Raw genomic sequence first — 922746 nt, forward strand, 5'->3', positions numbered from 1 at the left:
GTGCCGCACAACCTGATGATGGGCCTGGTGTGGCTGGCGCGGCCGAGCACGATCAATCCGTGGATTCGTCGCCATCTGCACCTCAATCACCACAAGGTCTCCGGCACTGAAACCGACATGGAAGAACGCGCGATCACCAACGGCGAGCCGTGGGGCTTTGCGCGCTTGCTGATGGTCGGTGACAACGTGATGTCGGCGTTTATCCGCATGCTGCGGGCCAAGACCTGGGCGCACAAGTTCAGCATCATCAAGCGCACGCTGAAGGTCTACGCGCCGCTGGCGCTGGTGCATTGGGGCGCGTGGTATGTGTTTCTCGGTTTTCATGCGGCCAACGGCATCGCCTATCTGCTGGGCTCGCCAATCGAGTGGTCGGCGACGACGTTATCGGTGATGCAGGTGATCGATATCGCCGCTGTAGTGATCATCGGCCCGAACGTATTGCGCACGTTTTGCCTGCACTTCATCAGCTCGAACATGCATTACTACGGCGATGTTGAACTGGGTAATGTGCTGCAGCAGTGTCAGGTATTGAACCCTTGGTGGCTGTGGCCATTGCAGGCGTTCTGCTTCAACTTTGGCAGCAGTCACGGGATTCATCATTTTGTCGTGAAGGAGCCGTTTTACATTCGCCAGATGACCGTGCCGGTGGCGCATAAGGTGATGCGTGAGATGGGGGTGCGGTTCAATGATTTCGGCACGTTTGGGCGGGCGAACCGGTTTGTTCGTCGGGATGAAGTTGCGGTGTCTGGTGAGGCGGTGGAGGCCTGACAAGCTGCCCCTCACCCTAGCCCTCTCCCGGAGGGAGAGGGGACTGATCGGGGGATATTGAAGAGTTACGCCGACGTGAAATAGCTTTGTCGAATCCATAATCGACCCGATTTTTCAGGTCGATGTTTAACGAAAGACACCTCGGTCAGCCCCCTCTCCCTCCGGGAGAGGACTGGGGTGAGGGTGTTCTTGATCTCCCCTTCAATCCGGCTGAAACGGCGACTCACTCAAAATCACCCCAGTCTCCTCGACATACTGCTGCCAATGCCCAATCAACGCGCTGAGCTTCTCCGGCCGACTCACCGCCAGATCATGAATTTCCCCCGGATCATTGCTCAAATCATACAGCTGCCACGTCGCCGGCCCCACCGGGCCAGGAATCCACACCGCTTTCCACGACCCCTGCCGAATCGCCCGGCGCCCGAACAACTCCCAACCCGTCACCGTGTGCTCGTCATGCACCTGCGCAGTCTCACCCGACAAAAAACCCAGCCACGATTTGCCACGCAACGGCGCCACCGGTTTGCCGTGCCAGAGCTTGCCCGGATGACGCACACCGGCCAGATCGAGAATGGTCGGCGTGATGTCCATCACCGTGCCGAAACCATGGCTGATCTGCCCTTTGATCGCCAGTTGCGGATAGTGCAACAGCGCCGGCACGCGAATCCCGCCTTCGGTGGTAAACGCCTTGAACAACCGCGATGGCGCGGTCGCCACTTGCGCCCAGTTCGGCCCGTACCAGACGTAGGAATTGGCCCGGCCAATGTTGTCGAGGCTGTTGTCGTAATGCTGGCTGAGGTACGTCACCAGTTCCGGGCCGAACTTGGGGAACGCTTCCAGCAGCGCGCCTTCGGCACCGTTGTCGGACATGAACAGGATGAACGTATTGTCGAGTTGCCCTTGCTGACGCAGGTAATCGACGACCCGGCCAATGTTCCAGTCCATGCGCTCGACCATTGCCGCGTAGACCTCCATGGCCCGCGCGGAAATCTGTTTTTGTTCCTCGCTTAATGCGTCCCACTGCTGGGTCAACTGAATCAATGGATGCGGCTCGACGTCCGGTTCAATCAGGCCGAGAGCTTTGAGTTTTTCCAGTCGCTCCAGGCGCAACACTTCAGGGCCAGCGTCATAGCGGCCACGGTATTTCTCGACGATCTCGGCCGGTGCCTGCAACGGCCAGTGTGGCGCGGAGAACGGCAGATAGGCGAAGAACGGCCGGGTCTGGTCACGATCTTTGAGGTACTGCAATAACTTGTCGCCGAAGGCGTCGGAGGAATAGAAGTCCTTGGGCAGTTCGTCGAGAAACGTGTCGTCCTCGATGTACAGCGCCGGAGTGGATTTCAACAGACCGGGCGTTTTTTCATCGTAGGTCGGCTCGAAACCGTAATGGTTGGCCGCGCCGGGCAACAGCGAAAACGAACGCTCGAAACCCCGCGCATGTGGCGCCAGTTCAGCCTTCAAACCCAAGTGCCATTTGCCGCTCATCAACGTTTGATAACCGGCCTCGCGCAGCAACTCCGGCAGCGCCACCACGCGATCGTTGAGATAGCCCTCATAACCAGGTTTACCGATGAGTTCCGGGGTCAGCGTTTCCGCCATGGTGCCGATGCCGGCGATGTGGTGGTCGGTGCCGGTCAGCAACATCGAGCGGGTTGGCGAGCAGGTCGGCGCGGTATGAAAATCGGTCAAACGCAAGCCATTGTTGGCCAGGGCTTCAAGGTGCGGCGTGGCGATTTCGCCGCCGAACGCACCGATGTCGGAGAAGCCTAAATCGTCGGCCAGAATCACCAGAAAATTGGGACGTTGCGGCATCGCAAAACTCCTGTTCAGCAGGCAATGAACGTCAGCGGCAGATCGCGGATCTGTACCGGTACGCTCGGTTGGTAATGGTCGTCACTGGTCAGCTCGTGCAGCAGCTCTTCACGCAACTGATGGAAGTCGAAACTGCTGCGCTGGCGCGGATGGGGCAGGGCGATGTCGACCACTTGCTTGATCCGCCCCGGACGCGGCTCCATCACCACCACGCGGTCGGCGAGGAAGATCGCTTCTTCGACGTCATGGGTGACGAGGATCGTGGTGATTTTTGCGCGGTCGCGGATCGCCAGCAGCTCGTCCTGCATCTGCTGACGGGTGAGTGCATCGAGCGCGCCGAAGGGTTCGTCGAGCAGCAGAATTCTGGGGCTGGCAACCAGGCCGCGAGCAATCGCCACGCGCTGGGCCATGCCGCCAGAGAGCTGGTGCGGGTAGGCACGGGTGAAGTCGCGCAGGCCGACCAGATCGATGAAATCGTTGATCCGCTGTTGCTTCTGCGCAGCGCTCAGCGGCTCGTTGACCAAGCCCAGGCCGATGTTGTCGGCGACGGTCAGCCACGGAAACAAACGGTGCTCCTGAAAGACGATGCCGCGCTCGCCGCCGATGCCACTGACGGCTTTTCCATCCACTGTGATCTGCCCGCGAAATTGCGTGTCGAGACCGACCAGCAAGCGCAGCAAGGTAGATTTACCGCAGCCGCTGGAACCGACAATCGCGACAAACTCGCCCTCGGCAATGTCCAGATTGAATTCGCGAATCGCCTCCAGTTCGAAACCGTCGACGTCGAAGGATTTGCCTACATGTTTGAAGCTGACAATCGGTGCGTTCATGCGTGTCTCCAGCGGGTCGCGCGAATTTCCAGGCGTTGGCCAATGAGGTTGAGCAGGGCGCCGGTGATGCCGACGAAGAGCATGCCGGCCATGATCAGGTCCATGCGCAGCAGTTGTTGTGCGCCGATCATCTGGCTGCCGATGCCGCCGTTGGACGGCATGAAATATTCAGCGCCGATGGTGCCGAGCCAGGCGTAGATCAGGCTCAGTCTGATGCCTGCGAAAATTCCCGGCGCGGCGCCCGGCAGCACCAGCCGACGCAGGCGTTGGCCGAGGCTCAGACGCAACACTTGAGCGGCTTCGTTGAGTTGTGACGAGAGGTTGGCGACGCTGCGCTGCGTGGCGATAAACAGCGGAAAGAAGGCGGCGAGGGCGACGAACACCCACTTGGCCAATTCGCCGAGACCGAACCACGCGGTGAGCAGCGGCACCCAGGCGAAGATGGCGATCTGACGGAGGGCGGCGAGGGTCGGGCCGAGCAGGCGTTCACTGATGTTCGACAAACCCAGCAGCAGACCCAAGGCAAATCCGAAACCGCCGCCGAGCAACAGGCCACCGAGCGTGCGGCCGAGACTGAGCGCCATGCCGCTAATCAACGTGCCGTCGAGCACGCCATCGAATGCCGTGCTCAAAACGGCTAATGGGCTGACCAGAATATTGGTGTCGACCCACTGTTGGTCACTTGCCAATTGCCACAGCGCTAACAAGCCCAGCGGCAATAGCCACGGCTGCAGACGCTGCCAGCCTTCATAACGCGGGCCGCGACGAATTTCGGCAGTGGCGGGGTGCGGCCAGTGCACCAGTTTCTTGTCCAGCAGGCCGATGCCGCGATCCATCGCCACACCGATCAAACCGATGACTACGATGCACACGAACACGATGTCGAGCATGAATAGCTGCCGCGCCCAGACCATCAGATAACCGATGCCTTCGCTGGAGGCCAGCAGTTCGACTGCTAGCAATGAGGTCCACCCGGCGGCCAATGCCAGACGTACGCCAGCCATGAACGCGGGAAGGGCGGCGGGCAACACCAGGCGTCGAATCAAAAGGTGCGGTGGCAAGCGTAAAACAGCGGCAGCTTCGCGCAGTTTTGGTTGTGCATCTCTTACGCCGACCAGTGTGTGCAGGGTTACCGGAACCACGATGGCTTTGATCAGCACCACCAGTTTCAGCACTTCGCCGATGCCGAAGAACACCATGAACAAGGGAATCCACGCCAGCGTCGGTATTTGTGAAAGTCCGGCGAAGGTCGGGAAGATCAAGCGTTCAAGACGACGACTGAATCCCAGTGCTGCGCCGAGCAATGCACCCGCAGAAACCCCCGCGAGCAGTCCCCAGAACAAACGTTGCAGACTGATCCACAAGTGGCCCCATAACTCGCCCTGCGACAACTCGACAGCGCTGTTCCACACCAGTGACGGCGCGGGCAGGATCTGTTCGCTCATCCATTCGTTGCGGGCGGCCAGCCACCACAGGGCGAACAGGCTGAGCGGCAGCAGCCACGGCAACAGGCGTTGGTTCAGGCTTGGCCATGTACGCCGACTCTTCAGCGGCGGAGCGGGGAGTGGAAGACTGAGCAATGATTGGCGGGCCATGGGTGACCTCCGTTGTCGGGTTGGCTCAAGATCAAGATCAAAAGATCGCAGCCTTCGGCAGCTCCTACGGGGGAATGCGTCCTTGAATTGACCCCTGTAGGAGCTGCCGAAGGCTGCGATCTCTTGCGGTATTAACTAAGAGCTAATGGTTATAAATAATCGTTAATAAGTTGTTTTTAGAGATAAGCAGCGCCATTTAAGGCCTCCAGCCCACACGCATCCAATGCATTCGAAGAATATTTTCGATGCTGTTAATGCATACGCCGCTGCAAGCCCCGTTAATGCTCGCTTAGCGTTAAAAGCTATAAAAATGTGCATTTATAGTATTTAAGCGAAGGTATTCATTCGGCCTACTTTCGGCTCCTCAACGCCCGTCGTGATCAAGGAGCTGCACCCATGAACCTCCCCTTCAAACGTGTTTTCAGTCTGTTTGCCGTTCCTGCTCTGGCGGGCCTGTTGGCGTTCACCGCGCATGCCGACGAACTCAAGGAAATCAGAATCGCCGTGCCCGACCTGAGTGCCGGCACCCAGCACAGCGGCGGCGGCGTGGTCGACGTGTTGCGCGATCAGCAGATTTTCGAAAAAGCCTTCGCCGAGCAGGGCATCAAGATTCAGTGGAGTTTCTTCAAAGGTGCCGGGCCGGTGATCAACGAGGCATTTGCCAATGGTCAGGTTGATCTGGCGTATCTGGGCGATCTGGCGGCAATCATCGGCAAGTCCAATGGTCTGGATACACGTTTGCTCAGCGCCAGTGCGCGTGGCGTGAAGCAGTATCTGGGGGTGGTGCCGGGTTCTGGGATCAAAACTTTGCAGGATCTCAAGGGCAAGCGCGTGGCGATCTTCCGTGGCACCGCCACGCAGTTGTCGTTTGATGCGGCGCTGGCCAGTCAGGGCCTGAGCGAGAAGGATCTGAAAGTCATCAATCTGGATTTCAATGCAGCGGTCGCGGCGTTGGCAGCCAGGCAGATCGATGCGTCCTGGGGCAGTTCCGGGTTGACCGCATTGCAGGCCAAGGGCCTGGCCGAGTTGCCGCTGAACACCAAGGATCTCGGTGGCGCAGGCAGCGTGCAGTCGGTACTGGTCGGCACGGGCAAGTTTGTCGACGCGCACCCGGAAGCGGTGGCGAAATTGCTCAAGGCACAGCAGCAGGCGGTGGAGTGGCTGACCGAGGACAGCAACAAGGCGGCTTACGTGCAACTGGTCTCGGGTCTGGCCAGTTATCCACCGGTGATCCTGACGCAGGATCTGCAGGATCAGAAATTGAGCGAAGTGTTTCCGTCGACGCTGGATCCGGTGTTCCTCGGCAGCTTGCAGGACAAAGTGGATCTGGCGGCGCAGCAGAAGCTGATTCGCAAGCCGTTCAAGGTCAACGATTGGGTGGCGCCTGAGTTGGCGGCGGCCAAACTCTGAATCTTTAGCGTTTGACCCGGTGCCATCGCGAGCAGGCTCACTCCTACATTTGGAATGCGTTCCCCTGTAGGAGTGAGCCTGCTCGCGATAGCGTCCTAAACAGCGACGCTGACGTCTTGCCGGTCCACCGCGACCAACGTCTCGATCAGCGCCCGCGCCGCCGGCGACAGCCGAAACCCGGTGCGACTGACGATCCCGCAGCGAGCATTCATGCTCTCCAGGTTCTGCGGCAGATTGCGCCAGTGCAGCAACACCAGCGAACCCTTGGCAATGTCCTCGACAAACGCCTCTTCCGTGCCCACGCCAATCGCATTCGATTGCAGCACCACTTTCACCAGCGCCGGAAAGTGCTCGGTCTCGATGGTCGGGGAAAAGTCGATGCGTCCACTGAGGTTCGCCAGCAATTTACGGATGCCCGGCGGGATCAGCGTGGTCGCCAGCGGGTAGTCGAACATGTCGTTGGTCGACAGGCTTTCCTTGGTCAATAACGGATGCCCCGGCCGGCAGAAAAACACCCCGCGTTTGGGTGTCAGTGCCTGGGTCTGAAAGTTCGGATCGGACTCGAAATGGCGGATGTCGGCAATGAAGAATTCGATCTCTTCACGGCTCAACGCGCGGCTGAGTTTTTCCCAGTTATCCACCTGAAAACAGGTGCGCACTTTCGGGTGCGCGTTGATGAATTGCGCCACCGCATCCGGCACCAGTTTCACTGCTGGCGCCGGGCCGCAACCGAAGTGCACCTCGCCGGCGTCGAGCTTGGTCATCTGCGTCACTTCAGCACTGAGCAGCGCCGCGCCTTGCACCAGGCTCAAGGCGTGTTGCAGCACCACCTGACCCTCGGGCGTGGGGCGCAGGTCCTTGTTGCCGCGATCCACCAGCACGCAGCCGAATTCCTGTTCCAGCCCTTGAATACTGCGGCTGAACGCCGGTTGAGTGATGCCCATCGCATCCGCCGCGCGGACAAAACTGCGGTGTTCGTTGAGGGCGATGAAGTAACGCAACTGGCGAAGATCCATATGCTTTTCCGGCATCCTAAAAATAGCTCGAAGGCATTTGCGACGAGGGTTGCTAGAGGTTTTAAATGCAAGCTCTTATTCCGTCAACGAAGCATGTGAATATCTATTAGATGTAAATGGAATATAGATAGAGCGTTGTTTCGCTGCCGTCCAACCGTAAGCAGTCGATGAGGGTCTACCCATGAGCAATGCCGCACTCGCAGTAAAACCCGCTGTCCACGCGCTGGAAATTCATCCGGTGGCCGGTCGTATCGGCGCCGAGATTCGTGGCGTGCATTTGTCCGGTGAGCTGGACGCCGACACGATCGAAGCCATTCAACAAGCGTTGGTGCAATACAAAGTCGTGTTCTTCCGTGAGCAGACCCAGCTTGATGATCAGCGTCAGGAAGCCTTCGCCCATTTGCTCGGCGAACCCGTGGCGCACCCGACCGTCCCGTCCCGTGAGGGCACCCGTTATCTGCTCGAACTGGACGGCGCTGAAGGCCAGCGCGCCAACTCCTGGCACACCGACGTAACCTTCGTCGACGCCTACCCGAAAGCCTCGATCCTGCGCTCGGTGGTAGCCCCGGCCTTCGGTGGCGACACGCTGTGGGCCAACACCGCGACGGCGTACAACGGCTTGCCGACCGAGCTGCGTGAACTGGCCGACAAACTGGTCGCCGTGCACAGCAACGAATACGACTACGCCAGCGCCAAGCCGGACGTCTCGTCGGAGAAGCTTGAGCGCTATCGCAAGGTCTTCACCTCCACCGTTTACGAGACTGAGCACCCGGTCGTGCGCGTGCACCCGATCAGCGGCGAGAAGAGTTTGCTGCTGGGGCATTTTGTCAAACGTATCAAGGGGTATTCACAGGCGGATTCGGCGCATCTGTTCGGGCTGTTGCAGAGCCATGTGATCCGCCAGGAAAACACCGTGCGCTGGCGCTGGAAGGCGGGTGATGTGGCGATCTGGGACAACCGCTCGACGCAGCATTATGCGATTGATGATTACGGCACTCAGGATCGGGTGGTGCGGCGGGTGACGCTCAAGGGTGAAGTGCCGGTGGGGGCGAATGGGCAACGCAGTCAAACCATCAAAGGTCGTGACTGAAGATCAAGAGCCCCTCACCCCAGCCCTCTCCCGGAGGGAGAGGGAGCCGACCGAGTTGTTTTGGGTTATGCGTGGACCTGAAAGATCTTTATCGATTATGGATTCGGTGAAGCACGATCAGGTCGGTGTACCTCTGAAATATCCCCCATTCAGTCCCCTCTCCCTCCGGGAGAGGGTTAGGGTGAGGGGCACTTCCCGCTACCAAACCCCAATCTGCACAACCTTCTCGGTCTCCGGCTCACCATAACGAAACCGCTGCCCCCGCAAATCAATCTCCTGATGACTAATGGTCGTGCGCCGCTTCAACCCCCGCACCCATTCAAACAAATACCCCGCATGCTCATCGCGAACCGTCGCGAATTCCGGGTCATCACCCAAGTCGCGCAACTCCTGCGGATCATTCAGCAGATCAAACAACTGCGGTCGAAAACCGTCGTACGCCAGGTATTTCCAGCGCTCGCTACGCACCATGGTCATGCGGCAACGATCAATCGGCTGGCCCAGACGCTCCCGCGCCGGCGCCTGGAAGGCATAGTCGTATTCGCTGATTGCATAACGCCGCCAATCTGGGTTTTCACCGTGCAGTAGCGGGATCAACGAGCGCCCTTCAAGCCGATGCTCTGCCCCCGGCAATCCCAACGCTTGAAGAAACGTCGGTAGGGCGTCGATGGTTTCCGCCAGTCGATCATCTACCGTTCCGCGAGTGACATCTGCTGCCGCCCGAGGGTCGCGCACGATCAACGGCACCCCCACCGCCTGCTCCAGCAAAAACTCCTTCTCACCGAGCCAGTGATCGCCCAAAAAGTCGCCGTGATCGCTGGTGAACACGATCAGCGTGTCATCCCATCGACCATTGCTCTGCAGAAAATCGAACAGCCGTCCGAGTTGATCGTCCACCTGCTTGATCAGGCCCATGTACGTAGGGATTACAGTCAATCGTACTGAGTCGCGGGAAAAGTTGAGGCTTTCCTCATGCTGACGAAAGGCAGTGTATACGGGGTGTTTGCTGGCTTCGGAGGGCGTCGCGCGGATCGCTTCGAGAATCGATTTCGTACTGTACAAGGCGTGGTACGGCGCCGGTACGATGTAGGGCCAGTGCGGTTTGATATAGGAAAGGTGTAAACACCACGATTTCTCGCCTTGCTCGGTGATGAAGTCGATGGCTCGATTTGTAGTGTAGACAGTCTCTGAGTGTTGCTCGGGAATTCGTGCTGGCAAATTCGCATGACGCATTTGCCAGCCGCTGAGGATTTCACCGTTGGCGCCTTCGGCGGCGTTGGCCCAGTCGTGCCAAGGGTTTTTGCCGTCGAAGCCGTGTTCACGCAGGTAATGGGTATAGGGCGCGGATTCGCGTTTGTCGTCGAACAGCGGGTCGTCGGGGTAGATGCCGTCGTGGCGCATGTACGGTTCGAAGCCGACTTCGTTGAGGATTTCGGCCTGTTCGCTTTCGGGATTGATCGCCAGGCGTTGCAAGGCATCGATATTCGCCGTCGCGTGGGTCTTGCCGACCAGGGCGGTGCGGATGCCGTGCGGGCGCAGGTAATCGCCGAGGGTCAGTTCTTCCAGCGGCAACGGCACGGCGTTCCACGCCACTTGATGGCTGCTGACGTAGCGCCCGGTGTAGGCCGACATCCGTGACGGGCCGCAGATCGTGCCTTGGGTGTAAGCGCGGCTGAAACGTACACCGGCGGCGGCCAGGCGATCGATGTTCGGTGTGTGCAGATGTGGGTGGCCGTAGCAGGACAGGTAATCGCGGCGCAGTTGATCGCACATGATGTACAGCACGTTGCGCACGGGGTTTGGCGAGTTGGACATGGGTTCACCGGTCAGAGAGACAGGTGGGGTTTTTCGCTTTCAGTGGGGGTGTTCGGCAAGTGCATTTGGGGAATGGGTTTTATGCAGGAAATGCATCGGTGCCTGCACTGGCCCTTTCGCGAGCAAGCTCGCTCCCACATTTAGACTGCGTTCCCTGTGGGAGCGAGCTTGCTCGCGAAGAGCTCCGATCAGACGGCGAGATTCTGCAGCGAACAAACCTCCTCATCCTGCTGATCAATCGCTTTGATCTGCTCAATCATCGCCTCGGCCAACGGCGACAACCGATATCCGGCGCGACTGACAATCCCATAGCGGGTGTACAGCTCCTCAAGATCATCGGCCAACCCTTCGATGCGCAAACACACCAACTCACCCTTGGCCTGGTGCAACGCATCCGAATACGCCCCGACAATCCCGATCGCATCCGAGCGCAGCACCACACTCAGCAGACTCGAGCTGTTTTCACATTCCACATTCGGGGTGAAATCCGGGCGCCCACTGAGATCGACAATGACTTTGCGCAAGTTCGGCGGACGAATGCTCACAGCCAGTGGATAGCTCATCAATTGCTCGGCGCTGACCTTATCGAAAGCCTCCAGCGGATGCTCGGCACGGCAACAGAAATGCCATTTACGCGGCCGCAAGCGGTGCGTCAGATAATCCGGATCCGCCTCGAAGTAGCGTGTGTCCGCGACAAAGAACTCGAACTCCTCGCCCATCAGTCGCTTGCTCAGGCTCTGCCAGTCATCGACCTGAAACTGCACCCGCGCTTTCGGGTAGCGCCCGATAAAACTGCCGATGGCGCGAGGGATCAAACCCGCCGCTGGCGCCGGCCCACAACCGAAGCGTAATTCTCCCGCCTCCAGCCCATTGAACTGACTGATCTCGTTGGCCATCTGCTGCGCACCACTGACCAGTCGCCGTGCGTGCTCCAGCAGGACTTGGCCCTGTTTGGTCGGCGGCAATTCCTTGCGTCCACGATCGACCAACTGACAGCCAACGCTGTGTTCGAGTGCCTGAATGCTGCGGCTGAATGCCGACTGCGACAGGTTCACCGCCTGCGCGCCGGCGACGAAGCTGCGTTGTTCAGCCAGGGCGATGAAGTGACGAAGTTGACGCAAGTCGATATGCATTTTTCACATAAAAAATATCCGGGAAATGCATTGGATATGCATTAGGTCGACTCCTTATAAAGGCAATCTCTTATGCAGTAAATATTTGTAAAACCATAAATAAATAACTTAAAAGAATATGCAGCGCTGATGATGTCTGTGTGTTTTTTGACCAGGAGCCGCGCCATGAGTCCGTTGAACCTTGCGTCACCCTTAACGCCACGACGGCTCAAACGCCTGCCTCTGGCCCTGTTGCTGGCCGGGAGCGCGAGCTGGACTCACGGCTACGCCGCGGAAGCAGAAACCCCGGCGCCAGTGCCGACCGGCAAGCCTGCCGCCAACAGTTCACAACTGGAAACCGTGACCGTCACCACCCGTCGCCGCGAAGAAAGTTCGCAAGATGTACCAACGCCAATGAGTGTGGTCAGCGGTCAGAATCTGGAGACGCAACGGGTCTACCGGATTCAGGATTTGCAGCAATTGGTGCCTAGCGTCAACGTCGCCTACATGCATGCGCGGCAGTCCAGCGTGTCGATCCGTGGCCTTGGCAACAACCCTGCGAGCGATGGTCTGGAAGGCAGCGTCGGCCTGTACATCGACAACGTCTACTTGGGTCGCCCGGGGATGGCGGTGTTTGACTTGATGGACATCGAACAGCTCGAAGTCCTGCGCGGTCCGCAAGGCACGTTGTTCGGCAAAAACACCACCGCCGGGGTGATCAACATCAGCACCCGCGCGCCAACCTTCACCCCTGAGCGCAGCATCGAAACCTCGGTCGGCGAGGACGGTTATTTCCAGACCAAGGGCACGATTTCCGGCCCGCTCAACGATCAACTGGCCGGGCGTTTTTCGGCCTATCGCACGCGTAGCGACGGCGACATCAAAAACGAATACGACGGCCATGATTTGAATGGCGGCTCGCGCGAGGGCTTCCGCGCGCAACTGCTGTTCAAGCCCAACGAAGATTTCAATCTGCGCTGGATCGGTGACTACAACGAAGAAGATTCCAGCGCCGGCACCCGCGTGCTGTACAACACCGGGCCGACCATCAACGGCGTCAACCTGTACCAGGCGCGCGCCAATGCGGCTGGCGCAACACTGGTCAACGGCTCGCACCGCAAGGTCAATCTGGACAACGACCAGCATGTCACCGTGCATCAGGGCGGCACGTCGGTGGAAGCCAACTGGACGTTGCCGAGCGACTTCACGCTGACCTCGATCAGCTCCTATCGCTTCTGGAATTTCACCCCGCGCAACGACGACGGCCTCAACGTGCCCGCGAGCTACAACGCCGGGGTCTCGGTGGAGGACAAACAGTACTCGCAGGAATTTCGCCTGGCCTCGCCCAAGGGTGAGTTCTTCGATTACGTGGTCGGTGCCTATTACTTCGGCTCGGATCTGGACAACAAATCCTTCGCCTATTACGGCCCCCAGGCCGATATCTGGAATGGCACGCCGGCCGGCGCACTGGCCAACGTCACCAGCGTCGGCAACGGCCATATCAAGACCGACAGCTTTGCGCTGTTCGCCCAAGGCACCTGGCACCTTACCGAGCGGCTGGATTTCACCGCCGGGGTACGTGGCACTTATGAAGAGAAATCCGCCTGGGTCACCCGGGATGCGCCGATTGGCGGCGCTGCCGTAACGGGCGCGGCGGCCACGGCGCGACGTGGTCGTGCCGGCGCCTACGATTCCGGCGATCTGAATCAGTACAGCTCCAGTCCGTCCGGGCTGCTCAACCTCAGCTATCGCATCACCGATGATGTGCTCGGCTACGCCACGTTATCCCACGGTGAGAAATCCGGCGGGGTCAACCTCGCCGTCGGTTCCGCTCCGGTGGCCGGCGCCGATTCGCTGCTGATCGGTACCGAGCGCGCCAACAACGCCGAGCTCGGCTTCAAGAGCACGCTGTGGGACCACCGTCTGCAACTCAACGCCAACGTCTTCTGGACGCAGGTCAACGCTTACCAGACCAATGCCTACGACGCGGAAAATCGCGTGCAGTACCTGACCAACGCCGGCTCCGTGCGGTCGCGCGGGGTCGAGTTCGAAAGCACGGTGATCCCGTTGCGCGGCCTGACCCTGAACATCAACGGCTCCTACAACGACGTCAGCTACCTCTCGTACAAAGATGCCCCGTGCCCGCCGGAAGTCAGTCAGGCACCGGGTGCCCCAGCCTCCTGCGACCTCAGCGGCCACCAAGTGGTCGGCGCCTCGAAATGGATCGGCAACGCCAACGGCGAATACAAATGGAATCTGGATAACGGCTTCGAACCCTACGTCACCGCCAGCTACGCATTCCGTTCGAAAGCCGTCGGTACGGTCGAAGATTCCGACTACGGCCAGATCCCGAGTTACGCCGTGGTCAACTTCTCCACCGGCCTGCGCGGCGATTTCAATCAGGGCCAGTGGGACGTGTCGCTGTGGCTGAAAAACGCCTTCGACAAAACCTACTACACGACCCTGTGGACGGGCGGCAACGGCGGCTATGAAGGCCTGCTCGGCACTCCTCGCACCCTCGGCGTCACCGGTCGCTACGACTTCTGATTCGTCACTCAAGGAGCTGCATCATGTTGCGTATCAAAACCGCTTTTCCGGTGTTGCTGTCCGGCGCAGTGCTCAGTGCCGGCGCCTTCGCCGCACCAAGTGTTTACCCGACCGGCGTGACCCGTTACGACCCGAACAAGGCGTTCAACCAGTACGTGATTTTCAGCGGCGCCGACAAACAGACACACCTGATCGACATGAACGGTAACGAGGTGAAAACCTGGCCGCAGGCGGGTTTCCCGTCGGCGATCATCGATCCGAAACTGGTTGGCGGTGAGCGCGGCCATGTGCTGCTGCAATTGAGTGAAAAGGATCCCGGCAAACTCGGCTCAGCCGGCAATGGTCTGGGCAATCAGAGCGTCGGCGAGCTGGACTGGAATGGAAAAGTCGTCTGGCAGTGGGGCGACAAGGCGCCCGGTGGCGCAGCGCAACAACACCATGATCAGCGCCGTTTGAGCAACGGCAACACCGTGGTGCTGGCGAACAAGGTGCACAAGGTCAAAGGCTTCAAAGTGCCCGAGGTGATCGACGATGCGATCTATGAAGTCAGTCCTGAAGGCGCGGTGAAATGGCAGTGGCTGGCCTCGGAGCATCTGAATGAATTTGGCTTCACCGCCGAGCAATTGAAACTGGTGCGCGCCAGTGAAAATCCGGACTACCTGCACATCAACAACCTCAGTCTGGTGGGGCCGAACAAGTGGTTCGATGCCGGTGACAAGCGCTTCAATCCGGACAACCTGTTGATTGATTCACGCAACGCCAACTTCATCGCGATCATCGACAAGAGCAGCGGCAAAGTGGTCTGGCGTCTTGGCCCGAATCTGCCGCTGATCAACCCGAAAACCGCGCAGAAACTGCTGCGTCCGGTGGATCAGTTTGTCGGCCAGCATGACGCGCACATCATTCCGGCCGGATTGCCTGGAGCCGGTAACTTGCTGGTGTTCGACAACCAGGGTTCGGCGGGTTATCCCAATGTCACCCTTGGGCTGATTTCCGGTTCGCGGGTATTGGAAATCGACCCGGTGAAAAATGAAATCGTCTGGCAGTACAGCGCGGCGAATTCGAAGCAGCCGGGGTGGGCTTTCTACAGTTCGTTTATCAGCAGCGCGCGGCGTTTGCCCAATGGAAACACGCTGATCGACGAAGGCATGAACGGGCGGTTTTTCCAGGTGACGGCCAACGGTGAAAACGTCTGGGAATACGTCAGCCCGTATTTCGGCAAGGCACCGGGCAGCGATGCGATCAGCAACTGGGTGTATCGGGCGCTGCCTGTGAGTTATGACTGGGTACCAACGGGCACGCCGCGCTCGGAGACTGCGGTCAATGCACCGGTTGTCGGCGTGCAACAAACTAACGCCAGTCGTTAGTTTTATTGGAATTAATGTTCAATCAAACGGCGATAAGTTATGAGCGAGTTGAATGGTGCTTATTGCAATTTCGTTAGTTCGAGGCGTGGACAATAATTGAATGTGCAACCATCCTGACTGTCGTGAGTTTCCAGGAGGAAACTTGCTCTCATCGGAAGACACTTATCCCAACGATAAAGGAAATCGAATCATGTCGAGCATTAATGGCACTTATGTGAACGCTAACGCTGGCGCCAAGCTGACGATTACCGATGGCAACGACGCCAACGGTACATTCAGCGGCACGTTTAGCCAGGGCGGCGTTAACTATGACGTCAGCTACGGGCATTACCATTTCCAGAACAGCACCGGACAACCTACCACCATTACGTTTGTCGGTCTGAATGGTAATAGCGGGTTTCAAGCATGGTCATTGTTTTCTCCCGATCACAATTACGCGAAAGTTCGCGCGGCCGGTTCCCGTACTAACTTTGACGGTGAAGTAGTGACCCTGGCAGGGGAATTCGTCAAGCAGTAACAGTGGCTAAAGAAGCCGCCACGCCTTTATCGGGCGTGGCGGCTTTTTTATAACCCTCGAGAAAGTCGCCGCTACGATACCGGCGATCAGTTAATTGCCCGTAATTAATACACAGGTTTGCGCTTTGCAGCCTTTTGCGTGACTAAGCGTCACAAACTTGATCGCCGCCTCGGGTGTCGATGTAGCGACTGTCACAGCTGACTCTTTGTAGTCCTTGGTCTGAATACGTTCGCCCGGCAACACAACTTTGCGCCACTCGTTTTGAAATACATAAAGGGGGAAGCTGGTTTTGTTGCTGATCTCCAGTTGCGCAGGCAGCGTGATCTTCGTCGCGGCCGAGGCCACCGATAAGGGCGCCAGTAGTAGCGCCATGTAAATCATTGTCCGTTTGGTTAATTGCATCATTACTCTTCCTGAGTCGATTGAACATGCGCTGATGATCTAATGCGTCCACGACTAATCGCGCAACTTGATTGTTGTAAGCAGGAATGTAGGGCTGCCCCATACCTTCAGCGAATACTTTTAATGCTTGAAAAGCATGGCGTTTTTGGCGCTGGGCTACGGCCCTTGATTGGCGTGGCTTTGCGAGAAATGATCAATTTTAATATAGCCAAATGGTCTATATATAACTTGAAAGGTTACTTTCGGAGATAAGCTTCAAGCCCAATGATTCACCCAACGATCCACCGTGGGGGATTCAACAAAACGGTTGATCGGCAGTTTTTGTAGAGAACGCAAAAAGACCGCAGGGAGTGAATCAATGGGCAATGTCCAGACCGCCGCCAGCGCAGAGGAATTGCTGTGGCGGCAGACGCCGGGTGGCGAATTGGTCGATCTCGGCCGGCCGCATCGTGTGCCGTTGGGGCAGTTGCGTTTGCAGCGTGCGCCCAAGGGAATTCTGAGTCGGCGCGAAACTATTCTGCTCGGCGTGCTCGCATTGGTGGTGCACGGCGCGGTGATCTACTGGATCAGCCAGAAGCCGACGCCAGTGCTGCCGATCGTGCCACCGGAAATTCCGCCGATGACCATCGAGTTCTCGCGCCCGGCACCACCAGCGCCACCGGTAGTCGAGCCGCCGCCACCTGCGCCAGTGGTTGAACCACCACCGCCAGTGGAAGACGAATTGGCGGTAAAACCACCGCCGCCAAAACCGGTTCTGAAACCCAAGCCGGTGGTTAAACAGGCACCCAAGCCAGCGCCGAAAGCCGTCGAGCAACCACCGGCGCCGCCACAACCGGCAGCCCCGGTTGCGGCGCCAGCGCCACCTGCACCTCCCGCGCCGGCACCGGTAACCCCGGCCTCGGCAAATGCCGCGTACCTGAAAAACCCGGCACCGGAATATCCGTCGCTGGCTCAGCGTCGCGGTTGGGAAGGCACGGTGTTGCTGCGCGTGCATGTGCTTGCCAGCGGTAAACCGGGTGAGATCCAGATAGCCAAAAGCAGTGGCCGGCAACAGCTCGACGACGCAGCGCTGAACGCCGTGAAGCGTTGGAGTTTTGTCCCGGCCAAGCAGGGTGATGTCGCCCAGGACGGCTGGGTCAGCGTGCCCATCGATTTCAAGATTCATTAAACCGAAACCAAATTCGCGCGAAATGTTTACACGAGGGAATACATCATGACGTTACTGGCATCTCCACTGGAATCCATCGAAAGCGCGGTGATCTGGCTGCTGGTGGTTTTTTCCGTCGCCACCTGGGGCCTGGCATTGCTCAAGGCTGTGCAGTTCGGACGTCTGAAGGCACAGGACCGGCGTTTTCATAAACGTTTCTGGGCGGCGTCGAGTCTGGATTCCGCCGCTGAATTGAGCGAGACCCAACCCGGCGCTGCGGCGCGGGTGGCACAAGCCGGTTACGCGGCGATTCAGGTAGGCGAGGCGCCACAGGCCAATGATTTGAGCCAGGCGATCAACCATCAGGATCGACTGGAGCGCGCCCTGCGTCAGCAGATTGTCCGCGAACGCCGCTCGCTGGAAACAGGCTTGGCAGTAGTCGCCAGTATTGGCAGCACCTCGCCGTTCATTGGTTTGTTCGGCACGGTGTGGGGAATCATGGAAGCGTTGAAAGGCATCAGCGCGGCCGGTTCGGCGAGCCTGGAAACGGTGGCCGGGCCGATCGGTGCGGCACTGGTCGCCACGGGTGTGGGGATCGCCGTCGCGGTGCCAGCGGTGCTGGTTTACAACTACTTTTTGCGTCGGTTGAAACTGACGGCGGCGGATCTGGATGACTTCGCCCACGACTTCTACAGCCTGGCGCAGAAGAGTGCGTTCCGCGTGTTGATCCATCCGACCGCGCACAAGATCGCCGCAACCGGCAACTCGGCAAAAGTGAAGGAGGCGTCCTGATATGGCCTTCTCCACGCAAGACAGTGATGAGGTACTCAGCGAGATCAACGTGACGCCGCTGGTGGACGTGATGCTGGTGCTGCTGGTGGTGTTTATCGTCACCGCGCCGCTGCTGACCAACGCGATCCCGATCAACCTGCCGAAGACCGAAGCGGTGGCGCCGGTCGAGCAGAAGGATCCGCTGGTGGTGAGCATCGACGGCGCGGGCAAACTGTTTATCAACAAGGATGAGATTCAAGCGGACTTGCTGGAATTCAACCTCAAGTCGGCCAAGGCCAAGGACCCGGAAGTGCGCGTGCAATTGCAGGCCGATGACGGGGTGAACTACGGCGAAGTGGCACGGGCCATGGCTTCGATTGAACGGGCGGGGATTACCAAGTTGTCGGTGATTACTGCGCGGTAACAGATTTCATGTTTTTCCGGGGCCGTCTCCTTGGCAGGGTGCGGCCCTTTTTTTATTTCTGGCAGGGAGAAAAGCCCCTCACCCTAGCCCTCTCCCGGAGGGAGAGGGGACTGACCGCGTTGTTTGGCCGCTATACGCCGACCTGAAATACCCAGTCGAACTCCGGATTTGAAAGGCCAGGTGATCGGCTCCCTTCCCCCTCGCCCCCTTGGGGGAGAGGGCTGGGGTGAGGGGGAAAAGATTTCAAGCCATGCACACATCTCATATTCAATTCAGGTCTTAATAAATAGCTTCTTATTCCTTAACGAATATAAATCCCCTCCCTATACTCGTTCAGGAACAGACACGACGCAGGAGAGCTCCCCATGCGCAACGAATCAATCCGCTACCTGATTGTGCCGGGCTGGCAAGGATCGCCAGAAGATCATTGGCAAAGCCACTGGCAGAACAGCCTGCCGAACAGTGCGCGGGTCGAGCAGGCCGACTGGCTGACGCCGCGTCGAGAAGACTGGGTCGCGGCACTGGCCGAGGCGATTGCTGCCGACAGCACGCCCGTCATCCTTATCGCGCACAGCCTCGGCTGCGTTACCGTTGCCCACTGGGCAGCCACTGCGCCGCTGCAATACCTGCGTCAGGTCCGCGGGGCCTTGCTGGTTGCGCCAGCGGATGTCGAACGCCCGGCCTGCGCCCCGGCACTGCGCAACTTCGCACCGATTCCGACCGATCTGCTGCCATTTCCAAGCCAGGTGGTCAGCTCCGACAACGATGCTGCCGTGAGTGCGTCGCGCGCGCTGGAGCTGGCGCGCAACTGGGGCGCCGAGGCGGGGATTCTCGCCGGTGCCGGACACATCAACGTCAAGTCCGGGCATCAGCGCTGGGAGCAGGGTTTTGCTTATCTCTATCGCCTGCAAAACCGCATGGAACACCACGCCCGCCGCCGCGCCTGATTTTTATTTCTTTCAACGCCCCCGTCTGCCGGCGGTTTTGGGCGGGAGTCTGCCATGAGTTTTGAAACATTCGGTCAGCCATTGCTGACCTTTCCCGACGCTGAAAAAAGCCCCCTGAGCATTCGTGCCAAAGCGCTGGTTTTTGTCGACCCGCGCTCGCGTCAGTTGCGCGAGGAGTTGGAGCTATTAGCCCCGCGTGCGATTTCAGTATTGATTCGCGGTGAGACGGGGACAGGTAAAGAATTGCTCGCCCGGCACATCCATCGCGCCAGTGATCGCAGCGGCTTATTCGTCTCGGTCAATTGCGGCGCCATCAGCCCCACTTACGCCGATGCCGAACTGTTCGGCTATGCCGCTGGCACCTACAGCGGTTCGGCCAGCAGTCGCGCCGGATGGTTCGGTTCGGCCAATGGCGGCACCTTGTACCTTGATGAAATCGGCGATTTGCCGCTGCCGATCCAGATCAAATTGCTGGCGGCTTTGGAGAACCACGAAGTCACCCGGGTTGGTGCGCCGCAGCCTAGTCCAGTGGATGTGCGCCTGGTGGCGGCGACCAGCATCGATCTGGCGCAAGCGGTGGACGCCGGCAAATTTCATGAGCGGCTCTATCACTACCTGAGCGATGGGCAACTGGAATTGCCCGCCTTGCGCGCGCGCATCGGCGACATTCTTTCGCTGGCCGAGTATTTCCTCGGCATTTACAGCCAGCGCCTCGACTTGCCCGTGCCGCTGATCAGCGAAGCGGCGCAGCACGTGCTCGAACAACACAGTTGGCCGGGCAACACCCGCGAGCTGGAAAATGTCATTCACTTTGCCTTGCTGGTGAGTACCGGCGACGAGATTCTGCCGGAGCACCTGAATCTGCCCGAGGTGTCTGGCCCGCAGCTTCAGATCGAGCGGCTGGTTGCACAAATCAACATCGGCGGCAGCGTCGATGAGCGTAAGGCCTTGAAAGATTTGCTGATTCGTTTGAGTGAGACGTTGTAACCGTTTCGTTCAACATGAACAAAATGGAATATGAAGCTGAATAAACGTTATTGTCCGGGAATAAAAAATCACGGTATTGTCCGACCCACGCCAGCGATATCACTTCACTGGCACACGTATTAATGCCGTCGTCGATGACGACCGTGATTTTCGATAAGGACACTGCATGAAAAAGGTTCTGTTGTTTACCGCATTGGCGGCTGCTCTGACTGCTTCCCTGGCCAATGCCGGCGAGAAACTGGTGGTTGCCGCGACCCCGGTGCCGCACGCTGAAATCCTTGAGCTGATCAAACCGACCCTGGCCAAAGAAGGCGTGGATCTGGAAATCAAAGTCTTCACCGACTACGTTCAGCCGAACGTACAGGTTGGCGAAAAGCGTCTGGACGCTAACTACTTCCAGACCCTGCCGTACCTGAACAGCTTCAACCAGGGCAAATACAAGGACGACAAGTCCAAGTACCTGGTGACTGTGCAGGGCGTGCACGTTGAACCGTTCGGTGGCTACTCGAGCAAATACAAGACCCTGGCTGAACTGCCGGACGGCGCGACCATCGCCATCCCGAACGAAGGCAGCAACAGCGGCCGTGCGCTGATCCTGCTGCAGAAGGCTGGCCTGATCGAACTGAAAGATCCGAAAAACGCGCTGGCCACGCCGAAAGACATCGCCAAGAACCCGCACAATTTCAAGTTCAAGGAACTGGAATCGGCCCTGCTGCCACGCGTTCTGAAGGAAGTTGATCTGGACATGATCAACACCAACTACGCGCTGGAAGCCAAGTTGAATCCGACCAAGGATGCGCTGGTGATCGAAGGCGCTGACTCGCCATACGTGAACTTCCTGGTGGCCCGTGAGGACAACAAGAACAGCGACGCGATCCAGAAACTGGCCAAAGCCCTGACCAGCCCGGAAGTCAAAGCGTTCATCGAGAAGAAGTACAACGGTGCGGTACTGCCGGCGTTCTGATCTGACGCTTGAGTGAACCCCTTCAAGGTGTGAAAACGCCGATGACCAGTGATGGGCATCGGCGTTTTTGTGTGTGCGTTGAAAAAGCCCCTCACCCTAACCCTCCCGAAACGTCGGACCGCCCAGAGGGAGAGGGCTGGGGTGAGGGGCTTTTGACTTACGCTGCAGCCTTCAACGCCCGCCTCAACGCCACCAACAATTTCACAATCTCTTGCGGATCCAGTCGCTGCGGCACTTTTACGTCCATGTTTTCTTCCTTGTTATGGGGTTGGCCGGGAGAGTCTGGCCAAAAGCTGTTCATCCTTGGAGGGCTTTCGTGAAAAAAAGATCCGTCCTACAGCGCAAAGGAAAATAGCCTTCTTATTCCTTCCCGGCAAACCCACAGGATAGTTTTTTGGGTGATATCAATATGCTTTAACGGTATTTAAATTCTTGTTTTTATACCTATAAAGTCGGTGCTTGCGGGACAGCCATCCGCTGTCCACGGACTGCACCACCGTCGCTTACCGAGCGGCGTCCAGGACGTTTCATGACTTTCGATTACGCATTTATCCTCAGCACCCTGCCGGCGTTTCTCAAAGCCGTGGGCGTGACGCTGCAGGTCGGATTCATCGCCATTGGCACCTCGTTGCTGGTGGCGCTGCTCAACGCGACGATTCTGGTGTTCCGCACGCCGTACCTGCAAAAACTGGTGGGCCTGTACGTGGAACTGGCGCGCAACACGCCGCTGCTGATCCAGTTGTTTTTCGTCTACTTCGCCTTGCCGGCAGTGGGGATTCAGGTGTCCGGTTTCACTGCCGCGATCATCACCATGACCTTCCTCGGCGGCGCCTATCTCACCGAAGTGCTGCGTGCGGGCGTCGATGCGGTGCCGCAGGCGCAACTGGAATCGGGGCGCTCCATCGGTCTGTCCCACGGCCAATTGTTGCGTTACGTGATCCTGCCGCAAGCGGGGATCCTCAGCTTGCCATCGCTATTCGCCAATTTCATTTTCCTGCTCAAGGAAACCACCGTGGTCTCGGCGGTGGCGGTGCCGGAAATTCTCTACACCACCAAGAGCTACATCGCGCTCTATTACAAAACCTACGAAATGCTCGCCGTGCTGACGCTGATCTGCGTGCTGCTGTTTTTGCCGCTGTCGCTATTGCTCAGCCGTCTGGAAAGGAGGCTCCAGCATGGCCAGTTCGGGTCTTGAACTGCTCTGGGTGTCGTTGCCGCAATTGGCCAAGGGCGCCGGACAAACCTTGTCGATCTCGTTTCTGAGCATCGCCATCAGCACCGTCGGTGGCGTGCTCTACGGTGTGTTGCGCACGTTGAACGTGACGTGGCTCAACGCGATTTTGCGGGTGTATCTGGAGCTGTTCCGGGCGATTCCGGTACTGGTCTGGTTGTACCTGCTGTTCTTCGGTCTGCCGATTTTCTTCGGCCTGAGCATTCCCAGCTTTTGGTGCGCGGTGCTGGTGCTGTCGCTGTGGGGCGCCAGCGAGGTCGGCGAGGTGGCGCGCGGCGCATTGCATTCGTTGCCACGCGGGCAGCGTGAAGCGGGGCTGTCGATAGGTCTGAACGCCGCGCAACTCTACGGCTACGTGCTGCTGCCGCAAGCACTGAAACGCATGACGCCGCCGACCATCAACGTCTACACACGGATCATCAAGACCAGCTCGCTGGCGGTGCTGATCGGTGTGGTCGACGTGATCAAGGTCGGCCAGCAGATCATCGAGCGCACTTACGAATCGGTGCTGATCTACGGCGCGCTGTTTCTGTTTTTCTTTTTCATCTGCTACCCGCTCTCGGCCGCCTCGCGCGTGCTGGAGCGGCGCTGGACGCAAGCATGAGCGCATTGATCGAGTTTCACGGCTTCAACAAATTCTATGGTGAGCAGCAGGTGCTTAACGGCATCGATCTGCAGGTGCAGAGCGGCGAAGTGATCGTCATCCTCGGCCCCAGCGGCTGCGGCAAAAGCACTTTGCTGCGTTGCCTCAATGGTCTGGAAGAGGCCCACAGCGGCAGCCTGAAGTTTCTCGGCCGAGAGCTGCTGGACAAGGTCACTGACTGGCGCGACATCCGCCAGCAGATCGGCATGGTCTTTCAGAGTTATCACCTGTTCCCGCACATGAACGTGCTCGACAATCTGCTGCTTGGGCCGCTGAAGGTGCAAAAACGTCAGCGCCGCGAAGCGCAGCAACAAGCCGAAGCGTTGCTCGAACGCGTGGGGCTGGCGGACAAGCGTGACGCCTTCCCGCGTCAGCTCTCCGGTGGTCAGCAGCAACGTATCGCCATCGTCCGTTCGCTATGCATGAATCCACGGGTGATGCTCTTCGATGAAGTCACCGCCGCCCTCGACCCGGAGATGGTCAAGGAAGTTTTGCAGGTCATTCAGGGCCTCGCTCGTGAGGGCATGACCCTGTTGATCGTCACCCATGAAATGGCCTTCGCCCGCGCGGTGGCCGACCGCATCGTGTTCATGGATGCCGGGCGCATCCTTGAACAGAACCCGCCCGAGATTTTCTTTACGAACCCGCAAACCGCACGCGCGCAGCAGTTTCTGGAGAAGTTCTCCTTCGTGGCAACACTGCCAAAAACGAATCCGACAAAGGAACTGGAACTGTTATGAAAACTGCCGCTTTTTTACTGCCCCTGCTCAGCCTAGTCTTGCTCGCCGGTTGCAGCAAAACCGAAGAACCGCCGAAGCCGAAAGTCGCCAGCGAAAGCACTGCGCCGGCTGGTTACCTGGACAAGATCAAGGCTCGCGACAAACTGATCGTCGGCGTCTTTACCGACAAGCCACCGTTCGGCTTTGTCGATGAAGCGGGGCGCTACGTCGGCTTCGATACTGATATCGGCCGCCGTTTCGCCAAGGATCTGCTCGGCGATGAAAACAAGGTCGAGTTCGTTGCCGTCGAGCCGGCGAGCCGTATTCCGTTCCTGCAAAGCGACAAGGTCGATCTGATCCTCGCCAACATGACCGTGACGCCTGAGCGCAAGGAAGCGGTGGAATTTACCAATCCGAATCTCAAGGTTGCGGTGCAGGCGCTGGTACCGCAAAGCAGCTCGGTGAAAAACCTCGATGATCTGGCGACGCGCACCACCATCGTCACCACGGGCACGACTGCCGATATCTGGCTGACCAAGAATCACCCGAACTGGAAGCTGCTGAAGTTCGAGAAAAATTCCGAGTCGCTGCAAGCCTTGGCCAATGGTCGTGGTGATGCCTATGCGCAGGACAATCTGGTGCTGTTCAGCTGGGCCAAGCAGAACCCGGGCTATCGCGTGCTCGATGAAAAGCTGGGGGCTGAAGCGCCAATTGCGCCGGCGGTGAAGAAGGGCAATATCGAGTTGCGTGACTGGGTGAATACCGAGCTGACGAAGTTGGGTGAAGAGAAGTATCTGCTCAAGCTGTACGACCAATACGTGCGTAAAGAACTGAGCGATGACACCAGGCCTGAGAGCGTGATTGTCGAGGGTGGCAAGTGGCAGGGGTGATTGTCTGTTGAGTCGGTGGTGAGGCCTGCCCCTCACCCCAGCCCTCTCCCGAGGGAGAGGGAGCCGATCCTCATGCCTTTCAAAACTTGAGTTCAGCTCAGGAATTTCACGTCGGCGTAGTTCGAAAGAACAACTCGGTCAGTCCCCTCTCCCTCGGGGAGAGGGTTAGGGTGAGGGGCTTTTGGCTGAAACGCTCAATCCGGCCAATGCCACGCCGGTTCATCCAGCACCCGCTGCCCGACAATCCCGGTCTGCCCCAGTGTCTTCTCCAGCACAATGCAATTGCACTCCGGGTCTTCCTGCAACGCTGAAATCAACCGCCGCGCATGCGACACCACCCACACCTGACACTGCTCAGACGCACGAATGATCAAGCGCGCCAACGCCGGCAACAGATCCGGGTGCAGACTGGTTTCCGGTTCGTTCAGTACCATCAATGACGGTGGCCGTGGCGTCAGTAATGCCGCGACCAGCAGCAGATAGCGCAGCGTCCCGTCCGACAACTCCGCCGCCGATAACGGCCGCAACAAGCCTTCCTGATAAAACTCGATGGCAAACCGTCCACCGGCCTGCGCTTCGATATGCACCCGCGCGCCAGGAAACGCATCGGTAATCGCCGCACGCATCGCATCCCCATCACCAATCTCGATGATGGTCTGCAACGCCGCCGCCAGATCCCGACCGTCGTGATGCAGCACCGGCGTGCGCGTGCCCAGTTGCGGTTGGCGCACCGGTGCATCGGCATCGCTGCGAAAGTGATCGTAAAAGCGCCAGCGGCGAATGAACTCGCGCATCTGAAACACTTCCGGCGAGCTGCGCAGGCTGCCGACCTGATCGAACAGGCTGTCAAAGTTCGGCGTGTGTTGCGCCAGCACATCCCATTTTCGTTCGGTGCGTGCGCGGATCATCGGGCCGTCGCGATCGACCAGCAGGCTGGCGGGGCGGTAAAGCGCGCCGGCCCAGATGCATTCGCGCTTGATCTGCGGGTCGAGGCTGAAGCGCGAAGGGATTGGTCGCGAATGCTCGGGCAGCATGAAGTGACCGTTGGAATCGGGCAGCCCGAGGCTGATCGAATAACTGAAATCTTCCCCAGCGAACCCCAGGCGCAGTCGCTTCACCCCCTGGCGCACCGTCGACTGAATGGGCACTTCGCCGTTGCGCATACGTCGACTGATGGTTTCCGGCCCGGCCCAGAAGGTCGACTCCAGTCCGCCTTCACGGGCCAGCGCATTGACTACGCCACCCTGTGCGGTTTCCGCCAACAGGCGCAAGGCCCGGTAGAGGTTGGACTTGCCGCTGCCGTTGGGGCCGGTGATCAAGTTCAGTCGGCCGAGCGGGATCACCAATTTATTGATCGAGCGGTAATTGGCCACTGCCAGAGTGTTGAGCATGGAATTCCTTCTCTTGAGGCGCCCATTGTAGGAGCTGCCGAAGGCTCCTACAGGGAAATGTTGTGATCGCGCAGGCGAAGGCGGAACCCTGTTCTAAGCTCACAGTCGTATCGTCACTTGCACGTTCGTACACAGGAAGGAGTCTGCATGGCGAGTACCGGTTTGAAAACAGCGGTCGTGCTGAGTCTGCTCACCTTGGTGACCGCTTGCGGCGAGAAAAAAGCCCCCGCTGAGTACCTGCCACGGGTTTTTGTACAAGAGGTCAAGCCCACGGATTACGCGGCTGCGGTGACATTGACCGGGGACGTGCAGGCGCGCGTGCAGACTGAACTGTCGTTCCGCGTCGGCGGCAAGATCATCCAGCGCATGGTCGACGTCGGCGATCGCGTCACCGCCAAACAAGTGCTGGCCAAACTCGACCCCAAGGATTTGCAGACCAACGTCGATTCGGCTCAAGCCCAGGTGGTCGCTGAACAAGCCCGGGTGAAACAGAGCGCCGCGGCGTTCGTGCGCCAGCAAAAACTCCTGCCCAAGGGCTACACCAGCCAGAGCGAGTACGATTCCGCCCAAGCCGCGTTGCGCAGCAGCCAAAGCGCCTTGAGCGCGGCGCAGGCGCAATTGGCCAACGCCAAGGACCAGCTCAGCTACACCGCGTTGATTGCCGATGCGCCGGGCGTGATTACCGAGCGTCAGGCCGAAGTCGGCCAGGTTGTGCAGGCCACGGCGCCGATTTTTTCGCTGGCCCGCGACGGCGACCGTGACGCGGTGTTCAACGTCTACGAATCGCTGCTGGCCGAGCGTCCTGCGGATCCGTCGATTGTCGTCAGCCTGCTCGATAACCCTGCCATCAAAACCACCGGCACGGTGCGTGAAATCACCCCGGCGGTGTCGGCGCAGTCCGGCACGGTGCAAGTCAAAGTCAGCCTCGACAGCTTGCCACAAGGGATGCAGCTGGGCTCGGTGGTCAGCGCCACCGCTAAGGGGAGCGGCAAGTCGGCAGTCGAATTGCCATGGTCAGCGCTGACCAAAAACATCAGTGATCCGGCGGTGTGGATGGTCGACGATAAAGGTGAGGCGCAGTTGCACAACGTGACCGTCGGCCGCTACCTGATTGGCAAGGTCATCATCAGCGAAGGCCTCAAGGGCGGGGAAAAAGTCATTGTCGCCGGTGGGCAGTTGTTGCATCCCGGCATGAAAGTCGAAATCGCTGAAAACACCTACAAGGATCTGCAACCGGGAGCACAGCCATGAAGCGTCTGGGGCTGTTGTCCGTGGGTGTGTTGCTGGCGGCCTGCTCGAAAAGCGAGCCACCTCCGGAGCCGGTACGTCCGGTGTTATCGGTCAAGGTTCAAACGTTGAGCGAGGAAAGCCTGGGGCGTTTCGCCGGCAGCATCCAGGCGCGTTATGAAAGCAACACCGGTTTCCGCGTCGGTGGCCGCATCGCCAGCCGCAACGTCGATGTCGGAACCGAAGTGCAAAAGGGCACGCTGCTCGCCACCCTCGATCCGTCTGATCAGCAGAACCAATTGCGTTCGGCCGAGGGCGACCTGGCCAGGGTTCAGGCGCAACTGATCAATGCCCAGGCCAATGCCCGCCGTCAGCAGGCGCTGTTCGATCGTGGCGTCGGGGCGCAGGCACAACTGGACATCGCCACCACGGACTTGAAAACCACCCAGGCCTCGCTGGACCAGGCACGGGCGGCGGTCAATCAAAGCAAGGATCAGCTCGGCTACACCGAACTGCGTTCCGATCATAAAGCCGTGGTCACCGCCTGGAACGCCGAAGCCGGGCAAGTGGTGACGGCGGGCCAGCAGGTCGTGACCCTGGCGCAACCGGACATCAAGGAAGCGGTGATTGATCTGCCGGACACCCTGGTCGATCAGATTCCTTCCGACGTGGTGTTTCTGGTGGCCGGGCAACTCGACCCGAGCATCAACACCACGGCAACCCTTCGCGAGATCGAACCGCAGGCGCAAAGCGCCACGCGTACTCGTCGCGCACGCCTGACGCTGGCCGAGACACCAGACGGTTTCCGCCTCGGCACGGCGATCAGCGTGACCCTCAGTTCGGCAATCAAACCGCGCATCGAATTGCCGGCTACCGCTTTGCAGGAGGTCGACGGCAAACCACGGATCTGGGTCATCGACACCCAGAGCAAAACCGTCAGCCCCCGCGACGTCAGCGTGATCAGCCGCACCGACAGCAGCGTAGTGCTCGCGGGCGGCGTGAAGAACGGCGAGCGCGTGGTCAGCGCCGGCGTCAACAGCCTCAAATCCGGACAATCGGTAAAACTTGACGAGGACAGTCAATGAAAGGCTCTTTCAACCTCTCCGAATGGGCCCTCAAGCATCAGTCATTCGTCTGGTACCTGATGTTCGTCGCGTTGCTGATGGGCGTGTTCTCGTACTTCAATCTGGGCCGCGAAGAAGACCCGTCGTTCACCATCAAGACCATGGTGATCCAGACCAAATGGCCGGGCGCGACCCAGGAAGAAACCCTTGCGCAGGTCACCGACCGCATCGAGAAAAAACTCGAAGAACTCGATTCTCTCGACTACGTGAAAAGCTACACGCGCCCCGGCGAATCGACGGTGTACGTGTACCTGCGCGACACCACCAGCGCCAAGGACATCCCGGAAATCTGGTACCAGGTGCGCAAGAAGATCGACGACATTCGCGGGCAGTTCCCCCAAGGTATTCAAGGGCCCGGGTTCAACGACGAGTTCGGTGATGTGTTCGGCTCGGTCTACGCCTTCACCGCCGACGGCCTGACCATGCGCCAGTTGCGCGATTACGTAGAGCAGGCGCGGGCCGAGATCCGCAATGTACCGGGGCTGGGCAAGATCGAAATGATCGGCCAGCAGGACGAAGTGATTTATCTGAACTTCTCTACCCGCAAACTGGCGGCGTTGGGTATCGATCAGCGTCAGGTTGTGCAGAGCCTGCAATCGCAGAACGCCGTAACTCCGGCCGGTGTGATCGAGGCCGGCCCTGAGCGGATTTCCGTGCGCACTTCGGGGCAGTTCGCCTCGGAAAAAGATCTCGCCGAGGTCAATCTCAAGCTCAACGACCGTTTCTATCGTTTGGCTGACATCGCCGACATCACTCGCGGTTACACCGATCCGGCTACCCCGGAATTCCGCTTCGACGGCAAACCGGCCATCGGTCTGGCGATCGCCATGCAGAAGGGCGGCAACGTTCAGGAGTTCGGCAAGGCGTTGCACCAGCGCATCGATGAACTGACCGCAGACTTGCCGGTTGGCGTGGGTGTGCACACCGTGTCCGATCAGGCGGTGGTGGTGGAAGAAGCGGTCGGTGGCTTTACCAGTGCCCTGTTCGAGGCGGTGATCATCGTGCTGGTGGTCAGCTTCATCAGCCTCGGCGTGCGCGCCGGCCTGGTGGTGGCGTGCTCGATCCCGCTGGTGCTGGCGATGGTCTTTGTGTTCATGGAATACAGCGGCATCACCATGCAGCGGATTTCCCTCGGCGCACTGATCATCGCCCTCGGCCTGTTGGTCGACGATGCGATGATCACCGTGGAAATGATGGTCACGCGCCTGGAAATGGGCGAGACCCGCGAGCAGGCCGCGACGTTCGCCTACACCTCGACGGCGTTCCCGATGCTCACCGGTACGCTGGTGACCGTCGCGGGTTTTGTGCCCATCGGCCTCAATGCCAGCTCCGCCGGTGAGTACACCTTCACCCTGTTCGCGGTGATCGCCGTGGCGATGCTGGTGTCGTGGGTGGTGGCGGTGTTCTTCGCCCCGGTGATCGGCGTGCACATTCTCAGCGCCAACGTGAAACCCCATGAAGCCGAGCCGGGCCGCGTCGGGCGTGCGTTCAATGGCGGTCTGTTGTGGGCGATGCGCAATCGCTGGTGGGCCATCGGCATTACTGTGCTGCTGTTTGTGCTGGCGGTTTTTTGCATGCGTTTTGTGCAGAACCAGTTCTTCCCGTCCTCGGATCGTCCGGAAATTCTCGTCGATCTCAACCTGCCGCAAAACGCCTCGATCGACGAAACACGCAAGGCCGTCGACAAGCTCGAAGCGACGCTCAAAGGCGACCCGGACATCGTGCGCTGGAGTACCTACATCGGTCAGGGCGCGATCCGTTTCTACCTGCCGCTCGACCAGCAATTGCAAAACCCGTACTACGCACAACTGGTGATCGTCAGCAAAGACTTCGAGGCCCGTGAGGCACTGAGTCAGCGTCTGCGCGAGCGCTTGCACAAGGACTTCGTCGGCATCGGCAGTTACGTCCAGGCGCTGGAAATGGGCCCGCCGGTGGGGCGGCCGATCCAGTACCGGGTCAGTGGCAAGGACATCGATCAGGTGCGCAAGCACGCCATCGATCTGGCCACCGAACTGGACAAGAACTCGCACATCGGCGAGATCATCTACGACTGGAACGAGCCGGGCAAAGTCCTGCGCATCGACATCGCCCAGGACAAGGCGCGCCAGCTCGGGCTGTCGTCCGAAGACGTGGCGAACCTGATGAACAGCATCGTCAGCGGCGCGCCTCTGACCCAGGTCAACGACGACATCTACCTGATCAATGTGGTCGGCCGGGCGGTGAATTCGGAGCGCGGTACGCCGGAAACCCTGCAGAATCTGCAAATTGTTACGCCCAACGGCACATCAATACCGTTATTGGCGTTCGCCACTGTGCGCTATGAACTGGAACAGCCGCTGGTGTGGCGTCGCGACCGCTTGCCGACCATCACCATCAAGGCCTCGGTGCGCGACGAGATCCAGCCGACCGACCTGGTGAAACTGCTCAAGCCGTCGATTGATGCCTTCGCTGACAAACTGCCAGTGGGCTACAAGGTCGCGACCGGCGGTACGGTCGAGGAAAGCGGCAAGGCCCAGGGACCGATCGCCAAGGTCTTGCCGTTGATGCTGTTTTTGATGGCGACCTTCCTGATGATCCAGTTGCACAGCGTGCAGAAGATGTTCCTCGTCGCGAGTGTTGCGCCGCTGGGACTGATTGGCGTGGTGCTGGCGCTGGTGCCGACCGGCACGCCGATGGGCTTCGTGGCGATTCTGGGGATTCTCGCGCTGATCGGCATCATCATCCGTAACTCGGTGATTCTGGTGACGCAGATCGATGAGTTCGAGCGCAAGGGTTACGCGCCGTGGGATGCGGTGGTCGAAGCGACCGAGCATCGGCGCCGGCCGATCCTGCTGACCGCGGCGGCGGCGAGCATGGGCATGATCCCCATCGCCCGGGAAGTGTTCTGGGGGCCGATGGCGTACGCGATGATTGGCGGGATCGTGGTGGCGACGTTGCTGACGTTGCTGTTCCTGCCGGCGCTTTATGTGGCCTGGTACAAGATCCGCGAGCCGAAGAAGGACGCTTCGTCATCGACCCACTGAGTGCGTTTGTTACACCTTTGGGAAAGGTCTGACTTACAACTGTGATGCCTTGCGTTACCGTCCTTCCTCCATTTGGAGGAGGGACGCCTGATGTCGACTGTCACTTGCTGGTTGCGCCAACTGCTGTTAGTGGCCGGCCTGTGCCTGTCGCCCTCATCGCTGGCCGAAACGCTGCTGCAAAACCCGCTGTGGCGCGTACAGCTCGACCCCGCGACCCTCGCCGTGCGAGTCACCCCGGCCAACGGCGCGACTGTGCAGGCATCGACGGGTGTCGCCGCGCACAGGATCAGCAACCTGGTGCAACGTGACAATCGTGTCGACTGGCAATGGGACGATGGCGCCTGGTCACTCAGCGTTGATCTCGATCAACGCGACCTGAACTTCTCGATCACCGCACGCGCCCCGGCTGAACTTGAGTTCTTGCGCCAGCCCGGCAATGCCATGGGCAAGGGCCTGATCTGGCCCTTGGCCGAGGGCCATTATGTGCCGCGCGGCGATCCGGTGTGGCAGGCGTTTCTGGTGAGTCAAGGGGTACTCAATGCCACTCAGGATATGAGTCTGCCGATCTGGGGCGTCGAGCATGAGGGATTCAGCCTCAGCTGGTTGCTGAGCAACCCCTACAACAATCAACTGCTGTTCAGCGCTGAGGGCGATGCGCTCGCGTTGTCGGTGCGGCATCAATTCACCTCACTCAAGCCGTCGACAGCGCTGACGTTCAGCCTGTTTCTGGGTGACGCCGAGCCGCTGGCCGGCGCCAAGCGCTACCGACAATGGCTGATCGACACTGGTCGTCACGAAAGCCTGAGCAGCAAGCTTGAGAAAACACCGACATCGCGAAAGCTGTTGGGCGCCAGTCATGTCTACCTGTGGGGTAACGATCTGCTGGGGCAAAAGGATGTGCGTAACTGGCCGGCGTTGCTTGGCAAGTTGCGCGGCCAGACTGACCTTGCCGGTGCGTTGCGCGGCGGCATGGATGGTGAAGCCTTGCAACTGCTCGCCACGCAGACCGTGCTCAATCGTTATCAGCAAAGCATTCTGCTGCGTAGCCTCAATCGGGCGCTGAACTCTCAGGCGCGCAAAACCTGGCAAGCCCGCGCGGTGCCGGACATGCAAGCACTGGTCAACGGTTACGCTGCCCTGCGTGGCCAACTGGCCCGCGAATTCGCCGGTGCCGTGACAGCCAGTCCCGAGCAATGGGGCAGCACCCTGTCGCTGGATACCATTGAGCAATTGCAAAACGCCGGGCTGTCGCGCTTGTGGCTGGGTCTTGGCGAGGGCTGGGAGGGCGGGCTCTGGCATCCCGAGGCGGTTCGAGCAGGCGTGCAGGCCGGGTATCTGCTGGCACCGTATGATTCTTACGAGACGGCGCTGAGTCGGGATGAGAACCCGGACTGGACCACCGCGCATTTGGGTGACACGGCTTACCGCGAGTGCGCCATCGTGCTGGAAAATCGCACGCTGAAAAGCGGCTTTCAGCAATCAGGTCACTACACCGACCCACGTTGCGTGCGCCCTTTGCTGGAGAAACGAGTCAAAGCGGTCAGCGTCGCCGCCGGTTTCAACAGCTGGTTTCTCGACGCCTACGCCACAGGCATGGTGTTCGACAGCTACCGTGCGGATGCCCCAATGACACAGGCACAGAACGCCGAAGGCAATGTCCAGGCGTCGCGCTGGATCAATGAAGTGCTGCAATTGCCCAGCGGCTCAGAAGACGGCAATGCAACGACGGCCCAAGGCGTACTGTTCGCTCATGGCATGCAGACACCGGTGATCGGTTGGGGTGATGCCGACATGAGTAAAAACCCGGACTCGGAATACTTTGTCGGCAAGTGGTTTCCGCCGGAGCAACCGGCCGTGTTCTTCAAATCCGTGCCAATAAAGGAACCGTTGCGGCGCATTCACTTTGACCCGGCCAGCCGTTTGCCGCTGTATCAAGCGGTGTTCCACGGCTCGCTCATCACCACCCATCACTGGTTGTTCGACAGCCTTAAATTGAGCAACGCAAGGGTGGAAAACGAACTGACGCAATTGCTTTACAACGTGCCGCCGCTGTACCACCTGAGTGCGGCGACGCTGGCGCAGCGACTGCCGCTGATGGCTCGTCAGGATGCATTTTTCCGTCCGCTGCATGAGCGCCTGGCGACGCAGGCACTCATCAGCTTCCATTGGCTGAGCGAAGACCGACGGGTGCAGCAGACTACGTTCGAAGACGGCACTCGGCTGCTGGCCAACTTCGATCCAGCCCCGCGTGAAGTGGACGGTCGGACCCTGCCCGGCGAGAGCATCACGCTGCTGCTGCCGGAAGGTACCGTCAGCCACTACCGGGTGCAGGCAACTCCCTGACTCAGCCTTTGCGCCAGACGCTGGCCAACCACGGCTGCTGCTCGCGCGGCAGGCCTGCGGGACGAAAGTAGTGTTCCAGTTCGACGAATCCGGCGCGGGCAAGCAGCCCGCGCCATGCCTCCAGATCGTGATACGAGCCATAGCGCGGTCCGTTCCAGCCCTCACGGTTATCCCCACGCGGGTTAGAGCTGAACAGCACACCGCCCGGTTTCAAGGTATCGCGCAGCTGTTGCAAAACCCGTGGCAATTCCTGCAATGGCACATGAAACAGCACCGCATTGGCGAAGATTCCGTCGAAGCGTTCGGCGGGTAAATCAAGCTTGAGGAAATCCTGGCACCACACTTCACAGCCACTGTCCTCACGGGCCATCCGTGCAAACTCGGGTGAGCCGTCGAGACCAACCGCGACGTGCCCCATGCGTGTAAACGTCTGCAGATCCCGTCCCGGTCCACAGCCAAAATCAAGAATCGCCAACGGCGCTACGCCCTGGATGTGCCGCAACAGCGCCTCGATGTTCTGGCTGACATCGTGATCGCGGGTGCCCTCACGGAAGTCTTCGGCCACTGCGTTGTAGTGGCCAAGGGTGGTGGCGGTGATCTGTTCGAGGTCGGTCGGGGTCTGCTTCATGGTCGGTTCGTGGTGGCAAGGACGATGGGCAGACTATAAGCGCTTTCGTGCTTTAAAAGATCGCAGCCTGCGAGCCTTGGATCTTCATTCTCCAGAAAGCACAAAACCCCGGCGTCCGTGCAATACATATGTACCGCACGCAGTAGCGCGCTCCGGGATGTAATGACGCCTGCGCGATAGACCACTGTCGCGATGTCTGCCCTGTTTTTTATCGGGGGGGAATCACTCAGGAAAAGGATGTTCATGAGCATTGTTCGCAAACCTGGCGCTAGCTCGCCAACCAGCCGCAACCCGGTGAACGCCACACCACCGCGGAAAAGATCCGGCAGTTCGCCGTCCGGCGACGGGACTCCCGTGAAGATTTATCGCTTTGATACGGATCCAGCGAGCCTGGAGGCGGGGGCACATTCCCCCGCCGTTACGATTACGCCGTTGCACTCTGCCCAGATCCGGCCCGTGTCTACGCAGGTCAAAACCCTTGAGCGCTACAGCTTGCGCGCGCCAGCCAACTTGCCTGCCGCCAATGCGCAAGGCCTGCGCGTGTACAAGAACCGAAAATATGTCGATATCGCACCCGGCGAGATCGTCCTGGTCAGGGAAACCGGTACAGCCGGTGAGTATCGGGCATCGCTGGTCTCTGAATCGGCGGCGTTGGGCCCGGCGTTGTTTCTTGATCCACGCAGCAAGATCTGGACACTCGAACGGCCTCAACCGTTGACCGGTCCAGGCAAAGTGATTGACATCGACATCGATGAGCTCATTGGCGAGGTCAGAAGGGAACATGCGCAAAAAACCGGGTTCATACCGGTAGCGATGACTCGTTTGAGTACACGGCGGCACAGAAGGGCGCGCTGGTCGCCCGCGGCTTGAAGCAGTTCTCGCCAGAACAGGTGGCGATCATTCGTTCAGAACTGAAAGCGGTTGAAAACATCTTCGCTGATGCCCGCCACGCCATTGGCCTGAAATACCGGGATGCGGATGCCGTTTACGAAAGTTTCTTCGGCACCGGGCACCTCGACGTTGCGCAACGATTCTCTGATTCGGTCGCGCGCGGCCTGGCGGTTTCCAGGGAATACCAGGGGGTTTGGGGCGGCGAAAAATTCCTCGGCGTCGATGCGCACAGCAATAGCGCGGCGTGGATGTACAAAAGCGATTTCCACGGCCGGCTGTTCATCAATCGCAAGTACATGCAGCGCGGTACGTTGAGCCTGTCGTTGGGCCATGAAATGTTGCACACCAACAGAATCGACCGGTTCCAGGCCATCGGGCCCAACGCCGCAGACTATTTCTATCTGGACGGCCGACTGGGTCGTTTGCTGGTCTGGGATTCGCTAGCCGTGTACGACGTTCCCGAGCGCGGCGTCTCCGAGGCAATCATGCGTGGCGGTTTGACGGTCGACTATCTGAACGCGTTTTCAGACGACCACGATGCGTTCCTGTTCGCTGTCAGTGATTACCTGGGTATCGGCGACGATCTGGAACTTCAGGCGGCGGTTGACGCGTTCAACGCCAGTCCGCCGTTGCGTGCGCAGTTGGCGGTGAACAACGCTGACAGCCTGATTTGTGCGGCAAAAGCTCTGCAAGTGCTGCATCAAAACAAAAGCGAATATTCATGGCTGGACAGCCTGATTGAAGATTAAACCGGCGCTCCTTCAATTCAGCTGTTTTGAGTGTGCACCTGTTAGTTCTTACAGTATCGGAACACCGCCAAAGCGCTCATTCTTCACCGAAGGTGAAAAAGGACGCTTGTGACCATGAATGTTCATCACGACGCCGCCACGCCGACACTGTCGGTCATTGATCCACGTTCGCTGATGATCCGCAGCGTCGGCTATTGCCGGCATCCTGACCTGCCCGACATCGATCCGCGCATTACCCGACAAGTGTTCGATGCGGCGGGACGTCAGATAGCGGCGTGGGATCCGCGATTGTGGGGAACGGCGCCGAAGCCGAACCTGGCCACCACGTACGGATTGAGCGGGCAGGCGCTACTGACGGACAGCGTCGATGCTGGTTGGCAGCTGAGTCTGCCGGATCAGGCTGGCTCGTCGTGCTGTTCGTGGGATGCTCGAGGCAGCGTATGTCATCGCGAGCACGACGACCTGCAGCGCCCGATTGTTGTGACGGAGCAAGCACGTGGCGAACAGCCTTATGTGATTGAGCGATTGACCTACGCCAGTGCTGGCGATGCCTTCGCCCAGCACAATCAGTGCGGTCGCCTGATCCGCCATGACGACCCGGCGGGGACCCGGCTCATCAACGACTATGGTCTGGCCGGTGCCGAGCTGGTGGAATCGCGGCGCCTGCTGAGGAATCTCGATCTGCCCGACTGGCCCAGCGACCCTGAACACCGTGATGTGTTTCTGGAGGAGCAGTCCTACGTCACCCGCTACGCTTTCTATCCGACGGGCGAACTCCAGCACCAGACCGATGCCATGGGCAATGTCCAGACCCGTCAATACAACGTGGCGGGCGAACTTTCCGCGACATGGCTTCGCCCGACCGGTGAAGGCAAACAACCCAAATGCCTGGTCAGTGATATCCGTTACAACGCGCACGAGCAGATTGAACATGAGACCGCCGGTAACGGAGTCATGACCCGCGCAGAGTACAGCCCTGAAGATGGCCGCCTGCTTAAGCTCAGCGCAGCCGTCGGCGAACAGACACCCTTGCAGAATTTGCACTACGTCTACGACCCGGTGGGCAATATCGTTAGCCTCGAAGACAAAACCCAGGTCGTGACTTACTTCAATCAGCAGCGCATCGAACCGGTCAGCCGCTATCGCTATGACAGCCTGCATCAACTGGTCGAAACCAAGGGCTGGGAAGTCAGCCAGCCGAGCCATGGCCCGGCGTTACCGGAATTGCTGCCAACCCCACTGGATCCTAATCAGCGGCGCAATTACACCCAGACATTTGATTACGACGCGGCGGGCAATTTGATCTCCCGTCACCACAGCGGTGCGCCGGGTTTTTCGATGTTTACCTCTGCTTACAGCAATCGAAGTCTGGCGCAACGCGACGATGGTTCTTTGCCCGGAGAGACCGATATCGTTAACGGATTCGATGCCTGCGGTAATCAGTTGGAGCTGTTGCGCGGGCAGGGCTTGAGGTGGGATGTGCGCAACCAACTCAGTCAGGCCACACTGGTTTCCCGTCAAGCCATGTCTGACGACAACGAGTGCTACCAATACGACCGCTTGGGTCATCGCTTGCGGAAACTGTCCTTTAGTCGTGCCTCGGGCCGGGCAATGATCCGCGAAGTTCGCTATCTCCCCGGTCTGGAGTTGCGATTACAGATTGATGGCGAAGTGCACCATGTCATCAGCATCGAAGCGGGACGCAGCGCTGTCCAGATGCTGCATTGGCCGAATGGGGCTCACGCTGATCAATGGCGTTACAGCTATGGCGAGCTTCTCGATTCCAGCATGTTGGAACTGGATGCTGAAGCCGGTGTGATCACGCAAGAGCATTATTACCCTTTCGGAGGCACTGCGTGCTGGGCGGGCAAGAGCGTATGGGTGGCGAAATACAAAACTGTGCGCTATTCAGGCAAGGAGCGAGATGCGACAGGTTTGTATTACTTCGGTTTTCGTTATTACGCGCCTTGGCTTCAGCGTTGGATAAACCCTGACCCGACGTGGGATGGACCGAATGCGTATCAAATGCTTGGGAACAATCCGGTGAATTCGGTTGACCCTGATGGTCTGAGTAAGAGCGATGCCCAGAGTCGATGGCGATCGGCATACGCAGCGGTAGTAGCGTCACAAGATGGGGTGCGGGTTCGTACTGTCGCGCCGGGAATAATCGCTGTCGACATTCAAGGCCGGAATGAGCTGCTGAACCGCATGGGAATGGGGCTGACTCGCCCCGTGAGAGGGGACAGAAAGCTTTCGTATCTGTCGATCGCCTCCTCACTGCGGGGAAAAGTTGCAGGTGCGGAGCAAGGTATCCGCCTGAATACAGTGTCTGGGGAAGCGATCAAGGCACAGGCAGGTCTTAACAATGCTGGTGCTGTCGCCTACATAAACGGCGGCTTTTTCAACATCGCCAATCTGGGCAATAAACACGTCTCGCCGTTTGCGCCGATCGGTCCCAGCGTGATTGGTGGCACGGAACAAGTCTATGCACCTGTGCCATCTGACTATAAAAAATATTACACGTCGATTTCGATGAGAGACGGCTCGAAAATCCAGTCTGGACCTGTGTTATCGAACAACGGGCAACCTGCTTTCCCGCAAAGTTGGCTAGGTCTGACTAAATTTTTGTTTGATCCCAAAAACAATCAACCGGGCAAGCTGGGCCATGCAGGTGCACCCAATAGTCGCTCCGGTATCAGTCTGCCTGGAACATCCGGGCCTGGGCAGCGTACCCGTTTGGCACTGGGCTTGAGCGATGGGCGAAGCGAGAAAGCTACGGGTTACACCATGCCTGAGTGGTCTCTTGTAATGGCCAGGCTCGATGGAATGAACAGTGGTGGGGGGAGGGCGGTGAATCTTGATGGCGGATATTCAGCTGGAATTGGAGTTGTCGGCGCAAATGGTCAATCGCTCATGAGGCGACCAGAAGAGGCCGAACCGAGATCCATCGCTAACTTTATTGCCTACTATGAAAAGCCTCCGACACGCAGCTTTTTCAAGAAATTGTTTTCATGACTTTGCAGATGGAATTTCGATCCTGACTTGCTGATTGCCGATATTCCCTGCACTGACGACAAAATACTATGGCCTGTGGCGCCGGGATGGCACCTGTTAGTTCTTACAGTATCGGAACACCGCCAAAGCGCTCATTCTTCACCGAAGGTGAAAAAGGATGCTTGTGACCATGAATGTTCATCACGACGCCGCCACGCCGACACTGTCGGTCATTGATCCACGTTCGCTGATGATCCGCAGCGTCGGCTATTGCCGGCATCCGGACTCGCCCGACATCGACCCGCGCATTACCCGGCAAGTGTTCGATGCGGCGGGACGTCAGATAGCGGCGTGGGATCCGCGGTTGTGGGGAACGGCGCCGAAGCCGAACCTGGCCACCACGTACGGATTGAGCGGGCAGGCATTGCTGACGGACAGCGTCGATGCTGGTTGGCAGCTGAGTCTGCCGGATCAGGCTGGCTCGTCGTGCTGTTCGTGGGATGCTCGAGGCAGCGTATGTCATCGCGAGCACGACGACCTGCAGCGCCCGATTGTTGTGACGGAGCAAGCACGTGGCGAACAGCCTTATGTGGTTGAGCGATTGACCTACGCCAGTGCTGGCGATGCCTTCGCCCAGCACAATCAGTGCGGTCGCCTGATCCGCCATGACGACCCGGCGGGGACCCGGCTCCTCAACGACTATGGTCTGGCCGGTGCCGAGCTGGTGGAATCGCGGCGCCTGCTGACGAATCTTGATCTGCCCGACTGGCCCAGCGACCCTGAACACCGTGATGTGTTTCTGGAGGAGCAGTCCTACGTCACTCGCTACGCTTTCTATCCGACGGGCGAACTCCAGCACCAGACCGATGCCATGGGCAATGTCCAGACCCGTCAATACAACGTGGCGGGCGAACTTTCCGCGACATGGCTTCGCCCGACCGGTGAAGGCAAACTACCCAAATGCCTGGTCAGTGATATCCGTTACAACGCGCACGAACAGATTGAGCGTGAAACTGCCGGTAATGGTGTTATCACCCAAGCGCAATACAGCCGTGATGACGGTCGGCTGCTCAGACTGGTCGCCAGTGTTGGCGCGCAAACTCCTTTGCAAGATTTAAATTACGTCTACGACCCGGTGGGCAATATCGTTAGCCTCGAAGACAAAACCCAGGTCGTGACTTACTTCAATCAGCAGTGCATCGAACCGGTCAGCCGCTATCGCTATGACAGCCTGCATCAACTGGTCGAAACCAAGGGCTGGGAAGTCAGCCAGCCGAGCCATGGCCCGGCGTTACCGGAATTGCTGCCAACCCCACTGGATCCTAATCAGCGGCGCAATTACACCCAGACATTTGATTACGACGCGGCGGGCAATTTGATCTCCCGTCACCACAGCGGTGCGCCGGGTTTTTCGATGTTTACCTCTGCTTACAGCAATCGAAGTCTGGCCCAGCGCGACGATGGTTCTCTACCGGGAGAACCGCAGATTTCGGAAGGGTTTGATCTCGCTGGCAATCAGTTGGAATTGCAGCGCGGACAGGCCATGAGCTGGGATGTGCGCAATCAATTGAGACGAGTGACGCTGGTGCAACGCCAGGACGAGCCGAATGACCACGAAGGTTATGTTTACGATCGACCCGGCCATCGGTTGCGTAAAACACGCCTCAGCCAGACATCCGGGCAAACCCTGAAATCAGAAGTGCGTTATCTGCCGGGTCTTGAGGTGCATCGCGAAGCGAACGGAAAAGAGCGGCATGTGATCAGTGTCGAAGCCGGGCGTAATCAGGTGCGAATGCTGCATTGGCCTGATGGCGCTGAAAGCGATCAACTGCGTTACAGCCTGAGTGATCATCTCGGTTCCAGCACTCTGGAGTTGGACGATGGCGCGGGAGTTTTGAGTCAGGAGCACTATTACCCGTTTGGTGGCACGGCGTGCTGGGCGGCTAAAAGTGCGTTGCTGGCGAAGTACAAAACTATCCGTTATTCGCTCAAGGAGAGGGATGCGAGCGGGCTTTATTACTATGGGCATAGGTATTGCGCCGTATGGTTACAACGGTGGATTAGCCCGGATCCGGCAGGAGTTGTGGATGGAATAAATATTTATTTGTTTGTTGGGAATCAACCGGTAATCAACTCTGATCCCGATGGTAGGAAACGAAATAAAAATATTGCCAGGGGTCCCATTGCTGCAGATCCTATAATTCATGAATTCTACGAAGATAACGTGAAAAATCTTAAAGAATGGGCTGATATTGGGCCAGATCTAGAGATAGTTCATACGCTTAGGCTGAATGATCCTTACTTTCCAAAGCCGAGTGCTTTGTTGACTGAAAGCGCAGATAAGCTTTTTTCATCATGGGATGCGATTAGTACATCTCTGATAGATTTGAGAGATCGTGATACTAAGATGGTAAATAAAATTGTACCTGAAGCGTCCGCAGGAAATGGGGCGCGAGGTTACGAAAAAGTTGAGAGTTTTTCGGCTTCAAAAAAAATCACTCGTGGAGAGATTGCGTTTGTATTAAATGTCGCCCCTTCTAACATCATTGGGACTTCACCGGTTGATGCTTTTTTTCCTAACCATATTGGTGCTGGGGGAGAAACCATAGAGGAGAAGGGAATGCTCGCCAAAGCTGTTTTTTCCGGTCAACTGACTGTGCCTGATGCTAGAAAAGGAGTGACCAGTCACTATAAAATCGATACACCAACCAACTTGGTGCGGGATCAGAAAAAGATTGGTGATAAACGTCCTTACAACGAAGTAATTGTTGTGGGGAAAGGAGGTGTTTCCGTTCACCAATCTATGCCTGCCTCTCAAAACATTACTGTTAAAGAAATCGTAGTGCTGCCGTTGGACGAGCTGCGCTTAGTCAACGGTAAACCTATACTTCCAGAGTACTTACAAAATGCAGTGGATAGTATCCGTCTCGCCAATCCGGGATTGAATGTTTCTATTCGTTGATTACATGCGGGGATATATATCCATTACGAACTGCTGCATGAGAGTTTGTCACGATAGCAAGCGGGTCAAATCAACGGCGAGATGGCGAGGAGTCTGATTTTCCTCTAAGCCATCAACCTCTACGCCACAAAGCGTTGTGGCTCGCGAAATCCTCAACGCTTGTTCAACCCCCGCGCCAACCGATCCCCACCGAGCTGAATCACCGCCACCAACGCCACCAGCAACACAATCACCGTCAGCATGATCTGGCTGTCAAAGCGCTGATAGCCGTAGCGATAGGCGATGTCGCCGAGACCGCCCGCACCAATCGCGCCGGCCATCGCCGACGAATTGATCATGGTCACCAACGTGATAGTGAACCCGCCGACAATCCCCGGCAGCGCCTCCGGCAACAACACATGCCAGACAATGTGCCAACGCCGGCAACCCATCGCCTGCGCCGCCTCGATCAAGCCATGATCAACCTCGCGCAAACTCACTTCAGCAATCCGTGCAAAGAACGGCGTGGCGGCAATCGTCAGCGGCACGACGGCAGCCCAGACACCGTAGGTGGTGCCGACAATCAAACGGGTAAACGGAATCAGCGCGACCATCAGAATCAGAAACGGGATCGAGCGAAACAGGTTCACGAACGCGCCCAAGGCGCGATTGAGTATCGGCGCTTCATAGATCCCGCCCTTGTCGCTGGTGACCAGAATCACCGCCATGGGAATCCCCGCCAGCAGGGCGATCAGCGACGACACACCGACCATCAGGAAGGTGTCGATAAAGCCTTGCAGCAAGCGATCAAGCCACATAACCCAATACCTCCACTCGTTGCGCCCATGGTGCGGCGCGCTCGCGTAATTGTTCGGCGCTGAACGCTGAACCGCTGATGGCCAACAACAGTTGCCCGAGCGCATGCCCCTGAATCCGCTCAACGCCGCCCTGAAGCAACTTCACCCGGCCGCCGAGCGCTGTGAACAGCGCGGCCAGATCCGGTTCATCACTGGCGCTGCCGGTAAACTGCAGACGCAACACCACAGCAGCGTCGGAGGCGGTGGGCTGCGTTTGCAAACGACTCTGCAGCTCTTCCGGCAACGCGTGTTGCAGCGGTGCGAGCAAGGTCTGGCTGACTTCGTGCTGCGGATTGCCGAACACTTCCCAGACCGGGCCTTGCTCGACAACCCGCCCGTGCTCAAGCACGACAACGCGGTCGCAGATTTCGCGGATCACCGCCATCTCGTGCGTGATCAGGACGATGGTCAGGCCCAGGCGTTTATTGATCTCGCGCAGCAGGCCGAGGATCGACTGCGTGGTCTCCGGGTCGAGCGCCGAAGTGGCCTCGTCGCAGAGCAAGATATCCGGGTCATGCACCAACGCGCGGGCGATACCGACACGCTGTTTCTGCCCACCGGAAAGCTGCGCCGGATAAGCCTTGTGCTTTTCTTGCAGGCCGACCAGTTCGAGCAGTTCGCGCACCTTTTTCTCGCGTTGTTGTTTCGGCACACCCGCGACTTTCAGCGGCAGTTCGACGTTCTGCCAAACGGTCTTGGCCGACATCAGATTGAAGTGCTGAAAGATCATGCCGATGCGCCGGCGCAGGGCGACAAGACGGTCTTCATCGAACTCGCCGATGTCGACCTGATCGATCAGCACTCGCCCCGAGGTCGGTTGTTCCAGACGATTGATCGTACGGATCAGCGATGACTTGCCAGCGCCGCTGCGACCAATGATGCCGAACACTTCGCCGCGCTGGATCGCCAGATCAATGCCCTGCAATGCCGCGACCGGGCCTTGGCGACCGTTGTAGGTTTTGCCCAGACCGATGAAGCGTACGTGGGCGCGATTCAACTCAGGGTGAAGCTCGGTTTTTTCAGCATTGTGTGGCTCTGGAATCTCCAGTCGCCGTTGGATCGCGGCCGTCATGCTCAGCTTTCCCAACCGGCTTGATACAGCTTGCCGTGGGCCTTATCCAGTGCCGCGCGAACCACCGGCGAGTGCTGGTAGATGTCGACGAATTTGATCAGGCGCGGATCGGTTTTGCTCTTCGGCTGGATAACAAACTGGATCACGTATTCCTTGTGGTCGAGGCCGTCGAACAGCAGCGCCGAACCGGCATCGAAGGTCTTCGCCAGACGAATGTAGGCCGGGTAGCCCTGGACCAGATCAGCGTCGTCATAGGCGCGCACCAATTGCACGGCTTCGACCTGCAGAATCTTGATCTTTTTCGGGTTGGCGACAATGTCATCTTCGGTGGCTTTGTAGCCGACGCCCGGCTTCAGCGTGATCAAACCGGCCTTGGCCAACAGTTGCAGACCGCGACCGCTGTTGATCGGGTCGTTGGCGATGGCAACGCTGGCGCCTTCGGGCAGTTCATCGAAGCTTTTGTATTTTTTCGAATAGAGGCCGACGTTGTTGATGATCCCCGGCGCGAATGGCACCAGATCAAAACCCGAAGCGGCCTTGGCGTTTTCGAGGAACGGGATGTGCTGGAAGTAGTTCACGTCGATGTCGCCAGCGGCGAGGCTGACGTTCGGCGCGATCCAGTCAGTGAACTCAACCAGCTCGACTTTCAGGCCTTGTTTAGAGGCCTCTTCAACGGCAGCTTCCAGCGGGATGGCGAAGGCGGCGGTGGTGCCGATTTTCAACGGTGCGTCGGCGGCGAAAACGGCCGAGCTGAACAGGCCGAGGGCCAGGGCCAGTGCTTTGACTGGGTGGGACAGGGTTTTCTGGGTCATGATGGGTTTTTCCAGTCAGTGCATGAAATTTGTGGTGTTTGTTATGGCCTCATCGCGAGCAGGCTCACTCCTACATTTGGAATGCGTTCCCCTGTAGGAGTGAGCCTGCTCGCGATGCTTTTAGCGGCGAAACGCGGAGCCTGTGTGTTGCTCGGGCAATTGCGCCGCACCGTGAAACAGCTTCTCGCGCAAGCTGCCGGTGTCGTACGCGGTCTTGTACGACCCGCGCCGCTGCAGCTCCGGAATCACCAGGTCAATGAAATCGACGTAGCTTTCCGGCGTAACGATCCGGGTCAGGTTGAAACCGTCCAGACCGGTCTCGGCAACCCACGATTCCAGCTCATCCGCCACTTGCTCAGCCGAGCCGACCACGGTGATGTAGCGACCACCGAGGGCGTGCTGGTCGAGCAATTTGCGCCGGGTCCAGTCGTTGTTCTGCAGGTTTTTCGTCGCCGACTGAATGGCGTTGCTCTTCACGTACTGGATCGGTTCGTCGATCTCGTACTGGGAAAAATCGATGCCAGTCGACGCCGAGAAATGCGCTACACCGGCCTCGGCGCTGGCGTAACTCAGGTACTCGGCGTGTTTGGCCCATGCCGCCTCTTCGGTCGCGCCGACAATCACGTTCAGGCCCATGAACACCTTGATGTCCTCAGGATTACGCCCCGCTTCAACAGCGCTGGCGCGGACCTTGTCGACCTGAACTTTGGTCGACGGTTTGTTCTGACCGCTGATGAATACGCACTCGGCGTGACGCCCGGCAAACAACAAACCGCGATCGGAGCTGCCGGCCTGAAACAGCACAGGCGTGCGCTGCGGTGACGGCTCGCAGAGGTGATAACCCTCGACCTGATAGAACTCGCCCTTGTGCTCGACCTTGTGCACTTTCTCCGGGTTGGCGTAGATACGTTGCTCGCGGTCGTTGAGCACCGCGCCGTTTTCCCAACTGCCTTCCCAGAGTTTGTAGAGCACTTCCAGGTATTCGTCGGCCTGATCGTAACGACGGTCATGCTCGACCTGTTCGCGCAGGCCCATGGCCTTGGCCGCGCTGTCCAGATAACCGGTGACGATGTTCCAGCCGACGCGGCCACGGCTCAAATGATCGAGCGTCGACATGCGCCGGGCGAACAGATAGGGCGGCTCATAAGTGAGATTTGCGGTCAGACCGAAACCGAGATTTCTGGTCACGGCAGCCATGGCTGAAACCAGCAGCAGCGGATCGTTGACCGGCAACTGGATCGACTCTTTCAGCGGCACGTCGACCGAGTTCTGATAGACGTCATACACGCCGACGATGTCGGCGATGAACAGCCCGTCGAAGAGTCCGCGTTCCAGCAACTGCGCCAGTTCAGTCCAGTATTCGATGGTGTTGTAGCGCGTCGAGGTGTCGCGCGGATGCGTCCACAGGCCATGGTTGATATGGCCGATGCAGTTCATGTTGAACGCGTTGAGCAGGATCTTCTTTTTTGCCGCGCTCATCAGATCGTCCCTCGCAACGGAGGGTTTTCATCGTTGAGATAGTAGTTGCCCACCGCGTGATACTTCCAGCGCACCGGGTCGTGCAGGGTGTGTACGCGAGCGTTGCGCCAGTGACGGTCGAGGCCGTGTTCGATCAGCGTGGCTTGGCTGCCGGCCAGTTCGAACAGTGTGCTGCCGGCGGCGAGGGAAATTTCGGTGCTGATCGCGCGGGCCTCGGCGACGGCAATCGAGGCCGCCGCAACCGTGTCAGCGTTGGTTTCAGTCTGCGCGGCATCCAGGAATTCGCCGGCCCGTTCAAGCAAGGCCTCGGTGGCATGCAGGCGGATACTCAAGTGGCCGAAGCTTTTCAGTGTCAGTGGATCTTCGGTGGCTTTGTCGTTGCCGGAATCGATCCACGGGCGCGTCTTGCTGCGCACAAAGTGCAGGGCATCTTCGTAGGCGGCGCGGGCGATGCCGGTGTCGATGGCGGCGTGAAGGATCTGCGCCAACGGGCCGACAGTGGTCGGGCGTTCGAAGGCACTTTGAAACGGCAGCACGTCTTCAGCCGCAACGTACACGTCTTCGAACACCACCGAACCGCTGCCGGTGGTGCGCTGACCGAAGCCGCTCCAGTCGTCGATCACCGTCAGGCCTTTGCTGTCACGCGGGACAAAGGCCAGTTGCTGCACACCGTTTTCATCCACCACAGAAGTAGGGATGCGCTGTGCGTAAATCGCGCCGGTCGCATAGAACTTGCGGCCGTTGATGCGATAGCCGTCACCGTCGCGCTTGAGACTGGTGACGCGGTCGTGAGCGGTTTTGGTGCCCAGTTCCGCCAGGGCATTGCCGAAGCGCTGGCCGGCGAGAACCTCGGCGTACAGCCGTCGTTTTTGCGCGTGGCTGCCGTTCACCCGCAGCACTTCCAGCGCGTAGAAATGGTTCTGCGGAATCTGCCCGAGCGAGCCGTCAGCCTGAGCGATCAGCGCAATGACTTTGGCCAGAGTTACGTTGGAGACGCCAGCGCCGCCGTATTCCTTGGGCACGCTGATGCCCCATAGACCGGAGCGGGAAAATACATCGAGTTCCGGCAGTGGCAGGCGGCGTTCGCGGTCACGGACGGCGCTGTCGCGTTTGAAATCTTCGGCCAGGTCGCTGGCGACGATCAGGGCTTGCTCATCGCTGGTGATGACCGCGACGTGATGGGAAAAAGTCATAGGTTTCTCCAGAGGTCTGGTCAGATCCAGGAATGGCGAGCCGGTAAAGTGCCGTTGAGGCGATAGGCGCCGACCGCGTGATATTTCCAGCGCACCGGGTCGTGCAACGTGTGCACGCGGGCGTTGCGCCAGTGACGGTCGAGATTGAATTCGGCGAGGGTCGCGCGGCTGCCGGCCAATTCGAAAAGCTTTTCGCTGGCGAGCAGTGAGATCTCGGTGGTGAGCACTTTTGCTTCGGCCACGGCGATCGAAGCGCGGGCGGCGGACTCGGCAGTGAGCGGCGCGGCGTGCACTTGATCGAGAACCTGCCCGGCCTTGCGCAGCAGCGCTTCGGCGGCGTGCAGTTCGATTTTCAGTTTGCCGATATCGGCGATCACATAGAGGTCATCGCTGGCGCGATCAACCTTGGCGTCGATCCACGGCCGTGCGCGGGTTTTGACGAACTCGATGGCGTCATCAATGGCGCCACGGGCGATGCCGGCGTCGATCGCGGCTTGAATCAGCTGCGACACCGCGCCTTGGGTGTTCGGGGTTTCGTTGATCTTCCAGTTGTCGACCACCAGGCTCGATTCGACACGCACGTTGTTCAGCAGAATCGTACCGCTGGCGGTGGTGCGCTGACCGAAGCCCGACCAGTCATCAACAATGCGCAACCCCGGCGTGCCGCGACGGACGAAGGCCAGCACTTGTTTGCCGTCATCGTTGAGTGCCTTGACCGCGACCCAGTGCGCAAATAGCGCTCCGGTGGAATAGAACTTCTGGCCGTTGATCACGTAATCGTCGCCGTCGGCGGTGATCCGCGCTTTCAGTTCCAGGGTGTTTTTGGTGCCGCGTTCCGGGCCGGCATTGCCGATGCGCCAACCTTCCAGAACGCTCTGGAACAGCTGTTGTTTCTGCGCTTCGGTGGCGCTGCCGAGCACCAGATTGATGATGCCGAACTGGTTCTGCGGGATCTGTCCCAGTGCCGGGTCTGCCGCAGAAATGATTGCGAAAACTTCGGCCAATGTAACGAACGACACCTGCGGGCCGCCGTATTCGCGCGGGATGGCAATGCTGCCCAGACCGCTGCGGGTGAACTGTTCGATTTCCGACCACGGCAGCTTGCGCTGGCGGTCGCGCTTGGCGGCCTGCACGCGGGCGGCTTGCGCCAGCTCATGGGCGGCCTTGATGGCTTGGGCGTCGTTGCGCAACACCTGCGCGGGCAACAACAACGGGGCGATGTCCAGATCCGACTGGACGTTTGCGTCTGCCAGACTGGACATCAGTGCCGCTCCTTGGCTGCACGCAATGCCCTGGCGATCTGCACTGGGGTGATTGTGTTCCGGACCATACTACCTACCTCACATCTCATGAAAAACGCCGCAAAGTGCGGCGAATGAAAGAATGTCCGGTGGTCCGGTTCATATACCCTAAGCGTGTATAAAAATTAAATAAACTAACTTTTAGGAATATGTATAGAAGGGGTGATGGTCGGGTTGGTTAAGAATTTTCAGGTGAGGGGGCTGAACCCCCGCCACCACCAAAGCGCATCAGGCCTTGCGCGATTCGGCCACATTGAGTTCCTGCCTCAGAGGGACTTTCAGATAAGGATTTACACAGCCGATCTTCAATGTGCGGGGCGGTGCCCAACGTGAGTTATTGCCGACTCGGTCAATCACGCAATAAGTCACGTCCAGCCGCAGATCCTCACCCGCTTCGACAATCACCGCTGGCGGTACCCAGACCTGAATCGGCAAGCCGATATCTGCGGCAGTGACTGGCGCCAGATCCATGCGCACATCACCCCAGCGCAAGGTAATGGCGTCGTCCTCAGCCATGTTCAGGTATGGCTCGATAGTCAGAGGGACGCCACGTTTGATCTGGTTCGGATTCACGCCCTGGCGGCGAATGGCGTCGGGAATGGTCACGGGGGCCAGTTGCTGGTTTTCGTCTGCGCTCAGTGCCGAGGGCTGACCGCCGGGGCAGTCCAGTTTGACCTGAACCCGCGTCGCCGCCGATAACGCCGGCCCCTGCCCCACCTGCATCACCCGGTAGTGGACGCGCGCCGTGCCGCTGGCGATGAAACTCTCCGGCACCCGCAGGCTGACGGCCATGCCGACGTCCTCGGACGTCAGCACCCTGGAAGCGACGTAGCATTTGTTCCAGAACAGCTCAATGAGGTCGCCGCTATCCATATCGGGATAGGGCGACACATCGACCAACAAATGTGCGGCGGCAGTCAGATTGATGCCGGTTTTTTGCGCTGGCGCCAGGGTCGGTGCTGCCAGTTCGGGGGTATGCGAAGTGCGGGTCATCGATTTCTCTCCTTGAAGCCTTGCAACGAAGTCCGTTTCTGGAAGAACAAAAGACGTGAATAAACTGGCAATAAAGCTTTGAACTTTTATTCAGGTTGGATTCGGGTTTGGTGAACTAAGTGGTGCCGGTTGCCGACTAGATAAGAGTGCGCGGGATAAGCTGTCAATAGACGATATTAGTTAATTCATGAATTACGAATTAATCAGAAGTTTCCTACGTCGCTATGACGTCTTGCCTAGTCCTACAAGTGAAATAAGCCACAGTGCCTCGGGCGTTTTGCCGGTTTTTACGCAAGATTCATTCGAGCATGGTCAGGTCAGTCGGAGAGGAAGACAGGCGGGTATTATCTGTTGCAGAACATATATATGTAGCGCTTCTGATAATTTTTGTTTGGGCAGGGGTATTGGTTGATGCTGAAGTTATATAGGGGTAACTTCCGTCCGTGGAAGTTTTTGATGATGCAATGAAAGTTCTCAGGCGTGATTCAGAAACTTGCTGAGAAACTGTTTAGTGCGTTCTTCTTTCGGATTGGCAAACAATGCCTTGGCGTCGCCTTGTTCGACGATCACACCTTTGTCAAAGAACACTACACGGTTGGCCACATCGCGAGCAAAACCCATTTCGTGGGTGACAATCACCATGGTGCGTTTCTCTTCCGCCAAGCCACGAATGGTTGCCAGCACTTCACCGACCAGTTCCGGGTCGAGGGCCGAAGTCGGCTCGTCGAACAGGATCACTTCCGGTTCCATCGCCAGCGCTCGGGCAATCGCTACGCGCTGTTGCTGACCTCCGGACAGGCGACGCGGATAGGCGTCTTCCTTACCGGCAAGACCGACCTTGGCCAGCAGCTTCTTGCCCAGGCCAACAGCCTCGTCGCGCGGCATCTTCTTGACCACGATCGGGCCTTCGATGACGTTTTCCAAAGCAGTGCGATGGGGGAACAGATTGAAGTTCTGGAACACGAAGCCCACATGCTGGCGCAGATTGCGCACCAGGCTTTGCTGCTGGTTCAGCGGGCGACTGGTATCGATTTCGATATCGCCGACCTTGATCCGGCCGCTGGTGGGTTGTTCAAGGAAATTCAGGCAACGCAGGAACGTCGTTTTCCCCGAGCCGCTGGGGCCGATAATCGCGACCACCTCGCCTTCCTTGACCTCGAGGTCGATACCGTTGAGCACGACTTGACCCTTGAATTGCTTGGTCAGTTTTTCCACGACAATCATCAGGTCAGGACTCCTGGTCATGCCGATTGACCCGCTCTTCCAACTTGTTCTGGAAGTGCGAAAGCACTGTGGCCAGAATCCAGTAGATCAGCGCGGCGGCAAGATACATGGTGAAGACTTCGAAAGTCCGGGCGGTAATCAACTGCGCCTGACGGAACAGTTCCGGCACTTGAATGGTGGCTGCCAGAGCAGTGTCTTTGACCAGCGAAATGAAGCTATTGCCCAGCGGCGGCAATGCCGTGCGCATCGCTTGCGGCAGGATGGCCCGGCGCAAGGTCTGCGCGCGGGTCATGCCAATGCTCGCAGCCGCTTCCCACTGACCACGCTCGATCGAACCGATCGCGGCGCGCAGAATTTCACAGGCGTACGCGGCCATGTTCAGCGAGAAGCCGATCAGCGCTGCTGGCAGCGGGTCCAGTTCGAGACCCAATTGCGGCAAGCCGTAATAGATCACGAACAGTTGCACCAGTAGCGGCGTGCCGCGAAAGAACGACACGTAGATGCGTGCCAGCCAACTGACCGATCTGAAGCGCGACAGGCGCATCAATGCCAGGCCAAAGCCCAGCAGCAGGCCGAAAAACATGCCGCCGAGGCTGAGGACTACCGTGTAATACGCGCCCTTGAGCAGGAAGGGCGCAGAGTCCAGTGCGAGTTGGAAAGCTTCTTCCATTATTGAGTGACGTCAGCGTTGAAGTACTTCTCGGACAGCTTCTTCAGGGTGCCGTCGGCACGCAGTTCGTCGAGGGCCTTGTTCAGCGCGGCCAGCAGTTCAGGCTCGCCTTTGCGCAGGGCGATACCGGCTTCCTGACGGGAGAAGGCTTCACCGGCGGCGACGGTTTTCGGCGCTTTCTTGGCGTATTCCAGGGCGGCCAGACGGTCGATCAGGATGGCGTCGGTGCGGCCGTTGTTCAGGTCGGCGAACTTGGTCGGATCATCGTCGTAGGTGCGCACGTCGGCACCCGGCACGTTGGCGCGGACCCATTGTTCGTAGTTGGTGCCCAGGCCTACACCGACTTTCTTGCCGGACAGGTCGGCGGCGGTCTTGATGTTCAGCGCGGCTTCCTTGCTCTTCAGCACCAGCGCCTGAATCCCGGAAACGGTGTACGGCTCGGAGAAGTCATACTTCTTCTTGCGCTCTTCGGAGATGGTCACCTGGTTGACGACAACGTCCAGACGCTTGGATTCCAGCGCGGCGAGGATACCGTCCCACTTGGTTGGCTGAACCTTGGCTTTGACGCCGAGTTTTTGTGCCAGGGCTTCGGAAAGCTCGACTTCGAAACCGGACAGTTTGCCGTCGGCATCGACGAAGCTGAACGGTGGATAAGTGCCTTCCAGGCCGACGTTGATAACGCCTTTGTCCTTGATCTGTTGCAGCTGCTCACCGGCCACTGCCTGGCCGATCAGACCGGCGCTCAGCGCCAGGCCCAGCGAACCCACCAGCAGATTGCGACGTAGTGCGGAAAAATTCATGACAAGCCCCTGTGTTTTCTTATGGAAGACGCTTAAGGAAAGTTGGCGAATGGGTGATTCGGACGACAGCGCTATCCTGCCTTAAAGCAGCTTATGCGTCTCTCGCGAAATTCGCCTGCGGCGAGACTATAAGGTGTCTCCGTTAGACTTGAAAATACTTAATATTGAAAATGATATTCTTTATTGGAATATGAAGCGTCTGTGGAAAAAGATCGCAGCCTGCGGCAGTTCCTACAGGTAATCCCGTGTAGGAGCTGCCGCAGGCTGCGATCTTTTGATCTTGCTCTTACAAAAAATCCCTATAGGCAAACAACGCCGGCGCGCCGCCGGTGTGCAAGAAAATGATCGGCCCCTCATCAAAACGCTGACGCCCGATCCCGTCCAGCAATCCCGCCATCGCCTTGCCGGTATAAACCGGATCCAGCAACACTGCTTCCTGACTCGCCAGCAGCTTCACCGCCGCCAACGTCCCGGCATTCGGCTCGCCATAACGCGGGCCAAAGTATTCGTCCCACAACTCGACCTTGAAACTGGCCGGCAGTTCGGCGCCGAGCAGCTCTGCCGTGCGTTCCGCAAGTCCTTGAACCTTCGGCCGCTGATCTTCTTCACTGCGCGAAACGGTCACGCCAATCACCGGTAGTTGCGGCAGCACTTCGCTCAACGCCAATGCCAGACCGCTGTGAGTGCCGGCACTGCCTGAGGCCAACACTACCGCGGCGAAATTCAGGCCGGTGTCCTTGATCTGTTCGGCGAGCTCCAGACCGGCGCGCACATAACCCAACGCACCGAGCGCATTCGAGCCACCGATTGGCACCAGATACGGCTTCTTGCCGTTGCTGCGCAAACGTACGGCGAGGGCCGCGAGTTGTTCGTCGGCGTTGTCGAGGTTGTCGACCAGTTCGACTTTGGTATCGAACAGATCCAGCAGCAGGCGGTTGCCGTTGCCGGTGTAATTGCTGTCGTCAGTGCCCAGCGGATTTTCCAGCAACGCCACACAGCCGAGACCGAGTTTGGCGGCGAGTGCGGCGGTTTGACGAACGTGGTTCGATTGCAGAGCACCGGCGGTAACTAGCGTATCGGCGCCTTGCGCGAGAGCGTCAGCGGCGAGGTATTCGAGCTTGCGCAGCTTGTTGCCACCCATGGCCAGCGGCGTCAGATCATCACGTTTGATGTACACCTCGCGGCCGAGCCAGGCGGACAGTCGTTCGAGTTTTTCCAGCGGCGTCGGGTGCCCGAGCAGGTCGAGGCGGTTAAAGCGGTCCAGCTGTTGTTTGATCATGAGTCCGTACTGGCGGAGGAAGATGGAAGGACTATAGGCACGTGCTTTTACCCGGGCAACCGTGAATCGCTTATAGCCAAATGAACTGAGCCCAGCACTATCGGTTCTTAATTCGCCCTCGCGAGCATGCCGTAAAGTAGGCGCCGTTGACGCGGCCAGACAGTCCGGCCGCCCGTGAGGAGTCTTTACCGTGAGCGAGCGTTCCAGCCATTGGCAATTGCAGACCATCGTCAGTCAACTGCGCAGCGCGCGGGATCAGTGGCGGGCACAGAACGGCCGGGCATCCGGCGAGCAGGGTGGTCGCGAGTTGCCGTCGCGGGCAGCGATGGCGGAGATTCTTGAAGCGCTGTGTGGTGCGCTGTTCCCGATGCGTCTGGGGCCGGTGGATCTGCGTGAAGAGAGTGAGGATTTTTACGTCGGTCACACCCTGGATGTGGCGCTGAATGCGTTGTTGGCGCAGACCCGCCTGGAGCTGCGTTACGTCGCCCGCCACAGTGCGCAGGCTGACACCGAAGTCGAGGCCCGCGCGATTCAGATCGTGCAGGATTTTGCCCTCGCATTGCCGGGCTTGCGTACGCTGCTCGACACCGATGTGCTGGCGGCCTATCACGGTGATCCGGCAGCGCGCAGTGTCGATGAAGTGCTGCTGTGCTATCCGGGGATTCTGGCGGTGATTCACCATCGCCTGGCGCACCATTTGTATCGCGCCGGGTTGCCGTTGCTGGCGCGGATCAGCGCGGAAATCGCCCATTCGGCGACCGGTATCGATATCCATCCGGGTGCGCAGATCGGCCGTAGTTTCTTTATCGACCACGGCACGGGCGTGGTGATCGGTGAGACCGCGATCATTGGCGAGCGCGTGCGGATTTATCAGGCGGTGACGTTGGGCGCCAAGCGCTTCCCTGCGGATGAAGACGGCCAGTTGCAGAAGGGCCATCCGCGCCATCCGATCGTTGAGGATGATGTGGTGATTTATGCCGGGGCGACGATTCTCGGGCGGATTACCATTGGCAAAGGTTCGACTATTGGCGGCAATGTGTGGCTGACGCGCAGCGTGCCGGCGGGGTGCAATTTGACCCAGGCGAATTTGCAGCATGATGACGGGACGCAGAAGTAGGGCTTTAAAAGCTGACTCTCACCCCAGCCCTCTCCCGGAGGGAGAGGGGGCCGACCGAAGTGTCTTGCGTCATACATCGACCTGAAACACCGAGTCGATTCTGGATTCGGTACAGATGCATCACGTCGGCGTATCTCTCAAATATTCCCCAATCAGCCCCTCTCACTTTGGGAGAGGCAGCCGACCGAAGTGTCTTGCGTTATACATCGACCTGAAATACCGAGTCGATTCTGGATTCGGTACAGCAGGATCACGTCGGCGTATCTCCCCAATATCCCCCCAATCAGTCCCCTCTCCCTTTGGGAGAGGGTTAGGGTGAGGGGCTATTGAACGAATACCCTCAAACCCGCGTCATACCCATCCTTGAGCTAGCGTAGGAAAACTACCGCCTAGCCGTACGATTAGTCCTTACCACCCCATCCATGTTTAACTTGAACGTTCATTCAAGTTAAACCGGTGGTTCGCTGCCCGCTCACAACAGGAGGCTTGCCTTTGCTGAGTCCGATCATTTCAGCCACGTTTCAACCCCTCGAGGTGCACGTTTCATGAGTGCATCGTCCACCCCCGCCAGCGGTCTGGTACGCATGAATCCGCCGGTGTTCTACTTCGCCGCGACGGTCATTCTGCTGTTTGGTCTCGTCGTCATCGCCATGCCTGAACAGGCCGGCGCCTGGCTGCTGGAAGCGCAAAACTGGGCGGCCAACACGGTCGGCTGGTACTACATGCTCGCGATGACGCTGTATCTGGTCTTCGTGGTGGTCACCGCCTTATCTGGCTACGGCAAGATAAAACTCGGTGCCGACCACGACGAACCCGAATTCAGTTACCTGTCCTGGGCCGGCATGCTGTTCGCCGCCGGGATCAGCATCACGCTGTTTTTCTTCTGCGTCTCTGAGCCGCTGACCCACATGCTGCAGCCGCCGCAAGGCGAGGCCGGCACGGCGGACGCGGCGCGTCAGGCGATGCAGATTCTGTTTCTGCATTGGGGTCTGCATGGCTGGGGCGTGTTCGCCTTTGTCGGCATGGCGCTGGCCTACTTCGCCTACCGCCACAACCTGCCGCTGGCGCTGCGCTCGGCGCTGTATCCGCTGATCGGCAAACGCATCAACGGCCCGATCGGTTACGCGGTGGATGGCTTCGGCATCATCGCCACGGTGTTTGGTCTGGGTGCCGACATGGGCTTCGGCGTGCTGCACCTCAATTCGGGTCTCGACTACCTGTTCGGCATCGCTCACACCCAGTGGATTCAGGTCGGCCTGATCACGCTGATGATGGGCGCGGCGATTATCGTGGCTGTCTCCGGCGTCGACAAAGGCGTGCGGGTGATGTCCGACATCAACATGCTGCTGGCCTGCGCGCTGCTGCTGTTCGTGTTGTTCGCCGGGCCCACCCAGCACCTGCTCAACACCTTGATCCAGAACATCGGCGACTACCTCGGTGCCTTGCCGATGAAGAGCTTCGACCTCTACGCCTACGACAAGCCAAGCGACTGGCTCGGCGGCTGGACGGTGTTTTACTGGGCCTGGTGGATTGCATGGTCGCCGTTCGTGGGCCTGTTCATCGCCCGGATTTCCCGTGGCCGCACCATCCGTGAATTCGTCTTCGGCGTGCTGTTGATTCCGCTCGGTTTTACCCTCGCGTGGATGTCGATCTTCGGCAACAGTGCCATCGACCAGGTCCTCAACCACGGTATGAGCGCGCTGGGCATGTCGGCGCTCGACAACCCGTCGATGAGTATTTACCTGCTGCTGGAAACCTACCCGTGGAGCAAAACCGTCATCGCCGTGACGGTGTTTATCAGCTTCGTGTTCTTCGTCACCTCTGCCGATTCCGGCACTGTGGTGCTCTCGACGCTGTCGGCCAAGGGCGGTAGTCCGGACGAAGACGGGCCGAAATGGCTGCGGGTGTTCTGGGGCGCGATGACCGCGCTGATCACCAGCGCGCTGCTGTTCTCCGGCAGTATCGATGCGCTGAAGTCAGCGGTGGTGCTGACCTCGTTGCCGTTCTCGCTGATTCTGCTGCTGATGATGTGGGGCCTGCACAAGGCGTTCTATCTGGAGTCGCAGAAGCAGATCGCGCAGTTGCATTCGCTGGCACCGGTCTCCGGTTCGCGGCGTGGCACGGGGGGCTGGCGACAGCGTCTGAGTCAGGCTGTGCACTTCCCGTCACGTGACGAGGTGTACCGCTTCATGGACACCACGGTGCGCCCGGCGATTGAAGAAGTGACGGCGGTGTTCGTCGAGAAAGGCCTGAACGTGGTCACCCAGCCGGATCCGGCAAATGACAGCGTCAGCCTCGAAATCGGCCATGGTGATGCGCATCCGTTCATCTATCAGGTGCAGATGCGCGGCTACTTCACGCCGTCGTTCGCGCGTGGCGGGATGGGCTCGAAGCAGCTCAACAATCGTCGCTACTATCGAGCTGAAGTGCACCTGAGCGAGGGCAGTCAGGACTACGATCTGGTCGGCTACACCAAAGAGCAGATCATCAACGACATCCTCGACCAGTACGAACGCCACATGCAGTTCCTGCATCTGGTGCGTTGATCGGGAGCTGAGCGTCGGGACATTTTTATGACTCGGCGCTCAGTACCATGAACAACACCATCGCCGCCATCGGCACGCCGAATACCGCACTGCCAATCGCTATTTCCGAACCTGGCGGCTGGCCCGCATGCACCACGCCCACCGCGCCATTAATCACCGTCAATGCCAGCCACAGGGCGGCGAAGCCGTAGGCCATGGTCTGGCGACTGAAGCCGATGCGCTCGCCGATGTAGAGCATCAGCGCGAGCAGGACCAGGCCGAAGAAGATAATGATGGCGGTGTGCATGGCGGGTTCTGCCTGGTGGAGGTGCATTGCCTGAAGGATCGCTTTCGCGAGCAGGCTCGCTCCCACAATGGATCTCGGCTGGACATAAATTTCATGTACACAGGAAATCCCTGTGGGAGCGAGCCTGCTCGCGAAAGGGCCACCTCGGTGTTCTTTAGAGCATAGCCAGTCCCGCCACATCTCTATTGGACATATTTTGCGACCCTTACAGAGAGTTTGGCCGGCGACGTGTTTTTCTTGCTGGCCCAAGCCTGCCGTTGATCTGCCCCATAACCGAGAGATTGTTCAGTGAGCTAATATTTATCTGAGTGTGTATCGTGTGTATCAAAGGCTCCTGCGCCCTCTAGAGTAAATGGCTCTAGCTGTCGAACAGGGCAAAGGAAATGCGCAGTCGGGAAATGATCAGGATGATCGAAGACGATGGTTGGTATCTCGTGGCGGTGAAAGGCAGCCATCACCAATACAAGCATCCGCACAAGCCAGGAAGGGTGACGATCAAGCACCCTGATTCGGATCTGCCCAAGGGCACGATCAACAGCATTTTGAAACAGGCGGGCTTGAAATGAGGCCCGTTATTGGAAACGAAGGCCGTTTTATGGGCCTGTCAGAGGAAGGATTCACTCATATGAAATTCCCGGTCGTTCTGCACAAGGATGCCGACTCAGACTACGGAGTGATCATCCCGGATGTCCCGGGTTGTTTCTCCGCAGGCACTACGGTCGCTGAGGCGTTTGAAAATACTCAGGAGGCATTGGCGCTTCACTATGAGGGGTTGGTCGCCGACAGCGCGCCGTTACCGCAAGTGCGGGACATTGATGCTCATCTCGATAACCCGGATTACGCGGGAGGGATCTGGGGCGTGGTCGATTTTGATATCACCCCGTATTTCGGCAAGTCAGTGCGTTTTAACGCCACGCTGCCGGAGCAGTTGCTTGAGCGTATTGACCAGACAGTCCGCCGTGACCAGCGCTATCGATCCCGTTCCGGATTTCTCGCGGCGGCCGCCTTGCGCGAACTGTCGGTATAGCGAAGTCAGGTACTTTCCCGTTCGATGACTTGGCACTGCAGCAGGTTCAGACGTTGCACTTCGTCGCTCGGCAACACGCCAAGGCTTTCCAGCACGCGTGTTGCGGCGAGTACACCGATCTCCAGCGCCGGTGGTTTGATGGTGCTCAGGCTGGGCAGGAGCATCTCGGCGAACGGGTAATCGCCGAAGCCGAGAACGGCGCAGTCTTCGGGGATTTTCAAACCGGCGCGTTGCCCGGCCAGCAGGCCACCGGCGGCGAGGTTGTCGTTGGCGAAGATGATCGCGTCGGGGCGCGGTGAGGTGTTCATCAAGGCGTCCATCGCCTGTTTGCCGGCCTCGAATGGTGCGCGGTCAGCGTCGGGGGCGAAGACCCAAGGCTCTAATCCAGATTCGCGCAGAGTCGCCGCGTAACCGTCGCGTCGCTCCAGTGCGCTGAGGTCTCCCGGCGTACTGTTCTGCACGAAGACGATACGTTGGTAACCTTTTCCGAGTAGATATCGGGCGGCCGTCACGCCCACTTCAATATGCGAAAAACCGATCTGCATCGGCTCACGCTCCGGCTGGTAATCCCACGTCTCGATCACCGGAACATCCGCCTCGGCGATCATCTTTTCCGTGCCCGCACTGTGAAAGTGACTGGTCAGCACCAGCGCCGCTGGCGACCAGCCGAGAAACGCACGCACGGCGTTTTCTTCTTGTTCAGTGCTGAAGTAACTCGACGCCAGCAACAGCTGATAGCCATAACGACTGAGCGTATCGCTGAAGCCTTGAATGGTATTGGCGAAGATCGGACCGGAGATGTTCGGGATCACCATGCCGACGATCTTTCCCCGCGCCGATGCCAGCCCGCCGGCCACCAGATTCGGCACGTAACCCAACTCCGCCACCACCGCCGCAATCCGTTCGCGGCGCTCGGGCGAAACCTGTTCGGGCTGATTGAAATAGCGTGACACGGTAATCGCCGAAACCCCGGCCTCACGCGCTACGGCATTCAGGGTCACACGTCCGGCGCCACGACGTTTGCGCGGTTTTTCTTCGCTCAAGGCTCGATCCTTCTTAAAAACCAAATCGCATATAAAAGTAATTTTTCAGTATTGGACGCTCTATGTGCGGCTTGCCAATACTGTCGATGGTAGCGCTAACAAAGCGCGCTGTCTGCTACTCGCTCGAGCGAATGCCCAAGACACCGATTCAGGCGCTGTCGTCGCAGAACGGCAGCGGTTAAGGGCCAATTTCGAGCGGGCAAACATGCACAACATTCCTGGGGCGACACACAAACTGGCGCAGTCGATTCGCGCCGCCGGCTGGTTATTCACGGGGTTGGCGGCGCTGCCGTTGCCCAACGCATTCGCTGCCGAGAGCAGTGATCAGGAGTCGACACTCAAATCCGTGACCGTCACTGCCACGCGCCGCGAAGAGTCGCTGCAAAAAGTGCCGGTCGCGGTGTCCGTCATCGATGGCGAACAGCTTGAGCGCGACAACCGCAACGGCGTGGCCAGTATCGTGCAGCAAGTGCCGTCGCTGAATTTCCGTACCGGCGCTTCGAACAAGGACACCTCGTTGTTCGTGCGCGGCGTCGGCACGATTTCCACCTCGCCGGGCGTCGAGCCGACCGTGGCGACGGTGATCGATGGCGTGGTGTATGCGCGGCCGGGTCAGTCCACGCTCGATCTGCTGGATCTGGAACGCGTCGAAGTATTGCGCGGCCCGCAAGGCACGTTGTTTGGCAAAAACGCATCGGCCGGCGTGCTCAACATCACCAGCAAGGCGCCGACCGCCGAAACCCACGGTTACATCGATCAGTCGTATTACAGCGGCAACGAAAGCCGCACCCGTTTCGGCATCGGCGGCAGCCTGATTCCAGAGACGTTGAAAGGCTCGATCAGCACGCTGTTCGGCACCTACGACGGCAATGTCGACAACAAACACAACGGTCAGGAGGTCAACGGCTACAACCATCGCGGCGTGCGCGGCAAACTCGAGTTCACCCCGAATGACGACGTCACTTTTACGCTGATCGCCGACTACATGCAGTCCCACGACGACGGCCCCAACGGTGTCGTCAGCAAGTCGCTGACCCCGGCCTTCGCCAACGCGCTAAGCCCGGTCAATGCGACCAGCCACAACCGTGACATCAACACCGACACCCGTTCACACGTCGAGGACATCAACAAAGGTTTGTCCGGCCAGCTCGACTGGCAGTTGGGCGATTACACCCTGACGTCGATTACCGCGTGGCGCGGCTGGGACAATACTCAGTATCAGGATGGCGACCGTCTCGGCACCGTGACCGCAGCGTTTCCCGGCACGGCGGACAAGGGCGATCTGGCCTTCGATCAATATTCGCAAGAGCTGCGTTTGGCCTCGCCGAAGGGTGAATTCCTCGAGTACGTCGGCGGCCTGTTCTACATGCACGGTAAGGACGACGAGACCTATCAGCGCACGCTGACAACGACCACGCGCAGTGACCGTGGCGTCGCCAATTACAGCACCACCAGCGACAGTTACGCCGTGTTCGGCGAGAGCACGCTGAACTTCACCTCCGACTTTCGCGGCATCGCCGGCCTGCGCTACACCCACGATGATCTCGAATACGATCACCGCCGCGTCTCGACTTCGGCGACCACCGTCAGCGGCATCCAACCGGCCACCAGCAGTTCCGGTTCGGTGGACGAAGACGGTTGGTCCGGGCGCCTCGGTGTGCAATACGATTTGAGCGATGCGGTCACCACTTACCTGACCTACTCGCGCGGCTATAAAGGGCCGGCCTACAACGTGTTCTTCAATATGCAGCCGCGCGATACCGAAGCGCTCAAGCCGGAGACCTCGAACACCTGGGAAGCCGGGATCAAAGCCACGTCCTGGAACAATCGCCTGACCACCAACCTCGCGGTGTTCCACAGCGAGTACGACAACTATCAGGCGAACTTCTTCGACACCGTCGCCGGCCAAGTGGTGACGCGATTGATCAACGCCGGCAGCGTCAGCACCGAAGGCGTCGAGCTCGATTACGCCCTGCAGGCCACCCAACAATTGAAACTGTCCGGCGCGCTGGCCTACACCCGCGCACGCATCGACGAGTTCGCCTGCCCGGCGGGCGCGGCGGCATCGTGCAACGTCAACGGCAAACCGCTGCCGTTCAGCCCGGACTGGAAAAGCTACGTGCGCGCCGACTACACGATCCCGCTGGATAACGGTCTGGATATCGAACTCGGCACCGACTACAGCTGGCAGAGCGAAGTGCAGTACGACATCAGCCAGAACGCCGACACCAAGCAGGGCGCCTACGGTCTATGGAACGCCAGTGTTGCGCTGGCCGATTACAGCAATGGCTGGCGCGTCGCGCTGCTGGGCAAGAACCTCACCGACAAGTCTTACTCGCCGTTGCTTGCCAGCGGTGGCAACTACATCTATCGCGCTGTGCCACGGGACGACGAGCGCTACTTTGGCGTGCAACTGCGCAAGGATTTCTGAGATGAGCAGACAGTTGAAACTCGGCGCGTTCCTTATGGCCACCGGGCACCACGTGGCGGCGTGGCGTCATCCTGATGTGCCGGCCAATGCGGGTCTGGATTTCGCCCATTACAAGCGGCTGGCGCAGATTGCCGAGGCGGCGAAGTTCGATGCGTTGTTTGTTGCTGACAGTGTTGCCGCGCCGACCCAGGACATCGCCAGTCGCATGGCGCGCTCCGATCACTTTGAACCGCTGACGTTGCTCTCGGCACTGAGTGCAGTGACCGAGCACATCGGCCTGATCGCCACGGCGACCACCAGTTACAACGAGCCGTATCACGTGGCGCGCAAATTCGCTTCGCTTGATCATCTTTCGGGAGGGCGAGCGGGGTGGAATCTGGTGACCTCAGACAACGCTGCCGAAGCGCTGAATTTCGGACGCGACGAACATATCGGCCATGCCGAACGCTACGGCCGAGCCCGCGAGTTTCATCAGGTGGTGACCAGGCTTTGGGACAGCTGGGAGGATGATGCCTTCATTCGCGACAAGGCCAGCGGGGCGTATTACGACCCTGCGAAACTGCACGTGCTGGATCACGTCGGTGAGCACTTCCGGGTCAAAGGCCCGCTGAACGTCGCGCGTTCACCGCAGGGGCAACCGGTGATTGTTCAGGCCGGATCTTCCGAAACCGGGCGCGAATTGGCAGCGCAGACGGCTGAAGTGGTGTTCACCGCGCAGACCTCGCTGGCCAATGCCCAGGCGTTCTACGCCGATCTCAAAGGGCGCTTGCCGAAATACGGGCGCAGCGCCGAATCGCTGAAAATCATGCCCGGGGTTTTTGTTGTGGTCGGCGGTACCGAAGCCGAGGCGCAGGCAAAATGTGAAACGTTTCAGCAATTAGTCGAACCCGAGGTTGGCGTCGCCTTGCTTGGGCGTATGCTGGGCAACTTCGATTTGTCGAAGTACCCGCTGGACGGTCCGTTGCCTGAGTTGCCGCTGACGGAAAGCGGCCAGCAGAGCCGGCAGAAATTGCTCACTGAGTTGGCGGGGCGGGAGAACCTTAGCCTTGCCGAACTGGGTCGCAAGATTGCTGGCGGACGCGGGCATTACAGCCTGGTCGGTACGCCGGAGCAGATCGCTGATCGCTTGCAGGAATGGTTCGAACAGGGCGCGGCGGACGGCTTCAACGTGCTGGTGCCGCACCTGCCAGGCGGGCTTGAAGACTTCGCCAATGGCGTGGTCCCGGAACTGCAACGGCGTGGGCTGTTCAGAACGGAGTATGAGGGCCGGACGTTGCGCGAGAACCTTGGCCTGGCCCGACCCGGCAATCGATTTGTGTAACACCCTTCGCGAGCAAGTTCGCTTCCACAGGGAAAGCATTCCAATGGTGGGAGCGAGCTTGCTCGCGAAGCAGTCGACACCCCATTCAAGACAGACAAGAGAGGATTCGATGACTTACACCGCTGCCGAAAACCGCTATGACTCCATCCCTTACCGCCGCGTCGGGCGCAGCGGTCTGGTGTTGCCGGCGCTGTCGTTGGGCCTGTGGCACAACTTCGGCGACAGCACGCCGATCGACACCCAACGCGCCTTGCTGCGCACTGCGTTCGACCTGGGCATCAACCACTTCGACCTGGCCAACAACTACGGCCCGCCGTACGGCAGCGCCGAGATCAATTTTGGTCGTCTGCTGCGCGAAGACTTCAAGCAGTACCGCGACGAGCTGATCATCTCCAGCAAGGCCGGTTGGGACATGTGGCCCGGCCCTTACGGTCAGGGCGGCGGCTCGCGCAAATACGTGCTGGCCAGCCTCGACCAGAGCCTGCAACGCCTGGGTCTGGACTATGTGGATATCTTCTATTCGCACCGCTTCGACCCGGACACCCCGCTGGAAGAAACCGCCAGTGCCCTCGCCACCGCCGTGCAGCAGGGCAAGGCGTTGTACATCGGCATCTCGTCGTATTCCGGGGTGAAAACCCGTGAGATGGCGGCGCTGCTCAAAGAGTGGAAAGTGCCGCTGCTGATTCATCAGCCGGCCTACAACTTGCTCAATCGTTGGGTGGAAAAAGACCTGCTCGATACCACCGATGAACTCGGTACTGGCGTGATCGCTTTCACGCCGCTGGCGCAAGGTCTGCTCACCGACAAATACCTCAACGGCGTGCCGGCGGATGCGCGGGTCAATCGTCCGGGCGGTGGTTCGTTGCAGGCTTCGCACTTGTCCGAGGCCAACATCGCTCACGTGCGCGCGCTGAACGAGATTGCCAAGCGTCGCGGTCAGAGCCTGGCGCAACTGGCGCTGGCGTGGACGCTGCGGGATCCACGGGTGACTTCTGCGCTGATTGGTGCGAGCCGACCGGAGCAGATTATCGAGAACGTCGGGGCGTTGAAGAATTTGAGTTTCAGTGCTGAAGAGCTGGCGGAGATTGACCGGTTTGCCCAGGAGGGCGGGATCAATCTTTGGGAGAAGCCTTCGACGGCGGAGTAAGTCACCCTCACCCCAGCCCTCTCCCAGAGGGAGAGGGAGCCGACCGAGGTGTCTGTAGCCATACATCGACCTGAAAAACCGAGTCGATTATGGATTCAGCAAAGCACATTCAGGTCGGCGAATATCTACAGCATCCCCCAATCAGTCCCCTCTCCCTCCGGGAGAGGGTTAGGGTGAGGGGCTTTTGCTGTTCAAGGCTCAACGAAAAAACGGCACATCCCCCAACACCGTCGCCCGTTGCATCACCCGCCGCGCCGGGCGGTAATCATCCACTGCGTAATGCTGTGTCACGCGGTTATCCCAGAACGCAATATCGTCCTGCTGCCAGCGCCAGCGAATGGTGAATTCCGGCCGCGTTGCATGGGCGAACAGAAACTTCAGAATCGCCTCGCTCTCGGTTTCCGACAGCTCATTGATCTTCGAGGTGAAGCCTTCATTGACGAACAACGAGCGCCGCCCGCTGACCGGATGCGTACGAATCACCGGGTGCGACAGCGGTGGATTCTTGCGTCGTGCCTCTTCCCACTGTGCCAACGCTTCAGGCGTGTTGCCATAGCGCTCCAGCGGAAACGAGCGAGTGAAATCGTGAGTCGCGGTCAGGCCTTCAAGCAAACCTTTCAGCGGCGCCGACAGCGCTTCATACGCGGCAATGCCGCTGGCCCACAACGTGTCGCCACCGAACTCCGGCAGCAACTTGGCGCTGAGCACCGCGCCCATCGCCGGGGTTGGCAGGAAGGTCACGTCGGTGTGCCAGATCGCGTTGTCGCGCACGTCGGTGACGGCGGTGTCGAGGATCAGCACTTCCGGTTGTTCCGGTACGTTCGGGTAGATCGGGTGAATGTGCAGGTCACCAAAGTACGCAGCGAAACGCGCCTGTTGCGGTGGCTCGATTGGCTGATTGCGGAAGAATAAAACCTGATATTTGAGCAGCGCCTGCTCGATCGCGTCGCGGTGTTCCAGGCTCAGCGGCTGGCTGATGTCGACGCCGCTGATCTGTGCGCCCAGGGCTGAGCTTAATGGGGTGATGTTCAGGTTGCTCATGGTCTTTCTCTTAAATTCCGGATAACCACCTCCCTGTAGGAGCTGCCGCAGGCTGCGATCTTTTGATCTTGATCTTTTTAAAAACAAGATCAAAAGATCGCAGCCTGCGGCAGCTCCTACACGGGGATTCAAAAACGGGATGTGTCAGTGGGCCTGGCCGTGCCACGGCACCAGTTTGCGCTGCAGGGCGCGCAGGCCCATTTCCATGGCGAAGGCGATCAGCGCGATGACCAGAATCCCCAGCACCACCACGTCGGTGACGAGGAACTGCGCGGCCGACTGCACCATAAAGCCCAAGCCGCTGGTGGCCGCGATCAATTCCGCCGCAACCAATGTCGACCAACCCACCCCCAGACCAATGCGCACGCCGGTGAGAATGTCCGGCAGGGCGCTCGGCAAAATCACATGACGAATCAGCTGCACGCGAGTCGCACCCAACGACTGCGCGGCACGCAATTTCGCTGGATCAACTGTGCGCACGCCGGTAGCCGTGGCGATGGCAATCGGCGCGAAAATCGCCAGATAGATCAGCAGCACTTTCGACAACTCACCGATGCCGCACCAGATCACGATCAGCGGCAGATAGGCCAGCGGTGGGATAGGGCGGTAGAACTCGATCAGTGGATCGAGCACGCCGCGGGCAATGCGATTGGCGCCGATGGCAATGCCCACGGGCACGGCAGTCAGAATCGCGAAACCGAGGCCCAGACCGATGCGGCTCAGGCTTGCACCGAGGTGCTGCCACAACGTTGAATCCATGTACCCAGTGGTCGCCAGCAACCAGCCCTTTTGCAGCACGGCGGACGGTGGCGGCAGGAACAGCGGTTCGATCATTCCGGTGGCGGTGACTGCCCACCAGATCGCCAACAATGCAACCAAGGTCAGCAGGCTGATCCAGCGCGTGCTGAGGCTACGGCGCACGGGTATCGCCGCCGAAGCGCTGACCGGTTTTACCGCAGCCGAGGAAACGTCGTAACTGCTCATGCGCGCTCCTGCCGTTGCCCGGCGCTGCGTTGCGAGAACACTTTGCTCAGCACGTGTTCGCGGGTTTCGATAAAACTCGGATCGGATTTGATCGCGCGGGCGGACTCGCCAGCGGCGTAACGCTGACCGAAATCCAGCTGCAGGCGCTCAACGATCTGCCCCGGATTCGGCGCGAGCAGAATCAGGTCAGTGGCGAGGAACACCGCTTCTTCAATGTCGTGGGTAATCAGGAAAACCGGCTTGGCCGTGCGCTGCCAGACTTGCAGCAACAGCTCCTGCATCTGTTCGCGGGTGAACGCATCGAGGGCGCCGAAGGGTTCGTCCATCAGCAATACGCGTGGGTCAGCGGCGAGGGCGCGGGCGAGGCCGACGCGTTGTTTCTGGCCACCGGAGAGTTGCCAGATACGGCGGCTTTCGAAACCGGAAAGGTCAACCAACGCGAGCATTTCACGGGCGATTTTTTCGCGTTTGTCCCTGGCGACACCGGCCAGTTCGAGACCGAACGCGACGTTGGCCAACACATCCTGCCAGGGCAACAAAGCGTCGTCCTGGAACACCACGCCACGTTCGGCGCTCGGGCCTTTGACCGGCACGCCGTCGAGGGTGATGCGCCCGGCGCTCGGTTCGACGAAACCGGCAATCAGGTTCAACAGCGAGGTCTTGCCACTGCCAGACGGGCCGAGGGCAACCAGCAATTGCTGAGGCCCCAGGGTCAGAGAAATATCCGCCAGCACCGGTGTCGGGCTGCCCGGGTACTGTGCGCTGATGCGCTCCAGCTGTAGCAAGGCCATCGCAGTTAACTCCCGATCAATTGGTGATGTATTTGGCGCTGACGTACGGCGCGTAGTCCGGCAGAACGGCTTCGACCTTGCCTTGCTCCTTGAGGAACGCGGCGGTGTCGGTGATGGCTTTGGTGGTCGGCGCGCCGAGGCTGACGACCTGGTCAGCCGCCAGCGGGTAAACGTTGCCTTGCAGCAGCAACGGAATATCGCTGGCCTTGGCGCCGGAGAGTTTCACCAGTTTGTCGACGTTGGATTGGTCGGCGAGCCAGGCCTTCGGGTCTTTGCGGTAATCGGCGTAGGCGTCGAGGGTGACTTTGGCGAATGCAGTGACGATTTCCGGGTGCTTCTCGGCAAAGTCTTTACGCACGATCCACGCATCGAAGGTTGGCGCGCCAAACTTGGCCAGCTCGCCGGAGGTGATCAGCACTTTGCCGTTTTCCTTGGCCACACCGAGGGCCGGATCCCACACGTAGGTGGCGTCGATGTCACCGCGTTTCCATGCGGCGATGATCGCCGGTGGCGCGAGGTTGAGCACGGTGACTTTCGACGGGTCGATGTTCCAGTGCTTCAGCGCCGCGAGCAGGCTGTAGTGTCCGGTGGACACGAATGGCACGGCGATTTTCTTGCCGACCAGATCTTGCGGGGTCTTGATGCCGGAACCGTCACGGGCGACCAGTGCTTCAGCGGCGCCGATCTGGGTGGCGATGAGGAACGTTTCGACCGGGACTTTGCGCGTGATCGCGGCGGTCAGTGGGCTCGAGCCGAGATAGCCGATCTGCACGTCACCGGAGGCGATGGCGGCGATGATGTCGGCGCCGTTGTCGAACTTGCGCCAGGCGATATCGGCTTTGGTGGCTTTTTCGTAAGCGCCGTCGGCCTGGGCGACTTTCGCCGGGTCAACAGTAGTTTGGTAGGCGACGGTGAGGTCGGCGGCCTGAGCCAGAAAACTCGCGGCAGCCAGAGAGGCTGCGGCGAGCAGGCGAAGCGGGAAATTCAGTTTCATTGAAGAGCTCCATATCAGGCGACCGAGCGTCGGCGTGAAAGGAGACTAAATGATCTAAGAATCGGTAAATAAATAACTTTTTAGAATGAGCTTATGAGCGGAAAAATCTAAGCGGGAGATGTGTTCGAGAAAAGTTGTGTCATTGAGATCCAGCCCCTCACCCCAGCCCTCTCCCAATGGGAGAGGGGGAAAGGGAGCAGATCGGGGGCTTTTCAAATCCTGAGTTCGACTTGGTCGTTCAGGTCGGTGTAGCTCGAACTGACAACACGGTCAGTCCCCTCTCCCTCTGGGAGAGGGTTAGGGTGAGGGGCTCTTCAGTTACTGATCGCCAAAATACTCGCCTGATACGACCCGACAAACACATCAAAATCCCCAACCTCGTTCTGCTCCAGCTCAGCCTGCGCGGCCAGCGAAGTACGCGCCAGCTCCTCAAACTTCGCCTGCTCATCCGCCGCCAGTGGCTCGCTACGGAAGAACTCGGCATGTGCCTGACTCTGACGCAGGGAGAACTGCGCAAAGCTTTCCTTGTGTTCAGCCATCGCCGCCAACACCTGCGCGGAAGGCGTCAGGGACGGATCGCTGACCTTGGCCAGTTGCGCATCCAGCGCCTTGCTGTGCGCATCGCCGCCATGGCTCTGATCCAGCAACGCCGCCAGCGGGGCGATTTGTTCCAGCAGTTCGGCCGCCCATGCCTTCATCTCGACCGGTTGACCGTCACGCTGCAATTGCAGGCCCGGACGACGGCCTTCCTTGACCACGCTGAGAAAGTTCGAGGTGGCGTTGCCGCACGAGGTGTTGGTCAGCAGCGGGCTGTCGTTCAGCGCGCAATACAGCAGGAACGCATCGAGGAACCGCGACTCGGTGAGGTCGATGCCCATCGGCAGGAACGGGTTGATGTCCAGGCAACGCACTTCGACGTACTGAATGCCACGGGCCACCAGCGCCTGAATCGGCCGCTCGCCGGTGTAGGTCACGCGTTTCGGGCGGATGTTGGAGTAATACTCGTTTTCGATCTGCAGGATGTTGGTGTTGAGTTGCACCCACTCGCCATCCTGGTGCGTGCCGACTTCAACGTACGGTGCGTAAGGCGTGGCCACGGCTTTGCGCAGGCTGTCGGTGTAGCTCGCCAGATCGTTGTAGCACGGCGTCAGACCGGCCTGGGCGTTGCTCTGGTAACCGAGGTCGCTCATGCGCAGGCTGGTCGCGTACGGCAGATACAGGGTGTCCGGGTCGAGTTGTTCCAGTTGATGCGATCGACCGCGCAGGAAACCGGCGTCCAGCGCTGGTGAGGCACCGAACAGGTACATCAGCAGCCAGCTGTAGCGACGGAAATTACGGATCAGCGCGATGTAGGAAAACGACTGGAAGTCGCGGTCAGTGCCGACAAAACCTTCGGTTTCGCGCAGCAGTGGCCAGAGCTGTTCCGGCAGGGAGAAGTTGTAGTGAATCCCGGCAATGCACTGCATGGTCTTGCCATAGCGCAGGGCCAGGCCCTTGCGGTAGACGTACTTGAGCTGACCGATGTTGGAGGTGCCGTAGTAGGCGATCGGGATGTCTTCCTCGGCCGGCAACGGGCACGGCATCGATGGACTCCACAGGTACTCGGTGCCGAGCTTGCTGTAGGCAAAGCGGTGAATCTTGTCCAGGCTCGCCAGTGTGTCGGCTGGATCCGGCAGGGCGGGCGTGATGAATTCCAGCAGCGACTCGGAGTAGTCGGTGGTGATCTGTTCGTTGGTCAGCGCGGAACCCAAGGCTTCGGGGTGCGGCGTTTGCGCCAGGCGACCTTCGCTGGTCACGCGCAGGCATTCACGTTCGATACCGTGCAGGCACTGCTCGAGCAGAGAGAGGTTAGCGCGCTCGCCGAGCAGAGCCAGGCGGCGGTTGAGAAGTTCGCTCAATTTGGATTCCTTCACGCGTCAGTCGCCCCAATATGGGGGTGGGCAGGACGGTCTACAAGGGTGAAGTTGAAACTGGCGTTTTCGCCTGGTTTTTCGGGCCTGTAAGCCCCCATTGAATCGCCAACTTCATTCCCTGAATCTGGCGGATGCACGCGAACTGTGGGAGCGAGCTTGCTCGCGAAGGCGGAGTGTCAGGCGGCTTGAGGCTGACTGAAACGCCCTCTTCGCGAGCAAGCTCGCTCCCACAGAAAAGCTCGACGCTGCGATCACAGCGCCGAAATTAACTCAAATTGATGACCACAAGCTACAGGACAGCGAAGGTGCCTTGCGCTTTTGCGACCAGTTTGTCGCCCTGCATCACGTCGGCTTCGACCACCAACGTGCGCCGGCCCGGGTGAATCACCCGGGCCGTGCACAGCACCTCACCGTCGGAAACGGCGCGGATATAGTTGATCTTGCACTCGATGGTCGCGCTCTGCTGATCGAAGCCGTGGGTGCTGGAACAGGCCAGCCCCATGGCGATATCGACCAGACTGAACAGCGCGCCACCGTGCAATTTGCCGCCGCGATTGCGCAGTTCCGGTTCCAGCACCAGGGCGACTTGCGCCACCCCGGTTTCCAGGCTGTGCAGGCGGCAGCCCAACAGCTTGAAAAACGCGCTCTCGACGAGCCCGGCCGGAATCTCCATCAGCGTTTCTTCAACTGCTTGGCGTTGGCGAACAGCGAGGCCATCGCGTTGTTCACTGGCGCGGCGGTCGCGGTTTCCTTGCGTGGCGCATTGTTCGAAGGCTGGCGCTGCGCCGAGCCCGGACGCGAGCCACGGGCACCGTCGATCTTCTCGCCCGGGGTGTCGCCCATGCGCATCGACAGGCCGACGCGTTTGCGTGGAATGTCGACTTCCATGACTTTCACCTTGACCACGTCACCGGCCTTTACCGCTTCGCGCGGATCCTTGATGAACTTCTCCGACAGCGCCGAGATGTGCACCAGACCGTCCTGATGCACGCCGATATCGACGAATGCGCCGAACGCGGTCACGTTGGTGACCACGCCTTCGAGGATCATCCCCAGTTGCAGGTCTTTCAGATCTTCGACGCCTTCCTGGAACTCGGCGGTCTTGAACTCAGGGCGCGGGTCGCGGCCCGGTTTTTCCAGTTCCTGGATGATGTCGGTCACAGTCGGCAGGCCGAAGGTCTCGTCGGTGAATTTCTTCGGATCCAGACGCTTGAGGAAGCTTGCATCACCGATCAGCGAACGGATATCACGGTCGGTTTCAGCGGCAATACGCTGCACCAGCGGATAGGCTTCCGGGTGAACCGCCGACGAATCCAGCGGATTGTCGCCGTTCATCACGCGCAAGAAACCGGCCGCCTGTTCGAAGGTTTTTTCGCCCAGACGCGCGACTTTCTTCAGCGCTGCACGGGTTTTGAACGCGCCGTGCTCGTCGCGGTGCGCGACGATGTTTTGTGCCAGCGTGGCGTTGAGGCCGGAGATCCGTGCCAGCAGCGCCACCGAAGCAGTGTTCACGTCCACGCCTACGGCGTTCACGCAGTCCTCGACCACAGCGTCCAGACCACGCGCCAGTTTCAGCTGCGAAACGTCGTGCTGGTACTGGCCGACACCGATGGATTTCGGATCGATTTTCACCAGTTCAGCCAGTGGATCCTGCAAGCGGCGGGCGATCGATACCGCGCCCCGGATCGACACGTCGAGATCCGGAAATTCCTTGGCCGCCAGTTCCGACGCCGAGTACACCGATGCACCGGCCTCGGACACCATGACCTTGGTCATTTTCATCGCTGGGTATTTTTTGATCAGCTCGATCGCCAGTTTGTCGGTTTCGCGGCTGGCGGTGCCATTGCCGATGGCGATCAGGTCAACCGAGTGCTTGGCGCACAGGGCGGCCAGGATGGCGATGGTCTGATCCCACTTGTTGTGCGGCACGTGCGGATAGACCGTGGCGTGATCAAGCAGCTTGCCGGTGGAGTCGACCACGGCAACCTTGCAACCGGTACGCAGGCCCGGGTCGAGGCCCAGAGTAGCGCGCGGGCCGGCCGGGGCGGCCAGCAGCAGGTCGTGCAGGTTGTGGGCGAACACGTTGATCGCCTCGGTTTCGGCGCCGTCACGCAGTTCGCCGAGCAGGTCGGTTTCCAGGTGCGTGTAGAGCTTGACCTTCCACGTCCAGCGCACCACTTCGCCGAGCCATTTGTCGGCCGGGCGATTCTGGTTCTGGATGTTGAATTGCTGGCCGATCATGCCTTCGCACGGGTGCATGGTGCCCGGCAGCTCGTCGCCGACTTTCAGCGCGGAGCTGAGGATGCCTTCGTTGCGGCCACGGAAAATCGCCAGCGCGCGGTGCGACGGCATGCTTTTCAGTGGTTCGTCGTGTTCGAAGTAGTCGCGGAACTTGGCGCCTTCCTCTTCCTTGCCGGCGATGACGCGGGCACTGAGGGTCGCTTCCTGTTTCAGGTAGTTGCGCAGTTTTTCCAGCAGGCTGGCGTCTTCGGCGAAACGCTCCATGAGGATGTATTTCGCGCCTTCGAGCGCAGCCTTCACGTCGGCCACGCCTTTTTCGGCGTCAACGAAGCGCGCGGCTTCGGTTTCCGGGGCCAGGTTCGGGTCGTTGAACAGGCCGTCGGCCAGGTCGCCGAGGCCGGCTTCCAGGGCGATCTGGCCCTTGGTGCGGCGCTTCTGCTTGTACGGCAGGTACAAGTCTTCGAGGCGGGTCTTGGTGTCGGCGAGTTTGATGTCGCGCTCGAGGGCAGGGGTGAGTTTGCCTTGCTCTTCGATGCTGGCGAGGATGCTGATGCGCCGTTCGTCGAGTTCTCGCAGGTAGCGCAGACGCTCTTCCAGATGACGCAACTGGGTGTCATCGAGGCTGCCGGTGACTTCTTTCCGGTAACGGGCGATGAAGGGAACGGTAGAGCCTTCATCGAGTAGCGCGACGGCCGCTTCGACCTGTTGTGGGCGTACGCCGAGTTCCTCGGCAATGCGGCTGTTGATGCTGTCCATAAAACCACCTGACATAGTGTGAAATCAGGCTCTCAGGCACGCAAATAAAGGCCCGGAGTCTGGTTGAGCGGCTAGAAAATTGCCGCTGCCTGGGTCAAAAGGCAGCCCATTGACCCGTGAAATCGAACAATTACTGCGCTAGGCAGGAAAAAAAGCCTGCCACCTGCGGTAACGATTCAGACGTTGCCTGGCACAAAACGCCGCGCATTATAACCAGCGTTCTGTCATTCGGGGGCGTCGCAGTCTGTAGGCATAAACCCCGGTTTTCTGGCAGTGAAGGAAAAATCTGCTAACAATGCACACGGTGCGTATAACGGCAGCTACGCCATAATGCGCGCCGAGCTAAAAGGAGCATCCAATGAGCAGCACTGCACAAACTGCTGAAGGCGAAAAAATTCTCATCGTTGACGACGATCCGGGCCTAAGCAGCCTGCTGGAACGTTTTTTCGTCAGCAAGGGCTACCGCGCCCGTACCGTACCGAACACCGAGCAGATGGATCGTCTGCTGTCGCGTGAAGTCTTCAATCTGGTCGTCCTCGACCTGATGTTGCCTGGCGAAGACGGTCTGACCGCGTGCCGCCGTCTGCGGGCCGCGAACAACCAGATCCCGATTATCATGCTCACCGCCAAGGGCGATGAGATGAGCCGTATCAAGGGGCTGGAACTGGGCGCCGACGATTATCTGGCCAAGCCGTTCAACCCGGACGAGCTGATGGCCCGGGTCAAAGCTGTACTGCGTCGTCAGGCCGCACCGGTACCCGGCGCGCCGGGCAGCGAAGACGAAAACGTCACCTTCGGTGATTACGTGTTGTCGCTGGCCACCCGCGAACTGAAACGCGGCGACGAAGTGCACATGCTCACCACCGGTGAGTTTGCGGTACTCAAGGCCCTGGTGATGAACGCGCGTCAGCCGCTGACCCGCGACAAACTGATGAACCTGGCCCGTGGCCGCGAGTGGGATGCCCTCGAGCGTTCCATCGACGTGCAGATTTCCCGTCTGCGCCGCATGATCGAGCCTGATCCATCGAAGCCGCGCTATATACAGACTGTCTGGGGTGTGGGCTACGTGTTCGTTCCCGATGGTGCCGCCACCAAGTGATCGGTGATTTGTAGGAGCGGGTCTGCAGGGTTTGGTCAAACGGCCGTGCCCGCAGACTCGCAATCCGCAATATGCGAGCATTGCTCGCTCCTGCAAGTGTGTAGCGGTTATAGATGAAGACCCCCGTCTGGTTCCCCCAAAGCTTTTTCTCCCGCACCCTTTGGCTGGTGCTTATCGTCGTGCTGTTTTCCAAGGCGCTGACCCTGGTTTATCTGTTGATGAACGAGGACGTGCTGGTGGATCGCCAATACAGCCATGGCGTCGCCCTGACGCTGCGTGCCTATTGGGCTGCCGACGAAGAAAACCGCGCGAAGATCGCTGATGCCGCGACTCTGATCCGGGTGGTCGGCGCCGGTGTGCCGGAAGGCGAACAGCACTGGCCGTACAGCGAAATCTACCAACGGCAAATGCAGGCGGAACTCGGTGCCGACACTGAAGTGCGTTTGCGCATGCACTCGCCGCCGGCGTTGTGGGTGCGTGCGCCGAGTCTCGGTGATGGTTGGCTGAAGGTGCCGTTGTATCCGCACCCGTTGCGTGGCCAGAAAATCTGGAACGTGCTCGGCTGGTTCCTCGCCATCGGTTTGCTGTCGACGGCATCTGCATGGATTTTCGTCAGCCAGCTCAACCAACCCTTGAAGCGTCTGGTCTATGCCGCCCGGCAACTCGGTCAGGGTCGCAGTGTGCGTCTGCCGATCAGCGATACGCCGAGCGAGATGACCGAGGTGTATCGCGCCTTCAACCAGATGGCTGAAGACGTCGAGCAGGCCGGGCGCGAGCGCGAGTTGATGCTGGCCGGCGTGTCCCATGACTTGCGTACACCGTTGACGCGGCTGCGGCTGTCGCTGGAGCTGATGGGCGATCGCAATGACTTGACCGATGACATGGTCCGCGACATCGAAGACATGGACGCGATTCTCGACCAGTTCCTCGCGTTCATCCGCGACGGTCGCGACGAGTCGGTGGAGGAGGTGGATCTGACCGATCTGGTGCGCGAAGTGGCGGCGCCGTACAACCAGAATGAAGAGAAGGTGCGTTTGCGTCTGGAGCCGATTCAGCCGTTTCCGCTGCGTCGGGTGTCGATGAAACGCTTGCTCAACAACCTGATCGGCAACGCCTTGAACCATGCCGGCGGTAGCGTGGAAGTCGCCGCTTACGTGTCCGGTGACGTCAGTGCGCCGTATGTGGTGCTGAGCGTGATGGACCGTGGTGCGGGGATTGATCCTTCGGAGCTGGAGGCGATCTTCAACCCGTTTACCCGAGGCGATCGTGCACGGGGCGGGAAGGGCACGGGCCTGGGTTTGGCGATTGTGAAGCGGATTGCTTCTATGCATGGCGGCAATGTTGAATTGCGTAACCGGTCTGGAGGGGGGCTGGAAGCGCGGGTGCGGTTGCCGTTGGGGCTAATGTTGCCTAGGGACGCTGTGTAGATCAAAAGCCCCTCACCCCAACCCTCTCCCGGAGGGAGAGGGGGCAGACCGAGGTGCCTTGCGTCATACATCGGCCTGAAAGACTGGGGCGATTGTGGATTCGGCACAGCAGGATCAGGTCGGCGTATCTTTTATGCATCCCCCAATCAGTCCCCTCTCCCTCCGGGAGAGGGTTAGGGTGAGGGGCTTCTGCTCTTAGCTCTAGCCCTTGCCTTTGGTCCGGGTCATATTCGGCCCGCCATTCTTCTCAAGATGCTCAATGATGATCCCCGCCACATTCTTGCCGGTAGTGGTCTCGATCCCTTCCAGCCCCGGCGACGAGTTCACTTCCATCACCAGCGGCCCGTGATTGGAGCGCAGGATATCCACACCTGCCACCGCCAGGCCCATGACCTTGGCCGCACGCAACGCAGTCATGCGTTCCTCCGGAGTGATCTTGATCAGGCTGGCACTGCCGCCGCGATGCAGATTGGAACGGAACTCACCCGGTTTGGCCTGACGCTTCATTGCCGCGATGACTTTGTCACCGACCACGAAGCAACGAATATCCGCACCGCCCGCTTCCTTGATGTACTCCTGAACCATGATGTTCTGCTTCAGGCCCATGAACGCCTCGATCACCGACTCTGCCGCCGTGGCGGTTTCGCACAGCACCACGCCGATACCTTGCGTGCCCTCCAGCACTTTGATCACCAATGGCGCACCGTTGACCATGTCGATCAAATCGGGAATGTCATCCGGCGAGTGCGCAAAACCAGTCACCGGCAAACCAATACCGCGACGCGACAACAATTGCAGCGAACGCAGCTTGTCCCGTGAACGGGCGATGGCCACCGATTCGTTGAGCGGGAATACCCCCATCATTTCGAACTGACGCAACACCGCGCAGCCGTAGAACGTCACCGACGCGCCGATCCGTGGAATCACCGCGTCAAAGCCTTCCAGCGGTTTGCCGCGATAGTGAATCTGCGGCTTGTGGCTGGCGATGTTCATGTAGGCGCGCAAGGTGTCGATCACTACCATTTCATGCCCGCGCTCGGTTCCGGCTTCGACCAGACGGCGGGTGGAATACAGACGCGGGTTCCGCGACAGCACAGCGATCTTCATGCAACACCTGTGGAGGAGGTAGATACCGGGAACACCGGCTTGTCTTGTACATACTTGATGCCCGGATTGACGACCAGATGGCCATCGATCAGGGCTTTGGAACCGAGCAACAGGCGATAGCGCATGGATTTGCGGCAGGCGAGGGTGAACTCGATCGGCCAGACCCGATCACCCAAGGCCAGAGTAGTGCTGATCACATAGCGCTCCTGGGCATGGCCGTTGGAGCTTTTGATGGTTTTGCGCGTCACCAGTGGCGCTTCGCAGCGGCGGTGACGCAACTGCACCACCGTGCCCAGGTGCGCGGTGAAACGCACCCACTTTTCACCGTCACGTTCGAACGGCTCGATGTCGGTGGCGTGCAGGCTGGAGGTGCTGGCGCCGGTGTCGATTTTCGCTCGCAGGCCTGCGACTCCCAGATCAGGGAGCGCCACCCACTCGCGCAGACCGACAACGGTCAAATGATCAAATGTCTTCAATAGAAAAAACCAACGATTAACGCGTCCAGGCCTCAGGTGAAACCTGGGCCAACGCTTTGAATGCAGGTTTGGCGAACCAGTAGCCCTGCATCAGAAAAATTCCACAATCCGCCAGGAAATCCCGTTCACCGGCGCTCTCGATGCCTTCGGCAATGACTGTAACGTCCAACTCCGCACAGATTGTGACAGTCCCCCGGACGATCGCCTGACGAACACGGTCTTGATCGACATCGCGGATCAGCGCCATGTCGAGTTTGATCAGGTCCGGTTGGAAATCAGCCAGCAGATTGAGCCCCGAATAACCGGCACCGAAATCATCGATAGCGGTCTTGAAGCCGAATTCGCGGTATTCACGCAGAATATTGGTCAAATGGCGATAGTTATCTACGTGCTCGCTTTCCAGGGTTTCGAAAATCAGTCGGTCAATCGGGAAATGGTGTTTTTTTGCCGCCTCGAGCGTACTGCGAATGCACAGCTCTGGACGATAGACCGCGTTGGGCATGAAGTTGATCGACAAGTGTGTCTGCATATTTAGATTGGCCGCGCCTTCGATGGCGCGGGTCCGGCAGAGCTGGTCGAAACGGTAGCGGTTGTCTTCTGTAACCTGATCCAACACAGTCAGTGCGCCTTCACCGCGCACCCCACGGACCAGCGCTTCATGGGCGAAAACCGACTGGTTGCGCAGATCGACGATAGGTTGGTAGGCAAAGTCAAAATCGAAGCCCAACGGTTCACTGTGCTGGCAGCCCTGGCAACCGGTGTGGTTCGAGGTTAATGAAGACGGAAATTTAGTCACTCGATCACTCCATGCCGACGCGCCGGCCAAGATCACAGTCTATCTGGAGGGCCGAGTTCTTGCGCCCGCCAGAAACGGTAGTACAGTTCCGACTACTGGCCGAACGAGGAATTCAAATGGCACAAAAAAGCGAAGAGGACGACAAGGTCCGTCTCGACAAGTGGTTGTGGGCTGCGCGTTTTTACAAAACCCGTGCCTTGGCCAAAGCGGCGATCGAAAGCGGCAAGGTGCATTGTCGCGGTGAACGCTGCAAGCCTGGCAAAGAGCCACGCATCGGTGATGAGTTCGAGATTCGTACCGGGTTTGAAGTGCGTACGGTGAAGGTCGAGGCGTTGTCGATTGTGCGGCGTGGTGCCCCGGAGGCGCAGACGTTGTATGCGGAGACCGAGGCGAGTATTGCCAAGCGTGAAGCGGCTGCGGCGATGCGCAAGGCGGGTGCGTTGGGCGTGAGCACCGACGGCAAGCCGAGCAAGAAGCAGCGGCGGGATTTGTTCAAGTTTCGGGGTAGCAGTAACGACGAATAATCGCGTTATTGGTGCTGGCCTCTTCGCGAGCAGGCTCACTCCCACAGGAGATTGCATTTCAATCTGGGAGCGAGCCTGCTCGCGAATCGAGGGCGCAGCCCTCGCCGAAGACAGCTCGGTATCAGGCGCTACGCACCACACTCATCCGCGACACCAGCGGCAACTTGCCCAGCAGCGCGAATATCGGCGCTGTCACCTTCAACCAGAAGTTCGAGGCGTGATACGCAAACGGCGTGTAATAACCCCAGCCCAAGGCCCACACCGCCAGCAGCAGACCGCCGATGTAATCGTCCTGACCCCAATGCGCACCGGCCACCAGTCGCGGCAGCATGAACAACAGCGCCAGACCCCAGATCGTCAGGAACTGGCCGACAGTACGACTGAACACGCCCATAAATAGCGCCCAAATCAGCAATACCGATGCATGATCCCCCGGGAAACTCTGGCCAGAACGATCCTTCAGCTCCCAGGTTTTCTCCAGGTGCGGGAAGTAATCGCTGATGTGTACCGCGCCTTCCAGCACCATCGACGGGCTGCTGTGTTGCCAGTCCATGTGATCGGCGAACTTGGAAAACACCGCGCGGATCACCACCATCAACAGCAGGATCGAGAAAAAACCGAAGAATGCGCGACGCACATCAATCGCCTTGAACACCCAGTCGCCCTTGATCAGCAGCGTCAGCAGGATCAGTCCGACAACGATGTCGAATGGGCGCAGACTTGCAATTGCCCAGATGTGGAGCCATATCGGGTTGCTGGCCAGCGGTGCATTGAGCGAGCGGAACAGCCACTCGTCGAAAATCACACACAGCGAGTTGCCCGTAGGCCATAACCAGAAAGCCAGTAGCGCCAACGGCACTACGTTGCACAGAACCAGCCGGCCGAGGTTCCACCTTGATTGGAACAAACCCGGATTGTTCATAAAATGCCTCCCATGGCAGAGCAGTCGGCACCAAAAAGAGTGCCAAGAAGCGCAAATTTTCACGTCTTGTAACCATTTTGTCACCACATTCAGATACCCAAAATTATGACCGACCTAGCGGATACCGATTTCACCCAACGTTTCATCTTCGATGACAGCGACACGCGCGGCGAACTGGTTGCGCTTGAACGCAGCTACGCCGAGGTTCTCGCCAAGCACCCGTACCCGGAGCCGGTGGCGCAACTGCTGGGCGAATTGATGGCGGCCGCCTCGTTGCTCGTGGGCACGCTGAAGTTCGATGGCTTGCTGATTCTGCAGGCGCGTTCCGAAGGGCCGATCCCGCTGCTGATGATCGAATGTTCCAGCGAGCGCGAGATCCGAGGCCTGGCGCGTTACAACGCCGAGCAGATCGCGCCGGATGCGACCCTTGCCGACCTGATGCCGGGCGGTGACCTGACCCTGACCGTCGACCCGACTGTCGGTCAGCGCTACCAGGGCATTGTCGATCTCGACGGCGAAACCCTGTCGGAATGCTTCACCAACTATTTCGTCATGTCGCAACAGGTCGGCACGCGCTTCAAGCTGTTCGCCGATGGCCGTCGTGCCCGCGGGATGCTGCTGCAGCAACTGCCGGCCGACCGCCTGAAAGACGAAGAAGAGCGCGCCGCCAGCTGGCAGCACCTCACCGCACTGGTGAGCACGCTGACCGCCGATGAGTTGTTGAGCCTGGACAACGAAACCGTGTTGCATCGCCTCTACCATGAAGAGCAGGTGCGCCTGTTTGATGTGCAGAACCTGCGTTTCCGTTGCACTTGCTCACGCGAGCGTTCGGGCAACGCGCTGGTCAGTCTGGGTCTGGAAGATGCGCAGGCACTGGTGGCCGAACAAGGTGGCAAAGTCGAGATCGATTGCCAGTTCTGCAACGAGCGTTATGAGTTCGACGCCGCCGATATTGCTCAATTGTTCGCTGGCGCAGGCGTCGACACGCCGTCAGATACCCGGCACTAAAACGGTTCAGCGCAGGTAAATTCACTGCGTAACGACGGAATTTCGCCGTTACGACGGGAGGACCCTACTCTTTTTGGGCTTTTCTGGCATAATCCGGCCCACTTTTTTCGCGGTAGTAGTGCACGACTTTCTACTACAAAACGTTTGGAGCACACTCGGCCACTGGCCGACGGGGAACCTCATGACGCAAGCCAATAACGCCGTGTACACCGATCTGAGTGTTGATGATCTGGTAAAAGAAGCCCTGAACCGCGGTGAGGGCGAGCTTGCCGATACCGGCGCTCTGGTTGTTCGCACTGGTCACCGCACCGGTCGTTCGCCTGTTGACCGTTTCATCGTTGAAGAGCCTTCCACCCAGGCCGCTATCGCCTGGGGCCCGATCAACCGCAAGTTCCCGGCCGACAAGTTCGACGCGCTGTGGGCTCGTGTAGAAGCATTCAACAACGCGCAAGAGCACTTTGTGTCCCACGTGCATGTAGGCGCGGCGGAAGATCACTACCTGGCCGTGAAAATGACCACCCAGACTGCCTGGCAGAATCTGTTCGGTCGTTGCCTGTTCATCAACCCGGCCCAGTACAACCCGGCCGGTCGTGAAGAGTGGCAAGTGCTCAACGTGGCCAACTTCGAGTGCGTGCCTGAGCGTGACGGCACCAACTCCGACGGTTGCGTGATCCTCAACTTCGCACAGAAGAAAGTGTTGATCGCCGGCATGCGTTACGCCGGTGAGATGAAGAAAGCCATGTTCTCCGTGCAGAACTTCCTGCTGCCGGCCGCTGACGTGCTGCCAATGCACTGCGCTGCCAACATCGGCGAAGAAGGCGACGTGACCCTGTTCTTCGGTCTGTCGGGCACCGGTAAAACCACCCTGTCGGCCGACGAAAGCCGTTACCTGATCGGTGACGACGAACACGGCTGGGGCGAAGGCGTGGTGTTCAACATCGAAGGCGGTTGCTATGCCAAGTGCATCGACCTCTCCGAGAAAAACGAGCCGGTTATCTGGAAAGCCATCAAGCACGGCGCAGTACTGGAAAACGTCGTCATTGACGACGCCAAGCACGCCGACTACGCCGATGTCAGCCTGACCCAGAACAGCCGCGCCGCGTACCCGCTGGAGCACGTTGCCAAGCGTTCCGAGCACAACCTCGGTGGCGAGCCAAACGCGGTGATCTTCCTGACTTGCGACCTGACCGGCGTCCTGCCGCCAGTGTCGATCCTCAACGAAGAACAAGCGGCCTACCACTTCCTGTCCGGCTACACCGCACTGGTGGGCTCGACTGAAATGGGTTCGGGCAGCGGCATCAAGTCGACCTTCTCCACCTGCTTCGGCGCACCGTTCTTCCCGCGCCCGGCTGGCGAATACGCAGAACTGCTGATCAAGCGCATCCGCGGCTTCGGCTCCAAGGTTTATCTGGTCAACACCGGCTGGACCGGCGGCGGCTACGGCGTCGGCAAACGCTTCAACATCCCGACCACCCGCGCAGTGATCGCCGCGATCCAGAGCGGCGCACTGATCGGTGCTGCCACCGAACACCTCGACACCATCAACCTCGACGTGCCACTGGCCGTACCGGGCGTTGAAACCAACCTGCTCAACCCACGCAACACCTGGGCTGACAAGGCTGCGTACGACGAGGCTGCGAAAGCACTGGCCGGTCTGTTCATCGAGAACTTCAAGAAGTTCGAAGTGAGCGATGCGATCAAGGCTGCTGGGCCGAAGTTGTAAGATCTGTCGTGAATGAAGAAGCCGCCCTTTAGGGCGGCTTTTTTTTGGGTGATTAGAAGATACGAAAAGCAGGCGCCATCCTTTCCTGCTCACTTCTGGACATCCCAAGCGCATTAGCGATCTCCGGCCAAAGACGGATCACGTCTTGAATGCGCTCAATGATGTCTGCTGAATCCTCACGGCTAACCCGAAAATAACCAGCGACTTCCCTCGCCAGCTCTAAGTCCAACGCGTTGTCAGAATCAGTGATGTTCAGCTTCAACCCATCCGCATGTGCCACCGGATTCATGTCGTAGGCTGCCGACAATCGCCATCCCCGACCAGGATCCAGAATAAAACCGTGGTTTCGCAGGTGGTCGTCGGTGTTGGAGACCAGGATGTTGAAGACGATTCGTGACCAGAGTTCACGGAGGTCGGTGTTGGGTTCCGAGCCGTGTTCCATGATCACTTCCGCCAACTCTAAATAGCTGGCGCCGGTTGAGGCGTCGTCGCCGTCGACGCGGTTGGTCATGGTCATGGCTGATGCGAAGTGATGTCGGCCGCCGCGCGCGGTTCGGTCGAAACGCTTCACCAGGAAGCAGTGGTGATCGCTTGCGTAGCGTCGGGCCATGCCGGTCGCAACACGCAGACCACAGTTGACCGCCAAAGCGTTTACTACAAATTCCCAACCACCAACATCGTAGTCATCCCTCGTACTTGGGAATTTGGCGATCCACAGTTGGCCGAACTCGTCGACGACGCTGGCTTTCGGTCTGGCGCCGCCCAGCGAGCCGCCCGGTGCGATGAGCATTCTTAGCCATTCGCGGCCATCGATGGCTGTGTTGTCTCTATCGTTTTCCAAGGCGAGACTTGCTTGCTCCAAGGCGCGTAGCTCGACAAAGGGTGGGGCGGCAACGCCGTCGCGGTCGTCGAGGAAGTTGCCTTCGTCATTGAGTTTGTAGCGAAGGGCGCCGACACGGAACAGGTCGTGCACGCCAAGCAGGTAATCGGATTCGAACAACTTGCTGTTGCTGGGAAGCAAGCCGTCGCGAATGTCCCTTTCCAAGCGGCGTTTCATCAGCAGTTGGCCCCAACGATCGGGGCTTGAGTCTGCAAAGACGCCAAAGCGGCTCTGATGTTCGCCGGGGAATTGGCGGCCTTCGAAGGGGCCGATGCGCGGGTCTAGAGTTATGGAACTCAACTCGGGATCGGCCAACGCCTTAGGGTCGTACTCAAATTCGAACACGTTGGTGTTGCGTGTTTTTCTTGCGTGTAGAAATCCGAGGCGTCTGGCGCCTTTCAAGGATTCCCAGTCTGCATAAACAGCAATCAGCGTCATTCTTCACCTGTTGGGGGGCCGGCCTTTTTCTTCTTGTTCAAAAGGCTGGAGAGTGAGTGTGTGTTGAATGGGAAGTCAGCCGGAATTTTCGTGGTAGTGGCGGCATCGATAACGTTTGAAGTCCCGGCGTGTTCAGATGCGCCCTTTTTTGCCGCACTGACTGCTCGTACTCGCTGGGGCTTTTTCGCTGCGGATCGTGTTGCAGGCATTAACTGCGCATCCTGCAATTGGCGACCCATTTCATCGGCTGCAGCCAGTTTGTTCAGGTCCTTTTCCAGCCCCAGCACTTGCATGACCGACAAGTAGGCCCCGATGGTTACGCCTGAGCCTCCGGACTCCAGATGGCGCAAGGTTGTCAGCGACATGCCTGATCTTTCGGCGACCTGCTTGGCCGTCAATTTGCGGCGTAGGCGAGCCAGCTTCAGTCGTTCACCAAGGTCGACCAAAAGTCGAGCAGTAGAGGGCAAGAGCGGCGCTGTTTTCTTGGCCATGTGGCAGTATTCCTTCATTTTTTAACCTTAACTGCCAGAATAATAGCACTTAAGATGAAGGATGCTGTCTGCCGTAAGACCCGTGAAAAACGAAGTTAAGTGGCATTATTCCATCTGTTTTCGGTTCATATAGCTAGAATACGGCCACTTGAACGTTAGCGCTTCCTCTAGTCAGCCCGGTTTTTGCCGGTACTTTTCGAGAACCTGCATACGTGAGGAAAGTGGCTTTTCAGCATCGGCAGGGGTGGTTTCAAAACCTTCAATGCGTAGGCTGGCCAAATAGTTTGATCGGCGAACCTTGTCGTAATGGGCCTGCTTTTGCTGAAACGTCAAAACGCTCGTATCAGCATTCGAGTCTGAATCGCGATGCTTTTTGCGTAAGATCTCGTCCATTTCGATAACGCTTTCCATCAGCTCATCAAAGAATTTGCTCATGGTTGCTCCCATGTTTGATTACCGTTTTTTTGATCGCTCTCACAGAGTGCATAAGAGCGATACGATCACTCGATTTCAGGCTGGAGCTTTCCAGTTGAGCATCCGCTGCTGTGCGACTTGCAGCAGGTCACAGCCATCCTGCGTCAGCAGATAGAGGGCGTGGGTGATGTGGGGGATGTCTTCGACGTCGGCCTGTCTGAAGTTGAGGCAGTAGAGGGTGCGTAGCAGGTCGCTTGAAGCGCGCAGGCGCTGGACGGCGCATTCGAGGATGTCTTGCGGGTTGGCGGCTGTATCGATGAGCAGAGGCTTGGAGTCGGTGAGGTTGGATTCGAGTGGGCGGTAGCGATCGGTGGTGAATTGATTCCATGTCTTCATTATTTTTGCCTCGTTTTTGCGTCATGAGAATCCGCACCCACCGTGACCAAGCGATAGGTGGCGGACTGCGTTCGGGTTGGTCAACCGATGAGGCATTCACAACCGGCACACCCGAAGGTGTCCCGAACACAGCCGCCATAAAGCGTGCTGACACAAAAAAGCGCCAGCAGCATACAACGACTGTGAATGCGCATCTAATACGGGTGACCAAGCCCGAGCCGCTGATTTGGCAGCGACAGTCACGACTATAGAGACGAGCTACACGACGGCGATAGAAGACAAGGAGTCTGTCCTTGTAGGAACAGGACGTAGATTCAATAGGTCATTGCTGACAATCCTTCAGACGTCTTAAACGAGCGCGTTTATCTGCCATCAGTTTCCTGCTTACTTCATCGGAAATGCTTGGCCGAGGATCATCAATGCTGGCTTGGACCTGCCTGATGAACCATACCTCGTAGGTTTCCTCGTCGCTAGCCTGCTCCGATTCATCGCTCGTACTGTTCATCGTTCTATTTCCTTCTTGGTTAAAAACCTATCGGTCGCCGCTCCGCCTCAACCAATAACCCGATACGCCGCCATATCCAGCACACTCGTCGTTAGCCCCGTCGCAGGCGCGTAGATCGTGCCTTTCACCGCCGAAAACGGCACGCCTTTGCTGCCCAGCGAAACATAGCGCTCACCTTTATCCAGTTCGGTGAAGTAGGTGTAGGAAATGCTGTGCATCCGCTTGTAGCGCGCTTCGTCGGCGACGATGGCGCCTGTCAGGCGCAGGAGGTCGGCTTCGCTCAGGTTCAGGGTTTTGTTCAGTTGTACGCCCCAGCGCTTGAGGCAGGTTTCGGCGAGGTGGCGGACGATACGGCCAGGCTCGACCAGCGTTTTCAGGTCGCCGCTGTTGGTGGGTACGCCGCCGGCGGCAGTGGCGTTGCCGGCCATGGTCGCGTGGCGGCCGGCCATCGGGTAGACGCAGGTTTTAGTGCCGGTGGCGGTTTGTGGAATGACGCAGCTGAACCCTTTGGAGCGTTCATCGCGGGCATAGAAGGCGACATACTCTTTGACGTTGGCGCCGAGTTTGACGCGTTGATCCTGGAAGTTGCCGATTCCCGGGACTGGATCAAGGGCGAATATGTTCACCGGGATATTGTTAAGTTGAGGATCATTTAACATCGCATTGGCCAGCATATGGCAACTTATCCCGCCGCGACTCCAGCCCACCAGATTGACTTGAGTGGGAATAACTCCATCCTTGCGAAACGTCTTGATGATCTGCTCCTGCAACTTCTGTTGGGTCACACTACGATCGCCATAGTTGTATTTACGCCAGAACCACGAACCTTCGACCTTTACGTCTTCAATAGGAATGCCGGCGGCTTTAAGGCGGTTGTATTCGGCCTCGGTGAGTTGTACGCGCTGCCAGTCGCATTTGCCTTTGATAACATTGACGGCGTGTTGCACGTTTTCTTCCCAGCCTTTGCCGAACAACGTGCCGGTCAGGCCATACTCCTTGGTCTTGGTGAACAGGTCGTCGGCTTGCAGGTTGCCGCTGCCGGGCCCGTCGACGACGATCCATTCGGCGAACTCGCGGCCGGTATGGTTGGAAGCCAGTGTGGAAACCAATTCACCGTCCCAGAAGTTTTCATGGGTAGTGTCAAACTTGTTGGAGCCGGTGCCGCAAAAAAATATAGTCAGAACTGTCATGGTGTTGCTCTCGTTAAGTTGTAAGAGCGAACAAGTTAGTGTTGGTGGTGTGTATAAATAAAGCCCGGTGGTGTTTCCGCGTTTGTAGTGCAGATTAGTTGTATGTTGTTTGTGGTGGTTTCTGTTTGGCAACTTCAAGTAAGTCGCAACCATCCTGTACCAGTAAATAAAGCGCGTTAACGATGTTGGGGATATCTTTCACGTCAGCTTGTTTGAAACATAGGCAATAGAGCGTTTCCAGCAAATCTCCGGCCGCGCGTAAACGCTGATCGGCGGCATTGATCAGGTCAGTCTGGCTGGAGTGGCTGTCGATAAGCAGCACCGGGTTTTCGCTGTAGCAGGTCTTGAGTGGGCGATAGCGGTTGATCATGGTGAGGCATGTCCTGTTCGAAGGCGCTGGAGGCGGGCCGGCAGAGTGTTTGCAGCCGCGCCGGCCACTATAGAAGGGCGTTTCTCTGTGGGACAAGACAGCCGCAATGGACAGTATTCGTAGGGGTTTTTCCGTGTTTTGAGGAAATGCCCTACGTGTTTTCGCAGCTTTTTCAGGCCAAAACCCTTAGGCGTAATAATTCCTACGTGATTGTCAGGCGATTCGCGGTAAACCGCTGTATCGTGCGCGCCAGAATCTGTAGGGCGTTTCCAGACGTCTGACACGCGCTTAAAGGGAATTAGGTATGCACTGGCTACGAATGGCCGCGATTTTACTGCTAGGTCTGAGCACTTGCCGTTTAACGATGGCCTCAGACGTTGGCAATGCGTGGGTGCTGGATCGCCTCGATCGCACCGATTGGCCGGAGGCACTCATCAGTCAGGCGAGCATGGACACGGCGTCGCGCGGTGAAGTGTTGATGTTCGCCAAAGCCCTGTTGGCCAGTGAAGCGCTGGATGAAGAGGGGCTTGAGCAGCGACTCGGTGTGCCCCACGTGCAGTTGAAGTCTATTCGCCATGTACGTGACGGTCTCTGGGAGGGGTTGTTGAGCACCTATCGCAACGCCAGTCAGAACTGTGATGAGCAACCGTTCTGCCCGCGTGTGCGCAGCGTCGCTGATCTGCGTCAGTTGGCGGCGGCATTCACCGGCGACATCAGCCCGGCCCATGCGCTGTGGGCGAGCAAGAGCCAAGGTGTGCATGAGCAGATGCTGAATGAGCAACTGCGGGTGGCGGTGTTGCGGCCCTGAACCTCTGGTTTTGTGTTGGTCTGACCGGCCTCTTCGCGAGCAAGCTCGCTCCCACAGGGGCCGTGGCGTTCAAGTAATCGCTGTATCATTCCGAATCGATTTGGCCCCGACCTTTTCTCGACTCGCTGCGATCGCCCGCTAGGCTGTTGGCATGGCAGCAGTCAATGGAGTGACAGCGAATGCACAACACCCTGGAACAGGTTTTTGGTTTTCCACAGTTTCGACCCGGACAAGAGACTGCGATCAGCGCGGTGCTGGCCGGGCGCTCGGCGGCGGCGATTTTCCCCACCGGTTCCGGCAAGTCGATTTGCTATCAATTGCCAGCGCTGATGCTGCCGCACCTGACGTTGGTGGTCTCGCCGTTGTTGGCGCTGATGCAGGATCAGTTGGCCTTTTTGCAGCGACACGGTATCTCGGCTGGCAGCATCGATTCGGCGCAAAGCCGCGATGACGCCAATGATGTGATGGCCCGCGCCCGCTCGGGTGAACTGAAAATACTGATGATCTCGGTGGAGCGCTTGAAGAACGAGCGCTTCCGCAACTTTCTGCAGCAGGTGCCGATCTCGCTGCTGGTGGTGGACGAGGCGCATTGCATCTCGGAATGGGGCCACAACTTTCGCCCCGACTACCTCAAGCTGCCGGACTACCAGCGCCAGTTCAACATCCCGCAGACCTTGCTGCTGACGGCGACGGCAACGCCGAAAGTCATCGCTGACATGCAGGCCAAATTCGCGATTGCTGCTGACGATGTGGTCACTACCGGTTTCTACCGGCCCAATCTCAATCTGCTGGTGGAGCCTGTGCGCGGTCAGGACAAGCGTCGGCGTCTGGTGGAGTGGATGAGCGAGCGTGCCGGACAGCCGAGCATCGTCTACGTGACCCTGCAGAAAACCGCCGAACACATCGCCGAACACCTTGAGCGCAACGGCATCCAGGCCGAGGCGTATCACGCCGGTTTAGCCCACGACAAACGCGAGGCGATCCAGAAGCGCTTTATGGCTGGGCAGTCCAATTGCATCGTTGCGACGATCGCTTTCGGCATGGGCATCGACAAGAGCGACATCCGCAATGTCGTGCACTTCGACCTGCCCAAATCCATCGAAAACTACAGTCAGGAAATCGGCCGCGCCGGGCGTGACGGGCAGCCGTCGGACTGCCTGGTATTGGCCAATCGCGACAGCCTCAACGTGCTGGAAAACTTCGTTTACGGTGATACCCCGGAGCGCGATGGCATTCGCTATGTGCTCGACGAACTGAAGGCCTCGGTACCGGAAGGACAGTGGGAGTTTCTGCTCGGGCCATTGGCGGACCAGAGCAATATTCGCTCACTTCCGCTGAAGACATTGCTGGTGCAACTGGAGCTGCGCGGTTTGATTGCGCCGCGCTACGCCTACTACGCCGAATACCGTTTCAAATACCTGCTGGAGCCCGAAGCACTGCTTGAGCGTTTCGACGGTGAGCGCAGGGATTTCGTCGCCGCAATCATTCAGACTTCGGCGCGCGCGCGCACCTGGGCCACGGTGAATTTCGAGGCGATGTATTCGCAGTATTCCGCCGAGCGCAATCGGGTGGTTAAGGCGCTGGATTATTTTCAGGAGAAGGGCTGGGTCGAGCTGGAAAGCAAACAGATGACCGAGGTCTACAGCCTTCTGAACAGCGACTTTGACAGCGATGTCCTGAGCGCTGAGCTGCATGAATATTTCACCCGGCATGAGCAGGCCGAAGTGGCGCGAATTCACGCGATGCTTGAAGTCTTCGCCACCGAACGCTGCCTGGGTTATCGCCTGGCGGAGTATTTCGGTGATCACAATGCGCCCGAGCGATGTGGGCATTGTTCGGTGTGTCACGGCCAGGTTGCGCGGTTGCCGCCACCACCGGAGTTGCCAGCGCTTGTGGATAAAAACTTTGCGGCGTTGTGTGGCGATTTTATCCACAAGCATGAGCAGCACACCGGGGTCCTGCCGACGGCGGAGCGGCTGACAAGGTTTCTGTGCGGGATCAGCGTGCCATTGTTCACCAAACTCAAGGCTCGGGCGATTCCCGGGTTTGCGGCACTGGAAGAGTATCCCTATGCCGAAGTCCGGAACTGGGCTGACGATCATTTGCTCGATTAAACATAAATCCTGTGGGAGTCAGGGCGCCTGCATCCATCCGCTGAATGTCGATCATCACGGTAATAAACTTCAAAAACCGTCGTTGGCTGACTATGGTGAGTCCAGTCTTTGGATCGCCAACAAGAGAACAACATGAGCCAGACATCGTTCGATATTCAGCAGGCCGCCGTAATCGGCGCGGGCACCATGGGCCGTGGCATTGTCATGTGCCTGGCCAATGCCGGCGTGAGCGTGCAGTGGGTGGATAACAATCCACAGATGCTTGAACAGGCACTCGCCACCGTCGCCCAGACTTATGCACACAACGTTCGCCAGGGGCGGATTGATCAGGCCGAGGCGGATGCACGTATCGCTCGGGTCAGTGCGGCGGCGGATTATGCGGCGATTCGCAATGTCGATCTGGTGATCGAGGCGGTGTACGAAAATCTTGAGCTGAAGCAGAAGATTTTTCGTGAGCTGGATGGCTTGCTCAAGCCTGAGGCACTGTTGGCGAGCAATACCTCGGCGCTGGATATCGATGCGATCGCTGCGGCGACCAGACGTCCTGAGCAAGTGCTCGGCCTGCATTTCTTCAGCCCGGCGCACATCATGAAGCTGCTGGAAATTGTTCGTGGTGCGCAGACTTCGCCGGCCGCGCTGGAGGCGGCGCTGACGCTAGGCAAGCGCATGGGCAAGGTCAGTGTGGTGTCGGGCAACTGCCACGGTTTTATTGGCAATCGCATGCTGCATCCGTATGTGCTGGAGGCGCGCAAGATGTTGCTCGAAGGCACTTATCCACAACAGGTCGACGCGGCGCTGCAAGGCTTTGGTTTTGCCATGGGACCGTTTCGCATGTACGACGTGGTCGGCATCGATCTGGAGTGGCGTGCACGCGAGCTGGCCGGCAAGGGCCAGGATGCGCCGCAGGTTCAGGTGGATAACCGCTTGTGCGAGATGGGGCGGTTTGGCCAGAAGTCCGGCAACGGTTATTACCATTACGAGCCGGGCAGTCGTCAGGCGGAACACGATCCTGAGGTCGATGCGCTGGTATTGCAGGTCAGCGAGGGGCTGGGCTTTCAACGTCGCGAGATTGGTCCTGAGGAGATTCTGGAGCGCTGCCTGTTAGCGTTGGTCAATGAAGGCGCGAAGATTTTGCAGGAAGGCATTGCCGAGTCGGCGCACGACATCGATCTGGTGTATCTGAATGGCTACGGATTCCCGGCGGACAAGGGCGGGCCGATGGCGTGGGCGGATCAGCAAGGGCTGGCGGATATTCATCAGCGCTTGCTGGCGCTGGAGACGCGGCAGGGCGATCAGTGGAAACCGGCGCGGTTGATTGGTGAGTTGGCGGCGCAAGGGAAGGGGTTTGCTCAAATGTGATGTCGCCGCCAGAATCGATCCCCCTCACCCCAGCCCTCTCCCCCAAAGGGGGCGAGGGGGAAAGGGAGCCGATCTGCGTGGCTTTCAACATGTAAGTTCGACTCGACAGTTCAGGTCGGTGTATTCCGAGAAAACACCTCGGTCAGTCCCCTCTCCCTCTGGGAGAGGGCTAGGGTGAGGGCAAGCGGCCTCACTGAAAAACAGGAGAACCAGCCCAACCATGTCCACCCCTCAACGCGCCGACTACCCGCACTTCCAGCCCATCACCACACGCTGGCACGACAACGACGCCTACGGTCACGTCAACAACGTCACCTACTACAGCTTCTTCGACACGGCGGTGAACACCTACCTGATACAGGTCGGTGGTCTGGATATCCATGACGGTGAGGTGGTGGGTTTTGTGGTCAGTTCGGCGTGCGATTATTTCGCATCGATTGCGTTCCCGGACTTGATCGAGATCGGTCTGCGGGTCGGCAAGTTGGGCAACAGTTCGGTGCAATATGAACTGGCGGTGTTCAAGGTCGGCGAAAGTGAAGCGTATGCGGCGGGGCGCTTCGTTCACGTATTCGTCGATCGGGCGAGCAATCAGCCGGTGCCGATCCCTGCCCGCTTGCGCGAGGCGCTCGAGCGTCTGGTGGTTTGAGAAAGGCAAAAAAAATCGCAGCCCTCGGGCTGCGATTTTTATTCAAGCATTCGCCTTAACGATGGCGATAGTACTTGTGATGCTTGCGGTGGCCGTAGGCATGGCCGCGACCACGGTGGTCGTCGCGGTAGTAGCGACGATCATCATGACGACGGTCGTAGCGACGATCGTCGTCATCGCTCTTGTTGCCCATGTAGTTGCCCAGCGCGCCACCGGCGCCGCCACCTGCTGCGGAGCCGATCAGGCTGCCGGTGGTGCCGCCCATGCTGCGGCCGACTACGTTACCGCCGGCTGCGCCCAGCGCACCACCGATGGCGGCTTCGCCACGGCTGCGTTTGTCGGCGCCGACCGCACTACCACCCGCGCCGCCCAAGGCCGCGCCGATGGTGGAACCTGTATTGCCGCCTAAGGACTGACCGACGACCGAGCCAAGAACCCCGCCCAATGCGCCGCCCACACCTGCTTCGGTGGTGCCGCCTGCGGAAGCAAAACCACTGACCAGGCCAAGGGACAACAAGAGAATCGAGGAGAACTTCATAGATGAGCCTCAAAGGGATGACGGCGCCGATCCTGAGGCTGTGTAACAAGCGTGACAATCGAAATCCGACGAATAACACGACTTGTATACAATTTTGCAAGTTGCTGTTTTTTCACCGGAACTTAACCGTTTTTCGCCGGTCTTTAGCTACTTCGGACAGGCCGCTTTTGTGAAAAAGCGGCCTTTTTTGTGGGCGTTGGAAAAGCGTTCGAGCTTAGAAAGGTATTGTCTGAACCGACGCCTTCGCGAGCAAGCTCGCTCCCACATTTGAACTGCATTCCAATGTGGGAGCGAGCTTGCTCGCGAAGGGGTCAGTCAGTCACGGCATCAAGCAGACTTGGCCATGATCAACCCGGTCTCACTCGCCGCTTCCAGCCGAATCGCAATGAACTTCGACGTCGGCGTATGGCTGCCATCCCCGGTGCTTTCCAGCGGCACCAGCGGATTCACTTCCGGGTAATACGCCGCCGCTTGTCCCGCCGGAATATCAAACGCCAGCAGCGTGAAGCCCTTCACGCGACGCTCGCGACCATCGTCCCATATCGAAACAATGTCGGCCTTCTGCCCCGGACGGAAGCCCAGACGAATGATGTCTGCCTCGTTGGCAAACAACACATCACGCTGGCCCTTGACCCCGCGATAACGGTCGTCGAGACCATAAATCGTCGTGTTGTACTGATCGTGGGAGCGCATCGATTGCAGGATCAGGTCTGGCAGTTGCCCGGTGGCGCGGGTGCGCTCGTGCACCAGATCTTTCGGCAGCATGTTCGCGCGGAAGTTGGCCCGGCCCGACGGCGTATTCCACTTGCGCGCGCCAGCGCTGTTGCCGAGGTAGAAACCGCCCGGGTTTTTGATCTTCTCGTTGAATTCCTTGAAGTTGGGAATGGTGTCGGCGATCAGGTCGCGTATGCGCCCGTAATCGGCCACCAGCCAGTTCCAGTCCACCGGTTTGCTGCCCAGCGTGGCGGCAGCGATGCCGGCGATGATCGACGGCTCCGAACGCATCTGGTTCGACAGCGGCTGCAACTGACCGTTGGAAGCGTGAACCATGCTGAACGAGTCTTCCACGGTGACCGCTTGCGGGCCTTCGGTCTGGATGTCGATGTCGGTCCGACCGAGGCACGGCAGGATCAGTGCGTCTTTACCGTGAGCCAGGTGGCTGCGGTTGAGCTTGGTGCTGATCTGCACGGTCAGGTCGCAATTGCTCAGTGCGGCGAAGGTACGCGGGCTATCCGGCGTGGCTTGGGCGAAGTTGCCGCCCAGACCGATGAAGACCTTGGCGCGACCCTCAGCCATTGCGTGGATCGCTTCAACCACGTTGTGGCCGTTGTGGCGCGGCACCTTGAACTGGAAGCGTCGTTCCAGCGAATCGAGGAACGCCACCGGCGGACGCTCGTTGATGCCCATCGTGCGGTCGCCCTGCACGTTACTGTGGCCGCGCACCGGGCACAGGCCGGCGCCAAGTTTGCCGATGTTGCCGCGCAGCAGCATCAGGTTGGCGATTTCCTGAATGGTCGGCACCGAATGGCGATGCTGGGTGATGCCCATCGCCCAGCACATGATCACGTTCTTGCCCTTGGCGTACATGCGCGCAGCCTGCTCGATTTCTACGAGGGTCAGGCCGGATTGCTCGACGATCTGTTCCCACGGCGTGTCATCGACCACACCGAGATATTCCAGCACGTTGGCGCTGTGGGCGTTGAGGAAGTCATGGTCGAACACCGCAGGCGTGCCAGCTTTCTGTGCGTCTCGCTCCCATTGCAGAAGGAACTTGGCCATGCCGCGCAGCAACGCCATGTCGCCGCCGAGTGCCGGGCGGAAATACGCAGTGTTGGTCGGTTTGTCACCGTTGGTGAGCATTTCAATCGGGTGTTGCGGGTGCTGGAAACGTTCCAGGCCACGCTCTTTCAACGGGTTGATGCACACCACTTGCGCGCCGCGTTTCACCGCTTCACGCAGCGGTTCGAGCATACGCGGGTGGTTGGTGCCGGGGTTCTGGCCCCAGACAAAAATCGCGTCGGCGTGTTCGAAATCGTCGAAGGTCACGGTGCCTTTGCCGACGCCGACACTCTGCGCCAAGGCGACGCCGCTGGCCTCGTGGCACATGTTCGAGCAGTCAGGGAAGTTGTTGGTGCCATAAGCGCGCACGAACAGCTGATACAGGTACGCCGCCTCGTTGCTGGCGCGACCCGAGGTGTAGAACTCGGCCAGATCCGGGCTCGGCAGACTTTGCAGGTGCTTGGCGATCAGCGTGTAGGCGTCGTCCCAGCTGATCGGCTTGTAGCGATCGGTTTCGGCGTCGTAGACCATTGGCTCGGTCAGGCGGCCCTGGTACTCGAGCCAGTAATCACTCTGCTCCAGCAGCGAAGTGACGCTGTGTTTAGCGAAGAACTTGGCGTCCACACGACGCTTGGTCGCTTCCCAGTTCACCGCTTTCGCGCCGTTCTCGCAGAACTTGACCATGCCGCTTTCCGGCGAATCACCCCAGGCGCAACCCGGGCAGTCGAAGCCACCGTTCTGGTTGGTCTTGAGCATCATGCGCAGGTTTTTCAGCGCGTTGTCGCTGGTCAACCAGGCCTGGGCCACACTGATCAGGGCACCCCAGCCGCCGGCGGCGCCTTTGTAAGGCTTGTAGCGCGGGACAGGTTTCTGGTCGGCTTGATGATGTTGGCTCACGCTTGATTCTCCATCGCAGGGCTATACACCCGCGGCGCACTTTTCTGCGGCAGGTGGATGAGATTGAGGTTGTGTCGACGGGCCCACTGCACGGCAAGGCCCGTGGGTGCGGACAGGCTGACCAGGGTCTGGATGCCGGCGCGCAAGACTTTCTGGATCAATTCGAGGCTGCAACGGCTGGTGACAATTGCCAGTCCGCCTTCTGTGGATATCTTTTGCCGGATCAGTCCGCCGATCAGTTTGTCGAGGGCGTTGTGCCGGCCAATGTCTTCGCGACCGAGCAGCAATTCACCGCTGGCGTTCATGAACACCGCCGCATGCACCGCGCCGCAAAACTGACCCAACGGCTGGAATGCACCGATGCGCTGGCGCAGACCATCGAGCCACTCAATCGGCGGCAATGGCGCACCGGGCAACACCTTCAGATCGGGTAGTGCTTGCTCGACCGCTTCAACGCCGCACAATCCGCAACCGCTGGTGCCAGCCATTTGCCGGCGCTGCTGCTTGAGGTTCCAGAACGCACGGTTGGCAATGGTCACTTGCGCGTATTGCGCGGAGCCGGCACCGGTCAGTTGCAGGTCATAAATGTCGGTCGCGTCCTCGATGATGCCGCTGCCGAGGCTGAAGCCGACGATGAAGTCTTCCAGGTCGGTCGGTGTCACCAGCATCACTGCCTGACTGATGCCGTTATAGGCGATCGCCAACGCGACTTCCTCGGCCAGCGCAGTGCTGGCCGATTCTTCGCGGGGTAAATCGCTGTAACTGTAGGTCTGGCTGGCGGCAGGCGCGGGCGTTTCAAGTGCAGGCGCCGCGCAGGCTGGGCGCTTGGCGTTCATGGCATCACCGACGGTTTGATCAACGTTAAGACTAGGCGCGGCAAGTTGTCGCGTCTAATCGCTAGTGTCGATCTATCGATAGATGCCGTCGATCAAGAAGCCGTTGGCGATTTCTGATACAGCGCGAAACAGGCCTCGGCCAGCGCTGAACGCGGGGCGCCACGGCGCATGATCAAGCCAAGCGGGGCGAGGGTCCGGGCGTTTTCGATGGGTTGCAGGCGCAGGTGATCGGTGAGTTTTTCCAGCCCGCCGTCCAGCGGCATGATCGCGCAGCAAAAACCGCCGTGCACGGCTTGTAACAATTGATGGACGGCGTCGGTTTGCAGCAACGGTTGCGGGGTCAGACCACGGCTGTGGAAGTTGTGGTCGATGGACTGACGGAAATGCATGCCGCTGGTGAGCATGCCCAGCGGCAGTTCGATCAGCGATTGCCAGCTCAAGGGTGCGTCGCCGAAGGTGAAGGTGCGCTGGTCGTAGAGCAGGCCCATGCGGGTTTCGCTGAAGGCCAGGGATTCGAAGCGTTCGTTATCCAGACGATCAAGATAGGACACACCGAGGTCGATGCGGTTGTTCGCCAGATGTTCGAGGATCTGCTCGGAACTCAGCGCCGACATTTCAAATCGCAGGTTCGGGTGTGCAGTGTGCAGGCTTTGCATCAACGGCAGCGGATCGAAACTCGACAGTGGAACCACCCCTAGGCGCAACGTACCGATGAGGTTGCCACGACAGGCCGCCGCCTCCGCGTGCAAGCCGTCATAAGCCGCCATCACCAAACGTGCCCACGCCAGCACCCGCTCGCCCGGTGCGGTGAAGCCTTCGAAGCGCTGGCCACGGTTGACCAGCGGCAGGTCGAGTTCTTCTTCGAGGCTGCGCAGGCGCATCGACAGGGTTGGCTGGGTGATGTGGCAACGCGCGGCGGCCTGGCCGAAGTGGCGGGTTTCGTCGAGGGCGATGAGGAATTTCAGCTGCTTGATGTCCATCTTCGCTCCGGGCGCTGGCAGGGGTTGGCGATTCTACCGCTTGCGCGGTGGCAGGGTCATTGGTCGGCTTGGAACCGGGTTTGTCTGTCGTGGTCTAGGCTTGGACGTCTGGAACCCAAATCAAGGAGTGTGCGCTATGAGTCTTTTGAGCTTTGTGAAAGAAGCCGGTGAGAAGCTGATCGATCTGCTGACCCCGGGCAACGCCAATGCCAGTGAGCAGTTGAAGGAACACATCAGCAAGGTCGGTCTGGGCAATCCGAATGTGCAGGCGACGGTGGATGGCGACAAAGTGACCGTCACCGGTGAAGTTGCGAGTCAGGAAGAGAAAGAGAAGATTTTGCTGGCGGTGGGCAATATTGCTGGGGTTGGCAGCGTTGATGATCAGATTACGGTGAGTGGCCCGGTTGTCACTGCCGCACAATTTGTCGTGGTCAAGTCGGGTGACACCCTCAGCGCGATTTCTCTGCGTGTGTACGGGGATGCCAACAAGTATCAGAAAATTTTCGATGCCAACAAACCGATGCTCAAGGATGTGAACAAAATCTATCCGGGGCAGACACTGCGTATTCCTGAGTAACACAAAACACCTGTAGGAGCTGCCGCAGGCTGCGATCTTTTGATTTTGATTTTTCCAAACAAGATCAAAAGATCGCAGCCTTCGGCAGCTCCTACAAAGATCAAAGTCCTGCAATCAAATCCCGATAATCCTCAACCGCCGCAAACTCTGCCGTGTCCTTCGGCCCCTTGCGACTGTCCGGCTCTTTCACCGCCAACAAATGCGCCACACCAAAATCCCGCGCACTGCGCAGAATCGGCAAGGTATCGTCGATAAACAGGCTACGCGCCGGATCAAAACCTATATCTGCCTGCAAGGCATCCCAGAACTGCGGGTTCTCTTTGGGGAAACCGTAATCATGCGAGCTGATCAGCCGCTCGAAATATGGCGCCAGCTCAATCCGTTCCAGCTTCAGCGACAGTGAGTCGCGGTGCGCGTTGGTGATCATGATCACCCGTTTGCCGGCGCGTTTGATCGCCGCCAGAAAGGTATCGGCATCCGGGCGCAGGGCGATCAGGTGCGCAGTTTCGAGCTTCAAATCACGCACCGATAACTTCAGTTCGGCACTCCAGAAATCCAGGCAATACCACTGCAACTGGCCGGCATGGCGTTCGAACAGCGGCTGCAATTCCATCTCGGCCATGGCCCGGCTGACCCCGTGCAGTTCGGCGTAGCGCTGGGGCAGATGTTCCAGCCAGAAGTGATTGTCGAAGTGCAGATCCAGCAACGTGCCGTCCATGTCGAGCAGAACGGTATCGATGTCGGACCACGGTAATGAAGGCATGGCAACGTCTCGAAACGGTAGAAAGATATCCGACATAAACAATCGGGAAAGCCGCGTTATAGTAGCGCGTTCACGCCAAGGAGCTTTGCATGCGCCAGAAACCCACCGTACTTGCCCGCGAGATCGTCGCCACCAGTCGTCTGTTTTGCGTCGAAGAACTCAAGCTGCGCTTTTCCAACGGCGTGGAACGCACTTATGAGCGTCTGGTTGGCAAAGGTGCGGGCTACGGCGCGGTGATGATTGTGGCGATGCTGGATGCCGAACACGCGGTGTTGGTCGAAGAATATTGCGGCGGTGTTGACGAATATGAACTGTCCTTGCCTAAAGGTTTGATCGAACCGGGCGAAGATGTATTGGCGGCTGCAGAGCGTGAGCTCAAGGAGGAGGCCGGTTTTGGTGCGCGGCAACTTGAACATCTGACCGAGCTGTCGTTGTCTCCCGGTTACATGAGCCAGAAGATTCAGGTTGTCCTGGCCACCGATTTGTACGAGGAGCGTCTGGAAGGCGATGAGCCTGAACCGATGCGCGTCGATAAGGTGAACCTGCGCGAATTGTCGTCGCTGGCGCTCAATCCTCAATTTTCCGAAGGACGCGCGCTGGCGGCACTTTATTTGGCCCGCGATCTGCTGACCCAACGAGGGTTCTTTGTGTCATGAGTGAGATGTCGATGAAATTTCCCCACCCGCTGATGGCGCCCGTGGTTGAGCTGGCATTGCAGGCCGGCGAGGCGATTTTGCCGTTCTGGCGCGCTGGCGTTGAAGTGACGGCCAAATCCGATGATTCGCCGGTGACGGCGGCAGATCTGGCCGCGCACCACCTGATTCTCGCCGGGCTGACGGCGCTGGATCCGAGCATTCCGGTGTTGTCGGAAGAAGACGCCAACATCGCGCAGAGCGTGCGCGCAGGCTGGCAGCGCTGGTGGCTGGTGGATCCGCTGGATGGCACCAAGGAGTTCATCAGCGGCAGCGAAGAGTTCACTGTGAATATTGCGCTGATCGAAAACGGTCGCGTGGTGTTTGGCGTGGTGTCGATGCCGACCAATGGTCGTTATTACGTCGGAGGTGCCGGGCTTGGTGCCTGGCGCTGCGACGAGGACGGCACGCCGGTTGCGATTCAGGTGCGTGATGTGCCGGGGCCGGGCGAGGCGTTTACCGTGGTCGCCAGCCGTCGTCATTCGAGTCCCGAGCAGGAGCGCTTGCTGGCGGGATTGAGTGCGAGCCTGGGCGAGTTGCAATTGGCGAATATTGGCAGCTCGCTGAAATTTTGCCTGGTGGCGGAAGGCGCGGCGGATTGCTATCCGCGACTGGCGCCGACTTCGCAGTGGGACACGGCGGCGGCGCAGGGCGTGCTGGAAGGTGCGGGCGGTGAGGTGTTGGATCTGCGCGGAGAAGCGTTCTGTTATCCGGCGCGGGAATCGCTGCGCAATGAGTTCTTTTTGGCGCTGCCGGCGAAGGCGGCGTGGCGGGAGAGGTTATTGGAGTTGGCCCGGGGTTAAGGGGGCTGACCGGCCATCGCCCTCACCCCAGCCCTCTCCCCCAGGAGAGGGAGCCGACCGCAGGATATTTGAGAGCAACGCCGACCTGGTCGAACTTTGCTGAATCCATAATCGCTGCGATCTTACAGGTCGATGTATAACGCAAGACACCTCGGTCAGTCCCCTCTCCCTCGGGGAGAGGGTTAGGGTGAGGGGCTTTTGATCTTCAGCGGTGCAAAACGTACTGCCCGGTAAAAGTCACCGCATCCTCAACACTGCCCGCGTTGACGATGCGCGTATTCAACGTCAACCGCGCCCGCCCATAACGCCGATACATCGCCAGAAACTTCTTCCACACCGCTGAATCCGGCGCCGGGCAAATCGCCACGGCATCTCCAGTGACCGGCAGCGGATAACTGATCTGCCCTTCCTGAATCACAATGTGCCCGTCGGCGATGCCTTCTTCCTTCAAACGCAAATGCAACCAGCCCCAACCGGCCAGCACCGCGCCGCAGTAAAGGCTGCCGCCGAACATGGTGCTTTTGTGATTGACGTTCGGCTCGAGTGGCAAATGCAGACTCAACTGCTGTTCATGCCAGTCGAGCACTTTGAGGCCCATGTCCCGTGTCAGCGGGATGTCGTGATGCAGGACCGACTCCAGATAGCGAGTGTCTGTGCTCATTCGTTCTCGTCCCCATGGCTGCTGTCGCCGAAGTTGAGGCCATGCTTGCGCAACTTGTCATGCAGAGTCTTGCGCGGAATACCCAAGGCTTCGGCGAGGCTGCGCACCGAACTGTGGGAGCGCGCCAGTTCGGCCGCGATCAATGACTTCTCGAAGTTTTCTACTTGCTCGCTGAGCCCGCCATTGATGACCTCGACCATGGTGCTGCCATTGCCTTCGGCGCCAGCGTTATCCAGCGCCAGTTCCAGGCCGAGGGCGAATCGTTCGGCGGCATTCTGCAGTTCGCGCACGTTGCCCGGCCAAGTGTGGCGCAGCAGCAAGGCGCGCTGTGACGGTTGCAGTTCGTGGGGTGGCAGACCGTGGCGGGCGCTGGCTTCATCGGCGTAATGCTGGAACAGCACCAGCGCATCTTCACCACGTTCGCGCAGCGGCGGAATGCGCAGTGGCGCAACGTTGAGGCGGTAGTACAAGTCGGCGCGGAAGCGGCCCTGATCGGCAGCCTGACGCAGGTCTTCCTTGGTCGCGGCGATCACGCGGATGTCCAGCGGGATCAGTTGATTGCCGCCCAAGCGTTCGACGACGCGTTCCTGCAACATGCGCAGCAGTTTCACCTGTACATCCATGCTCATGCTCTCGATTTCATCGAGGAACAGCGTGCCGCCATTGGCGAATTCGAATTTGCCGATCCGGCGTTTTTGCGCACCGGTGAACGCGCCGGGTTCGTGGCCGAACAGTTCGCTTTCCACCACGGATTCGGCCAGTGCACCGGCATTGATCGCCACGAACGGGCCGCTACGGCGGCTCGATAGGTCGTGCAGCGCTCGGGCTACGACTTCTTTGCCAGCGCCGGTTTCGCCGAGGATCAGCACATCAGCCTTGGTCGCTGCCAGCGCACCGATCTGTTCACGCAGGCGCAGCATCGGTGTCGAATGGCCGACCAGCCGCGCACTCAATTCATTGCGGTCGCTGAGGGCCAGGCGCAGGCTGCGGTTGTCCAATACCAAGCGGCGCAGGGCGAGGGCGCGACGTACGCTGTCGAGCAGTGCGTCGCTGGCGAAAGGCTTTTCAAGAAAGTCATAAGCACCGGCACGCATCGCTTGCACCGCCAGCGGCACATCGCCGTGGCCGGTGATCAGCAGCACGGGTAACTCCGGATCCTGCGCGTGCAATTCGCTGAGCAATTCCAGTCCGTCCATGCCCGGCATGCGGATGTCGCTGACCACCACGCCGGGCCAGTCACGCTCAAGCTGCGCCGCCAGCCCCTTGGCTTCGGACAGTGGCAGAATTTTCAGACCGGCCAGATCCAGGGTCTGGCCGAGGGCCTGACGCAGGTGCGGATCGTCGTCGATCAACACCACCTGAATGCGATTGTCGATGGTCATGCACTTCGATCCTCGGACGGTTGCAGGCTGACCCCGGGCGCACCGGCGCGCAGTCGCAGGGTAATCAAGGCGCCACCTTGCTTGTGGTTGGCAAACGACAGTTCACCGCCGAAGGCGCGCATCAGGGTTTCACAGATTGCCAGCCCCAGGCCGAGGCCCTGAGTGCGGGTCTTGGTGGTGTAAAAGGGCTCGCTGGCGCGGCCGAGGGCTTCCATGCAAAAGCCCGGGCCGTTGTCGCGAATGTACAGATTGACGCCCTCGGCGGTGGATTCGGCACTCAGCCACAGTTTGCGCGGCGGGCCTTTCTCGGTGAGGGCGTCGAGGGCGTTGGCGAGCAGGTTGCCGAGTACTTGGCGCAGGCGGGTCTCCCCGGCCTCGACCCACAGCGTGGCGGCCGGCAGATCGCGGATCAGCTCGACTTCCATACTGCGACGCCGTTTGGCTAGCAGCGCCAAGGCATCGTCGAGCGCCGGTTGCAGGGCAACACTTTCCGGCGCGTGGCGGTCACGGCGGGCGAAGGCGCGCAGGTGGGCAATGATCGAGGCCATGCGCCCGGTCAGTTCGCTGATCAGTTTGAGGTTGCCGCGTGCGTCGTCGGTGCGCTGATGGTCGAGCAGCACCTCGGCGTTTTCCGCGTAGCTGCGGATCGCCGCCAGCGGCTGATTGAGTTCGTGGCTGATGCTCGCTGACATGGTCCCCAGCGCCGACAACTTACCGGCCTGGACCAGATCGTCCTGGGCGCGCACCAGTTCCTGCTGGGCTTGCTCACGCTCCAGAACTTCCTCCTTCAGGCGCCGGTTGAGGCCTTCGAGGTCGCTGGTGCGTTCCGCCACGCGACCTTCCAGTTCACGGCGTGCCTTGGCTTCGAACGCAATGCGTTCGAGATAGTGGCGGCGGCGCTGCATCATCAGACCGAGCAACAGCATCACCACCAGCAGTGTGGCGCCGCCGATCGCAACCACGGTGCGCACCGGACGGTCGATCAGCGTGCGCGGCGCGAGGATACTTACACTCCAGCCGGTTTCGGCGATGTCGTGGGTCTGGATCAGCCACGCGCTGGGGCTGAGGTTCAATGGACGCGGCTCGCGGGTCGGGTAGGGCTGTATGGCGGTGATCGCTGAGCGTTCGCCTTCGCTCAAGTTACGGGTCGAGCGAAAGCGCCATTCCGGTCGCGAGGTAAGGATGACCACGCCGTTGTGGTCGGTGACCAACAGTTGTTCCGGGGTTTTGCCCCACAGACTTTCGGTGTGGTCGAGATCGACCTTGATCACCAGCACGCCGATGATTTTTTCGCCGTTACGCACGGCGGCGGCGAAGAAATAACCGCGCTTGGCCGACGTGGTGCCGAGGCCGAAGAAGCGCCCGAGACGTCCGGCCATGGCTTCGCTGAAGTACGGGCGGAACGAGAAGTTGCGGCCGACAAAGCTGTCGTGCTTGTCCCAGTTCGACGCCGCCAGCGTCTGGCCGCTGGTGTCCATCAGGTACATGACTTCGGCACCGGTCTGCGCGGCGATGTTCTTCAGCAGGCGATTGGCATTGCCTTGGGTGACGCCGTCGTCCGGTGCGCCGAGTACCGCACGCAGCGCCGGCAGGTCGCCAAGGATTTGCGGCAGCACTTCATAGCGGTGCAGGGTGCCCAGCAGGTTGGCGACGTACAGGTCGAGGGTCTGGCGGTTCTGTCCGGCCAGTTCGCTGCGGTAATAGCGCTCGGCGAGATGCTCCAGCGGCCACAGCAGCGGCGCCAGACACAGGGCCAACAGGGCGAGGCTACGCCAGCGGGGTCTGCGGGGGAGGGTTGGTTTCATGAGCCAAATGCGCCTGTAGGGACAGACGCATTATGCCCGGCCTCAGGCGAAGACGTCAGCGTCCTTGAGCAGCGCTGCGGCTTGATCCTTGGCGGACAGCTTCGGGGCTTCGTCCAGCTGCCAGTCGATGCCCAGAGCGGGGTCATCCCAGCGAATGCTGCGCTCGGACGATGGATCGTAGTAGTCGGTGGTCTTGTAGAGGAATTCGGCGAACTCGCTCAGCACCACGAAACCATGGGCGAAACCTTCCGGCACCCACAGTTGACGATGATTTTCGGCCGACAGACGCACCGCTACGGATTTGCCGAAATGCGGCGAGCTGCGGCGAATGTCCACGGCCACGTCCAGCACTTCACCGACGGTCACACGGACCAGTTTGCCCTGGGTGTTTTGCAGTTGGTAATGCAGGCCACGCAACACGCCTTTTTGCGAGCGCGAGTGGTTGTCCTGAACGAATTGCGTGTCCAGACCGGTGGCATCCTGGAACGCCTTGGCGTTGAAACTCTCGTAGAAAAAACCGCGCTCGTCACCAAACACCTTCGGTTCGATGATCAGGACACCGGGCAGGTCGGTGGTGATTACATTCATGGGGATTTCCATAGGCAGGTGTGAATGGCCGACATTCTTGCGCAAAGTGCCGAAGGGTGCGAGTGCTGGAAGACAAATAGCCCGGATGCCTTTACGCGGTTGGGGGTTGCGGATACAGCGCAGCAATGGCGATATAGACACCTAATAAAATTTCAGGGGTCGTTTCATGCCGCTCGCCACGTTGATTCATCGCGCCAGTTTGCCCAGCCCGCAGGTATCTGCCGAGCAGGCCCGGCAATGGCTGGCGGAACACTACGGACTCAGCGGCACGTTGCAGCCCCTTGGCAGCCAGCAGGATCTGAATTTTCGCGTCGACAGCCCACGCGGGCGGTTCGTGCTGAAAATCTGTCGAGGCGATTACGCCTTGGTGGAGCTGCAAGCCCAGCATGCGGGCCTCAAGTATCTGGCCGAGCACTCGGCGGTGACGGTGCCGCGGGTGATCGCGGCCAATAACGGCGAAGATCTGTTGTCACTGGCGGTCGGCAGCGAAGCCGTCCATGTGCGGCTGCTGGATTACATTGAGGGTCAGCCGCTTACGCATCTCGATCACTTGGGGCGCGACGTGGTGGCGGGGTTTGGCCGGCTCTGCGGCGAGATGGATCTGGCGCTGGCCGGGTTCGACCATCCGGGCCTTGAGCGCACGTTGCAGTGGGATGCCCGCCACGCCAGTGCACTGATCAGCCATCTGCTGCCAGTGATCAAGGATGAGCAGCAACGCGCAGTGATTGCCGATGCGGCCGAACAGGCCGAGCACCGTTTGCAGCCGTTGCAGGGCAAGCTGCCGGTGCAGGCGATTCACATGGACATCACCGATGACAACGCCGTCTGGGCGCGCGATGCCCAGCGGCACTGGCAGTTGCAGGGGGTGATCGACTTTGGCGATCTGGTGCGCACCTGGCGCATCACTGATCTGTCGGTGACTTGTGCGGCATTGTTGCATCACGCCGGTGGTGATCCGTTTGTCATTCTGCCGGCAGTGCAGGCTTACCACGCGGTCAACCCGCTGCAACACGAAGAGCTGCAAGCGCTGTGGCCATTGATTGTCGCGCGCGCGGCGGTGCTGGTGCTCAGTGGCGAACAACAGGTCAGCATCGATCCTGCGAATACTTACAGCCGCGACAACCTCAGCCATGAGTGGGAAATTTTTCGGGTGGCAACTTCGGTGCCCTTGGCGCTGATGGAAGCAGCGATCCTCACGGCGGTCGGCCACGCCTTGCCGGCGATCGACAGCGCAGGTTTTGCGCCCTTGCTGCCCGGTCTGGTCGGGCGTGAATTTGCCCTGATCGATCTCGGTGTCCTGAGTCCGCATTTCGAGGCCGGCAACTGGGAGCAGGCAGGTATCGATCAACACCTGTTGAACGAAGCGGCGGCGGCCCACGGTTTGGCGGCGAGCCGTTATGGTCAGTACCGTTTGTCGCGCACTCGTCCCGACAGTGCCGTTGAACCGGACACCTTCCCGCTGCACGTGGAATTGCGCGTGCCCGATAGTACCGCTGTGGAGGCGCCTTTTGCTGGCGTCGTGCATCAGGCAGCTGACAGTGTGCTGCAACTGGATGGCCCGCAACTCAGCGTGCGGCTGTGGGGCGTGACACCTTCGCTGCACAGCGGCGCGGCGCTGGTCAAAGGTCAGGTGTTCGGAGCGGTGAGCGGCCCGTTACGGGTGCAGTTGTGCCGTGGCGCGCAGCTTGATGCACCGTTGTTTTGCACCCCGGCGCATGCACCGGCATGGCAGGCGCTGTGTCCTTCGCCGGCCGCATTGTTGGGTCTGGCCTGCGATGCCGAGCCGGAGCTGGACGCGAAAACCCTGCTCGAGCGCCGCGATGCCAGTTTCGCCCGAACCCAGAAACACTACTACGTCGATCCGCCGCGCATCGAACGTGGCTGGCGCAATCATCTGATCGATATGCAGGGCCGTTCCTATCTGGACATGCTCAACAACGTGGCGGTGCTCGGTCATGGTCACCCGCGCATGGCCGCTGTCGCCGCCCGTCAATGGTCGCTACTGAACACCAATTCGCGCTTCAATTATGCGGCGGTCGCCGAATTCTCCGAGCGTTTGCTGAAGCTGGCGCCAGAGGGTATGGATCGGGTATTTCTGGTCAACAGCGGCAGCGAGGCCAATGACCTGGCGATTCGTCTGGCGTGGGCCTACAGCGGCGGGCGCGACATGATCAGCGTGCTTGAGGCCTATCACGGCTGGACGGTCGGTGCCGATGCGGTATCGACTTCAATCGCCGACAACCCGAAAGCGTTGGAAAGCCGCCCGGACTGGGTGCATCCGGTACCTGCGCCAAACACTTATCGCGGGGAGTTCCGCGGTCTCGACTCGGCGCCGGATTACGTGCGCAGCGTTGAGCATCACCTGGCAAAACTTGCCGAACAGAAGCGCCAACTGGCCGGGTTTATCTGCGAGCCGGTGTATGGCAACGCCGGCGGTATCTCGCTGCCGCCGGGATATCTCCAGCAGGTATACGCGCTGGTGCGCGCGCAGGGCGGTGTGTGCATCGCCGACGAAGTGCAGGTCGGTTACGGGCGCATGGGGCACTTCTTCTGGGGCTTTGAAGAGCAGGGCGTGGTGCCGGACATCATTTGCATGGCCAAGGGCATGGGCAACGGTCAACCGCTGGGTGCGGTCATCACGCGACGGGAAATTGCCGAGGCGCTGGAGGCCGAGGGCTATTTCTTCTCGTCGGCGGGCGGCAGTCCGGTCAGTTGCCAGATCGGCATGGCGGTGCTCGATGTCATGGAAGAAGAAAAACTCTGGGAGAACGCGCAACTGGTCGGTGGCCACTTCAAGGCGCGGCTTGAAGCGTTGATCGATAAACATCCGCTGGTGGGTGCGGTGCACGGTTCCGGGTTCTATCTGGGGCTTGAGCTGATTCGTAATCGCGAGACGCTGGAGCCGGCGACCGAGGAGACCGCGCTGCTGTGCGATCGCTTGCGTGAATTGGGGATTTTCATGCAGCCGACCGGTGATGATCTGAACATTCTCAAGATCAAACCGCCGATGGTGACGTCGCGCCAGAGTGTGGATTTCTTCGTCGAGATGCTCGACCGAGTCCTCAGCGAGGGTCTGTAAAACGAAGCCAATCCCCTGTGGGAGCGAGCTTGCTCGCGAAAGCGGTGTGTCAGTCACCCTGGGCAGTTACTGATACACCGCATTCGCGAGCAAGCTCGCTCCCACATTTTGTCTTGAGTTGGTAATTCGATTTGTATCGGCTTTTATTGAATTTATTTAGACGAAAGGCATTTAATCAGCTTCTAAAGCCGATATTTATCGGCTATAAAGTCGCCATTGCTCCGGCATGGTGATCTCATGTCCGGTGCGCGCGTTTTTCCTTCGGTCGAATTGTCGACCGTCAAGGCACTTGCCCGGAGATGATTCATGAGTCGTATCGTTACCGTTGCCGCCACTCAGATGGCCTGTTCGTGGGATCTGCAAGCCAACCTCGAAATCGCTGAAAGACTGGTGCGCGAAGCCGCCGCCAAAGGCGCACAGATCATCCTGATTCAGGAGCTGTTCGAGGCGCCGTACTTCTGCCAGAAGCCAAACCCGGATTACCTGCAACTGGCGACGACGGTGGAAGAAAACGTCGCGATCAAACATTTCCAGAAAATCGCCAAAGAGCTGCAAGTGGTACTGCCGATCAGCTTCTACGAACTGGCCGGCCGCGCGCGTTTCAACAGCATCGCGATCATCGATGCTGACGGCAGCAACCTCGGGATTTATCGTAAAAGCCACATCCCGGATGGCCCGGGCTACCACGAGAAGTATTACTTCAACCCGGGCGACACCGGTTTCAAAGTGTGGAACACCCGCTACGCAAAAATCGGCGTGGGCATTTGCTGGGATCAGTGGTTCCCGGAAGCCGCACGCAGCATGGCGTTGCAAGGCGCGGAAATTCTGTTTTACCCAACCGCTATCGGCAGCGAGCCGCACGACAAGACCATCTCCTCGCGCGACCACTGGCAGCGCGTACAACAGGGCCACGCCGGCGCCAACCTGATGCCGCTGATTGCCAGCAACCGCATCGGCAACGAAGAACAGGACGGCTACGACATTACGTTCTACGGCTCGTCGTTCATCGCCAACCAGTTCGGCGAAAAAGTGCAGGAGCTGAATAAAACCGAAGAAGGTATTCTTGTGCACACTTTCAACCTCGACGAGCTCGAACACATTCGTAGCGCGTGGGGTTCATTCCGTGACCGCCGTCCGAACCTGTACGGTGCGTTGAAAACCCTCGACGGTTCCCTGGAGTCCTGATCCCGATGACCACTTTGAAAAGTACCCCGCGCGCCGACGGCTTTCACATGCCGGCCGAGTGGGCGCCACAGACGCAAACCTGGATGATCTGGCCCGAGCGCCCGGACAACTGGCGTCTGGGCGGCAAACCGGCGCAAGCCGCTCATGCGGCAGTGGCCAAGGCTATCGCGCGTTTTGAACCGGTAACCGTGGCCGTGTCCGCCGGCCAGTACGAAAACGCCCGCGCACGCCTCGACTTGCCGAATATCCGCGTGGTCGAGATGTCCAGCGATGACGCCTGGGTACGCGACAGTGGCCCGACCTTCGTCATCAACAACAGCGGCGAAGTCCGCGGTGTGAACTGGGACTTCAACGCCTGGGGCGGCTTCGACGGCGGCCTGTACTCGCCGTGGAATCGCGACTCGCAGGTCGGCGGCAAGATCCTCGAAATCGAACGCAGCCCGCGTTATCGCACTGAAGGTTTTGTGCTCGAAGGCGGTTCGATTCACGTCGACGGCGAAGGCACGCTGATCACCACTGAAGAGTGCCTGCTCAACCGCAACCGCAATCCACATCTGGGCCGCGAAGAGATTGAAGCGGTACTCAGCGCCAATCTGTCTGTGGATAAAATCATCTGGCTGCCGGACGGTCTGTTCAACGACGAAACCGACGGCCATGTGGATAACTTCTGCTGCTACGTGCGTCCGGGCGAAGTGCTGCTGGCGTGGACCGACGACCCGCAGGATCCGAACTACCCGCGCTGCCAGGCCGCGATGAAAGTCCTGCAAAGCAGCACCGACGCCAAAGGTCGCCCGTTCACGGTGCACAAAATGCCGATTCCGGGACCGCTGTACGCGACCGAAGAAGAGTGCGCCGGTGTCGATCCGGTGGACGGCACGCAGGAGCGCAATCCGTCCGTGCGCCTGGCTGGTTCCTACGTGAACTTCCTGATCGTCAACGGCGGCATCATCGCGCCGAGCTTCGACGATCCGATGGACGCCCCGGCAAAAGAGATTCTGCAGAAGCTGTTCCCGCAGCACGAAGTGGTGATGGTGCCGGGCCGTGAACTGTTACTGGGTGGCGGTAATATCCACTGCCTTACCCAACAGCAACCCGCGCCGCACAAAGAGTGAGTTGAGTCGTAACAGCTTGAGTTGATTAACAAATCGGCCGAGCAATGATTAGCTCGCTATGCATGCACAGAAGCCCGCAGCCCGGTTGGACTGCGGGCTTCTTTGTATCCGCTTGTCGACAACAGCGAAACATTGGCATAGCTCTTGTATTCATCACCCGTGCACTAGGGAGGGGGGAGAACTTCAACAGTTCTGTCATAAACCTTGGATAACGTAGCCGCTCATGAACGGGGAGAGAGCGCTGAAATGAACGCCGAAGTGAACGTAGTCAGCGAGCGGACGTTGCATCCCATGGCCGTTAACGGCGAATCGCTCCAGATTGTCGCGCACTGGTTGAAGTCCAATGGAACGCGTCAGATCAGGCAACCTGATCCGCGCCGGATGATGATCGAGCGTTACCCCGCTGACCTGTTCAGCGAGGCCGAACTGGACGCGTTGTGGGCTGTGATGGAAGGATAAGAACAACAACAGGGATTGGTCAAAGCGCTGCCGGGATGGCGGCGCTTTTTTATGCCCGACTGTTTTGTGAATACCCATTAAATGTGGGAGCGAGCTTGCTCGCGAAAGCGTCCGGTCAGTCAGCATCGTCGTTAAATGACCCACCGCATTCGCGAGCAAGCTCGCTCCCACAGGGATTTGTGTGAAATCAGAAACTGTAGGTGCCGGTCATCACAACGCTACGTGGCGCACCCGGTTGAATCTGATACTGGCTGGTCGCCGATGCGTAATACTCGCGATCGGTGATGTTGTTCAGCGCCCCGCGCAAATCCCAATCCTTGAAGCGGTAACCGACCAGTGCATCCCAGCGGCCATAACCCGGCAACACGGTGGTGTTGGCGTTATCGGCATAGCGCTGACCCACCAGGGTCAGACCGGTTTCACCGTACCAGCCCATTTCCGGTTTCCAGGTCAGGAACAGGCTGCCGTTGTGCTTGGCGACGTTGTTGATGCGTTTGCCTTCCAGGCCGTTGTTGTCCTTCTCGATCTTCGCGTCCTGCATACCAACGCCACCGCGCATGTACCAGTTGCCGACGAGGTTACCTGTGGCCGTCAACTCAATCCCGCGCGAACGTTGCAGACCGGACATCACCGTCAGGGTCGGGTCGTTTGGATCGGTGGTGCGGCGGTTGTAGAGTTCCAGGTCATAGATCGCCAGCGTGGTGCTCAAACGGTCATCGAACCAGTCACTCTTCACGCCGATTTCTTTCTGCTTCGTCAGCTCGGGACTGAGGTCGTTGGTGTTACCGGCCGCGCCCGGGGTGATGCCGATCAAGCCGCCGCCCACTGGTGAAAACGTCTTCGACCACGAGGCGTAGAACGAATGGTTCTGCAACGGCGTCCAGACCAGGCCGACGCGCGGGCTGGTGCTGTGGCTGTCGCGGTCTTCGGAGATGTTACGCAGCTTGTTGGTCGACTCGATATCGAAGGTGTCGTAGCGCAGGCCACCCAGCAGTTGCCATTGATCGTTCAGACGCAACTGATCCTGCACGTACACCGCACGACTTTCGACTTCTGTATGGCTACTGCTGGAAACCTGCATGCTGCCGGTGTGGCGCAGATCGCGGTTCGGGTTGTACAAGTCGAGCGACGGCACCGGCTGCGCGCCGGGCGTTCTGCCAGTGGCGGCGTTGTACAGCGTCGGATCGCGGCGCTGGCTGCCGATCTCGATGCCGGTCAGCAGACGATGTTCAAGGCCGAAGGTATCGAATCCGCCCTCGAGTTCAACGTTGTTATAGACGTTGCGGGTGGTCAGGTCCTGCTGCCAGTGCTGGCGCGTGACTTTGTTGGTCGCCGGCGTGTAACCGGTGAGGTAGGTGTTGTCGAAGTCGCTGTCGAGCTTGAACACGCCGAGGGTCTGGCGCAGTTGCCAGTTGTCGTTGATTTCGTAAGTGAGTTTCGAGCGCAGCGATTGCGACTTGTCATCGATGAAGTCGTGGTCGTTGCCATAGGTCGTGTCGCGACCGACATCCGCCGGGCGTCCGTTGACGCCGGGGATGCCACGATCCGGGGTGCGGTTGTAGCGGCTGTATTCGTATTGCACCAACCAATTCAGGTCCGGCGTCAGTTGCCAGCTCATCGACGGCGCGAACAATTGGCGATTGCCGCTGACACCGTCGCGGAAGCTGTCTTCGTCCATGTTGCCCATGTTCAGGCGCAGGCTGATGTTTTCGCTCGGGTCGCTGCTGAGGTCAGCGTAAAGGCTGCGCAAATCTTCGCTGCCAGCCTGAGCTTCGATGGTCGAGCGGCGGCCGAACTCCGGCGTTTTGCTCACGCGATTGACGATCCCGCCCTGACTGCCGCGACCATACAACACGGCGGCCGGGCCTTTGAGCACTTCGACGCGCTCGATGTTGTGCAGGTCGCGCTTGTACTGGCTGTCGTCGCGGATGCCGTCCAGATAGAAGTCGTTGCTGGCATCGAAGCCGCGGATGCGCAGGCTGTCGAAACGGGTGTCTGCGCTGCTGCTGACGTTGGGCATGCCGCTCAAGGCGTCGGCGATGTCATTGGTGCCGTAGTTGGCGACGTTCGAGGTCTTGATCGAATCAATGGCCTGCGGCACATAACGCACCGGCGTCGAAGTGCGGGTTGCGGTGTTGCTGAGCTTCACTCGCGGGTCATCGGCTTGCGCTTCGGCGCTGATCGCGGTGGCGGGTAATTCGGTCGCAGAGTAAGCAAAACCGCTGGACAGAAAAGCAGAAAGCCCAAGGGTGACGGGCGTGAGACGGAACGGGGCAGGCATTGAACAGCGCTTCCGAAAGGGTGGAGGAATTCGAACGCGCGAATGGTAATGCTTTGCATTTACTTCCGTTAATTATTCCTTATAAGTTCCCTTGCCTCATTGTTTCAATTTGTGTCCCGGTCGACACAATCTGACCGGTCGGCCAATTCGACCGATTCATGAAACAGACTGAAAGCCATTCCAGCGTTTTTCCGCATGAATGCGGGGACTAATCTGCCGCCATCAATTTTTTCCCGGAGTTTTCCGATGATTCTTCATTACGTCTACGACCCGCTGTGTGGCTGGTGTTATGGCGCCAAGCCGCTGGTTGAGGCCGCGCAACAGGTGCTGCCAGTGATTGCCCATGCCGGAGGAATGATGAGTGGCGCCAATCGCCAGCGTGTTTCCCCGCAATTGCGCGATTACGTCATGCCCCACGACCGACGCATTGCCGAGTACACCGGTCAACCGTTTGGCGAGGCGTATTTCGACGGTTTACTGCGCGATCACTCAGCCGTCTTCGATTCAACGCCACCGATTACGGCGGTCATGGCGGCCGAAGCCATAGACCGAGGCGGTTTGCGCATGCTGGGGCGGTTGCAGACCGCGCACTATGTGGAAGGGCGACGCATTGCCGATTCAGCCGTGCTGTTGGAATTGGCGATGCAGATCGGCTATGCGCAGGAAGATTTCCACATTGCGTTTGAGTCCGTTGATAGCGAGGGGCATATAAAAGCCAGTCGCCAGTTTTTGGCTCAATTGGGCGGCCAGGGTTTTCCAACGATTGCTCTGGAGCAGAACGGCACATTCCAATTGATCGACATCAGTCCCTGGCTGGGCAAGCCGCAGGCATTTGCCGACTGGTTGAAACAGGCAATCGTCCTTGATGAGCCAGGCGAAGTCTCTGCACTGTGTGCGATCGACGGCTGTGCGTGAGACGCACTGGATTCACTGGCTGTGTGCATTTCCCAGCAAGCAGTCAGCGCAAAATTTACGTTTCTTAGACGTTTTTTGCCTATTTAAAGACGATTCTTGAAATTGACACATTGTTCGGGGCGCGGCTACGATTCGGCCCAACGCCTGTGGCCAACCGCCATGACTCAAAACAAGGAGCAGGCCCGCCATCACATTATCGTGGGCGGGCCTTTTTGTTTCGGGGTGAATAAAAGAGTGCAAAAGCGCCGTTTCCGCCGTTCGACACAGCGCGTTTCAACCCGTAATAAGGAAAACAAAATGTTGAACAAGCGAATCAGTCTGATCGCACTGGGGATGTTGAGTGCTACTCAGGCCATGGCTAACGACCAGGCCGAGTCCAAGGGTTTTGTAGAAGACAGCAGCCTCAAAGTGCTGCTGCGCAATGCCTACATCAATCGTGATTACAAAGACGGCAACAAAGACAAGGCCGAGTGGGGCCAAGCGGCCATCGGTACGTTCTCGTCCGGCTTCACCCAAGGCACCGTGGGTGTCGGTGTCGACGCTTTCGGTCTGTACGCACTGCGTCTGGACGGCGGCAAGGGCCGTAGCGGCGCCGGTGGTATCGATTTCTTCAAGCAGGAAAATGACGGTCGCGCGAACCATGACATAGCGAAGGGCGGTGCAGCGGTGAAGTTCCGCTTCTCCAACACCGTGTTGACCTACGGCGACCAGATGCCGGCCCTGCCGGTGCTGAGCTACGACAATGTGCGTCTGCTGCCGGAAAGCTACACCGGTACCCTGATCACTTCCAAGGAGATCAAAGGCCTGGAACTGAACGCCGGTCGTTTCACCGCCGAATCGCGCAAGAGCGACGAAGGCCGTGACAGCGGCGGTCTGAAGTCGATCAACGTGTTGGGCGGTAGCTACCAGTTCACTGAAAACTTCAAAGGTGCGTTGTACGCTTCCGACGTCGAAGACGTATTGAAGAAACAATACGTGAACGCCAACTACGTGTTGCCGTTCAACAAGGACCAGTCCCTGACACTGGACTTCAACGGTTACCGCACCAAGCTGGACAACTCTTATGTCCGCGAAAACGGTGTTACCGGCGACGACAACAAGATCTGGAGCCTGGCCGCAACCTTCGCTACCGGCCCGCACTCGTTCACCGTGGCGCACCAGCGTTCCACCGGCGACAGCAACCTGGGTTACGCCTACGGCGGTTACCAGAAAGATCAAGGTCGCGTCGGTGACGGTGGTAACTCCATCTACCTGGCCAACTCCTACTGGTCCGACTTCAACGCTGAAGACGAACGTAGCTGGCAATTGGGCTACGGCCTCGACTTCGGCGCATTCGGCGTACCGGGCCTGAGCTACAACTTCGCTTACGTGCGTGGCGACAACATCACCACTTCCACCAGCGAAGGCGGTACCGAGCGCGAGATCTTCAACCAGTTCAAATACGTCGTGCAGTCTGGCCCGGCCAAAGACCTGAGCGTGAAATTGCGCAGCTCGATCCTGCGTGTTTCGCAGAAATCCAGCGAGTACAACGTCAGCGGTAACGAACTGCGCGTATTCGTGGATTACCCGATCAACATCTTCTGATGCCTGATCAAGTGTAAGAAACATGAGAAAAACCCCGACTGGTTCGGGGTTTTTTTTGACGATTTTTCGATGAAAACCGGAAAAAACCGGTGTTTTTGTCATGTAAAAGTTGTTTTTGAGGCGCTGCAAACGCCGTTTCAAGCAGGGCTTTAAATGCCTGAAATTCTTTCTCATGGACGCAAATTCTCCACCTAATAGATTAGGCCGCTCAACGCAGCGGAGAATTTGGTAATGATCGTTTTGAACAGAGAAGTGGGCGAATCGCTACGGCGCGACAAATATGTCAACGTCCAGGGTGGTGACTTCAATCTCTACGGTCATTTTGCCGACTTCGTCAGACTGACCAAAAGTTGGGAAAACATGGAGCCTGACAGTTACTACGGTCAGGCCGAAGCCGGCATGCGTTACCGTCGTTACAGCGACTTTGAGTACAACCCCAAGACTCGCGAGCTCAAGCAACTCGAGCATCGCGCGTACGTGCAGTCGAAAGAGAACAACGCCTATGTTGGCGGCCTGGTACGACATTTCCAGGACTTCTCCGATGAAGTGATTACTTCACCGGTGATGCGCAGCCTGATCGACACCGATTTCGAAGTGTACAAAAGCGTACTGCCGGAAGAGCTACACGATGAAATCTGGCAGTGCCAGATTCATCAGATCCGCATCGAGATCAAACCCGGCAAACAACTGGAAATCACCCCTGAAGGCATTCACTGCGACGGCTATCCGTTCAGCGGTGTGCACTTCTGGGGCCGCAACAACGTCGAGGGCGCGGAGAGTCGTCTGTACGACATCCACGAGCATCAACTGGCGTCGACCACCTACGAGGAAATTCTCGATACCACCTACTTCCTCGATCGCGACATGCGTCACTACGTGACCCCGGCCCGCAACACGCACACGCATGCGATGGCTTACCGGCAGATTCTGGCGATCTCCTTCTCGCGGCCCGGGACCGCTTTCGACATTGTTCGCTAATCAGATCACCCCAATCGACGGCGTCGAGTGTTCGACGCCGGTGGTGCTGCGACGCGCCACGGCCAAGGATGCGCAACGCATGGAGCGTTTCTTCCGTCAGTTCGACGAAGTGTCCTTCTGCGAATGGCAGGACGCCAAGTGCCTGCGCGGCGTGCTGATCCAGAAAACCACCACGGCCTATCTCGCCTTCGACGTCGCCGGCGAAATCGTCGGCGCGGTGCTCGGTGGCATGCTCGGCAGCCGCGGCACGATCAATCATCTGGCCGTCAGCCCGTGCTATCGCAGCCAGGGTGTCGGTCAACGACTGGTTGAAGCCGCGTCGTCCGACATGAAGCGCGTCGGCGTGTTACGGATGTTTCTGTTCGTTGACGATGCTAACCTCGCGGGCAAGCGATTCTGGACTGCCCAGGGTTTTTGCGAACCCCACGGCGAACGGACATTTGAGAGGGATCTATGAATGAAACGTCCGGCAGTGCGCCGCTGATGGCTGCCCATCAGCCGTCGCGCACGTTTGCCGAAGCCAGCCCGGTGGTCGCTGGGTATTTCACGGTGTCATTCGTGTTCGGGCTGATGGCCGTCAACGCCGGGTTACCGATGTGGTTGCCGGTAGCGATGTGCTTGTTCGTGTATGCCGGCGCTTCGCAATTCGCCGCACTGGCGCTGATCTCCAGCGGTGCATCGCTGACGACCATTGTGCTGACCACGTTCCTGATCAACGCGCGCCACATGTTGATGTCGGTGTACATGGCCAAGGCCCTGCGCGCACTCGGCTTGAGTCGCATGGAACGTTGGGCTTACGCCGGTGGCCTGACCGATGAATCCTTTGCGTTCCACAGCGTCAAACTCGGCACTGGCGCGCCGGTCAACGTGCGCTATCTGATCGGTTTCAACCTGTTCTGCCACACCTCGTGGGTGCTCGGTGGATTGTTGGGTGCAGTCTGCGCGCAATACGCGGCGCACCTGATCAAATATCAGCTCGACTACGCACTGACGGCGATGATGCTCTACGTGCTGGTGTCGCTGTGCAATACGCGCAACAAACTCATCGCCGCCGGGGCTGCGGTGCTGTGCATGGGCGCGTTGAGTCTGGTTGGCAGCTCGCCGTTCAATGTGTTTATCGCCACGTTTGTGGGCTGCGGAGTGGGTGTATGCCTGACCAAACGTTCCTGATTCTGGTAGTCGCGCTGATGATGGCGGTGACCTTTCTGCCGCGCGCCCTGCCGCTGCAAGTGAATACCGAGCACTGGCCGCCGTTTATCGCGCGGGCGCTGGAATACCTGCCGGTGGCGATCGTCGCTGCGATCAGCCTGACTCCCTTGTTGATCAAGGATCAGCACATACAGCTCGATCGCCCGGAATTCTATGCCGCGATTCCGACGTTGTTATGTGCGTATTTCAGCAAAAACCTCTTTCTCAGTGTGGCGGTTGGGACGGCTGCGTACATTGCGCTCGGCTCGTTCATGTAGCGGTAGGTCGACGACGTCACTCAAGGCCTGGCTGGACAACTCCGGATTGTTCACCGCCAGGCGCACTTCAAGGAAATCCTCGAAACCGGGGAAAATCGTCAGGCCGTTCTTCTGCGCAGCCTCGCGCGAGACCATGCCGACCGCGTCCATCTGCGTGATCAACGACAACGTCAACGTTTCACTGCACGAATAAACCATGCGCTGACCGTTCTCGTGATTGCCCAGTCCGGCGTCGAGAAAACGCAAAAAGCTGTGGGAATACGGACAATCTTCCGCAGGACGCACCTGAAACTTATTGCCCAGCAACGTCAGCGGATCGTTCTCCTGACCGCAGTGCGCACCGACCACTTGCACCTGCACATCGGGCAGGACGATGCTCGGCAAACCCGGCCGTTGCGGGCCGATCAGCACCGCAAGGTCAAAGTCTTCGTTCTTCAGCTTGCTGAGGTTTTCCATCGACTCGGCGTAGCTGAACTCCATCTGATAATCGGGAAATACCTCAATCAGGCGTCCGATCATTCGCCGGTTGAAGTCAGGCGACAGGGTGTTGTTCAACGCAACCTTCAACGTGCGCTGGCCCGGCACTTTCAGTGCCTCGACCTTCTCTTCCATCTGTCGCGTGGCAATCAGCACTTTGTCCATATACGGCGTCAGCTCAGTGCCTTGCGGCGTCAGCGTCAGTCCTTTGTTGGAACGTCGAAACAAGCGGAAACCGAACTGCTCTTCGACCTTGTTCAACTGCGCGGCCAACGCCTGCACAGTCAGGCACGAATGCTCGGCTGCGGCCGACAACGAGCCGGTCTGCACGATGCGCATGAGGTTGCGTAAGGTTCTGCTATCCATGGGTAATGCCCTCTGAAGTGGGCTGGGTATTGTTGTTTACGAGACTGCCGGTCAGGCGCCATATGCTGGCTATATTCCTGTACCTGAGCATAGTTGTCGCGGGTTTAGTAGCGAATCGATGTCTCCGCCGATGGCTGGAGGCTGACACAGGATCGGGGTTTTTGGTGACGTGGGGGTGATGGGGGTCAAAATAAGTGCGTGGTTTTGGTGCGTGGGAGGGGGGTTTGGCGAAGATTTATGTCGAAATTCTTATTCGCTTATGTATTAAAGATTAGTTTTTATCCGTATCTGTACTAGGCTCATATTCAGGTTCCTAATCAAGGAGGCGGCCACATGACCACCTCACCGCAGGCTGTAACCCCTCGCGAACAGCGCTACGCCCCCGAAGCCGGTCGCGTAGCGCTGAAGTTCTTCTTCAACCTCATGGAACGTTGGGGTTGCAGCGCCGAGCAGCAACGCACGCTGCTGGGCGGCGTCGGCAACACCACTTTCTACAAATACAAACACCTGCCGAACATACGTCTGCCTAACGACACCCTTGAGCGCATCTCCTACCTGATGGGTATTCACAAGGCGCTGAGTATCATCTTCAGTAATAACCGCGAGCGTGCCTACACGTGGGTTAATAGTCCGAACACGGCAGCGCCATTCAATGGCCGAACGGCGCTGGATTACATGCTGGCCGGACGCGTGGTCGATATCGCCGATGTGCGCCGCTACCTCGATGGGGTGCGCGGTTGAAGGCGCCCGATTTGGTTGATGTGCAATGGCCGCGAGCCTATCGGATCGTCAACAGCAGCTTCCCGCCGATTGCGTTGTTCGAAGACGTGCTCGATCCCGAAGACCTGGAAGTTGCCTACGCGCTGGAAGCGCTGACCAACGATCGCCTGATCGAACAGGCTGGGGTTCTCGCCCGAGTGCGTCCCGAAGATCGACTTTCCGGTCCCGGCTCGACTCCGGTGATGGCTGCGTTTACCCACATCGGCAAACGCAGTCGTTTCTGCGATGGCACCTTCGGCGTTTACTACGCCGCGAGCAGCCAGGCGGCTGCCATCGCTGAGACCTGTTATCACCAGGAACGATTTCTTGCGGCGACTCAGGAAGCGGATCTTGAGTTGACCATGCGCACTTACGTCAATCGGGTGGTTAAACCGCTGCACGACATTCGTCACGATCACCCCGAGCTGCACAATCCGGATCCCGAGGCTTATGGGCCGTCTCAGCTATTCGCCCGTCAACTGCGCGAAACCGAGTCGTGGGGACTGCTCTACAACAGCGTCCGCCTGCCGGGCCACGAATGTGTCGCCGCGTTTAGACCTCCAGCGGTATCCATTCCGAAGCAGGGCAAGCATTTGCGGTATGTGTGGAGTGCGAGTCAGCAGAAGATTTCGTTTGTGCTTGAGATCAGTCAGGTCTGAAACGCAAAAAGCCCTCGCATCGGCGAGGGCTTCACGTGGCTGATTACATCAACGGCTTGTCCGACGGCGCATCCATCACTTTCACGACATCATCGATCAACGCCTTGCTCAACTCCTGCAGATACTGCGAGGCATAAGCGTGAAGGTCAGGATCGCGCGCGACTGAAGAATCCGCAGTGAGTAGTCGAGAGATGTGAAGCAAGTGTGAGGCGTGGGAAAGGGCGGCGATTACCGGCACACCACGATTGGTGCGGAACATCGCTTGATTGGATTGAAAGGAAAAGTGGGTGAGGCCGAGGGTTTTCAGATCTTGAGAGTTGGTCATTTCGCTTCACCTGCCTTTCGAGAAGGGCGGCGTGAAGTGACCGGGGGTACTGACGGATCAATGGCATTCATTTGTGAACTCCCTGTATCAAATGAGAGCTGCCATTTCGTTCTCAGGCGAAAAGGTGGCAGCTATGCGCAGGCTGAGAAACCGGAGATACAGGAACCCGGCAGACCCGAAGGTCTCCCACGCACAGCCGCCATTACACGTGAATGCGGACACAAAAAACGCCGGCAATCGTGGGGGGTTGGGGCGCTGTTGCGCCTGTATCTTACGCGGGTTCTCAGGCCCGGTCGCTGAATTGGCAGCGACGAACTGAACGGTAGCTTGAGGGAGAGCCGATGCACAATCGTGGCCAGTAGTGGCTTTGCCTGGCTTCTCGTTACAACAAATTTCTCAGGGTTTAGCGGCATGCGTTTTGTCGGTCACGACTTGTCCTTAACCTTTTCTAAGCAACAAAACGAGGAGATCAGCGATGGTCGATGAACTGGAGCAATTCCAGCAGGACTTGCTGGAGTCTGTACGTCAGATGAAGTCCGGTGAGGCTGTGTGCGTAACCCACGTACCGTTTTCTGCGGCGGAAGAACCGAGCGTCGAAGCGCCAAGCGATATTGGATTGGGAAGCCTGATTTCCATTGAGTCCGCCAGTTAAGGACACTGAGAAAAGTTGCTTAACCTATTACACCTTTTTATGGGCACGCCATAATTATTGCCAGTTCATAATTTGGCATAAAAGCGGAAACCCGGGCATTTTGCGCAAAAGCCGTGCTTTGTGGGAGAAGGGCGTCTGGCGATTAGATCGACGTGTGCGGAGGAGGTGCGCTATTTCTACTGAATCTGAAATGCAGCTAAAAATTTAAACACCCAGAAACAACAAAGGCCCGCATTTCTGCGAGCCTTCGTTTTGTATGGTGCCGGCACCAGACAGACGGTATGTTCCTGTGAAGCCAAGATTTCCGGACGTCTGGATTTCGGTGGAAAATTCGATGTACCCCAACTAGTAACTATAAATAAATCAGCTTGTTGTGGCGTTCGGTGGAATCGAAGCGGGGATTGTTGAGATGTAGCGCATTTTTGGTCTGCACATAAAATGTCCGGAGGAGCTCCAAGCATGATTTAACTCGAGAGTTTAAGTGCTGCCCATTATTCCCATGGGCAACGGCCAAAATCCGAAAAATAGCCGTGATAACCTCGCGACTGGCTCTATATTTTCCAAAGCCCATCGCCTTGTCGCTGCCATCGCGCAGCCTCACCGAAGCAAAACTACAGTAATACCAGCTGTCGATTAATTTGCGTAGGTTGGCGGGCTGTGTGGATGGGTTAGTGAGGCTTAGCCAACTTCAATCGACACCAGATGTTAGTTCCCTTCCGCGGGAAGGAGTTTCTTTCGCGGAAGGGAGCTTGCTCCTTTGGGATTGAGTCATAGAAGATTTAGAATTCGTTAACAGACTCAGTAACAGAGTTTAAATTTGTAGCTCAATCATTGTGCCGCACATGCAAGACTGAGTTTGTATTTTAAAGGTGAGCGGTGTAATTGAGCCGGGTCTGTCATCGCATATCTAACTAGTGTTTCGTTACCAAATAGCTCCCAGTCATGTTTGGAACGTCGGTCTATTATGACTTTGCTATCATTGGAAAGTGCTTCAAATAAATGTTTAGAATCGGAATCAATAAGTGCTAACCTCTCGCTGAGGGCGTAAATCCATAGATTTGTTTGATGTGCTTTTAAGTATTTTGAACAGTTGATCTCTTGTCCAAATGGCTGGCGAACCACGCGCGCGCAGGCATCAAATGCTTTCCTCAAGTATTCACTGATTTTCTTTTGCGTGGAGCTGTCTAAGTACTCAAACATCAGTACCAATTCGTCTGAGAACGCTCCTTCAGCGGGAACTCGGAAGCTGAGATGCTGACCTTCGAGTGCGTTATTCCAGTTTCTTACTAGTTCATTAGTCCAAGCGAGTGCTACCTGCTGGATAGATATTTTGTTTTTTTGAATCATTTCCAGTAGCAAGCTTTCCAAAATCCACGTTGTTGAGTGGTGTAAGTCTCCGCAGTTATCTCTGAGTAGGTCCAGTAGTTTGCTGAAGAAATCACTTGTTATATTGTCAGGGCTGGATTCTGTTATCTTTTCTATGATGAGTTCTTGGAACTCAGAGCTATAGTGATTGCCTTCGTTTAGTAGCCAGTATAATGAGAAAGTTTTTTTGTCTCCGTAGAGGTTATGTGGGCGTTCGATAATATTTATATCGCCACCCTTACGCAGATGACTATCCAAAATGGATAGACCTATCCAGTTTGCTGCGCAGATCTTGCTACCTAACAACGATAGCAGTTGCTCTTCGTTGTGGTGAAATTGGAGGGTGAATTGTGCCCAGCGCAATACGCATGTCAGCAGCGCTAACCTCCTTGTGTCGTTCTTTTCAGGGTGCTTTGCTATGCGGTCGAACCACTTTATAAGTTCGGAAGGGTTTCTAAGCCATAGAATTTTTATAGCATAGAAATCGCCCCACGCGACTTCAGGGAGGGAATCGAAGAAAAGTCTACTGGGGTCTTGGCGAGAAGTAAGTAAACTGAAAAAGTTTTCTGCGAGATAGTGCTCAATCTCGATTGCCCTACCTCTATGTGGAGGCGGAGTAGCATCGCTCCGTCCTGGTTCAAGATAGGCTATTAATTGTTCCGAAATTTTTTGAGGGATAGGAGGTTGTTCATTTTCATAAATTTGACCGGCTTGGCTGTTTGCCAAGAAGTATCCGATAGAGTTCCACGCTGAGTCAAAGTCTTCTAGTGGTAGACCATCAGTCCAAAACTTTGACGGCAGACTTGAAAAGTGTTTTTTATCCAACCCTTCGTCGTTTAATAATTCTCTGGCTATAAGCTTGTCTTGTAGGTTGTCTCCGTGTAGGCCCGCTAGTTCGGGAAGATCGAACCACCATGCCATTACGTCTCCGGAACGAAGTGAATCATAGGGTGTCAAGTACCGCAGTTCAGCAGTTTTAACTTGTTTTGACTGCTGAGTGGTTGAATCATAAAGTATAGTGGCTTTGTCAGGGCTTGTATCTACATGGAGAGAGCTCTGAATGATATTGTCCAAGTAGTTGAATGTGTCGGGTAGTACGTCGAGCGGAATGGGTGTAATAAGTAAAGGGTGGTTTTCGTTGGCGCGCTGAATCGAGTTGGATAGATGAAAGCCCGCAATAGGTTCACCAGTTTGTGAACGTATCAAAATCATCCTGTCATGCAGTTTTTCTGATGGAAGACTGAGTACTCGTAATCTGATACTTCCGAAATTGTCTGACCATAACTTACATTGTTGAATCATTACCTTCAATCGAGTTGGTCTTGTCTTGTCTTGAAGGATTTTTTTTCTTTTGCTTTGGCTTAAAAATGCCTCGCTACCTTTGTTGGCAGGACGCAGCAAATTCTTAGCTCTTTTAGCAAAAGCAGGTCGGGGCGGTTTCGGAAGATTTCCTGTGATGACTAAGTAATCTCCAGCATTGGAACCGAGCGTATTTAGAAGATCTATCCCCACATCTTCCATAAAGGGGTCGATCCAAGCAATTTGCGTATTTGGGAAAAGATCAAATATTTTTCGTAGCCATTCAGCTAAATCAAGTCGACTAACAACTCTATCTGATAATTTTGGAAAAAAGCGACCTTGCGACTTCTTGGGTATGCATCCAGAGATCGTATTCTCAGCAGAATGATTTATATCTACCCAAAGATCGGTATTGCTATCACCAATTTTCGAATGGGATTTCGCGCTGCTTCGGTTGATCTGTGTAGCTTGGGAAACCCGTCCGAGTTCTTGGATGGGAACCTGCTTAGAGAGCCAGTCTGTATTGATTTTTACACGCAAATTCTCAACGACATTCATAGTTAAATTCATCTGCCGGAAATAGTGGCCTCCAATATTAATGCACGGATAAATCTCTGAAGAATCTTCAGTTTCAGCATGCACCTCGAGAGTGTAGGCCGTAGCGATTCGATGCTTGAATTCGCTTATGTAAAATATTTCGGTATGTGGGTATTCACACTCTTTTTTTATAGTTGAGCTATGAGTGCTAAGCAGACAGTTATCGCTCCAAGCCCGGATAGTAATCACCAGTCTGCATGGGGTATAAGTTAAGCGTTCACTAAGAGTGAAGGTAGTAATGTCGCCCTTTGTTTGGAAAACGTATTTTTTTGATTCGTTTCGAGTCAGACTAGGAGCGACTATGAGCTCCAAGTCGCCAAGGCGCCATGTGTCTAATGTAGAAAAATCCATCCCTGTATCGGATTTCAGTGCTTCGCAGGCCAACTTTGCAATTAATCTACTGTTTTTGTCTCTGATGTCAAATAAGCTGCTTTTTCGACTTGAAGATATTGCTGCGCTATTTACGCTGGCAAGTGATGTAGGGCTTAACCTTTTGACGAAGCTCCGGAAATAATCTCTTCCGGGTAGATGCATCACTGGCCGGACAATAAAATCTAGACCAAAACTAAATGACGAGATTCTTTTGTGTAGTCTTGCATCCATTTTAAGTTCATGCTTGCTACTCAAGCCTCCCAGAGTCATGCCGTTACCGATATCAGCAAGCAGTGCTCTCATATTTGAAGCAGAGGTGTAAAGATTTACAGGTAATACACCAACAGAAACATCATCATTGATAGGGCTAAATTCGTCGAGATTAGCTGCTGCCCACTTGTCTGATTTGAAGGTTCCTGAAGTAACTCTTCCATACAGAAATTGATTATCAATGTTGGTTTTTGTCTTTATTCGAAGAATCCAAATCTGTAAGGTGCATGCACTTTCGTTATCTCCAATAATGGAATCCAATCGTTTGTCGGTAAGAAGATTCTCGTATCCTTGAATCATTTATAAGTTCCGTGATGGCTGTGTTAGTGAGAAATCTCAATAGTGGCAGATAGTAACATCGCTATGCGATTATGATGTCATTTTGCCTCATTGGCTCCGCCTAGGATTCGATAATCAGGTGACTTGAAGATATGTGATCCATGATCCCGTCTGCCGCGAATTGGAAACCAAGGTTGTCGTGGCATCTCTGGTTAGCTGCCCCACGACAGCAACGCCTCAAAGACCGAGCCCCCATCACACCTCCAAGCGCCGAGTGACATATCGAGCCGTGAGCTCGTAGTAATGCTGTGTGCCCTCAACGCGCTGTTTCAGGCGGTGCGTCAGAAACCACTTCAGATGCTTCCGCTTCCCGCCCTAAGGCGTCTCCCGCTGGCACCGCTCTGCGATTGCAGCATGGATAACCTGCGCCTGCCGCGAATGCCGCTGCCGCGTCGCATGCGACCCATCGGGAAAAGGGGACGGATTTATTTCCTCGATCAAAAAATGGGGGGCCGTGCGCAGGAGTGCTAGGTTTGAACACAACATTTCCCCAACCGGTAATGCTTCAGTGTTGAACCGATACCCATCCTAAGGAACCCCGTAATGGACCTACACAACGAGTTCGAAAACAGCAAATTCTTCCACCACGCCCGTATCGATCGACGCGCCGCCGATGCCTTGGTGGGACTGGCCGCGGGGATTACGGCGGACGGTGTCGTGAACACCAACGAAGCGGTTTTCCTAAAGCAATGGTTGGAAAACAACCTCGCCCATCTAAATGACCCGGTGATCAATCTGTTGTATTCGCGTCTGGCGTCCATGCTTCAGGACGATGCTCTGGACCCGGACGAGTCTCTTGAGCTGCTTAACATCCTGCGTAGCTTTTCTGGCCTGGGCATTGAGAGATCGAAGGTCGGCGAAGCTGTTGCCATTACTCCCACGGACCTTCCCTTCAATTCCCCAGCCCCTGACTTGGTGTGGGATGGCCGAATGTTTGTATTTACAGGCGTCATGGCCTTTGGGCCACGCAAAGATTGCCAGGCATTGGTCGAGGAGCGTGGCGGTTTGATTGGTGGTGGGGTGAGTAAGAAGGTGCATTACCTGGTGGTCGGCAGCGTGGGTAATGAGCAGTGGCGCCACAGCACCTACGGAACGAAGATCATGAAGGCAGTGGAACTGCGAGAGGCGGGTGCTTCGATTGCTATTGTGGGTGAGGATCACTGGCAAAAGATGTTGTTTGGTTGAGCGGGTCCAGGAAAAGGCTGCCGATTGTCCTGACTGGAAGATTGTCGGTGGGTTTGATGGCCTCATCGCGATCAAGCTCGCTCCCACTGGTTTTTCAGGGTGTGGAGGAAAGTGAACACCCCAGAAACAACAAAGCCCTCGCATTTCTGCGAGGGCTTCGTTTTGTATGGTGCGGCACCAGACGAACGGTAGTAGTAGGCGGGGCTAGGTTTTCTGCGGGTCTGGAATTCGGTGGAAAAATTTGGTGTACCCCTAATAGTAACTATAAATAAATCGGCTCGTCATGGCGGTCAGTGGAATCGAAGCCGGCATTTAAAAAGTGTCCTTTGCATTGTCGACTTGTAAGATTTTTTTTGAATTCGTGTCGCTAAATTAAAGCGCGTTGCGCTGACACCAAGTCCAATATTATAGTATTTAGAGAAATTTTAGAAAGATGGCTCGACACCCACTCGTCTCAGTAGCTCACATTGAATTTCTACTGCGGACAATCGTCGTTTTCCTGCGTCAGTTTTAACGTAAACTTCTTGACTCCCCGTTGCGAATAGCAGGGTACGGCGAATTGCTGGGATTCTCACCTCGACAAGATATAGGCCGTCAATAATTTTCATACCGTCACTTACGGGATGCAATTCTATTTGATAAGCAGTCGGTGCTATCGCTGGCGCAATTTTATGGAGCTTCTCTGTGACGACTCGCCGAAGCTCATCACATTCTCGCTCTGACAAAGACACACCAATAATAGATAAGTCTTCGTCACGAACACCCCAATATATTGAGCCATTTTGCGAAACTCCAGCATTCATGAACGCTACTGCATATTGATCGACAAGTGATTTTATTGACCCAATTGGATTATTTCCTTTTATCTCCTTCAGTTCGCAAATGCGACTCTCTTGGTCCGGGAATTTAGCTCCTTTTATCCACGCTGGAGTTTGCCTCCGTCTGCGCCCAGTGCTTTGTGGCGCGAAGAGACGGTTGTTGTAAGCCGCCAACGCATCTGACCTCCTCTCAGGTTGAAAAATTTCGATGGATGTGCCATTTACGAAAAAGTCTTCCCGGTTAGTGAAAATAATTACTTGGGAAAGTTTTGCTATTTCGTTTAGAACCTCAACTGCAAAGCCCCGAGTTGGCTGATCCCAATGCATCCCGAGGCCATCTATCAAAAGCGGCAGACTTGATTTTGTCTTTTTCCGTATAGCTAGCTCTCGCACAACGAGAGCTAAGTCGTGCTCACCTCGTGACCCGATATATTGATTGGATGACCAGTTGTTACGCATCTGTAACCACCGCTCGTGATACTTGATACCTTCCGGTAACTCGCTTTCGATTACTTTCAGATCGTCATTTATCAGGTCGTGCGATTCGCCTCCTTCCGCTAGAACCAGGCGCGCCCCGTAAGGGTCACTCATTGTAGCTAAGATTTGAATCGCCAATGGACATGGCTCCTGTGAAACGGAGACCGTCCCAGGCGAGTTCTCTGTGACATAAAGCGTCGCCATCTCAGTAAAAAAACTTTCCATCAGTGTGACTGATACCTCTGACGGTCCAGTGGCACCTTCGCGAATCTGGACAGCAGGCCGCCCCACGATCGCAGCAATTATGGCACCACAAAGCTGAGTCTTCCCGGTTGCGTTGGCCCCCACTATCATGTTGATGGCAGCCCCCGAAAATTCGAAATCTGCCTTGGAAAATGGACCAAAGTTTCTAAGCGAGACGTGTTTTACATACATATCTGATCCTTTAAGCTCGTAGTTCGGCTTGCAGACGTTCGTTTTCACCCAGCTTGGGCCGGTTGTTGACTCTCGCCTAGTCGTTGAGCTGCCAAGATTTTCCTAAGCGAGTCGTGAGCAAGTGCATGGTCAGCAGATAGTCATAGCACGTCGATCCAGCGTGGTGGCGCACGTAGTGATTTAGAAACCATACAAAATGCTTTCGCTGCCAGCCACATGGCTATCTCGGTTCCAGCGATCACCGATTACCGCTGGAATTGTCTTTGCCTGGTAGGTGACGCTGGTGCATGGAATGCGACCCGGTCAAAACACCTGCCTGGAACGGCTCCATATCGAATGGCTTGCTCATGCGCGAAATGGGGTGTCTGCGCGCAGTGGTGCTAGCTTTGAACACCTGCTTGCTAATGCTTCGGTAGAGCTAATACCCACCCCAAGGAAAATACGTAATGGATCTACACCAGACGAACGGTATCTAGGGCGGAGCTAGGTTTTCTGCGGGACTGGAATCCGATGGAAAATTTGGCATACCCCAATCCGTAACCATAAATGAATCAGCTAGTTATGGACTGAAGCGGAATCGAACTCGGGAGTTCCTTTCTTGTGATTGGGGTCCTTGACTCCTATCTCGAACGCAGCTTCACAAGCTCAGGGTATGCGCATGTTGTTGGGCCGAGTTGAACCCTTACGGTAGACAGGTGTAATGGCATAATGATAACTTTTCAGCTCTACCGGTGAGCTAATCAGTAGGCGGTGCTTTGTGGCTGGAGCCGAATAAGGTGCAGATCATCTAGTAAAAGTTTCAGCTTACTGGTCAGTATTATTGTTCACATATCGGAGTCATCAAAAGATATGTAACTGGTCGATGGAATGTGCTAGCTAAGTTGAGAAAGATATTTCAGCTGAGAAGGGACTCGTAGATACTTCATGAATAGTACTGAAGATTTTTACTCAACAAAGCCCCGCGAACAAGTAGGTAGAGATACCTTCTTAAGGTATAGGGCTCAGATACTAGCTGCCGCACTAGCCGCCTTAGAGATTTTGGAAGGCGGCGAAGTTGATAGAGTTTTTTGCGATTACCATGACGATTTCGTGATTGGAAAGAAGGTCTCTGGTAAACAGCAATACGAGTTTTTTCAAGTTAAAACTCGCGCTAAAACCAGTAAGAACTGGACGCTTAACGAAGTATTTGGACTTAAAACCCAAAAAAATGCGAGCCACTCCGCAGAAAATGTGAAGGCTAGTTTCGCCGGAAAATTATTGCAGCATACGGTAACTTTTCCGGACGTGTGTGCAAGAATTGTATTTATGACTAATGCTCACCTGGATGAAACTCTCGAGGCAATGTCTGTAAGCCTAGAGCGTAATGATGTTGCCAATAAATATTTGAAATTTATTGTCGATAATTTTAATGACTGCTTCGTGTTGACCGAGCCAAAACTTTCAGAGACCCAAATACTTGAGAAGCTTTCTAAGCTTAGATTTGAGTCCGACGTTTCGTTTATAAAAGATAAAAACAATAGCTTCGAGTCCGATGCTCGGACCAAGATATATCAATTTAGTGAAATCGATCTGGAGTTTAATGAGGCAAGGCAGATACTTGTAAATCTGTTGGAGTTGATGTCGAAAAAAACTGCAGGGGTGATTTCTGTTTTTGATGAGTCCTCTATTAATAGTAAGGCAAGCGTTGATATAAATGACTTGCTTGATTTATTAAGTATATCTAGAGAGGCGTATCATTCTCTGATTCAAGGAGGTGATGCTAGAGCAATTAAATCGGCGTCAGTAATCCAGCGCACGATGTTTGCTTCTGGGGCTAGCAACGAGGAGATTGAATATTCGTCGAGATGTAAAACTGAGTGGGATGTTTGGCTTCGAGATAATAGAAATAAGCTTTCCGATTTTGATCTCCTTTCTATAGCTTCGAAAGTTGACACGTTACTTGCCGATACACTTAATGGCACCAAATCTTTTAGGTTAGGTGCGCTGCATCCAAAACTGAAGCAGTTGATGGTGGATCTGGATAGTTTGGGGTTGGCATACGACTTAACACCACCACTTTTGTTCGGTGGATTTATTTCTGCCCTGGTTAGGTGTAAATCATGAACTATGACGAATTCTTTGAAAGTGTAACCAGGCGCGAAATTTCAATTGCGGTTTTAGAAAAAGATATTCAAAAAAACTACCAGCTAAGTAATGAGGCATTATTTCAGTTGCCTCTCATCTCAATGATCGTACTTCTATTGGCTAAGGACCGGCGTAAGCCAATTGTGACTGAAATTGGGCAGATGGTGGGAGAGTCCATCGAAGCCTCATTAGTCGGGTTCAAAGGGTCTTCTAATCATTTAGGTTGGTCTGCAATTTTAAGGATACGGACGGTAAAAGCCATTAGCTTTCTAGAACGATCCGGCATGATTGAAATTCGAAAAAGCGATAATAGAATGCTAGCCACAACCCTAGGACAAAAGGTCATTGATAGAGCTTTGTCTAATGATGATGATTTATCCTATAACCTTTCGTTGATTCAACGATCTTATAGAAATATCTGTGTGAATAAGCAGATGGACCTGGAGCTTGTATGAGGCTTATCAGACTTCAAATTTTCCCGAAGGGCGATAATGGATGGAGCTCAGAGCCGTTGGTATTTGGCCAAGATGTCACTCAACTCTTCGGCCCTAATGGCTGTGGTAAATCACCGCTAATCAAGTCTATAGTTTTTTGTCTCGGCTATCCAAGTAAATTTCGAGATGACATTCTCGAGAACTGCCTGTGTGCTGAGTTGGAATTTGAAGTTAATGATATTAATTATGTTGCTCGTCGTAATTTTAAATCGGGGTTAGATGTTGTTCTAACCGATTTTGCAGGAGTTAAGCGCGAATTTTCAAATGAGCTTGACTACTCGAAATATCTTTTTGAGTTGTTAGGGCTTGATATACATACATTGGTCTCTAGCGATGAGAAAAAGGCGGCGCAGGCGTACTTTTCTGCTTTGCTCCCTATCTATTATTTAGATCAAGAGGAAGGGTATCGTAAGTATTATAGCCCTAGCACTTCCTTTATAAAGGATCAGCTTTCGGAGTCGATTCGGATTGTTTTGGGCGTGGCGCCGAAGAACGCATTTGATGCGAAAAAGAAACTGATTGACGCTAAGCGTGAACTCGAACAGCGCGATAAGCAAGTATATGCACTAAAAAAAGAATATGAGTCAGCCAAAGATGTTTACGGATCTATGGATCCAGTAGGGATAGATGTGGAACTCAAGTCTTTGTACCAGAGGCTTGAACAGCTGAAAAGTGGTACGGCAGATAAAACTGCCTCTACAGACGCTATTGATGAACTCATTGGATCGAATAACGAAACTATCCGATCTTTAGATCGGGAGTTAGGGGACATCTCAAAGCGCGACCGTAGCTTTCAAAGAATTCATGCAGAGATTCAAACCGAAATCAATACATTGAGCCTGAATGAAGAAGCGAAAAGAGTTTTTTCTTCTTTTGAGGAGATATGTAACTCTCCAGGCTGTCAATTGTTTTCATTCAGCTCAGACTCCTATGGTAAGAATTTACTTTATTTAAAGGACCAGTTAAAGGATCTGGAGCGCAATGTTGAGATTGGGCGTGGGAGGAGTGAACAATTAAGTCTTCGTCGGGGTGAGTTGGTAGCTCAAACTCAAAGCCTTACTGAACGACGAAATTCCTTGGTTAATACTTCAGATATTAAAGCTCTGGTTGAAGCGATTACTCAAATTACATCAAGGATATTTGGTCTAGAGCAGGATAAAAAGTCTTTAGATTCGATCGAAGATATTTCGGCTCGCTATGTTAGAGCTTTATCAGCTCAAGATGAAGCTATTAATCGAAGGGAAGAACTAGAAAAAACTGGGCAAGGTAATCCTCTCATCATTAGATTTAGAAGTGTACTGAGAGAGAATATGCTTAAGTGGATGGATATCCTCGATACAAATAATGTTTCTAGCGAAATAAAGTTTGAGGGGGATTTCGTGCCAATTTTAGGCAGCGAGAGATTAGCTCAGTTAGGTGGGAGTACTAGGCTCCGTGTGATTCTTGCTTATCATGCCGCGCTTCTTGAGTGCTTTGAGTTTTTTAAAAGAAAGAAGGTGTCGTTTATTATATTCGATACCCCAAAACAACATGAGATGCATGGCGTCGATCTGGGGCGCTATGTTGATGCGCTTAAAGTATTTTCACGCGCGACAGGTGTTCAGATTATTATATCCGGAACTGAATATCATTATATTGGAGATGCTAGGGATAAAGATTGGGAGCCTAAATTTCCTGGCTCTAAGCAAAAGATGTTCTTGAAGCGAGGTCGATTATAAAAGTGTTGTTTATGCGCTGCGGGAGCGTTGGCTTTTGTGGGTTTATAGCGTGTAATAGTCGCCTCAATAATTTTATTGGTGAACGATGATAAGTTTAAAGTCTCCCACTAGTTATAATGATCTTCTGGAACAGTTGAATAAGATAACATTCTGCAGTAGTTTTATTTTTTTCGTATTTATGAGTTTGTTTGGATATTTGCCAGTTATAAAGATAAGTCCTGACTTGCTTCCTGCAACGGAAGACCAAGGTGTTTTATTGAAGTGGGTGGTTTCTTTTGGTCTGGTCCCAATCACATTGGCATCAATTGCTTTCCTGGCAAGTTTTTCCTTAGAAGCCCATAATATTTTAGCAAAAATTCTGGGTCTAAGATTATATTGGGATCGCGCTATTACAAAAAAGGCACTGCGCTACTCTCAGGTAGAAAGAAAAGCCACGCGTGATTTAGTGAAAAGCTTCATGCGCGACATGTATTATAAGGAGGTGGCTTTAATAAATCAGCACTATGTTCAGTTGTTTTGGCGCTATACGTTGTCTTTTTGGGCGATATTCGAACATTTCTTTGTCGTATTGCTGACTATAGTTTATTTGTTGGTTTTTAATAATGATAAAGTTGATGGGGCGCTTTTTTTCTATCTGTTAGGCTTGCTGCTGCTTCTGCTTTTCCATCTGTTTTTTATTACGCTTAAAAAATCATATTCTCAGGTTGATCAAATAGATAAATTGAAATTGTCTCAGTATTTTCGCGGGGTTAAATAGTGTATGAGATATTTGATTGAAGGCGAGATAATTAGATCAGAAAACGCTGCTAAATCGTACAAGCAAAAATCCAAGTTCGTTAGCAACTACCTGAGAGCGCGACCTAGCAGTAATAGAGTAATGGATTTTGGTTGTGGGAAACTTCGATATTCAGATGAAATTGTTTCGATAAGTAAACAAGTCGTTTTCTTGGATTCTGATTTGCAGCTTTCACGTAGTCAGATGGTGAGAGGGATATCTACTAGCGTAGCTGAATACGTATCAACGCACTACGCCCATGCGCAGATTTTATCCTTTGAGAGTGCAGTGGCTCAAGGCGTTCATAGTTGTTTTGATTTTATAAATTGTTCAAATGTGCTATCCGCAATCCCTTGTGTTGACTATTTGCGGAGCGCATTATGCATTATTTATTCTGCCTTACAGGGAGGAGGTGAAGCTCTTTTTGTTAATCAATTTAGGTGTTCGTCGTTTTCTAAATTTGAATCCGGGCGTCGTCATATGTATGGCTATATTTATAAAGCGCGCTTGGGTTACACTTATTATGGCGTCATGACGAACGATGTGGTTGTGGATCTTCTCGTGCCATTAGGTTTCGAAGTTGTAAACGTTTGGTCGGAAGAGGACGTAGGCTTTGTGCTCGTGCGGCGGCCACATACAGTGATTGCATGATGACTAGAGTTTTATTTTATGATTTGGTCGCGATGAACGAACCAAGACTTCCCGAGTCTTTTCGCTATTAACTGTGTGGTTAGCAAATAGTAATAATTAGTTGCTTCCGAACGTTCTTCTCTTTTAGCAGTTAGGAACCAAACTAAATGCTTTTTCTGCCAGCACCATGGGTTATCTTGCTGCCAGCGCTTAGTGATTGCGTCCTGCATTACCTTTGCTTGGCGAAGGTGACGCTGGCGCGTGGTATTTGAACCGGTCAACACGCCTATTAAGAACAGCTCGATATCGAATGGCTTGCTCATGCTCGACTACCAATGTAAGCCGACACCACGCCGATACGGCCGTGTCCCAGCTCATAGCTGATTTTCACTCGGGCATCCTTATCAAGGTGTTGGTCGAGCTGGCAGCAACGGCCACCGTTGATAGGTGCGGGATGATGGGTGATTTGTTCATAGCGTTCGCATGCATAGGCCGCGCGCAACTCGTGGAAACCTTTGAGACTGTACTGATGGAGGATGTCCCGTGCAGGACGGACGATTCCCCGTTGGAAATCGAGGTAGCTTTCGTTTGGTGCAAGCAGGTTGTGGCTACCGTCGGGCGAGACATGATGGGCGAATGCCAGTGCACCGCGGATGTGATCGTTCACCGTGATCCAGCGAGGTGCCGACGCACCTGCGCGGCCACCTTTGGTGCCATTCTGGATGTTGATCTTGCCGTAGTGTTCGGCCTCACGTTTTAAACGCGGTAGGTCCGCCAAAATGGCCTCGCGTAAGCGCATGCCGGTGGCTCTCGCTAACTGAGCGATGGCCGCCGCGCGCAGCATTTTGTGTTCGCAGAGCGCGTCGACGATCTGCTTCACGTGTTCGGGGTCTTGGCCTTGCGGCACCGAGCAGCGAACACTGGTGCGCCGCATTCCCAGCGCCTTGCTCGGCGGCACTTTCACATACTGATCACCGCGAAGCGCAGCCATAGTCCGGTTAACGCTGGATAATCGATTTTGCGCAGTGGTGATGGCGAGCTCACCTTGTTCAACGTGGTGACGCAGATGTTCGGCATAGTCACGCAGGGTCTGTCGATTAATTTGCCGGGCATCGTTAAACCCCGGCCCATCCTCCGAGCGACACCAGCGCACAAACGCCTGCCAGCGATCACTGTGTGCTTTGACGGTCCCGTAATGTCCACCGCCAAACAGATCTTTCAATGCCTGTGGCCCGGCATAGCTCAACTGCCGACCATAGCCAAAATTGCGTCCATCTCGCCTGCCCACTAGTGCCATGATCGAACTCCTCTCGAAGCCAAAATTTTTAAAATTTCCCCCACGTCATCCCGCCAAGAATGTTGAGTGTTATCTGGGATCAAGGCCCCTGCGACCTGTGAGGGTTGTCCACTAACGCGGGACTGACGGCTCTTTACGACCGGGAGCTTGGGCATCTCATGATCTGGCCTCCTGAGCACTTCCGAGGTAGTGGGCGGGTGGAGGCTGTACTGGCTGACGAGACCGGCGCCGCGAGATCCTGAGTCGGGTGAAGGCAGGGATGCGATGACCGGGGCATACCTGACTGTCAGTCAGGTGCAGTCCATTCCGTGGGTTGCGGCACCATCATCTGCATCGCTGTTGCTGGTGACTTCGGTGTTTGTCACGCCGATTGTCGCGAGGGGAAATGCCGCAAAGCCCTGTACGAGTTGGGCTGCAGCAGCGGTAGGAGCGCCCGTCTCTTTCCGGGAGAAAGAGACAGGCGCAGGTTGGCGCATGGGAATGGCCAAGCCGATAGGTTGCTGTAGGGCAGCTATGAAAGAGGATGAGTTGCCGCAGTGGGCACACTGGTAAAAGTAGGCATCCATCACATCGCTGTGACCGTGCGAGCCGCCGGACGCTAATCGCACTTTGGGAGAACCACCACGGTGTGGCGTAGCCTTAAAGGTTCTGGCTACCTGGGTTGCTGTCGACGACAGCGCTTTGCCCGATCTTTTCTACGTCTGTGGATAGTTCGTCATCTTGATGGAGGAGTGACGTTCGCCCCGAACTGGCTCACTTGCATGATTGCGTTAACTGCACGGCAGAAATGCCGTACTGAATCAAAATCAGCCTGCAGCCTAACTCCCCTCAATCAAAGCCCGCTCTTCCAGCCATATCTCTTGAACAAACTGATCTGTAATCGCGTAAATCCCATGCCCGCGTCGCATGATGATGTTCTCGGCAACCAGCGCAATCACCACCGGTTGAATCTCTTCGACCCGCACCTCTCGCCCGACTGACTTTGAATACTCAGCCGCTGCGTCAGTGGAGAAAATTCCGCGAGCATCGCCTTCTGTAAAGGCGATCTTGTTGAAAACGGCTTGAGCCAGACTACCCAGTTGCTCGACTTTTTCCAGTTCGATGCTCGCCGCGGCCGAGCGTAATGTGCTTGCGATTACTGGTAGGAAAACATCGGGCTCGCCCTCTTGCTGCAAGAGTTGGCGTAGAGCCTTCAGCATTTCTTCAGGTCGATTGCCCAAAGTGTCGAACGCTTCGATTGCAGCTTCGAGGGACGGTAATTTGTCCTGCTTCACGGTCATTGCGAGTCGGTTGAGCAGGAATTCAACGTAATCGCCTTTCAGCAATGGATAGGCTGCTGACGTGGCTCCGGAAAAGGCGTGGTTGCGTTTGGCGGTCAGTTCGCTGACTTGCGCTCTGTGCGAACCTGTTCCGATAAATAGAAAGTATCCCGGCGTTTTCGGACGAGGGTTGATTGCATCGCGGGCGGCTTTGAGTGCCAGGAGCAGCTGATTGCCGTCGTCTGAGGAAATGGCGTGCTGCACCTCGTCAATGATCAACACCAGATCAGTCCTGGCTTGATCTACGACTTCGGTGAGTGCTTGCGCCAGTGTTGGACCGTCGACGTTGCCAATGCTGTCGAGTTTGAAGCCGAACTTGAATCCAGCGGCGCCGATTTCAACATTGCTGACTCGCTTGAATGTTTCCAAGGCAGAGGAGCCCGGCGTTTGCAGATCTTTCAGGGTTTCCCGGATGGCGTTGTGCACAAGCGTTGCCGGGTTGGCCAGAGTGTCACTCCATAAGTCGACGTAGATGACCAAAGCTCCTGCTTCTTCCAAGGCTGGGATAAGGTCATTTCTCAGGAAAGTCGTTTTACCTGTGCGACGCAGGCCAGATAGAAATAGACCTGAGCGCAGACCTTCGTCGAGCACACCTGGATTGAGAAGCTGATTAGCCATTGACTCGGCCAGTTCTGGGCGCTGAAAAATGCTGCTCATACGATTACACCTTTTTATGTGTACACCATAATTATTGCTATTTCATAATTTAGCATAAAGATGGAAATGTGAACCGTTGGTTCAAAGTCCGCGCTTTCGAAGTGTGTAAGAGGAAGTGTGGCTAATCGCGCGAAGTGCGAGGGGAGAAGCTATTTTCACCGAGGGTAAAACTGCCAGGAATATAAACACCCCAGAAACAACAAAGCCCCTGCATTTCTGCAGGGGCTTCGTTTTGTATGGTGCCGGCACCAGGAGTCGAACCCGGGACCTACTGATTACAAGTCAGTTGCTCTACCAACTGAGCTATACCGGCGTTGTGGGCGACGATTATAGCGATTGGGAAGATCCTGTAAACCCCTGAATTCGAACTATTTTTGCATCGCGGCAAATTAAGCCCTGCGCAGTGCGCAACGTAGGCTTTGCGCCTGACGCACGATAGGGCTGTTTGGCAGAGCGCACATTGAGTTTCGGCTTTCTCGAGCGCCGCAATTATTCGTTCGGTGGGCCTATTATTCGGCGGTTATGTCGTTTTGATTGGCAGCTTATGCACAACTGAGAGGCACGAAGTCGGACTCAGGCGAGGATTTGTGAACCTATTCTCATTTTGTTCGCAAATCCCTGTTTTACAGGTTTTTTATTCATATGAACAAAAAATGACCAATGCTGTTAAGGCCTCGAAACAGGCGCAGATATTGGATCCATGCGAAAACCATCAACAGAGTTATCCACAGGCTGTGATGTTTTAAACGCGTTCGGCCATTAGCAGCAAATTACGCGGAGTCAGCGGGGTGTCGCAGAAGGTGCCTAGGCGGACGGTGTAGCCCTGTTCTTCAAGGAAAAGCGCTCGATCCAGATTCAGCCAAAGCTCGAGCGGCCGTCGGAACAATCCGCGAAGTAATTCCAGATTGCGAACTTCGGCCAACCGCTGCCAACCAGCTGCTTCGAGTGCGGGCCAATCTGGCGAGCCGATTGTGGATAACTCTTTGAGCACAGCCAGATCACGACAGTAATCAGCGAACGGCTTTTCCAGCCAGGCGCTGGTCAGGGAGGGTGTTGGCAAGTATTCGTCGACGCCGCGCACTTGCCGTTGCAGTAGGTCAAAGGCCAAACGACGGGCCATTGAGGTGTCGCGCTGGCGTCGGACTCGTGCACCGGCGGTGACGGTTTCGCTCATCGGCAGCGCCAGATCCTCCAACGAGAGTTGTAGGAGCGATCGCGATCCGGCGCGGGACAATGCCTGATATTCGCTGCGTTCGATGCGGTTGTAGCAGCAGGGTGCGATCGCCATTTGCTGGCAACCGGCAGCGCTGGCCAGTTGCATCAGACGTACATGCAAATCGCCGCAGGCGTGGAGAGCGACGGGCGTATGAGTTGCGCTCAATACGGCAGAGGCGTTCGCCGCCATTACGTCCTGTTCCACGTGCAAAGCATGGAGGTGATGACGCTGACTCAAGGCCTGACCGCTGGCGACCAATAGCGGATCAAATTCAACGCAAGTCAGTTGCTGCCCCGAACCCAACAAGCGCCGACCCAAGTGCCCCTTACCCGAGCACCAGTCCAGCCAATGCGTCGGCTGCGAGGCGAAGGACAAACGACTGGCAAACGCTTCAATCTGCTGCCACTTGCGTCCCGGCACATCGACATTCAGTCGATGGCCCGCAGCTTCCAATGGATGCCCCGGCAACTCACCAACAGCGCTCAGCTCAGCCGATAACGCCGCCAATGAAGCGAACGGCTCCGGCGCATCAGCAAGATCAGCAGGTTGATTGTGAGCACTTTCCGCGTCTTCCAGCGAGCGCCCGCGTAGCCACAAGGCCAACTCCGGGTAGGACGCTTCCCAGGCAAGCGAAAGATGAGTGAACGGTCGAGGTTTCCACAGCGCCTGATGCTCAATCAAAAAAGCATCCAGCGCCGTGAAGCGGGCGAGTAAGTCCTCGCCCGTCAGCACGTGGGAAGGTTCAACGCCCTTGGCAGGCATCGACGCGCAGCCAGCGCTCCAGCAGCTTGAAGCCGCGTACCAGCACGTAAGCCATCAGCAGATAGAACACGCCCGCCGCGAAGAAGATTTCCACCGGCAGATAGGTGCGCGCGATGATCGTGCGTGCCATGCCGGTCAGTTCCAGCAGAGTCACGGTGCTGGCCAGCGCACTGGCCTTGAGCATCAGGATCACTTCGTTGCTGTAGGCCGGCAGGCCGATGCGCGCCGCACGCGGGAGGATGATGTAGAACATCGCTTTCGGCTTGGACATGCCCAAGGCCCGCGCCGCTTCGATCTCACCCGGCGGAATCGCCTGAATTGCCCCGCGCAGAATCTCGGCGATGTACGCCGCCGTGTGCAGTGTCATGGTCACCGTGGCACACCAGAACGGATCGCGCAGATAAGGCCACAACGCGCTTTCACGCACCGCATCGAACTGCGCCAGGCCGTAATAAACCAGGAACAGCTGAACCAGCAACGGCGTGCCACGGAAAAAGAAGATGTAGGCGTAAGGCAGCGAACGCACGTACCACAGCTTCGAAGAACGGGCGATGCCCAGCGGAATCGCCAGCAGCAGACCGGCGATTACCGCGATGGCGACCAGTTCCAGCGTGAGGGTCGCGCCCTGCGCCAGTTTCGGCAGCCATTTGATAATGACTTCCCAGTTCATTAAGCGCTCCTCGCAAAGCCGCGAGCGGCGCGTTTTTCCAGGAAGTGCATGCCGGTCATCGCCAGCACGGTCAGGCCCAGGTACATGATCGCGGCGACCATATAGAAGGTGAATGGTTGTTTCGACACGGTCACGCCGATTTGCGCGTGACGCATGATTTCTTCCAGACCGATCACCGAGACCAGCGCGGTGTCTTTCATCAGGATCATGAACAGATTGCCCAGACCGGGCAGGGCGATACGCCACATCTGCGGCATGATCAACCGGGTGAAGATCCGCCATTTCGACAGGCCCAGGGCCTGGCCGGCCTCACGGTGGCCTTTGGGAATGGCGAGGATCGCACCACGGAACACTTCCGTGGCGTAGGCGCCGAAGCACAGGCCCAGGGCGATCACACCGGCGGCGAAAGCGTTGAGTTGCAGGTCGGGGTTGCCGAAAAACTCCCCGAGGGCGCGCATCAGGTTGACCGTACCGAAGTAGATCAACAGCACCCAGAGCAATTCCGGGACGCCACGCACGAGGGTCGAATAAGTGCCGCCAAGCCATTGCAGCGGCTTGTACGGGGAAGTCTTGGCCAAGGCACCGAGCAGGCCGAGCACCAGTCCCAGACACAGGGCGGTGAGAGCCAGTTGGACGGTCATCAGCGCGCCGGCAGCGAGGGCCGGGCCGAATCCGTAGAGGTCGATAATCATGGGTTTCTGTTCAAATTGCGGCAGGCAAAGTCGGGAGCCGGCGCCGTTCAATCACGGCGCCAGTCCCACAGGTCAGGATCAGTAGATGCTGAACGGGAAGTACTTGTCGTTGATCTTCTTGTAGGTACCGTCGGCGACGATTTCCTTCAGCGCGGCGTTGAGTTTCTCACGCAGGGGATCGCCTTTACGCACCGCGATGCCAATCTTGTCGCTTTCTACGACCGGGTCGCCTTTGAACTCGTAGTTCTTGCCCGCGTCGCTTTTCAGCCAGTCATAGTTGGCGTACTTGTCGGCGAGAATCGCGTCGACGCGACCGGACGTCAGGTCGAGGTAAGCGTTTTCCTGGGTGTCGTAGAGGCTGACCTTGATGTCATCGGCGTAGGTGTCTTCCAGCCAGGTGCCGGCCAGTGTTGCACGCTGGGTACCGATGGTCTTGCCTTTGAGCGAGTCCTTGTCGGTTTTGAAGTCGACGTTTTTCGGTGCGATGAACTGCAGCTTGTTCGAGTAGTACGGGTCGGTGAAGTCCACCGCGCCCTTGCGCTCTTCGGTGATCGACAGCGAGGAGATCAGGAAGTCGAACTTCTTCGCGTTCAGGGCCGGAATGATGCCGTCCCAGTCGGAAGTGACCACGGTGCACTCGACTTTCATCTTCGCGCACAGAGCGTCGCCGATGTCTTTGTCGAAGCCGACCACATTGCCGCTGGCGTCTTTGTTGTTGAACGGCGGGTAAGCCGCTTCGATGCCCATCTTCAGGGTTTCAGCCATGGCACCGGCGCTGAACGCGAGGGTGACAGCGGCGGCCAGGAAGACCTTCTTGAAATTCTGCATGCATGTTGCTCCGTTAGCGGTTGCTGGACATGAATTGTTTGCAGCGCGCCGAAAGCGGGTTTTCGAACACCTGCTGAGGCGATCCTTGCTCTTCTATAAGGCCTTGGTGAAGGAACACCACTTCGCTGGAGACTTGACGGGCGAAACCCATTTCGTGGGTCACAAGCAGCATGGTGCGGCCTTCTTCGGCCAGTGCGCGGATGACACTAAGTACTTCCTGAACCATTTCCGGGTCAAGCGCCGAGGTGGGCTCGTCGAACAGGATCACCTTCGGTTGCATCGCCAGCGTGCGGGCGATTGCTGCGCGCTGTTGCTGACCACCGGACAATTGCGCCGGATAGGCGTGGCGCTTGTCGGCGATGCCGACCTTGGCCAGCAGCGCTTCGGCGACTTCGATCGCCTCCGCTTTGCTCTGGCCGAGCACGCGACGCGGGGCCTCGATGATGTTGTCGAGGATGCTCATGTGCGGCCACAGATTAAAGTTTTGAAACACAAAACCAATCTCGGAGCGCAGGCGGTTGATCTGTTTGCCGTCGGCGGCAACCAGTTCGCCATTTTTGGCGGCCTTGAGCTTGAGTTCTTCACCGGCCACCAGAATCTGGCCCTGGTGCGGGTTTTCCAGCAGGTTGATGCAACGCAGGAACGTGGACTTGCCGGAACCGGAGGAACCGAGGATCGAGATCACATCGCCGTCGCGGGCGGTCAGCGAGATGCCTTTGAGCACCTCAAGCTGTCCGTAGCGTTTGTGCAAGTTGCGGATTTCAAGCGCGGGCGTGGCCTCAGCCATGTGCGTTCCTCATATATGTTGCGCTCCTGCTGTTGGATGGCCTTCCTGGCGAGGCGGCCAAGCTAGCATAGCGTTTCAATGGCAGCCAACAGCGCTGCGAGCGGTTAACGGGTGGCATGTGGCAGGTTGTCGCATCGGCGCAGCAGACTGTCGCCCCATCAACAACCGAACGGGTGTTTGATCGTGCAAACCCGTGGGTGTCGCGTAAAAAAAGGCGCGATGTTGCCAGCTTTGGCGGGGTGTTGGAAGCGCTATCCGGCCGAACGTTCCTGATTCGCCCTTTTATTGTGCATCCCACACTTTTTCAGTGTGTTTCTGGTGCGCGAATTCGTCCTGAAAGTGAGTCGCAGGGTAACGCTCTGGCGAATCGCCATTAATCTCAAGGACTTGCGATGACTGTCCGGTCGCGCGCAAAGCCCCGAGCCAGAAGACTTTGAAACATTTTGGCGCATTTATTGCGTGCAGAATCCGGAACGCCCTGTTGGTTTCTTTTTACGAGAAAGAACACGCCAGACAGGACGGACTGAATCGCTTTCCTCGCAAAGGTAGTTTCGATGAGCAGTACCCCAAGCTCCAATGGCCTCGAACAGGGGCTCAAACCGCGTCATGTGACCATGTTGTCGATCGCCGGTGTAATCGGCGCCGGTCTGTTCGTTGGCTCCGGCCACGCCATCGCTGCCGCCGGCCCTGCCGTGCTGCTGGCTTATGCCGCCGCCGGTACCCTGGTGGTGTTGGTGATGCGCATGCTCGGCGAAATGGCTGTTGCCTCGCCGGACACCGGTTCGTTCTCGACTTACGCCGACCGGGCCATTGGGCACTGGGCCGGTTTCACCATCGGTTGGCTGTACTGGTGGTTCTGGGTCCTGGTGATTCCACTGGAAGCCAACGCCGCCGCAACCATCCTGCACGCATGGTTCCCTGATGTCGGCATCTGGGCGTTCGCGCTGGTCATCACCCTGTTGTTGACTGTCACCAACCTGTTCAGCGTAAAGAATTACGGCGAGTTCGAATTCTGGTTTGCCCTGATCAAAGTGCTGGCGATCATCGGCTTCATCATCCTCGGTCTGGCGGCGATCTTCGGCTTCCTGCCGAACAGTCAGGTCAGCGGTGTTTCGCACCTGTTCGACAGCGGCGGCTTCCTGCCAAACGGCATGGGTGCGGTGCTTGGCGCGATCCTGACCACCATGTTCTCCTTCATGGGTACCGAGATCGTGACCATCGCGGCTGCGGAATCGAAGAACCCGGGCAAGCAGATCTCCAAGGCCACCAACTCGGTGATCTGGCGGATCGGCTTGTTCTACCTCGTATCGATCTTCATCGTTGTGGCCTTGGTGCCTTGGAACGATCCAACGCTGGCCAACCTCGGTTCCTACCAGACCGTGCTTGAGCGCATGGGCATCCCGAACGCCAAGATGATCGTCGACATCGTGGTTCTGGTCGCCGTGACCAGCTGCCTGAACTCGGCGCTGTACACCTCGTCGCGCATGCTCTTCTCCCTCGGCAAGCGTGGCGATGCACCGGCCATGGCGACTCGGGTGAACAAAAGCGGCACGCCTTACTGGGCGGTGATGCTGTCCACCGGCGCAGCGTTCCTCTGCACCTTCGCCAACTACGTAGCCCCGGCCGCAGTGTTCGAATTCCTGCTGGCCAGTTCCGGCGCGATCGCCCTGCTGGTGTACCTGGTGATCGCCTTCTCGCAACTGCGTATGCGCAAACAGCGCATGGCACGCGGCGAGAAAATCGTCTTCAGCATGTGGCTGTTCCCGGGCCTGACCTACGCGGTGATCATCTTCATCGTCGCGGCCCTGACCATCATGTTGTTCCAGGAAGCGCACCGCGTTGAGATCCTCGCGACTGGCCTGCTGAGTCTGATGGTGGTGGCAACCGGTTTGCTGGTGGCACGCCGTCGCAAGCTGGAAAAACGTGGCGCGGTGGTGTTGAACTGACCTGCAACGCGTAATGCAAAACGGCCGCTGTCAGTGATGACGAGCGGCCGTTTTTGTTTGTGAGCGATGTTTATTCGCTCTTGTCTTCCTGTGCTTCCACCGACTTGCCATAAGCATCCAGCGCCACCCCGAAATCGGTGATGAACTGCGGTTCGCTCAGCCAGGCCTGGGCCTCTTCGATCGTTGCGCCTTCGGCCCACATGCGGTAGTCGATCAACATGTCGGCGGCCAGGTGGGTGGCGGCCATGCCTTCGTTGTCGGCGTTTTCCATGTCCAGCAGCTCTGGATGGTCAACGATGACGAACGCCAGTTCGCGCAGCAGGGTCAGCAGCATTTCGTTGCGGCTGACGGCTTCGGCGTCGCGCATTTTGCTGAACATCGCCAGGGTGTATTCCGGGATCGGCTCGGCGAGGTGGTCGAGGTCTTCGTCCTGTTCCAGCGGCTTGCGGCCGACCATACGGATTTGCTTGGCTTTGGCCTTGGCGCGTTTGGCGCGTTTCTGTTGCTTGTTCAGGGATGCCATGGGAACTCAGTTCTTCTGTTGGGTTTGCGCGGCGATCGCGTCGGACGCCGCCACATAGTCGGCCTGGAAGGCCGGGGATTCGATCCATGCCAGCGCGCCGGCCTCGTCGGTTTCCTGCGACCACTGGCGGTACTCGATCAGTGCGGCGAGGATGAAATCCATCGCGCCTTCTTCGCCTTCCTGCTCGTAGACCAGTTCCAGCAGCGGGTCTTCGAGGAATGCACTGCACAGCGCTTGCTGGCTGATCTTCTCGGCGTCGATCATTTTCTTGAACAGTTCGGTCAGGTCCACCGATTCGAAGTCGATGCGGTCGTCGTTCGGGTCCAGTTCGACCGGCGCTTCGGCGCGTTTGGTGCGGTTCTGCTTGGCCTTGGCTTTGGCCCGGGTGGCGCGTTTTTGCTGCTTGTTGGCGGAGGCCATGATGTGTTCCGTCGTGCGTTGAGAGGGGCTCAGCTGCGCGGGACTAGCCGCCCGGGGGTATCAGTGGCCAGTGCGCCGGTTTGCAGCCAGGTCAGAGCGATGGGCCATAGTGTGGCTTGGTATGCGCTGCGAAAAAAGGCGAAATGTCCGACTTGTTGTTCTCCGATGTCCTGAGGCTCGATGCGCAGGTGGGTTTTTCCAGCGTTGCTGAAGTAGTCGAGCAGGCGTTCGATGGCTGGAATCGTGCCGTAGGGATCGTCGCTGATGCTGATGGCCAAGGTCTGCGCACGGACATTGGCGAAGGGCAATTTTGCATTTTTTGCCAACATCCTGCGGCCACTGGGACGCCGTTCATAATGGGCGGCAGGCGTGCTCCAGTCGCGCACTACACCGGCCGGCGTATCTTCCAGCCAGCCAAGACGTTTGCCCGGGAAGTAACCGCAGACCAGCGTCAGCAGTGGCATCAAAACATGCCATTTACCGAACATTCGCCAGCGCTGTTCGGGCGCGTAATCGCGCCAGTAGGCGAACTGCGCACCGACGGTGACCAGCCGTCGGATAACCTGACCCGACTCACCGAGGCCAGCGGCGCAGCCACCAAAACTGTGGCCGACCACATCGATCGGCTGACCGGGAAACTCCCGTTGTGCGCGTTTGAGCATCGCTTCGAAATCCTGCGAGCCCCAATCTGTCCACGAGGCCTCAAGGCCTTTCATTGAGTCGGGTCTGGATTCGCCGATGCCACGGTAGTCGAAGATGATTACGTCGAAACCATTGGCGAACAGATAGGCCGCGAAACGCGAGTAATGGCGACAGCGCACTGACGTGGCGGCGTTGATGATCACCACCGGGCGCTGAAGGTCGGGCAGGGCATGACGCCAGGTGAAACCGCCAAGGACAGAACCGTCGGCGGCTGTTTCCTTGAAGGGTTCACTTTGTAACTTGGCAGCCAATCGCAGCTTGCGCTGCACAGCTGGCAATGGAGGCGTGTCCTGAAAACTCATGGCGCTTGACCTTCGCGGGTTGCTGCCCACAATAGTCTCAGCGCATCCAGCGGACAATCCGCAGCGTTTATTCAGTGGACTCGGTGAGCAAGCGTTCCTCGATCAATGCTTGCTCTCTTTGCAGCTCCGCTCGCAGTTCTTCCACACTTGGCAGCACCGTTTTATAGCTGCTGGCAAACAGTTGCTCACTGCCTTTGAGTATTGAGTAGCGCGCGACGGCCTCGTTGTCCTGTGAGCACAGAATGATCCCGACAGTGGGTTTGTCGCCTTCACTGCGTTTGAGTTCGTCGTACATGCGCACGTACATGTCCATCTGTCCGACATCACGCGCACTGAGCTGGCCGCGTTTGAGATCAATGATCACGAAGCATTTGAGCAGGTAGTTGTAAAACACCAGATCGATGTACAGATCCGAGCCACCGGCGCTGATGCGTTGTTGCCGAGCGACAAAGGAAAACCCTTTGCCCAGTTCAAGCAGAAAGCTCTGCAGGTGATCGATGAGCGCTTGCTCAAGTCCGGTATCGTTGACCTTGCCCGGCGATGGCAGGCCGAGAAACTCGAGAATGACGGGGTCGCGAATGAACTCGCGTGGATTGCAGTTCAGGGCAGCGATGTTGTGCCGTGCCTGACGAATCAGTTCGCCCAGATCACCCAGCAACGAATCGATTTTCGGGTCTTGCAGGTCAGCAGGTTTCAGCTGGCTCATCGAATTTTCCGCATCATTGAAAACAGAAGAGCCAGCATGCCGAGAACCGCTTGCAAAGGATGTCGGCCGAGCCTGCGAAGCCAGCAGGAAGATGGGATGCGTGTTACAGGAAGTTGCTGGCCAGGGACGCCTTTGCGGGCTTTAGTCTGTAGTCCATTTCGTACACATCCCAAGTTCGAATCATTCTGAAACGTGACCCTCCCGCACTGAATCCAATACAGGGTAACGATTGGGTTCTGCCAGAGCCCGGGAGTCGCCATCATGAAACGTGTCCTTTCCTGCCTGCTGCCTGTCGTCGCGGTTGCTGCATTGTTATTTGCCGCGACCGCGCAAGCCGCCAGTCTTGAGCCTGTCGACAGCGCGGGCGTGCAAGTTCAACAGCAGCAACAAAACGGTATCAGCTATCTGGCCGGCGGGGTCGGCGAGGATGAAGCAAAAGCCATCCAGCAAACCGTCGGCTACAACCTGCACATGACCTTTTCGGTGGGCATGCAGAACGAGTACACCTCCGACGTCGATGTGACGATTGAAAATGCTGCAGGACAAACCCTGCTGGCCCTCAACCAGACCGGTCCGTTGCTGTACGTAAAATTGCCGACCGGCAAATACACCGTGGTTGCCACACGTAAGGGAGAGGTGCGGCGCGATGTGACCGATGTTGCAAACGGTACTGCGCGCAATCTGGTGTTTCACTGGAGCGACAGCGATTAATCACGGGTGCAGGCGCGGAGGGCGCGGTTGATTGTGCGTACAATCGCGGCCCTCACGCTTTACGGTCAGAAGGATGTTGGAATTGAAAGGGATTTTGCGTTTTGGCTCCGTGGCGAGCCTTGTTGCGCTGTTGGCCGGTTGTGGAACGATGACGGGGCGCTTGAGTGGCGCCTCGCCAGAGCCTTACTACAAGGGTGTCGACGGTAATTTACGCCTGATTGGCGTGAGGGATGACGACGGCAAGCCAACAGCGGTCATCTGTTATGTCACGATCGTTTGCCCTTTGATTACTGCCGTATCGCTACCGGTAGATGCCGCCGTGGATACCGTTCTGTTGCCCATCGACTACGTCAATACGCTCTGAAACCGCTCACCTGATTATCGTCGTATGCGCTTGCCTTTGGGCTTCTCCACCGGCTCGTGCACTTTGCGATAAATCCACAGGCCGAACACCCCGGCAGCCAGCAGAAACACGGTGCCTATGCTTTGCGAGACAAACTCGATCCAGAACCGTCGTGGTTGCACAGCCAGGTAATAGGTGTGCTTCGGGCCGCGGTTGGTGGTGGTGATGGCGCCGCTGATCCAGCTGTCGATCAGTATGTAGATCGATGCACAGAGGGCGAAGGCAATCAGTACGCCTACGAGCACGGTCAGCCAAAAGGTTGTCCGGCTCTGGCGATACGGCGGCGGATGGGGTAGGGGAATGCGGGTTCTTTTCTGATTCATGGAGTGTGACTGCAAAGGTCCTTTTGCGCTCAGGAAACGGCGGTCTCTTGATGTTGCTCTGTCAGGTTTTGCCGCCCATCCGAGGGGCGCCCGGCGAGGTGTGCGCATTCGGCAATCACCTTGAGGATCTCGATTACTCCCGGAGTCAACGCAGTGCCAAGGCAGATGCGCACACCTGTGGTTGCATGCCCGTCGGCGAAGAAGATGCCGTTGCCGGCCACGTGGCAGCCGCGTTCGCTGGCTAATTCCTGCAATGCCGACATGTCGGTGTGCAGCGGCAGTTCAATCCAGTGGATGAACCCTCCACGCGGCGGCACGTACACGGTGCCCGCAGGGAAATCCGTACGCACCAGCGCTTCGACAAAACTGGCCAGCGAAGACAGTTGCGAGCGGAGTCTGGCGCAGTGCTCATCCATGTAGCCGCGTCCGATAAATTCGTTGAGGACATTTTGCGCAAGACTTGAAACCGCCAGATTGCGCGAAAACATCTGCGCCAGAATGGCATTGCGGTACTTGCCAGCCAGACACCAGCCGACGCGATAACCCGGCGCGATGGTCTTGGAGAACGACGAGCAGTAAATCGTCTGCCCGCTGGTGTCGTAGCTCTTGATGGCGCGGGGGCGATCGCCTTCCGGCACCAGGTCGAAGAAGATGTCGTCCTCGATAATCGGCACGTCCGCTTCGCGCGCGATCTGTGACAGCCGTGCGCGAGTCTCGTCGGGCATGATGAAGCCTCGTGGGTTCTGCAGGGTCGGGTTGAGAAAGATCACCGCGACCTTTTTCAGCTTCAACGCTTCTTCGAGGTGATCGACATCGAGACCGAGTTTGCCGTGCGTGCGGATGGGCAAGGCGCGCATGCCCAGACGTTCGATGGTCTGCAGGATGCCGTAATAAGTCGGCGTTTCGATGGCGACCGTAGCGCCTTTCGATGCGACGGCTTCAAGTGCCAGCTCCAGAGCAATGGTGTCGCCCGACGTCACCAGAATATCGTCCGGCCCGCAGACCACGCCGCGGGTCAGCATCAGCCCGGCGATGCGTCGTCGCAGTGCCGGCAGACCGGGCGGTGCGACCAGTCCGGTCAGCGAGTTGTCAGCCTTGCCAGCCAATACCGACAGGCACTTGTTGAGCAGCACGTTGGGTGTGAGATCGCTGTGCAACACCGCTGAATTCAATGACGCGGTGGTACGCGAGGCTGCTTGGGAGAGCATCGCGACCACCGCATGATTGACGTTGACGGTGACACTGGAGAAGTCAAAACTCCTGGCGGGTTTTGCTTGTCCGGAGGCTGAGACGAAGTAGCCGATGCGCGGTTTGGTCGAAACGTAAGCATCGGCTTCCAGATCCGCCAACGCGCGCTGAACGGTGGTGATGCTGGTTTCAAACATTCGCGCCAGCGTACGGATCGAGGGCAGTTTCGCTTCGGCTGCCCATTCACCGCTGTCGATCTGACGAATAATCCAGTCCTTGACTATCCGCCAGCGCTTGTCCGGTAGATCAAACCTGTCCATAAGTTCTCTGTGATGTCTCGAAACAATTCAGAGAAAGTAGAGCAAAACGATCCCCGTTGCAGCAACTATGACGATGTTGAGCGCAACCAGACCGAAGGCGAATCGGATCAGGTTGTTTTCTTCATGCCGATTGGCGCCCGCCAACCCGGTGATCAGCGACAGGATCGATAGCGACCCCAGCGCGCCATGCCCGGCGGCACTGTTGACCATCGCGGCCAGCCAGGCACCGTGTTCGCTGCTCAGCGCGGCGATGGACGGCATGACGAGGGTGTTGCCGCCGACGTTGGAACCGGTGACGTAACCGGCAAGCCCCGCCAGCACTGCGATGGTTGGCGCCAGGGAGATCCCCGACAACGATTGCAGCGTGCGCTGCGCTTCGACGAGGAAACCGGCGTTGACCATCACCTGCGACAGCAGCAGGAACAGGAAAATTGTCGTGACCGGAAATTTCGCCCGGTTGAACAGCGCTCGCCACGGGAAACCTGCGGCAGCGCGTTGCCTGATTGCCATCAATAGCGTAACGATCAGCAGCGCCAGCCCCGGGGAGGCCAATGGCTTCCACGAAACATGCTCGCCTTTGATGATCCACAGCGCATCCCAGCCCGACAGGACGAACAGCCCGCGCGACGCAACGATTACCCCCAGCAAGGCCAGATAAGGCCAGGCTGCGTTCGGCCAGCGCACCAGTTTTTTCCGTTGTGTGTAAGAAATCCCCAAGCCGACGCAAGCTACCGCCAGACCGGCCAGCACACCGGAGACTTCCGGGCCGATCCACAGGTTGACTGCAAACAGCACCGCGACGAACAGCGCCGTCACCACGATCAGTCCAAGCCACGGCGATACCTTGCGGATGCCACCCTGCCACAGAGCAATCGCCGCCAGGCAGAAGAACACTGGCGCACTGATCAGCGCCGAATGGCTGCCAAGGGTTTGCGCCGGCAAGTGCGCCAACAGCGCGCCGATCACGGTGGCCAGACCCAGTGTGCCCCACGGCATGATGACCATCCCGGCGAGGGCGATTTTCATCCCCGACTGGCGGGTGAACAGTCCCATCAGCAATGGCACGGTTGCGATCAGCGAAACGCCGAACCCCGTCATCGCTTCAAGCAGCGGTGCGAGGCCCAGCACGATGAAAATGACTTGCGCCGGCGGTGTCCAGCCGAGCTCCTTGACCCAGGCGCCGATGGCCTGCGGCGCACCACCTCGCTCGACCAGGATGACGAAGGCCAGCCCCGGGACGATCACGCACGCAGTGCTGAGAAACAGGATGGTGGTGTCCTGAAAGATGGCCGTGCTGATTGCCGCTGACACAGGCCCGGCTGCGCCCAAGGCCCACAGCACGAGCACCAGCACTACGCCGGCCAGTGCGGCTTGCACCGGCGGCCGGCGGACAATCAGGATCAACGCGATCACCAGCGCGATCGGTGACATTTGCAACAAGAGAGAACTCATACCCGGTTTTCCTTAACTTAATCGTGAGTCTGCCCGCTGTACTCGGTCGCCCGCATGGACGCCCGCTCACAAAAAGTCTGATACCACTCGGTCAGGCGTGCTTGAGCGGAAAAGTCCGAGAGTTGGCGAAAGGCGATCCAGTCGAGCGCGGTCGCCAGGGCAATGTGGCCGAGGGTGATCGGGCCATTGAGGTCGACGTGCTCTTCGATGAAGCGGTAAGCCTCCTTGAGTTTGAACGCCTGACCGTCGGCGTAGGCCGGATAGCGCAAGGCCTCGGGGCGGCGCTCGACTTCCCAGCGCAGCTTGATGCCGACATCGCACATGCCCTGCGCCAATGCTTGCAGGCGTAGCGCCTTGTAGCGCTCAGGGCCGTTTGCCGGGATGAGTTTCGGCCCGTCGCTCAGGTCGTCGAGGTATTCACAGATCACGATGGAATCGAACAGCGCCGTGGCGTCAGGCAGGATCAGCACCGGCACTTTGCCCAACGGGTTGGCCTTGTAGATGGTCTCGTTTGGCGATGTCGGGCTGGTCTCGTGGTGGATCACTTCCAGGCTCGACGCGATGCCGAGTTCGTGAGCCAGCACCAGCACCTTGCGGGCGTAGGGTGAATGCGTCTGGTAGAAAAGCTTCATGCTGAAGTCCCTGTCTCAAGGATGGCAGTGGCTGCTCGATGGGCGTCCATGAACAGCCGCGAAGGCGCGCCCGCCGAGGTGACGTAGTGGTTGTAGTAGCAAGAACCTTCGGCGAGCGGGCCGAGTACCCAAATGTTGCGCACCGGTTCACCTGTACTCGACTTGGGGTGGCACGCGGCATCGACGTCGATGCCGTCAATGCCTGGCTCATCGGTTCGCGGGCGGATAAGGCCCAGCCGCGCCAGATCACGCACCGGCGCGCAGTCGCTGTTGCTCACGCCGCTGCTCTGGACATAACCGGCGACTCGTTTGAAGTCGTTGATCGCAGGGCGCGAGCCGGGCTTGAGGAATGTCAGCAGGCCGGCGTCACACAGGGCGAGCAGGTCGGCGTGGCGCTCCTTTTGCGGGCCCGCAACGAGGCGGTTGATCGCCTTGTGCCAACGGCCATAGAACTGCCGATGCGACGCGTCGGTCAGCCCGTCGAAATCGACGGCCTCACGCAGGCGATCACGCAGATCGCGCCAGACTTCGATAGCGGCTTTGATCGCCGATTCTCCGCGCCCCAGTCGCGACTCGTGCAAATCGGCTTCGAGGGTGTCGTAGATCCAGGCGTGATAGTTGTAAGGCAATACTTCGTCGGGCAGTGCGTGGCAGATCAGCGCCTGTGGGTCGATCACACTGCCAGTCGCTTCGTAATCGCGCAGCAACGCTTCACAGGCGGCAACACCGGGTTCGCCAGCAACGCTGACGGCCCTGAGTCGCTCCAGCACCTGCTCTGGCGCTGATGGGCTATGCACGACGGCGATGGCCGCCGCACGCATCTCCAGCAGCATCAGCGGCAGGATGTCCTGTTCGAAGTCCAACTGTCGGTTGTGGCTGCTGGCCCGCAGGGATTCGATGCGCGCACTCGTCAGCAGTACGGCGCGATGGCGCGGGCATTCAATCAGGCCGTTGGGTCGGGTGCGAAACGGCAGCCCGTCCCGCGACTGGATAAAGATCACCGGCTCCTGGCCCGAAGGCTGATAGGCGTGACTGCCGTCGGCCATGCGTTTGTAGCGACCGCCCCTGCCGGAGGTCAGCGCCGCCAGGGTATCCATCGCACCCAGCCCGAGCCCTTCGACCAGCACGGTTTCGCCGGGCTCGATGGTGGCGAGGCTGCCGGGCAGCGGATAGACATCATCAACGCGGTTGCGATCCGCAAGGCGCAGGCGACCGGTATGGCCGACCGTCAGAATCAGCCGATCCACGGTGACCGCAGACCCCGAAGCGGTCTGCAGCAGGTATTGCTGACCGGCGTTGCTCTCGACCGCGGTGACGGCCTGCTGATGCAGGTTCACGTTCACCCAGTGCGGCGCCGTCGCGAGGATTTGCGCGAAGGCGTCGGCCAGATAGGCGCCGAGCAAATGGCGCGGCAGGAAGTCCTGCGGCTCGACGTCACGGCCGTCGGCGGCGAGCAGTCCGCTGTCGGCGTCGACCTTGATGCGCTGCTCGCGGCACCAGGTCAGGAAATCCGAGCCCGGCCGTTCCCGTGCATCCGTCAGATTTCCGAATGCCGCTGCGTCGGGGAAAACACCGAGCTGGCCAGCGACGGTGTTGAGCAGCAGATAGTCCGGTTGATCCGGCCAATGCGCGCCGCTTCCGAGCACATTCGGATCGAAAATATCGATGACGACTGGCTGCTCGGGGCGCGTTTCAGCAAGGCTCAGCAGGCGTTCGAAAATCGACAGCCCGCGCGAGCCGCAGCCCACCAGGCCGATGTGCAGAGGCGCGCTCACCATCTGCGCTCCTCCCCGAAGAAGGAGGGGATGGCGACCGCCGAACCGTCCTTGACCGCGATGTCGTGGATCATCCGGCCAATCGCCAGGTCGAGGATGCCCATGCCGAACGGCGAATAGATCAGCGGCTTGTCCGTGGCGATGTGCAGGTCGCCGCGAATCAATTGCCCGACGGTGCCGGTAACGAAATCACGATGACCGTACTTTTGCTCGGCCAGATGCGGCGAGGTATTGGCTTTCAGGCAATGGGTCACGTCGTCGAAGTAGTTGTAACTTTCTTCGATGATCTCTGCGCCGATATCCCGCAGCGAGATGTTCAGCACGATCTGCCCCGGGCGAAACGTGCCTTTGCCCTTGACGTAAGGTTCGCCGGCGCTTGTGGCGAACACCACGATGTCGGCGCTCAGCGCCTCTTCCAGCGACAACAGCTGTACATCCGGCACCCCGAGTTGCTTGCCGAACGCCGACAGCGCTTGTGCTGATTCTGCATTGAGGTCGTGAATGCCCACGCTGTCGAACGACCAGTCGTCGGCGATGAACGTCTCAAGGATGTTCCGCGAAATCACCCCGCCGCCAATGATCGAGAGTGTTGCCGCGCTTTTGCTTTGGCCATTCAGCCACCAGGCACCGAGCACCGCCGACGCTGCAGTGCGCACGGCACTGATCAGCGCGCCTTCAAGCAGTGCGTAGGGGTAGCCGGTGTCCGGATCGTTGAGGATCAGCACCGCCGAAGCACGTGGGATGCCCGACTTGATGTTGTCGGGATAGCTGGCAATCCACTTGATCCCGGAGACGGACTGATCGCCCTCGCTGTCGACGATCGCCGCCGGCAAGGCAATGATCCGGTTCGCCGGTTGCGCCGGAAAACGCAGGAAGTAGCTATCCGGGTTAACGGTTTCGCCGCGCTCGTGGGTCAGGTAGGTCTGGGCGACCATGTCGATGGTTTCGTGACGCAGCCCGTTGAGGATGTCCTTGACGACAGCGCCAGGGATGACATGGAACGGTTGAATCGGGTTCTGTGTGGTCATGGGGATTACGCCGAGAGTGCCAGAGCGATTTCTGGGAAGAGGGGGTGCAAAGCGTTTGCGCCGATCCGCTGGGTGACCCAGTCGTCGGAGTAGATGGTTTCGAGGTAGCGCTCACCCATGTCGGGGGAGATCGCCACGACGACATCGTCGGGACGGATGTGCGGCGCCCATTGCTGGATGCCCGCCAGGACCGTGCCGGTGGAGCCACCGAAAAGCAGGCCGTAGCGTTGCGCCAGCCAGCGGCAGACCTTGATCGTCTGTTCCTCGGCGATCGATACGAAGTCGTGAATCCCCGACGGCTCGAAGATCTCCGGCAGACGGCTGGTACCCAGCCCCGGGATATGCCGCGTACCGCCCGGCAGACCGAAGGTCACCGAGCCGAGCGTATCGACGGCAATCACTTTGGTGTGCGGATGGTGTTCGGCGAAGTAGTTCTTGCAGCCCATCAAAGTACCTGTGGTACCGGCGCCGACGAACAAGTAGTCCACGTGTGGAAACTTATGGGCGATGGACTTCGCGGTCGCTTGATAGTGAGCGAGGGGGTTGGTCGGGTTTTTGTATTGATTGAGCCAGATGTAGTCGGAGTTCTCTGCGACCAGTTGCTCGATCAAACGGATACGCGAATTCAGGTAGCCGCCGTTTTCGTCACGCTGATCGACCATGATCATTTCGGCACCCAGTGCCTGCATGAGTTTTCTGTTCGGCGCAGAAATGTTCGGGTCGATCACACAGACAAACCTGTAACCCTTGGCGGCGCAGACCATGGCCAGCGCGACCCCCAGATTCCCCGAGGAAGACTCGACCAGACGAGTCTTATGGTGAATCCGGCCCTGGTTTTCCAGGTCCGTGATCAGGGCGTGTGCGGTCTTGAGCTTGATTGATCCGGCAGGATTCAGTCCTTCGATTTTCAACTGGATCGTTGCGCTGCACAGATCGCCAATCTGCACATAACTGTCTTCATTGATAAGTTGCTTGATCATACGTAGTCCGTTTCGCTCTTTTGCCGGGCGCACAGGGGCGCCAGCATTCATCCTGGAATGTTTGAAAAGCAGTAAATGCAGTTCGCCTGTTAGGTTTGTTTTTAGATTTTTTAGCTGGACAGGAAGTGACCTTGCGGTGGACGCCGATCTATTCAAAAAATCAGGTTTTGCGCTCTGAGGGCTTGAGGAGCCCAGAGTGTTGCGGGGCGTAAAGTAGAGCCATTCATTGGCTCGCCAAGGCTTGGAGGAATACTGGCGAATTTTCCTACACGGGGAGAGATACAGATTTCGGGAATTTTTCAGTACAGGTGGGTATGAGGTGTATCGAGAGGAGGGCGTTGCGGGGCGGAGAGAGAGGCGTGATCAAATCGCAGGCATAAAAAAACCCTGAATCTTGCGATTCAGGGTTTTCGGTATTTGGTGCCCAGAGACGGAATCGAACCGCCGACACGGGGATTTTCAATCCCCTGCTCTACCGACTGAGCTATCTGGGCAACGGGGCGCATTAAAAGGGTTTTTCGGATTTACGTCAACGACTTTTTTAAAATTTCTTAAATTAATTCCGTCGCTTACGATCCGACCCCCGATTTTGCAGGGTTTACTCAGCAGGCGGAACGTAGCCTTCGGCCTTGGCGTATTCCTCGCCGGAGAAGTACTTGTCCATTTCGCCCTGAAGATATTTGCGGTCTTCGGCGTTCATCATGTTCAGACGCTTTTCGTTGATCAGCAAGGTTTGGTGTTTCTGCCAGTCAGCCCAGGCCTTGGCCGAGACGTGGTCAAAAATATCCTGACCTTTGGCGCCCGGGAAAGGAGCGCGGTCCAGCGCGGGCAGTTCTTCTTTGTACTTGCGGCACATTACGGTGCGGGTCATGGCGACTCTCCTGCATTCAAGACGGCGGCCGCGCGTTCGAGCAAGGTTTTGACCGGGGCGGCGAGGCCCAGGCGCGGCGGGGTGGCGAGGTTATACCAGAGCCAGTCGGCCTCGGCCACGTGATGGGCGGCCTCCTGCACCTGAACCAGCCAGGGTTCGATGGACAGCTGGAAATGGCTGAACGTGTGGACGAGGCTTGGCAGCGCCTGCTGCTCGCCCATGGTCAGCGAGTGCTGATCGGCGAGATGTTGCAGGTCGTCGAGGTCGTCGAGTTCCGGCAGGCTCCACAAACCGCCCCACAAACCGCTCGAGGGACGACGGTAAAGCAGAATCGCACCATCGCCGTTCGCCAGCATTGGCATCAGCGTGCGCTTCTGCGGGATGGCTTTGCGCGGCTTGGGAATCGGGTAGCGGGTTTCCAGGCCGAGCATGTGCGCCTCGCAGCCGCGCTCCAGTGGACACAGCAGGCAGCTCGGCTTGCTGCGCGTGCAGAGTGTTGCGCCAAGGTCCATCATCGCCTGGGTGTAGGCGTTGACCCGATCGTGCGGCGTAAAGCGCTCAGCGTTGGCCCAAAGCTGTTTGGCGACCTTCGGCTCGCCGGGATAGCCCTCTTGCGCGGTAAAACGTGCCAGCACGCGCTTGACGTTGCCATCAAGGATCGGTGCGCGCAGGCCCATGCTGATGCTGGCGATAGCGCCGGCAGTGGACAGACCAATGCCCGGCAGGTCGGTAAGCTTTTCAACGTCACGCGGAAATTCGCCGCCGTACTGGCTGACGACGATCTTCGCGGTCTTCTGCAAGTTGCGCGCGCGGGTGTAGTAACCCAGGCCCGTCCACAGGTGCAGCACTTCGTCTTCCGGCGCCTCGGCCAGCGCTTCGACCGTCGGCAACGCGGCCATGAAACGGTCGAAGTAATTGAGCACGGTGCTGACCTGGGTTTGCTGCAACATGATCTCCGACACCCACACCCGATACGGGTTGATGTCCTGCTGCCAAGGCAGATCGTGGCGGCCGTGGCGGTCGAACCAATCCAGCACCGCTGTGGAAAATTGCTCCGTTCTCATCGCTTGAACAGCCCCTTCAATGCGTTTTTCAGTTCCGGGCTGACCTTGTCTCCGAGTTTCTCGTCGATCTTCTCACTGAGCTTGTCGCCGGCCAGTTTGGTCGCGACCTGACCGAGGCGATCGTTGTCGACGCGGCAGGCCTTGGCGCCCAGTTCCAGAGGGCCGCGGCAGCGCAGCGGCCATTCGACACCGACGAATTTTTCGCCGACCTGACACGCCGGATCCGGCATGGCGCTGGTGTCGCCCTCGACGATGATGCCGACGCGATAGTCCATGCCGAGCACACGCAGGTCGATATCGCCGTCACCGTTGACGGTCATGCCGGGGATGCGCACCTTCAGATCCGGGTTGCTGGCGACGCCGTTGCGGAAGGTCAGGTTGCCCTTGAGTTCCTGGAACGGTGTGTCCTTGCCGCGTGGCTCGCCGCTGAGGGTTTTGCGGTTGAGCGTGGCGATGCCTTTGCACAATTGCTGTTCAAGGTTGGCGTTGAGCAGCACGCCGTTGTTGATCACGAAACTGGCGTTGCCGTTAAGCGTATCGATCAGCGCCTGCTGACTGTTGCCGCTGCCGGTGACATTGCTGGTGAGGGTTACGAGGCCTTTGACCGGCGGGTTCTTGCCTTGGCTTTCGAGGATTTTTTCTACCGGCACGCGATTGAGCCTGGTCTGCAGGTTCAGCACAGGCGCGCTCGGGCGAACATCGAGGGTGCCATTGGCGGCGAAACCGCCGTTGTACAACTCGCCGCTGAGGTTGGTCAGGGTCAGCAGGCCGCCCTGGCCGGTGGCTTTCAGTGCGGCGTTCTGGATCGGCAGTTTGTCGAGGGTCAGTTGGCCAAAGGTCAGATCGGCATCGACGTCGAGTTTGGCCAGGCGTTCAACCGGCAACAGGCGCTCGGTACTCCAGGCGGTTTTGCTTGGTTTGTCCGGCAGTGGCGTGGAGCCAGCGCCGGCCATGGCATCGGCTTCAGTGCTGGCAACTTCGGCCTGGCGCGTTTGCGTGGCGCTGTTGGCTTGCGCCGATTTCGGCGGCAGGTAGCGGTCGACGTTGAACGTGTCAGCCTTGAGGATTGCCCGCAGCGATTGCTTGGCGAAATCCTCGACGGCGATGCGGCCGCTGAAGCTGCTGTCGTCGAGTTTCAGGTTGATATTGTCGAACGCGATGCTGGTTGGCGTGGCTGCCACGCGGCTGACCAGCTCGACTTTGCTCAGGCTGCCTTCGGCCATGGCCGGAAGTTTCTGGCCAACGCTGTCGACGAATTTCACCAGATCGAACTGGGCAATGGAGAGGCCGCCAGTGATCTGCGGAGTCTTGTCGAGGTCGTTGGCTTTCAGCTCGCCCAAGGCGCGCAACTGGTTGGCGGAAATCTTGATGCCGGTCCATTCGGCGACGTTCGCGGCTTTATCCAGCGATAACTGGCCCTGAGCTGCGAAGGTCATGGTTTTGCCTTGCAACGGATCACCGGCCAGTTCGCCGGACAGCTTCATGTCTTCGAACCTGTAGCGTTGCAGTGCGCGCTCGATGCGCAGCTCGCCAGTAAGCTCGGTACGCACGCGCAGGACGGGCTGGTTGGTGCCGAGGAATGCCGTGGCTTTCACCGGAATATTCGTCGAATCGTGTACCGGGCCGGTGCTCAGCTGGATGCTTTCGGCGCTGAATTGCTTGCCTGTCAGCTCGTCGCTGTATTCAACGCGGGCGTTGTTGACGGTCAGGCTGTCGATGTCGAGGCGGATCGGCTGTGGCGGTTTTTCGGGTTGGGCAGGGGCCTCTGCAGTGGCTGTGCTGGCAGGCGCCGGACTGCCGGCAGGTGCGGCGGCTGTCGGCACCTTGCCGATGTCTTCCCAGTTACCGTGGCCGTTCTTGTCGCGTTTCAGGCGCAGGTTCAGGCCTTCAACGCGCACATCGCTCATTTGCACTTCGCGGCGCAACAGCGGTAGCACGCGCACGGACAGGCCGAGCATCTGCAGATCGGCATACGGTTCGGTCGGATTGATCAGGGTGGCGACGCTGGCCTCGTGCAGTTCCAGGCCAAGCCACGGGAACAGGCTCCAGCCGATGTCGCCATTGAGCGTCAGCTCGATGTGGGCCTTGTCGCGGGCTATCTGGCGAATCTCGTCTTTGTAGTCGTTGGGATCGAAGAGGTGGGTCAGGGCAAAACCTGCCGCCACGATGATCAGCAACAGCCCGAGAAGTACCAGACCCAGGATTTTGCCGAACGCTTTCATGGGCGAGTCCTTGTAGTTAGTCGAATTCGTAATTTAGCCGGGGAGTATAGCGCTGCAACCGCCCGGTTCGCTGTGACGTCATGTTGCCGGGACGTCCAGCGGTATCTGCAACCTGGCGGCGAGTGCTTGAGCCTCGGGATGTTCCGCAGGGGCCAGCAGGCGCAGTTCGGCCCCCGCTTGCGACGCCATTTTCTGCGCTTGGTTCACCAGTCTCTCGGCGACCCCTCGGCGACGGGTAACTTTTCGTACGCATAAATGGGACAAGTACCAGACGCCTTGATGCCTTTGCAGAATGCCGGCACCCAGCAAGCGGTCGTTGAAGCGGCCAGCAATAAAAGAGCCGTCCGCGAGGGCGCCTTCGATCAGGGCAGTCTCACCGGAAAACGGTGCGAACAGCCATTCTGGGGCATCGCGATAGATCTTCTGCAAATCCTGCTGATCCTGATAACTGGCGTCTTTCAGGGCTTGGACAATGATCGGCATAGCGCTTTCCTGAGTGGTACGAGAACAGATGACATAAAAAAGGTGATATCAGTTTGGTTTTTCTGTCACGTGCAAATGGTAACCTTCGCCCGTTCGTCCGTCCTTCTGCGACTTAACGTCGCGCCTTCAAGGAGCTTCACCCAAAAAAACGGTCATGCCTGCGTGCATAAAGACCGGGGGTGAACAGTGGCTGGCGAACCATACTAATAATTGGGGGATACACAATGAGCACGAGCATCACGGCGGACGGCCTCAAAGCCGATCAGCCCGCGTTCCTGTCCAAGGAACGCATCATCGCCAAACCCGGTTTCAACCGTTGGCTAGTCCCACCGGCCGCTCTGGCCATCCACCTGTGCATCGGCATGGCCTACGGCTTCTCGGTGTTCTGGTTGCCGCTGTCCAAGGCGCTGGGCGTTACCGCCCCGGTGGCTTGCGCGCCGGACATGAGCTTCATCGCACAGGTATTTTCGTCGAACTGCGACTGGCCGATCTCCATGCTCGGCTGGATCTACACGCTGTTCTTCATCTTCCTCGGCTGCTCGGCAGCGATCTGGGGTGGCTGGCTGGAACACGCCGGGCCACGCAAGGCCGGCGTTGTATCGGCCTTGTGCTGGTGCGGCGGTCTGCTGATTTCGGCGCTGGGTATTTATACCCACCAGATCTGGCTGATGTGGATCGGCTCCGGCGTGATCGGTGGTATCGGTCTGGGTCTGGGCTATATCTCGCCAGTGTCGACCCTGATCAAGTGGTTCCCGGACAAGCGCGGCATGGCGACCGGCATGGCGATCATGGGCTTCGGTGGCGGCGCGATGGTCGGTGCACCGCTGGCAACCGCACTGATGAGCCACTTCGCTTCGGCTGAAGGTGTCGGCGTGTGGCAGAGCTTCGTGGCCATGGCCGCGATCTACTTCGTGTTCATGATCGGCGGTGCTCTGGCTTACCGCGTGCCGCCAACCGGCTGGAAACCGGAAGGCTGGACCGCTCCGGCGAAAAAGGCTTCCAACTCGATGATCACTCATCGCCATGTGCACGTGAATGTGGCGTGGAAAACTCCACAATTCCGTCTGGTCTGGCTGGTGCTGTGTCTGAACGTGTCCGCCGGTATCGGCATCCTCGGCATGGCTTCGCCACTGCTGCAGGAAGTGTTCGGCGGCAAGCTGCTGGGTGTTGATGTGCCGTTTGGTCAGCTCGATGCCGGGCAACTGGCTTCGATCGCGGCGATTGCTGCCGGTTTCACCGGTCTGCTCAGCCTGTTCAACATCGGTGGTCGCTTCTTCTGGGCCTCGTTCTCGGACTACCTGGGCCGCAAAAACACCTACTTCGTGTTCTTCGCCCTGGGTTTCGCCCTGTACGCACTGATCCCGAACATGGGCCATCTGGGCAACGTTGCGCTGTTCGTGGCGGCGTTCTGCATCATTTTGTCGATGTACGGCGGCGGTTTTGCCACTGTTCCGGCGTATCTGGCTGACCTGTTCGGTACGCAGATGGTTGGTGCGATCCACGGTCGTCTGCTGACTGCCTGGGCTGCCGCTGGCGTGCTGGGTCCGGTGTTGGTGAACTACCTGCGTGAATATCAGCTGAGCATCGGCGTTGAACGCGCTGCCGCTTACGACATCACCCTGTACATCCTTGCAGGTCTCTTGGTGCTGGGCTTCCTGTGCAACCTGCTGGTGCGCCCGGTGGCCGACAAGTACTTCATGACCGACGCGGAACTGGCTGCCGAACAGGCGCTGGGCCACGACAAAGGTGCTGATGCCAGCACGGTTCTGGAGTGGAAAGCCGCGCCGGGCAGCAAGCCGCTGGCAATCGCTGCCTGGCTGGTGGTGGGTATTCCGTTGGCGTGGGGTGTGTGGGTGACCTTGCAGAAGACGGCGGTACTGTTTCATTAAGTAATGGGTAAAACGCTGTACCCCTGTGGGAGCGAGCCTGCTCGCGAAGACGGACTGTCAGTCGACATCAGTGTTGGCTGACCCACCGCATTCGCGAGCAAGCTCGCTCCCACAGTTGTTTTTGGTGTGCCTGTAATGGCTTGTATGGACATGTCTACCCGCGACAGCCGGGCGTTCTATCCGTCAGCCATCTCACCTCTCGTGTTTCTGTTTGCGCCCCGCGTGCCTATAATGGCTGCCTTTTTCGCCCAATGATTTTGCGGAGCTGGTGATGGCCGAACGTAAGGCTTCTGTCGAGCGCGACACTCTGGAAACCCAGATCAAAGCCTCGATCAACCTTGATGGCACCGGAAAGGCCCGATTTGATATCGGTGTTCCTTTTCTTGAGCACATGCTGGATCAGATTGCCCGTCACGGGTTGATCGACCTGGATATTGAATGCAAGGGCGATCTGCATATCGACGACCACCATACGGTGGAAGACGTCGGTATCACCCTCGGCCAGGCATTTGCCAAAGCCATTGGCGACAAAAAAGGCATCCGTCGTTACGGTCATGCCTACGTGCCGCTCGATGAAGCGCTGTCGCGCGTAGTGATCGATTTCTCCGGTCGCCCAGGCCTGCAGATGCACGTGCCGTACACCCGCGCTACCGTCGGTGGCTTCGACGTTGACCTGTTCCAGGAATTCTTCCAGGGCTTCGTCAACCACGCGCTGGTCAGCCTGCACATCGACAACCTGCGTGGCACCAACACTCACCACCAGATCGAAACCGTGTTCAAGGCTTTCGGCCGCGCGCTGCGCATGGCCGTCGAGCTGGATGAGCGCATGGCCGGGCAAATGCCATCGACCAAAGGCGTTCTGTAATGCAGACGGTGGCAGTTATCGATTACGGCATGGGCAACCTGCACTCGGTGGCCAAGGCCCTCGAGCACGTCGGTGCCGGCAAGGTGTTGATCACCAGCGATGCTGCGGTGATTCGCGAAGCTGACCGCGTGGTGTTTCCCGGTGTTGGCGCGATTCGCGATTGCATGGCGGAGATCCGTCGCCTCGGTTTCGACTCGCTGGTGCGTGAAGTCAGTCAGGATCGTCCGTTTCTCGGCATCTGTGTCGGCATGCAAGCCTTGCTCGACAGCAGCGAAGAGAACGACGGCGTCGACTGCATCGGCCTGTTTCCGGGCGCGGTGAAGTTCTTCGGCAAAGACCTGCATGAAGACGGCGAACACTTGAAAGTCCCGCACATGGGCTGGAACGAAGTGAAGCAGAAGGTCAGCCACCCGCTGTGGCATGACATTCCAGACATGGCGCGTTTCTACTTCGTGCACAGCTACTACATCGCCGCCGCCAATGCGCGGCAAGTGGTGGGTGGTGGCCATTACGGCGTCGATTTCGCTGCGGCGCTGGCCGATGGTTCGCGTTTCGCCGTGCAGTTCCACCCGGAGAAAAGCCATACCCATGGCCTGCAATTGCTGCAGAACTTCGCCGCGTGGGACGGTCGCTGGTAAATGGCTGCCAAGAAGTCCAAACCGCCGATCCTGACCCTCACTCCCGAACAGGAGAACGAGGCCAATCGCAAGATTCAGCGGTTCATGGAGGACCGTTTCGAGCTCGATCTGGGATCGTTCGAAGCGGGAGAAATTCTTGAGCTGTTTACCCGCGAAATTGCTCCGCACTATTACAACAGGGCGATTTTCGATGTGCAGACCCACCTCAAAGAGCGGTTTGAAAGCATCGAAAGCGACCTGTGGGCGCTCGAGAAAAACTGATTTCCGAGCCAAGCTGAACATTCAAATTTGAAGGTTTGCCAGATGCTGATTATTCCCGCTATCGATCTTAAAGACGGTGCCTGCGTACGTCTGCGCCAGGGCCGCATGGAAGATTCCACAGTGTTCTCCGATGACCCGGTGAGCATGGCTGCCAAGTGGGTGGAGGGTGGTTGCCGCCGTCTGCATCTGGTCGATCTGAACGGCGCGTTCGAAGGCCAGCCGGTCAATGGCGAAGTGGTCACCGCAATCGCCAAACGCTACCCGACCCTGCCGATCCAGATCGGTGGCGGCATCCGTTCGCTGGAAACCATCGAACACTATGTCAAGGCTGGCGTGAGCTACGTGATCATCGGCACCAAAGCCGTGAAAGATCCGGCGTTCGTCGCTGAAGCCTGCCGTGCGTTCCCGGGCAAGATCATCGTCGGCCTCGATGCCAAAGACGGTTTCGTCGCCACCGATGGCTGGGCTGAAATCAGCACCGTACAGGTCATCGATCTGGCCAAGCAGTTTGAAGCCGACGGCGTGTCCTCGATCGTTTATACCGACATCGCCAAAGACGGCATGATGCAGGGCTGCAACGTACCGTTCACCGCTGCGCTGGCCGCTGCTACCAAGATTCCGGTGATCGCTTCCGGCGGTATCCACAATCTGGGTGACATCAAGTCGCTGCTCGACGCCAAGGCGCCAGGCATCATCGGCGCCATCACTGGCCGGGCGATCTACGAAGGCACCCTCGACGTCGCCGAAGCGCAAGCTTTCTGCGATTCGTACCAAGGCTGAGGACTGACCATGGCGCTGGCCAAACGCATCATCCCTTGCCTGGACGTGGACAACGGCCGGGTCGTCAAAGGTGTGAAGTTCGAGAACATCCGCGACGCCGGTGACCCGGTGGAAATTGCCCGTCGTTATGACGAGCAGGGTGCCGACGAGATTACTTTTCTCGACATCACCGCCAGCGTCGATGGCCGCGACACCACGTTGCATACCGTCGAGCGCATGGCCAGCCAGGTGTTCATCCCGCTGACCGTCGGCGGTGGCGTGCGTACCGTGCAGGACATCCGCAACCTGCTGAATGCCGGCGCGGACAAGGTGTCGATCAACACCGCTGCCGTGTTCAACCCGGAGTTCGTCGGTGAAGCGGCGCAGCATTTCGGCTCGCAGTGCATTGTCGTCGCCATCGACGCGAAGAAGGTTTCCGGCCCGGGCGAAATCCCGCGCTGGGAAATCTTCACCCACGGCGGGCGCAAGCCAACCGGCCTCGACGCGGTCGAGTGGGCGAAAAAAATGGAAGGCCTCGGCGCTGGCGAGATCCTGCTGACCAGCATGGATCAGGACGGCATGAAAAATGGTTTCGACCTCGGCGTGACCCGTGCGATCAGCGATGCGCTGGGGATTCCGGTAATTGCTTCCGGTGGCGTCGGCAACTTGCAGCACCTGGCTGACGGCATTCTCGAAGGTCACGCCAGTGCAGTATTGGCGGCGAGTATTTTCCACTTCGGCGAATACACCGTGCAGGAAGCCAAGGCCTATATGGCCAAACGCGGCATCGTGATGCGTTAAGCGTCAAATTCCATACAGGCCAGTGGACACCATGGCGCACCCAAGGCACTCTTGGGCACGCCATGGATTTCGGTAGCCCGACATGATCAAACGCCTGCTTCTTGTTCTCGCCAGTGTTTCTTTGTTGCTGGTCAACACGGCTCGTGCCGAGGACAGTCCCGACACCGATCTGGTGCTCCTTACCGAAAACTTCCCGCCGTACAACATGGCGAAGAACGGCAAGAATTTCGCCCAGGGCGAGAACATCAACGGTATCGCAACCGATATCGTGCGTGAGATGTTCCGGCGCTCCGGCCTCACTTACAGTCTGACTCTGCGCTTTCCCTGGGAGCGGGTGTACAAACTGGCGCTGGAAAATCCCGGCTACGGTGCTTTCGTGATGGCACGCCTGCCTGATCGCGAGAAACTCTTCAAATGGGTCGGCCCGATCGGCCCCGACGACTGGATCCTGTTGGCCAAGGCCGACAGCAAGATCACCCTCGAAACCCTCAATGATGCGCGCAAATACAAAATCGGTGCCTACAAGGGCGATGCGATTGCCGAAACGCTGACCAAGCAGGGCTTGAAGCCCGTGGTTGTGCTGCGCGATCAGGACAATGCGAAAAAGTTGGTCAATGGTCAGATCGACCTGTGGGCCACGGGGGATCCTGCCGGGCGCTATCTGGCGCGGCAGGATGGTGTGACGGGGCTCAAGACCGTGCTGCGCTTCAATAGCGCCGAACTGTATCTGGCTCTCAACAAAGACATTTCTGACGAAGTTGTCGCCAGGTTGCAGGCGGCATTGGATCAGATGCGCAAGGACGGCGTTGTCGACGAGATCATGGGGCGTTATCTGTAGCCGTTGGCAATTCTGTCGGCGCTGGCGTTTGCGTGATGGCGTCATCCGCTACAGAAGTGTCTATCGCGTCCGCGGCTTGCGGCTCTTCCTCAGGCAGGATCGGCTCATCCGGTACCGGCAATGTGTAGGCGCTGAAGTGCAAACTGTTGGCGTCGGTGTAACTGACAGCGCCGGTAACATGCGTACCGTCTGCGCGTAGCAGCGTGTATTGACTTTGCATCAGGTAGACCGCCATCGAGCTGTTTTTGGCCATGACCGCGGCGATTTCAATCGGCGTTGAGTTGAGCCAGTCGTTTGAGTGGACTTCGCATTGGGTGAACTCATTGTTCAAGCGCGCCGAAAACAGGAAAGGCCGGGACACATTACTCTTCCATTGCGCGCCGAACTCGATCGAGGTGCGGTTGGTGAATGCGCGCAGACCTTCGCTGCTCTGTGCCCGGGGTGCGGTCCAGCGCATCGTCCTGTTTTGGTTTTCCCCGTTGTAGCGATGGCATACGAGCTGATACTGATCCGTGCGTTGCAGAAGATAGAAAGGTGACTGGCGCAGTTGTTCGCGTCTGGAAAACTGCGGGTCTTTTACCGCGAACCAGGGAAGTCTGGCGGTGTGCGTTGATATCTCGGGTATTTGCGAAGACGGCGAAACTGCACTGTCAAGAATCGGCGCGCCGGGACGGGGATTGATCTGCAGCGGGATCTCAATGCGCAGTGAGTAAAGGAGGAAGGCAGCGGGCCTGGAATGACTGTTCCAGCCGACAAAGGTGCCGGGTGCCAGATGAATCACATTCGACGGGGCTGAGGGTGGAACGACACTCCAGGTGCTGACACTTTGTCGGGCACCGCTGCCCTTGTCGTTCCACACCGGTTCACTGACGCCTGATGCGATGACAAGGTCGGCGCGGACACAGCGAACCGCGTTGAGTGATGGTTTTTCGTAGCCGTCGGAGCATACAGAGCCCAGTGCCACGTAACCTTCGGGTGGAACGGGTCGCCAGATCGCCCCGTCCTTCCTGGATCCCGCCCCGGTATCCTTCCAGATCAGCTCGTAGTCGTTTGGGCGACTCAGCGCTTTGCCTTTGCCAGGATCGGCACTGGGTGTTCCTGCTTCGCAAACCACGGCCACCACATGTCGCTCGGTAATGTTGTTGTGGTGATCAATGGCCACGTCGCCCAATGGAAAATAGCCGGGAAGCACATCGGCGGCAGGAGTGGGGCGCCAGAAGGCGGCCGGTTTTGCCCGCGATCCGCTGGTGTCCCAGACGCGGAGAAACTCCGTGGTGAAGTTGATCAGCAGATTGTCGTGTCGAATGGCATCCGTTTGCCCGATCGGCGAAACGCTATCGTCATGAGTAGTCATGGTAGTTCCTGATAGTTGAAAGGCGACTCGGGGGAGTCGCGACCTGTTGCAGGTCTTACTATCCGGGGCTGGGCCCGATGGCTGGCGGTAACTATGTATCTACAGTCGTGACAACCTGTTACCGGTACACGCCATCTTTGCCATGGCCAGCCATGGCGCGATTGCTGCGCACGCTGATCATCTGTTTGATGTCGATCCACTCGATACCCTGGGCCTTCAGTCTGGGCAGTTCTCGCTCCAGCACCGCCAGCGTCTGTGGATAGGGATGGCCGATCATGACGGCCGAGCCCTGTTTGCGGGCCAGACTGATCGCCGTCTGCAACTGAGTGAAGATTGCGGCCTCAGTGCGCTCGTCATCGAGAAATACATCCCGCGAAACGCTCGCCAGATCGATTTTCTGTGCCTGCTGTGCCGCCACGGTTTGCGCGCTGGTGCGGCTGTCGACGAAAAACTTGTGCCGGCGCTGCAACTCGCCCATCAACCACGCCATCGCCACTGGCTGCGCCGTCATGCGGCTGCCCATGTGATTATTGATGCCAGCCGTGTACGGGACCATTTTGAACGCGGCGTTGAGGCGTTTCTCCAGCTCTTCGATTGGCAAATCCGGGTGCCAGGCATAAGGCCCGGTGGCCGGATCCATCGGCATGTGCAGGATGACGATCTTGCCGGCGCGATGGGCTTCGCGGGCGAACTCGGTGGCGTGCGGGGTATCAGGCATGATCGCCGTGGTCACCGGGCCGGGCAGGGCCAGCACACGGCGATCCCGGGGCAGGTTCTGCCCCAGGTCGTCGATGATCAGTGTCAGGTAGGCTTTGTGCGGTGTCGGGCTGACGGGCTCTGCGTGAGCAGCACCCGCCAGACAGCACAACAGAACGAAGACGAAACGCAGAGACATCCTCAACGGCCGGACGTGATGCTCAGCCCTTTGAGCAGGCTCAGGGCCTGGGCCAGTTGGTAGTCGTCGTCCTGCGGCATGGCTTTAGGCTTGGCGCCCGAGCCGGTCGGTTTGTCCGCGCCGCCGTTGCCGTTGCCCAAGTGACCTTGCAGGTCGGCTTCCTTGAAGTAATCGCCATCGGCTTCGTTGGTGATCTTGGCCTTGCGCACTTCGATGTCCGGAACGATGCCCTGGGCCTGAATCGAACGACCATTCGGCGTGAAGTACAGCGCGGTAGTGATCTTCAGCGCACGGTCGTTGTTCAGCGGCAGCACGGTCTGTACCGAGCCTTTGCCGAAACTGGTGGTGCCCATGACCACCGCGCGTTTCTGATCCTGCAGGGCGCCGGCGACGATTTCCGAAGCCGAGGCGCTGCCACCGTTGATCAACACCACCATTGGCACTGCTTCGCTTTCGTCTTTGCCGGTGGCCGAGAAGCGCAGTTCGGAGTTGGCGATGCGGCCTTTGGTGTAGACGATCAGGCCTTTGGTGATGAAGTGGTCGACCACTTCTACCGCCGCCTGCAACACGCCGCCCGGGTTGTTGCGCAGGTCGAGGATGATGCCGTTGAGCTTCTTGCCGTTGTCCTTGCGCAGCTTGGCCAGCGCCTTGGAAACCTCTTCGCCGGTCTTGACCTGGAACTGGGTGATGCGGATGTATGCATAGCCGGTTTCCAGCAACTGCGCCTTGACGCTCTTCACCTGGATCACCGCGCGGGCCAGGGTCACGTCGAACGGCGTGCCGCCATCGCGGACCAGGGTCAGGGTGATTTTCTGGCCGATCTTGCCGCGCATCTTGTCGACGGCTTCGGTCATGGTCTGGCCGCGCGTTGGCGCACCGTTGATCTTGACGATGAAGTCGCCGGCCTGAATGCCGGCTTTCGACGCCGGGGTGTCATCGATCGGCGAGACCACTTTGATGAAGCCGTCTTCGGCGCCGACTTCGATGCCCAGACCACCGAACTCACCGCTGGTGCTTTCCTGCAGCTCGGTGAAATCTTCAGGACCGAGGTAGGCCGAGTGCGGATCGAGGTTGCTGAGCATGCCCTTGATCGCGTTTTCGAGCAGGGTCTTGTCGTCCACCGGCTCGACGTAAGCGGCTTTGATCCGGTCCATGACCTCGGCAAAGGTGCGCAACTCTTCCAGCGGCAACGGCGCCTTGGAGGTCGCGGCAGTGCCTGCCGGAGCGACGGCCGGGGCCGGTTGCGCGGCGAACGCCAGAGGCGCGCCGATCACCAGGGCGATCGTCAGGGCCAGCGAGGTAAGGCGGGACAAATGCAGCATGTCGAACGAACTCCTAATGTAGGTGACTCAACGCCTATCCTTGCGCGCGGCACCATTGCGCCGGATCACTCGGGTGACCCTGCTGACGAATTGCGAAATACAGCGCTGATGTGTCCTGGCCGCCACTGTTACCGACAGTGGAGATGGACTCACCGGCTTTTACCACGTCACCGGCAGACTTGAGCAGCGTCTGGTTGTGACCGTAAAGACTCAGAAAACCGTTGCCGTGATCGAGGATCACCAGCAACCCGGCGCCGCGCAGCCAGTCGGCGAACACTACGCGCCCCCCGTGTACGGCATGCACCTGGCTGCCGGCAGAGGCGCTGATCATCACGCCGTCCCACTTGGTGCGGGCGTCGTCGCCACGGCTTTCGCCGAAGCGTGCCAGCAGTCGACCATCAACCGGCCAAGGAAGTTTTCCCCGGGTTGCAGCAAAAGGACCACCGAAGGTCTCGCCGCTGCTGGAGACCAGTGCGCCGGGAGTCGATCTGGCGGGTTTTCGTGGGGCGTCGCTGTTTTCAGCCTGCGCCTCACGCAAACGCTTTTTTTCCGCTTCCTGCTGGGCGATCAGCGCTTTCTGCCGCGCCTCTTCTGCCTCACGGGCCTGGCGGGCCAGGGTTTCTTCAATGGTTTTAAGGACTTTAGACAGATCTGCCTGATCCTGCTCACGCGCGGCGAGTTTCTGATCGCGAGCCTTCACGTCATCGTTGAGCTTGGCGAGGACTTGCTGGCGTTCCTTGCGAACATTTTCCAGTTCGTCGCGCTGAGTATCGAGGCTGCTTTTCTGTACCAGCAATTGCGCCTGCTGGGCGGCGATGTCTTTTTCGACATTGGCCAGTTGGCGCAGGGTTTCGTTGAAGTTCTTCAACTGCTCCAGGCGGGCCTGGCTCAGGTAATCGTAATAGGTGAGGGTGCGGGCGAATTTCTCGGGATTCTGCTGGTTGAGCAGCAGCTTGAGGTATTCCTGCCGACCGTTCTGATAGGCCGCTCGGGCCTGAATGGCGATCAGTCGCTGCTGTTCAGTGCGCGCGCTCTGGAGTTTTTTTTTCTCTGCATCGAGTCGCTGCAGCTCGGATTCGCTTTTCTGCAGTTCTTTCTGCAGCGCATCGACCTGCTTCTGCAGCTTGCCCAGCTCGGTTTCAGTGCCCTTGAGCTCTTTCTGTACGCCGGATTTTTCTTCCTGGACTTTGCTCAGCAGCTTTTTCAGCTCGGCAATGTCCTGACGCGTGGCGTCCAACTGCTGTTGGGTTTGCGCGCGCTCGTCAGCGAAGGCCGGTTGGAGCAGGCAGGTCAGAGCAAGGGCGATCAGGACGCGAAGCATAGGGGCGGGCGGCACCAGGGTAAGGGACGGCCTAGTATGCCCGCCCGAGGCTGCAAAAAAAACGCCCAATTGGGGCTGTGTGATAACTGGCCTGAAAAACTCTGCAAACCAATGTAGGAGTGAGCCTGCTCGCGAAAGCGGTGTGTCAGGCGACATTGATATCGACTGATCCATCGTATTCGCGAGCAAGCTCGCTCCCACAGGGTTTTGTGGAGTTTGATCGGGCGGATTACACCAGGATAGACGTACCGGTCATTTCCGCCGGTTTTTCCAGACCCAGCAGTTTCAGCATGGTCGGTGCCACGTCCGCCAGCACGCCGCCTTCACGGACCTTGAGGTCACGCTTGCCGACGTAAATGAACGGCACCGGCTCAGTGGTATGCGCGGTGTGTGCCTGACCGGTGGATTCATCGGCCATTTGTTCGACGTTGCCGTGGTCAGCGGTGATGAGCGCTTCGCCGCCAACCTTCTCCAGAGCTTCGACAATGCGCCCGACGCAGGTATCAAGGCATTCCACAGCCTTCACGGCCGCGTCGAACACGCCGCTGTGGCCAACCATGTCGCCGTTGGCGTAGTTGACCACGATCACGTCGTAACGCTGGTTTTCGATGGCCTCGACAATGCGGTCGGTGACCTCAGGCGCGCTCATTTCCGGCTGCAAGTCATAAGTGGCGACTTTCGGCGACGGGATCAGAATGCGCTCTTCACCCGGGAACGGTTCTTCGCGGCCGCCGGAGAAGAAGAAGGTCACGTGCGCATATTTCTCGGTTTCAGCGATGCGCAGCTGGGTTTTGCCGTTTTTCGCCAGATAGTCACCGAGGACGTTCTCCAGGCTGCCCGCCGCGAACGCCGACGGTGCAGGAATGCTCGCTGCGTATTGGGTCAGCATGACGAAACCGGCCAGTTTCGGCTGGCGTGCGCGCTCGAAGTCGTTGAAATCGTCTTCGACGAACACGCGGGTCAGCTCGCGGGCACGGTCGGCGCGGAAGTTCATGAACACTACGGCGTCGCCGTCTTCGACTTTTACCGGCTCACCGATGGACGTGGCTTTGACGAATTCGTCGCTCTCGCCACGGGCATAAGCGGCTTCAAGGCCTTCCTGCGCCGTGGCAGCGTTGAATTCGCTGTTGCCATCGACGATCAGGTTGTAGGCCTGGGCGACGCGATCCCAGCGGTTGTCACGGTCCATGGCGAAGTAACGGCCGATGATGCTGGCGATGCGGCCCTTGCCCAGCGCCTGGAAGGTCGCATCGAGCAGTTCGATCGACGAGGCGGCGCTTTTCGGCGGGGTGTCGCGGCCGTCCAGGAAAGCGTGCAGGTAGATTTTTTCAGCGCCGCGCTTGAAGGCCAGTTCGGCCATGGCGATCAGGTGATCCTGGTGGCTGTGCACGCCGCCATCGGACAGCAGACCCATGAAGTGCACGGCTTTACCGGCGGCCACGGCTTTATCCACAGCGGCGCAGATGGTCGGGTTCTCGAAGAACTCACCGTCGCGGATCGACTTGGTCACGCGCGTGAAGTCCTGATACACCACGCGGCCGGCGCCAAGATTCATGTGGCCGACTTCGGAGTTGCCCATCTGGCCGTCCGGCAGGCCGACGTCCATGCCGCTGCCCGAGATCAAGCCGTTCGGCACCGTGGCCCAGAGGCGATCTAGAACAGGCTTCTTCGCCGCGAAAACGGCGTTGGATTCGGGGCTGTCGCTGTGACCGAAGCCGTCGAGAATCATCAGGACCAAAGGTTTAGGCGTAGTCGTCATGGAATCCACTCGTGGCTAATAAAGAAGAGGGCGATGGAAAAGGGAGTTGGAGTTTAAAGCTAAGTTCCGACCGCGTCACCGCCGGACGGGGTTTGGCCGACCATAGTGGCTGTGTATACTGGCCGACATTTTAACGCCCTGGAACCTCCTTCGATGGTTGCTCACCTGATTGAATTTGCCACTAACCACTACATTCTTGTCGGTATCTTCGTCGTACTGCTGGCTCTGCTGCTGGCGCACACGATGCAGGGCGGCGGTAAAAGCCTGAGCACCGGCGAGCTGACCGCGCTGGTCAACAAAGACGCAGGCGTGGTGGTGGACATCCGTCCGGCCAAGGATTTCGCTGCCGGCCATATCGTTGGCGCGGTGAACATTCCCCAGGACAAACTGGCTGCGCGCGTCGCTGAGCTGGAAAAGCACAAGGCCAAGACCATTATTCTGGTCGACGCCCTGGGTCAGACCGCCGGCACCCACGCCCGCGAACTGATGAAATCCGGCTTCACCGCCGCCAAGCTGTCCGGCGGGATTTCCAGCTGGAAAGGCGACAACCTGCCGTTGGTGAAGTGATATGAGCGAAGTCATCGTCTACTCCAGCGATTACTGCCCTTATTGCTCGCGAGCCAAGTACCTGCTCGAGAACAAAGGCGTGGCCTTCAAAGAGATCAAGGTCGATGGCAAGCCGCAGGTGCGCGCTGAAATGACCCAGAAAGCCGGGCGTACGTCCGTGCCGCAGATCTGGATCGGCGACAAGCACATCGGCGGTTGTGACGATTTGTATGCCCTGGAGCGCGCCGGCAAGCTCGACGCGCTGCTCAAGGCCTGAACGGCTGCACCTACGTACAGCACTCCCTAAAAGACCCAAGATCGATAAGGATCTGAGATGACTGACCAACAGAACACTGCAGCCAGCGAAGAAGAAACCGCACCGCAATTCTCCTTGCAGCGCATCTACGTACGCGACCTGTCCTTCGAAGCCCCGAAAAGCCCGGCGATCTTCCGCCAGCAGTGGGACCCGGCGGTCGGCCTGGATCTGAACACTCGCCAGAAAGCGCTGGAAGGTGATTTCTACGAAGTCGTGCTGACCCTGTCCGTCACCGTGAAAAACGGTGAAGAAGTTGCCTTCATCGCTGAAGTGCAGCAGGCCGGTATCTTCCTGATCAAGAACCTCGACGCGGCTTCGATGAGCCACACCCTGGGTGCGTTCTGCCCGAACATCCTGTTCCCTTACGCGCGCGAAACCCTGGACAGCCTGGTGACCCGCGGTTCTTTCCCGGCGCTGATGCTGGCTCCGGTGAACTTCGACGCTCTGTACGCGCAAGAATTGCAGCGCATGCAGGAAAGCGGCGAGACGCCAACCGTTCAGTAAGACGGTTCAGCAACACCCCATGTGGGAGCGAGCCTGCTCGCGAAGAGGGCGTGTCAGATGACAGATTTGTCGACTGATACACCGCTTTCGCGAGCAGGCTCGCTCCCACATTTGTTTTATGGTGTTATTTGAAGTCGTTCTGACGCCAGGCTTCGTACACAGCGACCGCCACGGTGTTGGACAGGTTCAGGCTGCGGCAGCCTTCACGCATCGGCAGGCGCAGGCGCTGTTCCGGCGGCAGCGCGTCGAGCACTTCCGGCGGCAGGCCACGGCTTTCCGGGCCGAAGATGAACGCATCGCCAGGCACAAACGCGGCATCATGAAACGGCCGTGAGCCCTTGGTGGTGAATGCAAACAACCGCGGGTTACCCAGGCTTTCCAGGCAACTGGCCAGGTCCGCGTGACGTTGCAGCGTGGCATATTCGTGGTAATCGAGACCGGCACGGCGCAAGCGCTTGTCGTCCATCTCGAAGCCCAGCGGTTCGATCAAATGCAGGTGGCAGCCGCTGTTGGCGCACAGCCTGATAACGTTGCCGGTATTCGGCGGAATTTCTGGTTGGAAAAGGATGACGTGAAACATGCACGGCTCCGAAGGTAAAGATGAGCGGCATTCTACGCCGCCTGTGGACAACCGTTCGAAACTATTCCCGCGGGTGATCGGTTCGCTGGCGATTGTCGGATTGATGATTGGCTTGATGATCGGCCGCCTGACCACGCCGGATCCGACTGTGTTGCAGCAAGTCGAAGTGACGGAACAAGGGCTGGTGGTGTGGTTCAACAATGAGCCCAAGCTGCACGGCGAGATCATCGATGGCACCGTGGCGCTGCTGTTTCAGGCTGAAGGCCCGGCGCAGAAGGGCCAGCTCAAGCTCAACGGCAAAGACGTCAACTGGCGTACGCGCAAAAGTGACGGCGGATTGCTGTTGACGATACTGGCAGCGCGGCCGCTACAGGGCGAGTGGGCAGGCAGCGAGGTCGACGATCGCTGGCGACTGGAGATTCGTTTGCAAGCGAACTGATCGCAAATCTGCCGTCTCTTTCGTTTCTCCTACTTTTGCTGACGTTGTTTCCCACTGCGCCAGTCTGCCTTTCCTCTCTCCTTCAGCACCTGTGCACGCTATCGTGCGCTCCTCTTTCAAATCGGCAGGATGCCGAAACCTGCGTCTCTTGCGCGAAAGCCAGGGACGAGCATTTCAAGGATGAAAAAACATGCCAGTAAAACCACCGCGCGGAAGCGGTACCCATGTGGATGTACCAACCAGCCCGACGCGCTCAACAGCTGAGGATATTTCGCTCCCCGGCCCATCGGGACTCAGAGGCTTCGATTCCGGTAGTTCTTTGAATAGTTCACCGCTGCGGGCCGGGACCTCTGACTCTTCTAGTGTTGAAGCTCCACACCCGTCGCCGGTCGTCGTAGTGCATGCGACTCCTGTTGCCGCCCGTTCCCCGGCACCGCTGCCATCGGTGGACCGTTACGTAACCGTCGCGCTGGCGACACTTGCGCAAGCCAATAGCCAGGGTCTGCGTGTGCTCAAACAGCGCACCTACGCTGAATTGTCCGATGGCCGCATTGTACTTGTCGGGGTTGACCCGGAAACTGGGCTCTTTCGCGCCAGATTGCCCAGTGAGTTGTCGCCCTCCGGCCCGGTACTGCTGCGTGATACTGACAGCGGCTTCTGGAGCGTACGTGAGGTCTCGAGTTCAACCACTCGAGTGCAGGTCAGAAAATACCTTCCCGAGGCAACTGATCAACACGCGGATGACTTTATCTCGCGCTTTGGGGACAGCGACGCAGCTGAAGCAGAACTCAAACGGATTGAGCTTGGGTATTCTCAATTGGATCGCGAAATCAGCGCTTGGGAAGCCCTCTACAAAGACAAAAACAGAAATAGTCACCAGCAGCGATTGGCGATCGGGGCCAAGGTGCGTGATCTGTACAAATGGCAAGGCGAGCCATCGGAAAAAGTCTATCGCGATGGTCAGTTCGTTGGCTTCGATTTGAATCTGCACGTGGGCAATAGAACAGACCAGTTGCCCGTCGACTTTCTTTCCTTGACGCGGCTCGACTCCATCGTTTCTCTTCGCCTTGAAGGGCAAATAGAAATAATCGGCAATCTGCTGTTGAGTTTTCCTCATGTCGAAATTTTAAAAATTCATCGGTACGGCGTCTCCCGTTTACCTGCCGGAATCGAGACGCTCACCCATCTGCGAGCCCTGCACGTAGAAGGGATGACATTTTCTGCAAATGATGTCGACCTGCTTGGCAGGCTGACCCGGCTGCAGGAACTGGCCATCTCTCACAGTACTCTGGCCTTCCCGTTTTCAGTACGCGGTATGACTGAATTGAGGAAACTCAGTCTCACTTCGGCAAAACTGACTGAGCTGCCTGTCGGACTTTCGCAAGCGGACGGCCCGACCCGCCTGGAAGTGCTTGACCTGTCCGGGAACCATCAATTGGGTGTCGCGCCCTCAGTGTCAGGGATGTCCGAACTACGGGTGCTGGACCTATCGTTTACGGGGATAAGGCAATTGCCGGCAGGGCTTGGTACCGATAATGGTCCGTTGCGACTTGAGGAATTGACGCTCTCCTACAACTCGCTTGGCGAGGCTCCCTCTCTCGAAGGAATGGCAGCGTTACAGGTGGTCAACTTGCACAATAATCGAATAAGCAGGTTCCCGGAGGGGATCACTTCTGATGTTCCAAAACGCATTTTGGGTCTGCAGGAGAACAGAATTCAGGTAATCCCCGAAACCATTGAACTCAGAGACGGGATCCGTCTTGAACGTAATCCGATTACCGACCCCGCATCTTTACGGCGACTGGTCGCGGCACGCCGACAAACAGGGGCTGATATCTGGTTGGGAGATATTGAGATTGATCTGGGAGTCAATCGTTGGCTGCATGATGTTCCACAGGCGCAACACCAGGAAAAGGGTGCCGTTTGGAGTTCATTAGAAATGAACCAGACAAACTCTTTGCTGATGGCAAGAATCGAAAGTTTATCGCGCACGCCAGAATTCAGGGTTGAGCGTCAGATTTTGCAGCGTCGAGTCTGGAGTTTTCTGGAACACATGCAACAGGCCAGCCCAGGTGAACAAGGGCGGTTGCTTGCTATTGCGAGAACTGAAACCAGTCCCGGAAAAATGCTGGATAAGCTGGAGGATGAAATAAGCAAATCTGACCCGACCTGGCAAAACCAGCCTTCGCATCATTTGCCAAAGCGACCTCGACTCGAATGATTCGATGCCGGGTGCGATGTAAAAGCGGGAATCCCTGACCTGCCTGTATCAGGGTTCCCAAAACGGGGGGACTTCGCTAGCAGCGTCGGTCCGGTGTAAAGAGGGAACCCCCGGCCTGCCTGTACCAAGGATCCCAAAACGGTGGGCGCATCGCGTTGCGGTGTGCGCCCGGTATAAAGAGGGGAATCCCCGGCCTGCCTGTACCAAGGTCCCCGAAACGGGTGGTGAATCGAATCACCTGTAAGAGGTATTGCAGGGGGCGTGCCAGGTTTTAATCTGCTGAAACAAAAAAGCTGATCAGAGACATCAAAGCCCCGTAATTCGGGGCTTTCATGTTCTTGGACAGTGGGTTTTTTGGTTTTTTCAGGAAGGAGTGTGGCGATGCAGCTGTGCGCGATCGCGGGTCATTGTGCATTGATGCGGTGCACGGGGGGCCCTCACCTCTAACCCTCTCCCAGAGGGAGAGGGGACTGACCGAGTTGCCTGGTCAAATTACGCCGACCTGAGATACCGAGCCGAACTCAAGCCTCGAAGTCACCTGAAATCGGCTCCCTTTCCCCTCTCCCCCTTGGGGAGAGGGCTGGGGTGAGGGGGATCGATCCTGAGTACACAACCATCCTCAAGCGAACAAGGTTTTAACCCTCATCCCCTTCATCATCATCCCCACCATCAACCTTCATCCCCAATTCCTTGATCTTGCGCGTCAGGGTATTACGCCCCCAACCCAGCAACACCGCTGCATCACGCCGGCGCCCGGCGGTGTGCTTCAGCGCTGTCTCGATCATGATCCGTTCAAATGCCGGCACTGCGCTGTCGAGCAAACTCGACTGGCCGCGCGCCAAGGCCTGATCGGCCCACTGACGCAGCGCCTGCTCCCAGTTGGTCACCGGTGCCGAGTCCTGCGGCAGGTTCAGGAGTTCTGGCGGCAGGTCGCTGATGTGCACCTCGCGTCCGGACGCCATCACGGTGATCCAGCGGCAAGTGTTCTCCAACTGCCGCACGTTGCCGCCCCACGGCAGGTTCTTCAGGTATTCCTCGGTCTCGCTTTTCAGCAGTTTTGGCTCGACAGCCAGTTCCTGCGCGGCGCGGCTGAGGAAGTGCTTGGCCAGGGTCGGGATGTCTTCACGACGGTCCGACAGGCGTGGGATGTGGATGCGGATTACGTTGAGGCGGTGGAACAAGTCCTCACGGAATTTTCCGGCGTGCACCAGGGTTTCCAGATTCTGGTGGGTCGCGGCGATGATCCGCACATCGACCTTGACCGGCACGTGCCCGCCGACGCGGTAGAACTCGCCATCCGCCAGAACGCGCAGCAAGCGGGTTTGCGTATCCGCCGGCATGTCGCCGATTTCATCGAGGAACAGTGTGCCGCCGTCAGCCTGTTCAAAGCGGCCGCGACGCAGGTTCGCCGCGCCGGTGAACGCGCCTTTCTCATGGCCGAACAGCTCGGACTCCATCAGATCTTTTGGGATTGCCGCCATGTTCAGCGCGATGAACGGCGAGGCCGCGCGCGGGCTGTGCCGGTGCAATGCGTGGGCGACCAGTTCTTTACCGGTACCGGATTCGCCGTTGATCAGCACGGTGATGTTGGAGTGGCTCAAGCGGCCGATGGCGCGAAACACTTCCTGCATCGCCGGCGCTTCGCCGATGATTTCCGGGGTGCGGGTCAGCGCCGGTACGACTTCCAGGCCTTGCTGCTCTTGCGCGTGCTGATTCGCGCGTTTGACCAGCGACACCGCTTCATCGACGTCAAACGGCTTGGGCAGGTATTCGAACGCGCCGCCCTGATACGAGGCGACAGCGCTGTCCAGATCGGAGTGAGCGGTCATGATGATGACCGGCAGCCGTGGGTGTTGCTCGCGAATTCGCGCCAGCAGATCCAGCCCACTGGCACCCGGCATGCGGATGTCGGAAATGATCACGTCGGGCTGCTGACGGGCCAGGCGACTCATCACGCCATCAGCGCTGTCGAAGCTCTGGGTGGTCATGCCTTCCTGCTGCAGCGCCTTTTCCAGCACCCAACGGATAGAACGGTCGTCATCGACGATCCACACGGTTTCACTACGGCTCATGTCGATGTGGCTCCTTGTTCCAGTGGCAGAAAGATCGAGAAGGTGGTGTGGCCTGGATGGCTGTCACACTCGATCAGGCCCTGGTGCTGGCTGATGATGTTCTGAGTAATGGCCAGGCCGAGTCCGGTACCGTCCGGACGTCCGCTGACCATCGGAAAGAAAATGGTTTCCTGAAGTTCCGCCGGGATCCCCGGGCCGTTGTCGATGATTTCGATCTTGGTCACCAGGCGATGGCGGACATGGCCAATGGTGAACTGGCGCATGGTCCGGCTGCGCAGGCTGATACGGCCAAGGCGCAGCTCGTTCTGGCTGCTGATTGCCTGCATCGCGTTGCGCACGATGTTCAATACCGCCTGAATCATTTGTTCGCGGTCGATCAATACGTCGGGAATGCTCGGGTCGTAATCGCGCACCAAGGTGATGCAGCCCTGGCTTTCGGCTTCGACCAGTTGGCAGACACGCTCCAGCACTTCGTGGACGTTGCACATGGCCAGCGACGGCAACTTGTTCGAGCCGAGCATGCGGTCGACCAGATTGCGCAGGCGATCGGCCTCTTCAATGATCACATTGGTGTAATCGCGCAGGCTGTCTTCCGGCAGTTCACGGGCCAGCAATTGCGCGGCGCCGCGGATGCCGCCGAGGGGGTTCTTGATCTCGTGGGCGAGGCCGCGTACCAGCATCTTGCTGGTTTCCTGCTTGGACAGCTGCGCTTCTTCCTTGGTGATCCGCAGCAAGCGGTCACGCGGATGGACTTCCAGCAGGAGCATGGTCGCGCCGTTGCTGAGGATCGGCGTCACCGCGTAATCCACGGTCAACGTCTGGCCGGTGAGGGCGGTGAGCATCGCTTCACGTTTGGTAAACGGGTGCGCCTGCTCTACCGCTTGGCGCAACGAATTCAGCGCTTCAGTGGATTCAGTGAACAGCTCGCTGATGAACTGCCCATGGCTGCGCTGCCCGCTGATGGCGAGCAGCATCTCCGCCGCCGGGTTCATGTACTCAAGGCGCAATTCGGCGTCGAGCAGGATGGTGGCGGTGGTCAGGTTGTCGAGCAGCAAACGGTGGATTGCGTCGCTAATGGTCATCGGAGCCTCTTTTGGGGGCGGAGCGTGCGCAACAAGCAAGCGTCGGTATCGGGAAAATGCAAAAACCAAACCAAGGCTCCGAAAAGAAGCGCTTAACCCGTGAAACAGGCGTTTTACGCTCGTTTGCGTGGCACAGGGCCAGCTCTCGCGGGTAGTTTCGAACCAAAATGGGTTGGAATGTGAGTACGGTGCAGGCTAATGCACCAATATAGTGCGCAAAGCTGAATGGCGTTAGAAGAAACGCAGGAAGGGGTTTTTCGGCTCGGGCGGTTTGTCTTTCATCGGGCATTCCGGACGGACGCCGTAATCGTCGGTGGTGCACGGTTTGACCTGGCGTTTCTGTGCGAGGGAGATGCGCAGCATGTGGAAAGGCTGGTTGGCAGTGCGTTCCACCGTCCGCCCTTCGGCATCGAGGATTTCCACCGAAAGGTTGTGGCTGCCACGATCAATGTTATTTAGCGGGAAGACCGGGCTCAGTCCCGGTTCGCCGGTGGCTTGGCCATCCAGCAGCAGTCTGTAACGATGACCTTTTTGCAGGCCCGGTTCGCTGGTGACGCTGACGATGATTTCGCCGGCGCTGCTGCGAATGGTTGCATCGGGTTCGGGCACCAGAATGCGCAGCATGTCGTAGTGGAACAGCGGTTGTTCCGCGGATTTTTTCGCGGTGGTGATCGGCGCGGCGGCGGCGGGGTTGGCGGACATGCGATTGCTGGTGGCGACCGGCACTCGCTTGGCGTTGCCGCGCGGTTGGTCGGTATAGACGCGATTGCCTTGCGCGTCGGTATAAGTGAAGACCTCGGCTGAGGCTTGCAGCGACATCAGCGCCGACAGGAGGAACAACCACGCGCGGATCATGGCTTGTGCACTCGCTGCACGCTGAGGGCGACTGGCGGGCTTTGCTGGATGATCGTCTGCCCGTCGATCACTTGCACGGCGAGACGATGTTCGCCGCGATCCACGTTCACCAGTTGCAGGATCGGCACGTTGCTCGGCTGACCGTAGGGTTCATCGTCCAATACCAGTCTTAATTGATGCGGTGGCCGCAGGCGCGGTTTGATCAGCACGTTGACGGTGAACGTGCCGTTATTGGCGCGCAGGGCTTCTTCGGTGGGCAGGCCGGCGAGTTCCAGAATCTCATAGGCATCATTGCGTGCCGGCTGGCGATTGTCAGATTCGGGTGCGGCTGGTGCGTTGGGTGTTTGCGGCTCGACGCGATTGAGCGGCGGCAACTCCACCGGCTGCGCCTTTACGCCGTCCGGCGAGTGATCGCTGTAGACAGTGTTGCCGTTGGCATCGGTGTACTTATAGATCTGCGCGGCAGCGGGCAGGGCGATCAGCAGCAGAATGTAGAGAAAGGTGCGACCCATGACATCGACCGGGATTGAAAACGATGGGGTGCAGCATAGGCCAGACGCGGCGGTTGGCCCAACTCGGTAAGCATCTGGCAACGCCCTCACCCTAACCCTCTCCCAGAGGGAGAGGGGATTGACCGGGTTGCTCTCACAAATTTCACCGACCTGAAATTGCCATGTGAACTCAGGTTCTGAAAAGCATGGAGATCAGTTCCCTCTCCCTCTGGGCGGTCCGACGTTTCGGGAGGGCTAGGGTGAGGGTTTTTTTTGATCTGCAATAAAAAAGGCCTCCCGAAGGAGGCCTCTTTCACTCACGCCGCGTAGCGCAGCGCTACCGGATCAGCAGCTGTAGTACAGCTCATATTCCAGTGGGTGTACGAAGGTACGAACCTTGATTTCTTCTTCGGATTTCAGCGCGATGTAAGCGTCGATGAAGTCGTCGGAGAACACGCCGCCCTTGGTCAGGAACGCACGGCCTTTATCCAGCTCTTCCAGAGCTTCTTTCAGGCTGCCGCAAACTTGCGGGATCTCTTTCGCCTCTTCAGGCGGCAGGTCGTACAGGTTTTTGTCGGCAGCGTCGCCTGGGTGGATCTTGTTCTGGATACCGTCCAGGCCGGCCATCAGCAGTGCTGCGAAAGCCAGGTACGGGTTGGCAGCCGGATCCGGGAAACGCGCTTCGATACGACGGCCACGTGGGCTGTTGACGTAAGGAATACGGATCGACGCGGAACGGTTGCGAGCCGAGTAGGCCAGCATCACCGGCGCTTCGAAACCTGGCACCAGACGCTTGTAGGAGTTGGTGGCCGGGTTGGTGAAGCCGTTCAGAGCCTTACCGTGCTTGATGATACCGCCGATGAAGTACAGAGCGGTTTCGGACAGGCCGGCATAGCCTTCGCCAGCGAAGGTGTTCTTGCCATCTTTGGCGATGGACATGTGCACGTGCATACCCGAACCGTTGTCACCGTACAGTGGCTTCGGCATGAAGGTAGCGGTGCGGCCGTAGGCGTCAGCCACGTTGTGGACAACGTATTTCAGCGTCTGAACTTCGTCAGCTTTTTTCACCAGGGTGTTGAACTTGACACCGATTTCGTTCTGACCGGCAGTTGCCACTTCGTGGTGGTGAACTTCAACGGTCTGGCCCATTTCTTCCAGTGCGTTGCACATGGCAGTACGGATTTCGTGATCGTGGTCGAACGGCGGAACCGGGAAGTAACCACCTTTGATACCTGGACGGTGGCCTTTGTTGCCGCCTTCGATGTCCTGGTCGGACATCCACGAACCTTGTTCGGAGTAGATCTTGAACATCGAACCGGAGATGTCTGACTTGAACTTCACTTCGTCGAAGATGAAGAACTCAGGCTCTGGACCGGCGAAGACGGTGTCACCGATACCGGTGGTCTTCAGGTATTCCTCGGCACGGTGAGCAATGGCGCGCGGGTCGCGATCGTAGCCTTGCATGGTCGACGGTTCGATGATGTCGCACACCAGGATCAGGGTGGCGTCTTCGGTGAACGGGTCGAGCACGGCAGTTTCGTCGTCCGGCAGCAGGATCATGTCGGAGGCTTCAATGCCTTTCCAGCCAGCGATGGAGGAACCGTCGAACATCTTGCCGACTTCGAAGAAGTCGTCTTCCAGCGCATCGCGAGCCGGCATGGTCACGTGGTGCTGAGTGCCTTTGGTGTCCGTGAAGCGCAGATCAATCCACTTGACGTCATGATCTTTGATGAGTTGAACCGACTTCGACATAGTGTCCTCCGGGTGAATTAGGGCTGGTAGTGGATGCCCTTAATAGTGGTGATGCCGGCGCGAATACTCTGCCAAGGCAACCTGCCTCACAAGGGAGCAAATTGCATGCCAGTGCCCCAGCATGGGTTTTTTGCCCCAAATTCACGCTTATTAAGGTGCAAAGCGTCTTAAAGCAGAAAATATCGCCCTTTAATGTAGCGTCATAATCTGCAAATGACCTGTTTTGGTGCATGGAAAACCTTCTGCACATTAACTGGTTAAACCTTGAGCAATTTCCGCTATAATCCGCGCCCCCCTTTTTCGGCTGGCCGTTCGCGCGCTGTTTTCATGAAACTAATCGTAAAAGTCTTCCCCGAGATCACCATCAAAAGCCGACCTGTCCGGACGAAATTCATCCGCCAGTTGGCCAAGAACATCCGCACCGTGCTCCGCGACTTGGACCCGGCCGTGGTGGTGAACGGTGTGTGGGACAATCTCGAGCTGGAAACCCGCATTACCGACGCCAAAGCCTTGAAAGAGATGGGTGAGCGCCTGACCTGCATGCCGGGCATCGCGCACTTTCTGCAGATCGACGAGTACCCGCTGGGCGACTTCGACGACATCACCGAGAAGTGCAAACAGCACTACGGCGCTGCACTGGCCGGGAAGATTTTCTCGGTGCGTTGCAAGCGTGCCGGCAAGCACACCTTCAGCTCGATGGACGTTGAAAAATACGTTGGCAGCAAGCTGCGTCGTGAGTGCGGTGCCGCCGGTATCGACCTGAAAGCGCCGGAAATCGAAGTCCGTATCGAAGTTCGCGACAAACGGTTGTTTGTGATCCACAGCCAGCACAACGGCATCGGCGGCTATCCGCTGGGTGCGTTGGAGCAGACGCTGGTATTGATGTCCGGCGGCTTTGACTCGACCGTTGCGGCCTACCAGATCATTCGTCGCGGCCTGATGACGCACTTCTGCTTCTTCAATCTCGGCGGTCGTGCCCACGAACTGGGCGTGATGGAAGTCGCGCATTTCATCTGGAAGAAGTACGGCAGCTCGCAACGCGTGCTATTTGTCAGTGTTCCGTTCGAAGAAGTGTTGGGCGAAATTCTCGGCAAAGTCGATAACAGTCATATGGGCGTCGTATTGAAGCGTATGATGTTGCGCGCGGCGTCCAACATCGCAGACCGCCTGCAGATCGAGGCGCTGGTCACTGGCGAGGCGATCTCCCAGGTTTCGAGCCAGACCCTGCCGAACCTGTCGGTGATCGATTGTGTGACCGACAAGCTGGTCCTGCGTCCGCTGATCGTGGCGCACAAGCAGGACATCATCGACACGGCCAACGAGATTGGCACCGCCGATTTCGCCCGGCACATGCCGGAGTACTGTGGGGTCATTTCGGTCAATCCGAAGACTGCCGCCAAACGCGGTCGCGTTGAGCACGAAGAGAAAGAATTCGACATGGCGGTGCTCGAGCGTGCGCTCGAAAACGCCAAACTGGTGCCGATCGATCGGGTGATCGACGAATTGGGCCAGGACGTACAGATTGAAGAAGTCAGCGAAGCACTGGCCGGCCAGATCGTGATCGACATCCGTCACCCGGATGCCGCCGAGGATGAGCCGCTGGAACTCGCTGGCGTAGAAGTACAGACGATGCCGTTCTACGCAGTGAACGCTCGTTTCAAGGAGCTGGATCCGACTCGCCAGTACCTGCTGTATTGCGACAAAGGCGTGATGAGTCGCCTGCATGCTCACCATTTGCTCAGTGAGGGGCATGCCAATGTGCGCGTTTATCGACCGAGCTAAGTGCCCGGGGCTGTTTGCCTGTGGCCTGCGTCACCGGCCCCCCGACACCGCCGTCAAGCTGTAACGGCCATGCCGGACACTACTGCTAATCGCTGCCAAGACTTGTCAGCAAACCGAATCCTCTGATCGAGATACACAAGTGATCGAAAATCTACGCAACATCGCCATCATTGCCCACGTTGACCATGGTAAAACCACCCTGGTAGACAAACTCCTGCGTCAATCCGGCACTCTGGAGCGCAACGAGCTCAACGACGAGCGCGTGATGGACTCCAACGACCAGGAAAAAGAGCGCGGTATTACCATTCTGGCGAAAAACACCGCCATCAACTGGAACGGCTACCACATCAACATCGTGGACACCCCGGGCCACGCCGACTTCGGCGGCGAAGTTGAACGCGTAATGTCGATGGTTGACTCCGTTCTGCTGCTGGTTGACGCTCAAGACGGCCCTATGCCGCAAACCCGTTTCGTGACCAAGAAGGCTTTCGAAGCCGGCCTGCGTCCAATCGTGGTGATCAACAAGGTTGACCGTCCAGGCGCGCGTCCGGACTGGGTTCTGGACCAGATCTTCGACCTGTTCGACAACCTCGGTGCTACCGAAGAACAACTGGACTTCCAGGTTGTTTACGCCTCGGCCCTGAACGGCATTGCCGGTCTGGATCACACCGCCATGGCGGAAGACATGACCCCGCTGTACCAAGCGGTAGTCGACCACGTTCCGCCTCCGGCTGTTGACCGTGACGGCGCGTTCCAGATGCAGATCTCTGCTCTGGACTACAACAGCTTCCTGGGTGTTATCGGCGTTGGCCGTATCGCTCGTGGCCGCGTCAAGCCGAACACCCCGGTTGTGGCGATCGGTGCCGACGGCAAGCGCCGTAACGGCCGTATCCTGAAACTGATGGGTCACCACGGTCTGCACCGCATCGACGTTGAAGAAGCTGCAGCAGGCGATATCGTTTGCATCAGCGGTATGGACTCGCTGTTCATCTCCGACACCCTGTGCCACCCGGACACTGTCGAGGCGATGAAGCCTCTGACCGTTGACGAGCCAACCGTTTCGATGACCTTCCAGGTAAACGACTCGCCATTCTGCGGTAAAGAAGGCAAGTTCGTGACGTCCCGTAACATCAAGGACCGTCTGGACAAAGAGCTGCTGTACAACGTTGCACTGCGCGTTGAAGAAGGCGACACCGCTGACAAGTTCAAGGTTTCCGGCCGTGGTGAGCTGCACCTCTCGGTACTGATCGAAACCATGCGTCGCGAAGGCTTCGAGCTGGCCCTGGGCCGTCCTGAAGTGATCATTCGTGAAGTTGACGGCGTCAAGCAAGAACCGTTTGAAAACGTCACCATCGACATCCCTGAAGAAGCACAGGGCAAGGTCATGGAAGAGATGGGTCTGCGCAAAGGCGACCTGAGCAACATGGTGCCGGATGGCAAGGGCCGTGTTCGTCTGGAATACAACATCCCTGCTCGCGGTCTGATCGGTTTCCGTAACCAGTTCCTGACCCTGACCAACGGTGCTGGCATCCTGACCTCGATCTTCGATCGTTACGACACCGTCAAGTCGGGCCACATGTCCGGCCGTCAGAACGGCGTTCTGGTTTCGGTTGAAACCGGCAAGGCTCTGACCTACTCGCTGGAAACCCTGCAGGCTCGTGGCAAGCTGTTCGTAGAACACGGCCAGGAGATCTACAACGGTCAAATCGTTGGTCAGAACAGCCGCGACAACGACCTGGGTGTGAACCCAACCAAAGGCAAGAAGCTCGACAACATGCGTGCTTCGGGTAAAGACGAAACCATCGCTCTGGTTCCACCAGTGAAGTTCACTCTGGAACAGGCTCTGGAATACATCCAGGAAGACGAGCTGTGCGAAGTCACTCCTAAGTCCATCCGTCTTCGCAAGAAGATCCTGGACGAAAGCGAGCGTACCCGCGCTGCCAAGAAAGCCAAGAACTGAGTCATTAGTTCAGGCTGAATGAAAACGCCCCCGGTCGCGAGACCGGGGGCGTTTTTGTTTGTCTGGGGGGAAATGTGGATTGAGTCTTGAAGATCAAGAGCCCCTCACCCTAGCCCTCTCCCAGAGGGAGAGGGGACCGAATGGGGATATTCATGAGATGCATCGACTTGAAAGAATTCTGCTGAATCCATAATCGATTTGGTGGGGCTGTACCGAATCTATAATCGACTATATTTTTCAGGTCGATGTCAGGCGCAAGACACCTCGGTCGGCCCCCTCTCCCTCCGGGAGAGGGCTGGGCGGGCGGCGTTCCGATGAGGGTCAGCTTTTAGAACTTCTCGATAGCGCGGAAATTCTGCACGCGCTCAACTTCCTTCGGCTTATACGCGCAATACCCCGGGCGCGGCCCGATCTTCGGGTGATTGCGGCAGGTATCCGGGCGCTTGTCATAAATGGTGCACAGGCGGCTCTTACGATCCAGGTAGTAGCAATCGTTGTTGCTCATGCGCTGCAGGGTGAAGATGCCGGACTTCTGGTTGAAGCGCTCGACCAGGCCTTCCTTCTGCAAACGCTTGGCGATGTTCTTTGGCGGATCGCCCAGTTCGAACTCGTCGACCACACCGATGCGCACCAGATCCTTGATCTTCACCTCAACCGGCAGCGTGCAGCAGCTGGACACGCAGGAACCGCACATCGGGGCTGAGTATTTTGCCCACGTATCGAGACGATCGATCTCGGCGGCGGCAATCAGGTTGGGCTTCATCATCGGGAGTTACCAGGCGTGTGTGCATCAGGGCGCGCGATCATACCGGGACTGGTGGATTTTTGAACAACCTTTCGCCAGATTTTTTCTGCGTACAGGCACATTGCCGGACAATTCGGCACGGCCCCTGCATTCATTAGCTCATCCGCCAAGGTAATGCCGGGCCATCTCACCGTCTCAGGAAATACTGCCGAACCAGAGCCTCGACCGTCGGTCAGACCGTCTAGGCTCAGACAATTCCCCGCTCGCTCGAGGTCCCATTGATGACTCAAGAACCACTAGTTCGCGAAGCAGAGGTGGCCGCATTCCGCGACGCCGTCCTGACCAAACTCACCTACGCGGTGGGCAAAGACCCCGATCACGCCTTCGACCATGACTGGTTCGAAGCCATCGCGTTGGCTGCGCGTGATCACATGGTCGAACACTGGATGGACCACACCCGGCAGATCTACCGCAAAGGCCAGAAACGGGTGTATTACCTCTCGCTGGAATTTCTTATCGGCCGTTTGCTCTACGACAGCCTGAGCAACCTAGGCCTGCTCGATGTCGCCCGTGAGGCGCTGACCGAACTCGGCGTTGATCTGGAGCGCATTCGCTTGCTGGAGCCCGACGCGGCGCTGGGCAACGGCGGCCTCGGTCGTCTGGCGGCGTGCTTCATGGAAAGCATGTCGACCCTCGGCATCGCTGGCCACGGTTACGGCATTCGTTATGAACACGGTTTGTTCCGCCAGGCCATTGTCGACGGCTGGCAGCAGGAGCAGACCGAGCACTGGCTGGATTTCGGCAACCCGTGGGAGTTTGAACGGCCGGAAGTCGTCTACTCCATCGGCTTCGGCGGCAGCGTTGAAACCGTCACCGACGTTTCCGGCAAATCCAAACAGGTCTGGTCACCGGCGGAAACCGTCCGCGCGATTGCTTACGACACGCCGGTGGTCGGCTGGCGCGGGGCGAGCGTCAACACCTTGCGCCTGTGGCGTGCCCGCGCCATGGAAGATTTGCACCTGGAACGCTTCAACGCCGGTGACCACTTGGGCGCCGTCGCCGAGGTTGCTCGCGCCGAAAGTATCTCCCGCGTGCTTTACCCGGCGGACAGTACCGAAGCAGGGCAAGAGCTGCGCCTGCGTCAGGAATACTTCTTCGTCGCCGCCTCGTTGCAGGATCTGCTGCGTCGCCATCGCAACATGCACACCTCGGTACTGACCCTGGGCGATCACGCGGCGATCCAGCTCAACGACACCCACCCTTCGATTGCCGTTGCCGAACTGATGCGCCAACTGGTCGACGTCTACGACGTCGCGTGGGACGCGGCGTGGCAAGTCACCGTCGACACGCTGTCGTACACCAATCACACGCTGCTGCCGGAAGCACTGGAAACCTGGCCGGTGGGCTTGATGGAACGCATGCTGCCACGGCACATGCAGATCATTTACCTGATCAACGCTCAGCACATCGACTCGCTGCGCGCCAAAGGCATTCACGATTTCGACGTGTTGCGCGCGGTGTCGCTGATCGAAGAAGACAACGGTCGCCGGGTGCGCATGGGCAACCTCGCGTTCCTCGGTTCGCACAGCGTCAACGGCGTGTCTGGCTTGCACACTCAACTGATGCGCAAAACCGTGTTTGCTGAGCTGCACAAGCTCTATCCGGAGCGGATCAACAACAAAACCAACGGCATTACCTTCCGCCGCTGGTTGTATCAGGCCAACTCTGAACTGACTTCGATGCTGGTTGATGCGCTGGGGCCGGATTTGCTGGATAACCCGGAAGAGCGACTGCTCGATCTCGAGCCTTTCGCCGAGAAAACCGCGTTCCGCAAAGCCTTCGCCGAGCAACGCCTGCACAGCAAAAAGGCTTTGGCCTATCTGATTCACGAACGGCTGGGTATCGCGGTCAACCCGGCGGCCATGTTTGATGTGCAGGTCAAACGGATTCACGAATACAAACGCCAGTTGCTCAACCTTATGCACACCGTGGCGCTGTATCAGGCGATTCGCGCTGAGCCGGAAGTCGACTGGGTGCCGCGGGTGAAAATCTTCGCCGGCAAAGCAGCGGCGAGTTATCACCAGGCCAAACTGATCATCAAGCTGACCAACGATATCGCTCGGGTGGTGAACAACGATCCGACCGTGCGCGGCTTGTTGAAAGTGGTGTTTCTGCCCAACTACAACGTCAGCCTCGCGGAGAGCATCATTCCGGCGGCGGACTTGTCCGAGCAGATTTCCACTGCCGGGTTCGAGGCGTCGGGCACCAGTAACATGAAGTTCGGCCTCAACGGCGCACTGACCATCGGCACGCTGGACGGCGCCAACGTCGAGATGTGCGAGCGTATCGGTGCCGAACACATGTTTATCTTCGGTCTCAGCGCACAACAGGTTGAAGCGCGTAAACAGAATCATGAGTTCAGCGCCTTGCCAGACATCGCCGCGTCCCATCGTTTGAACGACGTGCTGCAAGCGATTCGCAGCGGGGTGTTCTCGCCGGATGACACTTCGCGCTACACCGGGCTGATCGATTCGCTGGTGGATTACGACCGCTTCCTGGTCTGCGCCGACTTTGACTCTTATTGGGAAGCGCAGAAACGCGTTGAAGAGCATTGGCACGACAGTAACAACTGGTGGCGTTCGGCGGTGCTGAACACGGCGCGGATGGGCTGGTTCTCCTCGGACCGGACGATTCGCGAGTACGCCACGGATATCTGGAAAGCGTTGGAGTAACTTTCCGCCACAAATGTGCGTAAGGCCCAACGTTTGTTGGGCCGGATCGATATACTGAGCGCCGGTTACCGGCTGCTCCAGTCACCACCGATCCAATGTGGGAGCGAGCCTGCTCGCGAAGCGGTTGTCTTGTTAAACAGAAATGTTGGCTGACAAACCGCTTTCGCGAGCAGGCTCGCTCCCACAGGGTTTGTGCCTAGACTGAAGCAATCGCCGGACTCGCCCCGTCTTGGGGCCGCTTAGGGATATCGACCATGCAATGGATGTTCATGTTGATCGGGCTGGTGCTCGGCTGGCTGCTCGACGAGTCGTTCAGTGATGCGCTGTTGGGCGCGCTGCTGGGGCTGGTGATCGGGCAGACGATCCGCATCGCGCGGCTTGGCTCGCAGACGATGGAGCAGCAACGTCAACTTGAGCAGGCGAAGGTCGCTTTGCAGGGCGTCGAACAGCGCCTGTTTCTGCTCGAAGGTGCACCGGTTCGTTCCGCGTCGCCGCCGACCGCGGCACCAGTGACCGAGCCCGTCGCAGAACCGGTCAAAGCCGCCGAAGAAGCCCCGGCCCCCGAACTGGTCTGGGAGCTGCCGCTCGAACTCGAACCGATTTCCGTCGCTGCCGGTGAAACCAGTCAACCGCTGCCTGCTGATGTCTGGCGCCTCGACGCCGTTACGTCCGAGCCGCAAAAACCTGCTGAACCCCGTGGCCCGAACCTCATCGAACGCGGCATCAGCGCCGCGCGTAACTGGCTGTTTGGTGGCAACACCGTACTGCGGGTCGGCGTGGTGTTGCTCTTCTTCGGTCTCGCATTCCTGCTGCGCTACGCCACCGAAGGCATGGTCGTGCCGATCGAGTTGCGTTACGCCGGTGTCGCGGCGGCCGCGTTGGGCTTGCTCGCGCTGGGCTGGTGGCTACGCCGGCGCAACAGCAATTACGCGTTGATGCTGCAAGGCACCGGGATCGCGGTGCTGTACCTGACGGTGTTTGCGGCGATGCGTCTGCATCCGTTGCTAGATCCGTCCGCCGCGTTGGGATTGCTGGTCGCGGTGACGGTGTTCTCGGCGATTCTGGCGATCACTCAGGATGCTTTAGGGCTGGCAGCTGCGGCGGCATTGGGTGGTTTCGCCGCGCCGATTCTGACCTCGACCGGCGCCGGCAACCACGTCGCACTGTTCAGTTATTTCGCGCTGCTCAACGCCGGCATTCTTGCCATCGCCTGGTTCAAGGCCTGGCGTCTGCTTAACCTGATCGGCTTCGTCGGCACCTTCGGCATCGGCTTCGCCTGGGGCCTGCGTTCGTACGCGCCGGAGCTGTTGTGGAGCACCGAACCGTTCCTGATTCTGTTCTTCCTGATGTACCTCGCCATCGGCCTGCTGTTCGCCCGCCGCAAATTGCTGGACATGCCCGATGCACCGGCGGAGGGCGATCGCGAGGCGCTGCTGCACTGGTCGGCGCGCAAAGGCGATTATGTCGACGGGACGATGCTGTTCGGCCCGCCGATCATTGGCTTTGGTTTGCAGTTTGCGCTGGTGCAGCATCTGGAGTTTGCTGCGGCGTTCAGTGCGCTGGCGTTGGGCATGATCTACATGGCGCTGGCCAAGGTATTGATGGGCGGACGCGCGGTGCTGCTGGGCGAAACCTGTCTGGCGCTCGGGGTGATTTTCGCCAGTCTGGCGATTCCGTTGGGGCTGGATGCGCGCTGGACCTCGGCGGCATGGGCAGTGGAAGGCGCGGGGATTTTCTGGCTCGGTTTGCGCCAGCATCGACCGTTCGCCCGGGCCTTTGCCTTGCTCCTGCAACTGGGGTCGGCGTTGGCGTTTCTCAGTCAGTTGCGCGTCGGCGAGAGCAGTCTGCTTGACGGTGCACCGTTGGGCGCGTTGATGCTCGGCATTGCGTTGCTGTTCAGTTTCTATCAATTGCGCAAGGCCACGCCGGAACAAGCCTCGCCTTGGGAGCGTCAAGGTTTGCCGGTGTTGGCGTCTCTGGGCCTGACCTTCCTCTATCTGCTGGCGCCGCTGTTCTTCTTTACGCAAGGCACGGCGATCAGTTGGGCGCTGGCCGGTCTGGTGACGTTGTTTGTCGGTCTGCGGATTCAATCGCGCACCTTCCTGTTCACCGCGTTTGCCGTGCAGTTGCTCGGCGGTGCGTTGTTCCTGTTGCGTCTGCAAGGCGCGGGCGAGGATTCGGCAGCGGTGTTCAGCGCCGGCTGGAGTGGCTTGCTCAGTGCTTCGCTGATCGGCCTGGCGTTGATCGCCGGCATGCTGTTGGCGGCCCGTGATGAAATGGTGCGCGGTGATGTACGTCTGCTGCGCGGATTGTCGGTGGTGCTGTTGGCCGGTCTGGTGCTGATCAATCTGGCGGTTCTGTTTGTCCTGCCATGGCAGACCGCGAGCGCGGTGTGGGCGGCCAGTGGTTTGCTGATTATCTGGCTGAGCCTGTACCTCAAGCAGCGCGTGAGTTTTGTTTTCGGTTTGTTGTTGCAAGTGATCGGTGGCGCGGCGTTTTTGCTGGCCGGTCCGGAGTTGCTCGGGCCACTGTCCAGCGAAGGTTTGAAACCGCTGGCCCATGGCGGATTCTGGACGCCGCTGGTGCTGGGGCTGGCGGCGATGATCGGTGCGTGGCGCCTGCAAATGGGCAATCACGCCTCGGCATTCGATGCATTGAGCTTGCAGCGCTTGTCCGAAGTGTTGCTGGTGTGGGGCGCCGGTTGGTGGGCGTTGGCGTGGGTCAGTGAAGTGCTGCGCTTTGCTGCGCCGAATCTGCAAGGCACGCTGTTGCTAATGGTCGCCGCCGTCAGCGTGTCGTTGTGGACGCTGTTGTCGCTGCGGTTGAAATGGCCGGCGCTGGGCTTGCTCTGCACCTTGCTGATTCCGGCGGCGGGTCTGGTGTTGCTCGCTGCCTGGCATCCGCGTTATCACCCAGCGGCCCATTTCGGCTGGCTGGCGTGGACGGCAGTATTCGCCGTGCATTTCTTCAGCCTGCGTCGCTTGGCACCGATGCTGCCGGCGCGCGCTTTGAGCACGGCGCATGTACTGGGCTGTTGGTTGCTGATTGGCGTGCTGGCGCTAGAGTTGCGTTATGGCCTGCTGCTGTTGTCCGAGCAATACAACGCCTGGCGCTGGCTGGGCTGGGCGATTCTGCCGAGCGTTTATCTGTTGCTGGCAGCGGCCCCGCGCTCTTGGCCGTGGCCGGTCGCAGCGTTTGCCCGCGAGTACCGCTTGTACGCTGCCGCGCCGTTGGCGGTGTTGATGCTGGCGTGGTTCTGGCTGGCCAATGGTGTCAGCGATGGTAATGCCGAGCCACTTCCTTACGTGCCGCTGCTCAATCCATTAGAGCTGGGTTTGTTGTTCGCATTGTTCGGCGTCTATGTGTGGTCGCGCAGTGCGATTTCGCAGTTGTCGATCCGGCAGGACTACGCCGATTACGGCACGCAATTGATCGCCGGGGTTTCGCTGTTCGCCTTCTGCACCGCGTTGGTCACCCGCGCGGCGCACCATTGGGCCGGCATCCCGTTCGAGCTGGATACGTTGCTCGGCTCAATGCTGGTGCAGGCCGGTTTGTCGATCGTCTGGACGCTGATGGCGCTCGGGCTGATGATCGGCGGGCATCTGCGTCATCGTCGCGAAGTGTGGCTGATCGGCGCGGCATTGATTGCGCTGGTGGTGGCCAAACTGATTTTTGTCGAACTGAGCAACCGTGGTGGCCTCGCCCGGATCGTCTCGTTTATTGGCGTCGGCGTGTTGCTGCTGGTGGTCGGTTATTTCGCGCCGCTGCCGCCCAAACGCATTGAAGCTGAGCCGGCGGCGGACAAACCGGCCCCGGATACCGAAGGAGTTTCATCTTGAGTCGCATGCGAAATCTGGGTTGGTTGGCGTTGGGTGTGGTGATGGTGGCCGGCGCTCAGGAAAAGCCGACGGACTTCGCCACGCAGGTGCCGTTGTCGGTCAGTGGCAACGGCCCGTGGTATCGCCTCGAATTGCCGTTGAGCGTGCAATTGCAGGCACGCCAGACTGATCTCAGTGATCTGCGTGTGTTCAACGCCGCCGGCGAACCGCAGGCTTACGCCTTGGCCCGCGAATCGGCACAGACCCGCGACGACGGGCAGTTACACGAGGTGAAATGGTTTCCGCTGTACAACGCCGCTGACGCCAGCGAACGCGCGCCGAATGTGCGTGTGCAAGCGACCACCAACGGCACGCTGGTCGAAGTGCAACCGTCCAGCCAGTTGGAGGCGGGCGAAGAAGTGCTGCGCGGTTGGCTGTTGGACGCGAGTGCGATCAAGGCGCCGTTGCAGCAATTGATCCTCGACTGGACCAGCGAGCGCGACGGTTTTCAGCGCTTCAGCATCGAGGCCAGTGACGACCTGCAACATTGGCAAGCGTGGGGCGAAGGGCAGGTGGCACGACTGACTTTTTCCGATGAGCGCATCGAGCAGCATGAGGTGACGTTGCCGGGGCAGTCGGCGCGTTATGTGCGGTTGCTGTGGGAGTCGCCGAATTCGGCGCCGATCCTGACGGCAGCACAATTGAAAAGCAGTGATCCGCGCAATGTGCCTCTGCCGTTGGTCTGGTCGCAGGCATTGGCCGGCAGCAGCACCAAGGCCGGTGAATACACTTGGCAACTGCCGATGGGGCTGAATGTCGAGCGGGTGCAGGTCGAGCTGAAGCAGCCGAACAGCTTGGCGCCAGTGACGCTGGCAGGGCGCCGTGAAAGCAGTTTGCCGTGGCAGACGCTGAGCAGCGGTTTGCTCTATCGCCTGACCCAGAATAATCAGGACGTGCAGCAGAACGAATTGCAGCTCTACGGGCAGACCGTGCAGCAGTTGAAGCTGACGGTGGATGAGCGCGGCGGCGGTCTGGGTGAGCAGGCGCCGAGTCTGAAATATGCGTTGCGGGCGACGCAGGTGATATTCCTCGCGCGCGGCGAGGGGCCTTACAGCCTTGCGCTGGGTAATCCGAGTGTGAGGACGGCGAATCTGCCGTTGGCGACGCTGATTCCGGATTTCAAACCGGAGAAGCTGGCGGCGTTGGGTAAGGCGTCGGTGCAGGGTGACGTGGTGGCTACGCAGACTTCTACGGCGACCACGGTGGCGGTGGCTGAGACCAATTGGAAGAAGATCGGCTTGTGGGCGGTGTTGTTGCTGAGTGTGGTGTTCCTTGGGGCGATGGCGTTCAGCTTGTTGCGCAAGCCTCCAACCAACACTTGAGAATGGCTGGCGCCGCGCGCCATTCGCGAGCAGGCTCGCTCCCACAGTGGATCTTCAGTGGACGCCAATTCAGCGGTCACTCCTATTCCCTGTGGGAGCGAGCCTGCTCGCGAAAGCGGTGTGTCAGCCAGTACAATTCCGAACTGATCAATTAACCCCCAGCCACACCCGTCCGATTTCGGACTACGCTAAACCCGCTACCTGAACTCTCCACCCACATTCACGTCTCATGCAGGCAATTACACCCCAACGCACGTTACCGGGCGTCTTCGCTCGCTACGTTTTCAGACTCCCTGTAAACTGCGCGGGTTTTTAGCCCCCCATTCCACCGGAGCCGTCCATGTCCCGCGTTACCCTGAGTCGCTATTTGATTGAGCAGACCCGCAGCAATAACACTCCTGCCGATCTGCGTTTCCTGATCGAAGTGGTGGCGCGTGCTTGCAAAGAAATCAGCCACGCCGTGTCCAAAGGCGCCCTGGGTGGTGTTCTGGGCAGCATGGGCACTGAAAACGTCCAAGGCGAAGTGCAGAAGAAGCTCGACGTGATCTCCAACGAAATCCTGCTCGAAGCCAACGAATGGGGCGGTCACCTGGCCGGCATGGCGTCCGAAGAAATGGACAATGCCTACCAGATCCCGGGCAAATACCCGAAGGGCGCGTACCTGCTGGTATTCGACCCACTGGACGGTTCGTCGAACATCGACATCAACGCCCCGGTCGGCACCATCTTCTCGGTACTGCGTTGCCCGAACGAATACCTGAGCCAGAACGAGCCGCTGAACGAGAAAGCGTTCCTGCAGCCAGGCACTCAGCAAGTTGCCGCCGGTTACGCGATCTACGGTCCGCAGACCATGCTGGTACTGACCTTGGGCGACGGCGTCAAAGGCTTCACTCTCGACCGCGAAATGGGCAGCTTCGTGCTGACTCACGAGGACATCACCATTCCTGAATCGACCCAGGAATTCGCCATCAACATGTCCAACCAGCGTCACTGGGAAGCCCCGGTACAGCGCTACGTTGGCGAATTGCTGGCCGGTGAAGAAGGTCCGCTGAAAAAGAACTACAACATGCGCTGGGTTGCAGCGATGGTTGCCGACGTACACCGCATCCTGACCCGTGGCGGTCTGTTCATGTACCCGCGCGACAGCCGTGAGCCATCCAAGCCAGGCAAACTGCGTCTGATGTACGAAGCCAACCCGATGTCGTTCCTCGTGGAACAAGCGGGCGGCGCGTCCACCGACGGTCACCAGCGCATTCTCGACATTCAGCCAGAAGGCCTGCACCAGCGCGTAGCGGTGTTCCTCGGCTCGAAAGAAGAAGTCGCCCGCGCGACGGCCTACCACAAGGAATAAATCATGACCGCGCCTTGGCAGCCGTTGCTCGATTGGTGGTTCGGACAGGCCGAATCCCCTGACGAGATATCGGCTGACAAGGGCAAGTTGTGGTTCGGTAAGCGAGACAGCCAAGACCTCGAAGCGCGTGAGCGTTTCGGGGTCTTTGTCGATCAGGCCCTGGCCGGCGAATTGACCGAGTGGACGCAACGTCCCGAAGGTTGGCTGGCGCTGGTGTTACTGCTTGATCAACTGCCGCGAATGATCTTTCGTGACACCCCAAAGGCGTTTTCCGGCGATCTACGCGCGCAGAAACTGGTTGCCCAAGGCATTGCCGCGGATTTTGATCGGCAGTTGAAGCCGATTCAGCGTGTGTTCATTTATCTGGTGTTCGAACACTGCGAAAACCTCGCGGTGCAGAATGAGGCCGTTTCCAGGTTTATAGAACTGGTGGCTGAACAGCCGGAAGCGCAGCGGGCGGTGTTTGCCGACAATCTGGATTATGCCGAGCGGCATCAGAAAGTGATTGCGCGGTTTGGCCGCTTTCCGCATCGCAATGCGGTGTTGGGGCGGGAGTCTACGGCTGAGGAGTTGGTGTTTCTTTCTGGGCCTGGCTCGCGGTTTTAAGGGCTTGCCCTCACCCTAGCCCTCTCCCGGAGGGAGAGGGGACTGACCGAGGTGGATGTTGGAGGTACATCGACTTGAGAGACCTGAGTCGAACTCAGGTTTTGAAAGGCTTGAAGATCTGCTCCCTTTCCCCCTCGCCCCCCCTGGGGGAGAGGGCTGGGGTGAGGGGGTAAAGCCCTTGATCTTAAATGCGGAAACTACCCACCAACTGCTTCAACCGCGCCGCCTGCTGCTCCAGATCCGCGCACGCCCGCAACGTCGCCTGCAAGTTCTCCACACCTTCCTGGTTCAGCGTGTTGATCTCGTTGATATCGACATTGAGCGACTCGACCACCGCCGTCTGCTCTTCAGTCGCCGTCGCTACCGACTGGTTCATCCCGTCGATCTCGCCAATGCGCTGAGTCACGCTGCCCAACCGTTCGCCGGCCTGGTTGGCGATGCCGACGCTGCTTTCGCTCTCACGCTGGCTCTCGGTCATGATGTTGACCGCCTGGCGTGCGCCGACTTGCAGCTCTTCGATCATCTTCTGCACTTGCTGCGCCGAATCCTGAGTGCGGTGCGCCAAGTTGCGCACTTCGTCCGCGACCACCGCGAAACCACGACCGGCTTCACCGGCGCGCGCCGCTTCGATTGCGGCGTTGAGCGCGAGCAGGTTGGTTTGCTGGGAAATGCTGGTGATCACTTCGAGAATCTGGCCGATGTTCACCGTGTTGCTGTTCAGGGTTTCGATGTTGCCGCAGGAATCGCTGATCTTCGCCGACAGCTGCTGCATGGCCTGGATGGTTTTATCCACCACCTGCTGACCGTCGACCGCAAGGCTGCGCGCATCGCTGGAATGCTGCGAGGCGAGGGCGGCGTTCTGGGCGATTTCCTGTGCGGCGGCGCCGAGTTGGTTGATCGCCGCGGCCACGCTGTTGGTACGCGAGGCTTGCTGATCGGAGTTGTACATCGACGAGTTCGATGCCGCGACCACGCGCAGGGCGACTTCGTTGACCTGGCCGGTGGCCGAGGACACTTCGCGGATCGAGGTGTGGATACGCTCGACGAAACGGTTGAACGAGGTGCCCAGTGCGCCGAACTCGTCGTTGCCGTGGATCACCAGACGTTTGGTCAGGTCGCCTTCACCTTCGGCGATGTCGTGCATCGCGCGGCCCATGGTCAGCAGCGGCTGCATCAGCACGCGGATGAGCATGCCGAGCAGGGCGATGATGATCACCACGGCAATGACCATGGCGATCAGCGCCGAGGTGCGGAACTCGCTGAGCATCGAGAACGCGGTGTCTTTATCGAGCACCAGTGCCACGTACCAGTCAGCCGACGGCACGCCGTTGATGTGGGTGAAGGAGATCAGTTGGGTCTTGCCGTTGAACTCGACTTCTTTCAGGCCCGGGCTGACTTTAGGTGCGCCGTTCGGATAGGCCTCGGCGAGGGTCTTGAGCACCAGTTTGCTGTCCGGGTGAATCAGGATCTTGCCCTCGCTGCTGACGATGAACGCGTGGCCGTGGCCGCCGAAGTTCAGCGAATTGATGATCGCGCTGACGCTGGTCAGGTCGATGTCGGCACCGGCGACGCCGAGCATCTGCCCTTGGCGCTGTACTGGTGTGGCAACGGTGATCACCAGTTTGCCCGACGACGCGGCGATGTACGGTTCGGTGACGATGGTCTGCTGCGCGCTGTTCGCCGCTTTGTACCAACCACGGGCGCGCGGATCGTAATCCGGGGCGCGGTTGCCGGCCGGCACCGAGAACATCACGCCGTCAGCGCCGCCGAAATAGCTGAGCTGGAAATTGCCGGTGTAGGCGGGCAGGTCGATGATGCGTTTCAGACTGGCCGGAGCGTTGCCGTCGACCGCGACTTGCTGCGACAGCGATTGCAGCAATTGAATGCGGCTTTCCAGCCAGGTCTGGATGTTGCTGGTGGTCAGACTGCCCAGTTCCTGCATCGAGGCTTCGGTGCTCGTGCTCAGGGCTTCGCGCTGTCGATAGTCGTTGAAGAAAATGAAACAGGCGAACGCAACGGCCACCACAAGGGCGGCAGCCAACAAAATCTTGTGGCTGAATTTCATGTTTCTGGTCATCGAATGAACTACCGCGAAGGGGCTGGTCAAGAAAGGGCGGCAATTTGCCACACTCGGGGGCTTTGCGCTGCTCTTATTTCGACCGCGATGCGCCAAAGATTAGGCGTCTTTGGCGAAATGCGACGAAATGCTCAATAGCCCTACAAAGTGTCTGATTTATCGGCAAATGCCAGACGGGCGGGCTAATAAATAGCCATTCCCCCACGGAACCAGATGAGGGTTTTCTCTTCTAAGCTTCTGGTTGGCACCATGCCATCCCCCCCTCGTTCCAGGAGTTACACCATGTCGCTGCGATCTATCGCCCTTCTGACGTTTTGCGTGCTGCTGGCCGCATGCAGCAAGGTCAATCAGGAAAACTATTCGAAGCTCTCGGCCGGCATGGCCAAGGCCGAAGTCGAGACCCTGCTGGGCAAACCGACTGATTGCTCGGGCGCGCTCGGTATGTCCAGTTGCACCTGGGGCGACAAGAACAGCTTTATCAGCGTGCAGTACGCCGGTGACAAAGTGCTGATGTTTTCCGGCCAAGGCCTGAAGTAAACCGGGGCTTCGCGCCCACGGAGAAGAAAAATGAAGCGGTTATTGCTGATCCTTTTTGCCGGCCTGGTACTGGCCGGCTGCGCCACTTCCGGCGTAGACCCGTTGGCGCCGAAAACCGTCAACAGCGTCAATCTCAAGCGCTATCAAGGTACCTGGTACGAGCTGGCGCGCTTGCCGATGTACTTCCAGCGCAATTGCGCGCAATCCGAAGCCCATTACACCCTCAAGCCTGACGGCAATGTCGCGGTGCTCAATCGCTGCCTGACTCCGCAATGGCAGTGGGAAGAGGCCAAGGGCACGGCTTATCCACAGGTGCCTGGCAAGACCGACAAGCTTTGGGTCGAATTCGATACCTGGTTTTCACGCCTGATTCCGGGTGTGGCGAAAGGCGAATACTGGGTGTTGTACGTCAGCGATGACTACAAGACCGCCATCGTCGGCGACCCGAGTCGCAAGTACATGTGGTTGCTTTCACGCACACCGACCGTCAACGGGGTGGTGCGCGAAGAGCTGCTGAGCAAGGCGCGTCAGCAGGGCTATGACACCACACGTTTGATCTGGCGGGCGTCGGATCGGCAGATGGCCAAGACCTCGAACTAAAGAACACCGCCAACCCCCTGTAGGAGTGAGCCTGCTCGCGATAGCGTTGTGTCAGAGCACAAATAAGTGACTGACACACTGCTATCGCGAGCAGGCTCACTCCTACATGTGGTTATGCGTCAGCCGAGGAGGTCGCGCAGGACTTGGGTAAAGGCGCGAGCACTGTCCTCTTCCCCTGCATGCCGGCCATCACGCACAACCCACTGGCCATTGACCAGCACATCGCGCACTTGGCGATCGCCACCGGCAAACAACCAGCGATTCAAAATCCCGTCACCCGTGGCCGTCGCCAGATACGGATCGTTGCCATCGAGCACAATCCAGTCCGCACGCTTGCCCACTTCCAGCGCCCCGATCGGCTGCCCCAGCGCCTGCGCACCGCCATCCAGCGCCGCGTCAAACAGCGTGCGCCCGACCATCGGCTGATCCGCACCGTACAAACGGTTACGCCGCTGATCGCGCAGACGCTGGCCGTATTCCAGCCAACGCAATTCCTCCACCACGCTGAGCGACACATGGCTGTCGGAACCGATGCCCATGCGCCCACCCTGAGCGAGGAAATCCACCGCCGGAAAAATTCCGTCACCCAGATTCGCTTCAGTGGTCAGGCACAGCCCGGCGATGGCGCGACTCTTGGCCATCAAAGTGACTTCTTCCGGGTTGGCGTGGGTGGCATGCACCAGGCACCAGCGCTGATCAACTTCGGCATTTTCGTACAGCCATTGCAATGGCCGACGACCACTCCAGCTCAGGCAGTCATCGACTTCCTTCTGCTGCTCAGCGATGTGGATGTGCACCGGGCATTGCTTGTCGCTTGCCGCCAATACGTCACTGATCTGCTGCGGCGTCACCGCACGCAACGAGTGGAAGCACAGGCCCAGCGATTGCGCCTTTTGCTGCGCCAACATTGGCTGCAGGCGCGATTGCAGATTCAGGTAATTTTCGGTGCTGTTGATGAAGCGGCGCTGGCCGTCATTCGGGGTCTGTCCGCCAAAACCGGAGTGGCTGTAGAGCACCGGCAGCAGGGTCAGACCGATGCCGCTTTCACTCGCGGCTTGACTGATGCGCAACGCCAGCTCAGCCGGATCGGCATAAGGCTGACCATTGCTGTCATGGTGTACGTAATGAAATTCAGCGACGGAGGTATAACCGGCCTTGAGCATTTCGATGTACAGCTGACGGGCAATCACGCCGAGTTGATCCGGGCTGATTTTTCCGACGAGCCGATACATCAAATCGCGCCAGGTCCAGAAACTGTCATTCGGATTGCCGGCCACTTCGGCCAGTCCAGCCATCGCTCGCTGGAAGGCATGGGAGTGCAGATTCGGCATGCCCGGTAGCAGCGGGCCGCTCAGCCGTTCGGCGCCATCTGCGGTGGAATCGGCCTGGATTTGGGTCAGCAGGCCTTCGGCGCTGACCTCAAGACGTACATTGTTGGCCCATCCGTTAGGCAGCAGCGCGCGTTCGGCAAAGAAGGCGGACATGGTTCAGCACCCCATCGTGTGTTATTTGTATATACATATACAGACGTTTGCCTGCCCGGTAAACTCCGGCAAGCTAGCCACTTTCATCCAATGAACAGGGATCAACCGTGCCGACTCCGCCTCCAGTCTCCCCGTTGGCCGCGAACATGGGCGACAGTCCGGCGCCCTTGTACGCCCGCGTCAAACAGATGATCACCCAGCAGATCGATAGCGGAAACTGGCCGCCGCACTACCGCGTGCCGTCCGAGAGCGAGCTGGTCAATCAACTCGGTTTCAGCCGCATGACCATCAACCGAGCGCTGCGCGAAATGACCGCCGACGGTCTGTTGGTGCGCATGCAAGGCGTCGGCACCTTTGTCGCCGAACCAAAGAGTCAGTCCGCGTTATTCGAAGTGCATAACATCGCCGACGAAATCGCTTCCCGTGGCCACCGCCACACCTGCCAGGTGATCACCCTCGAAGAAGAGGCCGCCGGTTCCGAGCGCGCCTTGGCGTTGGACATGCGCGAAGGGCAGAAGGTGTTCCACTCGCTGATCGTGCATTACGAAAACGACATACCGGTGCAAATCGAAGACCGTTTCGTCAACGCGCTGGTCGCGCCGGAATACCTCAAGCAGGATTTCACTCTGCAAACGCCTTACGCCTATCTCAATCAGGTCGCGCCGCTGACCGAGGGCGAACACGTGGTTGAAGCGATCCTCGCTGAGTCTTCCGAATGCAAATTGCTGCAGATTGAAAAAGGCGAGCCGTGCCTGCTGATTCGTCGCCGCACGTGGTCGGGGCGTCAGCCGGTGACCGCTGCACGTTTGATTCACCCAGGTTCTCGTCATCGTCTGGAAGGGCGGTTCCATAAATGAGTGCACTTAAGGTTTTACGCGCCGAGGGTTACCCGCGCATGCCGTGGAAAAACGGCGGCGGCAGCACTGAAGAAATCACCCGTGATGCCGGTGCAGGGCTGGACGGTTTTGGCTGGCGCCTGTCGATTGCCGATATCGCCGAGTCGGGCGGTTTTTCGACGTTCGCCGGTTACCAGCGGGTGATTACGGTATTGCAGGGTGATGGCATGACCCTGTGCGTTGATGGCGACGACACTCGACCGTTGTTACCGCTCGACCCGTTTGCCTTTGGCGGGGAAAGCCAGGTGTCTTGCACTTTGCTCGGTGGCGCGATTCGCGATTTCAACCTGATCTATGCGCCGCAGCGTTACAGCGCGCGGTTGCAGTGGCTGGACGGTGAGCAGCGGTTCTTCAGCTCGGCGGGGACGGTGTTGGTGTTCAGTGTCAGTGAGTTGCTGGAAGTCCGGATCGGTGACAGTGTTTCGCAGTTGGGGCGACATGATTGCCTGCAACTGGACGGCAACAGCGGTCTGGCCGAAGTCTCCACCAATGCGGGTTGCTGCGTCATTGAACTGACTGGACGCTGATTCAGAAATCTTAAAAGATCGCAGCCTTCGGCAGCTCCTACAGGGTGTACATCAAACCCAGTGTAGGAGCTGCCGAAGGCTGCGATCTTTTGCTTTTGGGGTGTTCCCAACCCACGCACCAACTTGTTACCGAACGCCCCAGCGTGGCGCAAAACCACGCTCATGTAACGAAGCCCCGCCTCCCTAAATCATCCCCAAGAAAAATTTCATCCACGCCTGAACCCTTGATTCAGGCGCTCTCCAGCCTTGCCAGCTATTTTTCTCAAACGATCCTCCAACAAGTTGGCCGCTTGATTGCATATGCTTGTATGTACAAGTAAAGACGTATGCGTATGAGTCGCTCGAGACTCTCCGCAGCGTCCACTGATTCGCTTGTCGCGCAGCGAAGCGCACAGGCTGCTTGCCCACTGCCAGGGTTGGTTTGAATTGATCGCTGAGGAGTCTTTTTCGTGACTGACAATAAGCCTACAAAGTTTCGCAACGTTGAGATCCGCGCTGCCCGCGGCAACAAGCTGACCGCCAAGAGCTGGCTGACCGAAGCGCCGCTGCGCATGCTGATGAACAACCTCGACCCGGAAGTCGCCGAGAACCCGAAAGAGCTGGTGGTTTACGGTGGTATCGGTCGCGCCGCGCGTAACTGGGAGTGCTACGACAAGATCGTCGAAAGCCTGACCAAACTGAACGACGACGAGACCCTGCTGGTGCAATCCGGCAAGCCGGTCGGCGTGTTCAAGACTCACAGCAATGCCCCGCGTGTACTGATCGCCAACTCCAACCTGGTGCCACACTGGGCGAGCTGGGAGCACTTCAACGAACTCGACGCCAAAGGCCTGGCCATGTACGGCCAGATGACCGCCGGCAGCTGGATCTACATCGGCAGCCAGGGCATCGTGCAAGGCACCTACGAAACCTTCGTTGAAGCCGGTCGCCAGCACTACAACGACAACCTCACCGGCAAGTGGGTCCTCACCGCCGGTCTGGGCGGCATGGGTGGTGCGCAACCGCTGGCGGCAACCCTTGCTGGCGCCTGCTCGCTGAACATCGAATGCCAACAAGTCAGCATCGATTTCCGCCTGAAAAGCCGTTACGTCGACGAGCAGGCCAAAGACCTCGACGACGCTCTGGCGCGCATCGACAAATACACCAAAGAAGGTAAAGCGATCTCCATCGCGCTGCTGGGTAACGCCGCAGAAATCCTCCCGGAACTGGTCAAGCGCGGCGTACGCCCGGACATGGTCACCGACCAGACCAGCGCCCACGACCCGCTCAATGGTTACCTGCCCGCCGGCTGGACCTGGGACGAATACCGCGCCCGCGCCAAGACCGAGCCCGCCGCTGTAATCAAAGCCGCCAAGCAGTCAATGGCCGTGCACGTCAAAGCCATGCTGGAATTCCAGAAGCAAGGCATTCCGACCTTCGACTACGGCAACAACATCCGTCAGATGGCGCAGGAAGAAGGCGTCGAAAACGCGTTCGACTTCCCGGGTTTCGTACCGGCTTACATCCGTCCGCTGTTCTGCCGTGGCATCGGCCCGTTCCGTTGGGCGGCGCTGTCGGGTGATCCGCAAGACATCTACAAAACCGACGCCAAGGTCAAAGAGCTGATCCCGGACGACGCGCACCTGCACAACTGGCTGGACATGGCCCGCGAGCGCATCAGCTTCCAGGGTCTGCCGGCACGTATCTGCTGGGTCGGCCTGGGTCTGCGCGCCAAGCTCGGTCTGGCCTTCAACGAGATGGTGCGTAGCGGTGAGCTGTCGGCGCCGATCGTGATCGGTCGCGACCATCTCGACTCCGGCTCGGTCGCTAGCCCGAACCGTGAAACCGAATCGATGCAGGACGGTTCCGACGCTGTGTCCGACTGGCCACTGCTCAACGCTCTGCTGAACACCGCAAGCGGCGCGACCTGGGTTTCCCTGCACCACGGTGGCGGCGTCGGCATGGGCTTCTCGCAGCACTCGGGCATGGTGATTGTCTGCGACGGTACGGACGAAGCGGCCGAGCGTATTGCGCGCGTCCTGCACAACGACCCGGCCACCGGCGTTATGCGCCACGCCGATGCCGGTTACCAGATCGCCATCGACTGCGCCAAGGAACAGGGCCTGAACCTGCCGATGATTACCGGCGGCAAGTAACACGCTTTGGCTTTATGTGGGAGCGAGCTTGCTCGCGAAAGCAATCTGTCAGCCAGCACAGATGTTGAATGTACTGGCCAATTCGCGAGCAAGCTCGCTCCCACAGAAAAGCAGCCCTACCGAAGCTCAGTGAACAATTAAAACAATCCACAGAGGTTGAATCATGGCTGTCAACACCGATCGTGCAAGCAACAAACCGTTGATCGAAAAGCGTTCGATCGACTACATCCCGGAAGCGGAAAGACACGGTCGTCTGTTTAGCCAATTCACCTTGTGGATGGGTGCGAATCTGCAAATCACCGCAATCGTCACCGGGGCGTTGGCCGTGGTGCTCGGCGGTGATGTGTTCTGGTCGTTGATCGGTCTGTTGATCGGTCAATTGCTCGGCGGTGGCGTGATGGCGCTGCATGCGGCCCAAGGGCCGAAGCTCGGCCTGCCGCAGATGATCTCCAGTCGCGTGCAGTTTGGCGTGTATGGCGCGGCGATTCCGATCGTCTTGGTGTGCCTGATGTACCTGGGCTTCACCGCAACGGGCACCGTGCTTTCCGGCCAGGCGCTGGGCCAGTTGTTTGGCGTCAGCGACAGTGTCGGCATCCTGATTTTTGCCAGCGTCATTGTGCTGGTCACGGTGCTCGGTTATCGGGTGATCCACTGGATCGGCCGTGTCGCCAGCGTCATTGGCGTGATCGCTTTCGTCTTCCTGTTCTGGCGGCTGATGAGCCAGACCGACGTCGGCGCACTCCTGCAAATCCGTCATTTCAGCTGGAGCAGTTTCCTCCTCGCGGTGTCGCTCGCGGCCTCCTGGCAGATCGCGTTCGGCCCTTACGTGGCTGACTATTCCCGTTACCTGCCGAGCAACACCTCGGCGGTCAAAACCTTCTTCGCCGCCGGTGCAGGCTCTGTCGTCGGCGCACAAGTGGCGATGATCCTCGGCGTGTTCGCCGCCGCTTCAGCCAACGGCCAGTTCGCCGGTCATGAAGTGGCTTACATCGTCGGTCTGGGCGGCACCGGTGCGACCGCCGCGCTGCTGTACTTCAGCATCGCGTTCGGCAAAGTGACCATCTCGACACTGAACTCCTACGGCAGCTTCATGTGCATCGCGACCATCATCAGTGGTTTCAAAGGTCACCTGACCGTAACGCGCATGCAACGTCTGGTGTTCGTGCTGGTCATCGTTGGCACGGCGACCTTGATCGCGCTGCTCGGCCAGCACTCGTTCCTCGGTGCGTTCAAGTCTTTCATCCTGTTCCTGCTCGCCTTCTTCACCCCGTGGAGCGCGATCAATCTGGTGGATTACTACTGCATCACCCGCGAGCGTTATGACGTGCCGGCACTGGCCGATCCGAACGGTCGCTACGGTCGCTGGAACCTGCTCGGCATCAGCGTCTATGTGTTTGGTGTGCTGGTGCAGCTGCCGTTCATCTCCACCAAGTTCTATACCGGCCCGCTGGTGGCCGCCCTCGGTGATGTGGATATTTCCTGGATCATCGGCCTCGTGCTGCCGGCCGTCGTTTACTACGTGTGCGCGAAAAAATGGCACAGCGCAGTGCCCGATCAACTGATTCTGCCGGTCGAGCAGAACAGCGTTGTACAACCTAAAACAAGCGGGGCCGGTCGCGCTGCGGCGCAGGCCTGATTTGGACGTGGACAGGGCTGGATGCCTCTTGACTGCCGTAAGCCAATTCATGATTAGGAGCGTCACAACAATGAAATCGAACAAGACCCTGCTGACCACATTGCTGTCCATGGGCCTGCTGGCCAGTGCCGGTGCGACCCAAGCCGCTGGCTGGTGCGAATCGGGCAAGCCGGTGAAATTCGCCGGCCTGAACTGGGAAAGCGGCATGCTGCTGACCGACGTCCTGCAAGTGGTGCTGGAGAAAGGTTACGACTGCAAGACCGACAGCCTGCCGGGCAACTCCATCACCATGGAGAACGCCCTGAGCAGCAACGATATTCAAGTGTTCGCCGAAGAGTGGGTCGGCCGCAGCGAGGTCTGGAACAAGGCCGAGAAGGCCGGCAAGGTCGTCGGTGTCGGCGCTCCGGTCGTCGGCGCGGTGGAAGGCTGGTACGTGCCGCGTTACGTGATCGAAGGCGACGCCAAACGCAAGCTGGAACCGAAAGCCCCGGACCTGAAAAACATCGCTGATCTGGGCAAATACGCCGCGGTGTTCAAGGACGCCGAAGAACCGTCCAAGGGCCGTTTCTACAACTGCCCGGCCGGCTGGACCTGCGAGCTGGATAACAGCGAAATGCTGAAAAGCTACGGTTTGGAAAGCAGCTACACCAACTTCCGTCCGGGCACCGGCCCGGCGCTGGATGCGGCGGTGCTGTCGAGCTACAAGCGTGGCGAGCCGATCCTGTTCTACTACTGGTCGCCAACCCCGCTGATGGGCCAGGTGGATCTGGTCAAACTCGAAGAAAAACCGGGCGTCGACAAGACCGTAAGCATCAAGGTCGGCCTGTCGAAAACCTTCCACGACGAAGCCCCGGAACTGGTCGCCGTGCTGGAAAAGGTCAACTTGCCGATCGATCTGCTGAACCAGAATCTGGGCCGCATGGCGAAGGAACGTATCGAGTCGCCAAAACTGGCGAAAATCTTCCTCAAGGAACATCCTGAAGTCTGGCATGCGTGGGTCAGTGCAGACGCAGCCAAGAAAATCGACGCGGCGCTGTAGGTCGATACCTCCCGGTCAACCGTGAGGCTGGCCGGGAGATATGCCGTAATCGCTTGATTGAGATTTCTGATTGAGAGCCGCTTATGTTTCCCGAAAGCTTTACCTTTTCCATCGCCGACTGGGTCAACGGTTGGGTCGATTCGCTGGTCACCAACTACGGTGATGTGTTCCGCCATATCTCCGATACGCTGCTGTGGGCCATCGTCAACCTTGAAGGCCTGCTGCGCGCAGCGCCGTGGTGGCTGATGCTGGCGATCGTCGGTGTGGTTGCCTGGCACGCCACGCGCAAAGTCGTGACCACCGCTGTCATCGTCGGTCTGCTGTTCCTCGTCGGCGCCGTTGGCCTGTGGGACAAGCTCATGCAGACGCTGGCGCTGATGATGGTCGCGACGATCATTTCGGTGCTGATCGGCATTCCGCTGGGGATTCTCTCGGCGCGCAGCAATCGCCTGCGTTCAGTGCTGATGCCGCTGCTCGACATCATGCAGACCATGCCAAGTTTCGTGTACCTGATCCCGGTGCTGATGCTGTTCGGTCTGGGCAAGGTGCCGGCTATTTTCGCCACGGTGATTTACGCCGCGCCACCGCTGATTCGCCTCACTGATCTGGGCATTCGCCAGGTTGACGGCGAAGTGATGGAAGCCATTAACGCATTCGGCGCCAACCGCTGGCAGCAACTGTTCGGTGTGCAACTGCCGCTGGCCCTGCCGAGCATCATGGCCGGGATCAACCAGACCACCATGATGGCCCTGTCGATGGTGGTGATCGCCTCGATGATCGGCGCGCGCGGTCTGGGTGAAGATGTGTTGGTGGGGATTCAGACCCTCAACGTCGGGCGTGGCCTTGAGGCCGGTCTGGCGATCGTGATTCTCGCAGTGGTCATCGACCGCATTACTCAGGCGTACGGTCGGCCACGGCATGAGGTGAGCAAATGAGCGACGCAACCGTGAGCAAGATCGAAGTCAAAAACGTCTTCAAGATTTTCGGCAACCGCGCCAAGGATGCATTGGCCATGGTCGGCCAGGGCAAGACCAAGGATCAGGTGCTGAGCGAAACCGGTTGTGTGGTCGGCGTCAACGACCTGTCGTTGAGCATCGGCACCGGCGAAATCTTCGTGATCATGGGCCTGTCCGGCTCGGGCAAATCAACCTTGGTGCGTCACTTCAATCGGCTGATCGACCCGACCAGCGGCGCGATCCTCGTCGATGGCGTCGACATCCTGCAATACGACATGGACGCCCTGCGCGAATTTCGCCGGCACAAGATCAGCATGGTGTTCCAGAGCTTCGGCCTGCTGCCGCACAAGAGCGTGCTCGACAACGTCGCCTACGGCCTGAAAGTCCGTGGCGAGAGCAAGCAAATGTGCTCGGAACGCGCGCTGCACTGGATCAACACCGTGGGCCTCAAAGGCTACGAAAACAAATACCCGCACCAGCTCTCCGGCGGCATGCGTCAGCGCGTCGGTCTGGCTCGGGCCTTGGCGGCGGACACCGACATCATCCTCATGGATGAGGCGTTCAGTGCGCTGGATCCGCTGATTCGTGCGGAGATGCAGGACCAGTTGCTGGAGCTGCAAAAGACGTTGCACAAGACCATCGTCTTCATCACCCATGACCTCGACGAGGCGGTGCGTATCGGCAACCGCATTGCGATTCTCAAGGATGGCCGTCTGATTCAGGTCGGTACACCGCGCGAGATTCTGCATTCGCCGGCGGATGAGTATGTTGACCGGTTCGTGCAGCGGCGGGCGGCGGTGGTTTAACAGACTTGCGGTGAGGCTGCCGGCCCCTTCGCGAGCAAGCTCGCTCCCACATTGGAATGCGGTCTCCTGTGGGAGCGAGCTTGCTCGCGAAGACGGCGGCACAGCTGTATCAATGTTCGGATGAGGTTAATGATGTCCCAGGCTGAAAAAATCGTTATCACAGGCAGCCCCCTGCGTTGGCAGGACGTGGTCGCCGTCGCTCGTCACGGCGCGCAACTTGAGCTGTCCAGCGACACCTGGGCGCGTATCGAAAACGCTCAAAGCATCGTTCAGCGCATCGTCGAAAGCGGTGAGCGCGCCTATGGCGTCAACACCGGCCTGGGCGGTTTGTCCAACGTTTCCCTAAAAGACGAACAGCTCAGCCAGCTCTCGCGCAACACCTTGCTTAGCCACGCCTGCGGCGTCGGCCCGGTACTCGCCGACGAGCAGACCCGCGCGATCATCTGCGCGGCGATTCACAACTACAGCCACGGCAAATCCGGGATCCACCGCCGCGTGGTTGAAGGCCTGCTGGCGCTGCTCAATCGCGGCATCACCCCGCAGGTTCCGTCGCAAGGCTCGGTCGGTTACCTGACCCACATGGCGCACATCGGCATCGCGTTGCTCGGCGTCGGTAATGTCCGCTATCGCGGGCAGATCACCTCGGCGCAACAGGCGCTGGCCGAAGAAGGCCTGCAACCAGTGCAACTCGGCGCAAAAGACGGCTTGTGCCTGGTCAACGGAACGCCATGCATGACCGGCCTCAGCTGTCTGGCGATTGCCGATGCGACGCGATTGGTGCAATGGGCCGACGTCATCGGCGCCATGAGTTTCGAAGCCCAGCGCGGCCAAATCGATGCGTTCGACGCTGAGATCATCGCGCTGAAACCGCACCCGGGCATGCAGCAGGTCGGCATCAATCTGCGCGCCTTGCTCGATGGCAGTGAAGTGATTGCGTCGAGCAAAGGCATTCGCACTCAGGATGCGCTGAGCATTCGTTCGATTCCGCAGGTACACGGTGCCGCGCGTGATCAACTCGACCACGCGATCAAACAGGTCGAAGGCGAACTCAACGGCTGCACTGATAACCCGCTCCTGCTGGGCACGCCGGACAATTTCCGGGTGATGTCGCAAGCCAACCCGCACGGCCAATCGGTGGCGATGGCGGCGGATCTGCTGGCGATTGCCATGGCCGAAATCGGCTCGATTGCCGAGCGTCGCCTCGATCGTCTGGTCAACCCGCACGTCAGTGGTTTGCCGGCGTTTCTGGTGGCCAATCCGGGGGTGAACTCCGGGATGATGATCGTCCAATACGTCGCCGCGTCGCTGTGTGCGGAAAACCGCCAATTGGCGCAACCGGCGGTGCTCGACAACTACATCACCTCGGGCCTGCAGGAAGATCACTTGAGCATGGGCACCAATGCCGCGCTGAAACTGCATCGCGCGCTGGAAAACTGTACGCAGATCCTCGCGATTGAATATCTGCTGGCGGCGCAGGCGTTTGAATTCCTCAAGGAACAAGGCTTTGGCGTGGGCACTGACCGCGCTTGGCGACTGCTGCGCGAAACGGTCCCGGCCTACGATCAGGATCGCTGGCTGGCGCCGGATATCGCTGCCGCTGCGAGCGTTCTGAAAAAACCGAATTCGCTGCACAACGTTCTATCGAATTTGCACTGAAAAACTACCCTGCCAGCGTGCCAAGGCGCCGGATGCCCACAAGGCTGAAAGCGACGGATAACGGAATGCTCCGGAGCGAATGGCAAGTTAATAACAAACTCTCAAAAGGAGCATTTAAATGACTGCGCTGAACCTGATTCCCGGCCAACTGAGCCTGGCCCAACTGCGTGACGTCTACCAGAACCCGGTCAAGCTGACTCTCGACAACAGCGCCTCGGCACAGATCGAAGCCAGTGTCGCCTGCGTCGAGCAGATCCTCGCCGAGAACCGCACCGCGTACGGCATCAACACCGGTTTCGGCCTGCTGGCCTCGACCCGCATCGCCAGCGAAGACCTCGAGAACCTGCAGCGCTCGCTGGTGCTGTCTCACGCTGCCGGCGTTGGCGTGCCGATCAGCGATGAACTGGTGCGTCTGGTCATGGTGCTCAAGGTCAACAGCCTCAGCCGTGGTTTCTCCGGTATTCGCCGCGTGGTGATTGATGCGCTGATTGCGCTGATCAATGCCGAGGTCTATCCGCACATTCCGCTGAAAGGTTCGGTGGGCGCGTCGGGCGACCTGGCGCCGTTGGCGCATATGTCGCTGGTGCTGCTGGGCGAGGGCAAGGCACGCTACAAGGGTGAGTGGATGGAAGCCACTGAAGCGCTGAAAGTCGCCGGCCTGATGCCGCTGACTTTAGCGGCTAAAGAAGGTCTGGCGCTGCTCAACGGTACTCAGGTTTCCACCGCGTTTGCCCTGCGCGGTCTGTTTGAAGGTGAAGACTTGTTCGCTGGCGCGCTGGCGCTGGGTGGTCTGACGGTTGAAGCGGTCTTGGGTTCGCGTTCGCCGTTCGATGCACGCATCCACGCCGCTCGTGGCCAGAAAGGTCAGATCGACGCCGCTGCTGCTTACCGCGATCTGCTTGGTGAGCGCAGCGAAGTCTCCGATTCGCACCAGAACTGCGAGAAAGTGCAGGATCCGTACTCGCTGCGCTGCCAGCCGCAAGTCATGGGCGCTTGCCTGACGCAGTTCCGTCAGGCCGCTGAGGTCTTGGCCGTTGAAGCCAACGCCGTTTCCGACAACCCGCTGGTCTTCGCTGCTGAAGGCGATGTGATTTCCGGCGGTAACTTCCACGCCGAACCGGTGGCCATGGCCGCTGACAACATGGCATTGGCCATCGCTGAAATCGGCTCGCTGAGCGAACGCCGTATTTCGCTGATGATGGACAAGCACATGTCGCAACTGCCGCCGTTCCTTGTCGCCAACGGTGGTGTGAACTCTGGCTTCATGATTGCTCAAGTGACGGCAGCGGCACTGGCCAGCGAAAACAAGGCCTTGTCGCATCCGCATTCGGTGGACAGCCTGCCGACCTCGGCCAACCAGGAAGACCACGTGTCGATGGCACCTGCTGCGGGTAAGCGTTTGTGGGAAATGGCCGAGAACACTCGCGGGATTCTGGCGGTGGAATGGTTGGCGGCGGTGCAGGGTCTGGATCTGCGTAACGGTCTGAAGACTTCGGCGAAACTGGAGCAGGCGCGGGCGATTTTGCGTAAGGAAGTGCCGTTCTATGAGAAGGACCGCTTCTTTGCACCGGACATCAATGCGGCGACTGAGTTGTTGGCTTCGCGGTGTTTGACTGAGCTGGTTCCGGCGAAGCTTTTGCCTAGTTTGTAAGTGGGCTTTCAGGGGGAGCTTTGTTGTCAGTGAAATCGATCCCCCTCACCCCAGCCCTCTCCCTCAGGGGGGAGAGGGGGAAGGGAGCCGATCTTCGTGGTTTTCAAAGCCTGAGTTCGGCTCAAGATTTCCAGGTCGATGTACCTCGACAGAGCAACCCGGTCAGTCCTGCTGCTTCCTGGCGAGAGCAGAGAGCCGATCTTCATGGTTTTCAGAACCTGAGTTCGGCTCAAGACTTTCAGGTCGGTGTACCTCGACAGAACAACCCGGTCAGTCCCCTCTCCCTCCGGGAGAGGGCTAGGGTGAGGGGCTTTTCAGGGCCACCCACCAAACCAACCCAAACGGAGGCCAACAGTGAAAACCCTCTGGCAACACTGCCACGTCGCAACCATGGCGCAGGGCGTCTACTCGATTATCGAAGATGCGGCCATCGTGACGTCCGGTGCGCTCATCGAGTGGATCGGCCCGCGTAATCAACTGCCATCCGGCGAATACCCGGCGGTCAATGACCTGCAAGGCGCGTGGGTCACCCCCGGCCTGATCGACTGCCACACCCACACGGTGTTCGGCGGCAACCGCAGTGGCGAGTTCGAAAAACGCCTGCAAGGTGTCAGCTACGCGGAGATCGCAGCCTCCGGCGGCGGCATCGCCAGCACCGTGCGCGCGACGCGCGAAGCCACTGAAGACGAGCTGTTCGCCAGCGCCGCGAAACGCCTGAAAAGCCTGATGCGCGACGGCGTGACCACGGTCGAAATGAAATCCGGCTACGGCCTCGATCTGGCCAACGAGCGCAAAATCCTTCGCGTCATTCGTCGCCTGGAAAAAGAGCTGCCGATCAGCGTGCGCAGCACCTGCCTCGCGGCCCACGCGTTGCCACCGGAGTACAAAGATCGCGCCGACGATTACATCGAGCTGATCTGCGCAGAAATGCTGCCCGCTCTGGCTGCCGAAGGTCTGGTCGATGCCGTGGATGCCTTCTGCGAATATCTGGCGTTCTCGCCAGAACAGGTCGAGCGCGTCTTCATTGCTGCACAAAAACTCGGTTTGCCGGTGAAGCTTCACGCTGAACAACTGTCGTCGCTGCACGGCTCCAGCCTCGCCGCGCGCTACAAGGCGCTGTCTGCGGATCACCTGGAATTCATGGACGAAGCCGACGCCATCGCCATGGCCGAAGCCGACACCGTCGCGGTGCTGCTGCCGGGCGCGTTCTACTTCCTGCGCGAGACCCAGCTGCCGCCGATGGACGCTCTGCGCAAGCACAAGGTGAAGATCGCCATCGCCAGCGACCTCAACCCTGGCACCTCGCCGGCGCTGTCGTTGCGGCTGATGTTGAACATGGCCTGCACCTGTTTCCGCATGACCCCGGAAGAAGCCCTGGCCGGTGCGACGATTCATGCCGCGCAAGCGCTGGGCATGGCCGCCACCCACGGCTCGCTGGAAGTCGGCAAGGTTGCGGATTTCGTTGCCTGGCATATCGATCGTCCGGCGGATCTGGCCTATTGGCTGGGTGGCGATCTGGACAAACGCGTCGTGCGTCACGGCGTCGAATCAAGTCTGTAGGAGAGCGGTTGTGGATAAGGTTCTGAGCTTCAAACAAGGTCGCGTGCCGCTGCTGATCAGCATGCCGCATGCCGGGGTGCGCCTGACCCCGACAGTAGAGGCTGGGTTGATCGCGGACGCGAAAAGCCTGCCGGACACTGACTGGCACATCCCGCAGCTGTACGACTTCGCCGAAGAGTTAGGTGCGAGCACTTTGGCTGCCGAGTACTCGCGGTTCGTCATCGATCTGAATCGTCCTTCCGACGACAAACCGCTGTACGCAGGGGCGACCACCGGACTGTACCCGGCGACGTTGTTCGATGGCATTCCGTTGTTCAGGGACGGGCTCGAGCCGTCGAAAGAAGAGCGCGCGACTTACCTTGAGCAGATCTGGACACCATATCACCGCACACTTCAAGAAGAGCTGGCACGACTGAAAGCCGAGTTCGGTTACGCGCTGCTGTTCGATGCGCATTCGATCCGCTCGATCATCCCGCATCTTTTTGACGGCAAACTGCCGGACTTCAACCTCGGCACCTTCAATGGCGCCAGTTGCGATCCACAACTGGCCGCGCAACTGGAAGCGATCTGCGCGTGCCACGCTGATTACAGTCACGTGCTCAACGGCCGCTTCAAGGGCGGCCACATCACCCGCCATTACGGCAACCCGACCGAGAACATCCATGCGGTGCAACTGGAGTTGTGCCAGAGCACCTACATGGAAGAGTTCGAACCGTTCCGCTACCGCCCCGACCTGGCCGAGCCAACGCGGGTGGTACTAAAGGAATTGCTGCAGGGCTATCTGGCCTGGGGCGAAAAACACTACCGCAAATAATCATGCAGTCCCCTGTGGGAGCGAGCTTGCTCGCGAAGGCGTCGTGTCAGTCGACATCAAATTCGACTGATCCGCCGCTTTCGCGAGCAAGCTCGCTCCCACAAGGTTTTGTATGCAGCAGAAAAATTGCGACAGTGCACAGGCATGCTCATTGACGTAAATCGGGTTTATGATGCCCAACGGCAGAATAATAGAAGTCCCCCCAGGGATGACCTCGACCCCTTACGGAGCGCGCAATGCAGACTTTGTTTCCGCAGATCAAACCTCACGCCCGGCACGATCTGGCTGTCGATGACACCCATACGCTGTATGTCGACGAAAGCGGTTCACCGGAGGGTTTGCCGGTTGTGTTCATCCACGGCGGTCCCGGCGCCGGTTGCGACGCGCAGAGCCGTCGCTATTTCGATCCGAACCTCTATCGCATTGTCACCTTCGACCAGCGCGGCTGCGGTCGCTCCACCCCGCACGCCAGCCTCGAGAACAACACGACGTGGGATCTGGTCGCTGACCTTGAGCGCATCCGCAAACACCTGGGCATCGACAAATGGGTGCTGTTTGGCGGCTCGTGGGGTTCGACCCTGGCGCTGGCCTACGCGCAAACCCACCCTGAGCGCGTTCACGGCCTGATCCTGCGTGGGATCTTTCTCTGCCGTCCGCAGGAAATCGAGTGGTTCTATCAGGCCGGTGCCAGCCGTCTGTTCCCCGATTACTGGCAGGACTACATCGCGCCGATCCCGCTGGACGAGCGTGATGACTTGCTCAGCGCTTTCCACAAACGTCTGACCGGCAACGACCAGATTGCGCAGATGCATGCGGCCAAAGCCTGGTCGACCTGGGAAGGGCGCACTGCAACCCTGCGGCCGAACCCGCTGGTGGTCGATCGCTTCTCCGAGCCACAGCGCGCGCTGTCGATTGCGCGGATCGAATGTCATTACTTCACCAACAACGCCTTCCTTGAGCCGAACCAGCTGATTCGCGACATGGGCAAGATCGCCCATCTGCCGGGGGTGATCATTCACGGTCGCTATGACGTGATCTGCCCGCTCGACAATGCGTGGGAATTGCACCAGGCCTGGCCGAACAGCGAACTGCAGGTGATTCGCGATGCTGGCCATGCTGCTTCCGAGCCGGGCATCACCGATGCGCTGGTGCGCGCCGCGGGCAACATGGCCCGGCGCCTGCTCGATCTGCCGCCCGAAGAAGCATGAAGGGGCTTTTACAGCGCGTTCGCGGTGCGCGGGTTGAAGTGGCAGGCGAAGTCGTCGGCGCGGTAGATCACGGTTTGCTGGTGCTGGTGGCGGTCGAACCCGACGACACGCGTACCAGCGCCGACAAACTTCTGCATAAGCTGCTTAACTATCGGGTATTCAGTGATGCGGAGGGCAAGATGAACTTGTCCCTCGCCGATGTCGGCGGTGGGTTGCTGCTGGTCTCTCAGTTCACCCTGGCTGCCGACACCAAAAGCGGGTTGCGCCCGAGCTTTTCGACGGCAGCGCCTCCCGCGTTGGGCGAGGAATTGTTCGACTATCTATTAAGCAGTGCGAAACAGGTGCATGGCACTGTGGCATCAGGTAGATTCGGCGCCGATATGCAGGTGCATTTGGTCAACGATGGCCCGGTTACCTTTTTGTTACAGACCTGAAAGCGCTTGAAACACCTTTTTGGGAAATTTCGACCGTTTTTAGGGTGTTTTCGCGATAAATACTTTGTTACCCCTGATGCGTTGTCATGCGGGCTACTAGATAATCGCGCGCACTGGGATCAGCGTTCGCTGATCCATTTTCACTTAGGTAGAGACTTGTCCGGATCCGATTGGGGAATCATTTTGCCCCAGCGGAGTCGGAACAATGCTCGCCAACCTGGCATATAGATAGCTGGCCGTTGGTTTTTTGATCTGTTTTCGGCGAGGGTTGCTCGTGATTGTTAGTCCCTGTAATGCAGCAAAAATGTCTGCCAAACGCATGCGAAGTGCCCTGGTAGCGGGTTCGGCGCTCCTGTGCCTGCTCAGCGCCGGCCAGCTTTGGGCGTTCAATCTTGACGATGTATCGGCGAAGGCTAAAGAACTGGCCGGGCAGAAGTTCGAAGCCCCGCGCAGCAACCTGCCGAACGAATTCCGCGACATGAAGTTCGCGGATTATCAGAAAATCCGCTTCCTCACCGAAAAGGCTGAGTGGGCTGATCAGAAGACCCCGTTCAAACTGTCCTTCTATCACCAGGGTATGCACTTCGATACACCGGTGAAAATCAACGAAATCACGGCGAACACCGTCGAAGAGATCAAATACGATCCGACGCGCTTCGATTTCGGCGACCTGAAATTCGATCCGAAAGCCACCGAACAACTGGGTTATGCCGGTTTCCGTGTGCTTTACCCGATCAACAAGGCCGACAAGCAAGACGAAATCATGACCATGCTCGGCGCGAGTTACTTCCGCGTTGTCGGCAAGGGCCACACCTACGGCCTCTCGGCGCGTGGTCTGGCGATTGATACCGCGCTGCCGTCGGGCGAAGAATTCCCGCGTTTCCGCGAATTCTGGATTCAACAGCCGAAGCCAGGTGACAAGCACCTGGTGATCTTCGCCCTGCTGGATTCGCCGCGCGCTACCGGTGCCTACCGTCTGATCCTGCGTCCGGGCAGCGACACCATTGTCGACGTCAAGGCGCAGATGTTCCTGCGTGACAAGGTCGGCAAACTGGGCATCGCGCCGCTGACCAGCATGTTCCTGTTCGGCGCCAACCAGCCGTCGAAAGTCCTCAACTACCGTCGTGAACTGCACGACTCCAGCGGTCTGTCGATCCATGCCGGCAACGGCGAGTGGATCTGGCGCCCGTTGAACAACCCGAAACACCTGGCCGTGAGCAACTTCAGCGTCGAGAACCCGCGTGGTTTCGGTCTGCTGCAACGTGGCCGCGACTTCAGCCATTACGAAGACCTCGACGACCGCTACGACAAGCGCCCAAGCGCCTGGATCGAGCCGAAGGGCGAGTGGGGCAAAGGCACCGTTGATCTGGTAGAAATTCCGACCGCCGACGAAACCAACGACAACATCGTTGCGTTCTGGAGCCCGGAAAAAATGCCGGAGCCGGGCCAGCCACTGGACTTCGCTTACCGCATGCACTGGACCATGGACGAAGCGGCGATTCATGCGCCGGACAGCGCCTGGGTATCGCAGACTCTGCGTTCGACCGGTGACGTCAAGCAATCGAACCTGATCCGTCAGCCGGACGGCAGCGTTGCCTATCTGGTCGACTTCGAAGGTCCATCGCTGGCGGCACTGACTCCGGATGCCGACGTGCGCAGTCAGGTCAGCGTCGGCGACAACGCCGAGCTGGTTGAAAACAGCGTGCGCTACAACCCGGAAACCAAGGGCTGGCGCTTGACCCTGCGGATGAAAATCAAGGACGCGAGCAAGTCGACCGAGATGCGTGCCGCCCTGGTTCAGCCAGTCGTGACCGCTGATCTGGCGAAATCGGTGCCGGCGTCCAACTCCTCCGTCGCCAAGGCCGACAAGGTTGCCGCCAAGCAGCAAGAGAAAATCGACAAGGAAGCCAAGGCAGCCGAGGCCAAACAGGCCGACGCCAAGCCGGCAGCAGATGCCAAGGACAAGGCCAACAAAGACGCCAAGCAGCCAGTTGCTGCCGACGCGGCCCCAGCCACACCGGAATCGGCACCGACTGAAGAAGTCCTGACCGAGACCTGGAGCTATCAGTTGCCTGCCGATGAGTAACTCTCAAGTACAGCCAGAGACTCTCTCCGAGTATCTGGCGCATCTGCCGATGACCGACGAGCAGCGCGCGGAACTCGCGGGCTGCCAGTCGTTCAGCGAGCTGCATCAACGCCTGTCGTCCTCGACGTTCGACGCCCCTGCCGAAGCCGCCCAGGCTTCGGTGGGCAAGCGCCTGGTCCTGAGCACTGCCGAAGAACTTGAAGACGCGGAAATGCTGGTGCTCGACGCCAGCGGTCGCGTCAGCATGAAGGCGACGCCGCCGATCCGTCGAACCAAAGTCGTGCCGGAGCCATGGCGCACCAATATTCTGGTGCGTGGCTGGCGCCGTATGACCGGTCGCACCAACCCGCCGCAACCGCCGAAAGACGAAAACGTCTTGCCGGCCGCGCGCTGGCGCACCGTCGGTTCGATCCGTCGCTACATTCTGTTGCTGCTGATGCTCGGCCAGACCATCGTTGCCGGCTGGTACATGAAAGGCATCATGCCGTACCAGGGCTGGTCGTTCGTCGATCTGGAAGAAGTCCTGCATCAACCGCTGCTGCAAACCGCCACGCAAGTGCTGCCGTATGCGCTGCAAACCAGCATTCTGATTCTGTTCGGGATTCTGTTCTGCTGGGTTTCTGCCGGTTTCTGGACGGCGCTGATGGGCTTCCTCGAGTTGCTCACCGGTCACGATAAATACCGTATCTCCGGCAAAAGCGCCGGCAACGAGCCGATTGCCAAGGACGCGCGTACCGCGCTGGTAATGCCGATCTGCAACGAAGACGTGCCGCGCGTATTCGCCGGTTTGCGGGCAACGTTCGAATCGGTCGCCGCCACTGGTGATCTGGATCGTTTCGACTTCTTCGTCCTCAGCGACAGTAACGACACCGATATCTGCGTCGCCGAACAGCAGGCCTGGCTGGACGTCTGCCGTGAAGCCAAAGGTTTCGGCAAGATCTTCTACCGTCGCCGTCGCCGTCGTGTGAAGCGCAAGAGCGGCAACCTCGACGACTTCTGCCGTCGTTGGGGCGGTGACTATAAGTACATGGTTGTCCTCGACGCCGACTCAGTAATGAGTGGCGAGTGCCTGACCAGTCTGGTGCGCTTGATGGAAGCCACGCCGGACGCCGGGATCATCCAGACCGCGCCGCGTGCGTCGGGCATGGATACCCTGTATGCGCGCATGCAGCAGTTTGCGACCCGTGTATACGGCCCGCTGTTTACCGCCGGTCTGCACTTCTGGCAGTTGGGTGAATCCCACTACTGGGGTCACAACGCGATCATCCGCATGAAGCCGTTTATCGACCACTGCGCCCTGGCGCCGTTGCCGGGTAAAGGTGCCTTCTCAGGTGCGATCCTGTCCCACGACTTCGTTGAAGCCGCGTTGATGCGCCGTGCCGGTTGGGGCGTGTGGATTGCCTACGACTTGCCGGGCAGCTACGAAGAACTGCCGCCGAACCTGCTCGACGAACTCAAGCGTGACCGTCGCTGGTGCCACGGCAACCTGATGAACTTCCGTCTGTTCCTGGTCAAAGGCATGCACCCGGTGCACCGCGCGGTGTTTCTCACCGGCGTGATGTCCTACCTGTCGGCACCGTTGTGGTTCTTCTTTCTGGTGCTGTCGACCGCGCTGCTGGCGGTGAACACGCTGATGGAGCCGCAGTACTTCCTCGAACCGCGTCAGCTCTATCCGTTGTGGCCACAATGGCACCCGGACAAGGCGATTGCGCTGTTCTCGACGACCATCGTGCTGCTGTTCCTGCCGAAACTGCTCAGCATCATCCTGATCTGGGCCAAGGGCGCGAAAGAGTTCGGCGGCAAGTTCAAGGTGACCCTGTCGATGCTGCTGGAGATGCTGTTCTCCATGCTGCTGGCGCCGGTGCGGATGATTTTCCACACCCGTTTCGTCCTCGCCGCGTTCCTCGGCTGGGCCGCGACCTGGAACTCGCCGCAACGTGACGACGACTCGACGCCTTGGAGCGAAGCGGTCAAACGCCACGGCCCGCAGACCCTGCTGGGCTTCTGCTGGGCGCTGCTGGTGATCTGGCTGAACCCGAGCTTCCTCTGGTGGCTGGTGCCGATCGTCGGTTCGCTGATGCTGTCGATCCCGGTGTCGGTGATCTCCAGCCGTGTCGGTCTGGGCCTGAAGTCCCGTGACGAGAGCCTGTTCCTCATCCCTGAGGAATACAATCCGCCACAGGCGCTGCTGGCGACCGATCAGTACACTCACGAAAATCGTTACCACGCCCTCAACGACGGCTTCGTCCGCGCGGTGGTCGATCCACAGCAGAACGCTTTGGCGTGCTCGCTGGCGACTTCGCGTCACGGCCAGGCCGAGCCGATCGAGTGGCTGCGTCAGGAACGTGTGCGTCACGCGATCAAGGTTGGCCCGGCCGGGCTGAATAACCATGATCGCCTGCAATTGCTTAGCGACCCTGTGGCGCTGGCGCGTCTGCATGAGCAGGTCTGGGCCGAAGGTCATGCCGAGTGGCTGGATGCCTGGCGCGCTTCGGTGAAAGCCGATCCGCATGCGCCGTTGCTGCCGCTGCGACCGGTGAGTTTGCAGGCGCAACCGGCCTGATGAAGAAACCCCGCGATGTTGCGGGGTTTTTTTTGGCCTGCTGAAAAGCCCCTCACCCTAGCCCTCTCCCAAAGGGAGAGGGGACTGATTGGGGGATGCTTCAAAGGTACGCCGACCTGATCCTGCTGTATTGAATCCATAATCGACTGGATCTTTCAGGTCGATGTCGAGCGCAAGACAACCCGGTCGGCTCCCTCTCCCTCGGGGAGAGGGCTGGGCGGGCGGCGTTCCGATGAGGGTCAGCTCTTGATTGTTAAACAAATCGTCCATTAAACCTTGTGCAAAAAAACGAGTGCGTTAGCATCCGTCCCCGAATTGGCGCACCCGGGCTTTTTTGCCTGCCTCTGTTGGTTTTCGCGCCGCACACGCAATGGTTTTGGGGACTTGAAGATGAAGAAGTATCTGTCGATGCTGCTGGTCGGCGTCACGGCACTGGTTGCAGTCAATGCGGCGCAGGCTGGCGCAATCGATGACGCGGTCAAGCGCGGCACGTTGAAAGTCGGTATGGATCCGACCTACATGCCGTTCGAAATGACCAACAAGCGCGGCGAAATCATCGGCTTCGAAGTCGACATCCTCAAAGCCATGTCCAAGGCCATGGGCGTCAAGCTGGAACTGGTTTCCACCGGTTACGACGGCATCATCCCGGCGCTGATGACCGACAAGTTCGACATGATCGGCAGCGGCATGACCCTGACTCAGGAGCGCAACCTGCGCCTGAACTTCAGCGAACCGTTCATCATCGTCGGCCAGACCCTGCTGATTCGCAAGGAGCTGGAAGGCACCATCAAGTCCTACAAAGACCTGAACACCGCCGACTACCGCATCACCTCCAAGCTCGGAACCACCGGCGAGATGGTCGCCAAGAAGCTGATCTCCAAAGCCAAGTACCACGGCTACGACAACGAGCAGGAAGCCGTGCTCGACGTGGTCAACGGCAAGGCTGACGCCTTCATCTACGACGCCCCGTACAACGTTGTTGCGGTGACCAAGGTCGGTGCCGGCAAACTGGTGTTCCTCGACAAGCCGTTCACCTACGAGCCTTTGGCGTTTGGTCTGAAGAAGGGTGATTACGACAGCCTCAACTTCATCAATAACTTCCTGCACCAGATCCACGAAGACGGCACCTACGATCGCATCCATGACAAGTGGTTCAAGAGCACCGAGTGGCTCAAGGACATGGAATAAGCCCGGTCAGATAGACCGAGTCGCCCCATTCGTGAGCAAGCTCGCTCCCACATTGGAATGCATTCTCCTGTGGGAGCGAGCTTGCTCGCGAAGGGGCCCTCCAGAGCAACACAAAATCCGGAACCTGCAATGAAACATAAAAAAGCCCAATGGCCCTGGCACGTCCTCACCGTGCTGGTGCTGGTCGGCCTGGCCGGCGCGTTGTATTACGCGACGTCGCTGATGTCCTACGAATGGCGCTGGAACCGCGTGCCGCAGTACTTCGCCTATCAGGCCGAAGAAAACCAGCGTGCCACCGACATCTCCACTGTCACCGAACTTGTGCGCAAGGGCAGCAGCGCGCAAGTCACCCTGCGCAATGACGCCGGTGACGAGCAGCACCTGACCGTCGACGAAAACAGCCTGCAATTCGCTCAGGGCGACGATGTGGCCGAAGGCGACGTCGTGGGCGTCACTCGGCATTGGGCGGCAGGACCGCTGTTGTGGGGCCTTTGGACAACGCTTTGGCTGTCAGTCGTTTCCGGTGTCTTGGGTTTGCTGATCGGTCTGGTCACCGGCCTCTGCCGTCTGTCCAGCAACCCGACCCTGCGCGACCTGTCGACAATCTATGTCGAACTGGTGCGCGGCACGCCGCTGCTGGTGCAGATCTTCATTTTCTACTTCTTCATCGGCACGGTGATGAACCTGTCCCGCGAGTTCGCCGGGATCGCCGCGCTGTCGCTGTTCACTGGCGCCTACGTGGCGGAGATCATCCGTTCCGGCGTGCAATCGATTGCCCGTGGCCAGAACGAAGCGGCGCGTTCGCTCGGTCTGAGCGCGGGTCAGTCGATGCGCCATGTGGTGTTGCCGCAAGCGCTGAAGCGCGTGCTGCCACCGCTGGCCGGGCAGTTCATCAGTCTGGTCAAGGACACTTCGCTGGTGTCGGTGATTGCCATCACCGAGCTGCTGAAAAGCGGCCGTGAAGTCATCACCACCTCGTTCTCGCCGTTCGAGATCCTGTTCTGCGTCGCCGGTCTGTACCTGTTGATCAACCTGCCGCTGTCGAAAATCGCCAGCCGGCTTGAGCGGAGGCTCGCGCAAAGTGATTGAAGTCCGCGATCTGGTAAAAGTCTTCGACACCCGTGGGCAAGTGGTACGCGCGGTGGATAACGTCAGCACCACGGTAGCCAAGGGCGAAGTGCTGGTGGTGATCGGCCCGTCGGGTTCCGGCAAGTCGACCTTCCTGCGCTGCCTCAATGGCCTGGAAGAATTCGATTCCGGCTCGGTGAGCATCGACGGCCTGCAACTGGCCGACCCGAAAACCGACGTCAACGCCTACCGCCGCGAAGTCGGCATGGTCTTTCAGCATTTCAACCTGTTCCCGCACATGACCGTGCTGGAAAACCTCTGTCTGGCGCAGAAAGTCGTGCGCAAGCGCGGCAAGAAAGAGCGCGAAGCCAAGGCGATGGAATTGCTGCAAAAGGTCGGTATCGCACAGAAGGCCAACGAGTTTCCGTCACGCCTTTCCGGCGGACAACAGCAACGGGTGGCGATTGCCCGGGCACTGGCGATGGAGCCGAAGGTGATGTTGTTCGATGAGCCGACCTCGGCGCTCGACCCGGAGATGGTCGGAGAGGTGTTGGACGTGATGAAAAACCTGGCCGTGGAAGGCATGACCATGGTCTGTGTCACCCACGAAATGGGCTTCGCCCGGGAAGTGGCGGATCGGGTGTTGTTCTTCGATCACGGCAAGTTGCTGGAGGATGCCGCGCCGGCGGAGTTCTTTGATGCACCGAAGGATCCGCGCGCCCAGGCCTTCTTACGTCAGGTTCTGTAATTTCAGCGCCTGTCAGTAAGCCTTCGCGAGCAAGCTCGCTCCCACAGTGAATGGGTCGAATACAACCTTTGTGATCGACACGAATCCTGTGGGAGCGAGCTTGCTCGCGAAGGCATCACCTCAAACCTTGAACCGCCCCACCAGCATCTGCAGATGCGTGCCCAGCCGCGCCAGCTCAACACTGGAAGCCGCCGTCTCTTCACTCGCCGCCGATGTCTGATCGGACACATCCCGCACATTCAGCACGCTACGGTTGATCTCTTCAGCCACCGCGCTCTGCTGCTCGGCCGCTGCCGCAATCTGTTGGTTCATCGCTTGAATCGCCGACACGGTGCGCGTAATGCTTTCCAGCGAACCACCGGCACGACGGGTCAGCTCGACGCTGCTGTCGGTCAGGGTGCGGCTGTTGTCCATGATCGTCGCCACTTGCTGGGTGCCGTTTTGCAGGCCGACGATCAGCTCTTCGATCTCTTCGGTGGATTTTTGCGTGCGCTGGGCGAGGCTGCGCACTTCGTCGGCAACCACGGCAAACCCACGCCCGGCCTCACCGGCACGCGCAGCCTCGATGGCGGCGTTGAGGGCCAGCAGGTTGGTTTGCTGAGCGACCGACTTGATCACGTCGAGGACGCTGCCGATCTTGTCGCTTTCACGCTTGAGTTCGCCCATGGCTTCGGTGGAGTGACCGACTTCAACGGCCAGACGCTCGATCTGTGCGATCGCTTCGCCGACGACTTTGTCGCCTTCGCGGGCCTGTTGGTCAGCGGCGACGGCGGCTTCGGAAGCTTCCTCGGCGTTGCGCGCGACTTCCTGCACGGTGGCGGCCATTTCGTTCATGGCCGTGGCGACCTGATCGGTCTCGATTTTCTGATTGTTGACCCCGGCGCTGGTCTGCTCGGTCACGGCGGAGAGTTCTTCGGCGGCGCTGGCGATCTGGGTGACGCCATCGCTTATTCCGCCGACCAGTTCGCGCAGGCCCTGGGTCATGCTCTGCATCGAGCGCTGCAATTGACCGAGTTCGTCGCGACGCAGGGAGACCAGGTTGTGCGTCAGGTCACCGGCAGCGACGCGCTCGGCGACTTTCAGGGTCTGGTTCAGCGGGATGATGATCTGGCGAGTGATCGCCCAAGCGGCCAGCAGGCCGAACGCAACGGCCAGCAGGGTGGCGATGATCAGCATGTTCTTGGCGTGCGCGGCATCGGTGTCACGCACCACGGTTTGCGATTCAGTGAGCTTCTTGCTGACGTCGATGAGGATGTCACCCTGAGTCGACATGCGCGCGGCGGCCTTGGCGTTGTTGACCTGCGAGTCGCGGAACTGCGCAACCGCTGCGCGATAGGCTTTGATCGAGTCCGTGGCTTGTTTCAGGTTGGCAATGTGCTGTTCCGGCAGTTTTGCCGGCAGGCTGTCGAGGTTTTTCAGGGCGTTGTCGATGGCGTCGAGGGCCGGTTGCTCGGCTTCGGCCTTGCCGCTGTAGGTGTAGCCGCGCACCTGATAACGCGCTTGCTGCAAGAGTTTGCTCAGCTCGATCACGCTGTTGAATTGCGCGACGCTGTCACCCGCCAGCATGGATTTTTCCACTTCGGCGACTTTCGCCACGGCATTGTCGGCACTGGCGCCGAGTTTGCTGCGGGCATCCTCGCGCTGCACGGTGGCTTGGGTCATGTCGGCAAAAGCGCGTTTGTATTCGGCAACGGCGGCCAGTTGTTGATCGACCATCGCCGCGTCGGACGGCTGTTCAATCAGGCTGCGTGCGGTTTGCAGGCCGCTGTCGAGTTTGTTCAGCAGATCGGTGACCGCGCCCGGGCCTTGTTCGCCACGGCGTGCTTCGTAGTCCAGACGTGCCAGGCGCAGGTCCTTGGTCAGCTCATTAAGGCTGGAGATAAAGCCGAGTTTGTCACCGCGGCTGATGATGCCGCTCATGCCGGTCCAGCCGGTGAAGGTGATCAACAGTGTCAGCAACAGCACCAGGCCGAAACCGATGCCCAGCTTGCGTTTGACGCTGACGTTTCCAAGATTCTCGGCTAACCAACGGTACATGCGACGACTCCCCGACCACTAATTGGACTTATGGAGAGGGTATCGGCCGAATGATGGCGATCTGTAACACCATTTATCCGGTGCGCAGAATCAGAAGAGCCGGGCGAGGAGGGCGGTGACGGCGGTTTCGACGCGCAGGATGCGCTCGCCCAGTTGCACCGGTTGCAGGCCGGACTTGGCCAGCAGATCGATTTCGTAGGGGATCCAGCCGCCTTCAGGGCCGATGGCCAACGTCACTGGTTCGCTGAGCGCGCGTGGGCACGGTGGATAGTTACCGGGATGGCCGACCAGACCGAGGGTGCCTTCGGTAATCGCCGGCAGCCGATCCTCAACAAACGGCTTGAAGCGCTTCTCGATGATGATTTCCGGCAGCACGGTATCGCGGGCCTGTTCGAGGCCGAGGATCAAATTGTCGCGAATCGCCTCAGGCTCAAGAAACGGCGTTTGCCAGAAGCTCTTCTCGACCCGATAGCTGTTGACCAGAATCACCTTCGACACGCCCATGGTCGCCACGGTCTGAAACACCCGGCGGAGCATTTTCGGGCGGGGCAGCGCCAATACCAGGGTCAACGGCAGCTTTGCCGGGGGCGGCTGATCGATGCAGACGCGCAATTCGGCTTCACCCGCTTCGAGGCGCAGCAACTCAGCGGAACCCATCAGCCCGTTGATGCGGCCGACGCGCAGGTTGTCACCGACTTCCGAACGGTGAACTTCCTGCATATGGGTCAGGCGTCGATCACGCAGCACTACGCGGTCGACCGCAATGAAATCGGCCTCTTCGAGCAACAGCAGGTTCATGCCTGGGTCGCTGGCGGCTGGTCGTTGTGGTCGTCGGCCGGGTTCTCGTCCGGGCGTTCGCGCTTGCTGATCAAACCACCGAACAGAATGCCGATTTCAAACAGCATCCACATCGGCACGGCCAGCAGGGTCTGCGAGAAGATGTCCGGCGGCGTCAGGATCATGCCGACCACGAAGCAGCCGATGATCACGTACGGGCGGATCTTCTTCAGGTATTTGACGTCGACCACGCCGATCCATACCAGCAGCACCACGGCCACCGGGATCTCGAACGCCACGCCGAAGGCGAAGAACAGCGTCATGACGAAATCGAGGTAACTGGCGATGTCGGTCATCATTTCCACGCCGGCCGGGGTGGCTGCGGCGAAGAACTTGAAGATCAGCGGGAACACGAAGTAATAGGCGAACGCCATGCCGGTGTAGAACAGCAGAATGCTCGACACCAGCAGTGGCACCGCGATGCGTTTCTCATGTTTGTACAGACCCGGTGCGATAAAGCCCCAGATCTGATGCAGGATCACCGGGATCGCGAGGAACAGCGAAACCATCATCGTCAGCTTCAGCGGCGTCAGGAACGGCGACGACACGTCGGTGGCGATCATCGTCGCGCCGACCGGCAGGTACTGGCGCAGCGGCGTCGAGACGAAGGTGTAAATCTGCTGGGTGAACGCAAACAGCCCGGCGAAGATGATGAAGATCGCCGCCACACAACGCAGCAGGCGGGTGCGCAACTCGGTGAGGTGCGAAACCAGCGGCATGTGCTGGTCGTTTTCGGGGAGATCGCTCATGGGGCTCGCGGCGGCAAAGTGGTGTCGTGAGGCGCGGGTGTGATCGGCGCGGCAGTCGGAGCTACATGTTCAACTGAAGTGTCAGCAGCGGGCACTGGTTCTGTCGGCGCTACAACGGCAGCAGGTGCAGGTGCAACGGGCGTGGTTGGCGCATGAATCGTCTGCTCGCCCACATGCTCAACCGGTGTCGGCTCTTGCTGAACCGGGCTGAAAATCTTCCGCGCCTCTTGCTCCAGCGACAGAATGTGCTCGTTGTGCAGTTGCCGACGGATCTCGTCGGCGCCGATTTCACGCTCAACTTCCTGTTTGATCGCGTTGAAGCTGCGCTTCAGCCGTCCGACCCACAGGCCAGCGGTGCGTGCAGCGCCCGGCAAACGCTCGGGGCCCAGCACCAGCAGGGCGACGAGGCCGACGAGCAGCAGTTCAGAGAAGCTGATACCAAACATTAGTCAGTGCTCACACGTCTTTGCGGATCGGCTCTTCGACTTTCTGCGCCTGCACGTCGATGGTGTGCGGCGGATTGGCCTGAGCGGTGGCTTGCGGCTGTACCGGTGGCACTGGCTGCGCAGGCGTCACGGTTGGATCAGCGGCCGGCTTTTCATCGTCGTTCATGGCTTTGCGGAAGCCTTTGATCGACTCGCCTACGTCGGTGCCGAGGTTTTTCAGTTTCTTGGTGCCGAACACCAGCACCACGACAACCAGAATGACGATCCAGTGTTTCCAGTCAAAAATGCCCATGTTGCTGTTCCTCTCTAAAAATTGTTCAGGCGGACGGACGCGAGGCTTTCTCGACGTGTCCGGACAGGCCGAAGCGACGATCCAGTTCATCCAGCACAGCCTGTGGATGCTGCCCCAGTTGGGCAAGCATGACCATGCTGTGGAACCACAGGTCGGCGGTCTCGTAGATCACGTCGCTGCAGTCGCCGCTGATCGCGGCGTCCTTGGCGGCAATAATGGTTTCGACCGACTCTTCGCCGACTTTCTCCAGAATCTTGTTCAAACCCTTGTGATACAGACTAGCCACATAAGAGCTATCGGCGGCTGCGCCTTTGCGCTCTTCAAGTACCTGAGCGAGGCGGGTCAGGGTGTCACTCATGGGAGGATGTGTCATCAGTCATTTCCTGAGCTGCGCCGGAGCCTGATTTTGTGCAGGGCAAGGCGCGAGGAGTGTGGTTTGGCATTTCAAATAAACGACGAGTAACGCAGCCCTGCACAAAATCAGGCCCGGCCCTTCGGGTTGTCGGCTGAAAGCGCGCCATGCTGCGTTGCAGTCCTTGGGAAGGAAAAGACATTCCCAGCGGCCTGCGCCTTGCCTGGCGCGCTTTCAGCCGGCAACGCAGCTCAGTAAATGACTGATGACACATCCTATTGTCCTGCGGAATAGATAGCGTGCGGGTCTTTCAGGACCGGGTCGACTGTCTTCCAGTCGCCGTTTTCGAAGACACGGTAGAAGCAGCTTTGACGGCCGGTATGGCAAGCGATGTCGCCGATCTGTTCAATCATCAGGATGATCACGTCGGCGTCACAGTCCAGACGCATTTCATGCAAGGTCTGTACATGGCCGGACTCTTCGCCCTTGCGCCACAGCTTGCCACGGGAACGTGACCAGTAGATTGCACGGTTTTCCGCAGCGGTCAGTTCGAGCGCTTCGCGGTTCATCCAGGCCATCATCAGCACGCGTCCGGTCTTGTGATCCTGGGCAATCGCTGGCACCAGGCCATCAGCGTCCCACTTGATCTCGTCCAACCAGTTTTTCATCTTCGACTCCGACAGCGAACCCACACTTCAATAGTCGGGTTCAGGCGTTGAAACAGTGTGCCAGCCGATCACGAAACTGGCTATCGGCGAACGACCAGATACAAGCCGACTGCCACCATGATTCCCGCCGGCCAATGCCCCAATTCGTGCAATGGGCCACCGATGGAGAGGATCACCCCGCCGGCCAGATGCGCGCAACCGAGCAGGCGCAGGAACCAGTCATCCTTGCGTTTGTGCCATGGCGGTGGCGGGTCGTAGGCGTGTGGTTGCGACATGCGTTCGAGCAGATCACGAGCCATATTCGCCAGATGCGGCAGTTGTTCAAACTGGCTCTGCACGTTGCCGAGCAAGGCTTTCGGGCTGACGCGCTCGCGCATCCAGCGTTCGAGGAATGGCTGCGCGGTGTTCCACAGATCCAGATCCGGGTACAGCTGACGGCCGAGGCCTTCGATGTTCAGCAGGGTCTTTTGCAGCAGCACCAGTTGCGGCTGCACTTCCATGTTGAAGCGTCGCGCGGTCTGGAACAGGCGCATCAGCACCTGGCCAAATGAAATATCTTTTAACGGTTTTTCGAAGATCGGTTCGCACACGGTGCGGATCGCCGCTTCGAATTCGTTGAGTTTGGTTTCCGCCGGCACCCAACCCGAATCGATGTGCAATTGCGCCACGCGGCGATAATCACGCTTGAAGAAGGCGAACAGGTTGCGCGCCAGATAATCCTGGTCTTCCGGGGTCAGGCTGCCGACGATGCCGCAGTCGATCGCAATGTACTGCGGGCTCCACGGATTGACGGTGCTGACGAAGATGTTGCCGGGATGCATGTCGGCATGGAAGAAACTGTCGCGGAACACCTGAGTGAAGAAGATCTCCACACCGCGTTCGGCGAGCATTTTCATGTCGGTGCGCTGATCGGCGAGAGTCGCCAGATCGGTCACCTGAATGCCGTAGATGCGTTCCATCACCAGCACTTTCGGCCGGCACCAGTCCCAATAGACTTGCGGCACGTAGAGCAGCGGCGAGCCTTCGAAGTTGCGCTTCAACTGGCTGGCGTTGGCCGCTTCGCGCAGCAGATCCAATTCGTCGTAGATGGTTTTTTCGTAGTCCTGGACCACATCGACCGGGTGCAGCAGACGCGCGTCGGCCGAGAGTTTTTCGGCGGCGCGGGCGAGGATGAACAGCCACGCCAGATCCTGCGCGATGATCGGCTTCAGGCCCGGGCGGATCACTTTGACTACGACTTCCTCGCCGGTTTTCAGCTGCGCGGCATGCACTTGCGCCACCGAGGCCGAGGCGAGCGGTTCGACGTCGAAACGGCTGAACACGTCGCTGATCTTCTTGCCCAGCTGTTCTTCGATCAGCTTGATCGACAGCTGCGAATCGAACGGCGGCACACGGTCCTGCAACAGCATCAGCTCATCGGCGATGTCTTCCGGCAGCAGGTCGCGGCGGGTCGAAAGAATTTGCCCGAACTTGATGAAAATCGGCCCGAGATCCTGCAACGCCAGGCGCAAACGCGCACCCCGACTCAGATCCAGCGGCTTGCGCGGGAACCAGCGCCACGGCAGCACATAGCGCAGCGCCAGGAGAAACCACGGCAACGGCAGATCGAACAGCAGGTCATCGAGGCGGTAGCGGATCACGACGCGCTGGATGCGCAACAGACGGCGGACGGCAAGCAGCTTCATGCGTTATCGCTTGGGTCGAGGGATCGGGAAAGGCGCTCGAAACGCGCCTCGAGACGTTCCAGATCAAGTTTGATCCGGTCCAGTTCGCTGAACCGTGCTTCGGCTTCGCGTTGCCCGACGAGGGTGCGCGATTCTTCGGCGAGGTATTCGGCGAGATTCTGGTTAAGGCTGGCAAATCCTTGTTGATACCAGCGTGCGCGGCTGCGCAGGTGACCGCCAATCAGTTGCGTGGCGACAGGTCCCAGCCAGCGCGAGAGTTCGTACTCCCAGTCCAGCTCAAGGTCCTGCAGGACACCGGCCAGTTCCAGCAGCACGCCGCTGTCGCCATCGAGTTCGACTTCCGGGGCGTGCAGCACCGCGGTCTTGTCTTTGCTCACGGCCAGTTTGATCAGGCTCGACGCCGGCGCACGCAGGGTGCAGTCGACACCGGTTTCCCAGTGCGAGGCCAGCATCAGACCTTCGTCGCTCGGCAGGATGAACAATTGCAGCGCCGGGCTGCGGCAGTCGACGGCAATCACCTTGCCGGTCAAATGCGCCAGCCGCGGCAGCGCCGTGCTGTCGAGACGCAGCACCCGGTTGAGGCCGAGTTCAACGCTGGCGAGCAGCCCGGTGAGCAACATCAGGGCTTGATGCCACGGTGCAGGGCGACGATGCCTGCGGTCATGTTGTGATAGGTCACGCGGTCAAAACCGGCGTCGACCATCATCGACTTCAGGGTTTCCTGATTCGGGTGCATGCGGATCGATTCGGCCAGATAGCGATAGCTTTCCGAGTCGTTGGTGATCAGCTTGCCCATCAGCGGCATAAAGGCGAACGAGTAGGCGTCATAGGCTTTCGACATCAGCGCATTGGTCGGCTTGGAGAATTCCAGCACCAACAGACGACCGCCAGGCTTGAGCACGCGCAGCATCGATCGCAGGGCGTCTTCCTTGTGCGTAACGTTGCGCAGGCCGAAAGCGATGGTCACGCAGTCGAAGTGATTGTCCGGGAACGGCAGTTTTTCCGCGTCCGCCTGCACGAATTCGACGTTGCCGGCGACACCCAGATCGAGCAAACGATCACGGCCGACCTTGAGCATCGATTCGTTGATGTCGGCCAGTACCACCTGACCAGTAGGGCCGACCAGATGTGAGAATTTTTTGGTCAGGTCACCGGTACCGCCGGCGATGTCCAGCACGCGGTTACCGCTGCGCACGCCCGACAGTTCGATCGCGAAACGCTTCCACAGCCGGTGCATGCCGCCCGACAGAAGGTCGTTCATCAGGTCGTACTTGGCGGCTACCGAGTGGAAAACCTCAGCGACTTTTTCCGCTTTCTGGCTTTCCGGAACGTTTTTGAAGCCGAAGTGAGTGGTGGGTTCGGCATCGCTGCCTTTGCGCTGATCAGTCATATCGCTGTCACCAAAAGAGAATGCGCGACATTCTAATCCCCAAGCCATGCTTTGTCTTGGAATGGCTAAAGGTAAGATGGGCAACCTTCGGGACGATTTGCCGCAGCGGCGGTCAAGATTTACCGACACATCTTTTTCGCCCCATTCAAAAAGCAGGAGTCAATCAATGGCCAAAATCACTGTTGAGCGTGCCCACAATCTGGGCAAGGAAGCCGCCCGCGAGAAGGCCGACAAGCTGGCGCAGAAACTTTCCGAGCAATATGGCCTGGAGCCGCAATGGGCCGGCGACACCCTGAACCTCAAACGCTCGGGCGTGAAAGGCGCAGTGCATGTGGCGGACGATTCGATCAAGGTCGACGTGGAACTGGGCATCATGATGTCGGCCATGAGCGGCATGATCAAAGCCGAGATCGAGAAGGCGCTCGACAAAGCTCTGGTCTGAAACACGATCCCCTGTAGGAGTGAGCCTGCTCGCGATAGCGCTCGGTCAGTCGACATCATTTTTGACTGATACACCGCCATCGCGAGCAGGCTCGCTCCCACATTTGTTTTGTGTACGGCCTGAGGTTTATGTCAGTTGTTAGGGTGCCGTTTCTAATTTATCTCCTTACTTTGTGCCTGAGCCCGACACTTTCCCGGGCAGTTCCTCAAACCTTCTGCGCGTGAGGTGCACCATGGCCAAAGTAATTTTGAAGAAAAAAATCGACGCTTCGACAACTGCTCTGAGCGACGTCAAATCCTATGCCCGCAAGATCTGGCTGGCAGGCCTGGGTGCCTACGCCAAGGTCGGTCAGGAGGGCAGTGAATACTTTCAAGAGTTGATCAAGGCTGGTCAAACTGTTGAAAAGAAAGGCAAAAAAGCCGTCACCGAAAAACTCGAAGCGGCCAACGCCGAGATCGACGACGCCAAGAGCGAAGTGAGTTCTTTCAAAGGTCGTGTCGAAGTTCAACTCGACAAGGTCGAGAAGGCATTCGACTCCCGCGTAGCAAGCGCCTTGAATCGTATCGGCATTCCGTCTAAACATGACGTTGAGACACTCTCTGCTAAGCTCGATGAGCTGACGGCATTGCTCGAACGCGTCGCGCGTAAATCTTAAGGAGAACGGGATGGCTGGTAAAAAGAACACCGATAAAGAAGGCAGCTCGTGGATCGGGAAAGTCGAAGACTACTCCCGCAAAATCTGGCTGGCTGGTTTAGGCGTGTACTCGAAGATCGACACTGACGGCAGCAAGCTCTTCGATACATTGGTCAAAGACGGCGAGAAAGCCGAGAAGCTCACCAAGTCCGCAGTCGGCAAAAAAGTCGATGCCGCCAAGGACTCCGCTTCTTCGGCCAAGTCGCGCATCAGCGGCGTGAAAGATCGCGCACTGGGCAAATGGGACGAGCTGGAAGGGGCTTTCGACAAGCGCCTGAACAGCGCGATCTCGCGCCTCGGTGTACCGAGCCGCAATGAGGTCAAGGCACTCAACAGCAAGGTCGACACACTGACCAAACAGATCGAAAAACTCACCGGTCTGAAGGCTCAACCTGTGACGGCGAAAACCGCTGCGGCAAAACCGGCAGCGAAAACTGCGGCGGCCAAACCAGCGGCAAAATCCGCTGCCAAGCCTCTGGCAAAAGCGGCGGCTAAACCTGCTGCAAAAGCCGCGGCCAAGCCTGCAGCAAAAACCGCAGCGGCCAAGCCAGCTGCTAAAGCTGCAGCCAAACCGGTTGCTGCCAAAGCCGCCGCCAAACCGGCAGCAAAACCTGCGGCCAAAACTGCAGCGAAACCAGCCGCCAAGCCAGCCGCGAAAACCGCTGCCGCCAAACCGGCTGCCAAGCCAGCAGCCAAACCGGCTGCGGCGAAAAAACCGGCAGTGAAAAAACCGGCCGCGCCGAAAGCCGCAGCGCCGAAGCCAGCAGCACCTGCTGCCGCCAAGCCGGCCACCCCGGCAGCTCCGGTGAGCGCGTCGAACTCCGCCGCGGCACCGACTCCGGTGGCTACCCCGACTGCTGCATCGACGCCGTCGACGCCAACCAGTCAGTCCTGATTCTTCAGGGCAAAACAAAACGCCCGGCCTGTGAAGGTCGGGCGTTTTTGTATCTGAATTCCAACAGCCCCTCACCCTAGCCCTCTCCCAGAGGGAGAGGGGACCGAACGAGGTGTCTCACGCTATACGCCGACCTGAAAGACCTTATCGATTATGGATTCGGTAATGCACTATCAGGTCGGCGTAATTTCCGAATATCCCCCATTCAGTTCCCTCTCCCTCCGGGAGAGGGCTAGGGTGAGGGGCTTTTGATTCAGTCATGGTCTTCAAGATACTGAAGAGCCATCCGCTCCGTGGCGACCTTCACCGGCGGCAACAAATGCGGCGCCACCAGCATCATGATCTGGTAGACGACTAATCGAACTTCCCCTTCACGATCAAGAATCCGCTGATAATCCAGCGAAAACAGCAACGTCATGGTGATCTGCTCCACCAACTGCCCCAACGCCTGCGTATTACTGACCAATTGCCCTGCCGCCTTCAACCGCGCCAGCAACGACGCCAGCGTACGCTTCAGCGCATTGAGCAAATGTCGAATGCCCTTGGCCAGTTTTGGCAGTCGTCCGGCCAGGTTCGACAGGTCCTGGAACAAAAAACGATATTGCGCCAGCCGCTCCACAATCAAATGCAAAAACAGCCAGTAATCCTCCGGTGCCAACTCCACATCCGACGGTGGATCGAGCAGTGGCGCCAGTTCATTCTGGAAGCGTTCGAACAACCCGAGAATCAGCGGTTCCTTGCCGTGGAAGTGGTAGTAGAGGTTGCCGGGGCTGATGCCCATTTCATTGGCCACCTCCATGGTGGAGACGTTCGGCTCGCCCTTTTCGTTGAACAGTTGCAAAGCACATTCGAGAATCCGGTCGCGGGTTTTCATCCAGTCTTCTTAGAAAAGTTCGGTTAAGCGTCAGCGCACACGCACGTAAGTACCGGGCGCGGCCTCCATCGGTGGATAGTTCGGATTGCCGAGGGTAAACGAGGTTTCGTGCTGGGCGCCGGAGCGTTGCTGAATCCATTCCAGCCACTGCGGCCACCAACTGCCGTCGACGTGTTTGCCGTCGTAGTACCAGGCACGCGGGTCGCTGCTCATCTTGGCGTTCTCGACGTAGGCAGCTTTCGGGTTGCTCGGCGGGTTGAGGATGCTCTGCACATGGCCGCTGTTGGACAGTACGAAACGCCGCTCGCCACCGAGTAGCAGGGTCGAGCGATACACCGCATCCCACGGCGTGATGTGGTCATTCATGCCGGCGACGCTGAAGCTGTCGACAGTGACTTTCTGCAGATCGATCGGCGTGCCGCAGACCTCCAGCCCGCCCGGATGGGTCAGTGGGTTGTGCTTGAAGAAGTCCAGCAAGTCACCGTGGAACGCCGCCGGCAGACGCGTGTTGTCGTTGTTCCAGTAGAGAATGTCGAAGGCCGGCGGCTCTTTGCCCAACAGGTAGTTGTTGACGAAGTAGCTCCAGATCAAATCGTTGGGGCGCATCCAGGCGAAGATCCTGGCCATGTCGCGACCGTCGAGCACGCCTTTCTGATAGGAACGACGCTTGGCCGCTTCGAGGGTTTGCTCATCGGCGAACAGAGTGGCTGAGGTTTCGATTTCACTGTCGAGCAGGCTGACCAGATAGGTCGCGCTGGAGACGCGGCGCAGCTGCCGCTTGGCCTGCAAATGGCCTTGCAGGGCGGCGATGGTCAGCCCGCCGGCGCAGGCGCCCATCAGGTTGACCTCGCGGGCGCCGGTGATCGCCCGGCAGATGTTCATCGCTTCTTCCACCGCCTCAACGTAGGTCGACAGGCCCCATTCGCGATGGCGCACATCGGGATTGCGCCAACTGATCATGAAGGTCTGCAAACCGTTTTTCAGCGCGTACTGGACGAAGCTGTTCTGCGGGCTGAGGTCGAAAATGTAGTACTTGTTGATTTGCGGCGGCACCACCAGCAGCGGTTTGGCGTACTGCTTTTCGCTCATCGGTTTGTACTGGATCAGCTCCAGCATCTCGTTGCGAAACACCACCGAACCGGTGGTGGTGGCGACGGTCTTGCCGACCTCGAAAGCCTGTTTGGTCACCTGGCGCGGCAGGCCGTCGTTGTGCAGCAAGTCATCGAATAAATGGCTGAGGCCGCGCACCAGACTGTGTCCACCGGAGTTGAACAGCTCCTTGACCGCCAGCGGATTGAGCAGGGTGTTGGAGGGCGCCACGGCGTCGTTGAGCAGGGTGAAGGCGAAGTGCGCACGAGCGCGATCGTCCGGGCTCATGTTGCTTTCATCGATCCAGCTTTTGACCTGTTTCTGCCAGGCCAGATAAGCCTGCAGGCTGCGCCGGTAGAACGGATTGAGGCTCCACGCCGGATCAGCGAAACGGCTGTCGTTCGGGTTGGTTGGGTGCAGGGTCTCGCCGAGCAATACGCGGCCCAATTGGCCGCCGAGTTTCAAGGCATGCTTCGCACTGTGGATCGGGTTGCGCAGACCGTGGGCGGCGACACTGCGCAAGGTCGAAATCAAATCCCGCCCACGCAGGCCGGTGATCGCACTTTGTGCATTGATGAACACGGCGGGGCTGGGCACTACGCCCGTCGCTGGTTTGTCGCGCATGACTCAACACTCCTTCGTCTTCAGGCCAAAAACACACTCACCGAACCAGAACACCATAGACGCTGTTACGGGTTACTGCCTGCGCGGCATCCTGCCGCGCACTCTTTGCTAAAGGCCTGCATAAAGCCTGCCGCCGGGGTTAACCGCCGAGCGGTGTCGGATGCGGGTGCATCACCGCGCGCTGCCGTTCCTCCTGGAGGAATTTCATGATGATCGGCGCCACCGCTTCGGCGCGGGTAATCAGGAACAGATGACCGTCGTCGATGATGTGCAGTTGGGCGTTGGGAATACGCCAGGCGAGCATGCGCATGTTGATCAGCGGGATCAGCGGATCGTCGTCACCGGCCAGTACCAGCGTCGGCTGATGGATCTTGTGCAGCCAATGAATGCTGGTCCAGCCGAGGCCGGCGAACAGTTGCCAGTAGTAACCGAGCTTGCCTGCCGAACGCACTTTCGCGGCGTGGCTGGCGGCCAGGGTCGGGTCGCGACGGAACGAGCCACCGTAGATCAGCGGGGCGATGCGGATCACATGGGAAGGCTGGATGTAGCGCCGCGGACTGGCCATCATCCACAGCACTTTCGGCTTGCCCGGCACCATCACGGCACCGGCCGCGGTCGCCGCCAGCACCAGTTTCTTGCAGCGCTCGGGGTAGTCGTAAGCGAACTGCTGCGCCAGTGCGCCACCCCACGACACGCCGATGACGTTGACCTGCCCGTAGTCGAGGTAATCGAGCATCCGCGAGGTCAGCTTGGCCAGACCGGGAAAGCGATATGGCCGATTAGGCGTGGACGAGCCGCCGACACCGGGCACGTCGAAGGCGATCACTTCGAGATCCGGGTCCAGCGCCGCGACAAACGGAAACACCAGCTCCAGGTTGGCGCCGATGCCGTTGAAAATCAGCAAGGGCGTCAAGTGAGGCTTGCCGGGGCGCACCGCCGTACGGATGGTTTGACCATCCAGATCGACGGTACGGAATATGAACGGTTGCGGCATGCTTCAGGCCCTGTGGATGGAGTCTGTTTCTCAAATTTATAACTGTGGGAGCGAGCTTGCTCGCGAATGCGATCAATCATTCAACATTGATGGTGACTGACACGACGCTTTCGCGAGCAAGCTCGCTCCCACAGGTTTTACCGCTCGTGAACGTAAGTGCCCGGCGATGCTTCACCGGCCGGATACGTCTTGTTGCCCAGTTTCAGCGGGGCCTTCTTCAGATTGCCCGAGCGCTCGGCCTGCCACGCTTGCCAGTACAGCCACCAGGAATCGGTGTGCTTGGTCGAGTTTTCTTGCCACTCATCGGCATTGGCCGCCATTTCTTCGCCAGTCATGTAACGCGATTTCGGGTTGCCCGGCGGGTTCAGAATGCTCTGGATGTGCCCGCTGCTCGACAGCACGAATTCGACTTTGCCGCCGAACAACTGCGCCGACTTGTAGCATGACTTCCACGGTGTGATGTGGTCGTTGGTGCCGGCCAGCGAGAAGATGTCGGCCGTGACCTGCTTGAGGTCGATCGCTGTGCCGCACACTTCCAGTGCATTCGGGCGGATCAGTGGGTTGTTTTTGAACATCTCGATCAGGTCGCCGTGGAACGCCGCCGGCAACCGCGTGGTGTCATTGTTCCAGAACAGAATGTCGAACACCGGCGGCTCGTTGCCGAGCAGGTAGTTGTTGACCCAGTAGTTCCAGATCAGATCGTTCGGGCGCATCCACGCAAAGACCTTGGCCATGTCTTTGCCTTCGAGCACGCCGGCCTGGTACGAGTGGCGCTTGGCGGTCTCCAGGGTCTGCTCGTCGACGAACAGCGCGACGTCGCTGTCCAGCGTCGTGTCGAGCACGCTGACCAGCAGCGTGAGGGCATTGACCTTCTTCTCGCCGATCGCCGCGTAGTGGCCGAGCAGGGCGGTGCAGGTGATGCCGCCGGAGCAGGCGCCGAGCATGTTCACGTCTTTGCTGCCGGTGATCGCGGTGACCACGTCGACTGCTTCTTTCAGCGCATCGATATACGTCGACAGGCCCCACTCACGCTGGGCCTTGGTCGGATTGCGCCAGCTGACGATGAACGTCTGCACGTTATTGCGCAGGCAGAAGCGCGCCAGACTTTTGTCCGGACTCAAATCGAATACGTAGAACTTGTTGATCTGCGGTGGCACCACCAGCAATGGACGCTCGTGGACTTGCTCGGTGATCGGCTTGTACTGGATCAGCTCCAGCACGTCGTTGCGAAACACCACCGCGCCTTCGGTCACGCCGAGGCTTTTGCCGACTTCGAACGCGCCCATGTTGACCTGGCTCGGCATGCCGCCGTTATGCACCAGATCCTTGGCCAGATGCGAGAGGCCGTCGAGCAGGCTCTTGCCGCCGGTTTCGAAAAAGCGTTTCACCGCCGCCGGATTGGCCGCCGTGTTGGTCGGGGCCATGGCTTCGGTCATCAGGTTGATGACGAAGTGGCCGCGCGCGATGTCCTTGGGTGACAGGCTGCTGTCGTCGATCCAGGCGTGGAGTTCCTTGCGCCACGCCAGGTAAGTTTGCAGATAACGTTTGTAGAGCGGGTTCTGGCTCCACGCAGGATCGGCGAAGCGACGGTCATCGCCAGCCGGTTGCAGTTCGGATTTGCCAAACAACACGTTCTTCAGTTCGAGGCCGAAATGGGTGACGTGCTTGACGCTATGAATCGGTTGTCTGATGGCCTGTTTCAGCACCATACGAGCAGAGGCCAGCAGATCCTTTCCGCGTAGCCCAACGACGGGATTAAGCCCCAGGGTGTTTTCCGAGGCTTGGTACTTCAGGTCATCGTTATTCTTGTTACTCATCTACGACGCTCCATTGTCCTGAGACGAGTACCCGGTTTTCTGCTGTGCAGTTCCACAGCCAATGCCAGGTACTACTGCTCGGGTGACCGTTAATTCTGCATAGCTGCTTTACAGTCGTAGAGCACTGCAGGGAACTTGCCAGCTCCATTGGTTACCCGAGTTTAATTTTTTTCGCAAGCAGGCCGATCCTCGGCCATACAGCGGAGCATTCAAACAGATGAATTTAGAAAATGCCCTCTAATGAGCGCAAGGCTCGGACTAGAGCATCAGCTTGACGATGGACTCGTTCGGATCGCGGGTTTTTCCGGCTGCTTTGAGCTCGGCCAGATAATCGGCCCAGAGTGCATCATAACGTCGCCCCAGCTCGTAGAGATAATCCCAGGTGAACAAGCCGCTGTCGTGACCGTCATCAAAGGTCAGTTTCAGTGCGTAGTGACCGGCCGGTTCCAGTTTGCTCAGACCGACGTTGAGCTTGCCGAATTGCAGGATCGGTTTGCCGTGGCCCTGGACCTCGGCGGAGGGGGAATGCACGCGCAGGAATTCGGCGGGCAGGGTGTATTCCTCGCCGGACGCGTAGGTGAGCGTCAGGGTTTTCGAGGCCTTGTGCAGTTTGATGTCGGTGGGGATTTGAGTCATGGGCTGGCGTCCGATGTGTGGGCGACCCTTGAGCAAATGTGGGAGCGAGCTTGCTCGCGAAAGCGGTGTGTCAGACAACACTGATGTCGACTGACACGGCCTCTTCGCGAGCAAGCTCGCTCCCACAGGGTCCGCTACTGCTGTAAGTATGGCTTACAGGATATAACGGGACAGGTCTTCGTTCTGCGCCAATTCGCCGAGGTGGCTGTTGACGTATTCGGCGTCGATCAGAATCGGCTTCTCATCGTGGGAGCTGGCCAGATCGCCGGCGCTGAACGACACCTCTTCGAGCAGACGCTCCAGCAGCGTGTGCAAGCGACGGGCACCGATGTTCTCGGTCTTCTCGTTGACCTGCCAGGCGATCTCCGCCAGACGCTTGATGCCTTCGGGCTGGAACTGGATGTTCAGGCCTTCGGTTTTCAGCAGCGCGCAGTATTGCTCGGTGAGCGAGGCATGCGGTTCGCTGAGGATGCGTTCGAAGTCCGACGGGCTCAGCGCTTTGAGTTCAACGCGGATCGGCAGGCGACCTTGCAACTCAGGCACCAGATCGCTCGGCTTGCTCAGGTGGAACGCACCGGACGCGATGAACAGGATGTGGTCAGTCTTGACCATGCCCAGTTTGGTGTTGACGGTGCAGCCTTCGATAAGCGGCAGCAGGTCGCGCTGTACGCCTTCACGGGACACATCCGCGCCACCGACGTTACCGCGCTTGGCGACTTTGTCGATTTCGTCGATGAACACGATGCCGTGCTGTTCAACGGCTTCCAGCGCCTTGGCCTTCAGCTCTTCTTCGTTGACCAGACGCCCGGCTTCTTCGTCGCGCACCAGCTTCAGCGCTTCTTTGACCTTGAGCTTGCGCGCCTTCTTCTTGCCCTTGCCCATGTTGGCGAACAGCGACTGCAACTGGTTGGTCATCTCTTCCATGCCGGGCGGCGTGGCGATTTCGATGCCGGCAACTTCAGCGACTTCGATCTCGATTTCCTTGTCGTCCAGCTGACCTTCGCGCAGGCGCTTGCGGAACAGCTGACGGGTGTTGGAATCGCTGCTCGGCGCTTCTTCATTGCTGAAGCCCATGCGGGCCGGCGGCAGCAGTGCGTCGAGGATACGATCCTCGGCAGCGTCTTCGGCGCGATGGCGAACACGGGTCATTTCCTGCTCACGGAGCATCTTGATCGCGGCGTCGGCCAGATCACGGATGATCGATTCGACGTCACGACCAACGTAGCCGACTTCGGTGAACTTGGTCGCTTCGACCTTGATGAACGGCGCGTTGGCCAGTTTCGCCAGACGACGGGCGATCTCGGTTTTACCGACACCGGTCGGGCCGATCATCAGGATGTTCTTCGGGGTCACTTCAACGCGCAGCTCTTCAGGCAGCTGCATGCGGCGCCAGCGGTTGCGCAGGGCAATCGCGACGGCGCGCTTGGCATCGTCCTGGCCGATGATGTGGCGGTTGAGTTCGTGGACGATTTCGCGGGGAGTCATGGACATAATAATTGACGGTCCTCAAGCAGAAACAAGCCGTGGCACAGGGCCGCGTCAGGCTTATTCAGCGAGATCCTGCTCCTCAATGGTCTGAGTGTGGTTGGTGAATACACAGATGTCGCCGGCGATGCCAAGGGCGGTTTCGACGATTTCGCGGGCCGACAGGTCGGTCTTTTTCAGCAGGGCGCTGGCCGCAGCCTGAGCATAGCCGCCGCCGGAACCCATGGCGATCAGGCCGTCTTCGGGTTCGACCACGTCACCGTTGCCGGTGATGATCAGCGAAGCATCTTTGTTGGCGACCGCGAGCATCGCTTCGAGGCGGCTCAGGGAGCGGTCGGTGCGCCATTCTTTGGCGAGTTCGACAGCGGCGCGCACCAGGTGGCCCTGATGTTTTTCAAGTTGGCCTTCGAAACGTTCGAAGAGGGTAAAGGCGTCGGCGGTGGCACCGGCAAAACCGGCGATGACCTGGCCGTGGTACAGGCGACGGACTTTTTTCGCGTTGCCTTTCATCACGGTATTGCCGAGAGAAACCTGGCCGTCGCCGCCCATGACGACTTTGCCGTGACGGCGGACTGAAACGATGGTGGTCAAGGGAAGAGTCTCCACACAGCGGGGCGAAAGTGCCTTATGCCCATTCATATGGGGGTGCTGGAGAGGATTTCAACCGGGGAGGGTGCGGAGGGACGAACGGCGCAGGGCAGATCAGAATTTTGTGGTGCTGGTTATGACGCCTTCGCGAGCAAGCTCGCTCCCACAGGATTAGCGCATATCCTGTGGGAGCGAGCCTGCTCGCGAAGAACGATGACGCGGTGCTACTGACGAAATCAGCGGCTCTGGCGTTGTTGTAACAACAGATTGCTGAAGCCTGCGCCAGCCAGTTGTTTCTGCGCAGTAGTCAGCTGTTCGCGGTTGCTGAACGGGCCGACCAAAACGCGATACCAGGTTTCATCCTTCACCGTGCCGGACTCAACCGCCACCGCCTGACCGAGCAGAATGATCTGCGCGCGGACTTTATCGGCATCGGTTTCCTTGCGGAACGAGCCGGCCTGGAGGAAGAACTTGGTCACCGGCGCCGCTTTGCTCACTGGTGGCGCTGGCGGCGGGGTAATCCCGGCCAGGGCTGCCTGCGCGCGCGCGGTGTCGATCTTCGCCGCTTCCGCCGGGGTCACCGGCGTGGTCGGGATGGCCGGCACTTGCGGCGTCGGCAAGGTCTTCTCCGGCACGGCGTCCGGCGGCACGATCACTTCCGATTCCGGCAACAGGGTGTAGAAGTCGTACTTCGGCTTCACCGGTTGCGTCGGGCTCGGCGGGGTCTTGTTGGCCTCGGCGATCTTCGACGCTTTCTGCTGTTGCGCCTGCTCGACCTTCTCACGCTTGACCGTGTCGCTGCCCTTGCCCGGCTCCAGCTTCATCAGAAACACGATGAACGCGCCGACCGTGAGGCCGATGGCCATCCACAGCCAGCCCGGAATCGGTTGCTTCGCAGGAGCTTGGTAACGGCTGGCGCCACGCTTGGGTGCAGGTTTTTTCTTGGCAGCCAACTTACATACGCTCCAGAGTTTCCAGACCCAACAGCTCCAGGCCTTGCTTGAGGGTGCGACCGGTCAGCGCGGCCAGGCGCAGACGGCTCTGCATCTGGGCCGGGGTCTCGGCGGCGAGGATCGGGCAGTTCTCGTAGAAGCTGGAGAACAGGCCGGCAACGTCGTACAGGTAAGTGCAGAGAATGTGCGGCGTGCCTTTGTCGGACACGTTGTTCAGCACTTCGCCGAACTGCGCCAGTTTTGCCGCCAGCTCTTGTTCGTGCGCCGCTTCCAGGACGATCTGGCCATCGACTTCGCTGAAGTCCTTGCCCAGTTTGCGGAACACACCGGCGACGCGGGTGTAGGCGTACAGCAGGTACGGCGCGGTATTGCCTTCGAAGTTCAGCATCAGGTCGAAGTTGAAGCTGTAGTCGCTGGTGCGGTGCTTCGACAGGTCGGCGTACTTCACCGCGCCGATGCCGACGACTTTGGCGATGTTGCGCAGTTCGTCTTCGGCCAGCTCCGGGTTCTTCTCTTTCACCAGGCTGTAGGCGCGTTCCTGCGCTTCGGTCAGCAGATCGATCAGCTTCACGGTGCCGCCGTCACGGGTCTTGAACGGACGGCCGTCGGCACCGTTCATGGTGCCGAAGCCCATGTGTTCCATTTCCATCGGATGGGTGACGAAACCGGCCTTGCGCGCTACGGCGAACACTTGCTGGAAGTGCAGGGCCTGACGCTGATCGACGAAGTACAGCGCGCGATCGGCTTTCAGTTTGCCGCTGCGGTAGCGCACGGCGGCCAAGTCAGTGGTGGCGTACAGGTAACCGCCGTCAGCCTTGACGATGATCACCGGCAGCGGGTCGCCGTCGGCGTTCTTGAACTCGTCGAGGAACACGCATTGGGCGCCGTTGCTCTCGACCAGCATGCCAGCGGCTTTCAGATCGTTGACCACGTTGATCAGGTCGTCGTTGTAGGCGCTTTCGCCCATCACGTCGGCCATGGTCAGTTTGACGTTGAGCAGTTCGTAGATCTTCTGGCAGTGCGACAGCGAGATGTCCTTGAACTTGGTCCACAGCGCCAGGCACTCGGCATCGCCGGCCTGCAGCTTGACCACCAGACCACGGGCGCGGTCGGCGAATTCTGCGGATTCGTCGAAACGCTGCTTGGCGGCGCGGTAGAAGTTTTCCAGGTCAGACAGCTCGTCGCTGGTGATCGGGTTTTCCTGCAGATACGCCATCAGCATGCCGAACTGGGTGCCCCAGTCGCCGACGTGGTTCTGACGGATCACTTCGTCGCCGAGGAATTCAAGAACACGGGCCACGCCGTCGCCGATGATCGTCGAGCGCAAGTGGCCGACGTGCATCTCTTTGGCCAGGTTCGGTGCCGACAGGTCGACCACGGTGCGCTGCGCCGGGCCTGCCTTGCGTACGCCAACATGGGCATCAGCCAATGCAGCGTCGAGACGCGAGGCCAGCGCCTGAGTGTTCTGGAAGAAGTTGATGAAGCCCGGGCCGGCGATTTCGGCCTTGGTGACGTTCTCGTCAGCCGGCAGCGCGGCGATGATTTTTTCCGCCAGATCGCGTGGCTTCATGCCCGCAGGCTTGGCCAGCATCATGGCGATGTTGCTGGCGAAGTCGCCGTGCGTCTTGTCGCGGGCGTTCTCCACCTGGATCGCCGGCGTCAGGCCTTCAGGCAACACACCTTCGTTGACGAGTTGGGTGAGGGCTTGTTGGATCAGCTGGCGAATGGTGTCTTTCATGGTCTTCTCTTTCGACCGCAAGCGCGGCGGGCGCATCGATGCGCGGGTGGAAAAACTGGGCATTATCCGTTGCGAAGACGGGCTTGCCAACCTTAGCAGGCAGGATGTGGATGTGCGGTGACAAATAGATCACTTTCGCGAACGAGGTCGGTGCAATCCCTGTAGGAGCGAGCCTGCTCGCGACGGCGATCTTTCTATCAATACAAATCTACAGGGTCGACATCCAGCGACCAACGCACCGCCCGCCCACTCGGCATTTGCTCAAGCACCAGCAACCAGCTCGCCAGCAACCGGTGCAACGGCGCCCGCGCTGTCGCCTGCAACAACAACTGTGCGCGATAACGCCCGGCGCGCCGCTCCATGGGCGCCGGCACCGGCCCGAGCAATTCAATCCCGCTCAGACTCTGCTCGGCCAGCAAGCGTTCGGCCTCGCTGCACGCCTCATCAAGAAAACCTTCCGCCTGCCCCGGCTTGTGCGCTTCGGCACGCAACAGCGCCAGATGCGCAAACGGCGGCAGTCCGGCGGCCCGGCGCTCGCTCAAGGCCTGCTCGGCAAAGGCGAAATAGCCTTGTTCGGTGAGTTGCACCAATAAAGGATGGTCGGCGAGGTGGGTCTGGATAATCACCTTGCCCGGTTCTTCGGCTCGCCCGGCGCGCCCGGCCACCTGCACGATCAACTGCGCCATGCGCTCGCTGGCGCGGAAGTCACCGGAGAACAAGCCGCCGTCAGCATCGAGGATCGACACCAGCGTCACCCGTGGAAAGTGGTGCCCTTTGGCCAACATTTGCGTGCCGACCAGAATGCACGGCTGGCCCTTCTGGATCGTCGCGAACAGTTGATTCATCGCGTCTTTGCGTGACGTGCTGTCGCGGTCGACGCGCAGCACCGGATAATCGGGGAACAGGATTGCCAATCGCTCTTCGGCGCGCTCGGTGCCAGCACCCACGGGCCGCAAATCAACCTTGTTGCACTTCGGACATTGGCGCGGCGTGCGCTCGACGTAGCCACAATGGTGGCAGCGCAATTCGCCGTAACGCTGGTGCACGGTCATCCGCGCATCGCAACGTGAACACTCGGACATCCAGCCGCAGTCGTGGCAGAGCAACGTTGGCGCAAAGCCGCGACGGTTGAGGAACACCAACACCTGTTGCCCATTCGCCAGCGTCTGACCGATGGCTTGCTGCATCGGCCCGGAAATCCCACTGTCCAGTGGACGGCTTTTCACATCCAGACGCAGGAAGCGCGGCTGCTTGGCGCCGCCCGCGCGTTCATTCAGGCGTAGCAAGCCATAGCGACCGGTGTAGGCGTTGTGCAGGCTTTCCAGCGATGGCGTGGCGGAGCCGAGCACGATCGGGATGTTTTCCTGCCGCGCGCGCACCAGCGCCAGATCACGGGCGTGGTAACGCAGCCCTTCCTGCTGTTTATAAGAGCCGTCGTGCTCTTCATCGATGATGATCAGCCCGGGGTTCTTCATCGGCGTGAACAGCGCCGAGCGGGTGCCGATAATAATGTCGGCCTCGCCATCGCGCGCTGCGAGCCAGGCGTCGAGGCGCTCGCGGTCATTGACCGCCGAGTGCAGCAGGGCGATCCGCGCGTTGAAGCGTTGCTCGAAGCGCGCCAGGGTCTGCGGGCCGAGGTTGATCTCCGGGATCAGTACCAAGGCCTGCTTGCCGGCTTCGAGGGTTTCGCGGATCAGTTGCAAATAGACTTCGGTCTTGCCGCTGCCGGTGACCCCGGCCAGCAGGAACGCATGATAACTGTCGAAACCGGCGCGGATCGCTTCGTACGCGGCGCGTTGTTCGGTGTTCAGCGGCAATTCCGGTTGCGCCAGCCAGTGTTCGTGACGCGCGCCCGGTGCGTGGCGGCGGATCTCGACTTGCACCAGACCTTTGGCCAGCAGCAGATCGAGACTGTCTTTGCTCAACATCAGTTTGCTCAGCAACTGATGGGCGACGCCGTGCGGGTGCTGGGCCAGCGTCGCGAGTGCTTCACGCTGGCGCGGCGCGCGGGCGATGCGTGGATCTTCAAGGCTGGCGCCGGGGACGGCGGACCAGAAACGCTCTTGCCGGGCTTCGGCCAGTTCGCCTTGGCGCAACAGCACCGGCAACGCCCAGCTCAGGGTGTCGCCGAGGCTGTGCTGATAATACTGCGACGTCCACAGGCAGAGCTTGAACAGCGCTGGCGGCAGCGGCGGCGTCGCATCGAGCAAGGCCAGCGCCGGTTTGAGTTTCTCCACCGGCACTTCGCTGGTGTCGGTGACCTCGACCAGAATCCCGATCATCTCGCGCCGACCGAACGGTACCCGCAGGCGCATGCCCGGCTGCAATTGTTCACGCAGCACGCCGGCCGGGGCTCGATAGTCGAACAGGCGGCGCAAGGGTGAAGGCAGGGCTAGGCGCAGAATGGCGTCGGGCACGCGGGGGGATCTCGATAAACGCAAAATAAGGGCTGAGCGCAGATCAATTGTGGGAGCGAGCTTGCTCGCGAAGGCGGTGTATCAGGCGCTTGAACATTGACTGACACAACGCATTCGCGAGCAAGCTCGCTCCCACAGAGGAATGCGTTCAAGGTCGGGAGCCTAGCAGACGGTCGGTCTCGGTGACAGCTTGCGTGTTTGAAAAGGTCTGGTAGAATCCGCGGCCTAATTACGTGCGGTATTCAACAATAGTGTTGGGTGGCGGCACGCTAGCTGAGGAAGACACCATGAAAGCTGATATCCACCCGAATTACCCAGTCATCGCTGTTACCTGCAGCTGTGGCAACAAGTTCGAAACTCGTTCGACTTTCGGCAAAGCTCTGCCAATCGACGTTTGCAACGAATGCCACCCGTTCTACACCGGTAAGCAGAAGACTCTGGACACTGGCGGCCGCGTTCAGCGCTTCGCAGACCGTTTCGGTGCTTTCGGCAAGAAACCTGCTGCTGCAGAGTAAGGTTGAAGGGCCCGGTGGGCTTTTCCTCGTTGCTGAAAAAGGCGTCCCTCGCGGGCGCCTTTTTTGTGTCCGCGATTTGGCTAACCGGCGTGCAGGCCTTCTGCCCGGCGCCTGCGGGACTGGCCAGCGTCACGGTACAGCGTGTGGTCGATGGCGACACGCTGCGTCTGAGCGATGGTCGCAGCGTGCGGATGATCGGTCTCAACACGCCTGAGCTGGGCAAGCAGGGTCGCAGCGACGAACCGTTTGCCGTAGCGGCACGCAAACGCCTGCAAGCGCTGGTCGATGCCAGTGGCGGACGCGTCGGTTTGCTGCCTGGCAAGCAGGCAAAAGACCATTACGGGCGTACGCTCGCGCATATTTACAGCGCCAGCGGCGCCAATCTCGAAGCGCAAATGCTCGCCGATGGCCTCGGTTTCCAGGTCGCGGTCGCGCCGAATGTCGATCTTGTTGCCTGCCAGCAGGCCGCCGAACGCAGTGCGCGAAAGGCCGGGCTGGGCCTCTGGCGGCAATCGCCTGTACTGAAAGCGGAGCAGATCCAGCGCTCGGGTTTCGCCGTGATCAGTGGGCGTGTGAGCAAGGTTCAGCGCAATCGTGGCGGAATCTGGATCGAGTTGCAGGATGCGCTTGTATTGCGCGTTGCACCCAATCTGGTCGGACAATTCGACAATGTCCGTTTGCAAGCGCTGAAAGGCAAGCAGATCGAGGCTCGCGGCTGGATCGTTGATCGTTCGCGGCGCGGCGGATTGCAATCCGGTCAGTCACGCTGGCTACTTCCGCTGACGGATCCTTCAATGTTGCAAACGCCGCGCTGAAGAAAAATTGTAGACATTTTTTCTGTCGATTGTGAACAGTCAAGCCCTTGTGCGCCGTGGCTCTTGGCCCAAAGTCGTAGGGCAGGGCGCTTGACAGGGGTGACTGCTCAGTCTTGTGGGGACTTTGCGAGGCGCGTATCCTCGCTGACCAGTCTGTCCAACAGTAAAAAGCGGAATGCCAAAATGTCTGATCTGAAAACTGCCGCTCTCGAATATCATGCCAATCCTCGTCCAGGGAAGCTGAGTGTCGAGCTCACCAAGGCCACTGCTACCGCTCGCGACTTGTCGCTGGCCTACAGCCCCGGCGTAGCTGAACCAGTGCGTGAGATCGCTCGCGATCCTGAACTGGCCTACAAATACACCGGCAAGGGCAACCTGGTTGCAGTCATTTCCGATGGCACCGCGATTCTCGGCCTGGGCAACCTCGGCCCATTGGCTTCCAAGCCAGTGATGGAAGGTAAAGGCGTACTGTTCAAGCGCTTCGCCGGCATCGACGTTTTCGACATCGAAGTCGACTCCGAAAGCCCGCAAGCCTTCATCGACACCGTAAAACGCATCTCCATCACCTTCGGTGGCATCAACCTGGAAGACATCAAGGCGCCTGAGTGCTTTGAGATCGAACGTGCTCTGATCGAGCAGTGCGACATTCCGGTGTTCCACGATGACCAGCACGGCACCGCGATCGTGACCGCTGCGGGCATGATCAACGCCTTGGAAATCGCTGGCAAAACCCTGCCGGACGCCAAGATTGTTTGCCTGGGCGCTGGCGCTGCGGCCATCTCCTGCATGAAATTGCTGGTGAGCATGGGCGCTCGCATCGAAAACATCTTCATGGTTGACCGTACCGGCGTGATCCACTCCGGCCGTGACGACCTGAACCAGTACAAAGCGGTATTCGCTCACGCTACCGACAAGCGCAGCCTGGCTGACGCACTGGCAGGCGCTGACGTGTTCGTCGGTCTGTCCGGCCCGAACCTGCTGAGCGCTGAAGGCCTGCTGTCGATGGCACCGAACCCGATCGTGTTCGCCTGCTCGAACCCGGACCCGGAAATCTCCCCGGAACTGGCGCACGCTACCCGTAGCGACGTGATCATGGCCACCGGCCGTTCCGACTACCCGAACCAGGTCAACAACGTACTGGGCTTCCCGTTCATCTTCCGTGGTGCTCTGGACGTTCGCGCCAAGCGCATCAACGAAGAGATGAAAGTGGCTGCCGCCAACGCCCTGCGTGAACTGGCCAAGCTGCCTGTTCCTCAGGACGTTTGTGACGCTTACGGTGGTGCTCCGCTGGAATTCGGTCGTGAGTACATCATTCCGAAGCCAATGGACAAGCGCCTGATCACCCTGATCTCCGACGCTGTGGCCAAAGCCGCAATCGAGACCGGTGTGGCGACCCTGCCGTATCCGAAGAACTACCCGCTGAAAAGCGTGGATGACGTGTTCAACGGCTAAGTCGTTGTAGCGCTTCAAACAGAAGCCCCGGCTCGTGAGAGTCGGGGCTTTTTTGTTTTTGGGAATTTTCAGGATCGCATTTCATATCAACAAGGGCCCTCACCCTAACCCTCTCCCAGGGGGAGAGGGGACTGATTGGGGGATGCTGGAGAGTGACGCCGACCTGAAAGTGTTGTGTTGAATCTATAGGCGCTGATGCGCTTTCAGGTCGACGTATCTCGCGAATTTCCCACGGTCAGTCCCCTCTCCCTCCGGGAGAGGGTTAGGGTGAGGGTGGCTCTTGATCCTCAGGCAATAAAAAGCCCCGCACTTCACGCGAAGGCGGGGCTTTTCATTGTCAGCGGATCAGAACAAATCGATCGGCGCCTGCTCATCCGCCGGCAGTGGGCTGCCCGGTGCGGTGCCGTTGCCCAGTTCATTCACCGACGGCGGCGTGTCTTCAGACTTGAACAGTTCGAAGTACGCGCCCGGCGTGCTCGGCGTCGCCGCACGGCCACTGACCGGATCCACGCGCAGACTCAGCAAGCCTTCCGGCTCAGGCTGCACGTGCGGCGGCTTGTCCTTCAGCGCAGCCGACATGTAATTCATCCAGATCGGCAGCGCCACAGTACCGCCGAATTCACGGCGACCGAGGCTTTCCGGCTGGTCGAAGCCAGTCCACACCGTGGTCACGTAATCGGCGTTGTACCCGGAGAACCACGCATCTTTCGATTCGTTGGTGGTACCGGTTTTACCGGCGATATCGCTGCGGCCCATGGCCAATGCGCGACGGCCGGTGCCGAGCTTGATCACGTCCTGCAACATGCTGTTGAGGATGTAAGTGGTACGGCCATCGACAATGCGCTCGGCCACGGCTGGCGCTTGCGGTACGGCAGCGTTGCCCGGCGCTTCACCCGGAACCGGCGCGGCATTGACCGTGAACGACTCAGTGCTCGGCGCAGCGATACCGTCCGTCGCCGAACCACCCTGAGGCACGGTTGGCGGGTTGGCAACGAACAACGTGTCGCCGTTGCGGCTTTCGATCTTGTCGATGATGTACGGGGTGATCTTGTAACCGCCGTTGGCGAACGTGCTCCAACCGGTGGCAATCTCCATCGGCGTCAGCGTTGCGGTACCCAGCGCCAGCGAGAGGTTTGGCGGCAGGTCCTGCTTGTTGAAACCAAAGCGAGTGATGTAGTCGATGGTCTTGCCTACGCCCATCGCTTGCAGCAAGCGGATCGATACGAGGTTACGCGACTTGTACAGCGCCTCACGCAAGCGGATCGGGCCGAGGAAGGTATTGGTGTCGTTCTTCGGGCGCCAGACCTTGTCCAGGTATTCGTCGACGAACACGATCGGTGCGTCGTTGACCAACGTGGCCGCGGTGTAGCCGCTATCCAGCGCAGCACTGTAGACGAACGGCTTGAAGCTCGAACCCGGCTGACGCTTGGCCTGCATCGCGCGGTTGTAGTTGCTTTGCTCAAAGGCGAAACCGCCGACCAGCGAGCGAATCGCACCGTTCTGCGGATCCAGCGACACCAGCGCACCTTGCGCCTGCGGAATCTGGCTGAACTTCAACGAATTGTCTTTTTGGCGCTGTACGCGAACCAGATCGCCGACCTGCGCGACATCCGACGGCTGGCGCGGGTTGGCGCCCATGCTGTTGGTGTTGAGAAATGGGCGCGCCCATTTCATGGTGTCCCAGGCGACGTGTTCTTCACCGGTGCGGGTCAGCACTTGCAGGCCGTTCTTGTCGACCTGAGTGACGATGGCCGGCTCAAGGCTGCTGATAGTGCGTTGTTTGGTCAGTTCGCTGGCCCAGGCTTCGCGGGTCTTGCCCGGCAGGCGCGACTCGGGGCCACGGTAGCCGTGGCGCTGGTCGTAGGTCATCAAACCTTCGTGCAGCGCGGTGTTGGCCATTTCCTGCAGGTTGCTCGGCACCGTGGTGGTGACGCGGAAACCTTCGGTGTAAGCATCGCTGCCATAACGGCCGACCATTTCGGCACGGGCCATTTCGGCAATGTACGGCGCGTTCACTTCCGGGGTCGGCACGTGATAGCTGGCGTTCAGCGGTTCGTTGATCGCGGCGGTGTAATCCGCTTCGGTGATCTTGCCGAGCTTGTACATGCGCCCGAGGATCCAGTCGCGACGTTCTTTACTGCGCGCCGGGTTGGCCAACGGGTTGAAGCGCGACGGCGCTTTCGGCAGGCCTGCGATCATCGCCATCTGCGCCAGGCTGACATCGCGGATCGACTTGCCGTAATACACCTGCGCCGCCGCTTCGATACCGTAAGCGCGGTTGCCCAGATAGATCTTGTTCACGTACAGCTCAAGGATTTCGTCCTTGGTCAACTGCCGCTCGATCTGCAGGGCCAAGAGAATTTCGGTGGTTTTGCGCGAGAAGCTGCGTTCGCTGGTCAGGAAGAAGTTCTTCGCCACCTGCATGGTGATGGTGCTGCCGCCAGACTGAATGTGTCCGCTTTTTACCAGTTGCGTCGCGGCGCGCATCAGGCTGCTCGGGTCGACGCCATAGTGGTTGGCGAAATTGTCGTCTTCAGCACTTAGTAACGCATTAATGAAATTGGGGGGAATGTCGGCGAAACGGATCGGTGTGCGGCGCATTTCGCCAAATTCTGCGATCAACTTGTTGTCGCTGGAGTAGACCCGCAACGGAATCTGCAACTGAATGCTTCGCAGAGCCTCCACAGACGGCAAACCCGGACTAAGGTAAAGAAACGCGCCGCTGAGACCTAAAAGCAGTCCGCAGAAAACGGCGACGATGGACCAACCGAAAAATTTCAGCAGACGAATCAAGGCGTTTGGACATCCAGGGCAAAGAATGAATTTGGCGACGGGGCTCCGGCTACACACAGAACCATCCGCGCTTGCAGTAAAAAGCAGAAAAAAACGCTGGGCATTATAAGCACTTTTCTGTTGGGGGCGTCATTTGCGCTTCTGTCAAGACGGGGTGAAGGAACGCAATGCGTATTACAGAGTCCGTAACTCACGGAAAGTCATAGGGAATTGGTAGTGCTGGGACTCTTCAATAAAAAAGCCAATACGTTACTGGGGATCGACATCAGCTCCACGTCAGTGAAGCTGCTGGAACTGAGCCGTCAGGGTGATCGCTACCGGGTCGAGGCGTACGCGGTAGAGCCGTTGCCGGTCAACGCCGTGGTCGAAAAGAACATTGCCGAACTTGAAGGCGTCGGTCAGGCCCTGAGCCGTGTGCTGGTCAAGGCGCGCACCGGGCTCAAGAGCGTGGCGGTCGCGGTGGCCGGTTCCGCCGTGATAACCAAAGTCATCGAAATGGACGCCGGGCTGTCCGACGACGAACTGGAAAACCAGCTCAAGATCGAAGCGGACCAATACATTCCCTATCCGCTGGACGAAGTCGCTATCGATTTCGAAGTCCAGGGCTTATCACCGCGCAACCCCGAGCGGGTGAACGTGTTGCTCGCCGCCTGTCGCAAGGAAAACGTCGAAGTCCGTGAAGCGGCGCTGGCTCTCGCCGGGCTGACCGCGCGGGTAGTCGATGTCGAGGCCTATGCACTGGAGCGCTCGTTCGGCTTGCTCGCAACGCAACTGGCGGCCTCTCAGGAGCGTCTGACCGTGGCGGTGGTCGACATCGGCGCGACCATGACCACCCTCAGCGTCCTGCACAACGGCAAGATCATCTACACCCGCGAGCAATTGTTCGGCGGTCGGCAATTGACCGAGGAAATCCAGCGTCGTTATGGCCTGACCCTCGAGCAGGCAGGGTTGGCGAAAAAGCAGGGCGGTCTGCCCGACGATTACATCAGCGAGGTCTTGCAGCCGTTTCGTGAGGCGCTGGTGCAGCAGGTCTCACGTTCATTGCAGTTCTTCTTCGCTTCCGGGCAATACAACGCCGTCGACCACATTCTGCTGGCTGGCGGCACGGCGTCGGTACCCGGGCTGGATAGGCTGATCGAGCAGCGCCTGAACACGCCGACGCAAGTGGCCAACCCGTTTGCCAACATGGCCTTGAGCAGCAAGGTCAACGCTGGCGCGCTGGCCAGCGATGCGCCGGCGCTGATGATCGCCTGTGGGCTCGCGCTCAGGAGTTTCGACTGATGGCGCGGATCAACCTCCTGCCCTGGCGCGAAGAGCGCCGCGAAGAACGGCGCAAACGCTTCCTGCTGGCCTTGATCGGCGTGGTGGTCGGCTCGGTCGGCGCAGTGCTGATTGCCGATCAGGTCATCAGTGCGGCCATCGAGCGGCAAGTGGCGCGCAACGACTACATCGGCAAGCAGATCGCTGTGGTCGACGAACGGATCAAACAGATCAGCGATCTCAAGGCGCGCCGTCAGCAACTGGTCGAACGCATGCGCATCATCCAGGACTTGCAGGGCAACCGGCAGATCAGCGGGCGGATCTTCGATCAACTGGCACGCACGCTGCCGGACGGAGTGTATTTCACCGACGTGAAGATGGTTGGCAAGACTCTGTCTATCAGTGGCGCCGCAGAATCGAACAACCGGGTCTCCGAGCTGATGCGCAATCTGGATGCCTCCGACTGGTTCGACGCGCCGAGCCTCAATGAGGTGAAAGCGACGACCGCAGGTCAAGTGGATCAGGCCAACACGTTTGAGCTGACCGTGCGGCAGACCCAGCCACGCACCGTGGAGGACGAGCAATGAAGCCGTCCGAATGGCTGGAAAGTCTGCGCGACATCGATTTCAACGACCTCGATACGAGCAATATCGGCTCGTGGCCAGCGGCAGTCAAAGCCATCGCCGGGGCGCTGTTGATGGTGCTGGTATTGGCGCTCGGCTATAACTTTTTTATCAGTGATGTGGAGAGCCAACTGGAGGCCAAGCGCGAAGAAGAGGCCACGCTCAAGGAGCAGTTCGCCAGCAAGGCGCGTCTTTCAGCCAACCTTGAGCTGTACACCCAACAAATGAAGGAGATGGAAAACACCTTCGGCGTGTTGCTGCGACAATTGCCCAGTGATACCGAAGTGCCGGGCCTGCTCGAAGACATCACCCGCACCGGTCTGGGCAGCGGCCTGGAGTTCGAAGAGATCAAACTGCTGCCGGAGGTCACCCAGCAGTTTTATATCGAACTGCCGATCCAGATCACCGTCACCGGCGCCTATCACGACCTTGCTACCTTCGTCAGTGGCGTGGCGGGGCTCCCGCGCATCGTTACCTTGCATGACTTCGAACTCGCTCCTGCCGATAAAGAGGGTGGGCCGAAGCTGCGCATGAGCATCCTTGCCAAGACCTATCGCTATAACGACAAGGGGCTGCAGAAATGACCCCGATTCGTTACATCGCGTTGTCGATGACGCTGCTTGCGTTGAACGGTTGTGGTGGCAGCGATGACTTCAGCGATCTCGACGCTTACATGAACGAAGTGCGCCTGCGCCCGGCGGGCAAGATTGAACCAACCCCGACATTTCGGTCTTACCCAACATTCACTTACAGCGCTGCCAACCTGCGCAGTCCGTTCTCGCGCCAGGTGCGCGTCGATCTGGCTGGGCAGAAACATGGCTCGCGCAACGTCAAACCGGACCCCAACCGGGTCAAGCAATACCTCGAAGGTTTCAACATCGAGCAGTTCGAGATGGTCGGCACGATCTCCAATGTTTCCGGCTCCTTTGCGTTGTTGCGCGGTGCTGGCGGCGTACATCGGTTAAAGGTCGGCGATTACCTGGGGCGCAACGACGGTCGCATTGTCGCGATCAGCGCAACACAGGTCGACGTGGTCGAAATCGTGCCGGACGGCCAGGGCGCCTGGCTGGAGCGCCCGCGCACCATTCCTTTGAAAGAGCACTCATAGTGGAAGTCGAACAATGAACAGGATTTTCTCCACCCTCGGTTTTTCGCTATGGATAGCGCTGATGTCGCCGATGGTATTCGCGGCCAATCTGAAGACGCTCGACGTGGCGGCGTTGCCGGGTGATCGCGTCGAGCTGAAGTTGTCGTTCGACGGCCCACCGCCACAGCCCAAGGGCTACACCACCGAATCGCCGGCGCGGATCGCCCTGGATTTGCCCGGTGTTGCCAGCCAGTTGGCCAGCAAGAACCTTGATCTGGGCAGCGGCAATGCACGCACCGCCACGGTAGTCGAAGCCAAGGACCGCACGCGGCTGATCGTCAGCCTCACGCAACTGGCGCCTTACAACACGCGGGTCGAGGGCAACAATCTGTTCGTGGTGGTCGGGCAGGGCGCGCCGGCGGCGGCGCCGAGAGTCGCAGCCGTTACACCACGCGCTGCGGTAGCGGCTGCGGCACCGGCCAAGGCCTTTGTGCCGAAAAACCGGACCATTCGCGGCGTGGATTTCCAGCGGGGTACGGCAGGTGAGGGCAACGTGGTCATCGACCTGTCCGACCCGACCATCGCTCCGGATATCCAGGAACATGACGGCAAGATCATCCTCAGCTTTACCCGCACGCAGTTACCAGACAAGTTGCGGGTACGCCTCGACGTCAAGGATTTTGCTACTCCGGTGCAGTTCGTCAATGCCGGGGTGAGCGGTGATCGCACGGTTATTACTGTCGAACCCAGCGGCACCTACGAGTACTCCACCTTCCAGACCGACAACAAACTAACCGTCAGCATCCGCCCGATGACGGTCGATGACCTGCAGAAACGTAATGCCGACCGTCAGGCGTACGTCGGTGAAAAGCTCTCGCTGAACTTCCAGGACATTGATGTGCGCTCGGTGCTGCAACTGATTGCTGACTTCACCAACCTCAACCTGGTCGCCAGCGACACGGTGCAGGGCGGCATCACCTTACGCCTGCAGAACGTGCCGTGGGATCAGGCGCTGGATCTGGTGCTGAAAACCAAAGGTCTGGATAAACGCAAGATCGGCAACGTGCTGCTGGTGGCTCCCGCCGATGAAATCGCTGCCCGCGAGCGTCAGGAACTGGAATCGCAGAAACAGATCGCCGAACTGGCGCCGTTGCGCCGCGAACTGTTGCAAGTGAATTACGCCAAGGCTGCGGACATCGCCAAGTTGTTCCAGTCGGTGACCAGTGCCGAGGCTAAAATCGACGAGCGTGGCTCGATCACCGTCGATGAGCGGACCAATAACATCATTGCCTACCAGACTCAGGATCGCCTCGACGAACTGCGGCGGATCGTGGCGCAGCTGGATATTCCGGTGCGTCAGGTAATGATCGAGGCGCGCATCGTCGAGGCCAACGTCGATTACGACAAAAGTCTGGGCGTGCGCTGGGGCGGCTCGATCCAGAACAAGGGCAACTGGAACACTTCAGGCGTGAGCAACGGCACATCGACCACCATCGGCACGCCGGGCAGCACCAGCACCAACTCGCCGTTCGTCGACATGGGTACCGTGGGCAACACTTCCGGGATCGGTATCGCCTTCATCACCGACAACGTGTTGCTCGATCTTGAGCTGACGGCAATGGAGAAAACCGGCAACGGTGAAATCGTTTCGCAGCCCAAGGTCGTTACCTCGGATAAGGAAACCGCGAAAATCCTCAAGGGCACCGAGATTCCGTATCAGGAAGCCAGTTCCAGCGGCGCGACATCGGTGTCGTTCAAGGAGGCCTCGCTGTCATTGGAAGTCACCCCGCAGATTACCCCAGACAACCGCATCATCATGGAGGTCAAGGTCACCAAGGACGAACCGGATTACCTGAACAAAGTGCAGGATGTGCCGCCGATCAAGAAAAACGAGGTCAACGCCAAAGTGCTGGTCAACGACGGCGAAACCATCGTGATTGGCGGTGTTTTCTCAAATACTCAAAGCAAGGTTGTAGATAAGGTGCCATTTCTTGGCGATGTGCCGTATCTTGGCCGCCTTTTCCGGCGTGATGTGGTTTCGGAGAAAAAATCCGAGCTGCTGGTATTTCTCACACCACGTATCATGAATAACCAGGCGATTGCTGTGAGTCGTTGATTCTGTGCGAAATTTGATTCTTGTAGGACCGATGGGTGCTGGTAAAAGCACCATCGGCCGGTTACTGGCCAAAGAGCTGCGCCTGCCGTTCAAAGATTCCGACAAGGAAATTGAGCTGCGCACGGGCGCCAATATCCCGTGGATCTTCGACAAGGAAGGCGAACCCGGCTTTCGTGACCGTGAGCAGGCGATGATCGCCGAGCTGTGCGCGTTCGATGGCGTGGTGTTGGCGACCGGCGGTGGCGCCGTGATGCGTGATGCCAATCGCAAGGCCCTGCATGAGGGCGGGCGAGTGGTGTACCTGCACGCCTCCGTCGAACAGCAGGTCGGACGCACATCGCGCGACCGCAATCGACCGTTGCTGCGCACGGCCAATCCGGAAAAAACCCTGCGCGACCTGCTGGCTATTCGTGATCCGCTCTATCGGGAAATCGCCGATCTGGTGGTAGAAACCGACGAACGGCCGCCCCGCATGGTCGTGCTCGACATTCTTGATCGTCTGGCGCAGCTTCCACCCCGTTAAAGCATCGTTCGAAATGCGCTATCCTCGGCGTCCTGTCACAGCCCGTCGAGGTTGTGGCGGATGGCGTGCGAGCGGCGTCATACCCGCTATAGGCCGCAGATAACCAATAATTCAGGGCAGGACGCCTGCTTCCATCTTCACTGTGGGGACACATGCAGACACTCAAGGTCGATCTAGGCGAGCGCAGCTACCCGATTCATATTGGCGAAGGTTTGTTGGATCAGCCCGAACTGCTGGCTCCGCACATCCATGGGCGGCAGGTGGCAATCATCTCCAACGAGACCGTTGCGCCGCTCTATCTCGAACGTCTGACCCGCAGCCTGACGCAGTTCTCAGTGATCTCGGTGGTGTTGCCGGACGGCGAAGCCTTCAAGAACTGGGAAACTCTGCAACTGATCTTCGACGGTCTGCTGACTGCACGTCACGACCGCCGTACCACTGTGATCGCCTTGGGCGGCGGTGTGATCGGCGACATGGCCGGTTTCGCTGCTGCCTGTTACCAGCGCGGCGTCGACTTCATCCAGATTCCTACCACCCTTCTGTCTCAGGTCGATTCTTCGGTGGGCGGCAAGACCGGTATCAACCATCCTCTGGGCAAAAACATGGTTGGCGCGTTCTACCAGCCGAACGTGGTGCTGATTGATACGGCGTCCCTGAAAACCCTGCCAGAGCGCGAGCTGTCTGCCGGCTTGGCGGAAGTTATCAAGTACGGCCTGATCTGCGATGAGCCGTTCCTGACCTGGCTTGAAGACAACGTCTATGCCCTGCGTGCGCTGGATCAGAAAGCCCTGACTTACGCCATCGAGCGCTCCTGCGCAGCCAAGGCTGCGGTAGTGGGTGCCGATGAGAAAGAAACCGGCGTACGCGCCACGCTCAACCTCGGTCACACCTTCGGCCACGCCATCGAGACCCACATGGGCTATGGTGTCTGGTTGCACGGGGAAGCGGTCGCCGCTGGCACGGTGATGGCGCTGGAAATGTCTGCCCGTCTGGGCTGGATCAGTGACGCGGAGCGTGATCGCGGCATTCGGCTGTTCCAGCGAGCCGGTCTGCCGGTGGTGCCGCCGACGGAAATGACCGAAGCCGATTTTCTTCAACACATGGCAATCGACAAAAAAGTGATCGACGGTCGTCTGCGCCTGGTGCTGCTGCGCCGGATGGGCGAAGCGGTAGTGACCGACGATTATCCGCATGAGGTTCTACAGGCCACGCTGGGAGCGGATTACCGCGCCCTGGCTCAGCTTAAAGGTTAATAAGATTCCGATGACTAGTTTGCATGCCGACGAGGCGTTCCTCGGCCACTTCCAGTTAAGTCATGACCCGTTCGCGCCGCGCGTGCCGGGCTTCAAATTCTTCCCGGCCCAGCGCAAGCCGGTGCTGGGTCAATTGCATCATCTGGCGCGCTACAGCCAATTGCTACTTGTGGTCACCGGTCCGCAAGGCAGCGGCAAAACCTTGCTGCGTCAGGCGCTGGTCGCCAGCACCAACAAGCAGTCGGTACAAAGCGTGGTGGTTTCCGCGCGTGGCGCCGGCGATGCTGCTGGCGTGCTGCGCCAGGTTGCGCAGGCACTGAACGTCGCTCAGGCCGAAGTTGGCGCGATTCTCGATCAAGTGGTGCAACTCGCACTGACCGGTCAGGAAGTCTATCTGCTGGTGGATGACGCCGAGCAGCTCGATGAATCCGCCCTCGAAGCGCTGATGGCGCTGGGTGCCGGCGCACCGGAAGGTCGCCCGCATGTGTTCCTGTTCGGTGAGTCGTCGCTGATCGCTCAACTCGAGGCTTTGCACCTCGAGGAAGAACGTTTCCACGTCATCGAATTGCAGCCGTACACCGAAGAAGAGACCCGCGAGTATCTCGACCAACGGCTCGAAGGTGCCGGCCGGGGTGTCGAACTTTTCACCGCGGATCAGATCTCTGATATTCACGAAAGTGCCGAGGGTTGGCCGGGCAATATCAACCAGGTCGCTCGCGATGCTCTGATCGAAGTCATGATTGCCAGCCGCTCAGCGGTCAAGCGTCCAAGTATGGGGTTCAACATGCCGAAGAAACACGTATTGGCGATTTCCGCCGTCGTTGTGGTCGCGGTCGCCGCCGCCTGGTTGATGCCGGGTCGCAACAAGGCGCCAACCACCGGCGCTCCTGCCAATGAGCAGGCACAGTTGCCATTGGGACAGGGTGCCAATGGCGGTGCACCGAACGTCGAATTCGCCGGTAATACGCAGCCGATGCCGCTGCCGTTGGTCGGCAACTCTCAACCGGTCATGCGCGGCCCGTTGGCTGAAGCCGCTGGCGGTATCACCGAGGGCGACGACGGTGTGCCTCTGGAAGGCTCCAGCGCCACACCGCCAACCGTGACCACTTCGGCGCCACCCGCAGGTGTTCCGGCAGGTCCTGCGCCGACACCGGTGCCAGTTCCGGCGGCCAAACCGACTCCTGCGCCAACCCAAGTCGCCACCGCCAAGCCTGCTCCGGCAGCGCCAGCGGCGAAACCGGCTCCTGCACCAGCCAAACCTGTTGCTGCGGCCAAACCGGCCGAGAAGCCGGTTACCGTCGCCAAAGCGGCCGGTGGCAGCTGGTACGCCGGTCAGCCAACCAGCAACTACGTGGTGCAGATCCTCGGCACCAGTTCGGAAACGGCCGCGCAAAGCTTCGTCAAGGAGCAGGGCGGCGAGTACCGGTATTTCAAGAAAGTTCTCAACGGCAAGCCTCTCTACGTGATCACCTACGGCAACTTCGCCAATCGTGATGCAGCCGTTTCTGCCATCAAGGCCTTGCCAGCGAAGGTTCAGGCTGGTAAACCTTGGCCTCGCACTGTCGCCAGCGTCCAACAGGAACTGGCAACAACTCGCTGAAGATTCGGCGGCCTTACCCAGGCCGCCTCTCCAAGCACCTCAAAATTTCTACGAGTGCGCGCCGCCCTTACGGGCCGCGTGCCTTGTGGTGTCTGCGTCACAGTAGTCTTTGAGTCGTTGCGGTCAAAATTAAAAAAGTTTTGACTAGCACAGCAGATCGCTTTAAACCTTTCACAAATGCGACATGTATTTGCGACATTTCGTCGTCAAATTTGTGAGCCTCTGTGTCGCTGTGTACAATGACCACCCTTTTGCCCCCGCCAAGCCGGCGTACGTTCGGCGCAGGATGCAAGTGGTTGAATTGAAAAGAAATTTGCCTCGAAAAGAGGCAGCCTGGTGAGAAAGTGTCTATGAAAGCAGGTCTGTACCAACCAGATGAATTCAAGGATAACTGCGGTTTCGGCCTGATAGCCCATATGCAGGGCGAGCCCAGTCATACCCTTTTGCAAACGGCCATCGAGGCCCTGACCTGCATGACCCACCGCGGTGGGATTAATGCCGACGGCAAGACCGGTGACGGTTGCGGTCTGCTGATTCAAAAGCCTGATGCGTTCCTGCGCGCGATTGCCCAGGAAACCTTCAGCGTCGAATTGCCCAAGCAATATGCCGTGGGCATGGTCTTCTTCAACCAGGATCCGGCCAAAGCCGAAGCCGCTCGCGAGAACATGAACCGCGAGATCCTCGCTGAAGGCCTGCAGTTGATTGGCTGGCGCAAGGTGCCAATCGACACCAGCGTCCTCGGCCGCCTGGCCCTTGAACGCCTGCCGCAGATCGAGCAGGTGTACATCGGCGGCGAAGGCCTGAGCGATCAGGACATGGCGGTGAAGCTGTTCAGCGCGCGTCGTCGTTCGTCGGTGGCCAACGCCGTCGACTCCGACCACTACATCTGCAGCTTTTCGCACAAGACCATCATCTATAAAGGCCTGATGATGCCGGCTGATCTGGCCGCGTTTTATCCAGACCTGAGCGACGAGCGCCTGCAAACCGCAATCTGCGTGTTCCACCAGCGCTTCTCCACCAACACCCTGCCGAAATGGCCGCTGGCTCAGCCATTCCGCTTCCTCGCCCACAACGGCGAGATCAACACCATCACCGGTAACCGTAACTGGGCGCAGGCCCGTCGGACCAAGTTCAGCAACGATCTGATGGATCTGGAAGAACTCGGCCCGCTGGTCAACCGTGTCGGTTCCGACTCGTCGAGCATGGACAACATGCTGGAGTTGATGGTCACCGGTGGCATCGACCTGTTCCGTGGCGTGCGGATGATCATTCCGCCAGCGTGGCAGAACGTCGAAACCATGGACCCGGATCTGCGTGCGTTCTACGAGTACAACTCGATGCACATGGAACCGTGGGACGGTCCGGCTGGCGTGGTCATGACCGATGGTCGTTACGCAGTGTGCCTGCTCGACCGTAACGGTCTGCGTCCGGCGCGCTGGGTCACCACCACCAACGGTTTCATCACCCTCGCCTCGGAAATCGGCGTGTGGGACTACAAGCCTGAAGACGTGATTGCCAAGGGCCGTGTCGGCCCTGGCCAGATCTTCGCGGTGGACACCGAAACCGGACAGATCCTCGACACCGACGCGATCGACAACCGTCTGAAGTCCCGTCATCCGTACAAGCAATGGCTGCGCAAGAACGCCCTGCGCATTCAGGCGACCATGGAAGACAACGACCACGGTTCGGCGTTTTACGACGTCGATCAGCTCAAGCAATACATGAAGATGTATCAGGTCACGTTCGAAGAGCGCGATCAGGTCCTGCGTCCGCTCGGCGAGCAAGGCTACGAAGCCGTGGGCTCGATGGGCGACGACACGCCGATGGCCGTGCTGTCGCAGCGCGTGCGTACGCCGTACGACTATTTCCGTCAGCAGTTCGCGCAGGTCACCAACCCGCCGATCGATCCGCTGCGTGAAGCGATCGTGATGTCGCTGGAAATCTGCCTCGGTGCCGAGCGCAACATTTTCCAGGAGTCGCCGGAACACGCTTCGCGCGTGATCCTCAGCTCGCCGGTCATTTCCCCGGCCAAGTGGCGCTCGCTGATGAACCTCGACCGCCCGGGTTTCGAACGGGCGATCATCGACCTCAACTACGACGAAAGCGTCGGCCTCGAAGCGGCAATCCGCAACGTTGCCGATCAGGCTGAAGAAGCCGTGCGCGCCGGTCGGACCCAGATCGTCCTGAGCGACCGCCATATCGCTCCGGGCAAACTGCCGATCCACGCTTCGCTGGCGACCGGTGCCGTGCACCACCGCCTGACCGAAAAAGGCCTGCGTTGCGATTCCAACATCCTCGTTGAAACCGCGACCGCCCGTGACCCGCATCACTTCGCCGTGCTCATCGGTTTCGGCGCCTCGGCGGTCTATCCGTTCCTGGCTTACGAAGTGCTGGGCGACCTGATCCGCACTGGTGAAGTGCTGGGCGACCTCTACGAGGTGTTCAAGAACTACCGCAAAGGCATCACCAAAGGCCTGCTGAAGATCCTGTCGAAGATGGGTATCTCGACCATCGCCTCCTACCGCGGAGCACAATTGTTCGAAGCGATCGGCCTGTCCGAAGAAGTCTGCGACCTGAGCTTCCGTGGTGTGCCGAGCCGCATCAAGGGTGCGCGCTTTGTCGACATCGAAGCCGAGCAGAAAGCACTGGCTACCGAAGCCTGGAGTCCGCGCAAGCCGATCCAGCAGGGCGGTCTGCTGAAGTTCGTCCACGGTGGCGAATATCACGCCTACAACCCGGATGTGGTCAACACTCTGCAAGCTGCTGTGCAGCAGGGCGACTACGCCAAGTTCAAGGAATACACCTCGCTGGTGGACAACCGTCCGGTGTCGATGATCCGCGACCTGTTCAAGGTCAAGACCCTCGATACGCCGCTGGACATCAGTGAAATCGAGCCGCTGGAATCGGTGCTCAAGCGCTTCGACTCCGCCGGTATCTCGCTGGGCGCCTTGTCGCCGGAAGCTCACGAAGCCCTGGCCGAAGCCATGAACCGCCTTGGCGCGCGTTCCAACTCCGGCGAAGGTGGTGAAGATCCGGCGCGTTACGGCACCATCAAGAGCTCGAAAATCAAGCAGGTTGCGACTGGCCGTTTCGGGGTAACCCCGGAATACCTGGTCAACGCCGAAGTGCTGCAGATCAAGGTTGCGCAAGGCGCGAAGCCAGGCGAGGGCGGGCAACTGCCGGGCGGTAAGGTCAACGGGCTGATCGCCAAACTGCGTTACGCAGTGCCGGGCGTAACCCTGATTTCGCCGCCGCCGCACCACGACATCTACTCGATCGAAGACTTGTCGCAGTTGATCTTCGACCTGAAGCAGGTCAACCCCAAGGCACTGGTTTCGGTGAAGCTGGTGGCTGAAGCAGGCGTCGGCACCATCGCCGCCGGTGTGGCCAAGGCCTACGCGGACTTGATCACCATCTCCGGCTACGACGGTGGCACCGGTGCTTCGCCGCTGACCTCGATCAAATACGCCGGCGCACCGTGGGAACTCGGCCTCGCCGAAACCCACCAGACCCTGCGCGGCAACGACCTGCGCGGCAAAGTCCGGGTGCAGACCGACGGCGGCCTGAAAACTGGCCTCGACGTGATCAAGGCTGCAATTCTTGGCGCCGAAAGCTTCGGTTTCGGTACTGCGCCAATGATCGCGCTGGGCTGCAAATACCTGCGTATCTGCCACCTGAACAACTGCGCCACTGGCGTTGCGACGCAGAACGAGAAGCTGCGCAAGGATCACTACATCGGTACCGTCGACATGGTGGTGAATTTCTTCACCTACGTCGCCGAAGAAACCCGTGAGTGGCTGGCCAAACTCGGCGTGCGCTCCCTCGAAGAGCTGATCGGTCGTACCGATCTGCTGGAAATCCTCGAAGGCCAGACCGCCAAGCAAAATCACCTCGATCTGACGCCGCTGTTGGGCAGCGATCACATCCCGGCGGACAAACCGCAGTTCTGTGGCGTTGAGCGCAACCCGCCGTTCGACCAGGGCCTGCTGGCCGAGAAAATGGTCGAGATGGCCTCGTCGGCGATCAACGACATGAGCGGCGCCGAGTTCGACCTGGATATCTGTAACTGCGACCGTTCGATCGGCGCGCGGATCTCTGGCGAAATCGCCCGCAAGCACGGCAACCAGGGGATGGCGAAAGCGCCGATCACCTTCCGCTTCAAGGGCACTGCCGGGCAGAGCTTCGGCGTGTGGAACGCCGGCGGTCTGAACATGTACCTCGAAGGCGACGCCAACGACTACGTCGGCAAAGGCATGACCGGTGGCAAGCTGACCATCGTGCCGCCGAAGGGCAGCGTTTACAAAACTCAGGAAAGCGCCATCATCGGCAACACCTGCCTGTACGGCGCTACTGGCGGCAAGTTGTTCGCCGCCGGCACCGCAGGCGAGCGTTTCGCCGTGCGCAACTCCGGTGCCCACACGGTTGTGGAAGGCACTGGCGATCACTGCTGTGAGTACATGACCGGTGGTTTTGTCTGCGTTCTGGGCAAGACCGGTTACAACTTCGGCTCTGGCATGACCGGTGGTTTCGCCTACGTGCTCGATCAGGACAACACCTTCGTTGACCGGGTCAACCACGAACTGGTGGAAATCCAGCGGATCAGCGGCGAGGCGATGGAAGCCTATCGCAGCCACCTGCAAAACGTGCTGAACGAGTACGTCGCGGAAACCGACAGCGAGTGGGGTCGTGAACTCGCCGAAAACCTCGATGACTACCTGCGCCGTTTCTGGCTGGTCAAGCCGAAGGCTGCCAACCTGAAATCGTTGCTTTCCAGCACTCGTGCCAACCCGCAGTGATATGCGCCTGAAGAGTTTGATGAGGTTTTAACAATGGCTGAACGTCTGAATAACGACTTCCAGTTCATCGATGTCGGGCGCAAAGATCCGAAGAAGAAACTGTTGCGTCAACGCAAGAAAGAGTTCGTCGAAATCTACGAACCGTTCAAACCCCAGCAGTCGGCCGATCAGGCCCACCGCTGCCTGGGTTGCGGCAACCCGTATTGCGAATGGAAGTGCCCGGTGCACAACTTCATTCCCAACTGGCTGAAGCTGGTGGCCGAGGGCAACATCCTCCAGGCTGCCGAGCTGTCGCACCAGACCAACACCCTGCCGGAAGTCTGCGGCCGGGTCTGTCCACAGGATCGTCTGTGCGAGGGTGCCTGCACCCTTAACGACGGTTTCGGCGCGGTGACCATCGGTTCGGTCGAGAAGTACATCACCGATACCGCGTTCGCCATGGGCTGGCGCCCGGACATGTCCAAGGTCAAACCGACCGGCAAACGTGTTGCGATCATCGGCGCAGGCCCGGCGGGTCTGGGTTGTGCCGACGTGTTGGTACGCGGCGGCGTGACCCCGGTGGTGTTCGACAAAAACCCGGAAATCGGTGGTTTGCTGACCTTCGGCATCCCCGAGTTCAAGCTGGAAAAGACCGTGCTGAGCAATCGTCGCGAAGTTTTCACCGGCATGGGCATCGAGTTCCGTTTGAACACCGAAGTCGGCAAAGACGTGACCATGGAACAACTGCTCGGCGAATACGATGCGGTGTTCATGGGCATGGGCACCTACACCTACATGAAGGGCGGTTTTGCCGGTGAGGATCTGCCGGGCGTTTATGACGCGCTGGACTTCCTGATTGCCAACGTCAATCGCAACCTGGGCTTTGAAAAGTCGCCGGAAGATTTCGTCGACATGAAAGGCAAAAAGGTTGTGGTACTCGGCGGCGGCGACACGGCGATGGACTGCAACCGCACGTCGATCCGTCAGGGCGCCAAGTCGGTGACCTGCGCTTATCGTCGTGACGAAGCGAACATGCCCGGCTCGCGCAAAGAGGTGAAGAACGCCAAGGAAGAAGGCGTGAAATTCTTCTACAACCGCCAGCCGATCGCCATCGTCGGTGAAGACAAGGTCGAAGGCGTGAAAGTGGTCGAGACCCGTCTCGGCGAGCCGGACGCCCGTGGCCGTCGCAGCCCTGAACCGATCCCGGGTTCCGAAGAGATCATCCCGGCCGACGCTGTGGTCATCGCTTTCGGCTTCCGCCCGAGCCCGGCGCCGTGGTTCGAACAGTTCGAAATCCAGACTGACAGCCAGGGCCGCGTCGTTGCGCCTGAGCAAGGTCAGTACAAGCACCAGACCAGCAACCCGAAAATCTTTGCCGGTGGCGACATGGTGCGCGGTTCCGACCTGGTGGTGACGGCGATCTTCGAAGGCCGTAATGCGGCTGAAGGGATCCTCGATTACCTGGGCGTCTAATCCCGGCTCCTGAGCCAAAGCAACACCCCTGTGGGAGCGAGCTTGCTCGCGAAAGCGGTCTATCAGCCAACTGCAATGTTGGATGTGCCGGCCCTTTCGCGAGCAAGCTCGCTCCCACAGTTGTTTCTCTGTGTTGCTGATGGCGTATTTCCAGCGCAATAAATTGACCCGATAGACAAAAGGCTGACCTGCATCCGTGCCTTTTGCGTCGCGCTCTGAGAAAATGCCCGCACTTTTTTTCCGGATGCCGACATGACTGCCCTGAAGAACGACCGTTTCCTCCGCGCCCTGCTCAAGCAACCCGTTGACGTCACCCCGGTGTGGATGATGCGCCAGGCCGGCCGCTACCTGCCGGAATACCGCGCCAGCCGCGCCCAGGCCGGTGATTTCATGAGCCTGTGCATGAATCCGGAATTCGCCTGCGAAGTCACGATGCAACCGCTCGACCGCTATCCACAACTGGACGCGGCGATCCTGTTTTCCGACATCCTCACCATCCCCGATGCCATGGGCCAGGGCCTGTACTTCGAGACCGGTGAAGGTCCGCGCTTCAAAAAAGTCGTCAGCACCCTCGCCGATATCGAAGCCCTGCCGATCCCTGATCCGCACAAAGACCTCGGCTACGTGATGGATGCGGTCAGCACCATCCGTCGCGAGCTCAACGGGCGTGTACCGTTGATCGGTTTCTCCGGCAGCCCGTGGACCCTGGCGACCTACATGGTCGAAGGCGGCTCGTCGAAAGACTTCCGCAAGACCAAAGCGATGCTCTACGACAACCCGCAAGCCATGCACCTGTTGCTGGATAAACTGGCGCAGTCGGTGACCTCGTACCTCAACGGCCAGATCATGGCCGGCGCGCAAGCGGTGCAGATCTTCGACACCTGGGGCGGCAACCTGTCGGCGGCGGCGTATCAGGAGTTTTCGCTGGCCTACATGAAGAAAATCGTCAGCGGCCTGATTCGTGAACACGACGGTCGTAAAGTACCGGTGATCCTTTTCACCAAGAACGGCGGTCTGTGGCTGGAAAGCATCGCTGACGCTGGCGCTGACGCACTGGGTCTGGACTGGACCTGCGACATCGGCAACGCCCGCGCCCGTGTTGGCGACAAGGTTGCCCTGCAAGGCAACATGGACCCAACCGTGCTCTACGCCAAACCGGAAGCAATCCGCACTGAAGTCGGGCGTATTCTGGCCAGCTACGGCAAGGGCAGTGGGCACGTGTTCAACCTTGGCCATGGCATCACGCCTGAGGTTGATCCGGAGCACGCCGGTGCGTTCCTGCGTGCGGTGCATGAATTGTCGGCGCAGTATCACGAGTGATCGCCACACCATAAAAAACGCCCGGCATATGCCGGGCGTTTTTGTTTGAAGGATTCAATGTCAGACACAGATCCACTGTGGGAGCGAGCTTGCTCGCGAAAGCATTGGGTCAGTTGATGCAAATGTTGCTGATCCATCGCCTTCGCGAGCAAGCTCGCTCCCACATTGGGTTTTGTGTCAGGCTTTTACGCCACCGAGAGGCGGCAACTTCGCCAGCTTCAACGCCACCAACAGCGCGATCAGCAACAGCGCACCAATAAACAACCCAATCCCGTTCCACCCGCCAAGATGCCAGAACACCCCGCCCGCCGTCCCGGCAATGCTCGACCCGGCGTAATAGCTGAACAGATACAACGACGACGCCTGCCCCTTGGCCTTGGTCGCGCGACGGCCGATCCAGCTACTCGCCACCGAATGCGCGCCGAAGAAGCCAAAGGTGAAAATCAACATGCCGACAATCACCAACAGCAACGGCGTAAACATCGTCAACGCAAGTCCCGCAAACATCAGCGCAATGGTCGCCCACAGCACTTTGCGTCGCCCCAGCTTATCCGCCAGCGAGCCAATCTTCGCCGAGCTGTAGATCCCCGACAGATACACCACCGACAGCAAGCCCACGAACACCTGATCAAGGTTGTACGGTGCCGCCAACAGGCGATAACCGATGTAGTTGAACAGCGTGACAAACGCGCCCATCAACAGGAACGCTTCAAGAAACAGCAACGGCAGACCGGCATCGCGAAAGTGCATGGTGAAACCGTCGAGCAGGCTGCGCGGGTGCAGTGAGCGTGAGCGGAAGTTGCGCGATTCGGGGAGGATCTTCCAGAACACCGCTGCGGCAATCATCGCCAGACCACCGATCACCAGCATCGCCGTGTGCCAGCTGACGAAGTCGATCAACACGCCGGTGATCAAGCGCCCGCTCATCCCGCCAATCGCGTTGCCGCCGATGTACAAACCCATCGCCAGACCGATGTGTTGCGGATGGATCTCTTCGCTCAGATAAGTCATGGCTACCGCTGCCAGACCGCTCAGCGACAATCCGATCAGCGCACGCATGATCAGCACGCCTTCCCAACTCGGCATCATTGCACTGGCCATGGTGCACAGCGCCGCTGCGAACAGCGCAGTCACCATCACCGGTTTGCGCCCGACCCGATCGGAAATCGGCCCGGTGATCAGCAGGCCGATGGCGAGCATGCCGGTGGCCACCGAGAGGATCAGGCTGCTTTGCGCCGCGTTGATTCCGTACTCATGGGACAACAGCGGCATCATCGGCTGCACGCAGTAGAGCAGGGCAAACGTCGCGAAGCCGCCGCTAAACAGTGCCAGCACCGTGCGCATGAACATCGGCGTGCCTTTTTCGATGTAGATCTCTTGTAGCTCGGCGACGACATCGTCCGCCGCAGCAGGCGGGACTTCATGGGCAAGGGGCGCGACAGCAGTTTTCACTTCAGACCTCGGAGGGCACGGCCAGGCAGGCGATGAAAAAATCATATAGCTGGCTAATGTTTCTATCCAATATATTGTTCGACCTGTTTGATAGCTTTAACGACCTAATGGGGTTTCCATGGAATTGCGTCATCTGCGCTACTTCATCGCCGTCGCCGAAGAACTGCATTTTGGCCGCGCCGCACAGGTGCTGGGTATCTCGCAGCCGCCGCTGAGCCAGCAGATTCAGGCGCTGGAGCAAGAGGTTGGCGCGCGGTTGTTCGAGCGCACCAATCGTCGGGTCGAGTTGAGTGAGGCGGGGCGATTGTTTCTGGAGGAGGCGCGGCTGGTGCTGGCGCAGGTCGATAAAGCGGCGGATGTCGCCCGGCGAGCGCAACTCGGGGAGTTGGGGGAATTGAAGATTGGTTTCACCTCTTCAGCGCCGTTCAACTCAACCATTCCCCAAGCGATCTTTGCCTTTCGCCAGCGTTTTCCGGCGGTGCACCTCAACCTGCGTGAGATGAGCAGCACGCAAGTCGCCGAGGGCCTGGTGGATGAGTCGATCGAGGTTGGCATCATGCGCCCGCTGGGTTTGCCTGATTCGCTGAGTGTTGTCGAGTTGATGCGCGAGCCGCTGGTCGCCGTGCTCGGTTCCAAGCATCCATTGGCACAGGGCAGTGAAGAAGGGCTGTTCCTCTCGGCGCTGGCGCTTGAGCCGTTCGTGTTCTTTCCGCGCAGTTACGGCAGCGGGCTGTATGCGCAATTGCTGAGTCTGGCGCGTGATGCCGGGTTCAGCCCGCACTTCGCCCAAGAGGCGGGGGAAGCGATGACCATCATCGGTCTGGTCGCAGCGGGGTTGGGGGTTTCGGTGCTGCCGGCGTCTTATCAGCGGATGCGCATCGACGGCGTGGTTTATCGACCGTTGCTCGATCCGGAAGCGGTGTCTGCGGTGTGGCTGGTGCAGCGCAAGGATCAGAAATCGCCGATGGCCAAGGCGTTTGTCGACCTGCTTACGCGCAAGGTCGAGTCCGCTTAAAAGATCGCAGCCTTCGGCAACTCCTACAGGGAAACGCGAATTCCATTGTAGGAGCTGCCGAAGGCTGCGATCTTTTGATCTTGCCGTTAGGGCAACCGCACCAAATCCCCCTTCAACGCCACCCGCGTGACAAATATCCCCGCCCGGCACTCGTACGTATTCAAATCCTTGCGCACATGCTGGTCGTAGTAACTGACGATATTGACCACTGCATTCGCCCCGACCCGCTTGGCATCGGCCTGCAGCTTGATCAGATTCGACTGCAACACCCACTCGCAGGAGTTGTGGTCACTCTTGTTGAAGCCATTGGTCTTCAAATCACTGACCACCCCTCGGCGCAGCAACTGCTGCGTGCCCTGCGGCCCATTGCCGAGCAGATAGAACTTCACACTGCCATCCAGCCGCCCGGCGCGAATCGCATCCGACAGCACGGTTTCGAAGGGCATGTACATCAGATTGGTGGCATGGCTGGCGCTCGGGAGCAGGCTGAAGAGCGTGGCGGCGATCAGGGCTTTCACTTGCATGGTCATCTCCTTGACGGTGAAAGAGAACCGCGAGTGCTCGACCGACCGGGCCCGCCGTTCTGACAGGCGTATTGATGGCCTGCATGAGCGAGTGTAGATGCTGTGTGGCGAGTGTTCTGCTTGTGGAGCCGTGTTCACCACATTTGCGGTTACGAACTGTTTTAGCGAGTGTTTGTTTTCTTGCGCAGAATCGATTTCTTTAAGTGAGTGCCATGGATGCCACTTCGATACCAGCCCAAGGAAGGTAGTGTTCTGATCTGCGACTTCAGAGGTTATGAAGTACCTGAGATGGTCAAGGTCAGACCCGTTGTTGTGATACGCAAACACAGAACCAACAGTATGTTGGTGACGGTCGTGCCGCTGAGTACCACTGCGCCGGATTGCTTACTTGATCACCATTACGAACTCTCCAGCCATCTTCAAGGCGCCAGCCCGATCTGTTGGGCGAAGTGCGATATGGTGGCCACTGTCAGCCTTTCCCGACTGGACCGGATCAAAAGCAGAGATCGTGAAGGAAAGCGTGTCTATCTGATCTCACACCTTGAAACAGAAGAGTTCTACGCCGTTAAAGCCGCAGTCAGGCGGGCGCTTGGGCTGTAATGGCAACAGAAGTGGCGCAGTGAGGCTAAACGCCAGCCGTTGTCCGGATTGATGATTCGGGCAATACTGCGAGCGTTCCCGCAAGGGGCTTGTGAGACTCTGAGGATCCTGGGTGACCAGCCATCGCAGAGCCAGACAGGTAATCGGCGATGACAAGCCAACCTGTTTGTGAAAGGGCGCCGAATGGCGCCCTTTGTCGTTTCTACAATCCCATCAATCCACGTGCGCCAAATCTCCGCGCAACGCCACGCTCGACACCACCAGCCCGGCACGGCACTGGAATTTCTCGGTGTCTTTGTACAGGTCGCGCTGGTCGACGCTGGCGATGTTGATTACCGCGTTGGCGTCGGCTTTTTTTGCGGCGTTCTGCAGAGTCGCGAGCGCCGATTGCAGGGCCCAGAAGCAGGCGTCTTCGTCGGATTTGTTCGAGCCGTTGGTTTTGCGGCTGCTGCTCACGGTGTCGAGTTTGCGCACTTGCTTGGGCAGGGTTTCGCCGGCCAGGTAGAACTTCACGCTGCCGTCGAGCAGGCCGGCGTCTGTGGCGCGTTTGACGCCTTCACGGAAGCTCAGGTAAGTCGGCTCGTCGGCGCCCTGTTTGATGATGCCGAGGTCGTTGACGGCTTCGATGTCCGGGTTGATCGACAGCTCTTTGAGCACGTTGTCGCGCAGGCGGTTGACCCAGCGGTTGTAGTTGCCATGGATCTTGCCGTCCTTGGCGTCGAGGCCGTAGCTGCTGCGGTAGTCGATTTCGAACGAGGTCGGGGTGAACGGGATGTCGACTTCGGCGTGATGACGACCGCGCACGGTGATCGCCGCTTTGATCATGCCCGGGCGTACCGATTGCACGACCCATTGACGGTCGTTGAGCGCAGTGACGATGGCGCGGCTCATTTGTGACTGGGTAAAGCCGAGGTTCGGCGAGAACTCTTCCTTGGCGTTGTAAACCGGTTTGCTGGTGCAACCGCCGAGCACAAAAGCCAGTGCCAACAGAGCGGCGATGCGGTGAAACTGAGTCATTCCCTTCACTCCAAAGGTGTTGCGGTCAGTGCCAGCGGCGGAAAATCAACGAGGTGTTGACGCCACCAAAAGCGAAATTGTTGTTCATCACGTAGTCGTGATGCATCTGGCGGAATTCACCGCGCAGGTAATCGAGTTTGCCGCAGTGCGGATCGACCTCGTCGAGGTTGAACGTGTGCACGTACAGGTCGCGATTCATCATCTCGATGCTGAACCACGACTCCAGCGCGCCGCAGGCGCCGAGGGTGTGGCCGAGGAAACTCTTCTGCGAACTGATCGGCATGCGCTCGCCGAACAAACTGCTGGTTGCCAGTGTTTCGGCAATGTCGCCCTGTTCTGTAGCCGTGCCGTGACCATTTACATAACCGATGGCATCCGGCGTCAGGCCGGCGTCTTCCAGCGCCAGTTCCATTGCACGGCGCATGGTCACTTGTTCCGGGCGCGTGGTGTGCTGGCCGTCGGCGTTGCTGCCGAAACCGACGATCTCGGCGTGGATGTGCGCACCGCGGGCGAGGGCGTGCTCCAGCTCTTCAAGGACCAGCATGCCGCCACCTTCACCGATCACCAGACCATCGCGGCCCTTGTCGTACGGGCGTGGACTGGTCTGTGGCGCATCGTTTTTCAGGCTGGTGGCGTAGAGCGCATCGAAGACCATGGCCTCGGTCGGGCACAGCTCTTCGGCGCCGCCGGCGAGCATCAGCGGCAGGCGGCCGAACTTGATTGCTTCGTAGGCGTAACCGATGCCCTGACTGCCGCTGGTGCAGGCGCTGGACGTCGGGATCAAACGACCGGTCAGGCCAAAAAAGATGCTGATGTTGGCGGCAGTGGTGTGCGGCATCATCCGTACGTAGGAGTTGGCGTTGAGGCCTTCGGCCACCGAGTTGAGCAGCATGTTGCCGAACGCTTTGATCTCGTCGGTGCTACCGGTGGACGAACCGCAAGCGACGCCCATGCGCCCGTCCTTGATCGACTCGTCACCGAGTAAACCGGCGTCAGCCAGGGCGTTTTCTGCCGCCCGAACCGCCAGCCGCGATACCCGGCCCATGCTGCGCAGTTGCTTGCGCGTCCAGTGCGCAGGCACTGCAAAGTCATCGATCGGCCCGGCCAGGCGCGTATTGAGTTCGCTGAAGCGATCCCACTCGTCCATCCGGCGAATGCCGCTGCGGTTGGCCGCGAAATTGCCGGCGATGGTCTCCCAGTCGCTGCCCAGCGAAGTGATGCCGGCCATGCCGGTGACGACGACGCGCTTCATCAGCACAAGCCTCCGTTGACCGCCAGGACCTGGCGGGTGATGTACGAGGCTTCCGCCGACATCAGGAAATTCACCGCACTGGCGACCTCTTCCGGGGTGCCCATGCGTTGCGCGGGGATCATTTTCATCAATTCTTCCACCGGCACGTTTTCGTCGAGCATTGCCGTGTCGATCAGGCCCGGCGCGACGCAGTTAACGGTGATTTTGCGCTTGCCCAGCTCGATCGCCAACGCCTTTGCCGCACCGATCACCCCGGCCTTGGAGGCGCTGTAGTTGACCTGGCCACGGTTGCCGATCAGCCCCGACACCGACGTGATGCAGACAATGCGACCAGCGGCGCGGCGGCGGATCATCGGCATCATCACCGGATGCAGCACGTTGTAGAAGCCGTCGAGGTTGGTGCGCAACACCACGTCCCAATCGTCGTCGCTCAATGCCGGAAAGGCACCGTCGCGGGTCAGCCCGGCGTTCAGCACTACGCCGTAATAGGCGCCATGGATTTCGACGTCGGTTTCCAGAATGGTTTTGCAGGTTTCGCGGTCGGCGACGTCGAATTGCAGGATGCGCGCCTTGCGGCCCAGCGCTTCGACTTCAGCCTGAACGGCTTGTGCTTCGGCCATGCCGCTGCGGCAATGCAGGACGATATCGTGCCCTGCCTGCGCCAGACGCAAGGCAATGGCGCGGCCGATGCCACGGCTGGAGCCGGTGACCAGTACGGATTCAGTCATCGTTCGACTCCTGTGTCTGTTGCAGATATTGAGTAACCTGGGGCGGGCGGAACACGTTCAGCCGCGCGCTGGCATGGATGCCGGCGCCGTGGATATGACATTCGAAGACGCCCATGCCGTTGTCGTCTTCCAGCGAGCGCAGACCATGGATGGTCAGTTCGCTGCCGGCGGGAAACGCTTCGACGTTGCACTCGAACTTGCGCGTACCGAGCAGAAAGCCCAGCTCCACTGGATTGCCTTTCTGCCGCGCATGGCAACCGGCAAATGCGGCGACGCTCTGCGCCATCAGTTCGACGCCGACCCAGGCGGGCAGGCTGCCGTCGGGCAGGTTGAACAGACCATCAGGCTGGACCGTGAGCCGGGTGAAAATCTGCTCCTCGTCAAAGCTGAGGATGCTGTCGATCAGAATCATGTCGCCCGCATGGGGCAGCAGTTCGGCGAGCGGCCAATCAGTCATGGGACGTCTCCAATAATCAGGCTGACGTTGTTGCCGCCGAAGGCAAACGAGTTGCTCATCAGGTAGCGGGGTGCAATGGACGTCAGACGCTCGCTCGCGGTCACCCACTTCAGCGGTGGCAGCGCGGGATCGGCCTTAGCGTCCCAGACGTGCGGCGGCAAGGCGTGATCGGGGTTGTCGGCGCTCAGGCTCAGCCAGCAGAACGCCGCTTCCAGAGCACCGGCTGCGCCAAGGGTGTGGCCGGTCATTGGTTTGGTCGACGAGCAAGCCACCCCGTCGGGGAACAGCGTGGCAACCGCCAGACTTTCCATGGCGTCGTTGTGCTGGGTGGCGGTGCCGTGCAGGTTCAGGTAGTTGATCTGCGCTGCTTGCAGATGTGCGCGGCTCAAGGCTTTTTGCATCGCTTGCAGAGCGCCGCGCCCGGTCGGTTCAGGGGCGGAAATGTGATGCGCGTCGGAACTGGCGCCGGCGCCCAGCAGGGCAATGGCCGGCCCGTTGCCTTGTCGCTTGCTCATCACGAACAGCACTGCCGCTTCGCCGATGTTGATGCCACTGCGGTTGGCCGAAAACGGATTGCAGCGCTCATCGGATATGGCTTCCAGTGACGAGAAACCGTTGAGGGTCAACTTGCACAGGCTGTCGACGCCGCCACACAACACTGCGTCGCACAGGCCCAGATCGAGTAGACGCTGAGCGCTCATCAAGGCGCGGGCGCTGGAGGTGCACGCCGTGGAAATCACATAGGCCGGGCCGCTCAGTTGCAGCCAGTCGGCGAGAAAATTCGCCGGCGCGCCGAGTTCCTGTTGCCGATAATCGTATTCCGCCGGGAACTGCTGCTCGCGAATGTAGTGCGCCAGACCACGGCTGGCCTCGTCGATGCCGGAAGTGCTGGTGCCGAGTACCACACCGATGCGCTCGCGGCCGAAGGTCTGGATCGCTTGATCGATGTCATCGCGAATCTGCAACGCCGCTTCCAGCAGCAGTTGATTGTTGCGGCTGCGCTGATCGGCGAGTTCTGCCGGGATCGGCGCCAGTTCGCCCTGGACGGCGGCCACCGGCAACTCACGTTCCGCCACCCAGCCGGACTCGCGGCGCATGCCCGAGCAGTCGCCGGCGAACAGGTTGCGCGCAACTTCGGACTTGTTGCGACCCAGTGCGCAGATCACGCCGAGGGCATTCAGGTAAGCGGTCATGGCGTCGGTTCACCCAACGGAGAAACGCGATAGTGCGGGCCTTGAGGCAGGTTCAATTCGAAGCTCAACGGTTGTGCATAACGGATATCCCAGCGCGCCGGCAGGGAGCGTTGCTGGCCCTGTTGCTGCGCGGCGGGGTAATTGCGCAGCAGCTCGCCGGACGGGGTCAGGGCGAACAGCAGTGCGGCGAACAGTTCCCGGGCCTCCGGGTTCGGTGGCAGCAGACCATCGGCTTGCCAGTGGCCGTCGATCAGTTGCTGGCGCGCCTGAGGGATGCCCAGCGGATCCATCATCGACCAGCGGATGCCGGAACCTTCGCGCTGGATCACCAGCAGCCAGTCCTGACGTTGTTCGGCTTGATTGCGTTCGATGTGCAATTGCAGCGGCAGCGGCAGTGTCGGATTGCCCGCCGGCAACGGCGCCTGGCTCGCGCAGGCACTTAACACCACCATTACGCCGATCAACAACAGTCGTAGCGCCGAGGTCACTGTGGGAGCGAGCTTGCTCGCGAATGCGGTCTCACATTCAACAGTTCTGGTGACTGATACACCGCTTTCGCGAGCAAGCTCGCTCCCACAGGTTATAGGTAGCATCAGGAAACCTCTGCCAGCGGTTTACGTGCGACGACGTTGACCAACGTCTCTTCGCGCTCGCCAAACGGTTTCGGTTTGCGTAAGCCAAACCGCTCCAGCAACCCAAAATCCTTTGACCGGCTCCACCACAGATACGGGTAGGAAACATTCTGCTCGCCAAACTCAAACCCCTGCCCGCGAATCATCTGCAGATACTGCGCCGCACTCTTCTGCACATGCATCGGATGGCGGAACAGCCAGCGAATCACCCACGTATCAATGTAAGCCTCGGTGGACTCGGCGAACAGCAGATAGCCGCCCGGCTTCAACACCCGATAAAACTCGGCCAGCGCCTTTTCCTGCTCGACCAGATGATGAAAAGTCTGGTGACAGAACAGCAGATCAACACTGGCGTCCGCCACATTGAGCGTCGCGCAATCACTGCCGATCAGTTCCACGTGCAGGCCCAGACGCGCCGCTTCTGCGCCGCTCAATTCAAGGCTGTGCGGGTCGGCATCGACGCCGATCAAGCGCTGTGGCGCAAAGGTCTGGCGCAGATGGCCGAACGACTTGCCCTGTCCGCAACCGGCGTCCAGCAGCACCGGGTTTTCCGGCAGAGTGTCACTGAACAGTCCGTGCAGGTCATTGATCGCCACGCGCAATACATGGTGCTGCCAGGTGTGGCTGCGCAGGAACCAGAAACCGAAACGGGTTTCCTCGACGTAGCTGTCGCTCAAGTAGTTCATGTGGCGTCCTTTGCACAGAGTTCGGAAATCATCTTCAAGCGACGGCGCGCTTCGCTGACGAACGGGTTGCGTTCGTCCCAGGCGTAACCGGCGAGGATCGAGCAGATCATCCGGCGAATTTCCGCCTGGCTGTCTTCATAGAAAATCACGTCCTGAAAGGTGCCGGCGTACCAGCCCTCGACGTAGCAGCGGAAGGTGTCGACGCCGCGCTTGAGCGGTTCGGCGAACTCGCTTTGCCAGTCGACGGTTTCGCCCTGCAACTGACGGTGCAGCACGGCGGCGGCCATGCTCGCCGAGCGCATGGCGATGGTCACGCCGGAGGAGAACACCGGGTCAAGAAATTCCGCCGCGTTGCCGAGCAAGGCAAAACCAGGCCCATGCAGGGTTTTCACATTGGCCGCGTAGCCGCCGAGGGTGCGCGCCGGCGTGTCCCATACAGCGTTGTTCAGCACGCCGGCAAGGCTCGGGGTTTCGGCGATGAAACCGCGCAGGCAGGCATCCAGATCGCTGTCGCGATCCTTGAAATGTTCTTCAGCGGCGACCACGCCCACTGAACAGCGACCGTTGCTGAACGGGATCGTCCAGAACCAGATATCGCGGTGCTCTGGATGAGTGGTGACGAGAATTTTTTCGCGGTCGAATGCCGGGTTGTCGATGTGATCTTCGACGTGGGTGAATACCGCCTGACGCACCGGGAAATTCGACGGTGCTTCCAGGTCCAGCAGTCGCGATAACACGCGACCGTAGCCGCTGGCATCGAGGACGAAATCCGCTTCGACGCGGTACTTGCTGCCGTCTTCGCGGCGCACATCCAGCTGCGGTTTCGTCCGCTCGAAATCGACGCTGACGATGGCATCGCCGTAGCGGATTTCCGCGCCTTGCAACGCCGCTTGATCGGCCAGCAGTTTGTCGAAGTCGGCACGCTGCACCTGGAACGTGGTCGGCTTGCCGCCGGTAAAGGTGTCTGCGAAATCGAAGGCGCTGTAACGCTCGCCCCAGGCGAATGCGGCGCCGGTCTTGCGCTGGAAGCCGGCGGCGTTGACGGCGTCGAGCATGCCGGCCTCTTCGACGAAATCCAGGCAATGACTGAGCAGGCTTTCGCCGATGGAAAAGCGTGGGAAGTGCTGGCGCTCGATCACCAGCACATCGTGGCCCTTGCGCTTGAGCAGCGCAGCGGCGATGGCGCCGGACGGGCCAGCGCCGATGATCACGACCTGACGGGATTCCATTTCAACGATTGGCACGTGAACTCCGGGGCAGGTGGGATTTGATATCCAGCGGTGTGCGATGCAGGCCGATCAGGGCCGGTAGCAGCGTCGCGATCAGGCCCATCAGCATCAGCGCGAAGTACAGCGCCGGGGTGATGAGCTGTTGTTGCAGGAGCAGATTGAGAAAGACGATTTCGCTCAGGCCACGAATGTTCAGCAGCACACTTTCGCGCCAGCGGCTGGCGCCCTCGAACGAGGCGCCGGCCCAGCCGAGGCCGAGCCAGTTGCCGAGCAGTTTACTGGCAATCGGCAACAGCAGCAGTGCCGCCCATTGCGCCGCGCCGAGGCTGGCGAGGGCGCTGTGTACATCGATCTGCACAATGCCGAAGGTGAGGATCAGCGGAATCGCCAGCCACGTTTGCAAACGGCTAATCCAGCGCGCCGGCAATGGCAACACCAGCGGTACTTTCAGCACGGCCATGCACAGCAGATAACCGATGCCGAAGATCAGCGCGTTGAGTTTGTAATGCTCGGCCATTACCAGCAGCGCAAAGAACCCTAGGCTGTAGGTCAGCGGTCGGCGCACACGCAACAGATGCAGCAACAGCGGTACACACGCGAGGCCCAGCGGCAGCAACAGACTGCTCAAATGCAGACTGCCCTGGGCGAGGCCGAACAGCGTCCAGCAGGTCAGGTCAATGAGGATCGCGGTCTGCACCAACCGACGAGTGGCAGCGGGCGGGTAATCGATGTGCCGCAGATACAGGTACAACACCGGGATCGCGGTAATCGCGAACACCAGGCCGATGGCCAGCGAGTTGAGCCACGGTTGCGTCGGCAGTAGCCAATACGCGGCGGCAAGGCCACAGGCGAACGGCACGGCAAAACTCGGTACGGCGATTTTCACGCTCTGCCGATCGAGTTTCAGATCGATCACGTCACTGAGAATGTGCCCGAGCAGCAGGGCAAAACTCAGGCTGTAGAGGTTTTTCAGCCAGTCTGGCGCGATCAGTTCGGCACCGCTGAGCTGCCAGCCCGGTTCGATCCAGAAGTACATCAGCAGCGGCAGACCGAAGCTCGCCAGCAGCAACTGGCTGACAATCGGGATCAGGCCAAAGCGGCGGCCGACGCGGGTGGCCACGGCAAACAACGCCAGCGCCATGAGCCAGAAGGCGACGACCATCACGCTGCCGGCTCCGCGACTGTGGCGGCATGCTCGTGGCGTCCGGCCCACGGAGCGAGGATGAAGCTGAACGCCAGACCGAGGCTCACCGACAGGCCGAAGTTGCTCACCGCCGGGGTGCTGGAAACCGCCAGCAAACCAAACGACAACCACGTCGTCACAGCGGCCAGCAAGGTGCCAAGCAGGCTCACCGCCGCACCGCCAACCTGTTCACGCATAAGAATCGCGTAATCGACGCTGATTGCCGTGACCAGTAGCAGGCCGAACAGGCTGAACAGGGTCAGCGGCTGACCGAGCCAGCCGAGACTGGCGAGACTGCACAGCGCGGCGAGCAACGGCAGGGCAACGATACGCAGCGCCCCGCCGAGACCGAACGGCAACATCAGCACCAGCACGATCAATGCGCAGGAAGCGAGTTTCAGTTCAGCAGCGCTGATTTGCGTGGCGGCAAAAACTTCATTCAATTCGCCAAGACGATCGACCAGCATCACCCCCGGTAAATCCAGCGCCTGCACGCGCAACAGCGCCGGGTTGTTCAAACCTTGCAGGCTGGTCATCGCCGCCACGCCGTCTTCGGTCGGGCCGAGCCAGAGTGTGCGATACGGCTCGCCAAGTGGACCGGCCAATGCCGCGTCGATGTCTTCGGCGGGCACGGTCTGCAGCTGTTGCAGTTCGCTTTGCAGCGCCGCGAGCGGCACGCCGAGTTCGAGCAGTGGCTGCCAGTATTGCGGCAGTTTGTTCAGCGCCTCGCGCACCTGTTCTTGCTGGTTCGGCGGGCTGACCAATTGATCGAGGGCCAGATAACCTTGCAGCTTGTCGAGGTTGACCAGTTGCTGCAGACGCTCGCTCAGCGCGGCCTGACGCTCGAGCAGTTGCTGCTGATTGTCGGCGCGCACGAGGAAAAACTGGCTGGTGGGCTGATAGCCGGTGATGCGTGCGATGGCCTGCGCTTCGTCGGTCAGATGTTGCGGTGCGCCGACCCATTGGCGGATGTCATTCTTGCTTTGCAGCTGCACCAGGCCGCCCACGCAGAAGGCGATCAGCAGCGCCAGCAACACTGGCGTGCGTACCCGTTCGAGGAGTTTTTCGCGCAGGTTGACCATGCGCTCGGCCAGCTGCAGCGGCCATTGCGCGGGGCGCAGTTCGACGTTTTTCAGCAGCGCCGGCAACAGGCACACCGCCGACAGATAAGCACCGAGCAGGCCGGCGGCAGAGAACACGGCGATTTGCGTCAGTGCCGGGAACGGCGTCCACGCCAGCGCCAGATAACCGATGGCGCTGGTGATCAGACTCAGGGTCAGTCCGGACAGCGTCAAACGCAACGCCGGCCAGCTGCGCCACGGCTTCAGGCTCCAGCTCTTCGACAAATAGTGCAGCGGGTAATCCACGGCCACGCCGATCAGGCTGGAACCGAGCACCAGCGTCATCACATGCATATGGCCGAACAGCGCCACACACGCCACCGCCCCGAACAACATGCCGACCAGCACCGGCACGAACGCCAGCAACACCCGCCAGCGACGGAAAGCGAGCAACAGCAGCAACAGAATGCCGACAGTGGCGCCGCCGCCAACCCAGGTCATTTCACGAGTCGCTTGCTGCTGACCGTTGGCCGCGTACAGCAAACCGCTGGCAGCCAGCAGTTGCACGTCGGATTTCGCGGCCTGCTCGCGGCTGTGTTGCAGCAGTGCGGCGACTTGCAGCGGCAAGTTCATGTCGAAGGCGTTGCCGGTGGTGCGCGCCCGCAGCAGCACCCAGCTCTTGCCGTCGGCATCGGCAATCAACGCGCCGCTGCCGATGTCCAGTTGCACCGAACCGTGCTGCGGCTGGCTGTTCTGGATGCGCCCGGTCAGGCCGAGCCAGTCGTCCTGACTCGGCACCAGGCTGAAACCGCTGAACGGGTCGAACAAGGCTTGCACGCGTTGCTGAATGAACGCGTCGGGGTGTTCGATCAGCAGTTGCCGATCATCCGCCGAGAGCATTGCCAGCCGCCCTTGCAGCAATTGCGTGCGCAGCGCTGGCAGGTCTGCTTGCAGGTTCCACTGCACCTTTTCGAACAATCCGCTGGCTTGCCATTGCTCGCCCAGGGTCTGCGCCATGGCGACTGCTTGCTGGCGATCGGGGTGACCGACCAGCACCAGCATTTCGCGGTTGAGCGGCTCCTGCATGCGCTGCTCGGCGCGCTGTTCGAGGGCGTCGGGGTGGGTGCCGGGCACCAGCTCCATCAGGTTCGCCGACAACGGCGCACCGTCACGCCACTGCCAACCGGCCAGCGCGACGACCGCCAGCAGCAGGATCAGAAACAGCCAGGGCAGCCTGCGTTCACTCGGCAAAGTCATGTTGCTCCGCGTTGCTCAACGGTTGGCCAGCAGTGCTGTCCTGCATGCGCAGCACGGTGCTGTCGCCCTGGGTTTCCAGCAGTTCGATGGTCTGTACCAGCGTGCCACCGTCGATATTGATCTGCTTGAACACTTGCTTGAGCAGCAGCGAGCGCGGGGTCAGGGTGAGTTTCCACTGCTGCGCGTCGCCGCTCAGGGTCAGTTCGAAATCCCGTTGCAGGCCACTGCTGTCCCCTTGCAAAACGGCAAGGAACAAGCGGTTCTGCTCGGCGCCGGCGCTCTTGTTCGGCAACAACTGCCAGCCATTGCCGTCACGCCGGGCGATGCCCTTGGCGGTGATGCGGTAGTCCTGTTGCAGCGGCGTTTTCAGCAGCCAGAGCAGGCCGTGGTTTTTCGCGAGAACGAAACTGCCCTTGCTGATCAGCGGCTGCGGCAAGGCGCGCAGGTGTTTTTCCTGGATGAACTGGCCGTGGATCACGTCCGGTTTCGCCAGTTGTTCGCTGAGCTGTTGCAGGTCGAAGGCGTTGGCCAGTGCTGACAGCGTCAGCAGCGCCAACACGCTCAGGCTTTTAACCAAAACATTCATCGCAGCATCCTTTCCACGGCATCGGTAAAGACTTTCGGCGAAGCCAGTTGCATCTCGCGGCTGCTCACTTCAACGGCGACCTGCACCGAGCTGGCGCGGGTCAGGCGCTCGCCGCTGTGCAGGTCGGTGATCAGGTAATTGATCTTCAGCCGGTTTTCCCACTCGACCAGACTGGCGCGCACATTCAGGCGCTGACCGAACACCGCGCCGCGCACATAGCGCAGTTGCAGGTCGATGATCGGCCAGGCGAACCCTGACTCGACCATGTGCGTGTAGTTGTGGCCGATCTTGTCCAGCAGCGCGCAACGCGCCACTTCGAGGTATTTGACGTAATGCCCGTGCCAGACCACGTGCATGGTGTCGACGTCGAAAAACGGCACGAGGATTTCAGTGTCGGCGTGAAGCACTCCGGCGCTACGCATGCAGCCTCCAGTGTTGTGCGGCGATGCGTTGCAGGCACAGGCGCAATTCGCCTTCCAGGGCGCGGTCTTCGATGACCGGCGGGAAGTCCTTGGCCAGTTCTGCGTGCATCGCCGCTAACGATGGCGGCAGCGGTCGGGCGTCTTCGGCCTGCGCGCGCAGCCATACGCCTTGATTGGCGGCGAGCAGGGTGGCGGCGGCGACCTGTTCGGTCAGCTCCAGCACACGGATCGCATCGCGAGCGGCGATGGTGCCCATGCTCACTTTGTCTTGGTTATGGCACTCGGTGGAACGCGAGAACACGCTGGCCGGCATGGTGTTTTTCAGCGCTTCGGCGGTCCAGGCGCTGGTGCCGATCTGCACGGCTTTGAAACCGTGGTTGATCATGGCGCGATCCGCCGGAGCACCGGAGAGGTTGCTCGGCAGACCGTGGTTGTAACGTTCGTCGACCAGCAAGGCGAGCTGGCGATCCAACAGGTCGGCGACGTTGGCCACCAGGTTTTTCAGGCTGTCCATGGCGAACGCGATGTGGCCGCCGTAGAAGTGTCCGCCGTGCAGCACGCGCTCGGCTTCGGCGTCGATGATCGGGTTGTCGTTGGCGCTGTTCAGTTCGGTTTCGATGAACGAGCGCAGCCAGTTCAGGCTGTCGGCCAATACGCCAAGCACATGTGGGGCGCAACGCAGCGAATAGCGATCCTGCAAGCGATGCAGCGGCGCGGTCGGTGCGTCGATCGCCAGATCCTTGCGCAGCCATGCGGCGACCTGCATTTGCCCCGGGTGCGGTTTGGCGGCAAACAGGCGCTCGTCGAAGTGCTCCGGATTGCCTTGCAGCGCCACCACGTTGAGCGCGGTGATGCGCGTGGCCAGTTGCAGCAGGTAGTCGGCGCGGGCGAAAGCGAGGCAGGCGAGACCGGTCATCACGGCGGTGCCGTTCATCAGCGCCAGCGCTTCTTTCGGGCGCAGCACCAGTGGCGCCCAGCCGAGTTCGCGATGCACATCGGCGGACTGGCGACGTTCACCTCGGAACATCACTTCGCGCTCGCCGGAGAGTGTCGCGGCGACGTAGGACAGTGGCGTCAGATCGCCGCTGGCGCCCACCGAACCTTCTTCAGGAATCAGTGGCAGGATGTCGTATTCGAGAAAGGCGTGCAGACGCTCCAGCAGTTCCACGCGCACCCCGGAGACGCCGTGGCACAGCGACTGCAACCGCGCCGCGAGCACCGCGCGTGTGGCTTGGGCATCGAGCAGTTTGCCCAGTCCGCAGCCGTGGAACGTGTAGAGGTGACGCGGCAACGCTTCGACGTGATGCAACGGCACCGCAACCACGCAGGAGTCGCCGTAACCGGTAGTCACGCCGTAGATCACGCCTTCCTTGTCCAGCAGCGAATCGAGAAACCGCGCACCTTTGGCGATGCGCTCGCGATAGTCGGCGTCGCTCTGCAACTGCACGGGCGCCTGACGGTTGGCCAGGGCCAGCACGTCTTCGATGCGCAAAGGGCGTTCGCCGAAGGTTACCGGCTCATGGGTTGGCGTGGTCATCGGTCTTCCAGAAAGGGTAAAAGTTGAACCATTGTTGCGGCGCTTCGAGGCAATAGTGACTCAGGCGCTGCGCATAGCGGGTGGCCCACTGATGAATGACCTGCTCGCGCTCGCTGCGCTTCCACACCACGGCGTCGGCGAAGGGTTCGAGGGTCAGACGATAGTGGCCGTCCGGTTGCTTGAGGCACATCAACAGATTGACCGGGCATTTCAGCAGACCGGCGAGCAGCCACGGGCCTTGCGGGAATGGCGCCGGGTGGCCGAGAAAGTCTACGGTGACACTGCGCCCGCCGTGCAGCGGCACGCGGTCGCCGGCAATCGCCAGCCACTCGCCGCGCTCCAGGCGTTCGTGCAGTTGCAGCATGATCACCGGGTCCAGTTCGCTGACCTGAATCAGGCGCAGATTGGTCGCTCCAGCCTCGCCCAGCAAACGGTTGAATTGCTCGGCGTGCTTGGTGTGTACCAGCACGTTCATGGTGACCTTTTCGCCGATCTCCGCCAGTGCGCGACAGACTTCTAGATTGCCCAGGTGCGCGCCGACCAGCAGTTGCCCGCGACTGCCGCGCAATTGATTGCGCAACAGCGCCGGGTCGATGATTTCGATTTGCTCGATACGCAGCTTGCCGTTCCACACGTCGAGCTTGTCGAGCATCGAATCGGCGAACGCCATGAACTGACCGAACACCCGCCAATGAGTAGGACGCAACGCATCGCGCTGACTCCATGCGGCCAGGCGTTGCTGGTATTGCCAGGTACTGCGCCGTGCGGTGCGGCCAAACAGGAAAAAGTACAGGACGATGCCGTACAGCAATGGACTGAGCAGGCGCCGGCCCAGAACCTTGGCGGCGAATGCGGTGAACTTCATCAGCAGGAAACTGCCGCGCTCTTCACGGTCAGCCCAATGCTTCTTGTCGGCCTCGCCAGTCATGCGCGCCACCGCCGCCAGAGGATCACCGGGAAGCGCAGCAACATGCCAAGAAACAGCCGCGTGTGCATGCTGGAAATCAGTGCGTTGTCGTGGAACAGACGAAAGTGCGACACGCCGTCCAGCGGGTAATGCACGCTGGTTTGCAGCCAGCGCATCGGCTGATTGCGCCACGACAGGCGCACAAGAATGTCCGAGTCGAAATCCATGCGTTTGCCGACTTTCGCCGAGTCGATCACCGCCAGCGTCGGGGCCAGTGGATAGACGCGAAACCCGCACATCGAATCGCGGATCTGCAGCGACAGCGTGTTGACCCAGACCATCACGTGGGTCAGGTAGCGCGCGTACAAACGGCCTTTCGGCACGCTCTCGTCGAACAGCGGATAACCGCAGATCATCGCCTCTGGATGGGCGCGGGACTCATCGACGAAACGGGCGACATCGTGCAAATCGTGCTGACCGTCGGCATCGACCTGCAGCGCATGGCTGAAACCCAACAGCGAGGCTTCGCGCAAACCGGTCATCACCGCACCGCCCTTGCCCTGATTGGCGGTGAGGCGCACCAGGTGCACGTTGTCGCGTTCCGCCAAACTGTCGAGCACCTTGGCGCAGGACCGGGTGCTGGCGTCATCCACCAGAATGCACGGCAGATTTTGCGCGAGCAGAGCATCGACCACAGTACCGATGGCAGTTTCGTGGTTATAAACCGGGATCACTGCACAAGGATTATGCATACCGGTAATTCCTGTGGGAGCGAGCCTGCTCGCGATTGAGTGCGCAGCACTCACCAAGGTCAATCATGCTCTACACCCAAAAGAATCCGCCCACTGGAGCAGGTCGCCGTGTCATTGCGATAAGCGAAATACAACTTGCTGCGCTCCGGATCAAAGCGCAGATGCAGCTGAATTTCATCCCCCGGGCGCACCAGTTGCTGGAACTTCAGCACTTCCATCCCGGCAAACGGGCCGGTCAGATTGAGCAATTGGCGACCCAGGTTCAGTGCCCATTCCACCTGCACCACGCCGGGCAATACCGGGGCCTTAGGGAAGTGACCACTGAAATAAGCCAGATCCGGTGGCACGCTCAGTTGCAGACTCCATTCGCCCTCGGTCTCGAGCTGCGACAGCACTTGCGGCGCTTTCGGGCGCGGGGCAATCAGCAAGGCTTCGACATCGGCCTGCGGCAGCTTGCCTTGGCTATTCAACGGCAATTGCCGCACCAGTCGCCAGCGTCGGGGCAGCGCCAGGGCTTCGCAGTGTTGGCGCAAATGCTGGCGCAGGGTTTCGGTCAGACTGCGGCGGCCGTGCTCACGCAAGGCAAACAGGCCCGACTCGCTGAGGACCAACAGAGCACCCAGTGAGGCGCGGTTTTCCTGCACTACGCCGAGACGTGCTTCGGCGATCCAGTCATGGGTCACCAGCGCTTGTTCGAGCATGGGCAGAGAAATGCGTTTTTCTTCGAGTTTGACGATCCGGTCCAGCCGCCCCAACAGTTCAAAACGACCATCGGCGGCGATGCGTGCTGCATCAGCGGTGTGCTCGACGTGTCCGGCAGGCAGGTAAGTTGAAGCGATCAGTAGCGCGCCGTCGCTGTCCTGGCTCAGTTCGACACCGGCGAACGGTTGCCACAGATGTTCGCCCTGACGCCAGGCGATACCGCCGGTTTCCGAGCTGCCGAGGATTTCCGTTGGCCATTGCTGCAAGCGTTGCTGCAGGCACTGTGCGGCTTCAAGCGGCAACGCGCCACCGGAGGAAAATACTCGGCGCACGGCGCTGAGGGCCGGCCAGTCGAGGTTGTCGCCCATACGCTTGAGCAACGCCGGGCTGGCAACCCAGGCGAAGGCCGGATACTCGCGGCTGGCACGCTGCAAGTCCTCGGGAAACGCCAGCTGCTTGCGCACAAACGGGCGCCCGGCGCACAGCGGCCACAGCACGCGAAAGAGCAAGCCGTAGATATGCTGGGTGGCAACGCTGCCGATGATGCAGGCTTCGCCAAGGTCCGCGCCCCACAGTTGCTCCAGCGCTTCGACTTCGTTGGCCAGTTGGCACAGGGATTTGTCGATGCGCTTGGGCTCGCCGCTGGAGCCGGACGTGCACAGGCTCAGACGGCACTGGTCGAGATCCAGTTCGGCGCCGGGCAGCGGCGGTTGCTGAAAGTCGTTCAGTTGCGCGTCATCGGCTTGATCCGTCAGCCACAGATCGACCTCAGCGGACCAGCGCTGGCGGGTTTGTGGCTGCAGATCCGCAGGCAGCAGAACACTGACGCCAGCGCGCCATGCGCCCAGCAAAGCGATGGCCAGTTCGGCGGCATCTTCCAGATGCACAGCCAGGCGCTTCACGCCCTGCGCTTGCAGACCGGCGGCAACGCTCAGCGCCTGTTCGCACAGTTGCACGTGTTCGAGGGCCGGTGCGTGGCTGATCGCCCGCGCCGGCACAGGCTTGAGCAACAGCTGCTCAAGTTTTATCCAGTTCATGTACGGCCTCTTACCCGTTGTCGTATCAGCCATTCAATGGCAAACATCAGGCCGATCAATCCGTAGGAAATCAGGCCGGTGTACAACATCCACCAATTCAGCGGCGCCCACAGGGTCAGTAGGGCGGCGCATAAACCGTTGCAGAAGAAAAACACGCTCCAGGCCACGGTGACCTTTCGCGTGTAGCGAACCGCGATGTCCGGCAGCTGTGGCTCACGCAATCGCGCGAGGCGCTCGACCATCGGCGGCCCGAATTTCAGGCTAAGGCTGAACAGCACCAGCATGAAGCCGCTGATCAGCACCGGATACCAGCGCAGCAACAGCGGGCTGTCGAACAGCGCCAGCAGCAAGCAGAACACAATGGCCACGCCAGCCATCCACAGGCTGCCGGGTTTACGTTCACCGGTCAGCGCTCGCGCCAGCCACAGGCTGCCCAGCAGCAGACCGAACTGCCACGGGGCAAAATGCTCCATGCCGAAATACACCGCAAAGGGGTACAGCAGACCGGCCAGCAGCAGACCGAGGCCGATCAGCCGGCTCATGCGGCCGGTTGAACCAGACGGTAGACCGCCTCGACCACGTCGCCGACAGTGCGCACCGATTTGAATTCTTCGGCGGCGATTTTCTTGCCGGTCTGGCGTTTGATGTGATCGATCAGATCGACGGCGTCGATGCTGTCGATTTCCAGATCCTGATACAGATTGGATTCCAGGCTCACACGGGCCGGATCCAGTTCGAACAGTTCGACCAAGGCATCGCGCAGGGTGTTGAAAATATCGTCACGAGTTTGCATGGTCCGGTCTCAAGCTGCCTGTTTTGCCGTGACGAACGCCGCAAGGCTCGCCACGTTGGTGAAATGGTTACGGGTGTCTTTGGCGTCGGCGTCGATCTTGATGCCGTATTTTTTCTGGATCGCCAGACCCAGTTCCAGCGCGTCGACGGAATCCAGACCCAGGCCTTCGCCGAACAGCGTCTGCTCGTCGCCGATGTCGTCGACACTGATGTCTTCGAGGCCGAGGGCATCGATGATCAGCAGTTTGATATCACGATTCAGATCGCTCATCTTCGGCGAGCTCCTTAATAAAGTAGGTGTGCAAATAGTCGTTGAGCTTGCGCGAGGCTTGCGGGGCTGGCCCCTGCGCAGCGAAAGTCTGTGGGTCTATATCGGCGCCGACGCGAAAACTGAAGTGCACGCGGCGATTGGGGATTCGATACCAGGGCTCGGCCTTCGTCAGCGTGGTCGGGCTGACCTTGATGATCACCGGCGTGAGGATTTTCGCACCGCGCAGGGCAATCGCTGCGGCGCCCCGATGAAAGGCCGGCGCCTGACCAGGCTGGGTGCGCGTACCTTCCGGGAAAATGATCAGGGTCTGGCCGTTTTGCAGGGACTGGGCAGCGGCATCGAGCATGTCCATGCTGCCGTCGTTGCTGATGTATTCGGTGCTGCGCAGCGGGCCACGGGTGAAGGGGTTTTCCCACAGGGTTTTCTTCACAACGCAATTGGCTTGGCGCACCAGCCCGATCAGGAACACTACGTCGATCAACGACGGGTGGTTGGCGATGATCATCTGCCCGGAGCGGCCAAGACGTTCGGCCCCTTGAATGTCATACGTCAGCACGCCGGTACGGGCCATGAAGCGCACGAAAAACCAGAACAGCCGACTGACGGTCTGCCGCGCGCGCTGCCGATGTTTCAGCGCATCACCCGGCAGGCATCCGAGTAGCGGAAACACCAGTACGCGCAGGCACAGTCCACCCAGCCCGAACAGGGCGAAGCTTGCAGCGGTGGCCAGCAAGCGCCAGTAATAGGCGTCGCGGTTTTTCTCGGTCACGGGTTGCGTTGCCAGGTCCATACACGATTTTTCCAGGCATGTTGGCAATGGGGTTGCTGGCCGAGCAGGGCACGCAGCAAGTTGAGCGCGTGCGGCCAGTGCGCTTTTGACCGTGTTTCTGTGGTGCTGTTCAGGGTCAGCCGCCAGTCGGTACCAGGGGTGAGCAAAAGGCCGAGTGCGTAGGGAAACGGCACGTCGTCGATCCACGCTGAATAGGCTTCGGGCGGTTGTTCTTCGGTGATCACCAGGAGCACCGCCGGGGCGCCCTCATTGAGCAGGGCTGCGGCTTCGAGCATGCCGTGTTCGAGGCCGTCGCCGGCAGCGGCGAGGGCAGTCATTTCGCTGGTCTCGCCGCGCATGATCGACCACAGGCCGATAATCGCGTTGTGCACTGACAAACTGAACTGCGTCGGCGACAGGGGCTGTTCGTTGGCCAGATCGGTGAGGATCTCGTAGGTACGCGGGGTTTCACCGTGGCGCGAGACAAACACCAGCGGCAGATTGTCCCTTCCGTCGGCCAGGGGCCAGCCAACACTGAATGCCATACGTGCCAGTCGACTTAGACGGCGGCGCTGCATGGCCGGCAAAAACGACACATCGGGCGCGGCATCACTGCTCTGGAGCACGACCGGTTGTCGGCTCCAGGCCTGCCAGGCGTCCACGCTGTCGAGCCCGGGAGCCCAAGCGCGCCACTGGGCGATGTTGAAGTTGATCACGGACATTCATCCCGCCCCTGCGGGCTTTTGTTGACGCGTTGAGTGGCCAGAGCCGCAGCAGGCGTGACGTGGCGCTTGGCGCCGGGTGGCGCGCATTATCCCGGTGCGACGAGTGTGTAGCAAATGCTGGTTACCTTTTGCGCAACGAAATGTACCGAGTGGTTCGCGGAAAAACTGTCACTTGGCCATTATCCAGATTGTCAGCGGCTTGTCTGTCGGCAATCTCAGCGATCAATGGCCGTTATTGCGCTATCTGTCCGCGGATATTTGCACCTGACTCTGTAGTCCATGTCCTTGAAGGTGGCAAAGCGAGGCTGCGCGCATCTACACTCGGTCATTCTTTGATACACGGAGGTTTTGGTCATGCGGCGCGTGGTGTTCAATCAGAAAGGTGGCGTAGGCAAGTCGAGCATTGCCTGCAATCTGGCGGCGGTCAGCGCCAGCGAGGGTTATCGCACGTTGTTGGTGGACCTCGATGCTCAGGCCAACTCCACTCAGTATCTGACCGGGCTGACCGGTGACGACATCCCGATGGGCATTGCCGACTTCTTCAAGCAGACCCTGTCCTCGGGGCCGTTCTCCAAGAAGAATCAGGCGGACATCTACGAAACCCCGTTCGACAACCTGCACATCATCACCGCCACCGCCGAGCTTGCCGACTTGCAGCCCAAGCTCGAGGCCAAGCACAAGATCAACAAGCTACGGAAGTTACTCGATGAGTTGTCCGAGGATTACGACCGGATCTACCTCGATACCCCGCCAGCCTTGAATTTCTATGCAGTATCGGCGCTGATTGCCGCTGATCGGGTGCTGATTCCCTTCGACTGCGACAGCTTCTCCCGTCAGGCCCTGTACGGACTGATCGCGGAAATCGAAGAATTAAAGGATGACCATAACGAAGGCCTGGAAGTCGAAGGCATCGTGGTCAATCAGTTCCAGGCCCGGGCGAGCCTGCCGCAGCAGATTCTCGATGAGTTGATTGCCGAAGGCTTGCCGGTACTGCCGGTGTACCTGAGCAGTTCAGTGCGCATGCGCGAATCGCACCAGGCCAGCATGCCGCTGATCCACCTCGACCCGCGGCACAAGCTGACCCAGCAGTTCGTCGAACTGCATAATCTGCTCGAAGATCACTGATCTCTTGAGCTATCCATGAACCCCTGTGGGAGCGAGCTTGCTCGCGAATGCGTCAGTTCAGTCGACATCTTCGTTAACTGATCCACCGCTTTCGCGAGCAAGCTCGCTCCCACACTGGGTTCTGGGTGGGTCAGATACCCTGGCTACGCAGCCACGCCATCAACTGCGGCAACGGAAACGCGCCACTCTGCCGCGCCACTTCCTTTCCGTTCTTGAACAGAATCAGACTCGGAATCGAGCGAATCCCCAACTGCGCCGACAACTGCTGATTGGCCTCGCTATCGAGCTTGGCCAAGCGGCACTTGCCGGCCAGCTGCGCCGCCGCCTGCTCGAACACCGGCGCAAACGACTTGCACGGCCCGCACCACTCCGCCCAGACATCCACCAATAGCGGCAGATCGCCCTTGATCTGGCTGGCGTAATCGCCTTGCTTGAGTTCGAAGGGTTTGCTCAGCAATACGGCGGATTTGCAGCGGCCGCACTTGGGCTGATCCGCAAGGCGCTCGGCGGGGATGCGGTTGAGGCCGTTGCAGGAGGGGCAGGGGATGAGGAGTGGGTTGGTCATATTCGGCTCGTTGGCGTTCAGCGTTTCGTACGACTTATCTGGAGCCGTACGAACTGTTTATCAAGATGAGGCGTTGGCACTCAGGAAGAACAACTGATCTCCAAATGCTTGCCCCACTCCGGCGGCCGCTCGGCATAAGCCTCCATTCCCGGCTGCTCCTCAAACGGTTTGCTCAACACCGCGTGCAGCCGGCGTACTTCTGAGTAATCCCCTTGCTCAGCCGCATCGATGGCTTTTTGCGCCAGGTAATTGCGCAGGATGTACAGCGGATTGACCGCGTGCATGCGGATGCGACGCTGTTCCTGATCGGTGTCACCACCGCGGGCAACCCGGGCGACGTAGCGTTCGCCCCAAGCGTCGAAGCCTTTGATGTCGACGAAATCGTCGCGCAAACGGGCGACGGCCTGCTCGGCTGATTCTTCGCCAAGTCGGCGGAAGAACAGGGTGTAATCGACGCCGCTGTTCTGCATCAGTTGCAGCAGGTCTTCAAGCAGCTTCTGGTCATCGTCCTCGGCCGTGGTGAAGCCGAGGCGGCGGCGCATCAAGTCGAGGTAGTGCGCCTGGAACAATGGCAGGTACAAGCCGAGAGTTTCGCGCAGGGCTTCGACGCTGATGAACGGCGTCAGTGCCTGCGCCAGCGCGCTGAGGTTCCACTGGCCGACCGGCACCTGATTGCTGAACGAGTAACGGCCCTGATCATCCGAGTGGTTACAGATGAAGTTGGCGTCGAAGTCATCGAGGAAGGCGAACGGGCCGAAGTCGAAGGTGATGCCAAGGATCGACATGTTGTCGGTGTTCATAACACCGTGGCAAAAGCCGTAGGCCTGCCACTTGGCGATCAGTTCGGCGTTGCGTTCGACGATTTCGTGGAACATCGCCAGATACGGTTCCGGCTGTTCCAGACATTCGGGGAAATGCATCGCCAGCACGTGCTCGCCGAGCTGCTTTTGCTGCTCGGGGCGTTTGGTGTAGTAGAAATATTCGAAGTGACCGAAGCGGATGTGGCTCGGCGCCAGACGCAGCACCATCGCCGCGCGCTCCTGCTTTTCGCGCCAGACCGGGGTGTCGGAGCCGATCACGCACGCCGCGCGCGACGAAGGGATGTTCAGCGCGTAGAGCGCCTCGGAAGCAAGAAACTCACGGATCGACGAACGGAGTACCGCACGGCCGTCACCCATGCGCGAAAACGGCGTTTGCCCGGCACCCTTGAGGTGCAGATCCCAATGCTCGCCGGCAGTGTTGTAGACCTCCCCGAGCAGCAGCCCGCGACCATCGCCGAGTTGCGGCGTGTAACCGCCGAACTGATGCCCGGAATAGACCATCGCCCGCGGCTCGGCATCGGCCCACAGCTTGTGGCCGCCAAACAGTTCGGCAAATTCGTTGGTTTCGGCGGTCGCCGGGTCGAGATCCAGCAAGGCCAGCGCCGCCGGGCTCGCCACGACCAGACGCGGATTGTCGATCGGCTCGGGCAGCACGTGGGCGGAGAACGCGTCGCCCAGGCGGGCGAAGCGATTGTCGAAGGTCAGTTCGTCGAGGGCTTTCAAGGGCCGGCTCCAGCAGAATGTCCGAGCATTCTGCTGGGATCAGACCGGTTAGTCGAGTTTGGCCGGCGGCGGCTCTTGCAGTGGTTTCTGATCGTCGGCGATCGGCACGATGGTTTTCGTTTCCGGTTCGATCGGCACCATCTTGTATTCCTGACCGTGGAGGTTCTTCAGGTAAACCTCCATCTGGCGGAACGAGATGTTGATGTGCTGCTTCTTGAACTCGCGGTTGATGAAGCGGTTGACCTCATCGAGCACCGGGTTACGGTCACCGAGGTCGCGCACGTGCATGCGCAATTCGTGGTCGAGGGTGCTTTCGCCGAAATTGAGGAAGTACACGTGCGGCTCGGGTTCCTTGAGTACGCGCGGGTTCTCGCGGGCAGCCTTGAGCAGCAGTTCCTTGACCAGATCCAGATCCGAACCGTAATCCACACCCAGTTTCAGCGTGACGCGGGTGATGGTGTCGGTCAGCGACCAGTTGATCAGTTGCCCGGTGATGAAGGTCTTGTTCGGGACAATGATGTCCTTGCGATCGAAGTCGGTGATGGTCGTGGCGCGGATGCGGATCTTGCTCACCGTGCCCGAAAGGTTGCCGATGGTAATGGTGTCACCGATCCGTACCGGGCGTTCGAACAGAATCATGATGCCGGAGATGAAGTTGGCAAAGATCTCCTGCATGCCGAAACCGAGACCGACCGACAGCGCCGCCACCAGCCATTGCAACTTGTCCCAGCTGACGCCGAGGGTCGACAGGGTCGAGACGAAGCCGACACCGGCGATCACGTACGACAGCAACGTGGTGGTCGCGTAGGCACTGCCCTGCGCCAGATTGAGCTTGGACAGCACGAACACTTCCAGCAAGCCTGGCAAGTTGCGCGCGAGGGCGAAAGTGATGCCGATGATGATTATTGCGCCGAGCATGTCGCCGATGCTGATTGGCACCATGCTCATGTTGGCGCCGGTGCCGCTGGTGTATTCGTAGAGGGTGATGTTGTCGAGGTACGAGAACACCGAAATCAGGTCTGACCAGACCCAGTACAGCGCGGCGATGAAGCCGCCGAGCAGGGCCAGACGGATCAGGCGCAAGGACTGTTCGTTGACCTTTTCGATGTCCAGGGTCGGCTCTTCGATCACCGCTTCGCCGTCGCCAGCCTCTTTCGCTGCCTGACGTTTAGCCAGGGCGCGCTGGTAGGCCAGACGTCGCGCGGCAACGCTCAGGCCACGGACGAAAGTCGCTTCGATCACCAGCCAGAACATCAGCAGGTAGAGGGTGTTGATCAGTCGGTCGCTGAGTTTCAGCGCGGTGTAGTAGTAGCCAAAGCATACCGCGACAAACAGCGCGATCGGCAGCAGGGTGAACATCACCCCGACGGCCTTGCGGAACAGCGAGGCGTTTTCGTGGGCCGGGCTGCTGATCAGCAAGCGACTGAGCAGCCAGGCCATCAACGCGTAGCAGGTCAGCACCACTGGCATGCCGAGGACGTCGTCGGCGAGCGCCGCCGGTTGTAATTCGGCGACCGCCACCACGGCCACCAGTGCCATGACCACCAGCCCGAGCCGGCGTACCCAGCCCTGAAGGAATTCGACCTGGGGCTTTTCCCAGCGAAAGTGCAATTCGGCCACACCGCCGGGCGCGAGGATTCGATAGGCGGTGTAGAACACCAGCCACGCCTGACCCATCTGCAGGAGCGCTGCGCCCATGTTGGCGTTCTGGCCGCGCGCGTCGATTTGCAAGGCCAGCCCGCACAAGGCGAGGCCCAGCGCCACCGGCATCGCCAGCAGAATATTGATCAGGATGGCCTGCGGTGTGTGCCACTGGCTGTCGCGTTTGAAATGGCCGATGTCCTGGTGAACCTTGTTCAGGCGACCGTAGAGACTTTTGCGGCGCCACAGCAGTGCACCGATCAGCAATGCCAGAGGCAGAAACAGCAAGGGTCGCTGGGTCAGGCCGTCGGTCAGCTCGCTCAGGCTGGAAGCCCACGGCAGTGTGTCGACCTGACGTTTCAGACGCTCCGGTACACCCCGCATCCACTCCAGATCCAGCGGCTTGTTGCTGGGAATCCAGAACATTTGCTCATCGAGGGTCGCACGCAGGCTCTGCGCGGTGCTCAGCAGTTGTTTCTGGTTGAGTTGCAGGGTGATCGATTCGTTGAGCATCGAGCTCAGTTCGCGGTTCAGGCGCTCCAGCAGATCGACGCGGGTGTTGGCCAGATCCAGCAGGCTTTTGCGCAACTGCGGGGTGACTTGTTCCGGCGGCTGGGTGGCCAGCAGAGTGTCGACATAGGACGCCGGATTGCTCAACAGTTCACGCTGCTGGCTGACATCGAACTGATACAGGCGAATGTCGGCGATCTGATCCGCCAGATCACGGTCGACCTTGAGTCGTGGCAGGGCTTGTTTCTGTTTGTAGAGAATCTTCGACAGCAGCAGACTGCCCTTGAGCACGTTGATCTGCTCATCGAGGGCCGCATCGCTCTGGGTCAGGGAGTCGAGTTGCTGCTTGGTCTGCAGGTTCTGCTGGGTGACTTCGTTGAGGCGGTCGGTGCTTTTGAGCAGATAGTCGGAGAGCTTGAGGTTGGCTGCGCTCTCAGTGGCAAGCAAGCTGCTGCTGCCGGCCTTTTGCGCCTCGATCGATTGCTGGGTGACGGTTTCCTGCGACTGCGCCAGACGCTTCTGATTGATCAGCGTCTGCAGTTCCTGAATCTCTCGGTCGAGTCGATCGGATTTCTCCGAGAGAAGATCATGCTGGGCGTTGCCCAGATCCTGCAATTGGCTGTTGCCGGCCAACTCCTGACGGCGCAGAGGGATCAGCGCGTTCAGTGCTGCCAGCTCCGCGTTCAGCTGATCGCGTTGCTCGTTGCTGACAGTCTTGCCGGCGTCCTTGCCGGACTTGAGGATGTTGTTGATCTGCTGGATGCGCGTCTGGCTGGCGGAAATTTCCGCTTGGGCGCGCTCGGGACGGGTCTGGGCAGTGATGATCAGACTGTTGGCGTCGGCCAGCGCTTTCTGCAGATCGCTTTGCTGGGTCGAGCGATCCGTCAGGATCTGCTCCAGCTGTTGGATCGACTCCTTGGGAAAACGCTGCGCCACCGGCACTATCGCCGTGGCCTTGAGGCGCGTCAGTTCGCGAGTGTTTTCGATCGTCTGCTTCGGCGCCGTGGCCAGCTGCTGTTTGAGGTCGATCAGCTTTTGTGCGTAATCACGCTGATTGTTCAGCTGAGTCAGCGTGCTCTGCAAGGTGGTTTGCAGGGCCTTTTTATCGGCATCCGGCAGTTTGCTGTCGGCGAGTTTGTCGAGACTGGCCTGCACGGCGTCGCTGGACGGCGGTTCGGCGGCGTACAGCGGGCCGACAGTAAGACTCAGGCCCAGCAGGGCCGCGGCGAAAAAGGAGCGCAGGGTAGGCATAGAGACCGGTCAAGCAAGTGAGAGTGGACGCAGTTTAGAGGAAGAGTCCGGGACCCGGGCGACTTCCTTCGGGGAATCTGACGCCCACTTTGCCGATCTTGTTCCCGTCCATGACCGCAACCGTCCAGTGGGTGTTGTTCCACTCCACCTGGTCACCGACGATGGGCGCGCCGCCGACTTTCTGCGCGATGAAGGCACCCAGGGTCATGTCCGGATCGATGCCCTCGGCCGGCAGACCATAGAGCGCTGCAACCGCTTTAAGCTGGGCATCTCCTTCGAGTACAAAATCGCCGAAGAAACGCAGATCGAGGCCACGTTGCGGCGCCTGGCTAAACAGTTTTCCGAGGGCGCCGAGGTTGTGTTCATGGCCGATAACACACAGTAAATCATCGACTTCCAGCACCGTACTACCCGACGGATGGAGCAGTTGCTGACCACGAAACAGTGCCGCGATGCGCGTGCCTTCAGGCATTTTCAGCTCACGCAGGGGCGAACCGATGCACCATTTCTCCGCGCCGAGCTTGTAAACGAACAGCTCCCACTCGCTGGTGACGTGGACTTCCAGAGCCGCCCGGGAAATCGGTGCGGGTTCTGGCGGCACCGTCACTTTCAATAGCTTGGCCACCCACGGCAGGCTCGTGCCCTGCACCAGCAGCGACACCAGCACGATAAAGAACGCGAGATTGAAGTACAGCTGTGCATTTGGCAGCCCGGCCATCAGCGGGAATACCGCAAGAATGATCGGTACCGCACCGCGCAGGCCAACCCAGGAAATAAAGGCTTTTTCGCGGCCATGGAACGCTTTGAACGGCAGCAGGCCGACCATCACCGACAGTGGCCGCGCAAACAGAATCATCCACAGCGCCAGACCGAGAGCGGGCAGGGCGATCGGCAGCAAATCATGTGGCGTTACCAGCAGACCCAGCACCAGGAACATGCCGATCTGCGCCAGCCATGCCATGCCGTCGAGCATGTGCAGAATGCCGTGGCGACTGCGCACCGGGCGGTTACCGATGACCAGACCGCACAGATAAACGGCGAGGAAGCCGCTGCCGTGCAAGGCGTTGGTCAGGGCGAACACCACCAGACCGCCGGCAATCACCAGAATCGGATACAGCCCGGCAGCAAGGTTTATGCGATTGACCAGTTGCAACATCAGCCAGCCGCCGCCGAGGCCGATCACGCCGCCGATGCCGAACTCGCGGATCAGGTGGGTCAACAGGCTCCAGTGCAGGCCGGTCTGGCCGCTGGCGAGCATGTCGATCAGGGTTACAGTGAGAAACACCGCCATCGGGTCGTTGCTGCCGGATTCGATTTCCAGGCTGGCGGTGACCCGTTCGTTCAGGCCTTTGCCGCCGAGCAGCGAGAACACCGCCGCGGCGTCGGTTGAGCCAACGATGGCGCCGATCAACAGACCTTGAATCAGATTGAGGTCGAACAACCAGGCGGCGGCCATGCCGGTCAGCCCGGTGGTGATCAACACCCCGACCGTGGCCAGCGACAACGCCGGCCACAAGGCCACGCGGAAACTCGACACCCGCGTACGCAGGCCGCCGTCGAGGAGGATCACCGCCAGCGCAAGGTTGCCGACCAGATAGGCCGTCGGGTAGTTATCGAAAATGATCCCGCCGCCATCGACCCCGGCGGCCATGCCGACCGCAAGAATAATGACCAGAATCGGAATGCCGAGACGGGAAGAAAGCGAACTGACAAGAATGCTTGCGCCTACCAGCAACGCGCCGATCAAGAACAGGCTGTTGATGGTCGTCGCATTCAAAGGCAGTACTCCAGAAGCGTAAAGACGGGCACAAACTGACCATGCAGTCTGCGTGCCAGCGATTCTAACCTGTTGAAATGTGATGCTGTCAAAAAGGTTTTTCAGTGTGGCATCAGGTTTTGTGTTCGGCGGGCGATTGCTGCCCTCACCCTGGCCCTCTCCCGGAGGGAGAGGGGACTGATTGAGGTGTTTGGGCGAGGTACATCGACCTGAAATATCGCGCCGAACTGAGAATCTGAAAGACCCCCGATCTGCTCCCTTTCCCCCTCTCCCTCTGGGAGAGGGCTGGGGTGAGGGCGCTTTTGATCTTGATCTTGATCTACAGAATTACAGGCTAAACCGCCCAACCATGTTGTTCAGGTCCAGCGCCAACCGCGACAGTTCATTGCTCGCCGCACTCGTCTGATTCGCCCCAGTCGCCGATTGCACTGACAGGTCGCGGATGTTCACCAGGTTGCGATCCACTTCCCGCGCCACTTGCGCCTGTTCTTCGGCGGCGCTGGCGATCACCAGATTGCGCTCGTTGATCTCGACGATGGCGGTGTTGATGGTGTCCAGCGACATGCCGGCACCACGGGCGATGTTCAGGGTCGACTCGGCGCGCTCGGTGCTGTTGCGCATCGAATCCACGGCGTGTTCGGTACCGCTCTGAATGCTGCCGATCATCCGCTCGATTTCGCTGGTCGACTGCTGTGTGCGGTGCGCGAGGGCACGTACTTCATCGGCCACTACCGCAAAACCACGACCGGCCTCACCGGCACGCGCTGCTTCAATTGCCGCGTTCAGCGCCAGCAGGTTGGTTTGATCAGCCAGGCCACGAATCACATCCAGCACCTTGCCGATGTCACGGGATTCATTGGCCAGATCACCGATCAACGACGCAGTGCTCTGCACATCGGCGCTCATGCGTTCGATGGCGCTCACGGTTTCTTGCACCAGGTCCCGACCGTCGCCGGCGGAGGTGGTGGCGTTTTTCGAGGCTTCCGAAGTGCTCACGGCGTTGCGTGCGACTTCTTCCACAGCGCTGGTCATCTCATTGACGGCGGTGGCCGCTTGTTCGATTTCGTTGTTCTGCTGAGTCAGGCCACGGGCGCTTTCGTCGGTGACGCTGTTCAGTTCTTCAGCCGCCGAAGCCAACTGAGTCGCCGAGCCGGAAATACGCTGCAGGGTGTCACGCAGCTTCGATTGCATCTTGGCCATGGCCGCGAGCAGACGGCCTGCCTCGTCTTCACCGTCAACGTGGATCGGCTGGGTCAGGTTGCCTTCGGCGATGGTTTCCGCAGCTTCCAATGCTTTGGAGATCGGCTTGGTAATGCTCACGGTCAGCAGCCAGGCGAAGAGGAACGTCAGGCCAGTGGCGATCACCAACAACGTGACCACAAGGTTGAAAGACATCGAAAACTGCTCGCTTGCGCCTTTATCCGTGTCGGCGATTTGCTGGGTGTTGATCTCCAACAGCCGCGCCAGGGCGGTGTTCACCGCTTCCGAGTTGCTCAGCAAGTCCGAGTTGAGCATCTGCCGCAGTTCATCGATCTGATTGTTGCGCGACAGGGTTTTCATCCGGTCTTCAAGCTGGCGGTACTGCGCGAGCAACTGCACGTATTGATCGTAAGCCGCACGTTCTTGCGGGCCGTCGATCAACGGTTCGTAGGCGCGCTGGGCGTCGGCGATCTGCTTGTTGCGCAGCGCGAACAGCTCGACAGTCTTTTGTTGAACGTCCGGTTCACGATTGATCAGCAACCGATACGACAAAACGCGCAGGCGCAGGGTCAGTTGGGTGAATTCGTCGAGGGCCTTGATCGAAGGCACGCTGGCGGTGGCGATGTCTTCGCCTGCTGCGCGGATTTTGCTCATCTGATTCAGCGCGAACACACCGAGAATCAGCATCAGGCCGCCGATCAGGGCGAAGCCGGTAAACGCCCGTGGGGCGATATTCATATTGCGAAGGGACATGGGGCGGATACCAAGAGAGGGCCGCTTCCATGCGGGCTGAGACTGCGATATGGATGACTTATCGGTCATACGACTAAAGTCTTGAGGCAGTGTGCGTATTTGTCGCAGAAGGGCTTGGGCGACGAAGTGCAGGAACCAGATCGACAGATCACAGTCTTTAAAACTCGCGAGAACGGTCCGCCACCAGGAAAATCAAGGCTTTGCGCCGGTTAAACCCTGGCATCCGTGGTGACTTTTCTTTATCGTACGCGCCCTTTGAAAAACGCTTGGAAGATCAAAATGTTGGAAGCATCCCTCAGCCAATTGGAACAGCTCGTCAGCGACCTGGTGCAACAGAACCAGAGCCTTGCGCAAACCAACCAGACCCTGTCCACGGAACTGGCCCAGGCCAAGGATGAAAACGAAAGCCTGCAACTGAACCTGATGGAGCAGGAAGAGAAGCACGGCGCCACCGCTGCACGCATTCAGGCACTGGTTGATCGCGTCAACGCCGGTCCTGTCAGCGCATGAACCACCACACAGCAGGGGTAAAAGTCGTCTCCATTCTCGGGGAGGACTATTCGATCAAGGCACCGGCCGGGGAAGAACAGACCCTGCTGGACGCGGCCATGATGCTCAAGGCTGCGCTGGATGACACCAAGCGCAAATACCCGACATTGATCGGTGACCGCTTGCTGGTGCTGGCGGCGATGAATCTGTGCTCGCAGCAGATCGAAATGAAGAAGCAACACCAGGAAGAACTCGACCGTTACCAAGAGCAAGTCAGCGCCACGGTCGACACTATCGCCAAGACCATCAACCAGGGTTGATGGAGCTGCGCACAACCAAAGAATAGATTGTCGACTGGGTTGTATACAATCGGCACGGCTGTTGCATTGTTTCGGCCACTTATTCTTTGGGGGTGCTCCATGCAGTTGTGGCGACGCAGTATTCAATGGCAGCTGATTCTCAGCATGGGCACGGCCCTGCTGGTCAGCATCCTGATCGTGGTTGGCATTTATACCCTGGTGGTCAACCGCCTCGCCCAGAGCTATCTGGTCGAACAAGCACTGCCGTCGAGCATTGAAGCGACGCGCAATGATATCGAACGCATCCTCGTGCAACCGCTGACGGCGGCCAAGGATATTGCCAGCAACACGATGGTCCGCGACTGGCTCGCCTCGGGCGAAGACAGCAGCAAAACAGCGGGCTTCGCGCAGTATCTGGAAGGCATCCGCGCCGAACATAAAGCCTTTACCGCTTTGATCATCGGCACCGAATCCAATCACTACATCACCGAAAAAGGTCTGGACCGCACCCTCAGTCGTTCCAAACCGGCTGACGCGTGGTTCTATTCCTTCCTCGACAGCAATCAGCCGCGCACCCTTAATATCGACAACGACGGGGCGACCGGAGAACTGGCGCTGTTCATCGATTTGAAGGTCGAGCAGGCCGGCAAAGTGGTCGGCGTAGCCGGGCTTGGTTTGAGCATGAAGGAGCTGTCTGAGCTGATTCACAACTTCAGTTTTGGCGAGCGCGGCAGGGTCTATCTCGTGCGTTCCGATGGTTTGATTCAAGTGCATCCCGAGGCGCAATTCAGCGGTAAGCGCACCCTGGCGGAGCAGATTGGCGCCTCCGCTGCTCAAGCCGTCATGGGCCAGAAAACGGCGATCAGCAGCAGCTTCCAGAGGGATGGCGAAGACTTCCTCGCCTTCAGCCTGCCTCTGCGTGATCTGGGCTGGACATTGGTGGCCGAAGTGCCGCAGTCGCAGATCTACGCCGAAGCCCGTAAAGCAATGTGGATGAGCGGCGGTATCGGTCTGGCCGTGGCGCTGGTGTGCCTCGCCTTGGTGGTGTGGCTGGCGCAAGGGCTGGTGCGGCCGATCCGCCAGGTAACAGCGGCGCTGGTAGCAATCGGTAGCGGTGGTGGAGATTTGACCCACCGGTTAGATTCCAGCCGTGCCGATGAGTTGGGCGACCTCGCTCGCGGCTTCAACCGTTTCCTCGACAGCCAGCGCGGGATGATTGGTGAAGTGCTGACCACCAGCGAGCGTCTGCGTACGGCTGTGGGGCAAGTGGCGAAGGTGGTGGAGAACACCGCTGAGCGTTCTGGTCGTCAGCAGGAAATGACCGACATGGTTGCGACGGCGGTTCACGAGATGGGCCTGACCGTGCAGGAAATTGCGCAGAACGCCGGCAACGCGGCACTGGCCTCGCAGACCGCGCGGGATGAAGCGATGCAGGCACGGGAAGTGGTCGGTGGCTCGATCAAGCATATTGAAAGCATGTCGGATGAGATTGGCGTAGCGGCGGGTGCGGTCGGTGAGCTGGCGCATCAAGTCGCGTCGATTGATTCGGTGCTGGCGGTGATTCGTGGCGTGTCCGAGCAGACCAACCTGCTGGCACTTAATGCCGCCATCGAAGCGGCGCGGGCCGGGGATATGGGGCGCGGGTTTGCCGTGGTGGCGGATGAAGTGCGCACCCTGGCACGACGCACGCAGGCCTCCACCGATGAAATCCAGCAGATGATCGGCAGCCTCAAACAAGGCGCGGAAAACGCCGTGTCGTCGATGCGCACCGGGCAAGCAGCAACGGGCACCGGGGTTGAGTCGAGCCAGCGTACCGGGGCGTCGTTGACGGCGATTACCGGGCAGGTCGAGCGCATCAGTGATATGAACCATCAGGTGGCGACGGCGACCGAAGAGCAGTCGGCGGTGACGGAAGAGATCAACCGCAATGTGCAGGGCATTTCTGATCTGGCGCGGGCGACGGCGGGGGAGGTTCGGGCCTGTCGTGAAGACTGCCAGATGCTGCAGAAACTGGCGGATGATCTGGCGCGGCAGATGGGTGGGTTCAAGCTGAGCTGAGTGTTCAATCAGAAAAGCCCCTCACCCTAACCCTCTCCCAGAGGGAGAGGGGACTGACCGTGGAAAATTCAGGAGGAACGCCGACCTGAAAGTACTGTACTGAATCCGTAGTCGATGCGGTTTTTCAGGTCGATGTATAGCGCCAGACACCTCGGTCGGCCCCCTCTCCCCCCGGGAGAGGGTTGGGGTGAGGGTAGGTTTTCAGAACCACGCATCCTGCATCGCCAGACACGTATCATCCCGCGCCTCCAGCAACGCCAGTTCATGGTGGCAACCCGGCACTTCCCACGTCAGGAAATACCGCGCGGCCTGCAACTTGCCGTTATAGAAGTCGGCATCCGCTGAATTCCCTTTGGCCAACCCTTCCTCGGCACGAATCGCCTGTTCCAGCCAGCGCCAGCCAATCACCGTGTGCCCGAACACCTTCAGGTACAACGCCGAATTCGCCAGGCTGCTGTTGACCTTGCCCTGTGCCAGATCGGTCAGCAGGCCGATGGTCACCGTTTGCAGGCGCGCCACCAGTTTTTCCAGCGGTTCACGCAGTGCGGTCAGCGATTCGTACGCTGTAGCGCGTTCAGCGGTGTTGGCGATCAGACGAATCAGTTGCTTGAGCCCCGCGCCACCATTCTGCGCCAGTTTGCGCCCGAGCAAGTCCAGCGACTGAATGCCGTGGGTGCCTTCGTGGATCGGGTTCAAGCGGTTATCGCGGTAGTACTGCTCCACCGGGTATTCACGGGTGTAGCCGTGGCCGCCAAGAATCTGGATCGCCAGTTCGTTGGCCTTCAGGCAGAACTCCGACGGCCAGGATTTGACGATCGGCGTCAGCAGATCCAGCAATTCATGCGCCTGTTTACGCTCGGCTTCGTTCTCAAGGGTCGTGGTGTCATCGAACAAACGCGCTGCGTAAAGGCCAAGGTCAAATGCACCTTCAACGTAGGACTTCTGCGTCAACAGCATGCGTCGTACGTCCGCGTGCTGAATGATCGCCACCGGTGCAGTCGTCGGATCCTTGCTGTCCGGCACCCGCCCTTGTGGACGTTCGCGGGCATACTCCAGCGAATACAAATAACCGGCGTATCCAAGCATCACCGCACCCATGCCGACGCCGATCCGTGCCTCGTTCATCATCTGAAACATGTAGCTCAGACCGCGATGCGCCTCGCCCACCAGATAGCCGACGCATTCCCCGTTATCGCCGAAGTTCAGCGCCGTGGAGGTGGTGCCGCGCCAGCCCATCTTGTGGAACAGCCCGGCCAGCAGCACGTCATTGCGCTGGTCGAGACTGCCATCATCGTTGACCAGAAACTTCGGCACGATAAACAGCGAAATGCCTTTAACGCCCGCCGGTGCGTCCGGCAGTTTGGCCAGGACCATGTGCACGATGTTTTCCGAGAGCGGGTGATCGCCGCCGGAAATGAAGATCTTGTTGCCCTTCAGGCGATAAGTGCCGTCGGACGCCGGCTCGGCACGTGTACGAATATCCGACAGCGATGAACCGGCATGCGGCTCGGTCAGCGCCATCGTGCCGAAGAAACGCCCGTCGATCATCGGCTGCAGAAAGCGCTGTTTCTGCTCGTCGGTGCCAAAGCTCTCAATCAGATTCGCCGCGCCCATGGTCAGGAACGGGTAGGACGTCGAAGCCGCGTTGGCCGACTGGAAATGCGCGAAACAGGCTTGCGACAGCAATGTAGGCAGTTGCATGCCACCGGCGTCGAAACTTCTCGCAGCGTTGAGGAATCCGGCCTCAAGGAAGGCATCCACCGCCGGTTTCACTTCAGGAATCAGAATCGCCTGACCGTCTTCGTAGCGCGGTTCGTTCTCGTCGCCCTTGCGGTTGTGCGGTGCAAAGTATTTCTCGGCGATGTTGCGCGCGGTGCCGATGGCGGCGTCGAAGGTCTCGCGGTTGTGCTCGGCAAAGCGCTCACGCTGGGTCAGGCCCTCGGCATCAAGGACTTCATACAGCTCGAAAGCCAGATTGCGGGAACTGAGCAGCGTCTCGGACATGGCGGCTTACCTGAAATTGGGTTGGGCCGAGTCTAAGGCGGGGGAATAGAGGCTGGATAGGATGATTGATCGCGGTGATGTTAGAGCCGAGCACCAACTTAACAAACACCCAAAAACAACTGTGGGAGCGAGCTTGCTCGCGAAGAGGTCGGCACATTCAACAGATGAGTTGACTGGCAAACCGCTTTCGCGAGCAAGCTCGCTCCCACAGGGATTGTTGCTATGCCGGGCACCTATGCAGGTGCCCGGTTTATCAGTATTAGCCGATTGTCATCAAGCTGGCATTACCACCCGCCGCCGCAGTGTTAACGCTCAACGCCCGCTCGATCACCAGTCGTTCCAGCGCAATGTTGGTCTCGCCCTGGGACAGGCCCTGGACCCCAACGATCGCGCCGGCACGCTTGGCAATCTGCTGGCAAACGCCGCGCAACTGGTCGGAATGACCGTGATGCAGAACCGCATCGAACACCACCTCATCCTTGTTCCAGTCAGAAACCAGCTTGATCCGTGCCTGAATCTCCTTCGGCAGGCGTGCGAACAAGGCCTTGCTGATGTCGGACTCCGGCCATACGGCCGAACCGCCTACAGCCAATACCGCAGCCAGTTGCGTCAGCAGATCACCTTCAACCTCGGCCAGGCACAGCACGTGCTCGCGCGGCAGAATGGCGTAGCTGTTTTTCTCACCGGTCGGGCCGGCCAGAACGCGAGTGATGCCGCTCTGCGATTGCGCAGCGTACTGCACGCACAGTGTGCTCAGGTCGGCGTACTTGTTGCTTTCAGCCCAGGCTTTCAAGGCGTTCAGCGGTTTGCTCATGGCGTCGCGCAAACGAACGTCCGGGGCCATGGCAGCATCACCGCGAGCGAAGGATTGTTCGATGGCGTCGGTAGGACGGGTCGCCAGCAAACGGTACAGATACAGCGGGCCACCGGCTTTCGGGCCTGTGCCCGACAGGCCTTCGCCGCCGAACGGCTGCACGCCAACCACGGCACCCACGATGTTGCGGTTGACGTAGACGTTACCGGCGTTGACGTTGTCGATCACCTTGGCGATGGTCTCGTCGATGCGCGTGTGTACGCCCAGTGTCAGGCCATAACCGGAAGCGTTGATCTGAGCGATCAGTTGATCGATTTCTTTACGCTTGTAGCGCACCACGTGCAGCACCGGGCCGAAGATCTCGCGTTGCAGCTCGTCAAAGCTTTCCAGCTCGATCAGGGTCGGCATGACGAAGGTGCCGCGTTTGACCTCTTCGGTGTCGGCAATCGCCACCTGGTACACGTTGCGACCTTTGTCGCGCATGCCCTGGATGTGCTTGTCGATGCCAGCCTTGGCTTCGGCGTCGATCACCGGGCCGATGTCCACGGACAAGCGCTCAGGGTTGCCGAGACGGCTTTCGGCCATGGCACCTTTGAGCATTTCGATGACGCGATCGGCGGAATCTTCCTGCAGGCACAGGACCCGCAGCGCCGAGCAACGCTGACCGGCGCTGTCGAAGGCCGAGGACACCACGTCGATCACGACTTGTTCGGTCAGTGCCGAGGAGTCGACGATCATCGCGTTCTGGCCACCGGTTTCAGCGATCAGCGGAATCGGACGGCCCTGGCTGTCGAGACGGCCAGCAATATTACGTTGCAGCAGACGCGCGACTTCGGTGGAACCGGTGAACATCACGCCTTTGACGCGCTCATCGCCAACCAGGCCGGCGCCAACGGTTTCACCGCGACCCGGCAGCAGTTGCAGCACGCCTTCCGGAATCCCGGCTTCGAGCAGCAAGCGCACGGCTTGTGCGGCAACCAGCGGCGTTTGTTCGGCAGGCTTGGCCAGTACCGGGTTACCGGCAGCCAATGCGGCAGCGACTTGACCGCTGAAGATCGCCAGCGGGAAGTTCCACGGGCTGATGCACACCACTGGACCCAATGGGCGGTGGGCGTCGTTGCTGAAATCGTTGCGCGCCTGCACTGCGTAATAACGCAGGAAGTCGACGGCTTCGCGAACTTCGGCGATGGCGTTGGCGAAAGTCTTGCCGGCTTCACGCGCCAACAGGCCCATCAGCGGCTGGATCTCGCCTTCCATCAAGTCGGCGGCACGTTCCAGAATCGCCGCACGTTCGGCCGGCGGGGTAGCCTGCCAGATCGGCGCGGCGTTCAGCGCGCATTGAATGGCGTTGTCGACGTCTTCGACGGTGGCTTCCTGAACATGGCCGACCACATCGCGGTGATCCGCCGGGTTCAGCACCGGTGCCGGAGCTTCGGTGCTGGAGGCGCAACCGAGCATCGGCGCGGCTTTCCAGTCGGTGTGCGCGGTGGCCAGCAAAGCGCAGGACAGCGAAGCCAGACGATGTTCGTTGGCCATGTCGATGCCGCTGGAGTTGGCGCGCTCAGCACCGTAAAGATCACGCGGCAGCGGGATGCGCGGGTGCGGCAGGCCGAAACCACCTTCCACGGTCGCCATCTGCTCGATCTGCGCCACCGGATCGGCCACCAGTTCCTGAATCGAAATCGACTGGTCGGCGATTCGGTTGACGAACGAGGTGTTTGCACCGTTTTCCAGCAAGCGACGTACGAGGTAGGCGAGCAGGGTTTCGTGAGTACCGACCGGCGCGTACACGCGGCACGGACGGTTCAGCTTGCCTTCGGAAACTTTGCCAACAACTTGTTCGTAAAGCGGTTCGCCCATGCCGTGCAGGCACTGGAATTCGTACTGGCCCGGGTAATAGTTCTGACCGGCAATGTGGTAAATCGCCGACAGGGTGTGGGCGTTGTGCGTGGCGAACTGCGGGTAGATGACTTCCGGCACCGACAGCAGTTTGCGTGCGCAGGCGATGTAGGAAACGTCGGTGTACACCTTGCGGGTGTAGACCGGATAGCCTTCCAGGCCTTCGACCTGGGCACGCTTGATTTCGCTGTCCCAGTACGCGCCTTTCACCAGACGGATCATCAAGCGATGACGGCTGCGACGGGCCAGATCGATCACATAGTCGATCACGTACGGGCAACGCTTCTGGTAAGCCTGGATGACGAAACCGATGCCGTTCCAGCCGGTCAGTTGCGGCTCGAAGCACAGACGCTCGAGCAGATCCAGCGACAGTTCGAGACGGTCGGCTTCTTCAGCGTCGATGTTCAGGCCGATGTCGTATTGCTTGGCCAGCAGGGTCAGAGACAGCAGGCGCGGGTACAGCTCGTCCATCACACGCTCGTACTGCGCACGGCTGTAACGCGGGTGCAGTGCCGACAGTTTGATCGAGATGCCCGGGCCTTCATAAATCCCACGACCGTGGGACGCTTTGCCGATCGAGTGAATGGCTTGTTCGTACGACGCCAGGTACTTCTGCGCATCGTGTTCGGTCAGCGCCGCTTCACCGAGCATGTCGTAGGAATAACGGAAGCCCTTGGCTTCGAACTTGCTCGCGTTGGCCAGTGCTTCAGCGATGGTTTCGCCGGTGACGAATTGCTCGCCCATCAGGCGCATGGCCATGTCGACGCCCTTGCGGATCATCGGCTCGCCGCTCTTGCCGATGATGCGGCTCAGCGACGACGTCAGGCCGGCTTCGTTGTGCGTCGAGACCAGTTTGCCGGTCAGCAGCAGGCCCCAAGTGGCCGCGTTGACAAACAGCGACGGGCTGTTGCCCAGGTGCGGGTGCCAGTTACCGGTGCTGATCTTGTCGCGGATCAGTGCATCGCGAGTGCCTTTGTCCGGGATACGCAGCAGTGCTTCGGCCAGGCACATCAGCGCTACGCCTTCCTGTGAAGACAGGGAGAATTCCTGCAGCAGACCCTGAACAATGCCTGCACGACCGCCGGCACTTTTCTGGTTACGCAGTTTTTCCGCGATGGAGGCGGCGAGTTTGTTGGTGGCTTCAGCCATGGCGACCGGCAGGCGAGCCTGCTCGATCAGCATCGGCACCACTTCCGGCTCAGGGCGACGGTAAGCGGCGGTGATCGAAGCGCGCAGAACGGATTGCGGCAGGATGCTTTCGGCGAATTCGAGGAAGCATTGGTGGGCGTGATCGGAGTGCACTTCGCCCGCCTCATCGGCGTCCTTGGCGGTCAAACCGTTCAGCTCAGTCAGGGTTGCACCACCCTCGAGTTTCTCCAGGTAATTGAAAATTGCCTGCTTGATCAGCCAGTGCGGTGTGCGATCAATCGAGGTTGCGGCGGCCTTCAGGCGTTCGCGGGTCGGGTCATCGAGTTTGACCCCAAGGGTGGTGGTAGCCATATTTTTATCCTCATGGTTGCCACAGTTGCGTGGCATCAGCTGGCGGCAAGATTAGCCGTGCGCCGAAAGAGGTGCAACCGGGTGCAACCCTTTTTTTGTCGGAATAATAGGCAACTCGTCAGGAATTATTTTCTGGTACGGAAGTGCTGCTCCCGCTTGGTGCTTTTGCTTCTAGCAAAGGGCCATGACTGCCACAAAAGGGAGCAAAAACGGGGTGGTCGTCGATAAATCCGATTGGGTGCAACTAATTCTCACGAAACTGGTTGCACCTTATTTGATTTGTTGCATAGCATTCGCGCCCAAGGTGCAACCGGGAATAACCCGGTGTACCGGCTGATGGCTTTCCTGGGGAAACATCAGTCCTAAATGCGCGGGATCCCGGATCGTCTGCCAAACGTCGTCGTTTGCGTGCGGTTCACCACCGCCGCTACATAAAAACAAAGCCAGGGCGTAACTCAATGAGCGTAAGCAATCCAACCCTGATCACGTTCGTGATCTACATCGCAGCAATGGTGCTGATCGGCTTGATGGCCTATCGCTCCACCAACAACCTTTCTGACTATATTCTCGGTGGTCGCAGCCTCGGCAGCGTCGTCACCGCGCTGTCTGCCGGTGCGTCCGACATGAGCGGCTGGTTGTTGATGGGCCTGCCGGGTGCCATCTACATGTCCGGTCTGTCCGAAAGCTGGATCGCCATCGGTCTGATCATCGGTGCCTACCTGAACTGGCTGTTCGTTGCCGGCCGTCTGCGCGTGCAGACCGAGCACAACGGCGATGCCCTGACCCTGCCGGACTACTTCGCCAGCCGTTTTGAAGACAAAAGCGGCCTGCTGCGGATCATTTCGGCGATCGTGATTCTGGTGTTCTTCACCATTTACTGCGCTTCCGGCATTGTGGCCGGTGCCCGTCTGTTCGAAAGCACCTTCGGCATGTCTTACGAGACCGCGCTGTGGGCCGGTGCTGCGGCGACAATTGCCTACACCTTTATCGGTGGCTTCCTGGCCGTGAGCTGGACCGACACCGTACAAGCCACGCTGATGATTTTCGCGCTGATCCTTACGCCGATCATCGTCCTGCTGGCCACCGGCGGCGTCGACACCACGTTCCTGGCGATCGAAGCACAAGATCCAAGCAACTTCGACATGCTCAAAGGCACTACCTTCATCGGCATCATCTCGCTGATGGGCTGGGGTTTGGGCTACTTCGGTCAGCCGCACATCCTCGCGCGTTTCATGGCCGCGGATTCGGTGAAGTCGATCGCCAAGGCTCGTCGCATTTCCATGACCTGGATGATCCTGTGCCTGGGCGGCACCGTGGCCGTGGGCTTCTTCGGTATCGCTTACTTCTCGGCGCACCCGGAAGTGGCCGGTCCCGTGACCGAGAACCACGAGCGCGTGTTCATCGAACTGGCGAAAATCCTCTTCAACCCTTGGATTGCCGGTGTGCTGCTGTCGGCCATCCTGGCTGCGGTGATGAGCACCCTGAGCTGCCAGTTGCTGGTGTGCTCGAGCGCCCTGACCGAAGACTTCTACAAAACCTTCCTGCGTAAATCCGCTTCCCAGGTTGAACTGGTGTGGGTCGGCCGCGCGATGGTGCTGCTGGTCGCCCTGATCGCGATCGGTCTGGCCGCCAACCCGGAAAACCGCGTACTGGGTCTGGTGTCCTACGCTTGGGCCGGTTTCGGTGCCGCGTTCGGTCCGGTTGTGCTGATCTCGGTGGTCTGGAAAGGCATGACCCGCGACGGCGCACTGGCCGGTATCCTGGTCGGCGCGATCACCGTGGTGGTCTGGAAGCATTTCGAACTGCTGGGTCTGTACGAAATCATCCCGGGCTTCATCTTCGCCAGCCTGGCCATCTACATTGTCAGCAAGCTCGGTTCGCCGACTGCTGGCATGGTGCAGCGCTTCGAAGCGGCGGAAAAAGATTTCCACCTGAACAAGTAATGCCCTGAGCTCCGGCTCACCCGAAAACGGCCCGTTTCCTACAGGAGACGGGCCGTTTTTTTGTGCCTGTGATTTCTTGTCGACGCTGAAGATCCCATGTGGGAGCGAGCTTGCTCGCGAAGGCGTCGTGCCAGTCGATGGAGATTCTGGCTGATAGGCCGCTTTCGCGAGCAAGCTCGCTCCCACATGGGATGTAGGCACTCTCGAAGGATTTGTCTGTAGTTGCATGCGCCAACTTTTGCAGGGGTTTTCAGCAATGAAAGTAGGGCAAATCTGATTTTCCCGTCACCCACTCATCACCCCTTGCCCCTCATGCAGAATCGCCCGCCCTTCATTTTGCAGAGAGACATCGGATGTTCGCGCCTGCCAATCAACCGCGTTTCACGTTGACCCTCGAAGGCGCCCAGCATGACCTCAAGGTCCTTGAGTTCACGGGCAAGGAAGCCATCAGCGAACCTTTTCGCTTCGAGCTGGAAATGGTCAGTGAGCGACCGGATCTGGATCTTGAGAGCCTGCTGCACTGTCAGGCGTTTCTGAGCTTTGATGCGGACGGTTCCGGCGTTCACGGTCAGATTTATCAGGTCGGGCAGGGTGATTCCGGGAAACGTCTGACGCGCTATCACCTGAGCCTCGTCCCACGTCTGACGTATCTGGGACACCGCATCAATCAGCGGATTTTCCAGCATCAGAGCGTGCCGCAAATTGTTGCGCAGGTGCTTAAGGATCACGCGATCCTTCGGGATGCTTTCGAGTTTCGGTTAGGCAGCGAATACCCGGTTCGTGAGTATTGCGTGCAGTATGCCGAAAGCGATCTGGCGTTCATCCAGCGCCTGTGTGCCGAGGTCGGCATTCATTACCACTTTCAGCACAGCCTCGACGCGCACGTACTGGTGTTCGGTGATGATCAGACGGTGTTTCCAAAACTGGCCACGCCGACCCTTTATCTGCCGGGCAGTGGCATGTCTGCAGGAGCCCCGGCGATTCAGCGTTTCAACGTGCGCGTGGAAACCCGCACCAGCGTGGTGACCCGGCGCGATTACAACTTTGAAAAACCGCGGCTGCATTTGCAAAGCCGTATCGACGGCGAGCAGCGCCCAGTGCTGGAGGACTATCATTTCCCTGGCCAATTCAATGATCGGGACACCGGCAAGCATCTCGCTCAGCGGGCACTTGAGCGGCATGTCGCCGATTTCCGTCAGGCCGAGGGCATCAGCGATGAATCCGCGTTGGTTTGCGGACATTTCCTGCAACTGAGTGAACATCCGCGCCACGACTGGAATGACCTGTGGCTGCTGACCGCCGTTGAACACCATGGCCGCCAGCCGCAAGTGCTGGAGGAATCGGTGACCAGCGATGGCGAAGCTTTCCAGGGTTACCGTAATACCTTTCTCGCGACGCCGTGGGACGTGTTCTTCCGCCCGGCGCTGGGGCCGGAGAAGCCGCGCATGCTCGGCTATCAACCGGCGGTTGTAACCGGGCCGAAAGATACGGAAATCCACTGCGACGAGTATGGCCGGGTCAAGGTGCAACTGGCCTGGGATCGCGACGGTGAATTGAACGAGCATTCCAGTTGTTGGCTGCGCGTTGCCAGCGGTTGGGCCCATGACCGTTACGGCAGTGTGTTGATTCCGCGAGTCGGCATGGAGGTGCTGGTCGGTTTCATCGATGCCGACGCCGACAAACCTTTGGTCGTGGGCTGCCTGCCCAACGCCGCGACGCCGATTCCGCTGGATCTGCCGGCGGACAAGACTCGTAGCATTTTCCGCAGTCAGAGCAGCCCCGGCGGTGGCGGCTACAACGAACTGCGCATCGAGGATAAGAAAGGCGCTGAGGAAATCTATCTGCGCGCCCAGCGTAACTGGACGCAGCATGTATTGAACGATCAACAGGTGCAGGTTGATAACCAGCGCAGCATCGTCGTCACCGGCACCGCGCGGCATGAGTTGAAGGCTGATGAACAGCGCATCACCCACGGCCAGCGACAGACCGAAGTGAAGCAGGACGATCATCTGAGCGTGATCGGCGACCGTCATGTTCGCGTGAGCAATCAGGCGATCAGCGCCAGTGGGCAATTCCACGTCAGCGCCGGTCAGCAAGTGGTCATCGACGGCGGCGCGAGTGCGACGATTCAGGCTGGCGGACAGTGGATCAACATCGGCCCCGGCGGGATTTTCAGCAGCGTACCGATTGTCGTGGGCGGCGCGCCGATGGCGGCGATGAGTGCCGCGCCGGTTGTACCGGGATTGCCGGAGAAACTCGCCGCCGCGCCGGCTGCCATACTGACGGCTGCACAAATCATGAGCTTCAAGGGTGACGCGCCATTCTGCGAAGAGTGTGAACGTTGTAAGGATGGTCTCTGTGCAGCCTGATTTTCTTTTGCCTGCCGAATGGTTGGCGCGTGAACCGTTGAAAACTTCCGAGCAGTTGTTTGCGGTTTTCAGTAATGCCAATGAGGCAAAACCGCCTGCCGCTTGGCGAGAAACGGCGAGCCCGATCTGGGCCGAGACGATTTATGCCGGGTGGGATGCGGTGATGCCTTGCGTGGGAATTGTCGCCGCCGACAGTGAGTTTCTGCATTGGGTCACCACCACCGAGTCGCGGGATTGGGGTTGGCTGGCGGTGTCTTCGGCGAGCCTTGAAGAGGTGGTGGCGCACTTTCGCAGCCTGACCCAAGTGCTGATGCCGGGCGGCAAAACGGTGTTTTTTCGTTTTTGGGACGGGCGGTTTCTGTTGCCGATTCTTCAGGTCGATGAGGTGGATGCGGCACAACTGTTTCCGCTGATCGGGCGTTGTTTGATCAATGGGCAGGCGCTGGATATCGGTGGCAGGGCGCTGGTATCGGGGCGGGTATTCCCGTGGTGGCAGGTGCCGGAGTCGGTGCTGGCGCAGCAGGGCAATGATGTTCGAACGGCCAATGCGTTGCAGTGGTTGAGCGAAGAACATCCGACCCTTTTCGAGGCGTTTTCCGAGGCGGTTTTGCGTTGCAAGGTGAGGCGGTTTTTTCAGGTTTCAATGTCGGAAGATTCGTCGCAATCGGCGTTGCTGGCGTTTTTGCTGGCAGAGTCGGAGTGAGTTTTCGGGGCGAAGGTCTCGGACGATTCCTTCGAGTTGCGGCGGTTTTCATGAACTGGTGGGCGGTGGGTTGCAGGGATAGTCTTTTCGTTGTCACTGCGAGAGCGGTGGCAGGGTGTAGGAACCCTTGGAATTTACCGTGCACCAGCCCTGTTGTCTGATTGCGGCACCTAACGTGTGTCCGTGACGTCTTTAGCGGCGGCTGTGCGCGGGAACGCTTCGGCGTAGCTGAGTTTTTGGCTGGTTCCTCAGTTTCCTACTCTCGCGTACGGCTGCCACCCAAACCTGTAGGAAGGTCATTGGTAGCCTCATTTAATCAGTTGAGGTGCAAAATATGACAACGCTTGAACCGGCTCCACCCTACGAAAAGATCATCCCCCATCCCGACAACCGCTTCATGGCTCTCACCGGCAATTGCAGTGACATGCCGACCCTGTTCATCGACACCCACGTACCCCTCGACATCCTTATGGACGCCGCCAACCATCGCCTGCGCGCCGTGATCCAGGTGCTGGAAAACATGTGCATGCGCGGCTCGGTCGAATGCGACTCCGTCATCCTCAGCGACTTCGCCCAGCTCTGCGTGATTCCTTTGCGCGACGGCTGTGATGTGCTCGATGTCATCGGCAGGCGCCTGCGCAGCATGCCCTAAAAGCAAAGCCCCTCACCCTAACCCTCTCCCAGAGGGAGAGGGGACTGACCGAGGTGTCTGGGTGATGTACACCGACTTGCGACTTCAGTGGTGAACTTGGCTTGGCCAAGCCTGGATGGTGGTGTTCTTTCGGGGGACTGACCGAGGTGTCTGGGTAATGTGCGCCGACTTGCGACTTCAGTGGTGAACTTGGCTTGGCCAAGCTTGGATATGCGTTGTTGTTTCGGGGGGGACTGGCTGAGGTGTATGGGGGATGCACGCCAACTTGCGACTTCCCCGCTGATCTTCGCTTGGCCAAGCCTGAGATCACGCTGATCTTTCAGGTCGATGTAACTCGCAAGATCACCACCGTCAGTCCCCTCTCCCTCCGGGAGAGGGCTAGGGTGAGGGCAGGCTTTTGTCCGCTCGGCTGTGAACCCCTGACTTGCCGCCCGGTAAAAGGTAAACTTTGCGCCCTTCGCAGGAGCAGCCATGAATTATCGTCACGCCTTCCATGCCGGCAATCACGCCGATGTGTTCAAACACCTGACCTTGACCCGCCTCATCGCCCTGATGTCGCGCAAGGAGCAGCCGTTTGCCTATCTCGACACGCACGCCGGCATCGGTCTGTATGACTTGCAGGGCGATCAGGCCAACCGTACCGGTGAATATCTGGAAGGCATCGCGCGCTTGTGGGATCAGCCGGATCTGCCGGCGCTGACCGCCGACTACATGAAGGTGCTGCACGAGATGAACCCGGACGGCCAGTTGCGCTACTACCCGGGTTCGCCGGAGCTGGCGCGGCGCCTGACCCGCCCGCAGGATCGGGTGATGCTCAACGAGAAGCACCCGGAAGACGGCGTGCTGCTCAAGGACAACATGGCTGGCGATCGTCGGGTCAAGGTTCATCTCGGCGAAGGCTGGCACGTCGCGCGGGCGATGTTGCCGGTGCAGGAGAAGCGCGCGGTGATGTTGATTGATCCGCCGTTCGAGCAGCTCGATGAGATGCAGCGTTGCGCGGCGTCATTGAAAGAGGCGATTGGTCGTATGCGCCAAACCGTGGCGGCGATCTGGTATCCAGTGAAGGACCAGCGTGCGTTGCGCCGTTTCTATCAGGATCTGGCTGGCACCGGTGCGCCGAAATTGCTGCGTGTGGAGCTGCTGGTGCATCCGCTGGACACACCGAACAGCCTGAACGGTTCGGGCATGGCGATTGCCAATCCGCCGTGGGGGTTGGAAGAGGAGTTGCGTGAGCTGCTGCCGTGGTTGTCGAAGAAACTTGGGCAGACACAGGGCGGGTGGCAGATGGATTGGTTGATTGCCGAGAGCTGATCAACGGCAAGATCAAAAGATCGCAGCCTGCGGCAGCTCCTACACGGTTCGGCGTCGTCCACCAATGTGCGGACGATCACTGATCTCCTTTAGGAGCTGCCGCAGGCTGCGATCTTTTGCTTTCAGGATTTAATTACCCGCCAGGCTCGCTGGCATGCACACGCCGGTGCCGCCAATCCCGCAATAGCCTTCAGGATTCTTCGCCAGATATTGCTGGTGATACGTCTCGGCGAAGTACACGGTCGGCGCCTGTTCGATCTCGGTGCTGATTTCCCCCAGACCCGCTTTCGACAGCTCGGCCTGATAGGTCGCTTTGCTTTTCAGCGCAGCATCCAGATGCTCAGGCGAGGTCGCGTAGATCACCGAGCGGTACTGCGTGCCGATGTCGTTGCCCTGGCGCATGCCCTGCGTCGGGTTGTGCAATTCCCAGAACATCGCCAGCAGCTCTTCGTAGCTGACTTTGGCCTTGTCATACACCACCAGTACCACTTCAGCGTGGCCGGTCAGGCCCGAGCAGACTTCTTCGTAGGTCGGGTTCGGCGTGAAACCGCCGGCATAACCGACGACGGTGCTGACCACGCCTTCACGCTGCCAGAAGCGGCGCTCGGCGCCCCAGAAGCAGCCCAGACCGAAGATCGCAAAGTCGACGTCCTGGAAAAACGGGCCAAGCAGCGGGGTTTCTTCAAACACGAAGTGCTTTTCAGGCAGGGTCATCGCGGTTTCGCGGCCGGGCAGAGCTTGTTCTTTAGTCGGGAGCACGTTTTTGTTCACCAGAATTTCCGAGCGCAGAACCATGATCGTTCCTCTCAGTCAGGTTGGATGTAAAAAGTCAGACCGCCAGTGTGCCCAATGATGCCCGATTTCGCACTATTGAAATGTGGGAGCGAGCTTGCTCGCGAAAGCGCTGTAGCATTCAACATTTGCAGTGACTGACCCACCGCTTTCGCGAGCAAGCTCGCTCCCACAGGGGGAATTCATCCATAGGGGGAGTTTGCGGTGTTTTTAGAGGCAGAGCGGGCCGCGAGGGTAGCGTTTCAGCGCTTGGATGAGTTCTGCGCCCGGGATCGGCCGGTCGAACAGGTAGCCTTGGCCGACGTCACAACGGTGGCGACGCAGGAACGCCAGTTGTTCGGCGGTCTCGATGCCTTCCGCCACGACCTTGAGTTTCAGGTTGTGCGCCATGGCGATCACCGCTGAGGTGATTTCCATGTCGTCCTGGTTGTCGGGGATTTCATGGATGAAGCTGCGATCGATCTTGATGATGTCGATCGGGAATTTCTTCAAATAGCTCAGCGACGAATAACCGGTGCCGAAGTCGTCCATGGCCAGCGTCAGCCCGAGGCGCTTGAGTTGGTCGAGCTGCAAGTGCGTGTCTTCAGTGGCTTCCAGCAGCAGGCCTTCGGTCAGCTCCAGCTCGAGCAGATTCGCCGGCAGCGCTTCTTCCTTGAGGATGTTGGCGATGGAGGCGACCAGATCCGGGTCGGAGAACTGTTTCGGCGACAGGTTGATCGCCACTTGCAGATTGCCCATCCCGGCAGCGGTCAGCGCTTTGCTCATGCGGCAGGCCTGACGGGCGATCCACTTGCCGATCGGAATGATCAGGCCGGTTTCTTCGGCGACGCTGATGAACTGGTCCGGGCGGATCATCCCGCGTTCCGGGTGATTCCAGCGCAGCAGCGCTTCCATGCCCAGCAGGCGACCGCTGCGCAGGCACAGCTTGGGCTGGTAGAACACGTCCAGTTCGTTCTGGGTCAGCGCGCGGCGCAGGTTGTTCTCGACGAACAGTTTGTAACTGGCCTCGGCGTTCAGCGCCTCGGTGAAGACTTGCACCTGATGTTTGCCGTTGGCCTTGGCCTTGTGCAGCGCCAGACCGGCGTTACGCATCAGCGTTTGCGGGTCGCGGCCGTGCAACGGCGCGCAGGCCAGGCCCACGGAGCCGGTGACGCTGATCAACTGGTTGTCGACGAACATCGGTTTGTCGAGGGTCGCCAGCAACTGGTTGGCGATCTGCTGGCCGGCGGCAAGGTCGGTGTCGTCGAGCAATACCGCAAATTCGTTACTGGCGAACCGCGCGAGGCTGCCGCTTGGGCTCAGGCTATTACGCAGACGCCGAGCAAGGCTGATCAGCAGTTTGTCGCCAGTCTGGTGACCGAGGCTGTCGTTGATCCGCTTGAAGTTGTCGATGTCCACCAGCAACAGGCTGATCGGCGTATCGCTATCGCGGGCGAAGCGTTCGTCCAGATTGCGGATAAACGCCGGGCGATTGCCGAGGTTGGTCAGGTTGTCGGTGTAGGCCAGACGTTCGATGCGCTGCTGCGCCAGTTTGGTCTGGGTGATGTCTTCGTAGATGCCGATGTAGTGCGTCAGTTCGCGGTTGTCACCGTACACCTTGGAGATCGACAGCTGGCCCCAGTACGGTTCGAGGTTCTTGCGCCGGCTCTTGAATTCGCCCTGCCAGCTGTTGCTTTTGGCCAGCGCCGAGGGAGCGTCGAACAGCAGCTCGCTGAGGTTTTCCAGCGCCGGCAGCTCGGACAGGCGCTGGCCGTGGACTTCTTCGGTGGTGTACTGGGTGATCGCGGTGAAGCTCGGGTTGACGTACTCGACCACGCCGTCGCAATTGACCAGCAAAAACGCGTTGGCGCTTTGCTCGACCGCACGCTGGAACAGGTGCAGGGCGCTGGTGGCGGTGCGGCGGTTGTGGTTGTTGATGACTTGCGCGAACTGGTCGGCGAGCTCGCCGGCAAAGGCGATTTCATCGGATTGCCAGGCGCGGGTGACACCGGTCTGCTCCAGGCACAACACGCCGACCACCTGGCCATCGACACGAATGCTGGCGTCGAGCATGGCGTTGACGTCGCGCGGGCGCAGGGCTTCGGCCATCTCGCGGGTGCGCGGGTCGCGCATCGCGTTGTGTGCATCGATGGCGCGGCTACTGTGCAGCGCTTCCATGTAGTCGGGGAAGCTGCTGATGTCGATCACGTCCGGGAGGATGTATTCCTGGGGCGCGCGGTGGTACGCGGAGATCGGTACCAGTTGCTGACCTTCGAGGTTCCACAGGCTGGCGCAGTCGATTTCATAGATATCGCAGGCGCAACGAGTGATCAGTTCAGCGGCTTCCTGCAGCGAGTTGTGCGTGCTGTAACGCTGACGTGCGAGCAGCAGAATCAGGTCCTGCTGGGCGCGCACGCGTTCCAGGTGCAGCAGTTGTTCCTGCTGGGCGCGTTGATTGAGTTCAAGGGCGATTTGCAGGCGCGAATTCTGCGTTTCGAGGTCGACGGAGGGCGGCAGCGGCACTTCATCGAAGACGTGATCGACCGCCAGCAGATAGCCGCGCAGCAGATGACGGTTGTGTTGTTTGTAGGCTTCGCCCAGCTCCAGGATGTTCAGCGCACCGGCCGCGGTGTGCAGGGTATAGCGCACCAGATAATGCGGGCTGACGGTCAGTTGTTGCTGGATCGCGTCGTGCAGTTGATAGCGCGCTTCGGGTTCCATCAGGCTGGCGTAGGGTGAGCCGACCAGCGCACAGAGTTCGACGGCCGGCTGGCCGAACTGGCGTTCGCAGTTGGGATCAAGAAACAGCATGGCCCAGCTGGCTTCATTCAAGCGCTCGAAACGCAGCATGCCGAGCCGCGAGGGCACAGGCAACTGCGTCACTACCTCGGCCGCCATACGGCTGGCGGCATCGGGTTGGCTCTTCATGAAGGGAACTCGCTTGGAAATATGCTGAACGCGCTGGGCTCGCGCCCTCTTTACTGTTGCCTGCGGCAAGGTTGCATCATTGCGGCACCGACTGACAAGAGACATGAAGGCCAAGTGCTATAAGAATATGTCGGCTGCACTGAACATTTCTCCAGCGTGCGGCAGAAAGTAATGCTGTTGAATGGAAAAAACGCCGTTCCAGAGCGGTTTGTGCCCCGAAACGGCGCCCCTTCACCGGTTATTCAGCGCAAGGGAATGGCGATCGATTGCAGGCGTTTGCCATCGCGGTCGTGGTAATTGACCTGAATCTGCCCAGCCTCGACCACCAGGTGGGCGAAATTGTCTTCACTGACCACCGTGCTGGTCAGCTCATGCTTGTAGTCACCCGCCGCCGTGCGCACCAGCGGATGATCGAGAATGAACGTGGACGCTTTGGCATACGGCAGCAGTTTGCTGTTGCACAGCGGTGAGGACACCACCGTATGGACTTCAAAGTCGGGGTCTTCGCTGTGGGTCAAACGAGCAGTCAGCGAGCCATGCACGTCCCCGGAGATGAACACGACATTCCTGATCTGTCGGGTGCGGATGGTTTCCAGCAGACGCAGACGCTGCTCGGGGAAGGCTTTCCAGGCATCATCGCCGTGGAGTTTGCGATCCGGATAGAACATCACGCTGGTGACTACGAACTTGACCCGCGCAGTGCTGTTGCTCAGCCATTTGAGCAAGGCTTGTTCCTGTGCCTCGTCGAGGATCCGTCGATCATCGGCTGACAAGTTGCGCCGGGTGCGACTGTCAGTGACAAACCATTCGATATCGCCGTCGCTGAATTGATACCAGTAATGCTCAAGTGTCGAGTGATCTATTTCACCGTTAGTGGTCAACGGATGTACCGGGCTATGACTGGCTTGATACAACTCATAAGCGGCCATGGCGTTGCGATATAAAGCGCCGTCGGACTTGCTGGCATTGGCGGGCCAGTTATCTTCGATTTCGTGATCGTCGAGAATCATGTAAGTCGAAGTGCCGGACATCAGTCGTTTAATATTCGGCTGGGAAAAAGCCGCGCGATACTTGCTTAGGATATCTTTATATTCGCGATCCGGTGCTAGCAGATTCAAATCGTCGACGTAAATTTGATCGCCGGTCATCAATACCGCGCTGATCGGTGGTTGTATGCCTTCGATCAGCTGATTGATGGACGCAAAGATCCGGTCGCCCAGTTGCGGCAGGGAGGCGATGCCGGCAGTCATGCGCAGGTAGCGGCAGGAGCCGACGATATAGGCTCTGGGTTGCAGGGCTTTGCTGGATCGGGTGCGCAGGCGATAGATCTCGCGCGGCCATTGCAACGGCAACTCGGCAACGCTGTCCGGGGTATGCACCGGGTTCATCGGGCTGAACCAGCCGGCCTGAAATTCATATTCTGTGTCGGCACTCAAGTTGTTGAGGGCGAACACATGTGACATGTCACGTAATTCGCTCAGATGCGCGAAGTTACCGTTGGACCATTGTTGTGTACCGTAAGCGCGATAACGCACTCCGGCAAATACCCTTGAACTGTTCTGCCGGTCGCCACGCATGAAGATGCGAGCATGATGAGTTGTAACGTGGCCGACAATCGGGCCGATAGTTGGTTTTAACATGTCGAATCCATTCGAATTAACTTGAGTTAACAGGGTTCTACTAAATTTTATTAGTTGAATTGGCTGCGCCTAGGTTAGTTGCGTATCGAAGAAAAAAGATCAGTGCCAAGCCGACCAGAGTTGTGGCCGATATCAGCGCAACGTGTGGGAAAAAGAAGAGAAGGGTGTTTTCTTCAGGCAAAAAAAAGCCCCGCCAAACTGACGGGGTTGAGGTACGAGCGTGTGGCGCTCGAAAGGGTGCAGCAATCGGCCCTCCGTTGCCGGAGGGCCGATCGAGTTACAGCAGGATAGTGCGAATGTCCGCCAGCAGGCTGCCCAGACGCTGGGTGAAGCGTGCGGCAGCGGCGCCGTTGATCACACGGTGATCGTAGGACAGCGACAGTGGCAGCATCAGTTTCGGCTGGAAGGCTTTGCCGTCCCAGACTGGCTGGATGGTTGCCTTGGAAACACCGAGGATCGCCACTTCCGGCGCGTTGACGATCGGCGTGAAGCCGGTGCCGCCAATGTGGCCGAGGCTGGAAATGGTGAAGCACGCGCCTTGCATGTCGTCAGCGGTGAGCTTCTTGTCGCGGGCTTTGGCGGCCAGCGCAGCGGCTTCGGCTGCCAGTTGCAGCAGGCTCTTCTGGTCGACGTTCTTGATGACCGGTACCAGCAGGCCATCCGGGGTGTCGACGGCGAAGCCGATGTTCACGTACTTTTTGCGGATGATCGCTTTGCCGCTTGGCGCCAGCGAACTGTTGAAGTCCGGCAGCTCCTTGAGCATGTGCGCGCACGACTTGAGCAGCAGCGGCAGGATGGTCAGCTTGACGCCAGCCTTCTCTGCAACGGCTTTCTGTGCAACGCGGAAGGCTTCCAGCTCGGTGATATCAGCCGAATCGAACTGAGTCACGTGCGGGATGTTCAGCCAGCTGCGGTGCAGGCTCGACGCGCCGATCTGCATCAGGCGAGTCATCGGCACTTCTTCGATTTCACCGAAACGGCTGAAATCGACGACCGGAATCGGCGGGATGCCTGCGCCACCGGTTGCGCCAGCAGCAGCGGCCGGTGCTTCCTTGGCCTTCTGCATCATCGCTTTGACGTAAACCTGCACGTCTTCTTTCAAGATACGACCGTGCGGGCCGCTGGCGCCGACAGCGTTCAGCTCGACGCCGAACTCACGGGCCAGTTGACGCACCGCTGGGCCGGCGTGAACTTTCGCGCCCGGCTTGGCCGGTGCGGCGGCTGGAGCGGCAGCAGGTGCAGCGGCAGCCGGAGCAGCAGCGGCAGGTGCCGGAGCGCTCGGAGCAGCAGCGGCGGCAGCTGGAGCCGGGGCAGCAGCAGGTGCCGCGCCTTTGACTTTCAGCTTCAGAATCAGGTCGCCGGTACCGACTTCGTCATCCAGCTTGATGGAAACACTTTCCACCACGCCAGCGGCAGGCGATGGAATTTCCATGCTCGCCTTGTCGGATTCCAGAGTGATCAGCGACTGGTCGGCTTCAACGCTGTCGCCAGCCTTGACCAACACTTCGATGATCTTGGCTTTGCCAGCCGAACCGATGTCCGGAACGTGGATGTCCTGAACGCTGTCAGCCACCGGTGCTGCTGGCGCGGCTGCTGGAGCAGGCGCAGCGGCAGCGGCCGGAGCAGCAGCCTGAGCCGGAGCGGCAGCAGCAGGGGCCGCAGCACCCGCCACTTCCAGATCCAGAATCAGGTCGCCGGTGCCGACTTCGTCGTTGAGCTTGACGCTGATGGCCTTGACCACGCCAGCGGCAGGCGACGGGATTTCCATGCTCGCCTTGTCGGATTCCAGAGTGATCAAAGATTGATCAGCTTCGACGGTGTCGCCGACCTTGACCTGAATCTCGATGATCTGCGCTTTGCCCGACGAGCCGATGTCCGGCACGTGCACTTGCTGAACCGAAGCGGCAGCAGGGGCAGCGGCCGGTGCAGCGGCAGCAGGAGCGGCAGCCGGTTTGGCTTCAGCTTTTGCAGCCGGCGCAGCGGCTGGAGCAGGGGCCGCTTCAGCGGCGCCCTCGACTTCCAGCTCAAGCAGTTCGTCGCCTTCTTTCAGACGGTCGCCCAGCTTCACTTTCAGGCTTTTGATGACGCCGGCTTTCGGGGCCGGCACTTCCATGCTGGCCTTGTCCGATTCCAGGGTCAGGATGCTCTGGTCGGCTTCGATACGGTCGCCGACCTTCACAAACAGTTCAATTACTTCACCTTCACCGCTGCCGATGTCAGGTACGCGAATGAGTTCGCTCACAAAATGTCTCCTCAGCAGTCCAGTGGGTTGCGTTTTTCCGGGTCGATGCCGAACTTGACGATGGCCTCAGCCACCACCTTAGGTTCGATATCACCACGGTCAGCCAGTGCTTCCAGGGCTGCCAACACCACGAAATGACGGTCGACTTCGAAGAAATGACGCAGTTTCTTGCGGCTGTCGCTGCGGCCGAAACCGTCGGTGCCGAGGACTTTGAATTCCTTGGACGGTACCCACTGACGGATCTGCTCGGCGAACAGTTTCATGTAGTCGGTAGAGGCGATGACCGGACCTTTACGGCCGTTCAGGCACTCTTCGACGTAGCTCAGCTTAGGCTTCTGGCCCGGCTTCAGACGGTTGCTGCGCTCGACAGCGAGGCCGTCGCGACGCAGTTCGTTGAAGCTGGTAACGCTCCACACGTCAGCGCCAACGTTGAACTCTTCACGCAGAATCTTCGCCGCTTCACGGACTTCACGCAGGATGGTGCCGGAACCCATCAGCTGGACGTGGTGCGCCGCATCGCGGGTGTCTTCTTCGAGCAGGTACATGCCTTTCTTGATGCCTTCTTCGGCACCGGCCGGCATGGCTGGCTGCTGGTACGACTCGTTCATCACGGTGATGTAGTAGAAGATGTCCTGTTGCTCTTCGGTCATCTTCTTCATGCCGTCCTGAATGATCACCGCCAGCTCGTAGCCGTAGGTTGGATCGTAGGTGCGGCAGTTCGGGATGGTCGCGGCCAACAGGTGGCTGTGACCGTCTTCGTGTTGCAGACCTTCACCGTTCAGGGTGGTACGACCGGCGGTGCCGCCGATCAGGAAACCACGGGTACGGCTGTCGCCAGCGGCCCAGGCCAGGTCGCCAATACGCTGGAAGCCGAACATCGAGTAGAAGATGTAGAACGGCAGCATCGGCTGGTTGTGGCTGGAGTACGAAGTACCGGCGGCAATGAAGGAGCTCATGGCGCCTGCTTCGTTGATGCCTTCTTCAAGGATCTGACCTTTCTGGTCTTCCTTGTAGAACATCACCTGGTCTTTATCGACTGGCTCGTAGAGCTGGCCGACGGACGAGTAGATGCCGAGCTGACGGAACATGCCTTCCATACCGAAGGTACGGGCTTCGTCCGGGATGATCGGAACGATGCGCGGGCCGATTTCCTTGTCCTTGACCAGTTGCGCGAGGATCCGCACGAAGGCCATGGTGGTGGAAATTTCACGGTCGCCCGAACCATCGAGGATGGCTTTGAGGGTGTCCAGATCCGGCGTCGGTACGCTGAAGCTCTGCGCGCGGCGCTGTGGTACGAAGCCGCCCAGTGCAGTGCGGCGCTCGCTCAGGTAGCGGGCTTCGGCGCTGTTTGGCTCTGGCTTGAAGAACGGCAGGTTCTCCAGCTCTTCGTCTTTTACCGGAATGTCGAAACGATCGCGGAACAACTTCAGGCTGTCGACGTCGACTTTCTTGGTGTTGTGCGCAGTGTTTTTCGCTTCGCCGGCACCGGTGCCATAACCCTTGATGGTCTTGGCCAGGATGACGGTTGGTTGTTCTTTGTGGTTGACCGCTTCGTGGTACGCCGCATAGACCTTGTACGGGTCGTGGCCGCCACGGTTGAGTTTCCAGATCTCGTCGTCGGACAGATCAGCAACCATCGCCTTGAGTTCTGGCGTGTTGAAGAAGTGTTCACGGACGAACGCGCCGTCTTTGGCTTTGTAGTTCTGGTACTCGCCGTCGATGACTTCGTCCATGCGACGTTGCAGGATGCCGTCGACGTCTTTGGCCAGCAGTGGGTCCCAGAAACGGCCCCAGATGACTTTGGTCACGTTCCACTGAGCACCGCGGAACACGCCTTCGAGTTCCTGGATGATCTTGCCGTTGCCGCGAACCGGGCCGTCGAGGCGCTGCAGGTTGCAGTTGATGACGAAGATCAGGTTGTCCAGCTTCTCGCGGCCGGCCAGGGAGATCGCGCCCAGGGATTCCGGCTCGTCGCACTCGCCGTCGCCCAGGAAGCACCAGACTTTCTGTTTGCCCGGCTGGATGAAACCGCGGTGCTCCAGGTATTTCATGAAGCGTGCCTGGTAGATCGCCTGGATCGGGCCCAGACCCATGGATACAGTCGGGAACTGCCAGAAGTCAGGCATCAGCCAAGGGTGCGGGTAGGACGACAGGCCCTGACCGTCGACTTCCTGGCGGAAGTTGTTCATCTGGTCTTCGGTGATGCGGCCTTCCATGAACGCACGGGCGTAAACGCCTGGCGAGGTGTGGCCCTGGAAGTAGATCAGGTCGCCGCCGTGTTCGTCGGTCGGGGCCTGGAAGAAGTAGTTGAAGCCGATGTCATACAGGGTCGCACTGGAAGCGAAGCTGGAGATGTGACCACCCAGGTCAGAATCTTTCAGGTTCGTACGCATTACCATGGCCATCGCGTTCCAGCGTACCAGCGAGCGAATGCGGCGTTCCATGAACAGGTCGCCAGGCATGCGTGCTTCGTGGGTTACCGGGATGGTGTTGCGGTAAGGCGTAGTGATGGCGTAAGGGAGCTGCGAGCCGCTGCGGGTCGCGAGTTCGCCCATACGGGTCATCAGATAGTGAGCACGGTCTTCGCCTTCTTTGTCGAGAACCGATTCCAGGGCGTCCAGCCATTCCTGGGTTTCGACGGGATCGAGGTCTTGCATGGCTTGCTCCAGGGCGGAAAGGCTTCCAGAATCGGTTGCCTGAGTTTGCGACTGGCCTTGTGGGCAGACGATTTAAAATTCTTGGATTGCCGATAGGTTGTTCCGGCGGCGTGTAGTTTTACTACAAATCTTCCGGCATTTCAGCCTTTCGAATGTATAGACGAGTAGTAAAACTACAGAAGAATGGCTTGTGGCCTCCGGCTGCGTTGTGAGAATAATCGTTAAGGTTGGTCTTTTACCATCCGAAAAAGGTGAAACTTTGATGTTCGCTGCCAAAGAGAAAGAAATTTCAGCTATTTCTAACTTTTGTTCGACAGTCCTCCGGGTAGCGGGTTTTCACCAATCACTACAAGCGGCCATTTACACGCCGATCAAGGATAGACCATGACCCTGCCCGTGCTTGCCGAACTGCCCGCCATTCTCCTGCCGTTGGTCACTCGATCCGAGCAGTCGTTCCGTACGGCCGTCGCCGCGCTGGAAGACGATCACGGCCTGGCGAACTGGACGCCAGAGCGCTGGGCGCAGTTCGCCCGCGTCACCGCCGCCAGCGAATTCGTCATTGAACAGAGCGTTCGTGACCCTTTGATGTTGCTCACGCTGGTGCAGTCCGGCGAACTCGACCGGGCCTTCGCGCCGGGTGAATTGTGTGCGCAGATTGCTGCGGCAGTGAACGCCGCGCAAACCGAAGATGAACTCGGCCGCGCCTTGCGCCGCCAGCGCGCTCGCCATCAAGTGCGGATCATCTGGCGCGATCTCACCCGTCAGGCCGATCTGGTGCAGACCTGCCGCGATCTCTCGGACATGGCCGACGCCACCATCGACCAGGCTTATCAATGGTTGTACAGCCGCCATTGCGAACAATTCGGTACGCCGACCGGCCGCCGCAGCGGTGAGCCGCAGCAAATGGTCATCCTCGGCATGGGCAAACTCGGCGCGGTCGAGCTGAACCTGTCTTCAGATATCGATCTGATCTTCGCCTACCCCGAGGGCGGCGAAACCGTCGGTGTGAAACGCGCGCTGGATAATCAGGAATTCTTCATTCGTCTCGGTCAGCGCCTGATCAAGGCGCTGGACCCGATGACCGTCGACGGCTTTGTATTCCGTGTCGACATGCGCTTGCGCCCGTACGGTTCGTCCGGCGCGCTGGTGCTGAGCTTCAATGCGCTGGAGCAGTATTACCAGGATCAGGGTCGCGACTGGGAACGCTACGCGATGATCAAGGCGCGGGTGGTGGCCGGCGATCAGGTTGCGGGTGCGCAGTTGCTCGATATGCTGCGGCCGTTCGTTTATCGGCGTTATCTGGATTTCTCGGCGATCGAAGCGCTGCGCACCATGAAGCAGTTGATCCAGCAGGAAGTGCGGCGCAAGGGCATGGCCGACAACATCAAGCTGGGCTCCGGTGGCATCCGTGAGGTCGAGTTTATTGCTCAGGCCTTTCAGTTGATCCACGGTGGCCGCGACTTGAGCCTGCAGCAGCGTCCTCTATTAAAGGTGTTGAGCACGCTGGAGGGGCAGGGTTATCTACCGCCGGCGGTGATCAGCGAGTTGCGCGAGGGCTACGAATTTCTGCGTTACACCGAACACGCGATTCAGGCGATCGCCGACCGCCAGACCCAAATGTTGCCGGACGGTGCGCAGGATCAGGCGCGTATTGCCTTCATGCTCGGTTTCGCCGACTGGGACGCCTTCCACGAAAAACTGATGTTCTGGCGCGGGCGCGTGGCTTGGCACTTCGCGCAGGTAATTGCTGATCCCGACGAAGATGAAGGCGCCGAAAATGAAGTGGTGGTCGGCGGTGAATGGCTGCCGTTGTGGGAAGAGGCGCAGGACGAAGAGGCGGCGTGCCGTCAGTTGGAGGAGGGCGGTTTTGCCGATGCGAGCAAAGCCCTGAAAGCACTGGCCGGGTTGCGCGGCAGCCCGCAATTGCGCGCGATGCAGCGTCTGGGGCGTGAGCGTCTCGATGCCTTTATTCCGCGTCTGCTCGCCCAGGCTGTGGAGCACAACAATCCCGATCTGGTGCTCGAGCGGGTACTGCCGCTGGTTGAAGCGGTCGCCCGGCGTTCGGCGTATCTGGTCTTGCTGACGGAAAATCCCGGCGCCCTGCGACGCTTGCTGACGCTGTGTGCGGCGAGCCCGTGGATCGCTGAGCAGATCACACGCTTCCCGCTGCTGCTCGACGAATTGCTTAACGAAGGTCGTCTGTTCAAGCCGCCGCTGGCGCCGGAACTGGCCGCCGAATTGCGCGAACGCCTGACGCGGATTCCCGAAGACGACCTCGAACAACAAATGGAAGCCCTGCGCCATTTCAAACTGGCGCACCGTTTGCGCGTCGCCGCCTCGGAAATCGCCGGCAGCCTGCCGCTGATGAAAGTCAGCGATTACCTGACCTGGCTGGCCGAGGCGATTCTCGAGCAAGTGCTGGCTCTGGCCTGGCGCCAGACCGTGGCCAAGTACGGCACGCCGCTGCGCACCGACGGCACCTTGTGCGATCCCGGCTTCATCATTGTTGGTTACGGAAAAGTCGGCGGTCTCGAACTGGGACATGGTTCGGACCTGGATCTGGTGTTTATCCACGACGGCGATCCGCAGGCGGAAACCGATGGGCCGAAGTCGATCGATGGCGCGCAGTTCTTCACCCGACTGGGGCAACGGATCATTCACCTGCTGACGGCGCAGACCAACTCCGGCCAGCTCTATGAAGTGGACATGCGTCTGCGGCCATCGGGTGCTTCGGGGTTGCTGGTCAGCTCGCTGGGGGCGTTTGCCCGCTATCAGGAAAATGAAGCCTGGACGTGGGAGCATCAGGCTTTGGTGCGGGCGCGGGTGCTGGTCGGCAGTCAGGATGTCGGCCAGGCGTTCGATAAGGTTCGCGCGCAGGTTTTGGGCAAGGCGCGTGATCTGGCGAAGTTGCAACAGGAAGTCAGCGAGATGCGCGCGAAGATGCGCGATAACCTCGGCACCAAGAGCACCGCAGCCGGTACAGCGGCAAATGCCTTCGACGCCACGGCGCCGTTCGACCTCAAGCAGGACGCCGGTGGTATCGTCGATATTGAATTTATGGTGCAATACGCGGCTCTGGCGTGGTCGCAAAGCCACCCGCCACTGCTGCGCTGGACCGATAACATCCGCATTCTGGAAGAGTTGGAACACGAAGGGCTGATGCCGGCCGAAGATGCCAGCCTGTTGCGCGAGGCCTACAAAGCCTACCGCTCCGCCGCCCACCGGCAGGCCTTGCAGAAGGACGCCGGGGTGATACCAGGTGACCAGTTTGCCGACGAACGCCGGCAGGTTTTGCGGATCTGGAAAGAGATGGGGCTAAGCTGAAAGCGGTTTGTGCAGCACCCAATACCCTGTGGGAGCGAGCTTGCTCGCGAAGACGGAGTGTCAGACGACACCGATGTCGGATGTGACGGCCCCTTCGCGAGCAAGCTCGCTCCCACAGGGGATCTACAGTGTCTGTAGATCTGAAGCAGGACGAACAAACAATGTGGGAGCGAGCCTGCTCGCGATAGCGGAGTGACAGTCGACAGTCATGTTGAAGGTAATGACCCATCGCCAGCAGTGCCGTTCCCTCAGTGATTATCGAGGCGGGGAGGCGTAAATGCCTCCCCGGTTCGTTTATGGAAACCACATGAATATTCTGATCGTTGGGCCCAGTTGGGTCGGTGACATGGTGATGGCGCAGACACTGTTTCAGTGTCTCAAACAGCGCCACCCGCAGTGCGAAATCGACGTGCTGGCCCCCGAGTGGAGCCGGCCGATCCTTGAGCGCATGCCCGAAGTGCGCCAGGCCTTGAGCTTCCCGCTCGGCCACGGCGCGCTGGAGTTGGCGACGCGTCGGCGCATCGGTAAGTCCCTGCGTGGTCAGTACGACCAGGCGATCCTGCTGCCGAACTCGCTGAAATCGGCGCTGGTGCCGTTTTTCGCCGGCATCCCGAAACGCACCGGCTGGCGCGGCGAATTCCGCTACGGCTTGCTCAACGACGTGCGCATCCTCGACAAAGAACGCTATCCGCTGATGATCGAGCGTTTCATGGCGTTGGCCTATGAAGCGAACGCCGAGCTGCCGAAACCGTATCCACGTCCGAGCCTGCAAATCGACCCGGTGACCCGCGAAGCGGCGCTGGCCAAGTTCGGTCTGAGCCTCGATCGCCCGGTGTTGGCCCTGTGCCCCGGCGCCGAGTTCGGCGAGTCCAAGCGCTGGCCGTCCGAGCACTACGCCAAAGTCGCCGAGGCGCGTATCCGCGAAGGCTGGCAGGTGTGGCTGTTCGGCTCGAAAAACGATCACGCCGTCGGCGAAGATATCCGCGCACGTTTGATCCCGGGCCTGCGTGAAGAGTCGGTCAACCTCAGCGGCGGTACCTCGTTGGCCGAGGCCATCGACCTGATGTCCTGCGCCGACTCGGTGGTGTCCAACGACTCCGGCCTGATGCACGTTGCCGCTGCGCTGAACCGTCCATTGGTCGCCGTCTACGGCTCGACCTCGCCGGGTTTCACTCCGCCGTTGGCCGAGCACGTTGAAGTCGTCCGTCTGGGTCTCGATTGCAGTCCGTGCTTCGACCGTACCTGCCGTTTCGGCCATTACAACTGCCTGCGCCAGCTGATGCCGGACGCGGTCAACGATGCCTTGCATAAATTGCAGGGCTCCGTGGTCGAGGTTCATTAAGTTGCGGGTACTGCTGATCAAGACTTCATCGCTGGGCGACGTGATTCATGCGTTGCCGGCGCTGACCGATGCCGCCCGGGCCATTCCCGGGATCAAGTTCGACTGGGTCGTGGAAGAAGGCTTTGCCGAGATTCCGACCTGGCACCCGGCCGTTGGCAAAGTGATTCCGGTGGCGATCCGCCGCTGGCGCAAGAACATCTGGAAGACCATCACCAGCGGTGAGTGGAAACGCTTCAAGCAAAGCGTGCGCGCGAACAAATACGATTTGGTGATCGACGCCCAAGGCCTGCTGAAAAGCGCCTGGCTGACCCGTTACGTCAAAGCGCCGGTGGCGGGCCTTGATAAAGGTTCGGCCCGCGAACCGATGGCGTCGCGGTTCTACGATCGCAAGTTGGCCGTGGCCCGTGGTCAGCACGCTGTCGAGCGTGTGCGGCAGTTGTTCGCCATCGCCCTCGGTTACGACTTGCCCAAAGGTTTGGGCGACTACGGCCTCAACGTCGAGCGCTTGGTCGAGCTGCCGCGCAAAAACGCCTTTGTGGTGTTTCTGCACGGCACCACCTGGGACACCAAACACTGGCCGGAAAGCTACTGGCGCGAACTGACCGAACGCGTCGGCTACCTCGGCGTCGGCGTCAAACTGCCGTGGGGCAACCCGCAGGAAAAGGCTCGTGCCGAACGCATCGCTGCCGGTTTCAAGCACGCCGAAGTGCTGCCAAAGCTGAATCTGGCCGGCGTCGGTAAAGTCCTCGCCGGCGCGCAAGCGTGCGTCGCGGTGGACACCGGTCTCGGCCATTTGGCCGCTGCGCTGGACGTGCCGACCATCTCGTTGTTCGGCCCGACCAACCCGGGCCTGACCGGCGCTTACGGAAAATTGCAGATTCATCTGGCCAGCGATTTCCCGTGCGCGCCATGCCTGCAAAAGAAATGTACCTATCAACCGACCGCGCAGGATGCCCGTCAGTTTGACCTGAAGCGTGAGCAGCCTTTGTGTTTCACGCGTCTGAACCCCGAGCGTGTCGCCAGCCGACTGAGCACGTTGTTAATGGCTGAGGAGCTGCGCTGATGCAATTGGCATTCGTCCTGTACAAATATTTCCCGTTCGGTGGCTTGCAGCGCGACTTCATGCGCATTGCCCTCGAATGCCAGAAGCGCGGTCACCAGATTCGCGTCTACACGCTGATCTGGGAAGGCGACGTGCCGCCCGGTTTCGAGGTGCTGGTAGCGCCGGTCAAGGCGTTCTTCAATCACCGCCGCAACGAAAAACTCAGTGCGTGGATGGAAGCGGATCTGGCCAAGCGTCCGGTTGACCGCCTGATCGGCTTCAACAAGATGCCCGGTCTGGACGTTTATTACGCCGCCGACGGCTGCTTCGAAGACAAGGCGCAGAACCTGCGTAATTCGCTGTACCGCCGCTGGGGCCGTTATCGCCACTTTGCCGAGTACGAGCGCGCGGTGTTCGCCAAAGACGCGAAGACCGAAGTGCTGATGATTTCCGAAGTGCAGCAGCCGCTGTTCATCAAGCATTACGACACGCCGCTCGAGCGCTTCCATCTGCTGCCACCGGGCATTGCCCAGGATCGTCGACGTCCGGCGGATGCTGATGAAATCCGCGCCGGTTTCCGCGCTGAATTCAATCTCAAGGATGACGAACTGCTGTTGGTGCAGATCGGCTCCGGCTTCAAGACCAAAGGCGTTGATCGCAGCCTGAAAGCGCTGGCGGGATTGCCTGCCGAGCTGAAGAAACGCACTCGATTGTTTGTAATCGGCCAGGATGACCCCAAATTATTCCAGATGCAGAGCGCGACGCTGGGCTTGGGCGATAACGTGACGTTCCTCAAGGGGCGCAGCGATATCCCGCGTTTTCTGCTTGGCGCCGATCTGTTGATCCACCCGGCGTACAACGAAAACACCGGTACCGTGTTACTTGAGGCGCTGGTCGCCGGCTTGCCGGTGCTGGTCAGCGCGGTCTGCGGTTACGCCCATTACATCGCCGAGGCCGACGCCGGGCGAGTGCTGGACGAGCCGTTCGATCAGGCGCAACTGACGCGATACCTGACTGAAATGTTGCATGACGACGCTGCACGCGCGGCCTGGAGCCGCAATGGTCTGGCCTTCGCCGAGACGGCCGACCTTTACAGCATGCCGCAGCACGCGGCCGATGTGATTCTGGCGGAGCACGCTTAATGAAGTTGATGCTGGCTGAACCGTTCAAAAGCCTTTGGGCCGGGCGCGATCCGTTCGCCGAAGTCGAAGGCTTGCAGGGCGAGGTATACCGCGAGCTGGAAGCACGCCGGACACTGCGCACGGAAGTCGACGGCAACGGCTTTTTCGTCAAGATCCACCGCGGCATCGGCTGGGGCGAAATCTTCAAAAACCTGCTGACTGCCAAGCTGCCGGTACTCGGCGCAGGCCAGGAGTGGACAGCCATCCAGCGTCTGCAGGAAGTCGGCGTGCCGACCATGACCGCTGTTGCCTACGGTGAGAAGGGCAGCAACCCGGCGGATCAGCACTCGTTTATCGTCACCGAAGAACTGGCGCCGACCATCAGCCTTGAAGACTTCAGTATCGACTGGATCAAGCAGCCGCCGGAGCCAAAACTCAAGCGCGCGCTGATCGCTGAAGTCGCGCGCATGACCGGCATGATGCACCGCGCTGGCGTCAATCACCGCGACTGCTACATCTGCCACTTCCTGTTGCACACCGATAAACCGGTGACGCCGGAAGATTTCAAACTCTCGGTGATCGACCTGCACCGCGCCCAGACCCGAGCGAAGATCACTCAGCGCTGGCGCAACAAAGATCTGGCGGCGCTGTATTTCTCCGCGCTCGACATCGGCCTGACCCGCCGCGACAAACTGCGTTTCCTCAAAGGCTATTTCCAGCAACCGCTGCGCCAGATTCTGGCTGAAGAAGCGCCGCTGTTGAGCTGGCTGGAAGGCAAGGCGAACAAACTCTATGCGCGTAAACAGCGCTACGGGGATGCGCTCTGATGGCGGGTTGGACGCTTGAGCCGCAATACAGCGAGCTCGCCGAAGACTTTGGCAGCCTCGAAGCCGTGTTTGCGTTGCAAGGTGAACGCCTGACCCGTGACCCGCTGTCGGAAGTCATCCGCGTGCAGCGCAATGGCGTCAACTATTACGTCAAGCGCTATGTCGGTGCCGGTAAAGGCTTGCGTCGTTACCTCGGCAAGCCACGGGTGAAGATGGAATGGCAGAACCTCAAGCGCTTCGCCAAGTGGGGCATTCCCACCGCTGAAGTGGTCGCCTGGGGCCTGGAGCGACGTGGCGCGGCGTATGATCGCGGCGCCATGATCACGCGCGAATTGCCCAACACCGAAGACCTTTCGGCGCTTGCCGAGCGCAAGGATCCGAAGCTCAAGGATGGCGCCTGGGTCGACGCTGTCAGCCGGCAACTGGCCGGTTATACCCGGACGATGCATGATCACCGATTTACCCATAACGATCTGAAATGGCGCAACCTGTTGATCGATGAGCAGGCGCGGATATTTCTGATCGATTGCCCTAACGGCGAGTTCTGGCGCGGCTTCTGGCTCAAGTATCGGATCACCAAGGATCTGGCCTGTCTCGATAAACTCGCCAAATACCACCTGTCCAATACCCAACGCCTGCGCTTCTATAAGCAATACCGCCAGTGCGATCGGCTTGATAGCGCCGACAAGAAACGGATTCGGCACGTGGTGAGATTTTTCGAGGGACGCGAATGACTGATTTTCTCGCTGCTGAAGACCGCGCGCTGCTTGAGCGCCACGGGCTGGGCACTTTTGATGCGCTATGGTCGAAACAACTTGAGGCTGTGGACGAACCCAATACCGCCCGTGGCGGTTGGAGCAGTGTCTTCCGTCTGGACCTGGAGGGGCAGGGTTATTACCTCAAGCGCCAGAGCAACTACCTGACACGCACCTTGCACGCGCCTTTCGGCGAGCCCAGTTTTGCCCGCGAGTTTCGTAACATCAGTCGTTATCGCAAACTCGGTATTCCAGCACTGCAGGCGGCGTTTTTCGGTGAGCGCAAGGTCGACGGCGAAGTTCGCGCGATCCTGCTAACCCGCGCGCTGGACGGCTGGAGCGATCTGGAGTCGCTCTTGCAGCGTTGGGCGCAGCTCAGTACCGCAGAGCATTCGGCGATCCTCAAGGCCTGCGGATTGCTGGCGCGACATCTGCACGGTGTGCGTCAGGTGCACGGCTGCTTCTATCCCAAGCATATTTTTCTGCGGGCTACCGGTGACGGGTATCAGGCGCAATTGATCGACCTGGAAAAAACCCGGCCTCTGTTGTTCGGCATGCGCGACCGGATCAAGGATCTGGAGCCGCTGCAACGCCGCGCGCCGGAATGGAACGAAGCGCAACTGCGTGAGTTACTGGCGGCTTATCTCGATCAGTCGACCGATAGCACGTTGCTCGACAGCTGGCTCGGCCGGCTGACCGCGCGCCGCAGTCACAAGGAGACGCGCTGATGCAATTGTCCGAGCTGGCCGCTGTCGGGCGAGCCCCGCAACTGCCGCTGACGGTGACTCTGGCTGATGCCGCTGGCAGTGCGGATCTGCAATTGCTGAGTCTGCTGCGAGTCCTGCCGGGGCAGCGTTACGTTGGCGCCGGTGTCTGGCGCGGGCGTCCGGTGCTGGCCAAATTGCTGGTGGGCGCTAAGGCTGCCCGACATTTCCAGCGCGAGCTGGAAGGCGTGCGCTTGTTGGCCGCGCAAGGCATGACGACACCGTTACTGCTGGCCGATGGTTTGAAAAATGGCCAAGGTGGCTGGCTGCTGTTCGATTTCCTTGAGGGTGCCGAAAGCCTCGGCGATGCCTGGGGGAAAGTCGAGTCGCTACCGGTATTGGCCGACGAGCAATCGGCGGTGTTGGCCGAGGCGCTGGGCGCCATTGCACAGTTGCACGGCAAGGGGCTTTGGCAGGAAGACCTGCATCTGGACAATCTGCTGCGTCACGGCGGCCAGTTGTACTTGATTGACGGTGCCGGTATTTGTGCCGAGACCGCCGGCCAGCCGCTATCGCGACAAAAAGTCCTGGAAAACCTCGGAGTGTTTTTCGCCCAGTTACCCAAGGCGCTGGAGCCGTTCACTGAAGAGCTGCTGGTGTATTACCTGTTGAGCAACAGCGAACACGCGTTGCCGCTGGAAGCCTTGCAGAAACAGATCGACAAAGTGCGTCGCTGGCGTTTGAAAGACTTCCTGATCAAGGTCGGTCGCGAGTGCACGCTGTTCAGTGTGCAGCGTGGAGCGTTCGCTCTGCGCGCGATCCGTCGCGAAGAAGAATCAGCCATGCTGCCGGTACTGGAGCAAGCCGATGCGTTGCTCGATCAGGGCCATCTGTACAAGACCGGTGGTGCGGCGAGCGTCGGCAAGGTTCAGGCCGGTGCGCGCACGCTGGTGATCAAGCGCTACAACATCAAGGGTTTTGCGCATTGGCTCAAGCGTTTCTGGCGGCCGAGTCGGGCGTGGCATTCGTGGCGCGAAGGCAATCGCCTGGCGTTCCTCGGGATCGCCACGCCCAAGCCGCTGGCGGTACTGGAAAAGCGCTTCTTGTGGCTGCGCAGTCGTGCGTATCTGGTGACTGAGTTCCTGTCGGGGCCGGATATCATCGAGCGCTTTGCGCCGTATGTTGAAAATGGCCAGGCACCGGAAGCGGAGCTGCAGGCGCTGGATCAGTTGTTCGCCAGATTGATTGACGAGCGCATCAGCCACGGCGACTTCAAGGGGCATAATCTGTTCTGGCAGCAGGATCGCTGGGCGCTGATCGATCTTGACTCGATGTGTCAGCATGGATCGGTCGGCAGTTTCGCGCCGGCCTATGCCCGTGACCGTGCGCGATTCATGCGCAACTGGCCGGAAAGCAGCGCACTGTACAAGGTCATAGATCAGCGTTTGCCCAAAGAGATCTCCAGCGCGGTCTGAGTCAAACCACTACAGCAGTAGAGGACAAGATTCAGCGACTTGTCCTACAGCTTCTCCAGAAGTCATGAACTGTGCCCCGTTCAGCCCCGATGCTAATTTGCCCAACGACCTTGGAGGGCAAATATTGATCATTAAAAAAGCTGCAATGTTGGCTGCAATTTCCTGGCTTTTAGTTGGCTGCGGCAGTGTTCTGACCGTACTGCAGGACGATGCCGATGTCGCTCGGGACATGCGCAAGCAGAAAACCTACTGCCAATCCATCCCTCATATTTACAGTGGTCTGGCCTTCGACTTCTGCGTATTGAACGCGCCTCCTGATCCCAGCGGATTTCTTGTGCCATTCGTGCTGCTGGACCTGCCATTGTCCGCTGTATTCGATACAGTAGCGCTGCCCTATACGGTTTATCGTCAGGTCACCGACGGTAACCTTGGTATTTACTGGCGCAAGGGCGGTTATTGAGGCACAGGGCAAGGTTTCTCCGAACCATTCACCCTGGGGCAATCGCGCAGGGTAATTCCCCACTCGTTTACGCTATAATCCCGCCCTTTAGCTGTCACTCGCCGTGTGCGAGGGCACATCAATATTCAAGGCGCATCGCGCCTGCACGCAGACTAAAGAGGCTAGACCCCTGTGGCATTGACGATTCTTGGCCTGTCCGGCGCCCTTAGCCATGACCCTTCAGCAGCCTTGTACATCGACGGCAAGCTGGTGGCGGCGGCTGAAGAAGAGCGTTTCGTACGTGATAAGCATGCAAAGAACCGCATGCCCTACGAATCGGCGAAGTTCTGTCTTGAACAGGCCGGCATCAAGCCGTCCGATGTTGACGTGGTTGCGATTCCATTTGCTCCGATCAGTCTGTTCGGCAAGGCGCGCTGGCACTACGCCAAGCGTTACTGGTACGCGCCGGATCGAGCCCTTGATGCGATCCTGATGGGTAACCGTCGCTACAAGCGCTATCGCAACAAGATCGTCTGGTGCCTGGAGCAATTGGGTTTCGATCCGAAAAAGATCAAGATCGAGCCGGTCGAGCACCACTTGGCTCACGCCTCCAGCGCCTACCACTGCTCCGGTTTCAAAGAGAAAACCGCGATCCTCGGCATCGACGGCAAGGGCGAGTACGCCACGACCTTTTTCGGCTACGGCGAAAACGGCAAGATCCACAAGATCAAGGAATTCTTCGATCCGGACTCTCTCGGCGGCCTGTACGGTGCGATCACCGAATTCCTCGGTTTCGAGATGCTCGACGGTGAGTTCAAGGTCATGGGCATGGCGCCGTACGGCGACGCCAGCAAGTACGACTTCTCGCGTCTGGCCTCGTTCGAGAACGGTGAGCTGGTGATCAACACCGACTACGCCAACGTCATCGGCCTGCGTCGCTACAAAGAGAAGGGCAAAGGCTTCTACTTCTCGCCGAAGCTGATCGAATGGCTGGGCCCGAAACGCGAAGGCGATATCGCTGACGAGCCGTACATCCACTACGCCGCGAGCATGCAAGCGCTGTTCGAGAAACTGGCGTTGCAGATGATCGACCACTACCTGGGCGATGTGCTCAAGGAAACCGGCAAGCTGGCATTCGCCGGTGGCTGTGCGTTGAACGTCAAACTGAACCAGAAAATCATCGCCCGCGACGACATCAAAGAGCTGTTCGTGCAACCGGCATCCGGCGATGCCGGCACTGCGGTCGGCGCCGCTGCCTACGTGTCGCACGCTCGTGGCGTGCCGGTCGAGAAGATGGAGCACGTCTACCTCGGCCCGTCGTACAGCAACGAAGACGTGATCGCCGCCTGCGCCCGTCACGAGAACAAGCCGGCCTGGCGCAAGCTCGACAACATGCCGGAGCAGATCGCCAAGATCATGGTCGATGGCAACCCGGTGGCCTGGTTCCAGGGGCGCATGGAGTTCGGCCCGCGTGCATTGGGTGGTCGTTCGATCATCGGTTGCCCGAGCGTGGCCGGCGTAGCTGACCGGATCAACCACCAGATCAAGTTCCGCGAGCGCTGGAGGCCTTTCTGCCCGTCGATGCTCGACACCGTCGCGCCGCAAATGATCAAGATCGATCACCCGGCACCGTTCATGACCTTCACCTTCGAAGTGGCTGATGAGTGGAAGACCCGCGTGCCGGAAGTTGTCCACGAAGATGGCACCTCTCGCGCCCAGGTGCTCAAGCGCGAATACAACCCGCGCTACTACGACATGATGAAAGCGCTGGAAAATCTGACCGGTAATGGTGTGTCGCTGAACACCTCGCTCAACCGTCGTGGCGAACCGATGATCTGCTCGCCGACCGACGCGCTGAACATGTTTTTCGGCTCGGATCTGGAATACCTGATCATGGAAGATATTCTGGTCGTAAAAGAGGGTGTAAAAGGATACGAACTTGACTGAAACACTGATCAGCGTCGTCATCCCGGTTTACAACTATGCGCGAACCCTGCCCCGTGCAGTGGAGTCGGTGTTGGCGCAGTTGGATGAGGCGACGGCCGATCTGCTGGTCATCGACGATGGGTCGACGGACGAGACGCCTGAGGTAGTGGAGACGCTTCTGCTCAAGCATGGCGGGCGTTTTCGTGCGTTACGTAAAAGCAATGGCGGTTTGTCTACCGTGCGCAATCGGGGGCTGGAGGAGACGACCGGGCGGTTTCTGGTTTTCCTCGATTCCGATGACGAAATGGCGCCCGGCGCGCTGGCTGCGCTTTCACAGCATATTGTCAGCAACCCGCAAAGCCGGATGGTCATTGGCGCCCACTGGTCGGTGTTTGCCGACGGCAGGCGCAGCTTGCAGTCCGTCAAGCCCTTGCCGTTGACGGCCCGGCAATGTTTGCAGGGCTACCTGCTGGACAAGACCGTATCGATATCCAACGGCGCCTGCGCGATGCATCGAGACGTGTTCCAGCCCGGTAATTATCCTGAGCACTTGCGCAACGTCGAGGATCTGCCGGTGTTTGCCCAAGTGCTGGCCCGCTTCCCTTGCAGCGTTCTGGACAAGCCTCTGGCGCTAATCTACAAACACGCCGACAGCATGCGTCATGATTTGCGCCAGAGCCTTGCTGCGGGTACGGAGCAGGTCGTGAGTGAGGTGTTTTCCAGTCAACGCATGCCTCAAGAGATGCACGACCTGCGTCAGGCATTTCTCGCGCAGCGCTGCCTGTCCCTTTTTCGCGACTGTTACTCCCACGGCGAATACGATCTGGCCAAGGGCTTTTATTTTCAGGCGTTGCGTGCAGACTGGCGCACGTTTTCGCGTTGGTCGTACACTCGCAAGGCTTTGCGGCTGCTGTTTCGGTAGATGGTTCCAGATGAACAGGCGCGTAATTTGTAACGCGTGTCGATGAGGTGACTGGGTGAAAGGTACGGGCAGTAAAGTGGCAACTCGAGTCTCCAGAATCATCGACGAATACCCGGTCTGGCTGGCATTTTCTGGCAGTGTCCTGCTCTCGCTGATTGCGGTCCTGGGGACTGCGACAGTCGGGCGCGATGCGGCGCTGTACATTGATATTGCGCAGCAGGTTACCGAGCAAGGGCCCAATGTGGCCTGGGCAGCTTTCGATTGGCCATGGTTCTCCTTTCTGTTGGCCGGTACGCATGCCTTCCTGCGTTTACCTCTGGAGCTGAGTGCCTATCTCTGGTGTGGGCTGTTCTTTGCCGGCACCAGCGCGCTGATGGTGGACTGCGTCCGTCAGCGTTCTCCCCACGTCACCCGTTGGGCTTGCCTGGTGGTGCTGGCAATGCCGGCGGTCAATGCCTTTCGCAACGACATCATCCGTGAATGCGGTTTCTGGTTTTTCTGCACGCTGACGCTGTGGCTTGCGTTGCGCTGGCAGGCTCGGGGCGGCTGGCTGCGTGCTGCATTGATTCATCTGGCAATTGTCGCGGCGGCCTTGTTCCGACTTGAGGCCTTGTTGCTGGTGCCAGCGTTGGCATTGTGGCAACTGCCCAATCTGTGGTCGTCGGCCAGGCGCGTGCAATTCTTTCAGTACTCACTGTTGCCGGTTCTGGGGCTACTGGCCGTCTCGGTGTCAGGTGTGCTCCTGTCCGCCCGCGTAATGCTTTATCTGGACATGATCGCACCTCATGGTGTGCTGTCTTCGTTTCAGATGTTGTGCGACCAGTTTGCCAATTCGCTCATCAACAAGTATTCCCAGGACGAGGCCGGGCGGATCATTTTCTTCGGCATTCTGGCGACCATGACCATCAGTTTCGTGAAGTTGATGGGGCCTTTCGCCGTTCCGTTCGTTCTGCGTCGCAACTGGGGCGTGTTGGGCATTTACTGGCGTGACTATCGCCCCTTCGCCTGGGCGGCGTTGCTGTATCTGGTGGTGCTGGTGCTGTTTTTCATCAAGCAACAGTTCATGAATACGCGCTACCTGAGCTTTTTGAATCTGTTGTTCGTACCAGTGCTGGCGATGGGGCTGGCGGCGTTTGTTCGCGAGTTTCCGCGTTTGGGCAAGTGGCTGGTCATCGTCGGCTTGCTGGTGATGCTGTCTAACGTCATTTCCTCCGGTGCCGGCAAAACCCACTACGTCGAGGCGGGTCGTTGGGTGTCCACCCATGTCGAACCGGGCGCGCCGACTTATTTCGAGGACGGGCGGATCAGCTATTACGCCGGTCGCGGCTACGTGATGCCAGTCCTGACCCAGGAAGAGGCCATGTCGGCGGCTCATGCCGGCGACTACCGCTATTTCGTCATCGAGGCGAAAGGGGAGGAGCCGTGGCTGAATGAGTGGCTGGTTGCGCACCAGTTGCGCATCATCGAGCACTTCGCCAACCGAAAAGGCGCCACGGTGGTAGTCATCGGCCGCTAGGGTCAGCCCAGCAACGGGCGCAGGCGCGAGATCAGGGGTGCCTGCCGGTTGCTCGGCAGCGCTTGCCGGTAACCTTCAATAAACGTATCGCCGGCGTCCTGGCCAAGCAACCATTGCCGGTCTTCCTTGTAGCGCAGCAAGTGGGCGAAATTGCGCAGGCGTTTACTGTCGCTGAGTGCGCGCTTCTGGCAGCGCAGGTCGGCGATATCGATCAGGCCCAGGTGGTTGTCGGGCGTCAGCACGACGTTGCCAAAGTGCAGTGACCGGAAGTACACCCCTTTTTCGTGCAACTGCGCGAAATATGCACCCAGTTGAAATCTCAGGGAATCGCTCTCTTCGCTGGTGCCTTGTAACTGGCGCACGGTATTGCCCGCCAGTGGGCTGTAATACACGCCGTCGCGCTCAATGCTCGGGATACGGTACACCGCAATCACTTCGGGGCAGAGGATGCCGCGTTGTTCGAGGGCCCGGGTGTTGTCGGCAAAGCGTTGCGCATACGGGTAGAACAGTGCCGAACTGAGCAAGCGTTTGCGCCGGAACAGCTTGAGCATGCGTCCATCGGCCAATCTGAGCACCTTGTCGCCGGAGCCGTCGGCTTCCAGTACGTGTGCACCGGCGCGCAGTGCCTCGTAAGTGCTGTGATCAATCGATTGCATATCGGGCTCCCCATCATTAGCGGGGTATCTTAACCGACTTGGTCAAGGGCTGGCTTGAAGTCATGTTTATCGGGGGAAAAACGCGTGTGATATCATCCCCGCCTCACTGAATTGTGCGGATCACCATGAGCAGTCCTGAACCGAAAGCCCAGTCAACGCTGGCGATCTATTTCCGCCTTTTGGCTTACGTGCGGCCTTATGCCGGTCTCTTCCTTCTCAGCATCGTCGGGTTTCTGATCTTCGCATCGACTCAACCGATGCTCGCTTACATCCTCAAGTACTTTGTCGACGGTCTGGCCAATCCTGAGGCCAGCCTGTTCCCGGGCAACCCTTATCTGGGCAAATTGCAGCTGCTCGAAACCGTGCCGCTGATGATTGTCCTCATTGCGCTGTTACAGGGCGTGGGTTCGTACCTTGGCAACTTCTTCCTGGCCCGGGTTTCCCTGGGGCTGGTGCACGATCTGCGGGTCGTGCTGTTCAACAAGTTACTGGAGTTGCCCAACCGGTTCTTTGACAAAAACAACTCGGGCCACCTGATTTCGCGGATCACCTTCAACGTGACGATGGTCACCGGCGCGGCGACAGACGCGATCAAGGTAGTCATTCGTGAAGGCATGACCGTGATTTTCCTGTTCTGCACCCTGTTGTGGATGAACTGGAAACTCACACTGGTGATGGTGGCCATCCTCCCGGTGATCGGCATCATGGTGAACAGCACCAGCCGCAAATTCCGCAAACAAAGCAAAAAGATCCAGGTGTCGATGGGCAACGTCACGCACGTCGCCTCCGAGACCATTCATGGTTACCGCGTCGTACGCAGCTTCGGTGGCGAGCACTATGAAAAGACGCGTTTTCGCGAGGCCAGCCAGAGCAACACTGACAAGCAACTGACGATGACCAAGACCGGTGCGGTCTACACGCCGATGCTGCAACTGGTGACCTACAGTGCCATGGCCGTGGTCATGTTCCTGGTGCTCTACCTTCGCGGCGATGCGTCTCCGGGTGATCTGGTTGCCTACATCACCATGGCCGGTTTGTTGCCAAAACCTATTCGTCAGCTCTCGGAGGTCAGCTCGACCATCCAGAAGGGTGTGGCCGGTGCCGAAAGTATTTTCGAGCAACTGGATGAGCCGGCTGAAGTGGATCAGGGCACGGTCGAGCATGATCGCCTTGAGGGCCGCCTGGAAGTGCGTAACCTCAGCTTTCAGTACCCGGACACCGACAAACAGGTGCTCGACGACATCAGTTTTGTGGTCGAACCCGGACAAATGGTTGCGCTGGTCGGACGCTCGGGCAGTGGCAAGTCGACGCTTGCCGGTCTTATTCCGCGCTTCTATCAGCATGAGCAGGGCGAGATTCTGCTCGATGGCGTCCGTGTGCAGGACTTTACCTTGCACAGCCTGCGTCGCCAGATCGCTCTGGTGACCCAGCAGGTCACGCTGTTCAACGATACGGTGACCAACAACATCGCTTACGGCGATCTGGCCGGCGCGCCGTTCGATGAGGTCAAGCGAGCCGCCAGCGAGGCCTATGCCGACGAGTTCATCGCCAAGATGCCACAAGGCTACGAAACCCTGGTCGGCGAAAACGGCGTATTGCTCTCCGGCGGTCAACGCCAGCGCATTGCTATCGCCCGGGCCCTGCTCAAGGATGCTCCGCTGCTGATTCTCGACGAGGCCACTTCGGCCCTCGATACCGAATCGGAGCGGCACATTCAGGCGGCACTGGATCATGTGGTGCAGAACCGCACGACCCTGGTGATCGCCCACCGCTTGAGCACTATCGAGAAAGCCGACCTGATTCTGGTCATGGATGAAGGCCGGATTGTCGAGCGCGGCACCCACTCGCAGCTGCTGGAGCAGAACGGCTATTACTCCCGTCTGCACGCCAAAGAGTTTGAAGAGGGGGACGAGCCTCTGCCGGCCCACGCGACCAACGTATGCTGACGGTGTTTCGCAGCTTTCGTGAACGTGGCTGGACCGAAATCGACCAGGTTGCCTATGCTCGGGCCTGGCAGCGTTTCGGTGGCAGCTTCGCAACGCATCCTGACGTGGTCGAACGACTGTCGACGTTCGTAGGTATCGAACTGCGTTATCTGGGCTGGATCGTTGACGGTGATGTCGTGGCGGCCATTCCTTGCTGGGGGCGTCATGTCGCCTTGTCCAAGGAAGTGCTCAAGCGTGAGGGCAAGCGTGGCTTGCTGGACATGGGCAATGCGGAAATCATCCTGCCGATTGCTGCCGAAGTCGTCGTCCCCGTGCGCCAGCGCATGGCTTATGTATCCCAGCTCAATGCCGAGCAGATCAGCACGTTGACGCCACAGCCCGAAGGCCTGGCTCTGGCCCGGCTGCCAGAAGAATATTCGAAGAAGTTCCGCTACAACCAGCGTCGCGAGCAGCGTCTGCTGGAAGAGGCGGGCGGATCGCTGGTGCCGATGTCCGACTTCACGCCACAGGAACAGGCCGCCGCGTACGGCGATCTGTTTCAGCGCCGCTGGGGCTTCGAGGTGCCGGGCAAGGCCGGGCTGGTTGAGGTCTTTACCTTGCTGCGCGAGTTCATGACCGGTTCCGTGGCGATGCTCGATTCGGCACCGGTGGCCATTCAGGTGCTATACCGCGTCGAGGCCCCGCAATGGGTTTCGCTGGAGTACATCAACGGTGGCGTCGACCCGCAGAGCCGCGAGTTCAGTCCCGGCAGTGTGCTGAGTTTCGTCAACACCCAAGAGGCCTGGGCGCACGCGCAAGCGCTGGGCAAGCCTCTGCGCTATTCATTCGGTCGTGCCGACCGTGAGTACAAGGATCGCTGGTGCCACACGGTGCCGGTCTACAAGGTCTGAATTCATGAGTGCTCGCAAGCAACAGCTGCTCAAAGCCCATCGACGCAACAAGCGTCTGTTCCTGATCGCCTTTGTGCTGGCGCTGTTGCTGATTGGCGTGCTGATTGCCTGGTGGCTGGTGCCGCTGTTGCTGGTGCTGGCCTGGGTCGCTCACGAGGCCTGGTTCGCCGATCATTTGTTCTACCGGCCTGGCGACGACTATCAATACAACTTCCCGGCGCAAACCGCGCGGCAGACCGTGAGCCTTGAGGGCGGCATAGTACGCCTGAGCGAGCCGCTGGCGCAGGGCGAGACGCTGGTGCTCGAGCTTGAAGTGAGGTCCACTTGGCTGGGTCGTTGGTTCGATCCCCACGTTGAGGTGGGCGATGATCGCCAGGACCTCGAGCGTGGCGTCAGGGGCCGGCGTTTCATTAATCTGTCCGGGCAGGGCAATGCGTTGACGCAAGGTGCTCTGGCACTGCGTGGTCGATATTGCACGCCAGCGGCGACGGGGGTGCTGTGGGTCATGGCCAACCCTGACTACAGCCGCCAGCGGGTGATGGTCATCGCTCCCCATGCAGATGATGCCGAACTCGCTGCCTTTGGCCTGTACAGCCGGTGCGAAGAGGTCAGCATCGTCACCTTGACCCAAGGCGAGATCGAGGCTGAAGACTTGCAGCGTCTGGGCCTTGATCAAGCCGCAGCCGCACGCTTGAAGGGGCGTTTGCGCAGTTGGGACAGTCTGGTGATCCCGCTGTGGGGAGGTGTGCCTGCCGAGCGCTGCGTGCAATTGGGTTATTACTGCCTGCAACTGCCCTCGATGGCCGCAGAGCCTGCCCGGGCATTCGGTTCCCGTGAGTCGCAGGACAGCGACGTGCGCAGTGTACGCCAGCACAATCCATTGGCCCTTCCTGCCGATGTCGATGGGCAACCGAGCTGGCAAAATCTGCTGGGCGACCTGACGGCACTGATTGAGCACTTTCGTCCGGAAGTGGTCGTCACACCGCATCCTGAACTTGATCCCCATAGCGATCACGTGGCCTCCACTCAAGCGCTGCTTGAGGCTATCGAGCTGAGCAACTGGAAGCCTGCAACCCTACTGATGTACGCCAATCACCTGCACGACAACGATCGCTGGCCGATGGGCCCTGCCGGTGCCGGTATCGCATTGCCGCCCGCCATCGAACCGCTGCCGGCCGACCGGCTGTGGAGCCCGCTGTTGTCAGCGGACGTGCAGCTGGACAAAGCCATGGCGCTGGCCATGGAGCATGATTTGCAGGGCGGGCAGGTGTTCAAGCGGCAATTGCGCCGCTGGATCCAGCAGGGGCTGGCTGGCCGTCGCTGGCCTGAAACAGGCAGTAACGAGTTTTTCCGCAAAGCGGTCCGGCGTCATGAATTGTTCTGGGTGCGCGACCTTTCAGATTGAGGCGGACGGCGCTTTACCCTGTGTTAATATCGCGCCCCTGTTCATTTTGTATGTGGGTTGCTCCATGAAGTTGTCCATGCCGCGTTTCGATCAAGCCCCGGTCTTGGTAGTCGGCGATGTCATGCTCGACCGTTACTGGCATGGCGGAACCTCACGGATTTCCCCTGAGGCGCCGGTGCCGGTCGTTAAGGTCGAGCAGATCGAAGATCGTCCGGGCGGTGCCGCGAACGTTGCCTTGAACATTGCCGCGCTGGGTGCGCCGGCGTCGCTGGTCGGTGTGACCGGCGACGACGAAGCCGCCGACAGCCTGAGCAACAGTCTCAAAGGCGCGGGCGTGCGCGCTCTGTTCCAGCGCATCGCGCACCAGCCAACCATCGTCAAGCTGCGGGTCATGAGCCGGCACCAGCAACTGCTGCGTATCGACTTTGAAGAGCCGTTCGCCACGGACGCCCTGGCCCTCGGTTCGCAGGTCGACGACCTGCTCGAAGGCATCAAGGTGCTGGTGCTATCCGATTACGGCAAAGGCGCCCTGAAAAACCATCAGGCGTTGATCCAGGCTGCCCGCGCGAAGAACATTCCGGTGCTGGCTGACCCTAAAGGCAAGGATTTTTCGATCTATCGTGGCGCCAGCCTGATCACGCCGAACCTCAGCGAATTCGAAGCCATCGTCGGCGGTTGCGTCGATGAGCACGAACTCGTCAGCAAGGGTGCGACGTTGATGCACGACCTCGAACTCGGCGCGCTGCTGGTAACGCGTGGCGAGCACGGCATGACCCTGCTGCGCCCGGACCAACCGGCGCTGCACCTGCCGGCCCGTGCCCGTGAAGTGTTCGACGTCACCGGTGCCGGTGACACCGTGATCTCTACCCTGGCCGCAGCGATTGCCGCCGGTGAAGACCTGCCCCACGCCGTTGCGCTGGCCAACCTGGCAGCAGGCATCGTGGTTGGCAAACTCGGTACAGCCGCCATCAGTGCCCCGGAACTGCGTCGCGCCATCCAGCGTGAAGAAGGTTCCGAGCGTGGTGTTCTGGGGCTGGAGCAATTGTTGCTCGCCGTGGCCGATGCTCGCGCGCACAACGAGAAGATTGTATTCACCAACGGCTGCTTCGACATTCTGCATGCCGGGCATGTGACCTACCTGGAACAGGCGCGGGCACAGGGCGACCGCCTGATTGTCGCAGTCAACGATGATGCTTCGGTAAGCCGTCTTAAAGGCCCGGGCCGTCCGATCAACAGCGTCGACCGGCGCATGGCCGTTCTCGCCGGCCTCGGCGCGGTGGACTGGGTGATCAGTTTCCCTGAGGGCACCCCGGAAAACCTGCTGCGCGAGGTCAAGCCGGACGTGCTGGTCAAGGGCGGCGATTACGGCATCGATCAGGTGGTCGGCGCAGATATCGTCACGGCTTATGGCGGCACCGTGAAGGTCTTGGGGCTTGTGGAAAACAGCTCGACAACTGCGATTGTCGAGAAGATCCGCAGTCGTTGATCAGATGAACTTTTACCGTTGTGTACTGCGTGTGAACGGATTTTGCCTTGGGGATTTTACCGTTTCCGTTGATGTAGGCAGCTTTGAATCCGATGCGCTTGCCTGCCTACGTCGCGTGGTCAATTAACCTATGAAAGTCATGCTCCTGGTGATGGACGAGCAGCGGGTCATTCTCGACCGGCTCTACGACATCGTGCAGCAGAACTGTGATGAGTGTTTCATCTATCGTTTGAGCAAAAAACAGCAGTTGAATCTGGGGTCGTTTCTGGCCTCGGTCGATTACCAGACCTTCGATCGCGTGGTGATTTTCTCCCGGGTCAAACGCCTGGCCACGCAACTGCAGGTGCTCAAATGCATCCCCGGGCTGGTCTTCCTCGAACACGACGCCTACCAGAACTACATGCCAGCGAGTAAATACCGCGGCGCGTATTCACGGCTCTACCGTCGTCTGCCGAGTTGCCGGGCGCTGGTGTCCGGTGCCGTGGTCGCGCGCAAGATGCTCGCTGAAGGCATCGATACGGTGTTTGTCTCCAAAGGTTATGACGAGCAGATGCTGCACAACACCGGCGTCGAGCGGGACATTCCCATCGGTTTTCTTGGCAGCTTGAAAAGCACCGAATATGCCGAGCGCAAAGCCATGCTCGAGTCGCTCTCGCAGCGAACCGGGATGCTGGTGACCCGTACCAAGTCGGGTGCGGAATACTTGCAGACGCTCAATCGCATCAGGATTTTCGTCAGCGCCGACATCGGCATGAACGAGTTCATGATCAAGAACTATGAGGCCATGGCCTGCGGCTGTGTGCTGCTGGCCTGGAGTCAGGGCGAAGAAGACCGCTTGCTCGGCTTTGAAGACATGCACAACACCGTGTTCTATCGCAGCGCAGACGAGGCGGTGGAAAAGATCAAGCTGCTGCAAAGCGATCCGGAACTGGCAGAGCGCATTGCCCGCAACGGCCAGGAGTTCGCGCAAAGCTGCTATTCCTTTGCCCGTGTCGGTCAGGCACTGGCCACGGAAATCCAGCGTGAGATGCGCCCATGGCAGCCGCCCTCGGCGTTCACGCGATTCTGGGTGAAGTTGCGTTACGGGATGAAGGTGCCGGTCTGAATGAAGGACGAACACATGGCGCTGGATGCGCTGCCCGGTGGTGATCAGTCCGTACCGGGGGCGTTACCGACAGAACTTCTCGACTGTCTGAGCCGTGCGCCTCGGGTGGTGCTGATTGCCAACAACCCGGCCATCACCGCGGCGGACTTTCAGGCGTTGAACATTGGCGTCGATGACGTCGTCGTCAGCTTCAATACCTGCATCAAAGCGGCGCTGCTCAACAAGCAGAGCGTCAATGTCTTTGTGCATGGCTACAACGCGCCGGACGCGTATTTTTTTGGTCTGCCTTACGCGCCGCCGGTACAGCAGATGTTCGAACAGGCGAGCGAACGTTGTTTCAGCATGCTGGTGGGCTGCGCCGCACCGATGTGTCCACTGCCACGCGTGGCCATGTACTGGGATCGCATTCCACTGCCGCCACTGTGGAACTACCCGGTCGACCGCCCGGGCGGCAAGCGCTACGTTGGGCCTTCTACCGGTTTCAACACGCTGGTGCTGTTTGACTGGTTGCGCGCTCATGCCGGTTATACCTATCAGCTCATGACCCTGGGCTTTTCCAACGAAGCAGGAAAACTGTGGGGCGGCCATGCCTGGGACTATGAGCGTGACTGGCTGCAGAAGTCGGACATCATTGTGGTGCCGCTGCAAACCCGTCGCTGGTGGCAAAAGCTGTTTCGGCCAAAGTAAGCGATATCGTCTATCCGGTTGCCAGCAGGCCCGAACTACTTTCAAAAGGTGCTGTTGAGTGTTGAAAATTGCCGTGGCTTTTTTCGGGATCCCGAGAAATTCGCCGATCTGTTTCCCCTCCATCGAGCAGAATGTGCTGGCGCAGTTGCCTGCAGGCAGCGACGTAAAGTGCTTCTACCATCTGTACAAGATCGATGAGGTGCAGAACTCGCGATCCGGTGAGAAAGGCGAACTGAAGGCGGACAACTACCAGCCATTCGAATCGATGACCGGCACACTCACCTCGACCGAGGGCGTGCTGGAGCGCTGGGATTTCGAACAGGTCAAAGCACAGGGCGATACCTGGGCAGATGACTTTGCGTCATTGCGCAATTTGATCTTTCAGCTCAACTCATTGCATACCGTGACCAGCATGATCGAGCCGTTCAATCCGGATTTCGTTGTGTTCGTGCGCCCGGACAATTTCTTTCACAGCGCATTGCCTGCCTATGTCTTCGCTCACCCCGAGGCTCGCAAGCACAACGCTTATATTCCTGACTGGCAATGGTGGGGCGGTTTGAACGACCGTTTTGCCGTGTGCGGGCGCGACACGTATGTCGCGTACGGCAAGCGCATCGAATGTATTTTCGATTTCTGCAAGGCAACAGGCCGAAAGCTGCATTCCGAACGCTTGCTTAAATATGCCCTGCAGCAGGTCGATGCCAAAATCTGCACGCTGCCGACGCAGGCATCGCGGGTGCGCATTACCGGTGCATTTGCCGAAGAATCGTTCTCGCCCAAGCGTGGCATGGGCAAGCGCGAAAACCGCTACTTTCATTTCTTCGCCGGGTTGCGCACCTGGTGGGACCGTCGCCGCTAAACCGTTATTTACCGGTTTTCTTGCCCAGACCGACCAGTCGCAGCGCCTTGATACTCAGTTGCTTGAGTCCCTGACGCGGGGCTTTCGCCGGTTGCAGGCCCTGCTGCACCAACCAGTCCTTCCAGCGAATCCGCTCTTCGCGCACAACCCAGCCGGTTTGTGTGGCAAAACTCTCGGCCAGATAAAGACCCCGGGTGCTCGCCGGTACCAGTTTGTCGCGCTTGAGCGTGTACAACTCTGCCAATGGCGCGCCGTCCTTGAGGGGCATCAAGTACAGGTCGGGCCGTTTGCGGTCGAGTCGGGCCACCAGTTGATCACCCTCCAGGCGTTCGTCGACGTGGAACAGGCTCAGGGACTTGGCTTCCTTGGGCACATCCAGACGCAAGTCGTAGATCAATTGCAGCGATGCGGTCGGCAGATGCACGTAGGCCCGTGGGCGTTCGAGCAATTGCAGATTGGCGCTACGTATCGGTCGCGCTGAGCCGGACAGCGGGGTCAGGCGAAACGGCAGCGCTTCGCGATAATGCAGTGCAGCGGAGTAGGGCGCCGGCAGCCAGGTGTCGTTGAAACGTCCGCCGAGCCAGCCTTCCGGTGTTTCCAGCAAACACTCTTCGGCAATTTCCTGAATGGCCGTGTGTAGCGGAATATTCAGTTCATGCGCCGGCACGTAACCGGAAATCAATTTGAGCACGACATCGCCACGATCCTGACGGCGCTGGCGCACCAGCACCCAATAGTCGCGATTCTGCCAATGCAGGGTCAGGCGTACCGAAACGCCGAGGTTGGCCAGTTCCAGCGAGAAGCGCTCGGCATCGGCCACGCTCACCGGTTTGCGCCGCTGCAAGGTCTGCGTGAAGTTCAGCGGCATGCCGACGCTCTGATAGGTCAGGCCTTCGGGGGTTGCTTCGACAAACAGCGGCAGGGTCTTGAAGTTGCTCGGGTTCTTTCGGATGAGCGTGCGCGGCATATCGGCTCCTGCTTAAGGCCGCGAAGCGGCGTCAGTGACCACGAAGGACTTGGGCAACGGTCGCTACGTTGTGGGCGAGGTGCAGCGGATTGATCGTCCCGACAATAGCACTGGCCACTCCAGGTTGCGCGAATAGCAGTTCGAAGCTGGCGCGTACCGGATCCACGCCCGGACTCAGGCAAACATGACCGCTGGCCAAGGCTTTTTTTACCAGAATGGCTTTGCCGTGGGCAGCAGCATAGTCAATGACCGCCTTCTCGCTTTGTTCGTTCAGATTGTAGGTGACCATCGCGCAGTCGCCTTGCTCCAGTGCCTTGAGGCCACCTTCGACGGTTTTGCCGGAGAAGCCGAAGCCGCGAATCTTGCCTTCGGCCTTGAGTGCGGCGAGTGTCGCGTAAACCTCCTGGTGCTCGAGGATCGCCATGTCGTTGCCGTCGGAATGCACCAGCACCAGGTCGATAAAATCGGTTTCAAGACGTTGCAGGCTGCGTTCCACCGACATCCGCGTGTGCGCCGCGCTGAAGTCGTGGCGCGAAAGGCCATCGGTAAACTCTTCGCCGACTTTGCTGACGATTACCCAGTCTTGACGCTGGCCGCGTAGCAGCGGGCCGAGGCGTTCTTCGCTGCAACCGTAGGCCGGGGCGGTGTCGATCAGGTTGATGCCCAATTCCCGCGCCTGACGCAGCAGCATCCGCGCTTCGTCATCACCGGGAATCTGGAAACCGTTGGGGTATTTCACCCCTTGATCGCGGCCAAGTTTGACCGTGCCCAGGCCCAGTGGCGAAACCGTCAGGCCGGTGCTGCCCAGTGGGCGGTGGAAGTCGTGCAGAGTCGCAAGGCTCATGGCAGCAATTGCTCCCAGGCGGGAACGCCCATCGGTGGTTTCGGCAGGGCCGGCAATGGTTCGGTGGCTTGTGGCTGGATGCCGTCGCGCTCAAGAGACGCGATCACGCGATCAGCGAAGTCCGGCGCCAGCGCCAGTTTGGTCGGCCAGCCGACCAGCAAGCGGCCCTGTTCGGCAAGGAAGGCGTTGTCCGGGCGCGTCAGCCCGGTTTGCAGCGGCTCGGCACGGTCAACCCGCAGGGTCGCCCATTGCGTGGTGCTGAGGTCGATCCACGGCAACAACTGGGCGATTTCTTTCTGCGCGGTGGCGATCTGCTCGGTGGGCTCGCGATGCACACCTTCGCTCTCGGCGATGTCGCCGCCCATGTACCAGACCCACTGGCCGTCAGCGGCCGGATGTGTGGTCACGGTGATGCGCGGTTTGGTGCCGCCACCCAGGCAGTGCGCGTACAGCGGTTTCAGGCCCGGGCCTTTGGCAATGATCATGTGCAGTGGGCGGCGTTGCATGGCCGGCTGGCTCAAGCCGAGGTCTTCGAGCAGTTGAGCCGTGCCGGCACCGGCACTGAGGACAATGCGTTGCGCGCGGATCTCGCGGCCGTCGACTTTCAAACCGACCAGCACGCCCGCTTCCAGCAGCGGCTCAATGGTTTGCCCGGCGAGCAGGCCATCGCCGGCCAGATCGGCGAGACGCTGGACCAGGCTCGGCACGTCAACAACGAGTTCGGCGAGACGGTAAACCTTGCCCTTGAAGCGCTTGTCTTGCAGGGCCGGCGGCAGTTGCTCGCCCTTGACCTGATCGACCCGGCCACGCACGGCTTTACTGGCGAAGAAACTGGTGAGGTTGCCGGCGAGGGTGCCCGGTGACCACAGGTAATGGGCTTCGGAGAGCAAGCGCACGCCGGACAGATCCAGCTCGCCATTGCCGGCCAGCGCTTCACGCCAGCGCCGCGGCATGTCGGCGATGGCTTCCGAAGCGCCGGTCAGGGCACCGTGCAGCGCGTATTTGGCGCCGCCGTGGATGATGCCTTGGGACTTCACCGTCTGCCCGCCGCCGAGGCTGGCGCTTTCCACCAGCACGGTCGAAAACCCCTGACGGCGCAGACGCGCATTCAGCCAGAGGCCGGCGACACCAGCGCCGACAATCAGAACGTCGGTGGAAATAACGGATGGCATGCAGCGACCTCAGTGTTCAAGACGAGGGCGCAGTATACAGACTCGGGAAAGGGGCGGATTTGTCGATGATCAACAGGGCCAAATACGAAACCGAATGTGGGAGCGAGCTTGCTCGCGAAAGCGGTGTGTCAGACAACACTGATGTCGACTGACACGACCTCTTCGCGAGCAAGCTCGCTCCCACAGTGATTGTGGTTGGATTTTAGTGGCCGGCGGTTTTCGAGAACAGTTGAATCACCACCACGCCCAGCACGATCAACGCCATCCCCAGCATCGCCGGAATATCCAGTTTCTGACCGTAGATAAACAGCGCCGCGACGCTGACCATCACAATGCCCATTCCCGCCCAGACCGCATAGGCAACGCCGACCGGTACGGTACGCACCACCAGCGTCAGCATCCAGAACGCAATCGCGTAGCCGACGATGACCAGCACCAGTGGCAGCGGCGTGCTGAAGCCTTTGACGGCTTTCATCGACACGGTGGCGATCACTTCGGCGCAGATGGCAATGGCCAGGTAGGCGTAGGCGTTCATGATTCAAATCCTCAATGTGAAACGTTGCTTGCTGAGGCGGCATTCTAGTGATTCGCCAGATGGGGTAAAGTCATTACCTATCTGCTACAGAGATAGGTTGGTGAATCAACATGCAATGGAATCTCGATCAACTTCGGGTGTTTGTCGATGTGGCCGAACACCGCTCGTTTTCCGCCGTGTCACGCCAGCAGCGCAAAGCGCAGTCGGCGATCAGTACCGCGATTGCCATGCTCGAAGATGATTTGGGCGTCAGCCTGTTCGAGCGTAGCAGCGGCCGTCAGCCAACGCTCACCGAGGCGGGCGAAGCGCTGTTGGAAGAGGCACGTGAAGTCCTGCGCCAATGCGAGCGTCTGAATGGTCGGGCGATGGCGATGATGCGCGGTCAGGAAGCCCAATTGCGCGTAGCCCAGGATGAGGCGATGCCGTATCAGGCACTGGTGGAGAGTTTCGGCGAGTTGGCCGAGCAGTTTCCCAGCCTTGAAGTGCAACTGACCAGCGCCGCTCAAGGTGAGGTTGCGCACAAACTGGTGGAGCGCCGTGCCGACCTCGGCCTGTTGTTCTATCACGATGAAATCCCCGAAGCATTGGAGCGCCGCGTGCTCGGCAGCGTCGAAATGGTCACGGTCAGCGGGATCAATCATCCGTTGGCGAAGCAGTCTTACGTGACCTGCCAGCAACTGGCGCAGCACCGGCAGTTGCTGATGTCGACGCAAACCAGTGTCTATCCCGGCAACGAACCGGCCAGCCCGCAGGTGTGGCGCGCGGACAGTTTCTACGTGATGTCCGAATGGCTGGTGCGCGATCTCGGCTGGGCCTGGTTGCCGCGTCATGTGGTGCAGTACTCGGCGTATCAAGGTTTGATGGTTGAACTGGACAGCGAATGGACGCCACCGGCGCTGGTGGTTGAACTGGTCTGGCGCCGCGACGAACCGCTCGGCCCGGCCGCGCGCTGGCTGGCGGAACGTTTTGCCGTGCACTTGCGGGCGATCGGCGACAAAAGTCGATAAACTCCGCCGCCATGAATAGAACTCTCTACACCGCGCTGTTTTACCTGGGGCTGCCATTGGTGGCGATTCGGCTATGGCTGCGTGCGCGCAAGGCGCCGGCGTATGCCAAACGGATTGGCGAACGTTTCTCCTACAGCATGCCGACGCTGCAACCCGGCGGCATCTGGGTGCACGCAGTGTCGGTGGGCGAAAGCATTGCCGCCGCGCCGATGATTCGCGCTTTGCTGCAACGTTATCCACAACTGCCGATCACCGTGACCTGCATGACCCCGACCGGTTCGGAGCGGATTCAGGCGCTGTTCGCTAACGAGCCGCGCATCCAGCATTGCTATCTGCCGTATGACTTGCCGTGTGCGGCGGCGCGGTTTCTTGATCGCGTACAGCCAAAGCTTGCGGTGATCATGGAGACCGAACTGTGGCCTAACCACATTCATCAGTGTGCCAAGCGTGGAATCCCGGTGGCGCTGGCCAATGGGCGCTTGTCCGAGCGCTCGGCACGCGGCTATGGCCGCTTCAGCAAGCTGACCGCGCCGATGCTCGCCGAGATGAGTTTCTTCGCAATCCAGACCGAAGCCGAAGCCCAGCGTTTCCGCGATCTGGGTGCGCGCCCGGAAACGGTCGAGGTCACCGGTTCGATCAAATTCGACCTGACCATCGACCCGCAGTTGCTGCAGCGCGCAGCCGAACTGCGCGGCCAATGGCAGGCGCTGGAGCGTCCGGTGTGGATCGCCGCGAGCACTCACGAAGGCGAGGACGAAGTGGTGCTCAATGCCCATCGTCGCCTGTTGGCCAGTCACCCGGATGCGTTGCTGATTCTGGTGCCACGTCACCCGGAACGCTTCAATTCAGTGTTCGAACTGTGCCAGCGCGAAGGCTTTACCACAGTGCGGCGCTCGACCGGCGCCAATGTCGATGCGCAGACGAGCGTACTGCTCGGCGACACCATGGGTGAGTTGCTGTTTCTCTATGCCTTGGCGGACAGCGCGTTCGTTGGCGGCAGCCTGGTGGCGAACGGCGGGCACAATCTGCTGGAGCCGGCAGCCTTGGCCAAGCCAGTGATCAGTGGCCCGCACCTGTTCAACTTCCTCGATATCGCCGCGCAATTGCGTGGAGCCGGGGCGTTGGCGGAGGTGGATGATGCCGAAGGGCTGGCGGTGGAAGTTCAGCGCTTGTTCGAATTGCCGCGTGATGCGCAGCGCATGGCCGACGCTGGGCTGGCGGTGATGCGGCGCAATCAGGGTGCGTTGCAGCGCTTGCTGGATGGTTTGGGCAGACTGATCAAGTAAGCAAAAAGATCGCAGTCTTCGGCAGCTCCTTGGAATACGTTTCCTGTAGGCGCTGCCGAAGGCTGCGATCTTTTGTTTTTAAGGCTAAGGCCGGGCCTTGAGCTGCGCCTCGGCAGCCTTGGCCAGATCCGGCGGGAGGAAATCCTTGTCCGGGTTGTAGTCAGCCTTTAGATACCGCCGCAGATCTTCCAGGTCACCCGGATTCAGCGTCCCCGCCGCCTGCTTCAGACGCAGGTTGTCGAGGATGTAGTCGTAGCGCGTGTTGTTGTAGTTGCGCACCGAGGTGTACAGCTGACGCTGCGCATCGAGCACGTCAACGATGTTGCGCGTACCGACCTGATAACCGATTTCCGTGGCTTCCACCGCACTCTGGTTGGAAATGATCGACTGACGACGCGCCTGCACCTGCTCGACGTCGGTGTTCACCGCGCGATGCAGGTTGCGAGTGTTTTCGACGATTTGCCGACGCAGGGATTCGCGCTGTTGTTCACTTTGATCCAGTTGCGCATACGACTGACGCACTTGCGAACTGGTCAGCCCGCCACTGTAGATCGGAATGTTCAGTTGCAGACCGACTGTGCTTTGTTCGACGTTGCCACCGTAGGGCGCACCGAACGAGTTCGGGTTGGCGAAACCGAGGGCGTCGTTGTCGCCTTTCTCGTATTTCGCTACCGCGTCGAGGGTCGGCAAGTGGCCGGCCTTGCGTTGCTTGAGCGTTTGCTCGGCAGAGCTGACCGCGTAGTTGCTGGCGAGCAGATTGAGGTTCTGCCGCGCCGCCGTGTCGACCCAGGATTTCGCATCGTTCGGCGCTGGCGGCAGGATCGGCAACGTATGGACGATGCCCTGAATCGAGTTGTACTGGCGGTTGGTCAGGGTGATCAGCGCTTCAAAGGCATCATCAACCTGACGCTGGGCGACAATCCGGTTGGCCCGCGCGGTGTCATAACTGGCTTGCGATTGCAGCACATCGGTCTTGTCCGAGAGGCCCACGTCGAAACGCTCGTTGGACTGATCGAGCTGGCGCTTGAACGCGGCTTCTTCAGCCTTGGTCGAGGCCAGGTTGTCCTGACTGCGCAGCACGTTGAAATAGCTTTCGGCCGATTGCAGGATCAGGTTTTGCTCGGTCGCCGACAGTTGCAGCGCAGCCTGTTCGTTGACGTCCTTGGCCGCCTGGTACTGGAACCAGCGATCGGCGCGGAACAACGGTTGGGCGAGGGTCGCCTGATACGAGTGAGCGCTGCGATTGGCAATGGCCGAAGGCTGATCGATCGAGGTACGCACGTTGGCGGTTTCGGCGCCGCCGGACAGGTTCGGCAGCAACCCGGCGCGGGCCTGCGGCACCACTTCTTTCTGCGCACCGTACTGGGCGCGGGCGGCGGCCAGATCGGCGTTGTTGTCGACCGCTTCCTGATAGACGCTGACCAGATCGGTTTTGGTCGACAAGGGCGCTTCTGCTGCCCAGGCCATTGCGTTGGACGCACAAGACACGGCCAGAGCCAGTGAGAGTTTGCGCAGCATGAGGCGATCCCTAGCATTAATATTATGGAAGTAATCCGGACGCCAAAGGTAAGGCGCAGGCCCCGCAGCGTCAAGGCGTGGCGGGGCAAAGCGAGTGTAGTTGCGCAAACCGATCACAACAATCGGCCCAACCTGTGTATTTGCGCCATTCATCATGGTGTTTGCTGCGGTGTTGGCGTTCTTTGCCGGTTGTGTCTAGACTGGCCGGGTTCTTGTCGGGGTGCCTTGCTATGAGGCTGAGATCGAATAATTTCGGATCCCGTTGAACCTGATCAGGTTAGCGCCTGCGTAGGGAACAAGATTTCTCGTCACCCGGCGAGTCCTCTTGTGCTTCGTCCGGGAAATTGTTCGACAATCGAACGCTCGACGACGATGCACAGCACCGGTCCTGGTGCGTCCGTGCCTTTCAGGTTCTGCTCCGACAATCCACTGCCTGGATGCTGTCTGGAGAGCCCGTGATGACTACAAAATCAAAAAACGCGATCAACCTGAGTGACTCGGCCAAGGTCGACGAGCAATCGGTCAAGCCGTTCACCCGTTCGCAAAAAGTCTACGTTCAGGGCTCGCGCCCGGACATCCTCGTGCCGATGCGCGAAATCACCCTCGATGTGACGCCGACCGACTTCGGCGGCGAAATCAACGCGCCGGTCACCGTCTACGACACCTCGGGCCCGTACACCGATCCGAACGTGGTCATCGACGTGCGCAAAGGCCTGGCCGATGTGCGTTCGGCGTGGATCGACGACCGTGGCGACACCGAGCGTCTGGCGGGCCTGAGTTCCAACTTCGGCCGCGAACGCCTTGCCGACCCGGAATTGACCAAACTGCGCTTTGCCCACGTCAACAACCCGCGCCGCGCCAAGGCTGGCGCCAACGTCACGCAAATGCACTATGCGCGTCAGGGCATCATCACGCCCGAGATGGAATTCGTCGCCATCCGCGAAAACATGAAGCTCGAGGTGGCCCGCGCCGCCGGCCTGCTCGATCAGCAACACCCGGGCCACAGCTTCGGCGCCAGCGTGCCGAAAATCATCACCCCTGAATTCGTCCGTGAAGAGATAGCCCGTGGCCGCGCAATCATTCCGGCCAACATCAACCACACCGAACTGGAACCGATGATCATCGGCCGGAACTTCCTGGTGAAGATCAACGGCAACATCGGCAACAGTGCTCTGGGCTCGTCCATCGAAGAAGAAGTGGCGAAACTGACCTGGGGTATTCGCTGGGGCGCGGACAACATCATGGACTTGTCCACCGGCAAGCACATTCACGAAACCCGCGAGTGGATCATCCGTAACTCGCCAGTGCCGATCGGCACGGTGCCGATCTATCAGGCGCTGGAAAAAGTCGGCGGCGCGGCCGAAGACCTGACCTGGGAGCTGTTCCGCGACACGCTGATCGAGCAGGCCGAGCAGGGCGTCGACTATTTCACCATTCACGCCGGCGTGCTGCTGCGTTACGTGCCGCTGACCGCCAAACGCGTGACCGGTATCGTGTCCCGTGGCGGTTCGATCATGGCCAAGTGGTGCCTGGCGCATCACAAGGAAAACTTCGCCTACACGCATTTCGAAGAAATCTGCGAAATCATGAAAGCCTATGACGTCAGCTTCTCGCTGGGTGATGGCTTGCGTCCGGGGTCGATTGCCGACGCCAACGATGCCGCCCAATTTGGTGAACTGGAAACCCTCGGCGAACTGACCAAGATTGCCTGGAAGCACGACGTGCAAACCATGATCGAAGGTCCGGGCCACGTGCCGATGCAGTTGATCAAAGAAAACATGGACAAGCAGCTGGAGTGCTGCGACGAGGCGCCGTTCTACACCCTCGGCCCGCTGACCACCGACATCGCGCCGGGCTACGACCACATCACCTCCGGTATCGGTGCGGCGATGATCGGCTGGTTCGGTTGCGCGATGCTTTGCTACGTGACGCCGAAGGAACACTTGGGCCTGCCGAACAAGGATGACGTGAAGACCGGGATCATCACCTACAAGATCGCCGCGCATGCGGCGGACTTGGCCAAAGGGCATCCGGGCGCACAGATTCGCGACAACGCCTTGAGCAAGGCGCGTTTCGAATTCCGTTGGGAAGACCAGTTCAACCTCGGTCTGGATCCGGACACCGCCCGTTCGTACCACGATGAAACCTTGCCGAAGGACTCGGCGAAGGTCGCGCACTTCTGTTCGATGTGCGGGCCGAAATTCTGCTCGATGAAGATCACTCAGGAAGTCCGCGAATACGCGGCCAACCAGCGGATCGACGCGGTCGACGTGGACGTCGCCCAAGGCCTGGCGGAACAGGCCGAGCGGTTCAAGAAGGAAGGCAGTCAGCTGTACAAAAAGGTTTGATCTGACCTGACATTGATGGTGCCTGTGATGGACCCTTCGCGAGCAAGCTCGCTCCCACATTGGAATGCATTTCAACTGTGGGAGCGAGCTTGCTCGCGAAGGCGTCAGAACAGACACCTGAGATTTCAATGAAAAAAATACTCCTCCGAGATAACACCCTTGAGCATTCAACCCAGCACCTATTCTCCCGATCTCGCCGTGCCCGCCGACAAGCGTGTATTCGGCGGTCGTGATCTGTTTTCCCTGTGGTTCTCCCTCGGCATCGGCCTGATGGTCCTGCAGGCCGGTGCATTGCTCGCGCCTGGCCTGGGCCTGTCCGGTTCGCTGCTGGCGATTTTCCTCGGCACGCTGGTGGGCGTGCTGCTGCTGGCCGCTGTCGGCGTGATCGGCAGTGACACCGGCCTGTCGTCGATGGCCGCGCTGAAACTCAGCCTCGGCAGCAAAGGCGCGAGCCTGCCGGCGCTGCTTAATCTGCTGCAACTGATCGGTTGGGGTTCGTTCGAAATCATCGTCATGCGCGATGCCGCCAGCCTGCTCGGCACCCGTGCGTTCAGTGAAGCTTCGCTGTGGTCGAACCCGATGTTGTGGACGCTGTTTTTCGGTGCGTTGGCGACGTTGCTCGCCGTTAGCGGACCGCTGACTTTCGTCCGGCAGATCCTGCGCAAGTGGGGCATCTGGCTGTTGCTGGCGGCGTGCCTCTGGCTGACCTGGAACCTGTTTGCCAAAGCCGATCTGGCCGATCTTTGGTCGCGCGCCGGTGACGGTTCGATGCCGTTTGCCGTGGGCTTCGACATTGCGATTGCGATGCCGCTGTCGTGGCTGCCGCTGATCGCCGACTACTCGCGTTTCGGCAAGCGGGCGAAGAATGTTTTCGGCGGTACTGCGGTCGGTTTCTTCATCGGCAACTTCTGGCTGATGAGCCTCGGCGTCGCCTACACACTGGCCTTCGCGCCGAGCGGTGAAGTCAATGCGCTGTTGCTCGCACTGGCTGGTGCCGGTCTGGGCATTCCGCTGCTGCTGATTCTGCTCGATGAGTCGGAAAACGCCTTCGCCGATATTCACTCGGCGGCGGTGTCCAGCGGGATTCTGTTGCGCCTGAAAGTCGAGCATCTGGCCTTGGCCATCGGCGTGATCTGCACGCTGATCGCACTACTGGCGCCGTTGGCGCAGTACCAGAATTTCCTGCTGCTGATCGGCTCGGTGTTTGCACCGCTGTTTGGTGTGGTGCTGGTCGATCACTTCATCCTGCGCAAGCGCAGTGCTCAGGTCGCGTCGGCCGCATTGCGCTGGCCGGCGTTGTTGGCGTGGCTGGGTGGCGTGAGCACCTACCACTTGCTGGCAAATCTGTATCCGGATGTCGGCGCAACCCTGCCGGCGCTGGTGCTGGCAGGGCTGTTGCAGCTAGTGCTCGGTCGGGCTTTCAGTTACGGCCGGGAAACAGCTCGGGCTTGAGAATGCCGTTCAGACGCGGGTAAGGAATCTTCAGTTCGACGTGGCCCAGCGCGTAAGGCGCAATGGTGCTCACGTCGTACTTGAGGATCACGCCGCCATAGGTCAGCGCCACGTTCGGGGTTTTCACGAACGGCCAGCTCTTCACAAAGTCCGCTTCCTGATCGAGCTTGGTGCTGATCAACCAGCTGTTGTGCGCGACCTGCGCCGCTTTCCAGAACGCCTCTTCCTGACCCGGCATCAGCATGTCGGACAGGTTCAGCACTTTGTGCTGCTGGCGCGAATAGTTGATGAAACCGCGACCCGGAGTGCCATGGGCGCCGCCAGTGTCGAGGTAGCTCGACACTTCAATGATCACCAAGCCGTCATGCTGCTCGCGTACTTTCGCTTGCAGGTAGCTGCTGTTGCGTGGGCCGGCACTGGCCAGGAACTGCTCACGATAGGCCGCCAGGGTCGGCGCCACCGGGGCGTTTTTCTCGGTGCGGGTCATTTGCAGCAGGCGTTTTTCGATGATGCCGTCCAGCGCAGGTTCGGCCGGGAAGCGCAGAGTGTCGATGTTCACCAGCGGGCAATCCGGGTTGGAACAGCCCGGTTTCAGTTGTTCCGATGCATCGCGGGTGGTTTCCAGCGGCGTACGGTAATTGGGCTGGAACAGGCTGGCGCACGCGCCCAGAGTCAGGGCGATGGCGGCCACGGAGGCAATTTTGAAAAGCGACATGGGCGTCCTTTCGAAAGCAGGGGAAGGCAAAAAGTTACCGCTTCGACTCTCAACGAAGCAGTCAGTTCGCCACTAAGCTAATTAGAGTGGGTTTCGCCTCCACCGTCCATCCCGCTGACGGTAAAGGGGCTGCATCAAACGGTGCGGGCGCGTTAGGATGGCGCGAAGTCGAGGTTGCCAGTAACAAGCGGCAACTCGTAATGGATCTGCAGTAAAGAGGATGCTCATGACTGATTTTGCCAACGCCATTCCGACCATCGTCGATATCGTGCGGCGCGAAAAATGCTACGAAGGCTTTTACAAGCTTGACCGTGTGCATCTGCGCCATGAATTGTTCGCCGGTGGCATGAGTCGCGAGATCAACCGTGAAGTCTTTGTGCGTCACGATGCCGTTTGCGTGCTGCCCTACGATCCGCAGCGCGATGAAGTTGTACTGATCGAGCAGTTTCGCGTCGGTGCCATGGGCAAGACCGACAACCCGTGGCTGGTCGAACTGGTCGCTGGTCTGATCGATAAGGATGAACAACCGGAAGAAGTTGCTCACCGCGAGGCGCAGGAGGAAGCTGGGCTGGACATCAAGGCCCTGTGGCCGATGACCAAGTATTTCCCGTCGCCGGGCGGCAGCAACGAGTTCGTGCATTTATATCTGGGGCGTTGCAGCACTGACGGCGTTGGCGGCCTGCACGGCCTGGAAGAAGAGGCAGAAGATATCCGCGTCACGGTCTGGGCCTTTGAAGATGCCTTGCAGGCCGTCCGTGACGGACGCATTGCCAATGCGGCGAGCATCATCGCTTTGCAGTGGCTGGCGCTGAACCGCGCCGAAGTGAGGGGGTTATGGTCGTAAACAAGCTGCGCGATCGTTATCGAGTCGACCTCGTGGGGCTGCAAGCCGCCTGCGAGGCCAACTACGCGCGCCTGATGCGACTGCTGCCGGACATGCGTAACGAGCCTGAGGCGCGGCGCATCGCCGTGACCCAAGGCGAGCAGATGCTCGGCGTGCTGGCCCTTGAAGTGCTGCAAACCTGCCCGTACACCACCACTTTGCAGGTGCGTCAGGAGCACAGCCTGCCATGGCTGCCGGTGCCGCAACTGGAAGTGCAGGTCTATCACGACGCGCGCATGGCCGAAGTGGTCAGCGCCGAACATGCACGACGCTTTCGCGGCATCTATCCTTACCCGAACGCCGCCATGCATCAGCCGGATGAAAAAGCTCAGCTCAATCTGTTCCTGGGGGAATGGCTGAGTCATTGCCTGGCGTTGGGGCACGAGTACGAAGTCGTACGCTAGTTGTGAACTGCGTCCGGTTCGCCGGTTTCCTCTTTCAGTCATCCCCCAGCATAATTGCGGCACTTGATCGATTCCGTGCTTTTGCCTTGGGAGAACGCCTTGCCGAGCGTATCCACGTTGACTACCGCCGATCCGGCGTTGCTGGTGCAGTTGTCCGACAGCCATTTGTTCGCTGAAGCGGACGGCGCGCTGCTGGGCATGAACACCCGCGAGAGTCTGCAAAAGGTCATCGAGCTGGTGCTGGGGCAGCAGCCGCAGATCGACCTGATTCTGGCCACGGGTGATATCTCGCAGGACGGCACGCTGGAGTCGTATCAGCAGTTTCGCAAGATGAGCGCGCAGATCGCTGCGCCGGCGCGCTGGATTCCCGGCAATCACGACGAACCGATGATCATGGCCCAGGCCGCCGTGCAGAGCACGCTGCTGGAGCCTGTGGTGGATATCGGCAACTGGCGGGTGACGATGCTCGATTCGGCGGTGCCGGGTTCGGTACCGGGGTATTTGCAGGACGATCAGCTGCAACTGCTGGCCCGTTCGTTGAGCGAAGCGCCGGAACGCCACCACCTGGTGTGCTTCCACCATCACCCGGTATCGATCGGTTGCGCATGGATGGAGCCGATAGGCTTGCGCAATCCCGAGGCGTTTTTCGAGGTGCTGGATCGTTTTCCACAGGCTCGTGCGGTGTTGTGGGGGCATGTGCATCAGGAGATTGATCGTGAGCGCAATGGCGTGCGGTTGATGGCTTCGCCTTCGACGTGCATTCAGTTTGAGCCGGGGAGTGAAGACTTCAAGGTGGGGGAGCAGGCGCCTGGGTATCGGTGGTTGCGGTTGTTGCCGGATGGGCGGTTGGAAACCGGCGTGGAGCGCGTCACCGATTTTGCTTTTACCGTTGATTACGGTTCCGAAGGTTACTGATTTTCGATCAAGAGCCCCTCATCGGAACGCCGCCCGCCCAGCCCTCTCCCGGAGGGAGAGGGGGCCGACCGAGGTGTCTGGCGTCATCCATCGACCTGAAAGAGTGTGTCGATTATGGATTCGGTGAAGAACTTTCAGGTCGGCGTACTTCTGAAATATCCCCCAATCAGTCCCCTCTCCCTCCGGGAGAGGGCTAGGGTGAGGGCCGCCCCTGCTGAATGACCAATTTCTCGAAACCACCCCCAATCCGCTCTTCTCTCCCTGTAAACTCCGCAAACCCAAACCGACACCCAGGGAGCTCAAATGTCCGGTTCGATCCTCTATATCCACGGTTTCAACAGCGCCCCGGCCTCGAAAAAGGCCTGTCAGTTGGTAACGGTGATGGAGCAGCTGGGTTTGAGCGACAAACTGCGTGTTCCGGCCCTGCACCATCACCCGCGTGAAGCCATCGGTCAGTTGGAGCAGGCAATCGCCGAGCTGGACAGCCCGCTGCTGGTGGGAAGCTCACTCGGCGGCTACTATGCGACTCACCTGGCCGAGCGCCATGGCCTGAAAGCCCTGCTGGTCAACCCGGCGGTCAGCCCGCACCGGATGTTCGACGGCTATCTGGGCACGCAGAAAAACCTGTATACCGATGAAACCTGGGAATTGACCCACGACCACGTCACCGCTCTGGCCGAGCTGGAAGTGCCGGCGCCTCAGGATGCCCAGCGCTATCAGGTATGGTTGCAGACCGGCGATGAAACACTGGATTATCGCCTCGCCCAACAGTATTACCGCGCCTGTGCCTTGCGCATTCAGGCCGGCGGCGACCACAGTTTCCAGGGTTTTGCCGGGCAATTGCCGGCGTTGCTGAGTTTTGCCGGCATTGGCGCCGATGTGTATCAGGCAATCGATTTCACCGCACTGTGAAGTCTTGCCCCTATTTCATGAATGACTGACGACGAGACCCTATGGCCACTCCCAGCGCTAGCTCTTATAACGCCGACGCCATCGAAGTCCTCTCGGGCCTCGACCCGGTGCGCAAACGCCCCGGCATGTACACCGACACCAGTCGGCCGAACCACCTCGCCCAGGAAGTCATCGACAACAGTGTCGACGAAGCCTTGGCTGGCCACGCCAAATCGGTGCAGGTCATCCTGCACGCCGATCACTCGCTGGAAGTCAGCGATGACGGCCGTGGCATGCCGGTCGACATCCACCCGGAAGAGGGCGTGTCGGGCGTCGAACTGATCCTCACCAAACTCCACGCGGGCGGCAAGTTTTCCAACAAGAACTATCAGTTCTCCGGCGGTTTGCACGGTGTGGGTATTTCCGTGGTCAACGCCTTGTCGACCGAAGTGCGCGTCCGCGTCAAGCGTGACGGCAACGAATACCAGATGACTTTCGCTGATGGCTACAAGGCCACCGAGCTGGAAATCATCAGCACCGTCGGCAAGCGCAACACCGGCACCAGCGTGTACTTCGCGCCGGATCCGAAATACTTCGATTCACCGAAATTCTCCATCAGCCGCCTCAAGCACGTGCTCAAGGCCAAGGCTGTGTTGTGCCCGGGCCTGCTGGTCAGCTTCGAAGACAAAGGCACCGGCGAGAAAGTCGAGTGGCATTACGAAGACGGCCTGCGCTCCTATCTGGTCGATGCCGTCAGCGAATTCGAACGCCTGCCGAACGAGCCGTTCTGCGGCGCTTTCGCCGGTAACAAAGAAGCGGTCGACTGGGCGTTGCTGTGGCTGCCGGAAGGTGGCGACGCGGTGCAGGAAAGCTACGTCAACCTGATCCCGACAGCGCAGGGCGGCACCCACGTCAACGGTTTGCGTCAGGGCCTGCTCGACGCGATGCGCGAATTCTGTGAATTCCGCAGCCTGCTGCCGCGCGGCGTGAAGCTGGCGCCGGAAGACGTCTGGGAGCGCATTGCTTTCGTTCTGTCGATGAAAATGCAGGAGCCGCAATTCTCCGGCCAGACCAAAGAGCGTCTGTCGTCCCGTGAAGCGGCCGCATTCGTTTCTGGTGTGGTCAAGGACGCCTTCAGCCTGTGGCTCAACGCCAACCCGGAAACCGGTCTGGCCCTGGCCGAACTGGCGATCAACAACGCCGGCCGTCGTCTCAAGGCGAGCAAGAAAGTCGAACGTAAACGCGTGACCCAGGGCCCAGCGCTGCCGGGCAAACTGGCGGACTGCGCCGGGCAGGACCCGATGCGTTCCGAGCTGTTCCTGGTCGAGGGTGATTCCGCCGGTGGCTCCGCCAAACAAGCGCGGGACAAGGAATTCCAGGCGATCCTGCCCTTGCGCGGCAAGATCCTCAACACCTGGGAAGTCGACGGCAGTGAAGTACTCGCCAGTCAGGAAGTGCACAACATCGCCGTGGCCATCGGTGTCGATCCGGGCGCGGCGGACATGAGCCAGCTGCGTTACGGCAAGATCTGCATCCTCGCCGACGCCGACTCCGACGGTCTGCACATTGCCACGCTGCTGTGCGCGTTGTTCGTCCAGCACTTCCGCCCGCTGGTGGATGCCGGTCACGTCTACGTTGCCATGCCGCCGCTGTACCGTATCGACCTCGGCAAAGAGATCTACTACGCCCTCGACGAAGCCGAGCGTGACGGCATTCTCGATCGTCTGGTCGCCGAGAAGAAACGCGGCAAACCACAGGTCACCCGATTCAAAGGTCTGGGTGAAATGAACCCGCCGCAACTGCGTGAAACCACCATGGACCCGAACACTCGGCGTCTGGTGCAACTGACGCTGGGCGAAGACTTCGCCGAAACCTCGGAAATGATGGACATGCTGCTGGCGAAAAAACGCGCCGGTGACCGCAAGACCTGGCTCGAATCCAAAGGCAACCTCGCCGAGGTGCTGGCCTGATGCGGTTTGGCTGGGCCTTCGCGGGTGCCTTGCTACTGAGTGCAATGACTGTGTCGGCCGAGCCGTTACAGGAATTGCGCCTGCTCTCCGAGCATCCGGTCGACGGCATGCGCGGCGGCAACCTGTCGGGGCTGGCACTGTGCGGCAACGAGCTGTGGACGGTGTCTGATCGCGATGACGATCAGATCTACCGTCTCAACACCCGCGACCAGGTGTGGCAGGCCGAAACCGTGCACATCGATGTGCCACAGGTGCCGGACAGTGGTTTGCCGTGGGGTTTGAGTTCGCGCACGTGGGCGGCGTCGTTCATCCGTGGCGGTGATCTGGATTTCGAAGGCATCACCTGCGACAGCGCTGGCAATCGTTACATTGTCAGCGAGGCCCATGCGGCCGTGTTGCAGGTGCCGCCACAAGGCCCGGCGTCGTGGCTGAAAATCTCGCCGATGCTGGTGAAAGAAGCCCGGGCCAGTGGCATGTTGCTGCACTTCAACGCGCTGTTCGAAGGTTTGGCGATCAATCCGGCGGGCGATCAGCTGTGGCTGGCGGCGGAGCGTGAGCGCCGTGGCTTGCTGAAGATCAAGCGTCAGCAAACGGTCTGGGATTGCGAAGGTGCCTGTGTGCTGCTCAGTGAAGCCGGGGTCGAGATGCAGCCGCCGCAGTTTCCCAAGGCGCGCGCCGTGACTCGCGACTTTGCTGATCTTTCGCTGTTCAACGGCAAGTTGTTCACCCTTGAGCGCAACGCCTTTCAGATTTGTCGTCGTGATGCCGTGACGGCGAAGGTCGAACAATGCTGGTCGTACGCCGAAGATGCCTTGCAGCCACAGCGCCTTTATTCACAGGCCTATGGCCTGGCGGAAGCGCTTATCGTGGACGCGCAAGGTGCATGGATTGGCCTGGACAACAACGATGGCGTGCGTGCCGACGGCGAGAAACGCCCGATCGTCTGGCGCTTTGCCGCACCTGACGGTGGCTGGAGCGCCAAACCATGAGCCAGCAACCGCCGGGCAAGCGCGCCGGTCGGGTGTTGATGATTCTGGCGTGGTGCGCGGCGCTGTTTCTGGCGACGCGGTTCTTTGGCCAGTGGGAACAGCGCCAGCAGAATCCGAACGTGGTGGTCAGTTCGGAGCAGGGCGAAGGTTTTATCGAAGTGAAGCTGGCCGGCAATGCCCAAGGGCATTTTGTCGCCAGCGGTCAGATCAACGGTGAGCCGGTCGAGTTCATGCTCGACACTGGTGCGACCGATGTGGCGATCCCGGCGGATCTGGCCAAGCGTTTGAAGCTGGAAGAAGGTTTCGGTGTGACCCTGAGCACGGCCAACGGCCTGAGCCAGGGCTATCGGACCAAAATCAACCGCCTGCAATTGGGCGACATCGTGCTGCGCGACGTCCGCGCACTGGTGGCGCCGGGGCTGCATGGCGATCAGGTGCTGCTTGGCATGAGCGCCCTGAACAAACTTGAATTTACTCAGCGCGGTGGCACCATGCTGCTGCGCCAGACAACGAACCGATGAGGCCTGCATGAGCAACCCCCTTGATCTCAGCCTGGACGGTGTAGAACGCCGCTCGTTGGCCGACTTCACCGAAAGTGCCTACCTCAACTACTCCATGTACGTGATCATGGACCGTGCCCTGCCGCATATCGGCGACGGCCTGAAACCGGTACAGCGGCGTATCGTCTACGCCATGAGCGAGTTGGGCCTGGACGCCGATTCCAAGCACAAGAAATCGGCGCGTACCGTCGGTGACGTGCTCGGTAAGTTCCACCCGCACGGTGACTCGGCGTGCTACGAAGCGATGGTGCTGATGGCCCAGCCGTTCAGCTATCGCTACACGCTGGTCGATGGCCAGGGTAACTGGGGGGCGCCGGACGATCCGAAGTCCTTCGCGGCCATGCGTTACACCGAAGCACGCTTGTCGCGGTATTCCGAAGTGCTGCTCAGCGAACTGGGCCAGGGCACTGCCGACTGGGGCCCGAACTTCGACGGCACCTTGCAGGAGCCGCTGGTGCTGCCGGCGCGCCTGCCGAACATCCTGCTCAACGGCACCACCGGTATCGCCGTGGGCATGGCCACCGACGTGCCGCCGCACAACCTGCGTGAAGTCGCGACCGCGTGCGTGCGTCTGCTCGATGAGCCGAAAGCCACGGTCGAGCAGCTCTGCGAACACATTCAAGGCCCGGACTATCCGACCGAAGCGGAAATCATCACGCCGCGCGCCGACCTGCTGAAAATGTACGAAACCGGCAAGGGCTCGGTGCGCATGCGCGCCGTGTACCACGTCGAGGACGGCGACATCATCGTCACCGCGCTGCCGCACCAGGTTTCCGGTGCCAAGGTACTGGAGCAGATCGCCGCGCTGATGCAGGCGAAACCGTCGAAAGCCCCGCAGATCGCTGACCTGCGCGACGAATCCGACCACGAAAACCCGTGCCGCATCGTGATCATTCCGGTCAACAGTCGCGTCGATCACGAAGCGCTGATGCAGCACCTGTTCGCCAGCACCGAGCTGGAGTCGACCTACCGGGTCAACGTCAACATCATCGGTCTGGACGGCAAGCCACAGCTGAAAAACCTCCGCGCCTTGCTGGTCGAATGGCTGGAATTCCGCGTACTGACCGTGCGCCGCCGCCTGCAATTCCGCCTCGACAAGGTCGAGCGTCGCCTGCACCTGTTGGACGGTTTGTTGATCGCCTACCTCAATCTGGATGAAGTGATCCACATCATTCGTACCGAGGAACACCCGAAAGCCAAGCTGATCGAGCGTTTCGCCCTCAGCGAGATTCAGGCCGACTACATCCTCGACACCCGTCTGCGTCAATTGGCGCGACTGGAAGAGATGAAGCTGCGCGACGAGCAGGACGAACTGCTCAAGGAACAAGCCAAGCTGCAAGCGCTGCTGGGCAGCGAAGCCAAGTTGAAGAAGCTGGTGCGTACCGAGCTGATCAAAGACGCCGAAACCTATGGCGACGACCGCCGTTCGCCAATCGTCGAGCGCACCGAAGCCAAAGCGTTGACCGAACACGATCTGCTGCCGAACGAGAAAGTCACCGTTGTGCTGTCGGAAAAAGGCTGGATCCGTTCCGCCAAAGGTCACGACATCGACGCCACCGGCCTGTCTTACAAGGCCGGCGACGGCTTCAAGACCTCGGCGGCAGGGCGCTCCAACCAGTCTGCCGTGGTGATCGACTCCACCGGTCGCAGCTATTCGGTTGCTGCGCATACGCTGCCGTCGGCACGTGGCCAGGGCGAACCGTTGACCGGTCGTCTGACACCGCCGCCGGGTGCCTCGTTCGAATGTGTGCTGATGCCGGAAGACGATGCGTTGTATGTGATTGCTTCCGACGCCGGATATGGTTTCGTGGTGAAAGGCGAAGACCTGCAAGCCAAGAACAAGGCCGGTAAAGCCCTGTTGAGCCTGCCGAACAACGCCAAAGTGATTGCGCCGCGGCCGGTAGCGGATCGTGAGCACAACTGGCTGGCCTCGGTCACGACCGAAGGTCGCCTGCTGATCTTCAAAATCAGCGATCTGCCACAATTAGGTAAGGGCAAGGGCAACAAGATCATCGGTATTTCCGGTGAGCGTGTGGCCAGTCGCGAAGAATATGTCACGGACATCGCCGTGCTTCCGGAAGGCGCCACGTTGGTGTTGCAGGCCGGAAAACGCACGCTGTCGCTGAAGGCCGACGACCTCGAACACTACAAAGGTGAGCGTGGACGTCGCGGGAATAAACTCCCGAGGGGCTTTCAGCGGGTTGATGCGCTGCTCGTCGAAAACCTCAATTAGGCGTCCTAGAGGCGTCGATCCACGATTTAACGCGTAGATCGACGCTTTGGCGCTGGAGTCGGAACGCATATTCACGGATGATATGGCCTTTCCAAGCGCCGGCGTGGCCGAGCGTTCTTCATATTTATTGAGTATTTTCACTGTGGTCAGCCTTGTGGCGGCCACCTGGACGGGATGATGACTGCTCTGCGCCCCCTTATTTTCCTGCTCGCCGGCGTTCTTGGCCTGGCGGGTTGCAGCGTTCACCAGCCGGTGTCGCTGTATCAACTGGACAGCGGAAGTCCGGTTCAGCCTGCGCAAAGCGCAGGCATGGCGGTTTTATTGGGCCCGGTAGTCGTAGCCGACTACCTGCAACGTGAAACCCTGCTGCAACGTCAACCCGATGGCAGCCTGCAGGCAGCGACCGACGGTCGTTGGGCTGGCAGCCTTTCGTCGGATATCGATCAGTTGTTGATGCGTCAGGTGGCGGGCCATCTGGATAGCCAACGTGTGGTGCTGGCACCGGCCACGACCGGGTTTACTCCGGATGTGCAGGTGTTACTGACCATCACGCGTCTGGACTCTGGTCAGAAACAACCGGCGATCCTCGATGCCCAGTGGCGCTTGATCGACCGTCGTGGTCAGGTGCGCGATAACCGCATCGTGCATCTGCAAGAGCTGCACGCCGGCAGTACGGCTTCGCAGGTTCAGGCCCAGGGCATTTTGCTGCAGCGTCTGGCCGAGCAATTGTCAGTGGCGCTGAAACCGTTGGCCAATCAGCCTCCGGTGGCTGAAGCACCGCGTAAGTCGGCACCAAAACCGGCCGCGCCGGCGGCGGAAGCCGAGAAGCAGCCGAAGATTCCGATGGCCTCGCCGATTCGGACGGATATGGAAGTGTTCCGCTTCTAAGCTGGATCGAGTCAGAACAGAGCCCGCCTTGTGCGGGCTTTGTTGTGTCTGGGGGCTAGAGGATCAAAAGCCCCTCACCCTCACCCTCTCCCGGAGGGAGAGGGGACCGATTGGGGGATATTGCAGAGTTACGCCGACCTGATCGTCCTGCTGTGAATCCATAATCGACTCGATTTGTCAGGTCGATGTATAGCGTCAGACACCTCGGTCAGTCCCCTCTCCCTTTGGGAGAGGGCTAGGGTGAGGGGGAAAGTGCAGGCAACAAAAAAGCCCGCAGACAATCACTCGTCTGCGGGCTTCCGTGTTTCAGGCCTTAGGCTTACGCCCGGCGCTCATGCATCCGCGCCAGTTGCCGTTCCAGCATCGACGGATAAGGCTCCATCAACCGCTCCACGCAGCAAGCACCCTCAGGACTGGCGATAGGCCGGATCCGTGCACGCTGGCGGATCAGCGCATCGTCACTGATCTTGCGCTCAACCAGCAGCAGGTTGCGGCTGTGCTGCGACAGGGCCAGTGCATCCTGCGCCGAATCGGTCAGCAGCAGATCAATCTGGCTCAGACCGAACAACTCATCGCCCAAGGTCAGGCCCAATTGCAATTGCAGGGTGATGCCGCTGTCCGCGACTTCAATCTGCAACTGATGACCCAGCGCCCGCAACAGTTCGCCGCAGCAGATCGCATTGGTCAGGTAGTCATCGCCACTGTCTTCGGTGTGGAACAGCATCAGCGTGCTGCCGTCGTTGAGGGTTTCGATTTCACCCTGATACAGCGAAGCAGCCTGATCGAGGCAGTCACGATAACGCTCCTGCAACTCCTCCAGACGTGCACGTGGCAAGCGGCGCAGTTGCTCCTGTGAACCCAGTTGCACGGCCAGCACGGCGGTGTGCTGCGGCACGCTTGGCGACGGCTGACGAACGACGGGTTGCGGCGCGCCATTGAGCGACTCGTCGCGCAGGTCGGCGAATGCGTCATCGTCATCATCGTCTTCGACGGTACTGACCAGATGTCGCGGTGCAGGCTTCTGTGCCGCCATCGGACGGGTTTCGTCGAAACTTGGATCACGCAAGTTGCGCACCTCGAATTCCGGTTCGTCCTCTTCGTCCTCGAACTCAGGCTCCGGTTCCGGCGCAGGCTCCGGCGCGTAGTTGGCGTGCAGCTGACGCGCCAGATCGCCGATTTCATCCTGACGATCGATGCCCGGCGTGTGCTCGTCAATCCGGCGCAGCCACACGCGCAATTGCAGCAACGGCGTCGACAGATAGCGGCCCATGCGCAGGCTCAAGGCCAGCGACAGCGCCAACAGAATCGCACTGAGAATGCCCATGCTTTGCAGGCTGATGGTCATCGGCTGCTGGAACTGATCCATGTCCAGGCTGATGCGCAGTTGCCCGGCGGTCACGTCCTGGAAAGTGATCTTGCTCTCGTACATGCCTTCGGCTTCGCCCAACAGGCTGTGCTTGGGCCGCTGACCGGATTCGGCGAGGATGCGGTTATCCACGCTGTAGATCGCCGCGTGGGCCACCAGTTTGTTTTTGGTCAGGTTGTTGAGCAGCACGTTGAGGCTGAGGATGTCGTTGGACACCAACAGCTCCGTGGCGGACGTGGCGGTCTGCGTGGTCAGGCTTTCACCCAGCGCATCGGCCTGCTCGTGCATGGCCTGCTTGAATTGCAAGCCCATTACCCCGGCATAAATCACCAGGGCCAGAGCGACCAGGATCACGTTATGGCTGGCAATGCGCAATGCAATCGGTACACGGCGATGACGCAGTGCACGGAAGATCAGCAGGAAGAAGTTATCGGTTTTAACTGGCGTGGGCCGGTTCACTGAGCTCGGCTCTTTTGTCCGTGAAGTTGACGCGCAGTATAGCGACAGGCCCTAGACCGGCAAAGCGCTCGCGGTGCCCGATGGTCACTGAAATTGGGTAGAATGCGGTTTTTTTCCAGTTGCGGGGGTGCGCGTTGCGCGAAATCGTCCTGATTAACATCACGGGAGTCGACCGTCCGGGTCTGACTGCGGCCATTACCGGCGTTCTGGCACAAGGTGGTGTGAACATTCTCGACATCGGTCAGGCGGTGATCCACGACACCCTGTCGTTCGGCATCCTGGTTGAAATTCCCGATTCCGAGCAAGGCAAATCGGTGCTCAAGGACATCCTGTTCAAGGGCTACGAGCTCGACCAGCAGGTGCGCTTCACCCCGGTGTCCGAAGAGGATTACCAGCAATGGGTGGGCAATCAGGGCAAAAAGCGCCACATCGTCACCCTGCTGACCCGCAAGGTAACTGCCGGCCAATTGCAGGCGGTCAGTTCGATCACGGCTAAATACGGTTTGAATATCGACCATATCGACCGTCTGTCGGGTCGTATGCCGCTGGACACGCCGGCCGACAAAGGCAAGGGCTGTATCGAGTTTTCCGTGCGTGGCGAAGCGGCTGATCCGCAGGCGCTGCGAGCCGAATTTCTTAGCGTGGCCCAAGAGCTGAATGTCGACATCGCCTTCCAGGAAGATTCGCTGTTCCGTCGCAACCGTCGTCTGGCGGTGTTCGACATGGATTCGACCTTGATCGAAGCCGAGGTCATCGACGAACTGGCCAAGGCTGCCGGGGTCGGCGAACAAGTCTCCGAAATCACTGAGCGGGCCATGGCCGGCGAACTGGATTTCCGCGCCAGCTTCAAAGAACGTCTGGCCTTGCTCAAAGGTCTGGATGTCAGCGTGCTGGATTCGATCGGTGCTTCGCTGCGTCTGACCGAGGGCGCGGAAACGCTGTTCGCCGAGCTCAAGCGTCTGGGCTACAAGACCGCGATCCTCTCCGGTGGCTTCACCTATTTCGCCAAGCAATTGCAGGCCAAGCTCGGCATCGACTACGTGTTCGCCAACGAACTGGAAGTGGTCGACGGCAAGTGCACCGGCGTGGCGATCGAGCCGATTGTCGATGCGCAGCGCAAGGCTGATTTGCTGAAAGAGCTGGCACACAAGGAGGGTTTGCGTCTGGAGCAGACCATCGCGGTCGGCGACGGCGCGAATGACCTGCCAATGCTGGCGATTGCCGGTTTGGGTGTGGCATTCCGTGCCAAGCCGTTGGTGAAGCAGTCGGCGAAGCAGGCGATTTCCACCCTAGGGCTGGATGGCGTGTTGTATCTGCTGGGTTTCCGGGATCGTGACGGGCAGCTCTGAGATCTCTATCGCCTGACTTGGCTTCTTCGCGAGCAGGCTCGCTCCCACATTTGAAATGCATTCAACTGTGGGAGCGAGCCTCGGTCTATAGCGACTTCCACAACGAATCAAAATCTTCCTCGCTCCCGCCATGTTGCGCGGCCTCCAGCGAGCGGTAAGCAAACTGATTGAAGCTGTGCGTACTTGCCACTCGCCGATCCAGCCCGGCGCGGTGTTCTTCGCCTTGGGTATTGATCATCACCTTGCTGCCTTCCTGAAATGGCAAACGCGGTGCCAGCAAGGTCGCGGGCAGATCGATCGCACTGATTTCCGGTAACAGTAATCCGCGCAAATACTGGCTGTGATCGTCCCGCGAGCGCACCAGTTGCAGCCCACAAGGCTGTGCATGCGGGGCCACCAGTTCGATGCCCATTTGCGTGCCGCCACCGCGTACCTGACGGATCCAGCGGATCACCGCAATGCTCCAGCCCAGACTGACACTGTCGTGTATTCCGAGCATTTCTCCGGCCTGCAGTTCGGCGGGCACTTCCTCTGGCCATGCCAGGCAATAGCCGCCGGGGCTGTGGTTGATCACCGGCAGGGTATGGGTCGGGTAATGGGGTGTGCTGTCGGTGCCGCTTTCGTCCTCGAGCAAATGGTCGTACTGGATTTCCTCGTAAGGCAAAAACTGCTCGGCATTACTCTGCGGGGCTGCGTCGAAAGCCTGACTCCAACTGTCCTTTTCACCTTTGATGACGGCACTGCTGAAATTCGCCGAGCGCGCCCCGGGAAGCTTGAGCAGCTCGCTGAAACTGCGCTCACCGCCGAGGTAGAAGTGCAGGGCGCTCATGCCCACGCACACGGTCAGATTGCCTTGGCCAACGGTGCGCTGAAAACTGCGTTCAGCCGCTTGCCCCCAGGTTGCGTGCAAGTGTTGCAGGGTATCGAAGCTCAACCCGGTCGGCACGGGCAGCGGCGTCGAACTGCCCTGATGCAGCAAGTGCGCTTCGATGGCATTCACCAGCGGTTGTGGATCGAAACCGAGCAACCCGGGTTGTTGCTCGCTGCGAAACATGCTGCGGTAGCGTGGGCCGGCATCCAGTTCTGCACTGATCGCCAGCAGACCGGCGTCCGGGCTTGCCGGATGCAGCTTGAGCAGTGCGCTCCACGGTTCCAGCACTTCGGCGAGCCGGGCGATCTGGTTCTGCCGCAATTGATTGCAGCGGGCACTGCCCAGCAAGAGTGCGCAGATGTACGTCTGTTCCAGGCTCAACTCTGTCGTCAGGCTGGCCAGATCGTCGTGCACGCGGCGGTGTTGCAGTTGTAGTTCAGCGGCGCTGCGATACAGCTGATGCAGTTCGAACCACAGATGCTCCGGCGGCGAGCTATACAGTTGAGTGGCCCGAAGCAACTGCCCTTTGAGTGCATGGGCCGCCCGTTGCAGGGCGGTGCTGACCAATGCCGCGCGATCCTTGCTGTACTTCGGCGCAATCCGCAACACGATCTGTTTGTAGCCGACGGCCAGATGGCTTTGTAATGCCTGACAGAGATTGCTGATCTTGCGCGAACGTTCATCCAGCATGATCGCCTGATGCAAGAAGTGTCGCTCCAGGTGCTGGCAGACGAAATACACTTCGGGGCGTAGCAGCTCCAGCAGGTTGAGGCGGTTGTCGCTGGGCGTGAGCAGTTGGTTGAGTTCGCCCATGGCTTGATAAAGCAGGCGGGCGGTTTCGCCGATGTTGGCTTTGGGCAGGCCGGCGATCCAGCGCTTGAGGTCGCGCGGGGTGGCTTCGCAAAACGACAGGCGGGTTTGCGTCGGGGTCGGGGCGCTCAGGGAGGCTTGGGGGCGAGACTCACTCATGCCGTGACGGGCTCCGGCGGCGAAATGGGCAATGCCCCAAACTCTAGCAGCTGTGGTCTGTTTCGTCGGATGGCGTCAGGCTTTTTGACCGCTGGTCTGCTGGCCGGATGCCATTCCCCAAGCCCTACTAGTCTCTCAGGCGTGCGATCGGAAACGCACGGTTGCACGGCCTGCCGTCAACCTCGGGCAGGTCTCCCGAAACTTCAAGGAGATGAGGTTCATGTCTAAATATGCAGTGGCAAATCAATGGGGTGGCAGTTCGGCGCCGTGGCATCCGGGTGGAACTTGGGTGTTGGGTGGGCGGGACAACCAGAATGTCGTCGCTATCGACATCAAGTCGCACGATGACGGCAAAACGTTCACCGGCACCATGACCTATGCCGGGGAAGGTCCCATTGGCTTCAAAGCGCAACGCACCGGTCAGAACCAGTACAACGTCGAGAATCAGTGGGGTGGCAATGATGCCCCATGGCATCCGGGCGGCAAGTGGGTGATTGGCGGCCGGGACAATCAGAACGTTATCGCGTTGAGCGTCACGTCCAGTGACGGAGGGAAAAACCTCAGTGGCACCAATACCTATGTCAACGAAGGCCCGATCGGCTTCCGTGGGCAGATAGAGTAACGGCACCACCGAGTCGTATCCGCCCTTTCGCAGACGTGCGAACGGGCGGATCAGTGGCTCACAGCATTCAGGCGTTTGGCAGCGCCAGGCCCTGGCCCATCTGCACTGGCGAACCCGCCGCCAGTTCTTCAGCCCATTTAACCTGATCCGGCCCGAACAGCACGATCGCGGTCGAACCCAGTTTGAAGCGGCCCAGTTCGGCACCTTTTTCCAGATGGATCGGCGCACGCGCGGCTTCATCGTAGCGGAAGGTTTTCAGTTCACGCTTCGGCGGCGTGACCAGACCGGCCCACACGGTTTCAATCGAAGCGACGATCATCGCGCCGACCAGCACCACCGCCATCGGGCCGCGCTCGGTGTCGAAAATGCACGCTACACGCTCGTTACGGGCGAACAGCTCCGGGACGTTTTCAGCGGTGGTCTGATTCACCGAGAAGATCCGGCCCGGGATGTAGACCATCTCGCGCAGGGTGCCTGCCAGCGGCATGTGCACGCGGTGGTAGTCCTTCGGCGACAGGTAAATAGTGGCGAAGTCGCCGCCCATGAACGGTGCTGCGTTGGCCGCATCACCGCCGAGCAGTTCCAGCACGCTGAAGCTGTGCCCCTTGGCCTGGAACACGCGACCGTGTTCGATCGGGCCAAGTTGGCTGACTGCGCCGTCGGCCGGGCTGAGGATCGCGCCCGGAGTCTGGTCCAGTGGCCGCGCGCCGTCTTTCAGGGCGCGGGTGAAGAAGGCGTTGAAGTGCTCGTAAGCAGTCAGGTCTTCGACCAGCGCTTGCGACATGTCCACCTGGTAGCGCTTGGCGAACCACTGGGTGAAGGCATTCTTGAACCAGCGCACGCGGCACTCGGCAATGCAGCCGGCCAGACGCGACAGCAGGTGATGAGGCAGCAGGTACTGGCTGAGGATAAACAGACGCTCTTTCATTAGTTGTCCTTAAAAACCTTAAATCTCGACAGGCGTGTCAGGGTGGTTGCCCCATTCGCCCCAGGAACCGGCGTAGCCCTTGACCCGCGGATAACCGAGGGACTTGGCCACCAGATAAGTGAAGCCCGACCGGTGATGGGTCTGGCAGTGGGTAATGATTTCTTTGTCCTTGGTGATCCCGAGATCTTCGAGGATCTGCGGCATGTCTGTGCGAATACGCAGCTGACGGGCCTTGTCCATGCCGGCAGTCCATTCGAAATTGACCGCGCCGGGGATGTGCCCGGCCTTGGCCGCCAGCACTTTCTCGCCGGAATACTCCAGCGGCCCGCGCGCATCCCAGATCGCCAGATCGGCAGCGCCGAGACGGCTTTGCAGGTATTCGCGTGTGGCGGTTGGCGCTTCGTGCAAGGTCAGCGCCAGCGAACCGCCGACAGCGGGCGGCACCTGAATCGACATCGGCATGCCTTCTGCCAGCCACGCCGGCAGACCACCGTCTATATAGTGGTACTGGTCGTGACCGATGACGTCGAGCAGCCAGATGAAGCGCCCGGCCCAGCCGCCGCCTTCGTCGTCATAGACCACGTAGACCGCTTCTTTGCGATGGCCCAGTTCACCGAACAACGCCTCCAGATCAGCTTTCACCGGCAGCAGGCCCGGCGCCGGCGGCTGGCCGAGCTGGGTGCGTTTCGGGTCGACAAAACGTGCGCCGGGGAGATGACCTTCGGTGTAGCGGGCAGCGCTGGTCAGATCCACCAGAATCAGTTCAGGGGAATCGAGACGCGGGAGCAGGTCGCTCGGCTCGATGACGAGCGGCAAGCCAGAGAAGTCAGACATGTGAGGTCTCCAGAGCACAAAGGGGAGGATTGTAGCGCAGCCTCATCGGCCACGGCTGCTAAAGCTGTGCAGGGCCTTTTCGATGCACTGCGCGGTTTTGCCAAAGGCTTGCACGGTGATGTCGGCGAACGGCCCGCCGCCCTGATCGGCGACGACGATCATGATCACCCGGCCATTGTTGACCAGAGAGCGCAGGAATAGATGCTCGCCACGAAACAGCGTGCGCAGGCTCGGCGGCAGCAGAGCGGAGAACTGTGCATTGTTGTCCGGAGTGATGCGCACCTGCGCTTGTTGCGCGAGCAAGCGTTGCAGCACGCTACTTTGGCTGACGGCAAACGTCAGCGCAGCGGCTTCTTTTGGCAAACCATAGGTTTGCTGCACGCGCAGACTGGATTGGGTGCGGTCGGCCATCAGGATCATCACCCGGCGCATGCCGCTGGCGGCCAGGGCATCGCGCGCGGCGACGGTCAGGCTCATCGCATTGGTGAAGCGACTCGGTTCGGCCAGCAGTTCGGCACATTGCTTGCGCCATTGGCCCAGGTCTTCAGCTGAGGGCGCGGCGGCCGGCAACATCCCGGCCGGCAAGCGCAGCGTGCCCCACGGCCACAGCAGCGAAACCGCCGGGTGCCACAGGTCAGGCATCGCGTGATGACGCGCGCTGTTGGCGGCTTGCTGGTGCAACTGCTGTTGCACCTCATCCATGGAAATCTGCAGATAAAGGCTGGTCAGGTACTGCCAGCGCTCGCTGTGCGGACTGTCCCACGCCTGTTGCGCCGACAGCGCCAGACCATTGGCCAGCAGCACGGTGTTGGCTGGCTGGTTAAGCCAACGGCGCAGCGTCGGGTCATCGTCGAGGCGATTCTGCTGGCGCAACGGATGTTCGCTGTCACGGGCAATGCGCAGCACTTTGACCAGTTCGCGTTGCTCACTCAGCAGCAGTTTATAGCCTTGCTGCACCCAGATCGGCAGGTGCCAGGCCTGCACCAGCGCTTCTGCGATTTTCAGCAGGCGCACGCCAAACAATTGCTTCTCGACCACCCGGGCCGACTCGCCCTTGTGGATAACCCGCAATTCCCACTCTTCAAGCATTTGCGGATAGGTCAGCGCCAATGGCCACAGCGGCGACAAAAACAGCAGGCTGCCCCAATGAATGTCCTGCCACAGCCGCGCCAGGCGACTGGCGAAAAAACCGTTGGCCTGTTGCGTCGCATGCTGGCTGATCATCTGCAACTGGCGCAGGGCCTTGGGAATTTGCATCTGCGGCTCGGCGGGCAACCGCGCCAGCAGTTCTTCTGTACGGGCAAGGCCGAGGCGATTGATCGCCACTTCAAGATTTTCCGCCGGCGCGGCCATGGTGCCGTGGGTGTGACGATTGGCCTCACGGATGATGCTCAAGGCCAGTGCCGGGCTGTCCTGCATCAGGTCGGCGATGTCGCGTAGCGAGCTGCGATTGTCGCGAATCGCCCGACACACCTTGTCGTGAGACTCTTGCGGCACGGGCAGCCGGACGCCATCGAGCAACTTTACCCAGCCGTCGAGGGTGGTCGGTTTTGCGTGTGGGACGTTCGTTTCATTAGCCATGTCTGGAGGGGATCTTCACTGACTGTAGACGCGCCCGGCATGGGCTAAATTGGCTTTTCGCCTGAACTGGCTATAGTCTGGCGCAGTTTTGCCGATAAGTAGAAGAAGAGATTTTTTAACTTCCGAATATGACCTTGAACCCGACTTAAGTAAGTACTTTCTACCTATGGCTAAAATTATCGGCATCATCGTCGTATTCGCGAGCGTGCTCGGCGGATACGTGCTCTCCCACGGCAAGATTGCCGCCCTGATCCAGCCTTTCGAGGTGTTGATCATCGGTGGTGCTGCACTCGGTGCATTCCTGCAGGCCAACCCTGGCTACATGACCATGCACGTGCTCAAGAAGTCCCTGAGCATGTTCAGTTCGCGCTTCAGCCACACTTTCTACCTGGAAGTGCTCGGCCTGATCTACGAGATCCTCAACAAGAGCCGCCGCGAAGGCATGATGGCCATCGAAGGCGACATCGAAGATGCTGCTGCGAGCCCGATCTTCGCCAAGTACCCGGCGGTGCTCAAAGACGAACGCATGACCGCGTTCATCTGCGATTATCTGCGCATCATGTCGTCCGGCAACATGGCCCCGCATGAGTTGGAAGGCCTATTCGACATGGAGTTGTACAGCCTCAAGGAAGACCTTGAGCACCCATCGCATGCGGTGAACGGCATCGCCGACGCCATGCCGGGCTTCGGTATCGTCGCGGCGGTACTCGGTATCGTGGTGACCATGGCCTCGCTGGGTGAAGGCGATCAGAAGTCCATCGGTCTGCACGTGGGTGCGGCACTTGTGGGTACCTTCTTCGGTATTCTCGCGGCGTACGGTTTCTTCGGCCCGTTGGCGCATTCCCTGGCCCACGATGCCAAGGAAGAACTGAACGTCTATGAAGCCATCAAGGCTTCGTTGGTGGCTTCGGCTTCCGGCATGCCGCCATCGTTGGCAGTCGAGTTTGGTCGCAAGGTGCTGTACCCGGCCCACCGTCCAAGCTTTGCCGAGCTGGAACAAGCCGTTCGCGGTCGCTAAGTCATGGAAAATAATCAGCCGATTATCATCAAGCGCGTCAAGCGCATAGCCGGCGGGCATCACGGCGGGGCGTGGAAAATCGCCTTCGCCGACTTCGCCACGGCGATGATGGCGTTCTTCCTGGTGTTGTGGCTGCTGTCCACCGCGACGCCTGAGCAGAAGATCGCCATCGCCGGTTACTTCAAAGACCCGGTCGGCTTTTCCGAAAGCGGCACGCCGTACATCATCGACCTGGGTGGCACGCCGACCCTGGCCCCGGAAAATACCCTCAACCCGGAAGTGAAATCGCAACCGCAGCCTGACAAGGTCACGGTCGACACCGAGCAGGTTGAAGGCATGGCCGAGCAGGTCGAGAAAGAGCGTCTGGAACTGCTCCTGCAAGAACTGCAGAACAAGGTCGACGAGAACCCGCAACTGCAGAAGTTCAAGGACCAGATCCTCTTCGAGATCACGCCGAACGGCTTGCGCATCCAGATCATGGACGCCGAGAACCGGCCGATGTTCGATTCGGGTTCTGCACGCCTGAAGCCGTACTTCGAAGACATCCTGCTGGCCATGGCCGACACCATCAAAGCGGTGCCGAACAAGATCAGCATCAGCGGCCACACCGACGCCAAGCCGTACACCGGCACCGGCGATTTCGGTAACTGGGAACTGTCGGCCAATCGCGCCAACGCCGCGCGTCGTGCCTTGATCGCCGGCAGCTATCCGGATGCGCAAGTGGCGCGGGTGGTGGGTTATGCCTCGTCGGCGCTGTTCGACAAGGAAAACCCGTTCAACCCGGTCAACCGCCGCATCGATATCGTGGTGCTGACCAAAAAGGCCCAGGCCGCCATCGAAGGTTCGCAAGGTGCCGATCCGGCGAAACCGGCAGACGAAAGCCAGAACGGTAACGCTCCGGCGACACCGGTTGATCCGAACGCCTTGCCTGCGGATCAGCAACCGGTGCCGGCACACGAGCTGCGCGAACGGCTGAACCTGTTCGACGATGCCGCGCCGAAACCGGCGGAGCCGGGCAGTGCGGCGCCAGCGCCGGCTCCTGCGCCGAAGCAGTAAGAGACGAAAAAGCCGACAGTGATGTCGGCTTTTTTGTGGCTGTCGGTATGGTTTTTGTGGGGGACTTGAGATCCATCCCCCCTCACCCCAGCCCTCTCCCCAAGGGGTAGAGGGGGAAGGGAGCCGATCTTCATGTTGTTCAGAATCCAGGTTCGGATCGATATTTCAGGTCGGCGTACCTCGCACATTTACCACGGTCAGTCCCCTCTCCCTCCGGGCGGTCCGAAGTTTCGGGAGGGCTAGGGTGAGGGGCTCCAAAGGTAAACCTCCGATCAAAACCCCCGCCGAATCCTGCTCTTCAATTGATCATGAAACTGCTCGGCATTCTTCTTGTAAGTCCCCTTCAGCGACTCACTCATCGAATCCAGCATCACCGACCGCTTGTTCGTCACCTCCTCACGATACGCATCGATAAAAAAATTCAGATCTTTATCCGTGCTCAACTTCGGCCACTTGTCCAGATACAACGGCAATTCCGCCGGCCCGGTCTTGAACGAACAGATTCTTCGATTGCTGATAGTCGCCTCACCAATTTCGAACGGCACCCACCACGACAACGCGGTCTTCTCCGATACCACCGCCAGCAAGTGCGTGCACTCGGTGATGTTGCGGGTGATGACGCCGGTGATGTCATCGGTGGTTTGCGATTCAGGATCCAGCACATCGAGGTAGGTCTTGATGTTGGCCTGGATCAGGCGGCTGTTGATGGCGATTGCGTGGGCGCGGTCCATGTGGCGGTAGCTGATGAAGACGGGCATCAGAAGTGTCCTTTGAGGGCGAGTTCGCGGTAGTAGGCGCCGAGGGCGGTGAGGCGGCAGCCGGTGGAGTGGATGGCGGCGTAATACATGTGCTCGGCGTCTACCGGTTCGATCAGGCTGTGGCGATTGCACATTTGCAGTTGTTTGAAGATGTCGCCGTGATCGGCATCGAACGAGGGCTCTGTGGGCTCGTAACTTGGATCGAGCCTGAACACGAAGCTGGGATCGGAAAACCAGTCTTTGAGTTTGCGCAGGGTTTCCTCGGGAATGAGCGGTGCGACTTCACGCAGCGGTACAAACTGCGAAACATTGGTCTTGAATACCGGACGCTGCTCCCAAGCGCCCAGCGCATTGTCGACAAACGAGTAAACGCTACCTGGCGTGACCTTGCCGAGGACGTTGGCAGCGCCCCCGTGCAGCGCTTGCAGCAGCAGGTCGGTGAATACGCCATGGCCGCGACTTTCCAGAGCGGACTGTTCTTTTTTACAGGCCGTGAGAATGGTCATGCCTTCGCCAATCACACTGCTACCGCCGCGCAAACCGCGCATGGCAGCGGCCGCGCCGGCCTGGCAGCAATCGAGGATGACGATTTTGTTTTTGATCTGCGACGCCTGATCAGCCCACAGCAGAATGTCGCTGATGCGAATGCCTTCCCCGCCGTGCTTGAAGTCCTGCGGAATCAGCAGCCCTTCGTCGATGCTGGTATCGAACTGGCCGTGGCCGGCGAAGTACAACAGAGCCACGTCGCAATCACCGGAAAACAGACTCTGAATCTGTTGCTTCAGGGTGTTGAGTGTCAGGTTTTCCTCAGATGAGGTCAGCACTTTACTGCTGAAGTTCGGGCGCCCGTTGGCGTGGCGTTCCAGCACCGACGCCATGGCCATCGCATCGTTGTTGCAGCCGCTCAATGGCGCCACGTGCTGATAATGATTGATGCCGATAAACAGTCCCTTGCGCATGGTTACACCGCCGTATGCAGGCGAATCGCGCTAACGATGCTTTTGGTGCTCCACGCGCATTCGGCGTTCGCGGCGTTGCGCACGACCGTGGAAATGCGCTCGGCGCCGAAGGGTTTGATCGCGATGATGACTTTGCCCATACGCTTGGCGATCTCGATTTCCTTGTTGATCCACTTGCTGTAGGTCGAGTACATGCCAGCCATGATCAGCACCGCCGAGCAAGGGCGGATCTTGTTCTCGATGGCTTCCTCCAGTTGCTTGTCGGTTTGCGCGCCCAAAATCGGGTTATGCGGCGGTACGGAAAAATTCTTGAAGGTGAAACCCGGTTGCGCGCCGAGCAGGCGTACCAGATTGTCGTGGGCGTGGGAGTAGTTCCACGAATGGCTGATGAACAGATGATAGGTTTGCATGGGGTTCCTCGGAAGTCGCGAATGTGCGAAGGAGGAAGTGACTGTAGGCACCTGCGTGATGGCTACAAGGTGTTGGCGGCAAAAGAGAAATGTCCTGCAAGCAGGCGCGCTAAAGCCCTACAGAAAGGTCTGATGTTTAAGCGTTCGGGAGATTTGCAGGGGGTGATCCTACGGCCGGCAGCCCTGTGCTTCAGGGCTGCCGGTGCGGCTGTTTAATAGCCGTTTTCAGGCAGGCTGGCGATGATCGAGCGGTAGCTGTTCATCCGTTGCTGTTGCACGCGACCGTCTTCCAGCGCCTTGAGCAGCGCACAGCCCGGTTCACGGTCGTGTTTGCAGTCGCGGAAACGGCAAGTGCCGAGCAGGTCATTGAACTCGATGAAACCGGCTTCGACATCGGCGCGGCTGACGTGGCCCAGGCCGAATTCACGGATGCCCGGGGAGTCGATCAGCTCACCGCCACCGGGAAAGTGGAACAGGCGCGCGGTGGTCGTCGTATGCGTGCCCTGGCCGGACAGCTCGGACAGCGGCCCGACACGGGTTTCCACTTCAGGCAGCAGGCTGTTGACCAGCGAAGACTTGCCGACGCCAGACTGGCCGACGAATACACTGATACGGCCGTCGAGCTGCTGTTGCAGTTGTTCCATACCGTTGCCATGGTGCGCCGACACCTCCAGCACCGGATAGCCCAGCGTGCGGTACACCGCCAGCAGCGCGTTGAGCGCCGGGGCGTTCTGCTCGTCGATCAGGTCGAATTTGTTCAGTAGCAGCAACGGGCGGATGCCCGCATGTTCGGCTGCGACCAGATAGCGGTCGATCAGGTTGGCATGCGGCTCGGGCAGCGGCGCGAAGACGATGACGATCATGTCGACGTTGGCGGCGACCGGTTTGAGCTGGCCGCGGCTGTCCGGGCGGCACAGTTCGGTGGTGCGCGGCAGTTGCGCAACAATTACCCCGATGCCCTGATTACCGGCACGCCAGACGACGGTGTCGCCGGTTACCAGTGCGGGCAGGTTGGCGCGCAAGTGGCAGCGGAAGACCTGGCCGGCCTGATCACCGTCAACGGCCTCGACCTCGACCTGCACACCGAAGTGGGCGATCACCAGACCTGTCTGTTCCGGGCCCAGATCGCCGCCCTCAAGGGCTTCGACAGCCGAGGACTCGCGTTTGGCGGCGCGTGCAGCGCGTTCGCCCTGAATCTTTTCGATGCGCCAGTTTTGACGACGATTGAGTTGGCGTTTGGCCATGGGTGTTCCGTCTGAAGAATGCAGCGATTAGGTAAAACGGCCGCGAGTTTAGCACGCCCGGGCACTGGCCTAGGCTAAACTGCGCACCATTGCCTAGGAGCCGAAATATGCCAAACCCGCAGAACCTGATCTGGATCGACCTGGAAATGACCGGTCTGGATCCGGAAAACGACGTCATCATCGAGATGGCCACCATCGTCACCGACAGTGATCTCAACACCCTGGCTGAAGGCCCGGTAATTGCCATCCACCACAGCGACGAAGTGCTCGCGCGCATGGACGAATGGAACACGCGCACCCACGGCAACTCCGGCCTGACCCAGCGCGTGCGTGACAGCCGTATCAGCATGGCTGAAGCCGAAGCGGAAACCATCGCCTTCCTGGAGAAGTGGGTGCCGAAGGGCAAGTCACCGATCTGCGGCAACAGTATCTGCCAGGATCGCCGCTTCCTTTATACCCACATGAAAGGGCTGGAAAGCTACTTCCACTACCGCAACCTCGACGTCTCCACGCTCAAGGAACTGGCCGCGCGCTGGGCACCGGACGTGCGCGACAGCTTCAAGAAGGGCAGCACGCACCTGGCGCTGGACGACATCCGCGAATCGATCGCCGAACTGCAGCACTACCGCAAGCACTTCATCAAGTTCTGATTGCTGGCGGTGGGGGGCAAACCCTGCAACTGCCCCCTTTTGGTGCCGCACCGAAATGGCTAGACTGCGCGCCTTCCTGCCTGGATCACCACCATGTTGCTGATGCTCTATCTGATCGCCATTACCGCTGAAGCCATGACTGGCGCTCTGTCTGCGGGCCGTCGCGGCATGGACTGGTTCGGTGTGGTGTTGATTGCCTGCGTCACGGCATTGGGCGGCGGTTCGGTGCGCGATGTGCTGCTTGGACACTACCCGCTGACCTGGGTCAAACACCCTGAATACCTGGTGCTGACTTCCGTCGCGGCGATGTTCACCGTGTTCACCGCGCGCTGGATGCGCCACCTGCGCTCGCTGTTCCTGGTGCTCGATGCCGTCGGTCTGGTGGCGTTCACCCTGATCGGCTGCATGACTGCGCTGGAAATGGGCCACGGCATGTTGGTGGCGTCTGTCAGCGGCGTGATTACCGGTGTCTTCGGTGGCATCCTGCGCGACATCTTCTGCAACGACATTCCGCTGATTTTCCGCCGAGAGCTATACGCCAGCGTCTCGTTTGCGGCGGCGTGGTGTTACATGCTTTGCCTGTTTCTGAACGTGCCGAGCGAGCAGGCGATTCTGATTACGCTGTTTGGCGGCTTTCTATTGCGCTTGTTGGCGATTCGCTTTCATTGGGAAATGCCCAAGTTCGTTTATAACGACGCGCCTTGACGTTGGGCGTGTTGCTTCAGCGCCCACTCGACGTGCTCTTGTACCAGCGCTGACGGGTATTCACGGCGCGCCTTCAATGCTTCCAGTACCGGAATGCTCGAGGGCGCATTGCCCAGTCCCACGGCCAGATTGCGCAGCCAGCGTTCATACCCGGCCCGACGCAGCGGTGAGCCTTCGGTACTGCTGAGAAATTTGTCTTCATTCCACATGAACAGTTCAGCCAGTTCAGCGTTGTCCAGATTGTGCCGTGGCTTGAAGTCGCTTTCCCCGGAAGGTTTGGCGAACCGGTTCCACGGGCAGACGATCTGGCAGTCATCGCAACCGAACACGCGGTTGCCGATCAGCGGACGCAGGTCTTCGGGAATCGCGTTTTTCAGTTCGATGGTCAGATAAGAAATACAGCGCCGCGCGTCCAGCACATAAGGGCCGACGAAGGCATTCGTCGGGCAGATGTCGAGGCATGCGGTACAGCGGCCGCAATGTTCAGTGCTGTGCGGCTCATCCACCGGCAATGGCAGGTCGACGAACAACTCACTGAGAAAGAAATAACTGCCAGCCTTGCGATTCAGCACCAAGGTATTTTTGCCGATCCAGCCCAGCCCGGACTGTTCGGCGATGGCTTTTTCCAGCACCGGCGCGCTGTCGACAAACGCGCGGAAACCGAACGGGCCAATCTCCGATTGAATCTTGTCGGCCAATTGCTGCACACGTTTACGGATCAATTTGTGGTAATCGCGGCCCAAGGCATAACGCGACACGTAAGCTTTTTCCGGTTGCGCGAGCATTTGCGCCATTTGTGTGTCGCCGGGCAGGTAGTCCATGCGCAACGAGACCACGCGTAAAGTGCCTGGCACCAGTTCTTCGGGGTGCGAGCGTTTGCTGCCATGGGCGCCCATGTAGTCCATTTCGCCGTGGTAGCCGGCCTCGAGCCAGCGCGCGAGGTGCTGCTCATGCTCGGCCAGATCCAGACCGCTGATGCCGACTTGCTGAAAGCCCAGCTCGCGGCCCCAATCCTTGATCGATTGGGCGAGGGCGGGCAGGTCTGTGGTGATGGCGGACATGAGGCGAGAGAAACCGGAGCTGAGGTGCGTATAATTCTGCCAGACATCGGAGCCCGAAGACGCATGCCGCACACGAAAGATGAATTACCCGACGCGCTGTATGGCGCCGCACAGGTGCGCGAACTCGATGCACGGCTGATTGCCGCCGGTACGCCGGGCTTCGAATTGATGCAGCGTGCCGCGCATGCGACCTGGCGAGCGCTGGTGCGGCAATGGCCGTCGGCGACTGAACTGACGGTGCTGGCGGGGCATGGCAACAATGCCGGTGACGGTTATCTGGTCGCGGCCATGGCGCAGCGGGCCGGGTGGTCGGTGCGCATATTGGCGGTCGGCGATCCGCAGCGTTTGCAGGGCGATGCCGCGCGGGCACATGCCGAGGCTTTGACTGAAGGCGTCGTGGTGCAGGGTTGGCAGCCTGATAGTGAACTGCGCGGCGTCATTCTCGACGCCTTGCTCGGCACGGGGCTGAGCGGGGATGTGCGCGAGCCTTATGTCTCCGCGATCAAGGCAATCAACGCCAGCGGTTTGCCGGTGACCGCCGTCGACATCCCTTCCGGATTGTGTGCCGATACTGGACACGTGCTGGGTGTCGCCGTGCGAGCGGATCTGACGGTGACCTTCATCGGCCTGAAACTCGGTTTGTTCGCCGGGGAGGCGGCGGATCACATCGGCGAATTGCTGTTTAACGATTTGCAGGCCAGTGCCGACATCTATCGTGGCATTCAGGTTATCGCCCAACGGCTCAACACGGCTAATCTTCCGCGGTTAGCGGCGCGTGCCCCGACTTCGCACAAGGGCCGCTTCGGCCATGTGTTGCTGATCGGTGGCGATCACGGTTTTGGCGGGGCAATTTTGCTCAGCACCGAAACGGCTTTGCGCAGCGGTGCGGGCATGGTGTCGCTCGCAACCCGTCCTGAACACGTCCCGGCGGCGCTGACGCGAGTGCCGGAAGCCATGGCGCTCGGAACCTCCTCGGCCAATCAGTTGATGAGTTTGCTGGAGAAAGTTTCTGTACTGGTGGTTGGTCCGGGGTTGGGACAGGCCAGTTGGGGGCGGGCGCTGTTGTCATCTGCCGCCAATGCCGCGCTGCCGCAAGTCTGGGACGCCGATGCGTTGAACCTGTTGGCCAGTGGTCTGGTCGAGTTGCCCAAGGATTGCGTGATCACGCCGCATCCGGGCGAAGCCGCGCGTTTGCTGGGAATCAGCACTGCAGAAGTGCAAGCGGATCGTCCGGCGGCGGCGCTGGCGCTGAGCAAAAGATATACAGCAGTGGTTGTGTTGAAAGGCGCAGGCGGCCTGATCGCGCATCCCGATGGCCGTCTGGCGCTGTGTCACCAGGGCCATCCGGCCATGGCCACCGCCGGCCTCGGCGACGTGCTGGCCGGTTTGACCGGTGCGCTGCTGGCGCAAGGCATGGACGGCTTCGATGCTGCCTGCCTGGGCGTCTGGCTGCACGCCAATGCTGGTCTGCAACAAGGAAAATTGGGCCGTGGGCTGGCGGCCAGTGATCTGATTCCAGCCATTCGTCAGTTGTTGGAGGAGCAAGCACCGTGTCTGAAGTAACCCTGTACCTGGCCGATGAACAGGCCATGAGCGACTTTGGCGCACGGATCGCCCGCGTGACCCAGGGCCACGGGCTGATTTTTCTCGAAGGCAACCTGGGGATGGGCAAAACCACGCTGTCACGGGGCATCATTCGCGGCTTGGGCCATGTCGGTGCGGTAAAAAGTCCGACCTTCACCCTGGTTGAGCCCTACGAGATCGGCGACGTCCGCGCCTTCCACTTCGACCTGTATCGATTGGTCGATCCGGAAGAACTTGAGTTTCTCGGCATCCGCGACTACTTCGAAGACGATGCGCTGTGCCTGATCGAGTGGCCCGATAAAGGTGCAGGCTTTTTGCCAAAGCCTGACCTGACCATTACCATTAGCCCGCAAGACAGCGGGCGTTCGCTGAAAATTTTATCCCAGGGCTCGCGTGGCGAGGCCTGGTGTGCCGCTTTGGCATTGGAATCCAATTAAATGATGGGGTTAGGTATGCGCTTTCGCGCGTTGGTGGCTGCCGCTGGACTGTTGTTGATGGCAGTAACCGTCAACGCTGTGGCCGATTCGAAGGTCAACAGCGTGCGCTTGTGGCGGGCGCCGGACAACACGCGACTGGTCTTCGACCTGAGCGGTCCGGTGCAGCACAGCGTGTTTACCCTGACCGCTCCGGATCGACTGGTGATCGACATCAACGGCGCCACCCTCGGTGCGCCGCTGAATGTGCAGACCGCGAACACGCCGATCACCGCAATGCGTTCGGCCCAGCGCACACCGACCGACCTGCGCGTGGTCATCGACCTGAAAAAAGCCGTCACCCCGAAAAGCTTTTCGCTGGCGCCGAATGCGCAGTACGGCAACCGATTGGTGGTCGACCTGTTCGATAACCCGGCCGACGCCGCGCCGCCGCCTGCGCCAACGCCGCAGGTGGCCACCGTGCCAGCGGTGCCGGTAACCCCGACCGAACCTGCAATCAAGTTGCCGCCAGCCCCGGCCGGCAAGCGCGACATCATTGTCGTGATCGACGCCGGCCACGGTGGTGAGGACCCGGGTGCGTCCGGCTCGCGCGGCCAGCGTGAGAAAGACGTGGTATTGCAGATCGCCCGCGAATTGCAGCGTCAGGTCAACGGCATGAAAGGCTTCCGCGCCGAATTGACCCGCACCGGCGACTACTTCATCCCGTTGCGCGGCCGTACCGAAATTGCCCGCAAGAAGGGCGCCGACCTGTTCGTTTCGATTCACGCCGACGCCGCGCCATCTGCTGCAGCCTTCGGTGCGTCGGTGTTTGCCTTGTCTGATCGCGGCGCAACTTCCGAGACCGCCCGTTGGCTGGCCGACAGCGAAAACCGTTCCGACTTGATCGGTGGTGCCGGCAACGTCAGCCTCGACGACAAGGACCGCATGCTCGCCGGCGTGTTGCTCGATTTGTCGATGACTGCCTCGCTGACCTCCAGCCTCAACGTCGGCCAGAAAGTCCTGACCAACATCGGCCGCGTCACGCCGTTGCACAAACAGCGTGTGGAGCAGGCCGGGTTCATGGTGCTGAAATCGCCGGATATCCCGTCGATCCTGGTCGAAACCGGCTTCATCTCCAATGCCAACGAAGCGAACAAGCTCTCGGCATCGAGCCACCAGCAAGCGCTGGCCCGCTCGATCAGCAGCGGCGTGCGCCAGTTCTTCCAGCAGAATCCGCCACCGGGCACGTACATCGCCTGGCTGCGTGATTCCGGCAAGATCGCCCAAGGCCCGCGCGATCATCGCGTCGGGCCGGGTGAAACGCTGGCGATGATCGGCGTGCGCTATCAGGTGTCGCCGGCCACGCTGCGTGCGGCCAACAACCTGAAAAGTGACGAGTTGAAAGTTGGTCAGCACCTGACCATTCCAGGCACCGAACTGGCGTCCAAAGAATGAACGAAGTGTTGAGCGCTGCCGCCCGCATCGAACTGCTCAGCCCTCGGCTGGCGAACCAGATTGCCGCCGGTGAGGTGGTTGAACGCCCGGCTTCGGTGATCAAGGAGCTGTTGGAAAACAGCCTCGATTCCGGCGCCAAACGCATTGATGTCGACGTCGAGCAGGGTGGCGTCAAGTTGCTCCGTGTGCGCGACGATGGCAGCGGGATTTCCGCCGATGACCTGCCGCTGGCGCTGGCTCGTCACGCCACCAGCAAGATCCGCAACCTGGAAGACCTTGAGCAGGTGATGAGCCTCGGGTTCCGTGGCGAGGCACTGGCGTCGATCAGTTCGGTGGCACGCCTCACGCTGACCTCGCGCACCCGTGACGCCGATCAGGCCTGGCAGGTGGAAACCGAAGGCCGCGACATGGCGCCCCGGGTTCAACCAGCGGCGCATCCGGTCGGCACCTCGGTGGAAGTGCGCGACCTGTTCTTCAACACCCCGGCGCGGCGTAAATTCCTCAAGACCGAAAAAACCGAATTCGATCACCTGCAAGAAGTGATCAAGCGTTTGGCGCTGGCGCGTTTCGACGTGGCTTTCCATCTGCGCCATAACGGCAAGACCATTCTCAGCCTGCACGAAGCCCACGATGATGCGGCCCGCGCCCGGCGTGTGGCGGCGATCTGCGGCTCGGGGTTTCTGGAGCAGGCGCTGCCGATCGAGATCGAGCGCAACGGCTTGCATCTGTGGGGCTGGGTTGGCCTGCCGACGTTCAACCGTAGCCAGGCGGATTTGCAGTACTTCTTTGTGAATGGCCGGGCGGTGCGCGACAAACTGGTCGCCCACGCGGTGCGTCAGGCCTATCGCGACGTGCTGTTCAACGGCCGTCACCCGACGTTTGCGCTGTTTTTCGAAGTTGATCCGGCGGCCGTCGACGTCAACGTGCACCCGACCAAGCACGAAGTGCGTTTCCGTGACGGGCGCATGGTGCATGACTTCCTTTACGGCACTTTGCACCGCGCGTTGGGCGATGTGCGCCCGGAAGACCAGCTTGCCGGTTCCGTGACCACAGCCGTCGTGCGGCCGACGGGCCTCGATGCCGGGGAGTTCGGACCGCAAGGCGAAATGCGTTTGGCGGCCAATGCGCTGCTGGAGCAACCGCAGGCGCAACCGGCGTTCAATACCTCGTCCGGTGCCAGTGCTGGCGGCGCCTATCAGTACCAATACACACCGCGTCCGCAATCGGCCGTGCCGCCGGCGGCTGAGGCGCCGGCTGCATACCGCGAGTTTTTCGCGCCGCTGCCTGAGGCCAATGCCAACGCATTGCCGGCTGGTCAGGAAGATATTCCTCCGCTCGGCTATGCCTTGGCGCAGTTGAAAGGTATCTACATTCTTTCCGAAAACGCCCAAGGGCTGGTGCTAGTGGACATGCACGCCGCTCACGAGCGGATCATGTACGAACGCCTGAAAATCGCTATGGCCAGCGAGGGTCTCAGTGGGCAGCCGTTATTGGTGCCGGAATCCCTCGCCGTTAGCCAGCGCGAGGCCGATTGCGCTGAAGAACACGCCGCATGGTTCCAGCGCCTGGGCTTCGAATTGCAGCGTCTGGGCCCGGAAACCCTGGCGATTCGCCAGATTCCGGCGTTGCTCAAGCAAGCTGAAGCCAACCGTCTGGTCGGTGACGTGCTGTCGGATCTGATGGAGTACGGCACCAGCGACCGGATTCAGGCACACCTCAACGAATTGCTCGGCACCATGGCCTGCCACGGCGCGATCCGCGCCAACCGGCGCCTGGCCCTGCCAGAAATGAACGGTCTGCTGCGTGACATGGAAAACACCGAGCGCAGCGGTCAATGCAACCATGGCCGACCGACCTGGACCCAATTGGGCCTGGACGATCTGGACAAACTGTTCCTGCGCGGTCGTTGATGAGCCAGCTCCCTCCAGCGATTTTTCTGATGGGCCCGACCGCTGCGGGCAAAACCGACCTGGCCATCGAGCTGACCAAGGTAATGCCGTGCGAGTTGATCAGTGTCGATTCGGCGCTGGTCTATCGCGGCATGGACATTGGCACGGCCAAGCCTTCGAAAGAATTGCTGGCCGAATATCCGCACCGTTTGATCGATATTCTCGACCCGGCTGAGGCTTATTCGGCTGCGGATTTCCGTCGCGATGCCCTGCAAGCCATGGCCGAGATCACCGCGCGCGGAAAAATTCCGCTGTTGGTGGGCGGTACGATGCTCTATTACAAGGCTTTGGTCGAAGGTCTGGCAGATATGCCAGCGGCCGATGCTGACGTCCGTGCGCAGATCGAAGAAGAGGCTGCACGTCTTGGCTGGCAAGCTCTGCACGACCAGTTGGCGGTTATCGACCCGGTGTCCGCGGCGCGGATTCATCCGAACGATCCGCAACGCCTGAGTCGCGCGCTGGAAGTTTATCGGGTCAGTGGTCAGAGCATGACCGAGCTGCGCCAGCAACAATCTGCGCAAAGTACTGAAGCAGCCGCTTCGGGACTGCAACAATTGCCCTATACTGTCGCGAACTTGGCCATTGCTCCGGCAAATCGTCAGGTACTGCACGAGCGCATTAAACAAAGATTCACAAATATGTTGGAACAGGGGTTCATCGACGAGGTCGTAGCCCTGCGTAAAAGAAGTGACCTGCATTCGGGGTTGCCGTCTATACGTGCGGTAGGCTACCGCCAAGTCTGGGACTACCTGGAAGGCAAGCTGACGTTGGCCGAAATGCAGGAGCGCGGCATCATCGCCACGCGCCAATTGGCCAAACGCCAGTTCACCTGGCTGCGCAGCTGGGAAGATATACACTGGCTGGACAGTCTTGATTGCGACAATCTGCCACGCGCCTTGAAATACCTTGGGACCATCTCCATATTGAGCTGAGTCCTTGCAATTGCCGTCTATCCTTGGGGGTGTGACGGCCAAAGCCATCTGAATTACCTATTTTTTATTATTGAATCCTTAAAGGAGTGCGGCACATGTCAAAAGGGCATTCGCTACAAGACCCTTACTTGAATACTTTACGTAAAGAGAAAGTTGGGGTTTCCATCTATCTGGTCAACGGTATCAAACTGCAAGGCACGATCGAGTCGTTCGACCAGTTCGTGATCCTGCTGAAAAACACCGTGAGCCAGATGGTTTACAAACACGCTATCTCGACAGTAGTGCCGGTTCGTCCAATTCGTCTGCCTAGCGCAACCGAATCCGAAGCAGGTGACGCTGAGCCAGGTAACGCCTGATAGGAGTCTCCTTTGTTCTTTGAGCGCCACGGTGGTGGTGAGCGAGTGATCCTCGTTCACTTGGATGGACAGGACCCTGAGGCGCGCGAAGATCCGCAGGAGTTTCAGGAATTGGCTAATTCGGCCGGCGCCGAGACCGTTGCGTTTTTTAACGTGCCGCGTCATCGGCCAACCGCCAAATACCTGATCGGCAGCGGCAAGGTCGAGGAACTGCGCGACCTGGTCAAGGCTGAAGAAGCCGATCTGGTGATTTTCAATCACATCCTCACGCCCAGTCAGGAACGTAACCTCGAACGTGTTTTCGAGTGTCGCGTGATCGACCGTACCGGTCTGATTCTCGATATTTTCGCCCAGCGCGCGCGTACCCATGAAGGCAAGCTCCAGGTTGAACTGGCCCAGCTTGACCACATGAGCACCCGGCTGGTTCGCGGCTGGACTCACCTTGAGCGTCAGGGTGGTGGTATCGGCATGCGCGGTCCGGGTGAAACCCAGCTGGAAACCGACCGCCGTTTGCTGCGGGTCCGCCTGCGCCAGATCAAGGGCCGACTGGAGAAGGTGCGCAGCCAGCGCGAGCAATCGCGACGTGGTCGCTCCCGTGCGGACATTCCTACCGTTTCTCTGGTGGGATACACCAACGCCGGCAAGTCCACACTCTTCAACAACGTGACGAAATCCGACGTCTACGCGGCTGACCAATTGTTCGCCACGCTGGATCCGACCCTGCGCCGTCTCGACATTGACGACCTGGGGCCGATCGTTCTGGCGGACACGGTGGGCTTCATTCGTCACTTGCCGCACAAGCTGGTCGAAGCATTTCGGTCTACCCTCGAAGAGTCGAGCAATTCCGACCTGCTGTTGCACGTGATCGATGCGGCCGAACCGGATCGCATGTTGCAGATCGAGCAGGTGATGGTGGTGCTGGGCGAGATTGGTGCCCAGGACTTGCCGATCCTCGAGGTCTATAACAAACTCGATTTGCTTGAAGGCGTTGAGCCACAAATCCAGCGCGACGAAAACGGCAAACCCCAGCGGGTCTGGCTTTCGGCGCGTGACGGTAGTGGTCTGGAATTGCTTGAGCAAGCCATCGCCGAATTACTAGGCAGTGATTTGTTTATCGGTACCTTGCGCTTGCCGCAACGATTCGCGCGACTGCGTGCGCAGTTTTTCGAACTCGGTGCGGTGCAGAAAGAAGAGCATGACGAAGAAGGCATCAGTCTGCTGGCCGTTCGTTTGCCCCGTGTCGAGTTGAATCGACTGGTAAGCCGCGAAGGATTGCAGCCGATGGAGTTCATCGAGCAACACACTTTGCAATAAAAGCCTGACAAAGCGGTTGTGCCGCAACGGCAGGCATTCTGTAGCATTGGTCGGCGCGCCGTGGGTGCGTCTTTGCTTTATCAGATGGAGAGCGCTATGGCTTGGAATGAGCCGGGTGGCAACTCGAATAATCAGGATCCTTGGGGTGGCAAACGCCGCAATAACGGCGACCGCAAGGGGCCACCGGATCTCGACGAGGCCTTCCGAAAGCTGCAGGAAAGCCTGAACGGGTTGTTCGGTGGTGGTAAGAAACGCGGTGGTGATGACGGCGGTGGTTCGGGCAGGAGTGGTGGCGGCTTCGGCGGCCTGCTCGGCATCGGTCTCGTTGTGCTGGCGGCTGTCTGGCTGTACAGCGCGGTCTACGTGGTCGACGAGCAGGAGCAGGCCGTGGTGCTGCGCTTCGGCAAGTACTACGAGACTGTCGGCCCGGGCCTGAACATCTACTTCCCGCCGATCGATAAAAAGTACATGGAAAACGTCACGCGTGAGCGTGCCTACACCAAGCAGGGCCAGATGCTGACCGAAGACGAGAACATCGTCGAAGTGCCGCTGACCGTGCAGTACAAGATCAGCAACCTGCAGGACTTCGTGCTGAACGTCGATCAGCCGGAAATCAGCCTGCAGCATGCGACCGACAGTGCCCTGCGCCACGTGGTGGGTTCCACCGCCATGGACCAGGTGCTGACTGAAGGTCGTGAGTTGATGGCCAGCGAAATCAAGGAGCGTCTGCAACGCTTCCTCGATACCTATCGCACCGGTATCACCGTTACTCAGGTCAACGTACAGAGCGCAGCGGCACCGCGTGAAGTGCAGGAAGCCTTTGATGACGTGATCCGCGCCCGTGAAGACGAGCAGCGCTCGCGTAACCAGGCTGAAACCTACGCCAACGGCGTCGTGCCGGAAGCCCGTGGTCAGGCCCAGCGCATCCTTGAAGATGCCAACGGTTATCGTGACGAAACGGTCTCCCGCGCCAAGGGTGAAGCCGATCGCTTTACCAAGCTGGTCGCCGAGTATCGCAAGGCACCTGAGGTTACCCGCCAGCGTCTGTACCTGGACACCATGCAGGAAGTCTTCAGCAACACCAGCAAGGTGCTTGTGACCGGCAACAAGAACGGCCAGAGCAACCTGCTTTACCTGCCGTTGGACAAGATGATTCAGAACAGTTCGGGCAGCAATGCACCGGTCACCGGTTCGGCTGCTGCCAGCAACAACACGGACGTCACGCCGCATGTCACTGACCTGCCGCAGTCGCGTACAAGGGAGACCCGCTGATGAGCAATAAATCGCTGATCGCCCTTATTGTTGGCGTCGTTGTCGTACTGGTGGGCTGGAACTGCTTCTACATCGTCGCTCAGACCGAGCGTGCGGTGCTGCTGCAATTCGGTCGTGTGGTTCAGGCCGATGTTCAGCCGGGTCTGCATGTGAAAGTGCCTTACGTTAACCAGGTGCGTAAATTCGACGCACGTCTGATGACGCTGGATGCGCCGACACAGCGTTTCCTGACCCTGGAAAAGAAAGCCGTGATGGTCGATGCCTATGCCAAGTGGCGCGTGAAAGATGCCGAGCGCTTCTACACCGCGACTTCCGGCCTCAAGCAAATCGCCGACGAGCGTCTGTCCCGTCGTCTGGAATCCGGTCTGCGTGACCAGTTCGGTAAGCGCACCCTGCACGAGGTGGTGTCGGGTGAGCGTGACGCACTGATGGCTGACATCACTGCTTCGCTGAACAAAATGGCGGAAAAAGAGCTGGGTATCGAGGTTGTCGATGTCCGGGTCAAGGCCATCGATCTGCCAAAAGAAGTAAACCGCAGTGTGTTCGAACGTATGAGCACCGAGCGTGAGCGTGAAGCTCGCGAGCACCGCGCCAAGGGTAACGAACTGGCGGAAGGCATCCGTGCCGACGCTGATCGTCAACGCCGTGTGCTGCTGGCTGAAGCCTATCGTGAATCCGAAGAGGTTCGCGGTGATGGTGATGCCCAGGCCGCTGCGATCTACTCCAAGGCCTACGGCCAGGATCAGGAGTTCTACAGTTTCTACCGTAGCCTGCGCGCCTACCGTGAAAGCTTCGCGAACAAATCCGACGTATTGGTCCTCGACCCAAGCAGCGACTTTTTCCACTACCTGGAAAAGGCCAAGCCTTGATACGCCGTTGACCTGAATCATTCCGCCCGGCGGCTAAAACCTCGGGCGGGGTGATCCTTTGGGAAAACGTGTGTATGATGCGGCAGCCGGGAAATTCCCGGCTTTTTTGCGTCTGCACGTTTGATTGCTGTTTTTTGTTGCAGGCATCGGGTTGAATGGCCCGAGAGTATTTCGAGGAAAGTGATGGGCGAAGCCGGTAACAGGCCTTTCGCCGCGTCGTTCATGCGCGTGCGTTTTGAACGGACCAGTCATTTTCTGCTTCACTCAAGGCTCGCCCGCAGGCTGGCCGCCCGGATCAAAGGGGAATGGCGTAATGGCAACGGTAGACCGCTGGCTGCTGCCAGATGGCATCGAAGAAGTACTGCCACCGGAAGCGGCGCGCATTGAAGTCGCGCGTCGTCAGGTGTTGGATCTGTTCCAGAGCTGGGGTTACGAGTTTGTCGTGACTCCCCATATCGAGTACCTGGAATCCCTGCTGACCGGCGCGGGCCAGGACCTGGATCTGCGTACCTTCAAGGTCATCGACCCGCAGTCGGGCCGGCAGATGGGTTTCCGTGCCGACATCACGCCGCAAGTGGCGCGCATCGATGCGCACACCCTGCGTCGCGAAGGTCCGAGCCGTCTGTGCTACGCCGGCAGCGTGCTGCACGCGCAGCCGCGTGCACTGTCGTCCTCGCGCAGCCCGATCCAGTTGGGCGCCGAGTTGTACGGCGACGCCAGCCCGAGCAGCGACGTTGAAGTGATCAGCCTGATGCTGGCCATGCTGCAACTGGCCGATGTGCCGGATGTGCACATGGATCTTGGTCATGTCGGCATCTACCGTGGTCTGGCGCGTGCCGCCGGTCTGTCCGGTGAAGTCGAGCAGCAGTTGTTCGATGCATTGCAACGCAAGGCCATCGACGAGGTCATTACCTTGACCGAAGGCTTGCCGGCCGACTTGTCCGGCATGCTGCGTGCGCTGGTCGACCTGTGCGGCGGCCGTGAAGTGTTGAGCGCTGCCCGCGAGCGTCTGGCCAATGCGCCGGCGCCGGTTCTGGCGGCACTGGAAGACTTGCTGGCGATCGCCGAGCGTCTGTCGGCACGCTTCCCGGAGCTGCCGTTGTACTTCGATCTGGGCGAGTTGCGTGGCTACCACTACCACACCGGTGTGGTGTTCGCGGTGTTCGTACCGGGCGTTGGCCAGTCCATCGCTCAGGGCGGTCGTTACGACGACATCGGTGCCGACTTCGGTCGCGCCCGTCCAGCGACAGGCTTTTCCACCGATTTGAAAACCCTGGTGACCCTGGGGCGTGCTGACATCGAGCTACCGTCTGGCGGTATCTGGATGCCTGACAGTACGGATGCGGCACTCTGGCAGCAGGTTTGCCAGTTGCGCAGTGAGGGTCAGCGTGTCGTTCAGGCTTTGCCTGGGCAACCTTTGGCCGCCGCCCGTGATGCGGACTGCGACCGGCAATTGATTCAGCAGAACGGGCTTTGGCAAGTATCGCCACTGGCTTCTTGAGTTTTCCTGCCGGCCATCGCCGGCACCAAGTTTGCGCGAATGAGGACAAGTGTTATGGGTAAGAATGTCGTAGTCCTGGGCACCCAATGGGGTGATGAGGGCAAAGGCAAGATCGTTGATCTGCTGACCGAACATGCTGCCGCCGTAGTGCGCTACCAGGGTGGCCACAACGCTGGTCACACCCTGGTGATCGACGGCGAGAAAACCGTTTTGCACCTGATTCCGTCGGGCGTGCTGCGCGAAGGCGTGCAGTGCCTGATCGGCAACGGCGTGGTGGTTGCACCTGACGCCCTGCTGCGCGAGATCACCAAGCTGGAAGAGAAAGGCGTGCCGGTGCGCGAGCGTCTGCGTATCAGCCCGTCCTGCCCGCTGATCCTGTCCTTCCACGTGGCGCTGGACCAGGCCCGTGAAAAGGCCCGTGGCGAGCTGAAGATCGGTACTACCGGTCGCGGCATCGGCCCGGCGTACGAAGACAAGGTTGCTCGTCGTGGCCTGCGTGTTGGCGACCTGCTGAACATGCCGCGTTTCGAAGACAAGCTGCGTGAACTGGTGGATTACCACAACTTCATGCTGGTTGGTTACTACAAAGAGCCGGCCATCGAGTTCGAAAAGACCCTGGCCGAGTGCAAGGAATACGCCGAGCTGCTGAAGCCGCTGATGCTCGACGTCACGGCCGAGCTGCACGACCTGCGTCGCGCCGGCAAAGACATCATGTTCGAAGGCGCCCAGGGTTCGTTGCTCGACATCGACCACGGTACCTACCCGTACGTGACCAGCTCCAACACCACCGCCGGTGGCGTGGCGACCGGTTCGGGCGTTGGCCCGATGTTCCTGGACTACATCCTGGGCATCACCAAGGCTTACACCACTCGCGTTGGTTCGGGCCCGTTCCCGACTGAGCTGTTCGACGAAGTCGGTGCACACCTGGCCAAGCAAGGTCACGAGTTCGGCGCCACCACCGGCCGTGCCCGTCGTTGCGGCTGGTTCGACGCCGTTATCCTGCGTCGCGCGATCGATGTGAACAGCATCTCGGGCATCTGCCTGACCAAGCTGGACGTACTCGACGGTCTGGAAACCATCAACATCTGCGTTGGCTACAAAGATGCCGAAGGCAACGCCGTTGCTCCGACCGATGCTGACAGCTACGTAGGCCTGCAGCCTGTGTACGAAGAAGTGCCGGGCTGGACCGAATCGACCGTGGGCGCCAAGACCCTGGAAGAGCTGCCAGCTAATGCTCGTGCCTACATCAAGCGCGTTGAAGAGTTGATCGGCGCGCCGATCGACATTATTTCGACGGGCCCGGACCGCAACGAAACCATCGTTCTGCGTCATCCGTTTGCTTGATAAGTCGTTGATGTAAAAACACAAAGGCCCCTTCATCGGGGCCTTTGTCGTTTATGCCTGTTGGACGGCATGACCTTTGCTGTGAATCTGTCTACAAGAGTGCCATCAAATTAATGGCGTCAGAAGTAGAGGTATTCACAGTGTCGGCCGTTCTCTCACTGTTACAAAGCCGTTTGTTGCGCCCCGTGTTCGTTACCCTTGGTATCGCCCTTTTGGTGCAAGTGTTGGTGGCCGTTGCCCTGACGCGGAGCACCGTCACGGCGCTGGAAGCTGATCTGGCGGTGCGCCTCGGCGCCGACAGCCAGAAACTCTCCGGCGAGCTGGAGCAGGCCGGGCGAGAGGTCACCTCGAGCCTTGATGCCTTGTCGGCCAGTACCCGTCAGCGACTGACTGCCGGCCTGTCTTCGCGCCTGAAAGATGAGCAGGCGCAATTGCGTGCGACGCTGGAAAAGGATCTGAAAGATTCGGCCAATGACATGGCGCAGTTACTGGCCTCCGTCGCCCCGCGTGCCATGTGGGACAGCGACGTACCGACCCTGTCCGAATTCGCCCGCCGTGCCCAGCGTAATCCCAACGTGCTGTTCGTGGTCTACGACGACGCCACCGGCCAGCACCTGACCCGTTATCTCAACCGCGAAAACCCGATCAACAAGGCCCTGTTGGAAAAAGGCCAGGGCGAGCGTGCGCTGGATAAAGTGCTGGATGCGGCCAAGAACGATCCGTCGGTTTACTACCTCGAAGCTTCGATCAACCCCAACGGCGTGGAAATCGGCAAAGTGCTGATGGGTGTATCCACTGCGTCGGTGGAAACCGATCTGGCGGCGCTGGACAAGCGCTTCTCGGCGTTGATCGCCAGCAGTGATCAGTTGGTCGGCGACAGTCTCAAGGGCGCCGCCGCAGACAGTGCCAAAGCCATGCAGTCGCGCCTGCAGTCGGCGCAGTCCACTGCGACCGAGATGAAATCCAATACCGCCAATACCGTTCAGGAAGCAGCGGCAACCTTGCGCTGGCGCATTGGCCTGGGTCTGGCGCTGGTCGGTTGCGGTGTGCTGCTGTTGCTGGCGGTAGTGTTGGGTCATCGCGTGGTCAATCGGCTGAAGATGCTCAACGCCGCGATGGATGACCTGGCGGCGGGCGAGGGCGACCTGACCAAGCGTGTGCAGATCAACAGCAAGGACGAAATCGGCGACATGGCTTCGGCGGTCAATCGCTTTGTGGATAAGTTGCAGCCGATCGTGCGCGAGGCGGGCGATGTTGCGCAGCGTACCGGCGTAGAAATCGGCGCGATGACCCTGCGCAATGCCGGTGCCGATGCGGCGGCGGGCATGCAGCGTGATGAAGTGGCGGAAAGCCTGCGCGCACTGTCGCAAATGGCTGATGAGGCGCAGTCGGAAAGCCATGCCATGCAGGCGGCGCTGAAGCAGGTGGTGGATATTCGTCAGGCCACGGATGAAAACACTCGCACCTCCGCCAAAGTCGGCGGCTTGATCGAGGCGCTGGCGGGGCAGGTCGATACCGGCGCGAAAGTCATCGAGCGGCTGGCGCAGCAGAGTGAGCAGATTGAAGTGGTGTTGACGGTGATTCACGGGATCGCCGAGCAGACCAATCTGCTGGCGCTCAACGCCGCTATCGAGGCGGCGCGGGCGGGCGAGACCGGGCGTGGTTTTGCGGTGGTGGCGGACGAAGTTCGAGCGCTGGCGAGCAAGACACAAAGCTCCACGGGCGATATTCAGGCGCACATCGTCGCGTTGCAGCAGGGCGCCCGCGAGGCGGTCGAGGCGATCGGCCAGGCCGGGCGTCAGGCCAGCGAAGGGTTGCTGGTGTTGCGCGACAGTGCGCGCTTGCAGCAGTCAGTGCAGGCGTCGGTCGAGCAAGTGCATGCGGCGATAGGTCTGGCCACCCAGGCAGCGGCGCATCAGGCGCAGGGCGCGCAGGCTGTGCGTGGGCGGGTCGAGACGATTCATGCGCAGGCCGAGAAAGCGGCGCAGGCGGTGGTGGAGACCACGGCGAGTGGCAAGGTGCTGGATGGATTGGCTGCGCAGCTCAAGGCGAGTCTGGGGCAGTTCAGGGCTTGATGCTGTCTGGTTTGGCTTCATCGCGAGCAGGCTCACTCCTACAGGGGAAACGCATTCCAATGTAGGAGTGAGCCTGCTCGCGATAGCTATTTCAACGGCTCAAATACATCCGCGTCGTCAGCAGATAAACCGGCAACCCCGATACCAAAATCAACAACGCCGCATAAGGCGCCGCCGCCGCAAACTCGACATTCGCGGTATGCGCCCACACCTCGGTCGCCAGCGTATTAAGCCCGGTCGGACTCAGCAGCAGTGTCGCGGTCAATTCCTTCATCGCATCCAGAAACACCAGTGCAAACGCCGCGCCCAATGCCGGGAAGATGATCGGCAGCGTCACCCGGCAAAACGCCGTGAACGACGAAGCCCCCAGCGTCCGCGCAGCTTCTTCCAGTTGTGGCGCAGCCTTGTTCAGTGCCGTGCGGATCGGCGCCTGCGCCAGTGGTAGAAACAGCAGCGCATAAGCGATCAGCAGCAGCCCCGACGTCTGATAAAGCGCCGGCACGTAATGCAGGGCGAAATACACCAGCGTCAACGCAATCACCAATCCTGGCAGTGCATGCAGCAGATACGGCAAGCGCTCGGCCCAAATCGCCAGTTGGCCTTTGTAGCGCACCACCAGCAACCCCACCGGAACTGCCAGCACCAGGCACAATGCTGCGCCGCCAAGAGAAAGCGCCAAAGAAGAAAGCAACGCTTCAGTAATCGCAGCCACCGGAAAAGCCGCCGACGAACCGACCGCCAGCCAATACGCCAACATTCCCAGCGGAATGCCGCTGCCGACAACCGCCAGCATCAGGCAATACAACTGACCGACGGCTGCCCATGGTCCGAGCCGAACCTGTTCAGCCTGGCGCGCCGCACCCTGGCCGGTGCGCACATGCCGGCCCTTGCCGCGTACGCGCAACTCCAGCCAAAGCAAAACCAGGCACAGCGCCAGCAATACGGCCGAGAGCATCGCTGCGTTGGCGTTGCTGAATTCCAGTTCGAATTGCTGATAGATCGCCGTGGTGAAGGTTTGCAGGCCGATGATCGACAGTGCGCCGAACTCCACCAGCATGTGCAAGGCAATCAGCAACGAACCGGCCAATAGTGATGGCCAGAGCAAAGGCAGTGTGACGCGAAAGAATACGCCCCAGCGATTCTGGCCGAGGGTGCGGGCGGATTCTTCAAGAGAGGGATCGAGATTGCGCAGCGTCGCGGCCACTGGCAGGAAGATCAGCGGGTACTTCGACAGGCTCATCACCAGAATCGCCCCGCCGAGCCCTTCGAACTGTGCGCTCAAAGAGACCCAGGTGAAACTGCTGACAAATGCTGGCACTGCGAACGGCAAGCACAGAATCACGCCCCACAAGCGTCGCCCCGGCAAGTTGCTGCGCTCCAGCAGCCAGGCCAGCGACAGGCCGATCACGCCGCACGTGAGGGTTACGCCAACCATCAAAGCCAAGGTGTTGCGCAGCAGGCCGAATACATACGGACGCCACAACAAGTGCAGCGCTTCGGCCCAGCCGGCCTGCCATGCTTTGAGCCCGACATAGGCCAGCGGCAACAGGCTCAGTACCACCAGCAACAAAACTGGCAATACCAGCCAGATCGATGGCCGCTTGCGCTTTGGTACGTAACCCCCGCGCGCGGCAGGGGCGGATAACGATGCGGTCATCAGTTCAAGCCAACTTCGCGTTCCAGCTCCAGCGCTTCTTCAGCATTGCCCAGATCGGCCGGGGTCACGTTCGGCGCTTCCAGTTCGCTGAACGGCTTGAGCCCGCGATCCGATTCCATGCCTTTGTGTAGCGGATACTCGGCGGTCGTCTGAGTGATCACGCGCTGGCCTTCTTCACTGGCCATGTAGGCAAGAAACTGCTGGGCTTCTTTTGGATGTTTGCTGGATTTCAGCACGGCCGCGCTGGACACAGTGATCAAGCCGCCGACGTCACCGCCGGTGAAGTAATGCAGCTTTGAATCCAGTTTGCCTTTCTCGCGTTGCAGGGCGAACCAGTAGTAGTTGTTCACCAGCACGGTGGCGACTTCGCCGTTTTCCACGGCTTTGAGGGCGACCATGTTGTTGCTGTAGGTCTTGCCGAATGCGCGCAGACCGGTCAGCCATTCTTCGGCGGCGTCGCGACCGTGCATCTTGATGATCGCTACGGCTTGTTCCTGAAAGGCGCCGCTGGTCGGTACGAAGCCGACTTTGCCCTGCCACTGCGGATCGGAGAACTCCATCACCGATTTCGGCAGGTCTTTTTCGTCGACCAGTTTCGGGTTGTAGGCGACAACGCGAACCCGCGCTGTCACGCCGATCCAGGTGCCGTTGCCGGCGACATATTTTTCCGGTAGCACAGCCAGAGTGGTGTCATCGGTTTTGGCCAGCAAGCCCAGTTCGCCGAGATTGTTCAGTGGCGGCGACTCTTCGGTGTAGATCACGTCGGCAGGGGAGCGATCGCCTTCTTCGATGACCTGGCTGGCCAACTGATTGCTGCTGCCCTTGCGTACGTTGACGTGAATGCCGGTCTTGGCTTCGAAGGCTTTGGCGATCGCGTCGCCGACTTCCTTGTGCTGGCCGTTGTAGAGAGTCAGGGAAACCGCATCGGCAGCCTGGGTGAGGGGAGTGGCGAGCGCCAGGCCGAGGAGGGTGAAGGTCAAGCCTCGGCGCAGGGTATTTCGAAACGTCATTCGCAGGGTTCCTCACTGTCGCATTGCAAAAACTTGCAACAATGATAAACGATATTGTTTCTCAAGTGCGCCTTGCGGCGGGGCTGGCATTTTGATAGGCGGGGTAGTGATAAATTTCTGCAAGCCAGAAACGCAAAAACCCGCTTTCGCGGGTTTTTGTGAAACTCAAGGTCGTAACCTTGAGTTTGAATTGGTGCCCAGAAGAAGACTCGAACTTCCACGACCGTAAGGTCACCAGCACCTGAAGCTGGCGTGTCTACCAATTTCACCATCTGGGCAATCATCGCTAGCGTTGCCGCTGTTGATGTGGCGCACTATACGGAGCGCATTTTGATCTGTAAACCCCTGATTTAATTTTAATAAATCAGTTTTAAGAAAACCCGGGCTTAGAATGCAAAAAACCCGCTTTCGCGGGTTTTTGTGTGAGCCTTGAAACTGATCTAGTCTCAAGCTCGAAATTGGTGCCCAGAAGAAGACTCGAACTTCCACGACCTTGCGGTCACCAGCACCTGAAGCTGGCGTGTCTACCAATTTCACCATCTGGGCAGTATCGGCAACGCTGTGCGTCGTCGATGGCGCGCACTATACGGAGCGTCTTTTTAACTGTAAACCCCTCTCAGCAAAAAACATGATTTTTTTTACCAGCGGTGTTCAAAACGGCTTTCAAGCAACGCTACAGCCCCGGATACGCGCCTTATAGAGTCGGAAATTTCCCGTTTCATGGCGCCTATGCCAAACTAACCCGCATATAGACAAGGTGAAAACTCTCTAATGGCCGATTGGCAGTCCCTCGATCCCGAGGCCGCTCGTGAAGCGGAAAAATATGAAAACCCTATTCCTAGCCGCGAACTGATCCTGGCGCACCTCGCCGATCGGGGTTCGCCTGCTGCCCGCGAGCAACTGGTGGAAGAGTTTGGTCTGACCACAGAAGACCAGATCGAAGCCCTGCGCCGCCGCCTTCGCGCTATGGAGCGCGACGCTCAACTGATCTACACCCGCCGTGGCACATACGCGCCGGTAGACAAGCTCGACCTGATCCTCGGTCGCATCAGCGGTCATCGTGACGGTTTCGGCTTCCTCGTTCCTGACGATGGCAGCGACGACCTGTTCATGAGCCCGGCGCAAATGCGTCTGGTATTCGATGGCGACCGTGCATTGGCGCGTGTTTCCGGTCTCGACCGTCGCGGTCGCCGCGAAGGCGTGATTGTCGAAGTGGTGTCCCGTGCCCACGAAACCATCGTCGGTCGCTACTTTGAAGAGGGCGGCATCGGCTTCGTCGTCGCGGACAATCCGAAGATTCAGCAAGAAGTGCTGGTCACCCCGGGCCGCAACGCCAACGCGCAGATCGGTCAGTTTGTCGAGGTGAAAATCACCCACTGGCCAACGCCGCGCTTCCAGCCGCAAGGCGACGTGGTCGAAGTGGTCGGCAACTACATGGCGCCGGGCATGGAAATCGATGTGGCCCTGCGCACCTACGACATTCCGCACGTCTGGCCTGAAGCCGTGCTGAAAGAAGCGGCCAAGCTCAAGCCGGAAGTCGAAGAAAAAGACAAAGAGAAGCGCGTCGACCTGCGCCATCTGCCGTTCGTCACCATTGACGGCGAAGATGCTCGCGACTTCGACGATGCGGTTTATTGCGAAGCCAAACCGGGCAAGCTGCGCCTGTTCTCCGGCGGCTGGAAGTTGTACGTGGCGATTGCCGACGTTTCCAGCTACGTGAAGATTGGTTCGGCGCTGGACAACGAAGCGCAAGTGCGCGGCAACTCCGTGTACTTCCCGGAACGCGTCGTGCCGATGCTGCCTGAGCAACTGTCCAACGGCCTGTGCTCGCTGAACCCACATGTCGATCGTCTGGCCATGGTTTGCGAGATGACCATCTCCAAGTCCGGCGAAATGACTGACTACTGCTTCTATGAAGCGGTGATTCACTCCCATGCTCGTCTGACATACAACAAAGTCAGCGCGATGCTGGAAACGCCGAAAGTCACCGAGGCGCGTCAGCTTCGCGGTGAGTACAACGACGTTCTGCCGCACCTTAAACAGCTGTATGCGCTGTACAAGGTGCTGCTGGCTGCTCGTCACGTACGCGGCGCGATCGATTTCGAAACGCAGGAAACCCGAATCATCTTCGGTACCGAGCGCAAGATTGCCGAGATCCGTCCGACCACCCGTAACGATGCGCACAAGCTGATCGAGGAGTGCATGCTGGCGGCTAACGTGGCCACCGCCGAATTCCTCAAGAAGCACGAAATCCCTGCGCTGTATCGCGTCCACGATGGTCCGCCACCGGAGCGTCTGGAAAAACTCCGTGCCTTCCTTGGCGAGCTCGGCCTGTCCCTGCACAAAGGCAAGGACGGCCCGTCGCCGAAGGACTATCAGGCGCTGCTGGCGAGCATCAAGGATCGTCCGGATTTCCATCTGATCCAGACGGTGATGCTGCGTTCGCTGAGTCAAGCGGTGTACAGCGCTGACAATCAGGGCCACTTCGGCCTGAATTACGAAGCTTATACCCACTTCACCTCGCCGATCCGTCGTTACCCGGACTTGCTCACGCACCGCGCAATCCGCAGCGTGATCCATTCGAAACAGGACACCCCGCACGTTCGCCGTGCCGGTGCGATGTCCATTCCGAAGGCGCGCATCTATCCGTACGACGAAGCGGCGCTGGAGCAACTCGGCGAGCAATGCTCGATGAGCGAGCGCCGTGCCGACGAAGCGACCCGCGACGTCGTGAACTGGCTCAAATGCGAGTTCATGAAGGATCGCGTGGGCGAATCGTTCCCGGGTGTGATCACTGCGGTGACCGGTTTTGGTCTGTTCGTCGAACTGACCGATATCTACGTCGAAGGCCTGGTGCACGTCACCGCGCTGCCGGGCGATTACTACCACTTCGATCCTGTGCATCACCGCCTGGCGGGCGAGCGCACCGGCCGCAGTTTCCGTCTCGGCGATACCGTTGAAGTACGTGTGATGCGCGTTGACCTCGACGAGCGCAAGATCGACTTCGAGATGGCCGAAAAAACCATCAGCGCGCCGATTGGCCGCAAGAAGCGTGGTGCTGAAACGGCCGCACCCGCCGCGAAGGAAAAAGCCGAAGCGGCTCCAGCGAAAACCGCTGGTCGTCGTCCGGCGAAAGAAAAGGCTGCCGAAGCCTATCGTCCGAGCGACGCCGTGGCGAAAAACGCCGAGTTGCGCAAAAGCCGTGAAATGAAGAAAGCGCTGCTTTCCGACGCGAAAAACGGTGGTAAAGCGGCGTCCGGGGGAAAGACCGGACGGTCGGCGCCTGAAAAGGCTTCCGGCGGCAAGCCAGCGAAACCGAGCAAACACCGTAAAGGCCCGCCAAAAGCGGGTTCTGCTCCAGCCAAAAGTGGCGGGGCACGTAAACCGAAGGCGAAGTCATGAGTCAGTTGGAAAAAATCTACGGCGTTCACGCGGTAGAAGCGCTGCTGCGTCACCACCCGAGACGCGTCAAGCAGATCTGGCTGGCGGAAAGCCGCAATGATCCACGCGTGCAGACGCTGGTTGAGCTGGCCAACGAAAATCGCGTCCAGGTCGGCCAGGCTGAACGCCGTGAAATGGACGCCTGGGTTGAAGGCGTGCATCAGGGCGTGGTCGCGGAAGTCAGCCCGAGCCAGGTCTGGGGCGAGGCGATGCTCGATGAGCTGCTTGATCGCACTGAAGGCGCGCCACTGTTGCTGGTACTCGACGGCGTGACCGATCCGCACAACCTCGGCGCCTGCCTGCGTTCGGCCGATGCTGCCGGTGCACTGGCGGTGATCGTGCCGAAAGACAAGTCGGCGACCCTGACGCCAGTCGTGCGTAAAGTCGCTTGCGGCGCGGCGGAAGTGATTCCGTTGGTGGCGGTAACCAACCTCGCCCGTACCCTGGAAAAACTTCAGCAGCGCGGTCTGTGGATTGTCGGCACGGCAGGCGAAGCTGAAGTCAGCATTTACGACCAGGATCTGACTGGCCCGACCATTCTGATCATGGGCGCTGAAGGCAAAGGCATGCGTCGCCTGACCCGTGAACACTGCGACTATCTGGTGAAGTTGCCGATGGCCGGTAGTGTCAGCAGCCTCAACGTTTCGGTTGCCACCGGCGTGTGTCTGTTCGAAGCACAGCGTCAGCGCGGGGCAAAAGCCAAGGCTGCTGCCAAGAAATCCTGAGTCGTACACGATTCAAATGTGGGAGCGAGCTTGCTCGCGAAGAGGGCGTGTCAGTCGACGTAAATGTTGCCTGACAAACCGCATTCGCGAGCAAGCTCGCTCCCACAGTGTTTTGTGGTGTGGCATAACTGAGTGATTGTTCAAATAATCACCAATTGCCTTGCACCTCTTCTGTCCCTTCTCTACAATTGCGCCCCTTGCTGTGACGGCAGGCACGCATGTGCCCCGCGCCAGCAAGTCCATAAGTGTCATTCACTCCTTGTCTGACCGTTTTTGAGCGGCAGGCTACAACCCGTAAGGAGCATTCATGCGTCATTACGAAATCATCTTTCTGGTCCACCCGGATCAGAGCGAGCAAGTCGGCGGCATGGTTGAGCGTTACACCAAGCTGATCGAAGAAGACGGCGGCAAAATCCACCGTCTGGAAGATTGGGGCCGTCGTCAACTGGCCTACGCAATCAACAATGTTCACAAGGCTCACTACGTGATGCTGAACGTTGAGTGCACTGGCAAGGCCCTGGCCGAGCTGGAAGACAACTTCCGCTACAACGATGCAGTGATCCGTAACCTGGTCATCCGTCGCGACGAAGCCGTAACTGGCCAGTCCGAGATGCTCAAGGCTGAAGAAAACCGCAGTGAGCGCCGTGAGCGTCGCGACCGTCCTGAGCACGAAGGCGCCGAAGGCACCGATAGTGATGACAGCGACAACAGCGATAACGCTGACGAGTAATCCACGGACCTTATTAAGGAGCCTATCAAATGGCACGTTTCTTCCGTCGTCGTAAATTCTGCCGCTTCACCGCTGAAGACGTGAAAGAGATCGATTACAAAGATCTCAACACTCTGAAAGCTTACGTATCCGAGACCGGCAAAATCGTTCCAAGCCGCATCACCGGTACCAAAGCTCGTTATCAGCGTCAGCTGGCCACCGCTATCAAGCGCGCCCGCTTCCTGGCCCTGCTGGCCTACACCGACAGCCACGGCCGCTGAGACCGGGCAGTCGACAAGTAGCAAAGGATTGAATGCATGCGTGCCTTAGCTGAGTTCATCATGCGAGGCCGTATGCAGGCCACTCTCGTGGTGGCCGGATGTGCAACATTGCCGTTGTTGTATTGGTTGGGCGCTGCCGCGGGGAGCCTTGTGCTGCTGCGGCGCGGACTGACGGACGCCCTGGGTGTTCTGTCTCTGGGGCTGCTGCCGGCATTGATCTGGTGGCTGTATGCCGATGACCCACGCGCACTTCTGGTGCTGCTGGGGTCTTCGGGACTTGCGTTGGTTTTGCGCGCAAGTGAGTCCTGGGTCCGCACGCTGCTGGTCAGCGTAGTGATTGGAGTGGTGTTTTCAGTGGTGCTCGGGGCTGCGTTTGCGGCCCAGATCGAGATGCTCGCGCAGGCCTTGATAAAGGTCATGCCGGCGCTTCTCGGTGAGACCTACAAGCAATTGTCGGTCGATGAGCAAGCGCGTTTCGCGTCCCTGATTGCACCGGTCCTGACCGGACTGATTGCGGCGTTGTTGCAAATCGTCAGCGTGCTGAGCCTGATTGTCGGGCGGCATTGGCAGGCGTTGTTGTACAACCCGGGTGGTTTTGGTCGCGAGTTTCGCGCCATCCGGATCCCGCTGGGGCCGGCGATGTTACTGCTGGCGTTGATGCTTCTGGGCCCGAATCTCGGTGCACAGATGGCCATGTTGACGCCGTTGTGCAGTGTACCGCTGGTGTTCGCCGGACTTGCCCTGATTCACGGGCTGGTCGGGCAGAAGCGACTGGCCGGTTTCTGGCTGGTGGGGTTGTACGTCACGCTGCTGCTGTTCATGCAGCTGATCTATCCGTTGCTCGTGGTCTTGGCCATTGTCGACAGCCTGATTGATTTTCGCGGTCGTCACGTGTCGAAAGACACCGATAACGCGAACGGTGAAGGTTAAAAGTTAAGAGGATTTCCACATGCAACTGATCCTTCTGGAAAAAATCGCCAACCTGGGCAACCTGGGCGACAAAGTAAACGTTAAGGCCGGTTACGGCCGTAACTACCTGCTGCCTTTCGGCAAAGCTACCGCTGCAACCGCTGCCAACCTGGCTGCGTTTGAAGAGCGTCGTGCTGAGCTGGAAAAAGCTGCCGCAGACCGTAAAGCATCGGCTGAAAGCCGTGCTGCCCAACTGGCCGAGCTGGAAGTGACCATCACTGCCACCGCTGGCGACGAAGGCAAGCTGTTCGGTTCGATCGGTACTCACGACATTGCTGACGCACTGACCGCCTCCGGCGTTGAAGTTGCGAAAAGCGAAGTTCGTCTGCCGAACGGCACCATCCGCAACGTGGGTGAATTCGACGTGGCTGTGCACCTGCACGCCGAAGTTGAAGCCACCGTACGCGTTGTTGTGGTAGCAGCTTAAGCAACACTGATCGGCTGGCGGCTTGTCCGTCAGACGGTTAACATCGGGCACGATCCTGTTTACAGGTCGTGCCCTTTGTCTTTCTGAATTCCCTGTTTTTTCAAACAACACAAGTGGCCATGAACGATATCTCCGCTCCCGAGCAATACGATCTGCAAACCGCTGCCCTGAAGGTGCCGCCGCATTCCATCGAAGCCGAACAGGCTGTACTCGGTGGTCTGATGCTGGACAACAACGCCTGGGAACGCGTGCTCGATCAAGTCTCCGACGGCGATTTCTATCGGCATGACCACCGTCTGATTTTCCGTGCGATCGCCAAACTGGCCGATCAGAACTCCCCGATCGACGTCGTGACCCTTGCCGAGCAATTGGACAAGGAAGGTCAGACCTCGCAAGTCGGCGGTCTCGGTTACCTTGGCGAACTGGCGAAAAACACGCCGTCCGTCGCCAACATCAAGGCGTATGCGCAGATCGTTCGCGAACGAGCGACCTTGCGCCAGTTGATCGGCATCAGCACCGAGATCGCTGACAGCGCCTTCAACCCTGAAGGTCGTACTGCCGCCGAGATTCTTGACGAAGCCGAACGGCAGATCTTCCAGATTGCCGAGGCCCGGCCTAAAACCGGCGGCCCGGTAGGTGTAAACGATTTGCTGACCAAGGCCATCGACCGCATCGACACCCTGTTCAACACTGACAACGCCATCACTGGCTTGTCCACCGGCTACACCGACCTCGACGAGAAGACCAGCGGCCTGCAGCCGTCCGACTTGATCATCGTCGCCGGCCGTCCGTCGATGGGTAAAACCACCTTTGCGATGAACCTGGTGGAAAACGCTGTGTTGCGCAGCGAGAAGGCGGTTCTGGTGTACTCCCTCGAGATGCCAGGCGAATCGCTGATCATGCGTATGCTCTCCTCGCTGGGGCGCATCGATCAGACCAAAGTGCGTTCCGGTCAACTGGAAGACGATGACTGGCCGCGCCTGACTTCAGCGGTCAACCTGCTCAACGATCGCAAACTGTTCATCGATGACACCGCCGGTATCAGCCCGTCGGAAATGCGTGCGCGGACCCGGCGCCTGGTGCGTGAACACGGCGACGTCGGCCTGATCATGATCGACTACCTGCAACTGATGCAGATCCCCGGTTCCAGCGGTGACAACCGTACCAACGAAATTTCCGAGATCTCGCGATCCCTGAAAGCGCTGGCCAAGGAATTCAACTGCCCGGTGGTGGCGCTGTCGCAGCTCAACCGCTCCCTGGAACAACGTCCGAACAAGCGTCCAGTGAACTCCGACTTGCGGGAATCCGGAGCGATCGAGCAGGACGCCGACGTGATCATGTTCGTCTATCGCGACGAGGTGTATCACCCGGAAACCGAACACAAGGGCATCGCCGAAATCATCATCGGCAAGCAGCGTAACGGCCCGATCGGTTTTATCCGCCTGGCGTTCATCGGCAAATACACCCGTTTCGAAAACCTAGCGCCCGGCAGCTACAACTTCGACGACGACGAATGAGTGTTGGCCGAAGTCACTCGGCCAACACCCGCTCTTGCGCTGTGTTACGTGCTTTCGCCCGCGGGTTCTTCGACGTTGTCGCGGGTCGCATGCCCGGCCAGTTCCAGCCGGGTCAGCGTTTCGATCAAGGCCGCTTCCTCGATCGCAAGCGGCGCTTGCAGCGCTCTGGATTGCGCGTCGTATTCGGCAAACGATAGTTCGTTGGCAGCATAAGACTCATCGAGTGTCGCCTGGCGGTCCTGAAACGGCTGACGCTGAGCTTCGAACTGCGATTGGTATTTGTGGATGACAAACTCCTGCCAGAACTCTCTCGATAACAGAGCCTGAAATTCTTCGGGCGAGTTATCCAGTGCGATGATTTTTTCGTATGCGGCATCCATCTGTGCTTTTGACACATTGACCAGATGCCCGAAACCCATTCGCTCGGGCTGCCCCGGCAGTTGCAAACGGTCTTTCAGACCGTGGCGATAAAAAAGCCTGATTTCGACTTCTTCTGAGACATGCGGGGCTGGAAGCGCCTGAGCCTCCTGGCCCTGCCTGGATTCGAGGATGCTCGGCTCTCGTTGCGCAATGTCCGCCGATGCGATTTTGTCGACCTCATGCAAGCGAAACAAGGCCTTGGACAGTGAGGCAAGTTGCGGACCTTGTGCCTGATCCCGAGCCAGGCTGCGAGCGTTATGCATCATCATCCGGGTTTCCAGATTGGCGAACGTGAAGGCTGCCCGATCGCAGCAGGCTGCCTCGCCTGACCGTTCGAACAATTCGCTGCGCAGGCGTTCGGATTGCGGGTTGTTTTCGGTAATGCTGTCGATCAGTTTCCAGACCCGTTGCTGAAGGTCGTTATGGCCGGCGGGAACATGCAGCAGACGGGCAAGGGTATTGAACAGCCCGTCGGAGCCTTGCTGGTTACGCAGTGTTCGCCATTGGGCTCTTCGGGTTGAAAGCAGATCGGCTGGCATCCCGACTGTCCAGCGAGCCAATGGGTTGTCGGTGGTGACTCGGCGCACAACAGGCGCGTGGCCGTCCGCCGTGTCGAGCAGGTTGTTCCGGCCGGTTAGCGGCATCTCTGCCTCAATCAGTCGATCGTTGTAATGGTTCAGCCGGGTACGTGTCTCTGCCGACAGTGGATTGTCGGTGATGTTGGTCACGTTGTTGACGCGAGCCGTGTGTGCAAGTCGCTCGTCCGGCGGGGCAATGACGGAATCGGGGATTTCCTCGATCCGGTTGTTGCTCAGGTTAACGGTATCCAATAGGGGTTGATCGGCAATGCCGGCAGGAAAGGTGTCGATGCCTGTGTTGGCTAGATTGATTGAACGCATGTCGATTATCCGGCTGAAATCCGGGGCGATGGCCAATTGTGGATTGTCATGCAGCCACAATGCTCGCAGTGTTGTGCGTTCTGACAAAGCGCGGGCGGTGTCGTCCGTCAGGACGATCTGGTTGTTCTGCAGAAACAGTCGGGTCAGACCGTTCATTTCTCCAGCGGCGGGCGGCAATTCGCGCAGTTGATTGCGTGAAAGATCCAGCCAGCGTACGTGGCGAAAACGGGTCAGAAAGCCTTCCGGCGATGTGCTCAGGCCCATATTGCTCAGGTTGAGCGAGCCGACGTGACTGAAGTCTGCGTCGATATCCGGCAGGCTTTGCAGCCTCAGACCGCGCAGGTCCAGCTCAAGTCCGATGGGGGTCCTGTCATTGGCCAGTTTTTGCGGAGTTTCACGTCGCCAGCAACTGATGATCCGCTGGCTTGCCGTGGTGCGATCGTTGCGAGTCTCGGCGTTGATTAACACCTGATTCGCGCGAAGATAACCCTGACGGTTGCCACCTCCCGAAAAAACCCACGCGTCCAGATGGGTTTTCAGTGTGGTGAATTCTCGTTCGAGGCTGGCCAGCCTTGTACCGGCAGTGCCTTGGTCAAGGTTCCACAAATACTCTCTGCACACCTTGATGCTTTTGTTCGGATAGAGACGGCGATATCGCTGCGCTCGAGAGTTGTCGCTATCGAAAGCAGCGGGATGCGCAGCGTCCAGCAGTTGCGGGTGCGCAACGTGCACGCGTCGCCAGTAGCCGTCGAACTTTCTCCAGTAACCCGATGGAAAATCATTGCCCTCCAGTAACGTAGCGCCGTTGATTCGAGCGATCGAGGCCAACTGCTCGGGAGCGGGGTTGATGTTTGCCTGGGGCACTTGCGTCAAGTGGTTATTGCGCAAATCAAGGCCGGCCAAAGCAGTTTTGCCCAGCAGGCCGGTCGGCCACTGATCGATTCCCGTACTGTTCAAGTCAAGGCTTGTCAGCTCGGACATGGCGCTGAAGTCGGGGGTCGTTTTCAGCGGGTTCTGCGAAAGATTGACGATCTGCAGCCGGCTCAGGGTGCTCAGTGCAGCAGCACTTTGCGCATCCAGCTCAAGATTGTTGGCGCTCAGATCCAGTCGGGTCAGCTTGTTCATATCGTTCACGCTGGCTGGCAGCTGTTGAAGATTGGAACGGTTGATGGACAGGCTTTCCAGGTTGGTAAAGTTGGCCAGGAAGGTGTCGCCGCTATCCGACCAGTTCATTTCTTGCAGATCGAGCATCCGGACATGACTGAAATCCGCCGTCAGGGCGGGCAGTGGTCCACTGCCGGGCGGAAGTCTGAGCATTTCCCCCGACTCCCGTAGCCAGCAGGCCTTGATGATTCTGGCGACACGTTGCGGTGCCCATCGTCTTGCTGTGGCCGCGTCGATGGAGCCCTGGTATTGATGGCCGGCGACATAATCTTCCAGCTGCGTTTCAAGCAGGTCGAAATCCTGCAGGCGGCGAGTGAGTTCCTGATCTCCCAATTGCAGAACGTAATCCTTCGCCGCTTGCGCATCCTTGCCCGGGTACATCCGCTGCACCGCGGTCAGCTCGGGAATGTTTTCGACCAGCCTGAGACCCTGTGGATGAGCAGCGCCAGACAGTGCAGGATGATCCGCAGCGAGGCGGCGCCAATACAGTTCCAGGGTTTTCCAATAGCCGGGAGCAAAGGCGTTGCCCTCAATAAGGGTGACGCCGTTAAGTCTGACGGTGGCCTCGAGCTGTGCGGCGGGGGGATTGAGCAGCGTCTGGGGTACTTCCTGCAGTTGGTTATTGCGCAAGTCGACGATTTGCAGACCGGTCTGGTGGCGCAAGCCTGTTGGCCACTGATCCAGTTGCGAATTGCTCAGGTTCAACACTTTCAACCCGGTCAGCGCGCTGAAGTCGGGCGTCATGCTCAGCGGATTGTTCGACAGGTTGATGGTTTCAAGATTGCTGAGAGACGTGAGTGCAGCGGCGCTTGGTGTGTCCAGCCGGATCCGGTTGGCACTCAAATCCAATGTTCTCAGGTCGCCCATCTGCGCGACGGCTGCCGGCAGTTTATCCAGCGTGGCGCGGGTGACCGTCAATTGCTCCAGGCGCGAGAATCCGCTGAGAAAAGTGTCGGCTGCGGGCGTCCAGGTGATGGAGTCCAGAGACAGTTCCCGGACATGGCTGAAATCAGCCTGCAATGCCGGCAGGGGGCCGCTGCCAGGCGCAAGCTTCAATGATGTCCCGGTCTCTCGGCGAAAGCAGCGTTTTATTTCCTGGGTGACGTGTTCTGTCCAGTCTTTTGCTATTGCTGGCGTCGAAGATGATTCGGTGCTCCAGAGCGTCAGTTGATGCTTGAGCGTTTTGTATTCGGTTTCGCGTCGACTCAACCCGCCTTCGATGTCGCTGCCCAGCGAGCGGATGTAAGCGCCAATCTGTTCCTCACTCATGGCGCGGAACAGCCTCTTTGCGCGAGCGTGTGGACTGCGCAGCCGATTGATGATGGCGGCAACCCGGTCTGCCAATTGTCGATGAGCAGGGCGTACGTGCCCGCCACCGGGCCGGGGCAATCCAGCACTGCCTGGCGCGGTCGACGCAGACGGGGCTGGTTGGAGGCGTTCCTGTGGGTGCCAGAGCCCGCTTTCGGTGTCACGCAGCAGCACCGGGCCGAGCGCTTCCAGATCGGTTGATAAGCGGGCTCGATACTGTCGGGTCAGCGTGTCGACTCCGACAAGCACCGTGCCGCCGTTGGGGACATCGACGTAACGTCGCCCCCTGTGCACCCGGAAACCCTCGGCATTTGGACCTTGCAGGTCAGCGGGGGTGGCAATCCAGTAATGTTCCAGTGGCCATTGCTCACGCGTGATCGCGGCTATTGGTGGCGCTGACTCGCTGATCGTTACCGCCGGTATTGGCGCGATGCTATCGAGGCTGGCGTCGCTCGCGGGTCTGCCGAGACCTTCACGGTTCAGTGTTCCTCGTGAGCTCGATGGGCCGAAATCGACATGCGGTGGTGTCTCGGACCTTACTGTTTCCGATTCTTGCCGGGTCGGTCGTACGGGGCTTTCAACGGTGCCTTTGAAAGGCAGTCGTGGTGACATTTTTTCTTCCTTGCAGGTTTGCTCATCAGGGCCCGCGAACGGGCGCCGACAGCGTTCGGCGTCATTGCCTGGTGGTTGTCACAGGGTCGCAAGCGCGGCGCTCGGGCGTGGTCCTTTACTCGGCAAGCGCTGCGGCGTTGTCTGCCAATGTGAATATCTTGTGCGCTGTTTTGCCATCGAACCTCTCTCGCCAGATCGGCACATGCACCAGACCGGCCAGTTCATCGCGGCGTTGCGACTCGATCCCGCGTTTGCTCTGTTCCAGGGTTTTCAGGTGGCTGCCCTTGATAGTGAAGTTCAGCGGGTGGCTGTCCTGCTTGTCATAGTGGAAGTGGGCTTGCCACAAGGGTCCGCCGTCAGCGCGATCAGAGATGGCGTAAACGTCGAGGAATGACTTGTCCTTGCCTTTGCCCAACGCCTTGCGATCAACGGTCTTGCTCACATTGAGCTCGGCGCGATCCAGCAGATAATTCAGGCGCATGATGTCCAGCACGTCTTTGTTCTTGTACATCCGCACCAGAATCTCTTGCCCTTGGCTGGTCAATGAGTCGGCTGCGGTTCGCAGGCGTGCGGCCAAATCGATGATCCCTCTATCTTCGCCCTCGCTTGCGTGGTTCTCCAGCCGTCTGGCCTGCTCGTTGAGCAAATCGCTTTCCTTGCCCAGACTTTCGATGATCTCTGTCGGGTTGGTTTTTCTGGCTTCCTGGGCGCTCGCATCGAGCATGTGATTCTCATGGCTGGCCAGTAACCGGATTGCCTCTCCGACCAGTTGCGAGCGTGGTACGCGGACAATCGGCGGGAGCACCGGCAGCCACTCGTCTTGTCTTTTTTCGTAGCGCCTGGGCGGCGAATCGGGCCGCAACGGGTCGGGAACCTTGATGATGATGCTCCCGTCCGGGGCGGTTTCAGTCTCCCCGACCAGTACCCTGTAAGTGCCGTGCTGACGGGTTCGGAACATTTTCTTGGCGGGGGCGGGACGGCTTGTATCGGCGTAGACCGGTTGCGTCGGAATGAAGTCGAAATCAATGTCCTGATCGAGGCTCGGCAGATCGGATCGGCGCATCGAAACGTCAAGAATTTCAGTCAGTTTGCCTTCGATTTTCTTCTCGATCGGATCGATCAGAGCAATGATCTCCTCAAGGTATTGGCTCCTCGGGCTTTGCGAGCTCAGCAGCATCTCAAAGCGGCTCCGGTCTCCTTTCAACTGGTCAATAGCCAGCAGCAGCGCCATGGGATGCTCGCGCTCTGGAACATTGCCCAGATCCCCGGTAATCAGGTCGAGGGCTGATAGCGAGGGCATGGTCGTGTCTGGCGGCTGGTCGGGAGTGTCGGCAAACAGGTGCACATAAAGCGCCAGTTTGTTGAAGTTGATGCGATCCGCTGCGGGTACCTGCCGGCCGAGTTCAGTCAGTTGCGCGGCCGCTCCGGGAGACGCTTTTCTGATCTGCTCCATCACCACCTGGCGCTCGTCGAGAATCTTCAGTTTCTTGTTCAGGTGAGTGATGATTTTCCTGCAATTGTCGGCACTCATGTCTGTCACCTCAGGCCTGGTTCTGAGGTCCATGACGGCCATGAGCCTGTTGAGGTATTCGACGCGCTCTATCCGGAATGTGTGCAGTTCTTCCTTGAATAGCCCGCCTGCCTTGAGGGTGGTCATCCAGTCCTTGTTGTCGACGAGCGACTGAACAAAAGCCGTTTGTTTTCTGATGTGCTTGAGCAAATGCACCTCAACGGCGACCAGGGCCGCGGTCCTGGCGGGGCCATCCGCCTGTTGTCGGGCCCGACTCCAGAGGGCATCGTACTGCGTGGATGATTCGATCAGGGCGGTGTGGGCATTCTGGAAGGGTTCATAGCGTTGCATCAGGAGGGCCATTTTGGCCTGCGTCGAGTCATTGCGGGGCATGCCACCCCTCAGCCCCGTAAGCACGGAAACCCAGACGTTTGCCTCGTTGCGAGTGATCGCCCGGGTTTCACCGCTGCGACTGGCGCGGTAGATGTTCGCGCTGTCGTTGGCCACCGGATCCTTTGGGTTAACAATACGCCACACCTTGTGCGCCGGGCTCGACGCGTCGAGATCTTGCATCGCCTGATACGCGTGGTTGTGGATGATCACGTAGAGCTTGCCGTCGTGGCGAAACAAACCATCGCTGCCGGGCTCGGCTGTGCGCAAATCCAGATCAGTGCGAAACGGCTGAAGGCTTGCGTCGGTGGGCGGGACGTTGCCGGCGTCAACATCATTGAGTGGGTGCCAGACGCCACTGTCGACGTCGCGTAATAGCAGCGGCCCAGAGGGGTGCAGTTCGCTCGATAGCCGGGCCCGGTACAGTCCCGTGTCCGGCTGCACTGCGACCAGAACGATGCCGCCATCGGGGACGTCGACGTACAGCCGTTTGTTGTACACCCTGAATCCTTCGTTGTCGGCAGGCGGCAGTTTTGCCGTGGTACTGACCCAGTAATGCTTTAGCGGCTGATCGGTGACGAGACGGACTTCAGCGGGGGCTGGGGTCGGGCGAATCATGACAGTCGCTGCTGGCAGGATCGCATCGAGGTCTTTAACGCCGGGTGGCGGGGTCCGCGGTTTCGGGGTTTCGCCATGAAGCCACGGATCGAGGCCTTTGCGGCCCGGCGTATCTGACGTCTTTGTGTCGCCGTCCACCGGTCGATTCGAGCGGATATGGACGTCCACGTCCACGTAGGCGGTGCCATTGCGAGGCGGTTTTACTGCCATGTTTCTTCATCCTTGAAAAAGTGGCGGCTGCAGCACCCGTTCATCGAGTACTGCAAGGCATTCAGCGTCATTGCCGCTGTCTGGCGGGGTGAAAGTCACCGGAGATTTTCTGCTCGAAGTGCGCAGAGCGGGTTGTCACTAGAAACCGACCATTGCCGTCGGAATTGGTCAAAATTTGTGCTATATTCCGCGCCCGCGATTTTTCACTTCAACACCGGTCGTCGACATGCAAGCAGCCAAGCCGTTATTTGACTATCCAAAATATTGGGCCGAATGTTTCGGGCCAGCGCCATTCCTGCCGATGAGCAGGGAGGAGATGGATCAGCTTGGCTGGGATTCGTGCGACATCATCATTGTTACCGGTGATGCCTACGTCGATCACCCGTCGTTCGGCATGGCGATCATTGGCCGGCTGCTGGAGTCTCAGGGCTTCCGCGTCGGGATCATTGCGCAGCCGAACTGGCAGTCCAAAGACGACTTCATGAAGCTCGGCGAGCCGAACCTGTTCTTCGGCGTTGCAGCGGGCAACATGGACTCGATGATCAATCGCTACACCGCGGACAAGAAAATCCGTTCCGATGACGCTTACACGCCAGGCGGTATGGCCGGCAAGCGTCCGGATCGCGCGAGCCTGGTTTACAGTCAGCGCTGCAAGGAAGCCTACAAGCATGTACCGATCGTCCTTGGCGGCATCGAAGCTTCCCTGCGCCGCATTGCGCACTATGACTACTGGCAGGATCGTGTGCGTAACTCGATCCTGATCGACGCCAGCGCCGACATTCTGCTGTACGGCAACGCCGAACGTGCGATTGTCGAGGTCGCTCAGCGTCTGTCCTACGGCCACAAGATCGAAGACATCACCGACGTGCGCGGCACTGCGTTCATCCGTCGTGATACGCCGAAAGACTGGTATGAAGTCGATTCGACGCGTATCGACCGTCCGGGCAAGGTCGACAAGATCATCAACCCGTACGTGAATACCCAGGACACCCAGGCCTGCGCCATCGAGCAGGAAAAAGGCCCGGTTGAAGATCCGCAGGAAGCCAAGGTCGTACAGATTCTAGCCAGCCCGCGCATGACCCGCGACAAGACCGTGATTCGCCTGCCGTCGGTTGAAAAGGTGCGTGGCGACGCCGTTCTGTATGCCCACGCCAACCGCGTGCTGCACCTCGAAACCAACCCGGGCAACGCCCGTGCGCTGGTGCAGAAGCATGGCGAAGTCGACGTCTGGTTCAATCCGCCGCCGATTCCGATGACCACTGAAGAAATGGACTACGTGTTCGGCATGCCTTACGCACGTGTTCCGCACCCGGCGTACGGCAAGGAGAAGATCCCGGCCTACGACATGATCCGTTTCTCGGTGAACATCATGCGTGGCTGCTTCGGCGGCTGCACCTTCTGCTCGATCACCGAGCACGAAGGCCGGATCATCCAGAACCGTTCCGAAGAGTCGATCATTCGCGAAATCGAAGAGATCCGCGACAAAGTGCCAGGCTTCACCGGTGTCATCTCTGACCTCGGCGGCCCGACCGCGAACATGTACCGCATTGCCTGCAAGACACCGGAAATCGAATCGGCGTGCCGCAAGCCATCCTGCGTGTTCCCGGGCATCTGCCCGAACCTCAACACCGACCACTCGTCGCTGATCCAGCTGTACCGCAGCGCCCGTGCCTTGCCGGGTGTGAAGAAGATTCTGATCGCCTCCGGCCTGCGTTACGACCTCGCGGTCGAGTCGCCGGAGTACGTCAAAGAGCTGGTGACCCACCACGTCGGTGGTTACCTGAAGATCGCCCCGGAACACACCGAGGAAGGTCCGCTCAACCAGATGATGAAACCGGGCATCGGCAGCTATGACAAGTTCAAGCGCATGTTCGAGAAGTACACCAAGGAAGCGGGCAAAGAGCAGTACCTGATTCCGTACTTCATCGCTGCGCACCCGGGCACCACCGACGAAGACATGATGAACCTCGCGCTGTGGCTCAAGGGCAACGGCTTCCGCGCCGACCAGGTGCAGGCGTTCTACCCGTCGCCGATGGCCACCGCCACTGCGATGTACCATTCGGGCAAGAACCCGCTGCGCAAGGTCACTTACAAGAGTGACGGCGTGACCATCGTCAAGAGCGAAGAGCAGCGTCGTCTGCACAAGGCGTTCTTGCGTTATCACGACCCGAAAGGCTGGCCGATGCTGCGTGAAGCGCTGATCCGCATGGGCCGTGGTGATCTGATCGGTTCGGGCAAGGATCAGTTGATCCCGACTCATCAACCGGCCACCGACAGCTACCAGAGCGCCCGTCGCAAGAACTCGACGCCAGCCGGCAGCCATAAAGTGGCGAAGGAAGGCAAAGAGAAGACCACCAAGATCCTCACCCAGCACACCGGTTTGCCGCCACGTGCCAGTGATGGTGGTAATCCTTGGGACAAGCGTGAACAGGCCAAGGCGGCGGCGTTTGCCCGCAACCAGCAGGCGGCGAAAGAGCGCAAGGACGCCGCGAAAGGCAAGGGGCCGAAGCCGACGCGTAAGCCGGTGGTACCGCGCTAAACATTGCTTGAGCTGAACAGAACGCCAACCTTCGGGTTGGCGTTTTGCATTTCTGGGGCTGGATATTGGGTTGTCCGGGAGATCCATCCCCCTCATCCCAGCCCTCTCCCCCATGGGGGGCGAGGGGGAAGGGAGCAGATCTTCATGCTTTTCAAGATCTGAGTTCGACTCAAGACTTTCAAGTCGGCGTATCTCTAACATTCACCTCGGTCAGTCCCCTCTCCCTCTGGGAGAGGGCCAGGGTGAGGCGCTCTTCGCAACATTTACGTGCAATCAGCCCAAACCATTTCCCCGCATCGCCCGATTTTGGTGCTGTACTGCCCTAAGCATTCCGGGAAAGCGCCCAAGCGCTCTGCATGGCATAAGTCTTGCGCGCTTTCGAATACGCTTAGGCTCGCAGGAGGCACGCCGTGTCGATTCATGTCGCATTGCATCACGTCACGCATTACCGCTACGACCGCGCTGTCGAACTCGGCCCGCAGATCGTTCGCCTGCGCCCGGCTGCCCACAGCCGCACGCGGATTTTGTCGTATGCGCTGAAAGTCTCGCCCGAGCAGCATTTCATCAACTGGCAGCAGGATCCGCAGGGCAACTACCTCGCCCGATTGGTGTTCCCCGAGAAAACCAATGAGCTGCGCATCGAAGTCGATCTGCTCGCCGAAATGGCCGTGTTCAATCCATTCGATTTCTTCCTCGAACCCTACGCCGAGAAAATCCCTTTCGCCTACGCCGCCGATGAACGCAAGGAACTGGCGCCGTACCTCGAAACACTGCCGCTGACGCCGAAATTCAAAGACTATCTGGACGCCATCGACCGCACACCGCTGCCGGCGGTGGATTTCCTCGTAGCGCTCAATCAGCGCCTGAGCGAAGACATCGGTTACCTGATTCGCATGGAACCGGGTGTGCAAACTCCGGAGCACACCCTCGAACACGCCTCCGGTTCCTGCCGCGACTCGGCGTGGCTGCTGGTGCAATTGCTGCGCAACCTCGGTTTGGCGGCACGATTCGTCTCCGGCTACCTGATTCAACTGACCGCCGATGTGAAAAGCCTCGATGGCCCGTCCGGCACCGAAGTGGATTTCACCGACCTGCACGCCTGGTGCGAAGTGTATTTGCCGGGTGCCGGCTGGATCGGTCTGGATGCAACGTCAGGGCTGTTTGCCGGTGAAGGACATATCCCGCTGGCCTGTAGTCCCGATCCGTCTTCAGCGGCGCCGATCAGTGGCTTGGTCGAGCCTTGCGAATGTGAGTTCAGCCACGAAATGTCGGTCGAACGGATCTGGGAGGCGCCGCGCGTCACCAAGCCCTACACCGATGAGCAGTGGCTGTCGATTCAGGCGCTGGGGCGGCAGATCGATGCCGACCTGCTGGCGGATGATGTGCGCTTGACCATGGGCGGCGAGCCGACCTTCGTCTCCATCGATGATCCGGATGGCGCCGAATGGAACACCGCCGCGCTGGGCGCAGACAAGCGCCGACTGTCCGCCGAACTGTTCCAGCGCATGCGCAAGCATTACGCGCCGCAAGGCCTGGTGCATTTCGGCCAGGGCAAGTGGTATCCCGGCGAGCAACTGCCGCGTTGGTCGCTCAATTGCTACTGGCGCCGTGATGGTGTGCCGATCTGGCACAACGACGCGCTGATTGCCGACGAACAACAGGATTACGGCGCCGACGGTGAACTGGCCGGGCGCTTTCTGGCCAGTGTCGCCGAGCGCTTGAAATTGCCTACGCGTTTTGTCTTCCCGGCCTACGAGGATAACTTCTACTACCTCTGGCGCGAGGGCACGTTGCCGAGCAATGTCAGCGCCGAAGATTCACGTCTTGAGGAACCTCTTGAGCGCGCACGCCTGCGCAAGGTCTTCAGTCAGGGCCTGAACAAGGTAATCGGCCAGGTGTTGCCGCTGGCGCGCACCGCCAAGGGTGATCAATGGCAGAGCGGGCGCTGGTACCTGCGTGACGAACATTGCCGACTGGTGCCGGGGGATTCGCCGTTGGGCTATCGCCTGCCGTTGGGGTCGCAGCCGTGGGTGAAGGCCGCGGAGTATCCGTTCATTCATCCTCAGGATCAGAATCAGGACTTCCCTGAGCTGCCGGAAACCGCGCAGCTCAACAGTCATGGCGAACCTGCCGCGACTGACGAACGCGCGCCGAAAATCGACGAATCCGCCGACTGGCTCACCCGCACCGCATTCTGTGCCGAGGCGCGCGAGGGGCGTTTGTACCTGTTCATGCCGCCGTTGGAGCAGGTTGAGGATTATCTGGAACTGGTGGCAGCTATCGAGGCGACGGCTGATGAACTGCATTGCCCGGTGTTGCTCGAAGGCTACGAGCCGCCGAGCGATCCGCGTCTGAGCAATTTCCGCATCACCCCCGATCCCGGTGTGATCGAGGTCAATGTGCAGCCGTCAGCGACCTGGGACGAATTAGTCGAACGTACCGAATTTCTCTATGAAGAGGCGCGCCAGACCCGCCTGACCACCGAAAAATTCATGATCGACGGCCGTCACACCGGCACCGGCGGCGGCAACCATTTCGTTCTCGGTGGGGCGACGCCGGCTGATTCACCGTTTCTGCGCCGCCCGGATCTGCTGCGCAGCCTGATCAGTTACTGGCATAACCATCCGTCATTGTCGTATCTGTTCTCTGGACTGTTCATCGGCCCGACGTCTCAGGCGCCGCGTGTCGATGAGGCGCGCAATGACGCCCTGTACGAACTGGAAATCGCCTTCGCGCAGATGCCCGAGCCGGGTGAGGAATGCGCACCGTGGCTGGTCGATCGACTGCTGCGCAATTTGCTGATCGACGTCACCGGCAACACCCACCGTGCCGAGTTCTGTATCGACAAACTCTATTCGCCGGACGGCGCCACCGGGCGTCTCGGCTTGCTGGAACTGCGCGCCTTTGAAATGCCACCCCACGCGCGCATGAGTCTGGCGCAACAGTTGTTGCTGCGGGCACTGGTCGCACGGTTCTGGCGCGAACCTTATGCGCCGCCGAAACTGGCGCGCTGGGGCACCGAACTGCACGATCGTTTCCTGCTGCCGCACTTTATCGAGCAGGATTTCGCTGACGTCATCGTCGAGCTCAACAACGCTGGTTACCCGCTGCGCGCGGAATGGTTTGCCGCGCACCAGGAGTTTCGTTTTCCCAAGGTCGGCGATTACGCCGTCAACGGTATCGAACTGGAACTGCGTCAGGCGCTGGAGCCGTGGCATGTGCTGGGCGAGGAGGGCGCGGCGGGCGGCACGGTGCGTTATGTCGATTCATCGCTTGAGCGTCTGCAGGTCAAACTCAAAGGACTGCCGCCGCAGCGCTATCTGCTGACCTGTAATGGCGTCGCGGTGCCGTTGCACCCGACCGGGCGGGTTGGCGAGTTTGTCGCGGGCGTGCGTTATCGCGCCTGGCAACCGGCCAACTGCCTGCAACCGACCATACCCGTGCATGCACCGCTGGTGTTCGACTTGCTCGACACCTGGATGGGCCGTTCCCTGGGCGGTTGTCAGTACCACGTTGCCCATCCGGGCGGGCGCAATTACGAGACGTTGCCGGTCAACGCCAACGAAGCGGAGAGCCGGCGGATGGCACGGTTTTTCCGCGTCGGACACACGCCGGGGAAACTTCCTATACCGAATGTGGAAATCAGTGACGAGCTACCGATGACAATCGATTTACGACGTTTCTAAGGCCTACGCGACACGCGGATTTTTCGTCTATCCGCACGTCATGTGCCTGCGTTAGTCTGACCGTTCCCTGCTGTCTGCCGAGCTTTCCATGCCTGACCTGCTAGACCGCTACCCGCTGACGGCGGGCACTTATCACGAACTGCTAGACGGCAGTGGCGCGGTGCGCCCGCACTGGCGGCGGCTGTTCGATCAGTTGCAGCGCAGCACCCCGGCGCAACTGCTGCAGCGACAGGCCTTGCTGGCGCGGCAGATTCAGGAAAACGGTGTTACCTATAATGTCTATGCCGATCCCAAGGGCGCTGATCGACCTTGGGAGCTGGATCTGCTGCCGCATGTGATTGCTGCGGATGAATGGCAGCAACTGTCGGCAGGTATCGCCCAACGTGCGCGATTGCTCAATGCTGTGCTGGCTGATTTGTACGGGCCGCAACGGCTGATCAGCGAAGGTCTGTTACCTGCAGAGCTGGTCTTCGGCCACAACAATTTTCTCTGGCCGTGTCAGCATGTCGCGCCGCCGGAAGCGACGTTTCTGCACCTGTATGCAGTCGATCTGGCGCGTACGCCGGATGGGCGCTGGTGGGTGACCGCCGATCGCACTCAAGCGCCGTCGGGCGCCGGTTATGCCCTGGAAAACCGCACCATCGTGTCGCGCGCCTTTCCCGAGTTGTATCGGGATCTGAAGGTGCAGCATCTGGCCGGCTTCTTCCGTACGTTGCAGGAGACCCTCGCGCGACAGGCGCCGTGTGACGATGACGCGCCGCTGGTGGTGCTGCTCACACCGGGGCGCTTCAATGAAAGTTATTTTGAACATCTGTATCTGGCTCGCCAGCTCGGTTATCCGCTGGTCGAGGGTGGTGACCTGACGGTGCGCGATGCCACGGTCTACCTGAAAACCCTGAGCGGCCTGCGTCGGGTGCACGCGGTCATGCGCAGGCTCGATGATGATTTCTGCGATCCGCTGGAGTTGCGCACGGACTCGGCACTCGGCGTTCCCGGGTTGCTTGAGGCGGTGCGCCAAGGTCGAGTCCTGGTCGGCAATGCGCTGGGTAGCGGCGTGCTGGAGTCGCCGGGGTTGCTGGGCTTTCTGCCGAAGATCAACCAATACCTGTTTGGTGAAGAGCTGATTTTACCGTCGATCGCGACGTGGTGGTGTGGTGAGGCGCCAGTCTTGGCGCAAGCACTGGAAAAACTTCCCGAACTGCTGATCAAACCGGCGTTTCCCTCACAAAGCTTCACGCCGGTTTTCGGCCGTGATCTGAGTGAAAAACAGCGTCAGGCACTCGCCGAGCGCATGCAGGCACGGCCCTATGCCTATGTCGCGCAAGAATTGGCTCAGCTGTCCCAGGCGCCGATCTGGCAGGCGGAAAACGGTCAACTGCAACCACGGGCGATCGGTATGCGCATGTACGCCGTGGCCGGTGCTGACGATTACCGCGTGCTTCCGGGTGGTCTGACCCGGGTGGCGGCCGAGGCCGATGCCGAAGTGGTGTCGATGCAGCGTGGTGGGGCAAGCAAAGACACTTGGGTACTGGGTGATCGCCCTCCCAGCGGTGAGCAGTGGAAGAGTCAGCGCAACGTTGGGGTCCATGATCTGGTGCGGCGCGATCCGTATCTGCCGTCACGGGTGGTGGAAAACCTGTTCTGGTTCGGTCGTTACTGCGAGCGCTGTGATGACAGTGCGCGGTTGCTGCGCATCATGCTCGCGCGTTATATCGACGGCGACGACCCGCAAGCGTTGCAGGCCGCTGTCGACCTCGGCGAGCGACTGACGCTGCTGCCGGACGAGGGTGAACTGCCGGAGCGTCTGCTGGCGGCACTGCTGGGCGACGACTGGTCGTTCAGCCTGCGCGCCAACCTGCAGCGTTTGCAGTGGGCGGCCTCGCAGGTGCGTGGCAAGCTTTCACGGGAGAACTGGCAGGCGCTGGTGGAGTTGCAACGCGAGGCGATGGAGCTGGACACCGACGAACCCGACTTCGGCGAACTGCTGGACTTCCTCAACCGGCTGGTGATGTCGCTGGCGGCGCTGTCCGGGTTTGCCCTGGACGACATGACCCGCGACGAAGGCTGGCGCTTTCTGATGATTGGCCGGCGTATCGAGCGTCTGCAATTTCTCAGCAGCAGTCTGGCGGCCTTTCTGCGCGGCGCCGGGGCGTTCGATCAGGCGGGCCTGGAGTGGTTGCTGGAACTGGGCAACAGCAGCATCACCTACCGTTCGCGTTATCTGGCTGTGGCGCAATTGATTCCGGTGCTCGACCTGTTGCTGCTCGATGAGCAGAACCCGCACGCGGTGTTGTTTCAGTTGAAACTGGTGACCCGCACCTTGAAACGTTTGAACGATGATTTTGCTGCGCCACGGGAGGCCGGACTACCGCAATTGGTCGAGCGTCTGGCGCGGTTCGATCTGGGATGTCTGGAGAATCCACTATTCGGTGAGTCCAGTGTACGAGCCGCTCTGAATGGTCTGGCCGATCTGCTGCAAGACATTGCCGAGGCCAGCGGGCAGGTGTCGGATCGTCTGGCCCTGCGCCATTTCGCCCATGTCGATGACGTCAGCCAGCGCACGGTGTCCGTTTGATGAATGCTCGCTACCAGATCCTCCACGACACCTGTTATCACTACGACAGCCCGGTGTCCCTGGCGCAGCAACTGGCGCACTTGTGGCCGCGTGAATGCGACTGGCAGCGCTGCACCGAACAGCAGTTGCTGATCAGCCCGGATCCGACAGCACGCCGCGATGAGCTGGATGTGTTCGGCAATCCGTTGACCCGGCTGGCCTTCGAACGGCCTCACGATGAATTGCAGGTCAACGCCCGGCTCACCGTTGAGGTGCTGGCGCGGCCGGCGCTGGATTTCAATCAGTCGCCGGCCTGGGAATTGACCCGCGATGCACTCACCTACAGCAGCCAGCCGTTGTCCGCTGAGTTGCTCGAGGCCTGTCGCTACCGGTTCCAGTCACCGTACGTGCATTTGAAGCGCAGCTTCGTCGAGTTCTCGCAAAGCTGTTTTCCGCCGGGCAGTCCGTTGCTGTTGGGCGTGCAGGACTTGATGCAGAAGATCTTCAGCGAATTCACTTTTGATGCCGAGGCGACTCAGGTGGCGACCCCGCTGGTGGAAGTGCTGGAGCGGCGGCGCGGGGTCTGTCAGGACTTCGCGCACTTGATGCTGGCGTGCGTGCGCTCGCGAGGGCTGGCAGCGCGCTACATCAGTGGTTATTTGCTGACCCAGCCACCACCAGGGCAGCCGCGCTTGATCGGCGCCGATGCTTCGCATGCCTGGGTGTCGGTGTTTTGCCCGGTACTGGGCTGGGTGGATTTTGATCCGACCAACAATGTGCAGCCGGCGCTGGAACACATCACGTTGGCGTGGGGGCGGGATTTTTCCGATGTGTCGCCGTTGCGGGGGGTGATTCTGGGTGGCGGCAATCACGACCCGGAGGTGCGCGTCACGGTAGTGCCACTGGATTAACGCAGATCAAACTGTAGGAGTGAGCCTGCTCGCGATAGCGGTGTGTCAGTGGAAATATTTGCTGCTGACACACCGCTATCGCGAGCAGGCTCACTCCTACAGGGGGAATTGGGGTGTTTCTGGAAGGGCTGTGAGGGCCGGCAGTGAAACTGCCAGCCCCGTCACAAATCCGCAGGGTCTGATTCGATGATCAAACCCGGTGGGGTTCAGGCGTCGGGCGCCTGATCTTTCGGTGTTTCAGTTGCTTCGGTTGCATCAACATCATCTTCCGTTGCCACTTCACCCTCAGGGTTCAGTGCTGCTTCTTCAGCGGTTTGTTTCTTGCGCTGAAGCTTTTCCTCTTTCTTCTGTTCCTTTGCCAGGTCTCGTTGACGTTTGGCGAAGGAGTAATTGGGTTTGGCCATGGGCGATCCTCTTGGGTCGAAGGTGAGGTTGAGCGGCGCATATTCTGCCCTGTATCGGTGCCTTGCGGTTAACCGGGTTTTTGCTCGACCCATTTTGGCGTGACGGTCGGCTTCCAGTTATCCAGGGCATCGAGCAGTGTTTGCGGCGATTCGCTCACTTGCAGCATGTCACGGTGTGGCGCGCGAACGAAGCCTTCGCCGACGATATGGTCAAGAAATGCAGTGAGTTTGCTGTAGAAACCCTTCACTTCGAGCAGGCCCAACGGTTTGCCGTGGTAGCCGAGCTGGCCCCAGGTCCAGACTTCAAACAGTTCCTCCAGCGTACCGAGACCACCGGGCAGAGCGATAAACGCATCACTCAGCTCAGCCATGCGTGCCTTGCGCGCGTGCATGCCGTCGACCACTTCCAGGCGCGTCAGGCTTTTGTGGCCGATTTCCTTGTCCATCAGGCTCTGCGGAATGATGCCGATCACTTCGCCGCCGGCAGCCAGTGCCGCATCAGCAACGATGCCCATCAAACCCACGGCTCCGCCGCCATAGACCAGAGTCAGCTTACGTTCGGCCAATGCCTGGCCAAGAGCGACTGCAGCTGCGGTGTAAGCCGGAACAGTGCCGGCGTTGGCACCGCAAAATACACAAACGGATTTCAGAGACATGCCTTCCTCCTGGGTCAATTCGACACAGGGTAATGGCTGGCACGCCTCGATCCAAGGGCTAAACTTCGCGTTCCGGCGATTCAAAGGTGCCGCTGGCACCACAGGCGTAGGCGGCGAGCAAACTGCACAACAGACCGTTAAAGAACATGACAGGCACTCCGTCTCAGTAGATGCGCCGATCATAGGGCCGGCCGGTGAATCTGGCCGTTAGATTGTCTCGATGAGTGTCATAGCCTGAAAGTTGTATACAATTTTTGACTCAAGTCATAGGAACTTGCGAAGATTTCAGGCAGTCTTTCCACCATTCGTGTTTTTGTTAACCCTGCCTTGGAGATTCACCATGTTTTCCAAAGTTGTTGCGGTATCCCTGCTGGCGCTGGCCAGCAGCCAATTGATGGCTGCCGAGTGCAAAACCACCGTTGACTCCACCGATCAGATGTCCTTCAACACCAAGGAAATCGTGATCGACAAGAGCTGCAAGACCTTCACCGTCGAACTGACCCACTCCGGCAACCTGCCGAAGAACGTCATGGGTCATAACCTGGTGATCAGCAAAGAAGCTGACATGCAGCCGATCGCTACCGCTGGCCTGGCCGCCGGTATCGACAAGAACTACCTGCCGGAAGGTGACGCACGCATCATCGCTCACACCAAGATCATCGGCGCCAAGGAAACCGATTCGGTGACCTTTGATGTGGCCAAGATTGCCGATGGCGGCTACGGCTTCTTCTGCTCGTTCCCAGGCCACATCTCGATGATGAAAGGCACCATTACCGTCAAGTAATCTTTCCCTGGATTACTTGATAAAAAACGCCGCTGCGGGATGACCGCAGCGGCGTTTTTTTTTGCATAGGCCTCACCGCAACCGTTGGTCAGAAAGGAGCCTTGACCTGTAATTTCTGACAGTAGACGGCTTTATCGATCGGATGCTGAATGAGGGTTCACTTGTTTGCGAAAAAGGAACTTCTCATGCAAAACCAGAAAGCTCAGACAGCAATTGTCAGGATTGAAGACACGAACGGACGGTTCCTGGAGCAAGGGGCTGAAACCACTGACTCGACACTGATCTTAAGCGGTACAGGTAAGCCTTTCGATCAAGTCGTGATCAAGGACGAGGGGCGACAGCTTGAAACGAGCTCCGTGGACGGTGCAGGAAACTGGAAAAAGGAAATTTTCAATTACGAAGTAAAGGTGCTTATTCTCACGGCAACCGGTGGGGATGAGCTGCCCTCGGAGGAGTGGAGGGTCAAGGTAATCCCCCCAAGTCCCGTGTTGATTGACGGGGTCAGAGACTCCAAAGGAGAGATTCGAAACGGTGGTACTACCTACGACACACAAATAACTGTCAATGGACGTGCGTCCCCCTTTACGTCCGTTTATGTCGGAGCGGTTTTCGGGGGACTCTATGGGGTGCACGTGATTGCATCGCAATCGGGTACCTGGATTGCGCAACTACTGAATTTGAGCCCCACAAGTCATGTAATTCACGCCAAGGCCGCTGATTCGGCGGTTCCTTCGGATAGATGGAGTTTCACCGTCAATCCGAAAGTCGATCTGGGAATAGATCAGGTCAGGGACTCGCTGCGGCCCATTGAAAACGGTGGCAGTACGTATGACCCCGAGTTGAGCTTGTTTGGCTGGTATTCCCGTGGAGCGGGAGAAGTAGATCTTTACGATGGTGAAGAGCTTGTTTGCAGAGGTCTCGAAGTTCGGGAAGGGCGCTGGGAGAAGCCCTCTCACGTGTTTGCGGAGATGGATCATCAGTTCTTGGTAAAAACGCCGGATGGTGAGCAGCAGTCAGCTGCGTGGTGTATTACTGTGAAACCGGCATTGTTGTTGACGATCGATAGCGTGAGAGACAGTCAGGGCGAAATCGCTGACGGTGGTGACACGGGTGAAATGCAACTTCAACTTCGTGGCAGAGCACCAGAAAACGCCTTGGGGCTGAAAATTTATGACGGTGATGATTACCTGACTGAGGCAACGATTCTCGATAAAGGGAACTGGACCGCCAGCGTTTCATTGTCAGCGATCAAAGACTATGTGTTCTATGCCAAAACGGCAGATTCCGGGCCGTCCTCCAACGCTTGGAAAATCCAGGTCCGAGAAAAAACTACGCTCTTTATACAATCAGTCAGAGGCGAAAATCTGGTTCCTATTGGAAACCCCGGTGAGACCTCGTTCACTACTTTGAAGCTGATCGGTCGAGCCGAGCGGGGAGAGCACGGTTATATCGTTGACGGATCCGTCACCCCTCCACAGGATCTGTTCCCGTTCCAGGCCGACAAGGATAATCACTGGCAGGTCGACATTCCTCATCTGGAGCGGCGCGAATACCGTTTCATCGCGAAGTCCTCGACGGGCCGTGAGTCCAAATCATGGGTTATCCGTATCCTCCCGCAATAGCATCAGTCTGTGTCACACGCGCACCAGGCTGGAAGACCTGATGCGCGTTGCAAGTCAAGGCGCGAACGGCATGACCCGTTTGTGATGGGTCTTGTTGTAGGTCGCAACGATGATGTCGAACGCTTCCTGGCGCACGGGCTCGCCATGCAGGAAGGCGTCGATTTCGGCATAGGTCACACCGTGGGAGGCTTCGTCCGGTTTCCCCGGCGACAGATCTTCAAGGTCCGCCGTCGGCACTTTCTCGACCAGCGACTCCGGCGCGCCAAAGCTGCGCGCAATCGCCCGAACCTGATTTTTTACCAGACCGCTGAGCGGTGCCAGATCACAAGCGCCGTCACCAAATTTGGTGAAGAAACCCATCACTGCTTCTGCCGCGTGATCGGTGCCGATCACCAGACCGTGCGCCGCGCCAGCGATGGTGTACTGGGCGACCATGCGCATCCGCGCCTTGGTGTTGCCAAGGACGAAATCCACCGACACCGCGTGCTTGCCTTCAAACGCTGCCACTTCGCTGGCAAGCGACTTCACGGCCGGGCCGATGTTGACCGTGTGGCGCTCGTCCGGAGCAATGAAATCCACCGAGGCCTGGGCGTCGTGTTCGTCAAACTGGGTTTCGTAAGGCAGGCGCACGGCGATGAATTTGTAGCCGTTGTCGCCGGTCTGGTCACGCAACTCGCGCATCGCCCGCTGGGCGAGCAGGCCGGCGGTCAACGAGTCGACACCGCCGCTGATGCCCAGCACGAGCGTCTTGAGCCCGGAATTGACCAGGCAATCCTGAATAAAGGTAATGCGCCGGGCGACTTCGGCCTGCAGGGCCGGGTAGTCGGCGAACGGCGGTTGCACCTTGAGCTGTTCAGCAATCTCACGCTGTACGGCTTGCATGAATTTACTCCTTGCTAGATAGACGGGGATCGGCAGGAACCTGGAAAACGTGTCGCAAATAGGCGACAAAATTCGGGTCTTTACAATGTGTCTTGCCTGGCTCGTCGGAGATCTTCGCCACCGGTTGGCCGTTGCAGGCGGTCATTTTAAGCACGATGCTCATCGGTTCGACACCCGGAATGTCACAGGTGAGGTTGGTACCGATGCCGAAGCTGACGTTGATCCTGCCGTGCAGCGCGCGGAAGATCTCCAGCGATTTGGGCAGGGTCAGGCTGTCGGAAAACACCAGGGTCTTGCTCATCGGGTCGATGCCGAGCTTGTGGTAATGCGCAATGCATTTTTCGCCCCAAGCCACAGGATCGCCGGAGTCATGGCGCAGGCCGTCAAACAGCTTGGCGAAGAACAGGTCGAAGTCACCGAGGAATGCATCGGTGGTGATGCAATCGGTGAGCGCGATCCCGAGCAGGCCACGGTATTCGCGAACCCAGCAATCGAGCGCGGCGATCTGGCTGTCGATCAGGCGCGGGCCGAGTTGCTGGTGGGCCATGATCCATTCGTGGGCCATGGTGCCTAGAGGTTTCATATCGAGTTCGCGGGACAGGTGCACGTTGCTGGTGCCGACGAAACGTCCGGGGAAGTCGTGCTTGAGCACGTTCACCACTTCTGCCTGTACGCCGTACGAAAAGCGGCGGCGGGTACCGAAATCGGCGACCTGCAGTTGCGATAACTCGTCGGCCGAAGCGTTGGCGGTCAGCCAGTCGAACTTGCGATAGAGCTGTTCGCGCGCCTGTTCCAGCACTGTTTCGCGGTAGCGATAGCGGTTGCGCACTTCGCTGACGATCGCCAGCAATGGCACTTCGTAGAGAATCACATGCAGCCACGGCCCGCGCAGGCGGATGAACAGCTCGCCGTTCTCGATACCGGTGTGCAGATAGCGCAGGTTGAAGCGGAACAGGCCGAGAAAGCGCAGGAAATCCGGCTTGAGGAAGCTGATGCGCTCAAGAAAACTCAGTTGATCGGCGCTCAGGCTCAGTTCGGCCAGACGTTCGATCTGAAAACGGATCTCGGCCAGATACGGGCGCAGATCCTCGCTGTTACGGCAACGGAACTCCCATTCGACTTCAACGTTGGGGTAGTTGTGCAGCACCGCCTGCATCATCGTCAGTTTGTAGAAGTCGGTGTCGAGCAGGTTCTGCACGATGCGATCGGCAAACACACTCTCGCTCATAACGGGGTCTCCAGGTGCGCCGCGCCTGTGCGCGGTCTCAAACAATGGCGCTAGTGGCGCATATCAGCGGTGGGGATTGCCAGTGCTTTTTTGATTTCAGGTGAAAGATCCGCTGAGGCCATACACCTTAGCCCGCAAAAATTGTTCATTTTCGGTTGTACCTCAAGTGCGGCGTGAAGCACTTGCTCAAGACAGGCCCAGCTCTTTATATACTCGGCGAGCAGAGAGTGTCTTGGTATCAGCTTGGTTTCAACTGCTTTAATCATGGCCGCTCTTATCATTTCGTTGGTTGCAATTTTATACATGGATGAAACTTCCCTTGAAGGAGATCTGTTCCAGCGTATCAACACCATCCTGAAGTAATACATAGGCAGGCAGTATTAGTCGATAGAAGTCAGAGTCGTTGGTTCCTTTAATAGTGACTGAGGTGAACGTCTCCAGGAGACTGGCGGCCGCGCGGATTCTGAAGCAGGCGTCTTCAAATAACTGATCAGGTGCGGCATGCGAGTCTATAAAGAAGGTGGGAATGTTAGTTGCGTTTGCTTTGAGCGGATGAAATCGATTCATGGGATAAGCTCTTTCAGATTGTTTTAGACGTGACAGGTCGAGGGATCTAATATTATTTTAGTTCGATGGTTGGATTTATTGGTTTGCCTTCTGCAGAGCCATTACTTGGTTTAATGGCTCTGCATCTGTTCTATCTAAGACTGAGCAATATGTTTGCTGATTCCCGGGGAGTCAGAGAGCTCGCCAAGTTTCATTGTGCTTGAGCGGCAAGCTAACGGTGGCCACGCCACAGGATCAAGATCCAGATCAAGAAATAATTTTGAATCGAAAATGGGTGTCTCGACTCCGGCGCGGCGTTGGTCATCGTAATCACGCAAGATGCGCAGGCATATCTTGAAAAGCAGGGCCATCGTTATCAGGTTGACGAGTGCCAGTAACGTCATGGTGATATCTGCAAAAGCCAAAACAGTGGAAAGATCTTCTATCGATCCCCAGAATACTAGAGTCAACACTAGCGCACGATAGAGAATCAGCACTTTACGCGGTTCGTCAAACATGAAACGCAAACTGTTTTCTCCCAAGTAGTAGTTGTAAAGCATCGCCGTGAATACAAACAACGCAAGTACCACGCTGATAAACATCCGCCCCCATTCTCCTACAACGGCTGCCAACGAGTTTTGTGCCAGAGCGATCCCGTCACCTTCAAGGCCCTGAGTGTAGAAACCGGACAGCAAAATCATTAGTGCAGTGCATGTGCAGATTACGAATGTATCGATGAAAACACTCAGTGCTTGTACGACGCCCTGTGCAACCGGATGACTGACCTTCGCTACTGACGCAACGTTGGGAGCGCTACCCAGTCCTGCTTCGTTGGAAAATACCCCGCGTCTGACACCCATGATAATTGCACTTCCAATCAAACCGCCAAGCGCCTGATCCAGACCGAGTGCGCTTTTGATAATGGTCACTAGCATTGTCGGAACTTGATCGAACTGCAGAATCAACACGTAGCCCGTCACGCCGATATAGGCGAGGACCTTCAGAGGAACCAAAAGGTCGGCTACTGCTGCTATGCGCTTTATCCCGCCGATGAGGACGACTCCCAGCATCAAGGAAAGTGCGAGTCCTGACCACATGGGGGGCAGACCAAACGCATCCTTTAGCGAGTGAGATACTGCATGGGACTCGAGTCCATTGATTGCAAAGCCGAAGGTCACCAGCATTAATACAGCCGCTATTATCCCGAGCCAGCGTTTGCCCAGACCGTGCTGGATGTACCAACACGGACCCCCTCGATAGAGACCGTTTTCGTCGTTGCGTTTATAGAGCTGGCCCAGCGTGCATTCGAAGAGGCTGCTTGACATACCCAGAAGTGCGGTCATCCACATCCAGAATACGGCGCCGGGTCCACCCATGCTGACGGCAATCCCGACCCCAACGATATTGCCGGTGCCCACGCGCCCGGCAAGACTGAGTGTGAGTGCCTGAAATGAACTCAATTGATGGCTGCCTGCGCGCCAACTTCCGTGTAAAACACCGAACATGTGGCGGAAATATCTAATCTGGACAAATCCCGATCGGATAGTGAAATAGCTTCCCAGTCCAAGAACTAAAGGTATTAATACCTTGCCCGACAAAAAATCGTTGATGACGTCTAGCATTCAAAGCTCCTTGCTATATAGAGTGCTGGCGAATTAATAGTGTCGACAGGCCTGAAGGCTTTCAGGTGTCGTAATATCCAGCCATATTTCATTCGGCGCAATTTCGCAAGTTGCTTAAAAGTGATGCGAGTTGCTGCTATGGTTGCCTCTTCTTGATTTTTATTGGGTTACTGTATGTGTGAGTTTCTTCCGGCAAACTTGAGACTGCTGTGCAGTCACTACCGATCTGTCGCGGAGGTTTGTAGGAAAGTTCGCATTAATCGTGGGCAATTCAATAAGTACCTTTGTGGGAAAAGCGTTCCGACACCTTTTAATCTCAAACGAATCTGCGACTTCTTTGGTGTGGAGGAGTTTGAGATTGGACTTCCAACGGAGCAATTCATCAACCTGATTGGCGTGAAAGCCCGTAAGAACCCAGCCTTGGGCGAGGTAGCTGCGCCACAGATAATGCATGAGCATTTGCGTCAGAAGTCTTCAGCGGAACTGAAAGCCCACATCGGTTATTACTACGAGTATTACCACGCAATGACTGACCCCGGCTCCATTCTGTGTTCGCTCGTGCATGTGCGGGGGGAGGGGGATGACGTCGTCTATGAGCGGAACGAACGCTTACAGATAGCCGGGGCGGGGGAAGATTTTGAACGGTATCAATATCTGGGTGTTGCTTATTACCTGCGTGATCGCTTGTTTTTCATCGATTATGAGTCGCTTACCTCCAACGAAATCAGCCAGACCATTCTCATCCCAAGTTTCAAAAGCTGTATTACACGGCTCAATGGTTTGAAAATAGGGGTTTCAGCGGCGGATCATCGTGCTCCTGCGTGCTCTAGGGTTGTCTGGGAATATCTTGGGCAGGAAATCAATCGCGTCGATGCCTATCGACGCGTTCGGTTGTACAAGCCTGATGATTGCGCTATCGATGACGATCTGCGCGCGCGTCTGGCCCAGGCTCAGGTTGTTGAGGGCTTGTTTGTTATCGCCTGATAAATTCCCCCCCACCTTTGGGAGCGAGCAAGTGTAGGGGGATCAAGGGCTGTCGATCTGCTCCAGCATCCACTTCACAAAATCCCGCACCTTCGGCACTTCCGCCGCGTGCTCCGGGTACGCCAGGTAATAGGCATCAGTGCTGGGCATGGCATGCTCAAAAGGAATGACCAGTTTGCCGTCGGCCAATTCCTCTTCCACCAGAAACCGCGGCAACAACGCCACACCGCAGCCAACCTGCGCGGCACGGATGCACATATAAAAGGTTTCGAAACGCGGCCCGTGGTAACTGTGTTCGGTTTGGTAACCCTGACTGTCGAACCAGTCGTGCCACGCCTGCGGGCGTGAGGCATTTTGCAGCAGGACCAGATCGGTGAGTTGCGTCGGATCAGTGAACGGTGTGTCCGGCAGGCTGCCCGGCGCGCAGACCGGCACCAGCTCTTCGCCGAACAGCTTCAGGCATTCAGTGCCGGGCCGTGAGCCCTGACCGAAATAGAAGGCCAGATCGCTGCGCCCTTGCAGCAGGTCATCCGCTTCCTGCTCGTTACACAAATCCAGATGGATCGACGGATGGCGCAGACGCCAGCCTTTCAGGCGCGGCACCAGCCAGCGCGCGCCGAAGGTTGATGGCGTAGAGACGCGCAGGACTTCAGTCTCACCGCCGTAGGAGCGCAGGTAATGCGTCGACATTTCCACTTGGGTGAGGATTTTTCTTACTTCAACCAAGTACAAATCCCCAGCCGGGGTCATCTGCAAGCGCCGCCGCACCCGGCGGAACAACAAGTGCTGCAACAACTCTTCAAGCTGCGCGACCTGTTTGCTCACCGCGCTCTGGGTCAGGTTCAGTTCCTCGGCGGCGCGGGTGAAGCTCAAGTGCCGGGTCACGGCCTCAAAACACTGCAGGGCGGTGATCGACGGCAAGTGGCGTTTGTTCAGCATGGCTGATCCTTTTCTTGTCTTTCTATGCCCAGCATGAATAAACGGAATGATATCTCGCGTAAAGGTCGTTTGTTGCCTTGCCATTGTGACGCTACAACTAAAGGCCTGCCCGGTCGCGAAAAAGCGCCCGCACACATTCAGTTTTTTGCTTGAGGAGTGACCCATGGTTGCCGCATTGCTTGATCGTCTAGGTGTGAACCCGGCCCTTTATCAGAACGGCAAAGTGCCGGTGCATTCGCCGATCGACGGCAGCCGTATCGCTGCGGTCAACTGGGAAGGCCCGGCCGAAGTCGAGCAGCACATCAGTCGCGCAGATCATGCGTTCGAGCAATGGCGCAAGGTGCCAGCCCCGCGTCGCGGCGAACTGGTGCGTCAGTTCGGTGAAGTGTTGCGTGAATACAAGGCTGATCTTGGCGAGCTGGTTTCCTGGGAGGCCGGCAAGATCACCCAGGAAGGTCTGGGTGAAGTGCAGGAGATGATCGACATCTGCGATTTCGCTGTCGGTCTGTCTCGCCAACTCTACGGTTTGACCATCGCCTCCGAACGTCCGGGCCACCACATGCGTGAAACCTGGCATCCGCTGGGCGTGGTTGGCGTGATCAGTGCGTTCAACTTCCCGGTGGCGGTGTGGGCGTGGAATACCACGCTGGCGCTGGTCTGCGGCAACCCGGTGGTGTGGAAACCGTCGGAGAAAACTCCGCTGACCGCGTTGGCCTGTCAGGCGCTGTTCGACCGCGTGGTGAAGAACTTCACCGATGCGCCGGCGAACCTGTGCCAGGTGATCATCGGTGGTCGCGATGCTGGCGAAGCGCTGGTTGATGACCCGCGTGTCGCACTGATCAGCGCCACCGGCAGCACGCGCATGGGCCGTGAAGTGGCGCCGAAAGTCGCCGCGCGTTTTGCCCGCAGCATTCTGGAACTGGGCGGTAACAACGCGATGATCCTCGGCCCAAGCGCCGATCTCGACATGGCGGTGCGCGCGATTCTGTTCAGCGCCGTCGGCACGGCCGGTCAGCGTTGCACCACTCTGCGTCGACTGATTGCCCATGAGTCGGTGAAAGAAGAGATCGTCACCCGCCTCAAGGCTGCTTACTCGAAAGTGCGCATCGGCAACCCGCTGGAAGGCAATCTGGTTGGCCCGTTGATCGACAAACACAGCTTCGAAAACATGCAGGACGCACTGGAGCAGGCGTTGAGCGAGGGTGGTCGGGTGTTCGGCGGCAAGCGTCAACTGGAAGACCAATTCCCCAATGCCTATTACGTTTCGCCGGCCATCGTTGAAATGCCTGAGCAGAGCGACGTGGTCTGCAGCGAAACCTTCGCGCCGATTCTGTACGTGGTTGGCTACAGCGATTTCCAGGAAGCACTGCGCCTGAACAATGCCGTGCCGCAAGGCTTGTCGTCGTGCATCTTCACCACCGATGTGCGCGAGGCCGAGCAGTTCATGTCGGCGGTCGGCAGTGATTGCGGCATCGCCAACGTCAACATCGGCCCGAGCGGTGCGGAAATTGGCGGCGCGTTTGGTGGTGAGAAAGAGACCGGTGGTGGTCGTGAGTCCGGCTCGGACGCATGGCGCGCGTACATGCGCCGTCAGACCAACACCGTGAATTATTCGCTGGAGTTGCCGCTGGCGCAGGGCATCACCTTCGACTGATTGGTGGAGATCCCTCCTTGTGGGAGCGAGCCTGCTCGCGAATACGGTGGGTCAGTCGACATAGATGTTGGCTGATATACCGCTTTCGTCGGAACGCCGCCCGGAGCAGGCTCGCTCCCACAGGGTATGCAGTGTTTGTTAGGTTTCTGTTGGAGTCTGGCAATGCCGTTACGCGAAGAATGCCTGTGGGAAAAGCTCACGCCGCAAAGGCCGGATAACACCGCGCTCAAAGGCGAAGTCAAAGTCGATGTCTGCGTGATCGGCGCCGGGTTTACCGGGTTGTCGGCGGCGCTGCATCTGTTGGAAAAAGGCAAAAGCGTCTGCGTGCTGGAAGCTCATCGCGCCGGTCACGGTGGTTCCGGACGCAACGTCGGGCTGGTCAACGCCGGCATGTGGATCCCGCCGGACGAGATCGAAGCCGGTTTCGGCGAGGCGGTCGGCAGTCAGCTCAATCGCATGCTCGGGGCCGCACCTGCACTGGTGTTCAGCCTTGTGGACAAGTACAACATCGATTGCCAGTTACGCCGCGAAGGCACGTTGCACATGGCGCACAACGCCAAGGGCGAGGCGGATCTGCGCAGTCGTGAACAGCAATGGAAACGCCGAGGTGCGCCGGTCGAACTGCTCACTGGCAAGGCGTGCGAGCAAGCCACCGGTACGCAGAAGATCGCCGCGGCTTTGCTCGATCGTCGCGCCGGCACGCTCAACCCGATGGCGTATGTCACCGGGCTGGCCAACGCGGTGAAAGGTCTCGGCGGGCAAATGTTCGATCATTCCCCGGTCACTCGCCTTGAGCGTCAGGGCTCGAACTGGTCAGTGCAGACCGAGCACGGTTCAGTGCTGGCCGAGCAAGTGGTCATCGCCTCCAATGCCTACACCGAAGGCGACTGGACCGAACTCAAACGCAACTTCTTCCCCGGTTATTACTACCAGGTCGCCTCGGTGCCGCTGAGCGAAGATGCCGCGCAGGAAATCCTCCCGGGCGGGCAGGGCTCGTGGGATACCCGTCAAGTCTTGAGCAGCATCCGCCGTGACAAGGAAGGGCGCTTGTTGCTCGGCAGCCTCGGCAATGGCAATCAGAAACCGACGTGGTTTCTCAAGGCCTGGGCCGACCGCGTGCAGCAGCATTACTTCCCCAATCTGAAACCCGTCGAGTGGGAATGCACCTGGACCGGGCGCATCGCGTTCACGCCTGATCACCTCATGCGCCTGTTCGAGCCGGCGCCGGGACTGGTGGCCGTCACCGGTTACAACGGTCGCGGCGTCACCACTGGCACCGTGGTCGGCAAAGCCTTCGCCGACTATCTGTGCAACGGCGACCCGCAAGCCCTGCCGATTCCCTTCGCACCGATGCAGCCCCTGGCCGGCGTGGGCTTGCGCAGTTGTTTGTATGAGGCCGGATTCTCGCTGTATCACGCGGGCCAGTGCCTGCGCATCGTGATTTGAGTGTTGAAATATGTTGCCGGAAGCGGCGCTTTTCGATGCAGCGACTAGCCTGTAATGGTGCGGGTTGTAGCAGTCCCGCACCAGCAGTGTGCAGTTCGGTGACGCGGGCTGTTACAGGCTGGTTGCACGTCGTTTGGCGCCGCGGTTGCAATGATGGCGCGTGCGGGTTGCGCCTGAAAAAATAAATGGTTTCACCTTCCGCGGTTTAGACGGTTGCACGCCCAATGAAAATGGGAACGAAACAGTCGAAATAACAAGAAAGCAGCGACTTTTTGAAGAATAAAAAACCGATGGCACGGCCCTTGCTCAGAGCATTCATTGAAGTGAAGTCGCAGTGCCAACTAAAAAAAACCTTGGAGCACCACCTCATGTCCCAGACGTTTTACAAGAAAGGCTTTCTGGCCCTCGCAGTGGCTACTGCGTTGGGTGTTTCTGCGTTTGCTCAAGCTGATGTGAAAATCGGTGTAGCGGGTCCAATGACGGGCGCCAACGCGGCATTTGGCGAGCAGTACATGAAGGGTGCACAGGCGGCGGCTGACGCGGTCAACGCGGCGGGCGGCGTCAACGGGGAAAAAATCGTCCTGGTCAAAGGCGATGACGCCTGCGAGCCGAAGCAGGCCGTGACGGTCGCCAAGGACCTCACCAACCAGAAAGTCGCTGGTGTGGTCGGGCACTTCTGCTCCTCTTCGACCATTCCCGCCTCGGAAATCTACGACGAAGCCGGGATCATCGCGATCACCCCGGGTTCGACCAACCCGCAAGTCACCGAGCGTGGTCTCAGCGCCATGTTCCGTATGTGCGGGCGTGACGACCAGCAAGGCATTGTGGCCGGCGACTACATCGTTGATGTGCTCAAGGGCAAGAAAGTCGTCGTGCTGCACGACAAAGACACCTACGGCCAGGGCCTGGCGGATGCCACCAAGGCACAACTGGTCAAGCGCGGCGTGACGCCTGTGTTGTACGAAGGCCTGACTCGTGGCGAAAAAGACTTCAGCACCATCGTCACCAAGATCCGTGGCGCTGGCGCCGACGTCGTCTACTTCGGCGGTCTGCACCCGGAGGCCGGCCCGCTGGTTCGCCAACTGCGTGAACAAGGCCTGAAGGACGTCAAGTTCATGTCCGATGACGGCATCGTGACTGACGAACTGGTGACCACCGCCGGTGGCCCGCAATTCGTCGACGGCGTGCTGATGACCTTTGGCGCCGACCCACGCCTGCTGCCAGACAGCAAGACCGTGGTAGACGCTTTCCGCAAGGCCGGTACCGAGCCTGAGGGCTACACCCTGTACGCCTACGCTTCGGTGCAGACCCTGGCTGCCGCATTCAACGGCGCCAAGTCCAACAAGGGCGAAGAGGCTGCAGCCTGGCTGAAGAAAAATCCGGTGAAAACCGTCATGGGTGAAAAAACCTGGGACTCCAAGGGCGACCTGAAAGTCTCCGACTACGTGGTTTACCAGTGGGACAAGGACGGCAAATATCACCAGCTGGAAAAACAGAAGTAAGGGCTGACGCGATCAGTTAACCCACGATCCCCTGTGGGAGCGAGCTTGCTCGCGAATACGGGGTGTCAGTCGCCATAAACGGTAGCTGATACACCGCTTTCGCGAGCAAGCTCGCTCCCACAAGGGCCGGTTGGTTTTTCTGGACGCGCTCTGACATTGCTCCGACGTAAATCTGTATTTTTCCTAGAAGAACCGCACACCTCGGGTGTGCAGGTTCTCACTGCGTGAGATTGCGTTATGGATGGTATTTTCCTGCAGCAACTGGTCAACGGCCTGACCCTCGGGTCGGTCTATGGCCTGATCGCCATCGGCTACACAATGGTCTACGGCATCATCGGCATGATCAACTTCGCCCACGGCGAGGTTTACATGATTTCCGCTTACCTGGCGGCAATCAGTCTGGCTCTGCTGGCGTACTTCGGTATTGAATCCTTCCCGCTGCTGATGCTCGGCACCCTGATTTTCACCATCGTGATCACGGCGGTGTATGGCTGGGTCATCGAGCGAGTCGCTTACAAACCCCTGCGCAACTCCACCCGACTGGCTCCGTTGATCAGCGCCATCGGTATCTCCCTGATTCTGCAAAACTACGCACAGATCGCTCAAGGCGCCAAACAACAGGGCGTGCCAACCCTGCTGAGCGGGGCGTGGCGTGTCGACATCGGTACCGGTTTCGTGCAACTGACCTACACCAAAGTCTTCATTCTGGTGGCCGCATTCGTCGGCATGGGCCTGCTGACCTACGTCATCAAGTACACCAAGCTCGGACGCATGTGCCGTGCGACCCAGCAAGACCGCAAGATGGCTTCGATCCTTGGTATCAATACCGATCGGGTCATTTCCTATGTGTTCATCATCGGTGCAGCCATGGCGGCGCTGGCCGGCGTGTTGATCACCATGAACTACGGCACCTTCGACTTCTATGCCGGCTTCATTATCGGCATCAAGGCGTTTACCGCAGCGGTACTCGGCGGAATCGGTTCATTGCCTGGGGCAATGCTCGGCGGGATCATCCTCGGCATTTCCGAGTCGCTGTTCTCCGGTCTGGTCAACTCCGACTACAAAGACGTGTTCAGCTTCTCGCTGCTCGTACTTGTTCTGGTCTTCCGGCCGCAGGGCCTGTTGGGCCGTCCTCTTGTGTCGAAGGTGTAAGCGATGTCTTCAACCACTCAAAAATCCATCGATATCAAAAAAAGCCTGGTTGAGGCGATTCTTGCCGGCCTGATTGCCCTGATCGTTTTCGGACCGATTGTCGGCGTTGTGCTCGAGGGTTACAGCTTCAACCTCGAACCGACCCGCGTGGCCTGGATCATCGGCATTGTCATGATTGGCCGCTTTGCCCTCAGCCTGTTCCTGCAAACGCCCAAGGGCCTGAAAATTCTCGACGGATTCGAGAGCACCGGTTCCGGTGTGCATGTGTTGCCTGCCGATCACAAATCCTCGCTGCGCTGGATCATCCCGCTGCTGATTGTGCTGGCGATCATCGTGCCGTTTGTCTCCAACTCCTATCTGCTGGGCGTGGTCATCCTCGGGTTGATCTACGTGCTGCTGGGGCTGGGGCTGAACATCGTGGTCGGTCTGGCCGGTCTGCTCGACCTCGGTTACGTGGCGTTCTACGCCATTGGTGCCTACGGTCTGGCGCTGGGTTATCAATACCTCGGTCTGGGTTTCTGGACCGTACTCCCGCTGGCGGCGATCACTGCCGGGCTGGCCGGCTGCATCCTCGGTTTCCCGGTGTTGCGTCTGCATGGCGATTACCTGGCGATCGTGACCCTGGGCTTCGGTGAAATCATTCGCCTGATCCTCAACAACTGGTTGTCGCTGACTGGTGGCCCGAACGGCATGCCGGCGCCGCTGCCGACGTTCTTCGGTCTGGAGTTCGGCAAGCGGGCGAAGGATGGCGGGGTGCCGTTTCATGAGTTCTTCGGTATCGCCTACAACCCGGACGTGAAGTACTACTTCATCTACGCAGTGTTGTTCCTCGTGGTGTTGGCCGTGCTGTACATCAAGCATCGTCTGGTGAAAATGCCGGTCGGCCGCGCTTGGGAAGCTCTGCGTGAAGATGAAATCGCTTGCCGTTCGATGGGGCTCAACCACGTGCTGGTCAAGCTCTCGGCGTTCACCATCGGTGCGTCGACCGCAGGTCTCGCCGGGGTGTTTTTCGCGACCTACCAAGGCTTCGTCAACCCGACCTCGTTCACCTTCTTCGAATCGGCACTGATCCTCGCCATCGTTGTGCTCGGCGGGATGGGCTCGACCATCGGTGTGGTGATCGCTGCATTCGTGCTGACTGTCGCTCCTGAACTGCTGCGCGGCTTCGCGGAATATCGCGTGCTGTTGTTCGGCATCCTGATGGTATTGATGATGATCTGGCGACCACGCGGGCTGATCCGCATCAGCCGTACCGGGGTCACTCCACGCAAAGGTGCCATTCACTATGAGAGGACTGCGCCATGAGTGAAGTCGTACTCTCTGTCGAAAAACTGATGATGCATTTCGGTGGCATCAAGGCGCTGAGTGATGTCAGCCTGAAGGTCAAACGCAACTCGATCTTCGCCCTGATCGGCCCCAACGGCGCCGGCAAGACCACGGTGTTCAACTGCCTGACCGGGTTCTACAAAGCCTCCGGCGGCAAGATCGAACTCAACGTGCGCGGCCAGCAGACCAACGTCATCCAGTTGCTGGGCGAGTCGTTCAAACCGACGGATTTTGTCTCGCCGAAATCTTTCCTCAGCCGCATGTACTACAAGATGTTCGGCGGTACGCACCTGGTAAACCGTGCAGGTCTGGCCCGTACCTTCCAGAACATTCGCCTGTTCAAGGAGATGTCGGTGCTGGAAAACCTGCTGGTGGCCCAGCACATGTGGGTCAACCGCAACATGCTTGCCGGCATCCTCAATACCAAGGGCTATCGCAAGGCCGAAAGCGATGCGCTGGACTGCGCGTTCTATTGGCTGGAAGTGGTCGATCTGGTCGACTGCGCCAACCGTCTCGCCGGTGAGCTCTCGTACGGTCAGCAACGCCGTCTGGAGATTGCCCGAGCCATGTGCACGCGGCCGCAGATCATCTGCCTCGACGAACCGGCCGCCGGCCTCAACCCTCAGGAAACCGAAGCGCTGAGCGCGATGATCCGGCTGCTGCGCGACGAGCACGATCTGACCGTGGTACTGATCGAACACGACATGGGCATGGTTATGAGTATTTCCGACCACATCGTGGTGCTGGACCACGGCATCGTCATTGCCGAAGGCGGACCTGAAGCCATTCGCAACGACCCGAAAGTGATTGCCGCCTACCTGGGCGCCGACGAAGAGGAGCTGGTATGACGCAACCGATCCTCGAACTCAAAGACCTCGACGTGTTCTATGGCCCGATCCAGGCACTCAAAGGTGTTTCGCTGCAGATCAACGAAGGGGAAACCGTCAGCCTGATCGGCTCCAACGGTGCCGGTAAATCGACGTTGCTGATGTCGATCTTCGGTCAGCCACGGGCGGCGAGCGGGCAGATTCTCTATCAAGGCGTCGACATTACCCACAAGTCTTCGCACTACATCGCCTCCAACGGCATTGCGCAGTCGCCGGAAGGGCGGCGGGTGTTCCCCGACATGACCGTCGAGGAAAACCTGCTGATGGGCACGATCCCGATTGGCGACAAGTACGCCAAAGAGGACATGCAGCGCATGTTTACGCTGTTCCCACGGCTTGAAGAGCGGCGTACCCAGCGAGCGATGACCATGTCCGGTGGTGAGCAGCAGATGCTCGCCATTGCCCGGGCGTTGATGAGCCGGCCGAAGCTGTTGCTGCTAGATGAGCCGAGCCTCGGGTTGGCGCCGATTGTGGTGAAGCAGATCTTTGCGACCCTGCGCGAATTGGCGAAAACCGGCATGACCATTTTTCTGGTCGAGCAGAACGCCAACCATGCGCTGAAGCTGTCGGACCGCGCGTATGTGATGGTCAACGGAGAGATTCGCCTTACCGGTACAGGTAAAGAGCTGTTGGTGAACGAGGAGGTGCGTAACGCCTATCTGGGCGGGCACTGATTAATCACAAGTTGTCCACAAACCCCGACACGCAAATGTCGGGGTTTTTTTATCTCTTGAATCCACCGCAAACCCCTGTAGGAGTGAGCCTGCTCGCGATCGCGGTTTCCTATTCGCCATTACCGATGACTGATACACCGCTATCGCGAGCAGGCTCACTCCTACAGTTGTTCTGCGCCAGATCCCAGAATTGTGGAAAACAAATTCCCGAAGCTGCCAAAGCGCGACATATAGACGCTGCAAATGGCTGTTTTTCCACAGTTTTGACTTGTCCCCGGTTACTGTGGAGCTGGCTGTGAATAACGTGGGTGTATCTGGCTGCAGGCCTTGTAAAACGTGGCCTTCAAGTGTGTGGTTGTTTTTTGATCAAGCGTTTTTACGGAAGCTGAAGGCGTCGTTGTCAACCCTTTTCTGGGCATCGTCTCTTAGGCAATTCGATGGGAGCAAGCCTGTGGATAAGTCTGTGATTAAACTCTGGAAAGACTGCGCTGAGGGCCGTAATTACTGGCCTCGCGTAATCACTGCGTTGACGCGTCAGTCGTGCAAAATGCCATGTTCGGCACACCTGCCACTTCAGGGTCAAGCAAAAAACTTTCTATTTCGCCCGCAAAGCCTTGTGTGGCGCGGCTTTGCGCGTTTGTACTTGCCCCCGGAAACTGTGGAAGGGATTGTGGATAACATGCGTGCACATGGCTACAGGCCACGGTGGCTATGGCGTTGGTGCGGTTGGTTGTTTCTTGTACAGCTTGTGGGTGTTGCCCGTGAATGCGCGGGCGGGCATGCTGCCTGCTGATTTTCTATTCCAAGGGCTGCCCCGGCGGCCGAAGCAAGGAGAACACGATGTCCAACACCCTGTTTATCACCGGCGCGACGTCCGGATTTGGTGAAGCCTGTGCCCGCCGTTTTGCCGAGGCAGGCTGGAAACTGGTGCTGACCGGCCGTCGTGAGGAACGCCTGAGCGCCCTGTGCGCCGAATTGTCGAAGCAAACCGAAGTACACGGTCTGGTCCTCGATGTGCGTGATCGCAAGGCGATGGAGGAGGCGATTGCCAACTTGCCGCCATCGTTCGCCAAGCTGCGTGGCCTGATCAACAACGCTGGCCTGGCGCTGGGCGTGGACCCGGCGCCGAAGTGCGATCTGGACGATTGGGACACCATGGTCGACACCAACGTCAAAGGCCTGATGTACGCCACGCGCTTGCTGCTGCCACGCCTGATCGCCCATGGCCGTGGCGCCGGTATCGTCAACCTGGGCTCCATCGCCGGTAATTATCCGTATCCGGGCAGCCATGTGTATGGCGCGACCAAGGCGTTCGTTAAACAGTTTTCGCTGAACCTGCGCTGCGACTTGCAGGGCACCGGCGTGCGCGTCAGCAACATCGAGCCGGGTCTGTGCGAAAGCGAGTTCTCGCTGGTGCGCTTCGCCGGTGATCAGGAGCGTTACAACGCGACCTACGCCGGTGCCGAGCCGATCCAGCCGCAGGACATCGCCGAGACGATTTTCTGGGTGATGAATGCGCCGGCGCACATCAACATCAACAGCCTGGAATTGATGCCGGTGAGCCAGACCTGGGCCGGTTTTGCCATTGAGCGGAATAAGGCCTGACACCGCGTCATCGTTCTTCGCGAGCAAGCTCGCTCCCACATGAGACCGCGATCAAATGTGGGAGCGAGCTTGCTCGCGAAGGGGCCGTCACAGGCAATAAATTCCGATAAGGTAAACTCCCCTCGCAACAACCCCACCGCACCCTGCGGTTTTCAAGGTTTTCGAGGAGTCAAAGTGAGTAACCGAGGTGAGCAGGCACTGCTCAAACAATCGACCATTCTGATGTTTGCCGTGGCGATTGCCGGGATCGTCACCGGTTTTGTTTCAGGTTCGCAATCCATCCTGTTTGATGGTTTTTTCTCGCTGATCGCAACGTTCATCAAAGTTCTGATGCTGATCACCGCCAAGCTGATCGCCAAGCAAAGCAATCACCGTTTCCAGTTCGGTTTCTGGCACCTGGAGCCGATGGTGCTGCTGATCGAAGGCAGCTTCCTGATGTTGATCGCGATCTACGCGTTCCTCAACGGCGTGTTCGGCATCATCAACGGTGGCCGCGACATCGAGTTGGGGCTGGTGATCATTTATGCCGCGGTGTTTACCGTGGTCGAATTCGCCTACTTCTTCTACGTACGGCAGCGTAATCGCAAGCTCAAATCCAGCCTGATCCAGTTCGACAATATCAGCTGGCTGGTGGACGCGATGCTGTCCGTGGGCCTGTTGATCAGTTTTCTCGCGGCGCTGCTGCTCAAGTCTCAGGGCTATGGCCAGTGGGCGGTGTATGTCGACCCGTTGATCCTGATCGTGCTGGCGCTGACCATGTTGCCACCGGCGTTCAAGATCCTTGGACCGGCCTTACGCGATGTGCTCGGGATTGCCCCGGATACGCTGGATGATCAGGTGCGCCAAGTGATGGACGCGGCGAAAACCGAGCATGGTTTCGACGATTACATGTCGTACGTGCAGAAGCACGGGCGGGCGCGGTTTATCGATATTCATGTGGTATTGCCGGCGGATTATGCGCTGAGCAATGTCGGCCAGCTGGATGCGCTGCGCGAAGAGATTTCGGCGAAGCTGGGCAAGCCGGATGCGGCGCGCTGGCTGACCATCAGCTTTACCGGCGACAAGAAGTGGATCGCCTAGCGACCGCATAACGGCTAATCGTCGGATCGCCGCCCGGAGCAGGCTCACTCCTACATTTGGAATGCGTTCCCCTGTGGGAGCGAGCCTGCTCGCGAAAGCGATCTATAAGTCAGCGAAGATATTCAGCAATGCCGCTATAGCAAGTCGCCAAGTGATACGGCGTAGTTGAAGGCATGTCCTTACGGCTAACCTCGCCCAACTCATCCCGGCACTCATGCCAGCCACCGGCATGCAGGAATCGCTGCTGCAACGCCTGCAACTGGCGCAGCACCACCGCCTCACTGCCCTGACGCAACGTCAGCGCGCGCAGATATTCCGCCTGAGCCCAGATCCGCTGAGTCGAGTCTCGCGGGCGTCCATCCGTTTCCAGATCAAGCATCGCCCGTACCGCGCCGGATGACTGCACCACACCGTATTGCTCGGTGAACGCAAACGCCCGGCCGAGCGCTGCGTGCAGTTTCGAACCACGCAGCAACGGCGACGACTCCAGCAGGAAATACCATTCGAACTGGTGCCCCGGCTCATACCAGTTATCCACAGCGCCAAGCGGCTTTTCCATCAACACACCATATTGCGGATCGACGAACTGCTTGTGCATGGCTGTGCATAACTCCAGCAATGCCTTCTGCGTCTGGGCATCTTCACGAACGGCAAGCGTAGCGAGGAAAGCTTCGGCCAGGTGCATCAACGGGTTCTGTAGTGGCCCGGTTTGCAGGGTCATCCAGTTGCGTTCCAGACAGGCTTCGTACAAGCCATCGCCGGTGGCAAAGCATCGGCCGATGATTTCCAGTGCTGCATTCAACGTCGACTCGACCAGCGGGTCGCGGGACTTTGCCCAGTAATGCGCGCAGGCAAACAGGATAAAGGCGTGGGTGTAGAGATCCTTGCGCTGATCCAGCGGCTTGCCCTGCGCATCGATGCTGTAGAACCAGCCACCATGCTCGGCGTCATGAAAGTGCTGTTGCAAGGAGCGGAACAGCGCCGCGGCACGAACCTCAGCGTTATCCACAACCCCGATCAGGCTTGAAAACAGATACAGCTGCCGCGCACAGGCCATCGCCCGATAGCGCTGCGGTGGCAGCGGCTGATGCGCGGCGTCCAGCGCCTCGTAGGGCAATGCCATGTCGGCATTCCAGCCCGGGCCTTGCCAGAGCGGCACGATCACGTTGACGAAGTGCTGTTGCACGTCGCCGAACAGGGCGGTCAATTCAGGCAGGGAGGTGGAGCGGGAAGCGTGGGGCATGGGCGGACGTCGTCACGGGCTGGGGCGATTGCGCGACATGGTAGCAGAGAGACCGGCATCAGAGATGCGGCGTCTGATCGGCCGCCTTCGCGAGCAAGCTCGCTCCCACAGGTTTTGTGGATGCCACAAATCCAATGTGGGAGCGAGCTTGCTCGCGAAGGGGCCAGTTCAGACAATAAAAACTAGCCTGCGAGCAACCAAACACCAGTCGCCGCCGAAGCCGCACCTGCAAGGCGCACCAACGGTGCAGCCGCCTGAGGCAGAAAACGCACCACGGCATAACCCGCTGCATGCAGCGCTGCTGTCGCGACCACGAAACCCGCCGCATACGCCCATGGACTGCTCATGTCCGGCAGCTCCAAGCCATGCGCCACACCGTGGAACAACGCAAACACCGCCGTCGCCACCACCGCCATGACCAACGGTGGACGCACCGCCAGCGCTACCGCCAGACCCAACGCCAGCACCGACGCGGCAATCCCGCTTTCCAGCGCCGGCAGTTCCAGCCCTTCAAACCCGAGCAGGCCGCCAATCAACATGGTGCCGACAAACGTGCAGGGCAGCGCCCAACGCGCAGCGCCTTGCTGCTGCGCTGCCCACAACCCAACAGCAATCATCGCCAACAAATGGTCGAGGCCACCGATCGGGTGGCTGATACCGGCGATCAAACCACTGTCGCCATGCCCCGGGTGTGCGAAGGCCAATGCCGGGGTCAGCAACAGCGCCACGGCGCCAAGAATACGTTTGAGTGTCATGGATAAGCTTCCTTGTTGATCAGTGAATCAGGCTGCGGTCAGCAGGCCCTGGCGTTCGATGAAGGCGATGATTTGCTCAAGGCCCTGACCGGTTTTCTGGTTGCTGAAGACGAACGGCTTGCCGTTGCGCATGCGTTTTGTGTCGCTGTCCATCATCTCCAGCGAGGCGCCAACCAGCGGCGCCAGGTCGATCTTGTTGATCACCAGCAGGTCGGATTTGCAGATCCCCGGCCCGCCCTTGCGCGGCAGCTTGTCGCCGGCCGAGACGTCGATCACATAGATGGTCAGATCGGACAGTTCCGGGCTGAAGGTCGCCGACAGGTTGTCGCCGCCGGATTCCACCAGAATCAGATCGAGCCCCGGAAAACGCCGGTTCAGTTGATCGACCGCTTCCAGGTTGATCGAGGCGTCTTCACGGATCGCCGTGTGCGGGCAGCCACCGGTTTCCACACCGATGATCCGCTCCGGTGCGAGGGCTTCGTTGCGCACCAGAAAATCGGCGTCTTCGCGGGTGTAGATGTCGTTGGTGACCACGGCAAGGTTGTAGCGCTCGCGCAAGGCCAGGCACAGAGCCAGGGTCAACGCGGTTTTGCCGGAACCGACCGGGCCGCCGATGCCGACGCGCAGAGGTTGTGTGTTCATCGAGTGTTTCTCCTAAGAACGGAAGAGGCGGCTGTACTGGCGCTCATGGGCCATGCACGCCAGGGACAGACCGAACGCGGCGCTGCCCATGTGTTCGGGGTTGATTCGGCTGGCGTCCTGCTGTGCTTGTTGCAGCAGCGGCAGCAGTTCGCTGGTCAGGCGCTGGGCGGCCTGCTGGCCCAGCGGCAGGGTTTTCATCAATACGGCGAGCTGGTTTTCCAGCCAGCTCCACAGCCACGCGGCGAGGGCGTCCTGCGGGCTGATGCCCCAGGCGCGCGCGGCCAGTGCCCAGCACAGGGCCAGATGCGGTTCAGTGCATTGATCGAGAAAATCGCGGGCCGGCGCGTCGAGTTCCGGCAAGCCGTTGAGCAACTGCTGCAACGAATAGCCCATCTGCCGACTCTCCAGATGCAACTCGCGGGTCTCGCGGCTGGCGCGGTGGCTCTCACAGTGGGTCAGCAACTCGCTCCAGTTTTCATCCGCCGCCGCTTGGCAATGCGCAAGCAACAACGGCGCCTCAAAGCGCGACAGATTCAGCAGCAACTGATCACTGATCCAGCGCCGCGCGCTGTCCGGGTTGTTGACGCGGCCGTTATCCACAGCCATTTCCAGACCTTGCGAATAGCTGTAGCCGCCAATCGGCAATTGCGGACTGGCCAGGCGCAGCAGCGCCCAGGCCGGATTCACAGGCGTACGCCGAACTGATGGAGTTTCGGCGCGTAATTGAAGTCTTCGTCGCCGTGGCGTGAATGGTGATGACCGCCGCCGTAGGCACCGTGTTCCGGCTGGAACGGCGCCTCGATGGCTTGGACCTGCGCGCCCAGTTGTTCGAGCATCGCTTTGAGCACGTAATCGTCGAGCAGACGCAGCCACCCATCGCCTACCTGCAACGCAACGTGGCGATTACCCAAATGATAAGCGGCGCGAGTCAGCTCGAAAGCATTGGCGCAGGTGACGTGCAGCAGTTGCTCGGGGCGGGCGCAGACGCGGACGATGCGGCCGTCTTCGGCTTGCAGACATTCGCCATCGAACAGCGGCGGCTGACCGCGCTCCAAAAACAACCCGACGTCTTCGCCCTCGGCACTGAAACAGCGCAGACGGCTTTTGCTCCGAGCTTCGAAGGTCAGGTGCAACTCGGCGGCCCAGACGGGTTGAGGGTCGATTCTGCGGTGAATCACCAGCATCGGAAAGCTTCCAGCTATGGACAATACTCTGGCTAGAGCAAGGGCCTTGCCAATCGGACGAGATGTAGGAAATCCCTGTCGGAGCGTAGTGGATGTTTCAAGATGTTGCGGGAATATGGAAGGTTTTGGTGCGTGAAGATTTTTTAATGCACCAAATGGAGGCCGATGCGCCGCACCTTTGTAGGAGTGAGCCTGCTCGCGATAGCAGTGTGTCAGGCAACTATTTGACTGATAGACCGCCATCGCGAGCAGGCGAAGGCCTACAGGGGATTTGTGGTGTGGCGGGAAGAGGGGAGTTACTCGGTACTGCCCAGCCCTTGCCAGTGCTTGAGCCCGATGAAGATGAAGCGCAACTGCTGGGTGATCTTCGCCTGCGGCGTCAGATGCTCCGGCAGGGCTTCAGCGGTTGGGTCGATGATGTCCGGGAGGGTGGCAAACACCGACTTGACGATCAAGTCTGCGATTACGCTCAGGCCGGCGGCGTCCAGGTGCTGCAGCTTGGGCATCAGCTTCAGGTCAGCCGCCAGGTCGGAACTGATGTTCTCGCGCAAGCGACCGATCGCCTGACGCACCGGCAGCGAACCGCCGTACTGCTCACGCGCCAGAAACAGGAATTGCGAGCGATTGGCGCTGACCACGTCGAGGAAGATCCGCACCGAAGCATCAATAATGCCGCCCATGACGAATTCGTTGTGCCGCACCAGGCGAATGGTTTCGCGGAAGGTCTGGCCGACTTCGCTGACGAGCACCAAACCGAGCTCATCCATATCGGCAAAATGCCGGTAAAAACCGGTGGGCACGATCCCGGCGGTTTTGGTCACTTCGCGCAGGCTCAGGCTGCCGAATCCTCGGCCGCTTTCCATCAGGTGGCGGGCAGCGTCCATCAGGGCGTTGCGGGTCTGTTGTTTCTGTTCGGCGCGGGGCAGCATCGCAAGGTGGTTTCTTCGGCAAGACAAGCGCCGCACTCTAGCAAATCGGCTTTATCGGCGTCGAACGGCGGGGCAGTAAAGCGAGGGTTTTTACGGGGCGTTTACCAAAACCTGAAAAGTCAAAAGCCCAATCCGTCGATTGGGCTTTTTTTCTGGGCCACCATGGGCTCAGCTCACAGCGCTGTTGCGTTCGATCACACGGTCACCACCACCTTCGGCAACCGCCTGGCCTTGTGGGGTTTTGTCGTAGCCGTCTTCAACCAGACCTTTTTCTTCGAGGCGGTTGCGACCGTTTTCAGCGACAGCCTGACCTTGTGGAGTTTTGTCGTAGCCGTCTTCGACCAGACCTTTTTCTTCCAGACGATTGCGACCGTTTTCTGCTACCGACTGACCCTGTGGGGTTTTGTCGTAACCATCTTCAGCCAGGGTCTGACCTTGTGGCGTTTTGTCATAGCCATCTTCGGCGAGGGTTTGGCTGAACACCGAGTGGCTGTCTTTTACTTGTGGAGTGGCCTGGTCGGCAGCCGGCAGGGCGAACGCCGTGCTGGCCAGCATCGAGAGGGTAAGACTAAGCAGTAATTGGCGTTTCATGATGGGTTGCTCCTTGGGAGGGCGATAAAGTGGGTACGAGGGCAATGCTACTCTCGATAAGTCGATATAAAAGTTCATAAACGCAATGGTAATAATCAACAGAATTGATTGTTCTGCCGGGAGGCTCTAGATCGGGCCTTTCAGAGCAGCGGTTTTGCACCGAGGTGGGTATTTCCGACTCACTCGCGCCTCGCAAAAGTGCGGGTCGCGGTAACACTGTTCGACTGATCGGTCAGATTTCGCGCGACTTTTTGCGCCTTAATCGACCTTTCGATTAAACCTGCGGCTGGTTTGCCAGTCGTAGATTTCATGAGGGCCGCTTTGGCCCGCCGTTTCAGCCGTACGCCGCAGTTTGTGCGTGCGGTCGTGATCAGGAGCTTTGTGCATGACGCGCACTGGAAAAATCTTCAGCTGGACCTTCGCCATCCTCGTGCTGCTACTGGCCGTGCTGGTGTTGATCATCGTGTTCTTCGACTGGAACCGGATCAAACCGCCGCTCAACGCCAAAGTCTCGGAAGAACTGCACCGACCGTTTGCTATCAACGGCAACCTCGCGGTGATCTGGCAGCGCGAACCCGACGAGGGCGGCTGGCGTGCGTGGGTGCCGTGGCCGCATGTGGTCGCCGAGGACTTGAGCCTGGGCAACCCGGACTGGTCGAAGAAACCGCAGATGGTCACGCTCAAACGCGTTGAGCTGCGTATCTCACCGCTGGCATTGCTGGCGCAACGGGTGGTGATTCCGCGCATTGACCTGACCGAACCGAACGCCGAGTTGCAGCGCCTGGCCGATGGCCGCGCCAACTGGACGTTCAAGTTCGATCCGAAAGACCCGAACGCTGAGCCGTCGAATTGGGTCGTCGACATCGGCGCCATCGGTTTCGACAAGGGCCATGTCACCCTCGACGATCAAACGCTCAAGACCAATCTCGATGTGCTGATCGATCCGTTGGGCAAGCCGATTCCGTACAGCGACATCGTCGGTGCCAAAGCGGCGAAAACCGCGCAGGACAAGGGCGGCGCACCACAGGATTATGCGTTTGCCTTGAAGGTCAAAGGCCAGTACCACGGCCAGAACCTTACCGGCCAAGGCAAGATCGGCGGGCTGCTCGCCTTGCAGGACGCGAGCAAGCCCTTTCCATTGCAGGCGCAGGCGAAGATCGGCGACACCAGCATCGAACTCGCCGGCACGCTGACCGATCCGCTCAATCTCGGCGCCCTCGATCTGCGCTTGAAACTGGCCGGTGCCAGCCTCGGCAATCTCTATCCTTTAACCGGCGTGACTCTGCCGGACACGCCGCCGTACGCTACCGACGGCCATTTGATCGCCAAGCTGCATGACGCGGCCGGGGCGAAATTCACCTACGAGCAGTTCAACGGCAAGATCGGCAGCAGTGACATTCATGGCGACCTGACCTACGTTGCCAGCCAGCCACGGCCAAAGCTCAGCGGCGCGTTGCTCTCCAATCAACTGCTGTTCGCTGACCTCGCACCACTGATCGGCGCCGACTCCAATGACAAGCAAAAGGCCCGCGGCGGCGAGAGCAAGCAACCGGCGGACAAAGTGCTGCCGGTAGAGGAGTTCAAGACTGACCGCTGGCGCGCGATGGATGCCGACGTCGAGTTCACCGGCAAGCGCATCGTCCACAGCGAAAAACTGCCGTTCAACGACCTCTATACCCACCTGAAACTCAACGACGGCGAACTGAGCCTGGAGCCTCTGCGCTTCGGTGTGGCCGGCGGCAATCTCGATGCACAGATTCGCCTCAACGGTCGCACCGAACCGCTGGAGGGCCGCGCCAAACTGACCGCGCGCCGCTTCAAGCTCAAGGAGTTGTTCCCGACCTTTGAGCCAATGAAGACCAGTTTCGGTGAGCTCAATGGCGACGCCGATATCAGCGGGCGCGGCAACTCGGTCGCCAAGCTGCTGGGCGGTGCCAACGGCAAATTGAAGATGCTGATCAACGATGGCGCGATCAGTCGTGAGCTGATGGAACTGGCCGGGCTCAACGTCGGTAACTATGTGGTCGGCAAGATCTTTGGCGACAAGGAAGTGAAGATCAACTGCGCAGCGGCGGACTTCGACATCAAGACCGGCCTGGCAACGACGCAGCTGTTTGTCTTCGATACCGAGAACGCGATCATTTATATCGACGGCACCGCGAACATGGCCACCGAGCAACTGGATCTGACGGTGACGCCGGAATCCAAGGGCTGGCGGTTGATTTCCCTGCGCTCGCCGCTGTATGTGCGTGGCAAGTTCATCAAGCCGGATGCTGGCGTGAAGGCTGTGCCGCTGATGTTGCGCGGGGCAGGGATGGTTGCGTTGGGTGTGATTGCAGCACCAGCGGCGGGGCTGTTGGCGCTGGTGGCGCCGAGTGGTGGCGAGCCGAATCAGTGTGCGCCGTTGCTGGAGCAGATGAAGTCGGGCAAGGCGCCGGTCACCGTCAAACCGACTAAATAGTCGGTGCCCGTAAGGGCCTCTTCGCGAGCAGGCTCGCTCCCACACTCGACCGCATTCCTTCTGGTGGATGCGGTCAAATGTGGGAGCGAGCCTGCTCGCGAAAGAGGTTTGGAAGGGTTACAGGTCGTTCAGGATGTCGGCCATGTCATCGGCATGCTCTTCTTCCTGCGCCAGAATATCTTCGAAGATACGCCGGGTAGTCGGGTCTTTCTCGCCGATGTACTGGATGATCTCGCGGTAGCTGTCGATGGCGATGCGCTCGGCCACCAGGTCTTCGTAAACCATTTCTTTCAGGGTTTCCCCGGCCACGTATTGCGCGTGGGACATCTTCGACAGCATGTCGGGGTTGAACTCAGGCTCGCCGCCCAACTGCACGATGCGCTCGGCCAGACGGTCGGCGTGCTGGGCTTCCTGGGTGGCGTGTTCGAGAAACTCTTCGGCGGCCACATGGGCTTTCACGCCATTGGCCATGAAATAGTGGCGCTTGTAGCGCAGCACGCAGACCAGTTCAGTGGCCAGCGATTCATTGAGCAAGCGCAGCACCTCTTCACGGTCGGCGCTGTAGCCCTCGGTGACGGCGCCGTTCTCGACATGTTGGCGCGCACGGTCGCGCAAGGTTTGAACATCTGACAGATGCAGGTCGTCGCTCATTTCGATCTCCTGGAGGCTAATCCGATTGTCGCCGCGTTCTGCGGACGCGGTCGCTACCTAAGCTGTGAGTCATGAGCGTTGCAAAAAGTTTTATGCGATTTGCGGCGACCTTGGGACCAGTCCCGAGAGCTGCGCTTCCTCCCGCAACCAGGTGAAAAAAGCCCGCACCGGCGGATGCCGCTCGCGCCCCGGCACGCACAACGCGCTGTACCCGGCACCATCGACTTGAACCTCACCCTTGTACGGCAGCAGCAAACCACTGGCGACGTTTTCCGAGACCAGAATGTTGCTCGCCAGCACCAATCCTTGTCCGGCGATTGCTGCTTGCAAGGCGTAGTGTTCTTCATCGTATTCGCGGTTGGCTGGTTGCTGGTTCAACCAGTGTTCACTGGCCTTGGCGCACCATGCCTCCCAGCCATGGGCATACAGTTTCGAGTTGTGCCAACGCACGCTGATCAACGTCGGTGTACGCCGCGCGGCCAGCGCTACTTGCTCGGGCGAGCCGTAAACGCCGAACGATTCATCGAACAGGCACACGCCATACAGGTTCGGGTAGTCGTCGAGGCTGTAGCGCAAAACCAGATCGACACTGGCGTCCTGGTGCAGATCGATGACTTCGCAGTGGGTATCGAGGCGCACGTTGATGTTCGGATGCTGGGCATAAAATCGCCCGAGGCGCGGCACCAGCCACAGCGCGGCGAAGGCGGCGGTGGTCGATAGCGTCAGCGTGCTGGCGTTGCGCTGCGGGCGCAGGGTATCGACGCTTTGCGCCACGTCCAGCAACGCGCCGTGCAGACTCCGAAACAGGCGTTCGCCGCCCTCGGTCAGGCGCACCTGGCGCGGCAGACGTTCGAACAACGCGACGCCGAGCCAGTCTTCCAGCGAGCGGATCTGATGAGAAATGGCGGTCGGCGTGACCGACAGCTCTTCGGCGGCAGCCTTGAAGCTCAGCAATCGTGATGCCGATTCAAAGGCGCGCAGGGCGGTGAGAGGCAGCGAGGCGAACATTGAAACGCTCCACGGATGAAATGAATTCATCCAGACTGATTTTTGCTCATTTGAGGCAACGATGTGCAGCCCGCAATCTGCAGCGACACAGCAATCAAAGTCTAGCCTCAAGGAGTTTCAGATGAGCAAAATTCTTGCGATCCATGCCAGCCCTCGTGCTGACCGCTCTCACTCGCGACGCTTGGCGGAACATTTTCTCAGCGCCTGGCAGGTGCGCCATCCGCAGGCGCAAGTGAATCGCCGCGAGGTCGGGCGGGCATTGATTCCGGCGGTCAACGAAGCCTTTGTCGCTGCAGCGTTTTATCCACAGCCTGAGGCGCGTCCATTGTCGATGCAGGCCGATCTGGCATTGAGCGATCAATTGGTCGGCGAGTTGTTCGAGCATGACCTGCTGCTGATTTCCACACCGATGTACAACTTCAGTGTCCCCAGCGGCCTAAAGGCCTGGGTCGATCAGATCGTGCGTCTGGGCCTGACCTTCGATCACACGCTGGACAACGGTGTCGCCCAGTACACGCCTTTGTTGCAGGGCAAGAAAGCCTTGATCGTCACCAGTCGCGGCGGTTTTGGCTTCGGTCCGGGCGGTGAACTGGAAGCCTTGAACCACGCCGATCCATGGTTGCGCACGGCGCTGGGGTTCATCGGTATCAACGACGTCACTGTGGTCGCGGCCGAGGGCGAAGAGTCCGCCGAGCGCACTTTCGCGGTGTCGGTGGCGGAGGCCGAGCAGCGCCTGCTCGACCTAGCGCGAGTGTTTTAGGTGGCCTGGCTGTTCCTGCTGATCGCCGCCGGGTTTGAAGTAACTTTTGCCATGGGCATGAAGTACGCCGAAGGTTTCACCCGGCTCTGGCCCTCGCTGATCACGGTGATTGCGGCGGTCGGCGGGATCTACTTCCTCACGTTGGCGATGCGCGAACTGCCGGTGAGCATCGCCTACCCGATCTGGACGGCGATTGGCTCACTGGGCACTGTGTTCCTCGGTTTTGCTCTGCTGGGCGAGAGCCTGACTCTGGTCAAACTGCTTTCGGTAGGGCTGATTGTGGCGGGGGTGGTGGGCCTGAAGTAGGCTGGTCGTTGAGTTGTCATCATCAGGGAGGATGCTTGGCGGGCGTTTTGCACGCCTTGCATCCACACACCGACCACAAGGATGTTTGCCCATGTCGACGCGTTATCCACTGGTGCTGGTGCCCGGCATGCTCGGGTTTATCCGGCTGGTCCTCTATCCGTATTGGTACGGCATCATCAAGGCATTGCGCCGGAGTGGTGCGACGGTGATTGCGGTGCAGGTATCGCCGCTCAATTCCACAGAGGTGCGCGGCGAGCAGTTGCTGGCGCGGATCGATGAGATTCTGCGTGAGACCGGGGCGCAAAAGGTCAACCTGTTCGGCCACAGTCAGGGTTCGCTGACGGCGCGCTATGCGGCGGCGAAACGGCCGGATCTGGTGGCGTCGGTCACGTCGGTGGCCGGACCGAATCATGGCTCGGAACTGGCGGACTACCTGGCGAAACATTACCCGGCGGACAGTGCCAAGGGACGCCTTCTTGAAGCATTGCTGCGTTTTATCGGGTGGCTGATGGCGTTACTGGAGACCGGTTATAGCGGGCCGAAACTGCCGGTGGATATTCACGCCTCACACCAGTCGCTGACCACTGCGGGCGTGGCGCTGTTCAATCAGCGTTATCCACAGGGCTTGCCTGACACCTGGGGCGGGCACGGGCCGGAAGAGGTCAATGGCGTACGTTATTACTCATGGTCGGGAACGTTGCAGCCGGGCAAGACTGATCGCGGCGGGAATTTGTTTGATGGGACCAATCGCAGCTGTCGCTTGTTTGCGAAAACCTTCGTGCGTGAGCCGGGGCAGTGCGATGGGATGGTCGGGCGCTACAGCTCGCATCTGGGTACGGTGATTGGTGACGACTATCCGCTGGATCACTTCGATATCGTCAATCAGTCACTGGGGCTGGTCGGCAAGGGTGCGGATCCGGTGCGACTGTTTGTCGAGCATGCGGCGCGGCTTGAGGCTGCCGGGGTTTAACAGTCAGACCGCGTTATCGTTCTTCGCGAGCAAGCTCGCTCCCACATTCGAATGCATTCCAACAGAAGGAATGCGGTCACCTGTGGGAGCGAGCTTGTCTCCGGGCGGCGTTCCGACGAAGAGGCCGGATCAGGCAATGCTGATCCGGCGGCCCAACACGGTGGTCCAACGCTCGGACAGAATCACCCCGCCCAACGTCAACAACCCGCCCACCAGGTGATACATCGCCAGTTGTTCCTTCAACACCACCGCCGCAATCAGCGCAGTAATCAACGGCAGCAGATTGAAAAACAACGTCGTGCGGCTCGGCCCCAGACGCTGCACCGCCTGCATCCACGCCAGCGGCGCAAGCATCGACGCCAGCAGACACGCATACAGCACCAGCGGAATGTTCTGCAGGGTCAGCCCGGTCTTCGGCGAAGCGGCATACAGTGGAAACAACACGACAATCGCCACCAGCACCTGCAAATACAGCAACACCAGCGGCGGCAGGCGCAGCTGCCATTTTTTCAGCAAAGTGCTGTAGATCGCATAGGCCAGAGTGGCGATCAACATCATCGCATCACCCATATTCACGCCGTGCTGCAGCAACGCGCCGAGGCTGCCGGACGAGACCACCACCAGCACACCGGCAAACGACAACACGGCACCGACCAACGCGCCGGCGGTCAGGCGCTGACCAAGGCTGATGATCGCCATGGCCAGCGACATCAACGGCATCAGCGACAGGATGATGCCCATGTTGGTCGCCGTGGTCAGAGTCGCAGCGAAGTAGGCGAGGCTCTGATACACCGCCATGCCGAGTACGCCGAGAATGAAAATCTTGCCCAGGTTCGGGCGGATCTGCGGCCAGTGCGCGATCACCGCCTTGAGCATGAACGGGGTGAACAGCAAACCGGCGAGCAGCCAGCGATAGAAACCGATCTCGGCGGGAAAAATTGCCCCGACCGCCAGTTTGTTGATCACGGTATTGCCGGCCCAGATAAAAATCGCCAGCAGCGGAAACGCGTATTGCATGAGTCGAAACCAGTACGTTGATGAAGGGCAATTATCCCTTGTCTGGATGCAAGCCTATACTGCGAACCGGACAACCTGCCTCTGAAACCGGACAGCATGAACAGCAAACACATCGATCTGCTGGATTTCAGCGAACTGCCATCGGCGGTGTACTTCCGCTACGCCGACTTCAACGCCCATGAATACGCTGCGCCGCATCGCCATCCGTGGGGCACGCTGGAATACGCGGCGCACGGCGTGCTGCACATGGACGTCGATGGCAGTCGCTTCATGTCGCCGCCGCAGTACGCGGTGTGGGTGCCGCCGCAGGTCGAGCACAGTTTCTACAGCCATCAACCGGTCAACTATCGTGCGGTGTGCCTTGACCCCAAGGTCTGTGCCGAACTGCCGAAACGCGCCTGCACCCTGGCGATCAGCGACATTCTCAAGGCGATTCTCAAAGACTTCGCCGCCCGCGACGTGAAGATTCCCGAACTCGATGCCGACCAGCGTCTGGCGCAAGTGTTGGTCGATCAACTGCAACAGGCCCCGGTGCATGAGTGTTATCTGCCCTACGCGAGTAGCCCGGGGTTGTTGGCGATCCTCGAAACCTTGCAGGCCGAGCCGGGCAACAATCAGCCGCTGGCGCATTGGGCGCTGCAAGTGCATGTCAGCGAACGCACGCTGGCCCGGCAATTCGTTCGTGAGCTGGGGATGAGTTTCGGCGAGTGGCGCCAGCGTCTGCGCTATCTCGCCGCGATCGAGGCGCTGGAAACATCGCGCAGCGTGCAGGAAATCGCCTTCGATCTCGGTTACAGCAGCGGTTCGGCATTCATCGCCATGTTCGCCCGGCAGGCGGGGTGTACGCCGGAGCAGTATCGCCGTAGCCACCTGGAAGGCAGGAAGGTGTAACAAGATTTGGCTACACTCCAGCAGAGGCCGCCCCCCTCGGTGCGGCGACAAGGAGAAAACTCCATGAAGATGTTGCGTGTGCCGTTGTTGATGATTGGTTTGCTCCTGTGTTCCCAAGGTTTCGCCGCTACGGCGCAACAGAACAAGATGACCACCTGCAATGCCGATGCGACCGCCAAGAGTCTGAAAGGCGATGAGCGCAAAACCTTCATGAGCACCTGCCTCAAGGCAGCGCCAGCAGCCAACGACGCCAAGGCCCTGACCCCGCAGCAGGAAAAAATGAAAACCTGCAACGCCGACGCGAAAACCAAAGCCCTGACCGGCGATGCGCGCAAGACGTTCATGAGTGATTGTCTGAAGAAAAAATAACCCGGTTCTGTGGGGGGACTGGGTCGAGGCGTTCGCTTGAGATTTGCCCTCACCCTAACCCTCTCCCAGAGGGAGAGGGGACAGACCGCGGTGTTTTCAGATATCCATCGACCTGAACTATCCGGCCGATTCTGAATTCAATACAGCACTGGCAGGTCACCGGATTTCTTCGCCATTCCTTGATCGATCCCCTCTCCCTCCGGGAGAGGGCTAGGGTGAGGGCTGGATCTCAAGCCGTGCAGCAAAACCCGAAACACCGCATATACCTAGTGCTCCCCCGGGAACGCTGGCAGACTGCCAATCCTTTTACGCCGTTCGTTTTGAGGCTGTATGCCAACGTTTTCTGAGCGTCATGTAGTGTTCTGGGTCAGTTGCATCATCATTTTCGGCGGTTTGCTGCTGGTGCTGCCGCTGCGCTTGTTGCCCAGTCTGTTGGCCGGGTTGTTGGTCTATGAGCTGGTCAACATGCTCACTCCGCAACTGCAACGGCTGATCGAAGGCCGCCGCGCGCGTTGGCTGGCGGTGGCCTTGCTCGGCACGCTGGTGGTGAGTGTGCTGGCGCTGATCTTCGCCGGCGCGATCAGTTTTCTCCTGCACGAAGCAGAAAACCCCGGCGCTTCCCTCGATAAATTCATGGGCGTGGTCGACCGCGCGCGTGGGCAATTGCCGCCGTTCATCGACGCCTACCTGCCGGCCAGTGCTGCGGAATTTCGCGTGGCGATCGGCGAGTGGATGAGCAAGCACTTGTCCGACTTGCAACTGGTCGGCAAGGACGCGGCGCACATGTTCGTGACGCTGCTGATCGGCATGGTGCTGGGCGCGATCATCGCCTTGCAGCGCATCCCCGACGTGACCAAACGCAAACCGTTGGCCGCCGCGCTGTTCGACCGTTTGCACCTGCTGGTGCAGGCGTTTCGCAACATCGTGTTCGCGCAGATCAAGATTTCCCTGCTCAACACCTTCTTCACCGGGATCTTCCTCGCGGTGATCCTGCCGATGTTCGGTATCAAGCTGCCGCTGACCAAAACCCTGATCGTGCTGACTTTCCTGCTCGGCCTGCTGCCAGTGATCGGCAACCTGATGTCGAACACGCTGATCACCATCGTCGGCCTGTCGCTGTCGATCTGGGTGGCATTGGCGGCGCTGGGTTATCTGATTTTTATCCACAAGCTCGAGTACTTCCTCAACGCGCGGATTGTCGGCGGGCAGATCAGTGCCAAGTCGTGGGAGTTGCTGCTGGCGATGCTGGTGTTCGAGGCCGCGTTCGGCCTGCCGGGGGTGGTGGCGGGGCCGATTTATTATGCGTACCTGAAGAGTGAGTTGAAGCTGGGCGGGATGGTCTAACCGATGGATCTGTGTTGCCTGATCTGGCGCTTTCGCGAGCAAGCTCGCTCCCACACTGGATTGCATTTCAACTGAAGAAATGCGGTCAAATGTGAGAGCGAGCTTGCTCGCGAAAGGCGCGACGCCGATTTCAGATCAGTCCATGGCGCCATAGCGTTTCATGGCTTCAATCGCCAAACCGCTGCCAATGCTGCCGAAGATGTTGCCTTCAACATGCCGCGCATTCGGCAACATCGCCGAGACGCTGTTGCGCAGCGCCGGAATCCCGCTCGAACCACCGGTGAAGAACACGGTATCGACCTGATCCACCGCCACACCGGCATCGTTCAACAGCTGCGTAACACTGCCGCGCACCCGCTCCAGCAGCGCATCAATTGCCGATTCAAACAGCGCTCGCGTCAGTTCCACACTCAACCCGGCCTCGATCCGGTCCAGCGGCACATGGCGGCTGTCGGTGTGGGTCAGTTGAATTTTGGTTTCTTCGACTTCCATCGCCAGCCAGTGGCCGGCACGCTGTTCGATCAGCTTGAACAGGCGATCAATGCCGCCGGTGTCTTCGATGTCGTAGCGCATGCTGCCCAGGGCCAGGCTGGATTTCTGCGAGTACACCGAGTTGATGGTGTGCCAGGTCGCCAGGTTCATGTGGTGGCTGGTCGGCATGTAGGCACCGCTCTTCATCCGGCTGCCGTAGCCGAACAGCGGCATCAGGCCTTGCAGGCTCAACTGTTTGTCGAAGTCGGTCCCGCCGATGTGCACGCCGCCAGTGGCGAGGATGTCATCGTGACGGTTATCGAAACCGCGACGCTCCGGCGACAGGCGCACCAGCGAGAAGTCGGAGGTACCACCGCCGATGTCGACGATCAGCACCAGCTCTTCTTTCTCGATGGTCGACTCGTAGTCGAAAGCGGCAGCGATTGGCTCGTACTGGAACGAGACCTCTTTGAAGCCGATCTTCTTCGCCACATCGACCAAGGTGTCTTCGGCTTCCTGGTCAGCCAGCGGATCGTCATCGACGAAGAACACCGGGCGGCCGAGCACCACTTGTTCGAATTCTCGACCGGCGGCGGTCTCCGCACGGCTCTTCAGCTGGCCGATGAACAGGCCGAGCAAGTCCTTGAACGGCATTGCCGTGCCGAGCACGCTGGTGTCGTGCTTGATCAGCTTGGAACCGAGCAGGCTCTTCAGCGAGCGCATCAGTCGGCCTTCGTAGCCTTCCAGGTACTCGTGCAGCGCCAGACGACCGTACACCGGGCGGCGTTCCTCGATGTTGAAGAAGACCACCGACGGCAGGGTGATCTTGTCGTCTTCCAGCGCGATCATCGTTTCCATGCCGGGGCGCAGCCAGCCGACGGTGGAGTTGGACGTGCCGAAGTCGATGCCGCAGGCACGGGCTGGAGAGGCGTCTTTCATGTCTTTCGGTTCCGGTCAAAAAAACGGCCGCGCAGTGTATGTCAGTGCGCGCCAGATTCGAAGGCCGGTCATCAGCTATTTCGCGACTAGACTGGGTTGAAAGTGCGGACTTTGCCCCAAACTTGCTGGCATGGGCCGGCAGAACCACCGGCGGTCGCAAGAACCGCCGTCCACTGCCGATAAACTTCTGCTGCGCCACCCGGTCACAACCTTGAGATCGGTCAACCCGGCACGCGCGAATCGGCGCATGCTGGCATCGGCGCGAAATCGATAACGGATGGTGATTCCTTCAATGGACTTCAAAGACTATTACAAGATACTCGGCGTGGAGCCGACAGCAGACGACAAGGCAATCAAGGCCGCCTATCGCAAGCTGGCGCGCAAATACCACCCCGATGTCAGCAAGGAAAAAGACGCCGAGGCCAAGTTCAAGGACGCCTCGGAAGCCTATGAAGCGCTGAAAAGCGCCGACAAACGCGCCGAATACGACGAGCTGCGCCGTTATGGCCAGCACGGTCAACCGTTCCAGGGGCCACCGGGCTGGCAGAGCCGTGGCGGCTTTGGCGGCGGCGGTGGCGACACCGGTGACTTCTCGGACTTCTTCAGTTCGATCTTCGGCAATCGCGGCCCCGGTTTCGGTGGCGGCGAAGGCCGGCAACAACGCAGTGCTGGGCGCCGAGGGCAAGACGTGGAAATGGAACTGCCGATCTTCCTCGAGGAGACGCTGGCGAACGAGTCGAAGAAAGTCACCTTCCAGGTGCCGCAATACAACGCCAACGGCCAGCACGTCAGCAACACCAGCAAGAGCCTGAACGTGAAGATCCCGGCGGGCGTGACCGACGGCGAGCGCATCCGCCTCAAAGGCCAGGGCGCACCGGGCATCGGTGGCGGGGCGAATGGCGATCTGTACCTGACCATTCGTTTTGCGCCGCATCCGAAATTCGATGTCGAAGGTGAAAACCTCATCATCACCTTGCCGCTGGCCCCTTGGGAGCTGGCGCTGGGAGCGGAAGTGGCGGTGCCGACCCTGACCGGCAAAATCAATCTCAAAGTGCCGGCCGGCAGTCAGAACGGTCAGCGCATGCGCGCCAAAGGTCATGGCTTGAAAAACAAGGCCGGCGAGCGCGGTTACCTGTTCGTGCAACTCAAAGCCGTGATGCCGAAAGCGTCCGACGATGAGGTCAAGGCACTGTGGCAGGAGCTGGCGAAGAAAGCCGCGTTCAACCCGCGCGAGAACTTCTGAATCCGACGACGGAGTAGCCCATCATGAGCAGCCCCCTGATCGTTCAACTGGACTTGGCAGAATTCTGTGAGGCGGCCGATTTGTCGGACGTCTACGTGATCGAAATCGTCGAACACGGCATCCTCGAACCTCAGGGCGCGCAGCCCCGGGAATGGCGCTTCACCGATTACGAACTGGCCCTGGCCAAACGCGCCGCCAAGTTGCGGCGCGATCTGGAGCTGGAATGGGAAGGTGTCGCCCTGGCGCTGGATCTGCTCGAAGAAGTCCGCGAATTGCGCGCCGAAAACCGCATGTTGCGGCAACGGTTGGGGCGGTTGGTAGTTGAGTAGATAGCCTGATGTTTTCCGGTTGGTTGATCGGGCCTCTTCGCGAGCAGGCTCGTTCCCACAGGAATACGCATTCCAATGTGGGAGCGAGCTTGCTCGCGAAGAACGATAACGCGGTATCGCTGACTACACCCTCTTGGGCAAGACCACGCTGAACCGTGTGCCGTCAGCCTCATTCGAGCTGACTTCAATCGTCCCGCCATGGGCGTTGACCACTTCCCTGACGATAAACAATCCCAACCCCAGGCTGGTCGAAGGCTGCCCCGGTTCTTCATCGGCGCTGCGCACCAACGGGTCGAAAATAGTCCCCAGCGCCTCCTCCGGAATCGGTGTGCCGAAGTTGTGCACCGACAGGCACACCGCGTCCGCTTCCTCCTGCAACGTCAACGTCACCTGCTGTGTATTCGAGCCATGCTGCAACGCATTGCCGATCAGGTTCTGCAGCAATTGATCGATACGCCCCGCGTCCCACACACCTCGCGTATCGCCGTGCATGTGCAGCACCGGCGAGCATTGCGGGTTGCCGGCGCAGGCTTCGGCAATCGCCGCCTGCGCCGCCTCGGCCAGATCCATCGGGGCCGGCTCGATTGGCAGGCTTTTACCGAGACGACTGCGCACCAGCTCCAGCAAATCACTGATCATTGCCGCCATGTGCCGGACGCTGCGTTTGATGCTGTGAGCGCACATCAGCGCTTCGCCCTCGAGCGTGGATTTGCGCAGCAACAGGTCGTTGGACATGCCCACCGCCTGCAACGGTGCGCGCAAGTCATGGCCGAGTATCGCCAGGAATATATCCCGTGAACGGTTGACCTGTTCAGCGTAGGCCGCCGTCGACTCGGCGAGCGCTTCATCAATGGCTTCATTGAAGCGGATCATGTCCTGAAAGCAGGCCATGTCCGGTGATTCAAGACTGTCGACCCAGCGCCGAATCACACAGGCACGCAAGTGACGAAATTCCGAGGTCATCTGTACCAGGTCAAAACCGACAGTGTGGCGCAGCTCGCCATGACTGGCGCCGGCCTGATCCAGACTCGGGGTCATTTCCGGGCCTTCACCCTTGGCTTTGGCGGCTTGCTCCTGGGCAGTCTGTGGTTTGTTCATGTCTCGTGCGGCGGCCAGCAAGATAGCTTTGGCGTGGTCACGCAGTGCAGTGGCGTCCAGATAATCGGCAGCGGGGGTAATGGTGGCTGCAAATTCCTCCCAGTCATCGACGATACAGTCCACGTGCTGCCTGATGAATTCGGATAGACGCATGGCCGGTTCCTTTCTGGAGAGTCTCGCGATACTAGTCTCTTTGCCCGACGGTAAAAACTACCGTTCAGGGGTGTGTCTTACAGACTGGATGGCGAGTTCGTTGCTACTGATTTTCCTGCTTGTGAAATTCGCTACTCAGTAAGCCCGGTACGCGGCTATTAACAATATTCCGGTTTTTAATTTCTTTTGCCAACTGCATAGTCTGGTCGGGCCTGTGGTGGAGAAACGGAACTCTCCCTTCAGGGCACCAGGCAAAAAGTTACAGATTCAGGTTTCGGATAAGCAAAAGGGCAATGTCGCCCTTAACGTTCAAGGATGAAAACCATGCCGCTAAAGCCGCCTTCCAAGGGTGCCGTCACCAGTGATGTGCACACACGCCCGACAACCACGCCCGATGGGCATACGTCGCCTGCGCAAACGCCGCCACGTACCGATTTCGGCCCTGCCACCGCCATGCCCTCGCGATCATCTTCTGCGCCGGGCGGATCAGCGCTGACTCTTGACGCGGATGCCCCATCGTCCACGCCCACGGTTGCAGTGCGACAGACTCCATCCTCCTCAAGCACGGCGACCAAGGCGGATCAACGGCCGTGGGCGGATTATCTGAGCAACGCCCCGATCCGGCTTCTGCGGCCGGCCGAGGCGCCGGGGCTGTGGACATTGAAGGGCCGTCGGTATGCCGAAGTACCTGACGGCGTGGTACAGGTGGGGGAGGATCCTCTAACGGGACAATTACGGGCCAAGCTGGCCAGTCAACTGAATCCCAAAGGCCCCGTGCTCGTTTGGGATCCCGACGTGGATCTCTGGCATCCGCTGGAGGAATCCGGGTCGCCGATCCTGCGCTCCAACCGCCGCAAGAGTTCTGTGGAAACACCGCTGTCCGACGACGAGTTCGAGATGGCTCTGGAGTTCTTGCCGGACCGGTCGCAAACCGTGGATGACGTGTTTGAAATGGCCTCCGAATCGATGCCGATCCAGCCGTATACCGCGCAGGAACTCAGCTTCATGAGGCAAGAGGTACGCTATACATCGTTGAGTAATCAACGAGGCTCCTACAATCGCGCCAACAACGGCAAGTACCCGCTCAGGGACAGTCTCGGCAGGCCCGTGCGTATCCGCACATTGCAGAACAAAGTTACTTTTGACTCGGGAGAAACCTACACCTCAGAGCAAATCAAGCCGTATATAAAGTTTGAAGGTTATGAAACGGTTGCCAGACTCTATGAGGAAAAGCTGCAACTGCGCCAATTTACCGAAGCAGACGTGAGGGTGCCGGGTGAACGAGCGCTGATCGGTCAGTCGATGGTGGTGGCGAACAGACGGATCGCCAAAGGTGAGGTCGTCGGCGTTTATGGTGGGACCATTCGATCAGGGCGGTTCCTGCTCCCCGCCGAGCAAGTGTTTTCGATGACCATTGGCATGGATGTGGTCCTCAGGTCAGGTCAACTCGGCCCTGGTCCGATCGCCGTCGTGGGAGACAACATCATTTCCAGGCTCAATACCCACTTTATTTATGACGATACCGGCAAACCCCTGCGGCAAGCGCCGGACGGCTACAACATCAACCTGATAGGGTTTAAGGTCGAGGCTGATCTGCCGAACAGTGACGGTGTCACCCGCAAGACTTACTTGTTGAACAGCGCATTTGCGCTTGAAGACATTCCTGCCGGCACCGAACTGCGCTGGAACTATAACTACAGTGACGAAGACATCGGCCTGCTTTTCTCATGACGAGAAGCTGTTCGGCGCAATACGGGCAGCAGTGCCCGTATTGGTAAACGTCGCCGTTAGAACAGAAAATACCGTTGCGCCATCGGCAACACATCAGCCGGCTCACACCAGAGCAGCACACCGTCCGCCTTGACCTGGTACGTCTGTGGATCAACATCGATGTCCGGCAGATAGTCGTTGTGGATCAGGTCGGTTTTCTGCACGTCACGGCAACCTTTGACCACGGCGATTTTCTTCTTCAGCCCTAACGTTTCGGGTAACCCGGCTGCCTGCGCCGCCTGGCTGATGAAGGTCAGGCTGGTGGCGTGCAGCGAGCCGCCGTAACTGGCGAACATCGGGCGGTAGTGCACCGGTTGCGGTGTCGGGATCGAGGCGTTGGCATCACCCATCAGGCTCGCGGCAATCGCGCCGCCCTTGAGAATCAGCGTCGGTTTCACGCCAAAGAAAGCCGGGCGCCACAGCACCAGATCCGCCCATTTCCCCACTTCCACCGAACCGACTTCATGGCTGATGCCGTGGGTAATCGCCGGGTTGATGGTGTACTTGGCGATGTAGCGTTTGGCGCGGAAATTGTCGTTGCCTTCGCCGTCCTGCGGCAGCGGGCCGCGCTGTTTTTTCATCTTGTCGGCGGTCTGCCAGGTGCGCGTGATGACTTCACCGACACGGCCCATGGCCTGGCTGTCGGAGCTGATCATCGAGAACGCGCCGAGGTCATGCAGAATGTCTTCGGCGGCAATCGTTTCGCGGCGGATACGGCTTTCGGCAAATGCGACGTCTTCGGCGATGCTCGGGTCGAGGTGGTGGCAGACCATCAGCATGTCGAGGTGTTCGTCGATGGTGTTGCGGGTGAACGGCCGGGTCGGGTTGGTCGAGCTCGGCAATACGTTAGGGAAACCGCAAGCCTTGATGATGTCCGGCGCGTGACCACCGCCGGCACCTTCGGTGTGATAGGTGTGAATGGTGCGGCCCTTGAACGCGCCGAGGGTGGTTTCGACGAAACCGGATTCGTTGAGGGTGTCGGTGTGGATCGCCACCTGCACGTCGAACTGGTCGGCGACGCTCAGGCAGTTATCGATGCTCGCCGGCGTGGTGCCCCAGTCTTCGTGCAGTTTCAGGCCGATCGCGCCAGCCTTGACCTGTTCGATCAGCGGCTCCGGCAGGCTGGCGTTGCCTTTGCCGGTGAGACCGATGTTCATCGGGAACGCGTCAGCGGCCTGGAGCATCCGCGCCAAGTGCCACGGGCCCGAAGTGCACGTCGTGGCGTTGGTGCCTGTGGCAGGTCCCGTGCCGCCGCCGATCATCGTGGTGACGCCGCTCATCAACGCTTCTTCGATCTGTTGCGGGCAGATGAAGTGGATGTGCGTGTCGATGCCGCCGGCGGTGAGGATCATGCCCTCGCCGGCGATCACTTCGGTGCCGGCGCCGATGGCGATGGTCACGTTCGGCTGCACATCCGGGTTGCCGGCCTTGCCGATCGCGGCGATGCGCCCGTCCTTGAGACCGACGTCGGCTTTGACGATGCCCCAGTGGTCGATGATCAGCGCGTTGGTGATCAGCGTGTCGACGACTTCGGCGGCCAGCAGCTGGCTCTGGCCTTGGCCGTCACGGATGACTTTGCCGCCACCGAATTTCACTTCTTCGCCGTAGGTGGTGAAGTCTTGTTCGACTTCGATCCACAGTTCGGTGTCGGCCAGGCGCACCTTGTCGCCGACGGTGGGGCCGAACATGTCGGCGTAGGCTTGTCTGGAGATTTTCATGCAGCGTCCTTCAGGAAAATAGTGGTGAGCCATTGACCCTCACCCTAGCCCTCTCCCAGAGGGAGAGGGGACTGTACGCGGTGGGCCGGCTATCGGTGATCGACTCCGCAGAGGAGACAGTTCACGGTGGAGCGGCTATCGGTGATCGACTCCCTCTCCCTCGGGAGAGGGCTGGGGTGAGGGGCAGCGGTGCACGCAGATGTCAGAGGTCACCCATTATTCGTCCGGCAAACCCGAACACCCGCCGATGCCCGGCATAATCCACAAGCTCAACCTCACGGCTCTGCCCCGGCTCAAAGCGCACGGCGGTGCCCGCCGGTATATTCAGGCGCATGCCACGGCTCGCGGCGCGATCAAAAGTCAGCGCATCGTTGGTTTCAAAAAAGTGATAGTGCGAGCCGACCTGAATCGGCCGGTCGCCGCTGTTGGCGACTTTCAGGCTGACGGTGCGGCGGCCGACGTTGAGTTCGATGTCGCCGGGCTGGATCTGGTACTCGCCAGGAATCATCACTGGGCTCCTTGCAGGATCTTGTAATAGAGGGCGGTCGGGCGATAGGTGCCGTGCGGGTCGCAGGCGTAATCGGGAATCTGACCCGCGCGGGTGTAACCCAGCGCCTTGTAGAAATCTTCGGCGGGGGAGCCAGCCTCGGTGTCGAGGTAGAGCATGCCGCGCTTGTGTTTGGGCGCTTCGAGTTCCAGCGCACTCATCAATTGCTGACCGAGGCCGCGACGCCGTGCGTGTTCGCGCACCAGCAGTTTCTGCACTTCGGCGCGATTGAGGCCGTTGGCTTTCTGGCACAGACCCAGTTGCACACTGGCCAGCACCTGCTCGTCCTTGACCACCACCCAGAGCAGCACGCAGCCCTTGTTGACGTTGTCCTGCACCTCATCGAAATACGCGCGCGCCTGCGCAGCGTCGAGGTCGGCCATGAAGCCGACGCTGGCGCCGTAACCCACGGCGTCCAGCAGCAGGTCGATCAGGCCCTGACGGTAATGCGCAAAACTTTCAGCATTGACGCGGCGCAGTTGGGCGGCGTTCATCGGTATCACTCCTTGTTGGCGTCAGGCGGCTCCGCGCCAGGGTTGAGGGTCAATTGCATGAAGGTCAGGTCGAGCCAGCGGCCGAACTTGGTGCCGACTTGCGGCATCTGCCCGGTGATGCTGAAACCGGCGCGCTCGTGCAGGCGAATCGAGGCGGCGTTGCCGCTTTCAATGGCGGCGACCATCACGTGTTTGCCGCAGGTCCTGGCGCGTTCGATCAGTGCGCTCATCAGTTGCGGGCCGAGGCCATTGCCGCGCTGGTCGCTGCGCACGTAGACCGAGTGTTCGACGGTGTGACGGAAGCCGTCGAACGGCCGCCAGTCACCGAATGAAGCGTAGCCGAGCACAGTGTTGTCGCTGTCGACGATCACCAGAATAGGATAAGCCTGGGCCTGACGCGCGCTGAACCACGCCTGACGGTTGCCGAGGTCGACGGCTTGTTCATTCCAGATCGCCGTGGTGTTGAGCACGGCGTCGTTGTAGATGTCGCGGATCGCCGGCAGATCGGCATGAATGGCATCGCGAATGGAGTAAGTCATGGCGCGGCCTCAGACGATCGGTTGGTGGACGGTGACCAGTTTGGTGCCGTCGGGGAACGTCGCTTCGACTTGGATTTCCGGGATCATTTCCGCGATGCCTTCCATCACTTGCTCGCGGCTGAGCAGGGTGGTGCCGAAGTGCATCAACTCGGCTACGGTCTGACCGTCACGTGCGCCTTCAAGCAGTGCGGCGGAGATGTAGGCCATGGCTTCCGGGTAGTTGAGCTTCACGCCGCGCGCCAATCGCCGCTCGGCGACGAGGCCGGCGGTGAAGATCAGCAGCTTGTCTTTTTCGCGTGGGGTCAGGTCCATTGTGGGGTTCCGTCAGGGCAGATTTGTGAGGTTCTTGCGGGCGCGGGGTGACAGTTGGAGCACCCCCTCACCCTAGCCCTCTCCCGAGGGAGAGGGGACTGATCCCGGTTGTTTTCAATGACCGGTTCAGTCAGCGGTATTTGTTCAGGCAATCAAATTCATTTCAAACGACTCGGTCAGGCTCCCTCTCCCTCCGGGAGAGGGCGGGGGGTGAGGGGCTTTTTCAGGTACTCCATATTCTGGGAGATACCGCATCGCGGCCCAGCAGCAGCGGCCGCAGCAAACGCCATAAATCAATCAGCCAGGCGCGGGCGAGCAGTGCTTCAGACGCCAGACAACGGGCGACCAAAAGGCCGGGCAACTGGGTCAAATCCCCGCGCAAGTCATGACCCAGCGAACGACAACGCTCCAGCAACTCAGCATCAATTTCACCGGTCACCAACAACGTCGCAAACACCGGATGACCATCCAGCCCGATCGGTGAATCAAGCAAACCGTCATCACCGACGATGCGCTGGCGCTCATGCCAGAGCAATCGACCATCGCGGCGAATATCCAGGTGCGCCTGAAAATGCCCACGGTCAAAACGCTCGCCACTGGCCGGGCGACCCAGCGCCACCACGTCCCAGTAGAACAGCCGCGCATCACCTTCAAGATCAATCGAAGTTGTCAGCTCAGCCTGGGCCGCGCTGTAGACGATGGTCTCCTGCGGCAGCCATTCCAGCGTCGCTCCGGCCGCTACTTTCAAGTCGAGCTGCTGATAAGCCGGCCCACCGGCGCGATACCACTTGGCCGCACCTGGGCTGGTGATCTGCGCCCAGGCGTGTTGCTCGACGCGAGCGCTGATGTCCAGTCGATCACCGCCGGCAATCCCGCCCGGTGGATGGACGATGATGTGCTGGCAAACCTCGGGGCCTTCGGCATACAGGTGCTTTTGCACCCGTAGCGGGCCGAGGTGGCGGCGCATGACCGGGCGTGTGCAGTCGCCGAAACGGGCGTAAGCGAGTTCCAGCTCGGCGTGCCAGCTCGGGGTAAACAGGGCAGGTGCAACAGTCGAATTCATGGTTTGTAATTATCGTTAGGAAGCTACAGATTAGTTCGTTGTACTAGATCGTTACCAGCCCGCGTACACCCTCGGCCTCCATATTTTCACCGCGACCCTGCTGCACGATCTCGCCCCGGGACATCACCAGGTATTGATCGGCCAGTTCTGCGGCGAAATCGTAGAACTGCTCGACCAGCAGAATCGCCATGTCGCCGCGTGCTGCGAGTTTCTTGATCACCGCGCCGATCTCTTTGATCACCGAAGGTTGAATGCCTTCGGTCGGCTCATCGAGGATCAGTAAACGCGGGCGACTGGCCAATGCGCGGCCAATTGCCAACTGCTGTTGTTGGCCGCCGGAAAGATCACCGCCGCGACGCTGCTTCATTTGTAGCAGCACCGGGAACAGTTCGTAGATGAAACTTGGCACTTCTTTGGCTTCACTGCCGGGGAAGCGCGACAGGCCCATCAACAGATTCTCTTCCACGGTCAGGCGTCCGAAGATCTCGCGGCCCTGTGGCACGTAGGCGATCCCGGCGTGGACACGTTGGTGCGGCTTGAGCGTGGTGATCGCTTTGCCTTCCCAATTCACCGCGCCTTCCTTGGCCGGCAGCAGGCCCATCAGGCATTTGAGCAGGGTGGTTTTACCGACGCCGTTACGGCCGAGCAGGCAGGTGACTTCGCCGACCTTCACGTCGAACGAGAGACCGCGCAGGATGTGACTACCGCCGTAGTACTGGTGCAGCTTGTCGACTTGCAGCATGTTCAAATTCCTTAAAGTTCACCCAAATCCCTGTGGGAGCGAGCTTGCTCGCGAATGCTATTGACCTGTCACTGAGATGTCGGATGTGCAGCCGTCTTCGCGAGCAAGCTCGCTCCCACAGTGACTTCTTTTGCAGTTCAGCGGCCGAGGTAGACCTCGATCACGCGCTCGTTTTCCTGCACCTGCTCAAGTGAGCCTTCCGCCAGAACGCTGCCCTGATGCAATACGGTCACATGGTCGGCAATCGAGCCGACAAACCCCATGTCATGCTCCACCACCATCAGCGAGTGCTTGCCGGCGAGGCTCTTGAACAACTCAGCAGTAAACTCGGTTTCGGCATCGGTCATCCCCGCCACCGGCTCATCGAGCAGCAACAGTTGCGGGTCCTGCATCAACAACATGCCGATCTCAAGAAACTGCTTCTGCCCGTGGGAGAGCAAGCCCGCCTGACGATTGACCGAGGTGGTCAGGCGAATCGTCTCCAGCACTTCGCTGATGCGATCCTTTTGCTCACCACTTAACCGCGCACGCAAACTGGCCCACACCGACTTGTCGGTTTTCTGCGCCAGTTCCAGGTTTTCAAACACGCTCAGCGCTTCAAACACCGTCGGCTTCTGGAACTTGCGACCGATGCCGGCTTGGGCGATCTGCACTTCGCTCATCTGCGTCAGGTCCAGCGTTTCACCGAACCACGCCTTGCCGTGACTCGGTCGGGTCTTGCCGGTGATCACGTCCATCAGCGTGGTTTTGCCCGCGCCGTTGGGGCCGATGATGCAGCGCAGTTCGCCGACGCCGATGTACAGATTGAGATTGTTCAGCGCACGGAAGCCATCGAAGCTGACGCTTATGTCTTCCAGTGTCAGGATCGTGCCGTGACGGGTGTCGAGACCCGGACCGACGCGTTGGCCGAGGCCGATCGAGTCGCGACTGGTGCCAGCGTCCTTGTTCGGTTCGACGGGAAAAAAGGCTGGCTCCAACATGAATTCCGCGCTCGCCGTGACTCTCATTGTTCACCTCGTTTCTTCAGCAGGCCGATCACGCCTTTGGGCAGGTACAGCGTCACGACGATGAACAGCGCGCCGAGAAAGAACAGCCAGTACTCCGGGAACGCCACGGTGAACCAGCTCTTCATGCCGTTGACCACCCCGGCGCCGAGCAGCGGGCCGATCAACGTGCCGCGCCCGCCAAGAGCCACCCAGACCGCCGCTTCAATCGAGTTGGTCGGCGACATTTCGCTCGGGTTGATGATGCCCACTTGCGGCACATACAAGGCGCCGGCCAGACCGCACAACACTGCGCTCAACACCCACACGAACAGCTTGAAACCGCGCGGGTCATAGCCGCAGAACATCAAGCGGTTTTCCGCATCGCGCAATGCGGTCAGCACGCGACCGAACTTGCTCTGCGCCAAGCGCCAGCCGATGAACAGACTCGCCACCAGCAACAACACCGTCGCCAGAAACAACACCGCGCGGGTGCCCGGTTCAGTGATGCCGAAACCGAGAATCGTGCGGAAATTGGTGAAGCCATTGTTACCGCCGAACCCGGTTTCGTTGCGGAAAAACAGGAGCATGCCGGCGAAGGTCAGGGCCTGGGTCATGATCGAGAAATACACGCCTTTGATCCGCGAACGGAAGGCGAAGAAACCGAACACCAGCGCCAGCAAACCCGGCGCCAACACCACCAGACACATCGCCCAGACGAAGCTGCTGGTGCCGGTCCAGTACCACGGTAATTCGCTCCACGACAGGAAGGTCATGAACGCCGGCAGACCATCGCCAGCGGCCTGACGCATCAGGTACATGCCCATCGCATAACCGCCGAGGGCGAAGAACAGACCGTGACCCAGCGAGAGCAAACCGGCGTAACCCCAGACCAGATCCAGCGCGAGGGCGACGATGGCGTAGCAGAGAATTTTGCCGACCAGCGTCAGCGTGTATGCCGAGACCGACAGTGCACTTTCCGCCGGCAACAACGACAGCAGCGGCAGGGCGATCAGCAGCGCGAGAATCACCGCGCCGACTGCAATCGTGACTTTCGGCCCGGCCTTTTGTGTGGCCGTGACTAACAGAGGCTGGTTCATCAGTCGATCACCCGTCCTTTCAGTGCGAAGAGGCCTTGCGGACGTTTCTGGATAAACAGAATGATCAGCGCGAGGATGAGGATCTTGCCGAGCACCGCACCAATCTGCGGTTCGAGAATCTTGTTGGCGATACCCAGGCCGAAGGCCGCGAGCACGCTACCGGCCAACTGGCCGACGCCGCCGAGCACCACCACCAGGAACGAGTCGATGATGTAGCTCTGACCGAGGTCCGGGCCGACGTTGCCGATCTGGCTCAGCGCCACACCGCCGAGGCCGGCAATGCCCGAGCCGAGGCCGAAGGCGAGCATGTCGACGCGCCCGGTCGGCACGCCACAGCAGGCCGCCATGTTGCGGTTCTGGGTGACGGCGCGGACGTTGAGGCCCAGACGCGTTTTGTTCAGCAGCAGCCAGGTCAGCACCACCACAAACAAGGCGAAAGCGATGATCACGATGCGGTTGTACGGCAGCACCAGATTCGGCAGCACTTGAATGCCTCCGGACAGCCACGCCGGGTTGGCGACCTCCACGTTCTGCGCGCCGAACAACAAACGCACCAGTTGAATCAGCATCAGGCTGATGCCCCAAGTGGCGAGCAGGGTTTCCAGTGGCCGGCCGTAGAGATGGCGAATCACCGTGCGCTCTAGCGCCATGCCAATCGCCGCCGTGACAAAGAAAGCCACCGGCAGTGCGATCAACGGATAAAACTCGATCGCTTGCGGTGCGTAGCGCTGGAACATCAACTGCACCACGTAGGTCGAGTAGGCGCCAAGCATCAGCATCTCGCCGTGGGCCATGTTGATCACGCCGAGCAGGCCGAAGGTGATCGCCAGACCGAGGGCCGCCAACAGCAGAATCGAACCGAGCGACATGCCGCTGAAGGCCTGACCGAGGATTTCGCCGATCAGCAGTTTGCGTTTGACCTGGGCGAGGCTGGTTTCGGCCGCGGTGCGTACGCCGGCATCGGCTTCGACGCCGGGTTCGAGCAAGCCTTCGAGGCGTGTGCGCGCCAAGGGATCGCCGGTTTCGCCGAGCAGGCGTACTGCGGCGAGGCGCACCGCCGGATCGGAATCGACCAGTTGCAGATTGGCTAGCGCCAGGCTCAGGGCGGCGTGGACGCTTTCATCTTTTTCACCAGCGAGTTGCTGGTCGAGGAATTTCAGCTGCGCGGGTTTCGCGCTTTTCTGCAATTGCTGCGCGGCAGTCAGACGGATTTTGGCGTCGGCGGCGAGCAATTGGTGGCTGGCCATGGCGGTGTCGATCAGACCCCGCAGGCGATTGTTCAGGCGCAGGGTTTTCGGTTGGCCATCGATGGTCAGTTCGCCTTGTTGCAGGGCGTTGATCAGTTCGATACGGGCCGGATCGGGCTGCGCGGCCCAGGTTTCCAGGAGTTTGGCTTGCTGCACAGGATTGGCCGCGACGAAGTCTTCGGCATCGCCGGCGTGGGCCAGCATTGGCAGCAACAGTGCGATGGCTATGAGAAAGCGGTGTATGGCAGTGGGCATTAGTGGAGTTTCCTTTCTTGCGGTGGCCGAAGGAGCGGTGTCCGGCTGTGAATCCGCCCCTCACCCTAACCCTCTCCCAGAGGGAGAGGGGACTGACCGAGTTGTCAGGTCATCCAGCACCGACCTGACATTCCTGCGTCGAACTCAAGTTCTGAAAGCCATAGAGATCTGCTCCCTTCCCCCCTCTCCCAGAGAGAGAGGGGACTGACCGAGTTGTCAGGGCATCCAACATCGACCTGACATTCCTGCGTCGAACTCAGGTTCTGAAAGCCGTAGAGATCTGCTCCCTTCCCCCTCGCCCCCCCTGGGGGAGAGGGTTGGGGTGAGGGGGAAAAGATCTCCGCCCCAGCCCAAAACCCAAGTCAGACTCAGTTGCTCTTCACCGCATAATCCGGCTTCTTGTCGTTGCCCTGAATGAACGGGCTCCACGGTTGCGCACGGATTGGCCCTTCGGTCTGCCATACAACGTTGAACTGACCATCGGCCTGAATCTCGCCGATCATCACCGGTTTGTGCAGGTGGTGATTGGTCTTGTCCATGGTCAATGTGTAACCCGACGGCGCGGCAAAGGTCTGCCCGGCGAGGGCTTCGCGGACTTTGTCGACGTCTGTCGATTTGGCTTTCTCAACCGCCTGCGCCCACATGTGGATGCCGACATAAGTGGCTTCCATCGGGTCGTTGGTCACGGCTTTATCCGCGCCCGGCAGGTTGTGTTTCTTCGCGTAGGCTTTCCAGTCGGCGACGAATTTCTTGTTCTGCGGGTTCTCTACCGACTCGAAGTAGTTCCACGCCGCAAGGTTGCCCACCAGCGGTTTGGTATCGATGCCGCGCAGTTCTTCTTCGCCGACCGAGAACGCCACCACCGGCACGTCGGTGGCTTTCAGACCCTGGTTGGCCAGTTCTTTGTAGAACGGCACGTTGGAGTCGCCGTTGACCGTCGAGATCACCGCAGTCTTGCCGCCAGCCGAGAATTTCTTGATGTTGGCGACGATGGTTTGATAGTCGCTGTGACCGAACGGCGTGTAGACCTCTTCGATGTCCTTGTCGGCCACACCTTTGGAGTGCAGGAACGAGCGCAGGATCTTGTTGGTGGTGCGCGGGTAGACGTAGTCAGTGCCGAGCAGGAAGTAGCGCTTGGCGCTGCCGCCTTCTTCGCTCATCAGATATTCAACCGCAGGGATCGCTTGCTGGTTCGGTGCGGCGCCGGTGTAGAAGACGTTCGGCGACATCTCTTCGCCTTCGTATTGCACCGGGTAGAACAGCAGACCGTTAAGCTCTTCAAACACCGGCAATACCGATTTACGCGACACCGAAGTCCAGCAGCCGAACACCACGGCCACCTTGTCCTGAGTCAGCAACTGCCGGCCTTTCTCAGCGAACAGCGGCCAGTTCGACGCCGGGTCGACCACCACCGGCTCAAGCATCTTGCCGTTCACACCGCCCTTGGCGTTGATCTCGTCGATGGTCATCAGCGCCATGTCTTTGAGCGACGTTTCGGAGATCGCCATGGTGCCGGACAACGAATGCAGAATCCCGACCTTGATGGTCTCGGCGGCCTGGACAGTCCAGGTCATGCCCATCGCGGCAATCGATGCCGTGAGTGTGAAAGCCTTGATCAAACTGCGACGCTTCATTGTGCGATCTCCATGAACGTTTGAAGTTTTTTTGGTTGGCAGATGCGAACGACTGAAGGGTGTTTTGCAAGGGCTGTGCCCGGTCGGGTTTTGGCAAGAAAATGTCGTGTTAGAGCGCTTGCGCGCGATTGCGATGCACCATGAAGGGACGCTCGTGGAGCGTTGGTGCAGGCCGCCGCGCCAGATTGGGGCGCAAAAAAATCCCGTGCAGGGAGCCTGCACGGGATTGGCGTTGAAGAAGCTCGAGTGCGGTTTCAGGATGAAGTCGAGGCAGACTCGGTTTGCCGGTTCATCCGCGACAGCAGCAATCGATCCAGCAGCCACACCACCACCAGCGAAGCCCCCACCAGCGGAAACACCACGGCCAGCGCCAGCATGATCACCACGCCGGTTTTCCATTTCGGCAGGTCATGGCGCAGCGGCGGAACGCCAAACTTGCCTTCGGGACGACGCTTCCACCAGATCACCACGCCGCTGACGGCACTGAGCAGAATCATCAGGCAGATCAGCAGCACGACGATCTGGTTGAAGGTGCCGAACATCTTGCCCTCGTGGAGCATCACGCCGATTTCCGTGGCCCGCGCAACCGTGCCGTATTGCTCGAAACGCACATCGGCGAGGACCTTGCCGGTGTACTGATCGACGTGCAGGGTGGCATCGTTGCGCGGGTCGTCGGCGAACACGGCGATGGTGAACACGCCGGTGGCGGTGGTCGGCAGGGTGATGCTGTAACCCGGCTCGACCTTGCGCTGGGTGGCGATGTTCTGCACGTCTTGCAGGCTGATGGCGGGTGCTGCGGGGCCCGCGTTGGCGGCGCCGTGGTTCATGTGTTCGGCGTGGTCGCCGGACATCGGCATCGGCGTGTTTTCCATCGCCCATGGCACGGTCTGGCGCGTGGCGGTGTTCAGGCTGCGGGCTTCGACGTCGGAGGTCGGCACGTTGTCCCACATCGCCGCCGGGAATACGTTCCACACCTGCGCGTATTGCTTGCCCCAGAAACCGGTCCAGGTCATGCCGCTGAGCAGCATCACCAGCAACAGTGTGGCGCCCCAGAACCCAGTGACAGCGTGCAGATCACGCCACAGCACGCGGCCGCGACTGTTCAGCCGTGGCCACAAAATCCCCGCCGCCTGACCGCGCGGCCACCACAGGAACACACCGGACACCACCAGCACCACGCCCCAACCCGCAGCCATTTCGATGAGGCGATCACCGACGGTGCCGATCATCAATTCGCCGTGGATGGCGCGGGCGATGGCTTGCAGGTTCTGCTTGGCATCCTGTTCGCCGAGGATATCGCCGTGGTACGGATCGACGAACACGTTGAGTTCGTGGCCGGCGTTCTTCACCACAAACTGTGCGCTGCGTTCGGCGTTGACCGGCGGCAGGTATTGGGTGATCTGACCTTGCGGATAGGCGCTTTTCACTCGTTGCAGCAGGTCATCGGCCGGGACGGTGTGATGGCCGGCGGGGACGTTGAGCAGGCTGCTGTACATCAGCGAATCGAGCTGCGGTTTGAACAGGTAGATGATGCCGGTCAGGGCCAGCATCACCATAAAGGGGGCGACGAACAGGCCGGCGTAAAAATGCCAACGCCAGGCCAGGTTGTAGAAATTCGGTTTGGGCTGTTTCATCACGTGTGCTCCGCTTGGCGAATTTTTTAGATCAAGAGATCACAGCCTTCGGCAGCTCCTACAGGGAGTACGCGCTCCCCTGTAGGAGCTGGCGCAGCCTGCGATCTTTTGACTTTCTTGTTAGAAACTCATGTCGACCTTGGTCCAGAGCGTGCGCCCCGGTTCATTGATCGCTTGCGGGTCGTTGGCCGGGTAGCCGAACCCGGCGTTGCCCGCCAGGTTCAGGTGTTCGGCGTAAGCCTTGCCGAACAGGTTGTCGACGCCGCTGCTGACCTTCCAGTTCTTGTTGATCCGGTAGGCACCGTTAAGCGAGAACACGCCGAAGCCCGAACTCTTGTCGTAATCCTTGCCGACCACGTTGCCCTTGTTCTGGTCGATGCGGTTTTGCGCGGCGACTACTCTCCACAGTGCCCCGGCGCTCCAGTTGTCTTCGGTATAGGTCAGACCGAAGCGTGCATCCAGCGGCGGCATCTGCGGCAGAGCCTTGCCGTCACTGCTGTTCTCGCCCCAGGCGTAAGCCAGGGTCGCATCGGCTTTCCAGTGGTCGGTGAGTCTGTAGGCGGCACCGAGCTCACCGCCCATGATCCGCGCGTCGATGTTCTCGGCGCGCGAGGTGCTCATGCCCATCATTCCGGGCGTGTAGTCGAAGAGGATGTAGTCGCGGACCACGCCGATATAACCGGAAGCCCAGGCTTCAAGTTCGGCAGATTTGTAGTTCACGCCGAAGTCGAACTGAGTGGTCTTTTCCGGTTTGATCGAGTCGAACGCATTGACCGAGCCAGCCGGGCCGGACTTGGGCGAAAACAGCTCCCAGTAATCCGGGAAACGTTGTGCGTGGCCGAGGCCTGCATAGAGCGTGGTCGGGCTGTCAGCGAGGTCATGCTCGTAACGGAGGAAACCGCTCGGCAGGGTGTCGGCACGGGTGTCATCGGCGGTCGGGTTGGGGCGGCTCATCATTCCCGAACCGGTGGTTTGCCGATAATCCTTGGCCGAGGCGCGGTCGACGCGGGCGCCAGTGATCAGCCGATCACGGTCGGCGGCGTACCAGGTCATTTCGCTGAACACGCCGTAGTTATGGAAATCGGCGTCCTTGCTGTACGGCTGATCCTTGTAGGTGTCGATGCCCATGCCGCTGCGTTGGCGGTGTTCGTTGGTCTGCGCGTCGAGGCCGGTGATCAACTGGATATCAGCCCAACGCCAAGTGGCTTTGATCCGTGCGCCAAGGGTGCGGCGGTCGACGTTGGACGCCATGGGCCCGGCCATCATGCCGGTGCCGGACGGCGTGCGCAGGGTGTAGTTGTCCATCACGTGGTCGGCGTAGTTGTAGTAGACCTGCGCTTCGAGTTTCTCCAACACATCAGTGATGTTGGATTTTTCGAAACGCAGGCCGAGGCTTTCACGCAGAAACTGCGAGCCGTCCATGCCGCGTCCGGCGTAGCGTGCTTCGCCGTCACCCTTGCCTGCGGTGAGTTCGATCAGGGTGTCGGCGTCCGGGGTCCAGCCGACGGCGACGTCGCCGTTCCACTTGTCGTAGCGCGAGGCGACGATGTCGTTGTTGCCATCGCGGTAATCGTCGGAATGCGCGGTGTTGCCGATCACGCGCACGTAGCCCAATGGGCCACCGGCAGCGGCGTCGACGACCTTGTCGAAGCGTCCGTGGGAGCCAGCCAGAATGCTCGCGTTCACCCGTGTGCCGAGTTCGCCGAAGCTCTCCGGTTCACGATCAAACAGCACCGTACCTGCCGATGCACCCGGACCGTAAAGCACGGTTTGCGGGCCTTTGATCACGGTGAGTTTGTCGTAGGTTTCCGGCGAGATATACGAGGTCGGCGCGTCCATTCGGCCGGGGCAGGCGCCGAGCATCATGCTGCCATTGGTGAGGATGTTCAGGCGTGAGCCGAACATGCCGCGCAGCACCGGATCGCCGTTGGTGCCGCCATTGCGCACCAGCGCAAAGCCCGGAATGGTCTTCAGATAATCGCCGCCGTCACTGGCCGGCACCGGTTGGCGCGGGTCTTTTGGATTGGTGACGATGGTCAGCGGTGAACTCGGGGCGATTGCAGTAATCACCGTCGGGCTGAGTTCTTCGTTGTGCGCGGTGTGATCATCGGCCAGCACCAGCGGGGACAGCAGGACGCCGCAAAGGACGGCGGTAGCGTGCCTGAAACGAATCCGCGATTCGTTCAAAGCGAAGGATCCCGGGGTGGAACCCGAGCGTGGAACAGCAGCAAACCTGGACATGACAATTTCCATCAAACAGTCGTAAACGACACGGCCGGCAGCCTGAAGCTGTCTTCTCAACCGTGTGCAATCAAAGGTGCGTGTTTACGTTGTGACGGGCGGGGCGCGGGTGCGAGCGCCGGGAAAGAAGGTTTGCCGGGCGTGGCCCAGGTGTGGCGAGGGCGGGGTGAAGGTGTTCAGCGGCGGGATATTGAAGGCGACGAAATCGCCACCGCCGGTCAGTGCCGGGCAATTGAACAGCAGGCTGCAATAGCCGCATTTTTCCCACAGCACGTGGTGCGAGGATTGCGGTGGGCAGTGTTCGGCGGAAGGCTTGGCGTCGTGGCCCGAGTGATCCATGCCGGGCATGTCCATCGACATGTCCATGCTCATCGGCATCGAAGTCGAGGCGTGTTGGTCCATCGGCATCGACTGAGAAATCAGTGGGCCGATGAAGATCATCAACATGGCGAACAGGGCGATCCAGCTGCCGCGAGTCAGCGTTTCAGTCTGACGGCGTTGCAGTGGCGGCCTGGCGCTCAGCGGGCGCATGGGCGGAGTCTGCCGGAAGGCTTACTGGGCGTGCGCGTGGGCCTGCGTGGTTTCCGGCGGTTTCTTCTGCACCGAGACTTCGACGGTGACGTCACCGGCCTTCTCGAAATGCAGCGTCAGCGGGAAGCGTTTGCCGTCGCTGAGCAGGCTGCGATCGGTCGGGTTGAGCAGCATCACGTGATAGGCCATCGGCGCGAAGGTCACGTTGCCGCCAGCGGGAATTTCCACGCTCGGCACTTGCTGCATCTTCATCAGATCGCCCTGCATGACGTGTTCGTGCAGTTGCGCTTCGGGGGCGATGGGCGAGTCGACGCTGAGCAGGCGGTCGTCCGTCTTGCCGCCGTTGTGAATGATGAAATAGGCGGCAACCGTCGGTGCATTCGGCGGCAACTCTTGCGACCACGGATGAGCGATTTCCAGCTCGCCGGCCTTGTATTCGTGAGCATGGGCAAAGCACGCCGGCAGCAGCAGCGCAGCGATTACGATGAGTTTGTTCAACATGGCAGTTCTCCAGAACGATTTGAAACGCAGGTCAATTGCGCGAACAAATCAAACCAGAGGGGAGGCGCGGGGATTGAGACTCGGCCATTGCTGGCGCGGCGTGGGTGTTTGCAACGAGGCTGGCGCGACGCTGCGATTGCTTTCGTAGCGGGCGAAATACAGCTGCGGCGAATGCCCCGGCAGCGCCACCAATGGCGCCGAACCCGAGCAGCACCAGCAATGCTGCATGTTCGAATGGCTGTCGTTGCTCGGGGCCTTTTGCTCGGTGGTGCCGATGTTGATCGCCACCATCTTCGTCCCGCTGCCGGTGCAGAAACTGCTCCAGAGCAATTGCTCGGCCGGTGAATTGGCCGCCTGCGCCATCGCCCCGGTCATCGGCATGGCAAGCATGTTGAACAGCACTGCAAAGCAGGCGATCCAGGCAATTGCCAGCCGGTGTCGGTTCATGGGACAGGTCCATTGGGTGGGCGATCAGGCGCGGCTATTTAGCCTGATCAGGGCCGATAAGTAAAAAAGCGTCGTGCGGTCTGGTGTCGCAGTGCTGCCTGCAAGAGCTTGAGAAGCCTGCGCCCCAGCTCGATTTCGCCGTTATAAATGAGTGTAGCGGCTTCGATTCGCATTGCCTGGGCGAAATTCGAGTCGCTTTCTATTCGTGCACGAATGGTCTGCTTGTAGTCTCGGAGCGCCACCCGGTTGAGCTGCCCATCGCCCGAGTCTTCGATCTCATAACCCTTGATGTATTCGCTAAGATCGGCAGGCGTTTTGAGGTAATCCTTGACGTCGAAACGGGAGAATTTTTCTGACATTGGATATGTACGCCCTTGGAATCAAAGACGTTGAGCGTAGAGGTGGACGCTGAATGCCGATAGTCAGTGATTCGTTAAGTTGTTGTGGGCAGTGTCCGGTGCGTTTGTAGGATTCAGGTCAGATATCCGGCCGAGCCCGTGACATTGTGGGAGCGAGCCTGCTCGCGAAAGCGGTGGGTCAGGCAATGATGTGCAGACTTTGCCGACGTTTTCGCGAGCAGGCTCGCTCCCACACTGTTCGGTGGCGACCACATTGCCTGTTCACCCCGCGAACCCAGTGGAAGCGGCGGTGCGACGATTCGACTTGCCGGCGCAGGCGGCCGTGAGATCTGTGCTTATTTTCAGATACGGTTAAAGGTCGCGAGGGCAGCGAGGGCAGCGAGGATTTTGTCGACCGAGGCAAACTCCCGATCAACCCCCGGCAACCCCGGTCGCTTCAACACCAGCACCGGCACCCCACGCTCGCGCGCCACTTCCAGCTTCGGCTCGGTCGCGGTGCTGCCGCTGTTCTTGCTGATCAACACATCGATCTGCCGTCGCTCGAACAGCGCTCGCTCATCCTCCAGCAGAAACGGACCGCGCGCGCCGATGACTTCGCAGCGTTGGTTGCCGGGATAGACGTCGAGGGCGCGCAGGGTCCAGAACTGGTCCTGAGGGATCTCATCGAGGTGCTGCAGCGGTTCGCGGCCGAGGGTGAACAGCGGTCGGCGAAACGCCTTGAGGGCAGCGATCAGCTCAGCCCAGTCGCTGACTTCGCGCCAGTCATCACCGGGCTGCGGTTGCCACGCCGGGCGACGTAATGCCCAGCAGGGAATGTCGGTCAGCCGCGCGGCGGTGGCGGCATTCTGGCTGATCTGTGCGGCATAGGGATGCGTGGCGTCGAGCAGCAGATCGATGCCTTCGTCGCGAATGAATTGCGCCAGACCCTCAGCGCCACCGTAGCCACCGACGCGCACCTGACAGGTCAGATCCGTCGGCACCCGGCCAACGCCAGCGAGGCTATAGATATGTTCTGGCCCGAGTGTGCGGGCAATCGCCAGCGCTTCGGTCACGCCGCCCAGCAACAATATCCGCTTCATGCAAAACCTCCGGCATGCCCGACAATCCCGCCCTGACGATCAATCGCAAACACCTCGACCTGTACCTGCGCGGGCAATACGCTACGGGCGAAATTCAACGCATGGCGGCAGACTTCATCACCGAGGGCGACCCCCGCCGCACTGGCCATGGCCAATGCCTGCTGGCTGGTATTGGCCTCACGAATGCCTTGCTGCAACGCTTCATCGGCGCCAATCGCCGCCGCCCACTCCGCCAGTTGTGGCAGGTCGATACTCGAATGCCGCGAGTGCAGGTCCATGTGCCCGGCCGCCAGTTTGCTGATCTTGCCGAAGCCGCCGCACAGGCTGAGTTTATCCACAGGCACTTTGCGCACATGCTTGAGCACCGCGCCGACGAAGTCGCCCATTTCGATCAGAGCGATTTCCGGCAGGTTGTAGACCCGACGCATGGTGTCTTCGCTGGCGTTGCCGGTGCAGGCGGCGATGTGCAAATAACCGTTGGTTTTCGCCACATCGATGCCTTGATGGATCGAGGCAATGTAGGCCGCGCAAGAGAACGGCCGAACGATGCCGCTGGTGCCGAGGATCGATAATCCACCGAGAATGCCCAGCCGTGGGTTCATGGTTTTCAGCGCCAGTGCTTCACCACCCTCGACGTTGACCGTGACGTCGAAGCCGCCGGCATAACCCGTCTCGGCGGCGAGCAGCGTCAAGTGATCGCTGATCATTTTGCGCGGCACCGGGTTGATAGCCGGTTCACCGACACCCAGCACCAGCCCCGGCCGGGTCACGGTGCCTACGCCGGCGCCAGCATTGAAGCGAATCCCCGGTTCGGCCATTAGCCGTACCCGCGAATAGAGCAGAGCGCCGTGGGTCACGTCGGGATCGTCACCGGCATCCTTGATCGTCCCGGCCTCGGCACCGTCGTCGGTCAAACGACAGAACTCCAGACGCATCTGCACCTGTTTGCCTTTGGGCAAAACGATCTGCACCGCATCGGCCGAAACCCCGCCGAGCAACAGGCGTGCAGCGGCGAGGCTGGTGGCGGTGGCGCAGCTGCCGGTGGTCAGGCCGCTGCGCAAGGGCGCAGGTTGTTCGGCAGTTTCGTCACGCATCGAGGGGTTTGACCAGGTCGAGCAGGGTGATTGGCAGCGCCTGACGCCAAGTGTCGAATTCGCCGAGCGGCTGCGCCTGGGCGACGTGTATGCGCGTCAGTTCGCCACCGTAACGTTCGCGCCAATTCATCAGGGCCACTTCGCTTTGCAGGGTCACTGCGTTGGCTACCAGACGACCACCCGGTTTGAGGTGTTCCCAGCAGGTTTCGAAGACGCCTTCACGGGTGACGCCGCCGCCGATGAAAATCGCATCCGGGCGCTCCAGTCCGGCGAGAGCCTGCGGTGCCTTGCCGCGAATCAGATGCAGGCCGGGCACGCCCAGTGCATCGCGGTTGTGCTCGATCAATTGCTGACGGCCATCATCGGCCTCGATGGCCAGTGCGCGGCAGCTCGGGTGCGCGCGCATCCACTCGATACCGATCGAACCGCTGCCGGCGCCGACATCCCAGAGCAGTTCGCCGGGGGTCGGGGCGAGGCGGGCGAGGGTGATGGCGCGTACGTCGCGCTTGGTCAACTGGCCGTCGTGCTGGAATGCCGAGTCGGGCAGACCGGCCAGGCGCGACAGGCGCGGGGCGTCGCTATCAGCCTGGCACTCGATGGCGATGACATTGAGGTCGGCTATCGGCGCGTCGTCCCATGCGTTGGCGGTGCTGTCGATGCGCCGCTCGGCGTCACCGCCAAGATGCTCGAGAACGCTCAGGCGACTCGAACCAAATCCGCGCTCACGGAGCAATTGCGCAACAGCCGCCGGACTCTGACCGTCATTGCTCAGCAACAACAGCCGCACACCGCTGAACAGTTGTGCATTGAGTGCCGCCAGTGGCCGGGCCACCAGCGACAGCGTCACCACCTCCTGCAACGGCCAGCCGAGGCGGGCCGCAGCCAGCGAGCACGACGAAGGTGCGGGCAGAATCAACATTTCGTTGCTCGGCACCTGGCGAGCGAGACTTGCACCGACGCCGTAGAACATCGGGTCACCACTGGCCAGCACGCAGACCGCTTCGCCACGCTGCGCCAGCACCGGCGCGAGGGAAAACGGGCTCGGCCACAACTGCCGTTCGCCGCGAATGCACACCGGCAGCAGATCCAGTTGGCGCTGGCCACCGACGATCCGCGAGGCGCCCAGCAGGGCACGCCGGGCATTTTTGCCCAGGCCTTTAAAGCCGTCTTCGGCGATACCTACAACCGTCAGCCAAGGGGTCATGCCGTTCCTCTATTCCGCGCCTGCCATTATTGGGCGGCATGATAACTCGCCGGCAGCCAACTGACTGCTCTCCATTTGAATGGGTTGTCAGAAACAAGATGTCTAGGTTGTTTTTTTAGTTGGGCTTTTTTTGTTGGTAAGTTGTTTTTCATTTGTTCATGTTATGAGGTTTTCACAGTGTTTGCAGTGCGGGTGGGCAAGTGTCAACGGGTAAATAAATAATGAGAGAGTTTTATATATGAATGAATTACATGTGAGTGCTGAGTTGTACTCTGGGGGCAGCGATGCCGCCGTCATGGGCAGTAACTTTCTGACTTTTATGTCCGGGGTTGCTCGGCAGGATCAGCGCTTCATCAAGGACAGTATGCGTCTGGCGGAATACCGGGCAGACCTGCGCTACAACAGAAAGCAGTCCTCGGCGGACTGGTTCGAATATTATTCCGGAGTACTTTGGTCGATCGGCTGGAGCCTGGAACATGCTCCAGTGATAGTTGTAGAAAAGAGTTTCACCGGCGATGTGCTGGACGCTTGGGAAAAGTCGCTGTCGGGACAGTTGAGCAAAGCGACGGTCAGAAGCATGAGGGAATCCTTCCAGCTACTTCGAAACGATACGGCCGGCACTGAAATGATGACCGATGGTCTTCGCAAGGAGGGTGACTTTCGATTTTCTCCGGCTCAGTACAATTTTCACAAGGAACTGGAGGTTGTGGTAACTAACGTGCGTTTGATCGAATCGAACGGGTCGTCAACTTATTTGTTCTGGAATATTTTCCAGACGCGCGCTCAACTCGATATTCAGTCCAGGCGCTTCGTGACTTCGTTTCGCGAGATGGACAAACATCGGGAGTTCTTGATTGCCGCTGTTCGCGAAATTCGGGTCAGGGAAATAGAACTGTCGACTCAAGCTTGATGTTTGTCGTGTTGCATATTTCCAGTTTGTCGCTGTGTTGAAATTAATTGAATAATGTTTAAGTTTGAATGTGCTTGGGTGGCGGGTTATTTTTTATCTGCGCCATGTTGGCGTTCACAATATATCGAAGGTGTTTAAGTAATGAGTGAAGTATCCACGCAAGTAGTAACCGCCGCACAACGTATCGCGTTAATTAAGGAGAATAATGAGTTTCTCGCGTCGCAACCGTTGCCGATTTCTCCACGCTCGGCGGCTGTCTCCACGCTTCCCGTCGACAAGGATGAATTGAATGCTGCAATAATGGGTTCGGGCATTGCCGGCTTTGATGCCAGTATGTCGAAGCGCAGTAAGCGGATCGTCAAAAACACTTTTATGTACGCCGATATCACTTCCCTGCTGAGGTTCCCTGGTGCAAACCAAAAGGAACAGCGTTTTCAGGAATTCATGAAACTGCTGAAGCTTGCCGGCTGGTTCGCTTTCAGTCAGCCCTACAATCGTTATCAGGCCACTTCGCAATCGCTGAAAATGGATAACGTGGCGTTATCCATTCTCCATACTGCTGTGGGTGCGGCAATCAATCAGGGGCAAGCGGCATTGAAAGTGCTGTCGACTGTGGCGGACAGCACCATGGAAGCGCTGAAGAATGAGCCGGAGGCGTTGAAGCTGTTTGAAAATAACTCGAAGAAGGCCAGTGGCGGCAACTTGTGTATGACCAGTTCCTTTGAGGACGCTGACGGTGATATCACCATGGCGGTCGCCGCGGTCCACTATATTGCCAAGGTACAACCCACCAAAATCCTGTTCGTCGAATGGGCAACTTCCAGCGTTGATATCTATAACGGCGCAGCCACCATGACTATCGAGGAGCAAGACTATAAGGATGTTGAACAGCTAATCGTTGATGCACTCGCGAAACAGCGTCAAAAAGCACTTAGCCTTGAATTTGGCAAGAAGTCCTGATTGAGCCAGGGCCGGAGGTGAAAACCTCTGGCTTTCAAGGAAGTAAAAAACATGGACGAAGCTTTCGGATTTAAGTTGTTTGTATGCGCGGGTGCAATCGTTCTCGTGGCTGATGAGGTGTCGGGGTCCGACAAGTGCGATAGCCTGGACGCCTTGCTTTATTCACAAACGGCAGCCGCCAGGAAAGTTGCGGATTATTCGCTAGGGGAATCCTGGTGTCATGCCAACAAAATGGCGATGAGAATCACTGGCGCACTGCTGTTGGATAATCCCGGGGTCAGTCTTCCGCCAGCAACTCCCGGACATTTCAGTTTATTGGGGCTGGCACAACAGGTTATCCATAAAAGAATGCCTTCATCCGCTATATGGGGTGACTCAAGTTTCTCGTCACTACTGGAGCGGGCGACGGCGGCACTGGCAAGAGACACGCTGCAAAAGCATGTTCTGCATGAACAAAGGTGGATACGCTTTATGTTAGCTGTCATTTCCCCGGAACTGAACATCACGACCGTGATGATAGCTTTCGAGTTTGACGAGCCCATTGTCGATCATGTGCTTGAACACCGCTTCAGTACTGAAAAAGTCCTGGGGAACGTTTCTATCGATATTTACAGGGCGCTGGCAGACCCGGACGACTACGAGTTGTCCCGCCAGACGATTATTTCGTTACTGGGTGAGCGGCGTCAGGAGCAAATCATTGCTTTACCTTGACCGGTGTCGGGCGCTTTATGTGCTCGCTCGCTTGGCCAGACTGCCGTTCCGACGGGCAGACTTTTCATGCCAGTGGACAAAGCAGGCATAATACCGCGCCTTCGCCCGCGAAGCGCCTTTCCCACGCAGCCGGTCAGCCCCTTGAACGAACGCCCGATGTCCACCGCCTTACGCCCCTCGGCCTGTCCGGGGTTGCTGCGTATCGTCCAGGCACTGGACGGCGGTATCTGCCGGATCAAGCTCAATGGCGGGTCGATCAGTGCCGATCAGGCTGACGCGGTGGCCGCGGCCGCCGAACAGTTTGCTGGCGGGGCCATTGAAGCGACCAACCGGGCCAATCTGCAGATTCGCGGGATTGGTGAGCAATCCGCAGCGCTGATCGAGCGTTTGCTTGCTGCCGGGCTCGGCCCGCGCACCGCCGCCGGTGATGACGTGCGCAACCTGATGCTCAGCCCGGCCGCCGGCATCGACCGACAGATGCGCGTCGACACCCGCGCACTGGCCGAGCTGATCCTCGACACCTTGCAAAGCCATTCACACTTTCATGAATTGAGCGCCAAGTTTGCCGTGCAACTCGATGGCGGCGAAGCGCTGGCGATGCTCGAACATCCGCATGACCTGTGGTTGTCGGCGTTTGAGCGCGACGGGGAACGATTCTGGGCATTCGGCCTGGCCGGGTGCCCGACGGATCGCGCAGTCGGCGCCGTGGCGGCAGAAAACGGCCATGCGCTGGTGGTCGCTGTGCTGGAATTGTTCCTGCAACTGGCCCGCCCCGAGCAAACGCGGATGCGCCATTTGCTCGATGAACTGCCGATGCTGGCCTTTCTCGACGCCCTGCGCACGCGCGTGCCGATCAAGTCGGTCAGCCAGTGGCAGCGCACTGCCGTTGCGCGGGATCTGCACATCGGCGCTCATCCGCAACATACCTCGGGGCGGGTGTACGTCGGCGCCGTGCCGCCGCTCGGGCGTCTTGATCCGGCGATGTTGCGCGCCGCTGCGCAACTGGCTCGCCAGTACGGCGACGGCAGCCTGCGCTTCACACCATGGCAAAGTCTGCTGCTGCCGAATGTCGAAGCGGCCGATGCACCTGTGGTGCTTGAGGCACTCGAGCAGTCGAATCTGCTGACCGATTCCGGCGAGCCGCTGGCACAGCTGATCGCCTGCACCGGTGCCAATGGCTGCGGCAAAGGCCTGGCCGACACCAAACAGGATGCGCGCCATCTGGCGACGCTGCTGCCCTCGGGTGTCAGCGTGCACCTGTCCGGCTGCCCGCGTTCGTGCGCTGCCGCTCACCGCGCGCCAGTCACTTTGCTGGCGGTCAGCCGCGGTCATTATGACCTCTATTTCCGCGATGCCACGCTGCCGGGTTTCGGCACGCTGCACGCACGCAACCTTACTATTGAAGCGGTCGCGACCCTGCTCGCCGCCCGCTCTCGGAGCCCCTTTGATGCTTGATTACATCCGCGACGGTCAGGAGATCTATCGCAACTCCTTCGCGATCATTCGCAGCGAGGCCAATCTGGCGCGCATCCCGGCCGATCTGGAAAAACTCGCGGTGCGAGTTATCCACGCCTGCGGCATGGTCGAGGCCATCGACGGTCTGCAATTTTCCGAAGGTGCCGGCAAGGCCGGGCGCGATGCGCTGGCCGCCGGTGCGCCGATCCTCTGTGACGCGCGGATGGTTTCCGAAGGCGTGACCCGCGCACGCCTGCCGGCCAGCAATGAAGTGATCTGCACGTTGCGTGACGAGAGTGTGCCGGAGCTGGCTCGTGAACTGGGCAACACCCGTTCCGCCGCTGCGCTGGAACTGTGGCGTCCGCACCTTGAGGGCAGTGTGGTGGTGATCGGCAATGCGCCGACCGCACTGTTTTATCTGCTGGAAATGCTCGACGCCGGCGCACCGAAACCGGCGCTGATTCTCGGCTTCCCGGTGGGTTTCGTCGGCGCCGCTGAGTCGAAAGCCGCACTGGCCGCCGACAGCCGTGGTGTGCCGTTCGTGATCATGCAAGGCCGCCTCGGTGGCAGTGCCATGGCCGCTGCGGCTGTCAATGCCCTCGCCACGGAGATCGAATGATGCAGGCCAAAGGACGTTTGCTAGGCCTGGGCGTCGGCCCCGGTGATCCGGAACTGATTACCGTCAAGGCCTTGCGCCTGCTGCGCGATTCGCCGGTGGTGGCGTACTTCGTTGCCAAAGGCAAGAAAGGTAATGCGTTCGGCATCATCGAAGCGCATCTGCAAGACGCACAGAATCTGCTGCCGCTGGTGTACCCGGTGACCACCGAAGTGCTGCCGGCGCCATTGTCTTACGAACAAGTGATCAGCGATTTCTACGATGAGGCTGCCGAAACCGTCGCGGCACATCTGGATGCCGGGCGCGACGTCGCGGTGATCTGCGAAGGCGATCCGTTCTTCTACGGCTCCTACATGTACCTGCACGATCGCCTCGCCAGCCGGTACGAAGCGCAAGTGGTGCCGGGCGTTTGCTCAATGCTCGGTGGCGCTTCGGTGCTGGGCGCGCCGTTGGTGTATCGCAATCAGAGCCTGTCGGTGCTTTCCGGCGTGTTGCCCCATGAAGAGCTGAAGCGACGTCTGGCCGATGCCGACGCGGCGGTGATCATGAAGCTGGGGCGCAACTTCCCCAAGGTGCGTCAGGTGCTGGAAGAACTCGGTCTGGCCGAACGCGCGCTGTACGTCGAGCGCGCAACCATGGCCAATCAGAGGATTGTGCCGATGGATCAGGTCGAGCCGATGTCGTCGCCGTACTTCTCGCTGATCATTGTGCCGGGCGAACGGTGGCAAGGCTGATGACTCAATCCACACCAGCCATCGTCATTCTCGGTCAGGGCAGCCTGGCCACCGCGCGGCGCATTCAGCAGGTCTATCCGGCGGCGCAGATCCACGGCCTCGCCGGGCGCGTCGAAGGCGCCGACCTGACGTATCAGGAATTCGGCGCGACCGTGCGCGAGCTGTATCAGCAGGACACACCGATCATTGCCCTGTGCGCGGCCGGCATTGTCATCCGCACACTCGCGCCGCTGCTGCTGGAGAAAGGCGCCGAACCACCGGTGCTGGCCGTTGCCGAAGACGGCAGCGCTGTGGTGCCGCTGCTTGGTGGTCTCGGCGGAGTAAATGTCATGGCGCGGGACATCGCTGCCGGGCTGCAAGTCGCAGCGGCGATCACCACCAGCGGCGAGTTGCGTTTTGGCACGTGCCTGCTCAACCCACCGAGTGTTTACGCGCTGGGCGATCTGGAACTGGGCAAGCGATTTGTCTCCGATCTTTTGGCCGGGCACAGCGTACGCATCGAAGGCGCGGCGCCCTGGCTGGATCAGGCGCAATTGCCGGAAGATCCGCAGGCGCAGCGCTCGATTCATGTCGGCAGCGCCGAGCGTGTGGCGTGTGCCAATGAGTTGTTGATTTATCCGCGCAGTGTCGCGGTGGCAGTCAGCGCCGAAGTGGCGGATTTGCCGAACATCGTCCGCGCGGCGTTGCAGCAAGCGCATCTTGCAGTGCAGGCGCTGGCCTGTCTGTTGGCGGCAGAGACCGAAATGGCCTCGACGAATCTGCATGAAGCGGCAATGGAATTGGGTGTGCCGTTGCGCTTTGTCTCGGCATTGAGCGATATCGAGGCGATGGCATTGGCGGCTGTGCCACAGGCGAAGGTCGTCATTGCCAACGACATGGCAATCGCTGTTGCCGAACAGCCTTTGGACGTCGCGCAAATCGGCCGAGCACGTGGGCGTGTGGCGGTGATCGGTCTCGGTCCCGGCGCTGCCGAACTGATGGTGCCGGCGGTAAAAGCCGAACTGGCCCGCGCCACCGACGTGCTCGGCTACGAAACCTACGTGCGCATGGCCGGGCCTTTCCGTGATGATCAAATCCAGCACTGCACCGACAACCGCGAAGAAATGCAGCGTGCTCGTCACGCCTTCAGGCTGGCGGCCGAGGGGCGCTCGGTGATTGTTGTATCGTCCGGCGACCCGGGCGTATTTGCCATGGCGGCGGCGGTGCTGGAGGCGTTGCACGAGTCCGATGATCCGGCGTGGCACAGCGTTGACCTGGAAATCCTGCCGGGTGTCTCGGCCTCGCTGGCCACCGCCGCGCAGGCCGGTGCGCCGCTGGGTCATGACTTCTGCGTAATGTCGCTATCGGACAACCTCAAGCCGTGGTCGATCATCGAGAAACGTCTGGACCTGGCTGCGGAAGCGGATCTGGCGCTGGCGTTCTACAACCCGATCTCTCGCGCCCGTCCGTGGCAACTGGGCCGGGCACTGGAAATCGTCGCACAGCACCGCACGCCGCAAACCCCGGTGGTTCTGGGCCGTGACATCGGTCGCCCGGGACAGACCTTACGCACCACGACGTTGGGCGCGTTGACCGCGGACCAGGTGGACATGCGCACGATGGTACTGATCGGCTCTTCGACCACGTGCACGTTTCCACGGGCAACCGGTGGGGATTGGGTTTACACGCCGCGTTGGTATGGTGAAAAGCCGATTGTCTGAGTTTGCCGTTATTGATCGTCGGGAGAAGTTGTAAATAACTTCTCGCATCGTGACATCGTGTCAACACTTGCCAAGTTGAATGTCGACAGTAAGACAAGGCCACGCCCTTTCCGGGGGACGTGGCCTTTTCGTTGTTTATGACAAAAGAAATAACAGGCTTAGTTGTTGCTGAATCATACCGTTGTCGCATTTGAATGTTGGTCAATGTTTCATTCGACATTATTTGAGCTTTTTCAAGTTTGAGCACGCCGTGTTTACTCAATAGTTTTGCCCGACTTAGAACTGTTGAATCAAGGAAGAATACGGATGAGTGCTACGGGAAACAATGCAGGCGAACTTTCATTCACTTCGGCTGCAGAGTATTCGACACTTCAAGGGGCATTGAGCGAGTTTGCCGACTCAGGCGAATACGCGGCGCTGGCCGAGTCTCATGAACTTGCCAGCAAGACCTTCACAGCGGTCGAAAAACTGCTGCCGGCGAAACTGTTTCAGGAACGACTCGAGGCCTTGATGGATCGCAAGTCGACGCCGGTGCCTATGGACATCCATCGGATTCGAACCCGGTTGAATCGCTATGTGGCGAGATTGTCAGCCACGGTGGACATGCTGAACGGCGTCGCCCGGCCCGTGCCGAACATCATGCACTTCGTCTGGGTCGGTGGCAGTGAGGTGGGCAACAATCAGCGCGATTACATGAACATCTGGCGCAAGGTGCTGGAGCCGCAGGGGTATCGGTTCAATCTCTGGTACGACAGTGATGCACTGCTCGCCTTTGAGATGAATCGGGTGATTCTCGACAGTGCAAGAGCGGATGCGATGGCATCGGAAGGCGATAAGGTCACCAGGCCCCTCCAGTTGTCGCAGATGATTGAAGACCGCGCGCGGGTATTGAAACATCAGATGTTCGACTATCTGAACCAGCCGCAATGGACAGGTCGGGCGGACGAGGCGCGTATCGATCTGATGGTTCGCGCTTACGGCAAGGATCGCGCGACGCTTGAGGCTTTCCGTCAGCAGTGCCTGGAGACGCATCAGGCCATGGCCGGCACGGACTTGCAGTTGCGTGACGTTCGCCACGAATTTGCCGGGCATTTTCTACAGGATGTCTATCAGCGTGAAGTGGCCATGCGCGGCAATTTTGCCGCGGCGAGTGATGTCGTGCGGTTGCAGGCCGAGTACCTGGAGGGGGGACGTTACAGCGACATGGATTACTTGCCGCCACTGGCCGAGACGTTGGGCGGCGTGGATATCAGCGGTTTTGATGGCAATGAGCGACTCGGGGTACTGAAACTTTTACTGGATCACAATCAAGCGTTGATGCCCGGGCGGGATCCGCACCGCTATACACAGATATCCGGCGAAATTGCCGCTAGGCATAAAGAGGCATTAACCACTTTTGCGCGCGGCAAACCCGGTATTTCCGAGATATTCGTCGCACCGCTGGAGCACGCTGTACCGCAGGATGCCCTTCGCTTGGGCACTGCCCATGGCAGTGCGAATACCGGGGAAATGAACGCGCATTTCATCGCCCATTCGGGCAGTGCCATGACGCTGTCTTACATGCAGATGATTCGAAGCAATTATGACTGCCTGCTAGAAGTGGAGAGCCGCTTGCTCGCTGCCGGCATTGATATTGCGGATGAGGGACGGGCGTTGCCCATCATTCAAAATGTGGTCAATGAAACGGCGGCTGCGGGCAAGTTTCCCGTTTCAAAAACACACTATTCGTCAGCGAAGCTGATCGATGCCATTCGCACGTATTATCAGGACGGTATTCGGGTCGATGCACGCGGCACCATTGCCCTTACCGGGCCGGGTGCGGCGGCGGCAGGACTTGGCAAATATATCGAACAGCGTCTGCATTCCGATCATATTGATGAGGTTCGCAATCGACTGAAATTGGTCGAGGGCTATAACGTTTCCACGGAAGAGGAGCGGATCTCCGGCTGGACCGTGAATGGCGATGAAAACAAATGGCTTGAGCAAGAGCAGGACAAATGGCGCAACGGCAAACTCAAGTCACGTTACATCGGTCAGTTGGCGGATCTACTGAGGCCGCAGACCCTGACCTTTAAACAAGGCTGGCCGGTGATCGAAGGTAAACCGGTGCTGTTGACCTCGGTGTTGCAACAGCTGATGGATGACTTGGGCGAGCCGTTCATTCGCGCAATGAAAGACAAGTTGAGCGGCGATGTTACTTTCAACGAAGCTTTTGCCATCGGTTTCGATGCCCGCCAGCAAATTCTCGCCCAGCCTGCCCTTGAACTGCCGCCGTCTTACGGTGCGGAATCCACCAGTAACCTGAACGAACTGTTGGTCCGGGTTGCCCGCGGGTCGCTCGCCGTCGAACAACTCAGCCCGTTGCTGCGCGTGATGCTGGGCGGGATGTTCGGCGCAGCGAGCCTGGATATCGATGGCTTTGCCGGTGCGTGGAAGAACCTTTCCAGCCTCGCTGCGCAAACCGCCGAAGATGGCTTGTTTGCCCGCTTCAACGCTATCGAAAGTGCCTTGCGCCAGCACGCGACGCCGGCCTTCAAGGCAGGCCTGGCAAGCGCTGAACCTAGCGCCACGTACACGGCCCGCGAACTCAAGGTGCGTGCCTTGGGCGAACCATTGACGTTGCGTCAGTGGGGTGAACGTATCGCCCGGATCAACAGCACGGCGCGCCGTGAATATCACGCGCAGATTCTGCGCAGCGGTGAGGCGGTTCGTACCGAACTGTTCAAGGCTGGCGCCATGTCCGCCAGGAAAGTACCGCAGGACCTGCTCATGACCACGCCGGGCGATCCTGGTCGTCGATGCTATCCGCTGGCACTGCTGATGGCGGCAGCGCTGACCGGTGGCGAGGCGGCTGAGCGTGCCCTGATCGGCCGGGTGGCGAACGTCAGCCATGCCCCGGAGGACGCCGACTCGCGGGCTTTGTTATTGGCGCTGGACGAATTGCAGGCTGTGCCGCTGACAGCCGTGGGCAAGCCACACGGCCATCATGGCCTGGACGCCATCGCACAAATGCTGGAGGCGAAAACCGCTTCGACGGTCATGCTGCTCGACACCGGCAATCACGCGCTGCTGGTGGCGAAAACAGTGGAGGGCAGCCAGACGGTTTACCGGTTTTACGAGCCGAATTTTGCGATTTACGGGTTTGCCCGGGTAGAGCAACTTAAAGAGGGCATGCAGCGCTACCTGAGCAGAGATAACGCTGCAATGGCCCGGCTATACGGTCTCGCGGAGGGCGACCGTGCGCGGTTCAATGTTGTCGAACTCGATACCACGGCGATCATGGGCCGGACACTTTTGTCGAGTACGCCGCTGGGCAGCTTTTTGCAAAACGCTCCGATTGTCGATCCAGGCAGCGCTTCGGTCTGGCAAAAACAAGCCGTTGGACGCCAGCGATCGCTGGGTGAAAACGCCCGGATGGGCGCCAGCCTGGCGCAACTGGATGCGCGTTATTGGGTGCAGGCATTCGAGCAGGCCACCGGTCAATTACGTGCCGAAAACAAACTGGGGGGTGAGTTTCTGCCGCTGCTGGAAACGCTGCAGAAGCACCCCGACGCAGGTTACAGCGTGACGCTGGTGGACGCGCGCGATCCGCAAAACGCTCGAGTCGTTACCACCACCGACGCGCGCTTCAGCAAAGTCCAACAGCACATCCAGCGCCTGGTGCAGTCCCTGGCCGGCAAAAATACTGCAGCGGGTGAGGCCGACGGCGGTAGTCGGTTGAGTTTCGCCTTTGCGATTCAGACGCTGATTACCGAGATGCGCCATCGCGAATACCAGGCCGGGGAAGAGCAGGTGCCGGCGTTGTCGATCGCCCTGCAGGTGCAGGTCTATGTCAGTTATGCCCAGTTAGGTTATGGCGTATTGAACGATGCGGCACAGATCGTCAGTCTGGTTCGTCAAGTGGCAGCCAGTGAGCAGGCATTGGCGCTGCGCCAGTCATCGCTGTCCGGTCGGCTGCTGGGCCGGGCCTCCGTAGCTGCCGGGATTGTCTTCTCCGCCGTCAATATAGGGTTTGACCTCTATGGTCTGGCAGTGGCGACCAATCAGGAACAGCGTTCACGGTTGGCCACGCAACTGGTATTCAATGTCGCAGCCCTGGCGCTGGATATCACCGCATTGGCGGTTGGCGGAGCGGTGGGCGGTGCCGCTGCGATTCTGTCGGTGCCGCTGCTCGGCGTCGGCATTGGTGTGACGGCGATCGCCAGTAACCTGGGACAGATCAGCGACAAGGCCAAAGGCGTGGGTGCGTACTTGCGCAAGATCCAAGACGCCTACGGCCCTGGCGTTTACACGCGCAAGGACGGGGCGCTGAGTTTTGAACCCGAAGCCGTCATCACCGAGCTGGACTTGCAAGGCAACCGAATCCGTTTCGACAGTCAGAAGTTTTACCCCATGGATCGCGGCGGACTTGAGCTGCCGCAGTTCAACAATCACCCGTCGCGACTGCACCAGGCGATCGATATCCGCGAGACGCTCGGACTGCCGCAAGTGGTCAGTCTCATCCGGCCGGCGCCCGGTGACGTACAGACGGTGGTGCTCCCGTGTACACCGCAGTGTTACTTCGGTTATGAGTACCAGGTCGGAACGTCCGGCTATGCCTATGAGCCACAGCCTGGCGAGTTGGCGCGTGAGGCGCGGCAAGCAAGCGAAAAGGCCTCACCGAGCTTCCTCAGCACGCTTTTGCCATTTGGCGTCCTGGCTGATGAGCTCCACCAGCCACTCATGCAAACCTGGTATCCAAGCCTGCGCAACAGTACCGTCAACAAGCTGGAGTACGACGAGCATGGCAACCAGCGTTTCTATTTCTTCGCCAACACACCGTTCCCGCACATCCTCTACAAGCTCTACCCGTTCAACAAGCCCACACGGATTGTTGTGACGCTGGACGAACAGGTGCGCCAGTTGCTGGTGCCGACATTGCCGGCAGAATGGAAAAAATGCATTTCCTACGAGATCTTCAGCCGTACACCAGGTGCTCGCCAGCTCTGGTTGACTCCCGGTCTGGTTGCCGTTTTCCTGCGCAATTACGCGGCGACCCAGTGGGTCCTTCATGCGCCATGGGTCAGCGAAAACAAGGTGCGATTTGAAGAGTCGTTTCTCAGTGTCGATGGAATACGGATCGAGGGTCAGGTGGACTTCATCCAGCTGACCCATGGCGAGATGTTCAGTCTCGACTGGAAAAACCAGCGTCTGCTGCTGGTGTCTGTCACCCAGGAGCAACAGGATTCGCAGGCTGCGCTGCTGGCACGCGTTCGGACACGCGTGGTGGAGCGACGCGTTGCAGCGGCTTTTGTGCCGTTACACAAATTCCGGGTGCCTATGGACGCTGCGCTGCGGCCCGTCCTGGTCACCGCCTACTACGACGTTGCGCGTGCCCGGCTGTTGTATGCGCGCAACCTGCCAGAGGATGTCAATGACGGCGTTGTATTGGCTGCAGCCAACGCCGGGCAGGCATGGTTTTATCACCCTGGGCACGCGACGGTCTGGCGGGTTGATGCGATCACCGGCACGGTCAAGCATCGCTACCGACTGATGAACCCTGCCCTTGGTGCAAGAATCATTGGCTGTGAACAGACTGCCAACGGCCTGCGTCTGCGGCAGAAAATGCTTGAAGTCAACGGAGGGGTAGAGATCGCATTCGAATACCTGCTGACTGAATATTCTGCAGTGCTTACCGGCATCCATACATCAGCCGCCTGGAGTGATTACACGCCTAGGCGTCCGGCCGATTACTGGCATTCACTAGTGGCTCGCTTCAAGACGCCGCGGACCTATGCCGATGGCACGTCTGGCATGGCGTCGAGCCTGAGCACATGGGGGCCCGCCGGGTTCGTGCAGATTCACAGCCATGAGAAGGAAACGCTGCGAGATCTGGGCTGGATTCGTCTGGCCGACCGGCTGTATTTCCAGTTGGCTCATAGCACCGGGCTCAAGCTGGACACAATCCTGCTGACCTGGGATGACGGCGTGGACGACCTGCCGCTGTTCTACAGCAAACAGGCCCGAATGCTGCGTCGAGGAGCCGGGCCGGTGGGTGGGCAAGTCGTCGCCGAGGATGTCATCGATGTCAGTTCATTCGCTGAGCGCTACATCGCAACCCGGGCAGACGGACGCCTGTTTGAGGTCGACAAGCAAGGCGCGCTGCAATTCGTTGGCATCGGCGCCCACTGGTTGCGCAGCCATGCCGACTGGCTCAGCGCATTACCGGCGCTGGCCGATGCTTATCGGGATGCGCCGTTTTCGATCATCGGGTTGAGTAATGTTTCCGGCCTGCACTCAGTGGCGGCGTGGTGTATCGGCGCGAAGGTGTTGCTCGTTGAGGTCGGTGAAGGTACGGAGCTGGCCTTGCTTGGACTGACGCCCGACAAGCAGGCCGCCTGGCTGCTGGACGTTTCGGCGGGGCAGCTTTACCGCCAGGCGCTGGTGCAGACCCAGACGTTGCGCGCAGCGTTTGCCAACGGCCCGCGGTTACTGGATCGCACGTTGCTGCCAGTGGCGGAAAAAGTCTGGGGGCAATGGTCATTCGCCGAGGTGCTGACGCAGGGGCAAGGGTTGCTCGGGCGTACCCGCCAAGGCGTTAACCTGGAACTGCTCGATCAACAGCCGGCACGCATCGTCGGCGTCGAAAGACAATGGTCATTCATCCCCGGGCAGACCGCCGAGCAGTTGCAGGCCCGCTTGAAGGCGTTATTGAGCGGACAAGCCCATGCACCGGTTGTGCACGTCGAAGATTCCCTGGGTCGCTATACGTACTTTGTGCCGGAACTGGATCGTCTCTTTGATATTTCGGGCCGGGCCGATGGTCAGTGGCCGGTGTTTCTTGGCGCGCGCGACACATCGGTGGCCATACTGTTCGACCCGATTGACAGCCTGATCTACAGTCGGGGGGCGGCGCAGGGCGTCTGGGCACAAGACAGTTACGCCCGACGCGAAGGCGAGCTCCTGGCGCTCGAGGTGAGTGGTGAGGTCACCGATATCATGGCAATGCTGCCTGACGGGGTCGAAAAACTGATTCTCACCTATGGTGCCAAGGCATTGAGCTATCGGGTGTCGGAACAAGCGTGGCAACGGCTGGACTGCATCGTAGTCGATCGCCAGCGTCCGCAAGGTGCAGCCGATACGCCTATCTGTACTTTGGTACTGGACGTGGACGCTGCCGGGCGCCTGTTGGTGTCTTTGGTTGACGGGCAGTTGGTACTCTCGGACCCGGATACGGCCCACAGTCTGATCGTGCGTGATGCCGCGCCGGAAGATGACGAGTCAGGCAGGCCACTGCAGATAAACATCAGGCTCGGCGCGGTGGACTACCGGCGAGGTGTCGACCAGTGGCTTGATGCGCTGGCATACGTACAGTCCGATAAAGAGATTGCAACACTGGAAAAGTTGGTAAAACAGCTGATCTGAAATATACAGCCAAACTAAAAGGTAAAAGGGTCGTGACCGAGAGTTCACGACCCTTATGCGTTTAATTGTTTTTATTTGTTTTGGAGTATTCAGGTTTTAAAGGTGTTTGTGCTCGGCGGAAATATACTGAAAGCGAATGTTCTGATAATGAATCAGGTGTTTTAAGTTGCACATGATTTCTGAAAATAATTGAGTTTGTTCTAGTTTGAGATTTGCCGGTTTGATGATTAGCGTGGTGCTCGTTACTATTCTTTCAGAAGGTTGTGAGGGCATCATGCGAGATATTGAAGTTGCAGTTGGCGAGGCTTTTGTGAACTTTGCAGCGCTCTTTGCGCGTAGTGATTTTGAACAGGCGTTATTACTGCATAAAAACAACAAACATTACGACGCGCTGCTGCGCTATTACGCCGCCTGTGCCGGCGCCAAGGATTCACAGCAGTTGCTTGAGCCCTTGAGGCTGTTACGTCAGACGCTGGAGCCTTTGCTGGGATCGAGTCGGGTGAGGCGTGAGCTGGAACCGCCTTTGCCAACCGAGCAAGCGTCCGCCGCGGATCTGGCGCGGATTTATGAGCGGGTCGAAGCCTTCGAGTCGCGGGTGCATCTGGGGGTCGAACTGCTCAAAACCGCACCGACACGCGTTGCAAAAACGCTGCACTTCGTCTGGCTGGGGGGCGGGCTTGGCGAGATTCAGCGTGATTACCTCAATGTCTGGAAACAGGTGCTCGCCGGGCAGGGGTACACGCTCAATCTCTGGTACGACAGCGATGCGCTGCTGGCATATCAGACCAACAAGCTGATGGTAGAGGCGGCCAAGGCTGACGCCCTGGCCCATGTCGGCGATAAAACCGTCGATGAAAATGCGCTGGCTGACCTTTACGAAGAGCGTGCCATTGTGCTGAAGCGGCAGATGCAGGCACACCTCAATGAGGCTGTGGCCAAAGGGCAATCCGCCGATGACGCGCGGGTTGACCTGCTGGTTCGCGCCTATGGCCAGGACGCGGCGTCATTGCTGGCGCTGCGCGAGCAGAACCGTCGCACCCTGCAAACCATGGCAGGAGGCGATCTGCAGTTGCGCGACCTTGACGCTGCGTCTGTTCCCTTGCAGCTTCAGAGCCTCTATGAGCAGGAAATGCGTTTGCGCGGCAATCTGGCGGCAGCTTCGGATATCGTGCGGGTCGAAGTGCTGTATCGCGAGAGTGGCAGCTATGCCGATGTCGATAACTTGCCGCCTTTGGTGGCGAAGTTGGCGGGAGTCGATCTTGAGGTACTGGGTGTCGACGCCCGCCTGGGTATTTTGCAACTGCTGCTCAACCACAATCCCGATTGGATGCCGGGCCGTCAGCCCTCCAACAGCTATGCCAAGAGCATTCCGGCAGAGAACCGTGCGGCATTTGAAGCGTTCGCTCAGAGCCGTCCGGCACTAAGCCAGGTTTTCCAGGCACCGACCGATTTGCTGGCTCGTCCCTTCATGTTGCGAGCAGTCGCCGAAGGCAGTTCGATGACCAATGCATTCCTGATGGCCCATGCCGGATCGGCGACGTTGCAAGCGGTGATCGAGCGTATCCGCTTCAACTATCAGTTGGTCGACGACACGCTACGCCAGGCGGCGCAGCGTGGTGTCGCACTGACTGACTTTGAAAGTGTGTTGCCGCTGGCACAGACGATTCTGGAACAGACTTACGGCCCGTTCCGCGAACTGCCGAACCAGGAAGAACTCCTCGCAGGCTTTCTTGCCAGTGCGGCTGCGAGCTACTTCAGTGACGGGATCCGGCGCCAGAGCGAAGGCACCATCTATTTGACCGGCCCGGGAGCGATACGCGACGCCATGGCCGATTACGCCAGAGTGCATCTCACTCCGGAGCAGGCCAGGGAAATTCGCACCGAGGCCGCCATTGCACGCTACGCCTCGGTCAACCGTGCCACCGAAGAAGAGTTGGATCACTCCTGGAAAGACAACGCGACCGATCCGGTGAAATGGGTCGAGGATGAGCAGGCGCGCTGGAAGCAAGGCCATTACAAAACCCGCTACAAGGGCGATGTCGTGCAATTGCTCAAAGGTTCGAGCATTGAGTTCGAGCAGGGCTGGCCTCTGATTGAAGGGCGAGCGGTGCTGCTGACCGATATCTTGCAGCGCCTGGTCGACGGGCTCGGCGATCGCTTTGTCGACGCCATGCGTCAGGGTTTCGACGGAACGATGACTTTCGGGGATCCGTTGCCACTGAGCTTTGCCGATCGTCAGCTCATCAAGAATCAGCCGATCACAGCGCGACCTGCGGTTTTTCCGCGAGACAGGCGATTCCTCGATCTGGGGCTGGATGAAGTGCTGAGCGCGATGGCCCATGGTGAGCTGACACTGGCCGAGACAACGCCACTGCAGCGTTTGGCGTTGGGCGTGTTGCTGGGAATCGACTCGCTGCACAGCCAACGCTTTGACGCGTACAGCGGTGATTTGGATAACCTGGCCAACAGTGTTCGTGAGCTGGGTGCTTCGAGTCGCTATGCCGTCATTGAACGACATCTGTATACCCGCAAAGATGCAGCGTTCCTGAGCGGTCTGGCCGGCGAGGTCGCTGAAGCGGCAGCATCGGTCAGCGCACTGGATCTGAAAAAAGCGGCGCTGATAAAGGCGCACACCCTGCAACAGTGGGGGCGCTACGTTGCACAGATCCAACAAGTGGCCACGCTTGAACATCGCTTGCAGATTGCCCGGCAGATGGATCAGGTCTTCAGTCAGATCGAAGTCAGCGGCGTGAAACCCGTGCCGCAAGATCTATTGCTTGATGGCGTTGGCGAAACGATTGGTGGGCGCTGCTATCCCCTGGCCTTGATGATGGCCGCTGCCATTGCGACGGGCAAAACGGCTTCCCATCACCTGCGCGAACGTTTTTACCTGGCCGTTCTTGAGCCACAGCAGAATGATTCGATTGTTTTTGTGCAAGCGCTGGAGGAACTGCGAGGGACCCGGCTGAGTGAGGTGGGCACGACGCTCTCGCGGGCTGATCTGGGGCAGGTCACCACGGCACTGGAGAACCATACAGGCATCCGAACACTGATGCTCAACTCGGACAATCACTCGATGCTGGTGGCGAAAACCGTAGAGGGTGAAAAGGTCCTCTATCATTTTTACGACCCCAACTTCGGCGTGTTCGAATTCGAGAGTGCCGCGATGCTCAAGCGGGCGCTAGAGCACTTTTTCCTGAAGATGGGCATGGCCAAATATTATGCGGCCTACGGTGCCGAAATCCGGCCGACGTTCGACCTGATCGAGTTGCAGGGCGAGCGAGTGGCGGCCTTGTCATTGTCCACCGGGTTCGAGGTGGCGAAGATGCTCAAGGGCGAGCCGTTGCCCGGGCAGCCAGCCGGCAGGCTGCGCCAGCGTCTGAACAGCGCCCATGGTCGATCACTGGTGGAAAATTCTCATCTGGGGGCCAGCCTGCTCGGGCTGGACAGTCATTGGTGGGGGCAGCAGATCGCTCATGCGACGACGGCGCTGCAAGACCTTCATACGTCGGCCACGCCGTTGGTGCCATTGTTCGACACCCTGGAAGTCACCCCCGAGGGCCAGTATCGATTGCATATGATCGACCCGGCGCAGCCTGAACGTGTGGTGCAGGTTGTCAGCGACGACCACCGACTGCTGCGGATCAAAAACTGGTTGTCCGAGCAGTTTACGACCCTGGCCCGCAAACCGGTCGCAACTGCGGCGGTACTGGATCCGACCGAGGCTGGCAGTGTGCATACCCTCAATGCCGGTTTCGCGATCCAGGCGCTGATGAACGCCTTGCGCGGACGTGAAGGCGAAGGCCGCACGCTGACCACCGCGGTACGTCTGCACGCTTACCTCAATTACGCGCAGTTGCTGCATGGCAATGTCGTGGATGTGGTCGGTCTGGTTCAGTTGGTCAAAACCGCGTTGGGGGAAGAAAAGATCATCGCCCGCACTTGTGCGTCGGTGGTCTCAGAGGCGTTGGGGCATGCGGCCAATGAAGGTGTCGGGGCCGTGCTGGGACTGGCCAACGTCGGGTTTGATATTTATCAGTTGGTAACCGCTGGCGACGATGTTGAAAAAGCGCAATTCGGCACGCAGCTGGCGTTTGACTCCGCCAGTCTGGCATTGACGGCCGGCGGGGTCGGAGCGGCAGTCGCTGGCGCGTCGACTGCCGCTGCGGTGCTGGGCGGCGCCGGGGTGATTCTGGGCGGGTTGGCTGTGGGGGTGGCGGCACTGGCGCAAGGGTTTGCCGCCATCGCACGCAACGCCCAGGAAGTCGGGACGTTTTTTGCGGATCTGCAAGAGGCCCACCGCGGTATCGGTTATCGCTTCGACGATGCCCTGAAGGCGTGGGTTGTGGCGCCGGCGCTGGTGGTCAAAAGAATCGATCTGGCAGCCACTGCGCTGTTACTCGACAGCCCCAGGCTTTACCCGTTACGCGACCACTTCGGTGTGCCGGATTTCGACGCCGACTACTCCCGGGCGATCAATGTGCGCCAACACCTGGGTTTGCCCGGGCAGCTTGCGTTCGCACCGGCCGAGGGACAAGCCATCGTCCTGCCGTGCACCCCCGAGACCTGCTATGGCTATGAATACAAGGCGCTGCCGTTTGCTTCTTCGCGGCACGACCGCGGTTTCGACATCGCCCGCCGTCTGGAAAAACGGCAAGCAAACGGCAACTGGCTGTTTCTGTTTTCGTTTTACTCATTTCCTTCGCACTACATCGTCAGCCGTCTGCTTCCTCAGTATCGCGAAACCGTTATCGAGGTTCTTCTGGACAGGACTCAACGCACGCTGGTGGTCCCGTCGCTGCCCCGCGCCTGGAAAAATCAGGTGTCATACAAGATTTTCGGCGTTGGCGCGCATTGCACTCTGGCGCTCAGTCCGGACGCTCACATAGAACTCGTGTCGTCGAGCCAGTACTTCTCCAGATGGGTACTGGAGGCCGGTTGGGCGCGCGAAGGTGATGTCCGGATCGAGCAACTGGGCGATCTGTATATCGGTAATGTTCACGTGAAAGTGACCGGTCATGGACGTCATTCGCTGCTGATTCGCACGGGCGATCATCAATTGTTCAGCGTTAACCGTGGCAAGCGTCAGTTGGATGTCCTCCAGCAAAGCGCTCCGGAGGGGCTTGATGAGCAAGCGTTATTGACGCATTTCAGAGCGCTGGCCCGCGAGCATCGCCTGGTACTGCCCTATACGCCGGTGCGTGACTGGCTGATCCCGTTCGAGTCGCCGCAGGCGCCGCGCTCCACCACCGCCTGGTATGACGCCCGGGAAGACCGTTTCGTCTACATCCGCAACGAAGACATCGCCGATACCGAGGACGCACAACTGGCACTGGTGGCCGATGGGTATGCGTATTTCTATCTGCCGGACAGCTATGACATCTGGCAGGTCGATGCCGTCAGCGGGCTGCTCAGGTATCGCTATCGGTTGATCGTGGCTGAGGGCGAAAGCCTGATTGGCCCTGTCGAGATGGATGCACATGGCGTGATTCATGTCGAGCAGACTGTCACCGGCGCCCATGGGCCGCGACGGTTCAATTACCTGATTCACCGGCAGCAACTGCTGCTGAGTTCCGTCACCCACGACATGGCGCGGGAGCTGCAGGCGACCGTATTCGCCAGCGAAATCCTGGGCGACTGGTCATCGGTGCTGGGCGAGTACACAGTGCTTCGTCCCGTCGCTGAGCGGGACGGTGAGACGACCGTCGACTGGCAACCGGCGACGTACGTTTCCGTCAGTTGGACATTCGACACGGACAAGCGCGATATCGTCTGGATTCGCAGTCTCGATCGCTTGTTGATTCATCCATTGCCTGTGGCGCGTCACGCCCGTGGCTGGCCGGACTCGATCAAGAATCTGGCGGACCTGGTGCTGTTGCCGATGGCGCAGCAAGAAAATGTCTACTTCATCTACAACCGTCTCGACCAGACCCTTTGTCGCCGGCAGCGGCTGGTGGCGCAAGGTGTCGAACAGTGGTCGGATCGCTGGGTGCAGCCGCCAGGGCTCAAGCAAATCGTGGCGGTCGAGAACGGCTATCTGATTCTGGACGACGAGGGACGACTCTTTAATCTGTCTGCCCAAGGCGAGTTCCCCCTGTACGGTGTCGGTGAGCAGTGGCTGAAGGATCATGCGCACTGGTGGCTGGCGCTGGAGCCGCTTGCCAAACGTTATCCGGTGGACAGTTTTGCGATCGTTGGTTTACGCAACCTGGCCGGTGACGGCAACCTCAGTGCCTGGTGTATGAACGGCCGCCTGCTCTTGTGCGATCAGGGGCGCGACGTTCCAGTGCGCTTGCTGGGCATGGCCTCCGATAATCGGGCGGCCTGGCTGTTCAATATGTCCACAGGTGAAATCTGGACACAGGGGTTCGTTGAACCACAGCAGCTCGTTCGGGCATTTGGAGAGGGGACACAAATGCTGCACAGCGACGTTCTGCCAATTCCCGAGCGGGCGTGGCGTGACTGGCGGTTTAGCGACGTCGCCGTGGATGGCTCCGGGTTGCGCGGTACAACCGTTGACGGCATAACGCTGCAGCTGGGGCATCAGCAGACAGCCTTGGTCACCGCTGTCGACCGTCGTTGGGTGGCGGCACACGGCGAGCATCTGGTAGAGCACATGCAAGCCTTGTTAGCCAGGGTTGAACATGAGGCGTTTGTGTCAGTGGAGTCCGCGCCTGGCCATTTGCAGTGGTACGACGTGCACAGCGCTCGGCTGGTGAGCATTGCCGCCGACCGCCTGCCTGCGGACGTCGTCATGCTGGGCACCCGCAATCAGGTCAACGTATTACTGCACGAGCGTCGGCAGGGCACGGTGCAGGCGTATCCAGGCATGCACAGCTTCGGACCGTTCGACTATCTTCAGCGCAATGCACAGGTCATGACCCTTGAAGGCCACGACAAGATAAATGATCTGCTACCGCTGATTGCCGACGATGTCAGCACGCTGGTCTTGCGATTGGGGCAGGGCGGTGTGATCTGTCATTTGTCGAAGGCCGCCTGGTCGAGACTGGACGCGGTCGTCGTCGACTGTCGCCAGGCGCTGGGGCAAGCGCCGGCGATCCCGGGCAAGTTGATCTGGGACTTCGACACGCCGGATAACCTGTTGTTCGAGATCGTGCAGGAGCATTTGATCATCGTTGACCCAGCCAATGAGCATGCACTGATATTCCGTGGTGTGGGCTCATCCGATCCGTTATTGCGCGGGGAAGTCTTCCTCGCCTTCAAAGCCCGGCAATCCTTGCCGATCTCCGCGTGGGTGCGGCAGTTGCAGACCAGCAAAGGACGTGGCAGCGTGACATTCCGGGCACTGACCGCCGAGCCGGTTATTGCCGGCTAAGTCCGCCTCACGACAGAACGCCGCGAACAAGGCTGTTCGCGGCGTTCTGCTGTCCGATCATGGTTCGAGGCGCTGGTTCAGGACACCAGATAGCCTTTGACCCCGGTGAAGATGATCTGCGCTGCCAGTGCGCAAACAAACAAACCCATCAAACGACTGACAATCTGCAAACCCTGGTCGCCGAGAATCCGCTCGATGCGATTGGACAGGTAGAGCACCACGCCGACGGTGAAACTGGCCAACGCAATACTCATGATCGCCGTGAGTTTGTCATCCCAGTGCGGCTGGCTGACCCCCATCACCAGCAGTGCACCGATAGTGCCGGGGCCAACGGTCAACGGAATGGTCAGCGGTACGATGGTCACGTCCTGCTGCACGTTGTCGGTTTGTACCACGGACTTGCCTTGCGCCATGCCCAGCGCAGAGATGAACAAGACGCTGCCGGCACCGATACGGAAGGCATCGACCGTGATGCCGAACACATCGAATATCACCCGCCCGAACAAATACAGCAGCACACTGGAAACGAGAGTGGCGATCGCCACTTTCCAGGCCAGGCGCCGTTGCTCCCTGCGCGAATAACCACGGGTCAGGCTGATAAAACAGGACAACACGAAGAACGGGCTATAGAGCACCAGCATCTTCAGGTAAACGCTGAACAACACGTGGAGCATGGTCTTGGCTCGCAGCAGGAGGAAAAGGTCAAAAAGCCGGTAATCGCGGGCTCGCTCAAGTCCTTGAGCAGTCTGGAAGTATGATCGAATCGGCGACCAGGACAACTCAGAACGTCGAGGCTGTCCGGTTCTGCTGATCACGCTGTGCAACCCAGTGCTCGATCAGTTCGCGCAACTGCGACAGCTCGACGGGCTTGGACATGTGCCCGTCCATCCCGGCCTGGCGCGCACGCTCTTTGTGCTCGGCGAGAATGTGCGCCGTCAATGCCACGATTGGCGTGCGAATGCGTTGGTTACTGACTTCCCATGCGCGCAATTGCTGGGTCGCCGAGAAACCGTCGAGTATCGGCATTTCGCAGTCCATCAGCACCAGATCGTAGCGTTGCGCCTTCATCGCTTGCAGCGCTTCCTCGCCATTGCTGGCAGTGTCCGGTTGCAGATTGAGCTTGCCGAGCATGCCGCGAATCACTTTGGTCGAAATCGTATTGTCTTCGGCAACGAGGATGCGGAAATCGCTTGGCACTTTCGCTGCTGTGGCCGGGCTGACCACTTGCGGCTGGAACACCACCTGGCCTTTGTTGCGCTGGTTCAGTTCATCGGCGAGCGTCGTCTTGAGCGTGTAGCCGGCCACCGGTTTGGCGAGGATGCGTTTGATCCCCGAGTTGCGCGCGATGATCTTGCTCGGCGCATTGCTGATGCCGGTGAGCATGATCAGCAGGATGTCGTGGTTCAGGCTCGGGTCTTCCTTGATCTTGGCCGCGAGCTGCATGCCGGTCATGCCTGGCATGTTCTGATCAAGCAACACCACATCAAAGTAATCACGCAGATGTGCTTTGGTTCGCAGCAAGGCCAACGCCTCTTTGCCGGAAGGCACGGCGCTGACATTCAACCCCCACGCACTGCATTGCTGCACCAGTACTTTGCGGCAGGTGTCGTTGTCATCGACCACCAGCACCCGTGCCCCTTGAAGCGGACTGTCGAGATCGGAGGTCGGGTGTTCGAGGCGATCCGGATCCAAAGGCAGGGTCAGCCACAAGGTGCTGCCCTGAGTGGTGCCGCTCTTGATGCCGAACTCACCGTGCATCAGACGGATCAATTGCCGTGCGATCACCAGCCCCAGATTGCCGCCCAGGCGATTGGCCGAGAGGAAATGCTTGCTGTGCAGTTCGGCGTGCATCAATGCATCACGCTCTTCCTGCTCCATCGGTTGACCGCTGTCCTGCACGGCAATGCGCAGGCGCGGTTTGCTACTGCGCTCATCGAGGGCGACGACGATCAGTACTTCGCCCTCGTCGGTTTTCTTCAGGGCGTTCTCCAGCAGGCTCAGCAGTGTCTGGCGCAGGCGCGTCGGATCGCCACTGATCACGCGCGGAACCTGAGGCTGGATGAAGCTGATCAGCTCGACGTTCTGCTGCTCGGCCTTGGCCCGGTAGATGCTCAGGCAGTCATCGATCAAGGCATTGAGGTCGAACTGCACATCATCCAGTTCGATCTGCCCGGATTCGAGTTTGGAAATGTCGAGGATCTCGTTGATCAGGGTCAGCAGTTCATTACCAGCGCTGTGGATGGTCTGCACGTAGTCGCGTTGCTTGACCGACAGCGGCGTGCCCAGCAGCAGCTCGGTCATGCCCAGCACGCCGTTCATCGGCGTGCGGATTTCGTGGCTGATCTTGGCGAGGAACTCGGCCTTGGCGTTGATTTCGGCATTGCTTGCGGCGAGGTCGCGGCTGACGCTGAAGCGGCTTTCGGTGATGCTGCGCTGGCGCTCGCCGAGGGCGATGCTCATCAGCAGGCCGCTGATGCAGATGAATGCCATCAGGGTCATGATCAAGCCTTGCGGCGACACCAGTGTCAGCCCCAACAAGGCGGGCAGAATGATCAATGTACCGATGTTGAACACCACCATCGCTGCCACGAACAGGCGCGCCGGGCGGTAGCCTTTTTGCCAGTGATAGAAAGCGACCAGCAACATGCTCAGGCCTGCCAGAGCTACCAGCGCGTAAGTGATGATGTTCAGCGGCAGGGTGTTGACGAACAACAACAGCAGGCTGCAAATCACGATGAGCAAAATGTCGCCCAGCAGCAACTTGTTCAGTGGATGCGGGCCGAGCGGGGCGAAGAAGCGCAACGCAAACATCAAGCCGGCGGGGGCGGTCAGCAGTAAGGCCAGATAGGCACCCGGTGTCTGGATCGCGTGCCAGTTCGGCAGCCAGGGGCCGGCGAGATTGAGCAGCAGCAACAGACTGAGGCCCAACAGGCCTTCGCAGACTGCCAGCCACAGGCTGCTGCGCGAGCGGGAATAGGCATAGCGCACGAGGTTGTGCAGCAGCAGCATGCCAAGGCAGCCGAAGAGTAAGCCGAAGACCAGCGTCTGATTGTGATTGGCCGCGCTCATCACTGCCGATTGCAGGGTGACGTGCGGGCGCAACTGATGGTCGGACACCAGGCGTAGATACACGTCGAGGGATTTTTCGCTCTGCGGCAGTGGCAGCATGAAGTCGCTGCTCGGCAACGGCCGTTCGGCCTGTGGCTGGTCGGTGCCGGTGTTGCGTTGCTCGATCAGTTTGTCACCGTCGAGCACGTAAAGACTGAGCTGTGACAGGTCAGGCGCGAAGATGCGCAGCACTTGCTCGTGCTTGCCCGGCGCCAGCCTGAAACGCAGCCACAAGGCACCATCGGGTGCGGACGCGGTGAGGCGCTCAAGGTCGATGGGGCTGAATTGATTGGTGTAGCGAGCGGAGCGGATATCGCTCAATTGCAGATTGCCCTGATCGTCGAGCAATACCGACCAGCCACTGCCTTGCGCGGCCTGGGCCGGGAGCATGCAGAGCAAGGTCAGCAACGTGACGGTGAAGCTTATGGCAATCCTGAGCCAGCGCACGGCGAAATCCCTTCGTAGGTTGATGCCAGAATATAACGATGCGCGACGGTGGAACAGCCCGGCAGGGAATGGCATTCCTCGCCGGGCTACAACGACAGCTTATTCCTGGGTTTCGCCACGTTCACGGGCAATGGCGCGGTAGCCAATGTCCTTGCGGTAGAAGCAACCTTCCCAGTCGATGGCCGCTGCCAGCTTGTACGCTTGCTGCTGAGCTTCTCCGACACTTGCGCCCATTGCGGTGGCGCACAGTACGCGACCACCGGCGGTGACGACGTTGCCGTCCTTCAGCGCGGTACCGGCGTGGAAGACTTTGCCTTCCAGGCTGGCGGCTGCATCCAGACCGTTGATCGCGGCGCCTTTGGCATAGTCGCCCGGATAACCGCCAGCGGCCAGCACGATACCAACGCTCGGGCGTGGATCCCACTGGGCTTCAACCTTGTCCAGCGCTTGCGCCAGCGCGGCTTCGACCAGCAGCACCAGGCTCGATTGCAGACGCAGCATCACCGGTTGGGTTTCCGGATCGCCGAAGCGGCAGTTGAACTCGATAACCTTCGGGTTACCGGCCTTGTCGATCATCAGACCGGCATAAAGGAAACCGGTGTAGACGTTGCCTTCCTCGGCCATGCCGCGCACGGTCGGCCAGATCACCAGATCCATCACGCGCTTGTGCACGTCGGCGGTGACCACCGGGGCAGGGGAGTAAGCACCCATGCCGCCAGTGTTCGGGCCGCTGTCGCCGTCGCCAACACGTTTGTGGTCCTGGCTGGTGGCCATCGGCAAAACGTTTTTGCCGTCGACCATGACGATGAACGAAGCTTCTTCGCCGTCGAGGAATTCTTCGATGACCACGCGCGAACCTGCGTCGCCGAAAGCATTGCCGGCGAGCATGTCGCGCACCGCGTCTTCGGCTTCAGCCAGAGTCATCGCGACGATCACGCCTTTACCGGCGGCCAGGCCGTCGGCCTTGATTACGATCGGCGCGCCTTTTTCACGCAGATAAGCCAGAGCCGGCTCGATCTCGGTGAAGTTCTGGTAGTCGGCGGTCGGGATCTTGTGGCGCGCGAGGAAATCCTTGGTGAAGGCTTTCGAGCCTTCCAGCTGCGCAGCACCGGCGGTCGGACCGAAGCAGTCCAGGCCACGGGAACGGAACAGGTCGACAACGCCAGCCACCAGCGGCACTTCCGGGCCGACGATGGTCAGGGCAACGTTTTTCTCGGCGAAGTCGGCCAGTTGCTCAAGGGCCAACACGTCGATGGCGACGTTTTCGCACTTGGCTTCGATGGCGGTGCCGGCGTTGCCCGGTGCAACAAAAACCTTCTGCACGCGCGGATCCTGAGCCACTTTCCAGGCCAGGGCGTGTTCACGGCCACCGCTGCCAATGATCAAAACATTCATTTCAAAAACCTCGGATGACGCTAATTCTGTTGAGCGCCGCAGGGACGCTTTTCTGTAGGAGTGAGCCTGCTCGCGATTGCGGTGTGTCAGTCACTGCAGCTTTGACTGATCAATGGCTATCGCGAGCAGGCTCACTCCTACATTGGAACGTGTTCTTAGTGACGGAAATGACGCATGCCCGTAAAGACCATCGCGATGCCAGCCTCATCGGCAGCAGCAATCACTTCAGCATCACGCATCGAGCCGCCCGGCTGGATCACCGCAGTGATGCCGACCTTGGCCGCGTTGTCCAGGCCGTCGCGGAACGGGAAGAACGCGTCCGATGCCATCACCGAACCGGCAACTTGCAGGCCGGCATGCTCAGCCTTGATCGCGGCGATACGCGCCGAGTTTACGCGGCTCATCTGGCCAGCGCCGACACCGATGGTCTGACGGTTCTTGGCGTAGACGATGGCGTTGGACTTAACGTATTTGGCGACTTTCCAGGCGAAGATCAGGTCGTGGATTTCCTGTTCGGTCGGCGCGCGCTTGGTCACGACTTTCAGGTCATCGGCGCTGATCATGCCGATGTCGCGGCTCTGTACCAGCAGGCCGCCGTTGACGCGCTTGTAGTCCCAGGCAGCGGCGCGGTCAGCCGACCACTCGCCGCAGGCCAGCAGGCGCACGTTGGCTTTGGCTGCAACGATGGCGCGAGCCTCTTCGCTGACGCTCGGGGCGATGATCACTTCAACGAACTGACGCTCGACGATCGCTTTGGCGGTCTCGGCATCCAGTTCACGGTTGAAGGCGATGATGCCGCCGAATGCCGACTCGGTGTCGGTGGCGTAAGCCAGTTCGTAGGCCTGACGGATGCCGCCTTCTGCGTCCGGGCTGACTGCCACGCCGCACGGGTTGGCGTGTTTGACGATGACGCAGGCTGGCTTGACGAAGCTTTTCACACATTCCAGCGCGGCGTCGGTGTCGGCCACGTTGTTGTACGACAGCTCTTTGCCTTGCAGTTGGGTCGCGGTGGCGATACCGACTTCGGCAGGCTTGGCTTCCACGTAGAACGCCGCGCTCTGGTGCGGGTTCTCGCCGTAGCGCATTTCCTGGGCCTTGATGAACTGGCTGTTGAAGGTGCGCGGGAATTCGCTGCGGCCGTCAGTGCTCAGGGTTTCAGCGGCCTGATTCACGGTGCCCATATAGTTGGCGATCATGCCGTCGTAGGCAGCCGTGTGTTCGAACGCCTTGAGCATCAGGTCGAAACGCTGAGCGTAGGTCAGGCCACCGGCCTTGAGACCTTCCAGAACGCTGGCGTAATCGCTGGCATTCACCACGATCGCTACGTCTTTATGGTTTTTCGCTGCCGAACGGACCATGGTCGGGCCGCCGATGTCGATGTTTTCGATGGCGGTCGGCAGGTCGCAGCCTGGCTTGTTGATAGTGGCTTCGAACGGATAGAGGTTAACGGCAACCAGATCGATCGGCTTGATGCCGTGCTCGCTCATGATCGCGTCGTCGATACCGCGACGACCGAGGATGCCGCCGTGGATTTTCGGGTGCAGGGTTTTCACCCGACCGTCCATCATCTCGGCGAAACCGGTGTAATCCGCGACTTCCACTGCGGCTACGCCGTTGTCCTGCAGCAGCTTGAACGTCCCGCCGGTGGAGAGGATCTCGACGCCCAGAGCTTCAAGCTCCTTGGCGAATTCGAGGATCCCGGTCTTGTCGGAAACGCTGATCAAGGCGCGGCGGATCGGCAGGCGGGTAGTCTGGTCGGTCATCTCAATTTCCATCAAAAGCAAAGGAAGTCAGCAAAAAAGGCGACCGTTTTTTACGCGGGCGCCTTTCTGGTTTGATTGAATGCTTACAGCAGATCGTACTGCTTGAGTTTCTTGCGCAGCGTGCCGCGGTTAAGTCCCAGCAGCTCACTGGCCTTGGTCTGGTTGCCCTTGACGTAGTTCATCACGCTTTCGAGCAGGGGAGCCTCGACTTCGGAGAGCACCAGGTTGTACACATCCGTGACGGACGCGCCCTCAAGGTGGGCGAAATAATTGTGCAGCGCCTTCTCGACACTCCCGCGAAGGGTCTGACCTTCTTCGCTCGGGGTATTGAGGTGCTGTTTCAAATTCACGTTGTCGCTCACGGGTGCTGTTCCACTCACTAAAGTCTCGGTCATCATCGTCATGCGGCCACCCCTTCTTCGTCCCCTGTCAGGCTCTTGTAACGCTCGGCGAAGAACTCCCGAACGTTGGCGCATTGTGTTTCCGTACCATCCAAACGATTGAAGTGGGCGCGAAACTCCCTGGCGCCCGGCAAGGTTGCGAGATACCAGCCCACATGCTTGCGCGCAATGCGCACGCCCATCACATCCCCATAGAAAGCGTGAAGTGCGGCCAGATGCTCTAGCAGTATGTGTTCCACCTCGATCAGCTCCGGTGCCGGCAATTTCTCGCCGGTACGCAGGAAGTGTTCGATCTCGCGAAAAATCCATGGCCGCCCTTGGGCGGCGCGGCCAACCAACAGGCCATCGGCACCGGTCGCGTCGAGCACGTAACGGGCCTTTTCCGGCGAATCGATATCGCCATTGGCAAACACCGGGATCGACACGGCCTGCTTGATTGCGGCAATCGTGTCGTACTCGGCTTCGCCCTTGTACAGATCGGCGCGAGTGCGGCCATGCACTGCCAGCGCGGTGATCCCGGCCTGCTCGGCGATCTTCGCCACGGTCAGGCCGTTCTTGTTGTCGCGATCCCAACCGGTGCGGATCTTCAGGGTCACCGGCACATCAACTGCCGCCACAACGGCGTGCAGGATCTCGGTCACCAGTGCTTCATCTTTCAACAACGCGGAACCGGCGGCCTTGTTGCAGACCTTCTTTGCCGGGCAACCCATGTTGATATCAATAATCTGTGCGCCCAGTTCGACGTTGGCCCGGGCCGCGTTCGCCAGCATCTGCGCATCGCCACCGGCAATCTGTACCGAGCGTGGCTCGGGATCGCCTTCGTGGATCATGCGCATGCGCGACTTGCGGGTGTTCCACAGGCTCATGTCGCTGGTGACCATTTCCGAGACTACAAGCCCTGCGCCCAGACGCTTGCACAGCTGACGAAAGGGCTGGTCGGTGACCCCCGCCATCGGGGCGAGAATCAAGCCGTTCTGCAATGTGTATGGGCCGATGCGTACCGCCGACATAGGACTTCCCTGAGGTGGGGCCGGATCATGAGAGTTCGAAAAAGGGTTGGCATGATACCCGCTCTCGATGACTGGATAAAGGCTGAATTGAACAAAATCTGAACAGTTATTCTGTTATCGCCACAGGTTTGGTTGTGGGTGGCAAAGTCAGAAAAACGTCGTCAATTCAGAAACGATGAAGCGACTCACTCGGGCGAGTGGAAACTCAGGCTGTAGTTCACCGCCTTCGGGCCTGGATCGAGGATGTCCAGCGCAATGTGGATAGGCGTCTGCGGCGGCATTTCCGCCAAGCCTTCCAGGTCTCCTTTGAGGTACTCGCCGGGTTTAAAGCGGCGACTGGCGATCAGGTGTCCGTTGAGGTCGGCAAAGCGCAGTTCCAGTAATGGAAAAGGCTGAGAGAATGTCGCGCGGTTATAAATGATCGCGTCGACCACCAGTGCGCCGTTGAACTCCGGGTGACTGCGTACCACCAGGTTGCTGCTCTTGATCCGGGCGATGTCCACTTTGGACGGCACCGTGCAGCCGATCTGCGGGCAGATTTGCTGGAACCACGGGCGGTATTGATCCTGCCGGGCCAGTTCATCGAAATGATAAGAGATGTATTGGGCAGCGAGCCCGCCTGCCGCCAGCAAGACCAACACCAGCCAAAGCAAGCGCCGACCCCACGGCGAGCGGCGTTTCTGCCAGTCCAGTTGCAACGGGTCGTCGGTCAGGTCTTGCAGGACTTCGGCGCGTACGCCGGGTTCTGCGCGCTCACGTTTTTTGCGCAGCGGTTCGATCGATGGCAAGTCGTCGTCAGCGCTTTCGTCGCTGGCTGACAAGCGTTCGCGGCGGGCATTCGGGTCGATCGGGTCGTGCAGGCGCAGATGCGGGATCGCCGGTTCGTCATCCAGATCCACCGGCTCCAGTGACAGCGAAGGCTCGGTGCGCTCGGGGTTGACCGGTTCAATGTCGTCGATCTGCGGCTCATGTTCCGGCTCAGGCAGCCGCTCATCGGCGGGTTCGCTGAACAGGCTGTCAGGCCACGCGGCATCGTCCGGCTCCGGGCTGTCGCGACGAGCACTCAGGGAGTCTTCGCGCGCGCGTCCGAGCTCGGTGGCAGGCTGGATTTCCCGTTGTTCGAGACGTGCGAGCTCTTCGTCCAGATCAAGGCTGTCGAGATCAAGTGCCGAGGCGTTCCATTGCTTTTGGCTGATGGCGCGCGTCTCGGGTTGCTCGACGATGGGCGGCGGCTCAACGGCCGTCGGCACTTCGTCAGGCAACGCGGGAATGAGTGGCGCAACCGGCGTCACCACGTCCTTGCCGGCGTGTTGTTCCAGCAGCTGTTTGGCGGCGTTGAACACTTGCAGGCAGGAGCCGCAGCGAACCACCCCGCGGGCCACGCTCAATTGAGCATGGCTGACGCGGAAACTGGTTTGGCAATGCGGGCACTGGGTGACGAAACTGTCGGTCATGCGGCGATCCGGATTATGCAGGCGCTCATATTAACGCCGACGGCCGGTGATGCGCACCCAGCCATCGCGATTGGCGATCGGGTCGAGATCGAAGTCCTGCGCATACGCGGCAGCGACTTCATCACCTTGTTCAGCGAGGATGCCCGACAGCGCCAACCGGCCACCGGATTTCACCAGGCCGGACAGTTGCGGCGCCAGCGAAACCAGCGGGCCGGCCAGAATGTTGGCGACCAGCACATCAGCTTGAACCTGCGGCAGATCTTCCGGCAGGTACAGCGGGAACAGTTCGTCGGCAATGTTATTGCGACCGGCGTTGTCGCGGGAGGCTTCCAGCGCCTGCACGTCGATGTCGGTGCCGACGGCTTCCTTGGCGCCGAGCAGCAGGGCGGCAATCGCCAGAATCCCCGAACCGCAGCCGAAGTCGAGCACATTGCAGTCTTTCAGGTCCTGACCGTCGAGCCATTCCAGGCACAGTGCGGTGGTTGGGTGGGTGCCGGTGCCGAACGCCAGGCCCGGGTCCAGCAGCAGGTTGACTGCATCTGGCTCAGGTGCGGCGTGCCAGCTCGGTACGATCCACAGGCGCTGGCCGAAACGCATCGGCTGGAAGCCATCCATCCAGCTGCGTTCCCAGTCCTGATCTTCGATGACTTCGCTGTGATGCTCAGGCAGCGGACTGCCGGTCAGCAGTTCCAGGTGGGCCAGAACCGGTGCCGGTTCGGTGCCGCCTTCGAACAGCGCCAGCAGGTGGGTGTGTGCCCACAGCGGGGTGGTGTTGAGTTCCGGCTCGAAGATCGGCTGATCTTCGGCGTCCATGAACGTCACCGATACGGCGCCCACTTCAAGGAAAGCGTCTTCGTAGGTTTCGGCTTGTTCCGGGCTGATGGCGAGACGTACTTGCAGCCAAGGCATGGCGGGCACCTTTGAAAAATATTGATTGCAGCCTAGCGGCCGGCAAGAAGCGCGCAAGTTTACGCGAGCGCAAAGCTTTTGTGGGAGTGACTTGAAACACCATTCCCGCAAGGGATTTGTGAAACCTGCAGAAACAACAAAGCCGCCCGAAGGCGGCTTTGTCTGGTGCAGGCTCGAAGCTTAGTGCTTCTCGGCAGCCAGCTTGTGCTCGAGGTAGTGAATGTTCACACCACCCTTGCAGAAGCCTTCGTCACGAACCAGATCACGGTGCAGCGGGATGTTGGTCTTGATCCCGTCAACCACGATTTCGTCCAGGGCATTGCGCATGCGAGCCATGGCTTCGTCGCGGGTCGCGCCGTAAGTGATCAGCTTGCCGATCAGCGAGTCGTAGTTCGGTGGAACCGCATACCCGCTGTACAGGTGCGAATCGACGCGAACGCCGTTACCGCCTGGCGCGTGGAAATGCTTGACCGTGCCCGGGCTCGGCATGAAGGTTTTCGGGTCTTCAGCGTTGATCCGGCATTCCAGCGAGTGACCGCGGATTACCACGTCATCCTGCGTGAACGACAGCTTGTTGCCAGCGGCGATGCTGAGCATCTCCTTGACGATGTCGATACCGGTGACCATTTCCGAAACCGGGTGCTCCACCTGAACACGGGTGTTCATTTCGATGAAGTAGAAACGACCGTTCTCGTACAGGAACTCGAACGTACCGGCGCCACGGTAACCGATGTCGATGCACGCCTTGACGCAGCGGGCCAGCACTTCTTCGCGCGCCTTCTCGTCGATGCCCGGTGCCGGCGCTTCTTCGAGAACTTTCTGGTGACGACGTTGCAGCGAGCAATCGCGGTCGCCCAGATGGATGGCGTGGCCCTGGCCGTCGGACAGCACTTGCACTTCGACGTGGCGCGGGTTGGTCAGGAACTTTTCCAGATAGACCATCGGGTTGCCGAACGCCGCGCCAGCTTCGGTGCGGGTCAGTTTGGCGAAGGCGATCAGGTCTTCTTCCTTGTGCACGACGCGCATGCCGCGACCACCGCCGCCGCCAGCGGCTTTGATGATCACCGGGTAGCCGACTTCACGACCAATGCGCAGCGCCGTTTCTTCGTCTTCCGGCAGCGGGCCATCGGAGCCTGGAACGGTCGGTACGCCTGCTTCGATCATCGCGTGCTTGGCCGAAACCTTGTCGCCCATCAGGCGGATGGTTTCGGCTTTCGGGCCGATGAAAGCGAAGCCGGAGTTCTCGACCTGCTCGGCAAAATCGGCGTTTTCCGCGAGGAAACCGTAGCCTGGGTGAATAGCGGTGGCGCCAGTCACTTCGGCGGCCGCGATGATGGCCGGGATGTGCAGGTAGGACTGAGCGGCAGACGCCGGGCCGATGCAGACGGATTCGTCTGCCAGACCCAGGTGCATCAGCTCTTTGTCGGCCTTGGAGTAAACGGCGACGGTCTTGATGCCCATCTCTTTGCAGGCACGCAGAATCCGCAGGGCGATCTCACCGCGGTTAGCGATCAGAACTTTTTCCAACTTCGCAGTCATCAAAGGCTCTCCGCAGTTCAAACGATGGTGAACAGCGGTTGGTCGTACTCAACCGGCTGGCCGTCTTCGACGAGGATGGACTCGATCACACCGCTGGTTTCAGCTTCGATGTGGTTCATCATCTTCATGGCTTCGACGATGCACAGAGTGTCGCCTTTCTTCACGGTCTGGCCGACTTCAACGAAGGACGGCGAGGTTGGCGAAGATTTACGGTAGAAGGTGCCGACCATCGGCGAACGGGCAACAGTGCCGTTCAGCGCAGGGGCAGCAGCGGCAGCCGGGGCTGCTGCAGCAACTGGAGCAGCTGCAACAGGTGCGGCGGCCGGCGCTTGCATCGGCGCTGGTGCGTAGTACTGCTGAGCCGGGGTCTTGCTGTGACGGCTGATGCGTACGGACTCTTCGCCTTCCTTGATCTCGAGCTCGTCGATGCCGGACTCTTCCAGCAATTCGATCAGTTTCTTAACTTTACGGATATCCATGAATCATCAACTCCCAAGGGTCGGTCAGGGGCGCTTAACGCTTGTAGTTCAAGTCGTTGCCTGTGTTTCAAGCTGTTCTAGTGCAGCCTCCAGGGCCAGTCGGTAACCGCTGGCGCCAAGGCCGCAGATCACTCCCACCGCTACGTCGGAGAAGTAAGAGTGATGGCGGAAAGGTTCGCGTTTGTGCACGTTGGACAAGTGCACTTCGATGAATGGGATGCTCACTCCCAGCAACGCGTCACGTAATGCGACACTTGTGTGTGTAAAAGCTGCTGGATTGATCAGAATGAAATCGACACCTTCGCCACGCGCAGCGTGGATGCGGTCGATCAATTCGTACTCGGCATTGCTTTGCAGATACAGCAGATGATGGCCGGCTTCACGGGCGCGACGCTCCAGATCCTGATTGATCTGCGCCAGGGTCGTTGAACCGTAGGTGCCGGGTTCGCGGGTGCCGAGCAGGTTCAGGTTGGGGCCGTGCAGCACCAGTAGGGTTGCCATCTGCGTAGTCCTTGTTATGAGTGAGCAATCGTCAGAACCCGGCGACTATGCCGCAAAGACTTTGTGACTGTCCAGTTCTATGCAATAGCCAGCACGATGGCCGATGTTTGCGCGAAATATGTGACCGAGTGATTTGATCCGGTCACTTGTGGTGATGAGGCGGGCCCCTTCGCGAGCAAGCTCGCTCCCACACTGGAACGCATACCCCCTGTGGGAGCGAGCTTGCTCGCGAAGGCGGCTCATCAGACGCGGAATGCCTGTACGGCTGTATGCAATTGCCCGCCCAATACCAGCAGATTCTCACCCTGTTCACGCCCACGACCGATACGCACCAGATTATCCCCACCCAACTGATGAATTCGCTCACTGTGATCGCGAATCTCGCTGACCGCGCCACTTTGTTGCGCCGTAACGTCGGCAATGCGGATGGCCGTGTCGGAAATGGTCTGGATCGCACCGACAATTTTATCCAGCGCACCGTCCGCCGCTTGCGCCTGATTGGCCGTGGCTTCGGCGTGCTCGACCTGCGCGCGCATGCCTTCGACTGATTGTCGGGCGGCGGTTTGCAGGCCGGCAATCAAGGTTTGAATCTCGGCCGTTGCGCCGGCTGTACGTTGTGCCAGCGAGCGCACTTCTTCAGCCACCACGGCAAATCCTCGACCCATTTCCCCGGCACGCGCCGCTTCGATCGCCGCGTTCAGCGCCAGCAGGTTGGTTTGATCGGCAATCGAGCGAATCACCGTCAATACGCCACCAATGGTCGCCGACTCCTCGGCCAGATGCTCGATCATTTGCGCGTTGCCTTGTACTTCACCGACCAAGGCATGCAGGCCGGTCAGGCTTTGGCCGATCACCGCTTGGCCATGCTCGACCGCCAGCCCGGCATGACGGCTGGCGTCTGCTGCCTGCTGTGCATCACCGGCCACTTGCTGGATTGTCGCTTCAAGTTCGCCGAGGGAATCGCGGATCAGCGCAGTATCGCCGGCCTGGTGTTCAGCGCCGCTGTGCAAGTCGCTGCTCAGCTCGGCAAGCGTGCGGCTGCTGCCCGCGACTTGTTCGGCATTGCCACGAATGGTCCCGACCAGATCCACCAGATAGGCGCGCAAGCGGTTGAGCGAGGCTTCGATGTCGTGCAGTTCTCGGTTGGTTTTGCCCAGATGAATGTCGCGACTGAAATCGCCCTCGGCCCAGGTTGAAAGCGCCGGAGCGAGATTGGTCAGGGTGCGCGAGAGACGCCGCTGCAAGGTGTCGATCAGTAGCGCGATCAGCAGAATCAAACCGATCATCACGCCCTGCATCAGCCGCACTTCGCCTTGAATCTGCCCGTGCTGAGCGCGCACGACCGGCTCCAGTCCGGCAATGGCTTGTTGCACAGCGGCGATTTTCTGGTGAGTGGCAGTGCTCAGGTCGGTGCGTTTCTGGATCTGATCGCGCGTGCGTGCAAGCTCTGCCGGGTAGCGGCCAAGCAAACTGTTGAGTTCACGTTTGAGACCGACGCCAGCATCTTCCGAGACAGTTTTTTCGGTGTTCTCGATGCCCATCATCGCCGCGAAATCGTCGCTGCCCGATTCACTCTTGGCCACAACGCCGAGCAGGGGCAGGGCATCAATCGCTTGAGCCTGCGAGCGGATGTTGCTGACCTCGCGCTCAACATCGGCGGCCAGCTCACTGCGCCCGCTGCTGACCAGTTTGTCCCGCGCCAGCGACAGTTTGCCCAAATGCTGCGAAGCGGCGAGCAGCGGTGCCAGATAAGCCGCGTTACCGTTGGCATAAGTGCTGAGCTGATCGAGGCTGGCGCTCAGTTCGCGCTCGGCCTGCAACAGCAAGGCCTGCGGATCACCGGCCAGTTTGCCGGCAGCGAGCAGGTCGGTCTTGCTGAATTCATCAAGGCCCGACAGGCTCGGGCGCAGAGTGTCGGCCAGCGCCGGGGGCAATTCACCGAGTTCCTTCTGCAAGGCGTCGATGGCCTGACTGGCGCTGCTCAGGCGCAAGGCGTCGCCGCTGGCGAGGTAGTCCTCGACATTGCGTGCCACCTCGTTCTGAAATTGCTGCGACAGCCCCAGGTAACGCTCCATCAACAGATACGGGCGCTCCAGAGCTTTTTGCGACCACCACAGCGTGGCGCCGAGTGCCAGGCACACGGCGACCAGCAGCAGCGTATTGAGATTGGTGAGCAACTTCAGGCGCATGACGGCTACCAACGGCAGAAATGGTAAGCGCCTGAATTTATTGCGGTTCTGTTACAGGGTTATGACCGAATCAGTGGAGTCCGATGAAAAAGTGGCACTTTGCTTTGAGTCGCGCGCGGTCTGCACGCGATTGCGTCCGGCACCCTTGGCGCGGTACAGCGCTTCGTCGGCCTGACTGGCCATCATCAGGCTGTCGCAGTCATCGTACATTTCCACCACGCCGGCGCTGAAGGTGCACCACAAATCCTGCGGCTGCGCCGGGTAATGGATTTCGGCGAAGCGCTGGCGAATTTCATCGAGCACTTTGTGTGCGGCTTCTATATCGGTGTCGGGCATGACGATGGCGAATTCTTCACCGCCGTAACGGCCGATGAAATCGGACTTGCGCAAGCGCTGCTTGAGAAACAGCGCAAGGCTCTTGATCACGCGGTCACCCATGGGGTGGCCGTGGCTGTCGTTGACCCGTTTGAAATGGTCGATGTCGAGCATCGCAAAGCTCAACGGCTTGTTCTCACGGCGGGCGCGGAACGAGCAGTCTTCGAGCAATTGCAGAATATGTGTGTGGTTGTATAGACCGGTGAGGCTGTCGCGGACCATCCGTGCTTTGAGGTTGCGTGCGCGGGCGGCGCGGTTGCGCACGGTAGTGATCAGGTGACGCGGCTTGATCGGTTTGGTCAGGAAGTCGTCGCCGCCCTCGCTCATGGCGTCGAGCTGCTTGTCCAGATCGTCCTCGGCCGACAGATAGATGATCGGCACGCTGACATAACGGTCGTTGTGGCGAATTACCTTGGCCAGTTCGGTGCCGGTGCAGGCCGGCATGTACATGTCGAGGATGATCAGGTCGGGCTGGAAATCGGCCAGTTCGGCCATCGCCTGAATCGGCTCGATCAACGTGCGGGTGACGATTCCGGCGCTGTTGAGCAGGCGCTCGGTGTGCAAGGCCTGCGCACGTGAGTCGTCGATGATCAGCACTTTATAAGGTTCGTACTGGGCGACGCAGGTGAGGACTTCGATTTTCTCCAGCAGGCTCGACGCTTCGAGGGTGCCGGTGAGGAATTCCTGGCCGCCGGCGCGAACGGCGGCGAGACGGGTTGGCGTGTCGGTTTCGTGCAGGCTGAAGAACAGCAGCGGCAGCGGTTCTTCCAGGCCGACCTGGGCTTCGGCGGCGAGTTTCAGGCCGATGCCGGCGCCGCTGAAATCCACGTCCATGACGATCGCGGCCGGTAGGCGCTCGACCATCGAGGAGCGAAACGCCGAGACGCTGTCCAGCGCTTGCGCGCTCAGGCCAAAAAACTCCAGTTGCTTGGCCAGCCGCTCGGCGCGGTCGTGATCCTGCAGCATCACGTAAATCGGTTTGCGCAGCGGCGGCAGGAAGGTCTGGTCGAGTTGATCGCCGTGGCGCAGGCCAGTGCGCGACAAGCGCTGCATCAAGCGATTGAGGTCGGTGATCAGGCCGCTGCTGAGGCGTCCGCGATTGGCATCCACCGCTTCCAGCGATTGGCTGATGTGGCTCGCGAGTTGAGTATGTTCGGGCTGTTCGAAGCGCTCGGCAAATCGCAGCAGGCGCAAGTTGGCCTCGCTCAGTTCGGCGAGGTCGACAGTGGACCACTCATTGCGTTGCAGGCGCTGCCATATCTCAAGAATCTGACGCGCCTGATGAATTACCCGCTGGGCAAAATGGTGCTTGAGGCGCTCGCGGCTGGGGTCTTCTGGCTCGGTCATATCCTGACTACTAGTTAGGCTGCATGCTGAGATCGACTGGTGGCTCTATGCTAGCACCTCTTTTCCCTTAGACGAGTGTCGTACGTCAATAATCTGCAATGCGTCACCATTCAGTTTCTGACCGAGTGGTTTTGTTTTTGACCTTGGCGTCTGACAATTCTCCGTAGGCCGGGCACTCCTTGACTAAGCAGGGCGTTCAGGATGACGGGGCTGTCGTGCTTTTATCCATGCGCTGAATATCCTTTGCGATGGTTTTCAATCCGATGGGCTTAAGCGTGGGCATCGGGGATTCCCTTAGTCATCGTCGAAGCGTCATTCGGCCATACGAATTGCGGCTTATCTTTACGCGCGGGTGCCCGGCTCTGGCACGTTGTTGTATGGTTGTGGTCGAACCGTTGAACCCAAGATTTGAAAGGATATCGCCATGCTGGACTGGAAAAACCGCGCGGGCAGCGCGCCTGAACGTGCCGCCGAGCCCAAGTCGGCCACCCGCAGCTATGTTGGCGGGCTGCTCTTCAGTCGTGCCCTGGCCACGCTGATCGGCATTTATCTGCTGGTGACCATTGGCCTTGGCTGGTACTGGAGCCAGGAGCCGGCGCTGTTTCCGGTCGCACAAAACGCGCAAGTGGCTGCCGAGAAAGAAGGCAAGCAGATGGTGATCGGCTACACCACGGTCGAAACCCTGAAGACCGTCGCCGGCACCTTGCTCAACAAGCCGGGCGGCTACATTTCCAACGACCGCTTCCCGCCGGGCCTGTGGATGGACAACACGCCAAGCTGGGAATACGGCGTGCTGGTGCAGGTACGTGACCTGACCCGCGCTTTGCGCAAAGACTTTGCCCGTTCGCAATCGCAGTCGGCGGAAGATGCCGATCTGGCCAAGGCCGAACCGCGCTTCAACTTCGACAACAAGAGCTGGATCTTGCCGTCGAGTGAGTCGGAATATCAGGAAGGCATCAACTCGCTGAGCCGCTATCAGGCTCGCCTGTCTGATCCTACCCAGAAAAACGCGCTGTTCTATGCCCGCGCCGACAACCTGAACAACTGGCTCGGCGATGTCGGCACTCGTCTCGGCTCACTGTCGCAACGCCTGTCGGCCAGCGTTGGCCGGGTCAAACTCAATACCGCGCTGAAAACTGAAGTGCCGGCGATCGGCGAAGTACCGCAGGTTGACGAAGAAGTCGTCGAGACTCCGTGGATGCAGATCGACAACGTGTTCTACGAAGCACGCGGTCAGGCCTGGGCGCTGTCGCATCTGCTGCGCGCCATCGAAGTCGACTTCGCCGATGTATTGGCGAAAAAGAACGCCACGGTCAGCGTGCGTCAGATCATCCGTGAACTGGAAGCCTCGCAGGAGCCGGTCTGGAGCCCGATGATTCTTAACGGTAGCGGTTTCGGTGTGCTGGCCAACCACTCGCTGGTCATGGCCAACTATATTTCCCGGGCCAATGCCGCTGTGATCGATTTGCGTCAACTGCTCAATCAGGGCTGATTCATGAGCCAGAACGCCAAAGAGGCGGCCCATCGCGCCGCCTCGGATGCCGAACAGATCGCCTGGGTCGACGAGCAGGACAACCTGCTCGGCGCGCTGGTGCGTGCCGATTTGCGTGAGCGCGGGCTGATCGGACGTGGCACCTACATCATGCTGTTCAATTCCGCCGGTGATCTTTGCGTACACCGGCGCACGTTGAGCAAGGCGATTTATCCCGGTTTCTGGGACGTCGCGGCAGGCGGCATGGTGCAGGCAGATGAGAGCTACGCCGAGTCGGCAGCCCGTGAGCTGGAAGAGGAGTTGGGTGTCAGCGGCGTAGAGTTGACTGCCCATGACCATTTCTACTTCGAAGACACCGGCAACCGCCTGTGGTGTTCGGCGTTTTCCGCCGTATGGGACGGCCCGCTGAAACTGCAGCCTGAAGAAGTGCTGGAAGCGCGGTTTATTCCGGTCGAGCAGGTCATGCAGGAAATCCAGCAGAAGCCTTATTGCCCGGACTCTCTGGCAGCGCTCAAGCGCTATCTCAAGGCTCAACAGCGCGACGTCGCAAAGAACACATAAATTGGCGCCGATTGGCACTTAGCAATCGGGATTTTTGCCGTTACACTGCGCGACCTTTTCAAGCTGTACCGTCCTGCTTTATTGAAGCTTCGGTGCAGTAGCGCTGCCCCTGCCTGAGTGGGGCTTCGCGGTCGATGACCTTGCCCAAGGTCGCGATCAGTCTTTGTCCTCCCAAGAGGATTGCCGGTGGCCAAAAAAGCCGCATCCTTCGCCGCCTTAGGTGGCCTGGTATTTTCCACCGACGCAGGTCGTCATTGCCCGGAATGCAGTCAGCCGGTGGACGCCTGTATCTGCAAACAAACCGTGATCCCGGCCGGCGACGGCATTGCCCGCGTGCGTCGCGAGAGCAAGGGCCGTGGCGGCAAGACGGTGACCACCATCACCGGCGTGCCGCTGGCCGAAGACGCGCTCAAAGAGTTGGCGACAACGTTGAAGAAACGTTGCGGCACTGGCGGGGCGTTGAAAGACGGCATCATCGAAATCCAGGGCGATCATGTCGAGCTACTCTTGGCTGAGCTGATCAAGCACGGTTTCAAAGCGAAGAAGTCCGGCGGCTAGCAGCCTCTGTGAAATCCATCTGCGGCTTGATCCGGCGCTGAAACACTTCAGAACCGGCGTCGTCTCCATGGTTTTCACAGAGCCTGTTCATGACCGGTTTCTAAACTCCACGCAGTCAGTGCGGTCTACCGCCGCACTGACGAACCGTCATTTTCATACTTTAGACTGCGCCGGCCTGCGATCAGGCGACGCACTATGACTTCTTTATAGGGGACTTCGATGTCCGTACGACGCACACGCAAAGACGATGGCAGCCAATGGACAGTTGCGGACAGCCGCAGTGTTTACGGGATTCGCCATTGGGGGGCCGGGTATTTCGCGATCAATGACGCCGGTCGCGTCGAAGTTCGTCCGAACGGACCGAGCAGCTCGCCTATCGACCTGTTCGAGCAAGTCGACCAACTGCGCAAAAGCGGTTTGTCCTTGCCGTTGCTGGTTCGTTTCCCCGATATCCTGCAAGACCGTGTCCGCCAGTTGACCGGTGCCTTCGATGCGAACATCGAGCGCCTGGAATACCAGAGCAAATACACCGCGCTGTACCCGATCAAGGTTAACCAGCAAGAAGCGGTGATCGAGAACATCATCGCCACTCAGGATGTTTCCATCGGTCTTGAAGCCGGCTCCAAGCCTGAGCTGCTGGCCGTGCTGGCGCTGGCGCCGAAGGGCGGCACCATCGTTTGCAACGGTTACAAGGACCGTGAGTTCATCCGTCTGGCGCTGATGGGCCAAAAGCTCGGCCATAACGTCTTCATCGTGATCGAGAAAGAATCCGAAGTCGGTCTGGTGATCGAAGAAGCCGCCTCGCTGAAGGTCAAGCCACAGGTCGGCCTGCGCGTGCGTCTGTCGTCGCTGGCGTCGTCGAAGTGGGCCGACACCGGCGGTGAGAAATCCAAGTTCGGTCTGTCGGCGGCGCAACTGCTCTCGGTGGTCGAGCGCTTCCGCGCGGCGGGCCTGGATCAAGGCATCCGCCTGCTGCACTTCCACATGGGCTCGCAGATTGCCAACCTGGCTGACTATCAGCACGGCTTCAAGGAAGCGATCCGTTACTACGGCGAACTGCGCAACCTCGGTCTGCCGGTCGATCACATCGACGTTGGTGGCGGTCTGGGTGTCGACTACGACGGTACGCACTCGCGCAACGCCAGCTCGATCAACTACGACATGGACGATTACGCCGGTGTCGTGGTCGGTATGCTCAAGGAGTTCTGCGACGCGCAGGCCCTGCCGCATCCGCACATCTTCTCCGAAAGCGGCCGTTCGCTGACTGCGCACCACGCGATGCTGGTGGTGCAGGTGACCGACGTCGAGAAGCACAACGACGAAATCCCGCAGATCGAAAACAAGGAAGCGCTGCCGGAGACCGTGCAGTGGCTGGTTGATCTGCTCGGCCCGACCGACATCGAAATGGTCACCGAAACCTACTGGCGCGCCACGCACTACATGAGCGACGTGGCCGCGCAGTACGCCGACGGCAAACTGACCTTGGCCGAAAAAGCCTTGGCCGAGCAGTGCTACTTCGCGGTGTGCCGTCGCCTGCACAACTCGCTGAAAGCGCGTCAGCGGTCGCACCGCCAGGTGCTCGACGAGCTCAACGACAAGCTGGCCGACAAGTACATCTGCAACTTCTCGGTGTTCCAGAGCCTGCCGGACACCTGGGCGATTGATCAGGTGCTGCCGATCATCCCGCTGCACCGTCTCGATGAAGAGCCGCTGCGCCGCGCGGTGCTGCAAGACCTGACCTGCGACTCTGACGGCAAGATCAACCAGTACGTCGACGAGCAGAGCATCGAAACCAGCCTGCCGGTACACGGTTTGAATGAAGGCGAAGACTACCTGCTGGGCGTATTCCTCGTGGGCGCCTATCAGGAAATCCTCGGCGACATGCACAACCTGTTCGGTGACACCGACTCGGTGAACATCTACCAGAACGCCGATGGCAGCGTGTACCACGCCGGCATCGAGACCCACGACACCATCGAAGACATGCTGCGTTATGTGCACTTGTCGCCGGAAGAACTGATGACTCACTACCGCGACAAGTGCGCCAGTGCCCGCATCAGTGCCAGCGAGCGCACGCAATTTCTCGATGCCTTGCGTCTGGGCCTGACCCGCTCCTCCTACCTGTCTTCCTGAGGTCAGGTGGCGATCTTCACCGAGTTGTCTGAAATGTTCCCACCAGTTGTGGAAAATTCAGATGACTCGGTGGGATACATCCCAAAATCTTCGCGAAATGCTTGCCGATCCCGGCCAGCAAAGTCATCCGGTCTGCTTTTCGCGTAGGTCATTTCCTAAGTTGTACTTCGGCACTCTACTCGGCCATGGCTCTCGGCGAGAATCCCCGACCGCCCCTCCTGTAGAGATCCGCTTATGTTCGATCAAGCCAACGAGCCCTCGTTTCGTCTCGATGTAGCGGGCCTGTCCGACCCTTTCGAAGTTCTGGCCTTTACCGGTAGCGAAGCCCTGAGCGAGCCCTTTGCATTCGAGATCGATGTGTTGATCGACGATCCGCAACTGGACCTTGCCGACCTGCTTTACCGTTCGGCGTTCCTGTGTTTCGGGGCGTCGGGGGAGGGCGTACACGGGCAATTGCAGAGCCTCGTCCAGCACGAACACGGGCACGGTTCAAGGTTGTGCCGGATCCGTCTGGGGCCGAAACTTGGCTGTCTCGAATTGCGTATCAGCCAGCGCATCTTCAGTGGCTGTTCGGTGCCACAGATCATCGAACAGGTGCTCAGGGAACACGGAATTATCGGCGCTCAGCGCCGCTTCGAATTGCACGGCGATTACCCCGTCCGCACGTTCTGTACGCAATACCGCGAATCCGATCTGCAACTGCTCCAGCGCTTGTGTGCACAGGCGCGAATTCACTACTTTTTCGAACACGGGCCCGACCGGCATTGCCTGGTATTCGGTGATGATCCGACACAGTTGCCCTTGGCTGGCACCGTGCTGTATCGGGACGAGCCCGATAGTCACAACGTGTCCCCCGGCGTGCGCCATTGGCAATTTCAGGAAACCTTGCAGTCCGCACCGTCAGACGCAAGGCCGGCACACAGTGCCGAAGGCTGCAGTCATCTCGCGGCGTTACGCAGCGGTTATTGGCTGCGATTGGCCGGGCACCCTTTTGCCGAGTGCAATCGCCATTGGTTGCTGACCCGTATCGAGCACAGCGCTGATCCATCGCTCGACCGTCCTTATGCCAACCGTCTGTTTGCAACACTGCAACTGCCGTCGTGCCTGCCGGCCACTTTGCCGACACGACTGCGCATGCACAGCCTGCAACGGGCCTGGGTTGTGACGGTGGATGAGCCGCAGCCCGACTGCTTCAGGCCCGTGGCGGTGCAGTTCGACTGGCTTTATCAGGGCGAAGGGGCGGCGCCGAGTCATTGTTGGCTGCCACTTGCACCAGCCCTGGTCGACGCGCCGTTGGTGGCACTGAGCGAGGGTGTCGAAGTGGTGGTGAGTTTCTTTGAAGGCGATCCGGATCAGCCGATGATCAGCGGCGTGCTACAGCCGTCGGTCGCTGGGGCGGACATCCGCGATGAGCCACCGTTACCGGACAGGCTGGTGAGTCAAGGCTTGCAGCAACTGCTGACCTCTGGCGAACCGTTATTGCTGTTGTGCCTGATTCCCGGCGGCGGCAGTTTCAGCCACTGCGCGCAAGCCGTGTGCAGTTGTCGGCTAGTGACCAAGCTTGAACAGAGCGGCGCAACATGAGTGGCGCGGCGCGCGAGCCGATAGCGCAGTGGTTGCTGCTCGATGGCCCGGATGCGACGCGGGCATTGACGATTTTGCGCCAGGGATTCGCCGAGGCGCAGCGGTTCTGGTTGTTCGACGGCACTGAGTTTGAACCGGTTTGTGAATACGGCCCGGTGCTGGTCGACTTGCGCGGTTGTCCGGCACTGGCGTCGTTGTGTTACAGCGATCCGGACACCTGGCGGGGTTTGTTGCTCGCGAGCGAGGCGTCGACGCAGGATCTGCTGAGTCATTTGCAGTGCATGCTCACGGTTTCTTTCGGGCTGAGTCATCGGGCTTTGCTCAGTTATTACAACCGTCAGACCGCGAGCTATTTTTTCGACGCCTGTGATGCCGCGGACCTGAGTCGCTGGCTCGGGCCGATCCGCCAGTTGCGCTGGTTCGGCGGGACGTGGGCCGACCGTGCGATCGGCAGTCAGGGCTGGCAGCAGTTGCGCAATCCGGGGCTGGCTGTCGAGCCCCTGAGCGTCGAGGAAAGCCTCACTCGCCGTCAGCGCGAACGCCTGCAAACCTGTCTGTTGGAGCAGCATATCTGGCGCTGGTGTCAATCGCTGGGAACCGACTACACGGCGATGGCCTCCCATGTTCAACAAGGTCTGGCGTTGGGATTCAGTGATCGCACGGTGCTCGACGCCTGGTTATGGCTACGCTTGCTGCATCCGCGAGCCGTGCTGGTGCCGCCACCGGAGGGCTTGACTCAGCAGGAGCGGCTTGAGCATGTGCGACGTCAGTGGCGCGGTGATCAAACTTGAAGTGAGGTTCGGCGCCTATGGCAGGTTTTTTTCGCAAGGGGCTCTGCTTGATGCCCGGCGCTCTTCTACTGTTGGCGCTGAGCGCCTGTTCGCCAGTGAAAGTGCTCAATGCGCTGACCCCCAGTCAAACGTACGACAAGACCACGGGTATCGCTTATGGCGACGATCCCCGGCAGAAGCTTGATGTCTATGTACCGCGTCACGCATTGGCCGATGCGCCGGTGGTGGTGTTTTTCTACGGCGGCAGTTGGAACAGTGGGTCGCGCGACGACTACACCTTTGTCGGCGAGGCGCTGGCGTCTCGTGGGATTGTCGTGGTGGTGGCGGACTACCGGTTATATCCGCAGGTGCGTTATCCGCTGTTTCTTGAGGACAGCGCGCGAGCGGTGGCCTGGACCCGAGCGCACATTCGCGAGTTTTCCGGCAATGCACAACGGATGTATCTGATGGGGCACAGCTCTGGTGGATACAACGCGGCAATGCTGGCCCTGGACGCCAATCTGCTTGGCGCGGTCGGAATGTCTCCCAAGGATCTGCGCGGCTGGATCGGTCTGGCCGGGCCCTACGATTTTCTGCCGATCGAGAATCCTGATGTGCGTCCAGTGTTCTTCTGGCCGCTTTCACCGCCGCAATCACAGCCGATCAACCACGTCAGTCGCGGTGCGCCCCCCGCGCTGCTCATCGCCGCGAGCAGGGATGATCTGGTCGACCCGGCGCGCAACACCGCTGGCCTGGCGCGAAAAATGCGCGAGGTCGGGGTGTCGGTGCAGGATCTTTACTACTCGCGGCCCAGTCACATTACGTTGGTGGCGACGCTGTCGAGGCCACTGCGGGGACTGGCGCCAGTGCTCGATCAAGTGGTCGGTTTCATCAAGCACACGCCGATTCAGTGAGCGGCGCCGCTGAACCAGCCGTCATTGCGTTTGAGCCACCAGGCTTGCGCTCCGAGGGTCAGGCTACGCAGCACCATGAATAAAAGAAAGGTTATCCACAGACCGTGATTGCCCAGACCTTGCAGTGCCCAGGCAAAAGGCATGAGCAATACCACCGAGATGAGCATGCCGTTGCGCATTTCCCGCGCGCGGGTGGCGCCGATGAACAGGCCGTCGAGCAGGTAGCTCCAGACCGCAATCAACGGCAAAACCGCAAGGTAGGGCAGGTAGGTGAACGCGGTATCGCGCACGCTCTGGATGTTGGTCTGCATCTCGATGAACAAATGCCCGGCCAGTACAAACAACAGGGCAAAGCCGAGGCTCGCGATCAGTGACCAGCCACCGGCGACCACCAGTGAGCGGCGCAAGCCCAGGCGATCACGGGCACCGATGGCGTGCCCGCACAAGGCCTCGATGGCGTGGGCCAGACCGTCCAGGGCATGGGCTGTCAGCAGCAAACCATTGAGCAATAGCGCATTGGCGGCAACCGTGGCGTCACCCAGTCGCGCGCCTTGCACGGTGATCAGAAAAAATACCGATTGCAGCGCCAGACTGCGGATGAATATGTCGCGGTTGACCGCCAGCAGTGGGCGCCAGCTCTGCCAAACCCTCAATGTCACCCAGACAATGTGCCCCGGATAGGCCCGCAGCGCCTTGCGGGTCAGCCACAGGCCGAGGAGGGCACCGCTCCATTCGGCAATCACCGAGGCCCGCGCCGATCCGACCACACCCCAGTCCAGGCCGATGACGAACCACAGGTTGAGGGCGATATTGATCAGGTTGGTGGTCAGCAGAATCGCCAGTGGCGCCCGGGCGTTTTGCGTGCCGAGGAACCAGCCGACCAGCGCATAGCTGGCCAGCGCGGCCGGCAGGCCGAACAGCCGGGTGTGGAAAAAATCACGAGTGAGTTGATCCAGCTCCGCCGACGGTTGCATGAAGTGCAGGGCAATTGCGCTCAGCGGCACACCCAGCGTGCCAAGCAGCAGTGCCAGCCCCATCGCCAGCAGCAAGCCTTGCAACAGAATCTGCCGCAACGCCGCGCCGTCGCTGCGCCCGGCGGCCTGCGCGGCAAATCCGGTGGTGCCCATGCGCAGAAAGCCCATGGCCCAGGCGAGAAAGGTATAGAGGCTGGCGCCGACCGCCACCGCGCCCAATTGATGGGCGTGGGGCAAATGGCCGATGACGGTGCTGTCGACCAGCGCCACCAGCGGTACGGAAATATTGGAAAGAATCATCGGCGCGGCAAGCGCCCAGACCTTGCGGTGAGTCGGGCGGTCGCGCCAGTCGGCGATCAGAGTGGACATGCGGGCTCCTTGGGGGAGCGGCATTGTAACGGTAGAAGCCACCCTCACCCCAGCCCTCTCCCGGAGGGAGAGGGAGCCGATCTCTGACGCTTTTAAAACCTGTGTTCGACTCGGTATCGCAAGTCGGCGTACTTCTCGAAAACACCCCGGTCAGTCCCCTCTCCCTCCGGGAGAGGGCTAGGGTGAGGGGCTCTTGAAGGGTTAGTGAATAATCCAGCTAAGCAACCACAACCCCAGCAACAACCAGATGATCCCGGCAATGATCGAGGCATTCATGAACGCGCGAATCGCCGACCACAGCAGCATCAGCCCGACGATCAGCGCGATGATGCTGATGATCGAGGTGTCCATGCCCAGCGTCTTCGCCAGCCCGTCGACGAAGTTGCCGCCGGCATTGCTCAAAATATTGAAAAGCCCACTGAGCCCGTCGACGATAAAACGGATGACTGAACCGAGCGCCTGCCCGAGCCATTCGAAAAAGCTTTCTACCTGCATGTGTGCATCCTGATGAATGAGCTGAGCCTTGGGCCACAACGCAGGTGGCCGAGTTCCCTGCATGATAGTGGGTTTGCACCAATCCTGTGTGGGAGCGAGCCTGCTCGCGAAAGCGTGGTATCAGGCAAATCAACGTTGAATGACACACCGCATTCGCGAGCAGGCTCGCTCCCACAATAGATCATCGGTGCCGCTTGCCTTCAGGGCGCATCCCCCCGAAGCTATACGCCTTCAGGAGAACCCGATGAACCTTGTTGAACTGACCGAACGCCTGCACGCCATCCGCGACCGCAATGACTGGCGGCAATTTCACAGCCCGAAAAACCTCGCCATGGCGGCCAGCGTCGAGATGTCCGAACTGGTGGAGATTTTCCAGTGGCTGACGGAAGACCAGTCGCGCCAGTTGCCGCCGGACAAACTCGCCCACGCCGGGCAGGAAGTCGGCGATATCGTCCTGTACCTGTTGCTGCTGTGCAGCGAGTTGGGGTTGGACATGAATGAAGTGGTGCGCGCCAAGCTCGCCGACAGCGAACGGCGGTTCAGCTGATGAGCGACCGGCATTTCGATCAGTTGGCGACGCGCTTCGCCGAAAAAATCTACGGTGGCGCCAAAGGCGCGATTCGTCTCGCGGTGTTGCAAGCCGACCTCGCAGAAGCGCTGCCGGATCGACCGTTACGCGTCCTCGACATTGGCGGCGGCCTCGGCCATATGTCGCTGTGGCTGGCCGAGCGCGGCCACGAGGTGACCTTCACCGAACCGGCCGAGCCGATGCTCGAAGGCGCGCGCCAGCGTTTCGCCGAGGCCGGGCAGACCGCGACCTTCATTCAGGCGCCGTGGCAGGAGCTGCTCGGGCAACTCACCGAGCCGTACGATCTGGTGATCTGCCACGCCGTGCTGGAATGGCTCGCCGAACCCCACGCGATCCTGCCTGTGTTGCATCAACTGACCAAACCCGGCGGCTGGCTGTCGCTGGCGTTCTATAACCGCGACGCGCTGATTTATCGCAATCTGCTCAAAGGCCATTTCAAGAAAATGCGCAAAAACGACATGGCCGGTGAAAAGCAGAGTCTGACTCCGCAGCAGCCCCTCGATCCGCGCGAATTGGCAACGCAACTCGACGGCCTGTGGCAGGTCGAAAGCCAGAGTGGGATCCGGGTCTTTCACGACTACATGCCGGTGGAATTCCAGGCCCGCGCCGAACTTGTGGATTTGCTCGAGATGGAGCTCGCTCACCGCCGTCACCCAAGCTTCGCCGGGCTTGGGCGCTACTTGCACTGGATCTGCCGGCCGATCTGATCGGAGCGCGACATGAAAGCTCAATCCGGGTTATTGCTGATGTGTCTGGGGTTGGCCGCCTGCCAGGGCAGCAACCCTTATGTGGCGCAGTCGCGGCCATTGCCGCCAGCACCGGCGCAAGCGGCCAACACCTTTGATCGCAGCGCTTACCCGGCGCCGCCGCGTGATTACGGGCGCTACCGCAGTTGGGCCTGGCTCAACGGGCAATTGCCGCCGGGCACCGCGTGGGCGGACTCGGCGCAAGTGGCCGAAGCGGTGAGCAATGCCCTGGATCAGCGCGGCTTGCGCCCGTTGCACGACGATCGCCCAGCCGACCTGTTGGTCAGTGCTCATCTGAGCCTGCAAACCCGCTTGCGTCAGGTGCAGGACGATTACGGCTACTACGGCGGCGGATACAGTGGCTATGATCGTTATGGACGCGGCTACGGCATGTACAACAGCGTGCCGGTCGTGCGCACCTATTCCGAGCAGGTCGTGGTGGTGCAAGTCGATCTGTTCGACGCCGGCACGGGCCAACCGGTGTGGAGTGCCAGCGCGGAAACCGGCGCCAAGGGCAGCCCGATTGACCGCACGGATTCGATTCGGGAGGCTGTGGAAAAAGCCATGTCGGCGTATCCTCCCGGTTAGCTTCCTGCAAATGAGAAGCTCTAGCAGGTTCATGTCTTCAACCGGAGAAAAACCATGTTCCGCCGTCTCGCTTTACTGGCCATGGCCGCGCTGCTCAGCGCCTGCGCCGCCAATCAGGTCAATCATGACTTTGATGCCAGCCGCGATTTTGCCGCCTATCGCAGTTGGAGCTGGAAAGACCCCGCCCTGCAATATCGCCCCGATGATCCGCGGATCAAAAGCGACCTGACCGAGCAACGCATCCGCCAGGCTGTGGCCGATCAGCTCGACCAGCGCGGGTTGCGTCCTGCGGCGGCGGGCGCCAAGGGTGATCTGAACGTGCAGACCTACCTGATCGTCGAGGATCGTCAGCAGCAAGTGACGACCAATTACGGCGGCGGTTGGGGTGGCCCGTGGAACGGCTATTGGGGCGCGCCGATGTACAACGAAACGCGCAACATCACCTACAAGGTCGCGACTATCCAGATCGACCTGATCGACGGCAAGGACGGCAAACTGGTGTGGCGCGGCAGCGATGAACAGATGCTCGCCAGCAGACCCAATCCGGAAGATCGCAGCAACGCCATTCGTGAGACCGTCGCCCGCATCCTTACCAACTATCCACCGCGCTGAATCAAAGTCGACTCACTTTCCAACGATGGGAGCCAGCACGCTGGCCCCCATCGTTGTTTTATGGCTTGCCAAATGGCGCGTTGCCACTAGCCGCGTCTACACTCAAAACCACCAATGGAGGTTGCGCTCGGCAGTGCGCCGGCAAAGGAGTGCGCGATGTCGCCTCGTTCGCAATTCAATGGCCGGGTCCGGCAGCGCGGGGCGATCGGCTTGACGGCCGCGCTGACTCTCGGCCTGGCGCTGGTGTGCATGGTACTGGTGGTCGACAGCGGTCGTTTGTACATGGAGCAACGGCGCTTGCAGCGGGTGGTCGATGTCGCCGCGCTGGAGGCCATATCGCGCGGTGGCGATTGCCTGCCCGGCGGCAACGCCACGGCCAACAGTTACGCCACGGCCAGTGCGGCGCGCAACAGTTTTACCGTTGAGCAGGGCACGACTCTGACGGTGACCTGCGGCACCGTACAAACCGGCGGCGACAACCTGCGTGTGTTCAGCGCCCAAGCCAGTAAGAAAGAAGCCATCAGCGTGGTTGCCACTCGGGTGGTGCCGACCAGTGTGGCCGCCGCGCTTTACGCAATGTTTTCGCCGGGCAGCGTGTCACCCACCACGCTTCTGCGCGCTACAGCCGTCGGCGCCTCCACCATACTGCCGCCTCAGGCCCAATTGACCATCGGTACCACTCTGGTCACCATCGATGCGAGCAAGTCCGCGGCCCTTAATGCGATCTGGGGGGGAATGCTCGGCGGCAACCTGAATCTCAGCGTCGCCGGATGGCAGGGGCTGGTGGACTCCAATATCAACCTGCTTGGTTACCTCAATCAACTGGCGCTCGATATCAGCCTGGACGCCGGCAACTACACCCAACTGCTAGGCAAGAACATCAAGATCGGCCAACTGATCGACACCGCTATTACCGTGCTGACGAAGGGCGGCACCACTACCAGTGTGGCGGTCGACGGTTTGCTCGGGTTGAAGGCCGGGGTCGGCAGTACCGAAGTGGCGCTTGGACAATTGCTGCAGTTGCAGACCGGGGCGACGTCCGCAGCGTTGAATGCCAATCTCCAGGTGTTTCAGTTGCTTGAAGCCGTCGTGCAAGTGGCCAACAGTCAGAACGCGTTGGTGGTGTCAGCGCCGCTGAATATTCCGGGGCTGGTCAATGGTTCGGTCAAGACCAGAGTCATCGAGCCGCCGCAACTCTCGGCACTCGGTAACCCTGTGCTGGCCAAGGCCGACCCCATGGGGCCCAACCGCATCTACGTGAAGACCGCGCAGGTGCGCACCTTGATCTCACTGAACCTGCCGGTGCTGTCCAATGTGGCCGGGCTCGCCAGTGCCATTGTCAGTACACCGCTGGTGGGCGGGCTGACCGATACCCTGAACAACCTGCTGCACTTGAACATCGCCGGCACATTGAACTCGTTGTTGTGCACGCTGGGCGGTACCTGTCAGCGCACCCATTTACAGATTCTTCCGACGTCGCGCATCGACATCCTCCTGGAGGCCGCTGCCGCCGATAGTCACGTCACGGATTTCAACTGCCTGAGCGACGCCAGCCGAAGCCTGACTACCCAGACCAACTCCTCGCTGGTCAAGCTCAAGGTCGGCAAAATCGATCCTGCCAATGCTTTTTCATCCGCAACGGATGTCACGGTAGAGCCGTTGGCGCTGATCGATGTCGGGGTCATCACCTGCACTATTCCCTTGTTGGGACTGGGTGCGGCGACCTGCGATCTCAACTCGCGCAAACCGTTCTACGGCGGTGGCCTTGGCGTGAAGGTCGACACCTCGGTGGCCAGTACCCAGAACATCCACACCTACAACCAGCCTCCGGAGATAAAGCAAACGCCGCTGACCTACAGCTTCGGTACACAAGGCGTGGTCAACAGCCTCAAAGGCACATTGAGTGGCGTTCAGGTCCAGGCATACAAACCCACCGGTTCGAGCCTGTTGGGTGGCCTGCTGACTACGACCGCCGACGTGCTGGCCAGCGTCAACAACACGCTGGGCGTGGTCATCGATAACCTGCTCAGTCCGGTGCTTGACCCGATTCTCGACAGCTTGCTCAACCTCCTCGGCATCACGCTGAACAAAGTCGATGTCGGTGCCAATCTCAGTTGCCGGCCAGCCGGCCAACCGACACTGGTGATCTAGGGGGCGTTCTCAATTGTTTTTCCCACCGGGTAAAACAATTGAGAACGCCCCCTAGTCACTCAGCGCAATCGGCAGTTCGATGCAGAACCGCGCACCCTCCTCGCCGTTGCGCACGCTCAGGCGCCCGCCCATGTTGTCGATGATGCCGTAGCTCACCGACAAGCCCAGACCGGTGCCGACACCGACCGGTTTGGTGGTGAAGAATGGCTCGAAAATACGCTCCAGCAGGCGAGGGTCAATGCCGCCCCCGTTGTCCTCGACCCACAGCCGCACCACGTGCTCATCGCACTCGGCATGCACGGCGATCCACGGCTGAAAGTCGCGATCGGCCTCGCGCCTGGCGAGCAAGGCATCGCGGGCATTGACCATCAGGTTGATCAGCACTTGCTCGAGCTGATCGACGTAACCGCGCACCTGCACCTGGAAACAGGCTTCCTTGATTCGCAGCTCGACGCCTTTGCCGCGCAGGCCTTCCGACAACAGCGACAGGGTGCCTTCGATCGCATCCAGAGGATTGAATGGATGCTGTTCGACTTCCGAGCGGCGGCCGAACACGCGCATGTGATCCACTACCCGAGCGGCCCGTTGTACCTGGGCGTCAATGCGTTTGAGTTTGTCGGTCAGATAGTCGATCTGCACATCGCCATTGCCCAAGCGTTTGAGCACATTGACGATGGCCATGCGCATCACGTTCAGCGGTTGATTGATCTCATGGGCAAGACCTGTAGCCATCTCGCCGAGGGTGGCCATTTTCGCGCTTTGTGTCAGTTGTTGTTGGGAGCGCCGCACCTGCGTGTTATCTCGGCCCACCGCCTGCACCTCAAGCAGGCACCCGTGTTCATCGAACACCCCTCGATCCGACCAGACCCACCACGCATGTTCGCGACCGGGCAGGCGCAGATTGATTTCAGCAGTGCTCACCGGCTGTTCCGGGGTCAGTTGCGCCAAGCGCTCAACGAATGCCTGGCGCTGTTCGTCGGACATCCAGCTGCCCAGATTCACTCCGGGCAATTGCGCGGCCGTACACTCCAGATAATCGGCCAGTGGCCGGTTGCCGAAGGTCAGGGTCAGGTCGGGACGATAGCGACAAATCATCGCCGGCGAATCTTCCACCAGCATCCGGTAACGTTCCTCGCTGGCCTTGACCTGCTCGGCGGCGAGGGTCGCTTCGGTGACGTCCAGCCACAACCCCACCACTTCCACGGGCAGACCGAGATCGTTGCGCAGCAACTTGGCCTCGTCGAGCAGCCAGTGCGCATGGCCTTGGCGATCGAGAACCCGATAGCGTGCGCTCACCGAGCCTTCGCGCAGTAACTGGCGGGTGCGTTCGAAATAGCCTGGGCGGTCATCCGGGTGTATGTGTTCCACCAGTCGGCCATCGGCGCAGTCGGCGAGACTCCAGCCCAGCAGGGGTTGCAGGCTGGCGCTGAAAAACGTCGGTTGCAAAGCCCCTTCAACGTAGCGCTGCACGTAGATCACCGCCGGGGAACTGGCAATCAGATTATCCAGCCGTGCATGGGCGGTGGCGGCCTGTTGCTGCTGGTGCTTGATGTCGCTGATGTCGAGCATGAACCCGACAAGGCGTCGTTCGGCGCCGATGCCCAGCGACTGGCCTTGCAGGCGATACCACTGCGGCAGCGGTTGCTCATCGAGTTGCCAGCGCACACACAATTGCAGTGGCGTGCCGTCGTCTTGCAGGGCTTGCAGACGACTGCGCAGTTCATCTCGGTCGGCGGGATGCACGCGGCCGAACCACTCCTGAATCGGTACCCGCGCGGCGTGCAAACCGAGGTTGTCGGCCAGCGTCGGAGCCAACTGCACGTCGGCGCTCGCGCTGCTGACTTCCCACCACCCGCTGCCGAGCAACGCTTGCAGACTCTGCAAACGTTCCAGTTGCTGATGATGGCGATGCTCGCGCAAGCGTTCCAGCAAGGGCGCGGCCACGGCAGCGGCCATCAACAGCCAATCGTGATCGCTCAGTTCCGGTGCCTGCTGCTGTGCGTCACAGCCGGCGCACAGCAGCCACGCCGCCACGCCCTGGGCATCGCGGTAGGGCACGGCGAAGCCTTCGTTCGGGCCAAACAGCGTACTCAGGCGTGGCTGCTCTGCGGCTCGCAAACGTTGCGGTAATGCACCGTTCAGGCTGTCGAGGCCCGTGCCCAATGACTGTTGATCACGCCATACCTGCGGCGCATTGAGCGTCGCGTAATGCTGATGAATCTGCCAACCCTGACCTTGCTCGTCGAGCAGCGCCACGGCCACACACGGAATGTGCAAATGCTGGCTCAAGCGTTGCAACTGTTCGCCCAGCACCTGGGGCAGGCGCGCAAGGCTGCCCAGGCGCAACTGGTCGCGGATCTGCGTGGCCAGCCACTGGCATTGTTCGCGGCTGCGTGCCTGACGACGATCGCTGAGCAAGTCACCGATGTCCAGCAACTGTAAAAGCCAGCCGTCACCCTGCGGCTGTACCCAGCCACGCAGGTGCAACGGTGGGCCAGTGAGGCTGAAAAAATCGAGGTCGAGCAACTGACTTTGCCAGTCGACGGGATTGCCCTCTAGGGCGAGGCTGTTATGGGGCAACACATATTCCAGCAAATGCGCGGGATGGCTGCCGGATATCCGCGGCGCCAGCACATGGCGCAACGGCCCGCTCAGGTGATTGACGTGACCGTCGCCATCCAGATACAGCTGCAGACCGACGCTCGACACCACAGGGCTGTCCGTCGGCCGGACCGTGTCGGCGTGTCGATTGAGCAGGCGACCGAACAACTTGTCACCGGAACTCAAAATTGCAGGCTCGACGAGGCGCGCAGTGTCGCAGGCAGGCGCGGTACCGAGCCGATTCCCGGCAACACCAGAAACGGCAGCGCCTGATTCAATTTGCTGGTGGGATAGTTGATGGTCACGGTCAACACGCCACCGACATAGGTAATGCTGCTATCGGTGGTGGCGTTGAAGTTCAAGGCACCGGGCAGCCAGGCCAGTTGCCGGCTCAGTTCGGCTCGGGCAGCGGCCGTGACCGCGCTGGAGTAATTGGCGCTGGCCGGATCCAGCGCGACGCTGCGGCGCACTGCCACGGCGGTGGACTCATTGAATGACTGCATTAACAGCAGCGGCAGGCTGTAGCTGACCAGGCCATAAAACACGGCGAAGAAGACGATGAACACCAACGCGAATTCGATAGCGACGGCGCCTTTTTGCTTGCGGGGGAGGCCGGATTTCATGAGTGCGTCTACCCTGACATTCACTACGTAATATCAGCATAGAATCATTCGGCCAAAACGGACGTTTTTTACCGCATGCACAGCTTTGTCCTACTGATCTGGCTGACGCTATGCGCGGCACAGGATGCCCGGCAGCGGCATATCAGCAACAGCCTTACTTTGGGAGCAGGCGCATTGGCAGCGCTGTATTTACTGCTCAATGGTCACAGCTGGCTTGGCGCCGATGTCATTCACAGTGGATGGGCCGTACTGCTCGCTCTGACGTTGTCCCTTCCTGGTTATATCCTGAAACGATTCGGCGCGGGCGATGTGAAATTAATGACAGCCTTGGCGCTGGCGACAGACGGCACAATCCTGCTCGGCGCGTTTGCCGGCGCCGCGCTGTCCAGCGCGCTCTGGCTACTGCTCGTGCCAAAACTCTGGCTGCATATGAGTCAACGGCTTAGAGAATATCTTCGATATTTCGGGCCAGATGCGTCAAAAAAGCTGCCATTTGCACCGTTCGTGCTGATTGGAACCGGTGTGACGTTGTATTGGATCCATTAGTCGTCTCGTGCCACTACTGCTATGTACATAGTCGGAAAGTAGGTCTACTTTCAAATCAACGTTGTACAGCCTCGTGCTGTCAGTACAGGAACGGTCAGCCTTTGGCTTGGTCAGGGAGTGGCAAGTGAACAACCTAGCGTCTGCAATAAAGGTTCTGGTGGTCGACGATCAGCCGCTGATTGTCGAGGAACTCTGCGAATTCCTCGAAAGCAGCGGCTACCGTTGCGTGCCTTGCGAATCGAGCAGGCAGGCAATCGAGCAATTCATTGAAGACCCTGCCATCGGTCTGGTGCTTTGTGATTTGCACATGCCGGACATGGATGGCATAGAGCTGGTGCAGGAACTGCAGCGGCTGTCTGGCAAACATCGAGCGTTCGAGGCCATCATGCTCACCGGTCGCGCCGACAAGCAGGACGTGATCAAGGCGTTGCGCGCCGGGATTGCCGATTACTACCAGAAGCCGATTGATCTGGACGAGTTGCTTGAAGGTTTGCAGCGCCAGGAAGCGGCCTTGCAGGAGCGGCAGAAAACCCTGCATCTGGGGCACCTGAATCAAAAGCTGCAATACCTGTCGGAGTCCATCGACGACCTCTATCAGGATCTCGACAAAGTCCGTCGCGGGCCTTCGCCGGTGATACACAAGGTACCGGGTGATGGGGAGGTTGTGGAGATCCCGGCGATCTTCAACCAGTTGTCGCCACGTCAGCTTGATGTCGCGCGGTTGGTAGGCAAAGGACAGACCAACTATCAGATCGCCTGCGAATTGGGGATTACCGAGAACACGGTAAAACTTTATGTTTCCCAGGTCCTGCGCCTGACGCACATGCATAACCGCACCCAATTGGCACTGGCGTTGTCACCGGGCAATCCTGGCCGTCAACGCGTGACTGCACACTGACCTCCGGTGCTCCCGGTGTTCTGCGCAATCAGCCACCGCGAACGCTGTTGGCCTTCTGCTTGGGAAACAGGTTGTCCAGGGTTTCCAGCAAGCGCACGTGATAGATCGGTTTGCGGAACAGATCCAGTACCTGCAGACGCAGCATGTCGCTGACATCCTCCATGTCCGCATGACCGGAAGTGACGATCACCGGCAAATGCTGGCGCGAGGTGTGTTCGCGCAGACGCTTGATCAGCGACATGCCGCTTTCCTCCGGCATGCGCAGATCAGTGATCACCAAAGCGATATCGGGATGGCGGGTGAGATGATGAAGCGCGAGCTTCACCGACGTGGCGGTATGACAGGTGAAGCCTTCGCCCTCCAGCAACTCCGCAAGCTCCAGCAGTGCGTCCTCCTCATCGTCGACGAGGAGCAACTGCTGGCGTGGAGTGTGTGGAGAGTTCATAGGCAACACCTGCAATGGACTGAGTGCTGACGGTAGAACCCAATGGCCGCATTGACAAGTTATCGGGTCCGATCAGCTGCCGGTGACGGCGGGTGTCAGCGCAGTCTGGATAGCAGTCAGAATCCTGGTGACCTGAGTGCCGATGCCGTTACCGAATGCAGCAATCACCAGCGCTACGAGACCGACCACCAGCGCGTACTCGATAGCCGAGGCGCCTTCGGTGTCTTTGGCCAGGCCTTTGAAGAACGCGATCTCGGATTTGATTTTCGCAACAACGCGGGAATACGACATGAGAATTCTCCTTGAGCGCACCAGGCGTTACGCGTTCGCAACATGATTTCCCTGTGCCAGCATCAGCATTGTCGGCATTCCTCGACCCTACAACTGTAAGAACGGATTAACACCTAAGTAGTACTCAGCGATAAAACGCAAAAAAACCACGTTTGGCGCTTTAGGCCTCTACTTTCGTTGGATATTTCGGCCTTCGTAATGGCGTTTTGTTCGGCCTGCGCTACCGTCAAATAGCGAAATAGTTACTTGTTCATAGCTGCCTGATTGCGAATTTGTCTCGATGGAACCACGGGTCATTGCAAAAGACACAACGCAGCGGGAAAGGGAGAGCCGTCATGAACAGTCGCGTTACTTTAGGCTTGGCCGGATTGTTCTTGCTGGGTGCCATCGTCGCCGGATATTGGGGGCTCACCTTGAGCCGTCAGCCGGTTGCCGAACCGGCCACAGCACCGGTCGCCGTTGCCGTCGTACCACCGTCCGCGGAACCTGCGCCAGTCGAAGATCCTACCCGCCAACCGGTGGTAGTGCTGCTGCGCGACATTGCGCCGTTCGTGACAATCACGGCTGCCGATGTGGCGGTGGAAAAACTGCGCACCGCGCCCGCCGGCAGCCTCGGCACCGTCGATCAGGTGGTCGGTCGTACAGCGTGGCGGCCCTTGAGCGCCGGCAGTTGGCTGAGCGAAGAAAGCTTCGAACCCGGCAGCCGACTGTCCCGGATGATCCGCCCCGGTGAACGGGCGCTGGCCGTGGCGGTGGATGAAGTGATCAACGCCGGCGGCCAACTCGCGCCCGGCGATTACGTCGACGTGCTGCTGTTTTTGCGCAAGGACGAAAACACCCCACAGGCCTCGGCGCAATTGGTCGTGCCAGCGGTCCGCGTGCTGGTGGTCGGCAGCCAGAGCGGCCTGACCAACGACGGCCAACCGGCCAGCCCGGCGCGCAGTGACGACGAACGCCTCAAACAAGAGCAGCAACGCATGGCCGCGCGCAGCGTGGTGCTCGCCGTGCCTGAAGCGTTGCTCAGCCGTTTGATGCTGGCGTCCGGCGCCGGTGTGTTGCGCCTCGCGGTGCGCAGTGCCGATGAACAGCAACTGGCGAAATACTGGGCCGGAGAAAACGACGCCGCCACCCGCCTCGATACACCGCGCCGTGACCTGCTCGAGTTCAGCCAGTTGTCCCTGAGGGCTCCCCCCAGAGTCATGGACGTGGCCGCTCAACCCGCCCCACGCAAAGCCACCGTGGAAGTGATTCGCGGTGCCGATACTGCACAACCCACTCCCTGATTCGAGCAAGGACGCCTTTACATGCGCACACGCTTTACGCCCCTGTTCAACGGCTTGTTCCGAGCCTCGCTGTTGAGCGTCGCCTCGATCGGCACTGCCGTCGCCGCCACCGGCAACTGCGCCGCGCTCGGCTCGTTGCCGGCGACACTGGAAGTCGGCGAAGGCCTGCAACAGGCACTGCAATCCCCCGTGGCGATCACTCGGGTGGCGGTGGGCGACCCGAAAATCGCCGATGTGCGCGTGACCGGTGATCAAGGCATCCTGCTGACCGGCGTCGCGCCAGGCGCCACTACGCTGATGATCTGGAGCGCCTGCGCCAGCGCGCCGCGCCAGAGCATGGTGTTCGTCCAGGGCAAGGCCAGTGCGGCGATGACCACGGTTTCCCTGCCGGCGACGGGTGATCCGACGTTGCCCTCGCAGGTGCAGACAGACATCCGCTTCGTCGAAGTCAGCCGGACCAAACTCAAAGAGGCCGGCACTTCAATTTACGGTAAAGGCTCGAACAACTTCCTGATCGGCGCTCCCGGCACGGTGCCGGGCACCGGCGTCAGACCGGGTACGGTGCCGATCATTGCGCCGAACATTCCCTTGGCCAACGACATGTTCAACATCGTCTGGGGCGGTGGCAGCAGCAAATTCCTCGGCATCGTCAACGCGCTGGAAGGCAGCGGGTTCGCCTACACCCTGGCGCGGCCAAGCCTGGTGGCGTTGAGCGGGCAAAGCGCAAGCTTCCTTGCCGGCGGTGAAATTCCGATCCCGGTGCCCAGCGCCAACAGCAACAGCTACTCGATCGAATACAAGGAATTCGGTATCCGCCTGACCCTGACACCGACGGTGGTCAGCAACGACCGCATCGCCCTCAAAGTCGCCCCGGAAGTCAGCGAACTGGACTACAACAATGGCGTGACCATCGGCGGCACCACGGTGCCGGCGTTCACCATTCGCCGCACCGACACCAGCATCTCTCTGGCAGACGGAGAAAGCTTTGTCATCAGCGGTTTGATCAGCACCCGCAACGCCTCTGAAGTGAACAAATTCCCCGGCCTTGGCGACATCCCGGTGCTCGGTGCGTTCTTTCGCAATTCATCGATCAATCGCGAAGAGCGAGAGTTGCTGATGATCGTCACCCCGCATCTGGTGCAGCCACTGGCGGCCAATGCGCCGCTGCCGTCGCTGCCCGGGGAAAAACTGCGCAACTACGATCCGAACTGGTATCGCTTGTACTTCCTCGAAAACGGCAACTTCGATAAACGCAGCGGGTTATCGCAATGAGCCAGAGCCTGAGCCAGACCTTCCTCGCCATCACCCGCAACGACACCGATCTTGAGTGGCTGCAAGGGGCGCTGGCCCCCCTCGGTCAAGTGGTCAGCGCCGGTGGCGGCAGCCTTGACGAGTTGCTGGCGCTGGTCGACGTGACCTTTGCCAGCCTGGTTTTCGTCGGCCTCGATCGTGATCATCTGGTGGCCCAGAGCGCCTTGATTGAAGGCGTGCTGGAAGCCAAACCGATGCTTGCCATCGTCGCCCTCGGTGACGGCATGGATAACCAGTTGGTGCTCAATGCAATGCGTGCCGGTGCACGGGATTTTGTCGCTTATGGCTCGCGCTCCAGTGAGGTAGCCGGGTTGGTGCGGCGTCTGAGTAAACGTCTGCCCGCGGTGACCCCCAACACGCAGCTTGGTGGCCTGACCGTGCTTTATGGTGTGCAGAGCAACGCCGACGGTGCTCTGCTCGCCAACCACATGGCGCTGGTGGTGCAGAAGAGTGGCCAGCAAACCCTGTTGCTCGATCTGGGCCTGCCGCGCGGTGACAGTCTGGCGTTGCTCGGGCTTGAGAGTTCGTTCCATTTCGGCGATGCGTTGCGGCACTTGCGGCGGCTCGACGCGACCCTGATCGACAGCGCCTTCACGAGCGCCGAAGCCGGTCTGCGCATTCTTGCCTACGCCAACGGCGACGAGCCACTGGAGCGTACCAGTGCCGCCGAGTTGTACATGTTGCTCAGCGCCCTGCGCCAACACTTCCAGCACATCGTGGTCAACCTCACCGGGCAACCCGACAGCGAAGCGCTACGAACCTTCGTCAGCCATTGCGACAAGCTGCTGTGGTACACCGATCAGAATGTGCTCGATTGTCGGCGCAACCTCGCGGTGCTCAACCTGTGGCGTGAAAAAGGCATGAAACTCGACCACGGGCGACTGCTCGTGGACCGCTACCTGCGCCACGTCGCACCGGATTCCGAGACGCTCGGCAAGAGCTTTGGCCTGGAGGTGATTGCGGTGCTCGCCTACAGCCCGGAGATCCGTCTGAACGCGAAAAACCAGGGCGTCAGCCTGTTCGAGCTGGCCCCGCGTGAGGCCATCAGCCAGAGCCTGCGCACCCTCGGCGAACGCCTTGCGAAACGCTCCGAAGGCATGGCCAAACCCAAGGTCAGCTGGTTCGACCGCCTGCGAGGTACCTCATGAACGGCGAGCAATTGTTTGGCGGGCCGCAGCGCAACGCGTCCGGCAACACTGATCACGACGGGCTGAAACTGGTACTGCACCGTTACATCATCGACGCCATCGAAGAGTCCGGGAAAAACCTGCTGGAAGGTTCGCGGCAGGTGCTGTCGCAGTTCGTCATCGACAAGGTTGCCGAGTACATCGCGCGCCTGCACCTGGCGATTTCCCGTTATGAAATGGAACGTCTGGCCGAAGAAATCGTTGATGAGCTGACCGGTTTCGGCCCGCTGGAAGTACTGTTGCGCGACAGCGCCGTCACTGAAATTCTGGTCAACGGCCCGCACCGGGTGTTCATCGAACGCGATGGCGTGCTGCACTTGAGCGATCTGCGTTTTATCGATGCGCATCACGTCGAACGGGTGATGCAACGCATCCTCGCGCCGCTGGGGCGACGCCTCGATGAATCGTCGCCGATGGTCGATGCGCGCCTGCCCGATGGCAGCCGGGTCAACGCGATCATCCCGCCGATCGCCCTTGACGGGCCGTGCCTGTCGATCCGGAAGTTTCGCAAGGACATGCTCAAGAGCACCGACCTGATGGCGATGCAGACCATCGATCAGGCGATCTACGACTTCATCGAGGAGGCAGTGGGCAAGCGCTGCAACATCCTCATCAGTGGCGGTACCGGCACCGGTAAAACCACCTTGCTGAATATCCTCAGCCAGTTGATCAGTCCCCACGAACGGCTGGTGACCATCGAGGACGTTGCTGAATTGCAGCTTGGCCATCCCCACGTCGTGCGCCTGGAAACGCGCCCGCCGAACGCCGAGGGCCACGGCGAAGTGAAAGCCAGCGATCTGATTCGCAACGCTCTGCGCATGCGCCCTGACCGGATTATCCTCGGTGAGATTCGCGGCGTTGAAGTCGTCGACGTCCTCACCGCAATGAACACCGGCCACGATGGCTCGATGAGCACCGTCCACGCCAACAATGCTCAGGACGCTCTGCTGCGTCTGGAAACCCTGGTCGGACTGACCGGCCGCACCATCGCCGAACGCACTTTGCGCCAGATGATCTGCGCCGCGCTGGACGTGGTGATTCAACTGACGCGAATGCCGGACGGGCGCCGTTGCGTCAGCGAAGTGGTGGAAGTGGTTGGCGTGCGTGACGACGTGTACGTCACCAATACCCTGTTTCGCCTTGATCGGCGCAGTGGCCTGGGCTTTCTGCGCGAAGCCATCAACCCGGCCGGCGACAAGTTGCGCCGCGAACCGACGCTCGCGCACTGAGGGCCGACGGCATGCTCAAACCGTTGTTGCTGATCGTCATTTGCCTGGCCTTGCTCGGGCTGTCGCTGCGCCTGTTCTACAACAGCTGGCGCCAGAGTGGCACCGAGCGGGTGCTTGATCGGCTGAATCAGGGGCAGCCGCAAATGACCGTGAGCGCCCCTTATTGGGCCGGGCTGGAGCGCGCATTCCTGCGCGCTGGGTTGGGCCGGCCAACCGAGCGTATCGGGGTCTGGCTGTTGCTCTGGGCCTTCGCGATTCTGATCGGCTTTGCGCTGGCGGGATGGATCGGTCTGCTGGTGCTGATCGTGCTGCCACCGCTGGCGCTGCGTGTGTATGTCAGTTGGCGTTATCAGCGCCGATTGCGGCGAATGATCGAACAACTGCCGGCACTGCTCGATCACACCGTGCGCAGCCTGAAGTCCGGGCGTACCCTCGCTGACGCAGTGCTCGGTGGCATCGAGGCCAGCGAGTATCCGTTGAAAGACGCCATGGCCCGGGTCCAGCGCAACGTGCAGTTGGGCGTAAGTCTGCCGGACGCCGTGTCGGATCTGGCAGAGCTTTACGAGCGCGATGAATTTCGCCTGTTCGCCCTCGGCCTCAAGGTCAATCATCGTTATGGCGGCAACGCCAGCGAGTTGCTGGAGAACCTGATCAAGATGATTCGCGAGCGCGATCAGGCCTCCCGCCAATTGCGTGCCATGACCGGCGAAACCCGCCTTACCGCGTGGGTGCTGGGCTTGTTGCCGATCATCATGGCCGGGTATTTCCTGATAGCCAATCCGGTTTATCTGGTCGCCATGTGGCACGACCCTTCCGGACAGCGGATGCTGGCCACGGCGTTCGGCATGCAGGTAATCGGCAGTCTTCTACTCTGGCGGATGTTGCGCAGCCTATGACGACACCCTTGATGATCAGCGCTTTGCTGCTGCTCGGCGCCGCGCTGTTGCTGCTGAGCAGTCTGTTCGACCAACGCCGCCGTACCCGGCAGATCAGCCGGCGCCTGGAGGGTGACCTGCTGCGGCAAAATCGCTTCGGCAACTTGCTGCAAGTGCTCGGCGACAGCAAAGTCGGGCAGCACAGCGTCAAACTCGACAACGAAACCCAAACCCTGCTCAACCGCCTGGGCTGGCGCAGCGCCCGCCAGCGTTCGCTGTTCGCTGCCTGTCAGATCGGTTCGCCGTTATTGCTGCTGGCGCTGACGGTGCTGCTGCAGTCGGTGTTTTTTCCCACCGTGCAAAGGCCGTGGATTGCACCGTTGTTCGCCCTCGGCGTCGGCTATCTGTTGCCCAAGCGGCTGCTGGTGATCGCGGTCGCGCGTCGGCAGAAACAACTGGCCAGTGAGATCAGCACGTTCATTCCGCTACTGCGCATCCTCTTCGAATCCGGCATGGCCGTGGAGCAGGCATTGCGTGTGCTGAGCCATGAAGGCCAAGCCTTGCTACCAGTGCTGACCCAAGAACTGCGGCTGGTGTTGAGCCGTATCGATTCCGGCCTTGAACTGGGCGAAGAACTGAACAAAGCCACGCAATTGCTGGCGGTCGACGAGTTCACCGACACCTGCGTGATTCTTCAGCAGTTGCTGTATCAGGGGGGCGGGGCAATGAAATCACTGCTCTCGCTCAAGCAACTGCTCGATGACCGGCGCCTGACGCGCCTACAGGAATACATCTCGAAAATGTCCGCGAAAATGTCCGTCGTGATGATGCTGTTTCTCTTCCCGGCGTTATTGATTGTCCTCGCCGGCCCGGGTTTTACCGCCCTGGCGAAGGCGTTGGGTGCTTGAGGAGTGGTGATGAAAGCAATGATTGCAGGTGTCTGTGTGCTGATGCTCGGGGGCTGCGCCAATACCGGGCAAAACCCGTGGGAGGCGCTGACCAACAACGCCAGTTGCGGCAAATTGAGTTCCGAACAACAGCTGTCGCTGAATCTGGCCGACGACATGGCCAACGACGGCAAACTGCACGCCAGCCTGGCCAACCTGCAGAAACTGCCGGACAACCTCGCCGATGTGCGCCTGCGCAAGGCCAAGGTTTACCGTTTGCTCGGGCGCAGCGAAGCCGAGCCTTTGTATCGCAGCCTGCTCGGCACGTGTCTGGCTGCCGAGGCCGAGCATGGTCTGGGCCAACTCGCGGCAGCCAGGTCTGACTACGGTCAGGCTCAGGCGCACTTGCAACGTGCCGCACGGTTGGCGCCGACCGACGAAAAAATCCGCAACGATCTGGGGGTGGTTTACCTCAATCAATTGCGTATCGAAGACGCGCGTTTCGAATTCCTCACCGCCATGGAGCTTAAGCAGAGCGACTCATTGGCGGCGTTGAATCTGGTGACACTGCTGCTCTATCAGGATGACTGGACCCGCGCCGCCGAACTGGTCAGTCGCCTCGGTTTGAGCCCGGCGCAATTCAGCGAGGCCCAGAGTCGCGCGGAAAAACTCAAAGTGCCCAGCCCATCGCCTGCCGCCGTCACGGCGATGCTCAAGTAAGGAGACCTGCGATGAAAACCGTGATGCTTTGCCTTGGCTTGCTGGCACTGCCACTGACCAGCTACGCCATCGACGCTGGCCCGTCATCGGCCCAGCAACAGGAAACCGAAGGCTGGCTGCTGCTGCAAAGCCGCAACAAAGCCGCCTCACCGAAGGTGCAGACGGCTACGCCGACAGAACGCGAACTGGCTATGCAGCGCTGGCTGAAAAGCTACCAGCATGAGATCCCGGAGTTTTTTGATCAGCAGCAGGGGGGCGAGGTCGACAGTGGTTCGGGGGGCTGAGTTGCCTCACAGGTTACCGCGTCATCGTTCATCGCGAGCAGGCTCACTCCTTCAGCGGAACACACGCCAAATGCAGGCGTGAGCCTGCTCGCGAATGCACTCTGACAAGCGCCGCCCCCTCTACAGTTGATAACTGAAGCTGATGCTGTACCGCGGCTTGCGATTGAAAGTATCCAGCGCTTCATCCGACATCGCCTTCGCCGCCTCCAGCGCAATGTTGTAGTACTTCGCATCACCAAAGCGCAGGCCGACCGCCGCTGATGACAGGTTGTTGGCCTGCACCGGCAACTGATTGAACCAGCTGCGCGAGCGGTCGAGCACCACGTACGGTTGCAGGATGCGCAGCCAATTGCCGTCGCGATTGAAGCTGTAGTTGACCTCGTACGCCACGCCCCAGCCTTTGTCACCGGACGCCTGATCGTCGGGATAACCGCGGCCGAAATTCTGCCCGCCGAATACCGCGCGTTCGCTGTCGGGCAAGGTGTCGTCGCTCCAGTACAGCGCCGCCGACAGCACGCCCTGCCAGTTGTCGAAGAACTTGTCGCTTTGCACCCCGGACAGCCGCACGCGGAAGAAATCCAAAGCGATGTCATCGTAATTGGTGTGTGCGCCGAGGCTGTCGAAGCCTTGATAGACGCCACCGCTGAGGATGCGCAACTGTCGCGCATCGGCCTTGCGCCAGTCACCTTCGAACGCCAGGGCACGGATGTCGGTGCGAAACTCCTTGCTGAATGGAAAGTTGATACCGTCGTAGCGCGTCTTGTCATTGACCGCATACAGGCGCGAGGCTGCCGTCAGTTGTTCGGTGGACGAGGCAATCAACGGCACGCTGAACCCGATGGAGTAACGATCGTTTTCACGGTGGGTGTCGAGGCGGCCGCCGCCGTTGACCAGCACTTCGGTGCCGGGGTCGGCGCGATAACGTGAAGCCGACAGATTCAGTTGCGTGCCTTCGGCATCAAGGAACTGGTTGTAGTCGAGCCGGTAGTAACGCTCATGGTCATCCCCCGGCGGGAACAGACCGCTGAGGGTCAGTTGCTCGCCCATGGCAGTTTGCGAGTTGCTGCTGACGCCGAGCAACGCTTGCGGGCCGTTGCGGTTGTCCTCGGTGGTGCTCAGTGTGCTGGTGAACGGCTTACGGCTGGCCTCGGCAATCAGTGTCGTCGCGCCATCGGTGGTACCGGGCGGCGGCACTTGCGCCTGAATGGTCACGCCGGGGATGCGCGTCATCAGCGTGGTGTAACGCTCGAACGTCTTGCGGGTCAGCGGTCGTTCGGCCTGGATTTTCGCCGCCAGTTTATCGAGCAGGCCTTTGACCCGGCCGACATCACCCTGCATCTGCACGTCGCGCACATAGCCTTCAACGAGCACCACCCGCGCCACGCCGTCATCGAAACTCTGTTGCGGCAGGAAGGCGTAGGACAACAGGTAGCCATCCTGTTGATAGCGGCGAGTGATGTTGCGGGTGGCTTCGATCAGGTCCGCGAGGCTGGTCTGACGACCGATCAGCGGCTTGTAGACCTCAGCCAGTTCGTTGAGCGGATAAATCGTCCCGCCCTCGATCTGCACGGTCTTCAGGTTGATCCTGGTTTCCATCAACAGTGGCTGTGCGGCGGTCGCGCCGGGGTCAGGCACTTGCAGCGGCGTTGCCGCAGGACGATAGGCATCGGCCGGCAGATTCGGCACCGGCAGGTTGCGGGTGGTTTCGTTGCTGTTGAGAAAACTGGGCAGGGTGTCGGCGAGGGCGGTGGAACTGAGACTGAGGCACAACAGGGATGCCATAACGCGCATAGGACACTCCATGGTCAGATCACAGCGCAGGGCTGGTTGCTCCTAAGAAAAAAGGCGGAAGATTCGTCGGAATCTCCCGCCTTCAACCAAGCGTAGGCGCTGTAGGTGCGGCCGTCGAATCGGCCAGGTGCAAATTAGCGTTTGTTGCCTCCCAGAGCGCCGGTCAGGCCGCCGATTACGCCACCCAGACCGCCACTGGTAGTGCCGCCGCTGGCACTACCGTTCACCAGTCCGCCAACGGCACCGACGGTCGTGCCAACGTTGTTGACCAGACCACCGACGGCGGTGGTGACCGGGTTGTTGGTCGCGGCAATCGTGTTGCCGATGCTGCTGACTGCACCGCCAACCTGACCGGTGATACCCGCGACTGGCGCGCCGATACCGGTGGTGGCGCCGACATTTTGCGTCAGGCTGGTGACCGCCGTGGTGACTGGATTCAGTGCGCCGCCCAAGGTGCCGCCAACGGTGGCCAGGGTCGCTGTCGGCGCCGTGATCGGTGCACCGGAACCACCGAGCACGGTGTTAAGCGAGGCCACCGTGTTACCGACCGCTGCGACGACATTGCCCGGCGCTGCCAGCGTGCCGTTGCCTGCGCCCAGACCTGAACCGACATTGACCACAGCGCCGCCGACGGTTTGCAACAAACCAGTGCCACCGAGCCCGCCGCCGACCCCGCCAGTCCCTGAGCCGGTGCCGTTGGCCACCAGACCGCCCGCCTTGCCGACCGCCGTGCCGGTGTTGCTCAGCGCACCGCCGAGGGTGTTGGTCAAGGCATTGCCGTTGCCGGCGTCGGTGACCTTGCCACCCAAGCCGTTCACCGCACCGCCGACTTGCGAAATCACGCCTTTGAGCGGATCGCCCAAGCCAGTGGCGTCACCGATTTTGTCCGTGGTGCTTTCCACCATCGCAATTACCGGCACCAGTTTTCCACCGACAGTGTTGGTCAGATTGCTGGTCGGGCCGGTGCTGAGGGTGGTGGTCAGGGTGTCGCCGAGCATGGTGACTTTCTCGCCGACGCCATCGAGTATCGGCGCCACTTTGGTGACCACGCCGCCGACTACGGGAACGCTGTTGGTCGCGGTCGCCAGTTTGCCGCTGAGGTCGGACACGCCGTTGCCGACATCCTGCACTACGCCGCCGACCGAAGAGACGGTGGTGGTCAGGCCTTTGGAATCGGTCGCCAGTTTGCCGATGCCGTTGGTCACGCCATCGCCCAGGGTGGAGACGACATTGCCCGCGGTGTTGGCGGCGCTCTGCACCACGCCACCTACCACCGGAACGCCGCTCAGGGAGTCGCCTACCTGGCCGACGCCATCGCCGACGCCGCTGACGGTCTTGCCGACATCCTGCACAAGGGTGGTGGTCACCAGGGATGGGGTTGGATTGGTCGGGTTGGTCGGATCCGTCGGGTCTGTCGGATTGGTGGGGTTGGTTGGATCGGTCGGGTTAGTCGGGTTGGTCGGATTGGTCCCGCCAGTGCCGCCAGTGCCACCCGTTCCGCCTGTACCGGCGGTATCACCGGTGCCGCCAGTACCTCCAGTGCCGCCAGTACTGCCAGTGCTTCCGGTTCCACCAGTGCCATCGGTGCTGCTGGCGGGGGAAGAGCTGCCGGAGCTGCTTTTATGCCCGCCACTGCCGCTGCTGCAACCAGTGAGGCCGAGGGAAAGGATCAATGCCAGAGCGATTGCTGATTTGCACCACACGTCTTGAGTTTTCATGTTTGTATTCCTTGCACCTGTCACAACGTTCGTTGCCTTCGATGGCTCGCCGATCTGTCGCCGGTGATGCCTCGTCCGTTGTGTCAATCTCAGTCCAGGGGCAGGTTTCGCACCATTCTCAAGTTGGTATTAACGCCTTTATATATAAGGTGACATGCAGCGCCTAATGACTAATACCCACGATATAGCTGCACAAAAAAAGGCCTTGAAAATCAAGGCCCGGGCTTTTTTGGCGAAAGGAAAAAGGTTGGCAGAAACTTAAGTTATATACACACAATTAACAGTGTCCCGCGTGCTCAGGCAATCGGCTGCCACTGCCCGACCATGTGTTCCAGGTCTTGTGCACCGATCAGCCGCAACTCACCACTGGACCCCGCCGCACTCGCCAGCAAGGTCACCTCACTGGGCAGGCGCACCGGTTTGCGAAAGTGCACGGCGATCTCAAGGTTGGCTTTGGGCAAATGATCGTTCAGCGCCGCGAGGGTCCGAGCCTTGTTCCACAAGCCGTGGGCGATGGCGGTGGGGAAACCGAACAGTTTGGCGCTGGCCGCGCTCAGGTGAATCGGGTTGTAGTCCCCCGACACCTTGGCGTACTGCCGGCCAATGTCTGCCGGGGCTTTCCAGTGCGCCACTTGCGTCAGCGCTTGCGAGGGTTCCCAGTGCTGTTCGAGCGCTTCGCCATCGAGTTCCACGCCGCGACAGAGCATTTGGCTTTCGGCCTCCCACAACGGCCCGAGCTGATCATCCAGTGTGGTCAGCAGATCGAACGTCGCACCCTTGGGATGTGCTTGCAGGTTGGTCACGCGTACGCTGACTTGCGCGTGACTGATACCGCCCATCGGCCGCAGCACGCGGATGCGATTGCTCAGATGAATCAACCCCAGCAGCGGAAACGGAAAGTCCTTGGCCGTGAGTAATTGCATCTGCAAGGCAAAGGCGAGGATATGCGGATACGTCGGTGGCAGCAGGCCGTCATCGACGAATCCACAGACCTTGCGATAGGCCGCCAGGCGTTTGCCATCGACATCGACCCAACAGCGCAAACCGTTGTCGGGCAATTGCGTGCCGGTGATTTTGCGGCGTGTCGCTGCCCGTGCATACAGCCCGGGCAGACTCGGTTCGCGATCCAGCGTGTGCCATTCGATGCTCATGCCTAAGCTCCCAGAACACTTTGTCCACAGACCCGCAGCGCCTGCCCGGTAAACGCGCCGCTGCCCGGTTGCGCCAGCCACGCGACGGCTTCGGCGACGTCTTGCGGCAAGCCGCCCTGACCGAGCGAACTCATGCGCCGCCCGGCCTCGCGCAGGCCGAACGGAATGTGTGCGGTCATCTGCGTTTCGATAAAACCGGGAGCGACGGCGTTGATGCTGATGCCACGTTCCAGCAGCGTGGGCGCCCATGCCTGCGCCAGACCGATCAGCCCGGCCTTGCTCGCGGCGTAGTTGGTTTGTCCACGGTTACCGGCAATGCCGCTGATCGAGGCCAGCAGAATCACCCGCGCGTTGTCGCGCAGCGTGCCGCTGTCGAGCAGCGCCTTGGTCAGCACTTGCGGGGCATTGAGGTTGACCGCCAGCACCGCGTCCCAGAATTCCGGGGTCATGTTGGCCAGGGTCTTGTCGCGGGTGATGCCGGCGTTGTGCACCAGAATATCGAGGCCATCAGGCAGTTGTTCGATCAACTGCGTAGCGGCGTCGGCGGCGCAGATATCCAGGGTGATCGCTCGGCCACCGAGGCGCGCGGCAAGTGCTTCCAGATCGGTCTTGGCTGGCGGGACATCGAGCAGGATCACGTCGGCGCCATCGCGCGCCAGGGTTTCAGCGATGGACGCACCGATGCCGCGCGCAGCCCCGGTAACCAACGCCTTGCGCCCGGCCAGCGGGCGCGTCCAGTCAGTCACTGGCGTCGCACAAACGGTCAGGCGAATCACCTGTCCGGACACAAACGCACTTTTCGGCGAGAGGAAAAATCGCAGCGGGCCTTCCAGTTGATCTTCTGCGCCTTCGCCGACATAGATCAATTGCAGCGTGCCGCCGCTGCGCAGCTCCTTGGCCAGCGAACGGGAGAACCCCTCCAGCGCGCGTTGTGCGCTGGCGGCAAATGGATCACGGAGGGTTTCCGGCGCACGCCCCAGAATCACCAGATGCGCGCTGTGCTCAAGGTTCTTCATCAGCGGCTGGAAGAATTCGCGCAGTTGTTTGAGCTGATCGGTTTGCTGCAAGTCGCTGGCGTCGAACACCACGGCTTTGAGTTTCGGGCCGTGGCCGGGAATCCATTCAGTCGCGGTCGCTGGTTGCTCGCCGTAGCGGTAGATACTCTCGGTCAAACGGTTGGCGAACGCACTGACGCGTTCGGCCAATGGCCCGCCGCCGATCAGCAGCGCACCTTCCACCGGCCGCAGACGCCCGGCCTGCCAGCGCTCCAGTCGCACCGGCGACGGCAGGCCCAGCGCGCCGACCAGACGATGGCCGATGGACGAGTTGGCGAAGTCGATATAGCGGTCAGACATGGAACGCTCTCCAGAAGTTGGGGTTCAAAGTGTGGACTGCCGATGGCAATCAATCGTTCGATTAACGCAATAGGGCCTACGCTTGAACACTGAGGTTTAGCAGGTCTTGCAGACATGCGCGGACCTTGTGGGAGCGAGCTTGCTCGCGAAAGCGATGTGTCAGCCACCGAAGATGCTGAATGTGCCGGCGTTTTCGCGAGCAGGCTCGCTACTACAGGGATTGTTTCAACCCGAATTTATCCAAGGAGTCATTCATGAGTCAGCTGCGCCGCGTCGCGATCATCGGCGGTAACCGTATCCCTTTCGCCCGTTCCAACGGGCCCTACGCCACGGCCAGCAATCAGGCGATGCTCACCGCCGCCCTTGAAGGCCTGATCGAACGCTACAATCTGCACGGCCAGCGCATCGGCGAGGTGGTGGCGGGCGCGGTGCTGAAATTGTCACGAGATATGAACCTGACCCGTGAATGCGTGCTCGGCTCGCGTTTGTCACCGGCCACGCCGGCCTACGACATCCAGCAAGCCTGTGGCACCGGCCTGGAAGCCGCGATCCTGGTGGCGAACAAGATCGCCCTTGGCCAGATCGACTGCGGCATCGCTGGCGGTGTCGACACCACATCGGACGCGCCGATCAGCGTCAGCGAAGGTCTGCGCAAAATCCTCCTGCAAGCCAATCGCGCCAAGACCACCGGCGACAAACTGAAAACCTTTCTGCAACTGCGGCCCCAACACCTGATCCCGGAATTTCCGCGCAACGGCGAACCACGCACCGGTCTGTCGATGGGGCAGCACTGCGAGCTGATGGCGCAGACCTGGCAGATCCCGCGTGAGGATCAGGATCAACTGGCCCTTGAAAGCCATCACAAACTCGCCGCGTCCTACAGCGAAGGCTGGCACAACGACCTGATGACGCCGTTCCTTGGCCTGACCCGCGACAACAACCTGCGCCCGGACCTGACTCTGGATAAACTCGCAACGTTGAAGCCTGCCTTCGAAAAAAGCGCTAAAGGCACGTTGACCGCGGGCAACTCCACACCGCTGACTGACGGCGCGTCGGTGGTGCTGCTCGGCAGCGAAGAATGGGCAAAGGAACGTGGCTTGCCGATCCTCGCGTATCTGCGTGACGGCGAAGCGGCGGCGGTGGATTTCGTCAACGGTGCGGAAGGGCTGCTGATGGCGCCGGCGTATGCGGTGCCGCGATTGTTGGCGCGCAACGGGCTGACCTTGCAGGATTTCGATTACTACGAAATTCATGAAGCTTTTGCTGCGCAGGTGTTGTGCACGCTGAAGGCTTGGGAGGATCCGCAATACTGCAAAACCCGCCTGGGCCTTGATGCGCCGTTGGGCTCGATCGATCGCAGTCGTCTCAATGTGAAGGGCAGTTCGCTGGCGGCGGGGCATCCGTTCGCCGCGACGGGCGGGCGTATCGTCGCCAATTTGGCGAAATTGCTGGATGCCGCGGGCAAGGGCCGGGGCCTGATTTCGATTTGCGCCGCGGGCGGGCAGGGCGTTACCGCCATCATCGAACGCTAGAAGAGCCCCTCACCCTAACCCTCCCGAAACGTCAGACCGCCCAAAGGGAGAGGGGACAGATTGGGGGATGTTTGAGGGATACGCCGACCTGATCGAGCTTTACCGAATCCATAATCGACGCGGTATTTCAGGTCGATGTATAACGCCAGACAGCTCGGTCGGCTCCCTCTCCCTCCGGGAGAGGGCTGGGGTGAGGGTAAAAGGGCAAAAACCGCAGATGTCAGATTCTGTCGCAAATGCCCTCGACGGCCGATACCAACAAATAACCAAGGCTCGGCTATGATTCGCAGCGGTCGATTTTTTTCGGCACAGTGTGTGCATTCACAGGTTCACAGGTCGGCAACCCCTCCCCGTAATGCGAGGATTGCCGTATAACGAGTGACATTCGCGTGTTTGGTAATAAAGGACCCACAATAAAAGCTGATGAAGACTCCAAAACGCATTGAACCCCTGATCGAGGACGGTCTGGTCGACGAAGTGCTGCGCCCACTGATGAGTGGTAAAGAAGCAGCTGTTTATGTGGTGCGCTGCGGCAATCAGTTACGTTGCGCAAAGGTCTACAAGGAGGCGAACAAACGCAGTTTCCGCCAGGCGGCCGAGTATCAGGAAGGCCGCAAGGTGCGCAACAGCCGACAGGCTCGCGCAATGGCGAAAGGCTCCAAGTTCGGTCGCAAAGAGACCGAAGACGCCTGGCAGAACGCCGAAGTGGCGGCGCTGTTCCGTCTGGCCGGTGCCGGCGTGCGGGTGCCCAAGCCGTATGACTTCCTCGACGGCGTGCTGTTGATGGAACTGGTGGCCGACGAATTCGGCGATGCCGCGCCGCGTCTCAATGATGTGGTGCTGGAGCCGGATCAGGCGCGCGAGTATCACGCGTTCCTGATTTCGCAGATCGTGCTGATGTTGTGTACCGGTCTGGTGCACGGTGACCTTTCGGAGTTCAACGTGCTGCTGACGCCGACCGGTCCGGTCATCATCGACCTGCCGCAGGCTGTCGACGCTGCTGGTAACAACCACGCGTTCAGCATGCTGGAGCGGGACGTTGGCAACATGGCTTCGTACTTCGGTCGCTTTGCGCCGGAATTGAAACTGACCAAGTACGCGAAAGAAATGTGGGCGCTGTACGAAGCCGGCACCTTGCACCCGAACAGTGTGCTGACCGGTGAGTTCGATGATCCGGAAGATCTGGCCGATGTGGGCGGGGTGTTGCGCGAGATCGAAGCGGCGCGCCTCGACGAGGAACGCAAGCAGGCCATCCGTGCGGCGGACGACGAGCCGAAAGGCAAGTCCGACGAACCACCGCCACCACCGTGGATGCAGTGATCGCTTGATGAGAAACCCGGCTTCGGCCGGTTTTTTTTGTTTGGTTTCGAAATGCACCCTCACCCCAGCCCTCTCCCGGAGGGAGAGGGGGCCGACCGAGGTGTCATGCGTCATACATCGACCTGAAACACCGGGTCGATTATGGATTGGACGAGGTCAGTATTTGGACCTGTCTGGATTCGGTACAGAAATTTCAGGTCGGCGTATCTCCACAGCATCCCCCAATCAGTCCCCTCTCCCCCTGAGAGAGGGCTAGGGTGAGGGCTCTTTCGGATCCCTGCAAATTCAAGTCTACTGTCCACCGCTCCACCCACACTCAAGGACTGAATGTGACCACCCCGCGCAACACCCACCTGATCATCACCGCACGATTGATCTCCGATTTCGGCGCGTTCCTCAACATGGTCGCGCTGGCCACCTACGTCTACCTGCTGAGCAACAGCGCGATGAGCGTCGGAATCTTTCTCGCCAGTCGCGTCGGCGGGGGAATTTTTGCCAGCCTGATCGGCACCGCGTTTTACCGTCGATGCAGCGGACGCGCACCGCTGATCGCGTTCGACCTGCTGCGCGCCGGCGTCCTCGGTTTACTGTTGATCGTGCCCATCAGCCAGCAAGCCATGCTATTGCCGGTCATCGCTTTCGGTCTGGGTCTGGGCAATTCGATGTTCGCCATCGGCCTCAACAGCCAGTTGCCGCGTCTGATCCCCGCCGAGCAATTGCTCAAGGCCAACGCCTGGATCACCTCGGCCTCATCCGCCGCGATGGTCGGCGGCAGTCTGGTTTCAGGTCTGCTGGTCGCGGGTTTTGGTTTTGAAACGGTATTCGCCCTGAATGCGTTGACCTATCTGTTGGCAGCGTTGTTGATCGTGCCGCTGCGTTTCGAACCTGCGACAGTCAACGAAGAGCCGGAACGCGGCGAATGGACCGCACTCAAGCAAGGCCTGCGTGCAGCACCGGTGATTGCCGCAATGCTCGCGGTGACCATGGCCGACACCTTGGGCAGCGCTGCGCACAACGTCGGCTTTGCGATCATTTCCAAATTGCTCACGCCGGAGTCAGCGAGCACCACGCTGGGCCTGATGCTCGCGGTGTGGGCCAGCGGCAAACTGCTGGGCGCGCGCATCGCCAGCCGTCTCAAGGGCTCGGACAACATCCACCTGGAACGACGGTTTTTCTTCGGTGTGGCGCTGATGTCCTGCGGCTTTATCCTGATGTTCCAGCAACACAGCATCTACGGTCTGCTGCTGTTTTCATTGCCCGCGGGCTTGGGTGACGGGTTTTCCGAAGTCGGCCTGATGTCGCGTCTGCAACGCGAACCCGAGCAGTTGCGCTTGCCGATTTTCAGCGTCCTGACCTTGCTGCAAATGACCGGGTTCGGCATCGGCATGCTGATCGCCGCGCCGTTCTACGGATGGTGGGCGCCGGGTGCCGTGGTCATGCTGTTCCACGGCATCCCGCTCAGTACCTTGCTGCTGATGAAAGCTCTGGCGCTCAAGCGCGGGCGGGTTGCACGCAGCAGCCCGACGCCAGTTCCTTGAGGATCGGGCAATCGGGGCGGTGGTCGCCGCTGCAGTGCTCGACCAGATCCTGCAGGGTGTCGCGCAACTCGCCGAGTTCGCGGATCTTCTGATTCAACTCGTCGATGTGCTGGCGCGCCAACGCCTTCACATCGGCGCTGGCGCGTTGGCGATCCTGCCAGAGGGTCAGCAGTTTGCCGACCTCTTCCAGGGAAAAACCCAAGTCCCGCGAGCGCTTGATGAATGCCAGCGTGTGCAGGTCATCGTCGCCGTAGACCCGATAACCGCTGTCGGTGCGATGGGCCGCTTTGAGCAGGCCGATCGACTCGTAATAGCGGATCATTTTCGCGCTCAGGCCACTGTGTCTGGCTGCTTGACCGATGTTCATCGGTGCTCCTCCAAGTCCTTGGGTTTCCAGGTTTTCAACAGTAGCGCATTGCTCACCACGCTGACGCTCGACAGCGCCATCGCTGCCCCGGCCAGCACCGGGTTGAGGAAGCCGAACGCCGCCAGCGGAATGCCGATCAGGTTGTAGACGAAGGCCCAGAACAGGTTCTGACGGATCTTCGCGTAAGTCTTGCGGCTGATCTCCAGCGCCGCCGGCACCAGCCGTGGATCGCCGCGCATCAAGGTGATGCCCGCTGCGTGCATGGCGACGTCGGTGCCGCCGCCCATGGCGATGCCGATGTCGGCAGCGGCGAGGGCCGGGGCATCGTTGATGCCGTCACCGACCATGGCGACCACGCCGGTTTTCTTCAGCTCGCTGACGGTGGCGGCTTTGTCCGCCGGCAGCACTTCGGCGTGGACATTGCTGATGCCCAGGGCCTCGGCGACGACGCGCGCGCTGCCACGGTTGTCGCCGGTCAGCAGGTGGCTGTGGATATGCCGGGCGGCGAGTTGTTGCACGGCTTCCAGTGCGCCGGGTTTGAGGGTGTCACCGAAGGCGAACAAGCCGAGCACTTGCGGTTCAGGACTTTGCTCGATCAACCATGACAGGGTGCGGCCTTCGGCTTCCCAGGCTTGGGCGGATTCGCTCAGGTTGCCGGCGCTCAAGGCACTTTCTTCGAGCAACCGCCGATTGCCCAGTGCCAAGCGCCGGCCGTCGAGATTGCCGGCGATGCCGCGACCGGTCAGCGATTGACTGTCACTGACGTCAGGCACGTTCAGGCCTCGTTCGGCGGCCGCATCCAGCACCGCTTTGGCCAGCGGGTGTTCGCTGCCGCGTTGCAGCGCGCCGGCCAGTTTCAGCAAGGTGTCTTCATCGCCATCCACCGCGCTGAAATGGGCGATACGCGGCGTGCCAGAGGTCAGCGTGCCGGTCTTGTCGAACACCACACTGCTGACTTCATGGGCACGTTCCAGCGCTTCGGCATCCTTGATCAGAATGCCGTGACGCGCCGCTACGCCGGTGCCGGCCATGATCGCGGTCGGCGTGGCAAGGCCCAGTGCACAGGGGCAGGCGATGACCAGAACGGCGACGGCATTGATCAGCGCGGTTTCCAGCGGCGCGCCATACAGCCACCAGCCAATCAATGTGGCTAGAGCAATCAGCAACACCGTCGGCACAAAGATCTGGCTGACCTTATCCACCAGTTTCTGGATTGGCGCTTTCGCGGCTTGAGCGTCCTCGACCAGGCGAATAATTCGCGCCAACACGGTTTCCGCGCCGAGTGCCTGAGTGCGCACCAGCAAGCGACCTTCGCCGTTGATCGCACCGCCGGTGACCTTATCGCCCGGTTGTTTCGGCACCGGCAGGCTTTCGCCGCTGATCAGCGCCTCGTCGGCGTGACTCTGGCCTTCGATGACTTCGCCGTCGACCGGAAAACGCTCGCCGGGCTTGACCAGCACCAGATCGCCCAGGCGCAGGGCGCTGATGGCAACGTCCTGCTCGCGGCCATCGATCACTTGAAGCGCTCGCTCCGGACGCAACGCTTCGAGGGCGCGGATGGCGCTGGCGGTCTGGCGTTTGGCGCGGCTCTCCAGGTATTTGCCGAGCAGTACCAAGGCAATGACCACCGCCGATGCTTCGAAATACAGATGCGGCATGCGCCCGGCAGCGGTGGCCCATTCATAGAGGCTCAAGCCGTAACCGGCGCTAGTGCCGAGGGCGACCAGCAAATCCATATTGCCGGCGCCGGCGCGCACCGCTTTCCACGCGGCTACATAGAAACGTGCACCGAAAATGAATTGCACCGGCGTGGCGAGGGCAAATTGCGCCCAGGCCGGGAGCATCCAGTGAATGCCGAACGGTTGCAGCAACATCGGCGCCACCAGCGGCAGGGCGAGGGCAATTGCGCAGATCAGCGCCCAGCGTTCATGTTTCAGACGTTGCTGTTGGTTATCGGTTTGCGGGTGTTCGGCTTGCCAGACGCTGGCCGAGTAGCCGGCCTTGCTCACCGCGTCGAGCAAGGTTTGTGGATCGATCTGGCCGAGCAGTTCGAGGTGGGCGCGTTCGTTGGCGAGATTGACGCTGACGCTTTTCACCCCGGCGACTTTATTCAGGGCACGCTCGACGCGACCGACGCACGAGGCGCAAGTCATGCCTTCGATATTCAATTCGATAGTCTGCTGCGGCACGCTGTAACCGGCGCGCTCAACCGCCGCCATCAAGGCCGGCAGGCTGTCACCCGGCGCCTGCACGCGAGCCTGCTCGGTGGCGAGATTGACGCTGACGGCACTGGCGCCGCTGACTTTGCTCAACGCCCGCTCGACACGGCCGGCGCAACTGGCGCAGGTCATGCCGGCAATCGGCAGATCGAACGTGATGGAATCGGACATCGGTCGTACTCCCTGTAGTGGATGCCTACAAGGATCAACCTTGCCATGCGGGCAAGGTCAAGTGCCAATTTCAAAAGCAAAAGATCGCAGCCTTCGGCAGCTCCTACATTGGAATGCAATCCCTGTAGGAGCTGCCGAAGGCTGCGATCTTTTGGCTAGCGACTCAGTATTCGAGAGCCGCAGGCTTCAAGTAGACGCCTTCTGAATTCATCGCCAACCGATACTTCAGCACATCACCGGCATGCAGTTTGATCTCCTGCGACCCCGGCGCGAGCATCCCTGGATTGCAGCCAGCAACCTGTCCCGGCAGCAACTTCAAGCGCAGCGAAACAGTGCCCGGCGGCAGGTTGAAGGAAATGCTTTGCTCCTGCAGCAGCCGCGCCGAGAGCTGATCCTGGATGTACACGCCGATCTCGCAGGAAGTCGACACTTCCAGACGCTCGCGGGAAATGATCAGCACCGCATAGTCCTCGCCGGCAGCTTGCACTTGAGGAACGGCGGCAAAGAGGCTGAGAAAGCCAAACAGGCTGAAAGCTGACCAGCGCATGGCTGAATCTCCTGAATCGAGTCATTGATGTACGCAGCTTGGCCGAGCGCGGCGCCGATTGCCAGCCCGGCAGTTTATTCAAGAACTTGACCTTGCCATCGTGGCAAGCTCGAAACTGCCGGCAATCTCACTCGAAGGAGTCATTCCATGCAAGTGTTCAACGTTCAAGGCATGTCCTGCGGTCACTGTGTCAAAGCCATCACCAATGCCGTCCAGGCCAGGGATCCGGCAGCCAGCGTGCGCGTCGATCTGGTAGCTAAAGAGGTCGGCGTCGAAAGCGCCATGAGTGCTGATCAGGTCATCGAAGCGATTCGCGAGGAAGGATATGAGGTGAAGCTCGTCTGAATTTGATCGTTAGCGAGCTATCGGAATGTTCAAGGCGTTCGGGCACGGCTAGACTGTCGGGCTGCCGACTTGCCAACCTGGATGCCTGATGAACTTCCGTACCATTCTGATCCTCGGTGCCTTGACCGCCTTCGGGCCCTTGGCCATCGACTTCTATTTACCCGCATTCCCCTCGATGGCGCTGGCGTTCGGAACCGACGAGAAACATGTGCAGATGACGCTGGCGGCCTATTTCGCCGGTTTGTCGATTGGCCAGCTGGCTTACGGCCCGGTGGCGGATCGCTTTGGCCGACGCATCCCGTTGCTCGTGGGCCTCACGCTGTTCACTCTGGCATCCCTGGCTTGCGCCTATGCGCCGAATCTGGAATGGCTGATCGCTGCACGTTTTGTCCAGGCATTGGGCGGTTGTGCGGGGATGGTGATTTCCCGGGCGGTGGTCAGCGACAAGTGCGACGCGGTGGGTTCGGCGAAAGTCTTTTCGCAATTGATGCTGGTGATGGGCCTGGCGCCTATTCTGGCGCCGATGCTCGGTGGTCTGCTGGTTAACACCACAGGTTGGCAGTCGATATTTCTGGTGCTGACCGGGTTCAGTGCGTTGGCCGGACTGGCCGTGGCGCTGGGGTTGCCGGAAAGTATGCCGGCGCACATGCCGCGCCAGCCGTTGTCCGGCGCACTGCGTCAGTACGGGCGCTTGCTCAAGGATCGGGTTTACCTCGGCCATGCCCTGACTGGCGGCATCGCCATCGCGGGGATGTTTGCCTACATCGCTGGCTCACCGTTTATCTTCATCAAGCTGTATGGCGTGCCGGCCGAGCATTTCGGCTGGCTGTTCGGCACCAACGCGGCGGGTTTCATTCTGGTAGCGCAGGTCAATGCGCGCTTGTTGGCCAAACGCGGTCCGGCATTCCTGCTGTCGCGGGCGGTGTGGGTTTATTTCGCTGCCGGGCTGACGCTGCTCGCGGTCAGCGCGATGCATACCGAATCCTTGTGGCCGCTGCTGATCCCACTGTTCATCTGCGTATCGAGCCTGGGCTGCATCAGCCCGAACGCCGCCGCCTGCGCGATGAACGGTCAGGGCGCACGCGCCGGCAGTGCTTCGGCACTGCTCGGCTGCATGCAATTCAGTGTCGCCGCTGGTGCTTCGGCGCTGGTGGGGGTGTTGCACGACGGCAGCGCCGTGCCGATGGCAATAGTCATCAGCCTGTGCGGTTTGCTGGTGGTGTGCGTGGCGCTGCTCACCCGCCGTCTACAGAATGCCCGGGCACTGGCGCAAGCTCAGGCCGAGGCATAAATAACCTCAGCCGGCGGCGCGCTGCTGGCTGCGGTCGGGAATCTGATGGGGCGCGCAAAGTCGCGCTTCGAGGGTGCGAGTGAAGGCCAGTGCTTCGGCTTCACTGCGGAATGTCACGGCGTGCTGGTCCAGACGAACCTGCCATTGAGACTTTGCCACTTCTTTTATCAGGATCTTCATTGCTGACCTCCCTTGCGTAAAAGATGTATCGCAGAGGCTTCGATTGTAGACCTGAATACGATCGCAATTGTGACAACGGTCAAGCATCGGACTGACGGCAAAAAACAGCGCAGCCCCGCCGACCGCTCTAGCTTCGGCGAAGGCTGCGATGTACAGGTTTTTAGAAACCTTCTAAAACAATTTTGCCCTTGGCTTTGCCACTTTCCAGCAGCTCATGGGCACGACGCAGGTTTTGCGCGTTGATCGTGCCGAAATGCTCGCCCACCGTGGTCTTCAACGTCCCGGCATCAATCAGCTCCGCCACGCGGTTGAGCAGTTTGTGCTGCTCGATCATGTCCGGCGTTTCGAACAGCGAGCGGGTGTACATGAACTCCCAGTGCAGCGACAGGCTTTTGCGTTTGAGTTTGCTCACGTCCAGTAACTTCGGATCGTCGATCAGTGCCAGTTTGCCTTGCGGCGCCAGCGCTTCGACCAGTTGATCGAGGTGCTGATCGGTCTGGGTCAGGCTGGCGACGTGGGTCACGCTGTCGACCCCGGCGCGCTTGAGTTCTTCGCTCAGCGGCTGGCTGTGATCGATGACCAGATCGGCGCCCAGCTCTTTGACCCAATCGGCGGTCTGCTGGCGGGAAGCGGTGCCGATCACTTTAAGGCTGGTCAATTGCTTGGCCAATTGCGTGAGGATCGAACCCACGCCACCGGCTGCGCCAACGATCAGCAAACTCTGGTCTTCAGCGGTTTTGCCTTCGCTGATTTGCAGACGTTCGAACAACAATTCCCACGCGGTGATCGCGGTCAGTGGCAGTGCGGCAGCGTCGGCAAAACCGAGGGATTTCGGCATATGGCCGACGATGCGCTCATCGACCACGTGCAGTTCACTGTTGCCGCCGGCACGGGCGATGGAGCCGGCGTAGAAGACTTTGTCGCCAGACTTGAACAAGGTCACTTCGCTGCCGACAGCCTTGACCACGCCGGCAACGTCCCAGCCCAATACTTTCGCTGCACCGTTTTCCGGTGACGCGTTCTGCCGAACTTTGGTGTCGACCGGATTCACTGAAATGGCTTTGACTTCCACCAGCACGTCGCGAGGGCCGGCGACAGGTTCAGGCAGTTCGATGTCTTGCAGGGATTTGGCGTCGCTGATCGGCAGGGATGCGTAATAGGCAATGGCTTTCATGATTGGCTCCGTACAGGTAATAGAAGAAGGAATCAGGCAATTGCGCCGAGGCGCTTGAGCTGAAAGTGTTCGATGGTATGGCCGGCAGTGGCCTGGAAATTCAGGAAGTGCGCACTGGCGTTATGGGCCTGGAGAATCTCTTCGCTGGCCCAGTGTTCGATCACATAGAAAATCTGCGGGTCAGCGAGGTCGCGGTGCAAGTCGTATTGGCTGCAACCGTCTTCGGCGCGGCTCGGCTCAACCAGTGCGCGCAGGCCCTGTTCGAGACGATCCTGTTGACCGGGTTTGGCGACCAGGGTGGCAATGGCGGTGAATGGCTGGGACATGCTCGGCTCCAGAGAAGCGGGACGAATACAATGGAGAGATGATTGGCTATTTCTCTGCGGGATAAAACCGGCTAAAAGAGCAGTCTCTTTCAATATTTTTTTGATAATCGAGGCTGACGCATGCTGCGTTTCGATGACTTGCAGTTGTTTGTCCGGGCGGCGGACCTGGGCAGTCTGTCGGCGGCTGCGCGGGTGATGGACATGTCTGCGGCCGTGGCCAGTGCGGCGTTGAAACGGATCGAGCAGCAACTGGGCGCGCGCTTGCTGGCGCGATCGACTCGCAGCTTGCGCCTGACAGCCGAAGGCGAAGGCTTTCTCGAATACGCGCGGGCAGCGCTGAGCCAACTCGATGAAGGCCGGCGCTTGCTGGCCAGCGGGCAGGATCAGGTCAGCGGTATTTTGCAGTTGTCGGCGCCTTCGGACTTCGGCCGTAACCTGTTGTTACCGTGGCTCGACGAGTTTCAGCGTGAGCACCCGAAGCTGACCGTGCGTCTGTTGCTCGGCGATCGCATCGCCGACCTGTTCCGCCAGCCCGTGGACATCGCCTTGCGCTACGGCGAGCCGGAAGACTCGAGCCTTGTCGCCTTGCCCATCGCCCCGCACAACCGTCGTGTGCTGTGCGCATCGCCTGCGTACCTGGCGCGACACGGCGAACCGCGTCAGCTCGAACAACTGGCGCAGCACAATTGCCTGTTGTACATGCTCGGCAGTCGGGTTCACGACCATTGGAGTTTTCACGACGGCAAACGCGAGGTCAGTCTGACCGTCAGTGGTGACCGTTTCAGTGATGACGCCGACGTTGTGCGTCTGTGGGCGCTGGCTGGAGCGGGAATAGCCTACAAATCCTGGCTCGACGTGGGCGCCGATGTGCTCGCCGGCCGCCTCAAAGTGCTGCTGCCGGAGCTGCTGTGCGAACGCGCTCCGCTGAATCTGTTGTGCGCCCATCGCGCACAATTGAGTAAGCCGGTGAACCTGTTAAGGGAAATGCTCGCCAGCCGATGCGCTTATTTGAGTAGCCAATTTCCCGTTTTCTCGAAAGTTGATCATTAGTCGCAGCTAAATAGAGAAATTTCTCTCAGGAACAATCACCACCCGTGCAGGCTGCGGCACGGGACGCGGCCTGCATCCCGCTTATACTAGCGCCCGCCTCATGCAAGTACCTTAACCCGGCCCGAACCCCTTCGCACTGTGCTGCTCCTGTCTGGTTCAGGATTGTTCAGTGAAGCTGGTTTCTGCGCCGGAAGATGTTATGTCAATGGCCTGCCTTGCCCCGGCTCAGAGCGATTTTCGCGTCTTGGCCGCCGACCCATTACTGGTCAAGATGTCTGCGAGCAGTAGACGATACGATTCCACAGGGAGTGAATACATGGAACATGCACCTTGCATCAGCCAGATCGCCACGTTGCTGGCCGACCCCAAGCGCAGCGCGATGATGTGGGCGCTGATGGATGGCTCGGCCCGGCAGACCGAGGAGCTTGCGTTACTGGCAGGTCTGTCGCCGTCGTCGGCCAGTGCGCATCTGGCACGGCTGGCCTCTGGTGGTCTGTTGAAGGTCGAAGTTCGTGGTCGCAAACGGTTTTTCCGTCTCTCGGCACCGGAGGTGGGCGCGGCGATAGAGGCGCTGGCCAGCGCCACCATCGCCAGTGCCCCGCGCGAAGTCGCCGAGGTTTTCAAACGCAGCACCCCTTTGGCCAAGCCCCAGGCGGCACCGTCTTCGCTGTTGCGCGCACGCTTTTGCGACGATCATCTGGGTGGCACGCTGGCGGCCGACCTGTATCAGCGACTGCTCGACGCCGGCTGGATCGAACAGCTTGAACAGCGCGTGGTGGTGACCCTCAAGGGTGCAAAACAACTGGCAGGGCGGGGTGTGTTCATTCAGGCGCTGGCCCATCGCAATGTTCAGGTGGCCTGTGCCTGCCCGGACTGGAGCGAGCGTCGTCCGCACATGGGCGGTACCCTCGGCGCCGCGTTGCTGCAGTTGTTCATGCAATCCGGCTGGCTGACCCTGCCCAATGACTCAAGAGCGCTGCAACTGACGGCGACCGGGCAGCGCGAACTGCATCGATTCGCCAAGGAAACCGAGCTGGAGATGGCCTAGCAGAGCCGCTTGATCATGACCGGCCACGGCGGCATTCCGGCTGGCGTCGTCCACGGCTGCGAACAGGTCGCATCCAGCACGAACGCCCAGGCGTGATCGCGCACACTCGATCCGGGGACATTTCGGATTGGGGGACGCGGCATGGATAATCAAGGCTACAGTGCGGCAGAACGCTTGGAACGACTGCCGATCAGCGGTTATCACCGGATCATTTTTATCATCATCGCTCTGGCGTTTTTCTTCGACTCCATGGATCTGGCGATGATGACGTTCCTGCTTGGCTCGATCAAAGCCGAGTTCGGCTTGAGCAGTGCGCAAGCTGGACTGCTCGCCAGTTCGAGCTTTTTCGGCATGGTGCTGGGGGCGTCGCTGTCCGGCATGCTCGCCGATCGCTTCGGGCGCAAACCGGTGTTTCAGTGGAGCATCGTGTTGTGGGGCGTGGCCAGTTATCTGTGCTCGACGGCGCAAACGGTCGAGACGCTGACGCTGTTCCGCATCTTGCTGGGAATTGGCATGGGCATGGAATTTCCGATCGCCCAGTCGATGTTGTCCGAGCTGATTCCAGCGCAACGCCGCGGGCGCTACATCGCGTTGATGGATGGCTTCTGGCCGCTGGGCTTCGTGGCCGCCGGCGTGCTGTCCTACTTTCTGCTGCCACTGATTGGCTGGCGCGACATCTTTCTGGTGCTGGCCGTGCCGGCGGTGTTTGTGCTGGCGATCCGCTTTTTCATTCCCGAGTCACCGCGCTGGCTGGAGCAGGCCGGTAGGCATGAGGCGGCCGACAAAGTGTTGAATGGCATCGAGGCGCGGGTACGTTCGTCGCTCGGTAATGCCGCGCTGCCGGAACCGCTGCGCTTGCCGCGCACCGTGACGCCGCCGGGCGATTTCTTTGCGGCGCTCAAACAGATCTGGTCGCCGCAGTATCGCCAGCGCACCACGATGATCTGGAGCCTGTGGTTCTTCGCGCTGCTCGGCTTTTATGGGCTGACGTCGTGGTTGAGTGCATTGCTGCAACAGTCGGGTTTCGCCGTGACGCAGTCGGTGTATTACACCGTGCTGATTTCCTTGGGCGGCATTCCCGGGTTCTTGATGGCGGCGTGGCTGGTCGAGCGCTGGGGGCGTAAACCGGTGTGCATCGTCACCTTGCTCGGTGGTGGGGTGATGGCGTTTCTGTATGGGCAGAGTGCGGTGTTTGGCGGCAACGTGGCGCTGCTGATCGGCACCGGGCTGTTGATGCAGTTTTTCCTGTTCGGCATGTGGGCGGTGCTTTACACCTACACGCCGGAGTTGTATCCGACGTCGGCGCGGGCAACCGGCTCGGGCTTCGCCTCGGCGATTGGCCGGGTTGGCTCGCTGCTCGGGCCATTGGTGACCGGGCTGGTGTTCCCGATTACCGGGCAGGGTGGGGTGTTTGCGCTGGGCGCGGCGTGTTTTGCGATAGCGGCGGGGGTGGTGTGGTTGTTCGGGATGGAGACGCGGGGGAAAACCCTCGAAGAGCTGACTGAAACCCAAATCCCAGGCTAAACAAAGAACCCACTGTGGGAGCGAGCCTGCTCGCGAAAGCGGAGTGTCATTAAACGAAAATGTTAACTCACACTCCCTCTTCGCGAGCAGGCTCGCTCCCACATGGGTTCATTGGTGTTGCTTATGGCTTTACCAGTCGCGCATCCAGGCTGTTCTGCGCCAGGCGCTTGGCCTGATCCTGGGTCATGCCCAAGTGCTCGTACAGCGCATGGAAGTTCTCGGTCACATAACCACCGAAGTATGCCGGGTCATCGGAGTTCACCGTGACCTTCACGCCACGCTCGAGCATGTCGAGAATGTTGTGCTGCGACATGTGATCGAACACGCAGAGCTTGGTGTTCGACAGCGGGCACACGGTCAGCGGGATCTGTTCGTCGATGATCCGCTGCATCAAACGCTCGTCTTCGATGGCACGTACGCCATGGTCGATGCGCTGGATTTTCAGCAGGTCGATGGCTTCCCAGATGTACTCCGGCGGGCCTTCTTCGCCGGCGTGGGCAACGGTCAGGAAGCCTTCGTGACGGGCACGATCGAACACGCGCTGGAACTTGCTCGGCGGGTGACCCATCTCGGAGCTGTCCAGACCGACAGCGACAAACGCGTCACGGAACGGCAGCGCCTGATCGAGGGTTTTCTCGGCTTCTTCTTCGCTGAGGTGGCGCAGGAAACTGAGAATCAAACCGCTGGTGATGCCCAGTTGCTGCTCGCCATCCTTCAGTGCCGCGGCGATGCCGTTGAGCACCACTTCGAACGGGATTCCCCGGTCGGTGTGGGTCTGCGGGTCGAAGAAGGGTTCGGTGTGAATCACGTTCTGCGCTTTGCAACGCAACAGGTAGGCCCAGGTCAGGTCGTAGAAATCCTGCGAGGTGCGCAATACGTCGGCGCCCTGGTAATACAGGTCGAGGAATTCCTGCAGGTTGTTGAAGGCGTAAGCCTTGCGCAGGGTTTCCACATCGTTCCACGGCAGGGCGATCTTGTTGCGCTCGGCCAGGGCGAACAGCAGCTCGGGCTCCAGCGAGCCTTCCAGGTGCAGGTGCAGTTCAGCCTTGGGCAAGGCGTTGAGCCAGTCGTACATATTCTTTTCTCATCAGGTGCAATGACGGCATTCTACAGATGCTCGCCGAAACAATTGGCAAAACTTGACCAAGCGATCCATCAAACAGCTTCCTGCTCACGGCGATAAGCGTAGGTATCGGCGAAGCGCGACAGCAGGAATTCGGCGCAGGTGGTGGTCGGATATTTCGCCGGATGCTGTGCGTCCTGACATCCGGGCAGGCATTCGATGCGCGTGTCCGGGTGCGGCTCGGCGAAGAACGGCATCGAATAGCGATCCACACCGAACGGACTGATCACCCGGTGAGGAGTCGAGCGATAACGGTCGTTGCTCCAGCGCGCCATCATGTCACCGAGGTTGACCACGAAAGTGCCGTCGATCGGCGGTGCATCGATCCATTCGCCATTGACGTTTTTCACTTGCAAGCCGCCGGCGCTGTCCTGATAGAGCAGGGTGATGCAGCCGTAATCAGTGTGCGCGCCGGCACCTTGCTGCTCGGCGGAGCTGGCGGTGTGGCGCGGTGGGTAATGGATCATGCGCAGGACGCTGACCGGGTCAACGAAGCGGCTGTCGAAGAAATCGCGTTCGATGTTCAGGGCGATGGTCATCGCGCGCAGCAGGGTTTGCGCGAGGGCTTGCATGTCGAGGTAGTGCTGCTCCATCAGGGTTTCCCAACCCGCTTGCGATGGGTGCCGGTTCGGCCCGCGTAACGGTCTTTCAGCGAGCACGTCGGGATGCTCGGCCGGCAGGTGCAGGCCCATGTCGAAGGTTTCTTTCAGATCGCTGGGTTTGCTCGGGTCGAGTTGCTCGGTGGCGATCGCACCGTAGCCGCGATGGTGGCGGGTCTGGGTGATGTCGATCTTGAGTTTTTCCGCTGCGGGCAGGGCAAAAAAACGCTGAGTCTGATCGAGCACCGCGTCGATGCGTTGCGCTGAAATCGGATGGCCCTTGATGTAGAAAAAGCCCCATTCGCGGCAGGCTTGGTCGATTTGCCCGGCGACGGCAGGCCAGGCGTTTTCATCGTCACTATAGAGCGGGCTGATATCGATGATCGGAAGCTGATCCATACACAATCCTTGAGAGCGCTGAAGATCAAATGTAGGAGTGAGCCTGCTCGCGATAGCGGTGTATCAGATTCAGATATCTCGACTGAAACACCGCTATCGCGAGCAGGCTCACTCCTACAAGGGATGGTGGTGGGGCTGGGATTACTTCGGCATCTCAGCCTTCATGCCTTCCACGTAATAGTTCATCGATGCCAGCTCTGCATTCGTCGCACTCACGCCCGCCGGAATTTTCTCGACGCCGGCCTGATCCTTGATCGGCCCGGTGAACGGTTGCAGCGCGCCACTCTTGATGTCGGCAATGATCTGCTCTGCCTCGGCTTTCACCGGCGCCGGCACCAGGTCGCTGATCGGCAGTTCAACCGTGCCTTCCTTCAACCCGCCCCAGTAATCCTGAGGTTTCCAGCTGTGATCGATCACGCTCTGCGTCGCCTGAATGTAGTGCGGCGCCCAGTCGTTGACGATCGACGTCAGCACCGCTTTCGGGCCGAAGTGCGCCATGTCCGAGGCGTAACCCACCGCGTACACGCCACGACGTTCGGCGGCTTGAATTGGCGCCGGGCTGTCGGTGTGCTGGAACACCACGTCGACGCCCTGATCGATCAGCGCGTTGGCCGCATCGGCTTCCTTGCCCGGATCGAACCACGAGTTGACCCACACCACTTTGATCTCGGTGCCGGGGTTGTATTTGTTCAAGGCCAGTTGAATCGAGTTGATGTCGCGGATCACCTCGGGGATCGGGAACGAAGCGACGTAACCGATCTTTTTGGTCTTGGTCATCTTCGCTGCGAGGAAACCGCCGACGTAACGCCCCTCGTACGTGCGCGCCAGATAGGTGCCAAGGTTCTTGTCCTGTTTGTAGCCGGTGGCGTGCTCGAAGGTCACTTTGGGAAATTGCTTGGCGACTTTCACGGTCGGGTTCATGTAGCCGAAGGAGGTGGTGAAGATCAGGTCGTAGTTGTCCTTGGCCATGTTGCGGATGACCCGCTCGGCGTCGGCACCTTCGGCGACGTTCTCGACGTAGTTGGTGGTGATCTGGTTGCCGAATTTCTCCGCGAGTGCCTTGCGCCCCTGCTCATGCTGATACGTCCAGCCGTGGTCGCCAATCGGACCGATGTAGACGAAACCGACCTTCAGCGGATCGGCAGCGCTGGCGCTCAGGCTGATCCCCAGACCGAGGGCGGCGCACAGCAGTTTGTGCAGCGGACGTATTTGCATGAATTGGAGCTCCATTTTGTTGTGTGTGGTCAGGGCCAATGCAAATTGCTGACCAACAGGACAACAAACATTCCAGAACCGAGGCGGGGCCTTCGCGAGCAAGCTCGCTCCCACAGGGGGTCGCATTTCAATGTGGGAGCGAGCTTGCTCGCGAAGGGGCCGGCAGGGCCAATAAAAGTGCATGCCTGAAACCAGCTGCCATCGCTTGGTGCGCTAAGGTGTAACGAAACGTTAGCGCCGCCCCGCAGTCAGTAGCTCATTCGCTCTCTTCGGCAAAAAGGCCCGCCATGCTCACAATCCTCAAGCAAGAAAGCTTTCTGCTCCTGGCCGTCATCGCCGCGTGCGTCGCCTATCCGCTCGAACACTGGATGCTGCAAAGCGGCCAGATCGTTGCGCTGACTGCCGGCCTGGTGCTGATCGCGTTCATCGTCGCCGCCTCAATGCGCGTCGCCCATCACGCCGAATTGCTCGCCGAAAAGGTCGGCGACCCTTACGGCACGATGATCCTCACCCTCGCCGCCGTGCTGGTCGAAGTGGTGATTCTGGCGATCATGATGAGCAACGAAGCGTCGCCCACGCTGGTGCGCGACACGATCTACTCCGCCGTGATGCTCGACATCAACGGCATCCTCGGCCTCGCCGCGCTGATGGGCGGGATCAAGCACGGCGAACAGTCCTACAACGACGATTCAGCGCGCAGCTACAGCGTGATGATCCTCACCGCCATGGGCGTGTCGATGGTGGTGCCGGAGTTTATTCCCGAGGCCAACTGGAAGATTTATTCGGCGTTCACCATCGGTGCAATGGTGGTGCTTTACGCGCTGTTTCTGCGCATGCAAGTCGGCCCGCACAGTTACTTTTTCAGCTACAGCTACCCGGACAAACGCCGCAAGAAAGAACCGCAGGACGCGCAGGCGAAAGCACCGAGCATCGGCCTGTCGATCGGCATTCTGGTATTTGGCATTGCGGTGATCGGCGCCCTGGCCGAAGTGATGTCGAAGACCCTCGATCTGGGCCTGGAAGGCACGGGCGCACCGCCGGTGATCACGGCGATTCTGGTCGCGGCGATTTCCGCGGCGCCGGAGATTTTGACGGCGTTGCGCGCAGCGTTGGCCAACCGCATGCAGTCGGTGGTGAACATTGCGATGGGCGCGTCACTGTCGACGGTGATTCTGACGGTGCCGGTGATGGAGGCGATGGCGCTGTACACCGGCCAGCCATTTCAAATGGCGATGACGCCGGTGCAGACGGTGATGATCTTCATTACGCTGATCGTCAGCGCGATCAACTTGAATGACGGCGAAACCAATGCCATCGAAGGCATGACGCACTTCGTGCTGTTCGCGACGTTCATCATGTTGTCCCTGCTCGGTCTCTGAACCTGACGCTAAACAACTGTGGGAGCGAGCTTGCTCGCGAAAGCTGTGTATCAGTCAACTCAAGTACTGACTGACACGACGCCTTCGCGAGCAAGCTCGCTCCCACAGGGATCAGGTACCGGCGATCAACTGGCGCGCCGCCTGGCTGTGATCGGCGATCAGGCCTTTCAGATCCAGCCCTTCAACCTGGCCATCCACCACGCGCCACTTGCCACCGATCATCACTCGATCCGCACGATCCGCGCCGCACAACAGCAGCGCCGAAATCGGATCATGGCTGCCGGAGAAGCGCAGCTCATCGAGCTTGAACAACGCCAGATCCGCCTGCTTGCCCATGGCAATCTCACCAATGTCAGTACGGCCCAACAAGCTCGCCGAACCTTTGGTCGTCCAGCCCAGCACGCGTTCCGGGGTGATCTTCTCGGCGCCGTAACGCAGGCGCTGGATGTACAGCGCCTGACGCGCTTCGAGAATCATGTTCGAGGCATCGTTGGACGCCGAACCATCGACGCCCAGACCAAACAGCGCGCCCGCGTCAGTCAGATCAATACTCGGGCAAATGCCGGAAGCCAGGCGCATGTTCGAACTCGGGCAATGGCAAATACCGGTACCCGCCTGACCGAGACGAGCGATTTCGTCCGGGTTGAAGTGGATGCCGTGGGCCAGCCAGGTGCGCGGGCCGAGCCAGCCGACGCTGTCCAGATAATCGACGGTGCGCAGGCCGAAACGCTGCAGGCAGAAATCTTCTTCATCGAGGGTTTCGGCCAGATGCGTGTGCAGGCGTACGTCGAGCTTGTTTGCCAGATCAGCACTGGCCGACATGATTTCCGGGGTCACCGAAAACGGCGAGCACGGCGCCAGCGCGATCTGGATCTGCGCACCATCGCCGCGCTCGTGGTACTCGTGAATCAGGCGCTGACTGTCGTCGAGAATCACCTGGCCTTCCTGCACGGTCTGCTGCGGTGGCAGGCCGCCGTCCTTTTCGCCGAGGCTCATCGAACCGCGAGTGAGCATGGCGCGCATGCCCAGTTCACGGACGCTTTCGACCTGTACGTCGATGGCGTTTTCCAGACCGTCCGGGAACAGGTAGTGGTGGTCGGCCGCGGTGGTGCAACCCGACAGCAGCAACTCAGCCAAAGCGACTTTGGTCGCGAGGGCGAGTTTCTCAGGCGTCAGTCGCGCCCACACCGGATAAAGGGTTTTCAGCCACGGAAACAACGGCTGATTGACCACCGGCGCCCAGGCGCGGGTGAGGGTTTGATAGAAGTGGTGGTGGGTGTTGATCAGGCCCGGCAGGATCACATGCTCGCGGGCATCGAAGACTTCATTGCACGGCGCCGACGGTTGTTGGCCGGCAGCCAGCACTTCGACGATGACACCGTCTTGCACAACAAGACCGCCACGGGCATCGAGCTCGTTGGAGGTGAAAATGGCGAGGGGATTTTTTAACCAGGTACGGGTCGCGGGCATGTTGCCGGCTCCTCTGAAAATGGGGTTCAGGGTTGCCAGCTCAGTGATGCCCTGTCTGCTGATCCAGGGTCGCCGCGGGGGACGAGGTGCGCAGTTTCAAACAAAACGCTGCATCGGGCAAGCCCAACCCGACCACTCACCACGGTCCCTTGTAGGAGTGAGCCTGCTCGCGATAGCGGTGTGTCAGTCGGAAGATCAGTGTCTGACACACCGCTATCGCGAGCAGGCTCACTCCTACAGGGGATTTGGGTGCTTACCAGGGGATCGTTTCGCCCTTGTAATTGATGAAGTGATGCCCACCCTTGCCGGTGTACGCATTCACCTGATCGACCAGCCCACGGGTGCTGGTTTGCACGTCAAGGTCAGCCGCTTCGCCGCCCATATCGGTCTTCACCCAACCCGGATGCAGCGACAACACCGTCATCTTCTGCTCACCCAATTGCGTGACAAAACTGTTGGTCATCGAATTCAGCGCTGCCTTGCTGGCCTTGTACAGCGCCAGTCCCGGCGAGTCCGGCATGGTCACGCTGCCGAGCACGGAGCTCATGAACGCCAGCACGCCGCTGCCATCACGAATCTGCCCGACAAAGCGTTGTGCCAGATTGATCGGTGCCACCGCGTTGGTGAAAAACAACTGACCGACCTCAGCCAGTGTCGCGCCGCCCGGGGACTGATCTGCCGGGCCTTTGACCCCGGCGTTGACGAACAGCAGGTCAAAGGTTTCGCCCTTGAGTTGCTGACTCAACGCGATCACCGCTTGCTGGTCGTCCATATCAAGCTTCTCGATCCGCACCTTGCCTAATGCTTGAAGTGCGTCGGCATTGGCAGGATTACGCACAGTAGCCGTGACTTGCCAGCCGTCGGCCAGCAGGGTTTTCACCAGACCAAGGCCAAGGCCCCGGGAGGCGCCGATGATCAGTGCGTTTTTTGCAGACATGATGGGCTTCCTTGATGAATGAGGATCATGGATTCAATGGACAGGCCTGACGGAGCCGAAGTTGCAACTCCTGCCGCAGAACGTCGAGTTCGCGCATGCGGGTTTCGATCAATTGCAGTTTGTCGCGCAGCAACTGCGCCACAGCGTTGTCCGGATCGGGCGCGTTCCACAACGCCGCGACACTGTCACCGATCTCGCCGAGGGTAAATCCCAGACGCTGCGCCGTTTTGATATAGAGCACCAGTTGCACCATCTCCGGTGGATAGTCGCGGTAACCATTGGCACTGCGCTGCGCCGAAATCAACCCGCGCTGCTCGTAGAAACGCAGGGTGTCGCGGCTGACGGCGCTGGCCTGGGCTAATTCACCGATACGCATGCTGGCTCTCAAAAGGGCTATTGACCCTGGAGCATACTCCAGGCTTTACCGTGGAGGCTCCCTGAATTTCTGGAGCATGGATGATGTGGACTTCAACGCAGTATCGCAACGTGGTGCGCGGCAGTGCCTGGTATGACTTGATCGTCACGGCGGCGTTTGTCACGCCATGGAGTTTTGCCGCTTTGCATGGTTTTTTGACCGCGCTGAATTTACCCGGCGAGCTGCCGGTGTTTCAGCCTGTGCATATATTGATGGCGAATCTGCTGGGATCGGTGGTGTGTGTTTGGGCGGTGCTGCGGATTCGTGATCCGCAGGCGCTTTATGGGCGGTATGACGCGGTGGCCAGATTTTTGTTTGCGGGGTGGCAAGCGTATGCGCTTGCCCATGGTGCGAGTTCGATTCTGATTGTTTTCCTGGTCTTCGAACTGGCGTGGGGCATTGCTCAGGTGTTGCCTGTGCGGACGCCTTCGCGAGCAAGCTCGCTCCCACAGGGGAATGAGGTCAACTGTGGGAGTGAGCCTGCTCGCGATAGGGCCATTGAAATCACCGCATCAATGCCCTGACTGCCAAGGCTGCCCCAGCGAAACCGGTGCATACAACCGCGTCCGCAACGCATCCCGGGACAACAACACCAACACCACAATCGTCGCCACATACGGCAGCATCGCCAGCAAACTCGACGGAATCGCCAGCCCCAACCCTTGCGCCACCAAATGCAGGATGCTGGCGAGGCCAAACAGATATGCGCCAAGCAACAACCGCCACACCCGCCAACTGGCAAACACCACCAGCGCCAGCGCGATCCAGCCGCGCCCGGCGGTCATGTTTTCCGCCCACATCGGCGTGTACGCCAGCGACAGATACGCCCCGGCCAACCCGGCCATCGCCCCGCCAAACAGCACCGCCAAGGTACGCACGGTCAACACCGGCAGCCCCATCGCACTGGCCGCATCCGGATTCTCGCCAACCGCCTGAATGATCAACCCGACACGACTTTTGATGATCACCCACGCCACCAGCGCAAACAGCGCGAACGACAGATACACCAGCAGATCCTGGGCAAACAGCATCCGCCCGATCAGCGGAATTTCACTCAGCCAAGGAATCGCCAACGGCTCAAAACCGGCCAGCGGTTTACCCACCCAAGCCGCCCCGACAAAGGTCGACAGCCCGACACCAAAAATCGTCAGGGCCAAACCGGTCGCCACCTGATTGGCGTTGAACACCAGCGCCACCACCGCAAACAGCGACGACAGCAACATTCCGGCAAGCATCGCCAACAACACGCCCAGCCACAGGTTGCCGCTGTTCAGCGCGACGATAAAACCGATCACCGCGCCAAACAGCATCATCCCTTCCTGCCCAAGATTGAGCACGCCGCTCTTCTCGCAGATCAGCTCTCCCAACGCCACCAGCAACAACGGCGTGCCGCAACGCACCATGGCGTAGAAAATATTGCTCAACAGATCGATATCCATCACAGCGCTCCGGCGGTTACGGCGGTGGTCGAGGTGCGCTTCACCCAGCGCAGATTCAGGCGTGGCCGATAGAGAATCAGCACGTCACAGGCGAGCAGGAAAAACAGCATCATTCCCTGAAACAACTGGGTGATCGCCTGCGGCAGATTCAGGCTCATTTGCGCACTCTCGCCGCCGATGTACAGCAGCGCCATCAGCAGACTCGAAAACAAAATCCCGATCGGATTCAGGCGCCCGAGAAACGCCACGGTAATTGCCGCGTAGCCATAACCCGGCGACACCTGCGGCACCAATTGCCCAATCGGTCCGGTGACTTCGCAGACACCCGCAAGCCCCGCCAAACCGCCGCTGATCAACAGCGCCAGCCAGATCAAACGCTTCTCGCGAAAGCCGACAAACCCCGCCGCACGCTTGTCCAGCCCGAGCACTTTGATCTGGAAACCGACAAAGCTTTTCTGCAACAACACCCACACTGCGACCAGTGCGAGCAGGGCGAAATACACCCCGGCGTGCACGCGGCCATCCTCCATCAACAGCGGCAAACGGCTGGCGTCACCGAACATCGCCGACTCCGGAAAGTTGAATCCGGCCGGATCCTTCAGCGGCCCGTGCACGCAGAACAGCAGCAGGTTCAGGGCGATGTAATTGAGCATGATGCTGGTGAGAATTTCGTTGGCGTTGAAGCGTGTGCGCAACCACGCTGTCAGCCCGGCCCATGCGGCGCCGGCGAGGGTGCCAGTGAGCAGAATCAACACCAGCGCCCAACGGCTTTGCATGTCGATGATGTTCACCGCCAACGCACTGCCGGCCAGCGCGCCGAGAAGCAATTGCCCCTCAGCGCCGATGTTCCAGATCCGCGCCTGATACGCCACCGCCAACCCAAGTGCGCAGAGCAGAATCGGCAGCGCCTTGACCAACAATTCAGAGACGCCATACAAGTCGCTGACCGGTGCGATCAGCAGCGTGTGCAAGGTTTGCAGCGGGTCGTGACCGAGGGCGATAAACAGCAGCGAGCCGCAACCGAGCGTCAGCGCCGCCGCCAATAACGGCGAGCACCACAGCATCAGGCGCGATTGCTGGCCACGGGGTTCGAGGGAAAGCAGCATGAGTAAAACTCCGTTAAACCGTGGCGGCAGAAGGTGGGTTGTCGAACTGGCCGGCCATCCAGCCGCCGACGTCGCTGAGTTGTGTATCGCCGGTGTTGTGCAGCGCCGACAGGCATCCGCCGCACAATGCGCCGAGGCGATCGCTGATCTGGAACAGTTCGTCGAGGTCTTCGGAAATCACCAGAATCGCCGCGCCGGCATCGCGCAATGCGATCAGTGCACGGTGGATGGTCGCGGCGGCGCCGACATCGACGCCCCAGGTCGGGTGCGCAGCGATCAGCAGTTTCGGTTGCTGGAGGATTTCCCGGCCGAGGATGAATTTCTGCAGGTTGCCGCCGGACAGGCTGCGCGCAGCGGTTTGCGTGTTCGGGGTTTTCACGCCGAAGCGCTGAATGATTTGCTGGGCGAGGGCTTCGACTTTGCCGCGCTCGATCAAACCGTGGCTGACCAAGCCTTGCTGGAACGCGGTGAGCAGAGCGTTATCGGCCAGACTCAATTCCGGCACCGCACCATGGCCGAGACGCTCTGCCGGCACGAACGCCAGGCCGAGTTTGCGACGCGCATCCGGGCGCAGATCGGCGACGTGTTGCTCAGCGAATCGAATGGTCGCGGCTTCCGCCCCAGGCAGGGTTTGTTCGCCGCTGAGCAGGGCCAGCAACTCATCCTGACCATTACCGGCAACCCCGGCGATACCGACGATCTCACCGCTGCGTACCTGCACATCAATGTCAGTCAGCGAACAGCCGAACGGATCGGGGTTGTGCCAGCTCAAGCCCTTCACCTGCAAAAACGCCGCGCCGCCGCTGACTTTCGGATAGTCACCAATCAACGCCGCCGCTTCGCCAACCATCAATTGCGCCAATTGCTGATCGGAACATTCGGCCGGCACGCAATGCCCGGCCACGCGCCCGCCGCGCAGAACCGTCGCGCTGTGACACAGCGCGCGTACTTCGCCGAGTTTGTGGCTGATAAACAGAATGCTGCAGCCCTCGGCGGCGAGGCGGCGCAGGGTGACGAACAACTCATCTGCCTCCTGCGGGGTCAGCACTGAAGTTGGCTCATCGAGGATCAGCAGACGAATGTCCTGCATCAGGCAGCGAATGATTTCCACCCGTTGCCGCTCGCCGATCGACAGGCTGTGGACAAGTCGCTCCGGTTCCAGCGCCATGCCATAGCGGCGCGACACTTCGCGAATCTTCGGTTCCAGTTGTTTCGGTGTGCCGGCCGCAGCACCCATCGCCAGCGCAATGTTCTGCGCCACGCTGAGGGTTTCGAACAGGGAGAAATGCTGGAACACCATGCCGATGCCCAACTGCCGCGCCTGTGCCGGATTGCGGATGATGACCCGCTGGCCTTGCCAGAACATCTCGCCCGAATCAGCCTGGGTGACGCCGTAGATAATCTTCATCAGGGTACTTTTGCCCGCACCGTTTTCACCGAGCAGGGCGTGGATTTCGCCGGGGGCGATGGTCAGGTCGATGGCATCGTTGGCCAGACAACCGGGATAACGTTTGCTGATCTGGCGCAGTTGCAGGCGCGGGGTTGCAGGAGCAATGGACATGACAGGCTCGACTTGCTTGGAGTTGTGCCTGTGGATAAAGCAATTTCCTGGCCATTGAGTCAGGAACGCGAGCGGGCCGCATGTGCGAGTGCCTGAGGCAGAGCATTGCCTTCAAAATGAGCTGGGCTAACGGCACCAATTCAGAGCAAAGCCGTTGACCGGGCTCCAGTTTTGCTCGCTGGCAACTGATCAAAAAACGAGCAAACCCCTGTGGACTAGGCAGGACCTGCGACTGCGCCAGCCATGAACGGGTTATCCACAGGTTGCTCCACAGTTATTGTGCGCAAGCTGAAAACCCGGGCATAAGCACTGCGGTGCTTTCTTCTAATGGTGATAAACCGAGCTAACTGACTGTTCCTGTTAGAAAAAATCGTTTCGTCGGGGGAATTGAACGAAAAGTGAACAAACCGCGCAAAGCCACGTGACAGAAGGGTTACAGCAGAATGTACTCAGGTTATCCACAGTCGGGTGCACAGCAGATGTGGGCAAGTCCGTGGAATAAGGAAAATCGGGTCCGCCCCAAAAGATCGCAGCCTTCGGACGATCTTTTAATCTTGCTTCACCGCTGCAACAAAATCCGCCCACGACTCAAATCCGCCAATTGGCTTTGCAACAGCTCGATCTGCGCCTCACCCGCCGCCAACTTCAACTCAACCCCGTTTGCCGTGAAGTTTTCTTCAACAACCAACCCACCCAGATCCGCGACCCGCAACTTCACCAGCGCCAACTCGGCAAACCCGCAAGCGCAACTTAACGGCACCCGGCTGATCAATTCGATTTTGGCTGCCGTTTGCAAACACTTGTTCGCACCACCGCCATAGGCCCGGGCCAAACCGCCAGTGCCGAGTTGAATGCCGCCGTACCAACGAATCACCAGCACTGCGACCTGATCGCAATCCTGCGCTTCAATCGCCGCCAGAATCGGTCGCCCGGCCGTGCCGCCCGGTTCGCCATCGTCGTTGCTGCGGTATTGATCGCCGAGTTTCCACGCCCAGCAATTGTGCGAGGCGTTGAAATCGCTGCGCTGTTCAAAAAACGCCTGCGCCTCGGCAGGGCTGCCGATCGGCGTGGCGAAGGTGATAAAGCGGCTTTTGCGAATCTCTTCGCGGTATTCGCAAAAACCGCTGAGGGTGAAAGGCATAAACGTCTTATAGAGGAGGAGTGAGGCCGCAGCCTTTGAGAATGATGCGGATCAGGTTGTTGCCGGCGTCTTCCATGTCCTGTTTGGTCAGCTTGCTGCGCCCGCTGACGCGACAGATCTGCGTGGCGAAGTCAGCGTAGTGCTGGGTGCTGCCCCACAACAGGAAGATCAGGTGCACCGGATCGACCGGGTCCATTTTGCCCGCATCAATCCACGCCTGAAACACCGCCGCGCGGCCAGTGAACCAGGCGCGGTAATCCTGATTGAAATATTCGGTCAGGCATTCGCCGCCGCTGATCACTTCCATCGCAAAGATTCGCGAGGCTTGCGGCTGACGACGGGAGAACTCCATCTTGGCGCGGATGTAGCGGGTCAGCGCTTCGGCCGGATCGTCCTCGGCCGTGAGTGTGTTGAAGGTGCTGTCCCACAGCTCGATGATGTTGCTCAGCACCGCCACGTACAAACCGAGTTTGTTGGTGAAGTAGTAATGCAGGTTCGCCTTGGGCAAACCGGCATTCTGGGCGATGGTGTTCATGCTGGTGCCTTTGTAACCGTGACGGGCGAACTCGTCTTCGGCGGCTTTGAGGATGGTCTCTTCGTTTTTCTGACGAATGCGGCTGGCGGGCTTGCCGCCATGGGCTGGGACTTCAAAGGTCATAGGCACTTCCGGGTTTGTCTGTGGGTGCAACCAGTTGCGTTGATAGCGCACCCACAGGCATCCGACAAGTCCTTGCGCAATAAAACCGTTACGCCTGTTCGATCTTGTTCAGCGAAGCAGGTGCTTCAGCGGCCTCTGGTTTCGACTCCGGCAGCAACAGGCAAAGGATGATCGCGGTCAGACCACCGCTGGTGATCGCCGAGTCAAACAGGTTCTGCACCAGTTTTGGCAGCAGGTGCAGCAGGTTCGGTTGCGCGGCAATGCCCAGACCGACGCCGAATGACGTGGCGATGATCAACATGCTGCGCCGATCCAGCGGCGACTGCGCGAGGATGCGCACGCCGGCAGCGGCCACCGCGCCGAACATCACCAGGGTCGCGCCGCCGAGCACCGGTTTCGGAATCTGTTGCAGCACCGCGCCGATCATTGGAAACATACCCAGACAAAACAGGATCGCGCCGATGTACAAACCGACGTAGCGGCTGGCGACGCCGGTCAACTGGATCACGCCGTTGTTCTGCGCGAAGGTGGTGTTGGGGAAAGCGCTGAAGGTCGCGGCGATCATGCAGCTCACGCCGTCACCGAGTACGCCACCGCGCAGGCGGCTTATATAAGAAGCGCCGCTGATCGGTTGGCGAGCGAGCATGCAGTTGGCGGTGAGGTCGCCGACGGTTTCGATGGTGCTGATCAGATAAATCAGCGCGACCGGCAGGAAAGCCGTCCAGTCGAAGCTGAAGCCAAACTTGAACGGTGTAGGAAAACTCACCAGCGGCAAGTCAGGCAACGGCTGCGGTACCAGTTTTCCACTGAACCAGGCGGCCAGACTGCCGAGCAGCAAACCGATAATGATTGCCGACAAGCGCACCCATGGCGTGTTCGAGCGGTTGAGCAGAATGATCGTCAGCAACACGAACACGCCCAGCGCCAGATTGCCCGGCGCACCGAAGTCAGGCGCATTGAAACCACCGCCCAGATCGGTGATGCCGACCTTGATCAGACTGATGCCGATCAGAGTGATAACGATCCCTGTCACCAGCGGCGTAACGACTCGACGCAATTGACCGATGAAACGGCTGAGAACGATCTGCACCAGCGCGCCGAAAAAGCACACACCGAAGATCATCGCCAGAATGTCTTCCGGGCTGCCGCCACGTTGCTTGACCAGAAACCCCGCCGACAGCACCGCACCAAGAAAAGCAAAACTGGTGCCTTGCAGACAGATCATCCCCGCGCCAATGCCGAATGGTCGCCGCGCCTGAATAAAAGTGCCGACACCCGAAACCATCAAGGCCATGCTGATCAGGTACGGCAAATGCGCGGTCAGCCCGAGGGCCGAGCCGATCACCAGCGGCGGGGTGATGATGCCGACGAAACTGGCGAGCACGTGTTGCAGCGCCGCGAGAGTTGCGGCGAGTGGTTTGGGGCGGTCGTCGAGGCCGTAGATCAGGTCGCTGGACGGTGCGGAATCTGGCTGCATGGCTAAAGGCTTCTTGTTGAAGGATCGGGGTTGATCCTGCTTTGCAAAAAACTGTCCACTTGCTCAGGTTATTTGTCGAATTTGTCGCCAAGCCCCAACGCTGGCGGGCGTCGGAGGATTTTCAGCGCGTCGCCGCCAGACTTTCCAAAAAGCTTTCCAGCACCAAATGAGGGCGCCGGCCTTTGCGCGTGACCGATGCCAGGCTCAGGTCGTAAAAACGCGTTTGCGATTTCAGCGCACGCAAACGACCTTGCTGCACCCAAAGGCTGGCGTAATGATCCGGCAGATAACCAATGTATCGCCCGGTCAAAATCAGAAACGCCATACCCTCACGGTCAGAAGCACTGGCCGTGCAATTAAGCGCCTGGTAATGCGCCTGAATATCCGCCGGCAGACGAAAGGTCGGGGCAATCGCGTCCTGACTGTTTAGACGTTCGTCATCCAGTTGCTTGTCATCGACATAAAACAGCGGATGCCCCACCGCGCAATAAAGCAGCGAACGCTCGCTGTACAACGGCTGATATTCCAGTCCCGACAACGCACTGGCCTGCGGCACCACGCCAACATGCAGTCGCCCGTCGAGCACGCCTTGTTCAACTTCATTCGGCGCAATCATGCGGATCTGAATCTGCACATCCGGTCCGCGCTCCTTCAACTGAGCGAGGGCGTGGGTGATGCGCATGTGGGGCAGGGTGACGAGGTTGTCGGTCAGGCCGATGATCAGCTCACCACGCAAATGCTGGTGCAGGCCGTTGACCTCAGTGCGAAAACTTTCCAGCGCACTTAATAGTTGCAGCGCCGATTGATACACCTCACGGCCTTCTTCGGTCAGCGAAAACCCCGCACGACCACGCTGGCATAGACGCAAACCGAGGCGCTGCTCCAGATCACTCATCTGCTGGCTGATCGCCGAGCGACCGATGCCGAGCACGGTTTCCGCTGCCGAGAAACCGCCGCACTCCACCACGCTGCGAAAAATCCGCAGTAAGCGAATATCAAAGTCACTGACCTGGGCCAGAGGATCGGGGCGGCGACTGCTCATCTTATTGTTCTCATTGTTTAGCAAAGTTCTAACTGAAGGTTAGAAGAGTTGAATTTCACCGACTTTATCCGCGTGGCAATTTAGCTGCAACAACGCTTTTTATCTCCCTGACGCTTACGCCCTGCGAGGTTTTGCCCGATGAACATGCCTGAAAACGCGCCGTCGCCACTGGCCAGCCAACTGAAGCTGGACGCGCACTGGATGCCGTACACCGCCAACCGCAACTTCCAGCGCGATCCGCGTTTGATCGTTGGCGCCGAAGGCAGCTGGCTGATCGACGACAAGGGCCGCCGGGTATACGACTCGCTATCTGGCCTGTGGACCTGTGGCGCCGGCCACACCCGCAAGGAAATTCAGGAAGCGGTCTCCAAGCAGTTGGGCACCCTCGATTACTCGCCGGGTTTCCAGTACGGCCATCCGCTGTCGTTCCAGCTGGCCGAGAAAATCACCGAGCTGACCCCGGGCAACCTGAACCACGTGTTCTTTACCGACTCCGGTTCCGAGTGCGCTGACACTGCGGTGAAAATGGTCCGTGCCTACTGGCGCCTGAAAGGCCAGTCGACCAAGACCAAAATGATCGGCCGTGCCCGTGGCTACCACGGCGTGAACATCGCCGGCACCAGCCTCGGCGGCGTCAATGGCAACCGCAAACTGTTCGGTCAGGCGATGATGGACGTCGATCACCTGCCGCACACGTTGCTGGCGAGCAATGCGTTCTCCCGTGGCATGCCGGAGCAGGGCGGTATCGCTTTGGCCGATGAGCTGCTGAAGCTGATCGAATTGCACGACGCTTCGAACATCGCCGCGGTATTCGTTGAGCCTATGGCCGGTTCCGCTGGTGTACTGGTGCCGCCGCAGGGTTACCTGAAACGTCTGCGCGAAATTTGCGATCAGCACAGCATTCTGTTGGTGTTCGACGAAGTGATCACCGGTTTCGGCCGTACCGGCAACATGTTCGGTGCCGACACCTTTGGCGTTACTCCGGACCTGATGTGCATCGCCAAGCAAGTCACCAACGGCGCGATCCCGATGGGCGCGGTGATTGCCAGCTCCGAGATCTACCAGACCTTCATGAATCAGCCGACCCCGGAATACGCCGTGGAATTCCCGCACGGCTACACCTACTCGGCGCACCCGGTGGCTTGCGCCGCTGGCCTGGCGGCACTCGATCTGCTGCAAAAAGAAAACCTGGTGCAGAGCGTCGCGGAAGTCGCGCCGCATTTCGAAAACGCGCTGCATGGCCTGAAAGGCTCGAAGAACGTGATCGACATCCGTAACTTCGGTCTGGCCGGCGCGATCCAGATTGCCCCGCGTGACGGCGACGCCATCGTGCGTCCGTTCGAAGCCGGCATGGCCCTGTGGAAAGCCGGGTTCTACGTGCGCTTCGGCGGCGACACCCTGCAGTTCGGCCCAACCTTCAACAGCAAGCCGCAAGACCTCGATCGTCTGTTCGACGCGGTCGGCGAAGTGCTGAACAAGCTCGACTGATTTTTCCCTCTATATATAAGTACAAACAGCCGGCGCCCTTCGCGGGCGTCTGCGGACAAGCATTCAGGAGTTTTCGATGAGCGTTATCCCGCATTTGATCAATGGCGAACTGGTGACCGAGAACGGTCGCGCGGTTGATGTGTTCAACCCGTCTACCGGTCAGGCTATCCACAAGTTGCCACTGGCCAGCCAGGCCACCATCCAGAAAGCCATCGATGCCGCCAAAGCTGCGTTCCCGGCCTGGCGCAACACGCCACCGGCCAAACGCGCCCAGGTGATGTTTCGCTTCAAGCAACTGCTGGAGCAGAACGAAGCGCGCATCTCGCAATTGATCAGCGAAGAACACGGCAAGACCCTGGAAGACGCTGCCGGTGAATTGAAGCGCGGTATCGAGAACGTCGAGTTTGCCTGCGCAGCGCCAGAAATCCTCAAGGGCGAGTACAGCCGCAACGTTGGCACGAACATCGACGCATGGTCGGACTTTCAGCCGCTGGGCATCGTTGCCGGGATCACCCCGTTCAACTTCCCGGCCATGGTGCCGCTGTGGATGTACCCACTGGCGATCGTCTGCGGCAACTGCTTCATCCTCAAGCCGTCCGAGCGTGATCCAAGCTCGACACTGCTGATCGCTCAGCTGCTGCTCGAAGCCGGTTTGCCGAAAGGTGTGATGAGCGTGGTGCACGGTGACAAGACTGCGGTGGATGCGCTCATCGAAGCGCCGGAAGTCAAAGCGCTGAGTTTTGTCGGTTCGACGCCGATTGCTGAATACATCTATGCCGAAGGTACCAAGCGCGGCAAGCGCGTTCAGGCACTGGGCGGCGCGAAGAACCACGCGGTGCTGATGCCTGATGCCGATCTGGACAACGCGGTCAGCGCACTGATGGGCGCGGCGTACGGTTCCTGTGGCGAGCGTTGCATGGCGATTTCGGTTGCCGTATGTGTAGGCGATCAAGTGGCCGATGCGCTGGTGGCCAAACTGGTTCCACAGATCCAGGCGCTGAAAATCGGTGCCGGCACTTCGTGCGGTCTGGACATGGGCCCACTGGTCACCGGTCAAGCGCGCGACAAAGTAAGCGGTTATGTGGATGACGGCGTGGCGGCGGGCGCGACCCTGGTAGTCGACGGTCGTGGTTTCAGCGTGGCCGGTCACGAAGAAGGCTTCTTCCTCGGTGGCTGCCTGTTCGACAACGTCACCCCTGAGATGCGCATCTATAAAGAAGAGATCTTCGGACCGGTCCTGTGCATCGTTCGCGTGAATAGCCTGGAAGAGGCGATGCAACTGATCAATGATCATGAATACGGCAACGGCACCTGCATCTTCACCCGTGACGGTGAAGCGGCGCGTTTGTTCTGTGACGAGATCGAAGTCGGCATGGTTGGCGTCAACGTGCCGCTGCCGGTGCCGGTGGCTTATCACAGCTTCGGCGGCTGGAAGCGTTCGCTGTTTGGTGACCTGCATGCCTATGGTCCGGATGGTGTGCGCTTCTATACCCGTCGCAAGGCGATCACTCAGCGCTGGCCGCAGCGTGCCAGCCATGAGGCTTCGCAGTTCGCGTTCCCTAGCTTGTAAGTAGAAGGGCGATGCAACGAAGGCCGACCCCTCTGGGTCGGCCTTCGTGTTTTCGGGGTTTTTTGACCGATGTGACAGAATTATGAAAATAGGTGTTGACGGCAGATTTCAGATGTCTATAATTCGCCCCACTTCCGGCGCAGTCGAAACGGAAAACTCCTTGAGATTCAATGAGTTATGTAATTTTCGGCAGCAGGTTGCTTCAGGTCATCGAAGCCAAAAGGAAGTTGAAAAAGAGGTGTTGACAGCAGCGTGTAACGCTGTAGAATTCGCCTCCCGCTGACGAGAGATCGGAAGCGCAAGTGGTTGAAGTTGTTGAAGAATTCTTCGAAAGCTTCTGAAAATAATCACTTGACAGCAAATGAGGCTGCTGTAGAATGCGCGCCTCGGTTGAGACGAAAGATCTTAACCAACCGCTCTTTAACAACTGAATCAAGCAATTCGTGTGGGTGCTTGTGGAGTCAGACTGATAGTCAACAAGATTATCAGCATCACAAGTTACTCCGCGAGAAATCAAAGATGTAACCAACGATTGCTGAGCCAAGTTTAGGGTTTCTTAAAAACCCAAAGATGTTTGAACTGAAGAGTTTGATCATGGCTCAGATTGAACGCTGGCGGCAGGCCTAACACATGCAAGTCGAGCGGATGAGAGGAGCTTGCTCCTGGATTCAGCGGCGGACGGGTGAGTAATGCCTAGGAATCTGCCTGGTAGTGGGGGACAACGTTTCGAAAGGAACGCTAATACCGCATACGTCCTACGGGAGAAAGCAGGGGACCTTCGGGCCTTGCGCTATCAGATGAGCCTAGGTCGGATTAGCTAGTTGGTGAGGTAATGGCTCACCAAGGCGACGATCCGTAACTGGTCTGAGAGGATGATCAGTCACACTGGAACTGAGACACGGTCCAGACTCCTACGGGAGGCAGCAGTGGGGAATATTGGACAATGGGCGAAAGCCTGATCCAGCCATGCCGCGTGTGTGAAGAAGGTCTTCGGATTGTAAAGCACTTTAAGTTGGGAGGAAGGGCAGTAACTTAATACGTTGCTGTTTTGACGTTACCGACAGAATAAGCACCGGCTAACTCTGTGCCAGCAGCCGCGGTAATACAGAGGGTGCAAGCGTTAATCGGAATTACTGGGCGTAAAGCGCGCGTAGGTGGTTTGTTAAGTTGGATGTGAAATCCCCGGGCTCAACCTGGGAACTGCATTCAAAACTGACAAGCTAGAGTATGGTAGAGGGTGGTGGAATTTCCTGTGTAGCGGTGAAATGCGTAGATATAGGAAGGAACACCAGTGGCGAAGGCGACCACCTGGACTGATACTGACACTGAGGTGCGAAAGCGTGGGGAGCAAACAGGATTAGATACCCTGGTAGTCCACGCCGTAAACGATGTCAACTAGCCGTTGGGAGCCTTGAGCTCTTAGTGGCGCAGCTAACGCATTAAGTTGACCGCCTGGGGAGTACGGCCGCAAGGTTAAAACTCAAATGAATTGACGGGGGCCCGCACAAGCGGTGGAGCATGTGGTTTAATTCGAAGCAACGCGAAGAACCTTACCAGGCCTTGACATCCAATGAACTTTCCAGAGATGGATTGGTGCCTTCGGGAACATTGAGACAGGTGCTGCATGGCTGTCGTCAGCTCGTGTCGTGAGATGTTGGGTTAAGTCCCGTAACGAGCGCAACCCTTGTCCTTAGTTACCAGCACGTCATGGTGGGCACTCTAAGGAGACTGCCGGTGACAAACCGGAGGAAGGTGGGGATGACGTCAAGTCATCATGGCCCTTACGGCCTGGGCTACACACGTGCTACAATGGTCGGTACAAAGGGTTGCCAAGCCGCGAGGTGGAGCTAATCCCATAAAACCGATCGTAGTCCGGATCGCAGTCTGCAACTCGACTGCGTGAAGTCGGAATCGCTAGTAATCGTGAATCAGAATGTCACGGTGAATACGTTCCCGGGCCTTGTACACACCGCCCGTCACACCATGGGAGTGGGTTGCACCAGAAGTAGCTAGTCTAACCTTCGGGAGGACGGTTACCACGGTGTGATTCATGACTGGGGTGAAGTCGTAACAAGGTAGCCGTAGGGGAACCTGCGGCTGGATCACCTCCTTAATCGACGACATCAGCTGCTCCATAAGTTCCCACACGAATTGCTTGATTCATTGAAGAAGACGAAAGAAGCAGCCCGAAATTGGGTCTGTAGCTCAGTTGGTTAGAGCGCACCCCTGATAAGGGTGAGGTCGGCAGTTCGAATCTGCCCAGACCCACCAATTTTGTGTGGGAAATACCTGTAGAGATACGGGGCCATAGCTCAGCTGGGAGAGCGCCTGCCTTGCACGCAGGAGGTCAGCGGTTCGATCCCGCTTGGCTCCACCACTACTGCTTCTGAAGTTTGAAAGCTTAGAAATGAGCATTCCATTGTGATGATGGTGAATGTTGATTTCTAGTCTTTGACTAGTTCGTTCTTTAAAAATTTGGGTATGTGATAGAAAGATAGACTGAACGTTACTTTCACTGGTAACGGATCAGGCTAAGGTAAAATTTGTGAGTTCTCTTAGTTGAGAAATTCGAATTTTCGGCGAATGTCGTCTTCACAGTATAACCAGATTGCTTGGGGTTATATGGTCAAGTGAAGAAGCGCATACGGTGGATGCCTTGGCAGTCAGAGGCGATGAAAGACGTGGTAGCCTGCGAAAAGCTTCGGGGAGTCGGCAAACAGACTTTGATCCGGAGATGTCTGAATGGGGGAACCCAGCCATCATAAGATGGTTATCTTGTACTGAATACATAGGTGCAAGAGGCGAACCAGGGGAACTGAAACATCTAAGTACCCTGAGGAAAAGAAATCAACCGAGATTCCCTTAGTAGTGGCGAGCGAACGGGGACTAGCCCTTAAGTGGCTTTGAGATTAGCGGAACGCTCTGGAAAGTGCGGCCATAGTGGGTGATAGCCCTGTACGCGAAAATCTCTTGGTCATGAAATCGAGTAGGACGGAGCACGAGAAACTTTGTCTGAATATGGGGGGACCATCCTCCAAGGCTAAATACTACTGACTGACCGATAGTGAACTAGTACCGTGAGGGAAAGGCGAAAAGAACCCCGGAGAGGGGAGTGAAATAGATCCTGAAACCGTATGCGTACAAGCAGTGGGAGCAGACTTTGTTCTGTGACTGCGTACCTTTTGTATAATGGGTCAGCGACTTATTTTCAGTGGCGAGCTTAACCGAATAGGGGAGGCGTAGCGAAAGCGAGTCTTAATAGGGCGTCTAGTCGCTGGGAATAGACCCGAAACCGGGCGATCTATCCATGGGCAGGTTGAAGGTTGGGTAACACTAACTGGAGGACCGAACCGACTACCGTTGAAAAGTTAGCGGATGACCTGTGGATCGGAGTGAAAGGCTAATCAAGCTCGGAGATAGCTGGTTCTCCTCGAAAGCTATTTAGGTAGCGCCTCATGTATCACTGTAGGGGGTAGAGCACTGTTTCGGCTAGGGGGTCATCCCGACTTACCAAACCGATGCAAACTCCGAATACCTACAAGTGCCGAGCATGGGAGACACACGGCGGGTGCTAACGTCCGTCGTGAAAAGGGAAACAACCCAGACCGTCAGCTAAGGTCCCAAAGTTATGGTTAAGTGGGAAACGATGTGGGAAGGCTTAGACAGCTAGGAGGTTGGCTTAGAAGCAGCCACCCTTTAAAGAAAGCGTAATAGCTCACTAGTCGAGTCGGCCTGCGCGGAAGATGTAACGGGGCTCAAACCATACACCGAAGCTACGGGTATCATCTTCGGATGATGCGGTAGAGGAGCGTTCTGTAAGCCTGTGAAGGTGAGTTGAGAAGCTTGCTGGAGGTATCAGAAGTGCGAATGCTGACATGAGTAACGACAATGGGTGTGAAAAACACCCACGCCGAAAGACCAAGGTTTCCTGCGCAACGTTAATCGACGCAGGGTTAGTCGGTCCCTAAGGCGAGGCTGAAAAGCGTAGTCGATGGAAAACAGGTTAATATTCCTGTACTTCTGGTTATTGCGATGGAGGGACGGAGAAGGCTAGGCCAGCTTGGCGTTGGTTGTCCAAGTTTAAGGTGGTAGGCTGAGATCTTAGGTAAATCCGGGATCTTAAGGCCGAGAGCTGATGACGAGTTACCCTTTGGGTGACGAAGTGGTTGATGCCATGCTTCCAAGAAAAGCTTCTAAGCTTCAGGTAACCAGGAACCGTACCCCAAACCGACACAGGTGGTTGGGTAGAGAATACCAAGGCGCTTGAGAGAACTCGGGTGAAGGAACTAGGCAAAATGGCACCGTAACTTCGGGAGAAGGTGCGCCGGTGAGGGTGAAGGACTTGCTCCGTAAGCTCATGCCGGTCGAAGATACCAGGCCGCTGCGACTGTTTATTAAAAACACAGCACTCTGCAAACACGAAAGTGGACGTATAGGGTGTGACGCCTGCCCGGTGCCGGAAGGTTAATTGATGGGGTTAGCTAACGCGAAGCTCTTGATCGAAGCCCCGGTAAACGGCGGCCGTAACTATAACGGTCCTAAGGTAGCGAAATTCCTTGTCGGGTAAGTTCCGACCTGCACGAATGGCGTAACGATGGCGGCGCTGTCTCCACCCGAGACTCAGTGAAATTGAAATCGCTGTGAAGATGCAGTGTATCCGCGGCTAGACGGAAAGACCCCGTGAACCTTTACTATAGCTTTGCACTGGACTTTGAATTTGCTTGTGTAGGATAGGTGGGAGGCTTTGAAGCGTGGACGCCAGTTCGCGTGGAGCCATCCTTGAAATACCACCCTGGCAACTTTGAGGTTCTAACTCAGGTCCGTTATCCGGATCGAGGACAGTGTATGGTGGGTAGTTTGACTGGGGCGGTCTCCTCCTAAAGAGTAACGGAGGAGTACGAAGGTGCGCTCAGACCGGTCGGAAATCGGTCGTAGAGTATAAAGGCAAAAGCGCGCTTGACTGCGAGACAGACACGTCGAGCAGGTACGAAAGTAGGTCTTAGTGATCCGGTGGTTCTGTATGGAAGGGCCATCGCTCAACGGATAAAAGGTACTCCGGGGATAACAGGCTGATACCGCCCAAGAGTTCATATCGACGGCGGTGTTTGGCACCTCGATGTCGGCTCATCACATCCTGGGGCTGAAGCCGGTCCCAAGGGTATGGCTGTTCGCCATTTAAAGTGGTACGCGAGCTGGGTTTAGAACGTCGTGAGACAGTTCGGTCCCTATCTGCCGTGGACGTTTGAGATTTGAGAGGGGCTGCTCCTAGTACGAGAGGACCGGAGTGGACGAACCTCTGGTGTTCCGGTTGTCACGCCAGTGGCATTGCCGGGTAGCTATGTTCGGGAAAGATAACCGCTGAAAGCATCTAAGCGGGAAACTTGCCTCAAGATGAGATCTCACTGGAACCTTGAGTTCCCTGAAGGGCCGTCGAAGACTACGACGTTGATAGGTTGGGTGTGTAAGCGCTGTGAGGCGTTGAGCTAACCAATACTAATTGCCCGTGAGGCTTGACCATATAACACCCAAGCAATTTGCGCTTAAAAGCCAGATTGCGGTGTGTGAAGACGAAACGAACCGAAAGTTCGATGTTCACAAACACCGAAAGCTGTCACATACCCAATTTGCTGAAGCGAGGCCAACTGGCCACGATTCGGTACCCGAATTTCTTGACGACCATAGAGCGTTGGAACCACCTGATCCCATCCCGAACTCAGCAGTGAAACGATGCATCGCCGATGGTAGTGTGGGGTTTCCCCATGTGAGAGTAGGTCATCGTCAAGATTAAATTCCGAAACCCCAATTGCGAAAGCAGTTGGGGTTTTGTTTTGCCCGCAAAAAAGCATTTCCTTGATTTCTATGCAACGGCCCGGGGCATGGCTATTATTCGGGCCTCATTGTGAGGCGAGACCTGCATGTTGACGTTGTTGAACCTTCTGAAGGATGGTCGATTCCATTCTGGTCAGGATTTGGGGGCTGCCCTGGGAATAAGTCGAAGTGCGGTATGGAAGCAACTTCAGCATCTTGAAGCTGAGCTTGGTTTGTCTATCCATAAAGTGCGGGGTCGGGGATATCAATTGGCCGCACCATTGACGCTTCTCGACTCTCTGGCGATATCGGCAATTGCGCCACTTTGGCCGGTGACCGTACTGGATTCGGTCGACTCGACAAACGCTGAGGCTTTGCGTGCGATCGGCCAAGGGAGTCTGGCGCCCTTTTTGGTGCTCGCGGAGCGACAAGTCTCTGGGCGTGGAAGAAGAGGTCGCAAATGGGTGAGCCCGTTTGCTGAAAATCTCTATTACAGTCTTGTCCTGCGTATCGATGGTGGAATGCGTCAGCTCGAGGGTTTGAGTCTGGTTGTGGGGTTGGCTGTCTTACAGGCTCTGCGGAATTTTGGCGTGCCAGGTGCTGGATTGAAGTGGCCCAACGATGTCTTGGTAGGCAACAAGAAAATCGCCGGCATTCTCCTTGAGCTCGTTGGGGATCCAGCAGATGTTTGCCATGTGGTGCTAGGGATCGGCATCAATGTGAATATGCAGTTGGCTGATGAGGTCGACCAGCAATGGACTTCTATCCGGCTTGAATCTGGCCGAAGCAGTGATCGCAACGCCTTGGTGGCTGAGTTGAGTAAGCAGTTAAACGCTTACATTCAGCGTCACCAGATGGAGGGCTTTTCGGTTCTTCAGGCGGAGTGGGAGGCGAATCATTTGTGGCAAGATCGCTCGGTTTCATTGATTGCGGGTTCAAGCCAGGTAGATGGTGTTGTGGTCGGAATAGATAGTCAGGGTGCGCTGCGCCTGAGGGTGGATGGCGTGGAGAAAGTTTTTAGTGGTGGTGAGCTGAGTCTGAGGTTGCGTGATGATTCTTGAGCTCGACTGCGGGAACAGCTTTATTAAGTGGCGAGTACTAAAGGCTGCGCCCGGGGCTCTCTTTTCTGAGGGGGTTGTCGACTCTGATCTGGCGTTGCTTGACAGTTTGAGATCCCTTGATGGGCTATTGCTGCGCAATTGTCGCGTGGTCAGTGTCAGGACTGCGGAGGAAACTGATGCATTAATCGACGCGATCGAGCGGGAGTTCGGTGTTTCGGTGGTGCGAGCGCAGTCAGCTCGTGAAATGTCGGGTGTCAAAAATGGCTATCAAGACTATGAACGTCTAGGGCTTGATCGATGGTTGGCGATGCTTGGCGGGTTTCATCTCGCATCCGGCGGCGCCTGTTTGGTGCTCGATTTCGGGACGGCGGTAACTGCCGATTTTATTGCTGCTAATGGCGAGCATCTTGGGGGCTTTATTTGTCCTGGGATGCCTTTGATGCGGAATCAGTTACGTACTCATACTCGCAAGATTCGCTATGGGGATCTTGCTGCCGAGCGCGCGCTCTCCAGCAACGCACCCGGGCGGACCACCGTAGAGGCGGTAGAGCGCGGGTGTTTATTGATGTTGCGAGGTTTCGTACTGACGCAGCTGGAAATGGCGCGCGCCTACTGGGGGCGAGACTTTGCAGTCTTTATAACTGGTGGTGATGCTGAATTGGTCGCAGATGTCGCGCCCGAAGCCCGAGTCGTTCCCGACCTGGTGTTTGTAGGGTTGGCTATGGCATGTCCTTTTTCCTGAGGTTTGTATGCGTTGGTTGTTCCTCCTGCTTCTTGTTCTGAATATTTTCTATTATGTCTGGCATCAGCAGGAGGCGCCCTTGCGGGCAAAGGATGTAACGCCTCTCAGTTTGTATCGAGGTTCCCAGCAAGACATTCGCTTGCTTAGCGAAACGACAGGTGATGTTCGAGAAGGGCGAGGGGGGCGACGGCAAGAGTGTCTGTTTCTTGGTGGTTTTTCCCGGCAGGAGTCGCTTTTGGCCCTTCGGCAGCGTTTGACTGATATGGGGGTCGATGTGCAATCTTCGTTGAAGGATGCTGTTGGGGTCGGTTATTGGTTGTCTGTCGCGCCTCAGAGCCAGCGTTTGTTGGGTGACGCGCAGCTACAAAACCTTTCCAACGAATTCAATGAGTTAAAACATAAAATAATGCTGTGTGAGGGGGTTGCACCTGCTGAATAGTTTGCATAGAATGGCGCCCGCTCCACAGCGAAGACCTAAACGGGGATTCAAAGTGAGGCGATGTCAACGCAGCTAACCTCAGGTTTTTAAATGAGAAAATGCTTGACAGGGGTTTGGCATAGTATAGAATGCCGGCCTGATTAGGAGGGGTTCCCGAGCGGCCAAAGGGATCAGACTGTAAATCTGACGTCTACGACTTCGAAGGTTCGAATCCTTCTCCCTCCACCAGATTTAAGCGTGAGCTGCAGGCTCCGCGGGTATAGTTTAGTGGTAGAACCTCAGCCTTCCAAGCTGATGATGCGGGTTCGATTCCCGCTACCCGCTCCAAGTTTGCAGGTTGTGCAAAGTGTTTTGCTCTTGTAGCTCAGTTGGTAGAGCACACCCTTGGTAAGGGTGAGGTCAGCGGTTCAAATCCGCTCAAGAGCTCCATATAACAAGGCAGATATGAAAATATCTGCCTTTGTTTTAATGGCTGATATTGTTTGTCTAATTTCTTCTGTTGAGGGTGATATCGATGGCTAAGGAAAAATTTGATCGTTCCCTGCCCCACGTCAACGTTGGGACCATTGGTCACGTTGACCACGGTAAAACCACTCTGACTGCTGCTCTGACTCGCGTTTGCTCCGAGGTTTTCGGTTCTGCAATCGTTGATTTCGACAAGATCGACAGCGCGCCAGAAGAAAAAGCTCGCGGTATCACCATCAACACCGCACACGTTGAGTACAACTCGAAGATCCGTCACTACGCTCACGTTGACTGCCCAGGTCACGCTGACTATGTGAAGAACATGATCACCGGTGCTGCTCAAATGGACGGCGCTATTCTGGTTTGCTCGGCCGCTGATGGTCCGATGCCGCAAACCCGTGAGCACATCCTGCTGTCCCGTCAGGTAGGCGTTCCGTACATCGTGGTTTTCCTGAACAAGGCTGACCTGGTAGACGACGCAGAGCTGCTGGAGCTGGTTGAGATGGAAGTTCGCGACCTGCTGTCCACCTACGACTTCCCGGGCGATGACACTCCAATCATCATCGGTTCGGCTCGTATGGCGCTGGAAGGCAAAGACGACAACGAAATGGGCACTACCGCTGTCAAGAAGCTGGTAGAGACTCTGGATGCCTACATCCCAGAACCAGTTCGTATGATCGACAAGCCGTTCCTGATGCCAATCGAAGACGTTTTCTCGATCTCGGGTCGCGGTACTGTTGTGACTGGTCGTATCGAGCGCGGTATCGTTCGCGTTCAGGATCCGCTGGAAATCGTTGGTCTGCGTGACACCACCGTTACTACTTGTACCGGTGTTGAAATGTTCCGCAAGCTGCTTGACGAGGGTCGTGCTGGCGAGAACTGCGGCGTTCTGCTGCGTGGTACCAAGCGTGACGACGTTGAGCGTGGTCAGGTTCTGGTTAAGCCGGGTTCGGTTAAGCCGCACACCAAGTTCACCGCAGAAGTTTACGTTCTGAGCAAGGAAGAAGGCGGTCGTCACACTCCGTTCTTCAAAGGCTACCGTCCACAGTTCTACTTCCGTACTACTGACGTGACTGGTAACTGCGAGCTGCCAGAAGGCGTTGAAATGGTAATGCCAGGTGACAACATTCAGATGACTGTTACCCTGATCAAAACCATCGCGATGGAAGATGGTCTGCGTTTCGCTATCCGTGAAGGCGGTCGTACCGTCGGCGCTGGCGTCGTAGCTAAAATCATCGAGTAAGTGGTTGTAATGTATTTTTCGGGCCGGCATAATGGTCGGCCTGATTTTGTTTTAGGTCAGTAGCTCAATTGGCAGAGCGACGGTCTCCAAAACCGTAGGTTGGGGGTTCGATTCCCTCCTGACCTGCCAGATTCACTCGGTGTGTCTGGCTTTCTTTTCACAGGATCTTCATAGATGACTCCTAAAGCTGAAGCTCAAGGCTCTCGCTTCGATCTGCTCAAGTGGCTTGTAGTTGTCGCTTTGGTGGTTGTTGGCGTTGTTGGCAATCAGTATTACTCTGCTTCGCCGATCCTGTACCGTGTACTCGCATTGCTTGCCATTGCTGCTGTAGCTGCCTTTGTAGGCCTGCAGACTGCGAAGGGCAAGTCTTTCTTTGTACTGGTTAAGGAAGCTCGCACCGAGATTCGTAAAGTCGTGTGGCCAACTCGCCAAGAAACCACGCAGACCACCCTGATTGTGGTGGCTGTTGTTTTGGTTATGGCGTTGCTGTTGTGGGGTCTTGATTCCCTGCTCGGTTGGCTTGTTTCCTTGATTGTCGGCTAAGGGTGTCCCGTGGCTAAGCGTTGGTATGTTGTGCATGCTTACTCGGGTTACGAGAAGCATGTGATGCGCTCGCTGGTCGAGCGCGTAAAGCTGGCTGGCATGGAAGATGGCTTCGGCGAGATTCTGGTTCCCACTGAAGAAGTGGTTGAAATGCGTAATGGCCAGAAGCGCAAAAGCGAACGCAAGTTCTTTCCAGGCTACGTGCTGGTTCAGATGGATATGAACGAGGGTACTTGGCACTTGGTCAAGGATACTCCTCGGGTGATGGGTTTCATCGGCGGTACCGCTGATAAGCCTGCGCCGATCACCGATAAAGAGGCGGAAGCAATTCTGCGTCGTGTTGCTGATGGTAGCGACAAGCCGAAGCCGAAGACTCTCTTCGAGCCAGGCGAAACTGTGCGAGTCAATGACGGTCCATTTGCTGATTTCAATGGCGTTGTTGAAGAAGTTAATTACGAAAAGAGCCGGATCCAAGTGGCTGTGCTTATTTTCGGTCGCTCTACTCCGGTAGAGTTGGAGTTCAGTCAGGTCGAAAAGGTCTAACTGAACAAGCATCCCAACCCCGCAGCCCTAGGCTGTGGGGTTTTGTCGTCACTGGGATAAACGCGCAAGTAACCGGGGAGCCTTTCGAGGCGTTCGAACCCGTAATTGGAGTGCCTCATGGCCAAGAAAATTACCGCTTACATCAAGCTGCAAGTGAAGGCCGCTCAGGCTAACCCAAGCCCACCTGTTGGTCCTGCTCTGGGTCAGCACGGCGTGAACATCATGGAATTCTGCAAAGCTTTCAACGCCCGTACTCAGGGTCTGGAAGCTGGTCTGCCGACTCCAGTGATCATCACTGTCTACAGCGACCGTAGCTTCACTTTCGAAACAAAATCCACCCCTGCTTCGGTTCTGCTGAAGAAGGCGGCCGGTCTGACCAGCGGTTCCGCTCGTCCGAACACCGTTAAGGTTGGCACCGTTACCCGTGCTCAGCTGGAAGAAATCGCGAAAACCAAAAACGCGGATCTGACTGCAGCTGATATGGATGCAGCCGTGCGTACTATCGCCGGTTCTGCTCGTAGCATGGGCCTTAACGTGGAGGGTGTGTAATGGCTAAGCTGACCAAGCGTCAAAAGGCTATCGCCGGCAAAATCGAAGCAGGCAAGGCCTACAACATTGTAGACGCCGCTGCCCTGCTGGCTGAGCTGTCGACTGTCAAGTTCAGCGAGTCGTTCGACATTGCTGTAAACCTGGGTGTAGACCCGCGTAAATCCGACCAGGTTGTTCGTAGCGCTACTGTGCTGCCGCACGGCACTGGCAAGACTGTTCGCGTTGCTGTGTTCACCCAGGGTCCAGCTGCTGAGGCCGCTCTGGCTGCCGGCGCTGACCGTGTAGGTATGGACGACCTGGCTGCCGAAATGAAAGGCGGCGACCTGAACTATGACGTAGTGATCGCATCCCCGGATGCCATGCGCGTTGTAGGTCAGTTGGGTCAGATCCTTGGTCCACGTGGTCTGATGCCTAACCCTAAGGTTGGTACCGTAACTCCAGACGTAGCTACCGCGGTTAAGAACGCTAAAGCTGGTCAGGTTCGTTATCGCACCGACAAAAACGGCATCATTCACACTTCCGTTGGCAAGATGGGCTTCGACGCCGTCAAGCTGAAGGAAAACGTTGAAGCCCTGATCGCTGATCTGAAGCGTATCAAGCCAGCTTCTTCGAAAGGTATCTACGTCAAGCGCGTTACCCTGAGCACCACTATGGGCCCAGGTCTGGTCATCGACCAGAGCTCGCTGGACGCGTAAGACAAAGGTTGGCGCGATGGTTCGCGCCAATTGAAAGATTGGGGTCCCTGCCTGGCGGGGGCTATCCAAGACCGTAGGCGACGCAAGTCTTAAACCATAAGCCTACGCAGATGGTGCTCCCGGTTCCTTACCGAATCAGACACCAAAACGACATTCGGTTTCGATCGAATGAAACGGTAACAAGCAGGAGTTAAACCCGTGGCAATTAATCTCGAAGACAAGAAGGCCATCGTCGCTGAAGTCAACGAGGCTGCCAAAGTCGCTCTGTCCGCTGTCGTGGTTGATGCACGTGGCGTAACAGTAGGCGCAATGACCGGACTCCGTAAAGAGGCTCGTGAAGCTGGCGTTTACGTACGTGTTGTACGTAACACCCTGCTCAAGCGCGCTGTTGCTGACACTCAATACAGTGTCCTCAACGACGTGTTCACCGGCCCGACCCTGATTGCATTCTCGAACGAACATCCGGGCGCTGCTGCTCGTATTTTCAAAGAGTTTGCCAAGGGTCAGGACAAGTTCGAGATCAAGGCAGCTGCGTTCGAGGGCAAGTTCCTCGCAGCTAATCAGATCGACGTACTGGCAACTCTGCCGACCCGTGACGAAGCAATTTCTCAGCTGATGAGCGTGATTCAAGGCGCTACCAGCAAATTGGCTCGTACTCTGGCGGCAATTCGCGACCAGAAAGAAGCTGCTGCAGCCTAAGGCTCGTCAACTTCTCGCGTTTTTTGTTTATTTCGATGGTCGCGTAGGCCGTCCCCCAATTCAGGAATTGAGTCATGTCTCTGACTAACGAACAAATCATCGAAGCAATCGGCCAGAAATCCGTAGTGGAAATCGTTGAGCTGATCAAAGCGATGGAAGAAACCTTCGGTGTTACCGCTGCTGCTGCTTCGGCTGGTCCAGCTGCTGCTGCCGCTGTTGTTGAAGAGCAAACCGAGTTCAACGTTGTTCTGCTGGAAGCTGGCGAGAAGAAGGTTAACGTGATCAAGGCAGTTCGTGAACTGACCGGTCTGGGCCTGAAAGAAGCCAAAGAGAAAGTAGACGGCGCTCCTCAGGTTGTAGCTGAAGGCGTTTCGAAAGAAGCTGCTGAAGACGCCAAGAAGAAGCTGGAAGAAGCAGGCGCTAAAGTCGAACTGAAATAAGTATCGACTTTGCTCCTCCAGCCCGAGCGTCAAGCGACAGGCTGATGGCTGGTGGCTCTTGCCACCGGCCTTTTTCCGTTATTGGCAGCCGACTGGGTCGGTGCTGATAAGGGCGCTGTAACCACCCGATGCGGTGGAGCAAACCATGGGGTTTGCACGATTTTCTGGCTGCTCCCGTCGGGAGGGGCCAAACAAGCAGGTGACCAAGCTGGGGAACGCTGATGGCTTACTCATATACTGAGAAAAAACGTATCCGCAAGGACTTTAGCAAGTTGCCGGACGTCATGGATGTGCCTTACCTCCTGGCCATCCAGCTGGATTCGTATCGTGAATTCTTGCAAGCGGGAGCGACTAAAGATCAGTTCCGCGACGTGGGCCTGCATGCGGCCTTCAAATCCGTTTTCCCGATCATCAGCTACTCCGGCAATGCTGCGCTGGAGTACGTCGGTTATCGCCTGGGCGAACCGGCATTTGATGTCAAAGAATGCGTATTGCGCGGTGTAACTTTCGCCGTACCTTTGCGGGTAAAAGTGCGCCTGATCATTTTCGACAAAGAATCGTCGAACAAAGCGATCAAGGACATCAAAGAGCAAGAAGTCTACATGGGTGAAATTCCCCTGATGACTGAGAACGGTACCTTCGTAATCAACGGTACCGAGCGTGTAATCGTTTCCCAGCTGCACCGTTCCCCGGGCGTGTTCTTCGACCACGACCGCGGCAAGACGCATAGCTCCGGCAAACTGCTGTACTCCGCGCGCATCATTCCTTACCGCGGTTCGTGGCTGGACTTCGAGTTCGACCCGAAAGACTGCGTGTTCGTGCGTATCGACCGTCGTCGCAAGCTGCCGGCATCGGTACTGCTGCGCGCGCTCGGTTACACCACTGAAGAAGTGCTGGACGCGTTCTACACCACCAACGTCTTCAAGCTGAGCGGCGAAACCCTCAGCCTGGAACTGATTGCTTCGCGTCTGCGTGGTGAAATTGCAGTTCTGGACATTCAGGACGAGAAGGGCAAGGTCATTGTTGAAGCGGGCCGCCGTATTACTGCGCGCCACATCAACCAGATCGAAAAAGCCGGCATCAAGACTCTGGAAGTACCTCTGGACTACGTCCTGGGCCGTACTACCGCCAAGGTCATCGTGCACCCGGCTACCGGTGAAATCCTGGCAGAGTGCAACACCGAGCTGAACACTGAAGTCCTGGCAAAAATTGCCAAGGCTGGTGTTGTTCGCATCGAAACTCTGTACACCAACGATATCGACTGCGGTCCGTTCGTCTCCGACACTCTGAAGATCGACTCCACCAGCAACCAATTGGAAGCGCTGGTCGAGATCTATCGCATGATGCGTCCAGGCGAGCCGCCAACCAAAGACGCTGCCGAAACCCTGTTCAACAACCTGTTCTTCAGCCCTGAGCGCTATGACCTGTCTGCGGTCGGCCGGATGAAGTTCAACCGTCGTATCGGTCGTACCGAGATCGAAGGTTCGGGTGTGCTGTGCAAGGAAGACATCGTCGCGGTATTGAAGACTCTGGTCGACATCCGTAACGGTAAAGGCATCGTCGATGACATCGACCACCTGGGTAACCGTCGTGTTCGCTGCGTAGGCGAAATGGCCGAGAACCAGTTCCGCGTTGGCCTGGTACGTGTTGAACGTGCGGTCAAAGAGCGTCTGTCGATGGCTGAAAGCGAAGGCCTGATGCCGCAAGACCTGATCAACGCCAAGCCAGTGGCTGCGGCGGTGAAAGAGTTCTTCGGTTCCAGCCAGCTCTCGCAGTTCATGGACCAGAACAACCCGCTGTCCGAGATCACCCACAAGCGTCGTGTCTCCGCACTCGGCCCTGGCGGTCTGACTCGTGAGCGCGCCGGCTTTGAAGTTCGTGACGTACACCCGACTCACTACGGTCGCGTATGCCCGATTGAAACGCCGGAAGGTCCGAACATCGGTCTGATCAACTCCCTGGCTGCTTACGCTCGCACCAACCAGTACGGCTTCCTGGAAAGCCCGTACCGCGTGGTGAAAGAGGGTGTGGTCACTGACGAGATCGTGTTCCTGTCCGCTATTGAAGAAGCCGATCACGTGATCGCGCAGGCTTCGGCGACCATGAACGACCAGAAAGTCCTGATCGACGAACTGGTAGCTGTACGTCACCTGAACGAGTTCACCGTCAAGGCGCCTGAAGAAGTCACCTTGATGGACGTTTCGCCGAAGCAGGTAGTTTCGGTTGCTGCGTCGCTGATTCCGTTCCTCGAGCACGACGACGCCAACCGTGCGTTGATGGGTTCGAACATGCAGCGTCAAGCTGTACCAACCTTGCGCGCTGACAAGCCGCTGGTAGGTACCGGCATGGAGCGTAACGTAGCCCGTGACTCCGGCGTTTGCGTCGTGGCTCGTCGTGGTGGCGTGATCGACTCCGTCGACGCCAGCCGTATCGTGGTTCGTGTTGCTGATGACGAAGTTGAAACCGGCGAAGCTGGTGTCGACATCTACAACCTGACCAAATACACCCGCTCGAACCAGAACACCTGCATCAACCAGCGTCCGCTGGTGAGCAAGGGTGATCGCGTTCAGCGTAGCGACATCATGGCCGACGGCCCGTCCACCGACATGGGTGAACTGGCGCTGGGTCAGAACATGCGCATCGCGTTCATGGCATGGAACGGCTTCAACTTCGAAGACTCCATCTGCCTGTCCGAGCGTGTGGTTCAGGAAGATCGTTTCACCACGATCCACATCCAGGAACTGACCTGTGTGGCCCGTGACACCAAGCTTGGGCCTGAAGAGATCACTGCAGACATCCCGAACGTGGGTGAAGCTGCACTGAACAAACTGGACGAAGCCGGTATCGTTTATGTAGGTGCTGAAGTTGGCGCAGGCGACATCCTGGTGGGTAAGGTCACTCCGAAAGGCGAGACCCAACTGACTCCGGAAGAAAAACTGCTGCGTGCAATCTTCGGTGAGAAAGCCAGCGACGTTAAAGACACTTCCCTGCGCGTACCTACCGGTACCAAGGGTACTGTCATCGACGTACAGGTCTTCACCCGTGACGGCGTTGAGCGTGATGCTCGTGCACTGTCGATCGAGAAGACTCAGCTCGACGAGATCCGCAAGGATCTGAACGAAGAGTTCCGTATCGTTGAAGGCGCGACTTTCGAACGTCTGCGTTCCGCTCTGGTAGGCCATAAGGCTGAAGGCGGCGCAGGTCTGAAGAAAGGTCAGGACATCACCGACGAAGTACTCGACGGTCTTGAGCATGGTCAGTGGTTCAAACTGCGCATGGCTGAAGATGCTCTTAACGAGCAGCTCGAGAAGGCTCAGGCCTACATCGTTGATCGCCGCCGTCTGCTGGACGACAAGTTCGAAGACAAGAAGCGCAAACTGCAGCAGGGCGATGACCTGGCTCCAGGCGTGCTGAAAATCGTCAAGGTTTACCTGGCAATCCGTCGCCGCATCCAGCCGGGCGACAAGATGGCCGGTCGTCACGGTAACAAAGGTGTGGTCTCTGTGATCATGCCGGTTGAAGACATGCCGCACGATGCCAATGGCACCCCGGTCGACGTCGTCCTCAACCCGCTGGGCGTACCTTCGCGTATGAACGTTGGTCAGATCCTTGAAACCCACCTGGGCCTCGCGGCCAAAGGTCTGGGCGAGAAGATCAACCGGATGGTCGAAGAGCAGCGTAAAGTCGCTGAGCTGCGTACCTTCCTGGACGAGATCTACAACCAGATCGGCGGTCGTAACGAAGATCTGGACAGCTTCTCCGATCAGGAAATCCTGGATCTGGCGAAGAACCTGCGTGGCGGCGTTCCAATGGCCACTCCAGTGTTCGACGGCGCCAAGGAAAGCGAAATCAAGGCCATGCTGAAACTGGCAGACCTGCCGGAAAGCGGCCAGATGCAGCTGACTGACGGCCGTACCGGCAACAAGTTCGAGCGTCCAGTTACCGTTGGCTACATGTACATGCTGAAGCTGAACCACTTGGTAGACGACAAGATGCACGCGCGTTCTACCGGTTCGTACAGCCTGGTTACCCAGCAGCCGCTGGGTGGTAAGGCGCAGTTCGGTGGTCAGCGTTTCGGGGAGATGGAGGTCTGGGCACTGGAAGCATACGGTGCTGCTTACACTCTGCAAGAAATGCTCACAGTGAAGTCGGACGATGTGAACGGCCGTACCAAGATGTACAAAAACATCGTGGATGGCGATCACCGTATGGAGCCGGGCATGCCCGAGTCCTTCAACGTGTTGATCAAGGAAATTCGTTCCCTCGGCATCGATATCGATCTGGAAACCGAATAACACGTGACGCGAATCGAGAGCGGGGCAGGATTGCCCGCTCTCTGCTCCGCCAGGAGGAAAGGCCTTGAAAGACCTACTGAATTTGCTGAAAAACCAGGGTCAAGTCGAAGAGTTCGACGCCATCCGTATCGGATTGGCCTCGCCTGAGATGATCCGCTCATGGTCGTTCGGTGAAGTTAAAAAGCCGGAAACCATCAACTACCGTACGTTCAAACCTGAGCGTGACGGTCTGTTCTGCGCCAAGATCTTTGGCCCGGTAAAGGATTACGAGTGCCTGTGCGGTAAGTACAAGCGCTTGAAGCACCGTGGTGTGATCTGCGAGAAGTGCGGCGTTGAAGTTGCACTGGCCAAGGTTCGTCGTGAGCGCATGGCGCACATCGAACTGGCTTCGCCGGTTGCCCACATCTGGTTCCTGAAATCGCTGCCGTCCCGTATCGGCTTGCTGATGGACATGACCCTGCGTGATATCGAACGCGTTCTCTACTTCGAGAGCTATGTCGTTATCGATCCAGGCATGACCACCCTTGAAAAAGGTCAGCTGCTGAACGACGAGCAGTACTTCGAAGCGCTGGAAGAGTTCGGTGATGACTTCGATGCCCGTATGGGTGCTGAAGCTGTCCGTGAACTGCTGCACGCTATCGACCTGGAACACGAGATTGGCCGTCTGCGCGAAGAAATTCCGCAAACCAACTCCGAAACCAAGATCAAGAAGCTGTCCAAGCGTCTGAAGTTGATGGAAGCCTTCCAGGGTTCCGGCAACCTGCCAGAGTGGATGGTGCTGACCGTTCTGCCGGTTCTGCCGCCAGATCTGCGTCCACTGGTCCCGCTGGACGGCGGTCGTTTCGCGACTTCCGACCTCAACGATCTGTATCGTCGAGTGATCAACCGTAACAACCGTTTGAAGCGCCTGCTGGATCTGTCCGCTCCGGACATCATCGTGCGCAACGAAAAGCGTATGTTGCAGGAAGCTGTCGATGCTCTGCTCGACAACGGTCGTCGTGGCCGCGCTATCACCGGTTCGAACAAGCGTCCTCTGAAATCCCTGGCTGACATGATCAAGGGTAAGCAAGGTCGTTTCCGTCAGAACTTGCTCGGTAAGCGTGTTGACTACTCCGGTCGTTCGGTAATTACCGTAGGCCCGACCCTGCGTCTGCACCAGTGCGGTCTGCCGAAGAAGATGGCTCTCGAGCTGTTCAAACCGTTCATTTTCGGCAAGCTGGAAATGCGTGGTCTCGCGACCACCATCAAAGCGGCCAAGAAAATGGTCGAGCGCGAACTGCCAGAGGTTTGGGACGTTCTCGCTGAAGTGATTCGCGAACACCCGGTTCTTCTCAACCGTGCACCGACCCTTCACCGTCTGGGTATCCAGGCGTTTGAACCGGTACTGATCGAAGGTAAGGCTATCCAGCTGCACCCTCTGGTCTGCGCCGCGTACAACGCCGACTTCGACGGCGACCAAATGGCCGTGCACGTACCGCTGACACTGGAAGCCCAGCTGGAAGCGCGTGCGTTGATGATGTCGACCAACAACATTCTGTCGCCAGCCAACGGTGAGCCAATCATCGTTCCGTCGCAGGACGTTGTATTGGGTCTGTACTACATGACTCGTGAAGCGATCAACGCCAAAGGCGAAGGTCGTGTATTTGCGGATCTGCAGGAAGTTGACCGTGTGTTCCGTGCCGGCGAAGCCGCACTGCACGCCAAGGTTAAAGTTCGTATCAACGAAACCGTCAACGACCGTGACGGCAACAGCGTAAGCGGCACCCGTATCGTCGACACCACTGTCGGCCGTGCGCTGCTGTTCCAGGTTGTGCCAAAAGGTCTGTCGTACGACGTCGTCAACCTGCCGATGAAGAAAAAGGCGATCTCCAAACTGATCAACCAGTGCTACCGCGTGGTTGGTTTGAAAGAGACCGTGATCTTCGCTGACCAGTTGATGTACACCGGTTTCGCTTACTCGACCATCTCCGGCGTTTCCATCGGTGTTAACGACTTCGTTATCCCGGACGAGAAAGCCCGCATCATCGGTGCAGCCACCGACGAAGTGAAAGAGATCGAGAGCCAGTACGCCTCCGGCCTGGTAACCCAGGGCGAGAAGTACAACAAAGTGATCGACCTTTGGTCGAAAGCGAACGACGAAGTTTCCAAGGCAATGATGGCCAACCTCTCGAAAGAGAAGGTTATCGACCGTCACGGCGTTGAGGTCGATCAAGAGTCTTTCAACTCGATGTACATGATGGCCGACTCGGGTGCGCGGGGTTCCGCAGCACAGATTCGTCAGCTGGCCGGTATGCGTGGTCTGATGGCCAAGCCGGACGGTTCCATCATCGAAACGCCGATTACTGCGAACTTCCGTGAAGGTTTGAGCGTACTTCAGTACTTCATCTCGACTCACGGTGCTCGTAAAGGTCTGGCGGATACCGCGTTGAAAACTGCGAACTCCGGTTACCTGACTCGTCGTCTGGTAGACGTGGCGCAGGATCTGGTTGTAACCGAGATCGATTGCGGCACCGAACACGGTCTGCTGATGACTCCGCACATTGAAGGCGGTGACGTTGTAGAGCCGTTGGGTGAGCGCGTATTGGGTCGTGTTATTGCCCGTGACGTATTCAAGCCAGGCACCGAGGACGTTATCGTTCCGGCCGGTACTCTGGTTGACGAGAAGTGGGTTGAGTTCATCGAGCTGAACAGCATCGACGAAGTGATCGTGCGTTCGCCGATCAGCTGCGAAACCCGCTATGGCATTTGCGCCAAGTGCTACGGCCGTGATCTGGCTCGTGGTCACCAGGTGAACATCGGTGAAGCGGTCGGCGTTATCGCTGCCCAGTCCATCGGTGAGCCGGGTACCCAGCTGACGATGCGTACGTTCCACATCGGTGGTGCGGCAAGCCGTACTTCCGCAGCCGACAGCGTTCAGGTGAAGAATGGCGGTACCGTCCGTCTGCACAACCTGAAGCATGTTGAGCGAGTGGATGGTCACCTGGTTGCTGTGTCCCGTTCCGGTGAGCTGGCCATCGCTGATGACTTCGGTCGTGAGCGTGAGCGTTACAAGCTGCCGTACGGTGCTGTGATTTCGGTTAAAGAAGGTGACAAGGTCGACGCTGGCGCAATCGTGGCCAAGTGGGATCCGCACACTCACCCGATCGTTACCGAAATGAAAGGTACCGTGACCTACGTGGGCATGGAAGAAGGCATCACGATCAAGCGTCAGACTGACGAATTGACCGGTATGACCAACATTGAAGTACTCGACGCGAAAGATCGTCCAGCTGCGGGCAAAGAAATCCGTCCAGCAGTGAAGATGGTTGACGACAACGGCAAGGATCTGTTGCTGCCAGGCACTGACGTTATCGCTCAGTACTTCCTGCCAGCCAACGCCCTGGTCGGTGTTGCGGACGGTGCGAAGATCGCGATCGGTGATGTTATCGCGCGTATCCCGCAAGAAACTTCGAAGACTCGCGACATCACCGGTGGTCTGCCGCGTGTTGCCGACTTGTTCGAAGCCCGTCGTCCGAAAGAAGCGTCGATTCTGGCTGAAGTCAGCGGCACCATCGCGTTCGGTAAAGAGACCAAAGGCAAGCGCCGTCTGGTCATTACCCCGAACGACGGTTCCGATCCGTACGAGGAGCTGATTCCGAAGTGGCGTCACCTGAACGTGTTCGAAGGCGAACAGGTAAACCGCGGCGAAGTTATCTCCGACGGCCCAAGCGATCCGCACGACATCCTGCGTCTGCTGGGTGTAAGCGCGCTGGCCAAGTACATCGTCAACGAGATCCAGGACGTTTACCGTCTGCAAGGCGTGAAGATCAACGATAAGCACATCGAGACCATCCTGCGTCAGATGCTGCGTAAAGTTGAAATCGCTGAATCCGGCGATTCGAGTTTCATCAAGGGCGACCAGATGGAACTGACTCACGTACTGGTAGAGAACGAGCGTCTGGGCGGCGAAGACAAGTTCGTCTCCAAGTACACTCGCGTTCTGTTGGGTATCACCAAGGCGTCGTTGTCCACCGAATCGTTCATCTCGGCGGCTTCCTTCCAGGAAACCACCCGCGTACTGACCGAAGCGGCAGTCACCGGCAAGCGCGATTACCTGCGCGGCCTGAAAGAAAACGTGGTCGTGGGTCGTCTGATCCCGGCAGGTACCGGCCTGGCATATCACAGCGAGCGCAAGCGTCGTCGTGAAGCAGACAAGCCGTTGCGCGTAAGCGCCAGTGAAGTGGAAGCTGCACTGACCGAAGCGCTGAACTCGAGCGGTAACTGAGTTCTGCGATAAATGAGCGTAAGGCCCTGATCGCTCCGTTCGTCGAATCGAGACATATTGTCAAGGTTCGACGGGCGGGGAGGTCGGGGCCTTGCCTTGACTGGGGACAAGATCCTCTTTAGACTCTTGATCCCCTAAATTTGGCGGGAATTCGTTCCTGCCATTTTGCTTTTCTTGCAAGACAATAGCGTCGCAAGACAACAGTGGAGCTAGTAGATGGCAACTATCAACCAGCTGGTACGTCAGCCGCGTAAGCGTATCGTCGAGAAATCCGACGTACCTGCGCTGCAGAACTGCCCGCAACGTCGTGGCGTGTGCACCCGTGTGTACACCACTACGCCGAAAAAACCTAACTCGGCACTGCGTAAAGTATGCCGTGTGCGCCTGACCAACGGTTTCGAGGTTTCCTCGTACATCGGTGGTGAAGGTCACAACCTGCAAGAGCACAGCGTGGTACTGATCCGCGGCGGTCGTGTAAAAGACTTGCCAGGTGTTCGTTACCACACCGTTCGCGGCTCCTTGGATACTTCCGGCGTTAAAGGTCGTAACCAGGGTCGTTCGAAGTACGGTACCAAGCGTCCGAAGTAATCGGCCGTTTTGCAGATTTTCATTTTATTGAGTCGATAAGAGTAAGGTCGGGCACGCATCCATTGGATCTGTCCCGAGCTAACCTGAAGACCGCTTGAGGGCTTATCATGCCAAGACGTCGCGTAGCAGCAAAGCGTGAGATTCTGGACGATCCGAAATACGGAAGCCAGATCCTCGCCAAATTCATGAACCACGTTATGGAAAGCGGCAAGAAAGCCGTTGCCGAGCGTATCGTTTATGGTGCCCTGGAAACCGTTGCGACCCGTAAGGCTGGCACCGATCCCCTGGAACTCTTCGAAAAAGCACTCGACGCCATCGCTCCGCTGGTCGAAGTGAAGTCGCGCCGCGTTGGTGGTGCTACTTACCAGGTTCCGGTCGAGGTTCGTCCTTCCCGTCGTAACGCTCTGGCAATGCGCTGGTTGGTAGACTTCGCCCGTAAGCGTGGCGAGAAGTCTATGGCTCTGCGTTTGGCTGGCGAACTGCTGGATGCTGCTGAAGGTAAAGGTGCTGCTGTTAAGAAGCGTGAAGACGTGCACCGTATGGCTGAAGCCAACAAAGCTTTCTCGCACTACCGCTTCTAATTTTAGCTTCACTAATTTTGCGAGGGCTTTATGGCTCGTACTACTCCGATTAGCCGCTACCGTAACATCGGTATCGTCGCTCACGTGGATGCTGGTAAAACCACCACCACCGAGCGCGTCCTTTTTTACACCGGCAAAAGTCACAAAATGGGCGAGGTGCATGATGGCGCCGCGACCACAGACTGGATGGTGCAGGAGCAGGAGCGTGGTATTACCATTACTTCTGCTGCCATCACCGCCTTCTGGAAAGGTTCCGAGAAGCAGTACAAGGATGAGCACCGCTTCAACGTAATCGATACCCCGGGCCACGTTGACTTCACTATTGAAGTTGAGCGTTCCCTGCGCGTACTCGACGGCGCTGTCGTTGTGTTCTGCGGTACTTCGGGTGTTGAGCCTCAGTCGGAAACCGTATGGCGTCAAGCCAACAAATACGGCGTTCCTCGTCTTGTTTACGTAAACAAGATGGACCGTGCTGGCGCTAACTTCCTGCGCGTGATCGGTCAGATCAAGCAGCGTCTGGGTCACACTCCGGTGCCGATCCAGTTGGCGATCGGTTCCGAAGACAACTTCCAGGGTCAGATCGATCTGATCAGCATGCAAGCTGTCTACTGGAACGACTCTGACAAAGGTATGGTTCCTGTTCGCAAGGACATTCCTGCTGAGCTCCAAGAGCTGGCTGAAGAGTGGCGCAACAACATGGTCGAAGCTGCTGCTGAAGCCAACGAAGAGCTGATGAACAAGTACCTGGAAGGCGAAGAGCTGTCGATCGAAGAGATCAAAGCTGCTTTGCGTCAGCGTACTATCGCCGGCGAAATCGTTCTGGCTGTTTGCGGTTCTTCGTTCAAGAACAAGGGCGTTCCCCTGGTTCTCGACGCCGTTATCGACTTCCTGCCTGCACCGACCGACATTCCTGCTATCAAGGGTACTGACCCGGATAACGAGGAAATCGAGCTGGAGCGTCATGCAGACGATGCGGAGCCGTTCTCGGCTCTGGCGTTCAAGATCGCTACCGACCCATTCGTGGGTACTTTGACCTTCGTCCGCGTTTACTCGGGCGTGTTGAACTCCGGCGACGGCGTGATCAACTCGGTTAAAGGCAAGAAAGAGCGCGTGGGTCGTATGGTGCAAATGCACGCAAACGCCCGTGAAGAGATCAAGGAAGTGCGCGCTGGCGACATCGCGGCCCTGATCGGCATGAAGGACGTCACCACTGGTGAAACCCTCTGCAACGCTGACAAGCCAATCATCCTGGTTCGCATGGACTTCCCGGAGCCGGTTATTTCGGTTGCCGTAGAGCCTAAGACCAAGGATGACCAGGAAAAAATGGGTATCGCACTGGGCAAACTTGCTCAGGAAGACCCGTCTTTCCGCGTTAAAACTGATGAAGAGACTGGTCAAACGATCATCTCCGGCATGGGCGAACTGCACCTGGACATCCTGGTTGACCGGATGCGCCGTGAGTTCAACGTCGAAGCCAACATCGGCAAGCCTCAGGTTTCGTATCGTGAGCGCATCACGAAGAACTGTGAAATCGAAGGCAAGTTCGTTCGTCAATCCGGCGGTCGTGGTCAGTTCGGCCACTGCTGGATCCGTTTTGCTCCTGCTGACGAAGGTCAGGAAGGTCTGCAATTCGTGAACGAAGTTGTAGGTGGTGTGGTTCCTAAGGAATACATCCCGGCTATCCAGAAGGGTATCGAAGAGCAGATGAAGAACGGCGTTGTTGCCGGCTATCCGCTGATCGGCCTGAAGGCTACCGTGTTCGATGGTTCTTACCACGACGTCGACTCCAACGAGATGGCGTTTAAAGTGGCTGCCTCCATGGCGACCAAGCAACTGGCCCAGAAGGGCGGTGGTGAGTTGCTTGAGCCGATCATGGCTGTAGAGGTTGTTACGCCTGAAGACTATATGGGTGATGTGATGGGCGACCTTAACCGTCGTCGCGGCATGATCCAGGGTATGGAAGACACAGTGTCCGGCAAGGTTATCCGTGCCGAAGTTCCACTGGGTGAGATGTTCGGTTATGCGACCGACGTTCGCTCCATGTCCCAGGGTCGCGCAAGCTACTCTATGGAATTCAAAAAATACGATACGGCTCCGTCGCACATCGTCGAATCCGTAACCAAAAAACAAGGCTGATTCAGCCCCTTTAGGCTAGGAGTTAATTGTCGTGGCTAAAGAAAAATTTGATCGTTCCCTACCGCACGTCAACGTTGGCACCATCGGTCACGTTGACCACGGTAAAACCACTCTGACTGCTGCTCTGACTCGCGTTTGCTCCGAAGTTTTCGGTTCCGCAATCGTTGATTTCGACAAGATCGACAGCGCGCCAGAAGAAAAAGCTCGCGGTATCACCATTAACACCGCACACGTTGAGTACAACTCGAAGATCCGTCACTACGCTCACGTTGACTGCCCAGGTCACGCTGACTATGTGAAGAACATGATCACCGGTGCTGCTCAAATGGACGGCGCTATTCTGGTTTGCTCGGCCGCTGATGGTCCGATGCCACAAACCCGTGAGCACATCCTGCTGTCCCGTCAGGTAGGCGTTCCGTACATCGTGGTTTTCCTGAACAAGGCTGACCTGGTAGACGACGCAGAGCTGCTGGAACTGGTTGAGATGGAAGTTCGCGACCTGCTGTCCACCTACGACTTCCCGGGCGATGACACTCCAATCATCATCGGTTCGGCTCGTATGGCGCTGGAAGGCAAAGACGACAACGAAATGGGCACTACCGCTGTCAAGAAGCTGGTAGAGACTCTGGATGCCTACATCCCAGAACCAGTTCGTATGATCGACAAGCCGTTCCTGATGCCAATCGAAGACGTATTCTCGATCTCGGGTCGCGGTACTGTTGTGACTGGTCGTATCGAGCGCGGTATCGTTCGCGTTCAGGATCCGCTGGAAATCGTTGGTCTGCGTGACACCACCGTTACTACTTGCACCGGTGTTGAAATGTTCCGCAAGCTGCTCGACGAAGGTCGTGCTGGCGAGAACTGCGGCGTTCTGCTGCGTGGTACCAAGCGTGACGACGTTGAGCGTGGTCAGGTTCTGGTTAAGCCGGGTTCGGTTAAGCCGCACACCAAGTTCACCGCAGAAGTTTACGTTCTGAGCAAGGAAGAAGGCGGTCGTCACACTCCGTTCTTCAAAGGCTACCGTCCACAGTTCTACTTCCGTACTACTGACGTGACTGGTAACTGCGAGCTGCCAGAAGGCGTTGAAATGGTAATGCCAGGTGACAACATTCAGATGACTGTTACCCTGATCAAAACCATCGCGATGGAAGACGGTCTGCGTTTCGCTATTCGTGAAGGCGGTCGTACCGTCGGCGCTGGCGTCGTAGCCAAAATCATCGAGTAATCTCTTTTATAGAGTTTGCTTGTTGACTTGAAAAAGCCCCCGCTCAGCGGGGGCTTTTTTATTGGGTTGACACCTATCTGGGGCGTCTATAGAATTGCGCCTCCTTTTAACGGGCGTATTGCGCTCGGTGGGAATAGCAGCCGGAGTCTGAAATCCAATGCAAAATCAGCAAATCCGTATCAGGTTGAAGGCTTTCGACCATCGCCTGATCGACCAATCAACCCAGGAAATCGTGGAAACCGCGAAACGTACTGGTGCTCAAGTGCGTGGTCCAATTCCACTGCCTACCCGTAAAGAGCGGTTCACCGTTCTGGTTTCTCCGCACGTCAACAAAGACGCGCGCGACCAGTACGAAATCCGCACTCATAAGCGCGTTCTGGACATCGTCCAGCCAACGGATAAAACCGTTGATGCTCTTATGAAGCTTGATCTTGCGGCCGGTGTGGAAGTGCAGATCAGCCTCGGCTAAGACTCGGTCTTAGTCGTGTAACGCTCTGAAATGGGCGGCCATAGCGGGTGAAAGCCCCGTACACTCATGAGGTTTACAACATGACTATTGGTGTAGTCGGTCGTAAATGCGGTATGACCCGTATTTTCACCGAAGAAGGTGTCTCCATTCCGGTCACGGTCATTGAGATCGAGCCGAATCGCGTCACCCAGTTCAAAACTGAAGAGACCGATGGCTATCGTGCAGTGCAAGTCACTGTCGGCGAGCGTCGTGCTTCGCGTGTAACAGCAGCTCAGGCTGGCCACTTCGCTAAAGCGAACGTTGCCGCTGGTCGCACTACCATGGAATTCCGTCTTGAAGAAGGCGAGTACCAGGCTGGCGATCTGATCAACGCTGAAATCTTCGCCGCTGGTCAACTGGTTGATGTAACCGGTCAGTCCAAAGGTAAAGGCTTCCAGGGTACGATCAAGCGTTGGAATTTCCGCGGGCAAGATAACACCCACGGTAACTCCGTATCCCACCGCGTCCCAGGCTCTATCGGCCAGTGCCAGACTCCTGGTCGTGTATTCAAGGGCAAGAAAATGTCCGGTCATATGGGCGCTGAGCGCGTGACCGTGCAGTCCCTGGAAGTAGTGCGCGTGGACGCTGAACGCAATCTGTTGTTGGTCAAGGGTGCTGTTCCTGGCGCTACTGGCGGCAACCTGGTTGTACGTCCAGCAGCCAAGGCTCGCGGTTAAGGGGAAGCTGACATGCAATTAAATGTAAATGACGCTCAAGCGATCGAAGTTTCCGAACTGACATTTGGCGGCGAATTCAACGAGACGCTGGTTCACCAAGCAGTCGTGGCCTACATGGCTGGCGGCCGTCAAGGTACCAAGCAGCAAAAGACCCGTTCCGACGTTCGTGGTGGCGGTAAGCGCCCATGGCGTCAGAAAGGTACTGGCCGTGCTCGTGCCGGTACTATCCGTAGCCCAATCTGGCGTGGCGGCGGTACCACTTTTGCAGCACGTCCACAGGATCACTCTCAGAAGCTGAACAAGAAGATGTATCGCGCAGCAATGCGTTCCATCCTTGCTGAGCTGGTGCGTACTGATCGTCTGGTCGTGGTTCAGGATTTCGCTGTTGAAACTCCGAAAACCAAAGATCTGCTGGGCAAGCTGAACAACATGAGCCTGACCGACGTTTTGATCGTGTCGGACGCTGTTGATCAGAACCTGTACCTGGCTGCTCGTAACCTGCCGCACGTAGATGTACGTGACGTTCAAGGTTCCGATCCAGTTAGTCTGATCGCATACGACAAGGTGTTGATCACCGTGTCGGCCGTGAAGAAATTCGAGGAGCTGCTGGGATGAACCAGGAACGCGTATTTAAAGTTCTGCTTGGCCCGCACGTTTCCGAGAAGGCTACGGTTCTGGCAGACAAGAAAGGCCAGTTCGTTTTCAAGGTTGCTACTGACGCAACCAAGCTGGAAATCAAGAAGGCCGTCGAAAGCCTGTTCAGCGTGAAAGTAGAGCGCGTCACTACCCTGAATGTTCTGGGTAAGAGCAAGCGCACTGCTCGCGGTCTGGGCAAGCGTAATGACTGGAAGAAGGCAGTTATCTCCCTTCAGCCAGGCCAAGATCTCGATTTCAGCAGCAGTGCTGAGTAAGGAAGGGGTGCATCATGGCAATCGTTAAATGCAAACCGACTTCCCCTGGCCGCCGTTTTGTGGTCAAGGTGGTCAACCAGGAGCTGCATAAAGGCGCTCCTCACGCACCGCTGCTCGAGAAAAAATCGAAGACTGGTGGTCGTAACAACAATGGCCGTATTACCACGCGTCACATCGGTGGTGGTCATAAGCAGCATTATCGTATGGTCGATTTCCGTCGCAACGACAAAGATGGCATCGTCGCCACTGTCGAGCGTATCGAATACGATCCAAACCGTACTGCTCACATCGCACTGCTGTGCTACGCAGACGGCGAGCGCCGCTACATCATCGCCCCTAAAGGCGTGAGTGCTGGCGACCAGCTGATCGCAGGCGCTCTGGCTCCAATCAAGCCAGGCAACGCTCTGCAACTGCGCAACATTCCAGTTGGTTCTACCGTACACGGCATCGAACTGAAGCCAGGTAAAGGCGCACAGATCGCTCGTTCCGCTGGTGCTTCGGCTCAGCTGATCGCTCGTGAAGGCGTTTACGTTACCCTGCGTCTGCGTTCCGGTGAAATGCGTAAAGTCCTGGCTGAATGCCGTGCGACCCTGGGCGAAGTCTCGAACTCCGAGCACAGCCTGCGTTCGCTGGGTAAAGCTGGTGCCAAGCGCTGGCGTGGCGTTCGCCCAACCGTTCGTGGTGTTGCCATGAACCCGGTTGACCACCCACATGGTGGTGGTGAAGGTCGTACCTCTGGTGGTCGTCATCCGGTATCGCCATGGGGCTTCCCGACTAAGGGCGCGAAGACTCGTGGTAATAAGCGTACCGACAAAATGATCGTCCGTCGTCGCAAGTAAATAGAGGGATACGACAGTGCCACGTTCTCTGAAAAAAGGTCCTTTTATTGATCTTCACCTACTGAAGAAGATCGAAGTGGCGGCGGAAAAGAACGATCGCAAACCAATTAAGACTTGGTCGCGTCGTTCGATGATCCTGCCACAAATGGTCGGTCTGACCATCGCAGTACACAACGGTCGTCAGCACGTCCCAGTTCTCGTTAACGAAGACATGGTCGGCCACAAACTGGGCGAGTTCGCCGGTACCCGCAACTATCGCGGGCACGTGGCTGACAAGAAAGCCAAGCGTTAAGGGGTTAGGAAATGGAAGTAGCCGCTAAGTTGTCGGGCGCTCGAATCTCCGCCCAGAAAGCCCGCTTGGTCGCCGACCAGATCCGCGGGAAGAAGGTGGGCGAAGCGCTCAACTTGTTGGCTTTCAGCAGTAAGAAAGCCGCCGAGATCATGAAGAAAGTGCTGGAGTCGGCCGTAGCCAACGCCGAGCATAACGAAGGCGCAGACGTTGATGACCTGAAGGTCAGCACCGTTTTCGTCAACGAAGGGCGTTCGCTGAAGCGCATCATGCCACGTGCCAAAGGCCGTGCTGATCGCATCGTCAAGCGGTCTTGCCATATCACTGTCAAGGTTGCTGACAAGTAACGGAGTCGAAGAGATGGGTCAGAAAGTACATCCCATTGGCATTCGCCTGGGAATCGTCAAGGAGCACACCTCCGTCTGGTACGCAGACGGTCGGACTTATGCGGACTACTTGTTCGCAGATCTGAAAGTGCGTGAGTATCTCCAAGACAAACTAAAAAGCGCGTCCGTAAGCCGTATCGATATCCATCGTCCGGCCCAAACTGCACGTATCACCATCCACACCGCTCGTCCAGGTATCGTTATCGGGAAGAAAGGTGAAGATGTTGAGAAACTGCGTCAGGACCTGACCAAGCAAATGGGTGTGCCTGTGCACATCAATATCGAAGAGATCCGCAAGCCGGAACTCGACGGTATGCTGGTTGCGCAGAGCGTAGCTCAGCAGCTGGAGCGTCGTGTAATGTTCCGTCGCGCTATGAAGCGCGCAGTTCAGAACGCCATGCGCATTGGTGCCAAGGGCATCAAAATCCAAGTGAGCGGTCGTCTCGGCGGTGCTGAAATCGCACGTACTGAATGGTATCGCGAAGGTCGTGTGCCATTGCACACCCTGCGTGCCGACATCGACTATGCCAACTACGAAGCTCACACCACTTACGGTGTGATCGGTGTAAAGGTTTGGATCTTCAAAGGCGAAGTAATTGGTGGTCGCCAAGAAGAGCTGAAACCACAAGCACCAGCGCCTCGTAAAAAAGCTGCTAAGTAAGGGGTACGCCAAATGTTGCAACCTAAGCGTACGAAGTTCCGCAAGCAGATGACAGGCCACAACCGTGGTCTGGCTCAGCGCGGTAGCAAAGTCAGCTTCGGCGAGTTCGCGCTGAAGTCTGTAGCTCGTGGTCGTCTCACCGCTCGTCAGATCGAGTCAGCGCGTCGTGCTCTGACCCGTCACGTTAAACGTGGCGGCAAGATCTGGATCCGTGTATTCCCGGACAAGCCTATTTCCAAAAAGCCCCTCGAAGTTCGTATGGGTAAAGGTAAGGGTAGTGTGGAGTACTGGGTTGCCCAGATTCAGCCAGGCAAAGTCCTGTATGAAATCGAGGGTGTTTCTGAAGAGCTGGCGCGTGAGGCTTTTGCCCTGGCTGCTGCAAAGCTGCCGCTCGCCACCGCCTTTGTTAAACGGACGGTGATGTGATGAAAGCGAATGAACTTCGTGAAAAATCCGCACAGCAGCTGAACGAGCAACTGCTCGGCTTGCTGCGCGACCAGTTCAATCTGCGTATGCAGAAAGCAACTGGCCAGTTGGGGCAGTCTCATCTGCTCTCGCAAGTTAAGCGTGACATCGCTCGCGTGAAGACTGTGCTCAACCAGCAGGCAGGTAAGTGATCATGGCTGAAGCCGAAAAAACTGTCCGTACGCTGACTGGCCGTGTTGTCAGCGACAAGATGGACAAAACCATCACCGTATTGATCGAGCGTCGCGTAAAGCACCCGATCTACGGTAAATACGTTAAGCGTTCGACTAAGCTGCACGCGCACGACGAAACCAATCAGTGCCACATCGGCGACAAAGTCACTATTCGTGAAACTCGTCCTATGGCCAAGACCAAGTCTTGGGCGCTGGTTGATGTTCTCGAACGCGCTGTGGAAGTCTAAGGACTAGGGGTCGGAGAAATTATATGATTCAGACTCAATCCATGCTCGATGTGGCCGATAACAGCGGCGCTCGCCGTGTTATGTGCATCAAGGTGCTGGGTGGCTCCCATCGTCGTTACGCTGGTATCGGTGACATCATCAAAGTTACCGTGAAGGAAGCAATTCCTCGCGGTAAAGTGAAAAAAGGCCAAGTGATGACTGCTGTTGTAGTCCGCACTCGTCACGGCGTACGTCGTGCTGATGGCTCCATTATCCGCTTTGATGGCAACGCTGCTGTTCTTCTGAACAACAAGCAAGAGCCGATCGGCACCCGTATCTTTGGGCCAGTGACCCGTGAACTTCGTACTGAGAAGTTCATGAAGATCGTCTCGCTCGCCCCAGAAGTGCTGTAAGGAGATCCGACATGCAAAAGATTCGTCGTGACGACGAGATCATCGTGATCGCCGGCAAAGACAAAGGTAAGCGCGGTAAGGTGCTTAAGGTTCTTGCTAATAACCGTCTGGTTATTAGCGGTCTGAACCTGGTTAAGCGTCATACCAAGCCTAACCCGATGTCGGGCGTGCAAGGCGGTATCGTCGAAAAAGAAGCTCCACTGGACGCTTCTAACGTCGCCATTTTCAACGGCGAAACCAACAAGGCTGACCGCGTTGGTTTCAAAGTAGAAGACGGCAAGAAAATTCGTGTCTTCAAGTCGACCCAAAAAGCGGTTGATGCTTGAACACTGCTAGGTAGAAGACCATGGCACGACTAAAAGAGATTTACTGGAAGGAAATCGCACCGAAGCTTAAGGAAGAACTTAAGCTTTCGAACGTGATGGAAGTTCCACGCGTTACAAAAATCACCCTGAACATGGGTCTGGGCGAAGCTGTTGGTGACAAAAAAGTCATCGAGCATGCTGTTGCTGACCTGGAAAAGATCACCGGCCAAAAAGTCGTTGTGACCTACGCTCGTAAATCCATCGCTGGCTTTAAAGTCCGTGAAGGATGGCCGATCGGCGTCAAGGTGACTCTGCGCCGTGAGCGTATGTATGAGTTCCTGGATCGTCTGCTGTCGATCTCCCTGCCTCGGGTTCGCGACTTCCGCGGCCTGAATGCCAAGTCCTTCGATGGTCGTGGTAACTACAGCATGGGCGTGAAAGAGCAGATCATCTTCCCGGAAATCGACTACGACAAGATCGATGCTCTCCGCGGTCTGGACATTACCCTGACCACCACTGCCAAGAACGATGATGAAGGCCGCGCTCTGCTGCGTGCTTTCAAATTCCCGTTCCGCAACTGATTGGAGTAGGAAAATGGCCAAGAAGAGCATGAAAAACCGTGAGCTGAAGCGTCAGCTCACTGTTGCCAAGTACGCCACCAAGCGTGCAGCGCTGAAAGCTATCATCGTCGATCTGAACGCAAGTCCAGAAGCGCGTTGGGAAGCTACCGTAGCTCTGCAGAAGCAACCACGTGACGCAAGCGCTTCGCGCATGCGTAACCGTTGCCGCCTGACTGGTCGTCCGCACGGCGTTTACCGCAAGTTCGGCCTTGGCCGTAACAAGCTGCGTGAAGCTGCAATGCGTGGTGACGTACCAGGTCTGGTTAAAGCCAGCTGGTAATTGCTGTCAAAGTCTCGATGTTCGGGTTCGCAAGAACCTGACCATCGGTGGCCTTGAATCTGAATCAAGCCCCTTTTGGGGCTTGATTCATTTCTGGGGTGTGTCTAGAATGACCGGCTCGCCTGAGCCCGTGTTTTTCATGCTCGGAAGTTCTCGGCGACAAGTAGTAGCCGCAAGGCTAATTTTTCTGTATTAGGAGCGTCTAGCCCATGAGTATGCAGGACCCGTTAGCGGACATGCTAACTCGAATCCGTAATGCCCAGATGGCTGAAAAGTCTGTCGTAAGCATGCCGTCTTCCACGCTGAAGGTGGCTGTAGCAAAAGTCCTGAAGGACGAAGGTTACATCGCGGATTTTCAGATCACCACCGACGCTAAGCCGTCGTTGTCCATCGAGCTGAAGTACTTCGAAGGCCGTCCGGTTATCGAAGAAGTGAAGCGCGTTAGTCGTCCAGGCCTGCGTCAGTACAAGTCCGTTGAAGATCTGCCGAAAGTTCGTGGCGGTCTTGGCGTGTCTATCGTCTCCACCAACAAAGGTGTGATGACGGATCGTGCTGCGCGCGCTGCCGGTGTCGGCGGCGAAGTTCTTTGCACTGTGTTCTAAGGGGGGATAAGCATGTCTCGCGTCGCTAAGAACCCCGTTAAGCTGCCAGCCGGTGTCGAAGTAAAATTCGCAGGCCAACAGCTTTCGGTGAAGGGTGCCAAGGGTACTCTTGAACTGAACATCCATTCGTCCGTTGAGATCGTTGAAGAAGCTGGTGAGCTGCGTTTCGCTGCTCGCAATGGCGATCAACAAACTCGCGCAATGGCCGGTACCACGCGTGCGTTGGTAAACAACATGGTCCAAGGCGTAAGCCAAGGCTTCGAGCGCAAGCTCCAGCTGGTCGGTGTTGGTTACAAAGCGCAAGCAAAAGGCACGGTTTTGAACCTGGCCCTTGGCTTCTCGCACCCAGTGGATTACGAACTGCCGGAAGGCATCACCGCTGAGACTCCTAGCCAGACCGATATCCTGATCAAGGGCATCGACAAGCAGCTGGTAGGTCAAGTGGCCGCTGAGATCCGCGACTTCCGTCCACCAGAGCCGTACAAAGGCAAAGGTGTGCGCTACGCGGACGAAGTCGTCCGTCGTAAAGAAGCCAAGAAGAAGTAGGGCATAGCAAATGACCGACAAAAAAGTTACTCGACTGCGTCGCGCTCGCAAAGCACGCCTGAAAATGCACGAACTCGAAGTCGTGCGTCTCTGCGTGTTCCGCTCGTCGCAGCACATCTACGCCCAGGTCATCTCGGCCGACGGCAACAAGGTCCTGGCAAGCGCCTCGACTTTGGATAAAGAACTGCGTGATGGTGCCACTGGCAACATCGACGCGGCCACAAAGGTTGGCCAGCTGGTCGCTACGCGTGCTAAGGCCGCTGGCGTCTCGCAAGTGGCTTTCGACCGCTCTGGCTTCAAGTACCACGGTCGCGTGAAAGCGCTGGCTGATGCTGCTCGTGAAGCTGGGCTGGAGTTCTAAGTTATGTCAAATAACGACCAAAAGCGCGACGAAGGCTACATTGAGAAGCTGGTTCAAGTTAACCGCGTAGCCAAAACCGTTAAAGGCGGCCGTATCTTCACTTTCACCGCGTTGACCGTGGTTGGTGATGGTAAAGGGCGTGTTGGCTTCGGCCGTGGCAAGTCGCGTGAAGTGCCTGCTGCGATCCAGAAGGCAATGGAAGCTGCTCGCCGCAACATGATCCAAGTTGATCTGAACGGCACCACTCTGCAGTACGCAATGAAGTCCGCTCACGGCGCTTCGAAGGTGTACATGCAGCCTGCTTCTGAAGGTACCGGTATCATCGCTGGCGGCGCTATGCGTGCTGTCCTCGAAGTTGCTGGCGTTCAGAACGTTCTGGCCAAGTGCTACGGCTCGACTAACCCGGTAAACGTGGTTCACGCCACTTTCAAAGGTTTGAAAGCAATGCAGTCTCCTGAATCCATTGCCGCCAAGCGTGGCAAAAGCGTCAAGGAGATCTTCTGATCATGGCTACCGTTAAAGTAACGCTGATCAAAAGCATGACCGGCCGCATCCCTAACCACAAATTGTGCGTTAAGGGTCTGGGTCTGCGTCGCATCGGTCACACTGTAGAAGTCCAGGATACTCCCGAGAATCGCGGGATGATCAACAAGGCTTACTACATGCTGCGTGTCGAGGGTTAATCGATGAAACTCAATGATCTGAGTCCAGCGCCGGGTTCCCGTCGCGAAAAGCATCGTCCGGGCCGTGGTATCGGTAGCGGTTTGGGTAAGACTGGTGGCCGTGGTCACAAAGGTCAGACCTCCCGCTCCGGTGGCACCATTGCTCCAGGCTTTGAAGGCGGTCAACAGCCGCTGCATCGTCGCCTGCCGAAGTTCGGTTTCGTTTCCCTGAAAGCCATGGACCGCGCAGAAGTGCGTCTGTCCGAGCTGGCTAAAGTGGAAGGCGACATCGTCACCGTGCAGTCCCTGAAAGATGCCAACGTGATCAACGTCAACGTACAGCGTGTGAAAATCATGCTGTCCGGTGAAGTGACTCGCGCTGTCACTATCGGCAAGGGAATCGGCGCCACCAAAGGTGCGCGTGCGGCTATCGAAGCAGTTGGCGGCAAGTTCGAGGAATAAATGGCTAAGCAAGGTGCTCTCTCTGCGCTCGGCAAAGGCGGTATGTCTGAACTCTGGGCTCGTCTGCGTTTTCTGTTCCTGGCGATTATCGTCTACCGAATAGGCGCACACATCCCGGTTCCAGGTATCAACCCGGACCGACTCGCAGACCTGTTTCGACAGAATGAGGGGACCATTCTTAGCTTGTTCAACATGTTCTCCGGCGGCGCGCTGGAACGGATGAGCATCTTTGCACTGGGGATCATGCCGTACATTTCGGCATCGATCATCATGCAACTGATGACCGCCGTCAGCCCGCAGCTGGAGCAGTTGAAGAAGGAAGGTGAAGCTGGCCGTCGCAAGATCAGCCAGTACACCCGCTACGGCACCGTCGTCCTCGCTCTCGTTCAGGCCATTGGCATGTCCATTGGTCTGGCGGGGCAGGGCGTTGCGTTCACTGGTGACTTTGGCTTCCATTTCGTCGCGGTATCCACGTTTGTGGCTGGTGCGATGTTCATGATGTGGCTGGGTGAGCAGATTACTGAGCGTGGTGTAGGCAACGGTATCTCGATGTTGATTTTTTCGGGTATCGTCGCCGGTCTTCCGAGAGCAATCGGGCAGTCTTTCGAGTCTGCGCGTCAGGGTGATATCAACATCTTCGCCTTGGTTGCCATCGGTTTGCTGGCAGTAGCGATTATCGGTTTTGTGGTGTTCATTGAGCGTGGTCAGCGTCGTATTGCTGTTCACTACGCCAAGCGTCAGCAGGGCCGCAAGGTTTTTGCTGCGCAGACAAGCCACTTGCCGCTTAAGGTGAACATGGCCGGTGTTATTCCGGCTATTTTCGCGAGCAGCATTTTGCTGTTCCCGGCTTCGTTGGGTGCCTGGTTCGGTCAGTCTGAAGGTATGGGCTGGTTGCAGGACATCTCGCAGTCGATCGCTCCTGGTCAGCCGTTGAATATTCTGCTGTTTAGTGCAGGGATTATTTTCTTCTGCTTCTTCTATACGGCGTTGATGTTCAATCCGAAAGACGTAGCGGAAAACCTGAAGAAGTCCGGTGCCTTTATTCCGGGCATCCGTCCAGGTGAGCAGTCTGCGCGCTATATTGATGGCGTTCTGACCCGCTTGACCATGTTCGGTGCTCTTTACATGACGGCCGTGTGCCTGTTGCCCCAGTTCCTGGTGGTTGCAGCAAACGTTCCGTTCTACCTTGGCGGGACCTCGTTGCTGATCGTGGTCGTGGTTGTGATGGACTTCATGTCCCAAGTACAATCGCACCTCGTTTCGCACCAGTACGAATCCCTGATGAAGAAAGCCAACCTGAAGGGTTACGGCAGCGGCATGTTGCGCTGAGTACCCATAAGGTTCGAGGAGTTGGTGATGAAAGTTCGTGCATCGGTGAAAAAGCTGTGCCGTAACTGCAAGATTATTCGCCGCGAAGGTGTTGTTCGAGTAATTTGCAGCGCGGAACCGCGTCACAAACAGCGCCAAGGCTGAGTGTGATTGTGCTTCAAGCCCGGTAGCTAGTGCGCTACCGGGTTGATTATTTGTTATTACAGCGATATTATCTCGCGCCCTATTTCTTGGCTTCCGGGGCGTAGGTAGCTGTCAATTGGAGTCCCACTGAATGGCCCGTATTGCAGGCGTTAACATTCCAGATAACAAGCATACTGTTATCTCGCTGACCTACATCTATGGTGTTGGTCGCACTACTGCGCAGAAGATCTGTGCAGTGACTGGGGTAAACCCAGCAGCAAAGATCAAAGATCTGAGCGACGAGCAAATTGAACAGCTGCGTGGCGAAGTGGCGAAGTTCACCACTGAAGGTGATCTGCGTCGCGAAATCAACATGAAAATCAAGCGCTTGATGGACCTCGGTTGCTATCGCGGTCTGCGTCATCGTCGCGGTCTTCCAGTACGCGGTCAGCGTACCAAGACCAACGCGCGTACCCGTAAAGGTCCGCGTAAGCCGATCCGCAAGTAATCGCCCCAGCGAATCGACAGGAATTTAATCATGGCAAAACCTGCTGCTCGTCCTCGTAAAAAAGTTAAAAAGACAGTGGTTGATGGCATCGCCCACATCCATGCATCTTTTAACAACACCATCGTGACCATTACCGACCGTCAAGGTAACGCTCTTTCTTGGGCTACCTCCGGTGGTTCGGGTTTCCGCGGTTCCCGCAAGTCCACCCCGTTTGCTGCTCAAGTAGCTGCTGAACGTGCTGGTCAAGCTGCGCTGGAATACGGCCTGAAAAACCTCGACGTTAACGTCAAGGGTCCAGGTCCAGGTCGTGAATCCGCAGTCCGCGCTTTGAACGGCTGTGGCTACAAGATCGCCAGCATCACCGACGTGACGCCAATCCCGCACAACGGGTGCCGTCCGCCGAAGAAGCGCCGCGTGTAATCCAGGAGATTGTAAAGAATGGCTCGTTACATTGGTCCAAAATGCAAACTCGCTCGTCGCGAAGGCACCGATCTCTTCCTGAAGAGCGGCGTGCGCGCGATCGAATCGAAGTGCAACATTGAAGCAGCACCTGGTATCCACGGCCAACGCCGCGGTCGCCAGTCCGATTACGGCACCCAACTGCGTGAAAAGCAGAAGGTCCGTCGTATCTACGGCGTTCTCGAGCGTCAGTTCAGCGGCTACTACAAAGAAGCTGCTGGCAAGAAAGGTGCAACCGGTGAAAACCTGCTGCAACTGCTCGAATGCCGTCTGGACAACGTTGTATACCGTATGGGCTTTGGTTCGACTCGTGCCGAATCCCGTCAGCTGGTATCGCACAAGTCGATCAGCGTTAACGGTCAGACCGTAAACGTTCCGTCGTATCAGGTTCGTGCTGGTGACGTGGTTGCAGTTCGCGAGAAAGCAAAAAACCAACTTCGCATTGTCCAAGCTCTCGATCTGTGTGCCCAACGTGGCCGCGTAGAATGGGTAGAAGTAGACACTGAGAAGAAGTCGGGCGTTTTCAAGAACGTTCCTGCTCGCAGTGATCTGTCCGCCGACATCAACGAAAGCCTGATTGTCGAGCTCTACTCCAAGTAAGGGCTAGAAAATAGGTGCATCCATGCAGATTTCGGTAAATGAGTTCCTGACACCCCGCCACATTGATGTGCAGGTTGTCAGTCCAACCCGCGCCAAGATCACTCTCGAGCCTCTCGAGCGTGGTTTTGGCCACACCCTGGGCAACGCGCTGCGACGCATCCTGTTGTCCTCAATGCCCGGCTGCGCAGTAGTCGAGGCCGAGATTGACGGTGTGCTCCACGAGTACAGCGCCATCGAAGGTGTACAGGAAGACGTAATTGAAATCCTGTTGAACCTTAAAGGTCTGGCCATCAAGCTGCACGGTCGTGACGAAGTTACGCTGACCTTGTCGAAGAAGGGTTCGGGGGTGGTTACCGCTGCCGATATTCAGCTGGATCATGATGTCGAGATCGTTAATCCCGATCACGTAATCGCTAACCTGGCGTCTAACGGCGCCCTGAACATGAAGCTCACCGTAGCTCGTGGTCGTGGTTATGAACCAGCCGACTCGCGTCAGAGCGATGAAGACGAAAGCCGCAGCATCGGTCGCTTGCAGCTTGACTCTTCGTTCAGCCCGGTTCGCCGTATCGCATACGTGGTGGAAAACGCCCGTGTCGAACAGCGTACCAACCTGGACAAGCTGGTTATTGATCTGGAAACCAACGGTACTCTGGATCCTGAAGAGGCTATCCGCCGCGCTGCAACCATCCTGCAACAGCAGTTGGCTGCGTTCGTCGACCTCAAGGGTGACAGTGAGCCAGTGGTTGTCGAGCAGGAAGACGAGATCGATCCGATCCTGCTTCGCCCGGTTGACGATCTGGAACTGACTGTACGTTCGGCTAACTGCCTTAAGGCGGAAAACATCTACTACATCGGCGACCTGATTCAGCGTACCGAAGTAGAGCTGTTGAAGACTCCGAACCTGGGCAAGAAATCCTTGACTGAAATCAAGGACGTTCTGGCCTCCCGCGGTCTGTCCCTCGGCATGCGCCTCGACAACTGGCCGCCTGCAAGTCTTAAGAAGGACGACAAGGCGACTGCCTGATCGTCGTAATCACCGAACGTAGTGTTTGGTAAGGAATGAACCATGCGTCATCGTAAAAGTGGTCGTCACCTGAGCCGCACCAGCTCGCACCGCAAGGCCATGTTCCAAAACATGGCGGTGTCGCTGTTCGAGCACGAGCTGATCAAAACTACACTGCCAAAAGCCAAAGAACTGCGTCGCGTTGCTGAGCCGCTGATCACTCTGGCCAAGACAGACAGCCTGGCTAACCGCCGTCTGGCTTTCGACCGTACTCGTTCGAAAGCTATCGTTGGTAAGCTCTTCAACGACCTGGGCAAGCGTTACGCTACCCGTGAGGGTGGCTACCTGCGCATCCTCAAGTGCGGTTTCCGCGCTGGCGACAACGCGCCTATGGCGTACGTCGAGTTGGTTGATCGTGCTACTGCTGGTGAAGCTGTATCCGCCGAGTAAGACGTCAGTCTGAAACGAAGAACCGGGCCTAGTGCCCGGTTTTTTGTGCCTGCAAGAAAATGCGCTGTTCGTACAAGTTTCTGACACCTTTCTGTTGGCACTATGTGCTGGGGAACATAATTAGTAATTATCTATCGATGTCTGCAAGTTAATGAATTTGTAGGTGTCACATGGATGATCGATACTTCCCAGCAAGCCGATTAGCCGGCAGTTTCAAGACTGACAGAGGAAGAAGACCGTATGAGCCAGATCAAAACGCTTACGACCGCCAGTGGCGCACCTGTCGCTGATAACCAGAATTCTCGCTCCGCCGGCCCGCGTGGCCCGCTGCTGCTCGACGATTTTCACCTTATCGAGAAGCTCGCCCACTTCAATCGTGAAAACATCCCTGAGCGTCGTGTACACGCCAAAGGCTCAGGTGCTTACGGCACGTTTACCGTGACTCGTGACATAACCGAGTACACCAGTGCCAAGCTGTTTGAATCTGTCGGCAAGCAAACCCCGACGTTCCTGCGTTTCTCCACCGTAGGGGGTGAGCGTGGTTCTGCCGACACTGAGCGTGATCCGCGCGGCTTCGCTCTTAAGTTTTATACCGAAGAAGGTAACTGGGACATCGTTGGTAACAACACGCCGGTGTTCTTCATCCGTGATCCACTGAAATTCCCTGATTTCATTCACACCCAAAAACGCCTTCCGCAGAGCAATCTGAAAAGCGCGCAGATGATGTGGGACTTCTGGTCGCATTCACCTGAAGCGCTGCACCAGGTCACCATTCTGTTCTCCGACCGGGGCATCCCGGACGGCTACCGTCACATGCACGGCTTCGGCAGCCACACGTACAGCCTGATCAGCGCGCAAGGCGAGCGTCACTGGGTGAAGTGGCACTACAAGACCAAACAGGGCATCAAGAACCTCGCACCAGCGGATGCTGCTCGTATTGCCGGTACCGATCCGGATTACGCCCAGCGCGATCTGTTCGAGGCGATTGAACGCGGTGACTTCCCGAAATGGCGCGTATGCATTCAGATCATGACTGAAGCCCAGGCGGCAGCGTATTACGAGAACCCGTTCGACGTGACCAAAACCTGGTCGCAGAAGGAGTTCCCGTTGATCGAAGTCGGCGAACTGGAACTGAACCGCAACCCGCAGAACTACTTCGCGGAAGTCGAGCAAGCCGCGTTCGGCCCGAGCAACATGGTGCCAGGCGTTGGTCTATCGCCAGACCGCATGCTGCAAGGTCGCGTATTCGCTTATGCCGACGCACACCGCTACCGTGTGGGCACCAATCACCAGCAACTGCCAGTGAATGCGCCGCGCAGTCCAGTCAACACTTACCAGCGCGACGGCTCGATGGCGTTTGGCAGCAATGGTGGTGCTGCGCCTAACTACGAGCCAAACAGCTACATCGAATCGCCGAAACAAGCTCCGCACTACGCTGAGCCTGCTCTGGCCCTGAGCGGCGCGGCCGATCGCTACGATCACCGTGAAGACACCGATTACTACAGCCACGCCGGTGCACTCTTCCGCTTGATGAGCGACGAGCAGAAAGCGTTGCTGGTCAGCAACATTGCCGGTGCGATGGGTGGCGTTTCAAGTGATGTGGTTGACCGCCAGTTGCAGCATTTCTACAACGCCGACCCGGCGTATGGAGAAGCAATCGCAAAGCTGCTCAACGTACAGCTTAACGAAGTCTAAACGAGAAGCAGAACCGCCCTCATTTGGGCGGTTTTTGCGTTATTTAGGCTGCTTTTCTCAGAATATCTTCGCTTTTATTGCGTGAAACGGGTGACCTTCCAGTCAGGTTGGTTCAAACTACAGACTTTCAAGTAGGGAGATGTAGGGCGATGCAAGGCCACCCAGACGTAATCGATTACCTCAACACGTTGCTGACCGGCGAACTGGCCGCGCGTGATCAATATTTCGTTCATTCGCGGATGTATGAGGACTGGGGGTTCACCAAGCTCTACGAGCGAATCAACCACGAGATGGAAGAAGAAGCGGGTCACGCTGATGCTTTGATGCGCCGGATTCTGATGCTCGAAGGCGCGCCGCGCATGCGTCCGGATGATCTGGATGTCGGCACCACTGTGCCGGAGATGCTTGAAGCGGATCTGCGCCTCGAATACAAAGTTCGCGCTGCCCTGTGCAAAGGCATTGAGCTGTGCGAACAGCACAAGGACTACGTCAGCCGTGAGATCCTGCGGGTTCAGCTCAACGACACCGAAGAAGATCACACCTACTGGCTGGAAAAGCAGTTGGGCCTGATCAAGCTGATCGGTCTCGAAAACTACCTGCAATCCCACGCTTCCTGATTGCAATGGATACAAAAAAGCCCCTGTCACTGTTGAAGTGACAGGGGCTTTTTCGTGTCAGGCGTTTAAGCTCGATCGCGAATCAGCAATGGCTTGAGGTAATGACCAGTGTGAGATTGCTTCATCTCGGCCACTTGCTCCGGCGTGCCGGTGGCAATGATCTGGCCACCTTTTGAACCACCTTCCGGCCCTAGATCCACCAGCCAGTCGGCAGTCTTGATCACATCGAGGTTGTGCTCGATCACCACCACAGTGTTGCCGTGGTCGCGCAGGCGATGCAGTACGTCGAGCAATTGCTGAATATCCGCGAAGTGCAAACCGGTGGTTGGCTCATCGAGGATGTACAGGGTCTTGCCGGTATCGCGCTTGGACAGCTCGCGAGACAACTTGACCCGCTGCGCCTCACCTCCGGACAACGTAGTCGCCGATTGCCCGAGCTTGATGTAAGACAGGCCAACATCCATCAGCGTCTGCAGCTTGCGCGCCAGTGCTGGCACCGCGTCGAAGAACACCCGGGCTTCCTCGATGGTCATCTCGAGGGTTTCGTGGATGCTCTTGCCCTTGTATTTAATCTCGAGGGTTTCGCGGTTGTAGCGCTTGCTCTTGCACACATCGCACGGCACGTAGATGTCCGGCAGGAAGTGCATCTCCACCTTGATCAGGCCATCGCCCTGGCAGGCTTCGCAGCGACCGCCCTTGACGTTGAACGAGAAACGCCCCGGGCCGTAGCCGCGCGAGCGTGATTCAGGTACGCCGGCGAACAGCTCACGGATAGGCGTGAAAAGCCCGGTATACGTCGCCGGGTTGGAGCGCGGTGTACGACCGATCGGGCTCTGATCGATATCGACGACTTTGTCGAGATGTTCCAGGCCTTTGATGCTGTCGTGCGCCGCCGCTTCCAGAGTGGTCGCGCCGTTGAGAGCCGTCGCGCTCAGTGGGAACAGCGTGTTATTGATCAGCGTCGATTTGCCCGAACCGGACACGCCGGTGACGCAAGTCAGCAGGCCGATCGGAATTTCCAGGTCGACATTGCGCAGGTTGTTACCGCGTGCGCCCTTGAGCGACAGGGTCAGCTTCTTGTTGCGTGGCGTACGTTTGGCCGGCACTTCAATCTTCACCCGGCCCGACAGGTATTTGCCGGTCAGGGAGTCCGGGTGCGCCATGACTTCGGCCGGCGTACCTTCGGCAACGATTTGCCCGCCATGCACACCGGCGCCCGGGCCGATGTCGACGACATAGTCAGCCAAGCGAATCGCGTCTTCATCGTGCTCGACCACAATCACCGTGTTGCCGATATCGCGCAGGTGCTTGAGTGTGCCAAGCAGTCGATCGTTATCTCGCTGGTGCAAGCCGATGGATGGCTCGTCGAGGATGTACAGAACGCCGACAAGACCGGCACCAATCTGGCTGGCCAGACGAATCCGCTGCGCCTCGCCACCGGACAGCGTGTCAGCGCTGCGATCCAGCGATAGGTAATCGAGACCGACGTTGACGAGGAACTGCAGACGCTCGCGAATTTCCTTGAGGATCTTGTCAGCGATCTCGCCGCGACGGCCAGTCATCTTCAGTGCGCCGAAGTACTCGCAAGCATCGCCAATTGGCAGATTGGTGACGGCCGGCAGGGTCTTCTCGCCCACCCACACATGCCGAGCTTCACGACGCAAACGGGTACCACGGCAATCCGGGCACGATTGAGTGCTGAGGAACTTTGCCAGTTCTTCGCGCACGCTCGCCGACTCGGTCTCGCGGTAGCGACGCTCCAGGTTCGGCACGATGCCTTCGAACGGGTGCGAGCGTTTGACGATGTCGCCACGGTCGTTGAGGTATTTGAAGTCGACGTTCTGCGAGCCGCTGCCATGCAGGATGAATTTCTGCTGATCGGCGGGCAGTTCGTTGAACGGCACCTCGAGGCTGAACCCATAGTGCGAGGCCAGTGAGCCCAACATCTGGAAGTAATAGACGTTACGCCTGTCCCAGCCGCGTATCGCGCCTTCGGCCAGCGTCAGGTCACCGTTGACCAGTCGTTTGATGTCGAAGAATTGCTTCACCCCCAGACCATCGCAGGTCGGGCAGGCGCCGGCCGGATTGTTGAAGGAAAACAGTTTCGGCTCAAGTTCGCTGATGGCGTGGCCGCAGATCGGGCAGGCGAAGCGCGCGGAGAAGATCATCTCTTCACCGGGCTCGTCGTCCATCGGCGCAACCAGTGCAATGCCGTCCGCCAGTTTCAGCGCGGTTTCGAAGGATTCGGCCAGACGCTGCTGAAGATCGGCGCGAACCTTGAAGCGGTCGACGATCACATCGATCGAGTGCTTCTTCTGTTTATCCAGTTTTGGCAGCTCGTCGAGTTCGCAGATGCGGCCGTTGACCCGTGCACGAACGAAACCTTGCGCGCGTAGCTCTTCGAAGACCGAAAGGTGTTCGCCTTTACGCTCGCGAATCACTGGCGCCAGCAACATCAGTTTGCTGCCTTCCGGCTGGGCCAGCACCAGATCGACCATCTGGCTGACGGTCTGCGCCTCCAGTGGAATGTCGTGATCCGGGCATCGCGGCGTACCGACGCGTGCATAAAGCAAGCGCAGATAATCGTAGATTTCGGTAATGGTGCCGACCGTGGAACGCGGGTTGTGCGAGGTCGACTTCTGTTCGATGGAGATCGCCGGCGACAGGCCTTCGATGGTGTCGACGTCGGGTTTTTCCATCATCGACAGGAACTGGCGGGCGTAGGCCGACAGCGATTCGACATAGCGGCGCTGACCTTCGGCGTACAACGTATCGAAGGCCAGGGACGACTTGCCGGATCCGGACAGGCCGGTGATGACGATCAGTTTGTCCCGTGGCAGGGTCAGGTCGATGTTCTTCAGGTTGTGGGTACGGGCCCCACGTATCAGGATCTTGTCCAAAGTGGCCTCGCTCGGCGGGCGTCGAAAACGTAGGAGTATACGGGCAAATACTGGATGGATGCACACTATCAAACGAAGGGTTTTTTGCCCCGAATGAAGAGAGTTTCATCTATACGCGTCAAAGCGTCGCGATATACCCCGTCTTCCGATGGGACTGGTAGAATCGCCGCCGGTTCACACGAGGTTTTTCCATGCACGATCCCCACAGCGAACGCATGAGTGGCAGCGAGACCCGCGCGGCGAGCGGTCTGGCCCTGGTGTTCGCCTTCCGTATGCTTGGCATGTTCATGGTGTTGCCGGTACTGGCGACCTACGGCATGGATCTGGCAGGCGCGACCCCGGCCCTGATCGGCTTGGCTATCGGCGCTTACGGCCTGACCCAGGCGATTTTCCAGATTCCGTTCGGGATCATTTCCGACCGCATTGGCCGTCGTCCGGTGATTTACCTCGGGCTGATCGTCTTTGCCCTCGGCAGTGTGCTGGCATCTCAGGCCGACTCGATCTGGGGCGTTATCGCCGGGAGGATCCTGCAAGGTGCCGGGGCCATTTCCGCTGCGGTCATGGCGCTGCTTTCCGACCTGACCCGCGAGCAGCATCGCACCAAAGCAATGGCAATGATCGGTATGACGATTGGTCTGTCGTTCGCCGTGGCCATGGTGGTCGGGCCGTTGTTGACCCGTGCTTTCGGGCTCTCTGGATTGTTCCTCGCCACTGGCGGTATGGCGCTGGTGGGCATCGTCATCGTGATGTTCATGGTGCCGAAATCCACCGGGCCGTTGACTCATCGCGAGTCTGGCGTGGCGCGTCAGGCTTTGATGCCGACGCTCAAGCATCCTGACCTGTTGCGCCTCGATCTGGGCATCTTTGTGTTACATGCCATGTTGATGTCGAGCTTCGTTGCGCTGCCCCTGGCGCTGGTGGAAAAAGCCGGTTTGCCCAAGGAACAGCACTGGTGGGTCTACCTCACCGCACTGCTGATTTCGTTCTTCGCCATGATCCCGTTCATCATTTATGGCGAGAAGAAACGCAAAATGAAACGAGTTTTGCTCGGCGCCGTCATGACGCTGATGCTGACTGAGCTATTCTTCTGGCAGTTCGGCGACAGCCTGCGGGCTCTGGTGATCGGCACGGTGGTGTTCTTCACTGCGTTCAATCTGCTGGAGGCTTCATTGCCGTCGTTGATCAGCAAGGTTTCACCGGCGGGCGGGAAGGGCACGGCCATGGGCGTGTATTCCACCAGCCAGTTCCTCGGTTCGGCACTCGGCGGGATCCTCGGCGGCTGGTTGTTTCAGCATGGCGGTCTGTCGGTTGTGTTCCTTGGATGTGCCGGGCTGGCTGCACTTTGGTTGGCCTTTGCTGTTACCATGCGTGAACCTCCCTACGTGACGAGCCTGCGCTTGCCGTTGTCGCCCGAGGCGATCCGCGAAGCGGGTCTGGTCGAGCGCCTCAAGGCCCTCGTAGGGGTAACCGATGCAGTGATAGTTGCTGACGAAGCGGCTGTTTACATCAAACTGGACAAAGAATTAGTGGATCGCGACACCCTCGAACGCCTGGTGAACAACCCGGCCGGGGCTGCTTGCGAAGCCTAGGAGAACGTTATGGCCCGTGGGGTTAACAAAGTCATATTGGTCGGCACTTGCGGCCAGGATCCCGAAGTTCGCTACCTGCCTAACGGTAACGCCGTGACCAACCTGAGTCTGGCCACCAGCGAACAGTGGACCGACAAGCAAACCGGTCAGAAGGTCGAGAAGACCGAGTGGCACCGTGTTTCGATGTTTGGCAAGGTTGCGGAAATCGCCGGCGAATACCTGCGCAAGGGTTCGCAGGTCTACATCGAAGGCAAGCTGCAGACCCGCGAGTGGGAAAAAGACGGTATCAAGCGTTACACCACCGAAATCGTGGTCGACATGCAAGGCACCATGCAACTGCTCGGCGGCCGTCCACAACAGGGCGACCAACAAGGCGGTGGCAACAACTACCAGCAGTCCGCTCCGGCCCCACGCCAGCAGGCGCCACGTCCGCAGCAGTCGGCTCCCCAGCAGCGTTCGGCCCCGGCTCCACAGCAGGCCGCACCGCAACCGGCTCCGGATTTCGACAGCTTTGATGACGATATTCCGTTCTGATTCGCTGCTGTAACCGCCGCAAATAAAAAGGCCCGTCGCTTAAACGACGGGCCTTTTTGTTGGGCAAAAAACTTATGGTCATCCCCGATCAACTGTAGGAGCGAGCCTGCTCGCGAAGGCGTCAGATCAGATAAAGCAGTCGTTTAATGACAATCCGCTTTCGCGAGCAGGCTCGCTCCCACAAGGATCTGTGGTTCAGTCGAGGATCAGGTGCGGCAGGAAGCGGCTCGAATCCTTGGTGATCAGACTGTTGTCTTCCCGCACCCCAATCCCTGCAGCCTGATCGCCGATCACCCAAGAGCCAATCAGCGTGTAGCTGTCGCCAAACTTTGGCAGCGGCGCAAATTCCTGCAGGATAAACGGCGCATCCGTGTAGGGGCCGTCCTCTTTGACGGTCAGACCGTCAGCCGTTTGCAGCTCAATGTTGGCGCCTTCCCGGGAAAAGTACGGCTTGCGTACCCAGCCTTTGGGCACTGCATTGGCTGGATTCAGATCAAGATGCGCCGCCAGCAGATTTGGATGGCCCTTGTGCATTTCCCACAGCAAGGGTAGCGCGCCCTTATTCGACAGGATCGCTTTCCATGCCGGCTCGAAAAATTGCGTATCACACTCGGCAATTGCCGCCCCGAACGGCTCGTGAAAGATGAATTCCCAGGCATGCAGTTTGAATAGGTGCGGGATCCAGCGATCTTCCAGGTCGACAAAACGACCTTCAGACGTCAAACCGATGTCTTCAATATCGATGTGCCGCGACTCGATGCCGACCTTCTCGGCGATCAGGCGCAGGTAATCCGTGGTGCCCTTGTCTTCGACGGAGTCTTTCATCGAGGCGAAGTAGAACGGCCGCTTCAGCTGTAATTCGGCGAAGGCTCGATGCAACTGGGTGTCGATGCTGTTGAACTGGTCGGCATGAAGCGGCAGTGTGCCGCGCTCGATGCATTGTTCCAGCCAGCCCCACTGGAACGCCGCTGCTTCGTAAAGACTGGTCGGCGTGTCGTAGTTGAGCTCCAGCAGTTTCGCCGGGCCGTTGCCGGTGTAGGAAAAGTCCATGCGCCCGTACAGATGCGGATGACCTTCCAGCCAGGAAGTGCGGATCATGTCGTAGTACGCCGGCGGGATGCTTAGGCGATCCAGCAGTTCTTCGCTGTTGACCACGCGGTCGACCAGGTCCATGCACATCTCGTGCAGTTCGGTGGTCGGGTCTTCAAGATCGTTTTCGATCTGCGCGAGCGTGAACTGGTAGTACGCGCTTTCGTCCCAGTACGGCTCGTCATCGATGGTGTGGAACATGAAGCCGAGGCTCTCGGCAGTCTGTTTCCAGTCAGGCCGCTCGGCGCATAGGATCTTCTTCATTGTCAGCTGCTCGAACGACCGGAACTGCTGCCCCAGCCACCCCAACCGCTACGGGCGCTGGATTGGCTGCCGAAGCCGCCGCGTGACGTCGAAGAAGCCACGTTGACCGGTTTGCTTTTGCTGCTTTCGTAATCCGTTTGGCTGCGCGTCGTGGTGTCGGCTCTGCGGTACTGCGTCGAGGTGTTGTATGGCTGGCGCGTTTCGCGATCGCGGTAAACCGTGCGTTCGGCGTTGTTGCTCATCGCATTGCCGATCAGCCAGCCGGTCAGCCAGCCATTTCCGCCACCGCCACCACCGCCACCACCGCTGGAGACGTGCGAAGTGCTTTGCACATTCTGCGCCGTTGCATTACCGACGGGCATCTGCGCATCAGCGATGGCGTCGAGGTTCTGCGCCGATTCACCTTCCTGCGGCACTTTGAAGCCACCGAGTTTCGGCACGAAGCGGCCGTCGGAGTTTTTCTGGCACCAGTCAGCGGCAAAGTCCGCGTCGCATTTGGCCTTGTCGTTGTACGCCGGGGCGATGCGCCGGTGTTCGGTCAGGGCGGCGACGTAGGCAGTGGAGCAGACGTCGGCGCCCACTTCGGCGTCGACACACTGTTCCACGCTCTGGAAGTTGCGCGGTTGATCCGCGGCTGTCGCCTGGCCGGAAATGGCCATGGCCACCGAGGCGGCGAGGGACAACTGAACGTATTTGCTGCGTTTCATCTAGGGCTTCCTGCCGATCAGTTGGACGGTGTCATGCACGCCGCGTTGAGCATACCGACGCTGATCGCGACCGCAGCAACGTAGATGCCGGAGGCGATTTCACCGTTGGCGATGCGCTGGGACGTGCCTTTGAGCACCAGGCCCGTGGCGAGGAACGCCAGCAGTTGCACGACGGCGGCAATCACGGCCCAGAGCACGAAGTCGAGGACGTTGACCGAAAACGCAATCACGTTACTGGCCGGAATCGCGAAGCCGATAATCGCGCCGGCCAAGGCGATGGCGGCGGCTACGTTGCCGGAGCGAATCAGCTCAAACTCCTTGTGCGGCGTGATGCGCGTATAGACAAATTGAAACAGCATGAACAGCAGTACGGCGCCGATGAGGTAGACGACGAAACCGACCAGCGCGGTTTTGTTCAGGGAAACGGCCAGCACTTCCAGCATGAAAAACTTCCTTTTTTAAATGGTGCTCAGATCTGTCGTGTACAGCGAAATGCCCAGCGAGGTGCTCAGGCTGACGGTGCCTTCTTCATCCTGTTCGACGGAGAACAGCAGCAGTTCGCGGCGATCGGTCAGGCCGGTCTCGCGCGCGTAAAGCATTGAGTGGTGTTCGATGGTGTAGCTTTCGTCCGGATTGACCACTTGTTCGGTCATCGGTACCAATTCGGTCTGGCCTTGTTCAGTGCCCCACTCGCGGGTGTATTCGACACCGCCGTGGTTGTAACCGGGTAAGCCGATCTGGCTGTTGGGGCCGGCCAGGCGCTGCAGTTCGGCGTCACTGTTGACCGTTACGTAGCTGAGGTAATTGAACAGGGTGACCGATTCGATCTGGTCTTCACCGGTAACGTGGATCTGTAGCCAGAAATCCTCGTCGTTCATGTAATAGCGGTGCAGTTTGTTGGACTGGCCGAGGTCGACCCAGCCGTGGCTCCAGATCGCCTGATCGAAGGGCACCCGCACCGTGGTCGAGCCATCGAGCAACAGCGCCAGCGTCGTATCGAACCTGACGGCTTTGCCCTGGGCCATGCCGAGTGGGCCACTGGCAACGGTCGGTGTTGGCGCAGCGGTCTGCCAGTTGCTGGTGCCCAGCAAGTCTTTAAACCATCCCATGGGTACGTTCCTTGAAGCGGGTGGAGGTGTTCGTCGGCGAAAAAACGTCGCTAGTGTACCGGGCTGAGCGACGAACGACACGCCGCAAACCATGTGGGAGCGAGCTTGCTCGCGAAGAGGGCGTATCAGTCAACAATGATGTCGACTGATACGACGCTTTCGCGAGCAAGCTCGCTCCCACAGGTTTTTTGCGCAGTGCTTACTGAGCGGACTTTTGCTTCAGACGCTCAAGAATCGCGTTGGCGCTGCCTTCGTTCGGCGTGATGCCGGCGTCGCGCAGTTTGCGTTCCAGGTCGTTGCCGGTCGAGGCGTCAGCCAGCTCGTCCGCAGCGCTGAGTTCAGCCGCGCGTTGCTGCTGCTTGGCTTGCAGGCGGTTCAGGGTACCGACGGCAGTTTCCAGCTTGCCATTGGCACCGCCGCTGGCGATGGAAGCGCTGACCTGGGCTTTCTGCACGCTTTCGCGGGCCTTGGCCATGTCCACTTGCTGGCGCAGGCTCTTGATCCGCGACTCGGCCTTGCTGATGTCTTTGCGCATGTTTTCGGCGTAAGTGCCGAACTCGTCGCTCTGCTTTTTCTCGGTGTCGAGGTCATTGGTCAGGGTCGAAATCGCTTCGGCCACTTCCAGCGCCAGGTCTTCACGGCCGGCGTTCAGCGCCGAGACGGCTTTGGCTTCCAGATCCTTGATCTTGGCGTCGTACTCGCTCACGCGGTCGGCGGCCAGTTTGTGTTTGGCCATGATGGTGACCAGTTCGCGACGGGCGTTCGACAGCGCGCTGTCGGCATCGCGGATTTCCTGATCGAGGATACGCAGGGCCTGTTGGTCGGCAATTGCTTCGCCGACTTCATTGGCGCCGCCGCGCAGTGCGGTGAACAACTTGCTCCAGATGGACTGAGTCATTGGATATTCCCTGTTGATTACTTGAAGAAGTGTTCGAAGGCTTCGCTCGCGCGCTGCACATTGTCGACCAGGGTTTTCACCTCGGTGACGACGTTGGTCAGGCTCGAGTCGGCGCTCAGGGCGCCAAACATGTTGTAAACGGTCTGCCCGTTCGGCATCGACTCGATACCGATCGACGACAGCGGGAACATTTCCCGGCTGCGCAGCACAGCGTCGTTGAAGGCGCGTACGTCGCTGATCGAGTCGATGTCCACCAGCACGGTGTCGACGATGATCTGCTGGCCGGCCAGGGCGATGTGAATCGGCAGACCGCCGAATTCGTTCATTTCCAGCTTGATGCTGGGTTCGGAGCTCTGGATCAGCGACAGCGTGATCTCTTGCGAAGCCACCTCGTCCAGGGCCTTGAGGGCATTGAAGAGGCTATCGATGGTCCAGTTGTTGCCTGCGCTCATGTAATTCTCCGACATGAAAGAGCCAGCCAGAATCGGTTGGCGTAGCTGTTGCTCCATTTGCTTGAGCAAGCTTCGGTTTTCCGGAAGCACCCAAGTTTCGTGTTTCACATAACCGGCGGCCGCCAGGCCCGCGCGCATCTGCTTCATGTAAAAGCTCGACGGTTTTTTTGCCGACGGTTTCGCGCGCTCGCCCTTGAGACTCTCTGATTTCGCTGTAGGGGAACGGCTTTTCATGGCAATGGCTCGGTTATGGATATCTCACGCGTGAGCCACACTACAACCAATTCAAAATGCCATCAATGGCTCACGCGTGAGATTTTTATGACAGGCGTAAAAAGGCCCGCAACAGGGCGGGCCAGCTATTTTTGCAGAATATGACTCAGCGATTGGCGGCGAGGAATTCGTCGGTGGAGACCACACTGGCGTAGGCGAATCCCAGCGCCGACATGAACGCAGCGTGAACATGGGCGGCCGGCACCGTCAGGCCATTGAACTCCAGGTCACGGCTGGCGCAGGCGTCGTGAATCACCGTGACGGTATAACCCAGATCCGCCGCCGCACGGGTAATGCCGTCAACACACATGTGGCTCATGCTGCCGACCACCACCAGTTCCTTGATGCCTTGTTCGTCGAGGATCGCTTGCAGTTCGGTTTCGCGGAACGAGTTGACGAAGTGCTTGAGCACCACCGGTTCATCGGCGCGGTTGAGAACTTTGGGGTGCAGCTTGGCGCCGTCCGAGCCCGGGGTGAAAAACGGCGCATCCGCTGAGGTGAATTCGTGGCGAATGTGTACCACCGAATCACCTGTCTCGCGGAACGCGGCGAGCAGTCGGGCGGCGTTGTCGGCGGCGGCGTCGGCACCGGCCAGCGGCCACTTGCCTTGGGGGAAGTAGTCGTTCTGGATATCGACTACGATGAGCGCTTGCTTGGCCATGGGGGTGTCCTCGAGGTATTGGCTGGAAGTGGCTTCAGTATTGGCGCTGGCCAGCCATTCGGGGATTGGCCGCACCGACAATAGACAGGGGAAAACTGACAATGGGCGCAGAAAGGGCCGCCGTTGCTGAACTGGGCGTGCTGATCTATCCCGGCGCGCAGATGGCGGCGGTGCACGGTTTGACCGATCTGTTTGCGGTGGCCAACCGGATTGCCGCCGAGCATCAGGCCGCGCAGTTGCCTGTGCTGCGGGTCAGTCACTGGCAGGTCGAAGGTGATCAGCCGCCAACGCGCACTTACGCCAGTCATGCGGGTAACGACAGCGCTTTGCTGGCGGTGCTGATTCCGCCATCGATCGGCGGGTTCTCGGCGGCGCAAGCGCCGGCCAGCCTGATGCAATGGTTACGCGATCAACATGCCCACGGTGCAACGCTGGGCGGGGTCTGCGTAGGCTCGCTGATGTTGGCTGAAAGCGGTCTGCTCGACGGCCGCAGTGCCACCACCCATTGGACCTCGGCCAAGACCTTCGCCGAGCGTTACCCGAAGATCAAACTCAAGGCTGATACCCCGATTGTCGACGACGGCGACTTGATCACCACGGCCGGATTGATGGCTTGGTCGGAACTGGGATTACGTCTGGTCGACCGCCTGCTCGGGCCGAGCATCGCCACTGCCACTGCGCGATTCCTGGTGATCGAGCACAGTGACAGCGCCAGTGAGTGCGGCAGTAATTTTGCGCCGATTCTCGGTCATGGCGATGCGGCGATTCTCAAGGTTCAGCACTGGCTGCAAAGCACCGGTGCGACGGATGTTTCGTTGACGGCGATGGCGGAGCGGGCTGGGTTGGAGGAGCGCACATTTCTGCGGCGGTTCCGCGCGGCGAGCGGGTTAAAACCGACCGAGTACTGCCAGCATCTGCGGGTGGGCAAGGCGCGCGAGATGCTCGAGTTCAGCAATGGCACGATTGATCATATTGCGTGGACGGTGGGCTATCAGGATCCGGGCGCGTTTCGTGCGATATTCAAGAAGATCACCGGGCTGGCGCCGAGTGAATATCGGGCGCGGTTTGGTGTGACCCCAATCTCGAAAGCATCCATTAACTAATGTGGGAGCGAGCTTGCTCGCGAAAGCGGTGGGGGCTGTAAGTTTGATGTCGCCTGACACGGCGCCTTCGCGAGCAAGCTCGCTCCCACATTGAACTCTATAGGACTATAGATCGTGCAATTTGCCGGGGTTTGACGCGCGGTCGTGCAGATTGAAACAGGCCTGGTGCCAGTACGATTTCGCCAAGTTTCTGATTAGCAGAGGATTTTCAAGAGTCGGCCGTTGGCCTGATCTCTGCACCGCTCAACGCTACAGTCATCGAACCGATGGAAGGGGACCGCATGACCCCGACACCCCGCAGGAAAATTGTCGTTGCCCACTCGGTGCGCCCTGACGCGCCGCAGCATGAGGTGCAGACCAACAAGTCCCTGGCCCGCTGGCTGGCGCAGATCTCAGGGTTTAAATTCGGTGGCAGTTACGACGCTGCGAAACATCAGGGTCGCGATCTCTACCTGTTGCCCACGCAAACCATCGTTGGCGCCGACCAGGCCCGTGAGCTCGGCATCAAGGGCCCGGACGATCTGTGGGGTGGCTTCGTCGAACACGATTTCATCTGCACCAAAGCCATCAGCCACGGCCTGCGCAGTCATCAGGCCCACGCGCCGCAAGGCTGGTCGCCGCTGTTTTCCGAGCGGGTACGCAATGTCGTGCTCGATGGCCTCAGTGTGTTTGCGCTGGCGGATGCGCGGCCCGCCGCCGAGCATCTGCTGTACAGTGGTCCCATTCGCCTGAAGCCGATTCACGCCTGCGCCGGACGAGGCCAGGAAGTGATCAAAAGCCTCGACGCCTTCGACGAAGTTCTCGCTCGACCTGAAGCCGCGAAGTTGTTCAGCGACGGCGTGGTGCTGGAGCAGGACCTCAGCGATGTCGTCACCCACAGCGTCGGCCAGTCGTTCATCGGCAATAGAGTGCTGAGCTACTGCGGTGATCAATACTTGACCAAAGATGCCCACGGCGAAGAGGTCTACGGCGGCTCGAACTTGCTGGTGGTGCAGGGCGGTTACGACGAGCTGCTGACGCTGGATCTGCCCGACGATGTGCGTCTGGCCATCGAGCAGGCGCAGGTTTTCGACAATGCGGCGAATGAAGCCTATCCACGGTTTTACGCCTCGCGACGCAACTACGACATCGCCCAAGGCCGGGACAGCAACGGCAAAACCCGCAGCGGTGTGCTCGAACAGTCCTGGCGCATGGGCGGTGCCAGCAGTGCTGAGGTTGCGGCACTGCAAAGTTTCGTCAACGATCCGGGGATGCGCGCGATTCGTGTGTCTTCGGTGGAAACCTACATCGATCAGGCGCTGCCGGCGGACGCCATCGAGGTCTATCGCGGACCGGCTGAGAACAGTGAATTTCTCCTCAAATACGTAACGGTCAAATCCTATGACGGCTAGAAGCGAAAGCATTCAAATCGACATTGATGATGAACAGATGAGCGGGACATTTCTCAGTCCCAAATCGAAAGTCCCGGGGGTGTTGTTCGTACACGGTTGGGGCGGCAGTCAGGAACGTGATCTCGAGCGCGCCAAAGGCATCGCCGGTCTCGGTTGCGTGTGTCTGACCTTCGACTTGCGTGGACACACCGGTGGCACCGGGATCCCGCTGACCCGCGTTACCCGCGAAGACAATCTGCGTGATTTGCTCGCGGCCTATGACCGCTTGCTGGCGCATCCGGCGCTCGACACTTCCGCGATCGCCGTGGTCGGTACCAGTTATGGCGGTTACCTGGCGGCGATCCTCACCTCGCTACGCCCGGTGCGCTGGCTGGCGCTGCGGGTGCCGGCGTTGTACCGCGACGAGCAATGGCACACACCCAAGCGTGAGCTGGACAAGGCCGATTTGCGGGATTACCGCAGCACGCTGGTGCGCGCTGATACCAATCGCGCCTTGCACGCCTGCTCGCAATTCACTGGCGATGTGTTGCTGGTGGAATCGGAAACCGATGACTATGTGCCCCACGCGGCGATCATGAGTTACCGCGCGGCGTGCCAGCAGACCCATTCACTGACGCACCGTATTATCGATGGCGCCGATCATGCGTTGAGCGAGCCGGTTTCACAGCAGGCCTACACCTCGATACTGGTGGACTGGATTACCGAGATGGTCGTGGGTGAACGGTTGAGCATTATTCAATCAGCATGATCTTTTAGTGTTCTTTCGGACGCCTTCGCGAGCAAGCTCGCTCCCACAGGGGATCGCGTTTCAAATGTGGGAGCGAGCTTGCTCGCGAAGAGGCCATCAACTTCACCCAAAAAATCAGGAAGGTTTTTTCTCTATTCGCAGCGCTTTCGCCTTCGCTTCAACCACCAGATACATCACCACCGTAATCAACAACGGCAACAGAAAATAAATCGCCCGATACGCCAGCAATCCCGCTACCAGACTGCCACGTGAAGCCTCGTGTTGCAGCAACGCCACGAACACCGCTTCCAGCACGCCAAGCCCCGCCGGAATATGCGTGATGACCCCGGCAATCGCACTGATCAACAACACCCCCAGCACCAACGGATAATCCAGTTTGCTCGGCAACAAGGTGAAAATCACCGCCGCCATCAGTGACCAATTCAACGCCCCCAGCAGCAATTGCAGGACGGCCATGCGCAGCGACGGCAGATTGATTTCCACCCCGCGAATCGACCATTCGCGACGTTTGGAAAACTGACACGCCGCCAGATAGCCGGCGCTGATCAGCAGCAACAGAACACCAATGCCTTGCAACGCCGCGCTGCTGATTTTCCAGCCCGGTGGCATTGTCACCAATCCACTGCTGAACACCACGCCGGCAATGGTCATGTAGCCGAACCAATTGGTCGCCAGGCTCAGACCGAGGATCTTGGCGATGTTGCTTTTGCTCACGCCAAGGCGCGAATACAGCCGATAACGCATGGCGATGCCGCCGACCCAGGCACTCAGATTGAGGTTGAACGCATAGCTGATGATTCCTACCGGCAGAATCTGTTTCCAGGTCAGGTCCTGACGAATGTAAGTACGGCCGATCAGATCAAAACTGGCGTACACCAGAAAACTCAGCAGGGTCAGGCTGGCGGCGATAATCAAGGTGCGCACTTTGAAATCGGCAAGGGTTTGCAGCACCTCGGCCCATTCAATGCGCGTGGCGAACATCGTCAGCAACACGATCAACGCGAGGAAAAACAGCAGGGTCAACGGACGCTTCCAGCGGCTCCATTTCGAGTGCGTTGCTGGCGCCGAATGCGGGGCGGAATGCACCTCGGAATGGCTCATGAGCGGTCACCTCGAAACGGCTTTAGCCTCGGTTTGTGCGCCGGCAGCCAACCGGCCATCGCCGGGAAATGCCGTAGAAAGTGGAACACCAGAAAACCCACAGTCATGTGCCAGATGCGCCCACGTGGCGACTGGCTGGCGTCCATGGCTTTGCAGTGGTTCTGGCTGAGGTCTTCAAGGCGTTCGAACAGATGCTGATTGAACGCGCGGTCGCGGATCAGCACGTTGGCTTCCAGATTCAGCGACAGGCTCAGCGGGTCGAGATTGCTCGAGCCGACGGTGCTCCATTCTTCATCGACCAGCGCGACTTTGCCGTGCAGCGGGCGCTGGCAATATTCATGAATCTGCACGCCGGCCTTGAGCAGGTAATCGTAAGTCATGCGCGCCGCCAGTTTGGCCACCAGCATGTCCGGTTGCCCCTGCAGAATCAGGCGGACCTCAACCCCGCGACGTGCAGCATTGCGGATTTCCCGCAACAGGCGATAACCGGGGAAAAAGTAGGCGTTGGCGATCACCACCCGGCGTTTGGCGCGGCGCAGCACCTGCAAATACACGTCTTCGATGTCGGAGTGATGCTGGTCGTTATCGCGGAATACCAGGCGTACTTGACCGTCGTGATCATCGAAAGCCATCTCCGCGCGGCGCTGGCGCCGGCGCTGCCACCAGAAGCGTGCGCGTCCGGGGCGACCGCTTTGCAGCAGGGCAAAGTGGTGGATGTCAGCGACCACCGGCCCCTGCACTTGCACCGAGTAATCCTGTTTGGCTTCGGGGCCGAAATCAGCGAGGTGGTCGCCGGAAAAGTTGATCCCGCCAATAAACGCGATCAGGCCGTCGACCACCACGATCTTGCGGTGCAAACGGCGGAACCAGTTGGTGCGAATGCCCAGGCGTTTTGGCGCCGGATCGAAAATCTGCAAATGCACGCCGGCCTCGCTCAGCGCGGTGAGATAACCGGTGGTCAACTCGCCGCAACCAAAGCCGTCGAGGCTGACGGTGGTGCGTACGCCTCGCCGCGCGGCGTCGATCAGTATCTCCTGCAACTCGGCGCCGACCTTGTCTTCGAAAACGATAAACGTCTCGAGCAGAATTTCACTCTTCGCCGCGCGCATCGCTTCGAACACTCGCGGAAAATACTCCTCGCCGTTCTCCAGCAACTCAACGCGATTGTTGCCCTGCCAGCGGTACTCGACATCAACATGGCCGGGCTCGCGTATCGGCGGGTTGATGGCGATCGGTTCCACGGCGGATTTCTCCAGCGGCGCGCTGCTCATAGTTCGATCTCTACCGATAAAGGAACGTGGTCGGAAAGGTGCGACCAAGGCCTGTTCGCCAGGACTTTCGGCTGGCTGGCCTTGAGGTTGCGCACGTAAATACGATCAAGCCGAAGTGCTGGCAGGCGCGCGGGAAAACTGCGTGCCGGTTTGCCCAGATGCTCGGCGAACACTTCGCGCAGGCCGCAAGGTTTGAGCTGCGCATCGGCGCGCTGGCGCCAGTCGTTGAAATCGCCAGCGACGATCACTGGTGCGTCGTCGGGCAACTCCGCCAAGCGTTGCATGAGCAAATCCAGCTGGGCGTTGCGATGACTTTCGCGCAGGCCCAGATGCACGCAGATCGCGTGCACTTCGGTGCCGTCGCCGGGCAGGCGCAGCACGCAATGCAGCAGGCCGCGGTTCTCGTGGCCGTTGATCGAGACGTCGAGGTTGTCGTGACGAATGATCTGGAATTTCGACAGCAGCGCATTGCCGTGGTCGCCCTCCGGGTACACCGCGTTGCGCCCATAGGCGAACTGCGGCCAGAGGCTGTCGGCGAGGAATTCATACTGCGGCATCGTCGGCCAATTGCTGTAGCGCTTGGGATGGTGCTCGTGGGTGCCGTGGACTTCCTGCAGAAACACCACATCGGCGGCGACGCTGCGTACCGCTTCGCGCAGTTCCGGCAGGATGAAGCGCCGATTCAGTGCGGTAAAACCCTTGTGGGTATTGACCGTCAGTACGGTGAACGTCCGCACGGACGGCGCAACGACCGAGCCCTCATCGGTGAAGCCAACCGGTTCCGGAATACTCATGCCAGCACTCCTTCGCCAGCGGGTTCGCCGGGGGTGGTGGCGAGGTCTTTATCCAGCTCGAAACGATGCAGCAGGTCACGGGCGTCGTACGGCGCGCGGACTTTGATGTCGTTGTCGAAATAGCAGAACACTTCGCGGGATTTGCGTGCGCGTGGCTTCAAGCGTGGTGCGATCAGGTGCGCGTCTTTTGGTTGCTCGCCGTGGTGCCAGGCGTCGATGCGTTCGGCCCAGCGCTTGAGGGCTGGCGCGGTGTAACCGCTGGCGTAGAGCTCTTCGGCGCCGTGCAGGCGCAAGTAGACAAAGTCGCTGGTGAGGTCTTCGCGGTACGGCCATTTATTGGCGGTGTCGGCGATCACCAGTGCGGTGTTGTAGCGCTTCAATAGGCGCACAAAATCGGGATCAAGGAAGCTGTCGTTGCGGATTTCCACAGCGTGGCGCAGCGGTTTTTTACGCCAGGCTTTCAGGCTCGCGTGGCCGTGCAGATGAGCGTCGTGTTGCCGGGCGAGGGTGGCGGCGGCTTCGGTATCGTGGGGCAGTAGCGCAAGGAAATGTTCAAAACGCTCAGGCTCGAATTTGAAGTTCGGCGGAAATTGCCAAAGGATCGGCCCGAGCTTTTCCTTGAGTTCCAGAATCCCCGAGGCGAAGAAGTTCGCCAGCGGTTTTTCGATCTCGCGCAAGCGGCGGATATGGGTGATGAAACGCGGGGCTTTGACGCTGAAGATGAAATCGTCGGGGGTTTCGGCGTACCACTGCGCGTAGCGTTCGGGCCGTTGCAGGGCGTAGAACGATCCATTGATTTCGATGCTGTTGACCGCCCGCGAAGCGAACTGCAATTCGCGTTTCTGCGCCAGTCCCTTGGGGTAGAAGTCCCCGCGCCACGGTGCGTAGCGCCAGCCGGAAATACCGATGTGAATCGTTGCCATGCTGCCCTCCCGTTGAAAGCCCTCGTGTTGCCGCTGTCTTCTGATGACTGCGGGCGGTTCGGGAAAGTTTCGACGGTATTACGGACGGTCACGTCGAAGGCGAAGATCAAAAGCGCTCCCCCTAACCCCAACCCTCTCCCCCAAGGGGGCGAGGGGGAAGGGAGCAGATCTTCGTGGTTTTGAAGGCTTGAGTTCGACTGCAGACTTTCAGGTCGATGTATCAATACCAGTCAACTCGGTCAGTCCCCTCTCCCCCTGGGAGAGGGCTAGGGTGAGGGTGCTCTTGAACTTGCCGCACAAATTTCGATCAGTTCCTTACAGGTTCAGCCACGGGAGATCGGAGTTTTGGTCAAGTTCAGGATCGCCATTGCGCTGGGAGCATTGCTGTTTCTCGGTGCCAGTGAAATCGACGCCGCCGCGCTACCGGGCCTCCCGGCCGCCACCGAAGAGGCGGCCAAACCTGAACCGATTGTGCAGGGCGGGCTGCTTGGTGCGATCAGTTCGAGCATCGACGACGTCCAGGACAAGCTCGATCTCAACGAACACCTGGTCGACGCCTGGCGCCTGCGCGCCGATCGCGCCGCCGATGAAGTCGACAAACTGGTCAATCAACCGTCGAATCGCTCGGGCTGGAGCGTCGCAGGCGATTTCCTCACGCTGTCGGGCGTCTGGCTTGGCAGTTTCGCGTTGTTGACCGTGCTCGGCAGTTTGATGGCCAAGCGTCTGCGCGAGGGCCGCTGGTTGCGCACCCGCCAGCGCAGTCAGGACCTGATTGGTTACTTGCTGCCGTATACCGTGCCGGCGCTGATCTGCCTGCCGCTGACGCTGTACGTCAGCCATTTTCTGCAAGCCTCGGTGGGCCGCGCACTGGCGCTGTGCTTGGCCTACGCCACCAGCAGCGGCATTTTTTCCACCTCGATGTTGTTGTGCGTGGTGGTGATGTTCAACGTCGGCCATAAGCGTCCGGCGGCGCGGATCATTCGTGATTACTGCCCGCGGCCGCTGTTCCTGATCGGCTTCCTCGCGGCTCTCAGTGATGCGCTGACCAGCCCGCAGATCGCCCGCCAACTGGGCGGTAACATCACCAGCAGTGTTGCGGTATTTACGGGCCTGATTGCTTCGGTGATTTTCGGCTTGTTAGTGATCCGATTGCGTCGTCCGGTGGCGCATCTGATCCGCAATCGTTCGCTGAGCCAGCGCTTGAAACAACCCTCGTTGCAGGAGTCACTGCGGATTTTTTCCGGACTGTGGTATTGGCCGATCGTGCTGATGGTGCTGGTCTCGGCGGTCAATCTGATCGGCATCGGCGAGGACAATCAGAAAGCCCTGCGCTGTGCACTGCTCACCACGGTTTTGTTAATCGGCACGGTGTTCCTCAGCACGATTCTGCAGCACCTGTTCAAGTCACGAAAAGCCGAAGCAATCCAGCGCAGCAGTGCTTACAAAGAGCGTTTTCTCAGTCTGCTTCACGCGTTGCTGCGGATCGTCATCGCCATTGCCTTCATCGATATCCTCGGGCGGATCTGGGGCGTGTCGCTGCTCGACTTTGCCCAGAGCAGTACGGTCGGACGAGCAATCAGCAACGCGCTGAGCAGCATCGGCCTGATTTTCCTGGTCACGTGGCTGCTGTGGGTGGTGCTCGACACGGCGATTCAGGAGGCACTGAAACCACCGCTCAGCAAACGCGCGGCACGCCAGCCGAGCACGCGGGTGAAAACCATCCTGCCGCTGCTGCGCAACGCGATCAAAATCATCCTGGTGGTGATCTGCGCGATCACCACCATGGCCAATCTTGGGATCAACGTTGCGCCGCTGCTGGCCGGTGCCGGGGTGGTCGGGCTGGCCATCGGTTTCGGTTCGCAGCAACTGGTGCAGGACGTCATCACCGGGCTGTTCATCATCATCGAAGACACGCTGTCGATTGGTGATTGGGTGGTGCTTGATTCCGGGCATGCCGGCACGGTTGAAGGGCTGACTATTCGCACCCTGCGTCTGCGTGACGGCAAAGGATTTGTGCACTCGGTGCCGTTTGGTCAGATCAAAGCAGTGACCAACCAATCGCGGCAGTTTGCCTTTGCGTTTTTCTCAGTGCAGTTCACCTACGACACGGACGTGGATAAAGCCATCGAGCTGATTCGCGAGACCGGCGATTCGATCCGCGAAGACCCATTCCTCAAGTACAACCTGCAGGGGCCGCTGGATGTGTTTGGCGTGGACAGGATGGATTTGAATGGCGTGGTGCTGACGGCGCAGTTCCGCACGGTGTCGGGGGGGCAGTATGCGGTGAGTCGGGCGTTCAATCAGCGTTTGAAGAAGCTTGTGGATAACAGCCCGGTGGTGCATTTCGCGCAGACTTATCCACAGCAGGTTTTGTTGCCGAAGGGGCGGCAGGAGGGTGAGGTAATGGCGAGCGAGTTGCCGCAGGAATCGCGGACTTAACGCAAGATTATGTGGGGCAGTGCCGGCCTGTTCGCGAGCAAGCTCGCTCCCACATTGGATTTGTGTGCGCCGCAACACCCTGTGGGAGCGAGCTTGCTCCGGGCGGCGTTCCGACGAAGAGGCCGGTGAGGACAACCTCAATGCCGGATCAGCTTGCTGCGCACCTGCTCCATGTCGATCTGATCCAGCTCCAGCCAGAACTGCTGCTTGCCGGCAATCTCCGCCGCCGCCGGCAACCCATCGCGATACACCAGCCGATTACTCACCAGCGCCGGCACTTTCACCCCCGGCAATAACGTCCCGGCCAGATTCAGCGGATCAACCCCACACACCGCCACCAGACTGGCGTCATGCGGCCGCCGACGTACTTCGCGCAACAACGGAATCGCCTCAGGCAAGGCAAACTGTTCCCCCGCCAAACCACTGACAAACCGCCCGCCACGAATCTCGCCCCGCGCTTCCAGCCGATGAAACGTACGCAGCAGTTCCCGCCAGCTCGGCAACCAATCGGCCTCACGTTCGAGCAGGCGCCAGAACACTACGCCGTAACGCCGCAACAAGGTCATCGCGACGTGCTCCAGCGTCTCGCTGTTATCCACAGCTGCTCCGCGCCGCAGCAATGCCCAACGCCCGGCATCGTCCATCCCTCCCACAAACGCCCCGCGCCCACGACGACTGCTGCGCTGCTGGCGCTTGCTCGCCGGGGTGATCAGCGCGCGCAGGCCGGCGAAGCTGTCGGCGTTCACCAGCCCGGCGCCGACCAGTTCCTGCAAGGCGATTTCCAGTTCCGTGCGTAGCAGGTGCGCTTCATGAATCAGCTCATCAAAAAACAGCGCGCCGTGCTGAGTCAGCGCTTCAAAAACCTTTTGGGTTTTCGGTGATAGCTCGCTCACAGGCGTCTGTTCAGCCAACGCACTCCATAAACCAACCTGGCTGCGCGGCAGCAACACGATCGGCGTGCTTCGCAACGCCGTGCCGCTGACTTTCTGCCGGGCACTGAGGCGCGTCCACACCAGTTTGCCGTTGCGGCACAGGTCATCCAGCCAGCTCGGTGAATAGTCCTTGAGACGGGCCGGGAGAAGGTCGCTGTCCCACGCCGAAGCCGCCGCTGCGTAACCTTCGAACTGGCCGACAATTGCCGGTAAAACGGCGCTGCCCTGACCACGAGTCGAGGGCGACAGATGCTGCCAGTCGAACAGAAAGCGCATGAAATCCTGCAGCGCCACCGGTTCGATTTCCCGGCGCAGGCGCTTGACCGTGTAGCGATGAATACGCGCGAGCAGGTGCCGTTCGCACCATTCTTCTACCACCAATCCCGGCGTGAATTGGCCGCGTAACACATAGCCTTCGCGTTCCAGTTGCGCGAGGGGTTGATGGACTTGAGCGGTCGGCAGCGCGAGCGGTTCGGCAATCGCGGATAACGGCAGCGGTCCGAAGGCACCGAGGCGTGCGCGGATCACTTCGACCAGCGCTTCATCGAACGTCCAGGCTTCATCGAATCCCGGCAACGCCTCCAGTTCGGCTTGCAATTTGGCCTGTGGATAAAGCGCTTGCAGGCACGTCAGGCGTTCGCGGGCCAGCCATAGCCAATGCTCGGGATCGATTTGCAAACGGCAGGCGCGACCACAGCTTGCCAGATTTTCCAGCCACGCACGCCAGCCTTCGTTCGCTTGCACTTCCTCATCGCTGATGCATGCAAGGCTCATCAGCGCTTCATGCATTTCATCCACAGCGTTCGGCGTCGGCCACGCTTCTTCGCGCACGGCGGTAATCGCGTCCGCGTCCAGTGCACCAAGGTCATCGGTCGATTGCGGATCGCTCCAGCGCCGGTTGATCACTGCTTGGGTGCGACGTTCTTCCAGCGGTGCATCGTCGAGGAAGGTGTACGGCCGCGCACTGAGAATTTCTGCCGCGAGCGGCGAGGGTGCGGGCAGGTCGCGGCTGATCAGACGCACCTCGCCACGCTCCATGCGCCGCAGCAGATTGAGCCAGCCTTCGCTGTCCATCGCCTCGTGGAGGCAATCGTCGAGGGTCTGCTCAATCAGCGGATGCTCGGGAATCTCGCGTTCGCCGGCGAGGTTTTCCAGGCAAGCAATCTGATCGGGAAATACGCTGGCAATCAGGTCTTCGCTTTTCATCCGCTGCAATTGCGGGGCGACTTTGCGCCCGCCGGTAAAACGCGGCAGCGCCAACGCCACCCCGGCATTCCAGCGCCAGCGCACGCCGAACAGCGGCGCATCGAGTACCGCTTGAATGAGGATGTGCTCGGCGCTGTTGCTGTGCAGGTAACGCCAGATGTCATCCAGTTCAAAGCTGTGGCTGGTGGACAGCGACAGGACGATCGCGTCTTCGCTGGCGGCGGCCTGCAATTCGAAGTTGAAGGTGCGACAGAAACGCTTGCGCAGGGCCAGGCCCCAGGCGCGGTTGATGCGGCTGCCGAACGGCGAGTGAATGATCAGTTGGGTGCCACCGGATTCGTCGAAAAAGCGCTCCATCAGCAGCGTGTCTTGCGAGGGCAGGGCGCCGAGGGTCTGCCGGGCGCGGGCGAGGTATTCGACCAGTTGTTCGGCGCTGGCGCGGTTGAGGCCGAGGGTGTCGATCAGCCAGTCGAGTGCCGGTTGCAGGTCGCCGGGGCTGGCGCCGAGCAGTTCGTCTAGCTGCGCTTGCAGACGTGCCACGGCGAGCGACAATTCATCACTGCGTCCCGGCGCTTCGCCAAGCCAGAACGGAATGGTCGGCGGCTGGCCGTGGGCATCCTCGACGCGCACCTTGCCGGTTTCCACGCGCAGGATCCGATAAGACGTATTGCCGAGCTGGAACACGTCGCCGGCTATGCTTTCCACGGCGAAATCTTCGTTGACGCTGCCGATGTTCAGGCCTTGCGGCTCAAGCATCACACTGTAATCGGCGTTGTCGGGGATGGTGCCACCGCTGGTCACGGCAGTCAGTTGCGCGCCACGCCGGCCACGCAAGGTGCGGCTGACGGCGTCGCGGTGCAGATAAGCGCTGCGGATGCCCTGTCGGCCGTTGTAACCTTCGGCGAGCATGCTCAGCAGGGACTGATAGTGTCTTTCGTCGAGATCGCGATACGGCGAGGCTTGGCGGAACATCGCCAGCAAGGCGTCCTCCGACCATTCCTGACAGCTGACTTCGGCGATGATCTGTTGCGCCAGCACATCCAGCGGAGCGACGGGGATGTGCAGGGTATCGAGTTCGCCACGGCGCACGCAGTCGAGCAGGGCGGCGCATTCGATCAGGTCGTCGCGGGTGGTGGCGAACAACCGGCCCTTGGGTGTACCGCCAACCTGGTGCCCGGAACGGCCAACCCGTTGCAGAAAACCGGCGATGGAGCGCGGCGAGGCGATCTGGCAGACCAGATCGACTTCACCGATATCGATGCCCAGTTCCAGCGAGGCAGTGGCGATCAACACCTGCAACTCGCCGCGTTTGAGGCGTTGTTCGGCGTCGAGGCGAAATTCCTTGGCCAGGCTGCCATGGTGCGCTGCCACCGCGTGCTTGCCGAGGCGTTCGCTGAGGTGCCGGCTGAGGCGTTCGGCCAAGCGTCGCGTGTTGACGAAAATCAGCGTGGTGCGGTGCTCGCGGGCCAGTTCCGCGAGGCGGTCGTAGACCAGCTCCCAGACATCGTTGGCCATGACTGCCGACAACGGCACGGGCGGCACCTCGATGCCAAGATCCCTTGGCCGGGCGTGGCCGATATCGATGATTTCGCAGGGGCGCTCATGGCCGACCAGAAATTGCGCGACAGCTTCGACCGGTTTCTGCGTGGCGGACAGGCCGATGCGGGTCAGCGGTTCGGCGCACAACGCTTGCAGGCGCTCAAGGCTCAGGGCCAGATGACTGCCGCGTTTGCCGGCGGCCATCGCGTGGATTTCGTCGATGATCACCGTGCGTGTGGTGCCGAGCATTTTGCGCCCCGACTCCGAGCCGAGCAGAACGTAAAGCGATTCCGGTGTGGTCACCAGAATGTGCGGTGCCGATTTGCGCATGGCCGCGCGTTCTTTCTGCGGCGTGTCACCGGTGCGCACGGCGGTGGTGATTTGCAGCTCGGGCAGGCTCATCTGCCGCAGTTGCTCGGTAATTCCGGCCAATGGGTTCTGCAGATTGATGCGGATGTCGTTGGACAGTGCTTTCAGCGGCGAAACGTAGACCACCAGGGTTTCGTCGGGCAGACCGTCAGGGTTTTCCAGGCCACGGTGGACGAGGTCGTCGAGCACGGCGAGGAACGCGGTGAGGGTTTTGCCGGAGCCGGTAGGCGCGGCGATCAGTGTCGAGCGACGCTGGCGGATCAACGGCCATGCACGGGCCTGGGCGGCGGTGACCGTCGGGAAAGTCTTGCTGAACCAGGCGCTGACGGCGGGGTGAAAGCCTGCCAGGGCCGCGTCCGTGGGGATGGGCAGATTCATGGCTTAAGTTATGCGGGCGCAGGGGGGAAGATGCAAGTACCGCTGGGGATCTGGGTTGTCAGACAGTGCCTCTTCGCGAGCAAGCTCGCTCCCACACTGGGTTTGTGTGCGCCGTAAATCCCTTGTGGGAGCGAGCCTGCTCGCGAAGGGGCCAGTGGCCACGCCACAAATCCCGGCGATCTACACTTTACGGATGACGGTTGCGCACTAAACCCGCAAAATGCAACGATTCCGGCAATTATCGACGACGGTTCCACGAGATCCGTCGCTAAAGCCATCGTTCCAATCAGACTGGGCCTGCTGACTCTATGCGAATGCGCCTTATGTTACTGGGCGGCGGAAATGCCCTTGGGCAGGCGCTGATTCGCCTCGGTGCAGAGGAAGACATCGGTTTCCTCGCCCCCCGCCCGCCCGAAAACGGCTGGGATGCCGCGAGCCTGACCCAATTGCTCGACGACACCCGTCCCGATGCATTGATCAACCTCGCCTACTATTTCGACTGGTTCCAGGCCGAAACTGTCAGCGAAAGCCGCATGGCCGGGCAGGAACGCGCCATCGAACGTCTGGCCGAACTGTGCCAGCACCACAATATCGTCCTCGTGCAGCCCTCCAGTTATCGGGTGTTCGATGGTTCGCGTGCCACGGCGTACAGCGAAAAAGACGAACCCGTACCGCTGGGCTTGCGCGGGCAAGCGTTGTGGCGGATCGAGCAAAGTGTGCGCGCCACATGCCCGCAACACGTTTTGCTACGATTTGGCTGGTTGCTCGATGACAGCCCGGATGGCACCCTCGGTCGCTTCCTGGCGCGTGCCGAGCAGCCAGAAGAATTGCTGCTGGCCGATGATCGCCGCGGTAATCCGACGCCGGTCGATGACGCCGCGCGCGTGATCATTTCGGTACTCAAGCAACTCGATTGTGCCGCGCCGCTGTGGGGCACGTATCACTACGCCGGCCACGAAGCGACCACGCCGCTGGCGCTGGGTCAGGCGATTCTGACCGAAGCGCGCAGTCTGCATGCTTTGGCGATCGAAGCGCCGACCGCTCAGGCCCACGCCGCGCGGCCGGACGCTGCCGAAGAGCCGCAACACGCCGTGCTGGCCTGCAAGAAAATTCTGCACACTTTCGGGATCAAGCCGCGCGCCTGGCGTGCCGCACTCCCGGGCTTACTGGATAGGTTCTACCGTCATGGCTAAAGGGACTGTTTTAATCACTGGCGGAGCCGGCTTCATTGGTTCGCACCTGACCGATGCGTTGCTCGCTGCCGGGCACTCGGTACGCATCCTCGACGACTTGTCGACCGGCAAGCACAGCAATCTGCCACTGGATAATCCGCAGGTTGAGCTGATTGTTGGCGACGTCGCCGATGCGGCGCTGGTAGCCAAGGCCATCCAAGGCTGCAGCGCGGTCGCGCACCTGGCGGCGGTGGCGTCGGTGCAGGCGTCGGTGGATGATCCGGTGAAAACTCACCAGAGCAATTTCATCGGCACGCTGAACGTCTGCGAAGCCATGCGCCTGGCCGGGGTCAAGCGTGTGGTGTATGCCTCCAGTGCGGCGGTGTACGGCAACAATGGCGAGGGCCAGTCGATTGATGAAGACACGCCGAAAGCGCCGCTGACGCCTTATGCCTCGGACAAACTGGCGGGCGAGCATTATTTCGATTTCTATCGCCGCCAGCATGGCCTGGAACCGGTGATTTTCCGCTTCTTCAACATCTTCGGCCCGCGCCAGGATCCGTCCTCGCCGTATTCCGGGGTGATCAGCATCTTCAGCGAACGCGCGCAGAAAGGTCTGCCAATTACGGTGTTCGGTGATGGTGAGCAGACGCGTGATTTCCTCTACGTCGAAGATCTGGTCGATCTGCTGGTGCAGGCGATCGAAAAGCCTGAGGTGGACGTCGGAGCGATGAACGTCGGCTGGAATCAGGCGATGAGCCTCAAGCAGATGCTTGAAGCACTGCAAGCGGTGGTCGGTGAATTGCCGCCGATCAGCTATGGCCCGGCGCGTTCAGGTGATATCCGCCATTCTCGGGCGAACAACGCGCGTCTGCTGGAACGCTTCAAGCTGCCGCAGCAGACGCCGATGAGCGTGGGGTTGGCGCGGTTGTTGGGGCGCTCCTGAAAAGAGCCCTCACCCTAACCTCTCCCAGAGGGAGAGGGGACTGATCGAGGCGTTCTTTCGAATTACGCCGACGTGAAATACCGAGTCGAACTGAGATTTTGAAGAACACACAAATCGGCTCCCTTTCCCCCTCGCCCCCTTGGGGGAGAGGGCTGGGGTGAGGGGGATGGATCTCAAACTCACCACGCATTCCAGGCAGACATGAAAAAGGCGCCCTTTGACAGGCGCCTTTTTCACGGCCGGAATATGTCGCTACTCCTGTGGCGAGGGGATGTTATCCCCCGATCAACTGCGTACGGTCGCCGTCAGTTCTATGCCTGCTCACCACCAAGCCTCATTCACCACCACGTGAACGTTCGGTAACTCGACTTAGAACTTATAGCCCAAACCGACCATGTAGATGAACGGATCCACATCGACGTTGACCCGTGCGCGAGTGCCGGGGGCAACGGCGTTGTTCTCGACGGTGGCGCGGGTGTCGATGTCGATGTAACGCACTTGGGCGTTGAGCATGATGTTGTCGGTCAGCATGTAGTCAGCACCGACCTGCCAGGCCAGACCCCAGGAGTTTTTCGCCTTGAAGTTGCTGAAACCGTTGGCGCTGGCTTCGCTACCGACGTGCTCGTCATAGATCCAGGTGTAGTTGATGCCACCACCGACATACGGCTGGAAGGCCGACTTCGAATCCAGCGGGTAGTACACAACGCTGAGGGTTGGCGGCAGGTGTTTCAGAGTACCGAGCTTGCCATTGGCCGCTGGCAGGGCAGTGCCCTTGAGTTTGACGTCATGCTCAAACGGCGTGGCCGCGAGCAGTTCGAGGCCGACGTGATCGGTCAGCATGTAGGCGAAGTTGAGACCCAGTTGGGTGTCGCTGCTCATGGTCGCCTTGCCGCCCAGATTAGCGCCGCTCAACGGACCCTGATCGACCTTGACGCTGGAGCTGTCGGCCTTCGGGTTGACGGTGATCGCACCGGCGCGGATGAGGATGTCACCGGCTTCGTGGGCGTGGGCGAGCGGGGCTGCGAGCGCGAGGGCAAACAGCGAAGCGCTGAGCAAGGACTTGTTCATGGGGGCTCCGAAAGGACGTTGGAAATGTCTGATGTCCTATGGTACGAAGCCAACTGATACGGTCTTTTGACTCAGCTCAATGAAACAGTGAAGGGGCGGGTTTTTGCGGAACCATTGCCGGCCCCTTCGCGAGCAGGCTCGCTCCCACCCTGGAATGTGATCACCTGTGGGAGCGAGCTTGCTCGCGAAGGGGGCATTGCAAACAGCAAAAAACTACCGGGTATTACTCCGGCAGCTCATACACATAAATCTTGTCCGCCTCCATCTGATACCCGGCATCCGCCAGTTCACTGCTCGACGCCTTGACCTGCAACGGCCCCTCGACCCAATACGGCTGATACAACTCATCAAGCTTCACGCCCAACTCGCTTTTGACATGCACAATCTGGTTCGACGGCGGTGGCGGCACATGGATGCACGCGCCGAAATACGGCACCAGCAAAAAGTCTGTGGTGCGCCCCTCTTCATTGACTTCCAGCGGCACGATGTAGCCCGGCAAACGAATGTTCTGCCCGTCGAGTGATTGCACCACCGGCGCATTCGGCATGTCCTGCTTCGCCGCTGGCGCCGCCTCGGCAGATAACGCATCACTCATCTTCGACATGTCATGCAACGGCGTCATGTTCGGCACTTCCGGCGCGGCGTCCGGCGGGATCATCTCCGACCACGTCAGGTCTTTCGGCGCCGCTGCCCACACGGGCAGGGCGACCAGCAACAGCAGCGCAAGCAAGGCGCGGGGCATGGTGAACATCCTCATAAACGGATCGACAGGCCATCGGCCAAGGATTGGCGATACGCGCGCCAGGCCGGCACGCTGCCCATCAGCAGCGCGGCGGCCAGAATGCCACCGAGCAGCGTCCATTCATACTCGCTCGGCCACGCCAGCGGCAGGAACAAACCGTAATTGGCCTGCACGTAGCCCTGCGCAGCGGCGATGCCGATGTACAACAGCGCAACGCCCGCGATCACCCCGGTCAGTGCCAAAGCAAAAGCTTCCAGCACCAGCAGACTTGCAATGTGCCACGGCCGCGCACCGACCGAACGCAGAATTGCCATCTCGCGCCGACGTTCGTTAAGACTGGTCAGAATCGCCGTGAGCATGCCGATCAACCCGGTCAGCACCACGAACAGCGACACGACGAACAACGCTTTTTCAGCGGTGCTCATCAGGCTCCACAACTCTTGCAAGGCCACGCCCGGCAGAATCGCCAGCATCGGTTCGCCACGGAATTCGTTGATCTCGCGTTGCAGGGCAAAGGTGGAAATCTTGCTGTTCAGACCGAGCATGAACGCGGTGATCGCTTGCGGCGTCAGGTCCATGTTGCGCGCCTGATCCGCCGTGATCCGGCCGTTGCCGCGCGCTGGCACGCCGTTGTGCCAGTCGATGTGAATCGCCTCCATGCCACCGAGGCTGATGTGCAGCGTGCGATCGACCGGGGTGCCGGTGCGCTTGAGGATTCCGACCACGGTAAACGGTTTGTCATCGTGTTTGACCAGACTGATCGCCGCCACGCCGTGGGCCAGCACCAGTTGGTCGCCGAGTTTGTAATGCAGCGCATCTGCGACCTCGGCACCGAGCACCACTTCAAACGGATCTGTTGCAAACGCACGGCCGTCAGCCAGTGCCAGGTGCTGTTGGCGACCGTATTGGTAATGCTCGAAATAGGCTTCGGTGGTGCCCATCACGCGGTAACCGCGATGGGAGTCGCCGAGGGACATCGGGATCGCCCACTTCACTTTCGGGTTGCTGGCGAAGTGTTCGAAACTGTCCCAGCGAATGTTGTTGGTGGCGTTGCCGATGCGGAACACCGAGTACAGCAGCAGATTCACCGAGCCGGAGCGCGCGCCGACGATCAGGTCAGTGCCGCTGATGGTGCTGGCGAAACTGGCTTTGGCTTCGGTGCGCACACGCTCGACGGCGAGCAACAGGCACACCGACAGGGCGATGGCGAAGGCAGTGAGCAACGCGGTAAAGCGGCGGTTGGCCAGGCTGGCCATGGCCAGACGAAACAGATACATCTCAGACCTCGGCAGACGTGGCGGCGCGATTGAGTTCGGCCAGGGACAGGTGACGGTCGAACAGCGGTGCCAGACTCTGGTCATGGCTGACGAACAGCAGACTGGAACCGGCTTCACGGCATTCGGCGAACAGCAGGCGGATGAAATTTTCCCGGGCGTCGTGATCCAGCGCCGAGGTCGGTTCATCGGCGATCACCAGTTCGGGTTGGCCGATCAACGCTCGCGCGGCGGCGACCCGTTGCTGTTGACCGATCGACAGCGAATCGGCGCGACGGCTGAGGATGCTTTCATCCTTCAAACCCAAGTGTGCCAGCAGGGTGGCGGCGGCTTGATCAACGCTGCCATGACGCTGTTTCGCCCGTTGCGCACGCAGTTTCGAGAAGTGACAGGGCAGCTCGACGTTCTCGCGCACCGAGAGAAACGGCAGCAGGTTGAACTGCTGGAAAATGTAGCCGGTATGATCGACGCGAAAGGTGTCGCGAGCGCCGGCGGAGAGTTCGGTGAGTTCCTGGCCGAGCAGACGAATGCTGCCGCGACCGGGTTTCTGCACACCGCCAAGCAGGCCGAGCAGGGTGGTCTTGCCGCTGCCGCTGGGGCCTTTGAGGAACAGGGTTTCGCCGGCTTCCAGACGAAACGCCGGGATGTCCAGCAACGGCGGGTGACCGGGCCAGTTGAAGCCCAGGTCGGACAGTTCGATGAGTGCTTGGGTCATGGCACCAGTTTCATGAGGTGAACACATAACCCCTGTGGGAGCGAGCTTGCTCGCGAAAGCGGCAGATCAGTCAATTCAAAGGCGTCTGACGAATCGCATTCGCGAGCAAGCTCGCTCCCACAAGGGGATTCCGGTGAGGCTTAGAATTTCAGCGCGGCAGCCTTGGCCGTCACTTCGGTACCTTGCTGGCCGCTGGCGCTGATCAGTTGTACCTGAATTTTCTGCGTCGCCGGGAAGGTCTTGAAGACGTTCGCCAGATCCAGCGTCTTCAACGCGCCCGGTGTGGCGCAGTTGAACTGATAGTGCGCGTGGATTTCGCTGTGGTCGTGGTGATGCTCGTGCCCGTCCTTGTCCGCTTCATCGTCGTCATGGTCGTCGGCATCCGGCTTGTCGCCGAACAGCGGACTTTCCAGTTCCTGACTGACCACTTTGCAACCGGCAGCGGCGGGCAGGCTGAACAGGGGCAGCGGTTTTTCCAGTTGCGCACGGGCAGCGGCAACTTTGGCCTTGTCGGCATCGCTGGTGGCGATGTGTTCGAAACCCACAAGGTTCATCGCCGGGCTTTCCAGCTCCAGCTCCAGGGTCTGACCATCGAGCGCGGCATTCAAACGACCAACGCCATGTTCATGCGCACCGAGGCTGCCGTGTTCATGATCGTGGTCATGCTCATCAGCCGCATGGGCAATGGCCAGCGGCAACAGGGCAAACGGCAAAGCGAGCAACAGACGACGCATGGCGGTCTCCGGGAAGTAAAGTGAAGAGTTTGTTATGTAATCTTATAACGAAAGTGCGCAGAGTTTGCCCGTGCGCTCCGCTTTGCGCAAGACATGACTGAGCACCGCCCAAGGTAGATTCCGGGGCGGTGCTTAGATTGGAGGTCACACTTTTAGAGTCAGAAGCCTGCGCCGGGATAGTCGAACCAGTAATGGCCCGATAGCACATAATTGATCAGATTTGCCTCAAGTACGCTCGGGGCATCGCGAGTGAAGCGCTGGCGCCATGCTGGCAGCCACCAGTAATTGATGGCTGTTCCGCGTGGACGTATCACCACTTTCATGACCTCCTGATCTATTTTGCCCTCTGCATAGAGTTGATGGGTACGATCCATGAAGCCCATGTACTGACTGATCGGCAACTGGAACATCAATACGGTGGTGTAGATCTTTTCGCTCTGACTGAAAGTCTGGCTTTGCAGGATATGTAATGCTTCGCAGGCGTACGGCTGTGGCTGGCTGGCGATACTCTGGCCTTCGGGAGTGGAGAGAACATCGAAACGATCATCCATATCCCGCCAGTCTGTACGAAGGTTGCTCTCGAAGTAGTTGCGAATGAATACGCTAAGTGGTCCCGGTGCCGCGGTATCGTTTGTACAGGAAGAAAGATCGACAGGCGACCAGAAGCGCCACCCCATGATCAGCAGAAGGGGGATTGCAGGAAGTATCCAGAAAAGTCGTTTCATCTTGGCGTGCTGTGTTTGTACCGTCGAAAAATAGTGAAGTCATGGTCACCGCGTATTGCATTGCCTGCGGCGTTTCGAAAGCCTACATCGTTGACTTCGACTTTCTCTCGGCCAGCGGAAATACAGACCCCATGGGTTAGCACGAAACCGACATGACCGCTGGCGTTAGAATAAGTGACAGCATACGCACCGATATCGCCGGGTAAAGGTGAACGCTCCACTTTCCAGGTGGCGAGAAGGCGTTCATCGTCAGCCCATTCACCTGCCACAGGTGGACTGACCTTCATCATTCCGGGCAGAAATTTTGACCTGCCGTGTTCAATCCACGCGACATTGATGCCGATCGAGGTCAGTACGTCATAGACGAAGAGGTTGCATTTGTTGGTTTCGGCTGCAAATGTCACCGTTTTATTGATAGTCGGGTGTGGCAACGACTCTTTGCTCTTGCCATATGCCCATGTGGTGGAGCCACGATACGACAGCGCCGCCATCAATATTCGGCGCGGCATGTCCTGGATGACTACCTTGACGGTACGGGTCTCGTTCCTGCGTTTGACCCCGTACTCCACTTCGTAAAAAGTGTCATTTGAAACGGCACCGCTGGTGGACAAGGGCACTTTGACCCATGGCGAGACGGCGACGATCGACAAGGATTTTCCTTCGGTCAATGTGGCTGTGTGCATTGCCTTTGTCGCTCCCGATGCACCGACGATCTGGACAATAACTTCGTGGCTGTGGCGGTTTTTTATCGACGGCAATTTCTTTGTGCCCAAGGTTATTGCGGTTTGCTCCTTATCAGAGATGAGTGAGTAGATGCGGGGTTTGTCATCGTTCTGAATAATGTTGTCATCAATGACCAGCGCATCCACCAGCAACTGAAACTTGACTCCTTTGGGTGGCTGCATCAGAAAGTCTTTAAAGATCAGTTTGATTTCCGATTTCATGAAAGATCCTGATCAAGGGGTTCTTCGTAGGCGTAAAACGTCCATTCCGAGTCTTCACCGACCAACAGAGTGTCGTAATCCGCGTGGTTTTCTACTTTGTGTTCGCAGCCTTCACCCGTGGCGCTGCAGGTGCTGTCTTGCAAGACAGCCACCTTTTTTTTGTCCTTGAGTTTGTAGGACAGTCCAGGCTTTTCGACGTCGTCCAAGCGTTCGATGATTACCTGCAGGTAACGATACGAAGTCAGCGCAACAATCGGTGGCCCCATGTCGATAGGGGCGGGGCGGCCTATTCCGGCAAAACCACTGTGTTGTTGAGGCAGCAGTTTGTTGGACATGGGCGGGCAGCCGCAGGCGACATAATCATCTACCAAAGCGGCGGGGCCAGCAGGCAATATCAGCGTTCTTTCACCCACGGCCACGATCGGTCCTTTGCCGGGACCGCAAACCGGACAACTGGCGATTTGCCCGATGGAAGCGATGATTTTTCCTTCAATCTTGAGGTTTTCGTTTCCCTCAAGTATCACGCCGCCCGTCGAAGTCGGGCCTCCTTTTGACGCCAGCTTTCGTCCTGAAGACATGGGCATCCTTCCCATGGAAAAAACAAAAATGTAGTTGATAACTCTCGAACTGCCAGCTGCCTACACTTGGTGTTACACATGTCCCGTGGGAGCATGCAGGTCAGAAATGTACGGAGGCGAACTCAATGTTGCGGATACGCGGAACCGTCGGCGACGTGCCGGTGGATTTGACGGTGGAACTGGATGACAGCGACTGGGCGAAGCTGGGCTCAGCCCTTGGCGCACAGCCGCAGATCGCCCAAGCGGCGGCCGTGGCGGTGCCAGCGGCGAAACCGCAGAATCAGGACGATGCTTTGTGGCAGGTCGCCAGGGATTTACTGCGCAAGGCTGGCCAGCTCAGCGGGCCGGATCTGCTTGAGCAACTGGAAGGCCTGACCGGCAGCGCGGTGTCAGGCAAGCGCCTGCTGGTACGACTGCGCCACAGTTCGGACGTAAAAGTGGTGAGCGGCGGGGATACGCCGCTCTACAGCTGGATCGAGTGAACCGCAAAAGATCGCAGCCTGCGGCACCTCCTACAGATGCAGCGTTCATCCGCAAAATGCGCGGTGAACACAATCCCGTGTAGGAGCTGCCGAAGGCTGCGATCTTTTGATCTTAATAAAGCGCAGCAAACATCTTGCGGCGGTACATCGTCACCAACGGATGATCATTGCCCAGCAGCTCGAACACCTGCAGCAAGGTCTTGTGCGGCAGACCTTCGCTGTAGCCGCGGTTGCGGATAAACAGCTTCAATAGTGCCTCCAGCGCCGCTTCATACTGCTGGCGAGCGAGTTGCTGAATCGCCAGTTGATACACCGCTTCATCGTCCTGCGGATCTTTCGCCAGACGCGCTTTCAGGTCAGCTGCATCTGGCAGGTCACGCGCCAGACCGAGGAACTTGATCTGTGCCTTGGCCCCGGCCAGCGCGGCTTTGTGTTCGTCACTCTTGACTGCATCCAGCACGGTTTGCGCTTCGTCCAGCTCGCCGCGTTCAGTCAGGCAGCGCGCGTAGAGGATCAGGGCCTTGGCGTTGCTGTTGTCCTCAGTGAGCATGACCACCAGCGCCGCTTCGGCATCGGCGTAACGACCGTCATCGAACAATGCCTGAGCCTGTTCGAACGGATCGGCGGCGGCCGGTGGCGGCATCTGCACATGTGGCTCAAGCAGCGCGCGTACGGCGGATTCCGGTTGTGCACCGGCAAAACCGTCCACCGGTTGGCCGTCCTTGAACAGCACCACGGTCGGCAGGCTGCGAATACCGAAGCGGGCGACGATGTCTTGCTCGATGTCGCAGTTGACCTTGGCCAGCAGCAATTCGCCCTGATAGCTCTCGGCAATGCCCTGCAGCATCGGCATCAATGCCTTGCACGGCGCACACCATTCGGCCCAGAAATCCACCAGCACCGGTTTGTTGAAAGAGGCCTCGATCACCGACTGGTCGAAATCGGCCGTCGTGGCGTCGAAGATGTACGGCGTTTGCTCACTCATGGGGGATCTCGTCAAAGCGTGGATGGGGCAACTATACGGCTTGGCGGGGTGTGGCCGGAAGCGGTCAGCCTTTGAGAGGTGTGTTGCATAGGCGGACGCCTTCGCGAGCAGGCTCGCTCCTACCCTGGAATAGATTCCCCTGTGGGAGCGAGCCTGCTCGCGAAGCTTTTAATCAGCGCCGCGCATGGTAGAGGCTGACATGCCTGAATTCTTCCGGCTCCGCCAGATCCGGCAACGTCATCGCTTCAAGCATCTCGATGCGCTCATACAGCGGATGGCGAAAATCCCGAACCCGCGAATCCGCCACCAACGCCTCACGCCCACGACTTAAAAACGCATCGAGCAACGGTAGATTCGCCCGGTCGTACAACACATCCGCCACCAGAATCAGATCAAACCGATCCGCCTCGGCAAAGAAGTCCGTCGAATAACTCATTTGCACATCATTGAGCTCGGCGTTCGCCCTGCACGCGGCAATCGCCAGTGGATCGAGATCGCAGGCCACCACTTCCAGCGCGCCGGCCTTCACTGCCGCAATCCCGGCAATCCCGGAACCGGCGCCGAAATCCAGCACCCGTTTGCCGCGCACCCACTCCGGGAACTGCGCCAGGTAACGCGCCACCGCCAGACCGCTGGCCCAGCAGAAACCCCAATACGGTGGCTCATGCAGAATTCGCTGAATTTCTTCCTGACTGAACTCGCGGGCCATGTTGTCGCCATCGATCAGCCACAACTGCAGATCGGTGTCCGGCAACGCACAGACCTTGAGTCTGGCGTCGCCGAGCAATTCACCTAACGCCTGTTGCAGGTCGAGCGGTGCAGTCATGGTGCTTTGACAAATTGCAGTTGGCCCAACGCTTGAGTGGTCGGCTGGGTGATGGTCTGCGACGGCAGGTGCAGGATCAACTGGCCGGACTGGCTGGCGCGGCCACGCAATTCAACCCGCGCACCGGCGGGGAAGGCGTCCGGGTTGAAGCGCAGGCGAAACGGCAGAACCTGGTTGTTGCCGATCAGGCTGGAACTGGCGAGCAATTGTTGCGGGCGATCCTTCTCGTCGATCACCAGCAATGCCAGTTCGACTTCGGCGCCGGCCGGTACGCCTTGCAGAGTGCCGCTCAGTTCCCGTTGATAAGCCGGCAGCGGGCCAAGCTCGGCGGCCTCTTTGGCTTTTTTCTGCGCTTGTTGCGGCGCCGGGCCCGGCGTTGGCGGCTGGGGCTTGGGTGCATCGCTGCCACAGGCCACCAGCAGGCTGAAAAGACTGAGCAAAACGAGCGGACGTAACGGCATTGGATGCTCCGGCAAAATGAAATCCATGGATCAAACGATCATGCCGTTCTGTATACCGCAAAGCCTATGGCTTGTCTTGCCACCGGGATGCGCTACCATGGCCCTCCCTTTTTTTGTTGCCAGCCACCATGCACTGTCCCTTCTGCGGTGCCAACGACACCAAGGTCATCGACTCGCGTCTGGTCGCCGAGGGCGAACAGGTGCGCCGCCGGCGTGAATGCCTGGCCTGCGGCGAGCGTTTCACGACGTTCGAGACGGCCGAACTGGTGTTGCCGCGCCTGATCAAAACCGACGGCAGCCGCCAACCGTTCGACGAAGAAAAACTCCGCGCCGGCATGCAACGCGCTCTGGAGAAACGTCCGGTAAGCGTCGAGCGCCTCGAATCCTCTCTGGTTCACATCAAGCACAAGCTGCGCGCCACCGGCGAGCGCGAGGTCAAATCCCTCGTGGTCGGCGAACTGGTCATGGCCGAATTGCAAAAGCTTGATGAAGTCGCCTACATCCGTTTCGCCTCGGTGTACAAACGCTTCCAGGACCTCAACGAATTCCGCGAAGAAATCGACCGCCTCGCCCGCGAACCGGTGAAAGAATGACCACCGCCGCCGAGCAGGCCATCCTCGACGCCCACTTTATGGCACGCGCGCTGGAACTGGCGCGCAAAGGTCACTACACCACCCATCCCAATCCTCGGGTCGGCTGCGTGGTGGTGCGTGATGGGCAGATCGTCGGCGAAGGCTGGCATGAACGCGCCGGCGAACCCCACGCTGAAGTCCACGCGTTGCGCGCCGCTGGTGAACTGGCCCGTGGCGCTACAGCTTATGTGACCCTCGAGCCGTGCAGCCACCATGGACGCACGCCGCCGTGTGCCGATGCGCTGGTGAATGCCGGTGTTGGCCGAGTCGTAGCGGCGATGCGTGATCCCAATCCGCAAGTCGCCGGACGTGGTTTGCAGCGCCTGGCCGATGCCGGTATCGCCACTGAAAGTGGTGTGCTCGAAGCCGAGGCGCACAAGCTCAATCAAGGTTTCCTGAAACGCATGGAACACGGCTTGCCGTTTGTGCGGGTCAAGTTGGCCATGAGTCTCGACGGGCGCACGGCGATGGAAAGCGGCGAAAGCCAATGGATCACCGGCCCGGCCGCGCGTTCGGCGGTTCAGCGGTTGCGCGCTCAGGCAGCGGTGGTGCTGACCGGTGCCGACACCGTTCTCGCCGACGGCGCACGTTTGACCGTGCGTGCCGACGAACTCGGTCTGGACCGCGAGCAAACGGCGCTGACGATGAGCCGTCCGCCGCTGCGCGTGCTGATTGACGGGCGCCTGCGGGTGCCGTTGGATGCGCCGTTCTTCAAGGCTGGCCCGGCGTTGGTCGCCACCTGCGTCGCGATCGAAGAGCAATATGCTCACGGCCCCGAGTGCCTGATCGTGCCGGGTGATGACGGTCAGGTCGATCTGCATCAGTTGCTGATCGAACTTGCTAATCGCGGCGTTAATGAAGTGTTGGTCGAGGCCGGCCCACGCTTGGCCGGAGCCTTTGCTCAGCTCGGTCTGGTCGACGAATTCGTGATCTTCATCGCCGGCAAGTTCCTCGGCTCCACGGCGCGTCCATTGCTGGACTGGCCGCTGGCTTATATGAAGGATGCGCCGGAGCTGAAAATCACTGAAATTCGCGCGGTGGGCGATGACTGGCGAGTCACTGCCATCCCTGCTCAAGCGGCGAGCGTATAATTCCCGGCCATCGCGTTAGCGCTGGCTTAGTTCTCAAGGAGAACCCCATGTTTACCGGCATCATCGAATCCATCGGCAGTATCCGCGCACTGACCCCAAAGGGCGGTGATGTGCGCGTGCACGTCGCCACTGGCAAGCTCGACCTGAGCGACGTCAAACTCGGCGACAGCATTGCAGTCAACGGCGTCTGCCTGACGGCGGTTGAACTGCCGGGCGACGGCTTCGCAGCCGATGTCAGCCGTGAAACGCTGGACTGCACCGCCATGAACGACCTGAAAAGCGGCAGCCCGGTCAATCTGGAAAAAGCCCTGACCCCGACCACCCGTCTCGGCGGGCACCTGGTCAGCGGTCACGTCGACGGCGTCGGCGAAATCGTCTCGCGCAGCGACAATGCCCGTGCCGTGGAATTTCGCATCCGCGCGCCGAAAGACCTGGCCAAGTACATCGCCCACAAAGGCTCGATCACCGTCGACGGCACCAGCCTGACCGTGAACGAAGTCGATGGCGCCGAGTTCATGCTGACGATCATTCCGCACACACTGAGCGAAACCATCATGGCGTCGTACAAGCCAGGTCGCCGGGTGAATCTGGAGGTCGATTTACTGGCGCGCTATCTGGAGCGTCTGCTTTTGGGCGACAAGGCCGCAGAGTCGGCATCCGGCGGCACGATCACTGAAAGCTTTCTGGCCGCCAACGGCTACCTCAAATCCTGACTGAAGGGGGTGCCTTGTGGCGCTCAATAGCATCGAAGAACTGGTCGAAGACATCCGCCAAGGCAAGATGGTCATCCTCATGGATGACGAAGACCGCGAGAACGAAGGCGACCTGATCATGGCCGCCGAATGCTGCAAGGCCGAGCACATCAACTTCATGGCCAAGCACGCCCGTGGCCTGATCTGCATGCCGATGAGCCGTGAGCGCTGCGAGCTGTTGAAGCTGCCATTGATGGCGCCGCGCAACGGTTCCGGTTTCGGCACCAAGTTCACCGTCTCGATCGAAGCCGCCGAAGGCGTGACCACCGGTATCTCCGCCGCTGACCGTGCGCGCACCGTGCAAGCGGCTGCCGCCAAAGACGCCAAGGCTGAGGACATCGTCAGCCCCGGCCACATCTTCCCGCTGATGGCTCAGGCCGGCGGCACCCTCGCTCGCGCCGGCCACACCGAAGCCGCTTGCGACCTCGCGCGCATGGCCGGTTTCGAGCCAAGTGGCGTGATTTGCGAAGTGATGAACGACGACGGCACCATGTCTCGTCGCGCCGAACTCGAAGAGTTTGCCGCTGAACACAACATCAAGATCGGCACCATCGCCGACCTGATTCACTACCGGATGATCCACGAACGTACCGTTCAGCGGATTGCCGAGCAGCCACTGGACAGCGAGCTGGGCCAATTCAACCTGGTGACCTATCGTGATTCGGTGGAAGGCGACGTGCACATGGCGCTGACCCTGGGTACCGTTTGCGCTGAAGAACCAACACTGGTTCGTGTGCACAACATGGACCCGCTGCGCGACCTGTTGATGGTCAAGCAGCCGGGCCGCTGGAGCCTGCGTGCCGCCATGGCTGCGGTTGCCGAGGCGGGTAGCGGCGTAGTTTTGCTGCTCGGTCACCCGCTCGATGGCGACGTGCTGCTGGCGCATATCCGCGAAACCGGTGATCAGGCCGTGCCGAAAAAACCGACGACTTACAGCATCGTCGGTGCCGGTTCGCAGATCCTGCGTGACCTCGGTGTGCGCAAAATGCGCCTGATGTCTGCACCAATGAAATTTAATGCGATATCCGGTTTCGATCTGGAAGTTGTAGAATACGTGCCCTCCGAATAATGACCGGTTGTTTCCGGACCCGAATTCGCGGCAAATAAATCACTGAGGGACGCGTAGCAGACGCGTCCCGGCTCTTTAAGAGAACTGACGAATGACCCTGAAGACCATCGAAGGTACCTTCATCGCCCCTAAAGGCCGCTACGCTTTGGTAGTGGGCCGCTTCAACAGCTTCGTGGTTGAAAGCCTGGTCAGCGGTGCAGTTGATGCCCTGGTTCGCCACGGCGTGAGCGAAAGCGACATCACCATCATCCGCGCACCTGGCGCCTTCGAAATCCCGCTGGTAGCGCAGAAAGTCGCCCAGAAAGGTGAGTTCGCAGCCATCATCGCCCTCGGCGCGGTCATTCGTGGCGGTACTCCGCACTTCGAATACGTGGCAGGCGAGTGCACCAAGGGTCTGGCCCAAGTGTCCATGGAGTTCGGCGTGCCGGTCGCTTTCGGCGTCCTGACCGTTGATTCCATCGAGCAAGCCATCGAACGTTCCGGCACCAAGGCCGGTAACAAAGGTGCCGAAGCTGCCCTGTCCGCTCTGGAAATGGTCAGCCTGCTGGCACAGTTGGAGGCCAAGTGATTAGCGACGAAAGCGATCGTTTCAACCCGCGCGAACCGCGTCCAACCGACGCCGGCAAGCCTTCGAAAAGTGAAAAGCGCCGTGCTGCCCGTCAGTTGGCGACTCAAGCGTTGTATCAGCGTCACATGGCCAAGACTTCGCTGAACGAAATCGAAGCGCAGTTTCGCGTCGACAACGATTTCACCTTCGCCGATGCCAGCTACTTCCACGATATCCTGCACGGTGTTCCGGCCAGTCTGACCGAGATCGACACTGCGCTGGCACCGTGCCTGGACCTGACCATCGAAGAGCTCGACCCGGTTGAACTGTGCGTACTGCGCCTGTCGACCTGGGAACTGCTCAAGCGCGTCGACGTGCCGTACCGCGTGGTGATCAACGAAGGGATCGAACTGGCGAAAGTCTACGGTTCCACCGACGGTCACAAGTTCGTCAACGGTGTGCTCGACAAGCTGGCACCGCGCCTGCGTGAAGCTGAAGTGAAGGCGTTCAAGCGCTAATCGGCGCTTGAATCCTTTGTCTCAGCCATGGGCGAGTTTGAGCTGATCCGTAACTTCTTCGCCGCCGCGCCTTGTGCGCAGGGCGGCGAAGGCGTTGCTCTGGGGATCGGCGATGACTGTGCCTTGCTCGCTGTTCCTTCCGGGGAGCAGTTGGCGATCTCCACCGATACGCTGGTGGCCGGTGTGCATTTCGCCGATCCCTGCGATCCGTTTTTGCTCGGTCAGCGCTCGCTGGCCGTCGCGGTCAGCGATCTGGCCGCTATGGGCGCCACGCCTGTTGCCTTTACCCTTGCCCTGACTGTACCGACGGTGACCGCCGATTGGCTGCAAGCCTATGCCCGCGGTTTGAACCGTATGGCGCAGAGTTGCGGCGTCGCGCTGGTCGGTGGCGACACCACGCGCGGGCCGTTGAGCCTGACGGTGACCGTGTTTGGTCGCGTGCCTGCGGGTCAGGCATTGACCCGCAGCGGTGCGCAGCCGGGCGATTTGCTCTGTGTCGGCGGTGAGCTGGGCAATGCGGCCGGCGCCTTGCCTTTGGTGCTCGGTCAGCGTGACGCCGAGCCTGATATCGCCCAACCGCTGCTCGATCATTACTGGTCACCACAACCGCAACTCGCCCTCGGTCAGGCCCTGCGTAGCAAAGCCACGGCGGCGCTGGATATCTCCGATGGCCTGCTCGCCGATTGCGGCCACATTGCGCTGGCCTCAAAGGTGCGACTTGAGATTGAACGCGAGCGCGTACCGCTGTCGGATGCATTAGTGGCGTTTCTCGGTCAGCGCGGCGCCGAGCGTGCAGCGCTGAGCGGTGGCGATGATTACGTGCTGGCGTTCACCCTGCCGTCCGTCGAGTTGCCGGCGCTGCTGGCCAATGGCTGGCCGATCCATGTGATCGGTCGCGTGGCCGAAGGGCAGGGCGTGGTGCTGCTGGATCGCGAAGGGCACGACATCACCCCGCAAACCCGGGGCTATCAACATTTTCAGGAGACACCGTGACAGATCACCCGAAACAGGTTCCGGCCGAATTCGTTCCGCCGTCGGTCTGGCGCAATCCCTGGCATTTCCTCGCGTTCGGTTTTGGTTCCGGCACCTTGCCGAAAGCCCCGGGCACGTGGGGCTCGTTAGTTGCGCTACCCTTTATCCCGTTGTGGCAGATGCTGCCCGACTGGGGTTACTGGCTGATGCTCGGGATCACCATGCTGTTCGGCTTCTGGCTGTGCGGCAAAGTCGCCGACGATCTGCGGGTCCACGACCACGAAGGCATCGTCTGGGACGAAATGGTCGGCATGTGGATCACCCTGTGGCTGGTACCGGAAGGCTGGTACTGGTTGCTCGCGGGTTTCCTGGTGTTCCGCTTCTTCGATATTCTCAAGCCGTGGCCGATCCGCTGGATCGACCGGCACGTGCATGGCGGCGTCGGCATCATGCTCGATGACGTGCTGGCCGGTGTGTTTGCCTGGCTGGCGATGCAGGGTCTGGTGTGGATTTTCGCCTGATTCCGAGGGATATCAGGGTCAAGTGAGGGGACTAGGGATGGCTCGACGCTGTTTGGCGCTGGTGTTTTTTGCTTTGCTGGGCACGGTGGTCAGTGCGCAGGAAGCTGCGCCGACGCCGGCGGTCATCCACTTGGCCAGCGAAGACTGGGAAGACTACACCGCCGCCGACGGCCATGGCCTCGGTTGGGACGTGTTGCGCAAGGTGTTCGAGCCGGCCGGGGTAAAGCTGGATATACGCACGGTGCCCTACACCCGTTCGGTAGGGCTGGTGCAGTTGAAGGAAGTCGACGCACTGGTCGGCTCTTATCGTGACGAAGCCGAAAAGGTCTTGTACCCGCACTGGAATTTCGATTCCGATCACATCTACGCGCTGGGCTTGGCGAGCAACCCGGTGCCGACCCAGGCGACGCTGGGCAAGTATCGACTGGCCTGGGTACGCGGCTATCGTTACGAAAACTACCTGCCGAACATCAAGCGTTACAACCAGATCGAGCGGCGTACCGGGATCCTGTCGATGCTCAAGCAGGGGCGGGCGGATTACTACATCGATGCGCTGACCGAGATTGAAGCGGTGGTGAAAACGGCGACGGATCCAACGCAGTATCGCTATTCGCATCTGATCGAGTTGCCGCTTTTTCTAGGCTTCGCTGACACTCCACAGGCACGGGCGCTGATGGCGCTGTATGACCAGCGTATGGAGCAGTTGGTGAAGAGCGGCGAGTTGAAGTCGATCTTCGAGAAGTGGAAACAGCCGTATCCGTTCAACTCGAACTGAAGGTCTGCACAAATCCCCTGTAGGCCTTCGCCTGCTCGCGATAGCGGTCTAACTCAAACATTGATGTGGCTGACACACCGCTACCGCGAGCAGGCTCACTCCTACAAGGGAGCTGCGGCGTCCATGAGGTAGTTATCAAACTTTTTGATCGTTATCCCCGATAATTCAGCCTAAGCGCCGGTAGGAACCTGCTGTTACAATGCCGGCCTGCGAATTTTCAGACTCTTTAGATCAGGAGCACACCGGTGCCTGTCGTCTTTGTCGCCGCTTCCAAGCTGCCAACGCCTTTTGCGCAATTCACCATGCACGGTTTTCTCGATGAAGCCACCGGCCGCGAGCACGTCGTGCTGAGCCTGGGTGAAATTGCCGACGGTGCCCCGGTACTCGGCCGTTTGCACTCCGAATGCCTGACGGGCGATGCCTTGTTCAGCCAGCGCTGCGACTGCGGCTCGCAACTGGAAGGCGCGCTCAAAGCCATCGCCCGTGAAGGCCGTGGCGTGTTGCTGTACCTGCGTCAGGAAGGTCGCGGCATCGGTCTGCTGAACAAGATCCGTGCCTACGAGTTGCAGGACGGCGGCGCCGACACCGTTGAAGCCAACGAACGTCTGGGCTTTGCCGCTGACCAGCGCGACTACGCCATGTGCCTGCCGATGCTGGAGCACTTGGGTGTGAAATCCCTGCGTCTGATGACCAACAACCCGCGCAAGGTCAAAGCCTTGACCGACATGGGCATTACCGTCGCCGAGCGCGTGCCGTTGCACACCGGTCACAACCCACACAACAAACTCTATCTGGCAACCAAGGCCAGCAAGCTCGATCACATGATGGGCAACGAGCATCAGGGCGAGGTTGATCGCGCGTGACTCGCGGTCAGGTGCGGCGCCGGTTGTCGGTCGATTGGTGGAAATACCTCGCACTGGCGCTGGTGCCGTTGTTTGTCCTCAACGCCCTGTTCGGCCAGGGCGAAGGGATTCTGCCAGTACTGGCGATGCCGTTTTTCATTGCCGGCGTCGCGTCGATGTTTGTCAGCCTGAAGTTCTTCGGTCGCTACAAACATGCACTGATCGCTACGCAAAAATCCCTCGATACCCCGGATGAACCGGCCGCGTGGATTGCCCTCGCTGCGCGTCGTCGTGCGGCTTTTCTCGTCGCAGCCTTGCCGGCGTGGATCGGCGCACTGGCGGTGTTTGTCGGTCTTGAAGCCGTACCGTTGATGCTGCTGGCGTTGTCCACGGCGGTACTGTTTTATCTCTACCGTATCCCGCGTCAACTCGGCTGATGCGCGGTCTGTGGCTGGCGCTTCTGCTGCTGGCCGTTAGTGGTCCTGTGCTGGCGCAACTGCGGGTGGTCAGCCTCGCGCCGTCCCTTTCTGAAATTGTCGTTGAACTGGATTCGGCTGATCTGTTGGTCGGTGTGCTGGATGCCGGGGAGCGTCCTGCTGAAATTGCCAACGTCCCCTCTGTCGGCCGCTATGGCCAACTCGACATGGAACAACTGCTCAGCCTCAAGCCTGATTTATTGTTGCTGTGGCCCGGCAGTGTCGGCCCTGCGCAGCGTGATCAGCTCAAGCGTCTGGGCATCCCGACCTTCGTCGCTGAACCGCATTCCCTTGAGCAACTCACTACCCAGATAGAAGCCATTGCCGCGCAATTGGGGCGACCTGAACGTGGGGTGAAACGGGCTTCGGAGATGCGCAAACAACTCGCAGAGCTGCGCCAGCGCTATCGCCGGGACGTGCCGTTGCGGGTGTTTTATCAGGTGTGGGACAAGCCGCTGTACACCGTCGGTGGCGGGCAAATCATCAGTGATGCGCTGGAAGTGTGCGGGGCGCGCAATGTGTTCAGCGATCTGAGTCTGCCGGCGCCGCAGGTGAGTATTGAGGCGGTGTTGCAGCGCGATCCAGAGGTGATTCTGGCGAGTGATCGGGCGCAGCTGAATGCTTGGAAGGCGTGGCCGCAGGTAGCAGCGGTGAAGCAGGCAAAGTTACTGTTGGTCACCGACAAAGGCCTTGAGCGCCCAAGTGGCCAAATGATCAGCGCTACCGCCAAACTCTGCCAATTGATCGCGCCTGACCGCTGAAACCGAGGTGACTTCTTCGCGAGCAAGCTCGCTCCCACAGGGGGATTGCATTCCAAATGTGGGAGCGAGCTTGCTCGCGAAGAGTCCAGCCAAAACACTGCAAATCTCAGGTCAAAGCTCAGGGGTCCAGGTGACACCAAACATCCACACCCGACCTTCTTCGCGATAACCATACTGGCTGCCGTCATAGCTGTAGTTCGCGCGGCTGTAACCCTTATCAAAAACGTTATCGACCTTCAGATCCAGCTTGATCTCCCGATTCAGCGCCCAACTGCCGCGCAAGCCGAACAGCGCATAGCCGCCCAGCGCCTGCGTATTGTCCTTATCGTCATAACTGCTACTGACCGCCTGCCAACTGGCGCCGAGGCTGGCTTGATCAAATTGTCGATCGAGATCCCAGCTCAACGTCCGCCGCGCACGCCGGGCCAGCGTGTGCCCGGTATCGCGATCGCGCGGATCAATGATCGAAACGCCAAGATTGCTCTGCCAGCCGAACAGTTCCTGCTTCAGCGCCGCTTCAAAACCGTTGATCCGTGCCGAAGCGACGTTCTCCGGGCGTGAGTTGCTGCCGAAGATGATCGCGTCTTCCAGGTCGGTACGGTAAATCGATGCTTCCAGGCGGCTGCTGTCGCTCAACTGACTGCGCCATTGCAGCTCGTAGCTTTTCGAGGTTTCCGGTTTCAGGTCCGGGTTGCTGAAGTCCGGGTAGTACAGGTCGTTGAAGGTCGGCGCGCGGAAGCCTTCGCTGTAGCTCAGCAGCAAATCGTTATCCGGGTTCAGCGGCAGGGTGAACGTGCCGCTCCAGGTGTTCTGGCTGCCGAATTGCTGGTTGTCGTCATGGCGCAAACCCAGTTCCGTGGAGAAGCTGTCGGCCTGATAACGATGCTGGATGAATGCGGCACGGTTCCAGCGGCTGTCTTCGTCGAATGCGGTGCTGCTGTTGACCCGGTCTTCGTACCAGTCGCCGCCGAGGATCAGGCTGTTACGGGCGTCCAGCGTCAGGTCATTCTGCCAGTTCACCGAGTCGCGGTAGGTGTTGAACACCGTGCGTTCGTCACTGAGTTTGTCGAGGGTCTTCTCGCGGTTTTCGGTATGGCCGAACTCGACGCGGGTTTTCCAGGTTTCATTGACCCGAGCATCGACGTAACTGCTGACACTGCTGACGTTGAAATCGCTGTAGGGCTGCTGCTGGTAGGACTGATCCGTCGCGAAGTCATATCTACCGAACGGATTGTCGAACTCGCCCTTGCCCCGGTTATCCAGCAGATTGGCGCCGACTTCGATGTCATCGGTCAGCGCATGGCTGAGGCTCAGGCTGACGGATTTATTGCGGTAGGCGTCATGATCGCCATCACTTGGATACGACTCGTGAGTGCGGTCAATTCCGGCGGTTTCATCCAGGCTGGCGCCGAGATTGAAGCGGGTTTTGTCATCGCCCCCGGACAAGCCGAAACTGCGCTCCCACGTCTGGTTGCTGCCGAAACCAACGTGCATCCGTGGCTGCAAGCCTTGCTCAGTACCGCGTCGAGTGAAAATCTGAATCACCCCACCAATCGCATCGCTGCCGTAAATCACCGAGCGCGAACCGCGCAGCACTTCCACCCGTTCGATCTGCTCGATGTTCAGGTGCTGCAGGTTGCTGTCACCAGAGGTCGAACTGCCGATGCGCTGGCCGTCGACCAACACCAGACTCTGCGCCGACTGCGTGCCGCGAATGTAAATGCCCGGCAGACTGCCGCGCCCACCGGTCTGCGCCACTTGCACGCCGGGCACGCGCCGCAGCAGATCAGGCACGTCGCTCGGTTGCAGGCGGTCGATGTCTTCGCGGGTGAACACCGTGTTGGCGGCGCTGCTGTCGTTGCGGGCTTCGACCTGGCGGTTGGCGGAGATCAGCGTATCCGGCAGCTTCAGCGCCTGATCACGCTCGAAGTTGTCGGCGAGGGCGTTGGCGGATGGCAGCAGGAAGAAGGGCAGGGCAAGGCGCGAGAGTTTCATCAGTGGTCCGTTGACGCGTAGAGCGGATTCAATTTTGTCAGTCACACAAACCACTGTGGGAGCGAGCTTGCTCGCGAATACGGTGTGTCAGTCAAAAATGACTCGACTGACAGTCCGCTTTCGCGAGCAAGCTCGCTCCCACAGGGTTTTGCACCGGTATCGCGATTACTTGTTGAGCAATTCCAGACGCTCACGAATCGACGCTTCGATCCCGGCCTCATCCAGCCCGCACTCAGCCAGCATCTGCGCAGGCTTGGCGTGTTCGACGTAAACATCCGGCAAGCCCAGATGCAGCATCGACTTGAGGATGTTCTCCCGCGCGAGGAATTCGCTAACCGCACCACCGGCGCCGCCCATGATCGCGTTCTCTTCGATCGTCACCAGCAGCTCATGGCTGCCGGCAATCTCGCGCACCAGCGCTTCATCCAGCGGTTTGACGAAACGCATGTCGACCACGGTGGCATCAAGCTTCTCAGCGACTTTCAGCGCCTCGGCCAGTTGCACCCCGAACACCAGCAAGGCGACTTTGCTGCCCTGACGACGGACGATGCCCTTGCCGATTTCGATCGGCTCGAGGTCTTTCTCGATAGTGGCGTTCGGGCCATTGCCGCGTGGATAACGCACCGCCGCCGGGCCGTTGTACAGATGGCCGGTGGTGAGCATTTTGCGCAGTTCGTTTTCATCGCTCGGCGTCATGATGACCATGCCCGGGATGCAACGCAGGTACGACAGATCGAAGCTGCCGGCGTGGGTCGGGCCGTCTTCGCCGACTAAACCTGCACGGTCGATGGCGAACAGCACATCGAGGTTTTGCACCGCGACGTCATGCACCAACTGGTCGTAACCACGCTGGAGGAACGTCGAATAGATCGCCACCACCGGTTTCGCACCTTCGCAGGCCATGCCGGCAGCGAACGTCACTGCGTGTTGCTCGGCAATCGCCACGTCGAAGTAGCGCAGCGGGAAGCGTTCGCTGAACGCCACCAGATCCGAGCCTTCCTTCATCGCCGGGGTAATCCCGACCAGACGTGGATCAGCTGCCGCCATGTCGCAAAGCCATTCACCGAACACGGCTGAGTATTTCGGCCCGCTGGCTTTTTTCGGCGCAGCGGCCGGAGCGTCCAGTGGTTCGAGTTTGGTGATCGCGTGGTAACCGATCGGGTCAACTTCCGCCGGGGCGAAGCCTTTACCTTTCTTGGTGACGATGTGCAGGAACTGCGGGCCTTTCAGATCGCGCATATTGCGCAGCGTGGCGATCAGCGTTGGCAGGTCGTGGCCGTCGATCGGGCCGATGTAGTTCCAGCCCAGCTCTTCGAACAGCGTGCCAGGAACCAGCATGCCCTTGGCGTATTCTTCGGTACGACGAGCGATTTCCCAGGCGCCGGGCAGGCGCGACAGGACTTTTTTGCTGCCCTCGCGCATGCTCGCGTAAGTGCGGCTGGAAAGGATCTTTGCCAGATAATTCGACAGACCGCCGACGTTGCGCGAAATCGACATGTCGTTGTCGTTGAGGATCACCAGCATGTTGGCGTTCACTTCCGGCGCATGGTTCAGCGCCTCGAAGGCCATGCCGGCGGTCAACGCGCCATCGCCGATCACGGCAATCGCCTTGCGATCGCTGTTCTGCAGGCGGGCGGCAATGGCCATGCCCAGCGCAGCGCTGATCGAGGTGCTGGAGTGGCCGACGCCAAAAGTGTCGTACTCGCTCTCGGCGCGACGCGGGAACGCGGCAATGCCGTCCTTCTGACGCAGGGTGCCCATGCGCTCGCGGCGACCGGTGAGGATCTTGTGCGGATACGCCTGATGCCCGACGTCCCACAGCAGACGGTCGTCCGGCGTGTCGAAGACGTAATGCAACGCGATGGTCAGCTCGATCACGCCCAGGCCGGCACCGAAATGCCCACCGGTCTGACCGACCGTGTAGAGCAATTCCAGGCGCAACTCATCGGCCAGGGTTTCCAGCTCGGCTTCGCCTAACCGGCGCAGGCCGTCCGGCGTATTCGCGCGGTCGAGCAGGGGCGTGGTCGGGCGCTTGCGGGGAATCTCATGAAACGTCGTGGGCATCAGGCGAATCGTTATAGGTATAAAAGATGCGGCAGTTTACCTGATGCATCGCCCCCTGCCCACGCGTTGGTCTTTTTTGGCGGATACGCCGTCAGTTGCGCCGCTCGACGATATACCGTGCCAGCTCGCGCAAGGGCTCGGCGGCCGCGTCAAACGGTCGCAGGGCGTGCAGGGCCTGATCGCGCAGTTCCAGCGCGTAGGCCTTGGCAGCGTCGAGACCGAGCAGCGCCGGGTAGGTCGGCTTGTCCCGAGCAATGTCGGCACCCTGGCGTTTGCCGAGGGTGGCGGTATCGCTTTCGACGTCGAGGATGTCGTCCTGTACCTGAAAGGCCAGACCAATGGCCTGTGCATAAGTCTGCAGGGCCTTGAGTTCGTCCTTCTCGGCGCGGCCGCTGGCCAGAGCACCGAGTTTGACGCTGACCTCGATCAGTGCGCCGGTCTTGTGCCGGTGCATCTGCTCGAGGGCTTTCTGATCGAGTTTCAGGCCAACCGAGCCGAGGTCGATGGCTTGACCGCCGACCATGCCGGCCGGGCCCGCAGCCTGTGCCAGCGCAGTGACCATTTGCAGGCGGATGTCGCTGCTGCAATCGCTCAGACGCGGGTCGAGCAGGGCGCTGAAGGCCAGGCTCTGCAAACCGTCACCGGCAAGAATCGCGCAGGCTTCATCGAATTTCTTGTGGGTGGTCGGCTGGCCGCGACGCAAATCGTCGTCGTCCATCGCCGGCAAATCATCGTGAACCAGCGAATAAGCGTGGATCAGCTCAACCGCGCAGGCCGCGCCGTTGGCTTGCTCAGCCTTGCCGCCGAGCGCTTCGCACGCCGCGTAGGCCAGCAGCGGTCGCACGCGTTTGCCGCCGTTCATCACGCTGTAGCGCATGGCTTCGTAAAGCCGCGCCAGCTCCGGCAATGGCGCGTTGAACTGAGTTTCCAGCGCTGCGTTAACCCGGGTCTGACTCGTCGCCGTATACGCTGCAATCATTCTGGCTGTTCCGCGTCGAAGGGTTCCTCGGCGAGTTCGCCATCGCGCTCCAGCAGCACTTGCACCTTCTGCTCAGCCTGCGCCAGCGCTGCCTGGCAGTCACGAGTCAGACCGATGCCTTGCTCGAAAGCGGTCAGCGAGTCTTCCAGCGACAACTCACCGTTCTCCAGACGCTCGACCAGTGTTTGCAGGTCGGCGAGAGACTGTTCGAAATCCAGTGCAGCTTTTTTGCGGGCCATGGCGGCGATTTCCGGTTGACGTTAAACCGGCGCGACACTAGCAGATAGGGGGTTTATGGGCAAATGGGCGGGCCGGCTCCCAAGGACAGAAATGGCTCTGTGCTGGGTGAGATTAATGTGTAGCTCTGTCGGGATAGTTGATCTGATAGCGGGTGCTACGACCCCCTCCCGGCAAGCGTTGAAGGCAACCTTTCTCCAGCAACTCCGCAAGGTGTCGGGTTGCTGTGGCCTTCGACACTTTCGCCACCGCTTGATATTGCCCGGCACTGATGCCGTGCTCAAAGCTCCGCTCGCCGCCGTCGAGCAGACGATTGAGCACTTTGACCTGCTCCGCCGAAAGTTCGGACTCGCGGTGTGCCTGCCAGAAACGCGTCTTGCCCAGCACGCTTTCAATGCGGGTGATGGCTTGTTGCAGACTGCGTAGCAAGGTTTGCAGGAACCATGTGAGCCATTCAGTGATGTCTAGTGTGGCTTTTTGACTCGATTCCAGAATCCGATAGTAGCCGGACCGATCATCCAGAATGCTCGCCGACATGGCGTAGAAACGGATGGCTTGCGCTTCGCCCTGCGCCAGCGCCAGATCAGTGATGGTACGGGTCAGACGGCCGTTGCCATCGTCGAACGGATGCAAGGTGACGAACCAGAAATGGGCGATGCCCGCACGAAGCATCGGGTCCAGTGCTGTCTGATGCTGGCTGGCCTCGAACCATTGGAGAAATTGGTCGAGCTGCTGCTCAAGACCTTGGCGAGGTGGCGCCTCGAAATGAACTGTTGGACGATCAATGCGACCCGAAACCACCTGCATTGGCTCGTCACCGCGTAGCGCACCCACATGCATTGAGCGCGCAGTAAGGTCAGCCTCTTGATCGGGAAACAGCCATTGGTGCCATTCCAGCAAGCGCTCCAGTATCAACGGTTCGGCAAATCGACGGGTGGCATCAAGCATGAGTTGCGCCAGACCTTCACTGCGTTGGCTGACTTTATCGCCGTCGATCAACTCCAGGCCCAAACGTCGCGCCAAGGATGACCGCACGGAGCCGACATTCAGTTGCTCACCTTCGATGGCCGAAGACGTCACGATATTCTGCAAAAGGGCGTCCAGTTCGGTCTGAGCCCCCAAAGAGTCACCTACCGAACCGGCCATACCCATCAACTGACCTTGGGCCTGTACACACTCGCGCAACAACGGTGCCAGGCGTTCCGCCTGCCAGTTGAAGTCGGGCCAATCGGGCTGCTGCCAGATCCAGTAAGTTGCCATTCGTTGCCTGCCTTGGGTCCGTGAGCCGAATAGAAATGCTATTCGGCTCATTTTGTGAGCCGAATATGAGGCCTATTCGGCTCACCGTCCACCGGATTGGCTTGATTCCTACAGCAACAGCACATGTATCTGATTGTTAAAAAACCGCCGAATCGCTAATCTTCGCGCCTTCTACGACCCCATAGTCACGGGTCTTTCAGACGAAACGCAGTTTTCACCGCTGTGAAGTACCGAGGATCGGGTGCAAGGTTTCGTTCAGGCATGGCAGGAGGCATTACATGCGTTCATTTCTTTGGCTACTGATCGGCCTGGCCTGCGCGCCCACGCTGTGGGCCGCGCCGAGTGCTGAACTGTCCGAACCGGTCGGTGGCTGGCGCTATCACGGCTTGCTCGATCGCACGGAAAACCCGCAAGTCGCCTATCCCACGCCGCCGATTGATCGCGGCATCCAGCGCAATCGCACGATGATCCAGGGCCAGCTCAAGGCCATCGGACACATGCGTCCGCCGCACAGTCTCGCGGTGAATGGCAATCCACTGAATCTGTACACCGACGACCAGGGTCGTTTTGCCCGGCCGTACGCGTTCGGCGCCGGCTCCAACAGCGTCGAGGTGATCAGCGCCGAAGGCCAGTCGCTCAAGCGCGTGCAATTTTATGAAGCAAACAATTTGCGCACGCCGGCACGAATTCGTCTTGTCTTGGGATGGGATGATCCGAAAGCCGAACTCGATCTGCACATTGTCACGCCCGATGGCCAGCATGCGTTCTGGGCGCGGCCGGCACTGAGCAATGGCGGCGGTCTCGACCCGGATGGCGTCGATGGCCCCGGCCCGGAAATGTTCACCATGACCGCGCCGCTGCATGGCACCTATCTGGTTTACGTCAACTATTGGGGCAACTTCGGCAACGGCGGCTATAACTTCGAGGAGACCAGCAACCAGAACGAGGTGATCACCTCGCAAATCACGCTGGTGCTCAACGAAAACACCGTCGACGAAAAACGCGAAACGTTCATCGTGCCCCTGCGGGCGATCGGTGATCTGCTGTTGGTAAAGACTTTCAACTATTAATAAGCATCCCGCTGCACGGATGAAATCGGGCTTTGAAAAGATGAGCGATAACACTGTTACTTCGGCTGCCGACACGCCAGCGGCGAAACCTTCGCGGCGCTGGCCCTTGTTGCTGGCCGGGTTGTGCCTGGTGGCCGGCGTGGCGGGCGGTTTTGGCTGGCTGCTGCTCAAGCCCAAGGCGCCGCCGGCGGAATTGGCCAGTGACAAGCTCGGCCTCAGTCGCCCGGATGCGTTGCTGGAGACTCGCTCGCTGAGCCAGTTGCCCAAGGACTTGCTGACGGTGCCGTTCCTCAAGGCCACGCTGACCGAAGATTTCGTCTTCTATTACGAGACCCATGCTGATCGCCTTGGATTGATCGGCAGTCTGCGCCGGATCATCTACGAGCATGATCTGAAGTTGCAGGACAGCCTGATCGAACAGCTTTTCGATCAGCCAGCCGATGTCGCACTGTGGCGCGGGGCGGATGGTCGCTTGAAGGATTTCCTGTTGGTGATGGATCGCGGCGGGCTGGCGAAACTGCTCGAGCCATTGGCAAAGGTTGCGCTGGATGACACGCAACTCAGCCAGATGGGCGAACTCAAAGTCGGCGGCGATAGCGTGCCGCTGTACCAACTGACCTACAACGCCAGCAAAGCCCTGTTGTTCGCCTCCCACGGCGACAAACTGGTGGTGCTGTCCAATCCGGCCAAGTATTACGACCCGGAAAGCGGCGCGTCTGAAGAGTCGGGCCACGTCTCGCCACAAGCACTGGCGGCGCTGCTCAACGGCGAAAAACTATTCCCTGAAGCCTTCGGTCTGCCAGCGAAAACCCCAGAAACCAAGCAGCGTCTGTCGGTCAATTCCAGCGTTCTCGCCATGGGTTATCAGCGCTTCATCCCGAACTTCGCCGGGCTGCGCTTCGACATGGACGACAAGGGTTGGCACAGCTACCTCGCCATGGACGAGCTGGAAAACCAGCCCGACTTCGATTTCAAACCGGTCTGGCAAGCCATGCCGCTCGGCGCCAGTGCCTGCGTAACCTTGCCGGTCGCGGCCGAACCGCAAAAACCGCTGTTGGTAAAACTTGGCGCCGAAGAAGCCGTGGCGCAGACCCTCACCGAACATGTGGCCGGCGCGGCGGGCCTGTGCTGGTACGCCGATTCGCGTTTGTACACACCGTTACTGGTGGCCAGTCTGAAGGACGAGGACAGCAGCAAACTCGACGGCGATCTCGGCAAACTGTTTGGCTCGATGGTCGGCGCGTTCGAGGCCAACGTCGAAGAAAACGTGTTCCCGGTGGTCGAGAAACAAGAAGGCCAGAGCCACGTCTGGCAGCGTCAAGTCAGTTCCAACTTCGGCCCGTATGCGGCGAAGACTGCGGAAAACCCGGATGCAATTTCCGGCAAGGCTTTCATGAAAGTCAGCCTTGCCCGTCACGGTTCGACGCTGCTGTTTTCCCTGGATGACAAACTCGTCGACAAGGCTCTCGGCACCCTCGACAAACGCTTCCCGCCGATGGCCGACGTGCTGCCCAAAGACGTGCTGATGCCGATCTACTTCGGCCCGGATTCGATGGCGCAACTGATGCAGCAGGAAACCCTCGATAGCCTGCCGCAGGACATGGAGCCGGTGTTCTATAACGCCGCGCAAACCTACCTGATTCCGAAACTGCGCACCCTCGGCGGCTATGGCAAATATGCCCTGACCTTGCCCGAAGGCAGCGAGCCTGACGGCCACTGGCAATGGTTGCCGCTGGAATGGAAAGCGCTGTGACGACACTGATCCGCAGCCTCGGCCTGCTCGCGCTGTTACTCAGCGCGGGCGCCCGCGCCGTTGAAGCTCCAGCGCTGGATCCGGCGCAGTCCCAGGTGTTTCGCGCCTGGTTCGTGCGTATTGCCCAAGAGCAACTGAGCCAAGGCCCGAGCCCGCGCTGGTATCAGCAGGACTGTGCCGGGCTGGTGCGTTTTGCCGCCAACGAAGCGCTGAAAGTCCACGACGACAAATGGCTGCGCAGCAATGGCCTGTCCAATCGTTATCTGCCGCCGGAACTGTCGCTCAGCGATGATCAGCGCAAGCTTGCCCAGCAATGGCAGCAGGGCGGCGGCAAGGTCGGGCCGTACGTCAATGCGATCAAACTGATTCAGTTCAACAGCCACCTGGTCAGCCGCGACGTGTCGCAGGCGCGGCCCGGTGACTTGATGTTTTTCGATCAGGGCGACGACCAGCACCTGATGATCTGGATGGGCCGCTACATCGCCTATCACACCGGCACTACCACCCCGACTGACAACGGCATGCGTTCGGCAAGCCTGCAGCAACTCATGACATGGAAGGACACCCGATGGATACCCGACGCAGCCAACCCCAACTTCATCGGCGTCTATCGACTGAACTTTCTCTCCCAATGACCGGTGCCCGCATGTTGCGACTCTGCTCCCGAATTCCTTTGCTGCTGGCGCTGTTGCTGCCAGTGGCCAACGTCAACGCTGAAGATTCGGTCGAGCCGAGCAACTACGCGCCGGTGTCCGGTGAAAGCTTTTTCCTGCTCGCCGACAGTAGTTTCGCGGCCGACGAACAGGCGATGGTGCGCCTCGAAGCGCCGGGTCGTGATTACCGGCGTTTCCGCATGGAACCCTACGGTGGCGCCGACATTCGTGTGTATCGCATCGACAAGCCGCTGGACTTCCTCAAACGTCAGAAGAACCTGCATCGGGTGGTCAGCGACGGCCAGTTCAAGGGCGAAGGCCTGTCCAACACCCTCGCGTATCTGTGGGACAACTGGTACCGCAAATCCCGGCGGGTGATGCAGCGCGCGTTCTCTTATGAATCGCGCAAACAGGTCACCGAAGAAGTGCCGGAACTGAAGATGGGCAACGCCATCGCAGCGCCGACGCCGTACGACGCGCAGCCGCAATTTGCGCTGATTCCGGGTCTGCCGGTGGTCAGCCAGTTCCGTTATCCGCTGTGGCAGGCCAAGCCGATTCAGCCGCCGGAAGGGGTGAATCTGGCGGGTTCATCCAGTGATTTCGTTAGCGTCGCGCCCGGCAACGTTTATATCCCGTTGGGCAATCTGAAGCCGGGTCTGTATCTGGTCGAAGCGCTGATCGGCAAGTACCGCGCGACCACCATGGTGTTCGTCTCCAACACCGTCGCGGTGAGCAAGATTGCCGGCGATGAATTGCTGGTCTGGGCCGCACGCAAACACGAAGGCAGCTCGGTGCCCAAGGTCAATGTGCTGTGGACGGATGGCCTCGGCGTGATGAGCAGCGGGGCGACTGATGCCGATGGCTTGCTGCGCCTGAAACACGTCAGCCCGGAGCGTTCGTTCGTTATCGGCGAGGACGAAGAGGGCGGCGTGTTCGTCTCCGAGAACTTCTATTACGACAGCGAAATCTACGACACCAAACTGTATGCCTTCACCGACCGGCCGTTGTATCGCCCGAGTGATTGGGTGTCGCTGAAAATCGTTGGTCGCGAGTTCAAGAATGCGCGGGATTCGGTGTTGCCGGGGGCGGCGGATGTCACGGTCAGCGTGCTCGATGCCACTGGCACCGAGTTGCAGCACCTCGATTTGAAACTCGATTCGAAGGCCGGTACTCAAGGCCGCTTCCAGTTGCCGGATAACGCCGTGGCCGGTGGTTACGAGATTCGTTTCAACTACAAAGATCAGGCCTATAGCAGCGCCTTTCGTGTGGCGGAGTACATCAAGCCGCACTTCGAAATCTCGCTGAACCTGGCCAAACAGGATTACCGCACCGGCGAGCCGGTCAAAGGCAGTCTGGTGTTGCTCTACCCGGACGGCAAACCGGTGGCCAACGCCAAACTGACCCTGAGCCTGCGCGCCCAGCAACTGTCGATGGTCGACAACGAGCTGCAATACCTCGGGCAATTCCCGGTGGAGCTGACCAGCACCGAACTGACCACCGACAGCAAGGGCAACGCGACCCTCGACCTGCCAGCCGCCGACAAACCGAGCCGCTACATGCTCACTGTGTTTGCCAGCGACGGCGCGGCGTATCGGGTCAAGACCACCAAGGAAATCCTCATCGACCGTGGTGCCGCGAGCTTCCGCTTGAGCGCGCCGCAACGCTTCAGTGCGGTCGGTGACAAGGTTGCGTTCAGCTACGCCAACGAAGGCGGCACTGAGCAAAGCAAAGCAGTGACGCCGAGCACTTATGGCTGGGTGCGTCTGGAAGACCAGAGCACCGGTGAAGGCAAACTTGCCGCGAAGGATAAAGGCTTCAGCCTCGCGTTCGAGCGTCCGGGCACCTACAACCTGACCTTGAAAGATCAACACGGTCGCGTCCTCGGTGCTACCGGGCATGCGGTCACTGGCGATGGCGTCAAAGCGGTGCCAGGTACCGTGGAAATCGTCCTCGACAAGCCTGAGTACAAGGCAGGCGATGAAGCGCTGGCGCTGATCACGTTCCCGGAACCGGTCAGTGATGCATTGCTCTCGCTGGAACGTGACAAGGTCGAAGCCACTGCGCTGCTGGCCAAGGGCGGCGACTGGTTGAAACTGGAAAAACTCAGCGACAACCAATACCGCGCTCGTATCCCGGTGAAGGACAACTTTGCACCGAACCTGACCTTCTCCGTGCTCTACACCAAGGGCGGTCAGTACAGCTTCCAGAATGCCGGGATCAAAGTGGTCGCGCCGCAAATCGACGTGGCGATCAGCACCGACAAAGCAGTGTATCTGCCGGGCGATACCGTCACGGTTGACCTGACTACGCAGTTCGCCGGCAAAGCGGTGCCGGCGCATCTGACCGTCAGCGTCGTCGACGAAATGGTCTACGCGCTGCAACCGGAAGTCGCGCCGACCATCGACCAGTTCTTCTACCACCCGCGCCGTAACAACGTGCGCACCAGTGCGAGCCTGTCATTCATCAGTTACGACGTCGCGTTGCCGGGTAGCCCCGGTGCGCCGGGCAAAGCCAATCGCAGTGAGCGCGGGGTGAAAGTGCTGGAGCGGCCGCGTCGTGAAGACGTCGACACCGCTGCGTGGCAACCGGAGTTGTTGACCGGTGCCGATGGCAAAACCCGCTTCACCTTCAAGATGCCGGACTCTTTGACCCGCTGGCGCATCACTGCTCGCGCCATCGCCGATGACGGTCAGGTCGGGCAGAAGAAGCAGTTCGTTCGCTCGGAAAAACCGCTGTACCTGAAGTGGAGCGGCCCGAGCAAATTCCGCAAGGGTGATCAGCCGCAACTCGGTGTGTTCGCCTTCAGTCAGGCCGAGAAACCGGTCAAGGCTGAACTGGTGACTCACTACGCGGGCGCTGAACAACGCCTGCCGGTGACCTTGAACAATGGCATCAATTATCTGCCGCTGCCGGCGTTCACATTGGCTTCCGGCGAGTGGACGGCGGAGCTGGTGCAGGACGGCAAGACCGCCGATTCCCTCGCTGTGCGCCTCAGTGCGACCGGTGATGGCTGGCAGGTGACGCAGACGCAAAGTCTCGATGTCGCCAGTGGTGACACGCCGTTGAGCCTGCCGGCCGACGCCAGCGATATTCGCCTGCGTCTGGATGACAGTCCGCAAGCGTTGTTCCGTTCGGCACTCGATGATCTGCTCAGCTATCCGTACGGCGGCGTCGAGCAGACGGCCAGCCGTTTGCTGCCGTTGAGCATCGCCTATCCATCACTGGCATCGAATCCGCAGATCCGCGATCGCTTGCGCCTGATCATGCAGAACAGCCGTCTGCGTCTGGTGCAAATGGCCGGGCCGTCGGCGAGCTTCACCTGGTGGGGTTATGACGGTGAGCCGGATGCTTTCCTCACTGCCTACGCCTATTACGCCGACTGGAACGCCAGCCAAGTGCTGGAGCTGACCCTGCCGCCGGAACACTGGCAGCGTGTGCTGGAGGTGTACGCCAAGCAGGCGCCGAACACGCCGTTGCTGCAACGGGCGCTGATTCTGTCGTTTGCCAAGCAGATGCATTTGCCGGTGAACACACTGCTCAGCGGCTTGATGGACGATCTGGCCAAGGCCGGCGAAGGCAATGCTGAAACCATGCTCGACGATGGTGAAGACAGTCTGGTGATGAGTGATCCGGATTCGGCGCTTGGTCTGGCGGCGGCCCGGGTGCTGACCGCTTCGTTGGCCACACAGTCGAAAGTGGCCTTGCCGGACGCGTTCAATCGTCAGATGGCTGCTGCGCAACAGCGTCTGGCGGTCAGTTCGCAGCCGTTTGCCGAAGCCTTGAACCTGTCGCTGCAACCGTTCGATCAGGCGCGCTCGCAAGCGCTGTTGCAACGTCTGCTGCCGCAACAATCGACCCTCGAACGTGCGCTGGCGTTGACCTGGCTGCAACGCAGCATCGCCCAGGCTTCGCCGACCATTGCGCTGACGCCGGGTGAAGGCTGGAAGAAAAACTACGGTACAACCGGTGAGATGTATTGGACATGGCAGGGCGCGACGCCAGTGCCGAGCGTGTTGACAGTGTCCGGTACGCAAGAGCGTCCGCTACGTGCAGCGTTGAGCTTCCAGACCCAGCAGCCGGCGGTCGATCCGATGGCTGTGACCATCACCCGTCGCCTGTCGCGACTGGTGCCGGGCGATGAAGCTTTCACCTTTAAGCTGGAGCCGGTCGGCACCAAGCCGTTGTCCAGCGACAGTCTGTATCTGGACGAAGTGATCCTCACCAGCAAAGCGCCGAAACCGCTGCGCTACGGCATGCTCGAAGTGCCGTTGCCGCCGGGCGCCGATGTCGAGCGCACGACGTGGGGCATCAAGTTGCAGGGCAAGGACGGCACCGAGCCGACCGCGCTGGAGAAGGCGCGCTTCGAACCGGGTCAACTGGCGTACGCGGTGCCGGTCGATGCGCTGAGCGGCGAATTACGCCTGCGCCATCTGGTGCGCTTCTCGCAGAAGGGCCAGTTCAGCTTGCCGCCGGTGCGCTTCAAGCAAGTCTACGCGCCACAGCATCAGGCCCAGGAAGCGAAAGCTGCCCTCGGTCAGGTCACGGTCAACTGACATGAGCCGGCCGCTGCTGTGGCTGCTGATATGTATGTTCCCTGCGCTGGCGACGGCGCAGGATGAGCCGCTGCGCTTGGCCTATAAGGGCGAGTTGTTGTCGTTGAGTCAGACGCAACTGATCGCCCGTGAACCGTTACCGTCATCGCTGGATACGCCGCTGGGCAGTCTGTGGAAGTTGTTTGTCTACGCGTGGCTGTTCGATACAGGTGCTCGGGAGCCGGCGTATGAATGTCGCGGGCAGTCGAAGGACGAGGTTTATTGCTGCGCGGCGGGCGGCAAAATCGAGCGCGATCAGGCGCTGGTGAAATCCTGCGGGTTGTATTTTGAGCCTGCACGGTTGGGCATTTCTTCTGCCGATTGGCGGACGTATTGGCAAGCGCGACAGGCACCGTCGTGGTTGCTGGACTTGCCATCGGTGCAACCGGCTCAACGGGTGTCCGTGGTTGATTTGCTGAAGGTCTTGGCCTCACTACCGGCGCAGGATCAGGCGCGTCGAGTGCTGCTCGATGTGGTGCTGAATGCGGCGGATGGCAATGTCGTTGGCGAACTGGGCGGGCGTTTGCGGGTGAAAACCTGGAGCTGGCTCGGCGATCAGGACCCGCAATCGCGACAGGGTGGGTTTGCCGGTTGGACGGCGGATGGTTCGCCGATCTGGGCGGGCGGACGTGGCACCAGCCAGATGGTCTTGCGCCATTACGGCCAGGCGTTGGCGACCGTATTGCCAGCGGTGTGGCCGGCAGAGGCGGGGCGTTGTGTTGAAGTCGGGTTGTTCTCGCGTTATCCGGTTACGCGGGTTCTGACTGGCGAGCGGGTGGTGACTTCCGGCCCGTTGCAAGGCGATTACCGCGTCGAATTCACCAATGGCAACGCGCTGGATATCCACAGCGACGGCGAACTGTTTCTGCTCAACGACAAACTCGTCGCAAGGCTTGATCGCGAAGAGTACGTCGCCCGCGTGCTGGAACGTGAAGCCAAACCTGAACCCGCCGAAGCTGCCAAGGCGTTGGCCGTAGCGATCCGCACGTATCTGCTGCAAAACGCCACACGCAACGGCGACTGCCTGAGCATCGACGACAGCAGTAATCGCCAACGCGTCGCACCACGCCCGGCCTCTGCGGAATCGCGCAACATCGCCGCATGGACGGCGGATCTGGTTTTGGCCGGCAGCACCGTCACCTATCACTCCGATCAACCCGGCCCGGACAAACTCGCCTGGCAACAAGCCGTCGAGCAAGCCAATGCCGGTCAGCGTTACGACGCGATTCTGCTGCACGCCTATCCGCGCGCCAGCCTCAGTCGTTGGGACAACCCGGTTGCATCCTGCGAAGCGCTGCCCGCTGCGCAAGACTGGCTGCAAAAACAACGTCGCGGCTGGCGCCCGACGCTGGAAAGCGAAACCGGCTACAACGAAGTCAGCACCTTCGCCGTGTGCAAACTGGCCTTCGGCAGGCCCTTCGTCGATCGCGAACGCCAACGTATTTACGTGCGTGGCGTACTGACCCTGCAGGATCGCCTCGACCTGACCCACGAATATCTGCACCTGGCCTTCGAAGCACACCCCAACGGCCAGGATGAAACCTACATCGAAGGGCTCGCCCGTCACCTTTTGCTGGAATAGACCATGACACTCCGTTATCCACAGGTCTTGCTGCTGCTCTGCACGTTGACCGCGTTAGCGCCGGCCATCGCCGCCGACAGCGTCAAACTCGACACCCCAGTCGGCGGCTGGCGCAGCGGCGCCCCCGAAGGCGAGGGCGAAAGCTTCCGCCAGACCGTCAACTACCCGGCCTCGTCGGTCAACACCCCGGTCGGCCAGGCCAACACCGCCCGCATCAGCGGCGAGATCAAAGCTACGTCAAAGAACAACGAGCCCGGCCGACTGATCGTCAACGGCGTCAGCATGCCGCTGAAAATCGACGACAGCGGCCGCTTCGACCGCCCGTTCTCCTTCCCCAACGGCAGCAACAGCGTCGAAGTGCGCAGCCCCGACGGCCAACAACGCCACCGTACGCAATTCCTCAACACCAGCGGCGGCGCCACCCCGGCAAAACTGCGCGTACTGCTGGCGTGGGACAGCGATGGCACCGACCTCGACCTGCACCTCGTCACCCCCGACGGCGCGCACATCTGGTACGGCAACCGCAGCGCCGCCAACGGTGCCGCGCTCGATGTCGACGTCACCACCGGCTACGGCCCGGAAATCTTCGCCATGCCGGCGCCGATCAAGGGCCAGTATCTGGTGTATGTGAATTACTACGGCGGTGGGTATCGCGGGGATGATGAGGGCGGCGATGAAGCGGCGCAGGCGCTGACCACGGCGCAGGTGACGGTGATTACTGAAGAAGGGACGCCGAGCGAGAAGATGGAGACTTTTCTGATCCCGATGCGGACGGCGGGGGAGTTGACGTTGGTTAAGGCGTTTAGTTATCCGTGAGGGAATTGGGCTGCGGGTTGCTGCCCAATTTCAGGTCGCAGACATTGGACCGACTCAGGGCAGGAGCGAAAGACGGTCCTGCGCAACCTCGTAAGCAGCTTCTCTCTCTCGCTTCCCGATTGCGATTACGAACACCACAATCTCTTGATCAAGGACCTGATAGATCAGGCGATAGCCAGCGCTTTTCAGCTTCACTTTGTAGCAATCCGGGAGCTCGCGAAGTCGATTGGCTTCTATTCGAGGATTCTCCAATACCTCTGTGAGTTTCTTCTTGAACTGGTGGCGAACCGTATCGCCGAGTTTGTTCCACTCCTTTAAAGCACGACGATCAAATTCAAGGTTATAGGTCATCCAGACTTACCTTGACTCGTTGAGGTGCCGCGAGGCGTTCGGTGACTACGGCTATGAGTACTTCATCTTCCTCGCTGAGCAATGCTGCTTTGAAGGGTAGCTTGCCTCGCTCGGCGACGTATTGGAGTGTCTGGCGCAAAAGCTCTGAGGGGGTTACTCCCAGCTTTTCCAGTTCGGCGAAGGAGCGCTGCTTCAGATCATCGTCGATGCGAATGTTGATGGAGGCCATGATGAAATACCTGTAATGACGTTTGTCGTTACGGTACCAAGAGGCTCTTCTGTTCGACAAGCGCGAATTTATGTTTCAGACGGTAGGCCGGGTTTATTTCAGGCATTAAAAAGCCGGCTTGTGGCCGGCTTCTCGGGGACTGGCTTGGCCTATTTTTGGTAAGCCTTGCCAGCCTTCAAAACGTACATCCGGATCTGCGTCCGGCTGTGGGACTTGGTCAGACGTTGGTCTGCCGCGTCGGGCGCTGTCTGAGCCGCGGAGCGGGTCGATGCGCAAATGTGGGGCGCAGGATACTGAGTTTTGCTGTGGATTCCCAGTCTGAAGTGCGGTTTAGAGCGACTTCTGCGTCAGAAATCCGGGATTTGTACCGAATGTCCGGGCCGCTTCGTGAGCAGGCTCGCTCCCACAGGGCTCAGTGCAAACTCGAAAAACTGCATCAAGTCAGAGAAACGGCACCACCGGCCGCCGCTTGCTCACGGTCGACCACCAGAATACCCAGCCCAATATATGAATTCTTTGCTCCTCGATCTGCGCCGGGCGGAACACTTCGTCCGGGTATTCGGCGCTGTTGTGGCTGCGCAGGCGCAGGCCGTTGCCAGGCATACGGTGCAGGTATTTGATGCGCAGCATGCCGTCGTGTTCGATGGCATAGATCTCGCCGTCCACCACTTGAGTCAGGCCGCGGTCGATGGCGACGATGGAGCCGTCTTCGATGCGTTCGGCCATGCTGTTGCCGATCATGTGCGCACAGATAGCGTCGGCGGGGCGGATTTCCAGTTGATCAAGGGGCGCGCGCAGCAGCCGGATGGAGAGATCCGGATCCTGAATGACGTGGGTTTTGTCGGAGCCGTTGCTCAGTGGTGTTTCTTTGAAGAAGGCCAGTTCGATGTCGTTGGGATGGATGAATCGATAGGCGCCTTGGGGGTCGTGGGCATCAAAGCTGTCGCCATTGCTGGCAGGCTGATTCAGGCTTGGCGCTTCTTTTGTGCCTTCGCCGGTTTTCAGCCATTCGCTGTTGACGGACAGCAGGCGTGAGACTTCTTCCATGCGATACGCCGGGACGCCCCGGGTGTACCAGTTGTGGACATTTTGGGCTTCCGTGCCCCAGAACTTTGCGAAACCCGTCGTGGAGATGTTCGCTGCTTCCAGGAGTGCCTTGAATCTTGGACCGCTAGTGTTCTTTCTCATAAACACGGAGTCTACGGCCGTGCCAGAGCGGTTTGAATAAACCGGGCGTTCAAAAACGGACTGAATTTTGCGACGGGATGTAAGACGTTCTTGTGGGAAATTACACAAGATAAAACTTTTCTGTAGTCCGTCATAAACACTCTGTTTAAGGCGGCTTTTCCCAAGCACAAAAAACCCCGGATCAACCGGGGTTTTCTTCAAGCATCACGCGTAGCGCAGGTGCTTAGCCTTTGTAGGCGGCAACCGACTTGGTGATCGCTTCGCGGGCGGCGTCTGCACCGGCCCAGCCTTCGATCTTGACCCATTTGCCTTTTTCGAGATCTTTGTAGTTCGCGAAGAAGTGCTCGATCTGCTGGATCAGCAGTGGCGGCAGGTCGGTGTATTCCTTCACGTCGACGTACAGCTGGGACAGCTTGTCGTGTGGGACTGCGATGACTTTGGCATCGCCACCGCCGTCGTCGGTCATGTTCAGGATGCCGACTGGACGCGCGCGGATCACCGAGCCTGGAGCAACCGGGTAAGGGGTCACAACCAGCACGTCGAGGGGATCACCGTCGTCTGCCAGGGTGTTCGGGATGTAACCGTAGTTGGCCGGGTAGAACATTGGGGTGGCCATGAAACGGTCAACGAACAGGCAATCGCTGTCTTTGTCGATTTCGTATTTGATCGGCGCGTGGTTGGCCGGGATCTCGATCGCGACGTAGATGTCGTTCGGCAGGTCTTTGCCAGCCGGAATCTTGCTGTAGCTCATTGGGCGTTGCCCCCGTAGTTGACCAAAAACACTTGGCCGGATTGACCAAAAAGTGGCGGCGATTATAGGCATATTCTGCCGTCGACGCCATGTACCGAAAGTCGTGCAGAGCTTAGTCGTGCGCCTGATAGACCGGGTCTGTGGCCTGAAGTTGCCGCAACCGGCTCAACGGATCCTGACGGTAGAAAAGCTGCAACTGCGCATACACCTGTGGATAAGCCTCATGCAGCAGATCCGGGGCGCTGAAGAAGTATTCGCTGGTGACCGCAAAGAATTCCGCCGGGTTCTCGGCGGCGTAGGGATCGATGGCGGTTTCGGCGTCCGGGTCATGGTCGAGCTGGCGGTTGAGGTCGTCGTAGGCGTGTTGCATCACCTCGGCCCAGTCGCTGACGCGCATGTCGGTGTGCAGCGGCGGCAGGCCGTTGGCGTCGCCGTTGAGCATGTCGAGTTTGTGCGCCAGTTCGTGGATCACGAGGTTATAGCCTTCCCAGCCACCACTGGCCATCACGCCGGGCCAGGCGAGGATGATCGGCCCCTGCTGCCAGGCTTCGCCGCTGTGCTCGCCGTCCCACTCGTGCTCGACACCGCTGGCGTCACGATGACGTTGCGGGCTGAGGAAATCGTCCGGGTAGAGGACGATTTCATGAAAACCCTGATACCAGTTCAGATCGCCGAGATTGAGCAGCGGCAGCTGCGCCTGAGCGGCGAGCAGCAGGCGCTGTTCCTGATGCAATTCGACGCCGGGCAGGGCGCTCAGGTGTTTGTCGTCGAGGAACAGCACGCAGGCTTCACGCAGCCACTGGTCTTCAGCGGCGCTGATGCCATCCAGAAAACTCAAGTGATGGCGCACCCGTTGCCACATGTCGTCGGCAATCGGGTGCTTCGTCAGAATGCGCCGGCGACGCCAGGCGCTAAGCGACCACATCGGCTTAATGCGATTGGGCTTTGGTGCCGCCGAAACGGCTGCGAACCACGCCGAGTATCATCGGCACCAGCGACAACAGAATGATTGCCACTACCAGCAACGACAGGTTTTTCTTGATGAACGGTACGTTGCCGAAGAAGTAGCCCAGGGTGACCAGACCGCCAACCCAGAGAATGGTGCCCAGTACGCTGAAACCGAAAAAGCGTGCGTACGGCATCTTCGCCACACCGGCGACGAACGGTGCAAAGGTCCGGATGATCGGCAGGAAGCGCGCGAGCGTTACGGTCTTGCCGCCGTGTTTGTCATAGAAATCGTGAGTTTTTTGCAGGTAATCGCGACGGAAGATTTTCGAGTTCGGGTTGCTGAACAGCTTCTCCCCGGCCGTTCGTCCGATCACGTAGTTGGTGCTGTCGCCGAGTATGGCCGCGAGCATCAGCAGACCACCCAACAGCACCGGATCCATTCCACCGCCAGCGGCAACGGCACCGGCAATGAACAGCAGCGAATCACCCGGCAGGAATGGCATTACCACCAGACCGGTTTCACAGAAAATCACCAGAAACAGGATGGCGTAGATCCATGGCCCATAGTTGTTCACCAGCAAATCGAGATAAACGTCGAGATGCAGGATAAGGTCGAGCGGGTTGAAATCCATGGAGGCACCTGTATGGCGGCCCGACTCGGCAGGCCTGTGCGGATGACTTCGTGTAAGCCTACAGCGGGGTGTAGTTTTTCTTACAAGCCGGAAAGCTCGGGATTATACGGTCTGAAAGATGAAAAGCGCGTTGCTTTTGTAGCGAGGGATGTCGGGCTGTGAATAATTGTCAGCATGCACCCGGCATGTCTGAGGGAGCAGGCTCCCCCATCACACGTTGCGTTTGCAATCAAAGCTCTTCGCTGATCGGCAGCACGTAGTTCTTGAACTCGGTGTCCTCCTTGAACCCGATGGATTCATAGGTTTTCTGCGCGACTTCATTGTTGCTGCTGGTGGAGACGCGCATGCGCACGGCCTGGGTTTCCTTGGCCATTTTCTTCGCGGTACGGATCAGGTTGTCGGCGACCAGTTGGCGGCGCGCATCTTCAGCGACATAGATGTCGTTGAGGATCCACACGCGTTTGAGCGATAACGAGGAGAAGCTCGGATAGAGCTGACAAAAGCCCATCAGTTTCTTGTCGTCATCATCGGCCAAGGCCAGGTAGATCACCGATTCCTTGCGGCGCAGGCGTTTTTCGAGGAACGCGCGGGAGGAATCCGGGTAAGGCAGGGAACCGTAGAACTCGCGATATTTGACGAACAACGGGGTCAGCAAATCCAGATGTTCGAGGGTCGCTTGAATAATCCGCATGATAGGTCTCGTCTTCAAGTGGCTGTCTTCAACTGCTCTGACGGCGATGGGAAACCCGTGCGGCCGTGCATCGATCCTGCCTGAAACCTGCGCAGAAACGCAATGCAGAAACGGTTCAGGTTGTGGGCGGATCGAGTAGGAAATTACCTTTCATGTCTACACCGGCGTCCGATTCCAGCGTCTGAATCTGTGCTTCGTCCTTCAGGTTGACCCCTGACAGCTGCCGCCGACAGGCTTCGCGCATCAAATAGAGCAAGCGATGCGCCGCCATGCCGTAGCTCAAGCCTTCGAGCCGCACATTGGAGATGCAATTGCGGTAGGCATCGGTCAGTCCGACCTTTGGATTGTAGGTGAAATATAAACCGAGGCTGTCCGGCGAGCTCAGGCCCGGGCGCTCGCCGATCAGCATTACCAGCATTTTTGCGCCGAGCAACTGGCCGATTTCATCACCGACGGCGACCCGACCCTGTTCCACCAGCACCACAGGGGCAAGCGACCAACCGTCGGCAGTCATCTGCTCCTCCAGTCGGGTCAGAAACGGCAAGGTATGCCGATGCACCGCCAGCGCCGACAGGCCGTCGGCCACGACAATCGCCAGATCGACACCACCGGGGTGCGCCGCAGCGTAGTCACGCAAGGCCTGTGCTGATTCATCGCTGAGTTTGCGGCCCAGATCCGGGCGTTGCAGATAGCTGTTGCGATCCACTGCCGCGCTGTGCAGCAACAAGGATTTGCACCCGCGCTCGCTCAGTTGCGCGCTGAGCCCAGCGTGATCGAACGGCAAGTGCACGGCATCCCGTGCCTGCGCGTGGGCAAACTGGAAATCCAGTTGTGCGCTGGTCGGCAAACTGGTGCCGGTGCGGCCTAGGGCGATCCGCGCCGGGGTCAGGCGGCGCAGTTGCAGCCAAGGGTTTTGCAGGTCCACGGGCGGTTTTTCCATGCGACTCATCCCAGTTGCGCCAGCGCTTGGCGGAAGGCCGGCGGCAAATTGTTACCGAAGCGAACCTTGCCGTCCGCTTGCGTGAAGATGCCCATGTGGGCCAGCCATTGCTCGAACTCCGGCGCCGGTTTCAGGCCCAGGGTCTGCCGGGCGTAGAGCGCGTCGTGGAACGACGTGGTCTGGTAATTGAGCATGATGTCGTCGGAGCCGGGGATGCCCATGATGAAGTTGATCCCGGCGACCCCGAGCAACGTCAGTAGGGTGTCCATGTCGTCCTGATCGGCTTCGGCGTGGTTGGTGTAGCAGATATCGCAGCCCATCGGCACGCCGAGCAATTTGCCGCAGAAGTGGTCTTCGAGGCCGGCGCGGATGATCTGTTTGCCGTTGTAGAGATATTCCGGGCCGATAAATCCTACAACCGTGTTCACCAGAAACGGCTTGAAATGTCGCGCCACCGCGTAGGCTCGGGTCTCGCAGGTCTGTTGGTCGACGCCGTGGTGGGCGTTGGCCGACAGCGCGCTGCCCTGACCCGTCTCGAAATACATCAGGTTCTGCCCGAGAGTGCCGCGATTCAGGCTCAGGCCGGCGTCATAGCCTTCCTGCAACACGTTCAGGTTGATGCCGAAACTGGCGTTGGCCGCTTCGGTGCCGGCAATCGACTGGAACACCAGGTCCAGCGGCACGCCACGATTGATCGCCTCGATAGAGGTGGTGACGTGAGTCAGCACGCAGGCCTGAGTCGGGATGTCGTAGCGCTGGATGATCGCGTCGAGCATCTCCAGCATCGCGCAGATCGAGGCGATGCTGTCGGTGGCCGGGTTGATGCCGATCATCGCGTCGCCATTGCCGTAGAGCAGACCGTCGAGAATGCTCGCGGCGATGCCGGATGGCTCGTCGGTAGGGTGATTGGGTTGCAGGCGCGTGGAGAGACGCCCGCGCAGGCCGAGGGTGCCGCGAAACTTGGTTACCACGCGAATCTTTTGCGCCACCAGCACCAAATCCTGCACGCGCATGATCTTCGATACGGCGGCGACCATTTCCGGGGTCAGGCCGGGGGCGAGGTTGCGCAGGCTGGTTTCATCGGCGGCGTCGCTGAGCAGCCAGTCGCGGAAACCACCGACGGTAAGGTGGCTGACGACCGCGAAGGCCTGCTTGTCGTGGGTGTCGATGATCAGTCGGGTGACTTCATCGGACTCATAAGGAATCAGCGCCTCTTGCAGGAAATGCCTGAGCGGGATGTCGGCCAGGGCCATTTGTGCGGCCACGCGCTCGCCGTCATTGAGCGCGGCGACGCCGGCGAGGAAATCCCCGGAGCGCGCCGGGCTGGCCTTGGCCATGACGTCCTTGAGGCTGTCGAAGCGATAGGTCTGGGCGCCGACGGAATGGGCGAATGCGGCCATGGGGCGGTGTCCTCCAGTAATTACTGCAATCTGCTTTTGTGTAGGAGTGAGCCTGCTCGCGATGCAGGCAACTCGGTGCAACAGTCATACCGCGCTGATGCCATCGCGAGCAGGCTCACTCCTACAGGGTATTGTGTGCACCTCTATATAGCGGGCACCGGGTGAAAGGCCCGGTGCCGGTGCAACTAGATACCTTCGAGCATAGCGTCTGCCGGCGCTTCGGAGCGTTGCTTGGCGGTCAGCTGGAAGTACAGATAGCCGGCGGCCATGAAGCCAAGGAACACACAACCGATCAGCGTGTTGAACCACGCCATCGCGATCAGGCACACCACCGCCAGAAACAGCGCGATGGCCGGCACGATCGGATAGCCCGGCGCACGGAAGGTGCGCTCCAGATTCGGTTCGGTCTTACGCAACCTGAACAGGCTGAGCATGCTGATGATGTACATCACGATTGCGCCGAACACCGACATGGTGATCATCGCGGCGGTCAGGGTCATGCCTTGCAGGTTGACCAGCCCGTCGCTGTAAATCGCCGCGATGCCGATGACGCCACCGGCCAGAATCGCCCGATGCGGGGTCTGGAAGCGCGACAGTTTGGCCAGGCCTTTCGGCAGATAACCGGCGCGGGCGAGGGCGAAGAACTGACGCGAGTAACCGAGGATGATCCCGTGGAAACTCGCCACCAGGCCGAACAGGCCGATCCACACCAGCATGTGCATCCACGTCGAGTTATTGCCGACCACGGCTTTCATCGCCTGCGGCAGCGGATCGTTGATGTTCGACAGCTGACGCCAGTCGCCAACGCCGCCAGCCATGACCATCACGCCGATGGCCAGAAACACCAGGGTCAGAATGCCGCTGACGTAGGCTTTGGGAATTGTCCGTTTCGGGTCTTTGGCTTCTTCGGCGGCCATGGCAGCACCCTCGATGGCGAGGAAGAACCAGATCGCAAACGGTATCGCTGCGAAGATCCCGGGGATCGAACCCATGGTGAATTCATTCGAGCCCGACCAGCCGTTGAGCACGAAATTGCTGAAGCTGAAGCCCGGCGCGACCACGCCCATGAACACCAGCAACTCGGCAACGGCGAGCACGGTGACCACCAGTTCGAAAGTCGCGGCGATGCTGACACCAAGGATGTTCAGGGTCATGAACACGAAATACGCGCCGACGGCGGCGATCTTCGGATCAAGCTCCGGGTATTGCACATTGAGATAGGCGCCGATGGCCATGGCAATTGCCGGGGGCGCAAAGACAAATTCGATCAGCGTGGCGATGCCGGCGATCAATCCGCCTTTTTCGCCGAATGCCCGACGGCTGTAGGCAAACGGCCCGCCCGCGTGTGGGATGGCGGTGGTTAATTCGGTAAAGCTGAAGATGAAGCAGGTGTACATGGTCGCGACCATCAATGCCGTGACCAGAAACCCGAGCGTGCCGGCGGTGCCCCAGCCGTAACTCCAGCCGAAGTATTCGCCGGAAATCACCAGGCCGACGGCAATGCCCCACAGATGCAGGGTGCCGAGTGTGGGTTTGAGCTGTGTGGTGGAAGTCATAAGTCCTCTCTGTTTTTTATTGTTCGATCTGTTGGACTTTCGGGTGGCGCGGTTGGGTGGGTGGATGCTGTTCACGCAGCGGCAGTTTCAGTGCAAAACCTGAATGACGGGTACGCAAGGGCCGTGCCAGAGCGGCCAGGTCATTGTGTGTTGTGTCATTGAGGATGCCTTCGCGAGCAAGCTCGCTCCCACAGTGGATTTGTGGTGAGCCTGTATATATGGGGCGACACAACTCCCCTTGTGGGAGCGAGCCTGCTCGCGAAAGCGGTTGAGCGGGCGACACAGAAGTATCTGAGTCGCCCAAAGGTTTTAGAAGAAGCCCAACGGATTGATGTCGTAGCTCACCAGCAGGTTTTTCGTCTGCTGATAGTGATCGAGCATCATCTTGTGGGTTTCACGGCCCACGCCAGACTTCTTGTACCCGCCAAACGCGGCATGCGCCGGGTAGAGGTGGTAGCAGTTGGTCCACACGCGGCCAGCCTTGATCGCGCGGCCCATGCGGTAGGCGCGGTTGATGTCGCGGGTCCACAGGCCGGCGCCGAGGCCGAACTCGGTGTCGTTGGCAATGGCCAGGGCTTCGGCTTCGTCCTTGAACGTGGTGATGCTCACCACCGGGCCGAAGATTTCTTCCTGGAACACGCGCATCTTGTTGGTGCCCTTGAGCAGGGTCGGCTGGATGTAATAGCCGGTCGACAGGTTGCCCTCGAGTTTTTCCACCTTGCCGCCGGTCAGCAGCTCGGCGCCTTCGCCCTTGGCGATTTCCAGGTACGAAAGGATTTTGTCGAATTGCTGCTCGGACGCCTGCGCGCCGACCATGGTGTCGGTGTCCAGCGGATCGCCGCGTTTGATTTGCAGGACTTTCTTCATGACGACGGCCATGAACTCGTCGTAGATAGATTCCTGCACCAGCGCACGGGAAGGGCAGGTGCAGACTTCGCCCTGGTTGAAGAACGCCAGCACCAGACCTTCAGCGGCTTTCTCAATGAACGTCGGTTCGGCCTGCATGATGTCTTCGAAGAAGATGTTCGGCGATTTGCCGCCCAGTTCCACGGTGGACGGGATGATGTTCTCGGCCGCGCATTTCATGATGTGCGAGCCGACCGGGGTCGAGCCGGTGAAGGCGATCTTGGCGATGCGCTTGCTGGTGGCCAGCGCTTCGCCGGCTTCTTTGCCGTAGCCCTGAACGATGTTCAGCACGCCCGGTGGCAGCAGGTCGCCGATCAGTTCCAGCAACACGGTAATGCCCAGCGGGGTTTGCTCGGCAGGCTTGAGCACCACGCAGTTACCCGCTGCCAGCGCAGGCGCGAGTTTCCACGCGGCCATCAGGATCGGGAAGTTCCACGGGATGATCTGGCCGACCACGCCCAGCGGTTCATGAATGTGATAGGCCACGGTGTTGCCGTCGATTTCGGCAGCGCTGCCTTCCTGGGCGCGCAGGCAGCCCGCGAAGTAGCGGAAATGGTCGGCCGCCAGCGGGATGTCGGCGTTGAGGGTTTCGCGGATGGCTTTGCCGTTGTCCCAGGTTTCGGTGATCGCCAGCAGTTCGAGGTTCTGTTCGATGCGGTCGGCGATTTTCAGCAGGATCAGCGAGCGCGCCTGCACGGAGGTCGCGCCCCACGCGTCGGCAGCAGCGTGGGCGGCGTCCAGTGCCTTGTCGATGTCTTCGGCAGTGGAACGCGGGAATTCGGCAATTGGCTGGCCATTCACTGGCGAGGTATTGGTGAAGTACTGACCTTTGACAGGCGCGACGAACTCGCCGCCGATGTAGTTACCGTACTTGGCTTTGAACGAGACTTTGGCGCCTTCAGTACCGGGGTGAGCGTAACGCATGATGATGTTCTCCTTGGCTTTGTACTTATTAGAGAAACGCGCAAGTGCGCTTGCCATAAGCGTAGAGCAAAGGTCGGGCCACTGCCGTTCAGGGCAGGTAAATCAAGGGCTTGGCAGGTTTATGTCGGACGAGTGGATTGTGCCTGTGACGGTTTCGGTACAGGTCGGGTGACAGTTTGTACCGCTTTCGGCACAGCTGATGACCGGGCAGTCTTGCCAGCATTGCAATGCGGCGGTGGCTGGAGGATGCTGGGCATCACCTCAGCATTGGGCCGTCGAGCCTCGGGGAGAACAATAAGAAATGCACGACAACCATTTGAGCCGCCATGCCCAACAGGTTCTCACCGCTACCCAGGGCAAACCGCACCTGCACGGGCCCGGTGCCGATCCGTCGATTGCCCGTTCGTGGCTGCGCTGTCTGGAGGACTATCACCTTGACCCCGCGCTGAGCATGGCGCCAACCGTGCTCGAACACGGCCGGGTACTGGAAAGCCGCGAGCGTCTGCAACAGGTATTGCAGATCGCCGGCAATGAAATGAGCAGCCTGCATCAACAGCTCTCTGGCGCTGGCCATGCGGTGCTGTTGACTGACGCGCGCGGGGTGATCCTCAACTGTGTCACCGCGCCGGCCGAACGCAAGATCTTCGAACGCGCCGGGCTCTGGCTGGGTGCTGACTGGAGCGAGGCCTGCGAAGGTACCAACGGCATCGGCACCTGCCTGGTCGAACGTCAGGCGCTGACCATCCATCAAGACGAACACTTTCGCGGTCGCCACACCGGCCTGACCTGTTCGGCGAGCCCGGTGTTCGACCCGCATGGCGAACTGCTGGCGGTGCTCGACGTGTCCTCGGCGCGCCACGACGTTTCGCGGCAGAGCCAGTTCCACACCATGGCGCTGGTCAATCTGTCGGCGAAGATGATCGAGAGTTGTTACTTCCTGCGCTGTTTCGATAACCAATGGTTGCTGCGCTTTCATTTGCAGGCCGAGTCCGTCGGGCTGTTCAGCGAAGGCTTGCTGGCGTTTGACGGGGAAGGGCGGATCAGTGCGGTGAATCAGAGTGCACTGAATTTGCTCGGGCATATTCGCGGTGGTTTGCTGGGTAAACCGGTGGAGGCGTTTTTCGATTGTTCACTGGATGAATTGCTTGGCCGCGCGAGTGCCAATGCCAGCGCCAGTTGGCCGTTGCGCACCCGTGACGGGCGACATTTGTTTGCCGTGCTGCGCGGTGAGTCGCGCAAGCCTCTACCTTTTGTATCGACGCCAGTCGTGGCTGAGGCCCCGCGCCTTTCGGGCATATGCCTCGGTGATGAAACGTTGCAGGCAGATTTTCGCAAAGCCCTGCGCGTGTTCGAGCGTGATGTGCCGCTGCTGATCAACGGCGAAACCGGCTCCGGTAAAGAAGCTTTCGCCAAGGCTGTGCACCAGGCCAGTCAACGCTCCGCCAAATCCTTCGTCGCGCTCAACTGCGCGGCCATTCCTGAGAGCCTGATTGAAAGCGAACTGTTCGGCTATCGCGGCGGCAGCTTCACCGGCGCGCGCAAGGATGGCATGCGCGGCAAGCTGCAGCAGGCCGATGGCGGGACGTTGTTCCTCGATGAAATCGGCGACATGCCGCTGGCCTTGCAGACTCGGCTGTTGCGAGTTCTGGAGGATCGTCAGGTGGTGCCGATCGGCGGCGAGCCGGAGTCGGTCAACGTGCGGATCATCAGTGCCACCCACCGCAATCTGCTGGAGCGGGTCGCGGATGGCAGCTTTCGCGAGGATTTGTATTACCGGCTCAATGGGCTGGAAGTAGCGTTGCCGGCGTTGCGTGAGCGTAGTGACAAGTCGCAGTTGCTGGATTTCCTGCTGGCCGAGGAGGCGGGCGGTGAAACGATAGTAATCGACGAGGCGGCGCGTCAGGCTTTGCTGGCATTTAATTGGCCGGGGAATGTGCGGCAATTGCGCAATGTGCTGCGCACGTTGGCGGCGTTGTGTGATGAAGGGCGGGTCGGGATTGAGGATTTGCCGGTGATGATTCGGCAGGGGCGTCCAGTCCTTCCGCCAGCCGAGTCTGGCGAACACCCATTGGCAGACGCAGAGCGGATTGCCCTGCTTAAAACTCTGGAGCAGACGCGGTGGCATATGACGCATACGGCTGAGCAGCTTGGGGTCAGCCGCAATACCCTTTATAGAAAGCTGCGTAAGCATGGGATTGAGCGGCGCGTCAGTTAGAAGGCCCTCACCCCAGCCCTCTCCCAGAGGGAGAGGCGACCGACCGAGTCGCTCTACTGATCTACGCCGACCTGAGTTATAGAGCCGAACTCAGGATTTGAAGGCGACCGAGATCGGCTCCCTCGCCCGCCGAAAAGTGGACTGGTCGAGATCCAGATCTACTGATCTACGCCGACCTGAAATATCGAGCCTAACTCAGGATTTGAAAACGACGCAGATCGGCGCCCTCTCCCTCTGGGAGAGGGCTGGGGTGAGGGCGGCAGTCTGCAGTCGAGTCGAGATGTTACGGCCCACCCACCCCGCCCCTCACCTAAAGAGTGCGATTTCCCCCTCCCTACGCTAACCTGCGGCCATGTTTTACGAGGTCGACTATGCACATTCATATTCTGGGTATCTGCGGGACTTTCATGGGCTCGATGGCGGTGTTGGCCAAAGAGCTGGGCCATCACGTGACCGGTTCCGACGCCAACGTCTATCCGCCGATGAGCACACAGCTTGAAGCCCAGGGCATTCAGCTGACGCAGGGCTATGACCCGGCGCAACTCGATCCGGCGCCGGATCTGGTGGTGATCGGCAACGCCATGTCCCGTGGCAATCCGGCGGTGGAATATGTCCTGAACAAAGGCCTGCCGTACGTCTCCGGCCCGCAGTGGCTGGCTGACCACGTGCTGCAAGGTCGCTGGGTGCTGGCGGTTGCCGGCACTCACGGCAAAACCACCACCAGCAGCATGCTCGCCTGGGTGCTGGAACATGCTGGCATGAGCCCGGGCTTCCTGATTGGTGGCGTGCCGCAGAATTTCTCGGTGTCGGCGCGACTGGGCGGTACGCCGTTCTTCGTGATCGAGGCCGACGAATACGACAGCGCTTTCTTCGACAAACGCTCGAAATTCGTTCACTACCGTCCGCGCACCGCGATCCTCAACAACCTTGAGTTCGATCATGCTGACATCTTCCCGGATCTGCCGGCGATCGAGCGGCAATTCCACCACTTGGTACGCACCATTCCGAGCGAAGGCCTGGTCATCCATCCGACCACCGAACCGGCTTTGCAGCGTGTGATCGAAATGGGCTGCTGGACCCCGGTGCAGACCACCGGTGCTGGCGGCCAATGGCAGGTCAAACTGTTGAGCGAAGATGGTTCGGCGTTCGAAGTGATGTTCGAAGGCGTGTCGCAAGGCACCGTCGAGTGGGAGCTGACCGGTCAGCACAACGTCGCCAACGCCTTGGCGGCTCTGGCGGCGGCGCGTCATGTGGGTGTGGTGCCGTCGATGGGCATCGCCGGGCTGAGCGCGTTCAAAAACGTCAAACGCCGCATGGAGAAAGTCGCCGAAGTACGCGGCATCACCATCTACGACGACTTCGCTCACCACCCGACCGCCATCGCCACCACCCTCGACGGTTTGCGCAAACGTATCGGCGACGCACCGCTGATCGCGATCATCGAACCGCGCTCCAACTCGATGAAGCTCGGCGCCCACCGTGACGGCTTGCCGGCCAGCGTGGTCGATGCCGACCAAGTGATCTGGTACGCCCCGGCCAACCTCGGCTGGGATCTGGCTGGCACTGCGGCGCTGTGCACGGTGCCGTCGATTGTCAGCGATTCGCTGGAAGGCATCATCGAACGCGTGAAGAGCCAGGCTCAGCCCGGCACTCACGTAGTGATCATGAGCAACGGCGGCTTCGGCGGCCTGCACGGCAAACTCGCCGAGGCGCTGCAATGAACACTTTTTCGCAGGGCAACGGCCCGGAACGCATCACCCTGGCGATGACCGGCGCCTCCGGCGCTCAGTACGGCTTGCGCCTGCTCGATTGCCTGGTGCGTGAAGATCGCGAAGTGCACTTTCTGATCTCCAAGGCTGCGCAATTGGTGATGGCGACCGAGACCGATGTCACGCTGCCACCCAAACCGCAGATGATGCAGGCCTTCCTCACCGAATACACCGGGGCTGCCGCCGGGCAGATTCGCGTGTACGGCAAGGAAGACTGGATGTCGCCGGTGGCCTCCGGGTCTGGCGCTCCGGCGGCAATGGTCGTGGTGCCGTGCTCAACGGGCACGCTATCGGCTATTGCCACGGGTGCCTGCAACAACCTGATCGAACGCGCGGCCGATGTGACATTGAAAGAGCGTCGTCAGTTGATTCTGGTACCGCGTGAGGCGCCGTATTCGAGCATTCATCTGGAGCACATGCTCAAGCTGTCGAACATGGGCGTGACCATTTTGCCGGCGTCGCCGGGTTTCTATCATCAGCCGCAGACCATCGATGATTTGATCGATTTTGTCGTGGCGCGGATTCTCAATCTGCTGGGCATTCCGCAGGACATGCTGCCGCGTTGGGGTGAGCATCATTTGAGCAGCGATGAATAAGCTGCTGGTGATTGGGCTGGTGATGTTGCTGACCGGGTGCGCCACGGCACGCACGCTGGATGCGGCGAAACCGGGGGCACCAGTGGTGTACTCCGGAACGCGGCTGGATTTGTATGCATTGAATGGTGGGTGTTGCGCGATGGATCGCTTCGGGGCTGAAGCGCCGAGTTATCCGGGGCTGGATCTGCCGGCGAGTGCGTTGCTCGATACGCTGTTGTTGCCGTTGTCATTGCTCACGGTGATTGGCGTGGGTTTTCAGGCGACTGGCGGATTATAGGGGAGCGCTACGCACTCCATCGCGAGCAGGCTCGCTCCCACAAGTGGACGCGGTGCAAATGTGGGAGCGAGCCTGCTCGCGAAAGCTTTCCTCCAGGCGCTATAGATTATTTGCCCAGCTTGCGCAGCTCATCCGACTCGATCACCCGCACCCCATCCTGCTCTTCCAGCGCCAATCGCCACATCGCCCGCGCCAATTGGCACGCTTCGATGCCCCGGTATTTCCCCGGAATCAGCTTCGACAACGGCCCGGCCAGTTGCTCGGCCAGACGCGGTTCAGTCCGTTCACCCAATAACAGCGACGGCCGGCAAATGGTCAATTGCGGCCAGTCCTGCGCACGCAGTGCCTGCTCCATTTCACCTTTGACCCGGTTGTAGAAAACCGACGATTTCGGATCGGCGCCAATCGCGCTGATCACAATCAGATGCCGCGCGCCCATCTCCCGCGCGCGTTTGGCAAACGCCACGACCATGTCCAGATCGACCGCGCGAAACGCCGCTTCGGAGCCGGCCTGCTTGATGGTGGTGCCGAGGCAGCAATAGGCGATATCGACCCGGCCGCTGAGTTGCGGCAGAAACACCTGCGGGTCGCCGACGGGGTTTTCCAGGTGCGGATGTTCGGCCAAAGGTCGACGGGAAGGGGCGAGCACGCGAGAAATCGTTGGCTCGTTGAGCAAACGGTCGAGTAGATGTTCACCGGTCAAACCGGTGGCTCCGGCAAGCAATACGTGCTGAGGCGTCAAGTACATAGTGTCTCTCCCTTGATACTGTTCAGCTTAGTTGCTCTTTATCGCTCCGTCGTTCAATGCAGCACTTTGCAAAGCTTTTCTTGCTTGCTGTTTGCGCAGCAGTTGCCAGTGCGCCAACACGGTTTTCGGCGCCCAGATCTGCGGCTCCGAGGCTTCGAAATTGTCCGCCAGTTCACGCTCGGCGACGGTGGCCTTGGCCAGTTTGAAGGCTTGCTCCAGGTCATCGGTCTGGTTCAGCGCCTGGGCGAAGAGCGCATCACCGAAGTAGGTGAAGTTGGCTTCTTCCGAGCAGCCAAAGGACACCCGATCGGCGCGCGAGGCAGTCATGATCAGCGTGCGTTCGTCCTTCAGCGCCGGGATGAAACCGCCGGAGTAGCACGACGAAATCACGATGATCTTGTCGCGATTCTTCAACGGCGCGAGCACGGCGGCGAGTTCGTCGGCGGGCAGGTCGGCCAGTTCCATGCGCGGCTGGTCGAGCACCAACTCATGCTCGGCGGTGCCGTGACTGGTCAGGTAGATGAACAGCAAATCTTCCGGGCCGCTGCGTTCGGCGAGGGTTTGCGCGGCGCGGCGCAGGTTTTCGCGGGTGGCCATCGGCCGGTCGCCGAGGTGGTCGCGGTGGTTGACCAGACGGATCTGGCCGTAAGCGCCGAAGCGCGTATTGAGCATGTTGGCGACGTAGTCGGACTCGCGCAGGAACACACTCTGCTTGCCGTCACCGCCGAGGGTCAGTGTGTATAACTCGACCGCTGGGGTTGAAGCGGGAATGGCGGTCAGGGCTTCATCAAGCAGACGGCCCTGAGCGAGCAAACCAAGCTCGAGCGTATCGGGCAGCAACTTGCCATCGGCGTCGCGCACGCGCTGGCCGTTGATCCAGCTGCCGCTCATGACGCTGCCATCGGTGAGCACCAGAGTGCCACGCCCGGCGTAGCTGTCGTTGTCGAAGCCGCCGATATAGAAGCTGCCGTCAGACAGGTTCAAGCGGCCCTGACCGCTGAAGCGCCAATCACTGAACGTCCCGATGTAATGGCTGCCGTCGGCGCCGATCAGTTCGCCTTTGCCGGTCAGTGCGCCTTCCTTGAACTGGCCGAGCCAGACGTCGCCGTCGGCGTTTTCGTAGCGGCCCTTGCCGTGCAATTGATTGTTCTTGAAGCCGCCGACATAGATGTCGCCGTCAGCGCTGTTGAACGTGCCGTTGCCTTCCAGCTGACCATTGACGAAATGCCCGCTGAACGTGTTGCCACTGGAGTCGCCACGCTGACCTTCGCCGTTGGGCTTGCCGTGGGCGAACTGGCCTTGATAGGAACTGCCGTCGTCCATTTCCAGACGGCCGAGGCCGGAATACTGGTCAGCCCTGAATTCGCCCCGGTAGGTCATGGCGTTTTCTTTCAGGGTGCCTTCGCCGTCACGCCGGCCCTGCTTGAAGCCGCCGGTGTAACTGCTGGCGTTGGTGGTCAGGCTGCCCTGACCGTCGAACAGGCCTTGCTGGAACTGGCCGCGATAGACCTCGCCATTGCTGCCATGCCATTCGCCCTGGCCATGCCACTGGCCCTTGTCGAACTGCCCGGCGTACCAGCTGCCATTGGGGTAGTCGACGCGTCCCTGACCTTGCAGCAAGCCATCGACCAGTTCGCCGCGATAGCGTCCGCCATCCGGCAGGCGTGCATCCGGGGGCAGCAGCGATTCGCCGTCGCCGCACGCGGTAAGCATCAGGGTCAAGGCAATGGGGGCGAGGGCAGCGAGTGAGCGCATAGCGGGATCCGGGCAATTAGGCGACCGAGTATGCCGCAGCTATGCGTCGCATATATAGAGACGTGACGCGAAACAGCGTGCGCTGCTTCGCATCCGGAACGATCAGACGAAGCAGAGCGACAGTGGCTCGGCGATATAGGCCGGTTTGTCCGAGCCTTCTATCTCCAGCGTTGCGGTGGCTTTGAGCAGCCACTGCCCGGGTTTTTTCTCGGTCACTTCGCCCAGATCGACCTTCAGGCGGACTTTCGAGTTGACCTTGACCGGCTGGATGAAACGCACGCTGTCCAGGCCGTAGTTGACCACCATCTTCACGCCTTGCGGCAGGATCAGGATGTCTTCCATCAATTTCGGGATCAGCGACAACGACAGGAAACCGTGGGCAATGGTGCTGCCAAATGGCGTTTGCGCGGCTTTGACCGGGTCGACATGAATGAACTGATAATCACCGGTGGCTTCGGCGAACAGGTTGATGCGTTCCTGATCGATGGTGAGCCATTCGGAACGTCCGAGTTCCTTGCCGACATAATCTTTGAGCTCTGCAACGGGAACATAGGGCATTGAGACTCTCCTTGGGTTCATCGGTTTTATAGTTTTTCAGGTGGGGGGATTTGACCTCCCTGCGAACCACTGTAGATCATCATGGCGATTTGCTCTGGTCAACCGACCATGCTTTTGGCGAATGCCGGTCCATAGCGCAGGCGTGCTTATAATGCCGAGCCTCTGCTGGGCGAAAAGTAAGACGGAGATGTCGGATGTTGCTACGTGGCCTGACCCTGCTGGTGCTGTTTCAATTGCTCGGCACGGCGCTTAATCATTTGCTGTTGCCGGTACTGCCGGGGCCGATCATCGGCCTGCTGCTGTTGCTCGTATTCCTGATCGTTCGCGGTGAAGTCGGCGAGCCGCTGAATCTCGCGGCCGGCAGTCTGCTGCGTTATCTGCCGCTGCTGCTGGTGCCGCCGGCGGTGGGGGTGATGGTTTATGCGAGCGACATTGCTGCCGATTTCTGGGCGATTGTCGGCGCACTGGTGCTGTCGCTGATCCTGTCGATGGCCTTCGCCGGGGTGCTGATGCAGCGCCTGGTCAAGCGTCATGCGCACCGCACGGAGGAGTCCTGATGCTCTTCGACTGGCATGGTGCCTGGGCTTCCGTTATCCATCATCCGCTGTTCGGCATCGGTATCACCCTCGGCGCCTATCAGCTGGTGTTGGCGGCGTTCGAGAAAACCCGCTGGATCTTTCTGCAACCGGTGCTGGTCTCCATGCTGTTGGTGATTGGCGTTCTGGTCGGCTGCGGCCTGAGCTACGCCGAATACCGCAAGAGCACCGAGATCCTCAGCATTCTGCTCGGCCCTGCCACTGTGGCGCTGGCGGTGCCGCTGTACCTCAACCTGCGACGTATTCGGCAATTGTTCTGGCCGATTTTTACTACGCTGGTGATAGGCGGGGTTGTGGCAACGGGCATGGGCGTGGCACTGGGCTGGTGGTTCGGTGCCGAGCACATGATCCTGATGACCATGGCGCCGAAGTCGGTGACCTCGCCGATCGCCATGTTGGTCGCCGAGCAGATCGGTGGTGTTGCCGCTTTGGCCGCTGTGTTCGTATTGATCACCGGGGTGATTGGCGCGATCTTTGGTCCGACGCTATTGAACCGCCTCGGCGTGCACAGCCCCGAAGCGCGCGGCATGGCACTTGGCATGACCGCCCACGCGGTCGGCACGGCGGTGGCCATGCAGGAAAGTGATGAGTGCGGTGCCTTTGCGGCGCTGGCGATGAGTCTGATGGGCGTGGCCACGGCGGTGTTCCTGCCGTTGGCGGTGTCGATGGTGGTGTAAGGAAATGTCTATGAGTCTGCCGCTTTTCCCGCTGAACACGGTGCTGTTTCCCGGTTGCAATCTCGATTTGCAGATATTCGAGGCGCGCTATCTGGACATGATTGGCCGCTGCATGAAACAGGGCGGCGGCTTTGGCGTCGTGTGCATCCTTGAGGGCCATGAAGTCGGCGCTGCCCCTGAAGGCTTTGCCTTGGTCGGATGTGAGGCGCGCATCACCGATTTCCAGCAGCAGGACAATGGTCTGCTGGGGATTCGGGTGCAGGGCGCTCGACGCTTCAACGTGTTACGCACCGAGGTGCAGCGTGATCAATTGATCATCGCCGATGTCGAGTGGCTGGACGAGGAGCCCGAGCAACCGTTGCAGGACGAAGACGCTGACCTGATGGCGCTGCTCAAGGCATTGGCGGAGCACCCGATGGTGGAGGCGCTGAACATGGGTATCGAAGCGCTGGGGCAGCAGTCTTTGGCCAATCAATTGGCTTATCTGTTGCCTTTCGCTGAAGAAGACAAAATCGACCTGCTACAACTCGATGATCCGCAACAGCGACTCGATGCGATCCAGGCGTTGCTCGATGAGTTGCAGGGCGAATTGTTCGCATAGTGACACTTCGATGGGCCCTCGCCACCTGCCCGCAGTGTTTGGGCTTTTCTTCGGCAAGATTCACTGGCGCTCGTTGTCGGGCCCAATAGTGGTCAGGCTCCGATGTGACGAGGAACATCACATCGGGCGCTTGGCATCAAGCAGCTTCGGTCAGGGTCAAGAGATGCTGGCCGCTGCTATGACCAGGTCTTCGGGTTTGATCCGCAAGGCCGGGTCGCTGTCGATTCCCCAGTAGTCTTTTGTCGAGTTGTAATACAGCGTGCCGTTCAGTTTCGTCGTCACGCCAAGGTTCTGGACAATGATTCTGGCGGCCAGCTCATTGCGTTGCCGGTGCAGGCGAATGTCGGCCAGCAGGCTATCGACGCTCGAATAGCTCTGTGCGTTGATCAGGTAAAGTTGCAGCACTTCAAACAGCAAGGCGACCTCATAGATGTTGCCGGAGCGGGTCACTACGCTCACCGACTCGACCGGCATGTCATCTTCTATGGTCGGCAACTCGATCAAGGCGCTACCCACCCACAGGCGCTCGGCGTCCAGTTTGATGTCATCGCGGCTGATCGCCTCGGTCATCCGGGCGGTGAACAGATTCCAGGTCGAGGCATTGCTCGTTCTTGCTTGGGCTCCCGGAGTCATCAGGCGAATGATCATGTTGCTGGTCAAATAGATGTCGTAGCTCGAGCTTCCACCCTGGAGAACATAGATGCCATGGTGGGATGCGGCCTCAATATCGACCCGGTTGGGTGTGGCCGGCAGCGCGATGGTGCGAGCAATCGTTGGCCGGGAAAACAGATATTCACCATGTCTTGGCTTCAGGCAGCCAGCGTCCTTGCGAATCTTGTTGCCCGGTTCCATGGCGTCCGACAGATAGGGCAGATCGGGCAATTGCAGCCGGTAAGAAACGCCGTCCTGCATTACCACGGCAATGTCCTGTGCCAGATGAGCAGTCGTGACCTTCAGGCTGTTCTGGCCGCTGTAGCCATTGGCGTACGTCGATGTCTGGACGACGCCCTTGAGCGTCACTATTTTCTCTGGAAGCAACAGCGAGATATTGATGTCGCTGTAGTACAGGTGGGAGTTGAGCGATACGCCCGCGCGCTTCTCGACATGGTAATTGACGACCACATCGACCATCTCGGAATCCTTGTAATCCAGATAGAGGACTCTGGAGGTTTTGGGCAGGCCGGGCCCGGCAACGAATTCGACCCTGCGCGCGGTGCGTGCCACAAAATGCCGCTTCGATCCCTGCTCCGTGAGCGTGACCGTGCCGCCATTGATGATCTCGGTGGCAGCGGATTTGCCGATGACACTGATGACGACTTCAACATCCTGCGTCGGCGCCCCTTGCATCAGCGATGGCAGGGCAGGCACCAATTCATAGCCGTCCTGGGTCTTGAACAGCAATTGGCCGTTTTTCAGGTGACGTTGACCGTCGACCCATTGGTAGATGTTTTCGATAGTCAGGACATGCTCGGGGTCCTCACCGTCCCGGTCACGCAATGAACTGACGAGCAGTGAGGTGCCGACGATCTGCCAACGCTGGATCCATTCGATGGGCCAGCCCAGTTCGATGACACTCGATTGCTCACCGTCTTCAATGATCGTGGTTCTGGCTGAGGTGTCCGCGATGTAGTAGCGATCCTGGCCGAGACCTCCGTCAACACGGCAATCGGCGCCGCGGATGGCAATGGTATCGTCACCGTCACCGGCCGCGATGTGATCATTGCCATTGGCCGAAATGCGATTGGCCTCGCTGCTCCCGGTGACCAGGCTGACACCATTGCGCAATGTCGAGATGTTTTCGATCGCGCGCACGTGTGCGATCTCGATCGCAGTCGTGCTCTGGTCATGGCTGCGCAGGGCGATCTTGCCGGTCTGCAGATTGATGTCGTAACCGAGGTGGCGGGTATCAGTGACGGGGCGACGGCCTTCAAAGGCCAGGGTGTCGGAACCTTCGCCGCCATCGAGCGTGCTGATGCCGGATGGCGCTGATTGCTGATTGAGCATCTTGTCGGTGGTTTCGAAGTAAAACTCATCGGCCTTGCTGCCGCCGGCCAGGGTCTTCGTGCCCTCCCGATAGCTGAAAAAGTTAGGTTTGTCCTTGACCCCGACGACCTGGTCATTGCCGTCATCGAGGCGCCAGAACACGCCTTTGTCATCGCCGGGCGTGCCTTTGACGCTACCCGCGAGGTTTGGCGGTATGCCGTCGCGGGCATCGATGATGTCGTCGCCGCCGATGATGACTGTTTCGCTGTCGAGCTTGAACGCTTGCTCTGCGGCGCGCTCATTCCATTGGTGACGCCAGATTTTCAAGGGTTGTAGTTCGACACTGAAGCTGCCGTTGACCACATATTCGGCAAAGTTCTTGTAGGCACCTTCCAGCAAGGCTTTGGTCGAGACCTCCCGTTGCCGGGTGTAATCACTGAATGCCTTGGAGATTTTGAAGCGGTCCAGCACTTCTTGATCCAGCTCCTGCCCGGTGAAGGCGAACCAGCCGGAGCGCAAGCGTTCATGGGCGCTCAGTTCGATGTAATCATCAATATCGTCGACCACTCGCGCGGCCTGGTAAATCATCGACCCGAGGATGAGGATGGCCGCTGCGGCCAGGCCCAGCGGGCCGGCGACGCTGCCAAAACCGGCCAGCGCCGCTGCGCCCAGCGCCAGGCTGATGCCCGCACTGGCGACACTCAGAGCGCCGGCGACGTAGTGGTCCTGTGCCTCCTTGCCGCTGCTCGCCGCGGCCGCATTGAACGAGGACACGGCATCGTTGATGTCGAATGGCAGGGTGATTGCGCTGGCAAAGAGGCCGGCACCCCGACTCAGGTATTTGCCGGCCGACGTCAGCGGGAATCGCCCAAACGCCCTCGAACCGTTTCTGAGCATCGCTTCGCCGGTTTTGGTCAGGCCGCGTTCGATGATCAGAGAGCCGAATTCGGCAGCAATCGAACTCCCCTGGTAGACGGCTTCCAGGGTGTCGCCTTTTTTGATGGCATCCATCATCGCCATGTAGCCGCTGTAAATCCCGAATGCCTGCAAGCCGACACCGGCACCACTCATCAGGTAGCTTTTGGATTTGCTGACCCAGCCCGGTGCGTTTTCAAACGAGTCGACGCGATGAATGTCCAGGGTTTGTGCCGCGTGGCTCAGTTGGTTCAGGCGATCCATTCCGCTGCCGGCGGGCAGCGGTCTGGCGCTGACGAACAGCGCCGAGGCATCGCTGGAACGTTTGCAGGCAATTTCAAAGAAGAGGGTGGCCACGACCCCGCTGTCGGCGATGTCCGCGTGTCTGACGCGTGTCTCGACCGTTGCCGAGTTGAAGTTGAGTGCATTCAGAAAGGCCTGGTCCGGTGTTTTTATGCTGGCGTTCGTCGCACTGATGACCTGGCCGTTGACCGTGGCGCCCAGAGCCTTGAGTTCCACCCGGCTCACCCAGACTTCACCGATGCGCAGGGGGCCGAATTGTTTATCGAGGGATTTGAGTGTGTGTTTTACGCCATCGCCTTCAATGAGTGTGTCTGCTGTTATGTTTGAAAGTGTGGAAGTGGCTTCAGTATTGTTGGCAACAGGCGCATGAGTATTGGCCGAACGACTGATTGCGGTGACCTGCAGAGTGGGGCCAGGAGTTATTTCGATTGCCGGTTCTATAAGTTTTGCCACGAGTTGATCCTTTTAATGATAAGCGTTGTGCCGCCCCGGTTTCCGTACCGGTTTGAATAAAGCGTTTAACTGATTTGAATCAGGCGAAGTTGTTGCGAGTACAGGCAGTCAGGCGCATTTATTCAGGCCAGCTGATGTCATCGCCGAACTCGTCTTTATTTCCGGAAAGTTTGAGTATCGGTTTGCCCGCCGCTTGCGCGGCATCGATCAGTCGATCGTATTCATCTTGGTTGGCACGCCCTGCGTGGGTTGCCGCTTCGATGCGTTCGGCGTTTGCGCCGGCCTGTTCCTGGATGTCGTAAACGTTCGCCGCTTTGCTCAGGGTTGAATCCAGCAACCAGACGCGCTTGGCGTCCAGACCTTTTTTGGTCACGGAAATCAGGCCTTCGTGATCATCCGAGGGGAACCGGGTGGTCGGAGCGTCGAGGGCAGACGAGTTGAACAGATAGTTCACTTCGTGGGGGACCACTTCCAGGCCTCGGGTGTCCAGCACATAGATAAACATTTGTGTCTGGCGCTCCCGGGTCCGTTCGTAGTTGCGTTCACGATCCATCGCGACCGGGCTTGCGGCATCCGACCAGTCGGAAGAGGCGCTGCTGTCGTTGCTGTCGCCTGCATCGCTGCCAGGGGATGCATCGTCTGCGGCTCTGCCGGGATACTTGTTGGTCTGGCTGTTGAATCGCAGGTATTCCGGGTCCGGTGCGCTGGCATACATCTGCCCTTCCTTGAGGCTGAACGTGGCGCTCATCGGTTTGTGCGTGGAGGCTCCGGGACTGTGTGCGTAGCGGGACAGCATAGTGTCGTCATTCGCCAATTCGAACGGTGTGCGTTCATCCCCGCGAAACAGCGCCGGCACGTCGGTTCGATAAAGGCAGTTGTGCTGATTGCGCAGGTAACCCAGTTTGGCCAACAGCGCTTCGCGCAGCTCAACGGTCAAGAGACGTTCCGGGTCATACCAGTCATGGCGCGGGTGGCGTTTCAAATGCAGTTCGCTGACAGCATCCTGACTCAACTGGTCGAGGCGATGCGGGTCGCCGATGTCTTGCGTCAGACGTTTATGCGCCGTTGCCCACGCCGGCATCGTCAGCTCGTTCTTGAGGTGCTGCTGCAAGCGGGTCAGCTGGCCTGGCAGCAAGTTGTATGACTGCAGAAATGTCTCGCGTTCTGTCGCGGTCATGGACGGATGCAGCCAGCGCAGTGAACTGCCTACCAATGCCTCGACGGCGTTCGGCATGTCTCGTGGCTCGGCCCAGCGTGGCGGGTTGCCCGAAGCCTGGGCTTCGATCCGGAATCGCGCGATGTCCTGGCCTTCCAGGGCGTACGCCTGCCATATCTGATGATCGGTCCATTGCTGCAAATGCGTGGAGGGGGCGCCAAACCCGTTGACGGGCGGGTCGACCTGGATCCATCGGGCGTATTGATCGCGGAACGCAAACAGTGTGTCGGTTCGCGTTGAGCCCGGTCTCGGTTCAAGTTCGTAATACCCCTGAGCATCCGGAGAGCGATCCGATGGCCTGTAGCGGTTCGGGTCGATGAATGTCGGCGCCTCCATCGTGCGCGGTCGTTTGGCAGCAGAGGGCTGATCGATCTGTTCGTCCGTGAATGCAGAGCGACGCCTGGGAGCAGGCTCGCCTGCGGTTTGTGCGGTCTGGCGGACACGGTTGGTGGCAATGTCGTCGGAGGTCAGGCGCCAGGTTGGCCGCCCTTCATTTTTGTAGATGATCGGGCCAAGTGCATGACGGTCTTTGAGCAGCTTCAGCCGATAGACTTTGAGTTTTTCGTCCAGATCGACATGCGCGGTGCGCAGGCCTCCGTCGTGTTCGACATCGACAAACCGGCGCCCGACGATGAAACGCCAGCCCTCATCGTTGGCGGATTGCATCCCTCGCAGGAAAGGGGCGTGTAGCCAGTATTTATCCACAGGGTGTTCGTTCGCGTGGCCGTCAATGCTCCGTGTCGGCATTTCGCTGATGTGCAACGTGGCTGGCGGGGGGTAATCGATGGCCGGATCAGTTGTCTGGAGGCGAGTGGGGTGTGTTGAAAGACGGGAATCGAAAGGCAAGTGTGCACGTGTAGAAGTGAAGTCTGGCTGGCGCGCAGGTGGCGTAATGGATTCGATGGGTTGCGACGATACAGTGGGTGGTTTGCGCGGTGTTTTTGGACTCATGGATTACTCGGAGTTGATTGGGTTCATGGGTGTTTAAGTTGCTGATTGAGTGCGTGTGATGTTTGTGTGTTACATATGAAAGTTTGTCAGTGGTTGTTTGATTGTTTTGGTTTTGAAGTTCTGGCGGTTTCAATGTAATTGATTTTTTGTCGGGCAGTGGGCGCGTTGTTACGATGCTGCGGTTAAATATGTAACTTGAGTTTTATAGAGTGGGGTGATGTAGGTAGTTGGAGTTATTAAGCGAGGAATACTTACCGGGAAAGTATTAAGGGGGCGTAGGGAGATCGCGCCACTCTTGTCGGAATAATCCTCAAAGAGTGGCGGATAGGGGAAAGGGACAAACAGGTTTAATCAGTACGCGTAACGCAATAGTGTGTGGGGCAGGTGGCGAAACGCGAAGAAACTGAACAGTGCCACCAGTGCCGGCAAAATCAGCCACCAGACTTTGAAAGGCATTGCATTGAGGGGGCCCTGGCGCTGATTCAGCCACAGGCTTGCAGCACAGACACATGCCGCCAGCATCGCGCCGGCGAGGACATCGGTCGGCCAGTGCGCTCCCAGGTAAACCCGTGAAAGGGCAATCGCCAGGGCCGGAATGCAGCCAACCAGCAGCCAGGTCAAGCGCATGCGTGGTGGTTGACCGCGGCCAGCGAGGACGCCCAGGGTCAGGAACAACGCGAACGAACCCGAGGCATGGCCACTGGGCATGCTGAAGCTGGTAATCGGGTCGGTCAGTATTTCCGGACGAACCCTTGCGAAAAACAGCTTGGTCACCGTGTTGGCCAGCGCCGTGCACAGCAGGGTACTTGCGGCAAAAATCGCCTGACGCCACTGGCGGCACAGCAACAGCAGACCTGTCAGCAGAATGCTGAACATCAGCATGTTGCGGAACTCGCCGATCAGGGTAAAGGTGACGGCGATTTCATCCAGCAGCGGTTGGCGATGTTCCTGCACCAGCGTCATCACGCCTTGGTCGAGGGCTGTCAAATACGGATAGCCGATGAACAGACCGAGCAGAATCAACAGGCTCATGCTGCTGATCCACAGCGTCGCCCGGCGGTGACGGCGCAGGCTGCTGTTCGCGCTGAGGCCGACCATGACTGCGATGCTGGCAGCAACGATCCCGGCCTCAAGCCAGAAACCCTCCGGCAATGGCAAGCGAAACGCCGCGCCGGTGGCCCAACCGGGCAACAGATAGGCCAGGCTCCAGCCTGCGGCGGCCAACAAGCTGACGGCGGCGAAGCGCGGGAAGGGCATGTCGCACATCCCGGCGACCATTGGCAGCATCGGGCGCAGTGGGCCGATAAAGCGTCCTACCAACAGGCTGGCGATCCCATAGCGCTGGAAATAGGTTTCGGCGCCGGCCATCCATTCCGGGTGATGGCGCAGTCCCGGCAGGCGTCGGATGTTCTGGTGGAAATGTCGACCGAGAAAGTACGAGATCAAATCGCCAAGGATGCCGCCGAGGAAGCCCAGCAACAGGGTTTCACTCAACGACAGCGCGCCGCTGCCAGCCAGCGCGGCCACGGCAAACAGCAGCACCGTGCCAGGCACGATCAGCCCCGCAATCGCCAGACATTCGACAAAGGCAACAATGAATACCGCCACAGCCAGCCACTGTGGATTGGCCGCCAGCCAACCGGTCACGCTATCGAGCCATGGGCCCATACAAACAAACTCCAAGCATTGATTGACCCGTGCAGGCTCAGCCTTCGGGTATGTGTTTTACCGCAGTAAATAGTCGCGGCCTTCGACCTGACCGCGTCGAAGCGGGTTCCGCGTGCACCATTGCGCATAAGCTGAGTCGACGAAGCGGTACATCAAGTGCTCGTCACGGCCATGGGGAATGCCCAGGCGTGTGGTTTGAATGATGTGCGACGGCGCAGGCCCGGTGTCTTCTACCAGAAGCAATTGGTGATCGAAACGTTTGGCGTCCCACATCGGTACTTTCAAACCCAGTGCTTTGCACAGTAAGGTCTGACCGGCGCAGAGCTTCTGCGACGGGCGCGGACGGCCCTGGGCATCCGGATTGTTCAGCAGCATCTGCGCCAGGCTCGCCGGGCCGCTGATTTCATCGACCCACGGATAGGCGGATTTGATCAGTACGGCATTGCCCGGCCCCTGTGCGCTGAAGTTCAGGGAGTCACCCCCGCGGGCGTAATACATATAGATGTGTCCGCCATCCAGAAACAAAGCCTTACGTTTTTCTGTATAGCCGAGGGAGGCGTGACTGCCTTTTTCTGCGCAGTAATAGGCTTCGGTTTCAATGATTCGCGCACTGAGCCACAGGTCGCCGATCCGATGGCGGATGACTTTGCCGAGCAGATCGCGGGCCAGCACTTGCGCGTCACGGTCGAAAAACGTGTCCGGGAGCCCCAGCGGCAGGCGTTCGGCGTGGTTGCGAACGGTCAGGTTGGACATGGCGGGCAATGTTTATCCAGGCTGAAGAGGTCGTGATGATAACAACGCACGGCTTAATTGAGCCTGAACACCGGCGAATCAGCGTTCATTTCGACCATCCGCCCGTCACCGCTGTTAGTCCCGGGACGCGACAGCTATAATCTGCCGCTTTCCTCTTTGCCAAGACCCCAGCAGACCATGACTGAGTCCGTTCTTGACTACATGACCCGATTGGGTCGCGCCGCCCGCGCAGCTTCCCGGGTCATCGGCCGTGCCAGCACCGCGCAGAAAAACCGCGCCTTGCAGGCCGCTGCCAATGCCCTGGACGCCGCGCGTGCAGAGCTTGCCGCCGCCAATGAGCAGGATCTGGCTGCCGGTCGCGCCAATGGTCTGGAGCCGGCGTTGCTGGAGCGTCTGGAACTGACCCCGGCGCGCATCGACGGCATGATCGTCGGTCTGCGTCAGGTCGCTGCACTGCCAGACCCGGTTGGTGCGATCCGCGACATGAGCTTCCGTCCGTCGGGGATTCAGGTCGGCAAAATGCGCGTGCCGCTGGGCGTGATCGGGATCATCTACGAATCCCGGCCCAACGTGACCATCGATGCCGCCAGCCTGTGCCTGAAGTCCGGCAACGCGACCATCCTGCGCGGTGGCTCCGAAGCGATTCATTCCAACCGGGCGATTGCCGCGTGCATTCAGCGCGGTCTGGCCGAGGCCGAGTTGCCCGCCGCCGTGGTGCAAGTGGTCGAAACCACCGACCGTGCCGCTGTTGGCGCGATGATCACCATGCCTGAGTACGTCGATGTGATCGTGCCGCGCGGTGGCCGTGGCCTGATCGAGCGCATCAGCCGCGATGCCCGGGTTCCAGTGATCAAGCATCTGGACGGCATCTGCCATGTTTACGTCAGTGCCCACGCCGATCTGCCGAAGGCCCAGCGCATCGCCTTCAATGCCAAGACTTATCGTTATGGCATCTGCGGTGCGATGGAGACCTTGCTGGTTGATGAAACTGTTGCGAAGGATTTCCTGCCGTCGATGGCGGCGCAGTTCCGCGAAAAAGGCGTCGAACTGCGCGGCTGCGAACGCACCCGGTCTATCATCGACGCCGTTGCCGCCAGCGAAGAAGACTGGAGCACCGAGTACCTGGCGCCGATCCTGTCGATTCGTGTAGTCGATGGTCTGGATCAGGCCATTGAGCACATCAACCATTACGGCTCCCATCACACCGACTCGATCGTCAGCGAAAACCTCGCCGATACTCGCCGGTTCGTGGCGGAGGTCGACTCGGCGTCGGTGATGATCAACACCCCGACATGCTTCGCCGATGGATTTGAATACGGATTGGGTGCCGAGATCGGCATTTCTACTGATAAGCTGCACGCCCGCGGCCCGGTGGGTCTCGAAGGACTGACTTGCGAGAAGTATGTCGTGGTCGGTGATGGCCAGTTGCGCGGCCAGGCGCCGGTCTGACTTGACCGACCTCGACCTGGCAGCGCCGCAAACCGGCAGCGAGTCCCGCCCCCGTCGTATCGGCGTACTGGGCGGCACGTTCGACCCGGTGCACATCGGCCATTTGCGCGGTGGGCTGGAAGTCGCCGAAGCCCTGGCGCTCGACGAGTTGCGCCTGATGCCGAACGCGCGGCCGCCACATCGCGGTACGCCGCAGGTGTCGGCGCAGGATCGGCTGGCGATGGTCGAGTGTGCGGTGGCCGGAATGCCGCCGCTGGTGGTGGACGCCCGCGAATTGCAGCGGGACAAACCGTCCTGGACCATTGATACCCTGGAGTCGATGCGTGCCGAAATGCCCGCCGAGACCCAGGTTTTTCTGCTTTTGGGCTGGGACGCATTTTGCGGCCTGCCCACTTGGCACCGCTGGGAAGAGTTGCTCCAGCATTGCCACATCCTGGTGCTACAGCGCCCGGACGCCGACAGCGAACCGCCGGATGCCTTGCGCAACCTGCTGGCAGCGCGTTCGGTGAGCGACCCGCTGGCCCTGAAAGGGCCGAGCGGACAGATTGCATTCGTCTGGCAGACACCGCTCGCGGTTTCCGCCACCCAGATCCGTCAACTGCTGGCCAGCGGTAAGTCGGTACGTTTCCTGGTGCCCGACGCGGTCCTGGCCTACATCGATGCGCACGGTCTGTACCGTGCGTCGAACTGAACAAGGCGTGCTTCACTGATACGAATCACCGTATCCCTAGCCGCCGAATATACGAGCAAAACGAGTTTTATATGACTGACAAAGACCAAACCAAAGTAAAGCGCAAAGGCACATTCAAGAGCGCCCCGCTGCCAGAACCGGTCAACACCAATGAGCCGCTGAAGGGCGACGAACTGGTCAAGCTGGCTGTAGCCGCGCTGGAAGACGTCAAGGCGCAAGACATCCAGATCATCGATGTTCGCGACAAGCAGAGCATCACTGACTACATGATCATCGCCACCGGTACGTCCAACCGCCAGATCAACGCGATGCTCGACAAGGTTCGCGAAGAAGTCAAAAAGCAGGGCGCCAAGCCGCTGGGCGAAGAAGGCAAGGGCGACAGCGACTGGGTGCTCCTCGACCTGGATCTGGTGATCGTGCACATGATGACCGCCTCGGCACGTCAGTTCTACGACCTGGAACGCCTGTGGGCCGGAGCCGAGCAGAGCCGCGCGGCTGACGCCAAGCACCACAGCCCGGAAAACACCCACGAGCATTTCACCAAGCTCAACAAAGACCAGCTGTAAGGGATTGCTGTGCGACTGCGCCTGATCGCCGTCGGTTCACGCATGCCCAAGTGGGTGGAAGAAGGCTGGCATGAATATGCCAAGCGTCTTCCGTCCGAGCTGGCGCTGGAACTGGTGGAAATACCGCTCAATACCCGTGGCAAGAATGCCGACGTGGCCCGATTCATCCGCCAGGAAGGCGAAGCCATGCTGGCCAAGGTCGGGCCGAACGAGCGGATCGTCACGCTGGAAGTCCACGGCAAACCCTGGAGCACCGAGCAGCTTGCGGTCGAACTTGACCGTTGGCGGCTGGATTCGCGCACGGTCAATTTCATGGTTGGTGGCCCGGAAGGGCTGGCGCCGGAAGTCTGCGCCCGTGCCGATCAGCGCTGGTCGTTGTCGCCGCTGACGTTGCCGCACCCGTTGGTGCGGATCCTCATCGGCGAACAGTTGTATCGTGCCTGGACCGTGCTGTCCGGTCACCCTTACCACAAGTAATCCAGCCCTCATGTCTCAGCCGATCCGCATCAAGGACCACGAAAAGGACGCACGCCTGGTGCGTAGCCGCGTCGTGTTCGGGGCCATTGCGGTCATGCTGTTGATCTGTGTACTGATTGCGCGGCTGTATTACTTGCAGGTGATCCAGTACGAGTACCACTCGACACTGTCGGAGAACAACCGCGTCCACGTGCAGCCGATTCCCCCCACTCGTGGGCTGATTTTCGACCGCAATGGCGTGGTGGTGGCGGACAACCGTCCGAGCTTCAGCCTGAGCATGACCCGCGAGCGCTCCGGCGACTGGCAGCAAGTGCTCGACGTCATCGTCGAAGTGCTGGAGCTGACGCCTGAAGACCGGGTGATCTTCGAAAAGCGCATGCGCCAGGGGCGTCGGCCGTTCGAGCCGGTGCCGATCCTGTTCGAGCTGAGCGAAGAGCAGATCGCCCGGATCGCGGTGAACCAGTTCCGCCTGCCCGGCGTGGAAGTGGTTGCGCAGCTGGTTCGTCACTACCCGCAGGGCGCGCATTTTGCGCACTCGGTGGGCTACATGGGGCGGATCAACGAGAAAGAGCTGAAGACCCTCGACCCGGTCAATTACAGCGGCACCCATCACATCGGCAAAACCGGCATCGAGCGTTTCTACGAGCCGGAATTGCACGGTCAGGTCGGTTACGAAGAAGTCGAGACCAACGCCCGAGGCCGCGTGCTGCGTGTGCTCAAGCGCACCGATCCGATTCCCGGCAAGGACATCGTCCTCAGTCTGGATATCAAATTGCAGGAAGCGGCCGAGGCAGCATTGGGCGGGCGTCGCGGTGCGGTGGTGGCGCTGGATCCGAAGACCGGCGAAGTGCTGGCGATGGTCAGCCAGCCGAGTTTCGACCCGAACCTCTTCGTCACCGGGATCAGCTTCAAGGCCTACGCCGAGTTGCGTGATTCCATTGACCGGCCGTTGTTCAACCGCGTGTTGCGCGGTCTGTACCCGCCGGGTTCGACGATCAAGCCAGCGGTGGCGATTGCCGGTCTCGATTCCGGTGTGGTGACGGCGTCGAGCCGAGTGTTCGACCCCGGCTACTACATGCTGCCCAACTACGATCACAAGTACCGTAACTGGAACCGTACCGGTGACGGCTTCGTCGACCTCGACACGGCGATCATGCGTTCCAACGACACCTACTTCTATGACCTGGCGCACAAGCTTGGCATTGATCGGTTGTCGGCTTATATGAACAAGTTCGGCATCGGCCAGAAGGTCTCGCTGGACATGTTCGAAGAATCCCCCGGCCTGATGCCGTCCCGCGAATGGAAACGGGCGACGCGCAAACAGGCGTGGTTCCCGGGCGAAACCCTGATTCTCGGGATCGGCCAGGGCTACATGCAATCGACCCCGCTGCAACTGGCTCAGGCCACCGCGCTGGTCGCCAACAAAGGCATCTGGAATCGTCCGCACCTGGCCAAATCCCTCGAAGGGGTGAAGCCGGTGGACGAGAATCCGATGCCGGACATTGTCCTGCGTGATCCGTCGGACTGGAACAAGGTCAACCACGGCATGCAGCAGGTGATGCACGGCGCGCGAGGTACTGCGCGCAAAGCAGCGATCGGCGCGCAATACCGGATTGCCGGCAAGTCGGGTACCGCTCAGGTGGTGGCGATCAAGCAGGGTGAGAAGTACGACCGTTCCAAGGTTCAGGAGCGCCACCGCGACCACGCCTTGTTCGTCGGTTTCGCTCCGGCCGATGACCCGCGCATCGTCGTATCGGTGATGGTCGAGAACGGTGAGTCCGGCTCCGGCGTTGCCGCGCCAGTGGTGCGTCAGGTCATGGACGCCTGGCTGCTCGATCAGGACGGACGTTTGAAGGCCGAATACGCCAGCCCAATCAGTGCGGAGGCTACGGCCCGTGATGAATAACTTTGATCGCATGCTCTCCAGCGAGGATGTGATGCGTCGCCGTGCGACGCTGCTGCAAAGACTGCATATCGATGGTCCGTTGCTGATCCTGCTACTGATTCTCGCTGCCGGCAGCCTGTTCGTGCTGTATTCGGCGAGCGGCAAGAGCTGGGATCTGCTGGCCAAGCAAGCCACCTCGTTCGGCATCGGTCTGGTGTCGATGATTATCATCGCCCAGTTCGAGCCGCGTTTCATGGCGCGCTGGGTGCCACTTGGTTATGTGATTGGCGTGGTGCTGCTGTTGGTGGTGGACATCATGGGCCACAACGCGATGGGCGCCACCCGCTGGATCAACATCCCCGGGGTGATCCGCTTCCAGCCCTCGGAGTTCATGAAGATCCTGATGCCGGCAACCATTGCCTGGTACCTGTCCAAGCGCACGTTACCGCCACAACTCAAGCATGTCGGCATCAGCCTGATGCTGATCGGCGTGCCGTTCGCGCTGATCGTGCGCCAGCCTGACCTCGGCACTTCGCTGCTGATTCTGGCGGGCGGGGCGTTTGTGCTGTTCATGGGCGGGCTGCGCTGGCGCTGGATTCTCAGCGTACTGGCTGCGGCGATTCCAGTGTCGGTGGCCATGTGGTTTTTCATCATGCACGACTACCAGAAACAGCGAATCCTGACCTTCCTCGACCCGGAAAGTGACCCGCTGGGCACCGGCTGGAACATCATTCAGTCGAAAGCCGCGATCGGTTCCGGCGGTGTATTCGGCAAAGGCTGGCTGCTCGGCACCCAGTCGCACCTGGACTTCCTGCCGGAAAGCCACACCGACTTCATCATTGCCGTACTCGGCGAAGAGTTCGGCCTGGTGGGCATTTGCGCGCTGTTGCTGATCTACCTGCTGTTGATTGGCCGAGGGCTGGTGATTACCGCCCAGGCACAAACGCTGTTCGGCAAATTGCTCGCCGGTGCGTTGACCATGACGTTTTTTGTTTACGTTTTCGTCAACATCGGTATGGTCAGTGGCCTGTTGCCGGTCGTAGGGGTGCCGTTGCCGTTCATTAGCTACGGAGGAACTTCGCTGGTGACACTGCTGTCAGCGTTTGGGGTTTTGATGTCGATCCATACCCATCGCAAGTGGATCGCACAGGTTTGAATAAGGTGAAGAGTTCAATGCAAGTAATGCGTGGCTGGGCGACTCGATGCGCGCCGCTGGTTGGCCTGATGGGCCTCCTGGGCAGCGTGCAGGAAGCGCTGGCCGGCGAATACGAAGGCTCGCCGCAGGTGGCCGAGTTTGTCGGTGAAATGACCCGCGACTATGGTTTCGCCGGTGAACAACTGATGGGTGTGTTCCGCGAGGCAGAGCGCAAGCAGTCGATTCTTGACGCCATTTCCAAACCCGCCGAACGAGTCAAACAGTGGAAAGAATATCGCCCGATGTTCATCACTGACGCGCGCATTGCTCGTGGTGTGGACTTCTGGCGCCAGCACGAGGCGACCCTGGCCCGTGCCGAACAGGAATACGGGGTACCGGCACAAGTCATCGTGTCGATTATCGGCGTTGAAACCTTTTTCGGACGTAATACCGGTAATTTCCGGGTGATCGATGCATTGTCCACGCTCGGTTTCGACTATCCTCCCCGTGCCGAATTTTTCCGCAAGGAACTACGTGAGTTCCTCCTGCTGGCCCGTGAAGAACAGGTCGACCCACTGACCCTGAAAGGCTCGTACGCCGGGGCCATGGGCTTGCCGCAGTTCATGCCGAGCAGCTTTCGTGCCTACGCGGTGGATTTCGACGGGGACGGCCACATCAATATCTGGAACAACCCGGATGATGCGATCGGCAGCGTCGCCAGTTACTTCAAGCGTCACGGCTGGGTCGCGGGTGAGCCGGTGGTCAGCCGCGCCGATGTGCGTGGCGAGCAGGTCGATGAAGGCCTGACCACCGGCATCGAGCCGACAAAGACCGTCGCAGAGTTGCGAGCGCTGGGCTGGTCAAGTCATGATGCGCTGCGCGATGATATGCCGGTTACTGCATTTCGCCTCGAAGGCGACAACGGCCCTGAATACTGGATGGGCCTGAAGAATTTTTACGCGATCACGCGTTATAACCGCAGCGTGATGTACGCCATGGCCGTACATCAACTGTCTGAACAGCTGGTACAAGCACGGGGCGTCAAGTAATGCGGGCATTGCCTAACAATAAACCCCTGAAGCTGGTGGCTTTCGCTGCGTTGGCGGTGTTGGTTGCCAGTTGTTCGACCAGTCGTTCGCCGACTCAGAAAACCACGAATACCGCCGTGCGGGCGCAGCCGGGCCTGGACATCAACCGTGCACACAAAGATGGCGCGCCGTGGTGGGACGTCGATGTTTCGCGCATCCCCGATGCCACACCGACCCTGCACACCGGTCCGTACAAGGCCAACCCGTATACCGTACTGGGCAAAACCTACTTCCCGTTGCAGGAATCCAAGACCTACGTCGCCTCCGGCACTGCGTCCTGGTACGGCACCAAGTTTCACGGTCAGAACACCGCCAATGGCGAGGTCTATGACCTGTACGGCATGAGTGCCGCCCACAAGACATTGCCACTGCCAAGTTACGTTCGGGTGACCAACCTGGATAACAACCGCACAGTGATCCTGCGGGTCAACGACCGTGGGCCGTTCTATTCCGATCGCATCATCGACTTGTCGTACGCCGCCGCGAAAAAACTCGGTTACGCCGAAACCGGCACCGCGCGGGTCAAGGTTGAAGGCATCGATCCGCAGCAGTATTGGGCTGCCAAGGGGCGTCCTGCACCGCTGATGCTCAACGAGCCGCAAGTCGCACAAAACAGCGCTCCGGTGATCACGGCATCGGCGGGCACCGTCGAGCAATGGACGCCGCCACCGCAACAACATGCCTCTGACACCGTCCCCGTGCCGATGAGTGCAAAAAAAAACGCTTCTGCAACAGCAACTGGCCAGTATCTGCAGGTGGGCGCGTTCGCCAACCCGGACGCTGCAGAACTCCTGAGGTCGAAGCTCAGCGGGATGGTGAGCGCTCCAGTGTTCATCAGCTCGATCGTGCGCAATCAGCAGACTCTGCATCGGGTACGTCTGGGGCCGATCGGCTCACCGGGTGAAATCGCTCAGGTGCAGAACAGCGTGCGCCTGGCCAACCTTGGCTCGCCAAGTGTGGTCACCGAGTAATACGTAGAACTTGATTGACGGTTCACTTGCGGTATTGGGGGGTGAACCAGGTTGTTGGCTCGTCGAAGAACAAAAGCCCGGCAAGGGTGACTGGAGTGAGCAACTGAACACGCGATGGCTCGTTAGAAAGTCATCTGATTAAATTTTGTCCGCAAGGACAGTTTCCATTAGCGATTTCGAGAGACGGATGAACATCACCACCTTTGCCAAACGCCTGTGTCTGCTAGTCCCGCTGCTCCTCTCGCCAGCCGCCTTCGCGGCCGAGATGATGCCGTCGCCACCGCAACTGGCTGCTAAAGCCTACGTACTCATGGATGCCGCCAGCGGCAACGTGCTGGTAGAAAACAACGGTGACCAGCGTCTGCCACCGGCCAGTCTGACCAAGCTGATGACCGCGTACATTGCGACGCTGGAAATCCGTCGTGGCCAGATCGGTGAAAACGATCCGGTGACCGTCAGCGAAAACGCCTGGCGTACCGGTGGTTCGCGGATGTTCATCAAGGTTGGCTCGCAGGTGACTGTCAGCGACCTGCTGCACGGCATCATCATCCAGTCCGGCAACGACGCCAGCGTGGCCCTGTCCGAGCACATCGCCGGTAGCGAAGATGCGTTCGCCGATCTGATGAACAAGACTGTCACCGATCTGGGCATGACCAACACCCACTTCATGAACCCGACCGGTCTGCCGAACCCTGAGCACTATTCGTCGGCTCACGACATGGCGATCCTGGCGCGCGCGATCATCCACGAAGACCCGGCTCACTACGCGATCTACTCGCAGAAAGAGTTCTTCTGGAACGGTATCAAGCAACCAAACCGCAACCTGCTGCTGTGGCGTGACAAGACCGTTGACGGTCTGAAAACCGGTCACACCGACGAAGCCGGCTACTGCATGGTGTCCTCGGCTGTACGTGATGGCCAGCGCCTGATCGCCGTGGTGTTCGGCACCAACAGCGAAGTGGCTCGCGCCGCTGAAACCCAGAAGCTGCTGACCTACGGTTTCCGCTTCTTCGAAACCCAGACCTTCTATCAGAAGGGCACCGAGCTGGCTCAGGCTCCGGTGTGGAAAGGCACCACCAATCAAGTCAAGGCCGGCCTGGCTGAAGACCTGACCATGACCCTGCCGAAAGGCCAGCTGAAGAAGCTCGCTGCGAGCATGACCATGAACCCGCAACTGACCGCGCCAATCGCCAAGGGCGACGTGATCGGTAAAGTCGAAGTCAAACTGGAAGACAAGGTGGTGCACAGCGCTGACCTGATCGCTCTGGATGGCGTCGAGGAGGGTGGTATCTTCCGCCGCATGTGGGATAGCATCCGTCTATTCTTCTACGGCTTGTTCAACTGATTTGTGTTGACCTGCATGGCCCCGCCCCGATCCGGTGCGGGGCCATGCGCGTTATCACGGCTTGCGCTCAAGAGGCCGTTACGCCATGACCGATACCGAAGTAAAGGCGCCAAAGATCGAATTTCCCCAGGTTGATTATCCGGTTAAGGTAATCAGCGATACGGGTGTAGGTCACAAAGACAAGATTATCGAGATCGTGAAGAAATTCGCGAAGATCAACGATGAGCGTGTCGACGAACGTTCGAGCAGCAACGGCAAATACACCACGATTCAGTTGCACATCGTCGCGACCGATCAGGATCAGCTGTACAACATCAACAGCGAACTGCGGGCGACCGGTTTCGTACACATGGTGTTGTGATGCCGGGCACGCTGGGCTTTCGCGAACTTGGCCAGATGGCTTACGAGCCGGTCTGGCATGCCATGCAACGTTTCACCAATGAACGCGGCAGCAATGCCGCCGACGAAATCTGGCTGGTCGAGCACCCTCCGGTGTTCACCCAGGGCCAGGCCGGCAAGGCCGAACATCTGCTGCTGCCGGGTGATATCCCGGTGGTACAGGTCGATCGCGGCGGCCAGGTGACCTATCATGGTCCCGGCCAGTTGGTGGCCTACCTGCTGCTGGACGTGCGCAAGCTGGGTTTCGGCGTACGTGATCTGGTCACGCGCATGGAACAGTGCCTGATCGAGCTGCTGGCCAGCTACGGCGTGACCGCGGCGGCCAAGCCAGATGCTCCCGGCGTGTACGTCAATGGAGCGAAAATCGCTTCTCTGGGTTTGCGGATTCGCCACGGTTGTTCCTTTCATGGCCTGGCCCTGAACGTGGATATGAACCTGGAACCGTTTCGACGGATTAATCCCTGCGGCTATGCCGGGCTGGCGATGACCCAGCTGAGCGAGCACGCAGGATCGATTGAATTTGCCGAGGTAAGTGCCCGGCTGCGCGCGCAGCTCGTCAAACACCTCGACTATGCTGAGCAGACGACCCTGACGGGCGGAATCGACTGATATGACTACTGATGCAGTGCAAACCATGATCCCGACGCTCGACGTGACCGAGCGCCCGGCCCCGCGTCCCAAGGTAGAAGCCGGCGTCAAGCTGCGCGGCGCCGAGAAGGTTGCACGCATCCCGGTAAAGATCATTCCGACCACCGAACTGCCGAAGAAGCCTGACTGGATTCGTGTACGCATCCCGGTTTCCCCGGAAGTCGACCGCATCAAGAGCCTGCTGCGCAAGCACAAGCTGCACAGCGTCTGTGAAGAAGCCTCCTGCCCGAACCTCGGCGAATGCTTCTCCGGCGGCACCGCGACCTTCATGATCATGGGCGACATCTGCACCCGTCGCTGCCCGTTCTGCGACGTTGGTCATGGTCGTCCGAAGCCACTGGACGTCAACGAGCCGGAAAGCCTGGCCATCGCCATCGCCGACCTCAAGCTCAAGTACGTGGTGATCACCTCGGTTGACCGCGACGACCTGCGTGACGGCGGTGCCCAGCACTTTGCCGACTGCATCCGCGAAATCCGCAAGCTGTCGCCGAACGTGCAGCTCGAGACCCTGGTCCCGGACTACCGTGGCCGTATGGACGTCGCGCTGGAAATCACCGCCGCCGAGCCGCCGGATGTGTTCAACCACAACCTGGAAACCGTGCCGCGCCTGTACAAGGCTGCGCGTCCGGGTTCGGACTACCAGTGGTCGCTGACCCTGCTGCAACGCTTCAAGCAGATGATGCCGCACATTCCGACCAAATCCGGCCTGATGCTGGGTCTGGGTGAGACCGATGAAGAAGTCATCGAAGTGATGAAGCGCATGCGCGAACATGACATCGACATGTTGACCCTTGGCCAGTATCTGCAACCGTCGCGCAGTCACTTGCCGGTGCAGCGTTTTGTGCACCCGGACACCTTCGCCTGGTTCGCCGAAGAAGGTTACAAGATGGGCTTCAAAAACGTTGCTTCCGGTCCGTTGGTACGTTCTTCGTACCATGCCGACGAGCAGGCGAAGCTGGTCAAGGCTGAGCTGCTGGGTTCCTGATCCGGCGCTGAATCAAAAAATGCCCGCCGAGGTTTTAACGCCCGGCGGGCATTTTTTTGCCCGTCTTACATTCACTGCTGATTTTTCCTGCAACCTGCGGCGTGGCCGACCCTCTTCTGTTTGCCCCCGTTCCTGACTACTGTGTGTGCATGACTCACAGGGAGATCCAAGGATGACCGTTCGACCGACCCACACACTTTGTCCGCACAGAACCGTGCCCGCGCTGCCCTCGGAAGGGTTGATCGGCGTCATTGCGCCTGCGGGCCCCGGGGCCCTGGACACCGAGAAAGCGCTGCAATGGATGCGCGCCCGTGGTTATGGGCTGAAGGTGTTTCCCGGTGTCTATGAAAAGGACGGCTATCTGGCCGGCAGTGACGATGTGCGCCTGCGTGACCTGCATGCGGCGTTCGCCGATCCCGAGGTCGATGCAATCATTTGCCTGCGCGGCGGCTACGGAACGCCGCGATTGCTTGACCGGATCGACTACGATCTGCTCAGCCGCCATGCCAAGCCCTTCGTTGGCTACAGCGATATCACCGCGCTGCACCTGGCCATCAGTCGTTATGCCGGGTTCGTGACCTTTCACGGGCCGCTGCTCAACGCCGACTTGTTGGGCGACAAGGAGCCGCCGACCGTTACTTCGTTCTTCGCCATGCTGCGCGGTCAATTGAAGGCGGGGAGTGTGCTGAGCCATCCAGTTGCGTATCCGTTGACCACGGTCGAGCCCGGTATCGCCCACGGGCGCTTGCTCGGCGGTAATCTGGCAATGATCGCCGCAACCTTGGGCACGCCTTATGAAATTGATGTCGAAGGGGTGATTCTGCTCATCGAGGATATCAACGAACCGCTGTATCGCATCGACCGGTTGCTGACTCAGATGCGTCTGGCCGGCAAGCTGGCGAGGTTGCGCGGGGTGTTGGTCGGGGACGTTGCCGGTGTCGATGTCGATGCATTGAACAGCTTGCTCAAGCAGACCTTTGAACCGTTGCGGATCCCGGTGCTTTCGGGGTGGCGTAGCGGGCATTGTGATCCGAACCTGACATTGCCGATGGGCGCGTTGGTGCGGCTGGATGCCGGGAAGAAGGAATTGATGCTGGAGCAGGATGTGGTGATCAAGGCTTAAAGGTTTATTGCCTGATAGTCAGTCTTCGCGAGCAGGCTCGCTCCCACATGGGTTCTGTAAACGACAGAGATCCAATGTGGGAGCGAGCCTGCTCGCGAAAGCGGTATACGCCATACGACAATCGTTCTACTGAGTACGCAGGCTTTCCAGCAACTTGTGCGTCGGATAGCCGTCAGCCGGCCAGCCAAGCGACTGCTGCGCACTGCGAATCGCCTTACGGGTATTGGCGCCGATAATCCCATCCGCGGTGCCAGCATCGTAATTGCGCGCACTCAGCAGGGTCTGCAATTCCATGCGCTCGGTACGGCTCAATGGCAGATCATCTTTTGGCCAGCTACCGCTGACCAAGCCCCCGCCATTGAAGCGCTCGGAGAGCAAACTCACGGCCAATGCGTAGGACGAAGAATTGTTGTACTTGAGGATCGCCCGGAAGTTATCGAGGATCAGAAACGCCGGACCACGATAACCCGCCGGCAACAGCAGGGCGGCGGAGAGTTGATCGGATCCCGCCGCGACTTGGCCGCTGTTTGGCAGAATCACTCCCAGTTGCCGCCATTCGGCGACGCTTTTGCGAGTGGCACCGTCAGCCAGCGTGTAGTTGAAGTCACCCGGCAATTGCACCTCGAATCCCCAAGGCTGCCCACGTTGCCAGCCGGAGCTTTGCAGATAATGCGCAGTCGATGCCAGTGCGTCGGCGGGGCTGCCCCAGATATCGCGGCGGCCATCGCCGTCGAAGTCCACGGCGTGAGTGTTGTAGGTGGTCGGAATGAACTGGGTCTGCCCCATTGCGCCGGCCCACGAGCCAAGCATTTTCTCCGGTGTGATATCGCCCTGTTGCAGGATCTGCAGGGCTGCGATCAGTTGTGCGTGGGCAAAGCCCGGGCGACGGCCTTCATAGGCGAGGGTCGCCAGCGAGTTGATCACCGACTTGCTGCCCTGGACCTGACCGAAGTTGCTTTCCATGCCCCACACCGACACCAGCGTCTGCCGGTCGACGCCATAGCGCTGTTCGATGCTTTGCAGGACATCGGCGTATTGATCGATCAGTGCCTGGCCCTTACGCACCCGCAGCGGTGATAGGGCGCCGTCGAGGTATTCCCAGACCGGGCGCGAGAATTCCGGCTGACTGCGGTCGGCACGAATCACGCTGGCGTCGAAACTGACATTGGCAAACGCGCGATCGAACAGATCAGGACGAATCCCGGCGGCCAGCGCATCCTTGCGGAAACTCGCCTGCCATTCGGCAAAGGTCTGAGTCGGCTGAAGATCAAGAGGGTCGGTGGACGGCACTACCGGCGGGATGATCGCTGGGGCCGTGGCAACCGGGGTGGCTTGAAGCGTTTGCGCGTCGGCGGCGGTGGGTTTTTCCGCGCAGGCGACCAGCAGAATGAAACTTGTGGCTGCGATCAATTGGCGAACAGGCCAACGATGGGAAAGACTAAAGGGCATGCACAGGTCCAGGGGATACGAATCAGGTGCAGACCTTAACATGACCGGGGGGTACTGCGCTTCAAGCAGCCAGAAAGTAAGAAGCCTCCCAGCTGTCAGACTGGAAGGCTTCGCGGCGGTAGCTGCCTTTACCCTTGGTTGGTCGTTCCTGGCGACTGCGGAACAGGGGCTGGGCGACAATGGATTTGGCCTTGTTGGGGCCATGTTTCGATGGCTTTTTGCTCATGAGGATTCTCTCGAGTGAGTGAGTTTTGCGGGGGAAATAATCTGCCGATGTCGGGCGTCTGTCCAGTTCCTGTTGTGTGGGAATGTTTTGACGCTTTCGCGAGCAAGCTCGCTCCCACATTTGGAATGCATTTCAATGTGGGAGCGAGCTTGCTCGCGAATGGCTGTTATGCGGTAGAGCAGGTTATTCGGCGGGGAGTGTCAGACGCTGGCCGGACATCAACAATGCCAAGCGACTCAGGCTCATCCACGGCGAACCGGCAGCCTGGCCTTTGATCTGCGCGTCGATCCGCTGTGCTTCGAGCAGCAACTGCGCCCAGCGTTGCGCCGAGTAGCGCTGCAGGGCTTTGCTCATCAGTGGTTTGCGCTTGTCCCAAACTGGCGGTTTGGCCTGACTGAAGCACTTGTCCAGCGGCGTGCCCTGACTGTATTGCAACGAGATGTTGGCCAACAGCCGCAACTCCCGAGCCAGCGCCCAGAGAATCACCGGTGGTTCGACTCCTTCACCGCGCAAGCCTTCCAGCATGCGCAATGCGTGAGCCGGCTCGCCGTTGAGCACCGCATCGGTCAAGCCAAACACATCGAAGCGCGCGCTGTCGGCTACGGCAGCCTGCACGGTTTCAACGGTGATCTGGCCACCTTCGGCCATCAGCTTGAGCTTTTCGATTTCTTGCGCGGCAGCGAGCAGGTTGCCCTCGACACGCGCAGCAATCAATTCGACCGCGTCCTGGCTGGCCGACAGGCCGGCTTGCGACAGGCGCTGACGTATCCAGCTCGGCAACTGATTGGCGTCCACCGGCCAGATCTGGATGAACTGGGTTTGCTGGCCTTCGACCAGCGCCTTGCCCCACTTGGTCTTCTGCGCGCTGCCATCGAGCTTGGGCAAGCTGATCAGCAGCACCGTGTCTTCAGCAGGACGCGAGCAGTATTCGATGAATGCAGCAGCGCCCTTGTCACCGGGTTTACCCGAGGGCAGACGCAGTTCCAGCAGACGCTTTTCAGCAAACAACGACATGCTGGCACCGGCCTGCAACAACGTGCCCCAATCGAAATTGGCGTCGGCGGCAAAGACCTGGCGTTCGTCAAAACCTTGCTGGCGCGCAGCACTGCGAATGGCGTCGGCAGCTTCCTGGCACAGCAGCGGGTCATCGCCGCTGATGATGTAGACCGGCGCCAGAGCGCCTTGCAGGTGTTTACCGAGTTGGGCGGGAGCGAGCTTCATAAGAAACGTCGAACGGGGCGCCTGAGCGCCCCGAACGTCTTACTGCTGCGGTATTTCGAGCGGCGACTGACGCGGGGTTTCCGCTTCAGCCTTTTGCGCCGCTTGCAGCGCATCGGCTTCAGCCCTGGCGCGGTCATTGGCGGCTTGCTGCAACTGTTGCAGTTGGCCCGGAGTCAGCTGCTGCAGACGCAGCATCATGCGCTGAACCAGCTCGCGGCGGGTTTCATTACGTGCATCGTTGGCTTCCTGGTCGGAACCGACGAGGTTATTGCCGTCGTGAATGAACACCTTTTGCACTTCAAGCTTGTCACTCAGCAGTGGCAGGTTCTTGTCGCCGCGGATGTCGTAGTTCAGGACGGTCGTGACCTGATACTCACCCGTGCGACCGGCGCCTGCGTAACTGAGGATGCGCTGGCTTTCCTGCTCGTCAGCCAGGTACAGCTTGTACGGAGCGCCGCTGTACACCTTGACGCCGCTCGACTCCAGCACCTGGCGCAGTTGCGTGACAGTCTCGCCGTAGGCGTTACGGGCGCTCAGGTCGAGCTCCTTGATCGCCAGTTCGGTGGTGCCGGTGCCGCGCAGCTGGAAACCACAGGCGCTCAAAAGGACGGCAAGGCCCATCACCAGCAGATTGCGTTTGATCATTGTGTTGCTCCCCTTGAAACCACGTGGGCCGACTGTACGGCCCGAAAGGTTTTACTTGGCGTCAGGCGAACCTGACGCCCGATCCAATTAGCTGGCGACGATGTTGACCAGTTTCCCCGGTACAACGATCACTTTACGAATAGTCAGGCCGTCGACAAAGCGCAGCACGTTCTCGTTGACGCGAGCAGCAGCTTCGACTTCTTCACGCGTTGCGGTGGCCGGCATCTCGATCTGCCCACGCAGTTTGCCATTGACCTGGATGACCAGGGTCAGGCTGTCTTGGACAAGCGCGGATTCGTCGACCACAGGCCAGCCAGCGTCGATCACCGGATCGCTGTGACCCAGTTGATTCCACAGCTCGTGGCTGATGTGAGGCGTGATAGGCGCGAGCAGCAAAGTCACGGCTTCCAGACCTTCGTGAACCAGTGCACGATCCTGTTCGGTACCCTGAGCGGCTTTTTCCAGCACGTTCATCAGCGTCATCACCTGAGCGATGGCGGTGTTGAATTTGTGGTTCTGGCCGACGTCATGGCTGGCCTGTTTGATGGCCAGGTGGATCGCACGGCGAACGGCTTTCTGTTCGTCGTTCAGGCTGGCGATGTCCAGGTTACCCGGCAGGCCCTGAGAGACATGGGCCTGGGCCAGACGCCAGACGCGCTTGAGGAAACGGTGCGAGCCTTCAACACCCGAGTCGGACCATTCCGCGCTCATGTCAGGCGGCGAGGCGAACATCATGAACAGGCGGCAAGTGTCGGCGCCGAACTGGTCGATCATCGACTGTGGGTCAACGCCGTTGTTCTTCGACTTGGCCATCTTCTCGGTGCCACCGATTTCCACCGGCAGACCGTCGGATTTCAGCTTGGCGCTGATGACCTTGGCTTTGCTGTCGCGCTCAAGTTCCACGTCTGCCGGGTTGAACCAGGTGTAGGCACCATTGGCTTCGCGACGGTAGTAAGTCTCGGCGATCACCATGCCCTGGGTCAGCAGGTTCTTGAACGGCTCGTTGGAACTGACCAGACCTTCGTCACGCATAAGCTTGTGGAAGAAGCGCGCGTAGAGCAGGTGCAGAATCGCGTGTTCGATACCGCCGATGTACTGATCGACCGGCAGCCAATGGTCAGCGGCGGATTTTTCCACCAGGCCACCTTCAAAGTGCGGCGAGGCGTAACGGGCGTAGTACCACGACGACTCGACGAAAGTGTCCATGGTGTCGGTTTCACGCTTGGCAGGCTGGCCGCATTTCGGACAAGCGCATTCGTAAAACTCAGGCATGCGCGCCAGCGGCGAACCGGCGCCGTCCGGCACCACGTCTTCCGGCAGGACTACAGGCAGTTGATCTTCCGGTACCGGCACGTCACCGCACGCATCGCAGTGGATGATCGGGATCGGGCAGCCCCAGTAGCGCTGGCGGCTGATGCCCCAGTCGCGCAGACGGAACTGGGTACGCGAGGCGCCCAGTTCTTTCTTGATCAGGGCGACTTCCATGGCGTCGAACGCACCGGCGAAGTCGAGACCGTCAAACTCACCGGAGTTGATCAGCGTGCCGTGCTCGCCGTAGGCGTCTTGCCACGGGGCAGGGTTGGTGTCGCCAGAGCTGGTACGCACTACCGATTTGACCGGCAGGTTGTACTTGTGGGCGAATTCGAAATCGCGCTCGTCGTGCGCCGGTACAGCCATGACTGCGCCGTCGCCGTAGTGCATCAGCACGTAGTTGGCGACCCAGACCGGGAGTTTTTCACCGGTCAGCGGGTGCTCGACGAACAGGCCGGTTGGCAGGCCTTTCTTCTCTTGCGTGGCAACGTCGGCTTCGGCAACGCTGCCGCCCTTGCATTCAGCGATGAACGCTTGCAGTTCGGTGTTGTTTTTTGCCGCCAGCGTGGCCAGTGGATGCTCGGCAGCCACGGCGACATAGGTCGCGCCCATCAGGGTGTCCGGACGGGTAGTGAAGACTTTGAGGGTGCCGGCTTCACCGATCGAGTCGACGTTGTACGGGAACTGCACTTCCATGCCACGGGATTTGCCAATCCAGTTGCGCTGCATGGTCTTGACCTGTTCAGGCCAGCCAGTCAGTTCGTCAAGGCTCTCCAGCAGCTCATCCGCATAAGCGGTGATCTTGAAGTAGTACATCGGGATTTCGCGCTTTTCGATCAGCGCGCCGGAACGCCAGCCGCGACCGTCGATCACCTGTTCGTTAGCCAGAACGGTCTGGTCGATCGGGTCCCAGTTCACGGTGCCGTTTTTACGGTAGATCACACCTTTTTCGAACAGGCGAGTGAACAGCCATTGTTCCCAACGGTAGTAATCAGGCTTGCAGGTGGTGACTTCGCGCGACCAGTCGACCGCCAGACCCAGGCTGCGCAGCTGGGTTTTCATGTAGGCGATGTTTTCGTAGGTCCACTTGGCGGGCGCCACGTTGTTTTTCATCGCGGCGTTTTCCGCCGGCATGCCGAACGCGTCCCAACCCATCGGTTGCAGAACGTTCTTGCCTTGCATGCGCTGGTAGCGGGAGATCACGTCGCCGATGGTGTAGTTGCGCACGTGCCCCATGTGTAGCTTGCCGCTGGGGTAAGGGAACATCGACAGGCAGTAGTAAGTCTCCTTGCCTGGCTGTTCACTGACTTCAAAGGACTTTTGCTCGTCCCAGAACGACTGGGCGGCGGCTTCGATTTCACGGGGCTGATATTGTTCGTGCATGGCTACTTTTGTACTGGATAGGGGTGGCCTAATCCTCTTCAACGCAGGTTCCGGGGTTGGCCCGGACGAGCTGGAAGTGGAATTACAGGAAGCGCCGTAGCATACATGACCGCGCTTGGCCTAGGGAAACCCTGATTACAGCTGTTTGGTACGGCAAATCCATGACGAGGGCCGTTGGTCGCGGCGTGCAGCCGGTTTGTGCAGCGAAGCTAAGCTCTAACTGGGGAGTGAGTCTTATCTTCAATGAGGTGAGGGATGGTGGAGCAACGGCAGAAAAACGTCACGAAACCTGAGTTGTACGAGCGGTTGATGAACCGTCTGGGCATGGCCCTGGATGCTGCCAAAACCGCTGACCGGCTGCGCGACGAGCGCCCCCTGGAACTGGAATTGCGTGGCTTGAGCCCCGCCGAGTTCAAACTGGTCAAGGCCTATCTGGATCGTAGTGAACGTGAAACGCATGGATGCTTGTCGCAGGCAGTGAAGCAGCTCGATGCAGCACATTCGGCCAAGGTCATCTGGCTCAAGGACAAGGCGCCCGGCAGAGACACCGTCAAGGTACGGGCTTTGCAGGCCAAGTAAGCGCATGGCAGGTCATGAAGCGGATCTTTTTCAACAGGATCCCACCCTATCGGTTGTCGCGTTGTATTAACCCACTTAGGCTTCGGGCATCTTTGGAGATGCCCGATGCCTTTTCGTTATTTCATCAAACAACTTCTATTGCCGCCCGGCATTCTTTTGCTGCTGTTGCTGATTGCCTGGTGGCTGCGCCGCTCGCGGCCCCGGCTCGCTGGCGTGTGCTTTGCCATTGGGTTTGGTGGTTTCTGCCTGATGAGTCTGCCGGTGGTCGTGCAATGGGGCGCCAGGTCTCTGGAGCGCGAGCCGCCGCTGGCCCGTGAAGAATGGGCAACGCTGGCGCAGCGCGCCGATGCCATTGTGGTGCTGGGTTCCGGGCGTGAGCGCGGTGATCTGGCCTGGGGTGAGGATCAGCCGACCGGTGTGGGGCTTGAGCGTCAGCGCTATGCCGCGCGGCTGGCCAAGGCATCCGGGTTGCCGATTCTGACCAGTGGTGGGCTGCATTATGGTACGCCGCCGACGGAGGCGAAGTTGATGGCGGATTCATTGCGTGACGACTTCGATGTTGGGGTGCGTTGGCAGGAGGGTGAAAGCCGCACCACATGGGAAAACGCCAGATTCACTGCGAATATTTTGTTGCCGCAAGGGATCAAGCGTGTGGTTGTGATTACTCAGGCCTGGCACATGCCGCGAGCGGTGTGGAGTTTTCAGCAGGCGGGGTTTGAAGTGGTTCCGGCGCCAGTGGGGTTTCTGGGTACCGATAACGCAAGACCTTTCGGTGGCTGGCTGCCGGAGTTCAAATCGATCTGGCAGAGCGGACAACTGTTGAATGAAGCGGTGGGGCAGGTGGGGTATTCACTGTTTTACCGGGCTGAATGATCATTCCCACGCGGAGCGTGGGAATGATCGCTGTCGGGGGCTTTAAAGCGTTTTCGACATCCGGCTCGCCATCAGTGCCCAGCCAAACAGCAGCACGCAAACAATCATCAGCGGCCACGAACGGTATTGCAGATACGGCGTCAGGTTATGCATTGGCACCACCTCACCATAGAGCACGCCCTGTTCAAACTGCGGAATCTGCTCGGTGATCTGCCCGAAAGGGTTGATCAGCCCGGTCACACCGTTGTTGGTCGCGCGAATCATCCAGCGGCCCGCTTCCAGCGCACGCATCTGCGCCATTTGCAAATGTTGCAGCGGGCCGATCGAGGTGCCGAACCAGGTGTCGTTGCTGATCGTCAGCAACAGATCGCTGCGTGCCGACAGGCCTGCGGCGAAGTCCGGGTACACCACTTCGTAGCAGATGAACGGCGCAACCTGATACCCCTTGGCCTGCAACAGCGCCTGATCGGCCGGGCCGCGGGCAAAGTCGGACATCGGCAGGTCGAAGAATGCGATCAAACCACGCAGGATGTCCTGCAGTGGCACGTATTCACCGAACGGCACCAGTTTTTGCTTGAGGTAAGTACCGTCGCCTTCGCCCACCACGGTGATACCGTTGAAGAAGCGTCTTTCGTGACGGACCATTTCGCGAATCGGCACACCGGTGATCAGCGCTGATTTACGCACGGCGGCGAAGTTGCCCATCATGTTCAGGTAGCCCTCGGCAGACTCCTTGAGCACCGGCACGGCGGTTTCCGGCCAGATCAGCAGATCCACTGGTTTGGAGCGGAAACTCAGATCCCGGTACAGGGCCAGTTGCGCGTTGAGTTCGGCCGGGTCCCATTTCATGCTTTGCGCGACGTTGCCCTGAATCGCAGCAACGCTCAGCGGCGCGCCCGACGGACTGGTCCAGGCGTGACCCTTGAGCGCAATGCCCGCTGCCCACGGCCCGATCAGCAGTACCAAGCCCGCCACCACAAAGCCTTTGCGCCCGGTCTGCAGCAACCGTGGAGCGTTGTAGATCAGCGCCGCGGTCAGCGCCAGAGTGAACGACACCAGCCACATGCCGCCGACCGGCGCGAGCCCGGCCAGCGGGCCATCGAGTTGGCTGTAACCAGAGTACAGCCACGGGAAACCGGTGAGGAACCAGCCACGAAACATTTCCTGTGCCACCCACAGGGCGGCAAATGCCAAGGCATCGGCCAGCGGCGCTTCGTTACGGCGCAACCAGCGCGCCCATAGCCAGGCGGGCAGGGCGAAGAACCAGGCAATCGCCGCCGTGAACAACAGCATCAGGAATCCGGCCAGCAGCACCGAAGCGCCACCGAAGTGGTGAATGCTGTAATAGATCCAACTGGTGCCGGCGCCGAACAGGCCGAAACCGAAACACCAGCCACGGCCCAGTGCCTGACGCGGGCTCAGTTCACGCAAGCCGGCATAGAACAGGCCGACCGCCAGCAAAGCCAGCGGCCAGATATTGAAAGGCGCCAGAGCGAAGGTGGTGATTGCACCGGCCGCCACGGCCAGCAGGTTACCGGGCCAGCCGGGGCGGGTTGTCCAGCGCATTTCAATCCTTAGAGGTATTACCGGGCGATAGGGGTCAGTCGCAGCAAGTGAATCCGACGGCTGTCGGCGTTCAGGATGCGGAAACGATAGGCGCCGATTTCAGTGATTTCGTTACGTTTTGGCAAGTGCCCGAACGCGCTCATCACCAGGCCGCCGACGGTGTCGAACTCATCGTCGGAGAATTCGCTGTCGAAGAACTCGTTGAAGTTCTCGATCGGCGTCAGGGCCTTGATCAGGAAGTCGCCGCTCGGCAGCGGTTTGATGTAGCTGTCTTCTTCGACGTCGTGCTCGTCTTCGATGTCGCCGACGATCTGCTCCAGCACGTCCTCGATGGTCACCAGTCCGGCCACGCCGCCGTATTCGTCGATGACGATGGCCATGTGGTTGTGGTTGGCGCGGAATTCACGCAGCAACACGTTCAGGCGCTTGGACTCCGGCACGAACGTGGCCGGGCGCAGCAGATCCTTGATGTTGAAGCTGTCGCCGTTCTCCTTGAGGATCAGCGGCAGCAGATCCTTGGCCAGCAGCACGCCCATCACGTCGTCATGGCTTTCGCCGATGACCGGATAGCGCGAGTGGGCCGAGTCGACCACGGCCGGGAGGAATTCACGGGGTGTCTGGGTCGCCTTGATGCTGATCATCTGCGAGCGCGGCACCATGATGTCGCGTACTTGCAGGTCAGCCACCTGAATGGCGCCTTCGACGATGGCCAGCGCTTCGCTGTCCAGCAGTTTGTTCTGATGTGCATCACGCAGCAGCTCGAGGAGCTCCTGACGGTTCTTCGGCTCGTGGGCAAAAGCCTGGGTCAGTTTACCCAGCCATGACTTCTGCCCGTTGCTCGATCGATCTTCGCTCATAGCGATTACTCTGAATCCTTTGTTGTAACGATAGGGGATGTTTCGGGTTCGTCGTCCGCGTACGGATCGGGATAGCCCAATTCGGCAAGCAACTCGCGTTCCAGTGCTTCCATTTCTTCGGCTTCTTCGTCATCTATATGGTCGTAACCGAGCAGATGCAAGCAGCCGTGAATGACCAGATGTGCCCAGTGGGCCTTTAGTTCCTTGCCTTGTTCTGCGGCTTCGCGCTCGACCACGGCCACGCAGATCACCAGATCGCCGAGCAATGGGATGTCGAGAAACTCGTCGGGCACTTCAGCCGGGAACGACAGGACGTTGGTCGCGTAATCCTTGTGGCGCCAGGTGTGGTTGAGCTCGCGGCCTTCCTCCTCGTCGACCAGACGAATGGTCATTTCCGAGTCGGCGGTGCGCTGGCGCAGGGCCAGTTCGCACCACCGGCGGAAGTCGGCTTCACTCGGCGCGCTCGCTTCAGTCGCGATTTGCAGGTCTAGCTCAAGCATTTCGCGAGGTGTCCTTGGGGGCTTCGTCACGGTTTTCGAAGCGCTCGTAGGCTTCGACGATCCGCTGTACCAAAGGATGGCGCACGACGTCTTTGGGCTGGAAGTGCGTGAAGCTGATGCCCGGCACGTCTTTGAGCACTTCGATCACATGGTGCAGACCCGACTTGGTGCCTTTCGGCAGGTCGACCTGAGTGATGTCGCCGGTGATGACCGCTGTAGAGCCGAAGCCGATCCGGGTCAGGAACATTTTCATCTGCTCGACGGTGGTGTTCTGGCTTTCGTCGAGAATGATGAAGCTGTTGTTCAGCGTGCGACCGCGCATGTAGGCCAGCGGCGCAACTTCGATCACCTGACGTTCGATCAGCTTGGCCACGTATTCAAAGCCGAGCATCTCGTAGAGCGCGTCGTAGAGCGGGCGCAGGTACGGGTCGATCTTCTGCGACAGGTCGCCGGGCAGGAAGCCGAGTTTCTCACCCGCTTCAACCGCCGGACGCACCAGCAGGATGCGACGGATCTGCTCGCGTTCCAGTGCATCGACAGCGCAGGCCACGGCCAGATAAGTCTTGCCGGTACCGGCCGGACCGATGCCGAAGTTGATGTCGTTGCCGAGGACTTCCTTGACGTAGCGCAACTGATTCAAGCCGCGCGGGCGAATCATGCCTTTCTTGGTGCGCAGGGCAACAGAAGCTTCGGCGGGGGCGTGGTTGTCCAGCTCGACCACGGCCGATTCCTGCAGGAACAGGTGAACCGTATCTGGCGACAGCTCTGAACCTTTGGTTTCCCGGTACAGGCGACGAATCAGATTTTCCGCAGACGTGGTGTGTTTGGGGTCGCCGATCAGCTCGAACTGGTTTCCGCGGTTGCGGATCTCGATCGTCAGGCGCTGTTCGATCAAGCGCAAATGCTCGTCGAATTGCCCGCACAGATTGGCGAAGCGGCGAGCCTCAAAGGGCTCGAGGATAAAACGATGTGGTTCTATGGGTGCGTTCAAGGTCGTATTCAGCCGCCCTGGGGCAATTAAGATGAAATCAAGGATAACGCCAGAGGCTTGGGGGCGAAAGCTCTTAAATATTCTTGTCGTCGACACCGTCAAGATCGCAGCCTTCGGCAGCTCCTACAGGGGAATGTAATCCATGTAGGAGCTGCCGAAGGCTGCGATCTTTTGCATTTATTGGATCAGCGAGCCGCGCAGCGAGTGCGGCTGCGCCGCATCGATGTGCACGTCGGCGAACTGACCGATCAGGGTTGGATTGTCGCAGCGGAAGTTGACGATACGATTATTCTCGGTGCGCCCCTGCAACTCGCCCGGGTCTTTCTTCGAATAATCGGTCACCAGAATGCGCTGGGTCGTGCCGACCATTTGTCGGCTGATCTCGAAGCCTTGCTGATTCAAGCGATGTTGCAGCGCGTTCAGGCGTTCTTTTTTCAACTCTTCCGGAGTTTCGTCGGCCAGATCTGCAGCCGGAGTGCCCGGGCGCTGGCTGTAAACGAACGAGTAGGAAAAGTCGAAACCGACGTCGGCAATCAGCTTCATGGTCTGTTCGAAATCTTTCTCGGTCTCGCCGGGGAAACCGACGATAAAGTCCGAGCTGATGCAGATTCCCGGCACAGCGGCGCGCAGTTTGCGCAGCTTGGATTTGTACTCCAGTGCGGTGTGGTTGCGCTTCATCGCCGCGAGAATCCGGTCGGAGCCCGATTGCACCGGCAAGTGCAGGTGCTTGACCAGTTCCGGCACATCGGCGTGGGCCTGAATCAGGCTGTCGGAGAACTCCAGCGGGTGCGAAGTGGTGTAGCGAATGCGGTCGATGCCGTCGATGGCGGCGACGACGCGGATCAGCTCGGCGAGATCAGCCAGACGACCGTCATGGGTCGTACCGCGATAGCCGTTGACGTTCTGCCCCAGCAGCGTCACTTCACGCACGCCGTTTTCGGCGAGGTGGATGACTTCGGCGATCACGTCGTCGAACGGCCGGCTGACTTCTTCGCCACGGGTGTAAGGCACCACGCAGAACGTGCAGTACTTGCTGCAGCCTTCCATCACCGACACATAAGCGCTCGGGCCATCGATGCGCGGTTCGGGCAGATGGTCGAATTTTTCGATTTCCGGGAACGAGACGTCGACTTGCGGCAGCTTGGTGATGCGTGCAGCGTCGATCATTTCCGGCAGGCGGTGCAGGGTCTGTGGGCCGAACACGACGTCGACGTACGGCGCGCGATCACGGATCGCTGCGCCTTCCTGGCTGGCCACGCAACCGCCGACGGCGATCACCATGTCCGGGTTGGCCAGTTTCAGTTCGCGCCAGCGACCGAGCTGCGAATACACGCGATCCTGAGCGCGTTCGCGGATCGAGCAGGTGTTGAGCAGAATCACGTCGGCGTCTTCCGCACGGGCGGTGACTTCCAGGGCCTGATGTTCACCCAGCAGATCGACCATGCGCGAGCTGTCGTACTCGTTCATCTGGCAACCGTGGGTTTCGATGTAAAGCTTCTTGGCCATGGATTAGGGTCATCACGTGATTCAAAGAACCGCGCATTATAGGGAACAAGCCCGCAGGTTCCTACCGCTGCGCGTCCAGCGGCTATGCTATAGTTTGCGCCCTCATTTTTATCCCCGATGTTATCCCCCCGCCATGACCAAACGCGAAGCTCCAATCTATAAGGTGATTTTCCTCAACCAGGGCCAGGTGTTCGAAATGTACGCCAAGCAGATCTATCAAAGTGATCTGTGGGGCTTTCTGGAAGTGGAAGAGTTCGTCTTTGGCGAGCGCACGCAAGTGGTCGTCGATCCGAGCGAAGAAAAGCTCAAGGCGCAGTTCGAAGGTGTGGTGCGCAGCTTTGTGCCGATGCATTCGATTGTGCGCATCGACGAAGTGGAACGTCTGGGCACCCCGAAAATCAGCGAAGCCCGTGGCGCGGTCGGCAATGTGATGCCGTTTCCGATGCCGATGCCTGAAAAGTAAAACCGAGTCGCCTCATTCGCGAGCAAGTCGAATCGTCGCACCGTCGCTCCCACAGGGGATCTTCTGAACACTGGAGATCTACTGTGGGAGCGAGCTTGCTCGGGAAGGGGCCGGAAAGGTCGGCGCAAAAATCAGGGAAGAGGCGAAAACGGCGTACGCCCATCGGCGCTCTGCAGTTCCATCAGGTATTTACGGAAAATTTGCCCGAGCACCTGGGTCGCAGTTTCGAGATCTTCGCGGGACATTTTTTCGGAAACTTCGTCGGCTGTATCCAGCGCGTCTTCAGCGCCGTTGACTGCGGCCATCTTCAGCACGATGTACGCCTGAATGTTGTTGGCCTGCACGCCTTCGCCGTGGAAGAACATCGTGCCGAGTTTGAATTGCGCCTGTGCGTGGCCTTGCAGCGAGGCCTTTTCGAAATAGCTCAGGGCTTGATTGAGGTCGCGCGGCGCATTCTTGCCATCGTAGTAGAACTCACCCAACTCGTATTGCGCTTGTGCATCCCCTTCGTCCGCCGCCTTCTGGCAGGCGGCCAGTGCCTGCGTGACGTCTTGCGGCTGAGTATTGAGGGTGCAACGACCCATCGCCGGGATCAACAACGAGTTGCCGCCTGCTTGTGCATGCGCGAGCAGGGGCTGAAGGAGCAACAGGCAGCCCAAGGCAAGGGTGCGGCCGGTGCGGTTCATGGGAATCGACTTACCTCTGAAGGGCACGCGGACCCATCGAGGGATCCAATAAGCGCGCATTATGAAATAAGCAGGGCCAACCTTACAAAGTCTTTACTCGTTTTTCTGCTGCACGGGGAATATATCGCCCACTTTATGGGAGATTTTTAGCAGGAGCGTTGGAAAAACGGCTTGGATGTAGGTAAACGCTGACGCTGGCGATAGCCAACGTCAGCGGTACAGCGATTACTTCAATGCAGCGAAGGCGCGTTCGGCAGCGTCCAGTGTCAGTTTCAGCTCGGTTTCGCCATGAGCGATCGAGGTGAAACCGGCTTCGAAGGCGCTCGGTGCCAGGTACACGCCACCTTCCAGCATCAGGTGGAAGAAGCGACCGAACAGTGCAGCGTCGCTGGCCATCACGTCTTCAAAGGTGACGATGTCGTCGGCGCCGCTGAAGTACAGACCGAACATGCCACCTGCCTGGGTAGTCACGAACGGGATGCCTGCCGCGTCGGCGCGCTGTTGCAAACCGTCGAGCAGGCGCGTGGTGTAGTCGGTCAGCTCGGCGTGGAAACCCGGACGGCTGATCAGGCGCAGCGTGGTCAAACCAGCGGCCATGGCCAGCGGGTTACCCGATAACGTGCCGGCCTGATACACCGGACCCAGCGGCGCAATGCGTTCCATGATTTCGCGCTTGCCGCCGAAGCAACCGACCGGCATGCCGCCGCCGATGATCTTGCCGAAGGTGGTCAGATCAGGATTTACCCCGTAGTACGCCTGGGCACCGCCGAGGGCGACGCGGAAACCGGTCATCACCTCGTCGAAAATCAGCACTACGCCATGTTTGTCGCACAGCGAACGCAGGCCTTCGAGGAAACCCGGTGCCGGTGGCACGCAGTTCATGTTGCCGGCGACTGGCTCAACGATGATGCACGCCACTTCCTCACCGACTTCGGCGAGCATCTTTTCCACAGCGTCGATGTCGTTGAACGGCAGGGTCAGGGTGTGTTTGGCGAAGGCCGCCGGTACACCGGCCGAGCTCGGCACGCCTTGGGTCAGGGCGCCGGAACCGGCCTTGACCAGCAGGCTGTCGGAGTGACCGTGGTAGCAGCCTTCGAATTTGATGATGCTGTCACGACCGGTGTAACCACGGGCCAGACGGATCGCGCTCATGGTCGCTTCGGTGCCGGAGCTGACCATGCGCACCATGTCCATCGATGGCACCAGCGAGCAGACCAGATCGGCCATCTCGGTTTCCATCGCGGTCGGCGCGCCGTACGACAAGCCGTGTTGCAGTTGATTGCGCACAGCGTCCAGCACGTCCGGGTGGCTGTGGCCGAGGATCATCGGGCCCCACGAACCAACGTAATCGACATAACGCTTGTCGTCTTCGTCAGTAACGTAAGCGCCTTCGGCGTGCTTGAAGAACAACGGCGTGCCGCCAACGCTCTTGAATGCACGAACGGGCGAGTTCACGCCACCGGGGATGTGTTTCTGGGCATTGGCAAACAGGGTTTCGGAACGAGACATGATCGGGCTCTCAAATCAGACTTTCAGTAATTCATTGAACGCGCGGGCGCGGCGGGTCACTTCGGCGGTGCTCTCGGCACCAAATAGACCGTGGACCACAGCGAGCAGGTCGACCCCGTGGGCCACCAGCGGCGCGGCGTTGTCGAGGGTAATGCCGCCAATCGCGCAGATCGGCAGATGCAGCGTGCGCTTGGCTTCGTCGAGCAGATCGAGGCCGCAGGTCGGCGCACCGGGCTTGGTGTTGGAATTGAAGAAGCGACCGAAGGCGACGTAACTCGCGCCTTCTTTGGCGGCTTGTTCGGCCAGCGCGATTTGCGCGTGGCAGGTCGAACCGATGATCGCTTTCGAACCGAGCAGGGCGCGGGTCGGCGACAGTGGGCCGTCGGTCTGGCCGAGGTGCACGCCGACGTTGAGGCGCGCGGCCAGTTCGGCGTCATCGTTGATGATCAGTTGCGTCTTGTAGCGCTCGCACAGATCACGCAACGCTTCGGCCTCGCGCAGACGGCGGGCCTCGTCGCTGCTCTTGTCGCGGTATTGCAGCAGGGTGACGCCGCCTTCCAGCGCCGCCTCTACATAAGACAGAAACTTGCCGGCCAGCAATTGGCTGTCGGTAATGGCATACAGGCCACGTAGTTTCATCGGGCAGACCTCACGACGTTACGAGCAGAAATCCAGCGGCAGGCGACGCGGGACGAACTGGCCTTTGCCCAGTTGTTCGGCATCGCGCAGGGTGCGCCAGGTGTAATCCAATGCACTGCGCACGGCGCTGGCCAGGTGTTCGCCCTGCGCCAGTCGACCGGCCAAAGCACTGGCCAACGTGCAGCCGGAACCGTGATAGCTGCCCGGCAGACGCTGACAGATAAAGGTTTCACGCAGACCGTCGCGGCTGTACACGCGGTTGTGGATTTCAGTTTCGTCGCCATGGCCGCCGGTGATCAGCAGGTTTTTGACGAACGGCAGGAGTTTTTCAGCGCACTCGTCCGCGGTGCCTTCGGGCAGTTCGGCGAGAATGCGCGCTTCAGGAAGGTTGGGGGTGGCAATGATCGACAGCGGCAGCAGACGCTCGCGCATCGCATAGCCGACCTCGTCCTTGCCCAGGCGTCCGCCACCACCGGCGCGCAGCACCGGGTCGCAGACCACCGGCAAGTGCGGGTGCGCCGAAAGCAGTTCGACAACGGTGTCGACCATTTCCAGCGAACCGAGCATGCCCAGTTTGACCGCCGCGACTTCGGAGTCGTTGAGCACGGCATTGGCCTGGGCCAGTACCCACTCACGGTCGAGGACGCGGAAGTCAGTGACGTTGACGGTGTCTTGCACGGTCAGGGCGGTGACGGCCGGAGCCGCATGGCAACCCTGTGCAAGCAGGGCTTCGATATCTGCCTGCAGGCCGGCGCCACCACTTGGGTCGTGGCCGGAGAGACAGAGGACAACGGGGCGGGAGCTGTAGATATTCATGGTGCGCGAGCTTACCACCAAAGCTGATTTTCGGGTGTGGGTGGAACAGCAAGATCAAAAGATCGCAGCCCGCGGCCGCTCCTGCACTGAGCGCATTCCACTGGAGGCACCGCCGCAGGCTGCCATCGTTTGATCGACCTGACCAACCGAACAGCTCTAGCTCGCTGCTTTGCTCTGGAACGCCCGTTCTAGAGCCTTTGTAGGAAAAGTTTCGATGGTGCTCAATGGCCATCAACGGCTATGCTAGTCTGGATCCAAACCAATAACAGGTAATACCGGTTTTACGTCTACTCAAAAGGAATGGGGGGCTTCCTGACACAACCGGATGAGCCACGCTGGGGCTTCAATGCGCTATTTGCTGATGTTGCTGTTCTGCTTGCCCCTCATGGCGAGCGCCGTCGAATTCGACGAGTTTACTCAGAGCCTTCCTCTGGGCCGGTCGCTGCAAGTGTTCGAAGACCCGAGTGGTCAGGCGAGCATTGCCGATGTTCGCGCGCAGGCTGCCGCCGGCAATTTCAAAGCCCACGATAAAGACACGCTCAATGCCGGTTACTCGCGCTCAGCGTTCTGGCTGAAGATCGACCTGCATTACCGTCCGAGCAATCCCGCTGCCCAACGCACCTGGCTGCTGGAGCTGGCGTATCCACCGCTCGATCATCTCGACCTCTATACGGCCGACGCCAGTGGCGACTACCGCCTCGTCCGGCAAACCGGCGACGCCTTGCCGTTCGCCAGCCGCGAGATTCGCCAGAACAATTATTTGTTCGACCTTTCATTCAAGCCGGATCAACAGCAAACCGTATATCTGCGACTGGCCAGTGAAGGCTCGGTTCAGGCGCCGGTAACGTTGTGGTCGAGTACCGCGTACCTCGAAGATCAGCCGGTGCGCCTGTATGTGCTGGGCATCATTTATGGGGTGCTGCTGGGGATGGTTGTCTACAACCTGTTCATCTTCCTCAGCGTGCGCGACACCAGTTACCTCTATTACATCTTCTATATCGCCTCGTTCGGCCTTTATCAGCTGTCGGTGAACGGCGCGGCGGTGGAGTATTTCTGGCCGGAGAATCCTTGGTGGGCCAACGCGGCTACGCCATTTTTCATCGGCTGTGCGGGGCTGTTCGGCAGTCAGTTTGCCCGCAGTTTCCTGCAGACCAAAAACCATAGCCGCTGGCTTGATCGCTTGCTGATTGCACTGATCGCGTTCGGCGCGCTGGTGGTCGGTTTGTCGCTGATGACCAGTTACGCGCTGTCGCTGCGTCTGGCGACGATATTGGCACTGACCTTCACCGTGGTCATTTTTGCCGCAGGGATTCTGGCCTGGTGGCGCGGTTTGCGCGTGGCACGCTATTTCATCATCGCGTGGTCGGCATTTCTGCTCGGCGGCATCGTCAACACGCTGATGGTGCTCGGCCTGCTGCCGAACGTATTCCTGACCATGTACGCCAGCCAGATCGGCTCGGCCATTGAAGTGGCGCTGTTGTCGCTGGCGCTGGCCGACCGTATCAACGCGATGCGCGAGCAGCAGGCGCAGACGCTGTACGACGCCGGTCAGAAACTCGAAGTGCTCAACCAGCAACTGGCGCACAGCAACAAGCTCAAAGATGAGTTTTTGGCGACCCTGACCCACGAACTGCGCACGCCGATGAACGGTGTAATCGGTTCGCTGGAACTGATGCAGACCGTCGAGCTGGATCCGGAACTTGAGCAATACCAACAGACCGCCGCCGGTTCTGCGCGGGACATGATGCGCATGGTCAACGGTATCCTCACCCTTACCGAATTGCAGGCCGGCAAGCTCAAGGCGTCGCCGGGCAGTTTCAGCCTGCGCGCAGTGGTTGAAGCGTTGCGTGTGCAGTTCGACGGCAACGCAGCGAGCAAGTCGCTGGACTTCAAGGTCGAGGTGCTGCCAACCCTGCCGGATCGCCTGCACGGCGACAGCGCCAAGCTCGCGCAATGTCTGGAATGCCTGCTCGATAATGCAATCAAGTTCACCCGTGTCGGTGGGTTGGCGTTGCGCGTGACGGGCAAACCGTCGACGGGCAATCGTCTGGCACTGTCGTTCGCAGTGATCGACACTGGCATCGGTTTCACCGATCTGGGCGAAGCGACCATGTACCAGCGCTTCTTCCAGCTCGACGGTTCGATGACCCGCGAATACGGCGGATTGGGCGTCGGCCTGGCGATCTGCCGACAGTTGGTCGAGCTGCTTGGTGGCAAGCTGACCCATCGCTCCGAGCCAGGGCACGGCAGCCGCTTCCAGCTGGACGTCGAGTTTGAACTACCGGTGGTTGAGCCTGCGCCAAACTCGCTGCCTTCGCGCGATTGCCTGCGTGCCCCGCAGGACTGCACGGTGTTGCTGGTGGACGACAACAGCGTCAACCAATTGGTGATGCGCGGCATGTTGCTCAAGCTCGGTTTCCGCGTGCGCACTGCTGATCACGGCGCGGCGGCACTGGACAGCCTGCAGCGGGAAACCTTCGATGCGGTGCTGATCGATTGTCAGATGCCCGCCCCTGAAGGCACGTCCTTGTGCTGCCTGATTCACGCTATGCCGGGCTGTGCCAACCTGCCGGTGTTCATGCTCGCATTGACCGCCGACCGAGAGCTTTGCGCCACGGGAGCACCGGTCGATTACCTGAACAAACCGGTGAAATTCGAGGAATTGCAATCCGCACTGGAGCGTCGCGTATTGTGCTGTTGATAGGGTAAAAGCGCCGCAAATTCGGCGTTTATGACGCTTTGATCGGCTTGGGGGCGGTGCTTAACTGACCGCTCCGGTTGATTCAAGGAGCCCCTTCATGAACCTGCATCAGTTCGCCGAAACCCACGAAGTCACCAACCAGCCACCGTCGCTGGACGGCACCAACCTCTACCGCATCGACCTGCCGTTACAGGAGTGGTCGCGCAGGTTCGGCGCCGGTTGGGCCGAGTCGCGGATCGATGCCTACGGTGCGCTCGCCGGCGGGCCGTTGATGGAAGCCGGGTTCCTCGCCAATCAGAACAAACCAGCGTTCGCCAGCCATGACCGCTACGGCCATCGCATCGATCTGGTGGAATTTCATCCGGCCTATCACGAGCTGATGCGCACGGCGATCGAGCATGGCCTGACTTCGCTGCCATGGGCGCATCCACAGGATGGCGCCCACGTCGCCCGCGCCTCGATGACTTATTTGCACAGCCAAGCCGAGGCCGGCAGCGGTTGCCCGTTGACCATGACCTTCGCCAGCGTGCCGGCCCTGCGTTTGCAGGCGAATATCGCTGAGCAGTGGCTGCCGAAAGTCCTCTCCAGCGAATACGACCCGCGCAACGTCGGCATGGCGCACAAGGCCGGCGTGACCATCGGCATGGCCATGACCGAGAAACAGGGCGGAACCGATGTGCGTGCCAACACCACCAAGGCTTATCCGGTCGGCGCCAGCGGCCCGGGTCAGGCCTATGAGCTGGTCGGGCACAAGTGGTTCTGCTCGGCGCCGATGTGCGATGCCTTCCTGACGCTGGCGCAAACCGACAAGGGCTTGAGCTGTTTCCTGCTGCCACGGCATCGTCCGGACGACACGCGCAATCAGTTCTACATCCAGCGTCTGAAAAACAAACTCGGCAACCAGTCCAACGCCTCCAGCGAAGTGGAGTTTCGGGGCGCGCTGGCATGGATGGTCGGCGAAGAAGGGCGCGGCGTGCCAACCATCATCGAGATGGTGGCGATGACCCGCTTCGATTGCATGGTCGGTTCCAGTGCGTTGATGCGTCAGGCGCTGACCCAGGCCAGCCACCACTGCGCGCACCGCAAGGTCGGCGGCAAACTGCTCAGCGAACAGCCATTGATGCAGAACGTGCTGGCCGATCTGGCCCTGGAAAGCGAAGCCGCGCTAGCCCTCAGTTTGCGCATGGGCAAGGCGCTGGATCATCTGGACGATCGCCACGAAGCGCAATTCGCGCGGCTGGTGACAGCAGTGGGCAAGTATTGGATCTGCAAACGCGCGCCGGGGATGATCAACGAAGCCGCCGAGTGCATGGGCGGCGCCGGGTATGTCGAGGACAGCATTCTGCCGCGCCTGTACCGCGAGGCGCCGGTGAACTCGACGTGGGAAGGCTCGGGGAATGTGCAGTGCCTGGATGTGCTGCGGGCGTTGTCGAAAGAACCGGGTGTGCTGGATGTGTTGTTCAGCGAGCTCGGTGATGGGCATGGCGACAAGCGTCTGGCTGCGCATATTCAGCAATTGCAGGTGCAGTTCAAGGATACGAGCGACATTCAGTATCGGGCGCGGCAGTTGACTGAAGATATTGCGCTGGGGTTGCAGGCCAAGCTGTTGCTGGAGGCCGGTAACTCAGCGGTCAGCGATGCCTTCATTGCCAGCCGTCTGAGCGGTGGCGGCCGGGTGTACGGCGCCTTGCCGCGTGGGCTGGACGTCGAAGCCATCGTCGCCCGCGCAACCCCACAAGGTTTCTGAACGCAATCTCCCCAACACTACAAAACCCTGTGGGAGCGAGCTTGCTCGCGAAAGCGGTACATCAGTCGACATCCATGTTGAATGACAAACCGGATTCGCGAGCAAGCTCGCTCCCACATGGGATATCCGTTGATGGGGAGATTTGGGTACACCCACAACGCCACTGTTCCCGTGACGCCACGATGCAGGCAAGATGAAGCTCTGCAAGTCAGAACACAGGAAGCTGATCGTGACCGAAGCGTTTATTGTCGTTCAAACCGCCGAACAAGCCGTGGACCGTCTGGCCGAGTTGCATGAGCGGGCCACCACTGCGCTGAATTCGGCGCTCAAGCGTTACCTCAAGGATCGCGTCGAACCCGACGCTGCGCAGCGTGCTCTGTTTCGTTATCCCGAACTGCGTCTGACCTACCATTGCCAGGGCGAAGTCCCGCAGACCACCCGCGCTTATGCCAAGGTGCAACTGCCAGGCACTTACAGCGTCACCGTCACCCACCCGGCGGCATTCCGCAAATACCTGCTCGAACAGCTTGTGCCGTTGATGCACGATTTCACCGTGACCGTGGAAGTCGGCGTCAGTCAGCAGAACATTCCGTATCCGTACGTGGTCGAGCAGGGCGATGAACTCGCCGGCTCCGGCGTCACCGCTGCCGTGCTGGCGCGGGTGTTCCCGAGTACCGACCTATCCGCCGCCACCGATGGCATCGCCGACGGTCTCTATGACTGGGAAAACACTGATCCGCTGCCGCTGGCGCTGTTCGACGCCGCGCGTGTGGATTTCTCCCTGCGCCGTCTGGTGCATTACACCGGCAGCGACTGGCGCCATGTGCAGCCGTGGATTCTGCTGACCAACTATCACCGCTACGTTGACCAATTCATCGTTCATGGTCTGGAGCAGTTGCGCCGCGATCCGCGTTTTGTGCGCATGGTGTTGCCGGGCAACGTGATCATCGAGAAGGGCATGGATCACGGCGAAGCCTCGGCGATTGCCGCCGGTGTGGTCTGGCACCGTTATCAGATGCCGGCCTATCACCTGATCGCCAGCGATGGCCACGGCGTCACGCTGGTCAACATCGGTGTCGGGCCGTCCAACGCCAAGAACATCACCGATCACTTGGCGGTGCTGCGTCCGCATTGCTGGCTGATGATCGGCCACTGCGGTGGCCTGCGTCAGTCACAGACCATTGGCGACTACGTGCTGGCTCACGCTTATATGCGTCGCGATGGCATTCTCGACCGTGTGGTGCCGCCGAACATTCCGATCCCGGCACTGGCCGAAGTGCAAATGGCGCTGCAACAAGCAGCGGCGAATGTCACCGGCGAGAAGGGCGATGACCTGAAAAAACGCCTGCGCACCGGCACCGTGTTGACCTACGACGACCGTAACTGGGAGCTGCGCTGGGCGCAGGAACGGCCGTTGATCAACCTGTCCCGCGCCGTGGCGGTGGACATGGAAAGCGGCACGATTGCCGCGCAGGGTTACCGCTTGCGAGTGCCGTACGGCACGTTGCTCTGCGTTTCGGACAAACCGCTGCACAGCGAAATCAAGCTGCCGGGTTCGGCCAACGCCTTCTATGAACGCGCGGTCAGCCAGCACTTGAAGATCGGCATCGAAGCGGTGGACCTGCTGCGCACCGAACTCAACTCGCTGCACTCGCGCAAACTGCGCAGCTTCGACGAGCCGCCGTTCCGTTAACGGTTAGTCGTGGTCATTTGGCGGTCGGGGCACTAGCATTGTCAGCCCTGATCGCTAAATGTTTGCTCTCCCTATGTCTCGTCCCCCGCGTCCACCTTCCCGCCGCCCCGGCGTGAAGCCTCAGTCGTCTTCGCCGCGCCGTGTTGCCAAGGCACCTCCGGCCGAGCCGAAGCTGATCCTGTTCAACAAACCGTTCGATGTGCTGACGCAATTCAGCGACGGCGAAGGGCGGGCGACGCTCAAGGACTTCATCGATGTGCCCGGCATCTATCCGGCCGGACGCCTTGATCGTGACAGCGAAGGGTTGTTGCTGCTGACCAATGACGGCCAGTTGCAGGCGCGCATCGCCGATCCGAAACACAAATTGGCGAAGACCTATTGGGTGCAGGTCGAAGGCGTGCCGACAGCCGAGCAGTTGCAGCGCTTGCGTGATGGCGTCGAGTTGAATGACGGCATGACTTTGCCTGCCGAGGCGCGGCAACTGGATGAGCCTGAGTTGTGGCCGCGCAATCCGCCGGTACGCTTTCGCGCGACCATACCGACGTCGTGGCTGGAGTTGGTGATTCGCGAAGGGCGCAACCGGCAGGTACGGCGCATGACCGCGGCGGTCGGGCTGCCGACGTTGCGGCTGGTGCGGGTGAAGATTGGCGACTGGTCGATCGAAGGGCTTGATCAGGGCCAGTGGAAGGAAGTGCCGGCGCGCTTATAGAGCGCCGGATTCGATCAGGCCGATCACCACACTTTTGATGATGAACGCGGCCACGCCCAGGCCCAGTACGAAAAACAGAATGAACGAGCCGAAGCGCCCGGCCTTGGACTTCTTCGCCAGATCCCAGACGATGAAACCCATGAAAATGATCAGGATGCTGACCAGGCCAGTCATCATCCACTCTTCTAATAGTGCTGGATCCATTGGGTTTCTCCGACGCGCGCGCGGCTAAAAGGGCGCGGCGAGTATACGCCAAGGTGTGCGGGGTGGCATTGATCTGGGTCTGATCCGAGGCCTTTAGCCCTCACCCTAGCCCTCTCCCGGAGGGAGAGGGGACTGACCGGGGGATGCTCGCAAAATGCGCCGACCTGAACGTTCTGTTGTGAATCCATAATCGACTCAATCTTTCAGGTCGATGTATGACAGCAGACACCTCGGTCGGCCCCCTCTCCCTCCGGGAGAGGGCTGGGGTGAGGGTGCCCTTGATCAGCTACGCAAATGAGTCAACGGCAGTTCCGTGCTGTTCAACACCTGATTCAGCACAAAACTCGAGCGCACGCTGGTCACCCCTTCAATCCGCGTCAAATGCCCCAGCAACAGCTTCTGATAGTGATCCATATCCGGCACCACCACTTTCAACTGGTAATCGGCATCCACGCCCGTCACCAGACTGCACTCCAGCACCTGCGGCAACGTCCGAATCGCCGCTTCGAAATTCTCGAAACGCTCCGGTGTATGCCGGTCCATGCCGATCAGCACATACGCCGTCAGGCTCAACCCAAGCATCTTGCGATCGAGCAATGCGACCTGACGCGAGATATAACCGTCGTCTTCCAGTTGCTTGACCCGACGCGAGCAAGGAGACGGCGACAGACCGATGCGCTCGGCCAACTCCTGGTTGGAGATGCGGGCGTCGCGCTGCAATTCCGCCAAAATGCTCAGGTCGTAACGGTCGAGTTTGCTCATCAATCTGTCCTTGTTTGTAACTATTGCGGAGGATTATCTATCCAGGGTTAAAAATTGCGCAAGTGGTGTTTATTTCAGCAATCTTCGCAATCCTCTGTCGCGGCCTCAGGCCTATTCTTATCACCAGAATCACTGCTCGGTAACACAGTCCACGCGGCCCGCCCCATCCGGCCTGCCGCGGCCGCCACCCCCACCGGGGTTGTGCCGGCCCCCGAGCTGCACACTGTCCAGAAGACGGCGTGAGGTGAGCCGACGTCAAAAGCGTCGAGCCAGGACGAAGTTCTCTAGAAGGGAGGCCGACGGGTCTCCCTTTTTTCTTGCCTGCGATTTCATGTGGCGGCGCTCAATAAATAAGTTGCGCGACTGATAACCTGTTGCAGAACCGGATGTTCCCGACCCGGTCTTAGTTACAGGCCGCCCTTAATTACAGGCCTCAGTGAGGAAAAGCATGAAGTCGCGCATCTGGCGTCTGGCCGGTGTTGGTGTGTTGTGTGTGAGTGTCAGTGTGCAAGCGCTGGCCGATGACCCTGAAAGCCGCAGCCCGAATGGCAATGGTAACGGCGGACGCGGGCCGGAGCATCAGGGCAACAATCAGGGGCATGGCGGCAATAATCAGCAGCCACGTCCGCAGAACAATCAACCGCCGCAGAATCAACCGCGCCCGCAGAACAACGAGATCATTCGTGGCGACAACAGCCGCCAGTTCGAGCACAACGGCCAGCAGCACAATAACAATGGTCAATGGCAAAACCACGACCAGAACCGCCCGGCCTATAACCCCAACCCGGTGCGTCAACCACCACCGCCGCCGCAACTACCAGCCAACAGCCTGCCGATCCAGCCACGGCCCGACACCGTGCGCCAGACTCAGGAGCCGCGTCAGGGCTACTACCGCGACGAGCGTCCACAAAACGGTTACCACAACCAGCAATGGCAGACCGGTAACCGGCCCAACGATAATCGCTGGCCGGGCCGCCCCGACGGGCACGGCAATGGCTGGGGCCCGGGGCCGCAATATCGGCCGGGGCATGTGATCGATCGCTTCCCGGATCGCGATTACCGCGTGCCGTATCGTGGCCAGGATTACTTCTTCTCCGGCGGCTACTGGTATCGCCCGCAAGGCCCGCGCTACATCGTCGTGCAACCGCCGCGCGGGATCCGCATCCAGTATTTGCCGGATTACGCCCGTGAAGTGTGGATTGGTGGTTCGCTATTGTTTCTCGCCGCCGGTTCCTACTACGCCTATCAGGAAGCGACGCAGGATTACGTGGTCGTCGAGCCGCCGGTGCAGCAACAACCGCAGCCGCAATCACAAGGCTATGACGTCGAAGCGTATCCGGCCAACGGCCAGTCGCCGGAGCAGGTGCAGCAGGACGGCTACCAGTGCTATCAGTATGCGGTGCAGCAAAGCGGTTTCGACCCGCGCACCGCGACCTATCAGCCGGCGCCCGAAGTGGTTCAGGCGTACCGACAGGCTCAGGGCAACTGCCTGAGCAGTCGCGGTTATCAGGTCAGTTACTGAAGCCGGGTTTGTGCCCGTTCAGACTTGACCACTTCCTGCGGGTCGGCGTGCACCAGCACTTCGGCTCGCGGGTAGGCCTTGTGGATGGCATCGGCGGCTTGATCGCTGATGCCGTGCGCCACTGACAGCGTCAACTCTCCCGGCAATTCCAGGTGCAATTGCACGAACCAGTGGTTGCCGGAGATTCGCGTGCGCAGGTCATGCGCGCCCAACACGCCCGGCACACTGCAGGCCAGTTCGAGCATGTGCTGGCTGACGTCGGTTGGCAGTTCTTCATCCATCAACACCGAAAAACTTTCCCGGGCAATCTGGATCGCGCTCCACAGAATGTACCCGGCAATCCCCAGACCGAACCACGCATCCAGTTGTTCAAAACCAAACCCGGCGAGGATCAGCGCAATCAGGATGCTGCCGTTGAGCAACATGTCCGAGCGATAGTGCAGTGAATCCGCGCGTACCGCGTTGGAGCCGGTCTGCTTGATCACCCGATGCTGCAACACCAGCAACGCCGCCGTCAGCAGCAGCGAAAACACGATCACACCGATGCTCAGCCACGGCGCCCCGAGCGGTTGTGGATCATGAAGTCGTTCGTACGCCTGAAACGCGATCAACACAGCACTACCGCCAATGAACAGCGCCTGCGCCATGCCCGCCAGCGATTCCGCCTTGCCGTGACCATAACGGTGATCGTCATCGGCCGGGCGCAACGCGTAATGCACCGCCAGCAGATTGAGCAGCGAAGTGACGCCATCCAGCGCCGAGTCGGTGAGGCCGGCGAGCATGCTCACCGAACCGCTCAGCCACCAGGCGATGGCTTTGGCGATGATCAGTGTGCACGCGACCGCCACTGAGGCGCGGGTCGCCAGCCGCAGCAGGCGAGCGTGTTCGGGGCTGGATGTCATTGAACGTCCTTTTCAGGCGGCGGGTTGCAGGCCGAACATCGCCAGTTGTTGAGTGCTGCCCTTGTGTTGAATCAGGCGCGGATCGTCGAGTGGGAAATCTCGGCCCAACTCGCTTTCGAGAATAGCCTGTAGCTTGTGATTATCGACCTGACCGTCCGGGCCGATGGCTTGTTTGAGCTTGGCCGGATCGATCTGTGCGGTGTGGCCCGGTTCGAAATAGATCGCGCCGGTGGCAAAGTCGACGGCAAACGCGATCAGGCCGGGGATGATGTAGAACAGTAGGCCCACGGCGTCGAGCACGGCAATCGCCGGGTCGATCTTACCGTCGATCTGACCGCGACGGTCCGGGTAGAAAATCGAGCCGCACGCGGTGATTTGCGTGAGCAGGGTGGCGACCAGTACACCGCCGATCAGGCGAAAAGGTAAGCGCATGGGAAATCTCCTGAGTCATCTGATAACGAAGCTTCGTCTTGTGAAGTTAAGACCCTGACGAACGCCTGGCAGTTCGCCGTTATACTCGGGCCTCTGTTTTGGAGCCAGCATGATTTCTTTGCCAATCGATGAAGTTTTACCCGCCCTGCGTGAAGCCTTGGCGACGCGCCACGAAGCTGTGCTCGAAGCACCGCCCGGCGCCGGTAAAACCACCCGCGTGCCTTTAGCCTTGCTCAATGAAGTGTGGCTGGCCGGGCAGACCATTCTGATGCTTGAACCGCGCCGTCTCGCCGCGCGGGCAGCGGCGGAACGTCTGGCCAGTGAGCTGGGCGAGAAGGTCGGTGAAACCGTCGGTTATCGCATTCGTCTCGACAGCAAGGTTGGCCCCAATACGCGCATCGAAGTGGTCACCGAAGGCATTCTCACCCGCCGCTTGCAGGATGATCCTGCGCTGGAAGGCGTCGGCTTGTTGATCTTCGACGAATTCCACGAACGCAGCCTCGACGCCGATCTGGCGCTGGCATTAAGTCTGAACGGTCGCGAGCTGTTTCGAGCTGAACAGCCGCTGAAGATTTTGCTGATGTCGGCCACGCTCGAAGGCGAGCGTCTGGCCGGGTTGCTCGACGATGCACCGATCCTGCGCAGCGAAGGTCGCATGTATCCGGTGACGATGCGCTGGGGCCGGCCGTTTCAGCCCGGCGAATATATCGACCAACGTGTCACGCAAACCGTGCTCGAAGCGCTGCACGATGAAAGCGGCAGCCTGTTGGTGTTTCTGCCGGGGCAGGCGGAAATCCGTCGTGTGCATCAACAGTTGGCAGACGCCATTGGTGAGCGCAGCGATGTGTTGCTGTGCCCGTTGCACGGCGAACTCGACCTCAATGCACAACGTGCGGCGATCGATCCGGCGCCGGCCGGTCAGCGCAAAGTGGTGTTGGCGACCAACATCGCCGAAACCAGTCTGACCATCAACGGCGTGCGCGTGGTGATCGATGCCGGGCTGGCGCGGGTGCCGCGTTTCGATCCGGGCCGCGGCATGACACGGCTCGACACTCAGCGGATTTCCAAGGCCAGCGCCACTCAGCGTGCGGGCCGGGCCGGGCGACTCGAGCCGGGCGTTTGTTATCGCTTGTGGTCGCAGGATCAGCACGAGCAATTGGCGGCGTATGGCAGTGCGGAAATTCTCTCGGCGGATCTCGCCAGCCTCGCGCTGCAACTGGGACGTTGGGGCGTGACGCCGGGGGAACTGGTTTGGCTCGATGTTCCGCCAGCGGCAGCTTATGCACAGGCGCAGGATTTGCTGCAACGGCTTGGCGCGCTGGAAGGTGAGGCGCTGACCTCTCACGGTCAGGCCATGGCTGAATTGCCGGCACATCCGCGTATCGGTCATTTACTGCTGCGTGGTCAGGCGTTGGGGCTGGCGAACATGGCGTGCGATGTCGCCGCGTTGCTCGGTGAGCGCGATATCTTGCGCGGCGCCGGGGCGGATTTGCACAGTCGCCTGGTGCTGCTGTCCGGCGAAGAACGCGCCGCCCGTGGTGCGCAGGGCGGGGTGCAGCGCGCCAAGCAACTGGCGCGGCAATATCGCGGTTATCTGCGCGGCAAGGCCAGCGAGCCGGTCAGCGACCCTGATCATCCGCGCTGGCTCGGTGCCTTGCTGGCGCTGGCCTATCCGGATCGCGTCGCGCAACAGCGGCGTGCCGGTGGCGCCGAATATCGTCTGGCCAACGGTCGCGCGGCGCTGTTCGCCGAAGCAGACAGCCTGATGAAAGAGCCGTGGATCGTCATCGCCGATCTCGGTAGCCGTCAGGGCCAGCGCGAAGAGCGGATTTACCTGGCGGCGGATTTCGATCCGGCGCTGTTCGATTCAGTGCTCGCCGAACAGGTGCGCAACGTCGATCAACTGGACTGGGACGAGCGCGAAGGCGTGCTGCGCGCCGAGCGTCAGCGCAAGATTGGCGAGCTGATTCTCAGCCGCGAACCGTTGACCGGTCTCGACGAAAATGCGCGCAGTCAGGCGTTGGTCAATCTGGTGCGGCGCAAGGGTCTGGAACTGCTGCCGTGGACGCCCGAGCTGCGTCAGTGGCAGGCGCGGGTGGCGTTGTTGCGCCAGTTGGAGTTGAACCATCAGGACGACAGTCAGTGGCCGGACGTCAGCGACGCGACGTTGCTGAACACCCTCGAAGACTGGCTGATGCCTTATCTGGGCAAGGTTTCGCGGCTCAGTCATTTTGCCAATCTCGATCTGTCGAGCATCGTGCGTAATCTGCTGCCATGGCCGTTGCCGCAAAAGCTCGATGAGCTGGCGCCGCATCATTTGTGCGTGCCGTCGGGCTCATCGATTCGTTTGGACTACAGCGAGTTTCCGCCGATTCTCGCGGTGCGCTTGCAGGAGTTGTTCGGGCTGGCCGATACGCCGCGAATTGCCGGTGGGCGGCAGGTGGTGAAACTGCATCTGCTATCGCCAGCGCGGCGCCCGGTGCAGGTGACGCAGGATCTGGCGAACTTCTGGCGCAGCACCTATGCCGAGGTGAAGAAGGATTTGAAGGGGCGCTATCCGAAGCATTATTGGCCGGATGATCCGTTGGTGGCCGAGGCGACGGCGCGGGCCAAACCGCGCGGCACCTGAAGATCAAGAGATCGCAGCCTTCGGCAGCTCCCACAGTGATCGCTGGTGTGCCGAAGTTGTGATCTAAGGCGCGGCGGGGAGCAGGAAGCGCGCAATCACCGGCAGGTGATCGGAGATGCGCAACGTATCGTCCTGCCGCACCATCGCTTCAACCCGTTTGATTTTCGGGCTGTAGAACAGATAGTCGACCGTGCGATCCGGGCCATTCAGACCGGGGTCGTTGGGGTAGTGGGTCAGCCACTGCGCACGGTCGATACCGCTGGCCTCGTTGTTGGTCGGGATCATCGGGTACTTGTCCCACAGCAGATGCAGTTCGCTGTCGGCTGAGTAGGGCATGCGTTGTTCGGCAGACAAGCGGCGATACTGACCAAGCGGTAACAGATTGAAGTCGCCACCGATCAACCACGGCAGGCCCTGACTTTCGTACTTGTCGAGCACTTTGGCCACGGCGCTCACTTGCGCCTGCAACGTTTCGTCGGGTTGCCTGGCACGCTCCAGATGGGTATTGAAAACGGTCAGTTGCCCGCCATCGCTCAGGGGCAGTTTGGTCGCGAGCAGGGCATCTTTTGGCTGGAACTGGCGGCTGATGAAGTTGGCTGAGGCGACCGGCAATTGCAGGCGCTCGGCGTGTTCGATGCGGTAGCGGCTCAGGGTCGCCAGTTGTCGCCCGACACTGCCGAAAACATGAGCGTCGGGGACAAATTCGGCTTTCCAGTCAAACGCGCTGGCGCTGCACGGATACAGGTCGGCAACGCGTTCCTGCAATAACTTCAGTTGGTCCTGGTAGTCGCTGGCCTTGGCGCCATCATCGAGTTCCTGCAACAACACCACATCGGGCTGCTCGTCGCGGATCACCCGCGCCACTTCATCGAGGCTGAAGGCCATGTCTTCCAGGGTCGGTGCTTCATCGTTGCCCTGGGCCAGATCATTCCAGAACACGTAGCGTTTGCCGGCCAGGTACTGCACGTTCCAGGTCATGACTTTCAACGCCTGGCCTGGCACCAGTGTCGGCGGCGTTCCGGTACAACTGACCGGCAGGGTTTCGCGGACGTCGGGGCGCCAGGTCAGGCTGAACATCAGCCCGCCGATCAGGGCGATGGCGAGCACGACAAGCAACAGGGTGTAGCGCAGTAGACGGGTCATGGCTCGGCTTATAGCGTTACAGAAAGTGGCCCCGAGCATACCTGACGGCCGTCTCGAAGCCCAAACGCAGTCCTGTCAGACCACTCTGTCACGTTTGTCAGGCAATTCGCTGATCAGCATGAACAGGCGAAACAACACCACACTGGTGAACAGTTGCAGGAAGCTGTGAGCGCTGTCGATCAGTATGGCGATCACCGGATTCTGCGGCTCGGGGTACACCGCCAGCGTCGCACCTTTGAGCAACCACAGCGGCGTCATCACGCAGAGAATGCACAGCAGGATCCGCCAGAAATGCCCACGGGTCAGGCGCAGGCTTTCCTTCATCGCCTGCAAGGGGCCCATGCCACGCAGCACCAGCAGGTATTCGCCGAACGCGAGCATGACCATCAGCATCAGGCCCGGCAGGAAATACAGCGACAGGCCCAACAGAATCAGCAAGGTATTCAGTGCTGTGAGCAACGCGAAGCGCGGCCACAGAGTGGCAGCCATCGCCAGCAGATCACGGTTGCGCGGCGCCTCGCCACGGCTGCGTGCATCAAGAAAGAGGATCAGCGCGGCGGTGTACAGCGGATACACCAGCAGACCGACGACGATACTGATCGCCGAGATGTTTTCCGGCCCGCTGGCGCGATCGACCACCTGTTGCAGGAACGCTTCGAAAATCACCAGGGGCAGGCACAACTGCACGATGCTGCCCAAATGGCGTTTGAAAAAATACAGAGAGTCGCGCAGCACTTCGAGGGCATTCATCAGTCGGTATCGCAGGTCGAAAACAGTGGCTCACTTTAACCGATGATGGCTGGCGCGACACAAACGTAAACATTCGGTAAAGGTCATTGAAACGTTTTGTCACCGTCTCCATTACAGGAGAGCACCTCGGCCAACGTGGACGAGGGCAATGTTATCCCCGGCAATCTACGAGGTCGCCATGAACAGCGAAGAGCAAACCCTGATCGATGGACTGTTTTCCCGGCTGCAACAGGCCGAAACGGAGGCAGCCCCGCGCGACGCCCAGGCCGAGGCGCGGATCAAGGAACACCTGACCCGCCAGCCTGCGGCAGGTTATTTCATGACCCAGGCGATTCTGGTGCAAGAGGCTGCGCTCAAGAGCCTCGACGAGCAGAACAAGCAACTGACTCAGCAAGTCCAGCGTTTGCAGGCGGAGTTGCAAGCGGCCAAGGCGCAGAGTGCCGCCCCGGCGCCGAGCGGTGGTGGCGGTTTCCTGTCGAGCATTTTCGGTGGCAGCCCGCGTCCGGCGCCGACCCAGAGTGCCGCCCCTGCGTCCACGGGCGGCTGGCGCGAACCGGCACCGCAGCAGAACTTTAGTGCTCCCGCTCCGCAACAGAACTTCGGCGCGCCACCGCCTAACTACGCGCAACAAGCCGCTCCAACGGCAGGCAGCAGTTTCCTCGGCGGCGCCTTGAAAACTGCGGCCGGTGTCGCCGGTGGCGTGATGCTGGCGCAAGGCATCAGCAGCCTGTTTCATCACAACCAGCAGCCGGAAGAAATCGTTGAAGTGATCAAGGAAGAGCCGGCGCAGGTCGCCGACCAGAGCAACAACGGTTGGGGCGATGACCAGCGTGTGGCCGATAACGGCTTCTCTGGCAACGACCAGGGCGGGGTCACCGACGCCGATTACAGCGACGACAACTCATCGTTCTTCGATGACGACGATTCCTTCGTCTGACTCACCATTCGTCCGGAGCCCCTGAGGGCTTCGGGCCGATTATTCGCGGAACCCTCCTGATGGCTGGCATACTGAGCGCCTTTTTCAGGCCCTGCGCCTGATCCCGCTTCGTGCGCTTGCGCGCCCACAGGAACTCCGGTGAAAAAAATCGCAGTGTTCGCCGACGTGCAGAACCTCTACTACACCGTGCGTCAGGCCTATGGTTGTCACTTCAACTACGCCGCCTTGTGGGCCGACATCAGCAAGGACGGGCAGATCGTCGAGGCCTACGCCTACGCGATCGACCGTGGCGACAGCAAGCAGCAGCAGTTCCAGCAGATCCTGCGCAATCTGGGCTTCACCGTGAAGCTCAAACCCTACATCCAGCGCAGCGACGGCTCGGCCAAGGGCGACTGGGACGTGGGCATCACCCTCGACATCATGGACGCCGCCGACCATGTCGACGAAGTCGTTCTGGCCTCCGGTGACGGCGATTTCGACATGCTGCTCGAACGCATCATCAGCAAACACGGCGTGCAGGCAGTCGCCTATGGCGTGCCCGGCCTGACGGCCAACTCGCTGATCCGCGCCGCCAGCCGTTACGTGCCGATCGAAGGCGCGCTGCTGTTAAAAAATTAAGCTGAAGAATTGATTTGTACGGAGTTGAACCCGGTTTGGAACGCATTGCAGTCATCGACTTTGAAACCACCGGCCTGTCGCCGAACAGCAGCTGCCGCGCCACGGAAATCGCCGTGGTCATGCTGGAAAACGGCCGCATCGTCGAGCGTTACCAGAGCCTGATGAACGCCGGCGTCCGCGTCCCCGCGTTCATCGAGCAACTGACCGGCATCAGCAACGCCATGCTGCGCACCGCGCCGTCGGCCGAGCAGGTGATGAACGAAGTCAACGAGTTTGTCGGCTGCACGCCGTTGGTGGCGCACAACGCCTCGTTCGACCAGAAGTTCTGGGACTTTGAGCTGGGGCGGATCAAACGCACGCGGTTGCAGAATTTTGCCTGTTCGCTGCTGCTGGCGCGGCGCTTGATGCCGGCGGCGCCCAATCACAAGCTCGGTACGCTCACCACGTTTGCGCGTTTGCCGCACACGGGCCAGGCTCACCGGGCCATGGCCGATGCCGAGATGGCGGCCAACCTGATGGCGCATCTGGCCGATGAGTTGCGCGGCAAGCATGGCGTGCGTGAACTGTCCCATGACCTGTTGTGCAAGCTGCAGAAAGTCCCTGCTGCGAAAGTCAGCGAGCACTTGCTGCGTTACCGCTGATCCCCAATCCAGTACACAACCCCTGTAGGAGTGAGCCTGCTCGCGACAGCGGTGTGTCAGTCAATATTTGTTTCGACTGATACTCCGCTTCGCGAGCAGGCTCACTCCTACAGGTGATCTGTGGTGATCCGGACTATTTGCCGTTGATTTCGATCTGGCCTAACGGCACGCGCTTTTCGATGGCGCTCGACAACACAATCGAGGTCTTGCTGAAACCAAACTTCGCCACCCGATTGATCAACTCCTCAAGCTCCGTCATCGATCCCACCGCGGCCTTCATCATCACGCACGGATCGCCCGTCACTCGAAAGCATTCGGTCAGTTGCGGGATTTTCACCAGTTCGTCGTAGACCTTCTGACTGCCGTTCTGGTGCAGACGCAACTCGATCATGCACTGGATCGGCAGGCCGATTTTCGACAGGTCGATTTTCGCCTCATACCCGGTAATTACCCCGGATGCCTCAAGCTTGGCCACGCGCTCGGCGACGGCGGGGGCGGAGAGGTTCACCTTGCGCGCCAGATCGGCGTAGGACGCACGAGCGTTTTCGAGAAGAGCGCTGAGCAGCATGCGGTCGTATTTGTCCAAGATCGACTCCTGAAAATGTCGGACTTTCGAAATCTCGGCTTAAACCGCCGATCTCCGTGATTTCCAAAGTGTACCGGCGCTATAAACAGGTTTTGTAACTTATTTTTGCCCGCAAGCCTTTCTAGAATAACTAATCCCAAGAGCCTGATATTTGAGCTGCCCATGCCTGCCTTGCGCCGTTTTTCCTTGCCGCTGATCGCCGCGTTTTTTGCGTTGTACGTGATTTGGGGATCGACCTATCTGGTGATCCGCATCGGCGTTGAGTACTGGCCGCCGCTGATGCTCGGTGGTGTGCGCTTCGTGATCGCCGGCAGCCTGATGTACGCCTTCCTGCGCTGGCGCGGGGCTCCGGCGCCGACCTGGGCGCAGTGGAAAGCGGCGGGGATCATCGGGATTTTGCTGCTCAGTTTTGGTAATGGCGCGGTGAGTGTGGCTGAACACACTGGCGTGGCTTCGGGCGTTGCGGCATTGGCGGTGGCGACGGTGCCATTGTTCACCTTGCTCTGCGGATATTTCTGGGGCGCGCGTAATACTCGTCTCGAGTGGGCCGGGGTGGCGTTGGGGATTATCGGCATCGCCATGCTCAACATGGGTTCCAACCTGCAATCCAGCCCTATGGGCGCGGCGCTGCTGATTTTTGCGGCGGCGACCTGGGCGTTCGGTTCGGTGTGGAGCAGACATCTGCCGTTGCCGCAGGGCGCCATGGCCAGCGCGGTGGAGATGCTCGTTGGCGGTGTGGTGTTGCTGATTGGCAGCGCCGTCAGTGGCGAGCATCTGCAAGCGATGCCTCCGGTTGAAGGCTGGCTGGCGCTGGCGTACCTGATCTTCTTCGGCTCGATCATCGCGTTCAATTCGTACATGTACCTGCTCAAGCACGTGCGTCCGGCAGCGGCGACCAGTTATGCCTACGTCAACCCGGCGGTCGCGGTGTTGCTGGGGATTGTGTTCGTTGGCGAGACCATCGGCATCGAAGAAGCGCTGGCGATGCTGGTGATCATCAGCGCCGTGGTGTTGATTGGCTTGCCGCAGTGGCGTCGGCCGGCACAGCCGCCAGTCGTGGCGCCGACAGCCGTTCCCACAGAAACGCGTACGAATTAGGGTAAACTGCGCGGCATTGCATGCCCGCGTCATTTTTTCCTACGGTACTTCCATGACTTTCGCCACCCTTGGCCTGATCGAACCCTTGCTGCGCTCCCTCGAGACGCTCGGCTACCAGACCCCGACGCCGGTTCAGGCGCAAGCCATTCCGGCCGTGCTGGCCGGTCGTGACCTGATGGCAGCGGCCCAGACCGGTACCGGCAAAACCGCCGGTTTCGCCTTGCCGCTGCTGCAGTTGCTGGCCATGGAAGGGCCGAAAGTCGCCGCCAACTCGGCGCGTGCGCTGATTCTGGTGCCGACCCGCGAGCTGGCCGAGCAGGTTCATGAGTCTGTGCGCCAGTACGCCGAAAACCTGCCGCTGCGCACTTATGCGGTGTACGGCGGCGTCAGCATCAATCCGCAGATGATGAAGCTGCGCGGCGGCGTCGATGTGCTGGTCGCCACGCCCGGTCGCCTGATCGACCTGTTCCGCCAGAACGCGCTGAAACTCGATCAGTTGCAGACTCTGGTGCTGGATGAAGCCGATCGTATGCTCGACCTGGGCTTCTCCGAAGAACTGGCGAACATTTACCGCATGCTGCCGAAAAAGCGCCAGACCCTGCTGTTCTCCGCGACCTTCTCCGATGACATCCGCCTGCTCGCCGGGCAGATGCTCAACGATCCGCTGACCGTCGAAGTCAGCCCGCGCAACGTTGCCGCCAATACGGTCAAGCAGTGGATCGTCACGGTAGACAAAAAGCGCAAGGCCGAACTGTTCGTGCACCTGATGCGCAAGAACAAGTGGAAGCAGGTGCTGGTGTTCGCCAAGACCCGCAACGGTGTTGATGCGCTGGTGGAAAAACTTCAGGGCCTGGGTGTGAATGCCGACGGTATCCACGGCGACAAGCCGCAGGCGACCCGTCAGCGCGCGTTGGATCGTTTCAAGCTCAGTGAAGTGCAGATTCTGGTGGCGACTGACGTTGCGGCGCGGGGGCTGGATATCGAAGACCTGCCGTTGGTGATCAATTTCGATCTGCCGATCGTGGCTGAGGATTACATTCACCGCATCGGGCGTACCGGCCGTGCGGGTGCAACCGGTGAGGCGATCTCGCTGGTCTGTGCGGATGAAGTGAACATGTTGTCGGCGATTGAAATGCTGACGCGGCAGACCTTGAAGCGTCAGAACGAGCCGGACTTTGAACCTGAGCATCGTGTGCCGGACACCGATGCCAGTGGTCAGGTGATCAAGAAGCCGAAGAAACCGAAGAAGCCGAAAGCTTCGGGTGGTGGCGGCAAGCGCAATCTGGGCAAGTGGGTCGACAGTGGCGAGACGCAGGCGCCGGAGCCTTCGATCAAGCCTGTGCGTAAAGTGCCGGTGTTCAACACTGGGCCGCGTAAGCGCAAGCCTTAAGTCAAAAGCCCCTCACCCTAACCCTCTCCCGGAGGGAGAGGGGACTGATTGGGGGATGTTTGCGAAGTACGCCGACCTGATTCTTCTGTTGTGAATCCATAAGCGACAGGGCCTTCGCCAGACACTTCGGTTGGCTGGCCGAATCCATAATCGACTCGGTGTTTCAGGTCGATGTATGGCGTCAGACACCTCGGTCGGCCCCCTCTCCCTCTGGGAGAGGGCTGGGGTGAGGGTTTAGCTTTTCAGCCACTGCACAATACCCAACCCCGCCGCCCGCCCGCTGGCAAAGCACCCCGTCAGCAAATACCCGCCCGTTGGTGCTTCCCAATCAAGCATCTCCCCCGCGCAGAACACCCCCGGCAACGCCTTGAGCATCAAGCGCTCATCCAGCGCCTCGAACGTCACGCCCCCGGCACTGCTGATCGCCTCGTCCAATGGCCGCGTTTTCACCAACGTCAGCGGTAATGCCTTGATCGCCCGTGCCAATAACGCCGGATCAGCGAAGGTCGCCGCATCAGTGAGTTCACGCAACAACGCCGCTTTAACCCCATCAATCCCAACCTGACTGTGCAGATGCTTGGCCATCGACCGCGAACCGCGTGGCTTGCTCAACGCCGCCTGCAATTTATCCACAGGGCGGCCGGGCAGCAGATCGATGTGAACAACCGCCGCGCCATGCTGATTGATCGCCTCACGAATCGGCGCCGACAGCGCATAAATCAGACTGCCCTCAATCCCGGTCGCGGTGATCACGCATTCGCCCAAGCGCGGAATGTCATCGTTCAAACCGATGGCGATATTTTTCAGCGGCGCGCCGGCGAATTTGCTGACCATCAATTCGCTCCAGGCCTGCACCTCGAAGCCGCAATTACTCGGCTGCAACGGCGCCAGTCCTACACCGCGTTGCTCCAGAGGCAGCATCCACGCGCCGTCGGAACCGAGGCGCGACCAGCTGCCGCCGCCGAGGGCGAGCAGGGTGGCGTCGGGTTTGACGGTTATTTCACCTTCCGGGCTGTCAATGCGCAGTGCACCGTGTTCATCCCAACCGAGCCAGCGATGGCGGGTGTGGATAACTACGCCGCTGTCGCGCAGGCGTTTGAGCCAGGCGCGCAGTAACGGTGCTGCTTTCATGTCCGTAGGAAAAACCCGGCCGGAGCTGCCGACAAAGGTCTCGATACCCAGATCATGAATCCATGTGCACAACGCATCGGCGTCGAAGCCGCGCAGCAATGGCGCGATCTGCGGTGCGCGCTCGGCATAGCGCGAGAGGAACGCCGGGTAGGCTTCGGAGTGGGTGATGTTCATGCCGCCGACACCGGCGAGCAGGAACTTGCGGCCCACCGAGGGCATGCCGTCGTACAGATCGACGCGGATTCCGGCCTGACTCAGCACTTCGGCGGCCATCAGGCCGGCGGGGCCACCGCCGATGAGGGCGACGTGAGCGGGGGAGGAGGCGGAAGTCTGGGTCATGGCGTGCGCTGCGGTATGGCGGGATAAGGCGCGCATTCTAACAGCGCAGATCTTTTGTAGGAGTGAGCCTGCTCGCGATAGCGGTGTGTCAGCCAAGTTAATGTTGAAGGTGCTGACGCTATCGCGAGCAGGCTCACTCCTACAGGATTTGTGTTGGCTCAGAATGTTGGTTGAAAAATGATCAGTGCGCTGTAGGCCATAAGCGGTATGGCCTGCAGTCCCTTTCACTCAGGTTATCCACAGGCCGTTCCACAGCGATTGTGGGTAACGCAGCATAGCTCAATGACAACCGTGTGAATGCCAGACCCGCTGTGCGCTGTGATGGAGGATGCCGTGGCGGCGGGCGAGGGCGTGGCGATCCTTGCTGTAGCCGCCGCCAATCACGCCCATCACCGGAATATCGCGGCCCAGACAATGGCGCATCACGCTTTCATCACGAGCAGCGACGCCTGCGTCGGTCAGTTGCAGATAACCGAGGGCGTCGTCCTTGTGCACATCCACTCCGGCGTCGTACAGCACCAGATCCGGTTGATACAGCGGCAGCAGGTAATTGAGTGTGTCGTCGACCACTTTCAAATAGTCGGCATCGCCCATGCCTTTGGGCAGCGGAATGTCCCAGTCACTTTCCGCTTTTCGTGCAGGAAAATTCTTCTCGCAGTGCAGGGAAACGGTAACTGCCTCCGACGTGTCATGGAGAATCCGTGCGGTGCCGTCACCCTGATGCACGTCGCAATCGAAGATCAGCACGCGATTCACCCGGCCGCTTTGCAGCAGGTATTGGCTGATGATCGCCAGGTCATTGAAGATGCAGAACCCTGCCGGATAGTCGTAGTGTGCGTGGTGAGTGCCGCCGGCCAAGTGGCAGGCGAGGCCATGCTCGAGGGCTTTTTCCGCCGCCAGAATCGAACCACCGACCGCGCGCACCGTGCGCCGCGCCAAGGCTTCGTTCCACGGCAGGCCAAGACGCCGCTGGTCTTCGCGGGACAACTCGCCGCTCATGTAGCGTTCGATATACGCACGGTCATGGGCGAGGGCGAGGATGTCGTTGGGGCAGATCTCGGGTCGTAACAAATCGGCATCGCGGGTCAGACCGCTGTCGACGAGGTGATCGCGCAGCAGGCGAAACTTGTCCATCGGGAAGCGGTGATCCGCCGGAAACTCGGGGCTGTAGTCTTCGTGGTAGATCAGCGGCAATGGCATGGCGGTTTCATGTAGGAACGTAGGAAAGAGTGAAGGATCCTACCAGCGATGTAGACTTGCGGCATGGAAACGGAGAGGCACGATGGAGCCGATACTGGAACTCGAAAGCGCGCGCTTGCTGATGCGTCAGTGGCAGGACGAGGATTTGCCGGCATTTGCCGCGATGTGCGCCGATCCTCAGGTGATGCGCTATTTCCCGGCAGCGTTGAGCCGCCTCGAAAGCGCTTCGCTGATCGGCCGGATTCGCGGGCATTTTGCCGAGCACGGTTTTGGCCTTTGGGCGCTGGAGCGCAAGGACAGCGGTGAATTCATCGGTTTCACCGGGCTCGGCGTGGTCGGTTTCGATGCACCGTTCACGCCAGCGGTGGAAATTGGCTGGCGTCTGGCCAAGGAGCATTGGGGCCTCGGTTACGCCAGTGAAGCGGCGTGGACTGCTCTGCGCTGCGGCTTTGATCGGTTGGCGCTAAAGGAAATCGTCTCCTTCACCGCGCAATCCAATCTGCCCTCGGAGAAAGTCATGCAGGCGATTGGCATGCATCACGCCCCGGAAGATGATTTCGATCACCCGAAGCTGGCCGTCGATCATCCGCTGCGCCGGCATGTGCTGTACCGCATCACCCGGGAACAATGGCTGCAAACCTTGCATGGATAAGCCGACACGGACGTTTACAATGGCCGCCATATCATTGGCCCGCGCCAGAATCTGAATCGGCCGCCGCAGCCAAGACTGCGCGGTATATAGCTTTGTGTGAGGAGAGTCTGAATGAGCCAAGTGTTGGAAGATCTGGTCGACCTGCTGACCCTGGAACCGATCGAAGAAAACCTGTTCCGTGGCCGTAGCCAGGACTTGGGTTTCCGTCAGTTGTTCGGTGGTCAGGTACTCGGTCAGTCGCTGTCGGCGGCCAGTCAGACGGTTGAAGAGGCGCGTCATGTGCACTCGATGCACGGCTATTTCCTGCGCCCGGGCGATGCCAAGTTGCCGGTGGTCTACTCGGTTGATCGCGTGCGCGATGGCGGCAGCTTCAGCACTCGCCGCGTCACGGCGATCCAGAAGGGCCACCCGATTTTCACCTGCAGCGCTTCGTTTCAGTACGACGAGGCAGGCTTCGAGCACCAGAGTCAGATGCCGGTCGTGGTCGGCCCGGAAAATCTGCCGTCGGAGCTGGAGTTGACCCAGCAACGCGCGCACCTGATCCCGGAACACATGCGTGAAAAACTGCTGTGCCCGAAACCGATCGAAGTGCGCCCGGTCACCGAAAAAGACCCGTACAACCCGCAGCCGGCCGATCCGGTCAAATACGTGTGGTTCCGCGCCGACGGCGCATTGGCCGACATCCCGGCGCTGCACAAATACCTGCTGGCCTACGCCTCGGACTTCGGCCTGCTGACCACCTCGATGCTGCCCCACGGCAAATCGGTGTGGCAGAAAGACATGCAGGTCGCCAGCCTCGATCACGCGCTGTGGTTCCACAACGATCTGCGCGCCGATGACTGGTTGCTCTACGCGATGGACAGCCCGTGGGCCGGCAATTCCCGTGGTTTCTCCCGTGGCAGCGTGTACAACCGCGCCGGGCAACTGGTCGCCTCGGTGACCCAGGAAGGCTTGATCCGTCATCGCAAGGATTGGGCATGAGCCTGAAAGAGGTCAAGCACTGGGTGTTCGACATGGACGGCACGCTGACCGTCGCCGTGCATGATTTTGCGGCGATTCGCGTGGCGCTGGCGATACCGCCGGAGGACGACATCCTCACGCATCTCGCCGCGCTGCCTTCAGATGAGGCGGCAGCGAAACATGCCTGGCTGCTGGAACACGAAAGGGATCTGGCGCTGGGTTCGACCCCGGCCACCGGCGCGGTGGAACTGGTGCGTGATCTGCATGCGCGCGGTTATCGCCTCGGCATTCTGACCCGCAATGCGCGGGAACTGGCACATGTGACGCTGGAGGCCATTGGTTTGGCTGACTGTTTTGCGGTGGACGATGTGTTGGGCCGTGATGAAGCACCGCCGAAGCCGCATCCGGGTGGTTTGCTGAAACTGGCAGACGCTTGGGACGTGCCGGCGAGTGAGCTGGTGATGGTCGGTGATTACCGCTTTGATCTGGATTGCGGCCGCGCGGCGGGCGCGCGGACAGTGCTGGTGAATCTGCCGGAAAACCCGTGGCCGGAGCTGACCGATTGGCATGCGAAGGATTGTGTCGAGTTGCGGCGGATGCTTCTGGCCTGAGATCTTTGGTGCCTGAGCTGGCCTCTTCGCGAGCAGGCTCACTCCTACAATTGGAATACATTCCCCTGTAGGAGTGAGCCTGCTCGCGATGGCGTCAGATCAATCAGCACAAAACTTATTCGAACAACACCTTCTGCCCCTCCGGCGAGGTCAGCATTCCATCGCCGTTATGCCCAACCCCGGGCACTTCAACCAGCCGCTGATTCACCCCTTCCGGATGCCGGCGCAGCAAATAACCGAAGTACAACTTGCCACGCTCCAGGCGATACGCACCCTGCGCTTCGGCTTCACAACCCTTGTCCAGCGCCGGATGCTTGGGGTCGATGTCCTGCTGCCCGAGCAGATAAATAACCTCGCGTTTGATGTAACTGCTCTCAAGCTGCAACGGCGTTTGCCCACCGGCATAGACCGGCATGTCTGACAGACCGTACTTCCAGCGATTGAAGCCCGCGCACTTGGCGTGATCGAACGCCACCGGCCGTTGTTCATTGAAATAGGCATAAGAAGACGGATTGGCCACGACATAGCGCAAGCGAATGCCGTTGGCCTTAAGCGCCGGTTGATCCTTGGCCAGCAGGGCATAACGCTGCACTACCTGGCCGCCACCGGAATGACCGAAGATCACGATCTGCTTCACGTCCGGGAACTGTTTACGATCGCTGATCCGCCCGACGATCTCATCGAGCGCGGCGTAGGAGCTCAATGGATTCGGCCCTGTGGATAAACCACCGCCCATCCACTCGTTGCCTTGCCAGCGCAGGACGGTTGCGGGCAACGAATAAAGGGCGACATCGCTTTCATTGAGAAACTGCGGGGCGATCACCAAGGTGTGCGCGCTTTGTCCCGCCAGTTCGGCCGCACTCTCGGCGCTTTTGCGATAGGTCTCGGCGTTGCGCAACCGGCCATGAATGACGATCAGCACGCGCTCGATTTTCTCCGGCGCAGGACCAATGCCTACCGCCATTTCCCCGGCCTTGAGTTGCAAACGACCGGGGCTGATCGCATCGACACCGGCGGCTTGCGCGGTGCTGCCAACAATCAGTAAAGCCAAAAGCCATTTATGCATTTACAGGTTTTTCGCCGCGAAGGTGTCGCACTGGCCGACCTGGCCCTGCGCGAATCCGGTTTTGAACCAGCGCACCCTTTGCGCCGACGTACCGTGGGTAAACGAGTCCGGCACCACACGGCCCTGACCTTGTTGTTGCAAGCGATCATCACCGATGGCGTTGGCCGCATTCAAGGCTTCTTCGATGTCGCCCGGTTCCAGCCAGTTCAAGCGCTTCTGTGCGCTGTAGGCCCAGACGCCGGCGAGGCAGTCGGCCTGCAATTCCTGACGCACCAGCAAACCGCCGTCGCCTTCCATTTGCCGACCTTGCTGGCGGGCTGTCTGAATTTTCGCCGAGACGCCAAGAAGCGTCTGCACATGGTGTCCGACTTCATGCGCGATCACGTAGGCCTGAGCGAAGTCGCCGGCGGCTTTGAAGCGTTGCGACATTTCCTGGAAGAACGCCATGTCCAGATAGACTTTCTGATCAGCCGGGCAGTAGAACGGGCCAGTGGCCGAGGTCGCCAGACCGCAGGCGGAATTCACTCGATTGCTGAACAGAACCAGGGTCGGATCTTTATATTGCCGGCCGGCCTGCTGGAAAATCGCGCCCCAGGTGTCCTCGGTATCGCCGAGGATCGAACGAACGAATTCGGCCTGTTCATCGTTGGCCGGCGGCGCTTGTCGGGTTTGCGAAGTGGGCGCCGATTGTTGACCGACTTGCCCGGTCAACTGCCCGAGGATCTGCAGTGGATCTTGCCCGGTGATCCAGCCGATGCCGACGATCAGCAGGATAGCCCCCAGGCTCAGGCCTTTGCCGCCACCGAAGCGCATGCCGCCGCCACCGCCGGCATCATCACCACGGGCATCGACGACGTTGTCACTGCGTCGGCCTTTTTTCCATAGCATGTGGGAATCCTCTGTGTGTATCGGGTGGTGATGAGTGTTGCTGTTGTGTGAGTGTGGCGCCAGTCCGGTCGTCCGTCTATTGGCACACACGCAAACAGGCCCGGCCTCGTGCTGACGAGGTCGGGCCTGTTATTGACGGTCTGGCGCGCGGCAAATTCAATCCCGCGCAGGATTTCTATCGCTGGATTATCAATCAGCGATCAAACGCATCCCACTGCGGTGCGAAATCCGGGCTGACCTGGCGTTGATTTTTCGACAGCGCGGCAATCAATGCGCGGTCTTCATCGTCGAGTTCGACTTTCAGCGAGGCCAGGTTGGCCAGTTGATTGGTCTGACTGCTGGCCTTGGGAATGGCCGCGACGTTGGGTTGATCGAGCAACCATTTCAACGCGACCTGGGTCGGCAACACGCCGTGCTTTTGGGCGATCTGTTGAATCTGCGGAATATCCGAGACCTTGTTGCGCGCCAGCGGGGTGTAGGCCGTCAGTGCCATGTCGTGTTGACGGGCGTAGTCGAGCAGAGCGTTTTGGCCGAGGAGGACGTGGTATTCAACCTGAATCGCTGACAGTCCGATACCGTATTCCTCGACGACTTTGCGCAGCAACGGCAGAGGAAAATTCGCCACGCCGATGTTGCGCGCCATGCCTTGCTCCTTGAACGAGGCCAACGTGTCGAGTGTGCGTGGCAGATCCCAGTCGGTGCTTGGCCAGTGGATCATGAACAGGTCGACGTAGTCGCTGCGCAAGGCCGTAAGGCTGCGGTCCATGGAGTGGCGCATCGCATCGGGTTGCAGTTGATCCCACCAGACCTTGGTGGTGAGGTGAATCTGCTCGCGCGGTGTCGGCGTATTCGCCAGTGCTTGTCCGACCGCGTCTTCGTTGTTGTAGGCCGCTGCCGTGTCGATGTGTCGATAACCCAGTGCCAGCGCTTGCTCCACGGCGCGAGTGCATTCGTCGCCGAGCATCGGCCAGGTGCCGAGGCCGAGTTTCGGCATGTTCAAACCTTGGGCATTAACGATGTGCTGCATGGTCGATCTCCTGTTCGAAAGCAGTCATGCCGGCAATGTGCCGGGCGGCGATGTAACCGAAAGTCAGCGCCGGGCCGAGGTTGATCCCGCCCGCCGGATAGTGGCCGCCCATGATGCTGGCCATATCGCCCCCCGCTGCGTAGAGGCCGGCGATGGGCTGTTCGTTGGCATCCAGCACTTGCGCGTGTGGGTTGACCTTGAGGCCGGCAAACGTACCGAAGCAGCCCGGCTGGACTTTTACGGCGTAGAACGGGCCGGTTTCGATTGGGGCAACGCAGGGGTTGGGAAGGTTCGCCGGATCACCCTGTTTGCGGTTGTAGGGTGTTGCGCCGCGACCGAACAACGGGTCTTCGCCGTGACGGGCATGGCGGTTGTAGTTATCCACAGTCTGGCGCAAGCCGCTCGGGTCGATGCCGCAGGCGAGGGCCAATTCTTCAACGGTGTTACCGGTTTTCAGATAGCCGCTGCGGATAAATTCTGACACTGGCAGCGGAAATGGCCGCGATATGCCCAAGCCATAACGCCGTTGAAAGGCATGGGTGCAGATCAGCCAGGAGGCGACTTCTTCACCTTCCGGCGCAGCAGCGACTATGGCGCTGACGTAGTCGTAATAACCGTTGGCTTCGTTGACGAAGCGCTGGCCGTTGCGCAGCACGCCGATGATCCCGGGTTTGCCGCGCTCAATGATGTGTGGGAAGTGCCCGGTGCTGCCGTCGGAATGTGGCACTTGCGATACCGGCGCCCACGCCACGGGCGAAGCCACATCGGTATTGACCCGTGCACCGACGCTTTCGCCCAGGCGCAAACCATCGCCGTTGACGGCCAGCGGTGGCAGCGCCCAATGCTCGTGGCCGGTGGGTGTGCGCGGGAACAGGGCTTTGCGCCGTTCGATGTCATTGGCAAAGCCACCGGCGGCGAGCACCACGGCTTTGCGTGCGTGAATGCGGATCGGGCCTTTGCCTGTGTTGACCACAGCACCCGAGACGCGCGAGCCATCACGCAGCAGTTCCGTCACCGGCGCCGACCCCCAGAGCAGAACGCCAAGGTCTTCGGCGGACTTCGCCAGCCTTGCCACCAACGCCACGCCGTTGACCAGTTGCATCGCCCGGCCATGCACGGCGAGATCAAGCAGATGCCGAGTAAAGCGCCAGGTCACATGCCATGCCGCTTTCAGCGACCGCGTCAGATTGAGGAACGCCGACAGATCCGCCCCGGCCATGATCGGCATGCCCATGAAGGACGTTTCGCGCATGGTCGTACGAAGGCGCTTGAGTAAGCGTCCGACCTCGCGTCCATCGTAAGGCGCCGCGATGACCGAGCGGCCACCAGTGCCAGCGCCCGGCGTGTCGCCATGAATGTCGGCAATGGCGTTGCCGTCGGCAAATTGCAGAGCGGTGTGCTGCTCGAAAAAAGCGACCATGCGCGGCCCGGCTTGAAGAAAGGCGTCGATCATCGCCGGGTCGAAGTGCTCGCCCAGTTCATGGCGCAAATAGGTGCGCGGTTGTTCGATGTCTTCAACGATGCCGGCGCGACGGGCCAGCGGATTGCACGGCACCCAAGCCCAACCACCGGACCATGCGGTGGCGCCGCCGAACACCGCATCCTTTTCGACGACGATGATTTTCAAGCCATGCCACGCGGCGGTGACGGCGGCCGACAATCCGGCAGCGCCGGATCCGACGACCAGTACGTCACAGTCGATTTCCGGGAGTTCGGCAGACATCAAACAACGCTCCAGCGATTAATTTTTTTTGGAATCTGATTCCAGAAAATAACCAGTGCTGGAGCGGCTCGACAAGCTTTGATCCAACAAAGCGGGCGGTTATCGAACAGCCGGTTCCGGATTTCGCTTTGCCGCCGATGTCTTCTAGAATCGGCGAAATTTCCTTTGGATCTCCCCATGGCCGGCAGTCAAATCGAACGGGTTTTCAGTGTGCTGGAAAGCCTTACCAGTGATCCGCGCGGGCTGCCGATGCAGACCCTGGCCGAGCAACTGGATATCCCCAAAAGCGCGACGCACCGCTTGCTTGCCGAGCTGATTCGCCTGGGCTACGTGCGCCAGAACGCGGAAACCTTGCGTTATCACCTGTCGACCAAACTCGTCGCGATGGGCTTCCAGTATTTGTCGAGCAGCGGTGCCGACATCGTCCAGCCGGTGCTCGATCGACTGGCTCAGGAAACCGGCGAACTGGTACGTTTGGGCGTGATCGATGGCGAACGGCAGACTTGGATCGCCAAAGCACAAGGCGCGCGCACCGGTCTGCGTTATGACCCGGACATGGGCCGCGATGCGCCGCTGTTCTACACCGCGTCAGGGCATGCGTGGCTGGCGTGCATGAGTGACGCCGAGGCGTTGTCACTGGTCGAGCGGCAGGCTGCGGAAGTGCCGGTGGGCGTGGGGCCAAACGCGCCGCGCTCGAATATCGAATTACTGGAACGGCTGCGCCTGGCGCGCGAGCAGGGTTATGCCTGTGTCGAGGAGAGTTCGGCGGTCGGCACTTCGGCGATTGCGGCGGTGGTGAAGCATCCAACGGATGGTCGCGTGATCGGTGTGCTCAGTATTGCCGGGCCGAGTGCGCGGATGCCGGGGGCGCGGTTGCATGAACTGGCGCCGCTGTTGCTGACCTTCACCGAAGAATTATCAGCTGCAAGCCTGGCCTCAGAACTGTTTATCTAATCTGAATTCACATAGGCCTCTGTGGGAGCGAGCTTGCTCGCGAATGCGTTCTGTCATTCAGCATTCAGGTCAGCTGAAAATCCGCTTTCGCGAGCAAGCTCGCTCCCACATTTGATTTTGGGTTGTTCATGGAAATTGTGCGGTGTTCGCACGGTTTCAGGATGGATGGGTTTTTGATTATGGAACTCGGTTCTAAATTGTTTGCGGAGTGTTATTCCAACAACAATCACAAGAGGACCGCACCTTGAATTCGCCCCTTCGAATCGCCTTGATCGGCGCCGGCAACATGGGCCAGCAACATTATCGGCATCTGCAATCCCTCAGCGAAGCGACGCTGTGCGCCGTGGCTGATCCCGGGCCGCAAGCCGCAGCCTTGGCGGCTGAATGGGGCGTCAGGCATTTCGCCGATCATCGTCAGATGCTTGAGCTCATCCGGCCAGACGCGGTCATTGTCGCCAACCCGAATAATCAGCATGTTCCCACGGCGCTCGATTGTCTGGCGGCGGGTGTGCCGGTGCTTCTGGAGAAGCCGGTCGGGGTGCACATCAATGAAGTACGCGAACTGGTTGCTATGGTTAAACGCAGCGGTGTGCCGGTGCTGGTCGGCCATCATCGGCGGCACAACCCGCTGATCGTTCGCGCTCATGAATTGGTGCAAAGCGGGGCGCTCGGACGTCTGACCACGGTGACCGCACTGTTCCAGTTGCGCAAACCTGACAGTTATTTCGAGATCCCGTGGCGCCGCGAACCGGGCGCCGGGATGTTGCTGACCAATCTGATTCACGACCTCGACCTGTTACGGCATCTGTGCGGTGAAGTGCGCTCGGTACAAGCCATCACCGATAATTCAGTGCGCGGTTTTGCCAACGAGGACAGCGCGGCGGTGTTGCTGCAATTCGAAGGTGGCACATTGGGCACATTGAACGGTTCCGACGCGGTCGCCGCGCCGTGGAGTTGGGAGCTGGATTCCGGTGAGAATCCGGTCTATCCGCGCCAGGCCGATCAGCCGTGCTATCTGCTGGCCGGGACTGCCGGCGCCTTGAGCATTCCGCAGCTCAAGCGTTGGCATTACGCCGCTGATCAGGTCGATGCCGGTTGGCATGAACCGTTGCAGGTGGTGGAAGAGTCCTGTGGTGGTGACGAAGCGTTGCGGTTGCAGCTGCAGCATTTCGTCCGCGTGGCGCGGCGTGAAGTTGAGCCGCTGGTCAGTGCGGCCGACGCTGCGCGCACTTTGGCACTGATCGAAGCGATCCGCGAGGCCGCCGCCTCCGGTCGTGCCTGTGCTCCTGTACTGATCGAGGCTTGAACATGAGCGAACGAATCCTCTCCTTGGCCAGCCTCACCGTGCTGGAGTTGTCACCGCCGCAGATGGTCGAGGTCGCTGCGCGCGCCGGTTACAGCCATGTCGGCCTGCGTCTGGAGCCGGCGACGCCTGAGGAATATCACTTCCCGTTGGTGGCCGACGGTGATTTGCGGCGTCAGACATTGCAGCGCCTGCGCGATACCGGCATTCGCGTGCTCGACGTGGAAATCCTGCGTTTGAAACCGCAAACCGTCGTCAGCGACTTCGAGAAACTTCTTACGATCGGTGCGGAATTTGGCGCTACTGAATTGCTGGTTGCCGGTAACGATCCTGACGAGCAGCGCCTCAGCGATAACTTCGCGGCCCTTTGCGATCTGGCCGCACCTTACGGGTTGCACCCGCATCTGGAGTTCATGCCCTGGACCGATGCGCGCAATCTGGAGCAGGCGTTGCGCATTGTCGAGAACGCGGATCGGGAAAACGCTGCGGTACTGGTCGATGCGTTCCATTTTGATCGCTCAGCGTCACGCTTGGAGGATCTGGCACAGGTGCCAGCGTCGCGCCTGCGTTACGCGCAATTATGTGATGTCGCGGGGCCAAGACCGTCAGACATGGCCGAGATCTTGCGTCAGGCGCGCAACGAGCGGCGGTTTCCCGGCGAGGGTGATTGCGATCTGCTCGGGTTGTTGAAAGCGCTGCCGACTAATATTCCACTGAGTCTGGAAATTCCCACGGTGAAACTGCTGGAGCAGGGTGTGAGCGGATTGCAGCGGGCGCAGATGGCGATCGAAAAAACGCGGGAATTGTTGGTGCGGCTGTAAGTCAGTTTTTTTTGGCGAGGGCGCAAACGCCCTCGCCACAGTATTGTTTTTTTCAATCAGAGATAACCAATGACCGTCAGCACCCCGCTCTCCGGAGTCAACCAACCCTTCAAGGGGATCTTGCTGATTGTCGTGGCAACTTTCCTGTTCTCCAGTCACGACGCGTTGTCGAAATACCTGTCCGGTTTCTATCCGATCGTGATGGTGGTCTGGGCACGCTATCTGGTGCACACCCTACTGATGGCGGGGATTTTTCTGCCGCAGTCCGGGTTGCGCGTCCTGCGTACCAAAAAGCCTTTGTGGCAGTTGACCCGAGCACTTTGCCTACTCGGTACGAGCCTGTTTTTTACCACAGCTCTGCTGTATATCCCGCTGGCGGAAGCCACGGCGGTGAACTTTCTTGCGCCTGTATTGGTGACAGCCTTGTCCGTGCCGCTGCTCAAGGAACGGGTGACACGTGGCCAATGGGTTGCAGTGATTTGCGGCTTTATCGGCGTGCTGATCATCGTTCACCCAGGCGGTGAATTGTTCACCCCGGCGGTGTTGTTGCCATTCTGCTCGGCGCTGTTTTTCTGTTTCTATCAACTGCTGACGCGCAAGCTCGCCGAGATCGACAGCCCGACCACCAGCAACTTTTTCGCCGGGCTGTGCAACACGCTGGTGATGAGTGCGCTGGTGCCGTTCTTCTGGCAGGTGCCGACGCTGACCCACGCCGGGCTGATGCTGGCGCTGGGCAGTTGCGGGATGACTGCGCATCTGTTTCTGACCCAGGCGTTCCGCCATGCCGCACCGGCACTGCTGGCGCCGTTCGGTTATTGCCAGATCGTGTTTGCCGGGTTGTTGGGCTGGTTGCTGTTCAATCACACGCCGAGTCTGTTGACGATCATCGGCATTGCGGTGATCTGCTGCAGCGGGTTGGCGGCAGCGTGGCAGCAAAGCCGTCGTTGAGCTGACAACACAAGAAACTGTGGGAGCGAGCTTGCTCGCGAAAGCGGTGTGTCAGTCACATTTGTTTCGACTGTCAGTCCGCATTCGCGAGCAAGCTCGCTCCCACAAGGGGCCAATATAGTGGCCAGGTTATTCGGTGATGGTCGGAATCTTGCGCGGTGCCATGAAGTACATCCACGTCAGTGCAATGAAATACATCGCCGGAATCAGGGTGAACAACACGGTGTAATTGTTGTTGGTCACGGTGAGGATGTGGCCGACGATCTGGGTCATGAACATCCCGCCGATCGCCGCGCACATGCCGCCGAAACCGAAGACCGTGCTCATCATGTGCTTGGGCGTGTAGTCCATTACCAGGCTCCAGATGTTCGCGGTCCAGGCCTGATGCGCACCGATGGCCAGAGAGATCGCAGCGACTGCAACCCACAGATTGGCCGAGCCAGCCGCCATGACCACGCCGATGATGCAGCAGGCAAACAGGAACATCGACAGCAGTCGCGCCTTGATCGAGTTCATCCCGCGACCGATCAGGAACGAAGAGAGAATGCCGCCGCCGACGCTACCGAAATCCGCCGTGACGTAGATGATGATCAGCGGAATACCCATCTGGGTGACGTTGATGCCCAGGTTGTATTGCTGATTGAGGAACGGCGGCAGCCAGTACAAGTAAAACCAGAACACCGGCGCGGTCAGCGAGTAGGCGAGGGCGAAGGCCCAGGTGCCGCGCATACGGAGGATTTTCGAGAACGGCACGCGGGCCTGTTCCGGTTCGACTTCTTGCTGGATGTAGTCCAGTTCGGACTGTTTCACGCTCGGGTGGTCTTCCGGGTTGAAATACTTCAAGCCCCAGAACAACAGCCAGATCCCGCCCAGTGCCGCCATGCACAGGAACGCCGCTTGCCAGCCCCAGACGTGAAGAACCAGCGGCAGCAGCATTGGCGTGAACATCGCGCCAACGTTGGTGCCGGCGTTGAAGATGCCGGTGGCGACCGCACGTTCGCCGGCCGGGAACCACAGGCGCGCGGTTTTCACGCAGGCCGGGTAGTTCGCCGCTTCGGTCAGACCAAGGATAAATCGGCAGACCATAAAACCAACGGCCGAAGTCGCCAGACCGTGGGCACCGGTGGCCAGGCTCCACAGCAGCACGGCGCAGAAGAACACGCGCTTGACGCCGACCCGGTCGATCAAGCGGCCCTGGAGGACGAAACCGATCGCGTAGCCGACCTGAAACCAGAAGTTGATGTTGGCGTAATCCATCGCCGTCCAGCTCATTTCCTTGGCGAGGATCGGCTGCATGACGCCGAGGGCGGCGCGGTCGATGTAGTTCAGGGTGGTGGCGAAAAACACCAGCGCCAGCATGCCCCATCGGGTCTTGCCGACGGCCATGGCGCCGCGGATCTTGTCGCCGATGCCACCCGTGGCAGTGCTCATGGCCGGAGCCATGCGGGAAGTCTGTGAAGGAATCATGTGTTCCACCCGTTTTTGGATTTGTTATTTGGTGTGCTTTTTTCTTTGCACGCTGCGACCGGTGGTTCAGATCCGGACTCAATGTGCAGCCGATGTTGGGCAGTGGACGAAAAATCGTCAATTCGCCAAACCGCCATTGTGTTCGATAATCGCACGCAAAACTAACCGGGTAGTACACTTTAAATTGCTGCCACGTTCGATGCAGCCAATAATTTCCCCACTATAAAAACCCATCCCATGTAGGAGCTGCCGAAGGCTGCGATCTTTTGATCTTGATTTGAAAAGCAACATCAAAAGATCGCAGCCTGCGGCAACTCCTACATTAAAGCGGCGCAGTCCGGGAGTTGAAACATGCAGCGTTCCATTGCCACCGTTTCCTTGAGCGGCACCCTGCCGGAAAAACTCGAAGCCATCGCCGCCGCCGGGTTCGACGGGGTGGAGATTTTTGAAAACGACCTCCTGTACTACGACGGCAGTCCGCGGGAAATTAAACAGATGTGCGCCGACCTCGGCATCGCCATCACGCTGTTTCAGCCGTTCCGCGATTTTGAAGGCTGCCGCCGCGATCGCCTGGCGCGCAATCTCGAGCGCGCCGAACGCAAGTTCGACCTGATGCAGGAACTGGGCACCGATCTGGTGCTGGTCTGCAGCAATGCCTCGGCCGACAGCGTCGGCGATCAACAAATCCTGGTTGATGACCTGCGGCTGCTGGCCGAGCACGCCGGCGCACGCGGCTTGCGCATTGGTTACGAAGCGCTGGCGTGGGGCCGTCACGTCAACACTTATCAACAGGTCTGGGACATCGTGCGTCAGGCCGATCACCCGAGCCTTGGCGTGTTGCTCGACAGCTTTCATACCTTGTCGTTGAAGGGCGATCCAAGCGCTATCGCCGACATTCCCGGTGACAAGATCTTCTTCGTGCAGATGGCCGACGCGCCGATTCTGGCGATGGATGTGCTGGAGTGGAGCCGGCATTTCCGCTGCTTCCCGGGGCAGGGCGAATTCGATCTGCCGGGGTTCCTCGCGCCGATCATCCAGAGTGGTTACACCGGGCCGCTGTCTCTGGAAATTTTCAACGACGGCTTCCGCGCCGCACCGCCACGGGCCAATGCCGCCGACGGTTTGCGCTCGCTGCTGTATCTGGAAGAGAAGACCCGCCAGCGTCTGGAGCAGGAAACCCAGCCTGTGGCCAACCGCGAAATTCTCTTCGAAACGCCGAAGGCCAGTGAGTACAACGGCATCGAGTTTCTTGAGTTTGCCGTTGATGAAAGCCTCGGCGCCAAGCTGTCGAACTGGCTGGAGCGCCTCGGGTTCGTCAAGGCCGGGCAACACCGCTCCAAGAGTGTGAGTCTGTTGCGCCAGGGCGACATCAACCTGATCCTCAACTCCGAACCGTATTCGTTTGCTCACAGCTTTTTCGAGGCGCACGGCCCGTCGCTGTGCGCCACCGCCGTGCGGGTCAAGGACAGCGCCAGTGCGCTGGCCCGCGCCGTCGCCTACAAAGGTCAGCCCTATCGCGGACTGGTCGGCCCTAATGAACTGGAGCTGGCAGCGGTGCGCGCGCCGGACGGCAGCCTGATTTATCTGGTGGATGAACAGGCCGATGTCTACGGCACCGATTTCAATCTGCTGGCAGATGCGCCGGCACGCGGCGGTCTCAAGCGTATCGATCACATGGCCATGGCGCTGCCGGCCGACAGCCTCGACAGTTGGGTGCTGTTCTACAAGAGCCTGCTGGATTTCGAGGCGGACGATGAAGTGGTATTGCCCGATCCGTACGGGCTGGTGAAGAGCCGCGCACTGCGCAGTCGCGACAGTTCGATCCGCTTGCCGCTGAATATTTCCGAGAACCGCAACACCGCGATCTCCCACGCGTTGTCGAGTTATCGCGGTTCCGGTGTGCACCACATCGCCTTCGATTGTGACGACATCTTCGCCGAAGTCAGTCGAGCCAAAGAGGCCGGCGTGCCGTTGCTGGATATTCCGCTCAACTATTACGACGACCTCGCCGCGCGCTTCGATTTCGACGACGAATTCCTCAGTGAGCTGGCGTATTACAACGTTCTGTATGACCGTGATGCGCAGGGCGGCGAGCTGTTCCACGTCTACACCGAACCGTTCGAAGGGCGTTTCTTCTTCGAGATCATTCAGCGCAAGAACGGCTATGCCGGTTACGGCGCAGCGAACGTCGCGGTGCGTCTGGCGGCGATGGCCAAATCACGCAGTGGTGCAGTGCGCCAGGCGAAGTTGTAGGAAATTCGTAAGCGCGGGATTAAACACAGGCCGCGCGGCTTCCTTCACTGTGCAGCGCGGCCCATAATCGCCGCCTGTGCAGTGATGGCCGTGAGCCCGCAATGACGATGAATACAGAACTTTCCGCAGCTCCTGAAGTTTCCGCTGTAGAGCCGCGCAAGAGTCGCAAGAACAACCCGGAAAAGACCCGCGAGAACATCCTGCAGGAGGCGATCGTCGAGTTCGTCCAGCAAGGCTTGTCCGGTGCTCGCGTTGATGCGATCGCCGAGCGCATCCACACCTCCAAGCGCATGATCTATTACTACTTCGGCAGTAAGGAGCAGTTGTACGTCGAGGTGCTGGAGAAGCTTTACGGCGATATCCGCAGCACCGAAAACCGCCTGCACCTGGCTGAGCTGGCGCCAGTGGAGGCGATTCGGCGACTGGTCGAATTCACCTTCGATCACCACGACCGCAACGTCGATTTCGTGCGCATCGTCAGCATCGAAAACATCCACAACGCCGAATACGTGAAGCGTTCCGATGCGATCAAGGCGATGAACAACACCATCCTCGATTCGCTCGGCGAGATTCTGCGTCGTGGTGCTGAGGAGGGCGTCTTCCGTGCGGGGCTGGATGCGCTGGATGTGCATCTGCTGATCAGTTCGTTCTGCTTCTATCGCGTGTCGAACCGGCACACATTTGGCGAGATTTTTCAGATCGATCTGCCGGATGAAAGCATCAAGCAACGGCATCGCGAGATGATTTGCGAATCGGTGCTGCGCTATCTGCAGGCCTGACACCGACCTTTGTGGGAGCGAGCTTGCTCGCGAAAGCGTCTGGTCAGTTATACCTCTGCTGACTGATATACCGCTTTCGCGAGCAAGCTCGCTCCCACAGGGGGATAAGGTTGATCTTCAACCATTCATGCTTTGAAAATGCGCGAGCATCCGCTGCGCATCCGGCACCACGCCACTGAACAATTCAAACGCCTTCACCGCCTGAAACACCGCCATGTTGCCGCCGTCCAGCGTCCGGCAACCCAGCGCGCGGGCATTGCGCAGCAGCTCGGTTTCCAGCGGGAAATACACAATCTCGGCCACCCACAATTCCTTGCGCAGCAGCTCGACCGGCACCGGCATGCCCGGCAGTTTGGCCATACCCATTGGCGTGGTATTCACCAGCCCGTCAGCTTCATTCAACGCGCTCGGTAGATCATGGCCGGCCACCGCGCGACCGGAGCCGAAATGCTCATTGAGATTGTTCGCCAGGCTCACGGCGCGCTCACTGTCGACATCGAAAATAGTCAGTTGCTGCACGCCTTCGCTCAGTAATGCGTGGGCCACCGCCGCACCGGCGCCACCGGCGCCCATCTGGACCACACGTGTACGGGCAGCGTCCTTCAGGCCACGGCGAAAACCTTCGGCAAAACCGAGGCAGTCAGTGTTGTGGCCGACACGTTTGCCGTCCCTCAACACCACCGTGTTCACCGCGCCAATGCCCTTGGCTTCCGGCGACAGTTCATCGAGCAGCGGGATGATCGCCTGCTTGCACGGGAACGTGATGTTCAGCCCGGTGTAATTCATCCGCTCGGCCGCCAGCAGCAGGTCGGGCAGGGCGGCGCTGTCCATTTTCAGTTGATCGAGATCGATCAGTCGATACAGATAACGCAGACCTTGGGCATCACCTTCGTGCTCATGCAGCGCCGGCGTGCGCGAGGCCTGAATGCCGGCGCCAATCAGCCCGGCGAGTATTACGTTAGAGCGAGACATGCGCGTTACCCCTTCAACCGCTGGCTGAAATGTTCCAGCGCCAAGCGGTAGCCATGACTGCCAAACCCGGCCATCACCGCCGTGGCAATCGCCGAGACAAACGAGTGATGACGAAACGGTTCTCGGGCGTGGACGTTGGACAGGTGTACTTCGATCACCGGCAGTTCGCTGGCCACCAGCGCATCGCGAATCGCTACCGAGGTGTGCGTCCACGCCGCCGGATTGATCACGATCCCGGCACAACGGCCGCGGGCGGCGTGAATCCAGTCAAGCAGTTCGCCTTCGTGATTGGTCTGGCGAAACTCCACGGCCAGGCCGAATTCTTCGGCAGCGCGACCGCACAGAGCCGAGATATCCGCAAGGGTTTCGTGACCGTAAGTCGCCGGCTCGCGGGTGCCGAGCAGGTTCAGGTTCGGGCCGTTGAGCACCAGAACGATAGGGGGCATGAGGGGTAACTCCACTTATTGTTTTTGGCTTTGGCCGAGGATTTCAGCCTGTGGAGATAAAATGTACTAGATGGTTACCATGGTCAATTGAACAAAAATGGACGTGGCGTTTTATGTTCGGTGATCGCACAGAAGCAATATTGATGTCGATATGACGACAGCTTTGCTTACGTTTTTTACCGGAGATTGACCGACTCATGACCCGTTCCGACGCTAGCCTGAAAAGCGGTGAAACGTCATGTGCCGATCACCAGTCGTCGGATTTGAAAGGAATCTCGAATCCTGAAACTTATTAACCTAACGGATGGGTTAGCATGAAGGTGTGCAGCTACAAAGGATTGTCGATTGTCATCATGTTGCGAGATGAGCATTGCCCCCCGCACGTTCACGTGAATGCAGGTAGCTGGAGCGCCCGATTACAGTTCAGTTTCTGGCACAACGAAATTGAGCTTTGGGATGTCATGCCACTTTCTCGTCGACCACCGTTAACCGTGCTGGAAGGCTTGTGTCGATCTCTTGAGCAGCCTGCTCATCTGCGACGAGCACGCGGGATCTGGTGGTCAAGATTGCAAACTGTCTGTCTCGACAATCAATTGTGGGACAGCCATTCAAACGAATTGCTGGGGATGAAACTCGTCACTGACAAGACATACAGAGTGGGATCGGCGCGTTATCTGCCAGAAGAGGGCAAAACTCTTCTGACATTGATAGGCGCATTGGAAGGAGTGGAAATCGATTTATGAAAGTCATCAAGGCTAAGCCATCCACACATCGTCCACTGACGGAGGAGATGATCGACGCTGCCATCCTGCAAGGGGAGGCACGCCGAGCGAGTAGCTTGCAGGCTGTCTCCGTAACCTTTGAAGAATCATCTCTGGTCATCCGTTTTGAGGATGGCAGCGGTGTGGTGCTTCCGGTGAACCAGTATCCAGAGTTTGACGGGTTTGATGCAGGCGATTACGAGGGACTAACCGTCGGATTCGCAGGCACTGCGCTTTGCCATGAGGGCAAAGACCTTGACGTTTCCATTGCCGGGATGATTTCAGCGAGCCAGTCACTCATGAAGATGGCTGCGTCGGTGGTTGCATCGCGTAACGGTCGTCAAAGCAGTGCTGCAAAGTCCGAAGCTGCTCGAGCGAATGGCAAGAAGGGCGGGCGACCACGCAAGGCCGATCCCGCGTTGTAAAACCACAAAAAAGCCGTCAATCACGACGGCTTTTTCCTATCTGCTATGCCGCAATCAACGGCGAGTCAGCAACACACCCGATTCCATGTGATGCGTCCACGGGAACTGGTCGAACAACGCGCATTTGGTAATACGGTGCGTGTCGTGCAACTGGGCGATGTTGGCCGCCAGGGTTTCCGGGTTGCAGGAGATGTACAGAATGTTGTCGAAGCGCCGGGTCAGCTCGCAGGTGTCCGGGTCCATACCGGCGCGCGGCGGATCGACGAAGACGCTGCCGAACTCGTAGCTCTTCAGGTCGATGCCTTGCAGGCGACGGAACGGGCGCACGTCGTTGAGCGCTTCGGTCAGTTCTTCGGCGGACAAACGCACCAGAGTGACGTTATCCACAGCGTTTTCGCTGAGGTTGCTCAATGCCGCGTTGACCGAGGTCTTGCTGATTTCGGTGGCCAGCACTTTGCGTACGCGGGTGGCGAGCGGCAGGGTGAAGTTGCCGTTGCCGCAGTACAGCTCCAGCAGATCGTCCGTGCGATCGCCCAATGCCTCGTACGCCCAGTTGAGCATCTTCTGGTTCACCGTGCCGTTTGGCTGGGTGAACGCGCCTTCCGGCTGGCGATAGCTGAAAGTGCGACCGCCGACTTCGAGTTTCTCGACCACGTAATCGAGGCCAAGCACTTCGCGTTTACCTTTCGAGCGACCGATGATGCTGACGCCGAGATCCGCCGATAGCTTGGTGGCTGCCGCGTGCCAGTGTTCGTCCAGCGGACGGTGATAGCACAGGGTGATCATCGCATCGCCGGACAGGGTGGTCAGAAACTCCACCTGAAACAGCTTGTGGCTCAGTGCCGAACTGGCCTGCCACGCCGCCTTCAACTGCGGCATCAACTGATTGATGCGCAGGCTGGCAATCGGGAATTCTTCGATGAGGATCGGCGTGCGTTTGTCATCCTGGGAGAACATCGCGTAATGCCGCTCGCCGCCTTCGCGCCACAGGCGGAATTCGGCGCGCAGACGGAAGTTCTGCAGCGGCGAGGCGAACACCGTTGGCTCGGGGGCATCGAATGGCGCCAGCAGATCACGCAAGCGCGTGACCTTGGCTTGAAGTTGCTCGGCGTAGGCCTGGGAATCGAAAGTCATGCGTTGAACCAACCCAACTTGATCACGAACAGAATCGACAGAATCACCAGCGCCGGGTTCAGCTCACGGGCACGGCCCGACAGCAGCTTGATCACGGTCCAGGAGATGAAACCGAAGGCGATGCCGTTGGCGATCGAGTAAGTGAACGGCATGGCCAGTGCGGTCACCACGACCGGTGCGGCGACGGTGATGTCGTCCCAGTCTATTTCCGCCAGGCCCGAAGTCATCAACACGGCGACGAACAGCAGCGCTGGTGCGGTGGCGAAGGCCGGAACGCTGGCCGCCAGTGGCGAGAAGAACAGCGCCAGCAGGAACAGAATCGCCACAACGATGGCCGTCAAACCGGTACGGCCGCCCGCACTCACGCCGGCAGCGGATTCGATGTAGCTGGTGGTGGTCGAGGTACCCAGCAACGAACCGGCCATGGCCGCGGTGCTGTCAGCGATCAGTGCGCGACCCATTTTCGGCATGTGGCCGTCCTTGCCCATCAGGCCGGCGCGCTTGGCGACGCCGATCAGGGTGCCGGAGTTGTCGAACAGGTCGACGAACAGGAACGCGAAAATCACGCTGACCAGACCGATGTCCAGTGCGCCTTTGATGTCCAGTTGCAGGAAGGTCGGGGCCAGCGAAGGTGGCATCGAGGTCACGCCGCCGAACGGGGTGAACCCCATGGCGATGGACACGATGGTCACCGCCAGAATGCCGATCAACACAGCGCCACGTACTTTCAGCGCTTCGAGGGCGACGATCAGGGCGAAACCGAGGGTGGCGAGAATCGGTGCCGGTTGTTTCAGGTCACCGAGGCCGACCATGGTCGCCGGGTTGCTGACGACGATGCCGGCGTTGTGCAGGGCGATCAGCGCCAGGAACAGGCCGATACCGGCGGCAATCGCCGAGCGCAGCGGCAGCGGGATACTGTTGATGATCCATTCACGGATGCGGAAGATCGACAGCAGGAAAAACAGCACCGCGGAAATGAACACCGCGCCCAGCGCCACTTGCCACGTGTGGCCCATGTGCAGGACCACGGTGTAGGTGAAGAAGGCGTTCAGACCCATGCCCGGTGCGAGGGCGATCGGGTAGTTGGCGATCAGGCCCATCACGGTCGAACCGATGGCAGCCGCCAGACAGGTGGCGACGAACACCGCGCCTTTGTCCATGCCGGTCTCGCCGAGAATGCTCGGGTTGACGAACAGAATGTAGGCCATGGCCAAGAAAGTCGTGATGCCCGCGAGAATCTCGGTGCGCACGTTGGTGTTGTGTGCCTTGAGTTGAAACAGCCTTTCCAGCATGTCTGCTCCCCGTGGCGCGCGTAGCGCCGTGAATGTATCGACCTCAACAGCAAAGCACAGACCGTCGCAAGCGCCTGGAAAATTGTGGTGGGCCGGAAAAAGCCGCGCATCATACCAGCAGCGTGAGGAATATGGCGGTTGTTGGTGTCGATCGTCGGCGAAGTTTTGCGTTGAAGCCAACTGCGCCATACTGCGCGCTGATTTTTTCAGTGGGGGGGACGCATGAGCAAGCGCTGGATGAACGCTTTCGGGTTAATCGCAACGCTGACGGCCGGGATGTCGCCGGCCTGGGCAGCATCGGCACCGCCGTTGACGCAAGTGAAAGTCATCAAGGTGCAATCGCCTGCCTGCGGTCTTGAAGACATCGGCGATGGGCAGGCGCAGACCCAATGCAATCACAGCGGACCGAATATCAAGGTCTACGTGCTCGAAGTCGGCTACGGCAAGAGCCAGCCTCAGGTCGCACTGGACGGATTCGAAGTGAACGGAACCCGAGCGCCGGTGTGTGCCTTTGATAACGGCAATCTGACCGAATGCACTCCCGGTAATAAAACCGTCGGTTCCCTGTATACCTTCGATCTGGCGGGCAAACAGGAAGGCACTTTTACCTTCAGCAACACCTCGATCAACGCGCCACGCAACACGATGTCGACCCAGCTTTACATCAAGTAACGGCTGTTGCAGCGCGATCCGGGTGAAGCTGACTACGCTTCAAGTATTACCCAGCGGATAGCGCCCATGACCTTTAGAGCCCTGATTACCCTCGCCGAGGGCATCGATGATCTGCAAAGCGTGACCCTGATCGACGTGCTGCGCCGCGCCGGCGTAGAAGTGGTCGCCGCCAGTATTGAAGGACGACGCATGCTCACCTGCGCCCGCGGTACGCGTCTGACCGCTGACGGCATGCTGGTCGATGTGCTGGCGCAAACCTTCGACCTGATCGTCCTGCCCGGCGGCGCCGTCGGTGCACAACACCTGGCAGCGCATCAACCGCTGCAACAACTGCTCAAGGATCAATCCAGCGCCGGACGCCTGTTCGCCGCCATCGCCGAATCCCCGGCCGTCGCCCTGCAAAGCTTCGGCGTGCTGCGCCAGCGGCGCATGACCTGCCTGCCCAGCGCCAGTCATCAACTCTCGGGCTGTACGTTTGTTGATCAACCGGTGCTGGTGGACGGCAATTGCATCACCGCGCAAGGCTCCAGCGCTGCGCTGGAGTTTGCCTTGACGCTGGTCGAGCAACTCGGCGGCAAGGCGTTGCGGGGGAAAGTGGCTGGGGAGTTGTAGGTCTGGATCGTTTCAGACCTTCACCTCTTCCACCGGCACATGCATCCGGTCCCGGTTCGCCAGCGTCGGGAACAACTTGATCCACGTCCCGGTCACCACCAGCGTGCCGATTCCACCCATCACCACCGCCGGCACCGTGCCGAACCAGTGGGCGGTGACGCCGGATTCGAATTCGCCCAACTGGTTTGAAGCACCGATAAACAACCCGTTCACCGCGCTGACCCGGCCGCGCATTTCGTCCGGGGTTTCCAGTTGTACGAAAGACGCACGGATGACCATGCTGATCATGTCCGCCGCGCCGAGTACCACCAGCACTGCCAGCGAAAACCAGAACGAGGTCGACAGGCCGAAAGCAATGGTGGCGACGCCGAAGATGCCGACCGCGGTGAACATCACCCGGCCGACATTGCGCTCCACGGCAAACCGCGCGAGGAACAGCGACATCCCCAGTGCGCCGACCGCCGGTGCCGAACGTAGCAGGCCGAGGCCCCACGGCCCGGTCAGCAGAATGTCTTTGGCAAACACCGGCAGCAGCGCCGTGGCGCCGCCGAGCAACACCGCAAACAGGTCCAGCGAGATCGCCCCGAGAATGTCCGGGCGGCTGCGAATGAAACGAATCCCCGCCAACAACGAATCCAGCGTGGCTTTGCCTTTGTTCAACGGCGTCTGTCGCGCGGGCAGGTTGAGCATCAAGGTGCAGGCAATGACGTAAAGCAGCACGGTCGGGCCATAGACCCAGACGCTGCCGAATGCATAGAGCAAACCGCCCAGCGCCGGGGCGACGATGGTGGCTGATTGCTGCGCCGATTGCGCCGCCGCCACTGCCCGAGGGAATAGCGCGCTGGGCACGATGCTCGGCAGCAGTGCCTGCGTGGTCGGCATCTCGAACGAGCGCGCCGCGCCGAGCAGGAAGGCGAGGATGAAGATCATCTCGCGGGTGACGTGATCGGTGGCGCTGCCGATGGCCAGCGCCAGCGCGATCAACGCCTGCAACGACTGGCAGATCGCCGCGACTTTGCGTCGGTCATAGCGATCAGCGACATGCCCGGTGTGCAGCATGAACAGCACGCGCGGCGCGAATTCGACCAGACCGACCAGACCCAGATCGAGCACGTTGCCGGTCAGTTGGTAGAGGTTCCAGCCGATTGCCACGGTGAGCATCTGAAATCCGCTGGCGGTAAAGATCCGCGCGAACCAGAAAGCGAGAAATGGACGGTGATGACGTAACAGCAGGGGCTCTTGGCTGGGCATCTGAAGGCAGGTCTGGCTCGAGGGGAATCGCGAGGTTATCACCAGTCTGTAACAGGAAGTTGCTATGACAAAAAATTTAGTTAGCCAGACATCGATTTCCTCAAGCTCGCCGCAAGAAATCCATTGCAGAGCATTGCCCCGTCGATGAGGCAACTTGTCACGCGGCAAACGACCACGCAGTTCATCGGTAAAAATGGGACTACTCTTTCAACGTTGCTTGATCCAGATCAAGACCCAAAAGGAATTGATCCGGTGGCCCGTTGGCCAGACTCCCTGCGTTGCGATGGCTGTTTAAAAAGAACGAATCAGAATTCGCCGCACTCCATATCCGTGGGGGCAGTGGGTGCAGGCCTCCGGGTCCGCAGCCGGTATTACCTGACAGAGGAAGCCATATGTTCGGTTTAGAGGCACTCGATCTCGCCCGAATTCAGTTCGCGTTCACCATCTCGTTCCACATCCTGTTCCCGGCCATCACCATTGGCCTGGCGAGTTACCTTGCGGTACTAGAAGGCCTGTGGCTTAAAACCCATAACGACACCTACCGTGATCTCTACCATTTCTGGTCGAAGATCTTTGCCGTCAACTTCGGTATGGGCGTGGTCTCCGGGTTGGTCATGGCCTACCAGTTCGGCACCAACTGGAGCCGCTTCTCGGACTTCGCCGGCGCCGTCACCGGGCCGTTGCTGACCTATGAAGTGCTCACGGCGTTCTTCCTCGAGGCCGGTTTCCTTGGGGTGATGCTGTTTGGCTGGAACAAGGTCGGGCGCGGGCTGCACTTCTTTTCCACCGTCATGGTGGCGATCGGCACGCTGATTTCGACGTTCTGGATTCTCGCCTCCAACAGCTGGATGCAAACCCCGCAGGGCTTCGAAATCGTTAACGGCCAAGTCATTCCCACCGACTGGCTGGCGATCATTTTCAACCCTTCGTTCCCCTATCGCCTGATGCATATGGCGACGGCGGCGTTCGTGGCGACCGCGTTCTTTGTCGGCTCCTCGGCGGCCTGGCACTTGCTGCGCGGCAAGGACAATCCGGCGATCCGCACCATGCTGTCGATGGCGATGTGGATGGCGCTGATCGTCGCGCCGATCCAGGCAGTCATCGGCGACTTCCATGGCCTCAACACCCTTGAGCATCAGCCGGCGAAAATCGCCGCGATCGAGGGGCACTGGGAAAACAAAGGCGACGAAGCCACGCCGCTGATCCTGTTCGGCTGGCCGGACATGAAAGAAGAGAAAACCAAGTTCGCCGTGGAGATCCCTTACCTCGGCAGCCTGATCCTGACCCACTCGCTGGACAAACAAGTGCCGGCACTCAAGGAATTTCCGCCGGAAGACCGGCCGAATTCGACCATCGTGTTCTGGTCGTTCCGGGTCATGGTCGGCCTCGGTTTCCTGATGATCTTCACCGGTCTGTGGAGCCTGTGGCTGCGCAAACGCGACACGCTCTACACCTCGCGGCCGTTCCTGTATCTGGCGTTGTGGATGGGGCCATCCGGCCTGATCGCGATTCTCGCCGGTTGGTTTACCACTGAAATTGGCCGTCAGCCGTGGGTGGTCTATGGGCTGATGCGCACGGCGGATGCGTCTTCCAACCACAGTTTCATGCAGATGAGCATCACCCTGATCATGTTTGTGGTGGTGTATTTCGCCCTGTTCGGCGCAGGTCTCGGCTACATGATGCGCCTGGTGCGCAAAGGGCCGAAGATCAGCGAGGGCGCCGAGACGCCGGACGGTGGGCCAGGCAAACAGCGCACACCGGCGCGTCCGTTGTCCGCTGCCGACGATTCGGCCGATGCCGATCACGACACCCCCAGCCTGACCAAGGAGATTTGAGCCATGGGTATTGATCTTCCGCTGATCTGGGCCGTGATCATCATCTTCGGCATCATGATGTACGTGGTCATGGACGGCTTCGATCTGGGCATCGGGATTCTCTTCCCGTTCATCCCCGGCAAAGTCGACCGTGATGTGATGATGAATACCGTCGCACCGGTCTGGGACGGCAACGAAACCTGGCTGGTGCTGGGCGGCGCGGCGTTGTTCGGCGCGTTTCCGCTGGCCTATTCGGTAGTGTTGTCGGCGTTGTACCTGCCGCTGATCTTTATGCTCATCGGTCTGATCTTTCGCGGCGTAGCGTTCGAGTTCCGCTTCAAGGCCAAGGATGATAAGCGCCACCTGTGGGACAAGGCGTTCATCGGTGGCTCGGTGGCGGCGACGTTCTTCCAGGGCGTGGCGCTGGGGGCGTTCATCGACGGCTTGCCGGTGGTCAATCGACAGTTCGCCGGCGGTTCACTGGATTGGCTGACGCCGTTCACAATGTTCTGCGGCGCCGCACTGGTAGTGGCTTACGCCTTGCTGGGCTGCACCTGGCTGATCATGAAAACCGAGGGCAAGCTCCAGGAACAGATGCATGACCTGGCACGGCCGTTGGCTTTTGTACTGCTGGCCGTGATCGGTATTGTCAGTATCTGGACGCCGTTGGCTCATCCGGATATTGCCACCCGCTGGTTCAGCATGCCGAACCTGTTCTGGTTCATGCCGGTACCGATTCTGGTACTGGTGACGATGTACGGTCTGATCCGCGCCGTGGCGCGCAACGCCAACTACATGCCGTTCCTGCTGACCCTGGTGCTGATCTTCCTCGGCTACAGCGGTCTGGGCATCAGCCTGTGGCCGAACATCGTGCCGCCGTCGATTTCGATCTGGGACGCCGCCGCGCCGCCGCAAAGTCAGGGCTTCATGCTGGTGGGCACGCTGTTCATCATTCCGTTCATCCTGGGTTACACCTTCTGGAGCTACTACGTGTTCCGCGGCAAGGTCACCCATGAAGACGGTTATCACTAAGCAAAACCTTGTGGGAGCGATGGCGTCGGTAAGGGCGCCATCGATCTGACGGATGAGGATCGAAACAATGCCCGGCAAACATTCCCTGCAAGACATTGAAGAAGCCGAAAAAAAACCGCTGTGGCAGCGGCTCGGCTGGTTGGCCTTGATCTGGGTCGGTAGCGTCGGCGTGCTGTTTATCGCCGCCAGCCTGATGCGCATGTTCATGAACGCTGCAGGCCTGACGACTCACTGAAACACCCCGTCCCGGCGCCTTCGGGTACGGCTTTGCAACCCTCCTCGCGGAGGGTTTTTTTTGCCTGAAGGTTACTTGCGCGCCTTGAGGATCACGAATTTCGGTGTGGCCGCCACTTGCTCGACACCGCGAAACAGGCGCGCCAGTTTGCTGTGATAACCCAGATGGCGATTGCCGACGATATACAGCGCGCCGCCCACCACCAGCGCCTCGCGCGCCTGCTGGAACATGCGCCAGGCAAGAAAGTCGCCGACCACTTGCTGCTGATGGAATGGCGGATTGCACAGCACCACTTCCAGCGATTGCGGCTCCTGACCGGCCAGACCATCACCTGCACGCACCGTCACGTCGCGATCACCGAGTGCAATACGCCAGTTTTCGGCAGCCGATTGCACGGCCATGAATGACTCGTCGACCAGCGTGTATTGCGCCTGGGGGTTTTGCAGGGCGCTGGCAATAGCCAGCACACCGTTGCCGCAACCCAGATCGGCAACGCGTGCATCACCAAGGTTCTTCGGCAAATGCGGGAGAAAGGCGCGAGTGCCGATGTCCAGACCTTCACGACAGAACACGTTGGCGTGGTTGAGCAACTCAATGGCCGGATCGTCGAGGCGATAACGAGACGGGTAGGGCGACACTGCTGGCGCTTTTGCCTCAGGGGTGGCGATCAGCAGGCGAGCTTTTTTCACTGCCAGTGAGGCTTGTACGGTACCGATGTAGCGCTCCAGCAGGTCGCCCGCGGCGCGCGGCAGATGCTTGACCATCGCTGCTGCGATCACCTCGGCGCCGGGGGCCAATTGCCCTTGCAGGCGAATCAGCTGTTCTTCCAGCAGGGCCAGGGTTTTCGGCACGCGGATCAGCACCCGGTCGAACGGCCCGACCAACGGCTCACTGGCCGCGACACCGCGAATCGCATCAAATGCCTGGCCGTTGCGCAGCAGGTTCTTTTCCAGTCCCTGAAAGCCCAGAAACGAATCGCCGCTGCTGGTGACGGCAACCTTGCCCAGCAGGCTCGCCGCCAGCGCACCGAAACTGTCGTTGAGCACCAATACCCGCGTGTCAGTTGTCGGCTGCTGCGCTGCCAGATGGTTGAGCAGGTATTCATCGGCGGCATCGAACGCTTGCAACGGTTCGTTCTGCTGTTCGGGCTGGCGGATCAGGTCGAGTTGGGCGAAGGGTGTATCGAGCAAAGGCATGGGGCGGGGACTCAGGATAATCGAGGAGTGTCCCGCAGCCAGCGGGAGCTTGCGGCGGAACCCGACCGAGTGGACTGCAACGCGAGGAAGACTGCGCCATCACTCAGGAAGGGCGTAAATGTTACGTTTTTTTCGTCGGGAATACCCGCATGTTTTAAACCGTTGCAAGGCCTCGCATCTAGATGATGCCAGCTCTGGCTGCCGCAATGACGGCAGAGATCTTGTTGCAGACGTTGAGCTTCTCGATCACGTTTTGCACGTGGTAGTTCACGGTGCGTTCGCTCAGGCTAAGAATCTTGGAGATTTCGTAGGCGGTCTTGCCCCCGGCGGATAACTGCAGAATCTCCAGCTCTCGGGGGGAGAGATGCGGCTGTCGGGTCTTGGCTGCCATGGGGAGTGTGCGGGCGAATAATTCGCTCAAATGACTGGCTGCATAAAAGATGTAGCCGAAATGCTCATATAACTCGAGTGGGCTGATCGGGCAATGCTTGCGCGCCAGACTGAGAATGCTGCAAAAGCCGCTTGCCTCATGATGGAACGATTGTGACCAGCCATGCTGCAGACCTTGTTCTTGCAAGCCCTGCCAAAGTCGCGGTGCGTTGGAAAACAGCGTTTCATTCCAAATCACCGGCATCATTGAGTGATTGCAGTGTGCTATTACCGGGTCAACTTCAGAGTAGTGCAATTGCTCATATTGTTCATTCCATTGGGTGGGGTAGTTATTGATTTGCAGGGCGTTCGTCTTTGTTACTTGCCTTGGTGAAGTGACTGATATTGCAAAGAAATTAAATCCCAGGTTTTCGGCAAATCTCAGCAGTATCGGGTAGGCAGTATCAATACCTTTAGCGAAAGTCAGTTGCTTTAACGGTGACTCCTTCCACGTTTCCATTAAAAGTGCTCCGTGCAATGTCTGGGGTGCTTGTTGGATCCAACGGGATTAGCACGCAAACGAGTGTAGGACGTTTCCTACTTTGCGTTTTGATTTTTTTGCTCTTAAAGGGAGGGGCAACTGCATAACGTGATCTTAAGTACGTGGTGTTATATGTGACTTGTCATCTTTGACTGTTTTTATTAGCAAGTGACGTTTGACAAGACTTGTACAATTCTTGAAAGGTAGTTGAATGCGCGCAATATCATTACAAAACAGTGGTGTTTAAGAGTGCGGCTTTGCGCGAAACTGGGGGCAATCGTTGAATGGAGTGCCTCATGACAGCCAGCGTAGAGAATTTCACCTGCCAGACCTTGCTTGACGTAAAACCCTTGACGCCCAGCCTGTTCACCTTGCGAACCACCCGTGACGCGGGATTTCGTTTTCGGGCCGGGCAGTTCGCCCGGCTCGGTGTGATCAAGGCTGATGGCAGTACAGTTTGGCGTGCCTATTCCATGGTGTCCTCACCGTTCGATGAGCACCTGGAATTCTTTTCCATTGTGGTGCCCGGTGGTGAATTCACCAGTGAACTGAGTCGACTTGAAGTCGGAGATACGCTGCTGGTGGATCGGCAGGCGTTTGGCTATCTGACCCTGGATCGTTTCGTCGATGGCCGGGATTTGTGGCTGTTGTCCACCGGTACGGGAGTGGCCCCGTTCCTGTCGATTCTGCAGGACTTTGACGTCTGGGAAAGATTCGCACGGATCATTCTGGTGTATAGCGTCCGGGAGGCGCGCGAACTGGCGTACCAGTCATTGATTGCGGGTCTGGCACAGCGCGATTATCTGACGGAACACATCCACAAACTGCAATTCATCCCGACCGTCACGCGAGAGTCACACCCTGGCGCGCTGGCTGGGCGGATTACCACGCTGATCGAAAACGGCGAGCTTGAGAGCGCCGCAGGCGTGGAGCTTTCGGCCGAGCACTCCCGAGTCATGCTGTGTGGCAATCCGCAGATGATTGACGACACTCGCGCCTTGCTGAAAAAACGGCACATGAGCCTCAGCCTGACCCGTCGGCCTGGCCAGGTGGCGGTGGAAAACTACTGGTAAACAAACGGCGCCTCGCAGGCGCCGTTGTGTTTTGTGCCGAAGGTTCAGGGCTGTGTATTTTGTGCCTTGAGCAAATCGCGGATCTCGCCCAGCAATTCCTCTTCCTTGGTCGGAACCGGTGGCAGGGTAGGGGCCACGGCTTCTTCGCGTTTCAGACGGTTGATGGCTTTGACACCCATGAAAATGGCGAAGGCAACGATGATGAAGTCGAGCACAGTCTGCAGGAACTTGCCGTAAGCCAATACCACCGCCGGGCTGTCTCCCACTGCGGCCTTAAGCGTAATGGCCAGGTCACTGAAGTCCACCCCGCCGATCAGCAGGCCGATTGGCGGCATGATCACGTCGCCGACAAACGATGAAACGATCTTGCCGAAGGCGGCACCGATGATGATACCGACGGCCATGTCGACCACATTGCCTTTGACCGCGAAGGCCTTGAACTCACTTAGCACGCCCATAGGTTATTTCCTTGTTACAGATGAGTTTGGTGTACGCAGTGTAAATCAGCAAAACGCGTCCTGCGCGAAACACCTTCTTACAATGCCCGTTTTTATCGACACATTAATCGACGATTAGTTTGCAAAGTGCCACCAATCGCGCGCGTTATATCCGGTAACCCGCTGATCAGAAAGCCAATTTTATCAATCATGGCGTTACGTTCTTTCTATTTATGTTCGACGTCGCAGGCCTCTAGCCTTGGGTTGGCGCATCTGGATGCGCCCCAAAACAACCAGAGGATCCTGATATGAACTCCGCACTTGGACTGGGGGCTTTTCCCCGTCGCCGTACCTTCGGTGTACTCACCGCCAGCTTGCTGGCCTTCTCCGTTAACGCCGCGCCGCTGACCCGCGATAACGGTGCCGCAGTGGGCGACAATCAGAACTCACAGACTGCCGGCGCCAACGGTCCGGTGCTGCTGCAGGATGTGCAACTGATTCAGAAGCTTCAGCGTTTTGACCGTGAACGCATTCCCGAGCGCGTGGTTCACGCTCGCGGTACCGGCGCCCATGGCACCTTCACCGTGACCAACGATCTTAGCGACCTGAGCAAGGCCAAGGTGTTCGCCGCCGGCCAGAGCACGCCGGTATTTGTGCGCTTCTCTGCGGTGGTGCACGGTAATCACTCGCCGGAAACCCTGCGTGACCCACGGGGTTTCGCCACCAAGTTCTACACGGCCGATGGCAACTGGGATCTTGTCGGTAACAATTTTCCGACCTTTTTCATCCGTGACGCGATCAAGTTTCCCGACATGGTGCACGCCTTCAAACCCGACCCACGGACTAACCTCGATGACGATTCGCGTCGCTTCGACTTCTTCTCCCATGTACCGGAGGCCACTCGCACGCTGACCGAGCTGTATTCGAATTCGGGAACTCCCGCCAGTTATCGAGAGATGGACGGCAATGGTGTGCATGCGTACAAGTTGATCAACGCCAAGGGCGAAGTTAACTATGTAAAGTTTCACTGGAAGAGCTTGCAGGGAATTAATAATCTGACTCCAAAGCAAGTCGCTAACGTTCAGGGTCAAGACTACAGTCACATGACCAATGACCTGGTGAGCAACATTAATAAAGGTAACTTCCCGAAATGGGACTTGTACATTCAAGTGCTGAAACCACAAGATTTGTCCAAGTTTGATTTTGATCCATTAGACGCTACCAAGATCTGGCCGGGTATTCCTGAACGAAAAGTTGGACAAATGGTATTGAACCGCAATCCGGCGAATGTCTTCCAGGAGACCGAACAAGTGGCCATGGCGCCAGCGAATATTGTTCCAGGTATCGAACCTTCCGAAGACCGTTTGTTGCAAGGTCGAGTGTTCTCTTATGCTGATACGCAAATGTATCGCCTGGGTGCCAATGCGCTGCAGTTGCCGATCAATGCGCCGAAAGTTGCCGTGAATAATGGCAATCAGGATGGCGCGATGAACTTCGGCGCCAGCAACAGCGGCGTGAACTATCAGCCGAGCCGACTGCAAACCCGTGATGAGACGCCAAGTGCGCGTTACAGCCAGGCGGCGCTGTCGGGCAGCACGCAGCAGGCGAAGATCCAGCGTGAGCAGAACTTCAAGCAAGCCGGTGATCTGTATCGCTCGTTCAGCCAGCAGGAGCGTCAGGACCTGATCGACAGCTTCGGCGGCTCACTGGCGACCACCGATGACGAGAGCAAGCACATCATCCTGTCCTTCCTTTATAAGGCCGACCCGGAATACGGGACTGGTGTGACCAAAGTGGCCAAGGGTGACCTGAGCCGGGTCAAGGCGTTGGCAGCCAAACTCGCCGACTGATCTCGACGCCGTGCAGCGCGGGGCCTGATTCGGGCCCCGTTCTGTCCAAGGAGAGTGTTTATGCGTTCCTATCTCTTGCTGTTACTCGCCTGCCTGTCCTTTACAGCGCAGGCCGGGCAAAGCCCTGAGGCGATCAAGGCACAGTTGCAGGATTACTATTTCGATGCCGCCCGGCGCGGTGACGTGCCGATGCTCGACACCTTTATCGAGTCCGGCTATTCCCTCGATACCCGCGACAGCAAAGGCTACACCGCGCTGATTCTCGCGGCTTATCACGGTCAAGCGCCGGCGGTGGAGCGGTTACTCGCTGCCGGCGCCGATGCCTGTGCGCAAGATCAACGCGGCAACACCGCGCTGATGGGGGCGATTTTCAAAGGTGAACTACAGATCGCCCGTCGCTTGATGGCCACCGATTGCAGCCCCGATCAGCGTAATGGTGCCGGGCAGACGGCAGCCATGTACGCCGGATTGTTCAAGCGCCTGGAATTGCTCGATGGGCTCAAGGCCAAGGGCGCCGACCTCAATGCCCAAGACCCGCTGGGCAATAGCGCCGCGCGTCTGGCCAACGGCGAAATCCGCACCGTCGCGCCGCGCTGAGCGTTGGCTGCGTTATCATCGCGGTTTTTGCCGGGGGATCCAGATGGCCAAGGCCAAGCGCATGTACGGCTGCACTGAGTGCGGCGCAACCTTTCCCAAGTGGGCGGGCCAGTGCGGCGAGTGCGGCGCCTGGAATACCCTGACTGAAACCATGATCGAGAGCGGTGGTGCCACGGCGCCGACCGGGCGCACCGGCTGGGCCGGGCAGCAGGCGCAGATCAAGACCCTGGCCGAAGTCAGCATCGAAGAGATTCCGCGTTTCTCCACCGCGTCCGGTGAACTGGATCGGGTCCTCGGTGGCGGTCTGGTCGATGGCTCGGTGGTGCTGATCGGCGGTGATCCTGGCATCGGCAAATCGACGATCCTGTTGCAGACCCTGTGCAATCTCGCCAAGAGCATGCCGGCCCTTTATGTCACTGGCGAAGAATCCCAGCAGCAAGTGGCCATGCGCGCCCGGCGCCTCGGCTTGCCCCAGGATCAACTGCGGGTGATGACTGAAACCTGCATCGAAACCATCATCGCCACGGCCCGTCAGGAAAAGCCCAAGGTGATGGTGATCGACTCGATCCAGACGATCTTCACCGAACAGCTGCAATCGGCACCTGGCGGCGTATCGCAAGTGCGCGAGAGTGCGGCGTTGCTGGTGCGTTACGCCAAGCAAAGTGGTACGGCGATTTTCCTCGTCGGCCACGTCACCAAGGAAGGCGCGCTGGCGGGTCCTCGCGTTCTCGAGCACATGGTCGACACCGTGCTGTATTTCGAAGGTGAATCCGATGGGCGTTTGCGTTTGCTGCGTGCGGTGAAAAACCGTTTCGGCGCCGTTAACGAACTCGGTGTGTTCGGCATGACCGACAAGGGGTTGAAAGAAGTCTCCAACCCTTCGGCGATTTTTCTCACTCGCGCTCAGGAAGAAGTCCCCGGCAGTGTGGTGATGGCGACGTGGGAGGGTACTCGACCGATGCTGGTGGAAGTGCAGGCACTGGTCGATGACAGTCATCTGGCCAACCCGCGTCGGGTAACGCTGGGGCTGGATCAGAACCGTTTGGCGATGTTGCTCGCGGTTTTGCATCGCCATGGCGGCATTCCGACTCACGATCAGGATGTGTTCCTCAACGTGGTCGGTGGGGTGAAGGTGCTGGAGACGGCATCGGATCTGGCGTTGATGGCGGCGGTGATGTCGAGCCTGCGCAATCGGCCGTTGCCGCATGATCTGTTGGTGTTTGGTGAGGTCGGGCTGTCTGGTGAAGTGCGCCCGGTGCCGAGCGGGCAGGAGCGTCTGAAGGAAGCGGCCAAGCATGGCTTCAAGCGGGCGATCGTGCCGAAGGGCAATGCGCCGAAGGAATCGCCTCCGGGCTTGCAGATCATCGCCGTGACCCGCCTCGAACAGGCCCTCGACGCCCTCTTCGAATAAACCACCGACCCCTGTAGGAGTGAGCCTGCTCGCGATAGCGGTACATCAGCCAACTGAAGTGTTGAATGTAAAAACGCTATCGCGAGCAGGCTCACTCCTACATTTGATCTTTGGTGGATTCTAGATCTCGATCAGGGCGCCCAATTCGCGTTCCAGCTCTTGCGGATCGGCCAGGTTCAACTCGATCAAACGCCGCAACCGCTGGATCGATTCCAGACTGATATGCCGGCAGACAAAACCCAACTGGCCGTTCTCCTCATGTGCCAGATGCACATCCATCTCGATATCGGTGTCATCGCTCAGATGAATGTCGACAAAAAAATCCTTCTCCGCATCCCCCAACCACGGCTCCGGCCGTTCGATCAGCAGCCCTTTGAGCGACAGATCAATCAACTTCACTGGCCAGATGAACTGGCCCTGACTCAGCTCGGTTCTGGCATCGAACGCAATACGTTTGAAGCGACGACGGTTGGCTGGGTGCTCGCTCATGGCGCAATCCTCATGAAGGTTCGCTGACTATAGACCGCGAATGCGGGCGCCAGCCAATCGCTAAAGCGTCTAGACCAACGTCGGGGTATGACCTTTGGCGCCGTAAGCGCTAAACTCGGGGTGGCTGTCTTTCTTGTCCACCCTGGCTGGAATAATAAAATGAAAAATAATAATAGCCTGCTACGCCACTTACCCTGGCTAGTGCTGGCAATCGTAGGAGCGTGCGCCCTGGGCGTAGTGGCATTGCGCCGCGGCGAGGCGATCAACGCCTTGTGGATCGTGGTCGCTGCCGTGGCCATTTATCTTGTTGCGTATCGTTACTACAGCCTGTTCATCGCTAACAATGTGATGCAACTGGACCCGCGTCGGGCCACCCCCGCCGTGCTCAACAACGACGGTCTGGACTATGTGCCGACCAACAAACACATTCTTTTCGGTCACCACTTCGCGGCGATCGCTGGCGCAGGACCTCTGGTCGGCCCGGTATTGGCGGCGCAGATGGGCTACTTGCCCGGCACGCTCTGGCTGATTGCCGGCGTGGTGCTGGCGGGCGCGGTGCAGGACTTCATGGTTCTGTTCATGTCGACCCGGCGCAACGGCCGTTCCCTGGGCGACATGGTGCGTGAAGAAATGGGCCGCGTGCCCGGCACCATCGCCTTGTTCGGCTGCTTCCTGATCATGATCATCATCCTCGCGGTGCTGGCATTGATCGTGGTTAAAGCGCTGGCCGAGAGCCCATGGGGCATCTTCACCGTGATGGCAACCATCCCGATCGCGATGTTCATGGGCATTTACATGCGCTACATCCGCCCGGGTCGCATCGGCGAAATTTCCGTAGTCGGCGTGTTGCTGCTGCTCGGTTCGATCTGGCTCGGCGGGCAGATTGCTGCTGATCCGGTGTGGGCCAAGGCGTTCACCTTCACTGGCGTGCAGATTACCTGGATGCTGGTCGGTTACGGTTTCGTCGCGGCGTCGCTGCCGGTCTGGCTGATTCTGGCACCGCGTGACTACCTCTCCACCTTCCTCAAGATCGGCACCATCATCGCCCTGGCGATCGGTATTCTGGTGACCATGCCCGAGCTGAAAATGCCGGCGCTGACCCAGTTTGTCGACGGCACTGGTCCGGTGTGGAAGGGCGGTCTGTTCCCGTTCCTGTTCATCACCATCGCTTGCGGTGCGGTATCGGGTTTCCACGCACTGATTTCTTCGGGCACCACGCCGAAGCTGCTGGATAACGAAACCAACGCCCGTTACATCGGTTACGGCGGCATGCTGATGGAGTCGTTCGTCGCCATCATGGCCATGGTTGCCGCGTCGGTGATCGAGCCAGGCGTGTACTTCGCCATGAACAGCCCGGCTGCCGTGGTTGGCAGTGACGTGGCATCGGTTGCGCAAGTAGTTTCCAGCTGGGGCTTTGCGATCACGCCGGAAGCGCTGCAAGCGGTGGCGCATGACATTGGTGAAACCACCATCCTGGCCCGTGCCGGTGGTGCGCCGACCCTGGCGGTCGGTATCGCGCAGATCCTGCACAGTGTCCTGCCGGGTGAAAACACCATGGCGTTCTGGTACCACTTTGCGATCCTGTTCGAAGCGCTGTTCATTCTGACGGCTGTGGATGCGGGCACTCGTGCCGGACGTTTCATGCTGCAGGACTTGCTCGGCTCCTTCGTGCCGGCGCTGAAGCGCACCGAATCGTGGACTGCCAACCTGATCGCCACCGCCGGTTGTGTGGCGATGTGGGGCTGGTTGCTGTATCAGGGCGTAATCGATCCACTGGGCGGCATCAACACCCTGTGGCCACTGTTCGGTATCTCTAACCAGATGCTGGCCGGTATTGCGCTGATGCTGGGCACCGTGGTGCTGATCAAGATGAAGCGTCAGCGCTACATTTGGGTCACCCTGTTGCCGGCTACCTGGCTGCTGATTTGCACCACGACCGCAGGCTTCATCAAGCTGTTCGATGCCAACCCGGCGATCGGCTTCCTGTCGCTGGCCAAAAAGTACAGCGATGCGCTGGCCAATGGTCAGGTGCTGGCACCGGCAAAAAGCGTCGAGCAGATGCAGCACGTGATCTTCAACGCTTACACCAACGCAACGCTCACCGCGCTGTTCCTGTTCGTGGTCTTCAGCATCCTGTTCTACGCGCTCAAGGTCGGCATCGCCGCTTGGGGCAAAAAAGAGCGTACGGATAAAGAATCGCCATTCCAGGCCCTGCCGGATGCGTAACCAGAGGATTGCACCATGTTCAATGACCTGAGTCGCCTCGGTAAATACCTCGGTCAGGCCGCGCGCCTGATGGTCGGCATGCCCGACTACGACACCTACGTCGAGCATATGCAAACCAAGCACCCGGACAAACCGGTGATGAGCTACGAGATGTTCTTTCGCGAACGTCAGGAAGCCCGTTACGGTGGCAAGGGTGGGCCGAAGTGCTGTTGAGCTGACAGCCTGCGGTTAAGGTAATCCCCTGTGGGAGCGAGCCTGCTCGCGAAAGCGGTGTGTCATCGAGCAATGATGTCGACTGACACGACCCCTTCGCGAGCAGGCTCGCTCCCACAGTTGTTTTTGTGTTGTTCATTCATTTTGTGAAGGGGATCTGTTTTGTCTTCTCCCATACCTGTAACGGTACTCAGCGGTTTCCTCGGCGCCGGCAAGACCACTTTGCTGCGCCATATTCTGAAAGCCGAGCACGGCCTGAAAATCGCCGTGATCGAAAACGAATTCAGCGATGCCGGCATCGACACTCAGTTGTTGGGTGATGAGCCGGTGCAAGTCATGACCCTGGCCAACGGCTGCGTCTGCTGCACCATTCACACTGATCTGACCAAAGCCTTGTACCTGCTGCTAGAACGGCTGGACAGCGGTGAAATTGCGTTCGACCGTCTGGTGATCGAGTGCACCGGGCTGGCCGATCCAGCCCCGGTGGCGCAGACCTTTTTCATCGACGAAGAACTGCGCGAGCGTTACCTGCTCGACGGCATCATCACCCTGGTCGATGCGGCGCACGCGGATGTGCACCTGACCCAAACCATTGCCCAGGCGCAGATCGGTTTTGCCGACCGCTTGCTGGTGAGCAAGACCGATCTGGTCGACGAAGCCACGTTCAACGCACTGAGCGAACGCCTGACGCGAATCAATCGCCGGGCGCCAGTCCGTGTGGTTGAACACGGCAACATCGATCTAGCAGAACTGCTGGATGTGCGCGGGTTCAACCTCAATGCTGATCTCGGCGGTGGTTTGAGCTTGCGTCCGGTGAGCAAGGCGCCGTCGATTGATCGTATTTCCAGTCTGGTATTGCGCACCGATCAGCCGCTGGATATCGATCAGCTCAGCGAGTTCATGAATGAACTGCTCGAGGAACACGGCAAGCAGTTGCTGCGTTACAAAGGCGTGCTGAACATTGCCGGTGAGGATCGGCGCTTGGTGTTTCAGGGCGTGTTGAAGCTTTATGGTTTCGACTGGGACACCGAATGGGCCGAGGGCGAGGCGCGGGAAAGCGTGATTGTGTTTATTGCTGATGATTTGCCGGAAGAGAAGATTCGGGCGGGGTTTGCCAGAGTGGTTTCTGCCTGATGGGCTTTCGGTGCCCGTAATGACGCCATCGCGAGCAGGCTCACTCCTACAGGGGAACGCATTTCAAATGTAGGAGCGAGCCTGCTCGCGAAGGCGATCTAACCGACAGCACAATGCTCAAGGTCTGAACCGAGCAGTGCCTGTTCAAGAAGATCCAAATGCCGATTCATCAGCATGCCAGCCTTGGAAGCATCGCCTCGCTCCACTGCTTCCACCAACGCCAAATGCTCCTTCCAAGCGCAACAGCTATGCGTCAGGCCCTCACTTCGCGCAATCGCCAGTGATGTAAGCGGCACAAGACTGCCCAAAAAATGCGCCAACGGCGCATTCCCCGCCATCTGCGCCAAGTGCAGATGAAATTCCCCCGACAAGCGAATCGCAGCCCCACGCCGATCCTGCTCAACCGCCTGACGCTCGCGCTCGATCAACCCGCGCAAGCGTTTCAACCCTTCAGCCTGCGGGCGCTGACACGCCAGACGCACCAATGTGCTTTCGGCCAGTCGCCGCGCATGCAGAGCCTGCCGCGTCTGCTCCCGATCAGGTGCGGCGACACGCGGCCGATGATTGGCCCGCAGCACAATGACCTGCTCAAGCGACAGCTGCGTCAGCACCCGGCGCACATCGGCGCGACTGACACAGAACATCTCTTTCAAACTGTCTTCGGTGAAGCGGCTTTCTGGATTGATGCGCTGTTCGAGAATCGCATCCAACAGTCGCGGATAAAGATCCTCCACCGGCGCCCGCAGCCGGGAAAAGGGCAGGGGCGTGGCAGTCGGCTGAGCATGCGAGGGTGAAGCGAAACTGTTCATAGCCTGTCTCCAATAGAAATCAGCGACTCAGGTTGTCTTCCGGGATATTCAGCTCAATGCCCATGCGGTGACCTTCGCGCAAAATGTGCCGGCGCATTTCGGCGCTGGCCTGGGCGCTGTTCTTGCTGCGGATGGCGCGCACCACGGCTTCGTTTTCTTCCAGCCGTTCGGCCAGATGTTCCGGTGAGTTGCGCAGCACTTCAGCGCTCTGCTTGAGGGCATTGCTGGTCTGTTGCACCACACTCTGGAAGATCGGATTCGAGGTCAGGGTGAACAGCTCTTCGTGGAAGGCGATGTAGGCGTTGACTCCGGCTTCGCTGTCGCCGGCTTCAAGGGCTTCGCGCATGTCCATCAGGGTCAGGCGCAACTGGCCGACTTCCTTGCTGCTGATCGACTGCGCCACCAGACCGACGATGAACGGCTCGAGGGTGTAACGCAGTTGCAGCACGTCTTCGAGGCTGGCCCCGGCGACTGCGCTGTCGTGGCTCTGGCTGTCGCCGATTTGCGCGTCGAGCACGACCACGCCTTTGCCCGGCATCGAACGCACCAGGCCCAGGGTTTCCAGGACGATCACCGCTTCACGCAAGCTCGGGCGACTGATGCCCAGTTGCTCGGCCAGTTCACGCTGGCCCGGCAGCATGTCGCCGGAGCGCCACTGGCCGCGGGCCAATGCGGCGCGCAGTTTTTCTACGACTGAGTTGACGACGGTTGATGTGGTAATCACTTGTCTTGCTCCATGTGCCCAAAGGGGCGCCGCAAACCGGGATCAAAAGATCGCCACTTGCGGCAGCGCCGATAGGGTTGAAATCAGAACTCCTGCTGGTGCGCCGGAGTTGCTGGTTTACGCGGCTGAAAGGTGTAGCCCTGCTGACCGCTGAGTACTTTGTTGGCGCGTTGTACGTCGATGTCTTTTTCCCAACGGGCGATCGCAACCGTGGCGACGCAGTTGCCGATGAGATTGGTGAGTGCCCGGCCGATGCCCATGAACCAGTCCACCGCCAACACCAGCACCAGACCGACCACCGGGATCGCCGGAATCGCTGTCAGCGTGGCCGCCAGAATCACCAGGGCCGACCCGGGAATACCGTGGGCGCCTTTGGAAGTGATCAGCGATACCAGCAGAATGGTCAGCAGGTCGGTCATGGCCAGCGGCGTGCCGGTGGCATTGGCAATGAACACGATGGCCAGGGTCAGGTAGATCGAGAAACCGTCGAGGTTGAACGAGTAGCCGGTCGGAATCACCAGGCCTACGGTCGAGCTGCCAATGCCGAGGTGTTCGAGTTTGCGCATGATCTGTGGCAGCACGGCGTCGGACGAGGCGGTGCCCATGACGATCAGCAGTTCTTCACGCAGATACTTCAACAGCGGCCACATGCGCAGGCCGGAAGCACGCATCACCAGACCGAGAATCACGCTGACGAAGGCGATGCAGGTCAGGTAGAACAAACCGACCAGGCTACCCAGATGTTGCAGGGAGTCGAGGCCATATTTGCTGGTGGTGAAAGCGATGGCGCCGAACACGCCGATGGGCGCCAGACGCACGATCATGCCCATGATGCGGAAGATCACATGGCTCAGTTCGTTGATCAGGCGCGAGATCCCGGAAGCTGCTTCGCCGACCAGATTCAACGCGCTACCGAACAGCACCGAAAACAGCAGCACTTGCAGGATGTTGTTGTCAGCGAAGGCGCCGATCACCGAGGTCGGAATCAGGTCCATCAGGAACTGCGTGGTGGTGTGCATGTGCTGGCTGCGTTCGGCGAGATCGCCCATGTCGGCCGCAGACAGTTGCTCGAGATGGATATTCGCGCCGCTGCCGATGCCGGTGCTGAAGGCGAAGACCAGGCCGATCACCAAAGCGATGGTGGTCAGCACTTCAAAGTAGATCACCGACTTGAGGCCGATGCGCCCGACCTTCTTCAGATCGCCCGCGCCGCTGATACCGCTGACCACCACGCAGAACACGATCAGGCCGATGAGCATCTTGATCAGTTTGATGAAACCGTCGCCGAGCGGTTTGAGCTGGGCCGAGTATTCAGGAAGGGTCAGCCCGCAGACGATGCCGAGCACCAGTCCGAGAACCACTTGGAGGAAGATTGAACGCGAGCACCATCTGAGCATGGGAGGAATCCTGGTCGGTGTCCTGGCTGCCGTGTGCGGAGCACATCAGATTCAGGACTTAATTATTGTGGTCTTACCGGTATGTCCAGTGCAGGCGCAGTCTAGGCGCTGATTTTCGATGACCGCAAGTTAAAAATGACGAATTGGCATGACCGGTCTGACCAGTTGTGCGGTGAGTCCCATTCTTGAGCGGTTCACGCGTTTGAAAAAATTCAGGCGAAAAAAAACCGGCCAATCACTTGGCCGGTTTTTCATGCTGCGGGTTTAGCGTCGCATCAAGCGCCGTATACCGGCAGTTTCTTGCAGATGGCTTTGACTTTCTCACGAACGGCGTCGATCACCGCTTCGTTGTTCAGGTCAGCCAGGATGTCGCAGATCCAGCCGGCCAGCTCTTTGCACTCGGCTTGCTTGAAGCCACGAGTGGTCACAGCCGGAGTACCGAAACGCAGGCCGGAAGTGACGAACGGCGAGCGTGGATCGTTTGGCACGGAGTTCTTGTTCACGGTGATGAACGCTTTGCCCAGAGCGGCGTCGGCGTCTTTACCGGAGATGTCCTGCTTGATCAGCGACAGCAGGAACAGGTGGTTCTTGGTACCACCGGAAACCACGTCGAAACCGCGCTCGATGAACACTTCGGCCATGGCCTGGGCGTTCAGCACCACTTGTTCCTGGTAAGCCTTGAACTCAGGCTGCAGCGCTTCCTTGAAGCAGATTGCCTTGGCGGCGATCACGTGCTCCAGCGGGCCACCCTGGGCGCCCGGGAATACCGCGGAGTTCAGTTTCTTCTCGATGTCGGCGTTGGCGCGAGCCAGGATCAGGCCGCCACGTGGACCGCGCAGGGTCTTGTGCGTGGTGGTGGTCACGACGTCAGCGAAAGGCACCGGGTTCGGGTAGACGCCAGCGGCGACCAGACCGGCGACGTGAGCCATGTCGACGAACAGGTAAGCGCCGACTTTGTCAGCGATGGCGCGGAAACGCGGGAAGTCGAGAATCTGCGAGTAGGCAGAGAAACCGGCCACGATCATTTTCGGCTTGTGCTCAACCGCCAGACGCTCGACTTCGTCGTAGTCGATCAGGCCGTTGGCGTCGATGCCGTACTGTACGGCGTTGTACAGCTTGCCGGAGGAGGAAACGCTGGCGCCGTGGGTCAGGTGACCACCGTGAGCCAGGCTCATGCCCAGAATGGTGTCGCCGCCTTGCAGCAGGGCCAGGTAAACAGCGGCGTTGGCTTGCGAACCGGCGTGCGGCTGAACGTTGGCGTAATCGGCGCCGAACAGTTCCTTGGCGCGGTCGATGGCCAGTTGTTCAACGATGTCGACGTACTCGCAACCACCGTAGTAACGCTTGCCTGGGTAGCCTTCAGCGTACTTGTTGGTCAGGACCGAGCCTTGAGCTTCCATCACCGCTGGGCTGGTGTAGTTTTCCGAAGCGATCAGCTCAATGTGTTCTTCCTGGCGCTGAGCTTCTTGCTCCATGGCGGCAAAAAGGTCGGCGTCGTACTTGGCAATAGTCAAATCACGGCTGAACATGGCGGTCCTCAAGGATCGGGGGCAGAAAAGGGGGGCATTCTAACCCAATGGGTTTTGGATGGCATATGAAACGACATCATGTCGCAGACAAGTGGCGTTCATGCGCAGATAGATGGTGATTGTGCCGGCCTCAAAAGATCGCAGCCTTCGGCAGCTCCTACAGTAATCCGAGCTGATCCCGAATACTGTGACCGACATCAATCCTTGTAGGAGCTGCCGAAGGCTGCGATCTTTTCGGTCGCGCCGCCGATCTTCAGTCGAACATAAAGAGCGCGTCATTGCTGAACTGCGCCTCGAACCGCCCCGCCGGCATCGGCCGCCCGAACAGATAGCCCTGAACCTCATCGCAACCATGCTCACGCAGGAAGTCCAGTTGTTCATGGGTTTCCACACCCTCGGCGATCACCGCCAGATTCAGGCTGTGCGCCATGGCAATGATCGCCCGGGCAATCTGCGCATCCTGCTCACCCGACGGCAAGCCATCGACAAACGTGCGGTCGATCTTCAGCACGTCGATCGGGAATTGCTTGAGGTAGTTCAGCGATGAATAACCAGTGCCGAAGTCATCGACCGCGATGCTCAGGCCGAGGTTTTTCAGCCCGGCGAGAATCTGCATCGCTTCGCTGACTTCGCGCATCAGAATACTTTCGGTCAGCTCCAGTTCCAGACACGCCGGCGGCAGGCCGGTTTCGCGCAGGATCGTCGCGATACGTGTGCCGAGCTGGCCGTCGGAGAACTGCCGTGCGGAGATGTTCACCGAGACCTTCGGTACACGCACACGGTTCTGGTGCCAGGTCTTCAGTTGGCGGCAAGCCTCGCTGATCACCCAGTCGCCAACGTCCACCACCAGACCGAGCTCTTCCAGCACCGGAATGAAATCCCCCGGCGGCACCAGTCCACGGCGCGGATGACGCCAGCGCAACAGCGCCTCGGCGCCGGTCAGGCGTTTGCCGTCGCCGCTGAATTGCGGCTGGTAATACAGGACGAATTCGTTCTGCTCCAAGGCGTGGCGCAAGTCGCTTTCCAGCTCCAGACGCTCCAGCGCACTGGCGTTCATGTCGGCCTGATAGAACTGGAAGTTGTTCTTGCCGCGCTCCTTGGCGTGGTACATCGCCGTGTCGGCGTTCTTCATCAACTGGCTGAGTTCGTTGCCGTCCTGCGGACTCAGGGCGATGCCGATACTGGCGGTGACGAAGAACTCGCGGCCTTCAAGCACGAATGGCCGCACCAGGCTGCCGAGGATCTGCTCGGCGACATGAATCGCCCGGTTCAGCGCCATTTCGCGGCTGGAGCGATGTTGCAGCAAGAGTGTGAATTCGTCGCCGCCCATGCGCGCCACGGTGTCGTCATCGTCGACGCAGGCCAGCAGGCGCGTGGCCATGTCTTTCAACATGCGGTCGCCGGCGGCGTGGCCGAGGGAGTCGTTGATCGGTTTGAAACGGTCGAGGTCGAGGAACATCAGCACCACCCATGACTTTTGCCGCTCGGCCGATTGCAGCGCGGTGTGCAGGCGATCCTGGAACAACGTGCGGTTCGGCAAGTGGGTCAGGGCGTCGTAGTAGGCGAGGCGGTGAATGCGCTGTTCGCTGGCCTTGCGTTCGCTGATGTCGCTGAAGAAGCACACATAACTGGCCAGATCGCCCTCGTCGTCGAGCACCGCGGTGATGCCGACCCACGCCGGGTAATGCTCGCCATTACGCCGCTTCATCCAGACTTCGCCCTCCCAGGTGTTGTGCTGGTGCAATTGCTTGAGCACATACCGCAGGTGCGCGTCCTGTTGCTCATCGACGGTGAGCATGTTCGGCAACTGGTCGAGCACTTCGCTCACCGCGTAACCGCTGACGCGGCTGAAAGCCTCGTTGGCCTGAACGATGTAACCGGCCGGGTCGGTGATCAGAATCGCCGAGGTCGAGTGCTCGAATACGGTGGCAGCCATGCGCAGGTCTTTCTCGGCGCGGCGCTGCTGACTGATGTCGCGACCGACACCGAGCACGCCTTCAAACGCGCCATGTTCGTCCCATACCAGCACCAGACGCAGTTCGATCGGGATCTTGCGGCCATCGGCGCGCAGGCAGTCGAACAGGAACATTTGCGTCTGCACCTGATTGCGCAACACCGCCAGTTGCTCGGGTTTGTCCAGCGCCTTGCTGACCCGATCCATCAGCGTGTAGATGCCGCTCAGTTGCTGCGGGTTGGCGATGGTCGATTGCCAGCCGTTCTGGAAAATCCATTCAGCGTCATAACCCAGCACCGCCTGCACCGACGGGCTGACGTAGTTCAGCGAGAGCTTGCTGTCGGTGGAGAAAATCACGTCGCTGATACTTTCGGCGAGCATGCGATAGCGCTGCTCGCTGTCGCGCAGCGATTCACTCGCTTCGATCTGTTCGGTGATGTCTTTGGCCACGCCGATGATCCGCGTGACCTGATCGTGTTTGTCGCGGGCCAGCGCCTGTTCGCGAATATCGAAACGCCGCCATTTGCCGTCGCGATGGCGGAAACGCAACTGGCACTGGAGCAACTGACTGTAACCGGCGTGACGCTGCATCTGCCGCGAACGATGGTAATAGTCGGCGTCTTCCGGGTGCAGGAGGATTTCCCAGAAATACTCGCCCATCTGGTGCAGTTCGGTGCGGTTGTAGCCGAGGGTCTGGCCGAGGTGGTGGTTGCTGAAAATCATCCGCTGGCTGATCACGTCCTGCACGTACAGATGATCCGGCACGGTGCGCACCACGTCCGACCAGAAGCCCTCGCGTTCGAGCAGCGACAGTTCGATCAGCTTGCGGCTGGTGATGTCGTTGATGCTGAGGATCACGGCTTTGTAGTCGTGCTGCTCGGTCGGCAGACGCAACACCATCCACAGGTGCTGGTCGCGGCCATTGATGTCCGGCAGTTTGATTTCCAGTTCCAGCTGCTTTTGTTGCTGCAGGACGGCGTCGAGCACTTGATTGCCAATGGCGCAATGGCGGTGCGGATGGCCGTCGATCAGCAATTGCCAGGCGTGCTCGCAGGAATTGACATTGAGCAGTTGCAGCGCCACCTGGTTGACCTCGGTGACGCGCAGCTCCTGTAACAATTGCTGGCGTTGCTGCGGTTGGTCGAGCCAGGCCTTGAGCTGGTCGCTGGTCTGGATCTGCGCTTTGTCGAACACCTGCTTCAGACCGGACAGGTCCAGCACACAGAGGGCCACGCCAGTGCCTTCGAAAATGTCCTGATAACGCCGGCGGCCTTCATGCAACTGGCGCTGGCGGCGGCGCATGTTCAACAGCGCAATCACCGGCAGCATCGAGAACGCCAGGCCCAGCAGGCATTTGCCGATGAACGCCGGCAGCAGTTCTTCGAGCACGCGCTGGCGGTCGAACAGGCCACGCAACTGCCAGTCGCTGCTGCTCAGCGGCACGGTCAGCACGGTGTTGGCCATGTCGTCCGGACTCAAGACGCCGGCCCTGGCCGAAGGCTGCGCTTCGTCGCGGCTGATGATCTGATGGTTGAGGCGGTTTTCCACCAGCCACAACGGGCGGATGCCGGTTTCGCCCTGTTTGGTCAGCGAGTCGAAGAACGTCGGGGTCAGGCGCAATGCCCAATAACCGCGCGTGCTGCCGCTGGCCTGATGCAATAACAGATGCACCACAGAACCGTCGTCGGCGTTGCTGAAGTAATGCGCCTGTGCACGGCTGCGGCGCACCAGTTCGGTGAGGTAGCTGGCGTCGTGGCTGTTGTCGTCACTGTCGCTGATGATTTTGCCGGAAGGGGTGAGCAGGGCCAGGCTACGCAGGTCAGGCAAGGATTGCTGGAGCTTGCGCAATAGCACCTGCTGTTCGTCGGCTGATTGCGGTTGTTCGACGATCGGTAGCAGATTGAGGGCGATTTGCGCGTTCAGCGCCATGTTCAGGCTGACCTGCGAGGCGAGGTCTGCGGTGTAATCGATGGTGTACTGACGCTGGTTTTTCTGGGTTTCGCGCAGTTGATCGAGCAGTTGCCAGAACAGCAACGCCAGCAACAAAAGCACGAGCGTCGCCAGCGCACCCTTTAATGTACCGCGCAGGGACGAGCCGGGCGCCGGTGGGGTGCTGCTCACAGAGGCTGGCGGAGTGACATTGGACAAGCTGTGATCCTGCGATTTGGCTGGACTGGCGCGACGTGCACTATAAGCCGGACGCCCAAAGGGCGGCTAGCATGCCTTGAGTCGTGGCGAAGTGCCAGCCCCGTGCGGCTGGACTGCCTTCCGTCATTAAGGTAGCTTTGCCGGTTACGCGGGAGCGTTCCAGCTCCTAGACTCAGACTTTTTCAGCGCGCACGCATTGATAACCATCAAGTGAACGACGCGCATGGTCTGGCCGGGCATCGCCTGCGCTGCAATCATTCATCTGTCACTGACCCAAGGTTCTCCATGGCTCAATACGTCTTCACCATGCATCGGCTGGGCAAAGTTGTTCCGCCGAAGCGGGAAATTCTCAAAAACATTTCGTTGTCGTTCTTCCCCGGCGCCAAGATCGGCGTACTCGGCCTCAACGGTTCGGGTAAGTCCACGCTGCTGAAAATCATGGCTGGCGTCGACACCGAGTTCGAGGGCGAAGCCCGTCCGATGCCGGACCTGAACATCGGTTATCTGCCACAAGAGCCACAACTTGATCCTACCAAGACCGTGCGTGAAGTGGTCGAGGAAGCGGTCAGCGTGATCAAGAACGCCCAGGCGCGCCTGGACGAGGTCTACGCGGCTTACGCTGAAGAAGACGCCGACTTCGACAAACTGGCAGCCGAGCAAGCCAAGCTCGAAGCGATCCTGCAAGCCAGCGACGGTCACAACCTCGATCGTCAACTGGAAGTGGCCGCCGACGCACTGCGTTTGCCGGCGTGGGACGCCAAGGTCGAATTCCTCTCCGGTGGTGAAAAACGTCGTGTGGCCCTGTGCCGTCTGCTGCTGTCCGCGCCAGACATGCTGCTGCTCGACGAACCAACCAACCACTTGGACGCCGATTCGGTTGCGTGGCTGGAGCACTTCCTGCACGACTTCCCGGGCACCGTGGTAGCGATCACGCACGACCGTTACTTCCTCGACAACGTCGCTGGCTGGATTCTCGAACTCGACCGCGGCGCGGGCATTCCTTACGAGGGCAACTACTCGGGTTGGCTCGAAGCCAAGTCCGATCGTCTGGCCGCTGAATCCAAGCAGCAGTCGGCTCACGAAAAAGCCATGAAGGAAGAACTGGAGTGGGTGCGCAAAGGCGCGAAGGCCCGCCAGTCGAAATCTAAGGCACGTCTGCAACGCTTCGAAGAAATGCAATCGCAGGAATTCCAGAAGCGCAGCGAAACCAACGAGATCTACATCCCCGCCGGTCCGCGCCTGGGTGACAAGGTCATCGAATTCAAGAACGTCACCAAGGGCTACGGCGATCGCGTGCTGATCGACAACCTGTCGTTCGCGATGCCGAAAGGCGCCATCGTCGGTGTGATCGGTGGTAACGGTGCCGGTAAGTCGACCCTGTTCCGCATGCTGATGGGCAAGGAAACACCGGATTCGGGCAGCATCGAAGTCGGCGAAACCGTGCAACTGGCTTGCGTCGATCAGAGCCGCGATGACCTCGATGGCAGCAAGACTGTGTTCCAGCAAATCTCCGACGGTTCCGACCAGATCCGCATCGGCAACTACGAGATCCCGTCGCGCACCTACGTCGGTCGCTTCAACTTCAAGGGCGGCGACCAGCAGAAGTTCGTCAAGGATCTGTCCGGCGGTGAGCGCGGTCGTCTGCACCTGGCGCTGACCCTGAAGGAGGGCGGCAACGTCCTGCTGCTCGACGAACCGTCCAACGACCTCGACGTTGAAACCCTGCGTTCCCTGGAAGAAGCCCTGCTGGACTTCCCGGGCGCCGCCATTGTGATCTCTCACGATCGGTGGTTCCTTGACCGCGTGGCCACCCACATCCTGGCGTACGAAGACGATTCGCAAGCTATCTTCTTCGAAGGTAACTACACCGAGTACGAAGCTGATCGTAAAAAGCGCCTCGGCGAAGCGGCTGCCCAGCCACACCGGGTACGTCACAAGAAACTGGCCTGATTCGGGTTGGTTGCAAAAAGAGCGGAGCCTTCGGGCTCCGTTTTTTTTGCCCGGTTTTTGTCAGGTTTACCGAGTCGCACCCTTCGCGAGCAAGCTCGCTCCCACAGGGGAACGCATTTCAAATGTGGGAGCGAGCTTGCTCGCGAAGGCGGTATAACTTTTGGTGCAGCTCTCAAATCTGGTCTCACCATTCAGGTGCAAAACCCGCTAAAAAACCGCCTTATTTATATCCTGTGCACCATTTAATTTCATAACTGCGACATTTTGCTCTGTTCCTGTGCGCATTTCGTTTGTTACAGTCCGGCCCAATCTCCTCCAACGACAATAAATTTGCCGAGACTTTTGCCATGATCGAATCCGTCGAATCCTTCCTCGCCCGCTTGAAAAAACGCGACCCGGATCAGCCCGAATTCCACCAGGCCGTCGAAGAAGTGTTGCGCAGCCTGTGGCCGTTTCTCGAAGCCAATCCGCACTACCTGACTTCGGGAATTCTGGAGCGCATCTGCGAGCCGGAGCGTGCCGTGGTGTTCCGCGTGTCGTGGGTCGACGATCAGGGCAAAGTCCAGGTCAATCGCGGTTTCCGCATCCAGATGAACAGCGCCATCGGCCCGTACAAGGGCGGCTTGCGCTTCCATACTTCGGTGAACCTAGGCGTGCTGAAATTCCTCGCCTTCGAACAGACCTTCAAGAACTCGCTGACCTCGCTGCCCATGGGCGGCGGCAAGGGCGGTGCCGACTTCGATCCGAAGGGCAAGAGCGACGCCGAAGTCATGCGTTTCTGCCAGGCTTTCATGAGCGAGTTGTATCGCCACATCGGCGCCGATGTTGACGTACCGGCCGGTGATATCGGCGTTGGCGCACGCGAGATCGGTTTCCTCTTCGGTCAATACAAGCGTTTGAGCAACCAGTTCACCAGCGTCCTCACCGGCAAGGGCATGACCTACGGCGGCAGCCTGATTCGTCCGGAAGCTACCGGTTTTGGCTGCGTCTACTTCGCTGAGGAAATGCTCAAGCGCCGCGAGCAGACCGTCGAAGGCAAACGTGTGGCGATCTCCGGTTCCGGCAACGTCGCGCAATACGCCGCGCGTAAGGTCATGGATTTGGGCGGCAAGGTGATTTCCCTGTCCGACTCCGAGGGCACGCTGTACTGCGAGGCCGGGTTGAGCGAAGAGCAATGGCTGGCGTTGCTGGAGCTGAAAAACGTCAAACGCGGACGCATCAGCGAATTGGCCGCAGCATTCGGCCTGGAATTCCGCGCCGGTCAGCTGCCGTGGTCGTTGCCGTGCGACATCGCGCTGCCGTGCGCCACGCAGAATGAACTCGACGCTGAAGCCGCACACGCGTTATTGCGCAATGGCTGCGTGTGCGTGGCCGAAGGCGCGAACATGCCGACCACGCTGGAAGCTGTGGATATCTTTATCGAGGCCGGTATTCTGTTTGCCCCGGGCAAGGCGTCCAACGCTGGCGGCGTCGCGGTGAGCGGTCTGGAGATGTCGCAGAACGCCATGCGTCTGCTGTGGACGGCGGGCGAGGTGGACAGCAAGTTGCACGCGATCATGCAGTCGATCCATCACGCTTGCGTGCATTACGGCGAAGAGAACGGCCGGATCAACTACGTCAAAGGCGCGAACATCGCCGGTTTCGTCAAAGTCGCCGACGCGATGCTGGCGCAGGGCGTGGTTTAAGCCGGTTCGATGCGGATCACTTCAATCACTTGATCGCCGGCGGGGCGCTGCCACAGCACCTCGTCATTGAGTCGGGCGCCAAGCAGCGCCCGGCCCAGCGGTGAACCCCAATTGATCAGGCCTTTGCTGGCATCGGCCTGATCTTCGCCGACCAGTTGCACCCGGCGTTCGGTGTCGTGTTCATCGGCGTAGGTGACCCAGCTGCCGATCTGCACCTTGTCGGTAGAGGTCGCGGCAACCGCGACTTGTGCGCTGCTCAGGCGTTGATTGAAATAACGCAGATCCCTTTGCAGATCAGCCAAGCGTTGCTTGTCGGCCTGCTCACCGTTGGCCGATTGTTCGGCATGCAGGGTTTGCAGTTCGGCGACTTTCGCCTGCAACTGCGCCAGCCCTTGCGGCGTGACGTAATTGGGCTGGTCACTGACTTGGCGTTCGACCGGCTGATCAGCTTGCGCGGCGGCGTTGTCTTCGTTGACGAAAGCACGGCTCATGGAATCCTCCTCGTATGAGGTTTGGGCCATACTCGCAGGCATTTGGTTTCACTGGATGTCTGGAAACGACCTATTGCGAGCGATAAGCCCGCCCGGCGTCCTGATCTTTCTGCTGTTGCCAGGCGCGTTCGCGCTCGTCCCAGTTTTCGTTGCGATACTCTTCGCGGCCCTTGTTTTCCAGCATCGCCTGACACTGCCGAAAGCCATCGGTCCAGCCTTCGGCGTATTGCTTGTCCTTGAGATAACGCGGCACGTTCTTGCGAAACTCGCCGCTGATCGAACCGGCCGCCTGACGACCGCTGATGCAACCGTCATCGAAGCCGTCGGCGAAGGCCGGTGGATAACCCTTGGCGATCAAGTCTTCATGGGTGGTCTGGCAACCGCCCAGTAACAACACAACACCCAGCAAGCCCGCACACCGCCACATCGCACTCTCCCGCGCCGGTTGTCCGGCTTATGGGGAAAGTCTAGAAGGAGATTCATGACACGGCTGTCGAAGCCCCGTGAAAAATCCATTAACACCACAAATCCCCTGTGGGAGCGAGCTTGCTCGCGAAGGCGTCGTGTCAGGCAACTCTGATATCGACTGACCCACCGCTTTCGCGAGCAAGCTCGCTCCCACATTGGTTTGTGCTGTGTTCGGGATCAATAGTGATACCACTTCACTTCGAGCATGACTTCGGTTTCCGGCGTGGCGAGGTGGCTGAATTCACGCTGCGCACTGAGGCGCAAACCAAGGTTGCGCGACAACTCCCACTGCTGATTCAAACTCAGGCTGCGGCGCACTTCGCCATTGAAGAAGTAATCACCCTTGGCTTCCAGGCTCAGATTGCCCAACGGGTTTTTCCACAGCACGCCGGTATTGAAGCCGCCGGCCGGGGAGACGAATTCGGCGAAGTCATTGTTGTGTTCAACGCGCACGGTACCGAGGGCAAAACCCAGCACATCGTCACTCAACGCCCACGTACCGCCACCCCCACCATTCACGTGGCTGACCAGCGTTTCGTCATCATGCTTGCCCGGAACGCGCTCCAGGCCACCAGTGACCTGCCACGAGAGTGGCTGCAACAACTCATTACGCGGAGTCAGCGAACGAATGGTGGCCAGATCCAATTGCTGAAACTGCCAGTGATTGCCTTCGTACTGACGCAACTTCATCTGCAGAATTTCGATCTGCGCGCCGAGCGGGAAGCTTTCGGCGTTGTCGTTGAGATCGTGATAGGCCATGCGCAAACCGTACTCACCGAATGCACGATCACCACGGGTGCCGAGACCGGCCTGCCAGGTACGCGATTCGTGGCCGTCTTCCGGCAGGCCCGGTTGTGGAATGTCCAGTTCGGGCGCGGGGTTCTTGTTGATCGCCCGCAGCAATTCGAAACTGCGCTGCGCCCGTTGCGGATCACGCTCCTGACCGTTGGCGCGGTAGCGCTCAAGGCGATACGCCGCGTCGATGATCAGCGCCTGACGGGCGCGTGGCAGGGCTTTGAAAGCCGGATCCTGCAACCGCTGCTGATCGGCGCTGACGTTCAACACCCATTGCTGTTCGTCACTGTTCAATGGCTCGGCGCGGCTAAGCAATTCACGCTCGCGGGATGGCCGGTATTCGATACTTTCCACCAGCCCGGCTTCCTTCACCGCTTTGACGGTATCGGTGGGAATTGCGGTCAATGGGAATTGTTCGGTCAGGCGCAGGCTTGGCCGTGCGACCTGCAGTAACTCAAGCAAGCGATACGAGCAGTTTTCATCGAAGAAAAAGTAGTCGAACTGGATCTGTTTCAACTCCCACACATGCTCGACCATGCGCGCGGTTTCTTCCTGGGTCAGATTCAATCGGTATTCCCACAGATCGCGGTTTTCCAGGCTGCGGTATTCGGAGAGTTTTTCCTGATACGGCACCAGTGCGAACAGGCCGGGATAACCGCCCATCAAGCCTTTCCAGGCGTAAAGAATGCTGTTGTCCGAACCTTCGATGTAGGCGCCGAAGTTGATCGCGTAACTGAGCAGCGAGGTCTTGTCGGCCTGCACATCGGCCTGATCGATACGCAGCAGGGTGTGGCCGAACATCGATGACGGACTGTTCAAATAAGCCGCCGGGAAGATCATCACCGCGCTGTGCGGCGAGACATCCTTGAACCACTTTTTGTACTCGGCGCACTCGGGCGTCGGCAGATCGGTCAGGTTGAGCTGCGCTTTCAGCCAACGGCTGCGCGCCGGATAAACACATTGCGCATGTTGCTCGCCAAGACTGGCCGGGGCGTACAACGCTTGCACGGTAGCCGCCAGTTCATGATCGGGATGTTCGTTGCCATCGGGCGCGAGAAAGAATTTCTTGTCGCTGACATAGCTGCGCCAGCCGCCAAGCTTGGCGGTTTCGTAGTGACCGAGGGAAATCCAGAAACGGTCGTTGGCCAGTTGCTGCAAACGTTGAGGGTCGATGGTTGGCGCGGCGGACAGCGGGGCGCAGACACAGAGCGCCAGCCAGGCAAGGCGTTTGAGCATAGTCGGCAACTTGAACAGGAAAGAAATAAAGACCCAAGGAGGGCGGGCCGAAAAAATAAAACCCGCTTCCCGAAGGAAGCGGGCGAGCTCGAGCTTAAGCCTGAGTTGCGTACTTGGCCAGACGAGGGTCCGATTTCAGTACGGCCAAGGTGTTGGTATGCACGTCTTCAGCGGTCACGTCAGCCTTGCTGAAGATCTGCTGGAAGTGCTCGTGAGTCACGGCAGCAAAGTGCGCACGGTCTTCCGGCGCCACGCCCAGTACCACGGCATAAGTCGTCAGCGCTTCGCCGTTGCCTTTGGCCATGTCTTCGGACAGCTCGTTCATCATGCCATTCATGGCAAACCAGGATTTGCCGCCGTAGGTCAGCGATGCATTGGTCGAGCAGCCGTTGGTGCCGGACGTCATCCCGAAGGTGGCGTTACCGGAAGTACCGTTGGTGGTGGAAGCGAGGAAGTGCGCCGGGGTGCCACGCTGACCTTCGAACAGCATGTTGCCCCAACCGCAATCCGGGCCGCCTGGAGCTTGCGCCATTGCGTTGATGGATACAGCGGTGAAGAGAGTACCGAGAAGAATCCGTTTCATAGCTTTGTTCTCTTTATGTGCATACCAATGGACAGGGTTCTGGCCCCCCAAGCTCTGTACGAAACAGATCCAAACGAAGCCAGTGGGCCGGTATTAGTTCCAGCCGCGCAGTTTGGAGTTTAGGCACGTTCCAGGGGTTCCGTGGTTTTTTGCAAAATATTTGGAATAAACCCCGGTTTCAGGGGGCGGGCCGCCGGCTTGGCCGGTTGTCTATGCTTTGTGGTGTGGCGCGCCTTGCCAGTGGGGCACGGGCAGCGCCAGAATGCCGCTATCTGCCCCGCCTGATTGTTAAGGAAGCCCGATGCCTGATCCTGTTGCTGCCAGCTTGCGTCTCGCGCCCGAAGCGCTGACCCGTCCGTTTTCCGCTGAACAGTTCAGCTTCACTACCACCAATGATCTGGAGCCCTTTCGCGGTGTGCTCGGCCAGGAACGCGCGGTCGAAGCCTTGCAGTTCGGTGTGGCCATGCCACGCCCCGGTTACAACGTTTTCGTCATGGGCGAGCCCGGCACCGGTCGTTTCTCGTTCGTCAAACGCTACCTGAAGGCCGAAGGCAAGCGCCTGCAGACCCCGGCGGACTGGGTCTACGTCAACAATTTCGATGAACCGCGCGAACCGCGTGCTCTGGAGTTGCCGTCGGGCACTGCCGGCGCCTTTATCGGCGACATCAACGGCTTGATCGACAACCTGCTGGCGACGTTTCCGGCGGTGTTCGAGCACCCGTCCTACCAGCAAAAGAAAAGCGCCATCGACCGCGCTTTCAACCAGCGCTACGACAAGGCGCTCGACATCATCGAGCGTCTGGCCCTGGAAAAAGACGTCGCCCTGTACCGCGACAGCAGCAACATCGCTTTCACGCCGATGCTCGATGGCAAAGCGTTGGACGAAGCCGAATTCGCCCAGTTACCGGAAGCCGATCGCGAGCGTTTTCACGATGACATTTCCGGCCTCGAAGAGCGCCTGAACGAAGAACTCGCCAGCCTGCCGCAATGGAAACGTGAGTCGAACAATCAACTGCGTTCGCTCAACGAAGAAACCATTACCTTGGCGCTGCAGCCGTTGCTGTCGCCGTTGTCGGAGAAGTACGCCGAGAACGCGGCGGTCTGCGGTTACCTGCAAGCCATGCAGGTCTATCTGCTGAAAACCGTGGTCGAGCAACTGGTCGACGACAGCAAGACCGACGCCGTTGCGCGCAAGCTGCTGGAAGAACAATACGCACCGAGCCTGGTGGTCGGTCATCCGCTCAGCGGCGGTGCGCCAGTCGTTTTCGAGCCGCACCCGACGTACGAAAACCTCTTCGGCCGTATCGAATACACCACCGATCAGGGGGCGCTCTACACCACCTATCGTCAGTTGCGTCCGGGCGCCTTGCACCGTGCCAACGGCGGTTTCCTGATTCTTGAAGCAGAGAAAATGCTCAGCGAGCCGTTCGTGTGGGATGCGCTGAAGCGCGCTCTGCAATCGCGCAAACTGAAGATGGAATCGCCGCTGGGCGAGATGGGCCGTTTCGCCACCGTGACGCTCAACCCGCAGCACATTCCGTTGCAGGTCAAAGTCATCATTATCGGTGCGCGGTCGCTGTACTACACGTTGCAAGACCTCGATCCGGACTTCCAGGAGATGTTCCGCGTTCTGGTCGACTTCGACGAAGACATCCCGATGGTCGACGAGAGCCTGGAGCAATTCGCCCAGCTGTTGAAAACCCGTACTTCGGAAGAAGGCATGGCGCCGCTGACCGCCGATGCGGTGGCGCGTCTGGCCACTTACAGCGCACGTCTGGCCGAACACCAAGGGCGTTTGTCGGCGCGTATCGGCGACCTGTTCCAACTGGTCAGCGAAGCGGATTTCATCCGCCATCTGGCCGGCGATGAAATGACTGATGCCGGCCACATCGAACGCGCCCTGAAAGCCAAAGCCACACGGACTGGTCGTGTGTCGGCGCGAATCCTCGACGACATGCTCGCTGGGATCATCCTGATCGACACCGATGGCGCAGCAGTCGGCAAGTGCAACGGTCTGACCGTGCTCGAAGTCGGCGATTCGGCGTTCGGTGTGCCGGCGCGGATTTCCGCCACGGTGTATCCGGGCGGCAGCGGCATCGTCGACATCGAGCGTGAGGTCAACCTTGGGCAGCCAATTCACTCCAAAGGCGTGATGATCCTCACCGGGTATCTGGGCAGCCGTTACGCCCAGGAATTCCCGCTGGCGATTTCCGCGAGCATCGCTTTGGAGCAATCCTACGGTTACGTCGATGGCGACAGTGCGTCGCTGGGCGAGGCGTGCACGCTGATTTCGGCGCTGTCGAAAACTCCGCTCAAGCAGTGCTTCGCAATCACCGGCTCGATCAATCAGTTCGGTGAAGTGCAGGCGGTGGGCGGGGTCAACGAGAAGATCGAAGGCTTCTTCCGTCTCTGTGAAGCGCGCGGGCTGACGGGCGAGCAGGGCGCGATCATTCCGCAGGCCAACGTGGCCACGCTGATGCTTGATGAGAAAGTGCTGGCGGCGGTGCGTGCCGGGCAGTTCCACGTGTACGCGGTGCGTCAGGCGGATGAAGCGTTGAGCCTGCTGGTCGGCGAACCGGCCGGTGAGCCGAATGCCGACGGCGAATTCCCGGAAGGCAGCATCAACGCACGGGTGGTCGAGCGTCTGCGCGACATCGCTGAGATGATCAGCGAAGAAGACCTTAAAGAGGCTGAGAAGGAGCTGGCCCAAGAAGCCCTGGCCGAAGCCAAACCGGCTTAACGGTCTTAAAACGAACCCTGTGGGAGCGAGCTTGCTCGCGAAAGCGGCGTATCAGTCGACGAATCAGTTGCCTGACACTCCGTATTCGCGAGCAAGCTCGCTCCCACAGTTGTTTATCCAGATTGATTTTTGTGGGGATCTTCGGAAAATTCGCCACAACTCTGGCGCCAATATTCACACAATGACCATTCGGCGCCTTCTGGTTCCATTCGGCTTGCGCGGCAGACTTTTCTTCTATTCTCAGCTCAAGGATATCGACAGTATCACTGGATCGAGCCAGTCCTCCCGTGGGGGCTGAATACCGGCTTCACCGAGGGTCGCCGCCATGTCGCGCAACCTCTGTCTCACCCGTCAATGCCTGGGTCTGGTGACCCGAATCGAATGCGCCATCAAGCCGTTGGCCGGCGATAACGGTATGTGGACGCTGCTCTTCGCTGCCGGCATGGCCGGCGAACAACCTTCCGCCATCAAGGCCCAGGGCCCGTTTCATGGGCCGGTCGCCGCCGAATCGATACTCGACACCATTGTCGAAAGCCTAACGCTGCATGGCTACGAACTGGCCGACGATCCGCAGATCTGGAGCCTGCACCTGCAAGCGCAGCTGCGCCAGATCAACGGCGGACGGGGCCGCAGCCTCAACAGTTAGTGCGCAGTGCCGGCCACTGGCGCCTTGTCGAGCTTGACCTCAAAGCCGTATTGCACGGTGGCGAGGTCGGTTCGCTGAAAGGTTTCCACGTGGCTCGGACGGCCATAAAAATAATGCACGCCAAACAACGCCGGGCCTTCTGCGCTCGCATCGTGGCTGACCGAAAGAATCTGCTTGAGATAGTTGCCGCTGTCATCCTTGACGAAGAAACGCCATTCATTGGGCGGGAACAGCTTCAGGTCCACCACCAATTGGTTGTTCTTGATCTCCAGGCCTTTGGGCAAAGACTTGGCGGCGTACGTCTGCCTGGCCACCGTGGCAAGAAACAGCGGCATTGAGCCGACGGCGATCGCCGGGGTTTCCGGGAACAGGTTCAGGTCGTAAGTGATCGTCGCGCGCAGCGGATCGACTTGATAGGCCTCGGGCGGCAATTCAATCGGCTCATCGAGTTTGCCACTGCGCTTTTCGGTGAAAAACGTCACAGGGCTGACGCCCGGACTGAAGTCATCGCCCAGCAATTCATCGTTGAACGTGCGGCGATGGGAGAACTCGATGCGGGCAGCGCTGGGTTCTTCCACGGATTGATGGATGCGAATGCCGGCCTTCAATTGCTCTTCGGTCAGGCTCGCGCCCTTGAGCCAGTTGACTGCCAGGTCGTCGTAAACCGTCACCGACGGATCCAGTGGCTGGATGGTTTTCTCCGTGGTGTGCTGATTGAACGTGCGGATCGGCAGGTCCAGCGGTTTGCGGGTCACGGTCGCCGTGGAGAAGTCGAGCACGCTGACTTCCAGCGTTTCGATCGGGCCATTGAAATAGACTTTGTTGTAGCGACGCGGGTGTTTCTGCTCGAAATCCTGCTGTTCTTGGGTGAGCTGTTTTTCCAGCGTTTCGCTCCAGCCTTTCTGTTGTTGCAGGTACGCCAGTTGTTTCTGGTAGAAGGACACTTGCTCCGGACTCTCGTTGATCGAACCGGCGCGTACCAGATACTGCCCGGTTTCATCGCGGGCCTGGACGATCAGCGGGTTGAGCTGGGCCTCGGCGACTTCCGCCGCCAAGGGCAGGTCGTTGCTGAATTCGACTTCGGCATAGTTCTTTTCAAGCTTGAGCAGCTTGACACTCAGATTGTCATTATTGCGGGTCTGGCCGACGTCCTTTTGCGTCAGGTCGAAGCTGTACAGCCGGCGCGGTGCAATGACTTCGATCTGGCCTTGCAGGCTTACCGGCTGCGGCAGGGACTTCTTGTCCACGTCCAGCCCGTCAATGAACGGGTAAGTCACGGTCAGGTCATCGGGGTTGGTGACATTGGAGCTGGAGGGGCTGAGCTGAATGCCGGGGTCGGTTTCCGACCATTCCGGCTGATAAGCGATCACGCGTTTGTTGCTCAACGTTACCGACTGCCATTCCACTCCATGGGGGAACAGGAAGCCGCCGGGAATGTTCAGGTTGAACGGGAACACCGGTTGCAAGTCGGTGAGGTAATCGGAGCTGGCGTCCTTGTGCAACACGAACAGGCCATTGATAAAGGTATCGACCAGGGTCTGCGGGGCAGGGTAGTGCTTGAGCACGGCGAGGGCGTCTTCGCCGTATTCGGTGTGGAGGGGATTGTCGGCGAGTTTGAGCTGTGCCCGTTCGAGCAGCAGCAGCGAGCCACCGAGTTCAGTGATGGCGTCCTTGAGCTTTGGATCGGTGATGGCGTCCAGTGACTGTTCGAACTTTGCGGTCTTTTCTTCAAGGCTGGCGGCGTGTTTCTCGTCGCCGGGCGAGCAACCGCTGAGCAACACAGCAAGGCATATTCCGGCAGTCGTTATCGGCAATCGCACATCCATTTCCACACGTCCTGTCTACAGTCACTGGGCTGTCAATGGTTTGGACACTAGCAGAAAAAAAATCAACCACACACGCAGGTGGCGGATTTTCCGGCGGTTTCTGGCTGTCACAGGGGGCTGTTATACTCGCCGCCATTTCCAGCCCCCCTGTGTGAGACTCAATGGAACGCTTTATCGAAAATGCAATGTACGCCTCGCGCTGGCTGCTGGCGCCGATCTATATCGGGCTGTCCCTCGGGCTGCTGGCGCTGGCACTGAAATTTTTCCAGGAAGTTTTTCACATCCTGCCCAACGTGTTCTCGATGGCCGAGTCGGAACTGATTCTGGTGCTGCTGTCGCTGATCGATATGGCGCTGGTCGGCGGCCTGCTGGTGATGGTGATGATTTCCGGCTACGAGAACTTCGTCTCTGAACTGAACATCGATGAAGGCAAGGAAAAGCTCAGCTGGCTCGGCACCATGGACTCCTCGTCGCTGAAGATGAAAGTCGCGGCTTCGATCGTGGCGATCTCCTCGATCCACCTGCTGCGCATCTTCATGGATGCCAAGAACGTCGATCCCGAGCACTTGATGTGGTACGTGATCATTCACATGACCTTCGTCGTCTCGGCGTTCGCCATGGGTTACCTGGACAAGGTTACCAAGCACTGATCAACCTTTGATCGCTGCAAAAGCACCGCCCGTCTGTTGCGAAACAGACGGGCGGTGTCGTTTGTGGCTTGTGCTTTGATGCGCGCGGGCATATCCCTGTAGAGGTCCTGATTCGCCACTGTGTGAGGTGCGTTCATGAACCTGCAAGAGTTGAATGCGTTTGCCATCGCCAAGAAGGTTGATGAGCTGAATCTGATCTCCATGGAGGGCGGGATTTATCTGCTCGAAGCACGGATGCATGGGGCGGCGTATCCGTTAAGTGATCTCAAGGGTGGGATGCTGACATTGCGCTCGGTGGAGCATGCGCGGGATTTGCTGCATAACTTTCCGGTGTTGCCCTTCAACCTTGTCCACACCTCGGTACATGACGAAATGTGTGGCCTGGGTGCCAGTGGCGAGGAAAGCCTGAAGGTGCCGCTCGCCTGGCGTTAAGCCCTGTAGGCGTTGCGCGCCATCGCTGGAACATCTGTGCTAGTCTGCTCGCCCTTTTGGTTCCGGGCGCGCCGGGACGCGCTGTGCACGCACGGCATGTCCTGTGGCCGTCCGCACAGCGGAGCAGTGTCATGTCCGAAGTAAATCTGTCCACCGACGAAACCCGCGTCAGCTATGGCATCGGCCGTCAGCTGGGTGACCAGCTGCGCGACAACCCGCCACCGGGCGTTAGCCTGGACGCGATCCTGGCTGGCCTGACCGACGCGTTCGCCGGTAAGGAAAGCCGTGTTGGCCAGGAAGAAATGTCCGCCAGCTTCAAGGTTATCCGCGAAATCATGCAAGCCGAAGCGGCTGCCAAAGCTGAAGCCGCTGCTGGCGAAGGCCTGGCCTTCCTGGCTGAAAACGCCAAGCGTGACGGCATCACCACCCTGGCTTCCGGCCTGCAATTCGAAGTGCTGACTCAGGGCGAAGGCGCCAAGCCGACCCGTGAAGATCAAGTGCGTACTCACTACCACGGCACACTGATCGACGGCACTGTGTTCGACAGCTCCTACGAGCGTGGCCAGCCTGCAGAATTCCCGGTTGGCGGCGTGATCGCTGGCTGGACCGAAGCCCTGCAACTGATGAATGCCGGCAGCAAATGGCGTCTGTACGTGCCGAGCGAACTGGCTTACGGCGCTCAAGGCGTTGGCAGCATCCCGCCGCACAGCGTTCTGGTATTCGACGTCGAGCTGCTGGACGTTCTGTAAGACCTGATTGTTGGAGCGGGCTCGGTCATGTGGGAGCGAGCTTGCTCGCGAAAGCGGTATGTTATTCAACGATGATGTTGAATGTTATGGCCTCTTCGCGAGCAAGCTCGCTCCCACAGGGCTTGCTCCGACATGTTGCATTTTCATAGTTCTATCTTGTGCTGCAGTTCACTGGTCGGGCGCAAGGCCCGGGCATAGCAGAACAGGAACAGATTGCGCACCAGCTCCTTGAGCACCAGCGGCTCGCTGGAATTGAGGCTGCTGACGTCCAGATCCCCTTGATCCTGCAGTTCATGCAGAGCTTCTTCTTCAAGCACCGCACAGACTTCACCGGTTTCCCGATGGAGGATTCTGAGGTAAGGGTGTGGGCGGTCCAGCCACGCGTCGATCAAATAAGTCATGGTTCTCATCTCCTTGAAGGGTTTCAATGAGAATAATTCTTATTCATCAAATAGCAAGCGTCTATTGGCGGATTCTGAAATTTTCCGGGTAAAGATTGCGTAAGGTCAAAACGGCTGGCGTTTGGCTATTGCTTGGTTTTGCTGGGGCGGAGCGGGGAGGGCGAAGCTCCATCCCACGGCTGGCGCGGGATGGATGACAAGCGATTCAGACCTTTCTGACGAACTCGGATTTGAGTTTCATCGGGCCGATGCCGTCGATCTTGCAGTCGATGTCGTGGTCGCCATCGCACAGGCGGATGTTCTTGACCTTGGTGCCGACCTTGACCACCAGCGAGGTGCCCTTGACCTTCAAGTCCTTGATCACGGTGATGGTGTCGCCGTCCTGCAGGACGTTGCCGACCGAATCTTTCTTCACGGCATCATCGGACGCCACTTCGGCTTCGCCACTGGCGGACCACTCGTGGGCGCACTCCGGGCACACCAGTTGGGTGCCGTCTTCGTAGGTGTATTCGGAATTGCATTTCGGGCAGGGTGGCAACGTGCTCACTAAGGCTCCTTGGGATGTGGATCGCTAAAAGTCGCACATTGTATAGGGTTTTAATCGCAAGAGGGCAGGCAACAAAAAGCCGCAGGCTTCGAAGGAAGGCTGCGGCTTTTGCTGAGGCTGGCAGAATCAGTGCGTACGGGCGACCGCAAACTCACTCAATTCAACCAGTGCATCACGGTATTCGCTGGCTGGCAGCGCCTCAAGGCACTTGATCGCACGGGCCACGTAATCACGGGCCAGTTGCGCGGTGTACTCCAGCGAACCGGATGCTTCCACGGCAATGCGGATGCTTTCCAGATCTTCGATCCCGCCTTTCTGGATCGCCTGACGCACCAGTGCAGCCTGTTCCGGCGTGCCTTCGCGCATGGTGTAGATCAGCGGCAGAGTCGGCTTGCCTTCGGCCAGATCGTCACCGACGTTCTTGCCCAGGGTTTCCGCGTCACCCTTGTAGTCGAGCAGGTCGTCGACCAGCTGGAACGCGACACCCAGGTGATCACCGAAAGTACGCAGGGCTTCGCTCTGTTCGGCGGTAGCGCCGGCCAGTGCGGCGGCACTGTGGGTCGAGGCTTCGAAGAGCATCGCGGTCTTGCCGCGGATGACTTCCATGTAGGTTTCTTCGGTGGTGCTGGCGTCGCGTACCTTGGACAGTTGCAGTACTTCGCCTTCAGCGATGATGCGCGTGGCCTGGGAGAGGATCTTCATCACCGGCATCGAGCCCAGTTCGACCATCATTTCGAACGAGCGCGAGTACAGGAAATCGCCGACCAGCACGCTCGGGGCGTTGCCCCACATGGCGTTGGCGGTCGAACGGCCACGGCGCATGCCGGACATGTCGACCACGTCGTCATGCAGCAGAGTGGCGGTGTGCAGGAATTCGATGGTGGCGGCCAAAAGGCGCATGTCGTCGCCTTCGCGACCCAGGGCCTTGCCACACAGCAACACTAATAAAGGACGCAGACGTTTGCCGCCGGCCGAGGTGATGTAATCGCCGATTTTCGATACCAGCGGTACTCGGGAAGTCAGCTGCTTCTTGATGATGCCGTCGACGGCGCTAAAATCGTCCGCCACCGCGCGGTAGAAAGCTTGGGGTTGCATCAGCGAGAGTCGCTCCAGAAGGGTTGCGCGGCATGCTAGGACCCCCATCCAGACCTGTCAAGGCGCGATAGACGGCTACTTGCAAGCCTGCGGCACCTTGCGTACAATCGCGCACCCTGAACTTCCTGGGCAGCACCTGCCTTACGCAATTGCAACGGGCCTTCCAGCCTAATGCAGCCATGCCAGCCAATACCTCTTCTTATAAAGAGCTGGGTGAGCAGGATTATCGGAGAAATACCATGTCTTATGCAGTAATCGTTACTGGCGGCAAGCAGTACAAAGTCGCCCCGGGTGAATACCTGAAGATCGAAAAACTGGAAATCGCTACCGGCGAATCCGTTACCTTTGATCGCGTTCTGTTGGTTGCCAATGGCGACGACGTGAATATCGGCGCTCCAGTTGTTGCTGGCGCTACCGTTGTGGCTGAAGTGATCTCCCAAGGTCGTCACGATAAAGTCCGCATCATCAAGTTCCGTCGCCGTAAGCACCACATGAAGCGTATGGGCCACCGCCAGTGGTACACCGAGATCAAAATCACCGGTATTCAGGCTTAATTTCAGCCTAATTCCTCACTAGGAGAATTGACTCATGGCACACAAAAAAGCTGGTGGTAGTACCCGTAACGGTCGCGACTCAGAAGCCAAACGCCTTGGCGTTAAGATGTATGGCGGCCAGAAAATCATTCCGGGCAACATCATCGTGCGTCAGCGCGGCACCCAATTCCACGCTGGCTACGGCGTTGGCATGGGTAAGGATCACACCCTCTTCGCGAAAATCGAAGGCGTGATCAAGTTTGAAGTAAAGGGCGCGTTCAACCGCCGTTACGTGAGCGTTGTCGCCGCTTAATTGCGCGATCGCTGGAAAAGCCCTGTCTCGCGACGGGGCTTTTTCGTTTGTGGGGTGAGTCTCTTGCAAAACTGTTTGTATGGGCTGTCGGCGTGCGATGCAGGTCGTGTTTTGGGGTCGCTGCGCTCATTTTTGCAAGAGTCTTATGTCTTGATTGTTTTTCGGCTCGTCCGTATGGCGAGAGGCGTTGGTTATGAAGTTTGTTGATGAAGTATCGATTCGCGTAAAGGCTGGTGACGGCGGCAATGGCGCCATGAGTTTCCGTCGGGAAAAATTCATCGAAAATGGTGGCCCGAACGGCGGTGATGGCGGTGACGGCGGTTCCATCTACATGATGGCTGACGAAAACCTCAACACCCTGGTCGACTACCGTTACACCCGGCACTTCGATGCCGAGCGTGGCTCCAACGGCGGCAGTACCGACTGCACCGGCAAGAAGGGCGAAGACTTGATCCTGCGCGTGCCGGTTGGCACCACGGTGATCGACTCCGCTACCCAGGAAGTGATCGGCGACCTGACCAAGGCTGGCCAGAAACTGATGGTAGTGCAGGGCGGCTGGCACGGCCTGGGTAACACCCGTTTCAAATCCAGTACCAACCGGGCGCCGCGTCAAACCACGCCGGGCAAGCCGGGTGAGCAGCGTGATCTGAAGCTGGAAATGAAAGTACTGGCTGACGTCGGCCTGCTGGGTTTGCCGAATGCCGGTAAAAGTACCTTCATCCGTTCCGTTTCGGCCGCCAAGCCGAAAGTCGCCGACTACCCGTTCACCACGCTGGTGCCGAACCTCGGTGTGGTCAGCGTCGATCGCTGGAAGAGCTTCGTCATTGCCGACATTCCGGGTCTGATCGAAGGCGCTTCCGATGGCGCTGGCCTGGGTATTCGCTTCCTCAAGCACTTGGCGCGTACCCGTCTGCTGCTGCACCTCGTCGACATGGCGCCGCTGGATGACAGCAGCGCACCGGATGCGGCTGAGGTGATCGTCAACGAGCTGATCAAGTTCAGCCCGTCCCTGGCTGAGCGTGATCGTTGGCTGGTGCTGAACAAGTGCGACCAGATCCTTGAAGAAGAGCACGATGAGCGCGTCAAGGAAATCGTTGATCGCCTCGAGTGGACCGGTCCGGTTTACGTGATCTCGGCGATCGCCAAGATCGGTACCGAGCGTCTGTGCCACGACATCATGCGTTACATGGAAGACCGTGCTGATCGTCTGGCCAATGACCCGGCTTACAAGGAGGAGTTGGCCGATCTCGATCAGCGCATCGAAGACGAAGCGCGCGCGCAACTGCAGGCGCTGGATGACAAGCGTGCCCTGCGTCGCAGCGGCGTGAAGTCGGTCCATGATATCGGCGACGATGATTGGGACGAAGAAGATGTGGATGACGAAGACGGTCCGGAAATCATTTACGTGCGTGACTGATTCGTTGGGTAGGAGCTGCCGCAGGCTGCGATCTTTTGACCTTCAGAAGATCGCTGGTGTGTGCTGAGTCTTCATCTCGGGGCGGTGTTATCATCGCTGCAAGCCGTTTTTCTAAGGCGCCGCTCAATCGAGCGGCGTTTTGGTATCTGGAAATCGCAAGTCACAAATAACGTCATGGGCGGCGCTGGGTCGCGCTGCCCTCAAGCTAAGGTTGAAGATGATGCGGAGCAAGGTGACAGGTGCGCAGCGTTGGGTCGTGAAGATCGGCAGCGCTTTGCTGACAGCGGATGGCAAAGGGCTGGATCGCGCGGCAATGAGTGTCTGGGTCGAGCAGATGGTGGCTCTGCATGAGGCTGGCGTCGAATTGGTGCTGGTGTCCTCCGGAGCGGTGGCGGCTGGCATGAGCCGTTTGGGCTGGACCGCACGACCCAGTGCGATGCACGAGCTCCAGGCGGCTGCTGCAATTGGTCAGATGGGCTTGGTGCAGGCGTGGGAATCGAGCTTCGCCGAGCATGGCCGGCACACTGCACAGATTCTCCTGACTCACGACGATCTGTCCGATCGCAAACGCTACCTCAATGCTCGCAGTACTCTGCGTGCATTGGTCGAGCTGAAAGTCATCCCGGTCATCAACGAAAACGACACCGTGGTCACCGACGAAATCCGTTTCGGCGACAACGATACGCTGGCGGCGCTGGTGGCCAACCTGGTCGAGGCGGATCTGCTAGTGATCCTTACCGATCGCGACGGCATGTTCGACGCTGATCCGCGCAACAATCCGGATGCGCAACTGATTTACGAAGCGCGCGCCGATGACCCGAGTCTGGATGCGGTCGCTGGCGGTACCGGCGGTGCGTTGGGTCGTGGTGGCATGCAGACCAAGTTGCGCGCAGCGCGTCTGGCCGCGCGTTCCGGTGCGCACACCATCATCGTTGGTGGGCGTCTTGAGCGTGTACTTGACCGCCTGAAAGCGGGTGAGCGCATCGGCACCTTGCTGTCACCCGAGCGCGGCATGCTGGCGGCGCGCAAGCAGTGGCTGGCCGGGCATCTGCAAACGCGCGGCACGCTGGTGCTGGATGAAGGTGCAGTGTCAGCGCTGTCCAAAGGCAACAAAAGTCTGCTGCCGGTGGGTGTGAAGCTGGTGCAGGGCAGTTTCCGTCGCGGCGAAATGGTGGTCTGTGTGGCGCCTGACGGTCGTGAGATTGCTCGTGGCCTGGCCAACTACAGTGCGCTGGAAGCGCAAAAAATCATCGGTCAGTCGTCGGATGCGATTGTCGGTTTGCTCGGTTACATGGCTGAGCCTGAGCTGGTTCACCGTGACAACCTGATTCTGGTTTAGGAGAATTCGATGCGTTTAGCGAAAGGATTGTTGGGCTTGCTGATGGCGCTGCCATTGCTTGCCTCGGCCGAAGAAATCGGTCAGGTGTCGACGGTGTTCAAGTTTGTCGGCCCGAACGACCGTATTGTCGTTGAGGCTTTTGATGATCCGAAAGTCGAGGGTGTGACCTGCTACTTGTCGCGCGCCAAAACTGGCGGTGTGAAGGGCGGTTTGGGCCTGGCTGAGGATCGCGCAGAGGCATCGATCGCTTGTCGTCAGGTCGGCCCGATCAAGTTCAAGGGTGATCTGAAAGATGGCGATGAGGTGTTCAAGGAGCGCACGTCGCTGGTGTTCAAGACCATGCAGGTGGTGCGTTTCCTCGACAAGAAGCGCAATACGCTGGTGTATCTGGTCTATAGCGATCGCTTGATCGAGGGCAGTCCACAGAATGCCGTGACCGCCATCCCGATCCTGCCATGGGTGCCCGTCCAGCAGTAACGCCGCAAATCCAACTGTAGGAGTGAGCCTGCTCGCGATGGAGTTGTATCAGTCAATATATGCATCGACTGATACAACTCCATCGCGAGCAGGCTCACTCCTACATTTTTTTGCGCTGGATTCACCAAATTTCATGCATAAAAAAACCGACCCTAAGGTCGGTTTTTTAATGACTACGTCGGATTAAGCAGCTTCTTTCAGCGCTTTGACGTGGCCATTCAGGCGGCTCTTATGGCGAGCAGCCTTGTTCTTGTGGATGATGCCTTTATCGGCCATACGGTCGATAACTGGCACAGCCAGAACGTATGCAGCTTGAGCTTTTTCAGCGTCTTTTGCGTCGATGGCTTTAACTACATTCTTGATGTAGGTGCGAACCATGGAACGCAGGCTGGCGTTGTGGCTGCGACGCTTCTCAGCCTGTTTTGCACGTTTTTTGGCGGAAGGTGAGTTGGCCACCGTCGAGCTCCTCGAAAGACTTTTTAGGAAATAGCAAACAAAATAGGCCGCGAATCATGCCGATGAGTTGAAGTCTTGTCAAGGGCACTTGAAACGTTCCGCTAAGTGGTAGGTATAAAGAGGCGGGATATTTATTTCCGGCGCTTGACCTGTAAACTCGCGAGCTTTGGCTCTGTGCTGCTGCGGCGCGGAGTATCGCACAAGTAGGCGCTTTGTTCGCCTGCTGTTTATCGACAGGCACAAATTCCCTCAATGAATCTGCTCAAATCGTTGGCCGCCGTCAGCTCTATCACGATGCTTTCCCGGATTCTGGGCTTTGTTCGTGACACGCTGATTGCTCGTACTTTCGGCGCCGGGATGGCGACGGACGCCTTCTTTATTGCCTTCAAACTGCCCAATCTGCTGCGGCGTATCTTCGCTGAAGGCGCGTTCTCTCAGGCATTCGTGCCGATTCTCGCTGAATACAAAAGCCAGCAGGGTGAAGAGGCGACCCGAACCTTTATTGCCTATGTGTCGGGTTTGCTGACACTGGTATTGGCGGTAGTGACGGCGCTGGGCATGATCGCTGCGCCCTGGGTGATCTGGGCTACTGCGCCCGGCTTCACTGATACACCGGAAAAATTCCAGCTCACCTCGGATCTGTTGCGGGTGACCTTCCCCTATATATTGCTGATCTCGCTGTCCTCGCTGGCCGGTGCGATTCTCAATACCTGGAACCGTTTCTCGGTGCCGGCCTTTGTGCCGACGTTGCTCAACGTCAGCATGATCGTGTTTTCGCTGTTTCTCACGCCGTACTTTGACCCGCCGGTGATGGCGCTGGGCTGGGCGGTGCTGGTAGGTGGTCTGGCGCAGTTGCTCTATCAACTGCCGCACCTGAAAAAGATCGGCATGCTGGTGCTGCCGCGCCTGAATCTGCGCGATACCGGCGTCTGGCGCGTGATGAAGCAGATGCTGCCGGCGATTCTCGGCGTCTCGGTCAGCCAGATTTCGCTGATCATCAACACCATCTTCGCCTCGTTTCTGGTGGCAGGCTCGGTGTCGTGGATGTATTACGCCGACCGCCTGATGGAGTTGCCATCCGGCGTACTGGGTGTGGCGCTGGGCACAATCCTGCTGCCGACATTGGCGAAAACCTATGCAAGCAAGGATCGCCATGAGTATTCGCGGATTCTTGATTGGGGTCTGCGTTTGTGCTTTGTATTGGTGCTGCCGTGCTCGCTGGCGCTGGGGATTCTCGCCGAGCCGCTGACTGTTTCGCTGTTTCAGTACGGTCAATTCAGCGGCTTTGACGCCGAAATGACCCAGCGTGCGCTGATTGCCTACTCTGTCGGCCTGCTTGGGATTATTGTGATCAAAGTGCTTGCGCCGGGCTTTTATGCGCAACAGAACATCCGGACTCCAGTAAAAATCGCAATCTTCACACTGGTCGTTACTCAACTGTTCAACCTCGTTCTGATTGGTCCGCTGGCTCACGCCGGTCTGGCCTTGGCAATCAGTGCCGGTGCCTGCCTGAACGCCGGATTGCTGTTCTATCAACTGCGCAAGCAGCAGATGTATCAGCCGCAGCCGGGTTGGGCCAAGTTCGGCTTCAAACTGGTGGTGGCAGTGGCGGTGATGTCCGTGGTGCTGCTGATCGGCATGCATTTCATGCCGCCATGGGATCAGGGGCACATGCTTGAGCGCTTCCTGCGTCTGGGCGCATTGGTTGCGGCGGGCGTGGTCGCTTATTTCGGCATGTTGCTGCTGCTCGGTTTCCGCCTGCGTGACTTCAATCGCAAGGCCTTGAGCTAAGGTTTCACCCTTTATAAACAGGCGCGGGCCGGCAGTTTTGTCGGCTCGTTCACTTTGCGTTACGGTGTTGCCTGTCGTCGGCCGTCGGGTGTGGTTATAATCGACCACTTTATGAGCAAGAAGCGCGTTATGCAGCTGGTTCGAGGCCTCCACAACTTGCGCCCCCAGCATCGGGGCTGCGTCGCCACTATTGGCAACTTTGACGGTGTTCACCGTGGTCACCAGGCTATCCTGGCCCGACTGCGTGAGCGTGCGCTCGAGTTGGGCGTACCTAGCTGCGTGGTGATTTTCGAGCCGCAGCCACGGGAATTCTTTGCCCCGGAGACCGCGCCGGCGCGTCTGGCACGGTTGCGCGACAAGCTGCAACTGCTGGCCGCTGAAGGCGTTGACCGGGTGTTGTGCCTGGCGTTCAACCAGCGCTTGAGCAAGCTCAGCGCCAGCGAGTTCGTCGACACCATCCTCGTTGATGGTCTCGGCGTGCAGCATCTGGAGGTCGGTGACGACTTCCGCTTCGGTTGCGACCGCCTCGGCGATTTCGACTTCCTGCTGCAGGCCGGGCAGATGCATGGTTTCACTGTTGAAGCCGCGCAAACCGTCGAGCTGGACGGGATTCGCGTCAGCAGCACGCAAGTGCGCAACGCGTTGGCTGCCGCCGATTTTGCCTTGGCCGAACGTTTGCTCGGCCGCCCGTACCGGATTGCCGGTCGCGTGCTGCATGGCCAGAAACTGGCCCGGCAACTCGGTACGCCGACTGCCAACATTCAACTCAAGCGTCGTCGCGTGCCGTTCACCGGGGTGTACCTGGTGGATGTCGATATCGACGGCAAGACCTGGCCCGGTGTCGCCAATATCGGCGTACGGCCCACGGTGCAAGGTGATGGCAAGGCCCACCTTGAAGTCCATCTTCTAGATTTTGCCGGCGATCTGTATGACCGGCGTTTGACGGTGGTTTTCCACCAAAAGCTGCGTGAAGAGCAGCGCTTCGCCTCCCTGGAGGCATTGAAAACGGCGATCAATGCGGATGTCGCCACCGCCCGTGCACTAGCCGCACCTAGCGCCCATCGCTAATGAAGAGCCTTAAATGACCGACTATAAAGCCACGCTTAACCTTCCGGACACCGCCTTCCCAATGAAGGCCGGCCTGCCACAGCGCGAACCGCAGATCCTGCAGCGCTGGGACAGTATTGGCCTGTACGGAAAGTTGCGCGAGATTGGCAAGGATCGTCCGAAGTTCGTTCTGCACGACGGTCCTCCGTATGCCAACGGCACGATCCACATCGGTCACGCACTGAACAAGATTCTCAAGGACATGATCATCCGCTCGAAGACCCTGTCGGGTTTTGACGCGCCGTACGTTCCGGGTTGGGACTGCCACGGCCTGCCGATCGAGCACAAGGTTGAAGTGACCCACGGCAAAAATCTGGGCGCGGACAAGACCCGCGAACTGTGCCGTGCCTACGCCACCGAGCAGATCGAAGGGCAGAAGTCCGAATTCATCCGTCTCGGCGTGCTGGGCGACTGGGCCAACCCTTACAAGACCATGGACTTCAAAAACGAGGCCGGTGAAATCCGCGCCCTCGCCGAAATCGTCAAGGGTGGTTTCGTGTTCAAGGGCCTCAAGCCTGTGAACTGGTGCTTCGACTGTGGTTCGGCCCTGGCTGAAGCGGAAGTCGAGTACGAGACCAAAAAGTCCTCGACCATCGACGTCGCCTTCCCGATCGCTGACGAAGCCAAACTGGCTGCTGCGTTCGGCCTGCCGTCGCTGAGCAAACCTGCGTCGATCGTGATCTGGACCACCACCCCTTGGACCATCCCGGCCAACCAGGCGCTGAACGTTCATCCGGAATTCAACTACGCGCTGGTTGATGTCGGCGACAAGCTGCTGGTGCTGGCTGAAGAGCTGGTCGAAGCCTGCCTGGCGCGCTACAGCCTGGAAGGTTCGGTCATCGCCACCACCACTGGTAAAGAACTCGAGCTGATCAACTTCCGTCACCCGTTCTATGACCGTCTGTCGCCGGTGTACCTGGCTGACTACGTCGAACTGGGCGCTGGCACCGGCGTGGTTCACTCCGCTCCGGCCTACGGCGTGGACGACTTCGTGACTTGCAAGAAATATGGCATGGTCAACGACGACATCCTCAACCCGGTGCAGAGCAACGGCGTGTACGCGCCGTCGCTGGAATTCTTCGGCGGCCAGTTCATCTGGAAGGCCAACCCGGCCATCGTCGACAAGCTGACCGAAGTCGGTGCGCTGATGCACACCACCGTCATCGAACACAGCTACATGCACTGCTGGCGCCACAAGACCCCGCTGATCTACCGCGCCACCGCGCAGTGGTTCATCGGCATGGACAAAGAGCCAACCAGCGGCGACACCCTGCGTGTGCGCTCGCTCAAAGCCATCGAAGACACCCAGTTCGTTCCGGCCTGGGGCCAGGCGCGTCTGCACTCGATGATCGCCAACCGTCCGGACTGGTGCATCTCGCGTCAGCGCAACTGGGGCGTGCCGATCCCGTTCTTCCTCAACAAGGAAAGCGGCGAACTGCACCCACGCACCGTTGAGTTGATGGAAGAAGTCGCCAAGCGCGTTGAAGTCGAAGGCATCGAAGCCTGGTTCAAGATGGACGCTGCCGAGCTGCTCGGCGACGAAGCGCCGCTGTACGACAAGATCAGCGACACCCTCGATGTCTGGTTCGATTCGGGCACCACGCACTGGCACGTCCTGCGCGGTTCGCACCCGATGGGTCACGACAGTGGCCCGCGTGCCGACTTGTACCTGGAAGGTTCCGACCAACACCGTGGCTGGTTCCACTCGTCGCTGCTGACCGGTTGCGCCATCGACAACCACGCGCCGTACCGCGAACTGCTGACCCACGGTTTCACCGTCGACGAAGCCGGCCGCAAGATGTCCAAATCGCTGGGCAACGTGATCGCGCCGCAGAAAGTCAACGACACCCTGGGCGCCGACATCATGCGTCTGTGGGTCGCTTCGACCGACTACTCCGGTGAAATGGCGGTTTCCGACCAGATCCTGCAACGCAGTGCGGACGCCTATCGTCGTATCCGTAACACCGCGCGTTTCCTGCTCTCGAACCTGACGGGTTTCAACCCGGCCACCGACATCCTGCCGGCTGAAGAAATGCTCGCGCTGGATCGTTGGGCGGTAGACCGCACCTTGCTGCTGCAACGCGAGCTGCAAGAGCACTACGGCGAATACCGTTTCTGGAACGTCTACTCGAAGATCCACAACTTCTGCGTGCAGGAGTTGGGCGGTTTCTACCTCGACATCATCAAGGATCGTCAGTACACCACTGGCGCCAACAGCAAGGCCCGTCGTTCGGCGCAAACCGCGCTGTTCCACATCTCCGAAGCGCTGGTGCGCTGGATCGCGCCGATCCTCGCTTTCACCGCCGACGAACTGTGGGAGTACCTGCCGGGCGAGCGTAACGAGTCGGTGATGCTCAACACCTGGTACGAAGGTCTGACCGAACTGCCGGCCGACGTTGAACTGGGCCGCGACTACTGGGAACGCGTAATGGCGGTGAAAGTAGCGGTGAACAAAGAGATGGAAATCCAGCGTGCGGCGAAAGCCGTCGGTGGCAACCTGCAAGCCGAAGTGACGCTGTACGCCGAAGACGCTCTGAGCGCCGATCTGGCCAAGCTGAGCAACGAACTGCGCTTTGTTCTGATCACCTCGACCGCCAGTGTTGCGCCGTTTGTGCAGGCTCCGGCCGATGCGGTAGTGACTGAAGTCAGCGGCCTGAAGCTGAAGATCGTCAAGTCGGCCTTCCCGAAATGCGCCCGTTGCTGGCACTGCCGTGAAGACGTTGGCGCGAACCCGGAACATCCGGAAATCTGCGGTCGTTGCGTCGACAACATCAGCGGCGCTGGCGAGGTTCGTCACTATGCCTAATGCCGTTGGCCGTTTTGGACGGTTGAGCTGGCTGTGGTTGAGCTTGCTGGTGCTGGTCATCGACCAGGCCAGCAAGTTCTACTTCGAAGGCAAGCTCGAAATGTTCCAGCAGATCGTGATCATTCCCGATTACTTCAGCTGGACGCTGGCTTACAACACTGGCGCTGCCTTCAGCTTCCTGGCTGACAGCTCCGGCTGGCAGCGCTGGCTGTTCGCCCTGATCGCGATCGTTGTCAGTGCGGTGCTGGTGGTCTGGCTCAAGCGTCTGGGTCGTAACGAAACCTGGCTGGCGGTCGCTTTGGCGCTGGTGCTGGGCGGCGCGCTGGGTAATCTGTATGACCGCATCGCCCTGGGCCATGTGATCGATTTCATTCTGGTGCACTGGCAGAACCGCTGGTACTTCCCGGCGTTCAACTTCGCCGACAGCGCCATCACTGTTGGTGCGGTGATGCTGGCACTGGATATGTTCAAAAGTAAAAAGACCGGAGAAGCCGTTCATGACTGAACAGGTATTGGCTGAGCAACGCATCGGCCAGAACACGGAAGTCACTTTGCACTTTGCATTGCGCCTGGAGAACGGCGACACCGTCGACAGTACGTTCGACAAAGCCCCGGCGACCTTCAAGGTCGGCGACGGCAATCTGCTGCCGGGTTTCGAAGCGGCGCTGTTCGGCTTCAAGGCCGGCGACAAGCGCACGCTGACCGTCGAGCCGGAAAACGCTTTCGGTCAGCCGAACCCGCAGAACGTGCAGATCATTCCGCGTTCGCAATTCGTCGATATGGAGCTGTCGCCGGGTTTGCTGGTGATCTTCAACGATGCGGCCAATACTGAGTTGCCGGGCGTGGTGAAAGAGTTCGACGACACGCAAGTGACCATCGACTTCAATCACCCGCTGTCGGGCAAGACGCTGACCTTTGACGTCGAGATCATCAACGTCAAAGCGATCTAACTGACTCTATGAAGTCAAATGTGGGAGCGAGCCTGCTCGCGAATGCGGTGTGTCAGCCAACAGTAATGTTGCAGGTGATGGCCTCTTCGCGAGCAAGTCGAATCGTCGCACCGTCGCTCCCACAGTGTTTTTAACTGTTTTCGCGCGCAAGACACGAGGCACAGCATGCAAATCAAACTCGCCAACCCCCGTGGCTTCTGCGCCGGCGTGGACCGGGCGATCGAAATCGTCAACCGCGCCCTGGAAGTCTTTGGGCCGCCGATCTACGTGCGTCATGAAGTGGTGCACAACAAGTTCGTCGTCGAAGACCTGCGCAGTCGCGGAGCGATCTTCGTCGAAGAGCTGGATCAGGTGCCGGACGACGTCATCGTGATCTTCAGTGCGCACGGCGTCTCCCAGGCCGTACGTACCGAAGCCGCTGGCCGTGGCCTGAAAGTCTTCGACGCCACCTGCCCGCTGGTGACCAAGGTGCACATCGAAGTGGCCAAGTACAGCCGCGACGGTCGCGAATGCATCCTGATCGGCCACGCCGGTCACCCGGAAGTCGAAGGCACCATGGGCCAGTACGACGCCAGCAATGGCGGCGCGATCTACCTCGTCGAAGACGAAAAAGACGTGGCCGAGTTGCAGGTGCACAACCCGGAAAAACTGGCTTTCGTTACCCAGACGACGCTGTCGATGGACGACACCAGTCGCGTCATCGATGCGCTGCGCACGCGCTTCCCCGCCATTGGTGGCCCGCGCAAGGACGACATCTGCTACGCCACGCAAAACCGTCAGGACGCGGTCAAGCAACTGGCTGACGAGTGTGACGTCGTGCTGGTAGTCGGCAGTCCGAACAGCTCCAACTCCAACCGTCTGCGTGAGCTTGCCGAACGCATGTCCACACCGGCATACCTTATCGACGGCGCCGAAGACCTGCAGAAGAGCTGGTTCGATGGCGTTGAGCGTATCGGCATCACCGCCGGTGCCTCCGCGCCGGAAGTGCTGGTGCGCGGCGTGATTCAGCAATTGCAGGCCTGGGGTGCGACCGGTGCCGATGAATTGGCCGGGCGCGAAGAGAACATCACGTTCTCGATGCCTAAAGAGCTGCGCGTACGTTCGATCTGACGTTTTTGTTCTTTTGACACAGCGCCTGCTCAGCTTTTTCGCTGGCCAGGCGCACGCGACCGGTCGCCGCCAGCACCACCTGGAGCTGGCTGATCGGCTCGTTTACCGAGCAGATATGTAGTTTTCCTGCCTGAAACATTCGTCCGGGCATCAGCGGCTTACCCAGGCTGCCAAACCTTATATAACGACTTACCCACCAGTTACCGGCAATTGGAATTCGCTGATCGCTCGCGCGTTCGACCAGCAGTGGATTGCTGCTGTCCTCCGGCCCCTTGCCGCTGATATCCAGAATGATTCGCCAGCCCCGGCTCCAATCGCCGTCGATGCCATGGATGACCACGCTTTGATTGTGCGTGATCGCTAACGTTCGAGCATTGCGAATACCGTCGAGCAGCGATTGCGCAGCCTGATGGCGATGGTTCGACTCGGTGAGCGCGGCAAACGCCGGACTGACCAACAGCAGAACAATTGCGCCAATCGCCAGTCCCATAAGCAGTTCTATCAGGCTGAAACCCTGTTGCGGCATGAAAACTCCCTCCGTGGAGTGTGATGAACGGCGCGCTCCGTGCGCCGGGCAGGGCAAATCAACCGACGCGGGCCGGTTGAATGTTCTAGCGTGTAGAAGCAGGTATAGCCGACGGCAACGGAGGGCATCGATGGATCTTCGTACAAAAGGTTTCACGCTGATCGAGTTGTTGGTCGCGGTCGCGATCTTCGTGATCCTGATTACCCTGGCAGTGCCGGCGTTTACCCGTTCGATACAGGGCAGCAAGGCCGACACCGAAATGGGCGACCTGCAACGGGCGATCAATTTCGCCAGGCTCGAGGCCATCGACCGTGGTACGACGCTGCGCTTGCGTCCGACCGCTGGTGGCAGCGTCTGGACCGGTGAACTGGCGGTCTACGACAGTACTGGCAATCCGGCCAATGTGTTGCGGGTTGTTCCCGCGATGAGCAGCGGCGCGACTCTGACGCTACCCTCAGGAGTGACCGCGCTGGATTTCAACAACCTTGGCGGTCTGGCGGCACCGTCGACGGCGGTGGTCATCAGTTACACGCTGGGAACGCAAAGCAGGACGCTGAACGTGTGCTTGAACGGACGAATTCAACTGGGTGGAAGTTGCGGATGAGGGCAGGGAGTAAAAGCGCAGAGGAGGGCATGACGCTGATCGAGGTGCTGGTCGCGTTGCTGATTCTGACGGTCGGGCTGCTGGGGGCGGCGGCGGTGCAACTGAATGCGCTGAAGTATACCGACAGCTCACGGATGACCAGTCAGGCCAGTTTCATCGCCTACGACATGATGGACCGCATCCGCGCCAACTCCGGCGCCGACTACACCGTCACACCGCCGACCTCGGGCAATCTGAGCGTTGCACGGGATCAGGATCTCTACGACTTCACCACCAACATCATCAACTTCGGTGGACCGACCGCGACTGGCAGCATCACCCTCAATCAGCGGGTCTACACCATCACCATCAACTGGAGCGACGCACGGGCAGCCAACACCGCCAATGCTCAACGCAGTTTTGTCCTGACCAGCCGCGCGGCTGTTGATCCGGTGGCGACGCCATGACGCGCCATCAGCGGGGTTTCGGCCTGATCGAGTTGCTCATTGCTCTCGCACTGGGCTTGATCATTGTGCTGGGGGTCGTGCAGATTTTCATTGCGGCGAAAAATACCTACGTCAGCCAGAACAGCGCCGCGGCGATGCAGGAAGACGCGCGTTTTGTGCTGAGCAAAATGATTCAGGAAATTCGCATGGTCGGGATGTTCGGCTGTCTTGGCAGCATCACCGATTCGAGCAGCGCAGGTGATTTCAACGCCTCGCAGATCACACCGATCAGTTGGGACAATGCCAGCCTCAAACTGACGCTGGTCACTGCCGATATTGGCAGCGGCGGCGGCACGCCGACCTGGACAGTGGTTTCCGATTGCCGTAACAGCGCAACGGCCTATACCGGGTTGCGTTCTGCGGCGAGCGGGCAGATCGCCTTTCCGATCCGGCGTCTGATCTACAGCTTCAGCAACAATCAGATTCTCATGGGCACCGGCAGCGGCACACCGACTCAGCAGGTGTTGGTGAACAACGTCAGTGCTTTCAACGTCACTTTTGGTCTGGCCAGCTCGGCGACGGATGTGGCGGCCTCGACGTATAGCGCCAATCCCAGTGATCCGGCACGCATTCGCAGTGTGCGCCTGAGTCTGACTCTCACCGACCCCAACAGCCGGGTCGCCACGCAAACCTTCAATGTGGTTGCCGCTTTGCGCAACCGCTTGCCGTGAGGGCCGGGGTGATGCGGATTTCTTTTCATGACCGGCAAGCGCAACGCGGCATGGCGTTGCTGGTCAGTCTGGTGTTTCTGTTGTTGCTGACGTTGATTGGTCTGTCGTCGATGCAAAGCGCCAACCTGCAGGAAAAAATGGCCGGCAGCGTGAGTTTGCGCAATCAATCGTTCCAGACCGCCGAGGCGGCGTTGCGAGTGGGGGAGAGTGCGGTTCAGCTTGATACCTACACCTTGGCGGTGTGCAGCGGCACGACGCAATGCGCACCGCCGGCGGAATCATCGGTGGTCAGTGCGGCGGGGCTCAATTCAACTTCGGGGGTGACATGGATCGCTTCCGGTAATGGTTTCTATGGTGTGCAGAATATCGGCACCACACTCACGGCTGTGAATGTACCAAGTAATACCTCGGCGACGTTGTATCGAGTCACTGCCGTCGGCATCGCCGGCACTTCGCGTAGCGTTGTGGAGAGTGTCTATGCGAAGTATTGAGCGCTATGGGTCGCTGCTGTTCGGCATGCTGATGAGCTTTTATCTGGCTGCGCCGGCGTATGCGTTCACGCCGTCTGATTCGCCGCTGTTGAGTGCGGCAGCGGTGCCACCCAACGTCATGCTGCTGATCGACGACTCCGGGAGTATGAACAGCATTATTTATGCGGCCGGATTCGATCCGACGGCTGATCGCACGCCGGCGCGGCAGTGCAACGCATTGCTCGGCTTGTGTCTGAGTTCGACGACGATCACTGGCGACACGATCTTTCTGTCGAGTCTGCCAACCTCCGGGTGCTCCGGCGGTGCCTATGCGTTCTACAACAACAGCCTGGCGCCGTTGTGCCTGAAACTGCCGGACCCGGTGGGCAGCGGCAACACGCGCTATTCAGGCGATTACATTTCCTACTTGGTCAGTCTGGCAATTAACAACGGCACGCGCGATTTCACCACCGGGACGATTCCCAACGACTACCGCATCAATGTCGCGCGCAACGTCTCCACGGCATTGGTCAGCAGCAACCGCACGTTGCGTATCGGCCTGTCGACATTCAATCCGGCCACCAGCAACAACTCGGGGAATGGCGGATTCATTGCCCGTTCGATCAGCGATCTGTCACCGGTCAGCGGCAGCGTGACCCAGGCACAGGCTGACACCAACTACAACGCACTGATCTCCTCGATCAACGGCTTGAGCGCGGTGGCCAACACGCCATTGGCGGAAACCTATTACGAAATCACCCGCTACATGCGCGGTATGGCGCCTTACTACAACAGCACGCCGACTACCTACACGAGCCCGATTCAGTATCGCTGCCAGAAAAACTACGGCGTGGTGATTACCGACGGTCTACCCACGTTCGACCGAACCTTCCCGACTAACGACCCGTTGGGCGGCAGCCGTTTGCCGAACTGGGACGGCGTCAACAATGACGGCAACAATCTCAATGGTGACAACGAAGGGGACACGCTGTATCTGGATGACATCGCCAAGTTTGCCTTCGACATCGACATGCGCTCGACCGGTACCGACGCAGCGGGCAAGAGCTGGAACGCAGTGGATTTTCCCAAGCAGAATATGAACACCTACACCGTGGGCTTCACCGCCGATAACGACATGCTCTCCGATGCCGCCAGTTATGGGCTGGGCAAGTATTACCAGGCGACCGACAGTACGGGACTTAACGCCGCCTTGTCGTCGGCATTGAGTGACATCACCTCCAAGGCCGGCTCGGGCGGCGCAGGCGTTGCCAGTGGAACTACGCTAACCACTAGCAGCAGTTTTTATCAAACCACTTATGACCCCAAGGACTGGCGCGGCACGATCAAGTCGTTCGGCTTCACCTCGACCGGGACGGTCAATACCTCGACGGCGCAGTGGACGACCGACACCACCATCGTGCCATCCGCCACCGCCGCGACCTTTCAGTCGTGGAACACGCTGAGCAACGCAGCGGTAACCCTGGCTTACGGCAACTTTTCCCCGGCCCAGCAGACCACGCTTAGTCAGGGATTGCCAACCGGCATCAGCGGCATTGATCTGGTGGAGTGGAGCAAGGGCACGAACAAGACCGGGCTGAAAGTGCGCAGTGTGCTGCTCGGCGACATCATCAATTCGCCGCTGGTGCTGGCGTCGCCATCAGACAAAACCGCCTCCGATCTTTCCGGGGACACCAGCTACAGCACTTATCTGGCCACCAAGGCTGCGAATATGAACACCAGCCTGGTGGTCAACGCCAACGATGGTTTCGTCAACGTGATCAATTCGGCGAACGGTACTCGCCGTTACGCCTACATGCCGTCCAGTGTGCTGCCGTCATTGCGCCTGATCGCCGACACCAACTACGTCAACGGTGTGAGCCACAAGTTTTTGGTGGACGGTCAGGTTGGGGTATTCGACGCGCAGTCCGGCACTGCGTGGAAAACCCTGGCCATTGGCGGCACCGGAGCCGGGGGTAAAACATTCTACGGGTTGCAACTGTTTGATGCGTCTGCGGGCAATGTGATCAAGGCGTTGTGGGAAGTCAGTGCGCCGGCCACCGCCAGTGCTGCGAACGCATTCAATGATCTGGGTTATGCCTACGCCCGTCCGGAAGTGGCACGCTTGGCCAATGGTCGCTGGGCGGCATTCATTGCCAACGGCTACGGCAGCAATTCAGGCGTGGCAGCCCTGTATGTACTGGATGCGCTGGACGGTTCGCTGATCAGGAAAATCGTTATCGACAGCACGGAAACCACCAACGGTTTGTCGTCGGTGAAACTCAAGGTCAACTCTTCGAATGTGGTGCAGGCCGCTTACGGTGGCGACTTGAAGGGGCGGTTATGGAAGTTCGACCTGAGTGCCACGTCCTCTGATAGTTGGGGCGTGGCGTTTTCCGGCAAGCCACTGTTCACCACGGCGGGCGGGGCGACTCAACCGATCACCGCGCAGCCGTTACTGGCGGATAACGCGCTGGGCGGCAAACAGGTCTTCGTCGGTACCGGCAAGTTCAACGAAACGGCCGACAAGACCAACAAGGATTTGCAGGCGTTCTATTCCGTGTGGGACGCCGATGGAGGTTCTGGTCAACTGACTGTCAGCAGTTTGCAGTCGCAGGCGATCACCGGATCATTCACCGGCAGCTCTGGACAGTTTCTGACCACAACGCAGAATGACACGACGTATCCGGCGGAGAAGGGTTGGTATCTTCCGCTGGTGTACAACAACGTGCTGACCGGCGAGCGGGTGATCAATCAGGCGAGTATCGTGCTGGGCCGTATTGTCTTTACCACGGCGAGTGTTGATACCACTGATCCCTGTGCGAGTTTTGGTACCGGCAAACTGGTCGAACTGGATGCGTTCAGCGGTAAGATGCTCAATTACGCCGTGCTGGACACCAGCTCTGACGGTTTGGTCGACAGCAATGACTCGATCTCCAGCGGAGTGATATTCACCGGTGGCATTCCGACCCTGAACTTCGTCTCCAGCGACGGCAAGCGCAAGGGGACGACCGACACCAGTGGCACCATCACGATCATTGTGGAGAAGGGCGGCGGCGGCAGTCGTCGTATCATGTGGCGACAAATACAGTAAGCGAGAGTTTGAGGCATGCGCAGATTCAACCGAGGTTTCACCCTGATCGAAATCATGATCGTGATTGCGATCATCGGGATCGTTATCACCATCGCTGCACCGAGCTATACCGAGTACCTGAAAAAGGGCCGTCGCGCCGAAGTGGTGTCACTGCTCTCGGAGCAAGCGCAGAGCCTCGAGCGTTTCTACACCAAGAACAATGTCTACACCGGTATCACCGGACTCAGCACGGGCAATGATTTCTACACCCTCACCCCGACCATCGCTGACCAGACCTTCCTGCTGACCGCTACCCGTAAAACGGGTACCTCCATGGCCACCGACAAGTGCGGGGATTTCACCCTGACCAACACCGGTATCCGCAGCATGAACAACGCGACCACCGGGCTGACCACCAAGGATTGCTGGGGCCGCTGAGGCGCTTTCTTTCGAGTGCCTTTTGCGCTCGCTGTCTTTTTTACGGTTGGAACAAACATGACCAGGCAACAGCAAGTGGTGATTGTCGGTGGCGGGGTGATTGGCCTGCTGACCGCCTACAACCTCGCCTCCGAAGTATGCAGCGTGGTGCTGCTCGATCGCTCGAACCTCGGCCAGGAATCGTCCTGGGCGGGCGGCGGTATCGTTTCGCCGTTGTATCCGTGGCGCTATAGCCCGGCGGTTACCGCACTGGCGCACTGGTCGCAGGACTTTTATCCACAGCTCGGCGAGCGTTTGTTTGCCGATACCGGGGTTGATCCTGAAGTTCATACCACCGGCCTGTACTGGCTGGACCTGGACGATGAAGCCGAGGCACTGGCGTGGGCCGAGCGAGAAAATCGCCCGCTACGGGCTGTGGATATCTCGGCGGCGCATGACGCGGTGCCGGTGCTTGGCGGCGGTTTCTCCCGGGCGATTTACATGGCTGATGTCGCCAACGTACGCAATCCGCGACTGGTGAAATCACTGAAAGCGGCATTGCAGGCACTGCCGAACGTGACGATTCACGAACAGTGCGAAGTCAGCGCGTTTGTCCGTGAGGGCGCGCAGGTCGTCGGCGTCGAAACCTCCAGCGGTGTGATCAAAGGTGATCAGGTCGTGCTGACGGCCGGTGCGTGGAGCGGCGATCTACTCAAGACGCTGGATCTGACGCTGCCGGTCGAACCTGTCAAAGGGCAGATGATTCTCTACAAGTGCGCGGCGGATTTTCTGCCGAGCATGGTTTTGGCCAAGGGGCGTTATGCGATCCCGCGTCGCGACGGCCACATTCTGATTGGCAGCACGCTGGAGCACGAAGGCTACGACAAGACGCCGACCGATGTGGCACTGGAAAGTCTCAAGGCTTCGGCAGTGGAGTTATTGCCAGCGTTGGCCGATGCCGAAGTGGTCGGGCACTGGGCAGGGTTGCGCCCGGGATCGCCGGAGGGCATTCCGTACATTGGCCGGGTGCCGGGGTTTGACGGGTTGTGGTTGAACTGCGGGCATTACCGCAATGGGCTGGTGCTGGCGCCGGCGTCGTGCCAGTTGTTTGCCGATGTGATGCTGGGAAGGGCGCCGATTATTGATCCAGTGCCGTATGCGCCTGAAGGCCGCATTTAGTCAGATATTTCTCTGGTGCCTGGCAGGCCGCTTTCGCGAGCAGGCTCGCTCCCACAGTTGATCTTTGTCGTTCACAAAATCCAATGTGGGAGCGAGCCTGCTCGCGAAGGGGTCCTCAATCCAGGCCCAGTTTCTTCAGCCGATAGCGCATCGAACGAAACGAAAGACTCAACCGCTGCGCCGCCGCCGTGCGATTCCAGCGTGTTTCTTCCAGCGCCTGCAAGATCAGCTTCCTCTCGACGTTCTCCAGATAATCTTCCAGATTGTCGATCTGCGTCAGATCGGCAATCCCGCCGTCCGCCGCGCAGTTGCCTTCGCTCAGACGTAAATCTTCAGCCTCGATCGTGCGGTTTTCACACAAGGTGTGTGCCCGCTCAAGCACGTTCTCCAGCTCCCGCACATTCCCCGGAAACCGGTAATTTTTCAACGCTTCCAGCGCCTGTGGATGAAGGCGCGCAACGGGCTGAGCACTGTCCTTGGCCAAACGCTTGAGCATATTGGCCGCCAGCACTTCAATGTCATCACGGCGCTCACGCAGGGGCGGCACGCGCAATTCAATCACGTTCAGGCGGTAATAAAGATCCTGACGAAAGCGTTCGGCCGCGACCTCTGCATCGAGATCCTTGTGCGTGGCGCAGAGAATCCGCACATCGACCACGCTTTCCTGCTGGCCGCCGACACTGCGCACGGCTTTTTCCTGAATCGCGCGCAGTAACTTCACCTGCATCGACAACGGCAAGTCCGCCACTTCATCGAGAAACAACGTGCCGCCATGGGCTGCCTGAAATAACCCGGGCTTGTCCTCGACCGCGCCGGTGAAACTGCCTTTACGATGGCCGAAAAACTCGCTTTCCATCAGTTCCGTCGGGATCGCTCCGCAGTTCACCGGTACGAACGGCTGGCTGGCGCGCGGCCCCTGTTCATGAATCAGGCGCGCAACCAGTTCCTTGCCACTGCCCGATTCGCCGCTGATGTACACCGGCGCCTGACTGCGAGCGAGTTTGTCGATTTGCTTGCGCAGAATGCGCATCGGTGGCGAATCACCGAGCAAGCGCCGATCGATGGAGGTAAAGCTGCCTCCCGCCGCCGGCATACGCAGGGCGGTGCCGACCAGTTCGCGCAAACGAGTGAGGTCCACCGGTTTGGTGAGGAAGTCGAAAGCACCTGCTTTCAAAGCGTTGATGGCCGTTTCCAGGCTGCCATAGGCGGTGATCATCGCCACCGGCAGTTGTGAATAGCGTTGCTGGATGTGCTGCACCAACTCTAGCCCGGTACCATCGGGCAGGCGCATGTCTGTCAGGCACAGATCGAATTTCTCGCGGTCCAGCAGCGCTTGGGCTTCAGCCAGATTACGCGCGCTGTAGGTGTCGAGTTTCATCCGTCCCAGGGTGATTTCCAGGAGTTCGCGGATATCCGGTTCGTCGTCGACGATAAGAATTTTTTGCCGTGGGCTCGTGTTCAACTTTGTTTCCGTCCGTGAGCAAAGGTGATGCGAAAGCAGCCGCCGCCTTGGCGTGATTGAAAGTCTAGGCGCGCTTGGTTGCTTTCGCACAGCTCACGGGACAGATAAAGCCCAAGGCCGGTGCCTTGGCTGCTGGTGGTGAAAAACGGTTCGAACAGATGCGTCTGTTCATCGGCCGGGACGCCGGGGCCGTTGTCCTGCACTTCGAGGACCGCCAACTGGCTGTCGGGATCGCTGAACAGGGCCAGCCAGACTTGCGCCTGATCGTGCAGCAGGGCGCTGTGGCGCCAGCCGTTGCGTAACAGATTGTCGAGAATCTGCGTGAGCTGGTTGGGGTCCATCAGCGTGGTGAAGTCCCCCGAATTGATCCGCAGATGAATTTCCTGGCGCTCGGAGGCCTGTTCGCGGCTTTCGGCAACGAAGTTTTCCAGCCACGGCTTGAGATCCAGCCGTTGCGGCGCGCTCTGTTGGCGGCGGGACAATTGCAGGACGTTTTCGATGACTCGGTTCATGCGCTGGGAGTGGTCTTGAATAATCTGTGTCAGACGTCGATCCGCGCCATCGAGTTCCTCGGATTCAGCCAATAGCTGCGCGGCATGACTGATGGCACCCAGCGGATTGCGAATTTCGTGGGAGATCCCAGCGGTCAGTCGCCCCAGCGCAGCCAGTTTCAATTGCTGAGCTTGTTGGCTGATTTGCGCGAGGTCTTCGAGAAACACCAGGGTTTGCTGGTTTGGGCTTTGTTCGAGGGCGATGAAACTCGGTTGCAGCTCGAGGCCATTGCCGGGGATTTTCAGGCTCTGTGGGCGCAAGGTCGGGTTGTTCATCCACAGTTGCAGGCGCTCGACCAGCGCCGGCGAATAGTCATCGATCAGGTGTCCTTGAAGATGCGATTGCGCGAGCAGGGTTTGCGCGCTGTGGTTGGCCAACTGCACCCGATGCGCCTCGTCGAGCACGAGAATGCCGGTGCGCATGCGTTGCAGGATAAGTGCGTTGAGGGCTTCGAGGCCGACGACTTCGCTGGCGCGTTTTTCGGCGAGTGTTTCGCTGACTTCGAGGCGACTGATCAGCCCTTGCACCAGCAACGACGCGGCAAAGCACAGTGCACCGAGGGTGCCGGCCTGCAGGTATTCATTGGCGCTCAGGGGGTGGTTGAAACTCAACAGAAAACTCGAACCAACGATGCCCAGCGCACCGATCGCGGCAATCAACAGGCCGATGCGCCGCCGCAGCAGGGTGTTGCTGATCGCCACCGAGACAATCAGCAGATTGCCCAGGGCACTGCCAACGCCACCGGCAGCGAAGAACAATCCGCATAAAAGCAGGACATCGACGAGGGCCAGGCTGAACAGTTGCGCCGGCCGTCGCGTGTTCTCGAGGAATACCACCAACAGAATGTTGAGAATCAGGTACAGCCAACTGCCGCCGCGCAGCAATTCGTCGTTGGCCGACGTCAGCAGGCGGTTGTCCATGTTGCTGGAGATCAGCAACACCAGCGTGATACCGACGCTTAAACGGTAGAGATGATAAAGGCGCAGCAGGCGCTGCGCCTGTTTGCTGTCGGCGCTGGAGGCCTCAGCGATCACTGGCACCCGGGCCTTGCTCAAGGTGAGCCTGACTGCAATACCACTGTTGTTGCACACTCAACGCGCGGTCGCGCGGCAGGTGTACGCCGCAATGGGCGCAGCGCACCATCGGTGGCGCGTCCTGTTCACGAGAGGCGCGGTCGGATTGATTGGACGCGGCAGGAGCCTTGAATTTGCGCCACAGCCATACCGCAGCAAAAATCAGGACAATCCAGAACAATAAACGAAGCATGATGAGCGGCTTTTCGACTGATGATCCGGCAGTTTAGCCAAGGACCCGACAAGCGCACAGCCTATTAATGCGCGGCAATAAAAAAGGGAGATCCGCAGATCTCCCTTTTCTGTACTGCCGGTGTGATCAGTCGAACACGCCGAAAGTCATGTAGCTGAACCAGGAACGGTCGGTGTTGCTCGACTCAGGCTCTGGCTCTTCGATCACGTCGCCGTTCTCGTCTTTAGGCTTGAGCTCGTTCGGGATCGCGTCTTTCGCGTCCTGGAACTGCTTCTGCACGTCCTGATTGGCGCGGGTTTCGCCCGGCGGCAGCGGTGGACGCGATTCGATCAGGCCCAGAGTCGCCTTGCTCAGGAACGAACGGTTGTCGGCTTCGGCAACCCGTGGCACGAACTGACCGTCTTGCAGGCTCGGGTGGTTCGGGTAGTTGAGCTTCAGGGTTTCGAGGCTGGTGGCCGCCAGTTCGTCCAGGTGCAGACGCTGATAGGCTTCAGTCATCACCGCCAGGCCGTCGCCGACCGATGGGGTTTCCTGGAAGTTTTCCACCACGTAACGGCCACGGTTGGCAGCGGCTACATAGGCCTGACGGGTCAGGTAGTAGTCGGCCACGTGGATTTCGTAGGCGGCCAGAAGGTTGCGCAGGTAGATCATGCGCTGCTTGGCATCCGGCGCGTAGCGGCTGTTCGGGTAGCGGCTGGTCAGCTGGGCGAACTCGTTGTACGAGTCGCGCGCGGCGCCCGGGTCACGCTTGGTCATGTCCAGCGGCAGGAAGCGCGCCAGCAGGCCGACGTCCTGGTCGAAAGACGTCAGACCTTTCAGGTAGTAGGCGTAATCCACGTTCGGGTGCTGCGGGTGCAAACGAATGAAACGCTCGGCGGCGGACTTTGCAGCTTCCGGCTCGGCGTTCTTGTAGTTGGCGTAGATCAGCTCCAGCTGCGCCTGATCGGCGTAGCGACCGAACGGATAACGCGACTCCAGAGCCTTCAGCTTCGCTGTGGCGCTGGTGTAGCTGTTGTTGTCCAGGTCAGTCTGAGCCTGCTGATACAGCTCGGCTTCGCTGAGGTTTTCGTCTACGACTTCCTTCGATGAGCAAGCAGCGGTCAATGCGAGGATGGCGATCAGCAGCAGGTGTTTCACTTGCATGGCGGCTTGCGTCCCTATGACGGCCGCTGTCTTGGGCGGGGCCGTCCTGTTATGATGAGCGCCCCGTTGAAAAGCCTCGGGGCAAAAGACGCCGTATTTAACCACAAGCGCGCAGCCGAAACCAAAAGCTGTGCCGACGCACAGTCAGAGCATGTCCGATAAAATTGAACTTCGCGCAGAGGTGCCGTCCGAATTGGGCGGCCAACGCCTCGATCAAGTCGCTGCCCAACTCTTCGCTGAGCACTCTCGCTCGCGCCTTTCCGCCTGGATCAAAGAAGGTCGCCTGACTGTGGACGGGGCGGTCATCCGCCCGCGCGACATCGTGCACGGCGGTGCCATCCTTGAGCTGACTGCCGAGCAGGAAGCCCAGGGCGAGTGGATCGCCCAGGACATCGAGCTCGACATCGTCTATGAAGACGACGACATCCTGGTGATCAACAAGCCTGCGGGCCTGGTGGTGCACCCGGCTGCCGGTCATGCCGATGGCACCCTGCTCAACGCCTTGCTGCACCACGTGCCGGACATCATCAATGTCCCGCGCGCCGGTATCGTGCATCGTCTGGACAAGGACACCACCGGTCTGATGGTGGTGGCCAAGACCATTCAGGCGCAGACCAAGCTTGTTACTCAGTTGCAGAGCCGCAGCGTCAGCCGCATCTATGAGTGCATCGTGATTGGTGTCGTGACCGCCGGTGGCAAGATCAACGCCCCGATCGGTCGTCACGGCCAGCAGCGCCAGCGCATGGCGGTAATGGAAGGCGGCAAGCCTGCCGTCAGCCACTACCGCGTGCTGGAGCGCTTCCGTTCGCACACCCACGTACGGGTGAAGCTCGAAACCGGTCGTACTCACCAGATTCGCGTGCACATGTCGCACATCAACTTCCCGTTAGTCGGCGACCCGGCGTACGGCGGTCGTTTCCGTATTCCGCCAGCGGCGAACCCGACGATGGTGGAATCGCTCAAGCATTTCCCACGTCAGGCCCTGCACGCGCGCTTCCTTGAGCTGGATCATCCGACGACCGGTGAACGCATGAGCTGGGAATCGCCGTTGCCGGAAGATTTCGTCTGGCTGCTGACCCTGCTCAAGCAGGATCGCGAGGCATTCGTCGGATGAACTGGCTGACGCCGGACTGGCCTGCGCCGGCCAGCGTCAAAGCCTGCGTCACCACCCGCGAGGGTGGCGTCAGCGAGGCGCCGTTCGACAGCCTCAATCTGGGCGATCATGTTGATGACCGTCCTGAGGCTGTTGCCGAGAACCGACGGCGCCTGACCGATCACTTCTCTATACAGCCTGCCTGGTTGCAGCAAGTGCACGGGATCGCCGTCGCTCATGCTGATCCGGGCATTGTCGCGACTGCCGATGCCAGTTGGACGGCAACGCCGGGCATTGCCTGCGCGGCGATGACAGCCGACTGCTTGCCAGCATTGTTCTGCGATCGTGCCGGCACCCGTGTGGCGGCGGCCCATGCCGGTTGGCGTGGTCTGGCAGCAGGTGTGCTTGAAGCGACGCTCGCCAGCCTCGATGTTCCGTCTGAAGACGTTTTGGTCTGGCTCGGTCCGGCCATTGGCCCGCAAGCCTTTGAAGTCGGCCCGGAAGTGCGGGAAGTCTTCATCAATCAATTGCCCGCAGCGGCAGAAGCCTTCGTACCGAGCGACAATGCCGGCAAGTTTATGGCTGACATCTATAAGCTGGCGCGCCTGCGTCTGGCTGAACGTGGTGTCACAGCGGTTTACGGCGGCGGTTTCTGCACCGTGACCGATCCACGCTTCTTCTCTTATCGCCGTGCCCCACGCACGGGTCGCTTTGCCTCCCTTATCTGGCTCACCCGCTAAACTGTCTGATCTGCATCAACCCTCTGACGCTTGAATCTTGCAGAATCGACCGCATCTACAGTGGTATCTGGCAGGTTTCTTTATTCAGGATGGTTTTTAGGTCCGGCCTGCTCAAAAGGAAGGTGACTTATGCGAATAGACCGTTTAACCAGCAAATTACAGTTGGCCTTGTCCGACGCGCAGTCGTTGGCAGTCGGCCACGATCATCCGGCCATCGAGCCGGCGCACTTGATGCAAGCCATGCTTGAGCAGCAGGGTGGTTCGATCAAACCTCTGCTGATGCAAGTGGGCTTCGACGTCAACAGCTTGCGCAAAGAGCTGACCAAAGAGCTCGACCAATTACCGAAAATCCAGAACCCGACCGGCGACGTCAACATGTCGCAGGATCTGGCGCGCCTGCTCAATCAGGCTGACCGTCTGGCCCAGCAGAAGGGCGACCAGTTCATCTCCAGCGAACTGGTGCTGCTCGCGGCGATGGACGAGAACAGCAAGCTCGGCAAATTGCTGCTCGGCCAAGGCGTGAGCAAGAAAGCCCTGGAAAACGCGATCAACAATCTGCGTGGCGGCGAAGCGGTAAACGACGCCAACCACGAAGAGTCGCGGCAGGCGCTGGATAAATACACCGTCGACCTGACCAAGCGTGCCGAAGACGGCAAGCTCGATCCGGTGATCGGTCGTGACGACGAGATTCGTCGTACCATTCAGGTTCTGCAACGCCGCACCAAGAACAACCCGGTGCTGATCGGTGAGCCTGGTGTGGGTAAAACCGCCATTGCCGAAGGCCTGGCCCAACGCATCATCAACGGTGAAGTGCCGGACGGCCTCAAAGGCAAGCGTCTGCTCTCGCTGGACATGGGCGCGCTGATTGCCGGTGCCAAGTATCGCGGTGAGTTCGAAGAACGCCTGAAATCGCTGCTCAACGAGCTGTCGAAACAGGAAGGGCAGATCATTCTGTTCATCGACGAGCTGCACACCATGGTCGGCGCCGGTAAAGGCGAAGGCTCGATGGATGCCGGCAACATGCTCAAGCCTGCGTTGGCTCGCGGTGAGTTGCACTGCGTTGGCGCGACCACGCTCAACGAGTACCGCCAATATATAGAGAAGGACGCGGCCCTCGAGCGACGCTTCCAGAAAGTCCTGGTGGATGAGCCGAGCGAAGAAGACACCATTGCCATCCTGCGTGGCCTTAAAGAGCGTTACGAGGTTCACCACAAGGTGGCAATCACCGACGGTGCGATCATTGCTGCTGCCAAGCTCAGCCATCGCTACATCACTGACCGGCAGTTGCCGGACAAGGCCATCGACCTGATCGACGAGGCCGCCAGCCGCATCCGCATGGAAATCGACTCCAAGCCGGAAGTGCTGGATCGTCTTGAACGTCGCCTGATTCAGTTGAAGGTGGAATCCCAGGCGCTGAAGAAAGAAAGCGACGAAGCGGCGATGAAACGTCTGGAGAAACTCCAGGAAGAAATCGTCCGTCTCGAACGCGAGTATTCCGATCTGGAAGAAATCTGGAACTCGGAAAAAGCCGAGGTGCAGGGTTCTGCACAGATTCAGCAGAAGATCGAGCAGTCGCGTCAGGAACTGGAGGCCGCGCGCCGTAAAGGCGACCTCAATCGCATGGCCGAATTGCAGTACGGGGTGATCCCGGATCTGGAACGCAGCCTGCAAATGGTCGATCAGCACGGCAAGAGCGAAAACCAGTTACTGCGCAGCAAGGTGACTGAAGAGGAGATCGCCGAAGTCGTGTCGAAGTGGACCGGTATCCCGGTGTCGAAAATGCTCGAAGGCGAGCGCGACAAACTGATGAAGATGGAAAGCCTGTTGCACAAACGTGTGATCGGCCAGGAAGAAGCGGTGGTCGCCGTCGCTAACGCAGTACGGCGTTCGCGTGCCGGGTTGTCCGATCCGAATCGTCCAAGCGGCTCGTTCATGTTCCTCGGCCCGACCGGTGTCGGTAAAACCGAGCTGTGCAAGGCGCTGGCCGAATTCCTCTTTGATACGGAAGAGGCGATGGTGCGGATCGACATGTCCGAGTTCATGGAGAAACATTCCGTGGCGCGTCTGATCGGTGCGCCACCGGGATACGTCGGTTACGAAGAGGGCGGTTACCTGACCGAGGCGGTACGTCGTAAGCCTTATTCGGTGATCCTGCTGGACGAAGTCGAGAAGGCGCACCCGGATGTGTTCAACATCTTGCTGCAAGTGCTCGAGGATGGTCGCCTGACCGACAGCCATGGCCGCACGGTGGACTTCCGCAATACCGTGATCGTGATGACTTCGAACCTCGGCTCTGTGCAGATTCAGGAGCTGGTCGGTGATCGTGAGGCACAGCGTGCTGCAGTAATGGATGCGCTGACGTCGCACTTCCGTCCGGAGTTCATCAACCGGGTCGACGAGGTGGTGATCTTCGAGCCTTTGGCGCGGGATCAGATCGCGGGTATTACCGAGATTCAGTTGGGCCGTCTGCGCAGCCGTCTGGCCGAGCGCGAGCTGAAGCTGGAACTCAGCCCGGAGGCGATGGACAAGTTGATCGCCGTTGGTTACGACCCGGTCTATGGCGCACGTCCTTTGAAACGGGCGATCCAGCGCTGGATCGAAAACCCGCTGGCGCAATTGATCCTCTCGGGTCATTTCATGCCTGGCGACACGGCAACTGGCGCTGTCGAGAACGACGAAATCGTTTTCAACTGAGTCCAAGCGCCAATGAAAATTGGCAGGCCCCACATTGTGGGGCCTTTTTTTTCGTTAGGCTGTTGAACTCAAAGGAAAAGGCTTGTAAAGTGCGCCCCGCAGTCAGTCGCCAAGACGGTCTCAGCTCACTGAGTTGAAATCTGAAATAAGTTGCAAATCATTAACTTGAAAGCAATTTAGGGGGTTGACAGAGGTGTTCTAGGTTGTAGAATAGCGCGCCTCAGACACACGAACGCAGCGATGCGAACGAGTGACTAGATGCAACAAGTTTCACCGTTGTAAATTGAAATATGTAGTTCCGTGATAGCTCAGTCGGTAGAGCAAATGACTGTTAATCATTGGGTCCCAGGTTCGAGTCCTGGTCACGGAGCCAATTTCAAACCGGGGTATAGCGCAGTCCGGTAGCGCGCCTGCTTTGGGAGCAGGATGTCAGGAGTTCGAATCCCCTTACCCCGACCATTTTTGGGTCGTTAGCTCAGTTGGTAGAGCAGTTGGCTTTTAACCAATTGGTCGTAGGTTCGAATCCCACACGACCCACCATTTTTGAAACCAGTTAACACTGGGATCGAATCTTAAGATCAGAGGCCAAAAGCGCTGATCGAAGAAGGCGATCTTTGAAAGGTCGCCTTTTTTTTACCGGGGTATAGCGCAGTCCGGTAGCGCGCCTGCTTTGGGAGCAGGATGTCAGGAGTTCGAATCCCCTTACCCCGACCATATTAAAAATCCTCGTATCGAAAGATACGGGGATTTTTTTTGTCCGACAAAATCTCATTTCCCCTTCAAGTCATCATACAACCTGCCGATAGCCCGCTAACACGAGGGGACTGCCATGGCTTCGCCCCTTGAATCTGGCCAATACAAGAATAAGGGCGTGCGTCATGTTGCTTCGTCAGTTGAATATTGCTCCCCGGGCGGCCCTGGGGTTCGCCCTGATCGCGGTGTTGGTGGCCTTGCTCGGCGTTTTTGCGCTCGGGCAGATGTCGAGTATTCGCGACAGTGAAGTCGCGGTGGAAAATCAGTGGCTGCCAAGTATTCGTGGCGGCGACGAGATTCGCGAGATCATGCTGCGCATCCGCACCATTTCGCTGCGCATGGCGCTGGATCAGGATCCGGCCAACATTGCGACTTACCGCAGCCAGATGGACACCCGCGACAAGGAGCTGAGCGAGAAAATCGCCACCTACGACAAACTGGTCGACACCCCGGAAGGCCAGCAGCTATACGACCAGTTCAAAAAGACCTTCGCCGCGTATCGCAGCGGTATCGCTCAATCTTTCGCCCTCGCCGAGCAAGGCAAGCGTGATGAGTTGACCAGGTTGTTGCTGGTCGACATGAAAACCGTGGTCGATGGCTCCGGCAAGCAACTCAATGATCTGGCGGATCTGTTCGCCAAACAGGTCGCGGCCGAAAGCCAGAAGTCCGCTGCGCACTACGAAAACTCGCGCACGATCGTCAGCTTGTTCATTGCCTTGGCCGCGTTGGCCACGGTGGCACTGGCGATGATGCTCACCCGCAGCATCGTTCGTCCGCTGAGCAGCGCCGTCAGCGCAGCAGAAAGTGTGGCGCAGGGTGATCTGACCCGGCCAATCGAAACCCATGGCAACGATGAAGTCAGTCGCTTGCTCAAAGCCTTGGCAACCATGCAACAGAACCTGCGTGAGACGCTGCAAGGCATCAGCGGTTCGGCGACGCAACTGGCGACGGCCGCCGATGAACTCAATGCGGTGACGCTCGACAGCACACAGGGGCTGCAACAACAGAACAACGAAATCGAACAGGCCGCGACCGCCGTCAACCAGATGACGGCAGCGGTGGAAGAGGTCGCACGCAATGCGGTGTCGACGTCTGACGCGACCCGTCAATCCAGCGAATCGGCGCATCTGGGCCAGGTGCGCGTCAGTGAGACCGCCACTGCCATCAACGCACTGGCGAGCGACGTGCAACAGACCGGTGAGCTGGTGCAATCACTGGCCAACCAGTCCCAGGACATTGGCAAAGTGCTGGATGTGATTCGGGCGATTGCCGAGCAGACCAATCTGCTGGCGCTCAACGCGGCGATCGAAGCAGCGCGGGCCGGTGAGAGCGGGCGAGGGTTTGCCGTTGTCGCCGATGAAGTACGGGCGCTGGCCTATCGCACGCAGCAATCGACTCAGGAGATCGAGCAGATGGTCCAGGGCATGCGCAGTGGTTCGAGCCTGGCGCTGGATTCGATGCAGGCCAGTACCGCGCGGGCGACGACCACCTTGGCGTTGGCAGAGCGCGCCGGTGAAGCGCTGCAAACCATTACCGCCTCGGTCCATCAGATCCATGAGCGCAATCTGGTGATCGCCAGTGCCGCCGAAGAGCAGGCACAAGTCGCCCGGGAAGTGGATCGTAATCTGGTGAACATCCGTGATTTGTCGGTACGTTCGGCCGCCGGTGCCAACCAGACCAGTGCCTCCAGCCACGAGTTGTCGCAACTGGCCAACGCCTTGCAGGGCATGGTGCGGCGCTTCCAGTTGTAAACGGCAGACGTGAAAAAGCCGCGTTTCTGCGAAGAGAAGCGCGGCTTGGTTTTTCTGCTGATCAGGCGCCGTCTTGATCTTTCAGGTGTTCGAACAGGCCTTTTGGCATCTTCTTGCCGTTGGCTTCAAAGTTGGCCTTCACGTTGTTGTAGGCCTCTTGCTCGTCGATGAAGCCGTCATGGTTGGTGTCGATCTTGTCGAAATCGGACTTCGGCGCGACTTTGAGGAATTCGGCGCGGGAAACCTTGCCGTCACCATCGCTGTCCGTCTTGGCCATCGAAGCATCGCCACATTTGCCTTCACCGCATTTGCCTTCCGGCGCTTTCACCGAGGTTTCCGCCGACGCAACCATGTAGCCCTGCGCCAGTGGTTGAGCGGCAAACACCGAACCAGACAGCATCAGGCCACCTGCCAGTGCGGCGCCGATCAGGCCAATGGATTTTTTACCGAGGGTCGAAGTACGGGACATTTACATTCTCCTGGCTGCACAACGCAACCACACGTTAAGGACGAAAGCCTGAGCAGGTGTGCTCGGGTGTGGCCATTAAGCGGTGGCGGTGTATCGCGACTGTGTCGCGCAGCGGGGGAGTTTGTAAGCGAAGGTTAGATATTACGGACGCAGATACATTACGAGACAGAATCACAAATCAAATGTAGGCCTTCGCCTGCTCGCGATAGCGGTGTATCAGACAACATCGTTTGTCGTTTGACACACCGCTATCGCGAGCAGGCGAAGGCCTACAAGGTCTTTTAGTGCAGTTTCAGACGCGGCTCGGTGCCACGGCCAATCTTGCTACCCAGCATCAACATCGCCGTGCGGAACGGCCCGTACAGCGCCATCTGGTGCATGCGGTACAGCGACACGTAAAACATCCGCGCCAGCCAGCCTTCGAGCATCACGCTGCCGGTCAGGTTGCCCATCAAGTTACCCACCGCCGAAAAACGCGACAGCGAGATCAGCGAGCCGTAGTCGGTGTACTTGTACTCCGGCAGGGTCTTGCCTTCGATGCGCAATTTCAGCGACTTGGCCAGCAGCGACGCCTGTTGGTGCGCGGCTTGTGCACGCGGCGGCACATTGCGATCGGTGCCCGGTTGCGGGCACGCGGCGCAGTCACCGAAGGCGAAGATGTTCTCGTCGCGGGTGGTTTGCAGCGTCGGCAACACTTGCAGTTGATTGATGCGGTTGGTTTCCAGGCCGTCGATGTCCTTGAGGAAACCCGGTGCGCGAATACCGGCAGCCCAGACTTTCAGGCTGGCCTTGATCTCATTGCCATCGGCCGTGATCAGGCTATCCGCCGTCACTTCACTGACCGAGGCGTTGGTCATGACATTGACCCCGAGCTTTTCCAGGGTCTTGTGCACCGGCCCGCTGATGCGCTCCGGCAGGGCCGGCAACACCCGTGGGCCGGCTTCGATCAGAGTGATGTGCATGTTTTCCGGTTTGATCCGGTCCAGACCATACGCCGCCAGTTCATGGGCGGCATTGTGCAGTTCTGCCGCCAGCTCGACGCCCGTGGCGCCAGCGCCGACGATCGCTACGCTGATCTGCTCGATCACATCGGTTTGCCCGGCGTGTGCACGCAGGTAGTGATTCAACAGTTGCTGGTGAAAGCGCTCGGCCTGTTTGCGGGTATCGAGGAACAGGCAGTGCTGCGCCGCGCCCTGAGTGCCAAAATCGTTGGTGGTGCTGCCGACGCTGATTACCAGCGAGTCGTATTGCACTTCACGCGCCGGGACGAGCTCTACGCCGTTTTCGTCGTAGGTGGCGGCCAGCTGGATTTTCTTCTGCGCGCGATCGAGCCCGCTCATGCGCCCCAGCTGGAACTCGAAGTGGTTCCATTTCGCCTGGGCAACATAGTTGAGTTCGTCTTCGGAAGAGTTCAGCGATCCGGCGGCCACTTCGTGCAGCAAGGGCTTCCAGATGTGCGTCAGATTGGCGTCGACCAGCATCACACTGGCCGTGCCGCGCTTGCCCAGGGTCTTACCCAGACGGGTAGCCAACTCCAGACCGCCGGCGCCGCCGCCGACAATAACAATACGATGGGACATAGGGATAGCTCGCAAGGTTTTTAAAGGAAATCGGTGCGGTTACCCAAGCGAGCGCCAAGCTGCTCATAGCGTCAGGTAACTGATAAATCGGCTCAACAGGCCCAGACCAATGGTCACTGCCAGCACCAGCACGAGGAGCATCCACGGCCGGAAAGGCCGGCGCTCGACTCGGTGTTGGGACAGTTGCAGGTACTCTTCGACATGTTTCTGGTCTTCGGGGTTCAGGCGGCTGGTCATATTTGCCTCGTCAGGTAGACGTTGCTGAATGGGCAGAAGCTACAGCGGTTTTTATCCGGGGTTGAACGCAGCATAGCCGCTGTCCGGAACCGGCTCGACGCTTATACGGTCTTCGAGGCGAATGATCCCGCTTTGTAACACCCGCGCGGTAATTCCGCCATGTCCGCGCACCGCTTGAAAGGTGCCGGGGCCGAGGTTGTTCTGCAGCCGTGCGCAGGGCTGACACCAGCCCGTGGTTTCGAATATTGCCTGACCGATGCGAAAGCGCCGACCCTTGAGACTAAACAAATTGATACCGCTGATAACGAGATTGCGCCGCAGATCTTCAGGCTTGACCGGCTGATCGTGTGTGCGTCCCATCAAAGCGCTGATCACCGCCAGATGTTCCCACTGGATCAGGGTCACCTGCCGCGCGTTACGCACACCGGGGCGGGCGTGGTCGCCGGTCAGTCCTGCTTCCAGTCGCGCCTCCACTGCATCGAGTTCGATCATCGGCCCACGGGATTCGGGGCGCACGCCAATCCAGCGCACACATCCGGTCTGCGGTACATCGGCGATCAATTGCTGAAGTGGTGTCACAGGCTGATTCCCACGTCAAAGACAATGCTGCGACCGAGGTTGCTGCGCAGGAAGTCCGGTGCATCCGGGTGGGCGAACAGTACGCGGGCGAAGGTCGGGCCGACCAGGGACAGCGAGCGCCAGCCCTGACGGAGATATTCGGTGGGCGGGGGGAAATGGCTGTTCAGATCCAGTACCTCACGTTTAAGACTGGCGAAGGCGATGATGTCCAGTTCGCCCAGATCCATGCCGCGTTCCTTGTAGTTGTGCGCTTTTTTGCGCAACGTCGGCGCCAGTCGCAGCAGAAATTCGTTAGCCGGAATCCGCTTGGGCTTGGCTTCGCGGCGCACCAACTGGCTGAGAGAAAAAGCGCTGCGACGTCGCTGCAACTCATCGCGCCATTCGTCGTTGAGCCGGCGTCCCTCGTCGAGCACGAAGAACACCTCGAAATTGGCATCGCGAAACAGCACGTCCGGCGGCTCGCCGGCCGGCGCGAATTCGTCGGCACGGTAGGGGATGTTCAGGCCTTGCAGCAGGCGCTGGCAGACCCAACGCTCACGCTCCCATTTGCGGGCATTGGACAGAAAGGCGTTGGCTTGCTCGGCCGCGATGGTCAGCAGGCGTAAATAATCTGAGTCATCCATAGGCCCAAGCTTAGCGTTCAAATGCGACAAGCAGAAAGCTTTGCTTGGCTGATGCTCATCGGGTGGCGGTGTAGACTGCGGCGAAGGACATCAACCCACAGATAAAGTGAGGGAATCATGATCGGTGCCGAACTGTTGTCCTCGGCGAGCCTGACGCTCGGCTGGCTGATTTATCTGCCGGTGCTGCTCTGGGCGATTGCGCGCGCGCCGTGGGTCGAGTTGTTCAGTGACAGCCGGCGTCAGCATCTGTTGTTCGGTACGGTATTCGCGTTGTTTCTGTTGTGGCTGGTGCGCAGGGATTTCGACACCGGCGTGTCCTATCACTTTATCGGCATGACCGCCGTGACATTGCTGCTGGATTGGCCGCTGGCAATTGTCGGAGGCCTGGTCGCACAGATCGGCCTGGTGCTACTGGGTCGTCAGGATCTGCTGGCGGTCGGGGTCAATGGCTCGCTGCTGATCCTGTTACCGGTGTTGATCACTGAATGTGTGGCGATCCTCGTCGAGCGCGCGCAGCCACGTAATCCGTTTGTTTATATCTTCTGCTCCGGATTCTTCGCTGCGGCGTTGTCCGCGCTGTTATGTCTGATCCTGAGCCTGACGCTGCTGTGGTACGACGGTCTCTTCGCCATGCCGGAGTGGCTGGAAGACTTCATCGGTTATCTGTGGCTGCTGCTGTTTCCCGAGGCCTTCATCAACGGCATGGTCGTCAGTGCACTGGTAGTGTTCTGCCCGGAATGGCTGGAGACGTTCAACCGCACGCGCTACCTTTCGGCGCCGTGGAAGGACGACGATCCCAAGTCTTGATCCATATCAAATCCGCCATGCGCGGGAAATTTCATGCTCGCACAAATCCCTCCAGGAGCAGCGGCATGAGTGTGTACGAGTGGGCAAGGCAGGAAACCCGGCAGAGTCTGGACATGGCGCAGGAAGTGGGCTTCGACCCGGGCTTGAGTTTGCGCGCCTTGCTCAGTGCAGTGGTGCAGCAGAGCAAGGCTGTGCGCAACGCCGAAGACCTGGCCGACGAGTTGCGTTTTCTCGCGGAAAATCTCGACGACGAACAGGACTACGGCTTTATGCGGCCCTGATCGGGATCAGTGGCGCGGATCGAAATCGCCGGAAAACAGTTCGTCCTCGGCATCCGGTGCGACCGGAATCTTGTGTTCTTCCGACGCCCAGGCGCCGAGGTCGATCAGTTTGCAGCGATCGGAGCAGAACGGACGGAATTTGTTCTCGGGGGTAAATTCCACGGGGGCGCCGCAGGTTGGGCATTCTACGGTTGGGATCTGGCTCATGCTTGGCCTCCGGATAAAGTCAGGTAAAAGTGATGCAGGCGCTCGACTTCACTGTGCAGCCAAGCGAGGTCGCGGTCGTTGACCACCACGTCGTCGGCGCGGCTCACACGGTCTTCGCGGCTCGACTGAGCCTTGAGAATCGCCTGAACCTGCTGCTCGCTGGTCTGGTCACGCTGCAAGGTACGTTCGATCTGCAATTGTTGCGGGGCGTCGATCACCAGGATGCGTTGGGTCATCGTGTATTGCCCGGATTCGATCAACAGCGGCGAAACCAGCATCGCGTAAGGCGATTTTGCCAGCGCAAGGTGATGAGCGATTTCCTCGGCGATCAACGGATGCAGCAGGGCTTCGAGCCAGCGGCGTTCTTCCGGCACTTCAAAGATCAGTTTGCGCAGGGCGGCGCGATCCAGCGTGCCATCGGCCAGCAGCACGCCGGGGCCGAAGTGTTCGGCAATCTTTGCCAGCGCCGGACGCCCCGGCTCTACCACCCAGCGCGCCGCGTGATCGGCATCCACCACGTGGATACCCAGGTCGATGAAGTGCTGGGCCGCCGCGCTTTTGCCGCTGCCGATGCCGCCGGTGAGGCCGAGAATCCAGGGTTTTTCCACAGGGGTATTCATTTCAAACCGACAAACTGCCAATAGAAGTCGGTTATTTGACCACCCCAGAGCAAGGCAATCCAGCCGGCAATGGCCAGATAGGGGCCGAAGGGGATCGGTGTCGAGGTTTTCTGTTCGCGCAGGCGTAGTAAAATCACCCCGATAATGGCTCCGACCAGTGATGACAACAGAATCGTCAGTGGCAGAATCTGCCAGCCACCCCACGCGCCGAGTAGCGCCAACAGCTTGAAATCACCGTGGCCGATGCCGTCCTTGCCGGTGAGCAGTTTGAACAGCCAGAACACTGACCACAGCGCCAGGTAACCGGCCACCGCGCCCCACAGCGCATCGTGCAACGACACGAACAAGCCGAAACTGTTGACGATCAACCCCAGCCACAACAACGGCAGCACCAGCACATCGGGCAGCAGTTGATGTTCGGTGTCGATCAGACTCATCGCCAGCAGACCCCAGGTAAGGACAATCAGCAGGCACGCCGGCCAGCCAAAGCCGAAATGCCAGGCCACGAATGCCGAGAGCAGAGCGCAGGCCAGTTCGGTCAGCGGATAACGTTTGCTGATAGGTGCAGCGCACGCGGAACAGCGCCCCCGCAGCCACAGATAACTGAGCAGCGGAATGTTTTCCCACGGACGGATCCGGTGGGTGCAGTGCGGGCATTCGGAGTGCGGCAGCATCAGGTTGTAGGTCGGCAGTGGCGTCTCGCCGGGCAAGCCGAGTACGTCGTGGGCCTGCTGGCGCCAATCGCGCTCGAGCATTTTCGGCAGACGCCAGATCAGCACGTTGAGAAAGCTGCCGACCACCAGACCCAGCAACAGGGCAGTGAAGACAAAGGCCAGCGGATACAGGGCAAACAGTTCGTCGATAAGCATGTCAGATCGCTGAGCCGAGTTGGAAAATCGGCAGATACATGGCCACCACCAGCCCGCCGACGATTACCCCCAGCACGACCATGATGAATGGCTCCATAAGGCTGGTAAGATTGTCGACCATGTTATCCACTTCCTCCTCGTAAAACCCCGCGACCTTGTCGAGCATTTCGTCCAGCGCGCCGGACTCTTCGCCAATCGCCGTCATCTGCACGGCCATGTTGGGGAAGACCCCGGTGCTGCGCATCGAGAAATTCAGCTGCATGCCGGTGGAGACGTCCTGGCGAATGCGCAGCACCGCGCGCTTGAACACAACGTTGCCTGTGGCGCCGGCCACCGAGTCGAGCGCTTCCACCAATGGCACACCGGCAGCAAACGTGGTCGACAGGGTTCGGGCAAAACGGGCGACCGCTGACTTGTACATCAGCGTGCCGACCAAGGGTAGTTTCAACAGCCAGGTGTCTTTGCGATCACGTAGCGCCTGGGAGGTTTTCAGTGCGTGACGAGTGCCGAAAATCGCCGCGACCAGCGCGCCAAGAATCGCCCACCACCATTGCTGCATGAATTCCGAAAGGCTGATCACCATCAGCGTGAAGGCCGGCAGCTCAGCACCGAAACCGGAAAAAACCGACTGAAACTGCGGCACCACTTTAACCAGCAGAATTCCGGTCACAACCGCTGCGACCAGCACCACGGCGGAGGGGTAAGTCATGGCTTTCTTGATCTTGGCCTTGAGCCGTTCGCTTTTTTCCTTATAAGTCGCGACCCGTTCGAGCAAGGTGTCGAGCGCGCCGGACTGCTCGCCGGCATCGACCAGGTTGCAATACAACTCGTCGAAATACTGCGGCTTCTTGCGCAGGGCTGTGGCAAAGCTGTTACCGGCCGCGACCTCCTGTTTGACCTCGTCGACCAGCTTGCGCATGGCCGGGTTTTCAAAGCCTTCGCCAATGATGTCGAACGACTGCAGCAGCGGCACACCTGCCTTCATCATGGTCGCCATTTGCCGGGTGAACAGAGCGATGTCCTGGGCCTTGATGCGTTTGCCAAAACTCAACAACGACGCGGATTTTTTGCGCACCTTGCCGGGATTGATCCCCTGTTTACGCAGTTGTGCCTTGATCAGCGCCGGGTTTTGTCCGCTCAGCTCACCGGTGACTTTGCTGCCTTTCCTGTCCGTACCTTCCCAGGCGTAGATACTGATTTTTGCTGCCTTGACCGCCATGTTCAGTCCTTGGTGACCCGGTTGATTTCTTCAAGGCTGGTGATGCCTTGCATGGCTTTGTGCAGCCCTGAGGTGCGCAAGTCGTCGAAGCCGTCGCGGCGCATTTGAATGTCGATTTCCAGCGAGTTGCCTTCGGCCATGATCAAGCGTTGCAACTCCGGTGTGTTTTTCACCACTTCATAAATCCCCACGCGTCCCTTGTAACCGCCGTTGCAGTGATCGCAACCGACCGGCTCGTAGATCGTGAAATGGCCGATGCGTTCCTCGGGGAAACCTTCCTTGATCAGGGTTTCGCGTGGGATCTCGATGGGCTTCTTGCAGTGGCTGCACAGCTTTCGCGCCAGGCGCTGAGCGATGATCAGGCTGACCGAGGTGGCGATGTTGAAGCCGGGGATGCCCATGTTGTGCAGGCGCGTCAGGGTTTCCGCGGCGCTGTTGGTGTGCAGGGTCGAGAGCACCAGATGACCAGTCTGCGCGGCTTTGATCGCGATCTCGGCGGTTTCCAGATCGCGGATCTCGCCGACCATGATCACGTCCGGGTCCTGCCGTAGAAACGAGCGCAGCGCCTGGGCAAAGTCGAGGCCCTGTTTGGGATTGACGTTGACCTGGTTGATGCCTTCCATGTTGATCTCCACCGGGTCTTCGGCGGTGGAAATGTTGATGTCGACGGTGTTGAGGATATTCAGGCCGGTGTACAGCGACACGGTTTTCCCCGAGCCGGTGGGGCCAGTGACCAGAATCATGCCTTGAGGCTGCTTGAGCGCGGCCATGTACAAGTCTTTCTGCACCGGCTCGTAGCCGAGCGCGTCGATGCCGATCTGTGCGCTGGACGGATCGAGGATCCGGATCACCACTTTTTCGCCCCACAGGGTTGGCAGGGTGTTGACCCGGAAATCGATCGACTTGCTCTTCGACAGGCGCATCTTGATCCGCCCGTCCTGCGGCTTGCGCCGCTCCGAAATATCGAGACTGGCCATGACCTTCAAACGTGCAGCGATCCGCCCGGCCAGTTGAATCGGCGGTTTGGCCACCTCGCGCAGGATGCCGTCGGTGCGCACTCGCACCCGGTAGTTCTTCTCGTAGGGCTCGAAGTGCAAATCGGAAGAACCGCTTTTGATCGCGTCGAGCAACATCTTGTGAACAAAACGCACCACCGGCGCATCGTCGGCGTCGAGTCCGCCAATCGTGTCTTGCTTGCTGTCATCGATGGATTCGACATCCAGGCCGTCAAGATCGACATCGGCCATGTCTTCCAGGCCACTGGCGTGGGTGTCGAAGAATTTCTCGATGGCGTCGGTGAGCTTGTCGTCCTCGACCAGAATGGCTTCGGTGCTTAGCCCAGTGCTGAACTGGATGTCGTTGATCGCTTGATGGTTGCTCGGGTCGGAAATCCCCACGAACAGCTTATTGCCGCGCCGCCACAAGGGCAGGGCGTGATGCTGGCGCACCAGTTTTTCGCTGACCAGCCCTTTGGGCTGCGTTTCTTTGTCCAGGCAATTGAGATCAAGGAAGGCCATGCCGAAGTGCTCGGAGGCGATCTCTGCGACCTGCCAGCTCTTGACCAGTTTGTTCTGCACCAGATAGCTGACCAGCGACAAGCGATTACGCTGAGCCTGTTGCCAGGCTTGCTGGGCACTCTTTTCTGTCAGCAGTTCGGCCTGCACCAATTGCTTGGCCAGACCGCTCAGAGCGATGTCATTCATGGGGATTCCGCACGCTTGCAGTTCATGACTTATAGCCTAGTCAAGTGACAGCGCCAAACACGGCCAGTGCAGGTGACAAAAAGTGTCAGATAGTGCGGTTGCAGGTTGTAGGAAATGGCGGTGTGCGCGCTTTGCGCCCAATGTGCGGGGCTTCGAAGGCATTGGCATGGCCTATGCTGCACCCCTTTCAGATCATGAGATTTCGACTCATGCATGGAGCGTGTCTATGAAAAAACAACAAGGTTTTACTCTGATCGAGCTGCTGATCGTGGTGGCGATCATCGGGATTCTGGCGACCATCGCCTTGCCGCAGTATTCCAAGTATCAGGCGCGGTCGAAGGTGACGGCGGGGCTGGCGGAAATCAGTGCGCTGAAGGTGCCGTTTGAAGACACCATCAATCAAGGTACAAATCCTACCCTGGCAATCGTGAAGGGGGATGCGGTGGCCACTACATCCAACTGTGCATTGTCGGCTACAGGTACCGCCGCTGACGGCGCGGGATCGATCGTGTGTACGATCGCCAATGCTCCGGCACCGGTGCTGGGTAAAACCATTACGCTGACTCGCTCTTCGGGCACCGGCGCTGGTGTCTGGAGCTGTGCTACCACGGTGGCACCGGATTATTCGCCAAAAGGCTGCACCGCCAGCGGTACATAAGTTGAATTTGTGCTGAACAGAATGCCCCGCAATGCGGGGCATTTTTCATTGCACAGCACATCACAAAAGCTTCAATAATTTCAGAGTCTTAGGAACTTTCCGAAAAACCGCAACTTGCATGTGAATATTGCGCAAGTCATGCAAATTGCATGATTTCGGAAATATCTATAATTGATAACTTATTGATTTATATGAACTTTATTCGAATAGAAAAGTTGGCACAGCGTTCGCAAATACCTTGGTAACCCTGCTGACAAGACAACCAGCAGACTTTCCAGAAAAACAGGAGTTACTCGTATGAAGAAGTTCGCTATCACTGCCGCTGCTGCTACCGCGCTGACCCTGACCATGGCTTCCGGTGCGTTTGCACAATCCACTCAGGCTACCCAGGCTCCAATGACTCTGGCTGCCGGTGAAATGACCAAGGCTAAAGAAACTACTTCCGATACCTGGATCACCACCAAAGTCAAAAGCGACCTGGTCACCGAAAAAGGCATCCCTGGCACTGACATCAAGGTAGAAACCAACAAAGGTGTTGTATCCCTGTCGTCGACTGTAGCTATCACCGAAGCTCAGAAAACCACCGCAGTGAACATCACCAAGAAAATCAAAGGCGTCAAAGCGGTCTCCGCTGACGGCCTGAAAGCCGAGTAAGGCATGACTTCTCGCCTGGACCGGGAGAAGACGCGACAGACGGGCCGAGCAATACGTCTGCCGCAACTTTAGAGTTCATGCGAACGGTCACACGGATGTGACCATTACAGGCCCCGCCACTTGTGTCGGGGCCTGTTCTATTTCAGGGGCGAAAGAATCGAAGGGCACCGCAAAACAACTGTGGGAGCGAGCTTGCTCGCGAAAGCGGTATGCCAGTCACAATGGATTTGACTGACCAGACGCCTTCGCGAGCAAGCTCGCTCCCACATGGGTAAGTGATTTGGATCAGTTTCCGCGTTTGCTGGTGATCTGCCGCAGGCGATTGCCTTCGAAGCGCAGGTATTGGTACATGCCGTTGCTCGGGCCGTAGCTCCATTCCTCGACCTGAAACTCTTCGCGACGATTGGCGCTGCGCTTGTAGCCGAGCACATCACGGCTGACCGGTTCGCCACACTTTTGCAGGACTTCGCTGGAGCGGTCGCCAAGGCTGATCAGTTGACTGCCGCAGCGCAGCGTATCGGATGCCAAGGTGTGGCTGGCCACGAAGGTCATTGCAATCAAGGCCAGCCACTGCAGTTTCATCATTCGGCATCCAGATGCATTTGCGTGACCACGCGGCCATCGCTCTCGGCTTCACCGAGATTGGCGTCGATGAAGTACACACGGTCGTCTGCCAGTTGGCCTTTATCGACCAGATAGTCCTTGATGCTGCTGGCGCGGTCCTGACCCAACTGACGCAACAGCACGTCGCTGCCACTCCAGAACTTGATCACGCCTTCGCGCATCTTCGCCGTACGTTCTTCCTTGCCCAGATCCTTCCATTCGGCCGGTGGCTGGGTTTTCAGACGGGTGCGGTAAATGCCTTCGAGCAGTGGACCTTTTTCGCTGTCTGGCACTTGCAGCAATGAAGCCTGGGCCGGGACCTTATCGCCGCGGCGCTGGAGCATCTTGTAGTAGTTGTATTGGTATTCACGTTCCAGACGCTGCTCGGCGAGCAACGGGCCATCGCTGCTCTGTGCGGCGGTGCCTTCGATTTCCAGGCGCAGGGCAGGACGTTCCTTCAACGCTTGCGACAGTTTGACCAGCGCCGCTTCGGCATCCTTGCTCAAATCGCTAGAGCCCGGGGCAAACGACACGGTGCCAAGGTCTTCCGAGCCGCCGCCACTGATCAGCCCGCCAATCATCTTGAATGGCGCGGCAGCGGCTTTGACGATCAGGTTGCGCAGGGTCTGCCAGACAATCGGCATCACGCTGAACTGCGGGTTGTTCAAATCACCGGTCACCGGCAACTCGATGGAGATCTTGCCGTCGACGTCCTTGAGCAGGGCAATCGCCAGTTTCAGCGGCAGGCTCACGGCATCCGGGCTGTCGACTTTTTCGCCGAGCTGCAATTGCTCGACCACCACTTTGTTTTCGGCTTTGAGCTGGCCCTTGGTGATCAGGTAATGCAGGTCGAGGTTGAGCCGGCCCTTGCGGATGCGGTAACCGGCAAATTTGCCGGAGTAGGGCGTCAACGTTGTCAGCTCGACGCGTTTGAAACTGGTGGCGATGTCGAGGCTGGCCATCGGGTCGAAGGGATTGACCGCGCCCTTGATGGTCACCGGTGCATAACGGTCGACCTTGCCTTTGATGTCGACGCTGGCTGGTTTCGCCTGACGGCTGTCGATGGTGCCGATCTGGCCGTTGAGCTGCTGCACGGCGGTGGCGAAGTTCGGCGTCAGGCTGAAGTCGGCGAAGTTCGCCGAGCCGTCATTGATCGCGATGCCACCGATGTGAATACCCAACGGTTTCTCGTTGCTGGCCGGTTTGGCTGCCGTGGTTTTTGCGCCGCTGTCGGCCGGTTGCGGGATCAGCAGGTCGTCGATGTTGGTGGTGCGATCGTCGTTGATCATGAACCGCGCATACGGCTGGAACAGGTTGACCTTGTCGATCCACAGGCTGTCGCCGTGCTGGTAGTTCAGGCCTTCGACCACCACTTGCTGCCACTTGAGGAAGTCGCGGGTTTTCAGGGTGTCGAGGGTGTGCAGTTGATCGATCTGCGCGCGGCCGGTGACGCTGAGCGCCAGTGGTTCGGTGCTCTTGAGATTGACCTTAAGGTCACTGCCGAGCATGCCGCTACGCAGTTCCAGGCGAATGAACGGATTGATGTAGGACTGCGCGACGCGCAGGTCGATGTCCGAGGTTTTCACGTTGAGCTGGGCGTTGACCGGGGCTAGATTGACCGTGCCGTCGGCGGTGATCTTGCCTTGCTTGCCCACGCCGCTGTCGAGCTTGAGCTTGAAGGGCGAACCGTTGAGGCTGTCGAAGTCTTGCAGATCGACGTTCAGCGGCGTGATATCCAGTGCCACCGCAGGTGTTGCCGAACGGTCGGCGAGATGCACGGTGTAGTTACGCAATTGCACGTCTTTGAGCAGCACTTGCCAAGGCTTGCTCGGCGCAGTCGGTTCAGCTTTCGGCGAGTCGGCAGCCGCCGGCGTACTCGCAGGTTCAGCAGCGGCTTTGGCGGCCGGTTTCGACGGTTGGCTGGCGAACAGTTTCTGCCAGTCCAGTTGGCCATCGGCTTCGAGGGCGGCCCAGGTTTCCAGTTTGTTGCTGCGGATCTTGCCGACCACCACTTGCTGCTTGGCCAGGTCCACCGAGGTCTCGCTGACGTCGAGGCGCTCGAGTTTCGCCAGTGGGCGTCCGTCCGGTGCCTTGATCGCGAAGGGCGCGATGCTGACGGCGACGTTGTTCAGCAGCAGTTCGGTTTCTTTCGACAGATTGAGTTTGTAGTCGGTGCTGAGGCTGATCACACCGTCTTCGAGCACCAATGGCACCGAATCACGCACGTAAGGCCAGAAGGCTTTCATCTTGCCGTCAGTGATTTTGAGGGTGCCTTCGGAGGTGAACGGGATCAGGCTGAAGTTGCCGCTCCAGTCGATTCGCCCGCCGGCGGGGCCGATGGCGACCAGGGTCATGTCGGCGCTGTCTTCGGGCAGGGTGCTGAGGTTTTTCAGCTCGAAGCTGAGGTCGTCGTAGAGGAATTCGATCGGCTCGCTCGGGCGCACGTCCTCAAAGTGCACGACGCCGCCGGCCAGTTTGATGTTGTCGATGCGCAGCGGGAAGGGCTTGGCGTCCGGGTCGGCCGGTGTCGGCTCGCTGGCCGGCACATTGAACAGGCCGAGCAGGTTGAGCTTGCCGTCTTTGGCGAAAAGGATTTCGCTCTTCGGCTTGTCCAGCTCGATGTTGGCCAGATGCAGGGCTTTGGTCCACAGGCTGTCGATTTGCAGGTCGGCGTACAGGCGATCGAAGCCGATCTGCTCCTTGCCCGGTTCGCCGATGACCAGCCCCCACAGGGTGACTTCAAGGCTGAACGGGTTGAGCTCGATACGCTGGATATGCGCGGGCACCGTCGCGTAGTTGGCCAGTTGCTGATTGGCTACCCGCAGAGCGATGCCCGGCAAAATCAGAAACCCCAGCAGGCTGTAGAGGGCCAGAGCAGTCAACAGGGCGCCAATCGCGCGAATCAATCCTTTGGGCATGTGCGGCTTCATCTGTCTGAATCGGAGTGCCTTGGAGTATGGCACGCGATTCTGGTTCCGAAGTACCTCGCATGGGGCAGGATTGTTCAGATTTCTCTGTAATCACAAACACTGTGGGAGCGAGCTTGCTCGCGAAAGCGGTCGTTCAGTTGATAAATATGCCGACTGACATGACGCCTTCGCGAGCAAGCTCGCTCCCACAGGGGGATAGTTGTTAGCCGTACGCAAGTGTCACAGCTGCAGGATCAGGGTTTTCAGCGGCGGTTGCTGATCCATGGACGGGAAGTCCGCGCCGGGAGTCATCACGCTCCACTCGCGCACTGGCCGTCCGGCCTTTTCGGCACAGCGCAGCACCTGCTCGCGCCAGTCGTCCATGCTGACTTTCGCCAGGTTGTTGCAGCAGATCAGCACGCCGTTGTCGGCGGTGCTCAGCAGGGCCGGCTTGAGCAGGCTCTGATAGTCGCGCAGCAGGTCGACGGTGCCGAATGCGCTCTTGGCCCACGCTGGCGGATCGAGCAGCACCAGGTCGTATTGGCGCTGTTCCAGACGCTGATAGCTCGGCAGTTTCTGTCCACGGCGCTGACTGATCGGCAGGCCGGCGAGTTGGCGAATGGCCGGAAAGTAGTCCGACTGGATGAACTGCATCTCTGGCAACTGCGGGTTGAGCAGACCGTTTTCGCGACCGACCGCCAGATTGCCTTCGGCGAAATCCAGATTGCACACTTCACGCGCACCACCGGCCGCCGCACTGAGGCCGACGCCGCAGGTGTAGGCAAACAGGTTGAGCACGGATTTGCCCTTGGCGTGATCCTTGACCCAGCCGCGCGTGTTGCGCAGGTCGAGGAACAGCAGTGGGTCTTGTCCGGCATGGCGCCCGCGTACGCGGTAGTTCAGGCCCCATTCGTGACCGACCAGATCGGCCAGTGCAGCGTCTTCGGCTTTGTAGACTGCGTCTTCGCGGTCGATGCGCGAGTTGCCGCGAGAACGGTCGTTGTAGACCAGCAAGGTTTCCAGGCCGAGGGTCTGATTGACCATGGCGTGCAGTTGCAGCAGGTCATCACGCTCCAGCGTCTGGTGAAAGCTTTGCACCAGCAGTTGCGGGCCGTAGCGGTCGATGGTCAGACCGCCAGCACCTTCCTGGCTGCCGTGGAACAGCCGATAACAATCGGTGCCCTGGCGGTGCAGCTCGGCCAGCAAATCCTGGCGTTGTTCGAGGGCGGCGCGCAGCGCCTGATTCAAGGAAGACATGCGGGCGCCTTGCTGGAGAGAATGGGGGCGCGGGAGTTTAGCAGCTTGGCGGGTAACCGAGGTGCTGCCTTCGCGAGCAGGCTCGCTCCCACATGGGAATGCATTCCAAATGTGGGAGCGAGCCTGCTCGCGAAGCTTTTAAGTCAGCAAACCCATCCGGCGTTTGGCCCGCTGCACCGAACCATTGCGCATCGCCCAGCGCAGCATCGGCGCACTGCGTCTGACGCTGGCGCGAATCAGTTGCCGTTGCAGCGAACTCTGCCGGACATCAAGCATGTCGCTGGCCCAGTCCGGCAGCAGATCGATACCGGCCTTCATCATCAAATCGCCAAACGGCCGCGCCAGAACACTGGGCGCCGGCGCGTCGAGCAACAGGCGCAAGACTTCGCGGCTGCGGTCATCGCAGAGCAACTGCGGGCGCACGCGTTGCAGATACTCGGCCACGGCTTGCCGCGATTTCGGCACATCCCGCGCGCCCAAACGTTCAGCCACCACGGCAATTTCCGCGTAATAGCGATCCTGATCCGCGCCTGACAACTGCGGATTGCGATAGCGTAAATGTGCTGCAAGAAAGTTACTGACCTCGGCTACGTGCACCCAGGTCAGCAAATCCGGATCGCTCGCTGCATAAGGCCGGCCATCCGGTGCATTGCCGACCACTTGCAGATGAATGGTGCGCACTTTCTCGATCAGCCAGTCGGCATCCCGCCGCGAACCGAAGATGGTGCCGGAAACAAACTGACTGGTGCGCCGCAAGCGTCCGAGCATGTCTTCACGGAAATTCGAATGATCCCAAACCCCGGCCAATGCCAGTGGATGCAAGGCTTGCAGCAACAACGCGCTGATGCCGCCGATCAACATGCTGCTGAAATCTCCATGTACCTGCCAACTGATCGAATCCGGACCGAACAGGCCAGGATCGCCCTTGGGGTTTTCCAGGTCGAGTTGGCCGAGGGACAGCCCGGTCAGGCTCATGAGTTGGTTTTCAATACGACTGCGGATGAATTCCATGACCACTCAGTGCGAAAGGGCGGGCGCGGCCGGTTGACCGCGCCCGGGGTGTTACTGATTGAGGCGCTTGTCGATCAGGCCTTGAACCACGCTCGGGTCGGCCAGGGTCGAAGTGTCACCGAGGCTGTCGAGTTCGTTGCAGGCGATCTTGCGCAGAATGCGCCGCATGATCTTGCCTGAGCGGGTTTTCGGCAAGGCCGGTGCCCACTGGATCAGGTCCGGTTTGGCGAAGCTGCCGATTTCCTTGCTGACGTGGGCGAGCAGTTCTTTCTTCAATTCATCATTCGGCTCGGTGCCGTTCATCGGGGTGACGAAGGCGTAGATGCCCTGACCTTTGACGTCATGCGGGTAACCGACCACGGCAGCCTCGGCGATGCTGTCGTGCAGCACCAGCGCGCTTTCCACTTCAGCGGTGCCGATGCGGTGACCGGAGACGTTGATCACGTCATCGATGCGCCCGGTGATCCAGTAATCGCCATCCTCATCGCGGCGAGCGCCGTCGCCGGTGAAGTAGTAGCCGGGGTAGGGTTTGAAATAGGTGTCGACCATCCGCTGCGGGTCGCCGTAGACGCTGCGGATCTGTGCCGGCCAGCTCGATTTGATCGCCAGCACGCCGCTGCCGGCGCCCTTGATCTCCTTGCCCTGTTCATCGAGCAGCACCGGTTGCACGCCGAACATCGGCTGGGTGGCGCAGCCCGGTTTGATCCGCTGGGCGCTGACCAGCGGGCTGAGCATGATGCCGCCGGTCTCGGTCTGCCACCAAGTGTCGACGATAGGGCAGCGCTGTTCACCTACGACGTTGAAATACCATTCCCACGCTTCCGGGTTGATCGGCTCACCGACGCTGCCGAGTAATCTGAGGCTGGCGCGCGAGGTTTCCTTCAGCGGTTCGGCACCTTCGCGCATCAACGCGCGCAGGGCGGTCGGTGCGGTATAGAAAATGTTGACCTTGTGTTTATCGATGACCTGCCAGAATCGTGAGCTGTTCGGGTAGCTCGGCACACCTTCGAACATCAACGTGGTCGCGCCGTTGGCCAGCGGGCCGTAGACGATGTAGCTGTGGCCGGTGACCCAACCGACGTCGGCGGTGCACCAAAACACTTCGCCGTCGCGGTAATCGAGCACGTATTTGAAGGTCATCGCCGCTTGCAGCAAATAGCCGCCGGTAGTGTGCAGCACGCCTTTGGGTTTGCCGGTGCTGCCCGAGGTGTAGAGGATGAACAGCGGGTCCTCGGCGTCCATCGGTTCTGGCGGGCAATCGTCGCTGACCTCGCGTACCGCCTGGTGATACCAGAGGTCGCGGCCTTCGACCCAATCTACGTTGCCTTGGCTGCGCTCGACCACCACGACAGTGCTGACGTCCGGGCAACTCTGCAGGGCTTTGTCGACGTTCTGCTTCAGCGGCACGAACTTGCCGCCGCGCACGCCTTCGTCGGCGGTTATCACCGTGCGGCAATCGGCATCGAGAATGCGGTCACGCAGAGAGTCGGGGGAGAAACCGCCGAACACCACCGAGTGAATCGCGCCGATCCGTGCACAAGCGAGCATGGCGTAAGCGGCTTCGGGGATCATTGGCATGTAGATGCACACCCGGTCGCCTTTCTTCACGCCACGGCTTTTCAGCACGTTGGCCAGGCGGCAGACATGGTGGTGGAGCTTTTTGTAGGTGATTTGTGCCGATTCGGCCGGGTCGTCGCCTTCCCAGAGCAGGGCGGTCTGCTCGCCGCGCTTTTCCAGGTGGCGGTCGATGCAGTTGTAGCTGACGTTCAGTCTGCCCCCGGCAAACCAGGCAGCTTCACCGGTTTTCAGGTCGTAGCGCTGAACGGTCTGCCACGGCGTGCTCCAGTCGAGGAAACGCGTGGCCTGTTCGGCCCAGAAGGTTGTGGGGTGTTCAATGGATTCGCGGTACAGGCGCCGATAGTCATCCTGACTCAACTGAGCAGCCCGGCGGACGGCATCGGCTTTGGGGAACGTGCTGATATCGAACATGACGGTTCCTTATTCTTGTTGTGCGACAAGAGGGGAGCTGTACGACCCTCGTAGGAGCTGCCGAAGGCTGCGATCTTTTGATCTTGACCTTAAAAAACAAGATCAAAAGATCGCAGCCTTCGGCAGCTCCTACAGGGATCGTGTACGCCACCGATTCTGCGATTAGCCCGGTGCCGTGGAACTGTCGATGTTGCAAGCTGTAGGGGCAGGCAAACCGCCCCTTCAGCCTATCACCCGCGGTGACGACCGCGGAAGTAGTTGATCAGGCCCTGAGTGGAAGGATCGTCAGCGGTGGTTTCATCGCTGCCGACCAGGCGGTTGTAGACGCCTTTGCCCAGTTCCTTGCCCAGTTCCACGCCCCATTGGTCGAAGGCGTTGATGCCCCAGACCACGCTTTGTACGAACACTTTATGTTCATACATTGCCACCAGCGCGCCGAGACGACGCGGGCTGATGCGTTCAACCACAATGGTGTTGCTCGGACGGTTGCCCGGGATCACCTTGTGCGGCGCGAGTTTGTGCACTTCTTCTTCGCTCATGCCCTTGTCGCGCAGTTCCTGCTCGGCTTCCGGCAAGGTCTTGCCGAGCATCAGCGCCTGGCTCTGCGACAGGCAGTTGGCGTACAGCCACTGATGGTGGTCGGAAACCGGGTTGAAGCTGACGATCGGCACGATGAAATCGGCCGGGATCAACTGCGAACCTTGATGCAGCAACTGGTGGTAAGCGTGCTGACCGTTGCAGCCGACGCCGCCCCAGATCACCGGACCGGTATCGGTCGACACCGGCGTGCCGTCCTGACGCACGCTCTTGCCGTTGGATTCCATGTCCAGCTGTTGCAAGTGCTTGGTGATGTTGCGCAGGTAATGGTCGTACGGCAGGATCGCGTGGCTTTGCGCACCCCAGAAGTTGCCGTACCACACGCCGAGCAGGGCCAGCAGCACCGGCATGTTCTGTTCGAACGGCGCGGTCTGGAAATGCTGGTCCATGGTGTAAGCCCCGGACAGCAATTCCTTGAAGTTGGACATGCCGATGGCCAAGGCAATCGGCAAACCGATCGCCGACCACAGCGAGTAACGCCCGCCGACCCAGTCCCACATCGGGAAGATGTTTTCTTCGCGGATACCAAACGCCACGGCCGCGGCGTTGTTGCTCGACACGGCGATGAAGTGACGATACAGCTCGGCTTCGGAACCGCCCTGCGCCAGGTACCAGGCACGTGCGGCTTGAGCGTTCTTCAAGGTTTCGAGGGTGTTGAACGACTTCGACGAAACGATGAACAGCGTGGTCTCGGCACGCAGTTTCTGCGTCAGCTCGTGGAATTCGCTGCCATCGATGTTCGCCAGATAGTGGCAACGCACGCCTTTCTGCGCGTACGACAGCAGTGCTTCGGAGACCAGCTCAGGGCCGAGGAACGAGCCACCGATACCGATGTTGACCACGTCGGTAATCGGCTTTTCGGTGTAACCACGCCACAGACCGTCGTGAATGCGGCCGACCAGATCGGTGATCTGGTTCAGCACCTTGTGCACTTCCGGCATCACATTGACACCGTTGACCGACAGCTTGTCGCCTACCGGGCGGCGCAGGGCGGTGTGCAGCGCCGGGCGGCCTTCGGACGTGTTGACGATTTCTCCTTCAAACAGCGCTTTGATGGCGCCTTTGAGGTCGACTTCATTGGCCAGACCGACCAGCAGGTTACGGGTCTGGGCGTTGATCAAATTCTTCGAATAATCGAGAAACAGGCCGCAGCTGCTGAGGGTGAATTGATTAAAGCGCTGCGGATCGGCGTTGAAGGCTTCGCGCATGCTGAAATCCTGCATGGCTTGGCGGTGATCTTTCAACGCTTGCCAGGCGGGCAGAGCGGTAACGTCTTGAGGAGTGAGGTAATACGCCATCGCTGCGGTTTTCCTTTTTACTTGAACGGCCTTTTGAACACTGAACAGACCCGGCACGCCATGTTTGGGCATGGGATCAACTGCGTCGACATGATTTCCGGACACAGGGCGAATACAGTAAACCTCGCGCTGCGTTCTGTCTTGACTTTGTCTGACCAGATCCCTGTACTTTTTTAACATCGAGACCGGGAACTGGCCGACAAACGGAGGGTGCGAGGCGAAATCGGGATCAGGCGAGCTGAACCGGGATGGCGTTGCTGGTGTGGCTCAGCTCGTTGCCGGGCGCCATGTAGAGCATGCGCGGCTTGAAATTGACCAGCTCCGCTTCGCTGTAATGGGCGTAGGCACAAATGATCACGCGGTCGCCGACCTTGGCCTTGTGCGCAGCGGCGCCGTTGACGGAGATCATCCGCGAGCCTTCTTCGCCACGAATCGCGTAGGTGGTGAAACGCTCGCCGTTGTCGACGTTATAAATCTGGATCTGCTCGTATTCACGGATGCCGGACAAGTCCAGCCACTCGCCATCGATGGCGCACGAACCTTCGTAATCGAGCACTGCATGAGTGACTTCGGCGCGGTGCAGTTTGGCCTTGAGCATGATCGCGTGCATGAGGGTTTTCCCGGGTTGGAATCGAACGGCGGGCAGTGTGCCCGAAGGCTTTTAAGGCGGCAATACAGCTGAAACCAGATCTTTAAAACACAAAAAAACCTGTGGGAGCGAGCTTGCTCGCGAAGGCGTCATGTCAGTCGATATTTACGTCAGCTGACAGAGTGCATTCGTGAGCAAGCTCACTCCCACAGGTTATCGGTGAGGCTTAAACCGGGGTATCGAGATTCAGGTGCAGGTTATCGATCAACCGCGTAGTGCCGAGGAACGCCGCCACCAGAATCACCAGATCACGGTCTTCAGCCGTTGCCGGACGCAAAGTCAGGGCGTGGCGGATTTCCAGGTAATCCGGACGCAAGCCTGCCGCTTCCAGCTGCTGCACCTGGGCACTGATCAGCGCCGGGAAATCCCGTTCACCTTGCTTGATCGATTCGGCAATGTTGCTCAGGCTGCGATAGACCACCGGTGCCACTGCGCGCTGTTCTTCGTTGAGGAAGCCATTGCGCGACGACAGCGCCAGGCCGTCGGCGGCACGCACGGTTGGCTCGCCGATGATCTGGATCGGCATGTTCAGGTCATGCACCAGCGCGCGGATCACCGCCAGTTGCTGGTAATCCTTCTGACCGAAAATCGCCAGATCCGGCTGGACCATGTTGAACAGTTTGCTGACGACGGTCGCGACACCTTCGAAGTGCCCCGGACGGCTGGCGCCGCACAGGCCTTCGGACAACTGCGGCACGCTGACCCGAGTCTGTCCGGCCATGCCGTCGGGGTACATTTCCTCGACAGTCGGCGCGAACAGTAGAGAGCAGCCCGCCTCCAGTAGTTTTTCCTGGTCCGCCGCCAAGGTGCGCGGGTACTTGTCGAGGTCTTCGCCGGCGCCGAATTGCAGCGGGTTGACGAAAATGCTCGCGACCACGAAATCCACACGTTGGGTGGCTTTGGTGATCAGTGCGACGTGACCGCTGTGCAGGTTGCCCATGGTCGGCACGAAGCCGATGCGCTTGCCTTCGCTGCGGGCGCGGGCTACGGCGGCGCGCAGTTCGCGTACGGTTTTGACGGTGTTCATGCAGAGAATCCGTGTTCGATGCCTGGGAACGTGGTGGCTTTGACTTCGCTGACGTAAGCCTTCAGCGCAGACTGGATGCTGTCCTGACCGTGCATGAAGTTCTTCACGAACTTGGGCACCCGGCCAGTGATCGACAGGCCGAGCATGTCATGCAGCACCAAGACCTGACCGTCGGTGGCGTTACCGGCGCCGATCCCGATCACCGGAATCTTCACCGCTTGGCTAATTTCAGCGGCCAGTTCGCTCGGTACGCATTCGAGCAGCAGCATCGCCGCACCGGCCTGTTCCAGCGAGATCGCATCGGCACGCATCTGCCGCGCCTGGTTCTCGTTGCGACCCTGCACTTTGTAGCCGCCGAGGATGTTCACCGCTTGTGGGGTCAGCCCCATGTGCGCGCAAACCGGTACCCCGCGCTCGGCAAGCAGACGGATCGACTCGGCCAGCCACAACTGACCTTCGACTTTGATCATGTGCGCGCCGGCCTGCATCAGCATGGCGCTGTTGCTCATGGTTTGTTCGAGGGTGGCGTTGGCCATAAAGGGCAGGTCGGCCAGAATCAGGGCATCAGTGTTGCCGCGTTTGACGCAAGCGGTGTGGTAGGCCATTTCTGCGGTGGTCACCGGCAACGTGCTGTCGTGACCTTGCAGGACCATGCCGAGGGAGTCGCCCACCAGCAGCACTTCGACACCGGCCTCGTTGCAGGCGTGGGCGAAGGTCGCGTCATAGCAGGTCAGCATGGTGATCTTTTCACCTTTCTGCTTGAGGCTCTGGAGCGTGGTCAGGGTAATGGCTGGCATGTAAAAAATCCTCGTTCAGGCGCTCTGGAAACTACTGCGAGTAACGCGCGTGATTCTTCATCTACTCAGGCGCACGCTCTTTTGTCGTGCTTATAAGGCCTGGATTGCGCCCGTATGTGCCGGGTTGGCGGCAGCGGGACGCCTATAGTCGTGATGAGCCAACAGGAAGTCAATTGCGTGTGTTACCGCATTGTTACGAGGGGAGTGTTACCGGCGTTACTGATGCGATTCAGCGGCGCGGCGGGGCTGATTCGCGGGGTTTTTGTCCGACAAAATCCAGCGTATGCAATAGACCAATGTGGGAGCGAGCTTGCTCGCGAAAGCGGTGGATCAGCCAACAAAGTGTTGAATGACACACCGATTTCGCGAGCAAGCTCGCTCCCACAGGGGATTGCAATCAGTCTGTCGGGATGCGTTCCAGACCGACGAACGGGCAGGCTGCCAACAAGTCGGGGAGGGTGCGACCGTCGGCCAGGCGCAAATCTTGCGGCGCCAGTTCGGCGAGGGGATAAAGCACGAACGCGCGTTCCTGAATCTGGTAATGCGGGACTTTCAGGCGCGGCTCGTCGATCAGTCGATCACCGAACAGCAAGATGTCGAGGTCCAACGTGCGCGGCCCCCAACGTTCCAGACGTTCGCGGCCCTGATCGTTCTCGATGGCTTGCAACGCATCGAGCAATTCAATCGGTGCAAGTGAGCTGTCGAGCGCGGCGACCGCGTTGGTGTAACGCGGTTGGCCCGGCAACAGAGAGTCGCTTTGATAGAAGGCGGAAACGCCAGCGAGGGTAGTTTGCGGCAATTGCCCCAGCGCCTCGACGGCGCTGCGCAACTGTTCGGCCGGGTCAGCGAGGTTGCTGCCCATGCCGATGTAGATGCGTTCCATGCCTTTACTCGCCTGTCGAAGCGCTCGGTGCGCCGGCGCGTTTGCGCTTGGAACCACTGCTGCGGCGACGTTTGCGCGGAGCACCGCTGGCGTCATCACCTTTACCGCTGAGGTCGCGGATCATGTCGCGACGTTCACTGTCGTTGGCGTCCTGATAGTCAGTCCACCATTCGCCCAGGCCATCCGTTTCCTCGCCAGCGCTTTCACGCAGTAACAGGAAGTCGTAACCGGCACGGAAACGCGGGTTGTCCAGCAACAGGTCGGCACGTTTACCGCTGCGGCGTGGCAGACGCTCCTGCATGTCCCAGATCTCACGGATCGGCATGGTGAAGCGTTTCGGAATCGCAATGCGCTGGCACTGTTCGGCAATCAGCTCGTGGGCGCCTTCCTGCATCGCCGGGATCGGCGGCATGCCACGTTCTTGCAGACGCAGCACGCGGGCCGGCAAAGCAGGCCACAACAGTGCGGCAAACAGGAATGCCGGGGTCACCGGTTTGTTCTGCTTGATGCGCAGGTCAGTGTTGGTCAGCGCTTCGCTGATCAGCGTGTGGGTGTATTCCGGGTTGTGTTCCAGCGCATCGGCACTGGCCGGGAACAGCGGAGCGAACAGTTGCAGATCGACCAGCATTTCGAAGGTGATTGCGCCGTGTCCCGAAAGGAACAGCTTGAGCACTTCTTCGAACAGGCGTGCCGACGGGATCTCGCGCAGCATCGGCGCCAGCTCGCGAATCGGCTGCACGGTGTGCTTCTCGATGCCGAAGTTGAGCTTGGCAGCAAAACGCACGGCGCGCAGCATGCGCACCGGATCTTCCTGATAACGCTGCTTCGGGTCGCCGATCAGGCGAATCAGGTGATTGCGGATGTCGTGTACGCCGTTGGCGTAGTCGAGGATGCGCTCGCTGACCGGATCGTAATACAGGGCGTTGATGGTGAAGTCGCGGCGTTGCGCGTCCTCTTCCAGGGTGCCGTAAACGTTATCGCGCAGAATACGCCCGCTCTCGTTACGCGAAGACTGGTTGCTGTCTTCGTCGTCTTCGTTGATCGGGTGATTGGCGCGGAAGGTCGCGACTTCAATGATTTCGCGACCGAAATGGATGTGCACCAGTTTGAAGCGACGGCCGATGATTCGCGCATTGCGGAATTCGGCACGGACTTGCTCGGGGGTGGCGCTGGTGGCGACGTCGAAATCCTTGGGCGTGATACCCAGCAGCATGTCACGCACGCAACCGCCGACCAGATAAGCCTGGTAACCGGCACCTTGCAGGCGTTCGACGATATTCACCGCATAGCGGCTGAACTGCGTTTTCTGCAGCGAATGTTGGCCGCTGTTGAGCACTTCAGGGGTGCTGCGGATGTGTTGCGTACGACGCACGGGAGTTCGGAATGACTGGAACAACTTCTTCAGCATGGGATGCACTGTTTGAAGGAATGTTCGGCCATACCAAAGAATGACCGCATGATGGGCGCAGATTCTAGCATTTAGTCGGGGGATGGTGTAGGACACGGCAGATTTGAGCTGTAAGCCGCAAGCTGCAAGGGTCGAGCAAGGGAAATTCGAAGGATTTTGCCGGGAGGGAGAAACTACAAGGGGAGCCGAAGCTCCCCAAGAAGTAGTTGCGTGCTCTTTTTATTATTGATTCGGGCTTCTTGTTTTTGTTGAGTGCCCTCGCCACGAAGTGTTTCCTTCGTGACCCTCCCAATCGGGAGCCAAGAGCAAACGGATTGCTTTGGTCGCTGAATTGCAGTGATCTCTCGATCCAACCAGTACAGGCTCTGTCTTAGGACAGTTTTTGTTGTTCTCGGCCTGGTCGTGGGGCAAGCCCCAAATACAACGCCTCTCCAAAAGAATCAGTTAGCTGCGCCTCTCGCCGTCTTGTTTTTATTGTGCGTGAGTCGATTCGTCTTATTTTTATTGTCTTGTGCATTGCTTGTTATTGTTCTTGTACCAAACATATAGCAGGGGGCGTGCCAACTTTTGCGAAGCCCAATAAAACAAGGGGTTAGGTCGATATAACCGTTTTGTCAGGGCGAAAAAAAGCCGGGGTTTCGTTACCGATAACCCCGGCTTCTGTTACGTGAATCGACTGAGGTAACAGTTTTTTCACATCTTCAAGCGTTACCCGCACACTCGACAGGTAACGTTCAGCTCTCGCTGGCGACCCCGGTCTTGCGCCGTGGAATGCCCAGACGCTGACGGCGTTCCCACAGGCATTTACGGCTGACGCCCAGTTTGCGCGCCAGTTCGGTCTCGGTCATGTGGTCCTGATGCTCGAGGACGAAGTGCTGGAAGTAGTCTTCCAGTGACAGGTCTTCGGTCGGCTCATGGCTGCTGTTGCTGGCGTTACCGGCCGTTTGTGGCGGCAGACCGATGAACTCGTCGTCTTCCAGATCGCTCAGCTCGATGTCGATGCCCAGCAGGTCGGCGGAGATTTCCGGGCTCTCGCTCAGAATCACCGCGCGTTCGACTGCGTTCTCCAGCTCACGCACGTTACCCGGCCAGGAATAATGACGGATTGCCTGTTCGGCATCCGCAGCAAATTTCAGGTCGGTACGGTTGATGCGTGCGCTCTGGCGAGCGAGAAAAGCCGTGGCGATTTCGTTGACATCGGCACCGCGCTCGCGCAGCGCCGGCAGTTTCAACGCAATCACGTGCAGACGGTAATAAAGGTCTTCACGGAACTGGCCGATTTTCGCCAGGCTCTTCAAATCCCGGTGCGTTGCCGCGATCAGGCGCACATCGACTTTCTGCGACTGCACCGAGCCGACCCGACGAATCTCGCCTTCCTGCAACACACGCAGCAGGCGGGCTTGCGCCTCAAGTGGCAGCTCACCGATTTCGTCGAGGAACAATGTACCGCCGTCTGCCGCTTCGACCAGCCCGGCACGCCCGGCGCTGGCGCCGGTGAACGCGCCTTTTTCGTGGCCGAACAGTTCGGACTCGATCAGGCTTTCCGGAATGGCTGCGCAGTTCACCGAAATCATCGGCGCCTTGGCGCGTTTCGAGAGGTTGTGCAGGGCGCGGGCCACCAGTTCTTTACCGGTACCGGACTCGCCCTGGATCAACACATTGGAATCGGTCGGCGCGACTTTACGGATCTTGTTGTACAAGTCCTGCATCGGTGGGCAGGAGCCAATGATGCCAATCTCGCCATTGCTGTTGTCGACGGCGGATTTGCCGCTGCCATTGGCCGGTTTGCTGGCAACTGCTTCGCCAGCAGCCGGTGCCGATTGGCGATCACGCAGGATCCGCGCGACAGCCTGAAGCATTTCATCGTGGTCGAAAGGCTTGGCGATGTAGTCCACCGCGCCCATCTTCATCGAGTCGACCGCCGAACGCAGGCTGGCGTAACTGGTCATGATCAGCACCGGTGTGCCCTGGCCGAGCTTGATCAGCTCAGTGCCCGGCGCGCCCGGCAAACGCAGATCGCTGACGATCAGGTCGAACGTAGGAATGGTGAAGCGTTCTTGTGCTTCCTGCACTGAACCGGCTTCGCTGACCTGGTACTGATTACGTTCCAGCAGGCGGCGCAAGGCGGAGCGGATAATTGTTTCGTCTTCGACGATCAAAATGTGCGGCATTGATTCGATACTCTCGACGGTCTCAGTTCACAGCGGACGTCGCTTCGACATGACGCGGTAAGGTCACCCGGATACGGGTGCCGCGTTGGCTTTGTACATCAGCCGGGCTGTCGATGGTGATTTGTCCATAATGCTCTTCAACGATGGAATAGACCAGTGCAAGGCCCAGACCGGTGCCTTCGCCAGGATCCTTGGTGGTGAAGAAGGGTTCGAACAATCGGTCCATGATGTTCTTCGGAATACCGCTGCCTTCGTCTTCGACGATCAGATCGACCGTGTGTTCGCCGGCTTCGCTCTTGACCCGTACCGCACTGTGCGGCGGCGAGGCGTCGCGGGCGTTGGAGAGCAGATTGATCAGCACCTGAGCGAGCCGCTGCGGGTCGCCTTCGACCCAGTGATCGGGGTCGCAGAGGTTGTAGAACTGCACTTCGAAATTGCGTCGGTTCAGCGCCAGCAGGCCAATTGCATCTTGAGCGACCTCTGCCAGACAAACGGGTTCATCGCTGTGCTGATGACTGCCGGCGTGGGCGAAACTCATCAGCGACTGAACGATGCGCGAGACGCGTTTGGTCTGTTCGAGGATCTGTCCGCTGATTTCCGTCAGCTCGCCGTCGTCTTCACGCTCTTCGCGCAGATTTTGCGCCAGGCAGGCGATGCCGGTGATCGGGTTGCCGATTTCGTGGGCTACACCGGCGGCGAGACGACCGATGCTGGCCAGCCGCTCGGAGTGCACCAGTTTGTCTTCGAGCATCTGCGTTTCGGTCAGATCTTCGACCAGCAGCACCAGGCCACTGTTACCCGGCGCCAACGGCTCATCAATCGCCGCTTTGTGCAGGTTCAGCCAGCGCGTCTGACCGTCGAGGGCCAGATGCTGTTTGTGCAAATGCTCGTCGGGCAGGTTGATGAAACCTTGCAGCAATTCCTTCCACGGCTCGCCGATGGTGCTCAGGCGCGAACCGACCACGCGTTGCGCGGCGATCCCGGTGAGTTCTTCCATGGCTTTGTTCCACATCAGGATCTCTTGATCCTTGGCCAGCGAGCAGACGCCCATGGGCAGTTCCTGCAGGGTTTGGCGGTGGTAACGGCGCAAGGCATCGAGTTCGGCGGCCAGACCTGTGAGGCGCGAGTGGTAATCCTCGAGGCGGCTTTCGATGAAGTGGATGTCTTCGGTGACATAGTTTTCGCCGCCGGCCTTGTACGGCAGGAAGGTTTCGACCATGTCCTGCGCCACGCTCGGACCCATCAGACCGGAGAGGTTGGCTTCGATACGGTCGCGCAAACGGCGCAGGGCATACGGACGGCGTTCGTCGAATGGCAGATAGAGGTCACGCAGCGCTTGCTCGACTTCTTTCTGCGCAGCCTTGGCGCCCAGCGGTTTGGCCAGTTGTGTGGCGAACTCCTGTGGCGAAGCGGCGTGCAGTTCGCGGCGTTGCGGACGACGGACATTATCCACCGCGCAGGCTTCGGCGGCGCTGGCTTCTTCGGGGCTGGCGTTGGTGAACAGCGAGATCAGCGTGAACATCAACACGTTGGCGGCGAGCGAGGCAATGGCCGCCATGTGCCAACTGGTGTCGTCGAGCACATAAATCATGTTCAGCAACGGGATGTAGAAACCCTGCAGATTGCCGACCAACGGCAGCAGCATGGTCACCACCCAGACCAGGATTCCGGCCAGCAAGCCGGCAATGAAGCCACGACGGTTAGCGGTCGGCCAGTACAGCACCGAGAGCACACCCGGCAGGAATTGCAGCGTCGCGACAAAGGCAACAATGCCGAGGTTGGCCAGATCCTGTCCGGCACCGAGCATCAGATAGAAGCAAAACCCGGCCATGATGATCGCGACGATCAGCGCCCGGCGGGTCCATTTCAACCAGCGATAGATGTTGCCTTCAGCCGGTGGTTGATAAAGCGGCAGCACCAAGTGGTTCAGCGCCATGCCCGAAAGGGCCAGCGTGGTGACGATGATCAGGCCGCTGGCCGCCGACAGTCCTCCGACGTAGGCAAGCAATGCCAGCGGTTTGCTGTTGGCTGCAATGCCGATGCCCAGGGTGAAGTATTCCGGGTCGGTGGTGGCGCCGAGCTTGAGGCCGGCCCACAGGATCAACGGAACCGCCAGGCTCATCAACAGCAGAAACAGTGGCAGGCCCCAGCTCGCGCTCACCAATGAACGGGGGTTGAGGTTTTCGGTAAAGGTCATGTGATACATGTGCGGCATCACGATCGCCGAGGCGAAAAACACCAGCAACAGCGTGCGCCACGGGCCTTCCTGCAACGGCGTGTGCAAAGCGGCGAGGGCGGTCTGGTTTTGCAGCAGCCACAGCTCAAGCTGTTGCGGGCCGTCGAACACGCCGTACAGCGCGTACAGGCCGACGCCGCCGAGGGCGACCAGTTTGATCACCGATTCAAAGGCAATCGCGAACACCAGCCCTTCATGTTTTTCGCGGGTGGCGATATGGCGGGAACCAAAGAAGATCGTGAACAGAATGATCAGTGCGCAGAACGCCAGTGCCACGCGGCTCTGAATCGGTTCGCCGGTGAGGATGCCGATGGAATCGGCCACTGCCTGAATCTGCAACGCCAGCAGCGGCAGCACACCGATCAGCATGAAGATCGTGGTCAGTGCGCCGGCCCAGGTGCTGCGAAAGCGGAACGCAAACAAGTCTGCCAGGGATGACAGTTGGTAGGTGCGGGTGATTTTCAGAATCGGATACAGCAACACCGGCGCCAGCAGAAACGCGCCAGACACGCCGAGATAACTGGAAAGAAAGCCGTAGCCATACTGATAGGCCAGACCCACCGTGCCGTAAAACGCCCAGGCACTGGCATAAACACCCAGCGACAGTGTGTAGGTCAGCGGGTGGCGAATGATCGCCCGCGGGATCATGCCCCGTTCGCTGATCCAGGCAACGCCGAACAGCACCGCCAGGTACGCGGCGCTGACCAGGATCATCTGGGTCAGGCTAAAGCTCATCGGCATCTTTTTGGCTCTGCAGGATGAAGGTTACGACAATCAGGATCAGCCAGAGCAGATAGGGGCGATACCAGGCGCCCGTAGCGTCGATCCACCAATCCATGATGGCGGGGGAAAACAGGTAGATCCCCACGACTAAAAGCAGGACCAAGCGATAGATGTACATCCCGGCCTCTCTTTTTTATGCGCGTGCCCGAAAACGTGCGGCGATGGTAACGGATGGGCGCGCGACTGCAAGTGTCGTCACAGCAGTTGCGCCTCGGGCAGGGTCAGTGTGCGCGGGATCCTGGTGGCATCCCAGTGCGCGGAGCCCCACTTGAGCAACTCTTGCGGCGAGGCGTAGGCCAGTTCGGCGCCAGGCTTTTGCCCCAGCGCGCGCAGGGCTCGCAGCAGCAACGGCGTGGCCTGATCGGCCTCCAGCGGTGGCGAACGGTAGGACTTGCCGAGCTTGTTGCCGTCCGGTTGGGTAATCAGCGGCAGGTGCAGGTAGCGCGGTTGACGCAAGCCCAGCAATTCTTGCAGATAGAGTTGACGCGGCGTCGAGTCGAGCAGGTCGGCACCACGGACGATGTCGGTGATGCCTTGCCAGGCATCGTCGAGCACCACGGCCAGTTGATAGGCGTAGAGACCGTCGCGGCGGCGGATCACGAAATCACCGACGTCGCGGCCCAGATGCTGACGGTATTCGCCCTGTATGCGGTCGATGAAGTGGTATTCCAGTTCGGGCACGCGTAGACGGATCGCCGCGTCCTGCTGATCGTGGCCGACATTGCGGCACAGGCCCGGATAAATCCCGTCGTACGGTTCGAGCTGTTTGCGCGAGCAGGTGCAGGCATAGGCCAGACCGTGATTGAACAGGCTGTTGAGCACTTCGGCGTAAGCATCGTGCCGATTGCTCTGGCGCACCATGTCGCCGTCCCATTCAAAGCCGTAACTTTCCAGCGCCTTGAGGATCGCCACCTGAGCACCGGGTTCTTCGCGGGGCGGATCGAGGTCTTCCATGCGCACCAGCCAGCGGCCGCCGACCGAACGGGCGTCGAGGTAGGAGGCGAGGGCGGCGAACAGCGAACCGAAGTGCAAGTGGCCACTGGGGGTTGGGGCGAAGCGGCCGATGTAGGCGGGGGATGTTTTGGCAGTCATGAATGCGATAGTACTTTTTCAGCGCGTGTACACAACACCTGTGGGAGCGAGCTTGCTCGCGAAAGCGGTGTGTCATTCAGCATTAAATTGTCTGATCCGGCGCCTTCGCGAGCAAGCTCGCTCCCACAAAGGCAAAAGGCAGAAACAAAAACGGAGCGTTCGCACGCTCCGTTTTTCGTTCAGGTCGAGATTACTTGCCGACCTGCTTTTCCTTGATTTCCGCCAGTGTCTTGCAGTCGACGCACATGTCGGCTGTAGGGCGTGCTTCGAGGCGTTTTACGCCAATTTCGACGCCGCACGAATCACACCAACCGTACTCTTCGTCTTCGATCAGTTGCAGTGTCTTGTCGATTTTCTTGATCAGCTTACGTTCGCGGTCGCGGGCGCGCAGCTCGAGGGCGAATTCTTCTTCCTGGCTGGCACGGTCGGCCGGGTCCGGGAAATTGGCAGCTTCGTCCTTCATGTGGTCAACGGTGCGGTCGACTTCCTGCATCAACTCCTGTTTCCACTTGTTCAGAACCTTGGTGAAGTGCGCGCGCATTGGGGCGCCCATGTACTCCTCACCTTTTGCCGGAACATAAGGTTCGAAACCGCTGATCGTCTGATTCTGCTGTTGCTTTGCTTGGGTGGGCATGAAATGGACCGCCTCTACTCTTGTAATCCATTGCGCAGGATTGCTCCATCACCGACACCTGCCGGCCCTGCGGCTGCAAGCGGGCGAACTTACCAGATCAAATCGGCCTGCGCTACTCCCGGATGTCGAGGCCCCGGCGGGTGGCGCTTGCAAATGTTTGGCAAGCTGTGTCTGGTGGTGTTGAAGACCTGTTCAATCACTGATTTTAGTCAATCCTGGAGCGTACGCTCATATCGTTACAGTCCAGCGTTCTTGAGGCTGTGACCGCTACGGGTTCTCGCTCGTTCCGGCAGATGGGTAGAATCGTCTCTTTTTCCCTGCCGAAGGAAAACCAATGGCTCAGCCCTACAGTGCGCGCAGTCGTGCGATCGAACCGTTCCATGTCATGGCGCTGCTGGCGCGGGCCAATGAATTGCAGGCTGAAGGTCACGACGTGATCCATCTGGAAATCGGCGAGCCGGACTTCACCACTGCCGAGCCGATCATCCGCGCGGGGCAGGCAGCGCTGACGGCGGGCAAGACCCGTTATACCGCCGCACGGGGCATTCCCGAGCTGCGCGAGGCGATTGCCGGGTTTTATCAATCGCGTTATGGCTTGAACATCGATCCACGGCGGATTCTGATCACCCCGGGCGGTTCCGGTGCGCTGTTGCTGGCCAGCGCTTTGCTGGTCGATCCGGGTAAACACTGGTTGCTGGCGGATCCCGGTTATCCGTGTAACCGGCACTTCCTGCGCTTGGTCGAAGGCGCAGCGCAGTTGGTGCCAGTTGGCCCGGACGTGCGCTATCAACTGACCCCGGATCTGGTCGAGCGTCATTGGGATCACGACAGTGTTGGCGCTTTGGTTGCGTCTCCAGCCAATCCGACCGGCACCATCCTGACCCGCGACGAACTGGCCGGGTTATCAACAGCCATCAAGGCCAGGCACGGGCATCTGGTGGTGGACGAGATCTACCACGGCCTGACTTACGGCACCGATGCCGCCAGCGTGCTGGAAGTCGATGACAGTGCTTTCGTGTTGAACAGTTTCTCCAAGTATTTCGGTATGACCGGGTGGCGGCTTGGCTGGCTGGTGGCGCCGGATGCGGCCGTCAGCGAGTTGGAGAAACTGGCGCAGAACCTCTACATCAGTGCACCAAGCATGGCCCAATACGCGGCATTGGCCTGCTTCGAACCGGACACTATCGCGATTCTTGAAGAGCGCCGCGCCGAGTTCGGTCGTCGTCGCGATTTCCTGCTGCCGGCGTTACGTGAACTGGGTTTCAACATCGCCGTCGAGCCTGAAGGCGCGTTCTATTTGTACGCCGATATCAGCCAGTTCGGCGGCGATGCCTTCGCGTTCTGCCGACATTTCCTTGAAACCGAGCACGTAGCCTTCACGCCGGGGCTGGATTTTGGTCGCTATCAGGCCAGCCATCATGTGCGTTTTGCCTACACGCAAAACCTCCCTCGCTTACAGCAAGCGGTGGAGCGAATCGCCCGTGGCTTGAAGAGCTGGCAAGGCTGATGCGCTTTTATCCAGAACTTGAGGAAGCGCGCCTGATCCGTCGTTACAAGCGATTTCTCGCCGATATCGAGACCGTTAGCGGCGAGTTGCTGACCATTCACTGCCCGAACACGGGTTCGATGCTCAATTGTCAGGTTGAGGGTGGACAGGTCTGGTTCAGTCGCTCGAATGATCCGAAACGAAAATTGCCTGGCACCTGGGAAATCGGCGAGACGCCGCAGGGCCGCTTGTTCTGCGTGAATACCGCACGGGCCAACGGTTTGGTTGAAGAGGCATTGCAGGCTGGCGTTATCACTGAGTTGAACGGCTTTAGCGCGTTGAAACGTGAAGTCGCCTATGGGCAGGAAAAGAGCCGTATCGATTTCCGCCTCGAATACCCCAGTGGCCCGGCGTATGTAGAGGTGAAAAGCGTCACCCTCGGTTTTGACGGCAGCGCAGTGGCGGCGTTTCCCGATGCCGTGACCCAGCGCGGTGCCAAGCATTTGCGTGAGCTGGCACATTTGGCGCGGGACGGAATTCGGGCGGTGCAGTTGTATTGCGTCAATCTGACCGGGATTGAAGCCGTGCGGCCGGCGAAGGAAATCGATTCGGCTTACGCCGACGCGCTTCTCGAAGCAGTGGCCTGCGGCGTTGAGGTGCTGGCGTATGGCGTGCGACTGGACCATGAAGAAATGGTCATCGACCGGCGTCTCGACGTATTGCTCAACGGTTAAACATCGATCCACAGACCTTGGGCGTCTTCGCGGCAAGGGATGGCGGTGAGTGATTGGCCGGCGCAGGGGCCGGCGACGCATTCACCGTCCTCGATCAGAAACAGTGCGCCGTGGGTGGCGCACTGGATCAGGCTGTTGCTCGGGTCGAGAAACCGGTCGGGTTGCCATTCCAGCCCCACGCCCCGGTGCGGGCAGCGATTGAGGTAGACGTAGGCCTGGCCGCTGCGGCGCACGGCGAACAGCTTGTTGCCGTCGATCTCGAACCCACGGCTTTTCGCTTCGCCCAGATCGGCGCCAGCGCAGAGAAACTTCATGGCTATCCTCTAGTGTCTGCTCGTGTCCGGATATGTCCGAGCTTGACGTTTAAATGCAAACAATTATCAAATGGCGGCCTTCGCCCGCAGGCGTCTGGCAGATGTCGAGGATACTTGGCCTGTCATCCAGATGCCCGGGAAAAACCTTATTCAAGGAAGCTGTGTATGCGCCTGAGTACCCGCGTTGCCGCGCTGTGTGTCGGACTTTTGGTCAGCCACCAGGCTGCAGCGGCTGATTTGCCGCAACGTTGGGTCAGTGCCGGCGGTGCGCTGTCGGAGTGGGTCAGTGCGTTGGGCGGCGAATCAAAACTGGTTGGTGTCGATACCACCAGTCAGCATCCGGAATCGTTGAAGGCGCTGCCGAGCATTGGCTATCAGCGCAGCCTCTCGGCCGAAGGCATTCTCAGCCTGCGTCCGGACATTTTGATCGGCACAGAAGAAATGGGGCCGCCACCGGTTCTGTCTCAGGTCAAGGCAGCCAAGGTACAGGTGGAATTATTTTCGGCGCAGCCGGATCTGCCGACGCTGGAGAAAAACGTCACCCACTTGGGCCAGTTACTTGGCGCCGAGCCGAAGGCTGCGCAGTTGCTGCAAACTTATCAACAGCAGCTCGATGCGCAGAAGGTGCGAGTCACCGACGCACAAGCCAAACAGAAAGCACCGGGTGTGCTTTTGCTGCTCGGCCACGCGGGCGGCAAGCCTTTGATCGCTGGCAAAGACACTGCCGCGGACTGGCTGTTGCAACAGGCCGGCGGGCACAATTTGGCGACGCACACCGGTTACAAACCGTTCTCCGTGGAATCTCTCGCCAGCCTCGATCCTGAAGTGCTGGTATTCGCCGACCGTGCGTTGACCGGTGACGCGGCGAAAGCCGCGCTGTTCAAGGAAAATCCGATTCTCGATTCAAGTCGCGCGGCCAAGGCCGGGCGTGTACTGGAGCTTGATCCGACCTTGTTGGTCGGTGGCCTCGGGCCGCGTCTGCCGGCAGCGCTGAAAACCCTGTCTGACGGTTTCTACCCGGCCAAGGGCGGCCAATGACCACACTGGTAAAACCCCGTGGCTTGTTCATTGGCCTGACGCTCCTGTGTGTATTGGCGATCTGGCTGTCGTTGGCGTTGGGGCCGGTCAGCCTGCCGCTGTTCGACACCTTGCGTGCAGCATTGCGCATGCTTGGCGTGCCGCTGGCGCCGGATGGTCTGGAGCAGGCTGAACTGATCCTCGGGCAGATTCGTTTGCCGCGTACTTTGCTCGGGCTGGCGGTGGGCGGCGTGCTGGCGTTATCCGGCGTGGCAATGCAGGGGCTGTTTCGCAATCCACTGGCGGATCCGGGGCTGGTGGGTGTTTCCAGCGGCGCGGCACTGGGTGCAGCAATTGCAATTGTCGGTGGCTCGTTCTTTGGCGGCTTGCCGGAATGGTTCGGGCCTTATCTGTTGTCGGCCTGCGCGTTTCTCGGCGGACTGGGAGTGACAGCGCTGGTCTATCGACTCGGCCGCCGTAACGGCCAGACCAATGTCGCGACCATGCTGTTGGCAGGCATCGCGCTGACGGCGCTGGCCAGTTCGGCGGTGGGGCTGTTCACGTATTTGGCGGACGACGCAACGCTGCGTACTCTGACCTTCTGGAACCTCGGCAGCCTCAATGGCGCCAGTTACTCGCGGCTCTGGCCGTTGCTGATCATCAGCGCGGGTGTCGCGCTATGGTTACCGCGTCGGGCCAAAGCGCTGAATGCCTTGCTGCTCGGGGAATCCGAGGCCGGGCATTTGGGAATCGATGTCGAACGGCTCAAGCGTGAGCTGGTGTTCTGCACGGCGCTGGGTGTTGGCGCGGCGGTGGCGGCAGCCGGGATGATCGGTTTTGTCGGGCTGGTGGTGCCACATCTGGTGCGCTTGCTGGCGGGGCCGGACCACAAAGTGTTGCTGCCGGCCTCGGTGCTGGCGGGGGCGAGCCTGTTGCTGCTGGCTGATCTGGTCGCGCGGTTGGCGCTGGCTCCGGCGGAGTTGCCGATCGGTATCGTCACCGCGTTTATCGGCGCGCCGTTCTTCCTTTATCTGCTGTTGCGAGGGCGTGCCTGATGTTGCGTGCGCACAATTTGCACATCCAGCGCGGCCGCAAAACGGTGCTGAACGGCGTAAACCTGCAACTTGAGCCGGGCGAAGTGCTCGGTGTGCTTGGGCCGAACGGTGCCGGCAAAAGCACATTGCTTGGCGCACTGTGCGGTGAGCTGACCGCGAGTGAAGGCGAGGTTTCCCTGGAGGGTGAGGCGTTGGGGCGTTGGACAGGCACGCAGCGTGCCCAGCGTCTGGCAGTACTGCCGCAGGTGTCGACTCTGGACTTCGCTTTTCGCGTTGAAGAAGTGGTCGGCATGGGCCGCTTGCCTTATCAAACCGGCCAGGTGCGTGATGACGAAATTATCGCAGCGGCTCTGACGGCAGCCGATGCCGGGCATCTGAGCGGGCGAAGCTATCTGGCACTGTCTGGCGGCGAACGTCAGCGCGTTCATCTGGCACGAGTGCTGGCACAACTCTGGCCGGGACAGGTCGGGCAGACGTTGCTGCTGGATGAGCCAACGTCGATGCTTGATCCACTGCATCAACACACGACGTTGCAAGCGGTGCGCGAGTTCGCTGATCGTGGCGCAGCGGTCTTGGTCATCCTGCATGATTTGAATCTGGCGGCGCGTTATTGTGATCGCATTCTGCTGCTTGAAGGCGGGCGTCCGGTGGCTCTGGATACGCCGGAGCAGGTGCTGCGGCCGGACTCGCTGAAAGCCGTGTTCGGTCTCGAAGTCTTGGTGCAGCCGCATCCGGAGCGTGGGCATCCGCTGATCATTGCCCGCTGATCGAATCATCGAGGTGATTGCATGCGTGGCTTGTGGCTGTTGGCGGTGGTGTGGCTTGCGGGGTGTCAGCATGGGGTTGCGCCACCGCCGATCAATGGCGAGATTCGCGATCTGCGCAGCGGTGAGGTGCTGACGGCGCAGCAACTGTTAGTGCGTCTTGCTGCGCCGGAGCGGTTGATCATTGGCGAGCAGCATGACAATGCCGATCATCATGTCGCGCAGTTATGGCTGTTGCGCGCACTCGGCGAACAACGCCCGCAAGGCAGTCTGTTGCTGGAAATGTTGACGCCGGACCAGCAGCCAAAAGTTGATGCCGTTCGCCAGGAGGCATCGCCGCCGTCCGGTCTTCCTGAAACGCTGGCCTGGCAGGATGGCTGGAACTGGAATCTTTATGGTCCGATCATTCGTTTCGCCCTCACGCAAACTTATCCGCTGCTGGCGGCCAATCTTGAAAACAGCGAAATCCGCGCCTTTTACCGCAATCCTCCGGTTCTGAACGGTGCGCAGAGTAACGCGCCGTCGGTGAAAGAAACGCTGCTGGAACAGATCGCTGAATCTCACTGCGGTTTACTGCCCGAATCACAGATGCCGGCGATGCTGGCCGTTCAGCAACAACGTGATCGGCGTATGGCTGAGCGTCTGTTGGCGGCTCCCACACCTTCAATCTTGCTGACCGGCGCGTGGCATGCGCGCAAGGACGTCGGCGTGCCGCAGCATGTTGTGGATTTGGGCGCCATTGAGTCTCCGACAGTGCTGATGCTGGCAGAGCAGGGCGGCGAAGTGACCGCCGCGATGGCCGATTACGTTTGGTATACGCCTGCAACACCAAAACAGGATTACTGCGAGCAGATGCGCAAACAGTTCGGCAAATGACTTTTCCGCAGGCAAAAAAAGACCCGGTAAAAACCGGGTCAAATAACCGTGATTAGCCTGATGAGGAGATAATCTGAGAGTCCGAACCAAGGGCTTTTCAGAATATCGACTGATCTCGCGACCAGTTGTGATAATCATAGCGATTCTCATTAGCGCGTCAACAACTGTTTTCTCATTTCTTTGATTTAGTCTTGGAAATGGCCGTAATGGCCCGGAAACAAAGGACGTGGCGTCAGCTTTTGGTTGCGCTCAATTGGGTGACTTGCTTGTTCAGTTGGCCGATCCGTCGCGCCATGCTCTCGATCAGGCTGTGTGCGATCTTCGGATTGGTGCGGGTCATGCTCAAGAATTGCTCACCGGGAATCAGCATCACAGTGCTTGGCTCCCGGGCAATGACCGTGGCATTGCGCGGCTCGCCGGTAAACACGGCCATGGCCCCGAAAATCTCGTCCTTGGCCACGTCTCCAACCTTGTGCCCATCCACAAAAGCTTCAGCATGGCCGTCGATGATCACGAACACGTGATCAGCCGCGTCACCCTGATTGATCAGGATTTCACCCACCTCGACCCGTTTGAAGCCATTGGTGCTGCGAAACTCGCGCGGTTTCAGTTCCGCGACAGCATGGGCGAGGATCGCCGCTTGCCCCAGCAGGTACTCGAGAAACTGCTCTGCCCGACG

General features: G+C 59.3%; 808 protein-coding genes, 14 tRNA genes, 3 rRNA genes, 3 pseudogenes and 1 riboswitch (2 of these 829 only partly in view). Of the genes and pseudogenes, 442 read left to right on the forward strand and 386 right to left on the reverse strand.

Features of this window, described 5'->3' with window-relative positions; translation table 11 throughout:
• Nucleotides 1–768, forward strand: partial view of a fatty acid desaturase gene (locus HUW52_RS02095; RefSeq protein ID WP_175552850.1) — the 3' portion only. The gene continues 303 nt to the left of window position 1, outside the view; 768 of the gene's 1071 nt are visible here — the last part of the coding sequence; the start codon falls outside the window, past its left edge; it ends in the stop codon at nucleotides 766–768.
• Nucleotides 769–969: 201 nt separating this feature from the next.
• On the opposite strand, the gene HUW52_RS02100 is transcribed toward HUW52_RS02095, so the two are convergent.
• The 3 genes from HUW52_RS02100 to HUW52_RS02110 are packed head-to-tail and all read right to left on the reverse strand — an operon-like array spanning nucleotide 970 to nucleotide 5005.
• Nucleotides 970–2580 carry an arylsulfatase gene (locus HUW52_RS02100; protein ID WP_175552851.1) on the reverse strand — a complete coding sequence of 537 codons (1611 nt, stop codon included), beginning with the start codon at nucleotides 2578–2580 and terminating at the stop codon, nucleotides 970–972.
• A gap of 14 nt (nucleotides 2581–2594) precedes the next feature.
• Nucleotides 2595–3410: an ABC transporter ATP-binding protein gene (locus HUW52_RS02105; protein WP_150649892.1), complete on the reverse strand. Its 816-nt coding sequence runs from the start codon at nucleotides 3408–3410 to the stop codon at nucleotides 2595–2597.
• Nucleotides 3407–5005 carry an ABC transporter permease gene (locus HUW52_RS02110; protein ID WP_175552852.1) on the reverse strand — a complete coding sequence of 533 codons (1599 nt, stop codon included), beginning with the start codon at nucleotides 5003–5005 and terminating at the stop codon, nucleotides 3407–3409. Before HUW52_RS02110 ends, HUW52_RS02105 begins: the two co-directional genes overlap by 4 nt.
• Nucleotides 5006–5401: 396 nt before the next feature.
• On the opposite strand from HUW52_RS02110, the gene HUW52_RS02115 reads away from it, so the two are divergent.
• The gene (locus HUW52_RS02115; RefSeq protein ID WP_175552853.1) at nucleotides 5402–6415 is read left to right on the forward strand and encodes an ABC transporter substrate-binding protein; all 1014 of its coding nucleotides are present in this window, start codon (nucleotides 5402–5404) and stop codon (nucleotides 6413–6415) included.
• Nucleotides 6416–6510: 95 nt separating this feature from the next.
• Here the strand turns inward: HUW52_RS02115 and HUW52_RS02120 are convergent, their stop codons facing one another.
• Nucleotides 6511–7431 (reverse strand): LysR family transcriptional regulator, encoded by a 921-nt coding sequence (locus HUW52_RS02120; RefSeq protein WP_175552854.1) that lies wholly within the window; start codon nucleotides 7429–7431, stop codon nucleotides 6511–6513.
• A 181-nt stretch (nucleotides 7432–7612) separates the two neighbouring features.
• Between HUW52_RS02120 and HUW52_RS02125 the strand changes: the two genes are divergently transcribed.
• Nucleotides 7613–8521, forward strand: coding sequence for a TauD/TfdA family dioxygenase (locus HUW52_RS02125; protein WP_175552855.1), 909 nt, complete (start codon nucleotides 7613–7615; stop codon nucleotides 8519–8521).
• Nucleotides 8522–8719: 198 nt separating this feature from the next.
• On the opposite strand, the gene HUW52_RS02130 is transcribed toward HUW52_RS02125, so the two are convergent.
• Both HUW52_RS02130 and HUW52_RS02135 read right to left on the reverse strand, forming a co-directional pair.
• Nucleotides 8720–10336, reverse strand: a complete 1617-nt coding sequence (locus HUW52_RS02130) for an alkaline phosphatase family protein (protein WP_175552856.1) — start codon at nucleotides 10334–10336, stop codon at nucleotides 8720–8722.
• Between the two features lie 188 nt (nucleotides 10337–10524).
• Nucleotides 10525–11469: a LysR family transcriptional regulator gene (locus tag HUW52_RS02135; protein ID WP_175552857.1), complete on the reverse strand. Its 945-nt coding sequence runs from the start codon at nucleotides 11467–11469 to the stop codon at nucleotides 10525–10527.
• A gap of 165 nt (nucleotides 11470–11634) precedes the next feature.
• Here HUW52_RS02135 and HUW52_RS02140 point away from each other — a divergent pair, with 165 nt between their 5' ends.
• From HUW52_RS02140 to HUW52_RS02150, 3 genes are all read left to right on the forward strand, one after another.
• Nucleotides 11635–13995, forward strand: a complete 2361-nt coding sequence (locus HUW52_RS02140) for a TonB-dependent receptor (protein ID WP_175552858.1) — start codon at nucleotides 11635–11637, stop codon at nucleotides 13993–13995.
• A 23-nt stretch (nucleotides 13996–14018) separates the two neighbouring features.
• On the forward strand, nucleotides 14019–15362 hold the full coding sequence (locus tag HUW52_RS02145) for an aryl-sulfate sulfotransferase (RefSeq protein ID WP_175552859.1): 1344 nt from the start codon (nucleotides 14019–14021) through the stop codon (nucleotides 15360–15362).
• Nucleotides 15363–15552: 190 nt separating this feature from the next.
• Nucleotides 15553–15879: a hypothetical protein gene (locus HUW52_RS02150; protein ID WP_007919145.1), complete on the forward strand. Its 327-nt coding sequence runs from the start codon at nucleotides 15553–15555 to the stop codon at nucleotides 15877–15879.
• Between the two features lie 90 nt (nucleotides 15880–15969).
• On the opposite strand, the gene HUW52_RS02155 is transcribed toward HUW52_RS02150, so the two are convergent.
• The gene (locus tag HUW52_RS02155; RefSeq protein ID WP_141234593.1) at nucleotides 15970–16281 is read right to left on the reverse strand and encodes a hypothetical protein; all 312 of its coding nucleotides are present in this window, start codon (nucleotides 16279–16281) and stop codon (nucleotides 15970–15972) included.
• A gap of 358 nt (nucleotides 16282–16639) precedes the next feature.
• On the opposite strand from HUW52_RS02155, the gene HUW52_RS02160 reads away from it, so the two are divergent.
• The 10 genes from HUW52_RS02160 to HUW52_RS02205 all read left to right on the forward strand — a co-directional run bounded on the left by HUW52_RS02160 (nucleotide 16640) and on the right by HUW52_RS02205 (nucleotide 25004).
• Entirely contained in the window at nucleotides 16640–17449 is an 810-nt protein-coding gene (locus tag HUW52_RS02160) for an energy transducer TonB (protein WP_175552860.1), read from the forward strand.
• Between the two features lie 45 nt (nucleotides 17450–17494).
• Nucleotides 17495–18220 (forward strand): MotA/TolQ/ExbB proton channel family protein, encoded by a 726-nt coding sequence (locus HUW52_RS02165; protein ID WP_175552861.1) that lies wholly within the window; start codon nucleotides 17495–17497, stop codon nucleotides 18218–18220.
• A 1-nt stretch (nucleotide 18221) separates the two neighbouring features.
• Nucleotides 18222–18623 carry a biopolymer transporter ExbD gene (locus tag HUW52_RS02170; RefSeq protein WP_105708576.1) on the forward strand — a complete coding sequence of 134 codons (402 nt, stop codon included), beginning with the start codon at nucleotides 18222–18224 and terminating at the stop codon, nucleotides 18621–18623.
• Nucleotides 18624–18988: 365 nt separating this feature from the next.
• Nucleotides 18989–19570 (forward strand): alpha/beta hydrolase, encoded by a 582-nt coding sequence (locus HUW52_RS02175; protein WP_016985638.1) that lies wholly within the window; start codon nucleotides 18989–18991, stop codon nucleotides 19568–19570.
• A gap of 54 nt (nucleotides 19571–19624) precedes the next feature.
• Nucleotides 19625–20557 carry a sigma 54-interacting transcriptional regulator gene (locus HUW52_RS02180; protein ID WP_175552862.1) on the forward strand — a complete coding sequence of 311 codons (933 nt, stop codon included), beginning with the start codon at nucleotides 19625–19627 and terminating at the stop codon, nucleotides 20555–20557.
• Nucleotides 20558–20723: 166 nt separating this feature from the next.
• Nucleotides 20724–21521: a MetQ/NlpA family ABC transporter substrate-binding protein gene (locus tag HUW52_RS02185; protein WP_016985636.1), complete on the forward strand. Its 798-nt coding sequence runs from the start codon at nucleotides 20724–20726 to the stop codon at nucleotides 21519–21521.
• 529 nt (nucleotides 21522–22050) lie between these two features.
• Complete coding sequence (locus HUW52_RS02190; RefSeq protein WP_008083580.1) at nucleotides 22051–22716, forward strand: amino acid ABC transporter permease; 666 nt, start codon at nucleotides 22051–22053, stop codon at nucleotides 22714–22716.
• Nucleotides 22697–23356: an amino acid ABC transporter permease gene (locus tag HUW52_RS02195; protein WP_007918714.1), complete on the forward strand. Its 660-nt coding sequence runs from the start codon at nucleotides 22697–22699 to the stop codon at nucleotides 23354–23356. Before HUW52_RS02190 ends, HUW52_RS02195 begins: the two co-directional genes overlap by 20 nt.
• On the forward strand, nucleotides 23353–24135 hold the full coding sequence (locus HUW52_RS02200) for an amino acid ABC transporter ATP-binding protein (RefSeq protein WP_016985633.1): 783 nt from the start codon (nucleotides 23353–23355) through the stop codon (nucleotides 24133–24135). Before HUW52_RS02195 ends, HUW52_RS02200 begins: the two co-directional genes overlap by 4 nt.
• Nucleotides 24132–25004 carry a transporter substrate-binding domain-containing protein gene (locus HUW52_RS02205; RefSeq protein ID WP_175552863.1) on the forward strand — a complete coding sequence of 291 codons (873 nt, stop codon included), beginning with the start codon at nucleotides 24132–24134 and terminating at the stop codon, nucleotides 25002–25004. Before HUW52_RS02200 ends, HUW52_RS02205 begins: the two co-directional genes overlap by 4 nt.
• 194 nt (nucleotides 25005–25198) lie before the next feature.
• Here HUW52_RS02205 and HUW52_RS02210 read toward each other — a convergent pair whose 3' ends face one another.
• Complete coding sequence (locus tag HUW52_RS02210) at nucleotides 25199–26395, reverse strand: AAA family ATPase (protein WP_016985631.1); 1197 nt, start codon at nucleotides 26393–26395, stop codon at nucleotides 25199–25201.
• 147 nt (nucleotides 26396–26542) lie between these two features.
• On the opposite strand from HUW52_RS02210, the gene HUW52_RS02215 reads away from it, so the two are divergent.
• The 4 genes from HUW52_RS02215 to HUW52_RS02230 all read left to right on the forward strand — a co-directional run bounded on the left by HUW52_RS02215 (nucleotide 26543) and on the right by HUW52_RS02230 (nucleotide 34112).
• On the forward strand, nucleotides 26543–27646 hold the full coding sequence (locus HUW52_RS02215) for an efflux RND transporter periplasmic adaptor subunit (protein WP_175552864.1): 1104 nt from the start codon (nucleotides 26543–26545) through the stop codon (nucleotides 27644–27646).
• Nucleotides 27643–28707: an efflux RND transporter periplasmic adaptor subunit gene (locus tag HUW52_RS02220; protein ID WP_175552865.1), complete on the forward strand. Its 1065-nt coding sequence runs from the start codon at nucleotides 27643–27645 to the stop codon at nucleotides 28705–28707. The genes HUW52_RS02215 and HUW52_RS02220 overlap by 4 nt, the downstream gene beginning before the upstream one ends.
• Nucleotides 28704–31769: an efflux RND transporter permease subunit gene (locus HUW52_RS02225; protein ID WP_016985628.1), complete on the forward strand. Its 3066-nt coding sequence runs from the start codon at nucleotides 28704–28706 to the stop codon at nucleotides 31767–31769. Before HUW52_RS02220 ends, HUW52_RS02225 begins: the two co-directional genes overlap by 4 nt.
• A gap of 90 nt (nucleotides 31770–31859) precedes the next feature.
• Complete coding sequence (locus tag HUW52_RS02230) at nucleotides 31860–34112, forward strand: glycoside hydrolase (RefSeq protein WP_175552866.1); 2253 nt, start codon at nucleotides 31860–31862, stop codon at nucleotides 34110–34112.
• 1 nt (nucleotide 34113) lies between these two features.
• Here the strand turns inward: HUW52_RS02230 and HUW52_RS02235 are convergent, their stop codons facing one another.
• Nucleotides 34114–34740 (reverse strand): bifunctional 2-polyprenyl-6-hydroxyphenol methylase/3-demethylubiquinol 3-O-methyltransferase UbiG, encoded by a 627-nt coding sequence (locus HUW52_RS02235; RefSeq protein ID WP_175552867.1) that lies wholly within the window; start codon nucleotides 34738–34740, stop codon nucleotides 34114–34116.
• Between the two features lie 243 nt (nucleotides 34741–34983).
• Between HUW52_RS02235 and HUW52_RS30205 the strand changes: the two genes are divergently transcribed.
• From HUW52_RS30205 to HUW52_RS02250, 4 genes are all read left to right on the forward strand, one after another.
• Nucleotides 34984–35610: a hypothetical protein gene (locus HUW52_RS30205; protein ID WP_256667898.1), complete on the forward strand. Its 627-nt coding sequence runs from the start codon at nucleotides 34984–34986 to the stop codon at nucleotides 35608–35610.
• Nucleotides 35607–36380, forward strand: coding sequence for a hypothetical protein (locus HUW52_RS02240; RefSeq protein WP_256667899.1), 774 nt, complete (start codon nucleotides 35607–35609; stop codon nucleotides 36378–36380). The genes HUW52_RS30205 and HUW52_RS02240 overlap by 4 nt, the downstream gene beginning before the upstream one ends.
• A 114-nt stretch (nucleotides 36381–36494) precedes the next feature.
• Nucleotides 36495–39395, forward strand: a complete 2901-nt coding sequence (locus HUW52_RS02245; protein WP_175552868.1) for an RHS repeat-associated core domain-containing protein — start codon at nucleotides 36495–36497, stop codon at nucleotides 39393–39395.
• A gap of 169 nt (nucleotides 39396–39564) precedes the next feature.
• Entirely contained in the window at nucleotides 39565–42336 is a 2772-nt protein-coding gene (locus HUW52_RS02250) for an RHS repeat domain-containing protein (RefSeq protein WP_175552869.1), read from the forward strand.
• Nucleotides 42337–42488: 152 nt separating this feature from the next.
• On the opposite strand, the gene HUW52_RS02255 is transcribed toward HUW52_RS02250, so the two are convergent.
• The 11 genes from HUW52_RS02255 to HUW52_RS02305 form a co-directional block, all read right to left on the reverse strand.
• A complete protein-coding gene (locus HUW52_RS02255; RefSeq protein ID WP_016983642.1) occupies nucleotides 42489–43133 on the reverse strand; it encodes a methionine ABC transporter permease in 645 nt (214 codons plus the stop codon).
• Nucleotides 43123–44244, reverse strand: a complete 1122-nt coding sequence (locus HUW52_RS02260; protein WP_175552870.1) for a methionine ABC transporter ATP-binding protein — start codon at nucleotides 44242–44244, stop codon at nucleotides 43123–43125. Before HUW52_RS02260 ends, HUW52_RS02255 begins: the two co-directional genes overlap by 11 nt.
• A gap of 2 nt (nucleotides 44245–44246) precedes the next feature.
• A complete protein-coding gene (locus HUW52_RS02265) occupies nucleotides 44247–45056 on the reverse strand; it encodes a MetQ/NlpA family ABC transporter substrate-binding protein (protein ID WP_016983644.1) in 810 nt (269 codons plus the stop codon).
• Between the two features lie 120 nt (nucleotides 45057–45176).
• The gene (locus HUW52_RS02270; RefSeq protein WP_175552871.1) at nucleotides 45177–46535 is read right to left on the reverse strand and encodes an LLM class flavin-dependent oxidoreductase; all 1359 of its coding nucleotides are present in this window, start codon (nucleotides 46533–46535) and stop codon (nucleotides 45177–45179) included.
• Nucleotides 46535–47728 (reverse strand): SfnB family sulfur acquisition oxidoreductase, encoded by a 1194-nt coding sequence (locus HUW52_RS02275; RefSeq protein WP_016983646.1) that lies wholly within the window; start codon nucleotides 47726–47728, stop codon nucleotides 46535–46537. Before HUW52_RS02275 ends, HUW52_RS02270 begins: the two co-directional genes overlap by 1 nt.
• Nucleotides 47729–47748: 20 nt before the next feature.
• The gene (locus HUW52_RS02280) at nucleotides 47749–48990 is read right to left on the reverse strand and encodes an SfnB family sulfur acquisition oxidoreductase (RefSeq protein WP_016983647.1); all 1242 of its coding nucleotides are present in this window, start codon (nucleotides 48988–48990) and stop codon (nucleotides 47749–47751) included.
• 267 nt (nucleotides 48991–49257) lie between these two features.
• Nucleotides 49258–50022 (reverse strand): hypothetical protein, encoded by a 765-nt coding sequence (locus tag HUW52_RS02285; protein ID WP_175552872.1) that lies wholly within the window; start codon nucleotides 50020–50022, stop codon nucleotides 49258–49260.
• 474 nt (nucleotides 50023–50496) lie between these two features.
• Nucleotides 50497–51246, reverse strand: a complete 750-nt coding sequence (gene tcyN / locus HUW52_RS02290; RefSeq protein ID WP_016983649.1) for an L-cystine ABC transporter ATP-binding protein TcyN — start codon at nucleotides 51244–51246, stop codon at nucleotides 50497–50499.
• A 4-nt stretch (nucleotides 51247–51250) separates the two neighbouring features.
• Nucleotides 51251–51916: a cystine ABC transporter permease gene (gene tcyL, locus HUW52_RS02295; protein WP_016983650.1), complete on the reverse strand. Its 666-nt coding sequence runs from the start codon at nucleotides 51914–51916 to the stop codon at nucleotides 51251–51253.
• Nucleotides 51916–52716 (reverse strand): cystine ABC transporter substrate-binding protein, encoded by an 801-nt coding sequence (gene tcyJ, locus HUW52_RS02300; protein ID WP_016983651.1) that lies wholly within the window; start codon nucleotides 52714–52716, stop codon nucleotides 51916–51918. Before tcyJ ends, tcyL begins: the two co-directional genes overlap by 1 nt.
• 286 nt (nucleotides 52717–53002) lie before the next feature.
• The gene (locus tag HUW52_RS02305) at nucleotides 53003–53995 is read right to left on the reverse strand and encodes a D-cysteine desulfhydrase (RefSeq protein ID WP_016983652.1); all 993 of its coding nucleotides are present in this window, start codon (nucleotides 53993–53995) and stop codon (nucleotides 53003–53005) included.
• A 190-nt stretch (nucleotides 53996–54185) separates the two neighbouring features.
• Between HUW52_RS02305 and epsC the strand changes: the two genes are divergently transcribed.
• The gene (gene epsC, locus HUW52_RS02310; RefSeq protein ID WP_016983653.1) at nucleotides 54186–55112 is read left to right on the forward strand and encodes a serine O-acetyltransferase EpsC; all 927 of its coding nucleotides are present in this window, start codon (nucleotides 54186–54188) and stop codon (nucleotides 55110–55112) included.
• 584 nt (nucleotides 55113–55696) lie between these two features.
• A complete protein-coding gene (gene betT / locus HUW52_RS02315; protein ID WP_171057266.1) occupies nucleotides 55697–57658 on the forward strand; it encodes a choline transporter BetT in 1962 nt (653 codons plus the stop codon).
• A 25-nt stretch (nucleotides 57659–57683) separates the two neighbouring features.
• On the opposite strand, the gene HUW52_RS02320 is transcribed toward betT, so the two are convergent.
• A complete protein-coding gene (locus tag HUW52_RS02320; RefSeq protein ID WP_175552873.1) occupies nucleotides 57684–57944 on the reverse strand; it encodes a hypothetical protein in 261 nt (86 codons plus the stop codon).
• A gap of 383 nt (nucleotides 57945–58327) precedes the next feature.
• Here HUW52_RS02320 and HUW52_RS02325 point away from each other — a divergent pair, with 383 nt between their 5' ends.
• Both HUW52_RS02325 and HUW52_RS02330 read left to right on the forward strand, forming a co-directional pair.
• Nucleotides 58328–58510: a type II toxin-antitoxin system HicA family toxin gene (locus tag HUW52_RS02325; RefSeq protein ID WP_026000492.1), complete on the forward strand. Its 183-nt coding sequence runs from the start codon at nucleotides 58328–58330 to the stop codon at nucleotides 58508–58510.
• 59 nt (nucleotides 58511–58569) lie between these two features.
• Nucleotides 58570–58971 carry a type II toxin-antitoxin system HicB family antitoxin gene (locus tag HUW52_RS02330; protein WP_049802102.1) on the forward strand — a complete coding sequence of 134 codons (402 nt, stop codon included), beginning with the start codon at nucleotides 58570–58572 and terminating at the stop codon, nucleotides 58969–58971.
• 5 nt (nucleotides 58972–58976) lie between these two features.
• Here the strand turns inward: HUW52_RS02330 and HUW52_RS02335 are convergent, their stop codons facing one another.
• Nucleotides 58977–60014, reverse strand: a complete 1038-nt coding sequence (locus tag HUW52_RS02335) for a LacI family DNA-binding transcriptional regulator (protein WP_016983657.1) — start codon at nucleotides 60012–60014, stop codon at nucleotides 58977–58979.
• 205 nt (nucleotides 60015–60219) lie between these two features.
• Between HUW52_RS02335 and HUW52_RS02340 the strand changes: the two genes are divergently transcribed.
• The 3 genes from HUW52_RS02340 to mgrA all read left to right on the forward strand — a co-directional run bounded on the left by HUW52_RS02340 (nucleotide 60220) and on the right by mgrA (nucleotide 64913).
• On the forward strand, nucleotides 60220–62445 hold the full coding sequence (locus HUW52_RS02340) for a TonB-dependent receptor (RefSeq protein WP_175552874.1): 2226 nt from the start codon (nucleotides 60220–60222) through the stop codon (nucleotides 62443–62445).
• A 1-nt stretch (nucleotide 62446) separates the two neighbouring features.
• Complete coding sequence (locus HUW52_RS02345; RefSeq protein ID WP_175552875.1) at nucleotides 62447–63766, forward strand: LLM class flavin-dependent oxidoreductase; 1320 nt, start codon at nucleotides 62447–62449, stop codon at nucleotides 63764–63766.
• A 109-nt stretch (nucleotides 63767–63875) separates the two neighbouring features.
• Entirely contained in the window at nucleotides 63876–64913 is a 1038-nt protein-coding gene (gene mgrA, locus HUW52_RS02350) for an L-glyceraldehyde 3-phosphate reductase (protein ID WP_016983660.1), read from the forward strand.
• Nucleotides 64914–65111: 198 nt separating this feature from the next.
• Here mgrA and tauD read toward each other — a convergent pair whose 3' ends face one another.
• The 7 genes from tauD to HUW52_RS02385 form a co-directional block, all read right to left on the reverse strand.
• Nucleotides 65112–65954: a taurine dioxygenase gene (gene tauD, locus HUW52_RS02355; RefSeq protein ID WP_175552876.1), complete on the reverse strand. Its 843-nt coding sequence runs from the start codon at nucleotides 65952–65954 to the stop codon at nucleotides 65112–65114.
• Nucleotides 65955–66098: 144 nt separating this feature from the next.
• Nucleotides 66099–66938 carry a taurine ABC transporter permease TauC gene (gene tauC / locus HUW52_RS02360; protein WP_016983662.1) on the reverse strand — a complete coding sequence of 280 codons (840 nt, stop codon included), beginning with the start codon at nucleotides 66936–66938 and terminating at the stop codon, nucleotides 66099–66101.
• Entirely contained in the window at nucleotides 66935–67729 is a 795-nt protein-coding gene (gene tauB / locus HUW52_RS02365; RefSeq protein WP_175552877.1) for a taurine ABC transporter ATP-binding subunit, read from the reverse strand. Before tauB ends, tauC begins: the two co-directional genes overlap by 4 nt.
• A 16-nt stretch (nucleotides 67730–67745) precedes the next feature.
• A complete protein-coding gene (gene tauA, locus HUW52_RS02370; RefSeq protein ID WP_175552878.1) occupies nucleotides 67746–68723 on the reverse strand; it encodes a taurine ABC transporter substrate-binding protein in 978 nt (325 codons plus the stop codon).
• Nucleotides 68724–69037: 314 nt separating this feature from the next.
• A complete protein-coding gene (gshA, locus tag HUW52_RS02375) occupies nucleotides 69038–70621 on the reverse strand; it encodes a glutamate--cysteine ligase (RefSeq protein ID WP_026000687.1) in 1584 nt (527 codons plus the stop codon).
• A gap of 304 nt (nucleotides 70622–70925) precedes the next feature.
• On the reverse strand, nucleotides 70926–71309 hold the full coding sequence (locus HUW52_RS02380) for a PaaI family thioesterase (RefSeq protein WP_007917925.1): 384 nt from the start codon (nucleotides 71307–71309) through the stop codon (nucleotides 70926–70928).
• Entirely contained in the window at nucleotides 71309–73633 is a 2325-nt protein-coding gene (locus tag HUW52_RS02385; RefSeq protein WP_016986272.1) for a Tex family protein, read from the reverse strand. The genes HUW52_RS02380 and HUW52_RS02385 overlap by 1 nt, the downstream gene beginning before the upstream one ends.
• Nucleotides 73634–73991: 358 nt before the next feature.
• Here HUW52_RS02385 and ompR point away from each other — a divergent pair, with 358 nt between their 5' ends.
• Nucleotides 73992–74732 carry a two-component system response regulator OmpR gene (ompR, locus tag HUW52_RS02390; RefSeq protein ID WP_016986271.1) on the forward strand — a complete coding sequence of 247 codons (741 nt, stop codon included), beginning with the start codon at nucleotides 73992–73994 and terminating at the stop codon, nucleotides 74730–74732.
• A 113-nt stretch (nucleotides 74733–74845) separates the two neighbouring features.
• Complete coding sequence (locus tag HUW52_RS02395; protein WP_016986270.1) at nucleotides 74846–76159, forward strand: ATP-binding protein; 1314 nt, start codon at nucleotides 74846–74848, stop codon at nucleotides 76157–76159.
• A 201-nt stretch (nucleotides 76160–76360) separates the two neighbouring features.
• Here HUW52_RS02395 and rimK read toward each other — a convergent pair whose 3' ends face one another.
• The 3 genes from rimK to HUW52_RS02410 are packed head-to-tail and all read right to left on the reverse strand — an operon-like array spanning nucleotide 76361 to nucleotide 78538.
• The gene (rimK, locus tag HUW52_RS02400) at nucleotides 76361–77266 is read right to left on the reverse strand and encodes a 30S ribosomal protein S6--L-glutamate ligase (RefSeq protein WP_007949201.1); all 906 of its coding nucleotides are present in this window, start codon (nucleotides 77264–77266) and stop codon (nucleotides 76361–76363) included.
• Nucleotides 77263–77724, reverse strand: coding sequence for an ATP-dependent zinc protease (locus HUW52_RS02405; protein WP_175555634.1), 462 nt, complete (start codon nucleotides 77722–77724; stop codon nucleotides 77263–77265). The genes rimK and HUW52_RS02405 overlap by 4 nt, the downstream gene beginning before the upstream one ends.
• A 34-nt stretch (nucleotides 77725–77758) precedes the next feature.
• Nucleotides 77759–78538 carry an EAL domain-containing protein gene (locus HUW52_RS02410; protein WP_175552879.1) on the reverse strand — a complete coding sequence of 260 codons (780 nt, stop codon included), beginning with the start codon at nucleotides 78536–78538 and terminating at the stop codon, nucleotides 77759–77761.
• 116 nt (nucleotides 78539–78654) lie between these two features.
• Here HUW52_RS02410 and HUW52_RS02415 point away from each other — a divergent pair, with 116 nt between their 5' ends.
• On the forward strand, nucleotides 78655–79062 hold the full coding sequence (locus HUW52_RS02415) for an RNA-binding S4 domain-containing protein (RefSeq protein ID WP_007917939.1): 408 nt from the start codon (nucleotides 78655–78657) through the stop codon (nucleotides 79060–79062).
• 121 nt (nucleotides 79063–79183) lie between these two features.
• Here HUW52_RS02415 and HUW52_RS02420 read toward each other — a convergent pair whose 3' ends face one another.
• Nucleotides 79184–79984, reverse strand: a complete 801-nt coding sequence (locus HUW52_RS02420; protein ID WP_175552880.1) for a phosphatase PAP2 family protein — start codon at nucleotides 79982–79984, stop codon at nucleotides 79184–79186.
• A 105-nt stretch (nucleotides 79985–80089) separates the two neighbouring features.
• On the opposite strand from HUW52_RS02420, the gene hslO reads away from it, so the two are divergent.
• Nucleotides 80090–80992: an Hsp33 family molecular chaperone HslO gene (gene hslO / locus HUW52_RS02425; RefSeq protein ID WP_016986267.1), complete on the forward strand. Its 903-nt coding sequence runs from the start codon at nucleotides 80090–80092 to the stop codon at nucleotides 80990–80992.
• A gap of 181 nt (nucleotides 80993–81173) precedes the next feature.
• Complete coding sequence (locus HUW52_RS02430) at nucleotides 81174–82715, forward strand: phosphoenolpyruvate carboxykinase (protein ID WP_007917942.1); 1542 nt, start codon at nucleotides 81174–81176, stop codon at nucleotides 82713–82715.
• A gap of 52 nt (nucleotides 82716–82767) precedes the next feature.
• Here HUW52_RS02430 and HUW52_RS02435 read toward each other — a convergent pair whose 3' ends face one another.
• The 7 genes from HUW52_RS02435 to HUW52_RS02465 form a co-directional block, all read right to left on the reverse strand.
• A complete protein-coding gene (locus HUW52_RS02435; RefSeq protein WP_175552881.1) occupies nucleotides 82768–84033 on the reverse strand; it encodes a type II toxin-antitoxin system HipA family toxin in 1266 nt (421 codons plus the stop codon).
• Nucleotides 84030–84524 carry a helix-turn-helix domain-containing protein gene (locus HUW52_RS02440; RefSeq protein WP_175552882.1) on the reverse strand — a complete coding sequence of 165 codons (495 nt, stop codon included), beginning with the start codon at nucleotides 84522–84524 and terminating at the stop codon, nucleotides 84030–84032. Before HUW52_RS02440 ends, HUW52_RS02435 begins: the two co-directional genes overlap by 4 nt.
• A gap of 171 nt (nucleotides 84525–84695) precedes the next feature.
• Nucleotides 84696–84857, reverse strand: a complete 162-nt coding sequence (locus HUW52_RS02445; protein ID WP_225919987.1) for a YhfG family protein — start codon at nucleotides 84855–84857, stop codon at nucleotides 84696–84698.
• 177 nt (nucleotides 84858–85034) lie between these two features.
• The gene (locus HUW52_RS02450; protein WP_175552883.1) at nucleotides 85035–85334 is read right to left on the reverse strand and encodes a hypothetical protein; all 300 of its coding nucleotides are present in this window, start codon (nucleotides 85332–85334) and stop codon (nucleotides 85035–85037) included.
• Between the two features lie 322 nt (nucleotides 85335–85656).
• Nucleotides 85657–85839, reverse strand: coding sequence for a hypothetical protein (locus HUW52_RS02455; protein WP_175552884.1), 183 nt, complete (start codon nucleotides 85837–85839; stop codon nucleotides 85657–85659).
• A gap of 47 nt (nucleotides 85840–85886) precedes the next feature.
• Complete coding sequence (locus HUW52_RS02460; protein WP_175552885.1) at nucleotides 85887–87029, reverse strand: hypothetical protein; 1143 nt, start codon at nucleotides 87027–87029, stop codon at nucleotides 85887–85889.
• 94 nt (nucleotides 87030–87123) lie between these two features.
• Nucleotides 87124–87399, reverse strand: coding sequence for a hypothetical protein (locus HUW52_RS02465; RefSeq protein ID WP_007917948.1), 276 nt, complete (start codon nucleotides 87397–87399; stop codon nucleotides 87124–87126).
• Between the two features lie 304 nt (nucleotides 87400–87703).
• On the opposite strand from HUW52_RS02465, the gene HUW52_RS02470 reads away from it, so the two are divergent.
• From HUW52_RS02470 to HUW52_RS02485, 4 genes are all read left to right on the forward strand, one after another.
• On the forward strand, nucleotides 87704–88207 hold the full coding sequence (locus tag HUW52_RS02470; RefSeq protein ID WP_016986260.1) for a hypothetical protein: 504 nt from the start codon (nucleotides 87704–87706) through the stop codon (nucleotides 88205–88207).
• A gap of 179 nt (nucleotides 88208–88386) precedes the next feature.
• On the forward strand, nucleotides 88387–90321 hold the full coding sequence (locus HUW52_RS02475; protein ID WP_016986259.1) for an ATP-dependent DNA helicase RecQ: 1935 nt from the start codon (nucleotides 88387–88389) through the stop codon (nucleotides 90319–90321).
• A 132-nt stretch (nucleotides 90322–90453) separates the two neighbouring features.
• Entirely contained in the window at nucleotides 90454–91680 is a 1227-nt protein-coding gene (locus HUW52_RS02480; protein WP_175552886.1) for a 3-hydroxyacyl-CoA dehydrogenase, read from the forward strand.
• A gap of 220 nt (nucleotides 91681–91900) precedes the next feature.
• A complete protein-coding gene (locus HUW52_RS02485) occupies nucleotides 91901–92326 on the forward strand; it encodes a thioesterase family protein (RefSeq protein WP_175552887.1) in 426 nt (141 codons plus the stop codon).
• A gap of 55 nt (nucleotides 92327–92381) precedes the next feature.
• Here HUW52_RS02485 and HUW52_RS02490 read toward each other — a convergent pair whose 3' ends face one another.
• The 4 genes from HUW52_RS02490 to HUW52_RS02505 all read right to left on the reverse strand — a co-directional run bounded on the left by HUW52_RS02490 (nucleotide 92382) and on the right by HUW52_RS02505 (nucleotide 97356).
• Nucleotides 92382–92864: a glycine zipper domain-containing protein gene (locus tag HUW52_RS02490; protein ID WP_016986401.1), complete on the reverse strand. Its 483-nt coding sequence runs from the start codon at nucleotides 92862–92864 to the stop codon at nucleotides 92382–92384.
• A 327-nt stretch (nucleotides 92865–93191) separates the two neighbouring features.
• A complete protein-coding gene (locus HUW52_RS02495; protein WP_175552888.1) occupies nucleotides 93192–95540 on the reverse strand; it encodes an FdhF/YdeP family oxidoreductase in 2349 nt (782 codons plus the stop codon).
• Entirely contained in the window at nucleotides 95537–96376 is an 840-nt protein-coding gene (gene fdhD / locus HUW52_RS02500) for a formate dehydrogenase accessory sulfurtransferase FdhD (RefSeq protein ID WP_016986403.1), read from the reverse strand. The genes HUW52_RS02495 and fdhD overlap by 4 nt, the downstream gene beginning before the upstream one ends.
• 92 nt (nucleotides 96377–96468) lie before the next feature.
• Nucleotides 96469–97356, reverse strand: a complete 888-nt coding sequence (locus HUW52_RS02505; protein WP_175552889.1) for a LysR family transcriptional regulator — start codon at nucleotides 97354–97356, stop codon at nucleotides 96469–96471.
• Nucleotides 97357–97492: 136 nt separating this feature from the next.
• On the opposite strand from HUW52_RS02505, the gene lysM reads away from it, so the two are divergent.
• Nucleotides 97493–97933: a peptidoglycan-binding protein LysM gene (gene lysM / locus HUW52_RS02510; protein ID WP_016986405.1), complete on the forward strand. Its 441-nt coding sequence runs from the start codon at nucleotides 97493–97495 to the stop codon at nucleotides 97931–97933.
• A 100-nt stretch (nucleotides 97934–98033) separates the two neighbouring features.
• On the opposite strand, the gene yrfG is transcribed toward lysM, so the two are convergent.
• Entirely contained in the window at nucleotides 98034–98696 is a 663-nt protein-coding gene (yrfG, locus tag HUW52_RS02515) for a GMP/IMP nucleotidase (RefSeq protein WP_016986406.1), read from the reverse strand.
• 89 nt (nucleotides 98697–98785) lie between these two features.
• Between yrfG and nudE the strand changes: the two genes are divergently transcribed.
• Entirely contained in the window at nucleotides 98786–99352 is a 567-nt protein-coding gene (nudE, locus tag HUW52_RS02520) for an ADP compounds hydrolase NudE (RefSeq protein ID WP_016986407.1), read from the forward strand.
• Nucleotides 99353–99363: 11 nt separating this feature from the next.
• On the forward strand, nucleotides 99364–100191 hold the full coding sequence (cysQ, locus tag HUW52_RS02525) for a 3'(2'),5'-bisphosphate nucleotidase CysQ (protein ID WP_175552890.1): 828 nt from the start codon (nucleotides 99364–99366) through the stop codon (nucleotides 100189–100191).
• 205 nt (nucleotides 100192–100396) lie between these two features.
• Here cysQ and HUW52_RS02530 read toward each other — a convergent pair whose 3' ends face one another.
• From HUW52_RS02530 to rfbC, 4 genes are read right to left on the reverse strand one after another with little or no spacing between them, the layout of a single operon-like run.
• Complete coding sequence (locus HUW52_RS02530) at nucleotides 100397–100852, reverse strand: YiiD C-terminal domain-containing protein (RefSeq protein WP_175552891.1); 456 nt, start codon at nucleotides 100850–100852, stop codon at nucleotides 100397–100399.
• On the reverse strand, nucleotides 100849–102234 hold the full coding sequence (locus HUW52_RS02535) for a sigma-54 dependent transcriptional regulator (RefSeq protein WP_175552892.1): 1386 nt from the start codon (nucleotides 102232–102234) through the stop codon (nucleotides 100849–100851). The genes HUW52_RS02530 and HUW52_RS02535 overlap by 4 nt, the downstream gene beginning before the upstream one ends.
• Nucleotides 102231–104039 carry an ATP-binding protein gene (locus HUW52_RS02540; RefSeq protein WP_016986299.1) on the reverse strand — a complete coding sequence of 603 codons (1809 nt, stop codon included), beginning with the start codon at nucleotides 104037–104039 and terminating at the stop codon, nucleotides 102231–102233. The genes HUW52_RS02535 and HUW52_RS02540 overlap by 4 nt, the downstream gene beginning before the upstream one ends.
• A gap of 42 nt (nucleotides 104040–104081) precedes the next feature.
• A complete protein-coding gene (gene rfbC / locus HUW52_RS02545) occupies nucleotides 104082–104627 on the reverse strand; it encodes a dTDP-4-dehydrorhamnose 3,5-epimerase (protein WP_016986300.1) in 546 nt (181 codons plus the stop codon).
• A gap of 166 nt (nucleotides 104628–104793) precedes the next feature.
• Here rfbC and HUW52_RS02550 point away from each other — a divergent pair, with 166 nt between their 5' ends.
• From HUW52_RS02550 to HUW52_RS02565, 4 genes are all read left to right on the forward strand, one after another.
• A complete protein-coding gene (locus HUW52_RS02550) occupies nucleotides 104794–107706 on the forward strand; it encodes an aminotransferase (RefSeq protein WP_175552893.1) in 2913 nt (970 codons plus the stop codon).
• 306 nt (nucleotides 107707–108012) lie between these two features.
• Nucleotides 108013–108891 carry an N-carbamoylputrescine amidase gene (aguB, locus tag HUW52_RS02555; RefSeq protein WP_007909107.1) on the forward strand — a complete coding sequence of 293 codons (879 nt, stop codon included), beginning with the start codon at nucleotides 108013–108015 and terminating at the stop codon, nucleotides 108889–108891.
• 5 nt (nucleotides 108892–108896) lie between these two features.
• Complete coding sequence (gene aguA, locus HUW52_RS02560; protein WP_175552894.1) at nucleotides 108897–110003, forward strand: agmatine deiminase; 1107 nt, start codon at nucleotides 108897–108899, stop codon at nucleotides 110001–110003.
• Between the two features lie 246 nt (nucleotides 110004–110249).
• Entirely contained in the window at nucleotides 110250–110462 is a 213-nt protein-coding gene (locus tag HUW52_RS02565) for a hypothetical protein (protein WP_016986304.1), read from the forward strand.
• A 187-nt stretch (nucleotides 110463–110649) separates the two neighbouring features.
• Here HUW52_RS02565 and HUW52_RS02570 read toward each other — a convergent pair whose 3' ends face one another.
• Nucleotides 110650–112743 carry a TonB-dependent siderophore receptor gene (locus HUW52_RS02570; RefSeq protein WP_175552895.1) on the reverse strand — a complete coding sequence of 698 codons (2094 nt, stop codon included), beginning with the start codon at nucleotides 112741–112743 and terminating at the stop codon, nucleotides 110650–110652.
• Nucleotides 112744–112989: 246 nt separating this feature from the next.
• On the opposite strand from HUW52_RS02570, the gene HUW52_RS02575 reads away from it, so the two are divergent.
• From HUW52_RS02575 to HUW52_RS02600, 6 genes are all read left to right on the forward strand, one after another.
• Nucleotides 112990–113658: a DsbA family protein gene (locus HUW52_RS02575; RefSeq protein ID WP_175552896.1), complete on the forward strand. Its 669-nt coding sequence runs from the start codon at nucleotides 112990–112992 to the stop codon at nucleotides 113656–113658.
• A gap of 297 nt (nucleotides 113659–113955) precedes the next feature.
• Nucleotides 113956–115242 (forward strand): OprD family porin, encoded by a 1287-nt coding sequence (locus HUW52_RS02580; RefSeq protein ID WP_007909120.1) that lies wholly within the window; start codon nucleotides 113956–113958, stop codon nucleotides 115240–115242.
• Nucleotides 115243–115473: 231 nt separating this feature from the next.
• Nucleotides 115474–116220: a 2OG-Fe dioxygenase family protein gene (locus HUW52_RS02585; RefSeq protein ID WP_102899570.1), complete on the forward strand. Its 747-nt coding sequence runs from the start codon at nucleotides 115474–115476 to the stop codon at nucleotides 116218–116220.
• A gap of 79 nt (nucleotides 116221–116299) precedes the next feature.
• Complete coding sequence (locus HUW52_RS02590) at nucleotides 116300–116677, forward strand: GNAT family N-acetyltransferase (protein ID WP_175555635.1); 378 nt, start codon at nucleotides 116300–116302, stop codon at nucleotides 116675–116677.
• Entirely contained in the window at nucleotides 116674–117390 is a 717-nt protein-coding gene (locus HUW52_RS02595) for an AzlC family ABC transporter permease (RefSeq protein WP_016986310.1), read from the forward strand. The genes HUW52_RS02590 and HUW52_RS02595 overlap by 4 nt, the downstream gene beginning before the upstream one ends.
• Nucleotides 117369–117686: an AzlD domain-containing protein gene (locus HUW52_RS02600; protein WP_007909127.1), complete on the forward strand. Its 318-nt coding sequence runs from the start codon at nucleotides 117369–117371 to the stop codon at nucleotides 117684–117686. The genes HUW52_RS02595 and HUW52_RS02600 overlap by 22 nt, the downstream gene beginning before the upstream one ends.
• Here HUW52_RS02600 and HUW52_RS02605 read toward each other — a convergent pair.
• Nucleotides 117603–118529: a LysR family transcriptional regulator gene (locus HUW52_RS02605; RefSeq protein WP_008080520.1), complete on the reverse strand. Its 927-nt coding sequence runs from the start codon at nucleotides 118527–118529 to the stop codon at nucleotides 117603–117605. The two genes, HUW52_RS02600 and HUW52_RS02605, sit on opposite strands and share 84 nt — an antisense overlap.
• A 333-nt stretch (nucleotides 118530–118862) precedes the next feature.
• On the opposite strand from HUW52_RS02605, the gene HUW52_RS02610 reads away from it, so the two are divergent.
• Complete coding sequence (locus HUW52_RS02610) at nucleotides 118863–119270, forward strand: MbcA/ParS/Xre antitoxin family protein (RefSeq protein WP_175552897.1); 408 nt, start codon at nucleotides 118863–118865, stop codon at nucleotides 119268–119270.
• On the forward strand, nucleotides 119267–119947 hold the full coding sequence (locus HUW52_RS02615; protein WP_175552898.1) for an RES family NAD+ phosphorylase: 681 nt from the start codon (nucleotides 119267–119269) through the stop codon (nucleotides 119945–119947). Before HUW52_RS02610 ends, HUW52_RS02615 begins: the two co-directional genes overlap by 4 nt.
• 43 nt (nucleotides 119948–119990) lie before the next feature.
• On the opposite strand, the gene HUW52_RS02620 is transcribed toward HUW52_RS02615, so the two are convergent.
• On the reverse strand, nucleotides 119991–120272 hold the full coding sequence (locus tag HUW52_RS02620; RefSeq protein ID WP_175552899.1) for a DUF3077 domain-containing protein: 282 nt from the start codon (nucleotides 120270–120272) through the stop codon (nucleotides 119991–119993).
• 475 nt (nucleotides 120273–120747) lie between these two features.
• On the opposite strand from HUW52_RS02620, the gene HUW52_RS30640 reads away from it, so the two are divergent.
• Nucleotides 120748–120924 (forward strand): hypothetical protein, encoded by a 177-nt coding sequence (locus HUW52_RS30640; protein ID WP_371929234.1) that lies wholly within the window; start codon nucleotides 120748–120750, stop codon nucleotides 120922–120924.
• 828 nt (nucleotides 120925–121752) lie between these two features.
• Here HUW52_RS30640 and HUW52_RS02630 read toward each other — a convergent pair.
• Nucleotides 121753–125127 carry a VPA1262 family protein gene (locus tag HUW52_RS02630; protein ID WP_175552900.1) on the reverse strand — a complete coding sequence of 1125 codons (3375 nt, stop codon included), beginning with the start codon at nucleotides 125125–125127 and terminating at the stop codon, nucleotides 121753–121755.
• 582 nt (nucleotides 125128–125709) lie between these two features.
• On the opposite strand from HUW52_RS02630, the gene HUW52_RS02635 reads away from it, so the two are divergent.
• Nucleotides 125710–126351, forward strand: coding sequence for a BRCT domain-containing protein (locus tag HUW52_RS02635; protein WP_175552901.1), 642 nt, complete (start codon nucleotides 125710–125712; stop codon nucleotides 126349–126351).
• A gap of 425 nt (nucleotides 126352–126776) precedes the next feature.
• On the opposite strand, the gene HUW52_RS02640 is transcribed toward HUW52_RS02635, so the two are convergent.
• Entirely contained in the window at nucleotides 126777–128081 is a 1305-nt protein-coding gene (locus HUW52_RS02640; RefSeq protein WP_175552902.1) for an RNA-binding domain-containing protein, read from the reverse strand.
• A 924-nt stretch (nucleotides 128082–129005) separates the two neighbouring features.
• On the opposite strand from HUW52_RS02640, the gene HUW52_RS02645 reads away from it, so the two are divergent.
• From HUW52_RS02645 to HUW52_RS02665, 5 genes are all read left to right on the forward strand, one after another.
• Nucleotides 129006–130184, forward strand: coding sequence for a dsDNA nuclease domain-containing protein (locus tag HUW52_RS02645; RefSeq protein ID WP_175552903.1), 1179 nt, complete (start codon nucleotides 129006–129008; stop codon nucleotides 130182–130184).
• Entirely contained in the window at nucleotides 130181–130660 is a 480-nt protein-coding gene (locus tag HUW52_RS02650) for a hypothetical protein (protein WP_175552904.1), read from the forward strand. The genes HUW52_RS02645 and HUW52_RS02650 overlap by 4 nt, the downstream gene beginning before the upstream one ends.
• A complete protein-coding gene (locus HUW52_RS02655) occupies nucleotides 130657–132417 on the forward strand; it encodes an AAA family ATPase (protein ID WP_175552905.1) in 1761 nt (586 codons plus the stop codon). Before HUW52_RS02650 ends, HUW52_RS02655 begins: the two co-directional genes overlap by 4 nt.
• Before the next feature lie 223 nt (nucleotides 132418–132640).
• A complete protein-coding gene (locus HUW52_RS02660) occupies nucleotides 132641–133174 on the forward strand; it encodes a hypothetical protein (RefSeq protein ID WP_175552906.1) in 534 nt (177 codons plus the stop codon).
• A gap of 3 nt (nucleotides 133175–133177) precedes the next feature.
• Nucleotides 133178–133843 carry a methyltransferase domain-containing protein gene (locus tag HUW52_RS02665; protein WP_175552907.1) on the forward strand — a complete coding sequence of 222 codons (666 nt, stop codon included), beginning with the start codon at nucleotides 133178–133180 and terminating at the stop codon, nucleotides 133841–133843.
• Between the two features lie 11 nt (nucleotides 133844–133854).
• Here the strand turns inward: HUW52_RS02665 and HUW52_RS02670 are convergent, their stop codons facing one another.
• The 9 genes from HUW52_RS02670 to HUW52_RS02710 all read right to left on the reverse strand — a co-directional run bounded on the left by HUW52_RS02670 (nucleotide 133855) and on the right by HUW52_RS02710 (nucleotide 142050).
• Nucleotides 133855–134145, reverse strand: a complete 291-nt coding sequence (locus HUW52_RS02670; RefSeq protein WP_175552908.1) for a hypothetical protein — start codon at nucleotides 134143–134145, stop codon at nucleotides 133855–133857.
• Nucleotides 134142–135119 carry an integrase domain-containing protein gene (locus tag HUW52_RS02675; protein WP_175552909.1) on the reverse strand — a complete coding sequence of 326 codons (978 nt, stop codon included), beginning with the start codon at nucleotides 135117–135119 and terminating at the stop codon, nucleotides 134142–134144. The genes HUW52_RS02670 and HUW52_RS02675 overlap by 4 nt, the downstream gene beginning before the upstream one ends.
• An 818-nt stretch (nucleotides 135120–135937) precedes the next feature.
• Nucleotides 135938–137095: an AAA family ATPase gene (locus HUW52_RS02680; RefSeq protein WP_175552910.1), complete on the reverse strand. Its 1158-nt coding sequence runs from the start codon at nucleotides 137093–137095 to the stop codon at nucleotides 135938–135940.
• Nucleotides 137096–137332: 237 nt separating this feature from the next.
• Nucleotides 137333–137408: transfer RNA gene (locus HUW52_RS02685), tRNA-Thr, on the reverse strand.
• Between the two features lie 429 nt (nucleotides 137409–137837).
• A complete protein-coding gene (locus tag HUW52_RS02690) occupies nucleotides 137838–139073 on the reverse strand; it encodes a methyltransferase (protein ID WP_175552911.1) in 1236 nt (411 codons plus the stop codon).
• Nucleotides 139054–139743 (reverse strand): ABC transporter permease, encoded by a 690-nt coding sequence (locus HUW52_RS02695; RefSeq protein ID WP_007909164.1) that lies wholly within the window; start codon nucleotides 139741–139743, stop codon nucleotides 139054–139056. The genes HUW52_RS02690 and HUW52_RS02695 overlap by 20 nt, the downstream gene beginning before the upstream one ends.
• Nucleotides 139743–140435 carry an ABC transporter permease gene (locus tag HUW52_RS02700; protein WP_007909165.1) on the reverse strand — a complete coding sequence of 231 codons (693 nt, stop codon included), beginning with the start codon at nucleotides 140433–140435 and terminating at the stop codon, nucleotides 139743–139745. The genes HUW52_RS02695 and HUW52_RS02700 overlap by 1 nt, the downstream gene beginning before the upstream one ends.
• Nucleotides 140436–140513: 78 nt before the next feature.
• Nucleotides 140514–141263, reverse strand: coding sequence for an ABC transporter substrate-binding protein (locus HUW52_RS02705; protein WP_034153033.1), 750 nt, complete (start codon nucleotides 141261–141263; stop codon nucleotides 140514–140516).
• 13 nt (nucleotides 141264–141276) lie between these two features.
• Complete coding sequence (locus HUW52_RS02710) at nucleotides 141277–142050, reverse strand: ABC transporter ATP-binding protein (protein ID WP_007909167.1); 774 nt, start codon at nucleotides 142048–142050, stop codon at nucleotides 141277–141279.
• Between the two features lie 554 nt (nucleotides 142051–142604).
• Between HUW52_RS02710 and gabP the strand changes: the two genes are divergently transcribed.
• Nucleotides 142605–143996, forward strand: a complete 1392-nt coding sequence (gene gabP, locus HUW52_RS02715) for a GABA permease (RefSeq protein WP_175552912.1) — start codon at nucleotides 142605–142607, stop codon at nucleotides 143994–143996.
• A gap of 70 nt (nucleotides 143997–144066) precedes the next feature.
• Here gabP and HUW52_RS02720 read toward each other — a convergent pair whose 3' ends face one another.
• The 4 genes and pseudogenes from HUW52_RS02720 to HUW52_RS02735 form a co-directional block, all read right to left on the reverse strand.
• On the reverse strand, nucleotides 144067–144519 hold the full coding sequence (locus HUW52_RS02720; RefSeq protein ID WP_175552913.1) for a hypothetical protein: 453 nt from the start codon (nucleotides 144517–144519) through the stop codon (nucleotides 144067–144069).
• A gap of 6 nt (nucleotides 144520–144525) precedes the next feature.
• The gene (locus tag HUW52_RS02725; RefSeq protein ID WP_016986326.1) at nucleotides 144526–144939 is read right to left on the reverse strand and encodes a hypothetical protein; all 414 of its coding nucleotides are present in this window, start codon (nucleotides 144937–144939) and stop codon (nucleotides 144526–144528) included.
• A 29-nt stretch (nucleotides 144940–144968) separates the two neighbouring features.
• Nucleotides 144969–145943, reverse strand: a complete 975-nt coding sequence (locus tag HUW52_RS02730; protein WP_175552914.1) for an alpha/beta fold hydrolase — start codon at nucleotides 145941–145943, stop codon at nucleotides 144969–144971.
• A 67-nt stretch (nucleotides 145944–146010) separates the two neighbouring features.
• Nucleotides 146011–146568: pseudogene (locus HUW52_RS02735) on the reverse strand (PDDEXK nuclease domain-containing protein); the annotation flags it as partial.
• Between the two features lie 342 nt (nucleotides 146569–146910).
• Between HUW52_RS02735 and HUW52_RS02740 the strand changes: the two are divergent.
• A complete protein-coding gene (locus HUW52_RS02740) occupies nucleotides 146911–147360 on the forward strand; it encodes a hypothetical protein (RefSeq protein ID WP_016986329.1) in 450 nt (149 codons plus the stop codon).
• A gap of 73 nt (nucleotides 147361–147433) precedes the next feature.
• Nucleotides 147434–147724: a YceK/YidQ family lipoprotein gene (locus tag HUW52_RS02745; protein ID WP_175552916.1), complete on the forward strand. Its 291-nt coding sequence runs from the start codon at nucleotides 147434–147436 to the stop codon at nucleotides 147722–147724.
• 14 nt (nucleotides 147725–147738) lie between these two features.
• Here HUW52_RS02745 and HUW52_RS02750 read toward each other — a convergent pair whose 3' ends face one another.
• The 12 genes from HUW52_RS02750 to HUW52_RS02800 form a co-directional block, all read right to left on the reverse strand.
• Nucleotides 147739–148086 (reverse strand): hypothetical protein, encoded by a 348-nt coding sequence (locus tag HUW52_RS02750; RefSeq protein ID WP_175552917.1) that lies wholly within the window; start codon nucleotides 148084–148086, stop codon nucleotides 147739–147741.
• A 29-nt stretch (nucleotides 148087–148115) separates the two neighbouring features.
• Nucleotides 148116–149594, reverse strand: coding sequence for a PLP-dependent aminotransferase family protein (locus tag HUW52_RS02755; RefSeq protein ID WP_175552918.1), 1479 nt, complete (start codon nucleotides 149592–149594; stop codon nucleotides 148116–148118).
• A gap of 27 nt (nucleotides 149595–149621) precedes the next feature.
• Nucleotides 149622–151046 carry an L-lactate permease gene (locus tag HUW52_RS02760; RefSeq protein ID WP_175552919.1) on the reverse strand — a complete coding sequence of 475 codons (1425 nt, stop codon included), beginning with the start codon at nucleotides 151044–151046 and terminating at the stop codon, nucleotides 149622–149624.
• A 17-nt stretch (nucleotides 151047–151063) separates the two neighbouring features.
• Complete coding sequence (locus HUW52_RS02765) at nucleotides 151064–151678, reverse strand: glutathione S-transferase family protein (RefSeq protein WP_016986334.1); 615 nt, start codon at nucleotides 151676–151678, stop codon at nucleotides 151064–151066.
• Nucleotides 151675–153456 (reverse strand): FAD/NAD(P)-binding protein, encoded by a 1782-nt coding sequence (locus tag HUW52_RS02770; protein WP_175552920.1) that lies wholly within the window; start codon nucleotides 153454–153456, stop codon nucleotides 151675–151677. The genes HUW52_RS02765 and HUW52_RS02770 overlap by 4 nt, the downstream gene beginning before the upstream one ends.
• Nucleotides 153450–154481: a 2,3-diaminopropionate biosynthesis protein SbnB gene (gene sbnB, locus HUW52_RS30580; RefSeq protein WP_049802153.1), complete on the reverse strand. Its 1032-nt coding sequence runs from the start codon at nucleotides 154479–154481 to the stop codon at nucleotides 153450–153452. Before sbnB ends, HUW52_RS02770 begins: the two co-directional genes overlap by 7 nt.
• Before the next feature lie 5 nt (nucleotides 154482–154486).
• Nucleotides 154487–155461 (reverse strand): 2,3-diaminopropionate biosynthesis protein SbnA, encoded by a 975-nt coding sequence (gene sbnA / locus HUW52_RS30585; RefSeq protein ID WP_026000693.1) that lies wholly within the window; start codon nucleotides 155459–155461, stop codon nucleotides 154487–154489.
• A 418-nt stretch (nucleotides 155462–155879) separates the two neighbouring features.
• Nucleotides 155880–155955: transfer RNA gene (locus tag HUW52_RS02780), tRNA-Phe, on the reverse strand.
• Between the two features lie 104 nt (nucleotides 155956–156059).
• On the reverse strand, nucleotides 156060–156332 hold the full coding sequence (locus HUW52_RS02785; protein WP_016986336.1) for an oxidative damage protection protein: 273 nt from the start codon (nucleotides 156330–156332) through the stop codon (nucleotides 156060–156062).
• Nucleotides 156329–157396: an A/G-specific adenine glycosylase gene (mutY, locus tag HUW52_RS02790; RefSeq protein WP_175552921.1), complete on the reverse strand. Its 1068-nt coding sequence runs from the start codon at nucleotides 157394–157396 to the stop codon at nucleotides 156329–156331. Before mutY ends, HUW52_RS02785 begins: the two co-directional genes overlap by 4 nt.
• Entirely contained in the window at nucleotides 157393–159618 is a 2226-nt protein-coding gene (locus tag HUW52_RS02795) for an AsmA family protein (protein WP_175552922.1), read from the reverse strand. The genes mutY and HUW52_RS02795 overlap by 4 nt, the downstream gene beginning before the upstream one ends.
• A 78-nt stretch (nucleotides 159619–159696) precedes the next feature.
• On the reverse strand, nucleotides 159697–160101 hold the full coding sequence (locus HUW52_RS02800; RefSeq protein WP_175552923.1) for an acetyl-CoA sensor PanZ family protein: 405 nt from the start codon (nucleotides 160099–160101) through the stop codon (nucleotides 159697–159699).
• Between the two features lie 224 nt (nucleotides 160102–160325).
• Between HUW52_RS02800 and HUW52_RS02805 the strand changes: the two genes are divergently transcribed.
• The 7 genes from HUW52_RS02805 (at nucleotide 160326) to HUW52_RS02835 (ending at nucleotide 166152) form a co-directional block, all read left to right on the forward strand.
• Entirely contained in the window at nucleotides 160326–161990 is a 1665-nt protein-coding gene (locus tag HUW52_RS02805; protein ID WP_175552924.1) for an OFA family MFS transporter, read from the forward strand.
• A gap of 271 nt (nucleotides 161991–162261) precedes the next feature.
• Complete coding sequence (gene hisB / locus HUW52_RS02810) at nucleotides 162262–162855, forward strand: imidazoleglycerol-phosphate dehydratase HisB (protein ID WP_007909204.1); 594 nt, start codon at nucleotides 162262–162264, stop codon at nucleotides 162853–162855.
• Complete coding sequence (hisH, locus tag HUW52_RS02815; RefSeq protein ID WP_016986340.1) at nucleotides 162855–163493, forward strand: imidazole glycerol phosphate synthase subunit HisH; 639 nt, start codon at nucleotides 162855–162857, stop codon at nucleotides 163491–163493. The genes hisB and hisH overlap by 1 nt, the downstream gene beginning before the upstream one ends.
• Nucleotides 163494–163754 carry a DUF2164 domain-containing protein gene (locus HUW52_RS02820; protein WP_141127222.1) on the forward strand — a complete coding sequence of 87 codons (261 nt, stop codon included), beginning with the start codon at nucleotides 163494–163496 and terminating at the stop codon, nucleotides 163752–163754.
• Between the two features lie 42 nt (nucleotides 163755–163796).
• On the forward strand, nucleotides 163797–164534 hold the full coding sequence (gene hisA, locus HUW52_RS02825; protein WP_003220753.1) for a 1-(5-phosphoribosyl)-5-[(5-phosphoribosylamino)methylideneamino]imidazole-4-carboxamide isomerase: 738 nt from the start codon (nucleotides 163797–163799) through the stop codon (nucleotides 164532–164534).
• Nucleotides 164535–164543: 9 nt separating this feature from the next.
• Nucleotides 164544–165314, forward strand: a complete 771-nt coding sequence (hisF, locus tag HUW52_RS02830; RefSeq protein WP_175552925.1) for an imidazole glycerol phosphate synthase subunit HisF — start codon at nucleotides 164544–164546, stop codon at nucleotides 165312–165314.
• An 82-nt stretch (nucleotides 165315–165396) separates the two neighbouring features.
• A complete protein-coding gene (locus HUW52_RS02835) occupies nucleotides 165397–166152 on the forward strand; it encodes an ABC transporter substrate-binding protein (protein WP_102899556.1) in 756 nt (251 codons plus the stop codon).
• Here the strand turns inward: HUW52_RS02835 and HUW52_RS02840 are convergent.
• The 5 genes from HUW52_RS02840 to gpmI all read right to left on the reverse strand — a co-directional run bounded on the left by HUW52_RS02840 (nucleotide 166133) and on the right by gpmI (nucleotide 172803).
• Entirely contained in the window at nucleotides 166133–167506 is a 1374-nt protein-coding gene (locus tag HUW52_RS02840; RefSeq protein ID WP_175552926.1) for a Vps62-related protein, read from the reverse strand. The genes HUW52_RS02835 and HUW52_RS02840 overlap by 20 nt on opposite strands.
• A gap of 118 nt (nucleotides 167507–167624) precedes the next feature.
• Nucleotides 167625–168401 carry a divergent polysaccharide deacetylase family protein gene (locus HUW52_RS02845; RefSeq protein ID WP_016986343.1) on the reverse strand — a complete coding sequence of 259 codons (777 nt, stop codon included), beginning with the start codon at nucleotides 168399–168401 and terminating at the stop codon, nucleotides 167625–167627.
• Nucleotides 168402–168403: 2 nt separating this feature from the next.
• Complete coding sequence (locus HUW52_RS02850; RefSeq protein WP_016986344.1) at nucleotides 168404–169723, reverse strand: S41 family peptidase; 1320 nt, start codon at nucleotides 169721–169723, stop codon at nucleotides 168404–168406.
• A gap of 34 nt (nucleotides 169724–169757) precedes the next feature.
• The gene (locus tag HUW52_RS02855; RefSeq protein ID WP_038359965.1) at nucleotides 169758–171044 is read right to left on the reverse strand and encodes a murein hydrolase activator EnvC; all 1287 of its coding nucleotides are present in this window, start codon (nucleotides 171042–171044) and stop codon (nucleotides 169758–169760) included.
• 229 nt (nucleotides 171045–171273) lie between these two features.
• Entirely contained in the window at nucleotides 171274–172803 is a 1530-nt protein-coding gene (gene gpmI, locus HUW52_RS02860) for a 2,3-bisphosphoglycerate-independent phosphoglycerate mutase (RefSeq protein WP_175552927.1), read from the reverse strand.
• A 153-nt stretch (nucleotides 172804–172956) separates the two neighbouring features.
• Here gpmI and HUW52_RS02865 point away from each other — a divergent pair, with 153 nt between their 5' ends.
• From HUW52_RS02865 to secB, 3 genes are read left to right on the forward strand one after another with little or no spacing between them, the layout of a single operon-like run.
• Nucleotides 172957–173370 (forward strand): rhodanese-like domain-containing protein, encoded by a 414-nt coding sequence (locus HUW52_RS02865; protein WP_016986346.1) that lies wholly within the window; start codon nucleotides 172957–172959, stop codon nucleotides 173368–173370.
• 1 nt (nucleotide 173371) lies between these two features.
• A complete protein-coding gene (grxC, locus tag HUW52_RS02870) occupies nucleotides 173372–173626 on the forward strand; it encodes a glutaredoxin 3 (RefSeq protein WP_016986347.1) in 255 nt (84 codons plus the stop codon).
• Nucleotides 173627–173683: 57 nt separating this feature from the next.
• Nucleotides 173684–174169 (forward strand): protein-export chaperone SecB, encoded by a 486-nt coding sequence (secB, locus tag HUW52_RS02875; RefSeq protein ID WP_016772114.1) that lies wholly within the window; start codon nucleotides 173684–173686, stop codon nucleotides 174167–174169.
• Nucleotides 174170–174293: 124 nt separating this feature from the next.
• On the opposite strand, the gene HUW52_RS02880 is transcribed toward secB, so the two are convergent.
• Entirely contained in the window at nucleotides 174294–174749 is a 456-nt protein-coding gene (locus HUW52_RS02880; protein WP_007909235.1) for a tRNA (cytidine(34)-2'-O)-methyltransferase, read from the reverse strand.
• Here HUW52_RS02880 and HUW52_RS02885 point away from each other — a divergent pair.
• Nucleotides 174748–175188 (forward strand): hypothetical protein, encoded by a 441-nt coding sequence (locus HUW52_RS02885; RefSeq protein ID WP_016986348.1) that lies wholly within the window; start codon nucleotides 174748–174750, stop codon nucleotides 175186–175188. The two genes, HUW52_RS02880 and HUW52_RS02885, sit on opposite strands and share 2 nt — an antisense overlap.
• 190 nt (nucleotides 175189–175378) lie before the next feature.
• On the forward strand, nucleotides 175379–177409 hold the full coding sequence (locus tag HUW52_RS02890; RefSeq protein ID WP_175552928.1) for a leucine-rich repeat domain-containing protein: 2031 nt from the start codon (nucleotides 175379–175381) through the stop codon (nucleotides 177407–177409).
• Between the two features lie 635 nt (nucleotides 177410–178044).
• Here HUW52_RS02890 and ntrC read toward each other — a convergent pair.
• The 5 genes from ntrC to glnA form a co-directional block, all read right to left on the reverse strand.
• A complete protein-coding gene (ntrC, locus tag HUW52_RS02895) occupies nucleotides 178045–179481 on the reverse strand; it encodes a nitrogen regulation protein NR(I) (RefSeq protein ID WP_007909238.1) in 1437 nt (478 codons plus the stop codon).
• Nucleotides 179478–180563 (reverse strand): nitrogen regulation protein NR(II), encoded by a 1086-nt coding sequence (glnL, locus tag HUW52_RS02900; RefSeq protein WP_016985742.1) that lies wholly within the window; start codon nucleotides 180561–180563, stop codon nucleotides 179478–179480. Before glnL ends, ntrC begins: the two co-directional genes overlap by 4 nt.
• 231 nt (nucleotides 180564–180794) lie before the next feature.
• The gene (locus tag HUW52_RS02905) at nucleotides 180795–181418 is read right to left on the reverse strand and encodes a DUF4124 domain-containing protein (RefSeq protein WP_016985743.1); all 624 of its coding nucleotides are present in this window, start codon (nucleotides 181416–181418) and stop codon (nucleotides 180795–180797) included.
• A complete protein-coding gene (locus tag HUW52_RS02910) occupies nucleotides 181415–181930 on the reverse strand; it encodes a DUF4124 domain-containing protein (protein ID WP_175552929.1) in 516 nt (171 codons plus the stop codon). The genes HUW52_RS02905 and HUW52_RS02910 overlap by 4 nt, the downstream gene beginning before the upstream one ends.
• 324 nt (nucleotides 181931–182254) lie before the next feature.
• Nucleotides 182255–183661, reverse strand: coding sequence for a glutamate--ammonia ligase (gene glnA, locus HUW52_RS02915; RefSeq protein ID WP_016985745.1), 1407 nt, complete (start codon nucleotides 183659–183661; stop codon nucleotides 182255–182257).
• A 327-nt stretch (nucleotides 183662–183988) separates the two neighbouring features.
• On the opposite strand from glnA, the gene thiI reads away from it, so the two are divergent.
• Both thiI and typA read left to right on the forward strand, forming a co-directional pair.
• Nucleotides 183989–185443, forward strand: coding sequence for a tRNA uracil 4-sulfurtransferase ThiI (thiI, locus tag HUW52_RS02920; RefSeq protein WP_175552930.1), 1455 nt, complete (start codon nucleotides 183989–183991; stop codon nucleotides 185441–185443).
• A 139-nt stretch (nucleotides 185444–185582) separates the two neighbouring features.
• Nucleotides 185583–187403, forward strand: a complete 1821-nt coding sequence (typA, locus tag HUW52_RS02925) for a translational GTPase TypA (RefSeq protein ID WP_016985747.1) — start codon at nucleotides 185583–185585, stop codon at nucleotides 187401–187403.
• Between the two features lie 328 nt (nucleotides 187404–187731).
• On the opposite strand, the gene HUW52_RS02930 is transcribed toward typA, so the two are convergent.
• Entirely contained in the window at nucleotides 187732–188169 is a 438-nt protein-coding gene (locus HUW52_RS02930; RefSeq protein ID WP_016985748.1) for a YkgJ family cysteine cluster protein, read from the reverse strand.
• 260 nt (nucleotides 188170–188429) lie between these two features.
• On the opposite strand from HUW52_RS02930, the gene HUW52_RS02935 reads away from it, so the two are divergent.
• From HUW52_RS02935 to HUW52_RS02955, 5 genes are all read left to right on the forward strand, one after another.
• Complete coding sequence (locus HUW52_RS02935) at nucleotides 188430–190880, forward strand: glycogen/starch/alpha-glucan phosphorylase (RefSeq protein ID WP_016985749.1); 2451 nt, start codon at nucleotides 188430–188432, stop codon at nucleotides 190878–190880.
• A gap of 254 nt (nucleotides 190881–191134) precedes the next feature.
• Nucleotides 191135–194719 carry a DUF2339 domain-containing protein gene (locus HUW52_RS02940; RefSeq protein ID WP_175552931.1) on the forward strand — a complete coding sequence of 1195 codons (3585 nt, stop codon included), beginning with the start codon at nucleotides 191135–191137 and terminating at the stop codon, nucleotides 194717–194719.
• A complete protein-coding gene (locus HUW52_RS02945) occupies nucleotides 194716–196080 on the forward strand; it encodes a DUF3999 domain-containing protein (RefSeq protein WP_175552932.1) in 1365 nt (454 codons plus the stop codon). Before HUW52_RS02940 ends, HUW52_RS02945 begins: the two co-directional genes overlap by 4 nt.
• Nucleotides 196081–196420: 340 nt before the next feature.
• Complete coding sequence (locus HUW52_RS02950; protein ID WP_007909265.1) at nucleotides 196421–197431, forward strand: class 1 fructose-bisphosphatase; 1011 nt, start codon at nucleotides 196421–196423, stop codon at nucleotides 197429–197431.
• Between the two features lie 3 nt (nucleotides 197432–197434).
• The gene (locus HUW52_RS02955; protein ID WP_175552933.1) at nucleotides 197435–198037 is read left to right on the forward strand and encodes a DUF924 family protein; all 603 of its coding nucleotides are present in this window, start codon (nucleotides 197435–197437) and stop codon (nucleotides 198035–198037) included.
• 184 nt (nucleotides 198038–198221) lie between these two features.
• On the opposite strand, the gene HUW52_RS02960 is transcribed toward HUW52_RS02955, so the two are convergent.
• Entirely contained in the window at nucleotides 198222–200114 is a 1893-nt protein-coding gene (locus tag HUW52_RS02960; protein WP_218586339.1) for a methyl-accepting chemotaxis protein, read from the reverse strand.
• Between the two features lie 282 nt (nucleotides 200115–200396).
• On the opposite strand from HUW52_RS02960, the gene HUW52_RS02965 reads away from it, so the two are divergent.
• Entirely contained in the window at nucleotides 200397–200651 is a 255-nt protein-coding gene (locus tag HUW52_RS02965; RefSeq protein ID WP_003220802.1) for a hypothetical protein, read from the forward strand.
• Between the two features lie 30 nt (nucleotides 200652–200681).
• A complete protein-coding gene (locus tag HUW52_RS02970) occupies nucleotides 200682–201251 on the forward strand; it encodes a lipocalin family protein (RefSeq protein WP_007909272.1) in 570 nt (189 codons plus the stop codon).
• Between the two features lie 119 nt (nucleotides 201252–201370).
• On the opposite strand, the gene HUW52_RS02975 is transcribed toward HUW52_RS02970, so the two are convergent.
• Nucleotides 201371–202735 (reverse strand): formimidoylglutamate deiminase, encoded by a 1365-nt coding sequence (locus tag HUW52_RS02975; RefSeq protein WP_016984622.1) that lies wholly within the window; start codon nucleotides 202733–202735, stop codon nucleotides 201371–201373.
• Nucleotides 202736–202881: 146 nt separating this feature from the next.
• On the opposite strand from HUW52_RS02975, the gene hutC reads away from it, so the two are divergent.
• The 18 genes from hutC (at nucleotide 202882) to HUW52_RS03065 (ending at nucleotide 225706) form a co-directional block, all read left to right on the forward strand.
• Nucleotides 202882–203592, forward strand: coding sequence for a histidine utilization repressor (gene hutC, locus HUW52_RS02980; RefSeq protein WP_162130175.1), 711 nt, complete (start codon nucleotides 202882–202884; stop codon nucleotides 203590–203592).
• Nucleotides 203589–204158: a HutD family protein gene (locus HUW52_RS02985; RefSeq protein ID WP_016984621.1), complete on the forward strand. Its 570-nt coding sequence runs from the start codon at nucleotides 203589–203591 to the stop codon at nucleotides 204156–204158. Before hutC ends, HUW52_RS02985 begins: the two co-directional genes overlap by 4 nt.
• Before the next feature lie 449 nt (nucleotides 204159–204607).
• Nucleotides 204608–206293 (forward strand): urocanate hydratase, encoded by a 1686-nt coding sequence (hutU, locus tag HUW52_RS02990; protein ID WP_016984620.1) that lies wholly within the window; start codon nucleotides 204608–204610, stop codon nucleotides 206291–206293.
• A 163-nt stretch (nucleotides 206294–206456) separates the two neighbouring features.
• A complete protein-coding gene (locus HUW52_RS02995; RefSeq protein WP_016984619.1) occupies nucleotides 206457–207929 on the forward strand; it encodes a cytosine permease in 1473 nt (490 codons plus the stop codon).
• A gap of 70 nt (nucleotides 207930–207999) precedes the next feature.
• The gene (locus tag HUW52_RS03000) at nucleotides 208000–208968 is read left to right on the forward strand and encodes an ABC transporter substrate-binding protein (RefSeq protein WP_016984618.1); all 969 of its coding nucleotides are present in this window, start codon (nucleotides 208000–208002) and stop codon (nucleotides 208966–208968) included.
• Nucleotides 208969–209051: 83 nt separating this feature from the next.
• The gene (locus HUW52_RS03005) at nucleotides 209052–209903 is read left to right on the forward strand and encodes a proline/glycine betaine ABC transporter permease (RefSeq protein ID WP_007949591.1); all 852 of its coding nucleotides are present in this window, start codon (nucleotides 209052–209054) and stop codon (nucleotides 209901–209903) included.
• Nucleotides 209900–210730 (forward strand): glycine betaine/L-proline ABC transporter ATP-binding protein, encoded by an 831-nt coding sequence (locus HUW52_RS03010; protein WP_175552935.1) that lies wholly within the window; start codon nucleotides 209900–209902, stop codon nucleotides 210728–210730. The genes HUW52_RS03005 and HUW52_RS03010 overlap by 4 nt, the downstream gene beginning before the upstream one ends.
• A 132-nt stretch (nucleotides 210731–210862) precedes the next feature.
• Nucleotides 210863–212386 (forward strand): histidine ammonia-lyase, encoded by a 1524-nt coding sequence (gene hutH / locus HUW52_RS03015; protein WP_175552936.1) that lies wholly within the window; start codon nucleotides 210863–210865, stop codon nucleotides 212384–212386.
• 118 nt (nucleotides 212387–212504) lie between these two features.
• The gene (gene hutH / locus HUW52_RS03020; protein ID WP_175552937.1) at nucleotides 212505–214037 is read left to right on the forward strand and encodes a histidine ammonia-lyase; all 1533 of its coding nucleotides are present in this window, start codon (nucleotides 212505–212507) and stop codon (nucleotides 214035–214037) included.
• Between the two features lie 354 nt (nucleotides 214038–214391).
• Nucleotides 214392–215597, forward strand: coding sequence for an imidazolonepropionase (gene hutI / locus HUW52_RS03025; protein ID WP_175552938.1), 1206 nt, complete (start codon nucleotides 214392–214394; stop codon nucleotides 215595–215597).
• A 10-nt stretch (nucleotides 215598–215607) separates the two neighbouring features.
• Nucleotides 215608–216411, forward strand: coding sequence for an N-formylglutamate deformylase (gene hutG, locus HUW52_RS03030; RefSeq protein ID WP_175552939.1), 804 nt, complete (start codon nucleotides 215608–215610; stop codon nucleotides 216409–216411).
• A gap of 236 nt (nucleotides 216412–216647) precedes the next feature.
• Entirely contained in the window at nucleotides 216648–217619 is a 972-nt protein-coding gene (gene pip / locus HUW52_RS03035) for a prolyl aminopeptidase (RefSeq protein WP_008080611.1), read from the forward strand.
• The gene (gene dtd / locus HUW52_RS03040) at nucleotides 217616–218053 is read left to right on the forward strand and encodes a D-aminoacyl-tRNA deacylase (RefSeq protein WP_007909321.1); all 438 of its coding nucleotides are present in this window, start codon (nucleotides 217616–217618) and stop codon (nucleotides 218051–218053) included. Before pip ends, dtd begins: the two co-directional genes overlap by 4 nt.
• 304 nt (nucleotides 218054–218357) lie before the next feature.
• Nucleotides 218358–220139 (forward strand): glucan biosynthesis protein G, encoded by a 1782-nt coding sequence (locus HUW52_RS03045; protein WP_174244426.1) that lies wholly within the window; start codon nucleotides 218358–218360, stop codon nucleotides 220137–220139.
• Nucleotides 220132–222702 (forward strand): glucans biosynthesis glucosyltransferase MdoH, encoded by a 2571-nt coding sequence (gene mdoH / locus HUW52_RS03050; protein WP_175552940.1) that lies wholly within the window; start codon nucleotides 220132–220134, stop codon nucleotides 222700–222702. Before HUW52_RS03045 ends, mdoH begins: the two co-directional genes overlap by 8 nt.
• Before the next feature lie 390 nt (nucleotides 222703–223092).
• Nucleotides 223093–223890: a transporter substrate-binding domain-containing protein gene (locus HUW52_RS03055; RefSeq protein ID WP_175552941.1), complete on the forward strand. Its 798-nt coding sequence runs from the start codon at nucleotides 223093–223095 to the stop codon at nucleotides 223888–223890.
• Between the two features lie 129 nt (nucleotides 223891–224019).
• Nucleotides 224020–224979: an amino acid ABC transporter permease gene (locus tag HUW52_RS03060; protein WP_175552942.1), complete on the forward strand. Its 960-nt coding sequence runs from the start codon at nucleotides 224020–224022 to the stop codon at nucleotides 224977–224979.
• On the forward strand, nucleotides 224972–225706 hold the full coding sequence (locus tag HUW52_RS03065) for an amino acid ABC transporter ATP-binding protein (protein ID WP_095120739.1): 735 nt from the start codon (nucleotides 224972–224974) through the stop codon (nucleotides 225704–225706). Before HUW52_RS03060 ends, HUW52_RS03065 begins: the two co-directional genes overlap by 8 nt.
• A gap of 120 nt (nucleotides 225707–225826) precedes the next feature.
• Here the strand turns inward: HUW52_RS03065 and HUW52_RS30645 are convergent, their stop codons facing one another.
• The 11 genes and pseudogenes from HUW52_RS30645 to ubiE form a co-directional block, all read right to left on the reverse strand.
• A complete protein-coding gene (locus HUW52_RS30645) occupies nucleotides 225827–226699 on the reverse strand; it encodes a methyl-accepting chemotaxis protein (protein WP_371857741.1) in 873 nt (290 codons plus the stop codon).
• Nucleotides 226682–227743 (reverse strand): annotated as a pseudogene (locus HUW52_RS30650) (methyl-accepting chemotaxis protein); the annotation flags it as partial. The gene HUW52_RS30645 and the pseudogene HUW52_RS30650, both read right to left, overlap by 18 nt.
• Nucleotides 227744–227833: 90 nt before the next feature.
• Nucleotides 227834–228541 carry a 16S rRNA (uracil(1498)-N(3))-methyltransferase gene (locus tag HUW52_RS03075; RefSeq protein ID WP_175552944.1) on the reverse strand — a complete coding sequence of 236 codons (708 nt, stop codon included), beginning with the start codon at nucleotides 228539–228541 and terminating at the stop codon, nucleotides 227834–227836.
• On the reverse strand, nucleotides 228538–229329 hold the full coding sequence (gene tatC, locus HUW52_RS03080) for a twin-arginine translocase subunit TatC (RefSeq protein WP_016984605.1): 792 nt from the start codon (nucleotides 229327–229329) through the stop codon (nucleotides 228538–228540). Before tatC ends, HUW52_RS03075 begins: the two co-directional genes overlap by 4 nt.
• Nucleotides 229326–229775 carry a Sec-independent protein translocase protein TatB gene (gene tatB / locus HUW52_RS03085; RefSeq protein ID WP_175552945.1) on the reverse strand — a complete coding sequence of 150 codons (450 nt, stop codon included), beginning with the start codon at nucleotides 229773–229775 and terminating at the stop codon, nucleotides 229326–229328. The genes tatC and tatB overlap by 4 nt, the downstream gene beginning before the upstream one ends.
• A 10-nt stretch (nucleotides 229776–229785) precedes the next feature.
• Nucleotides 229786–230067, reverse strand: a complete 282-nt coding sequence (locus HUW52_RS03090) for a twin-arginine translocase TatA/TatE family subunit (protein ID WP_003220847.1) — start codon at nucleotides 230065–230067, stop codon at nucleotides 229786–229788.
• 25 nt (nucleotides 230068–230092) lie between these two features.
• Nucleotides 230093–230425, reverse strand: coding sequence for a phosphoribosyl-ATP diphosphatase (locus HUW52_RS03095; protein ID WP_003220849.1), 333 nt, complete (start codon nucleotides 230423–230425; stop codon nucleotides 230093–230095).
• Nucleotides 230426–230694: 269 nt separating this feature from the next.
• Nucleotides 230695–231087 (reverse strand): phosphoribosyl-AMP cyclohydrolase, encoded by a 393-nt coding sequence (hisI, locus tag HUW52_RS03100; protein WP_175552946.1) that lies wholly within the window; start codon nucleotides 231085–231087, stop codon nucleotides 230695–230697.
• An 80-nt stretch (nucleotides 231088–231167) separates the two neighbouring features.
• Nucleotides 231168–232772 carry a ubiquinone biosynthesis regulatory protein kinase UbiB gene (ubiB, locus tag HUW52_RS03105; protein ID WP_175552947.1) on the reverse strand — a complete coding sequence of 535 codons (1605 nt, stop codon included), beginning with the start codon at nucleotides 232770–232772 and terminating at the stop codon, nucleotides 231168–231170.
• Nucleotides 232769–233392, reverse strand: coding sequence for an SCP2 domain-containing protein (locus HUW52_RS03110; protein WP_064117077.1), 624 nt, complete (start codon nucleotides 233390–233392; stop codon nucleotides 232769–232771). The genes ubiB and HUW52_RS03110 overlap by 4 nt, the downstream gene beginning before the upstream one ends.
• Nucleotides 233392–234162 (reverse strand): bifunctional demethylmenaquinone methyltransferase/2-methoxy-6-polyprenyl-1,4-benzoquinol methylase UbiE, encoded by a 771-nt coding sequence (gene ubiE / locus HUW52_RS03115; protein ID WP_008080626.1) that lies wholly within the window; start codon nucleotides 234160–234162, stop codon nucleotides 233392–233394. The genes HUW52_RS03110 and ubiE overlap by 1 nt, the downstream gene beginning before the upstream one ends.
• 166 nt (nucleotides 234163–234328) lie before the next feature.
• On the opposite strand from ubiE, the gene HUW52_RS03120 reads away from it, so the two are divergent.
• The 3 genes from HUW52_RS03120 to HUW52_RS03130 all read left to right on the forward strand — a co-directional run bounded on the left by HUW52_RS03120 (nucleotide 234329) and on the right by HUW52_RS03130 (nucleotide 236193).
• The gene (locus HUW52_RS03120) at nucleotides 234329–234604 is read left to right on the forward strand and encodes a polyhydroxyalkanoic acid system family protein (protein WP_016984601.1); all 276 of its coding nucleotides are present in this window, start codon (nucleotides 234329–234331) and stop codon (nucleotides 234602–234604) included.
• 232 nt (nucleotides 234605–234836) lie between these two features.
• Nucleotides 234837–235259: a phasin family protein gene (locus tag HUW52_RS03125; protein WP_175552948.1), complete on the forward strand. Its 423-nt coding sequence runs from the start codon at nucleotides 234837–234839 to the stop codon at nucleotides 235257–235259.
• A gap of 10 nt (nucleotides 235260–235269) precedes the next feature.
• Nucleotides 235270–236193 carry a phasin family protein gene (locus HUW52_RS03130; RefSeq protein WP_175552949.1) on the forward strand — a complete coding sequence of 308 codons (924 nt, stop codon included), beginning with the start codon at nucleotides 235270–235272 and terminating at the stop codon, nucleotides 236191–236193.
• A gap of 253 nt (nucleotides 236194–236446) precedes the next feature.
• Here the strand turns inward: HUW52_RS03130 and HUW52_RS03135 are convergent, their stop codons facing one another.
• The 9 genes from HUW52_RS03135 to argS form a co-directional block, all read right to left on the reverse strand.
• Nucleotides 236447–237067 (reverse strand): TetR/AcrR family transcriptional regulator, encoded by a 621-nt coding sequence (locus tag HUW52_RS03135; protein WP_175552950.1) that lies wholly within the window; start codon nucleotides 237065–237067, stop codon nucleotides 236447–236449.
• 30 nt (nucleotides 237068–237097) lie between these two features.
• Entirely contained in the window at nucleotides 237098–238780 is a 1683-nt protein-coding gene (gene phaC / locus HUW52_RS03140; protein ID WP_175552951.1) for a class II poly(R)-hydroxyalkanoic acid synthase, read from the reverse strand.
• Nucleotides 238781–238919: 139 nt separating this feature from the next.
• A complete protein-coding gene (phaZ, locus tag HUW52_RS03145; RefSeq protein ID WP_016984597.1) occupies nucleotides 238920–239774 on the reverse strand; it encodes a poly(3-hydroxyalkanoate) depolymerase in 855 nt (284 codons plus the stop codon).
• A gap of 137 nt (nucleotides 239775–239911) precedes the next feature.
• Nucleotides 239912–241591, reverse strand: coding sequence for a class II poly(R)-hydroxyalkanoic acid synthase (phaC, locus tag HUW52_RS03150; RefSeq protein WP_175552952.1), 1680 nt, complete (start codon nucleotides 241589–241591; stop codon nucleotides 239912–239914).
• 258 nt (nucleotides 241592–241849) lie between these two features.
• A complete protein-coding gene (locus HUW52_RS03155; protein ID WP_016984595.1) occupies nucleotides 241850–242227 on the reverse strand; it encodes a gamma-butyrobetaine hydroxylase-like domain-containing protein in 378 nt (125 codons plus the stop codon).
• Between the two features lie 153 nt (nucleotides 242228–242380).
• The gene (gene hslU / locus HUW52_RS03160; RefSeq protein WP_175552953.1) at nucleotides 242381–243718 is read right to left on the reverse strand and encodes an ATP-dependent protease ATPase subunit HslU; all 1338 of its coding nucleotides are present in this window, start codon (nucleotides 243716–243718) and stop codon (nucleotides 242381–242383) included.
• 54 nt (nucleotides 243719–243772) lie between these two features.
• On the reverse strand, nucleotides 243773–244303 hold the full coding sequence (gene hslV / locus HUW52_RS03165) for an ATP-dependent protease subunit HslV (RefSeq protein ID WP_016984593.1): 531 nt from the start codon (nucleotides 244301–244303) through the stop codon (nucleotides 243773–243775).
• A 233-nt stretch (nucleotides 244304–244536) separates the two neighbouring features.
• Nucleotides 244537–245253, reverse strand: a complete 717-nt coding sequence (locus HUW52_RS03170; RefSeq protein WP_007909385.1) for an SPOR domain-containing protein — start codon at nucleotides 245251–245253, stop codon at nucleotides 244537–244539.
• A 1-nt stretch (nucleotide 245254) separates the two neighbouring features.
• On the reverse strand, nucleotides 245255–246991 hold the full coding sequence (gene argS, locus HUW52_RS03175; protein ID WP_175552954.1) for an arginine--tRNA ligase: 1737 nt from the start codon (nucleotides 246989–246991) through the stop codon (nucleotides 245255–245257).
• On the opposite strand from argS, the gene HUW52_RS30230 reads away from it, so the two are divergent.
• Nucleotides 246990–247112, forward strand: coding sequence for a hypothetical protein (locus HUW52_RS30230; RefSeq protein WP_016984591.1), 123 nt, complete (start codon nucleotides 246990–246992; stop codon nucleotides 247110–247112). The two genes, argS and HUW52_RS30230, sit on opposite strands and share 2 nt — an antisense overlap.
• Before the next feature lie 76 nt (nucleotides 247113–247188).
• Here the strand turns inward: HUW52_RS30230 and HUW52_RS03180 are convergent, their stop codons facing one another.
• A complete protein-coding gene (locus HUW52_RS03180; RefSeq protein WP_175552955.1) occupies nucleotides 247189–249408 on the reverse strand; it encodes a primosomal protein N' in 2220 nt (739 codons plus the stop codon).
• 287 nt (nucleotides 249409–249695) lie between these two features.
• Between HUW52_RS03180 and rpmE the strand changes: the two genes are divergently transcribed.
• The 3 genes from rpmE (at nucleotide 249696) to HUW52_RS03195 (ending at nucleotide 252190) form a co-directional block, all read left to right on the forward strand.
• Entirely contained in the window at nucleotides 249696–249923 is a 228-nt protein-coding gene (gene rpmE, locus HUW52_RS03185) for a 50S ribosomal protein L31 (RefSeq protein ID WP_016984589.1), read from the forward strand.
• 14 nt (nucleotides 249924–249937) lie between these two features.
• Nucleotides 249938–250738, forward strand: a complete 801-nt coding sequence (locus tag HUW52_RS03190) for a thermonuclease family protein (protein ID WP_175552956.1) — start codon at nucleotides 249938–249940, stop codon at nucleotides 250736–250738.
• 183 nt (nucleotides 250739–250921) lie between these two features.
• Nucleotides 250922–252190, forward strand: a complete 1269-nt coding sequence (locus tag HUW52_RS03195; RefSeq protein WP_102899524.1) for a malic enzyme-like NAD(P)-binding protein — start codon at nucleotides 250922–250924, stop codon at nucleotides 252188–252190.
• A 345-nt stretch (nucleotides 252191–252535) separates the two neighbouring features.
• Here the strand turns inward: HUW52_RS03195 and HUW52_RS03200 are convergent, their stop codons facing one another.
• Entirely contained in the window at nucleotides 252536–254980 is a 2445-nt protein-coding gene (locus tag HUW52_RS03200; protein WP_371929253.1) for a penicillin-binding protein 1A, read from the reverse strand.
• Between the two features lie 219 nt (nucleotides 254981–255199).
• On the opposite strand from HUW52_RS03200, the gene HUW52_RS03205 reads away from it, so the two are divergent.
• The 11 genes from HUW52_RS03205 (at nucleotide 255200) to hemE (ending at nucleotide 271013) form a co-directional block, all read left to right on the forward strand.
• Nucleotides 255200–256264: a pilus assembly protein PilM gene (locus HUW52_RS03205; RefSeq protein ID WP_016983851.1), complete on the forward strand. Its 1065-nt coding sequence runs from the start codon at nucleotides 255200–255202 to the stop codon at nucleotides 256262–256264.
• Complete coding sequence (locus HUW52_RS03210) at nucleotides 256264–256830, forward strand: PilN domain-containing protein (protein ID WP_123449350.1); 567 nt, start codon at nucleotides 256264–256266, stop codon at nucleotides 256828–256830. The genes HUW52_RS03205 and HUW52_RS03210 overlap by 1 nt, the downstream gene beginning before the upstream one ends.
• Nucleotides 256827–257450, forward strand: a complete 624-nt coding sequence (gene pilO, locus HUW52_RS03215) for a type 4a pilus biogenesis protein PilO (protein ID WP_016983853.1) — start codon at nucleotides 256827–256829, stop codon at nucleotides 257448–257450. The genes HUW52_RS03210 and pilO overlap by 4 nt, the downstream gene beginning before the upstream one ends.
• Nucleotides 257447–257974: a pilus assembly protein PilP gene (locus tag HUW52_RS03220; RefSeq protein ID WP_175552957.1), complete on the forward strand. Its 528-nt coding sequence runs from the start codon at nucleotides 257447–257449 to the stop codon at nucleotides 257972–257974. Before pilO ends, HUW52_RS03220 begins: the two co-directional genes overlap by 4 nt.
• A gap of 13 nt (nucleotides 257975–257987) precedes the next feature.
• A complete protein-coding gene (gene pilQ / locus HUW52_RS03225; RefSeq protein WP_175552958.1) occupies nucleotides 257988–260069 on the forward strand; it encodes a type IV pilus secretin PilQ in 2082 nt (693 codons plus the stop codon).
• 4 nt (nucleotides 260070–260073) lie between these two features.
• Nucleotides 260074–260592 (forward strand): shikimate kinase AroK, encoded by a 519-nt coding sequence (gene aroK, locus HUW52_RS03230; RefSeq protein WP_011332081.1) that lies wholly within the window; start codon nucleotides 260074–260076, stop codon nucleotides 260590–260592.
• A 152-nt stretch (nucleotides 260593–260744) separates the two neighbouring features.
• Nucleotides 260745–261845, forward strand: a complete 1101-nt coding sequence (aroB, locus tag HUW52_RS03235) for a 3-dehydroquinate synthase (RefSeq protein ID WP_175552959.1) — start codon at nucleotides 260745–260747, stop codon at nucleotides 261843–261845.
• Between the two features lie 10 nt (nucleotides 261846–261855).
• Nucleotides 261856–263445: an AAA family ATPase gene (locus HUW52_RS03240; protein WP_016983857.1), complete on the forward strand. Its 1590-nt coding sequence runs from the start codon at nucleotides 261856–261858 to the stop codon at nucleotides 263443–263445.
• 350 nt (nucleotides 263446–263795) lie between these two features.
• Nucleotides 263796–268241, forward strand: a complete 4446-nt coding sequence (gltB, locus tag HUW52_RS03245) for a glutamate synthase large subunit (protein WP_175552960.1) — start codon at nucleotides 263796–263798, stop codon at nucleotides 268239–268241.
• Between the two features lie 33 nt (nucleotides 268242–268274).
• Complete coding sequence (locus tag HUW52_RS03250; RefSeq protein ID WP_175552961.1) at nucleotides 268275–269693, forward strand: FAD-dependent oxidoreductase; 1419 nt, start codon at nucleotides 268275–268277, stop codon at nucleotides 269691–269693.
• Nucleotides 269694–269945: 252 nt separating this feature from the next.
• Nucleotides 269946–271013 carry a uroporphyrinogen decarboxylase gene (gene hemE / locus HUW52_RS03255; RefSeq protein WP_016983859.1) on the forward strand — a complete coding sequence of 356 codons (1068 nt, stop codon included), beginning with the start codon at nucleotides 269946–269948 and terminating at the stop codon, nucleotides 271011–271013.
• Nucleotides 271014–271190: 177 nt separating this feature from the next.
• Here the strand turns inward: hemE and HUW52_RS03260 are convergent, their stop codons facing one another.
• The gene (locus HUW52_RS03260) at nucleotides 271191–272465 is read right to left on the reverse strand and encodes an MFS transporter (RefSeq protein WP_175552962.1); all 1275 of its coding nucleotides are present in this window, start codon (nucleotides 272463–272465) and stop codon (nucleotides 271191–271193) included.
• Between the two features lie 118 nt (nucleotides 272466–272583).
• Between HUW52_RS03260 and HUW52_RS03265 the strand changes: the two genes are divergently transcribed.
• Complete coding sequence (locus tag HUW52_RS03265; RefSeq protein ID WP_116255738.1) at nucleotides 272584–273480, forward strand: LysR family transcriptional regulator; 897 nt, start codon at nucleotides 272584–272586, stop codon at nucleotides 273478–273480.
• An 86-nt stretch (nucleotides 273481–273566) separates the two neighbouring features.
• Here HUW52_RS03265 and HUW52_RS03270 read toward each other — a convergent pair whose 3' ends face one another.
• Nucleotides 273567–274004 carry an excinuclease gene (locus HUW52_RS03270; protein WP_175552963.1) on the reverse strand — a complete coding sequence of 146 codons (438 nt, stop codon included), beginning with the start codon at nucleotides 274002–274004 and terminating at the stop codon, nucleotides 273567–273569.
• Nucleotides 274005–274220: 216 nt separating this feature from the next.
• On the opposite strand from HUW52_RS03270, the gene HUW52_RS03275 reads away from it, so the two are divergent.
• Nucleotides 274221–274604, forward strand: coding sequence for a type II toxin-antitoxin system PemK/MazF family toxin (locus tag HUW52_RS03275; RefSeq protein WP_016983865.1), 384 nt, complete (start codon nucleotides 274221–274223; stop codon nucleotides 274602–274604).
• Between the two features lie 213 nt (nucleotides 274605–274817).
• On the opposite strand, the gene HUW52_RS03280 is transcribed toward HUW52_RS03275, so the two are convergent.
• The 21 genes from HUW52_RS03280 to HUW52_RS03380 are packed head-to-tail and all read right to left on the reverse strand — an operon-like array spanning nucleotide 274818 to nucleotide 293796.
• Complete coding sequence (locus HUW52_RS03280) at nucleotides 274818–275621, reverse strand: hypothetical protein (protein ID WP_026000507.1); 804 nt, start codon at nucleotides 275619–275621, stop codon at nucleotides 274818–274820.
• Between the two features lie 25 nt (nucleotides 275622–275646).
• Nucleotides 275647–276873 carry a beta-ketoacyl-ACP synthase gene (locus HUW52_RS03285; protein ID WP_016983866.1) on the reverse strand — a complete coding sequence of 409 codons (1227 nt, stop codon included), beginning with the start codon at nucleotides 276871–276873 and terminating at the stop codon, nucleotides 275647–275649.
• Nucleotides 276873–277601 carry a 3-oxoacyl-ACP reductase FabG gene (gene fabG / locus HUW52_RS03290; RefSeq protein ID WP_122609478.1) on the reverse strand — a complete coding sequence of 243 codons (729 nt, stop codon included), beginning with the start codon at nucleotides 277599–277601 and terminating at the stop codon, nucleotides 276873–276875. The genes HUW52_RS03285 and fabG overlap by 1 nt, the downstream gene beginning before the upstream one ends.
• Nucleotides 277594–278058: a hotdog family protein gene (locus HUW52_RS03295; protein ID WP_175552964.1), complete on the reverse strand. Its 465-nt coding sequence runs from the start codon at nucleotides 278056–278058 to the stop codon at nucleotides 277594–277596. The genes fabG and HUW52_RS03295 overlap by 8 nt, the downstream gene beginning before the upstream one ends.
• On the reverse strand, nucleotides 278055–279251 hold the full coding sequence (locus HUW52_RS03300) for a beta-ketoacyl-[acyl-carrier-protein] synthase family protein (protein ID WP_175552965.1): 1197 nt from the start codon (nucleotides 279249–279251) through the stop codon (nucleotides 278055–278057). The genes HUW52_RS03295 and HUW52_RS03300 overlap by 4 nt, the downstream gene beginning before the upstream one ends.
• On the reverse strand, nucleotides 279248–279844 hold the full coding sequence (locus tag HUW52_RS03305) for a hypothetical protein (RefSeq protein WP_175552966.1): 597 nt from the start codon (nucleotides 279842–279844) through the stop codon (nucleotides 279248–279250). Before HUW52_RS03305 ends, HUW52_RS03300 begins: the two co-directional genes overlap by 4 nt.
• Nucleotides 279844–280569 (reverse strand): class I SAM-dependent methyltransferase, encoded by a 726-nt coding sequence (locus HUW52_RS03310; RefSeq protein WP_175552967.1) that lies wholly within the window; start codon nucleotides 280567–280569, stop codon nucleotides 279844–279846. The genes HUW52_RS03305 and HUW52_RS03310 overlap by 1 nt, the downstream gene beginning before the upstream one ends.
• A complete protein-coding gene (locus HUW52_RS03315; protein ID WP_016983872.1) occupies nucleotides 280566–281813 on the reverse strand; it encodes an NAD(P)/FAD-dependent oxidoreductase in 1248 nt (415 codons plus the stop codon). The genes HUW52_RS03310 and HUW52_RS03315 overlap by 4 nt, the downstream gene beginning before the upstream one ends.
• Nucleotides 281800–282963 carry a sodium:proton antiporter gene (locus HUW52_RS03320; RefSeq protein ID WP_175552968.1) on the reverse strand — a complete coding sequence of 388 codons (1164 nt, stop codon included), beginning with the start codon at nucleotides 282961–282963 and terminating at the stop codon, nucleotides 281800–281802. The genes HUW52_RS03315 and HUW52_RS03320 overlap by 14 nt, the downstream gene beginning before the upstream one ends.
• Nucleotides 282960–285299 (reverse strand): MMPL family transporter, encoded by a 2340-nt coding sequence (locus HUW52_RS03325; protein ID WP_175552969.1) that lies wholly within the window; start codon nucleotides 285297–285299, stop codon nucleotides 282960–282962. Before HUW52_RS03325 ends, HUW52_RS03320 begins: the two co-directional genes overlap by 4 nt.
• On the reverse strand, nucleotides 285283–285885 hold the full coding sequence (locus tag HUW52_RS03330; protein ID WP_016983875.1) for an outer membrane lipoprotein carrier protein LolA: 603 nt from the start codon (nucleotides 285883–285885) through the stop codon (nucleotides 285283–285285). Before HUW52_RS03330 ends, HUW52_RS03325 begins: the two co-directional genes overlap by 17 nt.
• Nucleotides 285882–286307, reverse strand: coding sequence for a thioesterase family protein (locus HUW52_RS03335; RefSeq protein ID WP_016983876.1), 426 nt, complete (start codon nucleotides 286305–286307; stop codon nucleotides 285882–285884). The genes HUW52_RS03330 and HUW52_RS03335 overlap by 4 nt, the downstream gene beginning before the upstream one ends.
• Nucleotides 286300–287844 (reverse strand): histidine ammonia-lyase, encoded by a 1545-nt coding sequence (gene hutH, locus HUW52_RS03340; RefSeq protein WP_038360123.1) that lies wholly within the window; start codon nucleotides 287842–287844, stop codon nucleotides 286300–286302. Before hutH (HUW52_RS03340) ends, HUW52_RS03335 begins: the two co-directional genes overlap by 8 nt.
• Nucleotides 287825–288772, reverse strand: a complete 948-nt coding sequence (locus HUW52_RS03345; protein ID WP_175552970.1) for a glycosyl transferase — start codon at nucleotides 288770–288772, stop codon at nucleotides 287825–287827. The genes hutH (HUW52_RS03340) and HUW52_RS03345 overlap by 20 nt, the downstream gene beginning before the upstream one ends.
• The gene (locus HUW52_RS03350) at nucleotides 288769–289503 is read right to left on the reverse strand and encodes a glycosyltransferase family 2 protein (protein WP_175552971.1); all 735 of its coding nucleotides are present in this window, start codon (nucleotides 289501–289503) and stop codon (nucleotides 288769–288771) included. Before HUW52_RS03350 ends, HUW52_RS03345 begins: the two co-directional genes overlap by 4 nt.
• A gap of 59 nt (nucleotides 289504–289562) precedes the next feature.
• A complete protein-coding gene (locus tag HUW52_RS03355) occupies nucleotides 289563–291242 on the reverse strand; it encodes an acyl-CoA synthetase family protein (protein ID WP_175552972.1) in 1680 nt (559 codons plus the stop codon).
• Entirely contained in the window at nucleotides 291239–291784 is a 546-nt protein-coding gene (locus HUW52_RS03360) for a hypothetical protein (protein ID WP_175552973.1), read from the reverse strand. Before HUW52_RS03360 ends, HUW52_RS03355 begins: the two co-directional genes overlap by 4 nt.
• Nucleotides 291781–292035: an acyl carrier protein gene (locus HUW52_RS03365; protein WP_007909503.1), complete on the reverse strand. Its 255-nt coding sequence runs from the start codon at nucleotides 292033–292035 to the stop codon at nucleotides 291781–291783. Before HUW52_RS03365 ends, HUW52_RS03360 begins: the two co-directional genes overlap by 4 nt.
• Nucleotides 292036–292044: 9 nt before the next feature.
• The gene (locus HUW52_RS03370) at nucleotides 292045–292305 is read right to left on the reverse strand and encodes a phosphopantetheine-binding protein (RefSeq protein WP_016983882.1); all 261 of its coding nucleotides are present in this window, start codon (nucleotides 292303–292305) and stop codon (nucleotides 292045–292047) included.
• The gene (locus HUW52_RS03375; protein WP_016983883.1) at nucleotides 292286–293095 is read right to left on the reverse strand and encodes a 1-acyl-sn-glycerol-3-phosphate acyltransferase; all 810 of its coding nucleotides are present in this window, start codon (nucleotides 293093–293095) and stop codon (nucleotides 292286–292288) included. The genes HUW52_RS03370 and HUW52_RS03375 overlap by 20 nt, the downstream gene beginning before the upstream one ends.
• Nucleotides 293071–293796 (reverse strand): beta-ketoacyl synthase chain length factor, encoded by a 726-nt coding sequence (locus HUW52_RS03380; protein ID WP_016983884.1) that lies wholly within the window; start codon nucleotides 293794–293796, stop codon nucleotides 293071–293073. Before HUW52_RS03380 ends, HUW52_RS03375 begins: the two co-directional genes overlap by 25 nt.
• A 357-nt stretch (nucleotides 293797–294153) precedes the next feature.
• Here HUW52_RS03380 and HUW52_RS03385 point away from each other — a divergent pair, with 357 nt between their 5' ends.
• Complete coding sequence (locus HUW52_RS03385) at nucleotides 294154–294924, forward strand: ParA family protein (RefSeq protein ID WP_016772022.1); 771 nt, start codon at nucleotides 294154–294156, stop codon at nucleotides 294922–294924.
• A 130-nt stretch (nucleotides 294925–295054) separates the two neighbouring features.
• Here the strand turns inward: HUW52_RS03385 and trxC are convergent, their stop codons facing one another.
• From trxC to HUW52_RS03410, 5 genes are all read right to left on the reverse strand, one after another.
• Nucleotides 295055–295489 (reverse strand): thioredoxin TrxC, encoded by a 435-nt coding sequence (gene trxC, locus HUW52_RS03390; RefSeq protein ID WP_102899493.1) that lies wholly within the window; start codon nucleotides 295487–295489, stop codon nucleotides 295055–295057.
• An 80-nt stretch (nucleotides 295490–295569) separates the two neighbouring features.
• Entirely contained in the window at nucleotides 295570–297033 is a 1464-nt protein-coding gene (selO, locus tag HUW52_RS03395; RefSeq protein ID WP_175552974.1) for a protein adenylyltransferase SelO, read from the reverse strand.
• A gap of 48 nt (nucleotides 297034–297081) precedes the next feature.
• Nucleotides 297082–300435, reverse strand: coding sequence for a mechanosensitive channel MscK (gene mscK, locus HUW52_RS03400; RefSeq protein WP_016983887.1), 3354 nt, complete (start codon nucleotides 300433–300435; stop codon nucleotides 297082–297084).
• A 34-nt stretch (nucleotides 300436–300469) separates the two neighbouring features.
• Nucleotides 300470–302212, reverse strand: coding sequence for a potassium/proton antiporter (locus HUW52_RS03405; protein ID WP_016983888.1), 1743 nt, complete (start codon nucleotides 302210–302212; stop codon nucleotides 300470–300472).
• A gap of 327 nt (nucleotides 302213–302539) precedes the next feature.
• Entirely contained in the window at nucleotides 302540–304165 is a 1626-nt protein-coding gene (locus tag HUW52_RS03410) for a methyl-accepting chemotaxis protein (protein ID WP_175552975.1), read from the reverse strand.
• Nucleotides 304166–304444: 279 nt separating this feature from the next.
• Between HUW52_RS03410 and HUW52_RS03415 the strand changes: the two genes are divergently transcribed.
• The 4 genes and pseudogenes from HUW52_RS03415 to HUW52_RS30660 all read left to right on the forward strand — a co-directional run bounded on the left by HUW52_RS03415 (nucleotide 304445) and on the right by HUW52_RS30660 (nucleotide 307011).
• The gene (locus tag HUW52_RS03415; RefSeq protein ID WP_016987570.1) at nucleotides 304445–304675 is read left to right on the forward strand and encodes a hypothetical protein; all 231 of its coding nucleotides are present in this window, start codon (nucleotides 304445–304447) and stop codon (nucleotides 304673–304675) included.
• The gene (locus HUW52_RS03420; RefSeq protein ID WP_016987569.1) at nucleotides 304672–304974 is read left to right on the forward strand and encodes a cell division protein ZapA; all 303 of its coding nucleotides are present in this window, start codon (nucleotides 304672–304674) and stop codon (nucleotides 304972–304974) included. Before HUW52_RS03415 ends, HUW52_RS03420 begins: the two co-directional genes overlap by 4 nt.
• 144 nt (nucleotides 304975–305118) lie before the next feature.
• Nucleotides 305119–306144: pseudogene (locus tag HUW52_RS30655) on the forward strand (cache domain-containing protein); the annotation flags it as partial.
• A gap of 135 nt (nucleotides 306145–306279) precedes the next feature.
• Nucleotides 306280–307011 carry a methyl-accepting chemotaxis protein gene (locus tag HUW52_RS30660; RefSeq protein ID WP_371929254.1) on the forward strand — a complete coding sequence of 244 codons (732 nt, stop codon included), beginning with the start codon at nucleotides 306280–306282 and terminating at the stop codon, nucleotides 307009–307011.
• A 201-nt stretch (nucleotides 307012–307212) separates the two neighbouring features.
• Here the strand turns inward: HUW52_RS30660 and HUW52_RS03430 are convergent, their stop codons facing one another.
• Entirely contained in the window at nucleotides 307213–309015 is a 1803-nt protein-coding gene (locus HUW52_RS03430; protein ID WP_175552977.1) for an acyl-CoA dehydrogenase, read from the reverse strand.
• Between the two features lie 259 nt (nucleotides 309016–309274).
• Entirely contained in the window at nucleotides 309275–313228 is a 3954-nt protein-coding gene (putA, locus tag HUW52_RS03435) for a trifunctional transcriptional regulator/proline dehydrogenase/L-glutamate gamma-semialdehyde dehydrogenase (protein WP_175552978.1), read from the reverse strand.
• Between the two features lie 458 nt (nucleotides 313229–313686).
• On the opposite strand from putA, the gene putP reads away from it, so the two are divergent.
• The 5 genes from putP (at nucleotide 313687) to HUW52_RS03460 (ending at nucleotide 320206) form a co-directional block, all read left to right on the forward strand.
• Nucleotides 313687–315171, forward strand: a complete 1485-nt coding sequence (gene putP / locus HUW52_RS03440; RefSeq protein ID WP_175552979.1) for a sodium/proline symporter PutP — start codon at nucleotides 313687–313689, stop codon at nucleotides 315169–315171.
• 353 nt (nucleotides 315172–315524) lie between these two features.
• On the forward strand, nucleotides 315525–317540 hold the full coding sequence (locus HUW52_RS03445; RefSeq protein WP_175552980.1) for a type VI secretion system tip protein VgrG: 2016 nt from the start codon (nucleotides 315525–315527) through the stop codon (nucleotides 317538–317540).
• Entirely contained in the window at nucleotides 317530–318243 is a 714-nt protein-coding gene (locus HUW52_RS03450; protein ID WP_175552981.1) for a DUF4123 domain-containing protein, read from the forward strand. The genes HUW52_RS03445 and HUW52_RS03450 overlap by 11 nt, the downstream gene beginning before the upstream one ends.
• 334 nt (nucleotides 318244–318577) lie before the next feature.
• Nucleotides 318578–318895 (forward strand): hypothetical protein, encoded by a 318-nt coding sequence (locus HUW52_RS03455; protein WP_175552982.1) that lies wholly within the window; start codon nucleotides 318578–318580, stop codon nucleotides 318893–318895.
• Nucleotides 318896–319366: 471 nt separating this feature from the next.
• A complete protein-coding gene (locus tag HUW52_RS03460; RefSeq protein WP_007915674.1) occupies nucleotides 319367–320206 on the forward strand; it encodes a 23S rRNA (adenine(2030)-N(6))-methyltransferase RlmJ in 840 nt (279 codons plus the stop codon).
• Nucleotides 320207–320335: 129 nt separating this feature from the next.
• On the opposite strand, the gene msrA is transcribed toward HUW52_RS03460, so the two are convergent.
• The 5 genes from msrA to aceE form a co-directional block, all read right to left on the reverse strand.
• Nucleotides 320336–321001, reverse strand: a complete 666-nt coding sequence (msrA, locus tag HUW52_RS03465; protein ID WP_016985652.1) for a peptide-methionine (S)-S-oxide reductase MsrA — start codon at nucleotides 320999–321001, stop codon at nucleotides 320336–320338.
• Between the two features lie 207 nt (nucleotides 321002–321208).
• Nucleotides 321209–323905, reverse strand: coding sequence for a bifunctional diguanylate cyclase/phosphodiesterase (locus HUW52_RS03470; protein ID WP_175552983.1), 2697 nt, complete (start codon nucleotides 323903–323905; stop codon nucleotides 321209–321211).
• 242 nt (nucleotides 323906–324147) lie between these two features.
• A complete protein-coding gene (locus tag HUW52_RS03475) occupies nucleotides 324148–325545 on the reverse strand; it encodes an alkaline phosphatase D family protein (RefSeq protein ID WP_175552984.1) in 1398 nt (465 codons plus the stop codon).
• Between the two features lie 277 nt (nucleotides 325546–325822).
• Nucleotides 325823–327787: a dihydrolipoyllysine-residue acetyltransferase gene (gene aceF, locus HUW52_RS03480; protein ID WP_095125329.1), complete on the reverse strand. Its 1965-nt coding sequence runs from the start codon at nucleotides 327785–327787 to the stop codon at nucleotides 325823–325825.
• An 11-nt stretch (nucleotides 327788–327798) separates the two neighbouring features.
• Entirely contained in the window at nucleotides 327799–330444 is a 2646-nt protein-coding gene (aceE, locus tag HUW52_RS03485) for a pyruvate dehydrogenase (acetyl-transferring), homodimeric type (RefSeq protein ID WP_007915682.1), read from the reverse strand.
• A 384-nt stretch (nucleotides 330445–330828) separates the two neighbouring features.
• Between aceE and glnE the strand changes: the two genes are divergently transcribed.
• The 12 genes from glnE to HUW52_RS03545 all read left to right on the forward strand — a co-directional run bounded on the left by glnE (nucleotide 330829) and on the right by HUW52_RS03545 (nucleotide 345837).
• Nucleotides 330829–333768 (forward strand): bifunctional [glutamate--ammonia ligase]-adenylyl-L-tyrosine phosphorylase/[glutamate--ammonia-ligase] adenylyltransferase, encoded by a 2940-nt coding sequence (glnE, locus tag HUW52_RS03490; protein ID WP_175552985.1) that lies wholly within the window; start codon nucleotides 330829–330831, stop codon nucleotides 333766–333768.
• Nucleotides 333769–334075: 307 nt separating this feature from the next.
• Nucleotides 334076–335110 carry a lipopolysaccharide heptosyltransferase II gene (gene waaF, locus HUW52_RS03495; protein WP_175552986.1) on the forward strand — a complete coding sequence of 345 codons (1035 nt, stop codon included), beginning with the start codon at nucleotides 334076–334078 and terminating at the stop codon, nucleotides 335108–335110.
• A 1-nt stretch (nucleotide 335111) separates the two neighbouring features.
• Complete coding sequence (waaC, locus tag HUW52_RS03500; protein ID WP_016985658.1) at nucleotides 335112–336173, forward strand: lipopolysaccharide heptosyltransferase I; 1062 nt, start codon at nucleotides 335112–335114, stop codon at nucleotides 336171–336173.
• Nucleotides 336173–337294: a glycosyltransferase family 4 protein gene (locus tag HUW52_RS03505; protein ID WP_175552987.1), complete on the forward strand. Its 1122-nt coding sequence runs from the start codon at nucleotides 336173–336175 to the stop codon at nucleotides 337292–337294. Before waaC ends, HUW52_RS03505 begins: the two co-directional genes overlap by 1 nt.
• Nucleotides 337294–338100, forward strand: coding sequence for a lipopolysaccharide core heptose(I) kinase RfaP (rfaP, locus tag HUW52_RS03510; RefSeq protein ID WP_175552988.1), 807 nt, complete (start codon nucleotides 337294–337296; stop codon nucleotides 338098–338100). Before HUW52_RS03505 ends, rfaP begins: the two co-directional genes overlap by 1 nt.
• On the forward strand, nucleotides 338100–338834 hold the full coding sequence (locus tag HUW52_RS03515; RefSeq protein ID WP_016985661.1) for a lipopolysaccharide kinase InaA family protein: 735 nt from the start codon (nucleotides 338100–338102) through the stop codon (nucleotides 338832–338834). Before rfaP ends, HUW52_RS03515 begins: the two co-directional genes overlap by 1 nt.
• Nucleotides 338831–339583, forward strand: a complete 753-nt coding sequence (locus HUW52_RS03520) for a lipopolysaccharide kinase InaA family protein (RefSeq protein WP_175552989.1) — start codon at nucleotides 338831–338833, stop codon at nucleotides 339581–339583. Before HUW52_RS03515 ends, HUW52_RS03520 begins: the two co-directional genes overlap by 4 nt.
• A complete protein-coding gene (locus HUW52_RS03525) occupies nucleotides 339583–341034 on the forward strand; it encodes a lipopolysaccharide kinase InaA family protein (RefSeq protein WP_175552990.1) in 1452 nt (483 codons plus the stop codon). The genes HUW52_RS03520 and HUW52_RS03525 overlap by 1 nt, the downstream gene beginning before the upstream one ends.
• A 124-nt stretch (nucleotides 341035–341158) precedes the next feature.
• The gene (locus HUW52_RS03530; RefSeq protein WP_026000647.1) at nucleotides 341159–341494 is read left to right on the forward strand and encodes a YceK/YidQ family lipoprotein; all 336 of its coding nucleotides are present in this window, start codon (nucleotides 341159–341161) and stop codon (nucleotides 341492–341494) included.
• Between the two features lie 171 nt (nucleotides 341495–341665).
• A complete protein-coding gene (locus HUW52_RS03535; protein WP_093430132.1) occupies nucleotides 341666–343420 on the forward strand; it encodes a carbamoyltransferase in 1755 nt (584 codons plus the stop codon).
• On the forward strand, nucleotides 343413–344321 hold the full coding sequence (locus HUW52_RS03540; RefSeq protein WP_016985665.1) for a glycosyltransferase family A protein: 909 nt from the start codon (nucleotides 343413–343415) through the stop codon (nucleotides 344319–344321). The genes HUW52_RS03535 and HUW52_RS03540 overlap by 8 nt, the downstream gene beginning before the upstream one ends.
• A 76-nt stretch (nucleotides 344322–344397) precedes the next feature.
• Nucleotides 344398–345837 carry a hypothetical protein gene (locus tag HUW52_RS03545; protein ID WP_256667900.1) on the forward strand — a complete coding sequence of 480 codons (1440 nt, stop codon included), beginning with the start codon at nucleotides 344398–344400 and terminating at the stop codon, nucleotides 345835–345837.
• Nucleotides 345838–345839: 2 nt separating this feature from the next.
• On the opposite strand, the gene HUW52_RS03550 is transcribed toward HUW52_RS03545, so the two are convergent.
• Nucleotides 345840–346493, reverse strand: coding sequence for a lipopolysaccharide kinase InaA family protein (locus tag HUW52_RS03550; protein ID WP_016985667.1), 654 nt, complete (start codon nucleotides 346491–346493; stop codon nucleotides 345840–345842).
• A gap of 125 nt (nucleotides 346494–346618) precedes the next feature.
• On the opposite strand from HUW52_RS03550, the gene msbA reads away from it, so the two are divergent.
• From msbA to HUW52_RS03585, 7 genes are all read left to right on the forward strand, one after another.
• Nucleotides 346619–348439 (forward strand): lipid A export permease/ATP-binding protein MsbA, encoded by a 1821-nt coding sequence (msbA, locus tag HUW52_RS03555; protein ID WP_016985668.1) that lies wholly within the window; start codon nucleotides 346619–346621, stop codon nucleotides 348437–348439.
• The gene (locus HUW52_RS03560; RefSeq protein WP_175552991.1) at nucleotides 348433–349329 is read left to right on the forward strand and encodes a GNAT family N-acetyltransferase; all 897 of its coding nucleotides are present in this window, start codon (nucleotides 348433–348435) and stop codon (nucleotides 349327–349329) included. Before msbA ends, HUW52_RS03560 begins: the two co-directional genes overlap by 7 nt.
• Before the next feature lie 4 nt (nucleotides 349330–349333).
• On the forward strand, nucleotides 349334–350734 hold the full coding sequence (locus tag HUW52_RS03565; protein ID WP_175552992.1) for a PIG-L deacetylase family protein: 1401 nt from the start codon (nucleotides 349334–349336) through the stop codon (nucleotides 350732–350734).
• 64 nt (nucleotides 350735–350798) lie between these two features.
• Entirely contained in the window at nucleotides 350799–352220 is a 1422-nt protein-coding gene (hldE, locus tag HUW52_RS03570) for a bifunctional D-glycero-beta-D-manno-heptose-7-phosphate kinase/D-glycero-beta-D-manno-heptose 1-phosphate adenylyltransferase HldE (protein ID WP_016985671.1), read from the forward strand.
• Between the two features lie 130 nt (nucleotides 352221–352350).
• A complete protein-coding gene (locus HUW52_RS03575) occupies nucleotides 352351–353325 on the forward strand; it encodes a glycosyltransferase (protein ID WP_175552993.1) in 975 nt (324 codons plus the stop codon).
• A complete protein-coding gene (locus HUW52_RS03580) occupies nucleotides 353326–354012 on the forward strand; it encodes a hypothetical protein (protein ID WP_093430141.1) in 687 nt (228 codons plus the stop codon).
• Between the two features lie 58 nt (nucleotides 354013–354070).
• Nucleotides 354071–354871, forward strand: a complete 801-nt coding sequence (locus HUW52_RS03585; protein WP_093430142.1) for a hypothetical protein — start codon at nucleotides 354071–354073, stop codon at nucleotides 354869–354871.
• 4 nt (nucleotides 354872–354875) lie between these two features.
• Here HUW52_RS03585 and HUW52_RS03590 read toward each other — a convergent pair whose 3' ends face one another.
• The 4 genes from HUW52_RS03590 to HUW52_RS03605 form a co-directional block, all read right to left on the reverse strand.
• Nucleotides 354876–355838, reverse strand: a complete 963-nt coding sequence (locus tag HUW52_RS03590) for a metal ABC transporter ATPase (RefSeq protein ID WP_175552994.1) — start codon at nucleotides 355836–355838, stop codon at nucleotides 354876–354878.
• 31 nt (nucleotides 355839–355869) lie between these two features.
• A complete protein-coding gene (locus HUW52_RS03595; RefSeq protein WP_175552995.1) occupies nucleotides 355870–356682 on the reverse strand; it encodes an aldo/keto reductase in 813 nt (270 codons plus the stop codon).
• Nucleotides 356679–357854, reverse strand: a complete 1176-nt coding sequence (locus tag HUW52_RS03600) for an FAD-binding oxidoreductase (protein ID WP_175552996.1) — start codon at nucleotides 357852–357854, stop codon at nucleotides 356679–356681. The genes HUW52_RS03595 and HUW52_RS03600 overlap by 4 nt, the downstream gene beginning before the upstream one ends.
• 202 nt (nucleotides 357855–358056) lie before the next feature.
• Entirely contained in the window at nucleotides 358057–358389 is a 333-nt protein-coding gene (locus tag HUW52_RS03605) for a multidrug efflux SMR transporter (protein ID WP_016985677.1), read from the reverse strand.
• A 110-nt stretch (nucleotides 358390–358499) separates the two neighbouring features.
• On the opposite strand from HUW52_RS03605, the gene HUW52_RS03610 reads away from it, so the two are divergent.
• Together HUW52_RS03610 and waaA are read left to right on the forward strand one after the other, a co-directional pair.
• Nucleotides 358500–359396 (forward strand): LysR family transcriptional regulator, encoded by an 897-nt coding sequence (locus tag HUW52_RS03610; protein ID WP_175552997.1) that lies wholly within the window; start codon nucleotides 358500–358502, stop codon nucleotides 359394–359396.
• 11 nt (nucleotides 359397–359407) lie between these two features.
• Nucleotides 359408–360682, forward strand: a complete 1275-nt coding sequence (gene waaA, locus HUW52_RS03615) for a lipid IV(A) 3-deoxy-D-manno-octulosonic acid transferase (RefSeq protein WP_175552998.1) — start codon at nucleotides 359408–359410, stop codon at nucleotides 360680–360682.
• An 84-nt stretch (nucleotides 360683–360766) separates the two neighbouring features.
• On the opposite strand, the gene HUW52_RS03620 is transcribed toward waaA, so the two are convergent.
• Nucleotides 360767–362200 carry a TolC family outer membrane protein gene (locus tag HUW52_RS03620; protein ID WP_016985680.1) on the reverse strand — a complete coding sequence of 478 codons (1434 nt, stop codon included), beginning with the start codon at nucleotides 362198–362200 and terminating at the stop codon, nucleotides 360767–360769.
• A 206-nt stretch (nucleotides 362201–362406) separates the two neighbouring features.
• Nucleotides 362407–362512, forward strand: a riboswitch (TPP riboswitch).
• Between the two features lie 146 nt (nucleotides 362513–362658).
• Here HUW52_RS03620 and thiC point away from each other — a divergent pair.
• Entirely contained in the window at nucleotides 362659–364548 is a 1890-nt protein-coding gene (gene thiC, locus HUW52_RS03625; RefSeq protein ID WP_007915736.1) for a phosphomethylpyrimidine synthase ThiC, read from the forward strand.
• A 159-nt stretch (nucleotides 364549–364707) separates the two neighbouring features.
• Nucleotides 364708–366000 (forward strand): putative hydroxymethylpyrimidine transporter CytX, encoded by a 1293-nt coding sequence (gene cytX / locus HUW52_RS03630; protein WP_175552999.1) that lies wholly within the window; start codon nucleotides 364708–364710, stop codon nucleotides 365998–366000.
• Here cytX and HUW52_RS03635 read toward each other — a convergent pair.
• The gene (locus tag HUW52_RS03635; RefSeq protein ID WP_016985683.1) at nucleotides 365969–366715 is read right to left on the reverse strand and encodes an RsiV family protein; all 747 of its coding nucleotides are present in this window, start codon (nucleotides 366713–366715) and stop codon (nucleotides 365969–365971) included. The two genes, cytX and HUW52_RS03635, sit on opposite strands and share 32 nt — an antisense overlap.
• Nucleotides 366716–366941: 226 nt before the next feature.
• Between HUW52_RS03635 and HUW52_RS03640 the strand changes: the two genes are divergently transcribed.
• The 9 genes from HUW52_RS03640 (at nucleotide 366942) to HUW52_RS03680 (ending at nucleotide 376448) form a co-directional block, all read left to right on the forward strand.
• On the forward strand, nucleotides 366942–367559 hold the full coding sequence (locus HUW52_RS03640) for an NUDIX domain-containing protein (protein WP_016985684.1): 618 nt from the start codon (nucleotides 366942–366944) through the stop codon (nucleotides 367557–367559).
• On the forward strand, nucleotides 367550–368002 hold the full coding sequence (locus HUW52_RS03645; protein WP_016985685.1) for a DUF1249 domain-containing protein: 453 nt from the start codon (nucleotides 367550–367552) through the stop codon (nucleotides 368000–368002). Before HUW52_RS03640 ends, HUW52_RS03645 begins: the two co-directional genes overlap by 10 nt.
• 99 nt (nucleotides 368003–368101) lie before the next feature.
• Complete coding sequence (gene cpdA / locus HUW52_RS03650; protein WP_175553000.1) at nucleotides 368102–368917, forward strand: 3',5'-cyclic-AMP phosphodiesterase; 816 nt, start codon at nucleotides 368102–368104, stop codon at nucleotides 368915–368917.
• A gap of 303 nt (nucleotides 368918–369220) precedes the next feature.
• Nucleotides 369221–369829, forward strand: a complete 609-nt coding sequence (locus HUW52_RS03655; protein ID WP_175553001.1) for a YqiA/YcfP family alpha/beta fold hydrolase — start codon at nucleotides 369221–369223, stop codon at nucleotides 369827–369829.
• 41 nt (nucleotides 369830–369870) lie between these two features.
• Nucleotides 369871–371778: a DNA topoisomerase IV subunit B gene (gene parE, locus HUW52_RS03660; protein ID WP_016985688.1), complete on the forward strand. Its 1908-nt coding sequence runs from the start codon at nucleotides 369871–369873 to the stop codon at nucleotides 371776–371778.
• Entirely contained in the window at nucleotides 371778–372767 is a 990-nt protein-coding gene (locus HUW52_RS03665) for an esterase-like activity of phytase family protein (RefSeq protein ID WP_175553002.1), read from the forward strand. The genes parE and HUW52_RS03665 overlap by 1 nt, the downstream gene beginning before the upstream one ends.
• Nucleotides 372764–373288, forward strand: a complete 525-nt coding sequence (locus HUW52_RS03670; RefSeq protein WP_016985690.1) for a TIGR02281 family clan AA aspartic protease — start codon at nucleotides 372764–372766, stop codon at nucleotides 373286–373288. The genes HUW52_RS03665 and HUW52_RS03670 overlap by 4 nt, the downstream gene beginning before the upstream one ends.
• Before the next feature lie 7 nt (nucleotides 373289–373295).
• Nucleotides 373296–375560 (forward strand): DNA topoisomerase IV subunit A, encoded by a 2265-nt coding sequence (gene parC / locus HUW52_RS03675; protein WP_122842973.1) that lies wholly within the window; start codon nucleotides 373296–373298, stop codon nucleotides 375558–375560.
• 177 nt (nucleotides 375561–375737) lie between these two features.
• Nucleotides 375738–376448: a membrane integrity-associated transporter subunit PqiC gene (locus HUW52_RS03680; RefSeq protein WP_007915780.1), complete on the forward strand. Its 711-nt coding sequence runs from the start codon at nucleotides 375738–375740 to the stop codon at nucleotides 376446–376448.
• Nucleotides 376449–376767: 319 nt separating this feature from the next.
• Here HUW52_RS03680 and HUW52_RS03685 read toward each other — a convergent pair whose 3' ends face one another.
• Entirely contained in the window at nucleotides 376768–378273 is a 1506-nt protein-coding gene (locus HUW52_RS03685; RefSeq protein ID WP_175553003.1) for an AhpA/YtjB family protein, read from the reverse strand.
• Between the two features lie 134 nt (nucleotides 378274–378407).
• Here HUW52_RS03685 and serB point away from each other — a divergent pair, with 134 nt between their 5' ends.
• A complete protein-coding gene (serB, locus tag HUW52_RS03690) occupies nucleotides 378408–379622 on the forward strand; it encodes a phosphoserine phosphatase SerB (RefSeq protein WP_008079219.1) in 1215 nt (404 codons plus the stop codon).
• Nucleotides 379623–379707: 85 nt separating this feature from the next.
• Here serB and HUW52_RS03695 read toward each other — a convergent pair whose 3' ends face one another.
• Entirely contained in the window at nucleotides 379708–381462 is a 1755-nt protein-coding gene (locus HUW52_RS03695) for a molecular chaperone (RefSeq protein ID WP_175553004.1), read from the reverse strand.
• Nucleotides 381463–381682: 220 nt separating this feature from the next.
• Between HUW52_RS03695 and HUW52_RS03700 the strand changes: the two genes are divergently transcribed.
• Nucleotides 381683–382084 (forward strand): hypothetical protein, encoded by a 402-nt coding sequence (locus HUW52_RS03700; RefSeq protein WP_016985694.1) that lies wholly within the window; start codon nucleotides 381683–381685, stop codon nucleotides 382082–382084.
• A 67-nt stretch (nucleotides 382085–382151) separates the two neighbouring features.
• Here HUW52_RS03700 and asd read toward each other — a convergent pair whose 3' ends face one another.
• The 3 genes from asd to HUW52_RS03715 are packed head-to-tail and all read right to left on the reverse strand — an operon-like array spanning nucleotide 382152 to nucleotide 385427.
• Nucleotides 382152–383012, reverse strand: a complete 861-nt coding sequence (gene asd, locus HUW52_RS03705; RefSeq protein WP_175553005.1) for an archaetidylserine decarboxylase — start codon at nucleotides 383010–383012, stop codon at nucleotides 382152–382154.
• An 18-nt stretch (nucleotides 383013–383030) separates the two neighbouring features.
• Nucleotides 383031–383846, reverse strand: a complete 816-nt coding sequence (gene rhdA, locus HUW52_RS03710; RefSeq protein WP_175553006.1) for a thiosulfate sulfurtransferase — start codon at nucleotides 383844–383846, stop codon at nucleotides 383031–383033.
• Nucleotides 383847–383888: 42 nt separating this feature from the next.
• Nucleotides 383889–385427 carry an HDOD domain-containing protein gene (locus HUW52_RS03715; protein WP_016985697.1) on the reverse strand — a complete coding sequence of 513 codons (1539 nt, stop codon included), beginning with the start codon at nucleotides 385425–385427 and terminating at the stop codon, nucleotides 383889–383891.
• A 166-nt stretch (nucleotides 385428–385593) separates the two neighbouring features.
• On the opposite strand from HUW52_RS03715, the gene motA reads away from it, so the two are divergent.
• Both motA and motB read left to right on the forward strand, forming a co-directional pair.
• Nucleotides 385594–386445: a flagellar motor stator protein MotA gene (motA, locus tag HUW52_RS03720; protein WP_007915795.1), complete on the forward strand. Its 852-nt coding sequence runs from the start codon at nucleotides 385594–385596 to the stop codon at nucleotides 386443–386445.
• A 3-nt stretch (nucleotides 386446–386448) separates the two neighbouring features.
• A complete protein-coding gene (motB, locus tag HUW52_RS03725) occupies nucleotides 386449–387501 on the forward strand; it encodes a flagellar motor protein MotB (RefSeq protein ID WP_175553007.1) in 1053 nt (350 codons plus the stop codon).
• 272 nt (nucleotides 387502–387773) lie between these two features.
• On the opposite strand, the gene HUW52_RS03730 is transcribed toward motB, so the two are convergent.
• The 4 genes from HUW52_RS03730 to rsgA form a co-directional block, all read right to left on the reverse strand.
• Entirely contained in the window at nucleotides 387774–388259 is a 486-nt protein-coding gene (locus HUW52_RS03730; RefSeq protein WP_016985699.1) for a toll/interleukin-1 receptor domain-containing protein, read from the reverse strand.
• A complete protein-coding gene (locus HUW52_RS03735; RefSeq protein ID WP_175553008.1) occupies nucleotides 388259–389218 on the reverse strand; it encodes a caspase family protein in 960 nt (319 codons plus the stop codon). The genes HUW52_RS03730 and HUW52_RS03735 overlap by 1 nt, the downstream gene beginning before the upstream one ends.
• A 2-nt stretch (nucleotides 389219–389220) precedes the next feature.
• A complete protein-coding gene (locus HUW52_RS03740) occupies nucleotides 389221–389628 on the reverse strand; it encodes a TIR domain-containing protein (protein WP_016985701.1) in 408 nt (135 codons plus the stop codon).
• A gap of 212 nt (nucleotides 389629–389840) precedes the next feature.
• Nucleotides 389841–390872, reverse strand: coding sequence for a small ribosomal subunit biogenesis GTPase RsgA (gene rsgA, locus HUW52_RS03745; RefSeq protein WP_016985702.1), 1032 nt, complete (start codon nucleotides 390870–390872; stop codon nucleotides 389841–389843).
• Between the two features lie 107 nt (nucleotides 390873–390979).
• Between rsgA and orn the strand changes: the two genes are divergently transcribed.
• Together orn and HUW52_RS03755 are read left to right on the forward strand one after the other, a co-directional pair.
• Nucleotides 390980–391522 carry an oligoribonuclease gene (gene orn / locus HUW52_RS03750; RefSeq protein ID WP_016985703.1) on the forward strand — a complete coding sequence of 181 codons (543 nt, stop codon included), beginning with the start codon at nucleotides 390980–390982 and terminating at the stop codon, nucleotides 391520–391522.
• Nucleotides 391523–391615: 93 nt separating this feature from the next.
• A complete protein-coding gene (locus HUW52_RS03755) occupies nucleotides 391616–392227 on the forward strand; it encodes a trimeric intracellular cation channel family protein (RefSeq protein ID WP_175553009.1) in 612 nt (203 codons plus the stop codon).
• Here HUW52_RS03755 and queG read toward each other — a convergent pair.
• Complete coding sequence (gene queG, locus HUW52_RS03760; RefSeq protein WP_175553010.1) at nucleotides 392209–393288, reverse strand: tRNA epoxyqueuosine(34) reductase QueG; 1080 nt, start codon at nucleotides 393286–393288, stop codon at nucleotides 392209–392211. The genes HUW52_RS03755 and queG overlap by 19 nt on opposite strands.
• Before the next feature lie 63 nt (nucleotides 393289–393351).
• Between queG and HUW52_RS03765 the strand changes: the two genes are divergently transcribed.
• From HUW52_RS03765 to HUW52_RS03820, 12 genes are all read left to right on the forward strand, one after another.
• The gene (locus tag HUW52_RS03765; RefSeq protein WP_175553011.1) at nucleotides 393352–394851 is read left to right on the forward strand and encodes an NAD(P)H-hydrate dehydratase; all 1500 of its coding nucleotides are present in this window, start codon (nucleotides 393352–393354) and stop codon (nucleotides 394849–394851) included.
• Nucleotides 394839–395309 (forward strand): tRNA (adenosine(37)-N6)-threonylcarbamoyltransferase complex ATPase subunit type 1 TsaE, encoded by a 471-nt coding sequence (gene tsaE, locus HUW52_RS03770; RefSeq protein ID WP_007967425.1) that lies wholly within the window; start codon nucleotides 394839–394841, stop codon nucleotides 395307–395309. Before HUW52_RS03765 ends, tsaE begins: the two co-directional genes overlap by 13 nt.
• 57 nt (nucleotides 395310–395366) lie before the next feature.
• Nucleotides 395367–396740 (forward strand): N-acetylmuramoyl-L-alanine amidase, encoded by a 1374-nt coding sequence (locus HUW52_RS03775; protein ID WP_371748301.1) that lies wholly within the window; start codon nucleotides 395367–395369, stop codon nucleotides 396738–396740.
• 8 nt (nucleotides 396741–396748) lie between these two features.
• On the forward strand, nucleotides 396749–398650 hold the full coding sequence (gene mutL, locus HUW52_RS03780) for a DNA mismatch repair endonuclease MutL (RefSeq protein WP_175555636.1): 1902 nt from the start codon (nucleotides 396749–396751) through the stop codon (nucleotides 398648–398650).
• Nucleotides 398650–399621, forward strand: a complete 972-nt coding sequence (miaA, locus tag HUW52_RS03785; RefSeq protein ID WP_016985710.1) for a tRNA (adenosine(37)-N6)-dimethylallyltransferase MiaA — start codon at nucleotides 398650–398652, stop codon at nucleotides 399619–399621. Before mutL ends, miaA begins: the two co-directional genes overlap by 1 nt.
• A 95-nt stretch (nucleotides 399622–399716) precedes the next feature.
• Nucleotides 399717–399977, forward strand: coding sequence for an RNA chaperone Hfq (hfq, locus tag HUW52_RS03790; protein ID WP_007902656.1), 261 nt, complete (start codon nucleotides 399717–399719; stop codon nucleotides 399975–399977).
• 12 nt (nucleotides 399978–399989) lie between these two features.
• Nucleotides 399990–401291 carry a ribosome rescue GTPase HflX gene (gene hflX, locus HUW52_RS03795; RefSeq protein WP_077570632.1) on the forward strand — a complete coding sequence of 434 codons (1302 nt, stop codon included), beginning with the start codon at nucleotides 399990–399992 and terminating at the stop codon, nucleotides 401289–401291.
• 96 nt (nucleotides 401292–401387) lie between these two features.
• Nucleotides 401388–402563 carry an FtsH protease activity modulator HflK gene (gene hflK, locus HUW52_RS03800; RefSeq protein ID WP_016984785.1) on the forward strand — a complete coding sequence of 392 codons (1176 nt, stop codon included), beginning with the start codon at nucleotides 401388–401390 and terminating at the stop codon, nucleotides 402561–402563.
• A complete protein-coding gene (gene hflC, locus HUW52_RS03805; protein ID WP_016984784.1) occupies nucleotides 402563–403432 on the forward strand; it encodes a protease modulator HflC in 870 nt (289 codons plus the stop codon). The genes hflK and hflC overlap by 1 nt, the downstream gene beginning before the upstream one ends.
• 313 nt (nucleotides 403433–403745) lie before the next feature.
• Nucleotides 403746–404933 (forward strand): ATP phosphoribosyltransferase regulatory subunit, encoded by a 1188-nt coding sequence (locus tag HUW52_RS03810; RefSeq protein WP_016984783.1) that lies wholly within the window; start codon nucleotides 403746–403748, stop codon nucleotides 404931–404933.
• Between the two features lie 54 nt (nucleotides 404934–404987).
• Nucleotides 404988–406277, forward strand: a complete 1290-nt coding sequence (locus HUW52_RS03815) for an adenylosuccinate synthase (RefSeq protein ID WP_016984782.1) — start codon at nucleotides 404988–404990, stop codon at nucleotides 406275–406277.
• A 140-nt stretch (nucleotides 406278–406417) separates the two neighbouring features.
• Nucleotides 406418–408352, forward strand: coding sequence for a methyl-accepting chemotaxis protein (locus HUW52_RS03820; protein WP_175553012.1), 1935 nt, complete (start codon nucleotides 406418–406420; stop codon nucleotides 408350–408352).
• 91 nt (nucleotides 408353–408443) lie between these two features.
• Here the strand turns inward: HUW52_RS03820 and HUW52_RS03825 are convergent, their stop codons facing one another.
• From HUW52_RS03825 to HUW52_RS03840, 4 genes are all read right to left on the reverse strand, one after another.
• Nucleotides 408444–410009 carry an iron ABC transporter permease gene (locus tag HUW52_RS03825; RefSeq protein WP_116031913.1) on the reverse strand — a complete coding sequence of 522 codons (1566 nt, stop codon included), beginning with the start codon at nucleotides 410007–410009 and terminating at the stop codon, nucleotides 408444–408446.
• Entirely contained in the window at nucleotides 410009–411019 is a 1011-nt protein-coding gene (locus tag HUW52_RS03830; protein ID WP_016984779.1) for an extracellular solute-binding protein, read from the reverse strand. Before HUW52_RS03830 ends, HUW52_RS03825 begins: the two co-directional genes overlap by 1 nt.
• A gap of 191 nt (nucleotides 411020–411210) precedes the next feature.
• Nucleotides 411211–411297 (reverse strand) — tRNA-Leu (locus HUW52_RS03835).
• A 181-nt stretch (nucleotides 411298–411478) separates the two neighbouring features.
• Nucleotides 411479–411565 (reverse strand) — tRNA-Leu (locus HUW52_RS03840).
• A 225-nt stretch (nucleotides 411566–411790) separates the two neighbouring features.
• Here HUW52_RS03840 and rnr point away from each other — a divergent pair.
• The 7 genes from rnr to dnaB all read left to right on the forward strand — a co-directional run bounded on the left by rnr (nucleotide 411791) and on the right by dnaB (nucleotide 419088).
• Nucleotides 411791–414421: a ribonuclease R gene (gene rnr, locus HUW52_RS03845; RefSeq protein ID WP_016983784.1), complete on the forward strand. Its 2631-nt coding sequence runs from the start codon at nucleotides 411791–411793 to the stop codon at nucleotides 414419–414421.
• Nucleotides 414418–415185: a 23S rRNA (guanosine(2251)-2'-O)-methyltransferase RlmB gene (gene rlmB, locus HUW52_RS03850; protein ID WP_175553013.1), complete on the forward strand. Its 768-nt coding sequence runs from the start codon at nucleotides 414418–414420 to the stop codon at nucleotides 415183–415185. The genes rnr and rlmB overlap by 4 nt, the downstream gene beginning before the upstream one ends.
• Nucleotides 415186–415492: 307 nt before the next feature.
• Nucleotides 415493–415915, forward strand: coding sequence for a 30S ribosomal protein S6 (rpsF, locus tag HUW52_RS03855; protein WP_016771938.1), 423 nt, complete (start codon nucleotides 415493–415495; stop codon nucleotides 415913–415915).
• Nucleotides 415916–415944: 29 nt separating this feature from the next.
• Nucleotides 415945–416175, forward strand: coding sequence for a 30S ribosomal protein S18 (rpsR, locus tag HUW52_RS03860; protein ID WP_002551829.1), 231 nt, complete (start codon nucleotides 415945–415947; stop codon nucleotides 416173–416175).
• Nucleotides 416176–416211: 36 nt separating this feature from the next.
• Nucleotides 416212–417105, forward strand: coding sequence for a hypothetical protein (locus HUW52_RS03865; RefSeq protein ID WP_016983782.1), 894 nt, complete (start codon nucleotides 416212–416214; stop codon nucleotides 417103–417105).
• A 19-nt stretch (nucleotides 417106–417124) separates the two neighbouring features.
• Nucleotides 417125–417571 carry a 50S ribosomal protein L9 gene (gene rplI, locus HUW52_RS03870; protein WP_003186385.1) on the forward strand — a complete coding sequence of 149 codons (447 nt, stop codon included), beginning with the start codon at nucleotides 417125–417127 and terminating at the stop codon, nucleotides 417569–417571.
• A 119-nt stretch (nucleotides 417572–417690) separates the two neighbouring features.
• Entirely contained in the window at nucleotides 417691–419088 is a 1398-nt protein-coding gene (gene dnaB / locus HUW52_RS03875; protein ID WP_016983781.1) for a replicative DNA helicase, read from the forward strand.
• 44 nt (nucleotides 419089–419132) lie between these two features.
• On the opposite strand, the gene HUW52_RS03880 is transcribed toward dnaB, so the two are convergent.
• Together HUW52_RS03880 and HUW52_RS03885 are read right to left on the reverse strand one after the other, a co-directional pair.
• The gene (locus HUW52_RS03880) at nucleotides 419133–423491 is read right to left on the reverse strand and encodes an NEL-type E3 ubiquitin ligase domain-containing protein (RefSeq protein WP_256667901.1); all 4359 of its coding nucleotides are present in this window, start codon (nucleotides 423489–423491) and stop codon (nucleotides 419133–419135) included.
• 115 nt (nucleotides 423492–423606) lie between these two features.
• Nucleotides 423607–426219 carry a hypothetical protein gene (locus HUW52_RS03885; protein WP_175553014.1) on the reverse strand — a complete coding sequence of 871 codons (2613 nt, stop codon included), beginning with the start codon at nucleotides 426217–426219 and terminating at the stop codon, nucleotides 423607–423609.
• 226 nt (nucleotides 426220–426445) lie between these two features.
• Between HUW52_RS03885 and HUW52_RS03890 the strand changes: the two genes are divergently transcribed.
• From HUW52_RS03890 to HUW52_RS03905, 4 genes are all read left to right on the forward strand, one after another.
• A complete protein-coding gene (locus tag HUW52_RS03890) occupies nucleotides 426446–428758 on the forward strand; it encodes a YgiQ family radical SAM protein (RefSeq protein ID WP_007915855.1) in 2313 nt (770 codons plus the stop codon).
• 410 nt (nucleotides 428759–429168) lie between these two features.
• A complete protein-coding gene (locus HUW52_RS03895; RefSeq protein WP_175553015.1) occupies nucleotides 429169–432444 on the forward strand; it encodes a DUF2126 domain-containing protein in 3276 nt (1091 codons plus the stop codon).
• Nucleotides 432445–432532: 88 nt separating this feature from the next.
• Nucleotides 432533–435019: a circularly permuted type 2 ATP-grasp protein gene (locus HUW52_RS03900; RefSeq protein WP_175553016.1), complete on the forward strand. Its 2487-nt coding sequence runs from the start codon at nucleotides 432533–432535 to the stop codon at nucleotides 435017–435019.
• Entirely contained in the window at nucleotides 435019–435909 is an 891-nt protein-coding gene (locus HUW52_RS03905; RefSeq protein ID WP_175553017.1) for a transglutaminase family protein, read from the forward strand. Before HUW52_RS03900 ends, HUW52_RS03905 begins: the two co-directional genes overlap by 1 nt.
• Nucleotides 435910–436115: 206 nt before the next feature.
• On the opposite strand, the gene HUW52_RS03910 is transcribed toward HUW52_RS03905, so the two are convergent.
• Together HUW52_RS03910 and HUW52_RS03915 are read right to left on the reverse strand one after the other, a co-directional pair.
• Nucleotides 436116–436313 carry a hypothetical protein gene (locus HUW52_RS03910; protein ID WP_016985374.1) on the reverse strand — a complete coding sequence of 66 codons (198 nt, stop codon included), beginning with the start codon at nucleotides 436311–436313 and terminating at the stop codon, nucleotides 436116–436118.
• A 68-nt stretch (nucleotides 436314–436381) separates the two neighbouring features.
• The gene (locus HUW52_RS03915) at nucleotides 436382–436969 is read right to left on the reverse strand and encodes a TIGR00730 family Rossman fold protein (RefSeq protein ID WP_175553018.1); all 588 of its coding nucleotides are present in this window, start codon (nucleotides 436967–436969) and stop codon (nucleotides 436382–436384) included.
• Between the two features lie 340 nt (nucleotides 436970–437309).
• Between HUW52_RS03915 and azu the strand changes: the two genes are divergently transcribed.
• A complete protein-coding gene (gene azu / locus HUW52_RS03920; RefSeq protein WP_016985376.1) occupies nucleotides 437310–437753 on the forward strand; it encodes an azurin in 444 nt (147 codons plus the stop codon).
• 185 nt (nucleotides 437754–437938) lie between these two features.
• The gene (locus HUW52_RS03925; RefSeq protein ID WP_175553019.1) at nucleotides 437939–439375 is read left to right on the forward strand and encodes a hypothetical protein; all 1437 of its coding nucleotides are present in this window, start codon (nucleotides 437939–437941) and stop codon (nucleotides 439373–439375) included.
• A 54-nt stretch (nucleotides 439376–439429) separates the two neighbouring features.
• Here HUW52_RS03925 and nadE read toward each other — a convergent pair whose 3' ends face one another.
• The 5 genes from nadE to HUW52_RS03950 all read right to left on the reverse strand — a co-directional run bounded on the left by nadE (nucleotide 439430) and on the right by HUW52_RS03950 (nucleotide 443653).
• Nucleotides 439430–440257, reverse strand: a complete 828-nt coding sequence (gene nadE, locus HUW52_RS03930) for an ammonia-dependent NAD(+) synthetase (RefSeq protein WP_016985378.1) — start codon at nucleotides 440255–440257, stop codon at nucleotides 439430–439432.
• A 4-nt stretch (nucleotides 440258–440261) separates the two neighbouring features.
• Nucleotides 440262–441485, reverse strand: a complete 1224-nt coding sequence (gene pncB, locus HUW52_RS03935) for a nicotinate phosphoribosyltransferase (protein WP_016985379.1) — start codon at nucleotides 441483–441485, stop codon at nucleotides 440262–440264.
• A gap of 50 nt (nucleotides 441486–441535) precedes the next feature.
• Nucleotides 441536–441790 (reverse strand): hypothetical protein, encoded by a 255-nt coding sequence (locus tag HUW52_RS03940; protein WP_175553020.1) that lies wholly within the window; start codon nucleotides 441788–441790, stop codon nucleotides 441536–441538.
• Entirely contained in the window at nucleotides 441783–442052 is a 270-nt protein-coding gene (locus HUW52_RS03945) for a hypothetical protein (protein WP_038360420.1), read from the reverse strand. Before HUW52_RS03945 ends, HUW52_RS03940 begins: the two co-directional genes overlap by 8 nt.
• A gap of 134 nt (nucleotides 442053–442186) precedes the next feature.
• The gene (locus HUW52_RS03950; RefSeq protein WP_175553021.1) at nucleotides 442187–443653 is read right to left on the reverse strand and encodes a sodium:alanine symporter family protein; all 1467 of its coding nucleotides are present in this window, start codon (nucleotides 443651–443653) and stop codon (nucleotides 442187–442189) included.
• 174 nt (nucleotides 443654–443827) lie between these two features.
• Here HUW52_RS03950 and HUW52_RS03955 point away from each other — a divergent pair, with 174 nt between their 5' ends.
• Entirely contained in the window at nucleotides 443828–444637 is an 810-nt protein-coding gene (locus tag HUW52_RS03955; protein ID WP_175553022.1) for a helix-turn-helix transcriptional regulator, read from the forward strand.
• A 42-nt stretch (nucleotides 444638–444679) separates the two neighbouring features.
• On the opposite strand, the gene HUW52_RS03960 is transcribed toward HUW52_RS03955, so the two are convergent.
• Nucleotides 444680–445576: a LysR family transcriptional regulator gene (locus HUW52_RS03960; RefSeq protein WP_175553023.1), complete on the reverse strand. Its 897-nt coding sequence runs from the start codon at nucleotides 445574–445576 to the stop codon at nucleotides 444680–444682.
• A gap of 163 nt (nucleotides 445577–445739) precedes the next feature.
• Here HUW52_RS03960 and HUW52_RS03965 point away from each other — a divergent pair, with 163 nt between their 5' ends.
• The 9 genes from HUW52_RS03965 to HUW52_RS04005 all read left to right on the forward strand — a co-directional run bounded on the left by HUW52_RS03965 (nucleotide 445740) and on the right by HUW52_RS04005 (nucleotide 456902).
• Complete coding sequence (locus HUW52_RS03965) at nucleotides 445740–447230, forward strand: aldehyde dehydrogenase family protein (protein ID WP_007915887.1); 1491 nt, start codon at nucleotides 445740–445742, stop codon at nucleotides 447228–447230.
• A 162-nt stretch (nucleotides 447231–447392) separates the two neighbouring features.
• Entirely contained in the window at nucleotides 447393–448676 is a 1284-nt protein-coding gene (locus tag HUW52_RS03970) for an FAD-binding oxidoreductase (RefSeq protein WP_016985382.1), read from the forward strand.
• Between the two features lie 368 nt (nucleotides 448677–449044).
• Nucleotides 449045–450178 carry an ABC transporter substrate-binding protein gene (locus HUW52_RS03975; RefSeq protein WP_007915892.1) on the forward strand — a complete coding sequence of 378 codons (1134 nt, stop codon included), beginning with the start codon at nucleotides 449045–449047 and terminating at the stop codon, nucleotides 450176–450178.
• Nucleotides 450179–450415: 237 nt separating this feature from the next.
• The gene (locus tag HUW52_RS03980; protein ID WP_016985383.1) at nucleotides 450416–451330 is read left to right on the forward strand and encodes a branched-chain amino acid ABC transporter permease; all 915 of its coding nucleotides are present in this window, start codon (nucleotides 450416–450418) and stop codon (nucleotides 451328–451330) included.
• Between the two features lie 3 nt (nucleotides 451331–451333).
• The gene (gene livM, locus HUW52_RS03985) at nucleotides 451334–452635 is read left to right on the forward strand and encodes a high-affinity branched-chain amino acid ABC transporter permease LivM (protein WP_016985384.1); all 1302 of its coding nucleotides are present in this window, start codon (nucleotides 451334–451336) and stop codon (nucleotides 452633–452635) included.
• Nucleotides 452632–453504 (forward strand): ABC transporter ATP-binding protein, encoded by an 873-nt coding sequence (locus tag HUW52_RS03990; protein WP_016985385.1) that lies wholly within the window; start codon nucleotides 452632–452634, stop codon nucleotides 453502–453504. The genes livM and HUW52_RS03990 overlap by 4 nt, the downstream gene beginning before the upstream one ends.
• Nucleotides 453501–454217 (forward strand): ABC transporter ATP-binding protein, encoded by a 717-nt coding sequence (locus HUW52_RS03995; protein ID WP_016985386.1) that lies wholly within the window; start codon nucleotides 453501–453503, stop codon nucleotides 454215–454217. The genes HUW52_RS03990 and HUW52_RS03995 overlap by 4 nt, the downstream gene beginning before the upstream one ends.
• A gap of 840 nt (nucleotides 454218–455057) precedes the next feature.
• Complete coding sequence (locus tag HUW52_RS04000) at nucleotides 455058–455822, forward strand: SDR family oxidoreductase (RefSeq protein ID WP_122599291.1); 765 nt, start codon at nucleotides 455058–455060, stop codon at nucleotides 455820–455822.
• Nucleotides 455823–455996: 174 nt separating this feature from the next.
• Nucleotides 455997–456902 (forward strand): cation diffusion facilitator family transporter, encoded by a 906-nt coding sequence (locus HUW52_RS04005; RefSeq protein ID WP_016985388.1) that lies wholly within the window; start codon nucleotides 455997–455999, stop codon nucleotides 456900–456902.
• A gap of 109 nt (nucleotides 456903–457011) precedes the next feature.
• Here HUW52_RS04005 and HUW52_RS04010 read toward each other — a convergent pair whose 3' ends face one another.
• From HUW52_RS04010 to HUW52_RS04040, 7 genes are all read right to left on the reverse strand, one after another.
• Nucleotides 457012–458145: an AGE family epimerase/isomerase gene (locus tag HUW52_RS04010; RefSeq protein WP_175553024.1), complete on the reverse strand. Its 1134-nt coding sequence runs from the start codon at nucleotides 458143–458145 to the stop codon at nucleotides 457012–457014.
• Between the two features lie 182 nt (nucleotides 458146–458327).
• Complete coding sequence (locus tag HUW52_RS04015) at nucleotides 458328–458900, reverse strand: HupE/UreJ family protein (protein ID WP_175553025.1); 573 nt, start codon at nucleotides 458898–458900, stop codon at nucleotides 458328–458330.
• 27 nt (nucleotides 458901–458927) lie between these two features.
• Complete coding sequence (ureG, locus tag HUW52_RS04020; protein WP_007915910.1) at nucleotides 458928–459542, reverse strand: urease accessory protein UreG; 615 nt, start codon at nucleotides 459540–459542, stop codon at nucleotides 458928–458930.
• A 12-nt stretch (nucleotides 459543–459554) separates the two neighbouring features.
• Complete coding sequence (locus tag HUW52_RS04025) at nucleotides 459555–460229, reverse strand: urease accessory protein UreF (RefSeq protein ID WP_175553026.1); 675 nt, start codon at nucleotides 460227–460229, stop codon at nucleotides 459555–459557.
• On the reverse strand, nucleotides 460226–460726 hold the full coding sequence (gene ureE, locus HUW52_RS04030) for an urease accessory protein UreE (protein ID WP_175553027.1): 501 nt from the start codon (nucleotides 460724–460726) through the stop codon (nucleotides 460226–460228). Before ureE ends, HUW52_RS04025 begins: the two co-directional genes overlap by 4 nt.
• A gap of 296 nt (nucleotides 460727–461022) precedes the next feature.
• A complete protein-coding gene (locus HUW52_RS04035) occupies nucleotides 461023–461655 on the reverse strand; it encodes a TetR family transcriptional regulator (RefSeq protein ID WP_175553028.1) in 633 nt (210 codons plus the stop codon).
• Nucleotides 461656–461823: 168 nt separating this feature from the next.
• Complete coding sequence (locus HUW52_RS04040; protein ID WP_016985394.1) at nucleotides 461824–462246, reverse strand: hypothetical protein; 423 nt, start codon at nucleotides 462244–462246, stop codon at nucleotides 461824–461826.
• Nucleotides 462247–462631: 385 nt separating this feature from the next.
• Between HUW52_RS04040 and HUW52_RS04045 the strand changes: the two genes are divergently transcribed.
• Nucleotides 462632–464707 carry an AsmA family protein gene (locus HUW52_RS04045; RefSeq protein ID WP_175553029.1) on the forward strand — a complete coding sequence of 692 codons (2076 nt, stop codon included), beginning with the start codon at nucleotides 462632–462634 and terminating at the stop codon, nucleotides 464705–464707.
• 117 nt (nucleotides 464708–464824) lie between these two features.
• Here the strand turns inward: HUW52_RS04045 and HUW52_RS04050 are convergent, their stop codons facing one another.
• Both HUW52_RS04050 and HUW52_RS04055 read right to left on the reverse strand, forming a co-directional pair.
• Nucleotides 464825–465358, reverse strand: coding sequence for a bacterioferritin (locus tag HUW52_RS04050; RefSeq protein WP_016985396.1), 534 nt, complete (start codon nucleotides 465356–465358; stop codon nucleotides 464825–464827).
• Between the two features lie 90 nt (nucleotides 465359–465448).
• Nucleotides 465449–466396, reverse strand: a complete 948-nt coding sequence (locus HUW52_RS04055; RefSeq protein WP_371929235.1) for a LysR substrate-binding domain-containing protein — start codon at nucleotides 466394–466396, stop codon at nucleotides 465449–465451.
• Between the two features lie 91 nt (nucleotides 466397–466487).
• Between HUW52_RS04055 and HUW52_RS04060 the strand changes: the two genes are divergently transcribed.
• From HUW52_RS04060 to HUW52_RS04070, 3 genes are all read left to right on the forward strand, one after another.
• Nucleotides 466488–467126, forward strand: coding sequence for an FMN-dependent NADH-azoreductase (locus tag HUW52_RS04060; RefSeq protein WP_175553031.1), 639 nt, complete (start codon nucleotides 466488–466490; stop codon nucleotides 467124–467126).
• Nucleotides 467127–467432, forward strand: coding sequence for a multidrug efflux SMR transporter (locus tag HUW52_RS04065; RefSeq protein WP_016985399.1), 306 nt, complete (start codon nucleotides 467127–467129; stop codon nucleotides 467430–467432).
• A 91-nt stretch (nucleotides 467433–467523) separates the two neighbouring features.
• Nucleotides 467524–468402, forward strand: a complete 879-nt coding sequence (locus HUW52_RS04070; RefSeq protein WP_175553032.1) for a triacylglycerol lipase — start codon at nucleotides 467524–467526, stop codon at nucleotides 468400–468402.
• Between the two features lie 129 nt (nucleotides 468403–468531).
• On the opposite strand, the gene HUW52_RS04075 is transcribed toward HUW52_RS04070, so the two are convergent.
• Nucleotides 468532–469419 carry a DMT family transporter gene (locus tag HUW52_RS04075; RefSeq protein WP_175553033.1) on the reverse strand — a complete coding sequence of 296 codons (888 nt, stop codon included), beginning with the start codon at nucleotides 469417–469419 and terminating at the stop codon, nucleotides 468532–468534.
• A gap of 96 nt (nucleotides 469420–469515) precedes the next feature.
• On the opposite strand from HUW52_RS04075, the gene HUW52_RS04080 reads away from it, so the two are divergent.
• The 3 genes from HUW52_RS04080 to HUW52_RS04090 all read left to right on the forward strand — a co-directional run bounded on the left by HUW52_RS04080 (nucleotide 469516) and on the right by HUW52_RS04090 (nucleotide 472023).
• Nucleotides 469516–470310 carry a helix-turn-helix transcriptional regulator gene (locus HUW52_RS04080; RefSeq protein WP_016985402.1) on the forward strand — a complete coding sequence of 265 codons (795 nt, stop codon included), beginning with the start codon at nucleotides 469516–469518 and terminating at the stop codon, nucleotides 470308–470310.
• Between the two features lie 63 nt (nucleotides 470311–470373).
• A complete protein-coding gene (locus HUW52_RS04085) occupies nucleotides 470374–470679 on the forward strand; it encodes a PsiF family protein (protein ID WP_007950613.1) in 306 nt (101 codons plus the stop codon).
• A 330-nt stretch (nucleotides 470680–471009) separates the two neighbouring features.
• Entirely contained in the window at nucleotides 471010–472023 is a 1014-nt protein-coding gene (locus tag HUW52_RS04090) for an AI-2E family transporter (protein ID WP_016984798.1), read from the forward strand.
• Nucleotides 472024–472158: 135 nt separating this feature from the next.
• Here HUW52_RS04090 and HUW52_RS04095 read toward each other — a convergent pair whose 3' ends face one another.
• A complete protein-coding gene (locus tag HUW52_RS04095) occupies nucleotides 472159–473433 on the reverse strand; it encodes an Hsp70 family protein (RefSeq protein WP_016984797.1) in 1275 nt (424 codons plus the stop codon).
• Nucleotides 473434–473725: 292 nt separating this feature from the next.
• Here HUW52_RS04095 and HUW52_RS04100 point away from each other — a divergent pair, with 292 nt between their 5' ends.
• The gene (locus tag HUW52_RS04100) at nucleotides 473726–474676 is read left to right on the forward strand and encodes a DnaJ C-terminal domain-containing protein (RefSeq protein ID WP_016984796.1); all 951 of its coding nucleotides are present in this window, start codon (nucleotides 473726–473728) and stop codon (nucleotides 474674–474676) included.
• Nucleotides 474677–474699: 23 nt separating this feature from the next.
• A complete protein-coding gene (locus HUW52_RS04105; protein ID WP_016984795.1) occupies nucleotides 474700–475005 on the forward strand; it encodes a chaperone modulator CbpM in 306 nt (101 codons plus the stop codon).
• 123 nt (nucleotides 475006–475128) lie between these two features.
• Here the strand turns inward: HUW52_RS04105 and HUW52_RS04110 are convergent, their stop codons facing one another.
• Nucleotides 475129–476256 carry a sensor histidine kinase KdpD gene (locus HUW52_RS04110; protein WP_175553034.1) on the reverse strand — a complete coding sequence of 376 codons (1128 nt, stop codon included), beginning with the start codon at nucleotides 476254–476256 and terminating at the stop codon, nucleotides 475129–475131.
• Between the two features lie 324 nt (nucleotides 476257–476580).
• On the opposite strand from HUW52_RS04110, the gene HUW52_RS04115 reads away from it, so the two are divergent.
• Nucleotides 476581–477987, forward strand: coding sequence for a hypothetical protein (locus HUW52_RS04115; RefSeq protein WP_175553035.1), 1407 nt, complete (start codon nucleotides 476581–476583; stop codon nucleotides 477985–477987).
• A gap of 56 nt (nucleotides 477988–478043) precedes the next feature.
• On the opposite strand, the gene ureC is transcribed toward HUW52_RS04115, so the two are convergent.
• The 20 genes from ureC to cbiE all read right to left on the reverse strand — a co-directional run bounded on the left by ureC (nucleotide 478044) and on the right by cbiE (nucleotide 497750).
• Nucleotides 478044–479744: an urease subunit alpha gene (ureC, locus tag HUW52_RS04120; protein WP_175553036.1), complete on the reverse strand. Its 1701-nt coding sequence runs from the start codon at nucleotides 479742–479744 to the stop codon at nucleotides 478044–478046.
• Nucleotides 479745–479946: 202 nt separating this feature from the next.
• Entirely contained in the window at nucleotides 479947–480252 is a 306-nt protein-coding gene (locus HUW52_RS04125; protein WP_016984791.1) for an urease subunit beta, read from the reverse strand.
• Nucleotides 480252–480785, reverse strand: coding sequence for a GNAT family N-acetyltransferase (locus HUW52_RS04130; RefSeq protein ID WP_175553037.1), 534 nt, complete (start codon nucleotides 480783–480785; stop codon nucleotides 480252–480254). Before HUW52_RS04130 ends, HUW52_RS04125 begins: the two co-directional genes overlap by 1 nt.
• A gap of 5 nt (nucleotides 480786–480790) precedes the next feature.
• Nucleotides 480791–481324: a GNAT family N-acetyltransferase gene (locus HUW52_RS04135; RefSeq protein ID WP_175553038.1), complete on the reverse strand. Its 534-nt coding sequence runs from the start codon at nucleotides 481322–481324 to the stop codon at nucleotides 480791–480793.
• A gap of 9 nt (nucleotides 481325–481333) precedes the next feature.
• A complete protein-coding gene (gene ureA / locus HUW52_RS04140; RefSeq protein WP_016984788.1) occupies nucleotides 481334–481636 on the reverse strand; it encodes an urease subunit gamma in 303 nt (100 codons plus the stop codon).
• 223 nt (nucleotides 481637–481859) lie between these two features.
• Nucleotides 481860–482699: an urease accessory protein UreD gene (locus HUW52_RS04145; protein ID WP_175553039.1), complete on the reverse strand. Its 840-nt coding sequence runs from the start codon at nucleotides 482697–482699 to the stop codon at nucleotides 481860–481862.
• Between the two features lie 43 nt (nucleotides 482700–482742).
• Nucleotides 482743–483441 carry an urea ABC transporter ATP-binding subunit UrtE gene (gene urtE / locus HUW52_RS04150; protein ID WP_016984897.1) on the reverse strand — a complete coding sequence of 233 codons (699 nt, stop codon included), beginning with the start codon at nucleotides 483439–483441 and terminating at the stop codon, nucleotides 482743–482745.
• Nucleotides 483442–483578: 137 nt separating this feature from the next.
• A complete protein-coding gene (urtD, locus tag HUW52_RS04155) occupies nucleotides 483579–484448 on the reverse strand; it encodes an urea ABC transporter ATP-binding protein UrtD (protein WP_007918913.1) in 870 nt (289 codons plus the stop codon).
• Nucleotides 484445–485524, reverse strand: coding sequence for an urea ABC transporter permease subunit UrtC (gene urtC, locus HUW52_RS04160; protein ID WP_175553040.1), 1080 nt, complete (start codon nucleotides 485522–485524; stop codon nucleotides 484445–484447). Before urtC ends, urtD begins: the two co-directional genes overlap by 4 nt.
• The gene (urtB, locus tag HUW52_RS04165; RefSeq protein WP_175553041.1) at nucleotides 485524–487026 is read right to left on the reverse strand and encodes an urea ABC transporter permease subunit UrtB; all 1503 of its coding nucleotides are present in this window, start codon (nucleotides 487024–487026) and stop codon (nucleotides 485524–485526) included. Before urtB ends, urtC begins: the two co-directional genes overlap by 1 nt.
• Nucleotides 487027–487394: 368 nt before the next feature.
• Complete coding sequence (urtA, locus tag HUW52_RS04170) at nucleotides 487395–488660, reverse strand: urea ABC transporter substrate-binding protein (RefSeq protein ID WP_007914554.1); 1266 nt, start codon at nucleotides 488658–488660, stop codon at nucleotides 487395–487397.
• 254 nt (nucleotides 488661–488914) lie between these two features.
• Complete coding sequence (locus tag HUW52_RS04175; protein WP_016984900.1) at nucleotides 488915–490294, reverse strand: PepSY domain-containing protein; 1380 nt, start codon at nucleotides 490292–490294, stop codon at nucleotides 488915–488917.
• Nucleotides 490295–490414: 120 nt separating this feature from the next.
• Nucleotides 490415–492535 carry a TonB-dependent copper receptor gene (locus HUW52_RS04180; protein WP_175553042.1) on the reverse strand — a complete coding sequence of 707 codons (2121 nt, stop codon included), beginning with the start codon at nucleotides 492533–492535 and terminating at the stop codon, nucleotides 490415–490417.
• Between the two features lie 84 nt (nucleotides 492536–492619).
• Nucleotides 492620–493066 carry a DUF2946 domain-containing protein gene (locus HUW52_RS04185; RefSeq protein ID WP_175553043.1) on the reverse strand — a complete coding sequence of 149 codons (447 nt, stop codon included), beginning with the start codon at nucleotides 493064–493066 and terminating at the stop codon, nucleotides 492620–492622.
• Between the two features lie 21 nt (nucleotides 493067–493087).
• Nucleotides 493088–493567, reverse strand: a complete 480-nt coding sequence (locus tag HUW52_RS04190) for a copper chaperone PCu(A)C (protein ID WP_175553044.1) — start codon at nucleotides 493565–493567, stop codon at nucleotides 493088–493090.
• A 48-nt stretch (nucleotides 493568–493615) separates the two neighbouring features.
• On the reverse strand, nucleotides 493616–494014 hold the full coding sequence (locus HUW52_RS04195; RefSeq protein ID WP_175553045.1) for a DUF2946 domain-containing protein: 399 nt from the start codon (nucleotides 494012–494014) through the stop codon (nucleotides 493616–493618).
• A gap of 47 nt (nucleotides 494015–494061) precedes the next feature.
• A complete protein-coding gene (locus tag HUW52_RS04200; RefSeq protein ID WP_102899403.1) occupies nucleotides 494062–494373 on the reverse strand; it encodes a hypothetical protein in 312 nt (103 codons plus the stop codon).
• Nucleotides 494374–494714: 341 nt separating this feature from the next.
• The gene (locus HUW52_RS04205) at nucleotides 494715–495452 is read right to left on the reverse strand and encodes a cobalt-precorrin-6A reductase (protein ID WP_175553046.1); all 738 of its coding nucleotides are present in this window, start codon (nucleotides 495450–495452) and stop codon (nucleotides 494715–494717) included.
• On the reverse strand, nucleotides 495449–496546 hold the full coding sequence (locus HUW52_RS04210) for a cobalt-precorrin-5B (C(1))-methyltransferase (RefSeq protein WP_175553047.1): 1098 nt from the start codon (nucleotides 496544–496546) through the stop codon (nucleotides 495449–495451). Before HUW52_RS04210 ends, HUW52_RS04205 begins: the two co-directional genes overlap by 4 nt.
• Nucleotides 496539–497750: a precorrin-6y C5,15-methyltransferase (decarboxylating) subunit CbiE gene (gene cbiE, locus HUW52_RS04215; RefSeq protein ID WP_175553048.1), complete on the reverse strand. Its 1212-nt coding sequence runs from the start codon at nucleotides 497748–497750 to the stop codon at nucleotides 496539–496541. The genes HUW52_RS04210 and cbiE overlap by 8 nt, the downstream gene beginning before the upstream one ends.
• A gap of 238 nt (nucleotides 497751–497988) precedes the next feature.
• Here cbiE and HUW52_RS04220 point away from each other — a divergent pair, with 238 nt between their 5' ends.
• From HUW52_RS04220 to HUW52_RS04260, 9 genes are all read left to right on the forward strand, one after another.
• Nucleotides 497989–498660: a hypothetical protein gene (locus HUW52_RS04220; RefSeq protein ID WP_016984910.1), complete on the forward strand. Its 672-nt coding sequence runs from the start codon at nucleotides 497989–497991 to the stop codon at nucleotides 498658–498660.
• Between the two features lie 141 nt (nucleotides 498661–498801).
• Entirely contained in the window at nucleotides 498802–499620 is an 819-nt protein-coding gene (locus HUW52_RS04225) for a hypothetical protein (protein WP_016984911.1), read from the forward strand.
• A 51-nt stretch (nucleotides 499621–499671) separates the two neighbouring features.
• The gene (locus tag HUW52_RS04230; RefSeq protein ID WP_016984912.1) at nucleotides 499672–500331 is read left to right on the forward strand and encodes a hypothetical protein; all 660 of its coding nucleotides are present in this window, start codon (nucleotides 499672–499674) and stop codon (nucleotides 500329–500331) included.
• Between the two features lie 156 nt (nucleotides 500332–500487).
• On the forward strand, nucleotides 500488–501786 hold the full coding sequence (gene cobG, locus HUW52_RS04235; protein WP_306149982.1) for a precorrin-3B synthase: 1299 nt from the start codon (nucleotides 500488–500490) through the stop codon (nucleotides 501784–501786).
• Nucleotides 501779–502405, forward strand: coding sequence for a precorrin-8X methylmutase (locus HUW52_RS04240; RefSeq protein ID WP_016984914.1), 627 nt, complete (start codon nucleotides 501779–501781; stop codon nucleotides 502403–502405). The genes cobG and HUW52_RS04240 overlap by 8 nt, the downstream gene beginning before the upstream one ends.
• Nucleotides 502402–503136: a precorrin-2 C(20)-methyltransferase gene (locus HUW52_RS04245; protein ID WP_371929236.1), complete on the forward strand. Its 735-nt coding sequence runs from the start codon at nucleotides 502402–502404 to the stop codon at nucleotides 503134–503136. The genes HUW52_RS04240 and HUW52_RS04245 overlap by 4 nt, the downstream gene beginning before the upstream one ends.
• Nucleotides 503136–504836, forward strand: coding sequence for a precorrin-3B C(17)-methyltransferase (cobJ, locus tag HUW52_RS04250; RefSeq protein ID WP_175553050.1), 1701 nt, complete (start codon nucleotides 503136–503138; stop codon nucleotides 504834–504836). The genes HUW52_RS04245 and cobJ overlap by 1 nt, the downstream gene beginning before the upstream one ends.
• A 306-nt stretch (nucleotides 504837–505142) precedes the next feature.
• Entirely contained in the window at nucleotides 505143–512240 is a 7098-nt protein-coding gene (locus HUW52_RS04255; protein ID WP_175553051.1) for a TcdA/TcdB pore-forming domain-containing protein, read from the forward strand.
• Between the two features lie 274 nt (nucleotides 512241–512514).
• Nucleotides 512515–519576, forward strand: coding sequence for a TcdA/TcdB pore-forming domain-containing protein (locus HUW52_RS04260; RefSeq protein ID WP_175553052.1), 7062 nt, complete (start codon nucleotides 512515–512517; stop codon nucleotides 519574–519576).
• Nucleotides 519577–519653: 77 nt separating this feature from the next.
• Here the strand turns inward: HUW52_RS04260 and HUW52_RS04265 are convergent, their stop codons facing one another.
• The 13 genes from HUW52_RS04265 to gcbA all read right to left on the reverse strand — a co-directional run bounded on the left by HUW52_RS04265 (nucleotide 519654) and on the right by gcbA (nucleotide 536493).
• Nucleotides 519654–520250 (reverse strand): MarC family protein, encoded by a 597-nt coding sequence (locus HUW52_RS04265; protein WP_016984918.1) that lies wholly within the window; start codon nucleotides 520248–520250, stop codon nucleotides 519654–519656.
• A 106-nt stretch (nucleotides 520251–520356) separates the two neighbouring features.
• The gene (locus tag HUW52_RS04270) at nucleotides 520357–523131 is read right to left on the reverse strand and encodes a hybrid sensor histidine kinase/response regulator (RefSeq protein ID WP_175553053.1); all 2775 of its coding nucleotides are present in this window, start codon (nucleotides 523129–523131) and stop codon (nucleotides 520357–520359) included.
• A 99-nt stretch (nucleotides 523132–523230) separates the two neighbouring features.
• Complete coding sequence (gene purD / locus HUW52_RS04275; protein WP_016984919.1) at nucleotides 523231–524526, reverse strand: phosphoribosylamine--glycine ligase; 1296 nt, start codon at nucleotides 524524–524526, stop codon at nucleotides 523231–523233.
• Between the two features lie 155 nt (nucleotides 524527–524681).
• Entirely contained in the window at nucleotides 524682–526289 is a 1608-nt protein-coding gene (gene purH, locus HUW52_RS04280; protein WP_175553054.1) for a bifunctional phosphoribosylaminoimidazolecarboxamide formyltransferase/IMP cyclohydrolase, read from the reverse strand.
• A gap of 83 nt (nucleotides 526290–526372) precedes the next feature.
• Complete coding sequence (fis, locus tag HUW52_RS04285) at nucleotides 526373–526693, reverse strand: DNA-binding transcriptional regulator Fis (RefSeq protein ID WP_003221275.1); 321 nt, start codon at nucleotides 526691–526693, stop codon at nucleotides 526373–526375.
• On the reverse strand, nucleotides 526690–527700 hold the full coding sequence (gene dusB / locus HUW52_RS04290) for a tRNA dihydrouridine synthase DusB (RefSeq protein WP_016984921.1): 1011 nt from the start codon (nucleotides 527698–527700) through the stop codon (nucleotides 526690–526692). Before dusB ends, fis begins: the two co-directional genes overlap by 4 nt.
• Nucleotides 527701–527885: 185 nt before the next feature.
• On the reverse strand, nucleotides 527886–529154 hold the full coding sequence (locus HUW52_RS04295; RefSeq protein ID WP_016984922.1) for a DUF3426 domain-containing protein: 1269 nt from the start codon (nucleotides 529152–529154) through the stop codon (nucleotides 527886–527888).
• A 30-nt stretch (nucleotides 529155–529184) separates the two neighbouring features.
• On the reverse strand, nucleotides 529185–530063 hold the full coding sequence (gene prmA, locus HUW52_RS04300) for a 50S ribosomal protein L11 methyltransferase (RefSeq protein ID WP_016984923.1): 879 nt from the start codon (nucleotides 530061–530063) through the stop codon (nucleotides 529185–529187).
• A gap of 180 nt (nucleotides 530064–530243) precedes the next feature.
• Nucleotides 530244–531602: an acetyl-CoA carboxylase biotin carboxylase subunit gene (accC, locus tag HUW52_RS04305; RefSeq protein WP_016984924.1), complete on the reverse strand. Its 1359-nt coding sequence runs from the start codon at nucleotides 531600–531602 to the stop codon at nucleotides 530244–530246.
• Nucleotides 531603–531619: 17 nt separating this feature from the next.
• Nucleotides 531620–532081, reverse strand: a complete 462-nt coding sequence (gene accB, locus HUW52_RS04310; protein ID WP_007914603.1) for an acetyl-CoA carboxylase biotin carboxyl carrier protein — start codon at nucleotides 532079–532081, stop codon at nucleotides 531620–531622.
• Nucleotides 532082–532129: 48 nt separating this feature from the next.
• A complete protein-coding gene (gene aroQ, locus HUW52_RS04315) occupies nucleotides 532130–532582 on the reverse strand; it encodes a type II 3-dehydroquinate dehydratase (protein WP_007914604.1) in 453 nt (150 codons plus the stop codon).
• A gap of 242 nt (nucleotides 532583–532824) precedes the next feature.
• Entirely contained in the window at nucleotides 532825–533373 is a 549-nt protein-coding gene (locus tag HUW52_RS30665; protein ID WP_371929255.1) for a methyl-accepting chemotaxis protein, read from the reverse strand.
• A gap of 1449 nt (nucleotides 533374–534822) precedes the next feature.
• Complete coding sequence (gene gcbA, locus HUW52_RS04325; protein ID WP_175553056.1) at nucleotides 534823–536493, reverse strand: diguanylate cyclase GcbA; 1671 nt, start codon at nucleotides 536491–536493, stop codon at nucleotides 534823–534825.
• A gap of 424 nt (nucleotides 536494–536917) precedes the next feature.
• Here gcbA and HUW52_RS04330 point away from each other — a divergent pair, with 424 nt between their 5' ends.
• From HUW52_RS04330 to HUW52_RS04360, 7 genes are all read left to right on the forward strand, one after another.
• Nucleotides 536918–537985: a DUF2333 family protein gene (locus HUW52_RS04330; RefSeq protein ID WP_016984927.1), complete on the forward strand. Its 1068-nt coding sequence runs from the start codon at nucleotides 536918–536920 to the stop codon at nucleotides 537983–537985.
• Between the two features lie 3 nt (nucleotides 537986–537988).
• The gene (locus HUW52_RS04335) at nucleotides 537989–538546 is read left to right on the forward strand and encodes an NUDIX hydrolase (RefSeq protein ID WP_016984928.1); all 558 of its coding nucleotides are present in this window, start codon (nucleotides 537989–537991) and stop codon (nucleotides 538544–538546) included.
• A gap of 186 nt (nucleotides 538547–538732) precedes the next feature.
• Nucleotides 538733–539104, forward strand: a complete 372-nt coding sequence (locus HUW52_RS04340; protein WP_016984929.1) for a translation initiation factor Sui1 — start codon at nucleotides 538733–538735, stop codon at nucleotides 539102–539104.
• Between the two features lie 219 nt (nucleotides 539105–539323).
• A complete protein-coding gene (speA, locus tag HUW52_RS04345; RefSeq protein ID WP_007914615.1) occupies nucleotides 539324–541237 on the forward strand; it encodes an arginine decarboxylase in 1914 nt (637 codons plus the stop codon).
• Nucleotides 541238–541471: 234 nt separating this feature from the next.
• Nucleotides 541472–542821, forward strand: coding sequence for a type VI secretion system Vgr family protein (locus HUW52_RS04350; RefSeq protein WP_016984930.1), 1350 nt, complete (start codon nucleotides 541472–541474; stop codon nucleotides 542819–542821).
• A complete protein-coding gene (locus HUW52_RS04355; protein WP_016984931.1) occupies nucleotides 542818–543612 on the forward strand; it encodes a DUF4123 domain-containing protein in 795 nt (264 codons plus the stop codon). Before HUW52_RS04350 ends, HUW52_RS04355 begins: the two co-directional genes overlap by 4 nt.
• A gap of 17 nt (nucleotides 543613–543629) precedes the next feature.
• A complete protein-coding gene (locus HUW52_RS04360; RefSeq protein WP_175553057.1) occupies nucleotides 543630–544505 on the forward strand; it encodes an alpha/beta hydrolase in 876 nt (291 codons plus the stop codon).
• Here HUW52_RS04360 and HUW52_RS04365 read toward each other — a convergent pair.
• Together HUW52_RS04365 and HUW52_RS04370 are read right to left on the reverse strand one after the other, a co-directional pair.
• Nucleotides 544499–545848, reverse strand: coding sequence for an MATE family efflux transporter (locus tag HUW52_RS04365; protein WP_175553058.1), 1350 nt, complete (start codon nucleotides 545846–545848; stop codon nucleotides 544499–544501). The genes HUW52_RS04360 and HUW52_RS04365 overlap by 7 nt on opposite strands.
• Before the next feature lie 201 nt (nucleotides 545849–546049).
• A complete protein-coding gene (locus tag HUW52_RS04370) occupies nucleotides 546050–546343 on the reverse strand; it encodes a hypothetical protein (protein WP_007914623.1) in 294 nt (97 codons plus the stop codon).
• Nucleotides 546344–546587: 244 nt separating this feature from the next.
• On the opposite strand from HUW52_RS04370, the gene HUW52_RS04375 reads away from it, so the two are divergent.
• From HUW52_RS04375 to HUW52_RS04395, 5 genes are all read left to right on the forward strand, one after another.
• Entirely contained in the window at nucleotides 546588–546890 is a 303-nt protein-coding gene (locus tag HUW52_RS04375) for a MazG-like family protein (RefSeq protein ID WP_016987403.1), read from the forward strand.
• On the forward strand, nucleotides 546890–547639 hold the full coding sequence (locus HUW52_RS04380) for a methyltransferase (RefSeq protein ID WP_175553059.1): 750 nt from the start codon (nucleotides 546890–546892) through the stop codon (nucleotides 547637–547639). The genes HUW52_RS04375 and HUW52_RS04380 overlap by 1 nt, the downstream gene beginning before the upstream one ends.
• Before the next feature lie 12 nt (nucleotides 547640–547651).
• Nucleotides 547652–548266 (forward strand): DUF4136 domain-containing protein, encoded by a 615-nt coding sequence (locus tag HUW52_RS04385; RefSeq protein WP_016987401.1) that lies wholly within the window; start codon nucleotides 547652–547654, stop codon nucleotides 548264–548266.
• A gap of 54 nt (nucleotides 548267–548320) precedes the next feature.
• On the forward strand, nucleotides 548321–548878 hold the full coding sequence (locus HUW52_RS04390) for a DUF4136 domain-containing protein (protein ID WP_016987400.1): 558 nt from the start codon (nucleotides 548321–548323) through the stop codon (nucleotides 548876–548878).
• A 156-nt stretch (nucleotides 548879–549034) separates the two neighbouring features.
• Nucleotides 549035–551029, forward strand: a complete 1995-nt coding sequence (locus HUW52_RS04395) for a TadG family pilus assembly protein (RefSeq protein WP_016987399.1) — start codon at nucleotides 549035–549037, stop codon at nucleotides 551027–551029.
• Nucleotides 551030–551080: 51 nt separating this feature from the next.
• Here the strand turns inward: HUW52_RS04395 and HUW52_RS04400 are convergent, their stop codons facing one another.
• Together HUW52_RS04400 and HUW52_RS04405 are read right to left on the reverse strand one after the other, a co-directional pair.
• Nucleotides 551081–553816 (reverse strand): PAS domain-containing sensor histidine kinase, encoded by a 2736-nt coding sequence (locus HUW52_RS04400; protein WP_175553060.1) that lies wholly within the window; start codon nucleotides 553814–553816, stop codon nucleotides 551081–551083.
• Entirely contained in the window at nucleotides 553813–554253 is a 441-nt protein-coding gene (locus HUW52_RS04405; protein WP_016987397.1) for a TadE/TadG family type IV pilus assembly protein, read from the reverse strand. Before HUW52_RS04405 ends, HUW52_RS04400 begins: the two co-directional genes overlap by 4 nt.
• A gap of 75 nt (nucleotides 554254–554328) precedes the next feature.
• Between HUW52_RS04405 and HUW52_RS04410 the strand changes: the two genes are divergently transcribed.
• On the forward strand, nucleotides 554329–554799 hold the full coding sequence (locus HUW52_RS04410; protein ID WP_016987396.1) for a prepilin peptidase: 471 nt from the start codon (nucleotides 554329–554331) through the stop codon (nucleotides 554797–554799).
• A gap of 124 nt (nucleotides 554800–554923) precedes the next feature.
• Nucleotides 554924–555697 (forward strand): response regulator transcription factor, encoded by a 774-nt coding sequence (locus HUW52_RS04415; RefSeq protein WP_175553061.1) that lies wholly within the window; start codon nucleotides 554924–554926, stop codon nucleotides 555695–555697.
• Nucleotides 555698–555725: 28 nt separating this feature from the next.
• On the opposite strand, the gene HUW52_RS04420 is transcribed toward HUW52_RS04415, so the two are convergent.
• Together HUW52_RS04420 and HUW52_RS04425 are read right to left on the reverse strand one after the other, a co-directional pair.
• Nucleotides 555726–556142 carry a response regulator gene (locus tag HUW52_RS04420; RefSeq protein WP_016987394.1) on the reverse strand — a complete coding sequence of 139 codons (417 nt, stop codon included), beginning with the start codon at nucleotides 556140–556142 and terminating at the stop codon, nucleotides 555726–555728.
• A gap of 72 nt (nucleotides 556143–556214) precedes the next feature.
• The gene (locus tag HUW52_RS04425) at nucleotides 556215–556433 is read right to left on the reverse strand and encodes a Flp family type IVb pilin (protein WP_016987393.1); all 219 of its coding nucleotides are present in this window, start codon (nucleotides 556431–556433) and stop codon (nucleotides 556215–556217) included.
• Nucleotides 556434–556768: 335 nt separating this feature from the next.
• Here HUW52_RS04425 and cpaB point away from each other — a divergent pair, with 335 nt between their 5' ends.
• Genes cpaB through HUW52_RS04465 form a run of 8 tightly spaced genes read left to right on the forward strand, consistent with a single transcriptional unit; the run spans nucleotide 556769 to nucleotide 564209 of the window.
• Entirely contained in the window at nucleotides 556769–557716 is a 948-nt protein-coding gene (cpaB, locus tag HUW52_RS04430; RefSeq protein ID WP_016987392.1) for a Flp pilus assembly protein CpaB, read from the forward strand.
• 21 nt (nucleotides 557717–557737) lie between these two features.
• The gene (locus tag HUW52_RS04435) at nucleotides 557738–558988 is read left to right on the forward strand and encodes a type II and III secretion system protein family protein (RefSeq protein ID WP_016987391.1); all 1251 of its coding nucleotides are present in this window, start codon (nucleotides 557738–557740) and stop codon (nucleotides 558986–558988) included.
• A complete protein-coding gene (locus HUW52_RS04440; protein ID WP_016987390.1) occupies nucleotides 558985–560175 on the forward strand; it encodes a protein TadZ in 1191 nt (396 codons plus the stop codon). Before HUW52_RS04435 ends, HUW52_RS04440 begins: the two co-directional genes overlap by 4 nt.
• Nucleotides 560172–561443 (forward strand): CpaF family protein, encoded by a 1272-nt coding sequence (locus HUW52_RS04445; protein WP_016987389.1) that lies wholly within the window; start codon nucleotides 560172–560174, stop codon nucleotides 561441–561443. The genes HUW52_RS04440 and HUW52_RS04445 overlap by 4 nt, the downstream gene beginning before the upstream one ends.
• Nucleotides 561444–561454: 11 nt before the next feature.
• Complete coding sequence (locus tag HUW52_RS04450) at nucleotides 561455–562339, forward strand: type II secretion system F family protein (protein WP_016987388.1); 885 nt, start codon at nucleotides 561455–561457, stop codon at nucleotides 562337–562339.
• Nucleotides 562336–563226 carry a type II secretion system F family protein gene (locus tag HUW52_RS04455; protein ID WP_175553062.1) on the forward strand — a complete coding sequence of 297 codons (891 nt, stop codon included), beginning with the start codon at nucleotides 562336–562338 and terminating at the stop codon, nucleotides 563224–563226. Before HUW52_RS04450 ends, HUW52_RS04455 begins: the two co-directional genes overlap by 4 nt.
• 9 nt (nucleotides 563227–563235) lie before the next feature.
• Nucleotides 563236–563925, forward strand: a complete 690-nt coding sequence (locus HUW52_RS04460; RefSeq protein ID WP_175553063.1) for a tetratricopeptide repeat protein — start codon at nucleotides 563236–563238, stop codon at nucleotides 563923–563925.
• Between the two features lie 11 nt (nucleotides 563926–563936).
• The gene (locus HUW52_RS04465) at nucleotides 563937–564209 is read left to right on the forward strand and encodes a DUF3613 domain-containing protein (RefSeq protein WP_016987386.1); all 273 of its coding nucleotides are present in this window, start codon (nucleotides 563937–563939) and stop codon (nucleotides 564207–564209) included.
• Nucleotides 564210–564329: 120 nt separating this feature from the next.
• Here HUW52_RS04465 and HUW52_RS04470 read toward each other — a convergent pair whose 3' ends face one another.
• The 4 genes from HUW52_RS04470 to HUW52_RS04485 all read right to left on the reverse strand — a co-directional run bounded on the left by HUW52_RS04470 (nucleotide 564330) and on the right by HUW52_RS04485 (nucleotide 570224).
• Nucleotides 564330–566000: a ShlB/FhaC/HecB family hemolysin secretion/activation protein gene (locus HUW52_RS04470; RefSeq protein ID WP_175553064.1), complete on the reverse strand. Its 1671-nt coding sequence runs from the start codon at nucleotides 565998–566000 to the stop codon at nucleotides 564330–564332.
• 134 nt (nucleotides 566001–566134) lie between these two features.
• Entirely contained in the window at nucleotides 566135–567718 is a 1584-nt protein-coding gene (locus HUW52_RS04475) for a collagen-like triple helix repeat-containing protein (RefSeq protein ID WP_175553065.1), read from the reverse strand.
• 296 nt (nucleotides 567719–568014) lie between these two features.
• Nucleotides 568015–568869 (reverse strand): MaoC/PaaZ C-terminal domain-containing protein, encoded by an 855-nt coding sequence (locus tag HUW52_RS04480; protein ID WP_175553066.1) that lies wholly within the window; start codon nucleotides 568867–568869, stop codon nucleotides 568015–568017.
• 2 nt (nucleotides 568870–568871) lie between these two features.
• Entirely contained in the window at nucleotides 568872–570224 is a 1353-nt protein-coding gene (locus HUW52_RS04485; protein WP_175553067.1) for a 3-oxoacyl-ACP reductase, read from the reverse strand.
• 254 nt (nucleotides 570225–570478) lie between these two features.
• On the opposite strand from HUW52_RS04485, the gene HUW52_RS04490 reads away from it, so the two are divergent.
• The 3 genes from HUW52_RS04490 (at nucleotide 570479) to HUW52_RS04500 (ending at nucleotide 574614) form a co-directional block, all read left to right on the forward strand.
• The gene (locus HUW52_RS04490) at nucleotides 570479–571756 is read left to right on the forward strand and encodes an acetyl-CoA C-acetyltransferase (RefSeq protein WP_175553068.1); all 1278 of its coding nucleotides are present in this window, start codon (nucleotides 570479–570481) and stop codon (nucleotides 571754–571756) included.
• A 423-nt stretch (nucleotides 571757–572179) separates the two neighbouring features.
• Nucleotides 572180–573076 (forward strand): PA4780 family RIO1-like protein kinase, encoded by an 897-nt coding sequence (locus tag HUW52_RS04495; RefSeq protein WP_007914672.1) that lies wholly within the window; start codon nucleotides 572180–572182, stop codon nucleotides 573074–573076.
• Nucleotides 573077–573405: 329 nt separating this feature from the next.
• Nucleotides 573406–574614, forward strand: coding sequence for an MFS transporter (locus HUW52_RS04500; protein ID WP_175553069.1), 1209 nt, complete (start codon nucleotides 573406–573408; stop codon nucleotides 574612–574614).
• On the opposite strand, the gene cueR is transcribed toward HUW52_RS04500, so the two are convergent.
• The 3 genes from cueR to HUW52_RS04515 form a co-directional block, all read right to left on the reverse strand.
• Complete coding sequence (gene cueR / locus HUW52_RS04505; RefSeq protein WP_175553070.1) at nucleotides 574568–574981, reverse strand: Cu(I)-responsive transcriptional regulator; 414 nt, start codon at nucleotides 574979–574981, stop codon at nucleotides 574568–574570. The genes HUW52_RS04500 and cueR overlap by 47 nt on opposite strands.
• Nucleotides 574978–577371: a copper resistance metal-translocating P1-type ATPase CueA gene (gene cueA, locus HUW52_RS04510; RefSeq protein ID WP_175553071.1), complete on the reverse strand. Its 2394-nt coding sequence runs from the start codon at nucleotides 577369–577371 to the stop codon at nucleotides 574978–574980. Before cueA ends, cueR begins: the two co-directional genes overlap by 4 nt.
• Nucleotides 577372–577534: 163 nt before the next feature.
• Entirely contained in the window at nucleotides 577535–577918 is a 384-nt protein-coding gene (locus HUW52_RS04515) for a hypothetical protein (protein ID WP_016987375.1), read from the reverse strand.
• Between the two features lie 147 nt (nucleotides 577919–578065).
• Here HUW52_RS04515 and HUW52_RS04520 point away from each other — a divergent pair, with 147 nt between their 5' ends.
• Both HUW52_RS04520 and HUW52_RS04525 read left to right on the forward strand, forming a co-directional pair.
• Nucleotides 578066–578263 (forward strand): cation transporter, encoded by a 198-nt coding sequence (locus HUW52_RS04520; RefSeq protein ID WP_016987374.1) that lies wholly within the window; start codon nucleotides 578066–578068, stop codon nucleotides 578261–578263.
• 88 nt (nucleotides 578264–578351) lie between these two features.
• Nucleotides 578352–579554, forward strand: coding sequence for a multidrug effflux MFS transporter (locus tag HUW52_RS04525; protein WP_016987373.1), 1203 nt, complete (start codon nucleotides 578352–578354; stop codon nucleotides 579552–579554).
• A gap of 6 nt (nucleotides 579555–579560) precedes the next feature.
• Here HUW52_RS04525 and HUW52_RS04530 read toward each other — a convergent pair whose 3' ends face one another.
• The 3 genes from HUW52_RS04530 to HUW52_RS04540 all read right to left on the reverse strand — a co-directional run bounded on the left by HUW52_RS04530 (nucleotide 579561) and on the right by HUW52_RS04540 (nucleotide 581234).
• Nucleotides 579561–579734 (reverse strand): hypothetical protein, encoded by a 174-nt coding sequence (locus HUW52_RS04530; protein ID WP_007914687.1) that lies wholly within the window; start codon nucleotides 579732–579734, stop codon nucleotides 579561–579563.
• Nucleotides 579735–579894: 160 nt separating this feature from the next.
• Entirely contained in the window at nucleotides 579895–580908 is a 1014-nt protein-coding gene (locus HUW52_RS04535) for a zinc-binding alcohol dehydrogenase family protein (protein WP_175553072.1), read from the reverse strand.
• A gap of 32 nt (nucleotides 580909–580940) precedes the next feature.
• Nucleotides 580941–581234, reverse strand: coding sequence for a putative quinol monooxygenase (locus HUW52_RS04540; RefSeq protein WP_175553073.1), 294 nt, complete (start codon nucleotides 581232–581234; stop codon nucleotides 580941–580943).
• Between the two features lie 120 nt (nucleotides 581235–581354).
• Here HUW52_RS04540 and HUW52_RS04545 point away from each other — a divergent pair, with 120 nt between their 5' ends.
• From HUW52_RS04545 to HUW52_RS04555, 3 genes are all read left to right on the forward strand, one after another.
• Complete coding sequence (locus tag HUW52_RS04545; RefSeq protein ID WP_175553074.1) at nucleotides 581355–582284, forward strand: LysR family transcriptional regulator; 930 nt, start codon at nucleotides 581355–581357, stop codon at nucleotides 582282–582284.
• A gap of 316 nt (nucleotides 582285–582600) precedes the next feature.
• The gene (locus HUW52_RS04550; RefSeq protein WP_016987369.1) at nucleotides 582601–583332 is read left to right on the forward strand and encodes a helix-turn-helix transcriptional regulator; all 732 of its coding nucleotides are present in this window, start codon (nucleotides 582601–582603) and stop codon (nucleotides 583330–583332) included.
• Between the two features lie 141 nt (nucleotides 583333–583473).
• Nucleotides 583474–584856 carry an MFS transporter gene (locus HUW52_RS04555; RefSeq protein ID WP_175553075.1) on the forward strand — a complete coding sequence of 461 codons (1383 nt, stop codon included), beginning with the start codon at nucleotides 583474–583476 and terminating at the stop codon, nucleotides 584854–584856.
• Nucleotides 584857–584977: 121 nt separating this feature from the next.
• On the opposite strand, the gene HUW52_RS04560 is transcribed toward HUW52_RS04555, so the two are convergent.
• From HUW52_RS04560 to HUW52_RS04570, 3 genes are all read right to left on the reverse strand, one after another.
• Entirely contained in the window at nucleotides 584978–585931 is a 954-nt protein-coding gene (locus HUW52_RS04560) for an adenosine deaminase (RefSeq protein ID WP_042557518.1), read from the reverse strand.
• An 80-nt stretch (nucleotides 585932–586011) separates the two neighbouring features.
• Nucleotides 586012–586977 (reverse strand): 2-oxoglutarate and iron-dependent oxygenase domain-containing protein, encoded by a 966-nt coding sequence (locus HUW52_RS04565; RefSeq protein WP_175553076.1) that lies wholly within the window; start codon nucleotides 586975–586977, stop codon nucleotides 586012–586014.
• A 141-nt stretch (nucleotides 586978–587118) separates the two neighbouring features.
• Nucleotides 587119–588192, reverse strand: a complete 1074-nt coding sequence (locus tag HUW52_RS04570) for a BMP family ABC transporter substrate-binding protein (protein ID WP_175553077.1) — start codon at nucleotides 588190–588192, stop codon at nucleotides 587119–587121.
• 287 nt (nucleotides 588193–588479) lie between these two features.
• Between HUW52_RS04570 and HUW52_RS04575 the strand changes: the two genes are divergently transcribed.
• Entirely contained in the window at nucleotides 588480–589571 is a 1092-nt protein-coding gene (locus HUW52_RS04575; RefSeq protein WP_175553078.1) for a calcium:proton antiporter, read from the forward strand.
• A 111-nt stretch (nucleotides 589572–589682) separates the two neighbouring features.
• On the opposite strand, the gene HUW52_RS04580 is transcribed toward HUW52_RS04575, so the two are convergent.
• The 3 genes from HUW52_RS04580 to HUW52_RS04590 all read right to left on the reverse strand — a co-directional run bounded on the left by HUW52_RS04580 (nucleotide 589683) and on the right by HUW52_RS04590 (nucleotide 592354).
• A complete protein-coding gene (locus HUW52_RS04580; protein WP_175553079.1) occupies nucleotides 589683–591041 on the reverse strand; it encodes an 8-oxoguanine deaminase in 1359 nt (452 codons plus the stop codon).
• A 253-nt stretch (nucleotides 591042–591294) separates the two neighbouring features.
• Nucleotides 591295–591981 carry an SDR family oxidoreductase gene (locus HUW52_RS04585; RefSeq protein ID WP_175555639.1) on the reverse strand — a complete coding sequence of 229 codons (687 nt, stop codon included), beginning with the start codon at nucleotides 591979–591981 and terminating at the stop codon, nucleotides 591295–591297.
• 22 nt (nucleotides 591982–592003) lie between these two features.
• The gene (locus HUW52_RS04590; protein ID WP_175553080.1) at nucleotides 592004–592354 is read right to left on the reverse strand and encodes a MerR family transcriptional regulator; all 351 of its coding nucleotides are present in this window, start codon (nucleotides 592352–592354) and stop codon (nucleotides 592004–592006) included.
• Nucleotides 592355–592437: 83 nt separating this feature from the next.
• Here HUW52_RS04590 and HUW52_RS04595 point away from each other — a divergent pair, with 83 nt between their 5' ends.
• Nucleotides 592438–592917: a hypothetical protein gene (locus HUW52_RS04595; RefSeq protein ID WP_175553081.1), complete on the forward strand. Its 480-nt coding sequence runs from the start codon at nucleotides 592438–592440 to the stop codon at nucleotides 592915–592917.
• On the opposite strand, the gene HUW52_RS04600 is transcribed toward HUW52_RS04595, so the two are convergent.
• From HUW52_RS04600 to HUW52_RS04630, 7 genes are all read right to left on the reverse strand, one after another.
• Nucleotides 592906–593832, reverse strand: coding sequence for an ABC transporter permease (locus tag HUW52_RS04600; protein WP_175553082.1), 927 nt, complete (start codon nucleotides 593830–593832; stop codon nucleotides 592906–592908). The two genes, HUW52_RS04595 and HUW52_RS04600, sit on opposite strands and share 12 nt — an antisense overlap.
• On the reverse strand, nucleotides 593832–594938 hold the full coding sequence (locus tag HUW52_RS04605; protein ID WP_016987360.1) for an ABC transporter permease: 1107 nt from the start codon (nucleotides 594936–594938) through the stop codon (nucleotides 593832–593834). The genes HUW52_RS04600 and HUW52_RS04605 overlap by 1 nt, the downstream gene beginning before the upstream one ends.
• 13 nt (nucleotides 594939–594951) lie before the next feature.
• Nucleotides 594952–596499, reverse strand: coding sequence for an ABC transporter ATP-binding protein (locus tag HUW52_RS04610; protein ID WP_175553083.1), 1548 nt, complete (start codon nucleotides 596497–596499; stop codon nucleotides 594952–594954).
• Between the two features lie 559 nt (nucleotides 596500–597058).
• Nucleotides 597059–597640, reverse strand: a complete 582-nt coding sequence (locus HUW52_RS04615; RefSeq protein WP_175553084.1) for a YigZ family protein — start codon at nucleotides 597638–597640, stop codon at nucleotides 597059–597061.
• A 7-nt stretch (nucleotides 597641–597647) separates the two neighbouring features.
• Nucleotides 597648–598298 (reverse strand): TetR/AcrR family transcriptional regulator, encoded by a 651-nt coding sequence (locus HUW52_RS04620; protein WP_016987357.1) that lies wholly within the window; start codon nucleotides 598296–598298, stop codon nucleotides 597648–597650.
• Nucleotides 598299–598386: 88 nt separating this feature from the next.
• Nucleotides 598387–599775 (reverse strand): uracil-xanthine permease family protein, encoded by a 1389-nt coding sequence (locus tag HUW52_RS04625; RefSeq protein WP_175553085.1) that lies wholly within the window; start codon nucleotides 599773–599775, stop codon nucleotides 598387–598389.
• Between the two features lie 121 nt (nucleotides 599776–599896).
• Nucleotides 599897–600817 (reverse strand): LysR family transcriptional regulator, encoded by a 921-nt coding sequence (locus tag HUW52_RS04630; RefSeq protein ID WP_064387741.1) that lies wholly within the window; start codon nucleotides 600815–600817, stop codon nucleotides 599897–599899.
• A gap of 138 nt (nucleotides 600818–600955) precedes the next feature.
• On the opposite strand from HUW52_RS04630, the gene HUW52_RS04635 reads away from it, so the two are divergent.
• The 57 genes from HUW52_RS04635 (at nucleotide 600956) to bfr (ending at nucleotide 646362) form a co-directional block, all read left to right on the forward strand.
• A complete protein-coding gene (locus tag HUW52_RS04635; protein WP_034154752.1) occupies nucleotides 600956–602305 on the forward strand; it encodes an aspartate aminotransferase family protein in 1350 nt (449 codons plus the stop codon).
• Between the two features lie 76 nt (nucleotides 602306–602381).
• On the forward strand, nucleotides 602382–603875 hold the full coding sequence (locus HUW52_RS04640) for a CoA-acylating methylmalonate-semialdehyde dehydrogenase (RefSeq protein WP_175553086.1): 1494 nt from the start codon (nucleotides 602382–602384) through the stop codon (nucleotides 603873–603875).
• A gap of 576 nt (nucleotides 603876–604451) precedes the next feature.
• Nucleotides 604452–605988, forward strand: a 16S ribosomal RNA gene (locus tag HUW52_RS04645).
• Between the two features lie 81 nt (nucleotides 605989–606069).
• Nucleotides 606070–606146 (forward strand) — tRNA-Ile (locus tag HUW52_RS04650).
• Between the two features lie 30 nt (nucleotides 606147–606176).
• Nucleotides 606177–606252 (forward strand) — tRNA-Ala (locus HUW52_RS04655).
• A 247-nt stretch (nucleotides 606253–606499) separates the two neighbouring features.
• Nucleotides 606500–609393, forward strand: a 23S ribosomal RNA gene (locus tag HUW52_RS04660).
• 150 nt (nucleotides 609394–609543) lie between these two features.
• Nucleotides 609544–609659, forward strand: a 5S ribosomal RNA gene (rrf, locus tag HUW52_RS04665).
• The 16S, 23S and 5S rRNA genes sit together here with 2 tRNA genes alongside, the layout of an rRNA operon.
• 131 nt (nucleotides 609660–609790) lie before the next feature.
• The gene (gene birA / locus HUW52_RS04670) at nucleotides 609791–610744 is read left to right on the forward strand and encodes a bifunctional biotin--[acetyl-CoA-carboxylase] ligase/biotin operon repressor BirA (RefSeq protein WP_175553087.1); all 954 of its coding nucleotides are present in this window, start codon (nucleotides 609791–609793) and stop codon (nucleotides 610742–610744) included.
• On the forward strand, nucleotides 610734–611486 hold the full coding sequence (locus HUW52_RS04675) for a pantothenate kinase (RefSeq protein WP_016983618.1): 753 nt from the start codon (nucleotides 610734–610736) through the stop codon (nucleotides 611484–611486). Before birA ends, HUW52_RS04675 begins: the two co-directional genes overlap by 11 nt.
• 7 nt (nucleotides 611487–611493) lie before the next feature.
• Nucleotides 611494–611925: a hypothetical protein gene (locus HUW52_RS04680; protein ID WP_016983619.1), complete on the forward strand. Its 432-nt coding sequence runs from the start codon at nucleotides 611494–611496 to the stop codon at nucleotides 611923–611925.
• Between the two features lie 143 nt (nucleotides 611926–612068).
• Nucleotides 612069–612153 (forward strand) — tRNA-Tyr (locus HUW52_RS04685).
• Nucleotides 612154–612178: 25 nt separating this feature from the next.
• Nucleotides 612179–612252 (forward strand) — tRNA-Gly (locus HUW52_RS04690).
• Between the two features lie 26 nt (nucleotides 612253–612278).
• Nucleotides 612279–612354: transfer RNA gene (locus HUW52_RS04695), tRNA-Thr, on the forward strand.
• 85 nt (nucleotides 612355–612439) lie between these two features.
• Entirely contained in the window at nucleotides 612440–613633 is a 1194-nt protein-coding gene (gene tuf / locus HUW52_RS04700) for an elongation factor Tu (RefSeq protein WP_064361246.1), read from the forward strand.
• 53 nt (nucleotides 613634–613686) lie between these two features.
• Nucleotides 613687–613762 (forward strand) — tRNA-Trp (locus tag HUW52_RS04705).
• A 45-nt stretch (nucleotides 613763–613807) separates the two neighbouring features.
• Nucleotides 613808–614176 carry a preprotein translocase subunit SecE gene (gene secE, locus HUW52_RS04710; RefSeq protein WP_009045851.1) on the forward strand — a complete coding sequence of 123 codons (369 nt, stop codon included), beginning with the start codon at nucleotides 613808–613810 and terminating at the stop codon, nucleotides 614174–614176.
• 9 nt (nucleotides 614177–614185) lie between these two features.
• A complete protein-coding gene (nusG, locus tag HUW52_RS04715) occupies nucleotides 614186–614719 on the forward strand; it encodes a transcription termination/antitermination protein NusG (protein WP_007916492.1) in 534 nt (177 codons plus the stop codon).
• 117 nt (nucleotides 614720–614836) lie between these two features.
• Nucleotides 614837–615268, forward strand: coding sequence for a 50S ribosomal protein L11 (gene rplK / locus HUW52_RS04720; RefSeq protein ID WP_003228756.1), 432 nt, complete (start codon nucleotides 614837–614839; stop codon nucleotides 615266–615268).
• The gene (rplA, locus tag HUW52_RS04725; RefSeq protein ID WP_016984191.1) at nucleotides 615268–615963 is read left to right on the forward strand and encodes a 50S ribosomal protein L1; all 696 of its coding nucleotides are present in this window, start codon (nucleotides 615268–615270) and stop codon (nucleotides 615961–615963) included. The genes rplK and rplA overlap by 1 nt, the downstream gene beginning before the upstream one ends.
• 198 nt (nucleotides 615964–616161) lie before the next feature.
• Entirely contained in the window at nucleotides 616162–616662 is a 501-nt protein-coding gene (rplJ, locus tag HUW52_RS04730; protein WP_008081912.1) for a 50S ribosomal protein L10, read from the forward strand.
• A gap of 74 nt (nucleotides 616663–616736) precedes the next feature.
• A complete protein-coding gene (rplL, locus tag HUW52_RS04735; protein WP_003228750.1) occupies nucleotides 616737–617102 on the forward strand; it encodes a 50S ribosomal protein L7/L12 in 366 nt (121 codons plus the stop codon).
• Nucleotides 617103–617323: 221 nt separating this feature from the next.
• Nucleotides 617324–621397 carry a DNA-directed RNA polymerase subunit beta gene (rpoB, locus tag HUW52_RS04740; RefSeq protein WP_016984190.1) on the forward strand — a complete coding sequence of 1358 codons (4074 nt, stop codon included), beginning with the start codon at nucleotides 617324–617326 and terminating at the stop codon, nucleotides 621395–621397.
• 64 nt (nucleotides 621398–621461) lie between these two features.
• Complete coding sequence (gene rpoC, locus HUW52_RS04745) at nucleotides 621462–625661, forward strand: DNA-directed RNA polymerase subunit beta' (RefSeq protein WP_016984189.1); 4200 nt, start codon at nucleotides 621462–621464, stop codon at nucleotides 625659–625661.
• A gap of 216 nt (nucleotides 625662–625877) precedes the next feature.
• Nucleotides 625878–626249 carry a 30S ribosomal protein S12 gene (gene rpsL, locus HUW52_RS04750; protein WP_003186084.1) on the forward strand — a complete coding sequence of 124 codons (372 nt, stop codon included), beginning with the start codon at nucleotides 625878–625880 and terminating at the stop codon, nucleotides 626247–626249.
• A 107-nt stretch (nucleotides 626250–626356) separates the two neighbouring features.
• Nucleotides 626357–626830, forward strand: coding sequence for a 30S ribosomal protein S7 (gene rpsG / locus HUW52_RS04755; protein WP_007916467.1), 474 nt, complete (start codon nucleotides 626357–626359; stop codon nucleotides 626828–626830).
• Nucleotides 626831–626860: 30 nt separating this feature from the next.
• Nucleotides 626861–628966, forward strand: a complete 2106-nt coding sequence (gene fusA, locus HUW52_RS04760) for an elongation factor G (RefSeq protein WP_175553088.1) — start codon at nucleotides 626861–626863, stop codon at nucleotides 628964–628966.
• Nucleotides 628967–628997: 31 nt separating this feature from the next.
• Nucleotides 628998–630191: an elongation factor Tu gene (gene tuf, locus HUW52_RS04765; protein ID WP_064361246.1), complete on the forward strand. Its 1194-nt coding sequence runs from the start codon at nucleotides 628998–629000 to the stop codon at nucleotides 630189–630191.
• 157 nt (nucleotides 630192–630348) lie between these two features.
• Nucleotides 630349–630660: a 30S ribosomal protein S10 gene (gene rpsJ / locus HUW52_RS04770; protein WP_003186070.1), complete on the forward strand. Its 312-nt coding sequence runs from the start codon at nucleotides 630349–630351 to the stop codon at nucleotides 630658–630660.
• An 80-nt stretch (nucleotides 630661–630740) separates the two neighbouring features.
• A complete protein-coding gene (rplC, locus tag HUW52_RS04775; RefSeq protein ID WP_003228738.1) occupies nucleotides 630741–631376 on the forward strand; it encodes a 50S ribosomal protein L3 in 636 nt (211 codons plus the stop codon).
• A 12-nt stretch (nucleotides 631377–631388) separates the two neighbouring features.
• Nucleotides 631389–631991 carry a 50S ribosomal protein L4 gene (rplD, locus tag HUW52_RS04780; protein ID WP_007918468.1) on the forward strand — a complete coding sequence of 201 codons (603 nt, stop codon included), beginning with the start codon at nucleotides 631389–631391 and terminating at the stop codon, nucleotides 631989–631991.
• A complete protein-coding gene (rplW, locus tag HUW52_RS04785; protein ID WP_002555488.1) occupies nucleotides 631988–632287 on the forward strand; it encodes a 50S ribosomal protein L23 in 300 nt (99 codons plus the stop codon). The genes rplD and rplW overlap by 4 nt, the downstream gene beginning before the upstream one ends.
• 14 nt (nucleotides 632288–632301) lie before the next feature.
• Nucleotides 632302–633126 carry a 50S ribosomal protein L2 gene (gene rplB / locus HUW52_RS04790; protein ID WP_003228734.1) on the forward strand — a complete coding sequence of 275 codons (825 nt, stop codon included), beginning with the start codon at nucleotides 632302–632304 and terminating at the stop codon, nucleotides 633124–633126.
• 16 nt (nucleotides 633127–633142) lie between these two features.
• Complete coding sequence (gene rpsS, locus HUW52_RS04795; RefSeq protein WP_011336172.1) at nucleotides 633143–633418, forward strand: 30S ribosomal protein S19; 276 nt, start codon at nucleotides 633143–633145, stop codon at nucleotides 633416–633418.
• 11 nt (nucleotides 633419–633429) lie between these two features.
• Entirely contained in the window at nucleotides 633430–633762 is a 333-nt protein-coding gene (gene rplV, locus HUW52_RS04800; protein WP_003103908.1) for a 50S ribosomal protein L22, read from the forward strand.
• Nucleotides 633763–633775: 13 nt separating this feature from the next.
• Nucleotides 633776–634462 carry a 30S ribosomal protein S3 gene (rpsC, locus tag HUW52_RS04805; RefSeq protein ID WP_003176422.1) on the forward strand — a complete coding sequence of 229 codons (687 nt, stop codon included), beginning with the start codon at nucleotides 633776–633778 and terminating at the stop codon, nucleotides 634460–634462.
• Between the two features lie 12 nt (nucleotides 634463–634474).
• On the forward strand, nucleotides 634475–634888 hold the full coding sequence (rplP, locus tag HUW52_RS04810; protein ID WP_007896757.1) for a 50S ribosomal protein L16: 414 nt from the start codon (nucleotides 634475–634477) through the stop codon (nucleotides 634886–634888).
• On the forward strand, nucleotides 634888–635079 hold the full coding sequence (gene rpmC, locus HUW52_RS04815) for a 50S ribosomal protein L29 (RefSeq protein ID WP_002555481.1): 192 nt from the start codon (nucleotides 634888–634890) through the stop codon (nucleotides 635077–635079). Before rplP ends, rpmC begins: the two co-directional genes overlap by 1 nt.
• A gap of 2 nt (nucleotides 635080–635081) precedes the next feature.
• On the forward strand, nucleotides 635082–635348 hold the full coding sequence (rpsQ, locus tag HUW52_RS04820; RefSeq protein ID WP_003194644.1) for a 30S ribosomal protein S17: 267 nt from the start codon (nucleotides 635082–635084) through the stop codon (nucleotides 635346–635348).
• A 23-nt stretch (nucleotides 635349–635371) separates the two neighbouring features.
• Nucleotides 635372–635740 (forward strand): 50S ribosomal protein L14, encoded by a 369-nt coding sequence (rplN, locus tag HUW52_RS04825; RefSeq protein ID WP_002555479.1) that lies wholly within the window; start codon nucleotides 635372–635374, stop codon nucleotides 635738–635740.
• A gap of 11 nt (nucleotides 635741–635751) precedes the next feature.
• Nucleotides 635752–636066, forward strand: coding sequence for a 50S ribosomal protein L24 (gene rplX / locus HUW52_RS04830; protein WP_008081905.1), 315 nt, complete (start codon nucleotides 635752–635754; stop codon nucleotides 636064–636066).
• Nucleotides 636067–636086: 20 nt separating this feature from the next.
• A complete protein-coding gene (gene rplE / locus HUW52_RS04835) occupies nucleotides 636087–636626 on the forward strand; it encodes a 50S ribosomal protein L5 (RefSeq protein WP_003176415.1) in 540 nt (179 codons plus the stop codon).
• A 13-nt stretch (nucleotides 636627–636639) separates the two neighbouring features.
• Nucleotides 636640–636945: a 30S ribosomal protein S14 gene (gene rpsN / locus HUW52_RS04840; protein ID WP_003228726.1), complete on the forward strand. Its 306-nt coding sequence runs from the start codon at nucleotides 636640–636642 to the stop codon at nucleotides 636943–636945.
• Between the two features lie 209 nt (nucleotides 636946–637154).
• Nucleotides 637155–637547 carry a 30S ribosomal protein S8 gene (gene rpsH / locus HUW52_RS04845; RefSeq protein ID WP_007918458.1) on the forward strand — a complete coding sequence of 131 codons (393 nt, stop codon included), beginning with the start codon at nucleotides 637155–637157 and terminating at the stop codon, nucleotides 637545–637547.
• A gap of 12 nt (nucleotides 637548–637559) precedes the next feature.
• Nucleotides 637560–638093, forward strand: a complete 534-nt coding sequence (gene rplF, locus HUW52_RS04850; protein ID WP_003176412.1) for a 50S ribosomal protein L6 — start codon at nucleotides 637560–637562, stop codon at nucleotides 638091–638093.
• Between the two features lie 10 nt (nucleotides 638094–638103).
• Nucleotides 638104–638454 carry a 50S ribosomal protein L18 gene (gene rplR, locus HUW52_RS04855; protein WP_003186037.1) on the forward strand — a complete coding sequence of 117 codons (351 nt, stop codon included), beginning with the start codon at nucleotides 638104–638106 and terminating at the stop codon, nucleotides 638452–638454.
• 3 nt (nucleotides 638455–638457) lie between these two features.
• Nucleotides 638458–638958 carry a 30S ribosomal protein S5 gene (gene rpsE, locus HUW52_RS04860; protein ID WP_003186035.1) on the forward strand — a complete coding sequence of 167 codons (501 nt, stop codon included), beginning with the start codon at nucleotides 638458–638460 and terminating at the stop codon, nucleotides 638956–638958.
• Nucleotides 638959–638960: 2 nt separating this feature from the next.
• Nucleotides 638961–639137 carry a 50S ribosomal protein L30 gene (gene rpmD / locus HUW52_RS04865; RefSeq protein ID WP_003176408.1) on the forward strand — a complete coding sequence of 59 codons (177 nt, stop codon included), beginning with the start codon at nucleotides 638961–638963 and terminating at the stop codon, nucleotides 639135–639137.
• Nucleotides 639138–639140: 3 nt separating this feature from the next.
• A complete protein-coding gene (rplO, locus tag HUW52_RS04870) occupies nucleotides 639141–639578 on the forward strand; it encodes a 50S ribosomal protein L15 (RefSeq protein WP_041074414.1) in 438 nt (145 codons plus the stop codon).
• Nucleotides 639579–640907, forward strand: a complete 1329-nt coding sequence (gene secY, locus HUW52_RS04875; RefSeq protein ID WP_003228718.1) for a preprotein translocase subunit SecY — start codon at nucleotides 639579–639581, stop codon at nucleotides 640905–640907.
• A 27-nt stretch (nucleotides 640908–640934) separates the two neighbouring features.
• A complete protein-coding gene (gene rpmJ, locus HUW52_RS04880; RefSeq protein WP_002555468.1) occupies nucleotides 640935–641051 on the forward strand; it encodes a 50S ribosomal protein L36 in 117 nt (38 codons plus the stop codon).
• A 130-nt stretch (nucleotides 641052–641181) separates the two neighbouring features.
• The gene (gene rpsM, locus HUW52_RS04885; protein WP_003186020.1) at nucleotides 641182–641538 is read left to right on the forward strand and encodes a 30S ribosomal protein S13; all 357 of its coding nucleotides are present in this window, start codon (nucleotides 641182–641184) and stop codon (nucleotides 641536–641538) included.
• Between the two features lie 30 nt (nucleotides 641539–641568).
• The gene (rpsK, locus tag HUW52_RS04890) at nucleotides 641569–641958 is read left to right on the forward strand and encodes a 30S ribosomal protein S11 (protein WP_002555466.1); all 390 of its coding nucleotides are present in this window, start codon (nucleotides 641569–641571) and stop codon (nucleotides 641956–641958) included.
• An 18-nt stretch (nucleotides 641959–641976) separates the two neighbouring features.
• Entirely contained in the window at nucleotides 641977–642597 is a 621-nt protein-coding gene (gene rpsD, locus HUW52_RS04895) for a 30S ribosomal protein S4 (protein WP_003176404.1), read from the forward strand.
• Between the two features lie 22 nt (nucleotides 642598–642619).
• Nucleotides 642620–643621, forward strand: a complete 1002-nt coding sequence (rpoA, locus tag HUW52_RS04900) for a DNA-directed RNA polymerase subunit alpha (protein ID WP_003186012.1) — start codon at nucleotides 642620–642622, stop codon at nucleotides 643619–643621.
• Between the two features lie 42 nt (nucleotides 643622–643663).
• Nucleotides 643664–644050, forward strand: coding sequence for a 50S ribosomal protein L17 (gene rplQ / locus HUW52_RS04905; protein WP_003176402.1), 387 nt, complete (start codon nucleotides 643664–643666; stop codon nucleotides 644048–644050).
• A 240-nt stretch (nucleotides 644051–644290) separates the two neighbouring features.
• The gene (locus HUW52_RS04910; protein WP_016983566.1) at nucleotides 644291–645745 is read left to right on the forward strand and encodes a catalase; all 1455 of its coding nucleotides are present in this window, start codon (nucleotides 644291–644293) and stop codon (nucleotides 645743–645745) included.
• 149 nt (nucleotides 645746–645894) lie between these two features.
• Entirely contained in the window at nucleotides 645895–646362 is a 468-nt protein-coding gene (gene bfr, locus HUW52_RS04915) for a bacterioferritin (RefSeq protein WP_175553089.1), read from the forward strand.
• Nucleotides 646363–646427: 65 nt separating this feature from the next.
• Here bfr and uvrA read toward each other — a convergent pair whose 3' ends face one another.
• Nucleotides 646428–649262: an excinuclease ABC subunit UvrA gene (uvrA, locus tag HUW52_RS04920; RefSeq protein WP_016983568.1), complete on the reverse strand. Its 2835-nt coding sequence runs from the start codon at nucleotides 649260–649262 to the stop codon at nucleotides 646428–646430.
• 191 nt (nucleotides 649263–649453) lie between these two features.
• Between uvrA and HUW52_RS04925 the strand changes: the two genes are divergently transcribed.
• Both HUW52_RS04925 and HUW52_RS04930 read left to right on the forward strand, forming a co-directional pair.
• Entirely contained in the window at nucleotides 649454–650851 is a 1398-nt protein-coding gene (locus HUW52_RS04925; protein WP_016983569.1) for an MFS transporter, read from the forward strand.
• Between the two features lie 9 nt (nucleotides 650852–650860).
• Nucleotides 650861–651385, forward strand: a complete 525-nt coding sequence (locus HUW52_RS04930; protein WP_008081898.1) for a single-stranded DNA-binding protein — start codon at nucleotides 650861–650863, stop codon at nucleotides 651383–651385.
• Between the two features lie 195 nt (nucleotides 651386–651580).
• On the opposite strand, the gene HUW52_RS04935 is transcribed toward HUW52_RS04930, so the two are convergent.
• The 7 genes from HUW52_RS04935 to HUW52_RS04965 form a co-directional block, all read right to left on the reverse strand.
• Nucleotides 651581–652738, reverse strand: a complete 1158-nt coding sequence (locus HUW52_RS04935; protein ID WP_016983570.1) for a glutathionylspermidine synthase family protein — start codon at nucleotides 652736–652738, stop codon at nucleotides 651581–651583.
• 2 nt (nucleotides 652739–652740) lie between these two features.
• The gene (locus HUW52_RS04940; RefSeq protein WP_016983571.1) at nucleotides 652741–653445 is read right to left on the reverse strand and encodes a DUF1190 domain-containing protein; all 705 of its coding nucleotides are present in this window, start codon (nucleotides 653443–653445) and stop codon (nucleotides 652741–652743) included.
• Between the two features lie 17 nt (nucleotides 653446–653462).
• Nucleotides 653463–653888, reverse strand: a complete 426-nt coding sequence (locus HUW52_RS04945) for a DUF350 domain-containing protein (protein ID WP_016983572.1) — start codon at nucleotides 653886–653888, stop codon at nucleotides 653463–653465.
• Between the two features lie 15 nt (nucleotides 653889–653903).
• Nucleotides 653904–654554: a DUF2491 family protein gene (locus HUW52_RS04950; protein ID WP_034155940.1), complete on the reverse strand. Its 651-nt coding sequence runs from the start codon at nucleotides 654552–654554 to the stop codon at nucleotides 653904–653906.
• 199 nt (nucleotides 654555–654753) lie between these two features.
• The gene (locus tag HUW52_RS04955; protein WP_175553090.1) at nucleotides 654754–655452 is read right to left on the reverse strand and encodes a PspA/IM30 family protein; all 699 of its coding nucleotides are present in this window, start codon (nucleotides 655450–655452) and stop codon (nucleotides 654754–654756) included.
• A gap of 17 nt (nucleotides 655453–655469) precedes the next feature.
• Complete coding sequence (locus HUW52_RS04960) at nucleotides 655470–656051, reverse strand: YjfI family protein (RefSeq protein ID WP_253756885.1); 582 nt, start codon at nucleotides 656049–656051, stop codon at nucleotides 655470–655472.
• A gap of 232 nt (nucleotides 656052–656283) precedes the next feature.
• Nucleotides 656284–656838: a cysteine hydrolase family protein gene (locus HUW52_RS04965; RefSeq protein WP_016983576.1), complete on the reverse strand. Its 555-nt coding sequence runs from the start codon at nucleotides 656836–656838 to the stop codon at nucleotides 656284–656286.
• 101 nt (nucleotides 656839–656939) lie between these two features.
• On the opposite strand from HUW52_RS04965, the gene HUW52_RS04970 reads away from it, so the two are divergent.
• The 3 genes from HUW52_RS04970 (at nucleotide 656940) to HUW52_RS04980 (ending at nucleotide 660080) form a co-directional block, all read left to right on the forward strand.
• Complete coding sequence (locus HUW52_RS04970; RefSeq protein ID WP_175553092.1) at nucleotides 656940–657941, forward strand: GlxA family transcriptional regulator; 1002 nt, start codon at nucleotides 656940–656942, stop codon at nucleotides 657939–657941.
• Nucleotides 657942–658222: 281 nt separating this feature from the next.
• Nucleotides 658223–659332: a DUF3182 family protein gene (locus HUW52_RS04975; RefSeq protein ID WP_175553093.1), complete on the forward strand. Its 1110-nt coding sequence runs from the start codon at nucleotides 658223–658225 to the stop codon at nucleotides 659330–659332.
• The gene (locus HUW52_RS04980) at nucleotides 659322–660080 is read left to right on the forward strand and encodes a S9 family peptidase (RefSeq protein WP_007917206.1); all 759 of its coding nucleotides are present in this window, start codon (nucleotides 659322–659324) and stop codon (nucleotides 660078–660080) included. Before HUW52_RS04975 ends, HUW52_RS04980 begins: the two co-directional genes overlap by 11 nt.
• Before the next feature lie 114 nt (nucleotides 660081–660194).
• Here HUW52_RS04980 and HUW52_RS04985 read toward each other — a convergent pair whose 3' ends face one another.
• The 4 genes from HUW52_RS04985 to HUW52_RS05000 are packed head-to-tail and all read right to left on the reverse strand — an operon-like array spanning nucleotide 660195 to nucleotide 664169.
• Nucleotides 660195–661181 carry a lysylphosphatidylglycerol synthase domain-containing protein gene (locus HUW52_RS04985; RefSeq protein ID WP_016983579.1) on the reverse strand — a complete coding sequence of 329 codons (987 nt, stop codon included), beginning with the start codon at nucleotides 661179–661181 and terminating at the stop codon, nucleotides 660195–660197.
• On the reverse strand, nucleotides 661178–662452 hold the full coding sequence (gene clsB / locus HUW52_RS04990; protein ID WP_175553094.1) for a cardiolipin synthase ClsB: 1275 nt from the start codon (nucleotides 662450–662452) through the stop codon (nucleotides 661178–661180). Before clsB ends, HUW52_RS04985 begins: the two co-directional genes overlap by 4 nt.
• Nucleotides 662449–663246 (reverse strand): endonuclease/exonuclease/phosphatase family protein, encoded by a 798-nt coding sequence (locus HUW52_RS04995; RefSeq protein ID WP_016983581.1) that lies wholly within the window; start codon nucleotides 663244–663246, stop codon nucleotides 662449–662451. Before HUW52_RS04995 ends, clsB begins: the two co-directional genes overlap by 4 nt.
• A complete protein-coding gene (locus HUW52_RS05000) occupies nucleotides 663243–664169 on the reverse strand; it encodes a DUF72 domain-containing protein (protein WP_175553095.1) in 927 nt (308 codons plus the stop codon). The genes HUW52_RS04995 and HUW52_RS05000 overlap by 4 nt, the downstream gene beginning before the upstream one ends.
• Before the next feature lie 345 nt (nucleotides 664170–664514).
• On the opposite strand from HUW52_RS05000, the gene HUW52_RS05005 reads away from it, so the two are divergent.
• Nucleotides 664515–666608, forward strand: coding sequence for a mechanosensitive ion channel family protein (locus HUW52_RS05005; RefSeq protein WP_175553096.1), 2094 nt, complete (start codon nucleotides 664515–664517; stop codon nucleotides 666606–666608).
• Nucleotides 666609–666745: 137 nt separating this feature from the next.
• On the opposite strand, the gene HUW52_RS05010 is transcribed toward HUW52_RS05005, so the two are convergent.
• The gene (locus HUW52_RS05010; RefSeq protein WP_175553097.1) at nucleotides 666746–671032 is read right to left on the reverse strand and encodes a DEAD/DEAH box helicase; all 4287 of its coding nucleotides are present in this window, start codon (nucleotides 671030–671032) and stop codon (nucleotides 666746–666748) included.
• Between the two features lie 308 nt (nucleotides 671033–671340).
• On the opposite strand from HUW52_RS05010, the gene HUW52_RS05015 reads away from it, so the two are divergent.
• A complete protein-coding gene (locus HUW52_RS05015; protein WP_049802170.1) occupies nucleotides 671341–672225 on the forward strand; it encodes a sugar nucleotide-binding protein in 885 nt (294 codons plus the stop codon).
• Entirely contained in the window at nucleotides 672218–673150 is a 933-nt protein-coding gene (locus tag HUW52_RS05020) for an NAD-dependent epimerase/dehydratase family protein (protein WP_175553098.1), read from the forward strand. Before HUW52_RS05015 ends, HUW52_RS05020 begins: the two co-directional genes overlap by 8 nt.
• Nucleotides 673151–673519: 369 nt before the next feature.
• Here HUW52_RS05020 and HUW52_RS05025 read toward each other — a convergent pair whose 3' ends face one another.
• From HUW52_RS05025 to HUW52_RS30240, 8 genes are all read right to left on the reverse strand, one after another.
• A complete protein-coding gene (locus HUW52_RS05025) occupies nucleotides 673520–674218 on the reverse strand; it encodes an OmpW family protein (protein WP_016985285.1) in 699 nt (232 codons plus the stop codon).
• Between the two features lie 223 nt (nucleotides 674219–674441).
• Complete coding sequence (locus HUW52_RS05030; RefSeq protein ID WP_175553099.1) at nucleotides 674442–674960, reverse strand: DUF3299 domain-containing protein; 519 nt, start codon at nucleotides 674958–674960, stop codon at nucleotides 674442–674444.
• Between the two features lie 11 nt (nucleotides 674961–674971).
• Nucleotides 674972–676237: an ABC transporter permease gene (locus HUW52_RS05035; protein ID WP_175553100.1), complete on the reverse strand. Its 1266-nt coding sequence runs from the start codon at nucleotides 676235–676237 to the stop codon at nucleotides 674972–674974.
• 1 nt (nucleotide 676238) lies between these two features.
• A complete protein-coding gene (locus HUW52_RS05040; protein WP_175553101.1) occupies nucleotides 676239–676949 on the reverse strand; it encodes an ABC transporter ATP-binding protein in 711 nt (236 codons plus the stop codon).
• A gap of 140 nt (nucleotides 676950–677089) precedes the next feature.
• The gene (locus HUW52_RS05045) at nucleotides 677090–677683 is read right to left on the reverse strand and encodes a DUF2796 domain-containing protein (RefSeq protein ID WP_175553102.1); all 594 of its coding nucleotides are present in this window, start codon (nucleotides 677681–677683) and stop codon (nucleotides 677090–677092) included.
• A gap of 158 nt (nucleotides 677684–677841) precedes the next feature.
• Nucleotides 677842–678234: a hypothetical protein gene (locus HUW52_RS05050; protein WP_256667902.1), complete on the reverse strand. Its 393-nt coding sequence runs from the start codon at nucleotides 678232–678234 to the stop codon at nucleotides 677842–677844.
• A 170-nt stretch (nucleotides 678235–678404) separates the two neighbouring features.
• On the reverse strand, nucleotides 678405–679352 hold the full coding sequence (locus tag HUW52_RS05055; protein WP_175553104.1) for a CHAP domain-containing protein: 948 nt from the start codon (nucleotides 679350–679352) through the stop codon (nucleotides 678405–678407).
• On the reverse strand, nucleotides 679349–679930 hold the full coding sequence (locus tag HUW52_RS30240) for a PAAR domain-containing protein (protein ID WP_256667903.1): 582 nt from the start codon (nucleotides 679928–679930) through the stop codon (nucleotides 679349–679351). The genes HUW52_RS05055 and HUW52_RS30240 overlap by 4 nt, the downstream gene beginning before the upstream one ends.
• 125 nt (nucleotides 679931–680055) lie before the next feature.
• Here HUW52_RS30240 and HUW52_RS05070 point away from each other — a divergent pair, with 125 nt between their 5' ends.
• A complete protein-coding gene (locus HUW52_RS05070; RefSeq protein WP_016984106.1) occupies nucleotides 680056–680412 on the forward strand; it encodes a hypothetical protein in 357 nt (118 codons plus the stop codon).
• A 112-nt stretch (nucleotides 680413–680524) separates the two neighbouring features.
• Here the strand turns inward: HUW52_RS05070 and trxA are convergent, their stop codons facing one another.
• The 3 genes from trxA to HUW52_RS05085 form a co-directional block, all read right to left on the reverse strand.
• Complete coding sequence (gene trxA, locus HUW52_RS05075) at nucleotides 680525–681397, reverse strand: thioredoxin (protein WP_175553105.1); 873 nt, start codon at nucleotides 681395–681397, stop codon at nucleotides 680525–680527.
• Between the two features lie 172 nt (nucleotides 681398–681569).
• Entirely contained in the window at nucleotides 681570–682223 is a 654-nt protein-coding gene (locus tag HUW52_RS05080) for a methyltransferase (RefSeq protein ID WP_175553106.1), read from the reverse strand.
• Complete coding sequence (locus tag HUW52_RS05085; RefSeq protein WP_175553107.1) at nucleotides 682220–682684, reverse strand: YbaY family lipoprotein; 465 nt, start codon at nucleotides 682682–682684, stop codon at nucleotides 682220–682222. The genes HUW52_RS05080 and HUW52_RS05085 overlap by 4 nt, the downstream gene beginning before the upstream one ends.
• 128 nt (nucleotides 682685–682812) lie before the next feature.
• On the opposite strand from HUW52_RS05085, the gene nrdR reads away from it, so the two are divergent.
• From nrdR to HUW52_RS05145, 12 genes are all read left to right on the forward strand, one after another.
• The gene (gene nrdR / locus HUW52_RS05090) at nucleotides 682813–683277 is read left to right on the forward strand and encodes a transcriptional regulator NrdR (protein WP_007910946.1); all 465 of its coding nucleotides are present in this window, start codon (nucleotides 682813–682815) and stop codon (nucleotides 683275–683277) included.
• Complete coding sequence (gene ribD, locus HUW52_RS05095; RefSeq protein ID WP_175553108.1) at nucleotides 683274–684407, forward strand: bifunctional diaminohydroxyphosphoribosylaminopyrimidine deaminase/5-amino-6-(5-phosphoribosylamino)uracil reductase RibD; 1134 nt, start codon at nucleotides 683274–683276, stop codon at nucleotides 684405–684407. The genes nrdR and ribD overlap by 4 nt, the downstream gene beginning before the upstream one ends.
• A gap of 47 nt (nucleotides 684408–684454) precedes the next feature.
• Nucleotides 684455–685120: a riboflavin synthase gene (locus HUW52_RS05100; protein ID WP_175553109.1), complete on the forward strand. Its 666-nt coding sequence runs from the start codon at nucleotides 684455–684457 to the stop codon at nucleotides 685118–685120.
• A gap of 16 nt (nucleotides 685121–685136) precedes the next feature.
• Nucleotides 685137–686228 (forward strand): bifunctional 3,4-dihydroxy-2-butanone-4-phosphate synthase/GTP cyclohydrolase II, encoded by a 1092-nt coding sequence (gene ribBA / locus HUW52_RS05105; protein WP_175553110.1) that lies wholly within the window; start codon nucleotides 685137–685139, stop codon nucleotides 686226–686228.
• Nucleotides 686229–686319: 91 nt separating this feature from the next.
• Nucleotides 686320–686796: a 6,7-dimethyl-8-ribityllumazine synthase gene (ribE, locus tag HUW52_RS05110; protein ID WP_003228649.1), complete on the forward strand. Its 477-nt coding sequence runs from the start codon at nucleotides 686320–686322 to the stop codon at nucleotides 686794–686796.
• Nucleotides 686793–687293: a transcription antitermination factor NusB gene (nusB, locus tag HUW52_RS05115; RefSeq protein ID WP_016984114.1), complete on the forward strand. Its 501-nt coding sequence runs from the start codon at nucleotides 686793–686795 to the stop codon at nucleotides 687291–687293. Before ribE ends, nusB begins: the two co-directional genes overlap by 4 nt.
• A gap of 27 nt (nucleotides 687294–687320) precedes the next feature.
• Nucleotides 687321–688286 (forward strand): thiamine-phosphate kinase, encoded by a 966-nt coding sequence (gene thiL, locus HUW52_RS05120; protein WP_175553111.1) that lies wholly within the window; start codon nucleotides 687321–687323, stop codon nucleotides 688284–688286.
• A complete protein-coding gene (locus HUW52_RS05125; RefSeq protein WP_007910933.1) occupies nucleotides 688283–688786 on the forward strand; it encodes a phosphatidylglycerophosphatase A in 504 nt (167 codons plus the stop codon). The genes thiL and HUW52_RS05125 overlap by 4 nt, the downstream gene beginning before the upstream one ends.
• A gap of 37 nt (nucleotides 688787–688823) precedes the next feature.
• The gene (locus tag HUW52_RS05130; protein WP_016984116.1) at nucleotides 688824–689561 is read left to right on the forward strand and encodes an ABC transporter substrate-binding protein; all 738 of its coding nucleotides are present in this window, start codon (nucleotides 688824–688826) and stop codon (nucleotides 689559–689561) included.
• Between the two features lie 245 nt (nucleotides 689562–689806).
• Nucleotides 689807–690424 carry a GTP cyclohydrolase II gene (gene ribA / locus HUW52_RS05135; protein ID WP_016984117.1) on the forward strand — a complete coding sequence of 206 codons (618 nt, stop codon included), beginning with the start codon at nucleotides 689807–689809 and terminating at the stop codon, nucleotides 690422–690424.
• On the forward strand, nucleotides 690421–690840 hold the full coding sequence (locus HUW52_RS05140) for an MFS transporter (RefSeq protein ID WP_175553112.1): 420 nt from the start codon (nucleotides 690421–690423) through the stop codon (nucleotides 690838–690840). The genes ribA and HUW52_RS05140 overlap by 4 nt, the downstream gene beginning before the upstream one ends.
• The gene (locus HUW52_RS05145; protein ID WP_175553113.1) at nucleotides 690840–691640 is read left to right on the forward strand and encodes a cobalamin-binding protein; all 801 of its coding nucleotides are present in this window, start codon (nucleotides 690840–690842) and stop codon (nucleotides 691638–691640) included. Before HUW52_RS05140 ends, HUW52_RS05145 begins: the two co-directional genes overlap by 1 nt.
• A 111-nt stretch (nucleotides 691641–691751) precedes the next feature.
• Here HUW52_RS05145 and HUW52_RS05150 read toward each other — a convergent pair whose 3' ends face one another.
• From HUW52_RS05150 to HUW52_RS05170, 5 genes are all read right to left on the reverse strand, one after another.
• The gene (locus tag HUW52_RS05150) at nucleotides 691752–693635 is read right to left on the reverse strand and encodes a TonB-dependent receptor domain-containing protein (protein ID WP_175553114.1); all 1884 of its coding nucleotides are present in this window, start codon (nucleotides 693633–693635) and stop codon (nucleotides 691752–691754) included.
• A gap of 165 nt (nucleotides 693636–693800) precedes the next feature.
• Nucleotides 693801–695699, reverse strand: a complete 1899-nt coding sequence (dxs, locus tag HUW52_RS05155) for a 1-deoxy-D-xylulose-5-phosphate synthase (RefSeq protein WP_175553115.1) — start codon at nucleotides 695697–695699, stop codon at nucleotides 693801–693803.
• 91 nt (nucleotides 695700–695790) lie between these two features.
• Nucleotides 695791–696678: a (2E,6E)-farnesyl diphosphate synthase gene (ispA, locus tag HUW52_RS05160; protein WP_016984122.1), complete on the reverse strand. Its 888-nt coding sequence runs from the start codon at nucleotides 696676–696678 to the stop codon at nucleotides 695791–695793.
• Complete coding sequence (locus tag HUW52_RS05165) at nucleotides 696675–696917, reverse strand: exodeoxyribonuclease VII small subunit (protein WP_003228627.1); 243 nt, start codon at nucleotides 696915–696917, stop codon at nucleotides 696675–696677. The genes ispA and HUW52_RS05165 overlap by 4 nt, the downstream gene beginning before the upstream one ends.
• Before the next feature lie 112 nt (nucleotides 696918–697029).
• Complete coding sequence (locus HUW52_RS05170) at nucleotides 697030–698175, reverse strand: Fic family protein (protein ID WP_016984123.1); 1146 nt, start codon at nucleotides 698173–698175, stop codon at nucleotides 697030–697032.
• Between the two features lie 278 nt (nucleotides 698176–698453).
• Between HUW52_RS05170 and HUW52_RS05175 the strand changes: the two genes are divergently transcribed.
• Genes HUW52_RS05175 through HUW52_RS05200 form a run of 6 tightly spaced genes read left to right on the forward strand, consistent with a single transcriptional unit; the run spans nucleotide 698454 to nucleotide 708641 of the window.
• Entirely contained in the window at nucleotides 698454–699245 is a 792-nt protein-coding gene (locus HUW52_RS05175; protein WP_150706804.1) for a YfaP family protein, read from the forward strand.
• A gap of 40 nt (nucleotides 699246–699285) precedes the next feature.
• Nucleotides 699286–700998, forward strand: coding sequence for a DUF2138 domain-containing protein (locus HUW52_RS05180; RefSeq protein ID WP_175553116.1), 1713 nt, complete (start codon nucleotides 699286–699288; stop codon nucleotides 700996–700998).
• Entirely contained in the window at nucleotides 700983–701633 is a 651-nt protein-coding gene (locus HUW52_RS05185; RefSeq protein WP_122608094.1) for a DUF1175 domain-containing protein, read from the forward strand. Before HUW52_RS05180 ends, HUW52_RS05185 begins: the two co-directional genes overlap by 16 nt.
• The gene (locus tag HUW52_RS05190) at nucleotides 701630–706204 is read left to right on the forward strand and encodes an alpha-2-macroglobulin (RefSeq protein WP_175553117.1); all 4575 of its coding nucleotides are present in this window, start codon (nucleotides 701630–701632) and stop codon (nucleotides 706202–706204) included. Before HUW52_RS05185 ends, HUW52_RS05190 begins: the two co-directional genes overlap by 4 nt.
• Before the next feature lies 1 nt (nucleotide 706205).
• Nucleotides 706206–707825, forward strand: coding sequence for a DUF2300 domain-containing protein (locus tag HUW52_RS05195; RefSeq protein ID WP_175553118.1), 1620 nt, complete (start codon nucleotides 706206–706208; stop codon nucleotides 707823–707825).
• A 3-nt stretch (nucleotides 707826–707828) separates the two neighbouring features.
• Nucleotides 707829–708641, forward strand: a complete 813-nt coding sequence (locus HUW52_RS05200; protein WP_175553119.1) for a YfaP family protein — start codon at nucleotides 707829–707831, stop codon at nucleotides 708639–708641.
• Nucleotides 708642–708695: 54 nt separating this feature from the next.
• Here the strand turns inward: HUW52_RS05200 and HUW52_RS05205 are convergent, their stop codons facing one another.
• From HUW52_RS05205 to HUW52_RS05255, 11 genes are all read right to left on the reverse strand, one after another.
• Nucleotides 708696–708992, reverse strand: coding sequence for a type II toxin-antitoxin system RelE/ParE family toxin (locus tag HUW52_RS05205; protein ID WP_016984129.1), 297 nt, complete (start codon nucleotides 708990–708992; stop codon nucleotides 708696–708698).
• A complete protein-coding gene (locus HUW52_RS05210) occupies nucleotides 708982–709221 on the reverse strand; it encodes a type II toxin-antitoxin system RelB/DinJ family antitoxin (RefSeq protein ID WP_016984130.1) in 240 nt (79 codons plus the stop codon). The genes HUW52_RS05205 and HUW52_RS05210 overlap by 11 nt, the downstream gene beginning before the upstream one ends.
• Before the next feature lie 441 nt (nucleotides 709222–709662).
• Nucleotides 709663–710409 (reverse strand): helix-turn-helix transcriptional regulator, encoded by a 747-nt coding sequence (locus HUW52_RS05215; protein WP_016984131.1) that lies wholly within the window; start codon nucleotides 710407–710409, stop codon nucleotides 709663–709665.
• Between the two features lie 223 nt (nucleotides 710410–710632).
• Complete coding sequence (ppa, locus tag HUW52_RS05220; protein WP_003205933.1) at nucleotides 710633–711160, reverse strand: inorganic diphosphatase; 528 nt, start codon at nucleotides 711158–711160, stop codon at nucleotides 710633–710635.
• Between the two features lie 112 nt (nucleotides 711161–711272).
• Nucleotides 711273–712085 (reverse strand): zinc-dependent peptidase, encoded by an 813-nt coding sequence (locus HUW52_RS05225; RefSeq protein WP_175553120.1) that lies wholly within the window; start codon nucleotides 712083–712085, stop codon nucleotides 711273–711275.
• Between the two features lie 4 nt (nucleotides 712086–712089).
• Nucleotides 712090–712740 (reverse strand): DedA family protein, encoded by a 651-nt coding sequence (locus HUW52_RS05230; RefSeq protein WP_034153744.1) that lies wholly within the window; start codon nucleotides 712738–712740, stop codon nucleotides 712090–712092.
• A gap of 229 nt (nucleotides 712741–712969) precedes the next feature.
• Nucleotides 712970–713431: an N-acetyltransferase gene (locus tag HUW52_RS05235; RefSeq protein ID WP_007910890.1), complete on the reverse strand. Its 462-nt coding sequence runs from the start codon at nucleotides 713429–713431 to the stop codon at nucleotides 712970–712972.
• Nucleotides 713432–713546: 115 nt separating this feature from the next.
• Nucleotides 713547–714380 carry an ethanolamine ammonia-lyase subunit EutC gene (eutC, locus tag HUW52_RS05240; protein WP_371929239.1) on the reverse strand — a complete coding sequence of 278 codons (834 nt, stop codon included), beginning with the start codon at nucleotides 714378–714380 and terminating at the stop codon, nucleotides 713547–713549.
• Nucleotides 714377–715771: an ethanolamine ammonia-lyase subunit EutB gene (locus HUW52_RS05245; protein ID WP_175553122.1), complete on the reverse strand. Its 1395-nt coding sequence runs from the start codon at nucleotides 715769–715771 to the stop codon at nucleotides 714377–714379. Before HUW52_RS05245 ends, eutC begins: the two co-directional genes overlap by 4 nt.
• Nucleotides 715772–715956: 185 nt before the next feature.
• Complete coding sequence (gene eat / locus HUW52_RS05250; protein ID WP_175553123.1) at nucleotides 715957–717327, reverse strand: ethanolamine permease; 1371 nt, start codon at nucleotides 717325–717327, stop codon at nucleotides 715957–715959.
• 309 nt (nucleotides 717328–717636) lie between these two features.
• Nucleotides 717637–719157, reverse strand: a complete 1521-nt coding sequence (locus HUW52_RS05255) for an aldehyde dehydrogenase family protein (RefSeq protein ID WP_016984137.1) — start codon at nucleotides 719155–719157, stop codon at nucleotides 717637–717639.
• Nucleotides 719158–719458: 301 nt separating this feature from the next.
• Here HUW52_RS05255 and HUW52_RS05260 point away from each other — a divergent pair, with 301 nt between their 5' ends.
• The 4 genes from HUW52_RS05260 to HUW52_RS05275 all read left to right on the forward strand — a co-directional run bounded on the left by HUW52_RS05260 (nucleotide 719459) and on the right by HUW52_RS05275 (nucleotide 724014).
• Nucleotides 719459–721372, forward strand: coding sequence for a sigma-54-dependent Fis family transcriptional regulator (locus tag HUW52_RS05260; RefSeq protein ID WP_175553124.1), 1914 nt, complete (start codon nucleotides 719459–719461; stop codon nucleotides 721370–721372).
• A gap of 371 nt (nucleotides 721373–721743) precedes the next feature.
• The gene (mpl, locus tag HUW52_RS05265; RefSeq protein ID WP_008083666.1) at nucleotides 721744–723093 is read left to right on the forward strand and encodes a UDP-N-acetylmuramate:L-alanyl-gamma-D-glutamyl-meso-diaminopimelate ligase; all 1350 of its coding nucleotides are present in this window, start codon (nucleotides 721744–721746) and stop codon (nucleotides 723091–723093) included.
• Complete coding sequence (ubiX, locus tag HUW52_RS05270; protein ID WP_053124202.1) at nucleotides 723090–723737, forward strand: flavin prenyltransferase UbiX; 648 nt, start codon at nucleotides 723090–723092, stop codon at nucleotides 723735–723737. The genes mpl and ubiX overlap by 4 nt, the downstream gene beginning before the upstream one ends.
• A complete protein-coding gene (locus HUW52_RS05275) occupies nucleotides 723730–724014 on the forward strand; it encodes a YceK/YidQ family lipoprotein (protein ID WP_175553125.1) in 285 nt (94 codons plus the stop codon). Before ubiX ends, HUW52_RS05275 begins: the two co-directional genes overlap by 8 nt.
• Before the next feature lie 106 nt (nucleotides 724015–724120).
• Here the strand turns inward: HUW52_RS05275 and HUW52_RS05280 are convergent, their stop codons facing one another.
• The 3 genes from HUW52_RS05280 to HUW52_RS05290 all read right to left on the reverse strand — a co-directional run bounded on the left by HUW52_RS05280 (nucleotide 724121) and on the right by HUW52_RS05290 (nucleotide 727075).
• Nucleotides 724121–724762: an oxidoreductase gene (locus HUW52_RS05280; protein WP_016986105.1), complete on the reverse strand. Its 642-nt coding sequence runs from the start codon at nucleotides 724760–724762 to the stop codon at nucleotides 724121–724123.
• Nucleotides 724763–724789: 27 nt separating this feature from the next.
• Complete coding sequence (locus HUW52_RS05285; RefSeq protein WP_175553126.1) at nucleotides 724790–726517, reverse strand: C13 family peptidase; 1728 nt, start codon at nucleotides 726515–726517, stop codon at nucleotides 724790–724792.
• A gap of 102 nt (nucleotides 726518–726619) precedes the next feature.
• Entirely contained in the window at nucleotides 726620–727075 is a 456-nt protein-coding gene (locus HUW52_RS05290; RefSeq protein WP_007909575.1) for a MaoC family dehydratase, read from the reverse strand.
• A 194-nt stretch (nucleotides 727076–727269) separates the two neighbouring features.
• Here HUW52_RS05290 and HUW52_RS05295 point away from each other — a divergent pair, with 194 nt between their 5' ends.
• From HUW52_RS05295 to HUW52_RS05305, 3 genes are read left to right on the forward strand one after another with little or no spacing between them, the layout of a single operon-like run.
• Nucleotides 727270–727632 carry a CidA/LrgA family protein gene (locus HUW52_RS05295; protein ID WP_016986107.1) on the forward strand — a complete coding sequence of 121 codons (363 nt, stop codon included), beginning with the start codon at nucleotides 727270–727272 and terminating at the stop codon, nucleotides 727630–727632.
• Nucleotides 727632–728348 carry an LrgB family protein gene (locus tag HUW52_RS05300; RefSeq protein ID WP_016986108.1) on the forward strand — a complete coding sequence of 239 codons (717 nt, stop codon included), beginning with the start codon at nucleotides 727632–727634 and terminating at the stop codon, nucleotides 728346–728348. Before HUW52_RS05295 ends, HUW52_RS05300 begins: the two co-directional genes overlap by 1 nt.
• Nucleotides 728349–728358: 10 nt before the next feature.
• Nucleotides 728359–728949: an LON peptidase substrate-binding domain-containing protein gene (locus tag HUW52_RS05305; RefSeq protein ID WP_016986109.1), complete on the forward strand. Its 591-nt coding sequence runs from the start codon at nucleotides 728359–728361 to the stop codon at nucleotides 728947–728949.
• 156 nt (nucleotides 728950–729105) lie between these two features.
• Here HUW52_RS05305 and HUW52_RS05310 read toward each other — a convergent pair whose 3' ends face one another.
• The 4 genes from HUW52_RS05310 to HUW52_RS05325 form a co-directional block, all read right to left on the reverse strand.
• Nucleotides 729106–732603, reverse strand: coding sequence for a calcium-binding protein (locus HUW52_RS05310; RefSeq protein ID WP_256667904.1), 3498 nt, complete (start codon nucleotides 732601–732603; stop codon nucleotides 729106–729108).
• 118 nt (nucleotides 732604–732721) lie between these two features.
• The gene (locus HUW52_RS05315) at nucleotides 732722–734485 is read right to left on the reverse strand and encodes a hypothetical protein (protein ID WP_175553127.1); all 1764 of its coding nucleotides are present in this window, start codon (nucleotides 734483–734485) and stop codon (nucleotides 732722–732724) included.
• Nucleotides 734486–735121: 636 nt separating this feature from the next.
• Entirely contained in the window at nucleotides 735122–736438 is a 1317-nt protein-coding gene (locus HUW52_RS05320) for a bifunctional DedA family/phosphatase PAP2 family protein (RefSeq protein ID WP_175553128.1), read from the reverse strand.
• Nucleotides 736439–736495: 57 nt separating this feature from the next.
• On the reverse strand, nucleotides 736496–737191 hold the full coding sequence (locus HUW52_RS05325; protein WP_175553129.1) for a DNA-3-methyladenine glycosylase: 696 nt from the start codon (nucleotides 737189–737191) through the stop codon (nucleotides 736496–736498).
• A gap of 177 nt (nucleotides 737192–737368) precedes the next feature.
• Here HUW52_RS05325 and HUW52_RS05330 point away from each other — a divergent pair, with 177 nt between their 5' ends.
• From HUW52_RS05330 to HUW52_RS05390, 13 genes are all read left to right on the forward strand, one after another.
• Nucleotides 737369–738640, forward strand: a complete 1272-nt coding sequence (locus tag HUW52_RS05330) for a glutamate-5-semialdehyde dehydrogenase (RefSeq protein WP_175553130.1) — start codon at nucleotides 737369–737371, stop codon at nucleotides 738638–738640.
• Nucleotides 738609–739331 carry a nicotinate-nucleotide adenylyltransferase gene (nadD, locus tag HUW52_RS05335; RefSeq protein WP_016986116.1) on the forward strand — a complete coding sequence of 241 codons (723 nt, stop codon included), beginning with the start codon at nucleotides 738609–738611 and terminating at the stop codon, nucleotides 739329–739331. The genes HUW52_RS05330 and nadD overlap by 32 nt, the downstream gene beginning before the upstream one ends.
• 71 nt (nucleotides 739332–739402) lie before the next feature.
• Nucleotides 739403–739897 (forward strand): ribosome silencing factor, encoded by a 495-nt coding sequence (gene rsfS, locus HUW52_RS05340; RefSeq protein ID WP_016986117.1) that lies wholly within the window; start codon nucleotides 739403–739405, stop codon nucleotides 739895–739897.
• 9 nt (nucleotides 739898–739906) lie between these two features.
• Nucleotides 739907–740374 carry a 23S rRNA (pseudouridine(1915)-N(3))-methyltransferase RlmH gene (gene rlmH, locus HUW52_RS05345; RefSeq protein ID WP_003185785.1) on the forward strand — a complete coding sequence of 156 codons (468 nt, stop codon included), beginning with the start codon at nucleotides 739907–739909 and terminating at the stop codon, nucleotides 740372–740374.
• A gap of 10 nt (nucleotides 740375–740384) precedes the next feature.
• On the forward strand, nucleotides 740385–742280 hold the full coding sequence (gene mrdA, locus HUW52_RS05350) for a penicillin-binding protein 2 (protein WP_016986118.1): 1896 nt from the start codon (nucleotides 740385–740387) through the stop codon (nucleotides 742278–742280).
• A 31-nt stretch (nucleotides 742281–742311) separates the two neighbouring features.
• Complete coding sequence (rodA, locus tag HUW52_RS05355; RefSeq protein WP_049802149.1) at nucleotides 742312–743415, forward strand: rod shape-determining protein RodA; 1104 nt, start codon at nucleotides 742312–742314, stop codon at nucleotides 743413–743415.
• 17 nt (nucleotides 743416–743432) lie between these two features.
• Complete coding sequence (mltB, locus tag HUW52_RS05360; protein ID WP_095122077.1) at nucleotides 743433–744443, forward strand: lytic murein transglycosylase B; 1011 nt, start codon at nucleotides 743433–743435, stop codon at nucleotides 744441–744443.
• Nucleotides 744443–745453: a septal ring lytic transglycosylase RlpA family protein gene (locus HUW52_RS05365; RefSeq protein ID WP_175553131.1), complete on the forward strand. Its 1011-nt coding sequence runs from the start codon at nucleotides 744443–744445 to the stop codon at nucleotides 745451–745453. The genes mltB and HUW52_RS05365 overlap by 1 nt, the downstream gene beginning before the upstream one ends.
• A 187-nt stretch (nucleotides 745454–745640) precedes the next feature.
• Nucleotides 745641–746798 (forward strand): D-alanyl-D-alanine carboxypeptidase family protein, encoded by a 1158-nt coding sequence (locus HUW52_RS05370; RefSeq protein WP_016986121.1) that lies wholly within the window; start codon nucleotides 745641–745643, stop codon nucleotides 746796–746798.
• A gap of 85 nt (nucleotides 746799–746883) precedes the next feature.
• The gene (locus HUW52_RS05375) at nucleotides 746884–747159 is read left to right on the forward strand and encodes a DUF493 domain-containing protein (protein WP_008087908.1); all 276 of its coding nucleotides are present in this window, start codon (nucleotides 746884–746886) and stop codon (nucleotides 747157–747159) included.
• Nucleotides 747159–747806, forward strand: coding sequence for a lipoyl(octanoyl) transferase LipB (gene lipB, locus HUW52_RS05380; protein ID WP_016986122.1), 648 nt, complete (start codon nucleotides 747159–747161; stop codon nucleotides 747804–747806). Before HUW52_RS05375 ends, lipB begins: the two co-directional genes overlap by 1 nt.
• 25 nt (nucleotides 747807–747831) lie before the next feature.
• On the forward strand, nucleotides 747832–748830 hold the full coding sequence (lipA, locus tag HUW52_RS05385) for a lipoyl synthase (RefSeq protein WP_161986515.1): 999 nt from the start codon (nucleotides 747832–747834) through the stop codon (nucleotides 748828–748830).
• A gap of 172 nt (nucleotides 748831–749002) precedes the next feature.
• Complete coding sequence (locus tag HUW52_RS05390) at nucleotides 749003–749953, forward strand: LD-carboxypeptidase (RefSeq protein ID WP_175553132.1); 951 nt, start codon at nucleotides 749003–749005, stop codon at nucleotides 749951–749953.
• A 126-nt stretch (nucleotides 749954–750079) separates the two neighbouring features.
• Here HUW52_RS05390 and HUW52_RS05395 read toward each other — a convergent pair whose 3' ends face one another.
• The 5 genes from HUW52_RS05395 to leuS all read right to left on the reverse strand — a co-directional run bounded on the left by HUW52_RS05395 (nucleotide 750080) and on the right by leuS (nucleotide 756188).
• The gene (locus HUW52_RS05395; RefSeq protein ID WP_175553133.1) at nucleotides 750080–751402 is read right to left on the reverse strand and encodes a lytic murein transglycosylase; all 1323 of its coding nucleotides are present in this window, start codon (nucleotides 751400–751402) and stop codon (nucleotides 750080–750082) included.
• A 61-nt stretch (nucleotides 751403–751463) separates the two neighbouring features.
• Entirely contained in the window at nucleotides 751464–751628 is a 165-nt protein-coding gene (gene arfA, locus HUW52_RS05400; RefSeq protein ID WP_016986126.1) for an alternative ribosome rescue factor ArfA, read from the reverse strand.
• A 183-nt stretch (nucleotides 751629–751811) separates the two neighbouring features.
• Nucleotides 751812–752849: a DNA polymerase III subunit delta gene (gene holA / locus HUW52_RS05405; protein WP_016986127.1), complete on the reverse strand. Its 1038-nt coding sequence runs from the start codon at nucleotides 752847–752849 to the stop codon at nucleotides 751812–751814.
• 39 nt (nucleotides 752850–752888) lie between these two features.
• Complete coding sequence (lptE, locus tag HUW52_RS05410) at nucleotides 752889–753494, reverse strand: LPS assembly lipoprotein LptE (protein WP_016986128.1); 606 nt, start codon at nucleotides 753492–753494, stop codon at nucleotides 752889–752891.
• Nucleotides 753495–753581: 87 nt separating this feature from the next.
• Nucleotides 753582–756188 (reverse strand): leucine--tRNA ligase, encoded by a 2607-nt coding sequence (leuS, locus tag HUW52_RS05415; RefSeq protein ID WP_175553134.1) that lies wholly within the window; start codon nucleotides 756186–756188, stop codon nucleotides 753582–753584.
• 255 nt (nucleotides 756189–756443) lie between these two features.
• On the opposite strand from leuS, the gene HUW52_RS05420 reads away from it, so the two are divergent.
• Both HUW52_RS05420 and HUW52_RS05425 read left to right on the forward strand, forming a co-directional pair.
• Nucleotides 756444–756767: a hypothetical protein gene (locus HUW52_RS05420; protein ID WP_016986130.1), complete on the forward strand. Its 324-nt coding sequence runs from the start codon at nucleotides 756444–756446 to the stop codon at nucleotides 756765–756767.
• A 105-nt stretch (nucleotides 756768–756872) separates the two neighbouring features.
• Entirely contained in the window at nucleotides 756873–757640 is a 768-nt protein-coding gene (locus HUW52_RS05425; RefSeq protein WP_016986131.1) for a YdcF family protein, read from the forward strand.
• 42 nt (nucleotides 757641–757682) lie between these two features.
• Here HUW52_RS05425 and lnt read toward each other — a convergent pair whose 3' ends face one another.
• From lnt to miaB, 5 genes are all read right to left on the reverse strand, one after another.
• Nucleotides 757683–759206 carry an apolipoprotein N-acyltransferase gene (lnt, locus tag HUW52_RS05430; RefSeq protein ID WP_175553135.1) on the reverse strand — a complete coding sequence of 508 codons (1524 nt, stop codon included), beginning with the start codon at nucleotides 759204–759206 and terminating at the stop codon, nucleotides 757683–757685.
• 17 nt (nucleotides 759207–759223) lie between these two features.
• On the reverse strand, nucleotides 759224–760063 hold the full coding sequence (locus HUW52_RS05435) for an HlyC/CorC family transporter (protein ID WP_007909641.1): 840 nt from the start codon (nucleotides 760061–760063) through the stop codon (nucleotides 759224–759226).
• 5 nt (nucleotides 760064–760068) lie between these two features.
• Entirely contained in the window at nucleotides 760069–760563 is a 495-nt protein-coding gene (gene ybeY, locus HUW52_RS05440) for an rRNA maturation RNase YbeY (RefSeq protein ID WP_175553136.1), read from the reverse strand.
• The gene (locus tag HUW52_RS05445; protein ID WP_008081076.1) at nucleotides 760556–761554 is read right to left on the reverse strand and encodes a PhoH family protein; all 999 of its coding nucleotides are present in this window, start codon (nucleotides 761552–761554) and stop codon (nucleotides 760556–760558) included. The genes ybeY and HUW52_RS05445 overlap by 8 nt, the downstream gene beginning before the upstream one ends.
• A 177-nt stretch (nucleotides 761555–761731) precedes the next feature.
• A complete protein-coding gene (gene miaB, locus HUW52_RS05450; protein ID WP_175553137.1) occupies nucleotides 761732–763060 on the reverse strand; it encodes a tRNA (N6-isopentenyl adenosine(37)-C2)-methylthiotransferase MiaB in 1329 nt (442 codons plus the stop codon).
• 133 nt (nucleotides 763061–763193) lie between these two features.
• Between miaB and HUW52_RS05455 the strand changes: the two genes are divergently transcribed.
• Entirely contained in the window at nucleotides 763194–763523 is a 330-nt protein-coding gene (locus tag HUW52_RS05455) for a DUF1820 family protein (RefSeq protein WP_003185742.1), read from the forward strand.
• Between the two features lie 131 nt (nucleotides 763524–763654).
• Here the strand turns inward: HUW52_RS05455 and HUW52_RS05460 are convergent, their stop codons facing one another.
• The 4 genes from HUW52_RS05460 to HUW52_RS05475 form a co-directional block, all read right to left on the reverse strand.
• Nucleotides 763655–764209: a tetratricopeptide repeat protein gene (locus HUW52_RS05460; protein WP_003228518.1), complete on the reverse strand. Its 555-nt coding sequence runs from the start codon at nucleotides 764207–764209 to the stop codon at nucleotides 763655–763657.
• A 225-nt stretch (nucleotides 764210–764434) separates the two neighbouring features.
• Nucleotides 764435–765718, reverse strand: a complete 1284-nt coding sequence (hemL, locus tag HUW52_RS05465; protein ID WP_150730043.1) for a glutamate-1-semialdehyde 2,1-aminomutase — start codon at nucleotides 765716–765718, stop codon at nucleotides 764435–764437.
• Between the two features lie 15 nt (nucleotides 765719–765733).
• Nucleotides 765734–766357, reverse strand: coding sequence for a thiamine phosphate synthase (gene thiE, locus HUW52_RS05470; RefSeq protein ID WP_175553138.1), 624 nt, complete (start codon nucleotides 766355–766357; stop codon nucleotides 765734–765736).
• Between the two features lie 18 nt (nucleotides 766358–766375).
• Complete coding sequence (locus tag HUW52_RS05475) at nucleotides 766376–767173, reverse strand: hydroxymethylpyrimidine/phosphomethylpyrimidine kinase (RefSeq protein WP_007909650.1); 798 nt, start codon at nucleotides 767171–767173, stop codon at nucleotides 766376–766378.
• 346 nt (nucleotides 767174–767519) lie between these two features.
• Between HUW52_RS05475 and HUW52_RS05480 the strand changes: the two genes are divergently transcribed.
• From HUW52_RS05480 to HUW52_RS05495, 4 genes are all read left to right on the forward strand, one after another.
• Entirely contained in the window at nucleotides 767520–769874 is a 2355-nt protein-coding gene (locus tag HUW52_RS05480; protein WP_016986140.1) for a hybrid sensor histidine kinase/response regulator, read from the forward strand.
• A 97-nt stretch (nucleotides 769875–769971) separates the two neighbouring features.
• Nucleotides 769972–771621, forward strand: coding sequence for an acyl-CoA dehydrogenase family protein (locus tag HUW52_RS05485; protein WP_175553139.1), 1650 nt, complete (start codon nucleotides 769972–769974; stop codon nucleotides 771619–771621).
• 193 nt (nucleotides 771622–771814) lie between these two features.
• Complete coding sequence (gene amn, locus HUW52_RS05490; RefSeq protein ID WP_016986142.1) at nucleotides 771815–773314, forward strand: AMP nucleosidase; 1500 nt, start codon at nucleotides 771815–771817, stop codon at nucleotides 773312–773314.
• Between the two features lie 73 nt (nucleotides 773315–773387).
• Nucleotides 773388–774023: a pseudouridine synthase gene (locus HUW52_RS05495; protein ID WP_158833643.1), complete on the forward strand. Its 636-nt coding sequence runs from the start codon at nucleotides 773388–773390 to the stop codon at nucleotides 774021–774023.
• Here the strand turns inward: HUW52_RS05495 and HUW52_RS05500 are convergent.
• On the reverse strand, nucleotides 774018–774227 hold the full coding sequence (locus HUW52_RS05500; protein ID WP_007909655.1) for a DUF2788 domain-containing protein: 210 nt from the start codon (nucleotides 774225–774227) through the stop codon (nucleotides 774018–774020). The two genes, HUW52_RS05495 and HUW52_RS05500, sit on opposite strands and share 6 nt — an antisense overlap.
• Before the next feature lie 282 nt (nucleotides 774228–774509).
• Nucleotides 774510–774989, reverse strand: a complete 480-nt coding sequence (locus HUW52_RS05505) for an Lrp/AsnC family transcriptional regulator (RefSeq protein ID WP_007909658.1) — start codon at nucleotides 774987–774989, stop codon at nucleotides 774510–774512.
• 448 nt (nucleotides 774990–775437) lie between these two features.
• Between HUW52_RS05505 and HUW52_RS05510 the strand changes: the two genes are divergently transcribed.
• Nucleotides 775438–776511: a DUF6515 family protein gene (locus HUW52_RS05510; RefSeq protein ID WP_016986144.1), complete on the forward strand. Its 1074-nt coding sequence runs from the start codon at nucleotides 775438–775440 to the stop codon at nucleotides 776509–776511.
• On the opposite strand, the gene HUW52_RS05515 is transcribed toward HUW52_RS05510, so the two are convergent.
• On the reverse strand, nucleotides 776505–777413 hold the full coding sequence (locus HUW52_RS05515; RefSeq protein ID WP_175553140.1) for a cation diffusion facilitator family transporter: 909 nt from the start codon (nucleotides 777411–777413) through the stop codon (nucleotides 776505–776507). The two genes, HUW52_RS05510 and HUW52_RS05515, sit on opposite strands and share 7 nt — an antisense overlap.
• Before the next feature lie 12 nt (nucleotides 777414–777425).
• Nucleotides 777426–777845 (reverse strand): hypothetical protein, encoded by a 420-nt coding sequence (locus HUW52_RS05520; RefSeq protein WP_016986146.1) that lies wholly within the window; start codon nucleotides 777843–777845, stop codon nucleotides 777426–777428.
• 109 nt (nucleotides 777846–777954) lie between these two features.
• Here HUW52_RS05520 and hrpB point away from each other — a divergent pair, with 109 nt between their 5' ends.
• Complete coding sequence (gene hrpB / locus HUW52_RS05525) at nucleotides 777955–780474, forward strand: ATP-dependent helicase HrpB (protein WP_175553141.1); 2520 nt, start codon at nucleotides 777955–777957, stop codon at nucleotides 780472–780474.
• A gap of 63 nt (nucleotides 780475–780537) precedes the next feature.
• Here the strand turns inward: hrpB and HUW52_RS05530 are convergent, their stop codons facing one another.
• Complete coding sequence (locus HUW52_RS05530; RefSeq protein ID WP_175553142.1) at nucleotides 780538–781617, reverse strand: endonuclease/exonuclease/phosphatase family protein; 1080 nt, start codon at nucleotides 781615–781617, stop codon at nucleotides 780538–780540.
• Between the two features lie 75 nt (nucleotides 781618–781692).
• Complete coding sequence (locus HUW52_RS05535) at nucleotides 781693–782367, reverse strand: YciC family protein (RefSeq protein WP_038361837.1); 675 nt, start codon at nucleotides 782365–782367, stop codon at nucleotides 781693–781695.
• Nucleotides 782368–782545: 178 nt separating this feature from the next.
• Here HUW52_RS05535 and HUW52_RS05540 point away from each other — a divergent pair, with 178 nt between their 5' ends.
• The 3 genes from HUW52_RS05540 to HUW52_RS05550 all read left to right on the forward strand — a co-directional run bounded on the left by HUW52_RS05540 (nucleotide 782546) and on the right by HUW52_RS05550 (nucleotide 784563).
• Nucleotides 782546–783304, forward strand: coding sequence for a DUF2076 domain-containing protein (locus HUW52_RS05540; protein WP_175555642.1), 759 nt, complete (start codon nucleotides 782546–782548; stop codon nucleotides 783302–783304).
• 138 nt (nucleotides 783305–783442) lie between these two features.
• Nucleotides 783443–783922 (forward strand): NYN domain-containing protein, encoded by a 480-nt coding sequence (locus HUW52_RS05545; RefSeq protein ID WP_016986151.1) that lies wholly within the window; start codon nucleotides 783443–783445, stop codon nucleotides 783920–783922.
• Nucleotides 783923–783957: 35 nt separating this feature from the next.
• On the forward strand, nucleotides 783958–784563 hold the full coding sequence (locus tag HUW52_RS05550; RefSeq protein WP_016986152.1) for a PolC-type DNA polymerase III: 606 nt from the start codon (nucleotides 783958–783960) through the stop codon (nucleotides 784561–784563).
• A 133-nt stretch (nucleotides 784564–784696) separates the two neighbouring features.
• On the opposite strand, the gene HUW52_RS05555 is transcribed toward HUW52_RS05550, so the two are convergent.
• Nucleotides 784697–785149, reverse strand: a complete 453-nt coding sequence (locus HUW52_RS05555) for an Lrp/AsnC family transcriptional regulator (RefSeq protein WP_016986153.1) — start codon at nucleotides 785147–785149, stop codon at nucleotides 784697–784699.
• 162 nt (nucleotides 785150–785311) lie between these two features.
• Here HUW52_RS05555 and yedA point away from each other — a divergent pair, with 162 nt between their 5' ends.
• Both yedA and HUW52_RS05565 read left to right on the forward strand, forming a co-directional pair.
• Nucleotides 785312–786247: a drug/metabolite exporter YedA gene (yedA, locus tag HUW52_RS05560; RefSeq protein ID WP_016986154.1), complete on the forward strand. Its 936-nt coding sequence runs from the start codon at nucleotides 785312–785314 to the stop codon at nucleotides 786245–786247.
• Between the two features lie 52 nt (nucleotides 786248–786299).
• Nucleotides 786300–787637: a DEAD/DEAH box helicase gene (locus HUW52_RS05565; protein ID WP_016986155.1), complete on the forward strand. Its 1338-nt coding sequence runs from the start codon at nucleotides 786300–786302 to the stop codon at nucleotides 787635–787637.
• Between the two features lie 234 nt (nucleotides 787638–787871).
• Here HUW52_RS05565 and HUW52_RS05570 read toward each other — a convergent pair whose 3' ends face one another.
• Both HUW52_RS05570 and HUW52_RS05575 read right to left on the reverse strand, forming a co-directional pair.
• Nucleotides 787872–789107: a TIGR03862 family flavoprotein gene (locus HUW52_RS05570; protein ID WP_175553143.1), complete on the reverse strand. Its 1236-nt coding sequence runs from the start codon at nucleotides 789105–789107 to the stop codon at nucleotides 787872–787874.
• A 279-nt stretch (nucleotides 789108–789386) separates the two neighbouring features.
• The gene (locus HUW52_RS05575; RefSeq protein ID WP_175553144.1) at nucleotides 789387–790307 is read right to left on the reverse strand and encodes a histone deacetylase; all 921 of its coding nucleotides are present in this window, start codon (nucleotides 790305–790307) and stop codon (nucleotides 789387–789389) included.
• An 82-nt stretch (nucleotides 790308–790389) separates the two neighbouring features.
• On the opposite strand from HUW52_RS05575, the gene HUW52_RS05580 reads away from it, so the two are divergent.
• The 3 genes from HUW52_RS05580 (at nucleotide 790390) to HUW52_RS05590 (ending at nucleotide 792530) form a co-directional block, all read left to right on the forward strand.
• On the forward strand, nucleotides 790390–790959 hold the full coding sequence (locus HUW52_RS05580; RefSeq protein ID WP_016986158.1) for a GNAT family N-acetyltransferase: 570 nt from the start codon (nucleotides 790390–790392) through the stop codon (nucleotides 790957–790959).
• A gap of 111 nt (nucleotides 790960–791070) precedes the next feature.
• The gene (tesB, locus tag HUW52_RS05585) at nucleotides 791071–791940 is read left to right on the forward strand and encodes an acyl-CoA thioesterase II (protein ID WP_003228466.1); all 870 of its coding nucleotides are present in this window, start codon (nucleotides 791071–791073) and stop codon (nucleotides 791938–791940) included.
• Nucleotides 791937–792530 (forward strand): HAD family hydrolase, encoded by a 594-nt coding sequence (locus HUW52_RS05590; RefSeq protein ID WP_175553145.1) that lies wholly within the window; start codon nucleotides 791937–791939, stop codon nucleotides 792528–792530. Before tesB ends, HUW52_RS05590 begins: the two co-directional genes overlap by 4 nt.
• A 115-nt stretch (nucleotides 792531–792645) precedes the next feature.
• On the opposite strand, the gene HUW52_RS05595 is transcribed toward HUW52_RS05590, so the two are convergent.
• The 4 genes from HUW52_RS05595 to HUW52_RS05610 form a co-directional block, all read right to left on the reverse strand.
• The gene (locus HUW52_RS05595; protein ID WP_016986159.1) at nucleotides 792646–793596 is read right to left on the reverse strand and encodes a hypothetical protein; all 951 of its coding nucleotides are present in this window, start codon (nucleotides 793594–793596) and stop codon (nucleotides 792646–792648) included.
• Nucleotides 793597–794484: a neutral zinc metallopeptidase gene (locus HUW52_RS05600; protein ID WP_016986160.1), complete on the reverse strand. Its 888-nt coding sequence runs from the start codon at nucleotides 794482–794484 to the stop codon at nucleotides 793597–793599.
• Between the two features lie 193 nt (nucleotides 794485–794677).
• Nucleotides 794678–795511 carry an aldo/keto reductase gene (locus HUW52_RS05605; protein WP_175553146.1) on the reverse strand — a complete coding sequence of 278 codons (834 nt, stop codon included), beginning with the start codon at nucleotides 795509–795511 and terminating at the stop codon, nucleotides 794678–794680.
• Nucleotides 795495–797234, reverse strand: a complete 1740-nt coding sequence (locus HUW52_RS05610) for an FAD-dependent oxidoreductase (RefSeq protein WP_175553147.1) — start codon at nucleotides 797232–797234, stop codon at nucleotides 795495–795497. Before HUW52_RS05610 ends, HUW52_RS05605 begins: the two co-directional genes overlap by 17 nt.
• Before the next feature lie 177 nt (nucleotides 797235–797411).
• On the opposite strand from HUW52_RS05610, the gene HUW52_RS05615 reads away from it, so the two are divergent.
• The 4 genes from HUW52_RS05615 to HUW52_RS05630 all read left to right on the forward strand — a co-directional run bounded on the left by HUW52_RS05615 (nucleotide 797412) and on the right by HUW52_RS05630 (nucleotide 801260).
• A complete protein-coding gene (locus HUW52_RS05615; protein WP_016986163.1) occupies nucleotides 797412–798188 on the forward strand; it encodes an IclR family transcriptional regulator in 777 nt (258 codons plus the stop codon).
• Nucleotides 798189–798432: 244 nt separating this feature from the next.
• A complete protein-coding gene (locus tag HUW52_RS05620) occupies nucleotides 798433–799494 on the forward strand; it encodes a Gfo/Idh/MocA family protein (protein ID WP_175553148.1) in 1062 nt (353 codons plus the stop codon).
• A 2-nt stretch (nucleotides 799495–799496) separates the two neighbouring features.
• Entirely contained in the window at nucleotides 799497–800312 is an 816-nt protein-coding gene (locus HUW52_RS05625; RefSeq protein ID WP_016986165.1) for a sugar phosphate isomerase/epimerase, read from the forward strand.
• A 69-nt stretch (nucleotides 800313–800381) separates the two neighbouring features.
• A complete protein-coding gene (locus HUW52_RS05630) occupies nucleotides 800382–801260 on the forward strand; it encodes a DMT family transporter (protein WP_175553149.1) in 879 nt (292 codons plus the stop codon).
• Nucleotides 801261–801389: 129 nt separating this feature from the next.
• Here HUW52_RS05630 and HUW52_RS05635 read toward each other — a convergent pair whose 3' ends face one another.
• Entirely contained in the window at nucleotides 801390–802727 is a 1338-nt protein-coding gene (locus HUW52_RS05635; RefSeq protein ID WP_175553150.1) for an MFS transporter, read from the reverse strand.
• Between the two features lie 351 nt (nucleotides 802728–803078).
• On the opposite strand from HUW52_RS05635, the gene quiC reads away from it, so the two are divergent.
• Nucleotides 803079–804980 (forward strand): 3-dehydroshikimate dehydratase QuiC, encoded by a 1902-nt coding sequence (gene quiC / locus HUW52_RS05640; protein WP_175553151.1) that lies wholly within the window; start codon nucleotides 803079–803081, stop codon nucleotides 804978–804980.
• 101 nt (nucleotides 804981–805081) lie between these two features.
• The gene (locus HUW52_RS05645; RefSeq protein ID WP_016986169.1) at nucleotides 805082–805759 is read left to right on the forward strand and encodes a TetR family transcriptional regulator; all 678 of its coding nucleotides are present in this window, start codon (nucleotides 805082–805084) and stop codon (nucleotides 805757–805759) included.
• 117 nt (nucleotides 805760–805876) lie between these two features.
• Here HUW52_RS05645 and HUW52_RS05650 read toward each other — a convergent pair whose 3' ends face one another.
• Both HUW52_RS05650 and aroQ (HUW52_RS05655) read right to left on the reverse strand, forming a co-directional pair.
• On the reverse strand, nucleotides 805877–806731 hold the full coding sequence (locus HUW52_RS05650) for a shikimate dehydrogenase (RefSeq protein WP_175553152.1): 855 nt from the start codon (nucleotides 806729–806731) through the stop codon (nucleotides 805877–805879).
• A 5-nt stretch (nucleotides 806732–806736) separates the two neighbouring features.
• Entirely contained in the window at nucleotides 806737–807177 is a 441-nt protein-coding gene (gene aroQ / locus HUW52_RS05655) for a type II 3-dehydroquinate dehydratase (protein ID WP_008084592.1), read from the reverse strand.
• A gap of 314 nt (nucleotides 807178–807491) precedes the next feature.
• Here aroQ (HUW52_RS05655) and HUW52_RS05660 point away from each other — a divergent pair, with 314 nt between their 5' ends.
• Together HUW52_RS05660 and HUW52_RS05665 are read left to right on the forward strand one after the other, a co-directional pair.
• The gene (locus HUW52_RS05660; protein ID WP_175553153.1) at nucleotides 807492–807920 is read left to right on the forward strand and encodes a DUF4160 domain-containing protein; all 429 of its coding nucleotides are present in this window, start codon (nucleotides 807492–807494) and stop codon (nucleotides 807918–807920) included.
• Nucleotides 807917–808363 (forward strand): DUF2442 domain-containing protein, encoded by a 447-nt coding sequence (locus tag HUW52_RS05665; RefSeq protein ID WP_175553154.1) that lies wholly within the window; start codon nucleotides 807917–807919, stop codon nucleotides 808361–808363. The genes HUW52_RS05660 and HUW52_RS05665 overlap by 4 nt, the downstream gene beginning before the upstream one ends.
• Nucleotides 808364–808417: 54 nt before the next feature.
• Here HUW52_RS05665 and trmA read toward each other — a convergent pair whose 3' ends face one another.
• On the reverse strand, nucleotides 808418–809497 hold the full coding sequence (gene trmA / locus HUW52_RS05670) for a tRNA (uridine(54)-C5)-methyltransferase TrmA (RefSeq protein WP_175553155.1): 1080 nt from the start codon (nucleotides 809495–809497) through the stop codon (nucleotides 808418–808420).
• Nucleotides 809494–810789 carry an NCS2 family permease gene (locus tag HUW52_RS05675; protein ID WP_016986174.1) on the reverse strand — a complete coding sequence of 432 codons (1296 nt, stop codon included), beginning with the start codon at nucleotides 810787–810789 and terminating at the stop codon, nucleotides 809494–809496. The genes trmA and HUW52_RS05675 overlap by 4 nt, the downstream gene beginning before the upstream one ends.
• Nucleotides 810790–811011: 222 nt before the next feature.
• Here HUW52_RS05675 and HUW52_RS05680 point away from each other — a divergent pair, with 222 nt between their 5' ends.
• Entirely contained in the window at nucleotides 811012–811461 is a 450-nt protein-coding gene (locus tag HUW52_RS05680; protein WP_026000681.1) for a DUF4879 domain-containing protein, read from the forward strand.
• Between the two features lie 66 nt (nucleotides 811462–811527).
• The gene (locus HUW52_RS05685; protein WP_175553156.1) at nucleotides 811528–812073 is read left to right on the forward strand and encodes a DJ-1 family glyoxalase III; all 546 of its coding nucleotides are present in this window, start codon (nucleotides 811528–811530) and stop codon (nucleotides 812071–812073) included.
• Between the two features lie 12 nt (nucleotides 812074–812085).
• Here the strand turns inward: HUW52_RS05685 and HUW52_RS05690 are convergent, their stop codons facing one another.
• Entirely contained in the window at nucleotides 812086–813324 is a 1239-nt protein-coding gene (locus HUW52_RS05690) for an MFS transporter (protein WP_016986176.1), read from the reverse strand.
• Between the two features lie 392 nt (nucleotides 813325–813716).
• Here HUW52_RS05690 and HUW52_RS05695 point away from each other — a divergent pair, with 392 nt between their 5' ends.
• From HUW52_RS05695 to HUW52_RS05705, 3 genes are all read left to right on the forward strand, one after another.
• Entirely contained in the window at nucleotides 813717–815159 is a 1443-nt protein-coding gene (locus tag HUW52_RS05695; protein ID WP_016986177.1) for a cytochrome ubiquinol oxidase subunit I, read from the forward strand.
• 3 nt (nucleotides 815160–815162) lie between these two features.
• Entirely contained in the window at nucleotides 815163–816170 is a 1008-nt protein-coding gene (gene cydB / locus HUW52_RS05700) for a cytochrome d ubiquinol oxidase subunit II (RefSeq protein WP_007909749.1), read from the forward strand.
• A 67-nt stretch (nucleotides 816171–816237) separates the two neighbouring features.
• Entirely contained in the window at nucleotides 816238–816405 is a 168-nt protein-coding gene (locus HUW52_RS05705) for a DUF2474 domain-containing protein (protein ID WP_175553157.1), read from the forward strand.
• Nucleotides 816406–816476: 71 nt separating this feature from the next.
• Here HUW52_RS05705 and HUW52_RS05710 read toward each other — a convergent pair whose 3' ends face one another.
• Both HUW52_RS05710 and HUW52_RS05715 read right to left on the reverse strand, forming a co-directional pair.
• Nucleotides 816477–817601: a class I SAM-dependent methyltransferase gene (locus HUW52_RS05710; RefSeq protein ID WP_175553158.1), complete on the reverse strand. Its 1125-nt coding sequence runs from the start codon at nucleotides 817599–817601 to the stop codon at nucleotides 816477–816479.
• A 178-nt stretch (nucleotides 817602–817779) separates the two neighbouring features.
• A complete protein-coding gene (locus HUW52_RS05715) occupies nucleotides 817780–818490 on the reverse strand; it encodes an autoinducer binding domain-containing protein (RefSeq protein WP_175553159.1) in 711 nt (236 codons plus the stop codon).
• Nucleotides 818491–818807: 317 nt separating this feature from the next.
• On the opposite strand from HUW52_RS05715, the gene HUW52_RS05720 reads away from it, so the two are divergent.
• Nucleotides 818808–819584, forward strand: coding sequence for a ferredoxin--NADP reductase (locus HUW52_RS05720; RefSeq protein WP_175553160.1), 777 nt, complete (start codon nucleotides 818808–818810; stop codon nucleotides 819582–819584).
• A gap of 44 nt (nucleotides 819585–819628) precedes the next feature.
• On the opposite strand, the gene mscL is transcribed toward HUW52_RS05720, so the two are convergent.
• On the reverse strand, nucleotides 819629–820042 hold the full coding sequence (gene mscL, locus HUW52_RS05725) for a large-conductance mechanosensitive channel protein MscL (RefSeq protein WP_016986181.1): 414 nt from the start codon (nucleotides 820040–820042) through the stop codon (nucleotides 819629–819631).
• A gap of 287 nt (nucleotides 820043–820329) precedes the next feature.
• Between mscL and katB the strand changes: the two genes are divergently transcribed.
• From katB to radA, 3 genes are read left to right on the forward strand one after another with little or no spacing between them, the layout of a single operon-like run.
• A complete protein-coding gene (gene katB, locus HUW52_RS05730) occupies nucleotides 820330–821871 on the forward strand; it encodes a catalase KatB (protein ID WP_175553161.1) in 1542 nt (513 codons plus the stop codon).
• Nucleotides 821872–821931: 60 nt separating this feature from the next.
• On the forward strand, nucleotides 821932–822468 hold the full coding sequence (locus tag HUW52_RS05735) for an ankyrin repeat domain-containing protein (protein ID WP_175553162.1): 537 nt from the start codon (nucleotides 821932–821934) through the stop codon (nucleotides 822466–822468).
• Between the two features lie 43 nt (nucleotides 822469–822511).
• On the forward strand, nucleotides 822512–823879 hold the full coding sequence (gene radA / locus HUW52_RS05740) for a DNA repair protein RadA (RefSeq protein WP_007909773.1): 1368 nt from the start codon (nucleotides 822512–822514) through the stop codon (nucleotides 823877–823879).
• A gap of 120 nt (nucleotides 823880–823999) precedes the next feature.
• Here radA and HUW52_RS05745 read toward each other — a convergent pair whose 3' ends face one another.
• Complete coding sequence (locus HUW52_RS05745; protein ID WP_175553163.1) at nucleotides 824000–824368, reverse strand: PilZ domain-containing protein; 369 nt, start codon at nucleotides 824366–824368, stop codon at nucleotides 824000–824002.
• Nucleotides 824369–824527: 159 nt separating this feature from the next.
• On the opposite strand from HUW52_RS05745, the gene HUW52_RS05750 reads away from it, so the two are divergent.
• The 3 genes from HUW52_RS05750 to yjiA all read left to right on the forward strand — a co-directional run bounded on the left by HUW52_RS05750 (nucleotide 824528) and on the right by yjiA (nucleotide 827941).
• Entirely contained in the window at nucleotides 824528–826594 is a 2067-nt protein-coding gene (locus tag HUW52_RS05750; RefSeq protein ID WP_016986185.1) for a carbon starvation CstA family protein, read from the forward strand.
• Between the two features lie 15 nt (nucleotides 826595–826609).
• On the forward strand, nucleotides 826610–826807 hold the full coding sequence (locus HUW52_RS05755) for a YbdD/YjiX family protein (RefSeq protein ID WP_003228401.1): 198 nt from the start codon (nucleotides 826610–826612) through the stop codon (nucleotides 826805–826807).
• 162 nt (nucleotides 826808–826969) lie between these two features.
• A complete protein-coding gene (yjiA, locus tag HUW52_RS05760) occupies nucleotides 826970–827941 on the forward strand; it encodes a GTPase (RefSeq protein WP_175553164.1) in 972 nt (323 codons plus the stop codon).
• 98 nt (nucleotides 827942–828039) lie between these two features.
• Here yjiA and HUW52_RS05765 read toward each other — a convergent pair whose 3' ends face one another.
• From HUW52_RS05765 to morA, 5 genes are all read right to left on the reverse strand, one after another.
• Nucleotides 828040–828750: a GntR family transcriptional regulator gene (locus tag HUW52_RS05765; RefSeq protein WP_175553165.1), complete on the reverse strand. Its 711-nt coding sequence runs from the start codon at nucleotides 828748–828750 to the stop codon at nucleotides 828040–828042.
• 19 nt (nucleotides 828751–828769) lie between these two features.
• Nucleotides 828770–829474, reverse strand: coding sequence for a FadR/GntR family transcriptional regulator (locus HUW52_RS05770; protein ID WP_175553166.1), 705 nt, complete (start codon nucleotides 829472–829474; stop codon nucleotides 828770–828772).
• Nucleotides 829475–829557: 83 nt separating this feature from the next.
• Nucleotides 829558–830871 (reverse strand): C4-dicarboxylate transporter DctA, encoded by a 1314-nt coding sequence (locus HUW52_RS05775; protein ID WP_122599747.1) that lies wholly within the window; start codon nucleotides 830869–830871, stop codon nucleotides 829558–829560.
• 275 nt (nucleotides 830872–831146) lie between these two features.
• Nucleotides 831147–832400 (reverse strand): serine hydroxymethyltransferase, encoded by a 1254-nt coding sequence (glyA, locus tag HUW52_RS05780; protein ID WP_007909785.1) that lies wholly within the window; start codon nucleotides 832398–832400, stop codon nucleotides 831147–831149.
• A 253-nt stretch (nucleotides 832401–832653) separates the two neighbouring features.
• On the reverse strand, nucleotides 832654–836502 hold the full coding sequence (gene morA, locus HUW52_RS05785; protein WP_175553167.1) for a cyclic di-GMP receptor MorA: 3849 nt from the start codon (nucleotides 836500–836502) through the stop codon (nucleotides 832654–832656).
• Nucleotides 836503–836787: 285 nt separating this feature from the next.
• Between morA and ettA the strand changes: the two genes are divergently transcribed.
• Both ettA and gdhA read left to right on the forward strand, forming a co-directional pair.
• Complete coding sequence (gene ettA / locus HUW52_RS05790; RefSeq protein WP_175555643.1) at nucleotides 836788–838452, forward strand: energy-dependent translational throttle protein EttA; 1665 nt, start codon at nucleotides 836788–836790, stop codon at nucleotides 838450–838452.
• Between the two features lie 347 nt (nucleotides 838453–838799).
• Nucleotides 838800–840137 (forward strand): NADP-specific glutamate dehydrogenase, encoded by a 1338-nt coding sequence (gdhA, locus tag HUW52_RS05795; protein ID WP_175553168.1) that lies wholly within the window; start codon nucleotides 838800–838802, stop codon nucleotides 840135–840137.
• On the opposite strand, the gene HUW52_RS05800 is transcribed toward gdhA, so the two are convergent.
• The 4 genes from HUW52_RS05800 to HUW52_RS05815 all read right to left on the reverse strand — a co-directional run bounded on the left by HUW52_RS05800 (nucleotide 840134) and on the right by HUW52_RS05815 (nucleotide 843710).
• Complete coding sequence (locus HUW52_RS05800) at nucleotides 840134–840628, reverse strand: GreA/GreB family elongation factor (protein WP_016986194.1); 495 nt, start codon at nucleotides 840626–840628, stop codon at nucleotides 840134–840136. The two genes, gdhA and HUW52_RS05800, sit on opposite strands and share 4 nt — an antisense overlap.
• Before the next feature lie 70 nt (nucleotides 840629–840698).
• Nucleotides 840699–841055, reverse strand: coding sequence for a hypothetical protein (locus HUW52_RS05805; RefSeq protein WP_175553169.1), 357 nt, complete (start codon nucleotides 841053–841055; stop codon nucleotides 840699–840701).
• A 218-nt stretch (nucleotides 841056–841273) separates the two neighbouring features.
• Complete coding sequence (locus HUW52_RS05810) at nucleotides 841274–843127, reverse strand: DUF4105 domain-containing protein (protein WP_175553170.1); 1854 nt, start codon at nucleotides 843125–843127, stop codon at nucleotides 841274–841276.
• A 94-nt stretch (nucleotides 843128–843221) separates the two neighbouring features.
• The gene (locus HUW52_RS05815; RefSeq protein ID WP_007909797.1) at nucleotides 843222–843710 is read right to left on the reverse strand and encodes a DUF3015 domain-containing protein; all 489 of its coding nucleotides are present in this window, start codon (nucleotides 843708–843710) and stop codon (nucleotides 843222–843224) included.
• Nucleotides 843711–844011: 301 nt separating this feature from the next.
• Here HUW52_RS05815 and HUW52_RS05820 point away from each other — a divergent pair, with 301 nt between their 5' ends.
• Both HUW52_RS05820 and HUW52_RS05825 read left to right on the forward strand, forming a co-directional pair.
• Nucleotides 844012–846450: a Lon protease family protein gene (locus HUW52_RS05820; protein WP_016986197.1), complete on the forward strand. Its 2439-nt coding sequence runs from the start codon at nucleotides 844012–844014 to the stop codon at nucleotides 846448–846450.
• Nucleotides 846451–846775: 325 nt separating this feature from the next.
• Nucleotides 846776–847096 carry a hypothetical protein gene (locus tag HUW52_RS05825; protein WP_064118737.1) on the forward strand — a complete coding sequence of 107 codons (321 nt, stop codon included), beginning with the start codon at nucleotides 846776–846778 and terminating at the stop codon, nucleotides 847094–847096.
• Here HUW52_RS05825 and HUW52_RS05830 read toward each other — a convergent pair.
• On the reverse strand, nucleotides 847093–848922 hold the full coding sequence (locus HUW52_RS05830; RefSeq protein WP_175553171.1) for a hypothetical protein: 1830 nt from the start codon (nucleotides 848920–848922) through the stop codon (nucleotides 847093–847095). The genes HUW52_RS05825 and HUW52_RS05830 overlap by 4 nt on opposite strands.
• 161 nt (nucleotides 848923–849083) lie before the next feature.
• On the opposite strand from HUW52_RS05830, the gene HUW52_RS05835 reads away from it, so the two are divergent.
• The 3 genes from HUW52_RS05835 to HUW52_RS05845 all read left to right on the forward strand — a co-directional run bounded on the left by HUW52_RS05835 (nucleotide 849084) and on the right by HUW52_RS05845 (nucleotide 850753).
• Complete coding sequence (locus HUW52_RS05835; RefSeq protein WP_007909801.1) at nucleotides 849084–849572, forward strand: TIGR00645 family protein; 489 nt, start codon at nucleotides 849084–849086, stop codon at nucleotides 849570–849572.
• 135 nt (nucleotides 849573–849707) lie between these two features.
• Nucleotides 849708–850004: a DUF6482 family protein gene (locus HUW52_RS05840; protein WP_175553172.1), complete on the forward strand. Its 297-nt coding sequence runs from the start codon at nucleotides 849708–849710 to the stop codon at nucleotides 850002–850004.
• Between the two features lie 131 nt (nucleotides 850005–850135).
• The gene (locus HUW52_RS05845; RefSeq protein ID WP_008078561.1) at nucleotides 850136–850753 is read left to right on the forward strand and encodes an FKBP-type peptidyl-prolyl cis-trans isomerase; all 618 of its coding nucleotides are present in this window, start codon (nucleotides 850136–850138) and stop codon (nucleotides 850751–850753) included.
• A gap of 143 nt (nucleotides 850754–850896) precedes the next feature.
• On the opposite strand, the gene HUW52_RS05850 is transcribed toward HUW52_RS05845, so the two are convergent.
• The 3 genes from HUW52_RS05850 to HUW52_RS05860 form a co-directional block, all read right to left on the reverse strand.
• Nucleotides 850897–851154: a hypothetical protein gene (locus HUW52_RS05850; protein ID WP_007909813.1), complete on the reverse strand. Its 258-nt coding sequence runs from the start codon at nucleotides 851152–851154 to the stop codon at nucleotides 850897–850899.
• Nucleotides 851155–851359: 205 nt separating this feature from the next.
• Nucleotides 851360–851701 carry a zinc ribbon domain-containing protein YjdM gene (locus HUW52_RS05855; RefSeq protein ID WP_016986200.1) on the reverse strand — a complete coding sequence of 114 codons (342 nt, stop codon included), beginning with the start codon at nucleotides 851699–851701 and terminating at the stop codon, nucleotides 851360–851362.
• A 126-nt stretch (nucleotides 851702–851827) separates the two neighbouring features.
• Nucleotides 851828–852796 (reverse strand): polyprenyl synthetase family protein, encoded by a 969-nt coding sequence (locus HUW52_RS05860; protein ID WP_007909817.1) that lies wholly within the window; start codon nucleotides 852794–852796, stop codon nucleotides 851828–851830.
• A 239-nt stretch (nucleotides 852797–853035) separates the two neighbouring features.
• Here HUW52_RS05860 and rplU point away from each other — a divergent pair, with 239 nt between their 5' ends.
• The 5 genes from rplU (at nucleotide 853036) to HUW52_RS05885 (ending at nucleotide 856875) form a co-directional block, all read left to right on the forward strand.
• Complete coding sequence (gene rplU, locus HUW52_RS05865) at nucleotides 853036–853350, forward strand: 50S ribosomal protein L21 (RefSeq protein ID WP_003176051.1); 315 nt, start codon at nucleotides 853036–853038, stop codon at nucleotides 853348–853350.
• Nucleotides 853351–853384: 34 nt separating this feature from the next.
• The gene (gene rpmA / locus HUW52_RS05870; protein WP_003176049.1) at nucleotides 853385–853642 is read left to right on the forward strand and encodes a 50S ribosomal protein L27; all 258 of its coding nucleotides are present in this window, start codon (nucleotides 853385–853387) and stop codon (nucleotides 853640–853642) included.
• Nucleotides 853643–853835: 193 nt separating this feature from the next.
• Nucleotides 853836–855059, forward strand: a complete 1224-nt coding sequence (cgtA, locus tag HUW52_RS05875; RefSeq protein ID WP_016986202.1) for an Obg family GTPase CgtA — start codon at nucleotides 853836–853838, stop codon at nucleotides 855057–855059.
• 220 nt (nucleotides 855060–855279) lie between these two features.
• Nucleotides 855280–856398: a glutamate 5-kinase gene (gene proB / locus HUW52_RS05880; RefSeq protein WP_026000682.1), complete on the forward strand. Its 1119-nt coding sequence runs from the start codon at nucleotides 855280–855282 to the stop codon at nucleotides 856396–856398.
• Nucleotides 856399–856407: 9 nt separating this feature from the next.
• Nucleotides 856408–856875: a CreA family protein gene (locus tag HUW52_RS05885; protein WP_102900531.1), complete on the forward strand. Its 468-nt coding sequence runs from the start codon at nucleotides 856408–856410 to the stop codon at nucleotides 856873–856875.
• 183 nt (nucleotides 856876–857058) lie between these two features.
• Here the strand turns inward: HUW52_RS05885 and rpsT are convergent, their stop codons facing one another.
• Nucleotides 857059–857331: a 30S ribosomal protein S20 gene (rpsT, locus tag HUW52_RS05890; protein WP_003228351.1), complete on the reverse strand. Its 273-nt coding sequence runs from the start codon at nucleotides 857329–857331 to the stop codon at nucleotides 857059–857061.
• Nucleotides 857332–857583: 252 nt separating this feature from the next.
• On the opposite strand from rpsT, the gene murJ reads away from it, so the two are divergent.
• The 6 genes from murJ (at nucleotide 857584) to ispH (ending at nucleotide 865095) form a co-directional block, all read left to right on the forward strand.
• Nucleotides 857584–859122, forward strand: coding sequence for a murein biosynthesis integral membrane protein MurJ (gene murJ, locus HUW52_RS05895; protein WP_016986205.1), 1539 nt, complete (start codon nucleotides 857584–857586; stop codon nucleotides 859120–859122).
• 129 nt (nucleotides 859123–859251) lie between these two features.
• On the forward strand, nucleotides 859252–860190 hold the full coding sequence (gene ribF, locus HUW52_RS05900; protein ID WP_008078544.1) for a bifunctional riboflavin kinase/FAD synthetase: 939 nt from the start codon (nucleotides 859252–859254) through the stop codon (nucleotides 860188–860190).
• A 13-nt stretch (nucleotides 860191–860203) separates the two neighbouring features.
• On the forward strand, nucleotides 860204–863035 hold the full coding sequence (gene ileS / locus HUW52_RS05905; protein ID WP_175553173.1) for an isoleucine--tRNA ligase: 2832 nt from the start codon (nucleotides 860204–860206) through the stop codon (nucleotides 863033–863035).
• A complete protein-coding gene (gene lspA / locus HUW52_RS05910) occupies nucleotides 863028–863540 on the forward strand; it encodes a signal peptidase II (protein ID WP_007909836.1) in 513 nt (170 codons plus the stop codon). Before ileS ends, lspA begins: the two co-directional genes overlap by 8 nt.
• A 7-nt stretch (nucleotides 863541–863547) precedes the next feature.
• Nucleotides 863548–863985 (forward strand): FKBP-type peptidyl-prolyl cis-trans isomerase, encoded by a 438-nt coding sequence (fkpB, locus tag HUW52_RS05915; RefSeq protein ID WP_175555644.1) that lies wholly within the window; start codon nucleotides 863548–863550, stop codon nucleotides 863983–863985.
• Between the two features lie 165 nt (nucleotides 863986–864150).
• Nucleotides 864151–865095 (forward strand): 4-hydroxy-3-methylbut-2-enyl diphosphate reductase, encoded by a 945-nt coding sequence (gene ispH, locus HUW52_RS05920; protein ID WP_095189322.1) that lies wholly within the window; start codon nucleotides 864151–864153, stop codon nucleotides 865093–865095.
• On the opposite strand, the gene HUW52_RS05925 is transcribed toward ispH, so the two are convergent.
• The gene (locus HUW52_RS05925; RefSeq protein WP_175553174.1) at nucleotides 865067–865621 is read right to left on the reverse strand and encodes a GspH/FimT family protein; all 555 of its coding nucleotides are present in this window, start codon (nucleotides 865619–865621) and stop codon (nucleotides 865067–865069) included. The genes ispH and HUW52_RS05925 overlap by 29 nt on opposite strands.
• Before the next feature lie 130 nt (nucleotides 865622–865751).
• On the opposite strand from HUW52_RS05925, the gene HUW52_RS05930 reads away from it, so the two are divergent.
• The 7 genes from HUW52_RS05930 to thiO are packed head-to-tail and all read left to right on the forward strand — an operon-like array spanning nucleotide 865752 to nucleotide 872517.
• Entirely contained in the window at nucleotides 865752–866225 is a 474-nt protein-coding gene (locus tag HUW52_RS05930) for a GspH/FimT family pseudopilin (RefSeq protein WP_016986210.1), read from the forward strand.
• Nucleotides 866222–866671: a type IV pilus modification protein PilV gene (gene pilV, locus HUW52_RS05935; RefSeq protein WP_016986211.1), complete on the forward strand. Its 450-nt coding sequence runs from the start codon at nucleotides 866222–866224 to the stop codon at nucleotides 866669–866671. The genes HUW52_RS05930 and pilV overlap by 4 nt, the downstream gene beginning before the upstream one ends.
• The gene (locus tag HUW52_RS05940) at nucleotides 866668–867381 is read left to right on the forward strand and encodes a PilW family protein (RefSeq protein WP_016986212.1); all 714 of its coding nucleotides are present in this window, start codon (nucleotides 866668–866670) and stop codon (nucleotides 867379–867381) included. Before pilV ends, HUW52_RS05940 begins: the two co-directional genes overlap by 4 nt.
• 11 nt (nucleotides 867382–867392) lie before the next feature.
• Nucleotides 867393–867872 carry a PilX N-terminal domain-containing pilus assembly protein gene (locus HUW52_RS05945; RefSeq protein ID WP_034153858.1) on the forward strand — a complete coding sequence of 160 codons (480 nt, stop codon included), beginning with the start codon at nucleotides 867393–867395 and terminating at the stop codon, nucleotides 867870–867872.
• Nucleotides 867859–870942 (forward strand): pilus assembly protein, encoded by a 3084-nt coding sequence (locus HUW52_RS05950; RefSeq protein WP_175553175.1) that lies wholly within the window; start codon nucleotides 867859–867861, stop codon nucleotides 870940–870942. Before HUW52_RS05945 ends, HUW52_RS05950 begins: the two co-directional genes overlap by 14 nt.
• A 15-nt stretch (nucleotides 870943–870957) precedes the next feature.
• Entirely contained in the window at nucleotides 870958–871359 is a 402-nt protein-coding gene (locus HUW52_RS05955) for a type IV pilin protein (RefSeq protein WP_016986215.1), read from the forward strand.
• Between the two features lie 57 nt (nucleotides 871360–871416).
• A complete protein-coding gene (gene thiO, locus HUW52_RS05960; protein WP_016986216.1) occupies nucleotides 871417–872517 on the forward strand; it encodes a glycine oxidase ThiO in 1101 nt (366 codons plus the stop codon).
• A gap of 115 nt (nucleotides 872518–872632) precedes the next feature.
• On the opposite strand, the gene HUW52_RS05965 is transcribed toward thiO, so the two are convergent.
• From HUW52_RS05965 to HUW52_RS05980, 4 genes are all read right to left on the reverse strand, one after another.
• The gene (locus HUW52_RS05965) at nucleotides 872633–873979 is read right to left on the reverse strand and encodes a sigma-54 dependent transcriptional regulator (protein WP_016986217.1); all 1347 of its coding nucleotides are present in this window, start codon (nucleotides 873977–873979) and stop codon (nucleotides 872633–872635) included.
• Nucleotides 873976–875565, reverse strand: coding sequence for a PAS domain-containing sensor histidine kinase (locus HUW52_RS05970; protein ID WP_175555645.1), 1590 nt, complete (start codon nucleotides 875563–875565; stop codon nucleotides 873976–873978). The genes HUW52_RS05965 and HUW52_RS05970 overlap by 4 nt, the downstream gene beginning before the upstream one ends.
• The gene (locus HUW52_RS05975; RefSeq protein WP_175553176.1) at nucleotides 875555–875797 is read right to left on the reverse strand and encodes a PP0621 family protein; all 243 of its coding nucleotides are present in this window, start codon (nucleotides 875795–875797) and stop codon (nucleotides 875555–875557) included. Before HUW52_RS05975 ends, HUW52_RS05970 begins: the two co-directional genes overlap by 11 nt.
• 126 nt (nucleotides 875798–875923) lie before the next feature.
• Entirely contained in the window at nucleotides 875924–876940 is a 1017-nt protein-coding gene (locus HUW52_RS05980) for an outer membrane protein assembly factor BamD (protein ID WP_007909854.1), read from the reverse strand.
• A gap of 151 nt (nucleotides 876941–877091) precedes the next feature.
• Between HUW52_RS05980 and rluD the strand changes: the two genes are divergently transcribed.
• The 8 genes from rluD to HUW52_RS06020 all read left to right on the forward strand — a co-directional run bounded on the left by rluD (nucleotide 877092) and on the right by HUW52_RS06020 (nucleotide 883971).
• Nucleotides 877092–878054 (forward strand): 23S rRNA pseudouridine(1911/1915/1917) synthase RluD, encoded by a 963-nt coding sequence (rluD, locus tag HUW52_RS05985; RefSeq protein ID WP_016986220.1) that lies wholly within the window; start codon nucleotides 877092–877094, stop codon nucleotides 878052–878054.
• On the forward strand, nucleotides 878051–878773 hold the full coding sequence (gene pgeF, locus HUW52_RS05990) for a peptidoglycan editing factor PgeF (RefSeq protein WP_175553177.1): 723 nt from the start codon (nucleotides 878051–878053) through the stop codon (nucleotides 878771–878773). The genes rluD and pgeF overlap by 4 nt, the downstream gene beginning before the upstream one ends.
• Nucleotides 878774–878902: 129 nt before the next feature.
• A complete protein-coding gene (clpB, locus tag HUW52_RS05995) occupies nucleotides 878903–881467 on the forward strand; it encodes an ATP-dependent chaperone ClpB (protein ID WP_016986222.1) in 2565 nt (854 codons plus the stop codon).
• A gap of 297 nt (nucleotides 881468–881764) precedes the next feature.
• Nucleotides 881765–881840: transfer RNA gene (locus tag HUW52_RS06000), tRNA-Asn, on the forward strand.
• A gap of 9 nt (nucleotides 881841–881849) precedes the next feature.
• Nucleotides 881850–881926, forward strand: a tRNA-Pro gene (locus HUW52_RS06005).
• 5 nt (nucleotides 881927–881931) lie between these two features.
• A tRNA-Lys gene (locus HUW52_RS06010) sits at nucleotides 881932–882007 on the forward strand.
• Between the two features lie 97 nt (nucleotides 882008–882104).
• Nucleotides 882105–882181: transfer RNA gene (locus HUW52_RS06015), tRNA-Pro, on the forward strand.
• A gap of 164 nt (nucleotides 882182–882345) precedes the next feature.
• Nucleotides 882346–883971 carry a methyl-accepting chemotaxis protein gene (locus HUW52_RS06020; protein ID WP_175553178.1) on the forward strand — a complete coding sequence of 542 codons (1626 nt, stop codon included), beginning with the start codon at nucleotides 882346–882348 and terminating at the stop codon, nucleotides 883969–883971.
• Between the two features lie 61 nt (nucleotides 883972–884032).
• Here HUW52_RS06020 and HUW52_RS06025 read toward each other — a convergent pair whose 3' ends face one another.
• The 5 genes from HUW52_RS06025 to HUW52_RS06045 form a co-directional block, all read right to left on the reverse strand.
• On the reverse strand, nucleotides 884033–884440 hold the full coding sequence (locus HUW52_RS06025; RefSeq protein WP_016986236.1) for a hypothetical protein: 408 nt from the start codon (nucleotides 884438–884440) through the stop codon (nucleotides 884033–884035).
• Nucleotides 884441–884721: 281 nt separating this feature from the next.
• Nucleotides 884722–886020, reverse strand: a complete 1299-nt coding sequence (locus tag HUW52_RS06030) for an NAD(P)/FAD-dependent oxidoreductase (RefSeq protein WP_095121769.1) — start codon at nucleotides 886018–886020, stop codon at nucleotides 884722–884724.
• A 63-nt stretch (nucleotides 886021–886083) separates the two neighbouring features.
• A complete protein-coding gene (locus HUW52_RS06035) occupies nucleotides 886084–886257 on the reverse strand; it encodes a DUF3094 domain-containing protein (protein WP_007909875.1) in 174 nt (57 codons plus the stop codon).
• Nucleotides 886258–886308: 51 nt separating this feature from the next.
• A complete protein-coding gene (locus HUW52_RS06040) occupies nucleotides 886309–886836 on the reverse strand; it encodes an MOSC domain-containing protein (protein ID WP_175553179.1) in 528 nt (175 codons plus the stop codon).
• A complete protein-coding gene (locus HUW52_RS06045; RefSeq protein ID WP_007909887.1) occupies nucleotides 886833–887459 on the reverse strand; it encodes a DUF1780 domain-containing protein in 627 nt (208 codons plus the stop codon). The genes HUW52_RS06040 and HUW52_RS06045 overlap by 4 nt, the downstream gene beginning before the upstream one ends.
• A 117-nt stretch (nucleotides 887460–887576) precedes the next feature.
• Between HUW52_RS06045 and HUW52_RS06050 the strand changes: the two genes are divergently transcribed.
• The gene (locus HUW52_RS06050) at nucleotides 887577–888266 is read left to right on the forward strand and encodes an energy-coupling factor ABC transporter permease (protein WP_175553180.1); all 690 of its coding nucleotides are present in this window, start codon (nucleotides 887577–887579) and stop codon (nucleotides 888264–888266) included.
• A gap of 65 nt (nucleotides 888267–888331) precedes the next feature.
• Entirely contained in the window at nucleotides 888332–888547 is a 216-nt protein-coding gene (locus HUW52_RS06055) for a hypothetical protein (RefSeq protein ID WP_008078491.1), read from the forward strand.
• A gap of 6 nt (nucleotides 888548–888553) precedes the next feature.
• Here HUW52_RS06055 and yacG read toward each other — a convergent pair whose 3' ends face one another.
• The 5 genes from yacG to pilB are packed head-to-tail and all read right to left on the reverse strand — an operon-like array spanning nucleotide 888554 to nucleotide 893165.
• Nucleotides 888554–888754, reverse strand: coding sequence for a DNA gyrase inhibitor YacG (gene yacG, locus HUW52_RS06060; protein ID WP_007959585.1), 201 nt, complete (start codon nucleotides 888752–888754; stop codon nucleotides 888554–888556).
• Nucleotides 888751–889374, reverse strand: coding sequence for a dephospho-CoA kinase (coaE, locus tag HUW52_RS06065; RefSeq protein WP_175553181.1), 624 nt, complete (start codon nucleotides 889372–889374; stop codon nucleotides 888751–888753). Before coaE ends, yacG begins: the two co-directional genes overlap by 4 nt.
• On the reverse strand, nucleotides 889371–890243 hold the full coding sequence (locus HUW52_RS06070; protein WP_175553182.1) for an A24 family peptidase: 873 nt from the start codon (nucleotides 890241–890243) through the stop codon (nucleotides 889371–889373). The genes coaE and HUW52_RS06070 overlap by 4 nt, the downstream gene beginning before the upstream one ends.
• Nucleotide 890244: 1 nt before the next feature.
• A complete protein-coding gene (locus HUW52_RS06075; RefSeq protein WP_175553183.1) occupies nucleotides 890245–891462 on the reverse strand; it encodes a type II secretion system F family protein in 1218 nt (405 codons plus the stop codon).
• Nucleotides 891463–891464: 2 nt separating this feature from the next.
• The gene (pilB, locus tag HUW52_RS06080; RefSeq protein ID WP_175553184.1) at nucleotides 891465–893165 is read right to left on the reverse strand and encodes a type IV-A pilus assembly ATPase PilB; all 1701 of its coding nucleotides are present in this window, start codon (nucleotides 893163–893165) and stop codon (nucleotides 891465–891467) included.
• A 226-nt stretch (nucleotides 893166–893391) separates the two neighbouring features.
• Here pilB and HUW52_RS06085 point away from each other — a divergent pair, with 226 nt between their 5' ends.
• Together HUW52_RS06085 and HUW52_RS06090 are read left to right on the forward strand one after the other, a co-directional pair.
• On the forward strand, nucleotides 893392–893823 hold the full coding sequence (locus HUW52_RS06085; RefSeq protein ID WP_175553185.1) for a pilin: 432 nt from the start codon (nucleotides 893392–893394) through the stop codon (nucleotides 893821–893823).
• Nucleotides 893824–894120: 297 nt separating this feature from the next.
• Complete coding sequence (locus HUW52_RS06090; RefSeq protein ID WP_016986244.1) at nucleotides 894121–894477, forward strand: BON domain-containing protein; 357 nt, start codon at nucleotides 894121–894123, stop codon at nucleotides 894475–894477.
• A gap of 285 nt (nucleotides 894478–894762) precedes the next feature.
• On the opposite strand, the gene HUW52_RS06095 is transcribed toward HUW52_RS06090, so the two are convergent.
• The 16 genes from HUW52_RS06095 to dksA all read right to left on the reverse strand — a co-directional run bounded on the left by HUW52_RS06095 (nucleotide 894763) and on the right by dksA (nucleotide 915821).
• Nucleotides 894763–895059, reverse strand: a complete 297-nt coding sequence (locus tag HUW52_RS06095; RefSeq protein ID WP_016986246.1) for a DUF2845 domain-containing protein — start codon at nucleotides 895057–895059, stop codon at nucleotides 894763–894765.
• Nucleotides 895059–898010: a DUF748 domain-containing protein gene (locus tag HUW52_RS06100; RefSeq protein WP_175553186.1), complete on the reverse strand. Its 2952-nt coding sequence runs from the start codon at nucleotides 898008–898010 to the stop codon at nucleotides 895059–895061. The genes HUW52_RS06095 and HUW52_RS06100 overlap by 1 nt, the downstream gene beginning before the upstream one ends.
• A 219-nt stretch (nucleotides 898011–898229) precedes the next feature.
• A complete protein-coding gene (locus HUW52_RS06105) occupies nucleotides 898230–899246 on the reverse strand; it encodes a class I SAM-dependent rRNA methyltransferase (RefSeq protein WP_175553187.1) in 1017 nt (338 codons plus the stop codon).
• Between the two features lie 138 nt (nucleotides 899247–899384).
• Nucleotides 899385–900257 (reverse strand): oxygenase MpaB family protein, encoded by an 873-nt coding sequence (locus HUW52_RS06110; RefSeq protein ID WP_175553188.1) that lies wholly within the window; start codon nucleotides 900255–900257, stop codon nucleotides 899385–899387.
• A 51-nt stretch (nucleotides 900258–900308) separates the two neighbouring features.
• The gene (gene acs, locus HUW52_RS06115; RefSeq protein ID WP_175553189.1) at nucleotides 900309–902246 is read right to left on the reverse strand and encodes an acetate--CoA ligase; all 1938 of its coding nucleotides are present in this window, start codon (nucleotides 902244–902246) and stop codon (nucleotides 900309–900311) included.
• Between the two features lie 230 nt (nucleotides 902247–902476).
• Nucleotides 902477–904141, reverse strand: a complete 1665-nt coding sequence (gene pgi, locus HUW52_RS06120; RefSeq protein ID WP_102900508.1) for a glucose-6-phosphate isomerase — start codon at nucleotides 904139–904141, stop codon at nucleotides 902477–902479.
• Between the two features lie 229 nt (nucleotides 904142–904370).
• Entirely contained in the window at nucleotides 904371–904751 is a 381-nt protein-coding gene (gene panD / locus HUW52_RS06125; RefSeq protein WP_003205654.1) for an aspartate 1-decarboxylase, read from the reverse strand.
• 205 nt (nucleotides 904752–904956) lie between these two features.
• The gene (gene panC, locus HUW52_RS06130; RefSeq protein WP_175553190.1) at nucleotides 904957–905817 is read right to left on the reverse strand and encodes a pantoate--beta-alanine ligase; all 861 of its coding nucleotides are present in this window, start codon (nucleotides 905815–905817) and stop codon (nucleotides 904957–904959) included.
• The gene (gene panB / locus HUW52_RS06135; protein ID WP_160059451.1) at nucleotides 905814–906614 is read right to left on the reverse strand and encodes a 3-methyl-2-oxobutanoate hydroxymethyltransferase; all 801 of its coding nucleotides are present in this window, start codon (nucleotides 906612–906614) and stop codon (nucleotides 905814–905816) included. The genes panC and panB overlap by 4 nt, the downstream gene beginning before the upstream one ends.
• 397 nt (nucleotides 906615–907011) lie before the next feature.
• A complete protein-coding gene (gene folK / locus HUW52_RS06140; protein WP_016983494.1) occupies nucleotides 907012–907497 on the reverse strand; it encodes a 2-amino-4-hydroxy-6-hydroxymethyldihydropteridine diphosphokinase in 486 nt (161 codons plus the stop codon).
• 4 nt (nucleotides 907498–907501) lie between these two features.
• Complete coding sequence (locus HUW52_RS06145) at nucleotides 907502–908905, reverse strand: polynucleotide adenylyltransferase PcnB (RefSeq protein ID WP_016983493.1); 1404 nt, start codon at nucleotides 908903–908905, stop codon at nucleotides 907502–907504.
• Nucleotides 908906–909639: 734 nt separating this feature from the next.
• A complete protein-coding gene (locus HUW52_RS06150; RefSeq protein WP_175553191.1) occupies nucleotides 909640–911076 on the reverse strand; it encodes a sigma-54 dependent transcriptional regulator in 1437 nt (478 codons plus the stop codon).
• A 22-nt stretch (nucleotides 911077–911098) separates the two neighbouring features.
• Nucleotides 911099–914053 (reverse strand): sensor histidine kinase, encoded by a 2955-nt coding sequence (locus tag HUW52_RS06155; protein WP_175553192.1) that lies wholly within the window; start codon nucleotides 914051–914053, stop codon nucleotides 911099–911101.
• A complete protein-coding gene (locus tag HUW52_RS06160; protein ID WP_003176118.1) occupies nucleotides 914037–914213 on the reverse strand; it encodes a hypothetical protein in 177 nt (58 codons plus the stop codon). The genes HUW52_RS06155 and HUW52_RS06160 overlap by 17 nt, the downstream gene beginning before the upstream one ends.
• Before the next feature lie 77 nt (nucleotides 914214–914290).
• Entirely contained in the window at nucleotides 914291–915187 is an 897-nt protein-coding gene (gene gluQRS, locus HUW52_RS06165; RefSeq protein ID WP_175553193.1) for a tRNA glutamyl-Q(34) synthetase GluQRS, read from the reverse strand.
• 190 nt (nucleotides 915188–915377) lie between these two features.
• Nucleotides 915378–915821 (reverse strand): RNA polymerase-binding protein DksA, encoded by a 444-nt coding sequence (gene dksA / locus HUW52_RS06170; protein ID WP_008080850.1) that lies wholly within the window; start codon nucleotides 915819–915821, stop codon nucleotides 915378–915380.
• A gap of 334 nt (nucleotides 915822–916155) precedes the next feature.
• Here dksA and HUW52_RS06175 point away from each other — a divergent pair, with 334 nt between their 5' ends.
• Together HUW52_RS06175 and sfsA are read left to right on the forward strand one after the other, a co-directional pair.
• Complete coding sequence (locus tag HUW52_RS06175) at nucleotides 916156–917328, forward strand: pyridoxal phosphate-dependent aminotransferase (RefSeq protein ID WP_016983490.1); 1173 nt, start codon at nucleotides 916156–916158, stop codon at nucleotides 917326–917328.
• Nucleotides 917328–918041, forward strand: coding sequence for a DNA/RNA nuclease SfsA (gene sfsA, locus HUW52_RS06180; protein ID WP_175553194.1), 714 nt, complete (start codon nucleotides 917328–917330; stop codon nucleotides 918039–918041). Before HUW52_RS06175 ends, sfsA begins: the two co-directional genes overlap by 1 nt.
• On the opposite strand, the gene HUW52_RS06185 is transcribed toward sfsA, so the two are convergent.
• On the reverse strand, nucleotides 918038–918355 hold the full coding sequence (locus HUW52_RS06185) for a Rieske (2Fe-2S) protein (RefSeq protein WP_175553195.1): 318 nt from the start codon (nucleotides 918353–918355) through the stop codon (nucleotides 918038–918040). The genes sfsA and HUW52_RS06185 overlap by 4 nt on opposite strands.
• Before the next feature lie 165 nt (nucleotides 918356–918520).
• Here HUW52_RS06185 and HUW52_RS06190 point away from each other — a divergent pair, with 165 nt between their 5' ends.
• From HUW52_RS06190 to HUW52_RS06205, 4 genes are read left to right on the forward strand one after another with little or no spacing between them, the layout of a single operon-like run.
• Nucleotides 918521–919393, forward strand: coding sequence for a hemin ABC transporter substrate-binding protein (locus HUW52_RS06190; RefSeq protein ID WP_016983487.1), 873 nt, complete (start codon nucleotides 918521–918523; stop codon nucleotides 919391–919393).
• Nucleotides 919390–920427, forward strand: coding sequence for an iron ABC transporter permease (locus HUW52_RS06195; protein WP_175553196.1), 1038 nt, complete (start codon nucleotides 919390–919392; stop codon nucleotides 920425–920427). The genes HUW52_RS06190 and HUW52_RS06195 overlap by 4 nt, the downstream gene beginning before the upstream one ends.
• Nucleotides 920427–921194 (forward strand): heme ABC transporter ATP-binding protein, encoded by a 768-nt coding sequence (locus HUW52_RS06200; RefSeq protein WP_175553197.1) that lies wholly within the window; start codon nucleotides 920427–920429, stop codon nucleotides 921192–921194. The genes HUW52_RS06195 and HUW52_RS06200 overlap by 1 nt, the downstream gene beginning before the upstream one ends.
• Before the next feature lie 21 nt (nucleotides 921195–921215).
• Nucleotides 921216–922067 carry a ChaN family lipoprotein gene (locus HUW52_RS06205; RefSeq protein ID WP_175553198.1) on the forward strand — a complete coding sequence of 284 codons (852 nt, stop codon included), beginning with the start codon at nucleotides 921216–921218 and terminating at the stop codon, nucleotides 922065–922067.
• 232 nt (nucleotides 922068–922299) lie between these two features.
• Here the strand turns inward: HUW52_RS06205 and HUW52_RS06210 are convergent, their stop codons facing one another.
• Nucleotides 922300–922746, reverse strand: partial view of a Crp/Fnr family transcriptional regulator gene (locus HUW52_RS06210; RefSeq protein ID WP_175555646.1) — the 3' portion only. 348 nt of this gene lie beyond the right edge of the window; 447 of the gene's 795 nt are visible here — the last part of the coding sequence; its start codon lies beyond the right edge, outside the window; the stop codon is at nucleotides 922300–922302.

The organism is Pseudomonas sp. 43A (assembly GCF_013363935.1).
Classification (GTDB): Bacteria; Pseudomonadota; Gammaproteobacteria; order Pseudomonadales; family Pseudomonadaceae; genus Aquipseudomonas; species Aquipseudomonas crudilactis.

Bases quoted from the DNA above. Each gene is read 5' to 3' on its own strand.
- HUW52_RS02100 (WP_175552851.1), bottom strand. From the start codon at position 2,580: ATGCCGCAACGTCCCAATTTTCTGGTGATTCTGGCCGACGATTTAGGC.
- HUW52_RS02105 (WP_150649892.1), bottom strand. From the start codon at position 3,410: ATGAACGCACCGATTGTCAGCTTCAAACATGTAGGCAAATCCTTCGAC.
- HUW52_RS02110 (WP_175552852.1), bottom strand. From the start codon at position 5,005: ATGGCCCGCCAATCATTGCTCAGTCTTCCACTCCCCGCTCCGCCGCTG.
- HUW52_RS02115 (WP_175552853.1), top strand. From the start codon at position 5,402: ATGAACCTCCCCTTCAAACGTGTTTTCAGTCTGTTTGCCGTTCCTGCT.
- HUW52_RS02120 (WP_175552854.1), bottom strand. From the start codon at position 7,431: ATGGATCTTCGCCAGTTGCGTTACTTCATCGCCCTCAACGAACACCGC.
- HUW52_RS02125 (WP_175552855.1), top strand. From the start codon at position 7,613: ATGAGCAATGCCGCACTCGCAGTAAAACCCGCTGTCCACGCGCTGGAA.
- HUW52_RS02130 (WP_175552856.1), bottom strand. From the start codon at position 10,336: ATGTCCAACTCGCCAAACCCCGTGCGCAACGTGCTGTACATCATGTGC.
- HUW52_RS02135 (WP_175552857.1), bottom strand. From the start codon at position 11,469: ATGCATATCGACTTGCGTCAACTTCGTCACTTCATCGCCCTGGCTGAA.
- HUW52_RS02140 (WP_175552858.1), top strand. From the start codon at position 11,635: ATGAGTCCGTTGAACCTTGCGTCACCCTTAACGCCACGACGGCTCAAA.
- HUW52_RS02145 (WP_175552859.1), top strand. From the start codon at position 14,019: ATGTTGCGTATCAAAACCGCTTTTCCGGTGTTGCTGTCCGGCGCAGTG.
- HUW52_RS02150 (WP_007919145.1), top strand. From the start codon at position 15,553: ATGTCGAGCATTAATGGCACTTATGTGAACGCTAACGCTGGCGCCAAG.
- HUW52_RS02155 (WP_141234593.1), bottom strand. From the start codon at position 16,281: ATGCAATTAACCAAACGGACAATGATTTACATGGCGCTACTACTGGCG.
- HUW52_RS02160 (WP_175552860.1), top strand. From the start codon at position 16,640: ATGGGCAATGTCCAGACCGCCGCCAGCGCAGAGGAATTGCTGTGGCGG.
- HUW52_RS02165 (WP_175552861.1), top strand. From the start codon at position 17,495: ATGACGTTACTGGCATCTCCACTGGAATCCATCGAAAGCGCGGTGATC.
- HUW52_RS02170 (WP_105708576.1), top strand. From the start codon at position 18,222: ATGGCCTTCTCCACGCAAGACAGTGATGAGGTACTCAGCGAGATCAAC.
- HUW52_RS02175 (WP_016985638.1), top strand. From the start codon at position 18,989: ATGCGCAACGAATCAATCCGCTACCTGATTGTGCCGGGCTGGCAAGGA.
- HUW52_RS02180 (WP_175552862.1), top strand. From the start codon at position 19,625: ATGAGTTTTGAAACATTCGGTCAGCCATTGCTGACCTTTCCCGACGCT.
- HUW52_RS02185 (WP_016985636.1), top strand. From the start codon at position 20,724: ATGAAAAAGGTTCTGTTGTTTACCGCATTGGCGGCTGCTCTGACTGCT.
- HUW52_RS02190 (WP_008083580.1), top strand. From the start codon at position 22,051: ATGACTTTCGATTACGCATTTATCCTCAGCACCCTGCCGGCGTTTCTC.
- HUW52_RS02195 (WP_007918714.1), top strand. From the start codon at position 22,697: ATGGCCAGTTCGGGTCTTGAACTGCTCTGGGTGTCGTTGCCGCAATTG.
- HUW52_RS02200 (WP_016985633.1), top strand. From the start codon at position 23,353: ATGAGCGCATTGATCGAGTTTCACGGCTTCAACAAATTCTATGGTGAG.
- HUW52_RS02205 (WP_175552863.1), top strand. From the start codon at position 24,132: ATGAAAACTGCCGCTTTTTTACTGCCCCTGCTCAGCCTAGTCTTGCTC.
- HUW52_RS02210 (WP_016985631.1), bottom strand. From the start codon at position 26,395: ATGCTCAACACTCTGGCAGTGGCCAATTACCGCTCGATCAATAAATTG.
- HUW52_RS02215 (WP_175552864.1), top strand. From the start codon at position 26,543: ATGGCGAGTACCGGTTTGAAAACAGCGGTCGTGCTGAGTCTGCTCACC.
- HUW52_RS02220 (WP_175552865.1), top strand. From the start codon at position 27,643: ATGAAGCGTCTGGGGCTGTTGTCCGTGGGTGTGTTGCTGGCGGCCTGC.
- HUW52_RS02225 (WP_016985628.1), top strand. From the start codon at position 28,704: ATGAAAGGCTCTTTCAACCTCTCCGAATGGGCCCTCAAGCATCAGTCA.
- HUW52_RS02230 (WP_175552866.1), top strand. From the start codon at position 31,860: ATGTCGACTGTCACTTGCTGGTTGCGCCAACTGCTGTTAGTGGCCGGC.
- HUW52_RS02235 (WP_175552867.1), bottom strand. From the start codon at position 34,740: ATGAAGCAGACCCCGACCGACCTCGAACAGATCACCGCCACCACCCTT.
- HUW52_RS30205 (WP_256667898.1), top strand. From the start codon at position 34,984: ATGAGCATTGTTCGCAAACCTGGCGCTAGCTCGCCAACCAGCCGCAAC.
- HUW52_RS02245 (WP_175552868.1), top strand. From the start codon at position 36,495: ATGAATGTTCATCACGACGCCGCCACGCCGACACTGTCGGTCATTGAT.
- HUW52_RS02250 (WP_175552869.1), top strand. From the start codon at position 39,565: ATGAATGTTCATCACGACGCCGCCACGCCGACACTGTCGGTCATTGAT.
- HUW52_RS02255 (WP_016983642.1), bottom strand. From the start codon at position 43,133: ATGTGGCTTGATCGCTTGCTGCAAGGCTTTATCGACACCTTCCTGATG.
- HUW52_RS02260 (WP_175552870.1), bottom strand. From the start codon at position 44,244: ATGACGGCCGCGATCCAACGGCGACTGGAGATTCCAGAGCCACACAAT.
- HUW52_RS02265 (WP_016983644.1), bottom strand. From the start codon at position 45,056: ATGACCCAGAAAACCCTGTCCCACCCAGTCAAAGCACTGGCCCTGGCC.
- HUW52_RS02270 (WP_175552871.1), bottom strand. From the start codon at position 46,535: ATGAGCGCGGCAAAAAAGAAGATCCTGCTCAACGCGTTCAACATGAAC.
- HUW52_RS02275 (WP_016983646.1), bottom strand. From the start codon at position 47,728: ATGACTTTTTCCCATCACGTCGCGGTCATCACCAGCGATGAGCAAGCC.
- HUW52_RS02280 (WP_016983647.1), bottom strand. From the start codon at position 48,990: ATGTCCAGTCTGGCAGACGCAAACGTCCAGTCGGATCTGGACATCGCC.
- HUW52_RS02285 (WP_175552872.1), bottom strand. From the start codon at position 50,022: ATGACCCGCACTTCGCATACCCCCGAACTGGCAGCACCGACCCTGGCG.
- tcyN (WP_016983649.1), bottom strand. From the start codon at position 51,246: ATGATTGTCGTGGAAAAACTGACCAAGCAATTCAAGGGTCAAGTCGTG.
- tcyL (WP_016983650.1), bottom strand. From the start codon at position 51,916: ATGGAAGAAGCTTTCCAACTCGCACTGGACTCTGCGCCCTTCCTGCTC.
- tcyJ (WP_016983651.1), bottom strand. From the start codon at position 52,716: ATGAATTTTTCCGCACTACGTCGCAATCTGCTGGTGGGTTCGCTGGGC.
- HUW52_RS02305 (WP_016983652.1), bottom strand. From the start codon at position 53,995: ATGATCAAACAACAGCTGGACCGCTTTAACCGCCTCGACCTGCTCGGG.
- betT (WP_171057266.1), top strand. From the start codon at position 55,697: ATGAATCCGCCGGTGTTCTACTTCGCCGCGACGGTCATTCTGCTGTTT.
- HUW52_RS02320 (WP_175552873.1), bottom strand. From the start codon at position 57,944: ATGCACACCGCCATCATTATCTTCTTCGGCCTGGTCCTGCTCGCGCTG.
- HUW52_RS02325 (WP_026000492.1), top strand. From the start codon at position 58,328: ATGCGCAGTCGGGAAATGATCAGGATGATCGAAGACGATGGTTGGTAT.
- HUW52_RS02330 (WP_049802102.1), top strand. From the start codon at position 58,570: ATGAAATTCCCGGTCGTTCTGCACAAGGATGCCGACTCAGACTACGGA.
- HUW52_RS02340 (WP_175552874.1), top strand. From the start codon at position 60,220: ATGCACAACATTCCTGGGGCGACACACAAACTGGCGCAGTCGATTCGC.
- HUW52_RS02345 (WP_175552875.1), top strand. From the start codon at position 62,447: ATGAGCAGACAGTTGAAACTCGGCGCGTTCCTTATGGCCACCGGGCAC.
- mgrA (WP_016983660.1), top strand. From the start codon at position 63,876: ATGACTTACACCGCTGCCGAAAACCGCTATGACTCCATCCCTTACCGC.
- tauD (WP_175552876.1), bottom strand. From the start codon at position 65,954: ATGAGCAACCTGAACATCACCCCATTAAGCTCAGCCCTGGGCGCACAG.
- tauC (WP_016983662.1), bottom strand. From the start codon at position 66,938: ATGAGCAGTTACGACGTTTCCTCGGCTGCGGTAAAACCGGTCAGCGCT.
- tauB (WP_175552877.1), bottom strand. From the start codon at position 67,729: ATGGCCTTGCTACAGCTGGAGCGCATCAGCGCACAGTACCCGGGCAGC.
- tauA (WP_175552878.1), bottom strand. From the start codon at position 68,723: ATGAAACTGAATTTCCCGCTTCGCCTGCTCGCCGCAGCCTCTCTGGCT.
- HUW52_RS02380 (WP_007917925.1), bottom strand. From the start codon at position 71,309: ATGGAGATTCCGGCCGGGCTCGTCGAGAGCGCGTTTTTCAAGCTGTTG.
- HUW52_RS02385 (WP_016986272.1), bottom strand. From the start codon at position 73,633: ATGGACAGCATCAACAGCCGCATTGCCGAGGAACTCGGCGTACGCCCA.
- ompR (WP_016986271.1), top strand. From the start codon at position 73,992: ATGAGCAGCACTGCACAAACTGCTGAAGGCGAAAAAATTCTCATCGTT.
- HUW52_RS02395 (WP_016986270.1), top strand. From the start codon at position 74,846: ATGAAGACCCCCGTCTGGTTCCCCCAAAGCTTTTTCTCCCGCACCCTT.
- rimK (WP_007949201.1), bottom strand. From the start codon at position 77,266: ATGAAGATCGCTGTGCTGTCGCGGAACCCGCGTCTGTATTCCACCCGC.
- HUW52_RS02415 (WP_007917939.1), top strand. From the start codon at position 78,655: ATGGCACAAAAAAGCGAAGAGGACGACAAGGTCCGTCTCGACAAGTGG.
- HUW52_RS02420 (WP_175552880.1), bottom strand. From the start codon at position 79,984: ATGAACAATCCGGGTTTGTTCCAATCAAGGTGGAACCTCGGCCGGCTG.
- hslO (WP_016986267.1), top strand. From the start codon at position 80,090: ATGACCGACCTAGCGGATACCGATTTCACCCAACGTTTCATCTTCGAT.
- HUW52_RS02430 (WP_007917942.1), top strand. From the start codon at position 81,174: ATGACGCAAGCCAATAACGCCGTGTACACCGATCTGAGTGTTGATGAT.
- HUW52_RS02435 (WP_175552881.1), bottom strand. From the start codon at position 84,033: ATGACGCTGATTGCTGTTTATGCAGACTGGGAATCCTTGAAAGGCGCC.
- HUW52_RS02440 (WP_175552882.1), bottom strand. From the start codon at position 84,524: ATGGCCAAGAAAACAGCGCCGCTCTTGCCCTCTACTGCTCGACTTTTG.
- HUW52_RS02450 (WP_175552883.1), bottom strand. From the start codon at position 85,334: ATGAAGACATGGAATCAATTCACCACCGATCGCTACCGCCCACTCGAA.
- HUW52_RS02455 (WP_175552884.1), bottom strand. From the start codon at position 85,839: ATGAACAGTACGAGCGATGAATCGGAGCAGGCTAGCGACGAGGAAACC.
- HUW52_RS02460 (WP_175552885.1), bottom strand. From the start codon at position 87,029: ATGACAGTTCTGACTATATTTTTTTGCGGCACCGGCTCCAACAAGTTT.
- HUW52_RS02465 (WP_007917948.1), bottom strand. From the start codon at position 87,399: ATGATCAACCGCTATCGCCCACTCAAGACCTGCTACAGCGAAAACCCG.
- HUW52_RS02470 (WP_016986260.1), top strand. From the start codon at position 87,704: ATGCACTGGCTACGAATGGCCGCGATTTTACTGCTAGGTCTGAGCACT.
- HUW52_RS02475 (WP_016986259.1), top strand. From the start codon at position 88,387: ATGCACAACACCCTGGAACAGGTTTTTGGTTTTCCACAGTTTCGACCC.
- HUW52_RS02480 (WP_175552886.1), top strand. From the start codon at position 90,454: ATGAGCCAGACATCGTTCGATATTCAGCAGGCCGCCGTAATCGGCGCG.
- HUW52_RS02485 (WP_175552887.1), top strand. From the start codon at position 91,901: ATGTCCACCCCTCAACGCGCCGACTACCCGCACTTCCAGCCCATCACC.
- HUW52_RS02490 (WP_016986401.1), bottom strand. From the start codon at position 92,864: ATGAAGTTCTCCTCGATTCTCTTGTTGTCCCTTGGCCTGGTCAGTGGT.
- fdhD (WP_016986403.1), bottom strand. From the start codon at position 96,376: ATGAACGCCAAGCGCCCAGCCTGCGCGGCGCCTGCACTTGAAACGCCC.
- HUW52_RS02505 (WP_175552889.1), bottom strand. From the start codon at position 97,356: ATGGACATCAAGCAGCTGAAATTCCTCATCGCCCTCGACGAAACCCGC.
- lysM (WP_016986405.1), top strand. From the start codon at position 97,493: ATGAGTCTTTTGAGCTTTGTGAAAGAAGCCGGTGAGAAGCTGATCGAT.
- yrfG (WP_016986406.1), bottom strand. From the start codon at position 98,696: ATGCCTTCATTACCGTGGTCCGACATCGATACCGTTCTGCTCGACATG.
- nudE (WP_016986407.1), top strand. From the start codon at position 98,786: ATGCGCCAGAAACCCACCGTACTTGCCCGCGAGATCGTCGCCACCAGT.
- cysQ (WP_175552890.1), top strand. From the start codon at position 99,364: ATGAAATTTCCCCACCCGCTGATGGCGCCCGTGGTTGAGCTGGCATTG.
- HUW52_RS02530 (WP_175552891.1), bottom strand. From the start codon at position 100,852: ATGAGCACAGACACTCGCTATCTGGAGTCGGTCCTGCATCACGACATC.
- HUW52_RS02535 (WP_175552892.1), bottom strand. From the start codon at position 102,234: ATGACCATCGACAATCGCATTCAGGTGGTGTTGATCGACGACGATCCG.
- HUW52_RS02540 (WP_016986299.1), bottom strand. From the start codon at position 104,039: ATGAAACCAACCCTCCCCCGCAGACCCCGCTGGCGTAGCCTCGCCCTG.
- rfbC (WP_016986300.1), bottom strand. From the start codon at position 104,627: ATGAATGTAATCACCACCGACCTGCCCGGTGTCCTGATCATCGAACCG.
- HUW52_RS02550 (WP_175552893.1), top strand. From the start codon at position 104,794: ATGCCGCTCGCCACGTTGATTCATCGCGCCAGTTTGCCCAGCCCGCAG.
- aguB (WP_007909107.1), top strand. From the start codon at position 108,013: ATGAGTCGTATCGTTACCGTTGCCGCCACTCAGATGGCCTGTTCGTGG.
- aguA (WP_175552894.1), top strand. From the start codon at position 108,897: ATGACCACTTTGAAAAGTACCCCGCGCGCCGACGGCTTTCACATGCCG.
- HUW52_RS02565 (WP_016986304.1), top strand. From the start codon at position 110,250: ATGAACGCCGAAGTGAACGTAGTCAGCGAGCGGACGTTGCATCCCATG.
- HUW52_RS02570 (WP_175552895.1), bottom strand. From the start codon at position 112,743: ATGCCTGCCCCGTTCCGTCTCACGCCCGTCACCCTTGGGCTTTCTGCT.
- HUW52_RS02575 (WP_175552896.1), top strand. From the start codon at position 112,990: ATGATTCTTCATTACGTCTACGACCCGCTGTGTGGCTGGTGTTATGGC.
- HUW52_RS02580 (WP_007909120.1), top strand. From the start codon at position 113,956: ATGTTGAACAAGCGAATCAGTCTGATCGCACTGGGGATGTTGAGTGCT.
- HUW52_RS02585 (WP_102899570.1), top strand. From the start codon at position 115,474: ATGATCGTTTTGAACAGAGAAGTGGGCGAATCGCTACGGCGCGACAAA.
- HUW52_RS02590 (WP_175555635.1), top strand. From the start codon at position 116,300: ATGGAGCGTTTCTTCCGTCAGTTCGACGAAGTGTCCTTCTGCGAATGG.
- HUW52_RS02595 (WP_016986310.1), top strand. From the start codon at position 116,674: ATGAATGAAACGTCCGGCAGTGCGCCGCTGATGGCTGCCCATCAGCCG.
- HUW52_RS02600 (WP_007909127.1), top strand. From the start codon at position 117,369: ATGCCTGACCAAACGTTCCTGATTCTGGTAGTCGCGCTGATGATGGCG.
- HUW52_RS02605 (WP_008080520.1), bottom strand. From the start codon at position 118,529: ATGGATAGCAGAACCTTACGCAACCTCATGCGCATCGTGCAGACCGGC.
- HUW52_RS02610 (WP_175552897.1), top strand. From the start codon at position 118,863: ATGACCACCTCACCGCAGGCTGTAACCCCTCGCGAACAGCGCTACGCC.
- HUW52_RS02620 (WP_175552899.1), bottom strand. From the start codon at position 120,272: ATGACCAACTCTCAAGATCTGAAAACCCTCGGCCTCACCCACTTTTCC.
- HUW52_RS30640 (WP_371929234.1), top strand. From the start codon at position 120,748: ATGGTCGATGAACTGGAGCAATTCCAGCAGGACTTGCTGGAGTCTGTA.
- HUW52_RS02630 (WP_175552900.1), bottom strand. From the start codon at position 125,127: ATGATTCAAGGATACGAGAATCTTCTTACCGACAAACGATTGGATTCC.
- HUW52_RS02635 (WP_175552901.1), top strand. From the start codon at position 125,710: ATGGACCTACACAACGAGTTCGAAAACAGCAAATTCTTCCACCACGCC.
- HUW52_RS02640 (WP_175552902.1), bottom strand. From the start codon at position 128,081: ATGTATGTAAAACACGTCTCGCTTAGAAACTTTGGTCCATTTTCCAAG.
- HUW52_RS02645 (WP_175552903.1), top strand. From the start codon at position 129,006: ATGAATAGTACTGAAGATTTTTACTCAACAAAGCCCCGCGAACAAGTA.
- HUW52_RS02650 (WP_175552904.1), top strand. From the start codon at position 130,181: ATGAACTATGACGAATTCTTTGAAAGTGTAACCAGGCGCGAAATTTCA.
- HUW52_RS02655 (WP_175552905.1), top strand. From the start codon at position 130,657: ATGAGGCTTATCAGACTTCAAATTTTCCCGAAGGGCGATAATGGATGG.
- HUW52_RS02665 (WP_175552907.1), top strand. From the start codon at position 133,178: ATGAGATATTTGATTGAAGGCGAGATAATTAGATCAGAAAACGCTGCT.
- HUW52_RS02670 (WP_175552908.1), bottom strand. From the start codon at position 134,145: ATGAGCAAGCCATTCGATATCGAGCTGTTCTTAATAGGCGTGTTGACC.
- HUW52_RS02675 (WP_175552909.1), bottom strand. From the start codon at position 135,119: ATGGCACTAGTGGGCAGGCGAGATGGACGCAATTTTGGCTATGGTCGG.
- HUW52_RS02680 (WP_175552910.1), bottom strand. From the start codon at position 137,095: ATGAGCAGCATTTTTCAGCGCCCAGAACTGGCCGAGTCAATGGCTAAT.
- HUW52_RS02690 (WP_175552911.1), bottom strand. From the start codon at position 139,073: ATGCCTGCCAAGGGCGTTGAACCTTCCCACGTGCTGACGGGCGAGGAC.
- HUW52_RS02695 (WP_007909164.1), bottom strand. From the start codon at position 139,743: ATGAACTGGGAAGTCATTATCAAATGGCTGCCGAAACTGGCGCAGGGC.
- HUW52_RS02700 (WP_007909165.1), bottom strand. From the start codon at position 140,435: ATGATTATCGACCTCTACGGATTCGGCCCGGCCCTCGCTGCCGGCGCG.
- HUW52_RS02705 (WP_034153033.1), bottom strand. From the start codon at position 141,263: ATGCAGAATTTCAAGAAGGTCTTCCTGGCCGCCGCTGTCACCCTCGCG.
- HUW52_RS02710 (WP_007909167.1), bottom strand. From the start codon at position 142,050: ATGGCTGAGGCCACGCCCGCGCTTGAAATCCGCAACTTGCACAAACGC.
- gabP (WP_175552912.1), top strand. From the start codon at position 142,605: ATGAGCAGTACCCCAAGCTCCAATGGCCTCGAACAGGGGCTCAAACCG.
- HUW52_RS02720 (WP_175552913.1), bottom strand. From the start codon at position 144,519: ATGGCATCCCTGAACAAGCAACAGAAACGCGCCAAACGCGCCAAGGCC.
- HUW52_RS02725 (WP_016986326.1), bottom strand. From the start codon at position 144,939: ATGGCCTCCGCCAACAAGCAGCAAAAACGCGCCACCCGGGCCAAAGCC.
- HUW52_RS02730 (WP_175552914.1), bottom strand. From the start codon at position 145,943: ATGAGTTTTCAGGACACGCCTCCATTGCCAGCTGTGCAGCGCAAGCTG.
- HUW52_RS02740 (WP_016986329.1), top strand. From the start codon at position 146,911: ATGAAACGTGTCCTTTCCTGCCTGCTGCCTGTCGTCGCGGTTGCTGCA.
- HUW52_RS02745 (WP_175552916.1), top strand. From the start codon at position 147,434: ATGTTGGAATTGAAAGGGATTTTGCGTTTTGGCTCCGTGGCGAGCCTT.
- HUW52_RS02750 (WP_175552917.1), bottom strand. From the start codon at position 148,086: ATGAATCAGAAAAGAACCCGCATTCCCCTACCCCATCCGCCGCCGTAT.
- HUW52_RS02755 (WP_175552918.1), bottom strand. From the start codon at position 149,594: ATGGACAGGTTTGATCTACCGGACAAGCGCTGGCGGATAGTCAAGGAC.
- HUW52_RS02760 (WP_175552919.1), bottom strand. From the start codon at position 151,046: ATGAGTTCTCTCTTGTTGCAAATGTCACCGATCGCGCTGGTGATCGCG.
- HUW52_RS02765 (WP_016986334.1), bottom strand. From the start codon at position 151,678: ATGAAGCTTTTCTACCAGACGCATTCACCCTACGCCCGCAAGGTGCTG.
- HUW52_RS02770 (WP_175552920.1), bottom strand. From the start codon at position 153,456: ATGGTGAGCGCGCCTCTGCACATCGGCCTGGTGGGCTGCGGCTCGCGC.
- sbnB (WP_049802153.1), bottom strand. From the start codon at position 154,481: ATGACCACACAGAACCCGATTCAACCGTTCCATGTCATCCCTGGCGCT.
- sbnA (WP_026000693.1), bottom strand. From the start codon at position 155,461: ATGATCAAGCAACTTATCAATGAAGACAGTTATGTGCAGATTGGCGAT.
- HUW52_RS02785 (WP_016986336.1), bottom strand. From the start codon at position 156,332: ATGACCCGCACCGTAATGTGCCGCAAGTACAAAGAAGAACTGCCCGCG.
- mutY (WP_175552921.1), bottom strand. From the start codon at position 157,396: ATGAGAACGGAGCAATTTTCCACAGCGGTGCTGGATTGGTTCGACCGC.
- HUW52_RS02795 (WP_175552922.1), bottom strand. From the start codon at position 159,618: ATGAAAGCGTTCGGCAAAATCCTGGGTCTGGTACTTCTCGGGCTGTTG.
- HUW52_RS02800 (WP_175552923.1), bottom strand. From the start codon at position 160,101: ATGCCGATCATTGTCCAAGCCCTGAAAGACGCCAGTTATCAGGATCAG.
- HUW52_RS02805 (WP_175552924.1), top strand. From the start codon at position 160,326: ATGAGCACGAGCATCACGGCGGACGGCCTCAAAGCCGATCAGCCCGCG.
- hisB (WP_007909204.1), top strand. From the start codon at position 162,262: ATGGCCGAACGTAAGGCTTCTGTCGAGCGCGACACTCTGGAAACCCAG.
- hisH (WP_016986340.1), top strand. From the start codon at position 162,855: ATGCAGACGGTGGCAGTTATCGATTACGGCATGGGCAACCTGCACTCG.
- HUW52_RS02820 (WP_141127222.1), top strand. From the start codon at position 163,494: ATGGCTGCCAAGAAGTCCAAACCGCCGATCCTGACCCTCACTCCCGAA.
- hisA (WP_003220753.1), top strand. From the start codon at position 163,797: ATGCTGATTATTCCCGCTATCGATCTTAAAGACGGTGCCTGCGTACGT.
- hisF (WP_175552925.1), top strand. From the start codon at position 164,544: ATGGCGCTGGCCAAACGCATCATCCCTTGCCTGGACGTGGACAACGGC.
- HUW52_RS02835 (WP_102899556.1), top strand. From the start codon at position 165,397: ATGATCAAACGCCTGCTTCTTGTTCTCGCCAGTGTTTCTTTGTTGCTG.
- HUW52_RS02840 (WP_175552926.1), bottom strand. From the start codon at position 167,506: ATGACTACTCATGACGATAGCGTTTCGCCGATCGGGCAAACGGATGCC.
- HUW52_RS02845 (WP_016986343.1), bottom strand. From the start codon at position 168,401: ATGTCTCTGCGTTTCGTCTTCGTTCTGTTGTGCTGTCTGGCGGGTGCT.
- HUW52_RS02850 (WP_016986344.1), bottom strand. From the start codon at position 169,723: ATGCTGCATTTGTCCCGCCTTACCTCGCTGGCCCTGACGATCGCCCTG.
- HUW52_RS02855 (WP_038359965.1), bottom strand. From the start codon at position 171,044: ATGCTTCGCGTCCTGATCGCCCTTGCTCTGACCTGCCTGCTCCAACCG.
- gpmI (WP_175552927.1), bottom strand. From the start codon at position 172,803: ATGACGACTACGCCTAAACCTTTGGTCCTGATGATTCTCGACGGCTTC.
- HUW52_RS02865 (WP_016986346.1), top strand. From the start codon at position 172,957: ATGGTTGCTCACCTGATTGAATTTGCCACTAACCACTACATTCTTGTC.
- grxC (WP_016986347.1), top strand. From the start codon at position 173,372: ATGAGCGAAGTCATCGTCTACTCCAGCGATTACTGCCCTTATTGCTCG.
- secB (WP_016772114.1), top strand. From the start codon at position 173,684: ATGACTGACCAACAGAACACTGCAGCCAGCGAAGAAGAAACCGCACCG.
- HUW52_RS02885 (WP_016986348.1), top strand. From the start codon at position 174,748: ATGCACGGCTCCGAAGGTAAAGATGAGCGGCATTCTACGCCGCCTGTG.
- HUW52_RS02880 (WP_007909235.1), bottom strand. From the start codon at position 174,749: ATGTTTCACGTCATCCTTTTCCAACCAGAAATTCCGCCGAATACCGGC.
- HUW52_RS02890 (WP_175552928.1), top strand. From the start codon at position 175,379: ATGCCAGTAAAACCACCGCGCGGAAGCGGTACCCATGTGGATGTACCA.
- ntrC (WP_007909238.1), bottom strand. From the start codon at position 179,481: ATGAGCCGTAGTGAAACCGTGTGGATCGTCGATGACGACCGTTCTATC.
- glnL (WP_016985742.1), bottom strand. From the start codon at position 180,563: ATGACCATTAGCGACGCAATCCACCGTTTGCTGCTCGACAACCTGACC.
- HUW52_RS02905 (WP_016985743.1), bottom strand. From the start codon at position 181,418: ATGATCCGCGCGTGGTTGTTCCTCCTGTCGGCGCTGATGTCGCTGCAA.
- HUW52_RS02910 (WP_175552929.1), bottom strand. From the start codon at position 181,930: ATGGGTCGCACCTTTCTCTACATTCTGCTGCTGATCGCCCTGCCCGCT.
- glnA (WP_016985745.1), bottom strand. From the start codon at position 183,661: ATGTCGAAGTCGGTTCAACTCATCAAAGATCATGACGTCAAGTGGATT.
- thiI (WP_175552930.1), top strand. From the start codon at position 183,989: ATGAAACTAATCGTAAAAGTCTTCCCCGAGATCACCATCAAAAGCCGA.
- HUW52_RS02930 (WP_016985748.1), bottom strand. From the start codon at position 188,169: ATGATGAAGCCCAACCTGATTGCCGCCGCCGAGATCGATCGTCTCGAT.
- HUW52_RS02935 (WP_016985749.1), top strand. From the start codon at position 188,430: ATGACTCAAGAACCACTAGTTCGCGAAGCAGAGGTGGCCGCATTCCGC.
- HUW52_RS02940 (WP_175552931.1), top strand. From the start codon at position 191,135: ATGCAATGGATGTTCATGTTGATCGGGCTGGTGCTCGGCTGGCTGCTC.
- HUW52_RS02950 (WP_007909265.1), top strand. From the start codon at position 196,421: ATGTCCCGCGTTACCCTGAGTCGCTATTTGATTGAGCAGACCCGCAGC.
- HUW52_RS02955 (WP_175552933.1), top strand. From the start codon at position 197,435: ATGACCGCGCCTTGGCAGCCGTTGCTCGATTGGTGGTTCGGACAGGCC.
- HUW52_RS02960 (WP_218586339.1), bottom strand. From the start codon at position 200,114: ATGACCAGAAACATGAAATTCAGCCACAAGATTTTGTTGGCTGCCGCC.
- HUW52_RS02965 (WP_003220802.1), top strand. From the start codon at position 200,397: ATGTCGCTGCGATCTATCGCCCTTCTGACGTTTTGCGTGCTGCTGGCC.
- HUW52_RS02970 (WP_007909272.1), top strand. From the start codon at position 200,682: ATGAAGCGGTTATTGCTGATCCTTTTTGCCGGCCTGGTACTGGCCGGC.
- HUW52_RS02975 (WP_016984622.1), bottom strand. From the start codon at position 202,735: ATGTCCGCCTTCTTTGCCGAACGCGCGCTGCTGCCTAACGGATGGGCC.
- hutC (WP_162130175.1), top strand. From the start codon at position 202,882: ATGGGCGACAGTCCGGCGCCCTTGTACGCCCGCGTCAAACAGATGATC.
- HUW52_RS02985 (WP_016984621.1), top strand. From the start codon at position 203,589: ATGAGTGCACTTAAGGTTTTACGCGCCGAGGGTTACCCGCGCATGCCG.
- HUW52_RS02995 (WP_016984619.1), top strand. From the start codon at position 206,457: ATGGCTGTCAACACCGATCGTGCAAGCAACAAACCGTTGATCGAAAAG.
- HUW52_RS03000 (WP_016984618.1), top strand. From the start codon at position 208,000: ATGAAATCGAACAAGACCCTGCTGACCACATTGCTGTCCATGGGCCTG.
- HUW52_RS03005 (WP_007949591.1), top strand. From the start codon at position 209,052: ATGTTTCCCGAAAGCTTTACCTTTTCCATCGCCGACTGGGTCAACGGT.
- HUW52_RS03010 (WP_175552935.1), top strand. From the start codon at position 209,900: ATGAGCGACGCAACCGTGAGCAAGATCGAAGTCAAAAACGTCTTCAAG.
- hutH (WP_175552936.1), top strand. From the start codon at position 210,863: ATGTCCCAGGCTGAAAAAATCGTTATCACAGGCAGCCCCCTGCGTTGG.
- hutH (WP_175552937.1), top strand. From the start codon at position 212,505: ATGACTGCGCTGAACCTGATTCCCGGCCAACTGAGCCTGGCCCAACTG.
- pip (WP_008080611.1), top strand. From the start codon at position 216,648: ATGCAGACTTTGTTTCCGCAGATCAAACCTCACGCCCGGCACGATCTG.
- dtd (WP_007909321.1), top strand. From the start codon at position 217,616: ATGAAGGGGCTTTTACAGCGCGTTCGCGGTGCGCGGGTTGAAGTGGCA.
- HUW52_RS03045 (WP_174244426.1), top strand. From the start codon at position 218,358: ATGTCTGCCAAACGCATGCGAAGTGCCCTGGTAGCGGGTTCGGCGCTC.
- mdoH (WP_175552940.1), top strand. From the start codon at position 220,132: ATGAGTAACTCTCAAGTACAGCCAGAGACTCTCTCCGAGTATCTGGCG.
- HUW52_RS03055 (WP_175552941.1), top strand. From the start codon at position 223,093: ATGAAGAAGTATCTGTCGATGCTGCTGGTCGGCGTCACGGCACTGGTT.
- HUW52_RS03060 (WP_175552942.1), top strand. From the start codon at position 224,020: ATGAAACATAAAAAAGCCCAATGGCCCTGGCACGTCCTCACCGTGCTG.
- HUW52_RS30645 (WP_371857741.1), bottom strand. From the start codon at position 226,699: ATGCAGAGCATGACCCAGGGCCTGCGCGAACTGGTCGGCGGAATAAGC.
- HUW52_RS03075 (WP_175552944.1), bottom strand. From the start codon at position 228,541: ATGAACCTGCTGTTGCTCGAAGAGGCCGATTTCATTGCGGTCGACCGC.
- tatC (WP_016984605.1), bottom strand. From the start codon at position 229,329: ATGAGCGATCTCCCCGAAAACGACCAGCACATGCCGCTGGTTTCGCAC.
- tatB (WP_175552945.1), bottom strand. From the start codon at position 229,775: ATGTTTGGTATCAGCTTCTCTGAACTGCTGCTCGTCGGCCTCGTCGCC.
- HUW52_RS03090 (WP_003220847.1), bottom strand. From the start codon at position 230,067: ATGGGCATTTTTGACTGGAAACACTGGATCGTCATTCTGGTTGTCGTG.
- HUW52_RS03095 (WP_003220849.1), bottom strand. From the start codon at position 230,425: ATGAGTGACACCCTGACCCGCCTCGCTCAGGTACTTGAAGAGCGCAAA.
- hisI (WP_175552946.1), bottom strand. From the start codon at position 231,087: ATGAAAAACTGGTTGGACGAGATCAAGTGGGACGCTGATGGCCTGGTG.
- ubiB (WP_175552947.1), bottom strand. From the start codon at position 232,772: ATGAAGCTGCTTGCCGTCCGCCGTCTGTTGCGCATCCAGCGCGTCGTG.
- HUW52_RS03110 (WP_064117077.1), bottom strand. From the start codon at position 233,392: ATGTTGCTCACCGGGCTGCTCGCCAGCGTTGAACTCGGCCTCAACCGG.
- ubiE (WP_008080626.1), bottom strand. From the start codon at position 234,162: ATGACTGATCAGCGCAAAGGCAGCGATGCCGAACCCACCACTCACTTC.
- HUW52_RS03120 (WP_016984601.1), top strand. From the start codon at position 234,329: ATGGCCAAAATCACTGTTGAGCGTGCCCACAATCTGGGCAAGGAAGCC.
- HUW52_RS03125 (WP_175552948.1), top strand. From the start codon at position 234,837: ATGGCCAAAGTAATTTTGAAGAAAAAAATCGACGCTTCGACAACTGCT.
- HUW52_RS03130 (WP_175552949.1), top strand. From the start codon at position 235,270: ATGGCTGGTAAAAAGAACACCGATAAAGAAGGCAGCTCGTGGATCGGG.
- HUW52_RS03135 (WP_175552950.1), bottom strand. From the start codon at position 237,067: ATGAAAACCCGCGACCGGATTCTCGAATGTGCTTTGCAACTGTTCAAC.
- phaC (WP_175552951.1), bottom strand. From the start codon at position 238,780: ATGCGCGACAAACCAGCGACGGGCGTAGTGCCCAGCCCCGCCGTGTTC.
- phaZ (WP_016984597.1), bottom strand. From the start codon at position 239,774: ATGCCGCAACCGTTCATATTCCGTACCGTCGATCTGGATGGTCAAACC.
- phaC (WP_175552952.1), bottom strand. From the start codon at position 241,591: ATGAGTAACAAGAATAACGATGACCTGAAGTACCAAGCCTCGGAAAAC.
- HUW52_RS03155 (WP_016984595.1), bottom strand. From the start codon at position 242,227: ATGACTCAAATCCCCACCGACATCAAACTGCACAAGGCCTCGAAAACC.
- hslU (WP_175552953.1), bottom strand. From the start codon at position 243,718: ATGTCCATGACTCCCCGCGAAATCGTCCACGAACTCAACCGCCACATC.
- HUW52_RS30230 (WP_016984591.1), top strand. From the start codon at position 246,990: ATGGTCTTCTCTTTCGACCGCAAGCGCGGCGGGCGCATCGATGCGCGG.
- argS (WP_175552954.1), bottom strand. From the start codon at position 246,991: ATGAAAGACACCATTCGCCAGCTGATCCAACAAGCCCTCACCCAACTC.
- rpmE (WP_016984589.1), top strand. From the start codon at position 249,696: ATGAAAGCTGATATCCACCCGAATTACCCAGTCATCGCTGTTACCTGC.
- HUW52_RS03195 (WP_102899524.1), top strand. From the start codon at position 250,922: ATGTCTGATCTGAAAACTGCCGCTCTCGAATATCATGCCAATCCTCGT.
- HUW52_RS03210 (WP_123449350.1), top strand. From the start codon at position 256,264: ATGGCGCGGATCAACCTCCTGCCCTGGCGCGAAGAGCGCCGCGAAGAA.
- pilO (WP_016983853.1), top strand. From the start codon at position 256,827: ATGAAGCCGTCCGAATGGCTGGAAAGTCTGCGCGACATCGATTTCAAC.
- HUW52_RS03220 (WP_175552957.1), top strand. From the start codon at position 257,447: ATGACCCCGATTCGTTACATCGCGTTGTCGATGACGCTGCTTGCGTTG.
- pilQ (WP_175552958.1), top strand. From the start codon at position 257,988: ATGAACAGGATTTTCTCCACCCTCGGTTTTTCGCTATGGATAGCGCTG.
- aroB (WP_175552959.1), top strand. From the start codon at position 260,745: ATGCAGACACTCAAGGTCGATCTAGGCGAGCGCAGCTACCCGATTCAT.
- HUW52_RS03240 (WP_016983857.1), top strand. From the start codon at position 261,856: ATGACTAGTTTGCATGCCGACGAGGCGTTCCTCGGCCACTTCCAGTTA.
- gltB (WP_175552960.1), top strand. From the start codon at position 263,796: ATGAAAGCAGGTCTGTACCAACCAGATGAATTCAAGGATAACTGCGGT.
- HUW52_RS03250 (WP_175552961.1), top strand. From the start codon at position 268,275: ATGGCTGAACGTCTGAATAACGACTTCCAGTTCATCGATGTCGGGCGC.
- hemE (WP_016983859.1), top strand. From the start codon at position 269,946: ATGACTGCCCTGAAGAACGACCGTTTCCTCCGCGCCCTGCTCAAGCAA.
- HUW52_RS03265 (WP_116255738.1), top strand. From the start codon at position 272,584: ATGGAATTGCGTCATCTGCGCTACTTCATCGCCGTCGCCGAAGAACTG.
- HUW52_RS03270 (WP_175552963.1), bottom strand. From the start codon at position 274,004: ATGCAAGTGAAAGCCCTGATCGCCGCCACGCTCTTCAGCCTGCTCCCG.
- HUW52_RS03275 (WP_016983865.1), top strand. From the start codon at position 274,221: ATGCCACTTCGATACCAGCCCAAGGAAGGTAGTGTTCTGATCTGCGAC.
- HUW52_RS03280 (WP_026000507.1), bottom strand. From the start codon at position 275,621: ATGACTCAGTTTCACCGCATCGCCGCTCTGTTGGCACTGGCTTTTGTG.
- HUW52_RS03285 (WP_016983866.1), bottom strand. From the start codon at position 276,873: ATGAAGCGCGTCGTCGTCACCGGCATGGCCGGCATCACTTCGCTGGGC.
- fabG (WP_122609478.1), bottom strand. From the start codon at position 277,601: ATGACTGAATCCGTACTGGTCACCGGCTCCAGCCGTGGCATCGGCCGC.
- HUW52_RS03295 (WP_175552964.1), bottom strand. From the start codon at position 278,058: ATGACTGATTGGCCGCTCGCCGAACTGCTGCCCCATGCGGGCGACATG.
- HUW52_RS03300 (WP_175552965.1), bottom strand. From the start codon at position 279,251: ATGACCGCTTACCTGAATGCCCTCGGCGTGATCTGCGCACTGGGTCGC.
- HUW52_RS03305 (WP_175552966.1), bottom strand. From the start codon at position 279,844: ATGCTACCTATAACCTGTGGGAGCGAGCTTGCTCGCGAAAGCGGTGTA.
- HUW52_RS03310 (WP_175552967.1), bottom strand. From the start codon at position 280,569: ATGAACTACTTGAGCGACAGCTACGTCGAGGAAACCCGTTTCGGTTTC.
- HUW52_RS03325 (WP_175552969.1), bottom strand. From the start codon at position 285,299: ATGACTTTGCCGAGTGAACGCAGGCTGCCCTGGCTGTTTCTGATCCTG.
- HUW52_RS03330 (WP_016983875.1), bottom strand. From the start codon at position 285,885: ATGAATGTTTTGGTTAAAAGCCTGAGCGTGTTGGCGCTGCTGACGCTG.
- HUW52_RS03335 (WP_016983876.1), bottom strand. From the start codon at position 286,307: ATGCGTAGCGCCGGAGTGCTTCACGCCGACACTGAAATCCTCGTGCCG.
- hutH (WP_038360123.1), bottom strand. From the start codon at position 287,844: ATGACCACGCCAACCCATGAGCCGGTAACCTTCGGCGAACGCCCTTTG.
- HUW52_RS03345 (WP_175552970.1), bottom strand. From the start codon at position 288,772: ATGACTGGCGAGGCCGACAAGAAGCATTGGGCTGACCGTGAAGAGCGC.
- HUW52_RS03350 (WP_175552971.1), bottom strand. From the start codon at position 289,503: ATGCATAATCCTTGTGCAGTGATCCCGGTTTATAACCACGAAACTGCC.
- HUW52_RS03355 (WP_175552972.1), bottom strand. From the start codon at position 291,242: ATGAACTGGATAAAACTTGAGCAGCTGTTGCTCAAGCCTGTGCCGGCG.
- HUW52_RS03360 (WP_175552973.1), bottom strand. From the start codon at position 291,784: ATGAGCCGGCTGATCGGCCTCGGTCTGCTGCTGGCCGGTCTGCTGTAC.
- HUW52_RS03365 (WP_007909503.1), bottom strand. From the start codon at position 292,035: ATGCAAACTCGTGACGATATTTTCAACACCCTGCGCGATGCCTTGGTC.
- HUW52_RS03370 (WP_016983882.1), bottom strand. From the start codon at position 292,305: ATGAGCGATCTGAATCGTGATATCAAACTGCTGATCATCGATGCCCTC.
- HUW52_RS03375 (WP_016983883.1), bottom strand. From the start codon at position 293,095: ATGGACCTGGCAACGCAACCCGTGACCGAGAAAAACCGCGACGCCTAT.
- HUW52_RS03380 (WP_016983884.1), bottom strand. From the start codon at position 293,796: ATGTCCGTGATCAACTTCAACATCGCCCAGTGGCGCGCTTGGGCTCCC.
- HUW52_RS03385 (WP_016772022.1), top strand. From the start codon at position 294,154: ATGCGGCGCGTGGTGTTCAATCAGAAAGGTGGCGTAGGCAAGTCGAGC.
- trxC (WP_102899493.1), bottom strand. From the start codon at position 295,489: ATGACCAACCCACTCCTCATCCCCTGCCCCTCCTGCAACGGCCTCAAC.
- mscK (WP_016983887.1), bottom strand. From the start codon at position 300,435: ATGCCTACCCTGCGCTCCTTTTTCGCCGCGGCCCTGCTGGGCCTGAGT.
- HUW52_RS03410 (WP_175552975.1), bottom strand. From the start codon at position 304,165: ATGTCCCTTCGCAATATGAATATCGCCCCACGGGCGTTTACCGGCTTC.
- HUW52_RS03415 (WP_016987570.1), top strand. From the start codon at position 304,445: ATGTTGGAAGCATCCCTCAGCCAATTGGAACAGCTCGTCAGCGACCTG.
- HUW52_RS03420 (WP_016987569.1), top strand. From the start codon at position 304,672: ATGAACCACCACACAGCAGGGGTAAAAGTCGTCTCCATTCTCGGGGAG.
- HUW52_RS30660 (WP_371929254.1), top strand. From the start codon at position 306,280: ATGGTTGCGACGGCGGTTCACGAGATGGGCCTGACCGTGCAGGAAATT.
- HUW52_RS03430 (WP_175552977.1), bottom strand. From the start codon at position 309,015: ATGTCCGAGACGCTGCTCAGTTCCCGCAATCTGGCTTTCGAGCTGTAT.
- putA (WP_175552978.1), bottom strand. From the start codon at position 313,228: ATGGCTACCACCACCCTTGGGGTCAAACTCGATGACCCGACCCGCGAA.
- putP (WP_175552979.1), top strand. From the start codon at position 313,687: ATGAGCGTAAGCAATCCAACCCTGATCACGTTCGTGATCTACATCGCA.
- HUW52_RS03445 (WP_175552980.1), top strand. From the start codon at position 315,525: ATGTTCGCGCCTGCCAATCAACCGCGTTTCACGTTGACCCTCGAAGGC.
- HUW52_RS03455 (WP_175552982.1), top strand. From the start codon at position 318,578: ATGACAACGCTTGAACCGGCTCCACCCTACGAAAAGATCATCCCCCAT.
- HUW52_RS03460 (WP_007915674.1), top strand. From the start codon at position 319,367: ATGAATTATCGTCACGCCTTCCATGCCGGCAATCACGCCGATGTGTTC.
- msrA (WP_016985652.1), bottom strand. From the start codon at position 321,001: ATGGTTCTGCGCTCGGAAATTCTGGTGAACAAAAACGTGCTCCCGACT.
- HUW52_RS03470 (WP_175552983.1), bottom strand. From the start codon at position 323,905: ATGAAGAGCCAACCCGATGCCGCCAGCCGTATGGCGGCCGAGGTAGTG.
- HUW52_RS03475 (WP_175552984.1), bottom strand. From the start codon at position 325,545: ATGTTAAAACCAACTATCGGCCCGATTGTCGGCCACGTTACAACTCAT.
- aceE (WP_007915682.1), bottom strand. From the start codon at position 330,444: ATGCAAGACCTCGATCCCGTCGAAACCCAGGAATGGCTGGACGCCCTG.
- glnE (WP_175552985.1), top strand. From the start codon at position 330,829: ATGACCCTGCCCGTGCTTGCCGAACTGCCCGCCATTCTCCTGCCGTTG.
- waaF (WP_175552986.1), top strand. From the start codon at position 334,076: ATGAATATTCTGATCGTTGGGCCCAGTTGGGTCGGTGACATGGTGATG.
- HUW52_RS03505 (WP_175552987.1), top strand. From the start codon at position 336,173: ATGCAATTGGCATTCGTCCTGTACAAATATTTCCCGTTCGGTGGCTTG.
- rfaP (WP_175552988.1), top strand. From the start codon at position 337,294: ATGAAGTTGATGCTGGCTGAACCGTTCAAAAGCCTTTGGGCCGGGCGC.
- HUW52_RS03515 (WP_016985661.1), top strand. From the start codon at position 338,100: ATGGCGGGTTGGACGCTTGAGCCGCAATACAGCGAGCTCGCCGAAGAC.
- HUW52_RS03520 (WP_175552989.1), top strand. From the start codon at position 338,831: ATGACTGATTTTCTCGCTGCTGAAGACCGCGCGCTGCTTGAGCGCCAC.
- HUW52_RS03525 (WP_175552990.1), top strand. From the start codon at position 339,583: ATGCAATTGTCCGAGCTGGCCGCTGTCGGGCGAGCCCCGCAACTGCCG.
- HUW52_RS03550 (WP_016985667.1), bottom strand. From the start codon at position 346,493: ATGCAATCGATTGATCACAGCACTTACGAGGCACTGCGCGCCGGTGCA.
- msbA (WP_016985668.1), top strand. From the start codon at position 346,619: ATGAGCAGTCCTGAACCGAAAGCCCAGTCAACGCTGGCGATCTATTTC.
- HUW52_RS03560 (WP_175552991.1), top strand. From the start codon at position 348,433: ATGCTGACGGTGTTTCGCAGCTTTCGTGAACGTGGCTGGACCGAAATC.
- HUW52_RS03565 (WP_175552992.1), top strand. From the start codon at position 349,334: ATGAGTGCTCGCAAGCAACAGCTGCTCAAAGCCCATCGACGCAACAAG.
- hldE (WP_016985671.1), top strand. From the start codon at position 350,799: ATGAAGTTGTCCATGCCGCGTTTCGATCAAGCCCCGGTCTTGGTAGTC.
- HUW52_RS03575 (WP_175552993.1), top strand. From the start codon at position 352,351: ATGAAAGTCATGCTCCTGGTGATGGACGAGCAGCGGGTCATTCTCGAC.
- HUW52_RS03580 (WP_093430141.1), top strand. From the start codon at position 353,326: ATGAAGGACGAACACATGGCGCTGGATGCGCTGCCCGGTGGTGATCAG.
- HUW52_RS03590 (WP_175552994.1), bottom strand. From the start codon at position 355,838: ATGCCGCGCACGCTCATCCGAAAGAACCCGAGCAACTTCAAGACCCTG.
- HUW52_RS03595 (WP_175552995.1), bottom strand. From the start codon at position 356,682: ATGAGCCTTGCGACTCTGCACGACTTCCACCGCCCACTGGGCAGCACC.
- HUW52_RS03600 (WP_175552996.1), bottom strand. From the start codon at position 357,854: ATGCCATCCGTTATTTCCACCGACGTTCTGATTGTCGGCGCTGGTGTC.
- HUW52_RS03605 (WP_016985677.1), bottom strand. From the start codon at position 358,389: ATGAACGCCTACGCCTACCTGGCCATTGCCATCTGCGCCGAAGTGATC.
- HUW52_RS03610 (WP_175552997.1), top strand. From the start codon at position 358,500: ATGCAATGGAATCTCGATCAACTTCGGGTGTTTGTCGATGTGGCCGAA.
- waaA (WP_175552998.1), top strand. From the start codon at position 359,408: ATGAATAGAACTCTCTACACCGCGCTGTTTTACCTGGGGCTGCCATTG.
- HUW52_RS03620 (WP_016985680.1), bottom strand. From the start codon at position 362,200: ATGCTGCGCAAACTCTCACTGGCTCTGGCCGTGTCTTGTGCGTCCAAC.
- thiC (WP_007915736.1), top strand. From the start codon at position 362,659: ATGACTACAAAATCAAAAAACGCGATCAACCTGAGTGACTCGGCCAAG.
- HUW52_RS03635 (WP_016985683.1), bottom strand. From the start codon at position 366,715: ATGTCGCTTTTCAAAATTGCCTCCGTGGCCGCCATCGCCCTGACTCTG.
- HUW52_RS03640 (WP_016985684.1), top strand. From the start codon at position 366,942: ATGACTGATTTTGCCAACGCCATTCCGACCATCGTCGATATCGTGCGG.
- HUW52_RS03645 (WP_016985685.1), top strand. From the start codon at position 367,550: ATGGTCGTAAACAAGCTGCGCGATCGTTATCGAGTCGACCTCGTGGGG.
- HUW52_RS03655 (WP_175553001.1), top strand. From the start codon at position 369,221: ATGTCCGGTTCGATCCTCTATATCCACGGTTTCAACAGCGCCCCGGCC.
- parE (WP_016985688.1), top strand. From the start codon at position 369,871: ATGGCCACTCCCAGCGCTAGCTCTTATAACGCCGACGCCATCGAAGTC.
- HUW52_RS03665 (WP_175553002.1), top strand. From the start codon at position 371,778: ATGCGGTTTGGCTGGGCCTTCGCGGGTGCCTTGCTACTGAGTGCAATG.
- HUW52_RS03670 (WP_016985690.1), top strand. From the start codon at position 372,764: ATGAGCCAGCAACCGCCGGGCAAGCGCGCCGGTCGGGTGTTGATGATT.
- parC (WP_122842973.1), top strand. From the start codon at position 373,296: ATGAGCAACCCCCTTGATCTCAGCCTGGACGGTGTAGAACGCCGCTCG.
- HUW52_RS03680 (WP_007915780.1), top strand. From the start codon at position 375,738: ATGACTGCTCTGCGCCCCCTTATTTTCCTGCTCGCCGGCGTTCTTGGC.
- HUW52_RS03695 (WP_175553004.1), bottom strand. From the start codon at position 381,462: ATGAGTGAGTCTCGCCCCCAAGCCTCCCTGAGCGCCCCGACCCCGACG.
- HUW52_RS03700 (WP_016985694.1), top strand. From the start codon at position 381,683: ATGTCTAAATATGCAGTGGCAAATCAATGGGGTGGCAGTTCGGCGCCG.
- asd (WP_175553005.1), bottom strand. From the start codon at position 383,012: ATGAAAGAGCGTCTGTTTATCCTCAGCCAGTACCTGCTGCCTCATCAC.
- rhdA (WP_175553006.1), bottom strand. From the start codon at position 383,846: ATGTCTGACTTCTCTGGCTTGCCGCTCGTCATCGAGCCGAGCGACCTG.
- HUW52_RS03715 (WP_016985697.1), bottom strand. From the start codon at position 385,427: ATGGCTAATGAAACGAACGTCCCACACGCAAAACCGACCACCCTCGAC.
- motA (WP_007915795.1), top strand. From the start codon at position 385,594: ATGGCTAAAATTATCGGCATCATCGTCGTATTCGCGAGCGTGCTCGGC.
- motB (WP_175553007.1), top strand. From the start codon at position 386,449: ATGGAAAATAATCAGCCGATTATCATCAAGCGCGTCAAGCGCATAGCC.
- HUW52_RS03730 (WP_016985699.1), bottom strand. From the start codon at position 388,259: ATGCCCGTCTTCATCAGCTACCGCCACATGGACCGCGCCCACGCAATC.
- HUW52_RS03735 (WP_175553008.1), bottom strand. From the start codon at position 389,218: ATGCGCAAGGGACTGTTTATCGGCATCAATCATTATCAGCACGTGGCG.
- HUW52_RS03740 (WP_016985701.1), bottom strand. From the start codon at position 389,628: ATGCAAACCTATCATCTGTTCATCAGCCATTCGTGGAACTACTCCCAC.
- rsgA (WP_016985702.1), bottom strand. From the start codon at position 390,872: ATGGCCAAACGCCAACTCAATCGTCGTCAAAACTGGCGCATCGAAAAG.
- orn (WP_016985703.1), top strand. From the start codon at position 390,980: ATGCCAAACCCGCAGAACCTGATCTGGATCGACCTGGAAATGACCGGT.
- HUW52_RS03755 (WP_175553009.1), top strand. From the start codon at position 391,616: ATGTTGCTGATGCTCTATCTGATCGCCATTACCGCTGAAGCCATGACT.
- queG (WP_175553010.1), bottom strand. From the start codon at position 393,288: ATGTCCGCCATCACCACAGACCTGCCCGCCCTCGCCCAATCGATCAAG.
- HUW52_RS03765 (WP_175553011.1), top strand. From the start codon at position 393,352: ATGCCGCACACGAAAGATGAATTACCCGACGCGCTGTATGGCGCCGCA.
- HUW52_RS03775 (WP_371748301.1), top strand. From the start codon at position 395,367: ATGGCAGTAACCGTCAACGCTGTGGCCGATTCGAAGGTCAACAGCGTG.
- miaA (WP_016985710.1), top strand. From the start codon at position 398,650: ATGAGCCAGCTCCCTCCAGCGATTTTTCTGATGGGCCCGACCGCTGCG.
- hfq (WP_007902656.1), top strand. From the start codon at position 399,717: ATGTCAAAAGGGCATTCGCTACAAGACCCTTACTTGAATACTTTACGT.
- hflK (WP_016984785.1), top strand. From the start codon at position 401,388: ATGGCTTGGAATGAGCCGGGTGGCAACTCGAATAATCAGGATCCTTGG.
- hflC (WP_016984784.1), top strand. From the start codon at position 402,563: ATGAGCAATAAATCGCTGATCGCCCTTATTGTTGGCGTCGTTGTCGTA.
- HUW52_RS03810 (WP_016984783.1), top strand. From the start codon at position 403,746: ATGGCAACGGTAGACCGCTGGCTGCTGCCAGATGGCATCGAAGAAGTA.
- HUW52_RS03815 (WP_016984782.1), top strand. From the start codon at position 404,988: ATGGGTAAGAATGTCGTAGTCCTGGGCACCCAATGGGGTGATGAGGGC.
- HUW52_RS03825 (WP_116031913.1), bottom strand. From the start codon at position 410,009: ATGACCGCATCGTTATCCGCCCCTGCCGCGCGCGGGGGTTACGTACCA.
- HUW52_RS03830 (WP_016984779.1), bottom strand. From the start codon at position 411,019: ATGACGTTTCGAAATACCCTGCGCCGAGGCTTGACCTTCACCCTCCTC.
- rnr (WP_016983784.1), top strand. From the start codon at position 411,791: ATGGCCGATTGGCAGTCCCTCGATCCCGAGGCCGCTCGTGAAGCGGAA.
- rlmB (WP_175553013.1), top strand. From the start codon at position 414,418: ATGAGTCAGTTGGAAAAAATCTACGGCGTTCACGCGGTAGAAGCGCTG.
- rpsF (WP_016771938.1), top strand. From the start codon at position 415,493: ATGCGTCATTACGAAATCATCTTTCTGGTCCACCCGGATCAGAGCGAG.
- rpsR (WP_002551829.1), top strand. From the start codon at position 415,945: ATGGCACGTTTCTTCCGTCGTCGTAAATTCTGCCGCTTCACCGCTGAA.
- HUW52_RS03865 (WP_016983782.1), top strand. From the start codon at position 416,212: ATGCGTGCCTTAGCTGAGTTCATCATGCGAGGCCGTATGCAGGCCACT.
- rplI (WP_003186385.1), top strand. From the start codon at position 417,125: ATGCAACTGATCCTTCTGGAAAAAATCGCCAACCTGGGCAACCTGGGC.
- dnaB (WP_016983781.1), top strand. From the start codon at position 417,691: ATGAACGATATCTCCGCTCCCGAGCAATACGATCTGCAAACCGCTGCC.
- HUW52_RS03880 (WP_256667901.1), bottom strand. From the start codon at position 423,491: ATGTCACCACGACTGCCTTTCAAAGGCACCGTTGAAAGCCCCGTACGA.
- HUW52_RS03885 (WP_175553014.1), bottom strand. From the start codon at position 426,219: ATGGCAGTAAAACCGCCTCGCAATGGCACCGCCTACGTGGACGTGGAC.
- HUW52_RS03890 (WP_007915855.1), top strand. From the start codon at position 426,446: ATGCAAGCAGCCAAGCCGTTATTTGACTATCCAAAATATTGGGCCGAA.
- HUW52_RS03900 (WP_175553016.1), top strand. From the start codon at position 432,533: ATGCCTGACCTGCTAGACCGCTACCCGCTGACGGCGGGCACTTATCAC.
- HUW52_RS03905 (WP_175553017.1), top strand. From the start codon at position 435,019: ATGAATGCTCGCTACCAGATCCTCCACGACACCTGTTATCACTACGAC.
- HUW52_RS03910 (WP_016985374.1), bottom strand. From the start codon at position 436,313: ATGGCCAAACCCAATTACTCCTTCGCCAAACGTCAACGAGACCTGGCA.
- HUW52_RS03915 (WP_175553018.1), bottom strand. From the start codon at position 436,969: ATGTCTCTGAAATCCGTTTGTGTATTTTGCGGTGCCAACGCCGGCACT.
- azu (WP_016985376.1), top strand. From the start codon at position 437,310: ATGTTTTCCAAAGTTGTTGCGGTATCCCTGCTGGCGCTGGCCAGCAGC.
- HUW52_RS03925 (WP_175553019.1), top strand. From the start codon at position 437,939: ATGCAAAACCAGAAAGCTCAGACAGCAATTGTCAGGATTGAAGACACG.
- nadE (WP_016985378.1), bottom strand. From the start codon at position 440,257: ATGCAAGCCGTACAGCGTGAGATTGCTGAACAGCTCAAGGTGCAACCG.
- pncB (WP_016985379.1), bottom strand. From the start codon at position 441,485: ATGAGCGAGAGTGTGTTTGCCGATCGCATCGTGCAGAACCTGCTCGAC.
- HUW52_RS03940 (WP_175553020.1), bottom strand. From the start codon at position 441,790: ATGTATAAAATTGCAACCAACGAAATGATAAGAGCGGCCATGATTAAA.
- HUW52_RS03945 (WP_038360420.1), bottom strand. From the start codon at position 442,052: ATGAATCGATTTCATCCGCTCAAAGCAAACGCAACTAACATTCCCACC.
- HUW52_RS03950 (WP_175553021.1), bottom strand. From the start codon at position 443,653: ATGCTAGACGTCATCAACGATTTTTTGTCGGGCAAGGTATTAATACCT.
- HUW52_RS03955 (WP_175553022.1), top strand. From the start codon at position 443,828: ATGTGTGAGTTTCTTCCGGCAAACTTGAGACTGCTGTGCAGTCACTAC.
- HUW52_RS03960 (WP_175553023.1), bottom strand. From the start codon at position 445,576: ATGCTGAACAAACGCCACTTGCCGTCGATCACCGCCCTGCAGTGTTTT.
- HUW52_RS03965 (WP_007915887.1), top strand. From the start codon at position 445,740: ATGGTTGCCGCATTGCTTGATCGTCTAGGTGTGAACCCGGCCCTTTAT.
- HUW52_RS03970 (WP_016985382.1), top strand. From the start codon at position 447,393: ATGCCGTTACGCGAAGAATGCCTGTGGGAAAAGCTCACGCCGCAAAGG.
- HUW52_RS03975 (WP_007915892.1), top strand. From the start codon at position 449,045: ATGTCCCAGACGTTTTACAAGAAAGGCTTTCTGGCCCTCGCAGTGGCT.
- HUW52_RS03980 (WP_016985383.1), top strand. From the start codon at position 450,416: ATGGATGGTATTTTCCTGCAGCAACTGGTCAACGGCCTGACCCTCGGG.
- livM (WP_016985384.1), top strand. From the start codon at position 451,334: ATGTCTTCAACCACTCAAAAATCCATCGATATCAAAAAAAGCCTGGTT.
- HUW52_RS03990 (WP_016985385.1), top strand. From the start codon at position 452,632: ATGAGTGAAGTCGTACTCTCTGTCGAAAAACTGATGATGCATTTCGGT.
- HUW52_RS03995 (WP_016985386.1), top strand. From the start codon at position 453,501: ATGACGCAACCGATCCTCGAACTCAAAGACCTCGACGTGTTCTATGGC.
- HUW52_RS04000 (WP_122599291.1), top strand. From the start codon at position 455,058: ATGTCCAACACCCTGTTTATCACCGGCGCGACGTCCGGATTTGGTGAA.
- HUW52_RS04010 (WP_175553024.1), bottom strand. From the start codon at position 458,145: ATGCCCCACGCTTCCCGCTCCACCTCCCTGCCTGAATTGACCGCCCTG.
- HUW52_RS04015 (WP_175553025.1), bottom strand. From the start codon at position 458,900: ATGACACTCAAACGTATTCTTGGCGCCGTGGCGCTGTTGCTGACCCCG.
- ureG (WP_007915910.1), bottom strand. From the start codon at position 459,542: ATGAACACACAACCTCTGCGCGTCGGCATCGGCGGCCCGGTCGGTTCC.
- ureE (WP_175553027.1), bottom strand. From the start codon at position 460,726: ATGCTGGTGATTCACCGCAGAATCGACCCTCAACCCGTCTGGGCCGCC.
- HUW52_RS04035 (WP_175553028.1), bottom strand. From the start codon at position 461,655: ATGCTGCCCCGCGCCGAACAGAAACAACAGACCCGCAACGCCCTGATG.
- HUW52_RS04040 (WP_016985394.1), bottom strand. From the start codon at position 462,246: ATGAAACGCCAATTACTGCTTAGTCTTACCCTCTCGATGCTGGCCAGC.
- HUW52_RS04045 (WP_175553029.1), top strand. From the start codon at position 462,632: ATGACGCGCACTGGAAAAATCTTCAGCTGGACCTTCGCCATCCTCGTG.
- HUW52_RS04050 (WP_016985396.1), bottom strand. From the start codon at position 465,358: ATGAGCGACGACCTGCATCTGTCAGATGTTCAAACCTTGCGCGACCGT.
- HUW52_RS04055 (WP_371929235.1), bottom strand. From the start codon at position 466,396: ATGAATTCATTTCATCCGTGGAGCGTTTCAATGTTCGCCTCGCTGCCT.
- HUW52_RS04060 (WP_175553031.1), top strand. From the start codon at position 466,488: ATGAGCAAAATTCTTGCGATCCATGCCAGCCCTCGTGCTGACCGCTCT.
- HUW52_RS04070 (WP_175553032.1), top strand. From the start codon at position 467,524: ATGTCGACGCGTTATCCACTGGTGCTGGTGCCCGGCATGCTCGGGTTT.
- HUW52_RS04075 (WP_175553033.1), bottom strand. From the start codon at position 469,419: ATGCAATACGCGTTTCCGCTGCTGGCGATTTTTATCTGGGCCGGCAAT.
- HUW52_RS04080 (WP_016985402.1), top strand. From the start codon at position 469,516: ATGAACAGCAAACACATCGATCTGCTGGATTTCAGCGAACTGCCATCG.
- HUW52_RS04085 (WP_007950613.1), top strand. From the start codon at position 470,374: ATGAAGATGTTGCGTGTGCCGTTGTTGATGATTGGTTTGCTCCTGTGT.
- HUW52_RS04090 (WP_016984798.1), top strand. From the start codon at position 471,010: ATGCCAACGTTTTCTGAGCGTCATGTAGTGTTCTGGGTCAGTTGCATC.
- HUW52_RS04095 (WP_016984797.1), bottom strand. From the start codon at position 473,433: ATGAAAGACGCCTCTCCAGCCCGTGCCTGCGGCATCGACTTCGGCACG.
- HUW52_RS04100 (WP_016984796.1), top strand. From the start codon at position 473,726: ATGGACTTCAAAGACTATTACAAGATACTCGGCGTGGAGCCGACAGCA.
- HUW52_RS04105 (WP_016984795.1), top strand. From the start codon at position 474,700: ATGAGCAGCCCCCTGATCGTTCAACTGGACTTGGCAGAATTCTGTGAG.
- HUW52_RS04110 (WP_175553034.1), bottom strand. From the start codon at position 476,256: ATGCGTCTATCCGAATTCATCAGGCAGCACGTGGACTGTATCGTCGAT.
- HUW52_RS04115 (WP_175553035.1), top strand. From the start codon at position 476,581: ATGCCGCTAAAGCCGCCTTCCAAGGGTGCCGTCACCAGTGATGTGCAC.
- ureC (WP_175553036.1), bottom strand. From the start codon at position 479,744: ATGAAAATCTCCAGACAAGCCTACGCCGACATGTTCGGCCCCACCGTC.
- HUW52_RS04125 (WP_016984791.1), bottom strand. From the start codon at position 480,252: ATGATTCCTGGCGAGTACCAGATCCAGCCCGGCGACATCGAACTCAAC.
- HUW52_RS04130 (WP_175553037.1), bottom strand. From the start codon at position 480,785: ATGAACGCCGCCCAACTGCGCCGCGTCAATGCTGAAAGTTTTGCGCAT.
- HUW52_RS04135 (WP_175553038.1), bottom strand. From the start codon at position 481,324: ATGACTTACTCCATTCGCGATGCCATTCATGCCGATCTGCCGGCGATC.
- ureA (WP_016984788.1), bottom strand. From the start codon at position 481,636: ATGGACCTGACCCCACGCGAAAAAGACAAGCTGCTGATCTTCACCGCC.
- HUW52_RS04145 (WP_175553039.1), bottom strand. From the start codon at position 482,699: ATGAATTCGACTGTTGCACCTGCCCTGTTTACCCCGAGCTGGCACGCC.
- urtE (WP_016984897.1), bottom strand. From the start codon at position 483,441: ATGCTGCAAGTCGACAAGCTGCACCAGTACTACGGCGGTAGTCACATC.
- urtD (WP_007918913.1), bottom strand. From the start codon at position 484,448: ATGAGAGTCACGGCGAGCGCGGAATTCATGTTGGAGCCAGCCTTTTTT.
- urtC (WP_175553040.1), bottom strand. From the start codon at position 485,524: ATGAACCAGCCTCTGTTAGTCACGGCCACACAAAAGGCCGGGCCGAAA.
- urtB (WP_175553041.1), bottom strand. From the start codon at position 487,026: ATGCCCACTGCCATACACCGCTTTCTCATAGCCATCGCACTGTTGCTG.
- urtA (WP_007914554.1), bottom strand. From the start codon at position 488,660: ATGAAGCGTCGCAGTTTGATCAAGGCTTTCACACTCACGGCATCGATT.
- HUW52_RS04175 (WP_016984900.1), bottom strand. From the start codon at position 490,294: ATGAAACAGCCCAAACCGAATTTCTACAACCTGGCCTGGCGTTGGCAT.
- HUW52_RS04180 (WP_175553042.1), bottom strand. From the start codon at position 492,535: ATGTCCAGGTTTGCTGCTGTTCCACGCTCGGGTTCCACCCCGGGATCC.
- HUW52_RS04185 (WP_175553043.1), bottom strand. From the start codon at position 493,066: ATGCGCCCGCTGAGCGCCAGGCCGCCACTGCAACGCCGTCAGACTGAA.
- HUW52_RS04190 (WP_175553044.1), bottom strand. From the start codon at position 493,567: ATGTTGAACAAACTCATCGTAATCGCTGCGCTGCTGCTGCCGGCGTGC.
- HUW52_RS04195 (WP_175553045.1), bottom strand. From the start codon at position 494,014: ATGAACCGACACCGGCTGGCAATTGCCTGGATCGCCTGCTTTGCAGTG.
- HUW52_RS04200 (WP_102899403.1), bottom strand. From the start codon at position 494,373: ATGTCAGAAAAATTCTCCCGTTTCGACGTCAAGGATTACCTCAAAACG.
- HUW52_RS04205 (WP_175553046.1), bottom strand. From the start codon at position 495,452: ATGAAGCGGATATTGTTGCTGGGCGGCGTGACCGAAGCGCTGGCGATT.
- HUW52_RS04210 (WP_175553047.1), bottom strand. From the start codon at position 496,546: ATGCGTGACGAAACTGCCGAACAACCTGCGCCCTTGCGCAGCGGCCTG.
- cbiE (WP_175553048.1), bottom strand. From the start codon at position 497,750: ATGACCCCTTGGCTGACGGTTGTAGGTATCGCCGAAGACGGCTTTAAA.
- HUW52_RS04220 (WP_016984910.1), top strand. From the start codon at position 497,989: ATGAATGAATTACATGTGAGTGCTGAGTTGTACTCTGGGGGCAGCGAT.
- HUW52_RS04225 (WP_016984911.1), top strand. From the start codon at position 498,802: ATGAGTGAAGTATCCACGCAAGTAGTAACCGCCGCACAACGTATCGCG.
- HUW52_RS04230 (WP_016984912.1), top strand. From the start codon at position 499,672: ATGGACGAAGCTTTCGGATTTAAGTTGTTTGTATGCGCGGGTGCAATC.
- cobG (WP_306149982.1), top strand. From the start codon at position 500,488: ATGTCCACCGCCTTACGCCCCTCGGCCTGTCCGGGGTTGCTGCGTATC.
- HUW52_RS04240 (WP_016984914.1), top strand. From the start codon at position 501,779: ATGCTTGATTACATCCGCGACGGTCAGGAGATCTATCGCAACTCCTTC.
- HUW52_RS04245 (WP_371929236.1), top strand. From the start codon at position 502,402: ATGATGCAGGCCAAAGGACGTTTGCTAGGCCTGGGCGTCGGCCCCGGT.
- cobJ (WP_175553050.1), top strand. From the start codon at position 503,136: ATGACTCAATCCACACCAGCCATCGTCATTCTCGGTCAGGGCAGCCTG.
- HUW52_RS04255 (WP_175553051.1), top strand. From the start codon at position 505,143: ATGAGTGCTACGGGAAACAATGCAGGCGAACTTTCATTCACTTCGGCT.
- HUW52_RS04260 (WP_175553052.1), top strand. From the start codon at position 512,515: ATGCGAGATATTGAAGTTGCAGTTGGCGAGGCTTTTGTGAACTTTGCA.
- HUW52_RS04265 (WP_016984918.1), bottom strand. From the start codon at position 520,250: ATGCTCCACGTGTTGTTCAGCGTTTACCTGAAGATGCTGGTGCTCTAT.
- purD (WP_016984919.1), bottom strand. From the start codon at position 524,526: ATGAATGTTTTGATCATTGGCAGCGGTGGCCGTGAACACGCCCTGGCC.
- purH (WP_175553054.1), bottom strand. From the start codon at position 526,289: ATGACCGACCAGACTACCCGCCTGCCGATCCGCCGCGCCTTGATCAGC.
- fis (WP_003221275.1), bottom strand. From the start codon at position 526,693: ATGACGATGATGACCGAGACTTTAGTGAGTGGAACAGCACCCGTGAGC.
- dusB (WP_016984921.1), bottom strand. From the start codon at position 527,700: ATGTCGGCGGTACGCATCGGCCCATACACATTGCAGAACGGCTTGATT.
- HUW52_RS04295 (WP_016984922.1), bottom strand. From the start codon at position 529,154: ATGACCGACAGTTTCGTCACCCAGTGCCCGCATTGCCAAACCAGTTTC.
- prmA (WP_016984923.1), bottom strand. From the start codon at position 530,063: ATGCCTTGGCTGCAAGTACGTCTCGCCATCAGCCCGGAACAAGCCGAA.
- accC (WP_016984924.1), bottom strand. From the start codon at position 531,602: ATGACTGCGAAGTTGGAAAAAGTTCTGATCGCTAACCGCGGTGAGATC.
- accB (WP_007914603.1), bottom strand. From the start codon at position 532,081: ATGGATATCCGTAAAGTTAAGAAACTGATCGAATTGCTGGAAGAGTCC.
- aroQ (WP_007914604.1), bottom strand. From the start codon at position 532,582: ATGGCAACCCTACTGGTGCTGCACGGCCCCAACCTGAACCTGCTCGGC.
- HUW52_RS30665 (WP_371929255.1), bottom strand. From the start codon at position 533,373: ATGATCGAGCATCTGGCCGAGGAGTCGGCGACCATTGGTGGCGTATTG.
- gcbA (WP_175553056.1), bottom strand. From the start codon at position 536,493: ATGACCGAGCCAGAAGACCCCAGCCGCGAGCGCCTCAAGCACCATTTT.
- HUW52_RS04330 (WP_016984927.1), top strand. From the start codon at position 536,918: ATGCTGGACTGGAAAAACCGCGCGGGCAGCGCGCCTGAACGTGCCGCC.
- HUW52_RS04335 (WP_016984928.1), top strand. From the start codon at position 537,989: ATGAGCCAGAACGCCAAAGAGGCGGCCCATCGCGCCGCCTCGGATGCC.
- speA (WP_007914615.1), top strand. From the start codon at position 539,324: ATGTCCGTACGACGCACACGCAAAGACGATGGCAGCCAATGGACAGTT.
- HUW52_RS04350 (WP_016984930.1), top strand. From the start codon at position 541,472: ATGTTCGATCAAGCCAACGAGCCCTCGTTTCGTCTCGATGTAGCGGGC.
- HUW52_RS04355 (WP_016984931.1), top strand. From the start codon at position 542,818: ATGAGTGGCGCGGCGCGCGAGCCGATAGCGCAGTGGTTGCTGCTCGAT.
- HUW52_RS04360 (WP_175553057.1), top strand. From the start codon at position 543,630: ATGGCAGGTTTTTTTCGCAAGGGGCTCTGCTTGATGCCCGGCGCTCTT.
- HUW52_RS04365 (WP_175553058.1), bottom strand. From the start codon at position 545,848: ATGTCCACTCTGATCGCCGACTGGCGCGACCGCCCGACTCACCGCAAG.
- HUW52_RS04370 (WP_007914623.1), bottom strand. From the start codon at position 546,343: ATGCAGGTAGAAAGCTTTTTCGAATGGCTCGGGCAGGCGCTCGGTTCA.
- HUW52_RS04375 (WP_016987403.1), top strand. From the start codon at position 546,588: ATGAACCTTGTTGAACTGACCGAACGCCTGCACGCCATCCGCGACCGC.
- HUW52_RS04380 (WP_175553059.1), top strand. From the start codon at position 546,890: ATGAGCGACCGGCATTTCGATCAGTTGGCGACGCGCTTCGCCGAAAAA.
- HUW52_RS04385 (WP_016987401.1), top strand. From the start codon at position 547,652: ATGAAAGCTCAATCCGGGTTATTGCTGATGTGTCTGGGGTTGGCCGCC.
- HUW52_RS04390 (WP_016987400.1), top strand. From the start codon at position 548,321: ATGTTCCGCCGTCTCGCTTTACTGGCCATGGCCGCGCTGCTCAGCGCC.
- HUW52_RS04395 (WP_016987399.1), top strand. From the start codon at position 549,035: ATGTCGCCTCGTTCGCAATTCAATGGCCGGGTCCGGCAGCGCGGGGCG.
- HUW52_RS04405 (WP_016987397.1), bottom strand. From the start codon at position 554,253: ATGAAATCCGGCCTCCCCCGCAAGCAAAAAGGCGCCGTCGCTATCGAA.
- HUW52_RS04410 (WP_016987396.1), top strand. From the start codon at position 554,329: ATGCACAGCTTTGTCCTACTGATCTGGCTGACGCTATGCGCGGCACAG.
- HUW52_RS04420 (WP_016987394.1), bottom strand. From the start codon at position 556,142: ATGAACTCTCCACACACTCCACGCCAGCAGTTGCTCCTCGTCGACGAT.
- HUW52_RS04425 (WP_016987393.1), bottom strand. From the start codon at position 556,433: ATGTCGTATTCCCGCGTTGTTGCGAAAATCAAATCCGAGATCGCGTTC.
- cpaB (WP_016987392.1), top strand. From the start codon at position 556,769: ATGAACAGTCGCGTTACTTTAGGCTTGGCCGGATTGTTCTTGCTGGGT.
- HUW52_RS04435 (WP_016987391.1), top strand. From the start codon at position 557,738: ATGCGCACACGCTTTACGCCCCTGTTCAACGGCTTGTTCCGAGCCTCG.
- HUW52_RS04440 (WP_016987390.1), top strand. From the start codon at position 558,985: ATGAGCCAGAGCCTGAGCCAGACCTTCCTCGCCATCACCCGCAACGAC.
- HUW52_RS04445 (WP_016987389.1), top strand. From the start codon at position 560,172: ATGAACGGCGAGCAATTGTTTGGCGGGCCGCAGCGCAACGCGTCCGGC.
- HUW52_RS04450 (WP_016987388.1), top strand. From the start codon at position 561,455: ATGCTCAAACCGTTGTTGCTGATCGTCATTTGCCTGGCCTTGCTCGGG.
- HUW52_RS04455 (WP_175553062.1), top strand. From the start codon at position 562,336: ATGACGACACCCTTGATGATCAGCGCTTTGCTGCTGCTCGGCGCCGCG.
- HUW52_RS04460 (WP_175553063.1), top strand. From the start codon at position 563,236: ATGAAAGCAATGATTGCAGGTGTCTGTGTGCTGATGCTCGGGGGCTGC.
- HUW52_RS04465 (WP_016987386.1), top strand. From the start codon at position 563,937: ATGAAAACCGTGATGCTTTGCCTTGGCTTGCTGGCACTGCCACTGACC.
- HUW52_RS04470 (WP_175553064.1), bottom strand. From the start codon at position 566,000: ATGCGCGTTATGGCATCCCTGTTGTGCCTCAGTCTCAGTTCCACCGCC.
- HUW52_RS04475 (WP_175553065.1), bottom strand. From the start codon at position 567,718: ATGAAAACTCAAGACGTGTGGTGCAAATCAGCAATCGCTCTGGCATTG.
- HUW52_RS04480 (WP_175553066.1), bottom strand. From the start codon at position 568,869: ATGAGCATCGAATGGCACACGCTGGATCGCGAACCGAGTCTGCCCGGG.
- HUW52_RS04485 (WP_175553067.1), bottom strand. From the start codon at position 570,224: ATGTCTGACCGCTATATCGACTTCGCCAACTCGTCCATCGGCCATCGT.
- HUW52_RS04490 (WP_175553068.1), top strand. From the start codon at position 570,479: ATGAGTCAGCTGCGCCGCGTCGCGATCATCGGCGGTAACCGTATCCCT.
- HUW52_RS04495 (WP_007914672.1), top strand. From the start codon at position 572,180: ATGAAGACTCCAAAACGCATTGAACCCCTGATCGAGGACGGTCTGGTC.
- cueR (WP_175553070.1), bottom strand. From the start codon at position 574,981: ATGAACATCGGTCAAGCAGCCAGACACAGTGGCCTGAGCGCGAAAATG.
- cueA (WP_175553071.1), bottom strand. From the start codon at position 577,371: ATGTCCGATTCCATCACGTTCGATCTGCCGATTGCCGGCATGACCTGC.
- HUW52_RS04515 (WP_016987375.1), bottom strand. From the start codon at position 577,918: ATGCGCTGGTCAGCTTTCAGCCTGTTTGGCTTTCTCAGCCTCTTTGCC.
- HUW52_RS04520 (WP_016987374.1), top strand. From the start codon at position 578,066: ATGCAAGTGTTCAACGTTCAAGGCATGTCCTGCGGTCACTGTGTCAAA.
- HUW52_RS04525 (WP_016987373.1), top strand. From the start codon at position 578,352: ATGAACTTCCGTACCATTCTGATCCTCGGTGCCTTGACCGCCTTCGGG.
- HUW52_RS04530 (WP_007914687.1), bottom strand. From the start codon at position 579,734: ATGAAGATCCTGATAAAAGAAGTGGCAAAGTCTCAATGGCAGGTTCGT.
- HUW52_RS04535 (WP_175553072.1), bottom strand. From the start codon at position 580,908: ATGAAAGCCATTGCCTATTACGCATCCCTGCCGATCAGCGACGCCAAA.
- HUW52_RS04540 (WP_175553073.1), bottom strand. From the start codon at position 581,234: ATGTCCCAGCCATTCACCGCCATTGCCACCCTGGTCGCCAAACCCGGT.
- HUW52_RS04545 (WP_175553074.1), top strand. From the start codon at position 581,355: ATGCTGCGTTTCGATGACTTGCAGTTGTTTGTCCGGGCGGCGGACCTG.
- HUW52_RS04550 (WP_016987369.1), top strand. From the start codon at position 582,601: ATGGAACATGCACCTTGCATCAGCCAGATCGCCACGTTGCTGGCCGAC.
- HUW52_RS04555 (WP_175553075.1), top strand. From the start codon at position 583,474: ATGGATAATCAAGGCTACAGTGCGGCAGAACGCTTGGAACGACTGCCG.
- HUW52_RS04560 (WP_042557518.1), bottom strand. From the start codon at position 585,931: ATGTACGACTGGCTCAACGCCTTGCCCAAGGCTGAACTGCACCTGCAC.
- HUW52_RS04565 (WP_175553076.1), bottom strand. From the start codon at position 586,977: ATGGATCAGCTTCCGATCATCGATATCAGCCCGCTCTATAGTGACGAT.
- HUW52_RS04570 (WP_175553077.1), bottom strand. From the start codon at position 588,192: ATGCAAATACGTCCGCTGCACAAACTGCTGTGCGCCGCCCTCGGTCTG.
- HUW52_RS04575 (WP_175553078.1), top strand. From the start codon at position 588,480: ATGCTCACAATCCTCAAGCAAGAAAGCTTTCTGCTCCTGGCCGTCATC.
- HUW52_RS04580 (WP_175553079.1), bottom strand. From the start codon at position 591,041: ATGCCCGCGACCCGTACCTGGTTAAAAAATCCCCTCGCCATTTTCACC.
- HUW52_RS04590 (WP_175553080.1), bottom strand. From the start codon at position 592,354: ATGCGTATCGGTGAATTAGCCCAGGCCAGCGCCGTCAGCCGCGACACC.
- HUW52_RS04595 (WP_175553081.1), top strand. From the start codon at position 592,438: ATGTGGACTTCAACGCAGTATCGCAACGTGGTGCGCGGCAGTGCCTGG.
- HUW52_RS04600 (WP_175553082.1), bottom strand. From the start codon at position 593,832: ATGGATATCGATCTGTTGAGCAATATTTTCTACGCCATGGTGCGTTGC.
- HUW52_RS04605 (WP_016987360.1), bottom strand. From the start codon at position 594,938: ATGCTGCTTTCCCTCGAACCCCGTGGCCAGCAATCGCGCCTGATGCTG.
- HUW52_RS04610 (WP_175553083.1), bottom strand. From the start codon at position 596,499: ATGTCCATTGCTCCTGCAACCCCGCGCCTGCAACTGCGCCAGATCAGC.
- HUW52_RS04615 (WP_175553084.1), bottom strand. From the start codon at position 597,640: ATGCCTTTCACCCTCAGCGGTTTTTGCGAATACCGCGAAGAGATTCGC.
- HUW52_RS04620 (WP_016987357.1), bottom strand. From the start codon at position 598,298: ATGACCTTTGAAGTCCCAGCCCATGGCGGCAAGCCCGCCAGCCGCATT.
- HUW52_RS04625 (WP_175553085.1), bottom strand. From the start codon at position 599,775: ATGCAGCCAGATTCCGCACCGTCCAGCGACCTGATCTACGGCCTCGAC.
- HUW52_RS04630 (WP_064387741.1), bottom strand. From the start codon at position 600,817: ATGAGCAGTCGCCGCCCCGATCCTCTGGCCCAGGTCAGTGACTTTGAT.
- HUW52_RS04635 (WP_034154752.1), top strand. From the start codon at position 600,956: ATGAACATGCCTGAAAACGCGCCGTCGCCACTGGCCAGCCAACTGAAG.
- HUW52_RS04640 (WP_175553086.1), top strand. From the start codon at position 602,382: ATGAGCGTTATCCCGCATTTGATCAATGGCGAACTGGTGACCGAGAAC.
- birA (WP_175553087.1), top strand. From the start codon at position 609,791: ATGTTGACGTTGTTGAACCTTCTGAAGGATGGTCGATTCCATTCTGGT.
- HUW52_RS04675 (WP_016983618.1), top strand. From the start codon at position 610,734: ATGATTCTTGAGCTCGACTGCGGGAACAGCTTTATTAAGTGGCGAGTA.
- HUW52_RS04680 (WP_016983619.1), top strand. From the start codon at position 611,494: ATGCGTTGGTTGTTCCTCCTGCTTCTTGTTCTGAATATTTTCTATTAT.
- tuf (WP_064361246.1), top strand. From the start codon at position 612,440: ATGGCTAAGGAAAAATTTGATCGTTCCCTGCCCCACGTCAACGTTGGG.
- secE (WP_009045851.1), top strand. From the start codon at position 613,808: ATGACTCCTAAAGCTGAAGCTCAAGGCTCTCGCTTCGATCTGCTCAAG.
- rplK (WP_003228756.1), top strand. From the start codon at position 614,837: ATGGCCAAGAAAATTACCGCTTACATCAAGCTGCAAGTGAAGGCCGCT.
- rplA (WP_016984191.1), top strand. From the start codon at position 615,268: ATGGCTAAGCTGACCAAGCGTCAAAAGGCTATCGCCGGCAAAATCGAA.
- rplL (WP_003228750.1), top strand. From the start codon at position 616,737: ATGTCTCTGACTAACGAACAAATCATCGAAGCAATCGGCCAGAAATCC.
- rpoB (WP_016984190.1), top strand. From the start codon at position 617,324: ATGGCTTACTCATATACTGAGAAAAAACGTATCCGCAAGGACTTTAGC.
- rpsL (WP_003186084.1), top strand. From the start codon at position 625,878: ATGGCAACTATCAACCAGCTGGTACGTCAGCCGCGTAAGCGTATCGTC.
- rpsG (WP_007916467.1), top strand. From the start codon at position 626,357: ATGCCAAGACGTCGCGTAGCAGCAAAGCGTGAGATTCTGGACGATCCG.
- fusA (WP_175553088.1), top strand. From the start codon at position 626,861: ATGGCTCGTACTACTCCGATTAGCCGCTACCGTAACATCGGTATCGTC.
- rpsJ (WP_003186070.1), top strand. From the start codon at position 630,349: ATGCAAAATCAGCAAATCCGTATCAGGTTGAAGGCTTTCGACCATCGC.
- rplC (WP_003228738.1), top strand. From the start codon at position 630,741: ATGACTATTGGTGTAGTCGGTCGTAAATGCGGTATGACCCGTATTTTC.
- rplD (WP_007918468.1), top strand. From the start codon at position 631,389: ATGCAATTAAATGTAAATGACGCTCAAGCGATCGAAGTTTCCGAACTG.
- rplW (WP_002555488.1), top strand. From the start codon at position 631,988: ATGAACCAGGAACGCGTATTTAAAGTTCTGCTTGGCCCGCACGTTTCC.
- rplB (WP_003228734.1), top strand. From the start codon at position 632,302: ATGGCAATCGTTAAATGCAAACCGACTTCCCCTGGCCGCCGTTTTGTG.
- rplV (WP_003103908.1), top strand. From the start codon at position 633,430: ATGGAAGTAGCCGCTAAGTTGTCGGGCGCTCGAATCTCCGCCCAGAAA.
- rpsC (WP_003176422.1), top strand. From the start codon at position 633,776: ATGGGTCAGAAAGTACATCCCATTGGCATTCGCCTGGGAATCGTCAAG.
- rplP (WP_007896757.1), top strand. From the start codon at position 634,475: ATGTTGCAACCTAAGCGTACGAAGTTCCGCAAGCAGATGACAGGCCAC.
- rpmC (WP_002555481.1), top strand. From the start codon at position 634,888: ATGAAAGCGAATGAACTTCGTGAAAAATCCGCACAGCAGCTGAACGAG.
- rpsQ (WP_003194644.1), top strand. From the start codon at position 635,082: ATGGCTGAAGCCGAAAAAACTGTCCGTACGCTGACTGGCCGTGTTGTC.
- rplN (WP_002555479.1), top strand. From the start codon at position 635,372: ATGATTCAGACTCAATCCATGCTCGATGTGGCCGATAACAGCGGCGCT.
- rplX (WP_008081905.1), top strand. From the start codon at position 635,752: ATGCAAAAGATTCGTCGTGACGACGAGATCATCGTGATCGCCGGCAAA.
- rplE (WP_003176415.1), top strand. From the start codon at position 636,087: ATGGCACGACTAAAAGAGATTTACTGGAAGGAAATCGCACCGAAGCTT.
- rpsN (WP_003228726.1), top strand. From the start codon at position 636,640: ATGGCCAAGAAGAGCATGAAAAACCGTGAGCTGAAGCGTCAGCTCACT.
- rpsH (WP_007918458.1), top strand. From the start codon at position 637,155: ATGAGTATGCAGGACCCGTTAGCGGACATGCTAACTCGAATCCGTAAT.
- rplF (WP_003176412.1), top strand. From the start codon at position 637,560: ATGTCTCGCGTCGCTAAGAACCCCGTTAAGCTGCCAGCCGGTGTCGAA.
- rplR (WP_003186037.1), top strand. From the start codon at position 638,104: ATGACCGACAAAAAAGTTACTCGACTGCGTCGCGCTCGCAAAGCACGC.
- rpsE (WP_003186035.1), top strand. From the start codon at position 638,458: ATGTCAAATAACGACCAAAAGCGCGACGAAGGCTACATTGAGAAGCTG.
- rpmD (WP_003176408.1), top strand. From the start codon at position 638,961: ATGGCTACCGTTAAAGTAACGCTGATCAAAAGCATGACCGGCCGCATC.
- rplO (WP_041074414.1), top strand. From the start codon at position 639,141: ATGAAACTCAATGATCTGAGTCCAGCGCCGGGTTCCCGTCGCGAAAAG.
- secY (WP_003228718.1), top strand. From the start codon at position 639,579: ATGGCTAAGCAAGGTGCTCTCTCTGCGCTCGGCAAAGGCGGTATGTCT.
- rpmJ (WP_002555468.1), top strand. From the start codon at position 640,935: ATGAAAGTTCGTGCATCGGTGAAAAAGCTGTGCCGTAACTGCAAGATT.
- rpsM (WP_003186020.1), top strand. From the start codon at position 641,182: ATGGCCCGTATTGCAGGCGTTAACATTCCAGATAACAAGCATACTGTT.
- rpsK (WP_002555466.1), top strand. From the start codon at position 641,569: ATGGCAAAACCTGCTGCTCGTCCTCGTAAAAAAGTTAAAAAGACAGTG.
- rpsD (WP_003176404.1), top strand. From the start codon at position 641,977: ATGGCTCGTTACATTGGTCCAAAATGCAAACTCGCTCGTCGCGAAGGC.
- rpoA (WP_003186012.1), top strand. From the start codon at position 642,620: ATGCAGATTTCGGTAAATGAGTTCCTGACACCCCGCCACATTGATGTG.
- rplQ (WP_003176402.1), top strand. From the start codon at position 643,664: ATGCGTCATCGTAAAAGTGGTCGTCACCTGAGCCGCACCAGCTCGCAC.
- HUW52_RS04910 (WP_016983566.1), top strand. From the start codon at position 644,291: ATGAGCCAGATCAAAACGCTTACGACCGCCAGTGGCGCACCTGTCGCT.
- bfr (WP_175553089.1), top strand. From the start codon at position 645,895: ATGCAAGGCCACCCAGACGTAATCGATTACCTCAACACGTTGCTGACC.
- HUW52_RS04925 (WP_016983569.1), top strand. From the start codon at position 649,454: ATGCACGATCCCCACAGCGAACGCATGAGTGGCAGCGAGACCCGCGCG.
- HUW52_RS04930 (WP_008081898.1), top strand. From the start codon at position 650,861: ATGGCCCGTGGGGTTAACAAAGTCATATTGGTCGGCACTTGCGGCCAG.
- HUW52_RS04935 (WP_016983570.1), bottom strand. From the start codon at position 652,738: ATGAAGAAGATCCTATGCGCCGAGCGGCCTGACTGGAAACAGACTGCC.
- HUW52_RS04940 (WP_016983571.1), bottom strand. From the start codon at position 653,445: ATGAAACGCAGCAAATACGTTCAGTTGTCCCTCGCCGCCTCGGTGGCC.
- HUW52_RS04945 (WP_016983572.1), bottom strand. From the start codon at position 653,888: ATGCTGGAAGTGCTGGCCGTTTCCCTGAACAAAACCGCGCTGGTCGGT.
- HUW52_RS04950 (WP_034155940.1), bottom strand. From the start codon at position 654,554: ATGGGATGGTTTAAAGACTTGCTGGGCACCAGCAACTGGCAGACCGCT.
- HUW52_RS04955 (WP_175553090.1), bottom strand. From the start codon at position 655,452: ATGACTCAGTCCATCTGGAGCAAGTTGTTCACCGCACTGCGCGGCGGC.
- HUW52_RS04960 (WP_253756885.1), bottom strand. From the start codon at position 656,051: ATGAAGCAGATGCGCGCGGGCCTGGCGGCCGCCGGTTATGTGAAACAC.
- HUW52_RS04965 (WP_016983576.1), bottom strand. From the start codon at position 656,838: ATGGCCAAGCAAGCGCTCATCGTAGTCGATATCCAGAACGACTACTTC.
- HUW52_RS04970 (WP_175553092.1), top strand. From the start codon at position 656,940: ATGGGCGCAGAAAGGGCCGCCGTTGCTGAACTGGGCGTGCTGATCTAT.
- HUW52_RS04975 (WP_175553093.1), top strand. From the start codon at position 658,223: ATGACCCCGACACCCCGCAGGAAAATTGTCGTTGCCCACTCGGTGCGC.
- HUW52_RS04980 (WP_007917206.1), top strand. From the start codon at position 659,322: ATGACGGCTAGAAGCGAAAGCATTCAAATCGACATTGATGATGAACAG.
- HUW52_RS04985 (WP_016983579.1), bottom strand. From the start codon at position 661,181: ATGAGCCATTCCGAGGTGCATTCCGCCCCGCATTCGGCGCCAGCAACG.
- clsB (WP_175553094.1), bottom strand. From the start codon at position 662,452: ATGAGCAGCGCGCCGCTGGAGAAATCCGCCGTGGAACCGATCGCCATC.
- HUW52_RS04995 (WP_016983581.1), bottom strand. From the start codon at position 663,246: ATGAGTATTCCGGAACCGGTTGGCTTCACCGATGAGGGCTCGGTCGTT.
- HUW52_RS05000 (WP_175553095.1), bottom strand. From the start codon at position 664,169: ATGGCAACGATTCACATCGGTATTTCCGGCTGGCGCTACGCACCGTGG.
- HUW52_RS05010 (WP_175553097.1), bottom strand. From the start codon at position 671,032: ATGAATCTGCCCATCCCCACGGACGCGGCCCTGGCAGGCTTTCACCCC.
- HUW52_RS05015 (WP_049802170.1), top strand. From the start codon at position 671,341: ATGCGAATGCGCCTTATGTTACTGGGCGGCGGAAATGCCCTTGGGCAG.
- HUW52_RS05020 (WP_175553098.1), top strand. From the start codon at position 672,218: ATGGCTAAAGGGACTGTTTTAATCACTGGCGGAGCCGGCTTCATTGGT.
- HUW52_RS05025 (WP_016985285.1), bottom strand. From the start codon at position 674,218: ATGAACAAGTCCTTGCTCAGCGCTTCGCTGTTTGCCCTCGCGCTCGCA.
- HUW52_RS05030 (WP_175553099.1), bottom strand. From the start codon at position 674,960: ATGCCCCGCGCCTTGCTTGCGCTGCTGTTGCTGGTCGCCCTGCCCGTG.
- HUW52_RS05035 (WP_175553100.1), bottom strand. From the start codon at position 676,237: ATGTATCTGTTTCGTCTGGCCATGGCCAGCCTGGCCAACCGCCGCTTT.
- HUW52_RS05040 (WP_175553101.1), bottom strand. From the start codon at position 676,949: ATGACCCAAGCACTCATCGAACTGTCCGACCTGGGCTTCAACTGGCCC.
- HUW52_RS05045 (WP_175553102.1), bottom strand. From the start codon at position 677,683: ATGCGTCGTCTGTTGCTCGCTTTGCCGTTTGCCCTGTTGCCGCTGGCC.
- HUW52_RS05050 (WP_256667902.1), bottom strand. From the start codon at position 678,234: ATGGATGATCGTTTCGATGTTCTCTCCACTCCCGAAGGCCAGAGTATC.
- HUW52_RS05055 (WP_175553104.1), bottom strand. From the start codon at position 679,352: ATGAAATCGGAAATCAAACTGATCTTTAAAGACTTTCTGATGCAGCCA.
- HUW52_RS30240 (WP_256667903.1), bottom strand. From the start codon at position 679,930: ATGTCTTCAGGACGAAAGCTGGCGTCAAAAGGAGGCCCGACTTCGACG.
- HUW52_RS05070 (WP_016984106.1), top strand. From the start codon at position 680,056: ATGTTGCGGATACGCGGAACCGTCGGCGACGTGCCGGTGGATTTGACG.
- trxA (WP_175553105.1), bottom strand. From the start codon at position 681,397: ATGAGTGAGCAAACGCCGTACATCTTCGACGCCACGACGGCCGATTTC.
- HUW52_RS05080 (WP_175553106.1), bottom strand. From the start codon at position 682,223: ATGACTGCACCGCTCGACCTGCAACAGGCGTTAGGTGAATTGCTCGGC.
- HUW52_RS05085 (WP_175553107.1), bottom strand. From the start codon at position 682,684: ATGCCGTTACGTCCGCTCGTTTTGCTCAGTCTTTTCAGCCTGCTGGTG.
- nrdR (WP_007910946.1), top strand. From the start codon at position 682,813: ATGCACTGTCCCTTCTGCGGTGCCAACGACACCAAGGTCATCGACTCG.
- ribD (WP_175553108.1), top strand. From the start codon at position 683,274: ATGACCACCGCCGCCGAGCAGGCCATCCTCGACGCCCACTTTATGGCA.
- HUW52_RS05100 (WP_175553109.1), top strand. From the start codon at position 684,455: ATGTTTACCGGCATCATCGAATCCATCGGCAGTATCCGCGCACTGACC.
- ribE (WP_003228649.1), top strand. From the start codon at position 686,320: ATGACCCTGAAGACCATCGAAGGTACCTTCATCGCCCCTAAAGGCCGC.
- thiL (WP_175553111.1), top strand. From the start codon at position 687,321: ATGGGCGAGTTTGAGCTGATCCGTAACTTCTTCGCCGCCGCGCCTTGT.
- HUW52_RS05130 (WP_016984116.1), top strand. From the start codon at position 688,824: ATGGCTCGACGCTGTTTGGCGCTGGTGTTTTTTGCTTTGCTGGGCACG.
- HUW52_RS05145 (WP_175553113.1), top strand. From the start codon at position 690,840: ATGCGCGGTCTGTGGCTGGCGCTTCTGCTGCTGGCCGTTAGTGGTCCT.
- HUW52_RS05150 (WP_175553114.1), bottom strand. From the start codon at position 693,635: ATGAAACTCTCGCGCCTTGCCCTGCCCTTCTTCCTGCTGCCATCCGCC.
- dxs (WP_175553115.1), bottom strand. From the start codon at position 695,699: ATGCCCACGACGTTTCATGAGATTCCCCGCAAGCGCCCGACCACGCCC.
- ispA (WP_016984122.1), bottom strand. From the start codon at position 696,678: ATGATTGCAGCGTATACGGCGACGAGTCAGACCCGGGTTAACGCAGCG.
- HUW52_RS05165 (WP_003228627.1), bottom strand. From the start codon at position 696,917: ATGGCCCGCAAAAAAGCTGCACTGGATTTCGAACAGTCTCTCGCCGAC.
- HUW52_RS05170 (WP_016984123.1), bottom strand. From the start codon at position 698,175: ATGGCAACTTACTGGATCTGGCAGCAGCCCGATTGGCCCGACTTCAAC.
- HUW52_RS05175 (WP_150706804.1), top strand. From the start codon at position 698,454: ATGCGTTCATTTCTTTGGCTACTGATCGGCCTGGCCTGCGCGCCCACG.
- HUW52_RS05180 (WP_175553116.1), top strand. From the start codon at position 699,286: ATGAGCGATAACACTGTTACTTCGGCTGCCGACACGCCAGCGGCGAAA.
- HUW52_RS05185 (WP_122608094.1), top strand. From the start codon at position 700,983: ATGGAAAGCGCTGTGACGACACTGATCCGCAGCCTCGGCCTGCTCGCG.
- HUW52_RS05190 (WP_175553117.1), top strand. From the start codon at position 701,630: ATGACCGGTGCCCGCATGTTGCGACTCTGCTCCCGAATTCCTTTGCTG.
- HUW52_RS05195 (WP_175553118.1), top strand. From the start codon at position 706,206: ATGAGCCGGCCGCTGCTGTGGCTGCTGATATGTATGTTCCCTGCGCTG.
- HUW52_RS05200 (WP_175553119.1), top strand. From the start codon at position 707,829: ATGACACTCCGTTATCCACAGGTCTTGCTGCTGCTCTGCACGTTGACC.
- HUW52_RS05205 (WP_016984129.1), bottom strand. From the start codon at position 708,992: ATGACCTATAACCTTGAATTTGATCGTCGTGCTTTAAAGGAGTGGAAC.
- HUW52_RS05210 (WP_016984130.1), bottom strand. From the start codon at position 709,221: ATGGCCTCCATCAACATTCGCATCGACGATGATCTGAAGCAGCGCTCC.
- HUW52_RS05215 (WP_016984131.1), bottom strand. From the start codon at position 710,409: ATGAGAAAGAACACTAGCGGTCCAAGATTCAAGGCACTCCTGGAAGCA.
- ppa (WP_003205933.1), bottom strand. From the start codon at position 711,160: ATGAGCTACAGCAAGATTCCGGCTGGCAAAGACCTGCCGAACGACATC.
- HUW52_RS05225 (WP_175553120.1), bottom strand. From the start codon at position 712,085: ATGTGGTCGCTTAGCGCCTGGCGTCGCCGGCGCATTCTGACGAAGCAC.
- HUW52_RS05230 (WP_034153744.1), bottom strand. From the start codon at position 712,740: ATGGATTTCAACCCGCTCGACCTTATCCTGCATCTCGACGTTTATCTC.
- HUW52_RS05235 (WP_007910890.1), bottom strand. From the start codon at position 713,431: ATGCGGATTATTCAAGCGACCCTCGAACATCTGGATTTGCTGACCCCG.
- eutC (WP_371929239.1), bottom strand. From the start codon at position 714,380: ATGAGTCGCATGGAAAAACCGCCCGTGGACCTGCAAAACCCTTGGCTG.
- HUW52_RS05245 (WP_175553122.1), bottom strand. From the start codon at position 715,771: ATGGCCGCATTCGCCCATTCCGTCGGCGCCCAGACCTATCGCTTCGAC.
- eat (WP_175553123.1), bottom strand. From the start codon at position 717,327: ATGACTTCCACCACACAGCTCAAACCCACACTCGGCACCCTGCATCTG.
- HUW52_RS05255 (WP_016984137.1), bottom strand. From the start codon at position 719,157: ATGCGTTACGCTCACCCCGGTACTGAAGGCGCCAAAGTCTCGTTCAAA.
- HUW52_RS05260 (WP_175553124.1), top strand. From the start codon at position 719,459: ATGCACGACAACCATTTGAGCCGCCATGCCCAACAGGTTCTCACCGCT.
- mpl (WP_008083666.1), top strand. From the start codon at position 721,744: ATGCACATTCATATTCTGGGTATCTGCGGGACTTTCATGGGCTCGATG.
- ubiX (WP_053124202.1), top strand. From the start codon at position 723,090: ATGAACACTTTTTCGCAGGGCAACGGCCCGGAACGCATCACCCTGGCG.
- HUW52_RS05275 (WP_175553125.1), top strand. From the start codon at position 723,730: ATGAATAAGCTGCTGGTGATTGGGCTGGTGATGTTGCTGACCGGGTGC.
- HUW52_RS05280 (WP_016986105.1), bottom strand. From the start codon at position 724,762: ATGTACTTGACGCCTCAGCACGTATTGCTTGCCGGAGCCACCGGTTTG.
- HUW52_RS05285 (WP_175553126.1), bottom strand. From the start codon at position 726,517: ATGCGCTCACTCGCTGCCCTCGCCCCCATTGCCTTGACCCTGATGCTT.
- HUW52_RS05290 (WP_007909575.1), bottom strand. From the start codon at position 727,075: ATGCCCTATGTTCCCGTTGCAGAGCTCAAAGATTATGTCGGCAAGGAA.
- HUW52_RS05295 (WP_016986107.1), top strand. From the start codon at position 727,270: ATGTTGCTACGTGGCCTGACCCTGCTGGTGCTGTTTCAATTGCTCGGC.
- HUW52_RS05300 (WP_016986108.1), top strand. From the start codon at position 727,632: ATGCTCTTCGACTGGCATGGTGCCTGGGCTTCCGTTATCCATCATCCG.
- HUW52_RS05305 (WP_016986109.1), top strand. From the start codon at position 728,359: ATGAGTCTGCCGCTTTTCCCGCTGAACACGGTGCTGTTTCCCGGTTGC.
- HUW52_RS05315 (WP_175553127.1), bottom strand. From the start codon at position 734,485: ATGCAATCCGCCAACGATGAGGGCTGGCGTTTCATCGTCGGGCGCCGG.
- HUW52_RS05320 (WP_175553128.1), bottom strand. From the start codon at position 736,438: ATGGGCCCATGGCTCGATAGCGTGACCGGTTGGCTGGCGGCCAATCCA.
- HUW52_RS05325 (WP_175553129.1), bottom strand. From the start codon at position 737,191: ATGTCCAACCTGACCGTTCGCAACCACGCCGAACGCCTGCCGCTGGGG.
- HUW52_RS05330 (WP_175553130.1), top strand. From the start codon at position 737,369: ATGACTGAGTCCGTTCTTGACTACATGACCCGATTGGGTCGCGCCGCC.
- nadD (WP_016986116.1), top strand. From the start codon at position 738,609: ATGGCCAGTTGCGCGGCCAGGCGCCGGTCTGACTTGACCGACCTCGAC.
- rsfS (WP_016986117.1), top strand. From the start codon at position 739,403: ATGACTGACAAAGACCAAACCAAAGTAAAGCGCAAAGGCACATTCAAG.
- mrdA (WP_016986118.1), top strand. From the start codon at position 740,385: ATGTCTCAGCCGATCCGCATCAAGGACCACGAAAAGGACGCACGCCTG.
- rodA (WP_049802149.1), top strand. From the start codon at position 742,312: ATGCGTCGCCGTGCGACGCTGCTGCAAAGACTGCATATCGATGGTCCG.
- mltB (WP_095122077.1), top strand. From the start codon at position 743,433: ATGCAAGTAATGCGTGGCTGGGCGACTCGATGCGCGCCGCTGGTTGGC.
- HUW52_RS05365 (WP_175553131.1), top strand. From the start codon at position 744,443: ATGCGGGCATTGCCTAACAATAAACCCCTGAAGCTGGTGGCTTTCGCT.
- HUW52_RS05370 (WP_016986121.1), top strand. From the start codon at position 745,641: ATGAACATCACCACCTTTGCCAAACGCCTGTGTCTGCTAGTCCCGCTG.
- HUW52_RS05375 (WP_008087908.1), top strand. From the start codon at position 746,884: ATGACCGATACCGAAGTAAAGGCGCCAAAGATCGAATTTCCCCAGGTT.
- lipB (WP_016986122.1), top strand. From the start codon at position 747,159: ATGCCGGGCACGCTGGGCTTTCGCGAACTTGGCCAGATGGCTTACGAG.
- lipA (WP_161986515.1), top strand. From the start codon at position 747,832: ATGATCCCGACGCTCGACGTGACCGAGCGCCCGGCCCCGCGTCCCAAG.
- HUW52_RS05390 (WP_175553132.1), top strand. From the start codon at position 749,003: ATGACCGTTCGACCGACCCACACACTTTGTCCGCACAGAACCGTGCCC.
- HUW52_RS05395 (WP_175553133.1), bottom strand. From the start codon at position 751,402: ATGCCCTTTAGTCTTTCCCATCGTTGGCCTGTTCGCCAATTGATCGCA.
- arfA (WP_016986126.1), bottom strand. From the start codon at position 751,628: ATGAGCAAAAAGCCATCGAAACATGGCCCCAACAAGGCCAAATCCATT.
- holA (WP_016986127.1), bottom strand. From the start codon at position 752,849: ATGAAGCTCGCTCCCGCCCAACTCGGTAAACACCTGCAAGGCGCTCTG.
- lptE (WP_016986128.1), bottom strand. From the start codon at position 753,494: ATGATCAAACGCAATCTGCTGGTGATGGGCCTTGCCGTCCTTTTGAGC.
- leuS (WP_175553134.1), bottom strand. From the start codon at position 756,188: ATGCACGAACAATATCAGCCCCGTGAAATCGAAGCCGCCGCCCAGTCG.
- HUW52_RS05420 (WP_016986130.1), top strand. From the start codon at position 756,444: ATGGTGGAGCAACGGCAGAAAAACGTCACGAAACCTGAGTTGTACGAG.
- HUW52_RS05425 (WP_016986131.1), top strand. From the start codon at position 756,873: ATGCCTTTTCGTTATTTCATCAAACAACTTCTATTGCCGCCCGGCATT.
- lnt (WP_175553135.1), bottom strand. From the start codon at position 759,206: ATGCGCTGGACAACCCGCCCCGGCTGGCCCGGTAACCTGCTGGCCGTG.
- HUW52_RS05435 (WP_007909641.1), bottom strand. From the start codon at position 760,063: ATGAGCGAAGATCGATCGAGCAACGGGCAGAAGTCATGGCTGGGTAAA.
- ybeY (WP_175553136.1), bottom strand. From the start codon at position 760,563: ATGCTTGAGCTAGACCTGCAAATCGCGACTGAAGCGAGCGCGCCGAGT.
- miaB (WP_175553137.1), bottom strand. From the start codon at position 763,060: ATGGCCAAGAAGCTTTACATCGAAACCCACGGTTGCCAGATGAACGAG.
- HUW52_RS05455 (WP_003185742.1), top strand. From the start codon at position 763,194: ATGACCAAACGCGAAGCTCCAATCTATAAGGTGATTTTCCTCAACCAG.
- HUW52_RS05460 (WP_003228518.1), bottom strand. From the start codon at position 764,209: ATGAACCGCACCGGCCGCACCCTTGCCTTGGGCTGCCTGTTGCTCCTT.
- hemL (WP_150730043.1), bottom strand. From the start codon at position 765,718: ATGTCTCGTTCCGAAACCCTGTTTGCCAATGCCCAGAAACACATCCCC.
- thiE (WP_175553138.1), bottom strand. From the start codon at position 766,357: ATGAAACTACGTGGCCTGTATGCCATTACCGACAGCCAATTGCTGGCC.
- HUW52_RS05475 (WP_007909650.1), bottom strand. From the start codon at position 767,173: ATGAATATCTACAGCTCCCGCCCCGTTGTCCTCTGTCTCTCCGGCCAC.
- HUW52_RS05480 (WP_016986140.1), top strand. From the start codon at position 767,520: ATGCGCTATTTGCTGATGTTGCTGTTCTGCTTGCCCCTCATGGCGAGC.
- HUW52_RS05485 (WP_175553139.1), top strand. From the start codon at position 769,972: ATGAACCTGCATCAGTTCGCCGAAACCCACGAAGTCACCAACCAGCCA.
- amn (WP_016986142.1), top strand. From the start codon at position 771,815: ATGAAGCTCTGCAAGTCAGAACACAGGAAGCTGATCGTGACCGAAGCG.
- HUW52_RS05495 (WP_158833643.1), top strand. From the start codon at position 773,388: ATGTCTCGTCCCCCGCGTCCACCTTCCCGCCGCCCCGGCGTGAAGCCT.
- HUW52_RS05500 (WP_007909655.1), bottom strand. From the start codon at position 774,227: ATGGATCCAGCACTATTAGAAGAGTGGATGATGACTGGCCTGGTCAGC.
- HUW52_RS05505 (WP_007909658.1), bottom strand. From the start codon at position 774,989: ATGAGCAAACTCGACCGTTACGACCTGAGCATTTTGGCGGAATTGCAG.
- HUW52_RS05510 (WP_016986144.1), top strand. From the start codon at position 775,438: ATGAAGTCGCGCATCTGGCGTCTGGCCGGTGTTGGTGTGTTGTGTGTG.
- HUW52_RS05515 (WP_175553140.1), bottom strand. From the start codon at position 777,413: ATGACATCCAGCCCCGAACACGCTCGCCTGCTGCGGCTGGCGACCCGC.
- HUW52_RS05520 (WP_016986146.1), bottom strand. From the start codon at position 777,845: ATGCGCTTACCTTTTCGCCTGATCGGCGGTGTACTGGTCGCCACCCTG.
- hrpB (WP_175553141.1), top strand. From the start codon at position 777,955: ATGATTTCTTTGCCAATCGATGAAGTTTTACCCGCCCTGCGTGAAGCC.
- HUW52_RS05530 (WP_175553142.1), bottom strand. From the start codon at position 781,617: ATGACCCGTCTACTGCGCTACACCCTGTTGCTTGTCGTGCTCGCCATC.
- HUW52_RS05535 (WP_038361837.1), bottom strand. From the start codon at position 782,367: ATGAATGCCCTCGAAGTGCTGCGCGACTCTCTGTATTTTTTCAAACGC.
- HUW52_RS05540 (WP_175555642.1), top strand. From the start codon at position 782,546: ATGAACAGCGAAGAGCAAACCCTGATCGATGGACTGTTTTCCCGGCTG.
- yedA (WP_016986154.1), top strand. From the start codon at position 785,312: ATGCCTGCCTTGCGCCGTTTTTCCTTGCCGCTGATCGCCGCGTTTTTT.
- HUW52_RS05565 (WP_016986155.1), top strand. From the start codon at position 786,300: ATGACTTTCGCCACCCTTGGCCTGATCGAACCCTTGCTGCGCTCCCTC.
- HUW52_RS05570 (WP_175553143.1), bottom strand. From the start codon at position 789,107: ATGACCCAGACTTCCGCCTCCTCCCCCGCTCACGTCGCCCTCATCGGC.
- HUW52_RS05575 (WP_175553144.1), bottom strand. From the start codon at position 790,307: ATGCCATTGCCGCTGATCTACCACGAAGACTACAGCCCCGAGTTTCCG.
- HUW52_RS05580 (WP_016986158.1), top strand. From the start codon at position 790,390: ATGGAGCCGATACTGGAACTCGAAAGCGCGCGCTTGCTGATGCGTCAG.
- tesB (WP_003228466.1), top strand. From the start codon at position 791,071: ATGAGCCAAGTGTTGGAAGATCTGGTCGACCTGCTGACCCTGGAACCG.
- HUW52_RS05590 (WP_175553145.1), top strand. From the start codon at position 791,937: ATGAGCCTGAAAGAGGTCAAGCACTGGGTGTTCGACATGGACGGCACG.
- HUW52_RS05595 (WP_016986159.1), bottom strand. From the start codon at position 793,596: ATGCATAAATGGCTTTTGGCTTTACTGATTGTTGGCAGCACCGCGCAA.
- HUW52_RS05600 (WP_016986160.1), bottom strand. From the start codon at position 794,484: ATGCTATGGAAAAAAGGCCGACGCAGTGACAACGTCGTCGATGCCCGT.
- HUW52_RS05605 (WP_175553146.1), bottom strand. From the start codon at position 795,511: ATGCAGCACATCGTTAATGCCCAAGGTTTGAACATGCCGAAACTCGGC.
- HUW52_RS05610 (WP_175553147.1), bottom strand. From the start codon at position 797,234: ATGTCTGCCGAACTCCCGGAAATCGACTGTGACGTACTGGTCGTCGGA.
- HUW52_RS05615 (WP_016986163.1), top strand. From the start codon at position 797,412: ATGGCCGGCAGTCAAATCGAACGGGTTTTCAGTGTGCTGGAAAGCCTT.
- HUW52_RS05625 (WP_016986165.1), top strand. From the start codon at position 799,497: ATGAGCGAACGAATCCTCTCCTTGGCCAGCCTCACCGTGCTGGAGTTG.
- HUW52_RS05630 (WP_175553149.1), top strand. From the start codon at position 800,382: ATGACCGTCAGCACCCCGCTCTCCGGAGTCAACCAACCCTTCAAGGGG.
- HUW52_RS05635 (WP_175553150.1), bottom strand. From the start codon at position 802,727: ATGATTCCTTCACAGACTTCCCGCATGGCTCCGGCCATGAGCACTGCC.
- quiC (WP_175553151.1), top strand. From the start codon at position 803,079: ATGCAGCGTTCCATTGCCACCGTTTCCTTGAGCGGCACCCTGCCGGAA.
- HUW52_RS05645 (WP_016986169.1), top strand. From the start codon at position 805,082: ATGACGATGAATACAGAACTTTCCGCAGCTCCTGAAGTTTCCGCTGTA.
- HUW52_RS05650 (WP_175553152.1), bottom strand. From the start codon at position 806,731: ATGTCTCGCTCTAACGTAATACTCGCCGGGCTGATTGGCGCCGGCATT.
- aroQ (WP_008084592.1), bottom strand. From the start codon at position 807,177: ATGCCCCCTATCGTTCTGGTGCTCAACGGCCCGAACCTGAACCTGCTC.
- HUW52_RS05660 (WP_175553153.1), top strand. From the start codon at position 807,492: ATGAAGGTGTGCAGCTACAAAGGATTGTCGATTGTCATCATGTTGCGA.
- HUW52_RS05665 (WP_175553154.1), top strand. From the start codon at position 807,917: ATGAAAGTCATCAAGGCTAAGCCATCCACACATCGTCCACTGACGGAG.
- trmA (WP_175553155.1), bottom strand. From the start codon at position 809,497: ATGACTTTCGATTCCCAGGCCTACGCCGAGCAACTTCAAGCCAAGGTC.
- HUW52_RS05675 (WP_016986174.1), bottom strand. From the start codon at position 810,789: ATGCTGGAAAGGCTGTTTCAACTCAAGGCACACAACACCAACGTGCGC.
- HUW52_RS05680 (WP_026000681.1), top strand. From the start codon at position 811,012: ATGAGCAAGCGCTGGATGAACGCTTTCGGGTTAATCGCAACGCTGACG.
- HUW52_RS05685 (WP_175553156.1), top strand. From the start codon at position 811,528: ATGACCTTTAGAGCCCTGATTACCCTCGCCGAGGGCATCGATGATCTG.
- HUW52_RS05690 (WP_016986176.1), bottom strand. From the start codon at position 813,324: ATGCCCAGCCAAGAGCCCCTGCTGTTACGTCATCACCGTCCATTTCTC.
- HUW52_RS05695 (WP_016986177.1), top strand. From the start codon at position 813,717: ATGTTCGGTTTAGAGGCACTCGATCTCGCCCGAATTCAGTTCGCGTTC.
- cydB (WP_007909749.1), top strand. From the start codon at position 815,163: ATGGGTATTGATCTTCCGCTGATCTGGGCCGTGATCATCATCTTCGGC.
- HUW52_RS05705 (WP_175553157.1), top strand. From the start codon at position 816,238: ATGCCCGGCAAACATTCCCTGCAAGACATTGAAGAAGCCGAAAAAAAA.
- HUW52_RS05710 (WP_175553158.1), bottom strand. From the start codon at position 817,601: ATGCCTTTGCTCGATACACCCTTCGCCCAACTCGACCTGATCCGCCAG.
- HUW52_RS05715 (WP_175553159.1), bottom strand. From the start codon at position 818,490: ATGGAAACGTGGAAGGAGTCACCGTTAAAGCAACTGACTTTCGCTAAA.
- HUW52_RS05720 (WP_175553160.1), top strand. From the start codon at position 818,808: ATGACAGCCAGCGTAGAGAATTTCACCTGCCAGACCTTGCTTGACGTA.
- mscL (WP_016986181.1), bottom strand. From the start codon at position 820,042: ATGGGCGTGCTAAGTGAGTTCAAGGCCTTCGCGGTCAAAGGCAATGTG.
- katB (WP_175553161.1), top strand. From the start codon at position 820,330: ATGAACTCCGCACTTGGACTGGGGGCTTTTCCCCGTCGCCGTACCTTC.
- HUW52_RS05735 (WP_175553162.1), top strand. From the start codon at position 821,932: ATGCGTTCCTATCTCTTGCTGTTACTCGCCTGCCTGTCCTTTACAGCG.
- radA (WP_007909773.1), top strand. From the start codon at position 822,512: ATGGCCAAGGCCAAGCGCATGTACGGCTGCACTGAGTGCGGCGCAACC.
- HUW52_RS05745 (WP_175553163.1), bottom strand. From the start codon at position 824,368: ATGAGCGAGCACCCAGCCAACCGTCGTCGCTTCAAACGTATTGCGTTC.
- HUW52_RS05750 (WP_016986185.1), top strand. From the start codon at position 824,528: ATGAAAAATAATAATAGCCTGCTACGCCACTTACCCTGGCTAGTGCTG.
- HUW52_RS05755 (WP_003228401.1), top strand. From the start codon at position 826,610: ATGTTCAATGACCTGAGTCGCCTCGGTAAATACCTCGGTCAGGCCGCG.
- HUW52_RS05765 (WP_175553165.1), bottom strand. From the start codon at position 828,750: ATGAACAGTTTCGCTTCACCCTCGCATGCTCAGCCGACTGCCACGCCC.
- HUW52_RS05775 (WP_122599747.1), bottom strand. From the start codon at position 830,871: ATGCTCAGATGGTGCTCGCGTTCAATCTTCCTCCAAGTGGTTCTCGGA.
- glyA (WP_007909785.1), bottom strand. From the start codon at position 832,400: ATGTTCAGCCGTGATTTGACTATTGCCAAGTACGACGCCGACCTTTTT.
- ettA (WP_175555643.1), top strand. From the start codon at position 836,788: ATGGCTCAATACGTCTTCACCATGCATCGGCTGGGCAAAGTTGTTCCG.
- gdhA (WP_175553168.1), top strand. From the start codon at position 838,800: ATGATCGAATCCGTCGAATCCTTCCTCGCCCGCTTGAAAAAACGCGAC.
- HUW52_RS05800 (WP_016986194.1), bottom strand. From the start codon at position 840,628: ATGAGCCGTGCTTTCGTCAACGAAGACAACGCCGCCGCGCAAGCTGAT.
- HUW52_RS05805 (WP_175553169.1), bottom strand. From the start codon at position 841,055: ATGTGGCGGTGTGCGGGCTTGCTGGGTGTTGTGTTGTTACTGGGCGGT.
- HUW52_RS05810 (WP_175553170.1), bottom strand. From the start codon at position 843,127: ATGCTCAAACGCCTTGCCTGGCTGGCGCTCTGTGTCTGCGCCCCGCTG.
- HUW52_RS05815 (WP_007909797.1), bottom strand. From the start codon at position 843,710: ATGAAACGGATTCTTCTCGGTACTCTCTTCACCGCTGTATCCATCAAC.
- HUW52_RS05820 (WP_016986197.1), top strand. From the start codon at position 844,012: ATGCCTGATCCTGTTGCTGCCAGCTTGCGTCTCGCGCCCGAAGCGCTG.
- HUW52_RS05825 (WP_064118737.1), top strand. From the start codon at position 846,776: ATGTCGCGCAACCTCTGTCTCACCCGTCAATGCCTGGGTCTGGTGACC.
- HUW52_RS05830 (WP_175553171.1), bottom strand. From the start codon at position 848,922: ATGGATGTGCGATTGCCGATAACGACTGCCGGAATATGCCTTGCTGTG.
- HUW52_RS05835 (WP_007909801.1), top strand. From the start codon at position 849,084: ATGGAACGCTTTATCGAAAATGCAATGTACGCCTCGCGCTGGCTGCTG.
- HUW52_RS05840 (WP_175553172.1), top strand. From the start codon at position 849,708: ATGAACCTGCAAGAGTTGAATGCGTTTGCCATCGCCAAGAAGGTTGAT.
- HUW52_RS05845 (WP_008078561.1), top strand. From the start codon at position 850,136: ATGTCCGAAGTAAATCTGTCCACCGACGAAACCCGCGTCAGCTATGGC.
- HUW52_RS05850 (WP_007909813.1), bottom strand. From the start codon at position 851,154: ATGACTTATTTGATCGACGCGTGGCTGGACCGCCCACACCCTTACCTC.
- HUW52_RS05860 (WP_007909817.1), bottom strand. From the start codon at position 852,796: ATGCAACCCCAAGCTTTCTACCGCGCGGTGGCGGACGATTTTAGCGCC.
- rplU (WP_003176051.1), top strand. From the start codon at position 853,036: ATGTCTTATGCAGTAATCGTTACTGGCGGCAAGCAGTACAAAGTCGCC.
- rpmA (WP_003176049.1), top strand. From the start codon at position 853,385: ATGGCACACAAAAAAGCTGGTGGTAGTACCCGTAACGGTCGCGACTCA.
- cgtA (WP_016986202.1), top strand. From the start codon at position 853,836: ATGAAGTTTGTTGATGAAGTATCGATTCGCGTAAAGGCTGGTGACGGC.
- proB (WP_026000682.1), top strand. From the start codon at position 855,280: ATGCGGAGCAAGGTGACAGGTGCGCAGCGTTGGGTCGTGAAGATCGGC.
- HUW52_RS05885 (WP_102900531.1), top strand. From the start codon at position 856,408: ATGCGTTTAGCGAAAGGATTGTTGGGCTTGCTGATGGCGCTGCCATTG.
- murJ (WP_016986205.1), top strand. From the start codon at position 857,584: ATGAATCTGCTCAAATCGTTGGCCGCCGTCAGCTCTATCACGATGCTT.
- ribF (WP_008078544.1), top strand. From the start codon at position 859,252: ATGCAGCTGGTTCGAGGCCTCCACAACTTGCGCCCCCAGCATCGGGGC.
- ileS (WP_175553173.1), top strand. From the start codon at position 860,204: ATGACCGACTATAAAGCCACGCTTAACCTTCCGGACACCGCCTTCCCA.
- lspA (WP_007909836.1), top strand. From the start codon at position 863,028: ATGCCTAATGCCGTTGGCCGTTTTGGACGGTTGAGCTGGCTGTGGTTG.
- ispH (WP_095189322.1), top strand. From the start codon at position 864,151: ATGCAAATCAAACTCGCCAACCCCCGTGGCTTCTGCGCCGGCGTGGAC.
- HUW52_RS05925 (WP_175553174.1), bottom strand. From the start codon at position 865,621: ATGCCGCAACAGGGTTTCAGCCTGATAGAACTGCTTATGGGACTGGCG.
- HUW52_RS05930 (WP_016986210.1), top strand. From the start codon at position 865,752: ATGGATCTTCGTACAAAAGGTTTCACGCTGATCGAGTTGTTGGTCGCG.
- pilV (WP_016986211.1), top strand. From the start codon at position 866,222: ATGAGGGCAGGGAGTAAAAGCGCAGAGGAGGGCATGACGCTGATCGAG.
- HUW52_RS05940 (WP_016986212.1), top strand. From the start codon at position 866,668: ATGACGCGCCATCAGCGGGGTTTCGGCCTGATCGAGTTGCTCATTGCT.
- HUW52_RS05945 (WP_034153858.1), top strand. From the start codon at position 867,393: ATGCGGATTTCTTTTCATGACCGGCAAGCGCAACGCGGCATGGCGTTG.
- HUW52_RS05950 (WP_175553175.1), top strand. From the start codon at position 867,859: ATGCGAAGTATTGAGCGCTATGGGTCGCTGCTGTTCGGCATGCTGATG.
- HUW52_RS05955 (WP_016986215.1), top strand. From the start codon at position 870,958: ATGCGCAGATTCAACCGAGGTTTCACCCTGATCGAAATCATGATCGTG.
- thiO (WP_016986216.1), top strand. From the start codon at position 871,417: ATGACCAGGCAACAGCAAGTGGTGATTGTCGGTGGCGGGGTGATTGGC.
- HUW52_RS05975 (WP_175553176.1), bottom strand. From the start codon at position 875,797: ATGCTTCGTTTATTGTTCTGGATTGTCCTGATTTTTGCTGCGGTATGG.
- HUW52_RS05980 (WP_007909854.1), bottom strand. From the start codon at position 876,940: ATGCAAGTGAAACACCTGCTGCTGATCGCCATCCTCGCATTGACCGCT.
- rluD (WP_016986220.1), top strand. From the start codon at position 877,092: ATGTCCGATAAAATTGAACTTCGCGCAGAGGTGCCGTCCGAATTGGGC.
- pgeF (WP_175553177.1), top strand. From the start codon at position 878,051: ATGAACTGGCTGACGCCGGACTGGCCTGCGCCGGCCAGCGTCAAAGCC.
- clpB (WP_016986222.1), top strand. From the start codon at position 878,903: ATGCGAATAGACCGTTTAACCAGCAAATTACAGTTGGCCTTGTCCGAC.
- HUW52_RS06020 (WP_175553178.1), top strand. From the start codon at position 882,346: ATGTTGCTTCGTCAGTTGAATATTGCTCCCCGGGCGGCCCTGGGGTTC.
- HUW52_RS06025 (WP_016986236.1), bottom strand. From the start codon at position 884,440: ATGTCCCGTACTTCGACCCTCGGTAAAAAATCCATTGGCCTGATCGGC.
- HUW52_RS06030 (WP_095121769.1), bottom strand. From the start codon at position 886,020: ATGTCCCATCGTATTGTTATTGTCGGCGGCGGCGCCGGCGGTCTGGAG.
- HUW52_RS06035 (WP_007909875.1), bottom strand. From the start codon at position 886,257: ATGACCAGCCGCCTGAACCCCGAAGACCAGAAACATGTCGAAGAGTAC.
- HUW52_RS06045 (WP_007909887.1), bottom strand. From the start codon at position 887,459: ATGGATGACTCAGATTATTTACGCCTGCTGACCATCGCGGCCGAGCAA.
- HUW52_RS06050 (WP_175553180.1), top strand. From the start codon at position 887,577: ATGATCGGTGCCGAACTGTTGTCCTCGGCGAGCCTGACGCTCGGCTGG.
- HUW52_RS06055 (WP_008078491.1), top strand. From the start codon at position 888,332: ATGAGTGTGTACGAGTGGGCAAGGCAGGAAACCCGGCAGAGTCTGGAC.
- yacG (WP_007959585.1), bottom strand. From the start codon at position 888,754: ATGAGCCAGATCCCAACCGTAGAATGCCCAACCTGCGGCGCCCCCGTG.
- coaE (WP_175553181.1), bottom strand. From the start codon at position 889,374: ATGAATACCCCTGTGGAAAAACCCTGGATTCTCGGCCTCACCGGCGGC.
- HUW52_RS06070 (WP_175553182.1), bottom strand. From the start codon at position 890,243: ATGCTTATCGACGAACTGTTTGCCCTGTATCCGCTGGCCTTTGTCTTC.
- HUW52_RS06075 (WP_175553183.1), bottom strand. From the start codon at position 891,462: ATGGCGGTCAAGGCAGCAAAAATCAGTATCTACGCCTGGGAAGGTACG.
- pilB (WP_175553184.1), bottom strand. From the start codon at position 893,165: ATGAATGACATCGCTCTGAGCGGTCTGGCCAAGCAATTGGTGCAGGCC.
- HUW52_RS06085 (WP_175553185.1), top strand. From the start codon at position 893,392: ATGAAAAAACAACAAGGTTTTACTCTGATCGAGCTGCTGATCGTGGTG.
- HUW52_RS06090 (WP_016986244.1), top strand. From the start codon at position 894,121: ATGAAGAAGTTCGCTATCACTGCCGCTGCTGCTACCGCGCTGACCCTG.
- HUW52_RS06095 (WP_016986246.1), bottom strand. From the start codon at position 895,059: ATGAAACTGCAGTGGCTGGCCTTGATTGCAATGACCTTCGTGGCCAGC.
- HUW52_RS06100 (WP_175553186.1), bottom strand. From the start codon at position 898,010: ATGAAGCCGCACATGCCCAAAGGATTGATTCGCGCGATTGGCGCCCTG.
- HUW52_RS06105 (WP_175553187.1), bottom strand. From the start codon at position 899,246: ATGTCTTCCTTGAATCAGGCGCTGCGCGCCGCCCTCGAACAACGCCAG.
- HUW52_RS06110 (WP_175553188.1), bottom strand. From the start codon at position 900,257: ATGGAATTCATCCGCAGTCGTATTGAAAACCAACTCATGAGCCTGACC.
- acs (WP_175553189.1), bottom strand. From the start codon at position 902,246: ATGTTCGATATCAGCACGTTCCCCAAAGCCGATGCCGTCCGCCGGGCT.
- pgi (WP_102900508.1), bottom strand. From the start codon at position 904,141: ATGGCGTATTACCTCACTCCTCAAGACGTTACCGCTCTGCCCGCCTGG.
- panD (WP_003205654.1), bottom strand. From the start codon at position 904,751: ATGCACGCGATCATGCTCAAGGCCAAACTGCACCGCGCCGAAGTCACT.
- panC (WP_175553190.1), bottom strand. From the start codon at position 905,817: ATGAACACCGTCAAAACCGTACGCGAACTGCGCGCCGCCGTAGCCCGC.
- panB (WP_160059451.1), bottom strand. From the start codon at position 906,614: ATGCCAGCCATTACCCTGACCACGCTCCAGAGCCTCAAGCAGAAAGGT.
- folK (WP_016983494.1), bottom strand. From the start codon at position 907,497: ATGGAACGCATCTACATCGGCATGGGCAGCAACCTCGCTGACCCGGCC.
- HUW52_RS06145 (WP_016983493.1), bottom strand. From the start codon at position 908,905: ATGCTGAAGAAGTTGTTCCAGTCATTCCGAACTCCCGTGCGTCGTACG.
- HUW52_RS06150 (WP_175553191.1), bottom strand. From the start codon at position 911,076: ATGCCGCACATTTTGATCGTCGAAGACGAAACAATTATCCGCTCCGCC.
- HUW52_RS06155 (WP_175553192.1), bottom strand. From the start codon at position 914,053: ATGCCGATGAGCTTTAGCCTGACCCAGATGATCCTGGTCAGCGCCGCG.
- HUW52_RS06160 (WP_003176118.1), bottom strand. From the start codon at position 914,213: ATGTACATCTATCGCTTGGTCCTGCTTTTAGTCGTGGGGATCTACCTG.
- gluQRS (WP_175553193.1), bottom strand. From the start codon at position 915,187: ATGACTGCCAAAACATCCCCCGCCTACATCGGCCGCTTCGCCCCAACC.
- dksA (WP_008080850.1), bottom strand. From the start codon at position 915,821: ATGCCCACCCAAGCAAAGCAACAGCAGAATCAGACGATCAGCGGTTTC.
- HUW52_RS06175 (WP_016983490.1), top strand. From the start codon at position 916,156: ATGGCTCAGCCCTACAGTGCGCGCAGTCGTGCGATCGAACCGTTCCAT.
- sfsA (WP_175553194.1), top strand. From the start codon at position 917,328: ATGCGCTTTTATCCAGAACTTGAGGAAGCGCGCCTGATCCGTCGTTAC.
- HUW52_RS06185 (WP_175553195.1), bottom strand. From the start codon at position 918,355: ATGAAGTTTCTCTGCGCTGGCGCCGATCTGGGCGAAGCGAAAAGCCGT.
- HUW52_RS06190 (WP_016983487.1), top strand. From the start codon at position 918,521: ATGCGCCTGAGTACCCGCGTTGCCGCGCTGTGTGTCGGACTTTTGGTC.
- HUW52_RS06195 (WP_175553196.1), top strand. From the start codon at position 919,390: ATGACCACACTGGTAAAACCCCGTGGCTTGTTCATTGGCCTGACGCTC.
- HUW52_RS06200 (WP_175553197.1), top strand. From the start codon at position 920,427: ATGTTGCGTGCGCACAATTTGCACATCCAGCGCGGCCGCAAAACGGTG.
- HUW52_RS06205 (WP_175553198.1), top strand. From the start codon at position 921,216: ATGCGTGGCTTGTGGCTGTTGGCGGTGGTGTGGCTTGCGGGGTGTCAG.